The sequence below is a fragment of the Aquirufa beregesia genome (genome assembly GCF_011090385.1).
Classification (GTDB): domain Bacteria; phylum Bacteroidota; class Bacteroidia; order Cytophagales; family Spirosomataceae; genus Aquirufa; species Aquirufa beregesia.
Genome location: NZ_SEWW01000001.1, coordinates 115,344 through 869,754, shown reverse-complemented (window position 1 = coordinate 869,754; position 754,411 = coordinate 115,344). Strand labels below are relative to the sequence as shown.

661 protein-coding genes, 12 tRNA genes, 2 other RNA genes, 1 pseudogene and 1 riboswitch (1 of these 677 running past the window's edge) are annotated in these 754,411 nt (G+C 37.4%); of the genes and pseudogenes, 314 read left to right on the top strand and 362 right to left on the bottom strand.

What is annotated here, in order from left to right:
• Positions 1-168: 168 nt before the first annotated feature.
• Genes hflX through atpA form a run of 4 tightly spaced genes read right to left on the bottom strand, consistent with a single transcriptional unit; the run spans position 169 to position 4,806 of the window.
• Complete coding sequence (gene hflX / locus EWU23_RS03850; protein WP_166228976.1) at positions 169-1,440, bottom strand: GTPase HflX; 1,272 nt, start codon at positions 1,438-1,440, stop codon at positions 169-171.
• A 60-nt stretch (positions 1,441-1,500) separates the two neighbouring features.
• Positions 1,501-2,325: a DUF2911 domain-containing protein gene (locus EWU23_RS03845; protein WP_166228974.1), complete on the bottom strand. Its 825-nt coding sequence runs from the start codon at positions 2,323-2,325 to the stop codon at positions 1,501-1,503.
• A gap of 4 nt (positions 2,326-2,329) precedes the next feature.
• Entirely contained in the window at positions 2,330-3,211 is an 882-nt protein-coding gene (gene atpG / locus EWU23_RS03840) for an ATP synthase F1 subunit gamma (RefSeq protein ID WP_166228972.1), read from the bottom strand.
• A gap of 14 nt (positions 3,212-3,225) precedes the next feature.
• Positions 3,226-4,806 (bottom strand): F0F1 ATP synthase subunit alpha, encoded by a 1,581-nt coding sequence (atpA, locus tag EWU23_RS03835; protein WP_166228970.1) that lies wholly within the window; start codon positions 4,804-4,806, stop codon positions 3,226-3,228.
• Between the two features lie 240 nt (positions 4,807-5,046).
• Here atpA and EWU23_RS03830 point away from each other — a divergent pair, with 240 nt between their 5' ends.
• From EWU23_RS03830 to EWU23_RS03765, 14 genes are all read left to right on the top strand, one after another.
• Positions 5,047-5,823 (top strand): FKBP-type peptidyl-prolyl cis-trans isomerase, encoded by a 777-nt coding sequence (locus EWU23_RS03830; protein WP_166228968.1) that lies wholly within the window; start codon positions 5,047-5,049, stop codon positions 5,821-5,823.
• 18 nt (positions 5,824-5,841) lie between these two features.
• Positions 5,842-7,971, top strand: coding sequence for a carboxy terminal-processing peptidase (locus EWU23_RS03825; protein WP_166228966.1), 2,130 nt, complete (start codon positions 5,842-5,844; stop codon positions 7,969-7,971).
• Complete coding sequence (locus tag EWU23_RS03820) at positions 7,971-8,771, top strand: inositol monophosphatase family protein (RefSeq protein ID WP_166228964.1); 801 nt, start codon at positions 7,971-7,973, stop codon at positions 8,769-8,771. Before EWU23_RS03825 ends, EWU23_RS03820 begins: the two co-directional genes overlap by 1 nt.
• Before the next feature lie 7 nt (positions 8,772-8,778).
• Positions 8,779-8,931: a FeoB-associated Cys-rich membrane protein gene (locus EWU23_RS03815; RefSeq protein ID WP_166228962.1), complete on the top strand. Its 153-nt coding sequence runs from the start codon at positions 8,779-8,781 to the stop codon at positions 8,929-8,931.
• 3 nt (positions 8,932-8,934) lie between these two features.
• Positions 8,935-10,692 carry an ABC transporter ATP-binding protein gene (locus EWU23_RS03810; RefSeq protein ID WP_166228960.1) on the top strand — a complete coding sequence of 586 codons (1,758 nt, stop codon included), beginning with the start codon at positions 8,935-8,937 and terminating at the stop codon, positions 10,690-10,692.
• A 39-nt stretch (positions 10,693-10,731) separates the two neighbouring features.
• Positions 10,732-11,622, top strand: a complete 891-nt coding sequence (locus EWU23_RS03805) for an outer membrane protein assembly factor BamD (protein WP_166228958.1) — start codon at positions 10,732-10,734, stop codon at positions 11,620-11,622.
• A 56-nt stretch (positions 11,623-11,678) separates the two neighbouring features.
• A complete protein-coding gene (locus EWU23_RS03800) occupies positions 11,679-11,996 on the top strand; it encodes a DNA-directed RNA polymerase subunit omega (RefSeq protein WP_109325079.1) in 318 nt (105 codons plus the stop codon).
• 24 nt (positions 11,997-12,020) lie between these two features.
• Positions 12,021-12,929 (top strand): type IX secretion system protein PorD, encoded by a 909-nt coding sequence (gene porD, locus EWU23_RS03795; RefSeq protein WP_166228956.1) that lies wholly within the window; start codon positions 12,021-12,023, stop codon positions 12,927-12,929.
• A 438-nt stretch (positions 12,930-13,367) separates the two neighbouring features.
• Positions 13,368-13,458, top strand: a riboswitch (TPP riboswitch).
• 64 nt (positions 13,459-13,522) lie between these two features.
• Entirely contained in the window at positions 13,523-14,248 is a 726-nt protein-coding gene (locus EWU23_RS03790) for a class I SAM-dependent methyltransferase (protein ID WP_166228954.1), read from the top strand.
• Positions 14,245-15,300, top strand: coding sequence for an AIR synthase-related protein (locus EWU23_RS03785; protein WP_166228952.1), 1,056 nt, complete (start codon positions 14,245-14,247; stop codon positions 15,298-15,300). The genes EWU23_RS03790 and EWU23_RS03785 overlap by 4 nt, the downstream gene beginning before the upstream one ends.
• Positions 15,297-15,947 (top strand): thiamine phosphate synthase, encoded by a 651-nt coding sequence (locus tag EWU23_RS03780; protein ID WP_205753065.1) that lies wholly within the window; start codon positions 15,297-15,299, stop codon positions 15,945-15,947. Before EWU23_RS03785 ends, EWU23_RS03780 begins: the two co-directional genes overlap by 4 nt.
• On the top strand, positions 15,925-16,179 hold the full coding sequence (locus EWU23_RS03775) for a Trm112 family protein (RefSeq protein WP_166228950.1): 255 nt from the start codon (positions 15,925-15,927) through the stop codon (positions 16,177-16,179). The genes EWU23_RS03780 and EWU23_RS03775 overlap by 23 nt, the downstream gene beginning before the upstream one ends.
• A gap of 244 nt (positions 16,180-16,423) precedes the next feature.
• The gene (locus tag EWU23_RS03770; RefSeq protein ID WP_166228948.1) at positions 16,424-16,756 is read left to right on the top strand and encodes an ArsR/SmtB family transcription factor; all 333 of its coding nucleotides are present in this window, start codon (positions 16,424-16,426) and stop codon (positions 16,754-16,756) included.
• Positions 16,746-17,717: an SRPBCC domain-containing protein gene (locus EWU23_RS03765; RefSeq protein WP_166228946.1), complete on the top strand. Its 972-nt coding sequence runs from the start codon at positions 16,746-16,748 to the stop codon at positions 17,715-17,717. Before EWU23_RS03770 ends, EWU23_RS03765 begins: the two co-directional genes overlap by 11 nt.
• Before the next feature lie 161 nt (positions 17,718-17,878).
• On the opposite strand, the gene tilS is transcribed toward EWU23_RS03765, so the two are convergent.
• The gene (gene tilS, locus EWU23_RS03760) at positions 17,879-19,243 is read right to left on the bottom strand and encodes a tRNA lysidine(34) synthetase TilS (RefSeq protein ID WP_166228944.1); all 1,365 of its coding nucleotides are present in this window, start codon (positions 19,241-19,243) and stop codon (positions 17,879-17,881) included.
• Between the two features lie 52 nt (positions 19,244-19,295).
• On the opposite strand from tilS, the gene EWU23_RS03755 reads away from it, so the two are divergent.
• Positions 19,296-20,840 (top strand): OstA-like protein, encoded by a 1,545-nt coding sequence (locus EWU23_RS03755; protein ID WP_166228942.1) that lies wholly within the window; start codon positions 19,296-19,298, stop codon positions 20,838-20,840.
• A 136-nt stretch (positions 20,841-20,976) separates the two neighbouring features.
• The gene (locus EWU23_RS03750; RefSeq protein WP_166228940.1) at positions 20,977-21,543 is read left to right on the top strand and encodes a T9SS type A sorting domain-containing protein; all 567 of its coding nucleotides are present in this window, start codon (positions 20,977-20,979) and stop codon (positions 21,541-21,543) included.
• A 75-nt stretch (positions 21,544-21,618) separates the two neighbouring features.
• On the opposite strand, the gene htpG is transcribed toward EWU23_RS03750, so the two are convergent.
• On the bottom strand, positions 21,619-23,436 hold the full coding sequence (gene htpG, locus EWU23_RS03745; RefSeq protein ID WP_166229045.1) for a molecular chaperone HtpG: 1,818 nt from the start codon (positions 23,434-23,436) through the stop codon (positions 21,619-21,621).
• Positions 23,437-23,530: 94 nt separating this feature from the next.
• On the opposite strand from htpG, the gene EWU23_RS03740 reads away from it, so the two are divergent.
• The 5 genes from EWU23_RS03740 to lpdA all read left to right on the top strand — a co-directional run bounded on the left by EWU23_RS03740 (position 23,531) and on the right by lpdA (position 31,452).
• The gene (locus EWU23_RS03740) at positions 23,531-24,475 is read left to right on the top strand and encodes a DUF3667 domain-containing protein (protein WP_166228938.1); all 945 of its coding nucleotides are present in this window, start codon (positions 23,531-23,533) and stop codon (positions 24,473-24,475) included.
• Between the two features lie 9 nt (positions 24,476-24,484).
• Positions 24,485-25,420, top strand: coding sequence for a type IX secretion system membrane protein PorP/SprF (locus EWU23_RS03735; protein WP_166228936.1), 936 nt, complete (start codon positions 24,485-24,487; stop codon positions 25,418-25,420).
• A 245-nt stretch (positions 25,421-25,665) separates the two neighbouring features.
• Complete coding sequence (locus tag EWU23_RS03730; RefSeq protein ID WP_166228933.1) at positions 25,666-28,395, top strand: 2-oxoglutarate dehydrogenase E1 component; 2,730 nt, start codon at positions 25,666-25,668, stop codon at positions 28,393-28,395.
• A 22-nt stretch (positions 28,396-28,417) separates the two neighbouring features.
• On the top strand, positions 28,418-29,998 hold the full coding sequence (gene odhB / locus EWU23_RS03725) for a 2-oxoglutarate dehydrogenase complex dihydrolipoyllysine-residue succinyltransferase (protein WP_166228931.1): 1,581 nt from the start codon (positions 28,418-28,420) through the stop codon (positions 29,996-29,998).
• 47 nt (positions 29,999-30,045) lie between these two features.
• The gene (lpdA, locus tag EWU23_RS03720; protein WP_166228929.1) at positions 30,046-31,452 is read left to right on the top strand and encodes a dihydrolipoyl dehydrogenase; all 1,407 of its coding nucleotides are present in this window, start codon (positions 30,046-30,048) and stop codon (positions 31,450-31,452) included.
• A 1-nt stretch (position 31,453) separates the two neighbouring features.
• Here lpdA and mscL read toward each other — a convergent pair whose 3' ends face one another.
• Positions 31,454-31,807, bottom strand: a complete 354-nt coding sequence (gene mscL / locus EWU23_RS03715; protein ID WP_166228927.1) for a large conductance mechanosensitive channel protein MscL — start codon at positions 31,805-31,807, stop codon at positions 31,454-31,456.
• A 226-nt stretch (positions 31,808-32,033) separates the two neighbouring features.
• Here mscL and EWU23_RS03710 point away from each other — a divergent pair, with 226 nt between their 5' ends.
• The gene (locus EWU23_RS03710; protein ID WP_166228925.1) at positions 32,034-33,194 is read left to right on the top strand and encodes a sialidase family protein; all 1,161 of its coding nucleotides are present in this window, start codon (positions 32,034-32,036) and stop codon (positions 33,192-33,194) included.
• Between the two features lie 158 nt (positions 33,195-33,352).
• Here EWU23_RS03710 and EWU23_RS03705 read toward each other — a convergent pair whose 3' ends face one another.
• The 5 genes from EWU23_RS03705 to asnS are packed head-to-tail and all read right to left on the bottom strand — an operon-like array spanning position 33,353 to position 38,525.
• Positions 33,353-34,723 carry an MATE family efflux transporter gene (locus EWU23_RS03705; protein ID WP_166228923.1) on the bottom strand — a complete coding sequence of 457 codons (1,371 nt, stop codon included), beginning with the start codon at positions 34,721-34,723 and terminating at the stop codon, positions 33,353-33,355.
• Between the two features lie 3 nt (positions 34,724-34,726).
• A complete protein-coding gene (gene murA, locus EWU23_RS03700; protein ID WP_166228921.1) occupies positions 34,727-36,034 on the bottom strand; it encodes a UDP-N-acetylglucosamine 1-carboxyvinyltransferase in 1,308 nt (435 codons plus the stop codon).
• Positions 36,035-36,043: 9 nt separating this feature from the next.
• The gene (locus EWU23_RS03695; protein WP_166228919.1) at positions 36,044-36,700 is read right to left on the bottom strand and encodes a DUF4290 domain-containing protein; all 657 of its coding nucleotides are present in this window, start codon (positions 36,698-36,700) and stop codon (positions 36,044-36,046) included.
• Positions 36,701-36,715: 15 nt separating this feature from the next.
• Positions 36,716-37,093: a diacylglycerol kinase family protein gene (locus tag EWU23_RS03690; protein ID WP_166228917.1), complete on the bottom strand. Its 378-nt coding sequence runs from the start codon at positions 37,091-37,093 to the stop codon at positions 36,716-36,718.
• 1 nt (position 37,094) lies between these two features.
• A complete protein-coding gene (gene asnS / locus EWU23_RS03685) occupies positions 37,095-38,525 on the bottom strand; it encodes an asparagine--tRNA ligase (RefSeq protein ID WP_166228915.1) in 1,431 nt (476 codons plus the stop codon).
• Between the two features lie 150 nt (positions 38,526-38,675).
• Here asnS and rpoN point away from each other — a divergent pair, with 150 nt between their 5' ends.
• A complete protein-coding gene (rpoN, locus tag EWU23_RS03680; protein WP_166228913.1) occupies positions 38,676-40,115 on the top strand; it encodes an RNA polymerase factor sigma-54 in 1,440 nt (479 codons plus the stop codon).
• 81 nt (positions 40,116-40,196) lie between these two features.
• Here the strand turns inward: rpoN and EWU23_RS03675 are convergent, their stop codons facing one another.
• Positions 40,197-40,496 (bottom strand): four helix bundle protein, encoded by a 300-nt coding sequence (locus EWU23_RS03675; protein WP_166228911.1) that lies wholly within the window; start codon positions 40,494-40,496, stop codon positions 40,197-40,199.
• A 214-nt stretch (positions 40,497-40,710) separates the two neighbouring features.
• Between EWU23_RS03675 and EWU23_RS03670 the strand changes: the two genes are divergently transcribed.
• Together EWU23_RS03670 and EWU23_RS03665 are read left to right on the top strand one after the other, a co-directional pair.
• Entirely contained in the window at positions 40,711-41,490 is a 780-nt protein-coding gene (locus EWU23_RS03670; protein WP_166228909.1) for an enoyl-CoA hydratase/isomerase family protein, read from the top strand.
• Positions 41,491-41,575: 85 nt separating this feature from the next.
• A tRNA-Arg gene (locus EWU23_RS03665) sits at positions 41,576-41,649 on the top strand.
• A 153-nt stretch (positions 41,650-41,802) separates the two neighbouring features.
• Here EWU23_RS03665 and EWU23_RS03660 read toward each other — a convergent pair.
• Positions 41,803-43,308 (bottom strand): ABC transporter ATP-binding protein, encoded by a 1,506-nt coding sequence (locus tag EWU23_RS03660; RefSeq protein WP_205753064.1) that lies wholly within the window; start codon positions 43,306-43,308, stop codon positions 41,803-41,805.
• Positions 43,309-43,689: 381 nt separating this feature from the next.
• Here EWU23_RS03660 and EWU23_RS03655 point away from each other — a divergent pair, with 381 nt between their 5' ends.
• Genes EWU23_RS03655 through EWU23_RS03640 form a run of 4 tightly spaced genes read left to right on the top strand, consistent with a single transcriptional unit; the run spans position 43,690 to position 46,150 of the window.
• On the top strand, positions 43,690-44,607 hold the full coding sequence (locus EWU23_RS03655; protein WP_166228905.1) for a hypothetical protein: 918 nt from the start codon (positions 43,690-43,692) through the stop codon (positions 44,605-44,607).
• On the top strand, positions 44,597-45,448 hold the full coding sequence (locus EWU23_RS03650) for a sulfotransferase domain-containing protein (protein ID WP_166228896.1): 852 nt from the start codon (positions 44,597-44,599) through the stop codon (positions 45,446-45,448). Before EWU23_RS03655 ends, EWU23_RS03650 begins: the two co-directional genes overlap by 11 nt.
• 2 nt (positions 45,449-45,450) lie before the next feature.
• On the top strand, positions 45,451-45,732 hold the full coding sequence (locus EWU23_RS03645; RefSeq protein ID WP_166228894.1) for a PqqD family protein: 282 nt from the start codon (positions 45,451-45,453) through the stop codon (positions 45,730-45,732).
• A gap of 46 nt (positions 45,733-45,778) precedes the next feature.
• Positions 45,779-46,150, top strand: coding sequence for a lasso peptide biosynthesis B2 protein (locus tag EWU23_RS03640; protein ID WP_166228892.1), 372 nt, complete (start codon positions 45,779-45,781; stop codon positions 46,148-46,150).
• A 57-nt stretch (positions 46,151-46,207) separates the two neighbouring features.
• Here the strand turns inward: EWU23_RS03640 and EWU23_RS03635 are convergent, their stop codons facing one another.
• From EWU23_RS03635 to cysC, 13 genes are all read right to left on the bottom strand, one after another.
• Positions 46,208-46,348, bottom strand: a complete 141-nt coding sequence (locus EWU23_RS03635) for a hypothetical protein (RefSeq protein WP_166228890.1) — start codon at positions 46,346-46,348, stop codon at positions 46,208-46,210.
• 102 nt (positions 46,349-46,450) lie between these two features.
• Entirely contained in the window at positions 46,451-46,603 is a 153-nt protein-coding gene (locus EWU23_RS03630; RefSeq protein WP_166228888.1) for a hypothetical protein, read from the bottom strand.
• Positions 46,604-46,728: 125 nt separating this feature from the next.
• Positions 46,729-47,193, bottom strand: a complete 465-nt coding sequence (locus tag EWU23_RS03625) for an SET domain-containing protein-lysine N-methyltransferase (protein ID WP_166228886.1) — start codon at positions 47,191-47,193, stop codon at positions 46,729-46,731.
• Between the two features lie 226 nt (positions 47,194-47,419).
• Positions 47,420-47,581 carry a hypothetical protein gene (locus EWU23_RS03620; RefSeq protein ID WP_166228884.1) on the bottom strand — a complete coding sequence of 54 codons (162 nt, stop codon included), beginning with the start codon at positions 47,579-47,581 and terminating at the stop codon, positions 47,420-47,422.
• Positions 47,582-48,185: 604 nt separating this feature from the next.
• Complete coding sequence (locus EWU23_RS03615; protein WP_166228882.1) at positions 48,186-48,350, bottom strand: hypothetical protein; 165 nt, start codon at positions 48,348-48,350, stop codon at positions 48,186-48,188.
• A 132-nt stretch (positions 48,351-48,482) separates the two neighbouring features.
• Positions 48,483-50,309 carry an asparagine synthase-related protein gene (locus tag EWU23_RS03610; RefSeq protein WP_166228880.1) on the bottom strand — a complete coding sequence of 609 codons (1,827 nt, stop codon included), beginning with the start codon at positions 50,307-50,309 and terminating at the stop codon, positions 48,483-48,485.
• 189 nt (positions 50,310-50,498) lie between these two features.
• A complete protein-coding gene (locus EWU23_RS03605; RefSeq protein WP_166228878.1) occupies positions 50,499-50,657 on the bottom strand; it encodes a hypothetical protein in 159 nt (52 codons plus the stop codon).
• A 114-nt stretch (positions 50,658-50,771) separates the two neighbouring features.
• On the bottom strand, positions 50,772-50,939 hold the full coding sequence (locus EWU23_RS03600; protein WP_166228876.1) for a hypothetical protein: 168 nt from the start codon (positions 50,937-50,939) through the stop codon (positions 50,772-50,774).
• Between the two features lie 126 nt (positions 50,940-51,065).
• Complete coding sequence (locus EWU23_RS03595) at positions 51,066-51,215, bottom strand: hypothetical protein (RefSeq protein ID WP_166228874.1); 150 nt, start codon at positions 51,213-51,215, stop codon at positions 51,066-51,068.
• A gap of 870 nt (positions 51,216-52,085) precedes the next feature.
• Positions 52,086-52,235 (bottom strand): hypothetical protein, encoded by a 150-nt coding sequence (locus EWU23_RS03590; protein WP_166228872.1) that lies wholly within the window; start codon positions 52,233-52,235, stop codon positions 52,086-52,088.
• A gap of 204 nt (positions 52,236-52,439) precedes the next feature.
• Positions 52,440-52,595, bottom strand: coding sequence for a hypothetical protein (locus EWU23_RS03585; RefSeq protein ID WP_166228870.1), 156 nt, complete (start codon positions 52,593-52,595; stop codon positions 52,440-52,442).
• Between the two features lie 202 nt (positions 52,596-52,797).
• The gene (locus tag EWU23_RS03580) at positions 52,798-52,977 is read right to left on the bottom strand and encodes a hypothetical protein (protein WP_166228868.1); all 180 of its coding nucleotides are present in this window, start codon (positions 52,975-52,977) and stop codon (positions 52,798-52,800) included.
• Between the two features lie 48 nt (positions 52,978-53,025).
• Complete coding sequence (gene cysC, locus EWU23_RS03575) at positions 53,026-53,538, bottom strand: adenylyl-sulfate kinase (RefSeq protein WP_166228866.1); 513 nt, start codon at positions 53,536-53,538, stop codon at positions 53,026-53,028.
• A 229-nt stretch (positions 53,539-53,767) separates the two neighbouring features.
• On the opposite strand from cysC, the gene EWU23_RS03570 reads away from it, so the two are divergent.
• The 6 genes from EWU23_RS03570 (at position 53,768) to EWU23_RS03545 (ending at position 61,410) form a co-directional block, all read left to right on the top strand.
• Positions 53,768-54,631, top strand: coding sequence for a bestrophin family protein (locus EWU23_RS03570; RefSeq protein WP_166228864.1), 864 nt, complete (start codon positions 53,768-53,770; stop codon positions 54,629-54,631).
• Positions 54,632-55,093: 462 nt separating this feature from the next.
• On the top strand, positions 55,094-56,278 hold the full coding sequence (locus EWU23_RS03565) for an AraC family transcriptional regulator (protein ID WP_205753063.1): 1,185 nt from the start codon (positions 55,094-55,096) through the stop codon (positions 56,276-56,278).
• Between the two features lie 299 nt (positions 56,279-56,577).
• Positions 56,578-56,751, top strand: a complete 174-nt coding sequence (locus tag EWU23_RS03560; protein ID WP_166228860.1) for a hypothetical protein — start codon at positions 56,578-56,580, stop codon at positions 56,749-56,751.
• A gap of 63 nt (positions 56,752-56,814) precedes the next feature.
• The gene (locus tag EWU23_RS03555; RefSeq protein WP_205753062.1) at positions 56,815-56,958 is read left to right on the top strand and encodes a hypothetical protein; all 144 of its coding nucleotides are present in this window, start codon (positions 56,815-56,817) and stop codon (positions 56,956-56,958) included.
• A gap of 547 nt (positions 56,959-57,505) precedes the next feature.
• On the top strand, positions 57,506-58,054 hold the full coding sequence (locus EWU23_RS03550) for a hypothetical protein (RefSeq protein WP_166228856.1): 549 nt from the start codon (positions 57,506-57,508) through the stop codon (positions 58,052-58,054).
• 137 nt (positions 58,055-58,191) lie between these two features.
• Positions 58,192-61,410 carry a PAS domain-containing protein gene (locus EWU23_RS03545; protein WP_166228854.1) on the top strand — a complete coding sequence of 1,073 codons (3,219 nt, stop codon included), beginning with the start codon at positions 58,192-58,194 and terminating at the stop codon, positions 61,408-61,410.
• Positions 61,411-61,435: 25 nt separating this feature from the next.
• Here the strand turns inward: EWU23_RS03545 and EWU23_RS13955 are convergent, their stop codons facing one another.
• The 9 genes from EWU23_RS13955 to EWU23_RS03500 all read right to left on the bottom strand — a co-directional run bounded on the left by EWU23_RS13955 (position 61,436) and on the right by EWU23_RS03500 (position 69,064).
• The gene (locus EWU23_RS13955; RefSeq protein WP_205753061.1) at positions 61,436-61,777 is read right to left on the bottom strand and encodes a DUF6370 family protein; all 342 of its coding nucleotides are present in this window, start codon (positions 61,775-61,777) and stop codon (positions 61,436-61,438) included.
• Positions 61,778-61,787: 10 nt separating this feature from the next.
• Positions 61,788-62,222: a CopD family protein gene (locus tag EWU23_RS03535; RefSeq protein WP_166228852.1), complete on the bottom strand. Its 435-nt coding sequence runs from the start codon at positions 62,220-62,222 to the stop codon at positions 61,788-61,790.
• 9 nt (positions 62,223-62,231) lie between these two features.
• Entirely contained in the window at positions 62,232-62,999 is a 768-nt protein-coding gene (locus tag EWU23_RS03530; protein ID WP_166228850.1) for an ABC transporter permease subunit, read from the bottom strand.
• A gap of 6 nt (positions 63,000-63,005) precedes the next feature.
• Positions 63,006-63,704, bottom strand: a complete 699-nt coding sequence (locus EWU23_RS03525) for an ABC transporter ATP-binding protein (protein WP_166228848.1) — start codon at positions 63,702-63,704, stop codon at positions 63,006-63,008.
• Positions 63,701-64,948 carry a nitrous oxide reductase family maturation protein NosD gene (locus EWU23_RS03520; RefSeq protein ID WP_166229041.1) on the bottom strand — a complete coding sequence of 416 codons (1,248 nt, stop codon included), beginning with the start codon at positions 64,946-64,948 and terminating at the stop codon, positions 63,701-63,703. Before EWU23_RS03520 ends, EWU23_RS03525 begins: the two co-directional genes overlap by 4 nt.
• On the bottom strand, positions 64,945-65,943 hold the full coding sequence (locus EWU23_RS03515) for a nitrous oxide reductase accessory protein NosL (protein WP_205753060.1): 999 nt from the start codon (positions 65,941-65,943) through the stop codon (positions 64,945-64,947). The genes EWU23_RS03520 and EWU23_RS03515 overlap by 4 nt, the downstream gene beginning before the upstream one ends.
• 15 nt (positions 65,944-65,958) lie before the next feature.
• A complete protein-coding gene (locus EWU23_RS03510; protein ID WP_166228846.1) occupies positions 65,959-66,519 on the bottom strand; it encodes a fasciclin domain-containing protein in 561 nt (186 codons plus the stop codon).
• A gap of 62 nt (positions 66,520-66,581) precedes the next feature.
• Positions 66,582-68,561 carry a Sec-dependent nitrous-oxide reductase gene (gene nosZ, locus EWU23_RS03505; protein ID WP_166228844.1) on the bottom strand — a complete coding sequence of 660 codons (1,980 nt, stop codon included), beginning with the start codon at positions 68,559-68,561 and terminating at the stop codon, positions 66,582-66,584.
• 23 nt (positions 68,562-68,584) lie between these two features.
• Positions 68,585-69,064, bottom strand: a complete 480-nt coding sequence (locus tag EWU23_RS03500; RefSeq protein ID WP_166228842.1) for a c-type cytochrome — start codon at positions 69,062-69,064, stop codon at positions 68,585-68,587.
• A gap of 241 nt (positions 69,065-69,305) precedes the next feature.
• Here EWU23_RS03500 and EWU23_RS03495 point away from each other — a divergent pair, with 241 nt between their 5' ends.
• The 5 genes from EWU23_RS03495 to EWU23_RS03475 all read left to right on the top strand — a co-directional run bounded on the left by EWU23_RS03495 (position 69,306) and on the right by EWU23_RS03475 (position 75,159).
• Positions 69,306-69,905, top strand: a complete 600-nt coding sequence (locus EWU23_RS03495; protein ID WP_166228840.1) for a Crp/Fnr family transcriptional regulator — start codon at positions 69,306-69,308, stop codon at positions 69,903-69,905.
• An 8-nt stretch (positions 69,906-69,913) separates the two neighbouring features.
• Positions 69,914-71,146 (top strand): hypothetical protein, encoded by a 1,233-nt coding sequence (locus tag EWU23_RS03490; protein ID WP_166228838.1) that lies wholly within the window; start codon positions 69,914-69,916, stop codon positions 71,144-71,146.
• Between the two features lie 42 nt (positions 71,147-71,188).
• Positions 71,189-71,566, top strand: a complete 378-nt coding sequence (locus EWU23_RS03485; RefSeq protein WP_166228836.1) for a hypothetical protein — start codon at positions 71,189-71,191, stop codon at positions 71,564-71,566.
• Positions 71,567-71,629: 63 nt separating this feature from the next.
• Positions 71,630-74,002 (top strand): TonB-dependent receptor, encoded by a 2,373-nt coding sequence (locus EWU23_RS03480; protein ID WP_166228834.1) that lies wholly within the window; start codon positions 71,630-71,632, stop codon positions 74,000-74,002.
• Complete coding sequence (locus EWU23_RS03475) at positions 74,002-75,159, top strand: exo-alpha-sialidase (RefSeq protein WP_166228832.1); 1,158 nt, start codon at positions 74,002-74,004, stop codon at positions 75,157-75,159. The genes EWU23_RS03480 and EWU23_RS03475 overlap by 1 nt, the downstream gene beginning before the upstream one ends.
• A 69-nt stretch (positions 75,160-75,228) precedes the next feature.
• On the opposite strand, the gene EWU23_RS03470 is transcribed toward EWU23_RS03475, so the two are convergent.
• The 4 genes from EWU23_RS03470 to EWU23_RS03455 all read right to left on the bottom strand — a co-directional run bounded on the left by EWU23_RS03470 (position 75,229) and on the right by EWU23_RS03455 (position 82,111).
• On the bottom strand, positions 75,229-77,796 hold the full coding sequence (locus tag EWU23_RS03470) for a TonB-dependent receptor (protein WP_166228830.1): 2,568 nt from the start codon (positions 77,794-77,796) through the stop codon (positions 75,229-75,231).
• Positions 77,797-78,077: 281 nt separating this feature from the next.
• Positions 78,078-79,436: a neutral/alkaline non-lysosomal ceramidase N-terminal domain-containing protein gene (locus tag EWU23_RS03465; RefSeq protein WP_166228828.1), complete on the bottom strand. Its 1,359-nt coding sequence runs from the start codon at positions 79,434-79,436 to the stop codon at positions 78,078-78,080.
• A complete protein-coding gene (locus EWU23_RS03460) occupies positions 79,433-80,728 on the bottom strand; it encodes a hypothetical protein (RefSeq protein WP_166228826.1) in 1,296 nt (431 codons plus the stop codon). Before EWU23_RS03460 ends, EWU23_RS03465 begins: the two co-directional genes overlap by 4 nt.
• Positions 80,729-80,737: 9 nt before the next feature.
• The gene (locus tag EWU23_RS03455) at positions 80,738-82,111 is read right to left on the bottom strand and encodes a DegT/DnrJ/EryC1/StrS family aminotransferase (RefSeq protein WP_166228824.1); all 1,374 of its coding nucleotides are present in this window, start codon (positions 82,109-82,111) and stop codon (positions 80,738-80,740) included.
• A gap of 307 nt (positions 82,112-82,418) precedes the next feature.
• On the opposite strand from EWU23_RS03455, the gene EWU23_RS03450 reads away from it, so the two are divergent.
• The 3 genes from EWU23_RS03450 to EWU23_RS03440 are packed head-to-tail and all read left to right on the top strand — an operon-like array spanning position 82,419 to position 85,498.
• Complete coding sequence (locus EWU23_RS03450; protein WP_166228822.1) at positions 82,419-83,723, top strand: sugar MFS transporter; 1,305 nt, start codon at positions 82,419-82,421, stop codon at positions 83,721-83,723.
• Between the two features lie 18 nt (positions 83,724-83,741).
• On the top strand, positions 83,742-84,767 hold the full coding sequence (locus EWU23_RS03445) for a Gfo/Idh/MocA family protein (RefSeq protein WP_166228820.1): 1,026 nt from the start codon (positions 83,742-83,744) through the stop codon (positions 84,765-84,767).
• 14 nt (positions 84,768-84,781) lie between these two features.
• Complete coding sequence (locus EWU23_RS03440; protein WP_166228818.1) at positions 84,782-85,498, top strand: 3-keto-disaccharide hydrolase; 717 nt, start codon at positions 84,782-84,784, stop codon at positions 85,496-85,498.
• On the opposite strand, the gene nagA is transcribed toward EWU23_RS03440, so the two are convergent.
• From nagA to EWU23_RS03420, 4 genes are read right to left on the bottom strand one after another with little or no spacing between them, the layout of a single operon-like run.
• A complete protein-coding gene (gene nagA / locus EWU23_RS03435; protein ID WP_166228816.1) occupies positions 85,493-86,686 on the bottom strand; it encodes an N-acetylglucosamine-6-phosphate deacetylase in 1,194 nt (397 codons plus the stop codon). The two genes, EWU23_RS03440 and nagA, sit on opposite strands and share 6 nt — an antisense overlap.
• Positions 86,686-87,450, bottom strand: a complete 765-nt coding sequence (locus tag EWU23_RS03430; protein WP_205753059.1) for a glucosamine-6-phosphate deaminase — start codon at positions 87,448-87,450, stop codon at positions 86,686-86,688. The genes nagA and EWU23_RS03430 overlap by 1 nt, the downstream gene beginning before the upstream one ends.
• A gap of 11 nt (positions 87,451-87,461) precedes the next feature.
• Positions 87,462-88,583, bottom strand: a complete 1,122-nt coding sequence (locus tag EWU23_RS03425; protein WP_166228812.1) for an acyltransferase family protein — start codon at positions 88,581-88,583, stop codon at positions 87,462-87,464.
• A 4-nt stretch (positions 88,584-88,587) separates the two neighbouring features.
• Complete coding sequence (locus EWU23_RS03420) at positions 88,588-89,931, bottom strand: Gfo/Idh/MocA family protein (RefSeq protein WP_166228810.1); 1,344 nt, start codon at positions 89,929-89,931, stop codon at positions 88,588-88,590.
• Positions 89,932-90,198: 267 nt separating this feature from the next.
• Between EWU23_RS03420 and EWU23_RS03415 the strand changes: the two genes are divergently transcribed.
• The 4 genes from EWU23_RS03415 to EWU23_RS03400 all read left to right on the top strand — a co-directional run bounded on the left by EWU23_RS03415 (position 90,199) and on the right by EWU23_RS03400 (position 97,699).
• On the top strand, positions 90,199-91,518 hold the full coding sequence (locus tag EWU23_RS03415) for a hypothetical protein (RefSeq protein WP_166228808.1): 1,320 nt from the start codon (positions 90,199-90,201) through the stop codon (positions 91,516-91,518).
• 133 nt (positions 91,519-91,651) lie between these two features.
• Positions 91,652-93,103, top strand: a complete 1,452-nt coding sequence (locus EWU23_RS03410) for a Gfo/Idh/MocA family protein (RefSeq protein WP_166228806.1) — start codon at positions 91,652-91,654, stop codon at positions 93,101-93,103.
• 100 nt (positions 93,104-93,203) lie between these two features.
• Positions 93,204-96,362, top strand: coding sequence for a PVC-type heme-binding CxxCH protein (locus EWU23_RS03405; protein WP_166228804.1), 3,159 nt, complete (start codon positions 93,204-93,206; stop codon positions 96,360-96,362).
• A 152-nt stretch (positions 96,363-96,514) separates the two neighbouring features.
• Positions 96,515-97,699: a helix-turn-helix transcriptional regulator gene (locus EWU23_RS03400; protein ID WP_166228802.1), complete on the top strand. Its 1,185-nt coding sequence runs from the start codon at positions 96,515-96,517 to the stop codon at positions 97,697-97,699.
• A 303-nt stretch (positions 97,700-98,002) separates the two neighbouring features.
• On the opposite strand, the gene EWU23_RS03395 is transcribed toward EWU23_RS03400, so the two are convergent.
• Positions 98,003-99,706, bottom strand: a complete 1,704-nt coding sequence (locus EWU23_RS03395) for a hypothetical protein (RefSeq protein ID WP_166228800.1) — start codon at positions 99,704-99,706, stop codon at positions 98,003-98,005.
• Between the two features lie 172 nt (positions 99,707-99,878).
• Here EWU23_RS03395 and EWU23_RS03390 point away from each other — a divergent pair, with 172 nt between their 5' ends.
• From EWU23_RS03390 to EWU23_RS03380, 3 genes are all read left to right on the top strand, one after another.
• Positions 99,879-100,856: a glycosyltransferase family 9 protein gene (locus EWU23_RS03390; protein WP_166228798.1), complete on the top strand. Its 978-nt coding sequence runs from the start codon at positions 99,879-99,881 to the stop codon at positions 100,854-100,856.
• A gap of 3 nt (positions 100,857-100,859) precedes the next feature.
• Positions 100,860-102,164: a GntP family permease gene (locus tag EWU23_RS03385; protein WP_166228796.1), complete on the top strand. Its 1,305-nt coding sequence runs from the start codon at positions 100,860-100,862 to the stop codon at positions 102,162-102,164.
• A gap of 88 nt (positions 102,165-102,252) precedes the next feature.
• On the top strand, positions 102,253-102,942 hold the full coding sequence (locus EWU23_RS03380; RefSeq protein ID WP_166228794.1) for a hypothetical protein: 690 nt from the start codon (positions 102,253-102,255) through the stop codon (positions 102,940-102,942).
• Here EWU23_RS03380 and EWU23_RS03375 read toward each other — a convergent pair.
• The 5 genes from EWU23_RS03375 to rsmA are packed head-to-tail and all read right to left on the bottom strand — an operon-like array spanning position 102,939 to position 106,882.
• A complete protein-coding gene (locus tag EWU23_RS03375; protein ID WP_166228792.1) occupies positions 102,939-103,883 on the bottom strand; it encodes an NAD(P)-dependent oxidoreductase in 945 nt (314 codons plus the stop codon). The genes EWU23_RS03380 and EWU23_RS03375 overlap by 4 nt on opposite strands.
• Positions 103,880-104,209: a nucleotide pyrophosphohydrolase gene (locus EWU23_RS03370; RefSeq protein WP_109323307.1), complete on the bottom strand. Its 330-nt coding sequence runs from the start codon at positions 104,207-104,209 to the stop codon at positions 103,880-103,882. Before EWU23_RS03370 ends, EWU23_RS03375 begins: the two co-directional genes overlap by 4 nt.
• Entirely contained in the window at positions 104,209-104,661 is a 453-nt protein-coding gene (gene dtd / locus EWU23_RS03365) for a D-aminoacyl-tRNA deacylase (RefSeq protein ID WP_166228790.1), read from the bottom strand. The genes EWU23_RS03370 and dtd overlap by 1 nt, the downstream gene beginning before the upstream one ends.
• A 1-nt stretch (position 104,662) precedes the next feature.
• Positions 104,663-106,039 (bottom strand): magnesium transporter, encoded by a 1,377-nt coding sequence (gene mgtE, locus EWU23_RS03360; protein ID WP_166228788.1) that lies wholly within the window; start codon positions 106,037-106,039, stop codon positions 104,663-104,665.
• Between the two features lie 60 nt (positions 106,040-106,099).
• Positions 106,100-106,882: a 16S rRNA (adenine(1518)-N(6)/adenine(1519)-N(6))-dimethyltransferase RsmA gene (gene rsmA, locus EWU23_RS03355; protein ID WP_166228786.1), complete on the bottom strand. Its 783-nt coding sequence runs from the start codon at positions 106,880-106,882 to the stop codon at positions 106,100-106,102.
• A 60-nt stretch (positions 106,883-106,942) separates the two neighbouring features.
• On the opposite strand from rsmA, the gene EWU23_RS03350 reads away from it, so the two are divergent.
• From EWU23_RS03350 to EWU23_RS03335, 4 genes are all read left to right on the top strand, one after another.
• Entirely contained in the window at positions 106,943-110,254 is a 3,312-nt protein-coding gene (locus EWU23_RS03350) for a PAS domain S-box protein (RefSeq protein WP_235942132.1), read from the top strand.
• Positions 110,255-110,370: 116 nt separating this feature from the next.
• Positions 110,371-112,974 carry an ATP-dependent chaperone ClpB gene (gene clpB / locus EWU23_RS03345; protein WP_166228784.1) on the top strand — a complete coding sequence of 868 codons (2,604 nt, stop codon included), beginning with the start codon at positions 110,371-110,373 and terminating at the stop codon, positions 112,972-112,974.
• Between the two features lie 216 nt (positions 112,975-113,190).
• Positions 113,191-113,445, top strand: a complete 255-nt coding sequence (locus tag EWU23_RS03340; RefSeq protein WP_166228782.1) for a type II toxin-antitoxin system Phd/YefM family antitoxin — start codon at positions 113,191-113,193, stop codon at positions 113,443-113,445.
• Positions 113,442-113,702, top strand: a complete 261-nt coding sequence (locus tag EWU23_RS03335; RefSeq protein ID WP_166228780.1) for a Txe/YoeB family addiction module toxin — start codon at positions 113,442-113,444, stop codon at positions 113,700-113,702. Before EWU23_RS03340 ends, EWU23_RS03335 begins: the two co-directional genes overlap by 4 nt.
• A gap of 93 nt (positions 113,703-113,795) precedes the next feature.
• Here EWU23_RS03335 and EWU23_RS03330 read toward each other — a convergent pair whose 3' ends face one another.
• The 3 genes from EWU23_RS03330 to EWU23_RS03320 are packed head-to-tail and all read right to left on the bottom strand — an operon-like array spanning position 113,796 to position 116,734.
• Positions 113,796-115,286, bottom strand: a complete 1,491-nt coding sequence (locus EWU23_RS03330) for an aldehyde dehydrogenase (NADP(+)) (RefSeq protein ID WP_166228778.1) — start codon at positions 115,284-115,286, stop codon at positions 113,796-113,798.
• Positions 115,286-116,125 (bottom strand): fumarylacetoacetate hydrolase family protein, encoded by an 840-nt coding sequence (locus EWU23_RS03325; RefSeq protein WP_166228776.1) that lies wholly within the window; start codon positions 116,123-116,125, stop codon positions 115,286-115,288. Before EWU23_RS03325 ends, EWU23_RS03330 begins: the two co-directional genes overlap by 1 nt.
• Positions 116,126-116,143: 18 nt before the next feature.
• Positions 116,144-116,734, bottom strand: coding sequence for an IMPACT family protein (locus EWU23_RS03320; protein ID WP_166228774.1), 591 nt, complete (start codon positions 116,732-116,734; stop codon positions 116,144-116,146).
• Positions 116,735-116,760: 26 nt separating this feature from the next.
• Between EWU23_RS03320 and EWU23_RS03315 the strand changes: the two genes are divergently transcribed.
• From EWU23_RS03315 to miaA, 4 genes are all read left to right on the top strand, one after another.
• Positions 116,761-118,317, top strand: coding sequence for an NFACT RNA binding domain-containing protein (locus EWU23_RS03315; RefSeq protein ID WP_166228772.1), 1,557 nt, complete (start codon positions 116,761-116,763; stop codon positions 118,315-118,317).
• 97 nt (positions 118,318-118,414) lie between these two features.
• Positions 118,415-120,088 (top strand): sodium/sugar symporter, encoded by a 1,674-nt coding sequence (locus tag EWU23_RS03310; protein WP_166228770.1) that lies wholly within the window; start codon positions 118,415-118,417, stop codon positions 120,086-120,088.
• A 9-nt stretch (positions 120,089-120,097) separates the two neighbouring features.
• The gene (locus EWU23_RS03305; RefSeq protein WP_166228768.1) at positions 120,098-120,748 is read left to right on the top strand and encodes a hypothetical protein; all 651 of its coding nucleotides are present in this window, start codon (positions 120,098-120,100) and stop codon (positions 120,746-120,748) included.
• A 5-nt stretch (positions 120,749-120,753) separates the two neighbouring features.
• The gene (gene miaA / locus EWU23_RS03300; RefSeq protein ID WP_166228766.1) at positions 120,754-121,650 is read left to right on the top strand and encodes a tRNA (adenosine(37)-N6)-dimethylallyltransferase MiaA; all 897 of its coding nucleotides are present in this window, start codon (positions 120,754-120,756) and stop codon (positions 121,648-121,650) included.
• Between the two features lie 925 nt (positions 121,651-122,575).
• Here miaA and map read toward each other — a convergent pair.
• The 9 genes from map to EWU23_RS03255 all read right to left on the bottom strand — a co-directional run bounded on the left by map (position 122,576) and on the right by EWU23_RS03255 (position 129,883).
• Entirely contained in the window at positions 122,576-123,340 is a 765-nt protein-coding gene (gene map / locus EWU23_RS03295; RefSeq protein WP_166228764.1) for a type I methionyl aminopeptidase, read from the bottom strand.
• A gap of 149 nt (positions 123,341-123,489) precedes the next feature.
• Positions 123,490-123,801: a helix-turn-helix domain-containing protein gene (locus EWU23_RS03290; protein ID WP_166228762.1), complete on the bottom strand. Its 312-nt coding sequence runs from the start codon at positions 123,799-123,801 to the stop codon at positions 123,490-123,492.
• Entirely contained in the window at positions 123,798-124,046 is a 249-nt protein-coding gene (locus EWU23_RS03285) for a type II toxin-antitoxin system RelE/ParE family toxin (protein WP_394367298.1), read from the bottom strand. Before EWU23_RS03285 ends, EWU23_RS03290 begins: the two co-directional genes overlap by 4 nt.
• A gap of 575 nt (positions 124,047-124,621) precedes the next feature.
• The gene (locus tag EWU23_RS03280) at positions 124,622-125,602 is read right to left on the bottom strand and encodes a DUF4062 domain-containing protein (protein ID WP_166228760.1); all 981 of its coding nucleotides are present in this window, start codon (positions 125,600-125,602) and stop codon (positions 124,622-124,624) included.
• Between the two features lie 55 nt (positions 125,603-125,657).
• The gene (locus tag EWU23_RS03275; RefSeq protein WP_166228758.1) at positions 125,658-125,939 is read right to left on the bottom strand and encodes a rhodanese-like domain-containing protein; all 282 of its coding nucleotides are present in this window, start codon (positions 125,937-125,939) and stop codon (positions 125,658-125,660) included.
• A 1-nt stretch (position 125,940) separates the two neighbouring features.
• Positions 125,941-126,240: a rhodanese-like domain-containing protein gene (locus EWU23_RS03270; protein ID WP_166228756.1), complete on the bottom strand. Its 300-nt coding sequence runs from the start codon at positions 126,238-126,240 to the stop codon at positions 125,941-125,943.
• A gap of 4 nt (positions 126,241-126,244) precedes the next feature.
• Positions 126,245-127,018 (bottom strand): PASTA domain-containing protein, encoded by a 774-nt coding sequence (locus EWU23_RS03265; protein ID WP_166228754.1) that lies wholly within the window; start codon positions 127,016-127,018, stop codon positions 126,245-126,247.
• A gap of 139 nt (positions 127,019-127,157) precedes the next feature.
• Entirely contained in the window at positions 127,158-128,492 is a 1,335-nt protein-coding gene (locus tag EWU23_RS03260; RefSeq protein WP_166228752.1) for a Gfo/Idh/MocA family protein, read from the bottom strand.
• A gap of 29 nt (positions 128,493-128,521) precedes the next feature.
• Positions 128,522-129,883: a 3-keto-disaccharide hydrolase gene (locus EWU23_RS03255; protein WP_166228750.1), complete on the bottom strand. Its 1,362-nt coding sequence runs from the start codon at positions 129,881-129,883 to the stop codon at positions 128,522-128,524.
• Between the two features lie 205 nt (positions 129,884-130,088).
• Here EWU23_RS03255 and EWU23_RS03250 point away from each other — a divergent pair, with 205 nt between their 5' ends.
• The 7 genes from EWU23_RS03250 (at position 130,089) to EWU23_RS03220 (ending at position 138,291) form a co-directional block, all read left to right on the top strand.
• Positions 130,089-131,252: a trans-sulfuration enzyme family protein gene (locus tag EWU23_RS03250; RefSeq protein ID WP_166228748.1), complete on the top strand. Its 1,164-nt coding sequence runs from the start codon at positions 130,089-130,091 to the stop codon at positions 131,250-131,252.
• Between the two features lie 3 nt (positions 131,253-131,255).
• Positions 131,256-132,344 (top strand): complex I subunit 1/NuoH family protein, encoded by a 1,089-nt coding sequence (locus EWU23_RS03245; RefSeq protein ID WP_166228746.1) that lies wholly within the window; start codon positions 131,256-131,258, stop codon positions 132,342-132,344.
• Between the two features lie 61 nt (positions 132,345-132,405).
• The gene (locus EWU23_RS03240) at positions 132,406-134,817 is read left to right on the top strand and encodes a TonB-dependent receptor (protein ID WP_166228744.1); all 2,412 of its coding nucleotides are present in this window, start codon (positions 132,406-132,408) and stop codon (positions 134,815-134,817) included.
• Between the two features lie 2 nt (positions 134,818-134,819).
• A complete protein-coding gene (locus tag EWU23_RS03235; protein ID WP_166228742.1) occupies positions 134,820-135,974 on the top strand; it encodes a DUF4249 domain-containing protein in 1,155 nt (384 codons plus the stop codon).
• 36 nt (positions 135,975-136,010) lie between these two features.
• Positions 136,011-137,021, top strand: coding sequence for a ferrochelatase (gene hemH, locus EWU23_RS03230; protein WP_166228740.1), 1,011 nt, complete (start codon positions 136,011-136,013; stop codon positions 137,019-137,021).
• A 4-nt stretch (positions 137,022-137,025) separates the two neighbouring features.
• Positions 137,026-137,892 carry an EamA/RhaT family transporter gene (locus EWU23_RS03225; RefSeq protein WP_166228738.1) on the top strand — a complete coding sequence of 289 codons (867 nt, stop codon included), beginning with the start codon at positions 137,026-137,028 and terminating at the stop codon, positions 137,890-137,892.
• 9 nt (positions 137,893-137,901) lie between these two features.
• Entirely contained in the window at positions 137,902-138,291 is a 390-nt protein-coding gene (locus EWU23_RS03220; protein WP_166228736.1) for a DUF6941 family protein, read from the top strand.
• A gap of 567 nt (positions 138,292-138,858) precedes the next feature.
• On the opposite strand, the gene EWU23_RS03215 is transcribed toward EWU23_RS03220, so the two are convergent.
• From EWU23_RS03215 to pdxA, 6 genes are all read right to left on the bottom strand, one after another.
• A complete protein-coding gene (locus tag EWU23_RS03215) occupies positions 138,859-139,749 on the bottom strand; it encodes a YicC/YloC family endoribonuclease (RefSeq protein ID WP_166228734.1) in 891 nt (296 codons plus the stop codon).
• A 4-nt stretch (positions 139,750-139,753) separates the two neighbouring features.
• Positions 139,754-142,189 carry a YfhO family protein gene (locus EWU23_RS03210; protein ID WP_166228732.1) on the bottom strand — a complete coding sequence of 812 codons (2,436 nt, stop codon included), beginning with the start codon at positions 142,187-142,189 and terminating at the stop codon, positions 139,754-139,756.
• Positions 142,190-142,197: 8 nt separating this feature from the next.
• Complete coding sequence (locus tag EWU23_RS03205) at positions 142,198-142,626, bottom strand: FKBP-type peptidyl-prolyl cis-trans isomerase (protein WP_166228730.1); 429 nt, start codon at positions 142,624-142,626, stop codon at positions 142,198-142,200.
• Positions 142,627-142,710: 84 nt separating this feature from the next.
• Positions 142,711-145,152: an endonuclease MutS2 gene (locus EWU23_RS03200; RefSeq protein ID WP_166228728.1), complete on the bottom strand. Its 2,442-nt coding sequence runs from the start codon at positions 145,150-145,152 to the stop codon at positions 142,711-142,713.
• Positions 145,149-146,075 carry an NAD(P)-dependent oxidoreductase gene (locus tag EWU23_RS03195; RefSeq protein ID WP_166228726.1) on the bottom strand — a complete coding sequence of 309 codons (927 nt, stop codon included), beginning with the start codon at positions 146,073-146,075 and terminating at the stop codon, positions 145,149-145,151. Before EWU23_RS03195 ends, EWU23_RS03200 begins: the two co-directional genes overlap by 4 nt.
• A 1-nt stretch (position 146,076) precedes the next feature.
• Complete coding sequence (gene pdxA / locus EWU23_RS03190) at positions 146,077-147,084, bottom strand: 4-hydroxythreonine-4-phosphate dehydrogenase PdxA (protein ID WP_166228724.1); 1,008 nt, start codon at positions 147,082-147,084, stop codon at positions 146,077-146,079.
• Positions 147,085-147,297: 213 nt separating this feature from the next.
• Between pdxA and EWU23_RS03185 the strand changes: the two genes are divergently transcribed.
• The 5 genes from EWU23_RS03185 to EWU23_RS03165 all read left to right on the top strand — a co-directional run bounded on the left by EWU23_RS03185 (position 147,298) and on the right by EWU23_RS03165 (position 154,913).
• Positions 147,298-151,158 carry a pyruvate carboxylase gene (locus EWU23_RS03185; RefSeq protein WP_166228722.1) on the top strand — a complete coding sequence of 1,287 codons (3,861 nt, stop codon included), beginning with the start codon at positions 147,298-147,300 and terminating at the stop codon, positions 151,156-151,158.
• Position 151,159: 1 nt separating this feature from the next.
• Positions 151,160-151,906, top strand: a complete 747-nt coding sequence (locus EWU23_RS03180; protein ID WP_166228720.1) for a phosphatidylinositol-specific phospholipase C/glycerophosphodiester phosphodiesterase family protein — start codon at positions 151,160-151,162, stop codon at positions 151,904-151,906.
• 40 nt (positions 151,907-151,946) lie between these two features.
• Positions 151,947-152,849: a sugar phosphate isomerase/epimerase family protein gene (locus EWU23_RS03175; RefSeq protein WP_166228718.1), complete on the top strand. Its 903-nt coding sequence runs from the start codon at positions 151,947-151,949 to the stop codon at positions 152,847-152,849.
• Positions 152,850-152,868: 19 nt separating this feature from the next.
• On the top strand, positions 152,869-154,089 hold the full coding sequence (locus EWU23_RS03170; RefSeq protein ID WP_166228716.1) for a TCR/Tet family MFS transporter: 1,221 nt from the start codon (positions 152,869-152,871) through the stop codon (positions 154,087-154,089).
• Positions 154,090-154,175: 86 nt separating this feature from the next.
• Positions 154,176-154,913 (top strand): outer membrane lipoprotein-sorting protein, encoded by a 738-nt coding sequence (locus EWU23_RS03165; protein WP_166228714.1) that lies wholly within the window; start codon positions 154,176-154,178, stop codon positions 154,911-154,913.
• 138 nt (positions 154,914-155,051) lie between these two features.
• Here EWU23_RS03165 and EWU23_RS03160 read toward each other — a convergent pair whose 3' ends face one another.
• Genes EWU23_RS03160 through EWU23_RS03150 form a run of 3 tightly spaced genes read right to left on the bottom strand, consistent with a single transcriptional unit; the run spans position 155,052 to position 157,070 of the window.
• Positions 155,052-155,972: a sugar phosphate isomerase/epimerase family protein gene (locus tag EWU23_RS03160; RefSeq protein ID WP_166228712.1), complete on the bottom strand. Its 921-nt coding sequence runs from the start codon at positions 155,970-155,972 to the stop codon at positions 155,052-155,054.
• Positions 155,973-155,975: 3 nt separating this feature from the next.
• Positions 155,976-156,335 carry a transmembrane 220 family protein gene (locus EWU23_RS03155; protein ID WP_166228710.1) on the bottom strand — a complete coding sequence of 120 codons (360 nt, stop codon included), beginning with the start codon at positions 156,333-156,335 and terminating at the stop codon, positions 155,976-155,978.
• A gap of 18 nt (positions 156,336-156,353) precedes the next feature.
• Positions 156,354-157,070: a tetratricopeptide repeat protein gene (locus tag EWU23_RS03150; RefSeq protein ID WP_166228708.1), complete on the bottom strand. Its 717-nt coding sequence runs from the start codon at positions 157,068-157,070 to the stop codon at positions 156,354-156,356.
• 196 nt (positions 157,071-157,266) lie between these two features.
• Here EWU23_RS03150 and fsa point away from each other — a divergent pair, with 196 nt between their 5' ends.
• Positions 157,267-157,926 carry a fructose-6-phosphate aldolase gene (fsa, locus tag EWU23_RS03145; protein ID WP_166228706.1) on the top strand — a complete coding sequence of 220 codons (660 nt, stop codon included), beginning with the start codon at positions 157,267-157,269 and terminating at the stop codon, positions 157,924-157,926.
• Between the two features lie 8 nt (positions 157,927-157,934).
• Positions 157,935-158,606, top strand: a complete 672-nt coding sequence (locus EWU23_RS03140) for a cell division ATP-binding protein FtsE (RefSeq protein WP_166228704.1) — start codon at positions 157,935-157,937, stop codon at positions 158,604-158,606.
• Positions 158,607-158,673: 67 nt separating this feature from the next.
• On the opposite strand, the gene porX is transcribed toward EWU23_RS03140, so the two are convergent.
• Complete coding sequence (gene porX / locus EWU23_RS03135) at positions 158,674-160,239, bottom strand: T9SS response regulator signal transducer PorX (protein WP_166228702.1); 1,566 nt, start codon at positions 160,237-160,239, stop codon at positions 158,674-158,676.
• A gap of 138 nt (positions 160,240-160,377) precedes the next feature.
• On the opposite strand from porX, the gene EWU23_RS03130 reads away from it, so the two are divergent.
• Positions 160,378-160,674 (top strand): HesB/IscA family protein, encoded by a 297-nt coding sequence (locus EWU23_RS03130; protein ID WP_166228700.1) that lies wholly within the window; start codon positions 160,378-160,380, stop codon positions 160,672-160,674.
• Positions 160,671-161,561 (top strand): Ppx/GppA phosphatase family protein, encoded by an 891-nt coding sequence (locus EWU23_RS03125; protein ID WP_166228698.1) that lies wholly within the window; start codon positions 160,671-160,673, stop codon positions 161,559-161,561. Before EWU23_RS03130 ends, EWU23_RS03125 begins: the two co-directional genes overlap by 4 nt.
• 59 nt (positions 161,562-161,620) lie before the next feature.
• Here the strand turns inward: EWU23_RS03125 and EWU23_RS03120 are convergent, their stop codons facing one another.
• The 6 genes from EWU23_RS03120 to EWU23_RS03095 are packed head-to-tail and all read right to left on the bottom strand — an operon-like array spanning position 161,621 to position 166,115.
• On the bottom strand, positions 161,621-162,511 hold the full coding sequence (locus EWU23_RS03120) for a DUF3078 domain-containing protein (RefSeq protein ID WP_166228696.1): 891 nt from the start codon (positions 162,509-162,511) through the stop codon (positions 161,621-161,623).
• Positions 162,512-162,537: 26 nt separating this feature from the next.
• Entirely contained in the window at positions 162,538-163,497 is a 960-nt protein-coding gene (locus EWU23_RS03115; protein WP_166228694.1) for an aldose 1-epimerase, read from the bottom strand.
• On the bottom strand, positions 163,488-164,270 hold the full coding sequence (locus EWU23_RS03110) for a TIGR02757 family protein (RefSeq protein WP_166228692.1): 783 nt from the start codon (positions 164,268-164,270) through the stop codon (positions 163,488-163,490). The genes EWU23_RS03115 and EWU23_RS03110 overlap by 10 nt, the downstream gene beginning before the upstream one ends.
• A 4-nt stretch (positions 164,271-164,274) precedes the next feature.
• Positions 164,275-164,439: a hypothetical protein gene (locus EWU23_RS03105; RefSeq protein WP_166228690.1), complete on the bottom strand. Its 165-nt coding sequence runs from the start codon at positions 164,437-164,439 to the stop codon at positions 164,275-164,277.
• A gap of 1 nt (position 164,440) precedes the next feature.
• Positions 164,441-165,370, bottom strand: a complete 930-nt coding sequence (locus EWU23_RS03100; RefSeq protein ID WP_166228688.1) for a septal ring lytic transglycosylase RlpA family protein — start codon at positions 165,368-165,370, stop codon at positions 164,441-164,443.
• Positions 165,360-166,115 carry a hypothetical protein gene (locus tag EWU23_RS03095; RefSeq protein ID WP_166228686.1) on the bottom strand — a complete coding sequence of 252 codons (756 nt, stop codon included), beginning with the start codon at positions 166,113-166,115 and terminating at the stop codon, positions 165,360-165,362. Before EWU23_RS03095 ends, EWU23_RS03100 begins: the two co-directional genes overlap by 11 nt.
• Before the next feature lie 72 nt (positions 166,116-166,187).
• On the opposite strand from EWU23_RS03095, the gene kdsB reads away from it, so the two are divergent.
• From kdsB to metF, 3 genes are all read left to right on the top strand, one after another.
• Positions 166,188-166,940, top strand: a complete 753-nt coding sequence (gene kdsB, locus EWU23_RS03090; RefSeq protein WP_235942131.1) for a 3-deoxy-manno-octulosonate cytidylyltransferase — start codon at positions 166,188-166,190, stop codon at positions 166,938-166,940.
• Between the two features lie 100 nt (positions 166,941-167,040).
• The gene (gene metH, locus EWU23_RS03085) at positions 167,041-170,802 is read left to right on the top strand and encodes a methionine synthase (protein ID WP_166228684.1); all 3,762 of its coding nucleotides are present in this window, start codon (positions 167,041-167,043) and stop codon (positions 170,800-170,802) included.
• A gap of 3 nt (positions 170,803-170,805) precedes the next feature.
• Positions 170,806-171,759: a methylenetetrahydrofolate reductase [NAD(P)H] gene (gene metF / locus EWU23_RS03080; RefSeq protein ID WP_166228681.1), complete on the top strand. Its 954-nt coding sequence runs from the start codon at positions 170,806-170,808 to the stop codon at positions 171,757-171,759.
• A 33-nt stretch (positions 171,760-171,792) separates the two neighbouring features.
• Here metF and EWU23_RS03075 read toward each other — a convergent pair whose 3' ends face one another.
• Positions 171,793-172,362 (bottom strand): NUMOD4 domain-containing protein, encoded by a 570-nt coding sequence (locus tag EWU23_RS03075; protein WP_166228679.1) that lies wholly within the window; start codon positions 172,360-172,362, stop codon positions 171,793-171,795.
• Positions 172,363-172,862: 500 nt separating this feature from the next.
• Between EWU23_RS03075 and EWU23_RS03070 the strand changes: the two genes are divergently transcribed.
• Positions 172,863-173,219 (top strand): CoA-binding protein, encoded by a 357-nt coding sequence (locus EWU23_RS03070; protein WP_166228677.1) that lies wholly within the window; start codon positions 172,863-172,865, stop codon positions 173,217-173,219.
• A gap of 43 nt (positions 173,220-173,262) precedes the next feature.
• On the opposite strand, the gene purS is transcribed toward EWU23_RS03070, so the two are convergent.
• The 6 genes from purS to selD are packed head-to-tail and all read right to left on the bottom strand — an operon-like array spanning position 173,263 to position 177,418.
• Positions 173,263-173,514, bottom strand: a complete 252-nt coding sequence (gene purS / locus EWU23_RS03065; protein WP_166228675.1) for a phosphoribosylformylglycinamidine synthase subunit PurS — start codon at positions 173,512-173,514, stop codon at positions 173,263-173,265.
• On the bottom strand, positions 173,511-174,233 hold the full coding sequence (gene pssA, locus EWU23_RS03060; protein WP_166228673.1) for a CDP-diacylglycerol--serine O-phosphatidyltransferase: 723 nt from the start codon (positions 174,231-174,233) through the stop codon (positions 173,511-173,513). The genes purS and pssA overlap by 4 nt, the downstream gene beginning before the upstream one ends.
• A gap of 1 nt (position 174,234) precedes the next feature.
• Positions 174,235-174,876, bottom strand: a complete 642-nt coding sequence (locus EWU23_RS03055) for an MBL fold metallo-hydrolase (RefSeq protein ID WP_317164285.1) — start codon at positions 174,874-174,876, stop codon at positions 174,235-174,237.
• A 23-nt stretch (positions 174,877-174,899) separates the two neighbouring features.
• Positions 174,900-175,622 carry an SAM-dependent methyltransferase gene (locus tag EWU23_RS03050; RefSeq protein ID WP_166228671.1) on the bottom strand — a complete coding sequence of 241 codons (723 nt, stop codon included), beginning with the start codon at positions 175,620-175,622 and terminating at the stop codon, positions 174,900-174,902.
• Positions 175,619-176,380: an alpha/beta fold hydrolase gene (locus EWU23_RS03045; RefSeq protein ID WP_166228669.1), complete on the bottom strand. Its 762-nt coding sequence runs from the start codon at positions 176,378-176,380 to the stop codon at positions 175,619-175,621. Before EWU23_RS03045 ends, EWU23_RS03050 begins: the two co-directional genes overlap by 4 nt.
• Complete coding sequence (selD, locus tag EWU23_RS03040; RefSeq protein WP_166228667.1) at positions 176,381-177,418, bottom strand: selenide, water dikinase SelD; 1,038 nt, start codon at positions 177,416-177,418, stop codon at positions 176,381-176,383.
• 264 nt (positions 177,419-177,682) lie between these two features.
• Here selD and EWU23_RS03035 point away from each other — a divergent pair, with 264 nt between their 5' ends.
• Entirely contained in the window at positions 177,683-180,991 is a 3,309-nt protein-coding gene (locus tag EWU23_RS03035; protein ID WP_166228665.1) for a TonB-dependent receptor, read from the top strand.
• 238 nt (positions 180,992-181,229) lie between these two features.
• On the opposite strand, the gene EWU23_RS03030 is transcribed toward EWU23_RS03035, so the two are convergent.
• The 4 genes from EWU23_RS03030 to EWU23_RS03015 all read right to left on the bottom strand — a co-directional run bounded on the left by EWU23_RS03030 (position 181,230) and on the right by EWU23_RS03015 (position 185,709).
• Positions 181,230-182,204, bottom strand: a complete 975-nt coding sequence (locus EWU23_RS03030; protein ID WP_166228663.1) for a UDP-glucuronic acid decarboxylase family protein — start codon at positions 182,202-182,204, stop codon at positions 181,230-181,232.
• A 9-nt stretch (positions 182,205-182,213) separates the two neighbouring features.
• A complete protein-coding gene (locus EWU23_RS03025) occupies positions 182,214-183,527 on the bottom strand; it encodes a UDP-glucose dehydrogenase family protein (protein WP_166228661.1) in 1,314 nt (437 codons plus the stop codon).
• Between the two features lie 86 nt (positions 183,528-183,613).
• Positions 183,614-185,251: an alkaline phosphatase PafA gene (pafA, locus tag EWU23_RS03020; RefSeq protein WP_166228659.1), complete on the bottom strand. Its 1,638-nt coding sequence runs from the start codon at positions 185,249-185,251 to the stop codon at positions 183,614-183,616.
• Positions 185,248-185,709 carry a type I restriction enzyme HsdR N-terminal domain-containing protein gene (locus EWU23_RS03015; RefSeq protein WP_166228657.1) on the bottom strand — a complete coding sequence of 154 codons (462 nt, stop codon included), beginning with the start codon at positions 185,707-185,709 and terminating at the stop codon, positions 185,248-185,250. Before EWU23_RS03015 ends, pafA begins: the two co-directional genes overlap by 4 nt.
• A gap of 66 nt (positions 185,710-185,775) precedes the next feature.
• Between EWU23_RS03015 and EWU23_RS03010 the strand changes: the two genes are divergently transcribed.
• Positions 185,776-186,549: an AMP nucleosidase gene (locus tag EWU23_RS03010; protein WP_166228655.1), complete on the top strand. Its 774-nt coding sequence runs from the start codon at positions 185,776-185,778 to the stop codon at positions 186,547-186,549.
• Positions 186,550-186,551: 2 nt separating this feature from the next.
• Here EWU23_RS03010 and EWU23_RS03005 read toward each other — a convergent pair whose 3' ends face one another.
• From EWU23_RS03005 to argS, 4 genes are all read right to left on the bottom strand, one after another.
• The gene (locus tag EWU23_RS03005; protein ID WP_166228653.1) at positions 186,552-187,898 is read right to left on the bottom strand and encodes a tetratricopeptide repeat protein; all 1,347 of its coding nucleotides are present in this window, start codon (positions 187,896-187,898) and stop codon (positions 186,552-186,554) included.
• A gap of 37 nt (positions 187,899-187,935) precedes the next feature.
• Positions 187,936-188,850: a 1,4-dihydroxy-2-naphthoate octaprenyltransferase gene (gene menA, locus EWU23_RS03000; protein ID WP_166228651.1), complete on the bottom strand. Its 915-nt coding sequence runs from the start codon at positions 188,848-188,850 to the stop codon at positions 187,936-187,938.
• Positions 188,851-188,914: 64 nt separating this feature from the next.
• The gene (locus EWU23_RS02995; RefSeq protein ID WP_235942130.1) at positions 188,915-189,496 is read right to left on the bottom strand and encodes a glutathione peroxidase; all 582 of its coding nucleotides are present in this window, start codon (positions 189,494-189,496) and stop codon (positions 188,915-188,917) included.
• 46 nt (positions 189,497-189,542) lie between these two features.
• Positions 189,543-191,330: an arginine--tRNA ligase gene (gene argS, locus EWU23_RS02990; protein ID WP_166228647.1), complete on the bottom strand. Its 1,788-nt coding sequence runs from the start codon at positions 191,328-191,330 to the stop codon at positions 189,543-189,545.
• Between the two features lie 107 nt (positions 191,331-191,437).
• Between argS and EWU23_RS02985 the strand changes: the two genes are divergently transcribed.
• Positions 191,438-192,004 carry an L-threonylcarbamoyladenylate synthase gene (locus tag EWU23_RS02985; protein WP_166228645.1) on the top strand — a complete coding sequence of 189 codons (567 nt, stop codon included), beginning with the start codon at positions 191,438-191,440 and terminating at the stop codon, positions 192,002-192,004.
• Positions 192,001-193,446 carry a CCA tRNA nucleotidyltransferase gene (locus tag EWU23_RS02980; RefSeq protein WP_166228642.1) on the top strand — a complete coding sequence of 482 codons (1,446 nt, stop codon included), beginning with the start codon at positions 192,001-192,003 and terminating at the stop codon, positions 193,444-193,446. Before EWU23_RS02985 ends, EWU23_RS02980 begins: the two co-directional genes overlap by 4 nt.
• 40 nt (positions 193,447-193,486) lie before the next feature.
• On the opposite strand, the gene EWU23_RS02975 is transcribed toward EWU23_RS02980, so the two are convergent.
• From EWU23_RS02975 to EWU23_RS02965, 3 genes are all read right to left on the bottom strand, one after another.
• Complete coding sequence (locus EWU23_RS02975) at positions 193,487-194,119, bottom strand: nitroreductase family protein (protein WP_166228640.1); 633 nt, start codon at positions 194,117-194,119, stop codon at positions 193,487-193,489.
• Between the two features lie 67 nt (positions 194,120-194,186).
• Positions 194,187-194,762: a YceI family protein gene (locus tag EWU23_RS02970; RefSeq protein WP_166228638.1), complete on the bottom strand. Its 576-nt coding sequence runs from the start codon at positions 194,760-194,762 to the stop codon at positions 194,187-194,189.
• 76 nt (positions 194,763-194,838) lie between these two features.
• Positions 194,839-195,288, bottom strand: a complete 450-nt coding sequence (locus EWU23_RS02965; RefSeq protein ID WP_166228636.1) for a MarR family winged helix-turn-helix transcriptional regulator — start codon at positions 195,286-195,288, stop codon at positions 194,839-194,841.
• A 113-nt stretch (positions 195,289-195,401) separates the two neighbouring features.
• Here EWU23_RS02965 and EWU23_RS02960 point away from each other — a divergent pair, with 113 nt between their 5' ends.
• On the top strand, positions 195,402-196,013 hold the full coding sequence (locus EWU23_RS02960; RefSeq protein ID WP_166228634.1) for a Maf family protein: 612 nt from the start codon (positions 195,402-195,404) through the stop codon (positions 196,011-196,013).
• Between the two features lie 7 nt (positions 196,014-196,020).
• On the opposite strand, the gene EWU23_RS02955 is transcribed toward EWU23_RS02960, so the two are convergent.
• Positions 196,021-196,347 (bottom strand): HesB/IscA family protein, encoded by a 327-nt coding sequence (locus EWU23_RS02955; protein ID WP_166228632.1) that lies wholly within the window; start codon positions 196,345-196,347, stop codon positions 196,021-196,023.
• A 145-nt stretch (positions 196,348-196,492) separates the two neighbouring features.
• Between EWU23_RS02955 and sufC the strand changes: the two genes are divergently transcribed.
• Genes sufC through EWU23_RS02925 form a run of 6 tightly spaced genes read left to right on the top strand, consistent with a single transcriptional unit; the run spans position 196,493 to position 200,967 of the window.
• Complete coding sequence (sufC, locus tag EWU23_RS02950) at positions 196,493-197,245, top strand: Fe-S cluster assembly ATPase SufC (protein ID WP_166228630.1); 753 nt, start codon at positions 196,493-196,495, stop codon at positions 197,243-197,245.
• A gap of 3 nt (positions 197,246-197,248) precedes the next feature.
• The gene (gene sufD, locus EWU23_RS02945) at positions 197,249-198,523 is read left to right on the top strand and encodes a Fe-S cluster assembly protein SufD (RefSeq protein ID WP_166228628.1); all 1,275 of its coding nucleotides are present in this window, start codon (positions 197,249-197,251) and stop codon (positions 198,521-198,523) included.
• 7 nt (positions 198,524-198,530) lie between these two features.
• Positions 198,531-199,751 (top strand): aminotransferase class V-fold PLP-dependent enzyme, encoded by a 1,221-nt coding sequence (locus EWU23_RS02940; protein WP_166228626.1) that lies wholly within the window; start codon positions 198,531-198,533, stop codon positions 199,749-199,751.
• Positions 199,752-199,758: 7 nt separating this feature from the next.
• Positions 199,759-200,178 carry a SufE family protein gene (locus tag EWU23_RS02935; RefSeq protein WP_166229029.1) on the top strand — a complete coding sequence of 140 codons (420 nt, stop codon included), beginning with the start codon at positions 199,759-199,761 and terminating at the stop codon, positions 200,176-200,178.
• A gap of 3 nt (positions 200,179-200,181) precedes the next feature.
• The gene (locus tag EWU23_RS02930; RefSeq protein WP_166228624.1) at positions 200,182-200,520 is read left to right on the top strand and encodes an iron-sulfur cluster assembly protein; all 339 of its coding nucleotides are present in this window, start codon (positions 200,182-200,184) and stop codon (positions 200,518-200,520) included.
• Between the two features lie 33 nt (positions 200,521-200,553).
• Positions 200,554-200,967 carry a BrxA/BrxB family bacilliredoxin gene (locus tag EWU23_RS02925; protein ID WP_166228622.1) on the top strand — a complete coding sequence of 138 codons (414 nt, stop codon included), beginning with the start codon at positions 200,554-200,556 and terminating at the stop codon, positions 200,965-200,967.
• A gap of 189 nt (positions 200,968-201,156) precedes the next feature.
• On the opposite strand, the gene EWU23_RS02920 is transcribed toward EWU23_RS02925, so the two are convergent.
• Complete coding sequence (locus tag EWU23_RS02920) at positions 201,157-204,012, bottom strand: M16 family metallopeptidase (RefSeq protein ID WP_166228620.1); 2,856 nt, start codon at positions 204,010-204,012, stop codon at positions 201,157-201,159.
• Positions 204,013-204,109: 97 nt separating this feature from the next.
• Positions 204,110-205,513, bottom strand: coding sequence for a tetratricopeptide repeat protein (locus EWU23_RS02915; protein ID WP_166228618.1), 1,404 nt, complete (start codon positions 205,511-205,513; stop codon positions 204,110-204,112).
• Positions 205,514-205,620: 107 nt separating this feature from the next.
• On the opposite strand from EWU23_RS02915, the gene EWU23_RS02910 reads away from it, so the two are divergent.
• From EWU23_RS02910 to EWU23_RS02885, 6 genes are all read left to right on the top strand, one after another.
• The gene (locus EWU23_RS02910) at positions 205,621-206,568 is read left to right on the top strand and encodes a Ppx/GppA phosphatase family protein (RefSeq protein ID WP_166228616.1); all 948 of its coding nucleotides are present in this window, start codon (positions 205,621-205,623) and stop codon (positions 206,566-206,568) included.
• A 70-nt stretch (positions 206,569-206,638) separates the two neighbouring features.
• Positions 206,639-207,385: a MotA/TolQ/ExbB proton channel family protein gene (locus EWU23_RS02905; protein WP_109323214.1), complete on the top strand. Its 747-nt coding sequence runs from the start codon at positions 206,639-206,641 to the stop codon at positions 207,383-207,385.
• 5 nt (positions 207,386-207,390) lie between these two features.
• Positions 207,391-207,792, top strand: coding sequence for an ExbD/TolR family protein (locus EWU23_RS02900; RefSeq protein WP_109323213.1), 402 nt, complete (start codon positions 207,391-207,393; stop codon positions 207,790-207,792).
• A gap of 1 nt (position 207,793) precedes the next feature.
• Positions 207,794-208,306: a DUF421 domain-containing protein gene (locus EWU23_RS02895; protein WP_166228614.1), complete on the top strand. Its 513-nt coding sequence runs from the start codon at positions 207,794-207,796 to the stop codon at positions 208,304-208,306.
• A 65-nt stretch (positions 208,307-208,371) separates the two neighbouring features.
• On the top strand, positions 208,372-210,834 hold the full coding sequence (thrA, locus tag EWU23_RS02890) for a bifunctional aspartate kinase/homoserine dehydrogenase I (RefSeq protein WP_166228612.1): 2,463 nt from the start codon (positions 208,372-208,374) through the stop codon (positions 210,832-210,834).
• Between the two features lies 1 nt (position 210,835).
• Positions 210,836-211,771: a homoserine kinase gene (locus EWU23_RS02885; protein ID WP_166228610.1), complete on the top strand. Its 936-nt coding sequence runs from the start codon at positions 210,836-210,838 to the stop codon at positions 211,769-211,771.
• Here EWU23_RS02885 and EWU23_RS02880 read toward each other — a convergent pair.
• Together EWU23_RS02880 and rpsU are read right to left on the bottom strand one after the other, a co-directional pair.
• Positions 211,768-212,646 carry a tyrosine-type recombinase/integrase gene (locus EWU23_RS02880; protein ID WP_166228608.1) on the bottom strand — a complete coding sequence of 293 codons (879 nt, stop codon included), beginning with the start codon at positions 212,644-212,646 and terminating at the stop codon, positions 211,768-211,770. The genes EWU23_RS02885 and EWU23_RS02880 overlap by 4 nt on opposite strands.
• Positions 212,647-212,682: 36 nt before the next feature.
• A complete protein-coding gene (gene rpsU, locus EWU23_RS02875; protein WP_109323208.1) occupies positions 212,683-212,877 on the bottom strand; it encodes a 30S ribosomal protein S21 in 195 nt (64 codons plus the stop codon).
• Between the two features lie 141 nt (positions 212,878-213,018).
• Here rpsU and metG point away from each other — a divergent pair, with 141 nt between their 5' ends.
• The gene (gene metG / locus EWU23_RS02870) at positions 213,019-215,049 is read left to right on the top strand and encodes a methionine--tRNA ligase (protein WP_166228605.1); all 2,031 of its coding nucleotides are present in this window, start codon (positions 213,019-213,021) and stop codon (positions 215,047-215,049) included.
• A gap of 238 nt (positions 215,050-215,287) precedes the next feature.
• Here the strand turns inward: metG and EWU23_RS02865 are convergent, their stop codons facing one another.
• Positions 215,288-215,764, bottom strand: coding sequence for a hypothetical protein (locus tag EWU23_RS02865; protein ID WP_166228603.1), 477 nt, complete (start codon positions 215,762-215,764; stop codon positions 215,288-215,290).
• A gap of 249 nt (positions 215,765-216,013) precedes the next feature.
• Positions 216,014-216,574 (bottom strand): aminoacyl-tRNA hydrolase, encoded by a 561-nt coding sequence (gene pth / locus EWU23_RS02860; RefSeq protein ID WP_166228601.1) that lies wholly within the window; start codon positions 216,572-216,574, stop codon positions 216,014-216,016.
• A 76-nt stretch (positions 216,575-216,650) separates the two neighbouring features.
• Between pth and EWU23_RS02855 the strand changes: the two genes are divergently transcribed.
• Positions 216,651-217,400, top strand: a complete 750-nt coding sequence (locus EWU23_RS02855; protein WP_166229027.1) for an SDR family NAD(P)-dependent oxidoreductase — start codon at positions 216,651-216,653, stop codon at positions 217,398-217,400.
• Between the two features lie 2 nt (positions 217,401-217,402).
• Here the strand turns inward: EWU23_RS02855 and rlmB are convergent, their stop codons facing one another.
• From rlmB to EWU23_RS02835, 4 genes are all read right to left on the bottom strand, one after another.
• Positions 217,403-218,194, bottom strand: a complete 792-nt coding sequence (gene rlmB, locus EWU23_RS02850) for a 23S rRNA (guanosine(2251)-2'-O)-methyltransferase RlmB (protein ID WP_166228599.1) — start codon at positions 218,192-218,194, stop codon at positions 217,403-217,405.
• Between the two features lie 70 nt (positions 218,195-218,264).
• A complete protein-coding gene (locus EWU23_RS02845; protein WP_166228597.1) occupies positions 218,265-218,858 on the bottom strand; it encodes an alpha-ketoglutarate-dependent dioxygenase AlkB family protein in 594 nt (197 codons plus the stop codon).
• Positions 218,859-218,954: 96 nt separating this feature from the next.
• Complete coding sequence (locus EWU23_RS02840; RefSeq protein ID WP_166228595.1) at positions 218,955-219,254, bottom strand: winged helix-turn-helix domain-containing protein; 300 nt, start codon at positions 219,252-219,254, stop codon at positions 218,955-218,957.
• Positions 219,247-219,807, bottom strand: a complete 561-nt coding sequence (locus EWU23_RS02835; protein ID WP_166228593.1) for a hypothetical protein — start codon at positions 219,805-219,807, stop codon at positions 219,247-219,249. The genes EWU23_RS02840 and EWU23_RS02835 overlap by 8 nt, the downstream gene beginning before the upstream one ends.
• Before the next feature lie 111 nt (positions 219,808-219,918).
• On the opposite strand from EWU23_RS02835, the gene EWU23_RS02830 reads away from it, so the two are divergent.
• Both EWU23_RS02830 and EWU23_RS02825 read left to right on the top strand, forming a co-directional pair.
• Positions 219,919-220,689, top strand: a complete 771-nt coding sequence (locus tag EWU23_RS02830) for a class I SAM-dependent methyltransferase (protein ID WP_166228591.1) — start codon at positions 219,919-219,921, stop codon at positions 220,687-220,689.
• Positions 220,690-220,693: 4 nt separating this feature from the next.
• On the top strand, positions 220,694-221,335 hold the full coding sequence (locus tag EWU23_RS02825; RefSeq protein WP_166228589.1) for an O-methyltransferase: 642 nt from the start codon (positions 220,694-220,696) through the stop codon (positions 221,333-221,335).
• Here EWU23_RS02825 and EWU23_RS02820 read toward each other — a convergent pair.
• Positions 221,332-222,933, bottom strand: a complete 1,602-nt coding sequence (locus EWU23_RS02820) for a LysM peptidoglycan-binding domain-containing protein (protein WP_166228587.1) — start codon at positions 222,931-222,933, stop codon at positions 221,332-221,334. The genes EWU23_RS02825 and EWU23_RS02820 overlap by 4 nt on opposite strands.
• A gap of 160 nt (positions 222,934-223,093) precedes the next feature.
• On the opposite strand from EWU23_RS02820, the gene EWU23_RS02815 reads away from it, so the two are divergent.
• Together EWU23_RS02815 and EWU23_RS02810 are read left to right on the top strand one after the other, a co-directional pair.
• Positions 223,094-223,666, top strand: a complete 573-nt coding sequence (locus EWU23_RS02815) for a DUF3109 family protein (protein WP_166228585.1) — start codon at positions 223,094-223,096, stop codon at positions 223,664-223,666.
• A 46-nt stretch (positions 223,667-223,712) separates the two neighbouring features.
• Positions 223,713-224,039, top strand: coding sequence for an MGMT family protein (locus EWU23_RS02810; protein WP_166228583.1), 327 nt, complete (start codon positions 223,713-223,715; stop codon positions 224,037-224,039).
• A gap of 20 nt (positions 224,040-224,059) precedes the next feature.
• Here the strand turns inward: EWU23_RS02810 and mtgA are convergent, their stop codons facing one another.
• The 3 genes from mtgA to EWU23_RS02795 are packed head-to-tail and all read right to left on the bottom strand — an operon-like array spanning position 224,060 to position 227,272.
• Positions 224,060-224,854: a monofunctional biosynthetic peptidoglycan transglycosylase gene (gene mtgA / locus EWU23_RS02805; protein WP_166228582.1), complete on the bottom strand. Its 795-nt coding sequence runs from the start codon at positions 224,852-224,854 to the stop codon at positions 224,060-224,062.
• A gap of 55 nt (positions 224,855-224,909) precedes the next feature.
• Positions 224,910-226,034 carry a radical SAM family heme chaperone HemW gene (hemW, locus tag EWU23_RS02800; protein ID WP_166228580.1) on the bottom strand — a complete coding sequence of 375 codons (1,125 nt, stop codon included), beginning with the start codon at positions 226,032-226,034 and terminating at the stop codon, positions 224,910-224,912.
• Positions 226,035-226,042: 8 nt separating this feature from the next.
• Entirely contained in the window at positions 226,043-227,272 is a 1,230-nt protein-coding gene (locus EWU23_RS02795; protein ID WP_166228578.1) for a M16 family metallopeptidase, read from the bottom strand.
• A 66-nt stretch (positions 227,273-227,338) separates the two neighbouring features.
• Here EWU23_RS02795 and EWU23_RS02790 point away from each other — a divergent pair, with 66 nt between their 5' ends.
• A complete protein-coding gene (locus EWU23_RS02790; protein ID WP_166228576.1) occupies positions 227,339-228,367 on the top strand; it encodes a glycosyltransferase family 9 protein in 1,029 nt (342 codons plus the stop codon).
• Here the strand turns inward: EWU23_RS02790 and EWU23_RS02785 are convergent.
• Genes EWU23_RS02785 through rfbC form a run of 3 tightly spaced genes read right to left on the bottom strand, consistent with a single transcriptional unit; the run spans position 228,341 to position 230,382 of the window.
• Positions 228,341-229,258 carry an aspartate carbamoyltransferase catalytic subunit gene (locus tag EWU23_RS02785; protein ID WP_166228574.1) on the bottom strand — a complete coding sequence of 306 codons (918 nt, stop codon included), beginning with the start codon at positions 229,256-229,258 and terminating at the stop codon, positions 228,341-228,343. The genes EWU23_RS02790 and EWU23_RS02785 overlap by 27 nt on opposite strands.
• Before the next feature lie 10 nt (positions 229,259-229,268).
• Complete coding sequence (pyrR, locus tag EWU23_RS02780) at positions 229,269-229,808, bottom strand: bifunctional pyr operon transcriptional regulator/uracil phosphoribosyltransferase PyrR (RefSeq protein ID WP_166228572.1); 540 nt, start codon at positions 229,806-229,808, stop codon at positions 229,269-229,271.
• A gap of 34 nt (positions 229,809-229,842) precedes the next feature.
• Positions 229,843-230,382 carry a dTDP-4-dehydrorhamnose 3,5-epimerase gene (rfbC, locus tag EWU23_RS02775; protein WP_166228570.1) on the bottom strand — a complete coding sequence of 180 codons (540 nt, stop codon included), beginning with the start codon at positions 230,380-230,382 and terminating at the stop codon, positions 229,843-229,845.
• A gap of 113 nt (positions 230,383-230,495) precedes the next feature.
• On the opposite strand from rfbC, the gene pyrF reads away from it, so the two are divergent.
• Positions 230,496-231,320, top strand: a complete 825-nt coding sequence (pyrF, locus tag EWU23_RS02770; RefSeq protein ID WP_166228568.1) for an orotidine-5'-phosphate decarboxylase — start codon at positions 230,496-230,498, stop codon at positions 231,318-231,320.
• Positions 231,321-231,566: 246 nt separating this feature from the next.
• Positions 231,567-231,974 (top strand): DUF2721 domain-containing protein, encoded by a 408-nt coding sequence (locus EWU23_RS02765; protein ID WP_166228566.1) that lies wholly within the window; start codon positions 231,567-231,569, stop codon positions 231,972-231,974.
• Between the two features lie 200 nt (positions 231,975-232,174).
• Here the strand turns inward: EWU23_RS02765 and glgB are convergent, their stop codons facing one another.
• On the bottom strand, positions 232,175-234,073 hold the full coding sequence (gene glgB / locus EWU23_RS02760; protein ID WP_166228564.1) for a 1,4-alpha-glucan branching protein GlgB: 1,899 nt from the start codon (positions 234,071-234,073) through the stop codon (positions 232,175-232,177).
• 128 nt (positions 234,074-234,201) lie between these two features.
• Between glgB and EWU23_RS02755 the strand changes: the two genes are divergently transcribed.
• The 4 genes from EWU23_RS02755 to EWU23_RS02740 all read left to right on the top strand — a co-directional run bounded on the left by EWU23_RS02755 (position 234,202) and on the right by EWU23_RS02740 (position 237,607).
• Positions 234,202-234,273, top strand: a tRNA-Glu gene (locus tag EWU23_RS02755).
• A gap of 411 nt (positions 234,274-234,684) precedes the next feature.
• Positions 234,685-235,881: a helix-turn-helix domain-containing protein gene (locus EWU23_RS02750; protein WP_166228562.1), complete on the top strand. Its 1,197-nt coding sequence runs from the start codon at positions 234,685-234,687 to the stop codon at positions 235,879-235,881.
• An 82-nt stretch (positions 235,882-235,963) separates the two neighbouring features.
• Positions 235,964-237,148 (top strand): helix-turn-helix transcriptional regulator, encoded by a 1,185-nt coding sequence (locus EWU23_RS02745; RefSeq protein WP_166228560.1) that lies wholly within the window; start codon positions 235,964-235,966, stop codon positions 237,146-237,148.
• 78 nt (positions 237,149-237,226) lie between these two features.
• Positions 237,227-237,607, top strand: coding sequence for a PH domain-containing protein (locus EWU23_RS02740; RefSeq protein WP_166228558.1), 381 nt, complete (start codon positions 237,227-237,229; stop codon positions 237,605-237,607).
• 61 nt (positions 237,608-237,668) lie between these two features.
• On the opposite strand, the gene EWU23_RS02735 is transcribed toward EWU23_RS02740, so the two are convergent.
• The gene (locus EWU23_RS02735) at positions 237,669-239,102 is read right to left on the bottom strand and encodes a Gfo/Idh/MocA family protein (protein ID WP_166228556.1); all 1,434 of its coding nucleotides are present in this window, start codon (positions 239,100-239,102) and stop codon (positions 237,669-237,671) included.
• A gap of 299 nt (positions 239,103-239,401) precedes the next feature.
• On the opposite strand from EWU23_RS02735, the gene EWU23_RS02730 reads away from it, so the two are divergent.
• Positions 239,402-240,718: an alginate export family protein gene (locus EWU23_RS02730; protein ID WP_205753058.1), complete on the top strand. Its 1,317-nt coding sequence runs from the start codon at positions 239,402-239,404 to the stop codon at positions 240,716-240,718.
• 229 nt (positions 240,719-240,947) lie between these two features.
• Here the strand turns inward: EWU23_RS02730 and EWU23_RS02725 are convergent, their stop codons facing one another.
• From EWU23_RS02725 to EWU23_RS02710, 4 genes are all read right to left on the bottom strand, one after another.
• A complete protein-coding gene (locus tag EWU23_RS02725) occupies positions 240,948-241,232 on the bottom strand; it encodes an addiction module antidote protein (RefSeq protein ID WP_166228552.1) in 285 nt (94 codons plus the stop codon).
• Positions 241,213-241,377 (bottom strand): hypothetical protein, encoded by a 165-nt coding sequence (locus EWU23_RS14330; protein ID WP_394367297.1) that lies wholly within the window; start codon positions 241,375-241,377, stop codon positions 241,213-241,215. The genes EWU23_RS02725 and EWU23_RS14330 overlap by 20 nt, the downstream gene beginning before the upstream one ends.
• A gap of 354 nt (positions 241,378-241,731) precedes the next feature.
• Positions 241,732-242,259, bottom strand: a complete 528-nt coding sequence (locus EWU23_RS02715; RefSeq protein WP_166228550.1) for an REP-associated tyrosine transposase — start codon at positions 242,257-242,259, stop codon at positions 241,732-241,734.
• Between the two features lie 564 nt (positions 242,260-242,823).
• Positions 242,824-244,929, bottom strand: coding sequence for an ATP-binding protein (locus tag EWU23_RS02710; RefSeq protein WP_166228548.1), 2,106 nt, complete (start codon positions 244,927-244,929; stop codon positions 242,824-242,826).
• 456 nt (positions 244,930-245,385) lie between these two features.
• Between EWU23_RS02710 and EWU23_RS02705 the strand changes: the two genes are divergently transcribed.
• Positions 245,386-248,097: a bifunctional YncE family protein/alkaline phosphatase family protein gene (locus tag EWU23_RS02705; protein ID WP_166228546.1), complete on the top strand. Its 2,712-nt coding sequence runs from the start codon at positions 245,386-245,388 to the stop codon at positions 248,095-248,097.
• A gap of 137 nt (positions 248,098-248,234) precedes the next feature.
• Positions 248,235-248,798, top strand: coding sequence for a YceI family protein (locus EWU23_RS02700; protein WP_166228544.1), 564 nt, complete (start codon positions 248,235-248,237; stop codon positions 248,796-248,798).
• 56 nt (positions 248,799-248,854) lie between these two features.
• Here the strand turns inward: EWU23_RS02700 and EWU23_RS02695 are convergent, their stop codons facing one another.
• Complete coding sequence (locus EWU23_RS02695; protein ID WP_166228542.1) at positions 248,855-250,291, bottom strand: sodium:solute symporter; 1,437 nt, start codon at positions 250,289-250,291, stop codon at positions 248,855-248,857.
• Positions 250,292-250,355: 64 nt separating this feature from the next.
• On the opposite strand from EWU23_RS02695, the gene EWU23_RS02690 reads away from it, so the two are divergent.
• The 5 genes from EWU23_RS02690 to EWU23_RS02670 are packed head-to-tail and all read left to right on the top strand — an operon-like array spanning position 250,356 to position 254,173.
• Entirely contained in the window at positions 250,356-250,688 is a 333-nt protein-coding gene (locus EWU23_RS02690) for an ATP-dependent Clp protease adaptor ClpS (protein ID WP_166228540.1), read from the top strand.
• 9 nt (positions 250,689-250,697) lie between these two features.
• Positions 250,698-251,303, top strand: coding sequence for a recombination mediator RecR (recR, locus tag EWU23_RS02685; protein ID WP_166228538.1), 606 nt, complete (start codon positions 250,698-250,700; stop codon positions 251,301-251,303).
• Between the two features lie 16 nt (positions 251,304-251,319).
• The gene (locus EWU23_RS02680) at positions 251,320-252,027 is read left to right on the top strand and encodes a superoxide dismutase (RefSeq protein WP_317164283.1); all 708 of its coding nucleotides are present in this window, start codon (positions 251,320-251,322) and stop codon (positions 252,025-252,027) included.
• A gap of 3 nt (positions 252,028-252,030) precedes the next feature.
• Positions 252,031-252,996 (top strand): isopenicillin N synthase family dioxygenase, encoded by a 966-nt coding sequence (locus EWU23_RS02675; RefSeq protein WP_166228536.1) that lies wholly within the window; start codon positions 252,031-252,033, stop codon positions 252,994-252,996.
• A gap of 4 nt (positions 252,997-253,000) precedes the next feature.
• A complete protein-coding gene (locus EWU23_RS02670; RefSeq protein WP_166228533.1) occupies positions 253,001-254,173 on the top strand; it encodes a chromate transporter in 1,173 nt (390 codons plus the stop codon).
• On the opposite strand, the gene rfbA is transcribed toward EWU23_RS02670, so the two are convergent.
• From rfbA to galE, 3 genes are read right to left on the bottom strand one after another with little or no spacing between them, the layout of a single operon-like run.
• Positions 254,170-255,030, bottom strand: a complete 861-nt coding sequence (gene rfbA / locus EWU23_RS02665) for a glucose-1-phosphate thymidylyltransferase RfbA (protein ID WP_166228530.1) — start codon at positions 255,028-255,030, stop codon at positions 254,170-254,172. The genes EWU23_RS02670 and rfbA overlap by 4 nt on opposite strands.
• Positions 255,031-255,032: 2 nt before the next feature.
• The gene (gene rfbB, locus EWU23_RS02660) at positions 255,033-256,088 is read right to left on the bottom strand and encodes a dTDP-glucose 4,6-dehydratase (RefSeq protein WP_166228528.1); all 1,056 of its coding nucleotides are present in this window, start codon (positions 256,086-256,088) and stop codon (positions 255,033-255,035) included.
• A gap of 4 nt (positions 256,089-256,092) precedes the next feature.
• The gene (gene galE, locus EWU23_RS02655; RefSeq protein WP_166228526.1) at positions 256,093-257,112 is read right to left on the bottom strand and encodes a UDP-glucose 4-epimerase GalE; all 1,020 of its coding nucleotides are present in this window, start codon (positions 257,110-257,112) and stop codon (positions 256,093-256,095) included.
• A gap of 153 nt (positions 257,113-257,265) precedes the next feature.
• Here galE and EWU23_RS02650 point away from each other — a divergent pair, with 153 nt between their 5' ends.
• Positions 257,266-258,099 (top strand): transglutaminase-like domain-containing protein, encoded by an 834-nt coding sequence (locus EWU23_RS02650; RefSeq protein ID WP_166228524.1) that lies wholly within the window; start codon positions 257,266-257,268, stop codon positions 258,097-258,099.
• On the opposite strand, the gene EWU23_RS02645 is transcribed toward EWU23_RS02650, so the two are convergent.
• Positions 258,096-258,725: a 4'-phosphopantetheinyl transferase family protein gene (locus EWU23_RS02645; RefSeq protein WP_166228522.1), complete on the bottom strand. Its 630-nt coding sequence runs from the start codon at positions 258,723-258,725 to the stop codon at positions 258,096-258,098. The two genes, EWU23_RS02650 and EWU23_RS02645, sit on opposite strands and share 4 nt — an antisense overlap.
• Before the next feature lie 54 nt (positions 258,726-258,779).
• Between EWU23_RS02645 and EWU23_RS02640 the strand changes: the two genes are divergently transcribed.
• The 4 genes from EWU23_RS02640 to EWU23_RS02625 are packed head-to-tail and all read left to right on the top strand — an operon-like array spanning position 258,780 to position 262,049.
• Complete coding sequence (locus tag EWU23_RS02640; RefSeq protein WP_166229023.1) at positions 258,780-259,679, top strand: WD40 repeat domain-containing protein; 900 nt, start codon at positions 258,780-258,782, stop codon at positions 259,677-259,679.
• Between the two features lie 24 nt (positions 259,680-259,703).
• Entirely contained in the window at positions 259,704-260,621 is a 918-nt protein-coding gene (locus tag EWU23_RS02635; protein ID WP_166228520.1) for a DivIVA domain-containing protein, read from the top strand.
• A gap of 1 nt (position 260,622) precedes the next feature.
• A complete protein-coding gene (locus tag EWU23_RS02630; RefSeq protein WP_166228518.1) occupies positions 260,623-260,985 on the top strand; it encodes a dihydroneopterin aldolase in 363 nt (120 codons plus the stop codon).
• 41 nt (positions 260,986-261,026) lie between these two features.
• Complete coding sequence (locus tag EWU23_RS02625) at positions 261,027-262,049, top strand: LacI family DNA-binding transcriptional regulator (protein ID WP_166228516.1); 1,023 nt, start codon at positions 261,027-261,029, stop codon at positions 262,047-262,049.
• Here the strand turns inward: EWU23_RS02625 and EWU23_RS02620 are convergent.
• Positions 262,046-263,821: a metallophosphoesterase gene (locus tag EWU23_RS02620; protein WP_166228514.1), complete on the bottom strand. Its 1,776-nt coding sequence runs from the start codon at positions 263,819-263,821 to the stop codon at positions 262,046-262,048. The two genes, EWU23_RS02625 and EWU23_RS02620, sit on opposite strands and share 4 nt — an antisense overlap.
• Positions 263,822-264,393: 572 nt before the next feature.
• Between EWU23_RS02620 and gyrA the strand changes: the two genes are divergently transcribed.
• Together gyrA and EWU23_RS02610 are read left to right on the top strand one after the other, a co-directional pair.
• On the top strand, positions 264,394-266,979 hold the full coding sequence (gyrA, locus tag EWU23_RS02615; protein WP_166228512.1) for a DNA gyrase subunit A: 2,586 nt from the start codon (positions 264,394-264,396) through the stop codon (positions 266,977-266,979).
• Between the two features lie 54 nt (positions 266,980-267,033).
• Entirely contained in the window at positions 267,034-268,476 is a 1,443-nt protein-coding gene (locus EWU23_RS02610) for a hypothetical protein (protein ID WP_166228510.1), read from the top strand.
• Positions 268,477-268,728: 252 nt separating this feature from the next.
• Here EWU23_RS02610 and EWU23_RS02605 read toward each other — a convergent pair whose 3' ends face one another.
• The 6 genes from EWU23_RS02605 to EWU23_RS02580 all read right to left on the bottom strand — a co-directional run bounded on the left by EWU23_RS02605 (position 268,729) and on the right by EWU23_RS02580 (position 273,915).
• Entirely contained in the window at positions 268,729-270,102 is a 1,374-nt protein-coding gene (locus EWU23_RS02605) for a HAMP domain-containing sensor histidine kinase (protein ID WP_166228508.1), read from the bottom strand.
• 6 nt (positions 270,103-270,108) lie between these two features.
• Positions 270,109-270,786, bottom strand: coding sequence for a response regulator transcription factor (locus tag EWU23_RS02600; RefSeq protein WP_109325060.1), 678 nt, complete (start codon positions 270,784-270,786; stop codon positions 270,109-270,111).
• A complete protein-coding gene (locus EWU23_RS02595) occupies positions 270,786-271,253 on the bottom strand; it encodes a pyrophosphohydrolase domain-containing protein (protein WP_166228506.1) in 468 nt (155 codons plus the stop codon). Before EWU23_RS02595 ends, EWU23_RS02600 begins: the two co-directional genes overlap by 1 nt.
• A 362-nt stretch (positions 271,254-271,615) precedes the next feature.
• Positions 271,616-272,128 carry a helix-turn-helix transcriptional regulator gene (locus EWU23_RS02590; protein WP_166228504.1) on the bottom strand — a complete coding sequence of 171 codons (513 nt, stop codon included), beginning with the start codon at positions 272,126-272,128 and terminating at the stop codon, positions 271,616-271,618.
• A 77-nt stretch (positions 272,129-272,205) separates the two neighbouring features.
• On the bottom strand, positions 272,206-273,048 hold the full coding sequence (locus tag EWU23_RS02585) for a CvfB family protein (protein ID WP_166228502.1): 843 nt from the start codon (positions 273,046-273,048) through the stop codon (positions 272,206-272,208).
• A 48-nt stretch (positions 273,049-273,096) separates the two neighbouring features.
• Positions 273,097-273,915 (bottom strand): 2,3,4,5-tetrahydropyridine-2,6-dicarboxylate N-succinyltransferase, encoded by an 819-nt coding sequence (locus EWU23_RS02580; RefSeq protein WP_166228500.1) that lies wholly within the window; start codon positions 273,913-273,915, stop codon positions 273,097-273,099.
• Between the two features lie 501 nt (positions 273,916-274,416).
• Between EWU23_RS02580 and gap the strand changes: the two genes are divergently transcribed.
• Positions 274,417-275,409 carry a type I glyceraldehyde-3-phosphate dehydrogenase gene (gap, locus tag EWU23_RS02575; protein ID WP_166228498.1) on the top strand — a complete coding sequence of 331 codons (993 nt, stop codon included), beginning with the start codon at positions 274,417-274,419 and terminating at the stop codon, positions 275,407-275,409.
• 46 nt (positions 275,410-275,455) lie between these two features.
• Here the strand turns inward: gap and trmB are convergent, their stop codons facing one another.
• From trmB to EWU23_RS02545, 6 genes are read right to left on the bottom strand one after another with little or no spacing between them, the layout of a single operon-like run.
• On the bottom strand, positions 275,456-276,115 hold the full coding sequence (gene trmB, locus EWU23_RS02570) for a tRNA (guanosine(46)-N7)-methyltransferase TrmB (protein ID WP_166228496.1): 660 nt from the start codon (positions 276,113-276,115) through the stop codon (positions 275,456-275,458).
• 3 nt (positions 276,116-276,118) lie between these two features.
• Positions 276,119-277,408, bottom strand: a complete 1,290-nt coding sequence (locus EWU23_RS02565) for a bifunctional folylpolyglutamate synthase/dihydrofolate synthase (protein ID WP_166228494.1) — start codon at positions 277,406-277,408, stop codon at positions 276,119-276,121.
• 18 nt (positions 277,409-277,426) lie between these two features.
• Entirely contained in the window at positions 277,427-278,320 is an 894-nt protein-coding gene (locus tag EWU23_RS02560) for an energy transducer TonB (RefSeq protein WP_166228492.1), read from the bottom strand.
• A 4-nt stretch (positions 278,321-278,324) separates the two neighbouring features.
• Positions 278,325-279,359 carry an HU domain-containing protein gene (locus EWU23_RS02555; RefSeq protein ID WP_166228489.1) on the bottom strand — a complete coding sequence of 345 codons (1,035 nt, stop codon included), beginning with the start codon at positions 279,357-279,359 and terminating at the stop codon, positions 278,325-278,327.
• Position 279,360: 1 nt separating this feature from the next.
• Positions 279,361-281,058 (bottom strand): TonB-dependent receptor, encoded by a 1,698-nt coding sequence (locus tag EWU23_RS02550; RefSeq protein WP_166228487.1) that lies wholly within the window; start codon positions 281,056-281,058, stop codon positions 279,361-279,363.
• Between the two features lie 6 nt (positions 281,059-281,064).
• Positions 281,065-284,088, bottom strand: coding sequence for a tetratricopeptide repeat protein (locus tag EWU23_RS02545; protein WP_166228485.1), 3,024 nt, complete (start codon positions 284,086-284,088; stop codon positions 281,065-281,067).
• A 182-nt stretch (positions 284,089-284,270) separates the two neighbouring features.
• On the opposite strand from EWU23_RS02545, the gene EWU23_RS02540 reads away from it, so the two are divergent.
• On the top strand, positions 284,271-286,070 hold the full coding sequence (locus tag EWU23_RS02540) for a M61 family metallopeptidase (RefSeq protein ID WP_166228483.1): 1,800 nt from the start codon (positions 284,271-284,273) through the stop codon (positions 286,068-286,070).
• Here EWU23_RS02540 and EWU23_RS02535 read toward each other — a convergent pair.
• On the bottom strand, positions 286,067-286,303 hold the full coding sequence (locus EWU23_RS02535) for a hypothetical protein (protein ID WP_166228481.1): 237 nt from the start codon (positions 286,301-286,303) through the stop codon (positions 286,067-286,069). The genes EWU23_RS02540 and EWU23_RS02535 overlap by 4 nt on opposite strands.
• A 3-nt stretch (positions 286,304-286,306) precedes the next feature.
• On the bottom strand, positions 286,307-286,747 hold the full coding sequence (locus EWU23_RS02530) for a peptidylprolyl isomerase (protein ID WP_166228479.1): 441 nt from the start codon (positions 286,745-286,747) through the stop codon (positions 286,307-286,309).
• Positions 286,748-286,837: 90 nt separating this feature from the next.
• Here EWU23_RS02530 and EWU23_RS02525 point away from each other — a divergent pair, with 90 nt between their 5' ends.
• Complete coding sequence (locus EWU23_RS02525; protein WP_166228477.1) at positions 286,838-287,593, top strand: tetratricopeptide repeat protein; 756 nt, start codon at positions 286,838-286,840, stop codon at positions 287,591-287,593.
• Here EWU23_RS02525 and menD read toward each other — a convergent pair.
• The 6 genes from menD to EWU23_RS02495 form a co-directional block, all read right to left on the bottom strand.
• The gene (gene menD / locus EWU23_RS02520; protein ID WP_166228475.1) at positions 287,579-289,267 is read right to left on the bottom strand and encodes a 2-succinyl-5-enolpyruvyl-6-hydroxy-3-cyclohexene-1-carboxylic-acid synthase; all 1,689 of its coding nucleotides are present in this window, start codon (positions 289,265-289,267) and stop codon (positions 287,579-287,581) included. The genes EWU23_RS02525 and menD overlap by 15 nt on opposite strands.
• A gap of 33 nt (positions 289,268-289,300) precedes the next feature.
• The gene (locus EWU23_RS02515; protein ID WP_109323139.1) at positions 289,301-290,164 is read right to left on the bottom strand and encodes a sigma-70 family RNA polymerase sigma factor; all 864 of its coding nucleotides are present in this window, start codon (positions 290,162-290,164) and stop codon (positions 289,301-289,303) included.
• Between the two features lie 59 nt (positions 290,165-290,223).
• Positions 290,224-292,371: a polyribonucleotide nucleotidyltransferase gene (gene pnp / locus EWU23_RS02510; RefSeq protein WP_166228473.1), complete on the bottom strand. Its 2,148-nt coding sequence runs from the start codon at positions 292,369-292,371 to the stop codon at positions 290,224-290,226.
• A gap of 117 nt (positions 292,372-292,488) precedes the next feature.
• Entirely contained in the window at positions 292,489-292,764 is a 276-nt protein-coding gene (gene rpsO, locus EWU23_RS02505) for a 30S ribosomal protein S15 (RefSeq protein WP_166228471.1), read from the bottom strand.
• 77 nt (positions 292,765-292,841) lie between these two features.
• Positions 292,842-294,302: an LptF/LptG family permease gene (locus tag EWU23_RS02500; RefSeq protein WP_166228469.1), complete on the bottom strand. Its 1,461-nt coding sequence runs from the start codon at positions 294,300-294,302 to the stop codon at positions 292,842-292,844.
• A 1-nt stretch (position 294,303) separates the two neighbouring features.
• Complete coding sequence (locus EWU23_RS02495) at positions 294,304-294,696, bottom strand: START-like domain-containing protein (protein ID WP_166228467.1); 393 nt, start codon at positions 294,694-294,696, stop codon at positions 294,304-294,306.
• Between the two features lie 163 nt (positions 294,697-294,859).
• Here EWU23_RS02495 and EWU23_RS02490 point away from each other — a divergent pair.
• Both EWU23_RS02490 and EWU23_RS02485 read left to right on the top strand, forming a co-directional pair.
• Positions 294,860-294,933: transfer RNA gene (locus tag EWU23_RS02490), tRNA-Met, on the top strand.
• 483 nt (positions 294,934-295,416) lie between these two features.
• Positions 295,417-295,884, top strand: a complete 468-nt coding sequence (locus EWU23_RS02485) for a deoxycytidylate deaminase (protein WP_166228465.1) — start codon at positions 295,417-295,419, stop codon at positions 295,882-295,884.
• Between the two features lie 66 nt (positions 295,885-295,950).
• On the opposite strand, the gene EWU23_RS02480 is transcribed toward EWU23_RS02485, so the two are convergent.
• Positions 295,951-296,466, bottom strand: a complete 516-nt coding sequence (locus EWU23_RS02480; protein WP_166228463.1) for an FKBP-type peptidyl-prolyl cis-trans isomerase — start codon at positions 296,464-296,466, stop codon at positions 295,951-295,953.
• A 122-nt stretch (positions 296,467-296,588) separates the two neighbouring features.
• Here EWU23_RS02480 and holA point away from each other — a divergent pair, with 122 nt between their 5' ends.
• Positions 296,589-297,638: a DNA polymerase III subunit delta gene (holA, locus tag EWU23_RS02475; RefSeq protein ID WP_166228461.1), complete on the top strand. Its 1,050-nt coding sequence runs from the start codon at positions 296,589-296,591 to the stop codon at positions 297,636-297,638.
• Here the strand turns inward: holA and EWU23_RS02470 are convergent.
• Complete coding sequence (locus tag EWU23_RS02470) at positions 297,635-298,372, bottom strand: hypothetical protein (protein WP_166228459.1); 738 nt, start codon at positions 298,370-298,372, stop codon at positions 297,635-297,637. The two genes, holA and EWU23_RS02470, sit on opposite strands and share 4 nt — an antisense overlap.
• Before the next feature lie 134 nt (positions 298,373-298,506).
• On the opposite strand from EWU23_RS02470, the gene EWU23_RS02465 reads away from it, so the two are divergent.
• From EWU23_RS02465 to EWU23_RS02440, 7 genes are all read left to right on the top strand, one after another.
• Positions 298,507-298,579, top strand: a tRNA-Lys gene (locus tag EWU23_RS02465).
• Between the two features lie 267 nt (positions 298,580-298,846).
• The gene (locus tag EWU23_RS02460; RefSeq protein ID WP_235942129.1) at positions 298,847-299,368 is read left to right on the top strand and encodes a DNA-3-methyladenine glycosylase I; all 522 of its coding nucleotides are present in this window, start codon (positions 298,847-298,849) and stop codon (positions 299,366-299,368) included.
• Positions 299,353-299,736 carry a DUF1801 domain-containing protein gene (locus EWU23_RS02455; protein ID WP_166228455.1) on the top strand — a complete coding sequence of 128 codons (384 nt, stop codon included), beginning with the start codon at positions 299,353-299,355 and terminating at the stop codon, positions 299,734-299,736. Before EWU23_RS02460 ends, EWU23_RS02455 begins: the two co-directional genes overlap by 16 nt.
• A 63-nt stretch (positions 299,737-299,799) precedes the next feature.
• Positions 299,800-301,263: a hypothetical protein gene (locus EWU23_RS02450; protein ID WP_166228453.1), complete on the top strand. Its 1,464-nt coding sequence runs from the start codon at positions 299,800-299,802 to the stop codon at positions 301,261-301,263.
• Positions 301,264-301,640: 377 nt separating this feature from the next.
• Positions 301,641-301,928: an SDR family NAD(P)-dependent oxidoreductase gene (locus EWU23_RS14125; protein WP_262886073.1), complete on the top strand. Its 288-nt coding sequence runs from the start codon at positions 301,641-301,643 to the stop codon at positions 301,926-301,928.
• 19 nt (positions 301,929-301,947) lie between these two features.
• Complete coding sequence (locus tag EWU23_RS02445) at positions 301,948-302,637, top strand: SDR family NAD(P)-dependent oxidoreductase (protein ID WP_262886072.1); 690 nt, start codon at positions 301,948-301,950, stop codon at positions 302,635-302,637.
• A 63-nt stretch (positions 302,638-302,700) separates the two neighbouring features.
• Positions 302,701-303,504, top strand: coding sequence for a helix-turn-helix domain-containing protein (locus EWU23_RS02440; protein ID WP_166228451.1), 804 nt, complete (start codon positions 302,701-302,703; stop codon positions 303,502-303,504).
• A gap of 11 nt (positions 303,505-303,515) precedes the next feature.
• Here the strand turns inward: EWU23_RS02440 and EWU23_RS14120 are convergent, their stop codons facing one another.
• The 6 genes from EWU23_RS14120 to EWU23_RS02415 form a co-directional block, all read right to left on the bottom strand.
• Positions 303,516-303,647: a hypothetical protein gene (locus EWU23_RS14120; RefSeq protein WP_262886071.1), complete on the bottom strand. Its 132-nt coding sequence runs from the start codon at positions 303,645-303,647 to the stop codon at positions 303,516-303,518.
• Between the two features lie 110 nt (positions 303,648-303,757).
• Positions 303,758-303,961, bottom strand: a complete 204-nt coding sequence (locus EWU23_RS14325; RefSeq protein WP_166228449.1) for a YgaP family membrane protein — start codon at positions 303,959-303,961, stop codon at positions 303,758-303,760.
• 8 nt (positions 303,962-303,969) lie between these two features.
• On the bottom strand, positions 303,970-304,281 hold the full coding sequence (locus EWU23_RS02430; RefSeq protein WP_166228447.1) for a hypothetical protein: 312 nt from the start codon (positions 304,279-304,281) through the stop codon (positions 303,970-303,972).
• Positions 304,282-304,288: 7 nt separating this feature from the next.
• Entirely contained in the window at positions 304,289-307,492 is a 3,204-nt protein-coding gene (locus EWU23_RS02425; protein WP_166228445.1) for an efflux RND transporter permease subunit, read from the bottom strand.
• 30 nt (positions 307,493-307,522) lie between these two features.
• Positions 307,523-308,638 (bottom strand): efflux RND transporter periplasmic adaptor subunit, encoded by a 1,116-nt coding sequence (locus EWU23_RS02420; protein ID WP_166228443.1) that lies wholly within the window; start codon positions 308,636-308,638, stop codon positions 307,523-307,525.
• A gap of 8 nt (positions 308,639-308,646) precedes the next feature.
• A complete protein-coding gene (locus tag EWU23_RS02415) occupies positions 308,647-309,990 on the bottom strand; it encodes a TolC family protein (RefSeq protein ID WP_166228441.1) in 1,344 nt (447 codons plus the stop codon).
• Positions 309,991-310,288: 298 nt separating this feature from the next.
• Here EWU23_RS02415 and EWU23_RS02410 point away from each other — a divergent pair, with 298 nt between their 5' ends.
• Positions 310,289-310,501, top strand: coding sequence for a GDCCVxC domain-containing (seleno)protein (locus EWU23_RS02410; RefSeq protein WP_205753056.1), 213 nt, complete (start codon positions 310,289-310,291; stop codon positions 310,499-310,501).
• A gap of 47 nt (positions 310,502-310,548) precedes the next feature.
• Here the strand turns inward: EWU23_RS02410 and EWU23_RS02405 are convergent, their stop codons facing one another.
• From EWU23_RS02405 to EWU23_RS02395, 3 genes are read right to left on the bottom strand one after another with little or no spacing between them, the layout of a single operon-like run.
• Positions 310,549-311,541 (bottom strand): zinc-dependent alcohol dehydrogenase, encoded by a 993-nt coding sequence (locus EWU23_RS02405; protein ID WP_166228439.1) that lies wholly within the window; start codon positions 311,539-311,541, stop codon positions 310,549-310,551.
• The gene (locus tag EWU23_RS02400) at positions 311,538-312,743 is read right to left on the bottom strand and encodes an MFS transporter (RefSeq protein ID WP_166228437.1); all 1,206 of its coding nucleotides are present in this window, start codon (positions 312,741-312,743) and stop codon (positions 311,538-311,540) included. The genes EWU23_RS02405 and EWU23_RS02400 overlap by 4 nt, the downstream gene beginning before the upstream one ends.
• On the bottom strand, positions 312,743-313,852 hold the full coding sequence (locus EWU23_RS02395) for an alpha/beta hydrolase family protein (RefSeq protein WP_166228435.1): 1,110 nt from the start codon (positions 313,850-313,852) through the stop codon (positions 312,743-312,745). The genes EWU23_RS02400 and EWU23_RS02395 overlap by 1 nt, the downstream gene beginning before the upstream one ends.
• 216 nt (positions 313,853-314,068) lie before the next feature.
• Here EWU23_RS02395 and EWU23_RS02390 point away from each other — a divergent pair, with 216 nt between their 5' ends.
• The 4 genes from EWU23_RS02390 to EWU23_RS02375 all read left to right on the top strand — a co-directional run bounded on the left by EWU23_RS02390 (position 314,069) and on the right by EWU23_RS02375 (position 319,500).
• The gene (locus tag EWU23_RS02390; protein ID WP_166228433.1) at positions 314,069-315,442 is read left to right on the top strand and encodes a M20/M25/M40 family metallo-hydrolase; all 1,374 of its coding nucleotides are present in this window, start codon (positions 314,069-314,071) and stop codon (positions 315,440-315,442) included.
• 92 nt (positions 315,443-315,534) lie between these two features.
• Entirely contained in the window at positions 315,535-316,383 is an 849-nt protein-coding gene (locus EWU23_RS02385; protein WP_166228431.1) for a ThuA domain-containing protein, read from the top strand.
• 727 nt (positions 316,384-317,110) lie between these two features.
• Positions 317,111-318,289, top strand: coding sequence for a YaiO family outer membrane beta-barrel protein (locus EWU23_RS02380; RefSeq protein WP_205753055.1), 1,179 nt, complete (start codon positions 317,111-317,113; stop codon positions 318,287-318,289).
• A gap of 110 nt (positions 318,290-318,399) precedes the next feature.
• The gene (locus EWU23_RS02375) at positions 318,400-319,500 is read left to right on the top strand and encodes an acetolactate synthase large subunit family protein (RefSeq protein WP_205753054.1); all 1,101 of its coding nucleotides are present in this window, start codon (positions 318,400-318,402) and stop codon (positions 319,498-319,500) included.
• Here EWU23_RS02375 and EWU23_RS02370 read toward each other — a convergent pair.
• Positions 319,474-321,207, bottom strand: coding sequence for an LTA synthase family protein (locus EWU23_RS02370; protein WP_166228425.1), 1,734 nt, complete (start codon positions 321,205-321,207; stop codon positions 319,474-319,476). The genes EWU23_RS02375 and EWU23_RS02370 overlap by 27 nt on opposite strands.
• 499 nt (positions 321,208-321,706) lie before the next feature.
• Here EWU23_RS02370 and EWU23_RS02365 point away from each other — a divergent pair, with 499 nt between their 5' ends.
• Entirely contained in the window at positions 321,707-322,087 is a 381-nt protein-coding gene (locus EWU23_RS02365; protein WP_205753053.1) for an iron chaperone, read from the top strand.
• 19 nt (positions 322,088-322,106) lie between these two features.
• Positions 322,107-323,294 (top strand): alpha/beta hydrolase family protein, encoded by a 1,188-nt coding sequence (locus EWU23_RS02360; protein ID WP_166228421.1) that lies wholly within the window; start codon positions 322,107-322,109, stop codon positions 323,292-323,294.
• 86 nt (positions 323,295-323,380) lie between these two features.
• Here the strand turns inward: EWU23_RS02360 and EWU23_RS02355 are convergent, their stop codons facing one another.
• Entirely contained in the window at positions 323,381-324,352 is a 972-nt protein-coding gene (locus tag EWU23_RS02355; protein ID WP_166228419.1) for a zinc-dependent alcohol dehydrogenase family protein, read from the bottom strand.
• 109 nt (positions 324,353-324,461) lie between these two features.
• Between EWU23_RS02355 and EWU23_RS02350 the strand changes: the two genes are divergently transcribed.
• Genes EWU23_RS02350 through EWU23_RS02335 form a run of 4 tightly spaced genes read left to right on the top strand, consistent with a single transcriptional unit; the run spans position 324,462 to position 328,324 of the window.
• Positions 324,462-325,229: a glucose 1-dehydrogenase gene (locus EWU23_RS02350; RefSeq protein ID WP_166228417.1), complete on the top strand. Its 768-nt coding sequence runs from the start codon at positions 324,462-324,464 to the stop codon at positions 325,227-325,229.
• Positions 325,230-325,234: 5 nt separating this feature from the next.
• Entirely contained in the window at positions 325,235-326,446 is a 1,212-nt protein-coding gene (locus EWU23_RS02345; protein WP_166228415.1) for an acyl-CoA dehydrogenase family protein, read from the top strand.
• Entirely contained in the window at positions 326,443-327,468 is a 1,026-nt protein-coding gene (locus EWU23_RS02340) for a phosphotransferase family protein (protein ID WP_166228413.1), read from the top strand. Before EWU23_RS02345 ends, EWU23_RS02340 begins: the two co-directional genes overlap by 4 nt.
• A gap of 1 nt (position 327,469) precedes the next feature.
• Positions 327,470-328,324: a 3-hydroxyacyl-CoA dehydrogenase gene (locus tag EWU23_RS02335; RefSeq protein ID WP_166228411.1), complete on the top strand. Its 855-nt coding sequence runs from the start codon at positions 327,470-327,472 to the stop codon at positions 328,322-328,324.
• 183 nt (positions 328,325-328,507) lie between these two features.
• On the opposite strand, the gene EWU23_RS02330 is transcribed toward EWU23_RS02335, so the two are convergent.
• From EWU23_RS02330 to EWU23_RS02290, 9 genes are all read right to left on the bottom strand, one after another.
• Complete coding sequence (locus EWU23_RS02330) at positions 328,508-330,988, bottom strand: PIG-L family deacetylase (RefSeq protein WP_166228409.1); 2,481 nt, start codon at positions 330,986-330,988, stop codon at positions 328,508-328,510.
• 29 nt (positions 330,989-331,017) lie between these two features.
• The gene (locus tag EWU23_RS02325) at positions 331,018-332,412 is read right to left on the bottom strand and encodes a sialate O-acetylesterase (RefSeq protein ID WP_166228407.1); all 1,395 of its coding nucleotides are present in this window, start codon (positions 332,410-332,412) and stop codon (positions 331,018-331,020) included.
• Between the two features lie 12 nt (positions 332,413-332,424).
• Complete coding sequence (locus tag EWU23_RS02320; RefSeq protein ID WP_166228405.1) at positions 332,425-333,795, bottom strand: Gfo/Idh/MocA family protein; 1,371 nt, start codon at positions 333,793-333,795, stop codon at positions 332,425-332,427.
• The gene (locus EWU23_RS02315; protein WP_166228402.1) at positions 333,792-335,198 is read right to left on the bottom strand and encodes a glycoside hydrolase family 30 protein; all 1,407 of its coding nucleotides are present in this window, start codon (positions 335,196-335,198) and stop codon (positions 333,792-333,794) included. Before EWU23_RS02315 ends, EWU23_RS02320 begins: the two co-directional genes overlap by 4 nt.
• A gap of 134 nt (positions 335,199-335,332) precedes the next feature.
• Positions 335,333-337,198 (bottom strand): proton-conducting transporter transmembrane domain-containing protein, encoded by a 1,866-nt coding sequence (locus tag EWU23_RS02310; protein ID WP_166228400.1) that lies wholly within the window; start codon positions 337,196-337,198, stop codon positions 335,333-335,335.
• Positions 337,199-337,203: 5 nt separating this feature from the next.
• A complete protein-coding gene (locus EWU23_RS02305; protein ID WP_166228398.1) occupies positions 337,204-339,708 on the bottom strand; it encodes a YbcC family protein in 2,505 nt (834 codons plus the stop codon).
• Between the two features lie 92 nt (positions 339,709-339,800).
• The gene (locus EWU23_RS02300) at positions 339,801-341,399 is read right to left on the bottom strand and encodes a SulP family inorganic anion transporter (RefSeq protein ID WP_166228396.1); all 1,599 of its coding nucleotides are present in this window, start codon (positions 341,397-341,399) and stop codon (positions 339,801-339,803) included.
• A gap of 142 nt (positions 341,400-341,541) precedes the next feature.
• Positions 341,542-341,847 carry a hypothetical protein gene (locus tag EWU23_RS02295; protein WP_166228394.1) on the bottom strand — a complete coding sequence of 102 codons (306 nt, stop codon included), beginning with the start codon at positions 341,845-341,847 and terminating at the stop codon, positions 341,542-341,544.
• Between the two features lie 91 nt (positions 341,848-341,938).
• A complete protein-coding gene (locus tag EWU23_RS02290; RefSeq protein WP_166228392.1) occupies positions 341,939-345,328 on the bottom strand; it encodes a HEAT repeat domain-containing protein in 3,390 nt (1,129 codons plus the stop codon).
• Positions 345,329-345,511: 183 nt separating this feature from the next.
• Here EWU23_RS02290 and EWU23_RS02285 point away from each other — a divergent pair, with 183 nt between their 5' ends.
• From EWU23_RS02285 to EWU23_RS02275, 3 genes are read left to right on the top strand one after another with little or no spacing between them, the layout of a single operon-like run.
• Entirely contained in the window at positions 345,512-347,698 is a 2,187-nt protein-coding gene (locus tag EWU23_RS02285; protein WP_166228390.1) for a penicillin acylase family protein, read from the top strand.
• 53 nt (positions 347,699-347,751) lie between these two features.
• Positions 347,752-348,975, top strand: a complete 1,224-nt coding sequence (locus EWU23_RS02280) for a PAS domain-containing sensor histidine kinase (RefSeq protein WP_166228388.1) — start codon at positions 347,752-347,754, stop codon at positions 348,973-348,975.
• The gene (locus tag EWU23_RS02275; protein WP_235942128.1) at positions 348,965-350,032 is read left to right on the top strand and encodes a response regulator; all 1,068 of its coding nucleotides are present in this window, start codon (positions 348,965-348,967) and stop codon (positions 350,030-350,032) included. The genes EWU23_RS02280 and EWU23_RS02275 overlap by 11 nt, the downstream gene beginning before the upstream one ends.
• On the opposite strand, the gene EWU23_RS02270 is transcribed toward EWU23_RS02275, so the two are convergent.
• From EWU23_RS02270 to EWU23_RS02230, 9 genes are all read right to left on the bottom strand, one after another.
• On the bottom strand, positions 350,016-350,711 hold the full coding sequence (locus tag EWU23_RS02270; RefSeq protein WP_166228386.1) for a sulfite exporter TauE/SafE family protein: 696 nt from the start codon (positions 350,709-350,711) through the stop codon (positions 350,016-350,018). The two genes, EWU23_RS02275 and EWU23_RS02270, sit on opposite strands and share 17 nt — an antisense overlap.
• Positions 350,711-351,166: a FixH family protein gene (locus EWU23_RS02265; protein WP_166228384.1), complete on the bottom strand. Its 456-nt coding sequence runs from the start codon at positions 351,164-351,166 to the stop codon at positions 350,711-350,713. The genes EWU23_RS02270 and EWU23_RS02265 overlap by 1 nt, the downstream gene beginning before the upstream one ends.
• Positions 351,159-352,562 (bottom strand): cytochrome c oxidase accessory protein CcoG, encoded by a 1,404-nt coding sequence (gene ccoG, locus EWU23_RS02260; protein WP_166228382.1) that lies wholly within the window; start codon positions 352,560-352,562, stop codon positions 351,159-351,161. The genes EWU23_RS02265 and ccoG overlap by 8 nt, the downstream gene beginning before the upstream one ends.
• A gap of 33 nt (positions 352,563-352,595) precedes the next feature.
• On the bottom strand, positions 352,596-352,808 hold the full coding sequence (locus tag EWU23_RS02255; protein ID WP_166228380.1) for a YgaP family membrane protein: 213 nt from the start codon (positions 352,806-352,808) through the stop codon (positions 352,596-352,598).
• Between the two features lie 18 nt (positions 352,809-352,826).
• Positions 352,827-353,567 carry a cbb3-type cytochrome c oxidase N-terminal domain-containing protein gene (locus EWU23_RS02250; protein ID WP_166228378.1) on the bottom strand — a complete coding sequence of 247 codons (741 nt, stop codon included), beginning with the start codon at positions 353,565-353,567 and terminating at the stop codon, positions 352,827-352,829.
• A 36-nt stretch (positions 353,568-353,603) separates the two neighbouring features.
• The gene (locus tag EWU23_RS02245; protein ID WP_166228376.1) at positions 353,604-353,759 is read right to left on the bottom strand and encodes a CcoQ/FixQ family Cbb3-type cytochrome c oxidase assembly chaperone; all 156 of its coding nucleotides are present in this window, start codon (positions 353,757-353,759) and stop codon (positions 353,604-353,606) included.
• Positions 353,760-353,763: 4 nt separating this feature from the next.
• Positions 353,764-355,893 carry a cytochrome-c oxidase, cbb3-type subunit I gene (ccoN, locus tag EWU23_RS02240; RefSeq protein WP_166228374.1) on the bottom strand — a complete coding sequence of 710 codons (2,130 nt, stop codon included), beginning with the start codon at positions 355,891-355,893 and terminating at the stop codon, positions 353,764-353,766.
• A gap of 17 nt (positions 355,894-355,910) precedes the next feature.
• A complete protein-coding gene (gene ccoS / locus EWU23_RS02235) occupies positions 355,911-356,063 on the bottom strand; it encodes a cbb3-type cytochrome oxidase assembly protein CcoS (protein ID WP_166228372.1) in 153 nt (50 codons plus the stop codon).
• A gap of 128 nt (positions 356,064-356,191) precedes the next feature.
• Positions 356,192-358,723 carry a heavy metal translocating P-type ATPase gene (locus EWU23_RS02230; RefSeq protein ID WP_166228370.1) on the bottom strand — a complete coding sequence of 844 codons (2,532 nt, stop codon included), beginning with the start codon at positions 358,721-358,723 and terminating at the stop codon, positions 356,192-356,194.
• Between the two features lie 132 nt (positions 358,724-358,855).
• On the opposite strand from EWU23_RS02230, the gene EWU23_RS02225 reads away from it, so the two are divergent.
• Positions 358,856-359,236: a cyclic nucleotide-binding domain-containing protein gene (locus EWU23_RS02225; protein ID WP_166228368.1), complete on the top strand. Its 381-nt coding sequence runs from the start codon at positions 358,856-358,858 to the stop codon at positions 359,234-359,236.
• Between the two features lie 210 nt (positions 359,237-359,446).
• On the opposite strand, the gene EWU23_RS02220 is transcribed toward EWU23_RS02225, so the two are convergent.
• Positions 359,447-360,253 carry an SDR family oxidoreductase gene (locus EWU23_RS02220; protein WP_166228366.1) on the bottom strand — a complete coding sequence of 269 codons (807 nt, stop codon included), beginning with the start codon at positions 360,251-360,253 and terminating at the stop codon, positions 359,447-359,449.
• A gap of 90 nt (positions 360,254-360,343) precedes the next feature.
• On the opposite strand from EWU23_RS02220, the gene rlmD reads away from it, so the two are divergent.
• Positions 360,344-361,765: a 23S rRNA (uracil(1939)-C(5))-methyltransferase RlmD gene (gene rlmD / locus EWU23_RS02215; protein ID WP_166228364.1), complete on the top strand. Its 1,422-nt coding sequence runs from the start codon at positions 360,344-360,346 to the stop codon at positions 361,763-361,765.
• Here the strand turns inward: rlmD and dnaB are convergent.
• Positions 361,762-363,351, bottom strand: a complete 1,590-nt coding sequence (gene dnaB / locus EWU23_RS02210) for a replicative DNA helicase (RefSeq protein ID WP_166228362.1) — start codon at positions 363,349-363,351, stop codon at positions 361,762-361,764. The genes rlmD and dnaB overlap by 4 nt on opposite strands.
• A gap of 107 nt (positions 363,352-363,458) precedes the next feature.
• On the opposite strand from dnaB, the gene EWU23_RS02205 reads away from it, so the two are divergent.
• The 4 genes from EWU23_RS02205 to EWU23_RS02190 all read left to right on the top strand — a co-directional run bounded on the left by EWU23_RS02205 (position 363,459) and on the right by EWU23_RS02190 (position 366,503).
• Positions 363,459-364,418: a PhoH family protein gene (locus tag EWU23_RS02205; protein WP_166228360.1), complete on the top strand. Its 960-nt coding sequence runs from the start codon at positions 363,459-363,461 to the stop codon at positions 364,416-364,418.
• A gap of 1 nt (position 364,419) precedes the next feature.
• Positions 364,420-364,857 (top strand): GNAT family N-acetyltransferase, encoded by a 438-nt coding sequence (locus EWU23_RS02200; RefSeq protein WP_166228358.1) that lies wholly within the window; start codon positions 364,420-364,422, stop codon positions 364,855-364,857.
• Between the two features lie 105 nt (positions 364,858-364,962).
• Positions 364,963-365,595 (top strand): hypothetical protein, encoded by a 633-nt coding sequence (locus EWU23_RS02195; protein ID WP_205753052.1) that lies wholly within the window; start codon positions 364,963-364,965, stop codon positions 365,593-365,595.
• A 38-nt stretch (positions 365,596-365,633) separates the two neighbouring features.
• Complete coding sequence (locus EWU23_RS02190; RefSeq protein ID WP_166228354.1) at positions 365,634-366,503, top strand: pirin family protein; 870 nt, start codon at positions 365,634-365,636, stop codon at positions 366,501-366,503.
• Positions 366,504-366,617: 114 nt separating this feature from the next.
• Here EWU23_RS02190 and EWU23_RS02185 read toward each other — a convergent pair whose 3' ends face one another.
• Positions 366,618-366,992 (bottom strand): DUF3127 domain-containing protein, encoded by a 375-nt coding sequence (locus tag EWU23_RS02185; protein WP_166228352.1) that lies wholly within the window; start codon positions 366,990-366,992, stop codon positions 366,618-366,620.
• A gap of 76 nt (positions 366,993-367,068) precedes the next feature.
• On the opposite strand from EWU23_RS02185, the gene EWU23_RS02180 reads away from it, so the two are divergent.
• Both EWU23_RS02180 and trhO read left to right on the top strand, forming a co-directional pair.
• Positions 367,069-367,152, top strand: a tRNA-Leu gene (locus tag EWU23_RS02180).
• 37 nt (positions 367,153-367,189) lie between these two features.
• Entirely contained in the window at positions 367,190-368,182 is a 993-nt protein-coding gene (gene trhO / locus EWU23_RS02175) for an oxygen-dependent tRNA uridine(34) hydroxylase TrhO (protein WP_166229016.1), read from the top strand.
• Here the strand turns inward: trhO and EWU23_RS02170 are convergent.
• Complete coding sequence (locus tag EWU23_RS02170) at positions 368,173-369,681, bottom strand: serine hydrolase domain-containing protein (protein WP_166228350.1); 1,509 nt, start codon at positions 369,679-369,681, stop codon at positions 368,173-368,175. The two genes, trhO and EWU23_RS02170, sit on opposite strands and share 10 nt — an antisense overlap.
• Positions 369,682-369,690: 9 nt before the next feature.
• Positions 369,691-370,176 (bottom strand): 3-oxoacyl-ACP synthase, encoded by a 486-nt coding sequence (locus tag EWU23_RS02165; RefSeq protein ID WP_166228348.1) that lies wholly within the window; start codon positions 370,174-370,176, stop codon positions 369,691-369,693.
• A 26-nt stretch (positions 370,177-370,202) separates the two neighbouring features.
• Between EWU23_RS02165 and EWU23_RS02160 the strand changes: the two genes are divergently transcribed.
• Positions 370,203-371,081: a nucleoside phosphorylase gene (locus EWU23_RS02160; RefSeq protein WP_166228346.1), complete on the top strand. Its 879-nt coding sequence runs from the start codon at positions 370,203-370,205 to the stop codon at positions 371,079-371,081.
• On the opposite strand, the gene EWU23_RS02155 is transcribed toward EWU23_RS02160, so the two are convergent.
• Positions 371,062-371,547: a GNAT family N-acetyltransferase gene (locus tag EWU23_RS02155; protein WP_166228344.1), complete on the bottom strand. Its 486-nt coding sequence runs from the start codon at positions 371,545-371,547 to the stop codon at positions 371,062-371,064. The two genes, EWU23_RS02160 and EWU23_RS02155, sit on opposite strands and share 20 nt — an antisense overlap.
• 51 nt (positions 371,548-371,598) lie before the next feature.
• Between EWU23_RS02155 and surE the strand changes: the two genes are divergently transcribed.
• Entirely contained in the window at positions 371,599-372,381 is a 783-nt protein-coding gene (surE, locus tag EWU23_RS02150) for a 5'/3'-nucleotidase SurE (RefSeq protein ID WP_166228342.1), read from the top strand.
• Here surE and EWU23_RS02145 read toward each other — a convergent pair.
• Complete coding sequence (locus EWU23_RS02145; protein ID WP_166228340.1) at positions 372,371-372,922, bottom strand: NUDIX domain-containing protein; 552 nt, start codon at positions 372,920-372,922, stop codon at positions 372,371-372,373. The two genes, surE and EWU23_RS02145, sit on opposite strands and share 11 nt — an antisense overlap.
• 49 nt (positions 372,923-372,971) lie before the next feature.
• On the opposite strand from EWU23_RS02145, the gene EWU23_RS02140 reads away from it, so the two are divergent.
• Entirely contained in the window at positions 372,972-373,958 is a 987-nt protein-coding gene (locus tag EWU23_RS02140) for a cation diffusion facilitator family transporter (protein WP_166228338.1), read from the top strand.
• Here EWU23_RS02140 and EWU23_RS02135 read toward each other — a convergent pair.
• Genes EWU23_RS02135 through EWU23_RS02125 form a run of 3 tightly spaced genes read right to left on the bottom strand, consistent with a single transcriptional unit; the run spans position 373,944 to position 375,729 of the window.
• Complete coding sequence (locus EWU23_RS02135) at positions 373,944-374,642, bottom strand: SDR family NAD(P)-dependent oxidoreductase (protein ID WP_166228336.1); 699 nt, start codon at positions 374,640-374,642, stop codon at positions 373,944-373,946. The genes EWU23_RS02140 and EWU23_RS02135 overlap by 15 nt on opposite strands.
• Positions 374,643-375,347 (bottom strand): GTP cyclohydrolase I FolE, encoded by a 705-nt coding sequence (gene folE, locus EWU23_RS02130; protein WP_166228334.1) that lies wholly within the window; start codon positions 375,345-375,347, stop codon positions 374,643-374,645.
• On the bottom strand, positions 375,307-375,729 hold the full coding sequence (locus EWU23_RS02125) for a 6-pyruvoyl trahydropterin synthase family protein (protein WP_166228332.1): 423 nt from the start codon (positions 375,727-375,729) through the stop codon (positions 375,307-375,309). Before EWU23_RS02125 ends, folE begins: the two co-directional genes overlap by 41 nt.
• Before the next feature lie 79 nt (positions 375,730-375,808).
• Between EWU23_RS02125 and EWU23_RS02120 the strand changes: the two genes are divergently transcribed.
• The 4 genes from EWU23_RS02120 to EWU23_RS02105 all read left to right on the top strand — a co-directional run bounded on the left by EWU23_RS02120 (position 375,809) and on the right by EWU23_RS02105 (position 380,667).
• The gene (locus EWU23_RS02120) at positions 375,809-377,161 is read left to right on the top strand and encodes a Gfo/Idh/MocA family protein (RefSeq protein WP_166228330.1); all 1,353 of its coding nucleotides are present in this window, start codon (positions 375,809-375,811) and stop codon (positions 377,159-377,161) included.
• A gap of 6 nt (positions 377,162-377,167) precedes the next feature.
• Positions 377,168-378,373: a sugar MFS transporter gene (locus EWU23_RS02115; protein WP_166228328.1), complete on the top strand. Its 1,206-nt coding sequence runs from the start codon at positions 377,168-377,170 to the stop codon at positions 378,371-378,373.
• Positions 378,374-378,461: 88 nt separating this feature from the next.
• Positions 378,462-380,477 carry a (E)-4-hydroxy-3-methylbut-2-enyl-diphosphate synthase gene (gene ispG / locus EWU23_RS02110; protein WP_166228326.1) on the top strand — a complete coding sequence of 672 codons (2,016 nt, stop codon included), beginning with the start codon at positions 378,462-378,464 and terminating at the stop codon, positions 380,475-380,477.
• A 1-nt stretch (position 380,478) separates the two neighbouring features.
• On the top strand, positions 380,479-380,667 hold the full coding sequence (locus EWU23_RS02105) for a DUF6728 family protein (RefSeq protein WP_166228324.1): 189 nt from the start codon (positions 380,479-380,481) through the stop codon (positions 380,665-380,667).
• Positions 380,668-380,669: 2 nt separating this feature from the next.
• Here the strand turns inward: EWU23_RS02105 and EWU23_RS02100 are convergent, their stop codons facing one another.
• Positions 380,670-381,719: a thioredoxin family protein gene (locus EWU23_RS02100; protein ID WP_166228322.1), complete on the bottom strand. Its 1,050-nt coding sequence runs from the start codon at positions 381,717-381,719 to the stop codon at positions 380,670-380,672.
• A gap of 11 nt (positions 381,720-381,730) precedes the next feature.
• Positions 381,731-382,081, bottom strand: a complete 351-nt coding sequence (gene gldC, locus EWU23_RS02095; RefSeq protein WP_166228320.1) for a gliding motility protein GldC — start codon at positions 382,079-382,081, stop codon at positions 381,731-381,733.
• An 84-nt stretch (positions 382,082-382,165) separates the two neighbouring features.
• Between gldC and EWU23_RS02090 the strand changes: the two genes are divergently transcribed.
• A complete protein-coding gene (locus tag EWU23_RS02090; RefSeq protein WP_166228318.1) occupies positions 382,166-383,419 on the top strand; it encodes a competence/damage-inducible protein A in 1,254 nt (417 codons plus the stop codon).
• 2 nt (positions 383,420-383,421) lie between these two features.
• Positions 383,422-384,690, top strand: coding sequence for a dihydrolipoamide acetyltransferase family protein (locus EWU23_RS02085; RefSeq protein WP_166228316.1), 1,269 nt, complete (start codon positions 383,422-383,424; stop codon positions 384,688-384,690).
• A gap of 912 nt (positions 384,691-385,602) precedes the next feature.
• Here the strand turns inward: EWU23_RS02085 and EWU23_RS02080 are convergent.
• The 5 genes from EWU23_RS02080 to EWU23_RS02060 all read right to left on the bottom strand — a co-directional run bounded on the left by EWU23_RS02080 (position 385,603) and on the right by EWU23_RS02060 (position 390,598).
• The gene (locus EWU23_RS02080) at positions 385,603-386,364 is read right to left on the bottom strand and encodes an acyl-CoA desaturase (RefSeq protein WP_166228314.1); all 762 of its coding nucleotides are present in this window, start codon (positions 386,362-386,364) and stop codon (positions 385,603-385,605) included.
• 89 nt (positions 386,365-386,453) lie between these two features.
• On the bottom strand, positions 386,454-387,113 hold the full coding sequence (locus EWU23_RS02075; RefSeq protein WP_166228312.1) for a DUF4159 domain-containing protein: 660 nt from the start codon (positions 387,111-387,113) through the stop codon (positions 386,454-386,456).
• The gene (locus EWU23_RS02070; RefSeq protein WP_166228310.1) at positions 387,103-387,819 is read right to left on the bottom strand and encodes an RsmE family RNA methyltransferase; all 717 of its coding nucleotides are present in this window, start codon (positions 387,817-387,819) and stop codon (positions 387,103-387,105) included. The genes EWU23_RS02075 and EWU23_RS02070 overlap by 11 nt, the downstream gene beginning before the upstream one ends.
• A gap of 2 nt (positions 387,820-387,821) precedes the next feature.
• The gene (locus tag EWU23_RS02065; RefSeq protein ID WP_166228308.1) at positions 387,822-388,379 is read right to left on the bottom strand and encodes a hypothetical protein; all 558 of its coding nucleotides are present in this window, start codon (positions 388,377-388,379) and stop codon (positions 387,822-387,824) included.
• 11 nt (positions 388,380-388,390) lie between these two features.
• Positions 388,391-390,598 carry a glutamine synthetase III family protein gene (locus EWU23_RS02060; protein WP_166228306.1) on the bottom strand — a complete coding sequence of 736 codons (2,208 nt, stop codon included), beginning with the start codon at positions 390,596-390,598 and terminating at the stop codon, positions 388,391-388,393.
• Between the two features lie 244 nt (positions 390,599-390,842).
• On the opposite strand from EWU23_RS02060, the gene EWU23_RS02055 reads away from it, so the two are divergent.
• Both EWU23_RS02055 and mtaB read left to right on the top strand, forming a co-directional pair.
• Complete coding sequence (locus EWU23_RS02055; protein ID WP_166228304.1) at positions 390,843-391,856, top strand: glutamine synthetase beta-grasp domain-containing protein; 1,014 nt, start codon at positions 390,843-390,845, stop codon at positions 391,854-391,856.
• 88 nt (positions 391,857-391,944) lie between these two features.
• Entirely contained in the window at positions 391,945-393,270 is a 1,326-nt protein-coding gene (mtaB, locus tag EWU23_RS02050; RefSeq protein WP_166228302.1) for a tRNA (N(6)-L-threonylcarbamoyladenosine(37)-C(2))-methylthiotransferase MtaB, read from the top strand.
• 98 nt (positions 393,271-393,368) lie between these two features.
• Here the strand turns inward: mtaB and EWU23_RS02045 are convergent, their stop codons facing one another.
• The 3 genes from EWU23_RS02045 to EWU23_RS02035 form a co-directional block, all read right to left on the bottom strand.
• Complete coding sequence (locus EWU23_RS02045; RefSeq protein ID WP_166228300.1) at positions 393,369-394,712, bottom strand: ammonium transporter; 1,344 nt, start codon at positions 394,710-394,712, stop codon at positions 393,369-393,371.
• Between the two features lie 20 nt (positions 394,713-394,732).
• Entirely contained in the window at positions 394,733-395,887 is a 1,155-nt protein-coding gene (locus tag EWU23_RS02040; protein ID WP_166228298.1) for a porin, read from the bottom strand.
• Positions 395,888-396,239: 352 nt separating this feature from the next.
• Positions 396,240-396,587, bottom strand: coding sequence for a 4Fe-4S dicluster domain-containing protein (locus EWU23_RS02035; RefSeq protein ID WP_166228296.1), 348 nt, complete (start codon positions 396,585-396,587; stop codon positions 396,240-396,242).
• A 148-nt stretch (positions 396,588-396,735) separates the two neighbouring features.
• Here EWU23_RS02035 and EWU23_RS02030 point away from each other — a divergent pair, with 148 nt between their 5' ends.
• Positions 396,736-397,749, top strand: a complete 1,014-nt coding sequence (locus EWU23_RS02030) for an acyl-CoA reductase (RefSeq protein WP_166228294.1) — start codon at positions 396,736-396,738, stop codon at positions 397,747-397,749.
• Here EWU23_RS02030 and EWU23_RS02025 read toward each other — a convergent pair.
• From EWU23_RS02025 to trpS, 3 genes and pseudogenes are all read right to left on the bottom strand, one after another.
• A complete protein-coding gene (locus EWU23_RS02025) occupies positions 397,722-398,270 on the bottom strand; it encodes a phosphatase PAP2 family protein (RefSeq protein ID WP_166228292.1) in 549 nt (182 codons plus the stop codon). The genes EWU23_RS02030 and EWU23_RS02025 overlap by 28 nt on opposite strands.
• A 2-nt stretch (positions 398,271-398,272) precedes the next feature.
• Positions 398,273-398,725: a hypothetical protein gene (locus EWU23_RS14435; protein ID WP_449500859.1), complete on the bottom strand. Its 453-nt coding sequence runs from the start codon at positions 398,723-398,725 to the stop codon at positions 398,273-398,275.
• A gap of 372 nt (positions 398,726-399,097) precedes the next feature.
• A pseudogene (gene trpS, locus EWU23_RS02015) lies at positions 399,098-399,751 on the bottom strand (tryptophan--tRNA ligase); the annotation flags it as partial.
• 116 nt (positions 399,752-399,867) lie between these two features.
• Between trpS and EWU23_RS02010 the strand changes: the two are divergent.
• From EWU23_RS02010 to trxA, 3 genes are all read left to right on the top strand, one after another.
• Positions 399,868-400,551, top strand: coding sequence for a DUF2461 domain-containing protein (locus EWU23_RS02010; protein ID WP_205753051.1), 684 nt, complete (start codon positions 399,868-399,870; stop codon positions 400,549-400,551).
• Positions 400,552-400,554: 3 nt separating this feature from the next.
• A complete protein-coding gene (gene dnaE, locus EWU23_RS02005; RefSeq protein WP_166228290.1) occupies positions 400,555-404,118 on the top strand; it encodes a DNA polymerase III subunit alpha in 3,564 nt (1,187 codons plus the stop codon).
• A 65-nt stretch (positions 404,119-404,183) separates the two neighbouring features.
• Positions 404,184-404,507, top strand: a complete 324-nt coding sequence (gene trxA / locus EWU23_RS02000) for a thioredoxin (protein ID WP_109323049.1) — start codon at positions 404,184-404,186, stop codon at positions 404,505-404,507.
• On the opposite strand, the gene EWU23_RS01995 is transcribed toward trxA, so the two are convergent.
• Positions 404,504-405,706 carry an aspartate aminotransferase family protein gene (locus EWU23_RS01995; RefSeq protein ID WP_166228288.1) on the bottom strand — a complete coding sequence of 401 codons (1,203 nt, stop codon included), beginning with the start codon at positions 405,704-405,706 and terminating at the stop codon, positions 404,504-404,506. The two genes, trxA and EWU23_RS01995, sit on opposite strands and share 4 nt — an antisense overlap.
• 132 nt (positions 405,707-405,838) lie before the next feature.
• Between EWU23_RS01995 and EWU23_RS01990 the strand changes: the two genes are divergently transcribed.
• Complete coding sequence (locus EWU23_RS01990) at positions 405,839-408,427, top strand: DUF5686 and carboxypeptidase regulatory-like domain-containing protein (RefSeq protein WP_166228286.1); 2,589 nt, start codon at positions 405,839-405,841, stop codon at positions 408,425-408,427.
• Positions 408,428-408,493: 66 nt separating this feature from the next.
• Complete coding sequence (locus EWU23_RS01985) at positions 408,494-410,662, top strand: sodium-translocating pyrophosphatase (RefSeq protein ID WP_166228284.1); 2,169 nt, start codon at positions 408,494-408,496, stop codon at positions 410,660-410,662.
• 786 nt (positions 410,663-411,448) lie between these two features.
• On the opposite strand, the gene EWU23_RS01980 is transcribed toward EWU23_RS01985, so the two are convergent.
• From EWU23_RS01980 to EWU23_RS01970, 3 genes are all read right to left on the bottom strand, one after another.
• Positions 411,449-412,015 (bottom strand): 50S ribosomal protein L25/general stress protein Ctc, encoded by a 567-nt coding sequence (locus tag EWU23_RS01980; RefSeq protein WP_166228281.1) that lies wholly within the window; start codon positions 412,013-412,015, stop codon positions 411,449-411,451.
• Between the two features lie 59 nt (positions 412,016-412,074).
• The gene (locus EWU23_RS01975) at positions 412,075-413,016 is read right to left on the bottom strand and encodes a ribose-phosphate pyrophosphokinase (protein ID WP_166228279.1); all 942 of its coding nucleotides are present in this window, start codon (positions 413,014-413,016) and stop codon (positions 412,075-412,077) included.
• 84 nt (positions 413,017-413,100) lie between these two features.
• Positions 413,101-415,365 (bottom strand): aconitate hydratase, encoded by a 2,265-nt coding sequence (locus tag EWU23_RS01970; protein WP_166228277.1) that lies wholly within the window; start codon positions 415,363-415,365, stop codon positions 413,101-413,103.
• Between the two features lie 254 nt (positions 415,366-415,619).
• Between EWU23_RS01970 and EWU23_RS01965 the strand changes: the two genes are divergently transcribed.
• From EWU23_RS01965 to EWU23_RS01955, 3 genes are all read left to right on the top strand, one after another.
• Positions 415,620-417,839 (top strand): DUF5686 family protein, encoded by a 2,220-nt coding sequence (locus EWU23_RS01965; RefSeq protein WP_166228275.1) that lies wholly within the window; start codon positions 415,620-415,622, stop codon positions 417,837-417,839.
• Positions 417,840-417,947: 108 nt separating this feature from the next.
• Positions 417,948-420,437 (top strand): type I DNA topoisomerase, encoded by a 2,490-nt coding sequence (gene topA / locus EWU23_RS01960; protein ID WP_166228272.1) that lies wholly within the window; start codon positions 417,948-417,950, stop codon positions 420,435-420,437.
• Between the two features lie 22 nt (positions 420,438-420,459).
• On the top strand, positions 420,460-421,350 hold the full coding sequence (locus EWU23_RS01955) for a bifunctional 5,10-methylenetetrahydrofolate dehydrogenase/5,10-methenyltetrahydrofolate cyclohydrolase (RefSeq protein WP_166228270.1): 891 nt from the start codon (positions 420,460-420,462) through the stop codon (positions 421,348-421,350).
• 6 nt (positions 421,351-421,356) lie between these two features.
• Here EWU23_RS01955 and EWU23_RS01950 read toward each other — a convergent pair whose 3' ends face one another.
• The 5 genes from EWU23_RS01950 to EWU23_RS01930 are packed head-to-tail and all read right to left on the bottom strand — an operon-like array spanning position 421,357 to position 425,566.
• A complete protein-coding gene (locus EWU23_RS01950) occupies positions 421,357-422,262 on the bottom strand; it encodes a class I SAM-dependent methyltransferase (protein WP_205753050.1) in 906 nt (301 codons plus the stop codon).
• Between the two features lie 2 nt (positions 422,263-422,264).
• Positions 422,265-423,878 (bottom strand): hypothetical protein, encoded by a 1,614-nt coding sequence (locus tag EWU23_RS01945; RefSeq protein ID WP_166228268.1) that lies wholly within the window; start codon positions 423,876-423,878, stop codon positions 422,265-422,267.
• Between the two features lie 4 nt (positions 423,879-423,882).
• Complete coding sequence (locus tag EWU23_RS01940; protein ID WP_166228266.1) at positions 423,883-424,287, bottom strand: EVE domain-containing protein; 405 nt, start codon at positions 424,285-424,287, stop codon at positions 423,883-423,885.
• 1 nt (position 424,288) lies between these two features.
• Positions 424,289-425,113, bottom strand: a complete 825-nt coding sequence (gene menB / locus EWU23_RS01935) for a 1,4-dihydroxy-2-naphthoyl-CoA synthase (RefSeq protein ID WP_166228264.1) — start codon at positions 425,111-425,113, stop codon at positions 424,289-424,291.
• 3 nt (positions 425,114-425,116) lie between these two features.
• Positions 425,117-425,566 (bottom strand): DUF2452 domain-containing protein, encoded by a 450-nt coding sequence (locus EWU23_RS01930; protein WP_166228262.1) that lies wholly within the window; start codon positions 425,564-425,566, stop codon positions 425,117-425,119.
• Positions 425,567-425,649: 83 nt separating this feature from the next.
• Between EWU23_RS01930 and EWU23_RS01925 the strand changes: the two genes are divergently transcribed.
• The 11 genes from EWU23_RS01925 to EWU23_RS01875 all read left to right on the top strand — a co-directional run bounded on the left by EWU23_RS01925 (position 425,650) and on the right by EWU23_RS01875 (position 438,422).
• The gene (locus tag EWU23_RS01925) at positions 425,650-426,732 is read left to right on the top strand and encodes an AMP-binding protein (protein WP_166228260.1); all 1,083 of its coding nucleotides are present in this window, start codon (positions 425,650-425,652) and stop codon (positions 426,730-426,732) included.
• Entirely contained in the window at positions 426,719-427,468 is a 750-nt protein-coding gene (locus tag EWU23_RS01920; RefSeq protein WP_166228258.1) for a hypothetical protein, read from the top strand. The genes EWU23_RS01925 and EWU23_RS01920 overlap by 14 nt, the downstream gene beginning before the upstream one ends.
• A gap of 5 nt (positions 427,469-427,473) precedes the next feature.
• Positions 427,474-428,889 carry an aldehyde dehydrogenase family protein gene (locus EWU23_RS01915; protein WP_166228256.1) on the top strand — a complete coding sequence of 472 codons (1,416 nt, stop codon included), beginning with the start codon at positions 427,474-427,476 and terminating at the stop codon, positions 428,887-428,889.
• Positions 428,880-431,693, top strand: coding sequence for a hypothetical protein (locus tag EWU23_RS01910; RefSeq protein ID WP_166228254.1), 2,814 nt, complete (start codon positions 428,880-428,882; stop codon positions 431,691-431,693). Before EWU23_RS01915 ends, EWU23_RS01910 begins: the two co-directional genes overlap by 10 nt.
• Complete coding sequence (locus EWU23_RS01905) at positions 431,660-432,775, top strand: tetratricopeptide repeat protein (RefSeq protein ID WP_166228252.1); 1,116 nt, start codon at positions 431,660-431,662, stop codon at positions 432,773-432,775. Before EWU23_RS01910 ends, EWU23_RS01905 begins: the two co-directional genes overlap by 34 nt.
• A 53-nt stretch (positions 432,776-432,828) precedes the next feature.
• A complete protein-coding gene (thrS, locus tag EWU23_RS01900) occupies positions 432,829-434,769 on the top strand; it encodes a threonine--tRNA ligase (protein WP_166228250.1) in 1,941 nt (646 codons plus the stop codon).
• Positions 434,770-434,886: 117 nt separating this feature from the next.
• Entirely contained in the window at positions 434,887-435,447 is a 561-nt protein-coding gene (gene infC, locus EWU23_RS01895; RefSeq protein ID WP_109323029.1) for a translation initiation factor IF-3, read from the top strand.
• Positions 435,448-435,533: 86 nt separating this feature from the next.
• Entirely contained in the window at positions 435,534-435,728 is a 195-nt protein-coding gene (rpmI, locus tag EWU23_RS01890; protein ID WP_109323028.1) for a 50S ribosomal protein L35, read from the top strand.
• Positions 435,729-435,810: 82 nt separating this feature from the next.
• Complete coding sequence (gene rplT, locus EWU23_RS01885; RefSeq protein WP_166228248.1) at positions 435,811-436,155, top strand: 50S ribosomal protein L20; 345 nt, start codon at positions 435,811-435,813, stop codon at positions 436,153-436,155.
• 96 nt (positions 436,156-436,251) lie between these two features.
• Positions 436,252-437,382 carry a cysteine desulfurase family protein gene (locus tag EWU23_RS01880; RefSeq protein WP_166228246.1) on the top strand — a complete coding sequence of 377 codons (1,131 nt, stop codon included), beginning with the start codon at positions 436,252-436,254 and terminating at the stop codon, positions 437,380-437,382.
• Positions 437,379-438,422, top strand: coding sequence for an XdhC family protein (locus EWU23_RS01875; RefSeq protein ID WP_166228244.1), 1,044 nt, complete (start codon positions 437,379-437,381; stop codon positions 438,420-438,422). Before EWU23_RS01880 ends, EWU23_RS01875 begins: the two co-directional genes overlap by 4 nt.
• Before the next feature lie 95 nt (positions 438,423-438,517).
• On the opposite strand, the gene dnaK is transcribed toward EWU23_RS01875, so the two are convergent.
• On the bottom strand, positions 438,518-440,407 hold the full coding sequence (dnaK, locus tag EWU23_RS01870) for a molecular chaperone DnaK (RefSeq protein ID WP_166228242.1): 1,890 nt from the start codon (positions 440,405-440,407) through the stop codon (positions 438,518-438,520).
• A 170-nt stretch (positions 440,408-440,577) separates the two neighbouring features.
• Between dnaK and EWU23_RS01865 the strand changes: the two genes are divergently transcribed.
• A complete protein-coding gene (locus EWU23_RS01865; protein WP_166228240.1) occupies positions 440,578-441,579 on the top strand; it encodes a fatty acid desaturase in 1,002 nt (333 codons plus the stop codon).
• Positions 441,580-441,631: 52 nt separating this feature from the next.
• Here the strand turns inward: EWU23_RS01865 and EWU23_RS01860 are convergent, their stop codons facing one another.
• Together EWU23_RS01860 and pgmB are read right to left on the bottom strand one after the other, a co-directional pair.
• Entirely contained in the window at positions 441,632-443,926 is a 2,295-nt protein-coding gene (locus tag EWU23_RS01860) for a family 65 glycosyl hydrolase domain-containing protein (RefSeq protein ID WP_166228238.1), read from the bottom strand.
• A gap of 41 nt (positions 443,927-443,967) precedes the next feature.
• The gene (gene pgmB, locus EWU23_RS01855; RefSeq protein WP_166228236.1) at positions 443,968-444,615 is read right to left on the bottom strand and encodes a beta-phosphoglucomutase; all 648 of its coding nucleotides are present in this window, start codon (positions 444,613-444,615) and stop codon (positions 443,968-443,970) included.
• A 182-nt stretch (positions 444,616-444,797) separates the two neighbouring features.
• On the opposite strand from pgmB, the gene EWU23_RS01850 reads away from it, so the two are divergent.
• Genes EWU23_RS01850 through EWU23_RS01825 form a run of 6 tightly spaced genes read left to right on the top strand, consistent with a single transcriptional unit; the run spans position 444,798 to position 451,620 of the window.
• Entirely contained in the window at positions 444,798-446,504 is a 1,707-nt protein-coding gene (locus tag EWU23_RS01850) for an alpha-amylase family glycosyl hydrolase (RefSeq protein ID WP_166228234.1), read from the top strand.
• A gap of 20 nt (positions 446,505-446,524) precedes the next feature.
• Complete coding sequence (locus tag EWU23_RS01845) at positions 446,525-447,316, top strand: N-acetylmuramoyl-L-alanine amidase-like domain-containing protein (RefSeq protein WP_166228232.1); 792 nt, start codon at positions 446,525-446,527, stop codon at positions 447,314-447,316.
• Positions 447,313-448,449: a MalY/PatB family protein gene (locus EWU23_RS01840; protein WP_166228229.1), complete on the top strand. Its 1,137-nt coding sequence runs from the start codon at positions 447,313-447,315 to the stop codon at positions 448,447-448,449. The genes EWU23_RS01845 and EWU23_RS01840 overlap by 4 nt, the downstream gene beginning before the upstream one ends.
• Position 448,450: 1 nt before the next feature.
• Positions 448,451-449,101 (top strand): hypothetical protein, encoded by a 651-nt coding sequence (locus tag EWU23_RS01835; protein WP_166228227.1) that lies wholly within the window; start codon positions 448,451-448,453, stop codon positions 449,099-449,101.
• Complete coding sequence (locus tag EWU23_RS01830) at positions 449,098-450,813, top strand: IlvD/Edd family dehydratase (RefSeq protein ID WP_166228225.1); 1,716 nt, start codon at positions 449,098-449,100, stop codon at positions 450,811-450,813. The genes EWU23_RS01835 and EWU23_RS01830 overlap by 4 nt, the downstream gene beginning before the upstream one ends.
• A gap of 57 nt (positions 450,814-450,870) precedes the next feature.
• Positions 450,871-451,620, top strand: coding sequence for an SDR family NAD(P)-dependent oxidoreductase (locus EWU23_RS01825; RefSeq protein WP_166228223.1), 750 nt, complete (start codon positions 450,871-450,873; stop codon positions 451,618-451,620).
• Between the two features lie 106 nt (positions 451,621-451,726).
• Here EWU23_RS01825 and EWU23_RS01820 read toward each other — a convergent pair whose 3' ends face one another.
• Genes EWU23_RS01820 through fucP form a run of 10 tightly spaced genes read right to left on the bottom strand, consistent with a single transcriptional unit; the run spans position 451,727 to position 461,187 of the window.
• The gene (locus tag EWU23_RS01820; protein WP_166228221.1) at positions 451,727-452,794 is read right to left on the bottom strand and encodes a dipeptidase; all 1,068 of its coding nucleotides are present in this window, start codon (positions 452,792-452,794) and stop codon (positions 451,727-451,729) included.
• 1 nt (position 452,795) lies between these two features.
• Positions 452,796-453,887 carry a D-TA family PLP-dependent enzyme gene (locus tag EWU23_RS01815; RefSeq protein WP_166228219.1) on the bottom strand — a complete coding sequence of 364 codons (1,092 nt, stop codon included), beginning with the start codon at positions 453,885-453,887 and terminating at the stop codon, positions 452,796-452,798.
• A gap of 1 nt (position 453,888) precedes the next feature.
• A complete protein-coding gene (locus tag EWU23_RS01810) occupies positions 453,889-454,671 on the bottom strand; it encodes an L-fucose dehydrogenase (RefSeq protein ID WP_166228217.1) in 783 nt (260 codons plus the stop codon).
• Entirely contained in the window at positions 454,671-455,501 is an 831-nt protein-coding gene (locus EWU23_RS01805; RefSeq protein WP_166228215.1) for an amidohydrolase family protein, read from the bottom strand. Before EWU23_RS01805 ends, EWU23_RS01810 begins: the two co-directional genes overlap by 1 nt.
• A 1-nt stretch (position 455,502) precedes the next feature.
• Positions 455,503-456,351, bottom strand: coding sequence for a fumarylacetoacetate hydrolase family protein (locus tag EWU23_RS01800; RefSeq protein WP_166228213.1), 849 nt, complete (start codon positions 456,349-456,351; stop codon positions 455,503-455,505).
• A 24-nt stretch (positions 456,352-456,375) separates the two neighbouring features.
• A complete protein-coding gene (locus EWU23_RS01795; RefSeq protein WP_166228211.1) occupies positions 456,376-457,053 on the bottom strand; it encodes an SGNH/GDSL hydrolase family protein in 678 nt (225 codons plus the stop codon).
• An 8-nt stretch (positions 457,054-457,061) separates the two neighbouring features.
• Positions 457,062-457,829, bottom strand: a complete 768-nt coding sequence (locus tag EWU23_RS01790; RefSeq protein WP_166228209.1) for an SDR family NAD(P)-dependent oxidoreductase — start codon at positions 457,827-457,829, stop codon at positions 457,062-457,064.
• A 9-nt stretch (positions 457,830-457,838) separates the two neighbouring features.
• Complete coding sequence (locus EWU23_RS01785) at positions 457,839-459,494, bottom strand: UxaA family hydrolase (RefSeq protein ID WP_166228207.1); 1,656 nt, start codon at positions 459,492-459,494, stop codon at positions 457,839-457,841.
• Positions 459,495-459,509: 15 nt separating this feature from the next.
• The gene (locus EWU23_RS01780; protein ID WP_235942127.1) at positions 459,510-459,821 is read right to left on the bottom strand and encodes an L-rhamnose mutarotase; all 312 of its coding nucleotides are present in this window, start codon (positions 459,819-459,821) and stop codon (positions 459,510-459,512) included.
• A 22-nt stretch (positions 459,822-459,843) separates the two neighbouring features.
• The gene (gene fucP, locus EWU23_RS01775) at positions 459,844-461,187 is read right to left on the bottom strand and encodes an L-fucose:H+ symporter permease (RefSeq protein ID WP_166228203.1); all 1,344 of its coding nucleotides are present in this window, start codon (positions 461,185-461,187) and stop codon (positions 459,844-459,846) included.
• Positions 461,188-461,410: 223 nt separating this feature from the next.
• Between fucP and EWU23_RS01770 the strand changes: the two genes are divergently transcribed.
• Positions 461,411-462,847: an alpha-L-fucosidase gene (locus EWU23_RS01770; protein WP_166228201.1), complete on the top strand. Its 1,437-nt coding sequence runs from the start codon at positions 461,411-461,413 to the stop codon at positions 462,845-462,847.
• Here the strand turns inward: EWU23_RS01770 and EWU23_RS01765 are convergent.
• From EWU23_RS01765 to ligA, 4 genes are read right to left on the bottom strand one after another with little or no spacing between them, the layout of a single operon-like run.
• A complete protein-coding gene (locus tag EWU23_RS01765) occupies positions 462,813-463,262 on the bottom strand; it encodes a hypothetical protein (RefSeq protein WP_166228199.1) in 450 nt (149 codons plus the stop codon). The two genes, EWU23_RS01770 and EWU23_RS01765, sit on opposite strands and share 35 nt — an antisense overlap.
• The gene (locus tag EWU23_RS01760) at positions 463,243-463,545 is read right to left on the bottom strand and encodes a Dabb family protein (RefSeq protein WP_166228197.1); all 303 of its coding nucleotides are present in this window, start codon (positions 463,543-463,545) and stop codon (positions 463,243-463,245) included. The genes EWU23_RS01765 and EWU23_RS01760 overlap by 20 nt, the downstream gene beginning before the upstream one ends.
• Positions 463,546-463,548: 3 nt before the next feature.
• The gene (dapA, locus tag EWU23_RS01755; RefSeq protein ID WP_166228195.1) at positions 463,549-464,442 is read right to left on the bottom strand and encodes a 4-hydroxy-tetrahydrodipicolinate synthase; all 894 of its coding nucleotides are present in this window, start codon (positions 464,440-464,442) and stop codon (positions 463,549-463,551) included.
• Positions 464,443-464,445: 3 nt separating this feature from the next.
• Positions 464,446-466,446, bottom strand: coding sequence for an NAD-dependent DNA ligase LigA (gene ligA, locus EWU23_RS01750; RefSeq protein WP_166228193.1), 2,001 nt, complete (start codon positions 466,444-466,446; stop codon positions 464,446-464,448).
• Positions 466,447-466,527: 81 nt separating this feature from the next.
• Here ligA and rpe point away from each other — a divergent pair, with 81 nt between their 5' ends.
• The 5 genes from rpe to EWU23_RS01725 are packed head-to-tail and all read left to right on the top strand — an operon-like array spanning position 466,528 to position 472,486.
• On the top strand, positions 466,528-467,190 hold the full coding sequence (gene rpe, locus EWU23_RS01745; RefSeq protein WP_166228192.1) for a ribulose-phosphate 3-epimerase: 663 nt from the start codon (positions 466,528-466,530) through the stop codon (positions 467,188-467,190).
• 5 nt (positions 467,191-467,195) lie between these two features.
• Complete coding sequence (locus EWU23_RS01740; RefSeq protein WP_166228190.1) at positions 467,196-469,223, top strand: OmpA family protein; 2,028 nt, start codon at positions 467,196-467,198, stop codon at positions 469,221-469,223.
• Positions 469,223-470,347 carry an acyltransferase family protein gene (locus EWU23_RS01735; RefSeq protein ID WP_166228188.1) on the top strand — a complete coding sequence of 375 codons (1,125 nt, stop codon included), beginning with the start codon at positions 469,223-469,225 and terminating at the stop codon, positions 470,345-470,347. The genes EWU23_RS01740 and EWU23_RS01735 overlap by 1 nt, the downstream gene beginning before the upstream one ends.
• A gap of 1 nt (position 470,348) precedes the next feature.
• On the top strand, positions 470,349-471,098 hold the full coding sequence (locus EWU23_RS01730) for a glycosyltransferase family 2 protein (protein WP_166228185.1): 750 nt from the start codon (positions 470,349-470,351) through the stop codon (positions 471,096-471,098).
• A complete protein-coding gene (locus EWU23_RS01725; RefSeq protein ID WP_166228183.1) occupies positions 471,095-472,486 on the top strand; it encodes a protoporphyrinogen/coproporphyrinogen oxidase in 1,392 nt (463 codons plus the stop codon). The genes EWU23_RS01730 and EWU23_RS01725 overlap by 4 nt, the downstream gene beginning before the upstream one ends.
• Before the next feature lie 5 nt (positions 472,487-472,491).
• Here EWU23_RS01725 and EWU23_RS01720 read toward each other — a convergent pair whose 3' ends face one another.
• Together EWU23_RS01720 and EWU23_RS01715 are read right to left on the bottom strand one after the other, a co-directional pair.
• Positions 472,492-473,064 carry a carboxymuconolactone decarboxylase family protein gene (locus tag EWU23_RS01720; RefSeq protein WP_166228181.1) on the bottom strand — a complete coding sequence of 191 codons (573 nt, stop codon included), beginning with the start codon at positions 473,062-473,064 and terminating at the stop codon, positions 472,492-472,494.
• A 46-nt stretch (positions 473,065-473,110) separates the two neighbouring features.
• Entirely contained in the window at positions 473,111-473,659 is a 549-nt protein-coding gene (locus EWU23_RS01715) for a peroxiredoxin (RefSeq protein WP_166228179.1), read from the bottom strand.
• Positions 473,660-473,760: 101 nt separating this feature from the next.
• On the opposite strand from EWU23_RS01715, the gene EWU23_RS01710 reads away from it, so the two are divergent.
• The gene (locus EWU23_RS01710) at positions 473,761-474,681 is read left to right on the top strand and encodes a hydrogen peroxide-inducible genes activator (protein ID WP_166228177.1); all 921 of its coding nucleotides are present in this window, start codon (positions 473,761-473,763) and stop codon (positions 474,679-474,681) included.
• Here the strand turns inward: EWU23_RS01710 and EWU23_RS01705 are convergent.
• From EWU23_RS01705 to EWU23_RS01690, 4 genes are read right to left on the bottom strand one after another with little or no spacing between them, the layout of a single operon-like run.
• Entirely contained in the window at positions 474,668-475,981 is a 1,314-nt protein-coding gene (locus tag EWU23_RS01705; RefSeq protein ID WP_205753049.1) for an MFS transporter, read from the bottom strand. The two genes, EWU23_RS01710 and EWU23_RS01705, sit on opposite strands and share 14 nt — an antisense overlap.
• 2 nt (positions 475,982-475,983) lie before the next feature.
• Positions 475,984-478,704, bottom strand: coding sequence for a DNA gyrase/topoisomerase IV subunit A (locus tag EWU23_RS01700; protein ID WP_166228175.1), 2,721 nt, complete (start codon positions 478,702-478,704; stop codon positions 475,984-475,986).
• A gap of 9 nt (positions 478,705-478,713) precedes the next feature.
• On the bottom strand, positions 478,714-479,244 hold the full coding sequence (locus EWU23_RS01695) for an NUDIX hydrolase (RefSeq protein ID WP_166228173.1): 531 nt from the start codon (positions 479,242-479,244) through the stop codon (positions 478,714-478,716).
• Between the two features lie 54 nt (positions 479,245-479,298).
• Positions 479,299-480,858: an NAD(P)/FAD-dependent oxidoreductase gene (locus tag EWU23_RS01690; RefSeq protein WP_166228171.1), complete on the bottom strand. Its 1,560-nt coding sequence runs from the start codon at positions 480,856-480,858 to the stop codon at positions 479,299-479,301.
• 40 nt (positions 480,859-480,898) lie between these two features.
• Here EWU23_RS01690 and EWU23_RS01685 point away from each other — a divergent pair, with 40 nt between their 5' ends.
• Entirely contained in the window at positions 480,899-482,848 is a 1,950-nt protein-coding gene (locus EWU23_RS01685) for a thioredoxin domain-containing protein (protein WP_166228169.1), read from the top strand.
• Here EWU23_RS01685 and ruvC read toward each other — a convergent pair.
• Entirely contained in the window at positions 482,841-483,413 is a 573-nt protein-coding gene (gene ruvC / locus EWU23_RS01680) for a crossover junction endodeoxyribonuclease RuvC (protein ID WP_166228168.1), read from the bottom strand. The genes EWU23_RS01685 and ruvC overlap by 8 nt on opposite strands.
• Positions 483,414-483,433: 20 nt before the next feature.
• Between ruvC and EWU23_RS01675 the strand changes: the two genes are divergently transcribed.
• Positions 483,434-484,063, top strand: coding sequence for a polysaccharide deacetylase family protein (locus EWU23_RS01675; RefSeq protein WP_166228166.1), 630 nt, complete (start codon positions 483,434-483,436; stop codon positions 484,061-484,063).
• On the top strand, positions 484,060-484,833 hold the full coding sequence (locus EWU23_RS01670) for a TatD family hydrolase (protein ID WP_166228164.1): 774 nt from the start codon (positions 484,060-484,062) through the stop codon (positions 484,831-484,833). The genes EWU23_RS01675 and EWU23_RS01670 overlap by 4 nt, the downstream gene beginning before the upstream one ends.
• On the opposite strand, the gene EWU23_RS01665 is transcribed toward EWU23_RS01670, so the two are convergent.
• Positions 484,819-485,568 (bottom strand): ATP-binding cassette domain-containing protein, encoded by a 750-nt coding sequence (locus EWU23_RS01665; RefSeq protein WP_166228162.1) that lies wholly within the window; start codon positions 485,566-485,568, stop codon positions 484,819-484,821. The genes EWU23_RS01670 and EWU23_RS01665 overlap by 15 nt on opposite strands.
• Before the next feature lie 14 nt (positions 485,569-485,582).
• Between EWU23_RS01665 and EWU23_RS01660 the strand changes: the two genes are divergently transcribed.
• Positions 485,583-487,058 (top strand): xylulokinase, encoded by a 1,476-nt coding sequence (locus EWU23_RS01660; RefSeq protein WP_166228160.1) that lies wholly within the window; start codon positions 485,583-485,585, stop codon positions 487,056-487,058.
• Positions 487,059-487,092: 34 nt separating this feature from the next.
• On the opposite strand, the gene EWU23_RS01655 is transcribed toward EWU23_RS01660, so the two are convergent.
• Positions 487,093-487,176, bottom strand: a tRNA-Leu gene (locus tag EWU23_RS01655).
• Between the two features lie 71 nt (positions 487,177-487,247).
• A complete protein-coding gene (locus EWU23_RS01650) occupies positions 487,248-488,486 on the bottom strand; it encodes an ABC transporter permease (protein WP_166228158.1) in 1,239 nt (412 codons plus the stop codon).
• Between the two features lie 65 nt (positions 488,487-488,551).
• On the opposite strand from EWU23_RS01650, the gene EWU23_RS01645 reads away from it, so the two are divergent.
• A complete protein-coding gene (locus EWU23_RS01645; RefSeq protein WP_166228156.1) occupies positions 488,552-489,823 on the top strand; it encodes an asparagine synthetase B in 1,272 nt (423 codons plus the stop codon).
• Here the strand turns inward: EWU23_RS01645 and EWU23_RS01640 are convergent.
• The 6 genes from EWU23_RS01640 to EWU23_RS01615 are packed head-to-tail and all read right to left on the bottom strand — an operon-like array spanning position 489,820 to position 498,632.
• A complete protein-coding gene (locus EWU23_RS01640; RefSeq protein WP_205753048.1) occupies positions 489,820-491,799 on the bottom strand; it encodes a glycosyltransferase family 39 protein in 1,980 nt (659 codons plus the stop codon). The genes EWU23_RS01645 and EWU23_RS01640 overlap by 4 nt on opposite strands.
• A gap of 40 nt (positions 491,800-491,839) precedes the next feature.
• Positions 491,840-492,910: a DegT/DnrJ/EryC1/StrS family aminotransferase gene (locus EWU23_RS01635; RefSeq protein ID WP_166228152.1), complete on the bottom strand. Its 1,071-nt coding sequence runs from the start codon at positions 492,908-492,910 to the stop codon at positions 491,840-491,842.
• A gap of 2 nt (positions 492,911-492,912) precedes the next feature.
• A complete protein-coding gene (locus EWU23_RS01630; RefSeq protein WP_166228150.1) occupies positions 492,913-494,133 on the bottom strand; it encodes an ABC transporter ATP-binding protein in 1,221 nt (406 codons plus the stop codon).
• Positions 494,134-494,138: 5 nt separating this feature from the next.
• Positions 494,139-494,942 carry an ABC transporter permease gene (locus EWU23_RS01625; protein WP_166228148.1) on the bottom strand — a complete coding sequence of 268 codons (804 nt, stop codon included), beginning with the start codon at positions 494,940-494,942 and terminating at the stop codon, positions 494,139-494,141.
• A gap of 5 nt (positions 494,943-494,947) precedes the next feature.
• Entirely contained in the window at positions 494,948-496,006 is a 1,059-nt protein-coding gene (locus tag EWU23_RS01620) for a hypothetical protein (protein WP_166228146.1), read from the bottom strand.
• Between the two features lie 4 nt (positions 496,007-496,010).
• On the bottom strand, positions 496,011-498,632 hold the full coding sequence (locus EWU23_RS01615; protein ID WP_166228144.1) for an SLBB domain-containing protein: 2,622 nt from the start codon (positions 498,630-498,632) through the stop codon (positions 496,011-496,013).
• Between the two features lie 122 nt (positions 498,633-498,754).
• On the opposite strand from EWU23_RS01615, the gene EWU23_RS01610 reads away from it, so the two are divergent.
• Complete coding sequence (locus EWU23_RS01610) at positions 498,755-500,635, top strand: DNA topoisomerase IV subunit B (protein ID WP_394367294.1); 1,881 nt, start codon at positions 498,755-498,757, stop codon at positions 500,633-500,635.
• Here the strand turns inward: EWU23_RS01610 and EWU23_RS01605 are convergent.
• Entirely contained in the window at positions 500,632-500,940 is a 309-nt protein-coding gene (locus EWU23_RS01605; protein WP_166228142.1) for a tetratricopeptide repeat protein, read from the bottom strand. The genes EWU23_RS01610 and EWU23_RS01605 overlap by 4 nt on opposite strands.
• A gap of 54 nt (positions 500,941-500,994) precedes the next feature.
• On the opposite strand from EWU23_RS01605, the gene EWU23_RS01600 reads away from it, so the two are divergent.
• From EWU23_RS01600 to EWU23_RS01565, 8 genes are read left to right on the top strand one after another with little or no spacing between them, the layout of a single operon-like run.
• Positions 500,995-501,726, top strand: a complete 732-nt coding sequence (locus EWU23_RS01600; protein ID WP_166228140.1) for an electron transfer flavoprotein subunit beta/FixA family protein — start codon at positions 500,995-500,997, stop codon at positions 501,724-501,726.
• A gap of 9 nt (positions 501,727-501,735) precedes the next feature.
• The gene (locus EWU23_RS01595; RefSeq protein WP_166228138.1) at positions 501,736-502,692 is read left to right on the top strand and encodes an electron transfer flavoprotein subunit alpha/FixB family protein; all 957 of its coding nucleotides are present in this window, start codon (positions 501,736-501,738) and stop codon (positions 502,690-502,692) included.
• Between the two features lie 43 nt (positions 502,693-502,735).
• Positions 502,736-503,326: a bifunctional nuclease family protein gene (locus EWU23_RS01590; RefSeq protein ID WP_166229003.1), complete on the top strand. Its 591-nt coding sequence runs from the start codon at positions 502,736-502,738 to the stop codon at positions 503,324-503,326.
• Positions 503,323-504,207 carry a cell division protein FtsX gene (locus EWU23_RS01585; protein ID WP_166228136.1) on the top strand — a complete coding sequence of 295 codons (885 nt, stop codon included), beginning with the start codon at positions 503,323-503,325 and terminating at the stop codon, positions 504,205-504,207. The genes EWU23_RS01590 and EWU23_RS01585 overlap by 4 nt, the downstream gene beginning before the upstream one ends.
• Position 504,208: 1 nt before the next feature.
• Entirely contained in the window at positions 504,209-504,421 is a 213-nt protein-coding gene (locus EWU23_RS01580; protein ID WP_166228134.1) for a DUF3098 domain-containing protein, read from the top strand.
• Positions 504,421-505,209 carry an undecaprenyl-diphosphate phosphatase gene (locus tag EWU23_RS01575; RefSeq protein ID WP_166228132.1) on the top strand — a complete coding sequence of 263 codons (789 nt, stop codon included), beginning with the start codon at positions 504,421-504,423 and terminating at the stop codon, positions 505,207-505,209. The genes EWU23_RS01580 and EWU23_RS01575 overlap by 1 nt, the downstream gene beginning before the upstream one ends.
• Complete coding sequence (gene truB / locus EWU23_RS01570; RefSeq protein ID WP_166228130.1) at positions 505,197-505,886, top strand: tRNA pseudouridine(55) synthase TruB; 690 nt, start codon at positions 505,197-505,199, stop codon at positions 505,884-505,886. The genes EWU23_RS01575 and truB overlap by 13 nt, the downstream gene beginning before the upstream one ends.
• On the top strand, positions 505,870-506,817 hold the full coding sequence (locus EWU23_RS01565; protein WP_166228128.1) for a bifunctional riboflavin kinase/FAD synthetase: 948 nt from the start codon (positions 505,870-505,872) through the stop codon (positions 506,815-506,817). The genes truB and EWU23_RS01565 overlap by 17 nt, the downstream gene beginning before the upstream one ends.
• Here EWU23_RS01565 and pheA read toward each other — a convergent pair.
• Positions 506,791-507,870 (bottom strand): prephenate dehydratase, encoded by a 1,080-nt coding sequence (gene pheA / locus EWU23_RS01560; RefSeq protein ID WP_166228126.1) that lies wholly within the window; start codon positions 507,868-507,870, stop codon positions 506,791-506,793. The two genes, EWU23_RS01565 and pheA, sit on opposite strands and share 27 nt — an antisense overlap.
• An 89-nt stretch (positions 507,871-507,959) precedes the next feature.
• Between pheA and EWU23_RS01555 the strand changes: the two genes are divergently transcribed.
• The gene (locus EWU23_RS01555; protein ID WP_166228124.1) at positions 507,960-509,042 is read left to right on the top strand and encodes a glycosyltransferase family 4 protein; all 1,083 of its coding nucleotides are present in this window, start codon (positions 507,960-507,962) and stop codon (positions 509,040-509,042) included.
• Position 509,043: 1 nt separating this feature from the next.
• On the opposite strand, the gene EWU23_RS01550 is transcribed toward EWU23_RS01555, so the two are convergent.
• Genes EWU23_RS01550 through EWU23_RS01540 form a run of 3 tightly spaced genes read right to left on the bottom strand, consistent with a single transcriptional unit; the run spans position 509,044 to position 511,672 of the window.
• Positions 509,044-510,237, bottom strand: a complete 1,194-nt coding sequence (locus EWU23_RS01550; protein WP_166228122.1) for a glycosyltransferase family 4 protein — start codon at positions 510,235-510,237, stop codon at positions 509,044-509,046.
• A gap of 5 nt (positions 510,238-510,242) precedes the next feature.
• Positions 510,243-510,791, bottom strand: a complete 549-nt coding sequence (locus EWU23_RS01545; RefSeq protein ID WP_166228120.1) for a WcaF family extracellular polysaccharide biosynthesis acetyltransferase — start codon at positions 510,789-510,791, stop codon at positions 510,243-510,245.
• Positions 510,788-511,672, bottom strand: coding sequence for a glycosyltransferase family 2 protein (locus tag EWU23_RS01540; protein WP_166228118.1), 885 nt, complete (start codon positions 511,670-511,672; stop codon positions 510,788-510,790). Before EWU23_RS01540 ends, EWU23_RS01545 begins: the two co-directional genes overlap by 4 nt.
• Before the next feature lie 203 nt (positions 511,673-511,875).
• Here EWU23_RS01540 and EWU23_RS01535 point away from each other — a divergent pair, with 203 nt between their 5' ends.
• Positions 511,876-513,015 carry a glycosyltransferase gene (locus tag EWU23_RS01535; protein WP_166228117.1) on the top strand — a complete coding sequence of 380 codons (1,140 nt, stop codon included), beginning with the start codon at positions 511,876-511,878 and terminating at the stop codon, positions 513,013-513,015.
• On the opposite strand, the gene EWU23_RS01530 is transcribed toward EWU23_RS01535, so the two are convergent.
• The 11 genes from EWU23_RS01530 to EWU23_RS01480 all read right to left on the bottom strand — a co-directional run bounded on the left by EWU23_RS01530 (position 513,001) and on the right by EWU23_RS01480 (position 524,836).
• Positions 513,001-514,188: a glycosyltransferase gene (locus EWU23_RS01530; protein WP_166228115.1), complete on the bottom strand. Its 1,188-nt coding sequence runs from the start codon at positions 514,186-514,188 to the stop codon at positions 513,001-513,003. The genes EWU23_RS01535 and EWU23_RS01530 overlap by 15 nt on opposite strands.
• A 33-nt stretch (positions 514,189-514,221) precedes the next feature.
• On the bottom strand, positions 514,222-515,520 hold the full coding sequence (locus tag EWU23_RS01525; RefSeq protein WP_166228113.1) for a hypothetical protein: 1,299 nt from the start codon (positions 515,518-515,520) through the stop codon (positions 514,222-514,224).
• 57 nt (positions 515,521-515,577) lie between these two features.
• A tRNA-Arg gene (locus EWU23_RS01520) sits at positions 515,578-515,651 on the bottom strand.
• A 60-nt stretch (positions 515,652-515,711) separates the two neighbouring features.
• Positions 515,712-515,785, bottom strand: a tRNA-Pro gene (locus EWU23_RS01515).
• A 13-nt stretch (positions 515,786-515,798) separates the two neighbouring features.
• Positions 515,799-515,885, bottom strand: a tRNA-Ser gene (locus EWU23_RS01510).
• A gap of 63 nt (positions 515,886-515,948) precedes the next feature.
• Positions 515,949-517,445: a glutamate synthase subunit beta gene (locus EWU23_RS01505; protein ID WP_166228111.1), complete on the bottom strand. Its 1,497-nt coding sequence runs from the start codon at positions 517,443-517,445 to the stop codon at positions 515,949-515,951.
• Between the two features lie 9 nt (positions 517,446-517,454).
• Entirely contained in the window at positions 517,455-522,023 is a 4,569-nt protein-coding gene (gltB, locus tag EWU23_RS01500; protein WP_394367293.1) for a glutamate synthase large subunit, read from the bottom strand.
• A 202-nt stretch (positions 522,024-522,225) separates the two neighbouring features.
• Positions 522,226-522,663 carry an STAS domain-containing protein gene (locus EWU23_RS01495; RefSeq protein ID WP_166228109.1) on the bottom strand — a complete coding sequence of 146 codons (438 nt, stop codon included), beginning with the start codon at positions 522,661-522,663 and terminating at the stop codon, positions 522,226-522,228.
• Complete coding sequence (locus EWU23_RS01490) at positions 522,653-523,600, bottom strand: phosphoribosylaminoimidazolesuccinocarboxamide synthase (RefSeq protein ID WP_166228106.1); 948 nt, start codon at positions 523,598-523,600, stop codon at positions 522,653-522,655. Before EWU23_RS01490 ends, EWU23_RS01495 begins: the two co-directional genes overlap by 11 nt.
• A 2-nt stretch (positions 523,601-523,602) precedes the next feature.
• Positions 523,603-524,145: a hypothetical protein gene (locus EWU23_RS01485; RefSeq protein ID WP_166228104.1), complete on the bottom strand. Its 543-nt coding sequence runs from the start codon at positions 524,143-524,145 to the stop codon at positions 523,603-523,605.
• Position 524,146: 1 nt separating this feature from the next.
• Positions 524,147-524,836, bottom strand: coding sequence for a hypothetical protein (locus EWU23_RS01480; RefSeq protein ID WP_166228102.1), 690 nt, complete (start codon positions 524,834-524,836; stop codon positions 524,147-524,149).
• Positions 524,837-524,898: 62 nt separating this feature from the next.
• Here EWU23_RS01480 and EWU23_RS01475 point away from each other — a divergent pair, with 62 nt between their 5' ends.
• Together EWU23_RS01475 and EWU23_RS01470 are read left to right on the top strand one after the other, a co-directional pair.
• Positions 524,899-526,110: a pyridoxal phosphate-dependent aminotransferase gene (locus EWU23_RS01475; RefSeq protein ID WP_166228100.1), complete on the top strand. Its 1,212-nt coding sequence runs from the start codon at positions 524,899-524,901 to the stop codon at positions 526,108-526,110.
• A complete protein-coding gene (locus EWU23_RS01470) occupies positions 526,107-526,844 on the top strand; it encodes a queuosine precursor transporter (protein WP_166228098.1) in 738 nt (245 codons plus the stop codon). The genes EWU23_RS01475 and EWU23_RS01470 overlap by 4 nt, the downstream gene beginning before the upstream one ends.
• Here EWU23_RS01470 and EWU23_RS01465 read toward each other — a convergent pair.
• Positions 526,841-527,572, bottom strand: coding sequence for a TrmH family RNA methyltransferase (locus EWU23_RS01465; RefSeq protein WP_235942126.1), 732 nt, complete (start codon positions 527,570-527,572; stop codon positions 526,841-526,843). The two genes, EWU23_RS01470 and EWU23_RS01465, sit on opposite strands and share 4 nt — an antisense overlap.
• Here EWU23_RS01465 and tamL point away from each other — a divergent pair, their 5' ends adjacent.
• On the top strand, positions 527,573-529,855 hold the full coding sequence (gene tamL, locus EWU23_RS01460) for a translocation and assembly module lipoprotein TamL (protein ID WP_166228096.1): 2,283 nt from the start codon (positions 527,573-527,575) through the stop codon (positions 529,853-529,855).
• Position 529,856: 1 nt separating this feature from the next.
• Here the strand turns inward: tamL and EWU23_RS01455 are convergent, their stop codons facing one another.
• The 5 genes from EWU23_RS01455 to sucC are packed head-to-tail and all read right to left on the bottom strand — an operon-like array spanning position 529,857 to position 533,942.
• Positions 529,857-530,807, bottom strand: a complete 951-nt coding sequence (locus EWU23_RS01455) for a transketolase family protein (protein WP_166228094.1) — start codon at positions 530,805-530,807, stop codon at positions 529,857-529,859.
• 9 nt (positions 530,808-530,816) lie between these two features.
• Positions 530,817-531,674 carry a transketolase gene (locus EWU23_RS01450; protein ID WP_166228093.1) on the bottom strand — a complete coding sequence of 286 codons (858 nt, stop codon included), beginning with the start codon at positions 531,672-531,674 and terminating at the stop codon, positions 530,817-530,819.
• Positions 531,675-531,683: 9 nt separating this feature from the next.
• Complete coding sequence (bcp, locus tag EWU23_RS01445; RefSeq protein WP_166228091.1) at positions 531,684-532,130, bottom strand: thioredoxin-dependent thiol peroxidase; 447 nt, start codon at positions 532,128-532,130, stop codon at positions 531,684-531,686.
• 2 nt (positions 532,131-532,132) lie between these two features.
• A complete protein-coding gene (locus EWU23_RS01440; protein WP_166228089.1) occupies positions 532,133-532,744 on the bottom strand; it encodes a fumarylacetoacetate hydrolase family protein in 612 nt (203 codons plus the stop codon).
• A 7-nt stretch (positions 532,745-532,751) separates the two neighbouring features.
• A complete protein-coding gene (gene sucC / locus EWU23_RS01435) occupies positions 532,752-533,942 on the bottom strand; it encodes an ADP-forming succinate--CoA ligase subunit beta (protein ID WP_166228087.1) in 1,191 nt (396 codons plus the stop codon).
• A gap of 95 nt (positions 533,943-534,037) precedes the next feature.
• Between sucC and EWU23_RS01430 the strand changes: the two genes are divergently transcribed.
• The 11 genes from EWU23_RS01430 (at position 534,038) to EWU23_RS01380 (ending at position 544,047) form a co-directional block, all read left to right on the top strand.
• Positions 534,038-534,691 (top strand): ABC transporter ATP-binding protein, encoded by a 654-nt coding sequence (locus EWU23_RS01430; protein ID WP_166228085.1) that lies wholly within the window; start codon positions 534,038-534,040, stop codon positions 534,689-534,691.
• A 52-nt stretch (positions 534,692-534,743) separates the two neighbouring features.
• A complete protein-coding gene (gene miaB, locus EWU23_RS01425) occupies positions 534,744-536,162 on the top strand; it encodes a tRNA (N6-isopentenyl adenosine(37)-C2)-methylthiotransferase MiaB (RefSeq protein WP_166228083.1) in 1,419 nt (472 codons plus the stop codon).
• Between the two features lies 1 nt (position 536,163).
• Positions 536,164-537,474, top strand: coding sequence for a sigma-54 interaction domain-containing protein (locus tag EWU23_RS01420; protein ID WP_166228081.1), 1,311 nt, complete (start codon positions 536,164-536,166; stop codon positions 537,472-537,474).
• Positions 537,452-537,958 (top strand): LptE family protein, encoded by a 507-nt coding sequence (locus EWU23_RS01415; protein ID WP_166228079.1) that lies wholly within the window; start codon positions 537,452-537,454, stop codon positions 537,956-537,958. Before EWU23_RS01420 ends, EWU23_RS01415 begins: the two co-directional genes overlap by 23 nt.
• 3 nt (positions 537,959-537,961) lie before the next feature.
• Positions 537,962-538,504 carry a hypothetical protein gene (locus EWU23_RS01410; protein ID WP_166228077.1) on the top strand — a complete coding sequence of 181 codons (543 nt, stop codon included), beginning with the start codon at positions 537,962-537,964 and terminating at the stop codon, positions 538,502-538,504.
• Between the two features lie 7 nt (positions 538,505-538,511).
• The gene (gene secG / locus EWU23_RS01405) at positions 538,512-538,838 is read left to right on the top strand and encodes a preprotein translocase subunit SecG (RefSeq protein ID WP_166228075.1); all 327 of its coding nucleotides are present in this window, start codon (positions 538,512-538,514) and stop codon (positions 538,836-538,838) included.
• 134 nt (positions 538,839-538,972) lie between these two features.
• Entirely contained in the window at positions 538,973-539,251 is a 279-nt protein-coding gene (locus tag EWU23_RS01400) for a co-chaperone GroES (RefSeq protein WP_166228073.1), read from the top strand.
• Positions 539,252-539,297: 46 nt separating this feature from the next.
• Positions 539,298-540,929: a chaperonin GroEL gene (groL, locus tag EWU23_RS01395; protein WP_166228071.1), complete on the top strand. Its 1,632-nt coding sequence runs from the start codon at positions 539,298-539,300 to the stop codon at positions 540,927-540,929.
• Positions 540,930-540,994: 65 nt separating this feature from the next.
• On the top strand, positions 540,995-541,519 hold the full coding sequence (locus tag EWU23_RS01390) for a 5' nucleotidase, NT5C type (protein WP_166228069.1): 525 nt from the start codon (positions 540,995-540,997) through the stop codon (positions 541,517-541,519).
• Positions 541,520-541,531: 12 nt separating this feature from the next.
• Positions 541,532-542,668 (top strand): MFS transporter, encoded by a 1,137-nt coding sequence (locus EWU23_RS01385; RefSeq protein WP_166228067.1) that lies wholly within the window; start codon positions 541,532-541,534, stop codon positions 542,666-542,668.
• A gap of 65 nt (positions 542,669-542,733) precedes the next feature.
• Positions 542,734-544,047 carry a sugar porter family MFS transporter gene (locus tag EWU23_RS01380; RefSeq protein ID WP_166228064.1) on the top strand — a complete coding sequence of 438 codons (1,314 nt, stop codon included), beginning with the start codon at positions 542,734-542,736 and terminating at the stop codon, positions 544,045-544,047.
• Positions 544,048-544,067: 20 nt separating this feature from the next.
• On the opposite strand, the gene EWU23_RS01375 is transcribed toward EWU23_RS01380, so the two are convergent.
• Together EWU23_RS01375 and EWU23_RS01370 are read right to left on the bottom strand one after the other, a co-directional pair.
• Positions 544,068-544,520: a GNAT family N-acetyltransferase gene (locus EWU23_RS01375; protein ID WP_166228062.1), complete on the bottom strand. Its 453-nt coding sequence runs from the start codon at positions 544,518-544,520 to the stop codon at positions 544,068-544,070.
• Positions 544,501-545,544 (bottom strand): RluA family pseudouridine synthase, encoded by a 1,044-nt coding sequence (locus EWU23_RS01370; RefSeq protein ID WP_166228060.1) that lies wholly within the window; start codon positions 545,542-545,544, stop codon positions 544,501-544,503. Before EWU23_RS01370 ends, EWU23_RS01375 begins: the two co-directional genes overlap by 20 nt.
• Here EWU23_RS01370 and EWU23_RS01365 point away from each other — a divergent pair.
• Entirely contained in the window at positions 545,537-546,406 is an 870-nt protein-coding gene (locus EWU23_RS01365; protein ID WP_166228058.1) for a 1-aminocyclopropane-1-carboxylate deaminase/D-cysteine desulfhydrase, read from the top strand. The genes EWU23_RS01370 and EWU23_RS01365 overlap by 8 nt on opposite strands.
• A gap of 1 nt (position 546,407) precedes the next feature.
• Here the strand turns inward: EWU23_RS01365 and sufB are convergent, their stop codons facing one another.
• Both sufB and EWU23_RS01355 read right to left on the bottom strand, forming a co-directional pair.
• Positions 546,408-547,856 carry a Fe-S cluster assembly protein SufB gene (gene sufB / locus EWU23_RS01360; RefSeq protein ID WP_166228056.1) on the bottom strand — a complete coding sequence of 483 codons (1,449 nt, stop codon included), beginning with the start codon at positions 547,854-547,856 and terminating at the stop codon, positions 546,408-546,410.
• Between the two features lie 81 nt (positions 547,857-547,937).
• On the bottom strand, positions 547,938-548,402 hold the full coding sequence (locus EWU23_RS01355) for an Lrp/AsnC ligand binding domain-containing protein (RefSeq protein WP_109322930.1): 465 nt from the start codon (positions 548,400-548,402) through the stop codon (positions 547,938-547,940).
• A gap of 407 nt (positions 548,403-548,809) precedes the next feature.
• Between EWU23_RS01355 and EWU23_RS01350 the strand changes: the two genes are divergently transcribed.
• The 3 genes from EWU23_RS01350 to pgi are packed head-to-tail and all read left to right on the top strand — an operon-like array spanning position 548,810 to position 551,895.
• A complete protein-coding gene (locus EWU23_RS01350) occupies positions 548,810-549,445 on the top strand; it encodes a peroxiredoxin (RefSeq protein ID WP_166228054.1) in 636 nt (211 codons plus the stop codon).
• A 34-nt stretch (positions 549,446-549,479) separates the two neighbouring features.
• On the top strand, positions 549,480-550,244 hold the full coding sequence (locus tag EWU23_RS01345) for a glycoside hydrolase family 25 protein (RefSeq protein WP_166228052.1): 765 nt from the start codon (positions 549,480-549,482) through the stop codon (positions 550,242-550,244).
• A 4-nt stretch (positions 550,245-550,248) separates the two neighbouring features.
• Positions 550,249-551,895, top strand: coding sequence for a glucose-6-phosphate isomerase (gene pgi, locus EWU23_RS01340; protein WP_166228050.1), 1,647 nt, complete (start codon positions 550,249-550,251; stop codon positions 551,893-551,895).
• A gap of 49 nt (positions 551,896-551,944) precedes the next feature.
• Here pgi and hisS read toward each other — a convergent pair whose 3' ends face one another.
• Positions 551,945-553,303 carry a histidine--tRNA ligase gene (gene hisS, locus EWU23_RS01335; RefSeq protein WP_166228048.1) on the bottom strand — a complete coding sequence of 453 codons (1,359 nt, stop codon included), beginning with the start codon at positions 553,301-553,303 and terminating at the stop codon, positions 551,945-551,947.
• An 89-nt stretch (positions 553,304-553,392) separates the two neighbouring features.
• On the opposite strand from hisS, the gene EWU23_RS01330 reads away from it, so the two are divergent.
• The 13 genes from EWU23_RS01330 to fic all read left to right on the top strand — a co-directional run bounded on the left by EWU23_RS01330 (position 553,393) and on the right by fic (position 565,997).
• Positions 553,393-553,536, top strand: coding sequence for a hypothetical protein (locus EWU23_RS01330; RefSeq protein WP_166228046.1), 144 nt, complete (start codon positions 553,393-553,395; stop codon positions 553,534-553,536).
• Between the two features lie 87 nt (positions 553,537-553,623).
• Entirely contained in the window at positions 553,624-554,379 is a 756-nt protein-coding gene (locus EWU23_RS01325; RefSeq protein ID WP_166228044.1) for a 3-keto-disaccharide hydrolase, read from the top strand.
• A gap of 61 nt (positions 554,380-554,440) precedes the next feature.
• Positions 554,441-555,205: a class I SAM-dependent methyltransferase gene (locus tag EWU23_RS01320; protein WP_166228042.1), complete on the top strand. Its 765-nt coding sequence runs from the start codon at positions 554,441-554,443 to the stop codon at positions 555,203-555,205.
• A 4-nt stretch (positions 555,206-555,209) separates the two neighbouring features.
• On the top strand, positions 555,210-556,505 hold the full coding sequence (locus EWU23_RS01315; RefSeq protein ID WP_166228040.1) for an aminopeptidase P N-terminal domain-containing protein: 1,296 nt from the start codon (positions 555,210-555,212) through the stop codon (positions 556,503-556,505).
• A gap of 202 nt (positions 556,506-556,707) precedes the next feature.
• On the top strand, positions 556,708-558,495 hold the full coding sequence (lepA, locus tag EWU23_RS01310; RefSeq protein ID WP_166228038.1) for a translation elongation factor 4: 1,788 nt from the start codon (positions 556,708-556,710) through the stop codon (positions 558,493-558,495).
• A gap of 72 nt (positions 558,496-558,567) precedes the next feature.
• Entirely contained in the window at positions 558,568-560,172 is a 1,605-nt protein-coding gene (locus tag EWU23_RS01305; RefSeq protein ID WP_166228036.1) for a 2-oxo acid dehydrogenase subunit E2, read from the top strand.
• 61 nt (positions 560,173-560,233) lie between these two features.
• Entirely contained in the window at positions 560,234-561,097 is an 864-nt protein-coding gene (hisG, locus tag EWU23_RS01300) for an ATP phosphoribosyltransferase (protein WP_166228034.1), read from the top strand.
• A gap of 1 nt (position 561,098) precedes the next feature.
• On the top strand, positions 561,099-562,370 hold the full coding sequence (gene hisD / locus EWU23_RS01295) for a histidinol dehydrogenase (protein ID WP_166228032.1): 1,272 nt from the start codon (positions 561,099-561,101) through the stop codon (positions 562,368-562,370).
• Complete coding sequence (gene hisC, locus EWU23_RS01290; protein WP_166228030.1) at positions 562,367-563,416, top strand: histidinol-phosphate transaminase; 1,050 nt, start codon at positions 562,367-562,369, stop codon at positions 563,414-563,416. Before hisD ends, hisC begins: the two co-directional genes overlap by 4 nt.
• A gap of 4 nt (positions 563,417-563,420) precedes the next feature.
• Positions 563,421-563,942 carry a hypothetical protein gene (locus EWU23_RS01285; RefSeq protein WP_166228028.1) on the top strand — a complete coding sequence of 174 codons (522 nt, stop codon included), beginning with the start codon at positions 563,421-563,423 and terminating at the stop codon, positions 563,940-563,942.
• Between the two features lie 49 nt (positions 563,943-563,991).
• Positions 563,992-564,065, top strand: a tRNA-Ala gene (locus EWU23_RS01280).
• A 303-nt stretch (positions 564,066-564,368) separates the two neighbouring features.
• A complete protein-coding gene (locus EWU23_RS01275; protein WP_166228026.1) occupies positions 564,369-564,947 on the top strand; it encodes an HNH endonuclease in 579 nt (192 codons plus the stop codon).
• Positions 564,948-565,115: 168 nt separating this feature from the next.
• The gene (gene fic / locus EWU23_RS14315) at positions 565,116-565,997 is read left to right on the top strand and encodes a protein adenylyltransferase Fic (RefSeq protein ID WP_166228024.1); all 882 of its coding nucleotides are present in this window, start codon (positions 565,116-565,118) and stop codon (positions 565,995-565,997) included.
• A gap of 123 nt (positions 565,998-566,120) precedes the next feature.
• Here fic and nspC read toward each other — a convergent pair whose 3' ends face one another.
• From nspC to EWU23_RS01250, 4 genes are all read right to left on the bottom strand, one after another.
• The gene (gene nspC, locus EWU23_RS01265) at positions 566,121-567,269 is read right to left on the bottom strand and encodes a carboxynorspermidine decarboxylase (RefSeq protein ID WP_205753047.1); all 1,149 of its coding nucleotides are present in this window, start codon (positions 567,267-567,269) and stop codon (positions 566,121-566,123) included.
• On the bottom strand, positions 567,259-568,473 hold the full coding sequence (locus EWU23_RS01260; RefSeq protein WP_166228019.1) for a saccharopine dehydrogenase family protein: 1,215 nt from the start codon (positions 568,471-568,473) through the stop codon (positions 567,259-567,261). The genes nspC and EWU23_RS01260 overlap by 11 nt, the downstream gene beginning before the upstream one ends.
• 61 nt (positions 568,474-568,534) lie before the next feature.
• Complete coding sequence (locus EWU23_RS01255; RefSeq protein ID WP_166228017.1) at positions 568,535-569,047, bottom strand: C40 family peptidase; 513 nt, start codon at positions 569,045-569,047, stop codon at positions 568,535-568,537.
• Entirely contained in the window at positions 569,040-572,363 is a 3,324-nt protein-coding gene (locus tag EWU23_RS01250) for a UvrD-helicase domain-containing protein (RefSeq protein ID WP_166228015.1), read from the bottom strand. The genes EWU23_RS01255 and EWU23_RS01250 overlap by 8 nt, the downstream gene beginning before the upstream one ends.
• Before the next feature lie 101 nt (positions 572,364-572,464).
• Between EWU23_RS01250 and EWU23_RS01245 the strand changes: the two genes are divergently transcribed.
• From EWU23_RS01245 to EWU23_RS01230, 4 genes are read left to right on the top strand one after another with little or no spacing between them, the layout of a single operon-like run.
• Positions 572,465-574,114, top strand: coding sequence for a CTP synthase (locus EWU23_RS01245; RefSeq protein ID WP_166228013.1), 1,650 nt, complete (start codon positions 572,465-572,467; stop codon positions 574,112-574,114).
• Between the two features lie 16 nt (positions 574,115-574,130).
• The gene (yidC, locus tag EWU23_RS01240; RefSeq protein WP_166228011.1) at positions 574,131-575,948 is read left to right on the top strand and encodes a membrane protein insertase YidC; all 1,818 of its coding nucleotides are present in this window, start codon (positions 574,131-574,133) and stop codon (positions 575,946-575,948) included.
• A 2-nt stretch (positions 575,949-575,950) separates the two neighbouring features.
• Entirely contained in the window at positions 575,951-577,243 is a 1,293-nt protein-coding gene (hemL, locus tag EWU23_RS01235) for a glutamate-1-semialdehyde 2,1-aminomutase (protein WP_166228009.1), read from the top strand.
• A gap of 27 nt (positions 577,244-577,270) precedes the next feature.
• Positions 577,271-578,257: a glycosyltransferase gene (locus tag EWU23_RS01230; RefSeq protein ID WP_166228007.1), complete on the top strand. Its 987-nt coding sequence runs from the start codon at positions 577,271-577,273 to the stop codon at positions 578,255-578,257.
• Here the strand turns inward: EWU23_RS01230 and rfaD are convergent.
• Positions 578,238-579,203 (bottom strand): ADP-glyceromanno-heptose 6-epimerase, encoded by a 966-nt coding sequence (gene rfaD / locus EWU23_RS01225; RefSeq protein WP_166228005.1) that lies wholly within the window; start codon positions 579,201-579,203, stop codon positions 578,238-578,240. The genes EWU23_RS01230 and rfaD overlap by 20 nt on opposite strands.
• A gap of 132 nt (positions 579,204-579,335) precedes the next feature.
• Here rfaD and EWU23_RS01220 point away from each other — a divergent pair, with 132 nt between their 5' ends.
• Positions 579,336-579,758 (top strand): 6-pyruvoyl trahydropterin synthase family protein, encoded by a 423-nt coding sequence (locus EWU23_RS01220; protein ID WP_166228003.1) that lies wholly within the window; start codon positions 579,336-579,338, stop codon positions 579,756-579,758.
• Complete coding sequence (lpxB, locus tag EWU23_RS01215; protein WP_166228001.1) at positions 579,759-580,865, top strand: lipid-A-disaccharide synthase; 1,107 nt, start codon at positions 579,759-579,761, stop codon at positions 580,863-580,865.
• Here the strand turns inward: lpxB and EWU23_RS01210 are convergent.
• From EWU23_RS01210 to EWU23_RS01175, 8 genes are all read right to left on the bottom strand, one after another.
• Positions 580,853-581,413 carry a 1-acyl-sn-glycerol-3-phosphate acyltransferase gene (locus EWU23_RS01210; protein ID WP_166227999.1) on the bottom strand — a complete coding sequence of 187 codons (561 nt, stop codon included), beginning with the start codon at positions 581,411-581,413 and terminating at the stop codon, positions 580,853-580,855. The two genes, lpxB and EWU23_RS01210, sit on opposite strands and share 13 nt — an antisense overlap.
• Positions 581,404-582,042 (bottom strand): HAD family hydrolase, encoded by a 639-nt coding sequence (locus tag EWU23_RS01205; RefSeq protein WP_166227997.1) that lies wholly within the window; start codon positions 582,040-582,042, stop codon positions 581,404-581,406. The genes EWU23_RS01210 and EWU23_RS01205 overlap by 10 nt, the downstream gene beginning before the upstream one ends.
• A 5-nt stretch (positions 582,043-582,047) precedes the next feature.
• A complete protein-coding gene (locus EWU23_RS01200) occupies positions 582,048-583,004 on the bottom strand; it encodes an acetyl-CoA carboxylase carboxyltransferase subunit alpha (RefSeq protein ID WP_166227995.1) in 957 nt (318 codons plus the stop codon).
• A gap of 33 nt (positions 583,005-583,037) precedes the next feature.
• Positions 583,038-584,462, bottom strand: a complete 1,425-nt coding sequence (locus EWU23_RS01195) for an MBL fold metallo-hydrolase RNA specificity domain-containing protein (protein WP_166227993.1) — start codon at positions 584,460-584,462, stop codon at positions 583,038-583,040.
• A 75-nt stretch (positions 584,463-584,537) separates the two neighbouring features.
• Positions 584,538-585,587, bottom strand: a complete 1,050-nt coding sequence (locus EWU23_RS01190; protein WP_166227991.1) for a DUF6807 domain-containing protein — start codon at positions 585,585-585,587, stop codon at positions 584,538-584,540.
• A 72-nt stretch (positions 585,588-585,659) separates the two neighbouring features.
• The gene (locus tag EWU23_RS01185) at positions 585,660-587,336 is read right to left on the bottom strand and encodes a RagB/SusD family nutrient uptake outer membrane protein (RefSeq protein WP_166227989.1); all 1,677 of its coding nucleotides are present in this window, start codon (positions 587,334-587,336) and stop codon (positions 585,660-585,662) included.
• 24 nt (positions 587,337-587,360) lie between these two features.
• Positions 587,361-590,351 (bottom strand): SusC/RagA family TonB-linked outer membrane protein, encoded by a 2,991-nt coding sequence (locus EWU23_RS01180; RefSeq protein WP_235942125.1) that lies wholly within the window; start codon positions 590,349-590,351, stop codon positions 587,361-587,363.
• A gap of 313 nt (positions 590,352-590,664) precedes the next feature.
• A complete protein-coding gene (locus EWU23_RS01175; protein WP_166227982.1) occupies positions 590,665-591,234 on the bottom strand; it encodes an RNA polymerase sigma factor in 570 nt (189 codons plus the stop codon).
• 265 nt (positions 591,235-591,499) lie between these two features.
• Here EWU23_RS01175 and EWU23_RS01170 point away from each other — a divergent pair, with 265 nt between their 5' ends.
• Positions 591,500-592,909: an APC family permease gene (locus EWU23_RS01170; RefSeq protein WP_166227980.1), complete on the top strand. Its 1,410-nt coding sequence runs from the start codon at positions 591,500-591,502 to the stop codon at positions 592,907-592,909.
• On the opposite strand, the gene EWU23_RS01165 is transcribed toward EWU23_RS01170, so the two are convergent.
• The 11 genes from EWU23_RS01165 to EWU23_RS01115 form a co-directional block, all read right to left on the bottom strand.
• Positions 592,894-593,745 carry an alpha/beta hydrolase gene (locus EWU23_RS01165; RefSeq protein WP_205753046.1) on the bottom strand — a complete coding sequence of 284 codons (852 nt, stop codon included), beginning with the start codon at positions 593,743-593,745 and terminating at the stop codon, positions 592,894-592,896. The genes EWU23_RS01170 and EWU23_RS01165 overlap by 16 nt on opposite strands.
• A gap of 50 nt (positions 593,746-593,795) precedes the next feature.
• Complete coding sequence (locus EWU23_RS01160; RefSeq protein ID WP_166227976.1) at positions 593,796-594,719, bottom strand: EamA family transporter; 924 nt, start codon at positions 594,717-594,719, stop codon at positions 593,796-593,798.
• A gap of 1 nt (position 594,720) precedes the next feature.
• A complete protein-coding gene (trmD, locus tag EWU23_RS01155; protein WP_166228997.1) occupies positions 594,721-595,395 on the bottom strand; it encodes a tRNA (guanosine(37)-N1)-methyltransferase TrmD in 675 nt (224 codons plus the stop codon).
• Entirely contained in the window at positions 595,385-595,918 is a 534-nt protein-coding gene (rimM, locus tag EWU23_RS01150) for a ribosome maturation factor RimM (RefSeq protein WP_166227974.1), read from the bottom strand. Before rimM ends, trmD begins: the two co-directional genes overlap by 11 nt.
• A 65-nt stretch (positions 595,919-595,983) precedes the next feature.
• On the bottom strand, positions 595,984-596,658 hold the full coding sequence (locus EWU23_RS01145) for a 30S ribosomal protein S16 (RefSeq protein WP_166227972.1): 675 nt from the start codon (positions 596,656-596,658) through the stop codon (positions 595,984-595,986).
• A 93-nt stretch (positions 596,659-596,751) separates the two neighbouring features.
• Positions 596,752-597,109, bottom strand: an RNA gene (rnpB, locus tag EWU23_RS01140) — RNase P RNA component class A.
• A 20-nt stretch (positions 597,110-597,129) separates the two neighbouring features.
• Positions 597,130-598,485: a DUF4403 family protein gene (locus EWU23_RS01135; RefSeq protein ID WP_166227970.1), complete on the bottom strand. Its 1,356-nt coding sequence runs from the start codon at positions 598,483-598,485 to the stop codon at positions 597,130-597,132.
• Complete coding sequence (locus EWU23_RS01130) at positions 598,407-600,221, bottom strand: hypothetical protein (RefSeq protein ID WP_166227968.1); 1,815 nt, start codon at positions 600,219-600,221, stop codon at positions 598,407-598,409. The genes EWU23_RS01135 and EWU23_RS01130 overlap by 79 nt, the downstream gene beginning before the upstream one ends.
• Positions 600,221-600,967, bottom strand: coding sequence for a 3-oxoacyl-[acyl-carrier-protein] reductase (gene fabG / locus EWU23_RS01125; protein WP_166227966.1), 747 nt, complete (start codon positions 600,965-600,967; stop codon positions 600,221-600,223). The genes EWU23_RS01130 and fabG overlap by 1 nt, the downstream gene beginning before the upstream one ends.
• Before the next feature lie 9 nt (positions 600,968-600,976).
• Complete coding sequence (locus tag EWU23_RS01120) at positions 600,977-603,532, bottom strand: ATP-dependent Clp protease ATP-binding subunit (RefSeq protein WP_166227964.1); 2,556 nt, start codon at positions 603,530-603,532, stop codon at positions 600,977-600,979.
• Positions 603,533-603,576: 44 nt separating this feature from the next.
• On the bottom strand, positions 603,577-604,188 hold the full coding sequence (locus EWU23_RS01115; protein ID WP_166228995.1) for a WbqC family protein: 612 nt from the start codon (positions 604,186-604,188) through the stop codon (positions 603,577-603,579).
• A 63-nt stretch (positions 604,189-604,251) separates the two neighbouring features.
• Between EWU23_RS01115 and EWU23_RS01110 the strand changes: the two genes are divergently transcribed.
• Positions 604,252-605,124: a lysophospholipid acyltransferase family protein gene (locus EWU23_RS01110; protein WP_166227962.1), complete on the top strand. Its 873-nt coding sequence runs from the start codon at positions 604,252-604,254 to the stop codon at positions 605,122-605,124.
• Here the strand turns inward: EWU23_RS01110 and EWU23_RS01105 are convergent.
• The 5 genes from EWU23_RS01105 to EWU23_RS01085 are packed head-to-tail and all read right to left on the bottom strand — an operon-like array spanning position 605,121 to position 609,201.
• Positions 605,121-605,747, bottom strand: a complete 627-nt coding sequence (locus EWU23_RS01105) for an L-threonylcarbamoyladenylate synthase (RefSeq protein WP_166227960.1) — start codon at positions 605,745-605,747, stop codon at positions 605,121-605,123. The genes EWU23_RS01110 and EWU23_RS01105 overlap by 4 nt on opposite strands.
• Positions 605,728-606,678 carry a YihY/virulence factor BrkB family protein gene (locus tag EWU23_RS01100; RefSeq protein WP_166227957.1) on the bottom strand — a complete coding sequence of 317 codons (951 nt, stop codon included), beginning with the start codon at positions 606,676-606,678 and terminating at the stop codon, positions 605,728-605,730. Before EWU23_RS01100 ends, EWU23_RS01105 begins: the two co-directional genes overlap by 20 nt.
• 1 nt (position 606,679) lies before the next feature.
• Positions 606,680-607,084 carry an acyl-CoA thioesterase gene (locus EWU23_RS01095; RefSeq protein WP_166227955.1) on the bottom strand — a complete coding sequence of 135 codons (405 nt, stop codon included), beginning with the start codon at positions 607,082-607,084 and terminating at the stop codon, positions 606,680-606,682.
• Position 607,085: 1 nt separating this feature from the next.
• Positions 607,086-608,120 carry an endolytic transglycosylase MltG gene (gene mltG, locus EWU23_RS01090; RefSeq protein ID WP_166227953.1) on the bottom strand — a complete coding sequence of 345 codons (1,035 nt, stop codon included), beginning with the start codon at positions 608,118-608,120 and terminating at the stop codon, positions 607,086-607,088.
• A gap of 1 nt (position 608,121) precedes the next feature.
• A complete protein-coding gene (locus tag EWU23_RS01085) occupies positions 608,122-609,201 on the bottom strand; it encodes an Ldh family oxidoreductase (RefSeq protein WP_166227951.1) in 1,080 nt (359 codons plus the stop codon).
• Between the two features lie 111 nt (positions 609,202-609,312).
• Between EWU23_RS01085 and EWU23_RS01080 the strand changes: the two genes are divergently transcribed.
• Genes EWU23_RS01080 through EWU23_RS01070 form a run of 3 tightly spaced genes read left to right on the top strand, consistent with a single transcriptional unit; the run spans position 609,313 to position 614,046 of the window.
• A complete protein-coding gene (locus EWU23_RS01080) occupies positions 609,313-610,902 on the top strand; it encodes an FMN-binding glutamate synthase family protein (RefSeq protein ID WP_166227949.1) in 1,590 nt (529 codons plus the stop codon).
• Positions 610,903-610,925: 23 nt separating this feature from the next.
• On the top strand, positions 610,926-612,806 hold the full coding sequence (locus tag EWU23_RS01075; RefSeq protein ID WP_166227947.1) for an ABC-F family ATP-binding cassette domain-containing protein: 1,881 nt from the start codon (positions 610,926-610,928) through the stop codon (positions 612,804-612,806).
• A 4-nt stretch (positions 612,807-612,810) separates the two neighbouring features.
• Positions 612,811-614,046, top strand: coding sequence for a type IX secretion system plug protein (locus EWU23_RS01070; RefSeq protein ID WP_166227945.1), 1,236 nt, complete (start codon positions 612,811-612,813; stop codon positions 614,044-614,046).
• On the opposite strand, the gene ychF is transcribed toward EWU23_RS01070, so the two are convergent.
• Entirely contained in the window at positions 614,047-615,150 is a 1,104-nt protein-coding gene (gene ychF, locus EWU23_RS01065; RefSeq protein WP_166227943.1) for a redox-regulated ATPase YchF, read from the bottom strand.
• Between the two features lie 91 nt (positions 615,151-615,241).
• Positions 615,242-615,559, bottom strand: coding sequence for a DUF3276 family protein (locus EWU23_RS01060; RefSeq protein WP_166227941.1), 318 nt, complete (start codon positions 615,557-615,559; stop codon positions 615,242-615,244).
• Between the two features lie 176 nt (positions 615,560-615,735).
• Between EWU23_RS01060 and EWU23_RS01055 the strand changes: the two genes are divergently transcribed.
• Complete coding sequence (locus EWU23_RS01055) at positions 615,736-616,335, top strand: septal ring lytic transglycosylase RlpA family protein (protein ID WP_166227939.1); 600 nt, start codon at positions 615,736-615,738, stop codon at positions 616,333-616,335.
• On the top strand, positions 616,301-617,185 hold the full coding sequence (locus EWU23_RS01050; RefSeq protein ID WP_166227937.1) for a DUF58 domain-containing protein: 885 nt from the start codon (positions 616,301-616,303) through the stop codon (positions 617,183-617,185). The genes EWU23_RS01055 and EWU23_RS01050 overlap by 35 nt, the downstream gene beginning before the upstream one ends.
• On the opposite strand, the gene EWU23_RS01045 is transcribed toward EWU23_RS01050, so the two are convergent.
• A complete protein-coding gene (locus EWU23_RS01045; RefSeq protein WP_166227935.1) occupies positions 617,178-618,629 on the bottom strand; it encodes a TlpA family protein disulfide reductase in 1,452 nt (483 codons plus the stop codon). The two genes, EWU23_RS01050 and EWU23_RS01045, sit on opposite strands and share 8 nt — an antisense overlap.
• Positions 618,630-618,670: 41 nt before the next feature.
• Between EWU23_RS01045 and EWU23_RS01040 the strand changes: the two genes are divergently transcribed.
• Positions 618,671-619,447, top strand: coding sequence for a YdcF family protein (locus EWU23_RS01040; RefSeq protein ID WP_166227933.1), 777 nt, complete (start codon positions 618,671-618,673; stop codon positions 619,445-619,447).
• Here EWU23_RS01040 and pfkA read toward each other — a convergent pair.
• On the bottom strand, positions 619,444-620,418 hold the full coding sequence (gene pfkA / locus EWU23_RS01035; protein ID WP_166227931.1) for a 6-phosphofructokinase: 975 nt from the start codon (positions 620,416-620,418) through the stop codon (positions 619,444-619,446). The genes EWU23_RS01040 and pfkA overlap by 4 nt on opposite strands.
• Before the next feature lie 176 nt (positions 620,419-620,594).
• Here pfkA and EWU23_RS01030 point away from each other — a divergent pair, with 176 nt between their 5' ends.
• Positions 620,595-621,665, top strand: coding sequence for a M42 family metallopeptidase (locus tag EWU23_RS01030; RefSeq protein WP_166227929.1), 1,071 nt, complete (start codon positions 620,595-620,597; stop codon positions 621,663-621,665).
• Between the two features lie 75 nt (positions 621,666-621,740).
• Here the strand turns inward: EWU23_RS01030 and EWU23_RS01025 are convergent, their stop codons facing one another.
• The 8 genes from EWU23_RS01025 to rhaT all read right to left on the bottom strand — a co-directional run bounded on the left by EWU23_RS01025 (position 621,741) and on the right by rhaT (position 631,273).
• Positions 621,741-623,885 carry a S9 family peptidase gene (locus tag EWU23_RS01025; protein WP_166227927.1) on the bottom strand — a complete coding sequence of 715 codons (2,145 nt, stop codon included), beginning with the start codon at positions 623,883-623,885 and terminating at the stop codon, positions 621,741-621,743.
• Between the two features lie 11 nt (positions 623,886-623,896).
• The gene (locus EWU23_RS01020; RefSeq protein ID WP_166227925.1) at positions 623,897-624,394 is read right to left on the bottom strand and encodes a YdcF family protein; all 498 of its coding nucleotides are present in this window, start codon (positions 624,392-624,394) and stop codon (positions 623,897-623,899) included.
• 51 nt (positions 624,395-624,445) lie between these two features.
• A complete protein-coding gene (gene leuB / locus EWU23_RS01015; RefSeq protein WP_166227923.1) occupies positions 624,446-625,519 on the bottom strand; it encodes a 3-isopropylmalate dehydrogenase in 1,074 nt (357 codons plus the stop codon).
• An 18-nt stretch (positions 625,520-625,537) separates the two neighbouring features.
• The gene (locus EWU23_RS01010) at positions 625,538-627,031 is read right to left on the bottom strand and encodes an alpha-isopropylmalate synthase regulatory domain-containing protein (protein ID WP_166228993.1); all 1,494 of its coding nucleotides are present in this window, start codon (positions 627,029-627,031) and stop codon (positions 625,538-625,540) included.
• A 25-nt stretch (positions 627,032-627,056) separates the two neighbouring features.
• Positions 627,057-627,647, bottom strand: coding sequence for a 3-isopropylmalate dehydratase small subunit (gene leuD, locus EWU23_RS01005; protein WP_166227920.1), 591 nt, complete (start codon positions 627,645-627,647; stop codon positions 627,057-627,059).
• A 20-nt stretch (positions 627,648-627,667) separates the two neighbouring features.
• Positions 627,668-629,071 (bottom strand): 3-isopropylmalate dehydratase large subunit, encoded by a 1,404-nt coding sequence (gene leuC, locus EWU23_RS01000; protein ID WP_166227918.1) that lies wholly within the window; start codon positions 629,069-629,071, stop codon positions 627,668-627,670.
• Between the two features lie 120 nt (positions 629,072-629,191).
• Positions 629,192-630,223, bottom strand: coding sequence for a GntR family transcriptional regulator (locus tag EWU23_RS00995; protein WP_166227916.1), 1,032 nt, complete (start codon positions 630,221-630,223; stop codon positions 629,192-629,194).
• Positions 630,224-631,273: an L-rhamnose/proton symporter RhaT gene (gene rhaT / locus EWU23_RS00990; protein WP_166227913.1), complete on the bottom strand. Its 1,050-nt coding sequence runs from the start codon at positions 631,271-631,273 to the stop codon at positions 630,224-630,226.
• Between the two features lie 214 nt (positions 631,274-631,487).
• Here rhaT and EWU23_RS00985 point away from each other — a divergent pair, with 214 nt between their 5' ends.
• Positions 631,488-633,596 carry an outer membrane protein assembly factor BamB family protein gene (locus tag EWU23_RS00985; RefSeq protein WP_166227911.1) on the top strand — a complete coding sequence of 703 codons (2,109 nt, stop codon included), beginning with the start codon at positions 631,488-631,490 and terminating at the stop codon, positions 633,594-633,596.
• Between the two features lie 16 nt (positions 633,597-633,612).
• On the opposite strand, the gene EWU23_RS00980 is transcribed toward EWU23_RS00985, so the two are convergent.
• The 3 genes from EWU23_RS00980 to EWU23_RS00970 form a co-directional block, all read right to left on the bottom strand.
• Entirely contained in the window at positions 633,613-634,926 is a 1,314-nt protein-coding gene (locus EWU23_RS00980) for an FAD-binding protein (protein WP_166227909.1), read from the bottom strand.
• 84 nt (positions 634,927-635,010) lie between these two features.
• Positions 635,011-646,008, bottom strand: a complete 10,998-nt coding sequence (locus EWU23_RS00975; protein ID WP_205753045.1) for an Ig-like domain-containing protein — start codon at positions 646,006-646,008, stop codon at positions 635,011-635,013.
• 368 nt (positions 646,009-646,376) lie between these two features.
• A tRNA-Ile gene (locus EWU23_RS00970) sits at positions 646,377-646,450 on the bottom strand.
• Between the two features lie 117 nt (positions 646,451-646,567).
• Here EWU23_RS00970 and EWU23_RS00965 point away from each other — a divergent pair.
• The 6 genes from EWU23_RS00965 to EWU23_RS00940 are packed head-to-tail and all read left to right on the top strand — an operon-like array spanning position 646,568 to position 652,421.
• Positions 646,568-647,281 carry a DUF1003 domain-containing protein gene (locus EWU23_RS00965; protein ID WP_166227905.1) on the top strand — a complete coding sequence of 238 codons (714 nt, stop codon included), beginning with the start codon at positions 646,568-646,570 and terminating at the stop codon, positions 647,279-647,281.
• Positions 647,282-647,284: 3 nt separating this feature from the next.
• Positions 647,285-648,529 carry an HD domain-containing protein gene (locus tag EWU23_RS00960; protein WP_166227903.1) on the top strand — a complete coding sequence of 415 codons (1,245 nt, stop codon included), beginning with the start codon at positions 647,285-647,287 and terminating at the stop codon, positions 648,527-648,529.
• 46 nt (positions 648,530-648,575) lie between these two features.
• Positions 648,576-649,601, top strand: coding sequence for a UDP-3-O-(3-hydroxymyristoyl)glucosamine N-acyltransferase (gene lpxD, locus EWU23_RS00955; protein ID WP_166227901.1), 1,026 nt, complete (start codon positions 648,576-648,578; stop codon positions 649,599-649,601).
• A gap of 17 nt (positions 649,602-649,618) precedes the next feature.
• A complete protein-coding gene (locus EWU23_RS00950; RefSeq protein ID WP_166227900.1) occupies positions 649,619-651,013 on the top strand; it encodes a bifunctional UDP-3-O-[3-hydroxymyristoyl] N-acetylglucosamine deacetylase/3-hydroxyacyl-ACP dehydratase in 1,395 nt (464 codons plus the stop codon).
• An 8-nt stretch (positions 651,014-651,021) separates the two neighbouring features.
• Complete coding sequence (gene lpxA, locus EWU23_RS00945; protein ID WP_166227898.1) at positions 651,022-651,792, top strand: acyl-ACP--UDP-N-acetylglucosamine O-acyltransferase; 771 nt, start codon at positions 651,022-651,024, stop codon at positions 651,790-651,792.
• An 11-nt stretch (positions 651,793-651,803) separates the two neighbouring features.
• Complete coding sequence (locus tag EWU23_RS00940; RefSeq protein WP_166227896.1) at positions 651,804-652,421, top strand: ABC transporter ATP-binding protein; 618 nt, start codon at positions 651,804-651,806, stop codon at positions 652,419-652,421.
• Here EWU23_RS00940 and EWU23_RS00935 read toward each other — a convergent pair.
• The 11 genes from EWU23_RS00935 to EWU23_RS00885 form a co-directional block, all read right to left on the bottom strand.
• Positions 652,407-653,132 (bottom strand): ABC transporter permease, encoded by a 726-nt coding sequence (locus EWU23_RS00935; protein ID WP_166227894.1) that lies wholly within the window; start codon positions 653,130-653,132, stop codon positions 652,407-652,409. The genes EWU23_RS00940 and EWU23_RS00935 overlap by 15 nt on opposite strands.
• A 5-nt stretch (positions 653,133-653,137) precedes the next feature.
• Positions 653,138-653,683 carry a DUF4199 domain-containing protein gene (locus tag EWU23_RS00930; protein WP_166227892.1) on the bottom strand — a complete coding sequence of 182 codons (546 nt, stop codon included), beginning with the start codon at positions 653,681-653,683 and terminating at the stop codon, positions 653,138-653,140.
• 4 nt (positions 653,684-653,687) lie between these two features.
• Entirely contained in the window at positions 653,688-654,209 is a 522-nt protein-coding gene (locus EWU23_RS00925) for a hypothetical protein (protein WP_166227890.1), read from the bottom strand.
• 1 nt (position 654,210) lies between these two features.
• Positions 654,211-655,494: a dihydroorotase gene (locus EWU23_RS00920; RefSeq protein ID WP_166227888.1), complete on the bottom strand. Its 1,284-nt coding sequence runs from the start codon at positions 655,492-655,494 to the stop codon at positions 654,211-654,213.
• 44 nt (positions 655,495-655,538) lie between these two features.
• Entirely contained in the window at positions 655,539-655,919 is a 381-nt protein-coding gene (gene gcvH, locus EWU23_RS00915) for a glycine cleavage system protein GcvH (RefSeq protein WP_166227886.1), read from the bottom strand.
• 75 nt (positions 655,920-655,994) lie between these two features.
• Positions 655,995-663,116: a T9SS outer membrane translocon Sov/SprA gene (gene sov, locus EWU23_RS00910; protein ID WP_317164281.1), complete on the bottom strand. Its 7,122-nt coding sequence runs from the start codon at positions 663,114-663,116 to the stop codon at positions 655,995-655,997.
• A 29-nt stretch (positions 663,117-663,145) separates the two neighbouring features.
• Positions 663,146-663,733, bottom strand: coding sequence for a Holliday junction branch migration protein RuvA (gene ruvA, locus EWU23_RS00905; RefSeq protein ID WP_166227884.1), 588 nt, complete (start codon positions 663,731-663,733; stop codon positions 663,146-663,148).
• Positions 663,734-663,735: 2 nt separating this feature from the next.
• Positions 663,736-665,166, bottom strand: coding sequence for a lytic transglycosylase domain-containing protein (locus EWU23_RS00900; RefSeq protein WP_166227882.1), 1,431 nt, complete (start codon positions 665,164-665,166; stop codon positions 663,736-663,738).
• Positions 665,167-665,170: 4 nt separating this feature from the next.
• Complete coding sequence (gene gatA / locus EWU23_RS00895) at positions 665,171-666,586, bottom strand: Asp-tRNA(Asn)/Glu-tRNA(Gln) amidotransferase subunit GatA (RefSeq protein WP_166227880.1); 1,416 nt, start codon at positions 666,584-666,586, stop codon at positions 665,171-665,173.
• Positions 666,587-666,665: 79 nt separating this feature from the next.
• Positions 666,666-666,872 carry a twin-arginine translocase TatA/TatE family subunit gene (tatA, locus tag EWU23_RS00890; RefSeq protein ID WP_109322843.1) on the bottom strand — a complete coding sequence of 69 codons (207 nt, stop codon included), beginning with the start codon at positions 666,870-666,872 and terminating at the stop codon, positions 666,666-666,668.
• 71 nt (positions 666,873-666,943) lie between these two features.
• Positions 666,944-667,363, bottom strand: coding sequence for a YkvA family protein (locus EWU23_RS00885; protein ID WP_166227878.1), 420 nt, complete (start codon positions 667,361-667,363; stop codon positions 666,944-666,946).
• 156 nt (positions 667,364-667,519) lie between these two features.
• Between EWU23_RS00885 and mdh the strand changes: the two genes are divergently transcribed.
• A complete protein-coding gene (gene mdh / locus EWU23_RS00880) occupies positions 667,520-668,455 on the top strand; it encodes a malate dehydrogenase (protein ID WP_166227875.1) in 936 nt (311 codons plus the stop codon).
• 46 nt (positions 668,456-668,501) lie between these two features.
• Here mdh and EWU23_RS00875 read toward each other — a convergent pair whose 3' ends face one another.
• Positions 668,502-669,746, bottom strand: a complete 1,245-nt coding sequence (locus tag EWU23_RS00875) for an ABC transporter permease (RefSeq protein ID WP_166227873.1) — start codon at positions 669,744-669,746, stop codon at positions 668,502-668,504.
• A 145-nt stretch (positions 669,747-669,891) separates the two neighbouring features.
• On the opposite strand from EWU23_RS00875, the gene EWU23_RS00870 reads away from it, so the two are divergent.
• The gene (locus EWU23_RS00870; protein ID WP_166227871.1) at positions 669,892-672,852 is read left to right on the top strand and encodes an FAD-binding and (Fe-S)-binding domain-containing protein; all 2,961 of its coding nucleotides are present in this window, start codon (positions 669,892-669,894) and stop codon (positions 672,850-672,852) included.
• Positions 672,849-673,145 (top strand): DUF4286 family protein, encoded by a 297-nt coding sequence (locus EWU23_RS00865; protein ID WP_166227869.1) that lies wholly within the window; start codon positions 672,849-672,851, stop codon positions 673,143-673,145. Before EWU23_RS00870 ends, EWU23_RS00865 begins: the two co-directional genes overlap by 4 nt.
• On the opposite strand, the gene EWU23_RS00860 is transcribed toward EWU23_RS00865, so the two are convergent.
• The gene (locus EWU23_RS00860; protein ID WP_166227867.1) at positions 673,140-673,844 is read right to left on the bottom strand and encodes a uracil-DNA glycosylase; all 705 of its coding nucleotides are present in this window, start codon (positions 673,842-673,844) and stop codon (positions 673,140-673,142) included. The two genes, EWU23_RS00865 and EWU23_RS00860, sit on opposite strands and share 6 nt — an antisense overlap.
• 4 nt (positions 673,845-673,848) lie before the next feature.
• Here EWU23_RS00860 and apaG point away from each other — a divergent pair, with 4 nt between their 5' ends.
• Positions 673,849-674,235, top strand: coding sequence for a Co2+/Mg2+ efflux protein ApaG (gene apaG / locus EWU23_RS00855; protein WP_166227865.1), 387 nt, complete (start codon positions 673,849-673,851; stop codon positions 674,233-674,235).
• Positions 674,235-674,687 (top strand): hypothetical protein, encoded by a 453-nt coding sequence (locus EWU23_RS00850; RefSeq protein WP_166227863.1) that lies wholly within the window; start codon positions 674,235-674,237, stop codon positions 674,685-674,687. The genes apaG and EWU23_RS00850 overlap by 1 nt, the downstream gene beginning before the upstream one ends.
• A gap of 43 nt (positions 674,688-674,730) precedes the next feature.
• Here the strand turns inward: EWU23_RS00850 and EWU23_RS00845 are convergent, their stop codons facing one another.
• Both EWU23_RS00845 and EWU23_RS00840 read right to left on the bottom strand, forming a co-directional pair.
• A complete protein-coding gene (locus EWU23_RS00845; RefSeq protein WP_166227861.1) occupies positions 674,731-676,530 on the bottom strand; it encodes a DEAD/DEAH box helicase in 1,800 nt (599 codons plus the stop codon).
• A gap of 172 nt (positions 676,531-676,702) precedes the next feature.
• Positions 676,703-677,953 carry an OmpA family protein gene (locus EWU23_RS00840; protein ID WP_166227859.1) on the bottom strand — a complete coding sequence of 417 codons (1,251 nt, stop codon included), beginning with the start codon at positions 677,951-677,953 and terminating at the stop codon, positions 676,703-676,705.
• 120 nt (positions 677,954-678,073) lie between these two features.
• Between EWU23_RS00840 and hisB the strand changes: the two genes are divergently transcribed.
• Positions 678,074-679,186, top strand: a complete 1,113-nt coding sequence (hisB, locus tag EWU23_RS00835) for a bifunctional histidinol-phosphatase/imidazoleglycerol-phosphate dehydratase HisB (protein ID WP_166227857.1) — start codon at positions 678,074-678,076, stop codon at positions 679,184-679,186.
• Between the two features lie 147 nt (positions 679,187-679,333).
• On the opposite strand, the gene radC is transcribed toward hisB, so the two are convergent.
• Together radC and rpsT are read right to left on the bottom strand one after the other, a co-directional pair.
• Entirely contained in the window at positions 679,334-680,035 is a 702-nt protein-coding gene (gene radC, locus EWU23_RS00830) for a RadC family protein (RefSeq protein ID WP_166227855.1), read from the bottom strand.
• Positions 680,036-680,120: 85 nt separating this feature from the next.
• Positions 680,121-680,378 carry a 30S ribosomal protein S20 gene (rpsT, locus tag EWU23_RS00825; RefSeq protein ID WP_109322831.1) on the bottom strand — a complete coding sequence of 86 codons (258 nt, stop codon included), beginning with the start codon at positions 680,376-680,378 and terminating at the stop codon, positions 680,121-680,123.
• A gap of 54 nt (positions 680,379-680,432) precedes the next feature.
• On the opposite strand from rpsT, the gene EWU23_RS00820 reads away from it, so the two are divergent.
• Both EWU23_RS00820 and EWU23_RS00815 read left to right on the top strand, forming a co-directional pair.
• Positions 680,433-681,329 (top strand): zinc dependent phospholipase C family protein, encoded by an 897-nt coding sequence (locus EWU23_RS00820; RefSeq protein WP_166227853.1) that lies wholly within the window; start codon positions 680,433-680,435, stop codon positions 681,327-681,329.
• Between the two features lie 19 nt (positions 681,330-681,348).
• Entirely contained in the window at positions 681,349-682,530 is a 1,182-nt protein-coding gene (locus EWU23_RS00815; protein ID WP_205753044.1) for a class I SAM-dependent rRNA methyltransferase, read from the top strand.
• Between the two features lie 53 nt (positions 682,531-682,583).
• Here the strand turns inward: EWU23_RS00815 and lepB are convergent, their stop codons facing one another.
• From lepB to EWU23_RS00785, 6 genes are read right to left on the bottom strand one after another with little or no spacing between them, the layout of a single operon-like run.
• Positions 682,584-683,729: a signal peptidase I gene (gene lepB, locus EWU23_RS00810; RefSeq protein ID WP_166227851.1), complete on the bottom strand. Its 1,146-nt coding sequence runs from the start codon at positions 683,727-683,729 to the stop codon at positions 682,584-682,586.
• Between the two features lies 1 nt (position 683,730).
• Positions 683,731-684,513 carry a phytanoyl-CoA dioxygenase family protein gene (locus EWU23_RS00805; protein WP_166227848.1) on the bottom strand — a complete coding sequence of 261 codons (783 nt, stop codon included), beginning with the start codon at positions 684,511-684,513 and terminating at the stop codon, positions 683,731-683,733.
• Between the two features lies 1 nt (position 684,514).
• Positions 684,515-685,234 carry a 4-hydroxy-tetrahydrodipicolinate reductase gene (dapB, locus tag EWU23_RS00800; RefSeq protein WP_166227846.1) on the bottom strand — a complete coding sequence of 240 codons (720 nt, stop codon included), beginning with the start codon at positions 685,232-685,234 and terminating at the stop codon, positions 684,515-684,517.
• Positions 685,235-685,238: 4 nt separating this feature from the next.
• Positions 685,239-685,895, bottom strand: a complete 657-nt coding sequence (locus EWU23_RS00795) for a DUF5683 domain-containing protein (protein ID WP_166227843.1) — start codon at positions 685,893-685,895, stop codon at positions 685,239-685,241.
• 7 nt (positions 685,896-685,902) lie between these two features.
• Positions 685,903-686,823, bottom strand: coding sequence for a ParB/RepB/Spo0J family partition protein (locus EWU23_RS00790; RefSeq protein WP_166227841.1), 921 nt, complete (start codon positions 686,821-686,823; stop codon positions 685,903-685,905).
• Positions 686,824-686,836: 13 nt separating this feature from the next.
• Entirely contained in the window at positions 686,837-687,616 is a 780-nt protein-coding gene (locus tag EWU23_RS00785) for a ParA family protein (RefSeq protein ID WP_166227839.1), read from the bottom strand.
• 164 nt (positions 687,617-687,780) lie between these two features.
• On the opposite strand from EWU23_RS00785, the gene EWU23_RS00780 reads away from it, so the two are divergent.
• Together EWU23_RS00780 and EWU23_RS00775 are read left to right on the top strand one after the other, a co-directional pair.
• The gene (locus EWU23_RS00780; RefSeq protein WP_166227836.1) at positions 687,781-689,370 is read left to right on the top strand and encodes a peptide MFS transporter; all 1,590 of its coding nucleotides are present in this window, start codon (positions 687,781-687,783) and stop codon (positions 689,368-689,370) included.
• A gap of 4 nt (positions 689,371-689,374) precedes the next feature.
• On the top strand, positions 689,375-690,073 hold the full coding sequence (locus tag EWU23_RS00775) for a VIT1/CCC1 transporter family protein (protein ID WP_166227834.1): 699 nt from the start codon (positions 689,375-689,377) through the stop codon (positions 690,071-690,073).
• Here the strand turns inward: EWU23_RS00775 and ggt are convergent.
• Positions 690,070-691,761 carry a gamma-glutamyltransferase gene (ggt, locus tag EWU23_RS00770; protein WP_166227832.1) on the bottom strand — a complete coding sequence of 564 codons (1,692 nt, stop codon included), beginning with the start codon at positions 691,759-691,761 and terminating at the stop codon, positions 690,070-690,072. The two genes, EWU23_RS00775 and ggt, sit on opposite strands and share 4 nt — an antisense overlap.
• A 123-nt stretch (positions 691,762-691,884) precedes the next feature.
• Here ggt and EWU23_RS00765 point away from each other — a divergent pair, with 123 nt between their 5' ends.
• Together EWU23_RS00765 and EWU23_RS00760 are read left to right on the top strand one after the other, a co-directional pair.
• On the top strand, positions 691,885-693,138 hold the full coding sequence (locus EWU23_RS00765) for an aminotransferase class I/II-fold pyridoxal phosphate-dependent enzyme (protein WP_166227830.1): 1,254 nt from the start codon (positions 691,885-691,887) through the stop codon (positions 693,136-693,138).
• Positions 693,139-693,294: 156 nt separating this feature from the next.
• A complete protein-coding gene (locus EWU23_RS00760) occupies positions 693,295-693,474 on the top strand; it encodes a histone H1 (RefSeq protein ID WP_109322819.1) in 180 nt (59 codons plus the stop codon).
• 55 nt (positions 693,475-693,529) lie between these two features.
• Here the strand turns inward: EWU23_RS00760 and EWU23_RS00755 are convergent, their stop codons facing one another.
• A complete protein-coding gene (locus tag EWU23_RS00755; protein WP_166227828.1) occupies positions 693,530-693,934 on the bottom strand; it encodes a MaoC family dehydratase in 405 nt (134 codons plus the stop codon).
• Positions 693,935-693,997: 63 nt separating this feature from the next.
• Here EWU23_RS00755 and EWU23_RS00750 point away from each other — a divergent pair, with 63 nt between their 5' ends.
• A complete protein-coding gene (locus EWU23_RS00750) occupies positions 693,998-694,849 on the top strand; it encodes a diacylglycerol/lipid kinase family protein (protein ID WP_166227826.1) in 852 nt (283 codons plus the stop codon).
• A gap of 430 nt (positions 694,850-695,279) precedes the next feature.
• Entirely contained in the window at positions 695,280-696,695 is a 1,416-nt protein-coding gene (gene dnaA, locus EWU23_RS00745) for a chromosomal replication initiator protein DnaA (protein WP_166227824.1), read from the top strand.
• A gap of 50 nt (positions 696,696-696,745) precedes the next feature.
• Here dnaA and recA read toward each other — a convergent pair whose 3' ends face one another.
• On the bottom strand, positions 696,746-697,807 hold the full coding sequence (gene recA, locus EWU23_RS00740) for a recombinase RecA (RefSeq protein WP_166227822.1): 1,062 nt from the start codon (positions 697,805-697,807) through the stop codon (positions 696,746-696,748).
• A gap of 163 nt (positions 697,808-697,970) precedes the next feature.
• On the opposite strand from recA, the gene EWU23_RS00735 reads away from it, so the two are divergent.
• Positions 697,971-698,762: a DUF3108 domain-containing protein gene (locus EWU23_RS00735; RefSeq protein ID WP_166227820.1), complete on the top strand. Its 792-nt coding sequence runs from the start codon at positions 697,971-697,973 to the stop codon at positions 698,760-698,762.
• Here the strand turns inward: EWU23_RS00735 and EWU23_RS00730 are convergent.
• A complete protein-coding gene (locus EWU23_RS00730) occupies positions 698,754-700,049 on the bottom strand; it encodes a cryptochrome/photolyase family protein (protein ID WP_166227818.1) in 1,296 nt (431 codons plus the stop codon). The two genes, EWU23_RS00735 and EWU23_RS00730, sit on opposite strands and share 9 nt — an antisense overlap.
• A 183-nt stretch (positions 700,050-700,232) precedes the next feature.
• Here EWU23_RS00730 and queA point away from each other — a divergent pair, with 183 nt between their 5' ends.
• The 7 genes from queA to EWU23_RS00695 all read left to right on the top strand — a co-directional run bounded on the left by queA (position 700,233) and on the right by EWU23_RS00695 (position 708,974).
• A complete protein-coding gene (queA, locus tag EWU23_RS00725) occupies positions 700,233-701,285 on the top strand; it encodes a tRNA preQ1(34) S-adenosylmethionine ribosyltransferase-isomerase QueA (RefSeq protein WP_166227816.1) in 1,053 nt (350 codons plus the stop codon).
• Positions 701,286-701,302: 17 nt separating this feature from the next.
• Positions 701,303-701,992: a 2-C-methyl-D-erythritol 4-phosphate cytidylyltransferase gene (locus EWU23_RS00720; protein WP_166227814.1), complete on the top strand. Its 690-nt coding sequence runs from the start codon at positions 701,303-701,305 to the stop codon at positions 701,990-701,992.
• 2 nt (positions 701,993-701,994) lie between these two features.
• The gene (locus EWU23_RS00715; protein ID WP_166227812.1) at positions 701,995-704,367 is read left to right on the top strand and encodes an efflux RND transporter permease subunit; all 2,373 of its coding nucleotides are present in this window, start codon (positions 701,995-701,997) and stop codon (positions 704,365-704,367) included.
• 1 nt (position 704,368) lies between these two features.
• Positions 704,369-705,553, top strand: a complete 1,185-nt coding sequence (locus tag EWU23_RS00710) for an MFS transporter (RefSeq protein WP_166227810.1) — start codon at positions 704,369-704,371, stop codon at positions 705,551-705,553.
• Positions 705,543-705,734 (top strand): hypothetical protein, encoded by a 192-nt coding sequence (locus tag EWU23_RS00705; protein WP_166227808.1) that lies wholly within the window; start codon positions 705,543-705,545, stop codon positions 705,732-705,734. Before EWU23_RS00710 ends, EWU23_RS00705 begins: the two co-directional genes overlap by 11 nt.
• Positions 705,735-705,851: 117 nt before the next feature.
• Complete coding sequence (locus tag EWU23_RS00700) at positions 705,852-707,474, top strand: NADP-dependent glyceraldehyde-3-phosphate dehydrogenase (protein WP_166227806.1); 1,623 nt, start codon at positions 705,852-705,854, stop codon at positions 707,472-707,474.
• Between the two features lie 108 nt (positions 707,475-707,582).
• Positions 707,583-708,974, top strand: a complete 1,392-nt coding sequence (locus tag EWU23_RS00695) for a Gfo/Idh/MocA family protein (protein WP_166227804.1) — start codon at positions 707,583-707,585, stop codon at positions 708,972-708,974.
• 154 nt (positions 708,975-709,128) lie between these two features.
• Here the strand turns inward: EWU23_RS00695 and EWU23_RS00690 are convergent, their stop codons facing one another.
• Entirely contained in the window at positions 709,129-710,742 is a 1,614-nt protein-coding gene (locus EWU23_RS00690; protein ID WP_166228987.1) for an ABC-F family ATP-binding cassette domain-containing protein, read from the bottom strand.
• Positions 710,743-710,860: 118 nt separating this feature from the next.
• Between EWU23_RS00690 and EWU23_RS00685 the strand changes: the two genes are divergently transcribed.
• Together EWU23_RS00685 and coaD are read left to right on the top strand one after the other, a co-directional pair.
• A complete protein-coding gene (locus EWU23_RS00685; protein WP_205753042.1) occupies positions 710,861-711,571 on the top strand; it encodes a DUF3822 family protein in 711 nt (236 codons plus the stop codon).
• Complete coding sequence (gene coaD / locus EWU23_RS00680) at positions 711,561-712,031, top strand: pantetheine-phosphate adenylyltransferase (RefSeq protein ID WP_166227800.1); 471 nt, start codon at positions 711,561-711,563, stop codon at positions 712,029-712,031. The genes EWU23_RS00685 and coaD overlap by 11 nt, the downstream gene beginning before the upstream one ends.
• Here coaD and EWU23_RS00675 read toward each other — a convergent pair.
• Positions 712,001-712,696 carry an NUDIX hydrolase gene (locus EWU23_RS00675; protein WP_166227797.1) on the bottom strand — a complete coding sequence of 232 codons (696 nt, stop codon included), beginning with the start codon at positions 712,694-712,696 and terminating at the stop codon, positions 712,001-712,003. The genes coaD and EWU23_RS00675 overlap by 31 nt on opposite strands.
• 100 nt (positions 712,697-712,796) lie before the next feature.
• Between EWU23_RS00675 and pyrE the strand changes: the two genes are divergently transcribed.
• Complete coding sequence (gene pyrE / locus EWU23_RS00670; RefSeq protein WP_166227795.1) at positions 712,797-713,435, top strand: orotate phosphoribosyltransferase; 639 nt, start codon at positions 712,797-712,799, stop codon at positions 713,433-713,435.
• A 1-nt stretch (position 713,436) separates the two neighbouring features.
• On the opposite strand, the gene dprA is transcribed toward pyrE, so the two are convergent.
• Both dprA and EWU23_RS00660 read right to left on the bottom strand, forming a co-directional pair.
• Entirely contained in the window at positions 713,437-714,537 is a 1,101-nt protein-coding gene (dprA, locus tag EWU23_RS00665; protein WP_166227793.1) for a DNA-processing protein DprA, read from the bottom strand.
• A 36-nt stretch (positions 714,538-714,573) separates the two neighbouring features.
• The gene (locus tag EWU23_RS00660; protein WP_166227791.1) at positions 714,574-714,903 is read right to left on the bottom strand and encodes a MerR family transcriptional regulator; all 330 of its coding nucleotides are present in this window, start codon (positions 714,901-714,903) and stop codon (positions 714,574-714,576) included.
• A 126-nt stretch (positions 714,904-715,029) separates the two neighbouring features.
• Between EWU23_RS00660 and alaS the strand changes: the two genes are divergently transcribed.
• The 4 genes from alaS to EWU23_RS00640 are packed head-to-tail and all read left to right on the top strand — an operon-like array spanning position 715,030 to position 720,702.
• A complete protein-coding gene (gene alaS / locus EWU23_RS00655; protein ID WP_166227789.1) occupies positions 715,030-717,666 on the top strand; it encodes an alanine--tRNA ligase in 2,637 nt (878 codons plus the stop codon).
• Positions 717,667-717,672: 6 nt separating this feature from the next.
• Complete coding sequence (locus tag EWU23_RS00650) at positions 717,673-718,647, top strand: aminodeoxychorismate synthase component I (protein WP_166227787.1); 975 nt, start codon at positions 717,673-717,675, stop codon at positions 718,645-718,647.
• Positions 718,648-718,649: 2 nt separating this feature from the next.
• A complete protein-coding gene (locus tag EWU23_RS00645) occupies positions 718,650-719,249 on the top strand; it encodes an aminotransferase class IV (protein ID WP_166227785.1) in 600 nt (199 codons plus the stop codon).
• 19 nt (positions 719,250-719,268) lie between these two features.
• Entirely contained in the window at positions 719,269-720,702 is a 1,434-nt protein-coding gene (locus EWU23_RS00640; protein ID WP_166227783.1) for an ATP-dependent DNA helicase, read from the top strand.
• Position 720,703: 1 nt separating this feature from the next.
• On the opposite strand, the gene EWU23_RS00635 is transcribed toward EWU23_RS00640, so the two are convergent.
• The gene (locus EWU23_RS00635) at positions 720,704-721,222 is read right to left on the bottom strand and encodes a MarR family winged helix-turn-helix transcriptional regulator (RefSeq protein ID WP_166227781.1); all 519 of its coding nucleotides are present in this window, start codon (positions 721,220-721,222) and stop codon (positions 720,704-720,706) included.
• Positions 721,223-721,307: 85 nt separating this feature from the next.
• On the opposite strand from EWU23_RS00635, the gene EWU23_RS00630 reads away from it, so the two are divergent.
• From EWU23_RS00630 to EWU23_RS00620, 3 genes are read left to right on the top strand one after another with little or no spacing between them, the layout of a single operon-like run.
• Positions 721,308-722,345 carry an HlyD family secretion protein gene (locus EWU23_RS00630; RefSeq protein ID WP_166227779.1) on the top strand — a complete coding sequence of 346 codons (1,038 nt, stop codon included), beginning with the start codon at positions 721,308-721,310 and terminating at the stop codon, positions 722,343-722,345.
• Positions 722,346-722,349: 4 nt separating this feature from the next.
• On the top strand, positions 722,350-723,933 hold the full coding sequence (locus tag EWU23_RS00625; RefSeq protein WP_166227778.1) for a DHA2 family efflux MFS transporter permease subunit: 1,584 nt from the start codon (positions 722,350-722,352) through the stop codon (positions 723,931-723,933).
• Positions 723,934-723,937: 4 nt separating this feature from the next.
• Positions 723,938-725,239, top strand: coding sequence for a TolC family protein (locus EWU23_RS00620; protein WP_166227776.1), 1,302 nt, complete (start codon positions 723,938-723,940; stop codon positions 725,237-725,239).
• Here the strand turns inward: EWU23_RS00620 and ald are convergent, their stop codons facing one another.
• Entirely contained in the window at positions 725,240-726,325 is a 1,086-nt protein-coding gene (gene ald / locus EWU23_RS00615) for an alanine dehydrogenase (protein ID WP_166227774.1), read from the bottom strand.
• Between the two features lie 215 nt (positions 726,326-726,540).
• On the opposite strand from ald, the gene EWU23_RS00610 reads away from it, so the two are divergent.
• The 5 genes from EWU23_RS00610 to EWU23_RS00590 all read left to right on the top strand — a co-directional run bounded on the left by EWU23_RS00610 (position 726,541) and on the right by EWU23_RS00590 (position 732,188).
• Positions 726,541-727,014 carry an Lrp/AsnC family transcriptional regulator gene (locus EWU23_RS00610; RefSeq protein WP_166227772.1) on the top strand — a complete coding sequence of 158 codons (474 nt, stop codon included), beginning with the start codon at positions 726,541-726,543 and terminating at the stop codon, positions 727,012-727,014.
• Between the two features lie 40 nt (positions 727,015-727,054).
• Positions 727,055-727,426, top strand: a transfer-messenger RNA (tmRNA) gene (ssrA, locus tag EWU23_RS00605).
• Positions 727,427-727,699: 273 nt separating this feature from the next.
• Positions 727,700-728,836 carry a hypothetical protein gene (locus EWU23_RS00600; RefSeq protein WP_166227770.1) on the top strand — a complete coding sequence of 379 codons (1,137 nt, stop codon included), beginning with the start codon at positions 727,700-727,702 and terminating at the stop codon, positions 728,834-728,836.
• Between the two features lie 708 nt (positions 728,837-729,544).
• Positions 729,545-730,975: a S10 family peptidase gene (locus EWU23_RS00595; protein ID WP_235942134.1), complete on the top strand. Its 1,431-nt coding sequence runs from the start codon at positions 729,545-729,547 to the stop codon at positions 730,973-730,975.
• A 259-nt stretch (positions 730,976-731,234) separates the two neighbouring features.
• Positions 731,235-732,188 (top strand): 3-keto-disaccharide hydrolase, encoded by a 954-nt coding sequence (locus EWU23_RS00590; protein ID WP_166227766.1) that lies wholly within the window; start codon positions 731,235-731,237, stop codon positions 732,186-732,188.
• A 49-nt stretch (positions 732,189-732,237) separates the two neighbouring features.
• Here EWU23_RS00590 and EWU23_RS00585 read toward each other — a convergent pair whose 3' ends face one another.
• The 9 genes from EWU23_RS00585 to EWU23_RS00545 all read right to left on the bottom strand — a co-directional run bounded on the left by EWU23_RS00585 (position 732,238) and on the right by EWU23_RS00545 (position 739,282).
• Positions 732,238-732,789, bottom strand: a complete 552-nt coding sequence (locus EWU23_RS00585) for a hypothetical protein (protein WP_166227764.1) — start codon at positions 732,787-732,789, stop codon at positions 732,238-732,240.
• A 54-nt stretch (positions 732,790-732,843) separates the two neighbouring features.
• Entirely contained in the window at positions 732,844-733,968 is a 1,125-nt protein-coding gene (locus EWU23_RS00580; RefSeq protein WP_166227762.1) for a glycoside hydrolase family 88/105 protein, read from the bottom strand.
• 10 nt (positions 733,969-733,978) lie between these two features.
• Complete coding sequence (gene rhaM / locus EWU23_RS00575; RefSeq protein WP_166227760.1) at positions 733,979-734,293, bottom strand: L-rhamnose mutarotase; 315 nt, start codon at positions 734,291-734,293, stop codon at positions 733,979-733,981.
• A gap of 86 nt (positions 734,294-734,379) precedes the next feature.
• Positions 734,380-735,396: a threonine aldolase family protein gene (locus EWU23_RS00570; protein WP_166227759.1), complete on the bottom strand. Its 1,017-nt coding sequence runs from the start codon at positions 735,394-735,396 to the stop codon at positions 734,380-734,382.
• Between the two features lie 5 nt (positions 735,397-735,401).
• On the bottom strand, positions 735,402-736,514 hold the full coding sequence (locus EWU23_RS00565) for an Lnb N-terminal periplasmic domain-containing protein (protein WP_205753041.1): 1,113 nt from the start codon (positions 736,512-736,514) through the stop codon (positions 735,402-735,404).
• Positions 736,515-736,556: 42 nt separating this feature from the next.
• Positions 736,557-737,228, bottom strand: a complete 672-nt coding sequence (gene rsmI / locus EWU23_RS00560; RefSeq protein ID WP_166227757.1) for a 16S rRNA (cytidine(1402)-2'-O)-methyltransferase — start codon at positions 737,226-737,228, stop codon at positions 736,557-736,559.
• A 171-nt stretch (positions 737,229-737,399) separates the two neighbouring features.
• Positions 737,400-737,487 (bottom strand) — tRNA-Ser (locus EWU23_RS00555).
• A 21-nt stretch (positions 737,488-737,508) separates the two neighbouring features.
• Positions 737,509-738,315 (bottom strand): tRNA (adenosine(37)-N6)-dimethylallyltransferase, encoded by an 807-nt coding sequence (locus EWU23_RS00550; RefSeq protein ID WP_166227756.1) that lies wholly within the window; start codon positions 738,313-738,315, stop codon positions 737,509-737,511.
• 55 nt (positions 738,316-738,370) lie between these two features.
• On the bottom strand, positions 738,371-739,282 hold the full coding sequence (locus EWU23_RS00545) for a hypothetical protein (RefSeq protein WP_166227755.1): 912 nt from the start codon (positions 739,280-739,282) through the stop codon (positions 738,371-738,373).
• 26 nt (positions 739,283-739,308) lie between these two features.
• Between EWU23_RS00545 and kduI the strand changes: the two genes are divergently transcribed.
• Both kduI and EWU23_RS00535 read left to right on the top strand, forming a co-directional pair.
• Positions 739,309-740,139, top strand: coding sequence for a 5-dehydro-4-deoxy-D-glucuronate isomerase (kduI, locus tag EWU23_RS00540; protein WP_166227754.1), 831 nt, complete (start codon positions 739,309-739,311; stop codon positions 740,137-740,139).
• 1 nt (position 740,140) lies between these two features.
• Positions 740,141-742,036, top strand: a complete 1,896-nt coding sequence (locus EWU23_RS00535) for a glycoside hydrolase family 88 protein (RefSeq protein WP_235942124.1) — start codon at positions 740,141-740,143, stop codon at positions 742,034-742,036.
• Here EWU23_RS00535 and EWU23_RS00530 read toward each other — a convergent pair.
• The 3 genes from EWU23_RS00530 to EWU23_RS00520 are packed head-to-tail and all read right to left on the bottom strand — an operon-like array spanning position 742,033 to position 745,400.
• Entirely contained in the window at positions 742,033-742,686 is a 654-nt protein-coding gene (locus tag EWU23_RS00530) for a DNA/RNA non-specific endonuclease (protein ID WP_166227753.1), read from the bottom strand. The genes EWU23_RS00535 and EWU23_RS00530 overlap by 4 nt on opposite strands.
• Before the next feature lie 10 nt (positions 742,687-742,696).
• The gene (locus tag EWU23_RS00525) at positions 742,697-743,473 is read right to left on the bottom strand and encodes a carboxylesterase family protein (RefSeq protein WP_166227752.1); all 777 of its coding nucleotides are present in this window, start codon (positions 743,471-743,473) and stop codon (positions 742,697-742,699) included.
• Between the two features lie 4 nt (positions 743,474-743,477).
• Positions 743,478-745,400 carry a beta-N-acetylhexosaminidase gene (locus EWU23_RS00520; protein WP_205753040.1) on the bottom strand — a complete coding sequence of 641 codons (1,923 nt, stop codon included), beginning with the start codon at positions 745,398-745,400 and terminating at the stop codon, positions 743,478-743,480.
• A 122-nt stretch (positions 745,401-745,522) separates the two neighbouring features.
• On the opposite strand from EWU23_RS00520, the gene EWU23_RS00515 reads away from it, so the two are divergent.
• Entirely contained in the window at positions 745,523-746,764 is a 1,242-nt protein-coding gene (locus tag EWU23_RS00515; RefSeq protein ID WP_166227750.1) for an ammonium transporter, read from the top strand.
• Between the two features lie 18 nt (positions 746,765-746,782).
• Positions 746,783-747,124 (top strand): P-II family nitrogen regulator, encoded by a 342-nt coding sequence (locus EWU23_RS00510; RefSeq protein ID WP_130925100.1) that lies wholly within the window; start codon positions 746,783-746,785, stop codon positions 747,122-747,124.
• Between the two features lie 117 nt (positions 747,125-747,241).
• Here the strand turns inward: EWU23_RS00510 and EWU23_RS00505 are convergent, their stop codons facing one another.
• From EWU23_RS00505 to EWU23_RS00495, 3 genes are all read right to left on the bottom strand, one after another.
• Positions 747,242-747,919 (bottom strand): hypothetical protein, encoded by a 678-nt coding sequence (locus EWU23_RS00505; protein WP_166227749.1) that lies wholly within the window; start codon positions 747,917-747,919, stop codon positions 747,242-747,244.
• Positions 747,920-748,058: 139 nt separating this feature from the next.
• A complete protein-coding gene (locus EWU23_RS00500; protein WP_166227748.1) occupies positions 748,059-748,493 on the bottom strand; it encodes a VOC family protein in 435 nt (144 codons plus the stop codon).
• Positions 748,494-748,544: 51 nt separating this feature from the next.
• Complete coding sequence (locus EWU23_RS00495; RefSeq protein ID WP_166227747.1) at positions 748,545-749,582, bottom strand: virulence RhuM family protein; 1,038 nt, start codon at positions 749,580-749,582, stop codon at positions 748,545-748,547.
• An 810-nt stretch (positions 749,583-750,392) separates the two neighbouring features.
• On the opposite strand from EWU23_RS00495, the gene EWU23_RS00490 reads away from it, so the two are divergent.
• Entirely contained in the window at positions 750,393-753,530 is a 3,138-nt protein-coding gene (locus EWU23_RS00490; protein ID WP_166227746.1) for a P-loop NTPase fold protein, read from the top strand.
• Between the two features lie 80 nt (positions 753,531-753,610).
• Here EWU23_RS00490 and mnmE read toward each other — a convergent pair whose 3' ends face one another.
• Positions 753,611-754,411, bottom strand: partial view of a tRNA uridine-5-carboxymethylaminomethyl(34) synthesis GTPase MnmE gene (gene mnmE, locus EWU23_RS00485; protein ID WP_166227745.1) — the 3' portion only. It continues 564 nt past the right edge of the window; only the last 801 of its 1,365 coding nucleotides appear in the window; the start codon falls outside the window, past its right edge — the gene reads right to left on this strand; its stop codon occupies positions 753,611-753,613.

Here is a 754,411-nt window from a genome sequence, read left to right as displayed (position 1 = left end):
ACAATGAATCAAGACCACATTTAGCTTTAAAAATGAAAAAGCCAGTTGATTTATATGCAGCTTAAACTATATTTACAATGAATTATTAATGAACCCAACTGTCAACCTATATCAGGACAAGACATACATCATTCTACATTCCTAATTCTACATTCTACATCCCCAAAACTACTCCGGCACATACTCATCACTATGCCCCATCAAGTGATTACCACTTAGCCAGTTCGGGAAGATTTGCATGTGCTTCTCCTTGATTAGGTTCATGACGGTTTCACGCAATTCGTTCAAATTGCTCTTTTGCTCGGCAGAGATAAAGACGGTTTTGGGTTGGTTGGTTTGCCAGTGGGTTTGCTTCAAAAACTGGGTCACGCGGTCCATCTTGCTCAATTCGGGCTCTCCGTCCTCATTCAAGGCTGCGCCTTCAAAGAAAACGTCTTCTACCGGGAATAAATCAATCTTGTTGAACACTAAGATGGTTGGCTTATCGCCAGCTCCCATTTCATTCAAAATCCCTTGTACAATCTCAATCTGCTCCTCAAAATTCGGATGAGAAATGTCAACGACGTGCAAAAGTATATCGGCCTCTCTCACCTCATCCAAGGTGGATTTAAAGGATTCAATCAACAGGGTAGGGAGTTTACGTATAAATCCTACGGTGTCTGTCAGAAGGAAAGGAATGCCTTCCCAGCTTACCTTGCGTACCGTGGAGTCTACCGTGGCAAATAATTTATTCTCAGCAAATACATCGGCCTTGGCTAATTTTTGCATCAAGGTCGATTTACCTACGTTGGTATATCCCACCAAAGACACGCGCACCATGCGGTCGCGGTTCTTACGCTGAGTATAGGTTTGTCGGTCTATAGCCTCCAACTTTTCTTTCAAAAAGGCTATGCGGTCATTGGCAATACGACGGTCAGTTTCCAATTCCTTTTCGCCTGGACCACGCATACCCACACCACCTCGTTGCTTGGAAAGGTGAGACCACATACGGGTCAAACGAGGTAACATGTATTGGTACTGCGCTAATTCCACCTGGGTTTTAGCCTGTACCGTTTTGGCTCTTTGTGCAAATATGTTCAAGATCAACAAACTACGGTCCAAGACTTTCATCTCCTTACCGCACAATGAAATCTCGTATTCAATGTTTCTTACCTGTGAGGGCGATAAATCATCGTCAAAGATGAGCATGTCCACATCTTTGTCAACCACATAACGGATCACATCATCCAATTTCCCTTTACCCACATAGGTACGGTTATCTGGCTTGGCTAGTTTTTGAGTAAAACTTTGCAAGGTCAGAACCCCTGAGGTAGAGGCCAAGAATGCTAGCTCGGCCAGGTATTCTGCCGTTTGCTGTGCATTTTGTTTTTGAGTAGTCACGGCCACTAAAACGGCGGTTTCTTGCTCTTTATCAGTACTGTAACCTTTTTCTTCTCCCATATATAAGCTAAAAAAAGCCTTCCCGTTAAGAAAGGCTTTTTCAAATTAAGCAATTCTATTTTATAAGCCCTTAATTAATTTCTCATTAAGCACTACGTAATCATCATTTTTTGCGGCTTTCGCCAATTCAATGGATTTCAAAGCCGTTGCTTTGGCACCCGCTTTATCACCCATTTTCGCTTGAATCTTTGCTTTTAAATGGAATACCCAAAAAGCACTTGGATTCGATGCGGTAGCTTTCGTAGCCCATTCCAACGCCTTGTTTAAATCACGTCCAGTCTCAAAATAGTAGGAAGCAGATTCAAAATAGGGTTTGGTATCAGCACTCATTACCTGCTCAATGGAAGCAGCAATCTTAGCATCAATCTCCGTTTCTACCGGAATAGAGACGAAAGTCTTTTCCCAAGATATCTGTATGAACATCTTATTGGCTGCAACTAGTTCAAATTGGTATGCCAAAGATTCCACAGGATATTGCAAAGTAGCTGTTGGCACAGAAACCGTCAATACATTTTCCTCTGGGTGATAATTGAAAACACCGTCTGTTCCTTTGTTGAAGATAATTTCCCAAGATCTCTCAGTAGGATTAATCATCAATTGGTAAGAACCTGCTTTCAAGCTTTTGCCCATGATTTTCACATCTTCACCAAAAGTCACTTTGGTAGGAGCATTGGCACCCGCTCTCCATAGTTTTCCGAATGGAACGATATCACCAAAAATCTTACGGCCACGTAGGGCAGGGCGAGAATAAGTGATCTCTACGGATGATAAAGAAAACTCTTGTTTAATGGTTTGCGTAGGACTAGGAGTAGGGACTTTGAATGATTGCGCATTCGCATTCATTCCTAATACAGTCAATACCAAAAACAAAATGATCTTTTTCATAGGATTAAGCAGATAAGGCCTCAGCACCACCTACGATCTCAAGGATCTCGTTGGTAATAGCGGCTTGACGTGAACGGTTATATTCTAATTTCAATGCTTTAATCAATTCACCGGCATTGTCCGTAGCCTTATCCATGGCTGTCATACGAGCACCATGCTCAGAAGCATTGGACTCTAATAAAGCACGAAAAATGGACAATTTGATGGATTTTGGAATCAATTCGTTGATGATTTCCGCTTCTGATGGTTCAAAAATATAATCCACTGCAGAAGGTTTTACATCACCGATATTGCTTTCTTGCAAAGGCAATAATTGTTCGGTACGAATGATTTGAGTCGCTACGTTTTTGAATTCGTTGAATACGATTTCTACTACGTCGTATTGTTTTTCGGCAAAGCCATTCAATACATTTTCACCAATCAAACGCACATTGCCAAAATTCAATTTGGTATAAATATCTTGGTGAGCGGCGTTCAGCTTGTAGCCTCTACGACCTAAATATTCACCCCCTTTTTTACCCAATGGCATGACTTCTACATGACCAGCTTGGTGCAAAGTGGTATATTTTTGTTGAATTAAAGCGATGGTTGCTTTACCAATGTTCGCATTAAATGCACCACATAAACCACGGTCAGAAGTCACCACCAAAATCAATACGTTTTTAATTTCACGTACTTCAGTGAATGGATTCTCTTTTCCTGCATCCGTACGTCCTGATACTGTCGCAATCATTTCTGATAACTTCTTAGAATAAGGGCGCATTTGGACAATGGCATCAGTGGCACGACGCAACTTCGCTGCCGAAACCATTTTCATGGCTTTGGTGATTTGTTGCGTCGAATTAACTGAAACGATTCTATTTCTTACTTCTTTTAAGGAAGCCATACGATTCTAATTTTTTAAACTGCGTATTTAGCTGCTACTTCATTTCCTACACGCTTTAGTGTAGCTGTCAAGGTATCATCAAATTTACCTGCTCCTAAAGCATCTAATGTTGCTTTTTCAGTAGCACGTAATACTTGGATGAAATCTTTTTCAAATTCACGTACTTTCTCCACAGGTACTTTATCCAAGTTACCAGTAGTAGCCAAGTAAATCATCGCTACTTGATCTTCTACACGTTGTGGAGAGAATTGAGGTTGTTTCAACATCTCTAAGTTACGACGACCACGGTCGATCGTTAATTTAGTAGAAGCATCCAAATCAGAACCAAACTTAGCAAAAGCTTCCAATTCACGGAATTGAGCTTGATCTAATTTTAAGGTACCTGCAACTTTCTTCATGGACTTAATCTGTGCGTTACCACCTACACGAGATACCGAGATACCTACGTTGATCGCTGGACGAATACCCGCGTTGAATAAGTTAGACTCTAAGAAAATCTGACCGTCCGTAATCGAAATTACGTTGGTAGGGATATAAGCAGAAACGTCACCTGCTTGTGTTTCAATGATCGGAAGAGCAGTTAAACTACCACCACCTTTAACCAAATGCTTGATGGAATCTGGTAAATCGTTCATCGAACGCGCAATAGCATCCGAAGCATTTACTTTAGCTGCACGCTCCAATAAACGAGAGTGAAGGTAGAATACGTCACCTGGATATGCTTCACGTCCTGGTGGGCGACGAAGTAATAAGGACACTTCACGGTAGGCTACAGCTTGCTTAGAAAGGTCATCATATACAACCAAGGCAGCACGACCAGTATCACGGAAGAACTCACCAATCGCTGCACCTGTAAATGGAGCGTAGAATTGCATTGGAGCTGGATCTGCCGCACTCGCCGAAACGATAACGGTATACTCCATAGCACCTGCTTTACGCAATGTTTGTTCTACTTGTTTGATGGTAGATGCTTTCTGACCGATGGCTACATAGATACAGAAAACAGGCTCACCTTTATCGTAAAATTCTTTTTGATTAATAATCGTATCAATACAAACAGCTGTTTTACCTGTTTGACGGTCACCAATAACTAACTCACGCTGACCACGTCCTACGGGGATCATGGCATCGATCGCTTTGATACCTGTTTGAAGAGGTTCTGTTACTGGTTGACGGAAAATTACCCCTGGTGCTTTACGCTCCAATGGCATTTCGTATAAGTCTCCCGTGATAGGACCATTTCCGTCGATAGGCTCACCTAAGGTGTTCACTACACGACCTAAAATGCCATCACCCACTTTAACCGAAGCAATTAACTTGGTTCTCTTTACGGTATCGCCCTCTTTCACCAAAGTGGATTCGCCTAATAATACGGCTCCCACATTGTCTTCTTCTAGGTTCAATGCCAAGGCTTTCAATCCGTTTTCAAATACGATCAACTCACCTGCTTGTACATTGGATAACCCGTAAATACGAGCTACACCATCACCCACTTGGAGTACGGTACCTATTTCTTCTAATTCTGCTTGGGTCTTAGCCTGAGATAATTGCTCCCTAAGGATGGCTGAAACTTCGTCTGGTCTTACTGATGCCATGTTAAAATGGAGTTTTCTGGGATGTTAAATACTTATTTTGAACTAAATTTTCGGGTGCAAAATTAGTTATGAAATTTCAATATTCCCATAACTTCTGCAAAAAATGTATGAATTCATAAGACTTTTTTTAGATACTCGCCGTTAGGTCAATATCCATTCCGTTAAATGGCGTTAAAATAATTGAGAAAGAGTCATTTTTCTGTATCTTAGAGCCTTTGTTTGACTATATTAATAAATTCTATGAAATTTCCATTGATTCAATTAACGACTATTCTTACTCTTTCTGTTCTATCTTTTTCCACTTTTGCTCAGACAAAACCTACTGCCAAAGCAAAAGTAGCTACTAAACCCGCTGCTTCAGCTTCTAAAGCGAAAGTCGCCATGCATGCCGGGTCTCATTTTGCTAGTACGCTTGATTCTGTTTCCTATGCTGTAGGTGTATTGGTCGCTCAAAATTTCAAATCACAAAACGTAGTCTTAAATCCTGAAACCGTAGCCAAAGGCTTTGCCGCAGCTTCGCAAGGTAGCACTTTAAGCCTCAGCGAACAAGAATGCCAAAAAGTAGTGAACAATTTCATGATGCGTAATCAGGAAAGACAAATGGCCGAAGGTGCCAAACAATACTTGCCGAATAAAGAAGCTGGCGAAAAGTTTTTAGCCGAAAACAAAAAGAAAGCGGGAGTGTTAGTTACACCGAGCGGTTTACAATATGAAATCATCAAAGCAGGAGATGGTACTAAGCCTACATCTGCCGATAAAGTGAAAACCCATTATCATGGAACTCTGATTGACGGTACCGTGTTTGATTCTTCTGTGGATAGGGGTGAGCCTATCTCCTTCCCAGTAACAGGCGTAATTCCTGGTTGGGTAGAAGCTTTGCAAATGATGCCAGTAGGTTCTAAATGGAAACTATACATTCCTCAAGAATTAGCTTACGGTATCCGCGGTGGTGGAGCAGCCATCAAACCTTATTCTGCTTTGATTTTTGAAGTAGAACTTATTGCTATCGAAAAATAACATAACGCATCTCGGTATATGAAAAAGATACTGCCTATTTTAATCCCTCTATCACTTTTGGTGGTGTTGTTTTTGCACGGCAAAAATCAGACTACTTTTCCTTCCACCAAATCCGTGGTGTATCAGGAAGGTGATTTACAGCCCACCGATACCCAGCGCAAGGTGGAGCGATTGGTCTTTGGTATCTTAAGTAATTACCATTACCGCAAGATTCCGGTGAACGACTCGCTGTCGTCCAAAATCTACGATGCCTATCTCAAAGAGTTAGACCCTAATAAGGTGTTCTTCTTAGCTTCTGACATTGATGAATTGGAGAAATACCGTTTGACCATCGACAACCAATTGAACGATGGCGATTTGACTTCAGCATTTGCTATTTACAATCGTTACCAGCAGCGCATGAAAGAGCGTTATGCTTATATCGATCAAATCTTGCAAAAAATACCTGATTTTACCGTGGAAGAGACCTATCAGCCAGGTAGAGAAAAGGCTACATGGGCGGCTTCCAAGGAAGAGCTCAATGACTTTTGGCGCAAAGATGTGAAAAGACAACTGTTGGATTGGAGAATTTCCGGTAAAGCAGATACCACCGCCTTACGTGAGTTAAAAGAGCGTTACAAGCGTTCCGAAAAATACATGGCACGTACCCGTTCGGAAGATGTGTTCCAAGTATTCATGAATGCCTATACCGAAAGCATTGACCCACATACTTCGTACATGATTCCTCGTACAGCTCAGGCATTCAATACCGACATGGCTCAAAGCTTTGAGGGTATCGGTGCTACGCTTCGTTTGGAAGGAGATTATGTGACCATTCAGGATTTGATTCCAGGAGGCCCTGCCTTTAGAAGTAAGCAAATCAATCCCAAAGACCGCATTATCGGTGTGGCCCAAGGAGATGATGGCAGTTTTGTGGATGTGATTGGTTGGTTTACCGATGATGCCGTGAAGCTGATTCGTGGACCGAAAAACACCGTGGTTCGTTTGAAATTATTGCCTGCGGGTGCTGGTACAGGTTCTCCAGGAACAGAGGTTCGTTTGGTTCGTGAGAAAATTAAGTTGGAAGAACAAACCGCTAAAAAAGAGATTTTGACCTATAATCAGGGGGATAAGAAAATCAAATTGGGATTAATTACCATCCCGATGTTCTACCGTGATTTTGAAGGAGCGCGTAAAAGAGAATCGGATTTTAAATCCACTTCCGCTGATGTGAAGAAATTCTTAACCGAGTTCAAAACAGAAGGAGTGGATGGTTTGATCATTGACCTACGTAATAATGGAGGAGGTTCTTTGATTGAAGCTGTGGATTTAACGGGATTATTCATTCCCAAAGGTCCAGTAGTGCAAAGAAAACAATCCGACGGTCGGATTACTCAAGAAGTTGACAAAGATCCTGAGCAATTCTATGATGGCCCTATGGCGGTTTTAATCAATCGTTTTTCGGCATCTGCCTCAGAGATTTTTGCAGCAGCTATTCAAGATTATAAGCGTGGCATTATTGTAGGAGAGCAATCTTATGGTAAAGGCACGGTGCAGTCGGTGGTGGACTTAGATAATTACATGAACAACGAGAAAGAGCCAGTAGGTCAATTGAAAATTACCTTGGAGAAATTCTATCGTATCAATGGTAGCTCAACACAGCATAAAGGAGTAAGTCCAGACTTTGCTTTACCTTCGGCCTTTTCAGCAGAAGAATTTGGAGAGAGCTCACAGCCAAGTGCTTTGCCTTGGGATATGATTCCAGCTACTAACTATCAAATTACGCCCAACATCAATCCTGGATTAATCAATAAGATGCAGTCAAGCTTCCAAGCACGTTTGAAGTCTAAACCAGATTTGATCAAATTGAAAGATGATTTTGAGCGTTGGAAGAAAATCAAGGAATTGAATTCTATTTCCTTGCAAATCGACAAGCGTAAGAAGGAGTTGGATGAGCAAAAGAAAAAGCCAGATGAGTCTCAAGCTGTGATGGATAACATTGCTGCTTCAGCGGCTGATACTCCAGAAGGAGATAAAGACAAAAAATCATCGACAGCAGATAAGCATGCGAAAGATGTGTATTTAAAAGAAACACAACAATTATTGGCGGATTGGGTCTTAGGGCCACTACCTACCAAAGTAGCGGCTAAGCCTTCTGCAAAGAAATAATGGCAGATTTAGCAAGAATTTTAGAGCAATCATTGCCTGTGGTTCGGGAAACGGGCCAATGGATACAATCCATGGTCAATCAGATCGCTATAGAACATATTCAATATAAAGGCAAAAATGATTTAGTCTCTTTTGTGGATCAAACGGCTGAGGCTAGATTGAAAGAAAGCTTGTCGGTCATTTTTCCGGAAGCAGGATTTATTGCCGAGGAGTCAGCCTCTGATTTTTCGGAAGTTGGAGATGGGTATTATTGGGTAATTGACCCTTTGGATGGAACCACCAATTTCTTGCATCAATTGCCTATTTATGCCGTTTCTGTGGGTTTGATTTATCAGAAACAACCCGTTTTGGGCATGATTTATGAGCCTAACCGGGATGAGTTGTTTTATGCAGTACAAGGAGCTGGGGCACATTTGAATGGTTTACCTATTCAGGTTTCTTCCCAACCCACACTTGAAAAAAGTTTGTTGGCCACAGGTTTTCCTTACCATGATTTTTCCTATCAAGACAAATATTTAACCCTCTTGAAGGAACTCATGCAAAAGAGTCATGGTTTGAGACGTATGGGCGCTGCGGCCATTGACCTAGCCTATACTGCCTGCGGACGATTTGAGGGTTTTTTTGAAGCCAATCTAAAACCTTGGGATGTGGCAGCAGGTAAAATCATCATTGAAGAAGCAGGAGGGAAGGTAAGCAATTTTTCGGGCGGTTCGGATGTGATTTTTACGGGTCAAATTATTGGAGCAGGGGCTATTTTTGAAGAATTTTTAGGAACTTTACAAGTGCATTGGAAAAACTAATCTGCTCATGGAAAAAATCATCATCGGTCTCGTATTTTTAGGAGCTCTCGTATACCTTGGGAGAATGGTCTATCGGATGTTTTTTTCCAAACAAGTGGGTTGTGCCAAAGGTTGCGGAACTTGTTCTGCGATGCCCACGGAAACCAACAACCCCGTTTAAGCTTTGAAAGAGACGTCCAGCGGTAAAATAGTCGACTTACACATCATTCGCAGAATTTATGGGTTTATCCTACCTTATAAATTCCGTTTTTGGTTATTGGTATTTCTGATTTTATGCATGGCAGGTGTTTCGCCTGTAGTTCCTTTGCTCATCCGCTATACGCTCGATCATTACGTTGATGTAGCACACATGCAAGATCTTCTGCGCATGTTTTTCATCATGCTTGGTTTTCTATTTTTACAAACAGGTTTACAATTTTCCACCAGTTATTTAGCGGGTTATTTGGGTCAAACGGTTATCCGTGATATACGAGTGACCCTGTATCAAAAAATCATCAACCTGCGTTTGGCCTTCTTTGATGCCACGCCCATTGGCCGTTTGGTCACAAGAACCGTTTCTGATATAGAGACATTGAATGATGTTTTTTCTGAAGGTCTAGCCTCCATCGCTGGGGATTTATTGCAATTGTTTTTGATTGTCGGTGTCATGTTTTATACCGATTGGCGTTTAACCTTGATCATTTTAGCTACGGTTCCTTTCATGGTTTTGTCGACCTACATTTTCAAAGAACACATCAAAAAGTCTTTCAATGAGGTTCGTTTGGCCGTGGCTAATTTGAATTCCTTCGTACAAGAACATATTTCTGGGATGATGATTGTGCAATTATTTCATGCTGAAAAAAGGGAATTGCACAAGTTTCAAGAAATCAATAAAGAGCATCGTGATGCCAATATCAAGAGTATTTGGGCTTATTCGGTCTATTTCCCAGTAGCGGATGTGATTGCCGCTGTGGGAACAGGTTTGGTGGTGTGGATGGCTTCGACCTATATTTTGAAAGAGCAACAAAGTGTGGGGACTTTGACGGCTTTCATCATGTTCATCAACTTGTTTTTTAGACCCATCCGTATGTTGGCCGACCGCTTCAATACCTTACAAATGGGGATTGTTTCTACGGAAAGGATTTTGACTCTCTTGGATTCAAGGGATTATATCCAAAATAATGGGACACATTTGGCCGACAAATTGGAAGGAAATGTGGAATTCAAGGACGTGACTTTTGCGTATAATGAGCCAGAATGGGTAGTTCGGAATGTGAGCTTTGAGGTGGAGGCAGGTAAAACCTTGGCAATCGTAGGAGCTACGGGGGCAGGTAAATCTTCCATCATTGGTTTATTAAGTCGGATGTACGATTGTCAATCCGGCCAAATCCAGATTGATGGTATTGCCTTGACTGACTATGAAATTGGGAGTTTACGTAAAAACATAGCAGTAGTATTGCAAGACGTATTTTTGTTCAGTTCCACGATAGCTTATAACATCACCCTGGGAGACGAATCCATTAGCCAAGAAAAGATGGAGGAGGCCGCCAAAGCCGTGGGAGTGCATGATTTCATTATGTCCTTGCCAGGAGGTTATCAGTATCAGGTGATGGAAAGAGGGGCAACCTTGAGTGTGGGCCAGCGACAATTGATTTCATTTGTTCGGGCTTTGGTACATGATCCTAAGATTATCATTTTAGATGAGGCCACTTCCTCGGTAGATACAGAAACAGAATTGATGATTCAGGAGGCCATAGCCACCTTGATGAAAGGTCGTACTGCCGTGGTGATTGCTCACCGATTGTCCACGATACGCCATGCTCACCAGATTTTAGTGATGGATAAAGGGGAGATTAAAGAACGAGGAAATCACGATAATTTGATTAAAAAAGACGGTTTATACGCCCAATTATATCATTTACAATTTAGTAAAGCAGTTTAATTCGGACGTACGCACAATTATGATTACCTTTGCGCTCTTATGAAGTTGAAAAATTTAGTATTGATTCTTTTGGTAGCCGTGATTGGCTTAAGTTCTTGTGGGAAATTTGAGAAATTCCGTAAGAGTGCCAACGTGCCTGCCAAATATAAGGCCGCTGTAGATTATTATAAAAAGAAGGATTTTGCGAAGGCAGGAATTCTTTTTGATGAGATTTTGCCTTTGTTGAAAGGTGATTCTACGCAGGAATTAGCCACTTTTTATCAGGCTTATTGTGATTTCAATACGGGTAATTATACCCTAGCCAATTCTCATTTTAAGAAATTTGCGGAAGTATTTTCTCGTAGTGAATATGCCGAAGAGGCTATTTACATGTCGGCTTTTTCTTTGTACAAAGATTCTCCTAACTATAATTTGGACCAAACAGGGACATTGTCGGCCATCAACGAGATTCAGAGCTATTTAAATAATTACCCAGATACCAAGTTTAAGGAAGAGTGCAGTAATATCATTCGGGAATTGCGTAAAAAATTAGAGCGCAAAGCCTATGAAAAAGCGCGCTTGTATTATAAGACATCGCCTTTCAATATTGCTACGTTGAAGTCGTCGGTGATTGAGATTACCAATTTTCAGCGTGATTTCCCTGATTCTGATTACAGTGAAGAAATGGCTTATTTAAAGGTTTTATCTCAATTTGAGTTGGCGAATAGCACCATTGAGATAAAGCAAAAGGAACGTTATACCGATGCATCTAAATTTTATTTGGAGCTAGTAGATAAATATCCGAACAGCAATTATTTGAAATTGGCTGAGAAGATGTACACGAAAAGTGTCGAAGAGGTAGCTCGTATTACCCATTTGGAAGAGGAGTACAAGGCGGCTGTGGAAAAGGAGAAGGCAAAAACCTCCAAATTGGCCACCAGTCCTCAATAGTTTTTACCAAAAATTTAGTCTAAATTTGCAATCTTAAATTTATAGAGATGTCTAAGATCCAAACAAACCCATCGATCATCACCCGTGATGTAGATAAAATTGCCGAAAAGACGGGAAATGTGTACGAATCAATTTCCATTATTTCGCAAAGAGCGCGTCAAATCTCTAGTAAGATGAAGGAAGAATTATCAGGTAAACTTTCTGAGTTTGCATCTTCAGTAGATAATTTAGAGGAGATATTTGAGAACCGCGAGCAAATTGAAATTTCCAAATATTACGAGCGTATGCCTAAGCCTTCGGCTTTAGCTATCGACGACTTTATGGCTGATAAAGTTGATTTTCGTATACGTGAAGAAGGTACAGACGAAAAATAATTTTATTTCGTTTGATTTCTAACCATGAAATCTACTCCCTTTTTTCTGAGCTTAATCTTGTTGCTAACTTCCTGGGGACTTCGTGCCCAGGAGTTACAAGCAACGGTGACCATCAATACCGAGCAATTACAGCTCGATCAGCAGCGCGGAAGCAATCAAATCTATCCGGAATTACAAAGGACCATGCAAGAATTCTTGAATGGAAGGCGTTGGTCCAACGATAATTTTGCTCCGGAGGAAAAAATCAAAGTCAACATCAATTTACTCTTGACCAAAGCCACCTCGCAGGGCGACTTTGAGGCCAATGCCCGTGTGCAAGTATTACGACCAGTCTTTGGGACATCCTACGAAACAATTGTATTGAATCTCATAGATAAGAATTTTAATTTCAAGTATTTGTTGGGTATGCCCCTGACTTACAATGACAATTCCTATATTGAGAATTTAAGTGCGATGTTGGCCTATTATGCCTATTTGGCCTGTGCTTATCAATATGATTCCTTTGGCAAGATGGGAGGGGATATGTTTACGCAGAAGTTGTTTAACTTGACTAATTTGGCTCAAACCTCTGGTACAGGCTGGGGCGTAGTGAATGATGTCCGTAGCCGAGTGGCCATCTCCGAGAGTTTAATGAACCAGCAATTACAGGGTATCCGAGAGGTGAATTATACTTACCACCGATTGTTATTGGATACTTATAAAGTTCAACCGGATGAGACCCGCAAAGGGATTTTGGACTTGTTGAATCAAATCCGACAAATCAATCAAATTCGCCCAGGGGCTGCCAGTATCCGCATTTTCTTTGATGCTAAGGCCGACGAGATTTTCTCCATCATGGATGAAGCTAGCCCTAGCGAGCGCCAGCAGGCCTTTGCCTACCTCAGTTTATTGGACCCCATCCGTACGGAGACGTATAGGAAGTTGATAAGGTAGGGAATTTTTTATTTAATTTTTTCAAGCAATTTGTTAAGGCAACCTGTTGAGGTAATTGGTCTAGAGAATCTCAAGTTGATTTGACATTGATATTGACTTTGTCCTTGACTTTGTCCTTGAGATTTGTCAAATCTTGAAGATTTGACAAATCTAAGCGAAATTCAGAATATTTTTCTGCCAACTAATCCATGTAATTGATAATGTTTTTGTTAAAACGGATATTATTTGAATGCTCTATTTGAATAAAAGGAAATTACATCATCATAACCATTTAATGAAAGCCAGTTTATTATGTTGAACAAGCTGTTAGATAAAATACAATGTATCAGTGGCCTAGATAAGGGAATAATGCCATGTAATCAAAGACTTTCACTTGGCATAAAATCATTTATTTTCAACCAAGATAGAATTCGATGAATTAATTGATATATTTGACCATAGTAAAGCACGGGGTGCCTTGTATAGGCTGAGATGATACCCGAGACCTGATTTGGATAATGCCAACGTAGGGATGCCTTTGAAGATTTTATTTCAAGCTCCACCCATTGGTATATTCAAAGGGTGGAGCTTTTGATTTTTAACAATAAATCAAGATGGAAGTAGAAAAATTTTCAACGGACTTAATTCCCATAAGTCAACAAAACTGGCAAAATAGACCTGAATGGTTTTTTAATCGGGAACATACAGACTCCTATGAGCAATGGTATGAAGGACGATACAAACGTGCAGAAATTTGGCAAAAAAAGGTCATGGAACAACTTGTTTCAAGCGACAAAAGGGTTAAAACATTATTGGAATTTGGTTGCGGAACAGCCCGCTTCACTCGCTGGTGGAAAGAAATTGGGATTGAAGCTACTGGGGGAGATATTTCACCTTTGATGCTGTCTCAAGCTAAGCATTTATTTGATGGAGATTTAGTCATGGCAGATTCACATCACATGCCTTTCAAGAACCATAGTTTCGATTCATTGGCTTTTATTACCACATTTGAATATTATCAAGACCCCATCAAAGTAATTCGTGAAGCTGCTCGAGTGGCTAAATATGGAATCGCTATGGGTATGATGAACCGAAATTCAACCAAAGTGGTCAGAAGAAGGGTTCAAGAACTATTTGGTCAAAATCCTTTCTACCTAACCGCTACTTTTTATACTCCTGCCAAGTTAACAGAAATCATACATGAAGCTTTAGAAGGAAGAGAATATTCGATTCATTGGACTTGTACAGGACTTCCAGCTTGGTTCCCAATTCAACAATGGAGCCTGCCTTTTGGTGATTTCTTTGGTTTATACATTCAGTTGAAAGATGTAGAATCATGAACGAAAAATTAGGTAAACTAGAACATCATTTATTTGACCAAATGATTTATCATAAATGTGGTCATGCACGTACTGAAGTAAGTGTAGGGCCCCAGTTTGGAGTCGATGTTTCAGTGATAGACTTACCTGGCGACATGGCTTTGGCACTTACTAGTGATCCATTATCTTTAATTCCTTCCTTGGGTTTGCAAGAATCAGCCTGGTTATCCGTTCATTTGATGGCAAATGATATGGCCACGACTGGATTTGCTCCTATGTATGGACAGTTTGTCCTAAACCTTCCTTCCTCATTTTCTAAAAATGATTTCCAAATTTATTGGGATTATATCCATCAATTTTGTGCAGACATCAAAATAGCCATAACAGGTGGCCATACCGGGTTTATTGAAGGACAAAATTCGACCATTGCAGGAGGCGGGACTTTAGTGACCGTAGCACCTAAAAGTAAATTGCGAATATCTAAATTGGCAAAGGCTGGGAATGCCTTATTAGTGACTAAATCTTGTGCTCTATCTTCCAGTGCTATTCTTGCCATGAGTTTTCCGGAAACTGTAAAAAATAAAGTTGGAGCTGAAATCTACCATTTGGCTTGTCAATCATTTTATGAGACATCTTCTTTAGCAGATGCTTTATGTGCTGTAGGTGAAAATCAAGAGTTTATGGCAGTAACTGCCATGCATGATGTGACAGAAGGAGGGGTGATGGGCGCAATCTATGAAATGGCAACGGCCTCGGGAAATGGGGCCATCATTCAGAACCATCAATTGCCAATTTCTGAGGTTCAAGCCCATGTGTGCAGGGCTTTTGATTTAGATCCTCGGTATTGCATTGGTGCGGGTTCCATGGTCATTGCTTGTGAAAAAGAGGCGTCAAATGAAGTCATAGCTCGTTTGGCAAAAAACAATATAGCCTGCGTAGAAGTAGGAGAATTATGTTCCAAGGAGCAGGGAATTAATCTGATCGAAAACCAAATCAGTAAGACCGTTACGTATATAGAAACAGATCCTTATTGGGAAGCATTTTTTAAGGCATTAACGGCAGGTTGGAAATGAAAAAAGTAATGCGAAGCGGTATTTATCTTATTCTGGATCCATCTATGGATAGGGAAGAGTTAATGAATAAGTTAGAGGAAGTGATTCAGGAAGACATAGCAGCAGTTCAGATTTGGGATAATTTCCTGCTGGGAGAGAATATACTAGATTTAATTGATCAAATCGTTCAAAAGTGCCATCGTCAACATATTCCTGTACTGATTAATAATCGTTGGGATTTGCTGGCATTGACTCCTTTGGATGGAGTCCATTTGGATAGTATACCCCAGGATTTCCATGAAATACAACAAGCCTGTAAAAAGGAAGTGCTATGGGGAATAACATGCAACAATGATTTAATGGTAGTTCAATGGGCCGAAAATAATGGGTTTAATTACATCTCATTTTGTTCTATGTTTCCTTCATCAACCGCAAATAGCTGCGATTTAGTTCACTTTGATGTTGTTCAAGATGCTCGGAAAATTTCCAATATCCCCATCTATTTGGCTGGAGGAATAAAGCCAGAAAATATGGAATTACTCAATGAATTACCTTACTCTGGAATAGCATTAGTTTCTGGAATAATGAATTCAGCGCAACCCAAAGAGTCAATAAAAAAGTACCTACACATAATTGAAAAAAGAAATGAAACAAGAAACTATAAATAAGCTTTGTTGTCCCTTTGATCATGAAGACTTGCAATTGACAATCATATCAAAGGATATACAGGAGAATATTGTCGAGGGGATGTTAGTATGCCCATCATGTAAACGAGTTTATCCCATTGTATCAGGAATTCCTATCATGAGTCCAGATGAATACAGAGAGTTTCGCTTAGAACAACCATTACTGGAGCGATTAACGAAAGATAAAGTATCGGATAATTTTCGTTTGATGTAAGACCTTATAATTCAAATCGATCAAGGTTTTTTCTTAGCCTTTGTTGAATTTTTAGACTTGGTCCTGTTATTCGACATGTTCCCCAGGGGCATGTCGAACGACAGATTAGGGGGATTTGTAATCCCATACTAGTAGCCCAATATCCATTTCCTCAACCCAAATCCTTTTTGATTTGAAAAAATAATGTCTAAAATAGTATGAAATCAAATGGTTGCTCTTACATTTGCAATCAAATAGTTTCATAATGAAAACAAGACGAGATATTTTTCAAGCCATCGCCGACCCCACCCGTCGCGCCATTATCACGCTTATTGCCCTACAGGCTATGACGCCCAATGCCATTGCCGAGCACTTTGATTCCTCCCGACAAGCCGTTTCCAAGCATTTGCGCATTCTTTCAGAATGCGAATTAATCAGCCAAAAACAAGAAGGTCGAGAAATCTATTATCAATTGGAAGTAAACAAAATGAAAGAAGTAGACCAATGGATTAGTCAGTTCCGCCAGATTTGGGAAAACAAGTTTAATCAATTGGATGAAGTTTTAGCCACCCTAAAAGCACAAAAAAATGAACAGTAACTTACGTTTTGACTTTATTGTCAATAAAGAAAACAACACCGTCCAAGTGAAACGGGAATTTAATGCCAACTTAGAACTAGTTTGGGAAGCTTGGACCAATCCCGAAATTCTTGACCAATGGTGGGCCCCAAAACCCTATCAAACAAAAACTAAATTCATGGATTTTCGGGTGAATGGCATGTGGTTGTACAGCATGAGGGGTCCACAAGGTGACACACATTGGTGCAAAGCTGACTATACATCCATAGAGCACCAAAAACATTATTCCTACCTCGACAATTTTTGCGACGAAGATGGAAAGGTTAGTGCCAAGTTCCCAAATTCCCATTGGACCAATGTATTTAGTGAAAATGCTACAACTACCAGCATCGACATCACCATTCAATACGAAAGTTTAAAAGATCTTGAAAAAGTCATTGAAGTAGGCTTTAAAGAAGGATTTTCTATGGCCATAGATAATTTGGATCAATACTTGGAAGCCCAATTCATGCTTCGTCAACAAAACAAAAGCAGCAGGAAAGCCAGAGTGTGTACCTATTTGAATTTTGATGGTAAAACGGAAGAAGCATTTTTATTTTATAAAAGAGTATTTCAATCGGAATTTATCGGCAAAGGGATACAGCGCTTTGGTGATATTCCTGCCAGTTCAGAGCACCCACCTGTAGCTGAAGAAATCAAGAAAATGATTTTGCATGTGGAATTACCTATTACCGGAAATCACATTTTAATGGGAACGGATGCCCCTAAAGAAATGGGTTTTAGCATGAACCAAGGAAATAATATGCACATTTGCTTAGAACCTGAATCCAGAGAAGAAGCTGACCGACTGTTCAATGAACTCTCAGTGAATGGACATATTACCATGCCTATGGCAGATATGTTTTTTGGAGCCTATTTTGGTGAATTTTCTGATCAATATGGAATTAATTGGATGATTAACTTTCAACATTCTAACGAATAGATATTGATTGATCCAGATATGGTAGAAATTAGTCGAATTAAAATTAAATTCATCCCTAAGCACTATTTCCGATAAATTTAGACAGCACTGGTGGCTGAGGTTCTCGAAGCCACCATTTTCCATTTATTGATTTCTGAGGCTCACGAAGCCCCGATTCTCCATCACTCGGTGGCTGAGGCTCTCGAAGCCACGTGCTTATTTTCCAAAGTCAAAATACACAGCCCCTCCGTTTTATCCGTCACCTTATTGCGGTTATCAATCCGATGACCCATGACCCACACCACAGAACCTTTACTCAAGACTAATTGTACGTTTTTCTTCAAATTCAAAGGAATTTTTTTGTCGGTTAGAAAGTCAGAAATCAATTTCTTTTGGTTCATGCCTAAGGGGCAAAACCAATCACCTTCTTGGTATTTTCTGATTTCTAGAGGAAAATGCAAGGTCTCTGCATCCAGACAAGCCACATGAGATCCCGTAGGTGGCGTGAATCCTTTTTCATTTTCACCAAAATCGATGTGCAAAATCTGGTGACCCAAATCCACTTCCTCTGCTTCTTCATCCACTAGGATAGGTTTAAACTCGGATTGGTCTTTGGGACTAATCACCCATTGCTGCCTGTCGATATTTAGGGTATGACTAGGGGATTCAAATATCTTTCCAACTTGTTGATCACCAGCCTCTAAAATATGCCCCATGGCATCCGCGGTAAAATGATAGGCCAATAAAAGTTGTTGGCGCATAACCTCCTCTTTTTCTGCTAAATCTTTATCCGTCAACTGAACAAATAAGTTTCCTTGTGCATCCAATTGACAACGTTCTTGTTTCCAAATTTGAAATTCAGCCTGCATCCATTTTTCTATGGAAGCAATTTTGGCACTGCTTTGGGCAACACTCTGCTCAAAATGTGGATGTAATTCGATGAACTTCGGAATAATTTCATGTCGAATGAAATTCCTTTGATATTTCGTCGATGCATTGGAAGAATCTTCTCGCCAAGCCAATTTTTGGCTTACGACAAAATCAAATATTTGCTCCTGATTAGCAAAAGCCATAGGGCGAATGATATGACCATTTTTGATGGGAATACCGTGAAATCCGGCTAAGCCGCTTCCCCGACTTAAATTCATTAAGACGGTTTCTGCACTATCCATCTGGTGATGAGCCGTGGCAATAAAATCATATCCTTCTTTTTGACGAATCTCCTCAAACCAATCATAGCGCAAGATTCTGGCGGCCATCTGGGTAGAGAGTTTTTCTTTCTCGGCAAAGGCTTTGGTATCAAAGCAAATGGTATAATAGGGGACTTTTAGGGTCTTGGCCATTTTTTTGACAAATACCTCATCCGCTAAAGATTCTTCACCGCGCAAACTAAAGTTGACATGCGCTATTCCAAAATTGAATTTGGCCAAAGAAAACAGTTTGGCCATGATAACGGAGTCAATTCCGCCACTGACAGCCAACAAAATTTTTTGATCGGCCTGGAATAAATTCTCTTTTCGAACAAATTGGATGAAATCTTCCAGCATAAAAATGGTAAATTGCGTGATAAAGCCACGAAATTAACGATTCGCTTTCAAGATGCGCTATAAATCGCCCATTTTCCTGATTATTCTATTGCTTTTACCTGTCTTAGCCTGGAGCCAAAGCCAAGTTCAGGTGATTTCAGCAGATAGCCTTAATGGTATCCAAGTGGAATCTTCCATGATTAAGAAATTGATTGGTAAAGTGGTCCTTCGGCAAGGTACCACTACCTTATCTTGTGATCAAGCTATTCTAAATAGCACGACCAATAATGTAGAGGCCTATGGTCGAGTGAAAATTGTCCAAGCCGATACCGTGACCATTACTGGGGATTCTGCCTTGTATAATGGAGACCTCCGACAAGCCTATATGTTAGGGCGCGTGAAATTGGACGACCATACCATTGTCTTGAATACCAATAAGCTAGACTATGATATGAATACCAAAATGGCTGTCTATCATACAGGAGCCAAGATTTTGGATAAGAAAACCACCTTGACAAGTAAGGAAGGTTTTTACAATACGGTGACTAAAAACTTTTTGTTTAAAGAAAAAGTTCGTGTGGTAGATAAAGAGGGTGGAGCGCTGAAAGCGGATTCTTTACGCTATAATACAGCTTCCAAAGAGGCCTTTTTCATTTGTCCAACGGAAATTATCAATAAGAAGGATACCGTGTATACCAAATCTGGCTTTTATAATACGCAAACCAAAGTATCCAATTTTACAGGCCGATCCACTGCCAAAATGGAAGATTATACCTTGACAGCCGATACCTTATTTTATGATAGCCCTACCAAAATAGGGGTGGCTAAAGGTAATGTGGAGTTTTTGAGTCAAAAAGATAAGGTAGTATTAACAGGAAAGAATGGTCGATATAATGGTAAAACGGGGATAACTCGTGTTTATGGAAATGCCTTGATGCGAAATATCATGGAACGAGATACCTTGTACCTAACGGCTGATACGCTAGTCTCTTTCGATAATAAACAGGATTCTGTACGCAAGCTTTATGCTTACAAACATGTGCAGATTTATAAGTCAGATTTATCTGCCCGATGTGACTCTTTGGGATATGATATGCGCGACTCTGTGATCCATTTTTACCAAAAGCCCATCATCTGGACCAATGATTCCCAGTCGACCGCTGATTCGATCTCCTTATTTATGGTTAATCAAAAGCTGAAAGAAATGCGCCTCCGTGGTCATTCTTTTGTGATTTCAGCGGATTCTGCCTCTCATTTTAATCAAATTAAAGGCCGAAAGGTTTGGGTGTTTTTCAATGATGATTCCAAACTAAGGCGAGTGAATGTAGAAGGAAATGGGGAGAGTATTTATTATGTTATGGACGACAAAAAAGTGACAACAGGACTGAACCGAGTGGAATGCAGTCGGATGAATCTTTTTTTTGAGGAAAATAAAGTCAAGAGAATTACGTTTATCACCAAGCCTGAAGCAAGATTTGTTCCTCCCAAAGAGTGGAATGAAGATTTGCAAGTTTTGGATGGCTACCGATGGCGAATCAATGAAAAGGTTACTTACAAAAAGCTGATGGAGGCGGTGAATGCACCGGAATTGTCCATTCCAATTGTTAAAAATCCTTAAAATTGGGCCTTTGGTCATTCAAAATGTACCATTTGACCTATTTCATTTTTTCTAACACAATATCTGTCTTATTTTTGTTTCACCATTGTTTGGATAGATGAACCGATTTTTACCTTTCTTAATTTCTTGTATAATCATGTTACTCTTAATGGAGAGTTCATGGAATGTGAATGCTCAAGGAGAAAGTAAATCCCGCTCTCGTTTGGAAATGAAATCAAAGTCGAATCCAGTTCGATTACCTATCTTATTGGCTAAGAGAAGTTTCAAGATTAATCCGCAATTGCAAACCAGTTTAAATATTCACGAGAATACCTATATCAGTCAGTTTTTGAAGAATAGTTATGCACAAGCTAGCACAACTAAATCAGCTGAACCGATCAGTATGGATCGTAAAATTAATGAAGAGACTGTATCTAATGATGCTTATTTGTTTCAGTCGGACCGCCTTGTAGTTTCTAATTTATACCCCAATCCGGCAAGTGAATATGCCGACATTGATTTTCAAATGGCCACATCCAACCAAGAGGTGAAAATTGTGGTGTACAACATTTTAGGTCAAGAAATCAAGGAGTTGATATTAGATAAAGATCAGCGCTATGCGCGTATTTCTTTGCGAGATATCAATAGTGGGATGTATATGTATCAATTAATGATTGATGGTCGTTCCATCGTTACCAAGAAGTTGATAGTCAGAAAGCAATAAATTCAAATTAAAAATCGTTCGTTTTAAACAACGTCGGCAAGGTTCCAAACCTTGACGACGTTGTTCACTGCATCATTAAAATCCACTCACCGTTCTCTTGATGAAGGCTGTTAAATCAGCTCCAGTTAGTAGATTTTGAGATAATAAAGCTAAATCAGCAATTTGCTTTGCCAAATTTTTCTTTTCCTCCTCAGAAGGTAAATCAATCAATTTATTGATCAATGGATGGTTGGCATTGATGGTGATTTGATAGGTCATCGGCATATTTCCAAACATACCCATGCCTCCGCCACCTGTTTTAGACATATCGCTCATACGACGCATAAACTCGTTTTGGGTCACGATGGCGGGTAATTCATCTGGCGACATGGCTTCTACACTCACCTGTTTCTGCTTATCGTTTAGTGTTTCTTCGAAAATTGCTTTCACCGTATTCTTCTGATCATCTGTCAAAATGGCCTCTAATTGAATACCCGTGTCAATCAATTTATCGATGGAATCCGCATCTACGCGTTTCCATTGTGTCTTTTCAATTTTGGACTCCATCTGATTGATAAAGTGGGCATCAATCATGGAATCCATTTTTAATACCGAATAACCTTTTTGAATGGCAGATTGAATAAAGGCGTCTTGTTGCTGAACATCCGTGGTATACAAATAGACTTTTTGGCCATCTTTATCTGTTTGTAATGCTTGAACTTCCTCCGCATATTCATCCAAAGTAAAGAGCTTGTCGGCTGTAGTTTCTACCAAACAAAAATCTTTTGCTTTCTCCAAGAATTTTTCATCTGAAATCATGCCATACTTGATGAATAAACCAATGTTAGCAAATTTCTCCTCGAATCCTGGTCGGTCAGATTTGAACAATTCTTGTAGTTTATCCGCTACTTTTTTGGTGATATAGCTGTTGATTTTCTTGACATTGGAGTCTGCTTGTAAGAAACTACGTGATACGTTTAATGGAATATCGGGTGAATCAATAACCCCGTGCAATAGCATTAAAAACTCAGGAACGATGTCTTTAACTTCGTCAGTGATGAAAACCTGACGACTGTACAGCTGGATTTTTTCACGTTGTAACTGGAACTCGTTTTTCACTTTAGGGAAGTACAGAATTCCTGTCAAATTGAAAGGATAATCCACATTCAAGTGAATCCAAAATAAGGGTTTCTCTTGGAATGGATATAATTCCTCGTAAAATTTGAGGTAATCTTCATCCGTTAATTCAGATGGAGATTTTGTCCAAAGTGGGGAAGGATTATTGATTATTTTTTCTTGGAATTCAATGGGGATAGGTAAGAATTTACCATATTTTTCCAAGATGGATTTCAAACGAAATTCATCTAAAAACTCTTCTGAATCTTCAGCGATATGTAAAATGATATCAGTACCTCTTTCTGCTTTTTCAGCAGAGTTGATGGTGTATTTGGTGGAGCCATCGCAAATCCATTGGGCCGCTTCAGCACCTTCTTGGAAAGATTTTGAGATGATTTCTACTTCAGAGGCAACCATAAATGCGGAATAGAAACCTAATCCGAAATGGCCAATAATGCCCTTGTCATCCCCTTTGTCTTTGTATTTCTCCACAAATTCTGTGGCTCCTGAAAAAGCAATTTGATTGATGTATTTTTTTATTTCTTCAGCGGTCATACCAATACCATTATCTGAAATGGTGATGGTTTTGGCTTCTTTGTCAAAACTTACTTTGACTTTCAATTCTCCTAATTCGCCATTGAATTCACCAATGGAGCTTAATCTCTTGATTTTCTGACTAGCATCTACCGCATTGGAGACTAATTCGCGAAGAAAAATTTCGTGATCCGAATAAAGGAATTTTTTGATGATCGGAAAAATGTTCTCGGTGTGAATGGAGATATTACCTGATTCTTTCATAATGTTCATGAGGAGTGATTAAAAATCTTAAATTTGATGCAGAAATAACAATTTCATGTCCAAATTCTGTTGAGGTGTCATATTGTCAGGAATTATGTCGAAAACCAACTTACGAAGAGAAACAGATTGTCTTAATTGTGAAAATGAAGTAACGGCACGTTACTGTTCGCATTGTGGACAAGAAAACCGAGAGCCATATGAATCATTTTGGTCGTTGGTGATACATTTCATCGAAGATATAACGCATTTTGATGGAGCATTTTTTCGAACTTTCAAGACCTTGATTTTTTCACCAGGGTCCTTAACTCAGGCATATTTGGCTGGGAAAAGGAGTAGTTATCTGCACCCAATTCGCTTTTATTTATTTACTTCTGCCTTTTTCTTTTTGACTCTTTTTTATGTTTTCCAACCCTTGCAATTTCGTCTAAACAAGAATTCCAAGGCCATTGAAGTAGTATCGTTTGAAGTGAAAATAGATAAACGAGATGCTTATTTGAATTCGAATGAATTACAATCTTATCGAACTAATCAAGCTAAATTGTCTGAAACAGAACGGGATTCCCCCTTTTTTCAGAATATTATTGTTCATTTTTTTGAATTGCAAAAGAAATACCCCGATAGCCAGCAGTTTTATAAGGCCTTGTATGATGGAGTAAGTCATAAAATGTCTCAAGTATTGTTTATAACCATTCCTTTATTGGCACTTATATTACAAGTTGTATTTCTGAGAAGGAAGCACTTTTACTTCATGCATCATGGTATTTTCGTGTTACACATGGCCACCAGCTTATTTGTTGTACTGTTCATGCGTAATGTGCTCGATATCATTCAATTGGGATTATCTTGGAAATTCATGGATGTATTGAAAACCTGCTTGATGCTAATTTGGGGTTATTTTTACTACCAAAGTTTTAAAAACTTTTATGCCTTGAAAGGAGTTAAAAGTGTGCTATTTTTCACTGTTTCAATTTTATTCCAATTCCTTCTGTTTCTCATCGTTTTTATCAATTTGGTTTTATTCTCATTTTTTAGCCTTTAAATTTTCGTCATGCGTCGCATTTTGCTTGGAGTTGTGTGTTTTTGTTCTTGGTCTCTATATGCCCAGCAAGAATCATTACGCATGGTATATCCTTTTATCCCTTTATCCATTAATCCAGCAGAAGCAGGAGGAAAGGGAGTAGCTTCCGTGACAGGTATATTTAGAAGAAAGCCTTTGTTTCAGCAAGCGGGTGGTTCAACTTCCTCGCAACAGTATTTTAGTTTTGATATGCCGATTCACCAAGAGCAATGGGGGGTAGGCTTTCTGGCTTATAATACAGATCAATCTTATGGGCCTTTGGGAGGAGGGGTTGCGGCTAATTTAGGTTTGGCGGGATTAGTAGCCAAACGATTTGTCGTAGGAAAAGGTCAGGGTTTGCAATTAGGCTTGAATTTAGGATTGAATCAGTATCCAGTTTTGGGCAAGAGCGGCACGTCCGAGTTTGGTGGCAGTATTGGTTTTGGCATATCCTATCAATATGAGAAACTGGAATTAGGATTAAGTCGGCCTACTCAAAGTTTGCGCAGTTTGGAATGGACGAATCCCAATCCAATCTATGCAAGAATAGGGTATCAATGGGTTCCTGGTCAGGGGAATTTATTAAAAATGGGGGCGTTGATGCGACATCAATATTCGGAAACACGGATTGATTTGAATGCGGTGTTTTGGTGGCAAGAAAAATTGGGTTTGGGCATTTGGTGGCAAAATACAGGATCGGAATTTTCTAATGAGGCGTTATTGGGAAGTATAGAAATCCCTTTTGGAAGAAATTTTCGAGTGGGATATGCCTATGATTTTTTAGGAAAAAATTCGGTGTATTTAAGTCCTGGGACGACAAATACTGGAACGAGCACGACTCAAACAGCGGTCTCGGCCTACCATCAGATTTTTATGAGATATGAAATAGATTTAGGTAATGGTAAAATTGCGAATTTCCGCCCCTAGGTATTGTGGTAAATTATTTGATTATCCGTAGATATTATAAGAAATTTTAAAGATTTTTTTTGGGTAATACCAATCAGTCAGAAATCCTTGGAAATTTGTGCTCCAAACGGGAAAAAACCCCAATTTTTTTGGGGATAATTATAATCCCCTTTGTAAATTGCGAAGATTTTTTTAGACAAGAATAAATAAATTCACCCAATCAATAACGTTTGAAACTTTTCTGGATTTAGGCCAGATTTTACATTATGGATTCATTTTCCTACGTTGCCAATGCTGATACTCAAGTTATTTCTGACTTGTTTGATGCGTATAGAGTTGACCCCAATTCAGTAGACAGTTCTTGGAGAGATTTTTTCAAGGGATTTGAGTTTGCTCAAACTTGGCAAGGAGAAGGCGCTTCGCCTTCAGGTGCCGCCATGGACCAGTCGCATGTTCAAAAAGAAATGTCTGTTATCAGTTTGATCAAGGCATTTCGATCCCGTGGCCATTTACTTTCAAAAACCAATCCAGTACGTGAACGTCAGGATCGTCAGCCGCGTTTAGAGATCAAGGATTATTCCTTATCTGAGGCAGATTTGGATACGGTATTTCAAGCAGGAAGTTTCTTAGGAATTGGGCCGGCTACATTGCGTAAGATTTTTGAAGTACTGGAAAAAGTTTACGCAGGATCGATTGGTTTTGAGTATTCTTATATTCGTGAAGTTCGTGTTAAGGAGTGGTTAAGAAATAAAATTGAAAAAGAGGCATTATCATTTATGCCTTCAATCGAAGAAAAAAAACAGATTTTACAAAAGCTCAATGAGGCGGTTGTATTTGAGAATTTCTTAGGAACTAAATATTTAGGGCAAAAGCGTTTTGGATTAGAGGGGGGGGAAAGCACGATTGCAGGTTTAGATGCGATTATTAATAAAGCTGCAGATTTTGGAGTGAAGCAAGCAATGATAGGAATGGCTCACCGTGGTCGTTTGAACGTGCTAGCTAATATCATGCACAAATCTTATGAAGCGATTTTTGATGGTTTTGAAGGTAATGTGCCAGACCAGATTCATGGAGATGGCGATGTAAAATACCATTTAGGATATTCCAGTCAACATACCAGCCCTAATGGAAATGAGATTTCATTGAAATTAGCGCCTAACCCTTCTCACTTAGAAGCAGTTAATCCATTGGTAGAAGGCTTTTGCCGGGCCAGTGCCGATGCCCATTATGAGGGAGATTATTCCAAAGTATTACCTATTTTAATTCACGGAGATGCTGCTTTAGCAGGTCAAGGTATTGTGTATGAGGTAACTCAAATGGCCAAATTGAAGGGATACTCTACTGGAGGAACCATTCACTTTGTGATTAATAATCAGGTAGGTTTTACTACCGACTTTGAAGATGCTCGCTCGTCCATATATTGTACGGATGTGGCTAAAATCATTGATGCCCCCGTTTTTCACGTGAATGGTGATGATCCTGAGGCGGTTGTATTTGTGTCGCGCATGGCTGCTGAATTCCGCCAAGAGTTTGGTCGTGATGTGTTTGTGGACATGGTTTGTTACCGTAGAAATGGACATAATGAGTCGGATGAGCCGCGTTTTACGCAACCTACTTTGTATGCGAACATTACTAACCATCCTAACCCGAGAGAGATTTACACGCAAACATTAATCAAGCGTGGAGATATAGATGCCAAATTAGCCAGTCAAATGGATTCTGAATTTAAAGCGGAGTTACAGGCACGTTTGGATATGGTGAAACAAAAAGTAAAACCGCCTTATGTCCCTTTAAAGTTGGATAATAAATGGTCTAATTTACGTTTCTCGAAAGAAGGAGATTTTGCTTCTTCACCCAATACGGCAATTAGTAAAACGACGATCGATTTGGTGGCCAAGGCTATTACTTCATTGCCCGCAGGTTTTGTGGCATTGAAGCAAATAGAGAAAGTGATTTCAGACCGTAAAGGATATTTTGAAAAAGGAGAATTGAATTGGGCTACGGCAGAGTTATTGGCCTATGGCTCTATTTTGGCTGATGGAAAAACGGTACGTTTATCAGGTCAAGATGTACAAAGAGGTACTTTTTCTCACCGTCACGCTGTTTTGCATGATGCCAATACCAATAATAATTATTGTAATCTGGATCATATTAAAGAAGGACAAGAGAAGATGCAGATTTTCAACTCCCTGCTTTCTGAATATGGTGTATTAGGTTTTGAGTTTGGATATGCATTAGCTAATCCAGATGCAATAGTGATTTGGGAAGCACAATTTGGCGATTTTGCCAATGGCGCTCAAACCATGATTGATCAATTTGTTAGTTCACATGAATCGAAATGGGGAACACAAAATGGGTTAGTGATGCTCTTGCCTCATGGATATGAAGGTCAAGGTCCAGAACACTCCAATGCTCGCCCCGAACGTTTCTTGCAATTAGCCTCAGAAAATAACATGGTGGTTGCCAATTTAACGACACCGGCCAATATTTTCCATGCTTTACGCCGCCAATTGACTTGGGAATTCCGTAAGCCGTTGGTGGTGATGTCTCCCAAATCCATTTTCCGTCATCCTAAAGTGGTATCTCCTTTGGAGGCATTTACAAAAGGTAAATTTCAGGAAGTGATTGGTGATACTTATGCAGAAAAAGCCAAAGTTAAAAAAGTATTATTGTGCAGTGGTAAAGTGTATTTTGACTTGTTAGAGAAGCAAGAAAAAGATGCTCGTAAAGATGTAGCGATTATTCGTATCGAGCAGTTGCATCCACTACCAACGGCTCAAATTGAAAAGGAATTAGCTCAATATAAAAACGCAGATGTGTATTTTGTCCAAGAAGAACCTGAAAATATGGGTTATTGGTCATACATTATCCGTGAATTTGGGTGGTCTAAATTCAAGGGATTGGTTGCGCGTAAAAAGAGTGCATCTCCTGCCACAGGATTCTTAAAGGTACATGCGGAAGAGCAGGCTGCCTTAGTCAATAAAGCATTTGAATAATTAAAATAAAAGCCGAACAACAATGGCCATAGAAATGAAAGTGCCCGCTGTGGGCGAATCGATTACGGAAGTTACCGTTGCTACTTGGAATAAGAAAGAGGGTGATGTGGTGAAGTTGGACGAAGTTCTTTGTGAATTGGAGTCAGACAAGGCAACTTTTGAATTGCCTGCAGAAGCAGAAGGTATTTTGCATATTGTAGCAAAAGAAGGGGATGTCTTACCTATTGGTGCTGTTATTTGCTCGATTGAGGTTGTTGGTGCTCAAACCACTACCGCCACTCCTGCACCAGCAGCCGCTGTAGCTGAAAGTCCAGCACCCGCTCCAGTAGCTGCTGCACCAGAGGCACCTGTTGCTGTAAGTAAAGTATTGGAAGTAAAGGTTCCTCCGGTGGGAGAATCTATTTCTGAGGTGACAGTTTCTGTTTGGAATAAAAAATCGGGCGATACGGTTGCCTTAGATGAAGTTTTATGTGAATTAGAGTCGGATAAAGCTACGTTTGAATTACCAGCTGAATCAGCGGGTGTGTTACAAATTGTAGCAGAATCAGGTGCTGTGGTGCCTATTGGCGGCCTATTGGCAACCATTACAGTCGTTGCAGGTGCAACGACTCCTCCTCCTGCCACAGTCGTTGCACCTGCAACGACTTTACCTCCTGCCACAGTCGTTGCACCTGCAACGACTCTACCATCAACGGAATCCTATGCAGCAGGGCATCCATCTCCAGCAGCAGCTAAAATTTTGGATGAAAAAGGAATTGCTGCTGCTCAAGTAGCAGGTTCTGGAGTAGGAGGAAGAATAACCAAAGATGATGCTCAAAATGCACAACCAGCAGCAGTAGCTCCAGCTGCACCCGCACCAACAGCTGTTCCTGCAGTAGCTTCTGCGAGTGTATCTACGGATGCGCGAGCTACTCGTCGTGAGAAAATGAGCTCATTGCGTAAAACAGTGGCTCGTCGATTGGTTGCTGTGAAAAATGAAACGGCCATGTTGACCACCTTCAATGAGGTTGATATGAAGCCTGTTATGGATTTACGATCTAAATACAAAGATAAGTTTAAAGAAAAGCATGGTGTCGGGTTGGGCTTTATGTCATTCTTCACCAAGGCAGTATGCGTAGCCTTGAAGGAGTTCCCATCGGTGAATGCTAAGATTGATGGAGATGAAATGGTTTTCCATGATTTCTGTGATATTTCCATTGCTGTTTCTGCACCTAAAGGTTTAGTGGTACCTGTTATTCGCAATGCGGAGAATTTGAGTCTTGCAGGTATTGAATCTGAAGTGGTTCGTTTGGCTGTCAAGGCACGCGATAATAAATTGAGTTTGGAAGAAATGACGGGTGGAACTTTTACTATCACCAATGGTGGAGTATTTGGATCCATGATGTCAACTCCCATCATCAATGCCCCTCAAGTAGCTATTTTAGGTATGCACAATATTGTCGAGCGTCCCGTAGTAGTGGATGGTCAAATTGTGATTAGACCCATGATGTACTTAGCCTTATCGTATGATCACCGTATTATTGACGGTCGTGAGTCAGTGAGCTTCTTAGTACGTGTGAAGCAGTTGTTGGAAGACCCTGCTCGTTTATTATTAGATATTTAACAACGTGAATAGGCCTTTAGGGGCCTATTCCTTTTTTCCAATGCCTTATGTTAGAATTTGATGTTGTCGTTATTGGTTCAGGTCCTGGTGGTTATGTTGCAGCTATTCGTGCAGCTCAGTTAGGATTTAAAACCGCCATTATTGAAAAATATGCTGTTATGGGAGGTACTTGCCTAAATGTAGGTTGCATTCCTTCCAAAGCCCTTTTAGATTCTTCGGAACATTATTATAATGCGATTCATCATTTTGAAGAGCATGGAATAATAGGAGGAAAGCCAAAAGTAGATTTGGAAAAAATGATTGCCCGTAAAGCAGGTGTAGTGGAAAAAATGAATGGTGGGATATCCTTTTTGATGAAGAAAAATAAGGTGACCGTATTTCACGGTCTGGGCTCATTTGAAAGCGCTAACGTGGTGAAAGTATCTCAAACTGATGGAAAAGAGGAGTTATTAAGTGCTAAGCATATCATTGTGGCAACAGGTTCCAAGCCAACGAATTTGCCATTTATTCCAGTAGATAAAACTCGAATTATTACTTCCACGGAGGCATTGAAGTTAAAGGAAATTCCTAAACATTTAATCGTGATTGGGGCAGGAGTGATTGGTGCCGAACTAGGTTCTGTATATGCTCGTTTAGGATCAAAAGTTAGTTTTGTTGAATATGCGGATGGAATGATTCCCACCATGGATAGAACCATGGGTAAGGAATTGCAAAAATCAATCGCTAAGTTAGGAGCGGATTTTTATTTCTCTCACCAAGTTACAGGGGCAGAAAACAAGGGAAAGGAAGTAGTCGTAAAAGCGAAAAATTCCGCTGGAGAAGAAGTTGAAATTAAAGGAGATTATTGTTTGGTCTGTATAGGACGTAAACCTTATACCGAAGGTTTGAATTTAGGAGCAGCAGGATTACAGACAGACGAGCGGGGAAGAATTGCGGTGGATGAGCACACCTTACAAACATTAGTTCCAGGCATTTATGCCATAGGTGATTTGATTCGTGGTGCCATGTTAGCGCATAAGGCCGAAGAAGAAGGAGTATTTGTTGCGGAAGTTATTGCGGGGCAAAAGCCGCATATTAATTATAATTTAATCCCAGGTGTGGTATATACTTGGCCTGAAGTAGCTTCTGTGGGTAAAACAGAGCAAGAACTAAAGGCAGCTGGTATAGCTTACAAAGATGGTTCCTTTCCATTTAAGGCCTTGGGACGTGCTGTTGCCTCTATGGATGTAGATGGATTAGTGAAAGTCTTGGCAGATGCTAAAACCGATGAAATTTTAGGAGTTCATATCATTGGTGCCCGTGCGGCAGATATGATTGCCGAAGCGGTTGTTGCCATGGAATTCAGAGCGAGTGCAGAAGATGTGGCACGTATGTCACATGCCCATCCTACCTACACAGAAGCGATGAAAGAAGCTTGTTTAGCTGCTACCAGCAAACGAGCGATTCACGCCTAATTTATGCGTTTGTTTTTTCTTCGGAAGATTTAAAACGGTTGGTCATTTTGATTAGTAAAAACATCACAAAAGCGACTAAAATAAAGTCGATGAAAATGGTGATGAAGTTACCGTATTGAATGGCATTTTCAGGAGAAAGGATTTTGCCACTGGCATCATATTGAGCTTCTCTCAAGACGTATTTCATGGCTTTGAAATCTACTCCTGTGGTAAGCTCACCAACGATAGGCATGATGACACCATCAATCAATGCGGTCGTGACTTTACCGAATGCAGCTCCCATGATAAAGGCAACCGAAATTTCGATTAGGCTACCTTTCATGGCAAATTCTTTGAACTCTTTGATAATACTCATGGTAAGTAGGGTTTTAAATGGATTAAGGAATGGTATACAATACTGATGAAACATTTCGTTTGACTAGTGATATGCAGAAGGTGAAATACCTTCACAAATAAATGGTCTGTTGAAATTTATCTCCAAATACTTGATTTTTTTTAAAATTTCAATCACTGATTGAGAATTGTTTCAAAACAAATTCCTATCTAATAAATGAGTAAATTTGATTTTATCGTCCTTAGTCATGAAAACATCACTCATTTTTTCATCCTTGATTTTATTTTCTTGGGGACTTTTAGCCCAAAAGTCTGAGAAAGTAACTGTATTCCAATCTGGTCAGGATTCCTATGCCAGTTTCCGTATTCCTGCTATTATTAAACTTCCTCATGGAGAATTATTGGCTTTTGCGGAAGGCAGAAAGAGGAGTGCTGCGGATTTTGGGAATATTGATATTGTTTCAAAGACCAGTAAAGATGGGGGTAAAACCTGGTCAGCCATTCAGAAAGTCGTGGATGTAGATTCATTACAGGCAGGTAATCCAGCTCCTGTAGTTGATTATTGGGATCCTGAATATCCACAAGGAAGAATTTTCTTATTTTATAATACAGGTAATAATCACGAAAATTTGGTTCGACAAGGAAAGGGCCTTAGAGAAGTTTGGTACATCACCTCTACAGATGATGGCCGTACCTGGTCAGCTCCTGTGAATATTACCAAGTCGGTTCATCGTCCCTCTCAAGAACCCTATAAGTTTGCTGAAGATTGGCGCTCTTATGCCAATACTCCTGGTCATGCCATGCAAATTAGTTCAGGAAGGTACCGGGGTAGAATATATGTAGCAGCGAATCATTCTAGTGGAGCGCCAAAATCAGACTTTACAGATTATGTTTCTCATGGTTTTTTTACGGATAATCATGGTCAAAGTTTTCAATTAAGTCAGTCTTTGGGACTTCCTGGAAGCAATGAAGCCACAGCAGCAGAATTGTCGGATAATCGATTATTATTAAACGCAAGAAATCAAAAAGGGGATGTTCGAACACGTATTGCGGCTTTAAGTTCGGATGGGGGAAATACTTGGGACAAAACCTACTATGAAACGTCATTGCCCGATCCCGTTTGTGAGGGCTCATTACTTTCCATTGGATATAGACAAGGGAAAAGTGTATTAGCATTTTCCAATGCAGCAGATCAAGAAAGACGCAATCATGTAACCTTGCGTATCAGTTTTGATGAAGGTTTAACCTGGCCAATCAGCCATGAAATTGATGGCACGAATGATCCAGCGAAATATCCTGATTTTACAGCGTATTCGGATATTGTCAAATTGGATGAAGATCGGATAGGAGTTTTATATGAACGAAATGATTATGCTGAAATCGTTTTTGTCAGTATAAAATGGGAGTAAAATAGCATTTTTTGGCTAAGGCCAGCCAACGCTGTCAAGGTTCCAAACCTTGCCAGCGTTAGCGATTTAGCTCAAGAAATTTCATGGAAAGCTTTCCTTAGCCAAACGATTGAAAACTCAAAAAATGTATACGAAGATGTAAACGATCAAGTTCTTGATTAATCTTCTACTTGAAGGGAATTGAAATCAATTACCTGGGTGCGGGCATAGAAACGCCAAGAAAGTAATGCCGCCGAGCAAATCAGGCTACACGTTAATCCAATCCAGATTCCTACTGCCCCTAAGTCGCCATATATACCTAAGTAATAACTCAAAGGTATTCCCACACCCCAATAAGAAATAACGGTGATAGCTGTAGGGATTTTGACATCTTGTAATCCTCGGAGTAAGCCTAAAGAAACCGCTTGAATACCATCAAAAAGTTGAAATATGGCCCCCCAAGTAACCAAACTTACCGCAATGGTAATAACCTCTGCTTCTTGTGTATATCCGCGTACCAACCATGGTTTACAGGTAAACATAATGATGGCGCAAATTCCCATGAATGCAATGGAAAGAAGTAAGGCGGCATTTCCCGAAACAAATATCCCTGCACGGTTTTTTTCTCCAATATCTGTACCTACGTTAATTCCGCCTGCAGCAGCAATGCCAGTGGCCATCATATAAGTCAGAGAAGCCATGTTAATGGCCACAATATGAGCTGCTTGTGCTGTGGAAGAAATCCAACCCATCATCACCACGGCCATACCAAAGGTGGCAATTTCAAAAAATCCTTGAAAACCGGCTGGGATACCTACTTTTAATATGGTCTTTTCCAACACCCAAGTATGATGTTCCGACCCCATATGGGCAAAATACTTGGTAAAAGAGGCTGATTTGAAAATATACAACCCCAGACTAACAGCCATAAATATGCGGCAAAGTAAAGTTGAAATACCAGCTCCAAATAAGCCCATGGCTGGGATAGGTCCTAAACCATTGATGCAAATATGATTACCTATTACATTTAAGATTAATGCGATAATGGTGATATTCATGGCAATACTAGTTCTTTTCAGTCCATCCGAAAAACTCTTAAATGCCGCAAATAAAAAGGTTGGAATGACCGAAATGGCAATCAACACCAAATAGGGAAGGGTTAGCTCTTTGTTAATGGCACTTTGTTGGAATAGGTCATAATTCCAGCCAATCATAGCAATTAAAAAAATGGTTATTATGGAAAGTATTAAGGCCACTCGAATTCCAGCACGCATCAAATTCCCACATTCAGCGTCATTATTTTCGGCCACTGATTTAGAAATCATGGGTGAAATGATTTGCAAACAGATTAATCCAATAACCGCAATCGTGAAAAATATAGAACCAGCCATACCCGAAGCGCCCAAGCTTTCTGCGGCTTGCGACTTCATTTGACCTACTTGGATGGTATCAGCTAGACCCATGAGCATCACGCCTAATTGTCCAATAACAATTGGGAATGCTAATTTGATGGTGCTGATGATTTTATTTCCAAGGCGGACTTCCTGCATAATTTAGATTCGAACGATTTCTGCTCCTAAAGCATTTAATCGAGTATCAATGTTTTGATATCCTCGGTCAATTTGTTCTATGTTATCAATGATGGACGTGCCTGTAGCGGACATGGCTGCAATCAATAAAGACACACCGGCACGAATATCTGGAGATGACATGCGAATACCTTTTAGGTTTTGTTTTCTATCAAAACCTACTACAGTGGCACGATGAGGATCGCAAAGAATGATTTGTGCTCCCATCTCAATTAATCGATCGACGAAGAAAAGTCGACTTTCAAACATTTTTTGATGAATCAATACTGTTCCTTTAGCCTGAATGGCAGTTACTAAAATTATGGAAAGCAAATCTGGAGTAAACCCTGGCCAAGGATGATCGGAAATGGTTAACATAGATCCATCAATGAAGTTTTCTAATTCATAATGTTCTTGAGCTGGAACAAAAATATCATCTTCACGAAACTCTAATTTGATTCCTAGTTTACGGAAAACATCCGGTATAATTCCTAATTCAGGTATCTTACAATTTTTGATGGTAATTTCTGACTGCGTCATCGCTGCCATTCCAATGAATGAACCGATTTCAATCATATCAGGTAACATGGTATGCTCCGTGCCACCAAGGATTTCGACTCCTTCTATGGTGAGTAAATTGGAACCGATGCCCGAAATGTTAGCTCCCATGCGGTTCAACATTTTACATAATTGCTGAATGTAAGGTTCGCATGCGGCATGGTAAATGGTCGTAGTGCCTTTCGCTAAAACGGCAGCCATCAAAATATTTGCCGTTCCAGTTACTGAAGCCTCATCCAAAAGCATATAGGCTCCTGTTAAATGCGAAGCATCAACTTCATAAAATCCACCATCTTCGGCACTATAATTGAATTTAGCCCCTAATTTCATGAATCCCGTAAAGTGAGTATCCAATCTTCTACGACCTATTTTATCTCCTCCTGGTGAAGGAATACGTCCTTTTTTGAAACGAGCCAAAGTTGGACCTAATAACATCACAGATCCACGTAAGGCAGCTGCTTTAGCTTTATAGGTTTCAGATTCTAGGTATTCAATATTGACTTGAGATGCATCAAATTCAATGCTAGATTCACTTAAACGACGAATTTTCACACCCATGTCGCCCAATAAATCGATTAATTGATTGACATCACGGATGTTAGGAATATTATGAATGGTGACAGGTTCAGCGGTTAAAACGACGGCACAGAGAATTTGCAATGCTTCGTTTTTTGCACCTTGAGGAGTAATTTCTCCTGACAGTTTTCTTCCACCTGTTACTTTAAATGAGGCCATAAGGGTCAACTATTTTTTATGATTTCTTGGATTGAAATTCCGATTGTTTCTGAAGTTTTTTCTGTAATTATTACCGCCACGGTTATTGTTTGGACCGTTTGGATATTCGGGCGCATTGTAGGCATTGCGGGCATTATTGGCCACTTTGGCATGCCCTAAACCTTCTTGAGATAATTCATCAACGATGGAGCCCAACAGATTTTCAGACATTTCTTTGATGTTTTGCCAAATGACCTGATCATCTACCGTGTCTTTATTCCAGGTAACATAGAAACCTTTCATTAATCGAGCAATATAGGCAACTAAGATCTTTTTATCTTCCATTTTTTCTTCAGCTATAGCCCGAAGAATTAACAATTCTACATTACGACCATAATGTTTGAACTTCAAATGATGTTGGTTGTAATTTACTTTTTTAGGGGCTTTACCTACAGATTCGGGCGATGGAGGAGGGTAAGGTCCTTGTACATCCAATTGGAAGTTGGACATGATGTACAAGTCATCCCAAAGTTTTTTGGAATAGTCTTGGCTATTGTCCTTCATGCCTGGATGTATCTGCTTCATGAGTTCAATCATGAGGAAGGCATATTTGGTTCTTTTTTCACGATCCTGAATTGTCAGAATGTAATTGACCAATTTTTGTACACTAGACCCGTATTCTTTCATAATGTTGTGTCAATCTTAATTACTAAATACCAATCGCATCCAAAGATGCGGAAAGGAAATAAGGCAAAATACAAAGGCTGCCCAAATAGCCATCACTAAAACAGCTCCAGCCGCGAAATCTTTCGCTTTTTTTGCCAATGGATGATGTTCTGGGGCTACGATATCGGTGATGCTCTCCAAGGCCGAATTAATCAATTCTGCCATCCAAACGCCCGCAATGGCTAAACTAATCCAAAGCCACTCAATGGCCATAAAGCCTATATTCATCCCAACGATTATGACTAAGATAGTAGAAGCTAGGTGAATTTTAGCATTGTTTTCTTCCTTAATCAAGGTAATGATACCCGACCAAGCAATGGAAATACTGCGAAAAGTTTTGGCTAAATTGAACATATTAAAATTCTGCCGATTTAGGTGTTCTTGGGAAAGGAATGACGTCGCGAATATTGCTCATCCCTGTTACAAATAATACTAAGCGCTCAAAACCTAAGCCGAAGCCAGCATGTGGGGCAGAGCCAAACTGTCTAGTTTGCAAGTACCACCAAATGGAATCTTCTTCGATGCCCACGTCTTTTGTGCGTTGAAGAAGTTTTTCGTAATCATCTTCTCTTTGTGATCCTCCAATGATTTCACCAATACCCGGAAACAAAACGTCCATAGCACGAACCGTTTTACCGTCATCTTCTAATTTCATGTAGAAGGCTTTGATTTCTTTCGGGTAATGTGTTAAAATAACCGGCTTTTTGAAATGTTTTTCTACCAAATAACGCTCATGCTCACTTTGTAAGTCGATTCCCCACTCCACAGGATAATTGAATTTCCCTTGCTTATGAGGTTTAGATTGTAATAAAATGTCTATGGCTTCGGTATAAGTCAATCTCTCAAAGGTATTTTCAGATACAAATCTCAATTTCTCTGAAAGAGTCATTTCCGATTGTTCTTCCTTTTTCTTCATTTTTTCCTCTTCTAACAAGCGTTTTTCAAGGAAAGCAATATCATCAGCACAATTTTCTAAGGCATAACGAATCAAACTTTTGGTAAAGTCTTCTGCCAAATTCATGTTGTCAGTCAATTCAAAAAATGCCATTTCTGGCTCCACCATCCAGAACTCGGCTAAGTGACGTGTGGTATTGGAGTTTTCAGCACGAAAAGTCGGTCCAAACGTGTAAATTTTCGAAAGCGCCATCGCTCCTAATTCACCTTCTAGTTGACCAGAAACAGTCAAATTTGTTTCTTTTCCAAAAAAGTCCTCTTTGTAATCAATTTTACCTTCTTGCGTTAAAGGAGGGTTGATCGCAGGTAAGGTAGTTACGCGGAACATTTCTCCAGCGCCTTCTGCATCAGAACCCGTTATAATAGGCGTATGCAAATAAAAGAAACCGTGATCATTGAAATATTGATGTATAGCAAAGGCTAAAGCGTGACGAATACGTAGAATAGCAGAAAATGTGTTGGTTCTAGGACGAAGATGTGCAATCTCACGCAAGAACTCTAAGGAATGTTTTTTAGGCTGTAAAGGGTATTTTTCTGGATCGGCTGTTCCGTAAATTTGGATAGAAATCACCTGAACCTCCACCGATTGCCCTTGTCCTTGAGAAGGAATCAAGATGCCTGTCACCGCAATACATGAACCTGTGGTTACTAATTTTAAGGTTTCTTCGGAAACAACACCGTCTGAAACTACGGTCTGAATATTATGAATGGTAGACCCATCGTTCATCGCGATGAAAGCTACAGAAGAAGATACACGTTTGGTACGTACCCAACCTTTTACCGTGACCGTTTGCTGGCTCGGGGATTGGAGAAGTAATTCTTTAATTTGCATATAAATAAATGGTCAAATGGCCCCCAATTGGGGCAAACTAGTCTCAAAATTACGTACAAAAAACGGAATAATTTTATTTATTTGTGAATTACAGGTATTTTTAAAAACAGGCCGTCAAATCAACGTATATTTGTTTAATAGATTAAAGATATGCAGGGATTATCACTCAAAATTTCTCAGCAACAGCGGCTTTCTCCACAACAAATTCAGTTTGTTAAATTGCTTCAAATTCCTTCTGCAGAATTAGCTGCTAGGATTGAGGAGGAATTGGAGGAAAATCCCGCTTTGGAAGAGGGTTTGGAAATGCAGGATTCAGATGAATTCGATGAAAAAGAAAGAGAGACTATTGAGGATTTAGAGCGGGAGGAATTGGAGATAGGGGATTATTTACAAGATGATTATGCGGGTTATAAAATGGCTGGAGATTCGTATGAATCCAACGAGGAGTCCAAGGAAAGACCCATGGCCACCGTGTCTAGTGCAGAGGATTATTTGTTGATGCAAATAGGTTTCGTCGTAAAAGATGAGCGAGAAGAAATTATAGCCCATCAATTAATTGGATCACTTGAGGAAGATGGCTATTTGAGACGAAATATTGAAAGTATCGTGAATGATTTAGCCTTTACTCAAGGATTTACCACTGATTTTGAGGAGGTAGAAGGCGTTTTGAAAAAAATTCAGGCTTTAGATCCAGCGGGGATTGGGGCTAGAGATCTACAAGAATGTTTGTCCATTCAATTGCATCGTCGGGAATCTGACCATCCAACCTGTTTGTTAGCTATTCGTTTGATTGATGAGTTTTTTGATGAATTTTCTAAAAAGCATTTTGTTCAGTTGCAGCAAAAATTAGGGATTGATGAAGGGGAGTTAAAAAAGGCTATTCATCTTATCAAACGCTTAAACCCTAAACCAGGCGGAGCGGAAGGAGGGAATTTGGCTCCTTATTTACAACCGGATTTTGTGGTGACCAATCAACATGGGAAATTAGATATTAAGTTGAATGGGAAAAATGCCCCTGAATTGCGCGTGAGTAAGTCATTTCAAGAAATGTTGCAAACCTATGATCAAGGGAATAAACAGCAAAAAGAGATTAAAGAGGCTGTTACCTTTATCAAGCATAAATTAGATGCCGCCTCGTGGTTTATTCAGGCAATTCAACAAAGGCAAGGGACATTGCTGAAAACGATGCATAGTATTGTGGCTCAGCAATACGACTTCTTTCTCACTGGCGATGATTCTAGCTTGAAACCGATGAAAATGAAGGAAATAGCTGCACTGATTGAGATGGATGTCTCTACGGTGTCTAGGGTTGTTTCTGCAAAATCGGTACAAACCGATTTTGGCATTTATCCTTTAAAATATTTTTTCTCTGAAGGAATTACGCACGAATCAGGGGAGGATGTATCAACCAGAGAAGTTAAAAATATTCTCAAAGAGATTATTGAGCAGGAGCCGGCTCATGACCCCTATCCCGATGAAACCTTAGAACTGCTTTTAGGGGAAAAGGGCTTCGTGGTGAAGCGTCGTACTGTGGCTAAATACCGAGAACAACTAGGTATTCCTGTAGCGAGGCTTAGGAGGAATTTATAAATTATAAATTATAAGTTTTCGTTTGCGAAACCAGTAATCCTATTTGTCTTTAAGGGTTTTTAATATTCTTGTTATAAGGTATTAGATTGATTTTGCTTCAGCAAATACAGTTGGTTCAATATATAAATGGATAGAATTTAGCAATTCAAGCCAATAAATTGTTTCATTTATTTCCTTTTGTGCAATATTTAGTTTATGAATAAAATCTGCTTTTGATTCAGCATGCTGAGCCTCCCTAACCATAGCACCAACACTTGTTCCAGACTTTAATAATTGATTAGTCAAAATGTATTCACGTTTTGAATCTTGAAATTCTTTGCAAATAGAAATAATGGATTTAGCAAATTCAAATGTTTTAAATTTAAGGATATTGTTTTTCATGTATAATGGTTAGATTTAAAGAATTAAGGTTCAAATTAAGTGTCTAAATTAAATGCTCAAAAGAATGAACTGAGATTATCAAATGTCTTATATTTTTCTTCAAGGGCAATCAGTTAAAAATATTAAAGAATGTGAATGTTTAATAGATTTATTGCTTGATAGTTAAAATACCTCACATTTATAATTCATAATTTATCATTTATAATTTAATCCCATGTCTTCATACCACTTTCTCAGCCTTAGTCAATTGAATGGAGTTTGGACTGTTCAATTGAAACGTCCAGAAGTATATAATGCTTTAAATGCGGGTTTGATTCATGAAATTAGAGATGTAGCAGAAAAGGCCAAGGCTTCCGAATCTGCGCGAGTATTGGTCATTACTGGAGAGGGAAAAGCTTTTTGTTCAGGGGCTGATTTGAAATCAGGAACCAGTGATTCTGATTTAGGTGCGGTTTTGCGAGCAACTTATAATCCGATGATTTTGGCCTTACGAGGATTAGATAAACCGGTAATTGGGGCAATCAACGGTCCAGCTGCAGGAGCGGGATGTTCCTTGGCATTGGCTTGCGACTATTTGATAGTCAAGGAAGGGGCCTATTTTGCTGAACTTTTTGTTCAGATTGGTTTGACCTTAGATGCAGGAAGCACTGCTTTTTTAATGCAATCCTTAGGGTATCATAAGGCATTTGAATTAGCAGCTACGGCTAAAAAAATTAGCGCAGAAGAAGCAAAAGGCTTAGGTTTGGTGGCTGAGGTAGTTTCGGATGAAAATTGGGAACAGCGAGTGAAAACCTTGGGAGAAGAATTTGCTCAACGCCCAACCCTAGCTTTAGCCTTAATAAAAAGAGAATTGCAAAAGGCTCACCATCAGGACTTAGCAACGGTATTAGAAATGGAAGCGGATGCTCAGCGACAAGCAGGATATTCCAAAGATTTCCAAGAAGGCGTAGCGTCATTTCTAGAAAAACGTGCTCCTAATTTTATAGGGAAGTAAAAAATGGAATAAAATTGATTTTTTTTCTGCTAGGTCTTTTCATATTCCCAAAGAAATTCTACCTTTGCAGTCCCGAATGGGAATTGGTTGCGTAGCTCAATTGGATAGAGCATCTCACTACGGATGAGAAGGTTTGGGGTTCGAATCCCTACGCGACCACTTAAAAACACAAAAGCCTTTTCATGTTCATGGATGGGCTTTTCTTTTTCTAATTAAAAAGTCTTACAATCAGGCCATTGGGTATCATTTTTGAATCAAGCGTTAAATGAATTTAAGCAAGGATACGATGAATAGCTAATCTATTGTAAAGGTTTACACTAGTTGTTGATCATATAATTGCTTGAAAAGACCATTTTGACTCTTTAACTCTTCGAAATTCCCCTTTTCAACAATTTTACCTTCATCTATGACATAAATATAATCGGCCAGTTTTAAGTTATAAAGTCGGTGTGTAATGAGAATGGTTGCTCGATTGCTAGCTATTTGTTTGAAATTTTGAAATATTTTAGCTTCTGAAATTGCATCCAATGCACTAGTGGGCTCATCCAATACAATGAGATGAGCTGGTCGATAAAATGCCCTAGCTATGGCTAATTTTTGCCATTGTCCTCCACTAATCTGTTCTCCTCCCTCAAAAATCTTTCCCAGCCTAGTTTCATAAGAATGGGGAAGTTGTTGGATGAATTCTTCCGCATCAGCCAATCGGGCTGCTTGTTGTATTGCATCCATATCCATGGGATGATCTAAATCGCCCATGGCTATAATTTCTTTGATCTTTAAAAAGTATTTTTCGAAATCTTGAAAGACAAACAGACTATTTTGTTTATAAATTTCAGCATCTAATTCCTGTAAATGATGACCATTCCAGTTAATTTCCCCCTGACTTGGGCTATATAGGCCGGCTAATAATTTGATTAAGGTTGTTTTTCCAGCTCCATTCATCCCAACAATGGCAATCGTTTGGCCAATTTGACAAGATAAACTAATCTGTTCCAATGTTTTGTGCGTCGATCCAGGATATTGAAAATCCACTTTTTTGATTTCTAGCCCCTTTCCCATGTTGTCCATAGGAACAGTCCCATGAATAGGCTTTTCACGATCTAAAGCCAGAAATAGGTTGAAATCTTGTATGAAACGACGTTGTTGGAACAACTGAAGCAATGAATTCAATAGGTTTTTTAAGGTGCTTTGAATTCGTTGAATACCTTGGATGTATACAATAAATAAACTTATTCCGATGGATTGCGCAAAAGCCATTTGGGCCAGTCCATACAGGATATAAAATAAAATGGACACTTCTAGTATTTCAGTCAAAAAACCTAAGCTGATTAACTTCTTTTGAAGCTTATTTTTATGATGGAATATAAATGATTTAATTTCTTTTAATCGATGAAGAAAATACGTTCCAAAATTGAGCGTTCGTAATTCTTTGGCATAGGCACTTCCAGTCAATAGATGAATTAAATAATAGGATTCTCTTTCTTTACTAACTAATTGTTTATCAAGTCGGTGTAGAGCAAAACCCGAGTACCATTTTATGATGGTTAGCGGTACAGCCACTACTAATATGAGCCAAGCAAATGGCTTAATTAAGGTGAAAAAATAAATGATTAAAATGGCAAATGTTAGAAACTGAGTTAGAAAAGACTTGAAATTTTGGTAAATCAGCGGAAGATTTTGTTGTGATTGCTGCTGGGCTATGTGCAAAGAGTCTTGATATTGAGCTTCCTCATAATAGGTATATGGAATAGCGATGGCCTTATTTAGAATTTTATATACAATTTCATTCGTGATTTTTTGCTCTTGAATAAATGCCATATAGTTGTCTATATGCGTAAGTAAGGATTGGATAATTTGTAATGAAATGAGTAATGCAATCCAGCTAAAAATGGTAGAAAAATTCGTCGACGCAATATGTCCGAATTGGTCAAACAGATTTTTGGTGACATACAAAGTGCCAGTGGGGATTAAGGCTATTAAACATCCAATAAGAAGTTGAAATAGGGTATTCTTCTTGTTTAGACTGAATATTAGTTTGTAAACCAATAGAAAATCCTGGAGTATTTTGAATTTCAATTGTAGAGGTATTTTATGCATACAAAGCTATCTGATATGCTTGATTAATTCATAATAAGGACAAAGATTCATTCATCTTTTGAGGAAATTACTACCTTTGTATTTACTAATTTAATCTGTTCCATGTTTAAATACCTTGCCTTTGGCATGCAAATCCATTCTGGATTTGAAATATCTGGTTTATACCCTTCTACTTCATTAGAATCTGGAAATACAGTTCATGTAGAATTAGGAAAGGTCCCAGAATCTTTAATCAATGAAGTATTGGAAGTAAAACCTTTTTCTACTTACAATGAAAATGAGTTTATCTTTAATATACCTGAAACGGCTAAGTATTACATAACGAATGGGACTAAAGTAGTAATCGAACCATTGACAGACAATTTCGAGGAGGTACTATTTTATTTTTATACGGGTGTATTGGCAACGGTACTTTTTCAAAAAAATATTCTACCACTACATGTATCAGGAATTAAACTAAAGAACAATACGGTGATGCTTTTTGCTGGTCATCAAAGGGCTGGGAAATCTTCAACGTCCATTATGTTGCAAAATATGGGTTATTTGCCATTTACGGATGATACAGCGGTTTTGGATGTTGAAAATGGTATTTGTTATGCCCATGCATCCTATCCAATTATTCGAGCTATGGAAAAGACCCTCGAAAGGCAACAGGTCTATTCAGAGGATAAAATTAAACCTGTAATTGGAGAAGGCTTTAAATATGGTATTAATTTTCACGAAAAATTTACAGAGCAAAAATTGCCTGTTAGTGGAATCGTCTTTATTAGTGAAGAAGGAGATGAGGTAACCGTTTCTACTATGAAAGCAGCTGAAGCGATTAAATTATTGAAATTTAATATTTATCGAAAGCAATGGGTAAGTGGAATGAAAAAAGAGATGTTGCAGTTTAAAACGATATCAAGTATAGCACAAAGTCAAGTTCATTTTTTTAGTGCCAAGCGTCCTTGGGAGGCTGATAGTTTTGAAACGTTTGCTCAAGCGATTGAGGAACAAATCATTAGCCAAATTGGAAATTAAAAAAAATATTATTTGGTTAGCATCTTACCCAAAATCAGGGAATACTTGGTTTAGAAGTTTCATTACGGCTTTAAAAAATAGGGGAGAGGTTAATATAAATGACCTGAAGACCGAAGGGATTTTTTCCAGTAAAATATCGCTGGAAGATAATTTAGATGTAGATGCTGATGATGTAAGAAGTACGCAAATTGACATATTTAAGCGACTAGCTTTAACGTACCAATCGAGTATTTCGGAAGAAAAAAATTTCTTTAAAATTCATGATTTGTATTCTCTTTCTGAATTTGATAATAAGCCTATCGTGCCAATTGAAAGTACTTTTGCGGCTATTTATTTTGTGAGAAATCCTTTGGATGTTTCGATTTCCATGGCAAATCATAATGGACAATCGATTGATCAAGTGATTGAAAAGGTGATGGGAAATCCCCTAGCTTCTATTTCTAAGAACAGTAAATTTTTGCAACATCAATTTCCCCAATGGATTGGTACATGGAACAACCATGTGGTCAGCTGGAAACAAGTGGATTCTTTTCCTGTCTATTTTGTGCGCTATGAAGATATGAAACAATCTCCGAAAGAGACTTTTACAGACATCTTACATAACATTGGGTATGAAGCGAGTGAATTGGAAATCAATAGGGCCTTGGAAGCTGCAAAATTTGAAAATTTAAAGCAACAAGAACAGGAATTCGGTTTTAGAGAGAGACCTGGTTCATCAAAAAGTTTTTTTAATAAAGGAGAAATGGGACAGTGGAAAGAACAATTAACTAAAAGTCAAATAGATAAAATTAAACAAATAAATGAGCCCATGATGCGCGAATTCGGCTATTGGGAAGACTAAATATGGAAAATTCAACGTATATTTTTAATGAAGAAAAGGTTTTATTAACCCAATTAGGAGATGAAGGTGTTGCATTTGATATTGAATCAAATGAGTATTATACGCTGAATGAGACTCTTTTCAAGATAGCTAATGGTATCAAAAATCAACAATCTATTCCAGAAATTGTTGATTTTTTGTTAAATGAGTATGCTATTTCTGATGCATTTTGCCAAGAGGAGATAGCCAAAGGAATTCAGCAATTAATTGACAAAAAAATCATCTTTGTGCAGGCACATGCTTAGGCTATTCAGCCTCTTTTTGTCGTTAAGTACCCAAGGAAAAATAATCTTGCTAAAGACCATTTTTCTTTCTCAGTACTCTTTTGTCTTGTTCAAAATTAAACCTACTTGGATTCGTTTTGGTCAACTAAATCAACAAGATAAAGAGGACCTACCCATTGATTGGGAACTAGTCAAAGATGTGAAATTCAGTATTTATGCGGTAAGTAAATGGATGCCTATACAGTTAGTTTGTCGGCATCAAGCCCACGTCGCTAAGATTTTATTAAATCAATATAAGATTCCGTTTAAATTGTATATTGGCTTTCGTCAGGGGGACGACAAGAGCATTCAAGGTCATGCATGGACGGAGGTTCAGGGCCTCCAAATCACCGGATTTTGTGATCCTAAAGAGTATGTGATTCATGCAGTTTATTCTTAATATGTAGAAAAATGACTTGAATTGCCTAATGGTGTTTTTGAGGAAATTACTCTTCTTTTAAGATGCAATAGTGTCAGATTCAATTAGGAATTTCAACGGATTTAACTCCAAAGATTCATCGATATTCCACGAGTTAAGGCTTGGGCTTTCCCAAGTTTTCTTCTGAGCAATAGCCTCTTCGCTTATTTGTTCTTTCATATGTCAATTATTTGGTACTAAATATCTAGTCAGAATCGAATGACTAATATCAGGCTGTGGGGTTAAATTTTTGTTCTCTTTCCTGCTATATGAGTAATGAAACTAAGAGCCTAATGTTTGATCTGTATTAATCAAGAATTTTAGCGGATTCAATGTTAGAAATTCTTCTGTATTCCAAGCTTCTAGTTTAGGGCTTTCCCATTTTTTACGATTTGATTGTTGCGAGTTGTTTTCCAATAATTCAGCATCTTTCATTTTCACTAATTTTAACGTTAAACGGTTTTTGAAGAAATTGATTAAAAATTTTAAATATTCTATAAAATGGAATAGTACAATCTAATGGCTTAATTAATTAGCCTAAACACTAAAGTGACTTGGACTTATGTATATTTTAAAGGGCTCACTTTCTTCATTAGATTTCGATATAGCCAATAATTTTCACCATAAGAAACGAATATTTCTTCGTTAGCTGGGATGTCTATTTTAGCTATAATGGTCATGGTTTCTGCCACAAAATCTAATTTTTGAACGGTATTGGGGATATTGGCATGATTGTACAAAGATCCATAGCCCAAAGCCACGTAAATTCTATATCCATGCTTTTTACATATTTCACATTGACATTTGTTATTGGCCCATATATAATCTAAAGTAGTTGGCTCCGTTACATAGTAGGACCGCCATTTGATAGGCAGAAGTCTAGCTTCCTCAATCAATTCTCCTTTTCTAATGGCTTCCTTTGAAAATATACCCATCCCATGAACCTGAGAACTACCAGTCCTAATTTTAGCTGATGGACCTAATAAATCAAATTTGGGATTAGAATTTTCGCAAGAATTTAACACGTTTAGAAATAAAGTTAAAATGAGTAGATAAATATACCATATATATGAAATATAGTACACAGAAAAACCTCCATGATCAATATTTTTGCATATTCATCTTATCCATGGAAGTTAAGTATCTTATTGTTTATTAGTTATTAGACAAAATGTATAATATGTAGCTGAAGAAGTTAGAAAATGGATTTCCTAAACTTGTTATAAATTGTAAGATAATAAATAAAAGGAATTAGCTTAAGAAACTACCATCAACTCCAGTTTTAACCCCAAGATTTAATTCTAAATTAACATCCCACTTACTTAATTCTGGCTGTTTCCAAGTCTTTTTTTCTGAAGAAACCTTGTTTTGATCGACATTAAGTTCTTGATTTTTCTTGTTTTGGATTTTCATAATATCTTTATTTTGAATCTGTACTTAAAATTGTTAGAATATGTATCTGCAAAATTGAATTGAGAATATTTGCATTTTCCCAATGAGTTAAACTAACTCAAGATGCTGTAAATATCCCATCAAATTTAGTTCCTTGATGGAAGTTTATATTTTCTTCTATGTTCAACAAGTAGATTTCAGGGCTTTTCCACGTTTTTTTAATACTTGTTCCCAGCAAAGTCTAGAGATTTCTACTTGATTTTTCGAATGATATTGTTGCTTCATTTATTTGATTTTATGTTACTTATTCTTACAAAAAGAAACAACCGTTAATATTCCATTAAACATTTTAACAGGAGGGTCTCAAATTGATAGAACAACAAAATGTTTGTTTTAGCAATGTATACATCTACAACTTTAATCTACTTAATGCATTCAAAAAAAATGCAAAAGCGATTCTATTTAGTGGGAATCAAGAATTAAATATAATCTAAACTTCACCTAGGTATTTATGACCTTGATTCAATACCATATTTGATGACTAACAGAATAATTCAAGATTCTTCTTTATTTTGAATCAAAAATCTACACATTTCTTAATCGGGTATTTATTATAAAATAACCATTAAGAAAACAATCCCCCATCATTAATAGCGCCAGATGATTTTAAATTTAATTGACTGCTTACCTCCCAAGATAGGATATTGGGGCTTTCCCACGTTTTTTTTGTGGAATTTTCAATTTGAGGTTCATCTGAGCCCAATGGCGTGTTGTTTTTATTCAGTTCCATATTATTTGTTTTATAACACCTGTTTATTTGAAAGATATATGTAGAATTGATAATAAAATCCCAAAATGTTTATTGGACATTTGCATTAGGTTAGATTTAGAACAACAGAATGACTCCGAATTTCTAAAATCTCTATTTCTTATACAACCTTTTATCGTATTTTTGAATAAATAGGGCACAACTTATACCTCTAGTGAGAAAAATACTATCATTATAAGCCTCTTTTTTTCTAGGGTTCTCTAATATTCTCTCCAGACATGTTTCCATCTTTTGACAATCTAAATAGTATTGAATGGCCTTATTGGAGCGAAATGACTTTAACAGTTCTTGGAATTCACTTGCCTCAGATTGTATTCTAATCGCTAAATCGGTGGCTTGTCGCCCTTTTTTCTTTTGATGGATTAAATTGCCCAAAAGTCTACCTTTCATGGCTGTTTTTAAAAGCCATTTATTGGTATTATGCCTTTGGTAATATTGGTTGGGTACAGAAATACAATATTCCACCAATCGTTTATCAGTACTAGGATCATAGGTGCTGATATGATAATGATAAGCTAAATCTTGCCATAAGGCTCCTATTTTACTAAACAAGGGATTGATGAAATTGATATGCCCTTTCTTATTATGAATTGAATTAGAAAAGGTGGGGTCATGGCCCGTTTCTTTCATCTTTTGTATTAAGTCTAAATCTTGAGCAAATTGATTACTGATGAAGGAATAGGAGTCCCAACTAGGTAAACGATTGCTGTTCAACTTATTTTTAATTTCAGCTATGAGGTACTGTAAATAAGATGTTGGACTAAATTTTTCTTTGCCTTTATATCCTAAGATTCGCTTGATCAATCTTTTAATTTGTAAGCCTTCTGGATATCCCGTCCAAGAAAGCGTGGTATTTCCCGATTGTCCAATTAACATAGTATCAATATCTTTAGATTGTGCATCTAAATAAATTTGATGGATCCAAAACATATTACCAGCTGCGTGTAGAGGGGCATGGTGTAATTCTAGGGAGTCATATATGTTTTTGATAATGGACTGATTTTCACTTTGAACTATAATATGGTCCACATTACCTAAAAATTGAGCGGTAGGAATACTTAGATAAGATTCATCGGTCGCGGTATGTTCTGGAAAATAGTCGGAGGTTTTTTCTTTGGGGATAGATGTGAAAGCTGTTAATCTTTTTTTATCCTTTTTGAAAATTTCAGCGGCTACTGTGGTAATAGTACTGGAATCAAAACCTGAGCTAAGTTGTGAACCTAAATTTTTGGCATGTCGAATTCGATTTTTTACAGATTGTTCCAATACATCCGAAAACTGTTTGACATAGTCCATTTCTGATTCTAGGTGTAATTCGGGGGTATTCTCAGCAATCCAATAACGATGGAGGGTAAATTCCCCATTTTTTACCAAGCCATAATGTGCCGGTGGAAGATATTGGATGTTTACAAAAGCAGTGTTATTTGATTGTGTATTCCAAGCTGTCATGATACCAGCCAAATACACTTCATCGATTTTTATGGAATGGGAGTCTATTTCAATCAACCCTTTGATATAGGTTGAAAAAGCCATGTATTCATCCGTCAATCGGTAATACAATGCTGAAATACCCAGCTGATCTCGGGCAATTAATAGTTCTTGCTTTGCCTGATTCCAAATCGCCAATGTCCAATCCCCTTCAATTTTTTTAACAAATTCATTCCCGTACTCATGATACATTTTCAGTAGTAAGGCATTGTCAGAAAGATGGTCATTTACTTGAAGGCTCAAAAGATTAAGAAGTTCTTCTCTGTTGTCTATTCTACTGTTGGATACAACCCAACAATCATTTTCTGAATAGATTAAATGGTGAGAATCATCTTCTTTATTGATTTGCTTGTTGAGTGTTAGATTTTCCAAAAATAGGTTAACTTCCCTGTGTTCAAGCTCTTGAAGAGGCTTAAATTTTCGAGTGGACATTTTCAACCGATCAATGGATTCGTTTAAAATTTGGGATTGAAAGGTGTGAATTCCTGAAAATAAATTCATTATTGTATCAGATAACTTTAGGTGATTTATTGGAAATACAATTTTCAAAAAATTGAATCTGGCATTGGTTTTCCTTGGAAATAATTGAAAATTGGTGCTAGGTCATGTTAATATCTGATTTTATGTTGCATAAGATTGAATCCCTCCATCCACAGCGCCTCCATATTTCAAACCTATGTTGACAGATACCCATTCACTTATTTCAGGCGAAACCCAAGTTCTTTTTTCTTTAGTTTCATTTGATTTTTCTTCTGGAAATTGTTGTTCGTCCTTGTTCATAAATTAAATATAAGAGATGAAATTATTTATTGGAAATGCAATTTTCAAATGTTTGTTGCTTGATGTGATTTTTATTGAAAATAGTCAAATTCTGAACTGTTCTAAATTCAGCTATCAAAAATAAGTAGCAAATCCCCCATCTGCTCCTACACCTCCAGCGAGTTCTATATTGACAGATTCCCAAACTTCTATTTTGGGACTTAGCCAATTTCTTTTTTCATTGGAGTGAATGGTAGCATCTACGTCATGATATGGAGATTCTTGATCTGTAGTTTTTGTCATAATAGAGGAACGATGTATTATTTGGATTATTAATTCATGCTGATTTCATACAAGTCAAAATGCTTTACCGAGCTAATTTTTGAAGATAAGCTTTGGTTTTGCTCTAAATAAACCGTTAGATTTATTTTACACATAAGTTTTTGATGCCCCATCTGGTCCAATACCCCCCGCGAATTCTAAATTGACAGATTCCCAATCTTCTATTTTAGGACTCACCCAAATTCTTTTTTCATCAGTTTCATTTGATTTTACTGCTGGAAATTCTTGTTTGTTCATATTCGTATCTTTGAATGTAAAAGGTGGGGTGATTTATTGGAAATACAATTTTCAAAAAATTGAATCTGGCATTGGTTTTCCTTGGAAATAATTGAAAATTGGTGCTAGGTCATGTTAATATCTGATTTTATGTTGCATATGAATGAATCCCTCCATCAACATCTCCTCCATATTTCAAACCTAGGTTGTGACCGATTCCCAATTCCTTAATTCCCGCAAAATCTCGTGTTTCTTTTCAATCGTTAAATTGGTATTTTCATTGTAGTTGGATTTAGAAGTTTTAAGGTTGTTTTTCAGAGTTATTTTGTTTAATTATATTTAGTTTCCAAGTATGATTTAGAAGAAATTTGCTCTTAGAAAATTTTATTTAGCTTAAATATTGGCCATTCCATAGGGGGAGATTTCAATAAGTGAACGGAGAAATGTATTAGATAAATTTGAATTATACATATTACACCCCTGTGTAACTTAATAAAAATCAACAAATTTTTATTCCTATTAAAGGAACTCCATCTATTAATCGTAAGATTTACCAGCACCATCTCCTCCTGGTCCAAATCCTAATTCTATTTGTTCAGTTAACCAAGGATTTATTTCAGGTGAAATCCAATTTTTTTTTCTGAACTTGGTTTTTCAATAGTAAGGTCTTGATTCTTGGCATTCATATTTTTACTTTTTCGGGGATAGTTATGTTATTAAGAATGGTAATTTTTAGTATTTTAATTCTATTTTTTGATTAAAATTCAATTTCATGTAATCCAACCATCTGCCATAGAAGGAGGAAAATTCAATATTCTTTCTAGAAGTTTTTTTGATTGCTGACCTTTAGCTTAATTCAAATTAGGTCGAAATTATACACCTAATTTTAAGTTATACATAGGCTTTTGATCCACCATCTAATCCTCCCCCATACAATAGTCCCATGTTGATATATTCCCAAACTTCTATTTTGGGACTTACCCAATTTCTTTTTTCAGAGCATTTCATGGTAGCATCTACGCCATTGGGAGGAGTTATCACCTGTTCATTTTTGATGTGTTTTTCATGATCGAGGAACGATGGTTTTAAATGGAATGTTACAATAATTTGTTAGTCAATTGCCTGTCTAAAATTGGTTTTTTTTGACAAATTAGAATTGAATCATTTATTCCCATATTCAATTTACTTTCCTTAGCTTATTTTGGGAAGCAGCAGTAATTTCATTTATATAACTGTAAGATAAATTTATAAATAAGTTTGTGTTCCTCCATCACCGCCCAAGCCACCAGCATTTTCTATGTTTTCATTTTCCCAATTAGTTATTTCCGGCGAAACCCAAGTTCTCTTTTCATTGGATTCGAATAAATTTTCTTTAGGGGATTTTGGCTTGTTATTTTTCATGTTATATTTGAAGGGTTAGTTAAATTAAAAGCATTTATGTTAATCGTACTAAATTTTGTTAAAAATTATACTAACTAAATGCTAAATTGATTACAAATGTTTCATCCTAATATCAATTACATAAAGTAGTGATGAATTTTTTCCTTATCTGCGCCTAACTCTCTATCAAGCGTTACTCATTTTATTAATTGAAAAACTTAATTTAAACAACATAGGTTTGGCCCAACCCATCTCCTCCAGCTCCTCCTGCCGCCTCTATATTTTCAGAATTCCAAATATTGATTTCAGGAGAAATCCAATTTCTTTTTTCATTGAAATTCGTGCTAGAATCTACACCAAGAGAAGGAGATTCTATCGGATTATTTTTTGAAGTCTTAGTCATGATATAGGATCGATTTTTTTAAATGGATTGTTCTAATTTACTAAATTATTAAGATGCTATACAATGTTTCCAAATTTTTTCAGTGCAGTCTTTTATTGAATCATTTGTGGTTTCAATGGTCAAATGAGCCTGCTTGGGTATTTCAAAGGGGGAATCTATCCCAGTGAAATTCTTAATTTGTTTTTCTTTCACTTGTTGATACAAACCTTTCGGATCCCTTTCCATGCAAATTTCAATCGGGGTGTCTACAAAGACTTCCACATATTGATCTTGTAAAATTTGACGAGAATTTGTCCTCATGTCTTCCATGGGAGTAATCATGGCCACAATCACCCAATACCCTTCCTCGAGAAATAATTTGGCAATTTCAGCAGCCCTACGGATGTTCTCAAAACGGTCAGCATCCGTAAAACCTAGATTCGCATTAATTCCCTTTCTCAACACATCTCCGTCTAAAATAAGGCATTTTAAGCCTTTGGACACCATCAACTGTTTTAATTCCATGGAAATGCTACTTTTCCCTGCACCAGATAATCCTAACAGCCAAATACATTTGTTCATAGGGTATTCAAAAATTCATTGGTCAAGTGAATTAAAGCAAATAAAATTATTCGTGTATCATTCAATATATGTTTTTTTATTTATTTTATTTTTCAATTGACCTTTCATTTGTTTTTTTGAATAAAATAGGTTGTAAGGCTAACGATAATAACGGTAAGGGATATACTTTATCGTTAAATAAACATTTGGTTTTATTTACCTAGTTTTATCTTTTTAACGTCTCAATTTTATGGTACAATACAACCCTAAAGACTGGATCATATTTATTTTCCGATTTCATAAATCAGATACCTTCCGACAGCTCCTTCCTTTGATGATTTTTATCGGAATCTATTGTGCCATTATTCGTTTTTTAGAAATTGAGTATTGGGATTTGGGTGAAGACAGTTTGGTAAGGAATATTTCCTTGATGCACGGGATGCTGGGTTTTGTCATTTCCTTATTGTTGGCCTATCGAACCAATACCGCTTATGACCGCTGGTGGGAGGGAAGAAAAATGTGGGGGGCTTTGGTCAATAACTCAAGAAACTTAGCGATGAAATTGTCTGTCATGTTAGAACATGAATCCGACAGGCAGTTTTTTAGAAAAGTAATTCCTGCTTATGCTTCAATTTTGTCAAGGCATTTGAGTAATGAAGAGTCTGCTTTGGTTTTATTCGAAGGGCTAGATTTACACATAGATCACCAAAAGCATAAACCTAACCAGGTCGCTAAAATGTTATTTACTAAAGTAAATGACTTATACCAAAGTAAAAGGCTTACTGGAGAGCAATTGATTGTGATTAATAGTGAATTACAGTCTTTTACCGACATTTGTGGTGCTTGCGAAAGAATCAAAAATACACCAATCCCGTATTCTTACAGTGCTTTTATCAAGAAATTTATTTTCTTTTATATCATGACTTTGCCATTTGGCTATGTATTTAGCTTAGGCTATTTAGCCATTCCTGTAGTGGTTTTTACCTTTTATGTGTTGGCTAGTTTAGAGCTGATTGCGGAAGAAATAGAAGACCCTTTTGGACTAGATGCGAATGATCTCCCCACAGCTAAAATTGCTGCTAATATTAAAAAACAGATAGAAGATTTAATGTGATAGTAAAAAAACTATCTACAAGCGGGGACTTATCAAACGTGAAATCAAAGGTTAAAAATACCTAATCATGTACTGCACATGCTAGAACAGCTTCATTATATGTTGGCGATTCAGGTTTTGAAGGAATTGTTTTTTGTGAAAAATAGTGTTTTGTGATTTTTTTAACAAAATCATTGTTTAAAATTAGTCCAATCAGGTATTGTCAATTAATTTTAAGCTTATATTGCATTGGTAATTTGAAATGGAGTTAATACTCCGTGTTCTTTATATGGTTGAAAATGATATTCCTGAATTTTGGAATCACATTTTATCAAAAGAATTACCAATTCTCCCGATGTTCTAGCATAAATTTTTTTGAATTAAATTTGATGAGTTTTCATCATGAAATGGCTTCTTATGTCGAGTAGCAGAAATCATGATGTGAATTTTTTAAAATAACACTAAAAATAGTCGAATCTATATATGGATGGCATGTTGATCTTCTTGGTCTTATTTAAACTAGTGGTTTCGCTAGTATTGGCTGTCTTTAATTTTAGAGTCAATCGAAATACGATTTATTTGTCCGGGGTTTTAGTGGTCATAGCGCTTTTTGGATTACTCCATTACAGTATTTTTGCTAGCGACTCACCCACCATGTTGATATTCATGGGGGTCTATAGTATACCCACCTATTATTTGGTAGGGCCCTTTTTATATTTCTATTTCCGAAGTACCTTATTGGATAGTTCAAAAATTCACTCAATTGATTATCTGCATTATTTGCCCTTTTTCATTGCTTTAATCAATGTTTTTCCAAGTTTTTTGAGGCCATGGAATGAAGCGTTGGAATTGGCAAATCAAATATTGGCGGACCCTAATTATCTAAAAACACTGAATTTAGGTTGGATTTATCCAAGCAATTTTAATATGATTGGTCGACCTTTATGTATGTTGATTTATATAGGTTTAATTATCAAAATGTATCGGGAGCATAGTAATGAACTTTACCGAAATGCACTTCCTGATAGTCACCGTATTTTGATGAAGAAGTGGTTGATGTTACTTCTAACAGTCGTAACTTTTGCAGCGCTAAGTTATTTGGCTGGTGCAGTTGTCTTCATGAATACGCCCAACATTCCCAAGCAAACGGTGATGCATTCTCCGCTTACTTTGATCGTATTGATATCCTTTTTGATGATTCCTTTGCTCATCGTTATTTTCCCTCAGGTACTGTACGGTATTCCAATTGTCAAAAAGAAACGAAAATCATTTGATCATTTTTTAAATGCGTCTGAAATTTATAAATATGTGAACAAGTCGGATGATCCGCTTAAAGAAGATGCCCTTCGTATTTTAGATTGCATTCATGAAGAGAAATGGTATTTAGATCCTGACTTTAATGTGGATATATTAGCTTCTAAATTAGACCTTCCCAAGCACCACATTTATTATTGCTTTAACTACATTATCAAGTCTAAGTTTACCTCATTAAGAAGCCAGCTTAGAATTGAGTATGCCAAAAATTTATTGAGCTCAGATGCGGAAATGGATATGGAATTGGTTGCCCAACAATCGGGCTATAGTTCGGTTCAAAGTTTTAATCGAGCCTTTGTTGAGGAGGAAGGGATTAATGTTTATGAGTACCTTATTAAACTTAAAAAGAAATAGTAAAAGACTCATTTAGAGCCAAATTTGTGATATAAAATTACCCAATTGTTGTATCTATTAATACTAATTTACATTTGATAAAATAAAAAAAATGCCCACTAGGGGCCTAAGAGATCCTCATTTATGACCACATGATGATTGCCAACCACAAAAAAATGTAAAGATAAACCACTAGTAAATTCATCGCTTGACTTTTTACCATCAGCATTTCTTAAGTAGGTTTTGCTCAAGAAACCATCAATTGTATCAACATGCTATTGCTTACATTATACGACCTTATGTCAGGGTATTAATTTTGCATGAAGATTGCCCAATCAGCTCAAGTGGATGCTTTTGCTAGTTTCATGGAGAATGAGCCTAATATACGTACTTCAGAGTTAGGCGCTCGATATCTATATTCATTTCCCCAAGACAGAGGCTTTCCCGTGAATCCCTACATTTTGCGGGATTTGGCTCTGTCGCTAGCAAGATAAGGCAAATTGTAAAATGCAAGATCTGTTGTGTTTAATTTCATAGGTTACAGTGCTGGTATTGGCATGGAAACTAAATTAAGGGACAGGATTCCATTGAATGTCGAAGCTGCTCGAATGACCTTGTTTAATACCTATGTGAAAGGCCCTAATTGGGATGGGATATCCTTGAATTTGGGTGTTAACTATTCCTTTGGAGGCATTTTCTAAATGGTGGATCAAAGAATGGAGATGTACAAGTAATTGATATTGAGTTAGTAAAGTCTAAAACCTGACAAAAATCATATTTTTTTTTTAGAGCTACAAAATTGAACTATTCTAGCATATATGAAATAAGTTCCTTCCATTTGAAATGGTCATTATTTGATTTAAATGCCATGTATATTCCTTATAAATGGAATGAATTCACACCTATAAATGCCTTTTTGGGTGATTTTGTTTATTTAATTGCGTAAAATATATCTTCTATTTTAGTGGAAGTTGATTTTATTGCTATAATAGTTTTATAATGAGAATAGTGGATATTTCATTTTAATTAAAATTTGGGGTCATTTTAAAATTGAACTTTTAAGGCATAAAGGCTTTTTTAATGCGTTAAGGGCCAAATATGTTTACACATAATATAATATTTTTTGGTTTTTTATAATCTAGTTTTGTATGAAATACTTTAGGAATTGTTTTTAAAGTATATTTTCTTATCGACTTGGTATTGATCTACTCCCCGATAGGACAGTTTGAAATCTATAAATATATAAAAATGAAAAATCTAGGAATGACTGCCTTGTTGAAGGCGGGTTTGTTGGCTTGTGCCCTAGTACCCAGTAATCATTTAACCACATCAGCTTGCTCTGATCCCAATGCGAATTTAGACGGGTCACCCAAAAACAGTTTTGGAATTCGCTATTCCTATTCTTGTATGGGACTTACTTGGCGCCATGCCTTTAATCAGTTAAACCAATTTGAGGCATTTGTCCAGCCAGTATCTACGGACCCAGTTAAGGAGTTTAATTTTTATGGAGGAAGGTATATTCATCGTTTTCCCCAGACAGAATTCCCATTTACCCCCTATGTTTTTTTAGGTGTTGGTATGTCGACCTATCAAAACAACATGCCCAACCCCACTTTGAAAGAAAATACCAAGTTGAATAAGTGTTTAGGATATGCGTTAGGTCAGGGTGTTGAAACCAAAATCACGGATCATTTGAGCTTATCGGGAGATGTGGCTATCACTCGATTGAATGATGAACCAGACCAAATGCTAGGAATCATTCGGATGGGTGTGGGGATGCATTATACACTTAAATAGTTCACCAAGGGGAATATTCGATTTCTATCATTCATATTTTGATAGATGCTTTTCGACCATTTTTTTAGTAATAATACTATTGTAATGGTTACATTAGAATATTCTTTTCTATTGTGTCTAATGAATTTACTCTTGTCATGAAAAATTATCTATATCCAGTACCTAAAAATGAGAAGGAAAGATTAAGGGCTCTTTATGAATATCAAATCTTAGATACTTTAACTGAGAAGGAATTCGATAAAATTACGGCATTGGTATCTTATATATGCGAAGTCCCCATTGCCTTTATTTCATTGGTTGATAAAGATCGCCTATGGTTTAAATCAGAAATCGGTTTAGCTAGTAAGCAAACGACCCGAGAAGTCTCTTTTTGCCAATATACTATCATGGGAGAGCAAATTTTTGAAGTGCCCAATGCATTAGAAGATAGTCGTTTTGTCGATAACCCCATGGTAACAGGAAATCCTCATATTCGATTTTACGCAGGAGCCCCATTAACTACACCAGATGGATTTCAAATTGGATCTTTGTGTGTCATTGACCAAGTGCCTAGAGAATTGACAATAGAACAGCGAGAGGCATTGAATACGCTAGCAGAGCATGTTATTCGTGCATTGGAACTCAGGATTAAGAATCAAGAATTAAGGGTACAAGTCAATCGATTGACGGAGGAAAAAATGGCCCGAGTTACCTTAGAATTGGGGCGTTATAAAGAGGCATTGGATGAGGTATTGGCCGTATTCATTATGGATGCACAAGGAATTGTTACTTATGCCAATGAAGCAATTTGTACTTTGAGTCAGTATTCGAGGGAGGAGTTAATTGGTCATCACAAGCGCATATTACATCCTGAGTTTGATTCTTCATCAGAATCTGATACATTTTGGGAAACCATTCAATCGGGTGAAGTATGGAAAGGGGAGATGCAGAATAGAGCTAAGGATGGCACTAATTATTGGTTGAATATCACTTTTGTTCCATTTAAAGGAAAGGATGGTAAAGTTACTCAGTATTTGGCCATTAGTAGTGATATAACGGAGCAAAAAATCAAATCCATTGACCTAGAGTTATTTTTTGAGTTATCTCAGGATTACTTGACGGTTGCCAATATGAATGGATTTTATGAAAAGGTAAGTCCTTCATTTTATCGAAATTTAGGTTATACTGAATCTGAAATGTTACATCATTCAGGAGCCTCATTCGTGATTGAAGAGGATTTGCCGCTGAGGGAGGTCCTTCGAGCAAAGATGTTGAAGGGTGAAGGAGTCAGAGATTTCGAATTGAGATATAAATGTAAGGATGGAAGTATTAAGGTGTTGAGTTGGAATTCTTCCCCCAATGAGCAGACAGGTAAATTATATGGAATTGCTCGAGATGTAACGGCAAGTAAAAAAATCATAGAAGAAAATAATCGATTATCGTGGGTTGCCAAAGGAACGGATAATATTGTGGTTATAGCCAACCCTCAAGGTCAGATAGAATGGGTGAATGATCCTTTTGGAAAGTTGACAGAATATACTTTAGATGAAGTAATCGGTAAAAAACCGGGTAGTTTTTTAAAGTATGAAAGCTCGGATGCTACTACTGTACAAGCAATGAATGAGGCTATTGTTAACCGTAAAGCTTTTAAAGGAGAGATCAGGAATCGTTCTAAATCAGGGCGAGAATATTGGTTAGAATTATCTATAAATCCCATATTCAATAATCAGCAAGAGCTGATAAATTTTATTGCTATTGAATCTGATATAACGGAGAAAAAAGAAAAGGATTTAGAAATTTCCAATCTATTAGCCACCCAAATAGCCATTTTTAATGGGGTTAGTTTGGCTATTATTTTTACTGATGTAAACGGATTTATAAAAAAGGTGAATCAAGCTACATTGGAATTGTTTGGCTATGAATTTGATGAAATTGTGGAGAAGCTTTTGAGTCAGATCCCTTGTTTTGATATGGATGAATTGATTCAGTATAACCTCGAACTGAGCGAAGAATATGGTGTCGAATTCGTCCCTAGTTTTGAAACATTTGTTATGAGGACCCGATCTACTGGAAAACCAGAGCGCAGGGAGTGGACCCTTATTTCTAAGTCTGGAAATCGTATTCCAATTTGGTTGGGTGTTACTTGTGTGAATAATGATCGTGGAGAAATCATTGGTTATTTAGGTGTTGCTGAAGATTATACCGAGCATAAGCAAGCTCAGAATGAGTTGATTCAGGCCAAAGATGATGCTGAAATGGCTGTGAGAGCAAAAGATAGCTTTTTGACGAATATGAGCCATGAGATTCGCACTCCTTTAAATGCTATTATTGGTTTCACTGAATTATTACAAAGTAATCATCTGGCGAGTCCTGAAAGTGAATATGTAGAGAATATTCAAACTGCAGGAGATCATTTACTTTTGCTCATTAATGACATCTTGGATTTATCGAAAATAGACTCAGGCAAAATAGAATTGGAAGTTCAGCCTTTCCGACTGAAAGAATCGCTCAAACACGTTCATGATTTGCTCAAAGTAAAGGCTACCAAAAAAGCCATTGATTTTCTTTTGTATTTAGATTCTGAATTGCCAGAAGTGATCATTGGGGATAGAGGGCGCTTAAATCAGGTGCTCATAAATTTGGCAGGTAATGCCATTAAATTTACGGAGGAGGGAGAAGTAAGCATTTCCGTCAAAAAGGTACATGAAACAGAAACCAAAATCAGTTTGCGTTTTTCTGTGAAGGATACGGGCATAGGTATTTCAGAGGAAAAAATTCAAACCATCTTTGATCGATTTATTCAAGCGGAAGCTAGTACGACCCGCAAATTTGGTGGATCAGGTTTAGGTTTGAATATCGCCAAGCAATTAGTGGAATTACAGGGGGGGAAGATTGAATTAAAAAGTCAGTTAGGAAGAGGTTCTGAGTTCTATTTTGTTTTGGAATTTACTAAGGCGAATCAATTGATAGAGAAACAGCAGAAAAAGGAAAGTACTGGATTAAGCTTGGATCATACCATAACCATCTTGATGTGTGAGGATAATGAAATGAATCAGCGATTGGCGAAAACGGTCATTGCCAACTTTGGTTTTCAATTGGACATCGCTAATAATGGGAAAGAGGGCATCGAACTCTTAAAGCAGAAAGAATATGATTTAGTGCTGATGGATTTACAAATGCCTGAAATGGATGGTTATCAAGCCACGGTGTACATTCGTAATGAAATGAAATCTAATATCCCAATCATAGCCATGACTGCTCATTCTTTGGTGGGGGAGCAGCAGAAATGCTTTGATATAGGTATGAATGGCTATGTTTCCAAGCCTTATAAGCAGCAAGATTTGCTCCAGAAAATTCGAGAATTTATTCGTGAATAGTATGCTCTATTCACGAATAAATGAGTTAAGGAAGTAGCTTAAAATAGCTGGCAACGAATTTGTTATCGACAATTTTGCCTTGTACTTGGGCTTTTCTCACTACTTTGCAAAAGCCTTTTTCAGAGTGACTTCCGCCATAATCATTGATATTGGGGCCTTCTACATAGTATTTCTTATTATCTAGTTTGATGGCCAATTGGCATACATCACCAGGCATTTCGAAATTGCAGGAACCACAACTAGCTTCTACGGTGTAAACAGTTTGTTTTTTGTCTAATTGGAGAAATTTAGGCTTGGTATTGGGTACAAAGGCAAGTCCAATACCGATAAAGAACCATGACATCAGGAAATAAATAATCTTTTTCATCTGCTTATTATTAAAGCCCTCCAAATCTAAATTGTAAGCCGAAAAACACCATAAGGAGGGCAACTAGGGTGATGAATCGGATGTGGAGTACCATCAAAGGCAGTTTGTTTACACTTAGCTTAGGAATGATGAAAATACGGGCATGAAGGGCCAGTACTAGGCTAAGTACCAGTAAGCTTAATTTGATAATAATATTTCTTTGTATTGGGTTATCCCAGCTAAATTGAATTCCATATTGAATTATGGACATCCAAACACCTGTGATAATCTGTACGACCAAACTAGGTATGCCGATGGGTTCATAATTTTTTTCAAAATGCTGAATAAGCTGGATATCCTTGTTCAATAAGGCCTTGGGTACAATTTGCAAGCTCAATAGTAAATGGCCTCCCACCCAAATACAGGCTCCAATCAAGTGCAACAAGAGTAAAGTATGGTATAGCATCTTTTTTATTTATAAGTCTTTCTTTTTAAAATAGCGCAAGGAGCAGATAAAAGGAATCATTATCCATAATATCAAGGTGCCAAATGAAATGGCAATTCCGCCCGAAGTGCCGAAGAAATCTTTGAAAATGGCTCCAGTGTATCCCATCAGAGCAGAAACGTCCATTTGCATGAGAATTAAAATGCGTGCTAAATCTATAGGGTTAAGCATGCTAATGAGTATCATAAATTTTTCAATGGGGTAGTCGGCCCATTGGAATAGCATGAATAAGACAATACCATCAAAAATAATGGCATAAAATAACCAGAGAATGATAGAAAGGCCAATTCCTTTGGCTTTGTCCTTGGTCAGAACGGCTGCCAATAGGGCAATGGCCGTAAAAATGAAGGTCAATAATAGGCCACAAATCACGAGCATCAATCCTAGAAAACTAGGTTCAAATATGAGGATGACTATTCCTGCTCCAACAAAAAATGCTAGTCCCAGGGCTGTGATTAATCCAATAAACAGGCTCCACCAAATGGCGTTTCTTTGTAAGGGTTGACTAAGTAATAGTTCAATAAATTCACTACTATTGTACATATATATCGTTGAGAATATCAAACAGACCAAGGGAACAATCATGAGTATGATGTTCAACATACTCAGTAGACCTTTCGAAGAGGTATCCTCTAAGCTAAATACACTCAATGAAGCAAGCAGTAAAATGAGGGTATAAAAAAGGACAATCCGATTTCGGATAATGTCGGCAATCACATGTTTATATATCTTATTCATGGGCTTTTAAGCAATGATTTTGGCAATCATTTTGGATAATTTCACTTCTTGTGTTTCTTGCTGTAAATCCTCTAAGGTTTTTTGAAATAAGACCTGACCATCTTGCATGTAAATGACTTCCGTGATCATTTCATCCAATTCACTCAGCACGTGGGATGAAATGATGGTGGATTTACCTTTAGCTTTCTCTTTCAGAATTTTCTGTTTTAGTATTTCGGAAGAAAGAGGGTCTAATCCCGCTGTGGGTTCATCTAAAATCAGGATATCTGGTTGGAATAAAAAAGCAAGGCAAGCCCCCACTTTTTGACGCATTCCTCCAGATAGAGTCCCCATCCTTTTAGGGTATATTTCTTTTAAGTGGTATTGTTCAATCAATTCTTCATCTAGGTCTTTTTGATCTTTCCGAATATCAATCATCATGGACATGACTTCCCCAACACTCATGTTTTCTGGATAGCGGGTCATTTGAGGCATAAAACCGATTTTTCCCCGGTAGGACCATTGACCAGCAATATCTTCTCCTTGAAAAAGGACTTTCCCCGTATCAGGAATTACCATTTGTAAAATGCTTTTGATTAAGGTCGTTTTTCCACTCCCGTTTGGACCAATCAAGGCAATGCAAGCTCCTGGTCGACAAGTGATATGTACATCATTGAGTACCTGCTGATTTCCAAAACGCTTAGAGATATGTTCAGTGATAATCATAATTGGACCGGTTTAATGAGTGGAAATTGATCTTTTAATTGTTCTGGAGTTAAACTAGGTATTAGTTTCTCGGTCTTGTCCATCAAGGCAGAAATGAAACTGCGGAACATGATGAGTGTGGTTGGGTTTTTTTCTAAAATGATGGAAAATAAACTAACGGGTCTAAAGGGTACATCTCCAATGTGATCTCGGTTTAAATCATAGCCATCGTATTTATCCCAATAATTACCATTAAAATTGTTCAGAACCAGCGTGCCATTGGTGCTCACATCAAAGGTGTTGTTCATGAAATTATTGTGATGGATGGCCATGTCTTGGCAACTGGCTTGAATTTTAAGTCCCCAGCCATTATTGGAAAAGGTGTTTCGTGTCATTTTAACCCGACTTACTCCCTCTAAATAGATGCCAGTCGTATTTTTTTCAAAATGATTTCCTTGAATGATACCATCTGAAATCTCTTTGAGTAAAATACCGTATGAAGCATCTCCCCAATTTTGGTGGAAGGTGTTGTAAAACATGTTGACATGATTGGAGAACATGACCGCTACCCCAGCACCATTGTTGGTAAAAACATTGGAAATATAGGTGTCATTATTGGAAAACATAAAGTGTAAGCCATAGCGGAGGTTACGGAAAGAACGGTTGTTTTTGATGATTGAATGAGTGACAAATTCAAAATATATTCCGTCGCGGTGACCCGTGATGAGGTTATTTTGGATTTGTAAATAGCTACTATTCCAGCAGTGGATGCCATTGCCACTTTGTTGCTCCTCTACACCATAGGCAATGATATGGTTATTTTTGATGGTGCAATGTTTGCCATATTGAACATATATCCCAAAGAAGGAGTTGGTAATTAAGTTATTGATAATTTGTACATGCTGAGAATCGTAGATTTTGATACCAGCCAAATCTTTTAAACTAGAAATGCCTGAATTGCGGATATGAAAACCCTGTATGGTAACATGTGAAGCTTTGATGGAAAGGACTTCATATTTTCCTTCTCCGTCCAAAATAGGCAAGCCTTGTCCAATGATGCTTAAGGCCTTATCGATGATGAGGTTATGCTCATGATAGACGCCTTTTTTAACCAAGATGCTATCACCAACTTGGGCGTGCTGAATGGCGTCAGCTACGTTTTTAAACCGTTCATTTTTTCCTACATGCCAAATGCTAGCTTGGGCAGAGGGAAGAAAAATGGAGATTAAAAGGAATAAGATGAGGTAAGTTTTAGGGGCAATCATTGGCGAATACTTTCCCAAGTTTTTTCTTCTCCAGCTAAAGCTTGGTTGTTTTTGATTAATTCATTTTTATCTACAAAGGCTGCAAAATTGCCTGTCATGGGACTTCCCAAGGAAGGACTGGAAATAAAATAGGCTTGAGAGGCAAGGACTAATTCATGTTTTCCAGAGAAGTTACTAACATAAATGTCTTTGACCTGTGTTTCCTTATTGATTTGTAGGTAATTCAACAAGCACTTAAGGTCATCGAAAGGGTAGGTCTTTCCTTGTTGCGTTAGTAAGGCAGATGCGAATCGAATATCACTAATGCCCATTTTACAAAAATGACAACTATCTCGACCTACTTGAATGGGTTTGACTTCTAGGCTACAACCATGTAAAAAGAATAAGAGGGGAAGGATGGATAAAACTGATCTGGGGTTTTTGGAATTACGCCATTCCAAAATGACCCCAGTCAGTAACATCAAACCAATACCAATAAATATCCAACCACCCACATCGGGTATGGAATAAGCTCCAAAATTCAATAGTTGTTTGAAACCAATGAGCGGAGGCTGATAGGCCATACCCGGTACTTGAATGGCGGCATTCGGATCTAAATCATGACCATAATCGTATTCCCATTTCCAGAAATCTACCATGGCAATCACACCAAACAAGACAAAGGCTGAAAACAGAAAATAGAGTACTTTTTTACGGTTTACCCATGCCCCGATGAAAAACAAAATGGAAAACCCCAAGATGATATAAGGCAATACTGTAAATTCTATAAAGTCCTCTTTGTGCATGGTCTTCATTCCTATGTAGTGGTTCAGACCATTGATGATATCAACGTTTCCTCGGATATCATTGGCATGAATTTGAAGGCTCAATCCTTCCGGATATTGGGGAGCATCTAATTCAATTTTCCAGATGGGTAAATAAACCACAAAGGGTAATAAAATAGAGGAGATGAACAGCAGCATGCGTGCTGGTTTTTTCATTTGTTGCGTATTCATGTTAGGCAATTTAAACTATTTACTAGGAGGCAATAGAACTCCATCAATCACATGGATGATGCCATTGGATGCAGGTACGGATGCAATAATTGTAGCTGAGTTGTTAAGGGTAATTTTGCCATTTTTCACACTTACTGTAACATTGTCACCATTCACCATGCCCAATACTTGTCCATCTTGTAAGTAATCAGCTTTAAGCGCAGAAACGGTTACATGGTATTGAAGGATATTTTGTAAATCAGCTTTTTTCTCATCCGTCATTAAGGCAGTTAAGGTAGCTTTATCCAACTTATCAAAAGCGACATTGGTGGGCGCAAAAACGGTAAAAGGACCTGCATTGGATAAGGAAGTAACCAAATCCGCTTGTTTCAATGCAGCCACTAAAGTGCTATGATCTTTAGAACCCACAGCAACCTTCACTACATCTTGTTGTGAATCATCATCTTTGACATTTTCTTGACCACCTGAAACTGTGGTCGTTTCAGTTGTATTGGAAGAAGAATCTGCTTCCGAGCTTGAACATGCTGCTGTTAACATAAACATAGCAGCTAAAATAGTTATGGATAAAATTTTCATAATGGTTCAAATTTTAATGGAGGAAAAGGGAGAGTATGGAAAGCCATACTCTCCCAGTTGGTTTAGTTTTTAGCTATGGTTTTAGTTTTACCTAAACTATAGCTGATTGGAACCTTACTTCCTTTTGGAGATACCCGAATGTATCCAGACATTTCTTGGTGCAATGCACTACAGAAGTCAGTACAGTACATCGGGAAGATACCTACCTTATCAGGTTCCCATTTCATGGTTTGGGTTTCACCTGGCATAATTAATAATTCTGCATTAGTGGCACCTTTGATGGCAAATCCATGAGGAACATCCCAATCTTGCTCTAGGTTGGTCACGTGGAAATACACCACATCACCCATTTTGATCCCTTCTATGTTGTCCGGAGCAAAGTGAGAACGAATGGATGTCATGTACACATGGACCACATTGCCTTCTCTGACCACTTTGGCTTGACCTTCACCTTTGGTTACATACTTGTTCTCATTCTCATTGATTTTGTAGAACTTAATGGAACGGTCTTTGATTAAATCCGCAGATATAGCTTGTGCATAGTGAGGTTCACCTATGGTAGGGAAGTCGAGAATCATCTCCATCTTATCACCACTGATATCATACAATTGTGCACTTTGAGTCAACTCTGGACCAGTAGGCAAGTAACGATCTTTGGTAATTTTATTATAAGCAATTAGGTATTTGGCATTTGGTTTTTTGCTGTCTCCACCAGGGATACATAAGTGACCCACAGAATAATAGGTTGGTGCACGATCCAGCACTTTCAAATCCTTAATATTCCATTTAACCACTTCACTAGATACGAAGAAGGTAGTATAGGCATTTCCTTTTCCGTCAAATTCTGTGTGCAATGGTCCAAGTCCCGGTTTTTTCACCTCGCCATATAATGCGGCTTCATATTTAATAACAGGAATACCTTCAAAGCTACCATCAAACTGTTTTCCCTCTATGGCTTTCAACATTTTGTCAAAGCTAAATACAGGAATTAAGGCAGCTAACTTTCCAGAACCAACGATGTATTCTCCAGTTGGATCCACATCACATCCGTGAGGAGATTTAGGGCAAGGAATGAAATAGCAGATATCTTTTAATGCTTTAGCATCTAATACTAAGACATCTTTTTTCATTTCCGAAGTAGCCGTATGAGTTTTCTCATTGTACTTATTATGGGCATATTTAGCGGCTATGCGTTTCGCTTTTCCGGCTTTGATGTACTCTTCTGCTTTTTTCCAATTGACTGCCATAATAAAGTCCTTATCACGCTGAGAAGCATTTACTTCTAATAGTGTATTGGCTTGTTCTGTATTGTAGCAGCTAAAGAAGAACCATCCATTGGATTTGCCTTTTCCAGCATGACTCAAGTCAAAGTTTACTCCTGGACATTCAATTTGGAAAGCCAAATCCATTTCACCACTTTCTTTTTTCACGGAGATGAAACTGATATACCCTTTAAAGTTTTCTTTGTAGGTATTGATTGGAATATCGCCATTGGCATTATCGGGTGGTACGGAGAAACGAGTACCTGCCACCACATACTCCGTGTTTTCCGTGATGAAAGGAGAGGAGTGATTACCTGCACTATTCGGTAATTCGATGATTTCAGCTGTTTTAAAGCTTGCTAAATCAATACGCGCTACACGAGGAGTGTTGTTGGCATTTCCGAAAACCCATCGACCATCCACTTCTCCATTGGTTTGAGAAAGTTCTGTATGGTGAAGGTCATCCCAAGGCACAAATCCATGAGAAGTGTTCAACATAGGTTTTGTTTCTTCACTGTAGCCATAACCTTTTTCTGGGTCAACAGAAAAAACAGGTATAACACGGAATAACCGACCACTAGGTAGTCCATAGACACTCATTTGTCCAGAGAAACCACCGGAAACTAGATTGTAAAATTCATCATATTTACCTGGGGCAACGTAGGCTTTTTCCGCAGAACCTGAGGAAGAAGCATTTCCTGCATTTTTAGGCTTACAGGATTGAATAGTCAATCCGGCAAGCATCAAGAGAGCTAGGATTTTGGTTAAATTAGTCTTCATGTGCTTAATTATTTGGTTGAAATTTATTTGACGCCGTCGTTTTGACGCATGTACTCATAGAGTGATTTAGCCTCATCGTCACTTAAGTTTTGATTGGGCATTCTTACTAGGCATATTTCAAGCTGAGCTTGAGCCACTGGATCTTTGTTGATCATTTCATCTGTATTGGTCATGAAATTCAAAATCCAAGCAGGTGTATGTCGACTAGTCACTCCTTTCCAACCTGGACCAACTAATTTTTCATCGGTTAATTTGTGACAACTACCGCATTTTACATCGGATGTCGCTTTTCCTTTTTCAGCTAAAGCTTTGTCGAGGGTCGGACTGATGACCACATCCGTGAATTTTCCAGTACCACGTTTAGGATCATAATCGGGGTTTCCTCCTGCACTTTCAGAGGAGGCAGCTTGGGCACTTGAATCCGCGGAAGCACTGGATCCTTCATTACTTCCACAGGATGATAGCCAAAGGCTCAGGGCAAGCATCATTGTTACTGTTTTCATTGTTTTAATTTTTTGTTGGGACAATGTTAGAGCCCATATTTCTTGAACTTTATGCGTGCAGTCATAAAGCTTACGTTTGAGCCTATACGTATATATAGTGCATGTGTTAAATTACTGAAAATCAACGAATTGAATTGGTTTTCGGCATATTTGCCTAAATGTGATTTTAATCATAAATTGGTATGATTTAGCTCATGTTTGAACTCATCAGAATACACTTGTTTCGCTAAAATTTTCAATCATGATTGACGAAAAATTGTTGGTTTCTTGGGGAGGTACTTACCGTACTTTAGAAAAAAATGAGATCCTTTTTTCGGAGGGAACGGAATGCCTGTTTTATTACCAGGTTGTTGAGGGTCAATTGAAGTGGGTCAATATTACCGATGATGGTAAAGAGTACTTACAAAGATTGATCAATTCAGGAGAAAGTTTGGGAGAGATGCCTTTGTTTGATGATGGTCCTTTTGCTGCTTCTTCTTTTGCCTTGGTTAAATCTACGGTGATTCGACTGCCCAAAGCGGCTTTTCATGCCATGTTGAAAGACCATCCAGATATCCATTTTGAGATATCTAAACGCTTATCCCAGCACCTGCGCTTTAAGTTTTTTATGCTGAAAGAAATGACCAGCAATGAGCCAGAAAAACTAGTAGTGGCGGTTCTGAATTACTTGAAGGACACTCAGCAATACGTTTCATTGGAAGACCATCTGGTGCATTTGACTCGTCAACAAATCGCCGATTTTACTGGTCTGAGAGTAGAAACCGTCATTCGTGTTATCCGTAATTTACATTTGGAGGGAAAATTGAAAATTGAAAATCGAAAAGTTTTTTTGTTTGAATAGGTAAAAGCATGAAAGGGAAGGGAGCAAATTTTTGGTTGCAAGTAGCTTTGTTTAATCTAGTGGTAGTGGCCCTATTGGGTGTCTTGCTTCGATATAAAATTGCCTTCTCCTTTCCATTAATTCATCAAAAACACCTGTTGCACGGACACTCTCATTTTGCCTTTTCGGCTTGGGTAGGTCAAATGATCATGACTTTACTAGCCTTTACTTTGAAGGAAAGAAATCAAGGTAAAGGGCCTTTTGAATTTAGTCATTTACTTGCCTGGAATAGCCTAGTGGCATTTTTTATGCTTTTTGCTTTTGTTTATCAAGGCTATGGTCCCATTTCCATCCTTTTTTCTACCTTAAGCACGGCTATAAACTTCCTATTTTGTTTTCGTGTTTGGTCCTTCTTGCGTCAAAGCAAAGTATCCTCCACTGCTGATTATTATATCCAAGCCAGTATCATTTTTAATGTCTTATCTTCCTTAGGAACCATTTTTTTGGCCTATTTGATGTCCAATAAAATCAACCATCCAGAGAAATACTTAGCCTCGGTATATTACTATTTACATTTTCAATACAATGGTTATTTTATCTTCTCTTGCTTAGGTCTATTTACTTATTTTTTGGATCATGTAGGAATCAAATTAGCCCACTCAAGGCCTGTATTTTGGCTTTTCGCTGCAAGTTTAGCGCCTGCCTATCTGCTATCCATCATGTGGGCCAAATTACCCGTGTTTGGGTATTTTATACTGGTTATAGCAGCCCTGCTACAGTTTTTGGCGTGGTTTTATTGGCTTTTTCAAGTGAGGAAAAATCATTCACAACTAAAGCAGGGCCTGCCCGCTACGGTTTGGTTTTTATGGATTTTGGTGGCATTGGCGACCAGCTTAAAATTTAGTTTACAATTACTCTCCATTATCCCAAGTTTGAGTGAATATGCCTTTGGATTTAGGCCTGTAGTCATTGCTTATTTGCATTTAGTACTGTTAGGGGTCGTGAGCTTATTTGTTTTGGGATATGCTAGGTGGAAAGGATACATCCAATATAATTATTTTCTAAAGTTAGCATTAGGATTATTTATAGGAGGGATTTTACTCAATGAACTGATTCTGATGCTGCAAGGAATGAGCTTTTTGAATTTAGTACAAATCTCCTTCAGCAATGAACTGTTGTTTGGAGTAGCTATTTTGATGTTTTTAGGAGCGTTAGGCGTATTTTTGAGTCAAAAATTTAGACAAAATTTAATTCAAAATTGACCATGTTTATTTACGGATAATAGTATAATTTTGTGAACCATCATGAACCGAATCATTGCCATCCTATTGCTGATTGCCATTCAATTGCCTCTTATGAGTCAATGGGCATCTGTGGCATATTATCAGGTGAACAGGAATTATATCGCTAAAAATCTGTGTGAAAATCGGGATAAACCTAAATTGAATTGTAATGGTCAATGTTACTTGGCCAAGAAATTAAAAGCCGCGGAAGATAAGGAGCAAAAAACGAATTCGGAGCGTTTAGAAAAATTGCCTGAAGTCCAATTAGCTTGTGCCCAATTATTGAATTGGGTATTTAAGCCAGTATTTTCTGATTTTTCAGAAGATCATTTCCCTGTTGCCTCTATGGCATCACAATCTTCCATTCTTTTACCTTTTCACCCTCCTCGGTGGAGCTAATTTCTTGATTCTAAGGCTTGATCACAACGATCAGGCTTATTTTCTCATGTAAATTAGTTTAAAATGAAAGCTTTATACTTAGCGTTCTTTTGCTTGCTGGCATTGGCAAGTAACGCGCAACAACATACCTATAAAATTCTCCATGCCATTACTCAAGAGCCTATCATAGGTGCATCATTGACCCATTTCAATAAAATTATCGCTTTAAGTAATGAGCATGGCGAGTTTATACTAAGTGCCTTACATGCATCCGAAGAATATGTTATTTCCTCTTTAGGCTTTCAAGCCATAAAAAAGAAAGGTTCTGAACTCAAATCCATTATTCAGCTAGAAGAAGCTTCTTTGGATTTAGCCACCGTGGTAGTAACCGCCTCACGCCAAGCCGCAGTTCGAACAGAAACTCCCGTGGCCATTCATAAAATTAGCGCATCCTTATTGCAAGATACCAAAGCCATCCAGCTGACCGAAATCATCAATAAAGTGCCAGGAGTAGTCATGTTGAATTACAATAATGAACAACATGCCATGGGAATCCGACAGCCTTTTGGGACTTCACCTTATTTTTTATACATGGAAGATGGCCTTCCTTTGCGGCCATTGGGAGTCTTTAACCACAATGCCCTGATTGAAACCAATTTACAAGGCCTAAATTCCGTAGAAGTAATCAAAGGACCAGCCTCCTCATTATACGGACCAGAAGCAGTTGGTGGCGCAATCAATTTGATCAGTAAAATGGCGCCGGGGATTCCTACCGCATCCATTGGCTTTCAGGCAGATGAATGGGGCTATGCTAGAACCCAATTTGCGGCAGGAGGTCAATGGAGTAAAAAATGGTCATTGATGACTGGAGGGTATATAGCTCGACAAAAAAATGCTTGGGCTTCTAATTCTGATTTTGATAAATCATCCATCAACGTTCGTTTGGATTATCAAATTTCACCTTCTACCAAATTGTGGTCATCTTTTGCCTATAACGACTATTTTTCCCAAACTGGAGGCAATATTGATAGTGTGGGATTTTATTCCAGAAGCTATAAAAGTCCAGCCGATTTTACCTACCGTAGTTCATTTTCATCTCGCTCAAGAATTACCTTAGAACATAAAGGACCCAATAATTCCTTTTCTAGTTTGACAGCTTTTTATCGAGACAACTCTCTAGGTCAAAACCCAGCTTATAGCATTGTTTGGACAGCTCCTTCTACTACCGCTTCAGGTCAAATAAACTCGAATAGTTTTACCAGTTTGGGTATCATGGGACAGCACAGTCGACAGTTTTCTTGGCTTGATTCCAAAATCATTGCTGGTTTTTTACTGGATCGTTCTCCTAATAGGTATTGGGCTTATAAAATTAATTTGTCCGCAACTCTTCGTCCAGATAAAAAATCGGTGGAGCATTATGAAATCGCTCAGGTATTGCCCAATGCCCATTTGTCCAATTATCAGGCCGTTATTTGGAATAAGGCTATGTATGCCCAATGGGATATTCATCCCTTGGAACGTTTGCGTATTTCATTAGGAGGAAGATTGGATGATATGTCTTTCTATTATAGCAATTATATGGATCAAAGCACAGGAAATAAGTCTTACGCACAGTTTTCACCTAAAATCGGTATGACCTATGAGACCAGTCAACAAGTAGGTTTTTATGCCAATTATTCTAAAGGTTTTTCTCCCCCTGCCTTATCTGCCATATTTAGAGCACGTCCTGCAGCCCAAGCTAGCGCCACGGGAGAGAAGTATTATTTGAGCATTGACCCAGCTGTTTTTGATAATTTCGAAATAGGAGGTTGGGCATCTTTATTTCAATCCAAATTGTTCATTGATTATTCTATTTACCGTTTGAATGGTCAAAATGAATTATTGGGTATCCGTCAACCCGACAATTCCACGGACTATCAAAGTGCAGGAAAGACGCTTCATGAGGGAATTGAATATGCCATTTCCTATCGACCAGATAATCAATGGAATTTCCGGTTTGGAGCTACGAATGCCCGACACATGTTTGTGGATTTTGTATTGAGTCAAAAAGCTTCTGATGTCTTAAAAAATGTCAATAATAAAGAAATGCCTCAGGCTCCTCATTTCATTGCAAATGCGGAAATCACCTATAAACCGAATTGGATCAAAGGTGCACGAGTAGCTTTGGAATGGCAAAGAATTAGCTCTTGGTATCAAAATCAAGTGAACACAGTTTCATATGCGGATGCGGGTTTTGGTGGACTTTCAGGTGTTTCAGTACTGAACTTACGCCTAGGTTATCAGTGGAAGGCCTACCAAATCTTCTTGAATGTGATGAACCTGAGTAATGAATTATATGCCAATTCTGCAAGTCGGGGTAATAATGCCAGCGATAAAAGTACTTATACACCCGCTGCACCTAGAACCATTAATCTAGGATTGCAAGTAGATGTATTTCAATTGTTTAAGTCGAAATAATGATGAAATATTCTTTGATATTCTCCTTAGTTTTGTTGACCTACTTGAGTGTAGGGCAACAAATCTCTCATCCTACGCGCATCGCTATGGATCCTTCTTATGCGAGCAAACCTGATGGTAGCCTAGTCCTTTCTTGGGTAGAAAAACAGGGGGATTCTACCTTGTTTTTTCGAAAAGTCTGGGATAAAGCAGGTCAGTCTTGGTCCGACAGCGAGTTTATTCCGATACATTCACACGCATCTACTCATGCTGAAGGAATGCCCAAACTTGCCTATAAATCAGATGGCACTTGCATTTTGTTGTTTGAAGTAAATAAACCCAGTGAGAAATCTCGATTTAGTGGAGATCTATTTTATGCCTTAGAAAAGCAAGGTAGCTGGTCTCAAGCTCAGACCATTCATCGTGATACTACGGCTGGCTTGAGCCATTCTTTTGGAAAAATATTTCCTTTAGCCAATGGCCAAGTTGGTGCACTCTGGCTCGATGTTAAACTTGGACCCAAAGGACGGACTTTGGTTTATGCAGAAACCTCTGAAGGAAAGGGTTTTGGTGAGATGCGTATACTGGATAAACAGACTTGTGAATGCTGTAGGATTGATGCTTTGGCAGATAAACACGGGAACATCGATCTCATTTATCGTGATTTGAATGATCAAGGAGAAAGAGATATGGCCTATGTCCATTCCAGTGATTTTGGAAAGACATTTAATCAACCCACTACTTGGATGGCTGACCATTGGCAAGTTAATGCTTGTCCGCATGCTGGACCAAGTTTAGTGAGAGGGCCACATGGTTTAGAAGCCACTTGGTATACCGGAGCTAGTAGTGGTTCGGGTATTAAATGGGCCTATCAAGATAAAAAAGAGTTGATTTTACATTTGAAGGGAGATAAATACAGACAAGCCCAGTTAGCCACAAACCCCAAAGGAGAAGTAGCCTTAGTGTATGCTCAAATAAAACAAGAGGGTGAGCGATATTTCAAGCAAATAGGCATGTATATAAAAGATAAGCGAGGTAAAATGCGACATCAACTTGTGTCTAGTCCTGATTCAGATTGTTCCTATCCAGTCATACAATGGAACGGAAAATCTTGGCTTGTAGCCTATGAATCATGGAAAGGGGAGGATAGGAGTATCCAGGTGAAAGAAGTCAATTAGAGCGTTTAGATAATACATCAAAGCCCCAGCATTTGCCGGGGCTTTGATGTATTATTGTTGAATAGAATATTAATAAGTGAAGCGAAGAGTTACCCCATACGTAGCTGGATCACCTAATACTGCCGCATAGTGACCTGCATTTCCTGCTGCTGGTAACAATTGTTCAAAGTAATCACGATCTAGGATATTTCTTCCCCAAAGCAATACCGAGAAACCATTGGAAGCACGGAAGCCGATTCTTCCATTAACCATGTTGTACCCTGTAATATGTAAGTATTGAGAAGGAGAGGCGCTAGAGGAGAAAGTTGAACGAGCATAGGTATCAAGGCCAATGAAATAATTACCTTTTAGCGCTAAGAATTTGCCTGAATGAATGTATTCTCCACTCAATGAACCGGCCCATTTAGAAATACCTGGTAATTCACCACCTGATACATCCTTAAAAGCCGAAGCCCCGCCAGTTTCTTCTAAAGGAACTGGAGCATTTTTGAATGATACGTATATGCCATCAGTATAGGAAATAGCACCTGTAAATGAGAAATGACTGCTTAAACGAATACTTCCATCTACTTCGATCCCTTTTACACGAACTTTTTCAGCATTGGCTAAATAGCCTCTGTTTACTCCCACTTCAGCCGTTTGAACTTGAGTTTGGTAGTCTTTGATGTCTGTATTGTATAAAGTGACATTTAACGTCGACTGAGCACTCGGCTTGGTTTTCACACCTAATTCATAGTGAGTAACAAATTCAGGATTTACTCGGGCTAAGTCTAAAAGTACTACTCCATTGGCGGTAGGTAGTCCACCTAAGTTAACACCTACGGGTTTATAGCTATTTGAATATGTTCCAAATAAGTTAAATGTGTTGCTTGGTTTGTAAGCCAAAGTCACTTGACCTGAAATATTGTTTTCATTCACACTGAAGTTGAAAGCTTGATTGGTATACAATCCATTTTTCAAGGCTAGTAAAGCAGGATCGGTGGTCTGTAAACCACCATAGGTTTCACGTTTGTAATCCACATCTTTTTTATCGTAGTTGAAACGAATACCAGGTAATACGTGCAATTTGTCTGAAATTTTCCAATCAATTTGGCTAAATACAGCTGCGCCTAAGGTGTGTAATCTAGAAGTAGTTTTAGTTCCAAAACCATCAAATAAGCCAGGTGTTTTCCATAAAGCAGAAGTAGAGCTCTGGGCAAATCGCCATTGGGCAGAACCAGATTCTTCTGTTTGAACTGGGTCGGATGTTAGGATTTGGTCAATTAGGAATACACCAAAAACACCGCTTAATCGTTCCGAAAACTGTCCTGCATAACGAATTTCTTGCGTCCATTGGTCATGTCTTGAATTTCCTTGGGATTTAGTTAATACAGGTAAGCCGATGAAATCACGGTCATTGGAAGGGTCCCAAATCCAGTATCTCCATGCTGATGTAGAAGTTAAGGTTCCTTTGCCAATTTTGGCATCTACGTTAATCGAGGCTCCTCCAAAATCGTTGTTTACTCTCCAAGGGGAATCCGCATCAGTAATTCGATCAAATGGGTTAGTCGTGGGTAATTTATATCCTAAATCAGCAATGATGGTATTGAATTGACGGTATGCTGCACGTTTCGTAGGAACTACTCCAGCCACCACTGTAGCATTTCCGTCAGGTCTTTGACGGGCGTTATCTCCCGCAAAAGTGATGTTGACATTTTCTGAAGGCGTATATAATAATTGAGCTCTAAAACCTAAGTTGTTCAGCGCATTGGTTGGTTTTAAAGTCGTTGTATTGAAAATGGTACCATCTCTTTGTGTACCCGAAAAGGATACTCTAGCAGCCAATTTTTTGCTGATAGGTCCCGTAACGGATGTTTTAACTTGGATGTAATTTAAGTTACCATAGCTAGCTTCAAAAGTAGCACCAGGTGTAAAACTGGGAGTTCTAGTTGTGATGTTAAATGCACCTGCCGTAGTGTTTTTTCCAAAAAGTGTTCCTTGTGGCCCACGCAAAACCTCAATACGGTCTACATCGACAAAGTCGATGGCGGTAGCCGCTGGACGAGCGTAATATACCCCATCCACATAAAAGCCTACTCCAGGGTCAATACCATCATTGGTTAATCCAAATGAAGATCCTAAACCACGGATGTTTAAGGTTGTATTTCTACCATTGGAAGAATACAATTGTACTGAAGGGATTAATTCTTTTAAACGATTCGGGTTAAAAGCACCGGCATCTTCTGCCACAGCTCCACGAATGACTGAAATAGGAATCGGAATGTCTTGAATGGATTCTTGACGTCTTCTGGAAGTTACCACCACATCACTCAATTCGTTGGTACTTTCTTCGATCGTAATTTCCACTTTATTGCTGTTGATGATGACTTCTTTCTTTTGGTATCCTACGTAGGATACCACTAAAGTAAAAGGTAATTTTTGTGCCGTAATTAAAGAAAATTCACCATTGGCATCAGTCGATGCTCCATTGGTAATCCCCTTAATATACACAGATGCTCCTATGATGAACTCATTTGTTTTGGCATCAATGACCTTCCCTGTTATTTTGGCATTGATGGTCGGTTTGTCTTGGGCGGAGGCTAGGAGAGGTAAAACCAAAGCCGTTAGTAGAATGAATAATTTAGAAATTTGTTTCATGCGTTATTAGAGATGTTTATGGATAATTTGATAAGTAATTTAATCTATATATTTAGTATACTATTTGATTTAAAAAAACCTCAGAGTTTAGGTCTGAGTATCTATTGAATTGAAAACTTGCATGCAAAGTAAATAGATTATCCTAGTTAGTATATAATTTTAGTATAGTAATTGGCGAAATACTTTATATTTTTAAAATAAAAATGCGAAAAGTGTAATTTTTCGACAAGTTTTTCCTTTAACCAAGTAAAATGAAAGAAAAAAATGAATTGGTAGGAGGGTTATCGTCTTGAACGAATACCTATGTTTTTCATTACTAGGTGTACACCTTTCATTATTTTTTCTTCCACTGTGTCAGCAAATGGCCCCGGCCAACCATAGTAAATCATACTGGATTCAGCTTCATATCCTCCTTCGCTTAGCACATTTTTAGATGGTATATAACACATGACTTCTTGGCTATATCCAGCGACAAAAATATCCTGTGGCGCAAATTCTCTTTTGATTCTTAGCGAATAATCCACGACTACTTCTCCTGCCAAAGCCACGATAGTAAACTCTTTTCCAATGCGTAAAGCTTGTATAGGGTAAGTATAATGATCGATGTTCCAGCCTTTATTGATAGCTTCTAGCATCAGTTTTGCTCTTCTTTGTTTAAATACATTATCACCTACTAATTCCTTTTGATAGGTACTAATGTCCATTTTTTGAAAATCCAGAGTAATTTGTAGAGCATCGTATTGTAGAGAATTGCTAAGGGGTTTTAATTTTTGTTGAACTAACATGTGGACTGCCTCAGCCAACTTTTTACCATGTTTTTCAGCTAATACTAAACTACCTCTTGGTTCGGGATTTTGGTCACCTGCACATCCTAGCAGAAACATAGAAACAGCTTGAGGATATTTTTTTTCAATGTCAATTTGGGCAAATCCAGCATAATCTCCATTGACTAAATAATTGTCTCCTTGGACGGTGGTATTATGACAAGCATAACCCATTAATATCCCTTTCACATTTCCATGAGCATCTTCCGCTTTGATGACTGGTACATCATGGTCAATTGGACCTGCCAACATCTTTCCTACTTTAGAAGCAGCTAATTGTCTGCGATTGATAGCAAAATCTACCTGCCCATGGCCATAGGAAAGCTGCATTTTTTCCTTATTTGCGATAGCTTCACCAACTAAATCTATAATAGTATTAATTAAGCCTAAGGTATAAGTTGAAACGGCTCTTTGATCTTCTAGGTGATAATCTGCTATTCCGCTCAAAGCTGGCCAGATCATGGGGCCAGAATGGGTATGAGAGGAATTAATAATCAATTGTTTTTGAGTTATTCCATATTTTAATTGTAGCTGTTGGACGATACCTTGAGTGACTTCTCGACTTAACCCTAATAAATCAGTGCTGACAATGAGGGCTTTTTCATTAGGAGAACTTTCTAAATATACTGCTTTGGCCCATAAATGATGCACCACCCCTGTGGCAGGTTGGGTTCTGCTAGCATAACCTGTCAGCCAAATGGGAGAACTGGGCGTGATGTTTTTTTTAGCAAATCCAACAAGCATTTCTTGACCTAATGCTTCCCAACAAAGCATGGAAATGACAAGTATCAAGAGGCAATGGAGTGATGTTTTCATAAAGGTGAATTAAAGGAAGAATTAATTTGAATGAGGTCGCAAATTATTTGCTTGTTTCTTGTGACTCTCGCTAAGGCATATACTTTGCCATCATAATCAATGGCAATGGAGTTGACATATTGAGGCCAATTTCCATCTTCATAAAAGATAGGACCATGATCTTGGTAGTGTTGACTAGGCAGGTGATACGTAATCAGGTGTAAATACTCTAATCCTTTTGCTGCACCTTTGGCTATTTGTTTTTCTCCTTCTAGACGTTTACCATCGATAAAAATGGGGCCTCCCGTTAAGTAATACAGTGTTTCTCCATCTGGACCTAGTTGAAACCCTAAATAGCCATAACTAAATTGATCAAACATCCCCGACTTTTTGGATGGAATCGACGTGATTCGATCGACCAGTTCAATGCGTTGATGTGCGGGGTCAAACTTAAATAAATAACCAGAGTTACCATGTACGCCATAAGCTACTTGCTCGGGTACATACCAAACAATTTGTCGCCAATTATAGCCCATATTGCCCGGGTATTGTGGATGGTATTGACCAAAATAATCGAGACGAAGATGCACTTGTTCTATGAGTTCCACTTGCCATGAGTCAGGATTAATTTGGTATATATGGCCTTCTGAAGTAGAAAAGTAACATATTCCTGTGTGTGGATTGACTAAAAGAGAACGACAAAGAGATCTAAAATCTTCACCAGGAGTTCCAGCTTCTCCATTTCCTGAAACAGCTGGAAACAACTGAAGTTTTCGACTTTTTACATCTAAGTAAAATAGCTTTCCACTTGGCCAAGTAATTCCAAATATATGCCCCCTTTGAATATCCATGACCATGGAAACGCATCCTTCTCCTTCTGGAAGTAGGGCTAAATCTTCGAATTCCCCAGAAAGTAAGTTGTAGCTTAGTATATGTCCGCCTGAGTATAAAGAATATCCATCAGGTGCATGAATGGGCAGTCGATCCATTCCATCAATCAATTGGTAATAACCAATATGGGTGGAGAAATAAAGTTTTTGCTGGTATTCATAAAAGCTTACATGGCTTTTTCCTTGGGGAATATGTTTTTTGTTTGTTTCGCCACAAATGTCATTTAAGTCTGCCAAATGAAGAATTTGATTTGTTTTTGGATCGAATTCATACATTTGTCCTGCTACATCCAACTTGTCAGAAGAAAGGATGTAGTATATGTTACCATTGGAGGCCAATGAAAGGGCATTATAGCTATCATGTGCTTGGGCAAATCCGGAGTTGAAAGTTTTTGCCAGCAAGGTTTGAGGGTTTTCCGACATGTTTTTTGCTTATGGCTGTAACTTCTTTTTAATGGATTCTGCTTCTCGATGAATTTTTTGGATACTCTGGAAAATGAGTTCCATGTCTTCTTTTGAACCTAATAATAGGTTTTGGGTAAACCATATAGCTTCTTCGCAAAGTTGATTATTTAAGGGACATTGATTTTCCATCAGATAAGTCGAGTAATTAAGTTCACTCCGTGAATAGAGTTTTTTAAACGCGGTTGACTCAAAGGCCTCTTGCAGAAAAACTTGGGTATTTAAAGCCGTATAACCTCCACTACAGGGAACTCCCTCAGCCTGTAAGGCTTTTAAAAAGTTGGAACGACTTAAACCTTTAAACTCATTTGCTTGATAGCGAAATGGATATAAATGAAATGCGGCTCTAGTCACCTCTGGATAAAGTCGATAGGGTACTACACCAGGTATATTTTTCAACATGGATGATAAATAGGCTGCTCGTTCATTCCGTACTTGAGTTTGGGATTCTAATCGGGTCAATTGTGCCAATCCTATAGCGGCCTGATATTCGGTGAATCGTACTTTAGTTCCTCGCATGAAACTCCCCGAACTAATGGAACCCGTAGCAATTCCAAAAGGTAAACCTAAATTATGATAGGAATAGCAGCGATCCATAAATCCTTCGTCATTACTTATAATAGCACCTCCTTCCCCAATGGCAATATTTTTAGAATTTTGAAAACTAAAACAACCTGCTAGGCCAAAACTCCCTACTTTTTGATGATTAATTTCAGCCAATGGAGCTTGACAAGCATCTTCAATGACAATCAATTGATGTTTTTTGGCAATTTCCATAACTTGAACCATATCACATGGTAAGCCTAAAATATGCACGGGTAAAATGGCTTTGGTCCTTCGACTAATTCGAGCTTCTATTTTCTTGGTATCCATTTGAAAAGTCTCTGGATCCACATCGACAAATATAGGAATGCAGGAATTGGCTAAGATGGCTTGAATACTTGCAATAAAGGTATAGGGGGTTACTAATATTTCATCTCCTGGTCCAAGTTTAGCTTGGTTTATCGCCACTGTTAGTGCTTGTGTGCCATTGACTACTGTCATGCATCTTTTAGTGCCGATGGTATCTGCCCATGCTTTTTCAAATTGATTGACCACTTGGGCTCTTGACCAAACCCCACTTCGCATGACCTCTAACAGTAATTTTTCATCATTTTCACTATCCCAGATGGGCCATTTTATCCAATTGTCAATTTTTACATGGGATTTGCCCCCCAATATGGCAGGAATATGTTGCTTGTGTGTCTGAGGTAATAATCGTTTTCCTTGCAATGCTGGCAGTACCGCAGCAGCGCTTAAAAGTCCCGATTGCTTCAGAAACTGTCGTCTTTGAGTTGTTTTCATGATGATTAAATAGGTTGTTAGCACCAAGATAAATGAATAATGATACAATTTCTGCGCTTTATGAAAAATTGAATGTTAACAGGAAAAACTTATAGGAGAACATTCTTCTAATTTATGACAGCTTAATTCAATAAACATTAATCCTTGAAAATAGGGGTCCTTATTAGAAAATAGATTTTGTAGCACATTAATCAGGTTTGATTTTCTTAAGAATTCAATTAAATTAGGACAAGTAAAAACCTATTTAAACCAACGAGTGACACCATTTCATTTTTGAAATTGTTTCAATCAACATCCATCACGAATTATGAATAAAGCGGTTTCTGTATCTGCTTTGAGTAGGAGAGATACGCAAGTCTCCATCCTGATTATTGGATTCATGTTTTTTATCTTTGGTTTCGTTTCCTGGGTAAATGCTATTTTGATTCCTTATTTTAAAATTGGATGCGAATTGAGCAATTTTCAAGCCTATTTTGTCACCTTTGCTTTCTATATTTCCTATTTTGTGATGTCTGTGCCTGCGTCTTTTTTATTGAAAAAAGTCGGATTTAAACGCGGAATGATGTTGGGATTTTGGCTCATGTCTTTGGGCGCTTTTATCTTTTTGCCAGCCTCCATGACTCGGACTTACCCTATTTTTTTAGTAGGTCTATTTACCTTAGGTGCAGGTTTAGCCATCTTACAAACAGCCGCCAATCCTTATATTACCGTTTTAGGTCCCCAAAAAAGTGCTGCACAGCGAATATCCATTATGGGAATATTCAATAAAGGAGCCGGAGTTTTAGCCCCCTTAGTTTTTGCGGCTGTCATATTGAAAGCAACCGATAGTGATTTGTTTAAAAACTTGGCATCCATGACAGGTGAGGCCCGAAATGCGGCATTGGATGAATTGGTTGGTCGGGTGACTATTCCTTATACCATCGTTGGTATCGTTTTATTTCTATTAGGATTGCTCGTTCGATTTTCTCCATTGCCAGAGATTGATACGGATTCTGAGTCGGATGAACAAGCATTAGCCAATTCGACAAAAACCAGTATTTTTCAATTTCCACATCTAATCTTGGGGGCCATAGCTATCTTTCTGCATGTGGGTACACAAGTCATCGCTATTGATACGATTATTGGGTATGCGGGTTCCATGAACATTCAATTATTAGAAGCTAAGGTATTTCCATCTTATACCTTATTAGCTACTATTGCAGGTTATATTGTAGGAATCATATTCATTCCCAAATTCATTTCTCAGGTGAATGCCTTCCGAATCTGTACTATATTGGGCACCTTATTTACCATGGGAATCATTTTTGGACATGGAGATGTTCAATTTCTGGGGCATCAGGTCGATATTTCCATTTGTTTCGTGGTTTTATTGGGGTTTTCAAACTCTTTAATTTGGGCAGGTATATGGCCTTTGGCACTGGATGGTTTAGGTAAATTTACCAAATTAGGTGCTTCCATTTTGATCATGGGTTTATGCGGAAATGCCATCATGCCCTTGTTTTATGGGTATTTGGCCGATTTATACGATTTGCGTTCTGCTTATTGGGTACTGTTTCCTTGTTATTTATACCTTGTTTTTTACTCTGTTTACGGCCATAAAATCAGAAAATAAATTTCTGAATTCCTCATTATGAAAAAATTGACTAACTCTCGAAGACTATTTTTACAACAAAGCTCATTGGCTGGACTAGCGCTAGTTGGTTCCAGCCCTTGGTCGAGTGCATCGACTAAACCTTTAGGCAACCAGCCAGAAGTGGGAAAAAGAATAGGCATCATTGGCTTAGATACCTCCCATGCTACGGCATTTACCAAAGCCTTAAATGCTCCAGATGCCAGCCAATATGCCGGTTATAAAATAGTTGCGGCCTATCCAAAGGGTAGTAAAGATATCGTATCTAGCACAGAAAGAGTTCCTGCTTACACGGTTGAAGTGCAGAAATATGGGGTAGAAATTGTGAATTCCATTCAAGAATTATTGACCAAAGTAGATGTGGTGATGTTGGAAACCAACGATGGGAGGTTGCATTTGGAACAAGCCTTAGAAGTTTTGAAAGCTGGCAAAAGGATGTTCATTGATAAGCCCATCGCTGCATCTTTGAAAGACGCTCAAGCCATTTTTGCTGCTTCTGAAAAATATAAAGTGCCTATATTTTCTGCGTCCTCTTTGCGTTTTTCTCCTAGTGCCCAAGAAATTAGAGCTGGAAAGGTAGGGAAGGTTATAGGGGCTGATGCTTTTAGCCCTATGAAGCTAGAAAAGACTCACCCCGATTTATTTTGGTATGGAATACATGGGGTTGAAACACTTTTTACCCTGATGGGAACGGGTTGTAAACAAGTAAATCGCTACATCAATGAAGAACAGGAAGTAGTGGTAGGTGTATGGAATGACGGACGTGTTGGCACCTTTCGAGGATTAAAAAATGGGAAACAAGAATATGGAGGTACAGCCTTTGGTTCCAATTCGGTCGCTCATTTGGGTTCTTATGGTGGATATGATCCATTATTGATGAAGATTATTGATTTTTTCCAAACAGGAACTCCTCCTGTTTCTAAGGAAGAAACCTTGGAAATTTTTGCCTTTATGGAAGCCGCTGATGTCAGTAAAAACAGAAATGGAGCTACGGTAAGCTTGGTCGATATGTATTCGAAAAAATAAACCTCAATTAAACGATGAAAATTTTATATAGTGTATTGATTGTTAGTATTTTATGTGCTTGTTCCAGAAACAATGTATTAACCAAGATTGAAAAGTCAGATGGATTTATTCTGATGTTTGATGGCAAAAGCACTCAGGGTTGGCGGGGAGCATTCATGAATGAATTTCCTAAGAAAGGATGGGTGATTCGGGATGGAGCCTTATTGGGTGAGCTGAGTGATGGAGGAGAGGCAGCCGATGGAGGGGATATTGTTAGTTTGAAAAAATACCGAAACTTCGATTTACGATTTGATTGGAAATTAGGAAAACTAGGTAATTCTGGTGTCAAGTATTTGGTCGAAGAAAAACTACCGAAAGCCACAGGTGGCTCACAACCTGGTTACGAATACCAATTGATTGATGATGCCGATTTTATTTACAATGACAAGCACTTACCAGCCGAAATTAAAACAGGATCTTTATATCAAATTGCGGCCGCTAAAAAGCCTGATGTGGATATTTCTACTTGGCACACTTCTAGAATCGTTTTTAATAATGATCAGATAGAGCATTATTTAGATGGCAAATTGATTGTTTCAATCAATCGTAAATCCAAAGCATTTATGGATGGTTTCCAACAGAGTAAGTTTAAATCATTTCTCAATTATCCCACCATTCAAGAAGGACATATCTTGTTGCAAGATCATGGACATAATGTAGCCTTCCGAAATATCAAGATTAAGGAATTATAAGCTATATACGATTCGGCCGTTGACCATAGTCATCTGAATGTTGATATCCTTGTCAAAAATAAGGATATCTGCATCTTTGTGCTTTGTCAAACTACCTTTTTCCGAATCAATTTTCATGATTCTGGCTGGAACATCCGAAATCATCTGGATAATTTCTAGTAAAGGCGCATCTGTTTTTTGAAGCATGGTTCTAACCAATCGATCAGCAGTAGCGATACTGCCAGCAAACGCACTTCGATCGGGTAATTTGGCAACGCCATCTTCTACAATAACAGCTAGTCCTTTATCCTTGTGACCCAAAATAGAATTTCCAGGAGCTAAGCCTGCAGCTCTCATAGCATCGGTAATCAAGGCCGTTTTTTTAGCCCCTTTGATTTTATAAACGAGTTTCAAGAGTGGGGCAGGAAGATGAACACCATCGGCTATGATTTCTACATCCATATCATCAATCAGGTAACCTGCTTCTACCGCTCCAGCAAAGCGAAAAGCATTTTTTCTGGTGACGCCCGACATGGCAGAATAAAAATGAGTAGCCAAACGATAGCCATGAGCAAAAGCTTTTTCTACTTCTTCATATATGGCATCCGTGTGCGCCAAGGCAACCAAAACACCTTTGGAACTCACATATTGTCCAAACTCAATAGCACCTGGTAATTCTGGTGCTGCTGACCAGCGTTTGATGCAATCGTAATTTTCCAGGATAAATTGATATTCTTTAGGATCGGGATTTCGGATGTATTTGGGGTCTTGAGCCCCTCGCTGACTTAGCGCAAAATAGGGGCCTTCTAAGTGCATACCTATAAAACTAGCTCCTTCCGTATTGATGAGATTGGCTTGTTGGTAGGCTTCTAAAGTTAAAATCAAATCCTCTTTTTCACTCGTCAGTGTGGTTGGAAGCATGGCCGTAGTTCCATAGCGAGCATGGGTCTTGGCAATTTCTAAAAAAGCTTCCACCGTTCCATCCATGAAATCATGTCCACCACCTCCATGAATGTGGATGTCGATAAAACCAGGCGAAATGTAATTTCCATGCGCATTGATCTCAATAGCACCAGGGAAATCTAAGTCGCCCGCCGCAACCTCCACGATCTTGCCATTTTCTACTAATACGCACCCATCAGGTAGAATTTGGTCCTTTAAAATGACAGCACCATGATGAATTTTATATCGGGAATTATTCGGTTCCATTAGGCGTTAAAGGCTTGTTTTCTGAACGTAGGAGAAAGTAATTCGGCTGAATGCTGATCTAAATACATGGAGCAATTGGTATGTTTTTGGAGGATACTGGCAGGAAAGGAAGGGCTCACTTCGTTTTCAAGGCAATTTTTTACTGCTTCCGCTTTTCTAAAATCAGGAACCGAACAAATGATTTTTTTCGAAGCCATGATATGCTGAATCGACATGCTAATGGCTTGTTGGGGGACATCTTCCAAACTAGGAAACCAACCTTCACCCATTTGTTGCTTGCGACAAGCATCATCCAATTGAACTACAATGTAGGGATCTTTGGTTTCAAAATTGGCTGGTGGATCGTTAAATGCTAAATGCCCATTTTCACCTATGCCAACTAAAGCTACATCAATGGGGTGCTGGAGAATTATCTCGTTCAATCGTTGGCATTCAGCTAAAGCATCCTCTTCACCGTTGATTAGATGGGCAGATTTTAAGGTAGGAACCAATTGAATAAATCGCTCCTTCAAATATTTTCTAAAGCTCGCTGGATGGGTATCCTTCAAGCCAATGTATTCATCCAAATGAAATAAAACAACTTTGCTCCAATCGATGGCTTTTTCTTGAATCAATTGATTCAAGGTTTCAAATTGACTGGTACCTGTGGCTAAGATGATATTAGCTTGACCATGAGATTGAATGGCTTGCTGGATGTGCTCGGAGGCTAAACTGCCAGCGGATTGTCCTAGATTCTTAGGATCGGAAAAAATATGTAGTTTCAAATTAATAGGCTTTAGACGCGTAAAAAGACCTTTTTCTTGTAAAGGAATCTTAAAAATACCCATTTAATTAGGATCACACAAACCACAGAGATAATAATTGAATAGCCTTCTCCGCAAATTTGAAATAGCCAGGTAAATAGAGCATTGTTGGTATAATCCCAATCAATAAAATGGCCTGATAAATAAATCAAGATGGAATTCATCCCAATGACTTGAAAGAAAAAGGTCCATTTTTGATAACCTTTTACATCGATGATATAGTAGAACAGTGCTAATAAAAGTAAGCTTAGGCCAGTGGTTTGTAGCACAAAAGAACTGGACCACATATTTTTATTGATGGGAAAATCGAGATTCCAAATTTGTGCCAAAAGGAGGGACGTAATGCCAGCATAAATCATCCATTTAACTTTCTCCATGGCTTGGTATGTTTGTTTTTTAAGAAATATACCCGTGATAATTCCTGCTAATGCCGTACTAATGGCGGGGATATTATTGAAAAAACCGACAGTATCATGGATTCCACGAGAAAGCCGACCAGGTAAAATGCTGCGATCAACATATGAAGCGAAATTACCAGCCTCTGTTAAGTCACCCATGGGAAAACCCGGGGCAGAGGTAAATTTGAGTATGAGCCAATAGCCAATGAGTAAACTCGCAAACCAGATGATTTGAGCTCTTTCTTTGGTATATAAATAAATGATATTAGCCAGCATATACGCTATACCAATTCTCCCTAATACGCTAGAAAAGCGGATTTCTGCTATGGGTTTTAATTCTAATCCTTCATTGTAAATAATACCTAATATAACCAGGGTTAGACCTCTTTGAACCACCTTTTTCAGCACATCCGATTTACTTTTGCCTTGATTTAAGGAGCGACCAATGGAAAAAGGTGTAGAAACGCCTGCTAGAAATAAAAATAAAGGGAAAATTAAATCGTAAACCCGAAATCCATCCCATTTGACATGTTTAAATTGATGGGCTATTCCTTGCCAAAATGGCGACTGGGTATGCTCCGCTATTTTATGGAGTAGCTCATCAGCCCCCATAATCCAAAACATATCAAAGCCTCTTAGTGCATCCAAGGAATGTAAGCGCTGGCTTATAAAATGGTCATTATTTGGGCTAGCCATCAGCTTAGATTTTAGGCTCCCAACCTTTTTCGTAAGTTCTACTCCAGAATTTCATAGCTTCTTTATCATGTAAGATATGGCCATTTTGAGGATCTATTTGGAGACTACGACCTATGCGCTGAGAAATATTACCTAACTGGACTAATAGCGTACTTTGGTGACCACTTAAAATGTCGGAATTGACTGCCACTCCCTTTTTTATTCCGTCAAATAAGTTTTGAATGTGTAAGGCATCTAGATTAGAAGCAGGATCAGCCAAATTGCGAGCATCTACAGCAAAATCGTTTTTCACTTCTTTGACTAGGTTATTCTTTAGGTCGAAAATTTTATAGGAATTACCGCTTTCAATCAACATGGAGCCTTGTTCGGCATAAAAAATTACCCCTACACTTTGGTTTTCAACAGATTTTCCATTGCAACTCCGGCCTTCCCAAGTAATGAGTGATTTATTCTCAAATTCTAAATTAATCATTTGTGTATCAGGAGTCTCCCAATCATCTTGGTAACGGTATCTGCCACCATTGGAACTTACCTTGGTGGGATAATGCACATTCAGTCCCCAGCGTGCTAAATCAACCATGTGTGTTCCATTGTTTAAAGCTTCTCCAGTTCCCCAATGCCAAAACCAATGCCAGTTATAGTGAATCAAATTATCTTTATAGGCTTTTCTAGGTGCAGGTCCTTGCCATAAATCATAATTGAGCCAAGAAGGTACTGCTGTTTCTTTACCAACTCCGATGGATGCTCGATTATTGGTATACCAAGTTTTCGCATAATATGGTTTACCAATAACTCCTGCATGTAATTCGGCTATAGCGGCAGCCACATTGGGCCAAGATCTTCGCTGATTACCCATCTGCAAGATTCGCTTGTGTTTAGCAGCTGCTTTGACAAGCAGTTCGCCTTCATGCGGATTATGGGAACAAGGTTTTTCTAAATACACATGTTTACCCGCCGAACAAGCCAAAATAGCTGCTGGGGCATGCCAATGGTCTGGTGCGGTAACAATTAATACATCGACATCCTTATCTTCCAAGGCATGACGGAAGTCGGGCGTAGCTTTTGGACGTTTATTTTGTATTTTCTCGATGGCATTGATACAAATATCGGCAGCACGGGTATCCACATCACTCACATGTAATACTTCACAGTTTTTTTGTGCTGCAAAATTCTTACCAACAGCTAATCCACGACTGTTCACACCCATACAGGCCACGGTAATTTTTTCGTTGGCCCCTAAAATATGTCCGTAACTTTTAGCTGAGAAGCTAGGAAGAATTCCTCCTATGGATAAAACGGCTGCCCCAGTGGAAGCCTTTTTAATGAAGTTTCTGCGCGAATTTTTCATTATTTTGAGTTAAAATAGGTTTATTTGTTGAGCCATGAAAGGCTAAGCTTTTTCAAAGTTATTCATTGCATTCATTTTTGCAAGCCTGAGTTGCAATGGAAGAAATTATAAATGATGAATTATGGAGGGCTATTTGTAAGTGCCTGAATAAAATGGCAATAGGCTGCCTTTACAAATAAATTGTAATTAAAGATTAAATTTGAAAGAACAGACTAGTTTCCACATTTCTGTTATTGTCAACATACATTTATAATTCATAATTTACAGGTGCGTTTATTTCTACTACTCATCTTCTGGCCTTTTATTCAAATCAATGCACAATCATTGATCAGTCAGGATGATTGGCAATTTTTGAAAGAATTGACACAAGCGGTCATTGATAGTTCAAGGATAAGGCCCCATCAACGAATCTCACCAGATTTTGGGCCTAATCAAACAGGCGGCACCTTGATTCGTCCAGGAGCTCGAACTTCCTATCCTGCCTTTTGGATTCGGGATTATGCCATGTCGGTAGGTACAGGCATGATCACGATCAAAGAGCAAAAGCACATGCTATGCTTAACGGCTGCTACCCAAAATGAGCAAATTAAGAAAACAAAATATGGATCTACCATTCCTAAAGGGGCCATTGCTGATCATATTCGGATAGATGATGCTAAACCGATTTATTTTCCAGGAACTTATTCATTTGAAAATCAAGGAGAAATTCAATGGGGCTATCAGCCACCTTTGGATGATATGTTCTTTTTTATTCACATGGCCTATGAATATGTCAAGCAAAGTGAAGATTTGGCTATACTGGACCAAAAAATTCACGGAATCAGCTTGTTCAATCGCTTGATTTTAGCATTGGAATCTGTGCCAATAAACCCTAAAAATCAACTGGTCAGTGTTACAGATTCCAACCGAGGTGTCGATTTTGGGTTTCGAGATGCCATACATATGACAGGTGATTTATGTTTTCCTTCCTTATTGAGGTATCAAGCTTTATGTCAATTAGCAGAATTGTATCAATGGAGGGGAAATGAGGAGGAATGCCGAAGACAAAAGGCAAAGGCCGCAATCCTAAAGCAAAATATTGTGAACGTGTTTCTTGAACCCAATGGTATGTTGAAAGCATCAACTGGGAAGAGTGCACAAGTCGATGTGTGGAGTACGGCTTGGGCCGTATATACCAGAGTGTTAGCGGGTGAAGATGCTCTTAAAGCCTCCAGAAGATTGAGTCAAGCCTATCAAAATAATACATTGGCTTATCGAGGAGCAGTTCGACACGTTTTGAAATCAGATGACTTTAGTGAATTCACTGCCTGGGAGGGAAGTTTAGTGAAAAAGGAGAGCTATCAAAATGGGGCTTATTGGTCGACTGCTACAGGGTGGGTAGCTTATACATTGACTTTGACCCATTTTTCCCTAGGACAACAGCTTATTCAAGAATTGATTAAGGACCTAAGAAAGGGCGATTTTAGAAAAGGGAAGGGCTTTGGAGCACCCTGGGAGTGTTTTACTGAATCGTATCAACAAAACCCCGTTTACATGACTTCTGTATCTGTTCCATATCAAGTGATACAACAATGGACCAACAAATAGCTTTAAGCCTACAAGTCATCGTAGGATTAAAAATAGTTTAAATTGAATTGTTCAAATGCAAAATTGTTATAGCTTTGAAGATTGAATTGCTATACAGAATTTGACAATTCGAAAGACTTTTAAAATTAGACCTATGAAACTAAAAAAATCCGATGCTTCCAGAAGGGAGTTTATTAAGTCTGCCAGTTTAGCCTCTGCTGGTTTTATGATTGTTCCCCGCCATGTATTAGGTGGAAAAGGCTTTACAGCACCCAGTGATAAAATCGTTGTTGCCGGTATTGGAGTTGGAGGAAAAGGAAAATCAGATTTACGTTATTTTGCTCAAAGTGGCAAAGCAGATATTGGTTTTCTGTGTGATGTAGATGATCGTCAGGCAAAAGATTCAGTAGAAGCTTATCCCAAAGCAAAATATTATAAGGATTGGCGTGTGATGTTAGAAAAGGAGTCAAAGAACTTTGATGCAGTATCCGTTTCTACTCCCGATCACAACCACGCTATTCAGGCAATGGCCGCCATGCAATTAGGTAAACACGTATACGTGCAAAAACCAATGACGCATGATATTTATGAAGCAAGAGCCTTAACAGAGGCAGCTAAAAAATACAAAGTAGTCACCCAAATGGGTAACCAAGGATCCTCTGGCGACGGTGTTCGACAGTTGGTAGAATGGTTTGATGCGGGTATCATCGGAGATGTACATACGGTACAAATCTGGACAAATCGCCCTATTTGGCCACAAGGTATCCCTTGGCCAAGCAATAAGCCTGCCGTTCCACAAGGATTGGATTGGGATTTATGGCTAGGTACAGCTCCTTACAAAGATTATGTAGATAATTTGATTCCAGGAAGCTGGAGAGGTTGGTGGGATTATGGTACTGGTGCTTTAGGGGATTTAGGTTGCCATTTAATGGAGGCTCCTTTCCGCGTATTGAATTTAAAATATGCATCAGATGTACAGGCTTCGGTCAGCAGTGTATTTACGGCTTTCGGAAAACGTGGATTTTTCCCAGATAGTTGCCCTCCATCAAGTCATGCTACCTTAACTTTCCCTAAAACAGATCGTACTCAAGGACCTATTACTATGCATTGGATGGATGGTGGTATTAAACCAGAAAGACCAGAAGAATTAGGTCCAGATGAAATGTTTGGTGATGGTAATTCAGGTATTTTATTCATCGGAACCAAAGGTAAAATGATGGCCAGTGAATATGCGGCTAATCCTCGTTTGTTGCCTTTATCTAGAAATGAAGAAGTAAAAGTACCTCGTAAATTAGAACGGGTACCAGGTAGTGCTGATGGTCACTATGCCCAATGGGTAGAAGGCTGTATTGCAGGATATGGTAAAAAACAATTGAGCTCACCATTTGAAATGGCAGGTCCTTTGACAGAAGCTATTTTGATGGCGAATTTAGCTATTCGTGTGGCAGATATTCCTGTACCTAGAAAAACAGGAAATGGAATGCATTATCCAGGTTCAAACACCAAGTTGCTTTGGGATAATCAAAACATGCGTGTCACCAATTATGACGCAGCCAATGCCTTTGTCAAGAGAACTTACCGCGAAGGCTGGACATTAGGAAACTAACACCTAACAAGATGGATCCTGCCTCAGGGTCCATCTTTTTTTTGCCATTTTTATTTCGATTAATATTACTCTCTAAACATTGAACAAAAATATTTAGATCATGTCCTATAAAATTAAATTCGGGATAGTAGGTATTGTTTTAGCTATCATTGCTTTTAGCTCTTTTCAGCCTTCCTCTTCTCCCTATTTACCAATCAAAAAGAACACAAGTATATCGTTGATTGGCAATAATCTAGGCTCCCGAATGATCAATTTCGATCATTTTGAAACAGAATTGCACCTGAGATATCCTGATAGTTTATTGACTGTAAGAAATCTGTGTGATGGAGGAGATACTCCTGGTTTTAGACCTCATTCTTCCCGAAATAATCCCTGGGTTTTCCCAGGAGCAGAAAAATTCCAACTGGAATTTGCTAAAAACTCAGGAAGTGAAGGCCATTTGGAAAAACATGACGTCTGGTTAAGTCGTTTAAAAACGGATATTGTCGTGGCCTTTTTTGGATATCCTGAATCCACCGAAGGTGCTACTAGAGTAGATAATTATAAAGCGGAATTGACAGCTTTCATCAAACATACTCAAAATCAAAAATACAATGGCTTGAAAGCGCCACAATTAGCCTTGGTTTCTCCGATTGCCTTTGAAGACATCAGTACATTGCGAGATTTACCCAATGGTAAAATGGAAAATGAGCGCTTGGCTATGTATACCAAAGCCATGAAAGAAGTGGCAGATCAAAATAATGTATTGTTTATAAATGTTTTTGACATATCTCAAAAATGGTATGAAGAAAGTCAAGAACCTTTGACCATTGATGGGTTACAATTGAATAATGCAGGATACCAGCGTTTGTCTTTATTTTTAGCCGATCAATTGTTCGGAAAAAAATCGACAGAAATAGCATCTCGTAGAGCTTTAGTTCAGGCAGCTGTGGATGAAAAAAACTGGATGTGGCACAATGATTTCAAAATCCCCAATGGAGTACACGTATATGGTAGACGTTACAATCCATTTGGCCCCGATAATTATCCAGCGGAAATTGAAAAAATACGTCAGATGACGCAAGTACGCCAACAGGCAATCTGGTTAGCAGCCCGTGAAGGTAAGGTCTTGGATATTGAGGCGGAAGACAAAAAAACTAGAACTTTACCTGCCGTTACTACCAATTACAATCCAGATAAAAACGGAAGTTTACGCTATTTATATGGTGAGGAGGCTTTGAAATCGATTCAAGTTCCAGCAGGATATAAATTGGAATTATTTGCTTCTGAAGAGCAATTTCCCAATTTGGCTAAGCCTTCTCAAATGACATTTGATAATAAAGGCCGACTTTGGGTGGCGTCTATGCCTACCTATCCCCATTATAAACCGGGTGATCCAAAACCGAATGATAAATTATTGATTTATGAGGATACCAATGGAGATGGGAAAGCAGATCGCGAAATTATATTTGCTGACCATTTACAATTGCCTGTGGGTTTTGAAATCACGCAAGAAGGAGTCTTTGTGAGCCAAGGAACCAATTTGGTACTATTGAAAGATACGAATGGAGATGATAAGGCAGATAGTAAAGAAATTATTTACAGTGGTTTTGATGACCACGATTCTCACCATGAAATCCATGCCTTTGTTTCTGATGAATCAGGGGCTATTTACATGGGAGAAGGGGTATTCTTACATACCAATGTGGAGACTCCTTATGGAACGGTACGCGGAACCAATGGAGGTTTCTATCGATTTAATCCTACTCGTAGGCATTTAGAAAGAGTTGCCCAATTATCTATCCCAAATCCTTGGGGAATAGCTTTTGATCGTTGGGGTCAAAATTTCTTTGCCGAAACTTCAGGGCCAGATGTTCGTTGGATGATGCCAGGTAGTGTCTTAAGCCGATATGGAGAAGCCAACCATAAATCATATAATTTGATTGAAGAAGCGCATCGAGTAAGACCTACCTCAGGTTTGGAATTTATCTCAAGTAGACATTTTCCGGATGAAGTTCAGGGAGATATGTTGATTAACAATACCATAGGATTTTTAGGTATGAAGCAGCATCAAATCTGGGATGATGGTACAGGCTATAAGTCTAAACATCGGGTAGATTTGGTCAAAAGTGAGGACCGTAATTTCAGACCTGTGGATATGGAATTTGCCCCAGATGGGTCCCTTTATTTCATTGATTGGCACAATATACTCATTGGTCATATGCAACATAATGCACGTGATCCATTGAGAGATCATACCCATGGTCGTATTTATCGGATTACTTATCCGTCGCGTCCATTAGTTAAACCAGCCAAGGTCTTTGGTGCTTCCATCGATGAATTATTGGAGAATTTAAAGTTGCCAGAATATCGAACTAGATACAGAACACGCCGAGAATTGAGAGGACGTAATGTTGCTGAGGTAATTTCAAAAACCAAAGCTTGGGTAGCTAAATTGGATAAAAATGACCCCTCCTATGAGCATCATGCGTTAGAGGCATTATGGGTTACTTGGGGGATGAATAAAATAGATCAGGTTTTATTGGCTCAATTACTAAAAGCTAAAGATTACCATGTACGGGCTGCAGCAGTAAGGGCTGTCCGGTATAATGGACATCAATTACCTAATCAAGCAGCTTTATTAAGTCAAGCTGCCCAAGATAAGCATGGTCGAGTTCGACTGGAGGCCATTGTAGCTGCGTCTTGGATTGGTCCAGCAAAAGGTTTACCTATTTTAGCTATTGCCAAGACCAAACCTTTAGATGATTGGATGATTCATACCTATGAAACGGCATTGGCTCACCTGAGTGGAAGAGGAGTAGAGCGTAAAAAAGAAGTCTATGGTGCAACTAACTTAAAGGGGGCGGATTTAGAATCTTATACCGCAGGAGGAGCCTTGTTTGGAAAAGAAGGGTATTGTGGCACTTGCCATCAATTGGATGGGAAAGGGCTTACAGCCTCAGGATTTCCTCCTTTATCAGGCTCTAAATGGGTGACTGGAAATCAGGATAGATTAATTAAATTGGTTTTAAAAGGTTTAATGGGCCCTATGTCTGTCAATGGTGTCAAATATTCCGGACAGGTACCTATGACTCCTTTTGGGGGGCTAATGAATGATAAAGAAGTAGCTGATGTATTGACCTATATTCGTAATGCTTTTGGCAATAAGGGGTCTGTTATTACTCCACAAAAGGTCAAAGAAGTACGAGCAAACGTATTAGGTAAAAAAGATTTTTATCAAGTGGATAAGCTTCTTTCTGAACATCCTATGGAAGATTAATTTTTTTTATCTGAAAAGCAGCCTATTTTTTAGGCTGCTTTTTATTTTTTTGAAACAAAGTATAATTTACCCATTTTGTACTTTACTTAAATTAGACTCTGATCTCTCTCAATAGTAAACCTTAGGAGCATTATCCTAGTTTTTCATCATTTATGGAAAAAATTACCATAAACTATTATCTGTATTTTTTAGGTTTCTTGTTTTTTGCTTTTGGTGCTAGTCTGATGTTGAAAAAGGGTCTATTGGCGACTCGACTTCTCGGGCTTCAGTTTTTGCAATTAGGTATACAGCTCTATTGTAGTTATTACATTCAATTACCCCTCATAGTAGATCATCCTCATTTTTTTAGAGTTATTTCTCCTTTGTTTTATGTAATAGGGCCATTATCCTTTCTGTTTCAACATTTTTTATTGTATCCAGAAAGAAAGTTTAAACCCATTTATTTTTTACACTTCCTTCCATTTGCCTTCCATTTTCTTGAGTTTGTGCCATTATATCTTAGTACAGAAGCCGTCAAAATTGCTGAAATCAACGAGGTAATTAAACAAAGTACTTTTAATACCAATCATTCTAGCTTTGGATTGTTTTCCATGAGAACACATGTCTATTTAAAGGGGCTATCCTATATTTCTTATATGATATGGACTGCTTATGAATTATTCAAATATTATCAGTCAGTGTCAAAGTCCTTTTTACTGAAGAATCGCCTTATCGTTTTTTGGTTGACAGGTGATCTAGTGTTAAAAATCATTGTATTAGCTTGTCATATTACTTTTAATATCATCTATCAGGATCAAGTTCAGGCGGTTGCTCGGGATTTTCTATATGCGGGGGAGTTTGCCCTCATGGCTTTATTTCTGTTTTTGAATCCTCGATTATTGGATGGACCTTATTTAAAAGGCCTCGTTTTTCAGCATTCTCATCGAGAGATTCAAGAAAAAATAGAGGATTTAAGGGTATTTGATACTGACAAATCAAGAATTAATGTAAAGAATAAATCAATTTTAGAAAAAATGGATCGATATTTTGAATCGGAGTTTATTTTTTTGAAACCAAATATATCTTTGAATTTAGTAGCTCAAAGTTTAAAAATTAAACCCAGGCTGATACGTATATCCTTGCAAGAGGAGCTTGACTTTTCCTTTACAGACTATGTAAATTCGTGGAGAATTCAATATGCAGAAGAGCAATGTCGCGATAATTCTCGCTGGAAATCTTTTAAAATAGAGGTTATAGCCACAGAATCGGGTTTTGGTACTCGGCAGAGTTTTAATACGGCAGTGAAGAAGCTTAAGGGAGTTTCCCCCGGACAGTACTTTGCAAAGTACATGAACTGATGTTCTCTTGTTTAAATTTCAAATAAAATTTTAACGAATGAATTGTTCTCTTTTTAAAATTCGTAAAGAATATTTTGGGGTTAATTTTTCTTTACATATACTCTGAATTATCTGTTTGTGATTGTAAATTATTAGCGTACCTTTGAAGTGTTATAAAAATGAAAATACTCTTAAGACGGTAAGTGATGTTTCTGTAAGAGTTTTCTTATAACCTCCACGAACGATATAATTTAGAACACGGAGTAATGTAAATCCAAGATTCAATGAATCTTGGATTTTTTTTGTGCCCTAAGGAATGGAGAATTAGTTTAACTTAAGTGTATGCAAACTTGTGTCTACTTGCATTAGCTGTTTTAGGGCATACAATCGATTTTTAGATGCTGGATTTTCTGGATCTAAATTCCATAGATACATCTCGTAGTTACCAGCTTTAAGGGATTCGTGGTTGATTTTAATCGAACCATAGTTAGCTCTATAGTTTTCCATGGATAGGAAGTTCTTTTTGCCATTTAATGCAAATTGAATAGGAAGAATGTAGCTGTTGGCATGTTGATTCGTTGACTGGAGTATAATGAACCACTGTTTCTTGAATTCTGTGCTAAAAGGGAAATGCTGAAATTCTAACCAATAATAATGATTGATCCAGGTAGCATGCTTTTGCCGCATGATTTCTTTATATTCTTTAGCCTGGAATGTTAAAGACTCCTTTGGTAGAGAAATAGCTTCCTGATGCTGAAAAGGATTATCCCAGGGATAATTCATGGAATAGACTCGGTTATTTTCTGCTTCAAGTATAATGGGTTTGGCGTTCCATAAAAACCCGGAGCTGACAGATAGTATACATTGATTATTTTTCCAATTGATTCGATCTGCTAAAAAACTCATCTTTTGGTATTGTTGTGCAATACTATGATTGAAAAATGAGAGGCAATAAAAGGGGATACAATATAGCAGTGTGCCTATTAATAGGAATGAGTGAAATCGTTTATTGGTATGTAGAAGGATATGCAAATACACGATGATGATGGATAAGGCAGCATATAATTGAAAACGACTGTAAATAGTATAGTTCTCAGCGGAACGAACCAAAGCAATTAAACCAGCCGAAAATAAAATGAAGGTTAATATGCCTAAATAAGTGCCTTGATCTTTGTTTTTTAAATTGAACTTCCCATGGTCTATGCTATAGAAAATAAATATGGACACGACTAAAAAGCCTATAAACCAGGAAAGCACGAGACCAATTTTAGGGAATTCCATGGCGCTAGCTCCAATAAAGCCCAAGAATGAAAATAGGATATGGTTGATATTCCAATGGAATTTGGCCGCTTGCCCCATCTGGTAAATTTGTAAATAGCAAGCAAAGAATAGCATTAAGCAGATCCCCACAATGAGGGCGTTTTTCCAATTTTTTTGTAATAAATAAACGTAAGCAAGAGCTATAAAAACAATAAAACCATTACCAAAAGTGAATGAAGCTAAGAAAGCTAATGTGATAGCCCAAGCTAAGGCATAGGCTTTGTCTTCAGTAATAAACAGAAGACTAGCGAGTAAAAATAACGTAACATGACCGTGCTGGAGACCCGTTATAGCCCAATTCGAAACTTCGTGATATTGAGGTTGTAGCCAAAGGAAAGCTACGGGGATAAAATATACCAGATGAATTTGCTGTCTTTTGAATAAACGATACAGGAGATATAAAATGAGGATTAGCTCGCCTAAAGTAACCAGGATTAAATGCTGGAAATTAACCTGACCGAATATCAAATAGTCAACCCATGTGATAAGTCTGGGTATAACAATGGAATGGTCATTATCTACTCGGAATAGCGATTGAAAAAAATGAGACCAATTCCAAGGGGTATTCTGAGTACTATTGATGAACTCCAATAATGTTACGTCATCTTGATATGGAAAATCAAAGCTGAAATAATGTATGTAACACACAAATATTCCAATCAAAGTTAAAATGACAATGGCTGAAATATTAGTAAGGGCTTTGGGCATGGGACAAAATAATCTTCAAATTTAGGGAAAATTTAAAGAATAGGCTTGAAGGAATTTGTAGCTTATTTCATGATGTATGCAAGGTTCTAATTTTTTAGTTTTATTTTTGAAAACCCATACAGTTCTGGAAGAAATTTCCAGTTCTTTTAAACCTATTTAAATACTATAAATCATGTTTTATCGAGTGACCTATGCGATAGGTTCATTGTCGTATTTTTTACGCTTTATTTTCCGTATTCTTTTAAAACGTATTTTTCAACCAGCTAAAGTCCATATTGGCATTCTTATGGATGGGGATTTAGGCGATATGGTAGCCTCCGAGCCTATTTTAGACGCTTTACACCAGAAATTTGGGAATGTTGCTATTTACTGGATTACCGAAAAACGCTATTTTCCCTTGTTCTCTCTTCACCCCTTAATCACAGAAATGCTGGATGAATATTCCTTATTAGTGGCTCGGTGCTTGTTGACCTGGAATCCTTTTAACCATTTTTATTTTTTACAATTAAGTGATTTTAGAAAAGATCCCGTTTTTCACATATCCTTGGAGAATAAAAAAGCCGACGATTTGGGTATTCGATTGAATAATTATTACCATCAGTTTAATTTATTAGAAATTTCATCACAGTTAGCTGACTTGGGGATTATTCAAGGGCAGCCTCGTTTGTATGTAGATGATCAACCTTTGCGATTTGATTTACCAAAGTCTTATTGGATTATTCATTGCAAATCCAATGCAGGTTTGAGAGATTGGAAAGATGAGCATTGGCATCAACTAATTTTGGATGCAATTTCGACTTGGGGGATACATGTGATAGAAATAGGAATGAAGCATCCATTGAAATTGGAGCACCCTCAATTCACCTCATTGGTAGGTCAATGTAATTTGATGGAAACCATGAAATTGATTCAAGGCGCCTCCTTTTTTATCGGCTTAGATTCAGGCCCTACCCATATGGCAAATGCATTTCAAATTCCAGGATTGGTGATTTGTGGGGAATTTACTTACTTTAAAAAATATATGTCTTATTCTGGTTTTTATCAGGAAAGTAAACAAACGAAAGTGATGTTTAATCTACATGGTAAAGCAGAAGGATTAGCCTTTGATGAAGTATGGCAGCAATTGCGTGCTCTTCAAGAAAATAAATAGCCTATGCTATTTCTGATTACATTAAGTGCCATTGTGTCCTTGGTTTTAGCTATGACCTGGCTAAAATTACCTCCATTTGTTGCTTTTATTGGAGTAAGTATCCTAGCTGGACTGGCCTTTCATTTACGTCCAGAATTTATATTTAAAGCCATTCAAGAGGGGATGGGTAGTACCTTAGGGTCAATAGCTGGAATATTAGCCTTTGGGTCTATATTAGGTAAATGGGTAGGAATCAGTGGTGCTGCGCAAAAAATGACCGAAGTATTATTGAAGCTTTCGGGAACTCGATACACTCGGATTGCTTTTATGATGGCGGGTTTTCTGGTAGGACTTCCTCTTTTTTATTCGGTGGCCTTTATGTTGTTGGCACCATTAGTTATTACAGCAGCAGCTAAATTAAAACAGCCAGCCACCTTTTTGGCTTTGCCCATGTTGGCCTCTTTAACGGTCACACAGGGATATTTACCCCCTCATCCAGCTCCCTTGGCAATTATGCAAGAGTTTGGTGCCGACTTATCTAAAACCATGACATACGGCATTTTAATTGCTATTCCAGCCATTTTAGTTTCTGGTTTGTGGTTTGGTATGACCACAAAAAATATCTTGACGCCCGCTAATCAAGCTTTTGTGTTTGTAGAAGATGAAAATCGAGTTAAGGGCCCCATTTTGTCTACATTCCCAAGTTTCTTGATCGTGTTATTTCCCATATTTTTATTAGCTCTTGGATCTTTCGGTTCAGGCTATTTTCCAGAGATAGCGGCTTATTTATCCAATCCCGTGTTTTCCTTATTTTTATCTGTTTTATTGGCAGGTATTCTTTTAAAACGAATAGGATTCAGTTCGGATGCATTATTGAATTCTTCTATGGAATCCATAAAAGATATAGCTGGTATACTATTGATATTTGGTGGGGCAGGTGCCTTAAAGCAAGTGTTAGTCGTAGCGGGAGTTAGTCAGGCTGTGGCTGATGGTTTAGGTTCATCTACCTGGAATGTCTATGTATTAGGATGGGCTATGGCTGCCAGCATTCGTGTTTGCGTGGGTTCATCTACAGTAGCGGGTATAACGGCTGCAGGTTTTATGAAGGTGATATTGGTAAATTCCACTGCAGATCCGAACTTGATGGTATTAGCTTTAGGTGCGGGTAGTATGATGTTTTCCCATGTGAATGATACAGGATTTTGGTTATTCAGGGAATATTTTTCATTGAATTTTAAGGATACAATCCGCTCTTGGACCATGATGGACACTTTAGTCTCTATTACTGGACTGATAGGCGTGTTAATTTTAGATCAAATTCTTTTTTAAGGGATTTCATAGGATTCTCCAAGACTGATCTAAGTCATTGTTTCATCGAATAGATTTGTCTAAATTAGTTCGAACATTTCTGATTTTTATGAAAAATTACTTGTACTCCCTTGTTCTACTAGCCGTGCTTTCTTGTCAATCTTCCAATACGGAAAATCAAGAAACACTAGTCCCTAATTTGATCTTAAATGATGTATTAGCTTGTAAGGATTTAGCCGGACTTCAAGCTCAGTATGGTGCTGAATCTTTAGTGGCAGATACGAGCTGGATCTTGAATGAAGATACCCTGAGAGGTTCAATATTGTATCCCAATACCAATAAGCAAGCGTATATCATGTATCATCAGGGACAAATATTGGATGTTTCTGTACTTGGAAAGCAGTCTTTATGGAAAACAAATTCTGGTTTATATCTTGGGTTAAAAATGCTTGATGTGGAAAAATTGAATCAAAAGAATTTTACTGTTTCTGGATTTAATTGGGTCAATGGAGGTATGGTAGTAAGTTGGGAAGGAGGGAAATTAGGAGGAGATAATCTTACGCATGTGGTTCAATTTAGTAATGCAGAAAACAAACATGAAGGGCTTTCAGATATGGAATATAGCCAAATATCTGGAGAGGCAGAATTTGATATTCGCCATCCTTTGATTCAAAAACTAAATCCAAGGCTAGATCAATTGGCCATCGTGAAACCTTATGTCCCTACTAAATCAGAAGGTCAGTCTATGGGTACTCATATTACCAAAACCCAAATTCCCAAGAGTAAGAAAAAGCCCTAATTAACCTGATTGATGGCTTTCCTTGCCATAAATCCAGACAGAGTTGTTAAGAGACTTTGAATGATTCTGGTTCTAGCTTCTCGACTAAGCCAGGCATTATGCGGTGTAATAAACGCATGGGGAATGCCAATTAATGGATGATTACTAGAGGGTGGTTCTTGGTCTAATACATCCAATAATGCAGCGGTAATCTGCTTGTCTTTTAATGCCTGAGCTAAAGCCAATGAATCCACAAGTCCTCCCCGGGAGCTATTGATTAATACCGCATGCTGAGGCATCCAAGATAAAAATTCAGCATTGATGAGCTGATCCGTTTGCGGGTTTAATGGGCAATGTAAGCTGATGACATCACAGGTTTGAGCTAATTCTTTTTTAGATAAAAAGGTCCTGTTTGTTAGGTGTAAATCACGGGTATGGTGATAATAAACCTGCATTCCTAAACTTTCTGCCATACTCGCAAAACATTGTCCAATGTTTCCCATACCTATGATGCCCATTTTTTTATTGGCCCATTCGGTTAAAGGACTCAAAGAATAAGACCAATCATTTTTACTCCATTCTCCTGCCTGAACGGATTGATTGTGTTGTTCCACTCGATTACTCCATGCCAATAATAAGGCCAAGGTATGCTGGGCCACAGAGTAGGTTCCATAAGCAGGGACATTGGATACTTGAATTCCTCGAGCTTTGCATGCTTGAATGTCCACTGAATTATAACCTGTGGCTGCTACTAACACTAGTTTTAATTGGGTGAAATGGGATAAGGCTTTTTCATTGACCAAGCATTTATTCGTTACTAAAACAAGGGCATTAGGATCACGTAAGGGAATATCTTCTTCACTCGTTTTTTCATAGAAATCGACTTCTCCAAAAGTACTCAAAGAGGTTCTTGAAATATCTTGTTGAAATAAGGCTAAGCCATCTAGGATAACGATTTTCATGCTTTTAGTTTTGGATTATTATGGTGGCGATCTTGGTCCCTAATCGTTTTTTTGGCTAAATTTTGCTCAAGCGCTTTTTCTAAATTGATGCCAGTTTGATTGGCCAAACAAATTAATACAAATAGGACATCGGCCATTTCATCACCCAAATCTTTTTGTTTATCAGATTCTTTTTCCGACTGTTCTCCATACCTTCTGGCAATGATGCGGGCCACTTCCCCTACTTCTTCTGTCAACATGGCCATGTTGGTTAATTCATTAAAATAACGAACCCCCACGGTTTTAATCCATTGGTCTACTTGTTCTTGTGCTTCTTGTATCGTCATTAGTTTGGGTGTTGAGAATCGATGATGATGGTAACGGGACCGTCATTGACTAGGCTAACTTGCATATCGGCTCCAAATATGCCGGTTTGCATGGGGAAGCCCATTTTGTTTTCTAAAAGTTCAATGAGGAGTTGGTACAAAGGAATGGCTTGCTCTGGTCTAGCAGCATCTATGAAACTAGGCCGATTTCCCTTTTTGGTTTGAGCATGTAAGGTAAATTGACTCACCAAAATGATTTGACCATTCACGGCCTTGAGGTCTAGATTCATTTTTCCTTCTGAATCCGAAAATATACGGAGAGCACTAATTTTGTTGGCTAAGTATTGACAATCAGACTCTGAATCAGCTTGGTGAATGCCTACTAATATCAAAAAGCCTTGCTGTATCTGCGCATTGATTTGACCATCAATTTCAACTTTAGCTTCCGAAACACGTTGAATGACCGCTAACATGTTACAGCAATAAATAGACGATGAGGAAATATACCCCATAACCTAGAATGTCATTGGTGGTCGTAATAAATGGCCCACTTGCCACCGCTGGATTGATATTTAATTGATTCAATACCAAAGGCGTTAAGGTTCCCATGAGCGAGGCTAACATAACCACAGCAAACAAGGAAATAGAGACGGTTACGGATAGCATAATGGCGCCATGGTCTATTAACATGGAGCAACCAAAAGCAAATGCCGCTGCGATTATGGCATTGATTAAGGCCACAATTAATACTTTTTGAAGACGTTTCCAGAGGGTAGTGTCTAAACCGCTTTTATCCGCTAAACTTTGTACAATAAGGGAAGAGGATTGAATTCCCACATTTCCACCCGTGGAACCTATCAAAGGAATAAAGGCAGAAATGGCAGGCATGATGGAAATGGAGCTATCGAAACGGTCAATGATTTTAGCCGCTAAAAAGCTACCAACCATACCTCCAATTAACCAAGGTAAACGGGAACGTACCAATAACCAAATAGAGTCATCTTCTTCTACGTCTTCCGAAATACCGGCCATAACCTGGATATCTTCTTGTGCGGATTCGGTAATGAAATCGACCACGTCATCGATGGTAATTCTTCCTAATAAACGGCCTTGGATATTGACCACAGGAATGGCTTCTAAGTCATATTTTTGCATTAAATCAGCTACTTCCTCCCCAGAAATATACGTCTGAACAGAAACAATTCCATCGGCATCGAAAACGTCTTGGATTTTAGAGCCTCTTTTTGCCAAAATGATTTTCTTCAAGGAAACGGTTCCCATCAATAAACCATCGTCATCCACGACATATACAGCATATACTTTTTCAACGTCTTCAGCTTGTCGACGAATCTCCTCAACACACTCCGTTACGGTTTGTTTGACATTGATTTTGATTAACTCTTTTTGCATTAAACCACCTGCACAATCTTCATCATAATGCATTAAATCAATGATGAAGCGAGCTTGTTCACGGTCTTTTAATAAGGCAATCACCTCTTCACGAACGCGTACTGGCTGTTCGTTTAAAATATCCACAGCATCATCGGAATCGATGACATTGATGTATCCTGCGATTTCTTTGGAATTGAAATTTTTCAGAAACTTTTTACGGTCATCTGAATCCATGGTTGAAATGATTTCAGCCGCTAATTTCGTATCGAGTAATTGAACAATGTATTTGGCTTCTTCTCCACTTAATTCATCCAAAATACTGGTAATGTCTGCAGCAAATAAATCTTCAATTTTAGCTAGAATAGCCTCATTGGATTGCTCAACGATAAGTAATTTGATCTCCTCTAAAAACTCTTTGGTGAGTTCAAACGGAAGGTGTTGTGGGTTGACTACTTCCATGGATTTCGCTGAGGGTTGAAAATTTCGTATCTAAATTAAGAAATATTTGCTGGATTTCGGCTATGCTCCGATATAACCGTTGGCTTTCCACAATTCGGTCAGTTCGGTAAATTCAGCGACTCCCAATTGCTCGGCACGTTTGGTTAACAAAGGGTGATCGGGTAACTGCATGGCTCTTAGTGCATTTCGTAATGTTTTACGACGCTGGTTAAAGGCCATTTTTACCACTTGTTTGAATTTTTGTGGATCACAGTCTAATTTTTTGTCCCAATTTCTTACCACCCTAATAACTCCTGAATTGACTTTTGGAGGTGGGGTAAATACTTCAGGACCTAAGGTGAATAAGTATTCCACATCAAAATAGGCTTGAAGTAAAACACTTAAAATGCCATAATCTTTATTGCCTGGTTTAGCGGCTAATCGCTCAGCTACTTCTTTTTGTAACATACCTACTACTTCCACACATTGATCCTTATACTCTAGGATTCTAAAAAATATTTGGGTCGAAATGAAGTAGGGGAAATTACCTATAATGGCAAATTTTTCCTCTCCAAAGATGTTTTCTAAAGGGTATCTCAAAAAATCCCCATCGATTAAGCGGGGCCCAGTGAATTCTAAATAATTCTTTCTTAGGTAGGCGACAGACTCTTGATCAATCTCTATGAGGTAGGTTTCATAGTCTTTCTTTTTGACTAAATATTGAGTTAAAACACCCATTCCTGGACCAATCTCCAATACTTTTTGGTAGGCACCTTGCGGATTCAGTCCATTGACGATACGCTGGGCGGCGTCTAAATCATTTAAAAAATGTTGTCCTAAACTCTTTTTTGCTCTTACTTGCACGGGCTGATGGGGCTTTAAGAAGTAAAATTACGCCCTTTTTTGTACATTGTAAGCAAAATTTTGAATAAAGCCATGGCAGGTTGGGCACAGAAATCCAAAGAAGAATTAATTCAGGAAATTAGACAACTAAAAAATCAGTTGGATGTACTCGAAATGACGGAATCAACCTTTACTGGGACTTCTGCCAAAGAGAATCTAATTCGGACTTTAGAAAGTTTAAAGCTTTTTGGAATCATCATGGCGCTGGATGGAACTATCACTCATGCCAATGTGTATACCCATAAACTCCTAGGATATGAGCCGAATGAGTTAAATGGGAAAGACTTTTTTACCACCTTATTGCCCGTAGAAGAAAGGCAAGGACGAAGGTCTTCATTTAATCAAGCTGTTGCTAATGGGGGTTTATTTGAAGAACGAGAAAGAACCTATGTAACGAAATCCGGGGAAATTAAATGGGTGGAGGTTAACTCTACCATAGTCAGTGAGCTGGATGAGCAGACTTATTTGAGTATCATAGGTGAAGATATCAGTGAAAGGAAAAAAGTCAGTGAAGCATTAACCCGATCCAATGCGCAGTTGCAGGATTTGATTAATAATACGACAGACTTAATCCAAATTACAGGAATTACGGGCCGTTTTCTGTTTGTAAACCGAGCTTGGTTAGAAACCATGGGTTACACGGAAGATGAGGCGAGGGATTTGAAATTGCAAGATGTCCTTCACCCAGAATTTGCTTCCAATACATTAGAACAATTGGATTTGCTCAGTAAAGGAAAGGAGATTCCTGAATTTACAGCGGTATTTAGAAGAAAAGACGGCCGACGATTATATGTCAGTGGATCAGCCACTTGTCGATTTGAAAAAGGAGTACCTACTGCTTTTCGCTGTATTTTACACAACTCCACGGCTAAAGTACGTGCGGAACGAGCCAGTAAATTATACTCATCCATTGCCCAGGTTACCATCAACTCATCCAACTTGGATGATTTATATACCAATATTCACAAGCAATTAGGGGAAGTGATTGATGTGAAGAATTTCTTCATTGCCCAATATGACCCTGCGAAAAGCTTCTTGTATTTTCCTTATTATGTGGATGAATATTTTAATTCTAGGGTTCATTTTACTAAAAGAAAATTAGGAAATGGACTGACGGAATATGCCATCATGGCCAATAAACCCTTGATTTTACATGATGATGATATCCATCAATTAGCCAATGAGAAGAAAATTTACCTGTATGGGGTAGTTCCCAAGGTGATGCTTTGTGTACCTCTGCGGATTGGTGATCGGGTAACCGGGATTATCGGGGTTAAATCCTATGAGCGGTCCAATAAATACGAAAACCGAGATTTAGAATTATTGGACTTTATTTCGGGTCAGGTGGCCTTGGCCATTGCTAGAAAACAAGCTGAAGAGGCTTTGGCACGGGAAACAGCCCGTTTGAATGCCATTTTTGAAGGGAGCTCTCACTTAATGTGGTCGGTGAATAAGCGTTTGTTTTTGACCAGTTTTAACCATGAATATTCCGATTTATTGGTGGAGCAAATCAGTATTAGTCCTCAGATCAATATTAGTGCTGAAAAAATGGGCTTCCAGTTATTAGCTCCTCCAGAACGTAGACGGATGGAGGATGGCTATAAAATGGCATTTAGAGGTCAAAAACAACATTTTGAATTGGAGTTATTAACCAAAACAGGGGAGGAGAAATGGCTTGAAATTTATTTGAATCCCATTTTTTTGGAACATGGTACCATTGAGGAGGTATCGGGTATTGCCCGAGATATTACCGATTTAAAGAAATATCAGCATGCTTTAGTAGAGGCACGTGAGCAAGCAGAACGTTCCTTAAAAGTAAAAGAACAATTCTTGGCGAACATGAGTCATGAGATTCGTACGCCGATGAACGGGGTTATTGGCATGGTGGATTTATTAAGTGATACCCTTTTGAATGAAGATCAGGTTGATTATGTGCAAACGATTAAGAAATCTTCGGAAACTTTACTTCATATCTTGAATGACATTTTAGATTTAGCCAAGATTGAAGCGGGTAAAATGGTATTACATCCAAGTGATTTAGTCTTGGATGATGTGTTGGATCGTTTGATGGCTTTGTTTTCCCAAGTGGCTTGCCAAAAAGGAAATACCTTGGAGTATCATTTGTCCAAGGAATTACCTGAGGTGGTGGTGGCCGATGAGACGCGTTTGTTACAAATTCTATCCAATTTGACATCCAATGCCTTGAAATTCACCGAAAATGGTAAAGTGAGTATTGATGTTTCTGGGGAAAATATTTCAAAAGAATCCTTGGATTTAGTGGTTCGAGTGAAAGATACGGGTATTGGTATAAGTCCTGAAAATTTGAAAATATTGTTCAGTGCATTTCAGCAACTAGATAATTCAACCTCCAAAGTGTATGGAGGTACGGGTTTAGGATTAGCGATTTCCCGTGAATTCTGTAAAATGATGCAAGGAGATATTGGGGTTGAATCCACTTTAGGAAAAGGAAGTACTTTCTGGTTTAAAGTGCATTTAAAAGTCGGAAAGCAAGAATTGGTGCAGCGAAATAAGGAAGCGGATAAATTTGTTATTCAAGGGAAATTGGAGGATATACAGCCCCATATTTTGTTGGTTGATGATAATTCAACCAATAGGAAAGTGGCCTCACAGATCTTGGCCAAAGCGGGTTGTATTGTTCAAACGGCATCGAGTGGAAAGGATGCTATTAGTTTGTTAAGTAAAGCCAATGAGTTTGATTTAATATTAATGGATATTCAAATGCCAGAAATGGATGGTATGCAGACTACGCAACATTTAAAACAATTGGGCTTAGAAAGTTTACCGCCTATCGTAGCCATGACGGCTTATGCCATGAAGGAAGATCGGGAGCGTTTTTTAGCGGTGGGTATGGATGATTATTTAGCTAAACCTATTCGAGCACAGCAATTGATTCAAATGGTGAATCATTGGGTTATAAAAGGGGTTAAACCTCATGTGAAGCAAGAGGTATTTAGTGAAGAACATTCCGTTAATCCTATTGATCAAGAAGCTTTGGATTCCTTATTAGAAGCTACAGGAGGAGATGAGGAATTCGTTAAAAGTATGTTATGTGATTTTATTCATGAAGCCAAGCAGCAGATTCAAGATGCTGAGCAATTTTATCAAAAGAATGATTGCAAAGGAGTCCAATCGGAGCTTCATACGTTGAAAGGGAATTCAGGTACCCTTGGCGCTGCAGAAGTATATACGATTTGTCGGAAAATTGAAGGCAAAGCTAAAGTATGTGATTTCAAGGAATTTGAATTGGAAATAGAATTATTAAAGCAAGCTTTGCATCGCTTTGAAGAGGCGGTTCACGTACAATATGCCTGATTTTCGGACAAAATGGCGTATTTTGAAATTTGTATAAAGGACAAATAGGTCATTATTTCCGATTTTTCTCTGTGGATTACAATTTGAAAGTAAGATGTCAAATTGTAAATAAACAGATGAATCCAAAAAATTACACTTCCCAAGCGAGTATTGTGATTCAAAATTCGGTGGAATTGGCTGCTAATGCAGGCCAACAAGCCATTGAAACAGGTCACTTGTTGGCGGCTATCTTGCAAGATGATACCCAAACGGTTTCATTTTTGCTGAAGAAGTTGGGTGTTTCTTCCCAACAAATTCAAGAAAAATTAGGTAAAATTAGTAGTTCGTATCCCAAGGTTTCAGGAGAGCCCTTTTTGAGTAATGGATTGCAACAATCCCTCCAAAAGGCAGAAAAATGGAAGGAAACCCTGGGGGATTCGTATGTCAGCGTAGAAGTATTATTTATTTCTTTGCTGGATGGAAATGACGCCGTTGCGGATGCATTGAAATCCTTAGGCCTCAGTACCGCTTCGTTAAAAAATGCCATTGTAGAACTTAGAGGAAATAGAAAAGTGAACGATCCACATGCAGAGGGTACTTACCAATCCTTAGAAAAATATGGTAAGAATTTGAATGATTTGGCCAAGGCGGGGAAAATTGATCCCGTGATTGGTCGGGATGAGGAGATTCGACGTGTCTTGCAGATTTTATCTCGTAGGACAAAGAATAACCCCATTTTATTGGGAGAACCTGGTGTGGGTAAAACAGCCATTGTAGAAGGTTTGGCTCAAAGAATTGTGTCGGGTGATGTGCCAGAGAACTTGAAATCTAAGATTGTCATGTCCTTGGATATGGGTTTATTGGTGGCAGGTGCTAAATATAAAGGAGAGTTTGAAGAGCGATTAAAAGCGGTCATCAAGGAAGTAACAGACTCCAATGGGGAGATAGTGTTGTTCATTGATGAGATCCATACCTTGATTGGTGCGGGTGGAGGAGGAGAGGGTGCTATGGATGCAGCTAATTTATTGAAACCAGCCTTGGCTCGTGGAGAACTGCATGCCATTGGTGCCACAACATTGAAAGAATATCAAAAGTATATTGAAAAGGATAAAGCCTTAGAGCGACGTTTCCAAGCGGTTATGGTGGAGGAACCTGATGTGGCTGATGCGATTTCCATTTTACGTGGTATTAAAGATAAATATGAGTTACACCACGGGGTTAGAATTCAGGACGATGCCGTTATTGCAGCGGTGGAATTATCCAATCGCTATATTTCTGATCGTTTTTTACCTGATAAGGCCATTGATTTGATTGATGAAGCAGCTGCTAAAATGCGTCTGGAGATAGATTCTGTGCCAGAGGAAATTGATGATATCCAACGCAAAATCATGCAATTGGAGATTGAGCGAGAAGCGATTCGTCGAGAGAATAATAAGGAAAAAGAAACGATTTTATCCAGAGATTTAGCTGATTTATCTGAAAAAAGAGATGCCTTAAAGGCACGTTGGCAAGCAGAGAAATCCGTTTTAGATACGATTCGGTCCGAAAAAGAGAAGATTGACAAGTTGAAACTGGAGGCTGAACAAGCGGAACGTCAAGGTGATTATGGCAAAGTAGCGGAGATTCGTTATGGACGTTTAGTGGAATCGGAACAAAAGTTGAAAGACTTACAATCTGCTTCTACTGGAGAAAATACGATGTTGCAAGAAGAAGTAACTGCGGAGAATGTAGCCGAAGTAGTAGCTAAGTGGACAGGTATTCCGGTGAGTAAAATGTTGCAAACCGAGATAGATAAATTATTGCACTTAGAAGATGAATTGCACAAACGTGTGGCAGGGCAAGATCAAGCCATTGAATTGGTTTCAGATGCAGTTCGACGTTCAAGAGCAGGCTTACAAGACCCTCGTCGTCCGATTGGATCCTTTATTTTCTTAGGTACAACGGGTGTCGGTAAAACGGAATTAGCGAAGTCGCTGGCTTCTTATTTATTCAATGACGAGAATGCGATAGTTCGCATTGATATGTCAGAGTATCAAGAGCGTCATGCGGTAAGTCGATTGATTGGAGCGCCTCCGGGATATGTGGGATATGATGAGGGAGGACAATTGACGGAGGCGGTGCGTAGAAAACCCTATTCGGTGGTATTGTTGGATGAGATAGAAAAGGCCCATCCGGATGTTTGGAACATCTTATTACAAGTGCTAGATGAAGGTCGATTGACAGATAATAAGGGGAGAACAGCCAATTTCAAAAATACCATTATCATCATGACCTCCAATATTGGTAGTCATTTGATTCAAGAAAAAATGGGCCAAATGGAGGGTTGGAATAATCAAATCATCATGGATGAGACGAAGGAAGAGGTGATGACTTTATTGAAACAAGTGGTGCGTCCGGAGTTTTTGAATCGTGTGGATGAGGTAGTGTTATTTGAACCTTTGTCTGAAGAACATGCTCGTAAGATTTTGGGTATTCAGTTCAAAGAAATCCAACGTCGATTGGCTGAACAACAAATTACCTTGGAGGCCACGGATGAGGCTTTAGCTAAATTGGCCAAAGATGGGTATGATCCTAATTATGGAGGAAGACCGATGAAACGAGTACTTCAAAGGGCAGTCTTGAATGCATTATCGAAAGAGATTCTATCGGGTAAAGTGAAAAAGGATTCGGCCGTATTGATGGATTTAGATGCGGATGGAAATGTAATTTTTGATAATGTTCCGAATCCAGAAGTTGTATAAATTGGGGTAATTTATAGAAAAGCCTGAGGATAATTTCTCAGGCTTTTTTTTGTAACGTTGTCAAGGTTTGGAACCTTGCCAACGTTGGGAAAATCGGGAATATTGTATCAGTTTTTTGATAATGATTATTCATTTTAAATAATAAAAAAGAAATCAGTTTGTCTTTTATGAATGTACATAATATTGTACTTATATTTGTACAAAAAATATTCAACTATGCTGACGACTTCCATCTCCGATTTTAGGAAAGATATCAAACGCTACTTAGATCAAGTAACAGGAAATTTTGAAACTTTGATTATTAATCGAGGAAAAGATAATGGGGTGGTAATCATGTCATTAACGGAGTATAATTCACTTTGTGCTACTCAGCATGAGTTGGCATCTAAGGAGAATGAAAAAAGGCTTGACGCTGCCATAGAAAAATTGAGATCAGGGGATATTCAAACTAAAAGTCTAATGGAGGAATGAAATACATCTTTGTAGATGAATCTTGGGAGGATTATGTGTATTGGCAACAGACTGATAAAAAGAAATTAAAGCGAATCAATGAATTATTGAAAGATATTTCCAGAAATCCATTTGATGGTATTGGTAAACCCGAGCCATTAAAATTTAAATATGCGGGATTTTGGTCAAGAAGAATAGACGAAGAACATCGCTTGATATATCAATTTCGGGAAGGAAAAATTTTAATCGCTAAATGTCAATTTCACTACAATGAATAGAAAAGCCTGAGGATAATTTCTCAGGCTTTTTTTGTAACGTTGTCAAGGTTTGGAACCTTGCCAACGTTGGGAAAATCACGATTATTGTATCAGTTAACTGATTAACTCAGCCGGGAAATTTTGGTAGCAAATCGGACGAGTAAAACGGTATATGGCTTGAGTACCTACCGAAGTCCCTCTGGAATCACTCGTGGCAGGGAATGGGCCTCCATGAACCATGGCTGGAGAAACCTCCACTCCAGTGGGAAATCCGTTCAATAAAATCCGACCTACGCGTAAACTTAAAGCTTCGATTAGTTCAGGAAATGCTTTAATCTCATCGATTGTCCCATGAATAGTACCGGTTAATTGACCTGGTAATGACTCCATAAAGGCAATCATTTCTGCCTGGTCTTCCACCACCACCGCCAAGGTACTTGGTCCAAAAACTTCTTCTAATATCTCTTGATCTTTCATAGCTGCTTGGGCAGTTGTGACAAACAAACTAGGTGAAGGAATGGCCTGAGTTGTGTAACGCTTAACTTCGGGATGTTGGTCTAATTTTTCACAACCTTTGGTAAAGGCTTGTGCTATTCCTTGGGTTAAAAATGCATTCAAAGACATGGTGTCTAATTGCTTCGCTAATTCCTGTAAGAAAGCCTCATCAGATTTTTGAATCACGATTAATCCTGGATTGGTACAGAATTGTCCTTGTCCTAAACATACTGACTGACTGAAATTGGCTGCCAGACTAGTTCCATTGGCAGCTAGACCATTTGAAAGTAATACCACAGGATTGATGCTTCCCATTTCTGCATATACTGGAATGGGCTTAGGACGCCTGACAGCTAAATCATATAATGCTTTTCCTCCTCGGTATGAACCCGTAAATGCTACCGCTTGAATGTTTGGGTGCTGCACTAAATAGCCTCCTATTTCATGGGATGTAGTATGTACCAAAGAAAAAATTCCTTCAGGCATTTCCGTTCTTTGAGCAGCTTTTTGTATTGCCCTTCCCACCATTTCACAGGTATTAGGATGTGCTGGATGGGCCTTGAAAACGACAGGACAGCCAGCGGCTAATGCCGACATGGTATCGCCACCAGCTACTGAAAAGGCCAATGGGAAGTTACTTGCACCAAATACAGCCACAGGTCCTAGTGGAATCTGTTTTTGAAATAAGCTGGGTTTAGGTAATGGTTGACGGTCAGGCAGTGCTGGATCATCAATAGGCATGACCCAAGCTTTGTTTTTAATGAAATTAGCAAAAGCCAATACCTGTCCCGTGGTACGGCCTCGCTCTCCTTGAATGCGAGCTGTGGGTAATCCTGCTTCTAAACAGGCCATTTCAATTAATGGATCTCCTATGGCAATGATTTCTTCTGCAATAGCTTCTAAAAACAAGACCCTTTTTTCGTCTGATATTTTTCTTAAGCTAGCAAATGCTGTTTTAGCTTTGGCAATAGCCAAGTCTATTTCTGCGGTAGTTGCTTCATAAAATGGCGTAGAAATCGCAATGCCTGAATCGGCTTGCATGCCTTGAAAAGTACTCGTACCTAATTTGGAAAATGAATTTCCTATGATTTGTTCACCTGTAAGGTTCATTATGCTACAATTTGAATTAAAGTTCCAATGGGTTCAATTTGAATTTCAATGCGATCGCCTGATTGCAAGGTAAAAGGATGATCTGGTACCACACAGGTTCCAGTCATCAGGTAAGTGCCTTTAGAAAAGGTCATTTCACGAGTAAGGTATTCCACCAATTCAGCATGTGTTCTCTTCATTTGAGATATTTGAGTGTCTCCCTGAAAAACCTCATTGCCATCACGGAAAATACGCATGTCAATCACCGTTTCAGGAGCTAATGGCTGATCAGTTACCAATAAACAAGGTCCAATGCCCGCAGCACCATCGTATACTTTGGCTTGAGGTAAATACAATGGATTTTCTCCTTCAATATCCCTTGAACTCATGTCATTGCCAATAGTATAACCGGCTAATTGACCTTGAGCATTAACGAAAAGCGTTAATTCGGGTTCTGGGACGTTCCAAGCGGAATCTTTACGGATTCTCACTTGACCACCATGACCTACGGCCCGATGGCTATTTCCTTTATAAAAAATTTCTGGTCTTGGTGCCGAATATACTTTGTCGTAAAATGTATCTCCTCCCGACTCCTTGGATTCTTCCATACGTGCCACTTTGCTGCGCAAATAAGTAACACCAGCTGCCCAAATTTCTTGTTGATCTACAGGATGTAACAAATGGATATCGCCAAAGTTCACTTCAGTACCATGCGCAAAGGCGCTAGCACAAGCTTCAAATAGGTTCTCTTGATTGATGAAGTCATCCCAAGAAGTAGCTTGATGAAAAATGGATTTATCCGATTGACTGGATTGAATGACATGTCCGTGAGGGGTACGGTACAGCTTAAAATAGTTCATTTGAAATAGGTTTATGTATTAATGTCGGCTAATCTTTTCCAATGCTTTCATCACTTCGGAAGCATTTCTTTGTGTAAAGGAAAGATTGAAAGTACAAAGATTGTCAATTTTTTGATTTAGTATTCGAATTGGCAATTTTTTGCAGATTTTCATGACCTCATTCAGTTCGGAATAGGGGAATTGAATTTCCTCTTCTACCAAAGGTTCAAATTCTATAATTTCTGCCTGTGCTAAAGTATCTAAACTCGCTTCTTTATACGCATGAATTAAACCAGGAACTCCCAACAAGGTACCACCAAAATAGCGAATAACGGCTATGAATACATAATGTAATTGTTGCGATAAGATGGTATTCAAAATCGGTTTACCCGCACTTCCTGATGGCTCTCCATTGTCATTAGAACGAGCTTCTTCTTGACTGAAACCCAATCGGTAGGCATAACAAATATGTCGGGCTTTAGGATGCAATAAAGCCAATTCATGAAGCCGGCTTTTAATTTCTTCCAGATCTTTCACCGGGTAGGCCATGCCGATGAATTTACTTCCTTTATCTTTGTACAGACCTTCTGAAGGAGAAGCAATGGTTAAATACGAATCTTGCTTGGACATGAAGAGGATTAAATTCCCCGCAATTTATGCACAATAATTATTATTTCTTGCGAGTTCTTGCTTCTACCTTACGTCAAAAACTGATGTATGCTCGTTTGAAGCAATGTTTTTCCCAAGAAAAGGATGAATTAGTTCTAGGTTTTGAACGCCAAAATGGGGAAGAATTTTGGATGAAATGCTGTTTGGGACCTCAATTTTCTTGTTTGCAATTTCCTGAAAGTTTTCATCGGGCGGGAAGGAATTCCGTCGATTTGTTTTCTGATGTCCTGCTGGCCGAGGTTCAAGAAGTAGAAATGTATGAGAATGAACGTGCTTTCAGCCTTCATTTTTTAGGGGATTTTGTGCTACTGTTCAAAATGTATGGCAATAGAGCCAACATCATCTTGTTTCGTGATGGGGAGTTTCAAAGTCTATTTCAATCGAGGTTAAAGAAGGATGCTGAAATTTTGCTTTCTAACCTACATCGACCCATAGATCAAAGTTGGGAGGCTTTCCAAGCGCATGATGGAAATTATTCTGCCTTGTTTCCCACTTTTGGTAAAGAGATAAAGATTCATCTACTTCGTTTAGGGTATGAAAATGTCTATTTGAATGCTCGCTGGGATATACTAAAATCATTAAAAGCCGATTTAGAAAACCCAATCTTATATGTGTATCACCGAGAGGATGGGGTATATCTTAGTTTATTGAAATCTGAGGGAGAAGCCTTGTACGTAGGACATGATCCTTTGGAAGCATTAAATGCGCTCTATAAGTTTCACTATTCCATTGGTGAGTTTCTCAAAGAGAAAAATCAATTGCTTACTTTTTTTCAAAGAGCCCAAGATAAGACCCGAATCTATCTTCAGGATTTAGAGAATCAAGGTAGCAAGCGAGGGGCTAGTGTGCCTTATGAAGAAATAGCCAATATCATGATGGCGCAATTGCATTTGATTCCTGCGAATGTCACTTCGATAGAACTGCCTGATTTTTACCGAGATAGTACGATTAAAGTCAAGCTAAATGCTAGTTTAAGTGCTAGTCAAAATGCAGAGAATTATTACCGCAAGTCGAAAAATTATGCCAAAGAACTAGCCCATTGGCAAGAACAAGTGGATCGTAAAAGGGATGAAATCAAGCTTTGGGAGGAGCGTTGGGAGCAAGTGCATCAAGCCACCAATAGAAAGCAATTGAAAGCTTATATCCCCTTATTGACTAAGGATACCTCCCCCAAGGCCGTAGAAGAAATTCCATTTAAGGTATTTGATGTACAAGGTTGGACCGTTTGGGTAGGTAGAAATGCCAAAAACAATGATTTGTTGACGATGAAGTATACCAAACGTCATGATGTTTGGTTGCATGCACGGGATGTAGCAGGTTCTCATGTCGTGATTCGTAATCCCCAGCAAAAGGTAGTACCTAAGCAAGTCATCGAGGAGGCTGCGGGCTTAGCCGCACATTTTTCCAAAAGACAACATGAGAGTTTATGCCCAGTGATCATCAGTTCAAAAAAGTACATTAGAAAGACGAAAGATTTATTAGCCGGTCAGGTGATTGTAGACCGCGAAGAAGTGATCCTTGTGCCACCGGCAAGAATAGATTAAATCACATTTTGTCTAACTATTCTGCAATATTTTTTTATTTTCCTTCGGATTCCTCTAAATTAGTAAACTTTTGACCCATTCACTTTTATAAAAAACTATGCAATCTCAAGGTTTACAATTACTCGATTACCTCGTGTTCCTCTTTTATTTTATTGTTGTTTCCGGATATGGTTACTGGATTTACAAACAAAGACAATCTAAAATTTCTAATTCCACCGACTTTTTTTTAGCTGAAGGGTCGTTGACTTGGTGGGCTATCGGAGCGTCATTAATCGCCTCCAATATCTCCGCAGAGCAGTTTATCGGTACTTCGGGTGATGGTTTTAGATTAGGTTTAGCCATTGCTACGTATGAGTGGATGGCAGCAGCTACCTTGTTAATTGTGGCTATTTTCTTCATGCCGATTTATTTGAAGAATAAGATTTTTACCATGCCTCAATTCTTGACTCAACGCTACAGTCCTACGGTCAGTTTGATCATGGCGGTGTTCTGGTTGATGTTGTACATTACCGTTAACTTAACATCTATTTTGTATTTAGGGGCTTTGGCCGTTACGACGATCTCGGGTGTCGACTTTACGGTATGTATGATAGGTATGTCGGTATTTGCTATTTTCATCACCTTGGGAGGTATGAAAGTGATTGGATATACGGACGTAATTCAAGTGGTGTTCTTAGTATTAGGAGGTTTAGCTACTTCTTATTTGGCTTTGAATATGGTGACTGACCGTTTTGGTGGTTCAGGAGTTGTAGATGGTGTGAATCACTTATTAACCAAGGCACCGGAGCATTTCCACATGATTTTGCAAAAAGGAAATCCTAATTACCCAAGTTTACCAGGTTTAGCCGTGTTAGTTGGGGGTATGTGGATTATCAATTTGAACTATTGGGGATGTAACCAATACATTACTCAAAGAGCTTTGGGAGCAGATTTAAAAACAGCTAGAAATGGTATTTTATTTGCGGCTTTCTTGAAGTTGATGATGCCCATCATTGTGGTATTACCGGGTATTGCGGCGTATTTGTTATATAAGGATGGCATGTTCCAAACGGAGATGTTGAAAGATGGCGTGTTGAATAAGGATAATGCCTATCCCGTATTATTGAATTTATTGCCTACAGGTTTGAAAGGACTTTCTTTTGCGGCATTAACTGCTGCGGTAGTAGCATCCATGGCAGGTAAGGCCAATTCCATTTCAACCATTTTTACGCTAGATATTTACAAAAAATACATTAACCCGAACGCATCTGAAAAGAAACTAGTGAATGTGGGTCGTTTCGCTGTGGTGGGAGCCATGGTAACTTCGGTGATTGTTGCCCCAATGATGGGTATTGATAAAAAAGGAGGTTTTGAGTTTATCCAAGAGTATACGGGTTATGTATCACCGGGTATTTTTGCTTTGTTTACCTTAGGATTTTTCTGGAAAAGAGCTACTTCCAAAGCAGCTTTAGTCGCCTTATTGGGAGGTGTGACATTTTCTATTTTGACCAAATACATTCCTACATGGACAGGGGTAACCGAGTGTATGTTCTACTCTTCTTTCCCAGATGAAACTGGCCGTATGATGATACCCTTCATGGATCGTATGGCTTGGGTATTTATTTTCTGTGTGACTTGTATGGTGATTATTTCATTGGCTGACCCAGAAAGTAAAAACAATCCTAAGGGATTAGAGATTGATGCAAGTATGTTCAAATTATCTCCTTCCTTCATTGTAGGTTCGGTGGTGATTTGTACTGTTTTGACATTCTTATATACCTATTTCTGGTAATCTCGAAACATGAAAGAAGTCTTTTTCATTCTTTTGTGTTTACATATTGCAGGAGGAGGCCTAGGCTTATTGATGGGGACTTTAATACTCTTTTTAAGGAAAGGGGATCGCAACCATCGAAAACTAGGCCTTCTTTTTTATGGGGGCATGTGCTTAGCAGGTGCCACATCTTTGGTCATGGCCGTGTTGCATCCAAATTACTTCTTATTCATCGTCGGGATTTTCACCTTGTACATGAATTTGAGTGCTAAACGCTATCTTCGATTTAAGAAGAAAGGGCAGGAAGCTCAGTTGCTAGATTATGTGATTTCGACATTCATGTTGGTCTTTGGAATCGTTTTCATCGCTTTTGGAATCTACCTACTTGTTCAAGCCAAGAATTTCGGTATTGTGTTTTTAGTCTTTGGAAGTATCGGACTTCGATTTGTTTGGCAGGATTATCAATTTCAGCAGTCGGGTTACAGTATCCGTTTGGCCTGGCTTTCTCAGCATATTCAACGCATGATGGGAACGTATATAGCCTCATTAACCGCATTTTTAGTGGTCAATAGTTCCATTTTCCCTCATTTTATTCCTTCCTTTGTTTTTTGGTTATTACCTGGCTTCATCGTGGGTCCATTGATTGGACGCTTTGTCAAGAAATATACCCAAAAAGCTTAGCATCCATGAAGGAAAAATTGCCCGTTTTATTGGTGATTGCAGGTCCTACGGCGGTGGGTAAAACGGCTCTATGTGTCGAGTTAGCTCAAAAGCTGCATACAGAGATCATTTCAGCCGATTCCCGACAGTTTTATAGGGAATTGTCGATTGGTACTGCCAAACCTACTCAAGAGGAGCAAGGGGGCATCAAACATCATTTCATCGATTCCCATTCCATCCAAGAATATTTCTCACCGGGGGATTTTGAGCGAGAGGCTTTAATTTTATTGGAAAAGCTATTTCAAAAGCATGATGTGGTCATTTTAACGGGTGGATCGGGATTATACATCAAAGCTTTATTGGAAGGTTTGGATGAAATGCCCGAAGTGGATTTGGCGCTAAGAGATCAGTTGATGCAACAATTAGATAAGGAGGGAATTGCGCCATTGTGGGAGCAATTGCAGCGATTAGATCCAGCCTATGCTGCTCAAGTAGATCAACAGAATCCTCAGCGTATCGTGAGAGCCTTGGAAGTATGTTTATCTACGGGCAAACCGTATTCTGATTTCAGAAAAAAGCAGTCGGCCGACCGACCTTTCCAAGCCATTAAAATCTGCTTGGATAGACCTAGAGAAGAATTATATGCCCGCATCGATCAACGCATGGACCAGATGTTAGCCCACGGACTCGTGAACGAAGCTATCCAATACCAAGATTTCCAGCATCTGTATGCCCTGAAAACCCTGGGCTATAAAGAGGTTTATGGACATTTGAGGGGAGAATACGATGAAGCAGAAATGATCCGTTTATTGAAGCGAAATAGTCGGCATTATGCCAAAAAACAACTGACTTGGTTCAGACATCAGGGGGAATTTAGGTTTATGCATCCGGATGAAGCGAGGGGGGAGTTGTTAGGAATGTAGAATGTAAAATGTCTTGTCCTGAAATAGGTTGAATTGGGGTTTATTAATAAACATTGTAAATAGTAATTAAGCTGCATCAAAATCTAGCTGTTCGATGTTCCTCAGGGTCATGTCGAACCCCATAATTAGAAATGATTTAGCATAGAATTCTACGGCATTTCTTTTTTTTCATAAAAAAAGAAACAAAAAAAACAGAAGGAATGCGGTTAATCCTAAGACGAATTCCGTTTTGCGGAACCGATTGTCTCTCCGCTTACGGCTTTAATCTTTGACGCTATCGCACATGGCCTATGCGCAGGGTCAAATATCCGCCTTCCGCTTCGCTCAAGCTACGTTCCAATCTTTCGTTGGGATTAACCTAGAAAACTAGCTGTTCGATGTTCCGCAGGGTCATGTCGAATTCTCCATAATAAGAAATGATTAAGCATAGAATTTAAGGCATTTTTTTTATAAAAAAAGAAACAAAAAAAACTGAAGAAAAACGGTTAATCCTAAGACGAATTCTGCTGCGCAGAACCGATTGTCTCTCCGCTTACGGCTGTTAGAATGTAGAATGGAAAATGTAGAATGTAGAATCCAAAAATTGATAAAATGATCAATGTCATTCAGGCATCCACAATTTATAATTCATCATTTATAACTTCCTTCCCGCCTGCCGCTTCGCTCAAGCTTCGTTCCAATCTTTCGTTGGGATTAACCTTTCAATGTAGAATACAAAAAAAAGGCATTGTTAATGATTTACTTAAAATGAATGCTTAAAAAGGATTGTCTTGTCCATTAACAAGTTGACCGTTGGGAAAATAAAGACACTAGCCCATTAAGTGTTTAAATGTAAAAAAAATAGTGAAGGCCGAAACCAACACTATTTTCTTCTTACACACTTTAAGAGATGGTGCCGAGAATTTCTTGTCTTGTTAGGGTTTTACTAATTCCAAACGCCATTCATCTCAGTTAGTATAATTGGCTTTCCATCTGTAACAACAATAGTATGTTCGTGCTGTGCCATAAATCCTCCTTTATTCCCTACCATTGTCCAACCGTCATTAAGCTCCACAGTATAAGTTGAAGAAGTTGAAATGAATGTTTCAATAGCTACAACAGAGTTCTTTTTAAATCGCCTTTGGTCAAATCTATTTTTATAATTCAGTAATTCGTCTGGTTGCTCGTGTAGACTTCTGCCGATTCCGTGTCCACCAAGATTTTTAATAACCTTATAGCCTCTTTTTTTAGCTTCAGTTTCCATAAGAAGTCCTATGTCTGCTATTTTTACCCCACCTTTAATATTACTGATAGCTTTTTGCAATATATTTTTTGATGCATTAACTAAATTTTGGTGTTGATTGATGTCTTCTCCAAGCACAAATGAATTTCCATTATCTGACCAATAACCATCAAGTTCAGCAGAAACGTCTATATTGATTAAATCGCCTTCTTTTAGAATTTTGTTTTTGGAAGGAATACCGTGACAGAACTCATTGTTTACACTAATACAAGTCCAACCTGGAAACTTGTATGTCATAAATGGTGCTGAATTTGCTCCAAAATCTTTTAAAATACTCGCCCCAAAATCATCAAGCTCTTTGGTTGTCATACCAGGCTTGACGTAATTTTTCATTTCTTTTAACGTGTAAGCAACAACGTCACTTACTTTTTTCATTCCAATTAATTCTGATTCTGTTGTTATAGACATACTATTATATTTTCTATTGTCATTTTTTCAAGCCTGTTTGATAATTATTCAAACCAGCCATAAATCCTTCTCAATCTATCAAACTTGTAAATAATGCGGGCAGCATTAAATTCCCATCATTTGTCGTTCGACATGACCCTGAGGAACATTTACTCTATCGTAAAAGTGATTTTTCGTCCTAAACCTACTTCTAAAAGTTTGTACAAAGTTGAAAGTTGAATGTCACTGTGTCCATTTTCTATTCTGGATATGAAGCTTTTTTTCGTTCCCGTTTTTTCTGCTAGTTGTTCCTGGGTCATTGAACATAAACGTCGTTCTTCTTTGATTACTTCACCAATCGCAAAAGCTTTGGCTTTGATATCGAAATTTATTCTTTTTACAGACCCTATTTTGCCATAGCGATTTTCAAGATGTTCCTCAAAGGTCGTGATGGTCTTATTATTCTCATTTATAGCTTTCATCTTAATTTTTGATTTTTTTCTTCAACATATTCGACTTTAATTTTTAAAGCTCTGTCAATTTCTCCTTGAGGCGTTTTTTGAGATTTTTTCTGGAAGCCATTGAATAGAACAACTACTTTCCCTTCGTCAAAACAACAAAATATTCTAAAAATATTACTTTGGAATTCAACGCGTACCTCATAAAGTCCATCTGTTCCTTCCAAGTACTCAAAAAATTTCTTTGGTACTCTTTCTGTAACTGTGATGACATATAAAACGTAATCGATTTTTTCTTTGACTTTCTCTGTTTGGTTATTTAAAAAGTCAAGAAAGAAATCCTTGTAAGATGATTTGTCTTACCGTTTCCAATAGAAATTTTGAACACTGGCAAAGTTAACTAATAATGGAACAAATTTCCAAGCGATGGCAGTGGCTTATCTTATAAATAGTTTGATTTTATTTTGGATTACAAATCCAAATTCTCAGTCGTTCGACATGCCCTTTCAGACCTTAAAAAAAGTGTAGAATACTATAATACGGCAGTAAATTTAAAATATTGCCGATAATTAGAATTAGTTAGAAAGGGAAGAGAATTGGCTCTTTTGTGTCCATCTCCATCTAGGAAGTGTTTAAATGTAAAAAAATAGTGAGGGCTGAATCCAACATTATTTTCTACTTACACACTTTTCGAGATGGGGCAAAGGATTAATTGTCTTCAATAATGTCCAAAAATTACTGAACTTTTGTGTGCCTAATTTATGAGAAACATGATGTAATTATTCTCTTTAAATACATGGGAAAATAAGTTCATACATTACCAAAATGTATGTTTTGGTGTTTTTTAAAATGGAAGTGCATCATCATCTTTTTTGTCAAATAGCTCTTCTGTTAATAAAATATAGTCATTTCGCCATTCATCCTTAGTGAAAACCTTTAGTTTTCCTTCACTATTAAAAATTTCTTTTTTTACTTTTAACGTGAATTGCTTTTTTTGTCTGTTGTCAATTAGTGTGTATTCGTATAAATTTTCATCACCAAATAAAAAATTTAGCTCAGGAGTTTTATAACCTCTTGCAGATAGCCATTCATTCATTTCATCCGTAGTGGTAAAGTATACTCTATAATTAACATTAAGTAATTGTCTCATTTCTTCCATAGCTGGATGATTACTTAGTAATATGTCATGAATAGCTTGGTCTTTGTCTTTTCTTTCTTCAGTCAAAAATGAAACTAATTGATTTAGAGTTTTTGCCGTTCCTTCTATTCCTTTGAGTAAATTTATTTCTTTTATTCTTGGCTGTTCTTGTAAAAATCGTTGAAAAAGACCTGCCCACTGTTCCTTTAAGTAATTTGTGATTTCTTGAGAGGTTTCAAATGAATGAATATTGTTGTTATTGGGAAGTGATTCAAGTTGTTCAATAAATTCATATACTTTTATATTGTCGACAAATCTACATTTAAACTCATTAGTAGATTTATTGAATAGGAAGGTTTGGTATTCAGAAAATACGTTTTTTTCTATGAAAATATAAACTTGTTTATTTAATTCTAAAGCTGTCCTAACTTCAATTTGTGATATTGAATTATTTTTATGTTGACTTTCGCTACCAAAACGCCCCCCAATAATCGAAACTAATATATCTACATTGCTAATTTCTTTGTAACAATATTCTTCCAGTTTTTCATCTTTTCCATAAGATATATTACCTAATTCATTCAGAACCGGTTCATATCCTAAGTCTTTTATAAATCTATCAAGGTCTGCTCTTACTTGACGAAGGTCATAGAATGTTGAGCTAACGAAAATTCTTGGTTTAGCCATATTTGTCTTATAGTCAGTTTGAAGTTATGAATTATAATTTTTAATAACTATTAAATTATATCCCCAAATACCCCTCCAATCCACCCTCCAGATTCTGGCATGAAATGCCTTTCGCCAATAGCAATCGACAAGCGATGTAGCTTTGGGTACCATTGTAACAAATGACGGTGATGGGTTGGGGGATACGTTGGACTTCTTCGATATGGTCCAATAATTGATCGAGGGGAATATGAACACCTCCCAGATTAAAGTCGTCCCATTCGCGGGGAGTACGTATATCTAGGAGGTGTAAGTGGCTGATTTGTTCTTTGAAAGAAACAGCCGAAATGGATTGCATCTTAATAGCCAGCAGCCTGCCAAGCGAGCATGCCGCCTACTAGATTACGGACATTGCCGTAGCCTTCACTGCTCAAATACTGTTGCGCACGGCCAGAACGTGCTCCTGAGCGACAATGAACAATGATTTCCGCATCTTTATCTGCTTCAATTTCATCCAAACGCTCAGGAAGTTCCCCTAAAGGGATTAATTGAGCTCCGATATTGAACTCATCAAATTCATGTTCTTCACGGACGTCAATGATGTACAATGACTCATTTTTATCCCTTCTTTCTTTTAATTCTTCTATTGTAATATCCATGTGATTATTGATTTTCTCCTCCACCTACAACCCAAAGGTCAATGGTGTCTCCTGGGTGAATACTGGTTCCTGTGCAAGTGGCACAAACTTGTTTAAATACGATTCCCGGCTGAAATTCCTCATTGGCTTCATAATAAATTTTACCAACGGTCAGGTTCATTCCTGCCAAAATAATGTTGACTTCATCCAATGGTTTGCCCACTAAATCTGGTAATTCCATTTCCACGTTAGCTGTACCATTTCCAATGAATAAATCCACCATGGTTCCTTTAGGAATGGTCGCTCCGGCCTCAATCTTACGTCCATTCACTTGCATTTCAATCACCTCCTTCACTCTTGGGTCATTGATTTCATGCACAATTCCCTTTCTCAATCCAGAAATCAACAATTGCTGCTCGGCACTTCGCACCGATAAGCCTATCAAGCCGGGCATTTTGATGGTAGGAGGGGTTTCAGAATTGATGGTGATGTAAATTTTTCTTCCCGACTTCACCAAGGCATTGGGTAAAGGGTATTGGGAAAGTATCGTCAAAGGAGGTTTATCTGCCGTAAAGGTACAATCAGAAATTTCATAGGTTAAATCATTGGCATCTACCAATTCCCCCATTTTTTCCATGCTCATTCCCTTCAAATTAGGCACTTTGATGGTTTCCCCATGATGGGTACTCCAAGGCAAATACACAAAAAAGAACCCGAAAAATAAAACCAGAAATAAGGAGATCAGAATCGCGATGTGCGTGTACAGATCTTTTTTGGTTTGGGTAGGGATTTTCATCATGAGGGATGCGTTCAAATATTGGATGCAAGTTAGGGAATTGTCGGGAAAACAAAAACCCATTTTGTCAACCCAATCCCTCGTTTGGACATAAAAAAACCGGGTAGTTTAAAGCCACCCGGTTCTTATTCTCAGCTGATTCTTAGTATTTGAATACTTTTGAACCTGCCATTACTTCTTGTGTTTTCTCGTTGAAGGTAACACGCTCTCCTGTACGATATGCCGCATTGGCCATGATCGTCGCAATGGAGTGTTGGTAACCTGCTTCAATCGGAGCATTTGGCGTTTTACGTGAACGTACGCATTGCATCCAGTTTTTGATGTGCTCAAAAGTTAAGCTATCACCACCTGTGTTAGATCCAGTCTCTACTTTAGGACCTTCAATTTTCAAGGTAGGCAATAAATTAGCCTGCATGCCCATGCCTCTAGCTTCTCCTTCGGTTAATCCACCTGTAGGTGAAATCATGTTGGTGTCTAAGTTTAATTCACCACCATTGGAGTAGTAAATTTCTTTAGTGCCACCGGCTGAGTTAGAGAAACGAGACGTAAAGCTCACTTGGAAGCCTTTGTTTGGTTGATCTGCTGGGCCGTAATCAAATACCGTAGTCATGGTATCAGGATTTTTACGTCCATCGTTCCATTGGTAAATACCTCCATTGGAAACCGCTGAACGTGGATGAGCTAAGCCAGAGAACCAGTGTACGGTATCAATTTGGTGCGACATCCATTGGCCTGGGATTCCTGAAGAATATGGCCAGAATAAACGATATTCTAAATATTTACGAGGATCAAATGAGTCTTTTGGACGGTTCATCAAGAAGCGGTTCCAATCGATATCCGATTCTTTTAAGTCTTTGCACAAGTTCACTCTTCTCCAGCGACCAGGTTGATTGACGTTCCACATCAATTCCACCATTTTGATATCACCAAACTTGCCTGACTTAATGAATTCATCGGCCGCCCAGTAGTTGGCACCACTACGGCGCTGCGAACCAATCTGAACAATTTTACCTGATTCCTTCACCGCTTTTAATACGGCACGTGCATCTTCCATGGTTTCAGCCAAGGGCTTTTCAGCATACACATCACAGCCCGCTTTAACGGCTTCAATGGTGTGCAAGGCATGTTGGAAATCAGCAGTAGAGATAAATACAGCATCTACACCTTTAGCTGCATATAACTCATCGTTATTACGGTATGTGGTGATTTTGCTTCCTAATTGGGATTCCAAATAAGCCTTTCCTTCTTCACGTCTACGGTTCCAAAGGTCAGATACTGCCACCATTTCAAAATTCATTTCTTTTTGTAAAATTTTGAATGGAGGTACGTGTGAAGAACGGTGACGGTCTGAAAAACCTACACAGGCTACACGAACACGGTCATTTGCTCCAAGAATCTTGCTGTAAGATTTAGGACTGAAGGCAAATGTTCCTAGGGAGGCAACAGCGCTCTTTTGGATGAAATCTCTTCTTTTCATGTTAAAATTAATTTTTGAGGTATCGGTTATTAGTTAATTTCTCTGATTTTGATGTTCTTATAAAAGACAGAATCACCATGCTCTTGCAACAAGATAGGTCCTTTCGCTTTCATACCAAAACCAGGCCATTTATTGTATTTACTATGAGCTACTAAAACTTTATAAATATTGCTTCCACGCACATATTCAATCACCTTGAAGCCATTTAGCCAGTGTTGAACCACATTATTTGGATAGACAATCACACGACCACGATTCCAATCGCCAATCTTTTTAATGGCGCGCTTGTCTTTGTCAGATGGAATCAAGTCATATAAGCTGGATAAGGTTCTATTACCTACTGTTCCTAATTTAGCATCTGGGTGTTTGTCGTCATCCAATACTTGAAACTCCAATCCGATGGCCGACATGCCTGAGTTGTAGGATTCATCCACAAAATATTTCACTCCTGAATTGGCTCCTTCGGTTAATTTGAAATCAAAAACCAATTCAAAGGCTCCGAATTGATCATTCGTCAAAATATCGCCACCATTACCTGATTCTTTACCACCTTTACTATTCACGTGTAAAGTACCATCTGATTCTACTGTCCAAACAGATGGAGGAGCTGTAGTTTTGTAAGCCGAACGCCAGCCGTTTAAATCCTTACCATTGAACAATAATTTATATCCTTGAGCTTGTTCTTGTGGAGAAAGGGTATTTAAGGTGTAATTTTCTACAGGAGTCGTTTTGTCCAAAGGACGAGGATGCATTTGGCTTCCTGTCTGAATCTTGATGTTTTTCCACATCACTTGCGTTCCTTCTTTTTGATCTTTACCAATGGCATGAACTTGGAAGGCGATAAATCCTTTGGCAGTCATATCATCCACTAAATAGGTAACGGGAATATTATTAACCCAGGTACGGATGGTAGTTCCGATAGCCTCTATACGATAGTGATTCCACTCACCTTTTTTGAAAGCTTTTTTTGCTGCTACATTTTCTTCAACGGGATATAACCAGCCACGACGCGCCTCGTCGTATAAGCCACCTGACCATGCACGGTCAGAAGGGTCAATTTCCACTTGGTATCCATGTACACGACCATTCATGACATCAGGAGAGGAAAGACTACGGATTTGAATACCCGAATTCATGGAGTTGTCCACTTTAACATCCACTTCTAAGATAAAATCACCATATTCTTTTTCCGTGGCCATGAAAGAATTAGGCGTATTGGATACGGTAGTACCCATCATGACACCATTTTTAGCTTCGTATTTGGCTTGACCGTTGAGTTGTTTAAATCCTTTGAACGTTTTACCATCAAAAAGATTGGTCCATTGTTCATTTTGCGCCAGAGCAGGCATCAATACCCCTAAACAAAGGAGTAGAGTTAATAATTTTTTCATAGTTTCTTTTAATTGTATTAATTACTCGTAAAAGTCCTAAAAAGAATTGATTTACTCAAATTCTCCAAATTAATCCTTGTATTTTTCTGTGGGGCATTGACCTTCTATGTATATAGCTGAATTTGGCAGAGAATGCGTTCAGGCGAAATATTAAATTTGATTTTCGGGCTATTCCATTAAATTTGTAGATTAAATTTTCGCCTATATGAAGAAACAAACTCAAGCCATCCGAATTCAAGCCAAGCGATCACATAACCGTGAGCACTCGGTGCCTTTGTATTTAACCTCCAGTTTTACCTTTGAGGATTCGGAACAGGGACGGGCTATTTTTGCCGAAGAGATTCCCGGTAATATCTATTCTCGTTACCAAAATCCCAACGTAGATGAGTTTGTGGAGAAGATGTGTATGTTGGAAAATGCGGAAGCTGGACTAGCATTTTCAACTGGTATGGCGGCTATTTTTTCTTCATTGGCTGGTTTATTGAAGCAAGGAGATCATGTGGTAGCATCCAATGCTCTTTTTGGTTCTGCCATTCAAATTTTGACTAAAATCACGGCAAAGTGGGGCATTGAATGCACTTTTGTGGATGGTCATGATATCAAAGCTTGGGAAGCTGCTATCAAGGATAATACGAAATTCTTTTTCTGCGAAAGTCCTTCTAATCCTGGTTTGGATTTAATCGATATTGCGGAATTGGCTGAATTAAGAAAAGGAAAGAATATCATTTTAGCCGTAGACAACTGTTTTGCTACACCTATTTTGCAAACACCTTTGGATTTAGGAGCAGATTTAGTCATTCACTCGGCTACTAAATACATTGATGGACAAGGACGTGTGCTAGGTGGTGTTGTTTGTGGAAAAGCGGAATACATGACTGAAATTCGTTTTTTTGCGCGTCATACAGGCCCATCGTTATCTCCTTTCAACGCTTGGGTATTATCCAAGAGTTTGGAATTATTGGATTTACGCATGCAAAAACACTCGGAAAATGCGCTGGCATTAGCGGAAGCTTTACAAGGTCATCCAGCAGTACAAGCGGTTAAATATCCTTTCTTACCTAGTCATCCTCAATATGCATTGGCTAAGAAGCAAATGAAATATGGAGGTGGAATTTTAACCTTGGATATCAAAGGGGGCTTTGCTCAAGTTCAAAAATTAAGCCAATTGCTTCAAATCGTTTCTATTTCACCCAATTTAGGAGATACTCGAACCATTTTGACACACCCAGCGTCTACCACCCACTCCAAATTATCTGTAGAAGATCGGGCAGCGGTAGGCATTACGGATGGTTTAGTTCGTGTGGCAGTCGGTTTGGAAGCGATTGAAGATTTGAAAGAAGATTTCTTAAACGCGCTAAATCAACTCTAATCCATGTGGATAGCCCTAGTGGTATGTTTGGCTTTACTGACTATCAATGTGGTGGTGGGTGTTTATGTAGAACGCAAACTATCTGCCTTCATGCAGGACCGTCTAGGACCTATGGAGGTGGGCAAATGGGGTTTATTGCAAGTATTTGCTGATTTATTGAAATTATTTCAAAAGGAAGACATTGTCCCTGCATCCGCTCAAAAGCAATTGTTCTTATTTGCTCCTTGGATCATTTTTTTGGCTGTATTTGGCTCATTTTCAGTAATTCCCTTAAGTTCAGGTAGTTTCTTGCAAGGCAGCCAAACCGAAATGGGAGTCATGTTATTAATGGGCATCGTTTCTTTAGATTCCTTAGGGATACTACTGGCAGGATGGACTTCCAATAACAAGTATTCACTCCTTGGGGCGATTCGTTCAGCGGCACAATTGGTTTCCTATGAGATTCCCATGGGTTTGAGTATTCTTTGTGTCGTATTGATTTCCTCCAGTTTGAATTTACAAGAGATCGCCTTACAACAAGGGATATTTAGTCAACAGACCAACTTCTTATTCGGTTTATCTTTTTTACAATGGGATGTGACACATGTAGGTGGGATTTTGACTTGGAATGTAGTACGAGTGCCGTTCTTCTTTTTTCTGTTCATTTTGTTTTTCATCACCAGTTTAGCTGAGGCTAATCGCGCGCCATTTGATATACCTGAAGCAGAATCTGAATTAGTAGGAGGTTTTCATACGGAATATGCTGGAATGCGTTGGGCATTATTGTTTTTGTCGGAATATGGAATGATGCTCCTCGTGAGTGTTTTAGGGGTAATACTTTTTTGGGGTGCATGGTATTCTCCTTTTCCAAACATTGGAAGTTTACGTTTGGCAGATTGGACCAATGGTACTCCAGGAACTATAAGGGCAACCGTTTTAGGTTTTGTTTGGATTATGTTAAAGACCTATGTTCTGATTGCCATACAAATGTGGGTTCGTTGGACTTTACCTCGCTTGCGGGTTGATCAATTGATGTATTTATGTTGGAAAGTATTAACTCCAGCCGCTTTGGTTTTCGTCGCAATATCCTCGATTTGGTCGATGTTCATGTAATTTCATTTCTACTTCTCGGGTATTATACGTATCATTGGTTTTATTACCTCAAACCAACTCTATGATAAAACTCTTTACTAGAGTCTTTTGTGCATTATGTTGCCTAGTCATTTTTCACAAAAGCTATTCACAATCCGCCACTACCACTTTACCCTATTTAGAAGGAAAAGTTATTGATGCGCAGACAGGAGAACCTCTCCGAGGAGCGGATATTTCTGTTGACTTTAAGAAATCAGGAACATCGACTGATTCTTTAGGTAAGTACCGTATTTATTTACCTTACGGGGAATTTGTGGTAAAAATTAGCCATGTAGGATATAATCCTTTCCGTGCCAAGGTTTACATCAAAACCAATACAACACTCAATGCCCAACTGAATGATGTCACCAAGCAGTTGGAAGAAGTTATTGTATCCAGTGCGGCTACTAAGCGAGATATTCAAACACCTTCTTTGGGAGTTACTGTTCTAAGTTTAAAAGGAATTAAAAAGCTTCCTACCATGATGGGGGAGGTTGATGTGATTAGAAGCCTACAAACACTTCCCGGGGTTTCTTCGGTGGGTGAAGGGGCGAATGGCTTGAATATTCGGGGTTCCAATGTAGATCAAAATTTGATTTTCATTGATAATACGCCCATTTTCAATCCCACTCACATGTTTGGCTTGTTTTCGGTATTTGCCTCAGATGCCATTAGGGATTTAGAATTATATAAAGGGGGAGTTCCTTCTCGTTTTGGAGGAAGAACGGCTGCGGTATTGGATATCAAGATGATAGAACCTAATACCGACAAGTTTAAAATGCAAGGAGGAATTGGTTTAGTGTCCAATCGTGCGATGGCAGAGATTCCTATCATTAAGGAAAAGTTATCTATACTCATAGCAGGCCGACTTTCTGTCAATGATTTTATGTTCAAGTGGTTTGCGCCAACGGAATTAAAGAATATCCGAGCCAATTTCATGGATGTGGCGACTAAAGTTTTTTATCGTCCCAATTCTAAAAATACGATCTCTATTTCCAATTATTTGAGTCAGGATTTCTATCGGGTAGACTCCTTGTTTAGTATTGAAAACGTTATCGCTAAGCGGACATCCTTTGATTACGGACATAATAACCTAGCCATTCATTGGAATCATTATTTTTCCGATAAGCTAAATATGATGTTAAGTGCTACGAGCACTTTGTATAAAACAAAAACCTATTCTCCTGATACGGTTAATACCATCGATTTACAAAGTTCTATTGATTACAAAAATGTTCATATGAGCTTTGACTATCAACCTAGAGATAGCCATAAAATGAATTTTGGTGCCATGGCTACTCGTTATTATGTGAAGCCGGGATCTTTAAATGACGGTGTAGTTTCTCGTGTTGCCAGAGTTGTTTTACCCGATGAACAATCCGTGGAGGCAGCTATTTATGCAGATGATGAATGGACTATTAATCCTAAGTTTACTATTCAAGCAGGTTTACGTTATGCGCAATATTGGCGCTTGGGTGCTGGTATTGTTAATGAATATGCACCTAATCGTATGCCTTCAGCGAACAGTGTGATTGGGAAAAAAGTATATGGTGATGGAGAAGTAATGGCTTCTTACGGTGGCTTGGAACCCCGACTGACCATGAAGTATTCTTTGGCAGAAAACACCACCATGAAATTTGGGTATAATCGCATGCAGCAATTTTTTCAATTGCTTTCTAATAATACCACACCATTACCTACTTCTCGTTGGAAAACGGCGGATTCATTCATTAAGCCCCAGCAATCGGATTTTTATTCCTTAGGATTCTTTAAAACCTATAATGAGAATGTGTACGAGGCTTCCTTGGAAACCTATTACCGAGATGTAAGAAATACACTTGATTTTGTTTCTGGTGCCAATTTACAATTGAACCCAACGATAGAAACACAATTGATTACGGGAAAAAGTAAGGCTTACGGTGTTGAGTTAATGGTTCAAAAGAAGAAAGGGGAAGTTTCTGGATGGGTGAGTTATACCTATGCTCGTGCTTTCAATCAAATGATTGGTGATTTTCCTGAGATTCAGGCGATAAATGGAGGGGAATGGTTTGCTACCAATTACGACAAGCCCCATACCTTTAACATGATGTTGAATATTCAACCAACCACGCACCATAGTTTCTCTTTTACGTTTGCCTATAATACGGGTCGTCCATTCTCTTCTCCATCAGGTAGTTATGAGATTGGAGGAAAGCGATATCCGGTCTTTGCTTCACGTAATAATGACCGCATTCGAGATTACCATCGTTTGGATTTCTCTTGGACCATCAGTAACCCATCCATGGTGAAAAAGAGATGGGAGGGAAGTTGGGTCTTTACCGTGTATAATTTATATGGAAGACAAAACCCTTATTCGGTATTCTTTAAATCGAATAAGCAAGCACTGCAAGCGTATGAGCTAAGTGTATTCGCTGCCCCATTTGTTTCCTTGACCTATAATTTTAAATTTTTATAGAAATGCCTAATAAGTTAATTAGCTATATTTTCTTGAGCTTTGCCTTGGTTTTTATGACCTGGGCCTGCATTAATCCCATCAAAGATTTTGCACAGAAAGACTCTACTTCTTACATGACCATAGAGGCGGACATTGTCAATGACCCCACCATGTGTAAAATCCGTTTGACCAGTTCAGCTAATAGAATCATGTCGGTGCTGTCACTCCCTGTGACCAAAGCAGATGTGTACATTGTAGACCAAGCCGGTACCAAAACTACGTTTAAGGAAGTCACAGGTGGCGCTACAGGCACGTATTTACCACCTACAGGTTTCGCTGGTAAAGTAGGTTCTACCTATCAATTATTTATTAAGACCTTAGATGGTAGACAATATCAGAGTAGTCAGGAAGAAATGAATGCCGTTCCTGAGATTGAAAATATTGTCACTCAATTTGAAGTCTTGGATCAATATTCCAAAGGAGATGTTCGCCGGGCAGGTTACACGGTTTATTTGGATTTCAAAGACAGCCCTAAAGAAGGCGATTATTACATGTGGAATTGGAAGCATTATGAACCCATTACTATTTGCGCGACCTGCGGAGGTGGGGGAACCTGGAATTTTAAGCAAAATACTTGCATAACTCCCGCTGTGGCTACTGACCAAATTTTGAATTATTCATGTGATGGTAAGTGTTGGGACATATCAACCAATAATGATTTGAATGTATTTTCTGATGTATTGACCAATGGTCAACGTATCGTAGGTCGTCAGGTGGCACGGACACCCTTTGATAATTACACACCTTATTACTTTCGTTTAGAGCAAAGAGGTATTTCAAAAAGTGCCTTTTTGTTTTATCAAAGTTTGATTGCTCAAGTTCAATCTAGTGGCTCTTTATTTGATGTGCCTGCTGAAACAAGATTTAGTGTCAATGTGAAGTCGGTTACGAATCCTACAGAAAAGATTTTAGGTATATTCAACGTGTTTTCTGTAAGTAAGAAAATCTTTTATATTGACCGTACTAAGGGCATTCCTCCAGGAGAAAAGGCATTTATACCTCAAGTTCCGGGAGAAATGTTTTACTGTCCAGGTGCCGTTCCAGGTTGTCAGGACCGAGTTCCATGCTTTGAAGGGTCAACAAGAACAAAGATTACACCGGAAGGGTGGACTTTATAAGATTTTTGCATCATCTTTGCGGCAAATTAGTACAAAATGGTAGGAGTTTTATTGGTTAATTTAGGTACTCCGGACGCTCCGGATACAGCTTCAGTTCGTCGATATTTAAGGGAGTTTTTAATGGATGGACGGGTAATTGATATTCCGTATCCTTTTAGATTTCTGTTGGTTAATGGCATCATTGCTCCATTTCGGGCTCCTAAATCAGCCAAGATTTATCAACAGTTATGGGAAGAACGAGGTTCTCCATTAAAGTTTTATGGAGAGGATGTGCGGGATGAATTACAAAAGAGTCTAGGTTCGGAATACGTGGTTAAATTAGCCATGCGCTATCAAAATCCCGATTTACCTTCGGTTTTGAAGGAAATGGAAAGGATGCAATTGGATAAGTTGATCATCATTCCTTTGTTTCCTCAGTACGCCTCAGCCACTACGGGTTCTGTGTATGAACGAGTGATGGAACTCATGAGTTCATGGCAAATCATGCCCAATATTTCCTTGGTGAGTTATTTTTATCAACGCCTGGGATTTGCAGCTTATTTTGCTGAAAAAGCCAAGAAGTACCAAGCTGAACATGACTTTGATTATTATCTGTTTTCTTATCATGGAATTCCTGAACGTCACATTCGAAATGGAGATATCACAAAAAATACCTGTGTATTTGGTCCTTGTTGTGAGCAAATCACCGAGAAGAATCATGGATGTTATCGTGCCCAATGTTTTGAAACCACTCGTTTGATTGCTAAGGAGATGGGATTGAAAGATGGGACATTTGGTACGGCCTTTCAAAGTCGATTAGGAAGAGACCCTTGGCTTCAACCTTATACCGATGAAACTATTAAAAAATTAGTGAAAGAAGGGAAAAAGAAGATTTTGGCTTTTTCTCCAGCCTTTGTGGCTGATTGTCTGGAAACGACGATTGAAGTAGGGGAAGAATACAAGGAATTATTTGAAGAAGCAGGAGGGGAGCATTGGCAATTGGTGGAAAGTTTGAATAATTCACCTGAATGGGTAAATTTCTTGAAGGATTTGGTGCATCAATCATAAAGCCATGATATACTTTGTTTTAAGTGTTTTCTTCGCCATTTTATTATTGGTCAATTTTCGGATGCATGCCAAATTTGGAGTGGATACGAGTTTGACCATTCTATTAAATTATCCCATCTGTTTTTTAACTGGATGGGCGGTACAGCCCAATGCTTTACCATTTCATTGGCCAGATATGCCCTATTCCATGGGTATGTTGGCCTTAGGTTTGGGTTTTGTGGTGACTTTCTTACTAACAGGTTTTTCTACCCAGAAAAACGGCATGGCAACGACCTCCCTCGCCAATAATATCTCTTTGGTCATACCTGTGCTTTTTAATTTATTGATTTGGAATCGGGGAGGGGCTACTTGGACTTGGCAGATTATTGTAGGTTTACTTTTAGCTTTCGGTGCTATTTATTTTTGTAGTCCTCAAATAGAAGGAAAAGGTCAGAATAAATCATTGACCGCTTTATTGTTGGTTTTTGTCGGTTATGGAATTACCAACACCGCCTTTAATTTTTTAAATGCGGAGGTTGCGACTGAAGCAGGAGGAACCATTCCTTTTATGTTGATGATTGTCGCTGGGGCGATTGGTGCATCGGTGTTGGAATTAATTCGAGGAACGATACTTGGGAAATTTACTTGGAATAAAGCTTCTGTAATAGCTGCTTTACCTCTTGGGTTGCCTAATTTCTTCTCCTTTTATTTTTTATTGAAAACCTTGGATTACTTTGGAAACAATGGCGCCATTGTCTTACCTATTTTTAATATTGGTGTTATTGTTGGCTCCACGGCCGTTGCTTATTTGTTTTTTAAGGAGAAAATTAGCGGTCGACAGAGCATTGGAATTAGTTTAGGCTGCATCGCCATTGTGCTATTATTGCTTTAATATAAAAATATGGAAATAGAAATTTTCACCTTGGCGGATTATGCTGCCGACTATGGACAAGGCAAATTGGTGATCAATGGCACCTTTGATAATATCACGGCCAAAGAATTTCCTGCTATCCATCCATCTTGTGCGATTGTTGCACGTATTCGAATAGCAAATAAAGAGGCTGGATTACATTATTTCCAAATAGATGCCTTAAATCCACAGGGAGATAATTTCCATGAGCCCTTCAAGGGGGAGTTCACCGTAGTGAAGAATCCCAATGCGGACCATACTACCTTGAATATCATTTGGAATTTAGTTCATTCTAAACTGGATACGCTCGGGAAATACGCTTTTGAATTTTACTATGATGGGGAATTCAGAACTGGATTGAGCTTGACTGTGGGGAAATAAGTTATTAGGGATTAGTGTTTGGTTATTAGAATTTTTTCGAAAGTAAATACTGTCGTTCAGCTCCAGCGAAATGAATCACGGTTCTGCGAAGTGGAATTCGCCTTTGCTGGACGACATAAAAAGATTTTTTTTGTTTCTTTTTTTGAAAAAAAAGAAAAGCCTTGGTAAAGTAAGAAATGGTAAATGCTGAATTGTAAACGGGTTAATTTTTCAATTTTCTTTATTTGATCGACATTTTTGGACTAAAAAGTACTTAGGAGTTTCTTTTTTTTATAAAAAAAAGAAACAAAAAAACAGAATGAATACGGTTAATTCAAGACGAATTCCGCTTCGCGGAACCGATTGTCACTCCGCTTACGGCTTTAATCTTTGACGCTTACGCACATAGCTTATGCGCATGGTCAAAGATCCGCCTTACGCTTCGCTCAAGCTACGTTCCAATCTTTCGAAGGGATTAACCTAATAATGTAGAATTATTTTATTAGGTTTTAATGAGTAATAAACCAAAGATCAACTTATTTCAGGACAAGACACAAAAGACACTATTCCCTAATAACTAATCACTACTTATAGCACATTCGCCGTTTGCTCCTTAATCTTTTCCAATTCGTCTTTCATGTTGACCACGATACGCTGAATCTGCGAATCATTGGCCTTGGAACCTATGGTATTGATTTCTCGACCAATCTCTTGAGCCATGAAGTTTAATTTTTTACCATTTCCTTCTTTCAATACCTCTAAGAAATACTCTAGGTGAGTCGCTAAGCGAACTTTTTCTTCAGAAATATCGAATTTCTCAATGTAGTAAACGACCTCTTGTTCGAAACGGTTTTGATCAAAATCTTCATTCAAACCTAAGTCCAACAGTGATTTTTTCATACGTTCACGAATGTTGGGCATACGAATCAAATCTTGCTCTTTTACTGCATCCAAGCCCAATTTAATGGAAGCAATGTATTCCTTGAACTTCTCTTCCACCACATTTCCTTCTCTCAAACGAAAAGCTTTACATTCTTGTGTCGCTTCTTGGATGATCTCAAAAATGGACTGCCAAAGTGCTTCTACCTCTTCTTCTGATTCTTGGCTTTGCTCTGCTTGAATGGTATTGGGCATAGATAAAGCATGCAAATACAAGGCGGTCTCATCGACAGATTCAACGTTAATTTGTGTAGCTACCCGCTTTAATTCTTGGAATAATTCTCCTATTTGTTTTTCTGGTAGTAAACTAGAAGAAACCGTTTCGTTGGCTTTTTGCATGGTCAAAGACAGCTCTATTTTACCTCTTTCTAGCTGCTGAGTAAGGTAATTTCTTACTTCGATTTCTCTGGCTGAAAGTGACCTAGGCAGGCGACAAAACAAATCGGTGAACTTGGAATTCAAACTCTTGACCTCTACTTTGATTTGAAGATCTTGTATTTCTTTTTGGGCCTTCCCAAAACCGGTCATCGAATAAATCATATACTTAAACTTTCTTTTTTCTATACTCTAATCCTAAGGACAATCCTAAGAATATAATCAATCCTATGGAGGCTAAACCATCTATTTTACCTCCAGTCTCCACGGATTCAGGGGCAAATTTGAATTCTATTTGATGTTTTCCTGCGGGAACCACCAAGGCACGTAAGACGTAATTAGCTCTTAGGTGGGGCACTTCTTTGCCATCTATGTAGGCCTTCCAATCTAGATTTCCTCGATAATAAATTTCTGAGAAAACCACTAAACCCGAAGCGCTTAATTGACTTTGGTAGCTCAATTTATTTGGGGCATATTGACTTAGAGTAATTTGTCCCGAAGTGGGAACTACCTGAAAATCACCCAGCCATTTTTTATCTTGATTTTCTAATACTACTTCTTGAGCGGGATTGATTTTTTCAATGGCATTCAATGCCTCATCTGCATTATTGGCCCATTGGATTTGAGAAACGACCCAAGCATTGCCTAATGCCGTTGGGTTTGTTTGAGCAATAGGTCTATTGCTCGAATCCATACCAATGACATATTTCGTATTCAACATGTTCAATACCGTCATTTGAGCTGGATTTCCTGCAAAATATTTCTCAATCAATTCTTGGTATCGACGAAGCTTAGCCCCATGATATCCGCCAATCGAATGATGGTAATAACTGGTAGTGGCATCGTTCATGAAAGAAACGGTCGAATTCAATACCCGGAATTGACTTTTGTCGGCTAAGATTTGCTGATCTGCAGGACTAGGTTCAATTTGCTCTTCTAACGTGCTTTTTGAAACAAAAAAATCTTTTCCAAAATAGCGTTTAGCAACAGGCGCCACATCCAAGACTAATAAAAATACTAAACCAAAAACCCAGATACTTTTTTTGACTTTTTCTAAAGTGCTGACAAATACCAAACCAGCAGCGAACAAGATGAAGAAGAAGCTTCTCCAGGCATCTGATGTAAATAAGGCAATACGATCTAGTCGGATGCTATTCCAAATAGCGGAGTTCAAATTGGCATCCTGTATTAATTGCATACCATCCTGAGGTCCTTTGAACGAAAGAAATACATCAGGTACTAAGGCCAAAATCAAACATAGTCCTGCTGTTAGGCCAAAGGAGATAAATAAGGCTTGCTTGATTTGTTGAAAGCTAGGTTTTTCTTTCGATAATTGAATCAATCCCAACATGGCTAAGGCGACCAATCCAAATTGTACAAAAGACAAGACCATGGTAATGGCTCTGAACTTATTGAATAGAGGAAAATAGTCGAAAAGAAAGCCATTAAAGCCGAAGTTTTTTCCCCATGAAAAGGTGGTAAACAATACCGTGATGAAGATAATCCACCATTTTTCTTTGCTTTTTACATACAGCGCTGCAAACAAAAACAAGAAGATGACCACAGCTCCAGCATATGCTGGTCCAGCCGTATAACTTTGTTCTCCCCAGTAGGTAAATCCTTTTTCCACAAAGCCCAAGGACTGTTCTTCTGGAATTCCAGCGTCTGTCATGGTTTTGAAGGTATTCGATTTCGTTCCTCCTAAATCGCCTTGAGAAGCGCCACCCATGAAATTAGGGATTAATAAAGTACCCGTTTCCGCTATTCCATAGGACCAATCGAATGCATATCCTTTATCCAATCCACCACCACGTGTAGCATTAGCTTTTAATTCAGAAGGTCCACGGGTGGTTTCTTTACTGTATTCATAATTATTCCATAAACGCATGGTATGAGTCCCTAGGGCTAAAACTAGTCCCAAAGCCATCAATAAACCATTGATTAACCAGCGTTTAAATTGACCCGTTTTGATTGCTTCACTCAGTAGATAAAGCTTGATAGTGCCTATGATGAAGAATAAATAATAGGTAATTTGAATGTGGTTGGCATATAATTCAAGGGCCATACCCAACGTGAAAATCGCTAAACCAAGCCATTTTCTTTGTCCCCAGCATAGTCGTAAACCTGCTAAAACCACGGGAGCATAAGCCAATGCCAATACCTTAGAGGTATGGCCTGCTGGTATGATGACCATGTTGTAAGTGGCAAAGGCGTAGGCAACAGAGCCTGCAAATCCTAAAATAGGCGAGATGCCCATAGCCCATAAAAACAGGTACATGCCGAGCAATTGTAAAAAAATCAGATTGACAGGGTTAGGTAAGATATTCGTAATCCAGCTACCTAAGTAGCTGGAGATACTATTGGGATAAGAGCCTGAAATCTGGTAAGAAGGCATTCCACTAAACATGGAATTGGTCCACCAAGCGTCTTGTCCCGTTTCATTTTTGAATTGAACACTTTCCCTTGCCGCGGCTTGCGCCTGCTGTATGTCGTGCTGAATCAATACTTTTCCCTCTAACACAGGGCCACAGTAAATAAATGCAATGACAACAAAGCCTAGAATAACTAATCCATGAGGCAAAAAGGAGCGAAAATCAATTTTCATGTTGGGGTTTATTTAATCGCAACTAATTCTAATTCAAACGTTAAATCTTTTCCAGCCATTGGGTGATTGGCATCTAAAGTAACGTGAGTATCTGTCAAGTCAGTAACTGTTACTTCCATGACATGTCCACCATCTTGGTGCATGTTTAAGGTAACACCTAATTCTACTGGGATGTGAGCTGGAATTTGATTTCTTTCTATGGTCAAGGTGTTTTCTGGAGAATGCTCACCATATGCTTCAGCAGCTGGAATCGTAATGGTTTTTTTCTCCCCAATAGCCATCCCAGTCACACCATCATCAAAACCTTTGATAACCATGCCTGAACCTAATTGGAATTCTAATGGGTTGCTTCCTACAGATGAATCAAAGATACTGCCATCGGTATGTTTTCCTGTGTAATGAACGGCAACTTGGTCGCCAGTTTTTGCAATAGACATAATGAATTGTTAAGTGTAAAAAATCAGAGACAAAGGTCAGTATTTTTTTTATTAATCGAGGTATGAATTTGGGAAGTTTTTAGGCTATTTCATCGTAATGACACTGATACCTGCACCTCCACGGTCGGCATGTTCATCTTGAACTTGCTTAATTTGGGCATAGCGTTTTAATTGTTCTCTAACCAAACTCCGTAATATGCCATCTCCTTTGCCATGTAATATTCGCACTTCGGGGGCCCCTAATAGTAGCACATCGTTGATGTATTGGTCCAATGTCACCCAGACTTCCTCACCTCTTTTGCCTCGTAAATCCAGCGTTAAGCTAAATTGAGCCATTCGGTCATTGATATCAATGCCTTTTAAAGGAGCTGTTTTTATTTTCTCCGATTTGGGAGCTTGTACTTTTTGTAAACGCTTTAATTTGATGGTAGAGCTGATGGATCCCAATGCCAGTAAAGCATCTTTTCCTTTGATTTCCAACACTTGTCCAATGGTTGGTTCACTTCCTCCATCTTGAATTGCTACCCAATCTCCCACGGTGATTGGACCACTAATAATCTTGACAACAGGATTCGAAATCGGTTTAGGTTTGACAGGGACTTCAATGAGTGATTTTTGAGCAAAATCATCCAGCTTCTCCCGAATTATTTTGGTTTCTTCCTTTCCTGCTGCCTTTTCTTTGATCTCTCGAATGGTTTGCTCAATGCGTTGGTTGGCTTCTTTTACCAATTGCTTGGCTTCTGATTTGGCCTTATTGATGATGTTTTTTTGTTCATCTTGCAAATGACTTTTCAACTGCTCATACTGCTGTTTGATGGCGTCTACTTGTTCATTTTGAAGACTAAGCCCCATATTTTTACTTTGCCAAATCTGCTTTTCAGTTTCAGTTTCCAACAATAGTTTATCGAAATCAACTTGCTTTTTACCCAATTTTTTTCGGGCATTTTCAATGATTCCATTGGGTAAGCCTATTTTTTGAGCAATTTCAAAAGCAAATGAACTACCAGGTTTCCCCATATCTAGTATGAACAGGGGTTCTAGATGGGCTGTATCATACCTCATGGCGGCATTGAATAAGCCTTCTTTTCTGTCAGCTAAGCTTTTTAGATTACCAAAGTGCGTATTGATGGCTCCATAGCAACCTTTCTCCGCCAATTTCTCTAAAATGGCTTCAGCTATGGCTCCTCCCAAGGAAGGCTCTGTACCTGTTCCAAATTCATCCACCAACACCAAGGTTTTAGCGTTGGCATGTTGGAGAAAATAGCGCATGTTGCTGAGGTGAGAACTGTAAGTACTTAATTCATTTTCTAGATTCTGTTCATCGCCCATGTCCAGAAAAATCTGTTGAAAGAATCCCATGCTGGAACCCTCTTCTATGGGCACCAAACAACCCGATTGGTATAGGTATTGCAATAGACCAACGGTACTTAATGTCACTGATTTACCTCCTGCATTAGGCCCGGAGACGACCATGAGTCGTTTCTTTTCGTCTAAATGAATCGACAAGGGCTTAATTTTTTTACCTATCTTTTCCAATGATTTTTCCAACAATGGATGACGGGCATTTCGCCAATCCAAACTAGGTTTTTCTTGTAAATGAGGTAAAATGGCTCGGTGTTCCTGAGCCCACATGGCTTTTGCCCGAATGAAATCAATTAATCCTAACCATTGCAACCATTGAGCCAGCATAGGGACCATGGGTCTTACTCGGTCCGATAAGCGAGAAAGAATTTGAATAATCTCTCTTTTTTCAGCCGACTCCAATGATTTAATCTCATTATTGGCTGTTAAGGCATCGGCCGGTTCTAAAAAGACGGTTTTACCGGTATCGGATTCATCTTGAACAAATCCTTTAATCTTACGTTTATGCTCAGCGGCCAATGGAATCACCATACGGCCGTTCCTGAGGGTCAATGAAAAATCCTTGGAAATCCAGCCTTGTTGTTGGGCTTGATTCAATAAACTATCTAGCTTCTTTCGTAAACCCTGCTCCTCCGCATTTTTCTTCCTTCTAATTTCTCCTAATTCCGATGAAGCGCTCTCTTTAATTTGTCCATTGGCATCAAACACTCGACCTAATTCTTGTAATACAGGCAGTAACTGCATGTAATCCTGATCCGATATTTCAGTGATTTTTTGAGAATATTGTCGGGTTAATTGATGTAATTCTGGGTAGCTTTCTGCATCCAATAAATGAAAGAATCGGATACATTGATATAGTACTTCTAATCCTCTTTGCCAATCTCTCCATTGATCTGCAGACAAGTAATTGCCTTCCAACGTTAAGGGTGCAAGCCAAGGACGTAAGTCATAGTAATCTACTTGCGGCCATTCTCCTCCACGTTCGGCCATCAATTGCTTCATTTCATGCACTTGATTGACCCACTGTTTCACCAAAGGAAATCGATTAGAAAAGCGCATTTTCTCCGCGAATTCTACTCCCATTTGGCTGAGACATGCCGCTTTGATGTCGGCCTGAACATGGCTAAAGCCTATTTTATCAGCTAATCCTTCGGGGTAATTCATGCAGTGTAAAAGGCTTTAATTTTGGCAAGCATTACCTCATTGATTTTTCGGTAACTTTCGTTTGTCCATCCAGCTACGTGTGGACTGAATAGGGTAGCAGGATAAGAACTTATTTGGTTAAAGAGCATTTTTTCGTCTTCTGACCAAGTATTGATTTTTTCATTGGGCAAAACATCTAAGATTAGCCCTTGGATTTGACCACGTTGTAATCCGGATAATAAGGCGGGCAATGGACTAATCGCACCTCGGGAACTATTAATGAATACAATGGGCTTTTTAAACTGAGAAAGCCATTGTTCATTGACCATGCCACGGGTTTCCTCCGTTAAGGGAATATGCAATGAAACGATGTCTGCTTGATTAAAAATATCCTGCATTTCAGCACTATATCTACTGACAGGCTGGTATTTGTCATAAGCTAATATGGTTGATCCAAAGCTGCTCAACCTACTTGCTACTGATTGCCCCATGTGCCCATAGCCAATGATGCCAATGGTTTTTCCAGAAATCTCCCAGCCTCTATTTCCTTCTCTATCCCAGATTCCTTGTCGTACCTCTCGGTCGGATTTATGCAAATGGTGAGCGAGACTTAATAATTGTCCAATGACATGTTCGGCCACGGCTTCTTTGTTTCCTTCATTGGCTGCAAATACGGCAATATTTTGCCGATTGGCGGCATCCAAATCGATCAAATCCAATCCTGCACCTGCTCGGGCAATGAACCGAAGTGAAACAGCTTTTGCCAGAAATGGAGCATCTATTTTGAGTTTGCTACGTACCACTAATCCTTCAAAATACTCAATTTGTTGGAGTATTTTCTCTTTACTCCAAGTACTTCCATCCACCACAGAGAAATTCATAGCCTCCAAGCCTATGGCCATGGATTCATGTACTTCGTCGATGATCAGGACTTGGGCGCGCATATTATGCTTGCATTCTATTTTTTACTAAATCAAGGGCCAAAAAGATGGCATGCATGAAGGAACTTGGATCTGCTTCATTTTTACCAGCAATATCATAGGCTGTTCCATGGTCTGGGGATGTTCTAATGATAGGAAGACCCGCAGTGAAGTTGACACCTGTATCAAAAGCAATGTATTTGAATGGAATCAACCCTTGGTCATGGTACATTCCTAAAACGCCATCAAATTCTTTGAATTGTGCTTTACCAAAAAATCCATCTGCCGGATATGGTCCAAACACTAAATTCCCTTTACTTCTAAACTCATCGATGACGGGTTGAATGATCTCTAATTCCTCTTTTCCTAAAAGTCCAGATTCTCCTGCATGAGGATTTAAACCCAATACCGCCAATTTAGGCTTATCGATGGAGAAATCTTCTTTCAAACTCTTTAAAAACAAGCTGATTTTATCTTTAAGCAATTGAGCATTAAGTGCATTGCTTACTTCTTGCAAAGGCAAATGACCTGTAGCAACGCCCATACGAAGGTTGTCACTGACCATCATCATCAAGGATGATTTAGCGTCAAATCGTTCGGTTAAATATTCGGTATGTCCAGGAAATGAGAATTCCTCAGACTGGATGTTGTGTTTATTGATTGGCGCGGTTACTAAAGCGGATAATAGTCCCCGATCTAAATCTTTAATGGCCAATTCTAAACAATCAAAAGCCGCTTTTCCTGCCTCTTGCGTCACTTTTCCAGGTTCTACTAGTGTGTCTTTGTCGTCCCAGGCTTTCACTAAATAACTCTGACCTTCAATAGCCTGATTTAAGTTATCTATGGTTTTAATGGACCAATCTTTTAGTTCTAATTTTTGACGATAGAAATCCAAGACCTTTTGGGAACCATAAATAACAGGAGTACACCATTTCAAAATTCTTGGGCTACCCAATGCTTTTAAAATGATCTCTGGACCTATGCCATTATAATCACCTAGGCTAATACCAATCAAAGGTTTATTTGTGTTCATGCTTCAAAAATTCAGCCTGCAAGTTAAGAAATTTCGAGGGAAGAGGGCTTGATTTTTTTTATTGGCCCTATTTCAGAAAATAATCTATCGTCAAATTGGTAACGAACCCTACAATTATTGTAAATTTTTAATATTCGGCAAAGAAAATGGGCTAATTAATGCAAAAATGCCAATTATTTTAGCATTTTTGTTAGAATGCAATAATTGAAGATAATGCCAAAGTCATACGTAAGAAAAATTTCTAGTCTCCTTATCGCCAATCGTGGTGAAATCGCTATTCGTATCATGCGTGCTGCCTCCGAGTTGGGGATTCGGACTGTCGCTGTTTATACCTTTGAAGATAGGTACTCATTACACCGGTATAAAGCGGATGAAGCCTACCAAATTGGTAAAGATGATGAGCCTTTAAAACCCTATTTAGATTACGAAGGATTAATTGCTTTGTGTAAAAGTAAACATATCGATGCAATACATCCAGGATATGGATTTTTATCGGAGAATGTCAACTTGGCTCGTCGCTGTAGAGAAGAGGGTATTGTTTTTGTAGGACCTTCACCCGAAGCTATGAGTGCGTTAGGAGATAAAGTAGCAGCTAAAGTAGCAGCTATGAAGGCCAATGTACCTATGATTCAAGATTCCAAAGGAGATTTATCGGTCTATTCTTTGGCATTGTCAGAAGCTAAACGTATCGGTTTTCCTGTTATGGTGAAAGCGGCTGCTGGTGGGGGAGGACGTGGTATGCGGGTTGTTCGATTGGAAGAAGATTTAGAAAAAGCGTATAATGAGGCTCGTAATGAGGCTAAAAATGCCTTTGGTGATGAAACAATTTTCATTGAGAAATTCATAGATCAGCCTAAGCATATTGAAATACAATTATTAGGTGACCAGCATGGAAATTTGGTGCATTTATATGAACGTGATTGCTCCGTTCAGCGTCGATTCCAAAAGGTGGTTGAAATTGCCCCTTCTTTTGGTCTTAAAGATGAAACGAAAAAGAAATTATACCAATATGCTTTGTCTATTGGTAAAGCAGTCAATTACTACAATGCGGGTACGGTTGAGTTTTTAGTAGACCGCGATGAAAATATTTATTTCATTGAAGTAAACCCTCGGGTTCAGGTAGAGCACACGATTACTGAAGAAGTTACCGGAATCGATATTGTACGTACTCAGATATTAATTGCCCAAAATTACAAACTGTCTGATCCAGGTATTTATATCTTGTCGCAGGAAGATATTCCATTGAAAGGATTCGCTATTCAATGTCGTATTACGACTGAGGATCCATCCAATGGATTTAAGCCTGATTTTGGTACTATTATTGCTTACCGAAATGCCGCTGGTTTTGGTATTCGCTTAGATGAAGGGTCTTCTTATCCAGGGGTAAAAATATCTCCCTATTTTGACTCCATGCTGGTGAAGGTATCTGCCAAAGGAAGGACATTGCTTGGAGCAGCTGAACGTTTAAATCGTGCATTAACGGAGTTCCGTATTCGCGGGGTAAAAACCAACATTCCTTTTTTAAGAAATGTAATTTCCCATCCCATCTTTCAAAATGGGCAGTGTACGGTACAATTCATTGATTCACATCCTGAGTTATTTAAGTTTACCCCAACCCGGGACCGTTCTACGAAAGCCTTACGTTATTTAGGTGAGGTGATTGTCAATGGAAACCCGGATGTTAAGGTTAAACCAACTACAAGTTTTAGATCACCCATTATACCTTATTCTGATGCTTTGTCTGAATATCCAAAGGGCTACAAGCAGTTGTTGATGGAATTGGGACCAGAGAAATTTGCTAAGCATATTCGGGAAACCAAACAAGTGTTGTTTACGGATACCACTTTCCGGGATGGCCATCAGTCTTTATTAGCTACACGTGTTAGAACACAGGATATGTTGGCTGTGGCGTCTGGCTTTGCCAAATCATTCCCTCAATTATTTTCTATGGAAGTATGGGGAGGTGCCACGTTCGACGTAGCTATGCGATTTCTACAAGAATCTCCTTGGAAGCGATTGCAAGAATTCCGTCAGGCTATGCCAAACATGCTCCTTCAAATGTTATTCCGAGGGTCGAATGCCGTAGGATATTCAGCCTATCCCGATAATTTGATCGAGAAGTTCGTCGAGAAATCCTCTGAAGCGGGTATAGATGTTTTTAGAATTTTTGATTCGTTGAACTGGGTAGAGGCGATGAAAGTTTCGATTCGTGCCGTGAGAGAAAGAACCCCAGGTATAGCTGAAGCAGCCATTTGTTATACAGGCGACGTTTTTACGAATGAGAAGTATAATTTACAGTATTACTTGGATTTGGCTCGCCAATTGGAAGATGAGGGAGCACACATGTTGGCCATTAAAGATATGGCTGGTTTATTGAGACCATTCCAAGCTGAGTTATTAGTAAAAGAACTTAAAAAGGCAGTGGATATTCCTATCCATTTGCATACACATGATACCGCCTCCATTCAATCTGCTACCTATTTAAAGGCGATTGAAGCAGGAGTAGATGTGGTTGATGGTGCATTAGCTGCCATGTCGGGTCTTACTTCCCAACCGAATTTAAACTCGTTGGTTGCCATGATGCAGGGCCAAGCAAACCAAGATTTGCTGGATTTGGATGAGATGAACCAATATTCCAACTATTGGGAAGCAGTTAGAACTTGGTATACACCATTTGAGTCCGAATTAAAAGCAGGAACTGCTGAAGTATATGATAATGAAATTCCGGGTGGTCAATATACCAACTTACGTGGACAAGCTGTTGCCTTGGGCGTAGGGGATAAGTTTGAATTATTGAAAGACAATTATTCGGAAGCGAATAAGTTATTTGGTGATATTGTTAAAGTAACTCCTTCCTCAAAAGTAGTAGGAGATATGGCTATTTTTATGACGGCCAATTCCTTGACAGCGGAAGATGTGTATGCCAAAGGAGCGACCCTTTCTTTCCCAGAGTCAGTAAAAGATTTCTTCAAAGGAGGCCTAGGCCAACCTTATCAAGGATTCCCTAAGCAATTACAGGAAATCATTTTGAAAGGAGAGATTCCTATGGAAGGAAGACCAAACGATCATTTGGCTCCTATTGATTTCGATAAAGATTTTGTTGCTTTTCAAGCAAAATTCCCCGATAATGAAGGGGGATTCTATGATTACTTGTCGTATAAAATGTACCCGAAAGTATATGAAGACTACTACAAGAATCATCAAATTTATGGTGATTTAACGGCAATGCCGACACCTGCATTCTTCTATGGCTTAAAGCAGGATGAAGAAATCATGATTACAATAGAGCCAGGAAAAACGATTATCGTGAAATTCTTGCATATGTCTGAACCTGATGAATCAGGCTTACGCAATGTAACCTTTGAATTGAACGGTCAGGCTCGTCGAATTAAGGTATTGGACAAGAATATCAAAGTAGAACGACCTCAACATGTGAAAGCCTCTCAAAAAGGAGATATTGGAGCCCCATTGCAAGGTCGAATAAGCCGCATTTTGGTGAAACCAGGTGAAGAGGTAAAGAAAAACGCACCATTGTATGTGATTGAAGCCATGAAGATGGAATCCATTGTATCGGCTCCATTTGAAGGGATCATAGGAAATGTGGTTTTGCATGAAGGGACTGTGGTAGAACAAGATGATTTAGTATTAACCTTGGAGGAGGCTAAGCTACCTGAACCGAATGTAGAGGAATACTTATTTGTATATGGTACACTGCGTCGTGATTGCGGTAATGACTTACATCGATTATTGGCGCGTAATTCCGATTATATTGGTATGGCAACCTACCAAGGTCGTATGTATCAAGTTGCGGAATATCCTGGTATTATCGCATCAGATGATCAGAAAGATCAGGTAGTAGGGGAGTTGTATTTATTATCTAATACGATTAAATTATTAAGCGTATTGGATGAATATGAGGAGTTTGATGCAGATAAACCAGATAAAAGTTTGTTTGTCAGAACCAAAGTTCAGGTCCAATTGAATGGACAAGAAGTTGAAAGCTATGCCTATTTGTATAATAGACCTACTCAAGCCGATACGCAAATTGTTTCAGGTGATTATTTGAAGAAATAAGATGAAAATATTCTTTGGGATTTTATTTTGCCTTGTTTCCAGCAATTTGCTGGCTCAAAAAGCCTTGTTAAAGGCGCACGCCCACAATGATTATGAGCATACAAAACCATTCTATGAAGCATTTAATTTAGGCTTTGGTTCTATTGAGGCGGATGTTTACTCCATCAAAGGGGAATTGTTGGTGGCCCATGATGTCAAAGATGTCAAAGCAGATAGAACTTTGAAAACCTTGTATATTGACCCTATTGTCAAGGTTTTGACAGAAAATAAACAGGGTAATTTTCATCAATTCCTTATTGATTTCAAAACCAGCGCAGATTCTACCTTGCCTGTTTTGATTAAAGCTTTAGAGCCTCATAAAGATTTGTTCATTCAAAGAGGCCTAAGGATTGTCATTTCCGGCAATCGACCAGCGATTAAAAACTATGTGTTGTATCCCACTTGGATCACATTTGATGGCCGATCTACGGAGATATATCCAGTAGGATTGGGTAATTGGGTAGTTTTAGAGAGTGAGTCTTTATACAAATTTGGTGTTTGGAGCGGACAGGGGCCTATGAGTCCAGAATTGAAAGAAAAATTGAAAGCTTATGTCGACCGTGTACATGCTCAAGGGAGAAAATTACGCTTATGGGCTACACCCGATAGTTTATTAGGGTATCAAACTTTATATGATTTAGGCGTGGATTATATTGGGACGGATCATTTAAGTGAATTAGCCGATTTCTTGCGATTAGCCGTTAAGTAGAATATACAAAACCTTACCTTTACTCTATAAACCTACAACTATGATTAAGCGTCGGGAGTTTCTCCAGCAAAGTTCTTTATTGGCCATCATGGCTTCCTTTCCTGCTTCAGCGGCAGATTCGTCCTTCAAAATGGGGTATTCTGCCATTACTTGGGGAGGAAAAGATGATCAAGCCATTTTGGATATTGCCTCTTTAGGATTTAAGGGAATCCAATTGAGAGCCAATTCTTATACCAAATACAAAGACAACCCTCAGGATTTAAAGGCACTATTGGATGCATCTAAACTTCAATTAGTGATGTTTTCCAGTGGAAATGTGGAGATTGATCCTGCCAAAGTTCCAGCATCCATTGAGCAACACGTTAACCATGCGAAGTTTGTAAAAGCTTTAGGAGGAGATTCCATTCAATTAACGAATAGTTTACGTAAGAAAGGAGAAATGCCTAGTAAAGAAGATTTGCATAAGCTGGCTGAGGTGATGAATGAAATTGGAAGAAGAACGAAAGAAGTGGGTGTTCAGGCTACTTACCACAATCACATGAACCAGTTTGGAGAGACTCCAGAAGAAGTAGATACCCTAGTTAAGAGCATGAATCCAGCTTATCTACGTTTGTTGTTAGATGTGGCACATTACCATCAAGGAGGAGGCAAGCCAGCTGATGCTGTTTTAAAATACAAGAATATCATTCATTCGTTTCACATTAAGGATGTAGAGAGTCCTATCAAAGGGCAAGAATCCAATCCAGCGTCCTATAAGTTTGTAGAATTAGGACAAGGTAATGTGGATATGAAAGGAATTTTCACCAATATTCGTAAGATCAAGTTCAAAGGATGGGCTATTGTGGAATTGGATGGCGTACCAGATAAAGCGAAAACACCTTTGCAATGCGGTACAATCAGTCGAGATTTTTTACGGGATTCAATCAACTACAAGTTTGTATAAATGCCTCAATTAGTATAAAATGGCTCGTAAAAAAGGTTCGGCAAGTATTTTATTCATTTTCATTACGCTGGTTATAGATGTTTTAGGCATAGGTTTGATTGTGCCTATTATGCCTACTTTGATTTCTAGTTTTACTGGGGGTGATTTAAGCTCGGCTTCTCAATATTCGGGATGGATGATGGCTTCTTATGCCATCATGCAATTCTTGTTTTCCCCAGTTTTAGGAGGTTTGTCGGACCAGTTTGGACGTAGACCCATTATTCTAATTTCTTTATTAGGCTTTAGTTTAAACTATCTAATTTCAGCCATTGCACCTGATTTGATGTGGTTGTTTTTAGCGCGTATTTTTTCGGGTATTACAGGGGCTAGTTTTACCACAGCCCAAGCTTACATTGCGGACATTTCAAAACCAGAAGAAAGAGCTAAAAACTTTGGAATGGTAGGAGCGGCCTTTGGTATAGGATTTATTATTGGCCCAGCAGTGGGTGGATTTTTAGGAAGTTATGGTGTTAGAGTGCCTTTTTATGCTTCAGCCATTTTGACTTTGCTCAACGCCTTGTACGGATATTTTGTATTACCTGAGTCCCTAGCAGTAGAAAATCGTAGAAAGTTTGATATCAAACGTGCAAATCCGTTGGGATCATTGAAAATTTTCACCCGTTATCCCTTGATTACGGGATTAGTGGGGGGGTATTTTTGTTTGCAATTGGCTGGTCAGGCTCATCCAAGTACCTGGTCTTATTTTACGATGAAAGTGTTTTCTTGGACACCTACAGAAGTGGGATATTCCTTGGCTTTTGTTGGGGCTATTGTAGCTATTGTACAAGGAGGTTTGTCTCGTTTTATCATGCCTAAATTGGGGGATAAAAGAGCTATTTTGTATGGATTAATGATGTATGGTTTAGGTTTTTTCTTATTTGCCTATGCCACTAAATCCTGGATGATGTATGTGTTTATGGTTCCTTTTGGGTTAGGGGGGATTGCCGGACCTGCTTTACAGAGTATGATTACACAGCAAGTGGGCCCAGATGCACAAGGGGAGTTACAAGGCGGTTTAACTAGTTTACAATCCATCACCACCATTTTAGGGCCCTTAGTAGCGTCTAATTTGTTTGCTTATTTTACCTCTACTTCTGCACCCATTCAATTCCCTGGGGCAGCATTTTTTATTGCTGGAATTCTTGTATTTATTGGTTTAGCCGTCGTATTGTCTTCTATTTCTTCTAGAAAAAGGATTTAATTGATAATAGGTGTATTTGGGGGATAAGTGATTTTCATATTCTGGGTTATTCCTATAATTTTGAATTCAAATAAAAAACCCTAATCATGAAAAAAATCGTTTATCTATGGGCAATCATTGCCTTAAGTGTAAGTTCGTTTGTTGTTTCAGCTCAAAGTGTAGATGAAATTTTAGCTAAGCATCAAGAGGCTATGGGAGGGGCAGATAAGTGGAGTAAAGTTAAATCTCTTGTTCAAAATACCAAGTTTACCATTCAGGGTATGGAAATCCAATCTAAATCATCTATTCTAGTGGGGAAGGCCTTTCGATCGGAGATTGAAGTAATGGGGAATAAAATGGTACAAGTTGTGGAGGGTGAAAATGGATGGTGGATTCGTCCTCAAATGATGGGTGGTTCTGGTGAGCCTGAAGAAATGCCCAAGGAGATGATTAAAGTGAGTAAAAATCAAGAGTCCGTGGGTTCATTATTATTGACTGCCAAATTGGAAGGTAGCAAAATCGACTTGGTCAATAAAGAGAAGTTGGATGGTGCCGATGTTTATGTATGTCAAATTACCAAGAAGGACGGGGATGTGGGCACGGTCTATGTTTCAGCTAGTACCTACTTAATCTTAAAGTTTGCGGCTAAAGTGAACCTTGGAGGTCAATCAGTAGATACGGAATTAAAATTCTCGAATTATAAGGCAGTGGATGGTTTGTATTTTCCTTTTTCTATAGAAACAGCCAACCCTATGGGTGGAGGAACGATGCAAGTGGATACTACATCCATTGAAATCAATCCTGCTTTGGAAGCAGCCATTTTTGTTAAGCCAGGCAAAAAATAGGTCTTGATATAATATGATTCATCATGAAAACGCCGAGGATTTAAATCCTCGGCGTTTAGTTTGTAAAATCAATACATTTTAGAGGCAATTTCTCAGATATATTTCCGAGGATTTAAATCCTCGGCACCCTAGTCTCAATTAAGGCAAATACTGCTTGATATGATTCCGAGCACTTAAAATGGCCTTTTCAATATCTTCATCAGATCCCTCATAGGCTTTATCTTCCACTTCAATAACGATCGGACCACGATACCTCACATCATTTAAAGCAGAAATGAATTTTCCCCAATGGATATCTCCTAATCCAGGGATTTTAGGCGAATGGTATTCCAAAGGATTAGCTAAAATTCCTACTCGGTTTAATTTTTCAGGGTAAACCTTGATATCCTTGAGGTGAACATGATGCAATTTTTCTCCATAATGATAAATAGGATAGGTGTAATCCATCATTTGGAAGACCATGTGCGATGGATCATAATTTAATCCAAAGTTTTTAGATGGGATAATGCTAAATAATTGATCCCAAATTTTAGGCGTGGTCATCAAGTTTTTACCGCCTGGCCACTCATCGTCTGTGAAAAACATCGGACAATTTTCGATTCCAATTTTGATGTTCAGAGAATCTGCTAAGGCGATTATCTCAGGCCATACTTCGGTAAACTTGCCTATGTTATAGGCAACGTTTTTGGTATAATCTCGACCAACGAAAGTAGTAACAGTACTAATTCCTAAGACGGAAGCCGCTTGGATTATTTTTTTGATATGTTCCCGATAAAATAATGCTTGTTCTTCATTTGGATCCATGGGATTGGGATAGTATCCTAAGGCAGAAATCTTAACCGGATGAAGAGCTAATTGGGCTTTTAAGGTCAATAATTCTTCATTTGAAAGGGCATCTATTGCTATATGACTTACACCGGCATAGCGACGAGTATCTGCATTACTGGATGGCCAACACATAATTTCTACACAAGCAAATTGCTGTGCATGAGCAAAATCTAATACTTCCCACAATGTTTTATTGGGTAGAATAGCTGAAACAAATCCTAAATCAAGCATGTGTTAATTGTATTTTTTATCTAGAAAATAAAATGTTGCAAATGAAAATGTGGTAATCCATAGGCCAACTGCCTCACGGGCTAATTCTTGATTCATGGTTTTCATGCTCAAGCCATCCGTGATGAAACCTTCCCAAGCTGTCATTTCTACCCAAGTTTGTAGTCCAGCCACACCAGAAAGTATAAAAAGTACCACCATCAATTCGGAGTTTACTTTTCCAGATATAGCTCTAAAAGCGGTATAGGTGGGAATCAGGTAAACGGGTACCCATAATATTGGATCTGGGTCATTCAATTGCCAATAGGCAAATAAGAGGAATATGAGGGTAAATAAGATGCCTGAAATAAGAAATGCTTTGTTCATGTTGGTATGGTTTAGGTGTTATTCACAGAGTTTATGGACAGCCTCTTTGGCCCCTGGATAATTCATTTTTTTTGCTTGCTGAAAAGCTAGGCAAGCTTTTTCGCTCAATTTTTGTTGGTATAAACTTAATCCTAAGGCATAATAACCTTTGCCAAAAGTAGGATTAATTTCAACAGTTTTTTCAAAGTCCTTGGCCGCCTCTGTTAGGTTATTCCCTTGATAATGGATATTACCACGATTGTATAAAGCATTAATTTCCTTGGGGTTCTTAGCTAAGCAAGTAGTAAAATCAGCTAAAGCAAGTTTAGGTTTAGCTAAAGCAGCCCATACAATTCCTCTTTGTAAATAAGCAGAAGCCGAATCAGGGGCATTTTTAATGGCAATTTCTAAAGGAGCCAATGCTTTTTCCCATTCCGATTTTTCCATTCTTACTGCGGCTAAATTAAGCTGAGCTTGATACAAGGAGGGCTTTAATTCTGTAGCTTTGATGTAGTTGCCTTCTGCTTCCACGAATTTTTTCTCTTGGAAATCAATCACCCCCATCATATTATAGGCTTCTGCTGAACCAGGATTTTTGTCAATGGATTTTTTTAAAGCCTCTCTTGCAGAAACTAATTCACCCTTTTTTAAACGTGTTTTACCCTCTTCTAGCCAAGCATCAGATGAAGATGAACAAGAAGATATCAGGGTCAATAGGAGACAGCCCACTAAGGGCCAGTAATTTAGGAAACGCATGTTGATTAAAAGCATCACCAAAGTTAATGCCTGGCGCTAAAATATCGGTATGTATTTTGAAAAAAGGGGCATTTTTTATTATATTTGCAATGGCAAATTACCAGCTCCCGCTGAATCCCCCAGGTCTTGATCGAAGCAAGGGTAAGTTGGTTGTAGCGGTGAATTTGCCATTTTTTTGTTTAAACCAATTCTTCCCATGAAATTTTTTATTGATACAGCTAATTTAGAGCACATTAAAGAAGCACAAGATCTAGGTATTTTAGATGGTGTAACGACCAATCCATCCTTGATGGCCAAAGAAGGCATCAGCGGTAAAGACCAGGTTTTAAAGCATTATAAAGCTATTTGTGACATCGTTGATGGAGATGTTTCTGCTGAGGTAATTGCCACAGATTTTGCAGGAATGATTCGTGAAGGAGAAGAGTTAGCAGAGTTGGATGAGAAAATTGTCGTTAAAATACCCATCATTAAAGACGGTGTTAAAGCCCTCAAGTATTTTTCTGATCATGGTATTAAAACCAATTGCACTTTGGTGTTTTCAGCTGGACAAGCTTTGTTAGCTGCTAAGGCAGGTGCCACGTATGTATCACCTTTCATTGGACGGTTGGATGATATTTCTTACGACGGAATTCAATTAATCGAACAAATTCGATTGATTTATGATAACTATGAATTTGAAACGGAAATTTTAGCCGCTTCTGTTCGTCACCCGATGCACATCATTAATTGCGCTGAAGTAGGTGCTGATGTGATGACTGGTCCATTATCTGCTATTCTAGCTTTATTAAAACATCCATTGACAGATAGCGGTTTAGCTACTTTCTTGGCTGATTATGAAAAAGCAAAGAATAAATAAGCAATCCTATGGCCGTTCTATCTTTTGAAAATGTTACTATTTTGCAAGATGGTATCCCTACCTTGCAAAATATCAATTTGGAGATGAATGAGGGAGATTTTGCCTATTTAATCGGCAAAACAGGAAGTGGGAAAAGTACACTATTTCGCTCCATTTATGCGGAACTACCCATTGAATTAGGTGTCGCCCACGTTGCAGGTTATTCATTGAACGACATTAAACGTAGTGATGTGCCTTTTCTACGTCGTAAGCTAGGATTTGTATTTCAAGACTTTCAGTTATTGACAGATCGTAATGTCGAAAAGAACCTTTCATTTGTTTTGGAAGCCACAGGACATTCCAATCCAGACGAAATTCGTTTCAGAATAGAACAAGTTTTAGCTCAAGTAGGAATGAGCAATGCGATTCAGAAACGTGTACATCGACTTTCCGGAGGAGAGCAACAACGCATCTGTATAGCCAGAGCTATATTGAATAATCCTGTACTTTTATTAGCGGATGAACCTACTGGGCATCTAGATCCAGAAGTCTCCTTAGAAATTATGCAATTGTTTAAGCAATTGAACCAACAAGGAACGGCTATTTTGATGGCTAGTCATGACTATAATACCATGCGCCAAGTTTCAGGCAAATTCCTAAAATGCGAAGCAGGGAAAATCTTTCCCGTGGATAGCATATAGAGCCGAAGCACTGCTTCGGCTCTATATGCTATCATCTTTCCCGTTTAGCTGAAGCACTGCTTCAGCTCTACTTGCCAGTCAGGTATACCACAGGTATGATGCATTCTTCCAAAGAAATACCACCATGTTGAAAAGTATTTCGGTAGTGATTTACATAGTGATTGTAATTGTTTGGGTATGCAAACATATAATCCTCTTTACTAAACACATACGTGGTTGATACATTCGGTTTAGGTAAGAATAATTGCTCTGGTCTACGCGATATCATCATTTTATTGGTATTATCCCAATTCAAATTTTTCCCCTGCTTATAGCGTAAATTGGTATTCGTCGATCTATCCCCCACAATTTTAATGGGATTTTGCACCCGAATCATCCCATGGTCGGTGGTGATAATCACGCGACCTTTCTTATCCGCAATTCTTTTTAATAGGTCAAAAAGGGGAGAGTGCAAAAACCAACTAGCCGTTAAGCTCCGATAAGCTGATTCATCCGGTGCTAATTCTTTAATCATGGCCATATCAGTTCTAGCATGGGAAAGCATATCGACAAAATTGTATACAATCACATTTAAGTCATTAGTCAATAATTTACTGAAATTATCTACCAAGTTTTTGCCTTGGTATTGATGAATGATTTTATGATAGGATGCTTTGGCATTTATCCTTAAACGTTTCAATTGCTCTTGTAAAAAGAATTCCTCGTATTGATTAAAGCCTTCTTCATCTTCTGAATCGCCTAAATCAAATATCCATTTATCGGGGTAATTTTTTTGAATTTCTAAGGGCATCATACCCGCAAAAATGGCATTTCTTGCGTATGCCGTTGTAGTAGGAAGGATAGAATAATACGTCTCCTCCTGTTCCAATTGGAAATACTCTTGTATAAATCCTTCCAATATTTTCCACTGGTCAAAACGTAAATTATCTACCAAAATAAAGAATAGGGGGCTTTTCTCTTTCAGCTTAGGAAAGACATACTTTCGCATCATAAGATGTGAAAGTATGGGTGTCTCAGCATCGGGTTTTTGGAGCCAGTTTTCATATGAATTCTCAATGAATTTACTAAAATGGACATTGGCTTCTGATTTTTGACTACTTAAAACTTCCGCCATCGACTTATTTTCCGTTTTGTCAATTTCAAGTTCCCAATACAGTAATTTTTTGTAGATATCTGCCCACTCTTTAGCACTCAATTGGTCTTGATATTGTAAGGATAAAGCCCTAAACTCTTGTTGGTAACTGATATTGGTCTTTTCCTCTTCCAGTCGTTTTTTGTCAAAAATACGTTTAACAGAAAGAAGTAATTGATTGGGATTGAGTGGTTTAATTAAGTAATCCGCAATTTTTGATCCAATCGCATCTTCCATGAGTTCCTCTTCCTCTGATTTGGTAATCATAATTACAGGAAGATTCGGTCTAATTTGTTTGATGGAAATCAATACTTCTAAACCCGACATGCCAGGCATATTCTCATCTAAAAATAGCACATCAAATTTTTGTTTTTCCACCAATTCCAGAGCATCAGCTCCTGAATTCACCGTAGTCACTTGATAGCCCTTGTTTTCCAGAAAAAGAATATAGGGGGTTAATAAATCAATTTCGTCGTCAGCCCAAAGTATCGAATACGTCATATAACATTGTTTTATTCTTCCTAAACCAATCTGTGTGATAAATATTGTCCAGCCAAAAATTTAATTTTTGTTAAATGAACAATCTAGGTTTTGGTCACCTAAAATTAGCTAATTTTGTTTTGCTAATCATTTTTTTCAATGGCTATTCCAAATGCTCCTGTTCGTTTTACTGAAAGTGCCAAGGCAAATTTGCTACCCTTAGTTCACGAAGGTAAAATGCCAGAGCCTTTCCTTCGTGTTGGGATGAAAGGAGGGACCTGTGGCGGTTCCTATGTTTTAGGTTTTGATTCCAAAACAGAATTTGATGAAGAATATGTGATTGATGAAATTCCTTTGTTAATTGATCGTCGACAATTGCTTTTTGTGTTAGGTACAGAAATAGATTTTGAAGCCCGTGCCAATGGTTTTTATTTACATAAACCCGCTACTTTATGAAATTTGCTGCTATTGATATCGGTTCCAATGCTGCCCGACTACAAATTTCCAGTGTATTGGAAAATGACGGAGTCATTAGCTTTAAACGTATTGAATATGTTCGTTTTGCCTTACGTTTAGGTCACGACGTATTCATCGATGGGGTCATTTCTCCTGATTCAGAAGTCCGCATCTTTAAATTATTGCATGCATATAAATTACTCATGGATTTACATGAAGTAAAGGATTATGCCATTTGCGCTACATCCGCCATGAGGGAAGCCTCCAATGCTTCAGATATCATTACACGTATTCATAAAATTTTGGATATGAAAATCAATGTGATTGATGGTAGTAGAGAAGCCGAATTGATCAATGATGTGGTAGTTCAATCTTTGCATCCCAAGAAAAACTACTTACATATCGATGTAGGTGGAGGTTCTACCGAATTAAATATTTACCAAAATCGCCAGAAATTGGCCTCCAAATCCTTTAAAATAGGATCCGTTCGTTTGCTTGAAGGAAAAGAGAAAGAGGGCGATTGGGAAAAGATGCAAAAGTGGATTACCCAACAAAAAATGGAAATTCCTGGACAAATGATTGCCGTGGGAACTGGGGGTAACATTAGCAAATTGTACAATATATCGGAAAAGGTCAATGAGTCTAAAATGATGCAATTCAGTGAGTTGCAGCGCATTTCTGATTATGTGGCCTCGTTTACTTACGAAGAGCGCGTACATAAATTACGGTTGAATACAGACCGTGCAGATGTCATTGTTCCCGCTGCTTCAATCTATTTAGCTGCCATGAAAACGGCAGAGTGTGATGAAATTTTTGTGCCTGACTTAGGACTTAAGGACGGAATTATCCAACTCTTGTATGATCGCTATTTACAACGCAAAAAATAGTTATTAGTTTAGGGTATAGATTTGTAGTCAAATTCTTCATTCTACACCCTGTCTAATCCCTATTTCGTTATTTTATACAACAATCCCATTGAAAGGATTTGAGAAAACTGCCAATTGGGATCTTGGTCATAATCTCGAAATAAAACTGCTTGTACATTCGTGCTCAAGTATTTATTCACTTTCATGGTTAAATTAGCATCAAATCGATGTACGATTCCATTCGAAACGCCAAATCGGAAATAATCCATCAAGGCTGAATATCGAGCCTTTAAATTCACATTCTCAAAAATGTTTTTATCCACGTTGGCCAAAAACTGGAATACAAATTGGTTACGAATATTATCACCTGGTTTTTGTAAACCGTATAGGCCAGCACGAGAAATTCGTTCATCCAAAACAAAGGTTTGACGTAAACTACCAATACCAAATCGAGTATAAAATGCCTTTTGAGGATGGTACTCAAAACCCATAGAGGTGGTTAAATAGGCAGGTGCGAAAATGGAAGAAGTTATCGAATCGACTGGAATCCCAGCACTATTCTTTTTATTATATTCAAATCCTTGGAAAAATTGAGTCTGAAAGTTGGTAGATCCGTAATAGTCCCATTTTGGACTAATCCGATAACCCGCTTTAAACTCATAAAAGATCCGGTCCACATTTTTACGTAAACTTTGCGTTCTATTTTGTAAAAAACCCACTTGCATTTGTAAGTCACTCGCTAAACGCCAGGAATTATTTTGTACACTAGCCGAATGGTTTAAATACCATCCCGTGGCGAATGTATTCGTTCCCCCACCTTTCCAATTATCACTAAAGCTTGATTGATTCAGGTTAATACCCGTAGTAAACTCCTGCTTCCACTTTCGAATAACGCTATCAGGTTTCATCGAGCCCATCGACTGAAAAGCAATAAAAATGCCAGCGAAAATTAGGAGTAAATGGACTTTCATGAGACAAATGTACAAAAATGATTGTTCTACCTTGTGAGCTCTAACGGATTTCCTACCCAGATTTGTACATTTCCTTGAAAAAAATCTTTCGATTTTAAGTGAATCAGTCCATCTAGGGTATTCATGGCATCCGTATTGGCTGTCATGGGTTCTATCGCAATGCACTGCTCATTGCCAGGAGCAAAGACCACCAAAAAGGGAAATAACTTACTTGATTGCTGAACAAATAAAGCCCTTTTTAGCTTTGTGTCTACCAATTCAGTCACATGAACATCTGATGGATTCAATCGAAAAACATGGTCAATTTGTTGAGTTCTAAAAGATAAACCGTTCTTCATTTCCAATATTTCCTCTTTCATTGGAATCATTTGTGAATCAGACAAAAATCGACTTTTTCCTTGAAAGAAAATATGGTAATCAGCCAAGTCGGTTCCAGGTATTTGAAAATATGGATGCCATCCACAGGCAAAGGGCATGTCGCTTTCTCCCGTATTTAGACATTTCATAGAAACATCCAATTTACCATCTTGAAACAGCGTGAATTCCCACTCAAATTGAAAAGGGAATGGGTAGCCTTCATAACCACCTAAGTACTTATAAAAAAGAACCACTCGAGCATATTCCGCAGTACTTTCCTGTTTTCCTAATTCAAATTTCTTTCTTGCCAAAAATCCATGAATCGCATTCCCTAGAGCCTTTTCATTAATGGGCAATTGGTAGTTTTTTCCTAAAAAGGAATAATTTCCATTTCTTACTCGGTTAACCCATGGGCAGAGCAATGCACTAGGATACAAATCGTTCTCATGGATGGAAAATTGACTAGCCTGAGGAATCGCGATGATATTTTCCACTTTCCCTTGTATAAGTAGATGCAAGCTTTTTAATGCACCTCCTACATCTTGTAAAATTTCTGCTGATTCTCTCGTTTTAGGATTGCTAAGTTGAATTACTTGGCCATCCACTGAATCGAAAAAGTTTATTTCCATAGTGTTTTATCTTCTATACCCATACCATACAAAGCAAAATCATATTGCACAGGATCTGTTACATTAAATTGTTTTAAAACTCGAGTTAAGTCCAAGGCTTTCTTCCAATTGGTGGGACCCGCAGCAACTAAGCCTAATTTTTCCGCTGTTCTTTGGGAATGAACATCCAATGGACAAATTAATTGATTGGGTGAAATTTGTGACCATATCCCAAAGTCAACTCCTGCTTGATCTTTCCTAACCATCCACCTCAAAAACATACATAATCTTTTACAAGCCGAGTTTTTCTGGGGAGCTGACACATGTTTTTTCGTTCTTTCTGGAGTCCATTCAGATGCAAAAAAATAGCGATAAAAGCCATTCAAGGCTTGTTCTATATTTTCGTTTTCAAGATTAAATTCCCCTTGAGTAAAGGCTGTTTCAAGGCTTGATTGTTGTTGATAATGTCTTTGGAAAAAAGAAAGAAAATACAACGTGTCCGTACTATTGAAGGTTCGGTGTTTGAATGATTCAAATCGTTTGAGATCTTTTACCTGATGCCCCAGCACAAAATCATAAGGTGCTCCATCCATCAAATCAATCAACTCTTTTCCTTTCTGCAAGATGGTTTTTCGCTGTCCCAAAGCTAACATGGCAATCCAAAATCCCATAATCTCAATGTCCTGCTTTCTACTAAATAAATGCGGGATGGAAATAGGGTCATGTTCAATGAATCTAGGATGATTGAAAAAGGCCACTTTCTTATCCAGTAGCTCAGCCAGCTCTTGCTGCATCTTCCTATTTTTTTGAACCAAAGAATGCAATGATTTTGGAGGGTAAGGAGAAAATCCAAACTATGGTGGTTACTAACACAGAAAATACGGCAATGAAAGGGTAGGATAAGATAAAAAATATCTCAAATACGATATTTCCTGCAGTAATGGGCCTTTTACGTTTTGCCATCTTATTGAACTAAATAACTAATTTCAGCTCGGATACGTTTATCTACCGCATTTAATCGTTCAAATGCCTTCGGTGACAATTTAATGATAACCTTATTATCTGTATTCGGTAATCTTCCAATCACCTTCACCCAGATACTTTGATTATTGGCAAGGTTTTTCACTAAAACCAACGTTCCAATGGGCGCTGATTTATGCAAGGCCAAATACTTTCCTGAATTATCTGGAACATCAATTAGTTCTGCAATTCCTGTTTCAATCGTTTTACGAATACCTTCTTGACTAGTACTTTCTGGACTTGTGCTGGTTGAGGCATTTTCTTTTGCCGCCGGTAAAGCCATATCAATCTTTGCCTCCGTGCTAGCAGGGGCCTTCTCGGTTTTGTTAGGTAACAAGCTTGACTTATCTATGCTGGTAGCGGCACTTGGTTCGACAATAATCAACCGTTGACCTTCTTGCAATCGATCAGAAGTAAGATTATTCCACTTTCTAATTTGAGCCATGGTCACCTGATGCATATTGGCAATGGTTAAAAGGCCTTGTCGACGAGCTACGATGTGAATTCCTTTGTCCGACTTATTTCCATCATCTACTGTTTTTTCATTGGCAGCAGGTGTGACACTCGTTTCATTAGGTTTGTCGATGGTTTTAAGAATACTCGGACTTTCTTCTAAATAATGCAATGGAAGAAATACCAATTCTCCCGTTTTTACGGGAATGGCAATTTCAGGATTAACTTGTTTGAATTCAGTTAATGATAAATTATAGCGACGAAGTATGGAAAACAAAGACTGTTTTGGACCTACTTTAAATACGATATACGTTTTATTGTTTTCTTTTTTTAAGCCAAGAGAATCTACCGTAATGGCGTTTATTTGCAAGGAAATACCTAAACAAATAAATAGAAAGAGTATAAATGATTTAAAATTCATAGATTTCAAGTTGTAGCTTATGTTGAATAAATAATAGGTGATTTTGGAAAATTTGAAAGGTATGATATCCCATTAATTCCCCCTCCTCCAATAGTTCATGTAGTAAAATTTGGAAGTCTAGGTCGCAGACCAAAAGGTAATTTTTCCAAGCACCATCGTAAAGATAATAAGAAAAAATTAGCTTATCCTCGCCTTCCCAATAATCCAAACCCTTTGCAATCTGTAAACTGAATTTAAGACTAAAAAATTGTTTAAAGGCATTAAATTGTTCTTGACTCTCCTCGATATGATGCGGACTTTCAAAGGTAAAACCAGCTAAAACAGGTGATTTTTTTTGTTCTTCAAGGATTTTACCAGTTTCTAAATCCAAGAGTAAAACAGAATTCCCCTGTTGAATGATGAGCTGATCTTCCGTTAATTCTTTAGCTTGTTGACTTTCAATCACATATTGGCATTTTCCCTGCTGTAAATCATAGGCCTCAATGGCTTCTATTCCCGGGTTCTTTCCCGATTGTAAACGAACAAAAATCCCTAACTTATCTCTCCCTTTTAGCCATTGTAAATGGCTACTGTGAGATGGAATAGATGAAATAATGCAGATTTCATTTTTTTCGAAATCATAGGCATACCAATTTCCTTGTTGAGCATCTTTGGCTTCAATCCAAAGTTTGGGCGCTTCCTTTGAGCCCCAATAGCCTAGGCTCCAGATATGCTGCGGAAAACGATAATGGAATTTTTTTTTCAAGTCGGACAAAAGGTTTCTAGGCAAATAATGTGCAAATTTGGCAATATTCTATCAATTAACGTACATCTGAATATGATGCAAGGCAAAAAAGTCGTAGCCGTAATCCCTGCTAGGTATGCTTCTACTCGCTTTCCAGGAAAACCTTTGGTTGATTTGGGAGGTAAACCCATGATTCAACGAACCTATGATCAAGTGGCATCCGTACCCGGATGGGAACGCATCATCATTGCCACGGACGATGAACGTATTTTTGCGGTAGCTAAGAAATTTGGAGCAGAAGTCATGATGACCGATGTGTCACATCAATCAGGAACCGACCGCTGTGCTGAAATTTTAGGTTATTTAGATAATCCAGTAGATTACTTAGTCAATATACAAGGAGATGAGCCTTTCATTAATCCTGATCAATTGTTGGAATTAAGTTCTGGTTTTGAAAGTAATGCACCCATTTTAACCTTGGTTAAAGAGATCCATGATGAACTAACTTTGTTCAATACGAATGTGCCCAAGGTGGTTATGGATGATCAACATAATGCTTTGTATTTTTCCAGACAAACCATCCCTTATTTAAGAGGAGTGGCAACCGAAGATTGGTTTGATCATCATCACTTTTTTAAGCATATTGGATTGTATGCCTATCGGGCAGACGTTTTACCTATATTAAGTCAATTACCCGTTTCTAGTTTAGAAAAGGCAGAAATGCTGGAACAGTTGCGTTGGTTGCAGCATGGATTTCAAATTAAGCTCATCGAAACTCAGCATGAAACGGTCGGAATTGATAGCCCATCTGATTTAGAAAAAATTAAGAAATTAGGCTTCCTTTAAATTAATTTCCCTTTATCTAAACCTGCAAAAGGTGTATCTTTATCAGATTTTTATGTGATTATTCGGATTTTTGTACGATTCGGAGAAGGTTTATATCTATATGCAGAAACAAAATATTTTGGATCAATTGAAAGATCGAATCTTGGTGCTTGATGGCGCCATGGGTTCTTTAATTCAGCAATATCAACTAACAGATGCCGATTACCGTGGAGAAAGGTTTAAAGACTTTCCTCATGAAGTAAAGGGGAATAATGACCTATTGTCCATTACTAGACCAGATGTTATCAAGGAAATTCATGCTAAATATTTTGAAGCTGGAGCCGATATTGCTGAAACCAATACCTTCTCAGGTACTTCCATTGCCATGGCAGACTACCACATGGAGGATTTGGTATATGAATTGAATTTTGAATCAGCCAAGATCGCCAAAGAAGTGGCAGACGAGTTTAGTCTAAAAAATCCAGATCAACCTCGTTATGTGGCAGGTTCTATTGGACCTACTAACCGAACTTTGTCATTGTCTCCTGACGTGAATGATCCTGGTTTTAGAGCTGTTTCTTTCGATGAATTAGTAGAAGCTTATCAAGACCAAGTAAAAGGATTAGTGGATGGTGGCGTTGATTTACTTTTGGTAGAAACGGTATTTGATACCTTAAATGCCAAAGCAGCTCTTTTTGCCATCGATCAATATTTTCAGCAAAATCCAGACAAACCCTATTTGCCAGTGATGGTATCCGGTACCATTACGGATGCTTCAGGAAGAACACTTTCTGGGCAAACTACCGAAGCATTTTTAGCTTCCATAGCCCACATGCCTTTGTTGTCTGTTGGACTTAACTGTGCTCTAGGGGCGGATTTAATGCGACCATACATTAAGACACTTTCAGATAAATCTCCATTTTTAGTTTCAGCGCATCCCAATGCAGGTTTACCCAATGAAATGGGGGAATATGATCAAAGCCCTGAGCAAATGGCTGAGGTGATTGAAGATTATCTGCAAAATGGCTTTATCAATATCATTGGTGGATGCTGCGGAACCACTCCAGAACACATTCGTTTAATCGCAGAAACTGCGGCCAAATATCCCCCACATCAATTGCCGACCAAAAATCCAAACCAAAAACTTTCTGGTTTGGAGCCTTTGGAGATTACAGAATTGACCAATTTTGTCAACATCGGGGAGCGTTGTAACGTGACGGGTTCTAAGAAATTCGCCCGTTTAATTCGTGAGGAGAATTTTGAAGAAGCTATTGCCATAGCCAGAGAACAAGCAGATGGTGGTGCTCAAATATTGGATGTCAATCTAGACGAAGGTATGATTGATGGGGTTAAAATGATGCCGCAATTCCTGAATTTGCTGATGTCTGAGCCTGATATTTCTCGTTTACCTATCATGATTGATTCTTCCAAATGGGAGGTCATAGAGGCGGGTTTGAAATGCGTTCAAGGAAAGTCCGTGGTCAATTCAATTTCGCTGAAAGAAGGCGAAGAACGATTTATCGAATTAGCTAAAAAAGTTAAGCGTTATGGAGCCTCAGTGGTAGTCATGGCGTTTGACGAACAAGGCCAAGCAGACTCTTATCAACGTCGTATAGAAATATGTCAAAGAGCCTATGATATTTTAGTCAATGAAGTGGCGTTTCCACCTCAGGATATCATCTTTGACCCGAATATATTAACCGTAGCCACTGGAATGGAAGAGCATAATAATTATGCCAATGATTTCATTCAAGCTACCGCCTGGATTAAGAAAAATCTGCCCTATGCCAAGGTGTCTGGTGGTGTATCCAATATTTCGTTTTCATTCCGCGGAAACGAAGTTGTTCGTGAAGCCATGCACACCGTATTTTTATACTATGCCATTCAAGCGGGTATGGATATGGGTATCGTTAATGCCAGTCAGTTAGGTGTTTACGATGAAATTTCTCAACCTTTAAGGGATTTATGTGAAGATGTACTACTCAACAGAAATTCTGATGCAACGGAGAAATTAGTAGCCTTTGCCGATACGGTCAAGTCCTCAGGAAAAGAACAAGTGATCGATGATGCTTGGAGGAAATTGCCTGTTAATAAACGTCTTGAACATGCTTTGATCAAGGGTTTGACTGAGTTTATCGATGAAGATACAGAAGAAGCCAGAAAGCTAGTTGAACGCCCAATTCAGGTTATTGAAGGTCCTTTGATGGATGGAATGAACGTAGTGGGAGATTTGTTTGGTGCAGGTAAAATGTTTTTACCACAGGTAGTTAAATCTGCCCGTGTAATGAAAAAGGCAGTAGCCTATCTTTTGCCATACATCGAAGCAGGAAAGCAAGACGGAGAGAGTTCTTCAGCCGGGAAAATATTATTAGCCACCGTCAAAGGCGATGTTCATGATATCGGTAAAAATATTGTGGGAGTAGTTTTGGCATGTAATAACTATGAAGTAATTGATTTAGGTGTCATGGTTTCCTGTGATAAGATTTTGGCTGCTTCCAAAGAACATCAAGTGGATATCGTGGGTTTATCAGGATTAATTACCCCTAGTTTAGATGAAATGGTCTATGTCGCTAAAGAAATGAAGCGCTTGGGCTTTACCATTCCTTTGTTGATTGGCGGAGCTACCACCTCACGCTTACATACCGCAGTAAAAATAGATCCGCATTATGATGGACCCGTTATTCACGTATTGGATGCCTCCCGTTCCGTACCAGTAGCAGGTAGATTATTGCAAAGTGAATTATCTCAAAAGGAAATATTCACTGAAATCAAGGAGGAATATGCACAAATTCGAGTGCAACATGCCGCACGTCAGCAAGAGAAAAATTATTTGACGATAGAACAAGCTCGACAAAAATCCAGAGGGATAGATTGGGCAGATTTCAAATCCCATCAACCTAATTTCTTAGGAGTTAAGTATTTTGAAGATTATTCTTTGGCGGAAATTGCTAAATACATCGACTGGACTCCATTCTTTGCTACTTGGCAATTGAGTGGAAAATATCCTCGCATTTTTGATGATGCGGTAGTGGGTCATGAAGCCAAGAAGCTATTCCAAGATGCGCAGGATTTATTGGCAGAAATTATTCGAGATAAATCCTTACAAGCTAAAGCTGCTCTGGGATTTTTCCCTGCGAATGCTTTTGGGGATGATATCATTTTGCATGACTTCAAAGTCAATGAAAATAAAGTAGCATGTGAAAAGCATGGAGAGCACGTCCATGTCCAATACGAGATTCAAAAGAATAACGAAAACTCTGATTCTAGCCAATGGCTACATCATTTGCGTCAGCAAAATGTCAAAGCAGCCAATTTGGCAAATCATTGTCTCAGTGATTTCGTGGCTCCATTAGAAACTGGCCAAACGGATTATGTTGGGGCTTTTGCTGTAACTGCTGGAATAGGGATCGAAGCCTTATTAGAAAAATACGATAAAGCGCATGATGATTATAATTCCATCATGGTCAAGGCTTTAGCGGATCGTTTGGCGGAAGCCTTGACTGAGTTATTGCATGAACGTGTCCGTAAGGAGTTCTGGGGCTATGAGCAAGATGAAGATTTATCCAATGAAGACCTCATTTCGGAGAAATACACGGGTATTCGTCCAGCACCAGGTTATCCAGCTTGTCCAGACCACACAGAAAAGAAACGTCTTTTTGAATTGTTGGATGCCGAAGACAAAATAGGGATTAAGTTGACTGAAAGTTATGCCATGTATCCAGCATCTTCCGTTTCAGGCTTTTACTTTTCTCATCCTAAATCAACGTATTATGGTTTAGGTAAAATTACCAAAGATCAAGTGGAGGATTATGCCAAACGCAAGCAGATGCCAGTAGAGGAGATTGAACGTTGGTTAAGTCCAGTATTAAATTACGATGCATAGAATATGACTAAAATTACCGAGTATTTTAAGAATTCAGGAGGTAAAACTTTATTTTCCATTGAAATCATTCCACCTGTTAAAGGTCAGCATTTAGGTGAATTAATGGGGCATATTGAGCCATTGATGGAATTTAAGCCACCCTTTATAGAGGTAACCTACCATCGGGAAGAATTCATAGAAAAAGTGGTAAATGGTGAGTTAAAGAGAATTCCAATTAGAAAACGCCCTGGAACCTTGGGTATCTGTGCCGCTTTGATGCAAAAATTTAAAGTGGAAGCAGTTCCACACGTTATTTGCGGAGGATTTACCCAAGAAGAGACCGAGGATTTTTTGATTGATTTGCATTATTTAGGAATTGAGAATGTTTTAGCCTTACGAGGTGACCAAGAAAAAGGCGAAGATCGTTTTATTCCTAAAATGGGAGGACATGCCTATGCCAATGAATTGGTCGAGCAAATTAGTCGTATGAATAAAGGACAATTGCTGTATGAGGAAACCGAATCATTTCCAACCAATTTTTGTGTGGGCGTAGCCGCTTATCCGGAGAAACATTTTGAAGCAGTTTCCCTAGAAACAGATTTACACTATTTAAAACAAAAAGTGGATGCAGGAGCTGATTATGTAGTCACTCAAATGTTTTTTGATAATCAAAAATACTTTGATTTTGTGAAAGCTTGTCGAGCTATTGGTATTCAGGTTCCTATTATACCAGGTATTAAACCTTTAACCACAGCGAAGCAATTAGAAGTTTTACCGGCTATTTTTCATTTAGAAATTCCACAGGAATTAGCTGAAGCTGTTTTATCAGCTTCCAATGCTGCAGGTATTAAACAAGCAGGAATTGAATGGGCAATTCAACAAGGAAAAGAATTGATCCAAGCAGGTGTTCCAGCCTTGCATTTTTATACTATGAGCAAGTCAGATAGTGTCCGATCGATAGCATCAGCACTATTTTAAAAAAAAGGAGCGATTAAATGATCGCTCCTTTTTTTATATGACTCCTGATTCTTCGAGTTTAACATGTTTCCAGTTTTCTCCAGAACGAATGCGGTTGAGCTGAGTATGTGTAATGCCAAATTGCTTGGCAATCATTTTGAACCGACTTTTCTCCGATTTCAGCATCTTTTTAATCATCAACACTTTGCTTTCCGTCAGCTTGTAATTCTTGGTTCTTTTCGGAATTTGACGATTAATCACACTCGGATTGTTTTTATTGTGTGCGGTGACTAGACTTCGATTTCCCCAAGCTAAATTTTCTGCTCGGTTATTCATTTTGTCATGGTCTAAATGCAACACAAAATTCTCTGAATCATCTTTTTTATTGACAAAACATTCGGCTACCAATTTATGGATGTACCGATTAGCAGATTTTTGCTGAAATCGAATATTGAGTGAACGATATCCTTGAATCATTGAACCTTGTATTAAATAACCTTCTGGATTATTCTGAAAGCTTTTTACTCGGCCATAATTAGAAATTTCATAGTGAATTTGATTATCAAATTCAGGGAATGGAATGCGCATCCATTGCTCATTCCAATAGTTTTTTAAGGCGGTCATAGTATTATTGTACGTATTATAGAACTGTAGTAATCGCAATTTAATTATATTCCTTGAATTGCAAAAGTTTAGGTCAGAACGAAAAAGACTGAATAAAATTGCTAAGAATTTTGATTCTTTCATCAAAAAAAGGATGAGTGGTTTTTATTCGATTCGGTGGAGATAATGCTTCTTTCAAAGGCTTAGTCAAAAAGAAGGAATTTTTACTTATGATGGGTGATGAATATTTCTGGTGTCAATATCTTGATGCTAGCTTTTTTATAGTCATTGATATTTCTTGGAATAATTGTGGTCAAACTGTTTTCAAAAGCATAAAAATACGGAATAGCATTTTCAAAGTCCTTGTGTATTTTCTATTTGATTCTAATAAGCTATTGGATGATTTTATGGAGGGTTCTGTTAAATCAAAGATAGATATTGGAAATATAAATCTATAATTAAGACCAATTAATCTCTATTCGAAAAGAATAAGTAATATTGTCTTTCTTTTTCCCTATTTCATGAAAGTTTTAATCTACGGTGCCTCTATAAATCCACAACGATATGCTTATTTAGCTGCCCATATGTTACATCAAAAAGGTCATGAATTAGTATTAGTGGGAATAAAAAAAGGAGAATTATTAGGAGCTTCAATCCGGCCTAATGATTGGATAGAGGCGAACGTAGATACGGTCACTTTATATGTTGGTCCACAAAATCAAGAAGGACTGTTGGACTACCTGAGAAAATTAAAACCCAGAAGAGTGATTTTCAACCCAGGTACGGAAAATGAAAAACTAGAGAAGAGTTTGAACGAGGAAGGGATATTGACTGAAGAAGCCTGTACCCTGGTATTATTGCAAACTGGGCAATTTTAATAGGTATCCGTCGGTTTTTATCCCAACAGATACCCATTCTTATTTAGATAGCTTTTAATACGAAGTCAAATTCCTCCATAATTAAGTTAGCTAATAATTTCTTACAAGCATTCGTCACAATTTCGTTGGCTTCAGCCTCCGAATTCGCTTCTATTTGTAGCTGAATATGTTTGCCAATACGCACATCAGCCACCTGATGAATATCTAAGTTTTGTAAACCTATACGCACAGCTTTACCTTGTGGATCAAGGATTTCTTTTTGAGGCATTACGTTGATTTCAGCTAAAAATTTCATTTTTTTTGGGTATTAAGTATGTAAAGAACTCCTGAAAGGAGAATATAGGATGCTACTAACAGTGGCAATGCTACAAATTTAAGGAAAATCAGTCCAGCAACACAAAAAACTAGGAAAATGAATTTAATTTGATTGCTTTTCCAATCCCAAGTTTTAAACTTAAAGGCCATCAATGGTAATTCACACACAAGCAAATAACTCATGATTACCGAGTAAATCAATAGGCCTTTAAAGTTGAGCACATATGCACTAAATTCAGGCTGAAATTCCAAAATGAGCGGCAAAGCAGCGATTACAATTCCATTGGCAGGTGTAGGTACGCCAATAAATTGATCACTTTGTCGGGTATCCACATTGAATTTGGCCAAACGATAAGCAGAAAAAATAGCCAAAGAAAAAACGATAAATGGTTTATAAAAGCCCAATAGGCCAACGGAACATTGCGTTCCACAGCTAGCTTCCACCAAATGAAAAAGCATGAAAGCGGGTAATACGCCAAAAGAAACCATATCAGCTAAGGAATCTAGCTCTTTACCTAATTCCGAATAGGCGTGCAATAATCTCGCTAAAAATCCATCTAAGAAATCACATACGAGTGAAATCAAAATACAATATGAGGCCCATAAAATATGTCCTTGCATGACAAAATAGATACCAAAACAACCAGACAGTAAATTGCCTAAGGTTAAGGTATTCGGAATTTCTTTTTTTATTGACATCTTATGCTCTTACAAATGGATTTTGAATCTTCTCTATTCCAATCGTAGTACTACCTCCATGACCAGGAAAAACTTCTGTTTCTTCTGGTAATACATACAATTGATTCTGAATGCTATTAACTAAGTCCGCATGATTACACATGGGGAAATCTGTTCTGCCAATACTTCGTCTAAAAAGCACGTCCCCATCCAATAGCCAGCCCTGATCTTCTAAATAAAAGGCCACATGCCCAGGAGCATGTCCAGGAACAAATAAAACCTTCAGCTTCATTTCTCCAATTTCAAGGATCTCATCATCTTCTAAAAAACGGTCTACTTCCACAGCTTGGAAGGCAGGGAATCCATATACCGCAGCCCGATTAGTTGCATCATTTAATAAGGGTAAATCTTTAGGATGTAAGGCAAAAGGAACCTTGAAATGCTCTTTAATATAATGAACGCCTAAGACATGATCAATGTGAGCATGTGTATTGAGGCAGTATTTCAATTGGATATTCTTGGATCCTATGAAGTCCGTGATTGTTTTTCTTTCCTCGTAATTGTGGCAACCTGGATCAAAAATGATGCCATTTCCTGCATCATCCCAAAGTAAATAGGTGTTTTCTTGAAATGGATTACATGTAAAAACTTCTTTATATACCACGAATGATCTGTTTTGAATGCAAATTACTTATTTCCTGTAAATTGATATTGCCCTAATAAGAATAAGCAAGGTTTTTTATGCAAATCTGGATTTAATTTAGCCCATGCTTCCACCGTTTTTGTTTGGATAAAGCCTGTTGGAGCCTGAATGTCACATCCAATACAAATCAACTGATGCTTTGGACAAATCTGGATTAAATCAGCCAATAAGGCATTGTTTCGATAGGGCGTCTCAATGAATAATTGGGTTTGCCCTGATTTCTCTACTTCCTTTTGTAATTGGTCTATCTTTTTGATTCGGGCATTTTTATCAATGGGTAAATAACCATGAAAACAAAAACTTTGACCCGAAAAACCAGACCCCATTAAAGCTAATAGGATAGAAGAGGGGCCGACCAGCGAAATTACTTCAATGTGCAATTGATGAGCAATAGAAACGGCTAAAGCTCCTGGATCAGCAATTCCAGGGCAACCAGCTTCTGAAATAATACCAATGGAATGGTTTTCTTGAGCCTGAGTTTGGATGAATTTTTCAATATCACTTGACGAGCTATCCTTATCCAGTACTTCAAAAACTACATCATCTATCTTAATGCCTAATTTTAATTCGCTAATGAATCGACGAGCCGTACGTACATTTTCTACCAAAAAATATTGGCATGATACTAGGGCTTGACTTACCTCAGGAGTTACTACTTGAGCAGCAGTATTTTCGGCGATAGGACAAGGAATCAAATAGATCTTCATAAAATACTACGTAAAACGTCTACAAATGCCTCGGGTTGGTCAGCCTGTACCCAGTGACTCGCATTGGGGATTTCAATTAGTTCAAAGTTGGGGAAAATTTCTGCAATATATCGTTCATCTTCGGGTTGGATATAATGTGATTCTGCCCCTTTGATGAAATAAGCGGGGATATTCACGGAGTTTTTAACCCAAAGTTCATGACCAACCACATCAATGTTCTTGGTGATTACGCGCACATTAATTCGCCAAGCAAATTCTTGCTGATCATTTCGGTAAAGGTTTTTCAATAAAAATTGACGAACCCCTTCTTTTTCCTCAAATCGTTTTAAATGTTCATTGGCTTCTGTTCTACTTCCAAGACTTGTTAAATCCAAGCTATTTAAACCTTCCAAAATGGCTGTATGATGAACTGGGTAGAATTTAGGGGCAATGTCCACTACCACCATCTTTTGAGCTATGTCAGGATGATTTAGGGCAAATTGCATCACCACTTTACCTCCCATGGAATGACCTATGATGATGGGTTTATCCAATGCATGCTCTTGAATAAATTCCAATAAATCTTCGGACATAACTTGGTAATCAAATTCATCTGACCAAGGAGATTGTCCATGATTTCTTTGATCAACTAAATACACTTGAAATGTATCAGAAAGCATCTTGGCTATTCCTAACCAGTTGTCTGATGAACCAAAAATTCCGTGTAAAATAATGATGGCAGGGCCTTGTTCTCCTACCTTTCTGAAGTATAGTTTCATTTATTGGATATAAATTGCTTTATCTTTTTGTGAGATAGTTTTACCTATCACGTCTAATGAAAATCCTTGTTTCTGAGCAAAAGATTCAAATTCGGATTGAAAATTAGCATCTACAGCAATCAATAAACCACCGGAGGTTTGTGGATCAGCGCCGATGAGTTGTTGAAATTCTGAAATACCATCCTCTACTCGGTGTCCATAACTTGCCCAATTTCTAGAAGTACCACCAGGGAAACATTTTTGTTCCAAATAGTGGCCTATCTGGGGAAGCTTAGGGATTTTATCAAAATACAATTGGGCACTGACTCCAGATCCATCACACATTTCCACCAAATGACCCAATAATCCAAAACCAGTCACATCTGTTAATGATTTGACATAAGTTAAAGGCCCCAATTTTTCACCCAATTGATTGAGTGTACTCATCTGCTTAACAGCTAATGCTAAGTCTTCAGGGCTTACAATGCCTCGTTTTTGTGCTGTGGATAATATACCTACTCCTAATGGTTTGGTTAAATATAACAGGCAATTATCGCTAGCCTGATCATTTTGTTTTAAATATTCCTTTTTTACTTTACCGGTTACAGCTAAACCAAAAATGGGTTCAGGCGAATCAATGGAATGTCCACCTGCTAAAGGAATTCCGGCTTCTGCACAGGCTGCCCGACCACCCTCTAATACTTTTTTGGCAATTTCAGGAGCTAATTTATCAATCGGCCACCCTAAAATAGCGATAGCCATCAGGGGAGAACCACCCATGGCATAAATATCTGAAATGGCATTGGTGGCAGCTATTTTTCCAAAATCAAAGGGGTCATCCACAATGGGCATGAAGAAGTCGGTCGTAGAAATAACAGCTTCTCCATTTTGCCAATCAAATACGGCGGCATCATCTCGGCTTTCATTACCAACTAATAATAGAGGATGATTTTTTTTAGGAGTATCCGTATGTAGAATTTGATCTAAAATTTGGGGTGAAATTTTACATCCACAACCTGCTCCATGTGAAAACGAAGTTAATTTAATGCTAGTGTCCAATATCGAAAAATTTAATTGAGGAGTACAAAAATATTCTTTAAATAATTAAAAATTAAGTTTGTGTTAAGATTTAAGCCAAAATAGTACAATTAGATGAGCTTAATCATTTAAATATTTACAGAAAAAGGCTTATAAGTTCTAATTATCAGTTGATTAGTGCAATTTTATGTAAAATGACTTTTATCAAACAGTTGTAGTATTTGATTTTTTACATTTATTTTGTGTAAATATCTTTCAACACAATTATAACTAAATTCCAAATTTATGCAGAAAAGATTTATTACTCGTTCTGTGTTATTGGGGGCGTTTTTTGCGCTTTTGATGGCATTGCCTATTGGGCAGCTATTTGCTCAAGTTACTAGCTCCTCTTTTACTGGTACAGTTACCGATGCTAAAGGAGAAGTTTTGCCAGGTGCTAGCGTTTTAGCTGTGCACACTCCATCGGGAACCAAGTATGGAGTAGCCACTAATGCTGCAGGTCGTTATACCTTAATTGGTGTTCGTGTGGGTGGACCATTCGTTTTGAAAGTAACTTTTGTAGGTTACAAAGAGCAAGTTAAAGACAATTTATTCACTAGTTTGGGAACATCTACTAACGTGAGTTTCAAGTTAGAAGAAGAAGGTCAGCAATTGCAAGAAGTTGTAGTTAAATCATCTCGTTCAGATTTGTTTAGTTCAAATAGAACAGGAGCTGCTACTTCGTTTGCATCAGAAACGATCAATGGATTGCCAACTATCGGTCGTACCATTGATGATATTACTAAATACAACGCATATAGTAATGGACGTTCATTTGCTGGGCAGGATTCTCGTTTCAACAACTTCACCATTGATGGATCTGTGTTCAACAATGGTTTTGGTTTAGGTAGTTCATCTCAAGCAGGTGGTCGTACAGGTACAACTGCTGTATCTTTAGATGCTATTGAGCAAATTCAAATTAACATTGCTCCATTTGACGTTCGTCAGTCGGGTTTTGCAGGTGCAGGTATCAACGCCGTTACTCGTTCAGGAACGAACGAATTCACGGGTTCTGCATATCATATTTTTAGAAATAGTGATTTAGTAGGAAAGAAAGCAGATGGTAAAAATTTACCTTCAATCAATATTTCTGAAAAAACCACTGGTTTCCGTGTAGGTGGGCCTTTGATTAAGGATAAATTATTCTTCTTTGCTAACTATGAAGAATTCAAGAGCTCTACTCCAGCCTTAAACTGGTCAGCCAATCGTGCTGGTGCAACAGGTAACGTATCACGTGTTCTAGCTTCAGATATCGAAGATTTAGGAAATTTTATGAAGACTAATTTCAACTATGAAATTGGAGCAGTGGATAATTTCAACAATGAAGTGACTTCTAAGAAAGGTTTGTTGCGTTTGGATTATAACATCAATAACAACAATAAATTAACGATTCGTTATTCTCAACACGATTCTCAATCAGGGTCAATCATTTCCAATTCAAACAGTAGTAATACGGCTGGAAATGGTAACCGTACCAATTCATCGTTAGCTTTGTCTCCACAAAATACAGGCTATATCATTCAAGATAACACTCGTTCTATCGTAGCTGAATTAAACTCTACGATTAACTCGAAGTTTGCGAACAACTTTATTGCGACATATAACAAGCAAATTGAAGATAGAGCCCAAACAGCTTTGTTCCCGACCATTGATATCTTAAAAGATGGTTCTACCTATACATCTTTAGGTATGGATCCATTTACTCCGAATAACAAGTTGAATTATTCTACCTTGAATTTTACCAACAACTTGACTTATTTCAATGATAAGCACACATTCACATTCGGATTAAGCTATGAGTATTTCGTATCAAATAACGTATTCTTCCCATCTTCGAATGGTGTATATGTGTTTAACTCGATCGCTGATTTCAAAACAGCGGCTTTAGCTTATAAAGCCAATCCAAATTTGACTGTTTCTCCAGTAGTGATGCCTCGTTTTAACTACCGTTACTCTTTATTGCCAGATGGTGCTGAGCCATTACAGCAATTGAAAGTTTCGACTTACTCGGCTTATTTACAGGATGAATTCCAAGTTTCTGAGAAATTTAAAGTTACGGGTGGTGTGCGTTTTGACTTGTTCTCTTACGACAACTCAACTTCTGCTGACTTTTACAATCCAATCGTTGCAGGTTTGACTTACAAAGATGAAAACGGTAAAGATTTAAAAGTTAATACAGGAGCTTTCCCTCCAGCTAAATTATTGGTTTCTCCACGTATCGGATTTAACTATGATGTAAATGGAGACAAATCTCTACAAGTTCGTGGTGGTACAGGTTTCTTCGTATCTAGAATTCCTCAAGTATTGGTTTCAAACCAATTGGGTAATAATGGTGTTAACACAGCTGTTATTTCCGCTTCTAACACGACAGCTTATCCGTTTACAATGAATCCTACTGTTTATAAGCCAGCTACTACTGACATCAATAAATTGCCAGCATATGTAGTAAATGCTTCTACTGAAGATTTGAAAAATCCAATGATTTGGAAAACAAACTTTGCCATCGACAAGAAATTGCCATGGGGCTTAGTAGGTACATTGGAGGCTATCTACAATAAGAACATAAACTCTCTACGTTACATAGATGCTAACTTAAAAGCACCAGCTGCTAATTTCGTAGGTCCAGATACACGTAATCGTTTCAATACGGCTGGTCGTTTCACCAACTCCGCTACAACGAACGTATTCGTATTAACCAATACCGATAAAGGAGAGTCATACTCTTTCACTGCAAAATTAGAGAAACCAACGGTTGATGGTTTGGGTGGAATGTTAGGTTATACGTATGCTGTAGCTAAAGATATTCAATCAGTAGGTTCTACAGTCCAAGCCAACATTGCAACAGAATTTGGTCAAAACTATTTGGCTACTTCTTATTCGGATAATGACTTACGTCACCGTTTCGTGGGATTTGTTAATTATCGCTTGAACTATGGTGGTAAATTAGGAGGATCTACTATGTTTACTTTAGGTGCAGTTTCATCTAGCGGTTACCGTCAATCCTATACTTTCGGAGCTGACTTCAACGGAGATGGTCAAACTAATGACTTGATTTTTGTTCCTTACAAAGGTTCTGATTTGACATTCACTCCACAGACAATCAGTGGTCGTGTTTATTCAGCTGCTGAGCAAGCTGCTGCTTTTGATACTTTCATTGATGGAAATGAGTATTTGAAGAACCGTCGTGGAATGTATGCTGAGCGTAATGGTGCTTATTCTCCATGGTTAACTCGTTTTGACTTTACAGTTGAGCAGGATTTCCACATCAAGACTGGAAAGAACAAGAGAAATATTATCCGTTTACGTGCTGATATTTTGAACGTGGGTAACTTAATTGATAATACTTGGGGTGTAGGTTGGGTTCCAACAAATGCGAACCCATTGCGTTTCACTACAGCATCTAACGGCACTGTTACGTATCAAATGGGTACTCAGGTTATTCAAAATGCTTCAGGAGCTAACGAAACTATCTTATTACGTGATTCATTCGTGAAATCAATTAACGTAAATAACGTTTGGCAAGCTCAATTAGGTATTCGTTACATTTTCGAATAATCTAAATATTACGATTCCCTTATTTCAAAACAGGCTGTCCATTTGGACAGCCTGTTTTGATTTCAACGCATTTTTCTCACGCTGTCAAGGTTTTAAACCTTGACAGCGTTGTGCGTTGATAACGATTTTGAAAATAATTTTATTTCAAATCATATTTCATTATCAAGTCCTTGATAAAAATGAGACATTAAAAAAGGCCAGCATTCGCTAGCCTTTTAATCACAATATGTCATGAGTTTTATTTGAACTCCTTATGATGTGCTAATCGATGTAAGTCTTCTTGGCTTAATGATTTGAAATATTCATAGGTGATTTTTAATCCTTCCGCTCTAGAAACTTTAGGTTCCCAACCTAATATGGCTTTTGCTTTGGTGATATCTGGTTTTCTTTGTTTCGGATCATCCGTAGGCAAAGGAAGGGAGATTAACTTTTGACTTGTTCCTGTCAACTTGATAATTTCTTCCCCAAACTCCTTGATCGTAATTTCATCGGGATTCCCAATATTCACAGGTTGGGCATAATCACTTAATAGCAAGCGATATATTCCTTCTACTAAATCGTCTACATAGCAAAAGGCTCTTGTTTGAGAACCATCGCCAAACATGGTTAAATCTTCTCCACGTAATGCCTGACCTATAAATGCAGGTAAAACACGACCGTCATTCAGACGCATTCTAGGTCCATAAGTATTGAAAATTCGGACAATACGTGTTTCTACTCCATGATAGGTATGATAGGCCATGGTCATAGCCTCTTGAAAGCGCTTAGCTTCATCATAAACTCCTCTTGGACCTACTGGATTTACATTTCCCCAATACTCTTCTGTTTGCGGATGAACCAAAGGATCTCCATAAACTTCAGAAGTAGAGGCAATCAGTACACGAGCATTTTTTACTCGTGCCAATCCCAAGCAATTATGAATACCCAATGAACCCACCTTTAAGGTTTGTATCGGGATTTTCAAATAATCAATAGGGGAGGCAGGAGAAGCAAAATGTAAGATATAATCTAATTCACCAGGTACATGGATGAATTTGGATACATCATGATGATAAAATTCAAAATTGGGAAGCTTAAACAGGTGCTCAATGTTTTTCAAATCGCCCGTGATTAAATTATCCATGGCAATCACATGAAAACCCTCTTTGATAAAACGATCGCACAAATGTGACCCTAAAAATCCAGCACCTCCAGTTATTAATACTCTTTTCATTTCTATGATTTATGATAATACGGTTTGACGGCCAATGGAATAATACGTATATCCCAATTCTTTCATTTGAGATAATTCATATAAATTTCTACCATCAAAAATGACTTTATTTTTCAGTAAAGAGTCCATTTTCTCGAAATCAGGTGTACGAAATTGGGGCCATTCAGTAACAATTAATAAGGCATCAGCTTCTTCTAAGGCCTCATAAGGATTTTTGCAAAATTGTACGCTATCACCTAATAAAGCCTGAACATTCGGCATCGCCTCTGGATCATAGGCTTTGATGGTACATCCTGCCTCTAATAAAGCTTCAATGTTATACAAAGCTGGTGCTTCACGAATATCATCCGTATATGGCTTAAATGCCAATCCCCAAATAGCAATGGTTTTACCAGCTAAATCTTCATTAAAATATTGTCGAACTTGCGGTAATAATTTAGTTTTTTGATTTTCATTCACCCGCATCACACTGTCCAAAATATGGAACTTGTAATTATTTTCTTCGGAAGTTTTGGCCAATGCTTGTACATCTTTTGGAAAACAACTTCCACCATATCCTATCCCTGCAAATAAAAACCGCTTACCAATACGTGAATCTGTGCCAATACCACGACGAATATCATCCACATTAGCACCAACCAATTCACATAAATTGGCTATTTCATTCATAAAGGTAATCTTGGTCGCTAAAAATGCATTGGCCGCATATTTAGTCATTTCAGCCGAGCGTTCATCCATAAAAATGATAGGATTCCCTTGACGAACCAATGGGGCATATAATTTGGTCATTAATTCCTTAGCTCTGTCAGATTCAGTTCCAATCACCACTCGATCTGGTTTCATGAAATCCTCTACGGCCACCCCCTCACGCAAAAATTCAGGATTGGAAACTACATCAAAAGGAACCTGAGCATTTTTCGCAATGGCATTTTTTACCAATTCCGAAGTGCCTACAGGAACAGTACTTTTATCGATGATAACGGTGTATTCTTTCAATAATGGACCTAAATCATGGGCTACTTGCAAAATGTATTTCAAATCCGCCGAACCATCTTCTCCTGGAGGCGTTGGAAGTGCTAAGAAGATCACTTTTGCTCCTTCTATTCCTTCCACCAAGGAAGTGGTAAAGTTTAATCGCCCTTCCTCCACATTGCGGTGAAATAAATCTTCCAAACCTGGTTCATAAATGGGTACAATACCCGCTTTCATCTGATTAATCTTAGCCTCATTGATATCGACACATGTGACGTGGTTACCCGTTTCTGAAAAACATGTTCCTGTGACAAGGCCTACATATCCCGTTCCTACTACCGCAATTTTCATAGGTTAATCTTTATTTAGTTCAAAAATTTGGCTCAAAAATAGCCATTTTTCTTTTAAAATTTATAATTGAATCGTATTATCAAAACTTATTTAGCCATCGGTATAATTTTACCAATACTTCCCGAAGGTTCCATGCAACCTAACCAATTAGCTAAGGTGGTTGATATGTCACTAATACTAGTTCTACTACTTAATTCTTGAGGTTTAACTTTCCAACCATAAAACAATAAGGGGACATGTGTGTCATATGCATAAAGCGTACTATGGGTAGTTCCTGTTTTTCCTCCCATAAACCATTGTGGTTTCAATAAAATCATAAAATCCCCACTGCGTGCTGGATGATACCCATTAGAAACCAATTCTTTATAAGGTTGAATTAAGGTGCTATTGGCAACATCCTGCATATCAACGATTGTCGATGTACCTTCTATTTTGGAATAAGCAGCTAAAATTACTTGGTGTAATTTTTTACGATTGATGGCTAATTTTTCAGCTAATTGATGGTCAATGTAAATTTGAGAGTTTTCACTACCCACAATTAATTTATCTGAACCAAACTCTTTTTGCAAGGCAATTTTTGCCTCAGTTAAGGCCTTGCTAGCTTCAAATACCCCACCTGGCAATTTTTTAGAATGTAAGTATCCAGGAACCTCCGCTACAGCATGGTCAGCTGTTAAAAATACCAATACGCGATCTTTACCAAATTGCTTGTCTAAATATGCCAATAACTCAGCAATATCTCGATCTAATCGTAAATAGGTATCTTCTAATTCAATGGATTGAGGGCCAAAGGCATGTCCTACATAATCCGTGGAAGAAAAGCTAACAGCTAGAAAATCAGTAGCATTGTTTTGTCCCAATTTTTCTTCTTCAATCGCCTTTAGGGCAAAATCTTTAGTAATCGAATTGCCATAAGGTGTAGAACGAATAATTTCTAAAGGATTAGAACCTTCTAATGCATGAGGGAATGTAGGTGTTTTTTCCGAAGGTAATTTGCCTTCAAATGGTAAATTGTCCTCCGCACTTTGAACATAGGTTTCAATAGGATACAAGGTATTCCATCCTTGTTTGACATATTTAATTGCTTTTTCTTCTGAATTGAATTTTTGAACCCATGTCGGTAATTCTTTCATGTAAAAAGAAGAAGTTATCCATCGGCCTTCCTTAGAATCATACCAATAAGAGGCATTGGCAGTGTGGCCACCTGGTAAAATGGCTCCACGGTCTTTTAATGCAATAGCAATCGTTTTTGAACGGAAATTTTGTGCTATTCGCAATTGATCCGTTATAGTACTTGTCCAAAGATTTTTGGGCGACATATACCCCGTTTTGCCTGTGGTCCCAACAGTGGTAACTGTACTGTCTTCAGTACAATATACCTTTTTGCCAGTGGCTACATCCGTCCAGTCATTTCCAACAATTCCATGAACTGCTGGTACTGTTCCTGTATAAACACTCGCATGGCCAGCTGCTGTTACTGTTGGAGCATAGTTATAATGATTATCCTGACAATTTAAACCTTCACGCATCAATCGCTTAAAGCCATTGTCACTATAGCGATCTTGGTATTTATATAAATAATCATATCGCATTTGGTCAACCACAATACCTACAACCAAGGCTGGTCTTTTGGCTAATGTTTTAGTCTTGTTTTGAGCCCAAGTCGCACTTACACTAAGTAGACTGATAATCAAATAGGCAAATACTTGTGTCGTTCTTTTCATGAATAAATAGGAAATTGTGTTAATGTATTTGTTTTTTGGTGTAATAAATCTATTTCTAATAGTTTGGTTTCTAGACCATTAGTGAGTACTAAATATTTGGAATTAATCTGTTTTTGATATTGACTAATCTGTTGCCAAGTAACTTCTGTAAGCTTTACATGAGGTGCTTTACATTCAATGATCATAAACACAGTTCCATCTTTAGCAAATATTTGAATATCACTTCTTCTTTGTAATTGATTGATGCTGATGCCTCCTTCAATTTGAATCATTCCACAGGGATAATGTAGGTGACTGGTGATGTATTGCAAACAATGTTGACGAACCCATTCCTCTGGAGAAAGCAATCTATATTTTTTAGCAATGGGGTCAAAAATATAGAGTTTTCCATCCTTTTTTTTTAATTTGTAATCATAAGGGGGGAACTGGAGCGTCAGGTCAGCTATAGGTTGCATCATAGGCCATTACACAAACTCTAAATTAATCTATTTGTAGATTAATTTCATCACGAACTATCTCTTTTCATGAAAACTAAAGAAGAAATTGTACAAAATTGGTTACCTCGCTACACAGGTACACCATTGGACAAATTTGGCCAGTATATTTTATTGACCAATTTCAAGAACTACGTTGATATGTTTGCACAAAAATTTGACGTAGAAATTCTGGGACAGGATCGCCCCATGCAAACAGCCACGGCTGATAATATTACCATCATCAATTTTGGAATGGGCTCACCCATGGCTGCTACTGTGATGGATATTCTTTCTGCTATTTCACCTAAAGCAGTACTGTTCTTGGGTAAATGTGGCGGACTTAAAAGAAACCTTGCTTTGGGGGATTTAATCCTTCCCATTGCGGCTGTCAGGGGAGAAGGGACTTCCGATGAATATATGCCCAAAGAAATACCTGCTTTACCTTCTTTCCGATTGCAACGTTCCGTGTCTTCTATGATTAAGAAACATGAAAAGGATTATTGGACAGGTTTAATTTACACCACCAATCGTCGAGTGTGGGAGCACGATGAAGAGTTCAAAAAGTATTTATCCGATATCCGTGCCATGTGTATTGATATGGAAACGGCTACTATTTTTACGGTAGGATTTGTCAATAAAATTCCTCGTGGAGCTTTACTTTTAGTATCGGATAATCCCATGACTCCCGATGGAGTAAAAACAGATGTTAGCGATAAGAAAGTAACCGACAACTATGTAAACCTACACCTTCAGATAGGTATAGATGCCTTGGAAGAATTAGCTTCTTCAGGAGAATCCGTTAAACACTTACGTTTCGAGTAATTTTAGTTACAGTAATCTCGGATTACTTGGAAGGATGGATTATATCCCAATTCTCCCGCTTTACTTAAATCCAAACATCCAGTGGTATCGGCTAATACTAATTTGATGATACCTCTAACAAAATAGGCCTCTGCGTATTTGGCATTCAATTTGATTGCATTACTGCAATCTTGAATGGCATTACGCTGATCCCCTACATTGGATTTGGCCATAGCTCTCATGAAATAGGCATCCGCATAAATGGGATTTAGTGAAATCGCCCGATTGTAATCATCCATAGCTTGTTTAGGGTCTCCAGATTTAGATTTGGCCAAGCCTCGGTTAAAATAAATTTCAGCCCTTTCAGCGCTGAATTCAGCAATTTTAATTTTATCTTGAACAGAATTACGTAATTCATCCAATACCGCTTTATTCATTTTAGCCGTATATGAAATTTTAGCATTGTCCAAATTTCCCATATCCACAGCTTTGGTATAATCTTCTATGGCACCCCGCTGATCTCCTAGTTTTGATTTAACAAAACCTCTTCCATAGAATGCTTCCACTTTAGCGGGTTCTAATTCCAATGCTTTATTGAAATCTTCTAATGCTCCTTTTTCTCCATTTTCTCCTCTGAAATTCTCCAGTTGTGTTTTGCAAAATCCTGAATTATACCAATCATTGGCTTCATCTGGACTTATTTTTAAGGCTTCATTAAAATCTTTTAGGGCATTGGCAAAATCATTCAACTTCATTTTGGCAAACCCTCTACCTGAGTAATAAGTAGATCTTTTGGGACTAATCTCAATGGCCTTACTGTAGTCTTCTATACTGCTGGCATATTCGCCTAATTTCGCTTTGCAATCTCCTCTGGCGGCCAAGCATGGCGCATATTCAGGGTTTAATTCCAGGGATTTATTAAAGTCAGATAAGCCACCACGGTAGTTTTCTAATTTACTTTTAGACAATCCTCTGGAATAATAAGCCGTAGCTTCTAATGGATTTAAGCGAATGGCTTCATTGTAGTCTTGAATGGCAATTTTATGATTGTCTTGCTTGCTATAACTTTGCCCACGAGCTATGAATGCCTCATAATAAGTGGATTTTAATTCAATCGCTTTTTCGAAATCCAAAATAGCTCCCCGAAAATCCTTCAAATTATACTTCGCAAAACCACGGTTATAAAAGGCTGTGGGATTTGGATTAGCCGTATTTTTCTCAATTTCTATACTGAAGTTTCGTAAGGCCTCGGCATAATTCCCCGTTTTATTTTGAGTTAAACCTAGTTCCATGTAATTGACACCATCTTGTGCCATCATCGAATTAGAAAAAATTAGCAAGCAGGCAATAGCCAGAGAAGTCCACTTCATGGTTTAATTTCTATTTATAATGTAAAAATAAGGGAAATCACTCGCTAAGAAAAATTTGCGTAAAGCCAAATACCAAAATAAGCCATAAGGTAATTAAAGCCGTTTTTTTCAAATAGGGGTCTATTTGAACGGGTGTTAAATTGGGCTGTAATTTGTTGGCTAATAGGGCGATAGGAATGAAGGCGGCTAACATGGTGGAGTTTTGAATCAAAGTAGGAGGGACTCCATGATTCACCATCGGGAATATTCCAAAACTTAAGATGGTTAAAATGTATAAGAATTTTTGATATAAAAACCCCGCTGTTTTACCTATACGAACAGGGATAGACAATTTTCCTTGTTTTTTATCATTTTCCAAATCACGTAAATTATTCAAGTTTAGTACAGCTACCGACATGAATCCGCAACCCGCTGCTGGCAAAAAGGTAGCTAATTTAAATTCCAACGTTTGTAAGAAATAGACTCCTACGGTACCTACTAAGCCAAAGAAAATAAATACAGAAAGGTCACCTAATCCCATATAGCCATATGGCCTTTTACCCACCGTATAGGCAATGGCAGCTCCAATGGCCAATATGCCTAAAACTAAAAAGCCTAAAATAATTTCAATGGATGCCGCTTGAAGGCTAATGTACAGTAAACTTATGCCTGAAATAAATGCTAAAAGGACACTTAGATAAACGGCTTGTTTCATTTCTGATGGACTGATAGCCCCGGTCTGAACAGCTCGTAGCGCTACTTTTCTGTCCGCATTATCTATGCCGTTTTGCGTGTCACCCAAATCGTTGGCAAAATTGGATAAAATTTGAAGCAAAAGGGTAGTTAGAATAGCTAGGGCACCTATGGACCATTGAAAGTGGCCATCCACATAGGCCAAAATATTACCTAAAATGGTGCTGGCAATGGCCAGAGGTAATGTGCGGGGCCTGGCGGCTTCTACCCAACGATTCATATTGTTGTATTTATTAGAAACAAACATCCCTGAATTTGAAAAATTCAGGGATGTAAGAAATTAATTATTTCGCTAAAGCTTGCAGAAATTCTGGGCTAGAAGGTTTGATAGCAGATGCGAAAAAGTTGACTAATTCACCTTTTTCATTGATGACATATTTACAGAAATTCCAGCTTGGTTCTTTTTCATTCCAACCATTACCTTTTTTATCAGTAAGCCATTGGTACAAGTCACATTTCCCATCACCTTTTACCACGACTTTCTCCATCATTTGGAAGCTAACACCATAATTTTTCTGGCAAAAGCTGGCAATTTCTTCATTGGTACCTGGTTCTTGACCTCCAAATTCATTGGCAGGAAAACCTAAAATAACAATGTCTTTATTGGCTTGGTGGAATTTCTCCCAATCCGCATACTGTGGAGTATACCCACATTTAGAGGCAGTATTTAATACCACCACTTTCTTTCCTTTAAATTGGCTAAAGTCAATAACCTTGCCATCAATACTTTTCATTTTGAAATGATGAAAGTTCGGTGCAGCAACAACAGTTTCCACGTTTTCTGGGCGATTTAAAATGGTGTTTTGGGTAAACGGCAATGTAAGCGCCGTTAATAAGGATCCAATTTTGACAATATTTACTAGCATAACGACAGTGATTAATATAAGTGAGAAAGTTAAAATTCGTTTCATGTTACATTCGTTCAGGAGAAACTATTCCCAATAACGAAGTTGCGTGCTGAATTGTTTTGCCTGTTAAGTCCGCCAAGGTAAGTCGAATTGTTCTAATCTCCTCGTTTTCTTCATTTAAGATCGTCAATTCATTGTAAAATTTATTGAATTGTTTTGCTAAATCAAAGGAATATTGCGCAATTATTGATGGCGAGAAGTTCTCGCAAGCTTCCTCCAGTTTCGTTTTATATGTTCCTAATAAATAGATTAATTCTCTTTCTGATTCAGCAAATGAAATGGCCGAATAGTTTTCGCCACTTAAAGGAAAGCCTTTTTCTATCGCTTTTCTTCGTATGGAGCAAATTCTCGTATGAGTATATTGAATAAATGGCCCTGTATTGCCTTGGAAATCAATGGATTCCTCTGGATTAAATAACATGCGTTTTTTAGGGTCTACCTTCAATAAAAAGTATTTTAATGCCCCCATTCCCAATTGTTGAAATAATCGATTGGATTCCTCTTCGGAGAATCCTTCTATTTTTCCCAATTCCAAGGTCCTTTCTCTGGCAGTATCTACCATTTCTTGCATCAAATCATCCGCATCTACCACCGTTCCTTCTCTTGATTTCATTTTACCACTAGGTAAATCCACCATGCCATAGGATAAGTGATAATTCCCTAAAGAGAAAGGTTTATTCAGTTTCTTTAAAATATGGAACAAGACCTCAAAATGGTAATCTTGCTCATTACCTACCACATAAATGGACTGTTTAGCTCCAAAGTCCTCAAATTTCAATTGAGCCGTCCCCATATCTTGGGTAATATAAACAGAAGTTCCATCTTTTCTCAAGACCAATTTTTCATCCAGACCCTCCTCTTCTAAATTAATCCAAACAGAACCATCTGGCTTTTGGTAAAAAACACCTTGAGCTAATCCTTCATCAACTAATTTTTTACCCAATAAATAGGTGTTGGATTCACGGTAAATTTTATCGAAATCAACGCCCATTTGCTTATAACTAGCTGCAAAGCCATCCAATACCCATGCATTCATGGTTTCCCATAATTGAATTACGGTCGGTTCTCCTTGCTCCCAAGCCAATAACATGGCCTGAGCTTGTAACATAATGGGTGCTTGAGCTTTCGCTTTTTCTGGATCAATTCCAGTTGCCACCAATTGTTCAATTTCTGATTTATAAGCCTTATCAAAGGCTACATAATATTTGCCCACTAAGTGGTCGCCTTTCAATCCGCTGGAAGCTGGAGTTTCCCCATTTCCAAACAATTGATAAGCCAACATGGACTTGCAAATATGTATCCCGCGGTCATTCACTAAATTAGTTTTAATGACTTCGTAACCCCCAGCTTTTAGAATTTGAGCTACCGAATAACCAAGAAAATTATTTCTTAAATGGCCTAAATGAAGGGGCTTGTTGGTATTAGGGGAGGAGTACTCAATGACAATTTTTTCATTTTTTGGCGCCAATTGAAAAGCTGAATTGTCTTGTGCTATTTCTTGTAATAAATCATACCAAACAGAATCGTGTAAGGAAATATTTAAAAATCCTTGCACAACTTGATAAGCCTTAACTAGTTGCGGATTGTTTGCTACTAAATAATCACCCAAGGCTTGAGCAATTTGTGCAGGTGCTTTGCCCGCTTTTTTGGTATAGGGAAAGACAACAAAAGTATAGGCCCCTTCAAATTCCTTTTTAGTTTCTTGAAGGCTGAGGTCATTTTCCTCTATTTGAAATAAGGAACTTAAACCAGCTTGAATACTTGCAATGAGTTGTACTTGTATACTCGACATACCAAAGACGAAGAAATTGTGATTAAAATGTTTGCAAAGGTAGCCAATTCAAGCTAAACATTGATTCTCGACTTAATAAAAGAGGAATTAATCTTTACCTTTGTGTTATGATACAGTCCATTTACGACGACGCAATAAAATCATTAAAATCAGGAGGAGTTCTCTTATATCCTAGTGATACGATCTGGGGTTTAGGATGTGATGCTCGGATGGATGCGTCTATTGAGAAATTGTTTGACATCAAACAAAGACCAGAAAATAAGGGTCTGATTTTGCTTATATCCAAGATTGAGCAATTAAATGAATATGTAGAGCAAGTACCTGATATTGCCTGGGATTTAGTGGATTTTGCCGAAGATCCATTAACGGTCATTTATCCTAAAGGTAAAAATGTCAGTAAACATGTGTTAGGACCTGAAGGAACTATCGCCATTCGCTTAGTCAAAGATGAGTTTTGTAAAGGACTCGTTTATCGATACCAAAGGGCCATTGTTTCCACTTCAGCAAATGTATCAGGGGAACCATCTCCAGAAAATTTCGAAACTATTTCATCCATCGTTAAAGATGGGGCTGATTATATTTTACAAAACCCAAACCCTCCCAAAGGGAAAGCTAAGGCATCTAAAATTGTCAAATTAGGCCTTAATGGTGATTATACTATGATTCGTCAATGATAAAAACGGGAAAGGAAATTATTGGAAATCCAATTTTTGTCAAGATTGGAGCTGCTGCTGACCGTTTGGGCTTAGATGCCTATGTCATTGGAGGATATGTACGCGATGCCATTTTAGGCCGAGATAGTAAGAAAGATATTGATGTGGTTTGCATTGGTTCAGGTATAGCTTTAGCAGAAGAAGTTGCCCGTGAATTTAATCTACCCGAACACCAAGTTTCCGTTTTTAAGAACTTCGGTACAGCCATGTTAAAAGTGGATGATTGGGATTTGGAATTTGTCGGGGCCAGAAAAGAATCTTACCAACGAGATTCTAGAAAACCCGTTGTGGAAGAAGGAAGCTTAGAAGATGATCAAAATCGGAGGGATTTTACCATCAATGCCATGGCAGTTCAGCTAAATTCAGCGCAATGGGGTAAACTTTTGGACCCATTTGATGGATTGAAAGACTTGGAAGCTCGAATTTTACGAACACCCTTAGAGCCAGGAATTACCTTTTCAGATGATCCTTTGCGCATGATGCGTGCTATTCGTTTTGCCGCTCAATTAGGCTTTGATATATTTCCCAGTACGTTTGAAGCACTTCAAGTAGAGAATGTCCGACTAGAGATTATTTCCATGGAGCGGATTTCCGAAGAACTGAATAAGATTATTCTTTGTAGAAAGCCTTCTTATGGATTTTTGCTACTGGATGCCTGCGGAATTTTACCCATCATTTTTCCGGAATTTGTCAAACTAAAAGGAGTAGATACAGAAGAAGGAAAAGGCCATAAAGATAATTTTTACCATACCCTTCAAGTATTAGATAATATTTCCCAGCATACAGATGACCTTTGGTGGCGCTGGGCTGCTATTTTGCATGATATAGCTAAGCCTGCCACGAAGCGCTTTGACCCGAAAAAAGGTTGGACATTTCATGGACATGAAGAGATGGGAGCAAGGCAGGTTCCTGCCATTTTTAAGCGACTGAAACTGCCCTTGAATGAGAAGATGAAATTAGTTCAAAAGCTAGTTCGACTGCATTTAAGACCCATAGCTTTGTCCAAAGAAGAAATTACGGATGCCGCTTTACGTCGATTATTGTTTGAAGCAGGCGAAGAATTGGAAGCTTTGATGACACTTTGTCGAGCCGATATTACCTCCAAAAATGGCGATAAAGTCAAACGGTATTTAAAGAATTTTGATAAAGTAGAGGAGAAATTGAAAGAGGTAGAAGAAAAGGACTCCTTGAGGAATTTTCAACCTGTCATTTCTGGAGAGATTATTATGCAAGTCTTTGACGTTGGGCCAGGAAAGGAAATTGGATTAATTAAGGTGGCTATTCGAGAAGCTATATTAGAAGGTCAAGTCAAAAATGATTTAGCTTCTGCTTGGGAATTTATGCTAGAAGAGGGTAAGAAACTCGGTCTGAGCCCTCAGATTAGCCTAGCTGATTTAGCATAAAAAAAGGTCTCGAAAGAGACCTTTTTCTTTTTATACTGATTTAGATAATATGTATAAATAATTCTTCTTTGGGCCAGCGGACCTTTTTGGCATTGACCATAAAGTCGACTGCTTCATCACGCTCACCTACTGCCATCATTAAAACAGCATGTAGACCTTTTTCTTTCAGATTCAAAATGGCATCAACTTCTGTTGGTTTAAAACCCTCCATTGGTGTACTGTCAATCTCCAATTTAGCGGCTGCAGCTAAGGCCGTACCCAGAGCTAAATACACTTGTTTATCCATCCATTTGATTTGGTCTTCCACCGGCCGACTAAGCAAAGAGCCAGCAATGGCATCTTTATACGCTTTTAAATCAGCAATGTTTACGTTTCTAGTTTCGGATACCAATTGAATAAATGCATCAATTTTTTCGGCTGTAACCTCATTCCAGGCAGCAAAAACCAACAAATGTGAGGATTCTACTATCTGAGGCTGATTATAAGCGGCTGGTTGAATTTTTGCTTTTAATTCTTCATTTTCAATCACTAGAATCTGGTAAGGCTGTAAGCCAAAACCTGAGGCAGATAATTGAATCGCAGATAAAAGGGAATCAATTTTAGATGCGTCCACTTTTTTTCCATTCATTCTCTTGGCTGCATAGCGCCATTGCAAAGCATCTACTAAGGACATAATTTTTAGGGTATTATTATGTGGAACAAAACTTAGCCTGTGTAACAGGCTAAGTTTGTCAATTGTTTTATTCAGAAACTAAAGTCACTGCTAAAGTGAAATCATCGAAGATCGCTTTGTCACCAATAGATTCGAAGAATTTTTTAGAACCAAATTTGATGTCATAATCCGTACGATCAATTGTGATGTTAGCTTTTGCACTTACTTTTCCATTGCTTACTGCAATTTGAGCTGGGAAAGTGATCGCTTTGGTGATTCCTTTAATAGTTAAATTACCACTAACTTGGTTACCAGCTACTTTTGTGATGACAAATTGAGCAGTTGGGAATTTTTCAATCTCAAAAAAGTCACCAGAAGAAATATGACCTACAAATTTCTTGTTGTATTCAGGATCTGTAATATCCTTACATACAATGGATTTCATATCAATGGTGAAATTGCCACCCGTGATCTGATTTTTGTTAACTACTAATTTACCTGCCGAAATACCAATAGTACCCGTGTGTTCACCAGTTACTTTTTTAGCATTCCATACAATGCTACTAGCTTTAGTTGAAACTGGACTTGTGCTAGGTGCAGCAATTGTTTGATGTGTAAATGCCACGAAGGCTAAGGCGGAAAGAATAAAGCTTACTTTTTTCATTGTTGTTTAATTTTAAAAGGGTTGTAATTGAATGTAAAAGAGAAATATAAAATTGTTGATGAACTGTAATGCGTATCTAATTTCTAAAAAGGTCCAAAAGTTCATTTAGTTTGATTAAATCGTCTTGGCTCATGTGACTGAAACGCTTAACCCATTCATTTTGAACTTCATCCAGTTGTTGGAGGATAGCTAATCCCTCAGGAAGTATAAGGACATCCACAGCTCTACGGTCGTTGGGACACTCCCTTCGTAAGACCCATTTTTTTTCTACCAATTTATCGACTAATCGAGAGGCATTGGATGTACGATCCAACATGCGTTCAATGATGGCCAATACCGTCATGGGTTTTCCATTTTGTCCTCTTAAAATGCGAAGTACGTTGTACTGTTGCATGGAAAGGTCATAAGGTTTTAATAATTCCTGCTGTTGGTATGCCACCCAGTTGCCTGTAAAAATCACATTGACAATGGCTTTAGCCTCTTCAGAGACAAAGTTGCTTTGTTGTAACTCGCTTGCAATTTCCATATCTGTATAAATTGATGTTGTAAAATTAAATGTAATTACATTAAATACAAATGTTTTTAAATATTTTTTTTGAGAATAGGCCTTAATGAAGCAAAATCATGTATTTTTGAATTATGTCAACTCTACTTTCTCTACAATATCCCCTCATATTAGCGTCAAATTCTCCTCGTCGGAAGGAAATTTTAACGCAAGCAGGATTTGATTTTACGATTTTACCAGCGGATATAGATGAATCCATTGATCCGTCTTGGCAAATTGAAGAGGTTCCTGGGATTTTAGCAGAAAAGAAGGCTCAGGTGTTAGCTATGTCCTGTCCGAGCCAATTAATTTTAGCAGCAGATACGATTGTGGTGGTGGATGGTCAAATATTGAATAAGCCTGCTGACAAACAAGAAGCAAGAGAAATGCTTTTGCAATTATCAGGTAAGGATCATGACGTGTATACGGGTATATCGTTAATAGGCCCAGGTGGAGTCAATACCCAAGTAGATCGAGCTATTGTATCTTTTAGGAGTTTATTGGATTGGGAGATTGATTGGTATGTCAAAGGAGGTTCATCCTTAGATAAAGCCGGCGCCTATGGCGTTCAAGATTTTATTGGTATGGTGGGAATTAGCCGCTTGGAAGGATCTTTTTATACCGTGATGGGCTTACCCATACATCGGGTATATCAGATGATGCAACCCTACATTTTAGAAGGTCGCCAATCTATGTTGCCTTTTTAGATGTTGCTTATATAGAAAAGCTTTCACCACATCCGCACGTACGCGAAGCATTCGGATTTTTGAATTGAAAACCCTTTCCGTTGAGACCATCTGAAAAGTCCAATTCTGTTCCAGCTAGGTATAAGATGGATTTTTTGTCGACCATCACTTTTACCCCTTTGTCTTCGAAAATCATATCGGTACTTTTTGGCTCAGCTGCAAAATCCAATTGATACATTAAACCTGAACATCCACCGCCTTCGACTGCCACACGGATATTATATTCCTCTGTTAAACCTTCTTTAGATCTTAACTCTTTAATTCGGTCGGCTGCTAAATCAGAAATAGTTATCATGAGGATGAATTTTGTATTTGATGCAAAATTAGAAAAAAAATGGAGAATAATCGCTATTGTTTAGAGTGAATCTAAATAAGCTATGGTTTTTCCAAGGTATAGGTTATAATTTTGTGATTCAAAGTAAGAATCAAATACAAACATTATGCTGTCAATTAAAAATTTACATGCTTCTATTGGAGAAAAAGAAATTTTAAGAGGAATAGATTTAGAAGTAAAAGCTGGTGAAGTGCATGCCATCATGGGACCCAATGGTTCAGGTAAATCCACGCTAGCGTCCGTTTTAGCGGGTCGTGAAGATTATGAAGTTACTCAAGGTACAGTACAATTTTTAGGTAAAGACTTGTTGGATTTAGCTCCTGAAGCAAGAGCCGCAGAGGGCATTTTCTTGGCATTTCAATATCCTGTAGAAATTCCAGGGGTATCTACAACCAATTTCCTTAAATCTGCTGTAAACGAAATTCGTAAATACCGGGGAGAGGAACCTATGGATGCGGTTCAGTTTTTGAAGATGTTTAAAGAAAAAATGGCCTATGTTAATATAGATCAATCTCTATTGAGTAGAGCTTTGAACGAAGGTTTTTCAGGAGGAGAGAAGAAGCGCAACGAAATTTTCCAAATGGCAGTTTTGGATCCTAAATTGGCCATTTTGGATGAAACAGATTCTGGATTAGATATTGATGCTTTGCGCATTGTAGCGGAAGGGGTTAATAAATTGAAAAGTCCCAATAACGCCACCATCTTAGTGACTCACTACCAGCGATTATTGGATTATATCGTTCCAGATTATGTTCATGTGCTTTATAAAGGGCGTATTGTGAAATCAGGAACCAAAGAATTGGCTTTGGAATTAGAAGAAAGAGGTTACGATTGGATTAAATCTGAAGTAGATCAATAAGATATGTTATCAGCTGAATTAAGTACTACATTACAAGATATTGCCCAAACCCTAGGTTTAGAATCAGAGCAAGGGAAAGCCTTGAGTCAATTTTTGGACAAAGGTTTCCCTACCTCCAAATGGGAAGAGTGGAAATATACTTCATTGAAAGATTTTAATGGAATTGATCGAAATTGGTTTCCAAAAGGAAATTCAAATTCGCCTATTTCAGCCGATTGGGCAGAATTAATTATTCGTTCATCTAATGCCTACCTATCCATAGATAAGACTAGTTCAAATGATGGAATTGAGGTGTTAAATTTTAATGAATTTATTCAAAAATGCCCTGATTTTCTGGAAATTTGGACCAGTAAAAAACCAATTTTAGATCAAAATTCATTATTTGACCTAAATGTGGCACTTAGTCCACAGCACCCCGTAATTTGGATTAAAAAGGATGTTGAAATTTCGCAAGCCATCTTGCATCAATATCAAGTAAATTCCATAGAAAAAGCTTCTTCTGTTCAATCTAGGCTATTAATTTATGTGGAAGAAGGAGCTAAGGCTACTTTAATTGAGCAACAAACTTCGACTGGTACGGCAGATATTCTATCCAATTTTGTTCAAGAGATATTTGTTTCCAAGGGAGCTCAATTTACTTATTTGAAGGATCAAGATTTTCAACAGGGGGTGAGTCACATTGACCACACCTTTATTTATCAAGCTGAAGGTAGTCAAGTAGATACTTTCACTTTTTCATTGAATGCGTCTTTGATTCGAAATAATTTACATTTTTACATTGAAGGTCCACAGGTGGTTTCCAATTTGAATGGTTTATACGTTCCAGGTGAAAATCAACTAATGGATTCCCACACGGTAGTGGATCACCGCATGCCTCATGCGGAATCCAATGAATTGTATAAAGGGGTGTTGATGGGAAATGCCACGGGGGTATTTAATGGTAAGATTTTTGTTCGTCAGGATGCTCAAAAAACCAACGCTTTTCAATCTTGTCGAAATGTGTTGGCTTCTACTAGAGCCACCATGAATACGAAACCTCAATTGGAAATTTGGGCAGATGATGTAAAGTGTTCGCATGGTACAACCACTGGTCAATTGAATGAAGAGGCCTTGTTTTATATGCGTTCCAGAGGTATTTCTTTACCAGCAGCTAGAACTTTATTGCTATTGGCATTTGTTCAAGAGGTAATCAATAAAGTAGAGCATCCGGTGTTGAGAGAATCTCTTACGGAGAAAATAGTAGCTAAAATTCAACAGTCCGTCGATTTGTCAAATTAGTAGTACCATGGCCAGCATTGAACAAATTCGTTTAGATTTTCCTGTTTTAGACCAACAAGTCAATGGTTCTCCATTGATTTATTTTGATAATGCAGCTACAACTCAAAAGCCGAAGGCGGTTTTAGATGCTTTGAGTAAGTATTATTCTGAAGATAATGCCAATATTCACAGGGGAATACATGCTTTGGCGGAAAGAGCTACAGCGGCATTTGAATTGACTCGTAAAAAAATTCAATCCTTTTTACATGCGGAATCCAGTGATCAAATCATATTTACATCGGGAACAACTGCCAGTATCAATCTAGTAGCTCAGACCTTTGGTAGAGCAAATTTTCAAGCTGGTGATAAAATTCTTGTTTCCAACTTAGAGCATCACTCTAACATTGTCCCTTGGCAAATGATTGCTTTGGAAAAGGGAGCTGAGGTATTGGTTATTCCTGTGCTTGATTCAGGTGTTTTAGATTTGGATGCTTACCGAAAATTATTGCAAGAAAATACGGTAAAGCTCGTAGCGGTAAACCATGTTTCCAATGCCATTGGAACGATTAATCCCATTCAAGAGATGATTGATTTAGCTCATGCTCATGGTGCTAAGATTTTGATTGACGGGGCTCAATCTGTGGCACACATGGAAATGGATGTACAGCGGTATAATATGGACTTTTTTGCCTTTTCTGCACATAAATTATTTGGACCTACAGGTGTAGGAGTGTTATATGGTAAACGCGAGATTTTGGAATCAATGCCACCTTATCAAGGGGGAGGAGAGATGATCAAAGAAGTGAGTTTTTCCGGAACGACGTATAATGAATTACCCTATAAATTTGAAGCAGGCACGCCGAATATTGCTGATGTGATTGCCTTTTCTGCTTCTTTTGATTACTTAAATTCCCTAGAAAAGGGGTTAGTTGAAGAACAAGAAAATGCATTATTAACCTATGCGACCGAACAATTAAGTCAAATTGATGGTTTAAAAATCATTGGTGTGGCCCCCAATAAGATTGCAGTAGTGAGTTTTTTAATTGAAGGAACACATCCACAAGACATTGGTGTTTTATTAGACAAATTTGGCATTGCCATTCGGACGGGGCACCATTGTGCTCAGCCTTTGATGCAGCGATTTGATATACCTGGAACTTGTCGAGCTTCATTCTCGTTCTACAATACCAAGGAGGAAATTGACCGTTTTGTTACTTGTTTGAAACGAGTAGTTACAATGTTATTATAATATGGCTTTGAGTATAAACGATACACAAGAAGAATTGATTGAGGAGTTTGGTCTATTTGACGACTGGGCTGATAAGTATGAATATTTGATCGATCTAGGTAAGAAATTACCCGGATTGTCGGATGAATTTAAGACTGAGGAAAACGTTATTAAAGGTTGCCAGAGCAGAGTTTGGCTTCATGCATTTATGCAAGATGGAAAATTGATTTTTCAAGCAGATTCTGAAGCAGTGATTGTAAAAGGATTGATCAGTATGTTGATTCGCGTTTTATCTGGGCATAGTCCAGCCGATATTATGAAAGCCGATTTATATTTCATCGATCGCATAGGAATGAGTCAGCATTTAGCTCAGACTAGATCCAATGGTTTATTGTCCATGGTAAAACAAATGAAAAATTATGCACTTGCTTATTCTTCAAAAGCTTAAGATATGGAAAATACGACACCAAGCTCAGTGTTAACTGAGGCAGATTTAAAGGAAAAGGTTGTACAGGCCATTAAAACAGTGTATGACCCAGAGATCCCTGTGGATGTTTATGAATTAGGCCTTATTTATGAAATTAAGATTTTCCCCATTAATAATGTATATGTATTAATGACCTTGACATCTCCTTCCTGCCCCTCAGCTGAAAGTATCCCTGTGGACATCGAAAAGGCAATTCGCGAAATAGAAGGAGTGGCTGAGGTTTCCGTAGAATTAACCTTTGATCCACCATATTCTCAAGATATGATGTCGGAAGTTGCCAAATTAGAACTTGGTTTTATGTAATAAATTATCACATTCAAATTTAAATAGATTAATATGTATCCAGAACATTTAGTACATCCTATGAGGATGGATATCGTTGAGGGTGGATTTCAAGAATTGAAACAAGCCTCAGAAGTAGAAGAAGTATTAGCTAAACCAGGAACCACTTTATTGTTTATCAATTCAGTTTGTGGTTGTTCTGCTCGTACAGCTCGTCCAGGCGTTAAAGAGGCAGTAGCAGCCTCTAGTAAAAAACCAGATACCTTAGTGACTGTTTTTGCAGGCGTAGATCAAGAAGCAACGCAAAAAGCTAGAGAATATACATTGCCTTATCCTCCATCATCACCATCCATTGCATTATTTAAAGATGGCGAGTTGGTTCACTTTGTTGAGCGTCATCATATTGAAGGTCGCTCTGCCGAATTGATTTCAGCTCATTTGGAAGGGGTATTTGAGGAGTTCTGTTAGTAGGGTTATTTGCCCTTGATGAAGCCGCAGCATAGGTGAGCCGCAGCATTGCTGCGGCTTTTGATTTGGTTGAGCCGTAGTTATTACTATGGCTTTTTGTTTGATTGAGCCGCAGCATTGCTGCGGCTTTTGATTTGGTTGAGCCGTAGCTATACTGCGGCTTTTGATTTGGTAGAGCCGTAGCTATGCCTACGGTTTTGGTGCTCCACCTACAGCACCTGTATTACTTGGGGTGTTTTCAGTCTTAGCTGCCTTTTTCTTGGCTGCTCCTTCATAATCACCTGCTTTAATCAAAGACATTTTCAGTAAGTCCAGTGTTTTACGCGTTGCTTGTAAAATTTGATCTGACGTCAATGCATTGACTTTTTTATCTAATTCTTCTGAGAATTTTAAACTACGATTCAAAAATAAATTATTGTTCAGGGCATTACTTAAAGAATTATCTTGAGAGCGTGCCACTTGTCTACCTTGTAACCAAGATTTTTTTGCCTCCTCAATTTCTTTTTCTGTATATCCCTCTTTTAATACTTTTTCAACTTCTTCTTTGAAGGCAGCTTCTAATTTGGCTAAATTCTCTGGAGCATAGATAGCGTAGGTTAAGAAACTACCAGCTTTATCAATAGGGTGGGCACTAAATTGAGAACCAACACCATATGATAAACCTTCTTTTTGACGAATTCTTCCCATTAAACGATTGGCAAGACCTGGACTTCCACCTAAAATATAATTACTGATCTCCATAGCTGCATAATCTGGATCGGTATCAGATATTTTTAAAGGTTGATAAGCAACAAAAAATGCATTTGCCTTATCAGGAGTTTCGATGGATTTAATAACTGGTTTTACATCCGCCACGATTTCTGGAATTCTAGTATATGGCTTTGAAGATTTCCAATTTGAAAATTCAGTTTTAATCACATCTTTCACTTCATTTTCATCAAAATCCCCAACTGCAGAAAAAGTAGCAGAACTTGCTCCGTAAAAATTCTTGTAGAAAAATACCGCATCTTCTAATTTAGCGGAACCATATAAAGCTGTTTGCTCGGCTAAAGTTGGATTATAGCGGACATCATTTTTGGCATAATGTCCTGTTCTCACTTGGTTCAAAGCCTCAATGGCCTTTGCTTGTGGATCACTTTTTTGAGCATCGATTTGAGTTAAATTTTCTTGTTTTAATTTCTCAAATTCATCCGCAGGGAATATCGGTGTTTTAAGTGCTTCTGCCACTAATTTTAATGCAGGAACTAGGTTTTCTCGTGTAGTTTCAACGGAAACGTTGGCTTGAGTAGCGCCTCCAGTGATAGAAACTCGGGCTTTTAATTTATCTAATTCATCTTGGAATTGTTGGCGAGTATGTTTTGATGTTCCTTTAGTTAACATATCGGCAGCTAAATCTGCAGCAGTAGCAGTACCTAATAAGGACTTTTCGTCACCAAATCTCATGGTCATTCGAGCATAAACTGAGCTTCCTCTTGTTTTCTTAGCTAATAAAGCAACTTTGACAGAACCGATAGTTTCCTTTTTAGTTCGAGAATCAATATTACTTGGAGATGGATCAAAAGCCTCCCCCTCTGCCACCGCAGCTCTACCTTTGAAATCTTTTAATATATCTTCCACTTCTTTTGCATCAGGAATTTCAGCACGATCTGGTTTTTCCGTTGGATAGAAAATACCTGAAGTACGATTGGATGCTTTAAAATACTTTTGCGCAACTCGTTGAACATCTTCAGCCGTAATTTTCTCCACTAAATTTCTCGTTTGAAACAATAAACGCCAATCTCCTTGAGCAATGTATTCGGATAAACCAACTCCAACCCGTTGCGCATTGTTTAGCAGTAATTCAATGTTTTTAATGTTTTTTAATTTAATACGATCTACATCTGCTTGGGTAGGTGGTGTTTTGGCAAATTGTTCTATGGTCTCCAACATAATGGTGCGTACCGAATCTGCCGATTTATCTTTAGGTACTTCTGCACCAAAATAAACCAAACCAGGCTCTTTTAATTGGAAACTATATCCAAATTGAGATGCCGCCTTTTTGGTATCGATCAAAGCTTTGTATAGTCGACCCGATGGAGCGTCTGTCAATAAATCAACAAAAACATCACAAGCAATATAATCAGGGTGCAAGCCAGAAGGGATGTGGTAGGCCGCACCTACGGCTTGAACATCACCTACACGACGAAGTGTAACCTGACGCTCACCGTCTTGAGTGGGTTCCGCAGTAAAGGTTTTGGTTAATACTCGTTCAGGTTTTGAGATTACTCCAAATTTTTGATTGATCAAATTCAAGGTTTTTACCGGATCAAATTTTCCTGCTACTAATAATACAGCATTGTCTGGCTGGTAATATTTTTTGTAATAAGCCTGTAAATTCCCAATAGGAACTTTTTCAATATCAGACCGAGCACCAATGGTAGAATTACCATAATTGTGCCATAAGAAAGCCGTAGAAACAATTCTGTCACTTAACACAGAACCTGGGTCATTTTCACCCATTTCAAATTCATTTCGAACCACCGTCATTTCTGTTTCCAACTCGCTTTTGGCAATTCTAGAATTGATCATTCGATCAGCTTCCATGTCCAATGCCCAATCTAAATTTTCATCTGTAGAGGCAAATGTTTCAAAATAATTCGTCCGATCTAACCAAGTGGTCCCATTAAACTGAGCGCCATGATCCGTGATTTCTTTTGCCACATCTTTATGTTTTTCCTTGGTACCCTTAAATACCATATGTTCCAATAAGTGAGACATACCCGTTTCACCATAACCCTCATGGCGAGAACCCACCAAATAGGTGATGTTTACCGTGATGGTTTGTTTGGATGGATCAGGAAATAATAAAACTTTCAAACCATTCCCTAAGCGATATTCCGTGATTCCCTCCGCAGAAGTAATTTTCTCAGGAATACTTAAGGAACTAGTTTTGGCCGAAACAGAAGTAGATTTTGGCGCAGAAGATACTGTTTTTGATTTTTGTTGAGCTTGTACGCCGCTAATACCAATGACATACAAGAGTGCAATGAGAATTGTTCTTTTCATAAAAATTAGGGTTGGAAATAATAAGTATGGAAAATGCCAAAATATTGAGAAATATTCTAGCAATTAAGTATAAATGGTTTCAAAACTACATGTAAGGTTATTTCTTATACTGCTGTATCAGTTTAAAAATAGCCTTTTGAGTTTCTAAATTGGGGAAAAATTCAAATATGACTTCATGTTTATCATAATCCAAAAGAAGTCCAGATTCTAGAAAATGAAAGGCATCCTTGAATTGACCAGCTTTAATTAAATATACGGCAGAACGGTAATATAATTCGGCTTCTTCAGGCAGTTCATCAATGGCGGAAAGCATAATGTCTGCAGATTTCTCATAATCCTCTAATTCAAAATGCAATTGGGCCCATTTTATCCAAGTAGGGGCGAAAAAGGAGTCTAATTCAATGGATTTTTGATATGCTTCATCAGCTGAAAGCGTATTGCCTAAATAGGCTTCAACATCAGCTAATCCCGTCCAATATAGAGGATTAGTCTCATTCAGCTTGAGTGATTTCTTTAGAAAATGAAGAGCTTCAAACCATTTATCTAATTCTGTTAAACATACGGCCAAACCATAATAACCTTCATCCCACAATGGATCGATTTTAATAGCTTCTTTATAGAATTCAATGGCCTCATTGAATTTCTTTTGTCGCTCTAGGCTAGCACCTAAGCAACAATACAATTCGGGATTAGGCTCATCGTATTTTAAACATTGACGGTAATTTTCTTCTGCCAGCACATAATCTTGTAAGTTCATGTGCGTATTCCCCAAATTGAATAAGGAAGAACCAAAAGTGGGCTCAATTGCCAAGGAATACTCATATGAATCAATCGCTTTTTCATATTGCTTGAGCTTCGAATAGGCGATACCTAAATTGTACCAAGCCGTATAAGAAAAAGGATCTTCATCAATGAATTGCTTATAAAAAGGAATACTTTCTTCAATTTTCCCTATATCATCCAAGGAATTGGCTAATTCCACTAAAGCATTTTCATTCTCTGGATTGATCTCCAAGGCCTTTTTGAACATATCGACTGCTTCTCTTGGCTTAGACCAAGCATGATATGTTAAACCCAATCTAAAATATACTTCGTCTTTTTCTTCAGCTATTTCCAATGCGGCTAGAAATACTTCTACGGCTGCTTCATGGTGTTGCATTTGACTGAGCAATGAACCTTTCACCAACATTATTTCTAAATCAGTAGGGAATAATAAAATGGCATTTTCAATTAATTCCATTCCTTCTTCAGGCTTTTGCATATCACCCAGAATCTGCGCTTTTAATGAAATTAATTCTAAAGTATATGGAAAATGGGTCAAACCTAAATCACAAGCTTTTAATGCTTCTTCGAATTTGGCGTGAACAAAATAGTGCTCTGCGATTTGTTCCAAAGTCTCGACATCAAAAAATGAATTTTCATGCTGATAAATCATTTTTTCGAAACGCTGAACAGAAGATTGCAAATCTTCCTTGTTTTCATCATAGTTTGGATCCAGCATAAATTTTTGTTGAGATGGAGGAAGCGAACGTTTCCTCTAAAATAAAGAAAATAATTCAGGACTTTAACCTCAATTGGGATTAATTTTGTTCCAAAATAGAAATAAATATGATGCCTCGTGCGATTATAGACTTAGGTACGAATACGTTCCAATTATTGATTGCACAAAAGCAGGAATCTGACGGAAGAATGATTGTTTTAGCTCACGAACAAAGACCTGTTTCTTTGGGTAAGGGAGCTATGGAAACCAACATCTTACAAGATGATGCGATGGAGAGAGCTCTCCAAACATTGAAGGAGTTTAAGCAGATGGCCAATTTTTATCAATGTGCAGATAATCAGATTGTTGCCTTAGGTACTAGTATCATTAGGCGTGCCAAAAATACACCTCAATTCATGGCTAAGGTCCAACATGAATTAGGTATCCAAGTGGAAATCATTTCCGGAATTCGGGAAGCAGAATTAATTTATCAAGGTATTCGATCTTCTTTACCTAATCCTTGGAATGCAATTAGTTTAGTCATGGATATTGGAGGGGGAAGTGTTGAGTTTATTTTATTTCAAGGGAATCAAGTGCTAGGGAAAATTAGTCTAGAAATTGGGGGGCTGCAATTACAATCATTATTTCATGTTCAAGGAGAGTATCATCAGAGTATCGATGAGCCAATAATAGCTTTTATTCAACAGGCTTTAGAACCCTTAGATCGGATATGTCAACATAATAAGCCCCGCGTTTTGATTGGTGCTGCTGGAGCATTTGAAACCCTTTGGGACTTAGAAATGGCTCAATTGGGGAAGAGAAAGATACCACTTGATCGTTCTTATCCATTGTCAATCAATCAATTTCATCAAAATAAGGAATTGATTGATCGCATATCCTATGCTGAAAGAGTCAATTTGCCAGGTATGAAAATGTTTCGAGCCAGTATAATACCCTATGCCAATGCCTTAATTTCTCAAGTATTACAACGATACGACATACCTGAAATGTGGATTTCTACGTTTAGCTTAAAAGAAGGATATTGGTTTTTTATGCAATCTCAGACGGATAAATAGGACTAGAGATTTTGAAAAAAAAATCGTAAACTTGTAAACAATTGTAAACCTTATTTAAGACTTATCTTTTATGGCTTTATCGCTAGCTTCTATTCTACTTCAAGCAGGTTCGACTCTCGATTCAGTGTCCGCTGCAGTTTCCGATTCCATTGTCAATGCACAGCCCGTTCAGCAAGCTACTAAGGTAGTGGAAGAGTTTTCTGTACTTGATCTATTAGGAAAAGGGGGATATGTGATGTATCCTATCGGATTCTTATTTGCAGGAGCTGTATTCTTGTTCATTGAGCGTTATTTGTACATTCGCAAAACGGCCAAGTTGGATGAGAATTTCTTGCATACCATTAACGACATGCTGGTGAATGGTAATGTACAAGGAGCGATTACTTATTGCAAAACCTCTCAATATCCTATTGCCAAATTATTGGAGAAAGGTTTAAGTCGATTAGGTTCCCCCATTAGAGATATAGAAACAGCCATTGAAAATAAAGCCAAAGTGGAGATTTATAATATGGAGAAGAATTTAGGAATCTTGAGTGCTATCGCTCGTATTGCTCCTATGTTTGGTTTCCTTGGTACAGTTACTGGTATGATTCGTACGTTTCATAATATTTCTATTTCTAATAAAATTGATATTTCAACCATTGCTGGGGGTATTTATGAAAAAATGGTCACCTCTGCTTCAGGTTTAATTGTAGGTATTATTGCCTATGTGTTGTATACGCTTTTAATGACCATGATAGATCGTACGATCAATAAAATGGAAATTACAGCCATTGATTTCTTAGATATCCTTCATAAACCAGCCAATAAAGTTTAAGAGGTATGAATTTTAGAAAACGAAATAGAGAAGCCTCGGAGGTTGAAACAGGCGCATTAGCAGATATTTTATTCTTTTTGCTCATGTTCTTTTTGATGATTTCCACCTTAGCTTCACCGGACGCCATTAAGCTATTGCTACCTGAAACCGCTAAGCCTGCACCAACTCCAGCCAATGAGGTGGTTCGCTTAACAGTGGATGAGAATCGTAATTACTTTATTGATGACAATCCTGTGGATTTTGCCAATTTAGAAGCTGAATTGACTCAAGCAGTATCTGCCAAAAAAGCTGCTACTTTAATTGTACGCATGGATCGCAATCAAACGGTTCAGGAGTTGACGAATGTATATGATTTAGCTGCCAAATTGAACCTATCCATGGTGATGGCTGCAGAAAAGAAAAAATAACATGGAGGGCTATATTCTTATTGCCCTTAAATCAATAGCCGTCTACGTATTCATCGTGGCGGCTATTCGTCTTTTTGGGAAACGTGAATTTGCCCAATTATCTGTGGTGGATGTTGTGTTTATCTTGCTGATATCCAATTCAGTGCAAACGGCCATGGTGGGGGATGATTCAAGCTTATTGGGAGGCCTCGTTGCTGCCATGGCACTATTTTTAATGAATTTTACATTTAAAAAAATCATTACTTCCAATAAATCCTGGTCCAAAGCCATTGATGGTGAACCCATCATGTTGATATATCAAGGTGTTTTAAAACCTGCAGGATTGAGAGAAGCTAGCTTAACCTTGGAGGAATTGGAAGCGGCCATTCGAGAACATGGTGTTGAAAAAATGGAAGATGTTAATCTGGCTGTTTTTGAAGTAGACGGAAATATATCTGTTCTTTCTGAAAACTATCGAAAAATATCCAAAAGGAGACGAGGTGGTCACCGAATCATAGGGAATAATACAGCCTAATCTCGTATATTTGTCGAATTCTTGCCTGTTTGTAGAGGTAAGTATCATTTTTCTCTTCTTTATTAATGGAAAAAATTTTAAAATTCGGAGGGACCAGTTGTGGAAGCGTCGAGAGTATCCAATCCGTCTTATTCGTCATTGAATCCAATTGGAAATCATCAAAACAGTTTGCCGTGGTATTTTCCGCAATGAGCGGAGTTACCAACTCGTTGTTGGAGGCAGGTAAATTGGCATCACAAGGTAAAGAGCCTTATTTGCCATTGATTGAATCCATCGAAACGAGGCATTTTGAAGTCATTAAACACTTCATTCCTTTAAAAGGACAATCCCAAGTCATAGCGCATATTCGAACCTTAGTGAATGAATTAAGGGACGTATTGAAGGGAATTGCCTTGGTCAAAGAAAATTCTCCTAAAACGTCGGATTTATTGGTCAGTTTTGGTGAAAGATTATCTACCTCGTTAATCACAGCTATCTTAAAAGAAAAAGGCTTGCCTGTTCTCTTTGTTGATGCCCGTCAGTTCATGAAAACCAATGATACCTTTGGTAAATCGGAGGTAGACTTTGCTCAAACCAATGCCTTGATTCAAGCTTTTTTTGAGCAACATGCACAGGAAATCTGTTTAGTCACAGGCTTTATTGGTTCGAATGCTCTTGGAGAAACAACTACACTTGGTCGTGGGGGCTCAGATTATACTGCTTCTGTTATTGGGGCGGCCTTGGATGTAAAAGAAATAGAAATTTGGACGGATGTGGATGGTATGATGACCGCTGATCCACGGAAAGTAAGTAATGCCTTTACCATTCCATCCATCAGCTATGCGGAAGCCATGGAATTGACTCACTTTGGTGCGAAAGTCATATATCCACCTTCCTTACAACCTGCTTTTGCAAAAAATATCCCCATTCGGGTGTTGAATACCTTTAATCTGAACTTTAAAGGAACAGTTGTTAGTAAAGAGCAAAAGCCCAACCCTTACATTATCACTGGAATCAGTTCCATTGATTCATTGGCATTAGTCAATTTACAAGGATCAGGAATGATAGGCGTAGCTGGTGTTTCAGCTAAATTATTTACGGTTTTAGCTAGGGAGAAAATATCGGTCATATTAATTTCTCAGGCATCTTCTGAGCACTCAATTTGTTTTGCCATTGAACCGCAAAATGCTGTTCGTGTAAGAGATATTTTAGAGGCAGAATTTGCTCAAGAGATGGTTATGGGCGATATTGAAGGAATCGATATCCAATCCAATTTGTCTGTCATAGCCGTGGTAGGAGAGGGGATGCGCAAGCACACTGGTGTTAGTGGTAAATTGTTTTCTGTATTAGGTAAAAACGGGATTAACATTGTGGCAACCGCCCAAGGTTCTTCCGAATTAAATATATCCGTAGTCATTGAGCAGAAGGATTTATCCAAAGCACTAAATGTCATCCATGAAACTTTTTTCTTCAGTAAATTAAAAACATTGCATTTGTTTTTAGTGGGGACTGGGTTAATTGGAAAGACTTTATTGGATCAATTAGCTGGTCAAGAGCGCTATTTAGCTAAATATCGTGGACTAAAGGTTAAATTGGTCGGTATTGCCAATTCTAGACAACAATTAATTCAAGAAAAAGGAATTGATGTAAAAACATCCTTGGATCTATTGGCTCAGCATGGGAAGTCTCAAGATTTGCCTGCATTTATTGAAAAAATAAAAGCACTCAATTTACCCAATTCCATTTTTGCGGATTGCACAGCTGATAAACAAATATATTCCCATTATTTAGGCTTATTTAAGTCGAATATATCGGTAGTAACTCCCAATAAAGTGGCCAATTCAGGCCCTTATCCATTGTATGCTGAGTTACATCAAACAGCTTTAGAAAAAGGGGTTAAATTCTTATATGAAACCAATGTAGGTGCTGGTTTACCAGTTATTAATACCTTACAAGGATTAATTGCTTCTGGTGATCGCTTTGAAAAAATTGAGGGAATTTTGTCCGGTACTTTATCTTTTATCTTCAATCAATTTAAACCAGGGCGCTCATTCGCAGAGGTATTGAGAGAGGCGAAAGCTAAAGGGTATACGGAACCTGATCCTCGAGAGGATTTAAGTGGTATGGACGTGGCTCGGAAAATATTGATTTTAAGTCGTGAAATAGGTTTGAAACTGGAGTTCTCCGATATCACTATTGAAAAAATCATTCCCCCAGCATGTGAACAAGCTGCCACCGTGGATGATTTCTTTTTGGAATTAGAGAAAGCCAACGATTATTTTGAAAAAATGGTGGCCTCTGCATCTGAAAGAGGGCATGTTTTACGCTATATAGCGGCATTAGAAAATCAAAAAATCACCATTGGTTTGCGGGAAATCGATGCTCAGCATCCTTTCTATCAAATGGATGGAGCTGATAATGTCATTGCATTTACCACCAAGCGATACCATGATCGCCCATTGGTGATTAAAGGACCAGGTGCGGGTGCTGAAGTGACAGCCTCTGGAGTATTTGCTGATATTGTTTCAATGGGTAGCTATTTAGCATAAGATGGAAAAAATACGTGTTTATGCCCCTGCAACAGTCGCGAATGTAGCTTGTGGATTTGATATTTTTGGGTTTGCAGTCAATCGACCAGGCGATGAAATTGTTTTAGAAAAGAGAGCAGAACCAGGAATTAGCATCATTGAAATTACTGGTGATGATGGACGTTTACCCTTGGAAGTAGCTAAAAATACCGCTGGAATAGCTATTCAAAAATACTTGGCGCATATAGGTCGTGAAGATCAAGGATTTAACTTGTCCTTGCACAAAGATATGCCACTAGGTTCCGGATTGGGATCTTCGGCTGCTTCGGCTGTGGCAGGTGTTTTTGCTGCCAATGAATTGATGGGGAAGCCTTTGCCTCAGAAGGACTTACTGCCTTTTGCTATGGAAGGAGAGCGTGTAGCTTGTGGTTCTGCTCATGCTGATAATGTAGGGCCCAGTTTATTGGGTGGATTCATTATTATTCGAAGCTATGATCCCTTGGACATTATTCAAATTGCCACTCCTGTAGATTTATATGCTAGCATAGTGCATCCACACATTGAAGTGAATACCAAAGATGCACGGGGTATTTTGGATAAAGAGATTTCTTTATCGACGACCATCACTCAAATGGGAAATGTGGCGGGTTTAGTAGCAGGATTAATGCTACCCGATTATGCATTAATTGGTCGTTCCTTGGTGGACGTGATTATTGAACCGTCTCGAGCTATTTTAATTCCTCAATTTGCCGAAGTGAAAGCGGCTGCATTGCAGGCAGGAGCCTTGGGTTGTTCTATTTCAGGTTCTGGGCCCTCCTTGTTTGCCTTATCAAAAGGAGAGGAAGTGGCTAAGCAAGTAGCAGACGCAATGAGATATCAGTTTGCTCAAGTAGGAATTGGTTCGGATTTATTCGTATCTCCGATTAATCAACAAGGCCCCATGATATTGCCGAATTAGGCTTTGGGGTGAGCTTGAGTATAAATTTCCTTAATTTTTTCCATAGAATTATGGGTATACACCTGGGTGGCGGCTAAGTTAGCATGCCCCAGTAGCTCCTTAATCGCATTTAAATCAGCCCCATTGTTCAATAAATGAGTGGCATAGGTATGTCGTAGTACATGGGGAGAAAGTTTCTCTAAGGTGCTAATCTCGCCTAATTGTTTTTTGACTAGCCTTTGAACCATCATGGGATATACTGGCTTTCCTTTATTGTCTACAATTAGAGAAGAACTTTCAAAAGGACATAAATTTAAATACCGCTGAATGAGCTGTAACAGAAAAGGGGGGATGGGGATAATTCTTTCTTTATTTCTTTTACCCAATACGCGTAATGTCCCTTGTGCCTGATTAATATGGCTTTTTTGAAGAGAAATAAGTTCCGCCAAACGCATACCTGTACCATACAATAAGTACAGGATTAGTTGATCTCTGATTGTTCCGAAGTCTTGATTCGCTTCATCAATTCTAGGGATTTCTGCCATTTCACTTTCTCGTAGAAATTGAGGAAGTTTTTTCCTGGTTTTGATGGTTCGAATGGGTAAGAGTGGGTTTTCCTGAATTAGACCTTTTTGAAGTAGAAACTTATACAAGGTACGTAGACTAGCTAATTTTCGATTAATGCTACGGTTTTCAAGGGAATTTTCTGACAAATGAACCAACCACAGGCGAATTTGTCCTGATGAGACTTGGGTCAATGGAAGGGAGTTATGCTGCTCTTCAAGAAAGAGACTAAACTGTTTTAAATCAGTCGCATAGGAGATAATCGTGTGAGGACTGCATCGCCGCTCCACCGATAAATGCTCTAAAAAAAAATTGACTACGTCCGAATTCATCACTCGAAAGTAGTCAATTATTAGAAATTAGGGGAATTAGTTATTGATATTCCCGTAAGTTTTTTGCTTGTAAGACGCACGAATCAATTCAGTACGGCGAGCGATAGATGGTTTTTCGAAAGCAGATCTTCTACGCAATTCTTTAACTACACCCGTTTTCTCGAATTTCTTTTTGAATCGCTTTAATGCTTTGTCTATTGACTCGTTTTCTTTGATTGAAATTATTAACATGTACGTAATGATTTTTAAAATGTCCGCAAATATAACTCTTTGTTTTTTTACATGCAAACCTTAATTCAAGATTTTAAGAGATTTATTCGAGTTCAAAATGCTGTTTTTTAGCTAAATTTGTATTTCATTTTAATTAGAGATATGTCAGAATTTAAACGAACCACTGTTACTGCAGCATTAATTTATGCCAATGGGCCTATTCATATTGGTCATTTGGCGGGTTGTTATTTACCTGCAGATATTTATGTTCGTTTTTTACGTCTACAAAATAAAGACGTCATTTTTGTATCTGGAACGGATGAACATGGGGTTCCAATTACCATCAAGGCTCAAAAAGAGGGGAAAACTCCACAAGAAGTAGTCGATTATTATTACAAAGAGATCAAACAATCATTTGAAGAATTTGGTATTTCTTTTGATATCTATGGAAGGACGTCTGATCCTGTTCATCACAAGCTATCTCAGGATTTCTTTTTGAAGTTGTATCAAGAAGGTAAATTTATTGAAGAAGTAACAGAGCAATTTTATGATGAAGCAGCTGGTCAGTTTTTAGCTGACCGTTATATCATAGGAGAGTGCCCTAGCTGTCATCAGGCTGGGGCTTACGGTGATCAGTGTGAGAAATGTGGTACGACATTGTCGCCCAATGAATTGATTAACCCTAAATCTACGTTGAGCGGTTCTGCGCCGTCATTGCGCCCAACCAAAAACTGGTTCTTGCCATTGGATCAATGGCAGCCTGAACTGGAAAAATACGTGGCTTCGCATCCTGAATGGAAGCCAAATGTATCTGGTCAAGTGAAATCATGGTTGAATGATGGATTAAAGCCACGTGCTATGACCCGTGATTTATCTTGGGGAGTGCCTGTGCCCATTGAAGGAAATGAGGGAAAGGTGCTGTATGTTTGGTTTGATGCTCCAATAGGATATATTTCCATGACAAGTCAATTAAGACCTGATTGGGAGAAATATTGGAAAGAAAAGGATACACGCATTGTACATTTTATTGGAAAGGATAATATCGTATTTCATTGTCTGATTTTTCCAGCCATGTGCATGGCTCATGGTGAATATCAATTGGCAGATCAGGTTCCAGCGAACGAATTCATGAATTTGGAAGGGGAAAAAATCTCAACTTCCAGAAATTGGGCTGTTTGGTTGCATGAATATTTGAAAGAATTTCCTGACAAGCAAGATGTTTTGCGCTATGTGTTGACGGCTTCAAGTCCTGAGACCAAAGACGCTGACTTTACTTGGTCGGATTTTCAGACGAAGAATAATTCTGAATTAGTAGCCATTTTAGGCAATTTTGTCAACCGTGCTTTTGTGCTCTTGGATAAGAATTTCGATTCAAAAGTTCCTGCCAAATTAGAAGATTCACTCTTAGAAACGGATCTGAAGCAGGCATTGAGTGAAATTCCAGATAAATTGGCAGCGGCATTGGAAGGATATAAGTTTAGAGACGCTTTAGTGTATGCGATGGAAGTTGCAAGGCTGGGGAATAAGTACCTAGCAGAAGCGGAACCTTGGAAGTTGATGAAAGAAAATCCTGAAAAAGCAGGTCATGTGCTCAATTATGCGATTCAATTGGTATCACATGTTAGTATAGCCTTAGAACCTTTTTTACCATTTACTACCCAAAAATTGAGAAATGCATTGGGTATTGAAAAGGCAGATTGGGCACTTTTGGGTGATTTTGATAGCCTACCTGTAGGAACCACGTTAAAAAATCCAGGTTTATTGTTTGAGAAATTAGAAGATGACGTCATCCAAAAACAGGTGGATAAGCTGAATCAAACGAAACAGCAGATGTTATTGCAATCTAAACAGCCAAATCCTATTAAGGAAACTATTGATTTCGAAAGTTTCGCTAAAATGGATATTCGTATTGGTCAGGTGATTGCGGCAGAAAAAATGGAAAAAAGCAAGAAGTTGCTGAAGTTGACCGTCGATGACGGAATTCGTCAACGTACCATTTTAAGCGGGATTGCTGAGCATTTTCAAGTTGAAGACGTTTTAGGTAGAAAAGTTACTTTCTTAGCAAACCTAGCTCCACGAAAAATGATGGGATTAGAAAGTGAGGGAATGATCTTGATGGCAGAGGGGCAGGATGGAAAATTATCCTTTATTCAGCCTGACTCTGGAATTTGGAATGGAGCTTCTGTGAGTTAAAAAGGGACTTTTTGGACATAAAAATAAGGTCAGAAGATGCTTCTGGCCTTATTTATTTAACCTCTAAACCTATTTAACTATGAAAATTTATACAAATATATACGTTTTCTTAGAATAATATAAGATTAATGCAAAAAAAATTATTGTATCATTTAGATTAAATAAAAAAGGTGTCGTTATAAACAACACCTTTTTTTATTACCTCTAAACCTATTTAACTATGAAAACTACTTACAATCTAATTTTTGAATACAACAATCAATTCTGGATTTTGTTCGAATTCTAAATCTAATTTTGATTCGATCACTGGTTCTTGACCTAAAATAGCCCAGATGGTGTTGATGGCTTTCGCCGATTTATTAATCTCTTTCATCCAGTTTAACGATTTTTCGTCAGAGAAATTTTGCGCTTGGCGAGAAATCGTCTGAATGGTTTGGTTAAACGTGATTTTATCTTGTTTGCTAGCATGTAAGTATTCCGCTTTGCCGTTTTGATAATCTTCTAATATAGAGATTGTTAGGCTAGCCGCAGATGGCTTAGTTGCTTTGTGATCTTTCTTTATAAAATTCTGAATAACTTCAGATAAAGTTTCCTTCTTGATAGACAAATTACTTGTCGACGTTTCGTTGTTACGATTTGTACCGCTTGCTTTTGTTTCCGCTCCGATTAGGCTTAGTCCAACTAAACAGCTAATCACTAATAAATTCTTTTTCATAAGTTTTGTTATATTTATTTCCTAAATCAACAATACAAAATTATTGTATTTTTTCGATATAGCAAAACTTGAATTTAGACAATTTGTATTATAAAAATTCTAAATATTCGTTAATTTGATTTAAAATCAGAATTTATTGAATGTTTATTTGTTTATTTCGGAATATTATTTGGCAATACTTCTTGATACATTTTGATAATTCTAATTTGAAAATTTAGGAATAATTCAAAAATTCTTTAAAAAATACAATTACTGATTGTATTTATTCATTGTTTGTTGGATGCCTTCCAGGCAAAATGTTTCAATGAATGGAATGGCTCTCTCTAGGACCTCTGGAATAAGTCCTAATTCTTCTTCGGAAAAGTTACTTAGCACATATTCGACTTGTCGACCTTTAGAAAAATTGTCACCAATCCCCATGCGTAAGCGAGGGTATTCACTACTTTGTAAGCTTGCCTCAATACTTTTTAACCCATTGTGTCCACCACTGGATCCTTTTGGTTTTAAACGTAGGGTTTCAAAGGGTAAAGCTAAATCATCCACCAAGATTAATAGGTTTTCTTTAGGTACTTTGAGATGTTGCATCCAATAGTTAACTGCTTTACCACTTAGATTCATGTAGGTATTCGGTTTAATGAGATGGATTTGATGTCCTTTTAGTTTATATGAGCATTGGCTGGCATATCTATCCGGCGAGAATTTCAGATCTTTTAGTTTGGCTACATAATCCAAAGCCATAAATCCAATATTGTGGCGGGTAAATAAATATTCGGGGCCAATGTTGCCTAATCCTACAATTAGATAATTCATAGTTTAATTTTTGACAAAAGTACAAGCAAATTTTTTAGAAGACAGCTTTGACATTAACTTAGTGGAAAAATTTGACATGAATAAAATTGCTTGTATTACAGGAGCCAGTTCGGGAATTGGTTTAGCTACATCTAAAGCATTAGCTGGTTTAGGTTATCAATTAATCCTTTGCGGAAGGCGTCGTGATCGTCTGGAAGAGTTGCAGCAATCAATACAAGTAGCTAGTTATATTTTATGTTTTGACGTTCGAAATTGGTCTGAGGTAGAGCAAGCATTTCAAAGTTTACCTATTGAATGGAAAAATATCGATGTATTGATCAATAATGCAGGTAATGCACATGGACTTTCACCCATTCAAGACGGCTCATTAGAAGACTGGGATGCCATGTTACATGGCAATGTCAATGGTCTATTGTATGTATCAAAAATGGTGATTCCTGAAATGATTCGTAGAGAGCAAGGACACATCATCAATATATCTTCTATAGCCGGAAAACAAACCTACGCCAATGGGAATGTGTATTGCGCCTCCAAAGCAGCTGTAGAGGCTTTGTCGCAAGGAATGCGCATCGACTTGAATCCTTTTAACATCAAAGTGTCCAATATAGCTCCAGGAGCTGTTAATACGGAATTCTCAGCCGTTCGGTTTAAAGGTGATTTACCAAGGGCAGAATCGGTTTATCAAGGCTTCACTCCATTGGAAGCGGCAGATATTGCTAGCTTAATAGCGTACATGGTTTCTTGCCCAGCTCATGTGAATTTAGCTGACGTAACTATTTTACCCAGCGCTCAAGCGTCAGCTACACAAATTAAAAAAGTGTTGTGAAATTAGTTAAGTCTTTGACGTAGAGCTTCGTAGATGATGACACCTGCGGCTACGGATACATTTAAAGAACCTACTTGTCCGGTTTGTGGAATGGCAGCTAATTCATCTGCTTTTCGAATAATTTCATCAGAAATACCATCTTCTTCAGAACCTAGCACGATGGCTGTAGGTTCTTTAAAGTCTTTGGCATAAACAGAATCCTTCGTTTTTTCCGTACATGCAATCACTTTAAGGCCAGCATTTTGTAAATATTCTATCGTACTGATCAAGTTTTCTTCTCGACAAACTGGTAGAAAGTTTAATGCACCAGAAGAGGTTTTCATGGCATCTGCATTTATTTGAGCAGCACCACGAGAAGGTATAACAATGGCATGAACGCCGGCACATTCAGCAGTACGCGCAATAGCTCCAAAATTTCTTACATCAGTAATTCGATCTAAAATCAGAATTAAGGGTGTTTGTCCTTTCTCAAAAGTGTCAGCAATGATATTGTCAATTTTGGCGTAATGAATGGCAGAGACGAAAGCAATAGCACCTTGGTGATTTTTACGCGTAATGCGATTTAGCTTTTCAATGGGCACTTTTTGAACCTGAATGCCTTTTTCTTTGGCTAATTCTAAAATTTCAATACTTCCTAATTCCCTTTGTACTAGAAGGCGGTCAATTTCTTTTCCAGCCCGGAGCGTTTCCAAAACGGATTGAATTCCAAAAACAAATTCTTTATTATCTGTTTTGGGAGTAGTAAAATGCCTAAATGGCTTTTTAAATGGCTTGGGATCTTGATCGAATGACACGTTGAATAGCTATAATGTAAGGCAAAGGTCGGGATTTTTTTTCATTTTTCTTGAAAATCATTATTCAGAGCTAAATCATCAATCGAAAAGTTAGGTTAATACGTAGCTCTTGGATCTTTTTTGATTTGGCTATAGCATGCTTCCAATGCTCTTGAATGGGTCCTTTCATATTGATTAATTGTCCATTTTCTAATATCAAACTTCTTTTTTCACCTCTAGTTTGATGTTTTAAATCAAATCTCCGTTGACACCCTAAACTTAATGAAGCAATACTTGAATGAGGAACAATGGATTTTTCATTATCTGCATGCCAACCCATGCCTTCGTTTCCATCATGATACAAATTGAGTAAACAGGCATTGTACTTAGCTTGACAAATATCCTCTACTTGTGTCTTAATTTCCCATAGGAGTGGAGTCCAAGCATGGGCTTCTTTTAAACTACCTGAATATCGATATGTTCTACCTAGATCACCATACCAAGCTACTTTTCGAGCCGTGATATGTGTTTTTCCAAATAGTCGAACTTGATCATGGTCCCAAGCTATACTATGTAAGAAGGTATCCAGCATGGAATTCGCTTGTTCCTCAGAATAGATGTTACCGTATGAATATAATTCTCCATCAAAAGGAATAAGATTTTCTACGTGTTCATTTGTTTTCATGATTACCTAAACTAATCAAAAAATCCTGACTCCCAAAAGGAGTCAGGATCTACATTTTTGCCTGAAATAAATCAAATTATGCGGCTTATTGTATGGTTAGGTATTGTTTTCATTTAAATGGAGGTACTTTTTGATGTTTTCTACATATACTTCAAAAGCTTTCTTACCTGTTTCGGAGATAGTAATGATGGTTAAGGGGTAATTGTTTTTAAACGTTTTTTCTATTTGCACGTATTCAGCTTCATGAAGCTTTTTTAATTGATGACTTAAATTCCCTTGGGTTGTTTGAGTTTCTTTCAATAAATCATTGAAATGGGCATGTTTTACAGTTAGTAAAATTGACATGATGGCTAGTCGAACAGGAGAATTTAGTAATGGGTCTAAGTCATTAAACATGATGAGAAATTAGATTGGGCATGACATTTCCTATGATCATACAGGCTCCATTAAGCAGTAATTGTTGTTGAAAAGGAAGGTATAAACAGTAAATAGCGCCTATTCCAAAAATGAGCCCGCAAAGGATAAATAATCGATTTTTCATCAGAAAACCAGATATACTAGTGCCAATTCCCACACATACCAATAAATAAGGGAAAGGGCTAATCTGATTAAACAAGGAAATAAAAAGAGATAAACCTATGGCGATGTACAAGGTAAACCACATAGTTAGTACAAAATGATTATAATAGCTTAAGGATGTTTTTTTACTAGATAATCCCCAAAAGATGCTTAGAATAAGCCCAATTCCTGGGAAAAATATCCATGGATAAAACCAAGGAATGGATAAAATGTGATTCAAAATGGCATACTGAGAAAAGCTAGCAGCTGCAATGAGCATGCCCCAGAGTATGTAAAATTTTCGCTGAATATGATAATCTTGACGGGTTGAGTTTACTACTTTTTGGATAATAGCTAAGCTCTCATTCGGATTCAGTATCGTTTCATTCATTTTTTAGTGGTTTAGTGTTTGCAATATTAATGTAGTTTGCAATGCAAACCAAATTATTTAGAAAAAAATATTTATTTGAATATTCCTACCTTTGTAATCAAATTCTTGAATATGTATAAAACAACTGAAATTGCTTCCTCTGAGATTGCTTCGGATAATCCGATTCACCAACGACTTTTATTCCCTTATTTGCATGTTAGCCACTTAGTATCTGGGGACGTATTGGAGATAGGATGTGGTACTGGAAGGGGAGTAGGTGTATTAGCACCACAAGTCAGTAATTATACTGGGGTGGATAAGAATACGGAATTGATGCAGGAGTTAAGTAAAAATTACCCTTCATTTACCTTCATTGACATGTTTTTGCCGCCATTGAAAGATTTGCCTTCTAATCACTATGATTTTGTGGTCACTTTTCAAGTGATTGAGCATATTGAAAATGATGATTTTTTTCTTCAAGAGGCTGCTCGGGTATTAAAACCAGGAGGCAAATTGTATTTGACCACCGTAAATAAGAAATTTTCTTTAACACGGAACCCTTGGCATGTACGTGAGTACGAAGCAAAAGGTCTTCAAAATTTAATGGAAAAGCATTTCTCCACTGTCATTACGGAAGGGATTCATGGAAATGCTAAAGTGATGGATTATTATGAAGAGAATAAAAAGTCGGTTCAAAAAATCACCCGATTTGATATTTTGAACCTTCAATATCGATTGCCAAGAACTTGGTTACAAGTACCATATGATATTGCTAATCGAATGAGTCGTTTGATTGTTTCCAAAGCCAATAATCAATTAGTGGATTCCATTCAAGTAGATGATTATTCGTTAAATCAAACACCAGATACTTCTTTTGATTTCTTTTACACCGGTATAAAATAATACCATGGAATTCATAGACCCAGCCATTGATGCTTATTCCAGAGCATTTACTGAGCCTGAAAGTGACTTATTAAAAAGTCTTAATCGAGAGACGCATGCTCAAATCTTGCAGCCTCGGATGCTATCAGGGCATTTGCAAGGCCGGTTTTTGGCTTTGATTTCCTCTTTAATTCAGCCTAAATTAATCCTTGAAATTGGGACATATACGGGTTATTCGGCCTTATGTTTGGCGGAAGGCTTATTGCCAGCTGGTAAATTAATCACCTTGGATGTCAATGAGGAATTAGAACGATTTACTCGCTCTTTTTTTGATCAATCTTCTTTCGGCCCTCAAATAGATTACCGAATTGTGGATGCCAAAGACGAAATTCCGAACATTCAAGAAGAAATAGATTTGGTCTTTATCGATGCCGATAAGCGTAATTATGCCTTATATTTTGATTTGGTCATTGATAAGGTAAGAAAAGGAGGTTTAATCATCGTTGATAATGTCCTGTGGAGTGGAAAAGTGGTGGATGAATCCGCTAAAGATAAATCCACCCAAGCACTGAGGGATTTTAATCAAAAGTGTCTAGATGACAAGCGAGTAGAAAATCTGCTATTGCCATTACGAGATGGGCTTTTGATTCTCAAGAAAAAAAATTAAGGCTGAATTTTTAATTTTTGGCCAACTTGTATCTTCGGGTTTTTACCTAATTTATTCCATTCAGATAACTTTTGAACACTGACGCCATATTTTGAAGCTATTTTAAAAAGAGTTTCTCCAGCTTTTACTTGGTGAATTGTACTATTTTTAAGAACTGCATTATTTTTGGCCTCTGCCTTGGTTTCTATACCTGTGCTGGCTTTTTCTACTGAGTTTTTTGCCGTTTCTTCCACAACTTTGACATCAGATTTTTTATCTTTTTCGGGAGCATCGGAACGAATAGTAATTTCTCGACTAACGGCTGGGTCTATATACACTGAACTTCCAGTACTTTTAATAGTTACTTTAGGCTCCTCTGGAATAATTTCTTCTTGCTTTTCCTTCGCCTCATTGTTACGAGGACTAAAGGTTGCTTTTTTTGCTTTTTCATCCAATTGCTCCGCAATTAATTCCAGCATGGGTATTTTTCTAGATACTTTGATTTTTTGTCCTAGACTAATCAAAGAACTCATTTCTAAGCCATTTAATTTAAGTAAGTCGGGCAATTTCATCTCGTATTTGCGTGCAATGGAACTTAAACTCTCCCCAGCTTCCACTGTGTGAAAGCGGGTTTCGACTTTGTCGCTTAAAATGGGTTTATGCTTTTTCTTTGGGTAAAGGGCCTCTTGTGGAATCTCCGCCTCGACATACAATTTATTAGTATCATTGGATGCCGTTAATGCCATACTTTGGGCAGCTAAGCTGACGTTACTTTTTGATTCAAAAATAGACACATTGGAAGGATGATACAGCGTATATTCTTTATCATTGGGAATCCAGTCTTTTAACACCCAAGAATTGTATTTTTTTAAATCATCATAACTCACTTTCCATTCATCCGATAATTCCATCAGGTTTTTGCCTTTCACCTGTTTATAGGTAATCATGCTTGGAGACTCTGTCGCCACTGATTCTTGTGAATTCAACAGTAATTCGGTTTCCCAAAAATGTTTATAAGCTAGGAATCGTAGGACATACCAATCGGTACTAGAATCAACTTCTATGATGGATTTTCCAAGCCAATCCGTTGCTAAGGGCATTTTTTTAAGGGTTCCTAAGCCTAAACGGTAGGATAATAAGGTGCTTAACCAGTTATCTAAAACGGTATTATTTCGACTTAAATAATTGACAGCGCCTTTGGTGGCTTCCATGATGTGGCGTCTTTCATCAATCTCTTTGTTCACTTTCAAACCTACATCTTTAGCTGTTTCTAATTTAAACTGCCAATAACCTACGGCATTGGATGTTGAAACGGCATTCGGATTTAAGGAGCTCTCTTGTACACAGAGGTATTTAAAATCATCAGGAATATTTCCTTCTTTTAAAATAGGCTCAATCAAAGGGAAAAATAGTCGCATTTTATCTTTCATCATACCCACAAATTTTTTGTTGGCACCTAACATAGCCCATTCTTTTTCTAAAATGGGTTTCGCGGAAGGATGAATAGCTACCCGCAAATTACCTAAGCTTAAGGTATCTGGACGAGTGCTAGCATGGACGGTAAAAAATGCGCTGCTTGCCAACAACAAAAAAAGAAATAGTAGCTTTTTTTGATTCATACTTGATGGATTAATAAAGCAATGAAAGCTTGCGAAGCCTATTTAATGTAAAATTACCAAATATTCTCATTTAACGGTTTTTAAATAGGATTATTGCTAATTGACCTTTTGTGTTTTAAGAGCTTGAGAATATCTTTACCTTTGTGAAAAATAGGATAAAATGATTTTAATTGACGATACTGTTATCAGTGAGGATGTGGCCGATGAGTTCTTTGTTTGCGATTTAAGCAAGTGTAAAGGAGCCTGCTGTGTAGAAGGAGATTTAGGTGCTCCTTTAGAGGAAGAAGAACTAGCCATTATAGAAGGTATTCAAGAGCAAATTGCCCCCTATTTATCTGAAGAAGGGAAGGCCGTTATCCAGCAGGTGGGTACTTGGGTCAAAGATGAGGATGGTGACTTTTCAACTCCGGTCATTGAAGGAAGAGAATGTGTTTATGCCATTTATGATGACAAAAAGTATTTAAAGTGTGGGATTGAGCAAGCCTATTTTGATGGTAAGATTGACTTTAGAAAACCTATTTCTTGCCATTTATATCCTATTCGAATAGCCAAATTAGCGGAGTATCAGGCGTTAAATTATGATCGTTGGACCATCTGCTCTGATGCCTGTTCTCATGGTAAACAATTGGGTGTGCCTATTTATAAATTCCTTAAGGAGCCTTTAATCCGCAAATTTGGGGAGAAATGGTACAGTGAGTTGGAGAAGGAAATAGAAGAGAGAAAAGAAGAGTAAGTAAATTATAAGTTATAAATGATAGATTATAAGTTAATGCGTTAAAATGGCGGCTAATCTTAATTCCTTTGATGCTATCTACCAGGTTGTTCAACTGATTCCTACAGGGAAAGTAACGTCTTATGGAGCTATAGCTGCCTATTTGGGAATGAAAGGAGGGGCAAGAATGGTCGGTTGGGCAATGAATGCCTCACATACATTAGAAAATGTACCCGCACATCGAGTGGTTAATAGAAATGGAATATTGACTGGTAAAAATTTCTTTGGGGGTAATCGGATGCAAGAACTTTTGGAAGAGGAGGGAATTCAGGTGAAAGAGGATAAAATTATTGGATTCCAACAGCATTTTTGGGATCCAAGTTCCGAGTTATAAAATTAATCGCTTGTAGGCTTTCAATCAATCTGACTCAAGAATTTTTTACCCCCTAGCATCCGCATTTGTCGCTGAATTGTATTCGTTCTCCGCTGTACGTAATTAGAAGGGTTTTGGATGGAAAAACGGATGGGATTCGGTAATACTGCGGCAATTCTAGCTGCTTCAGCTCGACTCACTTCTGAAGCAGAATGACCATAATACTTACGGCAAGCGGCTTCCACTCCAAATGTCATTTTACCTGTTTCGGCTACATTGAGATAAACTTCTAAAATTCTTTGTTTGCCCCAAATTAACTCAATCATGAATGTAAAATAGGCCTCTAATCCTTTTCTTAGATAGCTTCTACCTTGCCATAAAAATACATTTTTGGCGACTTGCTGGGAAATGGTACTAGCTCCTTTGATGCGTTTCCCTTTCATATTGTGGCGCATGGCACCCCACATGGCCTCAAAGTCAAATCCCTTGTGTTCTGGGAAAAGTTGATCTTCAGAAGCGATAACAGCCAAAGCACAGTTTTTATCGATTTCTGAATAGGAAGTCCAGTTTGAATATATTTTACTAGGTTTTCCTTCCATGATAGCATCGATTTTGCGACTAGCCATGGTAGGGGTGAAGTAAATGGGGATAAATTTCAACAATAAAATCATCACCAAAGAGGCAATCCACGCATAAAAGGCAAACCAAGCAAGTTTGATGACATATTTTTTGAAAGTACGAGAAGATTTAGGGCCAGAACTAGTATTGACCTTTCCGAATTTAGACGATTTGCTAGTAAGTCGTACTTCTTTCGTTAAGTCAATTCTTTTTGCCATTGAGATGTTGAGGTATAATAGATTGCAAAAATACAATCTTAATTGAAATGCCGGGTTAAATTAGAAAAATATCACTACTCAATTTGTCCGCAATTAATTTTCCAGATTCTGTTAAGATTAAAAATCCATCTACTTCTCGAGCCCATTGCTTTTCTTTCCATTTCTGGATTTCCAACATTGGCAAGTTTTGGTTAATCTGTTCGAATGACTGTTTCAAATAAGCTAGATCCAAGCCCCACATGGTTCTTAATCGGGTCATGATGTATTCATTGATCCTATTTTCTGGACTCAGTTGTTCTAATTCAACATAGGCGTTTCCTTGTTCTATGGCCATCAAATAGGACTTATTATTGGCAACGTTCCATTGACGGCTTTTGTCATTAAAACTGTGAGCCGAAGGTCCAATCCCAAGATATTCTTCCTGATTCCAATAGCTGGAATTATGTCTTGAATAGCGTTTATTTTTGGCAAAGTTGGAAACTTCATAAGCCTCGAAACCGGCGGATTGTAATAGTTGGTGACTTAATTCAAAATGGGCGGCCATTTGATTATCAGGTGTCTCTTTGAGTAAACCTTTCGCCTTTTGTTTACCAAATACCGTTCTAGGTTCAATGGTCAAGCTATAAGCAGAAATGTGGTCAACATCCAAGGAAATAGCTTGTTGGATGTCACCTTCAGTATCTGATAAGCAATGGTTTTTCAGACCGTATATAATATCCACGCTGATATTTTCTACACCTAAATCTTGGGCGCTCTTTATCGCAGATATGGATTGTTGACTGCTATGATTTCGATGTAAATGCTGTAGGCTATCATCTTTAAATGTTTGAATTCCTACGCTTAAGCGATTTATTCCTGTTTTTTTTAGGGAATGGATATATTCCTTCGATAAATCTTCTGGATTCGCCTCTAGGGTGATTTCAGCATCGGGATTGATGGAATAAAGCCGGCGAATTTGATCTAAAAGTAGATGTAATTGTTTTTCTGATAATAAGGAAGGTGTGCCTCCTCCAAAATAAATGGTGTCTAGGTTTTTATTGAGCAAATACTCTTTTTGAAGTTCTAATTCTTGAACCATAGCATTCACCATGACCTCTCTTTGAGATAGTACCGTAGAAAAGTGGAAGTCACAGTAGTGACAAGCTTGCCGACAAAAAGGAATATGTAGGTACAGGTGCAATGGATTCCTTAGGGTTCAAAGATTAAATAACTTAGCTGATCAGGTACAAACATCTCTTGCGCTAATGTTTGCAGTTTATCGGATGTGATAGCATCTATTTGCAGGAATAATTCATCCAAACTTTCAATTTTTTCTCTATCCAATAAGTTTTTAGCCATCATGAGCATGAAGTTTAAATTACCTTCCTCTGCCATGGCCAATTGTCCTTTGAGTTGCGACTTGATTTTTTGTAAAGCTGGCCCTGACAAAGCTTTTTGCTGAAGTTTGTCGAACTCCCTCATGATCAGTTTAATGGATTTATTCACTTGATTGGGTTCCGTTCCAAAATAAATGGCCCAAAAACCTGAGTCGATGTACGACGTAAAGCTAGCTTCTATGGAATAGACCAATCCATGCCTTTCTCTGACGGAAACATTCAGTAAAGAATTCATTCCTGGTCCGCCTAATAAATTGATTAAGGTAAAAAAGGCCATCCGATTGGGATTAGCTAGGGCATAGGATTGTCTGCCTAAAGCTATGTGAGATTGGGTTACCCCCCTTTTGACCACTTTTTTTTCAGGAATCATCAAACTAGGTTGAAGGCGTTTTAATTGTTGCTTTTTAGCCTTTATATGCCCCAAATGTTTTTCAGCCCAAGCAAAAACTTTTTCATGAGGTAATTTACCGATGGAAGAAAATACGATGCGAGAGGTATCCATATTTCTTTCGATGAACTGAACCAAATCGGATTGTTGAAATCCTTGAACGGTTTCATTCGTTCCCAAAATATTCATTCCTAGAGAATGATTTGGGAATAATAATTCATCAAAATCATCTTGAATAGCGTCTTCTGGTGAATCATAATACATGGACATTTCCTCCAAAATGACACTGCGTTCTTTTTCTAATTCTTTCTGGGGGAAAGTAGAATGAAAGGTAATATCAGCTAATAGTTCTACGGCTCGTTCGTAATACGGACTTAAAACAGAAGCATGGAAACAAATCTTTTCTTTAGTCGTATAGGCATTTAACTCTCCTCCAATAATTTCCAAACGATTGATAATCTGGATATTGTTCTTCTTTTGAGTACCCTTAAATGCCATGTGCTCCCAAAAGTGAGCCAGTCCTTGCTCGGTGCCATTTTCATCCCGACTACCTATGTCCAACATAATGCCTACATGCGAAATTTCTGTATGTACAACTTGTCGGTGGACAAGGATAATGCCATTGGAAAGCGTTCGGGTTTGAATCGAATTCATGTAGATAATTGGATAAAAATGTCCCAAATTTAACTAAATTTATGGCCATTTCATTCATTTTTTTCTATGCTTGAGCATTCCAAAGTACTTTTGATTCAAACTGCTTTTTTAGGGGATGCTGTATTGGCAACTGCTTTATTAGAGAAGATACGGAATGAATCTCCAGATTCAGAAATTCATATTTTGGTTAGGAAGGGGAATGAAAGTCTGTTCAAGGCATATCCTTATCCCAATGTAAGAAAGGTTTGGTCCTATGATAAATCCAGAAAATGGTCTTCTTGGTTAGAATTAAGGCATGATCTTTCTGAAGAGCATTTTGATGCCGTTTATGTGATTCAGCGATTTTTGGGCATGGGACTTTTGAGCCTCAGTATAGGGGCTAAGCGCGTGGTAGGTTTTGATAAAAATCCTATGTCTCTATTTTTTACAGAGAAAGTTAAACATGAATGGGGGACAGGGATCCATGAGGTAGAAAGAAATACAGCTTTAGTCAAATCTTGGTTAGGAGAAAAGGTGTTCAAACCTTGTTTACAAGCTCCAGAAATAGCCATGAGTCCTGATATGCGCAAGAAGGAATATATCTGTATTTCTCCTGGTAGTGTTTGGGAAACCAAGCGACTACCCATTCGCATTTGGATAGAATTTGTACAGTTATTGCCTGAAAATCAAGTGGTTGTGCTGATGGGGTCACCCGGAGAAATCGAATTGTCCAATCAAATTGCTGAGGCATTCCAAGGAGGTAAGCGGGTGATATTGAATGAAACGGGTCGGCATCCTTTATTGGCATCGGCGTATCTATTTCAACAAAGTAAAATGAGCTTTGTGAATGATTCAGGTCCTATGCATATTTGTTCGGCAGAAAATGTACCGACGGTGGCAGTCTATTGTTCTACCGTTCCATCCTTTGGCTTTGGGCCCTTAGCTGATTGGAATAGAATTATTGAAACAAAAGAGGCATTAACTTGTAGGCCATGTGGAGACCATGGAAAAAAAAACTGCCCTTTGGGGCATTATGCTTGCGGAGAAGGCATTGAGGCAAAGGCCCTGTTTCAGGCTTATCAAGATTTTTTAGGCTCGGGAAGCCAAAAGATATAAAACGGCCATTCGGATAGCCACGCCATTTTCTACTTGGTCCAAGATGATGGAATGCGGTGAATCAGCGGCATCAGAACTTAACTCTACCCCTCGGTTGATCGGACCTGGATGCATCAAGACAATTTCCTTGGGTAATTCATCTAGCATTTTTCTAGTGATTCCAAAGAATTGGGCATATTCCCTCAGTGAAGGAAAATATTTGATTTGTTGACGTTCTAATTGAATTCTCAATACATTGGCGGCGTCACACCAAGCCAGCGTGTCTTTGACATCATGAGAGACTTCTACGCCTAGGCTCTGTATATGCTTAGGAATCAGGGTACTTGGCCCACATAGGCGAACTTGCGCACCTTGTTTTTTCAAGGCATAAATATTAGAAAGAGCTACACGAGAGTGTAAAATATCTCCAATGATGGCTATTTTTTTACCCGTTAAATCTCCTAATTTTTCTCGGAGAGAAAAGGTATCCAAAAGAGCTTGTGTTGGATGCTCGTGAGTACCGTCACCGGCATTGATGATATTCGCTTTAATGTGCTTGGATAAATAATGAGGAGCACCTGGGCTAGCATGTCGCATCACAATCATGTCCACTTTCATGGCAAGAATGTTGTTGACCGTATCCAGTAGAGTTTCACCTTTTTTGACTGAACTTCCTGAGGCTGAAAAATTGATGGTATCAGCGGAAAGTCTTTTTTCTGCTAATTCAAAGGAAAGTCGGGTACGAGTAGAATTTTCAAAAAAAACATTGGCAATGGTCACATCGCGTAAAGAAGGCACTTTTTTAATAGGTCTGTTTAAAACCTCTTTAAATTCTTTGGCCGTTTTTACTATCAGGTCAATGGATTCTGCGTCCAGGTCTTTTATTCCTAATAAATGTGGCGATTTCAACATATTTATTTCATCATGGATGAGTGATTAACCAAATTTTATCTGCTTCATGGCCTTGTTCGGTCCATTCAACCAGTACTTTTTCGGTGGAAAGCGTATTGACACTTTTACCAATATAATCGGCATTAATAGGCAAATCTCGGTTATAAATTCGATCTATTAAGACACATAATTCCACTTTGGCAGGTCTTCCAAAAGCCGTCATGGCGTCTAGTGCAGCCCGAACCATCCGACCAGTAGCCAACACGTCATCAATTAAGATTACCCGTTTATTTTCAATGATAAATGGGATATTCGTGCTATTAGGAGCAACTGTATCTCTTCTACGAAAATCGTCGCGGTAGAATGTAGCGTCAAGTTGGCCTATTTGAGGAGCCTCAGGAAGATGCTTACTTAATTCTTTGGCAATTCTTTCAGCAAAGTATATTCCTCTAGGCTGAAGGCCTAAAATGACAGTTTCAATACCTTGAATTTGATTTTCAATGAGCTCTTGGCATAACCTGGATATGGTTATTTCCAATAATGGGCTTGATAAAATCAGCTTATGAGTCATTGGTACAAAGGTAATGTTTTTCAGCTAATCTATTTTAGAAGATTCGCTCTGCTGCATTAAAATCTGGCAAAATTTGGTCTTTATCCGAAACAATGGGTTGTGCTACTCCCCAATCTATCGCTAGGCTTGGGTCATTCCATCGAATTCCTGATTCTGCTTCCTTATTCCAGAAGTCGGTACATTTATAAACAAATATGGTTTCTTCTAGGGCAACAAATCCATGGGCAAAACCTACAGGCACATACAGCATATTGCCTTGGTCAGCATCTAGAATGAATTTTTCATGTTGTCCGAAAGTCGGGGAATCTTGTCTTAAATCTACAATTACATCCATGACTTTTCCCGTCATGCAACGTACCAATTTCCCTTGTCCGTGTGGATTTTTTTGAAAATGTAATCCTCTAAGAACACCAGGAGTAGAAAATGAATAATTGTCTTGAACGAAATCTTCCGAAATACCATTCGCAGCAAATAATTTTTGGTTGTAAGACTCATAAAAATGGCCTCTAGCATCAAAAAACTTCGTTGGGATACATTCAATAACTCCTGAGAGTTGGTGTTTTATAAATTGCATAAATTCGTGATCGTGATTGCTTTCCTCTTTTTTTGATATTGCTTGGAAAGAACTTAATTTGCGCCAAAATTATTCATATTTCGGCATTTAAACAATGTCATTTCCCAATCTCTATGAATTCATCTGAATTAGTTAAGCAAATAGAACAAAAACGGTCTTTTTTATGTGTTGGATTGGATTCTGATCTCAGTCTGATACCTAGTAAATTTCGTACCGAGAAAGATCCCATTTTTGCATTTAATCAAGCTGTCATTGATGCAACTCATTCCTATGCAGTGGCGTATAAACCCAATATTGCTTTTTATGAGGCCATGGGCCCCAAAGGTTGGGAAAGTTTACAGAAAACAATGGAATATATTCCAAAGAATATATTTACGATTGCTGATGCGAAGCGTGGTGATATAGGTAATACGGCTTTGAAATATGCCCAAACTTTTTTTGACCCTGCTAGCAGTGGATTGAATTTTGATTCGATTACCGTGGCACCCTACATGGGTCGTGATTCGGTGGAGCCATTTTTGACTTATCGCGATAAATGGGTGATTCTATTAGCATTAACATCTAACGTAGGAAGTCATGATTTTCAAATGACTAAATCGGAAGATTATATGCCTTTATATGAGCGGGTTATGCGCACAGCCATGTCTTGGGGTTCAGCGGAGCACTTGATGTTTGTTATTGGTGCTACTCGCTCTGATTTTTTACAAAAAGTGAGGGAAATAGCTCCGGATAATTTCTTTTTGGTGCCAGGGGTAGGTGCCCAAGGCGGGAGTTTAGAAGATGTGGCCAAATATACCATGAATTCGAACGTAGGATTATTGGTTAATTCTTCCAGAGGAATTATTTATGCTGGAGAAGATACGTCTGTTTCTGCTGCAAGGGAAGCCAAGAAAATTCAGGAGGAAATGGATCGGTATTTGGATGAATACCGAAAGTAAGTTATAAATTATGAATGGTAAATTATAAATGGGCGGATTTGAATGGTGAATTGTAAATGGTAAATGTTTTGTTTTATAATCTACTGATTGTCATTTATTTAATTCAATTGTTTCAAGTTTACAATATCAGTTTAAATTGAATAACTAATTCTAAGTTACAAAAAGCGGTATTACAATTAACTCCAAAAAAAATATAATCTATCATCCATAATTTATAATTTTCAATTCACCATTCACCATTTCCTTATGGAACTTAGCATCTCAACTCCCGCTTTATTGTTTTCTACTGTTTCTTTATTGATGATTGCTTTTACGAATCGATTCATGTCGATGGCATCTTTGATTAGAGACTTGCATCTTAAGTTTCAAAAGAATCCAGAAGATGCGATTTTTAAGCAAATTGAGAATTTACGCTTGCGCATGAAACTGATACAGTCCATGCAAATCATCGCTATTTTTAGCTTATTATTGAGCGTGATATGCATGTTTCTTCTTTTCATGAATGAAGAAATGATTGCCCGATGGTTTTTCGGAATAGGTTTAATTGGGATGAGTCTCGCCTTGAGTTTGAGTGCTTGGGAAATTACAATTTCTACGAAAGCTTTGGAAGTAGAACTTTCTGATATGGAGGATATCATCGCCAAACGAAAGTAATCCAAATTTATTTTTATTTTTTATTCGAATAGTTAAAAATATTTTTTAATGCTATTTCAAGTATTGAATATTAATACTATTTTTGTGTACAATTTCAATGAAAAATAAGACGAAATTGTATTGAAACAGAATCAAACATTAAAAATACTACTTAGGCGGATTGAATAAAGGCTCGGAATTTTTCTGAGTCTTTATTGTTTTTAGGCCTTTAGTATTAATGCGGACATCGGAGGGAGGTTCAATGAAATGGAGAATGCCTTTCCTTGCCAGTTGATAGCTTCTGTCATGACAGCCCCTGAAATAGGATAATCGCTTCCACCAAACTCACTTTTATCCGAATTGAATAGCACTTTCCAAATACCTGGTAATGGTACTCCAATACGATAATTTTCTCTTGGAGCTGGAGTTAAGTTCAGTATGACAATCACCTGTTGTTTGGCAATTTCACCTTTACGTATATAGGTAATAACTGAATTACCTTGGTCGTTTGACTCGATCCATTCAAATCCTTCATGGGAGAATTGTTTGCTGTATAAAGCAGCTTCTTCTCGGTACAGTTGATTTAAAGCCTTGACGGTTGATTGGATACCTTTATGGTAGTGGTTTTCTAATTCATGCCAATCCAGTGATTGATTATGATTCCACTCTTCTTTTTGACCAAACTCACCTCCCATAAATAGCAGTTTACTTCCTGGATGAGTAAACTGTTCACTCAATAAGACCCGCAGGTTGGCAAATTTCTGCCATTCATCTCCTGGCATTTTATTTAATAAAGAATTCTTGCCGTAAACTACTTCATCATGGGATAGAGGGAGGCAGAAATTTTCCGTAAAGGCATAAATGAGAGAAAAAGTTAAATCATTTAAATGGTATTTACGGTGAATTGGGTCCTTATGGAAGAAATTTAACGTATCATTCATCCAACCCATCATCCATTTTTGACCGAATCCTAATCCACCTTGAAAAACGGGTTTGGTTACGCCAGGAAAACTGGTTGATTCTTCCGCAATCATTTGAATATCAGGAAATTCTCCATACATGTGAATGTTTAATTCTTGTAAAAATGAAATGGCTTCTAAATTATGATTGCCACCATATACATTCGCTTCCCATTCTCCATCGTTTCTTGAGTAATCTAAGTAAAGCATGGATGCTACGGCATCTACGCGTAAACCATCAATGTGGTAACGATCCAACCAAAACGCCGCATTGGACATCAAAAAGCTTCGAACTTCATTTTTCCCGTAATCAAAAATATAGGATTGCCAATCTGGATGGAAGCCACGTTTTGGATCAGGGTGTTCATATAAGCAGCCCCCATCAAAATTACGTAGCCCATGCTCATCACCAGGGAAATGGGAAGGTACCCAATCTAAAATAACTCCAATTCCTTCCTGATGGAATCTTTCTACCAAGGTCATAAAACCTTGAGGATTACCAAAACGAGAAGAAGGGGCGAAGTAGCCAGTAATTTGATAGCCCCAAGATGGCGCATAGGGATGCTCCATTACGGGCATGAACTCCACGTGAGTAAAGCCCATTTCTTTGACATATTGAACTAATTTGTCGCTCAAGTCAGCATAACTTAGGTATTCGTTATCTAAGGTCTTTTGCCAAGAACCTAGATGTACTTCGTATATAGACATGGGTGCATGTAGCGAGTTCTTTTGACTTCGTTCTTGCATCCAAGTTTGATCATTCCATTCTTTATAAGTATTCCAAACTATACTGGCTGTTTTAGGAGGAGTTTCACAGAAAAGGCCCATCGGGTCTAATTTTTCGAGGATTTCACCAGTCTTGCTTTTAATCCAATATTTGTAGGTTTCACCTGTTTTTACCTGAGGGATAAAACCTTCCCAGATTCCAGAGGAATCCCAACGAGGATATAGTCCATGAGCAGTAGAATCCCAAAAATTGAAATTGCCCACCACAAAAACAGACTCAGCATTGGGTGCCCAAACGGAGAAATACGTACCTATTTCTCCTTCTAATTCGATTTCAAATGCACCTAGTTTCTCATATAAACGGGTGTGTTTGCCATTTAAAAAGAGGGCAATATCAAAATCGCTAAAAAAAGAATGTGGTTTAACTATGGCCATAAGAGGGTGGGTTTCAATGTAAAGGCTAAAATAATGAAATTAAATTGATTAAAACTTGCTTTTTTTTTTCGTACAGTATTTGAATTTTTAAAGGAAAGCTCTACCTTTGTGCCACCAAATTAATAATTGGTCCGTTCGTCTAGGGGTTAGGACACGTCCCTTTCACGGATGAAACACGGGTTCGATTCCCGTACGGACTACTTCGGTAGACAATTAGACCCTGTAAATGAATAATTTACAGGGTTTTTTGTTTTATGTCTTCACCAAATCATGTCCTGTTTGTGATGATTTCAGGTATTTTGGTCTGATTTTGTTTGGATCAAATGGCCCTAAATGTAGGTATAGTTTTTTCTTTTAACCCCTAAAATTATAGAGGAATAGCACCTGTATTTTTGTATTTTCCCTTGTTATTAAATAAGATAGTTCAACTATATTTTATTTCTTTTAGAAGTATTTTTTTGATGTATTCCCTCCATTTTTGTTACATTAAATAAATAATTATCCTTTGACAGTTCTTTTGAATTTATTTTTAAGGATTAAATTGATAAGTTTACATATCTCCGTGTCAATCCATCATACTATTTATTACCATGTAGATAATATAGGTTAGAATGAATTCTTGGTCACCGGTAGATTATTTGTTTTATTTAAGTTTTGTTTTTTTTGCCTTCGGAATATCATTATTCTTTAAAAAAGGGCTGATTGCAACAAAATTTTTAGGAATTCAATTTCTTGGATTATCCTATCAGCTCTTTGCGGGTTATTTTATTCAACCTAACCACATCAACGATTATCCTCATTTTTTCAGAACGGTATCGCCTTTTTTCTACCTTTTAGGGCCCCTGGCATATTTATTTCAACATTATTTGCTCTATCCAGAGCGTAAATTCAGACTTATATATTTATTGCATTTTTTGCCCTTTGTTTTACATGTCATTGAATATATACCTTTCTATTTACTGCCTGCCGAGTTGAAATTAGTGGAAGTGAAGTATGTTTTTCAACAAAATACCTTCTTTAATTCCATGTCAACCTATGGATGGATTTCCATGCGAGACCACCTTTTTATTAAGACGATCTATTATCTCGCTTATATTTTTTGGACTCTGTACGAATTATATACATTTTATAAAGCGACTTCTCGTTCATTTTTAAAAAAGAATTCGTTGGTTGTTTACTGGTTAACAGGTGATATGATCATGAAATTTGTGGTCATTATTTTGCATTGCTTTAACTTAGTTTTTGCTAAAAAACGGCATTTAGAACTAACATGGATGGATTATGTATTTGTCTTGGAATATATTACCATGATGTTATTTATGTTGTTAAATCCTAAATTGTTAAAAGGCCCTATGCTTAAAGGTTTAGTATTTCAGCATTCTGCTGGTTATATTGAACGGGAGCAAATTGAAACTTCGAAACAAGAAAAGGTCCACCAAAAGTCGTCCCGTGACAAGTCGGTATTGTTTACTTTGAACCGATATTTTGAAACAGAACAATTGTTTCTTCGACCTGACATCACTTTAGCTGAAGTGAGTAGGTATTTGAAAATTAAACCCAGGATCATCCGTATGGCCCTGCAGATGGAAATAAACTTATCTTTTTCTGATTATGTCAATACCTGGCGAATTCAATACGCAGAGGAGCAATGTCGAGAAAATCCAAAATGGAAAAATTATAAATTGGAAGTGATTGCGATGGAATCGGGTTTCGGTACACGACAAAGTTTTAATTCAGCGGTAAAAAAGATTAAGGGGGTTTCTCCTGGGAAATATTTTGAAAATAGTATTCAACATTCAAATAATTAGGTATTGACATGGAATTTGAATTAAAATTCCAATAAATTCAACGTAGAATAAGAAGGAAAAACATTTTATAATTTAGACATAAATGACACCCATAGATTATTTGTTTTATCTGTGCTTTGTTTTTTTTGCCTTTGGAGGATCTTTCTTCTTTAAAAAAGGTATCATTGCCACTAAATTCCTAGGTTTATTATTCATTGTCTTAGGTCTTCAAACATTTTTGAATTATTACATTCGTCCAGAGTACCTATTAGAATATCCACATTTTTTTAGAACAGTATCGCCCTTGATGTTGACCATAGGGCCTTTGTACTACTTGTTTCAACAGTATCTGCTTTATCCAGAAAGAAAACTAAAGCCCATTCTATTCGTGCATTTTTTGCCCTTTGTCTTGCATGTAATAGAGTATATTCCCTTTTATATTTTACCAACGGAGTTCAAAATTCTAGAGATAAAGGAAATGATCTCAGAAAATACCATTTATACCGTACATTCGAAATATGGTTGGATTACCATGAGAATGCATTTATATATTAGATTTACTTCTTTTTTTATCTATATCAGTTGGGGCTTTTATGATTTACTCACTTACTATCAATCAGCTTCCAAAACATTCGTTAAGAACAATCAATTAATTGTTTATTGGTTATTTTTCAACATGTGCATGAAATTCATCGTCATGGGATTAATCATTTACAATTTGATTTTTCCTGATAAAAAACAAATCACATTGTCTTGGAAAGATTTTTTCTACTTGGTAGAGTATATTTTGATGATGTTATTCATGCTGTTTAATCCTAAATTATTGTATGGACCTACATTAAAAGGCTTGATATGGAAACAAGCCTTAGGAAGATTAGATGGCTCTGAAGAATTAACCCAAAATAAAGATATTTCGGTTAAACTAATATCAGGTCATGAACGGGAAAAAGCTTTATTAGATACCTTGAATAGGTATTTTGAAACAGAAAGAATATTCTTAAAACCAAGCTTGACCTTGATTGAAGTGGCTAGAAAATTAAAAGTGAAACCTAGATTGATTCGATTAGCCTTACAGTATGAAATGGATATATCTTTTTCAGATTATGTGAATAACTGGAGAATTCAATATGCCGAAGAGCAATGTCGAGAGAATCCCAAATGGAAAAATTACAAATTGGAAGTGGTGGCCCTGGAATCAGGTTTTGGTACTCGACAAAGTTTTAATTCAGCAGTCAAGAAAATCAAAGGAGTCTCGCCGGGTCAATATTTTTCTGAATTTTTATATTAGTTTCGCTACATGGTCATGGGTAAATCGACAATCTAAATCCATGATTTCCCCAATTTTCATCTGTTTAAATAAAGTTATATGGGTTTATTTTCTGCTATTTTAGGTAATGCGGGTACAGTTTCACCCGATCAATTGCAAAAGGACTATGCCAAAATATTGATTGATGGTGAGGGCATCGAAATTGGTTTTAAATTACTTCGTGATACATTCATCTTTACGAATAGACGATTGATTTTAATTGACAAACAAGGAATTACAGGTTCAAAAACTGAATATAAATCCATTAATTATAAATCCATTTCTCGGTTTAGTGTGGAAACGGCAGGGACTTTTGAACTAGATGCAGAATTGAAAATCTGGATTTCAGGAGAGGCAAATCCAAGTATTATCAAACAATTCAATAAATCAGTGGATGTATATGAAGTCCAAAAAGTGTTGGCATTTCATGTATTGAAATAATATTGGTACATTAAAAAAGCATGGCCGTATAGCCATGCTTTTTAACTAGGTCAATGAAATATTACAATTTCCAGCCTGCACGGTATTCGCGTTTCACGAACTGATTGGCATCTTCGAAATTCGTGATTTTCATGTTTTGTCCATCCCAAATCAACTTCTTACGTCCTGGATAGTTGAAACGATTCGCTTGACCTTGAATAGGAGTACGAAGGGTATAACTACGGATAGCCAAATTACCCATCAATACGGTTTCAGATAATGGTCCAGCATAGTCAAACGAGGAACTTAATTCTTTGTGCTCTTTAGAATTAAAGCCTGCTTTACATGCTTCTGCCCACATAGCTTGATGCCCATATTCTTTTAAGTTAGTAGGCTCTAATTTGGGCATTTCTATTTTATCTCCATTATTCAAGTAAATACGAGGCTCTAAGCCATAGGTAGCATGTGTTAACACACCTTTGGTACCAATCATCACCACACCATTGCTATTGTCAGCTGTTCCAATAGGATCATTGGCAGGAATTAAATCTGGGTGGAATCCACGTAAACCTCCATCGGTCCAGTTCATGGTTACGGCCGACTTGTTCTTTTTAGAAGCAGGGAATTTCAATTGAATGGAAGCTGATGGAGGGCAACCTTCTGGAATGTATTCTGGTTGGTTTCCACTGATGAATACAGATCCGATACTAGCTTCTACTTCAGTTGGATAACCTAGGCCTAAGGCTCTGAAAGGCCCATCTATTAAATGGCACCCCATATCTCCTAATGCGCCTGTACCAAAATTCCACCAACCTCTCCATTTAAATGGATGGTAGGCAGGATTATAATCAATCAAGGAAGCTGGCCCTAACCATACATCCCAATCGATGTCAGCAGGTTTAGCGTGCTGTCCCGAAGGAAGGGGTATACCTTGCGGCCAAATTGGACGATTCGTCCAAATATTTACCGTATGAACCTTTCCAATTAAACCTTGGTCTATCCATTTAACAATTTGTTGGGTGCCTGGACTGGATGCTCCTTGATTTCCCATTTGAGAAACAACTTGGTATTTTCTTGCCGCTTCCGTCATGGTACGGGCCTCAAAAATATTATGAGACATGGGTTTTTGTACGTACACATGTTTACCCAATTGCATCGCAGCCATGGCTATGGCCGCATGGTTATGGTCAGGAGTGGAAATGGTTACCGCATCGATGCTTTTGTCTTTTTCCAACATGACACGCCAGTCTTGATATTGACCGGCTTTGGCATATTTCTCAAATAAAGGTTTGGCTCTGGTTAAATCAACATCACAAAGTGCTACAATGTTATTTACACCTTCATTGAAGGCATTATTGACATCGGATAAACCTTTTCCATTGATACCAACTCCCGCTATATTTAATTTGTCACTAGGAGCTTGATATCCTTTTCCCAAAACATGTCGGGGTACAATGTAAAAGCTACCTGCTGCCAGCGCACTTTTACCTAAAAAACTTCTTCTTGAAATGCTCATTAGTGTATGTATTTTAATGGATTTAGATGAACGTAAAATAAAATTCTGCTGAATTTAGTAAGCCAATATAGTTCAAAATAGAATAATTTCTATCTGTATTTGGATTTAATTAGGTAAAATAGAGGGGGGCAATTTTTGCTATTTCCCATTTTCTGATATTCAGGATAGCCAGCCCATGAAAATTGCCTAATTTGCCAATCCGTTGAATCTGGATTTATTCCTTTCTTTATTTTTTCGTTTTTGTGAAAAGAAGTTTATTAGTTTTCCTTCTATTATTTAGCCTAATTATACCGAACATTTTGGCCCAAAATATTGCCAGAATGCGTCAGGATGACAATTTCACTTATCTAAAACTGGATACTAATCGATTTAAAAGTTGGGATGAGTCATTGAAGTACATTCCTTTTATTCGGCAAAGCACGCTAAGTTTTGGTGGGGAATGGAGAGAGCAATATCAATCCTATCAACATGTGAATTTTGGAGATGTGCCCGATAATTTTACAACGGAAAATCCACAGCAAATCATGCACCGAATGATGCTGCATGCTAATTGGGAATGGAGTCCACGATTTCGGGTATTTGCCCAATTAAACAATACACTTCGCTTCTTAAATGACAACCCAATAACCTCTACATTAGATCAAAATGCCTTGTCATTTCATCAGGCGTTTTTAGAATGGAATATTAAGCCCAATCTCGCTTTGCGTGTAGGTAAGCAAGAATATACCTGGGGATTAGAACGATTAATGGCCCTCAAAGAAGGACCCAATACGCGTCAGCCATATTATGGAGCCACCATTAAATGGCACCATGAAAATCAGAAAATTGATGCCTTTATTGCTAATCCAATTCGACAAAATACGGGCGTTTTTGATGATGTTCGTTCTTCTGAAGTGGTAGCCGGCAGTATCTGGAACCACACATTTTCTAAAAAAACAGACTTTTTTGATGCCTATTATTTTTACATGGAAAGTTCACAGCGGGTTTACTTCTTGAAGAATGGATTGGAAGCCAGAAATACGGTAGGAACTCGCTGGTATAGTGAAAAAAAGACGTTTAATTATGATGTAGAAATGGCGGCTCAATGGGGGCATTTTAACGATTTGACCATTCAAGCCTTTTTGTTTGTCTATGATTTTAATTACGAAATGAAGCGGCATTTTTTCCTAGGATTTAGTGGCAACTGGGTGCCTGGCGATGTATCGAATGAGGATCAACAATTAAATACCTTCAATACCTTATATTCTAGGCCTCCATTTGGACAAACAGTTTCCTTGAATATCACCAATACGCTGAATATTAGTCCATATATTCGATTTAGTGATAATCATAAATGGATGACTACACTACGTGCATCTTTGGTTCAAAGAGCTAGCCTGCGCGATGGAATTTTTACTCCTAATATGTCGGCATTGTTACCTGTACTAGGCCGTCAAATTGAAAGCGATGCCCGTGGGGTAGCCAATATTTTTGCTTTGGATGCCCATTATTTTGCCAATAAACATTTGACATTTCAATTTGAATTGGGTTTTTGTAAGGCAGGAGACTATTTAAAAGATTTAGGTCCAGGGAAAGACGTTCAATATTTGGCCACACGGGCGGCATATAAGTTTTAAAATTGAAATTTGGCTTCGGGAGCCTCAGCCAAATGCGAGAACCTCAGTTAACTTTATTCGCTGTTCGGCATGTTCCGAAGGGCATGTCGAACGACAGATAATGGGGATTTGTAATTCAATGTTAAATTTGGCATCGAGTGTCTCAGCCAACATTATTTCAAAGCTATTCGGCATGTTCCAAAGGGCATGTCGAACGACAGAGGGCAAACGGCTGTTGTGCGTTCGTTTTTTATGTGGTTAATGGATTTATATGTATTTGTCCTCCAACTGCTTTCAAAACTTTCATTATCGTTGAAAATTGAGGTTTGGATCCTTCCGACAGTGCTTTGTACAAACTTGGTCTGCTCATCCCTGTTTCTTCTGCAATTTTGGTCATACCAATTGCTTTTGCAATATGTCCAATGGCAGTAACAATATCAGCATCATTGCCTTCTTCCAAAACTGTATTTAGATATTCTGCAATCATTTCGTTGCTGTCCAAATAATCTGCAATGTCAAATTTTGACGTTTCCATTTCCTATTTTTTTATTTTTTTTCCAAATTTCTTTTGCCTTTTCAATGTCTTTTTGTTGAGTCGATTTATCACCTCCAATAAGTAGAATAATAATTTTCTGATCAATTTCTTTGAAATAAACTCTGTAACCTTTTGCGTAGTTTATTTTCCGTTCTTGAATTCCATCTCTAACGGGTTCGCAATCTCCAAAGTGTTCGTCTATTTCTATCTTTTGATTCGGAACAAAATTTTTGCTTTTGCTCTAAAGTCATTCAGTTTCTTAAACCACTTATCAAATTCCGTTGTTTTTTCAATAAAGAACATCTTCTGAAATGTATCCATTTGGATACAAATTTATGAATTATAATTTAAATGCAAAATCGGTTTTAAACGTTGGCTTTGAGAGCCTCAGCCAATGACCGCTGTTCGACATGTTCCGAAGGGTCATGTCGAACGACAGATAATGGGGATTTGAAATCCCGTATCAAAAAAGACATTTTCCATAAGATCAAAAGGACTATTATGCTAAATCAAGCTCCAACAATCCTTTTCTTGTACCATAATAATCGCTACAACTGCTATACATATATTCTTCTTCCTTTTCAATAAAGCCTGCTCTAACAGGATTTAAATGGATGTAATCTAATTTATTTTCAAAGAATGATTGACTTAGAATTTCTTTAGCATGATAACCAGCTTGCCAAAAACAGATTTGTTCATCTTTTGAAAATAGCCAAAGCAACCAATTTTTCCTGCTTTCTTTAGGATTGGATTTGATAGCTTCAAAAATTTGTTTAGAAGTGAATTTTTTGAAATCGCGGATGATGTTGGATAGATTTTCAACTTCACTGCTAACAATCAAATGGATATGATTAGTCATGATTACCCAAGCATGAATTTTTAGACCTTTCTTTAGTTGACAATAGTGTAAACTATCTAATAAGATATCGACATATAGTTTCCTCGTAAATATGTCAACCCATTGATGGACAGTACAGGTAATAAAATATTGTCCATGGGGTTCTTGAATGGAATACGCATGAGCCATGGTGATAGATCAAATTGACAAATAGTGGTGCTTTTGTTTTCAAAAATAAATCATCAAATGAACAATTGTAATCAGGAAACTGATAATTGAGGAAGCAAATCAGTTTATTGGAATTTTTAGATTTAAGGGGAGGTATCTGGGATTAAAAATCCCTGTCAAATAAACAGCAGAGCTGATAAAGTTGGCTGAGGTTCTCGAAGCCAACTTTAATATTATCATGGGATTACAAATCCCTTTTATCTGTCATTCGACATGACCCTTTGGAACATGTCGAACAGCGGAACAATTTTTGTCATTAAACTATCTATTTCAGCAATTGGATAATCAGATAGTTTTAGTTGTTTAAATTTTTCTACCATTTCTGTTTTTTATAATATCGCATAACGTTTTGGCGCTTGGCGAAGAAGCGGATTTCAAAGCTCTAAACTGTCTGCCAACAGTGAACTTAAATAGAAGCACTAAGCTTATTTATCCATTGAACCGCCAATTTCTTGTAGGTGCTGTTATAGGCTGGTGTTTCTGACCAATTTGTAATAGTTTCAAAACAAAAAACAATTCGGTCATTTATTGTAGTTTTTCAATAAAAATTTTATTTCGTTGTTTTGCTCTTTCAAGTAAGGTGGAATATTTTATAACCTCAGTATAGATTGCCCCGTTGTTTCTACCATCAAATCCTATCACTTTTGTTGATGGTCTAAATAAATAGTCGAATTGATAAGATTCTTCATAACTACTAACAGCCCCTAAAACATCTCTAGGTTCTATGCTCTCTCCTAATAAATAGCCGAAAAAGGTTGTGATTTGAAAATTATCGGCAGTATAGTTTCTTATTAAACCAGCATATTTATCTATTTGAGTCAAGTGGTCTGAAACATTTACATCAGGAGCTTTAAATTCAAGTATGATGCATTTGCCTTCTTCTGGAAAAAGTAAAACATCGGGTTTCTTTATTTTTCTATTTTCTCCAAGCGACCTTAAATATTTTTCTTCTTCTGTCGTAAAATCCTCTTTAAATAATTTATCACCTTCAATTTCAACTTGACTTAAAACAATATTTGAGCTGCCTTTGAAATAGATGAAGTCTTCATTTATAATCCACAAATCACTATTTTCTGGATTACTTTCACCTTGTTGAAATAATAAATCGTGAATTAATGCTTCATTTATTTCTCTACCTGATTGCTGAACTTCAAGTTTTTTGTCTAAAACTTTAGCTAATAAATCTAAAACAAGTTTTCTTCTTGCAACATAATGAGTCAACGATTTTTTGTTTTGAAGAGGAATAGCTTTTACAAGCTTATCTACCTCCTTTTTTAACTCTTGTAAATAGTTTGGTGAAGTTGTATCAAGTTTGTTTAATTGGTCAATAGAATCTTTTATGGAGGCGTCTAATAGAGCTGTTTTTTTTGCTTCTGCTTCATAAAATTTTTCTAATATTTTACTTTCAGAATCATTTATAGAGATATTAATTGATCCTGCTGTTTCGTCATCAATTAGAAACATTTCTTTTAATTGCTCAAGTTGCTCTAGATGTTCCTGCTGGACTTCTTCAATTTCAGGATACATTGTGTTTATTTTGTTATTTACTCCTTCTTGAATTTCTTCAAGCAATATTTCTTCTTCAGTAAATAAATTTCTGTTTTTTGTAAAGTTGTCAATTGATGGAATATTTAAAACTCCACGCATGTCGGAATCTCTGTCGTCAATATATTCACTTGAAACTAAAAATATATATCTGAACCCATTGACGTGTTCACCTTTTGGAATACTTTCAAGTTTTATTTCAGATTCTTCAACTATTTCACCTTTTGAAACAAGTTTTAAATCGTTGTTGTCAATTAAGTTCCTCGGAATACGAAATGAATCTATTTTGAATTCTTTCACTTTATCAAGTTTCTCAACAGATTTCCCATTTGACGAAATTTTTGAATATTGCAATTCAAGAGGTTCTGTTTTATCAATACCAGGAAAATCAGATTCTATAATACTTGTTTCACCTTTGAGTTCCCCTTGAATATAAAACTGAATGTCTATTTTCGGAATACTTGTCCGGTTGTGACAGAAATAATGAATGTATCTTTTCTTTAACTGCTCCTTTAATTCCGTTTGGTCTAGTTTGTTATAAATACCGCTGTTTTCTAGAAGGCCATTAAATGAAATTGTTGTTTTTGACGCTGTTTCATTCGTCTCTTTACAATATTTGTGGTAGATAATTGAATTTTTATCAAGAAACGCTTTCTTTTTTGATGCTGAAAACTCCCTTTCATAAAACTTTCCTTCTTGACAAAAAACGCTTTTAACTATAATATTATCAAAATAATGAACATACTGAATTCTTCCAGAACCTAGATTCTTGAAACCTTTTGTAATATCTCTAAAAGTATTGAATCGTTTAAATTGGTCGTCATCAAAACCGATTCCGTTATCTGATATTGAAAGTCCTGCGAAATTATATGAGTCAGGCACTGTGGTTTCAGCGCTGTTAATTCTTATAGAAATTTCACCTTTATATGAAGGTTCTGTTTTCTGTAATATTTTTATAGCTTCTAGAGCATTAGTAAATGCTTCGAATATTGGCTGTAAAGCTGTTCTGGATTTTGAAAAATTATGCAATACGCCTTTCCAATAAAGGGATTCTGGGACAATATATTGGTTATCTTCGTATTTCATTATTTTATTACATTTAATTCAATCACAAAGTTAGTATTATCGTTGTTATGTTAGTTTAATTAATGTGTCGTTGTTTCGTTGTTTACGCTTGTCTATATCTAACATATACTCGCTATTGCATAGCGTAAATATATGCGAAAATGGGTGTATTGGCGCTATTGGTTTACGTAAATTCAAATATAACATGTATTATAAATTATCATAAGGAGTACAGATATTTTGGAAGCTAACACTTTTCAACTTGATCAAACGCTGTTCGACATGTTCCGAAGGGTCATGTCGAATGAGAGATAATAGGGATTTGTAATTCCATTCTAAAATTAATCTTGGCTGAGGCCCTCGAAGCCAACTCTAATTTTTAGTCTGGGCTCTTTCAATTCAATTTCATGAAATTTTAATACATAATTGTTTAAGCTTATGTATAAGAGTTTTACCTTCGTTAAATTATTTAAACCTATGAACACTATATTAAAATCTATTTTCCTCTCATTTTGTGTATTTCAAGTTAGTGCACAAACAATTTTAGAAGTTCCAGGGCGAGATTTGCCAGCCAAAATTGACATCCATGGTTATTCCGTATTACCCTCTGGTCGATTGGTGAAACCGGCAGGTAAAACACTTCGAATCAATAGCGATCCATTTGGTATGGCTGTTAGTCCAGACGGTAAATGGGCCGTTACGCTGCATAATGGTGCTTTTACGCGCATTGATTTAGAAAAACAGGTCTCGAAACGCTTTCCGCCGTATGGAACACCTTCCAAACTTTCTCCTTATGGGAAAAGCACCTATTTAGGTATTGTCTTTTCTCCCAATAGTGAATGGATTTATTTCAGTGGAGGTGATTCAGGAAATGTGTTGGTCGTTGAATTATCGACAGGTAAAATCCTAAAGACTTTTAGTTTAAACGGAACTTTCAAAGGCTATGATTTTGACGATAGCTTTACTTCTGATTTGGTTTTATTGCCTGAACAAAACGAATTATTGGTCTTAGATCGTGCTAATTTCAGGATGGTTCGCATGAAAGCGGAAACGGGTGAAATTGTGGGGGTGGTTCCAACGGGTCGACAGCCTTTTGGTATTTCTTTAAGTCCTGATCATCAATTTGCCTTTGTTGCCAATGTAGGCATGTATTCATATCCCTTGATAGAAGGTACCACTTTAGCCAATTTACAATCTCAGCATATTCCATGGCATCCCTATGCCAATGACACGAAAGAATCTCGTGAAGGAACCGAAATGATGGGTAAAAAGATTCCTGGGGTTGGGGATCCTCGTTCTGACGAGGCTATGAGTATTTTTCAAATTAATTTGTCGAACAATCAAATTACCAAAAAATACAAACCAGGTTTTCAATTGGGTGAAATGGTGGAAGAGATGGAAGTTGTAGGTGGATCTAGCCCCAATTCCTTGGCCGTAAGTTCAAAATATGCTTACGTGAGTAATGCCACCAATGACAATATTGCGGTGCTGGATTATGCCACTCGACAAATTAAATCTCATATTCCCATCAAGTTAAACGCAGTTTTGGATAAGCGAAGAGGTTATTTGCCTTTTGGTTTGTGTCTTAGTAAAGACGAAAAAACGTTATACGTGACATTATTAGGATTAAATGCCGTGGCGGTTATTGATGTTCCAAGTCAAAAAACCAAAGGTTTTATTCCAACGGGTTGGGGACCTACTCGCGTTCGCCTTTCTGCGGATGAGAAAACACTTTATGTTACGACTTGTCGTGGGTATGGAGCAGGACCTAATGGAGGAAAAGATTTTAAGGCGCCGGAGCAAGGTTCCTATGTAGGGGATATTCAATTGGGTACATTCCAAACGATAGATATGCCGAATGAGTCAGAATTAGCAGCCTATACTCAGGAAGTCAAGAATAATACTTACCAAGAATTTTCAGCCAAGGGTAGGGGGAATAAGATTCTTTCTTTAGATAAAAACAAACAGGCTCAATCTCCGATTAAGCACATTGTTTACATCACCAAGGAGAACCGTACCTATGATGAGATTTTTGGTCAATTTCAAGGAGCTAATGGCGATTCTACCATCGCTCGTTACGGCATAAATCAAACCGTGGTCTTGCCAGATTCCTTAAAAACGACTTTCCATAACGTCAATGTGATGCCGAATCATTCACTCTTGGCAAAGCGATTTGCGATGAGTGATAATTTTTATTGTGACAGTGATGCATCCATCCACGGACATCACTGGATGGTAGGCGTGATACCTAATGAATGGGTTGAAGCCAATTCTAGCGTTAGTAAAACGGCTAAAATCTTCTCCAAAGCACCTGGAAGGAGACATCCTGGGACAACAGGAAGTATTGACCCGGAGGACTATGCCGAAGTAGGTGGTTTATGGGAGGCCTTAGAGCGCAAAAATATTTCCTTTTATAATTTTGGAGAGGCGAATGAAACAGCGCACAACAGAGAAGAATGGTTTGACACGTTGACAGGGGCGGGGCATGTGGTCATGGTTCCTATGCAAAAAGCCTTGTGGAAGAATACAAGTCATAATTATGCGGGTTTCAATACCGATATTCCCGATATGTTTCGTGCTGAGCAATTTGAATCAGAGTTTACCAAGATGTGGCTAAAAGGCAAGAAAAAAATGCCATCCGTTGTGACGATTCAATTACCCAATGACCATGGTGCGGATCCTAGGCCTGAAGATGGATATGTGAGCAATCATTCCTTCATGGCTGATAATGATTTGGCATTAGCCAGAATGATTAATTTCTTATCTACTACGCCATATTGGAAAAACATGTTGGTGATTGTCACAGAAGATGATCCACAAGGGGGAGTAGACCATGTAGATGCCCACCGAAGTGTCTTAATGATGGCTGGACCTTATGTGAAGCGCAATTATGTATCCCACAAACATGCCAATTTTGGTTCTTTATTGCGTTTGATTTATACCAATTTTGGGGTACCAAGTGTGAATCATTATGATCAAACAGCTACTTTATTGGATGATTTCTTTACGGACAAACCCGATTTCGGCTCAGTAGATTTTGTTTTCCCTGATCGTCGAATTTTTCAGCCAGAAGTAATGATGAAAAAATACAATAAGACCATTGATTGGAAGAAAATCAAAAAGCGGGTGGAGATGGATAATGTAGAGGAAATGCGTAAGGAACATTACAAAAGCCTAGAAGACAAGTAGACTTTTTTCGCAGGATTTTGGATTTTTGTCGCAAATTTTTCGACATCTCTGACGATTTTTTGATTTGTTAATTGGTTTTGTGTTATTTAATGGTAGTTTCGACTTCTATAATTAACCCATTAAAAAAAATTATTATTATGAAAAAATTACTTTTAGCTATTGCTCTTTTGTCATGTGGATTATCTGCACAAGCTCAGAAATGGAATGTAGACAAATCCCACTCTAAGTTAGGATTTAGTGTAGTTCACTTATCTATTTCCGATGTAGAGGGAGCATTTAAAATTACTGAAGCGACTATGACTTCAGCTAAAGATGATTTTACTGATGCAAAATTCAATATTGTTGCCGATGTAAATACAGTTTTCACGGATAACGAACGTCGTGATACACACTTAAAAAGTCCTGATTTTTTTGATGCAGTTAAATTTCCAACATTGACTTTCGCTAGTAAGTCAATTAGTAAAGTAGCTGATCGCAAATATAAATTGACTGGTGATTTAACCATGCACGGTGTAACTAAGCCAGTTACTTTGGATTTGGTGTTAAATGGAACTACGACAAATCGTCAAGGTAAAAAAATAGCCGGCTTTAAAGCATCTGGAGCAATCAACCGTACAGCTTGGGGTGTTGGTACAATGCCAGCAGCTATGGTAGGAGAAGATATTGAATTACGCGTAAGTGGCGAGTTTATTCAAGAGTAATTTATTATTTCTCGTTCTAATAAAAAGGCGGCCCTAGGTCGCCTTTTTTATGCACTTTATTTTTTAACGCGAATAGCCCAAAGTAGTGCAAAACAAATAGCACCGTTGAGGATCAATTTGGCAAAGCCAAAACCTCCAAAGAGCGCTTGTGATTGCCATTCTAGCAAGAATGTAATGATGGGAGAAGCTACACAAACGATAGGGACCCATTTGTCTTTAACCTGTGTTTTGGTAAATAATCCAAAAGAAAATAGACCCAATAATGGTCCATACGTATATCCTGCCAAGTTAAAAACAGCAGATATCAATTCCTGATTGTTAAATAGGTGAAATAATCCAATAACGACAAAGAACAAGGCTGAAAATCCTAGATGTACATAGTGCTTGATTTTATGCCTTTTTTGTTCTTGAAATTTCTCAATTCGTAAGAAATCAATACAAAATGATGTGGTGAGAGCAGTCAAGGCGGAGTCTGAGCTAGCATAGGAAGCTGCAATAATACCCAATAAAAAGGTGACTGCCGCCAAAGTACCAAAGTGCCCGTTTAGGGCTAACATGGGATATAAATTGTCTGTTTGTGCGGGAATAGCTATGTTTTTGCTCTGTGCGTAAATATATAATAATGCTCCTAAAGACAGAAATAGGATATTGATTAATAAAAGCACCCAATAAAACCAAAACATGTTTTTCTGCGCCTCACCAATGGATTTACAAGTCAGGTTTTTTTGCATCAAATCTTGGTCTAGACCCGTCATCACAATGGCAATAAATACCCCGGCAAGGAAGTCTTTTCCAAAGAAATGGGTGTTTTTCCAGTCCCACTCAAACATGTGGGAATATTTACTATCTGAAATGGTATGCACCATATCCATAAATCCCATGTTCATTTGTTGACCTACCAAAAAGATGGTAATAAACAGTGCGATCAGTAAGAATAAGGTTTGTAAAGTATCTGTCCAGATGATTGTTTTTACTCCTCCACGGTGGGTGTATAACCAAATCAGTAGGATAGAAATGAATACGGTTAATCCAAAAGGAATGCCAATGGGAGCGAAAATGGCAATTTGTAAGACATTGACAGCTAAATATAAACGGGCTGCGGAACCGATGGTTCTGGATAATAAGAAAAAGGCAGAACCTGTTTTATAGGACCAAAAGCCGAATCGACTTTCTAAATATCCATAGATGGAAATGAGATTTAAACGATAGTATAAGGGCATTAATACGAGCGCAATGGTCAAATAACCTAATGAATGCCCTAAGATTAATTGGTAATAAGTAAAGGATGTTTTGCCAACAGCCCCAGGAACTGAAATAAACGTTAATCCTGAGATGGAAGTACCAATCATCCCGAAGGCCACTAACCACCACGGAGATTGCCTATTAGCAGTAAAGAATGCGTGAGTATCAGCACCTTTGGAAGTAATGTAGGATATGATTAAAAGTAGGCCAAAATAGATGGCAAGAATTCCTCCGGCTAAAGTTACAGACATAGGTGTTTCAAAGGATTTTTTTTAAATTTGCTAAGAGGTCGTTTTTATAAATCATATCAAAAATATGGAATTCTCGGAAGATAACATTTCTCGTTTTCGTATTTCTTTTCAAAACCAAGAAAAGCATCAAGAAGATGTCGAGGTGGCCTTTGATGAAGAAGTCATAGCAGCCCATCAGTTGGTCGTATATAATGACGAGGTTAATTCCTTTGATTATGTCATCATGACCTTGATGGAAGTGTGTGAGCATAGTTCAGAACAAGCAGAGCAATGTACGCTTCAAATTCATTTTAGAGGGAGATGTGGCGTTAAATCCGGAGATTTTGATGAATTAGTTAGCATGCGAAATGAAATTTGTCGGCGTGGCATTTCTGCCGAAATAGAGTCTTATCAATAGCTTATGGCCATGAATAATTACCCTTCGCGGATTATAGAACAGGCGGTAGAAGAAATATCGAAGTTGCCAGGTATAGGGAAAAAGTCAGCCTTGCGTTTAGCGCTTCATTTATTGAAAAGACCAGAATCACAATCTTTGCAATTGGCACATGCTTTAGTTCAATTGCGAACTGAAACCCAATTTTGTCCTCAATGTCACATGATTTCTGATGGAGGTTTGTGTGGTATTTGCCATAGCCATAAGCGGGAAGAAAGTTTGATTTGCGTGGTTGAAGATATGCGAGATGTCTTAGCCATTGAAAATACGGGTCAGTTTATAGGCCTATATCATGTTCTTGGTGGAATAATTTCTCCTTTAGCGGGTATTTCCCCTAGTGATTTACAAATAGATTCGCTCATACAACGAGTTAGTACGGGTCAAGTTACTGAAGTGATTCTAGGACTTAGCCCTACTATGGAAGGAGATACAACGGCCTTTTATTTGACGAAAAAATTAAAAGAATTCCCCATTAAAATTTCCACCATTGCCCGAGGTATACCGATTGGCGGTGATTTGGAATATACGGATGAAATTACCCTTGGGCGAAGTATTGTCGGCCGAGTAGTTTATGAATAATTCTTTATCTACGCTCATGAAAAGATCACATTTTTTGCAGAAAACAGTCGGGCTTTTAGGCGCGAGTATGGTTTTACCTTCTTTTACATCTGAGGCTCAAAGCAGCCTAGAAACGGCACCATTTAATTTGCCAGCTTTAGCTTATTCATTTGATGCATTAGAGCCACATATCGACAAATTAACGATGGAAATCCATCATGATCGTCATCATAAGGCATATGTTGATAATTTGAATAAAGCCGTAACGGGTACTTCCGCTGCTTCTTTGTCATTGGATGCTATGATGGGCCAGATGAGCCAGTTGCCCGTGGCTATTCGTAATAATGGTGGTGGGCATTGGAATCATAGCTTTTTTTGGAAATTGATTGGTCCATCCACAGGCTCCAAACCAAGTGCTGATTTATTGGCGCAAATTCAAAAAGATTTAGGAGGTTTAGATAATTTAAAAGCTGAATTTGCGAAAGCTGCTACAGGTCGCTTTGGTTCAGGATGGGCTTGGTTAATTTGGAAAGAAGGAAAATTAGTGATTAATTCAACACCCAATCAAGATAATCCTTTGATGGACATTGCAGAAGTAAAGGGTACGCCAATTTTAGCTTTGGACGTTTGGGAGCATGCTTATTATTTGAAATATCAAAATAAGAGAGCGGATTACATTACTGCATTTTGGAATGTAGTCAATTGGGATTTTGTATCTCAACAATTTTCATCCATAAAAAAATAAACTATGTTGTTGGAAGAAATACCTTCTTTAGATTTGAATGAATTTAATTCAGTTGATCCTGTTAGAAAAGCCCAATTTGTTCAAGATTTAGGTAATGCCTTTAATACGATTGGCTTTGTTGCCGTAAAAGGTCATGGTTTGTCAGATGATTTTACCAAAAAATTGTATCAAGAAGTTGAGCAATTTTTTCAATCACCTGATGCATTGAAGCAAGCTTATGAAATACCGGGTATCGCTGGTCAACGAGGATATGTAGGAAAAGGGAAGGAGACTGCCAAAGGCTTTAAAGTCCCTGATTTGAAAGAATTTTATCACGTAGGTCAAAAGCATCAACCAGATGGAGATCCTGTTTGGAGTGAATATCCTGAAAATATTTTCCCCAAAGAATATCCTGATTTTGAGGCTTATACCGTAGGGGCCTATCACACCTTAGAAAATGCAGGAAAGTTACTTTTGAGGGCTATTGCCCTATATTTGGAATTACCCGAGGAGTATTTCGAAGATAAAGTGAAAAATGGTAATTCTATTTTACGCGCCATCCATTATTTCCCTATTCCTAATCCCGATGCTTTGCCAGAAGGCGCTGTTCGTGCTGCCGCCCACGGTGATATCAATTTGATTACCTTATTGATGGGTGCTTCTGCTGAAGGTTTAGAAGTACTTCGTATGGATGGAAAATGGATTCCTATCACAGCTTTACCCGACCAAGTGGTGGTGAATGTGGGAGATATGTTAGATCGATTAACCAATCATCATTTAAAATCAACGATTCATCGTGTGGTGAATCCTCCAAGAGAGAAGATGGGAACTTCCCGATATTCGATTCCTTTCTTTATGCATCCTAGATCGGAGATGGATTTAACTTGTTTGGAATCTTGCGTATCCATAGAAAACCCCAAAATGTATACCGATATGAGTGCTGGAGAGTTTTTAACAGAGCGCTTAATTGAATTAGGTTTGAAAAAATAAGCCCATGTGGAGAAAGCCCAAACATGTCGAATTTTTATGGGATGTGTTAGTGTTGGCTATGACTTCATTTGGAGGCGTACAAGTCCATATAGCCCTTTTTCTTAAAAAATTAGTCAAGGAAAAGGGCTATTTGACGGAAGATGAATTATTCGAAATTCAAGCTCTTTGTTCCTTTTTACCAGGACCTACTTCCACCCAAATGATTACCGCTATCGGTTATAAACGAGGGGGTGCCAATATGGCTTATATAACCTTAATTGCTTGGATTACTCCTGCGGTTTTTGTGATGACCTTGGCAGCATTTGGGATGACCTATTTGAGAAATAGAGAGATCATTCAGTTTGTAACCCCAGTAGGTATTGGTTTAATTCTTCAGGCTGGTTGGATTATGGCTAAAAAGTTCCTTCGAGCACCTATGTACATGTTGATATTTTTGTTCACAGTTGGTATAGGATTGTATATCCAAAGTCCTTTTATTTTTCCCTTATTATTATTGATCGGAGGTTTAGTTTCATCTCTAAATTTCAAAGACTTTCCTCGTCAGAATAAGCATAAAATGATTATTCCATGGGCTAATTTTCATTTATTTTGGGGTTTTGCGGCCTTTTTAGCTGTTTTGGGACATTTTACTGATTATTATCCTATTCGAATATTTGAGAATTTTTATCGAAACGGAAGTTTAGTTTTTGGAGGTGGGCAAGTTTTAGTACCTGTTTTATTTACGGAATTCGTAGAATTTAAGCACCTCATTCGGGAAGATGATTTCTTAACGGGTATGACTTTATCTCAGACCTTACCTGGTCCCGTATTTGCCCTAACGTCCTATCTTGGCGTATTATTGATGAAAGATTATGGCACATTGGGTGAACTTGCTGGTAGCGTTATCGGGGCTTTGGGTATTTTTTTACCGGGCACCTTTCTCATCTTTTTTGTGTATCGAATTTGGGGGCAGTTAAAGCAGTACCGCTTTATTAGAGCTTCATTACCGGGAATCCAATCCGTTTCGGTTGGTCTAACCATCGTGGCAGTTTATACCTTTATTCATCCGATGATTTTACAAGCGAACTTCATTGGATTCGGCATTGTGATTGTGACATTTTTGGTTGCTCAAATGACTAAGCTTCCCCCCATTGCCTTATTTGTGATAGCTTTACTAGCTGGAATTATCGTTTCTTAACGCAGTAGATTTAATAAATACTGGCCATATCCACTTTTAACCAAAGGTTTGGCAATTGCTTCTAATTGTTTGGCATCAATAAAGCCCATGCGGTAGGCCACTTCTTCAATACAGCCAATTTTCATTCCTTGGCGTTCTTCGATCACTTGAACAAATTGACCGGCTTGCATGAGCGAAGCAAAAGTACCTGTATCTAACCAAGCCGTTCCTCGGTTTAAAATACCTACTTTCAGTTTACCGCGTTTGAGGTATTCTTTATTCACATCCGTGATTTCATATTCGCCACGAGGAGAAGGAGCAATGTTTTTAGCAATTTCTACCACTTCATTGTCATAGAAATATAAGCCAGGCACTGCGTAATTTGATTTGGGTTGGCTGGGCTTTTCTTCGATCGACAAAACGTTATTATCGGCATCAAATTCCACCACTCCATAACGTTCAGGATCATTGACAGAATAGGCATAAACCACACCACCATCCGGATCATTGTTGGCCTGTAGCAGCTTACTTAAGCCTGAACCATAAAAGATATTATCTCCTAATACCAAGGCCACCTTTTCTTTCCCGATGAATTTTTCACCAATGACAAAGGCCTGAGCCAAGCCATTCGGTTCTGGTTGAACCGCATATTCAAAATGGCAGCCAATTTGTGAACCGTCACCTAATAATTTCTCAAAGTGAGGTAAATCATGTGGCGTAGAGATAATCAAAATTTCACGTATCCCAGATAACATCAAAATGGATAGGGGATAATAAATCATTGGTTTGTCATAAATGGGCATCAATTGCTTACTTACTGCCAAAGTCAATGGATGTAGGCGCGTTCCTGAACCACCTGCTAGAATAATTCCTTTCATTTTTATCTTCCTTGATACATGTTTTGATAATATTGCTGGTAGGCTCCCGAGGTCACATCTTTTAGCCATTTTTCATTGCTTAGGTACCAATCAACTGTTTTTTCTAATCCTTCAGCAAATTGTAAAGACGGCTTCCAACCCAACTCGTTCATGATTTTATGGGCATCAATGGCATAGCGCAAATCATGGCCAGCTCGGTCAGTCACATAGGTAATGAGTTGTTTTGAAGTTCCCTCAGCACGACCTAATTTATTGTCCATGATTTGGCATAATAAATGAACTAAATCGATGTTTTTCCATTCATTGAAACCTCCAATGTTATAGGTGTCTCCAATCTTTCCTTGGTGAAAAACAGTGTCTATTGCCCGAGCATGATCCACTACATAAAGCCAATCTCTCACGTTTTCACCTTTGCCGTATACAGGTAAGGGTTTGTTGTTGAGGATATTATGAATCATCAAAGGGATTAATTTCTCAGGAAAATGGTTAGGTCCATAGTTATTGGAGCAATTGGTGATGACAGTAGGCAAGCCATAAGTCTCATGAAAAGCCCTCACAAAGTGGTCAGATGAAGCTTTTGAGGCTGAATAAGGAGAACGAGGGTCATAAGGAGTTGTTTCTAAAAAGAATTCCTCAGGATTGTGTAATTCTCCGTACACTTCATCTGTAGAGATATGGTAAAAACGTTTTCCTTCGAATTGATTCGCCCAATGCTTTTTGGCAGCTTGTAATAAATTGACTGTTCCTATCACATTGGTTTTAACAAATGCTAAAGGATCAGAAATGGAGCGATCTACATGAGACTCGGCTGCCAAATGTAACACGCCATCGAATTGGTGTTCAGCAAATAAGGCATCAATATGGTCGGCATCCGTGATGTCAGCTTTAATGAAATGATAATTAGGTAAATGAGTGATATCCTCGTTGTTGGCTAAATTACCTGCATAAGTCAAAGCATCTAGGTTATAAATTTGGTATTCAGGGTATTTTTGAACAAACAAACGTACCACATGTGAACCAATGAATCCGGCACCTCCGGTAATGACTATTTTTTTCATACAATTATGATTTAAGAAGCTTCTCTTGCCATCTCCAAGAATCTGCCAAGGCTTCTTCTAAACTTTTTTTTGTTGACCAATGTAAGATATCTTTGGATTTATCAGTGGCGGCATAAACGGCCGTAATGTCTCCCGACCTACGAGGTTTTATTTCATAAGGGACTTTTTTCCCAGTTGTTTTTTCAAACGCATGAATCACGTCCAAAACTGAGCTCCCTGTACCTGTTCCAATATTAAAATAATCATAATAGGTGGCCTGGGACTGCTCTAATAAATAAGTTAATGCTTTGACATGTGCCTCTGCGAGATCACACACATGGATGTAATCACGTATGGCAGTACCGTCAGGTGTTGGGTAGTCATCTCCAAATACCTGCAATGGGCCACGTAAACCAGCCACAGACTGCATTAAAAAGGGCACTAAATTGGCAGGTGGTCCGAGGGGCAATTCTCCAATTAAAGCACTTTCATGAGCTCCAATGGGATTAAAATAGCGCAAAGAAATGGCTTTTAAAAAGGAGTTTTTGGCTTGCACGCTGTCCCGAATGATTTCTTCACAAATTTGTTTGGAATTTCCATAAGGTGAAACTGCTGGTTGAACAGGAGCAGATTCGGTTACAGGCAAGCTTTCTGGTTGACCATAAACGGTGCAGGAAGATGAAAAAACAAGGTTTTTAACACCATATTCGTTCATTTTCTCTAATAATAAGACCGTTGCTGCTACATTATTTCGGTAGTATTTCAAAGGGTTCTCTACCGATTCTCCTACCGCTTTTGCTGCAGCAAAATGAATGACTCCATCAATGGGAAATTGTTGAAATAGCTGGTCGTATACCGAAGCATCATTGATATCTCCTTCTACACAGATAACATCATCCTGGGTGATGGTTTTTAAACGATCAATTACCTCAGTAGATGAATTAGCAAAATTATCTACGATAATAGGAGTGAAGCCGTTTTCCTTTAAGACGACATAGGTATGAGAGCCTATGAAACCTGCTCCTCCAGTTATTAAAATATTCATAAATTGAATTGATGCTTCAATGAGCTAGCAAATTTAGGTTTATATTCTCTTGAAAAAAAATATATAAGCTCAACAATTATTGTATGGACTTACCATGTAAGCCGTTTGTAATTCGATACTTAGTCCTTATTTTTGATTTAAATTAAGACCCTTATGAAGGAACCAGCTATCAAAGCCATGATTCAACTGCTCGACGACAGTGATACTGAAGTCGTACAGTTGGTGGAGCAACAGATTCGAACCTTGGGGCCTTCCATCATTCCTGTGTTGGAATCAGAGTGGGAGCAGTTGAGTTTAAACCCTTTTCTTCAAGAGAAAATTGAAAATTTAATTCATGATTTTCAATTGGAATCCATGCGTAATCGATTGACGCTTTGGAAAGAAGCTGGCGGAATGGATCTCATGGAAGGAATGTGGATAGTAGCTACGTATCGTTTTCCTGATTATTCTTTTTCTCAATTAAAGACTGAATTAGACCAACTGTATTATGAAGTTTGGCCTCAAATCAGAGAAAATTTGCATCCCATGGATCAAATCAAGGTGTTGAATGGCGTGATTTTTGATCAATTAAAGTTTGGAGCTAATACCAAAAACTTCCATGCGGCTAATAATTCGTACATCAATGTCGTTTTAGAGAGTAGAAAAGGCAATCCAATTAGCCTGTGTGTGATATACATGTGGATAGCCCAACGACTGGGTTTTCCTGTTTATGGAGTGAATTTGCCTAATTTGTTTGTTTTAACGTTTAAACAAAAAGGAGTACAGTTTTATATCAATGTATTCAATAAAGGATTAATATTCAATCGTGTAGATATCGATAACTATTTGGCGCAGTTGAATTTAACTCCTAACGAAATTTATTATAATCCTTGCTCTAACCTCGAAATCATTCGTCGGGTGCTTAGGAATTTAATCATGGCCTATGATAAAGCTGGTGATGAAGAACATAAAAATGAATTGAACCAAATCATTGATTCCTTGGATTAATTTCGAATGGCTAGGCTAATCCAGAATTGGGGAAATTCTTCTTGCCAAAGATCAAAATCAAATTTTTCTTGGGCTAATTGGACAAAGCCTTTTTGTAGTGGAAATTGACATTCAAAACTGATTTCTTTTCTGAAATCAAGTCCAGGTTGATGTTGAGCTTTATAAATGGCCTCTTTTACCGTCCATGCGGCTAAGAGCTTTTGTTCATCCATTTCAGCCCAGGCAAGTTCGGTAGCCGAAAGGAATCTAGGAGCAATTTTCTGTATATTTCTGGCTTTTTTTTCTAGATCTAGGCCAATGTTTTTTTTATGGCTTATAGCTGCGGCTACATAAGGAAAAGAATGACTGATACTCATGTGCCAGTCGGACTCATGAAAAAATGGTCGGTTTGTACTTGATTTGACCAATTCTATTTCATGCCCTATATGTGTTTGGACTAATTTCCATAAGCAAAAACGGGCAGCCATGGATTCCAATCTTTTGAGCTCAAGGGCATGGTTGGGAGGAAGAGTGCTTTTCCATGATTCGGGAATTTGATCGAAAAAGGCCTCATTTTCAGAGATTTCCCACATCATCCAAGAAGTACCAGGAAAGCTTAATTCACGATGAGGGAAAATTTGAGGCATGGATGAGCGTATTTGCTTGTAAAATTACCATTTTTGTGTTCAAATGTAGACATCATGCAAATTGAGCGGATAGATACCTTTTCTGGGCATCGTGGACCGATTTATTCTTTAGCATCAGGGGAGCAAGCGCATGAATTTTATTCGGCTGGTTCTGATGGATGGGTAGTTCAGTGGAATTTGCAAAAACCTGATTTGGGCAAAGTGCTTGCACAAATAAATGGGTCTGTCTATGCCATGAAGCAAGATGAACATGGCGTTTTATGGGTGGGGCAAAATTTTGAAGGAATTCACGGGATTCAATTGTCTAATCAGGAACGTATTTTTTCCATCGCCCTAGGAAGTAATTCCATCTTTGATATTTTATTTACTCAAGACCAAGTATGGGTAGCCCATCAAGATGGATTGATCAGTGTGGTAGACGCAGACTCTAAGCAAATTATTAAACATATCAAGGCAAGTGATAAAAGCGTAAGAACACTTCGCTTGTTGCCCCAGAATCGGATTGCAGCGGCTTATAGTGATGGCTATATCCGCATTTTTAACTCAAAATTTGAATTAGAAAATGTCTGGAAGGCTCATGAGGGAAGTGTTTTTGGCTTACACTATTGGGAAAAGGAACAAGTGCTGATATCGGTAGGGAAGGATGCGCGCATTAAGAAATGGAATTTACGAGAAATTACCTCTCATTTTCAGCCTGAGTCAGAGGTGATTGCCCATATGTATGCGATTCATGATTTGGCATTTCATCCTCAGCATCCTTTGTTTGCAAGCGCCAGTATGGATAAGACAATCAAGATTTGGGATGCTAGAGATTTAACTTTATTGAAAGTGATTGATGCCGCTCGATATGGTGGGCATAAAAATTCGGTTAATAAATTAATTTGGAGCCCTTTCAAAGATTTGTTAGTCTCGGCATCGGATGATAAAAATATCTCCGTTTGGAAGATACATTAAAGTTTTTTTCTATTTTAGCAGATTATGGAGCATATATACGAACTACCCGAAGCATCTTTTTCAAAATCCTTTCGTGGATACAGTGTTTCTGAAGTACATGATTATTTATTCCGAATAGAGGAGTACCATCATGCAATTCAACAATCTCGAGATCGATTAGAGACAAAGATTGTTGATTTAGAGAAAGAACTCAATCGTCTGCGCGAAGCGGAATCATCCATGCTTAAGGCTGTTCAAATGGCAGATGAAGCTCAGATGAATTGGAAAATAAAGGCCGAAAAGGATGCTGAATTGGCCTTGCAAAAAGCGCAAAAACAATCTAGCCATCTAATTGAACAAGCAGAAAAAGATGCAGCTAAAATTAAATTGTTAGCTGAAGGGGAATCCAAACAGATATTGTTGCAATCCAACCAGACCATCAGAGAACAAGAGCGTGTTTTACGTGGTCTTCAAGAAGCTCAAAAAGAAGTAGCTGGACAATTGATGGGTATATCTGAAAAAACCTTACAGCAAATTAAAACGTGGTCGGTTTCTAGTGAGACATTCGCTAAATCGATAGAGCCTGAAGCGGCATTGTCTGCTATCGGGAGAAAGACAAGGGCACAAAAGCAGAAAACAGCTCCCAAACAGGCTAAAAGGATAAAAAAGCCTTCTCTGAAAGCCAAACCCAAAGGGAAAGTAGGCAGACCTAAATCCCCAGCTTCTTCTATAGTAGAAAGTAAAATACCAGCTAAAAGAGGCAGAAAACCTAAGTCGACTACAATCACTCAGGTAGCTAAACTTCCTAAATCACAAGGCTTGAAAAAAACGTCTACTAGTAAGAAAAAAGCAATAGATCCCACTCAATTAAATCCAGATGATAGTTTACCTACTTTGAATAAGGTGTTGGAAGCCTATGCTAAATCTTCTGGGCCTCAAGGGAAAATAGGAGATTTAAATTAATATGGATTTTTACCAAGTTGCCTGGCAAGGATTGCGTTTTTATGCCTATCATGGCTACTTTCCCGAGGAAAGAATATTGGGTAATTGGTATGAATTGGATGTGACCATTAGTTTAGTATCCCCAGGTGACATGCAAGATGATTTGAACCAGACATTGGATTATGGACAAGTGTACCAGATTTGCCAACAAATCATGAAAGAGCCAGTGGATTTGCTTGAAACGTTGGTTGAAAAAATAGGAAGCTCCATACTCCATCGTTGGCCACACATAAAAGGCTTGGAAGTAAGCTTAAGAAAGGAAAATCCAGCTCTTGGGCAAAGTAGAGGTAATTCCTCCATACATTGGCATAAAACAGTTGAATAAGAGCTTGGTTTACAATAATTAGAAACAAAACGACAAACGGAATGCGTCATCAAGTAACAATCAAAGATATTGCTAAGCAGTTGAATGTTTCTGTGGCTACCGTTTCTCGTGCCCTTCGAGATTTACCTGATATTCATCCAGATACCAAGAAACTCGTGTTGGATTTGGCTAAAGAATGGGATTATCAACCCAATTTATTGGCCACCAGTTTAGTAAAAAATAAAACGAAGACACTGGGTTTGATCGTACCGGATTTAGGGTATTATTTCTTTTCTACCGTCATCAAACACATTGAAGAAGCAGCAGTGAAGGCAGGATACAGTTTGCTGATTACTCAAACTCAGGAATCCTATGAACGAGAGTTGACTAATATTCAAAATTTATCTAGGGGTCAAGTAGACGGAATCATCATTTCACTTTCTAGAGAAACCAGTAATTTTGAGCATTTAACTCGATTGCAGAGAAGGGGAATCCCATTGGTATTTTTTGATCGTAATTGTGAAGATATTGAAGCGTCTAAAGTGATGGTAGACAATGAGCAATCTGCCTATGAAGCTGTCAAGCATTTGATTGAAAATGGATGCAAACGAATTGCATTTTTAGCAGGTCCTAAGAATGTTTCGGTGAGTAATCAACGTCGTTTGGGCTATATTCATGCCTTAGAGGAAGCAGGATTGTCAGTGGACCCTAGTTTGATTATACATTCCGATTATTATCAGGATACGGCTAGATCTCAGACGCATTTGCTCATGCAATGCGACAATCGTCCTGATGGGATACTAGTGGTCTCTGATCGCTTAGCCCTTGGGGTTTTAACCGCATTGAAAGAACTAAAAATCAGCGTTCCTCAAGATGTCAAAATAGTTAGTTTCAATAATGAACCTATATGTCAAGTAATATCTCCGACGATAACCTCCGTTTCACAGCCATTGGATGAAATTGGAAGGATTTCAGTGGAATTACTTTTAGCTCAAATTGAGCAAAAAACCGGTGAATCTATCCCTAGAATCGAAGTTTTAAAGACTAATTTGGTGGTGAGAGAATCCTCAACCCGACTGAATTAGTGCGTTAATTTAAGGGTGAATCTTTTTCCCTGGTAGCGGTATTCCAAAATATATTGACCACTCGGAATTCCCTCCATGATTTGTTGATCTACCATTCCTTCTTTTTGAATGGATTTCCATGTTCTTCCTAAAAGATCAAATATTTCTAATGAATCAAAAGGTTGATACAATAATTCTTCCCATTTCGTTGTTCCCAATGGTGGATTAACCGTTATTTCATACTGATCTTGTAGGCATTTTTGACTGTCTATTACTATATATGTACTTGATTTTAAAGGTCTTAGGTTTATTTTTTGGGATTTATCGCCTGTAGACCAATTGTAAGAATTAGCAGGAGCAGGCCAGGATGCCTTTAGTTCAATCGCATCATACGCATTGATGGTTTGTTTGATGACTTTGTTTACTTCTTTCAAGATGGTAAACTGATCTAAAATGGCCCCGTCTTCATCGATAAACTTGGCATCTAATCGATTATTCTCAATGTCTACGGCCATGGAGCCTCCACGCTTATCCAAAGAGAATTCCATCACGGGATGTGGCCAATCAAAGCGGTGTGCGGCGGTTTGCCCTCCACATCCATTCACAATATAAGTGGTGCCTTTTTTGCTAGGATCGGAGTTATTAATCACATAGGCACAGGACTTATCTGTTCCATCATATCTTCCCGACGAATTGAATGGCCAATTTTTCTCAGGGGAGAATTCAGTAGACAGACCATATTGCCCTTTTAGTGGCCTAGATCTTTCATAGACATGGCTATGCCCCGACATGACTAAATCAACCCCGTATTCGTCAAATACTCGCGTCAAATAATCCCGAAGTTTGATGATTTCACCGCTGACATCGGAGTCGTATGTGCCTTTGGTATATACTGGAAAATGAAAATACACCACTTTCCAATCTTGTTTGGTGGCTTTTAGGTCTTCTTTCAGCCAGTTTAACTGTATGTTATTGACTTGGTCGAATATCCGGAAATTGTCTTTTCCCCAGGCATATGAATCAAGACAAATAAAATGGACATTGCCATAATCATAGGAATAATAGGCTTCGGAAGAAGAGGGTATTCCACCTAATTCACCTTTGCTAGGTAAACTAAAATTTTGAAAATAAGCCATATTGGGCTCATCTTGTTGGTAGGGGAAAGGCTGATTGTCGTAATCATGATTTCCTGTTGAAGGAAACAAGGCACTTTGACGCAATAATCGACCAGCTTGATAGGGGTTAAAAAATTCATCTTGCCAGCAAGCGTCACTACCACCGCAGTAGACATTATCCCCTAAGCTTAGAAAAATGTTAGTATAATTGCTTTTTTGGTAGTTCAAATAGGCATTGTAAACCTTTTTTTGGGTATCACCCGCAGCCATGTCACCCACAGAGAATATGGATATTTTTTCCTTAGAACCTAGACTAGGAGCTGTTTTAAAAAAGTAAGTAGAATCACCCAAAATCTCTTTTTCGCCCAAATGAACCCGATAAAAGTATTTGGTACTAGGTTGAAGAGCAGTCAAGGAAAGACTATGTTCAGTTTGAAGATTGGCACTTTTGATACTGGGATTAAAACTTTTCCCATCGGTACTTAAGCTGATTTCAGATACAATGGCTTGATCAGTTCGGTAGCGTATTAATATGGAATTGGATTGAGCTAATTGGATGTAGGGATATCGCGTAATTTTTTGTGCGAAAGCAATAGGAGAAAAACCTAAAATCAATAGTAAAGAGATATACCCAATAAACAGGAAATAGGTGTTAAAGGATGATTTTCTTAGGTTCATAATTGTCGACAATGAGTAAAGGTAATCAAAAGCCTAAGTTTTTGTATTCAGAATTGGTTCAATGAAATGGAATTTTTAATGTCAAAGGAAGTAAAATGTTCATTTCTGCCATGTAACAGATAAAATTATTATTTAGATTGAATATAAATAGATTCAAAGCTACAAAAGATTAGGCGATATACCAATGGGTTGCGATGGGTGGGAGGAAAGAGGAGTCTAGAGATTGGTCAAGTTAGGAATGGGAGAATCGCTTGTTAATTAAATGAAATTTACGTCTCATTACCAAGGCTTTAGGGGGAGTAGGAAGGTTTTTTTTAAGGTAGTTTATAAAAATTTCGGACAAGAAAAGACCTGTAAAACTCACCTAGTTATTCGTAGAAATAGTGTAAAAATGGGGGTATCAAATGTAAAAAAAATGCTTTTTTTTACGCGGGAAAAATTGTCAATTTATTGTGATTTATCTTGGAAAAATTGGCATAATTAATGATATTTGTAGCTATTGGAAATCTCTGTAATTCAATCATTTTTTGTGTTGATTCCTTGAGGTTGTTCAACGCATCAAACCATAATTTATGTCAGTATCTACAAATATTATCCCTATCAACATCGAAGATGAAATGAAAGGGGCGTACATTGATTATTCAATGTCTGTAATTGTGTCTCGTGCATTGCCCGATGTTCGAGATGGATTGAAGCCGGTTCACCGGAGGGTGTTGTTTGGAATGGAGGAGTTGGGAGTTAGTTACAATAAATCATATAAGAAATCAGCTCGTATAGTCGGGGAGGTGTTAGGTAAGTATCACCCACATGGAGACTCCTCTGTCTATGATACCATGGTGCGTATGGCCCAGGATTGGTCTTTGCGTTATCCTTTAGTAGATGGTCAAGGTAACTTTGGATCGGTGGATGGAGATTCTCCAGCAGCGATGCGTTATACTGAGGCGAGATTGAAGCGAATTGCCGACGAAATGTTGTCGGATTTAAATAAAGAAACGGTTGATTTTCAGCCCAACTTTGACGATTCATTAGAGGAGCCGACAGTATTGCCGGCTAAGATTCCTAATTTATTATTGAACGGTACTTCGGGTATTGCGGTGGGTATGGCTACTAACATGGCGCCACATAATTTGTCGGAGGTTGTGGATGGTATTTCGGCTTATATTGATAACCGTGATATTACGATCATGGAATTGATGCAATACATCAAAGCACCAGATTTTCCTACAGGGGGTACTATCTATGGTGTTCAAGGGATAAAAAATGCTTTTGAAACTGGACGTGGACGTATTGTAGTTCGTGGAAATGCGACCTTTGACACGTCGAAATCAGGCAAGGAACAAATCATTGTTTCGGAGATTCCATACATGGTAAATAAAGCTTCCTTGATCAAGCAATGTGCTGATTTAGTGAATGATAAAAGGATAGAAGGAATATCTGAAATTCGCGATGAGTCTGACCGCCAAGGAATGCGCATCGTATTTGATTTAAAGCGTGATGCGGTAGCCAATGTCGTTTTAAATAATTTATACAAGCATTCAGCTCTACAATCTTCTTTTAGTGTAAACAACGTGGCATTGGTTAAAGGTCGCCCCATGATGCTCAATCTGAAAGATTTGATTCATCATTTTGTGGAGCATAGAAATGAGATTATTGTTCGTCGTACTAAATATGACTTACGTGAAGCTCGTAAGAGAGCGCATATTTTGGAAGGTTTCATCATTGCACTAGATAATTTAGATGCGGTGATTAAATTGATCCGTGAGTCCAAAGATCCAAGCTCGGCTCAAGAAGGCTTGATGTCGACCTTTAACTTATCCGATCTGCAGTCGAAAGCTATATTGGAGATGCGTTTACAGCGTCTAACTGGTATGGAGCGTGAGAAAATCATGCATGAGTATGCAGAAATCATGAAGTTAATCGAGGAGTTAGAAGATATTTTGGCTAAACCAGAGCGTCAGTTACAAATTATCAAAGATGAATTGATTGATATGAAAACTCGTTATGGAGATGAGCGTAGAACGCAAATCAACATGACAGATGATGAATTCTCGGTGGAAGACATGATTGCGGATGAGGAAATGTTGATTACCGTTTCTGCCCAAGGTTATATCAAACGTACACCGATCACCGAATATCGTTCCCAAACTAGGGGAGGAGTAGGTTCTCGTGCAGTGGCTACCAAAGACGATGATTATACGGAGCATTTATTTACGGCTACCATGCACAATTGGCTGTTGTTCTTTACTGAACGAGGTAAATGTTTCTGGTTACGTGTTTATGCGGTACCAGAGGGATCTAAAGTATCCAAAGGTCGTCCTATTCAAAATTTGATGAACATTGAAAATGGAGATAGTATCCGTGCGGTAATCAATGTGAAGTCCATCACAGATCCTGATTACGTCGATAATAACTTCATTGTGATGTGTACGGAAGATGGAACCATCAAGAAAACAAGTTTAGAAGCTTATTCTCGTCCTCGTCAAAACGGAATTATAGCGATTACCATTCGTGAAGGTGACAGATTATTGGACGTGGCATTGACCAATGGAAATAATCAAATCGTCATTGCAACTAATACAGGTCGTTCTGTTCGTTTTGAAGAAACCCGAGTTCGTCCGATGGGTCGTTCTGCTGCTGGAGTAAAGGGTATTTGGATTGATGAAGATATTGCTATGGAGAAAGTGGTGGGTATGGTTTGTGTATCTGATCCAGGAGTACAACAGTTGTTAGTGGTGTCTGAAAAAGGATTTGGTAAGCGTTCGGAGGTAGAAGATTACCGATTGACTAATCGTGGAGGAAAAGGTGTTAAGGCACTGAATATTACTGAAAAGACAGGTAATTTAGTTGCGATCAAGGAAGTTAATGATAACAACGATTTAATGATCATTACGAAAGCGGGTATTTTGATCCGTACCAGTGTCGCTGAGCTACGAGTAATGGGGAGAAATACCCAAGGAGTGAAATTGATTCGTTTGAAGAATGAGTCAGATGAGATTTCATCGGTAACCAAAATCGACAAAGAGCCTGAAATTGAAGAGGCTGAAGTGGTAGATGGAACTGTAACTGTGGTGGAGGGTCAATTGATTCCAGATGCTCCAGAAACAGGTAAGGAAGGAGAAGAATTAGGGGCAGAAGATGAAACTTTAACAGAAGAATAATAATTTTATCGGCCCGAGGGGAAATTCGGGCTTTTTTTTAATTTAATCAATCACATGAAAAAACTAGTTTTAACCCTGTTTACTGTGGCTATGGCCATGGGCTCGACCTTCGCTCAAGCGGATAAGGCTTTGGTAGAGGCTCAGAAAAAATCGATCTTAGAGTCTGTAAAAAAGTCAGATGAAGAGGCAAAAAAAGCGCCTACGAAGGCCAAATCATGGTTAAATAGAGCTTTAGCTTATGTTGACGTAGCATCTTTTCCTGATTCTACCTTTGCATTGACGGATGCAGATGCAGTTTTTAAAGCCATTGAATATATCAATGAAGCGGTTAAGTTGGATACTAAAGATGGAAAAAAAGGTTCGATTGCTAAAGAGGCAGAGAAATTGATTGAAGACAAGAAAATTTACAGTGCATTGATGAACATGGGTGTCATCAAATATCAAGGAAAAGACTATAAAAATTCCTTGAAATACATGTCTAAAGCATCTGAATTATCTCCAAAAGATACTACATCAGCTATGTATACAGGTGTGGTAGCTCAATTATCTCAAAATGACGAAGTGGCCTTATCAGCTTATGAACGTTATATGGGAATAGGAGGGAAGGACGTAGCTATTATTTATGGTTTGTCCCAAATCTATAAAAACAAGAAGCAAGAAGATAAGGCCTTAGCTTTATTAGATCAAGGAATTGCGCTTTATCCTGGTAGTAAGGATTTGAAAAATGAGAAATTCAATATGTTGATTTCTTTCAACCGTATTGATCAAGCGATTGATCAATTGAAGAAAACCATTGCGGCTGATCCAAAGGATGCGATGTCTTTATTAAATATTGGTCTATTGTATGAAAATAAAATCAATGGTTTGAATGAAGAGGCTCGTAAAATTTCTGATAAAACAGTTAAAGTAGATGAAGCTAAACGTAAGATAACAGCTCAAAAAGAGCAAGTAACAGCCTTTACAGAAGAGATTACTCGTAATAAAGCTAAATTAAAGACGGCTCAACCTAAGCAAAAAGCAGCTATTACAGCTCAAATTACTCAATTGGACGGAACGGTTAAGGAGCAAAATGGTAAATTAGAGGAATTGAAAGGGGAGTTGACTAAGGCGGAAGCTGAAGTAGGGGATGCAGCTCAAAATGCCGCTAAATTAGCTGATTTGACCACTAAAGTAAATGCTTTAAAATCAGAAGTGCCAGGTTTTTATACTAAAGCACTAGCTATTGATGCTAATTACTATGATGCCTTATACCAAATGGGAGCTTTCCGCTACAATGAAGCAGCTGAAATCAAGAAGAAAGTAAATGCCATGGATATGGAAACGTATAAGAAAGAAGGAAAGGCAGTAGAAGCTCAAATTTCTGCTAAATACAATGAAGCTTTACCATTCTTTGAGAAAGCATATTCAACGAAGAAAGATGAAGATTTGAAGGAAATTTTAAAGCAAGTTTACCGCGAACTTAAGATGGAAAGCAAATTGGCGGAATTGGATAAATAATCCATTCACCAGTAAAAAAAGAGCCCAATCGTGAGATTGGGCTCTTTTTTTATAATTATGAATTATAAAGTATAAGTGTGGATTGTGGTGGGCAAAATTATCATTCGAAGTTTATAGCATTCATTCTTATTAAGAATCTATTTAACATAATATAAATTATATAACAAATGGCAAATTCATTTCAAGCCACAAAAAACCAGCTTCACTGACCATTTACAATCCACCAATTATAAATTATAATCTATCATTCCCTCACGGTTTTGTCTGCGGTAAAGACATGGTAAACTCCGTCCATTCATTTGGATTGGATTGAACTTGAATACTACCGTTGTGCAAGTGAATAATGCGTTCCACCAAGGAAAGTCCAATACCATAACCTTTGGATGAAGCGGTATTTTCACCACGGAAAAAGGGTTGGAAAATAAAAGGTAGATCTGGTTTAGGAATGCCTTTTCCCTCGTTTTTCACCCGAATATTGATGGTGTTATGGTAGACACGTAAGCCCACAAATGCACAGTGTTTCGGACTGAATTTACAGGCATTTTCCATCAAGTTCTTAATCGCAGTTAGAATCAGTTTCTCGTCGCCCCGAATCATCAATTCTTCTTCATCATCCGGCATGAAGGACGTATCAATGCTTACTTTATAATGGCCGTTGAGTTTTTGAGTTAAGCTTCTAGCTTCCCAAATAATCTCATCGATTCTGATTAATTGAAAACCTGCCTGATAATCAGATATGCTAATTTTATTTAATTCTAATAAGGATTCCGTGATGGCCGCTAATTCTTGGGTATCTTCTAACACGGAGGCTATGGTTTCTTTATAATCTTCCACTGCTCTTTCCTTCAATAGACTTACCTCCAACTGCGAGGAAATCTTAGTTAATGGATTCTTCAGTTCATGAGAGACATTGGCAATAAAGGTTTTTTGCAGTTTAAAGGCGTTTTCAATGCGTTCTAGCAATCGATTGATCGTGGATACCATCTTCCCTATTTCATCCTCAGAATCAGAGGATTCTAGCCTTTCTTCTAGTCGTTTGGGTGAGAGATGATCGACCTGTTTGATCACTTCGGAAATGGGATTTACGGCTCTTCCCGCAAAAAACCAGCCTGAAATCACCACAATGAATACAAATAATAGAAATAAGGCGATTAGAATGTTTTTAAGGTCTTTCGCATTTTCAGCGGAATATTGATCTACTGCCCCTGCAAAAACTACGATTCGGCCCTCTGGAGTGGCAAAGACAGTACCCAGAATTTCGATATCTTCGTGGGCAAACCGTACTTCTTTTTTCCGTCGGACTTCCTTAACCCGGTTGACATCAATATGAAAAGAAATGGTATCGTTCGAGCGGTAAATTCGCTCATTGCAGGTATCATAGGCCATGATATTTTCTCGGTAGAGAATGTCCCGGTTAGCCCTATCGATGATGCGTAATAACTTGGAATCCACTTGATTAACATTAACCAAGAGTTCGGCAGCCGTATTGGCTTTTTGTCTTAAGCGCGAATAGAAATTTTCTTTGTAATTCTGTTGGGAGAAAATATAGATAATCAAATAGGATACGAATAATATCGCTGACACCAAATAGGTAAATTGATATGTCAATCGGGAACGTATCTGCATGTTTTCTTATTCTTGTCGGAGGATATATCCCATACCAAATTGTGTATGAATCAATTTACTTGGGAAATTTTTATCTACTTTTTTACGCAAATAGTTCACATATACCTCTATGAGATTGGACGAGTTTTCATCTTCTACTTCCCAAATATTTTCAGCTATTTCAGCTTTTGAAATCACTTTTTCCTGATTTTTCAAAAAGTATTCCAATAATTGAAATTCTTTCGCAGTTAGATTAATCTTTTGCCCGGAACGAGTCACTAATTTGCTGGTCAAATCCAACTCAAGATCAGCAAATTTTAGGACTTGAGAATCAACTAGGGTTTGATTGGAACGCTTGATAAGCGCTTTAACACGCGCCATAAATTCCTTAAAATCAAAGGGTTTAGCCAAGTAATCGTCGGCTCCTGCTTCAAAACCGATCAGCTTATCGTCTGTTGTGCTTAAAGCGGTCAACATTAAGATGGGGGTTTGAATCCCCAAGCTTCTCAATTCTTTACATAGTTCTATTCCATTGATTCCAGGAATGATGATGTCTGAAACGATTAGCTGGTAAGTATTTCTCGTGGCTAATTGCTTGCCCATGAGTCCATCGTAAGCCACTTCAACTTCATAGTTATTTTCTTCCAAACCTCTTTTCAAGGATTGTACCGTTTTGGGTTCATCTTCTATGAGTAAGATTCGTATCATCCAAGGATCTCTTTTAGATTAGCGGGAGAGTAAGCTATTGATTTTAAAACTTTATTGTCGGATTTTCGGTACACTTTCCACAGGCCATGTTCTTCTTTGATTTCAGCCTCCGTACCATCTTTAAGGAAGTAATATTCCACGGTCTTTTCAGCTTCTTCTAGACTTTTGCAGGCTTTCGACATATTAGAACGTTGAACTTCATTGAATAAATCGACAAATTTTTCTCCTAAACCGAATTCCAAAACTGCCCCTGAAAGTACATATTGCAAGTCGCACAATGCGTCAGCTATTTCTACCAAATCTTGGTCTTTGATGGCTTGTTGCAATTCCTCTAATTCTTCTGCCAATAAACTCACGCGTAATTTGCAACGATCCTCCGAGGGAATACACGGTTGAGCTAATATGGGTGCTCCAAAAGTTTCATGAAATAAGGCAACTTGATTTAAGGAATCGATTTTTTTCATAGGGTATATCTAATAGATTAAAATTAGTCAATTAATTGGTTAAAGTAAATCCCTAGAAAGGATGCTTTTTCCACCATTGGATTTGAAATTGTTCATTTCCAATGGTGAAATTGTGGAGAAAAATGAAAGAAATGTTTCCTTTTGTACACATTCCCACTACTTATCCACAAAATCATGTGGATAAGTAAAGCCGAAAAGATGAAAATACTCCTGATACTATAGAAAATGGGAGTATTTATAAGTAATTCAAAGGTCTCAAAATACAATTGTGCACGAATGTGGATAAGTCGTGGATAAGTCAATGTATCTGCTAATAAATGTTAATTAGCAAAACAACAGGAAATACTATTCTTGCTTTTACATCACTCGCTAGGTTTACTTTCACTAAATGATCCATCCGTGTAAAAGATAATCACTCGTTCAATCTTTTTAGTCAAATGTGTACTTGACACGAGTAGACTAGGAACTGTACTATTGGAATTGACCGAACTAGCATTTCCACTGTTGTTTTTAGCACTTTCTCTATTCCGTCTGAGATTTGATTGTACGATGGTCGGTTCAGCGAAAGAATTTTTATCCAATTCTGAGGGGCTTGCCTCCGGAGCATCAAAAAGGGATGGGCTACTGGAGCTTACTTCCATTTTAGGAGCTGGTGACGAATTCAGGGAGAGTAGTCGATCATCGAATAATAATTCCTCAGCCGTTAATTCTGGGAAGGCTTTAAGAATTTTCTGAACGACATCTAAGCTAGGCTTATTTCTGCCCGACAAGATGTGAGATACACTACTACGAGGTATTCCAATCTTGTCAGCAAATTGAGAAGAACTGATTTGTTTTCTCTGAATTAACAATTCTATCTTTTGACTTAAATTCATCTTTGTAAATATTCCTTCTAGATTACAAAGTTAAATTTATAAAAGACAAAAGCAAAATTTATTTACGTTACAAATGTTTACGATTTGATTATACAATTGTCACCAAGTGTAATCAGTTTACTTTTGTATAAACCACCTACAGCCTTTTTGAAATCCTTTTTTGACATACCCAATTGCTCATATATTTCTTCAGCAGGGCTTTTATCATGTAGGTTTAATGTACCACCTTGTTGATTAATAGCTTCCATGATCTTTTCCCTTTGTGAATCCATACGTTGAATGCCAATGGGTTCAATACGTAAGTCTAATTTGCCATCTTCACGTATGTTATCAATGTAAACATCGATTAATTCACCAAGTTTAACATTTGTAAATATTTCATTTTTGAATAATTGGCCAAGTTTACAATTGTTTACTAGGCATTTGATTCCTAAGTTGGTGTATTCAAATGGTAATGCTTGTACTTTCTGACCAATGGTAAATTCTTCAACTTCGTCTAATAAGGATAAGAACTTATCTATTCTAGCTGATGCCACAATGCGATCTGTTTGAGGATCCAGGTAGACATAAACTAAATAGGACTTCCCAACAGACATCTTTTCCCATTGTTGACCAAAAGGAACCAATAGATCTTTCATAAGCCCCCATTCGAGGAAAACACCAATGGGGGTTACTTGCTTGACTTCCAAGAAGGCAAACTGATTAATCGTTGCTAATGGCTTTAGGGTAGTTGCTATGATTCGATCTTCTGAATCGCGGTAGATGAAAACATCTATATAGCCATCTATTTCATAGCTTTCTGGTACATACTGAAGTGGTAGAAGTATTTCATCTTCGTATCCATCTAAATACAATCCAAAGGGAACCTCTTTGACGATTCTTAGTCGATTATATTCCCCAATTTTTAATTCATTTTCCATAAAAAAACCCGGTGTTTAGCCGGGTGTAAAGGTATTCAATTTCTGACGTTAAACGACTACATTGTTTTCACGTAAGGCTTGATTCAAGGATGTCTTTAAATCAGTGCTTTCTTTTCTTTTACCTATAATAAGCGCACAGGGAACACCGTATGTTCCAGCAGCAAAAGTCTTTTGAATACTACCTGGAATAACCACAGAGTTTTCAGGAACATAACCTATGTATTCAATAGGTTCTGGACCACTGACATCAATGATTTTAGAACTACCAGTAATGGTAACGCCAGCACCTAAAACGGCTTTTTTACCAATATGAGCGCCTTCTACCACAATACAGCGTGAACCAATAAATGCGCCATCTTCGATAATCACAGGTGCAGCTTGAGGGGGTTCTAATACTCCACCAATACCCACACCACCACTTAAATGCACGTGTTTACCAATTTGAGCACAACTCCCCACAGTAGCCCAGGTATCCACCATGGTTCCTTCATCAACATAGGCTCCTATGTTGACATAGGATGGCATTAATATCGTCCCTTTGGCCAAATATGCTCCATAACGGGCAACAGCCGGAGGAACGACACGAACGCCTAATTCTTTATAATTAGATTTTAAACGCATTTTATCGTGGTATTCGAATATACCCACCTCACTTACTGACATTTGACGAATAGGGAAATACATCACAATGGCTTTCTTAACCCATTCATTTACTTGCCAGCTTCCATCAGCTAATGGTTCTGCCGTACGTAGGATTCCTTTATCGACTTTTTCTACAACTTCTTCAATGGCTTGGATAACTTCAGGGTTTTTACGCAATGAAGTATCATCCCAAGCAGATTGAATGATATTTTCTAATGAATTCATATAATTAGTATGCAAAATTTGATACTACAAAGAACGGAGAAAATGCCTGCATAATCAATATGACATAGGAAATTATCTACAGGGTTATTGAATAGGTCTATCAAAATGCCAGAAAAATTCAGTAAAATTTAACTTCAACTTTAATAAGTTAAATATCTGATTATCAGTTAGTTGATAATTTGTCCGAAATTATATTTGGCGAAAAATAAGCTAGAATTTAGCTAAAAAGACAAGTGACATTCTGTCACGCCCCTACCCTTCTTTGCATGCTGGGCGATTGGCTTATGTAAATATGCAAAAAAAGCTTGAATAAAAAACGTATCCAGTTAATTTTTTCTAAAATTCCACATAATTAGCTATATGGGTAATTGGTAGCAAACTTGTTTACTTTTGTGTAAAGTGCCTCCTGTGCGATTAAACATATATTTATCGTTCAATTTTTGAGAATTGAGGAAAAATGGCTATTTTTGATTTTAATCTGAAATCAAATTATTTGTATCAATGAAAAAAATTAAAGTAGCTATTAATGGATTTGGTCGTATTGGTCGACTTACTTTTCGTAGATTATTAGAAAAGGAAAATGTCGAAGTTGTTGCGATCAATGATTTAACAGACAATGCCACTCTGGCTCATTTGTTGAAGTATGATTCTGTTCACGGTCGTTTTAATGGAACTGTGACTTCTGATGCTGATTCTATTACTGTTAATGGAAAATCAATCAAGGCATTAGCTGAGCGTGATCCGAAATTATTACCATGGGGTGCTTTAGGAATTGACGTAGTATTAGAATCTACTGGTCGTTTCGTTGATGAAGCAGGTGCTGGCCAACATTTAACTGCTGGTGCTCGTAAAGTAATTATCTCTGCTCCTGCTAAAGGAAATGTTCCTACAGTAGTATTAGGTGTAAACGAAGATACATTAACTGATGAAATGACTATCATCTCCAATGCTTCTTGTACTACTAACTGTTTAGCTCCTATGGCTAAAGTGTTAGACGATGCATTTGGTTTAGAGAAAGGATATATGTCAACTATCCACGCTTATACAGCTGATCAGAACTTGCAAGATGCTCCTCATGCGGATTTACGTCGTGCTCGTGCTGCTGCTTATTCTATTATTCCTACTTCTACAGGTGCTGCTAAAGCAGTTGGTTTAGTATTACCTCACTTGAAGGGCTTATTAGATGGTTCATCCATGCGTGTTCCTACTCCAGATGGTTCAGTTACTGAATTTACGGCCATCTTGAAAAAAGAAGTTAGCGCAGACGAAATCAATGCAGCCGTTAAGAAGGCAGCTGAAGGTCCTATGAAAGGAATTTTGGAATACAATACAGATGAGATTGTTTCTATCGATATTATCGGAAATTCTCACTCATGTGTTTTTGATTCAAAATTGACTTCAACAATGGGAACTTTGGTGAAAGTTGTTGGTTGGTATGACAATGAGTACGGTTATTCTTCTCGTGCAGCAGATTTAATCGCTCGTGTAGGATAATTTTCTTACTTTGGATATTAAAAAAGGGAGGCTTAGCCTCCCTTTTTTATTTGTTATTGATTGCTCGTAAATATTTAATGGAAAATCCTTTTTGGAAAAATAGCTCTTCAAAACGGGTTTTGATTCCATAATGATCTTGATTCCATTCAGATTGATATAAATCCCAGGTCTGGATGAGTAATTGCCAAGGTTCCTTGACCAATTGCTCCAAAGAATATTCAAACAAGGAATCTGAATCTGTTTTTAAATGAACAATCCCTTGGCTTTTCAAAATTGTTTGATACTTGTTTAGAAAAAAGGGAAATGTCAGCCTTTTCTTTTCATCTCGATCTTTAGGACGCGGGTCAGGAAAAGTAATCCAGATTTCATCCACTTCATTTTCAGCAAAGAACTCAGGTAAATGCTGGATTTGAATTCTCAAAAAGACGACATTATTTAATCCTTCAGTTTCCGCTTGCCTAGCTCCTGCTGCCAGCCGATCTCCTTTTATGTCAATCCCAATAAAATTTTTGTCCGGAAATAATTTGGCTAGCCCTAAACTATATTCCCCTCGGCCACAACCTAGTTCTAACACAATGGGATTAGTATTTTTAAAATAGATTTCTTGCCATTTGCCCCGACAGGAATCAAAAAAATCCTTTCCTGACTGAATGACCCAAGGCGAACGGATGGCCAAATCGTATTTGAATTCTTTTCTTCTACTCAAAACTTACACATTTATTTCAGCGACCAAATAGGTACTGCCAGTAATTAAAATAAAATCATTTTCCTTCGCGGATAATTTAGCCATTTTGATAGCCATGTTGACATCAATTTCACAAATACCTTTTAGTCCATGCTCTAAGGCCATTTTTTGTAACTTTTCGGCCGAAAGTGCTCTCGGGTTTTTAGCTTGGCAAAAGATATAATGCGCATTTTGGGGAAATAATTTTAGGACAAGATGAATGTCTTTATCAGCCACCATGCCTAAAATAATCCATAAATCTCCCTGGTTTTGTTGAGCTACTTGCGACAATAATTGAGTGATTCCACTTTCATTATGACCAGTATCTGCTATTATCCAAGGATTTTTTTGAAGGATCTCCCACCTTCCTCGTAATTGCGTATTTACTTTTGATTTCTCAATTCCTTCCAAGATCTTTTCCCATTGCAAAGGGATAATTTCCTGCTCTTGGATCTGCTCGCACCAAGCTAAAATTCCTGCGATATTCTTTACTTGGTATTCGCCAGCATAAGGAGATGCAACTTCAAAAGTTTCATGCTGACTAGACTTTCCTTGGAGAAGAAGTTGCTCTTGTACATTTGTATGTGAAATCCATTGTATTTTATCTTCAGCAAAAACAATGGGCGCTTTCATTTCCTGCGCCTTTTTTTGGAATATTTGTTCCGAAAAACTTTGTCGCTCTGAAATACAGATCGGAACTCCTGGCTTAATAATTCCTGCTTTTTCTCCTGCAATCAACTCTAGGCTATCTCCCAATATATCTTGGTGATCCCAACTGATGTTCGTTATCAAACAAGCTTGGGGTTGAATGATGTTGGTTGAATCCAGTCGACCACCTAAACCTGTTTCAATGACAGCCCATTCTACTTGTTGTTCTTTGAAATAAGAGAAAGCCATTAATACCGTCCATTCAAAAAAGGATGGTTTGATATCCTGTATCAGTTGAATATTTTTTTCAACAAACTGTACTACCCAATCTTCCGAGACATTTTGTCCATTGATCTTAATTCTTTCCGTAAAAGATTTTAGGTGTGGAGAAGTATAAAGTCCAACTCGATAGCCATGCTCTTGTAAAATAGATGCCATGAAATGGGAAGAACTTCCCTTTCCATTGGTGCCAGCAATATGTAAAGCTTTGAAAGAATCTTGAGGATTCCCTAAACGTTCACATAATTGTTGGATATTCCCGAGACCAGGTTTGAATGCTTTTTTACCTTCCCTGTGAAATACGGGTAATTGGCTGTATAAAAAAGCAATGACTTCTTTATAATCCATTCGATGATTGTAAAAGAATTATTTCGAATTGATTTTAAATACAATGGTTCCAGTCGATACTTCTGGACGTTCACCGGCTGAGGTAGGTTTAAAACTCAATTTTTCTACCGCTCTTTTATATTTCTGAGCCACAGAAGCCGATAAGGTATTTTCAATGATTCTTAAGGAAATGATATTGCCACTTTCGTCAATTTTTAGAGAAAAACGAATGATACCTGATTCATCTGAATCATCATTTACCTGAGGCCTAGAGGCTAATGCCCATCCTGTCATATTCAAGGCTATGCCATTTCCTCCGCCGATTCCACCACCACTACCCCCGCCTTTACCCTTTTGTCCAGAATAAATAGCAGAATTATTGATATCCCCGTCTAATTGACCTTTATCGCCAATTTTTCCTTTGTCGTTTCCATTCGAATTTCCTCCAGGAGCATCACTCGTTCCTCTTGTTCCATTGCTAGTGGATTTCTTTTTGAACAAGGCTGACTCATCTATTTTAGGTTGTTCTTCTACTATGGGCTTGGGAGGCTTAACAGCCACTTTTTCAGCAGGTTTATCGGCAATTTTTACCGTACTTTTAACCGTAGAACTCAATAATGGACTCTCCTTACTTGGCGTTGTTTTAACAATTTCTTTTTTAGGTTCTACTTTTTTATCGGCAGGTTTAGACTCCACTTCATTGGGTAAATCATTTGCTTGATTGTGGGTTTGAATATTTCCTCCACCTTCATCTGTATTACCATAGTTGACTTCAAATCCCCCTGCTGGAATTTCCATTTTTACTTCATCGCCTGACCAAATGTTCAAAGTCCAGAAAATCAACAAAAGTCCTCCATTGATTAAAATAGTGAGCACTAATGCCTTTAACTGATTCTTCTTCTCTAGTTCTTTCTGTGCGAGAACGCTATTCATATCCTTATGGTTTAAACACCCAAATGTCTAATTTCTTTTGGCTTTTAATTTCAGCCGCCTTTTTATATCCTGCTTCCATAGTAGCTTCCGAGCCTATACTTACACGAAAATGGATTGCATCTTGTTCTTTTGGTAAAATGACAGCTTGATCAAATCCTTTGGCCTTTAATTCACTCACCGCTAATTCTGCTTTTGCTTGTGTTTGAAAACTGGCTGCGACTAAGTATACCGAATGGGCTTGGCTAACAGGACTTTTTATATCTTCTTTCGAAGGTACGGTTGGATTAGGCAAGCTGCTTGAATCTGAAGAGACAGCTTTTTCCACGGGAATAACCGCTTTGCTTTCCTGAGGAATCGGGGTATTGTTCTCTTTTTTAATTTTAATCGTAAATGGACTCAAGGAGCTATTTACATAGCGAGAATTGGGTTCCGTTAAAAAATAGGCACTTAGTCCACCCAGTAAAAAGGCTAAGAGAGCATAAACATAGACTTTGGTACTGATTCTTTTAGGCACCATTTCCTCTTCTTCTACTGTTTCTTCGCTAATTTCTTCATGCAAAGTCATGGATTTTTCAATTGGGTTCTCCAATAAAATGGGCTTGGAAATTTTTGCAGTAGCAGGTAAACCTACGGGCAATAAGCCAAACTGGCTTAAATCAAAGTTTTGTTCTGGATTGGGAGCGAATGAAATTTTTGATTCAGCCGTTAAACTTAAAGTTCCTAATTTAGTTAAAACTAAATTTTGTTCAGATTTCAGTGAATCTTTCAATGATTTACTGAATTGATTGATTTGGTCAAAAGCCACTTTATGACTGATTCCCTCCTTTTTTGCCCAGGCAGTAGCTAAAATTCCATCATCCGAGCGAAGTCTTTCATTAAATGCAATCCACCTTCTTCTTGGGTAAATTTTTTCCTCCTTAGTATTGAATTCAAAATCCTTAACATTGACTACAAATCCTCCAAAATTAGGTATGATGATGCAGTCATGCTCATAGAGTAATGTTTCAATTAAGTTAACTATGGAGTTATTGATCGTCATATTAGAATGAATAAGCTACGCTTACAGTATAGTTTAAACCTTGTGAAGGGTAAAATAAATACCTTTCGTAATTTTTTCCAAGTAAATTATTCGCACTAACGGCCGCATTAAACTTTTTTGTGATTAAATAATTCACTTTTAAGTTTAGGTCAATGATATCCTTCATCGCCACAGCGGTATTGGTTCTAGGATTTAAACCATATAGTCCATTCATATAAAATACATCAGGGGAAATGATGATTTTATCTTTGAACGTGATGGAATTGGTGAAGGAGATGTTCATAGCTGGGCGGTGATAAGCCTTTTCCAAACTACCTAAATTCTCATATTGGTTGATGTCGTATTTCAAAACAGATAAGAAACGCTCATTCAATTGATAATTAAATTGACCTGAAAAATTCATGACTTGCGCCTTTTTCAAATCACCTGCATAGATAACGGTGTATTTAGAACTATCCGCCGTACTGGGTACAAAAAAGGATAAATTAGTGAATTCCGAATACATGAATTTAAATTCAAAATCAAAACTTCGCTCATTGGAACCTTTAAATCCACCAAATACATTGGCCGTTTGAGCCGTATTTCTTAAATCGATTTGGCTTCTCAACCAAGGGTTCTGTGAAGCCATTTGACTTAGCGTATTGAAATAAGTATCACCACCTAAACCTGCAAAAAAGTGAATAAAATTAGCCGCTTTATAATCTAGTTTTACTACTGGAAATAGGCTAGTGGTATTAATTCCTTTCAGTTTATCCTTTTCATTGACCACATTAATGCCGGCATGCACGGATACGCGATCATTTTTATAGAAAAAACTTGGTTTGATGCGATATAACTCTCTTCGGTTATTTTCCAAGCTAGCGTATTCGCTCATGGTCATATCCCCTGAAAAATGTGCTGATAAATTATCGTTGATGGTTAAAACGGTTTGAATCTTGCTATCCCATATCCACTCTCTTTCATTTTGCGAAGTAGACATCATGGTTAATCCGGAAGTAGCGATATAGTCAAATTTAGCATCTTTTTTAGCACTAGAAATACTTCCTACATAATTAAAGCGATCATAATAAACGCCAAATGTACCATTGGCGATGTTGTTGAATTGTGCCTCAGGTTTACCGTACCAATTGGCTTCTACCCTTTTATAACTAATAGAACCATTCAATAAATAAGATGGAGTGAATGTCTTACTATACACTTTAATCTCATTTTCATTTCTGCCAGAAAAACTGGTCGCTACAGGTCCTCTGCGATTGGCATCATGGTTAATGTACAAGCCATGAAAGGAATTTTCATTGGGAGTAAATCCAAAATGGGCATTCATTAAGGTATGACCATAATTTCCTGCTCCTACCTTGAATACATTTTTAAACTTAGGTCCATAGGATGAAGTTAATTCATCCCCTTCTCTAGGGTCAACAATGGAATTGTTGATCTTTGGCAAAGATGCTCCTTCCCATTTTCTGTCCACTAAATCGTATTTCATTTTACGGTCTTTCCGTAAATCTTTAGCTTCTTCTAATGGATCAAATCCACGAGATACCTGAGGCTGTAATTCTATTTTTCGAGTTTTCTCTACTTCAATAGCTTCATCCTGTATGGAGCCTTCCCTTTTTTGGGCAAAACCCTCAAATGCGCCTAAGCAGAGTCCGAATGTAGCAGTGAATAATACTTTTTTAGCTGTTCGATTGAATCTCATCTTATATTATTTTAAGGGTAAGCTTTCTAATTTAGTTTTGGCTGCTTGAATTACCTCCGCATCACTGGAATTATCTACAATGGATTTTAAGGTAGCTCTAGCTTGTGGGATATTCTTTAAAGCAATGAAATTATCAGCCAATAAGATATAGGCTTTACCTAAAATGGTATCAGAAGCCTCCGAATATACATTTCTGAATTTATCTAAAATCATGTCGCTGGACTCTTTGAATTTGGATTCTTTGTACAAAAGACTTGCCAATTTTAATTGAGCTAAGGCGCCAATATCATTTTTATCCAAATGCGTGGTGATTCCTAACCAATTTCTCTGATTAACTACATCACCCCCAACTTCAAAAGTATTGGCCATCTTTTCAGCCAATTTTGCTTTTTCCTCCTCACTGATATCTTTTAATTGAATTAATTCATCTGTGATATAAGCAGCTGAATCCAGCATATTAGCGTCCAAGAACGTGCTCAATAAACCATTATTTGCCAATAATTGATCTTTAGCTCCTGTGTATTTAGATTTATACAAATGATACCAATTGGCAGAAGCAGCATAGTTTTTATTTTCTAATTCTATCTCTGCACTTCGTTGGATGGCTTTATTAATCTGAGGATGAACATTTTGTTCCACCATCTTTTTGTAAAAGACTAAAGCTTCCGTTTTATTATTGGTACGATAAGCCGCATCAGCAATTAAGAAGGTCGCTTCTACCAAATTCTCATTGCTTGGATGTTTTTCAATGAAGGCTTTCAAAGGTGCAATGGCTTTGTCGTATTTTTCACCTAAATAAATACCTTTGGCAGCACGATATTCCAAATCCACATTTTCTGCTTCATCTGGGCTGTTTTTCTGAAAGTTTCCTAATAATTGTCCGAAATCTTCTGGTCTACCTACTTCATTCAATTCTTCTTGAAGGCCTACCAAGGCATCTTTTGCCGTTTTATCGCTTGGGAATTCTTGAATAATGCGTTTGTAATCAGCTATAGATAATTCATGCTGATTGGTATTGGCATAGGATTGCGCTCGCTTCAATAGTGCTTGGGTGAAGTAAGGACTTTTTGAATTGGTTTCGATTAAGTCAGTAAAACCAACAATGGCTTCTTTGTATTTGTTGGTATTGAATGAAATAACATTTTCTTGGAATGCCGCATCATCCACATATTTGGAATTCGGGAAAGAGGTTCTTAATTGTTTGAAACTTGCTTTCGCTTCAGTATCACGATTCAAATAGGTCAAGGTTACACCTTTTTGGTATAAAGCATAATCTTTTTCCGTTTTAGCCAAATCGATCGCCTGATTATAATAAGTTAAGGCTTCATCGTATTTTTTAGATACTAAATAGGTATCGGCCAAACGAATTAAAATGGTTGGGTTGTTTTTAGCATCTGGACTTAATTTCAAACGATCCACATAGGCCTTAAACAAGATATTGGCCTTGTTAAAGTCTTTAGTATTGAAATAAGCATAAGCTAGACCGATGCGCACTTTTTGTAAAAAGTCATTTGGTTTAGCTACTGGAGGAGTACCAATCAACAAAGGCGTATAAACTTGAATGGCTTGCTCGTATTTCTTTTGCTGAGACAGGGCCTCTCCTTTTCCATACAAAGCTTGAAATTTCAAATCTGCACTTTCAGGATTTTCAGATGATGTTTGAAATAAATCCAAGGCTTGGTCAAACTTATTCTCATTGTAGGCTTTAACCCCTAAATTATAGGTCAAGGTTTGATAAGCTGCATTTAATTTTGCATTGCGATTAGCAAGACCTTTTAAATAATCCAAAGCCGCTTGAATGTTGTTGGAATGGATAAAAGCATCTGCCACTAATTCAGTGGATTCTTCCGTAAACTTACTTTTGGGATATTTTTTGTTGAATTCCTGAATGGCATAAATGGTTTCACTAGCCTTTCCCAGATCTAATAATACTTTGGAATGATTAAAAAAGGCTTCTTCTTGAATCTGCACATTAAAAGCTAAATCTTTAGCTTGTCCAAATGCCTGCAGTGTAGCCTCCAAATTTCCAGATTTCAATTGAGCCAAACCTAGTGTAAAGGCAGCATACTGAGCTAAGGTATCCTTTTTAGTAGCCAAGGCTTTTAATTCATCCGAAGCCTCATTGAATTTATTGGTTTTATATAATGAATAACCAAATCGGTATTGAATCTCTGAAGTGATTTTGGTAGGATTTAGTCTTTTATATAAACTATAGCTAACCGCTGCTTTCTCAAAATACCCTAGTTTAAATTGTACTTCAGCCACCAAAAGGGATAACTCATCTAAGTTATAGCCAGCTTTTTTCTGCTTTAAGATAGGCTCAGCATAATTTAATAACTCATTGAATTTGCCCTCATGAAAATAACACATGGCAATCCAATTGGGGATATCTTTTCTAAAACGACTAGAACCTTCGGCTTTTTTGAAGTCGCTATTAGCCTCTCCATAGCGTTTTTCTCCAAAATTGATAACACCGGCGTAATAGGCTGCAGCAAAGGCAAATTCTTCTTCTGGCTCTACTTTAATTTCATTGAATAAAGGCAAGGCTTCCCTTACATCTTTTAATTGATAGTATGAAACGGCTAATTTGAACTTAGCTTCTAAATTGGTATCAGAAGATTTACTTAAGTATTTGATGGCTTTTTTGTAATCTCCATTATCATAAAAGAAACTTCCTATGCCACGCATTAGTTTAACTGCTTGAGGATGTTCTGGGTAATTGGCCACAAAACGATCGGCAACGATTTCTGCTTCGGGCTGACTCATGTATAAGGTACACATGGTCATGTAATATTCTGCCAAAACTCGCTGACCTGCTTGCTCGTTATTTAAGGGTTCCAAACTTGCCAAGTAGGCAGAAAACTCTTCCTTCGCCGCTACATAATTTTTAGAATCAAAATATTCTTTGGCTTGTCGAAAGTGGAGCGTTTGATCCCCGAAACTCAAGGTTTGTTGTGCCACCGCCGACCAAGAAAGCAAGAAAAATAAAATAGCTGGAATCCAGCAAAGCGTACGATTTTGTTTTCTCATTTGTAGAAGATTACAGCATTCTCAATTACTACAATAATACGATTTTTCTTCCAATTAATTGTAGGAGGTGTTCAATTTATTTAGGCTAAATTGGGGATGCAATGGCCAATTTTAGTTTGATTAAGGCGATTTTCTTATCTTTACAACCTACACCTAATCAACGTTTAATTATTTACATTTTCATGACAAAATTTACATTAAATTCCTTTGTGCTAGTCACACTTTTGTTGGGAATCAACCTATTAGGCTTCAGCGCCTCTCCTGTTCTTCGGCATGAAATCAGCATGCCAGCACCGCACACTCATTACTTTCAAGTTAAAACTACGGTTGATCTTAGTCAAGCCCATTGGAACAAGCCCTATGTTGATTTTAAGATGGCGGCATGGACTCCTGGTTCCTATTTGATTCGTGAATTTGCTCGTAATGTAGAATCCTTGTCGACCGTTAAAAACGGAACATTGATTCCAGTCGATAAGATCAATAAAAACACCTGGCGAGTGTATTTGGGCAAAGGGCAAAAACAAGTGACAATATCGTATGACATATATGCCTTTGAGTTATCCGTGCGTACTTCCTTTTTGGATGATACACATGGTTATATCAATCCTGCCTCTGTCCTATTATACGTCAACGAGTTAGCACAGCAAGCTCAGTCGGTTTATATTAACCCTCATAAGTCATTTCTGCGGATTTCAACGGCACTGAAACAAACGGCTGTTCAGACCTATGAAGCTAAAAATTTAGATGAGCTGATTGATTCTCCTATCGAGATAGGTAATCATCAAGTATTTGAATTTAAAGTTGGCAACATCCCGCATCAAATTGCCTTTTATGGCCTTGCCAAAGTTGATACCACTAAATTCATTGCGGATGTGAAGAAAATGTGCGAGGAAGCGGCTCGCGTGATTGGCCAACATCCATGTGATCATTACCTGTTTATTATCCATAATTTACTAAAAGGTTCAGGAGGTTTGGAGCATTTATATTCCACCACTTGTCAGGTTGCGCGAGCAGCATACGAAACTGAAAATGGCTATCATGGCATTATCGGTTTATTATCTCATGAGTATTTTCATTTATGGAATGTGAAGCGTATTCGTCCGAAGGCCCTTGGACCCTTTGATTATGAGAATGAAAATTATACACATAACTTATGGTTGTCTGAGGGTATGACATCCTACTATGGAGCATTGATTTTGCAACGTTCAGGACAAACAACCACAGACGCTTACTTGAAATCGGTGGCCAATGAAATAACTACTGTGGAAAATACACCCGGAAATAAGGTTGAATCAGCAGCATCAGCTTCATGGGATGCCTGGATTAAATATTATCGTCCCAATGAAAATAGCCGAAATTCCACGATATCGTATTATTCTAAAGGAGCGGTTTTAGGGACTGTATTGAATCTTTGGATTATTAAACAAAGTAATGGGAAAGCGAATTTGGATGATGTATTCCGTTATTTATACCAAAATTATTACCTCAAACAGCAACGTGGATTTACGGATGCAGAATTAGAAAATGCCTTTTCATCTGTTGCCGGAACATCTGCTAAAACTATTTTCCAGCAATTGGTTTATGGAACAGAGAAACCTGATTACGCCAATTTATTGCAAGAAGTGGGTTATGAGTGGACAGATGCTAACCAAGGGAAATCGACTCCTTATTTAGGTTTTACTGTCACGGCAGGTAAAATTGCTACCGTATTAAAAGGAAGTACAGCCTATGATTATGGTCTGAATGTAGGGGATGAAGTATTGAAAGTGAATTTAGATACTTTTGAAAGCGTAGATAAGACCTTGAAAGACAAAAATGTAGGTGATACTATTTTGTTTACGTTGCGTCGAGATGGCTTAGAAAGAACATTGGCAATCCCTGTGGATAAATCCAATTTGGCAGCCTATAAAATAAGTTCGATGACCAATTTGACTGAAAGTCAAAAAGCATTGCGCATGAAGTGGTTGGGTAAAATCAACTAATTGATATGTTTGCCCATTTCGGCATACATAGAATGGAAATTCTGTAAGACAAAAGATTGAAAGGAGGAGCTGGATGCCAGCTCCTCTATTTCTTTTTGAGAGGAAAAGTCCAAAACGGAGAATTTGTAGCTTTGTTCCAAATTAGGCGCTTCAAACTTCACGATGTATTTGGAGTTCCATTCAAACAAGGAAATTCGCATGGACTCGTGGGGAATTTCTTTGATGAAATGCATATACTAAGCCTCTTCTACGATTTTGATACTTTGGATTTTATCGCCTTCACGAATTAAATCAATGACATCTAAGCCTTCTACCACTTTACCAAAACAAGTATGCTTACGGTCCAAATGAGCCGTATTATTTCTGGAATGGCAGATGAAGAATTGAGAACCACCTGTATTGGGTCCACGGTGTGCCATCGACAATACTCCACGATCATGGAATTGATTGTTTCCAGTTAACTCACATGGAATAGTATAGCCTGGACCACCAGCACCTGTCCCAGTTGGATCTCCTCCTTGAACCACAAAATCAGCAATTACTCGGTGAAATGTTACTCCATCATAAAATCCTTTATTGGACAAATCAATGAAGTTTTTCACGTGAATGGGAGCATCTTCCTCATAAAATTCAATTTTCATCAACCCTTTATCGGTCAACATTTCTGCGTATGCCATAATTTCATTTAATTTTGAGGCACAAAGATGCGAATGAAATTTGAATTATTTAAATTGAATTCTTTTAATTGCCTAAACTAAAGTCACCACATGTTTTCAACGAATCGACTAACCTCAATCTTTTGCCTGCTGATTTTTGTGGGGCTATTTTCTTGCGACACTGAAAAAGAAAAAAAAGAGGCGACTCAGTTTTTTTTGAGAGGAAATCAAAAGTTTAAGGAAAAGGAATACTTTGAGGCTATTAAATGGTATAGTGAGGCTATTTTGAAGAAAAAGGACTTTTCGGATGCTTATTATAATCGGGGTCTGATTTATGAGCAATTGGAAAAAAATGAGGAAGCCTTGACTGATTTTACGGAAGCCGTAGCGTTAGATGCTCATTTTGGCCCTGCTTTATTTAAGAAGGTGGAGATGCTTCAAAATATGAAACGATTGGATGAAGCTGAATTGGAGGTACAAAAATTAGTCAAACTTTTTCCTGATTCATCGGCTTGTCATCGCTTACAGGGCGACATATTTTTTGAGAAAGAGTCTAATAACCAAGCCTTAGCATCCTATGAAAAAGCCATCCAATTGGATAGTAATTCTGTTGAGGCCCTGATTAATAAAGGAGTAGTGCTACAAACGATAGGTGAATTGGATTTAGCGGAAAAAACATTTCAACACGCTCTCACCAAAGGAAAATACAAGCATTTGATTTACAATAACTTAGGTTACTTGGAAATTGAAAGAAGGCAATGGAAATTGGCCGAAAAGTGGGTACGTAAAGCTTTGGAAATTGAACCTAACAATGCTTTGTTCTTGAAGAATTTAGAGAAAATCAATAAGGAATTAGCCCTTAAATAATGCCATATACTGGGCTAATGCAGCTGCATTGATACTGGAATTACTTTCTATTTCTATTAGCTGAGCCTTGTCCGAATCTTGGAAAAAGTGGCTTAAAGCATGAAGCAATTCATTCGTATGTTTTACGCTGATGTAGTTGATTCCAGCATCTTTGGCCGTATTTTCAGCATGAAAAACTTGTTGAGTTTCCATGAATGCTTCTAATTCAGGTAGGTCTTTGGCACCATCTAAATTCCTAAAGATTCCTCCTCCTTGATTATTCATGACGATAATTCTTACATTATTCGGAATATAGGAATTCCAAAGGGCATTTTTGTCGTAATGAAAGGCCACATCACCTAGGATAGAAATGACCAAATTCGGATTGGATTGGGCGGCTCCTATGGCGGTACTTAAACAGCCATCGATGCCTGATGTACCCCGATTCGCAAAAACTTCAATACCTTTTGGAACAAAATTCATCCAATTTAAATACCTGACAGATAGTGAATTAGCTACATGAATTTCAGCATTTGATTGAGGTAGAGCTTGGGCTATTTTTTGATAAATTCCCAATTCATTCCAGTCATTAATACCTTTTGCTCGTATAGCTGCAATGATTTCATCTGCCTTTTTCCATGCTTGGAAATAGTCTTTTTGCTTTTCAGAAATATTCAGTTGGACTAACTCTTTTAAAAAGGCTTCTTCATCTATTTCCAATACATGTTGTAATCCTTTGAAAGGATCTGCGATAAGTGCCTGAGGATGTGGATTAACTTGCCATTCTTGTTTTTCTGTATTGGACCTCAAAAATTGCTTGATTCTTTTACTAACAAAGCTTTTTCCAAGGTGAATGTGAAGGTCAGGTTGTAGGCCTTCCCAGGTTTGAGTATTGGCAAGAATCAAATCATGACTGTCAAAGGCTATTCTGGATAAATTGGCTATGGAATCAGCTAGAACGGGTATCCCCTTTTTCATTAATGCTGCTATAGCGGATTGTATGGCAGCATTTTTGGGAAATTGACCAACTGTTATGACTATTTTATTAGAAACGCTTATTTGTCGTTGGATGAATGTTTTTGTGGCTATATCCAGCGATTTCGGAGCAATCCATTTCTGAATTTTTCTAATCGGTTTAGCGACAGGTAGAGCCGCACCTTTTTCTGGGTAAAATGGCTCTTGTATGGGGATATTGATTTGCACAGGACCTTGAGGGGCAGAAACTGCTGACCAAAAGGCATCATTGGCAATTCTATTCCGGTGCCAAACTTCATCGGAAGACTCGTTGGATTTGGTGGAATAAGAAAAATATTGTTTGGCATGTGCACCAAAAATACGCTCTTGATAAATGGTTTGACCATCCCATTGACCGATCCATTCTTGTGGACGATCAGCAGTCAGTACAATCAATGGAACTTCTTGAAAATAGGCCTCTGCAATGGCCGGAGCCAAATTTAAAGCGGCAGAACCAGAAGTACAGCAAAGTATGACAGGCTTTTTACTATGAAGGGCCAAACCTAAGGCAAAAAAGCCAGCTGAACGCTCATCACTGATGGAAAAGGATTCAATGGCAGCGTTGCGACTAATAGCCAACATAATGGGTGCATTACGTGATCCAGGACAAATAACAGCCTGATCTACACCATGTTGGCTAAGAGTTTCAATTAGTTCTACAAGTCCAGCAGGAAAGGCCATAGGTAAAAAAAGCCTCGTGAGAGGCTTTTAAAATTATCCAAGATATGTTTTCAGCGCTTTGCTTCTCGAAGTGTGACGTAAACGACGAATCGCTTTTTCTTTGATTTGTCTTACACGTTCACGTGTTAAATTGAATTTTTCTCCAATTTCTTCTAAAGTCATGGCATGTTCACCATTCAATCCGAAATACAAGGTCACCACATCGGCTTCACGTTGTGTTAAGGTAGAAAGGGCACGTTGAACTTCTCTACGAAGTGAATCATTGATTAACCCAGAGTCTGGCTTATCTTCAGAATCATTTTCAAGTACGTCCAATAAGGAATTTTCTTCACCTTGCACAAATGGTGCATCCATGGATACGTGACGACCTGAGATTTTTAAGGTATCAACTACTTCACCAGTTGAGATTTCTAAAACTTCGGCTAGTTCTTCAGGTGAAGGCTCACGCTCGAATTTTTGTTCTAACTCAGAGAAGGTTTTTGATATTTTATTCAATGAACCTACGCGGTTCAATGGCAAACGAACAATTCTAGATTGTTCAGCTAAAGCTTGTAAAATGGATTGACGAATCCACCATACCGCATAAGAAATAAATTTGAATCCACGAGTTTCATCAAAACGCTGGGCTGCTTTAATCAAGCCAAGATTACCTTCGTTGATTAAATCACCTAAGCTAAGTCCTTGGTTTTGATATTGTTTTGCCACAGAAACGACGAAACGTAAATTGGCCTTCGTGAGACGTTCTAAGGATAATTGGTCCCCATCTCTAATTTTTTGAGCGAGGATTACTTCCTCGTCTGGGGTCAACAAATCCACCTTGCCAATTTCTTGTAGGTATTTGTCGAGTGATTGACTCTCCCTGTTGGTAATCTGTTTGCTAATTTTTAGCTGTCTCATAGGGGCTTACAAAAGAATGAATGGGTTATATAAAAACATATAACCCATGAAATAACATATTAGTTGTCAGAATTTTCTGAGCTACGTTCTGGTTTTGGTAATAACACTTTAGCAGATAAACGGAATTTTCCTGTTTTCTTGTCTACTTCTACCAATTTTACTTTCACTTTGTCTCCTTCTTTGAAAACGCCATCCATGGTTTCGATGCGATCCCAAGAAATCTCAGAGATATGTAGTAAACCATCTTTACCAGGTAAAAATTCCACAAAAGCACCAAATGCTTGAATGTTTTTCACTTTACCTTCATATACCTCTCCTACTTCAGGAATAGTCACGATACCTTTGATCATTCTAACCGCATGATCCATGGCAGCGCCATTCGCAGAGAATACGCTTACATAACCACCGTCTTCTTTTTCTTCAATTGTTACCGTAGCACCTGATTGCTTTTGGATATCTTGAACCACTTTACCACCTGGTCCGATTACCGCACCAATTTGGTCTTTCATGATCTTAATAACAGTAGCACGAGGAGTTTGAGGTTTGAAATCTTCTCTCACTTGAGGAATCGCTTTTTTCATCTCATTTAAGATGTGTAAACGACCTTCTTTGGCTTGAGATAAAGCTTCAACTAACACTTCGTAAGAAAGCCCTTGAACTTTAATGTCCATTTGACAAGCCGTGATACCATTTTCGGTACCAGTAACTTTAAAGTCCATATCTCCTAAGTGATCCTCATCACCTAAAATATCCGAAAGAACTGCGTATTTACCCGTTTTGGAATCAGAGATTAAACCCATAGCAATACCTGAAACAGGAGCTTTGATTTTTACTCCTGCATCCATCAAGGCTAAAGTACCCGCACAAACGGTTGCCATGGAAGATGAACCATTGGATTCTAAAATATCTGAAACAATACGTAATGTATAAGGGAAGTCTTCCATTTTAGGAAGTACTTTCTTGATAGCACGCATCGCTAAGTTACCATGTCCTACCTCACGACGGCCTACACCGCGGTTTGGCTTCACTTCACCGGTTGAGAATCCAGGGAAGTTATAGTGTAACATAAACTTATTATAACCTTGTGTCATTGGTTGATCGATGATTTGTTCATCCATCTTAGTACCTAATGTAACTGTAGTCAAGGATTGAGTTTCTCCACGAGTAAATACCGAAGAACCGTGAGGAGTAGGTAAATAATCTACTTCACAAGTAATTTGACGGATTTCGTTCAATTTACGTCCGTCCAAACGGTAGCGCTCTTGCAATACCAATTGACGAGCCGCTTCTTTCTCGATATCGTGTAAATAGGTTTTAGCCATGGAAAGGTTCACTAAGTGATTTTCTGGCAAAGTTGCGATGTACTCGTCAACAATCGCTTTGAATGCAGCTTTACGTTCGTCTTTCTTTGGATTCGCTTGTTTGGCTACTGCTAAGTATTTCTCGTAGTAGTTTTTCCACAATTCAGCACGTAGCTCTTCGTTGTGTGATTCATGTGAATACGTGCGTTTTTCAGTTTTGCCGCAAGCAACGGTTAATTCGTTAAGCGCTTGGCATTGTAATTTAATCGCATCGTGCGCAATACGTAAAGCTTCTAACATTTCTGTTTCTGAAACCTCATCGCCTTCGCCTTCTACCATCAAAATGTCGTTTGCGTTCGCCGCAACGATTAGTTCAAGGGAAGCTCCTGCTAATTCACTAACGCTTGGGTTTACTTTATATACTCCGTTGATTTTCGCGACACGTACTTCAGAAATAGGTCCATTAAATGGAATGTCTGATACGGCTAATGCAGCAGCAGCAGCTAGACCTACAAATGCATCGGGTAAAACTTCTGAATCTGCGGAGATTAAGTTGATTAAAACTTGAACGTCTGCATGATAATCATCTGGGAAAGTTGGACGCAAAGCGCGGTCAACCAAACGAGAGATGAGAATTTCATAATCAGAAAGGCGAGCCTCTCTTTTAAGGAAAGAACCAGGAATACGTCCATTGGACGCAAATTTTTCTTGATAATCTACAGATAATGGAAGGAAATCTACTCCTTCTTTGGCCTCTTTGTTGGCTACTACTGTAGCTAACAACATCATATTTCCTGATTTGACTACAACGGCTCCATCGGCTTGCTTGGCTAATTTGCCAGTTTCGATTTGGATTTCCTTGCCGTCAGGCATTGAAATATGTTTCGTAATAATGTTAAATGACATACGTTTTTGAATAAATTACTACGCCCTATGCGTAGAATAAAGATGTTTGTTTGATGATTCAAACTGTACCGCAATGAATAAAGCAGGGCTTCATGACATGAAACCCTGCAATTAATCTTATTTACGAATACCTAATTCAGCAATGATAGTACGATAACGTGAAATATCAGTACGAGTTAAGTAATCAAGTAAACGACGACGCTTACCAACTAATTTCAAAAGACCTAAGCGAGTGCTATGATCTTTCTTGTTTTTCTTAAGGTGATCCGTCAAATGATTGATTCTGAATGTAAATAACGCAATTTGCGATTCAGCAGAACCAGTATCGATTTTTGACTTTGCTTTCCCTTTAGATTCAAAAATTTCTTGTTTTTTCTCGGGTGACAAATACATCTTTTACCAGTTTTTAAATTGTGAAAAATTAATTTGCAAAAGTAGGAATTTTAAAGAGAAATTCCAAATAGTATAGCTTATGCTTTGGATGATATCTTGTTCCTGCGATTGTCCCTATAGGTTTTTATTTGATCCCACAGGATTTTGTAGAAGTCCGATTCAAAAAGTCGGGAGTCTTTCAAGGCAATGCGTAAGAAATAGGCTCCTATCAGTGCCAGAATACCATTAGAGATCCAAGCACCAATTTCCACGAGCACCTTCCCTTCCTTGGCCATTTTATCCCCTTGTTGGGTTAGTATATACATCAAAATAAAGAATGAAACGGCCACAACCACAGGAATACCAAATCCTCCTTTTTTGATGATAGCGCCTAGAGGTGCACCTATCAGGAACATGACCAATACCGCCAAGGAATTGGTGAATTTATGATGCCATTCTAAATCGGTCTTTTTAAGTTCGGTGACACGTTCGGCTAAATTGACTTCATTGGTCTGTCCGAAAGCAATTAAATTTTGGACCTCTTGTTTGGCTAATTCCTCCATGGGTCTATAATCTTTGCTGTTTTTGGTCTTTTCAGCAATTTTAGGACCAATCCACTTCGTATGGTGGTTCATGCTACGCAGAGATGCGCCTACAGGTTTACGGAAATAGACATAATATACACTGGATGCTAAGCTAAAACCCTTCCGCATGTTGCGAATGTTCTTCGACAAAGAATCAGCATCATCAGCCAATTGATTGTTATTTCGCATAATTTGGTGATGGGCAAACTGATTTTCTTCTGTTTTTTGTAAATCAAAGCCAGACAAAGACATGACAATTTTACTTCGATTGAAGCTATGAATGGCTAGTTCGGATAAATCATTTCCTGGTCCTCGGTCAGCATCTTCAATGTAATCTTTACCATGGAAAAGTTCAAAAATTAGGTATTTTCTATCCAAAATGGTGTACATCTGAGCGGAATCAGCCACCGTGACATGACGATTTCCGTCATTTCCAGTATGGTCGTAGATGATCAGCGACTTCAGGGTTTTATTGTCAGGGAATTTTTTAGCCACTTTGATGGAATAACCAGGAAGGTCATTGTAAAAGATTCCTTCTTTGATATTTAAGGTAGTTTTAGTGGTTTTGATGTCATATAAGAGGCTCCATCCTTTCAAATTGGCCCAAGGAAGAGCCACATTGACAAACCAAAACATGAAGATACTGATGAAGACAGTGGTGACAAAAATAGGCCTAAAGATGCGAAAAATGGAAATTCCAGCACTTTTTAGGGCCGTTAATTCAAAATTCTCTCCCAATTTTCCAAATGTCATCAAAGAGGATAACAAAATGGACAAGGGCATGGCAAGCGGAACGGTAATAAGGGAAAAGTAAAAGAAAAGTTCGACGTAAACGGTCGCACCCAGGTCTTTTCCAAAAAGATCGGCAAAGTAAAAAAGGACCAATCGTAATAGGAAAATGAAAATGACAATAAGGAAAGTAAGAACAAATGGCCCCCCAAAGGCATTGAGGACTAGTTTATCTATTTTACGCATGTTAGCTCCCGACGATTTCTTTTAATTTATCGCAAAGATAATCCCAAAGTTCGGCAGCATCATCGTCTGATTTAAAAGTTGATGCACTATCGGTCACTTTTAAATACGTGGTATTGGACAGCTCACTGACATCCAATTTAAGTTCGATAAAACCTTTGGAAGTCTCATCTTTGGGATTTAAAAACTCAAATCGTACGAATTTATTCAATTTACTTTGAACTAATACCGCAGGATGATTTTCGTCATCCCAATAGAAATGAAAGGTGCTAGCATTAGGAACTGTGACTTTATCGGCAAACCACTGTTGAAGTCCTGAAGCGGTACTTAGGTATGGGTAAAGTACTTTTGGTGAGGCTTTTACCTCGTATTCAAACTCAAAATTGTTTGCTGACATATTATTTATCTATTAATGGATTAGGCTTTACACACATGATTCTAACCCGCTATTAGCAAAGGTATTATTTCTAAGCTAAATCCCAAATCTGCCACAAAATTAATCAATATTAAGAAATTATTTGTGACTCTAATCGCTTTCTACTACCTTTGCAACGCAATTTGGCGGGGTAGCTCAGATGGTTAGAGCGTTGGATTCATAACCCAAAGGTCGGCAGTTCGATTCTGCTCCCCGCTACAATTAGAAAGACAGGTCGAAAGATTTGTCTTTTTTATTTGAGGTGGCTTCGAGAACCTCAGCCACCATCGAGATACTCAGTCACCTTTGAGATACTCAGTCAGTTTCGAGATAATTGGCTTCTGGTGTTATTTATTTCCAGACGGTGGCTTCGAGAACCTCAGCCACCTTCGAGAGACTCAGTCAGCTTCGAGATAATTGGCTTCTGGTGTTATTTATTTCCAGACGGTGGCTTCGAGAACCTCAGCCACCTTCAAGAGCCTTAGTCACCTTTCTGGTGTTATTTTTTTCCAGACGATGCCTGAGGCTCTCGAAGGCACCGGATAGTGGTGTCGAATTTTCAGAATTTTTAAATTGAGATTTTTTAGGAGCATCTTGAACAGCGAGCCTTACCAAATATTTAAAGGAAGCCCACTACTATTCAATTGAAAAATAAATCGGATATTTGTTGTCACATTTGACCCCACCGATTTTTTAGTCTATATGAATAAACCCCCATTCGATGCGATTTTCATGGAATTAGCTCAAAATTTAGCTTTGAGATCGCATTGTACCCGTGCTCAAGTAGGAGCAGTTCTCACCAAAGAAACCCGTATCATTTCTATTGGTTATAATGGTCCCCCAGCTGGAACCCATAATTGCGATGATGAATTTGGTGAAGATGGTTGCCCAAGAGATTCCAAAGGTTCTTGTTCTTTGGCCTTGCATGCAGAACAAAATGCGATTTTGTATGCCTCTAAAAATGGGGCAGATGTGGAAGGATCAACGATTTATGTGACCCTCTCCCCTTGCATATCCTGTGCTAGAATCATTTACAGTATGAAAATCAAGCGAGTAATTTACTTGAATTCTTATGCTGCATATAAAGGCCTTTCTTCCGACGAAGGTGTAGATTTTTTACGCAAATTCGGTGTAGATGTTATGGCTTATTCTGAAATGGAATTAGAGTAGAATGAAGAATGTAGAATGTAGAATTAATTTTGGGAACTGATCCAATTCTACATTCTTCATTTATAATTAATGATGATGCACCCCACCTTCACCGTGCACGTGGCCATGGGCGATTTCTTCGGCGGTAGCTTCACGTATTTTGATTACTTTTCCGCTAAATATTAAGTCTTTTTCTGCCAAAGGATGGTTAAAGTCCATGGTTACGGTTTCTGGACCTACCTGAACTACCATACCTTGCATACGATTTCCTTGATCGTCAGTCATGGGAATGAAATTCCCCACCTTTAACATATCACTGGTGTCTTGACCTTCGATTTGAAAAATGGATTTTGGTAAATCTATGATGGCATTGGGGTCAATTATGCCATAAGCGTCTTCTGCCTGAATGGTAAAATCAAAGGTATCATTTACGGAAAGGCCATTTAAATTAGCTTCGAAAGCTTCTGGCAATCCACTTAATCCATGGATGAATACCATAGGTTCATTTTCGTCGACAATTTCTACCACTTCTGGCTCACCTTCTTCATTTGGGAAGGATAATTGGTAAGAAATGAATACAACGGAGTTCGGTTTAATCTGCATATTGTTCTATTTTGCAGCAAACCTACGGGATTAATTTGTAAAGCTTGATGCTCCTTGATTAATATTTTTGGATCAAAAGCTTTTGATTAGCTTTGTAATTCGATTTAAATTCTAAGATTTCCATGCAAAAAAGTGCTCAAGACGTATTAAAAGACATCAAACAACAAAAATTGGCGCCTGTATACCTGATACATGGAGATGAACCATTTTTTATTGACCAAGTGGTGGATGCTTTTGAAAATAAGGTGTTGAGTCCAGATCAGCAGAGTTTTAATCAGTTTGTGATGTATGGCAAAGATCAATCTTTGGGCGAGGTGATATCCTATGCTCGAAGATTTCCCATGATGTCGGACAAACAAGTCATTATTGTGAAAGAAGCCATCTTTTTAGAAGCGATGGCCAAGGGGAAAACGGATGCCAAAGACAAAGGAAATACGGATTGGAAAGCTTGGGTGGATTATTGTGAAAGACCGACCGAGTCGACTATCCTAGTTTTTACCCTTAAAACCTTATTGACTGATAAATCAAAAATTTTAGCACCACTGGATAAAAAAGGTGTGGTGGTAACTTCGAAGAAAATCTCTGAAGATCGCTTAGGAGTTTGGTTAAAGGATTATTTGGGGGGCCATTCTTTGCATATTCAGGCCAATGCCCAGGAATTAATGGTTTCTTTTGTGGGGACAGATTTAAAGAGAATGGCCCATGAGGCCGACAAGTTGATCGTGAATGTTCCACAAGGCAAGGAAATAGGCTTAGACGAGGTGGAAAAGTACATTGGGATAAGTCGGGAGTATAATTACTTTGAATTCCAAAAAGCCATAATTCAGAGAAATGGTGAAAAGGGACAGAAAATAGCCTTTTATTTTGCGGATAATACCAAACAAAATCCAGCGGCCCCCATGTTGATCATGTTGTTTAATTTCTTTGCTAAGGTTTTGCAAGTGCATGATTTGGGTGCTATTTCGGATGGTGAAATAGCTAGTATGCTCGGCATCAATCCTTACTTTGTGAAGGATTATACTTTGGCCAAACGTAATTATCCCTTAGTAAAGGTTGTTCGTGTCATAGAAGCCATTAAAAATGCCGATTTACGGGTAAAAGGAGTGATTGGCAACAGCGATAAAGAGCGAGAAATTATTTTAGACTTGAGTTTTGAGATTTTTAATCTTTAGTTGATAGGTTGATAATCATCCGCTTTCACGTATCCTAATTCCCCTTCGAAATAGCAGTTTACCCAGATGTCTTTTTTCTGCCAGTGGATAATTCGATTTCCTTTTTTTAGCATTTGCTTAACGGGTGCTGCTGAAGAAGCATAATCTCTCAAATAGGCCTTTTCTTTGGTGATAATTCCATATTGAAGCAAAGCAGGAAAATTGGCGAACCATGTTAAAAATAAGAGGTAGAATCCAAGATAATACAAGCTATATGCTTTGATCTTCATCTTTTTGACTTTTTTGAAGCTTAGAATCCCAACCACATAAAAAGCCAAGGCAAACAAAAAGCCCATCAAGTAAGGGAAATAAGTAAAATAAATCCAAAGAAACTGGTCCATGAGATTGATTTGAAAACCAGAAAGCCCTTGCCTATCCCCTATTTCTTGGAGTCGTTTGGCAATCGGCGGTCGATCTTGCTCAGCTTGGAGGCTGGATAAATAATATAATTCTTGTAGCCAATCATTTTTGGCTTTGGCGATGTAGGCTAATTTTAATCGGATGGTTTCATTTTCGCTGCGTTGGGATTCAGCGAATGGCAAATAAATTTTTTCTGCTTCCAATAATCGATTGCTTTTAAACAGAGAATCTGCCAGGGTCAATTGATTTCTATCTATTTGGCTATAAGCGGGTTGCCAAATGCAGAAAGAAAAAAGTGCAAAAAATATAATTTTATTTAGATGGTAGACTTGCATAATTCGAAAAACCGTACTAGTTTTGCACCGCAATAAGGGGAAAATGTTCTGCTTTTGCAAACAGAAGTTGGCCAGTGGTTAAACTTCTTTTCGACTCCAGAGTGGGTCAATTAATATACAAGCGCAAGCTTGATGATTCCGTAGCTCAGTTGGTAGAGCAATACACTTTTAATGTATGGGTCCTGGGTTCGAATCCCAGCGGGATCACACTTTAAACCATTTACAATGTAAGCCTCTCACCGAGAGGCTTTTTTGCGTTCGAACATTTTTAAACCCAATTTCGCAAGCCAAAGTTAATACGCTCGTAATAAGCACATTGAAAAGTTCGATTTGTGTTAGAATCTCATGAATACGCCAAGCTTTCAAAAAATAAAGGAGTCTTGTTTGAATTGCTTATTTTTGCCTCAGAAACTCAAGTCGTAAACAAAATAAATTGACATCTGAGATATGAGCTATTGCACCTACATTCCGTTAATGACAGAGCCCAGCCAAAACCTGCACGCGAACTATCACAACAACCACTACGGATTCCCGATTCACGATGACAATGAGTTGTTCGGGCGATTGATTCTTGAAATTAATCAGGCCGGATTGAGTTGGGAAACCATTCTGAAAAAGGAAGATGGTTTTCGCCGCGCTTACCACAATTTTAATATCGAAAAGATTGCTACCTATACTGAAAGCGACCGAGAACGACTGCTGAATGATGTCGGAATCATCCGCAACAGACTGAAAGTGAATGCCGCCATCGAAAACGCCAAAAGGATTCTTCAGTTGCAAAAAGAATATGGCAGTTTTGAAAAATGGCTAGAACATCACCACCCCAAGACGAAGGAAGAATGGGTAAAGCTGTTCAAAAAGACCTTCAAATTTACCGGAGGCGAAATTGTCAACGAATTTTTGATGAGCATTGGTTATCTAAAAGGAGCACACGACGAAAATTGCCCAGTTCACCAAAAGATTATTAAAACCAAGCCTATGTGGCTGACAAAGTAAATGGACGAACGACGGTTCCGCTGGAACACTACTACGACAAGCAAAACGAAGAGACAAAGGCCTGTTTGCTTGCGCTGAAATCGATTATCATGTCGGTTGGTTCGCAAATTGTGCATTTCAGAAAATACCAAATACCTTTTTTCATATATAAAAATTTCAGTATCAGTTTCTTGTGGGTAAACAAGAAGAAAATATTGCTGGGCTTTGTTGTTGACAAGAAAGCTATGCCTCAGGAAAATATGAAGCGACTAAAAGATAGGATTTCAACACTCGAAATAAACCCGTTGGAAGATATTCCGATTGAACGAATTAAAAATGAACTTCGTAACCTGATTGAATGCTACGATTCTTTTTTGGATAAGAGCTAAAGGTGGCGATTAGAGGAACAATATTCTCTTAATTATCACATTTAAAGCTAATAACTGTTGTGATTGACTGAGAACATTGGTGACAGGTTGATGGGTATATGTATAACAATTGATACATTTATCAAACCAAAAGAAAAAATGACTCAAAAGCTTGCATCAAAAGAGACTATACAAAAGCTGTATGAAAATATGGGAATAAACTTTCCATCATTTATTCCTCAACTCTGCAACTGTAATAGCTCCCTTGAAAGTTTAGAACCATTAAATGATGAAGAGTCTGAGAATCCCGAAGTTCTTAGACTTTGGAAATTACTTCTGAAACTACATGAATTTTCTCTGATCACAAATCTTGATATAAGTACATTTCTGAGGGCTAACATTAGGTCTTCCTCAAATCAGGAAAAGCGTTGTAATTTAAAGTATGTGAACGTAATAACATTTGAAGGATACAGTTATTTATTTGGTTTTGGAAAAGATAAGACTAATGCTCTATGGAAAATAGTTAAAAAATTAGCGGAACGAATAAATGATGAAGAATTAATCAAAGACATTGTTGATATAGAGCAATGGGCAAAGGAATTTGAAATTACCTATGCACAGCAAGAAGACAGATACAAAAGAAACTTGTCCATTCACTATGATTCAGACCCGATAAAAGTTTACAATCTTTTATCGCAAATAAGTGAAGAATTTGAGACAAGAAGAGCAAGTGGCTTTCTAAAGATATTGGATGACATTACGCTTTTCATAAATAAGCATATTCGAAAGTATCAAATACCTCTCTTTTGCTCGACTGATGATTACGGTATAGATATGTGGGAAAGAATCAATCATTTCCCTGACAGGAACAACAAACTATTTGATGAACTTGACGAGAGATTAATGAATTTTGCAGGACACCTGGAGAACGTTGTTGCACATTGTGAGATGCTGGAAGTTGTTCAAGAAAAACTCCAACTGGATAAAACTTTTGTCGAAAAACTTCAACCATTGGTTTTATCAGTTTTCCCAGGCATTCATATATCCTATATCTATTTGGACTTGACATGTGCTTTAAGAGCGTATTTAAGTTCAGAATATTATTTTGAAAAGCAATTAAACCTTAGACGTATTAATATCGTCGTTTATGAAGGATTTAAGCATCTATATGGATATACTGAAAGTGACAATCTTAAGTCATTTTGGCATCGAAATATTGCTTCTACTTTAAATGATTCAAAAAATCAAGATCTAATAGATTCATTAAATGAAATAGAGCATGAGTTAAAGGAATTAGCCTCTGATAATAGGATTAATAATAAGCAGTTAAGAGAATGTTCAGTTCATTACAGATACAGAGAAAAGGATAATATAGTAGCATTGTTTTATGCGTTGGTTAAATCCAACCCATTGATTGAGATAAATAAATCTCTAAAATTAATAAATCTACTTCCTAAGTTATTAAAGATAAACACTGAATCCACCAACTTTGTGTATAACCTTGAACAGGAGATGATAAAGTCATCAAACAACAAAACATTAGCTTAAATTGATTATATCATCAACATAATTGACCAAACACAGATTGACTATGGACAAAAGCAGGAGATGATAAGTAATTTGCTTAAAATAAGGAGTTTGCTGATGTATTCTAATTTAAATTTTCTTGTTCTCATGGAGGTTGTATCACTTGAAATTCCATGCAAATAATTTAGTTATACAGCGATAACAAAAGAGAAAAGGAATTTTTCAGTAAACTATTCAGAGCAAAAACGAATCTTTCTCCGTTAGAATTTAGGCACTCTTTTAGCTGAACATTGAAAAACCGACCTTTTAAACAAAGCAACTTCGGACGTTTGAGCAAAGTTGCTTCGTTCAGCTGCTGGTATCTTTGTTTCATCAAATAACAATTAAAATTTATCACGATGAGAAAAAGTAATGATCAGGGAGCGCTGCAGAAACCGATAGGTTCCGGGTTTAGCGCCAAATCTACAACAAGCGATGTCATTAAAGGCATTGATCTTACAGGTAAAATCGCTATTGTAACTGGAGGAAATACAGGTATTGGACTGGAAACCACCCAAACGCTGGCTGCTGCTGGTGCAACTGTTATTATACTGGCACGGGACATTGACAAAGCAAAGAGAAATTTAGCAGACATTGCCAATGTAGAAATTGAACAAATGGATTTGATGGACCCCGGACTCCATTGATGCTTTTGCCCAGAAATTCATGGTGTCCGGCAGACCGCTCCATCTGCTGATCAACAATGCTGGAATTATGTGGGTGCCGCTGCGCCGCGATAAACGGGGTATTGAATCGCAACTGGCTACGAATTACCTGGCACAGTTTCAGTTGACGGCAAGATTGTGGCCTACCCTTAAAAAAGGCGATGGCGCAAAAGTAATTAACGTTTCTTCGCAAGGCCATCAGTTCGCCCCCTTCAATTTTGATGACCCCAATTTCTTGCACCGCAAATATGAAACACTGGCAGCTTACGGGCAATCGAAAACCGCGGTTAACCTGTTTTCTCTTGAATTGGATAATCGAGGAAAAGCTCACAATGTAAGAACTTATTCGTTGCATCCCGGTTCTATACACGGTACAGAACTAGGAAGAGAAGCTTCAGTAGAACTATTTCAGAAAATGGGATTCTTCGACGAAGAAGGAAACATTAAACCGGAAGTTGTAGCATCGCTAAAAACAATTCCGCAAGGAGCTGCAACAACCGTTTGGGCTGCAACAAGTCCATTGCTTTACAATCTTGGAGGTGTTTACTGCGAAGATGTGGAGGTTGCTGAAATCAACCACGAACAAACTTTTTCTGCTGGAGTGAAATTGTATTCGCTGGACGAAAATCATGCAAAACGGCTGTGGAAATTGAGTGAAGAAATGACCGGCATCGTATTCGATGTTGATTGATGGCTAAATAATTATTTTTGTGATACTGGTTTTTTTAATTTGCTGATATTAAAAAGAAAATCAATGGAGTATAAAGCAAAATACATGACTGATGATATCAAGCTTTCCTGTTACGAGGATAAGTTTTTTAAATCGGACATCCTGTTTGACGACCACATGCTGATATGGTTCATTTCGGGCGAAACAAAGATTGTACAGCCCGATGCCACTTATTTCTTTAAAAAGGATGATATTTTTCTGATTCCCAGAAACCAGTTGGCAACCATCATTAATTATCCCAAAGACGGTGAACCCCATAAAACAGTGGTCATGCATTTGTCCTCAGCAAGGCTGCGGAATTTTTATGCCAAACAGGATGTCCAAATTCAGCCGTTTGCTTCACCGAAAATTCTTTGTTTCAATAATCATCCTTTGCTCGAAAGTTGTCTTTCTTCCTTAATTCCGTATTTTGAAATGAAAGACCTTCCTGAAGATATTGCCAATCTCAAAATTACAGAAGCCATAAGCATCCTCAGAACAATTGATAAAGGAATTGATCAGGTGCTGGCCAATTTTGAAGAGCTGGGGAAAGTTGACTTGGTCAGTTATATGGAGCGAAATTTCATGTTCAATTTACCTTTGCAGAAATTTGGTTACCTGACGGGCCGGAGCCTGACCACTTTCAAACGCGATTTTAGTAAAGCCTTCAGCACCACTCCCCAGCGATGGCTCACTCAAAAACGATTGGAACTGGCACACTATCAATTTGTTGAAAAGAAAAAGAAACCGATTGATGTTTGCTATGAAGTTGGATTTGAAAACATATCGCATTTTTCTTATGCGTTTAAAAAGCAGTTTGGTTATCCGCCAACACAATTGTTAAAATAAAGTCGATTGTACTATAAGCGGAGGTTATTCTTTTGTGTCCAAGCATTCATAAACTTCATCATCGCCTCAAAATCTTCCAGTAAAAAGTTCGCCCCCCTCTTGGGATCACTTTTAATTAAATTAAAAACCTGTAAATCAATCATTTATATATTTTTTGTTTTCATGCTACAGTTTTAAATTTTCCAATTAATTTTTTCAAAAAAAAGGTGAAAATGATATCATTTTCACCTTTTTGACTAGTAAATTTACCCTGTTAACTAGTACAATTACTTTCAGATTTGATTCCAAATGCTGACAATATATTTGATAATAAACAGAATCTTGTAAAAGTCGATTGTAATAAATTTAGCCCGACAAAAATAGTCATCCAAAGAAAATGAATATCAATAAAATAAGCTAAAATTGTTGAAATCAAGATAAATGATCCTGCTACGGCACGTATGATTCTTTCCTGCATGACATTGATTATTTAGATGAATATTCTACTGGCATAACAAATGCTCGAATAGGGTATTCAGATGTTTCATTTTCATTATACAAATCAATTAATTCTATCGTTTTTTTCGCCTGAGCAATAGTTGTGAAGCTGAACAAAAAAACGGAATCAAATATGGCAGGATTATTACCGCTAAACCAACTGTCTAATAAATTGGAAGGTGAACTACTCTTTACACCCTGAGTATCTGTTGCGCTAAAAATTTTAATATTAGCTTGTTGAAAAATGGATTGAACCACTTCGGAGTTCTCTTTAAGAGCTGTGACTACGACTAATTTCATGTTGTTTCTATTTAGTTTTGTTGCGAAGCATTTTATAATACAATAATGGTACTACCAATAAGGTAAGGAATGTGGAGGTAATTGTGCCGCCCATTAATGAAATGGCCAAACCTTGGAAGATAGGATCAAACAAGATGATTACAGCCCCTAATACAACAGCACCGGCTGTTAATAAAATAGGTGTAGTTCTTACTGCTCCAGCTTCAATTATGGCTTGTTTCAAAGGAATATTTTCAGCCAATCGAATATTAATAAAGTCAATTAATAATACGGAGTTTCGGACCATAACCCCTGCCAATGCTATAAATCCAATCATAGAAGTTGCTGTAAAATAGGCTCCTAGCATCCAGTGCCCTAATACAATACCCACTAAGGAAAGAGGAATGGCGGCTAACATGACTAAGGGTACTGTAAAGTTTTGAAACCAACCAACAATCAACAGGTAAATCATTAGGATAACTACGGCAAAAGCAATTCCCAAATCACGAAATACTTCATAAGTAATTTGCCATTCTCCATCCCATTTTAATGTATAGTTTTCTTCCGATTCGGGTTGAGCGGTATACTCTTCAGATAATGAATAACCTTTGGGAACATGAATATTCTTCAAGTAATCAGACATATTTGAAATGGCATAAAATGGACTTTCCAATTCTCCAGCCATGTCAGCTAATACATAAACTACTTCTTTCTGATTCTTGCGGAAGATACTTTTTTCTTTATGTGTTTCATGAACAGAAACAACATCACCTAAAGAGACAAGGTTACCTTGCATTCCTACCACCTTTAAATTTAAAATATCTGAGATACCTGACTTATCCTCATCGCTCAACTGCAAACGAATGGGCGTTTGTGTAAAGGCCTTAGGCTGATTTATCATTCCTGCATGCATTCCAGATATAGCTCCACTTACTGTGGCAGAAACTTGTGCTGTAGCTACTCCATTTCTCATAGCCTTTTCTTTATCTACAGAGATATGGTATTCTTTTTGGTCATCTTCAACCATCCAATCACCATCTACTACATCTTTCGTTTTAGAGAATAAATCCTTAACCTGTTTCGCTATTTTAATTTGCTCTAGGTAATTCGGCCCATAAACTTCGGCCACCAAAGTTGATAAAACGGGAGGTCCAGGTGGAACTTCTACAATTTTAGCATTTGCGTGGTATTTAGCCGCTATTTTTTGCACTGTCCCGCGCATTTCTTTCGCAATATCATGGCTCTGCTTACTTCTCTCTTCTTTATCAACTAAATTTATTTGAATGTCAGAGACATTATCTCCGCTTCTTAGGTCATAATGACGCACTAAGCCATTGAAACTAATTGGAGCAGCTGTACCTACATAGCCTTGGTAGTTTTTCACCAATGGATTTTTAGCAATATAGGTGGCAATATCTGCCGTTACTGCCTGTGTCTTTTCCAAAGTTGTTCCTTCTGGCATATCAATGACCACTTGAAATTCATTTTTGTTATCAAAAGGAAGCATTTTAACTGCTACGGATTTGGTATAAAACAAACCTAAAGAGCCTACTAATATGGTAACGGTACCTAAGATAAATGACCAACGCTTCCAACGAGTTTCTAACAAAGGGTTAATAAATGAATGATATAAGCGATAAATGGGCGTATTTTCCATTTTATCATGTTCCACATGCGACTCAGTTCCTCCCTTTTTATCTTTCTCACGCAAGAATATATAGCCTAAATAAGGTGTCAATGTTAAGGCTACAATCAAAGAAAGTATCATCGCAATGGAAGCACCAATGGGCATTGGACTCATATATGGTCCCATTAATCCCGACACAAAAGCCATCGGTAAAACAGCTGCAATCACCGTAAATGTGGCCAAAATAGTAGGATTTCCAACTTCATTTATGGCATAAATGGCAGCTTGAAGAGGAGGCATTCTGCGCATTTTGAAGTGGCGATGCATATTCTCCGCAATGATAATGGAATCATCCACTACAATACCCGTAATAAACACTAATGCAAATAGGGTAATTCGATTCAAGGTATAATCCATGAAGTAATAACTAAATAATGTCAATGCAAAGGTTACTGGTACCGATAAGAAAACGACTAATCCTCCTCTCCATCCCATAGCCAACATGACAAATAATGTTACTACGACAATTGATATAAATAAATGAAACAATAATTCTGATACCTTATGTGATGCCGTTTCTCCATAATTACGAGTTTCTTCTATGTGCATATCCGATGGAATAAGCGTTTTCTTTAAACTTTCCACATGATGCATAATTTGGGAACTTAACTTCATTGCATCGGCTCCTTTCTTCTTAGAAACAGATACGGTTACAGCAGGGAAAGTTCCCTTAAATTGGTTTAAGCCAGTTGTGTCCGCCTTTCCATATCCATAAAACACATATTGTGAAGCCCTCGCAGGCAACTCTTCTACTTTTGCCACTTGCTTCAAATACACGGGTTGACCACCGTTCATGCTAATAACTAAGTCCGCTACGTCCTCTTGTGTATTTAAAAAATCACCCGATTGTACAGAAAAAGTAGAATCATTGTTTTGAATATTGCCTGCTTCGGTCTGAACATTTGCCGCTTGAATCGCTTTTGATATGGCTAAAAAATCAACGTGATTTGACTCCATTAAAGATCTATCCAAAATAACTTTAATCTCGCTACTTCTTCCGCCTGAAATTTTAATATCCGCTACATCTGGTATCTTCTTTACTTCATTGGCTAATTCTTGACCAACTTGTTTTAGCGAATAATCATCGTATTTTTCTCCCCATAATGTTACAGCCATGACAGGAACATCATCGATAGAACGAGGTTTAATCAAGGGCATGCTTACTCCTTGCGGAAACTTATCCATACTTTTCATTAGTTCTGCATACAGCTTCACTAATGAACGTTCTACGTCTTCGCCAACCTTAAATTGAACAATTAACATTACTTGACCCTTCATCGAAGTAGAATAGACGTATTCTACCCCCTTAATATTGGAGATTATTTTCTCCATAGGCGCAGCTACTTTTGTTTCCACTTCTTTAGGTGAAGCGCCTGGATACCCTAAAAATATATCCGCCATGGGAACCTGAATTTGTGGTTCCTCTTCTCGAGGTATTAAAAAAGTACTATATCCCCCAATTAATAGAAATGCAAGCATTAGCAAAATTGTCAGTTTCGACTGTAAAAATGCCTTTGCGATATTACCTGATAATCCTTTTTCCATGATTTTGTTTTGAAAAAAATTGTCTTCTTCTTATTGCTTATTTATTACTGGAGCTCCATTACTTAATGCTCCATCTGCCCACTTGATATAGGCTTCATTTTTTGCTAATCCACTTAGGACTTCCACTTGATCACCAAATGTTTTTCCAAGTCTAACCCAACGTAACAAGGCGGTATTTTCAGCACTAAGCGTATATAAACCATTTAATTGTCCTTTGGAAATAATTGAACTCAGAGGAACGAGAATTTTACTTTCGCCCTGAAGCGCCATGTTTGTGGGTTTATGATGCTTTGAATGCAAGCGCACATTGGCATACATACCTGCATAAATTGATTTTTGTTGATCCGTAGGTATGGAAATCTTTACTATATATTGGCCACCCGAGAATTGCGAAGATGGATTAATCTGAACGACCTTGCCTGTGATCTCTTTATTCAAAGATTTAATCATACAGCTGGCTTGGTCGCCTAATTGTATGGATGAAATGGAAGCTTCTGGAACAGATACACTTACTTGTAAACCGCTTGATTGCTCGATGGTGAGTATAGGCATTCCAGGACTTGCTAAGCTTCCTAAGTCTGCCAATTTTTGCGTCACAACACCTGAAAAAGGAGCTCGAACATGCGTATAAGAAAATTGGGCATTCACCTCGTTTCTCATTTCTTTGGCGGCATCTAAGCTTGCTTTTACAGAATTATATTGTAGTGTTATTTGATCCAATTCCTTTGCTGAGGCACTTTGCTGTTTATACAAAGTAGTAAATCGATCGTAATCTTTTTGAGCACTGTGAAAAGCAGCCTCTGCTTGACGAATGGATGCATCTACTTGAGCTCTCTTAGCTAATAAATCTGTATTATTCACTTCAAAAAGCAATTGCCCAGCTTTTACATGATCACCTATTTTGACTTGTAGTTTCGTAATATATCCCATCATCCGAGTACTAATATTTGCTTGATGAGTGGCCTCAATTTGTCCTGTTACATCTGTTGTAGCTAAATTATTTTGGGCATTCGGCAAACTTAATACCACTTGAATGGGCTTTGATTGAAGTTTTTCTTTAGCTATTTTTTCTTCTTTTGAACAAGCTATAGTTCCAAAAATTAGACTGATACTAGCTGCGCTAATAATGATTGATTTTAATTTCATTTGAATGATTATTTAGTCGATTCTGTTAAAAAATTTAAATATGCTTCCGCCATTTTTTGTTCGAAAACAGCTTTAGATAAAAGCATTTTTTGTTCTGAAAGTTGAGTTTGAGCCATCAATACATCTGTGGTATTTGATAACCCTTGAGTATATCTGTTTCGTATAATTTTATAGGCTTCTTCAGCTTGTTCTACAGCCTTATTACCCAAAGTGATTTTATACAAAGCATCTGCTATTTGTTGTGATGTTTTGGTTATGTCAACAGAAGCTTGATTGATCTGTATTTTAATCTGCTCTTGTAATTTTTGTTTTTCAAGATTCAGGGTAGCATTTTTATTTTTGATTTGATTTCCTTTAAAAATATCCCAAGACAGGTTAAATCCAAGTAAATACGAATTTGCATTGAACCCTAATGCCTTATAGTCATTGAACATGTAATTGGCAAAACCATTTAATCTAGGCAGGCTTGATTGGGCATTACTTTTCAGCATTAAAGACAGACTTTCTTCCGCCTCTTTCATGGCCTTAATGTCTGACCTATTCGCTAAATCTGCCGTCCCTTTGGTTATTGTTGGCGTTAAAACTACTTTCTCAATGGTATAGTTTACCCCTGTCTCCTGATTCATCATAAAACTCAATTGATCCGAAATTGCTGAAATCTGAGAACTTGTTTCTGCCAATTTCGATTCTACTGCTTTAACATGTACTTCGGCATTTAATAGGTCAGATTTCTGCATTAAACCTTGATTGAATCTATCCTGAGTGAACTGAAGCATGTTCTTCATCGCATATAATGTCTCCTCCACGACTTTTCTTGCTTCATACATTAACTCAAGCTGTAAATAGGCTTGTGTCACTTGCATTTTAATACCCTCATGTGTTCTTTGTTTTTGATTCTGATACACATCAATTTGCTTCTCAGCAGCTAGTCTCATAAAATGCATATCCATATTAAAAATGGGTTGCTGAATGGAAAGTTGACTTAAGTAATTTTGATTTCCGCCTGGCTTATTGAGTAACGTTGGATTAAAATCCGCTGCTTGAACTGAGCCTTGTTGTAACTTAAATCCAAAGGAGTTCAATGGATTGTCAGAGAATAAGCCTGTGTAAGAAAAATTTACTTGGGGTAGCCATATAGCTTCTGTTTGTTTAAATTTAGACTTAGCTAAATCTACGTCTAATTGGGCGACTCCAAGTTGCTTATTTTGAAGAATTGCTTGCTCCAAAGCTTTTTGCAGACTTAATGGGCGCTCCGCTATTTGAGCGGACACATTAAATCCTAAAACAAAGAAAAATACAATTTTTAAAATGTGCCCCTTTGAAGAACTTGATAATGGATGGTGTTTTTGCATACATATAAAATTTATGATGCAAATGTATGAGGCTTATTTATAGCTAAACGTGACTTTTATTACGGCGAAGGATCGCACTTAAGTTGTGATAATAGTCACGGAAAAAGCCAAAAATGCAATAGTTTAGAATGGGTAAATGACATCCTTTATTCTGAGGATTATGTGAGTGACATTCTTTGACTGGCCTTCTAATTTCCCAAGTAACGAGTAAACAAGTACATCATTTGTCAAAAAAGCCGTATAATTTGTCCATATTTCCATTGATTTTACTTAACTGAAGCAGCAATGTTTCTCTCAAATGTCAAAAGCCATCATTGTAGCATCCATCATCACCTGTCCGCATTGCGCTCATCAGGCAACAGAAATCATGCCAGAAAATGCCTGTCAATATTTTTATGTCTGTACCTTTTGTGGAGAAATGTTGAAACCCAAGCCAGGAGATTGCTGTGTGTTTTGTAGCTATGGAACTGTTCCATGCCCTCCCATGCAGCAAGGAATTGATTGCTGTTAACACGTTTTAAAATACTTTGAAATAGTAATTGATGAAAGGGTTACTCCTTATTCCATATCCAAAACGACCTTCGTAGCTTTTCCACTCACAGCCAAAGCCATGGCTTCCCCTATCCTATTCAAAGGAAAACGTCCTGAAATAATTTGACCAGGATGGATTTTATCTTGAGCAATTAGTTCAATCGTTTCAGCAAAGTCATTCGGGTGATCATAAATGATGGAAGGTAATATGGAAATCCCCTCTCTCGCGATTTTTAATGGCACAAACTGCGCTGATTCATTGGCTAGCCCAACTAAGATGATTTCTGAGCCTCTAGGTGCTGTTTCTAAGATTAAATTGGTGGCTTTGGCCACACCTACACAATCAAAAATGGCAGCTATCTCCCGATCATATAAAAATGCCTCTAATCCTTCTGTAGGCAATATTCTTGCTCCCATAGCTTCTGCCAAGACTTGTTTTTCTTCATTCAAATCTTTTACCCAAACTTGGTAGCCTTTCGTTAGGGATAATTGGCAGAGCAATAATCCAATGGCCCCTAAACCAAATATAGCTATATGGGCTTGCTTGGGGGCAGAACTAACGTGCAAGGCATGAACGGCAACCGCCAAAGGTTCGATACAAACGGCATCTTCATCAGTGATGGAATCAGGTAATTTCCAACAAAAATCAGCGTCTAAACAGACGTACTCAGCAAAACAACCAGGTGAATTAACACCTATGACTTGCTTATTGGGACAGATGTTTCCTTTGCCTTGTAAACAAAATCGACAAGTACCGCATGGGATATTGGGTTCAATCACCACTCTTTGTCCTTTATGGAACCCTTCCACGTAAGCACCTACGGCTTCCACATACCCAAGACCTTCGTGGCCAAGTACTGTGGGAACAGGCAACAATCGATCGCCTAAGAATAAATGCACATCTGAACCACAAATCCCTGTCGACCTCAAACGAATCAATAATTCATTCGCTTGTGGAATGGGTTTTTCTAGGTCTTGAACTTGTATATTTTTGGGGCTTTCTAATACGGCTGCTTTCATAATTTATCGGAAGGTAAAGTACGAATGATCAAACCCATCACTAATAGTGGTAAAGAAAATAATACAAACAGCACCGTATTACTCACGTGGTTATCCGATAAAATTCCGAATACGGCAGGCCCTAAAATGGCACCTAGTCGACCAATACCCACCGTGTAGCCAACTCCCGTAGCACGAATGGACGTGGGATAAATACGGGATAATATAGGCCAGATACCATTAAATCCACCTTGTGCAAATACGCCAATGAACATCACCAAGACAAATATGAGTAGGGTGTTCAAGGGTAAAAAAGCGTATAATTGCATGACGGTAAAGGCAGACAACATATACATAACATGTATTTTCTTTAATCCGAATTTTGATCCCAAAGCACCGATGGACGAAGAACCAATAGCGGCTCCAATGTTAAGGGAAATACCCACATAAGTAGCTAATTCAAAGGGCATTCCTGAATCTTTGGCAATGGTAGGAACCCAACTCATGACGGTATACAAGGTCATAAATCCAAAAAATGCAGCTAACCAGAGTCGCCATGTATTAGGTTTTAACTCCTCGGTTAATAAGACTTTTACCCCTTGTTCTTCTATTTTTTTACTTTGAAATTCTTCTGAATCTTTCATGACAAAGAATACCAAAACTGTCATCATGGCAGAAAAACAACCTGCTAGAAAGAAGGCATAATGCCATCCTTTTATGGGAATTAAATCGGCACAAATAAGACCCGTTAATATGGCTCCTATGGGCCATCCAGCCTGAATTAAACCTACATTAAAATCTCGGTATTTATCATTGGAATATTCTGCGGCAGTGGTGGTGATGGTAGGTAATATTCCTCCAATTCCCAATCCTGTTAAAAAACGCCAAGCCAAAATGGGTAAATAGGCTTGAGAAGATGCTACTCCAAACATCCCAATGCTTATCATGATCAAAGAAATCAAAAAGATTTTTCTTCTGCCATGTTTGTCGGCCAAAGGCGCTAAAGAAAAGCATCCTAAGGTCATACCTGCTAAGCCTGCACTGAAAATATAGCCCATTTCTGATTTGGATAAACCAAATTCTCGAATGATTTCAGAGCTGGAAAAAGACACAATTAATACGTCTATCCCATCATTGAAATTCATTAAAAAGCACAAGGCTACCATTAATATTTGAAAACCCGACATGGGGGCACTCGACTGTATTTTGATTTGATTCTCCATTAATTTAAAAATCCTCCTTGTGGTTTAACTCCATTTTTTACCCAATTCCTCAATAAATCAAATGAAGTAGCTGTTTGCTGGGGAGTGAATGCACAGTGGGCCTGTCCATGGGTATATTTTACGGTAAAAAACTGATCTTTTTGTTGCTGATGTACCATGTTTTCATAATTCACCACTGCATAGCTAGGAGGAATTAATTGATCGTAAATCGTGTGTACCAATAAAATGGGCTTATTGATATTTCCAGTACGATCATAACGGGAAAATAATAGATTCGGGTTTTTCGTGGCAGGTAATCGTTCCGCTACTTGATTGGTCAATAAATCATCTGGGAATCCCGAATACACGGTTTGTAAGTTATCAAAGGGATTGCCACCCAACTTGACAGCGATATCTCTTAACACGTTTTGATTAAAGAACAATGAACCACCTAGGTCCTTTAATTTCAAATCAAATTTTTTGGCAAACGCCTTGGCCAAAGTAGAATCTTTGTCCATGATCGCTTTCATCATTTGACCTATTTTGGAACCAGCCTGCGATACATTGACATAGCCAACCTGAGAATTAACATCAAATATATCTTTTAAGCTGGGTATGATACCGGGGAAAAGTCCATTGAACGTAGCATACATATCGTATTCCTTTCTGCACTGCAAATATGGCCTAGATGATAAAGGACATAAAGGCATTGCTCCGTGGTAATTTTCACCAAAGTATTCCATGGTTCCCAAGGTAATGCCCCCTCCCATGGAATGCCCCACCATGAAGGTAGAATCAGGTTTCCCCATATTTTTAACAAAAGCTTGTCTTAGTTCTTCCGTAGCATCTATTCCTTCTGGTAAAACAAAACCCACTGTGGGGTAGTCGGAAGCGGCAATAGCAAAGCCACGATCAAGTATAACTTGTAGTCGTTTTTCTAATCCAGCATTGGCCTCTTGGGGTTTTTGACCTTGAAACTGGTATCCATGAGCATACATGACCAATTTTTTATTCCAGTTGTTTGGGATTAGGATTTGGTAAGTACCTCCTTTTAGCGGGCCAACATCTTTTTTTTCTATTTGACCGAAGAGTGAAAAACTGGCCAATGCAAGTAAAACAGCATACTTCATGATAACAAGATTAGGTATTTAAGGGCTTTTGTCCATTTTTGATTGACCAATTTACCATTTTTTCCTACGAATTTTTCTATCCTATTTCCTAAAAATAAACGAATGAGGTCATTGGGGTAAAGCCATGCCCATAATTTCAAAATTTGGAACAAGAGATGCAGGTCAATTTATTCCTGATTGTTTTTTAGATTTATATTTCAACAAACAAATTCTTCTATGCGCAAACTACTTATTTTACTATTCACTGTTCCTTTTTTTGCTACTGCCCAATCTCCGCAAGATAGCTTGACCATTAAGAAAATGGCCGATGAAATCATGATTCACGGGAAAGCGTATGATTTATTGAGGGAATTAACCAAACAAATTGGAGGTCGTTTAGCTGGCTCGCCCCAGCAGCAAAATGCTGCTATTTGGGGGAAAAGAAATTTAGAAGCATTTCAGGCAGATAAGGTATACTTTCAGGCAGTAAAAACGCCTAATTGGAAGCGTGGAGGAAATGATTTTGCTGCGATAGTAGCGCTTAATGGGAAAGCTCAAATCCGCCCTATGAAAGCACTCGCTTTGGGTAATTCATTGGGGTCTAATGGATTGATAGAAGCTGATGTCATTGCTTTTGCGAGTTTTGATGAAATGGAAAAACGAAAGGATGATATTAAGGGTAAGGTCGTTTATTTTCATAGTGTTTTTGACCCAACCAAGTTCCAAACCTTTAAAGCTTATGCAGAATCTGGTGTATTTCGTCGGGTAGGTCCTAGCAGAGCAGCCAAATACGGAGCTGTAGGTGTCATGATTCACTCCTTGAGTACAGCTACCGACAATGAGCCCCATACAGGAAGTATGGTGTATGATGAGGCATATCCTAAAATTCCGGCATTGGCTTTAGGACCAGAAGATGCCAAAGAGTTATATGAGCTAAGTAAAAAATCGACTGTTCGAGTACAGTTACAGACCTATGGCTATTTTCTGCCAGATGCCGATGAAAACAATGTAGTGGCTGAATTAAAGGGTTCCGAATTTCCTGAGGAGATCATTACACTAGGTGGACATTTGGATAGTTGGGATGTCAATGAAGGGGCTCATGATGATGGCGCAGGCATCGTACAAACGATGGAGATTCTTAGAACGATGAAAGCCATTAACTATCGTCCTAAACGGACTATACGTTTTGTCTTATTTGCGAATGAAGAAAACGGTATGCGAGGAGGTAATGAATATGCCAATCAAGCGAAATTAAATCAAGAGAAACATATTTTTGCTTTGGAGAGTGATGAAGGCGGGTTTACGCCTAGATCCATTGGAATCACTTGTTCTAAAGAGCAATGGAAGAAATTTCAAGCATGGTCTCCCCTGTTTAAGCCTTTTGGTGGGGAACTGACCTTGGGAGGAACAGGTGCTGATATTGGTCCATTAGTGAAAGTAAATCCTTCGATTGTTTTGTCGGGTTTAATACCAGATAGTCAACGGTATTTTGATTTACATCATGCCAAAACCGATGTATTTGAGAATGTCAATAAACGTGAATTACTATTAGGAGCTGTTAATATGGCTGCAATCATTTATTTGATAGATCAGCATGGTACAAATCCATAAATATTCTGTCAAGCTATTAATTATGAGTAAGAATGAAGCTCATTTGGGTTTTAGATGTAGTTCACATGTAGATTTAAAGGATATAGTATAAAATGAAAAAGTCAGTCTATTGTCGTCTTATATTGCTTGCTTTCTTTTTTTGCACCATACTTTCACCAGTATGGGCACAAAAGAATAAACTGAAGAACAGTCGGGTTTTAGTGTATACCAAAAACGGTGTAGGATATGTACATGATAATATTCCTTCAGCGGTAACCTGTATTCAAGAATTGGGTACTGAGAATAAGTTTAGTGTGGATGTATCCGATGATCCTATGGTTTTTACAGAGGCTAATTTAAAAAAATACACCTTACTTATTTTTACAAGCACCAACAATGATGTATTTGCCACAGATGAGCAGCGTGTCGCATTTAGGCGCTACATAGAAGCGGGTGGAGGATTTGTAGGAGTTCATTCGGTGACGGGTACAGAACGCAAATGGGCCTGGTTTAAAATGATGGTGGGTGAAACATTTACTTGGCATGCTAATTTTCAGCCATTTTCTTTAATTAATATTGATCCTAAGCATCCATCGATGGAGGGAATCCCTAGTGTTTGGACCAAAGAAGATGAGTGTTATTTTGGGAGAGAAATGTATCCAGGCATTCGGGTATTGATGATGCACGATGTTTCTACCTTGAATAAGAAGCAATCGGATCTAATTCTTAAAAATACGGGTACCTTTGGTGATTATTTTCCAGCTGTTTGGTACCAGAACTTCCAAGGAGGGCATATTTGGGTCACGACTTTAGGACATGCCAAAACGGATTACCAGAATCCCTTGTACCGAAATCATCTCTTACAAGGCATCAAGTATATCGCTAACCAGCATCAAGGAATTGATTTTAGCAAAGCTTTTTCTACTGCTAAAGAAGATAAGATAATTGTAAATGGTAAATGATGAATTTAAACGGAATCTCATTCTTCATCCCGACTTATCACTAAACCCTAATAAATATTTTGATGCTGCGTTCATCACATTTCGCTGGAGTTGGACGACAGTACTCCCTTTTGAAACAATTCTACATTCTACAATAATAGGTTAATCCCAGCGAAAGATTGGAACGTAGCTTGAGCGAAGCGGCAGGCGGATATTTGACCCTGCGCAAGGGCCATGTGCGTAAGCGTCAAAGATTAAACCGTAAGCGGAGTGGCAATCGGTTTCGTATGGCGGAATTCGTATAAGATTAACCGTATTCCTTCTGTTAGGTATTTTTTTTATAAAAAAAGAAATACCTAACAGAGTATTTAAGCAGTACAGTGATTTTTGTTAAATCAAATTCCAATTCCAATTCCAATAATAACCTAACCTAGAAAAAACATCATTGATTCACTTTTGGGGTACTTCAACTACCTAGGTCTTTTCTTTTTTTCAAAAAAAAGAAACAAAAAAACTTCTTTTTTTGTCGCCCAGCAAAGGCTAAATAACATGATAAATGATGAATGGATTAGGAGACTAATTCTACATTCTTCATCCCCTCTAACGACTAAACCCTAATAACTACTCTCTAATCACTTTTTTTTCACTTTTTTTTATAATTTTATAGAAATACGTTTTTCGGTCCTGTATGTCTTTAAAATTATCAATTTCTTTATTTGTCATATTCTTATGCAACTCATTTTCGTCCTTGGCGCAAAATGCAGAGGAATTGTTCAGCCAAGCGAGAACGGCAGCTTTTGAACAGAAACAGTATCCATTGGCCAAACGATTAGCCAAAGCAGCCTTACAAAAATCTCCTAATTACTATGATATTCGTATATTTTTAGGTCGAATATACGCTTGGGAAAAGCAAGCAGATAGTGCTAGAAGGGAATTTGATCTTGTCCTTCAACAAAAAGCAGATATCGAAGATGCTTATGTTGCTTATGCCAATTTAGAATTTTGGAATGACAATTCAGAAAGAGCACTACTTTTAAGTAATCAAGGATTGGGTTATTTTCCTTCATCTGTTGAATTAGCCATCCTAAAAGCCAAATTCCTTAATGACTTAAAAAAATGGACAGAAGCTAATCAAGTCATTTCAGATGTCTTAGTGAAATATCCTACTCAAGCAGATGTGCGTGCTTTGGCTATTCGAATACGCGAAAATATCTTCTCCAATAGAATTGGAGTGAATTATACCTTTGTTTCGTTTGATAAACAATTTGATGATCCTTGGTATTTGACTAGTTTAGATTATAGTAGGCAAACTTCTCTAGGTTCTCTTATAGGAAGAGTCAACTATGCGAATCGCTTTAATGAAAATGGTATTCAATTTGAAGTGGATGCTTATCCCCGCTTATCGAATACTTTTATGGCATATGTCAGTGGTGGATATTCTCCCAATTTAGGTGTTTTTCCTCAATCTAGGGCAGGCTTCTCTCTGTATGCCAATCTCCCTAAAAGCATGGAGGCCGAGGCTGGGTTTCGCTACTTGCAATTCAGCGATAATACGTGGATTTATACTGCCTCTTTGGGTAAATATTATAAGTCGTATTGGTTTAATTTACGGACTTATTTGACGCCATCTTCTGGTCAATTAAGTCAATCGTTTGCCTTCACTACTCGATATTATGTAGGTGGAACCGATGATTTTTTAAGTTTAGTATTGAGTACAGGACTTTCTCCTGATGATCAAAGAAATATAGTTCTAATCAATGCTTCTGCTTATAAATTACAATCTACTGGTTTAACCTTGGGATATAGACGTTCGATTAATTCTTTTCATATCATCAATTTTAAAGCGAGTTGGACTAATCAGGAATACAGAAAAGATACTCGTGGGAATGCCTTTGAATTAGGAGTTGGTTACATCCGCAGATTTTAGCATTCATGCAAAAATCATTTAACAATAAGCTCTTTTGGTTTTTAAGCCTCTTTTGGCTAGGACCTCTGCTGATGTTTCTCTTTTGGTTTTTCACACCTTCAACCAAATGGGTGGCCGCGATCATTGATAAATCAGTACTCACTCCTGCGGGCGACAAACACATTTCTTTCACTTGGTTGTTGAATCAAAAACGATTGACTAAAACGAGTTCAGATCGTTACAAAACTAATTATGACTACTTTGGTTTTTTCCCAAAGGAGAACGAAAAATTTCGAATCAAAGGACTTGAACGGTTTTCTTCTGATCAATTAAAGCAATTAAGTGAAGATTCCGACATGGCATATTTCACAGATACTTATGGTGTTTATAAACAAGAATGGTATCATAAAAGTGTCAGTCAGTCAGTGGGTTATGGCATGTTATATGGAGGTTTAAGTAATCAAGACATTGAATTCCTTCAACACATGAAGGACAAGAAAAAACTAATTATTGCGGAGTTTAATACAATTGGATCTCCCACCACAGCCGAAAATCGTGGAAAATTTGAGGAGATGTTTGGCATGCGCTGGACAGGTTGGACAGCACGTTTTTTTGATAATTTAGATACCACTGTTAATTTGGCACTTCCTCATTGGATGGTAAAAAACTACACAGCCACTCATCAATCTCCATGGAAATTCAAAAATGCGGGAATTGCATTTGTTCATGAGGAAGGTGGGCAGGTCGTTATTTTAGAGGATAAAACTCATTTAAAAGATCCTATTCCCTACATTAATAGTGGTGAATTAGGACAAAGTAAATTTGGGTTGCCAGAAGAAATGAAATATCCTTTTTGGTTTGATATCATTGTTCCTGATACACGCATGAATGAAGTGGTATCTTTATTTTCTTTAAAATACAATGTTCAAGGCTTGGCAGAACTAAAGAAATATGGAATACCTACGACCTTCCCCGCTGTTATTATGGCTAAGAATAGTAAGGCGCCATTTTATTATTTTTCGGGAGACTTTTGCGATAATCCCATTCACGAATACGCCTCTTACTTTAAAGGCATTGACTCCTTTCTATCGTTATTTTATACTTACAATGATCCTATGAAACGCAAAAGCTTCTTCTGGAAGTTTTATCGTCCTATGATGAGCCATATTTTAGACGATGCGGTGAAAAAATCAAAACTTAATACATCAGTTAATACCATAACGGCTGATTAAGGAGTCTGGAACCATTTTGAAACCTAGAATTAACTTCGCATTCTTTTTCTTAAAAATGCTAAATGCAGCTTGTAATTGACTTAATTTCACTTCATCCTTAATAGCAGTTTCTTCCATGTTATCTGTGATTTTGAATAAGGTATTACCGTTTATGTGGTAGTCTTCCAATATAAAATCAATTAACGTTGATTTATTTTGCATCAAAGGATACTGATGAATATTTCTGAAATTTCTAGCGGTATCTAAGCCATCTCCCATCCAACTAGCTCCTGTTTTAGGGAGGTTGAAGTTCAACTGATTTTGTAGCATGGCTAACAAACTAGGTGTTATATCAAAGTGAGTGGAGATAGAAGCAAATTGGGCGGTACGCTTTAGCATAGGCGAATAAATCAATAAGGGCACATGGTAACGGTCAATTTTAGTACTTATAGGAATTTCAGGCAAACGGTGATCTCCTGTAATTACAAAAATGGTATTTGTATAATCAGGACGTTTTTGATATTCTTGAAAGAATTTTTTCAGAGATTCATCTGTGTACATGATACTAGAATATTGGTTCATGAAATTGCTGTATTCTGCCTGTTTATTGGCGTTAAAGCCTAATTTACCCATTCTATTCTTGACCATTTGGATGTATTTTCCTTGATTTGGAATTAAAAATGGATTGTGAGTGCTTACTGTCAAAATGACATTTAATTCTGGTTTCTTTGACAGTGCACCATTTCTTTTTTTTAAATAATATCGAAATAATTCGTCATCAGAATAGCCCCAGGTGAAGTTATTAGTGGAGGGAGGTAGTTTGATGTATCCTGTTGGAAAAGACTTTTCTTCTATGATTTCATCGACATGATTATTGACCAAATAGGTTTTCATTCCATCAAATTCAGTTTCACCACCATAGTAAAAAGAAGTTCGATAACCATTTCTTTTTAAGATAGTGTATAAGGATAAATGCTTGGGAATGGCTGGTCCCATTTCCAAAATACCATTTTCTCCGAAAGGCAAAGAGCTCAATAAAGCAGGTAGCACAGCAAAAGTTCTTCCTCCTGCACTTAGCATGTTTTTCCAATAGAGGCTTTTATCTGCTAAAGAATCAATAAAAGGCGTGAAATTTCCTAAATAGGCGCCTTCGTTACTAAATGCCCTTCCAAGTCCCTCTACTAAAATAATCACCAAGTTGGGTTGAGTTTTCAGTGCTTGAAAGTAGGGAGATAAGACATCTGGAGATTGGTTACTATGGTAAAATGGATATTGTGTTTCGTAAGGATATTCAAATTTGATACCTTGGGTTGTAAATCCTTCAAAGTCACCAATATAACCATCCGCATAAATATCCACTTCGGCATTGGAGTGAAAAAAATAATCGCTACTTGCTGATAAAAAGAAGGCGGGCTTATTTATAGTCAGGTTATTTTCATATTCAGTTGGGAAATTAATCGTAAATGAATTGAATGGAGTAATGTATTGAAATAGGGATAAAATGGGGAAAAATAGACTCCATTTAGGCCCTATTTTAACTTTAACTGGTAGGTATTTGATACAGCTAATGAATATACCTGTTAAAAAGACGAAGGCAATGATTACGGGTAATCCAGTACCCGAAGAAGCACCCACTGTTTGCTGGATATCCGATATGGAATAGCTATACAAATCAGCTCCTAATGGGACAAGAGCCGTGTTGAAATAGCCTATTAATACCAAGTGCATTACAAAAAATAGCCCAATGAGGCATTGACTAGTTATTGTAGTCAGCCTGAGGGATAGGTAGGATAAACCAATAAATACCACGTACAAATAGAATAGACAAGAAATCCAATAGTTGAAATTATTCCAAAGTGCATATAATAGGATTTGAAATGTATTTTCCGGAAACTGCCTACTAAAACCGTTTATCAGGATTTCGAATAGACTAAGGAAAAATAGGGTTCCCAACCAGACGAGCATTAAACGGCTGAAGGAAATACTAAATGTGCCAATATTCGATTTTTGACTTTTTATTTTCTGGAACAAGGAACTCATAAGGAAATAATTGCTTAGGAATGATTCATTCTAGATTACAAGGGGAATTCAGTAGAATTGAATATTACACTTTTGTTAAGAGTAAATATAAATATCCCAACTCAATTAGCTTCTATCTCATTTATATAATTCTCTTAGAGAGATAGATTTATTTTATTTTTTCTTTACATTTTGGAAAAATTTGAACATGGATAAAATCGCTTATCAATCCATTGACCAATATATTGAATCTCAAGATTTTGATAAACAAGGTCGCTTACAGGAGATTCGGAAGATCGTGAAGCAATTACTTCCTGATGCAGTAGAAGTAATCTCGTATCATATGCCTGCATTTAAATGGAAAGGTAAAATTTTGGCTTATTTTGGTGCATTTAAAGAGCATATCAGTCTATTTCCTCATGCTAGCTGCATCGAAGCCTTTCAAGATCAATCCAAGGAATATGCCATGTCAAAAGGCACCATTCAATTTCCCATGAATAAAGCATTTCCCAAGGAGCTTATTCGAGAAATGATCCAGTATCGAATTCAGGAAATGGATTTTCAAATCAAAGTGAAAAAATCAAAATGAAATTTTAAACCTATTTTTTATGATCATCAAACGTCGACATTTTTTACAATCCGCTAGCCTTACTTTAGGGGCATTCTGTCTTCCTTCATCCACTTGGGCTATAGCAGGCGATGAACCTGAACTTTGTCGGGGAGGCTATTTTACTGAAGCGGAAGGAAAGGCATTTTTAGAGCAACATACTCCTACTAACTTAAAAGCTTGGAATAAACGCTCGGAGCAAATCATCAAGCAAATCAAAACGGGCATGGAATTAAACAAAATGCCCGCTGCTCCTACATTGGCTCCCATTATGCATAGTAAGAAGGAATATAATGGCTATACCATTGAAAATGTAGCCTTTGAAAGTTTGCCAGGTTTTTATGTGACTGGCAACTTGTATTGTCCAGCCGAATTGACTGCTGGAAAATCTTATCCAGGTATTTTATGTACTCATGGCCATGATGGTGCAGCGGAAGGAAGATTTAGGGAGCAAACCCAAAGGCGATGCGCTACACTAGCCCGTATGGGAGCTATTGTTTTTGCCTATGATATGCTGGGATATGGAGATTCTCAACAGTGCACGCATACGATCAAGAAGTCATTAAAATTACAGACGATCAATGGATCTAGGGCCTTGGATTTCCTTTTGAGCAGAGCTCAGGTGGATGCTGAACGTATAGCCATGACAGGTGAATCAGGAGGAGGCACTCAAACTTTTTTATTAGCGGCCTTGGATAAAAGAATCAAAGTAGCTGTACCGTGCGTGATGGTTTCTGCCCATTTCTTTGGTGGTTGTAACTGTGAAAGTGGGATGCCTATTCATAAAAAAGGTGATTATCAAACCAATAACGTTGAAATTGCGGCATTAACTGCTCCCCGACCGATGCTTTTGATTTCTGATGGAGCGGATTGGACTAAGAATACACCGAATGTAGAGTATCCATTCATCAAACATATTTATACGTTGTTTCAAAAAGATGCTTTGGTTGAAAATGTGCATCTCGCCAAAGATGTGCATGATTATGGAGTGAATAAACGACTAGCCTTGTATCCATTTTTAGCCAAACACTTAGGAATGGATATGAACCTAATTTTAAACAAAAAAGGGGAAGTAGATGAAAACAAATCGGTTATTCTAACGAATCAAGAATTACGTGTATTCAATGCACAGCATCCTATTCCATCCAATGCTCTACAAGGGGATGAGGCAGTGATGGCACAGATTTAGTTGTTAGGTATTAGTTATTAGGGATTAGAAGTTAATATTGATTGTAAACACCTAATACCTAATAACTAATACCTAATAACTAATACCTAATAACTAACTATCAAAACCTTCCCATTCCTACCTGGAGTTTCATAAGCGCATATTGCTTCTTGGAATTTTTCTAATGGAAAGGTACTTGCTATATCTACTTGGATACTTTCTTTACTCAAGTGCTCAAAAACAGTCTTAATGGCTGTTTTTCGTGTTTCATGACTGGCATTTTCCATCCAGCTACTTAGCCAGAAGCCTTTGACCGTCAGGTTTTTGAAAATCAAAAGGCCGGAATTTAAAGGAATGTTTTCCAAGCTTAACAGACCAAATACATACATGGTCCCTCCTATTTCTAAGCAGGATAAAGCCTGAGCAGCTAATATACCTCCTACTGCATCAAATACGGCTTGAACCCCATTGGGGGCTTGTTCTTTTATTAGCTTGGTGACTTTCTCATTTTCTGTATCAATCACTAAATCTGCTCCTAAATCGTATAAGTGTTTCTTCTGTGAGGCTTGACGTACCGTAGCTCCCACCCAGATACCTTTTTGCTTAGCCATTTGTATGACTAATTTACCCCAAGCTGAGGCTCCTGCAGTAATCAGTAATTTATCTCCTTCCTTCAATCCACTTTCTTCCAGCATGGCATAGGCCGTTAATGGATTAACAAATGCCTGACAAGCCATTTCATTGCTCATATTGGCTGGTATGGGAATGACAGAATTTACAGGAACACATACATATTCCTTCCAAGTACCTATAGCCGTAAATATGACCCGAGTACCTACAGGAAATACTGATGTACTATCTGTGGTTTCTATAATACCCACTGCCTCAAAGCCAGCACTGCAGGGCAATTTTGGCTGAATACCATATAAACCTTGAATAAACATGATGTCGGAAGGATTGATGTTTCGTGCTAGCACCTGAATTCTGACTTCATGGGCTTTGGGTTCTGGCATGGGTGCATCAACCCATTGTAGTACATCTTTGGGTAATCCAGTTTGTTCAAAAATGACTTGTTTCATGTTCATGATTTTAAAAGCGGAAATAAAAAGGAATATAAAAAAAATCGCTGATAGCCCATCTAAATCTAGCTTAGAATGCTTAAATTGTTTCTTAACAAATGAATATTTTATGCATCCATTTACCTTATTTTCCCTTGAAGGAAAAGTGGCTTTGATTACTGGAGCCAGCAAGGGCATCGGTTTAAGTATAGCGGAGGCTTTTGCCCAAGCAGGAGCTAAAGTGGTCATAAGTAGTAGAAAACAAGAGTCACTGGATGAGATGGCTCTAGAACTCCGAGAAAAAGGATTGTCAGTGGAGGCAATTGCCTGCCATGTAGGCCACATGGACGAATTACAATCTCTGGTAGATCAAACCATCGAGTTTTATGGACAATTGGATATTGTGGTCAATAATGCCGCTACGAATCCCGTTTTTGGCCCCGTAGAAGAAACCAGCTTAGATGCTTTTGATAAAATCATAGAAGTGAACCTGAAAGCTCCCTTTCAATTGATGAAGATTTGTTTTCCTTATTTAAAAAAATCAGATGGAGCTTCGGTTATCAATATTTCCTCCATTGGGGGATTATCTCCTGAGCCAGGATTAGGAATTTACAGTGTCAGTAAAGCTGCCTTGATTTCCATGACGGAAGTTTTTGCGAAGGAATGGGGAGAACATGGAATCCGTGTGAATGCCATTTGTCCAGGTTTAATCAAGACTAAATTCTCAGAAGCCCTTTGGGATAATGAACATATACTTAAGCACATGATGAAAAACTTGCCTATCAAACGGGTGGGTAAGCCAGATGAAATAGCCGCCGCTGCCCTTTATTTGGCTTCTGGGGCTTCTTCGTATACGACAGGTACCGTTTTGACTGCCGATGGCGGTTTTACTATTTAATTAATATGGAAGCTTTGCCACATTTTTTTATTTCTGAACGAGTATCAAGCCTTTTGCCCCGATATCAGCAATTTGTTCAAGAGCATCTCAAACCATTGGAACAAGGTGCCATTTATGGTTCATTTAAGGCCCATTTGCCTGCTTTAGTTGAGTTGAGACAAAAGGCTAAGTCGGAAGGCTTATTTGCCCCGCATCTCGCTGTAGAGGAAGGTGGATTAGGATTAAGCCTATTGGAGTTTGCTTCTATTTCGGAAGTTTTGGGACAAAGCCCATTAGGGCATTATGTGTTTAACTGCCAAGCTCCCGATATTGGCAATATGGAACTGATGCATCGATTTGCTTCTGAGGATTTGAAAGCACAATACCTTCATCCATTACAAAAAGGAGAAATCCGTTCTTGTTTTGCCATGACTGAACCTGAACATGCGGGAAGTAATCCCATTCATCTTTCTACTCGAGCCGTATTGGATGGTGATGAATATGTCATCAATGGACATAAATGGTTTACGTCTTCTGCCGATGGGGCGTATTTTACCATTGTGATGGCCGTGACAGATCCTGACAATTTGAATCCTTATCAGCGGGCCAGTATGATTTTAGTTCCATTAGATAATCCTGGCTATCGCCTGATTCGAAATATCCCCATCATGGGCGATGTAGGTGAAGATTATTTATCCCATGGGGAAGTTGAATTTAAGGATTGTCGGGTTCCTAAGACGAATTTAATTGGTGAAGCAGGATCGGGTTTTGCTTTGGCTCAAGAACGACTAGGTCCAGGAAGAATTCATCATTGCATGCGCTGGATTGGTATTTGTGAACGGGTGTTGGAATTGACTTGTAAAAGGGCAATTGCTAGGGAGTTAAATCCCCATCATGTGTTGGCAGATCAACAAAGCATACAGCATGGTATAGCGGAAAGTGCCGCAGAAATAAAAGCCTCTCGATTAATGGTTTTGCAAACGGCTTATTTGATTGAAAAATACGGAGCAAAGGCTGCCAAAGAAGATATTTCTACCATCAAATTTTATGTTTCCAATGTATTAATGCGCGTGATCGATAAGGCCATTCAAGTGCATGGAGCTTTAGGTATTACGGATGATACCTTATTGTCTTTTTGGTATCGACATGAGCGAGGAGCCAAAATTTATGATGGACCAGATGAAGTACATAAAACGGTTTTAGCGAAGCGAATCATTCAATCCTATGGTGCTAGATGATTAATTTAACGAATCCCACTTTATTGGAATATTTGTCGGATCATTTACACGTTCCCTCTTCGGAATTTCAATTGACAGTATTTAAAGGAGGGTTTTCTAATTTGACCTACGGATTGGAAGCCCAAGGGAAAAAATGGGTTTTGCGGAGGCCACCTTTGGGAAAGAAAATTTCCAAAGCACATGATATGGTGAGGGAATTCCAGATTTTAGAAGCTCTGGAAAGAGCAGGATATCAGAAAATACCTAAACCTATCCTTTGTTGCGAAGATGAACGAATATGGGACGCACCATTTTTCATCATGGAACATGTAGAAGGACCGATTTTACGGAATAAAATGCCGGAAGGGCGATCCCTCTCTCCTCCCTTTTTTAAGCAACTTTCGGCTACATCATTGGATGTTTTGTTGGAATTACATCAGTTGGAATTGGAGCATTCAGGTTTAGGAAAATTAGGAAAACCAGAAGGCTTTGTCACTAGACAGGTAATGGGTTGGTCAGAGCGATATGATAAGGCAATGACAGAAGAAATCTTGGATATGAACCATCTGGCTGGTTGGTTACAACAACATATTCCGTCAGAAGAGCATGTAGGATTCATCCATAATGATTTTAAATATGATAATTTAGTCTTGTCCAGTTTTGAGCATCCCGAAGTTAAGGCAGTGCTTGATTGGGAAATGGCCACGGTGGGAGATCCATTAATGGATTTAGGAACGGTTTTAGCCTATTGGGCGGAGGCAAAAGATCCTGAGATCTTAAAAATGTTTAATTTATCTTATGCCGAAGGAAATTTTACTCGCGCCGAGGTGATAGACTACTATGCTCAACGAAGTTCCTTGAATTTAGATAAGATACATTTTTACTATGCTTTTGGTTTATTTAAGGTGGGTGTGATAGCCCAACAAATCTACCAAAGACATGTACAAGGTTTTGCCCCTGATCCTCGCTTTGCGGCATTGATTCATGTGGTTAAAGCTTGTGGGAAATTAGCTGTTCAAAGCATTTTAACTCATCGGATTTAATATGGAAATCAAACACGTGTGTATTTTAGGAGCAGGAACTTTAGGAAGCCGAATTGCTTTCCAAGCTGCATTATCGGGTTATTGGGTCAAAGTGTATGATATCAAAGAGGAATCATTTGATTCATCAAAAAAGATGATTGCCAAGATTGCCAAAGGATTAATCGCTTCGGAGACTTATACGAAAGAAGCCATAGATGCTGCATTAACTCGATTAAGCTATACCTTGAGTGATGTGGAGGCTGTAGCAGAGGCAGATATCATTTCTGAGTCGGTCACGGAAGATTCAGCACTTAAACAAAAAGTTTGGGCAAGAATGGCGCAAATCGCTCCTGAAAAAACCATTTTCACCACGAATACTTCTTATTTACTACCCTCCTCTTTAGCTCCATTTACCGGCCGCCCGACGCGCTTTTGTGCCTTTCATTTTCATGATGTTTTTTATTCAAAAATTGTGGATATCATGCCTCATCCAGGTACAGATGCTGATGTGATTGAAATTTTGCATGATTTTGGGCAGAAACTGAAACAAGTACCTGTGATACTGAAAAAAGAAAATAACGGATATATATTTAATGCCATGTTACTTTCTTTCTTAGGAGCAGCTGGAAAACTATTGGTGAATGAAGTGGCTACGATACAAGACATTGATAAATCTTGGATGGTCAATTTTCACGTTCCTATGGGGCCGTTTGCCATTTTGGACTCCATTGGACTAGACACGGCTTGGCATGTCACTCATCAATTACCAGATGCCAATTCGAAAGCCTTTGCTGCCTTATTAAAGACCTATATAGATGCTGGTAAATTAGGGGAAAAATCGGGCGAAGGGTTTTACGAGTATCCGAATGAAAAATGAAGAATGTAAAATGATAATTTTCTACATTTTACATTCTTCTTTGATTTCTCTGGATGATACATAGGAATCCCTCGCAATTTGAATTTTCTCTGTTCTAATAATGGGAAAGGAATAATCTTGATAATAAATTGACATTTATTATCAAGATTATGAGAAGATAACCTATCCCTCGAATGGTTAATTTTATTTACTGTTTGGGTTACTGATTAAATTGGCAAATAAACGGTAAGCACCCGGTACCGCTGCAGGTAATTCACGGAAGAATACAAGTCCAGTATAAATGAATCGACCTTTTCCATAAGGAGCTACAGCAATATTCCCTTTTTCTAGTTTTTCCCCAGGATCAGTAAAACCTAATGGAAATTCTACGTGCGGGTCATTTGATTCTCCCAAATAGATACTGCGTTCTTGCACCCAACCTTGAAAATCTTCTGCCGTGATTTTGTTTGGTTGATTAAATACCGCATGATTAGCCATTAGAAACTCTGGCTGGGCATTTTCACGGGTAATTCTAGAACGACCCACTTGAAAAGGATAAGGTGCCATTTGCGCTTTCATAGGACCTAAAAAGCTGGCTGTATTGTATTGAACCACATAATTGCCACCATTTTCGATGTATTTCATCAATTCTGGATGAACATTTCCTAGATAATCTTCCGTATTGTAGGCTCTCACTCCTGTCACTACGGCATCATATTTCTTTAATGATTCCAATTTCAAATCATTTTCTTGAAGGAAGTCAACTTGGTAACCCATTTGCAACAAGGCCTCAGGAACTTTGTCACCAGCTCCACGAATGTAGCCAATGCGTTTCCCTTTGCTGATAATTGGGCTATGAATTAAATCTAGCCCAACTCCAGTAAAATATCGTTGTGTGGGGATATGGGCATATTCGATAGTGTGGAGTTCTAATGAATCTATCCAATTCCCACGCTCAGTTGAATATGCCAAGGATAATTGATGGTGAATTTTGCCTGTACCTTTTAACGTACTTTCTTGGAATGAAATGGCAAAGGATCTTTTTTCCCCTTTTTTTAGTCCTTTTTCTAATGGAATATTGGCCAAAGTTTCTCCTAATTCATTTTTGATTTGAACGTTACCAGAACTAATCTGCGACATGGCTGTAATATTAACCAAAGTGCTTTTTTGTGCTTTGGAACCACTGGCTAATACCAATACATTGGAGCTTAATGAGAATACACTTTTAGGCGTAATGGCAATAGGCTGGTAGCTCTCCCCTTTTACAGGGTCTACAAACATTTGTTGAACGGATTTTTCCAGACTAAACGTTTCTCCTTCTAGTTGAAAACTAAGCTGGATCGTAACAGCAGGGTCCACATCGGCTTGTCCAATTTTCATCGGATTTTCTACCACAAAATTTCCTAAATTTCTCGCTTTTTGTAACCAATATGGTTGTGTATATGATTGATTTACAGGAATTTTAGCATTCCAAATGAGTTTTTTAGAACTGTTTATTTTACCAGCAAAAGTGGTGTCTTTTTGAAGAACTTTCACTTGGACATTTTCTAATGTCAATGGACTTCTTAAGATAATTTCTGTTTTGAAATTCAGTGTGTCTCCTGTGGCTATGGTGCTTTGTTGCGTGGTTCCAGAAACATATAAAGCGGCAGCCTTCAAAATCCAATTTTTCACTTGAACCAATTTCTTTTCTTGGTAGATAGATTTGGGTAAGGCTTCAATGGCTTTCTTCAAGGAAATCATGGCTTTTACGCTGGCATATGGTTTTTCCCATTGATATGATCGAATGATTTCTTTCAATTGAGCTTCTACGGATTCCGATCCTGATATTCTAGACCAAGAGGTGGAAACACCATCCCATAACTGTTGTTTGGGGGCCTCTCCTGCTAAGGTTTCAAAATATTCCGTAGTTAATCCTCTATCCGCAGCAAAACCAAATCCCTGACATTTATGTTGGCTTCGGCTTAATGCCGCCAATTCACCCGTGCTGACACCTAATGCCGGTAAATAATTCCCAATTTGGATTTTAAACTGGTTTTCATTGATGGTATTGTTGGCAGAGCCTGGAAAACGGAAGGTATTCCAAAGTAAACGTTTCGCTTGCCAGGTTTGAACACCTCTACTTAACTGTTCAGGAAAGCGCTTAGGATCAGCTGCAGCTGCATACGCTTCAATGGCCAAGGCTGCCGAAGCTGAATGGTGTCCGTGCCCCGCTCTAGAGTCAGGAGGAAATCTAGTGAAAATAATATCGGGTTGTAATTTTCTTATGACCCATACCAAATTGGATAATATTAACTCATGATTCCAAGTAACCAAGGCTTCATCTGTCGATTTAGAAAAACCAAAATCCAAGGCTTGAGAAAAATATTGATGGGCCCCATCTATTTTACGAGCAGCTAATAATTCTTGGGTTCTCAATAATCCCAAAGGAACACCCTGTTCATCGCCAATTAAGTTTTGGCCTCCATCACCTCGGGTACAGGAGAAATAGTTGGCTTCCCAGTGTTGTTCCTGGGCAAACCAAGTTAACATGTGCGTACTTTCATCGTCTGGATGTGCCGCTACGTGTAGAACTGTACCTAATACTTGAATGGATTGTAAATCCTCGTATAATTGAGCGTTAGTTTGCTGAGCAAAACTGGAAAAACTACTACAGGCTAATAAGTAAAGAAAGATTTTTTTCATGAATTTAAGGTAGGCTTTTGTTAAAGGATTTAGTTATCCCACGTATCGGTTCGGAAAAGATTAACAGGTAAACCCTCTCGACTGAATAAATTAGGTAGGGCATCATTGCTAAAGGAATATCGAACAGCCACTGGATTAGGGACTTCTGGAGATGAAACTAAGAGCGTATTTCCATCGATTTTCCCTTGGGCAGGATAGAATTTCTGATCTTCTCCAGCAATCATCAAATGAGAAGGATCACCATCCTTTGCCACTAATTTGCCATTTAATTCTCTAAAATAGATCCGGATTTTACCCTTTTCTACCCGATGTCTATCATATTTAGGATAAAATATAGGACCTGCTTCTTGACCATAATTTTTTACTAAGGCCAAACTAGCAAAGCGATGAGCGACTTCAATTTTTTGTGTGGGGTGAATGTTGCTTACATCAGGGACTAAATCACTCAAAACCACCATAGCCGTTTTTTCAATGGCTAAATTCTTGGTTTGAGCTTCCCGTAATTTGGCTCCCAAATTATTGTCGCCATATTTATTGTAAGGTGCAATTTGAGCAAAATAGAAAGGGAAATTATTCTTGAAGGCCGTTCTCCAAGAGCTGATCATGGTTTCCATGAGTTCCGCATAGGTTTGATATTGGCCAACATTACTTTCACCCTGATACCATAAAGCTCCTGCAATGGTATAAGAAGTGATGGGAGCAATCATTGCATTGTAATTTAATCCAGGATAAACGGACCAAAAGGAATTGGGTCTTAGTTTTTTAGCAGCCTCCCATAAAGGAGTTTTTTTGGCCAAAATATCCTCCGGTGTCCAAACTTCAGCAGGAGTTCCCCCCCAATTGGAATTGATTAATCCCATGGGTACACCCAATTTTTGGTTTAATTCTTTTCCAAAAAAGTAACCTATCGCCGAAAAGGATTTCATGGCTTCAGGATTACAAACTATCCAATGTGCTCTGACATCTTCTTGAGGATAAGAAGAGGTAGCTTTAGGGATATAGAAAAAGCGAATTTGGTTATTGGTGGCATTGGGCATTTCATCCAGCGTTTCCTGGAGGTTTTGATCTCCACTCCATTCCATATTACTCTGACCCGAAAAAACCCAAACTTCTCCAAACACCACGTCGGTGATTTTAATGGAGTTTTTATTTCCCTGAAATTCAATCTGATGGTTTCCTCCTGCGGCTGGGGTAGGTATTTGAATACTCCATTTACCTAAAACAGCCTTGGTTTTAAAATGAGTTGTATCCCAATCCACATTGATTTTTACGGTTTCCGTAGGATTGGTTGTCCAACCCCACAAAGTCACTTTGCTTTTTTGTTGTAAGACCATGTGGTCTCCAATAATTGCGGGTAATTGAACATCGGCATTGGCTAGATAACTGGAGCACAGCAATACCAGCAGATAAAATATCTTTTTCATATTTGTTGTAATTTATGATTTCAACATGTTTCTATTCCATGGTCCACGATATGGCCTTGCCAACAAGGCAGTGGCTTGGGGATCATTGACAATAATTTGGGCACTTGGATCATAAATTAAAGGTCTTCCCCCTAAATCCATGGAAACATTAGCTAACAAGCAACTTGCCGTAGAAATATGTCCTTCACTGATGTCGGCTATAGGTTTGGATTTTTTATCAATGGCAGCCAAGAAATCCAACATGTGTAAACGTGTAGCTGGGGCAGCATTTAATTCAATTCGTTCCTCGGTTAGATCTTCTGGATATTTTTCTTTTTCATAAATTACATCCATGTGAAGGCTTTTTTGCTTGGAATCTGTCGGAGTAAAATCATATTTCATGGTGCTAGCACGCAAGGTACCTTTTTCACCATAGATGGTTAATCCCCAAGGATATTCAGGGTCATTCGGTGTACCCCAAGTGCGGTGCTGCCATACGCAGTTTAAACCATCGTATTCAAAAACAGCGGATTGAGTATCTGAAATATTGGATTTCCCTTCTTTTTGTACATAAATTCCACCTTGAGAGCTGATACGTTTTGGCCAGCCTAAATCCAACATCCAACGAGTCGTATCAAACATGTGGATACACATATCACCCATGATACCATTGCCATATTCCTTGAACGTTCTCCACCAACGGATATGCGGGCTTCCATCGTAGGGTCTCATAGGTGCAGGCCCTGTCCACATCTCATAATCAAAATAGTCTGGAACCGCCTGAACAGGTGGATTTCCGTTATTTCTCATGTGGTAATAACAATACATTTCCACGTGAGCGACTTTTCCTAAGAGGCCTTTATCGATGATTTCTTTTTTGGCATGAATTAAATGCGGCGTACTTTTTCTTTGAGTACCCACTTGTACTACTTTTCCATATTTTCTCGCGGCCGCTACCATGGCCTCCCCTTCTAAAACATCCACAGAAATGGGTTTTTGTACATAGACATTAGCTCCTGCCTTTACTGCTTCGATCATTTGTAAAGGATGCCAATGATCAGGACTGCCTATTAACACAATGTCCAATTCGTTTTCCTTCAAAAGCTTACGGTAGTCTCCATATAGACGCGGTACTTTACCTGATTTTTGACGTTCACTCACCAATTTACCAGCTTGATTTAACTGGTTTTTATCGACATCACATAGCGCCACTACTTCTACTGGAACTACTTGGATAAGTCGGAATAGATCACTTTTTCCATACCAACCAGTTCCTATTAAGGCTACTCGCAAAGGTTTGTCGGGATGAATTAAGTCAAGGCCATAAGCACCGAATTGAGACAGGGCTAAACTGGCGGTGGCACCTTTTAAAAAATGTCTTCGATTAATGTTGAATGTTTTCATAGCTTGAATATAAAAGTTGAAACAGATGAGCCTGGGATTTCCAGTTCAACCGTTTTGTTTAGGTATTGAATGGGTATTTTTTGTTTTTCAGGGCCTTCATTTTGAACCAATAAACAGATTTTTTTATCAGGTCTAAGGAAAGCCACCATGGGTAAATTAGGTGATTGGTTTAATTTAATTCGTTTTGAACCTGCAGGAATAAAAGAGGAAGCTTGAGCAATAATATAATAAGCAACATTTCGCTGTATTCCTTGGCTCAAGGTAATGGCTCCCAAGCATTCGGTACATCCACCTGGACTATGGGGACCTAGGTTTTGATCATTGGCTAAATTCCATTCCAAGGCCGTTTTAGCACCTTGATTCATAGAGCCTATGACTACGTTTTTGATATGCCACATGAAATCTCCATAAAAATCTCCTTTCACTCCTGTCCATTGTTCTGTGAAATAGAGGTTTTTATCTGGATGCTTTGTCCTTACTTGTGCTAATGCGCTAATATCTCCATTGTATAGATGAAAAGCCGATCCATCGACATACTTTCTGGCTTGTGGATCATTAAGAATAGTAATAGGATATTCAGGTTTATCGCAATTATGATCATAACAAATGATTTTTGTGGAGATTCGATTTTTCTGAAACTGTGGACCTAAAAAATCGCGTATAAATACCATTTGTTCCTCTGCCGACATGGATAAACTAGGGTTATTGCCGGGATGCAAAGGTTCATTTTGCGGGGTTACGGCATGTATGTTGATCCCCAATTTCTTCATTTCTTGGATGTATCGGATGAAATACCGGGCATATACCTCATAATAGGTTGGTTGTAATTTACCTCCTTTGGTTTCATGATTATCTTTCATCCAGGTCGGAGGACTCCAAGGAGTAGCGAATATTTTTATTTTGGGATTAATGCTCAAAATCTCAATTAAAAGAGGAATTAAAGCTTTTTTGTCTTCATGTAAACTAAAGTTTTCAAGAGTAAGATCTTCTTTTCCCATTGGGACGTCATCATATGAAAATACCTTTTCATCCATATCTGAAGCCCCTATGCTAATTCTCAGTACAGAAATACCTACTTGGTTCAGTTTATTGCCAAATAGTTCTTGTAAAAGCTCTCGTTTAGTCTGGGAATCCAATGCTTGAATTAAATGGGCACTGCCACCTGTTAATGTATAGCCAAATCCATCCACCGTTTGATCTAAGCCTTGAGGATTTAAATTGATGGGATTGGTTTGACGGCTTATATTTCTTGTGTCCCAGGCCAGATTGGGGTATTTTTGAAACATCTGTTTTTTCTTTGGAAGGGAAATCCAATTCTCAATGGATTGTCCTTTCATGCTCAAAGGAATTAACAGCATAAAAAGCATCCAAATGCATTTTGGATTAGCTTTTACTACATTCATAAACTAGGTATTAGATTGCAAGCTTAAAGATATTCATATTTTGAAATTGTTCAATTCTATCTTACTATTTTTCAATAAAAAAAGCGAACCCTTTTCAGGAGTTCGCTAGCAAACACGGATTGTCTTGGGTTTTGTTAAAAATAACGATTGGAGAATTCAGTATGCGTCTTAGAATTTGGACCCATAAAAATACGGGCGTAAATACGCATAATGGAAAGTCCATCTAAAATGAAGCTCAAGGAAACTACAGCAGCTAAGGCAAATTGATCCTCATGAATATGGGAAAAAATGACATCTTCACCGATAAAAGTAGGTGTTATTGGAAAACCTGTTAATCCCAAACAAGCCAATAAAAAGACGAAAGCAATTTTAGGATGTTCTTCTGATAAACCGTGGAAGCGGTTCAAGAGTATTTTGCCTTCCAAACGGAATAATCGCATGATACAGGCATAACCTATGATACCCGCCATGAGTATTCCGCTTAAATATATCCAGGTTTCTTTACTGTCATAACTTTCATTAAATGAAATAGCCAAAGCTATAGTAATGTGATTGATTATGACCAGAATCCAGCTTAAACGTAGGCTTCTTCTTTGCGTGAAAGATTTCAATACAAAAATTAATCCAATAGATCCTAGAATTATGGGCATGTATAGCGTCCAATCATTACTAAAGTAATTACTTTCTTTAATGATAAAAATACCCATTAAAATGGGGACAAAAATCCCTATTAATCTTTTGACAGTCAGGAAATTAAGCTTGTTTCCTGCCCATTTCATTGGATTCCAAAGATATTGATACATGATGGAGTCTAAATTCCATTCCTTCAAACAAAGCAAATACAAGGTGTTTTGGATTTTATCAGAAAACGAATCTTCCACGGTCTTATCTCGTGGTTCAAAATGATAAAACTGTTCTCGAATCAAATAGCTAACTACCGATGGAGACACCAGCAATTGGTAGGTTCTTAAAAAGGCATTTCCTGCAAAATGAAACAGAGCTAATTTTTCAAATCCCAGGGATATTTCAATGAAAATCAAGCCAATTTGAGCTATAGAAGAATATGCTATCTGACTTTTCACAGAAGATTGTACCCTAGCTATTCCAGTAGCAATTATCGCCGTAATCAGTCCCATGGCTGCAATGAGGATGCGAATGGAAATTTGGTGCTCCCAAAACGGAAATGTTCTCATCATTAAAAATACGCCAATATGGACCGACAAAGAACCATAAAAAATGGCACTCGAAGGTGTTGGGCCTTCCATGGCTCTTGGAAGCCAAGATGAAAAGGGTAATTGGGCCGATTTTGCACTAGCTGAAACGAGAATCATTAAGGAAATAAATACCCCAATAAAGCTATGAGTTTGCAAATGTTCATGTACTAATTCCGCATTCTTCAATTGAGAAAAAGTAATGTTCTGATGCCATAAATGATGGCTGGCCCACATGGCTAAAATGATTCCCACATCTCCTATCCGATAAATGGAAAACACTTTGACGGCATTTTTAACTGGTAAATACCGCTCACGATAAAAGGAAATCAAGAGGAAGGAAGATATTCCTAACATTTCCCAACCGATGAACAGGGTTTCCATATTTCCTGCTAAAATGGTGATACAATACCCCAAATAGAAGAAAAGTGTGGTATTAAAAAAGCGTTTATATCCAGGTTCTCGGTGTAAGTAAAAACGGGAATACAGCGTGACCAAAAAGGTTAAAATAGCTCCTACTAATAGATATACACTGGTGATATAATCAAATAGAAAGTCAAGTTGGAATACATAATCACTGTTTTTAAATAGAATCCAACCTGTCATTTGCCAGTCTGGAGCGCCTAGGCCTAACCAGTTGGCAACAAACAATACAGCCACAAGCAATTGAACTCCTAGGGTTCCAAATGCCGTAAATGATATTTTTCTCTCGTCGTTTTTGGGTAAGACTAAGCTTATCAAAAAACCCGCCAGAGGAATTAAAATAAATATGGGAAGGTAATTTTGCATGGAAATTAGTCTTGTTGGATTAAATACACGGGAAAATTCTCTTGATTACTTTCTAATAAGCTTTCTATTTCACGAATATGTTCCAATTGCTTATTAATAGGTTTGTAAGGATTGAATTGCCCATTTTCGAATATTTGCACTTCTTTGGTTTCTGGATTGACGGAGGCTAAGATCACCCAATCGTTGATGAACCATTCATAGGTTTCAGTAGATCTTTGAATGGTTTTTAATACAACATCCGGGAAATGTTCCACGATGAGCATCAGTCGAATGGGATCATGCACTTCCGTCATTTGGGAAGGTAAACCAGGTCGCAAATCACCATCGATACCATTGGCTACTCCAAATAGCCCCATCACATTATGAGGTAATTTGGTCCCTGCTCCCAATTTTTCACTGTCTACTCGAGAGAAATAATATTCCAAATTAATACCACCACAAACGGGCGCAGCCGCTTTTAGAATGTTTAACAAATAATTTCCTTCCGGATCTACCCGATAATCAAAGGAGTTCAAGAAAGACCTTCTATCCAAGAAAATCCCTTTGGAAAGCTCCCGGCGGCCTACTAAACACAAGGCATTGGTCGCATGGTTTAACTCAGGGCGAGGCTCAAAAAGAGATACCGAACGCAAGCGAATTTTTTCATGAATTTCCTTCGGACTCAGTTCGGTATTGATGGATTCAAAACGTCTAGAACGTTCTTTCGCATTTAAATCAAGTGCACTTTCAAATACCTTAGCATGCTGAGCATGTAATTTCACATAAAATTCATCCTTGATTTCATCATCATAAAATACCATCTCATCGCGGGTAGTATCATGCAATGCTCCTACAAAAATGGTTTCATCAGGAATATCAATGCCTCTTTCTCTCAAAATCGCACGCACTTCCGGTTTATTGGCCATTTGGCTCACCACACGAGCATTTACAGAACCGGCTCTACCCGAACAAGCTCCACAGTCGTAAGCAGCATAATGTGGATTATTAACAGAGCTTGCACCATGCCCCACGGCATAAACGATTGGCGCAAAATCTTTGACCAAGCCAATACTTTTTAACATCCCTTCCACCCGATTGGCCATTTCATCGATTTTAAAGCCAATTTGCAAGCCATTTTCTTGTTGGATTAAGGCATCGTAATCCACTTGCAATTGGGAAAATTTATCCATGTGACGCAAAGAGGAAGCCGTAGCAGGACTCATACTTGGTTTGAAAATATTAGCAAATAATTTGAGTGCCGACCAAAAACCTAAGGTTTGAGATATAATCCAGCCCGTATAAAAATTATGACTATGCTTGGAAAAATGTGGGTCAGTTTCCCATTTCTTCTCATCTCCTATTTCTTTAATCAGGTATTTGGGAGTTACGGGAGCAGGACATAGCTTAGAATAAAATTTACCTCCAATGGGTTGATAAAAGAATTCTACACTAAAGAAACCAGGCGTTCCATAGGTATCACAATGAGGATCAATAGATTCCAAGTATCTTCGGAAAGAACATTCGCGGTCGTCAATGCAAAATAAACCTTGAAAGCTTTTAGTGCCAGTCGATTTAGGCATTTTAGACTCTTGCTGAATTCCCGCTAAAACTTGGTCATAATATGTCCATTCAAATGCTTCCTGGAAAATAGATAGAATTTCCATGACTTCTGAATGCTCAATAGGATCCAATAAAGAAGGAAGCGGATTTTCTAAGGTATTTCCTAAGCCAATCCAACCGCTTGATAATAGATAATCAATGGTATCAATTTCCAATAAGCATTCGAGCATGATCAAATCATGCAGGCTTATTTGCCTACGATCTAACAAGGTTTGTGGTAAATCCTCAACGGTAGAAACCATTCCAGACCATCCCTGATGGGCAAATTGTTGGTCAAAGAGGTATTGTTCATACAGATGAGGATGTGAACCTACCAGAATGCTCAATAAATCTTCTAGGGTAGTATGCTCATCTAGGAGCATATTTTTGGCTCTTTTGCCTTTAAATAAACTAAGCCAGCTCTTTTTTTCAAGCTCTTTAATCGCTTCTAAAAAGCTTTTATTCTCGATGGGAAAATGCCAAATTGAAATCCCTTGATCTAGATAACTGGATATTAAACGAAATAAATTTGGATGTACCATCGAATCCAAATCGATATTGTACACCTTTTTCCATTGACCGCGTAAAGCTCCAATTCTAGGACTAGGAACACTTTCTAACTCTTGATGTAATAATTTGTATTTCCACTGAGTCGTTTTTTTCGCTCCTTTTTTCTTTTCAATGACATTATTTAAAATATCGTCATTGATCCGTTTAGCATGGTGAAGTTCACGAAACTGATCTACACTAAGATAAACTTGATACCCCAAGGTGGTATGTGCCTTTCTTAGTGCCTCATGAAAAGGTAAATGTTGAAAGGCATGCAAAGTATTATGATGCACAAAATCCATTAATGGAGCCTGTGCAGGCAAATAATGTTTTAATTCATGCAGAACATGCTCTAGATGAAATCCCTTATGTGTTGTAGTCATCTTCCTTAATTTATTATTCCAATGAGAGGAAAAATTCTCATTGGAATGTATGAAAAATGTAGGCGGAATGAGATTTGATTCTCAAAATGAAATTAAGAAATTATTTGTTTCTTTTTTCTAGCTGCCAATTTGTGTTCGGAAAGCAAAATATGCTCGTCAAAGCCAATGATGGTAAATGTACCCCCTGCAGCGATGTAATCTGCCTCAAAATGATGCAAATTTTCCATGACCGAGTGATCTACCAAATGCGTATTACTAAAATCCATGGTGACATGCATTCCTTGAGGAATGGCATCCAATTTAGCTTTTAATCCCATATAATTCGTAAATACAGCCGCTTTAGTTACCTCAACTAAATATTGATCATCATTGAAAGAAACAGTTACATTGGATTTAAAGAAGCTAGATATTGGTGCTCCGTTTAACAAATGAATGAGTATTTTAACCAACATACCTACAGCAATACCAATCAATAAATCTTCATACAAGGTAAAGAAAATAGTGACTAAAAAGATAGCCAATTGACCTTTACCGATGTTGAAAATATGGATGAACTCCTTGGGATGAGCTAATTTGATACCCACTGAAACCAACATGGCCGCTAATGCCGCATTGGGAATAAGTTCAATGACAGGGGCCGCAAATACCACAAACACCAAAATAAAGAAACCATGGAAGAAGTTTGCCCAGCGTGTTTGGGCTCCATTGTTGACGTTCGCCGAACTACGCGCCACTTCGGAAATCATGGGTAAACCACCTAAAATTCCTACCAAGGTATTCCCGATACCAACGGCAATTAAATCTTTGTTTGGATTGGATTTGCGCTTGTATGGATCTTGCATGTCTATGGCCTTAACGGTCAATAATGACTCTAAAGAACCAACCAAAGCAAACATGATTACATATTTGATAAATACCATTTTATTGGCAAATCCCGAAAAGTCAACGTTTACATGGATATTATCAATCAGATTGCCAATTTTCACTAAGGCGGATGCTGGTTCAGTATGCTTAAAATCTAAAAAAATCTCTGCAGGAATAGCAATGCACAATACAATCAAGGCAGCTGGAATCTTACGTAAAAAATTTACTGGAATCTTTTGCCAAGTCATCATGATGATAAAACTTAGCATACCCACAATAGCACCATTTCTATCTAAATTCATCACAAATTGAGGAATCGAGGCTGCCAATTCAAATGGGCTTTTCCCTTTAGCTAATAATGGATTAACATTCAATAAAACCGGTATTTGCTTGAATATGATAATTAAACCAATTGCGGCCAACATACCATGAACGGCAGAAAGGGGGAAGAAATCAACTAATTTTCCGAGTTTAAAAACACCAAAAAGGATCTGCACGATTCCTGCCACTACGATAGCTCCTAGGGCATAATGCCAGCCCTGCTCTCCCCCACCAAAATCAGCTACAGCACCTACAATAATGACAATAAGTCCTGCTGCAGGCCCTTTAATCGTTAAGCGTGAACCTGAAAATAGACTGACAATAATACCACCAATAATGGCGGATAATAATCCCATCAATGGTGGGAATTCAGAAGCTTTAGCAATACCTAAACTTAAAGGCAAGGCTAATAAAAATACAATAAAACCTGAAACAGCATCGGCACTGAAATTTTCTTTCAATCCAGCTATTCCATCTTTGGGGATTTGAGGCGTTACATTTTTCATTTTTATTTTTCATGTGCGCATTCATTCCTCTTTTAAAAGTAAAATTGTCAAGCAATTTTTAAAGAAAAATCAATGAGCGGTGGTAAAATTTGGATAGGATCCAATAGGCGAATTGAATAAAGGATAATCTATGCGATTAATCCTACAGCCTGATATTCCTGAAAAGTATGAAAAATGGGGTTGTTGAAAAGCTATTAGCCATCAAAGATGGAATAGCTACAGATTTTAATGCCCCTGAATAGGGATTATTGAATGAAAAGTGGCTAGATAAATCAAAATCAGAAAAGTCAAAATGAACACATTCTGTTTCATCATCGTCTTCTTCCGTAGTATCGCGGTCTTCTTCAAATAAAAGGTTAAAAAAACCAAGCTCTTTTTGCTCTGTTTTTTTAACCTTAAAATTGTTTTCAATTGTACTTTCTTGAGTTAAACCAATTATTTGCTTCATCGAGGCCGTGACCAAGAAAAAGAAGATACTGATAAACAAAAAGAAATAACGATTGAATTTCATATAAACCTATAACGGCACAAATGTATATTTAATTTCTTAAAGATGATAAAAATTCTACAACATCTCTAATTTCTCTCTTCGACATCAGGCTGCCCATAGGTGGCATACTGGATGGGAAATTCTCTCTTGACTTGATGCGAGATATTGCAATTTTCAAAGGTTCAGCTTCCGAAGTTTTTAGCTGAATCATGCTTTCTGTCTCAGAAATAACGGTTCCACTTACTTCTTGACCATCTGTTAATTTCAAATTGATGGTGCCATATCCAGGAGCAATTCTCGCACTTGGCTCAATCAAAGCTTGTAAAATTTGCTCTCTGCTTAAACGACGACCAATTCCTTTTAACGATGGTCCAACAATGCCACCTTCTCCCCCAGCAGTATGACAACGAACGCATTGAACGGTTTGATTTCTGTAGAAAATGGCATTACCTGCTTGAATGTTTCCACCAAACATGGCATCTTTAAATTCATCGGTCAAAGTCCCTTTGGTCTTTAATGCATCTAATTTGGCAATCAGTTTTTGTGAATTGCTCGCTTCCACTGCTTCCACTAAATCCAATCGGATATCATTGGATAATTTATTAGCCACCATTCTTTGGATTAAATCAGCTAATACATCGTCTGTTTTATCCACTGGCATCTTTCCGATACTTTGTAATAATTGTTGTTGTTCAATCACACTTCCCTTTTCCATAATCGGATTGACCACGTTCGGTAATTGAGTTTTCGACAAATCAACCTTATCTAAAAATCCTAAAGATGCTCCACGAACACTTCGATCTGCATCATTCATGCCTTTTTGAATAATCAAGGATAGATTTGCGTCTTTTAATGCTACTAAAGAACTCAAATGAGCCGCTCTCACCTTGGCATTGGCATGATTTAAGAAAATTTGAGTTTGTTCACTCTTGAAATCTGTGATTTTTAATTCCGATAACAATTTGGCTGTTGCCACTAAAACTTCTGGATTATTACTTCTTAAAAATGAGGCAATTTTAGGGTAGATACGACCTACCACATCAGCTGGATTTCTTTGCAATACACCTCTATGTCGACCATCTACTCGATCTAACACCGATGGATTAGCCCAAGATCCTAAGGTAGCAATGGCCTCTGCACGGATGACATCCGAAATGTCATTTCGTTCACTGAAAAGAATCAAAGCATCAATCTCTTTACTGGTACCTACACGTAAACAAGCATTGATCGCACGACGAAGTAATGCTTCTCCTTTCCACGCTTTGTTGTTTAATGCTGTGGCTAAAGCTGGTAAAGCTGCTGGAATAGATTCATCGTCATTAATGGCTCTTGCTGCTTCTGTAGCAATATATTCATCTGAATCTTGTAAAAATAAAGCTATTTGTGGGCTTGATAAACGACGTAATACTAGTACCGCTGCTGTTTTTAGGGCCGTATTTGAAGAACCTGCCAAAGCAACCAAAGGATCTTCTTTTCCAATTCTCGCTAAAGCTAAAACTGCCGCATGGCGGATGTAATGATCCTCATCGTTATTTTTTTCAATGAGTTTCAATAAGCCTGGAATGGCCTTTTCTGATTTAATTCTTCCTAAAGCCTGACATGCAAAGAAACTAACACGGGGATTTTTGGAATCAATTAATTGAATTAAACGCCCTTCATGATCTTTGTTGAAAATATCTCCCAATACTTTCGCCGCCTGAGCTACTATTTCCTCATCTTGATCTTGTAATTGTTCCCCTAACATAGCCCCTACGGTAACATCTGTGGCTCCTAGCTGTCCCATTCCCCATATTCCATGAATACGAGCCAATTGATTTTCTTTTTGTTGAATGGCTTTTTGAAATAGGGCAACAGAAGCATTACCTCTTTTAGCTAGCTCAAATTGAGCTTTCATACGTACTCGTAAGTCGTTGTAGAAAAGTAAATCATACAAGGCATTCGTGTTCTGTTTCTCATAATCCAATTGGATCAATCGTTTTGTTTCAGCTCTTTCTTGTGCTAAATCGTTGTTTTGGGTATCTACATCAATCTTCCATACTCGGCCATAATGTTTCACATCCCAGCCATTTACCCAGTCGGCAGCGTACAAGGCTCCATCAGGGCCAAAACGCATACCTGTAGGTAAAATTCCACTCACAACATCTTCTTCCGATTTGAAATCAAACGTGGCTCCTTTAGGTTTTAGGTCAAAGGACCAAATGTGGGAAGCATTGGGATTACCCACAAACTCCACTAAAAAGAATTTATTTGTCCATTTCTTACCTAGGGCCGTTCCTGGATTAAACAACATTCCTGTCGGACCATTATGATAGTTTCTGATAGGAGGAATAATGTAGGCAGCTTGTCCTTTCCAGCGAGGCACATACAATTTTTCGTCCATCCATACTTTATACAGATTATTACCTGGGTCAGTATATTTTCCGTATTGCCAGTTGGATCTCCAACCCGCATCTGAACCTTCCACAATATGTACCAAACGCTCACTTTCACCCGGATGGTCACCGTCATTGTCTGAACTTATCAAATTTCCATAGTGGTCAAATACAAATTCGTGGGTATTTCTTAAACCAGAAGCAAAAACCTCAAAATTACTTCCATCTGGATTTGAACGAACGATTACCCCAGAATTAGGATATTTATATTGTTCTCCATCCAATGCCGTAATATTGGCTCCAATGTCTCCAATTTGCCAATAAATCTTGCCATCTGGCCCTTCGATTACCCCCGACATACCATGTCCACCAAAACCAATGTGAACCGCATAGCCCGTTGAAATGGATACAGGTTCCGTTAAAAGACCGTTTTTCTTCGTGTTTTTTAAACGCCATAAATCAGGGCCAACGGCGATAAAAGCATCTTTTTTACGTACCAAAATACCCCCAGTTACGTCGGTAAATTCTTCGTGAAAACCGTTGTATACGCGGGTGGCTTGGTCGGCGAAACCATCTCCATTTTTATCTTCAATTTTCCAGATTTCTTCTTTTTCAACCTTTAAGTCATTGACATCATGAATTCCATCTTGATTTAAATCCGGTAACCAATCATTTTTGGCGGAATTTTCTGGGGCAAAGGTCCTATGTAAAAAGGCCTTTCTGTCGGCCACCGATTGAAACCCAATGGACTCTGTCATCCAATCACGATGCCCACGAATATCGAACTCAGAATATTTTCCACGATTGGTACGAGTAATGTATACGGCACCCTGATCATCCATATCCATAGCCACCGGATCTGGAGCTAATGAATCCGAGGCAAATCGTGTAATCTGTAACCCTGGGGCAATTTTAATGGGTAATTTCTCTTTGGCCAATTTAGCCTTTTCGGCCAAATTATCTTGATCTTCTAGTATCACCCGATAGGTGTCTTTTTCTAAGGAATTACTACAAGAATAGGAAATTGCGGAAACGAGCCCAAGAGCATAAAGAAATTTTAATTTCATCGTAAATGGTTTTTCAAAAGCAAAATTTTCAATCAGAACTACAAACATAAAAAGACATAGTCATATTATTTATACCCAGCTATCTTTAAATAATTGAATATCAACTAGGAATTGTTTATCCCCCAGAATTTCTAAGCCTACTAATGAAAAAAATGTATTTTTGTTTTTATCTCCATCAGCACTATGAAAACTTACTTTATCCTTCCCTCTCTCTGTTTAATTTTCCTTGTATTCAGTCATAGTCTTTCCTTTGGGGTCAATTCCAATCAAATAAAAGCGTGGAAAGCCCAATCCAAACGCGTAAATATCATTCGAGATGAATATGGGGTTCCGCATATTTATGGGAAATTTGATGCTGATGCGGTATTTGGTTTATTGTATGCTCAATGCGAGGATGATTTTATGCGGGTAGAAATGAATTATATCGAGAAGCTAGGTCGAAAAGCCGAAGTCTTTGGTCCGAATGAATTAGCCAATGATTTGTATATCCGATTGATTATTAGCCAAGAAGAAGCCAAGCAAGAATATAAAACGAGTCCCCTTTGGCTTAAGAAATTATTGCATGCATATGCTGATGGTATTAATTATTATTTATACAAACATCCTGAAGTTAAACCTGCCCTGTTAAGTCATTTTGAACCTTGGTATCCCCTTCTATGGACGGATGGAAGTATAGGAGCCATTTCTACGGGAAGCATTAATCAAGCTGAAGTAGCTAGGTTTTATGGTTTAATGGGTAATAAATTAAGTTACTTAAAAAGAAATGCTGTAGACCCAGAGGCAGATTTAACAGGTTCTAATGGTTTTGCAGTAGGTCCTGCTAAATCTAAATCAGGGAATTCTCTGTTTTACATCAATCCTCACGTGACATTTTATTTTAGACCTGAAGTACAGATGAGCAGTGAGGAAGGATTGAATGTATATGGCGCAGTTACTTGGGGACAATTCTTTGTTTATCAGGGATTTAATCGCTTTGGTGGATGGATGCACACTTCAAGTCAGGTAGATGTGGCTGATAATTATGCAGAAACGACCCGAGATGGTCAACATGGAAAAGAATATCTATTAGATGGTAAATGGCTACCTATTAAAGAACAAAGCATTGTATTGCAGGCTAAAGGGCAGTCGCCACATATTATCCAAGTTTACTCCAATCACCGCGGTCCCATCATGGCTGAAAGAGAGGGTAAATGGATTTCAGTTAAATCCTATAATCGGTCTATCAAGAGTTTAATACAAAGTTGGGCGAGAACCAAAACCAAAAGTTTTGAGGAATTTCAATCGGTCATGAATATGCGGGCTAATACTTCCAACAATACGGTGTATGCTGGTCAACATGGTCGGATAGCCTATTGGCATGGGAATTTTGTTCCAAAACGACAGCCAGAAATCGATTGGTCTTTGGTTCAAGATGGAACTAAATCATCTTTGGACTGGAAAGGGGTACATCCTTTGAAAGAGATTGTTCAATCCATTGATCCCATAAGTGCCTGGATACAAAATTGTAATTCAACTCCATTTACCGTTTCAGGCTTGTCGAGTCCTAAAAAATCACAATTCCCCGTCTATATGGCTCCAGATGCAGAGAATTTTCGCGACAAAAATGCTTTTCGCTTATTTTCTAAATCAGGAAAATTGGATTTGGATGACTTGATTCAGATTGGTTATGATCGAAAATTAATTGCTTTTGAATACCTGATTCCTGCTTTGGTGAAGGCGGGAGAAAAAAGAAATTTAGCAGCTAATTCAACTTTTGGATTAGCCATAGATACATTGAAAAAATGGAATTTTCAGGCTCGATTAAGTTCTGTGGCTCAAACCTTAGCCATCCAATGGGGACAAAAAACACTACTGAAAATACCAAGGAAATTAATGTTTGGAGGAGAAATTGACCTAATTAAAAGTGTAGAAGCCTATCTTGCGTCAGGGAAGGAAGAAGAAATGTGTCAAGTCTTGGATGTGGTTTTGCAGGATTTACACAAAAATTGGGGAACCTGGCAAGTGGCTTGGGGAGAGTTAAATCGCTTGCAACGTATTGGAAATCAGTCAGAATTCTACTTTGATGATGCCCAAGCTAGCTATGCCGTTCCTTTTGCTTCATCTACTTGGGGGATGTTACCCTCTTATAACAGCAAGGCCTTTCCGAATACCAAAAAATGGTACGGTGTCAATGGGAATAGTTTCATTTGCGCTGTGGAATTTGGTCCCAAAATTAAAGCAAAATCTCTTCTTGCTGGAGGACAAAGTGGTGATATACATTCTCCTCATTTTTTTGATCAAGCACAGAACTATGCGGAAGGAAAATTTAAGGACGTTCATTTTTATTTGGATGATGTTTTAAAGCATCAGAAATCAGCTTATCATCCTTAAATTCATTGTTTAGGAAGGCAATTTTTGTAAATTAGTTGGATTAATAAATGGATATGTCACAACCTTTAGTTTCCAGATTTCAATACGAAGCCATCTTCAATGAGGCGGCCATAGGTATTCTGGTAACGGATTCATCCAGTAATGTCATTATGACGAATCACTTTGCCGATAGTCTTTTTGGATATGAGCGAAATGAATTAAAAGGGAAAAATATCGATATCCTAATTCCCAATCATTTGCGATCTCGGCATCATGGTCATCAAACCAAATATGCAGAGCATCCACAAGATCGCCCCATGGGTGTAGGCTTAGATTTGAAGGCCAAAAGAAAGGATGAATCCTTATTTCCTGTGGAGATCAGTTTGAGTCATTTTAAAGAAAATGACCAAATGTTTTACATTGCTTTTATCAGTGATGTTACTCTGAAACGTAAGGTGGAAATGGAACTGATTTTGAAAAATCAGGAGATTAACCAATTGAATGAGACCTTAGAAGAAGAAGTAAAGGCAAGAACGCAAGCCTTGCAGAATACGCTGGAGAAATTAGAAGCTAATACGCTAGAATTAGAAAGTGCTTTGCAAAAGGAAAAGGAATTAGGGGATTTGAAAACGCGTTTCGTTTCTATGGCATCTCATGAGTTTAGGACTCCCCTCACCTCTATATTAAGTTCCGCAACTTTATTAGAGAAGTACCAAAAAGCCGAAGAACAAGAAAAAAGAGAACAGCATATCCGGCGGATCAAGGCTTCAGTAAATCATTTGACCATGATTTTAGAAGAATTTTTATCGGTAGGAAAACTCGAGTCAGGACATGTAGAGATTCATGCTTCTACCATCGAATTAGAACCTTTGTTTTTAGAAATAAAGTCGGATTTGATTCCTTATAAAAAGGCCAATCAGAAAATTATGTTGGATTTTGATGCCTCGGAAACCTGGGTCAGTGATGAATCAGTTTTGCGGAAAATATTATTGAATGCCTTATCAAATGCCCTGAAGTTTTCCAATGAGAATGTAGATTTAATCGTCAAGGAAGAAAACAATATCTTAAAAATCACGATTAGCGACAAAGGTATAGGAATCAGTGATGATGATAAAAAACATTTATTTGAGCGATTTTTTCGTGGCAGTAATGCCACTGTTATTCCAGGGACTGGTTTGGGATTACACTTGATTGATCGATATTTGGAATTGATAAATGGTGAACTAAAATTAGAATCAGCATTGAACCAAGGAACCCAACTTACCATAGAAATACCGAGATTAAACCATGATGAATAAAATATTACTTATAGAAGACAGTGATGATATCCGGGAAAACACGGCTGAGCTACTGGAATTATCAGGTTATGTAGTAGAAACTGCTGCAGATGGCATTGAAGGAGTTCGTATGGCTCAACATAACCTCCCTGATTTGGTGATTTGTGATATTATGATGCCCCATTTAGATGGCTTTGGTGTGTTGCAGGTATTTTCTAAACATGAGCAATTGTCTCAGGTTCCTTTTATTTTCTTGACTGCTAAGACGGATCGTTCAGATATGCGGAAAGGGATGGAAATGGGCGCTGACGATTTTTTAACTAAGCCGTTCCAAGAGGTAGAATTATTGCGTTCCATCGAAACTCGTTTAAAAAAGAAGTCGCTTCAACAAATGGAAGGTCACGTCGATGTAGAATTACAATCCGAGGTTTCACTTGCTCAAAAAGCCTTAGATTTTCTTGATTTTACGCATTTCGATGGGGAAAAAAGAACACATCATTTACAGAAGAAACAGAGCATATATTCCGAGGGCGATAGTCATTCACGTTTGTATTTCTTAGAAAAGGGTAAAATTAAAACCTACCACACCAACCGAGAAGGAAAATATTTTATTACCTCATTCATCAAAGAAGGAGAGTTTTTTGGCTATGTGGATATTTTAGAAAATCAAATCTATCGAGAAACAGCTGAAGCCTTAGAAGAGTCCATTATTTTAAGTATTTCTTCTAATGAATTCAAAGATTTACTCAAGCAAAATATCCATTTAGAAATATATTTTAGAAAAGCTTTGACTAGCTACCTCATGAAAAATGAGAAAATATTGGTTTCTATGGCATATCAGTCCTTGCGTTTACGTGTATCCATGGCATTGGTAGAATTAGCGAAAACTTACGGAAATGACTTACATGGACCAGTTGTTATCCGTCTTTCTCGAGAAGATTTAGCTTCACGAGTGGGCACCGCCACGGAAACTGTTATCAGAACTTTGAGTGACTTTAAAAAAGAAGGTCTATTAGAAATTAGAGGAAGTGAAATGACTCTTTTGGATGTCAATAAACTGGCTAATTTGCGCTATTAGAGCTAAATGGGTGACAAATGATGGGGCTGAGTGGAGAGTTTTTCAAATAATTCGAATGATTCATCCCAATTCCCCAGGCACCTCTGAATAAGAGTAAAAAAGCGACTCCCCAGCTTAAATACTTGACATAGTACATCAAGTTTCCTTGTTTTTTTTCCAACCATCGAAAGCCTAATATGGCCGTTGTGATGGCTGGTAAAGTACTCAATCCAAAAATAAACATGGTCCATGCTCCTAATGTGGGACTGGGTTGAATCAGGGCCAAACTAAGTCCACCAATGACCAATCCACAAGGAAGTAATCCATTGCCCATACCCAAGAAGAAATGGCCTAATACGCCCATTCCCCTCCCCGATTGCTGTAAGGGCTTTCCTATCCAACGATACAGAAAATCAAACAAACTGTCTTTTAATTTGCCCGAGGATAAGAAAAGCAAGACTAATCCCGCAAATAAGTAGTAAAAATGCCACCATGTAGGAAAAATCCAGATGGAGCCCATGCTGGCAACTAAAAATCCTAGGATGGAATAAGTAAAAATACGGCCAATTTGGTAGATGACCGTACTGACATTAGCCTGTTGGTTTTTTTGCCTGACATGAAGCATAATGGGGCCACACATGGCCACACAATGCCAACTACCGGCTAATCCTATTAAAAAGCTGAGATACCAAGTTTGCATTAAGGAACTAAAATACGCTGATCATTCATATAGGTTTTATCGGCTATCATCCATTCTATATTGATTTTCCATGGACCTTTCGACAAGAATTCGCTCGATATAGTCCAAGTGCTATCACTTGGTTTTTTCAGTGTAAAGGACTTGTCCTGAGCGGCAGAGGAAGGACGAAAGAAATTCACTTTGACATCATGTGAGCCTTGGGGAATGCTCAATTTGACTTCCTTACTAGAAGCGTTAAACTGAAGTTCTACCTTCTCTGCCAGTAAGGCTGTTTCCTTTCTTTGATCTATTTTCTTTTGAAATTTCTGTCCATCTTCATAATAATGGTCTCCCACTAATTCAATGGTTTCATGTGTCATGTTGACATAAAAATAGGCCATAAATGCGCCAAAAAGTATAAATACGCCAATGATGGCATGTCCCCAATTCAACGATTTTTTTTCTGTATTACTCATCAGGCTGTATAAATCTAGTTTTGATTGTTTCTATTTCACCATCCTTATTCTGGATATGAATTTCTATTTTGTCTTTACTTTTCCATGCACCTATAGGAGCTTTGATGAAAAATTCAGACTTTACCATTTTTCCTGGTTCTATACCCTTAGGTGGCGTTCCTACCCATTGAATTCGCATGGGTGATTCAATTTGGAACTGTAAATTTTGTAAATCCAGCGATTTGTTCAAAATCTCAATGGAGTACAAATTACTTACTTCCTTATTTTTTTCATCCAATTGGAAAGTCATCCCCGGGGTTCTCAATAAGGTGGTTTCCCAAGGACTTCTAGTCAATAAAAGAAAGGCTATAGCTCCCACTAAAAGTAATAGAACACCACTGTAAGCACCAATTCTCAAATTGAACTTCAATTTCTTTTGTTCATTAATCCCATTGACAGAATCATATCGAATGAGGTTTTTAGGCTTATTGATTTTTTCCATCACTTCATCACAGGCATCAATACAGGACGTACAACCGATACATTCCAATTGATTACTTCCATTTCGGATATCAATCCCTGTAGGACAAACTCGTACGCACCAATGACAATCGATACAATCACCCTGCTGACTTTGATCTACGCCTTTTTGTATTTTTCCTCTTGGCTCGCCTCGTTTATGATCATAAGAAACAAGAATCGAATTATTGTCTAATAAAACACCTTGTAGGCGTCCATAAGGACAAACCACAATGCAGACTAATTCTCTAAACCGAGCAAAAACAAAATAAAATGTTCCCGTGAATAATAAAATGGTAAATAAACCTGTCAAGTGATCCATGGGTGGTTCAGTCACTAATTTGATCCACTCCTTTTTACCCATGATGTACATCAAAAAGGTATTGGAAATAGCGAAAGACAAAAGAATAAACAAGGTATGCTTGCTAACTCGTTTTACTATTTTTTGGCTATCCCAAGGTGCGGCATCTAATCTTTTTTGGGCCTTATCATCCCCATCAATCCAGTATTCAATCTTCCTAAAAAGCATTTCCATAAAGATGGTTTGCGGACAAGCCCACCCACACCAAACCCGACCAAAAAGCACGGTAAATAAGCTGATGAAGATTAAGGAGGCCACTAAGCCCAAAGCTACTAAATGGAAATCTTGTGGAAAGAAAGGAACCCCAAAAAAGATGAACTTACGTTCAATCACATTGAACAAAAAGACAGGCTCGCCTTTTCTCTCTATCCAAGGTAGACCAAAAAGTAATATCATTAAAAGGTAAGAAAAATAGGTTCTCAGGCGATATAAACGACCAATGATTCTACCTGGGTAAATCCAAAGACGTTTACCGTCTTTGCTTTGATTATATAGATGATTACGATAATCATCATTTTCTAAACTGATATTTGACATAAAAAAGAAGGTCCGTTTCCGGACCTTTTTAATTTAAAATGGAGCCTTTTCTCTACAAGTACTTATACCAAAAGGTTTATACAAGGGACAAAAACGAAAGATTCCCGTTAAGGCAATTATGCCCGCAACTACATATACAACTACGGATAAATTATCAGGAATTATCCCAGCATAAGTAAGGATAGCCAAAGCTACTGCCGCAGCTAAGCGAGCTACCCGATCTGTACGTCCAACATTCTGTTTCATATGGTTGAATTTTGATGACTATTTTTGCTCCGTTCCTTGTGGCTCCTTAGCCCCCGGAGGATTGCTTCCTTGTAAAGTTAGGATATAGGAAGAAACTTGTTGAATCTGAATCGGATTCAGTGTTTTATTCCAAGCAATCATCCCCTTTTCAGGAACGCCATTGGTGATGGTATGAAACAAATCCTTCATGGTACCTCCGTGTATCCAATACACGTCTGTCAAATTAGGACCTACGCCTCCTTGACCCTTATCACCATGACAAGCTACGCAATTTGTCGTATAAATAGTTGATCCTTCTGTTAAATCTTTTGCTGCACTCATTGCCTTTACATTGTCCTCATTAACTGAGTTCGCGAATTTCTTCATGTATTCTTCCCTCGCCTTTTCAGCAACAGCTACCTCTGTTTTGTATTCTGCTTCTTGAATATTGCCATCTTGAGCTACGTGGTAATAAAATAAATACACCACACCAAACAAGATCGTAATATAAAACAAATACATGAACCAAGGTGGAGTAGGATTATCTAACTCTACAATGCCATCATATTGATGCTCCATTTCTAGATCTTTTTCCTTCTCCAAAGGTTTTAATCCAGTAAATTTCTGCCACCAGCTTAAGGATGCTTCCTCCTCCTGTTTACTAGGATCTAAGGTTAATTTCTTAAGCGCAGAAGAAAGCTGCATGGTTACGATTAATACTAAAATGCTGGTTAAAAGGATCAAGCTGATTAACCAAATTTCTGTGAATGAATTAAACATATTGTTATGAATAAATGTTGTCAAAAATCTTTAAGCCTATTCTAGGGGCATTTTTCTCATTTTGTCTAGATGTTTTTTATCCATCCAGAACAAATAGATTCCTACCAAAACAAAGAATACAAGGAATACCAATAAAGAGAATATCATGTAGGAGTCTGCTCCTGGTATGGTGGAAATAAATTGCTTAAACATGGTCTTATTTTTTAGAAATGTCTGTACCTAATCTTTGTAAATAAGCGATCAAAGCAATAATCTCTTTGTCAGCACCTACTTTGATTTTTTCTTCCGCTAAACGTGCTTGAATCTCTTTGGATTGAGCTTCTAAGTCCTTCACCGCATTTTTGATTTGAACATCATCATAAGGAACGCCTAATGTCTTCATCGCTTGTAATTTAGCTTGAGTTTGAGACGTATTTAAACTCTGATCATACAACCAATCATAAGCTGGCATAATGGATCCAGGAGACATAGATGACGGTTCACGCATGTGATGGTAGTGCCAAGAATCTGGATATTTCCCCCCCTCACGGTGTAAATCCGGTCCCGTTCTTTTAGATCCCCACAAGAATGGATGGTCATATACAAACTCACCTGATTTAGAAAACTCGCCATAACGTTCTGTTTCACTTCGGAATGGACGAACCAATTGAGAGTGGCAGTTTACGCAGCCTTCACGAATATAAATATCACGTCCTTCTAGTTCTAGTGAAGTATAAGGTTGAACAGCCGCAATCGTAGGAACATTGGATTTCACCATGAACGTTGGTATTAATTCCACTATAGAACCTACAAGAATCATGATTAAAGAACCTATCAATAATTGAATCGGTCTTCTCTCAATCCAGCTATGCCAGTGTAATCCTTTTACTTCTTTTTCAGATACAATAACCTCTAATGGAGCGGCTTCAGCTGGTTCATTGGCTAAAAGAGAACCTTGAGCCATCGTCTTGAATAAGTTATATGCCATTAAAATAGCACCCACTAAGTACAATGTACCTCCTAAAGCACGCATTTGGTGCATTGGGATAATTTGTAAAGTAGTATCTAAGAAGTTACCGTATTGTAAAGTTCCTTCTGGGGTAAACTGTTTCCACATCATACCCTGAGTGAAACCAGAGATATACATCGGAATAGCATAAAAGGCAATACCTAATGTACCAATCCAGAAGTGAGTCTTCACTAATTTTTCTGAGAATAAAGTTGTTTGGAAAATACGCGGTACCATCCAATACAATATGGCGAATGTCAAGAAACCATTCCATCCTAATGCACCTACGTGAACGTGAGCTACGATCCAGTCAGTAAAGTGGGCAATCGCATTAACGTTCTTTAAACTTAACATGGGGCCTTCAAAAGTAGCCATACCGTAAGTCGTGATACCCACTACCATAAATTTCAAAATGGTATTTTCACGTACTTGATCCCAAGCACCACGTAAGGTTAACAAGCCATTAATCATTCCACCCCATGATGGAGCAATCAACATAATAGAGAAAACCACACCTAAGGATTGTGCCCAATCGGGTAAGCTAGAATACAATAAGTGGTGAGGTCCTGCCCAGATATAGATAAATATCAAAGCCCAGAAGTGTAAAATGGATAAGCGATACGAATATACCGGGCGATTTGCCATTTTAGGCAGGAAATAATACATCAAACCTAAGAAAGGAGTGGTTAAGAAAAATGCTACCGCATTATGTCCATACCACCACTGAATCAAGGCATCTTGTACCCCAGCATATACATAATAACTTTTTAAGAATGAGATTGGTAATTGTACGGAGTTGGTTAAGTGCAATACCGCAACAGTAACGAAAGTGGCAATGTAAAACCAAATAGCCACATATAAGTGACGCTCTCTACGTTTGATGATAGTACCAAACATATTGATACCGAATGCTACCCAAACTAAGGTAATCGCAATATCTATTGGCCACTCCAACTCCGCATATTCGTGTGATGTAGTAATACCTAAGGGTAACGTGATGACTGCAGCTACAATGATTAATTGCCAACCCCAAAAGTGGAACGACGAAAGAAAATCACTGAACATACGTGCTTTTAAAAGCCTTTGGAGTGAATAATACACACCGGCAAAGATGGCATTACCTACAAAAGCAAAAATCACTGCATTGGTATGCAGCGGACGTATACGACCAAATGTTCCATATTGAGTGACGTTCATTGCAGGTTCGAACAACTGTGAGGCAATAATGACCCCAACGAGCATTCCAACAATACCCCAGATAATGGTTGCAATGGCGAAATTCCGAACGGTTTTATTGTCGTACGAGAATTGATCCAAAGTAGTCGTTTGTGACTTCATAAGCGTTTAAATTGAGATTAATTGATTGTCTTTTTATCTTCATTAAGAATGCGCATACCTGGAGTAATGAGGTCATCTTGCTGCCCTGAGCGTACAAACCAGATAAACGCAACGAGGAAACCGATGGCCATGAGTAAACTCAAAAAAATCATTAAGTACATTATTTCCATGGTATGCACATTTTCATTTTATTAAAATAACACGGAATGAGAAATTATTCAATAATAAAAAAAGAAATAAAAATTATTAAAAGAACACGGAGTAAAAAACTATTAAAAGAACACGGAGCGAAAAATTATTAAAAGAACACAGGAATGGAACAAATACTCCGTAAAGATCTTTTTATATCCTTGCCTAAAATATGATTTTCCTCAGCTATATACTGGACTGTATATGATTTCAATTTGTTTTTAATTTGCTTTCCATAGATATTCATTCCCCAAGTAGCTATAATCAACATACTGATTGAATTAACAGGCATTAAGATAGCTGCCACTAATGGAGATAAATTACCCTGTACCGCAAAACTTAACCCTATGGCATTATATACCAATGATACTAAGAAACTCATTTTTATCAAAGTAATAGCCTTTTTTGAAAATTGCAAAAATTCAGGTAAACGACTTAGCGAACGGCCTTGTAAAATAGCATCACTCGCAGGTGTAAAATGCAAATGGTCATCAGAAACGGCTATCCCTACATGAGCCTGTTGCAATGCTCCCGCATCATTTAATCCATCTCCTACCATCATAACTTTCTTTCCCTTGGCTTGTAATTCCCGTATGAATTCCATTTTTTCCATAGGACTACACTCAAACTTCATGTGGCCTTCCTCTGAAAACCAATCTTTTAAACTAGTAGCATGATTGGATTTATCTCCTGAGACCAAATACACATCATAATGATGCTGTAATTTTCTTAACATGAACTCTACCCCTTCTCTATTTTCCCAAGGGAAATCCCAATATCCTAAAGGCTCCTCACCTATTTGTATAAATAATTGAGATTCAGAAGAATAGAAATCCTGAGGCGAGTTAAAGGCGATGCCTAAAAATGTTGCAGATCCCAGTTTTAGGATAATCTTTCCCCACTTCGCTTCTAATCCTTTACCAGGTATTTCTTTGAATTCAGATAATTTCACCAAATTCCTTGGACCCAAGCTCTGTGTATAGGCACAAAGTCGACGAGAAAGTGGATGCGTAGACTGTACTGACAATGAATACAAGAGATCTAATTCTTGTTCGCTGATATGTCGATTTAAATGACTTTTAGGTGCTTCCGATTTTGCCAAGGTTAACGTACCCGTTTTATCAAATACTAAAGTATCAACCTGCCCCATGCGTTCTAAGGCCTGAATATCCTTAACATATAATTGGAATTTAGAAAGCCATCTTACGCCATGACCTAGGGCAAATGGATAGGAAATAGCCAAGGCACAAGGACAAGCAATGACCAAAATACTGACCACCGAATTCTGCCATTTACTAGGGTCAACTTGTATCCAATAAGCGGCAACTATACTAGCTAGAGTAATTAATCCAATCGTAAAATAGATACCTACTTGATTGGCAAAATTCTCCCAGTTTTCCATTTTTAAACTAGGATCTTTAAATGCTTGCTGTTCCCATAACTGGGTTAAATGACTCTGTTGAAGGTCTTTTTTGACTTCAATTTCAATCATTTCCCCATGATGCTTCCCTCCAGCATAAATTAAATTCCCTGATTGGATGGGAACCCACTCGCTTTCTCCCGTAACAAAACTATAATCCATGTTACTTTTTCCCTTCATCAAAATCGCATCGGCAGGAATGATCTCTTCATTGCGAATACGCAAACGGTCACCTACTTTAATTTCACTTAAAGGTGCCGTTTCTTCAATTCCTTCAATGATTTTGGTGATAACCAATGGGAAGTACGAGGTATATTTTCTTTCAAAGGATAAAAAATCAAAGGATTTTTGTTGAAACCATTTACCTACCAATAAGAAAAATAAAAGGCCAGATACGGAATCCATGTATCCAGCTCCAGTATGACTTAAAATTTCATAAACACTTCGAGAATAACCCACCATAACGCCTAAAAGTATGGGCATTTCGATGGTGATTTTTTTCAATTTCAGGTGAGCCCAAATATTTTTAAAGTAATCAGAACCAGAATAAAATAAAGCCACCGAGCCTAAAACTAGATTTAAATAGCCAAATAAGTTCTTTAAACTACCATCTTCAATGCCTAAATATTCAGGGAAACTAAAAAGCATGATGTTGCCGGCACAAAAGCCAGCAACCCCTAGTTTGATGAAGAGTTGTGTTTGTTGAGAAAGTCTTTTTTTCTTTTCTTTTCCTTCAGATTCCTCTGATAATAGTGGTTCATAACCAATTTTAGCCAATAAGGAGGCTAGTTCTCCTAAACTAATTTCATTCTCTTTGAACCAAATGCTTAAATCCTTTTTGCCAAAATTCAATTGACTTTTGATGATTCCAGCATGAAGTTTATGTAGATTTTCTAATAAATATAAACATGACCTACAATGTATACTGGGTAGGTTGAAACTGACTTTGGAAATTTCTTGGTTTGAAAATTGTATTAATTTATCTCGAAAAGCAGGCTTATTTAAATAATCAAAGTTTTGATGGCTTGGAGAAATACCTGGATTAACATCACAAGTATAGTAGGTACCTAATTCATGATCATTAAGGAGTTCATAAACATTTTTACATCCTTGGCAGCAAAATTCCTTTTCCTGAAATTGAATGATTTCATCAACAAAAGGCTCTCCGCAGTGAAAGCAGCTTGTTTTTGTTAGGGTGGTATGGACTGGCTGTTCCATCATAAACTCAATCTTTTCTCAAAGTTCCCATGAAAATGCTGCTCTGTTAATGATAAAAAGCAGGACAAAACATGAGCATTGTCATGAAATTAATTCCAGAGTAAATCTACTTTCGTAAACAAATTTTTAAAAAGTATGGATCAAATGATCGAGACCGAACGTAAAGTACTAGCTAGCGGAATAGAAATCAACTATTTAGCTAACGAATTTTTGTTCCGTCAAGGTCAGAAAGCGGAGTTTGTATTTTATTTTCAAGGAGGTGAGATTTCTTTAAAGTCTTTCAATTCTCCTGAAGGTATTATTTATCATGCAAATCCTGTTTTTTTAGGCATCAAAGAAGTGCTGGAAGGACAAAAACATACCTTTTCTGCCGAGACTCTTCAAACTTCTAAATTTTTAGTTTTTGAAAAAAATTATTTCTTGATGTTAATGCAAGAGTTTGATTTTGCTTCATCTTATTTTGAACAAAAAAGTAAAGAATTTGATGCAGTATTTACGGAGTTAGTTCCGCATTAATTGTGATTTTAATTAAGAGGGTAACCTCTAAAAAAAATAGAGTGGTAAGTTAAAAGGGTTATACTGCCCTGCTTGACATTGTCGGGCAGGGCTTTTAAATGTAAAATGAAGAATTGATATGATTAGTATGCTTCTTTTTCTAGAATATTGAAATACTAAATAAATTTAAAATTTAACAGAAATTGGTCAAATTTCATTCTTCATTCTACATTATTTCAGCGGGCTATCCTTCTCCTTCTTCAAGGTATTATACACCAGTCTATCCATCAAACCATTCATCCATTTGTTTAAAAAGACAGTTAGCTTTCCTTGGAATGTCAATACCAAGGTTTTTTTCTTTTGTTCAAAAGCCTGATAAATTCGTTGAGCTACTTCTTCTGCCGACATCATTTTCTCCTCATCACGCATGGAATCTCCTGTAATTTTTCCTTCAGAGTTTAAAGAGGCATTTCGGATATTGGAAGCCGTAAATCCAGGACAAGCCGTTAAGACATGTACCCCTGTTTCCAATAATTCTGTTCTCAACGCCTCTAAAAAGCCATTCATAGCGAATTTGGATGCTGAATACCCTGTTCTTACAGGTAATCCTCGGTACCCAGCGATGGATGAAATGCCAATAATACCTCCTTTACTTTGCTTTAAATATGGTAAAGCCGCATGAGTCGCATAAACTGTTCCCCAGAAATTAATATCCATAAGTTGCTTTAAAACCTTCAGGTCTACATTTTCAAACATGGCACGCATGGAAATCCCCGCATTATTAATCAAAATGTCAATCCTTCCAAATTCTTGAACTACCTGAGCAATCATAGCTCTAGTTTGTTCTTCTGAACTACTATCACAAACAATGGCTTGGCAAGCAATTTGAGATGTGACTAATTCCGCCTGAGCTTCTACAAGCTTAGCTTCGTTTCGACCTGTAATAATGACTTGGGCTCCTTTATTTCCGTATTCAAATGCTAATGCTTTTCCTATTCCTGAAGAGGCTCCTGTGATGATGACGACTTTGTTTTTCATATGCAAAATTTGATCTCAAAGTTAAGCTTTTATCCCATAATTGATTGACTAGCCAAATGAAAGCCGTATTTTTGTGCCAGAATTTACCTTATGAGCGCCATAAAATATAAAATCCCCCAAGTCTTAGAACAAATTACCATCCTTGATTTCGCAGCAGAAGCCAAATGCATTGCGAAGGTAAATGATGAAGTTATTTTCGTACAAGGTGCGGTTGCCCCAGGCGATATCGCAGATTTACGCATTCTAAAGTCTAAAAAGAAATTCAAACAAGCCCAGGCAATTAACATCCAAGCGCTCTCCCCTTTTAGAACAGATGCTCCTTGTGATCATTTTGGTGTTTGTGGTGGATGTAAGTGGCAGCACGTATCTTATGATGCTCAATTGACATTTAAACAGCGACAGGTGAAAGATAATTTAGAGCGAATCGCTAAAGTTAAATTACCTGAATTTCAACCTATTTTAGGTTCAGAAGAGGCTTATTATTACCGAAATAAATTGGAATTCACTTTTTCCTCTGCTCGCTGGTTAACTAACGAAGAGATTGGAAAAGAAGATTTAGGTTCCATGAATGCCTTGGGTTTTCACGTACCTGGCCGTTTTGATAAAATATTACCCGTTGATCACTGTTATTTACAACCAGATCCTTCCAATGCCATCCGAAATGGTGTTCGCGATTTTGCTGAAGCAAACGGAATTTCATTTTATGAATTAAAAAATCAGCAAGAAGGCGCTTTACGAAACCTAATAATTCGAAATGCGAGTTCTGGTGAATGGATGGTTGTGGTACAGTTTGCTTATGCCACTGAGGAAGAAATCTCTTTGCTGATGAATTACCTTAAAAGTAATTTCCCTATGATAAGCTCTTTGAATTATGTGGTCAATCAAAAAGGCAATGATACTTTCCACGATTTGGATGTCATTTGTTTTCATGGTAAACCATTTATCGAAGAGCAAATGGAAGATTTGCGTTTTCAGATTGGCCCGAAATCCTTTTTCCAAACCAATGCCAAACAAGCTTTACGTTTATATCAATTAGTGAGGGAATACGCTGATTTACAAGGAGATGAGTTGGTGTATGATTTGTATACAGGTACAGGAACTATCGCTTTATTTTTGGCTAAATATGCTGCCAAGGTAGTAGGATTAGAATATGTGGAAATGGCTGTAGAAGATGCCAAAATGAATGCCATTCATAATAAAATTGATACAGCTTCCTTCTTTGCAGGGGATATGAAAAAACTTTTGACCGAAGATTTTATAGCCTTGCATGGAAAACCCCAAGTGGTCATCACTGACCCTCCTAGAGCTGGTATGGATGAAGATGTGGTTCGACAATTACTGCAAGTTCGTCCCGAAAAAATAGTGTATGTAAGTTGTAATCCAGCTACGCAAGCCCGTGATTTGGCTTGGTTGGATGAAGCATATGAGGTGGACGTAGTGCATCCAGTAGATATGTTTCCGCAAACGCATCATGTGGAAAATATCGTACGGCTACGATTAAGAAAAAACTAGAAAGGTTCGTTCAAAGGGTCAAAATCTGCAGGAGGTAAATTCATTTTACTTCCTTTAAAGACAGAATCGCTGTTTCCTTGCTCAAATTGAGATGCAGTATCCCCTAGTTCACTGAGGTTAAATACCCCATTTCCATTGCCATCCGCAAAGGGTTGGAAATCTAAATCACAATATTTGGTGAACTTACCGATGAATTTCAACCACACATTTTCTAATGAACCAGAACGGTTTTTAGCCATAATGATCTCTCCCATTCCCGCTATGGAATTACCTTGTTCATCCGTAGTAATGCCATAGTATTCAGGACGATAGATAAACATTACTTGGTCTGCATCTTGCTCAATGGCTCCCGATTCACGTAAGTCGGATAATTGAGGTTTTTTATTTCCACCCCGAGTTTCTGTCGAACGATTTAATTGAGATAGCGCAATTACGGGTACATCCAATTCCTTCGCTAATTGCTTTAAAGCACGGGAAATCTGAGCGATTTCTTGTTCACGGTTTCCACTTGCTCCTTTTCCAGATGTATCACCTGTCATTAATTGCAAGTAGTCAATCACAATGAGTTCAATGTTCTTTTGAGCCTTTAATCGACGACATTTCGCCCTTAATTCCAAAATGGATAAAGCAGGAGTATCATCTATATAGATAGGTGCTTGAAAAAGTTTATCAATTTTGGTATGCAATTGTTGCCATTCGTGCGGCTCTAATTTTCCTTTTCGTATTTTTTCGGCTTCAATTTCGGCTTCGGCAGAAACAATACGATTGACCAACTGAATCGAACTCATTTCTAGGGAGAACAAGGCTACTGCATGTCCAAAGTCCAAAGCTGCGTTTCGACACGCGGAAACGACGAAGGCTGTTTTACCCATACCTGGACGAGCCGCAATGATGATGAGTTCTTGTTTTTGCCAGCCAGAAGTATGGCGGTCTAATTCAGTAAAGCCCGAAGGAATACCCGTAAGGCCACTTTTTTGCTTTTGTTTCTTTTCTAATTCATCAATGGCCTTTTTCAAAATGTCCGACATACTCTCGTAATTCTTTCGAATGTTGGATTCAGCAATGGAAAATAATTCTTGCTCCATGCGATCCAAAATTTGGAATACATCGGTTGTATCTTCATAAGCCAAGCGCTGGATTTCTGAGGAAACGTGAATCAATTGGCGTTTGATGAATTGCTCAATGATAATCCTGGCGTGAAATTCAACGTTAGAAGTAGAACTTACGCGAGAAGTCAATTGAGCTAAATAACTAGTCCCTCCTGCTTTTTCTAAATCCCCGTTAACTTTTAAATAATTGTTAACGGTTAATAAATCCACAGGTTGTGAGGCTTGGAATAAACCCTGAATGGCCAGAAATATTTTTTGATGAGCTTCTTTGTAAAAAGTCTCAGGTTTTAATAATTCAATGACATTAGCTAAGGGTTCCTTTTCCAACATCAAAGCCCCCAATAATGCTTCTTCTAACTCAGGCGCTTGCGGAGGAAGCTTTCCTAAGCCTAAATCACTTAATCGTGCTGGTTGATTGGAACGATTATAGCCAGAATTTGCTTTTTTAGAAATTGATGAGGGATTGTTTGATTCCATAGACTACAATTTTACAATATTTTGATAAAAATATCATTCTAATCATCCGATTAAATTTCAATTATTCTCTATTTTAGTAAATATTTTTCACCTTAACTTTTTCATACTTGTTAGAAAAAATTATTGCCTTAACGGATGTGTCTCTGGTTGATTTTCTCGGAGTCTCAAATTCCAACTTAACACTATTGACGGAAGCCTTTCCTCAGACAAAAATCATTGCTCGTGGTGATCAAATTACAGTTCGAGGTTCAGATGATCAAATTTCTTTAGTAGAAGCCATTGTCAATCAATGTATCAAGCATTTAGAAAAACATAGTTCTTTGTCGGCCAATCACATGAAGGCCTACATCGATTTGATCTTAAACCCAACAGGAGAAGAAAATGAAACTCCTTGGGTGGAAGATAAGGACATTTTACTTTTTGGAACCAAAGGTTTGGTGATCAAAGTGAAAACACCCAATCAACGAAAATTAGTCGAAGCAGCTAGTAAAAACGACATAGTTTTTGCCATTGGGCCCGCCGGTACTGGTAAGACTTATACGGCAGTAGCTTTAGCCGTTAAAGCACTCAAAAATAAGGAAGTCAAGAAGATTATTATCACTCGTCCAGCGGTAGAGGCTGGTGAAAACTTGGGTTTTTTACCAGGAGATTTAAAAGAGAAAATAGATCCTTACCTACGTCCAATTTACGATGCTTTGGATGATATGATTCCAGCGGAAAAACTGAAATTCTATCTCGAGAATCGGACCATCGAAATTGCTCCTTTGGCCTACATGCGCGGTCGGACCTTAAATAAGGCGTTTATCTTGTTGGATGAGGCTCAAAATACTACCTCCATGCAAATGAAGATGTTTTTGACGCGGATGGGTATTCAATCTAAAACCATTATCACGGGGGATAAGTCTCAAGTAGATTTGCCTAAAAACCAAGTTTCAGGTTTAGGAGAAGCAGCCCACATATTAAAAGGCATCACTGGGATTTCTTTTGTAGAATTGGATGGATCTGATGTGGTTCGTCACCGATTAGTACGTGAAATCATTGAGGCTTACGGAAAACAAGAAAAATAAGATGGTAGAAATCATTCAAGCCAAATCTTTGGAGGAAATACATGAGGTTTTCGCTATCCGAATTGAGGTATTTGTGGTGGAGCAAGCCTGCTTACCCTCTGAAGAGTTTGATGAATTGGATGCGCAAGCCAAGCATTATTTACTATTGGAAGATGGAAAGCCTGTAGCTACAGGTCGCTATCGAAAAACAGAAAAAGGGATTAAGGTGGAGCGCATCGCGACACTGGCAGCTGCCAGAGGAAAGGGGTATGCCAGTCAAATCGTACGTCATATGATTCAAGCAGCTCGGATAGCTTATCCAGATGCTACTTACTTCTATTTACATTCTCAGCAAACAGTCATGCCACTCTATGCCAGTTTAGGATTTATACCTTATGGTGAAACTTTTATAGAGGCTGATATTGTTCATCAAGCAATGTCACTCATAATTAGTGATTAGGGTTTAGTGATTAGTTAGTAGGGTTTAGTGATTAGAGTTTTGCATTTCTAAATTGAAAGTTTTGTAGTTGTATATATTTTATCTCAAACCTTATTTATAATGAAAATGAAAACATTTGAATATTTTGTATTTACCCCAAAGGTATTTCTTATACTTTCAACTTTAGTAATTGGTATTATTTCCTGCAATTCAGGTAATCCAACACTAACGATCGTCAAAGAATTTGCAAAGCAACATTCTGAAATTGGGAGCATAAATTCAAGTTCTGAAATGCCTGATTGGGAAAAAGGAAAGAGGGTTCAAATTAGAACAGATAAAGGTGAATATCTTGTTTATCTCCATAATAAAGAAGTTGTAAGTGTTTATAAATATTTAGATGATGGTCAAAGGTTGAGAATTTATCATAAAGAAATAAGTAGTACTACTGCTACAATTGACAAGTCAAAAGATAAAGATATTCCTGATTATAAGATACTTTTTCAAGTAGATCTAAATTCTGGAGAAGGTAGATTTGGCGAGATATTAATAAGCAGTTATTCTAAAAAGATTCCAAAAGTGGAAAGAGAAAGAACATTGAGAAAAATAATTAAGAAGGAAGGGTTTGTGTCAGCAGTACTTTATTCAACTGAAGATGCATATAAAGCAAATAGTTCAGAATCATTTTCAAAAGCTCATCCAAATGCATTTAAAAATGGATATTTAGGTCAAATTACTGAAAAGGGAGTATTTGTTGAATAGTCATCAACTTATTACTATTAGTAACGTTTAAGATAAATATGACAAAGAAAGTCGAGTTAGTATATCCTCCCGGTGAGGTACATTTTGTTGGTGATGGGTTTAGAGTACATAATTTTATTCCTAGTCGACATGGTTTAGACATGCAGCGCATGAGTCCATTCATTATGTTGGATTACGGTTCAAAGCATTACTTCTCCCCTTCTACACATGCCAGAGGTGTAGGTGTTCACCCCCACCGGGGTTTTGAGACGGTTACCATTGCTTATAAAGGTCGAGTAGCTCATCATGATAGTAGTGGTGGTGGTGGAATTATTGGTGAGGGAGATGTGCAATGGATGACGGCTGCCTCTGGAGTCTTACATAAAGAATACCATGAAGAAAGTTTCAGTGCTGAGGGAGGTGATTTTCAAATGGTCCAATTATGGGTCAATTTACCTGCTAAAGATAAAATGTCGACACCTAAGTATCAAGCCATATCAAACCAACAAATCACGCAAGTTGATCTTGGAGATTCAGGTTTTATAGAAGTGATTGCAGGAGAATATCAAGGACAAAAAGGCCCTGCTTCTACTTTCACTCCCGTGAATATGCTGAATGCCAAATTGAAAAGCGGAGCTCAAGCTAGTTTTTCTTTTCCAGCTTCTTACAATACCTGTTTATTGGTAATAGAAGGAAGTGTTAAAGTGAATGGAACGGAGGAAGTTGAATTGGATAATTTGGCTTTGATGGAAAATGAAGGTGAGGAATTTTCAATAGAGGCTAAAGAAGATAGTGTTGTCTTAATTCTGAGTGGGGAGCCTATTAATGAGCCCATAGCGGCTCATGGTCCTTTTGTGATGAATACTCGTCAAGAAATCATGCAAGCTTTTGAAGATTTTAATGCTGGGAAATTCGGTCATCTATCATAGATCCCTTGCATGGCACGAAGAGTCCTTGCAATGCAAGGGATCTAGAATCACAGAATCTCACAAAAAAAAAGCCCTTGCAATGCAAGGGCTAATCTTTGGACTCATACCTTATCCTTAAAAGGGAAGATCATCACCCGATTCAGCTTCCAATGGAGGGAATTGATATCCACCACTAGCTGTGGGAGCCACATTAGGAGGAACAGATGGAGCTGCGCCTGAACGATCTAATTTATAAGCTCTAATTTCAGTATACCAGCGATCATTATATTCTCTTGATTCGACATTGAATTGTACTTTCACCATTTCACCTTCTTGAACAGGAGCTAAATCTTGAGTCTTGTCACCCCAGACCGACATACACACTTTTTTAGGGTATTGATCTTGGGTTTCAATCACAAATTCTTGCTTGATCCAATTGGTTCCATTACGTCCGGTACCTGTAACTTCCGGAAGTTTTTTAATTAATTTTCCGCTGATTTCTAAAGCCATTCTGTTTATTCAGATTTGATGAAAACTTGATTTCCTTGCAAGTAAGCAAATATTTGGTAATTTTGCTAACCATTTTGGCGATGTGGTGAAATTGGTAGACACGCTACCTTGAGGTGGTAGTGCCGTTTTAGGTATGGGAGTTCGAATCTCCCCATCGTCACTTATTTTTTATTATTAATCTGTAAATCATGTTGAAGATGAAACCTTACAGTGTGTTGCTTTACTATAACTACACCTCTGTGCCTGATCCTGAGGCTTATCGGGAAAAACATCACCTTTTTTGTATTGAAAACAATATCCTAGGTCGCATCATTGTGGCTTCTGAAGGATTGAATGGAGCCGTTTCTGGGCTCAAGGAAGATTGTGATAAATACATGAAATGGCTGGAAAATGACCCTATCTTTCAAGGGACTGATTTTGATTTTAAAATAGAGGAATTTGACCAACATACGTTTAATAAATTGCATGTACGTGTCAAAAATGAAATAGTTCATTCTGACTTGTCCGTGAATCCTTTGGAGAGAACGGGGAAACATTTGAAGTCCAAGGAATTCAAAGAATTATTGAAAAATGATCCAGATGTAGTCTTGGTGGATATGCGTTCCAATTATGAACATGAATTAGGACGTTTCAAAGGGGCTTATACGTTTGATATGGAAAATCTACGTGATTTACCAGACCATGTGCATGAAATAGAACATTTGAAAAATAAGAAGGTCATTACTTACTGTACAGGTGGTATCAAATGCGAAAAGGCATCCGCTTATTTAATTGAAAAGGGCTTTAAAGATGTCTATCAATTGCACGGAGGGATCATTAAATACGGATTGGAAGAAGGTGGAGAAGATTTTGATGGCTCTTGTTATGTGTTTGACAGTCGTGTAGCTACTTCTGTTAATAGCGTTAACCCTATCGTTATTTCCAAATGTTATATTTGTCAGGAACCTTCGGACCACATGGTAAACTGTGCCAATCCAGAATGTAATGAGCACTTGGCAATTTGCCCAAGCTGTTTAAAAGAAATGGATGGAGCTTGTTCTCCAGCCTGCAAGGATCACCCAAGAAAGCGCCCTTATAACGAAAATGGATATTATTCCAAACAATCGGTTGGCTACTCTCCTATTTTAGGATTTAAGTCCTTCAGCAGAAATGCGAAGATTGAAGAAAAACAAAAAAAGGCTCATTCTTGAGCCTTTTTAATTTCATATAAATGGAATTCCTGAATCAAGGCTGGATTTTCTGGGCTCAAAGTGAAACTCACTTCCAAATCGCCTTTTTCTCCTTCTATCCTAAATTTACCACGTAACTGGTTTTCAGGAATCATATCATGGACTTTCTTTATAGAACCCACTTTCTCGAATAATGCTTCCGCTTCTTTTTTCAATACAGCAGTAAAATAATCCGAGAAAAAATTGATGGCAAATATGCCACTGGATTCTGCTTGGTTCCAATGTGGTAATATCTTCATCAATTCTTGTTGTCTTTTCTTTAAAATCGCAGATACAGGAGTGATCCGTTTTTGCAAACCTGTAGAATTAATCAAGGAATCGATGACCTTCATATTGATGCTTCCCATATTGGCATAGGTTAAATTACTAAAAGATATAATCCCCATGTTATAATCCGGAAATATCCGCCAATTACTCCCAAATCCAGGTAAACCTCCTGAATGAGAAATGGAAGTTCTGTTGGCATAATCCTTCGTAAAACTTAAGCCATAGGCATAAGCATTGAAGTTTTGACCCACCTGACCGTTGGGATATTTTTGATGAGCATTGACGCTAATGAAATTCCAAGGGAATTGCATTTCTCTGACAGAGGATCGCTTAATTGGGCCAGATTCTGGATCATCTCTTTCTGGCCAAGCAGTTAAATGAAAAGCGACATAATGACTGAAATCTTCCATGGTAGTGATCAAACCACCCATGGCACCATAGGCCCCATCATGTTCCAAAGGCTGCTCCACCCAAGTTTGATTGATCCAGCGATAACCCAGAGCTAATTGGTTATTAGGAACATCCATGTATTCCCAATAAGTATGTGTCATCCCTAAGGGCTGTAAAATTTTCTCTGTAATGTAAGTTTGGTAAGGCTGTCCACTCACTTTCTTAATGATACTTCCCAATAATGCAAAACCCATATTACTATACTCATAATTTCCGCCAGGGTTATTCGAAAATGAAATTCCCTGATGTAGCATGTCAGAAAAGGCCTTTTCTGAAATACCCAATTGTCGATCGCCCCAAGGATTATCCTCTGGAAAACCCGCTGCATGGGTCATTAAATGCCTAATGGTAATTTCAGGAGCATCTTTCGTGACATATCGTTGATTTTTTAATTCTGGAATATAAAGGTGCGCCGGTTCATCCAAATGCAATTTCCCTTCATCTCGTAACTTTAAAATAGCCATGGTAGTGAAGCTTTTGGTCATGGAAGCAATTCGATAATCCATTTGCGAACTTGCAGGAATTTGTTGTTTGATATTTGCCAAACCAATGGATTGTGAGTGTACCAATTTACCTTGATATACCAATCCATAGACAGCACTAGGGAGTTTTTCTTTCTCAACATATTGTTTAAAAAGTTGATCTATTTGCGGTATAAATGCCTTGATTTTCTCTTCAGCACTTTGTCCAAATGCTGTTTGAACACAAATAACCAGTAGGATAATGTGGAATATTTTTTTCATGATGATGGATTAATAAATGCCTTGTATCTGAATTTTCTGATCTCTCAATAGTATGTACTCTCCCACTTTCTTTCCCCAAAATAAGCTCCCAATGGGTGATTCAGGTGAAATAGCAAAATAGTCTTTTTGATCTAAGCTGATTTTCCCTAATCCTACCAACATATAATACATTCCTTTGTCTGTGATAATCAGGGCCCCTTTTTCGACGCTCTCATAGGTTCTATGGATGGGTACGTGCTGGATTATTTGCAAGGAATGCTTGTTTTGATCCATCAAAGCAGAGCATTTATCCATTTCTCTTTGCATCATTTCTCGGCCTGTTTCGTATTTATCTCCTGCGGAGCTCTTGGTATCTGAATCTCTCGATTCTTTTGCCTGAACATATGCTATTTGGGCCTCTTGAATGTTTTGTTCCAAGCGCTGTAAAATTTCCTGATAAATTTGAGATTTAATAATGGTCCAATCGCGCATATCCGACAAGTTGAAATGATTCATTTGGGAAATTATCAATAAATTTGTTCATGACCTATTTCTCACCGACCGACTTGATTATAAACCCTGATGGAAGTTCATATCATTTGAACATTCGTCCTGAGCAGCTAAGTGATATTATTTTTATGGTTGGGGACCCCGAACGAGTAGAAAAAGTATCCTGTCATTTTGACCGTATTCATACCAAAATCCATAAAAGGGAGTTTGTCAGCCATTTTGGAGAACTTGCAGGAAAGCCTATTGGTGTACTTTCAAGTGGCATTGGAGCAGATAATGTGGAAATAGTCATGAATGAGTTGGATGCCTTAGCCAATATTGATTTTGAAACTCGAGAGGAAAAAAGTCAAAAGCGTTCCTTGAATCTCATTCGAATTGGTACCTCAGGGTCCATTCAAGAAGATATTCCTGTAGATTCGGTATTAATTTCAGAGGCCGCTATCGGATTCGATAATTTAGCTCAGTTTTATGCTTTTTCTTCTGATAAAAGCCTACCTCAAATAGATTTAGATCAATTTTGCCAACAAATTGGTTATCCTTTACCTATCTATGGGGCTAAAGCTTCTAGTCAATTAGTACATCTATTCTCTCAAGATGCCTATTTTCAAGATGCTTTTCTGGGTACAACCCTAACTGCACCTGGTTTTTATGCTCCACAAGGACGAACGGTGAGAATGGAATCTATTTTACCTAATTTTTTAAATGACTGCTCTGAAACTCTTGTGGGGAAATCAAAAATTACGAATATTGAGATGGAGACCTCTGCTTACTATGCTTTTTCTGGAGTTTTAGGCCATGAAATGATTTCATTGAATGCCATTTTGGCCAATCGGAAAACCCATCAGTTTTCGTCTAATCCCGAAAAACAAATTAGTCAATTGATCGAAAAGGTTATAGCTCTTTTTTCATGATGTAATCATTCATGTAATAGCCGTTTCCTACGTGTAAATCCAATTCTTGATCGATTTGAAATCCTTTTTTCAAATAAAATTGTACGGCAGAATTAAGTCGGTTGACGTTTAAAAAGATCGCTTTTTGACCATTTTCTCTAGCAAATTGGGCCACATGCTCCAATAAAAATGTTCCAGCTCCCCGACTTTTTTGTTGTGGTCTTAAATAAATTTTATGCAGTTTACCTTGCAATGCATCGATGGCCTCATAGGCAGCAAAACCAATGGCTCCCTCTTCTGATTCCAACATGAAAAAATGCACATTTCTATGGAATTGTTTTTCCAATACATCCCTTCGGTACATCATGTCCAGCATATAAACACACTGTTCTTCACTTAAGATAGTACCATAGGTAGGCCGCCAAGCTTGCTCAGCTATCGCTTGTATGGTAGGAATATCATTTATTTCAGCTTTTCGGATTTGCATCGTGCAAAATTAAGAGAGCAAATTTGTAAATTTGAGTAAAATTAAGAAAATATGAGTCAAGAGAAACCGCTTATTTTAATTGCTAATGATGATTCTATACATTCTAAAGGAATTAGGGTATTAACCGAAATCATGGCTGAAATTGGTGAGGTCGTTGTTGTCGCCCCAGATAGCCATCAATCTGGTATGGGACATGCCATAACCATGGGAACTCCTATTCGGGTTACCAAAACAGAAACTTTTGGACCTAATATACTTTCTTATAAATGTTCAGGTACTCCTGCTGACTGTGTGAAGTTTGGTAAGCACTATATTTTAAAAGGCCGTAAGATTGACCTAATGGTTTCTGGTATTAATCATGGTTCCAATGCCTCTATTTCTGTTTTATATTCGGGTACCATGTCTGCGGCTATTGAAGCTGCCATGGAGGGGATTCCTGCCGTAGGATTTTCCTTATGTGAGTATGCCAGTGATGCGGATTTTAGTCATTGTCATGATTTAATCGTCAAAATAGCCCAGCAAGTCTTGGAGCATGGTTTGCATGAAGGTTTAACTCTCAATGTGAATTTTCCTGCCAAAACGGAAGCTCCCATTCAAGGAATTCGCGTAGCCCGACAAGCCAAGGCCGTCTATCGAGAGTTTTTTGAAGAAAGAAAAGATCCTTATGGCCAACCCTATTTTTGGATGGATGGCTTTTTACATAATGAAGATCTAAATAATGGAACTGATTTAGATTGGTTAGCAGAGAATTACGCCACGGTGGTTCCTGTTAAATACGATTTAACGGATTATCAGGCTTTAGAAGAGATGAAGCATTGGGATTTCACGATATAAGTGATTTGACTTTTAAAATGGTCAATAAGCTTAATGCATCTTGAATTTCCCCAGTTTCTGCCATGGTAAACACTTCCTGAATAGGCAGCTTCCTGACAATTAGAGACTCTGTTTCTTCGGGGGCAGCTATTCCTTGTTGAAGATTTTTGGCTAAAAACATATAGGCTTTTTCATCCGTTACCGAATTGGATAAATAGCAGGTTCCTAATGCAATCCATTCCTGGGCGTGCAAACCCGTTTCTTCTTCCAATTCCCTTTTTGCTGCTTCCAAGGGAATTTCCTCATCTTGAATCAAGCATCCACCCTCCGGTAATTCCCAAGAATACGCATCCAAGGTATAGCGATATTGACCTACTAAATAGGTATTTCCCTCTTCATCCAAAGGAAAGATGGAAACAGCCGTATTTTTAAAGTGTACCAATCCATAAATCCCCTCTTTTTGATTGGGGTTAATGACCTCATGATGCTCAATTCGTATCCAAGGGTTTTCATATACGGTATTTTTGGAAAGAGTTTTCCAAGGTTTATCATGTAGTTCCATCCCGTAAAAATATAAGGAATTGCTGTATCTTTGTGCATAATTTTTCTCTATGAAACAGCGTTTGCTGCTTATTACTTTCTCAGCCAGTGTCTTGATTTTAATTGGGAAGTTTTATGCCTATTATTTAAGTGGTTCCACGACCTTATTGACAGACGCTTTAGAATCCATCATCAATGTGGTGGCAGGAGCTTTTGCCTTTTATTCTGTTTATTTAGCCTCTTTGCCCAAAGACCTAAATCACCCTTATGGGCACGGTAAAATTGAATTCTTTGCCTCGGGATTAGAAGGAGTATTGATTTTGTTGGCTGCCGCTTATATCTTTTTACACGCCTCTCAGCATTTGTGGACGAATCAACAACTCAAGAGTTTAGATATGGGTATGGCCATTTCTTTGGGATCCTCTGCCTTGAATGGTATTATGGGTTATTTCTTGATTCAAATGGGTAAAAAAGAACATTCTCCCACCATGGTGGCAGATGGTAAACATTTGCGTTTAGATGCTTATAATAGTTTGTTGGTCGTTTTAGCCTTAGCTATTACGTATTTTACTAATTGGTTATGGGTAGACTCTGCGGCTTCTCTCCTATTTGCATTTTTCATGTTTTGGCAAGGTATCCGTTTGATTCGTACTTCAGTAGCAGCTTTAATGGATGAAACTAATCCCAAAGTATTTCGATTGGTGATTGATTGGATTACTAAAAATCAACAGGATGAATGGATTGATTTACACAATTTACGGGTTCAGCAATATGGGGGTGATTTACATATCGACTGCCATTTAACACTTCCTCGCTATTGGGATTTAAACCATGTTCATGAGGAAATTCATGACTTTGAAGGTACTTTATCTCAAGTCCTTCCTACGCATATTGAGATATTTGTCCACGCAGACCCCTGTTTGGACGAATGCTGTGCCCATTGTCAGGTGACTGATTGCCCCATTAGAGCCCATGTTTTTGTTAAAAAAATTGAATGGAATAACGTGAATTTAGCTCTGAATCAAAAGCATTTTTTAGAACAATTAAACCGTTCTTAGGCTTCCTATTCCTCCATCTACTCCAATCACTTGTCCTGTTATCCAAGAATTTTCAGGCTTCAATAAAAAAAATGCTAAATTGGCTATGTCTTCGGCCTGCCCCACTCGGCCTAATGGATGTCTTTTTCCACCCGCTTCGATTTTCTCAGGGCTACTCAAAAGATTTTGAGCTAATGGTGTTTGAGTTAATGAAGGAGCAATGGCATTCACACGAATTTTTAAACTGCTGAATTCTGCAGCTAAAGATCGAGTAAGTCCTTCAATGGCACCTTTAGAACTGGCTATAGATGCATGGAATCCCATACCTGTTTGAACTGCCACGGTACTGAAAAGAACGATGGAAGCACTATCAGATTGCTTTAAAGAAGCTAATAAAACTTGAATTACACGAACCGCACCTATAAGATTGATTTTAAAATCTACTTCAAAATCGGAAGTGCTAAGGCGATGAAATGGTTTTAAAATGATACTACCAGGACAATATGCCAAACCGTCAATGGGCCCTTGCAGGGAGGAAAAAATACGATCGTCCTCTTGAAGTGCGTCCCACGTGTAATTCTCAATCCCAGCTAAATCTGACGCTTTTCTTGAAAAATTAAGTACACGATGTCCAGACGCAAGCAATTGCTCTGCTATGGAGTAACCAATTCCTTGACTTGCTCCTACAATAACATATACTCCCATTTATATGGACTGAATACCACCAAAAAACTCTTTTTTCGTTGATTCTTCTTGGAATTTACCTCCATAAAAGGAAGTAATGGTAGACGTAGCATCATCTTTTACGCCACGTGAAGAAACACAAAGGTGTTTGGCATCGATATAAATAGCCACATGTTCCGTCTCCAATACTTTTTGCAAATGCTTGGCAATTTGCATCGTTAAACGCTCTTGAACCTGCGGTCTTTTGGCATAGTATTGAACGATGCGATTCAATTTGGACAAACCAATGACCTTACCTGAAGAAATGTAGGCAATATGAGTTTTACCTACGATAGGCACGAAATGGTGTTCACAATTCGAATAGAAACTGATATTTTTCTCAATAAGCATTTCATTATAGCCGAATTTATTTTCAAATAGGGCTACCTGAGGCTCATTTTTAGGATTTAATCCGCTAAAAATCTCTTCTACGTACATTTTTGCAACACGCTTAGGTGTACCTTTTAGAGAATCATCGTTTAGATCTAGACCTAAGGTCAACATGATTTCTTTAAAATGTTCTTCGATTTTTTTGATTTTTTCTGCATCAGAAAGATCAAATGCATCTGATCTCATAGGAGTTTCTATCGAAGTCGCTATGTGATTATCTCCAATCTCATCATCTGTGAAATGGAAATTTTCCGTATCAATGAGCAGGGAATTCAACAAAATTTCTTTCTGTTTCATATAATCTAATTTTTAAATCAAGGTGGGAGGCAAGTGCAGCTCTAATCTTTTGGTAAATGACACAAGCAATGTTTTCAGCTGTAGGATTCAAATGAGCAAATTCGGGAACATCTAAATTGAGATTTTTATGGTCGAATTTATGTATTATTTCCTTTTGAACCAGTTGGGAAACTTCTTTCATGTCTATCACATAACCCGTTTCTGGATTAATTGTTCCAGTAATTTGCACAATTAATTCATAATTGTGGCCATGATAATTGGGATTATTACATAATCCAAACACTTCCTGGTTTTTTTCGTCCGACCAATTTGTATGGAATAATCGATGAGCCGCATTAAAATGCTCTTTTCTAAATACACTAACACGGGGAAGCTCTATCATTTTTTTAATTTGGATATAAATTTACAGCCATATTTTGATTAAATTTCAATTTCATTACCTAAAACCAGTTTAACAATTTATGAAAAGGCGAAATTTTATTTCAAAATCGCTGCTATATACTTCATCTGCTGCTCTATTTCCCACTATTTTAAAAGGCATAACACCAGAACAAACAAAAGTGCGTTTAGGTTTCATTGGTGTGGGGCTTCGTGGAAGAAATCATTTGGAAATGGCAATGTATCGTTCGGATGTGGAAATTATAGCTATATGTGATATAGATCCTCAGGCTATTCAGATTTCACAAAAAATGATTCGTGATAAAGGCCGTAAAGAAGCGGTTGTATATCAACAAGGCGATCATGATTTTGAAAACTTAGTCAAACGGAATGATATAGATGGCGTGATTATTGCCACTCCTTGGGAATGGCATGTGCCTATGGCCTTGGCTTCCATGAAAGAAGGGAAATACACGGGTGTGGAGGTTTCAGCTACAGTCACCTTGAAAGAATCATGGGATTTGGTGAATATGTATGAAAAAACAGGTTCACATTGCATGATTTTGGAAAATGTCTGCTACCGTCGTGACGTCCTAGCGGTCTTAAATATGGTTCGTCAAGGCATGTTCGGCTCTTTAACCCATGTCCAATGCGGCTACCAACATGATTTACGAGAAGTCAAATTTAATGATGGAGTCAAAGCCTATGGTGGTGGAGTTGAATTTGGCGAGAAAGGATTTTCTGAGGCTAAATGGAGGACTCAACATTCCATAGACCGCAATGGCGATATTTATCCAACTCACGGCTTAGGCCCTGTGGCGGAAATGTTAAATATCAATCGCGGAAATCAGTTTTTATATGTAACATCTATGGCTAGTCCAGCCTTGGGTTTACAGAAATATATTGTGGATAAAGGTGGGAAAGATCATCCCAATGCCAAGACCAAGTTTAAATTGGGAGACGTAGTAACCTCCTTAATCAAATGTGCCAATGGAGAAACCATCATGATTTCTCATGATACCAACTCCCCAAGACCTTATTCCTTAGGTTTTCGCGTACAAGGAACCCAAGGATTATGGATGGATGATAACAAGTCCATTTACTTAGAAGGTGTTTCTCCGAAAGCACATAGTTGGGAGCCATTCAAACCTTACCAAGAGAAATATGACCACCCGCTTTGGAAAGCTCATGCACAAGATGCCGAGAATGCTGGCCATGGAGGAATTGACTATTTTGTGTTAAGAGCCTTCATTGAATCGATTAAAAACAAAGTAGCCCCCCCTATAGATGTATATGATGCAGCCGCTTGGTCAGCTATATCACCCCTATCAGAAGAATCCATTGCCAAAGGATCTACTCCTGTTAAAATTCCAGATTTCACACGAGGAAAATGGAAAACCAATCAACCTATTTTTGCTTTACATGATAACTATTAAACCTTTATGACAACTACAAACAAACCTACCAACACCTCAGCTGCGCTATTAATTATCGGAATACTCTTCTTTGTATTTGGATTTGTGACCTGGGTAAACTCCGTATTAATTGCCTTTTTTAAAGCAACATTTGCCTTAAATAACTTTGAATCACTCTTAGTGACTTCAGCCTTTTTCATTTCTTATTTTGTTATGGCCATTCCTTCTTCTTGGGTATTGGCTAAAACAGGTTTCAAAAACGGCATGTCTTTGGGATTAATTGTCATGGCTGTGGGAACAGTACTGTTTGTTCCAGCTGCTCAAATGTCCAATTATCCCATGTTTCTTTTGGGATTATTCGTGATAGGTACTGGATTAGCTTTATTGCAAACAGCTTCTAATCCTTATGTAACCATTTTAGGCTCTCCAGATTCTGCCGCCAAACGTATTTCGGTGATGGGTATTTGTAATAAAGTTGCCGGCATATTAAGCCAATTTATTTTTGGTGGATTATTATTATCCTCCACCACAGATGCGAAAGATTTAAGCATTGTGGTAAATCCCTATTTAATTATGACAGGGGTTTTAGTAGGTTTAGCCTTGTTGGTTCGTTTCTCTACCCTTCCAGAAGTTGAAGCCGCAGAAAGTGAAGAATCTGCTGCTGAACAACGTCCTAGTGTATGGGCCTATCCAAACCTAGTTTTGGGTTTGGTGGCATTCTTTTTATATGTGGGAGTCGAAGTAATGGCGGGTGATACCATCATCAATTATGGTGTATCTCAAGGTATCGAAATGGAAGTAGCCAAAACCTTTACAACCTATACTTTATATGGCATGTTGGCAGGATATGTAGTAGGAATTTTGTTCATTCCAAAGATTTTATCTCAACAAAAAGCCTTGAATTATTCAGCTATTTTAGGGGTTGTATTTTCTCTTGGAACCGTACTTTTAGACGGATATTATTCCGTGATGTGTTTAGCTATGTTAGGTTTAGCCAATGCTTTAATGTGGCCAGCTTTATGGCCCTTAGCCATTCGTGGTTTAGGGAAATATACCAAATTGGGTTCAGCTTTAATTATTATGATGATTTCTGGAGGAGCTTTAATTCCATTATTGTATGGCGATATTGCTGATAGAATTCAAAATACGCAATTAGCCTATGTAATCATGGTGCCATGCTATTTGTTTATTCTATTTTACGCAACAATCGGACACAAAAAGAGTTCTTGGTAATATCATCATGTAAAAAGAGCCTCATCTTATTTTCATGAGATGAGGCTTTTTGTTTGTATTTCGTAAATTTGGTATAAATATACTACCTATGTCAAGCATCCTACAATCGTCTTCAGCTCATTTGATCAGCGATGGGAACATCTATGCTCCTACCTTGTTCGGCTATCAGCGGAGAGAAACGATTCCTGTTTCGATTGGAGATTTGATGTTAGGTTCTGATTTCCCCATTCGGATACAATCCATGACAACGGTGGATACCATGGATACTCATGGATCCATAGAACAATCCATGCGTATGATTGATGCAGGTTGTGAATTGGTACGTATCACGGCACCCTCCGTCAAGGAGGCTCAAAATTTGGAAAATATCCGTAAAGGCTTACGTGCTAAAGGCTATAAAACCCCTTTAGTGGCCGATATACATTTTACACCCAATGCGGCTGAATTAGCCGCTAGAATCGTAGAAAAAGTACGCATTAATCCGGGTAATTATGCCGATAAAAAACGTTTTGAAACGCTAGAGTATACAGAAACATCCTATCAATCAGAATTGGAGCGAATTCGAGATAAATTCTTACCCTTGGTGAAAATTTGTAAAGAATATGGCACCGCCATGCGCATTGGTACAAACCATGGGTCATTATCTGATCGTATCTTAAGTCGCTACGGTGATACTCCTTTAGGAATGGTGGAATCCGCTTTGGAATTTTTACGTATCTGCGAAGATGAAAATTACTTTAACCTCGTTCTTTCCATGAAAGCTTCCAATACTCAAGTGATGGTAGAAGCCTACCGTTTATTGAGTAAAAAGCTGGTAGATGGCCATTTTAAGGCCTACCCTTTACATTTAGGAGTGACTGAGGCTGGTGAAGGAGAAGATGGCCGGATTAAATCTGCCGTGGGAATTGGAACTTTATTGGAAGACGGATTAGGAGATACCATTCGTGTATCCTTAACAGAGGATCCTGAACTTGAAATTCCTGTTGCTAAGGATTTGGTGAATCGTTATGTAGGTCGCAATCGTCCTAATGCTCCTATTCCTAGTCTAACAAATTTACCTTCAGGATTCGATTCCCCCATTAATCCATTTGCTCATACCAGAAGAAAAAGTAGCGAATTAATGAATTTTGGTGGACATCAAGTACCACGTGTTATTGCTGATTTTTCGCATTTGAAAAGCATAGGCATGGAGGATTTGAAATCCATTGGCCATTTTTATTTGCCAGAACCGGATAAATGGGCCATGAATGATTTGGGAGCAGATTATTTGTTTACAGGTACATTAGATTTGGATTTTATGCTGCCTAATGGATTGAAACAAATCCAACTTGCCAAAACATGGCTCCAATCGAGTCATTCAGAGCACCAATTCCCATTATTTGAGGCCGAATATTGGTTGAAGGCAAGCAAGAAACACGCCCAACTTAATTTTGTGCATGCTGATGCCGAAGAGATTTGGACCAATGACTTATTGGTCAATGCCCTTAAATTGGCTCAGAATGAGGTATTAGTGCTTTCTTCGAGCTTCTCTAACCGAATGGCTGCTATTCGCCGTGCCTTTTTTGAATTAGACATGCAAGGAATTGCTCTACCTGTCGTGATACGTTTAAACTACCAAGATATCCATGCTAATCAGTTTCAATTATTTGCACCAACAGATGCTGGAGCTTTATTCATTGATGGATTTGGGGATGGATTAATGCTATCTCTATCAAGTTTACAAGCACAATCCTCCTTAGAGAATTCTACGAATTTCGGAATTTTACAGGCATGTAGGGTGCGCATTTCAAAAACAGAATACATCTCCTGCCCTTCTTGCGGAAGAACCTTATTTGATCTTCAAGAAACAACAGCCAGAATCCGACAAGTGACCGATCATTTAAAAGGGGTGAAAATCGGAATCATGGGTTGTATCGTAAATGGCCCAGGTGAAATGGCCGATGCCGATTATGGCTATGTAGGTATAGGGAAAGACAAAATTGCCTTGTATCGTGGTCAGGAAGTCGTTAAAAAGTCGGTGCCGGCAGATTCTGCTGTGGATGAATTAATTCAATTAATCAAAGAAGACGGAATTTGGAAAGATCCGCAAGAAACGAACAACTAAGATGAGCAGACTAAAAGAACAATTCAGAATAGGAGAAGTTTTCACTTACTTCATTCGTGTATTTCAAAAGCCTAAACCAGGTGCACCAACGAACTTTAATATTCGTACGATGCACATGATTAATAAAATATCGATTGTGATGTTTTTAATTTGTGTGGCTGTGATGATTTACCGAGCTCTTTTTCGCTAAATTTATCTCATTCCAAATTTACACCAATGTGATTTGGCATAGGCTAATGCCTTTTTGTCCTTGGTTTTGCCATTGACGTAATCGCATAAATATTGATATTCCTTAGGGCCTGGGGCATTAGGAAGTACTGCTAGTAGTTTTTCTATGACTTGAATGGCCTGAGTCGCTTTCCTCTGTTTAAACAATAAAGAACTTTCCACCATCCACATTCTTCTTTGAATCGAGCCTGGGTCCAAACCGGCCTTGCTCATTTGACTCTTAATCTTTTGAATATCAGCTATGGTTAATTTATTGGCCTGCGAACTCGTCAAAACGATTTGAAAGATATTCTCATAACTCATCCTTACCGGATTGGCCTCGTAAATTCTTTCGTAAGCCGGAATGTGGTTGATGAAATAATCAAATAGCACATTGTTGTTATTCATCATGACCATTTGAATGGCATTGAACGTACTTTGAGAGGTATATTGATTGGGATTCAAGGTTTTAGCAAACTCATTGAAAGCTAAAATATTGGACGTTGTATCACCCATTATCCGGGCATATTCAGCATAGTTTAATAAGAATTGAGGATTTTTATCCCCAGCTTTCAACCTTTTGGCATAGTTCTGGGCATGTTCTGCTGGATTAACAGCTTTTTGAGCTATGGAATTTACATTAATGACCGAATTATCTCTTTCTCCAAAAATCTTGGCCCCTACGATTTGTAAAGTAGCAGGGTCCATGAAAATGAAAGTAGGTGTGGCATTAATGGTAATTTTAAGCTTTTTTAGGAGCTTTTGATTTTCAGGATTACGAATATCCAATTGGAAATTGACAAATTTAGCATTGTAAAAAGCTCCTACTTGGGGTTGGGCAAAGGTTCCTTTAAAAGCATTGCAAATATGACAATCTGGCGCATAAACTTCCATGAATAAAAGTTTGCTTTGTTGTTTGGCGGTAGCGACAGCTGTATTGAAATTGCCCGTTTTAATGAAATTGATGCCCTTTTGAGCCATGCTAGGCAAAGTAATAAAGAGCATTAAGGCAATGAATAAATGGGATACTTTCATGTAAATTAGTGTTATTGACCCTTTTCAGCCGCGATGATTTCTTTCTTTAAATGACTAGACAAAGTCATACAAACTTGTTCAATTTCCTGAGAAAAAAAACTATCTCCAGTGGCTTGCAAGGAAGCCTCAGAAACAGTACCTAAAATTTCAATGAAAAAGCGTTTCATATCTAATACTTCCATCTCTTTGGTCCATAAGGGCAAAGTCAACGTGCCTTTATGATAAGGATCCCAGGTAGCTACCAATATCGCTTTTGTCTCTTCAATCCCTTCATTGGGATTATCTGTGGCTGACCAGGAAATTTGTTCAGGAATGTTATTTTCGTCTAAACTAATTTTGAAATTTATCTCTGATTGTTTCATCGCTTAATTTGAATTGTTTTTCGATTCATGGACTAAATTCTATCCCAAATAAATCGTATTTTCGTACAAAAGTAAGAAAACTTAATGGTTCGAGCAGAAATTATTACGATTGGGGATGAGATTCTTTATGGGCAAATATTGGATACCAATACCCAATGGATTAGCCTTGAATTAGATAAAATAGGAATTAAAACCATAAGGAAGTCGTCCGTAGGCGATCAGGAAAGTGAAATTGTAAGCATTCTAGAAGAAGCACAACATCGAGCTGATATCGTATTCATTACAGGTGGATTAGGCCCTACGAAAGACGATTTAACCAAAAAAGTACTAGCTAATTTCTTTGATTGCGATATGGCATATCATCCGCAAGCACTGGAAGATGTACGTGTTTTCTTTGAGAAAAGAGGGCGTGAATTAAGTGATTTGAATCGAGATCAAGCTTTACTTCCTACCAAGGCACAATATGTCCAAAATAAACAGGGAACTGCTCCTGGGATGTGGTTTGAAGAAAAAGGAACGGTTTGGGTATCCATGGCAGGAGTACCTTTTGAAATGAAAGCCATCATGGAAGATTTGGTTTTACCTCGGGTAGCCAAACATTTCAAAACGCCTACTATTGTTCATAAGATTGTTAAAGTAGTGGGCATCGGTGAATCCTATTTATCTGATATGATTCAAGATTGGGAATTATCCTTACCTAGTTATATTAAATTAGCCTATTTGCCTTCTTTGGGAATTGTCAAATTACGATTAACCGGCTTTGGTGACAGTGTATCTCAATTGAATCAAGATATTCAACAGGAAATAAACCGTGTCATGCCCCTCATCAAACCTTATGTGTTTGGTTATGAGCAAGACGAATTATCCCAAGTTATAGGTCAATTATTGATAGAAAAAGGCGCGAGTATTTCTGTAGCTGAAAGTTGTACTGGTGGTTATTTATCTCATTTATTCACCGAAATCGCAGGAAGTTCTGCTTATTTTAAAGGCGGAGTGATATCTTATGCCAATGAGGTAAAAATAGCTACTTTGGGTGTTTCTCTTACCCTATTGGAACAAGAAGGTGCTGTTAGCGAAGCTTGCATTGTGGCTATGTCAAATGGCGTCAGAGAGAAATTAAATAGTACTTTATCCTTGGCGACATCAGGAATTGCTGGTCCAGATGGAGGTACCGAGGAGAAGCCTGTTGGTACAGTTTGGATTGCTTTATCTCATTCCCAGGGTGTGATTACTCGGAAATTGCAATTAGCAGGAACGAGGAAACAAATAATACATATGACGGCACTCAGCTGCCTGAATTTAGTTAGGAAATTTTTGTTAAACGAATTGACTCAATAAGTATGGCCATCATGGAAGTCATTATGCCTAAAATGGGTGAAAGTATCATGGAAGCTACCGTATTAAACTGGTTGAAAAAACCAGGTGATTATGTGGAAGCGGATGAATTTATTTTAGAGGTTGCTACCGATAAGATTGATACCGAAGTACCAAGTCCCGTTTCAGGCTATTTACAAAAGATTATCGTTCCTGTAGGTGAAATTGCTACCATCGGTAAGGCTATTTGTGTGATTGATTCAACGGAAAATTCGGCAGAAACATCTACTAATGCTTCGGTGTCTAGCTTGTTTCCTGAACATGAAGAATTGGCATTATTAACGGATGTGAGTTTAGGGATTCTAGGTCAAAATGAGGAAAAATCGAATCCTTGGATTTCTCCCTTGATCAAACAAATTTGCTTACAAGAAAATGTAACTCAACGAGAACTGAGTACCATTAAAGGTTCGGGTTTAGATCAGCGAGTAACTAAAAAAGATGTGTTGAATTACATTGCTGTACGTAATTCTAAGCGCATGATAGCCTCTGGCACTTTGAGTCAAGGTCCGGGATTACGTCTACCAGGTGATGTGGTGATAGAAATGGACCGTATGCGTAAGATGATTTCCGAGCGTATGGTTGACTCTAAGCGTATAGCTCCGCACGTTACTTCATTTTTGGAGGCAGATATGACAGCTATGGTTACTTGGCGTGAAACAGAAAAGGCCCATTTTTTGGCCAAATACAAAGAGCCAATTACCTATACTCCTTTATTGATTATGGCTACGGCTAAAGCTCTGAAGGATTTTCCTGGAATGAATATTTCAGTGGAAGGCAACTACTTAGTACAGCATGGACAAATTAACATTGGTATGGCTGTGGCCTTGCCTAATGGTAATTTAATTGTCCCTGTCATTCATGAAGTTGATAAATTATCTTTATTGGAATTGACTAAAAAGGTCAATGATCTGTCTAATCGCGCTAGATTAAATAAGTTAACGCCTTCTGATTTAGAAGGAGGTACCTATTCCATCTCCAATATCGGTTCATTTGGTAATTTGATGGGAACTCCAATCATTGTTCAACCGCAAGTAGGTATTTTGGCCTTTGGAGTGATTGAAAAGAAACCAGCCGTGATTTCTGGACCTCAAGGTGATCAGATTGCTATTCGTCAAAAGATGTTCATTTCTCATTCGTATGATCACCGAGTTATAGACGGCTCTTTGGGAGGAGGTTTCTTGAAACGAGTTTCTGATTATTTAGAGAAATTCAATATCACTGATCACGAATTATAGATAGATTTTTTTATAAATTAGGCTCAGGATGTCATTTTGGGCCTTTTTTATTTAAAATATTCAAAGTGTTGCCTTGTCCTGAAATAGGTTGACTTTGGGTTTATTAATAATACATCTTAAATAAAAATTTAGCAGTTTCAAAACCTCCAAAGTCTTTCTTTTTATAAAAATTAAAGGCCATGGTAAATGATGTGATTATAGTTCTTTTGAATCAGCTCATAAATAACATCACTTAAAATCCAATTTTACGGTATTTCTTTTTTTTGAAAAAAAAGAAACGAAAAAACTTCTTTTCTTGTTGGTCATCAAAGGCGAATTTCGCTTCGCGAAACCGTGATTCACTCCGCTATCGCCTATATTTTTGACGCCGACACGCATCGCCTTTGCTAAGGTCAAAACCTCGTCTACCGCTGAGTTCATCATCTTTCGCTCGTACTGACCGACGGTATTTTCTATCAAAAAATCTCAAAATTCATTCTAAAAACTAAACTCTAATAAAGACAACTGATGAGGTTAATCCCAACGAAAGATGGGAACGTAGCATGAGCGAAGCGGTAGGCGGATATTTGACCCGGCGCATAGGCCATGTGCGTTAGAGTCAAAGATTAAAGCCGTATGCGGAGTGAACATCGGTTCCGCGTAGCGGAATTCGTCTTAGGATTAACCGTACTTCATTTTTTTTTATTTCTTTTTTTAAAAAAAAAGAAATACCTAAGTAATCGCATTAAAGTAGAGTGCGATATAAAATAACATGTATTGCTTCAATAAATACATATCGGAAAATCCCAAATATTAATGTTCGATAACTACCAGCTGAGTCGTCCTAAAAACTGTCAACTTATTTCAGGGCGGGACAGTTGATAAAAAAAAGCCCTGAATAAATTCAGGGCTTTCTAACATCAATTTATATAATTAAAACTTGGAATTAGGATCTTTTACATTGGGACGAATAATACGTAACCAAGTCAATAATTTTACCATAGGATAAGTTGGGTCAATCTCAAACCATTTGGTAGCAAAATTGACACGATTCGGTAATTTATGGTGATTGTTTTGAAACAGTTCTCCCATCATCAAAACATCTACTACCAAAGAGTTCTTCGAATGATCATGATTGTCATAATTTTGATAGCCATATTTGTGACCAGACCAATTAACAATAGCGCCATGTACAGGCCCCATCAAAAAATGTACAGGTAACAAAAAGAAGAATGCCCAGTGCATATCAAAATATTTGTAGGCAACAATGTAGAAAGAAGAATAGGCCACTCCCCAGCCGACTCTTGAAACCCAAGAATCACCAATTTTTTCGATGGTTTTAGAAACGGGATAATCATGCTCAAAACGCTCTTCTACTTTTTGAGAACGGTTCAAAACCGCATTATAAATGTTCTTTGTTTTCCACATCATCGTAAAGACGTTGCTGGAGAACATCGGTGAATGTGGATCTTTAGGAGTATCCGAAAATGCATGGTGCATTCTATGTAGAATGGCGTAAGCTCTTGGACTTAAAAAGGAAGATCCTTGGGATAAATAAGTAAGAAAATAGAAAAATTTCTCCCAGAATTTGTTCATTAAGAACATTTTATGTGCTGAATAACGGTGTAGGAAGAAAGTTTGACTAAATAGAGATACGTACCAATGAATAATAAAAGCAGGAAGTACTAATTGCATAAAAGTAATAATAAGATATGGCTACAAATTTAGCCATGAAAAGTTTAAGAATCTCTAGTATTCCAATATACTTTTATGATTTTTATCAGTTATGGGTGTAGGAAAGCGAATTGAAGGAGATTGACTCCCATTTTAAGTGCAGCCTCTCTTTTTTCAACCGGATCATGGTAAATGCTTTCGTCTTCCCATCCATTTCCCAAATCGCATTCATAGGAATAAAAACAGATAAGTCGACCTTGATAAATCAATCCAAATCCTTGGGGAGCCTTGCCGTCGTGCTCATGTACTTTGGGTAAACCTTTGGGAAAGGAATATGCTTGTGAATAAATGGGATGACTGAATGGTAATTCCACAAAACTTAATTCAGGAAAGACCTTCGCCATTTCTCTACGAATGGATTTATCTAAACCATAGTTATCATCAATGTGCAGAAAACCTCCACCCAATAAATATTGTCGTAAGTTTCTTTGTTCCTCTTTGTCGAAAAGCACATTACCATGCCCTGTCAAATGTATGAAGGGATAATTCCAAAGCATGGGACTGGCTAATTCCACGGTCTCAGGACTAGGATCGATGCCCATTTTCTTTTGCTGGTTAGCAAATTGAATGAGATTAGGCAATGAAGTCTTATTGGCATACCAATCTCCTCCCCCTTTGTATTTTACTTTGGCAATTTTAAACAGGGGATTTTGTGCCAAAATAGCTTGACTTAGACCTAAAAATAAGAAAAGAAATGCCTTAATTTTCATGTAATAGATGAATGGCATGGGTGGCAGCTAATCCAGCTGTTTCAGTTCTTAAAATAGCTTTTCCCAAGCTAAAAGGAGTCCAATCACTCGCTAATAAAGCAGCACTTTCCTCGGTTGAAAAATCTCCTTCTGGGCCAATCAAAATATGATAAGCTTGGTTTTGTTGTATACTTTTACTTAAACTTGGACTTGGAGGATTCGATATATAAGCAAATAGTTTTTGCTCATGTTCCTTGTTACTTAGTTGTTTGACAAGCTCTTTGAAGGAAATGATTGGGTAAATATTCGGCAAAAACAGGTTTTTAGACTGTTTCAAAGCCGAAACGACAATTTTTTCTAAACGATGTGTTTTGATCTCTTTTCTTTCTGAATACCGAGAATGGAAAAACCCAATGGATTGAATTCCAAATTCCGCACATTTCTCGACCATCCATTCCATGCGCTCCATTTGTTTGGTGGGGGCTATCCATAGATGAATAGAATAGGCTGGCAAGGCCGAATTTTCTATTTCTTTTAGCAGGTGGAATGTCGTCTTTTTACTGGTGGATTGGTCAATTTTGGCTTCAAACTTTTGACCAATTCCATTTAAAATAAAAATCGGGTCTCCCGATTTTAAACGGAGGACCCGATGGGCATGAATGGACTCTTCTTCGCTTAAAAATGGGCTAGCAATTGGATTTGGCTCATAAAAAACCGGAATACTCATGCTTACTCTTCTTCAGATTTAAACGAATATAAGGAAGTATCTAATTGTATAGCATCCGCATTGAAGTCGTGGATGAATTGCTCAATCACCTCATCTGTCAGCGCAGGAACATATAAAGCAGCCTCCAAACCGATACCAAAATCAAAGTCTTTATCCACTTCTACATATTCACTTACTTTGATTTCATCGTTTTCTTCCATTTCTTCGATGATTTCTAAAACCATCATTTCCACTTCTTCATCTAATGAATCATTCGCTTGATAGGTTTCATCCCGGTTTTCTATGGGAACATACAGCGGGAAATGTTGGATAGCTTCTCTCTCTGCTGCTTCATATAATAAGCTAGAATAATGTAACTGAAGCGTGCAAAGGATAGCGTCATAGACAACCTCCTTTTGCTCAAAATGGCCCACAAACTGTATGTGGACCATTTCTCTATCATTGCTTACCGGAAGATCTTCGTCTTCGATCAAAATAAAGGTACGTTGTTCAGTTGCGCAAAGCTCCTTCAAACGTTTGATTTCCTCGGGAGAAAATCCGGGATTGCTTATTTGTGTCATAAGGTGACAGACTATTTAATCATTAATAATTCTCTGTACTTCGGTAGTGGCCACTCATCGTCATCAATGATTAATTCCAATTTATCCACTGCATAACGGATTTCTTCGAAAAAGCCTTTGACCTTTGAGCCATACAAGAACGCTCTTTCTTCGATATTTTCCACATTATTAGCCTCTTTCCTTGCTTCAGTCATGTCGTTTTGCAATAAAACAACCTTAGAAGTGTATTCAGAGATTTTTTTAATCATTTCAACCGTAGGTGCATAATACTGAGGATCAATACCAATTTCTTTCTGTCCTTTAACATTTTCTACCAATTGAGTTTGGTATTTCAACGAGGTAGAAACAATGTGGTTAATGGCCATATCACCTACAACACGCGATTCAATTTGGATTTTCTTAATGTAGTTTTCCAATTCAATCTCGTAACGGGCATGCATTTCTTCTTTGGAATAAATGCCGTATTTCGTGAATAATTCAATGGATTCAGGACGAGTGTATACTAATAGTGCCTCTGGAGTAGTCTTCATGTTGGACAAACCTCTCTTGGCTGCTTCTTCTACCCATTCATCAGAATATCCATTTCCTTCAAAACGGATTTTCTTAGATTCTTTGGCATAGCGCTTCAATACATCCATAATAGCCAATTCTTTCTTCACTCCTTTTTCTAAGATGCTATCAACCTCCTTACGGAATAGAATCAATTGATTGGCAACAATCGTATTCAAAATTGTCATAGGGGCAGCTGAATTAGCAGATGAACCTACGGCACGGAATTCAAATTTATTTCCTGTGAAAGCAAATGGCGACGTTCTGTTACGGTCGGTATTATCCAAAATCAAGGAAGGGATTTTATTGATACCTAATTTTAAGTATACATTATCTCCTTTTTCTAATTGGAATTCTTCGATGTCCTTCATGTTCTCTAGGTCGTCCAACACATTGTTCATGGTAGATCCTAAGAAAACAGAAACAATCGCTGGTGGCGCTTCATTGGCTCCCAAACGGTGCTCATTTCCTGAAGAAGCAATAGAAGCACGCAATAAATCGGCATTATCATGTACCGCTTTTACTACGTTAACAAAGAAAGTCAAGAAACGAAGGTTTTCTTTAGGTTTAGATGATGGTCCCAATAAATTGACACCCGTATCAGTACCTAAAGCCCAGTTATTATGTTTACCTGATCCATTGATACCCGCAAATGGTTTCTCATGGAACAATACTTTTAATTTATGTTTTACAGCTACTTTCGACATTAAGTCCATCAAAAGTGCATTGTGATCACAAGCTAAGTTAGCTTCTTCAAAAGTCGGAGCTACCTCAAATTGCGCTGGAGCCACTTCATTATGACGTGTGCGAACCGGCATACCTAATTTTAAAGCTTCAATTTCAAAATCAACCATGAAGGCATTCACACGAGTTGGAATCGATCCAAAATAGTGATCCTCTAATTGTTGACCTTTGGCTGGTGCATGTCCAAATACTGTTCTTCCCGCCATCATTAAATCTGGACGAGCATTGTAAAGAGCTTCATCTATTAAAAAGTATTCTTGCTCGATACCCACAGTAGGAACTACTTTAGTCACATCACGATTGAAATATTCTTTCACCACAGCTGTAGCTGCTTTGTCAATTAATTCAATGGACTTTAATAAAGGTGTTTTATAGTCTAAAGCCTCTCCTGTATAGGAAACAAATACAGAAGGAATACATAAAGTAGCAGTTCCAGCCGCATTTTCCATGATAAATGCAGGCGAAGAAGGATCCCAACCTGTATAACCACGTGCTTCAAATGTGGAACGAATTCCTCCATTAGGAAAAGAGGATGCATCTGGCTCTTGTTGAACCAAAGCAGATCCTTTGAATTTTTCTACCGCCTTACCTGTGCTTAAATCAATGTCAAAAAACGAGTCATGTTTCTCTGCCGTAGTTCCTGTTAAAGGTTGAAACCAGTGCGTATAGTGAGTTGCTCCCTTAGAAATAGCCCAAGATTTCATCGCTGCTGCTACTTCATCAGCCGCATCGCGGTCAATTTTAGAACCAGTATTAATCGCTGTTGTAATCTTAAGGTACGCTTCAGGAGATAATAATGAGCGCATTACCTCATCATTAAATGTCATATTGCCGTAATAATCACTTACTTTTTCAGTAGGGATTTTCACAACGGCAGTAGCTCTACTTTGAGCTAATTCAAGAGCTTTGAATCTAGTTATTGCCATGGTTGGAATTTGGTTATCAAGAACGTAAAAATAGGATTTTTGCTTGTTACTTGAAACAAATTTAATCTCTTTTTCCCGTATATCTTGTTATATCAAATAAATGTCATGTTTTTTATTTTCAAGTTTGTTTGTGATGAAATTGTATATTTTTTATTTCAAAAAATTGTTTTTCTTAAAAACAGGTTTATTTTTGCATTGCATTTGTTACAAAAAATGAATTTTTAATAAAAACACGTTTAAAATCATGGCAAAATCTAAACTTGAATACATTTGGCTTGACGGTTACAAACCTACTCAGAGTTTACGTTCTAAAACAAAGATTGAAAATAACTTCAGTGGTCGACTAGAAGATTGTGATATGTGGTGCTTTGATGGCTCATCTACTGAGCAGGCTCCAGGTGGTTCTTCTGACTGTCTTTTGAAACCTGTGTTCATTTGCCCAGATCCTGCTAGAAAAAGTGCCTATTTAGTGATGTGCGAAGTGTTGAATTCAGATGGATCAGCACATGAAAGCAATGGTCGTGCTACCATTGAAGATGATGATAACGATTTTTGGTTTGGTTTCGAACAAGAATATTTCTTGTGGGATACAGAAACCAACAAGCCTTTAGGTTTCCCATCTAACGGTTATCCAGCGCCACAAGGACCATACTATTGTTCTGTAGGTGCAAGTAATGCATTTGGAAGAGATATCGTTGAGGAACATTTAGACATTTGTTTAGAAGCAGGTTTAAATGTAGAAGGTATCAATGCCGAAGTAGCTGCTGGTCAGTGGGAATTCCAAATTTTTGCGAAAGGTGCTAAAGAAGCGGGTGATCAAATTTGGGTAGCTCGTTATTTATTAGAAAGATTAGGTGAGAAATATGGTGTAGCCATCAACTGGCACTGTAAGCCTCTAGGTGAATTAGATTGGAATGGTTCAGGTATGCATGCCAACTTCTCTAATACAGCTTTACGTACTTGTGGAGAAAAAGGTACTTATGATGCAATCTGTTCGGCATTTGCTCCACTAGTGAAAGAGCACATCGAAGTGTATGGTGCTGATAACCACTTACGTTTGACAGGTAAACACGAAACGCAGTCCATTCACCAGTTCTCTTATGGAGTTTCTGACCGTGGAGCTTCTATTCGTATCCCTATCGCAACGGTAGAAAAAGGATGGAAAGGTTGGTTAGAAGATCGTCGTCCTAATTCGGCTGCAGATCCATATAAAGTGGCATCTAGAATTATTAAAACGGTAAAAACAGCCAAATATTAATATTGGGGGGAACGATTAAATCATAAATGGTTAAAAATGGCGGATTTATCCGCCATTTTTGTTTTAAATTTGCAGCTTAGTATGCCCCATGAAGAAATTAGCTTTTTATACGTTAGGTTGCAAGTTGAATTTTGCCGAGTCTAGCACCATTGCTCGTTCCTTAGAACCTATGGGTTTTGAGCGGGTGGAGTTCCAGCAATCTCCAGATCTTTTTGTTATTAATACCTGTAGCGTAACAGATCAAGCAGACAAAAAGTGTAAAAAAGTTGTTAAAGAAGCTAAAAAAATCAATCCCGAATCAGTGGTTGTCATTTTGGGCTGCTATGCCCAATTGAAACCCGATGAAATTGTTCAAATTCCTGGAGTTGATTTGGTTTTAGGAGCCAATGAGAAATTTCAATTAGCTGATATTATTTCACCTTATTTTGTTTCCGATAAGAAAAATACCCTACCTAAAGTCATAGCCTCTGAAATTCGTTATGATTTGGATTACCATGCCTCCTATTCTGTCAATGACCGAACACGGACTTTCTTAAAAGTTCAAGATGGTTGTGATTACCCTTGCTCCTACTGTACCATCCCTTTAGCACGTGGACAAAGTAGGTCGAGTAGCATTGAGCATGTGCTGGGTTTAGTGAAGGAAATTGCGGAAAAAGGAGTGAAAGAAGTGGTATTAACAGGCGTAAATATTGGTGATTTTGGCATTCAACAAGGTAAACGAGTGGAATCCTTTTTTGCTTTGATACAAGCGCTTGATGCGCAAAGTTATTTAAATCGCTTTCGGATTTCATCCATTGAACCTAATTTATTGCATAGCGAATTATTACAATACTTGGCTGATTCCCAGTATTTTGTTCCTCATTTTCATGTTCCCTTGCAATCTGGATCTAATGCGGTTTTGCGTTTAATGAAACGTAGGTACCAAAGGGAATTGTATGCTGACCGAGTTCGAGAAATTAAATCACTGATGCCACATGCTTGCATTGGAGTTGACGTGATTGTAGGTCATCCTGGCGAAAGCGAGGAGATGTTTTTAGATACCTATCATTTTTTGAATGACTTAGATATCTCTTATTTGCATGTATTTACTTATTCAGAACGTGCCAATACTTATGCGGTTGATATTCAGCCGAAAATAGATGCAAAGGTAAAAGCAGAACGTTCTAAGATGTTACATATCCTTTCTGATAAAAAACGTCGGGCATTTTATGAGACCCAATTGGGTCGAAAAGGTAAAGTGCTTTTTGAAGAAGCTTCTTCTAATGGTTTTATGGAAGGATTTTCTGAGAACTATGTTCGCGTTCGCGTTCCCTATGATCCCCTTCTGATCAATACCGTACAGCCTGTTCGTTATAATTCCATGGACGAAGAAGGATTGATGCGGGCCGATATTTTACTAGAACAATTCGTGTAATGATTTACAAACAAAAAAGCCGGAAACTAGAAGCTTCCGACTTTTTGATTGAAACAAAACCACAAGAACCATTACTTGCGGCTTTGCCTATTGTTAGACTATTCCGAGATCGACTCGTCGTGTTGCGAAATGTCTAAACCTAATCTTTCTTCTTCCTCGTTAACACGTAATGGAATAATTTTATCCGTTACAATTAAAAGGATATAGGATACGCCAAAAGCAAAGGCGGAAACAATAGCAAGAGCTAAAATATGTTTTACGAATAAATCTGTTTCACCGTAGAACAAACCGTTACTAGCAACTGCTGAGTTCACTGCGCTTGTAGCGAAAATACCAGTCATTAACATACCCATCATTCCACCTACACCATGGCAAGGGAATACGTCTAAGGTATCATCTAAATTAGAAGATGCTCTCCAGTGAGCGATGATGTTGGATACCAAGGCTGCAATTACACCGATGAAGATGGCTATAGGTAATGTTACAAAACCAGCTGCTGGTGTGATGGCTACTAAACCAACAACAGCACCGATACAGAAACCTAAAGCAGATACTTTTTTACCACGAGTTATATCAAACAAGATCCAAGATAAACCTGCAGATGCAGCAGCGATATGCGTAGTAGCGAAAGCGGTTACAGATAATGAGTTAGCGCCTAAGGCAGAGCCCGCATTAAAACCAAACCATCCGAACCAAAGTAATGCTGTTCCTAACAATACGTATGGAATATTAGCTGGAGGCAAAATGTTAGATTCAATGTGCGATTTTCTACGACGTAAGTAAAGAGCTCCAGCTAATGCTGCCCATCCAGCTGACATGTGAACTACCGTTCCACCTGCGAAATCCAATACACCTAAGTTGAATAAGAATCCATCTGGGTGCCATGTCCAGTGAGCTAATGGAGAATATACACAGATGCAGAAAAGCACCATGAATAAAACGTAAGCTTTGAAGTTAATTCTTTCTGCTAAAGCTCCTGAGATCAAAGCTGGCGTAATTACCGCGAACTTCATTTGGAAAAAAGCAAATAGAGCAAAAGGAATCGTGAATTTAATTTGGTCAGCAGATCCTAATGATAATTTGTGGTCAAACACATTATTGAACATAAAAAAGGTAGTGGGGTCACCAATCCAGCCACCAATGGAATCTCCAAATGCTAAGCTGAATCCAAAAATTACCCAAATTACACTGATTACACCCATGGCAATGAAAGATTGCAACATAGTAGAAATCACATTTTTATGATTTACCATTCCCCCATAGAAATAAGCTAATCCAGGAGTCATTAAGAGAACCAAACCAGAGGCAACGATGAGCCAGGCTGTGTCACCCGTATCAATGCCTTCTGTAGGAATCGATCCAGGTAGATCGGTAAACAATGCAAGCACCGCAACTGCAAGTAATACTAGAAGCGGAATCCAAGTTGGTTTTTGTGTTGTCATGTCCGTAAATTTAGGTTAAATTAAAATTTGTATATAAAGACTGTTCCAAATGTGGCTTGTGATTTTTGAGACTTTCCATCACCATCCACAAATTGTGCTGTTTTGAAAGAGTCTGTTCTTAATTCTGGTTTGATTAATAAGTGTCCTTCTGCGGTGGTGAAAGTAGCTGTTAAAGTAAATGAACTAACGTCCGTTCCTACAGTCTCACCAGCTGCATTGATGCCACGTAAGGCTCTAGCTCCACTAGTATTGTCAAATACTTCGTAACGGCCTCCTAAGCTAAAGTGATCTGTGAAGGCATAGTTAGAGTAAAGTGCTACTCCACCCCAAGCTTTGCTATCGCCTACACTTCCACCGCCTTGGAAATCACCTGTTTGTGAACCGTAAGCTGCGTTTAAACCAATTAAATATTTAGGGCTAATTTGATAAGAGGTGGTTAAGTCAAATAGGTTGTAACTGCCCGAATCATCTTTTCCACTAGCTAATGGAGCTGACTCATTGGAAGTAATTCCGTTGATATATACATTCCAACCTTCCTTAGGAGCAAAAAAGAATTGACCAATGAATCCCTTAGAAGAGTTGTTGTCGTTTAAATTGTCCACGTTGTTCACAATACCCAACATCAAAGCGGCTTTAGAAGAGAAAGCATAATTGGCTTTAGCTCCAATATGGTAGAAAGGACCGTTGTTGAATAAGTTAGACAATGAATAATTGTAATTCACAGGAGCATCAATGACTTCATATCCAATGTGTGTACCAAACTGTCCAACAGTGAATGTCCATTTGTCGCTCGGCTTCCAGTTGAAGTACGCTTGTTTAATAGCTAAAGCGGTAGAAGCTTTTCCTACTCCTAATGGTCCAACTACGTTACCATATTGACCAAGGTCAGCATTGGGTCCAAAAGTTAAATCAACAACCACATCAGAAGTTTTTGTAGCATAGCCAAATTTGGTTTGCACCAATCCTAAAGAGAATTGATTTGATTTTTGATCAAATGCTCTTTCGTTTCCTGCAACGCCTAGATTGCTGCGATTTGTCGGATTGTTAAAATTTAACATATAGTACGAATCGATGTAACCCGAAAATGTAAATTTTGAGCTCTCAGCTTCTTTTTCTTGGGAAAATCCCAAAAAGCTAATTCCTGACAATAAGAGGGTAAAGATTGATTTTTTCATATTCTTTAAATTTTAATGGGAAAATAAATGCTTGACTACGGGACAAATATTGTTTTAAAAAAAATACAAAACAAGAATTATTGATAAAAATTAAACCTAAAAATGATAATTATTCAAAAATATTACAATTTATAGTTTAAAATTAAACCTTAAATTCGAATAATTACAAAAATGCATAAAAATGATATTGAAAATAAAACCTATTTTTTGAAAAAATGCAATTTGGGGTTTTGTTTCTTAGAATAGTATAAATTGAATAACCTGACTAGGAAAAAGTTGGTTTGGATTAAACTGAGGCAAAAAAAAAGACCTGCACTTGGCAGGTCTCTTCTGGAATCTATATAATAGCTAATTATTCAGCATGTAACCAAGCTTTTTTAGCTAATAAGGTTTCTTTATCTTCTACATGATCTGGATCAGGTACGCAGCAATCCACAGGACAAACAGCTGCACATTGTGGTTCCTCATGAAACCCAGTACATTCCGTGCATTTATCTGGAACGATGTAATAAAATTCTTCTGAAACGGGCTCAACAGGTGCTTTGGCATCCATGGTAGAGCCATCACCTAATTCAACTTCTGTTAAAGCCGTTCCTCCTGCCCAAGTCCATTCAACTCCACCTTCATAAATTGCTGTATTCGGGCATTCTGGTTCGCAAGCCCCACAGTTAATACACTCATCTGTAATAATAATAGCCATAATCTTTTGTTTAAGACCTTAATCGTCCTTTTTGAAAGAAATTTCTGCAATTTACATCCAAAATTTTGAATACTATATATTTTTAAAAGACTATTGCAAATTTTTTAGAACTTTGCATTCTCATTACACGCTAAGAACCATTCCATTTATGAGAAAAGAGTCATTTTTACAGCTCATTGCCTTTTTGTCTGATTATTTCACAAAGTCATCTAACAAGGAAAAAATAGAACTTTTTGTAGATAGAGCTAAAAATGAGAATCCTTGGTTCTCCGAGCACCTCATCCGAGAAGCCATGGAGGCTGTTCAAAAGCAATTTTTTGATGTGGCCGCTTGGGATGCTTTTTTCCTTCAACACCCCCATCAAGTACCAGCTAGCCACAAAGTGGGCTTAATTTTAGCAGGAAATCTTCCTGCCGTAGGAATTCACGATGTATTAATGACATTAGCCAGTGGTAATGAGGCCTACATTAAATTGAGCTCTCAGGATAAATCCATCATGTTATTGTATGTCCAAGCAATGCAGGAGTTCAGCTCTGATGTGCCCATTCAACTGATTGAACGATTGCAAGGTATGGATGCTGTCATTGCTACAGGAAGCGATTTCTCTGGTTCTTATTTTGCCCATTATTTTGCTACAATACCGCATATTATACGCAAGAATAGGACTTCCATTGCTGTGTTAGATGGTTCAGAATCTCAAGAGGATTTTCATGCTTTAGCTAGCGATGTATTTTCTTATTATGGATTGGGTTGTAGAAATGTATCGACCATCGCTATACCAGAGGCTTATGACCCTACCCCGCTGTTTGATGTGTTAACTCAATACCATTGGGTTTTAGATCATACCAAGTATTCCAACAATTACCAGTACCATAAAACCTTATTTCTCTTAAATCAGATTCCCCATTTTGATTTAGGAAATTTATTGATTCAAGAAAGTCAAGATTTAGTCTCTCCCGTAGGTGTTGTTTATTTGAGAAAGTATGCCTCTCCCGATGAATTGCAATCGTGGATTCAAACTTCAGAAGGAAAAATTCAATGCATTGTAGGAGCTGAATCAGATCATGAAAATCAGGTAGGTTTTGGAAAAAGCCAACAGCCTGGGCTGAGCGACTTTGCCGATGGAATTGATACCTATGCTTTTTTAACAAGCTTGTCGTAAATGAGGTATTTTAATATATAAGTCCCCAAAATGCCCACTGTGGCTCCTGTAATGACATCCAGCGGATAATGGGCTCCTAAGTAAACTCGACTGTAAGAGACTAGAAAAGCCCATAGCAACAATATATTTCTGGCAATTTTATGTTGGGTTATAACATAAAAGCCAAAAGCCAAAGCAAACGAATTAGCAGCATGGGACGAACAAAATCCATATAATCCACCACAACCATCTGGTAAATATATCCAAGAACTAAATTCTGGTACATGACAGGGTCTTAATCGATGAAAATAAGGTTTCAAAATACTAGACGATATCTGGTCTGCCCAAACGATGCATAAAATCAAATAGGATATGGAAGCTAAAAATAGCTTTTTCTTTTGTTGGTAAACGATGTAAATCAAATACAGGTACATAGGAACCCAAATCCAGCGGTTGGATAAAAGCACCATGATTTCATCTAGACCACTCGCATGCGCTTGGTTGATCCATTGAAATACATCACTATCCCATTGTGGCCACATGACTAAAACTGAAAGATTTCACGTACTCGTTGAATCGTAGCCTCAGCAATAGGTTTTACTCGGGCCTCTCCTTCTTCTAATTTGGCTTCAATTTCCTTGGGATTGGCCATATAATAATCGAATTTCTCTCGGGCATCTTTGAAATATGCCAACATAGCCTCATACAAAGCTTGTTTGGCATGTCCGTATCCGTAACCTCCTTGCAAGTAATTAGCCCGCATTTGAGCTACTTCCTCTGGAGAAGCAATCAATTGATACAATTTAAACGTAATATCCTCATCTGGATTCTTCGGATCCTCCAAAGGGGTGGCATCCGTCACAATTTTTTTGATTTGTTTCAATAAATCCTTTTCATCTGAAAATATATCTATGTAATTGTTCAAGGATTTGCTCATCTTTTGTCCATCGATGCCTGGGATCGTCATGACATGCTCGGAAATTTCAGCTTCTGGAATGACGAAAATACTATTTTCAATTATAGTATTTAATAGAAATTCATTTTGATTCAGTAAATCATAATTATTAATATCTGTACCATGATTCGTATGCTTTGATCCAAAAATAGGATAGTTATCAATAAAACTTTTGTATGTCTGAAGAATTATTCCAGTGTCTTCAATTAGTCCAATTGTTTTAATAATTAGTGAATTTGAAATAGAATCTATGTCCTTATTCTTAATGCTATTTTTAATTTTCTGGATATTCGAATTAATTTCAATTACTATTTTAGCAGCATATTTTAAATTAAAATTGAATGTAGTAGTATTGTTATTACTGTAATCTATTGCATTATTTCGATGTTTTAATTCAATTTGTTTGTAATAATCTTTAAAAAGATTTATATATTCTAATGGGTTTATAAAAATATCATTGTTTAAAAAAACGTAATTATGACTTTTTATTTTGGAATCTAATAGATTTAATGATTCCAGTAGACTGTTTGGGGCATTATTTGTTTGTTCTTTTAACTGTCTTAAAATGTTTAAACGATTTATTCCCTCTGCCATATCCCTCGTCATTTCAATATGCTGACGCTGATCTTTACCAACAGGTATCAGGTTAGCATCATACAATAGAATGTCAGCGGCTTGTAAAACGGGATAGGTAAATAAGCCCGCATTCACATCAGCCAATTTGTTGGATTTATCCTTGAAACTATGGGCATTGGCCAGCATTGGGAAAGGCGTCACGCAGGATAGATACCATAATAATTCCGTATGGTAAGGAGCGAGTTTCGACTGGCGATAAAAATACGTATGTTGGGTATCAAGACCACAAGCTAACCAAGCGGCAGCAATGGATAAGGTATTGGCTCGGATGGTTGCCCCATCTTTTAGACTCGTTAATGTGTGTAAATCTGCTATAAAAAGGAAAGATTCATTACCAGATTTCTTAGAAAGTTCAACCGCTGGTAGGATGGCTCCTAATATATTTCCTAAATGTGGCCGACCAGAAGATTGAATGCCCGTCAGAATGCGCATGCTTAAAAATTTAATGTTTTACAAAAATCAAGAAAATAGCGCGAAACTCCCAAAATTTGCGGGCAAGTATTGACTTATTTATTTAAATTCGTTTATATTTTTTGATTCCAAGGCCTATGTCCATTCCTACTTCCCTTTTGACCTTTTTATCTGATTTAAAAGAAAACAATACGAGAGAATGGTTTGGAGAAAACAAGGAAAGATTCCTAGAACAAAAGTCGGCTTTTGACCAATTTACTATTCAGCTCATTTCGCTATTTGCTGATTTTGAAAATATGGACGGTGTGGAATTAAAGCATTGCTCCTATCGGATCTACCGTGATGTTCGCTTTGCCAAAGACAAGGCTCCCTATAAAACTTGGTTTTCAGCCAGTTTCTCTGAAGGTGGTCGCAAGTCGGGTTTAATGGATTATTATGTACACATAGAACCAGGAGGCAAGTCGTTTTTAGGTGGAGGAATGTATGATCCAAGTCCGGAGCAATTGGCCTTATTTCGACAAGAGATAGACTATAATGCGCAGCATTTGAAAGGAATTATACATGCTCCTACTTTTTTGAAAGCCTTTGGAGAACCCGTAGGTGATTCTTTAAAAAAAATGCCCAAAGGATATGTGGTAGATCATCCAGAAATAGAACTATTGAAGAAGAAACAATTATTTTTTTGGCGAAAATATAGCGATTCAGAAGTTATTAGTCCCTTGTTTGTGGAAAGTCTAATACAGGATGCACAGGTATTGAAACCCTATTTGGATTTCTTGAATGCCATTTTTTTTGATAAAGAACCCTTTTCTATTAAGTAATATATGCAGTTTTCGCATTTGCACAATCACTCTCAGTTTTCTCTTTTGGATGGTGCGTCCAAGATATCTTCCATGTTTAAAAAGGCCAAGGCAGATAATATGCCGGCTGTGGCCATTACTGACCATGGAAATATGTTTGGTGTGTTCCAATTTGTAGCAGAAGCAGGTAAACATGGTGTTAAACCCATTGTGGGATGTGAGTTTTATTTAGTGACTGACCGCCATAAGCAAAGCTTTACCAAGGAGCAAAAGGATAAAAGGTATCACCAACTCTTTCTAGCCAAAAACCCAGAAGGTTATCAAAACTTAGTGAAATTATGTTCTCTGGGATTTATGGAAGGGATGTATTCCAAATATCCCAGGATTGATAAAGAATTGGTGTTGAAATACCATAAAGGGTTAATTGCAACAACATGTTGTTTAGGAGCCAGCGTTCCTCAAGCCATTTTACGTTCAGGTGAAGCCGAAGCAGAAAAGGAATTTAAATGGTGGTTGGATTTATTTGGTGAGGATTATTACATCGAGGTACAAAATCACCATATTCCTGAGCAACAGACGGTGAATGAAGTCTTGTTGCGTTTTGCGAAGAAATACAATGTAAAAGTTATAGCATCCAATGACAGCCATTATTTGGACCAAAAAGATGCCAATGCACACGATATTTTATTGTGTATTAATACAGGTGAAAAGCAGTCCACTCCTACTTATAAGGATATAGAAGGTGATTTTGATATGAAAGGAAAGCGTTTTGCTTTCTATAATGATCAATTTTATTTCAAGACCACGGAAGAAATGACCCAATTGTGGTCACATATTCCTGAATCCATTGATAATACCAATGAGATTGTCGGCAAAGTAGAAACCTTGGAGTTGAAAAAGGATGTTTTATTGCCGAATTTCCAAATCCCTAGTACCTTTTTGAGTCAGGATGATTTCTTGGAGCATTTGACCATGGAAGGAGCCAAAAAGCGCTATGTGGATATCAACCAAGAAATTGAAGAGCGCTTGCGATTTGAATTACATACCATAAAAACCATGGGGTTTGCAGGTTATTTCTTGATTGTGGCTGATTTTATTAATGCAGGAAAGGATTTAGGAGTATATGTGGGACCAGGTCGTGGTTCTGCGGCAGGGTCAGTTGTGGCCTATTGTTTGGGAATAACCAATATTGACCCCATTAAGTACAATTTACTATTTGAGCGTTTCTTAAATCCTGATAGAAAGTCTTTACCTGATATTGATACGGATTTTGATGATGAGGGCCGACAAAAGGTCATAGATTATGTCGTGGAGAAATATGGACGTAATCAAGTAGCACATATAGCCACCTACGGTACCATGGCAGCCAAAATGTCTATCAAAGACGTGGCTCGTGTATTGGATTTACCCCTTTCCGAATCCAATGCTTTAGCAAAATTGGTACCAGATAAGCCCAAAATTTCGTTAGAGCGTGTGATGAACGCTCCTTTAACTGGCGACGGTAGTTTGGCCGATAAAGAAAATTTATCGAGTGAGGAATTAGAGCAAGTCAAGCAATTAAGGCAAATCAAAGCGGGTGGTGGTTTAGCCTCCCGGGTGATTGAAAATGCTTTGGTATTGGAAGGTTCGGTTCGAGGAACGGGAATACATGCCGCTGGTATTATCATTGCTCCCAATGATTTAACGGATATTTTACCCGTTGCCACGTCCAAGGATGTTAGTTTATTGATCACACAATTTGATGGTTCAGTCATTGAAAACGCTGGTGTGATTAAAATGGACTTTTTAGGTTTAAAGACCTTATCTATTTTAAAGGAAGCCATTCGCTTGATCAAGCAAAATCATGGAATAACGATTGATTTGGACACTCTTCCTCTGGATGATGTTAAAACATTTGAATTATATCAAAGAGCAGAAACGAATGGTACCTTCCAATTTGAATCTCCGGGGATGCAAAAACACCTGAAGGATTTAAAGCCCGATCAGTTTTCTGATTTGATTGCCATGAATGCTTTGTTTAGACCAGGTCCAATGGTCTATATTCCTAATTACATTTCCCGTAAGCACGGAAGAGAGAAAATTGAATACGATTTGCCAGAAATGGAAGAGTATTTAAGTGATACCTATGGAATTACGGTGTATCAAGAGCAAGTGATGCTTCTTTCTCAGAAGTTGGCCAATTTCACCAAAGGTGATGCGGACGTCTTGAGGAAGGCTATGGGTAAAAAGGATAAGGCGACGATCGATAAAATGAAGGGTAAGTTCATGGAAGGTGGACAAGTCAATAATCACCCAGCAGATCGATTGGAGAAAATTTGGACCGACTGGGAAGCATTTGCTCAATATGCCTTTAACAAATCACACTCAACTTGCTATGGATTAGTGGCTTACCAGACAGGGTATTTGAAAGCTAACTACCCTTCTGAGTTCATGGCGGCGGTACTTTCTAACTCCTTAGGTAATATTGAAAAGATTACCTTCTTCATGGATGAGTGTAAACGCATGGGAATTCCTTTATTGGTTCCCGATGTGAATGAATCAGAAAGGTATTTTGCGGTTAATAAAAAGGGACATATTCGTTTTGGACTAGGGGCCATCAAAGGAGTGGGTGAAGCAGCTGTTGATGCCATTGTAGAGGAAAGAGCGAAAAATGGGGAGTATACCGATATTTTTGATTTTGTTTCCAGAATCAATGTACGCCAAGTGAATAAGAAAAGTTTGGAGTCCCTGGCATTTGCTGGAGCTTTTGACTGTTTTACAGAAATTCCTCGCTCCCATTATTTTCATGTGGATCAAGAGAATACCACTTTTATTGAGAAGATAGTAAGATATGCCTCACGCATGGCAGAATTGAAAGCCAGCGCCACGCAGTCCTTATTTGGCGAGTTAGGAGCAGGTACGGGTAATGACATTGCTAAACCAAGAATACCCATTGCTGAAGCCTGGTCTGTGATGGAGCAATTGAAGAATGAGAAGGAAGTAGTAGGCGTTTACATTTCAGGACATCCATTGGATGAGTATCGAATAGAAATCAATAATTTCTGTAATTCTAGCGTCTCACAATTGGAGTTAAAAGGTGGAAATGTACAGTCCTTTGCTGGTATTGTAACCAAAATGAACGTGCGAACCTCAGGAAACGGAAATCAATTCATGATTTTCAGTTTGGAGGATTTTACTGGTACAACCGAGTTTGCGCTTTTTGCCAAGGATTATATTGAATTTGAACGCTTCATTGGTCTCGATCGACTGTTATTTATTCAAGGAGTTTATAAAAATAAAAACTCTTATTCGGATCAAAAAGCCTTCAAAATTCAATCCATTGAGCTTTTGTCAGAAATTTTATCTTCTAGAACGAAGGAAATGAAACTTTCTTTGAACTTACATAGTTTAAACAAAACTTCATTAGATCATTTGTTAGATACCTTAGAAAGACATAAGGGAAACAAAAAGTTGGTGATTGAGGTGTACGATGAAGTAGATAGGTTGCAGCTTGATTTTATGTCGCGCAAAATGCAATTGAATATAGAAAAGTCTTTAATGGACGAATTGGCTGAAATAGAGAACATTACGGTAAAATTGATATCTTAATTAGCTTGTTTATCCAATAGAAATAATAAAAATGTTTAATTTTGAATTTTAATAAAAAATAAATCATGGGAAAATACGTAGAGGCTACTGATGCCAATTTTCAAGAGTTAATAGGTTCTGATACTCCGGTATTAGTGGATTTTTGGGCTGAATGGTGCGGTCCGTGTAAAATGATTGGACCCGTAGTAGAAGAATTGGCAGGTGAAGTAGAAGGTCAAGCGATTGTAGCTAAAATGAATGTGGATTTAAATTCAGCGGTACCTGCTTCTTTGGGTATTCGTTCTATTCCAACATTGATGGTTTTCAAAAATGGAGAAATGAAGGAGCGTTTAGTAGGTGGAAACTTACCAAAATCAGTATTAGCTGAAGCTTTATTGAAGCACGCTTAATTTTTAGTAGTAACTAATTGGATAGCCTGTAGCAAGATGTTACAGGCTATTTTTATTTCGTCTTCTGTAATCACCAAAGGTGGTGCAATGCGGATGGAATAATCGCAAAATAAAAACCAATCGGTGATTAATCCTTGTTCAATACAAGTGTCAATAACCGCTTTGACTGTTTGGAAAGAATCCATTTCAACAGCCAACATCAGACCAATACCCCGTACTTCTTTGATACTTGGATGAATTAAAAGGTCTTTAAAAAGTTGACTTTTCTTTTCAACATCATCCAATAAGTGTTCTTCAAAAATAGTTTCTAGCGTGGCCAAGGAGGCAGCGCATGACACAGGATGACCCCCAAAAGTGGTAATATGACCTAAAACGGGTCTTACTGTAAGGCTTTGCATGATTTCTTCTGGTGCAATAAAAGCACCAATGGGCATCCCCCCTCCCATTCCTTTGGCAGAAAGTAAAATATCAGGTTCTATGTCCATGGCTTGAAATGCCCAAAATGTACCTGTTCTTCCAAAGCCTGTTTGTATTTCATCTATGATTAACAGACATCCAGTTTCTTGGCATCGTTGTTTTAGCGCTTGAAAATAGGATTTGGAAGCTAACCTCACTCCTGACTCTCCACCCACTATTTCTATGACAATAGCCGCTGTTTTATGCGTGATTTGAGCTAAGTCAACTACATTCCCATGTCGAATATGGCGAATATCAGGTAATAAGGGACGAAAACTGTTCTTAAAATTTTCATCCCCAGCTAAAGACAAGGCGCCTTGTGTAGCACCGTGATAGGCTTGAAAACAGGAAATAATTTCAGTTCTTCCCGTGTATCTTTTGGCCAGTTTCATGGCTCCTTCTACGGCTTCTGTTCCTGAATTAGTAAAATAGACTTGATTCAATCTGGAAGATTGGGTTGATTTTACTAGGGCAGCGGCTAGTTTTACCTGTGGACTTTGGATGTATTCCCCATAAACCATTAAATGCATGTAGGCATCTAATTGGTTTTTAATGGCAGAAATAACTTTAGGATGTCGATGACCCACATTGGAAACGGCTATACCTGAGATTAAATCCATATAGGATTTACCTTGATCATCATATAGATATATATGTTCCGCTTTTTCAATTTCCAAAGCCAAAGGTGCATCAGAAGTTTTAGCAAGATGATCAAGAAATAGTTGTCGATGTGTAATAGCCATAATCAAAAGAAAAACAAATTTATCTTCTTTACGTTAGGATTGGTAATTCTACTTACTACTTTATTTTACCCTTTGTCATAAAAAAAGTTTACATATAAAATCTCAAACTATTTTTGTATTAAAGCCCTTCATATGAATTCTATAAAACTACTTTTCTCTCTTTCTCTATTTTTCATTTTTGTTTCTTCTTTACATGGACAGCAAATTCATGGAACTATCCGAAATAAACAAGGAGAAGTGATGCCTTTTGCTACGGTTTGGGTATCTAATCAGAATAAGGGAACCACAGCCAATGAAGATGGAAAATATTCGATTAAAACGGGAGTAGGCAAACACAATCTGGTCTTTCGTTTTTTAGGTCATAGTCCCAAGACATTTACCATCGAATTGGAATCAGGAACTTCAGATAAGTTATTGGATGTAGTTTTGGAAGAGCAGGCTGTGGCCTTAGTTGAAGTCAATGTAAGTGGTTTAAAGGAGGATCCTGCCATAGGTATTATGCGTCGAATGATTGCTATGGCGCCATTTCACTTAAAAGAATTAGATGCATATGAAGCTAAGGCTTATGTGAAGGGGTCAGGCAAGGTGACAGAGGTAAGTTCTTTGGTGAAAATGTTGGGAGGGAAAAAGATAGAAAAAGAAATGGGGGTGAAAGTGGGAAGTACATATGTGTTAGAGGGAATTAACCAAGTTAGTTATCAGAAACCGAATAGATTACAAGAAAAAGTCATTTCTAACCGAAATAATTTGCCTCCTGCCTTAAATCAAGGGTTGAATCTACGAGTGACCCAAACCAACTTTTATCGTCCTAAAGTATGGGTAAGCTTATGGTCGCCCTTTGGTCCCCAAGCATTTCAACTATATAAATTTGCCTATTTGGGCAGTTTTACGCAAGAAGGTATGACCATCAGTAAGATTCAGGTTCAGCCTAGAGCTAGTTATGACGACTTATTTGAAGGAACGGTACAAGTAGTAGAAGATACTTGGAGTATATATTCTTTTCAGCTGAGATTTAAGGATCCCAATGGATCTTATGGGTTTACGCAACAAAATGCTTTGTTTCAAGGTGTTTGGATGCCCATTCAATATGATTCTCAAGTCAATTTTGATGCCTTCGGGATTAAAGCCAACTTTAGATACATCACACAAATAAAGCAGTATCAGATCAAAGTAAATCCTGCCTTTGTCGTTAAACCTGCCATCATTGAAGAGCGATTGAATAAGGAATTAGCTAAGGAAATAAATAGAGAAAAGGTAAAAGATCCCAAAATGGCTTTGGGTAAAGAGCTGACCAGGAAGAAGTTAAAAGAAGTATTGAAGGAAGTAGACAAATTAGAGAAAAAGGAGAATTTAGCTAAAATGGATGGTTTGACTTCTGATTATACGTTTGAAGTGGATTCCATGTCAAGAAATAAGTCGGAAAGTTTTTGGGAAGAAGAACGTCAGGTACCTTTAACGGAGGGGGAAAAGGTCGGGTACAAAGAAGCGGATAGTTTATGGATTGCTGGTGCCGATAAGAGAAGAAAAGATTCTATCAACGCATTGCCTAAATTCCAATTTGGGCATTTGATTTATGGAAAATATTACAATTATGAAAAGAACTCCATCGGTAAAAGCCTGAATTTAAGTTCATTTGGAGGAGGTTTTAATGCCGTAGATGGCTTTTATGTAGACCGAAGTTTAGTGTATAGGAATCGCTATGGAAGGAATAATTATTTGGCCTTGGGTGCCAATGTTCGGTATGCTATTGCTCGTCATGCCTGGAATGGAGATGTGTATCTGGAGCGAAATTTTGATGAAAATCGCCAATATTTGAAAGCAGAGATAGGGAGTAATGTATTTCAAATAAATCGGAGTAATCCGATTTCACCCTTTTTGAATACCCTGTATGCTGTAATTTTATCAGAAAATTATGTCAACCTATTTCAAAAAAATTATGTAAATCTAAATTACCAATACCAATTCACTCCGAGTCTTCGGTTTTTATCTTTGATTGAATTTAGAAATAGAGAAATGTTGAATAATTCGGTTGAGCATGGCTGGTTGAATCAAGATAAGGTTTTTGAACCCAATATGCCAGTAAATGAGGCTTGGGGCAATCAAATTCCGAATAGAGGAAATCAAGTAGCGGGTTCAATAGGTTTTCGATGGCAACCCAAAGCCTCATGGAATCGATTTAATGGAGTTCGGCGAATTAATAATAATGAAGGCCCTTCCTTTAATTTCATATATGCATTTGGAACAGGTGATGATCAATTTCAGCGCTTGAATTTAGATTATAGCCAATTCATCAATTTGGCACGTTTAGGTACATTGAATCTTCAATTGAATTATACTACTTATTTACAAAAGGCGACTAATTTTCTAGATTATACACATTTTAATGGCAATCAAACGATGTTTATTAGTGCCAATGAGCAATCGTTTCGAGCTTTACCCTATTATGCTTTTAGTACCACAGATAATCATATTAAACTGCATGCGAAGTGGGAACCAAGGAAATTGTTGTTGAGCCAATGGAATGTATTGACGCAATACGGTATCCGAGAATATGTGGTTTATAACCGACTTCACATGTTACAAGGGGTTAATCAAGGTTCGTATCAAGAGTTCGTTTATGGTATTTCGGGCATTGGTAAATTTCTGGGTTTAGAGCTAGCCTATCCCGTGGGTAATTGGGTTCCTGAGCGTTTCAAGCTATTGCTTAGATTTCCATTTTAGTTGTTTTATACGCCAAAATTCTTATTTTTGTAACAAATTTTTTTGGAATAATCTAAAACACACTTTATGGATTCAATTGTTTACTTAGTTCCTGCTTTTGGAATAGTAGGATTGTTGTACACGGCTTGGAAGTTTAGCTGGGTATCGAAGCAAGATGCTGGAAATGACACAATGAAAGAGCTTTCAGGTTATATTGCAGATGGTGCAATCGCCTTTTTGAAAGCAGAATGGAAAATATTAGCCTATTTCGCAATCCCCACTGCGATATTATTGGCATGGTTAGGAAATCAGGAAGGACCTGGATTTCACTCTTCACCACTTATTGCGGTTGCCTTTTTGATTGGAGCCATATTTTCTGCTACAGCAGGTTATATTGGTATGATCGTAGCAACCAAAGCCAATGTTCGTACAGCGGAAGCTGCGAGAACTTCCTTAGCTAAAGCATTATCTGTTTCATTTACTGGAGGTTCGGTGATGGGAATGGGTGTAGCTGGTTTAGCTATCTTAGGATTAGGCGGTTTATTCATTACCTTCTATCAGATTTTTGCTCAGGGTCAAGCTTTAACATCCAATGAGATGAAAACAGCCATTGAGGTATTAGCTGGTTTTTCTTTAGGTGCAGAATCAATTGCTTTATTTGCTCGTGTGGGTGGTGGAATTTACACCAAAGCAGCCGATGTAGGAGCTGATTTAGTTGGAAAAGTAGAAGCAGGTATTCCTGAAGATGATGTGCGTAATCCTGCCACTATTGCTGATAACGTGGGTGACAATGTGGGTGACGTAGCTGGTATGGGAGCTGACTTGTTCGGATCTTATGTGGCCACTATCTTGGCAACAATGGTGTTAGGTCAGGAAATAGAAGTTAGTGATAACTATGGAGGCTTCTCCCCTGTTTTATTGCCGATGTTGATTGCTGGTGTAGGCTTATTAGCTTCATTGGTTTCTACTTTCTTTGTTCGTATTAAAAATGAAACGGATTCGGTTCAAAATGCCTTGAATACAGGCAATTACTTATCGATTGCAATCACGTTCATTACTTCCTATTTTTTAGTGAAGAATATTTTACCAGAATCCTTGGTTTTACGTGGATTTAGTTTTACTGCCATGGATGTATTCTATTCCATTATTGTAGGTCTTATTGTAGGTACATTGATGTCTATCATCACGGAATACTACACGGCTATGGGAAAACGTCCAGTGGATTCAATCGTACAGAAATCAGGTACTGGACATGCGACAAACATCATTGGTGGTTTAGCTGTAGGTATGGAGTCAACGGTATTGCCTATTTTGGTTTTAGCTGCTGGTATTTACTTCTCCTATTTCTTTGCTGGAATTTATGGAGTTTCTATTGCTGCGGCAGGTATGATGGCTACAACAGCTATGCAATTGGCTATTGATGCATTTGGACCCATTGCTGATAATGCGGGTGGTATTGCAGAAATGGCTCAATTACCAGCTGAAGTTCGTGAGCGTACAGATAATTTAGATGCGGTTGGTAATACAACAGCAGCCACAGGTAAAGGATTTGCAATCGCTTCTGCGGCATTAACTTCATTAGCTCTATTTGGTGCATTTGTAGGTATTTCAGGTATTACACAAATAGACATCTATAAAGCGGATGTATTAGCTGGTTTATTTGTAGGTGGTATGATACCCTTTATTTTCTCTGCATTATGTATTTCAGCAGTAGGAAAAGCAGCTATGGAAATGGTGAATGAGGTTCGTCGTCAGTTCCGTGAAATTCCAGGTATTATGGAATATAAAGCCAAGCCAGAATATGAAAAATGTGTAGCTATCTCAACAGAAGCTTCGATTCGTCAGATGATGTTACCTGGAGCCATTGCTTTATCGGTACCAGTTATTGTTGGCTTTATCATGGGACCAGAAGTTTTGGGTGGTTTATTAGCGGGTGTTACGGTTTCAGGTGTGTTGATGGGTATATTCCAATCTAACGCAGGTGGAGCTTGGGACAATGCAAAAAAATCATTTGAAAAAGGTGTTTTAATTGATGGAGTGACTTATAAAAAAGGATCTGAGCCACACAAAGCAGCGGTGACGGGAGATACTGTAGGTGATCCATTCAAAGATACTTCAGGACCATCTATGAATATTTTGATTAAATTAATGTCGATCGTTTCGTTAGTTATTGCTCCTTATATAGCAAAAACAGATGGCAAAGTTTCTCACGTTGAGAAGGCTCCTATCGTCATGAAGATTGTGGCAAAGAAATAGTTTGAATTTGGTTTTATGTGAAAAGGTCAATCCTGTTGGGTTGACCTTTTTTAGTGATTAGCGTTTAGAATTAGAAATTAGATTTTTGGAAAGAGAATCACGTCGTTCAGCTCAGCGGAATTCGCTTTTCGCTTCGCTCAAGCTCCGTTTCAACCTTTCGTTGGGATTAACCTAGAAATGTAGAATGTAGAATTTTCTTAAGAAAGAGAGTTCCGTCGTCCAGCTCCAGCGAAATGTGATGAACGCAGCGGTAGACGAGGTTTTGACCTCAGCATAGGTGATGCGCGTCGGCGTCAAAAATATAGGCGATAGCGGAGAGAATCACGGTTCCGCAAAGCGGAATTCGCCTTGGCTGGACGACAAAAAAGAAGTTTTTTTGTTTCTTTTTTTTCAAAAAAAGAAAATCCTAGTGAAATGATGAAACAATAAAGGTTTGGCTTATTTTGTTTCCTTTTATCATTAACATTATTGGAATACTACTTTTCATGGTGTTTCTTTTTTTTCATAAAAAAAGAAACAAAAAAAACAGCAGGAGTACGGTTAATCCAAGACGAATTCTGCTCCGCAGAACCGATTGTCTCTCCGCTTACGGCTTTAATCTTTGACGCTTTCACACATGGCCTATGCGCAGGGTCAAATATCCGCCTTCCGCTTCGCTCAAGCTACGTTCCAATCTTTCGTTGGGATTAACCTAATTTTTCATTCTAAACACTAATCCCTAATAACTAAAAAAGCCCTCCAATTGGAGGGCTTTTTTGAATCTCTATCAGAAAGATATTCCTAGAATTAAGCAGTTAATTTACCTCTTAATGCTCTTGGGATATCGATCGTTGCTACTGGATTGGACATTGGATTCAATATCTCACATCCTTTCACATCCAATTTGTTTACTTTAACTGTTTGTCCTAGGTCTAAACCAGAAATATCAGCAGTAACAAAATCAGGAATGTTTTCAGCTAATCCTTTCAAAGTCACTTTACGTAACTTTTGGATCATTTTACCCCCTTTAATAACACCAGGAGAGTTACCAATAATTTTGATAGGTACATCGATCTTAATAGGCTTGTTATCAACAATTTCTAAAAAGTCAACGTGTAATATCATTTCATTTACTGGGTGAAACTGCGCATCTTGTAAAATAGCGCGGTATTGATCACCTTCAATGTTCAATGCTACTTCGTAAACATCTGATGAGTAAAGTAAGTCACGGAAAAGGATCATTGGAACAGCAAAGTGAACCTGCTCTTTTCCACCATACAATACACAAGGAGCTAAAGCTTCAGTACGCAAATCTTTCGCGCCCTTACTTCCGAGATTCGCTCTTTTAAACCCTACAATCTCTAATTTTTTCATGTTGTTTTTGTTAAGTTCCCAGTCTGTCGCATCACGCTATCCCCTGAAAACGGTTGAAATTAATATTTAATAAATAATGAACTGATAGATTCGTGATCTCTAATTCTTCCGATCGCCTTGGCGAATAATTCCGAAACGGTAAGAACTTTAATTTTGGCGCATTCTTCTTTTAAAGGAATAGTATCTGTTACCACTAATTCCGTCAAAACAGAATTGGAGATATTGTCATAAGCCTTACCTGATAAAACAGGGTGGGTAACAATAGCTCTCACCGATTTTGCGCCTTTGTCCATGATCAATTGAGCGGCTTTACACATGGTACCACCGGTATCAATTAAGTCATCTACTAATATTACATTAGCCCCTTCTACATCTCCAATTAATTGCATGGAAGCAATTTCATTGGCACGCTTTCTGTGTTTGTCGCAAATAACCATGTTGGCATTGAAAAACTTAGCCATATTTCTTGTTCTAACTACTCCACCCACATCTGGAGAGGCAAAAGTTAGATTTTCAAGTCCTAAGGATTTCAAATAAGGGATAAAAATAGCCGTACCTTCCAAATGGTCCACTGGAAAATCCATGAAACCTTGAATTTGACCGGCATGTAAGTCAATCGTCATTAAACGATCAGCTCCAGCGGCAGTCAACAGGTTGGCAATCAATTTAGCTCCTATACCTACCCTTGGACGATCTTTACGATCTTGACGAGAATATCCAAAATAAGGAATAACTGCGGTAACATAGTGTGCAGAAGCTCTTCGGGCAGCATCAATCATCAATAATAATTCCATTAGATTATCAGCCGAAGGGAATGTAGATTGAATGATGAATACATCACAACCACGAACTGACTCATCAAAACTTGGAGACATTTCTCCATCTGAAAAGCGCAATGTGGTGGCTGCACCCAAATCTTTTCCATAGTATTTAGCAATTTCTTTGGCCAAATAATTGGACGCTGAACCTGAAAATATTTTTACTGCATTTATCGCTGCCATTTAGAAAAATTAAGGAACAATGGTTGGTTTATCTGAAATAAGGCGCAAAACTAGTGAATTTTGCGCCCTTTTACAATTTTATACTTATTTAATCGAAGCACGAATGATATTCAATGCTCCACCGGCTTTAAACCATTCGATTTGCTGCGCATTGTACGTGTGGTTAACAGGGAAACTATCTGTGCTTCCATCTACATGGGTTAATTCAATAGTCAATGGCTTTTCAGGAGCAAAATCTTTTAATCCAAGGATATTGATACTATCATCTTCTTGAATTTTGTCATAATCCGCTTCATTGGTAAATGTTAAAGCTAACATACCTTGCTTCTTCAAGTTGGTTTCGTGAATACGGGCAAAAGATTTTACTAATACTGCACGAACTCCTAAATGGCGTGGTTCCATGGCAGCATGCTCACGAGAAGAACCTTCGCCATAATTAGTATCACCTACTACAATTGTACCAATACCTGCTGCTTTATAAGCACGTTGAGTATCAGGTACTGCACCATAAACACCTGTTAATTGGTTTTTGACATTATCTGTTTTTTCATTGAAGAAATTCACAGCACCAATCAACATATTGTTAGAGATATTGTCTAAGTGTCCACGGTATTTTAACCAAGGACCAGCCATGGAAATATGGTCTGTAGTACACTTACCTTTTGCTTTAATCAATAATTTTAAACCTTTCAAATCGGTTCCTTCCCAAGCTGAGAAGGGAGCTAATAATTGAAGACGATCTGAAGTAAGGGCCACTTTTACTTGGACACCTGAACCATCTTCAGCTGGAGCTTGATATCCTGCATCTTCTACAGCGAAACCTAGCTTTGGTAATTCATCTCCTGTTGGAGCCTCCAATTTCACTTGTTCTCCTTTTTCGTTGGTCAACGTATCTGTTAAAGGATTGAATGTCAAATCACCAGCAATAGCTAAAGCGGTAACAATTTCTGGTGAAGCTACAAAAGCGTAGGTATTGGGATTACCATCAGCACGTTTGGCAAAGTTTCTGTTAAATGAGTGAACAATGGTGTTCTTTTCTCCTTTTTCAGCACCTGGACGAGCCCATTGACCAATACATGGTCCACAAGCATTCGAAAATACAGTAGCACCAATGGAATCAAATGTTGAGATAAAACCATCTCTTTCGATCGTGTAACGTACTTGCTCAGATCCTGGAGTAATGGTAAACTGTGCTTTGGTTTTTAAGCCTTTAGCGGCTACTTGTTTGGCTAAAGAAGCAGCGCGAGCAATATCTTCATAAGAAGAGTTGGTACATGAACCAATCAAACCAACCTCCACTTTCGTAGGCCAGTTGTTTTTGATAGCTAATTCTTTCAATTTAGAAATAGGCGTAGCTAAATCTGGCGTAAATGGACCATTTACGTGTGGTTCCAATGTATCCAAATCAATTTCAATTACCTGATCAAAATAAGCTTCAGGATTTGCATAAACTTCTGAATCGGCCGTTAAATGCTCGCGAATGCCGTTGGCTAAGGCAGCTACATCGGCTCTTCCTGTAGACTCTAAATAACGAGCCATAGAATCATCGTAACCAAAAGTAGAAGTGGTTGCACCAATTTCTGCTCCCATGTTACAAATAGTTCCTTTACCCGTACATGACATTGAAGTAGCACCTTCTCCAAAATATTCAACCACACAACCAGTACCACCTTTAACAGTTAAAATTCCAGCAACTTTTAAGATAACATCTTTAGCTGAAGTCCAACCGTTTAATTTTCCTTTTAATTTAACACCAATCAACTTAGGGAATTTCAATTCCCAAGCTAAACCAGCCATGACATCACAAGCATCGGCACCACCAACACCAATCGCAATCATACCCAAACCACCCGCATTTACTGTGTGCGAGTCAGTACCAATCATCATTCCACCAGGGAAAGCATAGTTTTCTAAAACGACTTGGTGAATAATACCAGCTCCTGGTTTCCAGAAACCAATACCGTATTTATCTGAAACAGATGATAAGAAATCATACACTTCTTTATTCTTGTCAACTGCCACTTTTAGGTCAGTGGTAGAAGCTACTTTAGCTTCAATTAAGTGATCACAGTGTACGGTTGAAGGTACGGCAACTTGCGGACGACCAGCTTGCATAAATTGCAATAAGGCCATTTGAGCCGTAGCATCTTGCATAGCAACACGGTCTGGTGCAAAGTCCACATAGGAACCTCCACGTGTAAATGTGGTGGAAGGAGTACCTTCCCACAAGTGACTATAAAGAATTTTTTCCGTTAATGTAAGCGGTTTTCCTGTCAATGCACGTGCTGCGGCAATTCTAGCCGGCATGCGGTCATAGACAGCTTTAATCATTTCAATATCAAAGGCCATGAGTCAATGTTGGTTTTAATAAATTGTTCATAAAATTAATAGATTACCGCCACCTTTTTGCCACTTTTTGTAAATATCATTTCCTTTGCAGCAGTTTTTTGTGAATTTTACATTTGAATTTACTTTTTATCGATTAATTTCTCCTTGTTAAAACCATTGTTAAGCCCAATTTGAGATTTAAGCGGATTTCTTCTTTTTGTTTTCTTCTGGTTTTTTCTGGAAGCTTTTTTGCCTTCGGTCAAAAAAGCAATTCTATGGATACCTTAATCACGAGAGCCTTGGAATTGGCGCCACAACACAGTGCATTGATGGGACATTTTTCTGCTGAAGTTATTACCAAAGAAAAAGGCCGTTTTAATCAGGTTATTGGCTTAGCCAAAAATCGATTGAAAAAAAACGAAGGGATACAGGAAGGCCAATGGTATGGAAATCAAACTCATGTTAAAGTTTATGTGAAAAGTTTGAATCAAATGATTCATGAAATCATTGATGTAAAAGGCTTTCAAAAAAAATACCCTAGGCCTACCCTATTTTTCTGGCCCGATTTTTATCAAGATTTCATTGGTACGAACTGTGTTTCCCCGCTCAACTATCAAGGGCGAGAGTATTATTCATATGTATACAAGGGTGACACCTTAGTTAGTGGACAAAAGGGCTTTCAATTTGAAGTTCGACCAAGCTCCACTGGGGATCGTTTGTTTACAGGTAAATTAACATTAAGTAATACTGGGTGGATTATTCGATGGGAAGCTCAAGTTGAATCCGATGCTTTACTGTATCATATGGATTTACAACATCAATGGGTTAATCAAGCCTGGTTACCTAAATCGGCTTATTTTACCTTGGCAGGTGGACTCATGGGTAATTACGGGGAATTCATATTACAAGAAGAAGTGCAACAGACTCCTCAGAGTTGGAAAGCAGAACCGGGGTTTCACATTCCCAATCAATCTCAAGAGCGATTAAATATTGCTGAAATTGGGTTTGATGAAGTATTTGCCACCCAATTATTGGGTAATTTTCATCAGTCATTGTTGAGAAAATGGAAGTCGCGCCCTCAAAGTGGTCTGATTACCATGGATTCTGTGCGCTATGTCCAGCGTGAAGAAATCAAGCACAATACGCAAGAAGATCATTTTTTTCAAGGTTCCATGACTTCCAATTTGTTGGAGGCGTCTATTGATACTTTACGAAAAAGCCCATTTTCATTGAATCAATTGCTTTTTTCCAAGTCGTTTTACTATGGCCCCCGTCAAAAGGATTTTTATCCATTTGAAATTTATTATAAATCACCTGTATTTGATTCCAACTTTAATACGGTGGAAGGATTTGTGGCTAATGCTGGTTTAGTATTTAGAAAACGCTGGGCAAGGTATCGTTTTCTAGAGGCAGAATTTTTGGGTAGACGGTCGTTTGGGTTGAATAGAAATACAGGTTATGTGAAATTGAGATATAAAACGGATTCCTTTGATATTTCTTTAGCCCAAGGAGATTTTGTTCAACAATTGAATCCCGATAATTCCATTTCTCCTGAGATGAACTCCCTTTCAACACTTTTGTTGAAAAATAATCAAATGAAAATCTATCGGAAGGAATTTTGGAATTTGGCTTTAATCAAGCGTTTTTCCTCTAAGTTCTTCCTCAAAAGTAGTCTTGAATGGTCTAGGAGAAGTCAGATGGATAATACTACGGATTACTATTGGTTCAATTACCTGAATCGGAAATTCACGTCTAATAATCCTCAAAATGAGGAATATACTCAAGATGGGTTTCAGACACACCAAGCTTTTATCAGTCAATTAACGGTAGGATTTAGACCCTTTTTAACCCAATATTACCGCAACCATATTCGTGAAAGTGAATGGGGATCCTCACCTCTCATTTTATTTAAATACCGAGCAGGATGGAAAGGTGTGGCTGAATCTAGTGCCCAATTTAACATGATAGAGCTTTCTTATTTACAAAATATGGCACTTTCTCCTTGGATAAAAACAGGCTTTATCATCAATGCCGGTACATTCATCGGCGATGCCCCTAGTTATTTTATTGATTTTAAGCATTATAACGGAACCATGAACTTGGTACAGGCCGGCGAAATGTTAGCTTCTCATCGTTTGGTTGGTTACTACCAAAATTTCACTTCAGGAGCTAATCAGCGTCTGAATGTAAACCATTATGCCTACAGCACAGCAGGTACTTATATTGAAGGATTATCCTTGTTTCAATTCTCAAACTTGTGGTTGAAACCCATATTAGGAATGAAAAAATCCTATGTGAAAGAATTATTGATAGCTAATACCGTTTACATTAAAAATCAAAAACTTTTATATTCAGAAGTCGGTTATGGATTGGATGGTCTATTAAAAATATTTCGTTTAGAGGCTATTGCTAGCTTTATCAATGGCCAATTTAATTATGTTGGATTACGCTTAAATCTCAATTCAAGAATTCGGATAGGGAATCTCCCGGATTAATTGAACAAATAGATTTTTTTTCAATGCTTCTGTATCATTCGCTAGAAATTCATTTTAAGCAAGTATATTTGAGGTCATTTTTTAGTTTACATTATTCAATTTAATAGAATGGCAAAAAATTTGGTCATCGTGGAGTCGCCTGCAAAAGCTAAAACCATCGAAGGGTATTTGGGTAAAGATTTTGTGGTGAAATCTTCGTTTGGTCACGTGAGGGATCTTCCTGTCAAGGGCGATAAGGCGATTGATATAGAACATGATTTTACGCCAACGTATGTGATTTCACCGGATAAAACCAAGGTGATTTCGGAATTGAAAAGTTTAGCTAAATCTTCTGAAGAAGTTTGGTTAGCGACTGACGACGACCGTGAGGGAGAATCCATTTCTTGGCATTTAAAAGAAGCTTTAGGTTTAAAAGACGATACCAAAAGGATTGTTTTTAGAGAAATCACGAAATCGGCTATTCAAAATGCCATTTTGACTCCACGTAAAATTGATATGGATTTGGTGAATGCTCAACAGGCTCGTCGAATCATGGATCGTTTAATCGGATTTGAATTATCTCCTGTTCTTTGGTCAAAAGTGCAAAAAGGACTATCTGCAGGACGCGTACAATCCGTAGCTGTTCGCTTGATTGTTGAAAGGGAAAAAGAAATTGAAAAACACGAAAGCGTTGGAACCTACAAAATTTCCGCCTTATTCAATTTACCTGGTAAAAAAGTATTAAAAGCGGAATTACCCAAGAATTTTGCAACCGAAGAAGAGGCTGTAACCTTCTTAAAGAAGTGTGTTGGAGCCAATTTTAGCATTAAAAATTTAGAAACTAAACCTGCTAAAAAATCACCTGCACCTCCATTTACGACCTCTACATTGCAGCAAGAAGCATCCAGAAAATTGGGTTATGCGGTAGCTACTACCATGCAAATTGCTCAAAAATTATATGAATCAGGACGGATATCCTACATGCGTACTGACTCAACCATGTTATCTCAGGAAGCTAGAGATAAGGCTAAGGCGGCTATTGAAGCAGCTTATGGAGCTAAATTTCATCATGCTCGCCAGTTTAAAACCAAGAGCGAAAGTGCACAAGAGGCTCACGAAGCCATTCGTCCTACTGATTTTGAAGTCAATTCTATATCAGGTGATGCGCGTGAAAAACGTTTATATGAGTTGATTTGGAAACGTGCCATTGCGTCTCAAATGTCTGAGGCTGTGATTGAACGTACTACAGCGCAAATTCAGATTTCCAGCACTTCGGAATTGTTGATCGCTCAAGGTGAAGTGGTTACTTTTGAGGGTTTCTTAAAGGCATATCTTGAAGGAAAAGATGAAGAAGAGGAGGATGAAAACAAAGATATGTTGCCTCCTTTATCCATAGGTCAAGTACTTGATTTGACTGAATTAAAGGCTCAGGAGCGTTTTTCTAGACCTGCAGCTCGTTATACAGAGGCTAGTTTGGTAAAAGCTTTGGAAGAAAAAGGAATTGGTAGACCTTCTACCTATGCTCCTACTATTTCGACGATCATTAAGCGTGCTTATGTTGTGAAAGAAGATCGGGCAGGAAAAGAGCGAGAGTTTCAAACCTGGATATTAAAGGATGATGAGATTGTTGGTCAAAAGAATACAGAGATTGTTGGAACGGAGAAAGCAAAATTATTCCCGACACATATTGGGACTTTGGTAACGGACTTTTTGGTAGAGAATTTTGAAGAAGTAGTGGATTATACTTTCACTGCTGAAATGGAAGATGAGTTTGACAATGTGGCGAAGGGCAAATTAGCTTGGACTCAATTGATGAAGAATTTTTATGGTTCTTTTCACCAAACCATTGAAGATAGTAAGTCTATTTCTCGTAGTTCTGTGGGTGGTGGAAGAGAATTAGGAGTAGATCCTGCTTCAGGAAAGAAAATATCCGTTCGTCTAGGCAAGTTTGGTCCTTTTGTTCAATTAGGGGAGTCCGGAGAAGAAGATAAACCCGTTTTTGCTAATCTTTCTAAAGATCAATCCATTTCAAATTTAACATTAGAAGAGGCTATTGCATTATTAGAACGTCCAAAATTACCACGTGAAGTGGGTATACATGAAGATAAACCATTGGTTATTGGTGCAGGAAAATTAGGGCCATACATTAAATATGATGGTAAATTCACTAGTTTGCCAGAGACAGAAGACCCTTTTACCTTGGATTTGGCAGGAGCTATGCGTGTTTTAGAATCAGCTCAGAAAGTAGCCGAGGCAGAAAGTTTAGGAACTTTTGAAAATGAATTAATTTCCACGGGGAAAGGTCGTTTTGGACCTTATGTTAAGCATGCTGGGAAATATTACTCCTTAGGTAAAACAGACAATTTAGCTACATTAAGTTCTGAAAGAGCTATTGAAATCATATTAGCTAAGCGAAATTTAGAAGCTAATAAATTTATCAAGGAATTTGCTGAAAACGACCAAGTGAAGATTGTCAATGGCATGTATGGTCCTTACATTCAGATTGGAAAACGTAATGTGAAGATTCCTAAGGATCAGAATCCTGCAGAACTAACTTTAGAACAATGTTTAGAGTTAGGCGAACAAGCACCAGCTCCTAAAAGGGGAAGAAAAAAGTAATATAAACAATTAATTATAGGGTATGAGTCAGATTATTGATGGCAAATTTGTTTCTGAAACAATGAAGGCCTCGATTGCCAAAGAAGTTCAGGATTTAGTATCAGCTGGTCAAAGAGCTCCACATTTAGTGGCCATTTTAGTTGGAAATAATGGAGCATCTGAAACTTATGTGGCTAATAAAGTTAAATCTTGTGAAGAATTAGGTTTCACTTCCACTCTCCTGCGTTTTGAACCTACTATCACGGAAGCTGAATTATTGGCAGCTGTTCAAGGAGTTAATGATAATCCAGATATGGATGGTTTGATTGTTCAATTACCTTTACCAGATCATATAAATCCAGATAAAGTGATGGAAACCATTCTTCCTTCCAAGGATGTCGATGGATTTCATCCCATTAACATAGGTAGAATGGCCAAAGGCTTACCTGCCTATATCTCAGCAACACCCCAAGGCGTATTGGATTTATTGGCTTATTACCATATTCAAACAGCAGGAAAGCATTGTGTGGTTGTGGGTCGTAGCCAGATTGTTGGTTTACCTATGTCCATTTTGATGCAAAGAAACCATCCTCAAGGAAACTGTACAGTAACCTTAACACATTCAAGAACGCCAAATTTGGAAGAAATTTGCGCCCAAGGTGACATAGTCATTGCTGCATTAGGTAAACCCGAGTTCATTAAAGCTGCATACATCAAAGAAGGTGCGGTGGTGATTGATGTTGGTTTAACCCGTGTAGAGGATGCCAGCAAAAAATCAGGCTTTGCATTGAAAGGTGATGTGGATTTTGCCGATGTAGCACCTAAATGTTCATACATTACTCCAGTACCTAAAGGTGTGGGTCCAATGACGATTGTATCATTAATGAAAAACACCTTACTAGCGGCCAAAGGAACAATTTATCCTAAAAACTAGAGGTACTTATAAGCGATGGTAATAGCGATGAAAGACTCCTAAAGGTAGTTTTTTGTCGCTATTGTCGTTTAAATAGAGCTCTCCCGATTCTGCCGAAGAAGGTACGTCAAATATGCCATTCATGAGATTTTCTACCACTAAAGTGGAGAATCCTAAGGAATACACATTACTCAACAATAGATGTTCTTCAGGGTCTAATATTTCTTTGACAGAAAGCAATAAATCTTCAATTTGTTCTTCTAAGACCCATTTTTCCCCATCAGGCCCCCTTCCATAGGCAGGTGGATCTAAGAGTATTCCTTGATAAAAATTACCTCTCCTAGCTTCTCTTTTAACAAATTTCAAGGCATCTTCCGCCATCCATCGGATTCCGTCTAGTTTTGAGACTTCCATATTTTCTCTAGCCCAAGATAACACAGGCTTGACAGAATCTACATGGGTCACTTCCGCTCCCATTTGTCGACAAACTAAACTAGCTCCCCCAGTATAAGCAAACAAGTTTAAAAATTTGGGACTAGGTCTTTGAAACAAAGGTATTTTGGCAGCTAAAAACTCCCAATTGGATGCTTGCTCTGGAAATAATCCCACATGTTTAAAAGAGGAAAGCGAAATTTTGAATGATAGGTTTAATCGTTCTGATTGGTATGGCATAAACCATTTGTCAGGAACTTTGCCTTTCACTTCCCACTGTCCACGCTCTTGGCTTCCTTTTTCTTTTTTAAAATGCGCATGACTCAGTTTTTGCCATTCTTGCTCGGATAGAGATTTAGCCCAAATAGCCTGCGGTTCAGGTCTTCTGACTGTGAATTCTCCAAATTTTTCCAGCTTTTCAAATCCACCTGAGTCGATTAACTGATAATTATCTCCCCAAAATTGAGGTGTTTCAATGGCAATGGATGTGGACTGCTTCAAAATTATTTCTGGATTTCTATCTTATTTAAATAATATACGGAACGGCGACCTTCTTCATTCGAAATAGTTTGGTACCCATTGGCTAAATAGTAAGGGCCAAACCAATAGTTCAACTCAGAACGGCTGCTCCTTCTAATTTTATCACCCTCATTTTCTGTGCTGATGTTTTGGATACTTTCACTTTCTGATTTCCCTTGATTTCTGATGGTCTTGGTAATGATTTGATTGTCTAAGTTAAAGGAAAGTACAATTTGATCTCCTTGGATGGAGGTTTTGATTTTTTGAATCAATTTGGGCTCTTTAAGATCTTTCATGTCGATGCAGTGATCCCAAAGTAAATCTCCTTTTTCATCCAATTCCACAATAACCGCATGGGTATAAACCCAACCATCAAACTGCTGTTGGTTACCATAATAATTGTATCCACGATAACCCCAAGGACTATAATAGCTAGAATAGGGAGAATATAAACCATAATATCCGTAGCCCCAGCGGTAAGGATTATACATCATGCTCCATGGTGAGTAAAAACCTCCTAGGCCCATCATAGAACCATATGGTCCAAAATTATTGTATTTGTAATCAGGATAAAATGCTTCTGCTACAACAATGTAATGATCGCCTTTTTTGATGATTTCGTGAATTAATAAACGATAATCCAATCGAAGGTCCTCGCCTTTGCTTTCCTTGTCTTTGATTTTCTTTTCTTGTTTTTCTTTCTGTTTAGGAGTTAAAAAATTAAAGAAATTGGAAAATTTAGTGAAACTGTGAAATTTTGATTGAAGCAATTCCCCATCTAAGTAAGAATTGAAATAGATACCTTGTGAACTTGGTCCTTTGGAAGATCCAATAGTGGTTTTATGACCATAAGTGCCCACTATTACTTGTAAAGAATCATTTAGTTGGGTAGACTTGGCATTCATCATGGCAAATTCTTCATTAGGATTCATGACAATTTGTCCAATTTGCCCTCCATCTTCATCAAAAGATTTAATGATCAACTGATAATTTTTAGCTCGATTTCCCACCGAAAAGGTCACATTAACCTGCTGTTGGATGGAATCTAAATCCATGGATTGGATTTCTGCTTGGCCTTTTACTACAGCAGGAAGAATACGTGTTTTACGTTCTTTCAAGTTTGTAAATAAAATGACGGGTTGATTATTGACGATACCTCCAATAAACAAGGATTCATTAAGGGCTTTGAAATTGGAAATTTCCATTCTATCCACTGAATAGATTTGGAACTTTTCAAAACTGCCTTTGGAGACATTGACGCGTACAATTTGATAGGAATTACTCTTGAATCGACTGAACAAAAGATTTAAGGATTTGCCATCAAAACTATGATTTACATAATCTAGACCATTATCAATCGTCCCTGAAGTGTACCAAACTTGTTCCAAATTGGTCGAGAATTTTTGAATACTAAATTCCTGCTTACCCAATTGATTTAGAATGATAACTCCTTGATTACCAATAGGAATGGTGAAAGATTCTAAGTCCTTTCCTCCAACTGGGAATTCAATTCTTTGCCCTATTTGGGCATTGGCTTGAAACAAAGTGGCTACCAAAAGGCAACCCAAAAATAGCTTGAATTGATGAAAACGTTTCATATATTTATTCTGTTAGGCTCATGATAATATCAAATTCAGGCTTGTCAACAGGTGTTACTGAAAGTCTAGATTGCTTCAATAAGGCCAGATTGCTCAAACGTTCATCTAATTTCATCTGTTTAAGGGTAACGGTTTTCGTAAATTTCCGTATAGGAATCAGTTCAACAACCACCCAGCGAGGATCTTCCGTGGTAGGATCAGGATAATGCTCCTTACTGACTTCGGCTAATCCGACCACTTCTAGGCCTTCATTGGAATGATAAAAATACACCCAATCGCCTTTTTTCATGGCCATCAAATTGTTTCTGGCTTGGTAATTTCTTACTCCATCCCAAACGGACTTTCCCTCTTTAACGAAATCTTCCCAAGAATATTTGAAAGGTTCTGATTTAACTAACCAATGATTCATATTATGGGAATTTAGGAAATTTAGAGAAATCTGGTTTTCTTTTTTCTAAGAAGGCATTTTTTCCTTCCTTGGCTTCATCCGATAAATAATATAATAAGGTAGCATTACCCGCTAATTCTTGAATACCTGCTTGTCCATCTAATTCGGCATTGAAGGATGATTTTAGCATGCGTAGCGCAATAGGACTTTTTTCTAATATCCGCTCACACCAGGAAATAGTAGTCGCTTCTAATTGATCCAATGGAACTACTTTATTCACTAAACCCATTTGTAAAGCTTCTTGAGCATCATATTGATCACATAAGTACCAAATTTCTCTTGCTTTCTTTTGTCCAACTACACGAGCCAAATAGGATGCTCCAAATCCTCCATCAAATGAACCGACGTTGGGTCCTGTTTGTCCAAAACGAGCATTATCTGCTGCAATGGATAAATCACAAACTACATGTAATACATGTCCACCTCCTATTGCCCAGCCTGCCACCATGGCTATTACTGGTTTTGGAATAGTTCTGATTTGTCTTTGTAAATCCAATACATTTAAACGAGGAACTAAATCTTGCCCCACATATCCTCCATCACCTCGTACACTTTGGTCACCACCTGAACAGAATGCTTTCCCTCCTTCGCCAGTTAATATGATAACACCAATGGTCGTATCTTGTCTCGCTAATTCCATCGCTTCCGACATTTCTTGTACCGTTTTAGGGGTAAAGGCATTATGTTTGTGTGGACGATTGATGGAAATTTTGGCGATTCCATTGTATTGTTGAAACAGAATTTCTTCGTACTCCTTAATCGCTTTCCAGGGAAAATTTGATGTCATTGTTTATTCGTTTTCTTGGTTATAAATCACATCCCAGGTATGGTCTGCTAATAATGTTACTTTGGCTAAAAATCGACTATACTTAAATGAACGCCCCCATTCATGTGGAGCCACTAAAGATAATAAATCCGTTCCATTCTCCTTTTCATATAGATAATACGTTTCACTAATAATAGGTTCAAAACCCATTGCCGCATCATAAATACGCTCCGAAATCTCTTTTCTTTCGGCTAATAATTTAGCTTGTTTAGCCAACACTTCCATTTGTTCATAGAGCAGATTCATTTGTCGATCCGTCTGCTGCCGCATGGCTTTCACCGACCGACCTTTTGCCTTACCCATATCTTCCGGCTTAATTACAGCAGAACCTGCTGTATGTGCATATGGCAAAAGCCCTGGGTTTTGGGCTACTTTTTCTGGATTAATGGGATTTAAGAAAGGATCCTCGGACATGCTCAATTAATTAAGGTAAATCCTAGCTGTAACCCTCAAAATTAGAGAATGTTTGGTTAATTTTGGAATGATTCATTGATTATATGCTGGTAATTTCTCCAAAGTCAAATGTGTTCCCTATTCCTTCTACGGCTTTTGAAGCAGAGGTGATTGAATTTTGTCAATCTTGGAACGCAGGAAATGAATGGTTTAACTTCCATACTTCTGGTTCTACAGGTCAGCCCAAGGCCATTCGTATTCATCGGAAACAAATGATGCATTCAGCCCAGTTAACAGGTGAATGGCTTGGATTGGAGGCTGGAGATGGCGCTTTATTATGTTTACCGGTCAAGTTTATTGGAGGTGTGATGGTTGTGGTGAGAGCCTTGGTATGGGATTTACAACTCATTATTGTGGAACCCAGTAATCAGCCTGAAATTCCCCAGGAAATACCCATCCGGATGACTTCCCTAGTTCCTCCTCAGTTACAATATATACTACAACAGGAGTCATTGTTAGCTCCATTTAAAGGAGCAAAAGGTGTTTTGGTTGGTGGAGCGGCTATATCTGTTGAGATTGAAAATCTTGCCCAGAAACAAGATTTCCCTATTTTTTTAACTTATGGCATGACGGAAACTGTGTCACATATAGCTTATCGCCCCATATCATTAGAAGCGGATGATTTCCTACATCCTCTTCCGGGGGTTGAAGTAAAGCTGAATGAAGATGCGTGTATTTGTGTTCGATCCCAAGTGACTAATCACAGCTGGATAGAAACCAACGATTTAGCCGAATTAAATGAGGATCAACGATTCCGAATTTTGGGAAGAAAAGATTTTGTCATTAATTCAGGTGGAATGAAATTAATACCTAGTCAAATTGAAAAATACATACAAGCATATTTTCTAGAAAAGGGTATTTCAAGCCTTTCCTTTGTAGCAGGTATTCCTGATGAACTATACGGACAAAAAGCGGTTTTATTTATAGAATCTTCAGAGCAAATTGATTTTGGGGATCATTTAAAACACTATTTATTACAGCATTTGTCTTCAAAACAAATCCCTAAGTCGATTATTTGCCTGCCAAAATTCTTATTTAATTCAAATGGTAAATTGGATAGCCTGAAAACGGTAGCTTTGTATCTTCAATCTTCATCCAAAGAATCTCATGCCCATGACAAATTTTAATTTATTTTATGAGAGTGCTAATAACGTTCCAGCTCCTTACCATTTTGAATCACTCATTCGATTTATTGGATTTGGTACTCCAGAAGCCTCTTTGGAAGTAGAAATTCAATATACCGACCGGGAAGATTTTTCAAAAGAAGAATTAATTGCGGAAGGCTTACCTACGGATGAATCTTGGATTTGGAAAGGAAGTATTTCATCTGCCTGGCAACAAAGGCTAGCAGCCAGATTTGATACCTATAAATCCGGATCTTGTAAGCCTCGTGACGAGGAACCCTTTATTATGTTAGAATATCCTAATTCTACGACCAAAGTGCCTAGAATGTTGGAAATCGAAGAAAATTTAATTCAAGAATTCATTCAATCCATTTTTGAGACTGCTGGGAGAGAATTACCCTTATTTTTAGGATTTCAGTTTAAGAACGAATTGGATGAATGGGTCCGGATTGAGGGTGAATTGTCATTTGAAAATTTAAACTTCACCTATCAGGAATCAGGCTCTGTGTTAAAAACGATTTCGGATTGGGATCGTTTGCAAGCTTTAATGAATACTGTTTATATTGCTGATTTTCAAGCTGATAAAGCTAAAGAAGAATTAAAAAGTATCCATTCTTTTGCGGTATATCCTGGAGATGGATTGTGGTATGTGGCAGGTGACTCCTTGAGAAAACCCGCTGGAAATAACCGGTATTTTGATGGTTTAGAAAATAGTTTAAGAGAAATATTTAAGTCTTAAAGGCCATGGTTTCACCGATTGAAGATCAAATAGCAGACGTATTTTGGGTTCAAAAATCGTCTTTGTCACGTCTTAAAAACACGACTCACAAGGAACGTATTGAGAAATTGAAGTCCATTGAAAAATACATGATTTCTCATAAGAAGGAATTGTTTGATGCACTATATGATGATTTTAAAAAACCATCATCCGAGGTTATTCTGGCGGAGCTATTAGGGGTTAAAAGAGAAATAGACCATATATGTAGTCATTTGAAATCCTGGATGAAACCTCAAAAAGTAGATACTCCACTCCTACTTTTAGGTACTCAAGGGTATGTCCAAATGGAAGCCAAAGGTATGTGCTTAATCATTGCTCCTTGGAATTACCCATTTAATTTAGCTATCTGTCCTTTACTTTTAGCCATTGCTGCTGGAAATGCAGTTATGTTAAAGCCCTCAGAACTAAGTCCAGCCACCTCTTCTTTTATTAAAAAGATGATTACCGCCTTGTTTGATCGAAGTGAAGTGGCTGTTTTTGAAGGTGATGCATCCGTTTCTACCTATTTATTAGAACAAAAATTTGATCATATTTTCTTTACAGGCAGTCCTTTAATTGGGAAATTGGTCATGAAAGCCGCAGCTGAACATCTGACTTCCGTGACCTTAGAGTTGGGAGGCAAATCTCCTGCCATTATTGGTCCTCAGGCGGACATTGATGCTTCAGCCCAAAAAATAGCTTGGGGTAAATTTTTAAATAATGGTCAAACTTGCATTGCCCCAGATTATGTGTATGTGCACGAGAAGCATTATTTCTCCTTTTTAGAAGCTTTAGAAAAGGCGGTGAATCGTTTTTATAATTCTGATAAAAAAGGGGTTCAACAAAGTAAAGATTATGCTAGAATTGTCAATTCTCGACATTTTAGTCGGATCCTTAGTTTACTAGAAGACGCTAAATTACATGGGGCCAATGTATTATTTGGTGGAGAAACAGATGAACAAGATTGTTTCATTGCCCCTACCGTTTTGACCAATTGCCATCATGATATGAAAATCATGCAAGAGGAAATTTTCGGCCCTATTCTACCCATTTTAGTATACAAAGATGAGCAACAGATCATCGATCAATTAGCGAAGGAAGAAAAGCCTTTGGCTCTTTATATATTTTCAGAAAACGAAGAGTTTACGCAGCATATATTAAAAAATACGAGCTCAGGCGGCGTGGTGGTGAATGATTGCTTAATCCATTACGGTCATGGTGAGCTACCTTTTGGTGGGGTTAACAACTCAGGAATTGGTAAAACAGGAGGCAAATACGGTTTTATCGAGTTTTCTAATCAAAAATCAGTGTTAATCCAACATAGCCGGATGATGAAAATGTTATATCCCCCTTACCACGTTAAAGTTCGTTGGATGCTTGATTTTATTTTAAAATGGCTGTAAAGAAATTCGTCTTATTCTTGTGGTTTATAGGTTTGTCGCCTTGGCTAATGGGGCAACTTAATTATTCGTTATTAGATCAAAACCCAGCTTCTGTTCGCTGGAAACGACTACAGGTCCCCAATCAAGCCATACAAATTATCTATCCCGAAGATGCCGATAGTTTGGCACAATTAACTGCATATTATTTGGAAAAACATGTCCCTCAAGTTGGACAAACTATACCTAGTAAACTTCATCCATGGAAAATTGTATTACAAAACAAAGGCATTTATTCCAACGGTTTTGTTAGTCTAAACGCACCAAGGGCTGAATTTTTTACGATTCCCACTCAAAATCCAGCTTTAGTAGGAACCAATGAATGGCTGGAAATGCTCGTGAGTCATGAAACTAGGCATATGTTTCAAAATGAATTGGGGCGACAAGGTTTAGCCAAGGTATTTAGAAGTCTTTGGGGAAGTAATGGACAAGCATTATATTCTAATTTAATCATCCCAAACTGGTTGTGGGAAGGAGATGCGGTAGAGACCGAAACCAGATTGAATCCTATAGGCCGAAGTAAAATTCCCGAGTTCTATTTGCCTTTACAAGCTTATTTAATGGAATATGGTATTCCTTCCTATGGTAAAATGATGGGAAAATCATTCCGACAATTGGTGCCTAATCATTATGTTTTTGGTCAGTATTTGAGTCAATATATTCGTCAAAAGCAGGGAGAATTAGCCATTGGTCAAATCTGGCAAAAAGCATTACAGCGACCCTATCCTTTTGCCTTTTCATCTGTTCTAAAAGATCGAACAGGTCTAAGCATTGATCAATTAAGTCATTTGGCTTTACAAGAATTGAGAGATTCTATCCAATTGAGGCAATTAGCTAGCTCAGATTATTCAGAACAAATCAGTCCCAAGGTTTCTCATGGCTATACTCCCTATGAATATCCATGTTGGATATCAGAAAATACTTTCGTAGCTATTAAATCTGGATTTTCTACGATTCCTGTATTAGTAGAAGTTACTCAAGGGCAGGAAAAGGAATTAACCAAATTAGGTCCAATTTCAGAAATGAATATGCTTTCGGCATCTGAAAAATGGGTGGTTTGGTCTGAAATCAAGTATGATATGCGCTGGGGGCAAAAACAAGGAACACGTTTGGTCTTTTTTAACCTAGAAACAAAGGAAAAGTCTTTTTGGGATGGAGATGAAAAATGGATAAATCCATCCATTAGTCAGGATGGTACTCAAGTTCTAACCCTAGTTCAGAATAATGATGGTTCATCTCATTTGTTGTTGCTTGATGTAGAGACTAGACAGTTGATAAAAAAAATGGGTATTTCTCCTGGAGAACAAGTGCTGCATGCTCGATTAGCAGATCAAAATAGATTAGTTTATGTGCTGAAATACCAGCATCAAAAATCCATTCGAGTGATGGATTTAGAGCGATTTAACTTGATTCATGAGTTTAACTTAGGTAGTAATAATGTAGGGGCGCCTTATTTACTAGGTGATTTTGTTTATTTCAATCAGCCCATTGATGGAATTGATCAGATTGTTCGAATCAATGTAAAAACCAAACAGCAACAAGTGATCACCCATGCCCATTTTGGTGCTTATTCCGCTCAAGTAGTAGCCAATGATAAGATAATATATCAAGCTTATCGTGCTACAGGAGATGCCATTATGCAAAAAAAATTAAGCAATGAGGCATGGAGTCCTATGGTTGTTCAGACAAAGCCTACACGTATTTTACAAGAAGCAAGACCTAATTACTCGAGTCAAAAATATTCCAAATGGAATATTTTCAATGTGTATTCCTGGGGACCACTCATTGCAGCCCAAGGAAATCAATTGGAAATAAGCTTGTTATCTAAGAATGTCACCAACACATTTCAGGCGGGTGTAGGATATCAATATGACCCTAATGAACGTTCTGGAACTCAATTTACTCGATTTTCCTACCAAGGATTATTTCCGGTATTTGATGCATCTTTTCAAAGTAGTCAACGAAGTACGAGTTTGTATATTGATAAACGTGCACCCTTTGACAGTTTACGTACAGATAATTGGATGCAAACTAAAGGAGACCTCGGAATTCGCTTGCCATTTAACTTAACACATTCAGCTTATGCAGAATTTTTAACCATTTCATCCACCTATTCTTTATTTCAGGTTAGTGGCTACGATTTACCCTTACGGTTCAAAAGTGAGGCATTTAATGGCATGTATTCTTCCATGACTCATGCTATTTCCTATTCAAAATTACTGAATAGAGCCTATTGGGATGTGCAATCACCTTGGGGATATCAAATTGGTTTGCACTGGCAAGGAACTCCGTTTAGTCAAAATTTAAATTCGGAAATTTGGTCAGCTCAAGGAAAGGGATTTGTTCCTGGCTTATTCAAGCATCATAGTATTTCCTTGAGGGGAGCCTATCAGCAACAATCCAATGGTAATTATACCTTTGCTAGTACCTTAGCCTTGCCTCGTGGATATACTACCGTGTTATATAATCGTTTGTATACCTTTTCCGCCGATTATAAATTCCGCATAGCTAATACGGATTTTAATTTAGGTAGATTATTGTATGTCAAACGATTAAAAGGAAACATCTTTTTTGATGCTTCACAGGGAGAAAATATCGTAAAAGATGGTACGACTACCACTACATTCCAATCATTCGGTGTAGATTTGTCGTCCCAATTTCACTTGATGCGTTTTGCCCAAAGTTTTGAAATCGGAGTTCGTTGTTTATATAAATCTCAAACCAAGCAAATCGAGTGGTATCCTCTAGTAATCGATATTGGATTTTAATTTTTTCTTGGATAGCCTTGCTTGGGCTGGGCAGTTTATTGATGTCTTGTGAGACGAATCAAGATTCAAAAGGCGAAAAAATACCCCCTGCATCGGCCTTTTTAAAAGGAGAAGATCCACAGCGAGTGATACAATTCGTCAGTGCGATCATTGAAGATAAACCGTCTTCTACCCTCTATTATGTAAGATCTAAGGCATATTTTGCTCAAAGGAAATATTTGTTGGCCTCTGAAGATATTCAAAGAGCGCTTCAAATAGAATCGGGTGATTTGGATTTTTTATTTCTTTCGGCTCAAACTCACTACCACTTAGAAGAATATACCGAGGCCTTAAAAGATGCTAAATCATTAGAGGAAGCAGGTTTTTCTGCTCCAGGATTATGGATTTTATTGGCAGAAATATATGCACAAAATGGCCAAACTAAATTAGCCAATTACTATTTGGCTAAAAGTCTAAAAGTAGGTTTATCGCCCAAGGACAGAGCCTATGTGTATACCTTACGTAATTTATCTGTGGGTGATACCTTATCTTGGATGAAAGCAGTCCGTGATAGCAGTGGCATTTATTTGTCAGATACTCCTTTAGCTCGATTGTATTTCCAACACCAAGGAGATCGGGTACCTATGTTGGATTATCAAGCTCAGTTATTCGCTGCTCGTAAGAAATTCCCCAATGATCCTCATCTACTACGCTTTTGGGCCAGGTTTTTGGCTAAAATTCGTCAAGTTCCTCGGGCCGAAAAAGTATATGCTAGTGTATTAGCTTCCTTTTCTTCTAATCCAAGTTTGTTTGCTGAATTAGGAAATTTTTACTTTAAAAATCGAGACTACTATAAAGCTGTGGCCTTTTTTGATAAAATCCCAAGCGATAGTCCGTATTCTCCTGAAGCCCTATTTACTAAATCCATTTGTTGGCTTTATTTGGGAGAGAGAGTGAAGAGTTTGGCACTGCTGGATTCAGCACAACAATTATACCCTAGCGATGCGAGGTTTAAAAGTTTAAAGTATCGATTGATGAATCGAAATTTGGATTCTGCACATGTTCAAAATGATAGTTTGGCTACAGCGCCCTCTGAAAATTAAAATACGCTCCTAATATTCCTGCTTAATTTGTAAATTGCATAAAATTTGTACGAATGATAAAAATTACTTTTCCCGACGGAAATATCCGTGAGTATAATTCAGGTGTAACACCAATGGAAGTTGCGTTGTCAATTTCAGAAGGTTTAGCAAGAAATGTGTTAGCAGCCAAAGTAGACGATCAAGTAGTAGATGCCTCTACCGCTATTCAAGCTGATGCGCACGTTCAATTATTAACCTGGAATGATACGGAAGGTAAAAAGACATTTTGGCATTCATCTGCTCACTTAATGGCAGAAGCATTAGAGGCTTTATATCCAGGTACGAAATTTGGAATTGGTCCAGCTATTGAGAATGGATTTTATTATGACATTGATTTAGGTGATAAAGAATTTGGAAGTGATCAGTTTAAGCAGATTGAAGATAAAATGCTGGAACTGGCCCGTCAAAAAAGCGAGTACCTACGTAAACCTGTCGCGAAAGCTGATGCTATCGCCTATTTTCAAGAGAAAGACGATGAATATAAATTAGAATTATTAGAAGGTTTGGAAGATGGTTCAATAACCTTTTATACACAAGGAAACTTCACGGATTTATGTCGTGGACCTCATATTCCTCAAACTGGATTTATAAAATCAGTCAAATTACTAAGTGTAGCAGGTGCTTACTGGCGTGGAGATGAGAAGCGTAAGCAAATGACTAGAATTTATGCCATTACTTTCCCTAAAGCGAAAGAGTTGGAAGAATATTTATTCTTGTTAGAAGAAGCTAAACGCCGTGACCACCGTAAACTAGGTAAGGAATTAGAGCTATTTGCATTTTCAGAAAAGGTAGGTCTAGGATTGCCTTTATGGTTGCCTAAAGGAACAATTTTGCGGGAGAGATTGGAGAATTTCTTACGTAGAGCCCAAGTTCGCGCGGGTTATTCACCCGTGGTGACTCCACACATTGGTAGTAAAGAATTGTATGTGACTTCAGGTCATTATGCCAAATATGGTAAAGATTCATTCCAGCCAATTCATACACCTGATGAAGGGGAAGAGTTTCTATTGAAACCAATGAACTGTCCTCACCATTGTGAGATTTATAAAGTCAAACCTCGCTCTTACAAGGATTTACCTTTACGATTAGCTGAGTTTGGAACGGTTTATCGGTATGAGCAATCGGGTGAATTACATGGATTGACACGTGTGCGAGGTTTTACGCAGGACGATGCCCATATATTTTGTCGGCCAGATCAAGTGGAAGATGAATTTATGAAGGTGATTGATTTGGTGCTTTATGTTTTTAAGGCTTTAGGCTTTCATGAATTTTCTGCACAGGTATCATTGAGAGATAAAACGGACCGTGAAAAATACATTGGTCGTGATGAAGATTGGGAAAAAGCGGAAGCGGCCATCATTAAATCAGCGCAAGAAAAAGGTTTACCTTATGTGGTGGAATATGGCGAGGCAGCATTTTATGGCCCTAAGCTGGATTTCATGGTACGTGATGCTCTAGGTAGAAAATGGCAGTTAGGAACCATTCAAGTGGATTATCAATTACCTCAGCGTTTTGAATTGGAATATACTGGCTCAGATAATCAAAAGCACCGTCCCGTCATGATTCACCGAGCCCCTTTCGGTTCTTTGGAGCGTTTTGTGGCTATTTTGATTGAAAATACAGCAGGGAATTTTCCTTTATGGCTGTCTCCAGATCAATTGGCTGTATTGCCGATTTCAGAGAAATATGAAGATTATGCCAATGAGATCTATTTACGTTTACAAGAGCGTGATTTAAGAGGTTACGTTGATCACCGTGATGAGAAGATCGGACGCAAAATTCGTGATGCAGAAGTTTCCAAAGTTCCCTTCATGATCATTGTGGGTGATAAGGAACAAGCAGAAGGATTGGTGAGTATCCGTAAAAAAGGACAAGGCGACTTAGGCTCGATGACTTTGGATGCATTTATGGCTATCGCTCAGGAGGAAATTCAACAATTGACACACGATAAATAGATTTATTGGAGAATATCAATTGCTTGAAACTCTTTTGTTTGCAAATGCGTTAAAATTGATATAGCTTTCGAATTGAATACAAGAATTAACAATAATTATTAAACGAAATTTTACTTTATGGCTTTACGCCCCAATAACAATTACAGAGGAAACAAACGAGAAGAGGAGCCTTACAGAATCAATAACCTAATTCGAGGGGTTGCAGAAGTGCGATTAGTAGGAGAAAATATTGAACAAGGTGTTTATGAGTTTTCTAAAGCCTTAGCGATTGCTGAATCTCAGAGTTTAGATTTGGTCGAAATCTCTCCTAATGCAGTTCCTCCTGTTTGTAAGGTCATTGATTATGCTAAGTTCAAGTATGATCAAAAGAAAAAGCAAAAAGAAATCAAAGCTAATGCCACTAAAACGGTCATTAAGGAGATTCGTTTCGGCCCTAATACAGATGAGCACGATTTTAATTTTAAATTAAAGCATGCGGTTAACTTCTTAAAAGAAGGTGCAAAGGTAAAAGCCTATGTGCATTTTGTGGGACGTACCATTGTTTTCAAAGAGCGTGGCGAAATGTTATTATTGAACTTCGCTAAAGGCCTGGAAGAATTTGGTAAACCAGACGACATGCCTAAATTAGAAGGTAAGCGTATGAGCATTATCTTCTCTCCTAAAGCTGCCAAGAAATAATTTCAATTTTTTTTCATCAAAACAGGGAATTAAAGGGTATTTTTTATACTTTTGCATTCCCAATTTTAAATTTAATTTTTACAATAATGCCAAAAATTAAAACCAACTCTGGAGCAAAGAAACGTTTCAAAGTAACTGGAACTGGTAAAATCAAGCGTAAACACGCTTTTCATAGCCATATCCTTACTAAAAAAACGACTAAGCAGAAGCGTAACTTAGTTCACGCTACCTTAGTTTCTCCATCTGATATGGACCGTGTAAACTTAATGTTAGGTCTTTAATATCAATTTAAGTTATTGTTCAACCAGAAATAAGGCCTAAAGTACTGTAAGAAGTCGCCTCAATTTCAAAAAACAAATTTCTATGCCACGTAGTGTCAACCATGTAGCTTCTAGAGCTCGCAGAAAAAAAATCTTAAAATTAGCCAAAGGCTTTTATGGTCGCGGAAAAAACGTTTGGACCGTAGCCAAAAACAAAGTTGAGAAAGGTTTGCAATATGCATACCGTGATCGCAAAGTAAAGAAAAGAGATTTCAGAGGATTGTGGATTCAGCGTATCAATGCTGCTGCTCGTCAAGAAGGAATGTCTTATTCAGCTTTCATGGGCAAATTCAACAAATCAGGAATGGCTTTAAACCGTAAAGTGCTTGCTGATTTAGCGATGAACCACCCAGATGCGTTCAAAGCAGTAGTTAATAAATTAGGTTAATCCTTTTTTACATACCTTAAAAGAAAGTCCCAAAGAAATTTGGGACTTTTTTCATGCCCAATTTGTATCTTTGTTATACATCCACCCGCTAAGAAATTGAATCGTCCTATCTATTTAGATTATGCCGCCACGACTCCTGTTTTACCAGAAGTTTTGGAAGCTATGATTCCCTATTTTAGTCAATACTTTGGTAATTCAGGCTCCAATCAACATATTTTTGGATGGGAAGCTGCCGATGCAGTTGATCAAGCTCGGAAAACCATAGCCTCTTATTTTTCTGTTAAACCAGCCTCTATCCTATTCACTTCTGGAGCCACAGAATCCAATAACTTAACCATATTAGGTTTGTTGGAACATCAAACTCCTGGACATATCATTTCTTCGCCCTTAGAACATAAAGCTGTGTTAGAGCCATTAGCATTTTTGGCCTCGAAAGGTTGGGATATCACCTATATAGAACCTAATCATCAGGGAGAAATAAGGTTAGACCAAATAACGGCTAGTAAGAAGTCCAATACTCGGCTAGTATCCATCATGTGGGTTAATAATGAAATTGGAACAATCAATGATATTCCTGCCATAGCTCAATGGTGTACACAAGTAGGAATCACCTGTCATAGTGATGCGACCCAAGCATTGGGAAAATTGGATATTTCTCAAGCCTATTTACCAGATTTGCTGAGCTTTTCAGGCCATAAAATTTTCGGGCCCAAAGGTATTGGGGGACTTTATGTGAAAGAGGGGACTCATTTACAAGCCAGACAATGGGGAGGCGCCCAAGAAAGAGGCTTACGAGCGGGTACGCTGCCTGTTCCTTTGATTGTAGGACTAGCTAAGGCAGTAGAAGGTATTCCTCAACTCTTGACCTATTTGCCCCAAATACAAGCAAAAAAGCAAGAGTTAGAAAATACACTTAAAAAATTGTTAGGTGAAAGAATGATTTTAAATTCTATTTCCCAAAATCAAATACCGCATATACTTAATTTTTCCATTCAAGAAGTTGATTGGGAAAAACTTTTTAGATCCATGCCAATGTTAGCTCTTTCTAATGGATCAGCTTGTAATTCTAAATCAACATTTCCCTCACATGTGTTAAAAGCACTTGGTAGAGACGATGATACGGCCTTAGCCAGTCTACGTATTTCTCTAGCTCATACTTATTTGAATGAAGATCATGATTGGGTGATGAATTACTTAGTTAAAAGTCTAGAAAAATTGATATCATGAAAGATTGGATACAAATTGTGAATCGATTGGAACAACTCTTGTTAGAAAATAATGAGTTAGCTCTCGCCACTGTCGTACATGTAGATGGTTCGGCCTATCGAAGACCGGGAGCTAGAATGTTGGTGACAGGAGATGGAAATTGGTGGGGAGCTATTAGTGGCGGTTGTTTGGAAGGAGACATGTTGAAAAAGGCACAAATGGCCATGATGACTCAACAAATCAAATTAGTCACGTATGATACCCGGGAGGATGATCCTTTTCAATTAGGTGTGGGATTGGGTTGTCAAGGACTAATTGATATCGTCATAGATCCAATTCGTTCACATTTAGAAGCTTTTTGTCAAGCGATGAAACAAGCAGTTTCTTCATATGAACCTGGGGTGTTAGGTAGTGAATGGGATGAAAACGACTTGTCCTCTTTTCAATATGTATACTCTCCTCTGTCGGATATTCATTCTTTTGATACAGACAAAAAAGCGATTTTAGTTCAAAAAACGGCTCATTACCGATTGATCCAAGGAAAATCAACCTTATTGGAATACATCCCTCCTATGCCCCGTATTTGGATTTTTGGGAATCAGTTTGACGCTTTGGCATTGATTCAACAAATTAATTTATTGGCTTGGGAGATACATTGGGTGGGGAATGTTCAAAAAATGAATCTTCAAGGAAAGAAATCAGTCAAACAAGTGTATGATTGGGAATCAGAGTATCAAATTCTACCCGATGATTCTCTAGTCATGATGACTCATGACTTTGATCGCGATGTGTTTTTAATGAGAAAGTTAAGTTCTTTGGAAACTTTTGCTTATTGGGGAGTTTTAGGACCTCAAAAGCGAATGGACAAACTACAAGGTCAATTGAATGATGAAGGAATTGATATTTCAGAGCTAAGAAAAAAATTATCTAGCCCTATAGGTCTTGATGTAGGTGCAGAAGGTCCAGAAGAAATTGCTATTTCAATTATTTCAGAAATAATTGCGCAAAAAAATAAGCGCGATGGTCAACCTCTCAAGTTCAGGGACAAGCCAATCCACTAGTAAAACTATTGAATGGAAAGATAGAAAGAGGTATATCCACAAAAAACTCCCAGCGTAGCTGCTGGGAGTTTAAATAAACCTCTAAACCTATTTAACTATTTTACTTCCTCGAAAGCTACATCTTCTGCTTCACTAGCGCCATTGGCAGAAGCATCCGCTGTATTTTCTGTTGCACCTGCAGTTTCACCGGCAGCGTACATTTCTTGGGAAGCAGCAGTCCAAGCTGTATTAAGTTTTTCCAAGCCAGCATCTATAGCGGCTACATCTTGGGAAGCATGAGCTGTTTTTAGTTCAGCTAAAGCACCTTCAATGGCTGATTTGTTTCCTTCAGAAAGCTTCTCTCCATATTCTTTCAATTGCTTTTCAGATTGGAAAATTAAAGCATCAGCTTGGTTGATTTTCTCAACACGCTCTTTCTCAATTTTATCGTTCGCTTCGTTGGCCTTTGCCTCGTTGCGCATTTTTTCAATTTCAGCATCTGTTAAACCGCTGGAAGCTTCGATACGGATTTTTTGTTCCTTACCTGTTCCTTTGTCTTTCGCAGATACATGCAAAATACCATTGGCATCAATGTCAAAAGTAACTTCAATTTGAGGTACTCCACGTTGTGATGGTGGTAAACCATCTAAGTGAAAACGTCCTAATGAACGATTATCCTTAGCCATTGGTCTTTCTCCTTGCAATACATTTAACTCAACAGAAGGTTGGTTATCTGCGGCTGTAGAGAATACTTCCGACTTCTTCGTTGGGATGGTTGTGTTAGCTTCAATTAGCTTAGTAAATACACCTCCCATCGTTTCAATCCCTAAAGATAATGGAGTCACATCAAGTAACAAAACATCTTTTACTTCTCCCGTTAAAACTCCACCTTGAATGGCAGCTCCTAAAGCTACTACTTCGTCTGGATTCACCCCTTTAGAAGGTTTCTTTTCAAAGAATTTTTCTACTTCTTCTTGAATTCTAGGGATACGAGTAGAACCACCTACTAAAATAACCTCATCGATGTCTGCATTAGAATAACCAGCATTTTTCATGGCTCTCTTGCAAGGCTCCAACGTACGTTGAATCAAACTATCAGCTAGTTGTTCAAATTTAGCACGCGTTAAATTGCGAACTAAGTGCTTAGGAATACCATCCACTGGCATGATATAAGGCAAATTGATCTCAGTCGATGCGCCAGAACTTAATTCGATTTTAGCTTTTTCAGCCGCTTCTTTTAAACGTTGAAGCGCCATTGGGTCTTTACGCAAGTCGATGTTTTCATCAGCAATGAATTCTTGAGCCAACCAATCAATGATTACTTGATCAAAATCATCACCGCCTAAGTGGGTATCTCCATCTGTCGATTTTACTTCAAAAACCCCATCACCTAATTCTAAGATAGATACGTCAAATGTTCCTCCACCTAAGTCGAACACCGCAATCTTCATATCCTTACCTTGCTTGTCAACCCCATAGGCTAATGCTGCAGCTGTAGGCTCGTTGATGATACGTTTTACTTCTAAACCAGCGATTTGACCTGCTTCTTTCGTAGCTTGACGTTCTGCATCATTGAAATAGGCAGGAACGGTAATGACAGCTTCAGTTACAGTTTGTCCCAAATAATCTTCTGCTGTTTGCTTCATCTTAGTTAAGATTTGCGCAGAAATTTCTTGTGGAGTATATAAACGGTCACCTATGCGAACACGTGGTGTATCGTTATTTCCTTTTTCAACTTGATATGAAATTGTTTTTAATTCAGAACTAACATCACTATATTTTTTACCCATAAATCTTTTAACAGATGATATGGTATTTTGAGGGTTGGTAATAGCTTGTCTTTTGGCAGGATCTCCTACTTTACGCTCACCATTCTCTAAAAACGCTACAATTGAGGGAGTTGTCCTTCTTCCTTCTGAGTTAGCAATAACAACTGCCTCATTTCCTTCCATTACGGCCACACATGAGTTGGTGGTACCTAGGTCAATTCCAATAATTTTTCCCATGATTATTATTTTATTTTTTCCTCCCATGTAACAAGGAATATGCCATGAAATTAGTTTTATGTAAATGCTGACATATTGTCACGTACTCCACTCTAAATAATAAAATTCAATAAATTTCGTCAGTAAATAGGCATATATGTTATCTTTGTAACAAGAAAATATGTTCAATTATGTCTGAATTTAATGACTTTACGTGGGTAGAAGGTTCAGAGCCTCATCGTCAACGTACAAGAGAAATTATCAAGAAACACCCTGAAGTAAAAAAGTTAATTGGGAAAAATCCGAACACTATGTGGTGGATTTTGGGCTGTGTAGGTTTGCAAATTACCTTAGCTTATTTTCTGAAAGATTCCCCCTGGTGGTTGATTGTGGCTGTAGCCTGGTTTGTGGGGGCATTCCCAACACATACACTTTTTGTATGCATTCATGAAACGGCCCATAATTTGGTTTTCAAAAAGAATTCATGGAATGTGTTTGCTGGGATAGTAGCCAACTTCCCCTCTTTATTCCCTACGGCCATTTCTTTCAAAAACTACCACTTAAAGCATCATGCTTTTCAAGGGGTACATGAATTGGATGCTGATTTACCAGATTATTGGGAAGCAAAATTGATTAATAACTATTTCATTGGTAAAGCTATCTGGTTATTGTTATTTCCTTTCTTCCAAGCTATCCGTACCATCCGTTGTATTGAGTTAGCCGTATTTGATCGTTGGGTAATCATGAATATTATAGCCCAATTTGCTTTTGATGCTTTGATCGTGTACTTATGGGGTTGGCCCGCATTGGCTTACATGGGCTTAAGTTTCATGTTCTCTGTGGGTTTACATCCACTTGGCGCCCGTTGGATTCAAGAACATTATTTAGTTTTAGATAAAAATCAGGAAACGTATAGTTACTATGGTGGTTTGAATGGCATCAATATGAATGTGGGTTACCACAATGAACACCATGATATGCCATCTATTCCTTGGAATAATCTTCCCAAATTAAAAGCGGCAGCTCCTGAATACTATGATAATTTGAAATATCACACTTCATTTGTCAAATTATTCTTTACTTTCCTATTCTCTCAAGAGGTAGGTTTGTTTTCTAGAATAGCTCGAAAAGAACGGGGTGGGGTTGTATTAACGGATGTTTCAACTCCTGATATTGATTTATCAAAAGAATAAAAAAATCTAGACTACATAGCATTAAAAAGGCCTCACAGAGGCCTTTTTAATGCTATGTAGTAGAATTTCCTGCAATGTGATGCTTTTGACCATGAACAACAATCTCCGTATCATGGCTAGATAAATTTTGAACCTTCACTCCTGCTTGGTTCACTTCTATTTCCAAATGATCATTTCTGAAATTGATTTTAAATCGATAACTCTTCCATTGCTTTGGTAAAAATGGTGCTAAGTGTAATTGATTGTTTTGGACACTTTGTCCAGCAAAACCTTTGATAATCGACATCCAAGTTCCTGCCATGCTGGTGATATGACAGCCATCTTCCGTATCATTGTTATAATCATCTAAATCCAAACGAGCAGCCCGAGTATAGAATTCATAGGATTTATCTTCTTTCCCTAATTTGGCCGCAAGAATGCTATGAACACAAGGACTCAATGATGATTCATGGACGGTTAATGGTTCATAAAATTGATAATTTCTTTCGATTTCATCCTTGGAGAAATCGGTTTCAAAGAAATACATGCCTTGTAGTACATCTGCTTGTTTAATGTAACAAGAACGTAAAATTCGATCCCAAGACCAATGCTGATTAATAGGTCGTTGATAGGCCGGTATTTGATCTACTGGGGCTATAACTTTATCTAAAAAGCCGTCTTGCTGGAGATAAATACCTCTTTTCTCATCCCTTGGAAAGTACATGTGCTGAACAATATGTTCGAATTCAGCTAATTCTCTCACATGAAATTGGCTATTTTCGAATTTCAAAATGGCTTCTTGAGGGTATAAGTTGGTGATTTCTTGATAAACCTCTTGTACATACGCTAAGCACCAGGCTGCTAGGTAATTGGTATACCAGTTATTATTGACATTGTTTTCATATTCATTGGGCCCAGTAACACCCAGCATGACATATTTTTGAAGATTTTCTGACCAATTGACCCGCTGCTTCCAAAAGCGGGCAATAGCTAATAATACATCCCATCCGTAATCTAGTAAATGTCGTTTATCATCTGTGTATTGCACATAATCCTTGATGGCATAGGCAATAGCACCATTTCGATGGATTTCTTCAAAGGTGATTTCCCATTCATTATGACATTCTTCTCCATTCATAGTCACCATGGGATAAAGAGCTGCACCTTGACTAAAACCGAGCTTTTGGGCATTTTCAATGGCCTTATCCAATTGCTTCCAACGATAAATCAAGAGATTTTTGGCTACTTGGGAAGGGGCTGTTGATAAGTAAAAAGGTATGCAATAAGCTTCTGTATCCCAATAGGTAGATCCTCCATATTTTTCACCAGTAAATCCCTTGGGACCAATATTTAAACGATCATCTTTACCTGTATAAGTTTGATTGAGTTGAAATATGTTAAATCGAATACCTTGTTGGGCAGCCACATCTCCTTCAATGATAATATCATTGCTATTCCATTTTTCTGCCCAAGTAGAGGCATGTTCTTGGAGCATTTGATCAAATCCTTTGGCTGTAATTTTTGTTAGATAGTTGGATAGTGAATTTTCAAAATGGGCAGTTGGATGATTTTCTGAACTTAAATTGACCGCGTATTTATATAGTGTAATGGGTTCATTTTCTAGAACTTTAACTTCAAAACCCAAGGAACTATACTTTTCTCTACTATCGCATTGAGCAGCTAAGTTCAACCTTTGTCCGCCTTGGAGTAGATGCACTTCTTGTCCTGTGATGACTTCAAAATTTGTTTTTTTCGTTTTAGACCAAACAAATGAACGATTTCCTTGAGCTTCTACTTTTACTTGATCCCAAAATTTTTCTTGGTAATTAGAATCTTTATTTTGAATATCTCCATCAATAAAAGCCTTGATGTGTATTGAACCAGAGAAATTGATGGGGGTGATTTTATAAGAAATGGCTCCAGATTCATCATCTGCCAAACTGTTGAAGCGTATTGATTCAATTTTCAACCGTTTTTTATTCGATAAGGTGATGTCGCAAGTACGAAGCAAATAACCCTCTTTCATATTCAATTCACGGTAAAAATCATGAATCGTTGCTTGGTGTAGGTCGACCTTCACTCCTTCTATTTCAATATCTATTCCAATCCAATTGGCGGCATTTAATACTTTGGCAAAATATTCTGGATAACCGTTTTTCCACCAACCAACGCGCGTTTTATCTGGGTAGTAAACTCCAGCTACATAATTTCCTTGAAGTGTTTTACCCGTGTAGCTTTCTTCAAAATTGGCTCTTTGTCCCATTCGCCCGTTTCCTAATGAAAAAACGGATTCCGTGATTTCATTGAATTCAGGATGGAAAGAATCTTCTATCACTTTCCAAGCATCGTGTTTTAAATATTGTTTCATAGGGTTCTAATTAGGAGCGCAAATGCATTTATTAGTTAATATTAAAGATGAAGTAGTTCGGAAACTTGTAGGTCAGTAAAAGATGAAATGACTTTATCTGCGCCTTGCAAAACTTTTTGGGAGCCAATTCCTATGACTTTCATCCCTCCCGCTTTAGCGGCGTCTATTCCGGCTTGTGCATCTTCAAATACAATACAATCTGATGCTTGGCAATGTAATGCGGCAGCGCCTTTCAAAAATACTTCTGGATCTGGTTTGCTTTTTGTGACAAGATTTCCGTCAATTATTGCGTTGAACCAAGTGATTAGGCCTGTTTTTTCCAAAATGATACGGGCATTTTTGCTGGCAGAACCTAAAGCAATTAAATACCCTTGTTCTTTTAATTGACTTAAAAATGAAATGACTCCAGGTAAAATTTCGCTTGGATTCATATGCGAAATTAGTTCTAGGTAAGTATCATTCTTTTCTTTTAGCCAACGTTCTTTTTGTTCCTGAGTGGCCTGATAATGAGCCCAATGTAATATTTTTTCCAAAGACTCTACTCGGGATATACCTTTTAGCCCTTCATTTTGTTCATGACTTAATTCAAAATCAAATTGCTTCCCTAAAGTTCTCCAAGCTTGAAAATGGTATATTGCCGTATCAACCAGTACGCCATCTAAGTCAAAAAGACAGGCTTTATATGTCATGCTATATTTTTTAGGGTTCAATGCTATATTTCAAAAATACGAGTTTTCCTCATGGGGAAAAAGCGAAAAATGGCTTATTTGAGCACTTTATCTTGTATTTGAGGAATAATTTAATTTTATTTAAACTAGAATTATTCCTTCCTAAGACTATTTTTTTAGAATTAATTTCCCATTTGATGTAGATGAAAGAGAAAAGCTCCCATAAGTTTATTGTGTATCAAATGATGTTTCACTTATGGGGAAATACCAATACCGATTTAGCTTTTAATGGTTCTTGTCAAAGAAATGGAGTTACCAAGTTTGCTGACGTATCTGTGAAAGCTTTACAGGCCTTGGCTAAAAAGGGATATACTCATTTGTATGCCACTGGAATCATTGAACATGCGACCATGGAAGATTTTTCTGCCTACGGATCGCCCTTGGATCATCCTTCCATCGTTAAAGGTCGGGCAGGTTCTCCTTTTGCTATCAAAGATTATTACGATGTCAATCCGTTTTTAGCTTCTGATCCAGCTAAAAGAATGGAAGAGTTTGAGGAAATGCTGGAGAGGATTCATGCTTGTGGATTGCATTTAATACTTGATTTTGTGCCGAATCATTTAGCTCGTCAATACTATTCAGATAAAAAGCCCCAAGGTGTACTTGATTTTGGTACAAACGATCAAACAGATAAATCTTTTGATCCGAATAACAATTTCTACTATTTACCTGGAACTCAATTTTCCGTTCCGGTAGGATTGGAAATGCCTGTGCCCTACTCTATACCTTATATTGAAATTCCCGCTAAGGTGAGCGGCAATAATGTTTTTTCTGCTCAACCCACTAAGGATGATTGGTTTGAAACGGTTAAGCTGAATTATGGAATCGATTTTCAGCACGGGGAAAAAACTTATTTTGACCCGATACCTGATACATGGTTAAAGCTTTTGGATGTACTTATTTATTGGACTCAGAAAGGTGTCGATTCATTTCGTTGCGATATGGCAGAAATGGTGCCCGTGGAATTTTGGGCTTATGTTATTCCTAAGATTAAGGCTATTAGTCCTCAAGTGACATTTATTGCTGAAATTTATCAACCTTATCGTTACCATGATTATATTTTCCGTGGTGGATTTGATTATTTGTACGATAAAGTAGGTTTATATGATGCCCTGCGTAGATTGATGGAAGAAAGACCTGAGGCTACGGTAGAAGATATTACGCGAGTGTGGCAAAATGAATCTGGTGATTTTTCAGAACATATGTTGCGTTTTTTGGAAAACCATGATGAAACCAGGATTAATAGTCCAGGTTTTGCCCAGCATAATCTATGGTCAACTATTCCAGCTATGGTGATTACCGCTTGCCTGCATCATGGGCCAGTAATGATGTATATGGGGCAAGAATTTGGCGAAGCGGCCAATGAGGTGGAAGGATTTAATTTGGCGCAAGATCGCACAACCATGTTTGATTTTTGGCGGGTAGAAACACATCAAAGATGGATGAATCAAGGGCAATTTGATGGGGCACGATTAACTAAGGAGGAAAAACAATTGGATGATTTTTATGGGCATTTATTCCAATTCGTTCACTCCCAGCCTAGTATTCAAGAAGGGCATTTTTTTGATTTACAATATGCTCAAAATGAGCATTATCCGAAGAGAAAAGTCTATTCATTTTTAAGATATACCTCCAAAGAAAAATTGTTAATCGTATGTAATTTTGATTCTCAACAATCCTATTCATTGGACATTCAAATCCCAACTTTAGCTAGAGATATGATGAAAGTGTCTAAGGTTAAGTTGAAATTAATGCAAGCATTTGTACCTCCAGTAGTAAAGGGGCTAAATCAACAGCCTGATGAGTCTAATTTGCCTCCAAATAGTGCTTATATGTTTAAGATTTCTTAATTCCTTAGATGCATAAATCCATGCGATTTTTAATATTTATACTATTTAGTCTTCTGGTACAGCATGGTATTGCTCAAGAAAAATGGATTCCTTTGGATTTGCAAAGTAGAATAGCTTTAGCGCAGAAAAGTCAAAATCATGTAATTTTGGCCGAGTATTTCTTAGGTAAACCTTATGTGGCCAATGCCCTTTCGGCTGAAAATCCAGAGAAATTATACCTTTCACTGGAAGATTTTGATTGCGTGACATTTATTGAAAATGTGATGTCTCTATACCAATCCAAAGGTCAGGATTCTCTTTACAAGAAAAACTTGATTCATTGGAGATATACCCAACCGAAGGATATTCGCTTTGAAACAAGAAATCATTATTTCTCTGCTGCCATGGAACAATTAATGAAAGACAAATGGATTGTTCCCATACCTACTCATGAAGGAATACAGATAAAGAAAAGTTTTACGTTTTTATCTCAATTTTATCGGAATAAGAATAAGAATATCTCCATTATAGCTTTGGAACAAGTTGAGAAAAATTTGGCATCTGCTCCATTTAGCTATATTCCTTCTGCCAAAGTAAACATGGTGCTGTCGAATTTGAAGGAAGGAGATATCGTTACTTTTGTTTCCAAAAGGAATGGTCTGGATGTACAGCATACTGGATTTCTTACGTTTAGAAAATCAAACTGGTATCTGCTACATGCTTCTCAGGAATTAAAAAAGGTATGTGTGTCGGATAAGAATTTAGTGGAATACATGAAATCACATCCCTCCTTTCTTGGCATTCAGGTTTTTAGACCTAATTTTATTAAATGAAAAAATACGACTTTGATCAAGTGATTGATCGTAGAAATACTTCTAGTTATAAATGGGATAATCCCATGTATGCTGGTAAATCCATGCTTCCAATGCCTGTGGCTGATATGGAGTTTGTGGTAGCGGATGAGATTTTGGAGGCCTTGGATAAGATTACTCAACATGGAGTTTTAGGTTATTCCATCGTGCCAGATTCTTTGAAATTATTGGCTCAAAAAAGGATTCAGGAAGAATATCATTGGACAACTGAATTAGATTGGCAAGTATGGCTACCTGGAATAGTTCCAGGAATTACCTTAGCATGCGATCTTTTTTCCAATGATGCGAGAGGCGTTTTGACAGCCATTCCTGTGTATCATCCATTTCACTTGATTCCTACTTGGTTAAATCGTCCCTTGCTTACTTTTCCCATGGTGGAAAAAGATGGCCGGTGGACTTACGATTTTGTAGCTTTTGAGGAAGCTCTAAAACAAAAACCGGGTGTATTTTTATTTTGTAATCCACATAATCCTGGAGGAACGGTATTTAATCAAGCAGAAATAGATCGAATTGTGGCCTTATGCAAGCAATATGATTGCCTCATCATTTCTGATGAAATACATGCTGATTTGCGTATACATCCCCAATCCAAGCATATTTGTATTGGTCAATACATCGAAGAAATTCCTTCTATTAGTTTTTTCGCTACTTCCAAAGCATTCAATACTGCTGGTTTAGGTGGTTGTGTAACCATTATTCCTCATCAAAAGACTAGAGAAGCTTTTATTAAAAAAACGTTTGGGTATATGCCCATGCTAAGTCGACATAGTATTGATGTGATGTCAGCCGCCTACCTGCATGGTTCCAATTGGCTATCTCAATTATTGCCATATTTGAAACAAAATCACGATTATCTAATGGATTTTGTCAATCAAACTTCAGGATTGGACATGGTTCCTTTGGAAGCCACTTATTTGGCTTGGATTTCTTATGACCCTACTTGGGGAGATTTACCAGAACGACTTTTGGAAAACGGACTACATGTTTTGCGTGGGGAACAGTTTAAAGGAAAAAACTTCATTCGTTTAAATTTTGCTTGCTCTAAGACGCAGTTGCAAGAAGCCTGTCAGATTATTGCCAGTTTGGCGCACTAGCATGGTAAAAATGATTCGCTTTGCTTTATTTCTATTGTTGGTATCGCTGCTCGTTGGACTGATTTTTTATGTACAGCAAGAAGAAGATATTGAAAAGCAATCGAACATTGGATTGGAGGAATTGGATTTGGTACAGCGTTACCAAGACTCTTTAAATAGGTTACAAAAGCCAGTGGAGCATGATAAAATACCAGAATACACCACTAAAATTGAGGATTTTGAAGCGAAGGTAGAAGTGTTAACAGCTAAAATTGTTTTTAGCGTATCCAAGAGTAATCATACGATTTATCGGAGGGAATTTTTGGATGTTAGGTGTAAGCAAATTCTATCTTCTGATTTGAATAGCGACATGCAACCTGAGTTTTGGTTATTAGTCAGCCAAGGTAAAAATAGGTTGATTTATGCTTTTGAATACCAAAAGGGTAATCTGAAAGCTGTTCATTTCCCCGTGCTAAAAGGTCGACAAAACTTTGGGTACGCAGGAAATGATAGTTTACATGTAGATAAATCTTATATTGTAAGGTCATTTGATTTTCGAAATGATCCCTATTCGGACCTTTCCGAAGGAATTAGGGCATGTTATTATAGCTTTGGAACAGACCGAAGCTTTATATTAAACAAAACGTTAGACTTAGAACATATTCAACAATGAGTGAGCAAAAATTACGATCGCAACAATGGTTTGGCAAGACAGGTAAAGACGGATTTATTTATCGTGCATGGATGAAAAATCAGGGTATTCCTGATGATTATTTTCAGGGGAAACCAGTTATTGGTATATGTAATACTTGGTCAGAATTAACCCCTTGTAATGCTCATTTTAGAGAATTAGCTGAATTTGTTAAAAAAGGGGTCATTGAAGCAGGTGGATTTCCAGTTGAATTCCCTGTGATGTCTTTGGGGGAAACATTGATTAAGCCTACAGCGATGTTATACCGTAATTTGGCAAGTATGGACGTAGAGGAATCTATTCGTGCTAATCCAATTGACGGTGTGGTATTGATGTGTGGTTGTGATAAAACCACTCCTTCTTTGGTCATGGGCGCTTGCAGTGTGGATTTACCTAGTTTGGTTATTTCTGGAGGACCTATGATGAAAGGAAAGTTTAAAGGAAAAGAAATTGGTACATCTGATGTATGGCGCTTTGCTGAAGCTTACAAGCTAGGAGAATTATCTCAAGCAGAGTTTATTGAAGCAGAAGCCTGTATGGCTCGTACGCCAGGTCACTGTGCAGTTATGGGCACAGCCTCTACGATGGCTACTATGGTGGAAGCCTTGGGATTAAGTTTACCACAAAATGCAGCCATTCCTGCTGCCGATGTACGTAGAAAAGTCTTGGCTCAGCATTCAGGAAGAAGGATTGTGGAAATGGTGAAGGAAGATTTAAAACTTTCTAAAGTACTTACGCGCGAGGCATTTGAAAATGCCATTCGTGTGAATGCTGCTACAGGAGGTTCCACGAATTTTGTCATCCATCTATTGGCCATTGCTGGTCGTATTGGTGTGGAATTGGATCTAAATGATTTTGATAAATTCTCCAAGCAAATTCCTTTATTGGCTAATATTCAGCCTTCAGGAGAGCACTTCATGGAAGATTTATATTATGCCGGTGGCTTACCTGCTTTGATGAATCAAATGAAGGAATTTTTACATACGGGAATCATTACTGTGAATGGTAAAACGGTCGGTGAAAATATAGCGAATACCCCTATTTATGATTCCAAGATCATATCTACCATGGAGAATCCCTTTAAACCAGATTCTGGAATTGCGGTGGTAAAAGGTAATTTGGCTCCCAATGGTGCTGTGGTTAAGCCAAGTGCAGCTTCACCTGAGTTATATAAACATCGGGGAAAAGCAGTTGTTTTTGAAAATATTGAAGACTATCATGCTCGTATTGATCATCCAGATTTAGATATCGATGAAAACTCGGTGATGGTTTTGAAAAATGTGGGTCCTAAAGGATATCCAGGTATGGCCGAGGTTGGTAATATGGGTATACCTAAAAAACTCTTGGAAAAAGGTGTGAAAGACATGGTTCGTATTTCTGATGGACGTATGAGCGGTACAGGATTTGGAACCGTTGTATTACACGTTTCCCCTGAATCTGCTGCTGGGGGTCCATTAAATTGGGTTCAAAATGGCGATTATATTGCTTTGGATTTAGATAATAGATCCATTCATTGGGAAGTATCTGATGAAGAATTGGAAGTACGTAAACAAGCTCAGCCTTTCCAAGCACAAGCGCATATTCGAGGTTATGTAGGTCTATTTATTGATCGTGTATCCCAAGCCCACGAGGGGGCTGATTTTGATTTCCTAAAAGGAGGATCAGGTTCTGTGGTGACAAGAGATTCCCATTAATTTCAGATAGAAGAGGCCTTATTGACTCAATGAGGCCTCTTTGTTTTATCGATTATTATGTTAAAGTATATTGTTACGGGTGCTGCACAAGGTATTGGATTTGAGATAGTTAAGTCTATTTTATTGCAGGGAGACTATGTTATTTGGAATGATATCAATCAGGAACAAATTGAAAAAGCTCAAGCACAATTACACCACCTTGGACTATATCAATTTTCCAGTATTTGTGCTGATGCTAGTTCCGATGAATTTTTGGACTCGCTCTCCAATCTGATAGATCAAACGCCTGGTACATTAGCTGGATGTGTTTGTAATGCAGGTATCACTACTTTCGGAGATTTTTGGTCTTATACCAAAGAATCATTAGATCAAATATTGAAGATTAACATCAAAGGAACCTTCTTTTTGGCCCAATTGATAGCTCAAAAACTTAGAGACTCAGGAAATGGTGGAAGTATTTTATTGATGTCGTCAGTTACAGGTCATCAAGCTCATCCTGATTTAGCAGCTTATGGAATGACTAAAGCAGCTTTGAATCAATTGGCTAAGAATTTGGTGATTGACCTTTCTCCTTTTCAAATTCGTATCAATACGATTAGCCCAGGAGCAACCTTAACTGAAAGAACGCTTTCTGATCAAGATTATATCAAAGAATGGTCAGCTATTACTCCATTGGGCTACCCAGCCACAGTGGAAGATATCGCGAATGCAGCTTTATTTTTCCTCTCTCCTCTTTCCAAACACATCACTGGCCAGTTTTTAGTCATTGATGGCGGCTGGACTTCGGTGGGGATACCCCCTAATTGAATGATAAATTATAGAATATAAATTGTAAATAGATGATAGTTTTCTTGACTCCTTTTAAATCTGTTTTATTCCCAATATTTATAATCTATATTTTATAATTCATAATTTATTGCCAGTTTTTCTCTAAAAAACCTATCCAGTTTTTGTGACATATTTTTTCAATGTCATGTTCAGAATAGCCTCTGTTGCTTAATAAATTAGGTATTTTTTGTAAATCGGCAATAGATTGAATGTCGTAAGGACATTGTTCAGTTCCAAATCCTCCATCTAAATCTGTACCTAGTCCTACGTGGTCGGTATTTCCAGCAATTTGACAAATATGATCCAAGTGATCAATCATGGTATTCAAGCTCACCTGCATGTTTTGAGGTGTGGAAACACCCCTTACCCAATTAGAAACCATCATCCAGGCATCTAATGGCATGCCTATCACGGCATCCCGACGAATCAATTCTTTGAATTGTTCATCCGTAAATTGGCGATTATGATCTACCAAAACTCTACAATTATGGTGGCTAGCCCAAACTGGGCCATCATAATGCTCCATGGCTTCCCAAAAGCTGTCATCACATAAATGCGTGGCATCAAGAATGATACCTAATTGCTGCATTCTTGTTAGAAGAGCTCTGCCATTCTCGCCTAGTCCCCCTGTAGCATTTGTCCCTTGAGCATATCTTCCAGGTCCATAATGAGCAGGGCCTAAGGCTCTTAATCCGTAGTTATAAGCTATATCTAAATGATCTACAGTAATAATAGAATCTGCTCCTTCTAAACTTAAGATATACCCAATCTTCTTTTTACTGTCTTGGCTGCTATTCCAATAAGTAAGATGATTTTGGAGTTCTTCCCAATTTCGAATAGGACTTAATTCACCTAAAGTTTCTAATGCTTTGTAATAGGCTAATTGCCCTTGAGTTTGTGCCCAGGCTTGTTCAGGCGAATGCCAACCAGGTAAAGTAGAGCTTTTATCGACATATCGAGCAATTTGAGTTGCAACGACAATACCAATATTCCCTGTTCTCAATTCATCCAAAGAAATGACTGCATTGCCTCGATCAGGTTTATCTATCATGCCTTTTTCTCTGTCATTAATATCCTTCAATGAAGATCTTAAATCACGATTCCACTCCAAAGCATTCATGCTGAGGTCTAAATGTGCGTCAAATAATAGCATGTTATATGTTGATTTTTCTGTTTCTAGCTTTTACTTCCCAAATACCGGTAAATATGTCATCTTCTATTACTTGCAAATTAGCATGCAAGGCAACTGTTGGACAAACATGGTAAGGAATCATATAAAACTCCTGACCTATTTCAAATGATTCAGAATCAGGAACTTCGACGATTCCATGTTCTTCACTTTGGCTCATTAACTTAAATTCTGGGTAGTCGACAAATCGAACTCGATTTTCAATGGAATTTTCTGCCGCGACGGATTTATGACCCAAATCCAAGCAAATACTGGTTTTACTTGGTTTGGAAACAATTCTACTGATGATGTAAAGGGCTTGTTCTAGGCTATTTTCAGGATAAAGGGAGCTATATCCTGCATCAAAAAAAACAAAGGTACCAGGACTACACACATAGGCTGGATTCTGATGATGAACTAAAAAACTGGGAGTCCCCCCTACACACAATTCTAAGTCTGGAAATTCAGATGAAATAGATTGAATCAATGCCTCAAATTCAATGAAATCTCTTTGAACATGTACTTTTCTATCCTCTAAATTCACATCACGAATATGTCCATCGTAGGCATGAAGTCCACTTATTTTTAAAGCTGGTAAACTCTTTATTTGATGAATCAATGAAGCTGCCTGTCCTGGAATGATTCCTGTTCGATTCATTCCTACATTTAAGTCGATGAATACATTGATGGACTGTGCATTGTCTTGAAAGATTTGAGAAATAGCTTGAGCGGCATGAAGATCATCGACTAAGCAAGCAAATTGACTTTGGGGATAAGCTTGAACCAAATTAGCCAAACGGACTATATTAGGTCCAGTAGGCTGCATACTTAATAAAATGGAAGGGGCTTGCGATAAAGCGAGTAGTTCAGCCTCAGCTATGGTAGCGCATTTGAATTTGGTTATTCCAGCCTCAAGCAGTAAATCATTAACTTCTTTCGTTTTATGAGTTTTGATATGAGGCCTTAATCGATTCGGATCTCCATCTACCAAACTTAAAACATAAGCAATATTTTGCTTTACCTTTTCAGGAAAGACCAATAGACCTGGACTTTGAATTTCTGTACAATCAATGCTCATCTTATATTAATGCACGATCTAAATGTGTATAACCACCATCTACATGGATTAATTGGCCTGTAGTATGACTTGATTTTTTAGACATCAAAAAAGTAACCATATCCCCTAATTCCTCAGGAGTGGTCATTCTCTTCCCTAATGGTATTTTTTCGGTGATAGAAGCCAAGGTTTCTTCTGGATTGGGGAGGGTTTTTAACCACCTGTCGTACAAGGGTGTATAGCATTCTGCTACGATAACTGCGTTTACACGGACACCCTCTTTCAATAATTCCACTGCCCATTCTCTGGTTAGTGCATTCCTACCACCATTGGCTGCGGCATAGGCAGAAGTGCCACCTTGACCTGTTTCAGCTACTTTTGAACCAATATTGACGATGGCTCCTTTCGATTGGATTAAATGAGGCAAGCAAGCTTTGGCCATCAAATAATAATGAATCAAATTGGAATGTAGCGACTGCATAAATTTTTCATAGCTACCAGTGGCTAATCCTACACCATCATTGATTCCTGCATTGTTAACTAAACCATCAATTTTACCAAAAAATTGATATACTTCATTCACCACACGTTCACATTCTTCAGGCCGGCTTAGTTCAGCTACAAAAGAGAATGCTTGACCACCCGTGGCTTGAATTTTGGCAATGGCCTTTTCATTATCTTCTTTATTCCTTCCCACAATAGCCACCATAGCTGATTCTAAAGCCAATGATTGACTAATTCCTTCTCCAATTCCTTTGGCACCACCAGTTACGATGATGACCTTTTCTTTAAGTCCTAGGTTCATTATAGTTCTACTTGATAGAAAGCTAAACAATTATTTAATTTAATATCTGCTTGTTCTGTTGCAGATAAGTTGGTAATACTTTCATGAAATACTTTCAACCATTTTTCTAGTGTTGAGGCCACCAATACCACTGGGTAATCAGAACCAAATAATAATCTTTTGGGGCCGAATACCTCCAAAGCCACATCGATGGTTTCTTTGATTTCATCTTTTGTCCAATTTGCCCAATCAGCTTCAGTCACTAAACCAGAAATTTTGGCAGAAACATGGTCTAATTTTTGATATCCTCTTAGTTCATTTTTCCAATTTGTTAAGTCTTTAGACTTATAGGGAGGCTTAGCCAAATGGTCTAAAATTAATTTCTGTTCATCTACTTTCTGTGCAAAAGCGACGCTCTCTTTTAATTGATGCGGGTAAATTAAGATATCGTAAGTATAATCAAAGGCAGCTAATTGTTTGACGCCTTGAATAAAATGGGGCCTCTGAAAGAATAATGGGTCTTTTTCTCCTTGGATCACATGGCGGAAACCCACACATTTTTCAAATTGCGAAAAATACTCGAGTCGACTTTCTAGGTGTTCATTTTGTAGATCGGTCCACCCTACTACCCCTTTGATGAAATCATTTTGTTCAGCCAATGCTAAGAGAAAGAGCGTTTCCTCTTCCGACGAATCTGCCTGAACGGCTATGCAGCCATCAATTCCGTTTTTTTCGAATATTATTTGACTTTCATTGGGATAAAAATCAGCTTGAATTTTGGACATATCATCGGTAATCCAAGTATCTCGCTCAGGCTGATAATTCCAAAAGTGTTGATGTGCATCAATCATATTATACTGAGTAGGCAACGGCTTTTTGCTTTTGCTCACCTAAACCATCCATTCCTAAAGTCATGATATCACCAGGTTTTAAAAATACGGGGGGATTTAATCCAAGTCCTACTCCGTGTGGTGTTCCTGTAGAAATCACGTCGCCCGGTAATAAGGTCATAAATTGAGATATATAAGAAACAATTTGTGGCACATTGAAAATCAATTGTTTCGTGTTACTTGTTTGAAAACGTTTTCCATTGATATCTAACCACATGTTTAAGTTGTGCACGTCTTGAATTTCGTCCTTTGTGGCTAAAAATGGTCCTAATGGGGCAAATGTATCACAGCCTTTACCTTTGGACCAATTTCCTCCTCTTTCTAATTGAAACTCTCTTTCAGAAATATCATTGTGTAAGCAATAACCCGCCACATAGTCATACGCTTTTTCCTCGCTAATATAAGAGGCTTTTTTACCTATTACGATGGCAAATTCTACTTCCCAATCCGTCTTAATGGAGTTTTTGGGGATAATGACATCATCAAATGGGCCACTTAAAGCAGATGTGCTTTTGAAAAACAAAATGGGTTCCGTAGGAATGGCAGCGCCTGTTTCTTTGGCATGGTCAGCATAATTTAATCCCACACATATGATTTTAGAAGGGCGAGCCACGCATGAACCAATTCTTTTTGGATTACTTATTTCTTCTAATATTTCGTTGCTAATAATATCTGCCAACTTATCAAGTCCTCCTTGCTCAAAGAAGGCTTCATTGAAATCTTGAAAATAAGTACTGACATCGAAGTATTTACCATCGATTAAAACAGCAGGTTTTTCATTGTTTTGGGCTCCTAGACGAACTAATTTCATGTTAATTTTTGAATTATAAGGGTATTATTTGATGTCCTTTAGTACAGACCACATGGTTTCTGCTAAAAATTTATTTCCAGCTTCATTCAAATGTACTCGATCGCTGGTCAAAATGCCAGACTCTTTATTTTCTGGATTATTGTTTTGCTCAAAGCTTAAAAAGGCTTTTCTTAAATCAATCAAAGCACAATTATTATTTTTTGCAATTCTGCGGATGATATCTGAATAGCGATTTAGATCTCCATCATTTTCGTTTGTTGCATCAAATCGTTCGCCTATTACTGTTGGAGTACAAATAACTACTTGACTGCCAGCTGATTGAATCTTCTTGATTAAAGCATTGTAAAAACGCTCAAACTTATCAGCATCAGTACCCGTTCTGGAAGATGTTTTATGCCAAACATCGTTTATTCCTATGTAAATGACAGTAATGTTGGGTTTTTTGGCCAATAAATCCTCTTCATGACGTAGATACAAATCATAAATTTTATTACCACCTATACCGGCTCCTATTAATTCATATTGATCACCTATACCTTGTGAAGCCAACATACCTTGCAGTTGGGTTATATACCCAGTTTTGGAAACCCCAGCTTGGGTAATAGAATCACCAAAGAAAACGATTTTGATGGGATTAGCTGGACTAAAAGAGCTTAAAGAAGCCATTAATAGGACAATGGAGAAAATCAACTTATTTTTCATGGGATTAATTAATTGTTTAAATAAGTAAAACCTCCATCGATAGGATAATCACAACCTGTGATGAAAGAGGCTTCATCGGAACATAAATATAAGGCTAAATGGGCAATTTCTTCTGGTTGAGCCATACGACCGATGGGCTGAGTCGCTGATAATTTGGCAAACATTTCTTCTTTTTTGTCTGGATAATTTTTGGCGATAAATCCATCCACAAAAGGTGTATGTACTCTTCCTGGAGAAATGCAATTGCATCGGATTCCTTGTTGGATGTAGTCTTTGGCTACCGATTGTGTCATGGAACGAATAGCTCCTTTGGTCATAGAATAACCAAAGCGATCTGGTATGCCCACTGAAGCCGCTACGGAGGCCATATTCATAATCACTCCCTTGGATTGGATTAACATACCGGGAATAAATGCTTGCATACAATGGAAAGCCCCTTTCACATTGACATCAAATATAGCCTGAAAGCCTTCAGAGGTGGTATTTTCTAGATTTCCAATTTGGGCAATTCCTGCATTATTGATAAGGATATCAATGTTTCCTAATTCACTTGCCAAGTTCTTAACGGCTTCTAATTGAGTAATATTGACAATATGAAGTTGGGATTGCTGGGAAATGCTTTTTAATTCTTTTTCCGTTTGACGAGAGCTAGCATTTTCTAAATCAATCATGTGAACTTCTGCACCCTGTTTGGCGAAAAGTAAAGAAATGGCTTTTCCGATTCCAGATCCACCACCCGTAATGACTGCTTTCTTATTTTTTAATGTAAATAACATAGGCTAAAATTATAAAGATACTCCCCTTCTCCAGAACATGAAATCATCTTGTCCAAGCTCCATGGCTTTGGTGTTGATTTCTCCTGAAGCTAAATGAATCACATAATCCAATATTTCTTCCCCCATTTCTTCGACCGATTTTTCACCGGAAATAATAGGACCACAATCAATATCAATGATTTCCGGTAGTTTTTCAGCTAAACGGGTATTGGTAGACAATTTAACCATAGGGCTGATCGGATTTCCTGTTGGAGTTCCTAAGCCCGTAGTAAATAGTTGTACCGTTGCCCCTGCTCCTGCCATACCAGTTGTAGCTAATACATCATTTCCTGGAGTACAAACTAAATTTAAGCCATGTTTTTTAGCGTATTGACCGTAACCTAAGGCATCTACAATGGGTGAAGTTCCTGCTTTCTTGGCAGCTCCAGCAGATTTAATGGCATCAGTAATTAAGCCATCCTTAATATTACCTGGTGAAGGATTCATATCAAAACCTGCACCAACGGCTTCTGCTCTTCTAGCATATTCGCGCATCAATTTACCAAAATTATCAGCTACCGTTGCATCCACCGATCTATTTTGTAATTCCTGTTCTACACCACATAATTCTGGAAATTCAGCGATCATCACGGTGCCACCTAGGGCAACCAATAAATCAGCTGTATGTCCGATAGCTGGATTGGCAGAAATACCTGAGAAACCATCAGAACCTCCACATTTTACCCCTAAACGTAATTTAGAGAGTGGTGTATCTGTTCTATTAATTTTATTGATTTCTACCAGACCTTGAAATGTTTTTAAGATGACTTCACTCAATAAATTTTCAACACCACTACCCTCATCTTGTTGTTGTTCAAAGAAATGTATAGGCTTAGAAAAATTAGGATCAATAGCTTTTAGGCTATTTTTGAATGTTTCAATTTGTGAATGTTGGCAGCCTAAGCTTAACACAGAAATTCCACCCACATTGGGATTGACACAATAGCCCGCTAATAAAGCACAAAGCATGTCAGAGTCATCTTTGCTTTCACCACATCCACTTTCATGACGTAAAAATTTAATTCCATCTACATTAGGGAAAGATTCCGATTTCTGAAGTAATTCACCTTTAAATGTGCTTTTTATTTCGTTTGTTTTTAATTCTTTACCACTTTCCAATTGATTTTTCAATTCAATGACCTGGTCGGTAAATGGGTCATTCTTTTGAAATCCTAAACCTTTGATAAAGGCATTTTTGAGTAATTCTATATTTCGATTTTCACAAAACACTAAAGGAATAACTAGCCAATAATTTTGAGTACCTACCTGACCATCAGGTCTTTGATAACCTTTAAATGTGGAATTTTTCCACCGATCGACATTGGGTGCTTCCCAAGAATATTCTTTCTGTTTTCCTAAAAAATCTTGTGAGGCATGGTGTAAATTAAAAGTATGAATTAATCCACCTTTGGGAATATCTTGGGTAGCCACACCTACTAAAACACCGTACATCGTAGCCGTATCACCCTTAGGAATATCTATTGTACTAAATTTATGTTTAGCAGCAATATCGTCCTTTAATGTAATTTCCTGACCTTGATGTTGTATGATAGTACCAGCTTTTAAGTCTTTTAGCGCAACGAGTAAATTATCTAAGGGGTGTATTTGTAAGTAAGAACGAGACATTAAAATAGTTTTAAATTATAGTTTAAAGATATGTTTAGCTAATACCCACTTAACTCCTTCTGGAGTGCCGGGTATCACTTGCTGAAATTGACTCATGAGTTGTTCCCATGCCTGAACCTTTTTATTCGAGGCATCTAGCTTGCTTTTTTCCTCAAAACTGAAATTGTCATGGGCGACAATCTCCATGACTAGTCGGTTTTCAAAGCGATAAATTTCCATGGATTCAATTCCAGATTCACGGATGCTTTCCGCAATTTCAGCGGGGATGTTTTGGTGATAGTTTTCATAGGTTTGAATAAGTTTAGATTCATTTTTTAAGTCCAGCATTAGCATAAATCGTTGCATAATCCTAGACTTTTTGGATTTTAAATCCCTGGTACGCGTAATATACAATAAACACAAAGCAAAGTAAAGGAATGCCTAATGCTAATGATGGACCTATTTTAAATAGGTAAGCTGTAAATGGCGGAATAATAGCTCCTCCAACAATGGACATAATAAGTAATGACGAGGCTAACTTCGAACCTTCTCCCAAATCTTTACATGCCAGTGCAAAGATAGTAGGAAACATAATGGATTGGAAAAAATATACCATCATTAATGCAATAACTGCTAAGATTCCTCCTCCCAACATAGCAATGATGATGGAAAGAACAGAACCAACGGCATAAATACCTAATACTCGATTTGATTCATATTTACCCATAAAATAGGTACCAATGAATCGACCAACCATAAATAAAATAAAGGCAAATGAAGCATGAAAACTAGCAATTTGAGTAGCAGTCATACTTTCCGTAGTTTGATAAATTTGTTCAACTATCCATAAATTGGAGTCTCTGGCAAAGTCTAATTTGAAGTCAACAAAATTTCCCCACAGCGAAACTTGTGCTCCGATATTGCAAAATTGTGCGATAACGCCTAATCGTAAATGCTTGTTTTTGAGTAAACTAGAAATAGTAATTTTACTGTCACTCGACTTACTTTCTCCTGCCGCTTTTACCTCCGGCATTTTAGTAATGGCGAACAATATGGCAACAATCGCCACTACCAAGCCTATTGCTAAATAGGGTCCTTGAACGGATTCGGCTTGACTGACGCGAATGGCTTCTGCTTCAGCAGCTGGTAACGCTTGAATCATGTCACGAGAATATTCCCGATCCGAAAAAATGAATAAACCACCAATAACTGGACCCAATATCGTGCTTATACCATTGAATGACTGCGCCAAATTTAGTCGAAAATCTCCTTTCTTGGGGTCCCCAAGCACAGTTACATATAAATTAGCAGCTGTTTCTAAAAAGGCAATTCCACTGGCTATCAGAAATAGGGCACCCAAGAAAAAGCTGTATTGTCTTACGGCAGCGGCAGGATAAAATAAAAATGCTCCTGCTGAATAAAGGATTAGACCCATTAATATACCCATTTTATAACCTAATTTTCGCATGACCATCCCTGCAGGAATAGCCATGACAAAATATCCCATATAAAAGGCAGTCTCTACGATATTGGCTTGCCAACGTTGTAAATCTAAAGCTATTTGAAATTGTTTAACTAAGGTTCCATTCAAGCTATTGGCTAATCCCCAAAGAAAAAATAGACTAGTAACTAAGATAAAAGGAAGTAAATAATTAGTATTGTCTTTGCTTTGACTTAGTTCTAATTGTTCTCCAGAGTTAATGGGTAAGGCCATGCAGATACTTTATGTTAAAAGAGTTTAGCAGCTTTAATTTACCTGCTTTTTTTTATTAAATTTAGTTTTATACTAATTATTCTTATGTTAAATGTTAAAATAGTTCAATCAAATTTCAATAAATCCTGAATTGAGGTTTTTCCACCGAAATTATTGTATCAATTTTATAATTAGTATCAATGAATTTTTTCTTATCTACTTGCTCACGTTAAAAAATACCTTCATGCGTTTCATTCTACTTGCTAGCGTTTATTTGAGTTCAATTTTTAGCACATTTGCTCAACAAATAGTCCCCGTTGCCCCGCTCCCTTCTCCGAAACAAATTCGATGGCAAGCATTGGAATATTATGGCTTCATACATTTTAATATGAATACGTTTACCAATGTAGAATGGGGTGAAGGAAAAGAATCTCCATCCAATTTTAATCCTAGTGCTTTGGATTGCCGACAATGGGCTAGAATTGCCAAGGCGGCTGGTATGAAAGGGTTAATAGTAACGGCCAAGCATCATGATGGATTTGCCTTGTATCCTTCTAAGTTTACTACTCATTCTGTGGCGAAATCTCCTTGGAAAAATGGTAAAGGAGATGTAGTTAAGGAATTAGCCCTAGCATGTAAAGAATATGGTTTGAAATTGGGGATTTATCTTTCTCCTTGGGATCGTTTTCATCCTGCCTATGGCACTGATGAATACAACAAAATTTATGCAGAAATGCAAAAAGAGTTATTGACTCAATATGGTCCTATTTTTGAATTTTGGTACGACGGTGCTAATGGTGAAGGCCCTAATGGAAAGAAGCAAGTATACGATTGGCCCTTATTTCATGCCATGGTCAATAAATATCAGCCTAATGCGGTTCAATTTTCAGATAATGGACCAGATATTCGTTGGGTAGGAAATGAGCGCGGCTACAACTACGAAACTTCTTGGAGTCCTATCAATCGTGATGAAATTTACCCAGGATACCCACAATTCGATCGATATCGGCATGGACAAGAAAACGGAACTCACTGGGTGGCACCTGAAGTTGATGTTTCTATTCGTCCGGGTTGGTATTATCATCCCAAGGAGGATAATCGAGTGAAAAGTCCAGATTCCTTAATGAAGATTTACGTGGCATCTGTAGGGAGAAATTCCAATTTACTCCTAAACATCCCCGTAGATACGCGAGGTTTGATACATCCCAATGATTCTGCTTCCATGATGGGTTTTGCGGAATTAAGAAAGAAAAGCTTAATCAATTTATTGCAGCCTAGCTCCACTAAGATTCAAGTAAGTTCAACGTTTAATGCTACATATTCAGTTAAATACTTATCTGATAAAGACCCATCAAGTGCTTGGGCTCCGCAAGTTAGTGATGCACAGCCAAGTATGGTCATTACATTAGATCACGCAGTACATTCGAACACATTGCAACTTCAAGAACCTATTGCTTTAGGTCAAAGAATCAAGGCATTTTCGGTAGAAATAGCATCTGAAAATGGAGAAAAATGGCTAATTAAAGCCAAAACCATTGGAAATAAACGAATGCTTACCTTCCCAGAAAGAAAGGTAAAGCAGATTCGCATCATTTTAGAAGAGTATCGAGCCCAACCATTGATTTCTAATTTGGCTCTTTATCGAATTATTTCAACACGTAACGAATCGCTTTTCCGCTAAATGTATAGCCATTGGCATATTGGGTGCTATAAACTTGATATTTTACATCCATCAAGGCACTAGCACCCATTTCAGTAGCTTTTTCGACTAATTGACTTAAGATTTCTTGTTTCTTAGTTTGATGATTACCGCGGTTAAGCATTTTTCCATTAACCGTTTGGTTGTTTTCCAAAGGTACTTCTCCAGAAATACTGATGCTTTCAATGACTTCGTAGGATTGCTTTGGACTTTCATTGAAATAAAATACATCAATGGCATACTTAACAGGTATTTCAAAACCCAATCCGTCATGGCGATCTACACCTCCATCCTTATAATTGGGAGAATAATAGCTTGAAGGCTTGACGTTTTTTGAACAAGCGGCCAACAAGAATAGGAAACTGAAACTAAGTACTTTAAATGCTTTCTGAGTCATAAATTAATACTCTGTCCCAATATTGGGCACAGTTTTTGATGAATTCTAAATGGATAGGGGCTGTTTGGTAATAATCATGTCCAGCTTCATCTGTAAAGGTGGTCAATAAGCAATAATCATAAGAACGATCAATCACTGGACGATCCGTTTTAGCGGGCTTTCCAACATTGAAATCTTTTACAGTTTCAACTTTCCCTAATGATAATACCCCAGCTTCAAATTGTTGAATTTCTTCTTCGCTTAGGCCTTTTTTTAACCAAAAATTTACTACGTGAACAAACATGTTTTAATTGGATAAGTTTTCTTGTTGAATAATACGGTTCAATTTTACTCCTAATTCTTCTGATGCTTCAGCTAATGGCATGCGAACTTGAGCCTGAATCATGCCTTTTAAGGCTAAAATTTTCTTAACACCTACTGGATTACCCTCTTCATATAAAAAAGGATCAATGGCTAAGAAACTTCCTAATGATTTTCTAGCTTCTGCAAAATCACCAGCTAAAGCTGCATGAATCATTTGTGAGAATTGATGAGGAAATGCATTAGCAATAACAGACATTACTCCAACACCTCCTATGGAAATAATGGGTACAGCTTGAACATCGTCTCCTGAGATTAAAAGAAAATCTGTCGGTTTATGAGCGGCAATTTCCATACATTGTTCAATGATGCAGGAAGCCTCCTTCACCCCAATGATATTGGGATGTTCGGCTAGGCTTAGAATAGTTTCTGGCGACAAATTAATTCCGGTTCTTCCTGGGATATTGTATAAAATAACAGGAACAGGACTGGCATCTGCTACCGCGCGGTAATGTTGGATAACACCGCGAGCACTTGGCTTATTATAATAAGGACAAACAGATAAAATGGCATCAATGCCATCAAAAGAAGTCTGCTTGATTTGAGCAATTAAATTTTCAGTATGGTTTCCACCTAAACCATAAACAATGGGTAAATTTTGAGTATTTGCCTCTTGTACAGTAGCAAGGATTTTTTTCTTTTCATCTGCGCTAGTAGTTACAGATTCTCCTGTAGTTCCTTGAACTACTAAATAATCGACACCGCCAGTTGTTACGTACTGAACAAGGTTTCCTAAGGCCTTCCAATCAATCGTTCGATCGGCTTGCATAGGTGTAATTAGGGCTGGTGCTACCCCGTGAAATTTAGGTAATGTATGCATGAGCTAGTGTAGGAGAGCTAAAAACTCGTCCTCTGTGATAATTTTTATAGATAATGAATTTGCCTTTTCTAATTTGGCAGGTCCCATATTTTCTCCGGCAACTAAGTAATCTAGTTTGGATGAAATACTGGATACAACCTTACCTCCATTGGCAATAATTTTGTCTTTTAATTCTTCTCTTTCGAAGTTTTTAAACACGCCCGAAATTACAAAACTTTTTCCGACCAAGGCTTCTCCCTCCAAAAGTATTTCTTGAATTTCTTCGGATAACTGTACGCCGGCCTGCTTTAAACGTTCAATTTGCTGAATATTATCTGGATCATCCAGATATTCTTTCAAACTTTGGGCAATTCTTTCTCCAATTTCTGGAACGGCAATTAATTCCTCTAATGTGGCTAATTTTAATTGTTCCATCGAATGAAATTGTATAACCAATTTTTCGGCAATAGTAGCTCCCACATGTCGAATCCCTAATCCAAATAACACCTGCCTAAAGGGAATAGATTTGGATTTTTCAATCGAATTTAAAATGTTGGAAATGGATTTACTTTGAAATCCTTCTAAGCCTTCAAAATGATTTGCATTTAATTCATACAAGTCAGCTAAGCAATGAATGATTCCTTTTTCCACTAATAAGTCGATAGTTTCTACTCCCAAATTTTCAATATTAAGCGCCTTTCTTTGAATGAAATGCTCAATTTTCCCTTTGATCTGAGGTGGGCAATGCTTATCGTTCAAGCAATAGTGATTCGCTTCTCCTTCTTGTCGGACCAAAAGGGTGCCACACGCGGGGCATTTATGGGGAAATTGGAATTTAGGAGAATTGCCTAATCGTTTAGCTACATTCACGGAAGTGATTTTGGGAATTATCTCACCCCCCTTCTCGATAAACACAGTATCATTTTCTCTCAAATCCAATCGCTCCATTTCGTTGGCATTATGAACAGAGGCGCGTTTGATAACCGTTCCCGCTAAATAAACGGGTTTGAGGTTTGCTACTGGCGTTACATTACCAGTACGCCCAACTTGATAGCTAATGCTTTCAAGTTCTGTTTCTGCAATTTCAGATGGATATTTATAGGCAATGGCCCACCTAGGTGATTTCGCTGTAAATCCTAATCTTTCTTGTTGGGCATAATCATTAATTTTAATAACAATCCCATCTGTATTTAATGGTAATTCATGTCGCTTATCTTGCCAATCATGGATATAAACGAACACTTCAGATATAGACTGACATTTTTTCCAGGTGGGTGAAACGGGAAATTTGGCAGTAGCCAGGGCGATTAAACTTTCTTCATGGGTTTGAAATGGATTCTCATTTCCTACCATAGCATAGATATAACAAGCCATATTTCTTCGGGCCACTTCAGCAGAATCTTGCATTTTAAAGGTGCCGGATGCCGCATTTCTAGGATTAGCTAGAGGGGCTTCTCCCCGACTAATCTTTTGTTCATTAATAGCTTCAAAAGACGATAATGGCATATACCCTTCCCCCCTTAGTTCAAATTCTCTGGGGAAAATGCCAGAATTGAGTCGTAAAGGTAAGTCCTTGATTGTCTTGATGTTATTGGTTATATCATCCCCTCTAGATCCATCTCCACGAGTTACACCTTTCATGAGTTTGCCATTTTCATACCAAAACGATAAGGCTACTCCGTCAAATTTGAGTTCACAGATGTACTCATAAGCTTCACCTTCTAAGGCTTTAGAGACTCTTTCATCAAAATCTCTTAAATCCTGTTCATTGTAGGTATTTCCCAGAGAAAGCATGGGGAAGCGATGAGTGACACTTTTAAATTGCTTAGTTATAGTGCCTCCCACACGTTGAGAAGGACTGTCTGCTAAGGCAAAAAGTGGATTTTCGGCTTCTAATTTTTGAAGTTCGGCTAATAATGCATCAAATTCCTGATCAGAAATGAGGCTTTCATGTTGCTGGTAATAGGCTTCGTTGTATCGATTAATTTGATGGATTAAATCCTCCATCCGCATTTTCACATCCATGTATCAATTTTTAACAACCTAAAGTTAAATGGAAAGCACTAAGAAATAAACCATAGCCAATAATTTTCATACCTTTGCAAGATGGAAAGTTTAATCATCGCCCCTTCTATTTTAGCTGCTAATTTTGCAGAACTTGGTTCCGAAATCGACATGTTGAATGCCTCTCAAGCTGAGTGGATTCATGTGGATGTTATGGATGGAATGTTTGTACCCAATATTTCTTTTGGTTTCCCCGTTTTAGAGGCAGTCAATAAAAGAGCTAACAAGGTGTTGGATGTACATTTGATGATTGAAAAGCCGGAAAGATATTTGGAAGCTTTTGCTAAGGCAGGTGCTCAAGTATTAACAGTACATTATGAAACTTGTCCTCATTTACATCGTACAATCCAACAAATCAAAGATTTAGGTTGTTTGGCTGGTGTAGCATTGAATCCATCCACTCCTGTACATGTTTTAGAAGATATCATTTCGGATCTTGATTTGGTATTAATTATGTCCGTGAATCCTGGTTTTGGCGGACAAAAATTTATTCCTAATGCCATTAAAAAGACAAAAGAATTGGCTGAGTTAGCTGCTTCAAAAGGATTGACGAAACTTAAAATAGAAATTGACGGTGGTGTTTCTACTTCCAATGCTGCTGATTTAATTAAAGCGGGTGCTAATGTATTAGTGGCTGGTAATTTTGTATTTTCTTCACCCAATCCCATGGAAACCATAGCCAATTTGGTAAAACTAGGTAACTAACATTCATGAATTTGAAAATCCGCTTAATTTTTGGAATTTTCTGTTGTCTGCTTGTTTTTAGCTTGCCTGCACAGCGTGTTCGCTGGGCCAGTAAAGTCATTTCGGTTTCTAGTGAGTATTCTGATCCTCTATTAGGTTTGGAGTTTCGAGCCCTGCATATTCTAGGAAAACCTAGTAAATACCCTACATTCAGTAATAGTCCCAGTGCCTGGCAATCCCTAACTCCAGATAATCCTGCGGGAGAGTACATCATCGTTTCATTTGATAGTTTGTCTCAAGTAAAACAAGTAGCCATTTTTGAGAACTTTGGTGCAGGATCCATTGTGCGGGTAGATGGATTAGATGAGAATAATAAATTAATATTATTAAAAGAGTTTAGTCCAGGTTATGCCCTAAAATCGGCTCAAATAACAAGTATTAATTTACCTACGGCCACGGTTCCCCTTCGGGCGATTAAGGTATCCATGAATTCAGACCGGGTAAAAGGATATTCTCAAATAGATGCCATTGGTATTTCAGATGCAGATATTCCTATAGAAGAGAGTTTGAAATTGAATAAGGATGCTAATGCCTATTCATTTAAGGAAAATCTAGGTAAGGAAATTAATTCGCCTTACAACGAAATATGCCCTGTGATTAGCCCTGATGGCAAAAAGCTCTATTTTACTCGTTGGAAACACCCCTCCAATATGGGGAAAAATAAGAATCAGGATATTTGGGTTTCTAATTGGCAAGTGGATACCAAAATCTGGTCTAAAGCGGAATTGTTTTCTGAACCTATCAACAATGATGAGAATAATGCAGTTTGTGGCATTTCACCCAATGGTAAAACCATGCTGTTGAACAACGTGTACCGAAATGATGGACAAATGGAAAAAGGTGTTTCTATGTCTTTTTTGTTACGAACAGGTGATTGGAGTTTTCCTAAAGCATTGAAAATTTTGAATTTTAAAAATAAATCAGAATTTTCAGAGTATTCCCTAGCTCCCAATGGTAAGATTTTGGTCATGACCACGGAAATGAAGGATTCCTATGGTGGCAAGGATATTTATGTGTCTTTTTGGAAAAACGATGATAGTTGGACTGAACCAAGAAACATAGGTCAAGTAGTCAATACGGGAGAATCGGAGTCTACTCCTTTTATTGCTCCTGATGGCGTGACCATGTATTTCTCATCCAGTGGTCATGTGGGTTATGGAAACAATGATATCTTTTTAACCCGAAGACTGGATGATACTTGGTTGAATTGGTCAGAACCAGAAAATCTGGGCCCCATCGTGAATACAGCTCAATGGGATGGATATTTTTCGGTAGCAGCTCAAGGTGATTATGCTTATTTCAGTTCGGTGGAGAACTCTTTGGGAGCAGAAGATATCTATCGGATTAAAATACCAGAGAAAGCTAAACCTTTGACTTTGATTCAAATGGCTGGTCAGATACTTAATCAGGATTCACAAGAAACAGTGGCAGCTAAGATTTTGGTTAAATCGGTGGCAGGAACGGATTCTCTCTGGGTGGATTATGACCCATATTTAGGAGATTATAGCTTTATGTGGCCAGCTAAAAAGGCTTTCACCATGCAAGTGGTCAAAGATGGCTACATCTGTCGGGTGGAGAAATTTGATTATACTTCCGAACGGAATTTTAAAAGCATACAAAGGAACCTTTTGATAATTCCTATTCAGTTAAATAAGCAATATCAAATTCCTAACATTAACTTTGACCAGAGTAAAGCGGAATTAATCCCAAGTTCTTATGAGGAACTAGACAAAATAATCAAAATTTTAAAAGATAATACTAGTTTTAAAGTACTGCTGGAGGGTCATACCGACAACCAAGGGGATTGGAATGAAAACATGAAACTCTCGCTGGAGCGGGTTGAAAATGTAAAAGCATATATCGTTTCTAAAGGGATTAGTGCCAATCGAGTACGTGTAAAAGGCTGGGGAGGAACGAAACCGATGGCCAGCAATATGAGTGAAGAAAGAAGAAAATTAAATCGAAGAGTGGAGTTTACCCTTCAAGGAGATTAATGAGCGATAAACACGCAGTATATTTCACGCAGTTAAATGGTATTCGCTTTTTGGCGGTGTTTTTGGTTTTAATGGACCATTGGTTGGTACCTACCATCCCCTTTCCCTTAGGGCATTTAGGAGTGGTCATTTTTTTTGTGTTAAGTGGATTTTTAATTACGCGTATTTTATTTCAAAGTGCCGATGATGTAGCTGATAGAGGGCATTCTCCCTGGAAAAAAATCAAGACTTTTATATTGCGTAGGTCTTTACGTATTTTCCCCATCTACTTTCTTATTTTATTGATTGGAGGTTTCTTACGCATAGAACCATTTTCCCAAGTATGGAAATGGTTGGTCTTTTATATGCCTGATTTTTACATCATGATACACCGACAATGGATTGGTGTTTGGGACCATCTTTGGTCTTTAGCGGTGGAAGAACAATACTATTTAATCTTCCCTTATTTTATCCTGTTTTTACCAAGGAAATTCTTTGGTAAATTATTTCCTTGGATGATTGCTCTAGGCTTTTGCTCACGTTTGTTTTTTTATCTGTTGGCGAGTCATAACTTTAAAGAATCAGCTTGGATGTGGTCCTATGTCAATCCTTTCAGTGCCATTGATAGTTTTGGTTTAGGTGGTTTATTAGCCTATTTCTACCATTATCATCGTGCTATATTCCTGCAAATAAGTGAAGTCAAGTTTATTCTTCCCATTACATTAGCTTCCTTTTTCCTAGTTCTTTGGTTATCCCATTTAGCCGAATATACATATGATAATGTCTGGTTCATTGTGATAGAGCGAAGTGTAGCAGCTATTTTTTCTTTCTTTTTAATAGCAGAAGCTGTGGCTGAAAGGCAACATGTTTTTGGTCGATTTTTGTCACATTCCTGGGTAGATTACCTAGGCAAAATATCCTATGGTTTATATTTGTACCATAACTTTATTTATAATTATTATCACCAAGAAGGAAACACTTTATGGTGGGCTATTTCTAAATATATGCCCCTATTTCAAACAAATTTCCTTAATTTTATATTGTCAAAATTTTTCGTCAACCTAATTTTATTACTATTTGTTGCTAGTGTCTCCTGGTTTGTAATTGAGAAACCAATAAATAGTTTCAAGGATAAATTAAAATAATATGAGTTTGGAATTAGTAGTAGTAATACCTGCTTACAATGAAGAGGAATGTATTCAGCAAGTGGTAGCACATTGGATCAATGGAATTTCTACTTATGTGAGTCCAGATAAATTCAAATTACTCATCATTAATGATGGTTCGAAAGATCGGACTGGAGCTATTTTAGATGAGATTTCAGGTATTTATCCCAATTTGATGGCCAAACATCAATTAAATGGTGGACATGGTAATGCGGTAGTCAATGGTTATCGTATGGCTGTAGAAATGAATCCCACGTATGTATTTCAAACAGATTCTGATGACCAGTTTGATGTTAAAGATTTTGGTAATTTCTGGGAAAAAAGAAATCAGTCGGATTTTATTTTGGGATATCGAAAAGTAAGACATGATGATCCTTTCCGATTGGTGATTACTCGTATTTTGAAATTCTCTTTATTATTCATCTATGGGACTTATATCGATGATGCCAATATTCCTTTTCGTCTTTTCAAAACAAGTTTCTTGAAGAAGTTGCTACATGCTTTACCAGTACATACACCTTTTGCTCCCAATATATTTTTAGCGGTTTTAGCTAAAAAATCGGGTCAAAATTTATTTAATATTCCGGTTATACACAAAGAAAGAGAAACAGGTGAAGTGTCTATTCGTCATTTTAAATTGCTTAAAGTTTGTTGGCAAAGTTTTAAAGAATTAGTAGCCTTTAGAGTTCATTTAAACAGTTTAGTCAAAGAAATTACCCAAGGGAAATGAAATATAAATATGTTATCCTAGGTGGAGGACCCACTGGTTTAGGTGCAGCTTATCGATTAAAAGAATTAGGAATTACTGATTTTATCGTTCTTGAAAAAGAAAACTTTGTAGGAGGTTTAGCTACCAGCTTTGTGGATGACCAAGGGTTTACTTGGGATGTGGGTGGACACGTTCAGTTTTCTCATTATCAGTATTTTGATGATTTGATGAAATTGGCCTTAGGTGAGGAAGGTTGGTATACGCATCAAAGAGAGTCTTGGGTGTGGATTAGAGATCGTTTTGTTCCTTATCCTTTTCAAAATAATTTAGGTTATTTACCAAAGGAAGAGCAATGGCAATGTTTACAAGGTTTAATTGAATTATACAAAAAAGGCCCCTCTCCAAAACTATCCAATTTCAGAGAATGGATTTTAAATACTTGTGGACAAGGAATTGCCGATGTATTTATGTTTCCATATAATTTCAAAGTGTGGGCCTACCCTCCTGAAATGATGAATGCTAGTTGGGTGGGTGAACGCGTAGCGGTTAGTGATTTAGGAAGAATAGTGGAGAATATTATTTTTGACAAAGATGATCTTTCTTGGGGACCGAATAATTTATTTCAATTCCCTAAATCAGGAGGTACTGGAGCTATTTGGAAAGCCGTAGGTCAATTGATTGGAGAGGAATATTTCCGATTAAATTCTACCGTAAAATCGGTAAACTTAAAGGCTCATCACATTACCTTGGAAGATGGTACTCAGATTGAATATGATCAAGTAATGAATACGATTCCTTTGGATATATTCACTCAAAAATGTGTGGATTTACCTGACGAGGTGACCGAAATTGCTCAAGGTTTAAAACACAGTAGTACCCATGTTATTGGTATTGGATTGAAAGGTAAACCGGTAGAACAATTAGCCAAAAAATGTTGGATGTATTTCCCAGAGGATAATAGTCCGTATTACCGTGTTACCGTATTTTCTAATTACAGCCCAGATAACGTACCTGATCCTGCGAATCAATGGTCATTAATGGCTGAGGTCAGTGAATCTGATATGAAGCCTGTAAATAGAGCCACTTTGGTGGAAGATACGATCAAAGCTATGCTAGAAGATGGTTTGATTGAATCTGAAGATCAAGTGGTTTCTAAATTCTATTTTTCTACGGCTTACGGATATCCTACTCCTTCCATTGAACGCGATGGTATTCTAAAGCAGGTGTTACCCGTTTTGGAAAAACAAGAGGTGTATAGTCGCGGAAGATTTGGAGCTTGGAAATACGAAGTGTCCAATCAGGATCACTCGATGATGCAAGGAGTAGAATGGGCCAATCGCATGGTACATCAAGTACCTGAATTGACCCTTCCCTTCCCGAACACGGCTAATGCGATGTGGGGTAAATAATTACCCTACAATAAAACGATTAAGCTTTTGAAAATCGCAGTTAAGCGAATGGCATCCATGATGCGAGCTTCCGTAGCACCATGATTAATAACAGATTGTTCATGCGATTTAACACACATTTCGCAGCCATTGATGGCGGAAACAGTTAGACTCGCCAATTCAAAGAATTCTTTTCCTAATACAGGATTCATCATGATGGACATTCTGATTCCTGCTGGAGCTGTATTGTAAAATTCTTTGCCTACAAAATGCTTAAAACGATAAAACACATTGTTAGCATTCAGTAAAGAAGTTAATGCATGAATCTCGTTGATTTCAGCTTCAGTAGCTCCTTTTGATTTGGCTAATTCAGTCAATGAGTCAATGGTGATGTCGTGCTTTTGATTTACAGAAACAGCTAAAGCTAATAATACAGCTTCTTTTTCTGTCAAAGTAGCATACTTTAATGCATTGGAAACGTTGATCTTTAAATCTTTGATATAACGATTATCCGTGGCATCTAATTGGTCCAGTAATGGAAATTGACTAGTGGCAGGTAAATTAATTTCGGCTAATAGATTATCTCTAGTTTCACTCATGATCTTGTTGTTAAAAAGCCCCAAATGAATGGGGCTTTAGTTGATATTATAAGGTTGCTTCTCCAGCTTTCCAGTTACATGGGCAAAGCTCATCTGTTTGTAAAGCATCTAATACACGTAATACTTCATCTACGTTACGTCCTACGGATAAATCATTAGCAGAAACCCAACGGATAATACCATCTTGATCTGCGATATAAGTAACACGGTAAGCTACTTTTTCATCTTCCGTCAAAATACCTAACTCTTCAGCTAAACTTTTAGAAGTATCAGCTAACATGGGGAATTTTAATCCACGTAAATCATCATGATCTCTTCTCCATGCTGCGTGAACGAACTCAGAATCTGTAGATGCACCTATTAAAACAGCGTCACGGTCAGAAAAATCACCTGCACGGCGGTTGAATTCTGCGATCTCAGTTGGGCAAACAAAAGTAAAATCTTTTGGCCACCAAAACATCACCAACCATTTTCCCTCTTTTTTATGATCTTCTGCAGTAATCGTTGCGAACTCCTTATCTTTTTCTAATGACACTACTGCTTTTTTTTCAAATGCAGGAAACTTACTTCCCAATCCTAACATGTGTGTAGACATAATATTATTTGTTTCGTTTAAATGTTACACAAATTTCGATAAGTTAAGTATATCAAGCAAATCTATATTTACTATATTTGTATAGTTTTAAACTATACATCATGACAATCACTCAGTTAGAATATATTGTGGCTTTAGATGATTTAAAAAGTTTTTCAAAAGCGGCAGATTTTTGTTGTGTTACCCAACCTAGTCTCAGTATGCAGATTCAAAAGTTAGAATCTGAATTAAATATTGTCATTTTTAATCGGAAAGATAAGCCATTGAAGGCCACTCCACAGGGGCAAGAAATTATCCGTCAGGCTAGAGTTATTTTAAAAGAAACAGCTACATTAAAAGATTTATCTAAAGGTTGGAGTAATCAGGTTTCTGGAAATGTGAGTATTGGCGTAATTCCGACCATTGCCCCCTATTTAATGCCTCGATTTTTATCGGGCTTTCAACAAAAATTCCCAGAACTGCATATTAATATATCCGAAACGACTACGTCTAATATTGTAAAAGAAATCAAAGAAGGTAAATTGGATATTGGTATTTTAGTAACCCCTTTGGGAGATCAATTGATTGAGAAGCATCTATATTACGAAGAACTATACCTCTATTCTAATCTTCGCCTATCAACAGGAAAGATTTGTCAATTGGTGGAACCGGAGAATTTATGGTTATTGGAAGAAGGACATTGTTTGAGCAGTCAAATTAATTCCATTTGTAACTTGAAATCAAGACAAACCTTAAGCTCGCACATTACTTATCAAACGGGAAGCTTAGAAACCATCGTTCGTATTGCTGAAGATGCAGGGGGGCAGACGATTATCCCCGAAATGTTATACGACTTTTTAGATTCCATTAAACAAGATCACGTTTTTCCTTTACCATTTCCTAAACCCGTACGTGAGGTTTCTTTGGTATATTCTCCTAGTTACGCTAGAAAAGGCATTATTCAAGCTTTGCATGAAGAAATCTTATCGGTAGTTCCAGAATCTTGGAGAGAATTAAATGAACGAAATATTATTCCGATCTAAGCACCTCTGGATTTATTTTATGAAGTCTAGCCATGTAAATCAAACTAAGTATAAATACTAAGGCCAGAACCAAAATACCTAAACGCATATTGCCAGTCAATTGAATCAATAAACCAAAAATAAAGGTTCCAACTACGGTAGATGCCCGATCACATACATCAAAAAAACTGAAGTATGATGCTGTATCGTGTTCATTTTCAGGACATAACTTAGCATAAGTAGCTCTGGAGTTTGATTGAATTCCACCCATAACAAAGCCTATGGCGGTAGCTAATAAATAGAAATGAAACGTTTCGTGCACAAAATAGGCCGAACAACAAACCAAAATCCAAAAAAGGATAATGATTCGTATGGCATTCACATTCCCTATTTTTTTGGACAAATGAGCACAAACATAGGCTCCTGGAATTGCAACTAACTGAATAAGTAAAATGGTAATGATGAGTGATTCTGAGGGTAAATGTAACTCCTGGCTTCCAAATAGTGCCCCTAAAAGCATCACTGTTTGTGAACCCATATTGTACAGAAAGAACCCCAGTAAAAAGTTCTTGATGGAAGGAATATGGGTAATTTCATGAAACACCTTTTTTAGTTCTTTGAATCCACCCAGCCACCATCTTGGGTGATCTTTTTCCTTTTGTATGGATTTAGGAAGATAATAAAAGGGTATTTGAGCGAAAATAAACCACCAAACTCCCACCGTTAAAAAGGATATCCTAGATGCCATTTCCACGGAAATTCCACCATATAAATCGGGCATAAGGATCATGCTTAAATTTTGTAATAAGAGAATTACGCTTCCTATATAGCCCAATGAAAAGCCTTTGGCACTTAATTGATCATAGCGATCTGGACTAGCAATTTCAGGTAAAAAGGAATTATAGAAAACTAAGCTTCCCCCCCAGCCTATGATGGAAAAAAGAAACCCTAAAGAACCAATGATGTATTGCCCTTTGGTGAATAAATACAAAAGCATACAGCTAAATGCGCCCAAATAACAAAAGAAGCGCATGAAACTTTTTTTATTCCCTGTATAATCTGCTATTCCAGATAGAAAGGGCATGAAAATGGCAAGTACTAAGTAGGCAAATGAAATAATGTAGGAATAAACCACCGTGTTTTGCATAGAAAATCCTGCAATTTCAATCAATTCGGGGTGCTTACTGCCCATCATAATGGCAGCCACTGGAAAATAAATAGGAAATATAGCTGAAACAATGGTTAACGAATGCACCGAATTAGCCCAATCATAAAAGGCCCAGGCATTCATCGTTTTTTTATTGTTCAGCGATTGCTCCATAGTTAAAATAGGCCTAGTTGTTCTCCAGTTCCTAGGTCTTTGTGATCAGGTGGTAAATTCTTTATTTCAAAAGGAATATCATCTACTTCTTCTTTTGACATATTATCCGATTCTGCATCTTCTTTAATCTCATCCGATTCCGACTCACTTGTTTCAAAATCTCCCTCTAAGTTTTTAATGATGAATTCAGGTTCATCATCTCCATCTACTACAGGACTTTCCTCCTCAGGCTGAATGGGTGCTTTTTCATCCGTGTCGATGAATTGCAAATCTGTTAGTTTGGGATAATTCAGTTTATTTCCAATCGCTTTCCATCCTCGAACATCCACTAATTCAGCAATGGGAACTAATTCAATTTGATTCGTCTTTCCATCTGCTTTATGCTTAATCTGCACATTGGGTGCATAATTATCACTAGCGGCAATCAATCTGGAAGCTTTATGATCTGAAATAAACAAGAATTTCTTGTCGATGGTTGTTGTTTCTAATTTAAACCGTTTAATAAAATGATTTTTACTAGCCCCATCTAAATAAGCAGCAGAAATGACACTATTCGCCTCATATTTTTTCAAATACAAAATTTCATCAGCAGTATATCGATTGGTTAATTCGAAATTGGTTAATTCATAATTGCCTGATTTGTACAGCACTAAGATACTGTCCTTAGGCTCAAAGTTTCCGATAAATTGACCATGTTCATCTCGGTTCAATCTACCTACTGTGGCATCATACCAGATATCTACCCCACCTAGTGTGGAAACACCGGCCGATTTTTGAACAATTTTCCTTACAGGATACTTTGTCAAAACATTACCTAAAGACTCCCTTCCTTTAATGGCCAGTTTGGCAAAATCGTAATCAAATTGCTTAATTTTAGCCGTGCAGTTGGCCGTTAAATTGATTTGAATAATTTCAGCTTCACCATTTTCATTGGCCGAGAAATAGGTGATTTTGGACTTAGCATTGTCACTCACTAATTTATATTCTCGGTCACGCGTTACAGAAGTGACTTTAAATCGTTTGACATAGGAAATGCCATTTTTGCCATCAAAATAAACCAAATTATACACCTTTCGGTCATCATTTTTCTTGAATACCGAACAATACAATATATCTTTTCCAACAAATACCTTCTCTTGTACTTTGGTCACGACACAGGTACCATTTTGACGAAATACGATGATATCATCGATATCAGAACAATCCATCACGTACTCATCTTTTTTCAATCCATAGCCAATAAAACCATCAGTGCGATTCACATATAGTTTTTGATTCGCTGCCGCTACTACCGTGGCTGTTATGGTATTAAAGTTTTGGATTTCTGTTTTACGTTCTCTTCCCTTTCCATATTTATTTAGTAAATTTTTGAAGTAGTTGATGGCATAGGTAATCAAATTAGCCAAATGGTGTTCCACTTCAGTCAATTCTTCTTCTAAACGTTTCATGGCTTCATCTGCCTTGAATGCATCGAATTTAGAGATTCGTTTGATACGAATTTCCAATAAACGTAAGATATCCTCTTCGACAATTTCTCGGTAAAAATCCTTTTTATAAGGCTCTAGACCTTTATCTACCATATCTATTACCGATTCAAAGGTTTCACATTCTTCAATATCACGGTAAATACGATTTTCAATGAATATTTTCTCCAAAGAACTAAATAGGATGCGCTCCATAAGTTCCGCTTTCCTAATTTCTAATTCTTGTTTGAGTAAATCGACTGTTTGGTTGGTGCTAACTTTAAGAATTTCAGAAATACCTACGAAATGGGGTTTTTCTTCAATAATCACACAAGCATTGGGGGATATAGAAATCTCACAATCTGTAAAGGCATATAAGGCATCTATGGTTACATCGGGCGAAATACCTGGCGCTAATTGTATTTGAATTTCGACATCTTTCGCCGTATTGTCGATTACTTTTTTGATCTTAATCTTTCCCGTATCATTGGCCTTTATGATGGAATCAATCAACGAAGTTGTAGTAGTTGAATAAGGTATATCCTTGATTACCAAGGTTTTCTTGTCCGATTCTTCGATCTTTGCTCGAATGCGTATTTTTCCTCCACGTAAGCCATCATTGTAATTAGACGCATCCAATAAACCTCCAGTGAGAAAGTCGGGCAATAATTCCACTTTCTTATTATTCAATAAATCGATGGAAGCCTGTAGAATTTCACAGAAATTATGCGGCATGATTTTGGTAGCCAAACCTACAGCTATACCTTCTACGCCTTGGGCTAATAATAACGGAAATTTTATGGGTAATGTAATGGGTTCTTTTTTACGCCCATCATAGGATAATTGCCATTTCGTGGTTTGGTTATTAAAAACAACATCATTGGCAAATTTAGATAACCTTACCTCAATATAACGAGCAGCGGCGGCGCTGTCTCCCGTTCGCATATCACCCCAGTTACCTTGGCAATCAAATAGCAATTCTTTTTGCCCTAGATTCACCATAGCATCAGTAATGGAGGCATCGCCGTGTGGGTGATATTGCATGGTTTGACCCACTACATTGGCCACTTTATTGAAGCGACCATCATCCATTTCCCTCAAAGCGTGAAGAATCCTTCTTTGTACAGGTTTTAGTCCATCTGCTACGGCTGGAACAGCGCGCTCAAGAATAACGTAAGAGGCATATTCTAAAAACCAATTCTCGTACATTCCTGCCACGGCAATTTGATTTTGCAAGCTGCCATCCAATGATTCATCCATATAATCAAACTATAATTTTAATTCCCCTATTTTAAGGTGGAATAATTGATATAAAAACAAGGCTGTGGCTCCCCAAATAACTTCTCCTTCAAATTCAAATTGTGGGGCCCAGTAGGTCTCATTTTGAATCTTTAATTGATGCGCTTTTAATTGCGAGTTATCTTGGAAATGTGACACAGGTATTTCAAAAATACGATTAATTTCTCGTTTATCTAAAACGTAATTTTGCTTTTCTTCTAAGACGGCAAAATATGGCTGAACCCAATAATTGGAGACCATAACCCAGACGGGTTCTAGTGCCTTTAGGGCATCATACGGTAGATCTATTCCAATTTCTTCTTTTACTTCCCTTATAGCCGTTATCTTCAAATCGATGTCTGATATTTCTTGTTTTCCACCTGGAAAAGCCATTTGACCTGAATGCGCCCCCTCATATTCATTTCGTTTGATCAATAAAATGGTATCTTGTTCGACATTTTTATGTATGATGGCTACCACCGCAGCATGTCGAGCATTTTCTTTCACCGAATCCATTTTCATGAAAGTTTGGTGTAGGTTAAAAATTGGCTCAAACATTTCTTTCATCTGGATGTATTATTTTGACATGGCTTCAGCACAACGAATACCATCTAATGCCGCCGACATAATTCCTCCAGCATATCCTGCTCCTTCCCCGCAAGGGTATAATCCTTTGATTTGTGGGTGCTCCAAGCTTTCCTGATCTCTGGGAATTTTAACCGGAGAAGATGTTCTACTTTCTAATCCTATGATTTGCCCAATATTACTCGAAAAAGTAGGGATCTTTCTATTAAAGTCACTTAAACCTAAGGCCAAAGGTTCAGCAATAAAATCAGGTAAAAATTCCCGCATTTCACCTGGTATTAATCCAGGGACATAGGATGTTTCATGAAAGGACTTACTCGTCTTTTTTTGAATAAAATCTAGTGTTAATTGTGAAATGGCTTTCTGGGTAGCACCAGACAATTCATGAGCCTTTTGCTCTAATGATTCCTGCAAATACATACCTGCTAGAGCTCCTTCAGATTTAAATGCAGCCCAATCATTTTCCAATAAACTCACCACAATGCCCGAATTGGCATAGTGGGAATCTCGTCGAGATGGAGACATACCATTCACTACAACCTGATTTTGGCTAGTAGCTGATGGAACAATAAAACCTCCAGGACACATGCAAAAAGAGAATACTCCCCGCTGTAAGCCTTTGAATTTTGTTTGACTCACTAAACTAAAACTTGCTGGTGGTAAATACTCAGGTCTTTGTTGGGTTTTATATTGACATGTATCTATTAAAGCTTGTCGATGCTCTATCCGAACACCAATAGCAAAACCTTTGGACTCAATCAATATGTTTTTTTGTCTTAATAGTTCAAAAATGTCACGTGCCGAATGCCCAGTAGCTAAAAGTAGTTTATCAGCTTTATACTCTTGATTTTGAGCAGTAATAACTCCTTTGATCTGCTTGTTTTGAATAATAAAATCAGTGACTCTTTGATGGAAATGCACCTCCCCCCCTGCCTCAATAATGGCGTCTCTCATGGATGCAATAATGGCAGGTAATTTATTGGTACCTATATGGGGATGGGCTTCATATAGTATATTACTATCAGCACCATGGGCGACAAAAGTTTCCAAGACGGACTTAATATCACCCCTTTTGGTACTTCTGGTATATAATTTTCCATCGGAATAGGTTCCTGCTCCCCCTTCACCAAAACAATAATTACTGTCAGAATCGACGATATTAAATCGATTGATGGCAGCTAAATCTCTTCTTCTTTCACGAACATCTTTTCCTCTTTCTAAAACGATGGGTTTAATCCCCAATTGAATAAGTCGGATAGCTGCAAATAAGCCAGCTGGACCACTTCCAACAATGATAACTTGTGTCGCATTCGTTTTGAGAGGATTTAATTTAGTCTGATATTGTACAGAGAAATCATGTGTTTTTTCATAAAAGCCAATTCTTAGATTTACTTTTATTTGTCTGCTTCTCGCATCAATCGATTTTTTCTCGATTCGATATTGGCAGCTATTTAATAGATTTGTGCCTAATTCAGAAATAAGAAAGGCTCGAAGCAATTCAGGAGAATGAGCGATTTCTGGACTGACTACAAAATCTTTTAGTTCTAACATCGTGTAAATTTGTACGAATTTACAAAAATCCTCTCTTTTAATGAACAAGCTTCAACATCAAGTTAGCCCCTATTTGTTACAACATCAGCATAATCCTGTTCATTGGCAACCATGGGGTCAGGAAGCTTTGCAACAAGCTAAAGACGAGGATAAGTTAATTCTAGTCAGCATTGGTTATGCTGCTTGCCACTGGTGCCATGTCATGGAGAAAGAATGTTTTGAGAATCAGGAAGTAGCAGATTTGATGAATCAACATTTTATTAATATCAAGGTAGATCGTGAAGAAAGACCAGATGTGGATATGATTTACATGGATGCTATCCAACAAATGGGATTATCAGGTGGTTGGCCATTGAATGTGTTTTTAATGCCTTCTCAAAAACCTTTTTATGGGGGAACCTATTTTCCTAAGGCGAAATGGATGAATATTTTATCTTCTGTTCAAAATGCCTTTGTGGAACATCGTGCAGAATTAGAGGCTTCAGCGGAGGGATTTGCTAATGCCATTTCTGACCATGCTTCATTATTTCACATGATGGATTTAGATTCAAGTCCTAGTTTCATTCCTGCTAGTCTACAAATCATTGTTGGCAATATGGATCCCGTATTCGGAGGAATGAATAAAGCGCCAAAGTTTCCATTACCTTCTTTATTAAAGTATTTAGAATCAACACCCCAAAAACTAGCTCAGCATACCCATGCCTATCAGGCTTCTGATGTGCAATTAAGCCGCATGGCTCAAGGAGGTATATTTGATCAATTAGCAGGAGGTTTCTCTCGTTATTCTGTTGATTCAGAGTGGTTTGCCCCTCATTTTGAAAAAATGTTATATGATAATGGCCAATTACTAGAAGCTTATGCAGCGGCCTCCCAAAGGTCAAAAAATCCTTTATATGCTGAAGTACTGGTACAAACAATTCATTTTTTAAAGTCAGAATTGTTGGCTAAAAATGGCCTATATTATGCATCCTTAGATGCTGATAGTGAAGGTATTGAAGGATTATTTTATACTTGGTCTTTCGAGGAAGTTAATGAGCTTATATCCTCTTTAGAAAACCCTGATTTTTATCGTACCTATAGCATTTTGCCTAATGGTAATTGGGAAGATGCTAGAAACATCTTATTCAAAAAAGAGGCCGTACTTAACAATACTTTTAAGGATGAATTGGGCTTACTGTTAGCTGAAAGAAATACTCGAATTAGACCTGAAACGGATACCAAGCAAATTTTGGCATGGAATGCCTATGTGCTATCTGGATTGGTTTCTACATCTCAGGCACTTTTTTCTGCGGAGATAAAACAAGATGCATTGACTTTAGCGGATGCTATAGAAAAACATTTATTAAAACCGGATGGAACTTGTTTACACCAAGCCACTTATTCGGGTAGTCCCATCGTTGGATTTCTGGATGATTATGCGGCTACTGCTTTAGCTTATATCCACTTGTATTTAATTTCTTTTGACAAAAAACATGTAGAAATAGCTAATCAAATTGTTAAAAAAGCAACCGATTTATTTGAATCCAAAGAGGAGAATTTTGCTTTATATCATTATGCACAAAATATGGATAATGAATTAATTGCAGATAAGGTTGAATTCACAGATTCGGTTTGTCCTTCTTCTAATTCTATGCTTTGCGAAGCTTTACTTTGGTTGGGTTTAATTGAATCGCAAATCAATTGCACGATGCGGGCTCAACAAATGTTGGAAACTGTCATGTCGAAGGCTCAGTCTAATCCAGCTTATTTTTCTAATTGGTTACGGATTTATTCTCAGTGGTTTGAAAATCCCCAAGCGATGATCAAATTCAATCATTCCTTTGTCATGGATCAGGGACTATTGGATTCTTTGCGCGCCTTGAATTGTACGTTGATTCCTGTGGATAATCTGCCTCAAGATAAACATTTTTTAGTTTGCGTAGGAAATCATTGCTTAGCTCCTGTCAGTACTTGGAAAGAATTACAAGCGCAATGGAAAGAGATTATTTAATTCTTTCTGGGTTTTCAGAAACAAAGGCCCCCCAGCCCTTTTTGGTACCTTTAACTGAAGAAGAAATATTATTTTGGTGGAAATGATGACATATAGCTATGCCGAGAGCGTCCGTTGCATCAAATAATTTAGTATCTAATTTGATGCCTGCTATCACTTCCACCATTTTGGCCACTTGTTCTTTAGAAGCATTGCCATTTCCTGTTACAGATTGCTTAATTTTTTTCGGCTCATATTCGACAATGGGAATACCTTTTGAAAAAGCCAAAGACATGACCATACCTTGAACACGGCCTAATTTCAACATGGATTGAATATTTTTACCAAAAAATGGAGATTCAATGGCTATTTCATCTGGTAAGAATTCTTCTATGATGCCTAATACTCTTTCATGAATCTTCAGAAATTTGGCACCTTGAGTCGTGTATTTTGTCAGGTTTAAAACACCATATTGCAGGACGGTGACTTTGGCTTTATCAATTTTTAATAAGCCATATCCCAAAAAGCGAGTACCTGGGTCTATCCCTAAAATTATTTTTTCTGCACCTGAACTCGTAATTTGCATGAATATTGGATCTGAAAAATATGTTCATTCATCGTTTACCTTCAATAGTACCCAGCATTTTTCCCAGTTTGATTTGGGATAAAAAAGCCGATGCGAAGGAAAATCAAGTGTATTTCACTTTTGACGATGGACCTAGTCCTGAAATTACCAATTTTGTCTTAGAAGAGTTAGATAAATATCAGGCAAAAGCCACTTTTTTTTGCATTGGTAAGAATATGCGCCTATTTCCTGATCTAGCCCAAAGAGTGCATGTATCTGGTCATAGTTTGGGAAATCATACCATGAATCATGTCAATGCCTGGAAAGTTACTCATGAAGATTATGTAGCCAATAAAATAGCCTGTGATGATGTGTTTTTGGACTTAGCTATTCCTAGTGTGGGATTTAGACCTCCTTATGGTCGAGTCAATCGAGCAATAATCAAAAAGGCCCATGAATGGGGACCTATTTACATGTGGTCTTTGTTAACGGGTGATTATAATGCGAGTTTATCTCCTTTATCTATATCTGAAAATTGCCTAAAAAATATTCAAGCGGGTTCTATCATTGTTTTTCATGATAGCCAAAAAGCCTATCCACATTTAAAAGTTATTTTACCCGAATTTTTAGCCTATTGTTATGACAATGGCTTTCAATTATCTGCCCTATGATTGATACTCACGCCCATTTATACGATGAATATTTTATCCAGCAATGGGATGTCGCTTATGCTGAAATGATACAAGCTGGTATAGAAGAGGTTTGGTTGCCTAATTGTGACCAAGCATCTTGGGAAGCTTTATGGAATTTATATCTGTCAAACTCGGATTTTTGCAAACCTATGTTGGGCCTGCATCCTACTTATGTAAAAGAAGATTTTGAGCAGCAATTAGCCTTTTTCGAAAAGGAATTACAAAGTAAAAAAGTACTGGCTATAGGAGAAATTGGCCTAGATTATTATTGGGATGTAAGTTTTAAATCTCAGCAAATCGCCGCTTTTGAAATCCAGTGTCATTGGGCTTTAGAACATCATTTGTGGATTGATGTCCACTGTAGAAAAGCCTATGCAGACCTTTTGGCAATTCTTAAAAAGAAAGAATTTAAAGATGTAACGGGGATTATTCACTGTTTCTCTGGGGATGCCAGAGAAGCTAATACCCTAGTGGATTTAGGCTTTACTTTGGGTATAGGCGGAGTAATAACCTATAAAAATGCCAATCTGTATCAGGATATTCAACATGTTCCTTTAACTCATTTGGTATTAGAAACAGACGCTCCCTATTTAAGTCCTGTTCCCTATCGTGGTAAACCTAATAGTCCTGCTTATCTTGGTTTAATTGCTCAAAAATTGGCTGATTATCGGGAGATAAACGTATCGGAATTAATCGAAATTACGAGTCAAAATGCTAGAGCTTTAAAAGCTTATTCAAGCTTTGATTAGTGCGTCTATTTTTTCTTTCCAAACAAACATGGCTTGTTGTAATTTGACGACATGTTTGTTTTTGGATTTTTTAAAATGTCCCCAATCACCTAGGAAAATCAATTTACCTTGATGTAGAATTCCCACCTGTTGACTTAAACTTAATATATCCATTAAATCGTGGCTGATAAGAAGGCATGGTATCTTTTCTTCTTCAACAACCTGTTTGAATATTTCGGAAAATTCTAATTTTTGTTCTGTATCCAACTGACTAAAGGGTTCATCTAAAACTAACAATTCGATCGGTTTACTGATGGCCTCTAATAGGGCTAATTTTTGCCTTTCACCACCTGATAGATGCTGGATTTTAGTGTTTCTGACTGATTTAAGCCGAAACCGTAATAAATTTTTCTGAATGAATCTTTCTAAATCCTTGGATGTCATTTTTTGCCCTAATCGGCGAAGGTATTCTTCTACTGTATGATGAGGCATTAAATGCAAATTTTGAGGGACATAGCCCACTTCTCTAAATACTTTGATCAAACGATCCATTTGAGTGTTCAATTCCCTTCCTTGAATTCTTATGGAAGCCTCTGGCTGAACAGTTTGACCAACTACGATATTCGCTATGGTACTCTTCCCTGAGCCACTTTTTCCTATGAGAGCAAATATTTCACCTGCTTTTACTTGGAAATGTATATGGTTTAAAGCAAAATGACTTGTAACTTGGTGGTGATTAATTTGAATCTCTAACATTTAAATGACTTTTTATGCTACTGTGTGGAATTGATGTAGGCACATCTTCGATTAAAGTTAGTATTGTTGATGCTGCTAAGCAAACAGTTCTTTTTTCTTGCTCCTATCCAGAGACAGAAAATGAAATTTATTCTCCTCAACCTGGCTTTGCGGAACAAGATCCTGCACATTGGTGGAATTGTACGCAACAAGCTATTTTTAAAGGAAATGCTTCGGGTACATACAATCCTTTGGATATTCATGCCATAGGAATTTCTTACCAAATGCATGGCTTGGTAGTATTGGATGAAAAACTGGAAGTGTTAAGACCTTCCATTATTTGGTGCGATTCTAGAGCTGGAGCTTTAGGAGAAAAGGCTGCCCAAGCTCTTGGGGAGGCATATTGTCAATCTCATTTACTTAACTCTCCGGGTAATTTTACTGCAGCGAAATTGGCTTGGGTGAAAGAAAACCAACCTGAGATATTTGAAAAAATCAAACATGTTGTTTTACCAGGTGATTACATCGGAGCTCAATTAACGGGGAATTTAACTTGTACCCCATCTTCTTTATCAGAAGGCATTTTTTGGGATTTTAAACAAAATAGAATTTCAACAGAATTGCTTACTTATTTTGGTTTTTCAGCTGATTTATTTCCAACCATTCAACCTGTTTTTTCAGATCACGGTCAAATTTTACCTGAAATAGCTAAAAGCCTTGGTTTCAATGAATATGTAAAAGTGACGTATAAAGCTGGGGATCAGCCTAATAATGCCTTGTCTCTAGGGGTTTTAGAACCTGGTGAAATTGCCACCACTGCTGGAACTTCCGGTGTGGTATATGGTGTGAGCGATGAGTTAAAATTTGATCAAGGGAATCGGGTAAATTCCTTTGCCCACGTGAACTACCAAAATACATTACGAAGAATTGGGGTTTTGATGTGTATAAATGGAACGGGGATTATGAACCGCTGGTTGAAGCAAAACTTTTTTCCTAGCAGTTCATATCAACAAATGAATGATGTAGCTTCTCAGGCTGAAATTGGATCTAAAGGCTTAATTGTGATGCCTTTTGGGAATGGAGCAGAAAGAATATTTCAAAACCGTGTGATTGGTGCCAGTTTTCAACAATTGGATTTGAATCGCCATCAATCCGCAGAGATTAGTCGATCCGTACAAGAAGGTATCGCCTTTTCATTAGTCTATGGTATCGAATTATTAGATAAGGTGGGTATTACGCCTCAACGATTAAAAGCAGGATTAGCTAATATGTATTTAAGTCCTGTATTTAGTCAAAGTATTGTCAACGCGGCTCAAATAGCTGTGGATTTGATGGAATCCGATGGTGCCATGGGCGCAGCTTTGGGTGCTGGTATCGGAATCGGTTATTATAATTCGCCGAAAGAGGCTGTATCTAAATTGAAAATAAAAAGAACAATTGAACCAGATTTGAAATATGCTGACGAAACGGCACAGGCATATGCCAACTGGAAAAATTTCTTACCTGCTTAAAAAAGTAAAAGCCTCCTGAAATTCAGGAGGCTTGTACCCAGAGCCGGAGTCGAACCGGCACGGGCTTGCACCCACGGGTGTTTGAGACCAGCGCGTCTACCAATTCCGCCATCTGGGCAATTCTTAATTGCGACACAAAAGTACTTCAAATCCTTCGATTTATCAAGCACCTATTTAATAATTTCTTTATTATTCGTAGCGTAGCGCATCTACAGGGTCTAATTTAGAAGCTTTAAATGCAGGATAAATTCCTGAAAATAAGCCAACTAAAATACAAACAATGATACCAGTAATCATCCAAACCCAAGGGATAATAAAACTTGCACTACCTGAACTTATTCCTTGAGCAATTAAATTTCCGATGGGAATCGCTAAAATGATCCCCCCGATTCCACCTAGTAAACAAATAACAATCGCTTCAATGAGAAATTGTTGTAGTATTCTGAAAGGTGTAGCTCCTAAGGATTTACGAATACCTATTTCTCGAGTTCGTTCCGTTACCGAAACCATCATAATATTCATTAAGGCAATAGCTGCCCCTAGTAATGTGATAAATCCAATGACGAAACCACCGATTCTCAGGGAAGAAGTGATGTTTCCAAAGCTTTTAGCTATAGAGTCTGAACGATCGATGGAAAAGGAATCTTCTGTACCTATGGGATCCATTCTTACTCTGCGCATAGCTCCTCTTGCTTCTTCCATAAAATCATCCAGATTTTTTACTTTAGTTGAAGAAGTGGTAATATCAAAGGTTAAACTTCTTCCTACAGCCATTTTTCTACCTGTTTCTAAAGGCACCATGATCACGCGGTCATCTCCCCCTCCCATCATACTTCCTTTTTTCTCTAAGATTCCCACAACTTTCAATTTTTGACCAGAGACTATAATTTCAGAATTAACGGGATTTTCTTTTTCAAAAAGTTGATCAATGACGTCTACTCCTAATAGACAAACATTATTAGCGTGTTGAAACTCTTGATTAGAGAAACTTCTTCCCATACCAACTTTATAACCCTTTAATTCCATGAAATTATCATCTATACCCACTAAACGAGTATTGGGGTTAGTTTTTTTAGAGGCATGTTTGGCTATAGCGTTGAAATTGACATTGGTTTTTAAAGACACTTTCCCTTTTGGACTAAAGAGTGCTTTGTATTTGGAGGCTTGCCGGTAATCAATATTTTTAAATCTTTTTTCCCTCTGACCTTCTCTTCTTATTTGCATGGCTGGACGGTTTCTAATGTCAAATGAATTGGCTCCCAATCCTGAAAAAGAATTGTCCACTGAACTTTGAATGCCGTCAATGGCGGTTAAAATTCCAACTAAAGAAGTAATTCCTAGTGAAATGATTAAGGCCGTTAATATCGTTCTTAGCAAATTTCCTTTGATCGATCTTAGTCCTTCAAATACGTTTTCCTTAAGATTCATGTTGTTCTCCTACCGTTTAAATTTTACCTTGCAATTTATTAGATAAATTACGTCTTAAGAAACCAATGAAAGGGCTTATTCTTCCATTAATCATTTTTTGTTCTTCATTCAGCTCATTACTAGCAAATAAGCTATTGATTCCTATGGATGACAGCCAAACTAACCATTTAAAAGCCTATGGTTTTACCTACAAGGTTTTGCAAGGTGAAGATGCGAAAGTCTCTTGGCTTTTGAACTATAAGGGTGGTTCTTTTCTGATGGAGTATAATCCGATTTTTTCCAAGGATCTTTTAAGCAAGGGTATTTCTTATCAAATTATTTCGGACCAATCTGCTGCACAAATTTTGGCAGAGGTCAATTCGGAAAGTTCCAATATGGAGCAGGCTACTTTACAGAAAGTACCTAAAATTGCACTATATTCTCCTAAATCTGCTTCTCCCTGGGATGATGCTGTGTCATTAGCCCTCACTTATGCCGAAATACCCTTTGAGACTATTTATGATCAAGATGTTCTAGATGGTAATTTGGCCAAATACGATTGGGTTCATTTACATCATGAGGATTTTACAGGGCAAATGGGAAAAATGTTTACTCAAAAAGACCAAGTGTGGTATCAATTGCAGTTGCAAGAAGATCAACAAATGGCCAAGAAAAATGGTTTTTCGAAAGTATCCCAAATGAAAGGGAAAGTGGCTTCCATGATCAAAGATTTTATGTTAGGTGGTGGATATTTATTTGCTATGTGTACCGCCACAGATACCTTTGATATAGCCTTATCCACGATTGGAATGGACGCTGTTCCTGCATTTTACGATGGAGATGCTACTTCTTCCAATATCAGTGCCGACCAGTTGAATTTTAAAAATACAGTGGCCTTTAAAGATTTCTCCCTAATTCTCAATTACCGGGTAAATGAATTCTCGACCATTGATTCGGCACCCAATTATACACAAAGACTTATAGCTGAAGAAAATGACTTTTTTGAATTGAATGAATTTTCTGCCAAATCTGACATGATACCCTGTATCTTGACTCAAAATCACCAGCAAGTAATTCATGGATTTATGGGACAAACCACAGGTTTTGCTAGTTCAACTGTCAAGTCGGAAGTGACCATTTTAGCTGAAAATGAAAGTTTAAAGGAAGTGAAATATCTATACGGACAGGTTGGGAAAGGTTTTTTTGCCTTTTTAGGAGGACATGACCCTGAGGATTACCAGCATTTTGTTAACGAAGAACATACCGATTTAAGTTTACATAAAAACTCTCCAGGATATCGATTAATATTGAATAATATTCTATTCCCTTCTGCTAAAAAGAAAAAACAAAAGACCTAGTGTAGTTTTCTTAGATAATAATCTTCACCCCGAACCAGCACCCCCTTTACCAAGGTCGTATCTGTTCCCAATCGTATATCTCCTAGCTTCGGTTGAAATACACCTTTACTGAAAAATAGGTAATCAGCCTTAGTTGGAATGGCTTGAATCCCCTGTTCAAAAGGATTTAGAGGTATTAATTTCCTGCCAAATTTTGCTCCCCATAATGGATACTCAAAGTCGTCATTAATCGTGCCTAAAGCTACAATGGCATTTTTAGGCACTAATTTTTCGAAATTTTGATATGCTGGGGTAATATCAGGACGATTGATGGTTAAAGCTGCTACTCGGTCAAGTTCTAAAATCGACTTTTTACCATAGGCATTAAATGGTAATGCTCGAATGTTTAGTCCTAAGGTAAATATGGCTGAAAGACTGATAATTACCACGACTAATCCAAAAATCATATTCGTTAACCACTGTTGTTTCCTTTCAAAAATAGAGCTGGATAGATAGGACAACAACGGGAACAAGTATATGGCAGAACTTATCATATATCTCCCTTTCCAAGGGTCATAGGCCGCTGTAAATGCCAAAGTGGCAAAATGAACCGCAAATGCCATAAGAAACAATCCTTGCATCCAATTTGGTCTTCTGATGAACATTAACAAACTTGGTAGAATGATGAATATAAAAATACTCCCATAGATGGGGCTACCATTATAAAATTCAAAACGCTTATCAAATGTAAAGGGAATGATTGTGAATTCAGTGACTTTTTCTAAACCCAAATGCAATCCTTGATCAATAGCCCTAAAAGGAGCTTTCATGGCATGGTTTACTTTCTCTACCACCATGATGTTTCTTAATCCATCCAAATTGAGCAAATCAAAACCATACCGAACGACATTTCTGCTTCCTTGAACAAATAAATTGCCTAGACTTCCGGCTCTTTCTACCGATTGATGTTGCGTGGCAGTAGGTGGCCCAATCGGATGACCATAATGAATGAAATTAGCGATATATCCCGTGGCAGCTACATACAATACCAATCCTAAAATATGGGCTATGATTAAATGTTTGATAACAAATACCGCCTTTTTCTTTATAGCTGGTAAAAAGCAATAACTATATAAAATGAACAAAGGAATAAAAGAGAATACAAACGTAATTTTATGGCTTAGAGCTAAACCAAAAGTTAAACCTGCTAAATACAAGTAAATAGTCTTTTCCTGTTTTCTATAAGCCACCAAATAGTAAACAATGGAGCACAGGTAGGCCGCAAGCACAATATCTGTTTCCGTGGTGATGGATTGCATTAGCACATTGGGCAGAAACAAAAAGAGGATACTTAAAAACAGTCTGGTCTTAAATTTAACGCCTAAATTTTTCAGTATTCCGTAAATTCCAAAAGATAATATCCAATAGGAACCTACATTGGGAAGTTTAAAAAGATATTCATTGTACCCACTCATTAAAAAAGGATAGACTTGTAGGGAACAAAAACTTCTCGGATAAGTATCAATATTCCAATTTGTCCCAATAAAATGCGACATTGATCCTCGTTGAAGAAAATATATGATTCGATTTAAATGCCCAGTCATACTATCCCATTCATTGGGAGGACTATTAAAAACGATCGTTATTTGAAGTGCGCAAACGAGCAAAAAGGACCAAAATAAACAAGCAAAAATAAACCGCTCAATGCCCGTTAATTTTAAATAAGTTTGGTGTGTCGTTTGAATGGCAGAACCTATTACTTTAAAGGCAGAGATATGCTCCATCTCAAAGGCGAATACAGGTCTTTGGAAAAAATAATACGTTAAAGATGTAATAAAGAATGGTACAATTGCCCATAAAATACGGCTATTCCATAGATCTAGAGCAGATAATCCATAGCCTGTAAGAATGATACTACTAGTATAAATGGTAAAACCAATGATTAATATTTCTTCTAAGTTTTTATTTGAAATCTTAGATGCTACCTTGTAGTTCATCAAAATAAATGAAATGAATGCGATCCAATACATGGTATGATTAATTAAAGGATTGATTCACTAAATCTGAAATCAATCTGATTTCGTCTTCTTTTATTTCGGCACTTAACGGCAAGCATAACACCCTAAGCGCTATATTTTCTGAAATAGGGCACGATTGTTTATCCACAAAACTCACGGTATTCAAGGAAGGATAAAAATATCTCCTTGGGTTTATTTGAACTGCCTGTAATGCAGCAACCGCCTTCAATAAACTGGCTTCATTGGGGAAAAGTACAGGATAATAACTGTAGTTCCGATCGATATGAACATTGAATTTTATAGCCTCCCCTGGAATCTGCAAAAGGTTATCATACAATGCACAAGCCCACTTTCTGTAATTCCTGATTTGCTCGAAATGTCCTAGATTCACCAAACCCATGGCCGCATGGAATTCCGAATTCTTTCCATTAATTCCTGCGGAGAAATATTCATCGTTCTTATGTCCAAAACTTCGCAACTCGATGATTTTGGCTGCTAATTTGGCATCATTGGTCATAACTGCCCCTCCTTCTACACTGTGGAATACCTTCGTTGCATGAAAACTGCATGTACTTACTGTACCATAATTAAATATGGATTTTCCTTTATAGGTGACGCCAAAAGCATGGGCACCATCATAAATGAGAGGAATATGGTTTTCTGCAGCTAGAGCTTCTTGGGCTTCCAAATCTCCCGCATTACCATACACATGTGTGGTTAATATGGCTTGCGTAGTAGACGTAATTTTGGACCTGATTTGAGCTGATTCTACTGTCAAGCTATGAGCATCTATATCGGCAAAAATGGGCGTAGAACCTTCCCAAAGAATGGCATTAGACGTAGCACAATAAGAAAACGGTGTGGTTATCACCTCTCCTTTAATTTGAAGAGCTTTTAAGGCTAATTGTAAGGCTATGGTACCATTCGTGACAAAAATAACATGTTCTACTTGTAAATAATCACGAAGTTTCTGCTCTAATTCCCTTAATAATGGACCGTCATTCGTTAAATGATTACTTTCCCAAACACGTTCTAAATAGCTGACATATTCTTTTAAATCAGGCAAGAACGATTTGGTAACATGTATCATAATTAGATAGAATCAGATAGTTGACGAATAGGAAAAGGAAATACCGGTCTTACATAACCCGGCCATTTGCCATACCAAGTGGTATCTTCTCTGAAATCAGCAATTTCAAAGTTAAATACTTCTTCGAAGTTATATAAGACAATGGACTTATCCTTAACAACCATGAAAGAAATATGGTAGGTCCCATCATTTAAAAAATGTCCTGGAATTTCTAAACTGGCTTGGACTAGGCCTACTCCAAAATTACCTGGAAGAGTTCCTACATTAAAAATGCACTCACCCGTACTAGCAAACAGATGTAAACTCACGTTTAATTGTTGCTTATCTTCAGTATTCCAAAATTCAATACTAATATTGATTTTGTTTCTAATATCTAAATAGGTTTGCCCCTCTAATAACTCAGGAATTAATGTCGCTCTTTTCAAGCGTATTTGTTGCGATCCAGGAGCAGAATCAAAAGATTCAAAATTTTGTTCTAATCGGTTGGTTTGAAGGGCTGCCATGTAATTAGAAAGCACCTCACCCGTTTCTCCAAATTGCTTGACCCTACCTTTTTCTAAGTGCAATGTTTTATTGCACAAATTGGCAACTGCAGTTAAATTATGACTAACGAATAATATCGTTTTATCGTTGGCAGCAACCTCCCGCATTTTACCTAATGATTTCTTTTGAAAATCAGCATCTCCCACGGCTAAAACTTCATCTACAATCAGTATTTCTGGGTTTAGGTGAGCGGAAATAGCAAAACCTAAGCGAACATACATACCTGAAGAATATCGTTTAACAGGCGTATCTAAAAAACGGGAAATTTGTTCTCCAGCAAAATCAACAATCTCATCAAATTGAGATTTGATTTCATGCTTGGACATACCCAAAATGGCACCATTTAAAAAGATATTTTCTCTACCCGTTAATTCAGGATGAAAACCTGTACCTACTTCTAATAAGCTGGCTACCTTACCTCGCACATGTATTTCACCGCTTGTTGGCTTAGTAATTTTACTTAATATCTTTAATAAGGTCGACTTCCCTGCACCATTGCTACCTACGATTCCTAACTTATCTCCTCGATTCAAAGCAAAAGAAACATCATTTACGGCCCAGAAAATTTCTTTTTCTTCTTTCGTCAATAAGTTTTTTATACCATTTTTTAGGCTGACAGCTCCTTTGTTGGCTGACAGCTCATATTTCTTAGAAACGGAATTGACTTCAATGATGTGCATAAATCTTATAAATAATCCACGAAGGAATCTTCTCTTTTGTCAAAAATGAAAATGCCCAGGATAAATACGAGGACACTAGCAATGATACTGATGCTTACATTCTGTGCAGTAAGCAAATCATATTGGTTAATTAAACATGCTCTAAACATTTCAACTAAGCCTGCCAATGGATTTAGGATATTATAGTATAGGAACCACGACTTCTCAGATAATTGTTTCGTTGTATATACAATGGGTGTGGCGAAAAAACCATATTGAACAATCAATGGGATAATTTGCTGTACATCACGGTATTTGACCGAAAAGGAAGCAAAAATTAAACCAAAACCTAAGGCAAATAAACTGGTAATAAATAATGCTACCGGCAATAAGAAAATATAGAGAGAGATACTTTGATGTAGGCTTAGTGCTAAAATGATGTAAACGGCTAATCCAACCAAAAAATCAACTAAAGAAACTGCTATTGAAGAAAAACAAATGATTAATCTGGGAAAATATACTTTGGAAATAAGATTACTATTGACTAAAATAGAATTACTGATAGCTTGAAGTGAATTAGCAAAGTAATTCCAAAATAGAATTCCAGAGAAAATGACCAATTGGATGGGGTAGCCTGAAATATCTTGAATTTTAGCTACTTGTTTATAAGCAAATAAAAACACCAACATGGTCGCTACAGGCTTAACTATAGCCCAGCTTAATCCTAAAATGGTTTGCTTGTATCTAACGGAAATGTCTCTTTTGGCTAAAATGACCAATAACTCCCAATCGCTACTTATCTCTTTGAATTTTTGTTGTATAAGATTCATGTAAACTAGGCCATTAATTCTTTATAAACACTTCGCATATATATCAACAAGGAGGTGATAAACATTCCTATGACCATGGCTACTAAGGTAATTGGACCCCAGAAATAGACTTCAATTTTGGTAGGTAGTTCCGAATCCGAAATAATAGTAAATAAGGGAGATTCTTTAATAAGGGAGAATTTTAGATTATCAAAATTCCGAACAGCTTCAAAATACATACTTTGTAGCTGAGAAGAATTCATTTGCAGTCTTTCGGCTGTAATTCTAGCACGTTGATAAATGATCTGTTGATTTTGATCGTTGTAATTTGCTAGTTTTCCTTGGGTATAGTACAAAGCTGAACGTAATGAATCTACTCGTTTATCCATGATAACTAAAAGTTCCTTGGATTTTTTTGTCTTGGTTTGAATGTAGAATTCAGTAACTGTTTTTAAATATAATTTAGACCAAGTATAGCTTAACGTATCATTACGTGTTTCTACCGTCATGGTTAAAAATGAAGACTTAGGGTTTTCGTTACTGATGACAGTATTCCCTTTTAAGTATTCATAAATAGCATTCATGATATTTCTATCTTGCTCATTAGCCTTGCTAGGATCAGTGATTTTAAAACGGTAATTAAAAAAATCATCTGGTAAATCACTCCATTCGTGCTTTTTTAAATCCGCTTTTTGTAAAAAGAAATTGGCAAATAAATCTTCTTTATCTCCAAATTTCACTTTGGTTAACATAGCTTTTCTAAATAAAGCTTTAGTTTTCAAAAGTTCTTTAAAATTTTCACCACTGAATAAAGAATTACTCGCAGTAAAACCACCCAAACCTAAGCTACTAGCGATGTCAGCTAATCCCCCACCTGCTGATCCCTCCGAATCCATGACAAAGACAATTTGCGCCTTATATATTTTATTTTGGCTTCTTATGATTTCTACACTAATTCCTAGAACCAAACCTATAAGCGCACCTATTAAAAGTTTTTTACGATGCTGTTTAAAAAACGGAATTAATAAAAAGCACTTAAATAGTAAGCGCTTGAAAGAAAATTGATCAGATCTTAACTCTGCCATGTGATTAGTTTGAAGTAGCTTTAATCAAGGTAATAATACCAATTAAACTAGTAAGGGTTCCTGTGAAAATAGATACCACTGATACAATTTGTTGTCCTGATGTCGCTTTGGATTTTTTAGGAACAATGATTTCTGCACCTTGTTCAATCTTAGGATGGAAACGTAAAAATAAGAAGGATTTAGTCCTCTTTACGGATCCATTGGAATACAAGACATAGGCTCTTTTTCGAGCTGAACTAGATGTGAAACCACCTGCCTCTGAAATGAAGTCGTAGAATGATTTTCCGTCTAAATACTTAACACTATTAGGGTAAAGAACTTCTCCTGATACTTTGACTGTTTGTGGCTCCTTAGGTATATCAATAATATCTCCTTCCAGCACATATAAGTCATCTTCACCTCCTGGATTTTTTAATGCTTTCACCAAATCAATACCAATTGTTTCTTTTGTTTTAGTCACAATGGCTGGATCTCTTTGAGTGGAAACACCAGTAAAGTTATCCTGTATTTCATTTAACTGTTCAGCCTTTCTATTTTTCTCAAATTCAGTTAATTGAATTTTACGAATCAATTTGGCTCCTTTCGGATAAGCTTGTTTATTTAAACCTCCAGCACGCAAGATAATTTCGCTTAAACGCTCATCTTTCTTTTCTAAGCCATATACGCCTGGATATACTACTTGTCCTTGGATGGTGATAAATTGCTGTAATTCATAATTAGGAGAAGAACGTATGAATACTTCATCGTAAGGTTGCAATTCAAAAGTAGATGCTGTTTCGTCTAATTGTAATTTTTTACTGATGGAGAATCGAATGATTTCTGCTATTTGTGAATTGATAGGAGTATTATCGGCCAAATTCTTCTTTCTTCTTACAATTTCTACCACTCCTGTGGCAGCAGATTCTCTTAGACCTCCAGCTTGTAAAATTAAATCTTCTACTGTCATTTTTTCCACAAAGGGTGTGGTTAACTTTAATTGGCGATTAATCAATTGATTAGCCGCTTCATTTGACTTAAGTTCTTCCGAAATCTCACTTTCAATATGGACTAAATCCGTATCCACATTAGTTTTATCCGCATAATTTTTACGATCACTTTCTTGAGAGCTTGTTACTTTTCCTGCGTTATTCTCAGCTTTTATGCTTCCATCAACTGAAGTTTCAGGATTGCTTTCATTTCTCCTATCTCTCTTTAAATTAATCTCACCGTGAATAGTCACTGTGTATCCTTCTTTTAAATCTAAAACGGAGAAAATAGACACATTATCCTCTCTTCTTAAGGCTATATCCTTGGATTTATTGTTTAAAATATCTTTCAAATTGACAGATAAATTAGTTTTAGACAAATCAGGGTTAATACGCTGAATTAAAATACGATCTAGAAAAGCATTTTCCTTCAATCCACCCGCTCTGTCGATCAATTTCAATAAACTGGAACTTCCTTCTAAGGCAAATTGACCAGGTCTGAAAACTTCGCCAATGATGGATATTTTATTTTCAAATCGGTCTTGATTCACTGATTCTACTTGAATGACATCTCCTGTTTGCGGACTGAATGAATCCATTAATGCAGAGTTGAGGTCTATCAATTTTCTTTCTCGGTTAGTGTATCGAGTAATTTTAACCAATTCCTTGAAGGCATCTTCGGTAAATCCACCCGCAAAATCTTGAACCACTTTGGATAAATTTTCATGAGGCATGATTTCAAATAAGGCAGGTCGCTTGACTTTCCCTTTCACCTCAATTCTATTCTTATAAACCCCAACTTTAATGATGTCTTGATCATGAATGTTGACGTCATTTTTCTGTATTCCAGCTGTTAAAAAATCATACAAATCGATAGTCGCAATTACTTTTTTATTACGAATCAATTGGATCTCACGATATGTACCATTTTGATTAGGACCACCCGCTAAGTATAAAACATTCATTACTCGTGCTAAAGAGGGAACAGAATAGGTGCCTGGGAATAATACCTCTCCTTGAACCGTAACATTAACAGTACGAATACTGCCCAATGAAATGGAGGCATATAAATTGGTGCTGCTTGGGCCACTACCTTCTCGACGAAGCCCAACAAATATTTGGGATAGTTTCGAAATGATTCTACTTTTCGCTTCCTCAATCGTTAATCCTGCTACATATACATTTCCAATCCGATTGATTTTGACATAACCGTCCGGACTTACTGTTAGATTATAATGCTCTTCTGAATATCCATTGATATCAATGATTAATTCATCATCAGGCCCTAAAACATATGATTTTGGAGTCGCTATTTTTAAATTCGGTTCAAATGTGCCCGTTTTATTATTAAAAATAGAATATCCAAAAATTCTTTTTCTTAAATTAAATACAGCTGTATCCTCATCGGCTATCTCACCCGCATTGCGTTTACGTTCCGCCATCAAACTATCGTAATTTTGCTTTTGCTTGGGAGTAGTCGTAATTGTTCTACGACCAACATTAGCTTGATTTTGAGGCTGATTTCTGTTTTGACTATTAGAAGGATTGTTATTCATTCGGTCCAAAAGCTGGCCTTGTACTCCGAATGGAATCGTTTGACTCATCATTTTTGTACTTAACAACAAGATTGCCATTAAGACAAAAGAAAACTTTTTGTTCATAAAGTCTTTTATTTCTAATTTGACTGCAAATTAAAGAAAAAACATGATTTAATGCTAACTTTAAAGCTAATTGCAGATTCGAGCATTGACTTACGTATATTAATTTTTACAAAAATTATCTAGTGGAAGAAATTAACAGTACCCCCCCGATTTATAATGATGATAGTATCCGTTCCTTAGATTGGAAAGAGCATATCCGATTAAGACCTGGTATGTATATCGGAAAATTAGGAGATGGTTCTTCGGTTGATGATGGTATTTATGTTCTTGTTAAAGAAATCATGGATAACTCCATCGATGAGCACATGATGGGAAATGGCAAGGTCATCGAAGTGAAAATTTCTGATCACAAAGTGGAAGTAAGGGATTTTGGTCGTGGAATTCCCTTAGGAAAAGTTATCGATTGCGTTTCTAAAATAAATACAGGAGGTAAATATGATTCTGGGGCTTTTCAAAAGTCAGTAGGATTAAATGGTGTAGGTACAAAAGCGACCAATGCCCTTTCGCAATACTTCAAAGTACAATCCTACCGAGATGGACAAACTAAATGGGCCGAATTCTGTAAAGGAGAATTAACCGCCGAATCAGATGGATTTGAAGCTTCCAATGCCAAAAGCGGAACACATGTTTGCTTTGAACCGGATAATACCATTTTTAAAAATTACCATTTTATTCCTCAATACCTCGATTCCTTATTTTGGAATTATGCCTATTTAAATGCGGGTTTATCCATCAATTTTAATGGAGAGAAATATTTTTCTCAACATGGTTTATTGGATTTACTTTCTAAAAAGACCAATGCTGAAGAAAATAGATATCCCATCATTCATTTAAAAGGAAATGATATTGAATTGGCCATCACCCACAATAACCAATACGGTGAGGAATATTATTCTTTCGTTAATGGCCAAAATACCACACAAGGTGGTACCCATTTAGCTGCTTTTCGGGAGGCCATTGTTAAAACAGTAAGAGAATTTTATAAAAAGGATTTTGATCCATCAGATGTCAGAGCGAGTATTGTTGGTGCCATTGCCATACGGGTTCAAGAACCTGTTTTTGAATCCCAAACAAAGACTAAATTAGGTTCTACAACCATATCTCCCGATTCTAATTCTACCTCCATAAGATCATTTATTGGTGATTTTATTAAAACGGAATTGGATAATTTCTTACATAAAAATCCAAGTACTGCTGATGCTATTCTAAAAAGAATTCTTCAGTCAGAAAGAGAAAGAAAAGATATAGCTGGGATCAAAAAATTAGCCAATGAAAGGGCTAAAAAAGCGAATCTACACAATAAGAAATTAAGGGATTGTCGGGTCCATTTACCTGATGAGAAATCGGATTCCAGGCATGATACGATATTGTTTATCACAGAAGGAGATTCTGCCAGTGGTTCTATTACGAAATCAAGAGATGTGCAAACTCAAGCTGTATTCAGTTTACGAGGTAAACCATTGAATTGCTTTGGTTTAACCAAGAAAATAGTCTATGAAAATGAAGAATTTAACCTACTTCAACATGCCTTGGATATTGAGGATAGTTTGGATAATCTTCGTTATAATAAAATTGTGATTGCAACTGATGCCGACGTGGATGGTATGCACATACGTTTATTGATTTTAACTTTCTTCCTTCAGTTTTTTCCCGATTTAGTTCGAAATGGCCACCTGTATATTTTAGAGACTCCCCTTTTTCGGGTTAGAAATAAGAAAGAGACTATTTATTGTTATTCCGACGAGGAAAGAAGAAATGCCATTGAAAAATTGAGTCCTAAACCTGAGATTACCCGTTTTAAAGGATTGGGAGAAATTTCACCAGAGGAGTTTGGTACTTTCATTGGTGAAAACATCAAATTGGAACCCGTTATTTTGGAAAAGGAATTTACTATTCCTCAGTTGTTAACCTATTATATGGGTAAAAATACGCCAGAAAGGCAAAAATTCATCATTGAAAACCTGATTGTTGAAAAAGACTTAGAAGAGGTATTACTGAACTAAAAGTTCAATTCCCATAACTGTTTCAATTCATTCAGGGCTTTTGTTGCACCTGCTCTTTCAGCGGTGTCAATTCCTTGCTGTAAAACAAGTTTAGCTTTGTCGTCATCTTCTATTTCTAATAGAAAACAGGCAAAGCTGTAATAACTAGGTACATACATAGGAAATTGCTCAATCAAATTATTGAAAATCTCGATCGCCCCCCCTAAATCCCCTTCCTTCTTTAATTCTAACGCAAGCAAATAGTAATTGAAAGGATTCTCTGGTTCCAGTTTTATTTCGTTTTTTATAAATTCTTTACGCTCCATTTTTGTAATTTTAAAAACAAATTAGTATGCTTGCATAACATTTTTTAATCGCCTATGAAAATCTTAGTTTGCATATCGGTTGTACCCGATACAACATCCAAAATTACATTAGATTCATCAAATACTCATATAAATTCTGAGGGGCTTACTTTTATCGTAGGTCCATATGATGATTATGCTTTGTCTAGAGCTATTGAAATTAAAGAACAAAACCAAGCTGAATTAGTGGTATTGCATGTAGGAACCTCTGATTCTGAAGCTTTAATAAGAAAATGTTTGGCTCTGGGTGCAGATAGTGCAGTCAGAATTGATACAGCTGCGCTTGATTCTTATCAAGTAGCCCAAGAAATTATTCACTATACACAAGATAAATCTTTTGATTTAATTATGATGGGTAAAGAAGCTATTGATTATAATAGTGGTATTATTCATGCTTTGGTAGCTCATGGTTTAGGATTTAATCATTTTTCTCCTGTGATGCATGCTGATTATGATGGCGGTCAATTAACCTTAGAGATAGAAACCGATTTGGGTAAGTCTAAAGTAAGCTCTACCCTACCAGCTGTATTAGGATGTCAAGAGCCCATTGCTGAATGGAAAATCCCATCGATGCGTGGAATTATGACAGCAAGAACGAAAGAAATTGCGGTCATAGCCCCCAGCAAAACAAATTTTGAAAGTCAAATTACGGCTCATGTTGTAGAAACTGAGCGCTTACAAAAGATGATTCCAGTTGAAAATGCAGAATCGTTAATTGATATATTGAAAAGTGAAAACCTTATCTAATTATCTAAGATGAAAAATTTAGCAATATTTATAGATAGTAAAAACGGTTTAATTACCGAAAGCTCGAAGCGCTTATTGGATTTTGCAAGTAATTGGTCCTTTCAGAATGGATCAGAAAGCATTTATGTATATGGTTTTGAACTTGTCTCATCCGATATGTTGAGCACTTATTCATCCATTAAACAATACACACATATTAAGATTCCTGATTTAGTTAATCATAGCCAAGTGATTACTCCATTATTGGAGGAAATTCAACAAAAAGGGATTAGCCAATTTTTTTATGTAAAATCCTTATTGATGGATACCATTGCTTCAAGCCTTGCGAATAAATTGGCTATTCCACTTATTTCCAATGTGTTGAAAGTGGAAAAAGTATCTGCAGGATTTCACATGACTAAATCTGTTTTTTCAGGAAAGGCCACCTTAACAACGGAAATCAAAAGTGAATCGTTTCTGGTAGCATTCAGTAAGTCATTTTCTATGGAATTACTGAGTAACCCAGGGAATTCGTCTGTTGGTCAAACTGAAATTACCTTAGGAAAGGATATTCAAAACAAATTAATCGAGAATCATCCATTAACTGGATCCATTCCATTACCTGATGCTGCAATCGTGGTGGGGGCTGGAAGAGGATTTAAAGACCCTTCTAATTGGGGAATTGTAGAGGATTTAGCCAAAGAATTAGGAGCCGCTACTGCATGTTCCAAGCCTGTTTCAGATTTAAATTGGAGACCTCACCACGAGCACGTGGGACAAACTGGCGTAAAAATAGCTCCTAAATTGTACATTGCTTGTGGAATTTCAGGAGCTATTCAGCATTTGGCTGGGGTTAATGGTTCTAGAAAAATAGTGGTGATTAACAATGATTCAGAAGCCCCCTTTTTCAAGCATGCTGATTATGGTATTGTAGGTGATGTTTTTGATGTGCTTCCTAGATTGTTAAATAAGCTTAAAAGCCATTAATTTTAGGTCATTTTTTGATACATTTGTTTTTTAAAATGTAGCCTTGAACGATTATTTAAAATTAAGTATAGTTTCTGTATCTCCTAGTTCAGTTGGAGCGAGTTCTTTTATACTCCTTCTGCAATCTGAGGATTATCCCAACTTACGCTTTCCCATTGTCATTGGGAATCAGGAAGCTCAAGCTATATCTGTTTACTTGGAACAAATTCAAACTAGTAGACCTTTAACACACGATTTATTTATTCAAATGATTGAGAAATCCAATTTGGACTTAAATCGTGTGTTAATTACGGATTTTAAAGAGGGTATATTTTATGCCCAAATCGAATTTTACCAGGATGGAACATTGATCGAATTGGATGCTAGACCCAGTGATTCCATTGCTTTGGCGCTGAGAGCTCAAAAAAACATTTACATCAAAGAAAGCTTGTTGAAGTCAATTTGCATTCCCGATGAAGAAGAGGAAGAAATGGAAGAAGACCTATCCTTTTCTGTTGATATTCCTGTTTATCAACCTAGTACTATTACTTTGGCCGAATTAGAAGATTTGCTTCAAAAAGCATTGTTGGAGGAGAATTACGAAGAAGCTGCCAGATTAAGAGATCAAATAGAAGTTTTAAACAATCCAAAATGAAATATTCAAAAGCTAAGCCGAGTTCTACCAACGTGTTGTTGATTTTCTCCATTTCTAGTTTGGCCTTTATCATTTGTGTGTTCTTTCAGTTATTTGTGGGAATAAAATCTTGGGGTGATGACATTAAATCACAAATGAAAATGTATGTGTATATGGAGGATTCTTTGACTAGTCAACAACTTGTAGAGTCCTATAAACTACTATATAAAAAGCCCTATATTCAAACCGTTGGAACAAAAAAGGAGATCACATTCGTTTCTAAAGATAAAATTGCTTCCGACTTCTTAAAGTCTAGCCATGAAAATTATCAGGACTTATTAGGGGAAGATAATCCTTTTAAAAATCTATTTATTTTAAGCATAAGTGATGAACATAAATCTGGCAAATCTTTTGAGAAAATTGCTAAAGAATTAAAAGTATTTCCGGGTGTGTATGAGATCACCTACCCCAATGCATTTTTAGATTCTTTTTTATCGAAGATCAAGCATGTAGGATGGATTATTTTGGTGTTTATTGTCTTATTAAGTGCGTTTATTTACCTTCAATTGTCTAATTATATCCGATTAAATATCCATAGTAATCGTGTATTGATAAAAACAATGCAGTTATTAGGTTCAACGAATTCGTTTATTCGTAAACCTTATTTATTAAATTCTCTTTTATTGGGTTTATTAGGTGGAGGTCTTGGATATGTATTCTCCAATGGAGTCTTTTATTATTTTATTCAAAGTCTTCCAGAAACTAGTTTTTTGTTTTTTGATGTGAATAATCAACTGGAATTATTCCTGTTAGCAGTGCTTAGTTCATCCCTATTTAGTGTTATCTCAACTTATTTTTCATTGAATCGTTATTTAAATATTCAACACACTAACTTATTTTAATATGGCAAATTCAACTAATTCCAATTTACCATTGGACAGAAAAGATATCATGATTTTAATTGCTGGATTATGCATCATGATGATTGGTTTTTTTGTTATGACCTTGGATAAAGAACCTTTTGGTTTTGGATTTTTAGGAATCACTCTAGGTCCGATATTGGTGCTTATTGGTGTTATCCTTCCCATTTTTTCCTTATTTAAAATAAAGAAGTAATGAGTCAATTTCTTGAAGCTATTGTGCTGGGAATTGTAGAAGGATTAAGTGAATTTTTACCTATTTCATCTACAGCCCACATCATTGTAACTGAAAAATTATTAGGAATTGAATCATCGAAGTACCTTAATTTTTTCACAGTTTTCATTCAATTAGGAGCTATAGCCGCTGTACCATTCCTGTATTTTAAGCGTTTATTTCAATCGCTAAAGGTTTATAAATACATCATTGCTTCCTTTATTCCAGCAGCCATCTTTGGAGTATTATTAGATGATTTATTGGAATCATTGTTTCAAGGATATTGGTTTATAGCAGCTTCTTGGTTTGTAGGTGGTTTATTATTGATAAAAATTGATGATTGGGTTAAAGATAAAGATCATCAACATGACAACATTGATACGATGTCTATACGCCAGTCCATTAAAATTGGCTTATACCAATGTCTAGCCATGATACCAGGAGTTTCTCGTTCAGGTGCTTCCATCATAGGTGGTCGTTTGGTTGGTTTAAATCATCGAGCAGCCGTTGAATTTTCCTTTTTATTAGGCATCCCCACCATATTAGGTGCCTGTGCCAAGAAATTATTAGATTACCGTCATGACCTTGACATCATTCTGAATCCATCGAATAGTATTTCTTTACTTTTGGGAGCATTCATTAGTTTTGTCATAGCCTTGTTAACCATTCGATGGATGGTAGACTTAGTAAATAAATTTGGCTTTAAATTCTTTGGATATTATCGAGTTTTAGCTGGCATCTTTTTAGCAATATACTTGTGGTTGAACTAACACCCATAGAAGATAAATTCTATTTAATTGATAAGCCCAAAACTTGGACTTCCTTTGATGCTGTTCGAAAGATTAGAAACTTAGGTAAATTCAAAAAAATCGGTCATGCAGGCACTTTAGACCCTTTGGCTACCGGTTTATTGATTATTTGTGTAGGCAAATACACCAAGAAAATTGACTATTTTCAATCCTTACCAAAGACTTATACTGGTTCTTTTGTTTTGGGTAAAACAACCCCTTCCATCGATTTAGAGACTGAATTTGACGAAGAATTCCCAATAGATCATATTACACAAGAATTACTCGAAGAAGCAAGGCAGTCATTAGTAGGTGAAATAGAGCAGGTCCCTCCTATTTATTCAGCGATCAAACAAAATGGACAGCGCCTTTATGTCCAAGCCAGGAAAGGTTTAACCGAAAAGGATGTTGAAATTAAAATTCGACAAGCGAGTGTATATGAGTTTGATATGGATTCGACTTCTTTTCCAGAAATTAAGTTTAAAATTTCTTGTTCAAAAGGAACATACATCCGTAGTATAGTGAGAGATTTTGGTTATTTTCTAAATTCAGGAGCTTATTTAAAAGAGTTAGTTCGGAGTCAAATTGGAGATTATACGCTTGAAAGGGCCCAATCCATTGAGAAATTTAGTGCGGAGCAATATGAAATACTTTTATAATTTTCCTGAAATACCTTTTATTGATCGTTCAGTGATAACCATTGGAATGTTCGACGGTGTACATTTAGGCCATGCTAAAGTAGTAGCTAAATGTGTGAAAATTGCTAAGCAAAAAGGAATTTCCTCCGTTGTTATTTCATTCAGCAATCACCCTTCCTCCTATTTTAATTCTAAGAATGAATCAAAAAACAGTTTATTAAGCCCCGATAAGGAAAAGATTAGATGGATTGAATCACTAGGAATAGATTATTTATTTATGATTCCATTTGATAATTATATAGCACATTTACCTGCTGAAAATTTTATCGAAGATATTCTGCTTGCTAAGTTTGGAATAAATGATTTAGTGTTAGGTTATGATAATCGCTTTGGGTTTCAAAGAAAGGGCTCTGTTGATTTTGTTAATGAACATTATTCCTCTCAAATAAACGCCTATTCGATTGACGTAGCTAAAATAGAGAATGAAATTATAAGCTCGTCCTTGATTAAGGAATACGTTATTCAAGGGAATATCAGTAAGGCTAACACCATGCTTGGGAGGAGTTATTCTTTACAAGGAAAAGTGGTACATGGTCATCATAAAGGCCGAGAATTAGGGTTTCCAACCGCCAATATTGAATTGGAAGATATCGATAAATTGATACCTGGATTAGGCGTTTATATCAGTTGTTTGAAGGTCGATGGAACTCCCTATTACGGAGTAACCAACATAGGTAAAAGACCCACGATTACCCAGGATACATATATATCCATAGAGACACATCTATTTGATTTTCAAGATGATATATATGAAAAAGAAGTGGAATTATACTTGTTTGAAAAAATTCGAGACGAGAAAAAATTCAATTCTCTTCAAGAATTAATCGAGCAAATTTCCTTGGATATAAAATTCACAAAATCTCAGTTAGCAAAGATTCATATAACTTCCTAAGAAGATAATTTCGTCTTTTCTTTTATCAAGAATTTGCTGAACATTTTCATCTAATTTATTTCCTTCAATATCAATGAAAAACCAAAATTTAAACTCATGAGTGTCTTTTTGAGGTCGCGATTCTATTTTCAATAAATTGATTTGAACATCTTCAAAATCTTTCAATAGAGATAATAATGCACCTGGCTTATCATCATGTTTTAATTTAATGGCTAAGCTCGTTTTATCCTTATCCGTTTTCTTTAAATTCTCTACTTTAGAAATGATGAAAAAACGTGTTTGATTTGCCTCACTATCTTGAATATTATCAAAAAGAATTGGTAGCGAGTATATTTTAGCAGCTATATGTGAACATAGAGCGGCAGCTTTGGTATCCTCTACAGCTAGTTTGGCCGCTTTGGAAGTGGAATCCACTTGAACAAAGAAATCTTCAGACTTATAATTAAAGTAATCTTGTAAAAAGCCTTTACATTGCTGGAATGCAATATCCTTTGAATAGATTTTTTGAATTTGATGAATGGAATTCTCTTTAGATGCTAAGCAGAAATTGACCGGAATTATAATTTCTGATATGATGAATAAATTTCGTTCATTTAATAAGTCCATCGTTTCCTTGACCATCCCCTCTTGATTATTTTCAATGGGAACAACACCGTACTTGGCTCTTCCTGTTTCAACAGAATCAAAAACAGACCGAATAGAAGGTAAAGAAATATAATCCGCCACTGCACCAAATCTACTTTCTGCTGCTTGATGAGTAAAACTTCCTTCTGGTCCTAAGAATGATATGATTTCAGGTAATTCTAAATTTCTAGAAACACCAAATATTTCTAAAAAAATGGCTTCAATGGCTGCTTTGCTTAATTTCCCGGTGTATTTAGATGCCAATCGATCGACGATTTCTTTTTCTCTATCTGGATGGTAAATAACCGTATTATTTTCTCTTTTCAATCGACCGATTTCTTCAACAAACTCCATGCGCTCTACGAGCAATTTTAATATAGAATCGTCAATGGTATCAATGCTTTCTCTTAATTGTTGTATGCTTTTCATTCGGGATAATTTTCAATGCAACCCAAAATTACTAATTTTGATCAGTAGTCGAAGTTTTTCTGCTTATTAGCTCATTTTAATTTTGTTGAATGTCAAAAAAGAAAATTTTATTCTTCTCTAGTAATCTACATCGTACTGGCGCAGAGATTGTCTTATTTGATATTATTCATCAATTAGATGCAAGTAAGTTTGATATTGGATTAGTTCTATTAGAACGAAACGGAGCATTAGTTGATCAATTAGCCCCTCACATTCAAGTGTATTATTTGGATACACAATTTTCGATCTGGGATAAAGTTAAATTCCATGCAGGACAAAATGTGATTCTTCAGCGACTTCATGCAATTCAACAACAATTTGGAGCTTCCGTATGGTACATCAATACCATTCAAAATGCCTTTATATTGCAATTTAAAGATCAATTTAAGGTTCAGACTTTTTTACATGTTCATGAGTATCTATATAATTTTGAACAATTAGAAATCAAGGATTCTCAACGATTGTTTGATCAAGTAGATTACCTAGTTACTTGTTCCGATTTAGTTTATCATTTTTTTGCACCAATTTTCCCTAAAACGTGCTTTGTTTTACAATCAGGAATAAATAAGGAATGGATTGATGTTTGTTTGACCAATTTTAAAAAAGAAAAAAAGAAAAAAAAGAAAGTTGTTTCCTCGGGTACAATCTGTTATCGCAAAGGGGTTGACCTTTTCTTAGAAATTAGTCAAAACTTTCTTGCCTCCGAATATGAATTTATTTGGCTGGGGAAATGGGCCAATAATGGTTATGCCGAAGTTATTCGCAGACAAATGATGAGTGGTCAATATCCTGCAGTTCAATTTTTAGATAATGTAAGCCAAAAAGAATATTATCAAGAATTAGCGAGTGCTGATGTATTTATAACGTGTTCCAGAGAAGAGAGTATGGGTTTGGTAGCTATGGAGGCCATCTACTGCGGAGTTCCTGTCTTAGCGACCAACTCTGGAGGTTCTAGCTTGATAATCAATGAGGCCAACGGGATTTTAAGTCAAGATTTTAGACCTACAACCTTAGCCAAGGAACTAAATTCCATTTTGTTAAAGGAGTTTAATGTGAAAAAAATGCGAGATAGCTTACTAAATTTTGATCTTCAAATGGAATGTCAAAAATTGGAATCGTATCTTTTGGGGTAAGCTATTCCGTAATATTCGGTTGGTTACTCGATAAATTAGTATTCTTTTTTTCTTCTACCAATTGAAGTCTCTTGACTTTATCTATTTTGGTATATTTTAATCGATCTACGGTATTGGTGTCTATATTCTTGGATAATAAGTAAGCAATATAGCAATAGACCAAAAAGGTTAATAATAGACCAAACAATACTTCATGATTGGAATATTCATGACGGATAATGGAATATAAAGCCAACACGGTAAGATTAAATGCGATTAAAATCATGGTTGCCCCAAAATGACTAAATCCATTATCAATCAAAACATGATGTAGGTGCTTTCTGTCTCCTTTAAATGGAGAAACTCCTGTAGAAATGCGTATGATAAACATACGTAACGTGTCAAATAAAGGCAATAAAAGGATAATGATGGTTAAGATTGGAGCATCTTTAACTAGTCTTGGGTCATAGACATAGGAACTATTAAATACAATATATTTAACGGCAAAAAATGCAAGCAAGAATCCTAATATCATGGAACCAGTATCACCCATGAATATTTTGTTTTTTGTAGACCAATTGAATCTCAAAAATCCAACTAAAGATCCGGCTAATGAAAGTGCTAAGGTTGCTAGGGCAAATAAACCTAAACTATAAAATAAATAAGCAAAAATAGCCGAAGCCACAAAACCCACAGTACCCGCTAAACCATCAATTCCATCCAATAAATTAATCGCATTGATAATAGCTATGATGATGAACAAGGTAAAAGCGATACTAATGATATAAGGGATGTGGTTAATTCCCAAAAGTCCATAGAAAGTCGAAATGCGTAAATCACCAAAGGTGATTAAAAGTAAAGCTGCCGCGATTTGTATGAACAATTTCTTTTTGGGTGATAAAATCAAGATATCGTCTTTGATTCCCAAAAAGAATAAAATGATTAACGCTGCTACGGCCAAATGGATTTCATGTCCTTCATTGGGATTATCCCAAATAAAATAACTGATTAAAGTAGCTGCAAAAATTGCAACTCCTCCGAGGGTAGGAGTTAATTCTTCGTGGGAACTTCTCAATTCTATTTCGGCCATTAAATCCTTTAATTTCGAAATATTAATAATAACAGGAATGGCAGTTACTGTCACCACAATGGATACAATAAAGGAAACAATGATTTGAAACTCTTTATTACTTAATAATTGCAAATATTCATTCATTGTACTTAGTTGATTTCTCTATGTTTAACTACTTGTGCTGGATTACCTTGATTAATGGTATAAGGTGCTAAATCTTTACTCGTAAATGACCCCATGGTTAAAACACTATGAGACCCTAATTTCACTCCACCACTAACGGTGGATTTGGCTCCAATCCAAACACCGTCTTCAATGTCTATTCCTTTGGTTATCAAGTCAAAAGATGATTTCTTGAAATCATGATTACCTGTAATGAGTAAAGCTCCTTGAGAGAGACAAACGTGGTTTCCCAATTTAATTTCAGACAAATTATCTAACCAAGCTTCTTCACCTAACCAAACATAATTACCTAATGTCAATTTCCAAGGAAACTTAATCTTTACCCAAGGCTTAATAACGACATGGTGACCAATTGTAGCTCCAAAAAATCGTAAAATAGTAACTTTCAGAACATTGGGATACGGAATATTAGTCAAAAAAAATACATTAGAAAATAGAAGCCATACTAAATATTTTACTTTAGCTGTAAATTCAGGGGATCCCTCTCCAGTAAATGTGCTTAAGTCTGTTTTCAAAGGATTTCTTTTAATGCGTCTTTAATTTTATTTTTATCAAAATTGTGCGAATTTTCGAACTCATATACTTTGGCATCCACTAAAAAACGATACCAAAATACTTGTAGTACATTCCACATTAATCCACGCAATCCATCTAAAATTCCCAATCGAAAGAAATAGGAATAATGAAACAAAAGTATCGCTCGTACAAAAATAGGACTTTTGTTGTAAAATGATTTTAGAAAGTGAACAATAAGGTCCTTAAATGGTAGATTATCTGTAATCTCGCCAGCTTGAAAATACCGATGTTTTAATACTTCTATGGACTCTCTACTCGCATATAAATTATGCTTTTGTGTCCACCATGTTAGATTGTTCAAATTATGATCAATAATCAAATTCTTTAAGTTATAAGTTGAGGGCTCTTGTAGAACTATTTTTTCATCCATCCATTTATCATCACATTTCCCTTCTCCCCTTTTCCATATACGTAATAACCAAATTGGATTCGTCATACCATAGTGGATGATTCCACCCATGAAGAAAACTTTTCTTTGCATATAAAAGCCATTGATCGCTTTAAGTGCTTCGTTATTCAAACATTCCTTTATTTCATCGATTAAAGCATCACTTAAAAGTTCATCACAATCAACACGAATAATGTAATCTGTTTCAAATGGATAAACCTCCAAAGCTTGATTAATTTGGTTGGCATGGTGAATGAATTTATGTTGAACAACAGGTATGTTATACTTGGCTGCAATTTCCAATGTATTATCTGTTGAAAATGAATCAAAAATAAATATTTGCTCGCTCAATTTTTGTGCATTCTTAATGCATCTTTCCAAATGAATTTCTTCATTATAGGTTAGCAATAAAATACTGATTGTCTTTTTCAAATGTTAATTCATTCAATGTCCAAGGAAGAGAATCAGAAAAAACTATTCATTACCCCTCATAATAACGCAATTTAAGATATAAAATTGAGAATTATGATACGGATAATTCAATTAAGAATTTATGGATATCCATATGTAATAATGCATCGCTATTTATTGCCTTTTTTAAAAAAGGGATTAGTTTTGTTCTTGATATTTAGCCTATGAGAATTCTTATTTTCCATAACCTTTTATGGTCGCAATACAAGTCAGTGGTTTTTGAAAAAGTGGCTCAAATCTGCCAGGATAATCAAGATGAATTAGTAGTAGTAGAAACGACCATCACTGAGGCGGGTCGAGAAGATTTAGTCGATTTTGACCTTTCTACCTATCCTTATCGTTTTCCTGTTAAATTATTGAGCACCCAACCATTACAACAAATACCTGCTTGGAAAGTAGGATTTGAATGGGTTAAAGTAATACTACACTATAAACCTGATGTGATCAACTTTACAGGATATGCAGAACCAGCTGCCCTCCCTGTTTTACTACTTTGTAAGATTTTAGGTATTAAAACTGTCATGACGATTGAATCGGTAAGAAATCAATCCGAAAAACAAAATGGCTTGACACATCTTATTAAATCTATCTTGAAATCGGCCATTTTCAAATTGACAGATGGTTTTTTTAGTTATGGATTAAATTCCAACCAGTTTTTATTCCGCGCAGGTATCGCTAAAAAGAAGATACTTTCCTTTTTAAATTCATTCGATAAGGTAAAATTTAAACAACAATTTGCTGCCAGTAGTCCAAGCCTAACAGAACAACATGTTGATCCATATTTACTGTATGTAGGCAGATTATCAGAAGAGAAAAATTTATTTGAACTAATCGATTTAATGAAGGAGCTGCCTTATACATTAAAAATGGCGGGAAATGGTCCTTTGTATGTGGATTTACAGGAAAAAATTCAACAAGAGCAAATTTCCAACGTACATTTATTAGGTACCGTTGCCTGGTCTGATTTAGCTAATCTTTATCAACATGCTACCTGTTTGGTCTTGGTCTCTACAGCGGAAACATGGGGTATGGTGGCAAATGAGGCTCAAGAATTAGGCAAGCCCGTTATTTGTACGGAAGCTTGTGGTTGTGCGAATGATTTGATTGTGAATGGATATAATGGCCTTGTTGTCAAACAATTGTCTGATTTAAATGAACGAAATAGAATCAAACATTTTTTGAAGGATTTACCAGAAAAATCTGAATATTACGCTGATAATTCAAAAAGAAACTCCCACATTTTTGGTGTCGAAAAATTAGCTAATGAAATGTATCAAGGGTTTAGAAAATTAGCCATGAATTAATTGGGCTAATTGTTTCTCTACTGCTTTGTAAGAATAATTTTGTTTGACAAATACTTTCCCCTTTTTCCCTAATGAAATCCTCTTTGATGGATTTTCAATTAACTCCAATACTGCCTTTTCTAAAGATGAATTATTTAGTTGAATAACACAGGCACAATTTTCTTCTTTTAAATCTAAAGCTATACCTACGTGCTCTGAAATTACAACGGGAATTTCACATAACATGGCTTCCACCACTGACATTCCAAAGTTCTCAGATAAAGAAGGTAAAACGAATACATCAGTATCCACCAATAATTCAATACCCTCATTAGAAGGAAGTAGACCAGTAAAAATAACGTGTTGCTCTAAATTCTTTTTTTTAATCATGGATCTAAGCTCATCTAGGTAGTTATCTTCCTCTGATCCAGCGATGACATAAAGTACGTTAGGATATCGCTGAACTAAATTAGGTAAGATCTCCAGTACATAATTTATCCCTTTTTTAATTGTCACCCGTCCAAAATGTGTTAAAATTAAACGCTCTGTTGAGATAGCAAATTTTTGTCGAAAAGTCCCTTTGGTTGGGAGTATTTCAAATTTTTGTACATCGACGATGTTGGGTATTATATTGGAGCGAATAGGAATAGATAAAAAATTTCGAACTTTCAATGCTTCATCCTTGGTAGAAAAAATGACTTGCTGAGCCATAATTAACATCTTTTTGACATATAGACTTAAAAAGACCTTTTTAAATCTCGAGGATTTCAAATGAAATGTTTCATCGTATAAACTCCCGTGCGGTATGATGACATAGGGAATCTTATGCCATTTGCATGCTAAATAGGCGGCCATAATGGGGAAATTCCATACAGCTTGCAATACGACTAAATCAAATTTTTGAACATTTCTACATAACCAAATAAACAAACCCGGAGAGAAAGTATAATTTGAATAGCCATAATAGGGAAATCGCCAAATAGGATAAGAAAATTCTGTAGTAGAAGGTTGTGTTGATGGTAATTGTTCAATTTGATCTTTACTTAAACCTTGGGTTGTGCTAAGTACTTCTACATGACATCCAATGTCTTCTAAAGCTTTGGAAAAGGTTAAATTAGTAAAAATAGGTCCACCTATAGAAATAGCAGGATAATAAGCTGGAGAAACTTGCAAAACTCTTTTCTGAGTAGACATAGTAACAAATAAAGATGAAGTCAATCGACTGCTCTAAATTGATTTTTCTAGTTCATTTTTATCCATTACCATTTCCACGTTCATGAACCGGATAAATATTAAGAAGGAAACCCAATAAGCAAAATCCATAGGTCTACCTGAAGTAAACATCCCTACAAAGGTATTTAAATAGAATAGGCCAATAAAATTTTGAAAGATGGTATTCGATTTAAAGCAGCGGTAGGCAAAATATAAAAAGGTGATATGAAATCCAGCAAATAAGATAAAACCGAAAACACCAAAATTAACCAATGATTCCAACATCGGTATATCAATATATCGATAGCGATATCCATGCCCAAAAACGAAATCAATCTTACTCGTATTCCACAACTGTTTTATGTAATTAATATTATTTACCCGCCCCATGGCTGATTCATCTACCTCAGAACTTTTACCCAAGGTAACCCCTGTGCTCATAGCTCTAATAAAAAGGTTGAAAAATGAATTATAATAAGAGTCTATTAATTCAATAATTCTCAGCTTGGTCGCGAAATAATATAAATTTACAATAACCAATACGTAAAAAATATAGGATTGTTTTTTGATGTTGGTGAAAATGTTCTTCACTGGTACCATGAAAAATAGAATACATGGCAATGCCATTAATAAGGTTAAAATAGTAGCTCTTGTTTGAGTTAATATAATTACAATAAGGCTAAACCATACATTAATATGTGCTAAAAAACGAGTCAAATAAACATGAGGTACCTTGATGGAATCCCAGCTCCTATTGATGATTAAAAATGATATTAAGAAGCCAGCTAAACCATTTCTACTATAGATGTAAGGATTGCCTGTAAAATTCTCTGTGGTCTTACTGGTATACTGAACAGTAGCTCTAGTTCCAAATACATAATTAGGGTTTGTAGCCACTGAGTATATTAAAGCACAACTGGTTAAAAAGGTGACTATTAGGATTAAAACAGGTAAGTATTTTTGAACTTGGTTATCTACACGTAATAAGGAAAAGAAAAAGCCAAAAATTAAGGCGAAGTTGATCAGATCCGTGTTGAACATGGTCATTTCTTTATTCATCAAAAAGAAATAAATCATGGCTACACTAAAAAATGTACCACCTAATAATAAAAGAAATGTATTGGGTTTATGCCCTACTTTGGCATGAAAATGATTTAGCATCAAAACTAAACCTGAAACGTAAACCACACCAGTGAATACAGAACCTCCACCGAAGCCCAACTTTTCTTTAAAAAAATAAATTAATGGAGGAGCAATCCAGAATATCAATATTCCTATCGCATTTTTAACCAAGGTGATTTGCTTAATGGTCAACGCTTTGTAGGAAGGCTAGAAATGATTGATACGATTTGAAAGTCAAAAGACTTTTAGTGATTCCGTTTGGATTCGAACCAAAGACCTACTGCTTAGAAGGCAGTTGCTCTATCCAACTGAGCTACGGAACCTAAAAATAAATAGTCAATTTATTCTTGGTGCAAGCACTGTTAAATAAATTGACTATGTTGTCGGGGTGGCAGGATTCGAACCTACGACCTCTTGGTCCCAAACCAAGCGCGATACCGGGCTACGCTACACCCCGAAAAAAAACACTGCGGAGAGAGAGGGATTCGAACCCTCGGTACCGTTGCCAGTACGACAGTTTAGCAAACTGTTCCTTTCGGCCTCTCAGGCATCTCTCCTAGCATTTAAGAGAGCACAAATGTAGTAATTTTTTTTGAATATTGAAATTCAAAAATGAAATTTTATTTAAAAATATCGAAACTTGAAACACTTTTTCCTTCCAAGCTAGTTTTTCCCATTAAAAACTGATCCATATTTCTGGCTGCCTCTCTTCCTTCAGAAATTGCCCACACAACTAATGACTGTCCACGTCTGGCATCACCTGCTACAAAAATCTTTTCTTGTACTGATTGATAATTTCCATTAGCTACAATATTTCCTCTTTCATCCGCAGAAATCCCTACTTCCGTTAATTCCTGAAATAAATTTCCATGATCTGTATGTAAAAATCCAGCAGCAATTAAAGCTAAATCACATGGAATTTCACGGATATTCTCCACTTTCTGTTCCACCTTGCCTTGTGACATATCATAAGTAATATCTCCTATTTTAAGAGCAACTAATTCATTCTTATCATTCGTGATAAACTCTTGTAAGGAAATAGACCATAAACGGTTGGCTCCTTCTTCATGTGACGTAGAGGTACGTAACATATTTGGCCAGTTAGGCCAAGGGGTATTTTCTGCTCTATCTATTGGTGGCTTGGGCATTACTTCAATTTGAGTAATGGATGCTGCCTTATGACGGTTTGAAGTTCCCACACAATCTGAACCCGTATCACCACCACCAATAACCACCACATGCTTACCAGTTGCAACAATATTTTTATTTGTATAAACTTCACCTTTATGATTTACTTCTAAACCGATATTGGCATTACGTTTATTTTGCTGAGATAAAAACTCCATGGCTGGATAAATACCACTCGCATCACTTCCTTTCGTAGAAATCAAACGTGGTGTAGTTGACCCAGTCGCAATTAGAATTGCATCAAATTCAGAAGTTAATTTGGAAACTTTATAATTCACACCAATATTCACATTGGTTTTAAATTCAACCCCCTCCTTTTCCATCACAGCTACTCGACGATCCACGACAGATTTATCCAATTTAAAATCAGGAATACCATAGCGTAATAATCCACCAATACGATCTGCTCTTTCAAAAACTGTCACAGAATGCCCCACTTTATTAAGTTGAGCTGCAGCAGCCAATCCAGCAGGACCAGAACCTATTATTGCAATCTTCTTCCCCGTTCTTTTGAAAGGAACAAATGGTACCACCCATCCTTCTGAATAGGCTTTTTCGATTATTGATTTTTCAATCAATTCTATCGTAACTGGTGGTTTATTTATTCCCAATACACAAGCAGATTCGCATGGAGCTGGACAAATTCTCCCTGTAAATTCCGGAAAATTATTGGTCGAACTCAAAATCTCATACGCGTATTTCCAATTTTGCTCATAAACTGCATCATTGAATTCAGGTATAATATTACCCAAAGGACATCCACTATGACAGAAAGGTGTACCGCAGTCCATGCAACGGCTTGCTTGTTTTTCAGTTTCTTCGGATGAATTTAATAATTCAATTTCTTTATAGTCATTGACACGTTCTGTAATATCTCTCTTTGCAGAGGTTTTTCTATCAACTTCTAAAAAACCTGTTGGCTTCCCCATTTTCAATAATTAGTTTAATGCTACTTTAATATTTTGGTATACTTTGTCTTTGTCATTTAATACATCTGTAATGCTTAAATGTCTACTTGCCAATGCATTGCGATAATCAATTGGTAATACTTTTTTGAATAGACTTGTCATAGACTTAAAGTTATCCAATACATATTTACCTTTCACAGAGCCTGTTAATTCAATATGCTTCGTTAAATACATAGAAACAATTTGAATATCTTCTTGATTTAAATCCGATATTTCTACCATTTCACGATTTACTTTAGCTTCAAAGTCATTCTTTTCATCTAAAATATATGCTACACCACCTGACATACCAGCACCGAAATTTCTTCCAGTAGCTCCTAGAATAAGCACCAAACCACCAGTCATATATTCACAACCGTGATCACCAATTCCCTCTACCACTACTTTAGCTCCTGAGTTTCTTACACAGAAACGTTCACCCGCCATACCGGCTAAATAGGCTTCACCTGAGGTTGCTCCATAAAAGGACACATTACCTACAATGGAATTTTCGGCAGCCACAAATTTGGCAGCTGGAGAAGGATATGCGATTAATGTTGCTCCACAAAGTCCTTTTCCAATGTAGTCATTGGCATCTCCTTCTATTTCAAATTTTAATCCTTTGACAGAAAATGCACCAAATGATTGTCCTGCTGTTCCTTTAAATTTAATGTGAATTAAACCATCTGGAAGTGCTTTCTCTCCATATTTCTTGGTGATCTCATTCGACAAAATAGTCCCTACAGAACGATTTACATTAATGATATTAAATTCACCATTCACTTGTTTCTTGGAATCAATCGCTACTTGAGCAATTTTTAAAATTTTCCAATCTAATTGTTCAGCTAAACCATGATCTTGTTCTTCTGACTTAAATACAGCCACTCCTTCACCAGGATTAGATGGTTTTAAGATAGGCGACAAATCGATGTGTTTAAATTTCCAGTGAGAAGAAACATCCGTCATACTTAAATAATCTACACGACCAACCATATCTTCAATTTTACGGAAACCTAATTCTGCCATTATTTCACGCAACTCTTGCGCTAAGAAATGGAATAAATTAACAACATGTTCTGGTTTACCCGTATAAAGTGCTCTTAGTTCAGGATTTTGTGTAGCCACACCCACTGGACAAGTATTTAAGTGACACTTACGCATCATAATACATCCTGCTGTAACCAATGCCGCAGTTGCTACTCCAAATTCTTCCGCACCCAATAAAGCAGCAATAGCAATATCTCTTCCCGTTTTAATTTGACCATCCGTTTGAATAGTCACACGGCCTCTTAATTTATTCTTGACTAATGTTTGATGTGTTTCTGCCAATCCAAGTTCCCAAGGTAATCCAGCATGACGAATCGATGATAGTGGTGAAGCTCCTGTTCCTCCGTCATATCCTGCAATCAGGATATGATCTGCGTGAGCTTTGGCAACACCAGCTGCAATAGTACCTACCCCTGCTTCTGAAACTAGTTTCACGGAGATACGTGCAGCTCTATTGGCATTTTTCAAATCAAAGATTAATTGAGCTAAATCTTCAATGGAGTAAATATCATGGTGAGGTGGAGGTGAAATTAAACCTACACCAGGTGTAGAATGACGCGTTTTTCCAATCCAATCATCTACTTTATGACCAGGTAACTGTCCTCCTTCTCCCGGTTTAGCACCTTGAGCCATTTTAATTTGAAGTTCGACCGCATTGGTTAAATAATTGGCTGTAACCCCAAATCTACCCGATGCCACTTGCTTAATAGCAGAATTCATCGAATCCCCATTCTTCATTTTTTCAAAACGAATTGGATCTTCCCCTCCTTCTCCCGTGTTCGACTTTCCTCCAATACGGTTCATTGCAATGGCTAAAGTAGTATGCGCTTCATACGAAATAGAACCAAATGACATGGCTCCTGTGGCGAAACGTTTTAAAATGCTCTCAATAGGCTCTACTTCATCAATTGAAATAGAATTGGCATTTTTGAAACGTAATAAACCACGTAAAGTAATCGACTTCTTACTTTGGTCATCAATCAACTTGGAATACTTTTTATAAGTGGAATAATCATTTGCCTTGGTCGATTGTTGCAATAAGTGAATCGTCTGCGGATTAAATAAATGTTCTTCACCACGTTGTTTCCATTGGTAAATACCTCCTACTTCCAATTTAGGATGGTCAGATTTCAATAGAGCAAATCCCGACTGATGTTTGATTAAAGCTTCTTTGGCAAGTGTATCCAAGTCAACTCCATTGATTCGAGAAATAGAACCACTGAAATAATTATCTACTACATCTCTGCTCAATCCTAAAATTTCAAATATTTGAGCTCCTTGGTATGATTGAAGCGTGGAAATACCCATTTTAGAGAAAATCTTCAATAATTCTCCATTAACAGCTTTGATGTAATTGTATTCTAGCTTTTCGTACGATAAACTTTGATCTACCAAACGATTATCCCTCATCGTCTTGATTGTTTCAAAAGCCATGTAAGGGTTAATAGCTGAAGCTCCGTAACCAATTAAAGTAGCAAAATGATGTGTTTCCCATACATCCCCAGCTTCAATAATGATACCTACTTTGGCTCGTTTCTTCGTACGAATTAAATGGTTATGTACTGCTCCTAATGCCAAAAGGGATGGTATAGGTGCATGTGAAGAATCGATTCCTCTATCGGTCAATAAAATGATGGAATATCCATCATCTACGGCATCTTCTGCATATTGACAAATACGATTTAAAGCTTTTTTCAAAATTCCTGACTCTTCCGAAGAACGGAATGTCATGTGAATGGATTTCGTTTGAAAATTAGCATGATCAATCCAACGAATCTTTTCTACTTCTTTATTACGCAGTACAGGTTGTTGAATTTCAATTTGTCTACAATGACTTGGCGTCTCATCCAATAAATTAGAAAGACCTCCAATATCTGTCAATAAAGACATGACCATTCTTTCACGAATAGGGTCAATTGGTGGATTGGTCACTTGAGCAAATAACTGCTTGAAATAACTGGAAAGATGTTGCGCTTTATCAGATAATACAGCTAATGGAGTATCTATACCCATAGAACCTAATGCTTCCTTACCCGTTTCAGCCATTTGGGCTAAAACCACTCGAATATCTTCTGTGGTAAATCCGAATATTTGTTGGCGTGAAATCAACTCAACAGGTTTAGGCTGACGGTATTCACTTCCTGCTTCCGGTAAATCTTCTACTCGAATTTTATTTTCACGCAACCACTGTCCATAAGGCTGTTGCTGACAAATCTTTTCTTTTAATTCTTCATCTGGAATAATTCTACCTTGCTCCATATCCACCACAAACATTTTCCCAGGTTGCAAACGACCTTTAGAAACAATGGTAGCAGGATCTAAATCCAAAACACCTGCTTCTGATGCCATGATCACATGGTCATCTTCGGTTACCCAATATCTTGAAGGACGTAAACCATTTCTATCCAGCGTAGCACCAATCATCTTACCATCCGTAAATGAAATAGATGCTGGACCATCCCATGGTTCCATCATAGCAGCATGGTATTCATAGAAATCTTTTTTATAGCTTTCCATGGATTCATTACCATCCCATGCTTCAGGAATCAACATCATCATGACATGAGGCAAGCTACGTCCACCTAAATATAAAATTTCAATGGCATTATCTAGAATAGCTGAATCTGATTGTCCCAAACTACAAACAGGTAAAATCATGTCCAGTTCTTCTTGCGTAAAATATTTACTAGAGAATAAGGCCGACTGCGCCTGCATCCAAGAAGAGTTACCTTTTACGGTGTTAATTTCACCATTGTGAGCAATATAGCGGAACGGCTGAGCTAATCTCCATTCTGGGAATGTATTCGTCGAGAAACGAGAGTGTACGATGGCTAATGCAGAAGTGAAATTCTCTTGGAATAAATCCTGGAAATAACCAGGAACCTGCATGGTCGTCAACATACCTTTATAAATAATGGTACGACAAGACAAGGACGCGAAATAAAACTTACCATTTAATTGAACAATGGTTTCGTTCAACAAACGAGTAACATACTGGCGGAAAACATAGAGTTTTCTTTCAAAATCTATTTCACTTAAACAGGATTCAGGTCTTTCAATAAATAATTGTTGAATAGAAGGCTCCTCATTTCCAGAATCAGCTCCTAAAATCTCGCTATTATCAACAGGAACATGTCTATAACCTAGGATACGTAAGCTTAATTTCTTAGCCTTTCTTTCAATAATTTCTTTACATTCTTTAATCAATGTTTCATCTTTAGGGAAGAAAACCATTCCCACGCCATATTGACCTAATGAAGGTAAAGTGAATCCCAATTTAGCTGTTTCTTCAAAAAAGAATTCATGCGGTAATTGAACTAGTACGCCAGCTCCATCACCTGAGTTAGGATCACAACCACATGCACCACGGTGGTCCATACGAATCAACATCTTAATTGAATCTTGTACAATTCGATGCGATTTAATGCCTTTCATACTGGCTACAAAACCAATACCACAAGCATCGTGCTCAAATTCTTTCCGATACAATCCCTCTTCATTCATGACTTCCATAAGAAACTATTAATATTCTAATAATAAACTAAAAATTCTTAACAAAATTAAATACCAGTAATGGTTAACAATTTGATATTTATATAAACAATATCAAATTTAATCAAAAATATATTTGGCAATTCAATGAATAAACAAAATATAATACTGTCATTAAAATATCACTAAACAAGTATAAAATATCTTGTTAGAGTGCAATTAATTAATAATCTTCACTGTAATCTGATGATTCTCCACCAAATTCATTCTCCTCTTCCCCATCTTCATCTCCAAAATCATTTTCTAAATCATTTAAATAGATAGCATCTACACCTTCCCGAACGGTATTCAGTATGGTTAAATTTTCAATTTTAGCTTGATCTAGTCGTTCTACCACAGATTCCTCCTTGCTGACTACCACAAATAAACCAGATTCATTGGAGCAAATTTTGGTCCCTTTACGAATCGCAGATACACCATATCCATCCAATTCAGTGATTTTGGAGATATTTAATATCATATTGGTGTATTCTTTCTTAAAAAGCAATCGAACGACATTTTCTAATTCTTCATAATTGCTTTGAACTAAGTTTTCGCCTTTCCAATCAATTAAAGCATAACTTTCGTTTTGATCAAGTTGAAATAAAGCATTAGTTGACATTTTCTAAGTATTGGTTTACGTGATTAAATATACGTTGTTCTAAATTTTCCTGAGGTTCCTTATGAAATTTTTGGCCTGTAATTTCTTCGTATAATAATATATATCGATTGGAAATTTCTTCCACAAATTCATCCGATATAGTTGGTACGACTTGCCCCTCTTTACCCTGAAATCCATTGGCTATAAGCCATTCTCTGACAAATTCCTTGGATAATTGTTTCTGAGGTAAACCTTTCTCCAATAATTCCTGATAGGTGTTGGCGTAAAAATAGCGAGAAGAATCTGGAGTATGAATCTCATCCATTAACATGATTTGGCCGTCCAATAAACCAAATTCATATTTTGTATCTACTAAAATTAAACCTTTTTCTTCAGCCATCTGCGTCCCGCGTTCAAACAATGACAAAGCTTTTTGACATAACTGATTCATTATTTCTGGCGAAACAATACCTAATTCTAAAATTTTAACTACAGAAATATCCTCATCATGACCTTCGCTGGCTTTGGTTGTTGGAGTTATAATGGGTCTCGGTAATCGATCATTTTCTTTTAACCCTTCAGGTAAAGAAACGCCACAAACCTCTCTTTTCCCCGATTTATATTCACGCCATAAGTGTCCCGCTACATAACCTCTTACAACCATCTCAATGGGAATTGGCGTGCATTTATAGCCATACGCAGCATTCGGATCTGGAGTATCAATCAACCAATTGGGTATGATATCTCGGGTTTTATTTAAAAAATAAGTCGCAATTTGATTTAAAACTTGTCCTTTAAAGGGAATCGTTCTTGGAAGAATCACATCAAAAGCAGAAATACGATCAGATGTGACCATCAATAGTCGTTCATTTCCAATGCTATAAACATCTCTTACTTTGCCCCGATAAAAAGCCGTTTGATTGGTGAAGTTAAACTGACCTTGAGCCTTATTTTCCATGTTTAATAAATTAAAATTCTTTCCTTTTTTTTCATTAAATCCAACAATCCCAAAGCTTCCTTGGTATTTATTCGATTCATATTTTGCTGTTCTTGTAACAATTGATTTCGCTTAGCCATTTTCAAAATAGGGATTAATTTCCTCCACTTGTAGGCATAGATTTCATATTGTTTAATTAGAGTATCCGAAACGGGATTTCCCTTAATTCCCATTTCAATTAAAGAAATAGCTCGGTCTATATGGCCCTGCTTTTCTAATATGGCGGCCTGAATTAACAATTCATTGGAATCGGTACTTGAAAAACTGGTGCTGTTTTCTACCAATTGATTCAGTCGAATATTTAATAAAGCTTGCGTTTTCTCTAATTCTTTGTTGATGAAAATATCTTTACCCTTTGCTTTCTTAATCCAATACAAGGCTTCGGCATTACGCTTTTGCTTGATTAGATAGTTAACCTGCTGAATATCTTTATTGTATACACTGGCCCTATTCGAAAATAAGCCCTGATAAATCAACAAGAAAATGTACAAGTAAGATGTAAACAAACTATATCTTAATTATATGCAGGATAAAGAGTAAATCTGATGTGATTAATATCAATAACAAAATTAATAAATATACCTTCATATCGACTAATTCAGTCCAATTATTCGAACTAAGAAAAGTAAAATAGGAAGTTTCTTGATTGGTTAAGGTGAATTCCTGACTTACATTTCCCCTTTTCACAATTTTGGTAATGGGACTAAACTCATGAATCCCGCCTTTTTCAGAAGACTCCTTTGAATTAATCGCATGCTTTAAGTTCAAAACTTCGGGATTCTCAATTAAACTCATAAATGATTGCAAGGGAGTTGTTGGAATCAGCGTTTCTCTATTTTCTTTTTTTATATGAGTTATTTCAAGAGAAACATATACTGGTTGGCTGCGTTTTAAATCTTCGTTAATAACAGTTTGTGCTTCTTGCCACCGCTCTTTGGAATATGTATACTGTAAAGGGAGTTGATAACATACTTTAACAGGATCAGCTAGTATACTAGAACTAGAGACAGGTTCTAAATAAGAGATAAATAACCAGAAAAAGAGTAAAAATATGCTTAGTCTAGCTAATATCTTGAATATAAAAATCCCAGAAATACGAAATATACCCCTTGAATTTCGCCAATATCTCCAAAGAATCAGGAGATAAATGCTTGAAAATAAACTCAATAGAATAATAAAAAGCTGTGTGAAATTCATTGAGTGTGCTTAAAAACAATTCAAAAGTAAATTACTATTTTTACAATTCTTATTTTTTTTCAATGGATATATTAAAAAGTCGCAGGTTAGAGCATTTGAAGTATGAAATCCGGGGACCTGTGTATGATAAAGCACTAGCTCTTCAGAATCAAGGTTACAAAATTACGTCCTTAAATATCGGAAATCCTGCCGCATTTGGTTTTGAGACCCCAGATGAAATCGTTCATGATATCATCGTTAATATCCGTAATGCCCAAGGCTATACGGATTCACGTGGTCTTTTTGCTGCCAGAAAGGCTGTCATGCAGTATTATCAGAATAAAGGAGTAAAAAACATCCTGATTGAAGATATATATATTGGAAACGGTGTCAGTGAATTAATTTCCCTGGTCATGATGGCTCTTTTGAATCAAGATGATGAAGTATTGATACCTTCTCCAGATTACCCATTATGGACTACCGTAGTAGGACTAGCAGGTGGGAATTCCGTTCATTATGTTTGTGATGAATCTACAGATTGGCAACCAGATTTAGAAGATATGGAAGCTAAAATCACTGACAAATGCAGAGCTATTGTCATGATTAATCCCAATAATCCTACGGGAGCCGTATATTCTAAAGAAATAGTTGATAAAATAGTGCAACTAGCTGCTAAGCATAAGTTAATCTTATTTTCTGATGAGATTTACGACAAGATTTTATATGACCAACATGAGCATTATTCTGCCGCAGGTTTAAGTGATGACATCTTAATTGTTACCATGGGAGGTTTATCTAAAAACTACCGTGCTGCTGGTTTCAGAGGTGGTTGGATGATCTTAACTGGGGCAAAACACAAAGCCAAATCGTATATAGAAGGCTTGAATTTTTTGTTTAGTACGCGTTTATGTGCCAATGTTATCACACAATTTGGTATTCAAACCGCATTAGGAGGTTATCAATCCATTAATGATTTGGTAGCACCAGGTGGTAGATTATACAAACAAATGCAATTAGCTTATGAAAAGTTAAATGCTATTGATGGAGTGAGTTGCGTTAAACCTAAAGGTGCTTTATACTTATTTCCCAAAATCGATTTAGGAAAATTCACTTTTGAAGATGATGAACACTTTGTTATGTCATTGCTAGAGGAACAAAAAATTCTAGTAGTGGCTGGTCGAGGGTTTAATTTTAAACAAAGAGATCACTTTAGAATTGTATTTTTACCACATGTGGAGCAACTATCTTTAGCTTTAGATAAAATTGCTTTGCATTTTGATAATTACAGACGATGATATTTAACCAATTTTCTCGCAAGCAAAAGTTATTTATTTTCCTTTTCGGAATCTTTTTAACCAATGCCATCATTGCAGAGATTATTGGTGTAAAAATTGTTAGCATTGAAAGGTCTTTAGGCTTCTCCCCATTGGGATTACTCACTCCATGGGGAGAAACATGGGACTTTAATCAAACCGCAGGTGCGCTAAATTGGCCCATCGTATTTATCACTTCTGATATTATTAACGATTATTTTGGAAAAAAAGGCGTTCGCTTTATTTCTTATTCTACAGCATTATTCATAGCCTATTCATTTTTTATTATCTATTTGGCTACTTTACTTGTACCTGCAGATTTCTGGCTACAAGTAAATAATTCAAATGGTTTTGACATCAATAATTCCTTTTCACGGATTTTTAGACAAGGGCTAGGTATTATTACGGGTTCATTAACGGCCTTTCTAGTAAGTCAGATGTTAGATGCGATGGTTTTTGAGAAAATTAAATCAAGAACTGGGCAAAAACATATTTGGCTAAGAGCCACTGGTTCTACTCTGATTTCTCAATTAATCGACAGTGTATTGGTCATTGGTATTGCATTTTATTTCTTTGGCAATTGGAGTCTAGGTCAATGGATGAATGTGTCATTGAACAATTACCTATACAAGTTTATTATTGCGATTCTATTTACTCCTCTTCTCTATCTTGCTCATTATCTAATTGAACTGTACTTAAGTCCTGAGAAAGATTAATTTCTTCTTAGGTGATCTAATATAATTCCAGTGGATATAGCCACATTCAATGATTCCGCTTCTCCAAATCTTGGAATGGTGATTCTTTGTTGAATCATGGCACTCACATCATCCCTAATTCCATGTGATTCACTACCCATCACAATAAAGACTTTAGGTGGAAATGTAAATTCATGTAGATTATCCCCAGACAAATCGGCCGCTACAATGACGTGATCTGGATTAGTTCGAAAAAACGCAGTTAAGTCCGCATATAAACAATCTACGCGCTTAAAAGACCCCATGGTGGCGGATATAACCTTGGGATTATAGAATTCAGTGCAATCATTCGATAACACAATTTGCTTAATTCCATACCAATCACAAACCCGAATAATGGTGCCTAAATTACCTGGGTCACGAACACCATCCAATACTAATACCTTATCATCAAGAGGAGACAAAGAACTAGAAGCCTTACAGTGAACAACAGCCAAACCATATTGATTGATTGTCAAGGTACTGAGCTTGGTAATTTCCTCTTTGGAAACAAAATAGATGGGTAATGAATTGGAAGAAAATAGATGTTGAAAATCAGCGTTTATAACTAAAAACTCTAGTTCATAGTTTGAATCCAGTACTTCTTGAATGCCCTTCTCTCCTTCTACCAAAAATAGTTCGTTCTCAGATCGTCCTTTTTTAGAATGTAGAGAATTAATTAACTTTATTTGTTTATTCGTTAGCATCATTTGAAATCTAGAAATATACTTGTTGGTTTAGTAATAGCTCAGGCTTTGTTTTTCTCCTGCACGGGATATCGACAATTTAAATTTACTGAGTACAAAGTAAACCGAATAGATATACAAGGCAATAAATTAATTTCGAAGGAAGATCTAAGAACAAATATACCTGGTTTAAAGGAATCCTATGCTAGAATATTTTCTCCCAAGACATATGTTTTTTTTGAGGCAAAAAGAAAATTAAAAGATTCATTAGGTAAATCTCCCGCTCTCATTCAGCTGTTTAATACCCCTAACCCTAGTTTAAATAAGCCCTATTTGGACATTACCAAAGAAGCTATTTATAAATATTACCGAAACAATGGTTTCTTAAAAAATGAGGTATTCTTACGGATTGATACGATCAATAAATCAGATAAATTAGTTAATGTCACCTTTAACATAGATGAAAATACTCTAAGTACATTCTCTAAAAAGGATTCTTTTCTAGTAGATAACCCTCAACTTGGCAAAAAGATTGATGCATATTATGCCAAGGAAAGCGTTATTGCCAATAATGATCGATTAAATCTGGAATTATTAAAAAAAGAAAAGGACAATATTAGTCATTACCTGAAAAATCAAGGATATTTCTATTTTTCTACTGAAGCAGTGGGCTTAAAGCTAAATGATTTACAAGATACTAGCTTATTGCGTGTAGGAATTATTTACAAAATTCCTGATTTTAAAGAAGAAAATACCAATCGATTATATGATCGATTATTCCGGTTCGGCAAAGCGAGTTTTGTCAATAATCAATATACTGATTCTAGTAATATTGGCGTTTTAAATACTACAGCACTGTCCAAATTAATTACTTTTAAAGAAGGTGATTTATATTCCGTGGATCAATTAAATCAGAGTTTACAAAACATTTACGCCTCTGATCAATTTAAATCCGTATCCATCAAGTTTGACACCTCCTCTACTCGGGTTTTCCCCAAAGTAGAATTAGTACCCAATGAAAAGTTTAATTTCTCGTCAGAATTAGGAGGTAGTGTTTTTAGAGGGATTCCTGGTCCATTCCTGACTAATTCATTTAAAGTAAGACGGGTATTTTCAAGTTTAGATTACTTGGATTTCTCTGCGAGAATAGGTTTTGAGGCACAAGCTGGCTTTATTAATACGGATCAAGCTAGAAAAAACTTGGAGGTTAATTTAAGTACCACGTTAAATTTTCCCAAGTTATTCTTGCCAACCAATATCAAACAGCAATTAGGGTCATTATATGCCTCCCAAACCCAAATTGGTTTTGGCTATGATTATATCAATCGCCCTGAATATTTGCGGACAAATTTTAAGATTTTTCAACGATATCAATGGAGGAAATCACCTTTTAAAACTTTCCAATTTTCATTGGTTGATTTAAATATTTTAAATACCAATTACCCTGAGACAGCCACTGCCAGTGCGTTTAAGAGCTATTTAGAAGAATTACGTTTACAAGGAAATAACCTCTATCGAAGTTTTAACCCTAGTTTTGTTTCCAGCATTCATTTCACCTATGCTTACCGAAGCTTTTTACCTAGTAATGAATTACAGGCTGGTGAATCATTTCAAATAGGTCTTGAATCTGGCGGTAGTACCTTAAATCTCATAGGATCAAAGAAAATTACTTTTATTGAGAACATGTTAGGTAGTGACCAGAATATTCAGTTTTATCGATTCTTACGATTCAATTTTGATTACAGAAAATACAAAATGCTGGGTTTACATAGAAAATCCCAAGTAGCGTTTAAATTTATTGGAGGTCTAGCCTATGCTTATGGTGAAGAAAACGATTATCAGTTGCCTTATGAGAAGAATTTCTTCATTGGAGGCCCTAGTAGCTTAAGAGCTTGGAAACCGCGTCGCTTAGGCCCAGGAGCATATAATTCCATAACTAATTTAATCGAGCAACCAGGTAGTATCTTATTAGAGTCTTCTGTTGAATACCGTTTCCGGATGTTTCAATTATTTGGAACTATGAATGGAGCATTCTTTATAGATGCCGGAAATATCTGGACATTTGCTAATTCCAAAGGTGAAAAGGATGGCTATTTTGCTTTTGATAATTTTTATAATCAAATAGCTGTAGGCACAGGTTTTGGTTTACGTTGGGACTTCTCTTATTTTCTATTACGTTTAGATTTAGCCACTAAAGTAATAAACCCTGCCAAACCGGTTAATGAAAAATGGGTTCTCTCCAAAACTTCCTTCAGTAGTGGAGAAAACCCAATTGAATTTAATATAGGAATTGGTTATCCTTTTTAACCTATTTTCTTGCGATAGCTTTAATTGATTTTTCAACTATAGCCGCTGCATTCAAACCGTATTTTTCCATCAAATCAGCAGGCTTTCCTGATTCACCGAATGAATCATTTACACCTACAAATTCTTGAACAGTTGGACGATTTTGAGCTAAGAATTGAGCTACGGAATCGCCTAGTCCTCCATTTATTTGGTGCTCTTCGGCAGTAACTACGCAACCAGTCTTGGAAACAGAAGCTAAAATAGCTGTTGTATCCAAAGGTTTAATGGTATGAATATTCAATACATCTGCTTTGATGCCTTTTTCTTCCAGAATTTCTGCTGCTTGAATTGCCTCCCAAACCAAATGTCCAGTTGCCAGAATAGTTACATCTGTACCTTCGATTAGATGAATGGCTTTACCTATTTCAAATTTTTGATTTTCTGGAGTAAATACAGGAACTACGGGACGCCCAAAGCGTAAATAAACCGGACCTTCGTATTCCGCAATAGCAATAGTCGCTGCTTTAGTTTGATTGTAATCACAAGGATTAATAACGACCATGCCGGGAAGCATTTTCATTAAACCAAGATCTTCCAAAATTTGGTGGGTAGCACCATCTTCTCCTAGCGTTAAACCAGCATGGGAACAACAAATTTTCACGTTTTTACCCGAATATGCTACGGATTGACGGATTTGATCGTACACACGACCAGTACCAAAATTAGCAAACGTAGTAGCAAATGGAATGTAACCACCAATCGCTAAACCAGCAGAAATTCCAATCATGTTAGCTTCAGCAATCCCCGTTTGAAAAAAACGTTCTGGACTATTCTTGATGAAAGCTTCTAATTTTAAAGAGCCAATTAAATCAGCACACAATGCCACAACCTTAGGATTGTTTTGACTCAAATATTCCATTCCTGCACCAAAGCCAGAACGAGTATCTTTTTTTGTTTCGTAAGTAAACTTCATTGTAAATTATTAATAGTCGCCTAAAGTTTCATTTAATTGTGCTAAAGCATCAGCTAATTGCTGATCGTTTGGTGCCACGCCGTGCCATTTATGACTACCCATCATAAAATCTACTCCCGCTCCCATTTCGGTTTTCATCAAAATCATGATTGGAGAACCTTGACCTAATAAAGACTTGGCATGAGCTAAAGTAGCCACAACCTCATCCATATTATTTCCATCCATGCGTAAAACATTCCACCCAAAAGCCTTATACTTAGCTTCTAAATCACGATTACTCATAACTTTCTCCGTAGGACCATCAATTTGCTGTCCATTTTCATCAATAAAGGCGATTAAATTATCCACTTGATGATGTGGTGCATACATAGCAGCCTCCCAAACTTGACCTTCATTTTGTTCTCCATCTCCCATTAAACAGTAAACTATAGAAGCGTCATTTGACAGTTTTTTAGCTTGAGCTGTTCCAATGGCTACACTTAAACCTTGTCCTAAAGAGCCAGAAGCTATTCGAATACCTTCCAAATGCTCATGTGGGGTTGGGTGACCTTGTAAACGAGAATTCAATTGTCTAAAAGTGGCTAATTCCTTAACAGGAAAATAACCTCTACGCGCTAATACACTATACAATAGAGGAGAAATATGTCCATTTGAAAGATAGAAAACGTCTTCATTGGCTCCGGACATATTAAAAATGACCTTTCTATTAGCATCTTGAGCCAACTTCATGGAATTAAAGTATAACCCAACTAATAAGTCGGTACAACCTAATGAACCACCAGGGTGACCTGATTGACAAGCATGAACCTGACGAAGAATATCTCTTCGCACTTGGCTAGCTACATTTTTTAATTCTTGTGTTTGCATAAAAATAAATTAGTGGATCTGAGAACTGTGATTTTTAGTATCCACCTTGGCTATAATATCTGTAATAATTCCGTTTTCATCAATTAAAAACGTGGTTCTAGCGGTACCCATGTAGGATTTACCATACATAGATTTCTCTACCCAAACTCCGTATTTATTTACTAATTCGTGTTCCGTATCCGCTAAAAGAGAGAAATTCAATTGATATTTTTTCTTAAACTTAGTATGAGCAGTATTGGAATCCACACTGACACCGATAACTCGGTATCCTTTGGCCACCAAATAATCTAGATTTTCATTTAGATTACAGGCCTGAGCTGTACATCCTGGGGTATCGTCTTTGGGATAGAAATAAAGCACCACTTTAGATCCTTTCAATGCGGATAAATCAACCAAAGTCCCATCGGAATCCATCATACTAAAAGCAGGAGCTGCCTCGCCTAGTTGTAAGCTCATATTTACGAGATGTTTAGATCAAATAATTTATCTTCATATAGAAAACCACTCAATTTGTCTCCAATTTTGACTGGTCCAACTCCAGCTGGTGTACCTGTGAAAATATAATCGCCCGTTTTCAAGGTAAAATATTGCGAAATGTCAGCGATTAGCTCACTAATATTCCAAATCATCAGATTACTTTCACCTGATTGTACGGTCTGGCCATTAATTTCCAAATGAAAAGGTATAGATTGTTCTAATTCACCATCTTTCAAAGATCGAATGCTTGAAACAAAAGCAGAACCATTGAAAGCTTTGGACTTTTCCCAAGGTAAGCCCTTTTCTTTAAGCTTAGCCTGTACATCACGCGCAGTAAAATCAATTCCTAAACCTATACCATCAATGTACTTATGGGCAAATTTAGATTCAATATTCTTCCCCACTTTTGAAATACGAAATACTAATTCGATTTCATGGTGAACATCATGAGAAAAACTCGGATAGTAAAAATCCGAGTTTTGATCTAACAATGCCGTGTCTGGCTTTAAAAAAAGTACAGGATCTTTAGGCTTCTCGTTTGATAACTCCTGGATATGATCCACATAATTTCTTCCAACACAGATGATTTTCATGTAAAAATTATTTCAATACTTCTGAAACCAATTTAGCTGCATCTTTTAACAAGACCGCAGAGAATACTTTTAAACCAGAATTATTAATAATGGCTGCCCCTTCTTCTGCATTGGTTCCTTGTAAACGTACAATAATCGGTACATTAATTTGACCAATGTTTTTGTAGGCTTCTACAACACCATTAGCAACACGGTCACAACGTACAATACCTCCAAAAATGTTAATCAAAATAGCTTTAACATTAGGATCCTGTAAAATAATACGGAAACCTGCTTCTACGGTTTTAGCGTTAGCTCCACCCCCTACATCAAGAAAGTTAGCGGGCTCGCCACCAGATAATTTAATGATATCCATGGTTGCCATCGCTAAACCAGCTCCGTTAACCATACAACCTACGTTACCATCTAATTTAACGTAGTTCAAATCATTTTCAGATGCTTCTACTTCCAAAGGATCCTCCTCTGAAATATCACGTAAAACGGCTAAGTCTTTGTGACGATATAAAGCATTATCATCCAAGTTTACTTTAGCATCAACCGCTAAAATTTTATCATCTGATGTCTTTAATACTGGGTTAATTTCAAACATGGAAGAATCTGTTTCCACATAAGCTTTGTATAAAGATTGAATGAATTTCACCATTTCTTTCAAAGCTTGACCACTTAGGCCTAACATGAAAGCAATTTTACGAGCTTGGAAATCTTGTAATCCCACACGTGGGTCTATCCATTCCTTTATGATCTTTTCAGGACTATGCTCGGCTACTTCTTCAATATCCATTCCACCTTCAGTAGATGCCATGATGACATTGCAAGCACGACCACGATCTAATAAAATCGATAAATAGTATTCCTTAGGTTCTGAATCGCCAGGATAGTAAACATCCTCACTAATTAAAACTTTATTAACTTTTTTACCTTCTGGACCAGTTTGATGAGTAATCAATTGCATTCCCAAAATTTGAGAAACGCGCTCATTTAACTCATCCATGTTCTTGGCAAGCTTTACTCCTCCTCCTTTTCCACGTCCACCCGCATGAATCTGAGCTTTCACCACAAACCAACCTGTGCCCGTTTGTGCCTTTAAAGCTTCAGCTGCCGAAGTAGCGTCTTCTAACTTGTCAACAACAATACCCTCCTGAATCCTTACCCCGTAACTTTTTAAAATTTCTTTTGCTTGGTATTCGTGAATATTCATTTATCAAAATTTTTATTTCGTGAAATTACTATTTATTTGCCAAACTTTTAAAATCTTATTGTATCAATCGTGTTTTCTAAAAAAAAGACAAAAAAATGTTAGAATTAAAAAATATTTCCAAATCCTATGGGACTCAATTAATTCTGGACAACATATCATTTACTATTAAAACCAATGAATTGATCTCCATCCTTGGACCATCTGGTTCAGGGAAAAGTACCCTTCTGCAGATCATTGGTTTATTAACAAACTACAATTCAGGCGAAATCTACTTGGATGGAATAGCATATTCTAGTTTGAATGAACAAGAACAAAGCTTTTTCAGAAACAGCAAAATGGGTTTCGTATTCCAATTTCATAATTTATTGGGTGAATTTTCTTGTGAAGAGAATATCAAATTTCCCCTTTTCATTCGAGGGGGAAAATTAACTCAAGAAGATGGCGAGTTCTTTGATAAAATAGTCAATAAACTAGGCATAGTGGACATCCTCAAAAAATACCCAGGTCAAATTTCTGGAGGAGAACAACAGCGTGTGGCTGTTGCACGTGCCTTAATAAATCGTCCTAGTATACTTTTGGCAGATGAACCTACAGGCAATTTGGATAAAAACAATGCGGAAAATCTTTACGACTTGTTTTTAGAATTAAAACAAGATTGGAATCAACGAATTATCATGGTTACCCATAATGAAGCGCTTACTCATCAATCTGATCAAGTAATTATTTTAAATTCTGGTAAGATTCAATAGTCATTGTCTGACAAAATGTCATAGATTTGTGAATTAATTCAATTTTTAATTCATGCAAGATTTAAAAGTACTCTCACCAGAGGAGATAAAAGGATTGGATGAACCAAGAATTTCACCCAGTCAGCATCAAACAGATTATTCGAAAAAGATTTATTTAGAGAGCTATGGCTGTCAGATGAATTTTGCTGATTCGGAAGTGGTGACTTCCATTTTAATGGAACAAGGTTATTCTACCACGTCCAATATTCAAGAAGCTGATACCATTTTATTGAATACCTGCGCCATTCGGGAAAACGCAGAACAGAAAATACGCCATCGTTTGCAGAGTTTCAAACCTCTTAAAGCTAAAAATCCCCACATTACTGTAGGTATTTTAGGCTGTATGGCGGAGCGCTTAAAAACCCAATTGCTAGAAGAAGAGAAAATCGTTGATTTGGTAGCTGGACCAGATGCCTATCGTGATTTACCTCGTCTTTTGGAAGAGATAGAGGATGGCAACAAAGCGGTTAATGTATTTCTTTCGCGTGAAGAAACCTATGGCAATATTGACCCCGTACGCTTACATACGAATGGTGTAACAGCCCTTGTCAGTATCATGCGTGGCTGTAATAATATGTGTTCTTTTTGCGTGGTACCTTATACACGAGGGAGAGAAAGATCAAGAGATCTTGATTCTATCTTAAGGGAATGTATTAATCTATTTAATTCAGGATATCGAGAAGTGACACTTTTAGGCCAAAATGTGGATTCATATCATTGGCAACATCCTGAAACAGATCAATCTGTCAATTTTGCTCAATTGTTAGAGCAGGTAGCTCAATTGAAGCCTGAACTACGTGTTAGATTTTCTACTTCGCATCCAAAAGATATCACCAACGAAGTTTTGCATACCATGGCGGCCTATGATAATATTTGCAAAAATATTCATCTACCAGCACAAAGTGGCAATAATCGCATATTGGATTTAATGAACCGAACATATACCAGAGAATGGTATTTAGATCGCATTCAGTCGATTCGAACCATTTTAGGCGAATCTTGTGGTATTTCTCATGATTTAATTGCGGGGTTTTGCTCCGAAACGGAAGAAGAACATCAAGATTCACTGAGCCTTTTAGAGGAAGTAAAATATGATTTTGGTTATATGTTTTCTTATTCTGAAAGACCGGGCACTCCTGCCGAAAAGAAATTGGCAGATGATATTCCTGAGGAGATTAAGAAAAGAAGACTTCAAGAAATCATTGATTTACAAAGGAAACACTCAGCATACAAAAATCAATTGATGATTGGCACGACACAACGAGTGTTGGTAGAAGGTGATTCCAAGAAATCTTCTGCGCATCATTTTGGAAGAACAGATAATAATAAGGTAGTGGTTTTCCCTAAGAAAGAGGAAATGAAAGGGAAATTTGTGGATGTTAAAATTACACATTGTACCTCAGGTACTCTATTGGGTGAATTAATCAATTAATATGGAATCAAGTCATTTGAATGCCATCAAAGCTCGCTTTGGAATAATAGGGAATTCTTCTGCCCTATTACGCGCTATTTCGGTTGCTGAGCAAGTAGCCCCGACGGATATGACTGTATTGATTACAGGAGAAAGTGGATCTGGAAAAGAATCTTTTTCCAAAATAATCCATTCTTTGTCTAAAAGGAAACATGGTCAATTCATTGCAGTTAACTGTGGCGCTATCCCTGAAGGAACCATTGATTCAGAATTGTTTGGACATGAAAAGGGATCATTTACAGGGGCAATTGAAGCCAGAAAAGGTTATTTTGAAGTAACTGACGGAGGAACTATTTTTTTGGATGAAATAGCAGAAATGCCCTTAGGGACTCAAGCTAGACTCTTGCGTGTTTTAGAGAATGGTGAGTTCTATCGTGTCGGTTCTTCCAAAGTTCAAAAAACGAATACACGTGTTGTTGCCGCTACCAACGTGAACCTGCAAGATGCGATATCATCTGGAAAATTTAGGGAAGATTTATACTACCGACTTTGCACAGTGCCTATTTATGTCCCACCTCTGAGAGAGCGTGGCGATGATATAGAATTGCTATTCCGAAAATTCACAACTGATTTTTCAGAATTACATCGGGTAAAACCCATTATGTTGACCCGAGAGGCCAAAGATTTATTGCAAAAGCAACGATTTCCTGGGAATATTCGCCAATTGAAAAATTTAGCAGAGCAAATTTCCGTTTTAGAAGTTGGAGATCGGATTGTAGATGATGTCAAGCTCCAGTATTATTTGGAGTTCAACGAGCCTAAAATCAATTCATCTGTCATCAAAGGAGATTTTTTCACTAGTCCCGATGGAATTAATGAACGAGAAATTTTATACAAAATCTTGTTTGATTTGAAGCGAGATGTGACCGAGTTAAAGAAAATATTATTAAAAGTCATTGAGTCAGGAAATACCAATGCCTATGATATTATTTCCAATAATATGTCGATTTTTGAAGATATAAAGCCGGAATTCTCTGATTTACAAAAGAATTTAACGCTTCCTTCTACACCAAGTGCAGTGGAAGTAAGTCCTAATCCTATTGAGATTCACCCCATTTCTAATTCTGCAATGGAGGAAGATGTCAATTTTGAAGATGTGAGTGCTCAAGTTCAGGACGTCACTTTATCACTTGAAAAACAGGAAAAGGAAATTATTATCCGAGCATTAAAGAAAAACAGGAATAAGCGAAAATACGCTGCTAAGGATTTAGGAATCTCAGAAAGAACCTTATATCGAAAAATTAAACAATATGATTTGGAAGATATTGCCTAAGCTGGCCATACTATTTTGTTTATTAACACTTTTTAGTGGATGTTATAGTTTCAAAGGAGCTAGTTTATCTCCTGAGCTAAAAACGATTCAAATAAGTAATATCCGTATGGAAACGGCTGGTGGACCAGCCAATTTAAGTTTGGATGTAAATGAGCGATTAAAGGAATATTTTCAAAGAAATACTTCTTTAAAATTGACTACCCAAGCCCCTGATTTACTGCTAGAAGGTACTATCGTTGGCTATGAATTAAGTCCACAGGCTCCTACTTCAGATGATAAGGCAGGATTAAATCGATTGACGTTACGCATTCAATTTAGGTTAAGCAATAGACTAGATGAGAATAAGAATTTTGATCAAGAATTTTCTTTTTATCAAGATTTCCCCCAAAATCAAACCTTGAATCAGGTGGAGAAAACACTGATTCCGAAATTAGTAGATCAAATAATCTTAGATTTATTTAACAAAATTGCTGGAGACTGGTAATACATGGATAATAAGGCGCAAGATTTATGGTTTCTTTTACATAAAATAGATCGAAGTAATTCGAGTCTACAACATTCTTTTGATGGAGATAAAGAAGCCTATCCTTATTTCTATTTATTGTTTTGGAATGAAAAATTCAATCCCAATCTCCAAAAGAAAATTGCGTTAATGTCATCCTCCAGGAAGCATTATTTCGAATCTATCTTTGACATAGAAGAAATATCGATGCCCTTTATCGATGTTGAGAGTTTTAAGACATCAATTCCAGATGTCAAAGAGCAATTACAAGTCATTGATGATTTTTTACAAAACTTACCTAGTATTGCTCGTCCCAAAAAGAATCTAAAAGAAGAAGATTCTGATGTTTTGGACTTAGCTGAACTAAAAAATGCAACTCCAGTGTCAGAAACTTTTGCTAAAATTCTTGAGAGACAAGAGAAATACGAAAGAGCAATCGAGATGTATGAAAAATTAAGTTTGATTAAACCTGAAAAAAGCCTTTACTTTGCAACTCGAATTTCCGAATTGAAACATAAATTAATTTAAATAAACGATGTTCACCGTATTAATTTCTCTAATAGTTCTATTTTCTGCACTTTTAATCATCTTGATTTTGGTTCAAAATCCTAAAGGTGGTGGTATTAGTGGAGAGTTTTCTTCTGCAGGTGCTACTCAAATGTTTGGAGTACAAAAAACAGGAGATTTAGTAGAACAATTAACTTGGGGCTTCTCCATTAGCATTTTGGTATTAGTGTTATTAACTAATTTCACTCTTTCTTCTGAAACAACAGATGCTACTCAATCAGTCAATGTAGAGAAAGCTGCAGGTAAAACATTACCCGCTGCTCCTGCTCCTAGCCCAGCTACACCTGCAAAATAGTCAGACTGACAAGAATTGCTGAATAACTGACAATTTTACAGCTTAAATTTTTTGGCACACATCATGCTGATAAATGGAAAGTCCTTAGATGATAAGGACTTTTTATATGTTAATAACTTAAAATCTATATTATTATGTCAAAATTAAGTATCAAGCCCTTAGCAGATCGGGTTGTTGTTGAGCCTGCTCAAGCTGAAGAAAAAACTGCTTTTGGTATCATTATTCCTGATACTGCCAAAGAGAAACCACAAAAAGGAACGATTGTTGCCGTAGGAAATGGCAAAAAAGATGAACCTATTACAGTAAAAGTAGGTGACTCTGTATTGTATGGTAAATATTCTGGAACAGAGATTACAATCGACGGTAAAGATTATTTGATCATGCGTGAGTCTGACATTTTTGCAGTTTTATAGTTTTCATACTTTAAAATATTTCAACCAGTAAAATTTATTTAACAAAATGGCAAAAGAACTATATTTTGACACCGAGGCGAGAGAAAAAATGAAAAGAGGGGTTGATACCCTTGCGAACGCCGTAAAAGTAACGTTAGGACCCAAAGGACGTAATGTTATCATTGATAAAAAATTCGGATCACCTTCAATTACGAAAGATGGTGTATCTGTAGCAAAAGAAATTGAATTAGAGGATCCTGTAGAAAACATGGGTGCTCAATTAGTGAAAGAAGTAGCTTCCAAAACAGCTGATCAAGCAGGTGACGGTACTACTACTGCTACTGTATTGGCTCAATCTATTTACACGATTGGTTCTAAGAACGTAGCTGCTGGTGCTAACCCAATGGATTTGAAGCGTGGTATTGAGAAAGCGGTTGAAGCTATCGTAGGTAACTTGAGAACTCAATCTCGTCCTATCACTACTTCTACTGAAATAGCTCAAGTGGCTACAATCTCAGCTAACAATGATGTGGAAATCGGTCAAATGATTTCTTCAGCCATGGAAAAAGTTGGTCGTGAAGGTGTTATCACTGTGGAAGAAGCACGTGGTACTGAAACGGAAGTTAAAACAGTAGAAGGTATGCAATTTGATCGTGGATACTTATCTGCGTATTTTGTGACTAATACTGACAAAATGGAAGTGGAATTAGAAAAACCATTCATTTTGATTTCAGAGAAGAAAGTTTCTTCCATGAAAGAATTACTTCCTGTATTGGAAGCAGTAGCTCAAACTGGTCGTCCATTGTTGATCATTTCAGAAGATGTGGACGGTGAGGCTTTAGCTACCTTAGTTGTTAACAAAATCCGTGGTGCGCTGAAAGTGGCAGCTGTTAAAGCTCCAGGTTTTGGAGACAGAAGAAAAGCTATGTTAGAAGACATCGCTATCTTAACGGGTGGTACTGTTATCGCTGAAGAAAGAGGATTCAAATTAGAAAACGCTACTTTAGAATACCTTGGACAAGCGGAAAAAGTAATCATTGACAAGGACAACACAACAATTGTTAATGGAAATGGTTCTAAAGACGATATCGAAAATCGTGTTAACCAAATCAAGGCTCAGATTGAAAACACGACTTCAGATTATGATCGTGAGAAATTGCAAGAGCGCTTAGCAAAACTTTCAGGTGGTGTGGCTATCCTTTACATTGGAGCGGCAACTGAATTGGAAATGAAAGAGAAGAAAGATCGTGTAGATGATGCTTTGCATGCTACTAGAGCAGCTGTAGAAGAAGGAATCGTAGCTGGTGGTGGTGTTGCTTTAATTCGTGCTATTAGTGCATTAGATACCTTGACAGGTGAAAATGAAGATCAAAATACGGGTATCAACATCATTCGTCAAGCGGTAGAATCTCCGTTACGTACTATCGTATCTAATGCAGGTGGTGAAGGTTCAGTAGTTATCAATGCTGTTAAAGCAGGAAAAGATGACTTCGGATACAATGCACGTGAAGACAAATACGAGAATATGATTGCTGCGGGTATTATTGACCCAACTAAAGTAACTCGTTTAGCTTTAGAAAATGCTGCTTCTATCGCAGGATTGTTATTAACTACAGAATGTGTCATTGCTGATAAACCGGCTTCGGAACCTGCTCACGGTCATGGACCTGGTGGCGGCGGAATGGGCGGCATGATGTAATTAAATTAGATTTATTAGTGAAAACTCCCCATCTTTGGGGAGTTTTTTTTATACCATAACTCTCAATGAAAAGAATTGCCATTGATATGGATGATGTCTTAGCTGACACCTCCATTAAAATTATAGATCAAATAAACCATCGCTTAAACAAATCATATAATCCTGATGATTTATTAAACAGTGATGCATTAAAATTAGCATTTTACGAAGACTATCAATCCAATAATCAATTTCTATGGGAACCTGGCTTTTTCTTGGATATTAAAGTGAAAGAAGATGCAATAGAAGTTGTCAAACAACTACAGGAAAAATACGAAGTGTTCATTGTTTCTGCGGCGACTGAATTTCCTGAATCCATGAAGGAGAAGTTGGTTTGGTTAGAGCAACATTTTCCTTTTATTGGTTGGAAGCACACGGTATTTTGTGGGCATAAATATATGATTCAGGCCGATTACTTAATCGATGATCATGAGAAAAACCTAGCTTCATTTACTGGGAAACCTATACTTTATTCCGCTCTACATAATCTTCATATACACGACTACGAACGTGTTAATTCTTGGAAGGAAGTAGGTCATTTATTCTTATAGTTATTGATTTCTATGCTTCAAGCTAGACTTGCCATTAGTGTATTATTTTTATTGTGTGGATTGAATTTCGCTTCTTGGGCAACCAGGATTCCTGATTTCAAAGAATTCTTATCGTTATCTGATGCAGAATTGGGTAGTATATTAATGGGACTACCCATTGGTTCGATGGTATCTCTCCCTTTAGCTGGATGGTTAATAGCTAGATATAATTCCAAAATTATCTGTTTGCTGGCGGTGGTATTATACATCCTCATTTTACCAGCTTTAACTCTCATTTCTAGCTCCCTATTTCTTTTTATTGGTTTATTTTCTTTCGGAATGGCAGGAGATATTTTGAATATTTCTATGAATACGCAAGTCGTTACCTTAGAAAAGTTGACCAACAAAAAAACAATGTCCTCATTTCATGCCATTTTCTCCATTGGCTTGATGTTAGGTTCATTATTAGGCGGCTATTTAGTTAAATCTGACATAACCTTAGAACTACACTTTTACCTCATAGCTATATGTAATGCAGTATGCATCATAGGTGTATATAGCTATTTATTGACTGACTCAAAAAATACGAATCAAGAAAGTGAAGCGGTCCAAGCCAAATTCAAATTGAACAATTATTTATTGATTCTATCCTTTGTAGCTTTTTGCGGAATGCTTTGTGAAGGTGCTATGGCGGATTGGATCAGTCTATATTTTAAATTATTACCCAATTTAGAAGGCTTACCTTTTACTATTGGTTTTTCATCTTTTGCCTTTTCGATGGTCATAGGCCGTTTATTGGGCGATTGGGCGGCTAAACATATTTCCATAAGAAATATCCTGATGTTTAACGGAATCTTAATTGCTATTGGCATGAGTATAACCGTACTTTTTACTCAAGTTCATGTGATGATTTTTGGTTGCTTTATAACTGGATTAGGTATTTCAACCATAGTTCCTATGATCTATTCTCAAGCTGGTAATACCCAAGATACATCTCCAGCCATGGCCATAGCGGCTGTTTCTACCATTGCATATGTTGGTTTTATGTTAGGCCCTGTTGTCATCGGTTTTTTGTCCGAATACTTTGGGCTTCAACATGCCTTAGTGCTTCTTATCATACTAGGAATATTAGCTAGCGGCATCAGTAAGTTTGCATTGAGCAAAGATTAGCCGCATTCAATTGAATTATTCGGATATTTAATTATCTTTATTTAATGTATAACTTCAATAAATAATTGGCTATGAATAAACATGTCATATTTTGGTCTATTACAGTTGGTTTAGGTGGAATGTTATTTGGCTTAGATGTAGCAGTCATTTCGGGTGCTGAATTAGCCATTCAAAAATTATGGCATTTGGATAGCTGGACTCATGGTTTAGCCGTGGCCACGGCATTATATGGAACCGTAGTAGGAGCCGCATTGGGGGGTATTCCAGCAGATAAATACGGAAGAAAACAAACGCTACTTTGGATAGGCATTAGTTTCTTTGTTTCATCTTTAGGGGCGGCATTGGCCACTGATGTCAATCTATTTATGTTATTTCGCTTCTTAGGGGGATTGGGCATTGGGGCCTCTTCGGTTGTTGCTCCTATCTATATTTCTGAAATTGCCCCTCCACAACATCGCGGAAAGTTGGTCATTTCATTTCAATTAAATGTCGTATTAGGCATTTTATTGGCCTATATTTCCAATTATTTACTTCAAGGTGGAGAGGATGACTGGCGTTATATGTTAGGAATGGTAGCTATACCAAGTTTGCTTTTTTCTTTCTTAATATTATTTACGCCAGAAACACCTCAGTTTTTGCTTTTAAAACGTAAAGACCAAGCAGGGGCGCTGAAAGTGTTAACCTTGGCTGATCCTGATCCGAAAACTACTTTAAAGCGAATTTTAGACAATGCGAAAACGCAAATCAAAAAAGAGCGTCTATTTTCAAAAAAGTTCTTCACTCCTTTACTCCTCTCCTTTTTGATTGCCTTTTTTAATCAAATGTCTGGTATCAATGCCATTATTTATTATGCGCCTAGAATTTATGAATTAACGGGTTTAGGCAAAGAAAGTGCACTATTATCTACTGCTGGCATTGGTGTAGCTAATTTATTATTCACTTTATTGGGCTGGTATTTTATTGATAAAATTGGTAGAAGAATACTGATGTACATAGGCTCCGTGGGATATATTATTTCCTTAGGCTTAATAGCATTCTCTTTTTATCAGGAATCCTACGCTTTAGTACCCATTTATATTTTCTTATTCATAGCTTCCCACGCCATTGGTCAAGGATCAGTTATTTGGGTATTTATATCGGAAATTTTCCCTAATTCTGTACGGGCCTCGGGAATGGCTTGGGGCTCATTAACACACTGGTTACTAGCTGCCTTAGTCGCTAACTTTTTCCCAATTCTAACAGAAAACTTTGGAGGAACTTTTATTTTCAGTCTGTTTGGCTTGATGATGGTTGCCCAGTTCTTTTATGTCATGTTCTTAATGCCTGAAACCAAAGGTGCTTCACTAGAAGATATAGAGAAACAGATCATTATACATTAACCTTTTATGTACATCTGGGATTATATGTCCAGATGTACATTTAGCCAACCTGTGTCAAATTTGACACTGTATTTACTGTAAAATTGAATAGCTGATTCATTCCAATCAAGTACTTGCCACATCATACCTGTACAATGTGTATGCTTAGCTTCTTTGACAGCTTCATCTAACAGCAGTTTACCCAAACCTAGGGAACGATATTCTTCTTTAATGAATAGATCTTCCAAATAAAATCGTTTTCCTTTCCAGGTGGAAAAACGAAAATACCAGAGTGAAAAACCGGCCAAATTTCCTTGATAATAAATGAGGTTAGCTGAAAAAATGGGATTTTCTCCAAATCCATGTTGAATGAAATCTTCCAAACTCGAACTTACTTCATTGGTTGCCTTTTCAAATAAAGCTAATTCTTTTACTAAGCCAAAAATGGATGGAACATCCTCTATTCCCGCTTTTCTAATTTCTATTTGCTCCATGATTAGTAACTTCTCTTAATCGATATAAAACTTCCCGCATGTCTTCAGGAAAATCCTGTTCAAAATAAATACGTTCGTTGGCTTTAGGATGATCAAAACCCAAAGAAAAAGCGTGCAAAGCCTGCCGTGGACACAATTTCATTAAATTGGCAGCAAAGGTTTTAAAATTGGCAATAGAACTCATATAACGAATTTTATCACCCCCATAAGCTGCATCGGATAACAACGGATGTCCAATGGATGCTGCATGAGCTCTGATTTGATGTGTTCGACCTGTTTCTAGATTAAATCGGACTAAAGAACAAAAGACAAATGATTCCATCACTTCATAATGTGTAATGGCTAATTTTCCGTGTTCAGCTTCCTCAGGAAACATCATCATCACTTTTCTGTCCCGTGGACTACGATCTATTTTTCCACGTAGTGTGGCTTTACTTTCTTTAGGGACACCCCAACAAATCGCATAATAGGTTCGGTCAATGGTATGGTCAAAAAACTGCCTTGCCAAATGATTTAACGAAAATTCAGATTTGGCTACGACCAATATTCCCGAAGTATCCTTATCTATTCGATGGACCAAACCTGGTCGAATATCTCCTTTACCAGGTAAATGTTGGCAATGGTACAATAAGGCATTCACCAACGTGCCTTCCCAATTACCATGAGCTGGATGCACCACCATACCAGAAGGTTTATTCACTAAAATAAGCTCTTCATCTTCGTAAATGATATCTATTGGGATATTTTCAGCTACTACATCTTTATCACGGGGTGGATGCGAAAAAGATACTACTATCTCATCTAATGGCTTAACCTTGTAATTTGACTTTATATTGGCGCCGTTTACCTTAACCGAACCAGCTTCTATTCCTGATTGAATTTTGGAACGAGTAGCATTGGAAATTTTTAGAAGTAGGTATTTATCTATTCTAAGTAATTGTTGACCTTTGTCCACCGTGAAATTGAAATGTTCAAACAAATCATCTTCACTCTCAATGGGATCTATTTCATTATCTATGGACATATCTGCTTTTGAAAAAAACTATTTACAACTACCTTCACCAATCGATGAATTGTTTGATCCTCTTTGGAAAGAACAAAACATACGACTATTTTTCAAGCGAGATGATCTGATTCATCCCACCGTTTCTGGCAATAAGTGGCGCAAATTAAAGGAATATATCCGTATCGCCCAAGATAATCCCAAAAAGGGAATTATTAGTTTTGGAGGTGCTTATTCTAACCATTTGTACGCATTGGCTTATGTAGCTAATCTACTACAAATACCTTCAATTGGAATCGTAAGAGGAGAAGAATTAACGACAAAGAGTAATGCATATTTAAGTCAAATGGAAGCCATGGGAATGGAATTATACTTTGTTGACCGAGGTTATTACCGTAAAAAGGAAGTTCCAAATCAAATTAATTCAGAAGATTATTGGATAATCCCAGAAGGAGGTTATTCTTCACATGGAATTGATGGTATGAAAGCTTTGGTAGACGAAATTCAGCAAGGCATTCAACCTGATTTTCTAATTAGTGCCGTTGGAACAGGAACTACCATACTAGGTTTAGCAAAATATTCCAAGGTCAATACGCTTGGCGTGCTATGTTTGAACAATGAAAAGGAAATTGAAAAACATTTGCATGAGCTTCAATTAGAGCTTACCAAGCTATATCTAGCAAAGGATTACTTATTTGGCAAATATGCTTCCCGACCGCCCGAATTAATGAACTTTTGTGAAAAATTTAAACAGCAGCATCATATTGAGATTGAACCTACCTACACAGGTAAAATGATGTATGGAGTGTATGATTTACTCAAAAAAAAGTACTTCCCGGCAGGAAGTACTTTAGTATGTATACACACGGGAGGTATTAAATAGTTTATCCTACTGATCCTTCCAGTGAAATTGCCAATAATTTCTGAGCTTCAACGGCAAACTCCATGGGTAGCTGATTTAACACCTCTTTGGCATAACCATTTACGATTAAAGCAATGGCTGTTTCAGTAGATAATCCCCTTTGGTTACAATAAAAGATTTGATCCTCACCAATTTTAGAAGTAGTAGCTTCATGTTCTACCGAAGCCGTATTGTTTTTAACCTCTAAATAGGGGAATGTATGCGCTCCGCAGCGATCACCTAGAAGTAATGAATCGCACTGAGAATAATTCTTAGCCGAATCCGCTCGTTTGGCCACTTGCACTAGTCCACGATATGAATTTTGAGAAACACCCGCAGAAATACCTTTTGATACAATTCTTGATTTAGAATGTTTGCCTAAGTGAATCATCTTTGTACCCGTATCAGCTTGCTGATGATTATTGGTTACAGCTACTGAATAAAATTCTCCAATGGAATAATCCCCTTTTAGGATAACAGAAGGGTATTTCCAAGTGACTGCAGAACCCGTTTCTACTTGGGTCCAAGATAATTTGGAATGAGCTCCATCGCATATTCCTCGTTTAGTAACAAAATTATAAATTCCACCTTTACCCTCTTTATCTCCTGGATACCAGTTTTGGACCGTTGAATATTTCACTTCTGCACCAGCATGAACAAAAATTTCTACCACAGCCGCATGCAATTGATTTTCATCACGCATAGGTGCGGTACAACCTTCTAAATAGCTTACATAGGAATCTTCATCAGCTATAATTAACGTACGCTCAAACTGACCAGTACCGGACGCATTAATACGGAAATAGGTCGAAAGCTCCATAGGGCAACGAACACCTTTGGGTATATAACAGAAAGAGCCATCTGAAAAAACGGCAGCATTAAGGGCTGCAAAGTAATTGTCTTTAACTGGTACTACGCTCCCCAAATATTTTTTAATTAACTCTGGATGCTCTCTAACAGCTTCCGAAATCGAACAAAATATGATACCTTTTTCAGCTAATGTCTCCTTAAAGGTCGTAGCTACCGAAACTGAATCGATAACCGCATCTACGGCTACATTGGATAAGCGCTTTTGTTCATCCAATGAAATCCCCAATTTCTCAAAAGTTCTACGAAGTTCTGGATCAATTTCATCCAAAGAATTCAATTGCTTTTTAGGCTTAGGTGCGGAATAATACTTTAAAGATTGATAATCTGTTGGTTTATAAGACACATTAGCCCAAGTAGGCTCTTGAAGAGTTTTCCAATAACGAAATGCAGCTAAACGCCATTCAAACATCCATTCAGGCTCATTCTTTTTATCTGAAATAAAACGAATGGTGGTTTCATCTAAACCAATAGGCGCCTCATCAGTATCAAAATGAGATTCAAAACCGTATTTGTAATCGGAAGTGGTTACTTCCTGTAAAATATCATCTACCTTTTCTGCCATGACCTTTGTTTCTATAGAGATACAAAATTACAAAGCAAAATTTAGTTTTGTAAGCATTTAATTAGAACTATTCTAAATAACCTAAAATAAAGGTGTATTTCTAATTAAACTTTCTTCCAAAGAGATAAAAGTCTCCGTTCGTTGAATACCTGTCACCCGTTGAATTTTATCATGAAGTACTTCTCGTAAATGCTGAGTATCTCGACAAATAATTTTGGCAAAAATGGAGTAAATTCCAGTGGTATAGTGAATATTGACCACTTCAGGTATCTTTTCCAATTGTTTGGCTACATCTTCGTACAAGGAACTCTTATCCAAATATATTCCTAAAAATGCGGTTATATCCCAACCAATTTTAGAATAATCAATTAAGAGCTGAGCTCCCTTAACAATGCCCAATGCTTCCATTTTTTTCATTCTAACGTGCACAGTCCCTCCTGAAACGTCTAAACGCTGGCCAATTTCAGTATATGGCAAGTTAGAATCACTAACTAAAATTTCTAAAATTTTATAGTCTAAAGGGTCTAGGTCAAATTTTTTATCCATAATATTTTCAACAAATTGATATTATTTTTAAAAATTACTCAAAAAAATTAGATTTTCTTTAAATAATTTTGAAAAATTAAAAATGATTTCTAATTTTGTCCTATAATAGTTACAAAGGTAAATATTATTTCACTGTAGGGTGATGAAATTGGCAGACGTGCCCTCCTGTCTCGGGGGTGGTGAGTTCGGGATAAACGTAGCGTAATGGGTTGACCACTAAATCAGTTCTGCGATATGGCTAACCGCACCTTGGAGGTTCGAATCCTTCTCCTACAGCATTTTTATTATTTGGTTTTTAGTTTGTTGATGAAGTGTAATGTTAAAAGCAATTCTATTTTAGGATTGCTTTTTTATTTGACAAATAGTCTATAAATTTGGTAGATAACTCACCTTAAACACCTATTATTATGTCATTAAGATTAGGAGATATAGCGCCAGATTTCAGCGCTGAAACAACCCAAGGACCTATTAATTTTCACGAATGGATTGAAAATTCATGGGTATTATTTTTTAGTCACCCAGCTGACTTTACTCCCGTATGTACAACTGAATTAGGAAAAACAGCTTTATTGAATGGAGAGTTTAGCAAAAGAGGTGTCAAGGCTATTGCTATTTCGGTAGATAGTTTGGATTCTCACAACAAGTGGGTTCCAGATATTGAAGAAGTAAACCATGTACAGGTTAACTTCCCGATTATCGCTGATCCAGAGAAAAAAGTGGCATTACTATATGATATGATCCACCCAAATGCTTCTGAAAAAGCTACAGTTCGTTCTGTATTTATTATTGGGCCTGATAAAAAAATCAAATTGACATTAACTTATCCGGCATCAACTGGTAGAAATTTCACTGAAATTTTACGTGTCATTGATTCTTTGCAATTAACAGCAAACTATCAAGTAGCAACTCCGGCCGACTGGGTAAATGGAGAAGATGTTATCATCACTCCTGCTGTATCAAATGAGGAGGCGCTTACTAAATTCCCTAAAGGATTTACAACGGTTAAGCCTTATTTGAGAAAAACACCACAGCCAAATCTATAAGATTTTGTAAATTTGGTTATTCCAACCAAAAAAATTGAAGAAAAAAAGAATCCAGCTTATTGTTAGTATCATTACAGTACTTAGCTTTTGCTGGATTCTTTTTTCATATATAAGCTCCCTTACAGGTGAGGAAGGGCATCAATTTTCCTATAGTGATGCCATTCAAATAGAAGTCCCGCAAAAGCACCTCATTCACGGTATTGATGTTTCTCATCATAATGGAATTGTCCCTTGGAATCACCTCAGTGAATTAGAAATTTTTGATACAGTTTCTTTAAAATTTGTATTTATTAAGGCTACAGAAGGACGCAGTTTACAAGATCCCAATTTTCAGGTTAATTGGCATAAAGCCAAACAAAAAGGATTAATAGCCGGGGCATATCATTTTTATATTCCTACCAGGGACCCTATTGAACAAGCCAAAAACTTTTGTAACATGGTAAAACTGCAAGAAGGCGACCTCCCTCCTGTTTGTGATATCGAAGTAACAAACAGGGTCAGTCATCAAAAAATCCGAAAAGATATTAAAGCTTTTTTGGATTATTTGACTGAACACTATCATACAAAACCTATCTTATATACCAACACACGTATGTACGCTGATTTATTTAATAATGAGGAGTTTACTGATTTCCCATTGTGGTTAGCCAGCTATGAATCCAATACCATCGTAGATGCGGATAATCTACGTTTTTGGCAATACAGCAAACAAGGGAAGCTCCAAGGAAATTCCAAATCTTGGGATTATAATGTATTTTTGGGAGATCATTCAGAATTTGCTTCCATGCTAATCAAATAAAAACATGCTATCCACGATTAATTTTACCCAAACCACTGCCTACCAAAAGCTATTAACAGACAAAAAGCGCTTAGAATCTAGTTCTATTACAACTCTTTTTCAAGCTGATAGTGAAAGACAAAAAAAATATAGTTTATTCTTTCAGGATATATTCATCGATTATTCTAAAAACATCATCGATGCCGAAACATTCCAGCATTTAATAGAATTAGCTAAAGAATGTCAAATAGAATCGGCCATTCAATCTCAATTATCGGGTGATCCAATCAATCAAACAGAGGGAAGAGCTGTATTACATACTGCTTTAAGAATGCCCAAAGGACAAGTTCAATTATTACAAGGAGTTGATATTAATACTGAAATACACCAAGTAAGAGCTCATATGAAGGAATTCACAGAACAAGTGATTTCTGGGGCTTGGAAAGGATATACGAATAAAAGCATCACCGATGTAGTTAATATAGGAATTGGTGGATCAGACCTAGGTCCCGTGATGGTTACAGAAGCTTTAAAGCCATACAAAACGCATTTGAATGTTCATTTTGTAAGTAATGTGGACGGTACACATATTGCTGAAACGTTGAAAAAAGTAAATCCGGAAACTACTTTATTTTTAATTGCTTCTAAAACATTCACTACTCAAGAAACCATGGCAAATGCTTTTACGACGAGGGATTGGTTCTTGAAAACAGCTAAAGATGAAGCAGCAGTTTCTAAACATTTTGTTGCCTTATCAACAAATAAAACCCAAGTTGAAAAATTCGGTATTGATTCTGCGAATATGTTTGCATTTTGGGATTGGGTTGGTGGAAGATATTCCCTTTGGTCTGCCATTGGTTTGTCTATTTGTTTATCCATAGGTTACGACAACTTTGAATCGCTTTTATCAGGAGCACATGAAATGGATTTACACTTAGCTAGCACACCTTTAGAAGCTAATGCACCTGTCATTTTAGCTCTTTTAGGAATCTGGTATGTAAATTTTTGGGATGCTCCTACGCATGCTATTTTACCTTATGACCAGTACATGCATCGATTTGCGGCCTATTTCCAACAAGGAGATATGGAATCCAATGGTAAAACTGTGGATAGAACAGGAAAGCGAGTTGATTATGCGACAGGTCCTGTTATTTGGGGAGAACCTGGAACCAACGGTCAACATGCCTTTTATCAATTGATTCATCAGGGCACGCAAATGATTCCTGCTGATTTTATAGCACCTGCTAAAACGCATAATCCAATTGGTAATCACCATACATTATTGATGTCCAATTTCTTTGCTCAAACAGAAGCATTGATGAATGGAAAATCGTTGGAAGTGGTAAAAACAGAATTAAGTAAAGCTGGATTAGATGAATCAGCAATAAACAAACTTGCTCCATTTAAAGTTTTTGAAGGTAATAAACCTACCAATTCCATATTGGCAAAAGAAATTAACCCTGCTACATTAGGCGCATTAATTGCCATGTATGAACACAAAATCTTTGTTCAAGGGGTTATTTGGAATATTTTCAGCTATGATCAATGGGGAGTAGAATTAGGGAAGCAATTAGCTAATTCCATTTTACCCGAATTAGAAAATGAAGAGAAAATTCAAAGCCATGATAGTTCCACCAATGGATTGATTAACCAGTTTAAGGCTTGGAGATAATTACTCAGGTGTATCAATGAAAATGGCTAGTCTTTCAACTAGCCATTTTTTATTTGATTTTCTGAATAAGTTCTTGCAGACTAAGTAATTCTTGCTCACCACTAAGCATATTTTTCAGGTTAATTTTATTCTGAACTAATTCCTGTTCACCTAAAACAGCCACAAAAGGAATCTTCTTTTTATCCGCAAATTCAAATGGCTTCTTGATTTTGGCTACTTCAGGGTAAATTTCAGATGGAATTCCTTGTTTACGCAGTTCGTTCACATATTGAAAAGCTTGTGTTTGACCTGCCTCATCAAAATAGGCAAACAATACCTTAGAACCACTAAATGGAATTTCAGGGAAAAGATTCAAGGCATCCATCACATCGATCATGCGTTCGATTCCAAAGGATAATCCGACACCTGACATATTAGGTAGACCAAAATCCGTAGTCAGGTTATCATATCTACCACCCCCAGCAATTGAGCCAAAAGGTATATCTAAAGCCTTTCCTTCAAAAATTAGACCCGTATAATAACTTAAACCGCGGGCAAGTCGATAATCAAATAGGATATTGGTATTAACAAATCCATTTTGTTGAATAAACCTTAATACATCTTCAATTTCTTTTAAGCCTGCTAATCCTTGTGTATTACCATTAAAAAAAGAGGTCAGCTTATCTATTTTCGCTAAATTATTCCCTTCAAATACAATCAAATCAGCTAAGACATCACATTGATCATCAGTAAATCCTTTTTCAACTAATTCTTTAGCAACTGCCTCCCAGCCAATTTTATCTAATTTATCGATGGCTACTGCAAAATCAACAAAATGATGATTCATGCCTAAGACATCCACAACTCCTGCTAAGACCTTTCGTGAATTGATAACGAGGTTAGCTTTTAAATTTAATGAATTAAAAATTGCCTGAAATAAGGTAATTAATTCCGCTTCATTCAATAATGAATTAGAACCGATGATATCGGCATCACATTGATAAAATTCTCTATACCGACCTTTTTGTGGCCTATCCGCTCTCCAAACGGGTTGGATTTGATAACGCCTAAATGGGAAAGCCAAATCATTGCGATTCATGGAAACAAAACGTGCAAAAGGCACTGTTAAGTCATAACGTAAACCTTTTTCACTGACTTTATACGTAAACTTCTTGCTTCCTTCTTGGAAATCTTGTTCTGTTAATTTGGAGAGATAATCTCCAGAATTAAGAATTTTAAACAATAATTGATCTCCTTCATCACCGTATTTACCTGTCAAAGTAGATAAATTCTCAATGGCTGGAGTTTCAATGGCTTGAAAACCAAATTGCTCAAAATGCCTTCTAATGATGTTGAAAACATAATTTCTTTTGGCCATTTCTTTAGGACCAAAATCTCTTGTACCTCTTGCGTTACTGGGCTTTTGCATAATTTCAAAAAACAAATTTAATTAATCGGGGCTTATTATTTGATTAATAAACGATATTTCGTATTTTTGCACACCAAATTTATCAAGACATGGCCGTAACTAGACTAAAACGTAAAGACAGAAGAAATCACGCAGTAGCGAATAATAAAGTATCTGCTATCAGAATTTTAAAGCAGAGACCAATAATCAAATTGGTAGATGTAGAAGAAATCAAAGCAAGTTTCGCTAAATAAGCATTATTTCAGTAAAGAGAAACCGGTATTCACCGGTTTTTTTTTATCCAAAAATTGCTGTAATTTGATTTTCTAAATCCATTATTCATGAAAAAAATTACTTTCATTTGCACCGCTATATTAGCAGCTGGTGTATTCAGCTTACAAGCACAAGACCACCGATTCGTTGAAGAGAATCCAACTAAACCTGACAAAACTGAATTTTGGGATCCAGAGATCCGTGTAGTTAGTCCTGCTAAAACCCCTTCTGATGCCATTATTTTATTTGATGGTAAAAATTTAGACAATTGGGAAACTGTCAAAGATGGCAGTCCAGCTAAATGGAAAGTCGAAGATGGAGCTATGACGGTTGTAAAAGGAGCTGGTAATATTTCCACCAAACAAAAATTCACCAATTACCAATTGCATATTGAGTGGCGCTCTCCTATTGAACCTGAAACATTAAAAAGTCAAGGTAAAGGAAATAGCGGTATTTTCATGCAGGGAATGTATGAGGTACAGGTATTGAACTCCTACCAAAATAGAAGTTACCGTAATGGTCAGGCAGGAAGTATTTATAAACAAACGCCACCATTAGTCAATGCTACTTCACCTATGGGTGAATGGAATACCTACGACATTATTTATACGGCACCCAAATTCACGATAAATGGCGGAATTGATACTCCTGCCTATGTAACCTTGATACACAATGGTGTAGTGGTTCAACATCATACTAAGATCCAAGGTACAACAGAGTACATAGGTCAGCCTAAAAATCCAGTTCATGGTGCAGGACCTATCAGCTTGCAAGATCATGGAAATCCAGTAAGTTTCCGTAACATCTGGATTCGTGAAATGTAATATTTAATTCATTATTTTAGGGAAGGTTTTTCTTAGAAAACACCTTCCCTTTTTTTATCTTATGAAATACCTAATTAGTTGGATTTTACGTCATATTCCTAGAAAATACATTCAATTGGTAGCTCATCAATTGTTGAAAGCTTATCGTATATTCTTAAAAGGAAATAAAGTCCACTGCCCTATTTGCCAAGAGAATTTTTCTAAATTTTTACCTTATGGCAGATTGCATCCTAGAGAAAATGCGCTTTGTCCATCATGCTTAAGTTTGGAAAGACATCGTTTGATGTATCTATTCTTGCAGAAGGAAACAAGTTTTTTCCAGAGTCAGCCCAAATTATTACACATTGCACCGGAGTATTGTTTCATTGACCGATTTGAGAAGTTATTGGGTGACAATTACATTACCGCGGATATCGAATCACCTCTCGCTAAGGTTAAAATGGATTTACATGACATTCCATTTGAAGATAATAGCTTTGATGTAGTGTTTTGTAATCACGTATTAGAACATGTGCGTGATGATGTTCGTTGTATGCAAGAGATACGTCGAGTTTTAAAACCCGATGGGTTTGCTTTATGCCAAAGTCCACAAAGATTGGATTTAGCTACTACCTACGAAGATGCTAGTATCACCGATCCTAAAGAAAGAGAAATTCACTTTTTACAAGATGATCATCTACGAATTTATGGTCGTGACTATGGTATCCAATTAGAAAAGTCCGGTTTTCAGGTGAGCCCCATCAATATGATTGAAAAAATTGGAATAGAGGAAAGTAAAAAAATGGCCTTACCCTTGGGTGAAATAATATATCTATGTCGTAAATAACATCATGAGATACGAAACACTTCCAGCGCAGCTGTACATCAACAACCGTCAAAAACTAGTGCAGCAATTAGCACCTAATTCCATTGTGTTAATTTACTCCAATGATATCATGCCAACCAATGCTGATGGTAGCATGGGCTTTAAACAAAATTCAGATTTATTGTATTTATCTGGCCTAGATCAAGAGGAAACGATACTTTTATTATATCCAGATGCACCCGAAGAGCATTTAAAAGAAATTGCTTTTGTTAGAGAAACGTCTGAATTAATTTCCATCTGGGAAGGTCACAAGTTCACCAAAGAAGAAGCGAAAGGGATTTCGGGTATTAAAAACATCCAATGGACGCAGCAATTTGAGTCTATTTTACAAACATTAATATATACGGCTGAAAATATATATTTGATAGACAACGAGCATATTCGTAATAGCTCTACTGTGGAAACACAAAATGCTCGTTTTACTAAATCTTTGCAAGCAAAATATCCAACACATATCTATAAGCGCCTTGCTCCTATTACGAACACCATTCGTATGAAAAAGGAAAAGGATGAAATTAAGGCCATGCAGAAGGCTATTGATATAACTGAATCCGCTTTTAGAAGAGTCTTACAATTCACTCAACCGGGAGTGACAGAATATGAAATTGAAGCGGAATTTATCCACGAGTTTATTCGATTAAAAGGAGATGGTTTTGCCTATACTCCAATCATTGCTTCAGGTGCCAACGCCTGTGTGTTACATTATATTGAGAATAAAGAAGTTTGCCAGGATGGTGATGTTATTTTGTTGGACGCAGGTGCGGCATATGGCAATTACAATGCCGATATGACCAGAACTATACCAGTAAATGGGAAGTTTAGCTCAAGACAAAAGCAGGTTTATTGGGCAGTTTATGACGTATTAAATTTTGCGAGTCAACTGATGCGTCCATCGATCTATTGGGTAGATTATCAAAAAGAAGTAGAGCGTTATATGGAGGGAAAATTGATCGATTTAGGTCTATTTTCAAGAGGAGATGTGGAGAAGCAAGACAAAAATGCCCCTTTATTCAAAAAATATTTCATGCATGGAGTGGCTCATCACTTGGGTTTAGATGTACATGATGTTTGGGATAAATACAAACCTTTTGAAGCTGGAATGGTTTTAACCTGTGAACCAGGAATTTATATCCGAGAAGAAGGATTAGGTATTCGACTGGAAAACAACTTGTTAATCACGGAGAATGGTACAGACAACTTGATGAAACATATTCCCATTGAATGGGACGAAATTGAATCCATCATGCAATCGAGGAATTAAATATTAGGTCAAATACGCTAATAAATAGCTTAGTATGTGGATTGCCAGCTTCGTCTTAGCTATATTTGTAAGATGGAAATATGCTTTCCTAAAATTGATTTTAAATAGATGGAATGTAGTTGCAAAGACTAATTCCAATTGCCCTGAGCCAAGGATTAAATACATCTTTTCTGCATCTGGGGTAAAACATATGTTAACATAAATGAAGAACCTTCGTAATTTTTGCATCATCGCCCATATTGATCACGGAAAAAGTACCTTGGCCGATCGATTAATTGAATTCACGAATACAGTCCAAAAGCGAGATATGATGAATCAGCTTTTGGATGATATGGATTTGGAAAGAGAGCGTGGAATTACGATTAAATCTCATGCCATTCAAATGCAATATCCCAAAGATGGGGAGATTTATACGTTTAACTTAATTGATACACCTGGCCACGTCGATTTCTCCTATGAAGTATCACGTTCCATTGCTGCTTGTGAAGGTGCTCTATTAATTGTAGATGCTTCCCAAGGTATTGAAGCACAAACCATTTCAAATTTATATTTGGCTATCAATCATGATTTGGAAATTATTCCAGTCTTGAATAAAATAGACTTGCCAGGCGCTATGCCAGAAGAGGTTTCGGATCAAATCATTGATTTAATTGGCTGCAAAAAAGAAGATATCATTCATGCTTCTGGAAAAGAAGGTATAGGTATTCAAGATATTTTGGATGCAGTAGTAACTCGCATCCCTGCTCCTAAAGGCAATCCAGAAGAGCCATTACAAGCTCTCATTTTTGATTCTACATTCAATTCCTATCGTGGAATTGAAGTTATATTCCGTGTTTACAATGGGGAGATTCGTAAAGGAGATCGCGTTAAATTCATGAATACGGGTAAAGAGTATTTTGCTGATGAAATTGGTATCTTAGGATTAGAACAAGAACCGAAGTCTATTATTAAAACGGGGGATGTGGGCTATTTGATTTCAGGTATCAAAGAAGCAAAAGAAGTTAAAGTAGGTGACACAATTACTCATGTGGCTAATCCATGTAAATTGGCTATTCAAGGTTTTGAAGAAGTAAAACCCATGGTATTTGCTGGTATTTATCCAGTAGAAACATCTGAATTTGAGGATTTGAGAGACGCCATGGAGAAGTTGCAATTAAATGACGCTTCGCTAGTGTGGGAACCTGAGACTTCCATGGCTTTGGGCTTTGGGTTTCGTTGTGGTTTCTTGGGTATGTTGCACATGGAAATTGTACAAGAACGCTTAGAGCGTGAATTTGACATGACTGTTATTACCACTGTGCCTTCGGTAAAGTTCAAGGTATTAACCACTGCCAATGAAGAATTATGGGTATCAGCTCCTAGTGATTTACCTGAACCCAATTTGATCAACATTATTGAAGAACCTTACATTAAAGCTCAAATTATCACCAAATCAGAATACACTGGTATCATAATGAGCTTGTGTATGGATAAACGGGGTATCTTAACTAATCAAATTTATTTAACCACAGACCGAGTAGAACTTACTTTTGACATGCCTTTGTCCGAAGTAGTATTTGACTTTTTTGATCGTTTAAAAACCATTTCTCGAGGTTATGCATCTTTGGATTATGAATATAAAGGATATGAGCCTGGTTACTTGGTTAAATTAGATATCATGCTGAACGGGGAAAAAGTAGATGCTTTGTCGGCCATTGTGCACCGGGACAAAGCCTATGATTGGGGAAAGCGTTTATGTGAGAAATTGCGTGAATTATTGCCTAGGCAGCAATTTGAAATAGCTATTCAAGCAGCAATTGGTCAAAAAATTATTGCTCGTGAGACGGTAAAAGCCTTAAGAAAAGACGTTTTAGCAAAATGTTATGGAGGTGATATTTCTCGTAAAAGAAAGTTGTTAGAGAAACAGAAAAAAGGAAAAAAGAGAATGCGTCAAGTGGGTAATGTAGAAATACCTCAAGAAGCATTTATGGCAGTTTTAAAATTAGATTAATCAAATATTTTTACATAATAGTTTTCGAAACAGGCTTCTAAAGCTTAATTTTGAATTTTTAAAAATAAGATAATGGCTGAAGTAATTAGAATGCCCAAGATGAGCGACACCATGATTGAAGGTGTAATCGCAAATTGGCTAAAGAAAGAGGGTGATGTAATCAAGTCTGGTGATATCATAGCTGAGGTGGAAACCGACAAAGCAACGATGGAATTGGAGAATTATGAGGATGGAACATTATTATATATTGGAGTTAAAGTTGGTGAAGCTGTACCCGTAGATGGAATTATAGCCATCGTTGGTACTCCAGGAGAAGATTATTCTAGTTTATTAGCTGGTGCACCAGCAGCTCCAGCAGCCGCTGTGGAAGCAAGAGCACCTACAGCTGCGCCAGTAGCTGCTGCTCCTGTTGCACCAACAGTAGATTTAAGTTCAATTCCAGCGAAAGCAGTAAGAATGCCTAAGATGAGTGATACCATGGTAGAAGGTGTCATTGCCAAGTGGTTGAAGCAAGTAGGTGATGTGGTTAAATCTGGTGATATCATTGCTGAGGTAGAAACCGACAAGGCTACCATGGAATTAGAAAATTATGAAGATGGTACCATTTTATACATCGGAGCCAAAGAAGGTGAAGGTGTTATTGTAGACGGAATCATTATGATTGTGGGTGAGCCAGGAACCGATTTTCAACCCCTATTACAACAAGCTTCGGCTCCAGCAGCTCCAGCACCTGCTCCTGTGGCAGTAGCTGCATCAGCACCTGTAAAGGAAGCTCCCAAAGCATCGGAAGTAAAAGCATCTCCTTCTGGTATTCAAGCAGATTCTAAAGGAGGAATTATCAAAGCATCTCCTCTAGCTAAAGCTTTAGCTAAAGAAAAGAATATTAACCTCAATTGGTTACAAGGAACAGGTGACGGAGGTAGAATTACCAAATCCGATGTTGAAAACTATAAACCCAATGCGGGAGGAGCCACTGGCAACTTTATTTCGGGAGAAGAAAGTTTCGAAGATATTCCAAACAGTCAAATGCGTAAGACAATCGCTCGTCGTTTGTCTGAGTCTAAATTCAGTGCTCCTGAGTTTTATTTAACCATGGAAATCAACATGGACAAAGCCATGGGAGCGCGTGTTAGTATGAATGAAGTATTGCCAGTCAAAATTTCATTCAATGACATGGTGATCAAAGCGGTAGCATTATCTCTGGTTAAACATCCTAAAGTTAATTCTTATTGGATGGAAGATAGAATTCGCGTAAATAAACATGTACACATCGGTATGGCGGTAGCTGTGGAAGATGGTTTATTAGTTCCAGTGATTCGTTTTGCTAGTGAAAAGTCGATTGCACAAATCTCCGCTGAGGCGAAGGAATTAGGTGGAAAAGCAAAAAACAAACAATTGCAACCAAAAGATTGGGAAGGTAATACATTTACCGTCAGCAACTTAGGTATGTTTGGAATCGACCAATTCACATCAATCATCAACTCTCCAGAATCGTGTATTTTGGCAGTAGGCGGTATCAAAGAGACGGTTGGTGTTAAGAATGGTCAATTCTATGCAACTAATATCATGAAACTAACCTTGACTTGCGACCATCGCGTGGTAGATGGAGCAACAGGTGCAGCGTTTTTACTAACATTAAAACAGTATCTTGAGGATCCCATTAAGATGTTTATTTAAACATTAATAATGGCAAGCCTCGAAAATTTCGGGGCTTGTCTATTTTAGGAAAAATACGAATATGAGCAATACCAACATCCGAATCGCTGTACAGAAATCAGGAAGATTAAGTGACGATTCATTGAAATTATTTAAAGAATGTGGAATTAAGTTTGAATCAGGCGGATCTAAGTTGCGCTCGATATCTAGCAATTTCCCTATAGAGTTTTTATTTCTACGCGACGACGATATTCCAGGATATGTAGAAGATGGTGTGGCAGATTTAGGAGTCATTGGTCTGAACGTATTAGAAGAAAATCGTAAGGACGTTGAGATTGTCAAAGAATTAGGATTTTCTAAATGCAGATTATCTTTAGCTATCCCAAGAAATGAGGTATATACCGATTTAAGTTATTTTGAGGGAAAAAATATAGCAACCTCCTACCCTAACTTGACCAATACCTTTTTAACATCGCAAGGTGTTACTGCGCATACACATGAGATTTCAGGTTCTGTAGAAATTGCTCCAAGCATTGGTCTAGCGGAAGGAATTTGTGATATTGTTTCTACTGGTGGAACACTACTAAGTAATGGGTTAAAAGAAGTAGCTGAGGTATTTAAAAGTCAGGCTGTATTGATTTCTAATAAATCCTTAACCGCTGAAAAGAGAAGTATCTTAGACAAGCTTACTTTCCGTATAGATTCCGTACAAAGAGGTCAAAATGCCAAATACGTCGTTTTAAATGCGGAAGAAAAGAATTTAGATAAAATCATGGCTCTTTTACCAGGTATGAAATCACCTTCTCGTGTTCCATTAGCAGAAAAAGGCTGGTATTCTTTACATTCTGTTATTTCTGAGAATGATTTTTGGGAAATTATTGAGTCCTTACGCGAAGCAGGTGCTCAAGGAATTTTAGTGTTGCCAATAGAGAAAATGATACTTTAGTATGATTCCTTTTATTAAATATCCAACGGTTGACTCCTTTGCTCAAATTTGTCAAAGACCAAGCTTAGATGCCCAATCTTTGGACCAAATCATTGAAGGAATATTCGCTCAAGTTGAAACACAACAAGATCAAGCCTTAAGAGATTTTACCTTAAAATTTGAAAAAAGGGAGATCCAAGAAATTTTGTATAGTCAAGATGAAATCAGTGAATTAGCTAATCAAGTTCCTGATTCACTTAAAAAAGCCATCCAACAAGCCTACGCCAACATTCTTACCTTTCATGAATCGCAGCAGTTTATACCTCAAAAAATAGAAACAAGTCCTGGTGTAATTTGTTGGCAAAAGGCAAGTCCAATAGAAAAAGTGGGCATCTATATCCCTGGAGGAACTGCGCCCTTATTCTCCACGATATTGATGTTAGCCATTCCGGCAAAAATTGCAGGTTGTCGAGAAATCGTATTATGCACTCCAGCCATGCATCCGGCCATATTCTATACAGCGCAATTGTGTGGTGTAACTAAGATGGCTAAAGTGGGTGGAGCACAAGCAGTGGCTGCTATGGCTTTAGGAACGGAATCAATACCTAAGGTTTTTAAAATATTTGGTCCAGGTAATCAATACGTTACTGCAGCTAAAATGTATGCGAATCACAAAGGAATTGCTATTGATATGCCGGCGGGTCCTTCAGAAGTAGCTATATATGCAGACGCACATGCCAACCCTTCTTATGTGGCTGCTGATTTATTATCTCAAGCTGAACATGGAGTTGACTCTCAAGTCTTTTTAGTAGCTTTAGAAGAGTCTTTTATTGAAAAAACACAGCTAGAACTGGAAAAGCAAGTCCAAGTATTGGAAAGGAAGGATTTAGCCTTGCAAGCTTTGACTCATTCAAAAGCAATTTTGGTAAAAAACAGACAAGAAGCGATTCATTTATTGAATGAATATGCCGCTGAGCACTTGATATTAGCCTGTGAACATCCTGAAGAATTTGCTGATCACATTGTGAATGCAGGATCTATCTTTTTAGGTAATTTCACGCCAGAAGCTGCTGGAGATTATGCCTCAGGCACTAATCATACATTGCCTACGAATGGATTCGCGAAAGCTTATTCAGGGGTTAATTTGGCAAGTTTTCAGAAAAAAATTACGCTTCAAAGTATCAGTCAGGCTGGTTTAGAAGTATTAGGTCAAAGTATCATTGAAATGGCAGAGGCTGAATCTTTGCAAGCACATGCCAATGCTGTGGCGATTCGATTAACTACACGTTCATGAATTATCAATCCATCATTTTACCACATATTTGGAATTTGAAACCTTATTCCTCGGCTAGAGATGAATTTAAAGGTAAAGAAGGAATATTTTTAGATGCAAATGAAAATCCCTTGGGTTCTCCCCTTTCAGAAAATTGGAATCGTTATCCTGATCCAATGCAATGGGAAATCAAGGAAGAACTTGCCAATATTAAAAAGGTTCCTGTAGATCAAATCTTTATAGGAAATGGATCAGATGAAGCCATTGACTTAATTATCCGCATGACCTGTGCAGGGGCAGCCAATTCCATTATTTTATGCCCACCCACTTATGGTATGTATGAAGTGAGTGCTTCGATCAACAATGTCAATATCATATCTGTACCACTAACTAAGGATTATCAACTAAACGTTTCTCACATATTAGCATCTGTTCAAGAGGACACTCGGATAATCTTTATTTGTTCCCCAAATAATCCGACTGGAAATAAAATAAATCGAACCGACATTTATTCAATCATTGAGAAATTTCAGCAGGGTTTTGTGATTATTGATGAGGCATATATTGATTTCTCAGATGAGCCAAGTTTCCTACATGAATTAAATACATTTCCGAATGTAATCGTCATGCAAACGCTTTCAAAGGCATATGGATTGGCGTCATTACGTTTGGGAATGGCTTTTGCTCATCCTCAAATCATTCAAATTTTAAATAAAATTAAGCCTCCTTATAATATAGGTGGAGCGACTCAAGCATTAGTCTTAAAGGCTTTAAGAAATAGAGAATTTTTATTTAATTCGATTCAACAAATAAATCATGCAAAAAATACGTTAATTTCAAAGTTGGAAGCTATGCCTCAAGTGATTCGTATCTTTCCTTCTCACGCTAATTTTATATTAGTGAAAATGGAAAAGGCGCAAGAATTATTTGATTATTTAATTTCTCAACAAGTCATTACTAGAAATCGATCTAATGTGGCTTTATGTGAAAGCTCCATTCGAATTACTGTTGGTTTACCCGAGGAAAACCAAGTACTAGTTCAAAAGATGCAAGAATTTTATTCTTAACTATATGATTAAAAAGAGCCTATTCATTCTGTTATTTACTTGTCTTTCCTCTATTGCTTATGGGCAAATTCAAGAATGGGCCTCAGGTTTTAGAATTGGTGAACCTGGGGGATTCATGGCGCGGAAATATTTGAGTAATGGCATCAATGCTGTTGAAGTAAATATTGGAGCCTATGGTGGCTTGTGGGGAACCGACAGGAATTATAAAGATGGTACATTCAAGAACATTGGTTTTACAATGAATGCTTTGTATCTATGGCATCATCCTACCTTGGTTAATTCAGATATACATACCTATTATGGATTTGGTCCTCAGTATACCTCGAGAGATTTATATGCCAAAGGCAGTACGACACCGACTAACAATGGAGGATTTGGAGCAGCGGCTGTAGGTGGAATAGAGTTTTATCCGATTGATGCGCCCAATTTATCCTTTTTTGGGGAAATAGGTTTTTACAATGAGATTGCACCTAACCCTTTCTTTTTTCACGTTCAAGGGGGAATTGGGGTTCGGGTTAATTTCTAATTGATATTGCAATTTCACTGAAAAATCATGACATTTGCAATCCATAAACGGGGATGTAGCTCAGTTGGCTAGAGCGCTTGCATGGCATGCAAGAGGTCGTCGGTTCGAGCCCGATCTTCTCCACTGGTGAAATGTAGAATGAAGAATGTCGAATGTAAATTCGGTTCTTGGTTCTACTTTTTTTTGTTCTGAAATATAGACCCAGCTGTTCTACATGTTCCGCAGGGTCATGTAGAATAGCTATATAAACAGTATAGCACGAACGCACAACATAAGATTAAAAGAAATAAAACGAGGAGGCTTTGAAAGAGGTTATACCATCCAAAAAAGAGTGTAAGTACTCAAAGCACCCCAAACATCAGTTTTCATTCGATAATTTATGCGGGCATTTTAGAACGACAACAAAACAAGCGACAATAGCGAACAATGGCGAAACAAAAAATTGAAACTGTTAGACATTTAATTTACTACTCATATGCAAACTTAGCTATGGCACATACAGCCATTGACAAAAAACAAGAAAAATATGAGATGTTTAACTTTATGATTAGAGCCAAATTATTCAAAGGACTAAAAGACGGAACAATGAATATGCGGACAATTTTTGACGATGAAAAAATCAAATTGCAAACAGGACAAATTTGTAATTATTGCGGTTCGATAGATAAGTTAGCATTAGACCATATTTTTCCGCAAAAACTTGGTGGCAAGGACGATGCAGAAAACTTAATTTTTGCTTGTCGGACTTGTAACAGTTCAAAAGGGAAAAAAGACTTAATGGAATGGATGGCTTTTCGGGGACAGTTTTTACCATTAATGATTATCAGACGATATTTAAAACTGACTTTTAACTACTGCAATGAAAACGGACTTTTAGACAAACTAATTGACGAATTAAAAGATATGGAACTTCCATTTAGAATTGACCTTTTACCAACAAATTTCCCAAAACCTAACGAAATGACTCTAAACATATATAAGAATAAAACTCCCTATAACAGCTAAGTTTTCGTGGTGGCTGCAAGCCAAACCATAGGAACCATGCTAACATAACCTTTAATATACTGCCGTTGAGGGCATTGTAACACAGCGTACAGCAACCACAAGATATAATTATTTATCATACCTTTAGATAAATAATTTTAAAGTGACAGTATAGGTAACATTTAAATTATGAGTAATACAAAAATATCCATACGTTTTTTTGACGACCGCGAAGTGCGAGCTGTTTGGGACGAGCAAAACGCCAAGTGGTGGTTTAGTGTGTTGGATATTGTAGCTTTGCTTACCGACCAAGACGACTACGCCAAAACTCGCAACTATTGGAAATATCTTAAAGCGAAGTTGAAGAAAGAAAACAGTCAAGTGGTTAGTGACACTACCCACTTGAAATTCCTTGCACCAGATGGTAAAATGCGTTTAGCCGATATGTTGGATTACACTGGCATTATTGCCTTAGGCAAAGAATTTCCGGGCAAAAAGGCAAACCGATTTATTGAATGGTTTACATACAGCGCTGAAAGCATAGACGGAAAAAGCAAAACAAAAGCGTATGCATTGTTTGAAAGTACTTTTATCAACAGCATAGAAGTTGGTTCAACCAAAGGTTTGCAACAAATACACGCTTATTTGTTTGGCGGATTGTATGATTTTGCGGGACAAATCAGACAAAAAAATATTTCAAAAGGGGATTTTCAATTTGCCGTATCGCGCTTTTTAGGCGACACATTAAAACAAATAGAAGCGATGCCCGAAACTACATTGGACGAAATCGTAAACAAATATGTAGAAATGAACATTGCACACCCTTTTATGGAAGGTAATGGGAGAAGCACCAGAATATGGTTGGATTTGATACTAAAAAAACGCCTCAAAAAATGCGTTGATTGGAGTAAAATAAGTAAGCGAGAGTACATGAATGCAATGATACTAAGTCCAATCAAAAGTAGTGTTCTAAAAACACTTTTGGAAAAAGTGCTCACCATCAAAATAAACGACCGCGAAATGTTTATGAAAGGGATTGACTACTCATATTACTACGAAGAAAATGACTAATGAAAAAACGACAAAAAAGGGGACAGAACACAACTCTCACTGTTCTACATATTCCGTAGGGTCATGTAAAACCTAAGTTTTGTCAAATTTTGAAAATTTGACAAAACTACCTCTATACTAAACTTACAATCTATCTTTAAAAGATTCATACCCAAAATTCTTAAATAGAATAAAGTTTTGATTCGAATCTAGCTTCCCTATACTAGGTAAATTAACCCCATTAAAGGTTGTTGTTTTGACCATGGTATAATGAATCATATCTTCTAAAATAATCTCATCCCCTATTTGTAAAGGCTCCTCAAAAGAATAATCACCATAATAATCTCCTGCAAGACAAGTCATACCTCCAAAACGATACGTGGGTTTTCCAGCTACAGGTTCTGAATCCGCAAAACGAATTCTAGGTTTATAAGGCATTTCTAAAGTATCAGGCATGTGAGCTGCAAAAGATACATCCAATATAGCCACATCAATTCCGGCTGAATGAACAATGTCCAACACCTTGGATTTTAAAAATCCCGTTTGCCAACCCACCGCTGAACCTGGTTCTAAGATGATAGCTAAATGAGGATATTTGGCTTTAAAGCTTGTCAATACTTGGATTAGATGTTCGACATGGTAATCTGCACGTGTAATCAAATGCCCACCACCAAGATTTAACCATTTGACTTGGGGCAACAAATCGCCAAATTTCTCATCGATAACTGCCAAGGTCCGCTCTAAAACATAGGAATCATTTTCACACAATGTATGTGAATGCAAACCTTTGATACCTTCAGGTAGAAATTCTCCTATATCAGACCGACGAATACCCAATCTAGATCCGGGAACACATGGATTATACATATCTGTTTCAACCTCAGCATATTCCGGATTGATACGAATACCACAGGAAATCCCTTTTTGTGCCGCTCTTTGATAAAATTGCTGATATTGATTGAATGAATTGAATGACAAGTGGCTAGTATAAGAAGCCAATTCTTCAAACTCTTTTTCTAAATAGGCAGGCGAATACACATGGCATTTTACCTGCATTTCTTCAAATGCCAAGCGTGCTTCATGCAAGGAACTAGCTGTAGCCCCCGCCAAATACTTTCTCACCAAAGGAAATTCATGGTAAAAAGAAAAACCTTTGAGAGCACAAATAATTTCAATGCCTGCTTCTTGCTGGACTCTTTGTAAAAGTCGAAGATTATTCAGCAATAAATTCTCTTCCAAGACAAAACAAGGAGAGGGTATGGAAGGATAAACTTCGTGAGGCCTAATACTCATGCGGTAGAGTGATATTGTGCAATTCATGCCAAGGTAAGCCGTGAATTTGTAACTTCTCCATAAAAGGATCTGGATTAAATTCTTCCACGTTATATACTCCCGCCTTCATCCAATCCCCTTGAATCATTAAACTTGCTCCAATCATGGCAGGAACACCGGTTGTATAACTAACACCTTGCGCCTGAACCTCTTTATAACATGCTGCATGATGACAGTTGTTGTACACATAATAAGTTACATCCTGGCCATCTTTGACACCCTTAATCTGACATCCAATGGAAGTTTGACCTGAATAATTTTCACCTAATGTACCTGGTTCTGGTAAAACAGCTTTTAAAAACTCCAATGGCACAATATCCATTCCATTGAATTTAATTGGCCGAATGGAGGTCATACCTACATTTTGCAGTACCTCTAAATGAGTTAAATAAGCCTGACCAAATGTCATCCAAAAACGGGCACGCTTTAACGTGGGGAAGTTTTTCGTTAGAGACTCTAACTCTTCATGAAATAAAAGATAAGACTCCTTTGGTCCAATATTAGGATATTCAATAGGCTTGTGAATGGACATGGCATCAATCTCTACCCACTGGCCATTTTCCCAATACTTACCTTTTTGCGTAATTTCACGAATATTAATTTCTGGGTTAAAATTGGTAGCGAATGCCTTACCATGATCACCAGCGTTACAATCAATGATATCCAAATAATGCATTTCATCAAAGTAATGTTTATTGGCATATGCAGTATATACACCAGTAACACCCGGGTCAAATCCACAACCCAACAAGGCCATTAAACCCGCCTCTTTAAATCTTTCTTGATAAGCCCATTGCCATGAATATTCAAATTTGGCTTCATCTTTTGGTTCATAGTTGGCTGTATCTAAATAATGAACACCCGTTGCTAAACAGGCATCCATGATGGTTAAATCTTGATATGGTAACGCCACATTGATCACCATAAATGGTTTTTCTTCCGTAAATAAATCGACTAGTTCTGGAACAGAATCAGCATCGACTTGACGGGTTTTAATAGCAATGGGAAGTCCAATTTCTTGAGCCTCTTTTGCAATGGCATCACATTTTGATAAAGTTCTAGAAGCCAAAACAACTTCTGAAAAGACCTGGGGATTCATAGCGCATTTCTTCGCCACCACATTTCCAACTCCACCTGCACCGATTACAATTACCTTTTTCGACATAGTTTTATTTAAAAAGAATGCAAAAATACATCAAGAGAAGCTTTTATCCTTCAAGCTTTCATTAATTTTTAAATGGACGAATAATTTTCACAAAACTACCTAGCCAATATTTGGTATATAAATTGTCTTCCCGAACGCCTTTAGAAGTACTAGCATGTAGAAAATATACCTCATTGGCCGATTTAATCTGTGAAATAATACCAGAATGATTGATGACTTTAGTTTGACTCGTGGCAAAAAATATCCAATCTCCCACCTGAGCTTCTTGAATTGAAATGGGTAAACCAAATTGAGCTTGATCTTTTGAAAGTCGGGGAATCTGAAAATGTTGATCTGTATAAATTCTAAATAATAAACCCGAACAATCCATCCCTTTCCGATCTACTCCTCCTGTGCGATATGGTATACCCCGATAAGACAATCCGGATTGAATAAGTTGATCCACTTCACGTATGGAATAATTAGTTTCAATAGGCACATTAGATAGACCTAAAAAGCGTATCGTTTTTTTCCAAACCGAGCAAGATGAAATAAGAAAAACAACAATCACTATACTTGCAATTCTTTTATACATATTTTACTACTTTATCCACCGTATAAATAATGGCACCTTTTACCTTTGGATAGCCCATTTGTCTCAATGCATCACAGTAGGAATTTACTTGATTTATATGTTTTTCTTCTTTTTTACCCGTTTTATAATCAACAACTATCAAAGATTCATTTTGCTTAATAACACGATCTGGCCTTATGGCATTTCCATCAGGCAATAGAATATCCTCTTCAGATAAGAATAATTCACCGGGAATAAAAAACTGTTTAATCTCCTCCATTTCAAGCAATTCCAATATTTCAGGTAATACTTCTTCTTCCTTTAGGTCCTCATAGGATTTCAAATTCTCCAGTTGCTTATGTATAATATCGCCACGTTCACGCTTTTCTTTGGCAAGCGTATAAAGATCTGCCTGCGCTGTTTTTACACGTAATAAAGGCTTTACGGATGTTCTAGCATTCAATTCTAAAGTAACATGTTTTTCGGGATCCGATGTGATTGGTTGGCTAATAAATGCGTCAGATTTACTCAGTAAATAATACGTACTATTTTCCTGAAATTCAGCATCGACAAAAGAGGGTAAATCATCTGAATGCGACTTTACAGATTGTAAATAATCAAGCAACAATCTACCAATGGATTGTTCAAAAGTGGCCTTCGTTCTATGATGCGCATCTGTATTAGGTTCCGAAAGTAAAATATGTAGATGTTGTTTCGCACGTGTACTAGCTACATACAACATATTCAAGGCATCTAAAAATATAGCATCTAGTTCTTGTTGTTTTTGAATAGCTAACGGTGGATATAGATCGAGATCGCTGGCATTGGCCCTTCCATAAAAATAGGGTAATGCTCCTTTTTCTTCCATTCGGAATTCATCTTCTAACATGTCCAGTTTAAACCAGATTTTATCCCGGTCACTGGCTTGATGTGACCAAGCCGCAAATGGTAAAATAACAACAGGGTATTCAAGTCCTTTTGATTTATGAATGCTTGTTATGGTAATGGCATCAACATTATCAGGACAAGAAATGCTGAAACTATGTTTGTTGAGATCGAAATAAGTCAAAAAATCCGAAATTGTAGGGGTATTTTTCAAGATAAAATCTTGCATTATATCCAGCAATTTCAATACATATTCTGAACCTTCCGCCTGATTAAATAAGTCAAACAATCCAATTGTTTTATAAACTGTATCAACCAAATTTTCTTCTTCCCAAATAGAATTCATACGAATCCCATAAAATTCATGAATATACAGATTCAGTACTTTTTGTTGGTCTGCTTTTTTGCTTTGAATTTGCAAAAATTCCAAAGCATCAAGAGAAATTGATTTGCCATGAACATCAGCTAATGCATAGGCTGCTTCAAATAACAATATGGGCTTTTCTGCATCTACTTTCATTTTTAATAAAGCCAAAATGAAAGACACCAATGATGAATAATAAACCAATAGGGAATCAGCTGAAATAATGGGATAACCTAGCTCTTTTAGTTGTAAAGCCAAAAATTTAGCCTCCTTATTTTTCCTAGTCAGCAAAGCTATATCACGTAATCTAAATCCAAGAGATGCATTATATTCAATTAATTGAATGACTTGGTGTAGCATCCACGTCAATTCTACATCCTTATTTTCTTGTGTAATCGTTGGTTTTTGAAAAACGAATACATCTACTTGGCCCGACAAAGCTCTTGACGATACTTGTGAAATTTGGGTCATATGATGTCCATAAACAGGCTCTAGAAAGGCACATAAATTCTGATATGTAGGTTCTTGAGAAATCCAGGAGAACAAGGCATTATTAAACTCCACTATTTCAGGAGCGCTTCGATAATTACTTTCTAATTGATTTAATTGAATTTGATTAATCAAATAATCAAAACGAACTTGATCGAATTCAGATTGACTGATTTTATCACCCACTAAATGTGGATTTTTAGCCGTTAATGAAGCAATTAGGCCTACTTCTCCTCCCCTAAACTTATAAATGGATTGTTTGGCATCCCCTACCAATAAATTGCGTTTTCCTAATGAAACCGTGTTTTCGAGTAAAGGCATGAAATTTTTCCACTGTAATACTGATGTGTCTTGGAATTCATCAATTAGAATATGAAAATAACGATCTCCTAATTTCTCATAAATAAAAGGCACAGGATCTTGGGAAATAATCTCATTGATTCTCCTAGCAAATTCAGAAATAGAAATACTCGATTGTTCGTGTTGATAAACTTGATATTCCTCATTTATGGAAGATATCAAGGCTATTTTTTTTAAATCTCTCGCTATTAATTTAAATAATAAATAGCGAGAAAGCTCTTCATCATATAAATCAATAAAATCTTTCGCCAATTCAGTTAATTGATCTGAAATAGCCTCAATATTGGATTTATTGACGGGGTCTACTTTTGAAGCATACCATTTATTCTGATCAATGGCATTGCGCAATTTGACATATTTATTAGATTCTATGCTTTGACCATTAACAAATTTTCTAAAAGTATTGATGGGTCCCGTTAAACCTCCTGTAAAATCAGTTTCTTGAATTTGTAGTGAATCAACCAAACCTAGAATTTGCTTAGAGATAGTGACTACCTGCCCCTCTATTGATTTAATTTTAGTATTTATCTGATGTTCTATTTGTAAAAAATCAGACATGGAAAAGGCGTCCATTTCTTGTTTAATTCCATAATAATTTTCTGAAAAAGAAATCTTCAAGAAATCAATTAAACTTTGTCGAATACGATTCCAATTTCTACCATCTATGACTTCTTGTCGAGCGAAGGAAAGAATTAAATCAGTTAAAACGGGATCTCCTGATTGATTTACTTTGTCTAAAAGCTGGTCCATCAAATCATTCATCAAAGAGTTTATATCCAAGATAACCTCAAATTGACTTGGTAAATGAAGTTCTTCTACAAAGGAACTGCTCAACCTTTGAACAAATGCATCAATGGTCATAACTGAAAAAAGACCATAATCTTGAAGAATTTGTTGTAAGGTAATGTAGGCACGCAAAGCCAATTCGTCTAAGGTTAATTCAATGCCCTCCTTCGCTAGATCCTCTTGAATTCGATGCAATAATTGATTTGACTCTGAAATCTCTTTTTCTGCCACATCCGCAAAATCTGGATATGCTGATATACCTGATAATGCTTTGATGATTCTTGTCCGCATTTCCTCGGCAGCTTTAATGGTAAATGTTACTGCTAAAATACGTCGAAAATATCCCCTTGGTTCCACTTGATGTAAGGACAACTTGATGTACTCCAGCGTTAATGTATAGGTTTTACCAGACCCAGCAGAAGCAGAAAACAGTTGTAAAGGGGAGGCTAACATGAAAAAACTATTTAGAATGCAAGATAAAATAAAAATAGGATTAATTCGGTGTGCCTTTTATTGCTATCTTTGTTTCCCGTAACCAAACAAACAAATTCCCAATGTCAGGTAAAGGGACCACAAAGAAATCAAAGTACATTTTCGTTACGGGTGGAGTAACTTCTTCATTAGGTAAAGGCATCATAGCATCCTCCTTAGCCAAGCTTTTACAGGCTAGAGGATTAAGCTGTACCATTCAAAAATTTGATCCATATATTAATATTGATCCAGGAACATTAAATCCCTACGAACATGGGGAATGTTATGTTACCAATGATGGTGCCGAAACCGATTTAGATTTAGGCCATTACGAACGATTCTTAAATACGCCCACAAGTCAGGCTAATAACATTACTACAGGTAGAATTTACCATAATGTAATTACCAAGGAAAGAAGAGGCGATTATTTAGGCAAGACCGTTCAGGTAGTTCCCCACATTACCGACGAAATCAAAAGAAATATTTTGCTATTAGGCGAAACTGGGAAATTTGATATTGTAATCACAGAGATTGGTGGATGTGTCGGTGACATAGAATCCTTGCCATTTATAGAGGCTGCTCGACAATTGAAGTGGGATTTAGGTGAGAAAAATACATTATTCATCCATTTGACTCTTATACCCTATTTGAGTTCAGCCGGTGAATTAAAAACTAAACCTACCCAGCACTCGGTAAAAACGTTATCAGAATCAGGTATTCAACCTGATATTTTGGTTTGTCGCACCGAGCATCCTTTACCACAAGAAATGAAGCGCAAGATTGGCTTATTCTGTAATGTAACAGAACAAGACGTCATTGAAGCAATGGATGCCGAAACTATTTATGATGTTCCTTTATTAATGAAGGAAGAGCGTTTAGATAGTCGAGTTTTATATAAGTTAGATATTTACAACGACAAGGATTCTAACTTAGTTAATTGGAAAAGCTTTTTGTCTAAGCTTAAAAATCCCAAATTCGAAATTTCCATTGGGCTAATAGGCAAGTACGTTGAGTTAAAAGATTCGTACAAATCCATCGCTGAATCCTTTATTCATGCGGGAGTGGCCAATGAAATTAAAGTCAATGTGAAATGGATTTCATCTGAAACGATGGATGATGAAAATACCCAAGAAACCTTAACGGGTCTTGATGGAATTTTAGTAGCTCCAGGATTTGGAGAAAGAGGAATTCAAGGTAAAATCAATGCAGTGAAATTTGCTCGTGAAAACAAGATACCATTCCTTGGTATTTGTTTAGGAATGCAATGTGCGGTCATTGAATTTGCTCGAAATGTCATCGGTTTAGAAGATGCTCACTCTTTTGAAATGAATCCAGAAACACCTTATCCTGTGATTGATATCATGGAAGATCAAAAGAAAATTTCTGAGAAAGGTGGGACCATGCGTTTAGGATCATATCCATGTAAAATTGAAAAAGGAACTCTGGCGTATAAAATTTATGGGAAATCATCCATTCAAGAACGTCATAGACACCGCTACGAGTTTAATAATACATATTTAGATCAGTATCATCAAGCAGGAATGGTTACTTCAGGAGTAAATCCTGATAGTAATTTGGTGGAAATTGTGGAATTACCCAATCATCCATTTTTTGTTGGAGTTCAGTTTCACCCAGAATATAAGTCGACAGTAGAAGCTCCTTCTCCCCTGTTTGTTCATTTTGTTAAAGCAGCCTACCAACATGCTGTACCCTTTATTAAAAATTCAAAATAGTATATAGAAATATCTTATGGATAGGAATTCAGTTACCGGTATAGTATTGATATTAGCCATGTTATTGGGATATCAATACTTCTTTGCTCCCAAAGAACCGATTAAGAGTGAAACCAGCGTAAAGGCCGCATCAAGCACTAAAAAAGTTGATTCTTTAGTATCAAAAGTAGCCCCTGCAACTCAAGCTTTAGATACAGCAGTAGCTGCCATTAAAGAGGAGACCTTTGTATTAGAAAACAAGGATATTCGTGTTCAATTAAGTAATTACGGAGGAAAAATAGTTTCCGTAACTCTAAAGAATTACGAATCTTACAAGAATTACAACCAAGGATTAAAAGCTGGTTTAAAATTATTTGATGCAAAAAAAGATCAATTCGACATAGAACTTCCTATTTCTGGTAAAAAAGTCAAATTGAACGATTTAACTTATCAGGCCAAAGCATCAGGAGAAAGTATTGTGTTTGTTAGCACCTTAGCTAGTGGAAAGGTCATTAAGCAAATATATAGCCTGGCTAAAGAAGGTTTTGAACTAAATTATTCCATTGATGCTAAATCTTTAGGAACTGATTTAGGAGCTGAATATCAAATTCATTGGAAAGAAAATATCCATCAAACAGAGAAGGATATAGCTGAAGAAAGAAAAGCTACTATCAATTATTTGTTGCATGAAGATGAGGAATTTGATTATTTATCAGAAAATCCATCAGCTAACGAAGCGGAAAATATCACATCTAAATTGGATTGGATCACCTTTAAAAAGAAGTATTTCATTGCTGGTTTGGTTCCACAAGGATTTCAATTTCAAAAAGCGGCTCTAAGTAGTACTCCAAATTTGAATGATTCTTTGAACATTAAAACATTGGATGCCAACATTGTTGCTTCTTCGCAGGATTTGCTTCAAGGAAAATCGAATTTCAAATTTTACTTTGGACCTAATGATTATTCCATCATTAAACATGTAGCTCCCTCTTTTGGTAAGAATGTCAAATTAAGTTATGACTTCTTATTACCTATTACGCGCTATATATTCGTGCCCTTGTTTGATTTCTTAGAAAGTATCGTTTCTAATTATGGACTATTAATTGTTCTGTTGGTTTTAATTATCAAAACAGCCTTATTGCCATTGACCTATAAGTCATATGTGTCCATGGCTAAAACAAGAATTTTAGCTCCTGAAATTGCTGCCATTAAAGAGAAAATTGGAGATGATGCTGCAAAAGTTCAGCAAGAAACAATGAAATTATACGGTGAAGTGGGTGTCAATCCACTGAGTGGCTGTATTCCAGTTTTAGCTACCATGCCAGTCTTAATGGCGGTATTTATGTTATTTCCAAACTTGATTAACCTTCGCCAAGAATCATTTTGGTGGGCAAATGACTTATCGACTTTTGACTCCGTATTAGATTTACCATTTACCATTCCGTTTTATGGTTCTCATGTCAGTATGTTTTGTTTATTGATGACTTTGTCTCAATTGGCTTACGGTTATTATAACAATCAAATTACTCCAGATCAGCCTGGACAACCTATTAACATGAAAATGATGGCCTATGTGACGCCAGTCATCTTTATGTTTGTGATGAACTCATTCCCAGCGGGATTAAGCTTTTACTATTTCGTTTCCAACTTAGTGACTATTGGTCAGCAATTAGCGATTCGCAAATTTGTGGATGAAGATAAAATCAAGCGTCTTTTGGATGAAAATCGCAAGAAAATAGCTGCTGGTGGTGGCGCTAAAAAATCGCGTTTCTCTCAATACCTACAAACGCAAATGAAAGCGGTTGAAGAACAACAAAAGGATCAAAAGAATACCAATACTAAGAAGAAGAAATAGATATGGGATCATTAAGTGCTTCCTATTTTGAACGTGCACAAGAAGTTATTCCTGGTGGCGTTAATTCCCCTGTTAGAGCATTTAAATCAGTAGGAGGTTCTCCCCTATTCATTCAATCGGCTAAAGGGGCATACCTAAAGGATGTAGACGGTAAAGAATACATTGACCTAATAGGCTCTTGGGGACCTATGCTTTTTGGACAAGCACATCCTAGTATTGAAAATGCAGTCCGTGAGGCCTTATCGAATGGATTTTCATTTGGAGCTCCGTCGTATAACGAGGTTTTAATCGCGGAAAAAATCGTTTCCATGATTCCTTCCATAGAGAAGGTCCGCTTAGTAAATTCAGGTACAGAGGCTACCATGGCGGCCATTCGTTTGGCTAGAGCTTATACCAATAGGGATAAAATAATTAAATTTGAAGGTTGTTATCATGGCCATGGCGATTCCTTTTTGATTGCTGCTGGTTCTGGTGTAGCCACCTTAGGAACACCCGATAGTCCAGGTGTAACTGTTTCCACAGCAAAAGATACATTAACGGCTATTTATAATGATTTAGCTTCATTAGAACTCTTATTTAAGGCTAATCCAAACAGTATTTCAGCTGTTATATTAGAACCTGTAGTAGGTAATATGGGATTAGTTATCCCTGAACCTGGTTTCATCGAAGGAATTCAACAATTATGTCAGACTCATGGTAGTCTATTGATATTTGACGAGGTCATGACTGGTTTTAGACTTTCCTCTTCTGGTTATCAAGGGCTCACGCAAATTCAACCGGATTTAACAACCTTGGGGAAAATCATAGGTGGCGGCCTACCTGTGGGTGCTTACGGTGGAAAAGCCGAAATCATGAACATGATTGCTCCCGCTGGACCTGTCTATCAAGCAGGTACGCTTTCGGGAAATCCCTTAGCGACTACAGCTGGTTTAGCCATGTTGAATTTAATTACCAATCACCCAGAAGTTTACCAAGCTTTAAATCAAAAAGGAGAATTTTTAGCCGAAGGGATACGTCAGCAGTTAAAAGATCTACAGATTGATGGCTTTGTTAATCAGATAGGTTCTATGTTCACTTTATTTTTCACCAATATTGCTGTGAAAAATTTCAGTGATGCCAAAACCTCGGATACTGCAAAATTTGGAGTATACTTTAGAGAGATGTTGAACCAAGGAGTTTACTTACCTCCTTCTCAATTTGAATCTTGGTTTTTATCCGCTGCTCTAGATCAGTCACATCTAGACCATATTTTAAAAGCTAGTCGAATAGCCTTGGAAAAAACACTTGGGGCCTAATATCAGCTAAATCAGATCTGTAGCTATATGAAAGAAGGATACACTTTCTTTAGTGTTATTATTCCAGTCTACAATCGTCCACACGAATTGGATGAACTCTTAAACTGTTTAGTTCAACAACAGTACAAGCATTTTGAAGTAGTCATCATTGAAGATGGTTCCCAAATTTCTTCTAAGGAAATGGTGGATAAATATACCCAAAATCTATCCATTCAATATTTTTATAAGGAAAACGGAGGACAGGGCTTTGCTAGAAATTATGCCTTTGAAAGAGCTAAAGGAGATTTCTTTGTCATATTGGATTCCGATGCATTAGTAGAAGCCAATTATTTGGAAGAAGTGGATAAAGGCATCCAAGAAAAAGGAATTGATCTATTTGGTGGCCCTGATAAAGATCATCCAAGCTTCACTCCCATACAAAAAGCCATTAGTTTTAGCATGACAAGTCTATTTACTACGGGGGGGATACGGGGTAAAGAAAAGAATGTGGGTGGACAATTTCACCCAAGAAGCTTCAATATGGGTATATCCAGAAAGGTATGGGAAGCCACCCAAGGATTTAAAATTACCCGCATGGGTGAAGATATCGAATTTAGTATTCGTTGTTTATCCCTAGGTTTCAAGTCGGCCTTATTACCAAAAGCTTATATTTATCATAAAAGAAGAACTGATTTTTCTCAATTTTATAAGCAATTGCATTTCTTCGGGCGAGCTAGAATCAATATTTCCAGATTTTTCCCCCAGGAATTAAAATGGGTTCATTTTTTCCCTGCTTGCTATTTGATCGGAATGCTATTCGTAGGAATAAGCCTTTTACTATTACCTACTATAGGTAAATATATGGCAGGCTTTGTCCTATTATATTGGATAGGCATTTTAGTAGATGCCTTTATTCAGACAAAAAGCCTGCACATAGCAATCCTTGGCCTGATAGCGGCAAACATACAGTTAATCGCGTACGGCCAAGGATTTTTAGAAGAGGCTTGGAAGAAAATTACCAATAAGCCTTCTTAAGCAAATAATTCTGAACATAATCTTTAACACCATCTTCCAAGGTGTGGAAAGGTTGAGTAAATCCAATTTGACGCAACTTAGTCATATTAGCTTCCGTGAAATATTGGTATTTATCACGTATATCGATTGGTGTATCAATATAATTAATGACAGCTTCCTTACCCATGGCGGCAAAAGTGGATTTGCCCAAATCATTGAATGAACGGGCAATACCTGTTCCCAAATTATAAATACCGGAATTTTTGCGGTGTTCCATGAAGAATATGCAAACATCAATTAAATCCTTAACATAGATAAAATCACGCATTTGTTCTCCATCACCATAATCCGGACGATGTGATCGAAAGAGATTTAGGCTACCCTTTTCATTAATTTGACGGAAGGCATGCCAAATAACCGATGCCATACGGCCTTTATGGTATTCATTGGGACCATACACGTTAAAAAACTTTAATCCTGCCCAGAAAAATGGTTTTTTCTCTTGTTGCAATGCCCAAATATCAAAGTCATTTTTGGAATCCCCATAAGGGTTTAATGGCTTCAAACCTGGAATTTTACTTTCATCATCATCATATCCCAACTCACCCAAGCCATAGGTAGCGGCTGAGGAAGCATACACTAAAGGAATTTGATATTCCACGCAACGATTCCAAATTTCTTTGGAATAATTCACATTTAAATCATCAAAGATTGCTTTATCAAACTCAGTGGTATCTGTACGCGCACCAATGTGAAAGATAAACTCTACTTCCCTAAAATTGGAATCAAGCCAAGCAAAAAATTGAGTTCTCTCTACCCTTTCTTTGATTTTTTTACCAATTAAATTTTTGTTTTTTTCTTCGAAAGAAAAATCATCTACTGCGATAATGTAGTTAAAATTTAATTCATTAAGTTTTTGAATTAAACAACTACCGATGAATCCAGCAGCTCCTGTAACAATGATCATAATTAAATAGATTATATAGATTTAGCCTTCAAATTTACGTAGAATCCCAATAGCATTCCATACCTTTGCAGAATTAATGGTGATTCTGCTAATGTTTTCCCAGATCGCCCTCACTTTAAACAACTGAAAACAATGATTTACGTCATCCGTAAGGAACATTTTAATGCCGCACATCGGCTATACAATCCCAATTGGTCTGAAGCAAAGAATGAAGAAGTGTTTGGTCCATGTGCCAACAAAAATTGGCATGGCCACAATTTTGAATTAATCGTAACAGTCAAAGGCTATCCCGATCCTGAAACTGGTTTTGTTTTTGATTTAAAAGAATTAGGTAAACTGATCAAAATGGAAATTATTGATCAAGTAGATCACAAAAACCTAAATATGGATGTGGATTTCATGACGGGTAAATTAGCGAGTTGTGAAAACTTGGTGATGGAATTTTGGAAAATATTAGCTCCTAAAATTCAATCAGCTTCTTCCAGTGCCCAATTACATAAAATTCATTTGGTAGAAACCAACAAAAACTCGGTAGAGTATTACGGAGAAATATAAATGAAGTATTTTATACTAGCAGGAGAAAAATCAGGAGATTTACACGGTTCCAAATTAATTAAGGAGCTATTGATTCTTGATCCAACTGCTAGAATACAAGCCTGGGGGGGAGATGATATGCTGCATGCAGGTGCAGAAGTGCTCATCCATCATAAAGAATTAGCCATTATGGGCTTATTGGGTGTATTACAAAACATCCAACGATTAAAGGGCCTATTCCAGAAGTTCAAAAATCAAATCCAGCAATTTCAACCAGATACTATCATCTTCATTGATTATGGTGGATTTAACCTAAAAGCTGCTAGAATAGCCAAATTACAAGGTTTTCATACGCAATTCTACATAGCACCAAAAGTATGGGCATGGAATAAAGGCCGAGTGGATGTGATCAAAAAATGGGTTGATCAATTGTATGTCATTTTCCCTTTTGAAAAAAAACTATTTGAAGCACATGGAATTTCCACTCATTATGTGGGAAACCCTTTGAAAGATTCCATTGATGACTTTCAACCCAATCCTCTATTTGCCGAACAACATTCCATCAAACAACCTTGTATATCTTTATTAGCTGGCAGTAGAAAGCAAGAAATTAGTGCCGCTTTACCCGTTTTTCAAGAAATAAAATATCAATTTCCTGATTTACATTTTTATGTTGCCGGTCTTAAGGAATGGAAATCCATTTATGAAGCTTATCATTTGGATGTCATATATGATGATACCTACAATTTATTACAAGTATCTCAAGTGGCAATCGTTACATCAGGAACTGCAACCTTAGAAACGGCCTTATTCAAAATACCTCAAATCGTAGTTTATAAAACAGATTGGCTATTTTATTCTTTAGCCAAACTTTTGGTTAAGATAAAATTCATTTCCTTAGTCAACATTATTTTGGGAAAAGAAGCTGTACCAGAAATGATACAATCTAAATTTACGACTTCACATATATCGCTTAAGCTCAATCAATTACTAGAACATAACTCAACTAGTAAACAAAAGCAAATGAAACTTTACGATGAATTGGCACAAATCATTGGCCCTGCGGGTGCATCAAAAAAAACAGCTAAACTAATTTTTGAGTATGCTGTAGCTTTTCAAGCTAAGTAATTCTTAATCCAAGATTTTTGTGCTCCAGGAATAGTAGCATAATAGTTAGCAATCACCTTCTTATCAACTTCAAAATCTCCGCTTGGATAAAATGGATCATTAATATGTACCCATTTATTCACATAATCAAAACCCACCATAATAATGGGGATGTTTGCCTGAACGGCAATATGATAAAACCCCGTTTTTAATTCTTGCACATCTTTACGTGTACCCTCTGGTGCCAATGCCGCATGAAAATATTTATTCGCTTGATAAATATCTACGATGGCACTCACTAAATTTTGATTTTTAGAGCGGTCTACAGGATAGCCCCCTAACCAGCGAAATATCCAGCCAAATATACCTTTAAACAGTTCTTGCTTTCCCCAAAAATAGATTTTCATATTGAGTATAGAACGAACACCTAAACCAATAGGAAAGTCAACCCAAGTAGCGTGTGGGCACACTATAACAATGCTTTTAGGAATATTTCGTGGAATATTTCCTTTCATTTCCCAACCCATTCCCTTAAAGAAAAGGTCGAACAATGCAGATTTTATGAGCATAATTGCAGTAAATAGGAGTCAATTTGTTTTAAAGAACACGAAGGATTAATGAGCACTCCATCAATGCCTACTCGTTTTGCTGCTTCAATATTATGAAAATTATCATCAAAAAAAACAAGATTTTCTGGTTTTAACGATAAATCTTGCAGTACATGATGATAAATATTTTCATCAGGTTTAATCATCCCCAGATTAAAAGAAAAATAAGTTTTCTCAAACAAAGTAAATAAGCTCTCCCCTTGGGGTCCCAATGGTACTTGAGTAAACTGCTGCGCATGAATTGCACTGGTATTACTCAACAAAAATATAGGGAATTGTTTCGCTAGATTTCCCAACCAATTATACACTCCAGGATGAAAATCTAATAAAAGAGATGAAAAAGCTTGGTCGAATTGCGCATCACTACATTCCAATGCTAAAGCTATTCGAAGAAAATCTCTGAACTCATCATCATTTTGTAAACCACTTTCATATTCAGCCCAGAGCGACTGAGTATGAGTCAACTCCTTCACTTCCTGAGCTGAATACCGGCTAGATAAATCAGCAAATGCCTGATAGGTTTTATCTAAGTCGATGGGCAACAAGACATTGCCTAAATCAAAGAGAAGTGAGGGTTTAGTCGATGACATAACACTTACTCAACGAAAACACCCATTTTACCGTACTTATCTATACGTGCATCAATTCTTGCACGTGTATCCATTGCGCAAAGCTTTTTCAGTTCTTCTTTGATGACAGCTTTCATTTTAGAGGCAGCTGAATCTGGATCTAAGTGAGCACCACCTAAAGGCTCTGGAATAATACCATCAATTAAGCCATTTTGCTCCATGTCGTTTGCTGTCAATTTCAAAGCTTCAGCAGCTTGCTCTTTGTAGTTCCATGATCTCCATAAAATAGACGAACAAGATTCTGGGGAAATCACGGAATACCACGTATTTTCCATCATTAAGACACGATCACCTACAGCTATACCCAATGCACCACCGGAAGCTCCTTCGCCTATTATAATACAAATAACGGGTACTTTCAACATAAACATATCGCGAATATTACGCGCAATAGCTTCTCCTTGTCCCCTCTCCTCTGCCTCTAGGCCTGGAAATGCCCCTGGCGTGTCTATTAAACAAACAATTGGCTTATTGAATTTCTCCGCCATTTTCATCAAACGCAAGGCTTTGCGATAACCTTCGGGATTGGGCATACCAAAATTTCGATATTGTCTTTGTTTGGTATTACGACCTTTCTGCTGACCAATGAACATCACTGAATATTCGCCATCTATATTTCCAAAACCACCTACCATGGCTTTATCATCTGCAACCGAACGATCACCGTGTATCTCGATGAATTCTTCGCACATTTTTTCAATATAATCAAAGGTATATGGGCGATCGGGATGTCGGGATAATTGAACCCGTTGCCAACGAGTTAAATTAGAAAATGTCTCTTTTTTCAATTCTAGAATTTTTTCTGTCAACGATTGTACAGTAGCAGTGACATCGACATTATTTTCAATTGCTAATTTGCGCATTTCTATCAACTTATCCTCTAATTCAGCAATTGGCTTTTCAAATTCTAATAATGTTCTCATAGTAGATGTTAATTTCAACTGTAAAATTATCAATTAAAGAATGAAAGTTTGATTCTTTTCAGGCAAAATAACTTCCTGATATCCCAAATTTGTTAACTCTTCTTTGAATTCTACCATACTTTCTTCTTCCCCATGTGATAGAAACACTTTTTTAAGCGTCGATGGACTTTGTACTTTCATAAAATCCAATAAACCTATTTTATCGGCATGTCCTGAAAAGACATCAATTTTACGAATTTGGGCATGAACTTTATACTCTCGATCACGTACTTGAATATGGTCTGTGCCCGCTAATAACTGTCGGCCTAAGGTACCTTCAGCCGCATAACCGATCAACAAAATAGTAGAATAGCTATTGGAAATATTATCAGCTATGTGGGTTTCTACTCTACCTCCTGATATCATTCCAGAAGAAGAAATAATGATACAAGGTTCATGGTAGTTTTTAATAGCTCTACTTTCTTTCTCAGTTTGTAAAAACTTCAAATTATCAAAGTCGAATAATTCACCATATTCAGCTTGAAATTCCCTAGCTTCTCGATTTAAATAAGAAGCATATTTAGTATAGATTCGAGTAGAACTTCTTCCCATTGGACTATCGGTAAATACCCGAATAGCAGGAAAATGGTCTTCTTCAATTAAGCGATTTAAGGTATACAAAACAGCCTGAGTTCTACCTACTGAAAAAGCTGGTATGATTAATCTACCGGGTTTATCAATGCAGGTCGCTTTAATGATATCACCTAATGCTTTCTTGGTACTTTCTTTATCCTCATGGATACGATTTCCATAGGTAGTTTCACAAACCAAATAATCGCAAGGAGGCATCATTTGTGGATCTATGTGCAATGGGTAATTTTTTCTACCCACATCACCACTAAAACCTATTGTTTTCTTTACTCCATTTTCAGTAATCCCTAAATGAACATGAGCGGCTCCTAATAAATGACCCGCTGGAATAAAGGTAATTTCTAAATTCTCCGTTGCTCTAAATTTCTTACTAAAAGGTATGGTAATAAAATGAGTTACGGAATGTTCTACATCTTTTTGTAAATACAAATCACCTTTACGTAATAGGCGATCCATTTGTTTATGTTTTTTACGACTTTCTCCTTGAGCAGCTTTTAGTTTCCTCAAATGCAAATTAGCCGAGTCCATTAAAAGCAATTCTGCTAATTCAGCTGTTGGAGGCGTACAAAGCACTTGTCCTTCATAACCTTCTCGATACAGCATCGGAATATTTCCCGAATGATCAATATGGGCATGGGTAAGAATGACTAAATTGATCAGGGAAGCATCAAATGGAAAAAACGCTTTGCTCTCATATGGTTCATCAAAATCAATCTCCCGCTCCATATCCGTACCACAGTCGATCAAAATCTTAAATCCATCTTCCAATTCTAGCAAGTACATACTTCCTGTCACTTGTTTGGCCGCACCTAAAAATTGTAGCTTCATAAAATCAAATAAATAGGGGCTCAAAGAGCCCCTGATACACCACAAAAATACAGCTTTTTCGTGAAATAGAAATGACTATTTCACTTGCTTAGCAAAATCAGCCTGCATTTTATCCAAAACGTCTTTGGTCAATTGCTTATCTGCAATAACTGTTCTATATCTAAATGTCACGGATTCCCCTTTTTTCAAAGTCAAATTACGCTCATCCTTCCCATTACTGAATACTTTAGCTCCTAATGGATTTACAGCAAATAAACCATATCCTCTCGCATGCCAATAACTTGGATAGCTAACATTAGCTGGGTGATCTAAAATAGCAATGTTGATAGGATGATTATCCAATACCCCTTTCAAATTCATCCATTTTGCACGGGTACTCCATACTTTCTCACCTGTTATTCCTTCACTACTTTCATAGTCTCCACTCACACCAGTATTATCCAACACTGGAACTTTTGTTTCCACTCCATGTGCATCAGTGAAAATATCCGGTTTATTCGATGGAATTTCTAATTGACGAGCTACTCGAATAGCAAACATGCCATCTTTTACATCTTTAAAAATCACTGTTTCAGCTAAAGCGGTTAGTGTAGTAATACGATCTATGACACGTACATCCGAAGTACCAGAAAAAGCATAGCTTGTCTTTTCTGCCAAAACTTTGGCGCCTTGACCATCGCTATCAATCCAAGTAGCTGAGACGCCCAATTCACCTTTTTCCTTACCTGGTTTTATGTTCAATACTTGTTCATGAACAATGGTGCCAAATTTGTGGCTTTTCATTCCACTAGAAATATTATTGGAATTATTCCAGTAGTCAAAACCATTGACATCCTCATAATTTAACCACATACCTACATGGTGAGGGTGGTCAGTACGTTCTCCTGAACGAATGGCCACAGGATAACCACGTGTAATGGTACTTCCTTTAGCACTTAGAATAGGGTAAAGAACTGCCTTTTTTAATATGGCTTCCCCAGGAAAAAAGTAAGATGTAAAATATTTGCCCCCAACTAAGACATCAATCTTCTTTTCGGCATCATTCTTCTTAAAACTAACCGATTGATTTTGAGCACTTACCTGTAAGGCAATGCAACTAGATAAGATTAAAAGTAATTTTTTCATAAAAATAAGTTTAAAGTAAAATTCCGAGAATGACTCCTCGGAATTTTACAAAATAACAAAATCAAATTGACATTAATAGCCTGAATTTTGAGGAAAACCTGTAGAAGTACCTTCTGCTCTATCAATTTGCAATTGAGGAATAGGTCTTAAAACGTGATGAGCTTTAATAAATGAAGCTGCTTGCGGATTATATTTTTTCACACGTTCAATCAAATTACCCCAACGAGCTAAATCTAACCAGCGAGATTGTTCACCAATTAATTCACGTTCACGTTCATCCATAACAAAATCAAGCGTTAAATCCTCTGCTTTAACCATCATTTCTGCTTCTTTTCCTGACCAAGCTGCACGACGACGTATCAAATTGTAATTTGTCGCAGCATCTGACTTAAGTCCAGAGAAATATTGAGCTTCTGCTAACATCAAATACGTATCAGCCAACCTGAAAGCAATAAAATCACGTCCTCCCTCAAATTGAGTACGGTCTACACGACCACCATCAAAATGCTTGTTAATAGCTGGGAAAATACGCTCGTCATATCGAGACGGAACCAACACTTGATATTTCTTTTTAGCTCTTTCAGCTTCCGACATTTCATAACCTGGTAAGAAAATAGCCGTATCGCCTAAAGCAAATGTGACTGTTTTCTTCGTTAGGTCAAAACTTGTATTGTAAGTCCCTGGTTTATTAGAAAGGTAGGTATCTTTAAAAGTTTTCTTATAGCGACTATCATTTTCGCGATTGTTAAAAACTACATCCAAGGTATAATTGGTAGGCTTGTATCGCTTAAATGGACGACCATTTTCCGTATCACGTTGCATACCCGGTAATACATCATACTCCATACCAAAAAATACGTGAGCATTATTACCTCCTGCATTCGTTAATGGATCACGAGTATACTGAATTGACCAAATAACCTCATTATTCATTTCATTTCCTTGCTTATGCACGTCAGCGAAATTGGGTAATAAAATTAGGCCATAATTAGCTATAACATTTTTTAAATTAACAATGGCTTTAGCATAATCATCTCCAGCTTTGGCTGATGAAGTCGCTTTTGTCAAATACACTCTTCCTAATAAATGTTCAGCAGCAGCACGTGTAGCACGACCATATTCAGCAGATCTAGATTTATTTTCTAAATCTGGAATTGCTTCATTCAAATCTTTAATGATTTGAGCATATTGCTCAGCTACGGTACTACGTTTTACAACTTTAGTAGGTGCTAATGTTTCTGTTAAACGCAAATCTACCCCACCAAATAATTGAGTAAAAATAAAATAATGATGAGCACGAATAAACTTAGCTTCCGCAACGCGCTGTTTTTTAATTGACTCAGTTAAACCTGTTACAGAAGGCGCACGCCCAATAATTGCATTACATGTATTAATACCTTGGTAAAAATCATTCCAAATTTCTGCCAATAAACCGTTTCGTGTATCGAAATCAGTAGTATAGGTATTCATAAATTTCCAGCTGCCATCAGCACCATTGGTGTAAGAATCTGTACCAAAAATAGTCAAATTCATTCCACGCTCAGTACCATACCAAGAACGCATCGTTGAATAAGCAGCACTTGTTGCGTCATTCAATCCTTTAGCAGTATTAATGTAGTCATTCCCAATACGAGAAACGACATTCTCTGTTAGCAAATCATTACAGGATTGTAAACCTAAACCTAAAGTTCCAATCAATCCTAAATTTGCTAAAAAACTTATTTTTTTAAATAATTTAAAGCTTTTCATATCTATCAATATTTGAAATAATAGTTAAAATTTAAGATTTACACCAAAAGTAAGTACACTTGTCGCTGGAGATACGCTGGTGTTTACCTCACCCCCTCCAACACCTTGCTCACCATCCACATAGGTTTCTGGATCTATACCTTTGTATTTTTGACGGTACTCTGCCAAAATCAGTGGTTGTTGAATACTTGCATACACACGAATACTTTCCATCTTCCACTTTTTAGCTACTGCGTCGGGAATATTGTAACCTATATTGATATTTCTAATTTTAAAGAATGATCCTTCAAAATAGGTTAATGAACTACCATATTTAGGAAATTCTTGAGTTACAACAGGCTGAGGAAACTCATTGGTTGGATTATTAGGAGTCCAAAAATTCAACGATAAGTTATTATAACGACCGGCTAATTGATTCACGTTATCATGAAAACGGCTACGTATCATTTGACCTACCCGGGCAAATACAAAGAATGATAAATCAAAACCTTTGTAAGAAAATCTATTTGTTAAACCAGCGGTAAAAGAAGGAACTGCCGAACCTAAAATTTGACGATCATCGGCATTAATTTTACCATCATTATTAAAGTCCTGAACTTTAATTTGACCCACTTTGTCACCATATTTAGCAGCTTCATCTTTTTCTGAAGTTTGCCAAATGCCTATTTTCTTATAATCAAAAAATACACTTAATGGTTGACCTATAAATCTTCCTGCACCAATGTCATCGACTTTTCCATTGGCTAATTCCACGATAGACTCTCTATTTCGGTTGAAAATCAAATCAGTTGTCCAATTAAATCCACCTTTATCGACATTGACAGATGACAAAGTCAATTCAAGACCTGAGTTTTGAGTCTCTCCTACGTTGGTTGTAAAACCTCCAAAACCAATAGAAGTTGGTAAAGGTTGAGGTGCTAATAAATTCGTCGTATTGGTAACATAATATTCAGCTGTACCGGAAATTCTACCACGAAGGAAACTAAAATCTAAACCTATGTTTTTGGTAGTGGAAGTTTCCCAACGTAAGTCTGGGTTACCAATCGTATTAGGACGATATCCATAAGCGGCAGCGTTATCCCATGCATAAGCCGTTCTACCTAACAAAGCTTGTGTTTGATAAGGATTTATTGCTTGATTACCAATGGCTCCCCAGCTAGCACGTAATTTTAATTGATCAATGGCCGTAATATCCTTAATAAAAGGTTCCTCAGACATATTCCAACCAACAGCCACAGAAGGAAATAATCCAAATTTGGTGTTTGCCCCGAATCGGGAAGACCCATCTGCTCTCAAAGTAGCGGTTATTAAATACTTTTCTTTATAGTCATAATTCAAACGACCCATATAAGAAAGTAAAGTCCATTCAATTAAATCTGTATTAGCTCCTGTAATCTGGCTTGCATCACCTAATCGATGATATGATTCTGATTCTGCAGGAATACCGTTAACAGAAATAGAAGTTCTTTCATCACGATCACGCTGAATAGATTGTAATCCAGTAAAATTGATATTATGAACATCTTTAAATTTGCGGTTGTAAGTAATGACATTTTCTAAAGTCCAATTGAACAAAAATTGTTCACTAATACTTCCATTAGCATTTCCACCACGGTTATTATTTGTAAAAGCACCTATAAATCTACCCGCGCGTCCAATGGTTAAATCTGGTCCAAAATTCACACGATACTTTAAACCTTTAGCAATATTCCACTCGCCATAAAGACTATTAAATGTCCTAAAACGCTTATTCTCATCAATATTAGCACCTGGAACAATTTCAGCAAAAGGGTTAGTTCTTAAGCCATCATTGGTTGGTAGAAATACTAAATTCCCATTGGCATCATATGGCTCTCCCAGTGGATTCTCCTGCATGGCTCCACCTAAAGTATTTAAGTTTTCACCATTACGCAAGCTGTTTACAACCAAGGTAGATAAACCAATTTTGATCTTACTATTGATTTGATGATCTAAGTTTACACGAAATGTATAACGTGTAAAATCCTGCATTTTCACGACACCAATGTCATTAAAGTAATTAGCAGAAATATTGAAAGTAGTTTTATCAGATCCTCCAGAAACTGAAACTTGATGGCTTTGAATAGCACCAGCGCGCAACATCCCTCCTACATAATCCGTACTTCTACCAGTAGCAATACTAGTTAATTCTCGAGGCTCAAATATTTTAGCATCGTCAGCAGCAGTTCCAGCACCAAGTGGATACTGTCCTACGGCACGACGAGATTCACGTTTATATTCAGCAAACTCAGAACCATTCATTACCTGAATTGTTCCTAATTGTTGATTAACACCATAATATGAATCCACCGAAACTATTGTTTTACCAACTTTACCGCGTTTTGTACTAATGATAACAACACCATTCGCTCCCCTAGAACCATAAATAGCAGTAGCAGAAGCATCTTTTAATACCTCCATAGAAGTAATATCAGATGGATTAATATCATCAATACCACCAGATAATGGAATTCCATCTACTACATATAATGGATCATTGGAAGCATTGAACGACCTTCTTCCACGAATACGAATTTGTGGCCCAGCCCCAGGTTTTGAACCAGGTTGTACTACGTCAACTCCCGCAGCTCTACCTTGTAAGGCTTGTCTAGCATTTGTAACGGGTAATTCTGAAATTTCTTTAGCCCCAACGGAAGATATAGCCCCAGTCATTTGACTCTTTTTCTGAGTACCATAACCTACAACAATAACTTCGCTTAAATTGGTATTATCTGCTAAAAGCTTAACATCAATTTGACTTTTGGATCCTACCGTAATTTCCTGAGGTAAATATCCTACTGAAGAAATCAATAAGATGGATGAATTTGATGCAGAAATTTTAAAATTTCCATTGGCATCAGAGGATGTACCTAATTTAGTACCTTTAATTAAAACAGAAACCCCAGGTATGCCTGAACCGTCATCGGCTGAAAGAATCTTTCCACTGATGGAACGTTCCTGAGCAAACAACTGAATCCCTAAAAAAACAAATATCATGCTTAATAGGAACTTTGAAAGTAATTTTTTTCTCATTTGTTCTAAAATATTATGTTAATAAGAATGCAAAGTATTTTGTATTCTACTCCATAATGCCTTGCTCTCATCAGGAGTTAGCTGGACCTTAGGGTTTATAACTTTTCTAGACTGGTTCCAGGGATTACTAGAAAATCTTACTAAAAATTTACCAATGCGATAACGCATTAATCGTTTTAAGTTTCTTTGTGCCTTTCCATTTATATGAATCATTTAAAGTTTTTTTTGTACAATTATTATATAAAGCAATCATACAAATCTTTTTACTCATTTTACCTCAAAAAGCTACATTTTCATACACCATTAACTCTTTCATCTGGCGCAAAGCACCGAAAATTAAATTATACACGGATTGCGGGTTGATTTTCATGGATTGACTGATTTGGTCCGTATCCATATTATGATAAAATTTCAAAGAAATGGCCTCTCTTTGTCTTTTACTTAATTTCAATAAACACTGAGACAATTGTTTATTGGTCGCTAATTCATCTTCCATTCGAATCATCCTATATTCTTGGCTATTATCCCGGTCAGCAGACTCCAAATAATAGTTAGCATGATGCTGGGCATTTTTAAATTGACCATCTAAATGACGCACCAATTTTCGTTTAATGGAAGCCATCAAGTAAAACTTGACGCTCGTCGTTGGCCCAAGGCTAGCATGATTACGCCACAGTTCAACAAATAAATCATGTAAACAATCTTTGATTAATTCCTTATCACTTGTAACCCCCATCGAATAGGAATATAAAGGCTGTACAAAATGCTGATAAAGACAAGTAAAGGCTTGATGGTTTCCACTTCTGAATTGGTCCCAAACTTCCACCTCATTAATGCTTTGTTTCATTGGTATTCTGATTAATTGGACTTTTGTAAGTAGTTTTTAAATTTTACTCCATTTCTTACCTCGAGTGAAACCAATATAGATATACCAATTATAATAATTCAATGAAAATCTTTAATTTTTTTCCGTAAACGTTTCCGTAAACGTTTACAATTTTTGGGTCTAAGGAAAAAGAGAGAAAGTGTATCAAAAAATGAACTAATTAATATTTCTACCAAAAAAAATACCAAAAACTAAAAATTGACTATTTTTAAGTTTTCCAAATAAAATGAATCAACAAATTAAAAAATTAAACACCTTGGATGCCTCTATGCTAGTCATGGGATCCATGATCGGATCGGGTATATTTTTGGTTAGTTCTGAAGTAGCCAGACAAATATCTAGTCCATATATGTGGCTGGGAACATGGATACTAACCAGCTTTTTAACCATTACTGGAGCTTATGCATATGGTAAACTTTCCACCCTATTTCCGCAAACCGGCGGTCAATACATCTATTTAAAAGAGGCCTATTCCCCTATGACAGGGTTCTTGTTTGGCTGGACTACATTTCTCGTTATCCAAACTGGGACGATTGCAGCTGTCGCCGTTGCATTTGCCAAGTATACCGGATTTTTATTCCCCATTTGGATCAATGAAGATGCTATTTTGTTCAATTACATCAATAGTCAGCAAATTTTAGCAGCTGCCTTAATTGCTTTGTTAACCTATTTTAATTTAAAAGGAATTTCGTTTGCCTCATTCATACAAAATCTATTCACTTTTACCAAAATCGGAGCCATCATCGTATTAATCCTAATTGGTTTTTATGTTGGGATACAAAATGATTGGCTACATTTTGAGCATTTTTTTCGGGAAGTCACAACCTATGATGCTTCCACCCAACAATTTCTACCCATTGATACACTCACACTGGCAAGTTTATTTGGCGTGGCTATGATTGGTCCTTTATTCTCATCATCAGCTTGGAATAATGTCACATTTGCCAGTCAAGATTTTGAAGATCCCAAAAAAACAATTGCTAAAGGTTTAGTTTATGGCTCAGCCTTAGTTTGTTTATTATATATACTAACCAACATTGCCTATTTGGGTATTTTGCCTTTAGAAGGGACTCCTGATGGGTCTACAGCCTACGACCGTGGAATTATGTTTGCTAGCCAAGATAGATTGGGATCTGCTGCTCTCCAAAGTGTCTTTGGTACCATAGGTGCTACATTGATGGCTATATTTATTATGGTCTCGACATTTGGTTGTAACAATGGAATTATTTTGGCTGGCGGCCGACTTTTTGAAGCCATGGCACAAGACAAATTATTCTTTTCTAAAGCAGCTCACTTGAACAAAAATGGCGCTCCTTCCTATTCCTTGATTATACAAGGGGTATGGGCCATCCTCCTTTGTTTCTCAGGAGGATACGGGACTTTATTAGATTTTACGGTATTTGCTATTTTACTTTTCTATTTCCTTACCGTGATGTCCTTATACAAGGAAAAGATTTCCAAAGGATTATTAAGTAATACAAACAAACTATTATTTGCTGTTTACTTAATAATCCTAGTAGCCATTGCAGCTAATTTATTATATGTCAAAACATTATCTTCGACCATCGGACTTGGTCTAGTGATTTCTGGAGTACCTTTTTATTATTTAATGAAAAGAAATCAAAGTAAAGATTGACTTCTAAACCATTTGACTAAACTCTCAAACCAATCATCGCTATTGGTTTTATTATTAAGTCCAAAACCATGACCCCCTTTGGCATATACGTGTAAATCACTGGATATATTCAGGTTACTTAATTTCTCAACATATAACAAGGAATTCTTAACAGGTACAGCCTTATCATCGGCTGCATGAACTAAAAACGCTGGAGGTGTTTGAGGGCTCACTTGCTCTTCATTTGAAAACAAATGTAAATCTTCTTCAGACATGTCTGGCCCAATTAAATTCTTGGCTGAGCCTAGATGACCAAAAGATCTAAAGCTAATTACAGGGTATAATAAGATTTGGAAATCAGGACGTAAATTAGCCCCATCATTGATTCCCGTATAATCTTTCGTAAAATGAGTGGCGACACTTGCGGCTAAATGTCCTCCAGCTGAAAAGCCCATTATACCAATTTTTTTAGGGTCAATTCCCCATTCTGTCGCATGTTGACGAGTCACTCGAATGGCTTGCTGAGCATCCTGTAATGGTGCTATTCGCTTATCCACTTGTCGTTTTGCATCAGGCAAACGGTAAAATAAAACCAAAGCATGTATTCCTTTTTCATTAAATTTTTTTGCTATATCAGAACCTTCATGAGATGAGGCTAAAATACCATAACCACCTCCTGGACAAACAATGACACAAGGTTTATTAGCGCCTGATCCAGCAGAATAAAATTGAAAGGTTGGTATACTTACTTTGGCAATGCGTGAAATACCGTTGGTAACAGCTACATTTTGTTCATTGGGACCTTCAATGTAATTAGGGACTGCTCCCGGATATAGTGCTTGGGGACCTTGAGCCATTAGACAAAAAGATAGGTTTACAATAGAAAAAAGAGTCAATAGGATTTTTTTCATGACTTAATAACAGGTTTAGTTTTATCGGTGGTAATTAAAACAACTGCCAATAGTATGAAAAAACTGGCAAATAATAAAATAGGGTGCAATTCTTCATCTAAAACTAGATTCCCTAAAATCAAGGCTACAACTGGATTTACATAGGTATAGGTAGCTACTAAAGTCGCATCACATTCTTTTGACAAATAACCAAACAAAGAAAAACCTGCCATGGAGCCAATTAATGTTAAATAGGCAAAAATAGACCACGCAGACAAAGGAACTGCCTCAAAATGCAATAAGGCCCAATCTCCTTTAATTGAACTAATGAAAATCAATGGAATACTCCCCGAAATCATTTGAATGGCACAAACTTGCGTAAAATGATAGGAGTTAGCCTTGGTAGATTGTACCCGAAATACAGCAATATTCCAAGCTATAACAGCGCCTAATAATAGTAAAATACCTGAAAAGAACTCATCAGCCTTACCAGGAATGGATAAACCTTTTTGAGAACTCATTAGTAAGATACCAACCAAGCCTAATAGTGTAGCTACTATTTTTTTCAAACTTGGCTTCACTCCTTCTAGCCAGAAGAATATTACCAAAATCAATGGCCCTAAAGCCATAAATACCGCCGAAAAACCAGAAGGAACAATAGCACTAGCCACTGCTAAAGAAGCATTATTGACCGTGATAAATAGTAATCCTGCCATGATGTGAACCCGTACATGTTTTATGGGCATTTTCACCCAATACCCACCTATAATGGACCAACTTAATAACAATAACCCAGCCGTAATATTTCTTCCATAAGAAATAAACAAAGGGGGGAAATAGGCCACCAATATTCGAACACTAAGAAATGTGGAACCCCATATAAGATAAAGTAAGCCTAATGCTATCAGATTAGGTAAACTTAATGAACCCTTTTTTAACATATTATTGTAATAAATCTGGTCTACGTTCCAGAGTACGCTTTACTGACTGCTCGTGTCTCCAAGCTTCAATTTTCTTTTCATGACCCGAAAGTAATACTTCTGGTACATCCATTCCTTTGAAACTCGCAGGTCGAGTATAAACTGGTGGGGCTAATAATCCATCTTGAAACGAATCTGTTAGTGCTGAACTCTCATCACCTATCGCACCAGGAATCAGTCGAATGATCGCATCGGCACAAACTGCAGCAGCTATTTCTCCTCCAGATAACACATAATCGCCAATGGATATTTCATGAGTGACGTATTTTTCTCGAATTCTTTCATCGATACCCTTGTAGTGCCCACAAATGAATAGAATATTTTCTGACAAACTCAATTGGTTCGCTAAACCCTGATGAAAAGTTTGACCATCTGGTGTCAGAAATATAATATCTTGGTAGGTTCTTTCCGCTATTAAATGATCTAAACAAGTAGAAAGAGGCTCTACCGCAATCACCATCCCTGCTCCTCCACCAAATGGATAATCGTCCACTTGTCTAAATTTCTTAGAGGAATAATCATGCAAATCGTGCAAATGTATGGTCACTAAACCAGCTTGACTAGCTCTTTTACATATAGAATGTTCAAAGAAACTTTGCATGAGGGCTGGAACCACCGAAATGATATCAATTCGCATCATCTAAATAAACTTCTAAAAGGCCGTCGGGTATAATACTGTGAATCACTTGATTCTTCTTGTCTACTTTAGGTATAATTTCATCCATTAAAGGAATTAAAACTTCCTTGGATTGATAACTCATAACCAAAACATCTTGGGCTCCTGTAGAATACACTTCTTTAACTGTTCCTAGGGCACCGTGATTTTTATCTACCACTTGATATCCCACAATTTCGTGATAATAAAATTGATTCTCCTTTAATTTAGGCAACATAGAAACGGGTAAAAATAACTTGACTCCTACTAATTCTTTGGCAGCATCCAAGGTATCAATCCCCTCCAAACACATCAAATTCAGGTTGGATCTAATTTGTAAATCGGTGATAAAATAAGGAACCATTTCATTTCCTAATTGTAGGAATACAGCATCTAAATCCTCGTATTCTTCTGGATCATCCACATCTAAATACACGTGAAAAGCACCTTTGATACCATGAGGTTTAGAAAGTGTCCCTAATTCAAAATATTCTGTTGCTGCCATAGGTACAAAAAAAAATCATACAAATCTGAATATCAAATTTGTATGATTTTAAATGAATTTAAAAATTATTCTGCAGCAGGAGCTTCTGCTTCTGGAGCAGCTTCTTCTGTCGCTGGCGCTTCTGGAGCAGCTTCTTCTGTCGCTGGCGCTTCTTCAGCAGCAGGAGTTTCTTCTGCAACTACTTCAACTACAACAGTTTCTTCTACTTCTACTTCTTCAGCTGCATCATCATCACTTTCATTAATAGCTTCTACTACACTTGCTACTAAAGCTTCTTCTTCTACTTTGTTTTTCGCTGCAATAACTTCAGCACGAGCGGCAGAAACCTTAGCTTCAGCTGCTAAACGTGTAGCCTTAGACTTATCTTTAGAATCTTGTATGTTAGTCGAATTCGTTTGAATCTTAGTCTCTTTTTCTGCTTTCCAAGCTTCAAACTTAGCGTCTGCTTGCTCTTGTGTAATAGCACCTTTGATCACACCTACTTGTAAGTGTTTCTTGTATAAAATACCACGGTAAGACAAAATTGCTTTCGCTGTATCCGTAGGTTGAGCTCCATTCATCACCCATTTAAGTGCTTGTGCATCGTTCAAGACGATAGTAGCAGGATTTGAATTTGGGTTATACGTACCAATTTTCTCAATAAAACGACCGTCGCGAGGTGCACGAGCATCTGCTACAACTAAGTCAAAAATTGCCAATTTCTTGCGTCCACGACGCGCTAGTCTGATTTTAACAGCCATTATTTGTTGGGTTATGAGGGATCTCGTCCCTCGAGTTTATAAAAATGTTTGCGAAATTAATGATTTTGGAGAGAATTTCCAAGTAAAAGAAATAGAGAAAATAAATCTGTAAGCCGAATTCTGTAAGCTGTAAAGCCTTCTTATCATTTATCTTGGATGAACATCACTGTTCACCTCTAGCAATCTACCCGCTGACATCGGACGAGCAACCCTTTTGTCTTTCGACAGCCAGCCTATTTGATCTTGCAACACGTGAGGTTTACCTATGCCTATTTTGTCACCAAAATAGCGGTGAGCTCTTACCTCGCCTTTTCACCCTTACCCCGAAAGGCGGTTATTTTCTGTGGCACTATCTGTAAAATTACGAATAATCTCCCTTCCCGTTAGGAAGCACGATGCTCTATGTTGTTCGGACTTTCCTCTTTAAAAAAGCGATAAGACGATTTATTTTCTCTGGCGCAAAGGTAGTATTTATTTCCTTATCAACCATTTACCCTGAATTTTGCCCAAAACATTCAAGACCTCCAGATTCCATTGCAAACTATCCAAACGGATATTCATATCAGAATCAATCAACCCACTATTCATCCACTTAGAGCGATCAATAAACAACATAGGGTCAATATTGAATTGATTTAAATTCCGCTCCAATCTATTAACAACCTGTTTCTTAAATAGATTGGATGGAAAACTCAATCCAGATAATTCCTTTGATACCAAACGAATACTCAGTTTATTATCTTCCAGTAAAACGGGAATAAAGTCAAAACTAAAAGAACTAGCCTTTCCCTTGTATCCTAAAATAGTACAATGTATCCACCTCGTATCCGTCGTCTGCAAAGTCAACGTTAAATTTGGTTGCTTGGCTCCTTTTCTCATTTGTGTTTCTACCAAAGACCGAAGATACTCCCAACTTAATTGAACAGAAAAAGGTGCTCCTGATTCAGTCACCGAAGGTACAGTCGATATCAATTTGAGAGCATTCTTTTGAAGTACCCGATTGTCAAACACATTCGTAAACTCCAACGAAGAGTTGACATAAGCTGTTCCACGTACACTATTGGTTCCCAAAACAACATGATCCAAGGCAATTTGACTAACGGTAGGATGCAACATAAAATCTGCTACAGGCATACTATGAATAGTCGAATTAAGCATTTTTTCCAAATGGGTAACTTGAAGCGATTGATTGATTTGGGCAGATAATTGACTTACCAATTGCTCTTGTTTACTTGCCAACAGTCGGTCTATCACCGAGGAAACATTTACCCCAAATCCTGCTACTCGTAAACTAGGTTTTTCTTTCCATTGATAGGAATATTTAATTTGCTGTACAGATAGCGCACTAATAGGCTTAGAAACAATATCCGCTTGTACGGTTAAGTCCATTTGCCCATTCACTTTCCCAGCAGAAAAGCCAGCCAAACTAGGCTCTGCAGTAAAACTAATCGGTAATTTTAAGGACAAAGTCCGATCATTATTTCCTTGGATTTTCGCCGCATTCAACAAATTTACTTGCAAAGGAAAACCAACTATTGATGTATTCGAACCTGTTTGAAACATTGTTTTACCAGGGCGCAATTGTAACCATTTTTGCAAAGTATCATAACTGAATTCAAAGTCTACTTCGGTAAAGCTAGGCTTTAATTGGTTAAATTTCTCTTGGTAAATAGCTGGTTTTGACGGTAAAAGAGTCGCTTTTCGACAAGAAAAGCCTAAGAAAGCTAGCAGCAATAGTAAAAAATACCTCATAATTGATTTAATCTTTTCCGAATAATCCATTCCAATCCCAATATCACCAGCATCAAAGCCCCAAAATAAGGCCATTCCCATAGATTTATTTCTTTGATGTTAACTTCTTTACTAAGCTCATTATTATCCATAATAAGTTTTTTAATTTCGGAAGCTTCCAAAATATCAACACCTTCCCGATGAGCTAGTACCTGTAAAGTAGCATTATTTCGACCTATAATCTTTTCAGGGTTGGAATCTTGAACAGTAAACTCACCATTAAATTCCATTTCTTTACCTTGATAGGTCAACTTAGCTTGATACTGGTATTTACCAGGCTTAGTAGGCCTGAAATTCATAATCTGATGAGCTTCACTCAAAGTGCGATCATATTGAATGAGTGAATTGGTACCTGAAATCTTCCAATGTACCCGTATTTTTTTCGCAGCCAAAATATCTGGATTCAATTGTCTTACTTCAAAAACTACATCTTCCCCCATCGAAATCTGAGGCTTAGCTAATTCGATGGAAACTACATCATCCACTTGCCGTAAAAAACTCACTTTAAACATTTCATGCAAACTAGAATCCAATAGATGAAAAGAACCAGAGCTTTTCATTTCAGCCATTTGTTCTTTCCAAAGTGCTGCATTAGTACTCAATAGACTAGTTCTTAGCTCTGTATTTTTATTCCAGATACTGGGAAAATAGTTCCCTAAATTGGCTAATTCTTCAAATTGAGGCCAATCCTTCTTTATTTCAACTGGAATATTCATATACCATACGGACTTATCTTTGGGTAATTCTTTAGGTAAAATCCCGTAAAATAGATAATTCTCTGAGCTAGGTAATTCCGTTATGGATGAAACAAAATTCCAATGCAGATTAATTTTAGCTTCTTCAGCAACTCGATTAATAACGCCCAAATTGGGATTAGGAGTTACTGCAAAGGCCTCAACTTTTGCCTGAAAATCTTGTATAACCCAAGTAAACCCTTGACTCAACAATGGATCATTTTCCATTTGAATCCGGATGGCGTGTTTCCCAATTTTATTTTCAACAAGCCCTAAATCAACTTGTTGAAAATCTTTCCATCTAGATTCTGGCGCTCTCAACGTCTGAAACAATTTGCCATCCTTAAACACTTGAATATCGAGGGCGTTTTGCGCTTGATTAAGGTTAGACCAAACATAAATCGGAACATGAATGCGCTCTCCAGGCACAGAGAATAATGTCTTTGTGGGGAAATTTATACCTATTTTTTGTTGAGATATTACCTTCCCAAAAGGAATCAAATGAATTTTAGGGCCACGATGTACTGGAATTTCCAAATCACTTAATTGGGCATCCGTCACAAAAAACACATGCGATAAATGATAATTCTTACTTTCTTTTCTAATCCATTCTTGCACCTTCCCCCAGGATGACATGGCTCCCTTAGGAGTAATTTCCTGTATGGTTGAACCTGCTTGATTTAATCCTAGGACTTTTAGCTCAATGGATTGACTATTGATTATTCCTAAATCATCAAATACCTTTTCAATAAAATGAGTAAACGATGGCTGATTCATAGATTGAGAATCATCAATGATCAAAAGAACTTTCGGAGGATGATTATTCGACTCCTCCATGGGAATTTTCCAAGGAATAAAACAAAGAACAATTCCTACAAGAAATATCCCCCTCAGAAAAGCCTGTAAACTAATAATGAGTCGATGGTTATGATTTCTATGCTGAAACCAATAATAACCGAGTCCTGTAAAAAAAGCTAAGCCCAATCCCGCCCAAAGGGGAACTGAGCTTAGCCATAAATTCAAGAGAATTGGATGCATTAGGTTAATAGGCCCCCATCAACTTGTAATACTTGACCAGTTACATAAGAAGATAATTCAGAGCCTAAAAATAAGCATACATTAGCTACTTCTTCTGCTTGTCCTCCTCTTTTCAATGGGATAGCCTTAGTCCATTCATCTACAGTAGCTTCATTGAGCTCTCCAGTCATTTCTGTTTCGATAAACCCTGGAGCTATGGCATTACAGCGAATGTTTCTTGATCCTAATTCCAAGGCCACTGATTTGGTAAAACCAATAATTCCTGCTTTTGACGCTGAATAATTGGCTTGTCCTGCATTACCTTTAATACCTACTATAGAAGTTAAATTGATGATGGAACCCGACTTAGCTTTCATCATTGGCTTGATGACCGCCTTTGTCAAATTGAAAACAGATTTTAAATTTACCCGAATCACTTCATCCCATTGTTCCTCGCTCATACGCATCAACAAACCATCACGTGTAATTCCCGCATTGTTTATTAATACATCAATAGAGCCAAAATCTTCTAAAACGGAATTAACTAACTCTTCCGATTCTGCATATTGAGATGCATCTGACCGATAACCTTTAGCACGAATACCAAAAGCGGCCAATTCCTTTTCAAGCGCCTCTCCTTTCTCCACAGAAGACAAATAGGTAAAGGCTACATTAGCACCAGATTTAGCAAATGAGGTAGCAATAGCACGACCAATTCCTCTAGATGCCCCTGTAACTAATACAACCTTGTTTTCAACTAATTTCATACAAATAATTTAATCTTTTAATTGGTTTTTTCTTGTTAGAACTATTTCCGTTGCCCCCTCCTCAAAATCGGCTTCGATAATCTCATTTTCAGCTAAAGGTCCTCTTAATATTTCCTCAGCTAAAGGATCTTCTAAGTATTTTTGAATGGCACGATTCAAAGGTCTAGCTCCATATTGAGGATCATATCCTTTATCAGCAATATAATCCTTGGCTTTGTCTGTCAAAGTTACCGTATATCCTAAATTGCTCAAACGAGTTTTCAATTTAATCAGCATTAAATCGATTATTTGATGTAAATCAGCTCGTTCTAATGAATTAAAGACAATAATATCATCCAAACGGTTAATAAATTCAGGAGCAAATGCTTTCTTCAATGCATTTTGAATGGTTGATTTAGCGTGCTCCTCCATATTATCTGTTCTAGATTTTGTAGAGAAACCGATTCCTGAACCAAAATCCTTCAAATCTCGAGCTCCAATATTAGAAGTCATGATGATGATTGTATTTCTAAAATCAACTCTTCTTCCTAAGCCATCTGTTAAAATACCATCATCCAGTACTTGCAATAACAAGTTGAATACATCTGGATGCGCCTTCTCTATTTCGTCCAACAACACCACAGAATAAGGCTTTCTACGGATTTTCTCAGTTAATTGACCTCCTTCTTCATATCCAACATATCCCGGAGGCGCTCCCACTAAACGAGATACACTGAATTTCTCCATGTATTCGCTCATATCGATGCGCACCAAAGCATCTTCTTTGTCAAACAAGTAGGAAGCTAAAACCTTGGCCATTTCTGTTTTACCTACCCCAGTAGGTCCTAGGAAAATAAATGAACCAATCGGCTTTTTCGGATCTTTCAATCCTACCCGAGTACGTTGAATAGCTTTCACTAATTTTTTAATGGCATCTGCTTGACCAATGACATGCTTGGACATTTCTTGCTCCATTAATAATAGCTTCTCTCCTTCTTTTGCCGCCACCCGGTTCACAGGAATACCTGTCATTTGAGCAATTACCTCAGCCACATGTTCCTCGGTAACGGTGAACTTTTGCTTTTTAGACTCTTCTTCCCAAATATTTTTAGCCTGCTCCAATTGATCAATCAATTTCTTTTCACGATCACGCAACTGTGCAGCTTCCTCATATTTCTGCGATTTCACTACCTGGTTTTTCTCTTTCTTGACAATTTCAATTTGAGATTCCAAAGCTACTATATCAGCAGGTACATTAATGTTGGAAATATGTACACGAGCCCCCACTTCATCCATTACATCAATCGCCTTATCAGGTAAGAAACGATCAGAGACATAGCGATCCGAAAGTTTCACTGCGGAAACAATGGATTCTGGAGTATAAATCACATGGTGATGCTCTTCATACTTGTCCTTAATGTTATGCAAAATTTCAATTGTTTCATCTACAGTGGTTGCATCAACCATCACCGTTTGAAAACGACGAGCCAAAGCTCCGTCTTTTTCAATGTATTGACGGTACTCATCCAAGGTAGTGGCTCCAATAACTTGTATATCCCCTCTAGCTAAAGCTGGTTTAAACATATTGGAAGCATCTAAGGACCCCGAAGCTCCACCAGCCCCTACAATCGTATGTAACTCATCAATGAATAAAATAACATCTGTTGATTTTTCCAACTCATTCATGACCGCCTTCATTCGCTCCTCAAACTGACCACGGTATTTGGTACCTGCCACTAATGAAGCTAAATCAAGTGTAACTACACGCTTACCAAATAACACTCGAGAAACCTTCTTCTGAATGATTCGAAGCGCTAGACCTTCTGCAATAGCCGTTTTACCAACACCAGGCTCACCTATCAAAATAGGATTGTTTTTTTTCCGACGAGATAGGATTTGAGCTACACGTTCTATTTCTTTTTCACGACCTACTATCGGATCTAACTTACCATTTTCTGCAATTTTAGTTAAATCTCGGCCAAAATTATCTAATACAGGTGTCTTACTCTTCTCTGTACTTTTGGTTCCTGATGATGCAGAGCCCGAACTTGCAGATCCACCAGAACCTGAAGAATATAAGCGGTTATCATCATCATTGTCATCCGTATCCGAACTTGCCTTGGGAGAATTCTCTTGACCTGCACCATTTTGAAATTCTACCATTTCTTTGATTAAATCGTAGTAAACTTGGTACTTTTCTAAAATCTGCGTAGCCACATTATCTTCATCACGCAAAATTGCCATCAACAAATGATCTGTTCCTACTAAATTGGTTTTGAAATATTTCGCTTCCAAATATGTCAAACGCAATACCTTTTCTGCTTGTTTGGTCAAAGGAATGTTCAACATATTTTGTTTATCAAATGATGAACGACTGGTAGAAGAAGTTGAATGTTCTATACTTTGCCTTAATTGATCTAAGGAAACACTTGACTTCAACAATAAATCAATTCCTGGACCTTCTCCATCACGAATCATTCCTAGCATCAGGTGCTCTGTCCCAATGTAATCATGTCCTAAACGTAAGGCCTCTTCTCTTGATAGAGAGATCACTTCTTTCACTTTATTTGAAAACTTAGCCTCCATATAATTTATTTTTATGCCGAGAACAAGAACACCGTTCTATTTGTTCATTTTTTGTTCAATTGATTTAAAATCAAATTAGCATCCCTGCCTTGATTCATTAACAAATCCAACACAGATAAGTTTGGTTGAAATACATTTCCAAAACATTGGGGATATGCTAATTCCGTATAAACGTTTCTATCTCGCCAATCTTGCTTAGCTTGGATATAATTCCAAAATACATCTTTATCTTCTATTTCAAACGATTCTGACAGAGAATAATTCCACTTTCTCCCCAAAATTCGCCCAAACAACTCTATGTATTCAATATTTAAATCTACTAAAAAATTTAATTTTTTCGCAAAAATCGCCTGGATATATGGCTCAAAATACTCAAAATAGGGTGCTTTTCCATAAGCAGCCTGTATAGCGCCTTGATGGATCCTAACCCAATTTTGAGCATAATCGATTCGAATATCTTTCATGAGCGTTTTACCCGAATGAGCATGTTGAATGGGAACTGTTAATGTCTCAATCCCGTTAGCACCTAAAATCAGTGCTCTATTTCGATACGTTTGCTTTGGAAAATGTTCGTGGACTTCGAATTGAACTTGCTCTTGGGAAAGAAGTAAAGTAATATATTCTATACTAGGTAAATAGTGGATCTCAATTCGCATTCCCAAAAATTAATCGGATATTTGCAAAATTAATAGAATATAGCCAATAAGTTCAGAAATCAAATGATGTTTTTCTTTAGGTTACTAGGTCAACTACCTTTATTTGTACTTTATAGATTAGCCGATACATTAAAATGGATCTTTTATGCTATTATTTCATATCGCAAAAAGGTTATTATCGGGAACTTGAGTCGTTCTTTCCCTGAAAAATCAGACAAAGAAATCAAAAAAATTGCCTTTCAATTCTATGGTTATTTAACTGACCAATTATTGGAGTTTTTTAAGGGAGTTTCTTTAACAGAAAAGCAAGTACTGGAACGCGTGGAATTAAAGAATCCCGAATTGGTTCAAAACTACATCAATCAAGGAATTCCTGTCATTTTGGTAGCTGGCCACCAAGGAAATTGGGAGTGGGCTATCCACCGCTTAGCTTTAACCAAATTGACTAATGATATTGTTTATCAAAAATTAAATAATCCTGCCTTTAATGAATTTAGTAAACAGGTTCGCCAAAGATTCGGGAATATCGTATTAATGGAAAAAAGGGAGTCGGTCATACTAACCAGAGATAGAAAATTAATTCCCAGGGTAATTTGTTTAGCAGCCGACCAAGCACCACAAAAACCTGAAACGGCTTATTGGACACCATTTCTACAACAGGACACAGCATTTTTTACTGGCATGGAGCGATTTGCCCGGGAATATCAATATCCAGTGGTATTTGCCGAATTAATTCGCAAAAAAAGAGGACATTATTCTATGTCCTATGAATTATTAGCAGAACCTAGCTATGAAAACCTACCTTATGGTGAAATTATTGAGCGCTTTGCTAGAAGATTAGAAAAATCAATTGTCAAATATCCTGAGCAGTATTTATGGTCTCACCGTCGATGGAAACATAAAAAGCCTGAACATATTTCCATCAAATGGAATTAAAGAAAATCGGAACAATCACCTGCACCTTCGCGAATAATCTCAATTTCATCATCAAGTAGATCAATCACACTGGAAGGAAGCAAACCTCCAAAATCACCATCTAAGACTAAATCTACCTTATTCTTATAGGTATCAAAAATCAGACTAGGATCGGTATAATCTTCTATATCTAATCCCTCTTGAGGTAATGTCGTAGTTAGCAAGGGGTGTCCCAAAGCTTTGACAATATCCAATATGGGCAAATAGTTGGGTATACGAATTCCGACCGTTTTCTTACCTTGAACCAATACCGCTGGAACTTTGGAACTTGCAGGCAGTACAAATGTATATGGTCCTGGTAAATAGCGCTTTAAGATCTTAAAGGCAAAATCACTCACTTTGGCAAAGTTGGCAATAGAACTCAAATCAGCACAGATGAATGAAAAGCGATTTTTATTGGGTTTTATTTGCTTGATTTCACAAATACGAGCAATGGCTTGAGCAGATTGTATAGAACATCCCAAGGCATACATGGTATCTGTGGGATAAATAATGACTCCATTTTTATTCAATGCCTGTACCACTTGCTCCATGAGAGCAGCTGAATTATTCTTCTCGTAAATTTTAATCAATTGAGCTTCCATTTTTTAGTCGAGAAGGTGGATGAAAGAAATCATTGGGTTCTTGTTCATTATCCTCAATTTTCACTTGGTCAATACTGGCATTGATTTCAAAACCCACCAATAAAATTAGCGCAAAAAAGTATAACCAAACCATGAGAGCAATAAGAGAACCTATTGACCCATATACCTTATTATAGCTAGCAAAATTCACTAAATAATAGGAGAATACATTGGTAATAAATATCGTTAAAATAGAAGCCGTAATAGACCCTGCGTTGAAAAATTTCCAACGTTTATGGATAGCGGGTGCATAAAAATAGATGATGGATATCGTTAAAAAGAATACAGAGAAAATAACGAAATAGGTCAGTATTTTGATAAAATAAAACGTAAAGTCATAATTAATTAAGCCTTTATTGGCCAAACTATGAACAATTAAATTACCTACAATGAATACCAAAAAAGCGGTAATTAAAACAAAGGTTAACAAAAAATTCAGCGCAACAGCTATGACTCTTTCTTTGATATACCCCCGATTTTCATTGGTTTTATATGTCAAGTTAAACGACCTTATTAATGCCATAATTCCACTAGTGGACGCATAAAGCGCTAAAATAAAACCAAATGATAACACTCCTCCCCTTTTATTACTTACCAATTCCACCACCAATTCGGATAAATCCTTCAACATACTTTTAGGAATAGACCCTTTTAAAAAGCCAATCATCTTGACATCCAAATGATCAATAGGTAGATAAGCCAAAAGGGAAAAAAGAAATATGATGGCCGGGAAAAAGGCTAAAGTGAAATTATAGGCTACAGCCGCAGCTCGAACATCGATGTCAAATTGAAATATCTTTTGATAAAGTATACTCAGAATTCGGGCTAAGACATAGTGCTCCTCCAGTTCTTTCCAAATTAGTTCAAATTCACGAAGTATACTTTTTTTCATATTAAAAATATGGCTTTAAAACCTCCAATAAATAATCTGGGGCCTTCACCATTTTTTGTCGTTTCATGTCCATGAAAACCAGTGTTGTCTTGCCTTCGTGGATTAATTCCTGCTTACTATTCAATATTCGATAGGAAAATTGAATTCGCACCTGAGGTAATGACAATAAAGTACATTCTATGGTTAAAACCTCATCGTAATAAGCTGGAGCTAAAAATTTTGAATAATTCTCATAAACAGGTAAACCTATTTGTTGATCTTCTAAATCCTTGTAACTAACACCTAAACTGCGTAAAGTCTCAACTCGAGCAATCTCATACAATCGAGCATAGTTACCATAGTAAACATATCCCATTTGATCCGTATCGGCATAACAAACTCGATAAGTTACTGCATGACTAAACATATTACTTAATTTTTAAAGCGTCTAAAGCACTTTGGTACCTTCGAGCATTCTGCATATGCTCTTCATATGTGCTAGCAAAAGAATGGTATCCAGAAAAATCCTCTTTGGCACAAAAATACAGATAGGAATGCTTTTCCAGACTTAAAACCTTATCAATTACTTGTGGTGAAGGAATGGAAATAGGTCCTGGAGGAAGCCCAGTTAAACGATACGTATTATACGGAGAACTAATAGCCGTATATTTTCCTGTTACACGTTTAATCGTAAAATCTTTCCAAGCAAAAACGATCGTCGGATCAGCTTGCAAAGGCATACCCGTTTTTAAACGATTCCAATAAACTCCCGCTATTCTCGACTGTTCATCTGATTTTTTACTTTCACCTTCTACGATAGAAGCTAAAATCCCTACTTCTGTAGGCGTCAATGCCAATTTCTTAGCTTTATCTTTTCTTTCAGAGGTCCAAAATTTAGTATATTCTTTATTCATTTTTGACATGAATAACTCAAAAGATGAAGTCCAAAGGATTTCATAGGTATTGGGAATAAACATACAAGGAATTGTTTCCTTATTGAAACCAAATTGACTTACATATTCATTGGAATCCAATTGATTGAATATAAACGTCGAATCAAATGGCAATTGTTGGGCCAACTTCCCTGCCAAATCTTCTTTTAAACGAAAGGTATTAATGACTAGTCGAATGGCATCTTGTCGACCATTTCTCAGCTTTCGTATGATTTCAAAATTGCCCGATTCTGAATAAATTAAATAGCGACCTGCTTTTACTCTTTCTGGATAAGATAATACTTTGGCTAAAAAGCGAAAACTTAATTGATCTCTAACTAATTTATGTTTTTCTAACGTATCCAAAACCGTTTGAAAGCTGGCTCCTTTGGGTATTAATAAAGCAAAAGGCTTATCTGCCTTCACATCAAAATTAGGTGTCTTGAATACTTGCCAGACATAATAGGAAAACATGGCTGCCAAGAGCGAAAATACTAAAATAAATATCTTGAATTTCTTGTTGTCAATCATCTCAGGCTAGTATAAAAGGTACATTAAATCGATTGGCTAAGGATTGTAAATCAGCCACTACAGGTTCCAGCAGTGGAATTCCATGAGCTTTACGTTCCACTTCTAATTCTCTTTCTGGATCACCTGGAATAATAACTTGCTTTCCTTCAACGGCTTGTGCTGATCGAAAACGTTGTATCCATTTATCCATGTCTTGTTTAAATTCATCGGCTGGTCTAAAAGCATCTATGCGCATGGCACCTAAAAAATGGCCTGTCCCAATACCTACTGTCTCACCTGCCGACATAAAACCTGCTGTAGCAAAAGGTGGAACCCAAGGTCCAAAATTAGCACCTGATAAGACACCCGATAAAATGTCGACCATAGCACCTAATGCATAACCTTTATGTGAACCATGTTCTCTATCACCGCCTAAAGGAAGTAATGCACCTCCGTTTTTAATAGCAAATGCATCGTTGGATGGGTTTCCATCTGCATCTTGCACCCAGCCATCTGGTGTATCCAATCCTTTTCTTTGTAAGATCTCCAATTTACCATAGGCCACTGCAGTAGAGGCAAAATCAGCCACAAAGGCTGGTTCAGTTAAAGCAGGAATTGCCATGGCCACAGGATTTGTTCCCAATAATTTCTCTCTGGAAAAGGTGGGAGTTACGAGTGGAGCAGCATGAGTCATAGCCCAGCCTATCATTTGGTGTTCTAAAGCTTTCATGGCATGGTAACCTGCAATACCAAAGTGATTCGAATTACGAACAGCTATCCAACCTGTACCTGCTTTTTCTGCTTTTTCACAAGCAATTTCCATGGCATAAGGTGCTACCACCAAACCAAGACCTTTATCTCCATCAATCACCGCAGTAGAGGGAGATTCATGAATAATCTTTATATTCGGATTAGGATTAAGCCTTCCATGGTCAAATAAACGTACATATCCCGCTAGTCGGGCTACTCCATGTGAATCAATTCCACGTGCATCCGCAGATACCAAAACTTCAGCGGCCAACTGTGCTTGATTTTCAGGTACTCCTATGGATTCGAAAACTGAAGCCACAAAATTTTGTAAGCGGGTGAAATCTGCTTGCATAGTCTAAAAACAAAGTACAAAGATAAAAATATTATGGGGGAATAAAACTTTTAACAGCTTGCCGACGTTCTTTTGCTATATTCGTTTCATCGAATTTTACTTCGTCAAATTATGCAAACTAATGATCTCCTTGAATTAAGTCAGTCCTTCTGGTTTTGGCTAGTGCTTATTTTAATAGCCGTCGTAATACGAGATGTATTTATCCAAAAAAGCCATACGATTACGCACAATTTTCCCATAGTAGGCCATATTCGATATTGGATTGAGCGGATTGGTCCAGAAATTCGACAGTACATTGTGGCCAATAACCGGGAAGAGCTTCCATTTAACCGACAAGAACGATCTTGGATTTATGCATCCTCTAAGAATGAAAATAATTTACAGGGCTTTGGAAGTGATCAAGATTTTAATTCTCCTGGATACATCTTTATAAAAAATGCCATGATGGGTTATAATCCTCCCAAGGACCATCCATTTAGAACCAATCCTGGCGTTATTCCTGCTGCCAAAGTCATAGGAGCCTATCATGAAAGGAAGCGACCATTCCGCCCATATTCTGTAGTGAATATTTCTGGTATGAGTTACGGTTCCTTATCTGCCAAGGCTGTGGAATCCTTGAATAAAGGTGCCTATTTAGCTGGATGCTTTCATAATACGGGAGAAGGATCTTTGTCGCCTTATCATCAAATGGGAGCCGATATCGTATTGAATATTGGAACAGCCTATTTTGGAGTACGGGATTTAGACGGTAAATTCTCTATGGAAAAATTGGTTGAAAAAGTTCAGGCAAATCCAAGATTAAGAGCTATTGAATTAAAACTATCCCAAGGGGCTAAACCAGGAAAAGGTGGAATGCTCCCAGCGGCTAAGGTTAATAAAGAAATTGCCGATATACGGCATATACCCATTGGAAAAGATGCCTTCTCCCCTGCTTTTCATTCTGAATTTTCCAATATTCCAGAAATGGTTGATTTCATCGAAAGAATGGCAGAAGCTACTGGACTACCTGTTGGGATTAAATCAGCCATAGGAAAATTAGAACAATGGGAGGAATTAGCTCAATACATGAAAAAAACGGGCAAAGGGCCAGATTTCATCACCATAGATGGTGGCGAAGGGGGAACGGGTGCTGCACCACATGCCTTTGCTGACCACGTATCCATGCCATTTACCTTTGCTTTTGCAAAAGTGTATCAAATATTTCAAAGACAGGAATTGACTCATCATATCTTTTTTATTGCCTCTGGGAAACTGGGATTTCCTGAAAAAGCCCTAATGGCCTTTGCCATGGGTGCTGACTCCGTCAACATTGCCCGAGAAGCCATGATGTCCATTGGATGTATTCAGGCCCAAAAATGCCATACCAATCACTGTCCTACGGGAATAGCCACGTCCAATAAATGGTTACAAGCGGGTATAGATGTAAGCCTAAAGAGTGAGCGTTATTATTTGTACCATTATACCTTAATCAAAGAAATTGGAGAAATTACCCATGCCTGTGGCTATGAACATCCATGTCAATTGACCATGGATGATATTGAATTCTCCATGGGAGATAATAACCGTACCATTGCACTTTCTAAATCACTAGGCTACCATAAAGACCCCATAAAATATGGTAGTTTCCATGATTTATTAGCTTGTTCTCATTTAGGTGGAGAAGGAGCAAGAAAACGATTAACATTTGCGCCTCAGGTTTAGAAAGGTTTGGTTATCTTTGCACTATGTTATCCATATCCAATCTAAGTTTCTATTTCGGTAGTAGGGCATTGTATGAAAATGCCAATTTGCACATCAAACCTAAAACCAAGATTGGTCTCATTGGGGCCAATGGTACAGGTAAATCCACTTTACTTCGCTTAATTTCAGGTGAATACTCGCCTGATGGTGGAAATATTTCCAAATCAGGGGAATGTACCATCGGTTTTCTCAATCAAGATTTATTATCCTATCAAACAGATGATAGTATCTTGGAAGTAGCCATGCAGGCCTTTGACAAGCAACTAGAGCTTCAACATAAAATTGATGCTGTCTTGCATAAGATGGAAACTAATTATGAAGATAAGGACATTGATGTGTTAGCCTATTTACAGGAGGAATTTGAGCGTTTGGATGGTTACACGATACAAGCGAAAACAGAAGAGATATTAGAAGGTTTAGGATTTAGCACCGAAGATTTATCCAGGCCCTTGCGCTTATTTTCTGGAGGATGGAGAATGCGTGTGATGCTGGCCAAATTACTTTTACAAAAACCTGCCCTTCTATTACTGGATGAACCAACCAACCACTTGGACTTACCGTCCATTGAATGGGTAGAAAAATACATACACGATTATGAGGGCTCCATTGTCGTGGTCTCTCACGATCGTTATTTCTTAGATAGAACCATCGATCATATAGCGGAGGTTTCCAATGCTAAAATCACGTTATATCCAGGTAATTTTTCCTTCTACATGGAAGAGAAAGCCTTAAGAAATGAAGTACAAAAAGGGGCTTTTGAAAACCAGCAAGCCCAAATTCGCCAGACAGAGCGATTTATAGAACGCTTTAAAGCTAAAGCATCTAAAGCTAAACAGGTTCAATCGCGTGTGAAAGCACTAGACAAAATTGATATTATCGATGATGTCATTGATGAAAAAGCAAAAGTTAATTTCAAATTTAATTTTGGCACACAACCAGGCCGATTCATCCTCTTCTTGGAACAAATTTCCAAGGCTTATGGAGAAAAAATCATCTTAAAAAATACCTCGGCAACCATCAATCGAGGAGATAAAATTGCCTTAATTGGTGCTAATGGTAAGGGGAAATCAACCTTATTGAGAGTCATTTCTGGCACTGAAAAAATTGAAGGAGAAAGAAGACTAGGCCATAATGTAATTGAATCCTTTTTTGCTCAGCATCAGTTAGAAAGCTTACAAGTAGAAAATTCACTTTTGGATGAATTAAAGTCGACAGGAACGGCTAAAACTGAAATGGAATTAAGAAGTATCCTGGGATGCTTTTTGTTTTCAGGCGAAGAAGTATTCAAAAAGATCAAAGTACTTTCAGGAGGTGAAAAATCACGTGTAGCTTTAGCTAAAGTCCTTATTTCTCAGGCTAACTTCCTGCTTTTGGATGAGCCTACCAACCACCTAGATATGCAGTCAGTGAATATTTTGATTCAAGCATTGCAGCAATACGAAGGCAGTTATGTGGTTGTTTCTCACGATCGATTCTTTGTATCTCAAATTGCCAATAAAATTTGGTACTTGGAGGATTACGAAATCAAAGAATATCCAGGCACATTTGAAGAATACGAAACATGGCAAGAAACTAGAAAAGCAGAATTACCTAGTGGAAATAAAAAGGTAGCGGAGAAACCTAAACCAGAAATTGAAAAAACGATTGCCCCAGTCAATCCCGTAGTGAATCATGCCAAACAAATTGAAAAGCTGGAGGCTAAAATCATGGAATTGGAAAATAAGAAGGAAGAAATTGAGACTAAAATGTCTGAATTGGCCCAAAATAACCAATTTCAAGAAATGAAAACTTGGGAAGAAAAACTAACAGTAGTAACACAAGAATTAAGTTTGGTGATGAATGAATGGGAAACTTTAATCGCTTAATACGATGAAATTTCATGGTTTAACCTGCTTATTTTTTATTTTATACTTCTCCTCGTTTGGACAGATCAAAAATAAAAAAATCAAAAGTGAAGTTCAGACCATTATTTTGAGTCAATCTGAAGAAAAAACCATCATCACCGATAATCCAGTAATTGACCTTTCTACTCAAGGTAATCATCAATTATCCTTTGATGATTTGGCAATGAAGAACTTAACCTATCATCTTCGCATCATTCATTGCCAAGCAGATTGGAAGCCTTCTTCCCTATCTGAGATTGAGTATTTACAAGATTTTAACGATGTGCCTATTCGATCACCCAAAAACTCATTTGGCACCAAAATCCCTTACTTACATTATCAAGTTGAATTACCTAAAGTTAGAATCAGTGGTAATTTCATTGCCATGGTGTATGCCCAAAGAAATAAGCGAGATACCGTGTTTACCAAGCGATTTTCGGTCTATGAAAACGCCATAACCGTTGCAGCAAAAATCTCTTTTGCTAGACCCAATCATCTTCGCAATACCCATCAAGCAATCGATCTAACTTTGTTATATCCAAATCAACTCATGTTAAATTCGGACGATGGGTTAGACATTATCCTGAGAAAAAATTATCAGACAGAAAATTGGTTGAGTAAAATTCCAAGAGCTCAAATAAATGGACAAGAGCGAAAAATCACTTTTCCCTTTTATGATAATGAAAATGTGATTCCAGGAGGAAATGAATTTCGATTAATCAATTTATCGAGCACCCAGCAAAAAATGACCTTTGTAGAGAGTATTCGACAATCGGATGCATTTACGGAAATAAGTACCATGGTAGAAGTTCCGCAAGGGAATTATTCTTATGTCCAAAGGCCCGATTTTGATGGATCATTTGTCATTGATCATTATGAAAATGGAAACGCCAGCGTAGCATCTGATTATATCTGGTGTAATTTCCAATTGAAAATGGAGGAATTGGCCGATGAACAAATTTATGTAGTAGGTGCTTTTAACCAATATGAAAAAAGCTTAGATAATTTAATGGAATACCATGCATCCAAGCAGATGTACACCAAGAAAATCCGTTTAAAACAAGGGATTTATAATTATCAGTTTGTAAGTAATAAACCTAATACCATGTTAGAAGGAAATTACTCACAAACTGAAAATACCTATGAGGTATTAGTCTATTTTAGAAAACCTGGCGATCGCCATGATTCTTTATTGGGATATAATAAATTAATTTATCCTTAACTAGACATTGAATCTAAAGTGCATGATATCACCATCTTGTACCACGTATTCTTTCCCTTCCACACTCATTTTTCCGGCTTCTTTACAGGCCAATTCCGTTTTTAAGGTCTGATAATCTGACAATTTAATGACTTCAGCACGTATAAAGCCTTTCTCAAAGTCAGTATGTATAACACCTGCTGCCTGAGGCGCCTTCCAGCCTTTTTGGATAGTCCAAGCACGGACTTCTTGTACACCAGCGGTAAAATAAGTGATCAAATTCAACAAATAGTAAGAACTGCGAATCAACTTGCTTAAGCCCGATTCGGTTAAGCCATATTCACCTAAAAACATAGCTCTTTCGTCTAAGTCTTCAATTTCGGCAATCTGAGCTTCTATAGCAGCACAAACCACAATCACTTCAGCGTTTTCAGCTTGCACATTGGTTCTTAATTGATCCACATATTCATTACCCCCTTGAGCTAAGGCTGATTCATCCACATTGGCAACATAAATAACTGGCTTATCAGTTAATAGATATAAATCCCCAATTGCGGCAGCTCTTAATTCAGGATCCATATCCAAGGTACGTGCAGATTTACCCGCTTCCAAAGTGGCTTTAAACTGCTGCAATGCCGCTAATTCTTGTCTCGCCTTGGCATCACCTGCCTTAGCTGCACGTTCTGTTTTAGAAATCTTCTTATCTACAGATTCTAAATCCTTTAGTTGCAATTCCATATCAATGATTTCTTTATCACTGACAGGATTGACACGCCCTTCTACGTGAACAATATTTTCATCCACAAAACAACGCACCACATGAATGATCGCGTCCACTTCACGAATATTGGCTAAAAATTTATTTCCTAAACCTGCTCCTTGAGATGCCCCTTTAACTAAACCTGCGATATCCGTAAATTCAATGACGGTAGGTAAAACCCGCTGAGGCTTAACTAACGCTTCCAAAATGAACAAGCGTTCATCCGGTACAGTGACAATTCCCACGTTGGGTTCTATCGTACAAAAAGGGTAATTAGCTGCTTCTGCTTTGTTAGAAGAAATAGCACTAAATAAAGTTGACTTACCTACATTGGGTAAACCAACAATTCCACACGTTAATCCCATAGCTTATTTAAAATGAAGCGCAAAAATACGCTTAAAAATTAAAAAAGCCCCTGTTTGTACAGCGGCTTTTTCGTAAATATCCAGTAAATTTTTATTCCCACTTTAAATCTGTACCACCAAACTCATCTTCATCACGATTGAATTGTGTAAAATCCACATCTGGCATTAATTCTGTCTTCACATGATCCACTGCTTCTTTCAGTCCATCCATGAATTTATCAAAATCCTCCTTGTAAAGGAACATTTTGTGCTTTTCATACACAAATCCATCTTCTTTTTGGTGACGGCGACTTTCAGTTATAGTTATGTAGTAATCTTGTGAACGAGTTGATTTAACATCAAAAAAATAAGTTCTTTTACCCGCACGAATTCTTTTTGAAAACAATTCTTCTCTGTCTCTTTCTTCCACTTTAAATAAGTATTTAAGTTTTACAATGCGTAAATCTACTATTTATTCTCAATCACTCAAAAAATATAATGGAAATTTACTGTCAAAAATTGCACATTTTTTGTACAAAAGTTAGATAATCTTAAATTATAAGTATAAAAATTGCACAATAAGCGGGTAATTTGATAAGTTGCATCATGACTTCGTATAGGATCATACTATTTACCCTAATCTATCACTTCATTTTCCAAGTCCAGGCACAAAACCTGGGAGATGAAAGTTATGGGATTGCATCCTATTATTCTCGCAGTTTTTACATGAATAAAACAGCCAATCAAGAGCTGTTGAATAGAAATGAATTTACCGCCGCTCATCGTGTATATCCATTTAATACCTTGGTGGAAGTTACTAATTTACAAAACAAAAAATCGGTCATTGTCCGCATCAATGACCGTGGTCCTTATAAATCTGGTCGAATTATCGATTTAACTGAAATAAGTGCCAAACAACTTAATATTCGAAAAATTGGTCTCACAAAAGTTCGTTTAAAGATTATTGGATTTGAAAATGAACAAATGCTCATCCCCTATCAGCATTTGGAAATGGAAACAAGTCCAAAATTTAGCAGTAAATATTACCAAAAAACACGACTTAAGTATAAAAAGAAGTACCGCCTAAAAAGACATATTCGCCACCGTTCTTACCTAATAAAAGGTAAAAAGAAGGGTACTGTGAATAAAAAACGTAAAAAGAGAATTAGCCATGCTAAGAAAAGTAGCGGAAGAACAGGCAAGTAACACCTTGTCCATTATAGCGGAAGAAATAAGCCAGGAACTATATCACGGTAAACATCGTAGTGCCTTTCATGGATATTCTTCCGAATTTAAAGAATACAAGGCCTACCAAACGGGTGACAATTTAAAACAAGTGGATTGGAAGTTATATGGAAGAACGGATAAACTTTTTACTAAACACTTTCATGATGAATCAAACATCAGTGCTTACTTCTTCGTTGATTTATCCTCATCCATGTTTTTTCCACGAGAGAATCTAGAAAAAATCCATAAATCCATTCAAATCATTGCTGTCTTATGTAAAATTTTGCAAAAGCAAAGGGACAAATTTGGTGTTTTAGGCATTTCCAATGAATTACTTTGGGAAAGTCCTTTATCTAATACCAAAGGGCATTTATATGACATTTACCACCAATTAGAGGGATTGTTACAACGGGAATCTTTAGAGGAAATTAGCAAGCTTCCAACTATATTATCCAGCAAAGTTGCTGCCATTGGCCAAAGAAAAATTGTCTTTATTTTAACTGACCTGCTATTTAACGATCACGATTTTACTCTATTTTTACAGTGTCTTTCAGAAATAAAAGCCAATAAAAATAGTATTAAAATTCTTCATGTTTGGGATGAAAGTGAAAGGCAACAAGATTCTAAACTGGGAAGTATTTTACAATACAAAGACATTGAAACGAATCAAGTACTTTCCCTACCCATTGAAGAATGGAATCAATTACAAGTCAAACAACAAGGTGTTTTTATTGAGCAAAGAATTAATCCCTTACTCAGTAAAGGTTTCCAATATCATTCACTTTGTGTCAACACAAGCCTTTTTGAGCTCATTAGGCAAGTTATTTAATACCTAACTCTTTTTGACGGTTTTCATAGAATGTGATAAAATCTTGGATTTTATCGGTTGGTATTTTCTTCCCGATAATCCTTTTATTTTTATCTAAGACATAAATAATCGGAGTTGAATAAATATCGAAAGTGTGTAAGAAATCCGTATAATATTCCTCTTTGCCAGTCTTGGCATTGGGATGTATATCAATTCCATTATAAATAGACTCCATTTTATATTCTTTGATAAAACTGGTCCATTGTTCTTTATTTCTAGCAATAGAAGTAGCTAAAACCGATATTTTTTTAGATTTAAAATAATTAGCTTGAGCCATCAATTTAGGTGTTTCCTCTTTACAGTGGCTGCAATCTGGATCATAAAAATAGACTAAGGTATATTCTCCAGGAATGGATGCTGTCGTTAAACGCTTACCGGAAGTATCCGTTAAAAATAACTCTGGAATTCGTTTTCCGATTAACAATGGTTTTAAAACTTTGATACGATCTCTCATTTGTCGGATAGTAGTGGTATCCCATAAAGCGGGTTCTCCTACATAATACTTCTCTCCCATATGGGCGAATGCAGCATCGGTACCAACAATATTAGAGGTCTCATAGGTACTTGAAATCTTATAAATGACGTAGCGTCTAACATCCCTATTCTTAATTTTCGTTAGAAGTATATCGGCATCTTTAATGATGGAATCAGGCTGTTGGGCGACTAAATCCTCAAAATATTTTTCTAATTTCTTTTGCAAAAATGGTGTACGGATGAAGCGGTCATCGTTCAGGTCAACGTTATCAAAGAAATGTTTTTTGTAATAACTAAATTGATATTGATAAAACGCTGTACTGTCTTTAGCATTAAGAATCTTTTTCTTGAAAGGCGGGATTTCAGGTTCAAAAGTTGCTCTGACTAATTTAGACACAAAAAGTTGTTTATTTTTTTCAAACCAAGCCTGTTGGTATTGAGTGATTTCATTCCGAATATTACTTATTTGTGAAGGATCTTTTCTTTCCAATTCCAATTTTCTCAAATCTACATACCGTTTTCCCATTTCTTTTTGAAAACTAAAGAAAGCTTCATTTTCTGAAGAATTTTGGAATTTCATGTGATTGATGGGATCCAGAGTATCAGTCTCAAAGGAAAAATTAGTGTTACCAATGATGACATCGAGATACTTGTTTTTCGAAAAGCTAATTAAATACAGACCTTTAGGTAAATCTTCTTTCCCTTGAAAAACAAAATTCCCTTGTCCATCTGCCCGGGCAGTGTCTTTGATCACCTGTTGCGTAGAACCAAAATAATGGGCTAAATAGAGCTCAACATGACTAATTCCATTAATCTTACCTTTAATTAAGAAACCTGCTTGTGAAGTAGCTGGGTTGTTTGTCTTTTTTACTTGGGCGATTGATCCAAATCCGCTTAGCATGATGCTGAATGCCAAAAAAAATACTTTCATATATTTAATTAAATTTACAGACTAACAAATCTAAAATTACAATGTTTTTCATACTATCTAAAATATTAGACATCTTACTTTCACCAACAGTTTGGATAATTATCCCTTTGGTCATTGCATTACGTTTGAAAAATATAAAACAAGTTAAAGTGGCCATTTACACATCATTACTATTACTTCTGGTACTAACAAATGGGTTCATTTGTAACTTATTTCTACAGAGTTGGGAGGTGGATGCACCCGATATTCCAAGGGGAAAGTCTTATACTTGGGGAGTTGTTTTAACTGGCGGAATGATACAATCAACCGATAGACATCCTGATAGGATATCCTTAGGTCAAGTATCTGACCGTATGTTACAGACTTTTCATTTATATCAACAAGGGGCAATAAAGAAAATACTGATATCTGGAGGAGAAACTAGCATACCAAATTTAATCATTGATAACACCCATGAATCCATGAATGTCCGCAAACTTCTAATTAAGATGGGGGTTCCTTCCCGAGATATATTTGTGGAAAATAAGGCTAGAAATACCTATGAAAATGCCTTCTATTCAAGTCAAATGTTAAGAAACTACATAAAAAACGATACTATTGTAGTCATTACTTCTGCCATGCATATTAGACGGTCCGTATTATGTTTTGAAAAGCAGGGCTTTAAAGTAAGACCTTATTCAGCCGATATATTAAAAAAGGACACCCCTCCGGGCATCCTTTCTAATTTTAAACCAAGCGAACAAAGCTTACAAGTCTTTTTTCAATTAACGAGAGAATTTGTAGGTATTCTAGCTTACAAGCTTCAAGGTTATGTCTAGGTAGATAAAATTTCCACCATTCGAATCAAATCTTCCGATACAGGTTTCTTTTTGGTGATGGTATCATGGAATGGAGTATAAACCAATTGATTGTTTACAACACCAGCCATCACGTTCTTTTCCCCGCGCAAAAGCCCTTCTAAGGCACCAAGACCTAATCGACTAGCTAAAATTCGGTCTGCTGCTGTAGGAACTCCGCCTCGTTGAATATGCCCTAAAGTGGTCACACGAATATCTAACTCGATTTTCATTTGATCTTTAATCTTTTGAGCTACTTTTTGTGCATTTCCTTCTTCATCCCCTTCTGCTACGATCACGATAGAAGAAGATTTAGCTTTAGAAAAGCCTTTTTGTAATGTTTCCATCACTTCGCTAACCGGAGTTAAGTTTTCTGGAATCATAACGGCTTCTGCACCACCCGCAATCGCACATTGAATGGCAATATAACCAGAATCACGACCCATTACTTCGATAAAAAACACGCGATCGTGCGAATCTGCAGTATCTCTAATTTTATCGATGGCATCTAAAGCTGTGTTGACAGCGGTGTCATAACCAATGGTATAATCTGTTCCATATAAATCGTTGTCGATGGTACCTGGAGCACCTACACAAGGAATTTTAAATTCATTATAAAAAATTTCGGCTCCTGTAAATGTACCATTTCCTCCAATAGCTACTAAACCTTCTATTCCTTTAGCCTGCAATTGATTGTATGCTTTCTTACGTCCTTCTGTAGTTAAAAACTCTTTGGAACGAGCTGATTTTAAGATGGTTCCTCCTCTTTGAATAATATTACTAACCGACTGTGAATTCAACGGAATAATGTCTCCATTAATCATACCATTATACCCCCTCACAATTCCATAAACCTCTACTCCATGATAAGCGGCACCTCGTACAATGGCACGAATACAAGAATTCATTCCTGGGGCATCTCCTCCTGATGTATAAACTGCTATTTTCTTCATCAAATGTTGTTTTACTAATAAAATGATAAAAACAATCCTAACCTGGATAAATTTTCACTATTAACTACAAATTTAAGCTTTAAAATGGCTCTCCAAAACTCTTAAATTTATTTTTTCGATAAAATTCAAATATAAATTAGCCTTAGTAAATTGCACATTCAAAAAATATGTCAATTATGTCTCAAAAATCGAATGACTTTCTGTACGAATATTTAAATAATGCATCCCCTACTGGTTTCGAAATGTCGGGCCAAAAAATTTGGTTGGATTATTTAAAACCTTACTTAGACGAAAAAATTATTGATATATACGGAACTGCCGTAGCTGTCATTAATCCAGGGAAACCGTATTCAGTCGTTATCGAGGCTCATGCCGATGAAATTTCATGGTTTGTCAACTACATCGATGAAAATGGTTATTTGTTTCTACGTAGAAATGGAGGCTCTGATGCCTTGATTGCACCATCCATGCGCGCTAATATTCACACCAAAGACAAGGTTATCAAAGGTATTTTTGGTTGGCCTGCTATACACGTACGCGATACAACAAAAGATAAAGCCCCTACGGTGAGTGATATATTCATTGATTGTGGAGCATCCAATAAGAAAGAGGTGGAAGAAATGGGAATCCATGTAGGTACTGTCGTTACTTTTGAGGATGGACTCATGGAATTGAATGAAAAATATTTGGTTGGCCGTGCACTCGATAATCGTATTGGAGGATATATGATTGCTCAAGTGGCTAAGCGATTAAAAGACAATAAAATTGAATTGCCTTTTACTTTGTATGTGGTGAATGCTGTTCAAGAGGAAATTGGATTACGAGGAGCAGAAATGATTGTGAAGCGCCTAAAACCCGATTTAGCCATCATAACAGACGTCACTCATGATACTCAATCTCCCATGTACAATAAGAAAACTCAAGGTGATATGGCTTGTGGAAAAGGGCCTGTTATTTGTTATGGCCCTGCCGTTCAAAATAATGTGAGAGACTTCATTATTGATATTGCCAATGAAAACAAGATCGATTTCCAAAGACAAGCGGTCTCCAGATCCACTGGTACAGATACAGATTCCTTTGCCTATGCAACAGAGGGGGTAGCTTCTGCCTTGATTTCCTTACCATTGAAGTATATGCATACTACGGTAGAGATGATTGCCAAATCCGACATGGAAGCAGTTATTGACCTAATTTATGCTTGTTTATTGAAGGTAAAAGGAAATGAAGATTTTAGATACTTTAGTTAGTTATTAGTTATAAGTTATTAGGGATTAGATTTTGGGCTTTTTATAATTTAACAACTAATACCTAATAACTTATAACTATCTAAGGTATCGCTCAAAAAACTCATAGGTCCTCAACATTTGATCCAAACGCTGACGATTATTACCTGCTCGAGTAATTTCATGCGTTGCTCCTGGGTGTCGCACATATTCGACATCCCTACCCATCACTTTTAAGCTTTTATACAACATTTCAGATTGAATCACTCCTGTTCTCAGGTCCTGCTCGCCGTGAAATATAATTAATGGCGTTCTGATGTTCTGAACATAGGTTAAAGGTGACTCTTTATCCAAAATAAGCCTTGTTTCTTTTTCCCAAGGATATCCTCCAAAATAGTTTGGAACTAATCTCCAAGCATTTCCTTCCCCAAAAAAGGTTGATAACTCATATACTCCACGCTGAGAACAAGCCACTTTAAAACGATTGGTATGTCCTAACATATAAGCAACTAAATAACCCGCATAGGATCCTCCTGAAACGGCTAATTTCGTCGTATCCGCCCAACCTTCTGAAATCCCTAAATCCAAAGCTTGCATCACATCAGACATAGGACCTTGACCCCAATCTTTCACATTAGCCGCCATAAACTCTGTACCATACCCACCACTACCTCTAGGATTGGAATACACAATTCCATATCCTTTCGCAGCAAAATATTGAAACTCATGCCACATGCTGGCTTCTCCAGTTCCCCACATGGCAGTAGGGCCACCATGAATTTCCAACAACAAAGGATATTTCTTATTCGATTGAAAATCAATTGGTTTCATAACCCAATAATCCACAATCAAACCTTTCTTATTTTTAAATGTCTTTTTGCTGGCTAAGCTGATAACCTTATCCTTCAACCAAATCGAGTTAAATTGAGTTAATGCTACATCATTTGGATTCGATTTAGAAGAAAAATATAATTCCGAAGGATTTGAATTTTTTGTTTTTGCATAGATGAATTGTCCATCTAACTGGTCAAAACCCAGCACTCCTTCTTCCGTTGAGCTTAAGTTATTCAATTTACCCTTGGCTATATCATACCCAAAAAGTGATACACCACCATGGTCTTGTGCACTAAAATATAAGGTAGATTCATCTTTAGACCAGGACCATTGGGTGATGATTCTATCCAAAGGAATAATTTTTTGAAAATACACTCCAGGGCTTAATGCTATAATTTTGGCTACTGGACTAGGAATTCCACCTACTTTTAGCTCAAAATAAGCTACATACTTACCATTCGGGGAAACCGAAATATTGGAATAGCGATAACCTGGCTTTTCTACTAAGGTTTGAAAAGATTTCGTAGCAACATCATAAATAGCTATGATATTATCTAATACCTTATCAGGATGTTTTAATGTGTCTGCAGGCATACATACTACAAAGGTTTTACCCATGTTCAGCTCTTTCATTTCATCAATCCTTCGAAAAGGATTAGCTACTAATTCTGGCTTAGCATTTCCTGAAACAGAGGTTTTGAAAAATGCTTTGACAGATAGTTCACCTGTAGTGGCGCTCTCCTCTTGGAAGTCAAGTTGATTGATAACTTTCGCTTTTTTATCCTTTTCATTTTGGAATAAATAAGCGCGAATTTCTTCTATATTCCCATCCGGATTTGCTTTGATGGATTTCTTTTGAAAGCTTGACCAGTCATAAGCAACTTTTTCATGAGTCCATGATGGAACCCAAGCTTGTTTATTATACAGGGTATCTATCAGGAATTCCTTAACAACTAATTCCGAACTAAAATAAATATTGGAACCGTCCTTAGACCATTCCGGTGCACCCACTCCGTAAGGTAAAGATGTAATTGGATATGCTTCCCCTCCTGTTAAGGGTAAAATAAAAAGCTGAGGTTTGTCGCCAGAAAGTCTGACAAAACTAATAAACTGCCCATCTGGACTCCATGAGGCGGATGACACCGACATTTTGCCAGACGTCAAGGCTCTGGATTCCTTGCTGATCCAATCTCCCAAATACAAATGATTTTGGTAGGCAAATTCTCCTTTTTTATCAGGGTCTTCCACAATGGATTTAAGCAAATAAATGTACTTTTTGCCATCCGGTGACAATTGTGGCTGAGAAACCGTTTTAATCTTTAGTAAATCTGTTAATTCAATTTTCTTACTTTGGGCATTAGCTGTAAAACAGGTCAAAAAGACAATAATGAGCGTCAATAGTTTTTTCATAGTGTGTTGATTTAATAATATAATCCCTTCGATTTTATTTCATGAATAGCTTTCGCTTCATGTGCCTTCAATTGAACTAATTCGGGTATTTCAGTGAAATGTTCTATGCCCATATAAAGTTTAGAAAATTTCAATAGAATAACATCAAAAATTAATTGCACTCGCGCTAAATGATACGAAGATGTGATGATGACTAGCGATTTAACAGGAAAATTCTCTAGTACTACTTTACTTTTTACTGCATCATCCACAGTATTGGAGGATAAAGCAAGCGGCAAAAACACATGTTCAGGAATTCCTTTGTGAATTAAGTCTTGTTTCAATAAAGCAGCATGAGACCAAGGGCTGGTATTAAAATGATCCCCAAATCCACCTGTACAAAGAATGGGTCTGGCTTGTTTTTGAAACTGTTCCCAACAATGATTGACACGATCCAAAGCGATAGGCCCTAATTGACCATCGGATGAATTGGGAGAACCTAATACCACCATTACTTCTTGAAAGTCCATAAAAAAAGGTCCCAAATTATTGGGACCTAAATTTATCAAATAATGTTATAATTAAAGCAATTTCAAAATCTCTTCACCGATAGCATCAGTACCTAAAATCATGGATGGATCAGTCGTTTTGTCGGCAATATCTCTGGTACGAAAACCTTTTTTCAATACCTGATCAATAGCGGAAATAATAGCTTCAGATTCTTCTTTTAAACCAAAAGATATATCCAATAATAAAGCTGCTGATAAAACCGATGCCATAGGGTTGGCTAAACCTTTACCGGTAATATCATGAGCAGAACCATGAATAGGCTCATATACACCTGTACCATCTCCGATAGAAGCTGAAGCTAACATTCCCATAGAACCTGCAATTTGAGATGCTTCATCAGTCAAAATATCACCAAATAAATTGGCAGTAACCACCACATCAAAACGAGTTGGTTCTTTAATTAAAATCATAGCGGTAGCATCCACAAATTGGTATTCTACCTCTACATCGGGATATTCCAAAGCCAATTTCTGAATTTCTTCTCTCCACAAACGAGAAGATTCCAATACATTCGCTTTATCTACGGAAACTAATTTTTTACGACGGGTTCTAGCAGCGTCAAACGCTTTACGGCCAATACGTTGAACTTCGTAGCGGCTATACTCGGCTACATCATAGGCTGTATCCCCATTGTTTTTACGACCTTTCTCTCCAAAATAAATGTCGCCAGTTAATTCACGGAAGAACAAAATATCTGCACCTTTTAAAATTTCGGGTTTAATACTAGACGCTCCCAAAAGCTCATCAAATAACTTAATTGGGCGTAAATTGGCATATAAACCTAGTTCTTTACGCATTTTTAATAATCCTTGCTCAGGACGAACCTTAGCTGATGGATCATTGTCATATTTTGGATGACCTACTGCTCCAAATAAAATGGCATCCGAATTTCTCATTTTTTCCAATGATTCAGCAGGAAGTGGATCTCCTGTAGCCTCAATCGCTACGTGACCAATTAATGCTTCGTCATAAGTAAACTCATGATTAAATCGTGCTGCGATCTTGTCTAAAACTTTTTTACCTACAGCGGTTACTTCTTGTCCAATTCCATCACCTGGAACAATTAAAATATGCTTCTTAGCCATTTGTATTATTGTATGTTACTAAATCAAATTCAACATTTTTTGAGTTGCCTTAATGGCAGATACTGTTTGATCGCAATCTAACCCACGGGTTATTAATTCTTTCCCTTGATGTGACCAAGTAATGATGGTTTCACAAAGTGCATCCGAATCACCTCCTGGCGGAATTCGAACAGCATAATCTTTCAATTGTGCCAATTTCTTACCGTTCTTTTGGAAAATAATTTCTAATGCGTTCACAAAAGCATCGTATTGACCATCTCCTTGAGCATGCTCTTCGTATACTTTTCCGTCAATGGAGATTTTTAAGGTTACTGAAGGACGTAATTCCTTACTATGCGTTAATACATAATTCAGCACTTGAACTCGCTCCTCAATTGCCGAACTATCCAATACATCAGAAATGATATAAGGTAAATCATTCGGTGTTACCACTTCCTTACGATCACCTAATTCAATGATACGCTGAGTAACCTTTTTCAAATCTTCATCAGAAAGTTGGATACCCAATTGCAATAAATTGTTTTCAATATTGGCTTTACCACTTGTTTTACCCAAAGCATATTTACGTTCACGACCAAAACGCTCGGGCATCAAATCATTGTGATATAAATTATTCTTTTTATCACCATCCGCATGAATTCCAGCTGTCTGAGTGAAAACATTTTCACCTACAACAGGCTTATTGGCTGGTATTCTGAATCCAGAAAAAGTTTCTACTAATTTACTAACTGAATATAATGATTTCTCTTCTACAGATACTTCTACATCTTTTTGATAATCGTTAATAACGGCAATGACACTCGCCAAAGGTGCATTTCCAGCTCTTTCTCCCATGCCATTCACAGTCAAGTGTAAACCATGTACACCATTTCTAACGGCTTCTAAAGCATTAGCCGTTCCTAAATCATAATCATTGTGGGCATGAAAGTCAAAATGAACCTTAGGGTAACGCGCCACCAACTCCGAAATAAATGAAGCTACTTCAGAGGGTATTAAAATGCCCAAAGTATCAGGCAACAAAATACGATCCACAGGTAAAGTGCTCAAAAAGTCAAGATAAGCAATGACATACTCTTTCGAATTACGCATTCCATTTGACCAATCTTCCAAATATACATTCACCTTCAAACCTTTGGAAATGGCTAGTCGAATCGTGGCTTCCACTTCATTAAAATGCTGCTCAGGAGTCTTTTTTAATTGAAATGTCAAATGATTTAAAGAACCTTTGGTCAATAAGTTCATCACCTTAGCCCCTGCATCCAACATCCACTTGACAGAGGTTCCCCCATCGACAAAAGTCAGTACTTCCACTTTATCCAAAAGACCATTTTTAGTGGCCCATTCGGTGATTTTTTTCACAGCCTGAAATTCACCTTCCGACACACGTGCCGAGGCAATCTCAATACGATCGACTTTTAATTCAGTCAATAGCAATTGAGCTATGGTTAATTTTTCACTAGCAGAAAAGGATACCCCACTGGTTTGTTCACCATCGCGAAGGGTGGTATCCATGATTTCAATATGACGTTTCAAGGAATTATCGATTGGAAGCAAAGGAAACGATTTCGTCTTTCATAGCTTGTAAATAATCTATGTCGTCGAAACCATTCAATAAATTATGTTTTTTATACCCATTGATATCAAAACTTTCAGAAGCTCCTGTAGAAACAATGCTGATACGTTGTTCCGGTAAATTAACTTCTAATTCAGCATTGGGGTCTTTTTCAATGGCTTCAAAAATTTGATGCAAAAACTCTGGACTAACTTGTACAGGTAAGATACCTACGTTAATAGCATTTCCGCGAAAAATATCGGCAAAGAAAGAAGATACCACACATCTAAAACCATAATCATATATCGCCCAAGCGGCGTGTTCGCGACTACTTCCTGAACCAAAGTTTTTACCACCTACCAAAATCTTTCCATGGTAAGTAGGATTATTCAATACGAAATCAGCTTTGGGTTGATCATTTTTATCGTATCTCCAATCTCTAAATAAATTATCATCAAATCCTTTACGCTCTGTTGCTTTTAAGAAACGCGCTGGGATGATTTGATCTGTATCTACGTTCTCAATAGGTAATGGAACTGCAGAACTTTTTAATACACTAAAACTATCGTAAGCCATAATGGTCTAATTTAAACAACTTATAAAAACTCTCTTGGGTCGGTAACTACACCGGTTACTGCTGCTGCTGCTGCAACTAATGGACTAGCCAATAAGGTACGTGAGCCAGGTCCTTGGCGTCCTTCAAAATTACGGTTGGATGTACTCACTGCGTATTTTCCAGCTGGAATTTTGTCATCATTCATCGCTAAACAAGCCGAACATCCAGGTTGACGTAATTCAAAACCCGCCTCTGTAAGGATATCTAAAATACCTTCATCCTTGATTTGCTTTTCTACAACGTGTGAACCAGGAACAACCCAAGCAGTCACGTTATCAGCCTTTTTACGACCTTTCACAATAGAAGCAAAGGCTCTAAAATCCTCGATTCGACCGTTTGTGCAAGAACCAATGAAAACATAGTCTACCTTCTTTCCGATCATAGCATCATCTTCGGCAAAACCCATGTAATCCAAGGATTTTTCATATGTAGCTACTCCACCCTCTACCTCAGTAGCTTTAGGAATATGCTTAGAAATACCCATACCCATACCCGGATTAGTTCCATAAGTAATCATGGGCTCAATATCTGATGCGTTGAAATTAATCACTTGATCAAAAAATGCACCTTCGTCTGTTTTTAAAGTCTTCCAATAAGCTAATTGCTTATCCCAATCAGCCCCTTTGGGAGCTAATTCGCGACCTTCAATATAGTCAAATGTGGTTTGGTCAGGGGCTATCATACCTCCACGTGCACCCATTTCAATAGAAAGGTTACACACCGTCATTCTACCTTCCATGGACATATTTCTGAATACATCTCCTGCATACTCGACAAAATAACCTGTAGCACCTGAAGTAGTTAATTTAGAAATGATATACAATGCCACATCTTTCGGAGTTACTCCTTTCCCTAAAGTTCCATTGACGTTAATAATCATTTTCTTAGGCTTAGGCTGCATGATGCATTGAGAAGAAAGTACCATTTCAACTTCTGAAGTACCAATACCAAAGGCAATAGCACCAAAAGCGCCATGCGTAGAAGTATGAGAATCTCCACAAACAATGGTCATTCCAGGTAAAGTAATTCCGTTTTCTGGTCCTACGACGTGAACAATACCATTTTTGGGATTTCCTAAACCCCAGTGTGAAATACCATATTTCCCTGTATTTTTTTCCAACTGCAATAACTGATTAGCTGATAAAGGATCCTCTACAGGTAAATGCTGATTAATGGTAGGAGTATTATGATCAGCTGTAGCAAAAGTTTTCTCTGGAAATAATACACCGATACCACGTGTCTCTAAACCTAAAAATGCAACAGGACTAGTTACTTCATGAATGAAGTGACGATCAATAAAAAAAACGTCTGGACCATCTGCGATCTTACGAACGACATGAGAGTCCCAAACTTTATCAAAAAGGGTATTGGGAGTATTGCTCATTATAATAGAATTAAATAATTACTTGAATCAAGCTACAAAAATGCTACTTTTTTCAGGAAATTCAAAGGTTTAATTGCTCAAAAACAGAGATTTGCCATATAAAATTTGGCATAACGAGTCCTACAAAGAGGCTCTTGAAATCAGACAGAATGGATTTTCAATGTGTACTTTGGAATTTGTTTTAATTAATTCCGCAGCAGTCCTGCCCAATTGAGCAAAATCGGTAGAAATAGTACTTATCCCTTTAAACAACAACCTTTTTAACGGTGTTTCATTATAAGAAATCAGTCCAACATCTTCTCCAAGAATTAATTCTTTTTCCAGAATCTTCTCCAACAGCATGATCAAATCATCCTCCATGACATTGATATAAGCTTCACCCACTGCTGGAGTTATCGCATTGGCAGATGATACAATATCCATATCAAAGGCGAAATCCCTACAAAAATTAGTAAAACCCGTAACAATCTCTTGGGGGTAATACGAAGTATTGGGGAAAATCATTTTCAATACATGGTATTTACTCAAAGCATCTTTGGCTTGAATCAAGGCTGAATAAATATCTTTTTCAAAGTTTTCATACACTGCCCCAAAATTTCCTTGAATACCAGGTAATAATTTATCCAATAAAATCAATTTCTCTTTGGGCAATTGATTAATCAACTCCCTAGCACTTTGCTCCCCTTCCATAAAATGAGGAATAATCACGATATGCGAATAATCTCGGTCCCTGGATTGGATAATCTTTTTAAATAAGTTGAAGTCGTTATTGTAGATATAAAAATCAATGGTGGCATTTTCCCCCATAGCTTCTACAAAGGAATCATACACCAATTTCTTGTGGCCACTTAACTTATTGAATAAGAGGAAGATGCGAAAATCTACAGGAAGCTTATCTATTTTAATAAAAAAACCCTTTCCTCTTACCGAGTCAATAACCCCTTTGGATTTCAAATAGTTATATCCCTTCTCTACCGTGATTCGGGAGATATAATACTCAAAACTAACTTCATTAATTGATGGTAAACTTTCCCCCTTTTTAATCCGCTTGTTTCTTATTCCTTCAATGATGGAATTGGCCAGTTGCTGGTATTTAGGTGTCGATGAAAACTCATCGATATGGATGACATCAAGAATATTAGAATGGCTCATTTATAAAGAATTACCGATACCGACAATGATAACAGAGACCAAAATTACAACAATTCCCGCCATTACTGTCCTTAAGGTTTGTTGGGAAACCCCTTTCCATTCTTTGAAATAGAGCCCCCAGAAATTGGAAGTTAAAATAATGGTCGCCATGTGTAATATCCATGAACTTGCTCCATTACCTAATTTACTTTCTCCCATACCATAGAAGAAGAATTGAAGAAACCAAGTAGTACCTGCTACCGCCGCAAAAGTATAATTTCTACGTAATGGAGACTCAGTATTTAGGTAATCACCAAAAGATTTATTGGAAAAATTTAAATACATGCACCAAATGAAATTCGTAGTAAATCCACCCCAAAGTACCACAATGAAAATAACATTATTTTGAAATAAAGGGTCGCAACCTTTAATTATAGCTTCATTGGCCATCAATTTACCAGCTTCAATACCAAAATTAAAACAAGCACTCAATAAGCCTGAAATCGTTGCAACGATTAATCCTTTTACTAAATTAAACTCTTTGATACTTTCCTTTTTCTGCTCATCAGAAAGTTCATTTTCTTTCATCATTCCGGCTTTTCCGCACAGGTAAATCCCGAAGATGCAAACTACAATGCCTAATAAAACGAGTCTTCCACCAGTACTAGCAGCAATTTGAGAAAAAGTAATGCCCTCCATTCCTGAAAATTCACGATAAATTGGTGGTACCAAAGCCCCAAAAATACTGCATAAACTTAAAGCAATGGACATCCCTAAGGACATTCCCAAATAGCGCATGGCCAAACCAAAGGTTAATCCACCTATTCCCCATAATACACCAAAAGCATAGGTCCAGAATAATGTACTTGAGTTCGCCTGCTGAATAATCTGCATAAAATCAGGAATGGTTAAATATGCCGCCACAAAGGGAACCAATATCCAAGAAAACACCCCTCCCACTATCCAGGCACTTTCCCAAGACCATACTTCTATCTTACGATATGGGATATAAAAACTGCCTGAAGCAAAACCTCCCAAACTGTGAAACAATAAACCTAATAATGAACCCATTTGATCTTTAAATTATTTATTTTGAAAAATTCCTACAAAAGCGAAAATTGATACTTTTCTAATCCTTAAAAATAAACACCCTGATATATTTAGCCTTTAAATCAACTAATCAAGAGTTATTACCCAAAATTTAGCTCGCTAATGTAACAGAAGAATTGATAAAAACAATTCAAGTCAGGCTAATGAAAGTACTATTTATTATTAAATTAAGCCTATGAAAAATAAAATACCTCATCTTTCAGCCTTAGTAGCATTATTGGTTTTCCTCTTGGGCAGCTCATTTTTAGCAATACAATCCAACGAAGATTGGCCTTCCTATTTGGGTGGATCTGACCGAAACCATTATTCCCAATTAAGTCAGATTACCTTAGAAAATGTGAATCAACTACAAGTAGCATGGACATACGCCAGTGGTGATTCAGGACAAATACAAGCCAACCCAATCATCATAAACGGAATTTTATATAGTGTCAATGCCTCCGTTCAAGCCTTTGCTTTAGATGCCGCCACGGGAAAAGAACTTTGGCGATTTGGAGATCCCTTAAAAAATTGGGCTAGTACCAGTCGCGGAGTCAGTTATTGGACCAATGGGCAAGAAGCTAGAATATTGTATACCGCAGGTCCCAATTTATGGGCATTAAATGCTAAAACAGGTAAACCCATCCTTTCATTTGGTCAGGGTGGAAAAATAGATCTACACACGGGATTGCCTGAAATAGCCCAAAACAAATTTCTAGTCTCCAATACTCCAGGTAGTATTTATCAAAATTTAATCATCATGCCACTCCGACTTTCAGAAGGCGAAGATGCCGCTCCTGGAGATATTAGGGCCTTTGATGTTAGGTCTGGAAAATTAGTCTGGACTTTCCATACCATTCCTTATCCTGGAGAATATGGATATACCAGTTTTCCAAAAGATGCCTATAAAAACAACTATGTGGGAGCTGCCAATAATTGGGCAGGAATGGCTGTAGATGAAAAAAGAGGGATTATTTTTGTTCCTACAGGTTCTGCTGGATATGATTTCTGGGGAGGAAATAGACCGGGGAGCAATTTATTTTCCAATTGTTTGATTGCTTTGGATGCCAAAACAGGAAAACGTATGTGGCATTTTCAAACTACACATCACGATTTATGGGATCGGGATTTACCAGCACCACCAAATTTAATCCGAGTAAAACATCAAGGAAAGTACCTGGATGCTGTAGCTCAGATTTCTAAACAAGGTTTTGTATTTCTATTTGAAAGAACGACAGGAAAACCACTTTTCCCAATCATAGAAAAGAAAGTATCTACACTAGGCTTGTCTGGTGAAAAACCTTGGTCAAGCCAACCTTTTCCTAGCAAACCTGCGCCCTATGCACGCCAGTCGTACGAAATCAGTCATCTAGACCTAAGTCCATATGCCGAAAACCAGCAGGAACTACGTGAAAACTTAAAACAATTTAAAAAGCAATGGTATGCCCCACCTAGTGAAGTGGGCACATTAATTCTTCCAGGATTTGATGGAGGAGGAGAATGGGGAGGAGCAGCTGCTGATCCAGATAAAGGTATTCTATATGTCAATAGCAATGAAATGGCCTGGGTTCAAAAAATGGAGAACCAAGCTGAAAAGGCAAAGCAAAAAATTAGTGCAGCCAAAAGACTTTATCAGAACTATTGCCAAAATTGTCATGGTGCTGAATTACTCGGAAATAGCCTGAGTGGATACCCTTCATTAGTGGATATTTTTAAAAGAAGAGATAAAGTATTTGTCAAACAAATTATCCAACAAGGCAAAGGAATGATGCCCGGGTTTACTCAATTAAAAAATAGTGAGATTGAATCCATATTATCTTTTTTAGGGAATGAAGACAAACAAGAAATTAGCAGTCAAAATTCAGCTCAACAAGCTAATATTCCTTACCGAATGACAGGCTACAATAAATTCTTGGATTCAAAAGGTAGACCTGGAATTAAACCACCTTGGGGTACATTGAATGCGATAGATATGAACACTGGAGAGTATTTATGGAAAATCCCATTGGGTGAAGATGTAGAATTAGCTAAAAAAGGAATCAAAAATACAGGCATAGAAAATTATGGTGGGCCACTAGTTACTGCCAATGGGTTATTATTCATAGCAGCTACCAAAGACGGTAAATTCAGGGCTTTTGAATCAAAAACAGGTAAACTTGTCTGGGAAATAAATTTACCTGCTGCAGGGTTTGCCACCCCATCTACTTATATGGTAGGAGGAAAACAATTTATCGTGATAGCTTGTGGAGGAACTAAATTAGGTACACCTAAAAATAACCAATATGTAGCCTTTGCTCTTCCTTAATTCAAACAAATTGCCCTTATAAATTTCTTTTCAAAAAATCATTTCTCCAATGTCCTTGTGGATCTAAGCGCTTGGCTAGGGCTTGAAAATCCTTGAATTTAGGATAACGAGAATGCAATTTCTGAGGACTCATGGTAAATAATTTACCCCAATGAGGTTTCACTTCAAATGGCTCCAAAGCTGCTTCAATTTTAGGCAATACAGCTAGCACATGTTGCGTATCAGGCTTCCACGTAAAGTGAATGGCAATCATATCTTGTTGATATGCAGGACTTAACCAAAGGTCATCTGCTGCTATGCTTCTAATTTCGGTAACAAATAAATAAGGTGCAAATATGGAATGTATGGCTTCCACGGCCATAATGGCTTGATAAGCAAATTTCCTTGGCACAAAATATTCTGCTTGCAATTCCGCACCATTACTGGGTATAAAACCCATTTTAAAATGAGGCAAACGTTCATACCATGGTCCAGAAATGCCCATTTGCTCCGTGCAATTAACAGGAGAATTAATTTTAATGGGGTGTAAGTGTGTAGTAGCGGCTTTTCCTCCAAAATATTCTTTTACTGGATGAATATTTTTGGCATCCGATCTTTTCTTGATCCACAACTGATTGATATTCTTATTTTCCCAGTGAGTAAACATGCTAACCGAATAGCCTTCTTGATAAATTTCATTGAAATGATCTTTCAATTGATTCATCAACAAATTTTCAAAGACAAATTGACTTACTTCAAACGTGGGTTGTATGGCTAAGGCCATTTTGGTCACAATACCTAAGGCTCCGATATTCACTACTACTCCATTAAATTCAGGATAGCCTTGCTCCCATCGTTCCAAGCTTCCGTCTGATTTCATCATTTCAATGCCACGAACGGCAGATGACAAATTACCATTTTTATCTCCAGAACCATGAGTTGCTGTGGCACAAGCTCCAGACACAGAAATATGAGGTAATGAAGCTAAATTATGTAGAGCAAAACCTTCTTTATCCAGCAACAAACCTAGATTTCCATACTTTATTCCAGCTTCAACCCAAACCCACATCTTCTGACGATCAATGGAAATCAATTTATCAAGCTTGGAAGTCGAGATTAAAGTATCATTGGTATTAGCTATAGTATTGAATGAGTGTTTAGATCCTAGAGCTTTGGGTTGTTGAGCCGCCAATACCTCTTTTCTTAACTCATTAATATTGGTGGGATACACTATTTTTTTGGCTGAATAGGTCAAATTCCCTGCCCAATTAGTTTCAGAAGTAGCTGGAAAATGAATTTGACTGGACATAAAAAGGATACTGGATTTCTTAATAAATTCTTGACGGTCCATTTTTGAATATTTTAATAAGAATCAATCTACTAAATATTCCATTTATTATATTTTTAATCAAAAAAAATAGTAGGACACATCTACCTATTTCATGTGATTAACGTAAATAAATGATTGAACATTAGACTTAACCCCTTTAAAATCAATAAAATAAAAGTAAACTCCATCAGCTATTCTTCCATCGCCTGAAACAAATGATGCTTGTTTAGATATCTCTCCACCCCAATCATTTTTATAATTGTCGGTTTCGTAAACAATATTACCCCAACGGTTAAAGATGCTTAGATGGTGGCTTGGCATGCTCATGATTCCTGGAATCACAAACTTATCGTTGATTCCATCCCCATTAGGTGAGAATCCTTGCGTCACAAATGGTTCGCAAATATCCTTATCCTTACTATTAGGTATTCCATCTTTATCGCAATCTGGTAAAGCTCCGTAGTTCAAATCATCCTCCAATTTATCTGGGATACTATCTCCATCATCATCTGGATCTTTGTAGTCTGGTACTCCATCTCCGTCAGTATCAATTGGATGCAATGGGTCTGGACCCACTTCTTCCTTATCCGAGATTCCGTTATTATCCGAATCTATATCGCGGTAATCTGCTAAACCATCTCCATCGGTATCATCTGGGATATTGGGATTTAGACCAGCTTCCATCTTATCTGGAATACCATCGCTATCAGAATCCAAATCACGGAAATCATATATACCATCTTTATCCGTGTCTACTGGTCTACTTGGATCTGATCCTACCTCCACTTTATCTGGAATAGTATCTCCATCAGTGTCTAAATCCAAATAATCTGGCAAGCTATCTTTATCGGTATCCACTGGTACTCTAGGGCTATCTCCTGCCTCAATTTTATCGGAGATCGTATCATTGTCCGAATCAGTATCGGTGTAGTTTGCTTGACCATCTTTATCCGTATCTACAGGAATCATTGGATCTTTGCCTGCTTCTACACTATCTGGGATTCCGTCATTATCCGCATCCAATTCACGGTAATCTGGAAGGTTATCACCATCAGAATCCTGAGGTTTCAATGGATTAGCTCCTGCTTCTATGAAATCAGGGATACCATCATTATCTGAATCGGTATCACGGTAATCGTATTTCGGTGTTCCATCTGTATGGGTATCACCATCTGTATTCAAGGGATTGTTGACATCAGCACCTACCTCAATACTATCTAACATACCATCGTTATCCGAATCAGTATCTTGGAAATCAAACAGACCATCTTGATCACTATCCAAAGGACTATCACCCTTTTTACCAGCTTCTAAGGAATCCAAAATACCGTCTCCATCACTTTCTAAATCCAAATAATCCATACTACCATCTTTATCTGTATCTCTTGGCATGTTTGGATTTGGGCCCACTTCTAACTTGTCAGATACCGTATCATTATCTGAATCGGTATCCCGGAAGTCATACTTCCCATCAGTATCCGAATCCAATGGTTTCCACACATCGCTACCTACTTCCACTTTATCTGGAATGGTATCATTATCCGCATCCAATTCTAACATATCTGCAATACCATCTCCATCCGTATCAACAGGTTTCGATAAATCTTTTCCGGCTTCAATGCTATCTGGAATTCCATCTCCATCTGAATCAGTATCCTCGAAGTTTTTCAAACCATCGCCATCGGTATCCCATGGTTTATTACAATCGCCTACTTCAACTAGATCTAAAATACCATCTCCGTCAGAATCCGTATCTCGGAAGTTGGCCAATTTATCTTGATCCCAATCTGCGCCACCTTCAACACCGTCACGGATGCAGTCATTATCTGAATCTAGGTCTAAGAAGTCTGGTGATCCATCTTTGTCCGAATCTATCACCGCTTTGTATTCTCCTCGATCATCCCAACCATTGTCATTGTCATCATTGGTATTAGTGCATTCTCTACACTTATCTTTTCCTTCCCAAGCATCTGGAATACCGTCGCCATCCGAATCATCATCTAGGTAATTGGCGATACGGTCTCCGTCGTTGTCCGTATCTCGTTCATCGCTATCTCCTAACCAGTCTCCATCCGAATCTTTATCGCGGTAGTTTGGTCTTCCGTCCTTATCTGGGTCATTGGTTAATTCGATTTTATCCGCAACACCATCTCCATCAGAATCTAGGTCGATATAATCTGGTGTGCCATCTGTATCTGTATCTGGTACTGGAGCTGGGTTACCTTCTAAGAAATCTGCTAATCCGTTTCCGTTCACATCGGGAGCTGAGCCATTTTTATCTACACGGCCATCGTAGTTATCATCAATGGTTCCTCGCTTATTATCTGTTCCTTCCCAAGCATCCAAAATACCGTCATTATCTGAATCTACATCAAGGAAGTTCATGATGCCATCTCCATCGGTATCGGGTGATCTTTCTTGAGTATCTAAAATACCGTCATTGTCCGAATCTAAATCCAGGTAGTTGGCATCGCCATCTCCATCGCTATCCATATTCTTCTCGATCATATCTAGGATACCATCATTATCCGAATCTGGATCCAAGAAGTTTGGTATACCGTCTGAATCAAAGTCTTGGCAAGTACCGGTTCCTAAATATCCTCCGTTACATTCCATTTCATTCGAAATACCATCGCTATCGCAGTCGCCAGCAAAATATTTGGCATATCCAATACTTCCTTTTGGTGGAATATAACCTGCCACTCCGCCTGAACAGGCATTAGAAGGCTCGACGTCTGTTCCGTTAGCAGAACCGTCACCATCACAATCCAGCGCTTTCCATGCAGATGAAGCTTTCGACATGACAAACGAACTCATCAAATAAGAACAGCCATCGTTCAAGTCGGTCTTATCTATTAACTCTTGTTCATCCGATACACTATCTCCATCTGTATCAAGTGGGATTAAAACAATTTGGGGAGTTTGAACAGTATTGCCAGAGTTTGGAATAATTTCTAATTGAATTGAACCAGACAATGCACTAGGAAATAAATTACCTAAAATAGAAAAATAGGCAACTCCGTTAATATAATCAGTTGATTTATTTAGAATAATAACTCTTTGATCATTAACTACTCCGCCAACAATCAACTTCGCTATTATAGTTACTGGATTAACAGCAGCATTAAAATTAGTTATTGTATTTCCGTAAATATCTACTGCCTTCATATAGCCAGAAATTACTTTCCCAGCATCTTGCTTTTCATCAAAATAATATTGGAAAGTTAAAAAATCACTTTCGGTTACATTCATTAATAATTTATCATCATCACTAATGGTTAAAGTACTTGTCGGGTTTATAGCTTCCAAATTGGCTAGTTCAGCATTAACTAAAATTAATTGAACATTAGCTTCTCCATTGACAAAATCAACTGAAAAGCTGGAACCAAATGCATTCAAACCACTCTGCACTATATTCAAAATTGAATTTGCCACATTGGCTTTACTAGTAGAGATATTCAATACAGTAAAAATATTAGGCAATTTTTTACTCCATTCAACTTTTAAATTAGGTAAAATAGAAGAAGAAAATGGCGTAAAAGTGACTAAACCAGCCATAGGATTATCTTTTCCATTTGGAGCTATTTTAGCCCCTAAAAATTTAATTAATTGGGCTCCAGACAAATTGGAACATAAATTCCCATACATATCTTTAGCTAATACCTTTACTATAAATGAGCTTCCTGCTCTAGTAGTAGATTGTGTTGACCTAACAGAATATTTGTATGGTACTCCAGGCGAGACTAAAAATGCATTGGACTCTCCAATTTTACCAGTTAAATTACTGGTATTTAATGAACTGGCTAATGCAGCAATTACTATTCCAGATTCACTTTTAATATATGACCAATTAGTAAATATAACCAAATTTTGACCTGACAGCATATTTGCTGAAATAGTACCTAAAATGGAACCTGATCCCGTTTTTACAGTCAAAGATATTCGGCCATTTTCATCCGCATTGACAGGGTTACCTGATGCATCCACTAATGAAACTGTTAACGACTGTAAAGTTCCTGCAGAAAAAGAAGAAATCGGAGATAGTAATAAACGTGAAGATACACCAGGATTAAAACTAACATTAGAACTTGTTGTTGAACCACCAAATGTTGGAGTAAAGACAAAGGTGCCTGAACCTACCGCTCCCGTATATTTCAAGCCTAAGCTTGTCAAGTTAGCTACTCCATTACTAAAGTCGCCGGCACTACTTAATTTATTCGTTCCTGATAAGCCTGTGATTGCTCCACTTAAGCTCGTGCTTACTGTAATGTTATTGCTGCTGGCATCAAAGCTAGTTACTGTATTTCCATAGGCATCCAAGGCCGTTAAGCTATTGCTGCCACTAAAGGCGGTGCCACTCACTTGGGGGCTCGTTAAGCTCACTGTCATTTTACTGAATGACCCTGCGCTTACAGATACCGATAAGCGGTCTGAGCCTGCAGCTACGATGCTTCCATCTGTGGCTGCTATCATCGCTGATTCTACTTGGAACAAGCTCAAGCTCGCACTCGCTACTCCATTGCTGAAAGTAAGGCTTGTTGCTGTGCCCAAGTCCGTACTTGCTACCGTTGGATTCGTCACTGGACTGCTCGAGGCATTCGCACCACTGAATGTGATGGACTTAGCTCCACTGTAGGTTGTCGCTGTATTGCCACTCGCATCTTTCGCCGTAATCGTAATCGTTTGACTTGCTCCTGCTACTTGACTTCCACTGCCTGTGATGATCAATTTTGTAGCGCTTCCTGCACCAATGGTCACAAGGCTTGATCCAGTCGCTCCACCGGTTGTTGCAGTAGCAGTAAATGTGCCATTTCCTGTATTACCAGTAAAAATAAGGGTATTAGCAACATTGGCTACTCCATTGACAAAATCTCCTGCACCACTTAGTTTGTTTGTTCCAGATAAGCCTGTAATGCTTCCAGTCAAGCTTGATGTCACTGTTACATTATTCGTTGCTGCACTAAAGCCTGTTACTGTATTTCCATAGGCATCTTGCGCTGTAATTGTATTGGTTGATGTAAAGGCCACTCCACTATTTTGCGGAGAACTAAAGTTTAAGGCAAATTTACTTAAGCTGGATTCTCCTACCGTGATACTTAGTCGATCTAAACCTGTAGCGACCAATGAACCATCACTAACTGCCACTGTGGCTGATTCTGCACGGTAAAGTGCTAAAGTAGCTGTAGCTACTCCATTGCTGAAAGTAAGGCTTGTCGCTGTACCCAAGTCCGTACTTGCTACCGTTGGGCTTGTCGCAGGACTGCTCGAGGCATTCGCGCCACTGAATGTGATGGACTTAGCTCCACTGTAGGTTGTCGCTGTATTGCCACTCGCATCTTTCGCCGTAATCGTAATCGTTTGACTTGCTCCTGCTACTTGACTTCCACTGCCCGTGATAATCAATTTTGTTGCAGCTCCAGAATTTAACGTGATAGAACCAGAAGTTACTGGTGCTCCGGTAGCTGGACTAAAGGTAAACGTCCCTGAACCTGACGTGCCTGTGAACTTCAAGCCTAAGCTGCTTAAGTTCGCTACGCCACTACTAAAGTCGCTGGCACTACTTAATTTATCCGTGCCTGATAAGCCCGTAATGCTTCCAGTCAAGCTCGATGTCACGGTTACGTTATTCGTTGCTGCACTAAAGCCTGTTACCGTATTACCATAAGCATCTTGTGCCGTTAAAGTATTCGTGCCTGTAAAGGCGGTGCCAGATGTTTGAGGGTCTGACATAGCTAGGCTAAACTTAGCAAATGATCCTACCGATACGCTCACTGCTAATTCTCCTCCTCCACTCGCAGTTAAGCTTCCGTCTGTCACACTAATCGAAGCAGACTCTACTTTGTATAAACTCATACTAGCTGTCGCTACTCCATTGCTGAAAGTAAGGCTTGTTGCTGTACCAAAGTCAGTGCTTCCTACTTTTGCTGTTGTCACTGGTGATGAGGAACTATTTGCGCCTGAGAAGGTTAAGCTCTTAGCTCCTGTATATGTTGTTACTGTATTGCCTTGCGCATCTTTCGCTGTAATCGTAAGCGTTTGACTTGTTCCTGCCGTTTGAGTACCTGTTCCTGTAATGATAAACTTATTCGCAGAACCACTATTGATGTCTATACTTCCACTCGTCACTGCCGTTCCGCTCACTGGGGTGAACGTGAAGGTGCCTGAACCTACCGCTCCCGTATATTTCAAGCCTAAGCCCGTCAAGCTCGCTACTCCACTACTAAAGTCGCCGGCACTACTTAATTTATTCGTTCCTGATAAGCCTGTGATTGCTCCACTTAAGCTCGTGCTTACTGTAATGTTATTGCTGCTGGCATCAAAGCTCGTTACTGTATTGCCATAGGCATCTTGTGCTGTTAAGCTATTAGTTCCTGTAAACGCTACTCCGTTGATCTGTGGTCCGGTCAAGCTCAAAGCTAATTTGCTGAAGGTGGCTGGACTCACGGTTACACTCAAGCGATCTGATCCACTTGTGCTCACCAATCCATCGGTAGCTACAATCTGTGCCGACTCTACTTTGAATAAGCCCATGCTCACCGTGGCTACTCCATTGCTGAAAGTAAGGCTTGTCGCTGTGCCAAAGTCCGTACTTGCTACCGTTGGATTCGTCACTGGACTGCTCGAGGCATTCGCGCCACTGAATGTGATGGACTTAGCTCCACTGTAGGTTGTCGCTGTATTTCCACTCGCATCTTTCGCCGTAATCGTGATGTTTTGTGTCCCTCCTGCCGTTTGGGTGCCAGTTCCGGTAATGATAAACTTACTAGCCACTCCTGCTCCGATTGTCACATTGCCGCTCGTTGCTGCTGTTCCTGTAGCTGGACTAAACGTGAAGGTGCCTGAACCTACCGCTCCCGTATATTTCAAGCCTAAGCTTGTCAAGTTAGCTACTCCATTACTAAAGTCGCCGGCACTACTTAATTTAGTCGTGCCTGATAAGCCTGAAATTGCTCCACTTAAGCTCGTGCTTACTGTAATGTTATTGCTACTGGCATCAAAGCTAGTTACTGTATTTCCATAGGCATCCAAGGCCGTTAAGCTATTGCTGCCACTAAAGGCGGTGCCACTCACTTGGGGGCTCGTTAAGCTTAAAGATAATTTTGCAAAGGCCGCTGAACTGACTGTCACAAGTAAGCTACCTCCAGAATTTGAATGTATAGTTCCATCACTTCCAATCACTGTTGCTAATTCAGTTTTGTACAAGACCATTGGACCTGTTGCCACACCATTAGTAAACGTTAAACTAGTTCCTGTTCCAAAAACAGTCCCTGCAAACGTTGGTGATGTGCTTGGATTAAGGGAACCATTGGCTCCTGAAAATACTATTGAATGAGAACCAGTATAAGTTGTTGCAATATTATCATTGGCATCTTTAGCTGTAACTGTTACATTTTGAGAGCTTCCGGCAGTTTGTGATGCAGTACCTGTTAACACAAATTTAGTTGCTGAGCCAGGATTAATTAGAATACTTGAACTTGTAACTGCTGTACCTGTAGTTGGAGTAAAAGTAAACGTCCCTGAACCTGATGTGCCTGTGAACTTCAAGCCTAAGCTGCTTAAGCTCGCTACTCCACTACTAAAGTCGCCGGCACTACTTAATTTATCCGTGCCTGATAAGCCCGTAATAGTACCTGTTAAGCTTGATGTCACGGTTACGTTATTCGTTGCTGCACTAAAGCCTGTTACCGTATTACCATAAGCATCTTGTGCCGTTAAAGTATTCGTGCCTGTAAAGGCGGTGCCAGATGTTTGAGGGTCTGTTAAACTAACAGCCAATTTACTCATACCTGATGGGCCAACGATAACTGTCAAACGATCAGATCCTGTTGTACTAATTGTACCTTGGGAAGCTACAATGTTTGCCGTTTCTGCTTTGTATAGTATTAATGTAGTTGTAGCTACACCATTACTGAAAGTAAGGCTTGTTGCTGTACCAAAGTCAGTGCTTCCTACTTTTGGTGCAGTCGATGGTGATGAGGAACTATTCGCTCCAGAAAAAACTAAACTTTTAACACCTGTATATGCTGTAACGGTCTCACCTAGTACATCTACTGCTGTAATCGTAATGTTCTGCGATGCTCCAGCTGTTTGAGTTCCAGTACCTGTAATAATAAATTTAACTGCAGCACCTTGAACAACTTCTACATGTAAATTATATGTGGTAGAACCTCCAGAATTGGTGGCCGTTACCACATAAGTAGATGAAGCAACAATACTAGTGGGTGTACCACTAATAATACCAGTATTAATATCTAAGGCTAATCCTGTTGGTAAAGCTGGGTTTATTGAATAAACAATATTTGATCCTGTGACAGTAGGACTAATACTTGTTGCATTCTCTCCCCGATAAAAAGTAGCTGGAGTAGAATAAGTCAATCCTGAAGGCGGAATGTCATTTACCACCAAATTAAATGTAGAGGTAGGTGCGATACACCCTGTTCCCGAATTCCTAACTGAAAAATTGAAATTATATGTATTGAGAGCTGAATTAACTGGAATCCCCACAGAAATTGGGCTAGAAACCAAACTCGAGTTTGTCAATGCCGTAAAGCCACTTAATGCGGTAGTTCCAGTAGTTAATGAATACTGATCTGGAGAATTTGTTATAGCAGTATAAGGAATTGAAAAACTAGTTGATGATCGATAAACTGAAGCAATGGAGGACAATGTAATGCTTGGAAGTGGAATGCTAGTTGCTATAACCGTAGTTCTGCTACTTTCTGGACAACTAGTAGCAGCTGCTTGTGCATAAAAAGTTGTAGTTGATGAAAGTGAAGGAGTTGAAAAGGTTGCCCCACTTCCCAACAAATTTGTACCACTTAAAGCATCATACCACTTTACTGTACCTGTGGTACCTATGGCAGCTAAATTAGCCGAAGTTGTTTCACAAGCACTTCCTGCTGTTATACTTTCAAGACCATTGACAGGGGCAACAATTTTTGTTCTAGTATTAGAAACACATCCAGTCGTACTATTACGGCTTTCAACATAATAAATAAGTGGAGTACTGGTAGATGGAGTGGTTATTGCATTGGTTCCTGTAAAAAGCGCTGAGCCGCCAGATGAATTTGAATACCAATCGCCAACAACTAGTCCACTAGTAGCTGAAATTGCTAAATTCATGGTACCAGAACTACATATGGAATTTGGACTTGGTGGAGTTATTTTATAGATACTTTTAGTAGAAGACCCATTGCCTGCCACATAGATTGATCCTTGTGCATCAAATGTCATGCCCTGTGGAGTTGTAATACCCGAAGCATATGATGAAATTGTTCTATCTGTTGCTACTTTTCGTATAATAGAACTTGCAAAAATGGGATAATACAAATTTCCATTCGAATCACGAATTAAGTCCGCAATGTTGGTATTAACAGAGGAGGCATAAACAGAAACGCTAGTACCAGTAGGACCAATTTTTAAAATATTGGCTGCACCTCGATTCGCCACATACATATTTCCATCAGGATCAAAACATATCCCAAATGCATTATTTATTTGTGAATCGTTACAAAAAGTAGAAACTACCCCACTTGGGGTAATTTTGTAAATAACATTACCTGTAGTGGTTACATAGACATTATTGTTACTATCTACGGCAGAGCCTTGTGGGCTAGTAATAGAGGCAAATACACTCAAAGTGTTAGTCCCATATTCCATTTTAACAACACCATTGGCTTGGGGCATAACTACGTACACATTCCCTAAATTATCAACAGTTAATGAAGATATTGCACTATTAGAAAGTCCCCCAATCGGCATACTACTTGAGGCAGTAATAAGAGTTCCTGAGATAGAATAAACTTGAATAACTGGGGCATCACTTACTTTGGGGCTATATAAATAGGAATTTAGAGGATTAAAAACCAATCCTCTTGAACTGTTTGAAGAGGCATATGTAAATTGCAGATTGGTGGATACGCTTCCAACAGATTGTGTTGGTGCGTTGGGTAAAGCATTAACTATGGCTAAATTTTGACTGGTAAAACCTGTAGAGGAAATAACAATATTGCCTGCCCCTCCTGTTGTTTGTTTGACATAAATAGTACTTTCATTTACGACACCCCCTGACTGAGTTAAAGTTACCGAAGAGGTGTAAGTTCCAGAAAGGCTGGTAGAAACCGTATATCCTGTTGGTGCTGTAACAACAATATTAGCCGTTAATCCTTTACCTGTAATCGTAAATTTCTCTGAACAAGTTGAAAAACCTGTTGAATTAATTTCAATAATTGGAATGCCAAAATAGCTATTTTCTGTTAATTCAACTTTAATCCGATCGGCCATACTTAAACTAGACGGGAACGAAATCAGCTCAGACCAACCTCCACCTCCAGTAGTGTGCTCATTTAAGCGATCCCTACCAATATTATCCCAAGTTGTACCAGAATTAGCCGTTTGAGCTTGTACTGAATTTATTCCTAATGTGGTATTCCAAACAGCAGAAGTTGTGGGAATATTGATTCCATTTTGATTAATTGCCCCATTTCTAATAGAACTTGATGCCAAAGTTGGGCTAAATAATAAATTACTAGATGATCCAGAATTCCAGTTATTATTTGCTGCATCTCCCAATAAAAATCCAGAACCACTAGATTGGAACTTATTCACCGCCATTACTAGTGCGTTGGTAGACAAAGCACTAGCAAGAGCTAATGATTTATAATCTGTGCCGGAAATAGTACCTGAAAAACGCAAAAAGGGCTTATTTCCCTCTAAAATGAGGCTACCAGAACTCACTAATTGAGGTTGATTACTTGCCGTAATCTGGGTTAAATGATTACTATTACCCGATTGATCATACCAAATACTAACAAATACATCTGTACCTGCATAAAAGCTAGCAAATGATAGCGTTGCTCCAAGACTTAAACCAGAACTACCAGCAGATATCACGGTACAAATACTTGACCCACTCAGTTCACTGTTTGAATCAAAACCAATATCGACAGTTGCATGATCACTAGCTCTTCGAACTTGCATAATCTTTCCTGTATAAGAAGTACTCAATTTTCTAACAGAAAAAGCCACACTTGCGGGTGATGAGGCTGTTAAATTCAGCAAATCAAGGGGAAATTGTGCAAAAGCCGGAACAAGGGATGACATTAGCACAAAATACAATAAGGACAGAGTCCGAACTGACTTTTGTAGCATACTTATATTTTAAAACAGAACCACAGGTAATGATTAGCAAAAATATTAAATTAATTTAATAAGGTGATTAGACTGTTTTAAATAAAGAACATATTTGTTAATAAAACTTAAAATAGTTTACTAGTAATGCATTTAAATGGAAACAGATCACTGCTATTTTTAAATTATTTTGTTTAAAAATCGGTTCTAGAATCGAATAATAAAATATTCCATAATTCGCATGGAGCGTATCTAGGTAATGACAAAAATTCAGCATTTCATATTATTAAAAGCAAAAAAAAACAATACCCCGTTTCCAAGGTATTGTTTTAAAGTTGGGGTGGACCAGCATGGGCTCGAACCATGGACCCCCTGATTATGAGTCAGATGCTCTAACCAACTGAGCTACAAGTCCGCATTGAATTACTTCAACGAGCTGCAAAATTAAATAATCAAGAGCTTTTTAACTAATTTCCTTTATAAATTTATAATTTAAGGTTCAAACTGGCTTGGAACATTCCATGTATAAACAATGAAAACAAAAACATTCATCAGTGATTTATCCAAGAAAATTTACCCGATCTCCGAAATGGTCAATGGGAGTAATATCCAAGAGGGGATTTTACAATTAATTCAAAGAGACTACCCCAAATTCAAAACAGGAAGTAATTTAGCTTTAACTGAACTAAACATATTTAGGCAAATCTATTTGTCTGATTTTCTAAAAAAAGAAACGGGGGATTTGACAGCCTTGGAACAAGTCGTATTAAAAAATGAAGCAGACCATCGACTGATCACTCAGGCGGTAGACATGGAGGATTTTGGTGAATTAACTACTGGTCAAAAAATTGCCGATAAAGTAGCTTCCTTTGGAGGAAGTTGGCGTTTTATCATTTCCTTCTTCGTATTTTTAGCCCTTTGGATTTTGGTCAATGTGTATGTGTTTATAAACAAAGGATTTGACCCCTACCCTTTTATTCTATTGAATCTGATTTTATCCTGTATTGCTTCCTTACAAGCACCTGTGATTATGATGAGCCAAAATAGACAAGAAGAAAGAGATCGGGAGAGATCCAAAAAAGATTATTTAATCAATTTAAAGTCAGAATTAGAAATCAGATTGTTGAATGAGAAAATAGATCACTTAATGACACATCAACAACAGGAATTACTAGAAATACAAAATATCCAAGTTGAAATGCTAAATGAAATAACCAATTTGGTAAAAGATAAGAAAGTCCGCTAAACTATGTACCCAACTAAAATTATCAATGACCCTATTTATGGATTCATCAAAATCAATAATCCATTCATTTTAAAGCTCATTGATCATCCTTATTTTCAGCGATTAAAACGCATCAAACAATTAGGTTTAGCCGAGTTTGTCTATCCTGGTGCACATCACACTCGATTTCATCATGCTCTGGGAGCCATGCACCTTATGGACCAAGCATTGAATAATTTACATGCTAAAGGTTACCCCATTTCAGAAGAGGAAAGAGAAGCTGCTGAAATAGCCATTTTATTGCATGATATTGGTCATGGTCCATTTTCACATGTGCTAGAATATACCTTATTAGAGAATGTCCATCATGAGGCTATATCTCAATTATTAATGGCTACCCTAAACAAACATTTTGAAGGCAAATTAGATTTGGCTATTCAAATGTTTTCAGACAAATATCACCGGCCATTTTTTCATCAATTAATTTCAAGTCAATTGGATGTGGACCGTTTAGATTACCTAAGTAGAGATTCCTTTTATACTGGTGTAAGGGAGGGATTCATTGGCTCTGAAAGGCTATTATCTATGCTTGATTTAGTCAATGAAAAGCTTGTATTAGAGGAAAAAGGGATTTATTCCATTGAAAATTTCTTGATGGCAAGAAGACTCATGTATTGGCAAGTGTATTTACACAAAACGGCCATTGCAGCTGAAAGCATGTTGATTCAAATATTACGAAGAGCCAAATATTTAATTAATTCTGGAATTCAATTAGAATGTTCAACCCCTTTATTTACCTTTTTAAGTAAAATATATACTTGGGAAGAATTTTCTACTAGAGAATCTCTTTTGGTAGCTTTTACCGATTTGGATGACCACGATGTCTGGGCAGCCATAAAAAGCTGGAAATCGGCCGAGGATATCATCTTAAAAAACCTATGCCAGCAATTTTTAACACGAAAATTATTTACATGTAAATTAGGAAGCCAGCCCATTCCAAGAACGAAAAAACTAGAAATTGAACAAATGATTCAAAAAAGTCTAGGTATTACCGCCGATGAAGTAGGTTATTTTGTTGTGGATGGTTCTACGAGTAATGCTGCTTACATACAAGGAGACAATACCATCAAAATGGTCGATAAACAAGGTCAGGTTGTCGAGTTACTCGAAGCATCTGACTTACCGACCATCCAAGCATTAAGTAAGATTGTAAAAAAATACTATTTTTGTTGCCCAAAGAGCGTATATTTGCAAGGCGAATTACGTTGATTGCGTACCTAATTCCATTATTACCTGAAAATCAATTCATCCCTGCATGAAATTTACTGTTGATCAAATTGCCGGACTAATTCATGGAACAGTAGATGGGAATGGAGCTGATATTATATCCGATTTCAGCAAAATAGAAGAAGGGAAATCAGGTACCATTTCATTTTTAGCCAATCCCAAATACGAATCTTTTTTATATGATTCTAAGGCTACGGCCATCATCATTTCAGAAGATCAAGCACTAAGAAAGAAACCATTAGCTACTTTAATTCGCGTAGCTGATCCCTATTTATCATTTACTGTTTTATTGCAAAAATATCAGGAAATGATGGCTTCTAATGAAACGGGCATTCAAAACCCTTCTTTCATTGATTCAAGCGCCACATTAGGGGATAATATTTATGTAGGAACATTCACCAGCATAAATCGGAATGCCAAAATTGGTTCGGGAACACGAATCATGAACAATGTCAGTATAGGCGCAAACGTTGAAATTGGCGAAAATTGCGTCTTATACCCAGGTGTAATCATATATTCTGACTCAAAAATTGGAAACCACTGTACCATTCATGCCAATGCCGTAATAGGTTCAGATGGCTTTGGGTTTGCCCCACAGCCAGACGGATCGTTTACCAGTATTCCTCAATTGGGAAATGTCGTGATTGAAGATCATGTAAGTATAGGTGCCAATACCACCATCGATCGAGCTACGATGGGCTCGACTAAGATTGGCAAAGGCTCTAAAATAGACAATTTAGTACAAATTGCTCACAATGTGGAAGTTGGCCAAAATACTGCCATAGCCGCACAAGTGGGGATATCGGGTTCTTCCAAAATTGGAGACCATTGTTTAATAGGTGGGCAAGTTGGGGTAGCGGGCCACATTAGCATTGCTCCCAACACGATTGTTACAGCTCAATCAGGAGTTACCAAAACCGTTAAAACCCCTGGTCAAACACTAGGAGGTACTCCAGCCTCTCCTAATGTAGATTATTTAAAAAGAAATGCACTTATTCGTCAATTACCAGACTTGTTTGAAAAAATAAATCAAACGATAAAAGTTGTTGAGTAAATGGACATTAGATTCGTATGAACAATAAGCAACACACCATTAGTAAATCTGTCACTCTAAGCGGAGTGGGTCTCCATACTGGCGTCACTGCCAATATGACTTTTTTACCAGCACCAGCTAATCACGGTATTAAGTTTCAACGTACCGATTTACCCGATCAACCTATTGCAGACGCTGATGTTGATTATGTTGTAGATACATCTAGAGGTACCACCATCGAGCATAATGGCGCGCGTATTAACACGGTAGAACATGTGTTAGCGGCAATGGTGGGCATGGAAATTGATAATATCCTCATACAACTAGATGGTCCAGAACCACCTATCATGGATGGAAGTTCCATCAAATTTGTAGAAGCCTTAGAAGAAGCCATTCCTTTAGAGCAAGAAGCACATCGTAAATTCTTTGAACTACCAGAAGAAGTTCGTTTTAAAGACTTAGATAAGGGCATTGAATTAGCTGCACTCCCCTTAAATGATTACCGAATAGCTGTTATGGTGGATTATAATTCTAAATTCCTATCCAGTCAACATGCGAATTTAACCCACGTTTCTCAATTTAAAGAGCAATTTGCAATGTGCAGAACATTCTGTTTTGTGCATGAATTAGAAGTGCTTTATAAAGCGGGTTTAATCCAAGGTGGTGATTTAAGTAATGCCATTGTCATTGCAGATCGCGACTATTCAGAAAAAGAATTATCTCATTTATCTGAAGTATTAGGTAAACCCAAAGTAAGCATCTCCAAAGAAGTCGGTATCTTAAACAATACCAACTTGCACTATAATAATGAAATGGCCCGCCATAAATTATTGGATGTGATGGGTGACCTAGCCTTAGTAGGTAGACCTATTAAAGCTCAAATTCTTGCATCTAGGCCGGGGCATGCCTCAAACGTAGAGCTGGCTAAAAAGATTAAGAAATTAATGCTAGAAACAGAGAAAAATAAAGTACCTGTTTACGATCCTAAGCAACCTCCCATTTGTTCACACGAACGAATTTATGAGTTATTACCGCACCGCTATCCTTTCCAAATGATTGATAAAATCACCTATTTGGATGAAAACAGTGTGATAGGAATCAAAAATGTTACCATGAATGAAAGTTATTTCATGGGCCATTTTCCAAATAATCCGGTAATGCCAGGTGTGATGCAAGTAGAAGCTATGGCTCAAACGGGTGGTATTTTGGTACTAAGCTCCGTTCCTGATCCTGAAAACTATTGGCCTTATTTAGTTGGCATAGAAAATTGTCGATTTAGAAAAAGCGTAATTCCTGGAGATACTGTTATCTTTCGATGTGAATTAATCTCTCCTATTAGAAGAGGAATCGCTAAAATGACGGGGAAGGCTTATGTAGCCGGACAAGTTGTTTGTGAAGCAGAAATGACCGCTAGTTTAGTTAGAAAATCATAATCGTACCCATGACATATCCGCTTACACATATAGATCCATCCGCAAAAATTGGCCAAAATGTGACAATCGATCCATTTACCATGATACACGGAGATGTGGAAATCGGTGATGGAACGTGGATTGGATCCAATGTAACTATTTTTCCTGGCGCTCGAATTGGTAAAAATGTACGTATTTTTCCTGGGGCCGTTATTTCTGCCATTCCTCAAGATTTAAAATTTGGTGGTGAAAAAACAACAGCTGAAATTGGAGATAATTGCACTATCCGAGAATGTGTTACCATCAATCGGGGTACGGTTGATAAAGACCGCACGGTAGTAGGTAAAAATTGTTTAATCATGGCCTACGTTCATATTGCACATGATTGTCAAATAGCCGACAATTGTATTTTGGCTAATTCAGTTCAAATGGCTGGACATGTCACGGTAGGTGAATTTGCTATCATTGGTGGATCTACTGCTATACATCAGTTCGCCAGTATCGGTAAACACGTCATGATTTCAGGTGGGTCACTTGTACGTAAAGATGTTCCTCCTTATACCAAATCAGGTAGAGAACCGCTTACTTATGCAGGTATAAATTCCGTGGGTTTACGAAGACGAAATTTCACAGATGCTCAAATTGCTGACATTCAGGAGATCTACCGATATGTGTATCAAAAAGGCTTGAATATTCAAACGGCCTTAAGTGAAATAGAAGAACAAATAAGCCCCTCTTTAGAAAGAGATGAAATACTTTCCTTTATTCGTAGCTCCGAACGCGGAATCATGAAAGGATAACGAATCAATTCATGAAAATTCTTGCCGAACATGTTGAAAAAAAATTCCGTCAAGAATGGGTCGTTCGCTCCTTTTCCTATCAATTTGAATCCGGTCAATCCTATGCCTTAACTGGCCCCAATGGTTCAGGAAAATCCACGCTTCTACGAATATTAGCCCAATATTCTCTCCCTACTAAAGGACAAGTTACCTTTCTACATGAAGACTTTTCCAGTATAGAATCGGATCAATGTCATTCCCTGATTTCTTATGCTGCCCCCTATGTAGAATTGATTGAAGAATTTACTTTATCAGAACTATTGAACTTCCTGATTCAATTAAAAGCATTACCCGCTCAGCTAAGCCTGGCTCAATTTCAGGAATATATTGAATTACAACCCGATAAATCCAAATACATTAAGAACTATTCCTCTGGAATGCGTCAAAAAATCAAATTGGGAATTGCGCTCATGGCTGATAAACCATGTATGTTTTTCGATGAACCTACCACCAATTTGGACGAAAAAGCAAAAAACTGGTTTTATCAAAAAATTAAGGAACAAAGTAATCAATTGATCATCATTGCTTCGAATGAAGCGGCTGAAATTAATTTATGCCAACATCGTATTTCTATACTAGACTTTAAATAAAAGTCGTTTCAAACGAAACAAAAGTAGGCCCAAAACCACTAAGTTGAATCCAGCAAAATAGGCAACATCAGCTACTCCTAATACCCCTTTTGATATATTTCTATAATGAAAATTCAGACTATATAAATCGACATCCAGACTAGCAAAAAAGGGAATCAAAGCCAGCTCTTGAGGACCTTGCCAAAATACAAAATTGAAAGCTACACCGAGCACAAAGGCCAACGCTTGTTTATTGGCCAATGAGGAAGCCAAGGCACTTAAACACACGAAGGCTAATCCCAATAAACTGATAGAAATGTAGCCTCCTAGAATTAAGGTTGAATCATAATTACCTTCAGGACTTCCTAAACTGCCTAAGGAATACACAAAAAAAAGTGTTGGTATTAGTGAAGTAAGTACTACTGCAAAAGTCCCAATCACCTTTCCTATGAGTATATCCCAATCAGAAACGGGCAAAGAACGGAGCAAATCATAGGTTTTCAAGGCATATTCCTCCGAAAACAAACGCATGCTCAAAGCTGGTATAAAGAACAAGAAAAACCAAGGGGCTAATTCAAAAAAAACGCTTAATTCAGCAAATCCAAAGTCCAATACATTTCCTTCAAATACCCATGTGTATAAGCCTGTCAGCAAATAAAAAGCCAACATGAGCCCTAGACCAATAAATGAACTGAAAAACGATTGGTACTCTTTTTGAACAATGGCCCACATATCTCTTACTCAAAAAATGGTTTTTCTTTCTTTAAAATAGCTGAAACAATTAAGCCCAGTAAAAACAAAAATAAGGTAGACATCAAAACAATCAGTACAAATTGTACACCTGGCCCCATCATCATGGATGATACTTTCATGGCTTCTGATATTTGACTTTCAGTCAAACCTTGCTCCTCCATCTTCTCACGAGCAATATCCAATTGCTTTTGAAGTACAGTAGGATCAATAAAATTCAAATAAATGTAATTATAAGCCCCTGCAGCTAAGCCCCAAATAGCTCCTAACAAGCTAGAAACGCCCAAACCTTGGCTATATCCTAAATATCCACCGTTTTGCTCTCGAAATTCTTTCAATGTTAGAAATAAAATTGACGTATCAATCAACAAAGTAGCCAAAAATGTTATCCAACCAAGAGACTCTGAAAATTGATCTTCTAATCCCGTGTACTTAGTTAATAAAGTAAACAAAAAACTTAATGTCCCTCCTATCAAGCCCCATTTTAAAGCAATTAGGGATGATGAAGGAGTTGAGTCTATTTGATTTTCCATAGATTTAAGAACGTTTGTAGTACAATGAAATAAGTAGATTGGGTAAAAATGACAAAGATATTTTTTGAAAAAAATCATCCTTAGCAATGCTGTATGCATTAATTTGGGATATACTATTTTTCAATTCTAAAAAATATGATTGACCTTCTTGCTGAACGATAACTTTCTGATATTGAGCTAGTTCAACTAAGTTTAATCGAATATATTCATTTAAAATAGCTAAACCTGCATTTGATTGAAAAAACCAATGAAAAAAACTAAAAGTAAATATGCCTACTAGAATAACAAAGACATATTGGTACACGAATAAATGTAGAAAATGAACCGAATTATTACCTCTTTGTTTTACTCCTTTTTGAACCAAAAACCACTGAAAAAATAAGACAATCACATAACTAGGGGCCTTTTTACCACCTATAGGAATAATACCATTTTGATTTAATACATAGCAATAAACCAAAATTAAGCCAAATACCAACAGAGCTGCTACGACCAATTCTGGTAAGCGTTTGAGGTGTATGAACATATTAAAATGAGGTATAAAATAGACCGTTTACCACTCCTACTATCTGATGGTCAAATGTATGATTTAAAAATGCCGAGTTTTTCGATTTACTTAAAATCATGGATTCTTGGTATTCAACTTGCTTTTCAGCCACCAAAACACCTTTAGAAGGAAAATTCACTGACAATTTCGCAGCATCAATTCCCATTAATTTAGCTGGTCCATGATGTAACCAGGTATCAATGGCATTAATATTTCTTTGATTGGCAGCTTGTAAAAGAGCCGGAAGTAACGTTTCCAAACCCACCACACCAAAACTTGCTTGATCAAATTCGATCTCCTTCATTTCAACTTCAATAGGATGGTGGTCAGATACAATGGCATCTATTGTTCCATCTTGTAGTCCATTCCAAAGTGCATCCTGATCTTCTTGGGTTCTAAAGGGAGGATTGACCTTTTTATTTGTATCAAAATCAGCTAAATCTTCTTCTGTAAAAATCAATTGATGAATAGCGACATCCGCGGAAATAGGTAATCCTTCTTGTTTCGCTTGTCTAATTAGATCCACAGATTCTTTACTGGATAGACAAGAAAAATGAAGTTTAAAACCCTCACTCCCATTCCCAAAGCTATTGCTTTGCACATACCGTAATAAATCTAGGTCCCGCTTGATGGAAAGTGTTTCCGCTAAAACGGGAATACCTTTTAAACCCATTAGGGTACTTTGAAGTCCTTCATGGATTTGTCCATACAGAGATAAGCCCTCCGAAATAGGCCTAGAAACCAAGGTAACTGGTAAAGTCTGAAGATATTGTAAACATTTGACCATCAAATCAGTATTCTGTAAAGAACCCGAACCATGACTAAACCAATGAGCTCCTGCCTGATGTAAATCGTATAAATCCGTAAAATTATCGCCCTTATTATCTAGTGTCAGTGGAGCTATTGGAAAATAACTAAGCTCAGAAGACTGATTCCGAATGAATTGAATAGCTTCAGCTTGTTGAGGAACAGGATTTCCTGTAGGCAAAAGGACCAAATCTAAAACTCCGCCTCGTATAGCAGCCGACTTCAAGGAACTCCAATCTTCTTTGAATTCTCCTCCTGGCAATGTATGATGTACACGCAAATCTATGACAGAAGGATACCAACGAAGATTTTCACAGTCGATCTTCGTATCAGCAGGGCTAGTGATGGAAGGAGCTATTTCCTTCCAAATTCCATTTTCTGACAATAAATCAACTTTTTGCTGAAAATAGGACGAAGTACTATCTAAAATTAAAACAGATTTAAATAAAATGCGCATGGCCTTTGGTATAAAAAAAAACCCTGAAAATCAGGGTTTTAAAATCAATGTGCAACAAATGATTTATAGGTGGCTACATCCATTAATTCAGATAAATCACCTAAATTATTGGGTTTTAATTTCACGATCCAACCTTCACCATAAGGGTCTGAATTGATTAATTCTGGACTAGTATTTAAGGCAGTATTAAACTCGATTACTTCTCCTGCAACTGGTAAAAACAGATCAGAAACTGTTTTTACAGCTTCAACAGTTCCGAATACGGCATCTTTAGCGATGCTTTTTCCTACTGTTTCCACTTCAACAAAAACGATATCTCCCAACTCACTTTGTGCAAAATCTGTAATTCCTACGATGGCTACATCTCCTTCTAAACGTATCCACTCGTGCTCTTGGGTATATTTTAATTGTTCTGGAAAATTCATATTCTTATGTTTAATTTGTTACGCAAAGGTCATTAAAGTTCTCATTTTTTGCAAATCGAATTTACATCCTTTTTACTATTCTGATAAACTATATCGTATCTGGAATCCTCCTGCCACAGTAGAGCGGTAGAATGAATTTGAAACTAGTGGATTATTCATCATTTTATCGAAATAAGCTGTCACAGATAATTTATTATTGATGGAATACGTTATTTGCGGTCTAAACTGGAAATTGATAAACCCTTGAGTCACAATTGTCTCAGCATCCAATTTTCTTTGTAAAGTCCGCGTATCACGGATAGTTAAATTCATGTTAAATCTTAAATCATTCGGCAATCGAACAAAGGCTCCATTAATCTTAAATGGAATTAACATATTAGCTCGTGTAAAGCCAATGGAAACTGTGAAATCTTTATTAGACAATTCCGCTACTTGGGAATTCGATAAATTCAAACCGACATTTCGATCTTGATTATATTCCAAACGCAAAGAAACCCGACTTTTGGTGATCGCATTAAAACCGATTAAAGGTGAAAATCTTTCAGAGAAAGAGATCGTACTCATCACATAGACAGGAATTAACGTATTGGTTTTAGAGTCAAAACGAGAAGACAATGGGTACAATAAACTATTCAAGGTTAAGTTGACATAATCATTTTCAAACTGCCCATATTCCAATGATGAAATGAAGTTACCCACGTTATAGGTACTGGAATACATGTGTGTAATGGTAAATGAACTGAATTTCTTTTTGAGCCAAGGCATTAAATTAATACCATTATAATCCACCTTCCAGTTAGGTAAAGGAATATCATAAAAAGGAGAATACTTAACTGTTTGAGCCGAAACACCTGAATAGGCGGCAAAGAAGGAAGGAATTAATACATCTTGGGAATTGATATTATAACTACCATCTGCTGCTTTAGCTCTATTGAGTCGGGCTAATAAAACATCCCGATTACTTCTAAATTCATCAAAAACCAATTGTGGGTCTTTAAATGCTGTTAAAAAGGACAAAAAGGACATGGAATAATTACCCGACCGTAAAGGGTTCTGACTAACAAATTTCCCGCCTACACTGGTTGGCCTAAAAAATTCTTGGTAATTATCTCCTCGATTGTAATTTCCTTCTAACTGAATACGTAAATCCTTATTGGGCTCTAATTGAGTAATATAACTGAATTTGGTATTTCTCAATTGAGTAAAAGGCACATTTTGAACCGTACTCTTGGTCAACCAACCCTCTTGAGCGGCTTTAAAACGAATGCCATCATCTTGTCCGCCACTAACAAAATCCAAACCAGGCGCTGAGGTATTTCCATTTAATCCAAACAATCCTGGTTGTTGTAAGAAACCAGGTAAGGTGGTTGACTCATTGACGGAATAATTAACCTGTATACCGCGAAGGGTTAAAAATAAACGAGCAAAGGTTTTCAAGACCGATTTACTTGGAATGGCAATTTCCTCTTCATCACCAGGATTTCTAGCTACATTTTTACCCGTTGCTGCCGGCGTATTAGCCCATCTTAATGCTCTAATTCGATTGTATAAAGACACGAAATCCACTTTTCCACTAATCGCTCTTTCTCGCGTATTTTTAATAATATTTCCAAAAGGCAAATTTAAGGAATCTCGAATATTGAACGAATTGGCATAATAATTATAACCGATTCGGTGGGTATAATCCGCATTCATCCAATCTGTCAGAGGAAGCTTTTGAAGTGGTAATCGCCAAACGATACCTGCCTGTTGATCAAAATTCTTAGCCCTTCCAAAAGACTTTATGTTATTCATCACGGAATCTCTCTTGGCTTGAGTATCAATATCACCAATAGGCTCATCAATGATGGCATTCACCATGGTATTATAATTGAAAATGACACTTTTTGTCAAATTCCAATTCAACGCATATTGGCGATTAAAGAACCAATATTTTTCAAATTGAGGGGCCACCCCAATGATATTCAAATCTTGATTTCTTAATTGAGTTTTTATAAAACTACGGTCCATTTCTGCCCTAACAGTAAAAGAACTAGGCTTCCAATTAATATTAAAATCTTTGATGATATCTAACCAAGCTGAGCTGGTATTCCATTTGTTAAAGGGCTCCCAAAAAGCACTATTGGTGGTGAAGGAATACAAGATACTTGCCCGCTGACTGTACTGTTGATATGCATGTATCATGGTACTCGACCGGAGCATCTCAGAATAAGCATAGGAGAATGTGAAATTTGAAAAATCCCACAAATAGGCTCGTTTAGACAAATTACTCTTGACTTTACGCACATTGGTAAAGTTAAACCCGCGTCGCTCCGTATTATCTTCCACTAATTTAGCATAGCCTGCTCCCTTGGTTTCTAAAGCATTAGATAAGAATATATCTGGATCTAGTGGGTCAAATTGAGGTGAGATATTGCGCTTATCGTAGGTAATAAAAAATGGAATACGGAAACCCCAGCTCGCAGGTAAAAATTTCTCCAAATTTAAATTAGCAGTAATGCCATATTCTACGTAATTCTCACGTGAACGATCCGAAATTTTCGATTGTACTCCTCCAAAACCATAATTCTTGAAACTACCGTTCATCATCACGGTTCCTAAATCAGCAAGTTTTAAGCCCAATTTACCTACTGCTGCTTCTCCAGATGTTTGATCAAAATCAGAAGCTCTCAATTCATTCACCCAAATACAAAAACTCTTAGGACCATCCGTACTAATATTTCGCATACCAATCATCATGGTCATGCTGGCACTTTGATCAGGCCTACCCATGACAGTCACTTTATACTGCTTTCCTGATGAACTTGTCATGAGAACCGAGAAGCGTTCATTCAACGATTTCCCTTGCTTATCGCGCTCCATTTTGGCCCGCTTTAACAAATCGAACTCAATATCAAACTCATTTTCCATTGGCCAAATCTCCAAATCCAAACTTTGGCCTTTTTGAGTTTGAGTTAACCCAACGGATTGAACTTCATAGTAATTATCCGTTAAGTCTGTCCCTATACGGATAAATGCCGCTACTTTACCATTGATTTGATCTTGACTTTGCATGGAAATAAACATGCGAAGTCGTTTATAATTGATAAAGTCAAAATTGGTGTTTTTAAATACGGCACGAGCATCTCCTGGTCGTAAATTATCCACACACAAACTCATGGATTGTTCGTTTAAACGCGCATTATTAATGGTGGTAATATCTTGATCACGCACAAAACCAGGAGGAACTACATAAGGAATTGTATTGGTGCCTTTAGAAGCTGGACCATTTTCTTCAATGTTAACGGAGGACACTTTAAACTTGGCATCATAAGCCTCTGGAATATCTACTCCATTTTTCTTATCTAAATCTCCTAAAAACTTACGATAGGAATAACCCGACAGCTGTAATTGTGCAAAACGCAATACAACTGGTTCTTGGAATTGAGTCAGTAACATGCGGAAAAAACGAATGGATTTAAAACTATTCATTCCTCCTACTGCTGTAGGTTTATCCTTGATCGGAATACGGAATAAATACCAATCTACACCATTCTCTGTCACTCGATCCACGATATACCCTTTACCTACTTCCAATTGACCAGATTTCAAATCCACTTCATATTTAAAGTACGATTCTACTTCATTCACGGTATTATCCGTGTTTAAATCTTCCCGATCAGGAACCATACTATTGGCTTCCGTAAAGTTCGTATTACTTGGATTGGCGGTAGTAGGTGAATTATTTTCCAGCCCCATGAAATTCTTATAGCGCTCAATCAAACTTTCTGTACCATTGAACTTCTCATTCAAATAATAATCAAAGTCGTCACCTGCAGGGTCTTTCACTAATTTAGTGAGGGCAGTTTGATCGCTAACCTTGGTACGAATTTGGTTCAAATATTCTTTGAAATAGGTCTCTTCTGAAACACTAGTACCTTCAGAAACCTGATTGGATAATCCGTCTAATCCTACATCTTGTGTAGACCGACCGGCTTGATTATCAAATGCATTGATTACAAACTGTCTTTTCGGTGCTATACCCCATTGGGTTACCTCCACATTTTGAGAAGGTCCAGAAGTTATTTTCTCTCCTGCTGGAATCCCATTTTCAAAGTTGGAAAAGCCATCAGGAATAAAGTCTTCTGAAATATCTCCTAGATGGAATACCAGCTTTCCCCCTGTTTCATTATTCTTATTCAAAATGCCATCACGTACCTTGCCTTGCTCCCCAGCTACAAAAGGGTTCATTAACCAAAACTCAATCTGCTCCACATTGGCATTATCAAAATCCGTATCTGAATTGATTGCCCTTGTAATGGCTCCAAAATTATTTTTGGGATCTCCTGCCAAAAGTCCTTTGGATGTCAAGTTTGTATTAAAGTTATAAATACCTCTTTCTTGAGGGAAATAGGCTACATCTAAAACCCCTAAAGGCAAATTGGTGATATTATTGGCAAAGTCTTTATTGGGAAATAATCCCTTGGGAGTAACAACCCTTTCGTAAGCATACGCATTAACTTTATTGGGATCTATACCTGGAATATCTAAACCAAAACCACCTTGCCCATAAATACTGGCATCCACATTGTAGGCAGAAATCTTGGCACGTTTGAAATTAGAAGTTAAATCTCTGGGATTGCCTATGATAAACTCCTTAGGCGTTGAAGCAGGTTTCCAAAGTGTCGGCTGAGAAGAAAAATTGTAAACAACGCGAGCCGCTTCAAAATCATCGATAAAGGCATTTCCTTGAACGCGATCATTGACATTAGGAATTAATTTAGCTACCTCACCTTGAAAATCAATAACCGATGCCTCTTTAGTCGATACTATAGGCAATGCATCTAAAGCACGTGTAATGGCATTAGATTTACGGAATAAACTGGCATCAAAGCCAATCAAGGTATTATTTACGGGTTCATTTCCAATAGCTACACGACGAAAGAATGCCGGAGGACTTTCACTCATATTTTGAAACGTAGCTCCTAAATGAAAATCCGAACCTAAATTATAATCTAAACGAGTCCCCAATAAAGTACGTACCTGGTTGGAAAACAAATCTGGCTTCTCATAACAAATCTTCAACTCTCTGCCTGAAGAAAAGATACTTTCATTGATAATTTTTACCCTTCCAGACATCCCTTCTACAATAAAATCAGTACCAGAAGTAAGTAATTGCCCACCAGCAGAAACGGTAACAGATTTAGCTTCGACTCCAAAAGGCAACATAATATCACTACCCATGCCTGATTGGAAAGAACCTTTCAGAAAGAACTTATTTTTACCTGCTAATTGCAATGCATCTGATTGAGTCTTACGGTATAGCTCATCAAAAACGTATTTGCTGACCAAATTGGACTCCGTCGGACCAAAATGAGATTTCAAATCCCGACCAAATGGCTCTAAAACAGGAAAGATAATACGTCCATTTTTGGCATCGATGGTTAAGTCTTCCACAAAGTCAAAGTTTCCGTCCGGTTGAGGATCACCTGCAAAATTCAATTTGTCCAAGCCCAATACCTTCACTAAAGGAATATCCTTTAATTTTTCACCTTCAATCAAATTGGAATTATCAATACCCGTAGCATCATCCTTGTATACAATGCGTAACTGAAAATTTTGCTTAGCTAAACCATTAGTATTCAATGAATAAATATTCTTCATCATCAAATCCCACATGGGATGATACAAATTATTACGGATGGTGGAGGATTTAAGCATTTTCAACACCAACACCTCGTCATCTCTTCTTGCTTGATAATCTTCTGTCAACTCACCCACCTTGTATTTTCTACCATTTAAAGTGTACTCATAAGCTACCGCCAATACTTCGTCATTTCTTAGAGGTGATACCAAGGATAAATAACCTAAGGTTGGATGAAATTTAAATTCTCTTTCATTCAATCGTTTGGCGCCTTTCAACATATCGAAATCTGTCCCTCTCTGTAAATTATATGCAGATTCCAATCGATAAGAGGCCTGATCAGATTTTCTAATTTCAGCGTCATTCACCAATTTATCATACAAGCCATTGTTTTTATTATCAACTGGTTGGTTGGGAATGATGGGACTTAAGGTCGGATTATTGGCACTATATGGGGCAGATTCTCCTAAATCTGAAAGGGAAATTAGGTTTCGAAGGGTCTCAGTACTCTGTGTTCTATTGGTTACATAAACTTCTACCCGGGTAATGCTAATACCTGAGGATAGCATAGGCACATTTTTTAATGCCTGTTCATACTGACTTCTAAAATAGCTTGATAAGAAAAAATGTCTATTTTCATCGTACTGATCCGCTCGTATCTCAAAGGATTTACCTTGTGCTCCTCCTTTTAAGGTAATACAATCTTGTTTGGAACGTTGCTGAGCTGCCACTACAGTCACATCCAAGTTCCCAAACCTCATTAAAGTCTTTAAACCAAACAAATTTTGAACTCCTGGAATCAGTTGGGAATTCAGCGTCCAGGATGTATTCCCTAATTCAATATTTTGTAAAATATCTTCTTCCTGGGTCTTCCAGTTTAATTTTAGTTGGTTTTGAAAGTTAAAACTAGCCTTTGTATCAAAATTGGTATTCAAATTCAGTTTTTCGCCAATTTTCCCTTGAAAGTTAATTTGCGCCTGTTCATTAAAAAACAAATTTCCTACATAGCGCAATTGAACAGGAATAGCAGGATTATCCACAAACTGCCCCATATAACCGATGTCCAACAATAAACTACCATTAGGCTTAAAATAGACCTCATTGCCCCCAAAAATACGGTCTATGGCAGGTGGTAATTCTATTTTAGGAAATAGACCTCGAGATTGTAAAGAACTACTTCCATCTAAACTTTTTGAATAGGCATTCCAAAAACTCCTATTGACTTGTCGGTCTTGCTCTCTTGCATATTCTTGGAAGGAAAAGGGCCTAACAGGCTGTACCGCTATATTACCCAATTGTTGAGATTGAACTAATTGATTTTGTTCCTGAAAAGTTAAGGAAGTCTTAGCTCCTTTGATTGAATAAATAGAAAAAGGAGATTTCGACTGGTTTTGGAATACACTAAAAGGATTGATTGACTTAAGGTTAAACCTTGGCCTTTTTCCACTTTTTTCTAAGGTAGTATCTTCTGCAAAAAACGTATTCGTATAGGTAGGAACCCCTTCCACTACCCAGGTAAGTAGCAAAAAAGCCAATAACGCAATCAGAACACGAGATGCAAAATGTCTATGCACAATTATCCGGGAAACAATTTTAAACCAATTTAACGAAGAGCCAACTTAATTAATTGCTCAATAGAAGCATCTGGATTACTTTTCAGTAAACTATCCAGACTTTTCTCAGCTACTCCCCTAGCAATTCCTAAAGTAACAAGTGCTGCTAAAGCTTCTTGTTTAACACCATAAGATTGATCATGGGATGCTAAACCCGCCTCAACAAACAAGGCATCCTTTTTGCATTTATCTTTCAATTCTAAAATGACACGCTGAGCCGTTTTAGAACCAATACCTTTAATCGATTGAATCAAACTAATATTTTCATTCATGATGGCAGCCCTAATTTCTCCTGAAGAAAAGGAAGATAACATCACTAAGGCAGTGCTTAAGCCAATACCTGAAACACTGATTAAGTCTAAAAATAATAGTTTTTCATCCATGCTATGAAAGCCTACCAAGGTATGTGAGTCTTCCTTAATTTGTAAATGAGTGAAAAGCTTAATGGATTCATGCCCATTTGCCAAACTATCATAGGTTTGTAGTGAAATTTTAACCTCATAACCTACTCCATTCACATCGATGATGATATGAGTACGGTCTTTATGAGCTAATTTACCTTGCAGATATGCAATCATCTTTAGGATATTCTAAGTCGCATCCCTGGTCGTAAAACGGCAGAACGCAATCGATTTAATTTTTTAATTTTAGCCACAGTCAATCCGTCATGCTTTTCCGCAATGTCGGATAAAGTATCCCCAGAACGAACTAAATAATACCTTACTTTTTTCTTTTGGGAAACTAATTGCTTACTCGTTAATGGAACGATGGAGGTATCAGCCGCTTTGGCGATGGATTTCACTGGGAACCATTGCTTTTCCAAAACAAATAAATTTTGGCCTTTTTTCAAGCGATTTCTTCGTAAACGGTTAATCCTTTTTAATTCAAAAACGGATATTTCAAATTTGCGTGCTACTTCGTAAATGGTTTCCCCTTTTTTAACCTTATAGCGCACTTTAACCATGCGCATTTTCATGCTAGCCATAGTATCAGTAGCCAATACGGGTTGAAGAGAGATTGCCGCAAGTCCAGCCGAATCCATGATTTGCTTACGATTCGATTGGAAAAAATCCGTTCTGTTTTTAGGTATTTTTAATACAAAAGACTTAGAATCTTTAGGCAAATAATGGGTCAAAACGTGAGGATTAAGCTTTTTCAAGGTATCCATGGATATCTTGGTTAAAGAAGCAAAAACACTTAGATTCAAATAACCATTAATTTGTAGGGTATCAGATGGAACATGACTAGCCCAGGTTTCAGGATGTATGGCATGATCCCAATGATAATTCATCATATAGGCCATTGCAATAAACTGAGGAACATAAGCTCTAGTTTGCTTCGGTAAACAAGGATAAATCCCCCAAAAATCATCGGAGCCTTTACAGTTTCGAATAGCTCTTTTCACGTTTCCAGGACCTGTATTATAGGCAGCTAATGCCAAATGCCAATCACCGAATATGCGGTACAATTGCCTGAGATACTTACTTGCGGCTTCCGAAGCCCGTTCAGGATCAAAGCGCTCATCTATATAAGAATCTACACGCAGACCAAAATCACCTCGGGCTGTATAAGGCATAAATTGCCACAAACCTCCTGCTCCTTTATTGGATAATGCTTTGGGATCCAGACCTGATTCAATCAAGGATAAATACTTTAACTCGTCTGGAAGATTGTATTGCTTCAAGTATTTCTCATAAATAGGAAAATACAAATCTCGCTTTTCCAACATACGCTGAGTAAAGTCCGACTTCCTAAATGCAAAGTATTCCACAAACTGATGTACGTAAAAATTATATGGCAAAGGAATTTGATTCTTCATTTGCTTCAATCTTCCTTCAATCAATGCCGGATCTATCATCCAAGCTGTCGGAGAACCTTGCTCATATTGCGCTAAGGAATCTATGACACGTTCATCTAAAATAGGTTTGAATGAATTCCATACTTGAGCCTTCCCTATTGAACTAGCAATAAGTAGCAGAAAAAAAACTATATGTAAGCTCTTCTTATTCAAGGCATTAAACTAATTCCGTGGCTAAATCCAGCATGGCTTCTTCTTGAAAAACATCTGCCATAATTTGAAATCCCATAGGTAAAGATTGGGCATCCTCTCCCATAGGAATAGAGATGGCAGGCAAACCTGCCACATTGGCCTGTACTGTAAACAAATCCCCTAAATACATTTGCAATGGATCTAGTGTTTTCTCTCCCAAACGGTAGGCTGTAGAAGATGTTGTTGGGGAAACTAAAAAATCATTTTCCTGCAATAAACTTTGCGTAAACTCCTTAATCAAACGTCGAACCTTTTGAGCTTTGGTATAATAAGCATCATAATAATCAGCGCTTAAAACAAAGGTGCCAAGCATGATTCTTCGCTTGACTTCTTCTCCAAATGCTTCATCGCGTGTCTTTTTATACATTTCCAACAAATCCTTAGTAGCAAATGAGGTTCTATGACCAAATTTCACACCATCAAATCGGGATAAGTTAGAGCTTGCTTCTGCTGTGGTTAGAATATAATAAGTCGGTAACAAAGCTTCTACATAGGGAAAATCAACAGCAATTACTTCATATCCTTTCTTTTTCAATTGATCTAATCGCTCAAAAAAAGCCTTTTTAATATCGGCTTGCAAACTAGGATGTTCTGCCATTTCTTTAATGTAGGCTATTCTTTTACCATTGCTTGGCTTCTTGACAGCAAACTCTGACACAGACACGACTGTGCTATCTTGCCCGTCAGCACCAGAAATAAATTTCAAGATTAGTGCTAGGTCTTCCACATGGCGAGCCATGGGACCAATGGTATCAAAAGAAGAAGCATATGCAATTAATCCCCAACGAGAAACGCGACCATAGGTAGGTTTTAATCCAGCTACTCCGCAAAAAGCGGCTGGCATTCGGATAGAACCACCTGTATCTGTTCCAAGGGAAATATGACACATATTAGCTTGTATGGACACAGCAGAGCCGCCAGAGCTTCCTCCAGCCACATGGGCTGTATTTTTAAAATTCAATGCAGGACCAAAGGCAGAATTTTCATTGGTTGAACCCATACCAAACTCATCGCAATTTTGTCTACCAATGACTATGGCATCTTGATCCAATAGTCGTTGCACTGCCGTCGCAGAAAAGGTCGATTTGAACGAATCTAAAATATTACTCCCTGCATAGGAATGGTGATCTTCATAACAAAGTAGGTCTTTGATCCCTATCACCAATCCGGCCAATTCACCAGCGGTACCTGATTGTATCTTTACATCAATAAGGGCTGCTTTTCCCAAAGCTTCAGCAGCATAAACTTCTAAAAATGCATTTAACTTCGCATTATGTGCCTCAATTTGAGACAAATAATAAGTTACGACGTCCACACAGGTCAATTGACCTTGGTCCAGCAAATTTCTTAAATCACGGTATTTTAACAGGGATATATTCATCCAAATGGGGTATTCAATAAAACACAAAAGCATAGTTGGACAAGTCCAACTATGCAGATTAATTAAGTTTAACCAAGAATTACTTCTTAGTCTCGTCTAGTTCTTTATTGATTTGATCTTTCACTTCATTCTTAGCATCCTGAAATTCACGGATACCTTTGCCTAGTCCACGCATTAACTCAGGCAACTTCTTTCCACCAAAGAACAATAGTATGGCTAAACCGATTAATAAAAGTTCTCCACCACCTAATCCGTTCAAAAACAACAATATACTTGCTATGCTCATCATTTTCTGTATTTAAAAATTTTGTAAATATATTCAATACTAATTAAAAATCCTTCTCTAAAGGCCAAAGATTACATTTGTTTTTCAAATTCATCCAGTTCTTGTTTGATTGATCCACCAACCCATAAGACCAATGCCAAATCATCTGTAAAACCAATAATAGGCAATAAATCCGGTATGAAATCAAAAGGTGATATAAAGTAAATCAAAACTGCGGCAATTTTTGCTAGAGTTATCGCAGGTAATTTACGATAAGTTCCTTGTACATACGCCTTAATCAATTGACTAAACAATACAATATAATGATTTAATAAACGAACCACAGAAAGATTACTCTGTGCGGCTGTTGCATTCACTTTTTGTAAAGCTCTTTTCACCAAGTTTAATAAACCATATTTATTGTTAGCCATTAAGTCCTCACCTTTATCCAAAGCTTCTTTGAAAAATTGGGAGCTCAAAATCCGATCAATAAAAGTGATTTTTCTCGTCATAAACATTGAATTATCCATAAATGTACAAATTGAATACCAAAATCTAGCAGGCTTTGTCCTTAATTATATAATCCATATACTTTTACAAATATATAACGGTTTTGTCGTAATTTAGGGGAGTTTTTTGCTCATAAGAATCATTAAAATCATACAACAATGAAAATTACCGTAGTTGGAGCTGGTGCTGTAGGTGCTACATGTGCTGACAACATCGCTAGAAAAGAATTAGCAGATGAATTAGTTTTATTGGACATCAAAGAAGGAATTGCCGAAGGCAAAACCTTAGATATGTTCCAAACCGCCTCTCTATTAGGTTTTGATACCAAATTAGTAGGTTCTACCAACGATTATTCTAAAACAGCTAATTCAGATGTGGTTGTCATTACTTCTGGTTTACCAAGAAAACCTGGTATGACGCGTGAAGAATTAATTGGGGTTAACGCTGGTATTGTTAAGAGTGTTGTAGAGAATATTTTGAAATTTTCTAAAAACCCAATCATTGTGATCATTTCTAACCCAATGGATACCATGACTTACTTAGCTAAGTCCGTAGCAGGATTAGACAAGCATCGCATCATTGGTATGGGTGGTACTTTGGACTCTGCTCGTTTCAAATGTTATTTAGCGAAAGCCATGGACGTATCCATCAATGATATCCACGGAACTGTCATTGGTGGTCATGGTGATACAACCATGATTCCTTTAAAACGTTTAGCTACGTATAACGGAGTTCCAGTAAGTCAATTCTTGTCTACTGAAACATTAGATAGAGTGGCTGCGGATACCATGGTAGGTGGTGCTACATTAACAGGTCTATTAGGCACATCAGCTTGGTATGCACCAGGTGCAGCTGGTGCCGCTTTGGTAGAAGCTATTGTACGTGATGAGAAAAAAATCATGTCATGTTGCGTATCTCTTGACGGAGAATATGGCCAATCAGACATCTGTTTGGGTGTACCTGTTGTTTTAGGTAAAAACGGATGGGAGAAAATCGTTGATTATCAATTAACGGAAGACGAGCAAGCTGCATTCAACAAATCAGCTGATGCTGTTCGCAATATGAACTCAGTTTTAAGTACTTTGAGTTTATAATTCCTACGAAATAAACAATAAAAGGCCATCATTCGATGGCCTTTTCCTATTTAGAGCGGATAGCAATAACAGGGTCCATCTTGGCTGCCACCCAAGCTGGTATAATCCCAGATAAAATTCCGATAAAACTAGAGATCATTAAACCGCTAAGAATATTTTTAAAGCTTAAACTCAAGGGCAACGCCTCTTGAGGAATGAAAGTAATTAAAACCACCAATCCAATCCCCACAATCCCTCCTATTAAGCTTAAAAATACTGCTTCAAATAAAAATTGAAACATAATGAAGTAATTCTTGGCTCCTAAAGACTTTTGAATCCCAATGATATTAGTTCTTTCTTTCACCGATACAAACATGATATTGGCAATACCAAATCCGCCAACTAATAGCGAAAAACCTGCAATTAAAGCTCCAGCTACATTAAGCACAGAAAATATCCCATCAAAAAACTGATTCAAACCATCCATCCGATTGATAGAAAAAGAATCCTCTTGCTTGGGTTTAATGGAGCGTAAACTTCGTATCATTCCAGTAATATCTCCTTCTAAATTTTGTTGATTGACATCGTCTTCAAAAGCTTTAATCGAAATATCAGGTTGAGGTCTATCCTTCTGAAAAATCGTAGCAAAAGTGATATAAGGAATAATTACTTTCTCATCGGGTGTACCTCCAAAACCCAACATATCATTTCCCTTTTTCTCAATGATGCCTATCACCGAAAACTTTATTCCGTTCAATTTGATTACTTGACCAATCATTGACTCTCCATTGGACAGGTTTTCGGCTACTTTGGAGCCAATAATCGCCACGTTAAGTCCATTATCTGATTCGATGGGTAAAAAATACCTTCCTTCACTAATGGGGCAGCTAGTTACTTGATTATAATCATAACTGGCACCTGTAATATTAATATCCATACTACTACTTCCCCGATTGACAGAAGCGGTTCTTCCTCCATCAATAATAGCTACTGCCTGAGCGGAAGTTAGATTTTCTTTCAAATATTTAAATTCCGAATATTTCATCTCAGGACGGTTCAAATATTTCCACCAAGGATAATTATTTTGCATCAACCAAGGCCATTTGCCCACATACAAAACTCCAGAACCCGCAAATGAATCAATCTCCGAACGAATCTTGCCATTTAATGAATCCACAGCTGTAAAAACAGCTACTATGGCAAAAATACCCACACTAACACCCAACAAGGACAAGGTGGTACGCATGATATTAGAACGAAGTGCCTGGTAGGCGAAAACTAAACTTTCAAATACTTGTCTTAGAAATTTCATAGCTATGAATTTGCGCAATAAGCTTAAAGTTACTAAGCTATTTCAATTTATATTCTTCTAATTGTATGAATAGATGGTATAAACTTTGAATGGCAATATGAAGGTAAGACTGGATTTTTGTAATTTTGAATCTTAATTCATACCTATGGCCTGGAGTCAACGAGAATATCACGTATTATCTGCTCATTTTGAGGGTAAATTATATTTTGATACCTCTCAATCATCTCAAATAGCCAGAAAAATTTATGCCACTGACGCCTCGGTATACCAAGTTCAGCCAAAAGCTGTTGCCATTCCAGCTTCGCAAAAAGACATTAAACGTCTAATTCAATTTGCTAAAAACAATAAATTAGGCATTATTCCACGTGGTGCAGGAACATCACTGGCAGGTCAAGTGGTAGGAGAAGGCATCGTGATGGAGATTTCTTCCGCCATGAGTAAAATCATTTCATTAAACAAAAAAGAAAAAACTGTTTGGGTAGAACCTGGTATTGTAAGAGATGATTTAAATACATCCATCAAAAAAACGGGATTGTTCTTTGGACCAGAAACCTCCACCGCCAATAGGGCCTTATTGGGTGGAATGGTTGGTAATAATTCTTGCGGATTACATTCCATTGTCTGGGGAAATGTACGTGACCACTTGCTAGAAACAAAAGCTATTCTAGCTGATGGTACAGACATTTATACTCATCCCTTGAGCAATGAAGAATTTTACAAGAAAACGAGCCTTCAAAATTTAGAAGGTAACATATATCGTGAGTTGCATCGGATTTTGAATAATCCCACTTTGCAAGAATTAATCAGAAACAAATTTCCCAAACCGAGCATTAAACGAAGAAATACGGGCTACGCTTTAGATGCTTTGGTGGAAATGCAACCTTTCAACCCTACTGGAAAACCATTTAATCTTTCCGCATTGATAGCGGGATCAGAAGGCACTTTGGCAGTGGTTCACTCCCTACGACTTCATTTACTGGACCTTCCTTCAACCGATGTATGCTTGGTTTGTGTGCATTGTCATTCCATCCAAGAATCCTTGCAAGCTAACTTAGTGGCATTATCATGCCAACCTACTGCCTCCGAATTAGTGGATGACTTCATTCTTTCCTTCACAGAGGGTCATCCTCAATTCCAAAAGGATCGAGATTTTATCCAAGGTAAACCAGAAGCAATTTTGATGGTTGAATTTAGAGGAGATGAGGCATCCAATGGTGAAAATAAAGCCAATCGATTTATTGAAAAATTGAATGCTCAAAGTATAGGATATGCCTCTCCTATTTTAATTGGAGAGGAAATCGCTAAAGGCTGGGATATCCGTAAAGCTGGTTTAGGTTTAATCCGAAATATTCTTGGAGACAAACAAGCAGTTAATCTAATCGAAGATTGTGCCGTGGACCCAGAGGATTTACCAAATTATGTGGCGGATATTCAAGACCTACTCAAAAAACATCAGGTGAATGCCGCATTTTATGCTCATGCTGGTGCTGGCGAATTACACATTGAGCCCTTTCTAGATTTAAAATCGGAAGAAGGAAAAAAACTATTCCGACAATTATTACAAGAAACTGTTCAAATACTAAAAAAATACCAAGGTTCATTAAGTGGAGAACACGGAGATGGCAGACTTCGCGGTGAATTTATTCCTGAAATCATGGGGGCTGAAATATATGACCTATTTCAAGAAATCAAGCATATTTTTGACCCATACAATACGCTGAATCCCGGAAAAATAGTTCATACCCCACCTATGGATGAGGCATTTAGAATTCAAGCAAAAAGTCCACAAAAGAAGCATTATTTCTTTGATTATGGCGCACTAAACGACCCTCTGACCTTAGCAGAAAAATGTTCTGGTTCTGGTGACTGTAAAAAAACTGCCTTAACTGGCGGAACTATGTGTCCTAGTTTTATGGCCACACAACAAGAAAAAGACAGTACTAGGGCGAGAGCCAATATGCTGCGACAAATTCTTAGTTCCGATGTAGAAAAGCCATTTTCTGAACCACAACTAAAAGACATTTTGGATTTATGTCTTTCCTGTAAAGGTTGTCAAACAGAATGTCCTTCAGGAGTTGATATCAGCAAACTAAAGGCGGAAACACTTCAACAAAGTTATATCGACCAAGGTACACCCTGGCGAACCCAGCTGATTGGTCATTTTCCTCGAATTCAAAACTGGGTCCGAAAAATTTCACCACTTTATAATTTTGCAATCGAGTTCCCATTGAGCAGTATTGTCATCAAAAGCTTCATGGGATTTTCATGGGAAAGAAGCATTCCAAAGGTTTCGTTTACAAGTCTAGAAGAATGGTTTTCAACTTACAAAAAATATGTAAACCAAAAGGAAATGCCCTTGGGAATGATTTACTTTTTTGCGGATGAATTCACTAATTACAATGATGTAGCTATAGGTAAAAAGGCGATTGTCCTGTTAAATGAACTTGGCTATGGCATAGAAATACCCCATGGGATTATCAGTGGTAGAAGTTATTTGTCAAAAGGAATGCTCATAGAAGCCAAGAAACTCGCCAACCATAATGTTCGGGCATTAAGGGATATCATCAGTTCTGAAACACCTTTTATTGGATTGGAACCAAGCGCCATACTTAGTTTCCGTGATGAGATTCCAGATTTAGTAGACCCAGTACTTAGACATGATGCACTCCAATTAAAAGCTAACTGTCTGTTGATTGATGAATTCTTAGCCCAAGAAATAAAAGCCGCAAGAATACAAAAATCATCTTTTGGATCAAAAAGCAGAAAAATAGTCCTACACGGACATTGTCATCAAAAATCCATTGCTGGCTTAAGTTCTACTAGACAGGTTTTATCCTTTCCAGAAGGACATGAAGTGGAACTAATCCCATCAGGGTGTTGTGGAATGGCCGGTTCCTTTGGATATGAAAAAAAACACTTTAAGATCTCCAAACAAATAGCCAATCTAGTTCTATTCCCAACTATTTTGTCAAAACCGAGCTCAACCATTGTGGCAAGTAATGGTACTTCTTGCAGGCATCAGATCAAAGACGGCATCGATAAAAAAGCTTATCATACCGTTGAGATTTTATATCAATCCTTAGCCAATCCCCAGATAAAATTATGATTCAATACAACTTATCGCTCTTTTTTGAAAATTCAGCGGAAGAAAAAGCCATCATTGCCTTACAAAAAATCATTGTCCCTGAAATAGAAAAACAATCCTTTATTTCTCGCGTCTATTTATTTGAAATCACCTCACATCAGGAACCTGACTCTAAGGGTTTTAGCTTGCAATGTTGGGTTGAACCCGAATTCGAGAAGCAATTGTCCATTATTGAAGCTCTTGTATCTGGATTTCTAGTAGAAGAATTTCCGAATCAACATGTCTATTTCCCTAGTCAGTTAAAGAAGTTATAACCAATGTATAGCTGCTTTTTGATGTGCTAACAAGTAGTCGTTCGTTTTTGAAAAAGGCTTATTCCCAAACCAACCTCCCCTATTCGCTGACAGTGGTGAAGGATGTGAAGAACACAAAAGCAGATGCTTATCCGCATCAATATTTTTTGCCAAATTTTGAGCATAATTGCCCCATAAAAGAAATACCACATTTTCCTTTTCTTCACTGATTTTTTCAATGGACAAAGAAGTTAATTGTTGCCATCCCAAGTCTGCATGCGAACCGGGTTTCGAATCAGAAACGGTTAAGATAGAATTCAACATCAAAACTCCTTGTTTAGCCCATTGACTTAAGTCACCATCTTGACTCGTCAAAAACACATCTAAATCCAGATGTAATTCCTTTTTAATATTTCTCAATGATGGAGGAAGCGGTATGCCTAGTGGAACAGAAAAACAAAGGCCATGTGCTTGCCCTTTTCCGTGATAAGGATCTTGACCTATGATGACTACTTGGGTATCGGCAAAAGAACAAAGATTAAATGCTTGGAAAATAGCATCCTGAGGCGGATATACGTCTTCCGTCTGCATAATGGTAGACAACTTCTCCTGCATGCTTTCAAAATAAGATTCGCCTAATTCAGAAAGGAAAATATTTTTCCAATCATTCATTAGTAAATCAGGTAATTTTCGAACTATTTTACTCTTGAATTGATCCATACTTATGACCGAATCTATCACGAATGGTTTTTATATTGCTGTAGAGACACATCATATGTCGGAATATGAAATTCAAAAACCATACCAACATTTTTTCTCTTACCAAATTACAATCAAAAACCTCAGTAAGCAACCTGCACAATTAGTAAGTAGATTCTGGAAAATCCAAGATGGATCAGGGAAAACGGAACATGTCAATGGTTTGGGAGTTGTAGGTCAACAACCCATCATTGAACCTAATCAATCCTTTACCTATACTTCTGGCTGTCCTATTATTGGTAATTTAGGCAAAATGAGTGGGCATTACACCTTCCTAAATTTAGAAAATCAATCCACCTTTTCTGTCAAAATTCCCCCATTTGAATTAGCACCAGCTTATATTTTAAATTAATGCGTTTATTTCAAAAAATCTTCTTTCTATTACAAGCACAAACAAGTCATGGATTACATTCCCCTTCTGTATTTAACTTATATTCAGAGGTGATCAACCCGATATTACAAAAGAGAATTTCTAAGAAAATAAAAACGGATGAACTTATCCAAGGCATAAGTCAATATTATGCCCAAGAAATTGATTCAGGTGAAGTTTTCCCTTTGGTTATTCCACGTCTAAGTCCTGAAATTTATCAACAAATTGATCAAGATTTACTACCTAAGGCCCAATTTAATTCCATTCTATTTATACTAAATCCTTATGAGACTACTCTAAGTCAAGATATTTGGGATACCCTGGTAGATGACCCACGAGTGATTCACAGCATAGATTTGTTTGATATGGGAATTTTACGATTTAATCCATTGGCGAGTAAACAGCATTTTATGCTAAAAAAATCATATACATAAAAAAAGGCGACCGAGGTCGCCTTTTCATCAAATTCTCAAAAAATTAAACGGGCTTAGCAATTTCTACTAATACGCGTTTTCCTTTAATTTGAGCTCCAGCCATTTTTTCTAAAACGACATTCGCATATTCTTTAGGCACATCTACATAAGTATGCTTATTCTCAATTTGAATTTGCCCCAAAACACTACCTGGAATTCCAGATTCGCCAGCAAAAGCACCTACGATGTTTGAAGGAGAAATTTTCTCATTGAAACCTATGTTAACAAACATACGAACCATATTTTCATCTGAACGATAAGGTTTGCCTTCTTTGTCATTTCTTGGTCCACGAGGTCCACGATCTCTGTCGCCACCACGGTCATCACGTCCACCGTAACGAGATTCTCTCTCAAAGCGACCAGCGCCACGACGACCATCACGGTCTCCGCCACGATCACCACGGTATCCTCCACGATCTCCTCCACGATCTCCTCCACGGTCATCACGGCCATATTTACGAGATTGACGTTCTAATTCTCCTTCCAGATTTTCATCACCAAACTCATTCTTTTGAACACCCATACTAATTTTCACTAAGGCAGCAACAATTTGCTCCGTAGTAAATCCAGCATGATGAAGATTGGTTAATGCATCGTTAAATACATCCAAATCTCCTTCTTGAATAGTAGCAGCAACACGTTCAATGAACATACCTTTTTTAATACCCACTACATCCGTAAAAGTAGGAATAACTCCTTTTTCGATTTTCACTTTCGTGTAATTCATGATTTCGCGCAAGCGATTTCTTTCCGAACCTACTACCAAAGTAAAAGCTTTACCGAATTTTCCTGCTCTACCTGTACGACCGATACGGTGTACATAATATTCTTCATCCAATGGGATATCATAATTAATAACCGCATCTACATTTTCTACGTCCAAACCACGGGCTGCCACGTCAGTAGCTACCAAGAAACCTACATTTCCGTTACGGAAACGATTCATTACTTGTGTACGCTGAGATTGACGTAAATCACCGTGTAAACCTTCAGCAGCATATCCACGCAACACTAATTCTTCCACTACCTCATCTACCCTTTTCTTCTGATTACAGAAAATAAGCACCAATTTTAGGTTATAAAAATCGATTAAACGTGTCGTAACTTCCATTTTTGCACGTCCTTTGACATCAAAGTACAATTGCTCAATGTTCACATTCGTAATTTCATTTTTAACCACCTTCACTAATTTAGGATTGGTTAAATAACGGTTAGTTAAAGCCAGAATAGGCTTAGACATCGTTGCAGAAAATAATACTACTTGGCGTTCTTCAGGTATTTCTTGTAAGATACTTTCAATATCTTCTCTAAAACCCATATCTAACATTTCGTCAGCTTCATCCAATACAATCATGGAAGCCTGACCTAATTTCAATGCACGACGTTCGATTAAGTCAATCACACGACCAGGAGTACCAACTACAATGTTTGCTCCAGCCTTTAAAGACTTTATTTGACGTTCAATGGAGTCTCCACCATAAACAGTAGTAACCCAAACACCTTTAGTGAATTTGGATAATTTCTTTAATTCTTCAGTCACCTGAAGTGCTAATTCACGTGTAGGACATAACACGATGGCCTGCACATATTTTTCGAATGGAGCGACATGCTCAATCATTGGAATACCAAACGCGGCAGTTTTACCTGTACCAGTTTGTGCTTGGCCGATCACATCACGACCTTCTAAAATAAATGGAATAGCTTCTGATTGAATGGGAGAAGCGAATTCAAAGCCCATTTCATTAACAGCAGCCAGGATTCCTTCCGAAAACGGAAGCGAATCAAAGCGAATTTGATTACTCATTTGTTGTTTTTTAATTACGTTGCCCGAACACATCCGTAATTAACTCTTGCCGATAGCCCTTTACCAGAGAAAAGAATTTTACAATTAATGTAAAAAAAGAGTTGTGAGGATGTATTTGTATTTCTAAAGCACAAAAGTACTTTATAAAAAAATGAGAAGCAAATAAATTGTATTATTTTAATACAGCCTTCTTAGACAAGACCAAAAGTATCTGTGAATTAATCGGAACAGAAGCCTCTGGATTTACGTTATTTCCTGATGCTTTTACCTCAATTCGGTTGGGAGAAACCCCTTCTCCTACCAAGCGATTCTTGACTACAAAACCTCGTTTCAAGGCAGATTTAGAGTCATTTTCAGCAAATGCAAAAATGCGAATTTGCACATCTCTGTATTTATTTAAGCCTTCTGCCATCTTCTTAAAAAAGGCATCAAAAGGGGATACTAATTGATTGGTTTCAGCATCAAAAGAAATTTCGCTAACTCGCAATTCACTTGATTCGGTATTCGTGGTATCCGTCAAATACTCAAACATAGGAACTAAAGTCGAAGTCTTCGGCACGTCAAATGCCTTTCCATCTGGCCAACTTAAATGAGTTAAAGAATCAGATGCAATTCTGGCAGAATCAGCACTTAATTTAGTCAAACTATCACGCAGCTTGGCCAAACTATCTATAGGAATGATTTCTTCCGTATCAGCACTCACCACTTCATCTTCCTTAGTCATTTTGGCATACACAAACCAAGCAATCACCGAAGCTAGCATAATTGATCCTAAAATAAGACCAATCATTTTCCAATTGGTAGAAGAACTTCCTTCTTCATCCGCATTCAATTCGATTTCATCTGTATTAATTGGAAACGAACTTGATTCATGCTTAAATACGTCAGATAAAAGTAAGATTTCCGATATTTGACCTTGTAATTTAGGAGGACATAAGGTCGAAAAATCATGCTTTTGAGCAAAAAAATGTTCCCCAAATGAATTCCAATCCTTCATACTAGCTAGGTCCACAACCTTCAATCGATTCCCATACATAGCAAAACATATGCTCAACCCTTTAACAACTAAAGAACTTTTACATTTCAATTCTCGAGAAACCAATAAAGCAATAGCACTTTTTTTATCGGGCATTAAAATGCCAAATAAACCTTCTCCATAAGATATAATCTTTTCCCAGTTGACACTAGCTGCTGGACTAGAAAATATGATTTCTATCTCTTTACTAGGAACAGCCTTTTGATGTATGAAATTATATAAAGCATTGAATCGAATTCGATTTCGAATAAGCTTTAAGGATGACCCTAAAATGATGGATTCCCAAACAGGCAATAATTCCTGTATTTTATCGACACTCTCGTTGGTTAATTGTGCTACACGTTGAATAAAAATCTCTCTCTCGCCAGCTTCCAAAATTGTAAACATCTGCCTCTTTGGGTATAATTATCCCCTAAATTACATTAGTCCCATCACTTTTAGCACATATTGATTCGTATTTTTTTCATATTTCTTACTTCCATGAAAATGTATCATTAACTTTGCTAGATGAAGAAAGTATTATTCATTGACCGTGATGGAACTATTATCATTGAACCCATCACTGACCAGCAGGTGGATAGTTATGAAAAACTATCGTTTTTGCCTCATGTTATTTCCAATCTGAAAAAAATCACCGAAATCACCGATTATGAATTGGTGATGGTGACTAATCAGGATGGCTTAGGAACCTCCTCTTTTCCAGAAGAAACATTTTGGCCTGCCCAACAAAAAATGTTGGAAATTCTAGCATCTGAGGGGATTACATTTGCCCAAATACATATTGATAAGAGTTTCCCTCATGAAAATTTACCTACCAGAAAACCAGGTATTGGGCTTTTAGGCGAATACTTTTCTCCAGCATACGACTTAGCCAATTCCTTGGTGATTGGAGATCGATTAACCGACATTCAATTAGCTAAAAACTTAGGTTGTCAGGGGATTTTATTGGGTAATTTAGAGGTTCCCATTGAATTAGAAAAGTCAATAGCCTTACAATGTGAAGATTGGAATCAACTATTTCAATTTTTCCAATTACCCGCCAGAAAGGTCTCTCACAATAGAAATACGCATGAAACAAAAATCCATATAGAATTAAATTTGGATGGAAGTGGTAAGGCCAATAACCAAACAGGCCTTGGTTTCTTTGATCATATGTTAGATCAAATTGCCAAACATGCCAACATGGATTTATCGGTACATGTACAAGGAGATTTACACATTGATGAACACCATACCATTGAAGATACCGGTATTGCTTTAGGAGAAGCTTTTGCCATTGCCTTAGGAAATAAGCGAGGAATCAATCGCTATGGATTTTTACTACCCATGGATGATTGTTTAGCACAGGTGGCTATCGACTTCTCTGGACGCAATTGGTTGGTTTGGGAAGCCAATTTCAAACGTGAAAAAATCGGTGAAATGCCAACAGAAATGTTCTCTCATTTTTTTAAATCCTTTTCAGATTCGTCCAAATCCAATTTGAACATCAAAGCAGAAGGTGAAAATGAACATCATAAAATAGAAGCTATTTTTAAAGCTTTTGCTAAGTCGATTCGTTTAGCGGTCCAAAGAGACGTAAATAATTTAAATTCTTTACCAAGTACTAAAGGCCTGCTTTAATTTTTTTAGTACTTTTGCACGTAATTAAACATACAACTATGGGTTATTCAGGAGCAGCATTTTTTATTATTTTGTTCGCAATTTCAATTGTTATTGGTTCAAAACTTCAAAAAATTTATAAAGAAAGAGGTAAATAAGCCTCTTTCTTTATAAACAGCCTTCATCGGCAAAACTGAAATACCCTTGAGCAGTTATTATTACATGGTCCAAAATCTGGATATCTAACATTTTACCTGCTTCTACAATCCGTTGCGTTAATTCCCGATCTGCTTTACTTGGTTTCAATTGTCCAGATGGGTGATTATGAGCTATAATCAATGAACTGGATATGGTGTCTAAAGCAGACTTAAACAATAGTTTTAAGTCGACCGACGTACCAGCTACTCCTCCCATACTCAATCGTTGCATTTTCAATAAATTTGATGCCCGATTTAAATGCATGACCCAAAATTCTTCATGGTTTAAATCAAAGAGGTGGGGATGAAATAAGCGATAAGCATCTTTAGAGCTTTGAATCACTTGGATAGCCTGAGAAGCTTCATATGACATCCTCCTGCGCCCCAATTCCAGAGCAGCTACCAACATGGTAGCCTTTGCCTTACCAAGGCCCTTAAACTTCATGAAATCGTGTAAAGAAAAACGACCTAGGGTACTTAAATTCCCTCCAATAGAATTCAGTAATTCATTGGCCATCAGTAAAGCTGATTTATTGGGAATCCCGGAATGAATCAAAATGGCAAGCAATTCGTCCACCCCTAATAAATCCTTTCCCACTAAGTTTAGCTTCTCTCTGGGACGATCCTCTACATTGAGCTCTTTAATTCCTAAGTTAGAACCTTCGTACTTCATTGGCTTTTTTTAAGCGAATGTAAGGGCCATAAACGAAAAAACCCCGCCATAGGCAGGGTTTATCAAATATATGATAATCGTGCTATTAAGCAGCGACTTTGTTAACCAACTTAGCTAATTTAGACTTCTGGTTGGCAGCTTTATTCTTGTGAATGATGTTCTTCTTCGCTAATTTATCCAAAGCTGAAGAAACTTGTTTGAACAAATCTACCACTACAGATGAGTCCGTAGTCAATCTCAATTTCTTGATCAATGTACGAGTAGATTTATGCTGATAACGATTGCGCAAACGCTTTGCTTCATTTGCCCGAATACGCTTTAGTGCTGATTTATGATTTGCCATTTTTAACTAAAAAATTTCTATTCTTTTGAAAATTGAAATGCAAAAGTAAACAATATGATTTATACTCACAAGGTTTTACTCAAAAAAAGCCAGATAATTTACTTGATTTCTAGCCTCTTTTTATTCAGCAGTCCTAGTTTAAGCTTAAATCCATGGGGATTCTATGCTCATAAAAAAATCAACAAGCTGGCAATCTTCACCTTACCTCCTACTTTAAGTAAATTTTACAAAAGACATCTCTCCAAATTAGAAGAATGGGCCGTGCTACCCGATCAAAGAAGGTATATCTTGGATGTTGAGGCAGCCCGTCATTACATTGACCTAGATCAATATCCCAAATCCATACAACATACTACTTGGGAGCAGGCTATTAAACAAATCCAAGAGGATAGTCTACAGAAACATGGAATCGTTCCTTGGCGTATTCCTCAAGTTCATCACCGATTGATTCAAGCATTTAGAAATAATGACACCTTACAAATCATAAAATTATCGGCAGAATTAGGCCATTATGTAGCAGATGCCCATGTTCCACTGCATACCACCTCTAATTACGATGGGCAAAAAACGGGACAACAAGGCTTGCACAGTTTTTGGGAATCTCGCATACCTGAATTATTAGGTGACTCCATGGAGGATTGGATAGGACCAGCTAACTATCTAGAGAATACACAACAATCTACTTGGGAATGGGTATTGCATGCCCACCAATTAATTCCTGAACTCTTAAAAAATGAAAAAGATTTACATCTAAAAACTCCTGAAAACAAAAAATACAGTTTTGAAAAAAAAGGCAATTCATTAGTTAAAACCTACAGTAAGGCCTATAGTTTAGCCTACCATAAGTCTTTGCATCAGCAAATTGAGAATCAATTTAAATTTGCCATCCAGCACTTAGGTGATTTACTATTTACAGCTTGGATATTGGGTGGACAAAGTGATTTTAAATAAAAATGTGCAATTTTACAGCATGATAACAGAGCAAAGTATACATTTAAAAAGAGGCAAAGATGCCCCTGTGAGAAGGTTTCACCCCTGGATATTTTCAGGTGCGATTTACCAGCAAAGCCCAAACTTACAAGATGGAGATTGGGTCAATGTACTAAGCGACAAAGGGGAATTTCTCGGTCTAGGACATTATCATGTAGGAAGTATCGCTGTAAAAATAGTCTCATTTGCCCCTGTTGTGGATCTCCAAGATTTATGGGTTCATAAAATAGCTAGAGCTTGGGAACTAAGGCAGCAATTAAATTTTTCAGAAACCAATGCCTTTCGCTTAATTCATGGTGAAGGTGACGGCTGCCCTGGATTAATCATTGACGTGTACCAAGATGTATTTGTTTTTCAAGCTCATACCATTGGTATGTATCGAAATAGAGAGGCCATAGTGAACGCCCTTAAAATAGTCTTTGGTGAGCTATTGAAAGCCGTTTATGATAAAAGTAAGGAAACTTTACCTCCGAACTTTGCGGCAAATTGTCAGAATGATTATGTATTTGGCATAGCCACTGTACCCTATGATATTCAAGAAAATGGGGTCAAATTTTCTGTAAATTGGGTAACGGGTCAAAAAACCGGTTTCTTTTTAGATCAAAGAGATAATCGTGCTTTATTAGCTCATTACGCCAAGGATAAGCAAATACTAAACACATTTTGTTATTCAGGAGGTTTTTCTTTGTATGCTTTAAAAGCAGGTGCGGCATCTGTCATTTCATTGGATGCATCTGCCAAAGCCATTGATTTGGTCAATGCCAATATTAGCTTGAATAAGTTTGGGAAAAAGAAACATGAGGCCATTGTAGGAGAAACTCTACCCTATCTTAAAAACAATCAAGATGAATTTGATATCATCATCTTGGACCCTCCTGCCTTTGCCAAGTCTATCAGTACGAAGCATAAAGCGCTTCAAGGCTATCAAAAGATCAATCAATTAGCCATTCAACAAATCAAGAAAAATGGATTGATTTTTACCTATTCTTGCTCGCAAGTGATTACGAGAGAATTATTCTTGAATATGTTAGTGGCAGCAGGAATAGCCGTCGGCAGAGAAATTCAAGTGATTCATCAAATGACCCAAGCCCCTGACCACCCTATCAACTTATTTCATCCAGAAAGTAATTACTTAAAAGGATTTGTGTTACGAGTGATATAAAAAAAGCCATCTGAGAATCATTTCAGATGGCTTTTTTCTTAGAAATACACTAGTTAATCAACAAATCGAAAGATTCTATTCCAACGAATCTTACCCGAAAACAAGCCTTTGTTAGGATCTAAAGACATCCAAACAAATACCGCCTTGCCAACAATGTGATCGGCTGGAACAAATCCCCAAAAACGAGAATCTGCTGAATTATGGCGATTGTCCCCCATCATGAAATAGTAATCCTGTTTAAAGGTATAGGATATCAAAGCCTTCCCGTCCTTCATTAATTTTCCACCTTCCAATGTAATATCTTTATTCTCCTCATAACTCCTAATAGCCTCCTGATATAGCGGAATTGATTTAGCATCTAATTGTACTGTCCATCCTTCCTTTGGCACCTGTAATGGCCCAAAGAAATCTCTGTTCCATTTAAATTGAGTAGTATCATGAGGAAATATGTCTAAATAAGTTACTCCTTTAGGATCCTTAAATGAATTGTAATCAATTTCCTTTTTAAAAGGCAATTTCATGATTTCATCTACATGTTTCTTGCTTGTATTGAGCTTATAACCTACTAGTTGATTGGTGGAATCAGCCAATGGCAACCAATCAGAAGATTCAAAACTAGCATCCGCTGAATTTCGGATCCCATATTGGTCAAAAAATGATTCATCCAAGTCTTCTTTTGTCTTTAAGAAAACAGGGTGTTGCATTCTTTCTGGATTTTCCAGTGCCTTTCCATTGATATACACTTGTTGATCTCTAAGCTCTAACACATCACCTGGAGTAGCTACACAACGCTTCACATAAAATGTACGTAAATCGAGCGGTGCATCTCCATCTTCTTCCCAATTGGGTGCATTAAATACGACAGCATCACCTTTTTTAACTTCAGTAAATCCTGGAAGTCGGAAAACCGGCAAATCCAACCAACGTAAATACGAGGGCAAATTAGTAAACCAAATTTTCTGGTGAGTCAAGGGTAGTTGCAATGGTGTCTTAGGAGTTCGAACTCCATAATGCATTTTGCTAACAAAAAGGAAATCACCGACCATCAAGGAGCTTTCCATGGATGGTGTGGGAATGGTATAAGCTTCAAATAAAAAAAATCGGATAAGCGTAGCTGCTACAACAGCAAAAGCTACGGAATCAAGCCATTCTCTAAAAGCTGACTTTTGTTTAGGACGTTTAGTTTCCTCTTGTTTCATTTTATTTCTTTTTCAAAAATTTATCAATCAACTCTTGTGATGGTTTATGGATATACGGATGCGGAAACCCTCTATCGATGAAGTCTGGATCAAGCATGTTCGTATAACGAAAATGACAAGACCAACGTATTTCATTATTGGTAATTACTCCTGACTCATGCACTAACAAAGTAGAAAAGACCGCAATATCTCCTGCTTTTAATTCAGGTTGCAATCTAGGGTATGAATTTCGATCAAAAGGCACTTCAGCAAAACCATTGTCAATTTTATCTGTCAATGGACCTAATTTATGTGATCCTGGATAAAACACCACTGGTCCATGAGCTACTTCTACATCCATCAGCGGAATCCAAACTACTACGGAATCGGAAGAAGATAACATCGATACCCAGTCCTGATGCAATGGTGTTTTATAAAAATGCTCCGATTTGGCCAGAGAAGGATGATTAAAAAACAAGACAGGCCGAGTACACATATTAGGTACTTGCATCCCAATTTCATGCATCAATTGAATCAAATCTGGATGAACCGCTATTTGATATAATTCTACTAAACCCGTTTGGATCAATTTTCCACAATTGATAAACTCATCAATATGGTTTTCAAACAATTGTACCATTTGACTCAAGTAGTCTCCTTGAATTCCAAAATGATCAAATTGAATTTGGAAAATTTGTTTGGCTGCTGCCTGCAACTTTTGAATTAATGCTGGATCAAAAAAACTTGGAATAACCACTACTCCTTGTTCATCTAACTCCTTTTTTATGAATTCGATATCGTGCATATTAAGCTAATTTTAACATATCTTCCATACCTAAAACACCTTTCTTATCTTTCACCCATTCCGCTGCTATGACAGCTCCTAAAGCAAATCCTTCCCGACTAAATGCCTCATGAGTAATTTCAATTTGATCCACTTTTGAAATGTATTTTACGGTATGAGTTCCAGGTTTTGTGGATTCTCTCTGAGACCAAATAGCCACTTCATTGCTTTGAGGAATCTCATTATTCACCCAAGTATCCTTGGAAGGATAAGCTGAAATAATCCCTTCTGCAATGGTTATGGCTGTTCCACTAGGCGAATCCTTTTTCTCTGTATGATGAATTTCATTGGTATAAATATCATATTGAGTATGGGGAGCCATTAATTTGGCCAAATGCTTATTTAAAGCAAAAAACAAATTCACGCCTATGGAATAATTGGACGCATAAAAAAATGTAGCATCGTTTTTTTGAGCTAGGGCCTCTACCTCAGACTTCTTTTCTAACCAACCTGTAGTACCACAAACTACCGGTATCTGCTTTTCTAAACAGATTAAAATATTAGAATAGGCAGACTGAGGATTTGAAAATTCAATAGCCACATCCACGTCTTGTTTGCTTAATCCAAGCAATTCATTTGGGTTGTCAATATCAATTTTAGCTACAATTTGATGGCCTCTACTAAGAGCAATACGCTCAATTTCCTTACCCATCTTACCATAACCAATCAAAACTATTTTCATTCTTTTACTTTTTAAAATTAAACGACAAAGATACACCAGAAACTAAACCATTTGAAAAAGACTGATATTCAAAAGTGGGTTTTATTTTCAGGGTTATATCATCTGATACATCAAATGTCTTTAAATGAGCACTCACATTGGCATCTACCACATTAAAAGCCCAAGCTAAAACCATCCCAATATAGGTATAATCTCTATTTCTTCGATATCCATCGTTTAATCGCTTCAATTGATTGACGTCTAAATCACGCACTAATCCATCTTCATAAGGCACCGCAACTGTAGCAGGCGGTACATAGGTGGGATCATCCGGATGCGGAGAAGCAATGTAATAATAGGCACGATACTTTTCATAGCGCACATTATTATAATTAGCTATAATACCTAACGTGATAAATGCTCCAGCTACTAAAGGCAATTTCCAATATTGACGATTGTAATACTGTCCCCAACCTGGAATCATCAACGACTTTAAAGTGGCTTGACGCGGGATAATTTTATAAGGAATCATTTTTTTCTTGGGCAAACTATCAAGTTTCACTTCTTGTACTTTAACTACTGTATCCATTGCCACATCATTAGCCTTGGATGCCCAGGAGCAAAGAAAAAAAAGCAAAAAATAAATGAATGCCCGAAATGCGGGGATAGTGGCATGCCTCATGGGTCGACTATTGTACTGCTTTCAATAGTTTTAATAACGCTTCTTTCGACTTAAAACTAACTTTCAATTCACCTTTTCCTTCTTCATTCATTTTGAATGAAACAGGAGATTGAAAGAAACTCGCAAAAGTTTGTTGAATTTGTTGCATCTCCGCCAATGGAAGCACTTTAGATTCATCAGGTTTTCCAAGACTAGGATGAGCTGACTGCCTAACGGCATCCTCTAATTTACGAACAGACCACTCTTCTGAAATGGTTTTTTGAAAAAGGACATGTTGTAATTCAGGATTCTCTACCGAAACCAAACACCTGGCATGACCCATTGAAATTTTAGCATCTCGAATCGCTGCTTGGATGATAATAGGTAATTTCAACAAGCGCATGTAATTGGTTACATTGGAACGACTCTTCCCTACCCGATTCCCTAAATCTTCTTGTTTCAATTGGCATTCATCCATCAAACGTTTGTAGGATAAGGCAATTTCAATAGCATTCAAATTTTCCCTTTGAATGTTCTCAATCAAAGCCATTTCGATCATTTGCTGATCATCCGCGGTTCTTACATAGGCTGGGATACTCTTTAATCCCGCTAATTTAGAAGCTTGTAAACGGCGCTCTCCAGAAATTAATTGAAATTTCTTAGGAGCAATCTTTCTAACGGTAATCGGCTGAATAATTCCTTGAATACGTATAGATTCTGCCAAATCAGCTAATGCTTCTTGCTCAAAATACTCTCTCGGTTGATAAGGATTAGTCTCAATGTATTCTAATGGAATTTCATCCATCAGATTTACCCCTTCTAAACTACCTGCAAACTCAGAAGAATGTTTAGAAGTATGGGAAACATTTTCAGAATCTTCAAGCAAAGCGCCTAGACCTCTACCCAAACCTATTCTTTTTTTTGAATTTGATTCTTGCTTTGCACTCATATCATTTAATCTGCTAAACAGCCTGTAATAAGCCGTTTTTGGTGATAATTTCTTTTGCCAAATTTAGGTAGCTAATGGCACCTTTACTTTCTGCATCATGCAAAATAGCGGGTATTCCAAAACTTGGTGATTCCGATAAACGGATATTTCTAGGGATTATAGTCTCAAACACCATGTTTTTAAAGTGACTATTCACTTCATTGACTACCTGGTTCGACAAACGTAAACGTAAATCATACATGGTCAATAATATGCCTTCAATCATTAAATTAGGATTCAAACGAGACTGAATAATTTTAATGGTATTCAATAACTTACCTAAACCTTCTAATGCATAATATTCACATTGGACGGGAATAATTACAGAATCTGCTGCTGTAAGGCAGTTAATAGTGATTAGGCCCAAGGAAGGAGAACAATCCATGATGATGAAATCATATAAATCTTTAATTTCCGCTAATGCATCCCGCATTCTCGCCTCCCGATTGTTCAAATTAATCATCTCAATCTCCGCTCCTACTAAATCAATGTGAGACGGAATAATATCTAAAAAATCCAATTCCGTGGAAACGATGCTCTCTTTCACTCTGGCTAAACCCACCATGCATTCATAAATACTTTGGGTTATTTCCTTTGGATTTAAACCTAAACCCGAAGTAGAATTAGCTTGTGGATCTGCATCAATAATCAATGTCTTAAATTCTAAAGCTGCTAAGGAGGCCGCTAAATTAATAGCCGTGGTCGTTTTACCAACTCCACCTTTCTGATTAGCAATAGCAATGATCTTACCCATGGTTGAAAATCTGAAGAATTATATGGACAAATGAAGGACAATATTACAAAATATGTTTCACATCTGAGTCCATTATTTTATGTTCGGTTTTAAGATTAAATCAATCTCTGAGTATCGATTTTTGTAACATTCTTGTAACTTGGTATTTGTATTCATCAACCCATATGTCCGAAAACACAAGCAGTCATCCGAAAGGCCTTTATGTTTTGTATTCCACAGAAATGTGGGAGCGATTCAATTTTTACGGAATGAGAGCCTTACTCTCGCTATTTTTAGTTAATGCCCTAGCTTTTAAACAAACCGACGCATCCATCCTTTACGGTGGATTTTTAGGTTTAAGTTATTTGACCACCATGGCTGGGGGATATATATCAGACCGTTACTTAGGAAATCGAAATTGTATTCTTATTGGAGGGCTTATTATGGCCATCGGTCAAATATTCATGTTCTCTTCTGCGAGCACATTTGAAATGGATTTAAGCCTAGCTCAAAATTTAATGTGGGGAGGATTATTCTTTTTAATTATCGGGAATGGTTTTTTTAAACCCAATATCTCATCCATGGTGGGGCAATTATACCGTAAAGGGGATAATCGACTAGATGCAGCATTCACCATATTTTACATGGGAATTAATACGGGTGCCTTATTAGGTATGTTAATTTGCCCTTTCCTAGGGGATGTTAAAGTCGATGGAATTCGAGTATTGGATGCTTTTAAATGGGGGTTCTTTGCAGCAGGAACTGCCATGTTGATAGGAACTATTTCTTTTTATTTCCTCAAAAATAAATTCATTGTCAATCCAGATGGTCTACCTGTAGGAGAAAAACCTTTTTCTAAAAATGATTCCGCTCCAGTTGATGGAGAAACGGGAAAGGCTGAATTTAGCCCTAAATCCATCATGGGTGCCGTTATTTTATTCTTTATATTGGTATTTACCTTCCATTACTTTTTCATTACAGAAGAGCCTAACATCATCAAAGATTGGATTTATCCTGTCATTTATTCTTCTGGTATTAGTTTAGCATTTTTGATTATTACAGATAAAACCATCACGAGTATTGAAAGAAACAGAATATTGGTGATGTACATTATTTCCTTTTTTGTTATCTTCTTTTGGGCATCCTTTGAACAAGCTGGTTCTTCACTGACATTCATTGCAGACCAACAAACAGATTTACATTTCTTGGGGATTGAACTTCCTCCAAGTTCGGTTCAAAACGCCAATTCATTTTTTATCATTTTACTCGCTTTCCCTTTTTCCTGGCTTTGGATCTGGCTTAATAAACGAGGTTTAGAACCGAATTCACCTGCCAAACAGGCCATTGGATTACTGTTACTTTCATTAGGTTACTTGATTATTGCTTCTCAAATCAAGGATTTAGGACATAATAAATTAGGTGTCATTTGGCTGATCGTCATGTATTTATTCCATACCATGGGCGAGTTATGTTTATCACCTATCGGCTTGTCTTTGGTTTCTAAATTAGCTCCCAAACGTTTTTCTTCTTTGCTCATGGGAGTATGGTTTTTAGCCAATGCAGCAGGTTACGCTCTTGCTGGAACCTTAGGAGCCTTATTGCCTCCAGCAGAAGCAGTAGTTGGACAGGTAAACTTTCCTAGTTTCTTGGGATTTGAAATTCATAATTTATATGAATTCTTTATGTTATTTGTCACATTAACTGGCCTTGCTGCCATTATTCTATATACTTTAGCCATTGGACCTTTAAAACGTATGATGCACGGCATCCGATAATTCTATGCATGGACCTGATCACCACCTTCACGAAAAACATTTAAAAAGTTCTGATTTCCTGACCGACGTGGTCATTGGTATGTCGGACGGATTAACCGTGCCCTTTGCTCTAGCAGCTGGGCTTTCAGGAGCAGTTTCCAGTAATGATATTGTAACCACTGCGGGAGTTGCTGAAATTGTAGCAGGTTCTATTGCCATGGGATTAGGAGGCTACTTAGCTGGAATGACTGAAAAGGAACACTATGAGGCCGAATTAGCTCGAGAATACGATGAAGTAGAACGTGTACCGGATCGAGAAAAAGAAGAAATCAGAGAAGTTTTTGAGGATTATGGATTAAGTCCAGAAGCCCAAGAAATTGTCGTTAATTGCATTGCCAGCGACAAAGATAAATGGGTAGATTTCATGATGAGATTTGAATTAGGCTTAGAAAAGCCCAATCCAAATCGTGCTAGAAATTCAGCTTTAACCATTGGCATTTCCTATGCTATAGGTGGTTTAATCCCCTTGGTTCCTTATTTTTATTTAGACAAACCAGAAGATGGTTTGATTTATTCCGCTATCATCACCCTATTGGCCTTATTTATTTTTGGTTATTTCAAAAGTAAAATGACTGGGCAGCAACCTTTCATTGGAGCACTCAAAGTCATGTCCATTGGTGCTGCCGCAGCTGGTGCAGCCTTTATGGTAGCTAAACTTTTTTAATAAGCTGAAACAGTATCATCCCCTCTGGAATCTGCACCACCTTGCAGTTTTCCATTGGGTAATACTAAAATTCCTTCCACCAAGCCTAATCCATTGACTGGCATCATTTTGTATTTCTTTTCGTTCAAACGGTTCAATTGCTCTGGATTAAAGCGATTTCTTTCATACAAGACTTGATCTGGAAGCCATTGGTGATGAAAGCGAGGATACTCCACTGCTTGTTGCATATTCATCCCTATTTCTAGCGTATTTAAAATTACTTGAAAAACCGAAGTAATAATGGTAGAACCTCCAGGTGTGCCAACCACCATTCTTAATTTTCCATTTTCTTCCACAATGGTAGGTGTCATACTAGAAAGCATTCTTTTACCTGGTTGAATTTCATTGGCTTTGGAGCCAATCAAGCCATACAAATTGGGAGAACCAGCTTTGGCACTGAAATCATCCATTTCATCGTTCAAGAGAAATCCTGCGCCGCCCACAAAAACTTTACTTCCATAACTATTATTCAAAGTGGTCGTAATAGAAACGGCATTTCCTTCTTCATCCACGATAGAATAGTGAGTGGTTTCAGGACTTTCATAACCAGGAAATTGACCTGCAGATATTGAAGTGCTTAACGTCGCTTTGTCAAAACTAAAATCCTTCATCCTATTTTGAATGTAAGCTGGATTTACCAATTCAGATTGAGGTATTTTCACAAAATCAGGATCTCCTAACCATTTGGAACGATCAGCATAAACCCTTCTTTCTGCTTCAATCATAACTTGTATGGTTGAATCAGATTGAGGTCCCCATGAAGCCAACGGAAATGGTTCCATCATTTTTATGAGTTGATTTAATGCAATACCACCGCTGGAAGGTGGAGGCATGCTAATTATTCTCTTTCCTTTGTATTCAAAATTGACCGTATTTCTCCAAGCAGCTTGATACGATTTTAGGTCCTTTTTTGTCATGATTCCTCCTTGTCGCTTCATTTCCCGAACTAAAAGTCGAGCCGTTTTACCCCGATAAAAACCTTTTGACTTTCTTTTAGCGATGCGTTCCAATGACTTAGCTAAGTCCTCTTGAATCAATAAATCTCCTTTTTCCCATTTTTGGTCAAGGGCTTTCATCATATAATCCTTACCCGAATTGAATTTCTGAAAATCAGCTTTCTGTCCGTTTAATCCTCTAGCTTCCTTTTCCGTCAATACAACTCCATTTCTTGCTAAATCAATCGCAGGCTTGACCAGCTCATACCATGGTAATTTTCCAAATTTTTGATGCATGGCTTCCATGCCAGCCACTGCACCGGGTACACCCACAGAAAAAATACCAGCCTGACTTTTACCTGGAATAATGGCTCCTGTTTCATCTAAATACATATCTCGAAAAGCTTTCAAAGGAGCCTTCTCTCTGAAATCCAATGCAAAGGTTTGGGCTTGTTTATCTCGATAAACCAAAAAACCTCCTCCGCCAATATTACCAGCAGCAGGGTAACAAACCGCAAGAGCAAAATTGACAGCAACAGCCGCATCAATGGCATTCCCTCCTTTTTTTAAAATGACTAAACCCACCTCACTGGCCGCAGGGTGAGTTGATACCACCATTCCTTTAGAAGATTCGATAACAGGTTTACTGGTTTGGGCATTAGTAGAAGTAGCCAAAAGCAAGGCAATGAGAACAAAAAGCTTAGTCTGTTGCATGATGAAGAATTTAATTTGAAAACATTCAATTGTTAAAAGCTCTTCGGTGAGCGTTGTCATAACAAAAATATAATTTAACTTTGTGAATATTTTAAGTTTTTTTAATTAAAACAGATACTTACAGTGGATATTTTCGAGAAAGTTGTTAAAAACATGGGGCCAATCGGTGCTCATGCGCATTACTCCCACCATTATTTTTCATTTCCAAAGTTAACAGGAGAACTTGGCCCAAGAATGACCTTCATGGGAAAAGAGATGCTCAACTGGTCATTAAATAATTATTTAGGCCTAGCTAACCACCCTGAAGTAAGAAAGGCAGATGCGGATGCAGCAGCCAAATATGGTTTAGCTTACCCAATGGGAGCTCGAATGATGTCTGGAAATACCGATGAGCATGAAGAATTTGAAAAACAATTGGCTGAATTCGTCGGAAAAGAAGATTGCTTTCTTTTAAATTATGGATACCAAGGTGTCATGTCCATCATAGAATGTATGGTAGATCACCGTGATATCATAGTATATGATGCTGAATCACATGCTTGTCTAATTGATGGTATCCGTTTACACAAAGCTAAAATGGGTGACTATTATAAATTCAATCACAATGACATGGATTCATTGCGTAAGAATTTAGAACGTGCGACCAAAAAGACCCAAGAGACGGGAGGAGGAATTTTGGTTATTACTGAAGGTGTTTTTGGTATGTCTGGAAAGGTGGGTTCATTGGATAAAATAGTGGAGATGAAGAAAGACTTCGACTTCCGTTTATTGGTGGATGATGCTCATGGATTTGGAACGATGGGTGCCAATGGCAAAGGAGTAGGTGAATTTTTAAACTGTACAGAAGGTATCGATTTATACTTTTCAACGTTTGCTAAATCCATGGCAGCCATTGGAGCCTTTGTAGCTGCACCTAAGGACATCATCATGTACTTAAAATACAATATGCGCTCACAAACCTATGCCAAAGCCCTACCTATGCCTTTTGTTATTGGAGGAATGAAGCGTTTGGAATTAATTAAAAAACATCCTGAATTGAGAGAACGTTTATGGGAAAACGTACGCTCTTTACAAAAAGGTTTAAAAGAAAAAGGTTTTGATATCGGTGAAACTCAATCACCTGTTACTCCAGTATTCTTACATGGTGAATATGATATTGCAGCTGTAACTTCTTTAGTAAGAGACCTGCGCGAAAACATGGGTATTTTCTGCAGTATTGTTGTCTATCCTGTGGTTCCTAAAGGTCAGATTATGTTGAGAATTATCCCAACATCCTCACATACTCAAGCTGATATTGAATATACAACGGAATGTTTTGCTGAAGTTCAAAAAAGATTAAAAGACGGTTATTATAAGGTTTTAAATGGCGTAAAATAAGTTTTATTGGCCATTTTTAACTTTTTTAACTTTTTTTTGGGTTTTTTCATAGAAATAGTTTGTATGGATTAAGTTTTTTGTTAAATTTCGCCTTATAAGCGCTTCAAACAGCGAAATAAGACAATCTATTTTTACAACCTACAAAATCAAATTATTATGAGCAGATTTGCACAAGTGAAAGACCTCGTTTTGTCATTAGAATCAGATTTCGAAAAATTCTACGATAAAGGAAACCAAGCAGCAGGAACACGCGTTAGAGGTGGCTTACAGCAACTAAAAACTTTAGCTCAAGAAATTCGTACTGAAGTTCAAAATCAAAAGAACTCAGGAAAATAATTAGTTTAATTTCTTGATTAAAAGAAGCCCGTTAATCGTAACGGGCTTTTTTATGTTAAAACTTTTCCGCATTCATAGCTTTAGCTATTCCATCGACCATCAACTTTCCTCTTTCCTTGTCAAACACTTGAGTTTGAATTTCTGCCGTATGCTTGATCGGATCAATGCTAGTTACCGTAAATTTAGCTTGGTAAACTAAGTCGACATAAAGCGGGCGTTTAAATTCCGACAATTGACTTAAATACACACTCCCCTGCCCAGGGAACTCCATTCCCATGACACGAGAAAAAACACTGGCAATGAGTGCACCATGAATGATGGGCTTTTTAAATACTGTTTGGGCTGCAAATGCCTCATCCCAATGTAATGGATTAAAATCTCCTGAAATTTTACAGAAGTCGTTTACTTGCTCTTGAGTAAAACTAAATTCAATTTCGTAGTTATCTCCAACTGAATACATATTGTAGGTATATTAATTATTAATAAAAAATAGCGTCTAACTTTGCAATTGAAATTAAAAGGCATGATCCACTTTATTTACAATCCCAACTCTGGAAGCAAAAGTAATGCAAGTAAAAAGCAAATGCTTCAAAAATTAGAAAAGATTGAAAATAGCCAATTACATTTTACTGAATATGCAGGTCATGCTCATGATTTAGCCCTGCAAGCCTTACAAAATGGGGCTCAAAAAGTCATCGCTATTGGAGGAGATGGCACCATTCATGAGATAGCCAGTGCTTTGATAGGTTCTGAAACCGCTCTAGGAATTATCCCGATAGGTTCAGGAAATGGTTTAGCCAGACATTTAGGCTTACATCTGACATTTTCTAAAGCGTTGCAACAAGCTATTCAGGGAAATGAAATCTTAATCGACGTGGCCTTTTGGAATCAAGATGCTTTTTTCTGCACCGCTGGTATCGGCTTTGATGCTTTTGTCGCCCACCAATTTGCCCAAGGCAAAAAAAGAGGATTGGTGAATTACATCAAGTCTTCCATCAAATCCATCGTTCGGTACAAAGCCATAGCTATTCATCAGACAGAAGAAAGCAATGAAGTCCTTTTTTCTATGACATTTGCCAATGCCAACCAGTTTGGCAATAATGCCTACATTTCCCCTTACTCCAATCTGCAAGATGGGAACTTTGAAGTAGTGAAAGTTAAGCCGTTAACTATTTGGGAATCAGCCCAACTTGGAATTAGCCTATTTTTCAAGAATATCTCCCAACATAAAAAAGTATCGATACAATCTTGCCAAAGATATGAATTCAGCGTTCCTGTTGGCACTTTGTACCATATGGATGGGGAAAATTTGCAGACAAAAGAATTACAACATACTATTAAAATTATTCCAAATTATTTGCGCGTAATTGTTTAGATTAAAAATTCTTTCAAATTACACTCCAGTTCACTGAATTAATATAACATACTGATTTTCAGATACTTATACATAGTAAAGCAGATTCAATTTTAGACTATGTTTAAATAACTACGTTTTTGATTCAAAATATTTTTATTTTTTTTTCTTATATTTTTTCAAGCCAAAATACACCTGAAGTACATAAAAATTGAACAATTTTTAGTTCCAAATTTTAATGCACTTTTTTTACTAAAAATAAGTTGAAAATATTTTTTTTTAGATTTGGAACGACCTTGAATTTTACTATTTTTGTCTCCCCGCTTAAGTGAAGCTTTATCGTTTCCCTAGGTACCCAAACCATTATTTGAAATTTTAAACATTTGAAGTATGTCTTCTATGGCTAATACTTCAACGAGGAATTTTTGACCCTAAAAAAAAGGATTTTTATATGCAAATTGCAGTAACCGAATTGTGGAATAAATGCTTGAATATCATCCGTGATGATATTTCTGAGCAGAGTTTCACGACTTGGTTTAGCCCAATTGTTCCTTTAAAGTTTCAAAATAATACCTTAACGATACAGGTTCCTTCTCAATTTTTCTATGAATGGTTAGAAGAAAACTTCGTATCATCTCTGAGAAAAGCGATAGATCATACCATTGGTCGACAAGGTATGTTGGAATACTCCATCATCGTAGATAAGGGTGATCGTAAAAATCCTCCTTTATCATTTAATTTACCTACGACTAACCAAAATCCAAGCAAAGATTTTATCAACCAACAGGCGGCAAAAAGTCCTTTTCAGTTTAAAAATCTGGATTCTTTGGAATTAGATTCCTACTTAATTCCCAAATATACGTTTGATAAATTCATCGAAGGTGATTGTAATCGACTTGGGCGTGCCGCTGGAATGGCTGTGGCCAATAAACCCGGTTTAACTTCTTTTAACCCCTTAATGATTTATGGTGGTGTAGGATTAGGTAAAACACACTTGATTCAGGCAATAGGTAATGAAATTAAGCTACAGTTTCCTGACAAATTTGTTCTTTACGTTTCTACAGAGAAATTCACCAATCAGTTTGTGAATGCCATTCGCAATAATTCCATAGAAGCATTTACTAATTTCTATTTGCAAGTGGATGTACTCATTATCGATGACGTTCAATTCTTATCAGGAAAAGAGAAGACGCAAGAAACATTCTTTAATATCTTCAATCACCTACATCAATCAGGGAAACAAATCATATTGTCCTCTGACCGTGCACCACGTGATTTAGCTGGTATGGAAGACCGTTTATTAAGTCGATTCAAATGGGGATTAACGGCAGATCTACAACAACCCGATTTTGAAACTCGAATTGCTATCATTCAGAAAAAATTACAGGATGATGGTATTCAAATAGATTTCGAAGTTTTAGAATACTTAGCTCATTCCATTCAAACCAATGTTAGAGAATTAGAAGGTGTGATTATTTCATTAATGGCTCAAGCATCCTTAACCAGAAAAGAGATTGATTTGGATTTGGCAAAAGCTACCCTGAAGAGCATTGTTAATGAACAAGAAAAAGAATTAAGTGTTGAAAACATTCTTGAGGCTGTGACACACCACTTTTCGGTAGACCTAAGTACTTTGCAAGGGAAATGCCGTAAGAAAGAAAATGTATTTCCGCGACAAGTGGCCATGTATATGTTAAAGGAATTAACGAATCTCCCACTGAAGTCGATAGGATACCATTTTGGTGGAAGAGATCACAGTACCGTCATTCATGCAGTGCAATCCATCTCCGAAGCTATGGAAACAGATAAAACAGTCGAGAAAACAGTCAAAAAACTATTCAATCGATTTAATCTTAACACCCACTAAAAAAGTCTCCCGATAATCGAGAGACTTTTCATTTATCTAGTAATTTTTTTCTATTCTTCGGTAACGACTACTTTATCTAACAAGACAGAATCATCACCTTTCACTTTTTCTTTGATCTTAGCTTCCAATTCCTCCATTAATTCTGGATTATCCTTAATTAAATCTTTAACAGCATCTCGCCCTTGTCCCAATCGGTTTCCATTGTAAGAAAACCAAGAACCTGATTTATCAATCACGCCAAAATCAACTCCTAAATCCAGTATTTCACCGGCTTTTGAAATACCCTCCCCATACATAATATCAAATTCGACTACTTTAAATGGAGGAGCTAACTTATTTTTAACCACTTTCACTCGAGTACGATTACCTGTGATAGAGTCTGCACTTTCCTTGATTTGACCAGCTCTACGAATATCTAAACGTACAGAAGCATAAAACTTCAATGCATTACCACCCGTAGTAGTTTCTGGACTTCCAAACATCACTCCAATCTTATCCCGCAATTGGTTAATGAAAATACAGCAACATCCAGTTTTATTGATGGTTCCTGTTAATTTACGTAAAGCCTGTGACATCAATCGAGCTTGTAAACCCATTTTAGAATCTCCCATCTCTCCTTCTATCTCAGCTTTAGGAACTAAAGCTGCTACTGAGTCTATCACAATGATATCAATGGCGCCTGAACTAATTAAATGCTCAGCAATCTCCAATGCTTGTTCTCCATTATCCGGCTGAGATATTAACAAGTTTTGAGTATCGATACCTAATTTCTCTGCATACGAACGATCAAATGCATGTTCTGCATCCACAAAAGCTGCAATACCTCCCGCCTTTTGGGCTTCGGCAATACAATGCAATGTTAACGTAGTTTTACCCGAAGACTCTGGTCCATAAATTTCGACTACCCTACCTCTAGGTACACCACCAATACCTAAAGCTAAATCTAAACCTAAAGAGCCTGTTGAGATAACAGGAACATCCATGACTTTACTATCCGAAAGGCGCATAACCGTCCCCTTTCCATAAGCTTTATCTAATTTTTCTAAAGTGGTCTGTAAGGCTTTTAATTTTTCAGATGTTATGCCTTGAGCTTCGCTCGCTTGTTTTGCCATGGTATGTTGATTGATAAAATTGTATTTATAGCTTCTACTAATTTGTTTTGTATTTAGCTAAACAAAAATAGGAAATAGCCACTAATATTTAATCAAATTACTTGATATTCTGTACTCTTATTTCTTTAATACTTATCTTGCCGAAAATTGAGCCTTCTACCCTTTGAAAACAAAAAATTTTGCCTATTTCTTCTTATTATTATTTTGCCTATCCATCACGTTAAAAGCGCAAGACAAAGATGTACTTTTGGGCGGAGAACAATTAAAATACCGAATTCACTTAGGATTTATTAATGCGGCAGAGGCCAATATAAAAAGTAGTCCAAATTTGGGATCCATTCGTCAGATTCCAACCAGAAAAATTGAGATTGAGGGAAAAACAGTCGGCATCTTCAATGTATTTAGTCCACTTTTAGATTTATGGGTTTCCTACATGGAACCCACTACTTTATTGCCCATCAAGGCCGAAATGAATAAGCGAGAAGGACGGTACAAAAAACAAGAAGTCGTAGATTTTTATCATGATAAAGGAATCGCTCAAATATCCTCCCCTCAAAATACCCCCAAAGACAAAAATCTATCCATTTCAAATTCCATGATGGACTTAATATCTGGGTATTATTTTTTACGTAAAAAGAACTTGCAGGAATTAGAAATTGGCCAAAAAATGAGCGCTAAAATATTAGTGGATGGTCAAATATATGAAGTCTGGTGTATCGTAAAGGGCTTTGAGAAAGTAGATAGTAAATTTGGTAGCAAAAATTGCATTCGTACCTCTTTGGTTTTACCTAAAAACAATTTGTTCCAAGATAAAGATGCGATTAGACTTTGGATAAGCCAAGATAACTACCAGATTCCATTCAAAATGGAAGTGAATCTGAAGATTGGATTCTTGAGTATCGATTTAGAAGATTATAAAATCGCAGGAAAACCAATATACTCGGCTCTACCCTAAAGCTTCTTTATAAGCAGTCAGCACTCTTTTCCGAGCAAATTCATGATCTACGATAGGCTTGGGATAATGAAATTCCTGAAACTCGGGTACCCATTTCCGAATGTATGTTAGATCTTTATCAAACTTCTGAGTTTGTAAATAGGGATTAAATACCCGGAAATAGGGAGCTGCATCACAGCCAGAACCTGCAGCCCATTGCCATCCACCATTATTGGAAGAAAAGTCAAAATCCAATAATTTTTCAGCAAAATAAGCCTCTCCCCAACGCCAGTCTATTAATAAATGTTTGACGAGGAAACTGGCAACTATCATACGCACTCGATTGTGCATGAACCCTGTCTGATTCAACTCTCGCATACCAGCGTCAACGATAGGGTATCCGGTTTGACCGTTTTTCCAAGCCTCAAACTCCTGTTCATTATTTCGCCAGTTCATCCGATCATACTCTTTTCTAAAGGCTATTCCTTGACTAATATAAGGAAAATGAAAAGTGATATTAAAGTAGAAATCACGCCAAATTAATTCATTTAACCAGGTTTCTGATTTACCTAGGGCCCTTTTTACTAGTTTGCGAATCGAAATAGTTCCAAAACGCAAATGGACTGAAACGTGCGATGTGGCATCCAATCCAGGAAAATTTCGGTTTACTTGGTAGTGTAATATTAGTTCATCTGAAAATGTCAATGACGGAAATTTTAATCCTGTGGCTTGAAATCCTAATTGATTTAAAGACGGTAATTCAAAGGAGGCTTTTAGATAGTTTATCAAATTCTCAGATTCAAACTGCCTCCATTCGGTATTAGCCAACTTTTCTTTCCACTTTCTCGAATAAGGAGAAAAAACAGTATAGGGTGTATTTTGACCTGTTAATACTTCATTCTTTTCAAAAATAACCTGATCCTTATAACTATAAAAACCGATCCCCTGACTCTCTGCCCATTGTTGGATGGAAGCATCCCTGGCTATGGCATAACTTTCATAATCATGGTTGGAATAAATCTGTTTGATATGAAATTGCTGGGCCAGCCTATGAAACGCCTCAAAAGGTTTTTCATGTATAACCACTAAATCGCCACCTCGTTTTTTGATTTCCTTTTTTAATTGAATGAGAGACTGATGGATAAATTCGACACGGGCATCTTTTTTATTTTCTAATTTATCTAAAATAATAGGATCAAAAATAAAAATTGGTAAAATGGGATATGGGCTACTTAAGGCTGCAAAAAGCCCAACGTTATCTTCTATACGCAAATCGCGACGAAACCAGAAAACAGAAATCTCATTCATAATAATCAATATTCTATTGCTTAACCTCCTTAGCTTTTGATTGTTTCGAAAAATTACCTTGACAAGCCCCCCTTGAAAAGTGTATATTTGCAAATTGTTTTTTTAGTTCAAAAATAAATGAACGATTGTTTTAATTTTTTCAACTAATTAATTCAACGTTTTTCATTTTCAAACCCCATACGAATGAAATTATCTGAATTCAGATTCGATTTACCTCAAAGTTTAATTGCCTTACATCCAACTGATAACCGCGAAGACGCTCGCATGATGGTTGTAAACAGAAAAAACAAAACCATTGAACATAAGAAATTCACTGATATCGTTGATTACTTCGGAGAAGGAGATGTGTTAGTAACCAACAACACCAAAGTTTTTCCGGCTAGATTGTATGGAAACAAGGAAAAGACTGGTGCTCAAATTGAAGTATTTTTACTTAGAGAATTGAATCGTGAACATCGTCTATGGGATGTTTTGGTAGATCCTGCTCGTAAAATTCGTGTAGGTAATAAATTATATTTTGGTGATTCTGATTTAGTAGCGGAGGTTATTGACAATACCACATCACGTGGAAGAACTATCCGTTTCCTGTATGATGGAGACCATGAAGCTTTAATGGCGGCCATTCACGAATTGGGGGAAACTCCACTTCCAGAGGAAATTCGTTCGAAAAGAGAGGCTACTCCTGAAGATGCTGAGAGGTTTCAAACCATTTATGCTGAGCATGTGGGTGCTGTAGCTGCTCCAACGGCTGGATTGCACTTCTCTAAGATCATCATGAAAAGAATGGAACTGAATGGTTCGCAGTTTACTCCTATCACCTTACATGTAGGTTTGGGTACTTTCCGTCAAGTGGATGTGGAAGATTTAACCAAACATAAAACAGACTCTGAACATTTTATCATCAATCAAGATACATGTGATTATGTGAATCAAGCCATTGACAACAAAAAACATGTGTTATCGGTGGGAACTACGGTCATGAAAGCGTTGGAATCTTCTGTTTCTGCTAGTGGTCATTTAAAGCCTATCAATAGCTGGACAGATAAATTCATTTTCCCTCCCTACGAGTTTAAAATACCAACTGCTTTATTAACTAATTTCCATTTACCTGAGTCTATATTATTGATGATGACTTCGGCGTTTGGTGGATATGAATTAATTCATGAAGCATACCAACAAGCCATTAAAGAAAAATATCGTTTCTTTAGTTATGGTGACGTTATGTTAATCATCTAAATAAAATCGGGTTTGTTTTGAAGAAATATGCCATCATTGTAGCCGGAGGTACTGGACAGCGAATGAAAAGTGCCGTTCCTAAACAATTTTTGCTCCTTCAAGGCAAACCCATTTTATACCATACACTATTACAATTCAAAAAAGCATTTGCTGATATTGAATTGATTTTAGTTTTGCCTCAGGATCAATTTCCTACTTGGCATTTACTTTGTCAAGAACATCCTGAAATTCTCCAACAATGTCCACATCAGTTAGTGAAAGGTGGTAATACCCGCTTTCATTCGAGTCAACAAGGAGTACAAGCTATTTTAATAAATCACCATGCTCTTGTGGCAATTCATGATGGGGTAAGACCTTTGGTATCCGTGACTTGTATTCAGCAAGCATTTCAACATGCCCAAAAGCATGGAAATGCGGTTTTGGCTGTTTCAAGTAAGGACTCTATTCGCCAATGGGACCCCAACGAAAACATTTATTTTCCGCTAGATCGTACACAAATTAAACTGATTCAAACGCCTCAAATTTTCGAAGTTTCTCTTTTAAAGAAAGCTTTCCAACAAGAATACCAAGATTTTTTTACGGATGATGCGAGTGTCGTGGAATTATTGGGCACCGAAATCCAATTAGTGGAAGGAAATTATTCCAATATTAAAATTACAACTCCTGAGGATATGCTGATTGCCGAGGCATTGACTCAAAATGCATAAACATGAAAAACGCCTGGGATTGGATTGGATCCAATATATTAAAACATAAAATTGTTATCCTGTTTGTATTAACTCTACTCACAGCAGGACTCATTTACAAAGCTTCTCAGATTCAATTAAGCTATGAATTAGCCAAAATCTTACCCAAAACGGATGAGCGATTTCAACTATATGAAGGTTTCAAAAAGAAGTACGGGGAAGATGGAAACGTGATGGTTATAGGATTAGAAAATCCTCAACTTTTTACTCCTGCAGAGTTTGATGCATGGAAAAATCTTAGTTCAGATATCAAACAATTATCTGGGATCAAAAACATTTTATCCTTATCCAATCTACCTGAGGTTTACATTGACAGTACTGATAAAAAATTCAAAACTAGAACCATTTGGGATGCCAGTTTACCGACTACGCAGGAACGTTTGGATACCTTAAAAAGTAAAATTAGCCGATTACCCATTTTTACTAATTTCTTATATACGGATGATTATAAGGTCCATTTGTTACTAATTACTCTCGATCAAAAGACGATTAACGATAAAGGAAGAATCACTTTAGTCAAGAAAATAAAGCAATTAGGAGAAGATTATCGTTTAAAAACAAAACGGGATATTCATTTCTCGGGAATGCCATTTATCCGTACGGAGTATACTTCCCAAGTAACCAAGGAATTAATCATATTTCTAGGCTTAGCAATTCTGGTGACCTCACTCATCTTATTGTTCTTTTTTAGGTCTATTCAAGTCGTATTTTTTGCATTAATCGTAATATTGATTGGTATACTTGCATCCTTGGCTACCATCGTATTTCTAGGTTTCAAAATCACATTACTCTCGGGTTTAATCCCTCCACTTATCGTAGTGATTGGTATACCGAATGTAATTTTCTTGTTGAACAAATACCATGAAACCTATATTCAGACTCAGAACAAGTTGTTTTCTTTACAAGAAAGTGCCTCTAAAGTGGGTAGAACCTTATTTTTGGCCAATTTAACTACTTCCATTGGCTTTGGCGTATTCAGTTTTACTGGTTCAGGTTTATTAGTTGAATTTGGAATAGTGGCTTCGGTCAATGTCATGTTTACCTTTTTGTTATCCTTACTTTTAATTCCCATTTTCTTTAGTTTCTTGGCTCCTCCACGTCCAAAGGACTTGGCACATTTTGAGTCCAAAAGAGTCAATTTATTCTTAATTCGAATTGAAAATTGGGTTTTACATCATAGAAAATCCATTTATGGAACAGTGATCCTGCTTCTGATGATTTCTGTATATGGCTTATTGCAAATTAAGGCAATTGGATTTATCGTTGATGATTTACCTCGAGAAAATGCGATTTATTCCGATTTAAAATTCATTGAAAAGCATTTTCATGGTATCATACCTTTTGAAATTTCTGTGGATGCTAAAAGTCCAGGTAAGGCATTAAGTCCCGAAATATTGTCCAAAATGAAAAGAACAGAAAAGCTCATGGCTAAATACCCTGAATTTACTACTGGACTTTCGATTTTGACTGCTACCAAGTATTTATACCAAGTATACCGAGGTGGTGACCCCAAATATTTCACTTTACCGGGTATTGATGAATTAAATAAATTAAAAGACTTTCAATCCAGTTTATCAGGAAAAAACAACTTATTTGCTGGATTCATAGACAAAGAAAAACAGCATACCCGTATCTCCTATCAAATGGCTGATGCAGGTACAGTAAGAACAAAGGAATTATATCAAATTTTACAGCCCAAGATTGATAGTATTTTTAGAACTGACCCTGATACAGGAGAAATATTAGCCCAAGATAGTCCTAATGCCTATCAAGCAGATGTAACCGGAAATTCGGTTATCAATTCTTTTAATACGGAATATTTACAGAAAAACTTAATAGAAAGTACCTTAACGGCTATTGTGTTAATTTGTCTATTGATGGCTTTTTTATTTCGTTCATGGAAAATGGTCATTATATCCACCTTGCCTAGTTTGATTCCACTCATAATCACAGCAGGTTTGATGGGCTATTTTAATATAGCCTTGAAACCAAGTACCATTCTAATTTTTTCCATTGCTTTTGGCATTTCTAGCGATGGAACCATTTATTTCTTAACCAGGTATAAAGAGGAGTGGTTAAAAAATCAGCAAAATGTAAAACGGGCAGTTCAAATAACCATTCAAAAAACGGGTGTATCCATGTTCTATACGGCTATGATCTTGTTTTTCGGTTTCTTCATTTTTACTGCTTCGACCTTTAAGGGAACTCAGGCACTGGGTATATTGGTATCAATAACCTTATTGATGGCCATGATTTGTAATCTGATTTTATTACCTGCCTTTTTGATGGGATTGAATAAAAAAGAAATTGATACCATCATAGAGGAAGAAATTTAACATGGAGATACAAGAGGAAAAAATCTATACCATTCCCTTCTGGTTATTATGTTCTAGCAACTTTTTATTTGCGGCTAGTTTTTCCATGATCATTCCTGAGTTGCCGGATTATCTGGCAGCTATGGGAGGAAGTGAATACATTGGATACATCATTGCGTTATTTACATTAACTGCAGGGCTCAGCAGGCCATTTTCTGGTAAACTGACTGATCATATTGGGCGCGTGCCTGTCATGGCATTTGGGTCTATTGTTTGTTTCATCTGTGGAGGTATATATCCCATGGTACATACCGTTCAAGCCTTTCTTTTCTTGCGTTTTATACATGGTATGTCGACAGGCACCAAACCAACTGCCACGGCAGCTTATGTAGCCGATATCATCCCAGAGCATCGACGAGGTGAAGCTCAAGGTACTTTAGGGATATTTACAGCAACGGGGATGTCCATCGGTCCAAGTATAGGTTCTGGATTAGCCAATTCCATTGGATTACAGCCCATGTTTTATGTTTCATCTCTATTTGCTTTAGCATCTATCGTCATTTTAATGAAATTGGAGGAAACATTGCCTAAAAGTATGAAAAGTAAATTTTCATTAAAGCTGTTTAAAATCAATTGGAATGATGTTTTTGAACCCAAAATAGCCCCGGTTTTTTTGATCATGATCTTGATGGCATTTTCCTCGGGAGTGGTTGTTACACTGCTCCCTGATACGACCAAATTAGTGGGCTGGCATAACAAAGGCCTGTATTTTACGATATACACTATTGCTTCCATTTTTGTTCGGTTTTTCTTTTCAAAAAGTTCAGATAAACACGGAAGAATACCTGTATTAATCATTTCCTGTGTATTTTTAATTGCGGCTATGTTCCTTTTGGCATTTCCAGCATCCGCTTTGTCTTTAATTATTTCAGCCATATTATTTGGTATTTCATGGGGTTTTTCTACCCCAACATTAGCGGCTTGGACCACCGATTTAGCTCATAAAAATCACATGGGAAGAGCTATGGCCACCATGTATATTGCCTTAGAAATGGGTATTGGTATTGGGGCGTTTTTGTCGGGATATTTATACAAAGGTTTAAGTCAAATGATACCTCTCCCCTTTTTCATTGCGGGATTATTAGCTACTATTGCATTAGTTGTTTTATTGAGCTTTAGGAAAAACTGGACTAGAAATGAAATTTGAAACCTATTTGATAAGTAAAAAAATTGATGCTTTGGCTTTTAAAACCAATGACATCGAACTCTTTTCTACTTGGCTTTACGAATTTAACCAACTGCATGAAGCCAGTTTTACAGATCAAAAGCGATTTCAGATCAATCGAATCAGGAGAAAGTACTCCTTGAATTCAGAAATTAACCAATAGCTATTTTGAAATTTTTATAATAATTTCAAAAAATAGTGTTACTATTCAAATAATACATGCCATAAATTCTTTGAATTGTTCAAATAGCTGAAATTTGCGACCATAAAAATACAACCTATGCAATCGAGTGAATTAGAAAAACTGTTTCCAAAAGAAGGAGAAATTCCGAAAGAATATGATTTGGTCAAACCGATCGAACAAAGAGAATATTTAGTGAATGGAGAGATGCGCCAATGGAAAGGCAAAACTCAGGATGTTTGGTCTCCCATTTATATCAAATCAGAAAAAGGTTTTGAACCTAAGCGCATTGGATCATATCCTATTACAGATGCTACTGATGCCATGGAGGTTCTCTATGCTGGTGTAAAAGCCTATTCCAATGGTCGTGGAGAATGGCCCTCCATGTCGGTTGACAAACGCATTGAATGTGTAGAAAAATTCACACAAAAGATGATTTTGAAACGTGATGAGGTGGTTAAATTATTGATGTGGGAAATCGGAAAATCATTAACTGATTCGCAAAAAGAATTTGACAGAACTGTTCAGTACATTTATGATACGATTGGAGCATTAAAAGATATTGATAGAAATTCTTCGACATTTTTGATTGAAGAAGGTATCATTGGACAGGTTCGTCGTTCGCCTTTAGGAGTAGTATTATGTATGGGACCTTTTAACTATCCATTGAACGAAACCTTTACCACCTTAATCCCAGCATTAATTATGGGTAATACGGTTTTATTCAAACCACCGAAACACGGTACTTTATTGCACTACCCATTATTAGAAGCATTTAGAGAATCTTTCCCAGCTGGTGTTATTAATACCTTGTATGGTCGTGGAAATTCCATTATTCCACAATTGATGGAATCGGGTAAAATTGATGTGTTAACCTTGATTGGTTCATCCAAAGTGGCTGATAAATTAAAGAAAATGCACCCAAAAGTGAATCGTTTGCGTGCTATTTTAGGTTTAGATGCCAAAAATGCAGCGATTGTGACGGAAAGTGCACAATTGGATAATGCGATTAATGAATGTTTATTAGGTTCTTTATCATTCAATGGTCAACGTTGTACCGCGATCAAAATCATCTTTGTACATAGTAGTTTGGCTGATGCATTCAATAAAGGATTAGCAGAAAAGATAGAAGCTATCAAAGTTGGAATGGTGTGGGATCCCGGTGTACAAATTACTCCACTTCCCGAACCGAATAAACCGGCCTATTTGAAGGAATTGATCGAAGATGCTAAATTACATGGAGCCAAAGTATTGAATAAACATGGTGGAGAAAATGCCAAATCTTTATTCTTTCCAGCTTTATTGTATCCAGTAAATAAGAAGATGAAAGTTTGGTCAGAAGAGCAGTTTGGACCCGTGGTTCCAGTGGTTCCATTTGATGATATCAATGTACCAATTGATTATATTCATGAATCATCACATGGACAGCAAGTGGCTATATTTGGAACAGATCCAAATCAAATTTCAGCCTTGATTGATGCAACGGTGAATCAAGTATCACGTGTCAATATCAACGCACAATGTCAGCGTGGTCCAGATTCATTCCCATTTACAGGTCGTAAAGATTCGGCTGAAGGTACACTCTCAGTAACGGCAGCTTTGCGTTCATTCTCTATTCGTACAGTAGTAGCTACCAAAGCTACACAAGCGAATAAGGATATTGTGAATCAGATTGTTGAAAATCAACAATCTAATTTCTTATCGACTCGATTTATTCTATAAGTAGGTTTCGAATATTTTATAGAACCCTAATTTTTCCTTAGCAGGTTAGATTAGGGTTTTTTATTTCCAGATAATTTGTAATTTGGAAAACACTAAAGCTACAAGACCATGGAAAAAAGTAGACGACAATTTATTCAATCACTCAGTGCAGGTACCTCACTCCTATTGGGAGGAATTCCTTTGCTTGGGGCGGATGAAAGACCATTACCTCAAATATTAGAAAAGATCAAAGTTAGTCCAAACGATACCATCCGAATAGGATTAATTGGATCTGGTATCATTGGTCATTATGACGCCACAACTGCCCTAAAAGTACCTGGAGTAGAATTAGTGGCCGTAGCCGATTTATACCAAGGCAGACTAGATCGAGCTCAGGAAAAATGGGGCAAAGATATTTTTGTCACCAGAAATTACAAAGAGATTTTAGCCCGAAAAGATATTGATGCCGTTTTAGTATGTACAAGTGACCATTGGCATGATCATATCACCATAGATGCCCTTAAAGCAGGTAAACATGTGTACTGTGAAAAACCCATGGTACACCATGTAGAGGAAGGCTTAGCCGTTGTGGCTGCACAAAAAGCCAGTGGCAAGGTCTTGCAGGTAGGCTCTCAAAGAGCAAGCTCTGTCGTATTTCAGGAGGCGCGTAAATATTACCAACAAGGTACCATTGGTGAAATTACCTATGTAGAGGCCTATACGGATAGAAATTCAGCCAATGGAGCATGGCAATATTCCGTACCAACGGACGCTAGTTTACAAACAGTTTCATGGGATATGTTTCTAGGAGATGCACCCAAAGTGGCATTTGACCCCCTACGTTTTTTCCGTTGGAGAAATTACAAAGCCTATGGTACCGGCGTAGCTGGTGATTTATTTGTTCATAATGTGACAGGTTTGCATACTGTAACTAATTCCTTAGGACCTGAAAGAATATATGCTCAAGGAGCCCTTAATTATTGGAAAGATGGACGTGATGCCTATGATTTATTGACTGGTTTTATGACCTATGGTAAAACAGAGAATCATAATGCATTTCAATTCATGACCCGAGTAAATTTAGCTGATGGTGCAGGTGGAGGAGAAGGAACTCGTTTGATAGGTACAGAAGGTGTGATTGAAGTCAAAAATCGGGGAATAAAAATCAAGCATTTTAAGCGGGCAAAAGTAGCCAGTATGGGAGGTTATGATTCTTTAGAAAGTTTCCCAAAAGCTATGCAAGACGCTATGTTAGCTGATTATAATGCAAAATATAGTCCAGATGACAGAAGAATGAAAGTGCTAGATGAAATAGAATTCAATGCCCCTCAAGGTTATGATGACCGTTTAGACCACTTTATCAATTTCTTTGATTCCATTAGAACTGGAAAAACTGTGTTTGAAGATGCCTCTTTTGGATTAAGAGCTGCTGGGCCTTCCGTATTATGTAATACTTCCGTTGAAATTGGCAAACCCATAGAATGGGATGCATTGAATATGAAAGTGAAAAAATCCAAGTAATCGATACTGATTATCAGATTATTGCGCCAGTTATATTGATGAAATAGGTAGATTTATCCAACTTAAAGATTTGTCAACTTTTTAAAAGTTGACAAATCTAAGTTGACGAACCTAAGTTGACAAATCTTTAAGTTGGCATAAATACAAGATCCCCTTACAAATTAACCCGCTGTGATTTTACGGTACTATCCGTAATGAACTCATCATAGGTCATTAATTTATCCAAACAAGATTTTGCACCTAGTTCAATTACTCGATTAGCCACAGTATTGGTCAATTGATGATCATGACAAGTAAATAAAATCGTTCCTGGGAATTCAATCAGACCATTGTTCAAAGCTGTAATTGACTCTAAGTCCAAGTGATTAGTAGGCTCATCAAATAATAAGACATTGGCTCCCGATAGCATCATTCTAGAGAACATACAACGTTGCTTTTCTCCTCCAGAAATTACGGTACATTTTTTCAAGGCTTCATCTCCCGAAAACAACATTCTTCCTAAAAATCCACGAATAAAACTTTCGTCTTTTTCGGCAGAATACTGGCGCAACCAATCCACTAAATTCAAAGAATCATCCTTAAAATAAGAGGCATTATCGTTAGGTAAATAGGTTTGCGTGGTAGTTACTCCCCATTTAAAATCTCCAGCACTTGCTTTTCTTTCTCCTATTAAAATATCAAATAAGGCCGTGATAGCTAAAGAATCTTTCGCTAAAAAGGCTACTTTATCTCCTTTATTAATAGTAAAAGATAAATTGGAGAATAGCATAATGCCTTCTTCCGTTTTATATGATAAATTTTCTACACTCAATAACTGATCGCCAGCTTCACGTTCAGGTTTAAAATTAATGAAAGGATATTTACGAGAAGAAGGTTTGATATCCTCTACTTGCAATTTGTCCAACATTTTCTGACGTGCAGTTGCTTGCTTAGATTTAGCTACGTTAGCTGAGAATCGACGAATGAATTCTTCCAGCTCCTTACGTTTCTCATCCGTTTTCTTATTTTGATCAGTACGCTGTCTAGCAGCTAATTGAGAAGATTCATACCAAAAAGTATATGTTCCTCCGTACAACTGAATCTTAGCAAAATCAAGGTCAGCAATGTGCGTACACACATTATCCAAAAAGTGACGGTCGTGAGAAACAACAATCACCGTATTTTTAAAATTCTGTAAATAACCCTCCAACCACATGATGGAATCAATATCCAAGTTGTTAGTTGGCTCATCTAGTAATAATATATCAGGGTTACCAAACAAAGCTTGAGCTAACAGCACCTTCACTTTCTCAGAACCATTGATATCTTTTAATAGGGAATAATGAATATCCTCTTTAATCCCCAAACCACTCAATAAGGTGGCTGCTTCAGATTCTGCCTCCCATCCGTTCAATTCGGCAAATTCTGCTTCTAAATCAGCCGCTTTGTTTCCATCTGCTTCTGTAAAGTCCTCCTTCATATAGATGGCATCCTTTTCTAACATAATGTCATACAGGCGTTTATTACCCATAATGACAGTTTGTAGCACAGCGAATTCTTCGAATTCAAAGTGATTCTGCTTGAGAATCGACATACGCTCGCCAGGATTCATGCTGACACTTCCTGTCTGAGAATCTATTTCACCTGAAAGAATCTTTAAAAATGTGGATTTACCGGCACCATTGGCGCCAATCAATCCATAACAGTTACCTTCAGTAAATTTAATATTTACCTCTTCAAATAACACTCTCTTCCCAAATCTTAGGGAAACATTAGACACCTGCAACATAGCGTAATTAATTAAATAAGGCGCAAAATTACTCATTTTGAGCCTAGAAAAAAATGAATATTTTTATTCCTATCCCATATTTTTTTTGCAATTTCGACCTCTATACCCAGCAATTGCCTTGGAAAATTTGAATAATGCTACTTCTATTGACTCCATGAACACGCTACATGTGTATTTACATGAGGATGGATTGGAATTCAATGATGCCAATGGAGTTCACCAAGGCCATATTGAATGGAACAAATCTTCTAAAATTCAAAAGGATTTTTGGGAGAAAAAGGGAATTTCACCTGCTACAGTGGAAAATGTACATACTCACCTTTGTCATCAACATTTTTTACTCATACCTCAAAAATACGATAGCCCCATATACCGAATTGGTTTTTTAGAAAAAGCCTTAGGTGAAGAAGCATTAATAGGTCAAGAAATTCATGTACAAAAAATCCTGTCCGAAGCAGCCAATTTGCTTTTTTTAGTACCCAGCGAATGGAAGGATTTATTAAGTTATTGGTTTCCTTTGTCCCAAATTACCTACCAACATCAATTAGAAACCCTAATTACTCAATCTCAAGAAAACGGATTAAGTATATCCATCCAGCATCATCAAGCTTGCATCGTTCTTCGGAAATCAGGAATATTGACTTTAGTCAATATTTTTCCTTTTTCTAAAGCCACCGAGCTCGCTTTTTATATTCATTCCATCCGAGATAGTTATTTAATAAAATGGAATTCAACCAGCATACACTGGCTGGGTGATGTTGATACTAAATGGGCTGAGGAATTAATTCCATTCAAGATTTACACCCCAATCTTTTCTCATGAAGCATAGAACAGCTTTTTTTCCCGGTTCTTTTGATCCTTTTACCAAAGGCCATGAAGATATCGTATTAAGAGCTCTAGCTCTATTTGATGAAATTGTGATTGGTATTGGTCACAATTCCAGTAAGGCCCGCTATTTCTCTTTAGAAAAAATGAAAGTAGCCATAGAAAAAACATTTGAAGGAAAACCCATTCGCGTGGTGACTTATCAAAATTTAACAGCTACTGTTGCCCGGGAAGTTGGGGCTAGATTTATCATCAGGGGTTTAAGAAATACCACTGATTTTGAATACGAAAACTCCATTTCTCAGGTAAATAGACATATCAATGAAGAGTTAGAAACGGTATTCTTAATTACATCTCCTCACTTAGCTCCGATAAGCTCAACCATTATTCGGGATTTACACCGCTATGGCAGCTCAATCAACCAGTATTTACCTTATAATTTGGAAGACGAACAAAGCAATTGAAAACGATGAATGACATAACGTATCGAACTATATGTATTCGTCATGGCTTTATTCATCGCAGCCGATCCTAGCCACTCTACTTTTTCAATATTCTCCTCTTTTTGTGGTATCAATTTAGTGTCCCCAATTGAACTCATTAAATACCACTTCGTTTTCTTTAAAATACGTTGGTTTTTATGGGTATAGGTATGATAGGTCGTACAAAGTTTTTGCTCTAAAACAGCTTTTACATTGCATTCTTCCTCCACTTCCCTCACAGCTGCCTTTTTAAATTTCTCTCCTTTTTCTAATTTCCCTTTGGGCAAATCCCATTTGCCTAAGCGCAACATCCACAACACCTTATCCTCTGGATTAAGTACCACCCCACCTGCAGCTTCCAGCATGTGATACATGCCAAAAATCCGTTGCTTAAAAGGTTTAATATCTTGCACTAAAATATACACCGAATCAAAAGTAGCACCCGATTTCTGATGAAGCCCATGAATTAGTTTCTCCATTTGATCTAAAGTCAAATTCAAAATACAGGTATGACCTTTGAAATCCGCCAAACGTACAGGCTGAAGGCGAGCATCAATCACCAATTCAAATTCATCACCCATAGGAATGGCATGTTTTTTTGATTCCTTGTAAATGCGAATCGGACGGTCGTCAATAAACAGTATCATGTATTGAATTCAGAATTTAAGTTGGCAAAAATAGAATTAAATAATGAAAGATAACTTGAATAAACTATTTTTGTATATATAATCTTTGAAACAAATTCGTATGCCTGATTTTACCATTTCACAAGAAGTTGCCCAACACTTATTAAGCGTAAAAGCTATCCAATTAAGACCTGATCAACCATTTACATGGGCTTCTGGATGGAATTCTCCAATTTATTGTGATAATCGAATATCTCTTTCCTACCCTAAAGTCAGAACTTACATTAAAAATTGTTTATCCGCTGCTGTTAAAGCTTATTTTTCAGATGTGGAGATTATTGCAGGAGTAGCGACTGCCGGTATTGCTCAAGGCGCTTTAGTCGCCGATTATTTAGATCTTCCGTTCTGTTATGTTCGACCAGAGCCTAAAAAACATGGCATGGGTAATCAAATTGAAGGACATATCGAAAAAGGCCAAAAAGTGGTTTTAATCGAAGATTTAATTTCCACAGGCGGTAGTTCCTTAAAAGCTGCTACGGCTTTACAAGAAGCTGGTGCCGAAGTCTTAGGGATGGTAGCCATCTTTACTTATGGTTTCCAAATAGCTGAAGACAACTTCAAAAACCATGGAATCCCATGCATCACTTTGAGTAATTACGACGTATTAATTGACGAAGCGGTAAAACTACATCACGTGACAGAAACCCAATTAATGACATTACAAGATTGGAGAATCAACCCTAGTGAATGGCGTAAATAAGTCATTTTAGTCCATATCGGTGGCCTGGCAATGTTTTTATAAAACCCTGAAACTCCAAGTTTAATAATAACATTGCCAGTTGATTGACCCCTTTTTGCAATTTCCAAGCAATTTCATCCAAAGCCAATACCTTTTCTTGGTGCAATAAGGCTAAGAGTTGACTTTCCTCCTCCGTCAGTCGACTCCACAATAAGCTTTTATTTTTGACTATTTTATCAGGATGGGATTGCCAACTTAGCTGCTCTTTACAGGTATTCCAATCCGTATATATGGTAGCTAGGTTTTTTAGAATCAAGCGATTACATCCCTCTGAAAATACTTTTTGTAAATTACCTGGAACAGCAAACACATCGCGATGGTAATTGTTTGCATATTCAGCTGTAATTAATGCTCCTCCTTTTTCTGCCGCTTCCACGACGATGGTCGCATCCGCCATACCAGCTATAATTCGGTTTCGTAATGGAAAAAAGCGAGGGTCGGGTTTTTGATGAAATGGATGTTCCGATAAAATACCCCCCATTTCCATCATTTGATGCGCATATTTAATATGTAAGGAGGGATAAATTCGTTGAAAGCCTCCAGCCAATACAGCGATGGTTGGTACATCCAATTCAATGCAAGCCTGATGTAAGGCTATATCAATTCCATATGCTAACCCACTGACAAACAACACTTCATCATCGATTGAATCCTTAACAATTTGATAGGTTATATCCCGACCATATTCCGTAGCTTTTCTAGTCCCTACCAAAGCCATCACTTTTTCCTGTTGGAAATTAGCTTTCCCCTTAAAATAGAGCAATAAGGGTGCATCGTACAATTGCTTTAATCGCTCGGGATACCCTTCATCCAAATAAAAAAATAGCTGAATTTGCTCTTTGATACAATCAGAATAGATCTTTTCCGCATCTTTCAGAACCTGATTTGACTTAATTTCTTGGGCAATCATAGGTCCGATATGCGGGACTTTCTGCATTGCGGAAATAGTGGATTGAAAAACTTCTTTGGCAGAACCTAGGTAGGAGATTAATCGTCGTGCATTGACGATCCCAATTTGAGGAACTAAACTAAGGGCAATTTGAAATACTTTTTCTTCCGCCATGGGGATATGAATGAAACATTTCCCGAAAGAAAAAAATCATTCGCCTAAATCCTCGCGTAGCCCTTGTAAAAACTGTCGAATTTCAGTTAACTGATTAATTAAGGGAGTATTGATATTTTTTGATTCTCCCCGATGGTTGATGGCTTGCTTGGCTCCTTCAATGGTTAAGCCTTTTTCATCGATCAACTGAATGAGGACTTTAATCTTTTGAATATCCTCCGGGGTATATTTTCGTATACCACTAGATCGACGTTTCGGTATCAGATGAGGAAATTGGGTTTCCCAATACCTCAATTTAGATGTTTTTACCTTGAAAATCTCGGCAACCTCAGAAATTGAATAATACTGCTTACTATACTGTTCCATCGAATAAATTAAAACCTTGTTCTACAGCAAAATCAAGAATTCGAATAAAATCACGTAATTTTGCACTTCCTTTGATTTGAAAAATCAGGAAGAAATAAAATTACCCATAATTTCGATATTAAACCAATGACTTCAACGGAGATCCGCCAGCATTTTTTAGCTTTTTTTCAATCGAAAGGACATTTAATTGTACCATCTGCCCCATTGGTAGCCAAAAATGACCCTACCTTATTATTCAATAATTCAGGTATGGCCCAATTCAAGGATTTTTTCTTGGGAAATGGTACTCCTCCTTCCAAGCGAATCGCTGATACTCAAAAATGCCTTCGTGTTTCTGGAAAACACAATGACTTGGAGGATGTAGGTTTTGATACCTACCACCATACCATGTTTGAAATGTTGGGCAACTGGTCTTTTGGAGATTATTTCAAAAAAGAAGCATTGGCTTGGTCATGGGAATTATTAACCGAGGTTTATCAACTTCCTAAAGAGCGTATATATGTTTCCGTGTTTGAAGGAGATGCCAAAGATGGTGTTCCTTTTGATCAAGAAGCATTTGATATTTGGAAAGCTATTGTCGGAGAAGAAAAAATCATTCTAGGCAATAAAAAGGACAATTTCTGGGAAATGGGCGAGACTGGCCCCTGTGGTCCTTGTTCAGAAATCCACATAGACCTGAGAAATCAAGATGAAGTGGATCGAATTCCTGGAAAATCATTGGTTAATGCCGACCATCCTCAGGTCGTTGAAATTTGGAACAATGTATTCATGCAGTTTGAACGTATGGCAGATGGTTCTTTGGTTCCTCTCCCATCTAAACACGTTGATACCGGTATGGGTTTTGAGCGTCTCTGCATGGCGATTCAGGGTAAACAATCCAATTATGATACCGATGTATTCCAAGGAAGTATTCAACATTTAGCTAAAAAAAGTGGCATAGCTTACGGTCATGATAAATGGACCGACATAGCCATGCGTGTTATTGCTGACCATATCCGGGCCATTGCCTTTTCTATTTCAGATGGACAATTACCATCCAATGCCAAAGCAGGATATGTCATACGTCGTATTTTACGTCGTGCCGTGCGTTATGGATATACGTATTTAGGCTTCAAGGAGCCATTTATGTATGAATTGATTCCACTTTTAGCTCAACAATTTAAGGGGGTATTTGATGAACTCATTTCACAAGAAGCTTTTGTGGCTAAGGTAATTTATGAGGAAGAAGTTTCTTTTTTAAGAACGCTCTCCACGGGATTAGTGCGATTGGATAAATTAATGGAAGATACCCAAGCCAAAGGTACCAGCATTTTAACTGGTGAAGATGTCTTTGAACTAAATGATACCTATGGCTTTCCAGTTGATTTAACTGCTTTAATTGCCCGTGAAAAAGGCATGGATATCGATGAGCCTGGATTCCAACAAGCATTGAATGCTCAAAAGAGCCGTTCAAGAAAGGATGCGGGAGCAAGTGCAGAAGATTGGGTTAACCTGTTTGATAGTGATGACGTTTCTTTTGTTGGATATGATCATAGTACCTGGACAACCCGAGTAGTTAAATACCAAAAAGTTCAAAATAAATCAGGAATCCAATATAAAATCGTGTTAGAAAGTACCCCTTTCTATGCCGAATCGGGAGGGCAAGTAGGTGATTCTGGATTTTTGTTTTTCAAAAAATCAGGAAAACGTATTGAAATTACAGATACCAAAAAGGAAAATGATTTAATTGTTCATTGGACAACAGATGCCAGCATTGAAGAGGTTGCTCAAGAGGAAGAGGTAGTAGCACAAATAGATGAAAGCCGTAGAAAAGCCATTACTAGCCATCATAGTTCGACGCACTTAATGCAAGCCGCCTTACAACAAATTCTTGGTAAGCACGTAGCGCAAAAAGGCAGTTTAGTTAATGAGCAATTGTTACGATTCGATTTCTCTCATTTCCAGAAAGTGACTGAGGAAGAATTGAAGCAAATAGAAGATATGGTGAATGCCAAAATTGCAGCCAATATACCGTTAGTAGAAGAAAGAAATGTACCCATAGCGCAAGCGAAAGAAAAAGGAGCCATGGCTTTATTCGGTGAAAAATACGGCGATTTTGTCCGTGTGATTACTTTTGACCCTACATATTCCGTTGAACTTTGTGGGGGTACGCATGTCAATTCCACTGGTGAAATTGCCTTATTCAAGATCTTATCTGAAAGTTCAGTGGCTACGGGGGTAAGACGAATTGAGGCGGTCACTTCCCAAAAAGCGTTTGAATTATTAAGCCATCAGGCCTATCAATTAGATCAGATTAATGAGCTTTTAAAAGCGCCTAAAGACATTATTAAAGCCGTGACTAGTCTCATCGAACAAAATTCTAGCTTGCAAAAAACGATTGCACAGTATCAAGCCAACGAGATTAAGCTATTAAAAGGTGAGTTGACCCAACAAATTTTGGGTAAAGGAGAATTACTATACCTCATCCAGCAAGTAGAGGTTCCTCATGCTGATGCCTTGAAAAATGTAGCTTTTGACTTGAGCAATGAACATCAGAATTTGTTTTGCTTATTGTTGGCAGAAATGGATGGAAAAGCCAGCTTAGCCTTAGCTATTTCTAAAGAATTAGTAGCTGCCAAATCATTAGATGCTGGTAAAATCATACGCGAATTGGCGAAAGAAGTACAAGGTGGAGGAGGTGGACAAGCATTTTTGGCTACTGCCGGAGGACAAAATCCTCAAGGAATACCACAAGTAATTAAAGCGGCTCAACAATTCATTTAAAATTCCATGAAGGACATCCCTTTTATCTCCTTAGATCAAGCTGCTGTAGGCATGGATCAATGGGGTATGGAGGGACGCCCTTTTGTATTTATTTGTGATTACAAAGGGGAAAAAGTTTGGTGGGGAAGTGAAGAAGAGGCAAAACACTGGGGCATTTCATTGGAATTCAATAGTTACCAAAGCCCCAGCTTTCAAGAAGAAATTCAATTTGAGAAATTCCCATTAAGCTATAAAGAGTACCTAGCTAAATTTTACCAAGTTCAAGCAGGATTAAAGCGAGGCGATTCTTTCTTGGTGAATTTAACCTCTCCTACCCCTATCCAAACGAATCTACGTTTAGAGGATATTTATCGTCATGCCAAGGCTAAATACAAATTACTTATTCAAGACCAAGTAGTGGTATTCTCTCCCGAACCATTTATTCATATTGAAAACAATAAAATACAAGCTTTTCCCATGAAAGGCACCTTAGCGATCAATGAAAAAAACCATCCCGAAGATTTACGTATTGATGCTAAAGAACAAGCAGAACATGCTACTATCGTTGATTTAATACGCAATGACATCAGTCGTGTCGCTTACCCAATACAAGTTGAAAAATATCAATACATTGAAGAGGTAAAGACTCACAGTCAAGATTTGTGGCAAATGTCATCCTTGATTTCTGGAGAATTGATGCCACATTTAAAAAATAGATTTGGCAGTATTTTAAAAGCCATGTTACCTGCGGGATCCATTACAGGGGCACCCAAAGTAGCTACGATGGATATTATTGAAAAAGCAGAGGGGTATGACCGAGGATTTTACACAGGAATAATGGGTAAATTTGATGGAACATCCTTAGATTCAGGAGTTTTAATTAGATTTATAGAACAAATTAACCAAAAGCTAGTTTTTAAAAGTGGGGGCGGAATTACCGTGTTCTCAGATCCTGAAAAAGAGTATTTGGAATTAATTCAAAAAATTTATCTACCTATTTAAAAATGCCCACTTTTTTAGAGACCGTTCATGTTGTGAATGGCGAAACACTTCATCTAGATTATCATCAAAAAAGAATCAATGATGCCTTTCAAAATTACTTTCCAACATCTCCTGTTTTAAACATCCGCGATTATTTTGCTAGCTTGGATATCCCTCAGCATGGGAGTTATCGAGCTAGATTGGTATACCGCACTGAATGGGATTTCCATGAATTCATTCCCTATCAATCGAAAAACATCAATAAGCTGGCTATTGTCAATACAGGTGATTTCGAATACCCTTTTAAGTTTGCAGATAGATCCCATATCTTAAAGAAAATAGCTGAGCATCCAGAAGCTGATGATATTATCTTTTCCAAACAAGGAAAGCTGCAAGATTCTAGCATAGCCAATTTAGCGTTTAAAAAAGACAATAAATGGTATACCCCTAAAGAGCCTCTCCATTGGGGAACTACCCGAAGAAGATTATTAGATGAACAAGTGTTGGAAGAAAGGGATATTTTGGAAACGGAGTTAAAAGATTACAGTCATATCTGCCTCATCAATGTATTTAGGCCACTTTCAGATGAGAACGCACTTTTGCTTCCCGATTCAATTGTGTAAATTGTGTCTTCTTTAAGACATGAATCCTTCCCAAAGTCCTTCCTTTCTATTGCATCAAAAGTTCCCCTTTGAGCCTACACCCTCTCAAACGGCTTTATTTCAGAAATTGAATGATTTTATTGTAAATAAAGATGAATGGGGAGCTCTCACTTTTATCATCAAGGGTTATGCCGGAACTGGAAAAACAACGGTCATTTCTACCCTCATTAAAATTTTAGCTAGCTTTGGTTATAAAACTCAATTACTAGCACCTACTGGTCGAGCAGCTAAGGTTATGGCTAATTATGCGAAGAAAAAGGCATTCACGATCCACAAAAAAATCTACCGACAAGTCAGTAATCCCAACTCGGGTGCTTTGGTGTTTCAACGAATGAACAACTATGCCACCAACACCGTCTTCATCGTGGATGAAGCTTCTATGATAACCGATGAATCTGATTTTGGTACGAATAGTTTATTGACTGATTTAATAGAATACGTTTTTACAAATCCAGAAAATGGCCATACGGGTAATAAATTGATTTTTGTAGGAGATACAGCCCAATTACCTCCGGTTGGGAAAAGCCTCTCTCCTGCCCTTTCCAAAGAATATATTAGCAGTGAATTTCATATGGAGGTGATGGACCATGAATTAACGGATGTTATGCGCCAAGACATACATTCTGGAATTCTATACAATGCCACTAATCTTCGAGAATTATTGAATCAATCATCCCATCAAATTCAATTTAATACCAAGTCATTCAAAGACTTTTTCAAAATGTCTGGTGAAAAAGTGGAAGATGGAATGCAATATGCCTACCGGAAATTCGGAAAAGAAGAAACCATCTTACTTACGAGATCCAATAAAAGTGCTGTGCAGTATAATGAATTTGTTCGGAGATGTATTTTGTATCAAGAAGATGAAATTAGCAGTGGTGATTTATTGATGATTGTTCGAAATAATTACCATTGGTTAGATGAAGATTCTCCAGCGGGGTTCTTAGCCAATGGGGATTTTGTGGAAGTAATGAAAATCAAGAAACAAGAGGACATGCATGGTTTTCGATTTCTGAATGTAAGTGTACGATTATGTGATTACGAAGATCATCCTGAGGTAGAGGCCAAAATATTGTTGGATACGCTTCATTCGGCAGAATCTGCTTTAGGAAAAGAAGCCAATAAAAAACTATATGATTCTGTTTGCGAAGATTATGCCCATATAACCAAAAAAAAAGAAAGAATGGAGGCCATTCGAAAAGATCCATTTCTAAATGCTCTTCAAGTTAAATTTGCTTACGCATTGACTTGCCACAAATCTCAAGGTGGACAATGGAAAGCTGTTTTTGTGGATCAGGGATATCTTAAAGAAGAGCAAATAGACGCTGAATACATCCGTTGGCTATATACGGCCATCACGCGGGCCACTCATGAACTTTTTTTAGTCAATTTTCACGAACGTTTTTTTCCCTAAACTAGATTTTAGTACCTGCTATATTGTCATTAATTGTATCCACAATTGCTAAATCATCATAGTGAGAGACGATTTCTATTAATAATTGATTTAACTCCGCTAAACGCTCTTGACCAACTATTTCAGCAAATTTTTGCTCAAGATGAGCTCTCGATTTCATTAAATCTTCCAAAAATTGATTACCTTTCTCTGTGCAAAATAAGAGAGAGGAGCGTAAATCTTGAGGATGACTTTTAGAAATGAGGTATCCTTTCTGGATTAATTCATTAACCAACTTACTCATGGCTTGCTTACTCACTTTCGCTTTTTTGGCCAAATCAGTTGTAGTAACTCCCTGTTCAGTAAGATTCATTAAAACAATGATATGCCCTATTTTGAAATTTTCATAGCCTAAACTTCTTAAATACGAGCCATTCATCGATTGTACAATGCGGTAAGACTTTACCAAAAGCCTTGATAAAAACATGTGTTTGGAATAATCAGTTGGTGTAATCTGATCCATATAAGATTTTTCTTTCATGCAAAAATACAAAAATAAAATAACTAGTCAACTGACTTGACTTTATTATAAATGCTTCTTTACTTTGCAACAAAAAAAACGTACCATGTCTACTCATCAAAAACCAAAATCTCATCTTCCTAAAATCATTTTAGCAGTAGTTTTACTCATAGGAGGCTTTTTCGGTTATAAAAAATACCAATATGCTACTTCGCATGAAGATACTGATAATGCACAAATAGAAGCCTATTTTATTCCTGTATTACCTAGAATGGCGGGATTTGTCAAAAAGGTTTGTGTCAATGATTATGATCAAGTTAAAAAAGGTCAATTGATTTTGGAAATAGATTCCGATGAAGCAGCCTTGGCATTGGAAGAAATGCAAGTAGAGGTAGAACAAGCTCAATCTGATATTGAAAGTGCAAGAGCTAATTTGAATAATTTAAAGAAAAGTATCGAAGCGCAACAAAGCCTGGTCAAGTCAGCAGAATTGGCATACAATAAGTATAATCGTGATGTTAGTAGAAATGCCGCATTAGAATCTGCTAAAGCCATTACGCGTCAACAATTAATAGACAGTCAAGATTTGGCGGAGCAGGGTGCCATTAAATACCAAGGAGCTAAAGCTGAATTAAGTAGTACACAATCCAGAATAGGCATCTTACAAGCTACTTGGCATAAAGCTGAAATAGCGTTAAAACTTAAAAAAGTTAAGGTTCAGCAACAGCAATTGAAATTAAGCTACAATAAAGTTTACGCACCTGCCGATGGAAAAATTGGTAAGAAATCAGTAGAGGCGGGTCAATTCATTCAAGTCTCACAGCCCCTGATGACCATCATGGATGACAGTAGATATTGGGTTGTGGCAAACTACAAAGAGACCCAAGTGGAGTCTTTGAAAGTGGGAATGGAGACAGATATAAAAATTGATGCTTACCCAGAAATCACTTTGAAAGGACGTATTTTATCTATTTCTGAATCTACAGGGGCCAAAACAACTTTACTTCCTCCAGATAATGCATCAGGGAACTTTGTCAAAGTAACCCAACGTATTCCAGTGAAAATCGAAATATTGAATGCCGATAAATACAAGGATATTTTACGTGCAGGTTTATCATTAGATGTATCAGTTCCCATAAACTAATACAATGCAAAGACCTCAGGGATTCGCAAAAATCATCATCGTACTTACTACGATTACCGCAGCTGTCATGGAGTTGTTGGATACCACGATTGTTAACGTGGCCCTCAACCAGATAGCCGGAAATCTCGGAGCTACCATTGAAGATATTGCATGGGTAATTACCAGCTATGCCATTGCCAACGTGATTATTATTCCAATGACGGGATTTTTAGGGGAATATTTTGGTAGAAAAAACTACTACTTAGGCTCCATGATTCTCTTTGGAATTGCCTCATATTTTTGTGGGATGAGTGATAGCTTATGGGAATTAGTCTTTTGGCGATTTATACAAGGAATTGGTGGAGGGGCTTTACTATCTACATCTCAAGCGATTTTATTTGATGCCTTTGAAGTTAAAGACCGACCAACTGCCTCTGGTTTTTTTGGCATGGGGATTATCCTAGGGCCTTCCTTAGGGCCTGTTTTAGGGGGGTATTTAGTCGACAATTATGAATGGAATGATATTTTCTATGTCAATATACCCGTGTGTATTTTGGCAACCATTCTGACCATCGTATTCATTGATCGTAAGGAAGGTGAAGGGCAGCATCGAAAAAGTATGGAAATCGATTACATCGGAATCGCTTTCCTAACATTAGGAATTGGAAACTTACAATATATCTTAGAAAAAGGAGAATCGGAGAGCTGGTTTGAATCAAGAACCATCAATACCATGGCAGTATTATGTGCCATTGGCCTAATTGGTTTTATTTGGAGAGAATTGACCACAGAACATCCAGTAATCAACTTAAAGATCTTCAAGAATAAGGTATTTGCCATGAGTACCGTCTTTAACCTAGTCAGTGGATTTGGTTTATTTACTTCGGTATTCATTTATCCCATCATGGTGCAGCGCATCAATGGATTAAGTTCTACAGAAACGGGTTTATCCTTGATGTTTCCAACCTTATTGGGAGTCCTCTTTTTTCCAATGATAGCTAAATATTTATCTCTAGGAGGGAAACCCATTCCGGTCATGGGTGTTGGGATCTGTATTTTTATCATTTTCGGTTTCATAGGTGGTTCAGCCACCCCTGAAATGGGTCGTTGGGATTTCTTCCCCATGCACCTTTTACGTATGATGGGGGTTGCTATGTTACAAATGCCGCTAATTAATCAGGCTGTAGCGGGTTTACAACCCGCTGAATATCCAGCAGGAATTGCCTTAAGTAATATGATTCGTCAATTAGGAGGAGCTTTTGGTATTGCAGTGGCAAACAATTATGCTACGCATCGAGCTGCCCAACATCGAACAGATTTATTAGCGAATATTCAAGTGGAAAATCCATTGTTCCAACAAAGAATTCAAGGTTTGACTCAGAATATGATGCAAAAAACGGGAGATTTCGTCCGCAGTGGTGAAGCTGCCTATCGCCAATTAGATGCTATGGTCAACAAGCAAGCCTATTATTTGGCCTACTTAGATACATTCCGATTGGTCTCCATTTTATTCTTATGTATACTACCCTTCTTATGGTTATTGCGTACCCCTAGGAAAACCAAAGCAGAAATTGAAAAAATCATGAAAGCCAGTGAAGAGGCTCATTAATTATATGAAAAAATACATCCTACTCCTTTCCTATTCCTTGTTGAGCAGCACCTTGCTAGCCCAAACTAAAGGACTTCCTGAATTAATTCAAGGAATTTTACAGCATTCGCCTGCCTTAAAGGGACAAAGAAACCTGATTAAAATGGGTCAAGTGAAAACTCAAATACAAGAATCCTACGGCAAACCCATCATTGGCGCCGAAATTGGGATAACTCGAATCGATCCCGTGGCAAAAGCTAGTTTTAACTTTGGTGGAGGCAATTCAACTTTACAATTTCAACCCAACATGAATTATAATTCTCAATTTGTGGCTAATCATGTATTGTATGATTGGGGAAGAAATGCCATGGCCATTGAGAAAACCCGATTAGAAACTCAATTAAGTCAAGCTCAAATTGATCAACAAGAATTCCAAATGGGTTTCCAAATTGCCAATTTATACCAGCAAATTGTCTTTAATAAAAAGGCTATCCTGGTTCAAAAATCACAATTGAAACGACTTGAAAATAATTTCCAAGTTATTCAAAAACAAATAGCACTAGGTGAGGCTATTGAATATGATAAGATCAGCCAACAAGTTAAAATAGCCAATCAAGAGAGTAAAATCCTAGAATTGGAGAATCAAGTAGCTCGTATGTTGGATTATGTAAGCACCTTATTGGGGGCGAATGCCGAGGCCTATTTAGTAGAAAATCCCCAAATCTGGCAGGCTCAAACAGCTAAACCCATAGAATCATTTACGAATCCGGAGATTACTCAAATAAAAGCACAAGAAGAAATCATCAATAAAAGTATTGAATTAGCCAAGTCTGAAAATACCCCTTCTCTGGCTGGTTTGGCTACATTAGGACTGAAAAATGGTTATGTTCCTAGAATTAATGGAGAAACACCATCTTTTGGAGATGATTTTAAAGTGAACAGCGTCTTAGGCCTAAAACTTAGTATTCCTATTTATGCAGGAAAAAGGGCAAGTTATCAAACAGAATTAGCCACCATTCAAAAAGAGCGTGTCGCTTTTCAGTTGGAAGATGCTCAAGAAAAATTAGGAACAGAATGGAGACAAGCACAATTGAATCATCAAAACTATGTAAAGAAAGCTGCAACGCAGAAAGAGGTCGTGGCGCAAGCACAATATGCCTTGGAATTAGCTAATACACGATTTAAGCAGGGATTGATTCGCCGAATTGAATTAGATCAAGCAGAATCTATCTTAGAAGAATCCCAATTGATGCAAGCTCAATTTGATTATCAAGTGAACCTACAACAATTGGAATTATATAGAATACAGGGAATAAAGATCTGGTAATTATAAATCAAACAAGATAGCTAAAGCAGGATTTTGCAATTTACCCTCATAAATCGTCAATCCGTTAGCTAAGGCTTGATTATTGGTACATGCCACATTCCAACCTTCTTTGGCAATTTGTTGTACATAAGGTAATGTCGCTTGAGTCAGCGCTAGAGTAGATGTTTGAGGCACAGCCCCAGGCATATTGGCTACACAATAATGAAGAATTCCATCTATTTCAAATACTGGGTTCTCATGGGTTGTAGGTCGACAGGTCTCTATACATCCACCTTGATCAACAGCTACATCAACCAGCACTGTTCCCGGGCTCATCCGTTTTAAATCTTCTCTTTTAATTAGATGAGGAGCCTTTGCCCCATGTAACAGTACAGCGCCTACAATTAAGTCTGCCTGAGGCAAACATTCCTGAATGGCTAATGACGTGGAATACTGAGTAGACACATTGGCAGGTAAAATATCTTCCAAATAACGTAATCTAGCTAGATTAGTATCCATGATGGTTACATTGGCCCCTAGTCCTGCCGCCATTTTGGCAGCCTGCGTACCAACCACTCCTCCTCCTAAAATGATCACATTAGCGGGTTTTACTCCGGGTACTCCTCCTAACATTTTACCTTTTCCCCCCTGAGCCTTTCCTAAAAAATAGGCTCCTACTTGGATGGACATTCTTCCAGCTACTTCTGACATAGGAGTTAATAAAGGAAGACTCTTGTCAGGCAATTCCACTGTTTCATAGGCAATACAAATCGCTTTGCTTGCTATCATTGCTTGAGTTAGTTCCTTAGATGCTGCAAAGTGGAAATAGGTAAATAGAATTTGTCCTGCTTGTATCAATGAAAATTCTTGAGCCAAGGGTTCTTTCACCTTGACAATCATCTGAGATTTTTCATATACAGAAACCGCATCTGGAAGAATGACTGCTCCCGTTTGAGTGTAAAACTCATCTGAAAATCCTGATCCGACACCAGCCTGACTTTGCACATACACTTGGTGACCTTGAGCCACCAATGATTGAACTCCTGCAGGTGTTAGGCCTACTCGGAACTCTTGTTTTTTTATTTCCTTAGGGACGCCAATGATCATGATAGTAGATGTTAGCTTGTTGAAAAAAAAAGAACGGCCAACGAAAAATTTCGCTGGCCGTTACCTTTGATGAAGTATAATACACTGCAAATATAAAAAAGACAAAAAATATTTATGTATATCACTTATAAAAAAGGAATTATTTCTGTTAAATGTGTTTTTGTAGAAAATAATTCTATAAATTAACTTTCTGTTAACGCAAATCCGAAAAAATTATGGCTTCCAAACTCAATTTAGATGCACTTGATTTAAAGATTTTAAAAATCATACAAGGAAATGGGCAAAAGAAACTCAAAGAAATAGCCTCACAAGTTAATTTATCCCTTTCGCCTACCCATGATCGGATCAGAAAGTTGGAGAAAGATGGATATATCATGTCGTATGTAGGACTACTCAATCGAAAAATGCTGGACTTGGGATTATTAGTGCATTGTCAAGTGACCTTAGAAAAACAAAATCGTAAGAATTTCAAAGAATTTGAACAAGCCGTCCAAGCTTTTCCTGAAGTTCTATCTTGCCATTTGGTCTCTGGGAACTTTGACTATTACTTAATGGTTGTCAGTGCGGATGTAGAAAGTTACAACCGGTTTTATCAAGAGAAGTTGGCTGTGCTTCCAACAGTTGCGCACATCAACAGTTTATTCGTGATGGATGAAATAAAACAAAGTACAGAATTACCTATTACTTGACAAAGGGCTGTTTAATGTTGTACCTTTGTATTCCAATTATGGGGTCGACCGGTTTTGACAGCTTATGTCGGTCGGTGGTAAGCACGTCGGGAGTTGTAGGCATTTCCTGTTAAAAAAACCTTCGAATTATAACTGGCAATACACAGTATGCCATGGCTGCTTAATCTTAGAGATTAATCAATTTGCCATCGTTCAGCCTTCTCTAAACTCTGCCGAGGAGGGCATCTGAGCGTCGACATGCAGAGTCGATAAGTTCGAATTTCTCTACGGACTTGTTAGTATTCAGAGGATAAGTTGAAAGTTTGGGTCTGATGTGAACCCGCTTTTGATCGAAAATGAATCACAGCTAAACGTGTAGAAAGCTATTGTTCGCTAGGTTTGGACGAGGGTTCGAATCCCTCCGACTCCACCACAAAGACAAACAACGCCATTGGAAGACAATAGCGTTGTTTTCATTTAAAGATGTTTTTCTTCCCAAAAACTCTTAGCTTATTTTTTGAGATAGCAAAAAATAAAAGTCAATCTACGTAAAATCACAATCGTCGTATTCTTTTTATGTGTAGTATTGCAAAATCTTGTACTGATTACCTAGCGCATATACATCCATAATAAGGTAGATATGCGCTATAAAGTAATGGGTATGTAACAGTTGTGCGTTATTATAATACAACTTCGATAATACAAAATGAAAAAAATAATATTCTTACTTCTTACATTATTCATTACAAATTTTAACTATGCTCAAAACATAGTACTTGACAGTCTAGTTCAAAAGAATGGTTTTCCTTTCCAAATTGATAAAAACATTTCATTTCAGGGAAAAGGATGGGATGTTTTGCTAGACGAAATAAAACAATCTAATTCTGTTTTGTTGGGAGAAATTCATTTTACAAACGAAATTCCTTATTTCACAAATGCTATTATCAATGAGGTTGATTTTGATAACTATTTCCTTGAGGTTGATCCTTATTCTGTAGATTTAATCGAAACAAAAATTAAATCGCTATCTACTGATCAGCTTAATTCTTTTCTTAAAGAATATTATACAAACTTTTCTTTTTTGCAGTATGAACCCGAATTTGCTTTGTTTAAGAATCTCGTTAAACGTAATACCAAAATATATGGTGTCGAACAAATGAGCGTTTCTGCAGATCAAATGATAATTTCAAGTTTAAAAGAAACTTCGAAAAATAAAAAGGTGATTGAGATATACGAGCAAATGCTTCATAATTCCAAACTAGTTGCATCTAAAGAAGGTTTGGAAAAATACTACATGCTTTCTGAAGATTGTCTTCAAAAATTAGATTTGTTGTTGAAGTTAAAACTTTCTGACAAAGAGCGAAAACAAATTGAAGCATTCAAGTTAAGTAGAGAGATTTATACTAAAAGAAGTCATCTCTTAAGGATTCAATTGATGAAAAACATCTTGCTAAACCAAATGCCCGATTGGAATAACAAAAAAAATCTTTTCAAATTTGGTGCGAACCATCTACCAAAAGGGGAAACCATATTAACAAAAACCGATATATATGATATAGGCAGCTTAATTTCTAATATTGAAGAGGCAAATTTCAGGAAATCGTTACATATAATGGTTGTAGGAAAAGGAGAAGACGAAAAGGATAACACTAGTTTTAAATCTTTTCTAAATGTGGTAAATGATGAACAATGGTATTGTTTTGATTTAAGACCTTTAAAAAAATCTATTTTACAAAACAAGCTAAAAGTAGAAGATGTATACTTATCGAGAGTTATAAAGGGGTATGATTATCTTATTTATATTCCTAAAGTAACTGAAAGTAAAGATATCTCGATAGAATAACAACGCGCAACCGCCGTTTGGCGATGTGGCGGGTTTAGGCTTAATTTAAAGATGGTTTTACACTTGAAAGATTAGTAATTAACCGAAAGTTTAGGCTTTCTTAATCCGCCACATCACCAAGCGGCCAAACGTTAAGAAATATTCCATTTTATATTTTCGAAAAAACTCAAAATTGAGATAAGGTGTTCGATTGCAGTCCCTGACAGCCCACAAGGTGCCATTAAGGCGCAAAAATCAAAAAAGGCCCGGCCAACATTCGGGCCTTTTTTAAGCTTTTACCTCCCATTTTCTCTATAAATCCTTTCATTCTGTAGTGCTTTGAAATAGCTACGCAAGACAGTATTTCTGTATTCCTTTTGATTTTCCTTTTTTTAATTAAAATAAAACAGCCAAATTTTGATATTTCAAAATTTGAATTTGGTGATTATAACTTATCATTGGGGATAACATCATTACATTTTTCCTTAAATTTTACAATTACAGACATATTCCATTGTAAAGACTTCATGCATGGATAAAAAAATAATCATGTGGCTAAGGATGATTTTCAATTACCTGTATATTTAGGAACCGTAAATTTTATACAAATAAAATAATACTAACATGCAAAAACTTCTCATAACATATTTGCTTCTGTTTATTAGCTTATTCACTCAAGCACAAAAGCTCGTAGAAGATACCGTATCTAAAGCCGCTCTGAAGGTAGATATGAATCCTAATTTTAAAAGAGAGCTTTCTTTAGAGGCTAAAACTGAAAACAAAGGAGAAATCAATATCAAGGGTCAAAAAGTAACTTATAAAGTGGTAACCGGAACCATGCCTGTTTGGGATGATAATGGAAAAGCCATTGCTGGATTATTTTATGTGTATTATGAGCGTACAGATGTTACAAATAAAACAGATCGACCCTTGGTAATTTCTTTTAACGGAGGTCCAGGAACAGCAAGCGTTTGGATGCATTTAGGTTATACAAGTCCACGAAAATTAAAAATTGACGATGAGGGATATCCGATACAACCTTATGGATTTGATGAAAACCAACAATCTATTTTAGATGTTGCAGATATTGTATACATAGATCCTGTGAATACCGGATTTTCTCGTATCATAGATAAATCAATCCCAACTTCGAAATTTTTCGGAGTAAATGCAGATATAAAATATTTGGCAGAATGGATTAATGCATTTGTTGCTCGTCAAAAAAGATGGGCTTCACCAAAGTTCTTGATTGGTGAAAGTTATGGTACAGCCAGGGTTGCAGGTTTGTCTTTAGAATTACAAAATAAACATTGGATGTATTTAAATGGAGTAATCTTGGTTTCTCCAACTGATTTGGGTATCGAGCGAGGTGGTACTATGAGTGCTGTATTACGTATACCTTATATGGCAGCAACTGCTTGGTACCATAAAAAATTACCGGATGACTTACAATCAAAAGATTTAACAGCATATTTGCCAGAAGTTGAAGCATTTACTCTTAATGAATTATTACCAGCTATTGCACAAGGTGGTGCATTAAGTAAAGAGAAGCGCGCATTGATGGTGAAAAAATTAGCTCGTTATACTGGACTAAGTGAGATAGCAGTAATGAATCAGAATTTAGAAATCCCTTTAGACTATTTCTGGAAAGAATTATTACGAAATCAAGGTAAAACGGTTGGTCGTTTAGATTCAAGATATATTGGTATAGATAAAAAAGATGCAGGGGACAAACCAGATTATAATTCAGAGTTAACAAGTTGGGAGCACTCATTTACTCCAGCAATTAACATGTATTTACGAGATGAGTTAGCATATAAAACAGATTTACAATATTATATTTTCGGACCCACATTCCCTTGGGATAGAACCAACAACCACACAGGAGACGATTTACGTCAAGCAATGATGCAAAATCCTTACTTGCATGTGTTGGTACAATCAGGATATTATGATGGTGCTTGTGATTATTTCAACGCTAAATACAACATGTGGCAAATGGATCCCGCTGGAAAAATTCAAGATCGAATGTTCTGGGAAGGATATAGGAGTGGACACATGATGTATTTACGAAAAGACGATTTAAAAACTAGTAATGATCACTTAAGAACTTTTATTAAAAAGAGCATTCCAAAATATGGTACACCAGCAAAATTTTAGAATAACAAACAATTTAGCTTAGCCTGAAAGTTAATTATTGATTGCATTCTGACGACCAATCATGGAAGAAAAATTCCTATTTTATCATTTTAAAATTCGACTGATTTCATTCCTTAATTTTAAAAGATTTATAATAATTCAAATATTACCATTCTTTCAATCAGGACAGTACCGATATGGCAGCATATTTTAAATGATTTCAGAATGATAACAATGAAAAAATCGTAAATTCATTGTTCAAACAATACTCAATTTTACTATGAAACAAAGATTCATTCAATTCTTTAAGACAGCATTCCTTCTCTCTATTGTCGGTTTATCTTACAGTTCCTTAGCGCAAGTTCCTGCGGGGCATTCTGTGATAGAAGGAAGATGGAATATCACCATTACTAAAAGAAACGTTACAACTCCAGCCTGGCTAGAAGTGACGCATTCTGGTTTAAAAACATTAACTGGCCATTTTGTGGGTGATGGTGGTAGTTCTCGACCTATTTCCAAAGTAAATTTCGCCAACAATATCATTTCTTTCAGCATTCCACCCCAATGGGAAAACTCAGAGAAAGATTTAATGCTAGAGGCTGAATTAAAAGATGATAAGTTGATGGGAAGCATCACAACCCCATTAGGAGAGAAATTTCGTATTCTAGGAGTTAGAGCTCCTAAATTATGGAGAGAAAAGGCTCCAGTATGGGGTACGCCAATCAGTCTTTTCAATGGTAAAAACATGGATGGCTGGCAGACTTTAGGTCCAGATAATCAATGGGTAGCTGTCAATGGAATTATGAAAAGTCCAAGAACGGGTGCCAATATACGTACTGTTCATACCTTCCAAGACTTCAAATTACACGCAGAATTTCGTGTACCTAAAGAAAGCAATAGTGGTTTATATTTACGAGGTCGTTATGAAATCCAAGTGGCCGACAGTAAAGGTTTAGAGCCTGCAAAAGATCAATTAGGTGCGGTTTATGGATTTATTGCTCCATTAGAAAATGCAGCCAAAGAAGCAGGAGAATGGCAAACTTATGATATTGAATTAGTAGGCCGCAATATCACGGTAATCCTAAATGGTAAAACGGTCATTTACAAAGCTGAAATTCCTGGCATTACTGGAGGTGCTTTAGACAGTAATGAAGGTGAAGCAGGCCCGATAATGATTCAAGGTGATCATGGCCCGGTAGAATACAGAAATTTGGTTATTACTCCAGCGAAATAAATTAAGAATGTAGAATGTAGAATTTTCAAATTTCTACATTCTACATTGTTCATTCTGCTCTTCTTGGCAAATACCAGCCTAGCCACAAGCCACATAGTGCCCAAGAAACAACTAAATCAATTAGTTCTGCCCTCAAATCAAACACAGGATACCAGATATGTTGAGTATAAGTGGAATTGGTGAATACCAAGACAGCAATCACTAAACATAAGCCTAAAATATCTCGCATTTTAGGAGCTTTTAATTGCTTAATCAGATAAATAACCAATAATACTAAGAAGATATCTACGATTAGACCTCTAATCATATTATCCTGCATGGAAATTTGATAGTTGGTATAATACTGAATACGTGCCCATGGTTTCCCTGTAACAGATTTAGCAAATTCTTCCGCCTGAGCCATATCTTGCTCATTTTCCAAACGAGGTAAAATATACCCCCCCTCCTTTTTGAGGTGTTTTGTCAACGCGTTCAATACACTATCCTGGCTAGCAGTGTACATTTGGGAAGGCTCATGTAAATTAAATGCCACATGGGACGCAGCCTGCCAAAAGAAAATAATTAAGCCACCTACGATAGCTCCTATGATTGTTCTTTTCATTGTTTTAACATTTAGTACGAGTTAAATGTATGAAAAAAAACAGAAAACATAGAATTAATTTGATTTTAACATTTCTGATCCCGCCAAAAGGAAACAACCCAATCCAAAATCTTCGAAATTAGGAACAGATGTAAATGTCACGGGTTGTGAATCTTTAGGTTCCTTTCCTGTACCCTGAACAAAGCCTAAAAAGCCATTGGGATGAACACATTTACTCATGGCATTCCAAGCTTTATCAGCTGCTTTATGATACTTTTTATCGCTTAATATTCCGTTTCGCAAAGCCCATTTCATTCCATAAACAAATAAGGCTGTACCCGTTAATTCCGGTCCTCCAAAATTACTCTCATCTTTTAAACTCACATTCCAGAAACCATCTTTTCTTTGCAAAGGAAGCAAGGCTTCTGACATATCTTTAAAATCTTGTATGTATTCCGCACGATGGGGTGCATTAGTAGGCATCACTTCTAATGTTCTAATGAGAGCCGCATAAACCCATGCATTACCTCGTGACCAATAACAGTTTTCCCCATTGGGCTCCTTATATGGAGGAATGAAATCCTTATCTCGCCACCAAAGATGCTCTTGTGCGTTATATAAACCTTTTCCGCCGTGTTTATATTTAGTAAAGGCATATAAATCATACATTTTTTCATAATATCGGTTATCATGAAATCGAGTTCCTAATCTGGCAAAAACAGGCATACTCATTTGTAAACAATCAATCCAAGACCAATCATCAGCTTTTTCACTGGCTAACATGTAATCAATATTAGCTTTAATGGGTTTTATCCTCGCAGAATCACCCTGTATATCAAATAAATCCAAATAGACTTGTCCACAAGCTTGGTTATCCGCATTTCGAGTTTTCAAGCCATCTCGTAAACCCCATTGATGAAAAATACCCCAATCCGTCATGTATTTCAAATCCGATTCTTTGGGATCTAGTTTATACAATTCCATCAGTCCTTCATAATAAACGGCCCTTGTCCAAATATTGGATGGACGCGTTCGATCAGGACTTACGATCACTTGTCCTACTTGAGGCCATTTTAATTTAAAATAACTATTTGCCAAATGCATTTGAGATAAAATCAGCTTTTTATTAGGCTTTGCCATGGCAGATAATGCAACAAAAACAAGGATCACTAAACTAGTTAGGGTATATCTAATTTTCATCAGAAAAAGATTAAGCTAAATAAAATACAGAAGGAATTTCAACAGATTTAGGTGAATGATCTGGATTACATTCCATGATATCAGCCATATATGCCCACCATTTTTGCATAATAGGCAACTGGGGCAAATTGTCCAATTGGCTTAGATCTTCAGCCTCTAGATACGCAAAAAGCACTAACGTTTCTGGGTCCAGAAAGATAGAATAATTTTGGACACCTACGGACTTCAATAAATCTGCCAGTTCAGGCCAAATTTCATCGTGACGTTTTTTGTATTCAGCCTCTTTCCCTGGAAGAAGAAACATTTTAAGGGCTTTTCTTTGCATATTTTAGCGAATCTAATTGTTGAAATAAGTCAATGAATCAACAATTCTACTCAATCAATATGATTATGCCAAAGAAAAGAATTGAACTAAGCTTGGATGGCTTTTTCAAAACGATTTAAATCTTCATCATCAAACCCTAGGTGAGTAACAAATCGAATGTAATCCACACCAAATGGGGAACATTTAATACCTTTTTGAGCTAATTCAGCCACTTTAGTGGAGGAATTCAAACCATCACTTATTTTCACAATCACAATATTCGTTACCACAGGTAAAGTATTTTCTACCCAATCCAAAGACTCACATATTTCTGAAATAGCTTTAGCTCTTTGATGATCTTCTTGAAGTCTTTCCACTTGATGATCTAAGGCATAAATCCCCGCAGCAGCAAGCATTCCCGCTTGTCGCCACCCTCCACCTAATCGTTTTCTAATCCTTTTGGCTTTTTTGATAAAAGCAGTATTCCCCACCAATACAGAACCTACAGGGGCTCCTAATCCTTTGGATAAACAAATCGAAATGGAATCAAACCAGGAACCAAATTGGGCAGGACTTTGTCCCGTTACGGCCATTGCATTAAAAATACGCGCCCCATCTAAATGTAGAGGAATTGCTTTCATTCGACAAAAACCGGAAATTTCCTCCAGACTTTCACTGGTATACACACTCCCCCCTCCTTTGTTTACCGTATTTTCCAAACTAACCAAAGCGCTTTCACAGGCATGAATATCGTCCGGTGAAATCGCAGCTTCAATTTGAGATTTCGTTAATCTACCTAAATCTCCTTTCAATAATTTAACGGAAGCTCCAGCATTGGCCATGATACCACCCCCTTCATATAAATAAATGTGAGAAAGCTCATCGCAAATTACCTCTTGACCTTTGGAAACAGTAGCCGATATGGCCATTTGGTTACTCATTGTTCCAGATGGACAAAACAAAGCTGCTTCTTTATGAAACATGGTAGCCAATTTAGACTCCAAAGCTGACACACTAGGATCTTCCCCAAATACATCATCCCCTAAAGGCGCAGAAAACATGGCATCGCGCATCCCTGGGGTGGGTAATGTGAAAGTATCACTTCTCAATTCAATGATTTTCATGGAGGCTATTTGGAATAAAAACGAGATAAAAAGAACAAACGAACCAATAATGGCAAAGCAATGATGAATAAGCCATAAAAGAGATAACCTGAAATAATACTAGCTATTAATGCCAGAATAAAGGCTACCCTAACATATTTGAGCCAAAATCCACCCGAAGGGTTTTTCGCGAACCAAAAGACCAATGGGAAATGTACTGGCCATAATATTAAACAACTCACATTATAAGTCATCACTTCATGGTCTGTAGCTGTAGCTAAAAAGAAAATCAACATCCCAAATAATCCATAAATGAGAAAAAGGGCTATGTCCAAACCATACAACAGGCCTTTTTTGTGAGAAAAACGTAAGGATAAAAATACCAAAACAAGAGATAATGTCAGCAATATGGGAAGAGGTCCCAAGGGATCAAAGCCTACCGATGGATTCGGTTGTGCTTCAAATAAAGTTAAAGAAGCTTCTACCAATTTTTGATTGTTCAAGCCAGCTTGTGCCGTAGCAATTTCTAAATTATCTGGCAAATAACAGGATTGTGAAGCATTGGCTGTTACATCTGATGGCAAGCCTAATGCCATGTTCATACCAAAAGTAAGCCAAGCGGTAGCAGGCAAATAGCGGTTCATCCAATCTCGGTAAGACAGTCCCTCCAAACGAGTCATTTTATCCCATGGATAAGCTCCAGGAGCGGCCTGTTCAAATATATCACGAATTCGAGTGGCACAATTATCATAGAAAAATTTATATTGATAATAGCGGTTTTCTGGCAAGTAATTCTTTTCTAAGGCTTGAAAAACTTGATTACGCTGAGCATCATTTAAGGCCAGTACCTGTTCTCTTAGGGTCCTATTTTCATATTGTGAATAATAATTCAACACATCGGACATATTATTGTACGACAAAGAATAGGGCAAGGTGCCTTTCAAAAATTTCCAATAAAAATTATCAGTTTGAAAATCGAAAGTACCATAACTATAGGCTCGGTCTAATCCCGTGGCTGGATCATACACTCGAATCAAGGTATGTCCAAAATAGGAATACAATTCTGTACCTGGAGCAATGGTCACCAAGGACACGCGTGATTGGGGACTTAGACTATGTTGGGCCAAAGCTGAGCTCATCAGGCAGCTTAGAAACAATAGATACAAATACTTCATAAAAACTTATTTACCAGCAATAATTAAAACCATTTCGCCTCTAACTTTATCAGGATGTTGATTTAAATACAGTAATACTTCAGCCGTTGTACCTCGAATCATCTGCTCATGCATTTTGGATAATTCTCTGGCAAGCATAACTTGTCTTGATTCCCCTAAAAATTCCACGGCTTGTTCCATTGTTTTCACAATGCGATGAGGTGACTCATACAAGACAACGGTTTTATCCTCTTCAGCAATGGCTTTCCAACGAGTTTGACGGCCTTTTTTATGAGGCAAAAATCCTTCAAAAATAAATCGATCACATGGAAATCCTGAATTCACCAAAGCGGGAACAAAGGCAGTAGCCCCTGGTAATGTCTCCACCGAGATACCTTGCTCTACGCAGGCTTTAACCAATAAAAAACCTGGATCAGAGATTCCAGGAGTACCTGCATCAGAAACTAAGGCTAAAGACTTCCCAGCCAATAACATTTTGATAACACCTGCTACTCCCGCATGTTCATTGTGGGCATGATGGGCAAATAAGGGCTTATTAATGTTTAAATGTTTCAATAATTGACCTGTATTGCGCGTATCTTCTGCCAAAATACCATCCACTTCTCCTAAAATCCGAATGGCGCGTAAGGTGATATCTTCTAAGTTTCCAATGGGTGTAGGAACAATGTATAATTTCATACAATGAAAATACTACATAAATATGAATTTCTTGGGAGGCGAGGAAATTACTCATCAATAAATTTCAATCTACTAGCTTCTAAAGATTCGTCTTTTTATAACTCTTGAGATCTGATGTATTCCCTGAAAAATGAAGGATGTAAAAAAAAAGCGCAAATTTCTTTGCGCTTTTGGTAGAGGGTGAGGGATTCGAACCCCCGGGCCTGTAACAGCCAACAGTTTTCAAGACTGCCTCGATCGACCACTCTGACAACCCTCTGTCTCAAATTGAGAATGCAAATTAAGGCCTTTTTTCGATTTTAAGCAAATCCTTTGTCAAAAAATCCTTAAAAATTAATTGAGAAATCATCCAATCGACTGCTTCTGACCGCATTAAATTTTCGGGAATCCATCGAATCTCAATCCCCGATCGTTCCATTTTACGGAAAAATGTCATTTGCCTCTTGGCAAATTGATGAATAGCTACTTCAAGGCCTTTTTCTAATTCTTCACGACTAATTTTCCCTTCGACAAAATCCGTTAACCATTTGTATTCCAGTCCTAACCAACGTAAATCTGCTGGCATGACACCTTCTTTTAATAGATTTTCTACTTCTTCAATCATCCCTTCATCTAAGCGCTGAAAGAGTCGTTTCGAGCAATTTGCTCTTCTACTTTCCCATGAAGGTTGTAATCCAAAAACGATGCTTGAACGATCTAATTCCAAGGGTGAATCTAAAAAAGGAGGTAAACTAGAAAATTGATAACTTGATAAAACCGCATCAATATACAATCCCGTACCTCCACATAATATAGGATATTTTTCATGAGCATCTATTTCCTTCAGTGCATCAAAAGCATCCTTCTGAAAATGCGCCACAGAATAAGTATCGCCCACTTCCAACGTATCAATTAGGTGATATGGGACAGCATTCTCACCTGATCCATATTCCATTAAATCTTTCCCTGTTCCTATATCCAATCGTCGATATACTTGCCTGGAATCAGCTGAGATAATCTCCCCTCCTATTCTTCTGGCCAATTCTACTGCCAAAGCCGTCTTGCCGCTTGCTGTGGGACCAAGAATCGTAATGAGTGGAAGTGACATGAATTTAGAAGCTAATTAGAAGATGATTGGCTGTAAACGGATTTACAAAATTGCGTCAATTTTCTGAAAAATAGATACGCAGTTTTTTATTTCCAGCAGTGCAAGTGGAGGCTTCCTCCCAAGTTTGGCAAATAACTCGTTCCCCTAGGTCATTGAGCGTATATAAAATCGGCTTAGTTAGTTGTACTTCTTGAAATCCAATTGATTGATAACCTTCACCTCTATTCCATTCCAAATCAATGTAGGTCATGATGTTGTTGACTTTTTCCTCTTTGTGATAATACTGAATCACCTTGCTCAATCCCCCAACAATACGAGTTCCTAAAATAGAACAAAAACGTATTAACTCACCTGAAAGCTGGCCTTCCAAACCTGGTTCTTTCATCAACATGGGCTTCGCAAATGCAGCCACTCCAACCAGTTTTTGATCACCTATGAAGTAATCACTCGTGATGTTTCGGAATTGACGATGGGGAGGCACCACCAAACCTATATATCTTTTCGCCTGCACTTTCCCTAACAGATGTTCCTTTTCTAAAAAATGATCCGCTATTTCCTTGCTAATATTCACCCCGCGTAAATCACGAGCAAAAATGGATGTATTCTTTCGTTTTCGATAGCTAAAATATTGCTTAATCCAGCTAGTATGTTTAAACCATATATCCTCCCAAATCCGAATGAATTCTGCAGTCCCACTGATTAGTTGTAAATAATCCCTTTGCCATGTCTCTGGATCTGAATGCTTCTTGGCTATTTCAAAATCTGCCAAGGAATAACATTGAACAAATAAAGAAAGCTCAGGTAAAAAAATAGTATTGGGACCTTTGTCCAGAGTAATTTCAACCGCTAACTCAATTTCCTTGAAAAAAGAGGACACATCATCATAGAAATTAATAGGATATACCGCCATGCCATTAGAAATTGCACCTAAAGATAGCTGCAATTTGAGTAGAATATCTCCTGTCATCTCTTTCTAAACTAAAAATAATCAGCATGAACTATCGATTTGAGGCGAGTAGAAAAGAAGTATCCACCTTCACTAATCAAGAATTAAGGGACCATTTTTTGGTTGAAAATATATTTGAAGCGAATCAAATTCACTTAACCTATTCCATATATGATCGTATGATCATCGGTGGAGCTATGCCGGTATTAGGAGAAATCAAATTACCTAACCCTGAAAAATTAAAGGCCAATTATTTCCTTGAGCGTAGAGAATTGGGGATTATCAACGTGGGTGGTCCGGGAATCGTAAAAGCAGATGGACAAAGCTTTGAAATATCTAAATTAAGTGCCGTATATCTTGGTAAGGGAACGCAAGACGTTAGTTTTAGTTCTGTTTCAGCCAACGAACCTGCACAGTTCTATTTGCTATCTTCTCCGGCACATGCTATTTACCCTAATGAAAAATTAGACCGAGAAAATGTCGTGACGGTGAATGTAGGTTCATTGGAAAATTCCAATCATAGAACCATCTATAAATACATTCATCAAGATGGGATACAGTCCTGTCAATTGGTGATGGGTTTAACCATCTTAGAACCAGGATCCATCTGGAATACCATGCCTGCTCACGTGCATGACCGCAGAATGGAAGCCTATTTGTATTTTGACGTAAAACCTGGTCAAGCCGTTTTACATTTAATGGGTGAAACCAAAGAAACAAAACATATCTGGGTACAAAATCATCAAGCCGTGATTTCCCCACCTTGGTCTATTCATAGCGGTGCTGGCACACAAAACTATTCCTTTATTTGGGGAATGGCAGGAGAAAATAAAGACTATACTGATATGGATTTTTCTGAAATTACTGAACTACGTTAATATGAAAAAAGCACTTTTAGGTATACTTTGCTATGTTTTTTTAGTTCCTGCATCGGCACAAAACAACCCTTATTCTATCCAAATGGCCCAATCTTTGATGCATACACATCAAGATTCCATTCAAGTCAAAATAGGAAAACCTGCCACATGGGATTATGAACAAGGGTTGTTCCTAAAAGCGCTTGAAAATGTCTATCAAAGAACAGGTGACGCTACTTATTTTCAATACATTCAAAAGAACATTAACCGTTTCATCAATGAGAAGGGGGAAATACGCACGTATAAAGTTTCCGAGTTCAATTCAGATAATATCACCACAGGTAGACTTTTACTTTCTCTATTTCAAGAACTTAATGAAGACAAATACCAATTAGCTGCTGAACAATTACGCTTACAAATCAGTAAACAACCCAGAACGAAAGAAGGTGGATTTTGGCATAAAGATCGTTATCCCAATCAAATGTGGTTAGATGGTCTATATATGTTAGAGCCGTTTTATGCTGAATACAGTCAAGTCTTTCATCAAAATAATTGGGATGATATCGCTCGTCAATTTGAATTGATGTATAAGAATGCCAAAGACCCTAAGACTGGACTATTGTATCATGCCTATGACCATGAAAGAAAACAAGCTTGGGCAAGTAAGCAGACGGGATTATCTCCCAACTTTTGGGGAAGAGCCATGGGTTGGTACGCCATGGCCTTAGTAGATGTGTTGGACTATTTTCCCAAGCAGCATCCCAAAAGAAATATGCTAATCAAGCAATTGAATGAATTGAGCGCAGCTTTAGTTAAGGTGCAAGATCAATCTACTGGACTTTGGTACCAATTACCCACATTAGGTACTCAAAAAGGGAATTACTTAGAGGCCTCCTGTGCCAATATGTACGTATACGCCTTTGCAAAAGGGGTTCGCAAGGGCTATCTTCCCTACTCCTATCTGACAGCCTCTCAAAAAGCCTATGCGGCTATCCTTGAAAAATTCATCACCAAAGATGCTCATGGTTATATTCATTTAGAGAAAACGGTAAGTGTGGGAGGACTAGGCGGCACTCCCTACCGCGACGGCAGTTTTGCCTATTACATGTCTGAACCAGTAAAAACAGATGATTTAAAGGGTGCAGGCCCATTCATTATGGCTTCTTTGGAAATGGAAATTGCCAAAGAATTGGGTATAGGAAAAGGTAAAAAAGTGGTGTTAGATTATTATTTCAACCATGAATTCCGTAAAAACAAACAGGGAAACATGGAGCGTTTCCATTATACCTGGGAAGATAGAAAAGACTCTGGATTTCAGTTATTAGGGGTTCAAACGGAACAATTGGGAGCTAAAATTGATAGTTTAGCTCAAGCACCTACGATTAAAACCTTAGCGGGAGCCAAGGTTTACATCATCGTGGATCCAGATAGCCCAAAAGAAACGGCCAAACCCAACTACATGCGCGCCCAAGATGTGGATGAAATAGAAAAATGGGTGAAAGCTGGTGGAACCTTAATTCTATTGGCCAATGATACCACCAATTGCGAAATACCGAAATTCAATACCTTAGCCAAAAGGTTTGGTATGGAGTTTGTCGGACCTAATTTAAACATGGTTCAAGGTAAAAATTGGCATCAAGGGACTTTGAATATTCAAGCCAATAATCCCGTTTTTAAAGGATTGAAAAAAATCTATATCAAAGAAATCTCCACCATTAAATTATCTGGTTCGGCTAAATCGATTGAAGATTTAAACGGGCATTGTGTCATGGCCATAGCCCAAGTAGGCAAAGGTCGGGTATTCGCTTTAGGGGATCCTTGGATTTACAATGAATACACGAATAACCGCCGCATTCCTTTGGAATACGAAAACTTCCCTGCTGCCAAGAAACTCATGGAATGGGCCTTACAACCTTAGGGAAAACGTAAACCTGTCATTTTTTCCAGCGTAGATTTAGAAATGGCAAAGGTCTGCCAGTTTGGATGTAAATCATGTGAATTGGGAAATAAAAGGTACCATGATTTTTCGGGACTTATGACTACTTTCCAGCAATATTTGGGGATGACCACTTCATTTCCAATTTTGTCTACCACTCCAATTCCTCCGGCATAAATAGTCAATTTTTGTCCTCTTTTGGCCAATTTCCTACAATAAGCTTCCAATCGCTCCCAGGGCCCTCGATTTAATTCAGGGCTCTGAGGTATCATGTTGGACATTAAAAAAGTCTCTGCATTTAAAAATGAGGAAGAAGATCGATCCTCTGAATTACACAAATGCCCTCGATCATATCCACTGTATTTATAATCATCAGCATCTATCCGCTTAAATTGCCTAGGTAGGTCTTCATCTTGCCTAAATCGATTGGATCTAGGCACATCTCCTATATCCCTAGCTGTTAAGGTCCAAGCCACCCAGTTCGCTTTCCCTTGAACTCCGTCATAGGACATGACATAGCCTTTCTTAACAAGTAAATAGTTTGTGGTAGAGGCAGTAGATGCCCCTGATACATTAAAAATACCTCCAGGTAATAAAGCAACCTGGAGGTATAATAAGATGCTTAACAGCATAATTTAAGTATTATTTTTTGTGCGAAAACATCCAAGAAAACAAGTCAGGTTCTTTAAATGCATTATCCCATGAATTATGATTTACACCTGGGTATTCCGTATACGTGGGATTTGCACCTGCTTCCTTTAAAGCAGCAACCGCTTCGCGAGAATGACGAACTGGTACCACCGCATCTGCATCCCCATGGAATATCCACAAAGGCAATCTTTTAGCATACTTTTTCACAAAATGTAAGTCTGCTCCTCCACAAATAGGCGCTGCAGCAGCAAACATTTTAGGGTTTCTAGAAATGGCTTCAAATGTCCCCATTCCCCCCATGGACAATCCCATGATGTATAAGCGCTTTTTATCGGCTACTTTTTCTTTCACTAAAGTCTTAACTATACTTACAGCTGCCGCCAAAGCCCAATTGGGTTCTTTCGGATATTCAAAAACGAAGCTTGTTGGCTTAGTATTACGATCAATCTTGACCGTAGACCAATAGGAATTAGCTGGACATTGTGGGAAAATGACTATGGCAGGGTATTTGGATTGATTGCTAGGATCCAAAAACAGTTTGGAACCATGAGTCAACTGTTTTTCATTATCATTTCCTCTTTCACCAGCCCCATGCAAAAACAAAATAACGGGATATTTCTTCCCTTTTTCCATGTTTGAAGGATAAAGAATCTGATAAGGTAAGGTTTGGTCTGGACCAAAAGCTAATTCTCTTTTTTCGAATTTAGCTTGTGAAAATGCACCCAGGCTAATGAATAAGCCACATAAAAGGAAAAGAATTTTCTTCATGGTTTTATTTTTTTACACGTTTTTTCAAATCTTCGATGGAAATGGACATCATTCTGCCTACTTTTTCTTTACCTCGGTAAGAAATCATACGCATCACCAAGGCATCCTTTGGAATGATTACTTTACCTGAAGCAGCCGGATAAAAATTATCTGGATACGAGTAATCAAAACTATAGTGAACTGACAATGGATTGACTTCTGTACTCAAATCAACCCATAGTTGTCCTTGTTCATTTTTCCCCACCTGAATAATGGCATCATACATACTTGGAGCATATTTCTTTTCTGCTTGATCAAAACGAGCAAAATGATGCTCCACTCGACTCACGAAATTATCCCAATTTCTGTTTTCTTGCGGTGACCACAACGCTTCAGATACCGCCCAGGCACGAGGAAATAACATATACTGCAAATGACGGTAGGTAAATAATTGTTCTGACCATAAATTAGCTTGACCACCCTTAACTAGTTTGGCATCTACCCCCTCTGGTACAGGATTGAAGGCATAAGAATCACGCAAGCGAACTGTTTCATACACAGGAGGTTCGATAGCGGCATCCCCTTGCATCAAATCCACATACACATGATTATTAGGGGTCATCACCACTTCATGACCATCTTTAGCGGCTTGTACACCTCCAGCTATACCTCTCCAAGACATCACAGCCGTATTTTTTGGTAAGCCCCCACCTTCTAAAATCTCATCCCAACCCATCATTTTCTTTCCTTTGGAAGTAATGATTTTTTCCAATCGACGGGTAAAAAAGGCTTGAACTTCTTGAGGAGTTTTCAGATTCTCCTTTTGCATCATGGCTAATATCTGTGGATTCTTTTCCCAATAATTTTTAGGACATTCGTCTCCTCCCATGTGGATGTATTCAAAAGGAAACATTTCGGCAACCTCCGTAAACACTTTATCTAAGAAAGTATACACTTTCTCATTGGCAGGACATAAGGTATTGTCTTGCAAAGCTACAGCATGTCCATGTGACCAATCAATAAAAGGTTCACCCGATATCACTTGATAATTTACGGCTTCTGGAGTACAGGAAAGTTCAGGATAGGATGCTATTGCCGCCATGGAATGCCCTGGAACATCTATTTCCGGCATGACATTAACAAAACGATCTTTGGCATAGGCAACGATATCTTGAATATCTTCTTTGGTAAAAAATCCGCCTTGTGTACGAGGTTCATTGGGTTCTGGCTTAGAAAACTCTGTAAATCGACCCACCTTAGGGACATTCCAAGCACCCTTTTTCGTCAAATTTGGGAAAGATTTAATTTCCACTCTCCAGCCTTCATCGTCGGTTAAGTGAAAGTGCAAGATATTGTATTTATAAGCCACCATTTCATCAATGAACTGCTTCACTTGGTCTTTATTGAAAAAGTGTCTAGCTACATCGAGCATCAATCCCCTCCAAGCAAAACGAGGATAATCCGTTATTTGGGCAAAGGGAACTTTCCAAGTTTGTTTAATTACCGTTTGTTTGGACTCTATTTCCTTGGGCATTAATTGCAATAAACTCTGAATTCCATAAAATAGCCCTGCAGGTTTATTGGCAGTAATGACTATTCCCTTGGCATTGACGCTCAAGGTATACCCCTCATTTCCAAGATTTGCTAAGGACTGTTTAGATAATACCAGACGAATATGCGCTAAATCAGCCTGAGAACTAGCATCCCAAAGCATTTGAACCTTGCGCATAGCCGTTTTTTCTAAACGATCCGTCAAATTTTTTACCGCTGCTTGTAAGGCTTCAGATTTAGGAGCTGCTATGATAACTCGACTGGGTAAACTATAAAATCCTTGGGGATATTCGGCCTTTACGGGTATAGGAATTAAGGGTGCTTGTTGAGCAGTAATTGACATACTTAAGCTTTGCAGTAAAAAAACTGCAAATGCGATAAATTTAGATTTTAACATGGTTTTCAAATAGATTTTAGGTAAAAAATGTAATTATTTTGTTTTAAAGGTTGAAAAATAAAGTCATTTCGGAAATTTTAATATAATTTCACAGAAATAAGGTTAAAAACAGAAACAAAACCATGAACAACACCATTTCCCTTGCGGCTCAGCAAGTCGAACTTACACATGCTATTGATACTGTCTGGGTGGCCCTTTGTGGAGCGCTCATTTTTCAAATGGAAGGAGGCTTTGCTTTATTAGAAGCAGGCTTTGTCCGTTCAAAAAACGCAGTTAGTATCATTGCCAAAGTCATGATTGACATCATGTTTGGCGGAATAGCCTTTTATGTAGTAGGATTTGGTATTGCCTACGGAACAGGTTTATTCGATTTCGGAATCAATTTAGGAGATTTAGGTTTAGGTCTCACCATTTCCAATAAATTATTTTGGTTTATTCAAATGGGATTTGCCATTGCAGCTATTTCCATTGTATCGGGTGGTGTGGCTGAAAGAATGAAAATGTGGGCTTACGCTATTTATGTAACCATATTTTGTGCGTTTTTATATCCTGTCGTGGCACATTGGGTTTGGAACCCACAAGGGTGGTTTGCTGTAAAAGGATTTAATGATTTTGCAGGTTCGGCAGCTGTACATGCCATGGGTGGATTTGCCGCTTTGGCTGGAGCCATTGTTTTGGGACCTAGAATTGGAAAATACAATGAGGATGGTAGCATCAATGCCATTCCTGGTCATAATTTAACGCTTTCTGCCGTAGGAGCCTTTTTGCTTTGGTTTGGATGGTTTGGATTTAACCCAGGATCTACCCTAGCGGCGGTAGGCAAATGGGATTTAATTGGTTCCGTAGCGACCAATACCTTTTTAGCGTCGGCAATGGGGGGTATTTCGACCATGCTGTATACCTTTTTACGCTATAAAAAAGTAGATATCACCATGGTCATCAATGGGGTTTTGGCAGGATTGGTTGCAGTAACAGCCGGTTGTAATGTGGTCAGTCCAGAAAGTGCTTTACTAATCGGTTTCATAGCTGGTATATTGGTGGATGTGGCCGTTGTATTAATCGATAAAATGCAAATTGATGATCCAGTGGGTGCTATTGCGGTACATGGAATCAATGGTTTTTTTGGTACAGTAGCCGTTGGCCTTTTTTCAGAAAAGAATGGTTTATTTACCACAGGTCAAAGTGAGCAATTGCTAATTCAATTGATGGGTGTAGGAATTATCAGTTTGTTTTCCTTTGGCGCAACATTTGCGATATTTAAGGTATTAAAGAGCACCATCGGTATCCGTTTAAGTTACAAAGAGGAATCGGCAGGTATTGATGCTGTCGAGTTTGGAGTTGAATCATATACCACATTTGAATAAGCTGAAAGGGAAAAACACATGAAAAAAGTAGAAGCTATCGTTAAGCCATCCAAATTAAAAGCCATTCAAAAAGGGCTTATAGATGCCAACATCCCTTGTATGACAGTGGTTCCAGTGCGTGGAGCAGGTTTACAACAAGGCTATTCTGAAATTTACCGTGGTACGGAGAAATCTTTGATATTACTTCCCAAAGTGATGATCATTTGCGTGGTGAGTGATGAAAATCTTGAAAAATGCATTGACGTCATTTTAGATAATGCCTCGGAAGGCAATACTGGAGATGGGAAAATATTCATTTATGATGTACAAGATGCGATTCGCATCAGAACTAGGACTCGAGGGGTGGAAGCAATAAGGTAATTATAAGTTATAATTTATAAATTATTGATTATAAGATGTTAATGGTGAATTTTTAATTGTAAATGGTAGATAAGTAACGGATATCTATTCAATTCTGAATAACAATTCATTTATAAATTATAACTTATAATTTATAATTTCTTTGGTTTTCATCCGCACAAACATCTCCTCTGTATACCATTGATACTGCCTCGTTTTTTTAATCATGGGGGCATGAGATCTGGAACGGTAAGCAAAGGCATCTAAAGCTTGAACATTTTCCCACAGACTGAAAGTAGCCTGTTCCAATAAGGGAATCTCTCCTACTCCTTTGGCAAAAATGAGTCCTGCTTGATTTTCAATACCCCGACTGGAGGAAGGAACATTCATCCAAAATCGGATGGCTTGAGAACGACGGATACTAGCACGAGTGATTACGGCCACAGGGCCATCCCAAGACTCATTGGTATCTTCAAATTCAAAAGGTTGTAAGTTATTCCAAGTACCATGTCCTTTCCATGGTGTGGCATCCCATCCAGAGATGGATTGACAGAAACCTGAAAATTCAAGCCATCGTTTATCATGTTCGAAAAAATATTGGGCATCTTCTTCTCTCTCCCAAAGTCCTAAAAATGCATAAGTTCCCCAATCTGGCCAAATAGAAAAGCCTTTTCCTGCTCCCGTGCCTAATTGTTTGGCAAATAGTAAACCCGAAGCCTCCCATGGTTGATTCCACAATTTTCCAGTCAAAACAAAAGCTTTTAACTTATTGATTAATCCGTTAATATGAAAAAATCGAATGGTGATGAATTGCATGTGTCTATTTAAAAGGAGTAATGTAGGTTATTATTTGTCGCCAAAACTATCAATTTCATCTCGTGATCTAAATACCTGCTGACTTGGTTACCTCAGTTAACCTTATAAAAAAAATCAAAGTCAACATGTTGTACTCTTACTATTTAGCCGTAAATGTAATCATCCAATTAATTCCAAACTGATCGGTTAAAGTACCATAATAGGCGCCCCAGAACATATCTTGAATGGGCATGGTGATGGCCGCTCCTTCCGACAAGCCATCAAAAATTCGTTGAGCTTCTTCTTTACTTTCAGGCTCCACACAAATGTGCATGTTGTTTCCAGTAGTTACTGTAAATCCCAACTCTGAAGGAGCATCACTAGCCATTAAAATATGATTATTTAGTAATGGCAGCTCAATATGCGAAATCATATTTTTAACAGCATCAGACATTGGAGGCAAATTACTTTCTGTTGCAATATCAGCAAATCGCTGAATTCCATTCACAAACTCCGTTTTAAAAATCGATTGATAAAACAGAAATGCTTCTTCTGCATTTCCGGGGAAGTTGAGGTAGGTGCTGATTTTTGACATGGTTGGCCTTAGAACTTAATAGTGTCTTATTTATTTGCTAAAATTATACTATTACTTTTTCTTTTTGCTTGATTTAGAAATACTAGATATTTTTTTTGTTTCTACTTCAAAATCACTAACAAAGTGATGGTCTTGGTTTACTCGGAATTTGGAGTATACCTGTTCTGCCAGTTTCATGGCGACTTCATGACTTACCGTACCAGCATCTTTTAGTATTTGATAATCATTGAACTGTAAGAAAGCATCTAACTTATTTACCCAATCTGCCATCTTCATTGGAATTTGCCTTTCGGCTTGTAGTTCCGCAAAGTCTAAATACATGGTAACAATGCGCTCCAACTCTTTGATTTCCTTTTCCTGCATATAATTTTTCGCAGTGCCTATATCGCCCTTTAATACTTTACCGTGGGGAGCATTTTTCCAGGTGGTAAGACCCATGTTGGGTTTATTCGCATCAGCTCTTTGTACAATTATTTCGGCTGCTGTTTTTCCAGTAATTGCCCAGTGCAACTTATTTTGAACAGTTTTAAAAAATTGCTGTGTTATTTCAGCTTCCTTATTGTAATCAATGCTGCACTGCTCGTATATATCCGTAATTTTAAGATAAAAGCGTCTTTCACTCGCCCTTATTTCTCTGATGCGTTCTAAAAGTTCATCAAAGTAATCTTTGCCAAAGCGCTTGCCTTGTTTCAAACGTTCATCGTCTAATACAAAACCTTTGATAATGAACTCTTTAAGGGTTTTGGTAGCCCAAATGCGGAATTGGGTAGCCTGATAACTATTTACTCTGTAGCCTACGGCTATAATGGCATCTAAATTGTAAAAATCCAGTTTTTCAGAAACTTCGCCCCTAAAACCTCTATTTACGACTGTTTCCATTTTGGAAATAGTGGTAGATGAAGTTAATTCTCCGTCAGAATAAATGTTAGTTAAGTGCTTACTAATGGCTGGTACCTTGACACCAAATAACTCCGCCATGGCTTTTTGGGTAAGCCAAAAGGTTTCGTTATTAAAAACCACTTCAATATTCACATGACCTGTTGGGGTAGTGTAAAATATGATATCGCTACTTTGCATATTCTCTGGCATAATAATTTGAACCCTAAGACTAATCTGCAAGTATTAAAATTTGTGTAGATATACCAAACAGCGGTAATATTTATTATGAAATCACTTCACGATTTATATTAAATTAACTAACTCATAATCAATTTATTGAACCTTAAATACAACAAAAAAGCAACAACTAAAATAAAAATATCTAAAGGAAGTTTCTTACCATTTAAAAATTCAAAATTAATCATTGAAACTAATAAATTAATTCATGGGTTGTGTGTGTTCAAAATTACTCATCGTAATAGATTCCTTCAAAACCTGTAAATTTATAAATCCATATTAATATGATCTTACTTTCAGAAATGAAATGGTTAAGAATTTGAACCAATTAGATAGCTACCTCTATTTCCAATAATTAAACCAAGATCCATCTATTTCTTTGAGCCTATTTTATCATTTAGAAGAACTATAATGGTTAAAACATAAAATATATTATGCATAATCAATAAACTTTAAAGTATAACATCTATACTTAAATTAGGATTAGGTATTCACTAAATCAGCCATGGTAATATATTTATAATAAAAACTTAAAGTTCCAATATGGTTCAGTAAAACTTTTCAATCACTCTTTTTTGCATACAACTAAGTAGTTTGTATATAATTATATCTGAGAAATATTATACTATTATAGAATTCAAAAAAGATTTAGCAAGTTTTTAAAGTACATTGTAAACTAATTTAATTTTTATTCGATTTTTTTCACTTGAAAATATAACAATTTAGATATGCTATATAATTATAGCTTCTTTAGTGTTTAATATAGATTTATAAAATATTAAAATGAAGACTTCAAAATACCCAAGATTTCTAACGAACTCTCCATGCGGGGAAGATTTATTTGAAGGCAAATCGCAACACAAAATCACTCACAGCATATGCGATATTATTAGAAATGAAGTGAGTTGTAAAATTATTGGCATTGATGGAGGGTGGGGGTCAGGTAAATCAAATGTTGTTAGTCAAGTTCATAACATTTTGACTAATGAGAATTATCATTTTTTTATTTATGACGCATGGGGGCACCAAGAAGACCTTCATAGACGCTCTTTCTTAGAAGAGTTAACTGAAGATTTAACTCAAGATATTTTAAAAAAAGACAAATGGAATACTAAATTAAATCAATTACTTGCTAAAACAAGAAAAACAGAAAGTAAAAGAATGCCCAGACTTAGTATTGGTATTATAATAACAGGTTTGGCTGTTTTGAGCAACCCAATATTTAAGTATCTATCCGAAAAAGCTGAAAATGCTAAGTGTCACTATTTAATTAGTTTGATAATTTTATCTATTCCAGTTCTATTAATATTGACATTATTTATATGTTATTTTTTTCTAGAAAATGAAAAATCCATTTCTAGAAAACTTAAAAATGCATTTACTAAATTATTTCTAGAATATCAAAATAAACTTGAAGAGGAGACAAGATATGAAACAATATCAGAGGATGAACCTTCTGTTAGAAAATTCAGAAACTGGATGAAAGAGATTTCAGTAGATTTAGGAAATAAAAAATTAATTCTAGTATTTGACAATATGGACAGACTTCCCCAACGAAAAGTTCAAGAGTTATGGTCTTCTATTCATGTTTTTTTTTGTGAGCATTCATATGAAAACGTTAAAGTAATAATTCCATTTGACAGAGAACACATCAAACTAGCTTTTGTTTCACAGGAAAATGAAAAACATTACGGGGAAGATTTTATAAATAAAACATTCAATGTTGTTTACAGAGTATCGCCGCCAATACTTTCTGATTGGAAAAAATACTTTACAGATCAATGGAAATTAGCTTTTGGAGAAGAGAATTCATTAATTGAAAGTAATAATGTTTTACAAATATTTGACTTACTAAATGATGAAATAACTCCTAGAAAAATTATCGCATTTATAAACGAGTTTGTATCTATAAAACAAACAATTAAGAACTCTATTCCAAATAATTACATTGCCATTTTCATTCTTGGTAAGCCATTTCTTGCTAAAAAACCAATTGATGAAATTATTAAACCTACATACTTAAAAGGACTTACATATTTATATAATAATGATGAGGAACTTCCAAAGTTTATCTCAGCATTATTTTACCAAGTAGACCCCGAAAAAGCAATTCAAATTGTATTTACAGACAGGATAAAACGGGCATTGAATGAAAATAATTCATATGAACTTGAAAAGACTAGTTCTATTCCTGAATTTTATGATATTCTTGAAAATGTTATTATTGACGTTTCAAACTACGAAAATGCAATTCTTGCGTTAGATAAATTATCAACAGAAAAAATTGGTAATGCACATAAGTCTAATATAATTTGGAATTCACTTTACCGAAAAATTATCTCAAAACCTAATTCTCTAATAAGTGAATATCAACTTATACTACTCTCTAAGGTTTCTGATCAAAAAGAATATTTGTCTAAACTTAAAAATGACCTATATGATGATCCTTCATTTTCAACATTAAATTATTTTGAAAGTCTAAATAAAATTAATGTCAAATTTAAGGGATCTCTACCTGTATTTTCAGGTCTCAAACCAAAACTAACATCTGTTCAAGAGTTTATAGCTTTTATTTCAAAAGCAAAGAATAATTATTCAAAGTACAATATTAAAACAGATGAAAATAACTTAAATGAATATTTGATAAAACTAAATATTCTGCAATTAAAAGATATTGATTTTCTCCCTTATATTACTTCAGAATATTCATTAAGTAAATTCACAAAGAATTTGGAACAATTGATATCATCAAATGCACCTAGAAACGAAAAAGAAGAAATGAATATTTTGTTCACTAGGTATAAAGAAGTTAGTTCAGAAAAACCATTGGAAATTAAATTAGAAAATTCTACAATAAGTACTTTATTTAAGCAATCTACAGTCGAGGAAGATTTCTATTTCGAGTTAATTGCAATGAGAATTGCTAAACTTGATAACTTTGAATCAATTCTTAATAGTCCCTTTAAATCGGTTTTAGAAAGTAATGATTCAGAATTAATTCAAAAAATTGCAACGAGATTAGAGAATTATATAGATTTTGATGATATACTATTAGGTTTGAAACAATTTAACAGTAGTTTGCTATTTACCGAAATTGCAAAGTATCTTACAGTTAATGATAGTAAAGTTTCTAGAGCTGACATTAACACACTGATTTGGAACTTTAAAGAAATTTGTGAATTAGGAAATATAAATCCTCGAACTCTCCTAATTAGATTAAATGGCTTAGATATCTCGTTTTCGGATGAAATCAATGTTGTAAACGTAAAAGAAATAGTAACACCATTTTTCTTAGAGCAATCTCTACTTGAAAATATTCAAATAGGAAATAAATGCATTGAAACGGTAAAAGAGTACTTAAATACATTAACAAAAGAACAATGGAAAGAATCATTAAAAAATCCCGACTCTTACGAAATTGAATCCAGTTTAATAATTGATTATAAATATTCTAGTAACTCATTCGAAGCATTTAAAGATTTCCTAAATGATATTTCAACTGGAAATACTGATGAATTGCCAAATAAAGATGTAATTCAAAATATTATTAAAAAATTTGTAGAACAACGTAAGTCATTAAAAGCTACTTTTAATAGAGTACGTGACACTATTTGTCGATTAGACTCTATGAATGTAGCACTCTTTAAATATTTTGGAGAATGGCTATTTGATTACTCTGACTTAGAAAAAAACACTTCATCTCTAAGAACAATATTTATAACAGAAGTTTTTGAAAATGAAGATTGCTTACAAATAATATTTAGTAACCAAGAAAAAATGCCTGCAATTATAAGTTCTGCGGGTGAAGAAGCTCAGGATATTTTAGAATTCATAAAAGAAAAATTAATTAATAACAGCTCGGAAAGATTCATCGATTTTGCAAAATGTTTAGGGCTTGAAATTGACAATATGAATAATTAAGATTTTCAAATTGACAAAATGATTACATTTTTCTTCAGAATAGGCTTAAATAAACTAAAATAAGACAAAATAAAAATACGTTACTTCCCAATACAAAACTTCCCAAAGATATTTTTCAAAAGGTCGTCGTTGGATATGGCTCCTGTGATCTCGCCCAAATGATGTAGGGCGTAACGTAGGTCTTGAGCAATTAAATCTCCCGTTAAATTGATTTTTAAGGCGTTCAAAACCTCTTCCAAGGTTTCCTGCGTCTGTTTTAATTTCTCGTAATGTCGTAAATTGGTTACCATCGTTCCTGAGTTGGACACCTGATTTAAACCGACAACCTCCAACAACAATTGCTCAAAATCGGCTAAACCTTGACCGAATTTGGCTGAGATAGCCACTGTAGGAAAACCTAATCCTTCCCAATCTTGAATGGCTGGCTGGTTCTCATCGACTTTGTTCAATACCAAAATCAGCGGTATATCTAATTCGGCCATTTCCGACAATGCAGCTTGAATATCCATAGGATTATTCTCACTCACATCGACCACATATAAAATCACTTGAGCCTTCTTTACCCAAGCTTGCGTTCGTTGAACTCCCTGCGCTTCGATAACATCCGTAGTATCACGCAGTCCTGCTGTATCCACCAAGCGGAATCGAATACCCCCCAATACCCACTCATCTTCTAAGCTATCTCGAGTAGTGCCCGCAATATCAGACACTATGGCTCTCTCCTCTTTCAATAAGGCATTTAACAGCGTGGATTTTCCTGCATTGGGTTTCCCTACTATCACGGTAGCCACGCCATTTTTAATGGCATTACCTGCCTTAAAACTAGCCACCAAGGGTCTCACTTTATCCAAGAGCTTATTGACTAAATCTTCTAAATCTTG

What these genes read in the sequence shown, in the direction of transcription:
- pyrF (WP_166228568.1), top strand. Translation starts at nt 230,496, where the DNA reads ATGAATTCATCTGAATTAGTTAAGCAAATAGAACAAAAACGGTCTTTT.
- EWU23_RS01285 (WP_166228028.1), top strand. Translation starts at nt 563,421, where the DNA reads ATGATTAAAAAGAGCCTATTCATTCTGTTATTTACTTGTCTTTCCTCT.
- EWU23_RS02035 (WP_166228296.1), bottom strand. Translation starts at nt 396,587, where the DNA reads ATGGCTATTATTATTACAGATGAGTGTATTAACTGTGGGGCTTGCGAA.
- EWU23_RS02785 (WP_166228574.1), bottom strand. Translation starts at nt 229,258, where the DNA reads ATGTTGAAATCGCCACATTTATTAGGAATAAAAGACCTGGACGCAGAA.
- EWU23_RS00790 (WP_166227841.1), bottom strand. Translation starts at nt 686,823, where the DNA reads ATGAGTGCAAAGCAAGAATCAAATTCAAAAAAAAGAATAGGTTTGGGT.
- EWU23_RS01165 (WP_205753046.1), bottom strand. Translation starts at nt 593,745, where the DNA reads ATGGCTCAAGGTCCCCAAGCACTATATCCGGGAGCAGTCCCTAATTAC.
- EWU23_RS01475 (WP_166228100.1), top strand. Translation starts at nt 524,899, where the DNA reads ATGGATATATTAAAAAGTCGCAGGTTAGAGCATTTGAAGTATGAAATC.
- EWU23_RS03335 (WP_166228780.1), top strand. Translation starts at nt 113,442, where the DNA reads ATGAAATACATCTTTGTAGATGAATCTTGGGAGGATTATGTGTATTGG.
- EWU23_RS00935 (WP_166227894.1), bottom strand. Translation starts at nt 653,132, where the DNA reads ATGTGGGCCATTGTTCAAAAAGAGTACCAATCGTTTTTCAGTTCATTT.
- EWU23_RS02585 (WP_166228502.1), bottom strand. Translation starts at nt 273,048, where the DNA reads ATGGAAAATGAATTAAAAATTGGGGAATATAATCGACTAAGAATCGTC.
- EWU23_RS01160 (WP_166227976.1), bottom strand. Translation starts at nt 594,719, where the DNA reads ATGTTAAAAAAGGGTTCATTAAGTTTACCTAATCTGATAGCATTAGGC.
- EWU23_RS03475 (WP_166228832.1), top strand. Translation starts at nt 74,002, where the DNA reads ATGATGAAATATTCTTTGATATTCTCCTTAGTTTTGTTGACCTACTTG.
- EWU23_RS02830 (WP_166228591.1), top strand. Translation starts at nt 219,919, where the DNA reads ATGTATAAAACAACTGAAATTGCTTCCTCTGAGATTGCTTCGGATAAT.
- EWU23_RS03050 (WP_166228671.1), bottom strand. Translation starts at nt 175,622, where the DNA reads ATGAAGATCTATTTGATTCCTTGTCCTATCGCCGAAAATACTGCTGCT.
- EWU23_RS03615 (WP_166228882.1), bottom strand. Translation starts at nt 48,350, where the DNA reads ATGGAACTGAATAAAAACAACACGCCATTGGGCTCAGATGAACCTCAA.
- rhaM (WP_166227760.1), bottom strand. Translation starts at nt 734,293, where the DNA reads ATGCAAAGAAAAGCCCTTAAAATGTTTCTTCTTCCAGGGAAAGAGGCT.
- EWU23_RS01715 (WP_166228179.1), bottom strand. Translation starts at nt 473,659, where the DNA reads ATGTCTACACACATGTTAGGATTGGGAAGTAAGTTTCCTGCATTTGAA.
- metG (WP_166228605.1), top strand. Translation starts at nt 213,019, where the DNA reads ATGTCAGAATTTAAACGAACCACTGTTACTGCAGCATTAATTTATGCC.
- EWU23_RS02735 (WP_166228556.1), bottom strand. Translation starts at nt 239,102, where the DNA reads ATGAGCATTTCAAGAAGAAGTTTTTTAGGTAAAAGTGCGCTGGCAGCA.
- leuD (WP_166227920.1), bottom strand. Translation starts at nt 627,647, where the DNA reads ATGGCTTACGATAGTTTTAGTGTATTAAAAAGTTCTGCAGTTCCATTA.
- EWU23_RS02195 (WP_205753052.1), top strand. Translation starts at nt 364,963, where the DNA reads ATGAAAACATTTGAATATTTTGTATTTACCCCAAAGGTATTTCTTATA.
- EWU23_RS01930 (WP_166228262.1), bottom strand. Translation starts at nt 425,566, where the DNA reads ATGTCCGAGGATCCTTTCTTAAATCCCATTAATCCAGAAAAAGTAGCC.
- EWU23_RS00925 (WP_166227890.1), bottom strand. Translation starts at nt 654,209, where the DNA reads ATGTTCATACACCTCAAACGCTTACCAGAATTGGTCGTAGCAGCTCTG.
- dnaB (WP_166228362.1), bottom strand. Translation starts at nt 363,351, where the DNA reads ATGGAATCAAACAATCCCTCATCAATTTCTAAAAAAGCAAATTCTGGC.
- tilS (WP_166228944.1), bottom strand. Translation starts at nt 19,243, where the DNA reads ATGCTGGAAGATTTCATCCAATTTGTTCGAAAAGAGAATTTATTCCAG.
- EWU23_RS01665 (WP_166228162.1), bottom strand. Translation starts at nt 485,568, where the DNA reads ATGTTAGAGATTCAAATTAATCACCACCAAGTTACAAGTCATTTTGCT.
- EWU23_RS03755 (WP_166228942.1), top strand. Translation starts at nt 19,296, where the DNA reads ATGCGCTATAAATCGCCCATTTTCCTGATTATTCTATTGCTTTTACCT.
- EWU23_RS00950 (WP_166227900.1), top strand. Translation starts at nt 649,619, where the DNA reads ATGAACAATAAGCAACACACCATTAGTAAATCTGTCACTCTAAGCGGA.
- rhaT (WP_166227913.1), bottom strand. Translation starts at nt 631,273, where the DNA reads ATGGGTTCATTATTAGGTTTATTGTTTCACAGTTTGGGAGGTTTTGCT.
- EWU23_RS00625 (WP_166227778.1), top strand. Translation starts at nt 722,350, where the DNA reads ATGCAAAGACCTCAGGGATTCGCAAAAATCATCATCGTACTTACTACG.
- EWU23_RS00820 (WP_166227853.1), top strand. Translation starts at nt 680,433, where the DNA reads ATGATTTATACTCACAAGGTTTTACTCAAAAAAAGCCAGATAATTTAC.
- EWU23_RS02245 (WP_166228376.1), bottom strand. Translation starts at nt 353,759, where the DNA reads ATGTTTAAGCAATTTATTTCCACCATACCAGGAGCAGACTCCTACATG.
- pdxA (WP_166228724.1), bottom strand. Translation starts at nt 147,084, where the DNA reads ATGAACACAAATAAACCTTTGATTGGTATTAGCCTAGGTGATTATAAT.
- leuC (WP_166227918.1), bottom strand. Translation starts at nt 629,071, where the DNA reads ATGAGCAATACTCCCAATACCCTTTTTGATAAAGTTTGGGACTCTCAT.
- EWU23_RS02295 (WP_166228394.1), bottom strand. Translation starts at nt 341,847, where the DNA reads ATGAAGCAAATAATTGGTTTAACTCAAGAAAGTACAATTGAAAACAAT.
- EWU23_RS02280 (WP_166228388.1), top strand. Translation starts at nt 347,752, where the DNA reads ATGTCACAACCTTTAGTTTCCAGATTTCAATACGAAGCCATCTTCAAT.
- EWU23_RS01145 (WP_166227972.1), bottom strand. Translation starts at nt 596,658, where the DNA reads ATGGCTGTTAAAATCAGACTAGCGCGTCGTGGACGCAAGAAATTGGCA.
- pafA (WP_166228659.1), bottom strand. Translation starts at nt 185,251, where the DNA reads ATGAAAAGAACGACACAAGTATTTGCCTATTTGATTATCAGTCTACTT.
- EWU23_RS03240 (WP_166228744.1), top strand. Translation starts at nt 132,406, where the DNA reads ATGATAAAACTCTTTACTAGAGTCTTTTGTGCATTATGTTGCCTAGTC.
- EWU23_RS01050 (WP_166227937.1), top strand. Translation starts at nt 616,301, where the DNA reads ATGCTAAGAAAAGTAGCGGAAGAACAGGCAAGTAACACCTTGTCCATT.
- apaG (WP_166227865.1), top strand. Translation starts at nt 673,849, where the DNA reads ATGACCGAATCTATCACGAATGGTTTTTATATTGCTGTAGAGACACAT.
- EWU23_RS00840 (WP_166227859.1), bottom strand. Translation starts at nt 677,953, where the DNA reads ATGTTTACAATTTTGGAAGCTGGCGAGAGAGAGATTTTTATTCAACGT.
- thrA (WP_166228612.1), top strand. Translation starts at nt 208,372, where the DNA reads ATGGAAAAAATTTTAAAATTCGGAGGGACCAGTTGTGGAAGCGTCGAG.
- EWU23_RS03785 (WP_166228952.1), top strand. Translation starts at nt 14,245, where the DNA reads ATGAACGAAAAATTAGGTAAACTAGAACATCATTTATTTGACCAAATG.
- EWU23_RS03195 (WP_166228726.1), bottom strand. Translation starts at nt 146,075, where the DNA reads ATGCGCGCCCAAGTCCTGATCATCGACGAAGTACATGAATCCATGGCC.
- EWU23_RS01095 (WP_166227955.1), bottom strand. Translation starts at nt 607,084, where the DNA reads ATGTTTAGTCATGCAGTAACTTATCGAGTTTGTTATGCCGATACGGAT.
- EWU23_RS02895 (WP_166228614.1), top strand. Translation starts at nt 207,794, where the DNA reads ATGGAGGGCTATATTCTTATTGCCCTTAAATCAATAGCCGTCTACGTA.
- gldC (WP_166228320.1), bottom strand. Translation starts at nt 382,081, where the DNA reads ATGAAACAATCAGAGATAAATTTCAAAATTAGTTTAGACGAAAATAAC.
- mltG (WP_166227953.1), bottom strand. Translation starts at nt 608,120, where the DNA reads ATGATTGACAACAAGAAATTCAAGATATTTATTTTAGTATTTTCGCTC.
- EWU23_RS03165 (WP_166228714.1), top strand. Translation starts at nt 154,176, where the DNA reads ATGAAAAAAATCGTTTATCTATGGGCAATCATTGCCTTAAGTGTAAGT.
- EWU23_RS01260 (WP_166228019.1), bottom strand. Translation starts at nt 568,473, where the DNA reads ATGTCGAAAAAGGTAATTGTAATCGGTGCAGGTGGAGTTGGAAATGTG.
- EWU23_RS01430 (WP_166228085.1), top strand. Translation starts at nt 534,038, where the DNA reads ATGTTAGAATTAAAAAATATTTCCAAATCCTATGGGACTCAATTAATT.
- EWU23_RS01845 (WP_166228232.1), top strand. Translation starts at nt 446,525, where the DNA reads ATGCGATTTTTAATATTTATACTATTTAGTCTTCTGGTACAGCATGGT.
- hisB (WP_166227857.1), top strand. Translation starts at nt 678,074, where the DNA reads ATGAAGAAAGTATTATTCATTGACCGTGATGGAACTATTATCATTGAA.
- EWU23_RS00755 (WP_166227828.1), bottom strand. Translation starts at nt 693,934, where the DNA reads ATGTATTCAGTTGGAGATAACTACGAAATTGAATTTAGTTTTACTCAA.
- EWU23_RS03570 (WP_166228864.1), top strand. Translation starts at nt 53,768, where the DNA reads ATGGTACAATACAACCCTAAAGACTGGATCATATTTATTTTCCGATTT.
- EWU23_RS01170 (WP_166227980.1), top strand. Translation starts at nt 591,500, where the DNA reads ATGAATCAACAAATTAAAAAATTAAACACCTTGGATGCCTCTATGCTA.
- mtaB (WP_166228302.1), top strand. Translation starts at nt 391,945, where the DNA reads ATGAAGAAATTAGCTTTTTATACGTTAGGTTGCAAGTTGAATTTTGCC.
- EWU23_RS01440 (WP_166228089.1), bottom strand. Translation starts at nt 532,744, where the DNA reads ATGAAAATCATCTGTGTTGGAAGAAATTATGTGGATCATATCCAGGAG.
- EWU23_RS02740 (WP_166228558.1), top strand. Translation starts at nt 237,227, where the DNA reads ATGGGTTTATTTTCTGCTATTTTAGGTAATGCGGGTACAGTTTCACCC.
- EWU23_RS03120 (WP_166228696.1), bottom strand. Translation starts at nt 162,511, where the DNA reads ATGAAAGTCCATTTACTCCTAATTTTCGCTGGCATTTTTATTGCTTTT.
- EWU23_RS03330 (WP_166228778.1), bottom strand. Translation starts at nt 115,286, where the DNA reads ATGAACCTTACAGGTGAACAAATCATAGGAAATTCATTTTCCAAATTA.
- EWU23_RS03690 (WP_166228917.1), bottom strand. Translation starts at nt 37,093, where the DNA reads ATGTTCAATTTAGCCAAAACTTTTCGCAGTATTTCCATTGCTTGGTCG.
- EWU23_RS03695 (WP_166228919.1), bottom strand. Translation starts at nt 36,700, where the DNA reads ATGAAAGAATACGGGTCTAGTGTACAAAAATTGGTCAATTACATTCTG.
- EWU23_RS00695 (WP_166227804.1), top strand. Translation starts at nt 707,583, where the DNA reads ATGGAAAAAAGTAGACGACAATTTATTCAATCACTCAGTGCAGGTACC.
- EWU23_RS01640 (WP_205753048.1), bottom strand. Translation starts at nt 491,799, where the DNA reads ATGAACTACAAGGTAGCATCTAAGATTTCAAATAAAAACTTAGAAGAA.
- dtd (WP_166228790.1), bottom strand. Translation starts at nt 104,661, where the DNA reads ATGTTAGCGGTCATTCAACGTGTTTCGGAAGCTAAAGTTGAAATTGAT.
- cysC (WP_166228866.1), bottom strand. Translation starts at nt 53,538, where the DNA reads ATGAACAAATGTATTTGGCTGTTAGGATTATCTGGTGCAGGGAAAAGT.
- EWU23_RS00850 (WP_166227863.1), top strand. Translation starts at nt 674,235, where the DNA reads ATGCGTTTATTTCAAAAAATCTTCTTTCTATTACAAGCACAAACAAGT.
- EWU23_RS02085 (WP_166228316.1), top strand. Translation starts at nt 383,422, where the DNA reads ATGGCCATCATGGAAGTCATTATGCCTAAAATGGGTGAAAGTATCATG.
- ccoG (WP_166228382.1), bottom strand. Translation starts at nt 352,562, where the DNA reads ATGTCAAATATCAGTTTAGAAAATGATGATTATCGTAATCATCTATAT.
- rpsT (WP_109322831.1), bottom strand. Translation starts at nt 680,378, where the DNA reads ATGGCAAATCATAAATCAGCACTAAAGCGTATTCGGGCAAATGAAGCA.
- EWU23_RS01230 (WP_166228007.1), top strand. Translation starts at nt 577,271, where the DNA reads ATGAAAGAAGGATACACTTTCTTTAGTGTTATTATTCCAGTCTACAAT.
- infC (WP_109323029.1), top strand. Translation starts at nt 434,887, where the DNA reads ATGGCTTTACGCCCCAATAACAATTACAGAGGAAACAAACGAGAAGAG.
- EWU23_RS02835 (WP_166228593.1), bottom strand. Translation starts at nt 219,807, where the DNA reads ATGAATGAAACGATACTGAATCCGAATGAGAGCTTAGCTATTATCCAA.
- EWU23_RS01670 (WP_166228164.1), top strand. Translation starts at nt 484,060, where the DNA reads ATGATTGATACTCACGCCCATTTATACGATGAATATTTTATCCAGCAA.
- EWU23_RS00525 (WP_166227752.1), bottom strand. Translation starts at nt 743,473, where the DNA reads ATGAAGAAAATTCTTTTCCTTTTATGTGGCTTATTCATTAGCCTGGGT.
- EWU23_RS00515 (WP_166227750.1), top strand. Translation starts at nt 745,523, where the DNA reads ATGAACAACACCATTTCCCTTGCGGCTCAGCAAGTCGAACTTACACAT.
- EWU23_RS03845 (WP_166228974.1), bottom strand. Translation starts at nt 2,325, where the DNA reads ATGAAAAAGATCATTTTGTTTTTGGTATTGACTGTATTAGGAATGAAT.
- EWU23_RS01915 (WP_166228256.1), top strand. Translation starts at nt 427,474, where the DNA reads ATGGTTTCACCGATTGAAGATCAAATAGCAGACGTATTTTGGGTTCAA.
- rsmI (WP_166227757.1), bottom strand. Translation starts at nt 737,228, where the DNA reads ATGAAATTATACATTGTTCCTACACCCATTGGAAACTTAGAAGATATC.
- EWU23_RS02955 (WP_166228632.1), bottom strand. Translation starts at nt 196,347, where the DNA reads ATGATAACTATTTCTGATTTAGCAGCCGACCGAATTAAAGAGTTAAGA.
- EWU23_RS01830 (WP_166228225.1), top strand. Translation starts at nt 449,098, where the DNA reads ATGAGTGAGCAAAAATTACGATCGCAACAATGGTTTGGCAAGACAGGT.
- map (WP_166228764.1), bottom strand. Translation starts at nt 123,340, where the DNA reads ATGTCTATAACAACAGAATCAGAATTAATTGGAATGAAAAAAGTAAGT.
- EWU23_RS00675 (WP_166227797.1), bottom strand. Translation starts at nt 712,696, where the DNA reads ATGATACTGTTTATTGACGACCGTCCGATTCGCATTTACAAGGAATCA.
- EWU23_RS00520 (WP_205753040.1), bottom strand. Translation starts at nt 745,400, where the DNA reads ATGTTAAAATCTAAATTTATCGCATTTGCAGTTTTTTTACTGCAAAGC.
- EWU23_RS02075 (WP_166228312.1), bottom strand. Translation starts at nt 387,113, where the DNA reads ATGAAAATTAAGGCATTTCTTTTCTTATTTTTAGGTCTAAGTCAAGCT.
- EWU23_RS02230 (WP_166228370.1), bottom strand. Translation starts at nt 358,723, where the DNA reads ATGATGGAACAGCCAGTCCATACCACCCTAACAAAAACAAGCTGCTTT.
- EWU23_RS03560 (WP_166228860.1), top strand. Translation starts at nt 56,578, where the DNA reads ATGAAGATTGCCCAATCAGCTCAAGTGGATGCTTTTGCTAGTTTCATG.
- EWU23_RS14125 (WP_262886073.1), top strand. Translation starts at nt 301,641, where the DNA reads ATGAGAAAAAGTAATGATCAGGGAGCGCTGCAGAAACCGATAGGTTCC.
- EWU23_RS00635 (WP_166227781.1), bottom strand. Translation starts at nt 721,222, where the DNA reads ATGAAAGAAAAATCTTATATGGATCAGATTACACCAACTGATTATTCC.
- galE (WP_166228526.1), bottom strand. Translation starts at nt 257,112, where the DNA reads ATGAATATTTTAATAACTGGAGGAGCAGGTTTCATAGGCTCTCATACC.
- menB (WP_166228264.1), bottom strand. Translation starts at nt 425,113, where the DNA reads ATGACATCAAATTTTCCCTGGAAAGCGATTAAGGAGTACGAAGAAATT.
- EWU23_RS02820 (WP_166228587.1), bottom strand. Translation starts at nt 222,933, where the DNA reads ATGAATCAAAAAAAGCTACTATTTCTTTTTTTGTTGTTGGCAAGCAGC.
- bcp (WP_166228091.1), bottom strand. Translation starts at nt 532,130, where the DNA reads ATGAGCTTACAACTAGGCGAGGCAGCTCCTGCTTTTAGTATGATGGAT.
- EWU23_RS01480 (WP_166228102.1), bottom strand. Translation starts at nt 524,836, where the DNA reads ATGAATTTCACACAGCTTTTTATTATTCTATTGAGTTTATTTTCAAGC.
- EWU23_RS03705 (WP_166228923.1), bottom strand. Translation starts at nt 34,723, where the DNA reads ATGCAGGAAGTCCGCCTTGGAAATAAAATCATCAGCACCATCAAATTA.
- EWU23_RS03710 (WP_166228925.1), top strand. Translation starts at nt 32,034, where the DNA reads ATGAAAACATCACTCATTTTTTCATCCTTGATTTTATTTTCTTGGGGA.
- EWU23_RS01995 (WP_166228288.1), bottom strand. Translation starts at nt 405,706, where the DNA reads ATGGCTATTACACATCGACAACTATTTCTTGATCATCTTGCTAAAACT.
- EWU23_RS02225 (WP_166228368.1), top strand. Translation starts at nt 358,856, where the DNA reads ATGGATCAAATGATCGAGACCGAACGTAAAGTACTAGCTAGCGGAATA.
- EWU23_RS03015 (WP_166228657.1), bottom strand. Translation starts at nt 185,709, where the DNA reads ATGATGCAACCTATAGCTGACCTGACGCTCCAGTTCCCCCCTTATGAT.
- EWU23_RS01555 (WP_166228124.1), top strand. Translation starts at nt 507,960, where the DNA reads ATGTCAAAAAAGAAAATTTTATTCTTCTCTAGTAATCTACATCGTACT.
- sufD (WP_166228628.1), top strand. Translation starts at nt 197,249, where the DNA reads ATGTTATCAGCTGAATTAAGTACTACATTACAAGATATTGCCCAAACC.
- EWU23_RS01375 (WP_166228062.1), bottom strand. Translation starts at nt 544,520, where the DNA reads ATGGAGCAAATAGAAATTAGAAAAGCGGGAATAGAGGATGTTCCATCC.
- ruvA (WP_166227884.1), bottom strand. Translation starts at nt 663,733, where the DNA reads ATGATTGCATATCTGCAAGGTAAATTAGCTCATAAAGACCGTACTCAT.
- EWU23_RS01725 (WP_166228183.1), top strand. Translation starts at nt 471,095, where the DNA reads ATGAAATATAAATATGTTATCCTAGGTGGAGGACCCACTGGTTTAGGT.
- htpG (WP_166229045.1), bottom strand. Translation starts at nt 23,436, where the DNA reads ATGAAAGAATCAGGTAATATCTCCATTCACACCGAGAACATTTTTCCG.
- pssA (WP_166228673.1), bottom strand. Translation starts at nt 174,233, where the DNA reads ATGTCAATAAAAAAAGAAATTCCGAATACCTTAACCTTAGGCAATTTA.
- pgmB (WP_166228236.1), bottom strand. Translation starts at nt 444,615, where the DNA reads ATGACATATAAAGCCTGTCTTTTTGACTTAGATGGCGTACTGGTTGAT.
- EWU23_RS01370 (WP_166228060.1), bottom strand. Translation starts at nt 545,544, where the DNA reads ATGTCCATAGATAATGAAATAGATCCCATTGAGAGTGAAGATGATTTG.
- EWU23_RS03245 (WP_166228746.1), top strand. Translation starts at nt 131,256, where the DNA reads ATGTGGATAGCCCTAGTGGTATGTTTGGCTTTACTGACTATCAATGTG.
- holA (WP_166228461.1), top strand. Translation starts at nt 296,589, where the DNA reads ATGCAAAAAAGTGCTCAAGACGTATTAAAAGACATCAAACAACAAAAA.
- EWU23_RS00775 (WP_166227834.1), top strand. Translation starts at nt 689,375, where the DNA reads ATGCATGGACCTGATCACCACCTTCACGAAAAACATTTAAAAAGTTCT.
- ruvC (WP_166228168.1), bottom strand. Translation starts at nt 483,413, where the DNA reads ATGCAAATTACGAGTTCAGGTGCAGAAAAAATAATTTTAGGGATAGAC.
- tatA (WP_109322843.1), bottom strand. Translation starts at nt 666,872, where the DNA reads ATGAGCATAGCAAGTATATTGTTGTTTTTGAACGGATTAGGTGGTGGA.
- EWU23_RS02310 (WP_166228400.1), bottom strand. Translation starts at nt 337,198, where the DNA reads ATGCAAAATTACCTTCCCATATTTATTTTAATTCCTCTGGCGGGTTTT.
- EWU23_RS03815 (WP_166228962.1), top strand. Translation starts at nt 8,779, where the DNA reads ATGGAAAAAATCATCATCGGTCTCGTATTTTTAGGAGCTCTCGTATAC.
- EWU23_RS02445 (WP_262886072.1), top strand. Translation starts at nt 301,948, where the DNA reads ATGGTGTCCGGCAGACCGCTCCATCTGCTGATCAACAATGCTGGAATT.
- EWU23_RS02165 (WP_166228348.1), bottom strand. Translation starts at nt 370,176, where the DNA reads ATGAATCATTTCAACTTGTCGGATATGCGCGATTGGACCATTATTAAA.
- EWU23_RS01110 (WP_166227962.1), top strand. Translation starts at nt 604,252, where the DNA reads ATGATGTTTTTCTTTAGGTTACTAGGTCAACTACCTTTATTTGTACTT.
- EWU23_RS02620 (WP_166228514.1), bottom strand. Translation starts at nt 263,821, where the DNA reads ATGAACCTAAGAAAATCATCCTTTAACACCTATTTCCTGTTTATTGGG.
- EWU23_RS02555 (WP_166228489.1), bottom strand. Translation starts at nt 279,359, where the DNA reads ATGACGATCAATAACTCCATAGTTAACTTAATTGAAACATTACTCTAT.
- lepB (WP_166227851.1), bottom strand. Translation starts at nt 683,729, where the DNA reads ATGAAACAAGAGGAAACTAAACGTCCTAAACAAAAGTCAGCTTTTAGA.
- EWU23_RS00780 (WP_166227836.1), top strand. Translation starts at nt 687,781, where the DNA reads ATGTCCGAAAACACAAGCAGTCATCCGAAAGGCCTTTATGTTTTGTAT.
- EWU23_RS01660 (WP_166228160.1), top strand. Translation starts at nt 485,583, where the DNA reads ATGCTACTGTGTGGAATTGATGTAGGCACATCTTCGATTAAAGTTAGT.
- EWU23_RS03150 (WP_166228708.1), bottom strand. Translation starts at nt 157,070, where the DNA reads ATGCGTTTCCTAAATTACTGGCCCTTAGTGGGCTGTCTCCTATTGACC.
- EWU23_RS02670 (WP_166228533.1), top strand. Translation starts at nt 253,001, where the DNA reads ATGTGGAGAAAGCCCAAACATGTCGAATTTTTATGGGATGTGTTAGTG.
- EWU23_RS01325 (WP_166228044.1), top strand. Translation starts at nt 553,624, where the DNA reads ATGAAAAAAATTACTTTCATTTGCACCGCTATATTAGCAGCTGGTGTA.
- EWU23_RS02710 (WP_166228548.1), bottom strand. Translation starts at nt 244,929, where the DNA reads ATGAAATACGAAGATAACCAATATATTGTCCCAGAATCCCTTTATTGG.
- EWU23_RS03620 (WP_166228884.1), bottom strand. Translation starts at nt 47,581, where the DNA reads ATGAAAATCCAAAACAAGAAAAATCAAGAACTTAATGTCGATCAAAAC.
- EWU23_RS03130 (WP_166228700.1), top strand. Translation starts at nt 160,378, where the DNA reads ATGGCTATTCCAAATGCTCCTGTTCGTTTTACTGAAAGTGCCAAGGCA.
- EWU23_RS03645 (WP_166228894.1), top strand. Translation starts at nt 45,451, where the DNA reads ATGGAAAATTCAACGTATATTTTTAATGAAGAAAAGGTTTTATTAACC.
- EWU23_RS00700 (WP_166227806.1), top strand. Translation starts at nt 705,852, where the DNA reads ATGCAATCGAGTGAATTAGAAAAACTGTTTCCAAAAGAAGGAGAAATT.
- EWU23_RS02980 (WP_166228642.1), top strand. Translation starts at nt 192,001, where the DNA reads ATGATAAAAACGGGAAAGGAAATTATTGGAAATCCAATTTTTGTCAAG.
- EWU23_RS01790 (WP_166228209.1), bottom strand. Translation starts at nt 457,829, where the DNA reads ATGTTATTTACATTAAAAAATAAGAAAGCAGTCATTACGGGTGGTGGA.
- EWU23_RS01875 (WP_166228244.1), top strand. Translation starts at nt 437,379, where the DNA reads ATGAAAGATTGGATACAAATTGTGAATCGATTGGAACAACTCTTGTTA.
- folE (WP_166228334.1), bottom strand. Translation starts at nt 375,347, where the DNA reads ATGAAACAGAAAGAAATTTTGTTGAATTCCCTGCTCATTGATACGGAA.
- kduI (WP_166227754.1), top strand. Translation starts at nt 739,309, where the DNA reads ATGAACTATCGATTTGAGGCGAGTAGAAAAGAAGTATCCACCTTCACT.
- EWU23_RS01105 (WP_166227960.1), bottom strand. Translation starts at nt 605,747, where the DNA reads ATGGAAGCTCAATTGATTAAAATTTACGAGAAGAATAATTCAGCTGCT.
- EWU23_RS03185 (WP_166228722.1), top strand. Translation starts at nt 147,298, where the DNA reads ATGCCAAAGTCATACGTAAGAAAAATTTCTAGTCTCCTTATCGCCAAT.
- EWU23_RS01910 (WP_166228254.1), top strand. Translation starts at nt 428,880, where the DNA reads ATGGCTGTAAAGAAATTCGTCTTATTCTTGTGGTTTATAGGTTTGTCG.
- EWU23_RS03410 (WP_166228806.1), top strand. Translation starts at nt 91,652, where the DNA reads ATGAAACTAAAAAAATCCGATGCTTCCAGAAGGGAGTTTATTAAGTCT.
- EWU23_RS03310 (WP_166228770.1), top strand. Translation starts at nt 118,415, where the DNA reads ATGCAATCTCAAGGTTTACAATTACTCGATTACCTCGTGTTCCTCTTT.
- EWU23_RS01420 (WP_166228081.1), top strand. Translation starts at nt 536,164, where the DNA reads ATGGAATCAAGTCATTTGAATGCCATCAAAGCTCGCTTTGGAATAATA.
- secG (WP_166228075.1), top strand. Translation starts at nt 538,512, where the DNA reads ATGTTCACCGTATTAATTTCTCTAATAGTTCTATTTTCTGCACTTTTA.
- thrS (WP_166228250.1), top strand. Translation starts at nt 432,829, where the DNA reads ATGATAAAAATTACTTTTCCCGACGGAAATATCCGTGAGTATAATTCA.
- EWU23_RS01100 (WP_166227957.1), bottom strand. Translation starts at nt 606,678, where the DNA reads ATGAAAAAAAGTATACTTCGTGAATTTGAACTAATTTGGAAAGAACTG.
- EWU23_RS02170 (WP_166228350.1), bottom strand. Translation starts at nt 369,681, where the DNA reads ATGAAAAAAATATTCCACATTATCCTACTGGTTATTTGTGTTCAAACA.
- ligA (WP_166228193.1), bottom strand. Translation starts at nt 466,446, where the DNA reads ATGGATGTGAAAATGCGGATGGAGGATTTAATCCATCAAATTAATCGA.
- porX (WP_166228702.1), bottom strand. Translation starts at nt 160,239, where the DNA reads ATGACGTATTCGATACTTTGGGCTGACGACGAAATTGATTTATTAACC.
- EWU23_RS01470 (WP_166228098.1), top strand. Translation starts at nt 526,107, where the DNA reads ATGATATTTAACCAATTTTCTCGCAAGCAAAAGTTATTTATTTTCCTT.
- EWU23_RS00660 (WP_166227791.1), bottom strand. Translation starts at nt 714,903, where the DNA reads ATGGAACAGTATAGTAAGCAGTATTATTCAATTTCTGAGGTTGCCGAG.
- EWU23_RS01330 (WP_166228046.1), top strand. Translation starts at nt 553,393, where the DNA reads ATGGCCGTAACTAGACTAAAACGTAAAGACAGAAGAAATCACGCAGTA.
- surE (WP_166228342.1), top strand. Translation starts at nt 371,599, where the DNA reads ATGAGTCAAGAGAAACCGCTTATTTTAATTGCTAATGATGATTCTATA.
- EWU23_RS13955 (WP_205753061.1), bottom strand. Translation starts at nt 61,777, where the DNA reads ATGAAAAAGATTATTTATTTCCTGATGTCATGGTTCTTTATCGGTATT.
- EWU23_RS02355 (WP_166228419.1), bottom strand. Translation starts at nt 324,352, where the DNA reads ATGAAACAAGTCATTTTTGAACAAACTGGATTACCCAAAGATGTACTA.
- EWU23_RS02030 (WP_166228294.1), top strand. Translation starts at nt 396,736, where the DNA reads ATGAGAAAAGAGTCATTTTTACAGCTCATTGCCTTTTTGTCTGATTAT.
- EWU23_RS01410 (WP_166228077.1), top strand. Translation starts at nt 537,962, where the DNA reads ATGGATAATAAGGCGCAAGATTTATGGTTTCTTTTACATAAAATAGAT.
- EWU23_RS02825 (WP_166228589.1), top strand. Translation starts at nt 220,694, where the DNA reads ATGGAATTCATAGACCCAGCCATTGATGCTTATTCCAGAGCATTTACT.
- rfbB (WP_166228528.1), bottom strand. Translation starts at nt 256,088, where the DNA reads ATGAAAAAAATAGTCATTACCGGAGGTGCCGGATTCATTGGTTCACAT.
- EWU23_RS01925 (WP_166228260.1), top strand. Translation starts at nt 425,650, where the DNA reads ATGCTGGTAATTTCTCCAAAGTCAAATGTGTTCCCTATTCCTTCTACG.
- EWU23_RS02060 (WP_166228306.1), bottom strand. Translation starts at nt 390,598, where the DNA reads ATGGCAATAACTAGATTCAAAGCTCTTGAATTAGCTCAAAGTAGAGCT.
- EWU23_RS03820 (WP_166228964.1), top strand. Translation starts at nt 7,971, where the DNA reads ATGGCAGATTTAGCAAGAATTTTAGAGCAATCATTGCCTGTGGTTCGG.
- ychF (WP_166227943.1), bottom strand. Translation starts at nt 615,150, where the DNA reads ATGGGATTAACGTGTGGAATTGTTGGTTTACCCAATGTAGGTAAGTCA.
- EWU23_RS01980 (WP_166228281.1), bottom strand. Translation starts at nt 412,015, where the DNA reads ATGAAAAAATTAGAGATTGTAGGGTTTAAAAGAGCGAATCTCGGAAGT.
- hemL (WP_166228009.1), top strand. Translation starts at nt 575,951, where the DNA reads ATGGGATCATTAAGTGCTTCCTATTTTGAACGTGCACAAGAAGTTATT.
- EWU23_RS02400 (WP_166228437.1), bottom strand. Translation starts at nt 312,743, where the DNA reads ATGGAGAATCAAATCAAAATACAGTCGAGTGCCCCCATGTCGGGTTTT.
- sucC (WP_166228087.1), bottom strand. Translation starts at nt 533,942, where the DNA reads ATGAATATTCACGAATACCAAGCAAAAGAAATTTTAAAAAGTTACGGG.
- EWU23_RS01200 (WP_166227995.1), bottom strand. Translation starts at nt 583,004, where the DNA reads ATGAGAACATTATTAGAATTTGAAAAGCCAATTGCTGAATTAGAGGAT.
- EWU23_RS00730 (WP_166227818.1), bottom strand. Translation starts at nt 700,049, where the DNA reads ATGAATGAGATTTCTGTTTTCTGGTTTCGTCGCGATTTGCGTATAGAA.
- EWU23_RS03635 (WP_166228890.1), bottom strand. Translation starts at nt 46,348, where the DNA reads ATGAAAGAACAAATAAGCGAAGAGGCTATTGCTCAGAAGAAAACTTGG.
- EWU23_RS00595 (WP_235942134.1), top strand. Translation starts at nt 729,545, where the DNA reads ATGAATCCTAATTTTAAAAGAGAGCTTTCTTTAGAGGCTAAAACTGAA.
- EWU23_RS03170 (WP_166228716.1), top strand. Translation starts at nt 152,869, where the DNA reads ATGGCTCGTAAAAAAGGTTCGGCAAGTATTTTATTCATTTTCATTACG.
- EWU23_RS03375 (WP_166228792.1), bottom strand. Translation starts at nt 103,883, where the DNA reads ATGAAAATCGTTATCCTAGATGGCTTAGCCTTATTTCAACAAGATATT.
- gyrA (WP_166228512.1), top strand. Translation starts at nt 264,394, where the DNA reads ATGTCAGTATCTACAAATATTATCCCTATCAACATCGAAGATGAAATG.
- mgtE (WP_166228788.1), bottom strand. Translation starts at nt 106,039, where the DNA reads ATGGAAGTAGTCAACCCACAACACCTTCCGTTTGAACTCACCAAAGAG.
- EWU23_RS01385 (WP_166228067.1), top strand. Translation starts at nt 541,532, where the DNA reads ATGCTTCAAGCTAGACTTGCCATTAGTGTATTATTTTTATTGTGTGGA.
- EWU23_RS02545 (WP_166228485.1), bottom strand. Translation starts at nt 284,088, where the DNA reads ATGAGAAAACAAAATCGTACGCTTTGCTGGATTCCAGCTATTTTATTT.
- EWU23_RS02160 (WP_166228346.1), top strand. Translation starts at nt 370,203, where the DNA reads ATGACCTATTTCTCACCGACCGACTTGATTATAAACCCTGATGGAAGT.
- fabG (WP_166227966.1), bottom strand. Translation starts at nt 600,967, where the DNA reads ATGAAATTAGTTGAAAACAAGGTTGTATTAGTTACAGGGGCATCTAGA.
- EWU23_RS02425 (WP_166228445.1), bottom strand. Translation starts at nt 307,492, where the DNA reads ATGGAAAAAGGATTATCAGGTAATATCGCAAAGGCATTTTTACAGTCG.
- EWU23_RS01970 (WP_166228277.1), bottom strand. Translation starts at nt 415,365, where the DNA reads ATGGCCTTTGATATTGAAATGATTAAAGCTGTCTATGACCGCATGCCG.
- EWU23_RS02530 (WP_166228479.1), bottom strand. Translation starts at nt 286,747, where the DNA reads ATGGCATACGCAGAAATGTTGACCGATAAAGGGTTGATGAAAATTGAA.
- EWU23_RS03380 (WP_166228794.1), top strand. Translation starts at nt 102,253, where the DNA reads ATGAAAAATTACTTGTACTCCCTTGTTCTACTAGCCGTGCTTTCTTGT.
- EWU23_RS01495 (WP_166228109.1), bottom strand. Translation starts at nt 522,663, where the DNA reads ATGTCAACTAATGCTTTATTTCAACTTGATCAAAACGAAAGTTATGCT.
- EWU23_RS03160 (WP_166228712.1), bottom strand. Translation starts at nt 155,972, where the DNA reads ATGCTTGATTTAGGATTTGTTTCAGCTATTCTACCCAATAAAACATTG.
- EWU23_RS02880 (WP_166228608.1), bottom strand. Translation starts at nt 212,646, where the DNA reads ATGAATTCGGACGTAGTCAATTTTTTTTTAGAGCATTTATCGGTGGAG.
- EWU23_RS02460 (WP_235942129.1), top strand. Translation starts at nt 298,847, where the DNA reads ATGACAGAGCCCAGCCAAAACCTGCACGCGAACTATCACAACAACCAC.
- EWU23_RS03105 (WP_166228690.1), bottom strand. Translation starts at nt 164,439, where the DNA reads ATGGCAAAACGTAAAAGGCCCATTACTGCAGGAAATATCGTATTTGAG.
- porD (WP_166228956.1), top strand. Translation starts at nt 12,021, where the DNA reads ATGAAATCTACTCCCTTTTTTCTGAGCTTAATCTTGTTGCTAACTTCC.
- ispG (WP_166228326.1), top strand. Translation starts at nt 378,462, where the DNA reads ATGTCAAGCATCCTACAATCGTCTTCAGCTCATTTGATCAGCGATGGG.
- EWU23_RS01275 (WP_166228026.1), top strand. Translation starts at nt 564,369, where the DNA reads ATGGCGAAACAAAAAATTGAAACTGTTAGACATTTAATTTACTACTCA.
- EWU23_RS02415 (WP_166228441.1), bottom strand. Translation starts at nt 309,990, where the DNA reads ATGCAAAAACACCATCCATTATCAAGTTCTTCAAAGGGGCACATTTTA.
- EWU23_RS02275 (WP_235942128.1), top strand. Translation starts at nt 348,965, where the DNA reads ATGATGAATAAAATATTACTTATAGAAGACAGTGATGATATCCGGGAA.
- EWU23_RS00490 (WP_166227746.1), top strand. Translation starts at nt 750,393, where the DNA reads ATGAAGACTTCAAAATACCCAAGATTTCTAACGAACTCTCCATGCGGG.
- EWU23_RS02320 (WP_166228405.1), bottom strand. Translation starts at nt 333,795, where the DNA reads ATGAAAACATTCAACATTAATCGAAGACATTTTTTAAAAGGTGCCACC.
- EWU23_RS00690 (WP_166228987.1), bottom strand. Translation starts at nt 710,742, where the DNA reads ATGTTGCAGGTGTCTAATGTTTCCCTAAGATTTGGGAAGAGAGTGTTA.
- EWU23_RS02590 (WP_166228504.1), bottom strand. Translation starts at nt 272,128, where the DNA reads ATGAATTTAAGTCAAAAGATAGAATTGTTAATTCAGAGAAAACAAATC.
- leuB (WP_166227923.1), bottom strand. Translation starts at nt 625,519, where the DNA reads ATGGCTAAGAAGCATATTTTAATTGTTCCAGGTGATGGAATTGGACAA.
- EWU23_RS02285 (WP_166228390.1), top strand. Translation starts at nt 345,512, where the DNA reads ATGAAAACTTACTTTATCCTTCCCTCTCTCTGTTTAATTTTCCTTGTA.
- EWU23_RS01795 (WP_166228211.1), bottom strand. Translation starts at nt 457,053, where the DNA reads ATGAAAAATAAGTTGATTTTCTCCATTGTCCTATTAATGGCTTCTTTA.
- EWU23_RS01650 (WP_166228158.1), bottom strand. Translation starts at nt 488,486, where the DNA reads ATGAATCTTAAGGAAAACGTATTTGAAGGACTAAGATCGATCAAAGGA.
- EWU23_RS01800 (WP_166228213.1), bottom strand. Translation starts at nt 456,351, where the DNA reads ATGAAATTAGTTCGTCTAGGAGCCCAAAACAATGAAAAACCTGCTGTT.
- EWU23_RS02525 (WP_166228477.1), top strand. Translation starts at nt 286,838, where the DNA reads ATGTTTTCAACGAATCGACTAACCTCAATCTTTTGCCTGCTGATTTTT.
- EWU23_RS03385 (WP_166228796.1), top strand. Translation starts at nt 100,860, where the DNA reads ATGCTATTTCTGATTACATTAAGTGCCATTGTGTCCTTGGTTTTAGCT.
- EWU23_RS00710 (WP_166227810.1), top strand. Translation starts at nt 704,369, where the DNA reads ATGGAGATACAAGAGGAAAAAATCTATACCATTCCCTTCTGGTTATTA.
- atpA (WP_166228970.1), bottom strand. Translation starts at nt 4,806, where the DNA reads ATGGCATCAGTAAGACCAGACGAAGTTTCAGCCATCCTTAGGGAGCAA.
- EWU23_RS00600 (WP_166227770.1), top strand. Translation starts at nt 727,700, where the DNA reads ATGAAAAAAATAATATTCTTACTTCTTACATTATTCATTACAAATTTT.
- yidC (WP_166228011.1), top strand. Translation starts at nt 574,131, where the DNA reads ATGGATAGGAATTCAGTTACCGGTATAGTATTGATATTAGCCATGTTA.
- EWU23_RS03115 (WP_166228694.1), bottom strand. Translation starts at nt 163,497, where the DNA reads ATGGAAATAAACTTTTTCGATTCAGTGGATGGCCAAGTAATTCAACTT.
- EWU23_RS01710 (WP_166228177.1), top strand. Translation starts at nt 473,761, where the DNA reads ATGACAATCACTCAGTTAGAATATATTGTGGCTTTAGATGATTTAAAA.
- EWU23_RS02405 (WP_166228439.1), bottom strand. Translation starts at nt 311,541, where the DNA reads ATGAAAGCAGCCGTATTAGAAAGCCCCAAAAATATACAAGTTCAAGAC.
- EWU23_RS03450 (WP_166228822.1), top strand. Translation starts at nt 82,419, where the DNA reads ATGAATAAAGCGGTTTCTGTATCTGCTTTGAGTAGGAGAGATACGCAA.
- EWU23_RS01020 (WP_166227925.1), bottom strand. Translation starts at nt 624,394, where the DNA reads ATGGACTTTCAAGAAGTAATGGTGGTATTAGGTTCTCCCAATTCATCC.
- fucP (WP_166228203.1), bottom strand. Translation starts at nt 461,187, where the DNA reads ATGGCCTTACCCATTAACTCTGGAGAACAATTAGAACTAAGTCAAAGC.
- trmD (WP_166228997.1), bottom strand. Translation starts at nt 595,395, where the DNA reads ATGCGAATTGATATCATTTCGGTGGTTCCAGCCCTCATGCAAAGTTTC.
- EWU23_RS02920 (WP_166228620.1), bottom strand. Translation starts at nt 204,012, where the DNA reads ATGAAAAGAACAATTCTCATTGCACTCTTGTATGTCATTGGTATTAGC.
- EWU23_RS02985 (WP_166228645.1), top strand. Translation starts at nt 191,438, where the DNA reads ATGATACAGTCCATTTACGACGACGCAATAAAATCATTAAAATCAGGA.
- EWU23_RS01645 (WP_166228156.1), top strand. Translation starts at nt 488,552, where the DNA reads ATGAAAGGGCTTATTCTTCCATTAATCATTTTTTGTTCTTCATTCAGC.
- EWU23_RS02200 (WP_166228358.1), top strand. Translation starts at nt 364,420, where the DNA reads ATGGTAGAAATCATTCAAGCCAAATCTTTGGAGGAAATACATGAGGTT.
- rfaD (WP_166228005.1), bottom strand. Translation starts at nt 579,203, where the DNA reads ATGATCATTGTTACAGGAGCTGCTGGATTCATCGGTAGTTGTTTAATT.
- EWU23_RS01685 (WP_166228169.1), top strand. Translation starts at nt 480,899, where the DNA reads ATGAACAAGCTTCAACATCAAGTTAGCCCCTATTTGTTACAACATCAG.
- EWU23_RS02025 (WP_166228292.1), bottom strand. Translation starts at nt 398,270, where the DNA reads ATGTGGCCACAATGGGATAGTGATGTATTTCAATGGATCAACCAAGCG.
- EWU23_RS01245 (WP_166228013.1), top strand. Translation starts at nt 572,465, where the DNA reads ATGTCAGGTAAAGGGACCACAAAGAAATCAAAGTACATTTTCGTTACG.
- EWU23_RS02855 (WP_166229027.1), top strand. Translation starts at nt 216,651, where the DNA reads ATGAATAAAATTGCTTGTATTACAGGAGCCAGTTCGGGAATTGGTTTA.
- EWU23_RS02930 (WP_166228624.1), top strand. Translation starts at nt 200,182, where the DNA reads ATGGAAAATACGACACCAAGCTCAGTGTTAACTGAGGCAGATTTAAAG.
- EWU23_RS02100 (WP_166228322.1), bottom strand. Translation starts at nt 381,719, where the DNA reads ATGAAAGTATCCCATTTATTCATTGCCTTAATGCTCTTTATTACTTTG.
- pyrE (WP_166227795.1), top strand. Translation starts at nt 712,797, where the DNA reads ATGCCTGATTTTACCATTTCACAAGAAGTTGCCCAACACTTATTAAGC.
- nosZ (WP_166228844.1), bottom strand. Translation starts at nt 68,561, where the DNA reads ATGAAGACTAATTTAACCAAAATCCTAGCTCTCTTGATGCTTGCCGGA.
- EWU23_RS02995 (WP_235942130.1), bottom strand. Translation starts at nt 189,496, where the DNA reads ATGCTAGTAAATATTGTCAAAATTGGATCCTTATTAACGGCGCTTACA.
- EWU23_RS03830 (WP_166228968.1), top strand. Translation starts at nt 5,047, where the DNA reads ATGAAATTTCCATTGATTCAATTAACGACTATTCTTACTCTTTCTGTT.
- EWU23_RS01815 (WP_166228219.1), bottom strand. Translation starts at nt 453,887, where the DNA reads ATGAGCATTGATTGTACAGAAATTCAAAGTCCAGGTCTATTGGTCTTT.
- EWU23_RS01190 (WP_166227991.1), bottom strand. Translation starts at nt 585,587, where the DNA reads ATGAAAAAATTACTTTTAATCTTATCTAGTTGCATTGCCTTACAGGTA.
- EWU23_RS02360 (WP_166228421.1), top strand. Translation starts at nt 322,107, where the DNA reads ATGATCATCAAACGTCGACATTTTTTACAATCCGCTAGCCTTACTTTA.
- EWU23_RS02725 (WP_166228552.1), bottom strand. Translation starts at nt 241,232, where the DNA reads ATGGAAACGTCAAAATTTGACATTGCAGATTATTTGGACAGCAACGAA.
- EWU23_RS02750 (WP_166228562.1), top strand. Translation starts at nt 234,685, where the DNA reads ATGAATTCTTGGTCACCGGTAGATTATTTGTTTTATTTAAGTTTTGTT.
- EWU23_RS02925 (WP_166228622.1), top strand. Translation starts at nt 200,554, where the DNA reads ATGTATCCAGAACATTTAGTACATCCTATGAGGATGGATATCGTTGAG.
- EWU23_RS03490 (WP_166228838.1), top strand. Translation starts at nt 69,914, where the DNA reads ATGAAAGGGAAGGGAGCAAATTTTTGGTTGCAAGTAGCTTTGTTTAAT.
- pnp (WP_166228473.1), bottom strand. Translation starts at nt 292,371, where the DNA reads ATGTCATTTAACATTATTACGAAACATATTTCAATGCCTGACGGCAAG.
- lpdA (WP_166228929.1), top strand. Translation starts at nt 30,046, where the DNA reads ATGTTAGAATTTGATGTTGTCGTTATTGGTTCAGGTCCTGGTGGTTAT.
- EWU23_RS01415 (WP_166228079.1), top strand. Translation starts at nt 537,452, where the DNA reads ATGATTTGGAAGATATTGCCTAAGCTGGCCATACTATTTTGTTTATTA.
- EWU23_RS01535 (WP_166228117.1), top strand. Translation starts at nt 511,876, where the DNA reads ATGAGAATTCTTATTTTCCATAACCTTTTATGGTCGCAATACAAGTCA.
- EWU23_RS01825 (WP_166228223.1), top strand. Translation starts at nt 450,871, where the DNA reads ATGTTAAAGTATATTGTTACGGGTGCTGCACAAGGTATTGGATTTGAG.
- EWU23_RS02580 (WP_166228500.1), bottom strand. Translation starts at nt 273,915, where the DNA reads ATGAATTCATTAGAAAATATCATTCAATCTGCTTGGGATGATACTTCA.
- pfkA (WP_166227931.1), bottom strand. Translation starts at nt 620,418, where the DNA reads ATGAAGAAAATAGCAGTTTATACATCAGGAGGAGATGCCCCAGGAATG.
- EWU23_RS03200 (WP_166228728.1), bottom strand. Translation starts at nt 145,152, where the DNA reads ATGAATTACCCCGAAGGATTAGCTGATAAAATAGGCTTTAGCCATGTT.
- EWU23_RS03655 (WP_166228905.1), top strand. Translation starts at nt 43,690, where the DNA reads ATGTTTAAATACCTTGCCTTTGGCATGCAAATCCATTCTGGATTTGAA.
- EWU23_RS02635 (WP_166228520.1), top strand. Translation starts at nt 259,704, where the DNA reads ATGGAGCATATATACGAACTACCCGAAGCATCTTTTTCAAAATCCTTT.
- EWU23_RS03175 (WP_166228718.1), top strand. Translation starts at nt 151,947, where the DNA reads ATGATTAAGCGTCGGGAGTTTCTCCAGCAAAGTTCTTTATTGGCCATC.
- EWU23_RS03045 (WP_166228669.1), bottom strand. Translation starts at nt 176,380, where the DNA reads ATGAAACTATACTTCAGAAAGGTAGGAGAACAAGGCCCTGCCATCATT.
- EWU23_RS02680 (WP_317164283.1), top strand. Translation starts at nt 251,320, where the DNA reads ATGAAAAGATCACATTTTTTGCAGAAAACAGTCGGGCTTTTAGGCGCG.
- EWU23_RS02135 (WP_166228336.1), bottom strand. Translation starts at nt 374,642, where the DNA reads ATGGGAGTATATGTTATTGTAGGAGCAAGTCAAGGAATTGGTTACTCC.
- asnS (WP_166228915.1), bottom strand. Translation starts at nt 38,525, where the DNA reads ATGCAAATTAAAGAATTACTTCTCCAATCCCCGAGCCAGCAAACGGTC.
- EWU23_RS02145 (WP_166228340.1), bottom strand. Translation starts at nt 372,922, where the DNA reads ATGGAACTACATGATAAACCTTGGAAAACTCTTTCCAAAAATACCGTA.
- ccoN (WP_166228374.1), bottom strand. Translation starts at nt 355,893, where the DNA reads ATGAAGTCACAAACGACTACTTTGGATCAATTCTCGTACGACAATAAA.
- EWU23_RS02070 (WP_166228310.1), bottom strand. Translation starts at nt 387,819, where the DNA reads ATGAGTATTCCGGTTTTTTATGAGCCAAATCCAATTGCTAGCCCATTT.
- EWU23_RS00645 (WP_166227785.1), top strand. Translation starts at nt 718,650, where the DNA reads ATGCCCACTTTTTTAGAGACCGTTCATGTTGTGAATGGCGAAACACTT.
- EWU23_RS01120 (WP_166227964.1), bottom strand. Translation starts at nt 603,532, where the DNA reads ATGGAGGCTAAGTTTTCAAATAAAGTGAAAGAAGTGATCTCTCTATCA.
- EWU23_RS01865 (WP_166228240.1), top strand. Translation starts at nt 440,578, where the DNA reads ATGTCTGAATTTAATGACTTTACGTGGGTAGAAGGTTCAGAGCCTCAT.
- EWU23_RS01255 (WP_166228017.1), bottom strand. Translation starts at nt 569,047, where the DNA reads ATGTATAAAAGAATTGCAAGTATAGTGATTGTTGTTTTTCTTATTTCA.
- EWU23_RS01840 (WP_166228229.1), top strand. Translation starts at nt 447,313, where the DNA reads ATGAAAAAATACGACTTTGATCAAGTGATTGATCGTAGAAATACTTCT.
- trhO (WP_166229016.1), top strand. Translation starts at nt 367,190, where the DNA reads ATGAAACCTTACAGTGTGTTGCTTTACTATAACTACACCTCTGTGCCT.
- EWU23_RS03740 (WP_166228938.1), top strand. Translation starts at nt 23,531, where the DNA reads ATGTCGAAAACCAACTTACGAAGAGAAACAGATTGTCTTAATTGTGAA.
- murA (WP_166228921.1), bottom strand. Translation starts at nt 36,034, where the DNA reads ATGGCCTCATTTAAAGTAACAGGTGGAAGAAAACTGTCAGGAGAAATT.
- hemH (WP_166228740.1), top strand. Translation starts at nt 136,011, where the DNA reads ATGGTAGGAGTTTTATTGGTTAATTTAGGTACTCCGGACGCTCCGGAT.
- EWU23_RS03215 (WP_166228734.1), bottom strand. Translation starts at nt 139,749, where the DNA reads ATGATTTATTCGATGACCGGTTTTGGGAAGGCCCAAAAAGAAATACAA.
- EWU23_RS02300 (WP_166228396.1), bottom strand. Translation starts at nt 341,399, where the DNA reads ATGAAAAATGTAACGCCTCAAATCCCCAAAGATGGAATAGCTGGATTG.
- EWU23_RS02515 (WP_109323139.1), bottom strand. Translation starts at nt 290,164, where the DNA reads ATGAGACAGCTAAAAATTAGCAAACAGATTACCAACAGGGAGAGTCAA.
- EWU23_RS00705 (WP_166227808.1), top strand. Translation starts at nt 705,543, where the DNA reads ATGAAATTTGAAACCTATTTGATAAGTAAAAAAATTGATGCTTTGGCT.
- EWU23_RS03405 (WP_166228804.1), top strand. Translation starts at nt 93,204, where the DNA reads ATGTCCTATAAAATTAAATTCGGGATAGTAGGTATTGTTTTAGCTATC.
- pgi (WP_166228050.1), top strand. Translation starts at nt 550,249, where the DNA reads ATGCTATCCACGATTAATTTTACCCAAACCACTGCCTACCAAAAGCTA.
- EWU23_RS02795 (WP_166228578.1), bottom strand. Translation starts at nt 227,272, where the DNA reads ATGAATTCGATTCAAACCCGAACGCTTTCCAATGGCATTATCCTTGTC.
- groL (WP_166228071.1), top strand. Translation starts at nt 539,298, where the DNA reads ATGGCAAAAGAACTATATTTTGACACCGAGGCGAGAGAAAAAATGAAA.
- sufC (WP_166228630.1), top strand. Translation starts at nt 196,493, where the DNA reads ATGCTGTCAATTAAAAATTTACATGCTTCTATTGGAGAAAAAGAAATT.
- EWU23_RS02125 (WP_166228332.1), bottom strand. Translation starts at nt 375,729, where the DNA reads ATGATAGAGCTTCCCCGTGTTAGTGTATTTAGAAAAGAGCATTTTAAT.
- EWU23_RS01615 (WP_166228144.1), bottom strand. Translation starts at nt 498,632, where the DNA reads ATGAACAAAAAGTTTTCTTTTGTCTTAATGGCAATCTTGTTGTTAAGT.
- pheA (WP_166228126.1), bottom strand. Translation starts at nt 507,870, where the DNA reads ATGAAAAGCATACAACAATTAAGAGAAAGCATTGATACCATTGACGAT.
- EWU23_RS01180 (WP_235942125.1), bottom strand. Translation starts at nt 590,351, where the DNA reads ATGATATTTGTTTTTTTAGGGATTCAGTTGTTTGCTCAGGAACGTTCC.
- EWU23_RS03485 (WP_166228836.1), top strand. Translation starts at nt 71,189, where the DNA reads ATGAACCGAATCATTGCCATCCTATTGCTGATTGCCATTCAATTGCCT.
- fic (WP_166228024.1), top strand. Translation starts at nt 565,116, where the DNA reads ATGAGTAATACAAAAATATCCATACGTTTTTTTGACGACCGCGAAGTG.
- EWU23_RS00545 (WP_166227755.1), bottom strand. Translation starts at nt 739,282, where the DNA reads ATGACAGGAGATATTCTACTCAAATTGCAGCTATCTTTAGGTGCAATT.
- kdsB (WP_235942131.1), top strand. Translation starts at nt 166,188, where the DNA reads ATGATGCAAGGCAAAAAAGTCGTAGCCGTAATCCCTGCTAGGTATGCT.
- EWU23_RS01785 (WP_166228207.1), bottom strand. Translation starts at nt 459,494, where the DNA reads ATGTCTCGTTCTTACTTACAAATACACCCCTTAGATAATTTACTCGTT.
- hisS (WP_166228048.1), bottom strand. Translation starts at nt 553,303, where the DNA reads ATGCAAAAGCCCAGTAACGCAAGAGGTACAAGAGATTTTGGTCCTAAA.
- rfbC (WP_166228570.1), bottom strand. Translation starts at nt 230,382, where the DNA reads ATGCAATTTATAAAACACCAACTCTCAGGAGTTATTGAATGTATCCCA.
- gap (WP_166228498.1), top strand. Translation starts at nt 274,417, where the DNA reads ATGAAAAAAATTAAAGTAGCTATTAATGGATTTGGTCGTATTGGTCGA.
- EWU23_RS02840 (WP_166228595.1), bottom strand. Translation starts at nt 219,254, where the DNA reads ATGTTTAATGACTTAGACCCATTACTAAATTCTCCTGTTCGACTAGCC.
- EWU23_RS03750 (WP_166228940.1), top strand. Translation starts at nt 20,977, where the DNA reads ATGTTACTCTTAATGGAGAGTTCATGGAATGTGAATGCTCAAGGAGAA.
- EWU23_RS03270 (WP_166228756.1), bottom strand. Translation starts at nt 126,240, where the DNA reads ATGGATATTACAATAGAAGAATTAAAAGAAAGAAGGGATAAAAATGAG.
- EWU23_RS02810 (WP_166228583.1), top strand. Translation starts at nt 223,713, where the DNA reads ATGGCGGCTAATCTTAATTCCTTTGATGCTATCTACCAGGTTGTTCAA.
- EWU23_RS03100 (WP_166228688.1), bottom strand. Translation starts at nt 165,370, where the DNA reads ATGAATTTTAAATCATTTATACTCTTTCTATTTATTTGTTTAGGTATT.
- dnaK (WP_166228242.1), bottom strand. Translation starts at nt 440,407, where the DNA reads ATGGGAAAAATTATTGGAATTGACCTAGGTACCACCAACTCATGTGTG.
- EWU23_RS03275 (WP_166228758.1), bottom strand. Translation starts at nt 125,939, where the DNA reads ATGCAATCCATTTCGGCTGTTTCTTTCAAAGAACAAATCAGCCACTTA.
- EWU23_RS01600 (WP_166228140.1), top strand. Translation starts at nt 500,995, where the DNA reads ATGAAAATCTTAGTTTGCATATCGGTTGTACCCGATACAACATCCAAA.
- EWU23_RS02185 (WP_166228352.1), bottom strand. Translation starts at nt 366,992, where the DNA reads ATGGCTTTAGAAATCAGCGGAAAATTAATTAAAAAACTTCCGGAAGTT.
- EWU23_RS03735 (WP_166228936.1), top strand. Translation starts at nt 24,485, where the DNA reads ATGCGTCGCATTTTGCTTGGAGTTGTGTGTTTTTGTTCTTGGTCTCTA.
- EWU23_RS01565 (WP_166228128.1), top strand. Translation starts at nt 505,870, where the DNA reads ATGAAATACTTTTATAATTTTCCTGAAATACCTTTTATTGATCGTTCA.
- EWU23_RS01780 (WP_235942127.1), bottom strand. Translation starts at nt 459,821, where the DNA reads ATGCTGGACTTAAAAAATGAATCTAAACTTATTCAAACCTATGAAAAC.
- EWU23_RS02365 (WP_205753053.1), top strand. Translation starts at nt 321,707, where the DNA reads ATGGATAAAATCGCTTATCAATCCATTGACCAATATATTGAATCTCAA.
- EWU23_RS02700 (WP_166228544.1), top strand. Translation starts at nt 248,235, where the DNA reads ATGAAAAAATTACTTTTAGCTATTGCTCTTTTGTCATGTGGATTATCT.
- EWU23_RS02290 (WP_166228392.1), bottom strand. Translation starts at nt 345,328, where the DNA reads ATGAAATTAAAATTTCTTTATGCTCTTGGGCTCGTTTCCGCAATTTCC.
- EWU23_RS03565 (WP_205753063.1), top strand. Translation starts at nt 55,094, where the DNA reads ATGGATGGCATGTTGATCTTCTTGGTCTTATTTAAACTAGTGGTTTCG.
- purS (WP_166228675.1), bottom strand. Translation starts at nt 173,514, where the DNA reads ATGAAATTTTTAGCTGAAATCAACGTAATGCCTCAAAAAGAAATCCTT.
- EWU23_RS01765 (WP_166228199.1), bottom strand. Translation starts at nt 463,262, where the DNA reads ATGACTCAGAAAGCATTTAAAGTACTTAGTTTCAGTTTCCTATTCTTG.
- EWU23_RS02550 (WP_166228487.1), bottom strand. Translation starts at nt 281,058, where the DNA reads ATGAGATTCAATCGAACAGCTAAAAAAGTATTATTCACTGCTACATTC.
- EWU23_RS02540 (WP_166228483.1), top strand. Translation starts at nt 284,271, where the DNA reads ATGACAAAATTTACATTAAATTCCTTTGTGCTAGTCACACTTTTGTTG.
- metF (WP_166228681.1), top strand. Translation starts at nt 170,806, where the DNA reads ATGACTAAAATTACCGAGTATTTTAAGAATTCAGGAGGTAAAACTTTA.
- EWU23_RS00610 (WP_166227772.1), top strand. Translation starts at nt 726,541, where the DNA reads ATGGCTTCCAAACTCAATTTAGATGCACTTGATTTAAAGATTTTAAAA.
- EWU23_RS00500 (WP_166227748.1), bottom strand. Translation starts at nt 748,493, where the DNA reads ATGTCAAAAATCAGCACCTACCTCAACTTCCCCGGAAATGCAGAAGAA.
- EWU23_RS02155 (WP_166228344.1), bottom strand. Translation starts at nt 371,547, where the DNA reads ATGCAAATCCGAAAAGCTGAAATAAATGATATTCCTACCATACAAGCG.
- EWU23_RS03585 (WP_166228870.1), bottom strand. Translation starts at nt 52,595, where the DNA reads ATGAAAAATAACAAGCCAAAATCCCCTAAAGAAAATTTATTCGAATCC.
- menA (WP_166228651.1), bottom strand. Translation starts at nt 188,850, where the DNA reads ATGAATCGTTGGGTAGAAGCCGCCAGGCCCCGCACATTACCTCTGGCC.
- EWU23_RS03075 (WP_166228679.1), bottom strand. Translation starts at nt 172,362, where the DNA reads ATGACCGCCTTAAAAAACTATTGGAATGAGCAATGGATGCGCATTCCA.
- EWU23_RS02715 (WP_166228550.1), bottom strand. Translation starts at nt 242,259, where the DNA reads ATGGCTCATGCGTATTCCATTCAAGAACCCCATGGACAATATTTTATT.
- alaS (WP_166227789.1), top strand. Translation starts at nt 715,030, where the DNA reads ATGACTTCAACGGAGATCCGCCAGCATTTTTTAGCTTTTTTTCAATCG.
- EWU23_RS03125 (WP_166228698.1), top strand. Translation starts at nt 160,671, where the DNA reads ATGAAATTTGCTGCTATTGATATCGGTTCCAATGCTGCCCGACTACAA.
- EWU23_RS01530 (WP_166228115.1), bottom strand. Translation starts at nt 514,188, where the DNA reads ATGTCTACTCAGAAAAGAGTTTTGCAAGTTTCTCCAGCTTATTATCCT.
- EWU23_RS02970 (WP_166228638.1), bottom strand. Translation starts at nt 194,762, where the DNA reads ATGAAAAAAGTAAGCTTTATTCTTTCCGCCTTAGCCTTCGTGGCATTT.
- metH (WP_166228684.1), top strand. Translation starts at nt 167,041, where the DNA reads ATGCAGAAACAAAATATTTTGGATCAATTGAAAGATCGAATCTTGGTG.
- EWU23_RS00585 (WP_166227764.1), bottom strand. Translation starts at nt 732,789, where the DNA reads ATGAAAAGAACAATCATAGGAGCTATCGTAGGTGGCTTAATTATTTTC.
- EWU23_RS03460 (WP_166228826.1), bottom strand. Translation starts at nt 80,728, where the DNA reads ATGTCGGAAAACCCTCAAACCTTGCTGGCAAAAACTTTCAACTCCGGA.
- pyrR (WP_166228572.1), bottom strand. Translation starts at nt 229,808, where the DNA reads ATGACTCATAAGCTGATTTTATCAAGCCCATTATTGGAAATAACCATA.
- EWU23_RS02885 (WP_166228610.1), top strand. Translation starts at nt 210,836, where the DNA reads ATGGAAAAAATACGTGTTTATGCCCCTGCAACAGTCGCGAATGTAGCT.
- EWU23_RS03025 (WP_166228661.1), bottom strand. Translation starts at nt 183,527, where the DNA reads ATGAAAATTGCGGTAGTAGGAACGGGATATGTAGGCCTTGTCACAGGA.
- ald (WP_166227774.1), bottom strand. Translation starts at nt 726,325, where the DNA reads ATGATCATTGGCGTCCCTAAGGAAATAAAAAAACAAGAGTTCCGAGTA.
- EWU23_RS03515 (WP_205753060.1), bottom strand. Translation starts at nt 65,943, where the DNA reads ATGAATACGCAACAAATGAAAAAACCAGCACGCATGCTGCTGTTCATC.
- EWU23_RS00495 (WP_166227747.1), bottom strand. Translation starts at nt 749,582, where the DNA reads ATGCCAGAGAATATGCAAAGTAGCGATATCATATTTTACACTACCCCA.
- EWU23_RS02485 (WP_166228465.1), top strand. Translation starts at nt 295,417, where the DNA reads ATGAATAAACCCCCATTCGATGCGATTTTCATGGAATTAGCTCAAAAT.
- argS (WP_166228647.1), bottom strand. Translation starts at nt 191,330, where the DNA reads ATGTCGAGTATACAAGTACAACTCATTGCAAGTATTCAAGCTGGTTTA.
- EWU23_RS01055 (WP_166227939.1), top strand. Translation starts at nt 615,736, where the DNA reads ATGACTTCGTATAGGATCATACTATTTACCCTAATCTATCACTTCATT.
- EWU23_RS01040 (WP_166227933.1), top strand. Translation starts at nt 618,671, where the DNA reads ATGTTTTTCATACTATCTAAAATATTAGACATCTTACTTTCACCAACA.
- EWU23_RS02565 (WP_166228494.1), bottom strand. Translation starts at nt 277,408, where the DNA reads ATGGATTATAAAGAAGTCATTGCTTTTTTATACAGCCAATTACCCGTA.
- EWU23_RS03440 (WP_166228818.1), top strand. Translation starts at nt 84,782, where the DNA reads ATGAAAATTTTATATAGTGTATTGATTGTTAGTATTTTATGTGCTTGT.
- EWU23_RS01175 (WP_166227982.1), bottom strand. Translation starts at nt 591,234, where the DNA reads ATGAAACAAAGCATTAATGAGGTGGAAGTTTGGGACCAATTCAGAAGT.
- EWU23_RS01920 (WP_166228258.1), top strand. Translation starts at nt 426,719, where the DNA reads ATGACAAATTTTAATTTATTTTATGAGAGTGCTAATAACGTTCCAGCT.
- EWU23_RS02080 (WP_166228314.1), bottom strand. Translation starts at nt 386,364, where the DNA reads ATGCAATTAGTACTTCCTGCTTTTATTATTCATTGGTACGTATCTCTA.
- EWU23_RS02315 (WP_166228402.1), bottom strand. Translation starts at nt 335,198, where the DNA reads ATGAATGTAGTAAAAGCTAATCCAAAATGCATTTGGATGCTTTTTATG.
- EWU23_RS02695 (WP_166228542.1), bottom strand. Translation starts at nt 250,291, where the DNA reads ATGTCTGTAACTTTAGCCGGAGGAATTCTTGCCATCTATTTTGGCCTA.
- EWU23_RS03730 (WP_166228933.1), top strand. Translation starts at nt 25,666, where the DNA reads ATGGATTCATTTTCCTACGTTGCCAATGCTGATACTCAAGTTATTTCT.
- EWU23_RS00565 (WP_205753041.1), bottom strand. Translation starts at nt 736,514, where the DNA reads ATGAGCTCAGCTTTGGCCCAACATAGTCTAAGTCCCCAATCACGCGTG.
- EWU23_RS01550 (WP_166228122.1), bottom strand. Translation starts at nt 510,237, where the DNA reads ATGAATGAATATTTGCAATTATTAAGTAATAAAGAGTTTCAAATCATT.
- EWU23_RS01740 (WP_166228190.1), top strand. Translation starts at nt 467,196, where the DNA reads ATGAATTTGAAAATCCGCTTAATTTTTGGAATTTTCTGTTGTCTGCTT.
- EWU23_RS02790 (WP_166228576.1), top strand. Translation starts at nt 227,339, where the DNA reads ATGCTTGAGCATTCCAAAGTACTTTTGATTCAAACTGCTTTTTTAGGG.
- lpxA (WP_166227898.1), top strand. Translation starts at nt 651,022, where the DNA reads ATGACATATCCGCTTACACATATAGATCCATCCGCAAAAATTGGCCAA.
- EWU23_RS02690 (WP_166228540.1), top strand. Translation starts at nt 250,356, where the DNA reads ATGGAATTCTCGGAAGATAACATTTCTCGTTTTCGTATTTCTTTTCAA.
- EWU23_RS03630 (WP_166228888.1), bottom strand. Translation starts at nt 46,603, where the DNA reads ATGAAAGATGCTGAATTATTGGAAAACAACTCGCAACAATCAAATCGT.
- EWU23_RS03605 (WP_166228878.1), bottom strand. Translation starts at nt 50,657, where the DNA reads ATGAACAAGGACGAACAACAATTTCCAGAAGAAAAATCAAATGAAACT.
- EWU23_RS00815 (WP_205753044.1), top strand. Translation starts at nt 681,349, where the DNA reads ATGATAACAGAGCAAAGTATACATTTAAAAAGAGGCAAAGATGCCCCT.
- EWU23_RS03610 (WP_166228880.1), bottom strand. Translation starts at nt 50,309, where the DNA reads ATGTCCACTCGAAAATTTAAGCCTCTTCAAGAGCTTGAACACAGGGAA.
- EWU23_RS14325 (WP_166228449.1), bottom strand. Translation starts at nt 303,961, where the DNA reads ATGCAGGAAAGAATCATACGTGCCGTAGCAGGATCATTTATCTTGATT.
- EWU23_RS02910 (WP_166228616.1), top strand. Translation starts at nt 205,621, where the DNA reads ATGATGCCTCGTGCGATTATAGACTTAGGTACGAATACGTTCCAATTA.
- EWU23_RS03005 (WP_166228653.1), bottom strand. Translation starts at nt 187,898, where the DNA reads ATGAAGTGGACTTCTCTGGCTATTGCCTGCTTGCTAATTTTTTCTAAT.
- menD (WP_166228475.1), bottom strand. Translation starts at nt 289,267, where the DNA reads ATGGCCTTTCCTGCTGGACTTGTAGAACTAATTGAAACTCTTAGCCAA.
- EWU23_RS01770 (WP_166228201.1), top strand. Translation starts at nt 461,411, where the DNA reads ATGCGTTTCATTCTACTTGCTAGCGTTTATTTGAGTTCAATTTTTAGC.
- EWU23_RS01720 (WP_166228181.1), bottom strand. Translation starts at nt 473,064, where the DNA reads ATGAGTGAAACTAGAGATAATCTATTAGCCGAAATTAATTTACCTGCC.
- EWU23_RS01355 (WP_109322930.1), bottom strand. Translation starts at nt 548,402, where the DNA reads ATGGATAAAAAATTTGACCTAGACCCTTTAGACTATAAAATTTTAGAA.
- EWU23_RS00860 (WP_166227867.1), bottom strand. Translation starts at nt 673,844, where the DNA reads ATGGATCAATTCAAGAGTAAAATAGTTCGAAAATTACCTGATTTACTA.
- EWU23_RS02255 (WP_166228380.1), bottom strand. Translation starts at nt 352,808, where the DNA reads ATGAAACAGAATGTTGGACGTACAGATCGGGTAGCTCGCTTAGCTGCG.
- EWU23_RS02335 (WP_166228411.1), top strand. Translation starts at nt 327,470, where the DNA reads ATGGAAATCAAACACGTGTGTATTTTAGGAGCAGGAACTTTAGGAAGC.
- EWU23_RS02055 (WP_166228304.1), top strand. Translation starts at nt 390,843, where the DNA reads ATGGCAAAATCTAAACTTGAATACATTTGGCTTGACGGTTACAAACCT.
- EWU23_RS00985 (WP_166227911.1), top strand. Translation starts at nt 631,488, where the DNA reads ATGAAAAATAAAATACCTCATCTTTCAGCCTTAGTAGCATTATTGGTT.
- EWU23_RS03535 (WP_166228852.1), bottom strand. Translation starts at nt 62,222, where the DNA reads ATGCTATACCATACTTTACTCTTGTTGCACTTGATTGGAGCCTGTATT.
- EWU23_RS03520 (WP_166229041.1), bottom strand. Translation starts at nt 64,948, where the DNA reads ATGATTGCCCCTAAAACTTACCTCATCTTATTCCTTTTAATCTCCATT.
- EWU23_RS01210 (WP_166227999.1), bottom strand. Translation starts at nt 581,413, where the DNA reads ATGCTCATAAAATCTGCATTGTTCGACCTTTTCTTTAAGGGAATGGGT.
- EWU23_RS02745 (WP_166228560.1), top strand. Translation starts at nt 235,964, where the DNA reads ATGACACCCATAGATTATTTGTTTTATCTGTGCTTTGTTTTTTTTGCC.
- EWU23_RS03370 (WP_109323307.1), bottom strand. Translation starts at nt 104,209, where the DNA reads ATGACGATACAAGAAGCACAAGAACAAGTAGACCAATGGATTAAAACC.
- EWU23_RS01365 (WP_166228058.1), top strand. Translation starts at nt 545,537, where the DNA reads ATGGACATATCTGCTTTTGAAAAAAACTATTTACAACTACCTTCACCA.
- EWU23_RS00965 (WP_166227905.1), top strand. Translation starts at nt 646,568, where the DNA reads ATGAAAACAAAAACATTCATCAGTGATTTATCCAAGAAAATTTACCCG.
- EWU23_RS02560 (WP_166228492.1), bottom strand. Translation starts at nt 278,320, where the DNA reads ATGAATAGCGTTCTCGCACAGAAAGAACTAGAGAAGAAGAATCAGTTA.
- rimM (WP_166227974.1), bottom strand. Translation starts at nt 595,918, where the DNA reads ATGGCAGCAACAGAATATTTTGAATTAGGGACACTTTCTAAACCTCAT.
- EWU23_RS03280 (WP_166228760.1), bottom strand. Translation starts at nt 125,602, where the DNA reads ATGGCTAAACCAAGAATTTTCGTTAGCTCAACATTCTATGACCTTCGT.
- EWU23_RS03290 (WP_166228762.1), bottom strand. Translation starts at nt 123,801, where the DNA reads ATGAAAGCTATAAATGAGAATAATAAGACCATCACGACCTTTGAGGAA.
- EWU23_RS03595 (WP_166228874.1), bottom strand. Translation starts at nt 51,215, where the DNA reads ATGAACAAACAAGAATTTCCAGCAGTAAAATCAAATGAAACTGATGAA.
- EWU23_RS02330 (WP_166228409.1), bottom strand. Translation starts at nt 330,988, where the DNA reads ATGAAAAAAATCTTTCTTTACTTATTAGCCTGTAGTAGTTTTTCCAGT.
- EWU23_RS03555 (WP_205753062.1), top strand. Translation starts at nt 56,815, where the DNA reads ATGGAAACTAAATTAAGGGACAGGATTCCATTGAATGTCGAAGCTGCT.
- EWU23_RS00530 (WP_166227753.1), bottom strand. Translation starts at nt 742,686, where the DNA reads ATGCTGTTAAGCATCTTATTATACCTCCAGGTTGCTTTATTACCTGGA.
- EWU23_RS01025 (WP_166227927.1), bottom strand. Translation starts at nt 623,885, where the DNA reads ATGAAAAAACTATTGACGCTCATTATTGTCTTTTTGACCTGTTTTACA.
- EWU23_RS03470 (WP_166228830.1), bottom strand. Translation starts at nt 77,796, where the DNA reads ATGAAACAAATTTCTAAATTATTCATTCTACTAACGGCTTTGGTTTTA.
- EWU23_RS01045 (WP_166227935.1), bottom strand. Translation starts at nt 618,629, where the DNA reads ATGAAAGTATTTTTTTTGGCATTCAGCATCATGCTAAGCGGATTTGGA.
- EWU23_RS01700 (WP_166228175.1), bottom strand. Translation starts at nt 478,704, where the DNA reads ATGGATGAATCATTGGATGGCAGCTTGCAAAATCAAATTGCCGTGGCA.
- rpoN (WP_166228913.1), top strand. Translation starts at nt 38,676, where the DNA reads ATGCAGGGATTATCACTCAAAATTTCTCAGCAACAGCGGCTTTCTCCA.
- EWU23_RS03235 (WP_166228742.1), top strand. Translation starts at nt 134,820, where the DNA reads ATGCCTAATAAGTTAATTAGCTATATTTTCTTGAGCTTTGCCTTGGTT.
- EWU23_RS03315 (WP_166228772.1), top strand. Translation starts at nt 116,761, where the DNA reads ATGCACAATAATTATTATTTCTTGCGAGTTCTTGCTTCTACCTTACGT.
- dprA (WP_166227793.1), bottom strand. Translation starts at nt 714,537, where the DNA reads ATGGCGGAAGAAAAAGTATTTCAAATTGCCCTTAGTTTAGTTCCTCAA.
- hisC (WP_166228030.1), top strand. Translation starts at nt 562,367, where the DNA reads ATGAATTATCAATCCATCATTTTACCACATATTTGGAATTTGAAACCT.
- EWU23_RS01965 (WP_166228275.1), top strand. Translation starts at nt 415,620, where the DNA reads ATGGATACCTTAATCACGAGAGCCTTGGAATTGGCGCCACAACACAGT.
- EWU23_RS02220 (WP_166228366.1), bottom strand. Translation starts at nt 360,253, where the DNA reads ATGAAAAACAAAGTCGTCATCATCACAGGAGCCTCTTCAGGAATAGGA.
- EWU23_RS01580 (WP_166228134.1), top strand. Translation starts at nt 504,209, where the DNA reads ATGGCAAATTCAACTAATTCCAATTTACCATTGGACAGAAAAGATATC.
- EWU23_RS01080 (WP_166227949.1), top strand. Translation starts at nt 609,313, where the DNA reads ATGCAAACTAATGATCTCCTTGAATTAAGTCAGTCCTTCTGGTTTTGG.
- EWU23_RS03205 (WP_166228730.1), bottom strand. Translation starts at nt 142,626, where the DNA reads ATGTCTATTGCAAAAACTGGCGACCAAGTTGCCGTTCATTACACAGGA.
- EWU23_RS01115 (WP_166228995.1), bottom strand. Translation starts at nt 604,188, where the DNA reads ATGCGAATTGAGATCCACTATTTACCTAGTATAGAATATATTACTTTA.
- EWU23_RS00885 (WP_166227878.1), bottom strand. Translation starts at nt 667,363, where the DNA reads ATGACGAGAAAAATCACTTTTATTGATCGGATTTTGAGCTCCCAATTT.
- EWU23_RS00535 (WP_235942124.1), top strand. Translation starts at nt 740,141, where the DNA reads ATGAAAAAAGCACTTTTAGGTATACTTTGCTATGTTTTTTTAGTTCCT.
- EWU23_RS02675 (WP_166228536.1), top strand. Translation starts at nt 252,031, where the DNA reads ATGTTGTTGGAAGAAATACCTTCTTTAGATTTGAATGAATTTAATTCA.
- EWU23_RS02495 (WP_166228467.1), bottom strand. Translation starts at nt 294,696, where the DNA reads ATGTCAGCAAACAATTTTGAGTTTGAATACGAGGTAAAAGCCTCACCA.
- dnaA (WP_166227824.1), top strand. Translation starts at nt 695,280, where the DNA reads ATGCAAATTGCAGTAACCGAATTGTGGAATAAATGCTTGAATATCATC.
- EWU23_RS01070 (WP_166227945.1), top strand. Translation starts at nt 612,811, where the DNA reads ATGAAATTTCATGGTTTAACCTGCTTATTTTTTATTTTATACTTCTCC.
- EWU23_RS01730 (WP_166228185.1), top strand. Translation starts at nt 470,349, where the DNA reads ATGAGTTTGGAATTAGTAGTAGTAATACCTGCTTACAATGAAGAGGAA.
- EWU23_RS01735 (WP_166228188.1), top strand. Translation starts at nt 469,223, where the DNA reads ATGAGCGATAAACACGCAGTATATTTCACGCAGTTAAATGGTATTCGC.
- EWU23_RS02140 (WP_166228338.1), top strand. Translation starts at nt 372,972, where the DNA reads ATGAAACAGCGTTTGCTGCTTATTACTTTCTCAGCCAGTGTCTTGATT.
- gatA (WP_166227880.1), bottom strand. Translation starts at nt 666,586, where the DNA reads ATGAATATATCCCTGTTAAAATACCGTGATTTAAGAAATTTGCTGGAC.
- EWU23_RS03400 (WP_166228802.1), top strand. Translation starts at nt 96,515, where the DNA reads ATGGAAAAAATTACCATAAACTATTATCTGTATTTTTTAGGTTTCTTG.
- dnaE (WP_166228290.1), top strand. Translation starts at nt 400,555, where the DNA reads ATGCAGTTTTCGCATTTGCACAATCACTCTCAGTTTTCTCTTTTGGAT.
- dapB (WP_166227846.1), bottom strand. Translation starts at nt 685,234, where the DNA reads ATGAAAATAGTTTTGATTGGTTATGGTAAGATGGGTAAGGAAATTGAG.
- EWU23_RS01940 (WP_166228266.1), bottom strand. Translation starts at nt 424,287, where the DNA reads ATGAATCATTGGTTAGTTAAATCAGAACCTTTCAAATATTCTTGGGAA.
- EWU23_RS03390 (WP_166228798.1), top strand. Translation starts at nt 99,879, where the DNA reads ATGTTTTATCGAGTGACCTATGCGATAGGTTCATTGTCGTATTTTTTA.
- EWU23_RS00960 (WP_166227903.1), top strand. Translation starts at nt 647,285, where the DNA reads ATGTACCCAACTAAAATTATCAATGACCCTATTTATGGATTCATCAAA.
- EWU23_RS02385 (WP_166228431.1), top strand. Translation starts at nt 315,535, where the DNA reads ATGAAAAAGTCAGTCTATTGTCGTCTTATATTGCTTGCTTTCTTTTTT.
- EWU23_RS03030 (WP_166228663.1), bottom strand. Translation starts at nt 182,204, where the DNA reads ATGAAAAGAGTATTAATAACTGGAGGTGCTGGATTTTTAGGGTCACAT.
- EWU23_RS01135 (WP_166227970.1), bottom strand. Translation starts at nt 598,485, where the DNA reads ATGGCCTTATTTTGGGGCTTTGATGCTGGTGATATTGGGATTGGAATG.
- EWU23_RS03780 (WP_205753065.1), top strand. Translation starts at nt 15,297, where the DNA reads ATGAAAAAAGTAATGCGAAGCGGTATTTATCTTATTCTGGATCCATCT.
- odhB (WP_166228931.1), top strand. Translation starts at nt 28,418, where the DNA reads ATGGCCATAGAAATGAAAGTGCCCGCTGTGGGCGAATCGATTACGGAA.
- EWU23_RS01850 (WP_166228234.1), top strand. Translation starts at nt 444,798, where the DNA reads ATGAAAGAGAAAAGCTCCCATAAGTTTATTGTGTATCAAATGATGTTT.
- EWU23_RS02370 (WP_166228425.1), bottom strand. Translation starts at nt 321,207, where the DNA reads ATGCACTTGGTATTAATAGGCTATTTCAACACGGCTCTTGTCCCATTA.
- EWU23_RS02900 (WP_109323213.1), top strand. Translation starts at nt 207,391, where the DNA reads ATGAATTTTAGAAAACGAAATAGAGAAGCCTCGGAGGTTGAAACAGGC.
- EWU23_RS03500 (WP_166228842.1), bottom strand. Translation starts at nt 69,064, where the DNA reads ATGAAAACAGTAACAATGATGCTTGCCCTGAGCCTTTGGCTATCATCC.
- EWU23_RS01675 (WP_166228166.1), top strand. Translation starts at nt 483,434, where the DNA reads ATGTTCATTCATCGTTTACCTTCAATAGTACCCAGCATTTTTCCCAGT.
- fsa (WP_166228706.1), top strand. Translation starts at nt 157,267, where the DNA reads ATGAAATTTTTTATTGATACAGCTAATTTAGAGCACATTAAAGAAGCA.
- EWU23_RS02865 (WP_166228603.1), bottom strand. Translation starts at nt 215,764, where the DNA reads ATGAAAAAGAATTTATTAGTGATTAGCTGTTTAGTTGGACTAAGCCTA.
- mdh (WP_166227875.1), top strand. Translation starts at nt 667,520, where the DNA reads ATGAAAATTACCGTAGTTGGAGCTGGTGCTGTAGGTGCTACATGTGCT.
- mscL (WP_166228927.1), bottom strand. Translation starts at nt 31,807, where the DNA reads ATGAGTATTATCAAAGAGTTCAAAGAATTTGCCATGAAAGGTAGCCTA.
- EWU23_RS02605 (WP_166228508.1), bottom strand. Translation starts at nt 270,102, where the DNA reads ATGCAGATACGTTCCCGATTGACATATCAATTTACCTATTTGGTGTCA.
- EWU23_RS03250 (WP_166228748.1), top strand. Translation starts at nt 130,089, where the DNA reads ATGAAGAAACAAACTCAAGCCATCCGAATTCAAGCCAAGCGATCACAT.
- EWU23_RS02975 (WP_166228640.1), bottom strand. Translation starts at nt 194,119, where the DNA reads ATGTCCTTAGTAGATGCTTTGCAATGGCGCTATGCAGCCAAGAGAATG.
- EWU23_RS03425 (WP_166228812.1), bottom strand. Translation starts at nt 88,583, where the DNA reads ATGGCTAGCCCAAATAATGACCATTTTATAAGCCAGCGCTTACATTCC.
- EWU23_RS01315 (WP_166228040.1), top strand. Translation starts at nt 555,210, where the DNA reads ATGAGATACGAAACACTTCCAGCGCAGCTGTACATCAACAACCGTCAA.
- EWU23_RS00785 (WP_166227839.1), bottom strand. Translation starts at nt 687,616, where the DNA reads ATGGGTAAGATCATTGCTATTGCTAATCAGAAAGGTGGAGTTGGTAAA.
- EWU23_RS03265 (WP_166228754.1), bottom strand. Translation starts at nt 127,018, where the DNA reads ATGATGAAAATCCCTACCCAAACCAAAAAAGATCTGTACACGCACATC.
- EWU23_RS01945 (WP_166228268.1), bottom strand. Translation starts at nt 423,878, where the DNA reads ATGAAACGTTTTCATCAATTCAAGCTATTTTTGGGTTGCCTTTTGGTA.
- mtgA (WP_166228582.1), bottom strand. Translation starts at nt 224,854, where the DNA reads ATGGCAAAAAGAATTGACTTAACGAAAGAAGTACGACTTACTAGCAAA.
- EWU23_RS03110 (WP_166228692.1), bottom strand. Translation starts at nt 164,270, where the DNA reads ATGCAGCAAGAGCTGGCTGAGCTACTGGATAAGAAAGTGGCCTTTTTC.
- EWU23_RS01625 (WP_166228148.1), bottom strand. Translation starts at nt 494,942, where the DNA reads ATGAATCTTATACAACAAAAATTCAAAGAGATAAGTAGCGATTGGGAG.
- EWU23_RS01130 (WP_166227968.1), bottom strand. Translation starts at nt 600,221, where the DNA reads ATGCATCCAATTCTCTTGAATTTATGGCTAAGCTCAGTTCCCCTTTGG.
- EWU23_RS01605 (WP_166228142.1), bottom strand. Translation starts at nt 500,940, where the DNA reads ATGGAGCGTAAAGAATTTATAAAAAACGAAATAAAACTGGAACCAGAG.
- EWU23_RS02395 (WP_166228435.1), bottom strand. Translation starts at nt 313,852, where the DNA reads ATGAAGTATGCTGTTTTACTTGCATTGGCCAGTTTTTCACTCTTCGGT.
- EWU23_RS02090 (WP_166228318.1), top strand. Translation starts at nt 382,166, where the DNA reads ATGGTTCGAGCAGAAATTATTACGATTGGGGATGAGATTCTTTATGGG.
- EWU23_RS03770 (WP_166228948.1), top strand. Translation starts at nt 16,424, where the DNA reads ATGAAAACAAGACGAGATATTTTTCAAGCCATCGCCGACCCCACCCGT.
- EWU23_RS00980 (WP_166227909.1), bottom strand. Translation starts at nt 634,926, where the DNA reads ATGGACCGTCAAGAATTTATTAAGAAATCCAGTATCCTTTTTATGTCC.
- rpsO (WP_166228471.1), bottom strand. Translation starts at nt 292,764, where the DNA reads ATGTATTTGTCACCCGAGAAAAAACAAGAAATTTTTGAATCTAAAGGG.
- miaB (WP_166228083.1), top strand. Translation starts at nt 534,744, where the DNA reads ATGCAAGATTTAAAAGTACTCTCACCAGAGGAGATAAAAGGATTGGAT.
- nspC (WP_205753047.1), bottom strand. Translation starts at nt 567,269, where the DNA reads ATGAGTATTAGGCCTCACGAAGTTTATCCTTCCATACCCTCTCCTTGT.
- EWU23_RS00940 (WP_166227896.1), top strand. Translation starts at nt 651,804, where the DNA reads ATGAAAATTCTTGCCGAACATGTTGAAAAAAAATTCCGTCAAGAATGG.
- EWU23_RS03790 (WP_166228954.1), top strand. Translation starts at nt 13,523, where the DNA reads ATGGAAGTAGAAAAATTTTCAACGGACTTAATTCCCATAAGTCAACAA.
- EWU23_RS03320 (WP_166228774.1), bottom strand. Translation starts at nt 116,734, where the DNA reads ATGTCCAAGCAAGATTCGTATTTAACCATTGCTTCTCCTTCAGAAGGT.
- EWU23_RS03070 (WP_166228677.1), top strand. Translation starts at nt 172,863, where the DNA reads ATGAAAGTTTTAATCTACGGTGCCTCTATAAATCCACAACGATATGCT.
- EWU23_RS01860 (WP_166228238.1), bottom strand. Translation starts at nt 443,926, where the DNA reads ATGAAACAATATTTAAAACACGATGCTTGGAAAGTGATAGAAGATTCT.
- EWU23_RS01810 (WP_166228217.1), bottom strand. Translation starts at nt 454,671, where the DNA reads ATGAACCTAGGACTTAAAGAAAAGGTCATCATCGTAACTGGTGGTGCC.
- EWU23_RS03325 (WP_166228776.1), bottom strand. Translation starts at nt 116,125, where the DNA reads ATGAACTATTTTAAGCTGTACCGTACCCCTCACGGACATGTCATTCAA.
- EWU23_RS03420 (WP_166228810.1), bottom strand. Translation starts at nt 89,931, where the DNA reads ATGAAAAATTCGCGCAGAAACTTCATTAAAAAGGCTTCCACTGGGGCA.
- EWU23_RS03510 (WP_166228846.1), bottom strand. Translation starts at nt 66,519, where the DNA reads ATGAAAATTTTATCCATAACTATTTTAGCTGCTATGTTTATGTTAACA.
- EWU23_RS03155 (WP_166228710.1), bottom strand. Translation starts at nt 156,335, where the DNA reads ATGAACAAAGCATTTCTTATTTCAGGCATCTTATTTACCCTCATATTC.
- EWU23_RS03340 (WP_166228782.1), top strand. Translation starts at nt 113,191, where the DNA reads ATGCTGACGACTTCCATCTCCGATTTTAGGAAAGATATCAAACGCTAC.
- EWU23_RS03445 (WP_166228820.1), top strand. Translation starts at nt 83,742, where the DNA reads ATGAAAAAATTGACTAACTCTCGAAGACTATTTTTACAACAAAGCTCA.
- EWU23_RS00865 (WP_166227869.1), top strand. Translation starts at nt 672,849, where the DNA reads ATGATTCAATACAACTTATCGCTCTTTTTTGAAAATTCAGCGGAAGAA.
- queA (WP_166227816.1), top strand. Translation starts at nt 700,233, where the DNA reads ATGAAATTATCTGAATTCAGATTCGATTTACCTCAAAGTTTAATTGCC.
- EWU23_RS02390 (WP_166228433.1), top strand. Translation starts at nt 314,069, where the DNA reads ATGCGCAAACTACTTATTTTACTATTCACTGTTCCTTTTTTTGCTACT.
- EWU23_RS01390 (WP_166228069.1), top strand. Translation starts at nt 540,995, where the DNA reads ATGAAAAGAATTGCCATTGATATGGATGATGTCTTAGCTGACACCTCC.
- hflX (WP_166228976.1), bottom strand. Translation starts at nt 1,440, where the DNA reads ATGGGAGAAGAAAAAGGTTACAGTACTGATAAAGAGCAAGAAACCGCC.
- EWU23_RS02905 (WP_109323214.1), top strand. Translation starts at nt 206,639, where the DNA reads ATGGCTTTATCGCTAGCTTCTATTCTACTTCAAGCAGGTTCGACTCTC.
- EWU23_RS03765 (WP_166228946.1), top strand. Translation starts at nt 16,746, where the DNA reads ATGAACAGTAACTTACGTTTTGACTTTATTGTCAATAAAGAAAACAAC.
- EWU23_RS01585 (WP_166228136.1), top strand. Translation starts at nt 503,323, where the DNA reads ATGAAATATTCAAAAGCTAAGCCGAGTTCTACCAACGTGTTGTTGATT.
- coaD (WP_166227800.1), top strand. Translation starts at nt 711,561, where the DNA reads ATGAAGCATAGAACAGCTTTTTTTCCCGGTTCTTTTGATCCTTTTACC.
- EWU23_RS03670 (WP_166228909.1), top strand. Translation starts at nt 40,711, where the DNA reads ATGTCTTCATACCACTTTCTCAGCCTTAGTCAATTGAATGGAGTTTGG.
- EWU23_RS02010 (WP_205753051.1), top strand. Translation starts at nt 399,868, where the DNA reads ATGTCCATTCCTACTTCCCTTTTGACCTTTTTATCTGATTTAAAAGAA.
- dapA (WP_166228195.1), bottom strand. Translation starts at nt 464,442, where the DNA reads ATGCATACATTACCTAAATTTCACGGGGTAGCACCAGCCCTAATTACA.
- EWU23_RS02345 (WP_166228415.1), top strand. Translation starts at nt 325,235, where the DNA reads ATGGAAGCTTTGCCACATTTTTTTATTTCTGAACGAGTATCAAGCCTT.
- EWU23_RS02705 (WP_166228546.1), top strand. Translation starts at nt 245,386, where the DNA reads ATGAACACTATATTAAAATCTATTTTCCTCTCATTTTGTGTATTTCAA.
- EWU23_RS03525 (WP_166228848.1), bottom strand. Translation starts at nt 63,704, where the DNA reads ATGATTATCACTGAACATATCTCTAAGCGTTTTGGAAATCAGCAGGTA.
- EWU23_RS01185 (WP_166227989.1), bottom strand. Translation starts at nt 587,336, where the DNA reads ATGAAAAGCTTTAAATTATTTAAAAAAATAAGTTTTTTAGCAAATTTA.
- EWU23_RS01620 (WP_166228146.1), bottom strand. Translation starts at nt 496,006, where the DNA reads ATGGCAGAGTTAAGATCTGATCAATTTTCTTTCAAGCGCTTACTATTT.
- gcvH (WP_166227886.1), bottom strand. Translation starts at nt 655,919, where the DNA reads ATGAATTTTCCAGAACAATTAAAATATACCCAAGAGCACGAGTGGATA.
- EWU23_RS02430 (WP_166228447.1), bottom strand. Translation starts at nt 304,281, where the DNA reads ATGAAATTAGTCGTAGTCACAGCTCTTAAAGAGAACTCCGAAGTGGTT.
- EWU23_RS00870 (WP_166227871.1), top strand. Translation starts at nt 669,892, where the DNA reads ATGGCCTGGAGTCAACGAGAATATCACGTATTATCTGCTCATTTTGAG.
- EWU23_RS03775 (WP_166228950.1), top strand. Translation starts at nt 15,925, where the DNA reads ATGAAACAAGAAACTATAAATAAGCTTTGTTGTCCCTTTGATCATGAA.
- EWU23_RS00510 (WP_130925100.1), top strand. Translation starts at nt 746,783, where the DNA reads ATGAAAAAAGTAGAAGCTATCGTTAAGCCATCCAAATTAAAAGCCATT.
- EWU23_RS00750 (WP_166227826.1), top strand. Translation starts at nt 693,998, where the DNA reads ATGATCCACTTTATTTACAATCCCAACTCTGGAAGCAAAAGTAATGCA.
- EWU23_RS01455 (WP_166228094.1), bottom strand. Translation starts at nt 530,807, where the DNA reads ATGAAGTTTACTTACGAAACAAAAAAAGATACTCGTTCTGGCTTTGGT.
- EWU23_RS03465 (WP_166228828.1), bottom strand. Translation starts at nt 79,436, where the DNA reads ATGAAAACATCACTCCATTGCCTCTTGATACTTGTCATTTCCATGCTT.
- EWU23_RS00845 (WP_166227861.1), bottom strand. Translation starts at nt 676,530, where the DNA reads ATGAGTAATCAAATTCGCTTTGATTCGCTTCCGTTTTCGGAAGGAATC.
- EWU23_RS00505 (WP_166227749.1), bottom strand. Translation starts at nt 747,919, where the DNA reads ATGCAATTCATCACCATTCGATTTTTTCATATTAACGGATTAATCAAT.
- rlmD (WP_166228364.1), top strand. Translation starts at nt 360,344, where the DNA reads ATGAGCGCCATAAAATATAAAATCCCCCAAGTCTTAGAACAAATTACC.
- EWU23_RS02640 (WP_166229023.1), top strand. Translation starts at nt 258,780, where the DNA reads ATGCAAATTGAGCGGATAGATACCTTTTCTGGGCATCGTGGACCGATT.
- EWU23_RS00570 (WP_166227759.1), bottom strand. Translation starts at nt 735,396, where the DNA reads ATGAAAATCATTGAATTGAGAAGTGATACTTTCACATTACCCACCCCA.
- EWU23_RS01955 (WP_166228270.1), top strand. Translation starts at nt 420,460, where the DNA reads ATGAGTCAGATTATTGATGGCAAATTTGTTTCTGAAACAATGAAGGCC.
- EWU23_RS03600 (WP_166228876.1), bottom strand. Translation starts at nt 50,939, where the DNA reads ATGACAAAAACTACAGATCAAGAATCTCCATATCATGACGTAGATGCT.
- hisG (WP_166228034.1), top strand. Translation starts at nt 560,234, where the DNA reads ATGAGCAATACCAACATCCGAATCGCTGTACAGAAATCAGGAAGATTA.
- EWU23_RS02420 (WP_166228443.1), bottom strand. Translation starts at nt 308,638, where the DNA reads ATGAAATTAAAATCAATCATTATTAGCGCAGCTAGTATCAGTCTAATT.
- EWU23_RS03675 (WP_166228911.1), bottom strand. Translation starts at nt 40,496, where the DNA reads ATGAAAAACAATATCCTTAAATTTAAAACATTTGAATTTGCTAAATCC.
- EWU23_RS00550 (WP_166227756.1), bottom strand. Translation starts at nt 738,315, where the DNA reads ATGTCACTTCCACTCATTACGATTCTTGGTCCCACAGCAAGCGGCAAG.
- hisD (WP_166228032.1), top strand. Translation starts at nt 561,099, where the DNA reads ATGATTCCTTTTATTAAATATCCAACGGTTGACTCCTTTGCTCAAATT.
- gltB (WP_394367293.1), bottom strand. Translation starts at nt 522,023, where the DNA reads ATGGAAGTCATGAATGAAGAGGGATTGTATCGGAAAGAATTTGAGCAC.
- EWU23_RS02535 (WP_166228481.1), bottom strand. Translation starts at nt 286,303, where the DNA reads ATGCATTTCATCAAAGAAATTCCCCACGAGTCCATGCGAATTTCCTTG.
- EWU23_RS01400 (WP_166228073.1), top strand. Translation starts at nt 538,973, where the DNA reads ATGTCAAAATTAAGTATCAAGCCCTTAGCAGATCGGGTTGTTGTTGAG.
- EWU23_RS02595 (WP_166228506.1), bottom strand. Translation starts at nt 271,253, where the DNA reads ATGAAAAAAATCGATTCCTTAAATCAAGTTGCCTTATTTCATGAAACT.
- EWU23_RS02500 (WP_166228469.1), bottom strand. Translation starts at nt 294,302, where the DNA reads ATGCGTAAAATAGATAAACTAGTCCTCAATGCCTTTGGGGGGCCATTT.
- EWU23_RS01450 (WP_166228093.1), bottom strand. Translation starts at nt 531,674, where the DNA reads ATGCAAACACAAGAATTAAAAAATGTAGCTAGCCAAGTGCGAAGAGAT.
- EWU23_RS01805 (WP_166228215.1), bottom strand. Translation starts at nt 455,501, where the DNA reads ATGATTGATGCACATCAACACTTTTGGAATTATCAGCCTGAGCGAGAT.
- EWU23_RS03480 (WP_166228834.1), top strand. Translation starts at nt 71,630, where the DNA reads ATGAAAGCTTTATACTTAGCGTTCTTTTGCTTGCTGGCATTGGCAAGT.
- EWU23_RS01760 (WP_166228197.1), bottom strand. Translation starts at nt 463,545, where the DNA reads ATGTTTGTTCACGTAGTAAATTTTTGGTTAAAAAAAGGCCTAAGCGAA.
- EWU23_RS03495 (WP_166228840.1), top strand. Translation starts at nt 69,306, where the DNA reads ATGATTGACGAAAAATTGTTGGTTTCTTGGGGAGGTACTTACCGTACT.
- EWU23_RS00620 (WP_166227776.1), top strand. Translation starts at nt 723,938, where the DNA reads ATGAAAAAATACATCCTACTCCTTTCCTATTCCTTGTTGAGCAGCACC.
- EWU23_RS01030 (WP_166227929.1), top strand. Translation starts at nt 620,595, where the DNA reads ATGTCTCAAAAATCGAATGACTTTCTGTACGAATATTTAAATAATGCA.
- EWU23_RS01595 (WP_166228138.1), top strand. Translation starts at nt 501,736, where the DNA reads ATGAAAAATTTAGCAATATTTATAGATAGTAAAAACGGTTTAATTACC.
- EWU23_RS00650 (WP_166227787.1), top strand. Translation starts at nt 717,673, where the DNA reads ATGAAGGACATCCCTTTTATCTCCTTAGATCAAGCTGCTGTAGGCATG.
- EWU23_RS03660 (WP_205753064.1), bottom strand. Translation starts at nt 43,308, where the DNA reads ATGGCATTTATTCAAGAGCAAAAAATCACGAATGAAATTGTATATAAA.
- EWU23_RS02120 (WP_166228330.1), top strand. Translation starts at nt 375,809, where the DNA reads ATGAAAAGGCGAAATTTTATTTCAAAATCGCTGCTATATACTTCATCT.
- atpG (WP_166228972.1), bottom strand. Translation starts at nt 3,211, where the DNA reads ATGGCTTCCTTAAAAGAAGTAAGAAATAGAATCGTTTCAGTTAATTCG.
- EWU23_RS02440 (WP_166228451.1), top strand. Translation starts at nt 302,701, where the DNA reads ATGGAGTATAAAGCAAAATACATGACTGATGATATCAAGCTTTCCTGT.
- EWU23_RS01085 (WP_166227951.1), bottom strand. Translation starts at nt 609,201, where the DNA reads ATGCAAGCAGATTTCACCCGCTTACAAAATTTTGTGGCTTCAGTTTTC.
- EWU23_RS00760 (WP_109322819.1), top strand. Translation starts at nt 693,295, where the DNA reads ATGAGCAGATTTGCACAAGTGAAAGACCTCGTTTTGTCATTAGAATCA.
- EWU23_RS01630 (WP_166228150.1), bottom strand. Translation starts at nt 494,133, where the DNA reads ATGCACATCATTGAAGTCAATTCCGTTTCTAAGAAATATGAGCTGTCA.
- EWU23_RS01695 (WP_166228173.1), bottom strand. Translation starts at nt 479,244, where the DNA reads ATGAAAATGGATTCGGTGAAAGAAAATGCTCGACATGCTGCGGTGGTA.
- sufB (WP_166228056.1), bottom strand. Translation starts at nt 547,856, where the DNA reads ATGGCAGAAAAGGTAGATGATATTTTACAGGAAGTAACCACTTCCGAT.
- EWU23_RS03530 (WP_166228850.1), bottom strand. Translation starts at nt 62,999, where the DNA reads ATGAATAAGATATATAAACATGTGATTGCCGACATTATCCGAAATCGG.
- EWU23_RS02765 (WP_166228566.1), top strand. Translation starts at nt 231,567, where the DNA reads ATGGAACTTAGCATCTCAACTCCCGCTTTATTGTTTTCTACTGTTTCT.
- EWU23_RS02815 (WP_166228585.1), top strand. Translation starts at nt 223,094, where the DNA reads ATGATTTTAATTGACGATACTGTTATCAGTGAGGATGTGGCCGATGAG.
- EWU23_RS00580 (WP_166227762.1), bottom strand. Translation starts at nt 733,968, where the DNA reads ATGAAAATTAGATATACCCTAACTAGTTTAGTGATCCTTGTTTTTGTT.
- EWU23_RS03210 (WP_166228732.1), bottom strand. Translation starts at nt 142,189, where the DNA reads ATGAAAATTGATTTTCGCTCCTTTTTGCCTCATGGATTAGTTATTCTA.
- rplT (WP_166228248.1), top strand. Translation starts at nt 435,811, where the DNA reads ATGCCACGTAGTGTCAACCATGTAGCTTCTAGAGCTCGCAGAAAAAAA.
- EWU23_RS03035 (WP_166228665.1), top strand. Translation starts at nt 177,683, where the DNA reads ATGCAGAAAAGATTTATTACTCGTTCTGTGTTATTGGGGGCGTTTTTT.
- EWU23_RS02965 (WP_166228636.1), bottom strand. Translation starts at nt 195,288, where the DNA reads ATGGAAATTGCAAGCGAGTTACAACAAAGCAACTTTGTCTCTGAAGAG.
- EWU23_RS02960 (WP_166228634.1), top strand. Translation starts at nt 195,402, where the DNA reads ATGTCAACTCTACTTTCTCTACAATATCCCCTCATATTAGCGTCAAAT.
- glgB (WP_166228564.1), bottom strand. Translation starts at nt 234,073, where the DNA reads ATGGCCATAGTTAAACCACATTCTTTTTTTAGCGATTTTGATATTGCC.
- EWU23_RS01490 (WP_166228106.1), bottom strand. Translation starts at nt 523,600, where the DNA reads ATGGAAAATAAGGCTCAAGGTCAGTTTAACTTCACCAATCAAACGGCT.
- EWU23_RS01010 (WP_166228993.1), bottom strand. Translation starts at nt 627,031, where the DNA reads ATGGATACCACCCTTCGCGATGGTGAACAAACCAGTGGGGTATCCTTT.
- trxA (WP_109323049.1), top strand. Translation starts at nt 404,184, where the DNA reads ATGGGAAAATACGTAGAGGCTACTGATGCCAATTTTCAAGAGTTAATA.
- EWU23_RS03550 (WP_166228856.1), top strand. Translation starts at nt 57,506, where the DNA reads ATGAAAAATCTAGGAATGACTGCCTTGTTGAAGGCGGGTTTGTTGGCT.
- miaA (WP_166228766.1), top strand. Translation starts at nt 120,754, where the DNA reads ATGAAGGAAAAATTGCCCGTTTTATTGGTGATTGCAGGTCCTACGGCG.
- recR (WP_166228538.1), top strand. Translation starts at nt 250,698, where the DNA reads ATGAATAATTACCCTTCGCGGATTATAGAACAGGCGGTAGAAGAAATA.
- rfbA (WP_166228530.1), bottom strand. Translation starts at nt 255,030, where the DNA reads ATGAAAGGAATTATTCTAGCAGGTGGTTCAGGAACGCGCCTACATCCA.
- EWU23_RS02470 (WP_166228459.1), bottom strand. Translation starts at nt 298,372, where the DNA reads ATGCAAGTCTACCATCTAAATAAAATTATATTTTTTGCACTTTTTTCT.
- rpmI (WP_109323028.1), top strand. Translation starts at nt 435,534, where the DNA reads ATGCCAAAAATTAAAACCAACTCTGGAGCAAAGAAACGTTTCAAAGTA.
- EWU23_RS00715 (WP_166227812.1), top strand. Translation starts at nt 701,995, where the DNA reads ATGAAAAACGCCTGGGATTGGATTGGATCCAATATATTAAAACATAAA.
- EWU23_RS02340 (WP_166228413.1), top strand. Translation starts at nt 326,443, where the DNA reads ATGATTAATTTAACGAATCCCACTTTATTGGAATATTTGTCGGATCAT.
- lepA (WP_166228038.1), top strand. Translation starts at nt 556,708, where the DNA reads ATGAAGAACCTTCGTAATTTTTGCATCATCGCCCATATTGATCACGGA.
- EWU23_RS01985 (WP_166228284.1), top strand. Translation starts at nt 408,494, where the DNA reads ATGGATTCAATTGTTTACTTAGTTCCTGCTTTTGGAATAGTAGGATTG.
- EWU23_RS02325 (WP_166228407.1), bottom strand. Translation starts at nt 332,412, where the DNA reads ATGAAAAAGATATTTTATCTGCTGGTATTGCTGTGCTCCAGTTATCTA.
- EWU23_RS03580 (WP_166228868.1), bottom strand. Translation starts at nt 52,977, where the DNA reads ATGACTAAGACTTCAAAAAATAATCCGATAGAATCTCCTTCTCTTGGT.
- EWU23_RS00930 (WP_166227892.1), bottom strand. Translation starts at nt 653,683, where the DNA reads ATGGAAAATCAAATAGACTCAACTCCTTCATCATCCCTAATTGCTTTA.
- EWU23_RS02845 (WP_166228597.1), bottom strand. Translation starts at nt 218,858, where the DNA reads ATGAAAACAAATGAACACGTAGAAAATCTTATTCCTTTTGATGGAGAA.
- EWU23_RS02410 (WP_205753056.1), top strand. Translation starts at nt 310,289, where the DNA reads ATGTCAAAAGCCATCATTGTAGCATCCATCATCACCTGTCCGCATTGC.
- EWU23_RS01820 (WP_166228221.1), bottom strand. Translation starts at nt 452,794, where the DNA reads ATGCTATTATTTGACGCACATTTAGACCTCAGCATGAATGCTTTGGAG.
- topA (WP_166228272.1), top strand. Translation starts at nt 417,948, where the DNA reads ATGGCAAAAAATTTGGTCATCGTGGAGTCGCCTGCAAAAGCTAAAACC.
- EWU23_RS01250 (WP_166228015.1), bottom strand. Translation starts at nt 572,363, where the DNA reads ATGTTAGCCTCCCCTTTACAACTGTTTTCTGCTTCTGCTGGGTCTGGT.
- EWU23_RS00590 (WP_166227766.1), top strand. Translation starts at nt 731,235, where the DNA reads ATGAAACAAAGATTCATTCAATTCTTTAAGACAGCATTCCTTCTCTCT.
- EWU23_RS02630 (WP_166228518.1), top strand. Translation starts at nt 260,623, where the DNA reads ATGGATTTTTACCAAGTTGCCTGGCAAGGATTGCGTTTTTATGCCTAT.
- EWU23_RS02610 (WP_166228510.1), top strand. Translation starts at nt 267,034, where the DNA reads ATGAAAAAACTAGTTTTAACCCTGTTTACTGTGGCTATGGCCATGGGC.
- EWU23_RS03140 (WP_166228704.1), top strand. Translation starts at nt 157,935, where the DNA reads ATGGCCGTTCTATCTTTTGAAAATGTTACTATTTTGCAAGATGGTATC.
- EWU23_RS01205 (WP_166227997.1), bottom strand. Translation starts at nt 582,042, where the DNA reads ATGTCATCGACTAAACCCTCACTTCTCTTTGATTTAGGCAATGTCTTG.
- EWU23_RS02915 (WP_166228618.1), bottom strand. Translation starts at nt 205,513, where the DNA reads ATGCTGGATCCAAACTATGATGAAAACAAGGAAGATTTGCAATCTTCT.
- EWU23_RS00975 (WP_205753045.1), bottom strand. Translation starts at nt 646,008, where the DNA reads ATGTCATCCCTTGTTCCGGCTTTTGCACAATTTCCCCTTGATTTGCTG.
- EWU23_RS03305 (WP_166228768.1), top strand. Translation starts at nt 120,098, where the DNA reads ATGAAAGAAGTCTTTTTCATTCTTTTGTGTTTACATATTGCAGGAGGA.
- EWU23_RS02480 (WP_166228463.1), bottom strand. Translation starts at nt 296,466, where the DNA reads ATGCAGATTAAACCGAACTCCGTTGTATTCATTTCTTACCAATTATCC.
- EWU23_RS00805 (WP_166227848.1), bottom strand. Translation starts at nt 684,513, where the DNA reads ATGCACGATATCGAATTCATAAAAAAGGAGTTAGATGAACAAGGAGTA.
- EWU23_RS01195 (WP_166227993.1), bottom strand. Translation starts at nt 584,462, where the DNA reads ATGAAGCTACAATTTTTAGGTGCGGCCAAACAAGTGACAGGAAGTATG.
- EWU23_RS03225 (WP_166228738.1), top strand. Translation starts at nt 137,026, where the DNA reads ATGATATACTTTGTTTTAAGTGTTTTCTTCGCCATTTTATTATTGGTC.
- EWU23_RS02265 (WP_166228384.1), bottom strand. Translation starts at nt 351,166, where the DNA reads ATGAGTAATACAGAAAAAAAATCGTTGAATTGGGGACATGCCATCATT.
- rpsU (WP_109323208.1), bottom strand. Translation starts at nt 212,877, where the DNA reads ATGTTAATAATTTCAATCAAAGAAAACGAGTCAATAGACAAAGCATTA.
- EWU23_RS03260 (WP_166228752.1), bottom strand. Translation starts at nt 128,492, where the DNA reads ATGAAAAGAAGAGATTTCATCCAAAAGAGCGCTGTTGCCTCCCTAGGA.
- recA (WP_166227822.1), bottom strand. Translation starts at nt 697,807, where the DNA reads ATGGCAAAACAAGCGAGCGAAGCTCAAGGCATAACATCTGAAAAATTA.
- EWU23_RS02650 (WP_166228524.1), top strand. Translation starts at nt 257,266, where the DNA reads ATGAAGGAACCAGCTATCAAAGCCATGATTCAACTGCTCGACGACAGT.
- EWU23_RS01690 (WP_166228171.1), bottom strand. Translation starts at nt 480,858, where the DNA reads ATGTTAGAACTAAAAGATTTTGTAGTCAGTCCAGAAATCGCTCATTCT.
- lpxB (WP_166228001.1), top strand. Translation starts at nt 579,759, where the DNA reads ATGAAGTATTTTATACTAGCAGGAGAAAAATCAGGAGATTTACACGGT.
- EWU23_RS02270 (WP_166228386.1), bottom strand. Translation starts at nt 350,711, where the DNA reads ATGCAAACTTGGTATCTCAGCTTTTTAATAGGATTAGCCGGTAGTTGG.
- EWU23_RS03545 (WP_166228854.1), top strand. Translation starts at nt 58,192, where the DNA reads ATGAAAAATTATCTATATCCAGTACCTAAAAATGAGAAGGAAAGATTA.
- EWU23_RS01505 (WP_166228111.1), bottom strand. Translation starts at nt 517,445, where the DNA reads ATGGGGAAGCCAACAGGTTTTTTAGAAGTTGATAGAAAAACCTCTGCA.
- EWU23_RS14120 (WP_262886071.1), bottom strand. Translation starts at nt 303,647, where the DNA reads ATGATTGATTTACAGGTTTTTAATTTAATTAAAAGTGATCCCAAGAGG.
- EWU23_RS01705 (WP_205753049.1), bottom strand. Translation starts at nt 475,981, where the DNA reads ATGGAGCAATCGCTGAACAATAAAAAAACGATGAATGCCTGGGCCTTT.
- nagA (WP_166228816.1), bottom strand. Translation starts at nt 86,686, where the DNA reads ATGGAACCGAATAATTCCCGATATAAAATTCATCATGGTGCTGTCATT.
- EWU23_RS00995 (WP_166227916.1), bottom strand. Translation starts at nt 630,223, where the DNA reads ATGAGCCATTCTAATATTCTTGATGTCATCCATATCGATGAGTTTTCA.
- EWU23_RS01465 (WP_235942126.1), bottom strand. Translation starts at nt 527,572, where the DNA reads ATGATGCTAACGAATAAACAAATAAAGTTAATTAATTCTCTACATTCT.
- EWU23_RS02045 (WP_166228300.1), bottom strand. Translation starts at nt 394,712, where the DNA reads ATGACAACACAAAAACCAACTTGGATTCCGCTTCTAGTATTACTTGCA.
- EWU23_RS02250 (WP_166228378.1), bottom strand. Translation starts at nt 353,567, where the DNA reads ATGTTTAATTCATTCACAGAAATTTGGTTAATCAGCTTGATCCTTTTA.
- ccoS (WP_166228372.1), bottom strand. Translation starts at nt 356,063, where the DNA reads ATGGAAATAATGTACTTAATGATTTTTTTGAGTTTACTCATGGCCATC.
- EWU23_RS01835 (WP_166228227.1), top strand. Translation starts at nt 448,451, where the DNA reads ATGGTAAAAATGATTCGCTTTGCTTTATTTCTATTGTTGGTATCGCTG.
- EWU23_RS01075 (WP_166227947.1), top strand. Translation starts at nt 610,926, where the DNA reads ATGTTATCCATATCCAATCTAAGTTTCTATTTCGGTAGTAGGGCATTG.
- EWU23_RS03180 (WP_166228720.1), top strand. Translation starts at nt 151,160, where the DNA reads ATGAAAATATTCTTTGGGATTTTATTTTGCCTTGTTTCCAGCAATTTG.
- EWU23_RS03455 (WP_166228824.1), bottom strand. Translation starts at nt 82,111, where the DNA reads ATGAAAACAACTCAAAGACGACAGTTTCTGAAGCAATCGGGACTTTTA.
- EWU23_RS02645 (WP_166228522.1), bottom strand. Translation starts at nt 258,725, where the DNA reads ATGCCTCAAATTTTCCCTCATCGTGAATTAAGCTTTCCTGGTACTTCT.
- EWU23_RS03395 (WP_166228800.1), bottom strand. Translation starts at nt 99,706, where the DNA reads ATGCCCAAAGCCCTTACTAATATTTCAGCCATTGTCATTTTAACTTTG.
- pth (WP_166228601.1), bottom strand. Translation starts at nt 216,574, where the DNA reads ATGAATTATCTAATTGTAGGATTAGGCAACATTGGCCCCGAATATTTA.
- EWU23_RS01350 (WP_166228054.1), top strand. Translation starts at nt 548,810, where the DNA reads ATGTCATTAAGATTAGGAGATATAGCGCCAGATTTCAGCGCTGAAACA.
- EWU23_RS02065 (WP_166228308.1), bottom strand. Translation starts at nt 388,379, where the DNA reads ATGACACAAATAAGCAATCCCGGATTTTCTCCCGAGGAAATCAAACGT.
- EWU23_RS02625 (WP_166228516.1), top strand. Translation starts at nt 261,027, where the DNA reads ATGCGTCATCAAGTAACAATCAAAGATATTGCTAAGCAGTTGAATGTT.
- ggt (WP_166227832.1), bottom strand. Translation starts at nt 691,761, where the DNA reads ATGCAACAGACTAAGCTTTTTGTTCTCATTGCCTTGCTTTTGGCTACT.
- EWU23_RS03220 (WP_166228736.1), top strand. Translation starts at nt 137,902, where the DNA reads ATGGAAATAGAAATTTTCACCTTGGCGGATTATGCTGCCGACTATGGA.
- EWU23_RS01305 (WP_166228036.1), top strand. Translation starts at nt 558,568, where the DNA reads ATGGCTGAAGTAATTAGAATGCCCAAGATGAGCGACACCATGATTGAA.
- rpe (WP_166228192.1), top strand. Translation starts at nt 466,528, where the DNA reads ATGGAAAGTTTAATCATCGCCCCTTCTATTTTAGCTGCTAATTTTGCA.
- EWU23_RS00795 (WP_166227843.1), bottom strand. Translation starts at nt 685,895, where the DNA reads ATGAGGCATGCCACTATCCCCGCATTTCGGGCATTCATTTATTTTTTG.
- EWU23_RS03255 (WP_166228750.1), bottom strand. Translation starts at nt 129,883, where the DNA reads ATGAAAAAATTATTAACTCTACTCCTTTGTTTAGGGGTATTGATGCCT.
- EWU23_RS02305 (WP_166228398.1), bottom strand. Translation starts at nt 339,708, where the DNA reads ATGACTACAACACATAAGGGATTTCATCTAGAGCATGTTCTGCATGAA.
- EWU23_RS02115 (WP_166228328.1), top strand. Translation starts at nt 377,168, where the DNA reads ATGACAACTACAAACAAACCTACCAACACCTCAGCTGCGCTATTAATT.
- EWU23_RS00630 (WP_166227779.1), top strand. Translation starts at nt 721,308, where the DNA reads ATGTCTACTCATCAAAAACCAAAATCTCATCTTCCTAAAATCATTTTA.
- EWU23_RS01320 (WP_166228042.1), top strand. Translation starts at nt 554,441, where the DNA reads ATGAAATACCTAATTAGTTGGATTTTACGTCATATTCCTAGAAAATAC.
- EWU23_RS01220 (WP_166228003.1), top strand. Translation starts at nt 579,336, where the DNA reads ATGATTTACGTCATCCGTAAGGAACATTTTAATGCCGCACATCGGCTA.
- EWU23_RS00875 (WP_166227873.1), bottom strand. Translation starts at nt 669,746, where the DNA reads ATGAAATTTCTAAGACAAGTATTTGAAAGTTTAGTTTTCGCCTACCAG.
- EWU23_RS02190 (WP_166228354.1), top strand. Translation starts at nt 365,634, where the DNA reads ATGACAAAGAAAGTCGAGTTAGTATATCCTCCCGGTGAGGTACATTTT.
- clpB (WP_166228784.1), top strand. Translation starts at nt 110,371, where the DNA reads ATGAATCCAAAAAATTACACTTCCCAAGCGAGTATTGTGATTCAAAAT.
- EWU23_RS02105 (WP_166228324.1), top strand. Translation starts at nt 380,479, where the DNA reads ATGAGCAGACTAAAAGAACAATTCAGAATAGGAGAAGTTTTCACTTAC.
- EWU23_RS03010 (WP_166228655.1), top strand. Translation starts at nt 185,776, where the DNA reads ATGAAAACTAAAGAAGAAATTGTACAAAATTGGTTACCTCGCTACACA.
- EWU23_RS02040 (WP_166228298.1), bottom strand. Translation starts at nt 395,887, where the DNA reads ATGAAAAAATCAATCTTTACCCTCTTATTGTCAGGAATTAGCTTTTTG.
- EWU23_RS02940 (WP_166228626.1), top strand. Translation starts at nt 198,531, where the DNA reads ATGGCCAGCATTGAACAAATTCGTTTAGATTTTCCTGTTTTAGACCAA.
- EWU23_RS03805 (WP_166228958.1), top strand. Translation starts at nt 10,732, where the DNA reads ATGAAGTTGAAAAATTTAGTATTGATTCTTTTGGTAGCCGTGATTGGC.
- EWU23_RS00640 (WP_166227783.1), top strand. Translation starts at nt 719,269, where the DNA reads ATGAATCCTTCCCAAAGTCCTTCCTTTCTATTGCATCAAAAGTTCCCC.
- EWU23_RS02350 (WP_166228417.1), top strand. Translation starts at nt 324,462, where the DNA reads ATGCATCCATTTACCTTATTTTCCCTTGAAGGAAAAGTGGCTTTGATT.
- radC (WP_166227855.1), bottom strand. Translation starts at nt 680,035, where the DNA reads ATGAAGTACGAAGGTTCTAACTTAGGAATTAAAGAGCTCAATGTAGAG.
- lpxD (WP_166227901.1), top strand. Translation starts at nt 648,576, where the DNA reads ATGAAATTTACTGTTGATCAAATTGCCGGACTAATTCATGGAACAGTA.
- EWU23_RS01635 (WP_166228152.1), bottom strand. Translation starts at nt 492,910, where the DNA reads ATGATACATGTTACCAAATCGTTCTTGCCTGATTTAAAAGAATATGTC.
- EWU23_RS03825 (WP_166228966.1), top strand. Translation starts at nt 5,842, where the DNA reads ATGAAAAAGATACTGCCTATTTTAATCCCTCTATCACTTTTGGTGGTG.
- EWU23_RS00920 (WP_166227888.1), bottom strand. Translation starts at nt 655,494, where the DNA reads ATGCGCATTTTATTTAAATCTGTTTTAATTTTAGATAGTACTTCGTCC.
- EWU23_RS01975 (WP_166228279.1), bottom strand. Translation starts at nt 413,016, where the DNA reads ATGGCAGCGATAAATGCAGTAAAAATATTTTCAGGTTCAGCGTCCAAT.
- EWU23_RS01990 (WP_166228286.1), top strand. Translation starts at nt 405,839, where the DNA reads ATGAATTCTATAAAACTACTTTTCTCTCTTTCTCTATTTTTCATTTTT.
- EWU23_RS01575 (WP_166228132.1), top strand. Translation starts at nt 504,421, where the DNA reads ATGAGTCAATTTCTTGAAGCTATTGTGCTGGGAATTGTAGAAGGATTA.